The 878,690-nt window shown below is 37.1% G+C and carries 892 protein-coding genes, 3 tRNA genes, 10 pseudogenes, 7 riboswitches and 11 other annotated features; of the genes and pseudogenes, 710 read left to right on the top strand and 195 right to left on the bottom strand.

Annotated elements, in window-relative coordinates:
- The first annotated feature begins 2 nt into the window (after positions 1-2).
- From ACTDJC_RS00510 to ACTDJC_RS00520, 3 genes are read left to right on the top strand one after another with little or no spacing between them, the layout of a single operon-like run.
- Complete coding sequence (locus ACTDJC_RS00510; RefSeq protein WP_440602414.1) at positions 3-1,148, top strand: acyl-CoA dehydrogenase family protein; 1,146 nt, start codon at positions 3-5, stop codon at positions 1,146-1,148.
- Between the two features lie 25 nt (positions 1,149-1,173).
- Positions 1,174-2,046: a 3-hydroxyacyl-CoA dehydrogenase family protein gene (locus tag ACTDJC_RS00515; protein ID WP_440602415.1), complete on the top strand. Its 873-nt coding sequence runs from the start codon at positions 1,174-1,176 to the stop codon at positions 2,044-2,046.
- Positions 2,043-3,194, top strand: coding sequence for a thiolase family protein (locus ACTDJC_RS00520; RefSeq protein ID WP_098306790.1), 1,152 nt, complete (start codon positions 2,043-2,045; stop codon positions 3,192-3,194). Before ACTDJC_RS00515 ends, ACTDJC_RS00520 begins: the two co-directional genes overlap by 4 nt.
- Positions 3,195-3,281: 87 nt before the next feature.
- On the opposite strand, the gene ACTDJC_RS00525 is transcribed toward ACTDJC_RS00520, so the two are convergent.
- Positions 3,282-3,593: a PepSY domain-containing protein gene (locus tag ACTDJC_RS00525; RefSeq protein ID WP_098306792.1), complete on the bottom strand. Its 312-nt coding sequence runs from the start codon at positions 3,591-3,593 to the stop codon at positions 3,282-3,284.
- Positions 3,594-3,736: 143 nt separating this feature from the next.
- Here ACTDJC_RS00525 and ACTDJC_RS00530 point away from each other — a divergent pair, with 143 nt between their 5' ends.
- The 15 genes from ACTDJC_RS00530 (at position 3,737) to ACTDJC_RS00600 (ending at position 17,734) form a co-directional block, all read left to right on the top strand.
- The gene (locus ACTDJC_RS00530; protein ID WP_098306794.1) at positions 3,737-4,810 is read left to right on the top strand and encodes a M42 family metallopeptidase; all 1,074 of its coding nucleotides are present in this window, start codon (positions 3,737-3,739) and stop codon (positions 4,808-4,810) included.
- A 50-nt stretch (positions 4,811-4,860) separates the two neighbouring features.
- Positions 4,861-5,370 carry a DUF84 family protein gene (locus ACTDJC_RS00535; RefSeq protein ID WP_440602416.1) on the top strand — a complete coding sequence of 170 codons (510 nt, stop codon included), beginning with the start codon at positions 4,861-4,863 and terminating at the stop codon, positions 5,368-5,370.
- Positions 5,371-5,653: 283 nt separating this feature from the next.
- Complete coding sequence (locus tag ACTDJC_RS00540) at positions 5,654-5,968, top strand: thioredoxin family protein (RefSeq protein ID WP_090918897.1); 315 nt, start codon at positions 5,654-5,656, stop codon at positions 5,966-5,968.
- A gap of 84 nt (positions 5,969-6,052) precedes the next feature.
- Positions 6,053-6,865, top strand: a complete 813-nt coding sequence (locus ACTDJC_RS00545; RefSeq protein ID WP_440602417.1) for a DUF1444 domain-containing protein — start codon at positions 6,053-6,055, stop codon at positions 6,863-6,865.
- Complete coding sequence (gene ytpR / locus ACTDJC_RS00550) at positions 6,862-7,476, top strand: YtpR family tRNA-binding protein (protein WP_440602418.1); 615 nt, start codon at positions 6,862-6,864, stop codon at positions 7,474-7,476. Before ACTDJC_RS00545 ends, ytpR begins: the two co-directional genes overlap by 4 nt.
- A gap of 165 nt (positions 7,477-7,641) precedes the next feature.
- Complete coding sequence (locus ACTDJC_RS00555; protein ID WP_440602419.1) at positions 7,642-8,031, top strand: DUF3139 domain-containing protein; 390 nt, start codon at positions 7,642-7,644, stop codon at positions 8,029-8,031.
- A gap of 103 nt (positions 8,032-8,134) precedes the next feature.
- The gene (locus ACTDJC_RS00560) at positions 8,135-8,416 is read left to right on the top strand and encodes a hypothetical protein (protein ID WP_440602767.1); all 282 of its coding nucleotides are present in this window, start codon (positions 8,135-8,137) and stop codon (positions 8,414-8,416) included.
- Positions 8,417-8,568: 152 nt separating this feature from the next.
- A complete protein-coding gene (locus tag ACTDJC_RS00565; protein ID WP_440602420.1) occupies positions 8,569-9,426 on the top strand; it encodes an N-acetylmuramoyl-L-alanine amidase family protein in 858 nt (285 codons plus the stop codon).
- A gap of 269 nt (positions 9,427-9,695) precedes the next feature.
- On the top strand, positions 9,696-10,553 hold the full coding sequence (locus ACTDJC_RS00570; protein WP_440602421.1) for a hypothetical protein: 858 nt from the start codon (positions 9,696-9,698) through the stop codon (positions 10,551-10,553).
- A gap of 23 nt (positions 10,554-10,576) precedes the next feature.
- Complete coding sequence (locus ACTDJC_RS00575) at positions 10,577-13,291, top strand: DNA translocase FtsK (protein WP_440602422.1); 2,715 nt, start codon at positions 10,577-10,579, stop codon at positions 13,289-13,291.
- 61 nt (positions 13,292-13,352) lie between these two features.
- Positions 13,353-14,474, top strand: coding sequence for a nicotinate phosphoribosyltransferase (locus ACTDJC_RS00580; protein ID WP_440602423.1), 1,122 nt, complete (start codon positions 13,353-13,355; stop codon positions 14,472-14,474).
- Positions 14,475-14,687: 213 nt separating this feature from the next.
- Complete coding sequence (gene murC / locus ACTDJC_RS00585; protein ID WP_098311067.1) at positions 14,688-16,001, top strand: UDP-N-acetylmuramate--L-alanine ligase; 1,314 nt, start codon at positions 14,688-14,690, stop codon at positions 15,999-16,001.
- Positions 16,002-16,091: 90 nt separating this feature from the next.
- Positions 16,092-16,643 carry a GNAT family N-acetyltransferase gene (locus ACTDJC_RS00590; protein WP_440602424.1) on the top strand — a complete coding sequence of 184 codons (552 nt, stop codon included), beginning with the start codon at positions 16,092-16,094 and terminating at the stop codon, positions 16,641-16,643.
- 116 nt (positions 16,644-16,759) lie between these two features.
- Positions 16,760-17,119, top strand: coding sequence for a PH domain-containing protein (locus tag ACTDJC_RS00595; protein WP_440602768.1), 360 nt, complete (start codon positions 16,760-16,762; stop codon positions 17,117-17,119).
- A gap of 39 nt (positions 17,120-17,158) precedes the next feature.
- Complete coding sequence (locus ACTDJC_RS00600) at positions 17,159-17,734, top strand: histidine phosphatase family protein (protein WP_253630592.1); 576 nt, start codon at positions 17,159-17,161, stop codon at positions 17,732-17,734.
- A 69-nt stretch (positions 17,735-17,803) separates the two neighbouring features.
- Here ACTDJC_RS00600 and ACTDJC_RS00605 read toward each other — a convergent pair whose 3' ends face one another.
- From ACTDJC_RS00605 to ACTDJC_RS00620, 4 genes are all read right to left on the bottom strand, one after another.
- A complete protein-coding gene (locus tag ACTDJC_RS00605; protein ID WP_440602425.1) occupies positions 17,804-19,045 on the bottom strand; it encodes an NAD(P)/FAD-dependent oxidoreductase in 1,242 nt (413 codons plus the stop codon).
- Complete coding sequence (locus ACTDJC_RS00610; RefSeq protein WP_253630590.1) at positions 19,042-19,374, bottom strand: (2Fe-2S)-binding protein; 333 nt, start codon at positions 19,372-19,374, stop codon at positions 19,042-19,044. The genes ACTDJC_RS00605 and ACTDJC_RS00610 overlap by 4 nt, the downstream gene beginning before the upstream one ends.
- Positions 19,371-19,643, bottom strand: a complete 273-nt coding sequence (locus ACTDJC_RS00615) for a (2Fe-2S)-binding protein (RefSeq protein WP_253630589.1) — start codon at positions 19,641-19,643, stop codon at positions 19,371-19,373. The genes ACTDJC_RS00610 and ACTDJC_RS00615 overlap by 4 nt, the downstream gene beginning before the upstream one ends.
- Before the next feature lie 72 nt (positions 19,644-19,715).
- Complete coding sequence (locus ACTDJC_RS00620; RefSeq protein WP_440602769.1) at positions 19,716-21,389, bottom strand: sigma-54 interaction domain-containing protein; 1,674 nt, start codon at positions 21,387-21,389, stop codon at positions 19,716-19,718.
- A gap of 423 nt (positions 21,390-21,812) precedes the next feature.
- Between ACTDJC_RS00620 and ACTDJC_RS00625 the strand changes: the two genes are divergently transcribed.
- From ACTDJC_RS00625 to ACTDJC_RS00675, 11 genes and pseudogenes are all read left to right on the top strand, one after another.
- Positions 21,813-22,988: an NAD(P)/FAD-dependent oxidoreductase gene (locus ACTDJC_RS00625; RefSeq protein ID WP_098311057.1), complete on the top strand. Its 1,176-nt coding sequence runs from the start codon at positions 21,813-21,815 to the stop codon at positions 22,986-22,988.
- Positions 22,985-24,022: a proline racemase family protein gene (locus ACTDJC_RS00630; RefSeq protein WP_440602426.1), complete on the top strand. Its 1,038-nt coding sequence runs from the start codon at positions 22,985-22,987 to the stop codon at positions 24,020-24,022. Before ACTDJC_RS00625 ends, ACTDJC_RS00630 begins: the two co-directional genes overlap by 4 nt.
- The gene (locus tag ACTDJC_RS00635; protein WP_440602427.1) at positions 24,019-24,972 is read left to right on the top strand and encodes a proline racemase family protein; all 954 of its coding nucleotides are present in this window, start codon (positions 24,019-24,021) and stop codon (positions 24,970-24,972) included. Before ACTDJC_RS00630 ends, ACTDJC_RS00635 begins: the two co-directional genes overlap by 4 nt.
- 104 nt (positions 24,973-25,076) lie before the next feature.
- Complete coding sequence (gene dapA / locus ACTDJC_RS00640; RefSeq protein WP_440602428.1) at positions 25,077-25,973, top strand: 4-hydroxy-tetrahydrodipicolinate synthase; 897 nt, start codon at positions 25,077-25,079, stop codon at positions 25,971-25,973.
- Positions 25,974-26,020: 47 nt separating this feature from the next.
- Positions 26,021-27,505, top strand: coding sequence for an aldehyde dehydrogenase family protein (locus ACTDJC_RS00645; protein WP_440602429.1), 1,485 nt, complete (start codon positions 26,021-26,023; stop codon positions 27,503-27,505).
- A 243-nt stretch (positions 27,506-27,748) separates the two neighbouring features.
- On the top strand, positions 27,749-29,362 hold the full coding sequence (locus ACTDJC_RS00650) for an APC family permease (RefSeq protein WP_440602430.1): 1,614 nt from the start codon (positions 27,749-27,751) through the stop codon (positions 29,360-29,362).
- Positions 29,363-29,696: 334 nt separating this feature from the next.
- Positions 29,697-31,535 (top strand): M3 family oligoendopeptidase, encoded by a 1,839-nt coding sequence (locus ACTDJC_RS00655; protein ID WP_440602431.1) that lies wholly within the window; start codon positions 29,697-29,699, stop codon positions 31,533-31,535.
- A 1-nt stretch (position 31,536) separates the two neighbouring features.
- Positions 31,537-32,487, top strand: coding sequence for a phosphotransferase family protein (locus tag ACTDJC_RS00660; protein ID WP_440602432.1), 951 nt, complete (start codon positions 31,537-31,539; stop codon positions 32,485-32,487).
- Between the two features lie 108 nt (positions 32,488-32,595).
- Positions 32,596-32,742: pseudogene (locus ACTDJC_RS00665) on the top strand (IS1595 family transposase); the annotation flags it as partial.
- Between the two features lie 44 nt (positions 32,743-32,786).
- Positions 32,787-33,134 (top strand): VOC family protein, encoded by a 348-nt coding sequence (locus ACTDJC_RS00670; protein WP_098311049.1) that lies wholly within the window; start codon positions 32,787-32,789, stop codon positions 33,132-33,134.
- A 215-nt stretch (positions 33,135-33,349) separates the two neighbouring features.
- The gene (locus ACTDJC_RS00675) at positions 33,350-33,853 is read left to right on the top strand and encodes a DinB family protein (RefSeq protein WP_440602433.1); all 504 of its coding nucleotides are present in this window, start codon (positions 33,350-33,352) and stop codon (positions 33,851-33,853) included.
- A gap of 213 nt (positions 33,854-34,066) precedes the next feature.
- Here ACTDJC_RS00675 and ACTDJC_RS00680 read toward each other — a convergent pair whose 3' ends face one another.
- The gene (locus ACTDJC_RS00680) at positions 34,067-35,182 is read right to left on the bottom strand and encodes an aminopeptidase (RefSeq protein ID WP_230573664.1); all 1,116 of its coding nucleotides are present in this window, start codon (positions 35,180-35,182) and stop codon (positions 34,067-34,069) included.
- Positions 35,183-35,367: 185 nt separating this feature from the next.
- Here ACTDJC_RS00680 and ACTDJC_RS00685 point away from each other — a divergent pair, with 185 nt between their 5' ends.
- The 5 genes from ACTDJC_RS00685 to ACTDJC_RS00705 all read left to right on the top strand — a co-directional run bounded on the left by ACTDJC_RS00685 (position 35,368) and on the right by ACTDJC_RS00705 (position 39,472).
- Positions 35,368-35,871, top strand: a complete 504-nt coding sequence (locus tag ACTDJC_RS00685) for a DUF948 domain-containing protein (protein ID WP_098305475.1) — start codon at positions 35,368-35,370, stop codon at positions 35,869-35,871.
- Position 35,872: 1 nt separating this feature from the next.
- Entirely contained in the window at positions 35,873-36,199 is a 327-nt protein-coding gene (gene ytxJ / locus ACTDJC_RS00690) for a bacillithiol system redox-active protein YtxJ (protein WP_440602434.1), read from the top strand.
- Between the two features lie 317 nt (positions 36,200-36,516).
- A complete protein-coding gene (locus ACTDJC_RS00695; protein WP_098305471.1) occupies positions 36,517-37,587 on the top strand; it encodes a bifunctional 3-deoxy-7-phosphoheptulonate synthase/chorismate mutase in 1,071 nt (356 codons plus the stop codon).
- 412 nt (positions 37,588-37,999) lie between these two features.
- Positions 38,000-38,998 carry a catabolite control protein A gene (ccpA, locus tag ACTDJC_RS00700; protein WP_429706642.1) on the top strand — a complete coding sequence of 333 codons (999 nt, stop codon included), beginning with the start codon at positions 38,000-38,002 and terminating at the stop codon, positions 38,996-38,998.
- Positions 38,999-39,199: 201 nt separating this feature from the next.
- Positions 39,200-39,472 (top strand): DUF3917 domain-containing protein, encoded by a 273-nt coding sequence (locus tag ACTDJC_RS00705; RefSeq protein ID WP_429720270.1) that lies wholly within the window; start codon positions 39,200-39,202, stop codon positions 39,470-39,472.
- 133 nt (positions 39,473-39,605) lie between these two features.
- Here the strand turns inward: ACTDJC_RS00705 and mscL are convergent, their stop codons facing one another.
- The 8 genes from mscL to ACTDJC_RS00745 all read right to left on the bottom strand — a co-directional run bounded on the left by mscL (position 39,606) and on the right by ACTDJC_RS00745 (position 46,863).
- Positions 39,606-40,007 carry a large conductance mechanosensitive channel protein MscL gene (gene mscL / locus ACTDJC_RS00710; RefSeq protein ID WP_440602435.1) on the bottom strand — a complete coding sequence of 134 codons (402 nt, stop codon included), beginning with the start codon at positions 40,005-40,007 and terminating at the stop codon, positions 39,606-39,608.
- A 204-nt stretch (positions 40,008-40,211) separates the two neighbouring features.
- Positions 40,212-40,988 carry a C39 family peptidase gene (locus ACTDJC_RS00715; protein ID WP_440602436.1) on the bottom strand — a complete coding sequence of 259 codons (777 nt, stop codon included), beginning with the start codon at positions 40,986-40,988 and terminating at the stop codon, positions 40,212-40,214.
- Between the two features lie 334 nt (positions 40,989-41,322).
- Positions 41,323-42,738, bottom strand: a complete 1,416-nt coding sequence (locus tag ACTDJC_RS00720) for an FMN-binding glutamate synthase family protein (RefSeq protein ID WP_440602437.1) — start codon at positions 42,736-42,738, stop codon at positions 41,323-41,325.
- Between the two features lie 221 nt (positions 42,739-42,959).
- Entirely contained in the window at positions 42,960-43,442 is a 483-nt protein-coding gene (locus ACTDJC_RS00725) for a DUF3995 domain-containing protein (RefSeq protein ID WP_098305457.1), read from the bottom strand.
- Positions 43,443-43,496: 54 nt separating this feature from the next.
- Entirely contained in the window at positions 43,497-44,354 is an 858-nt protein-coding gene (locus tag ACTDJC_RS00730) for an alpha/beta fold hydrolase (protein WP_440602438.1), read from the bottom strand.
- 52 nt (positions 44,355-44,406) lie between these two features.
- Positions 44,407-45,573: an acetoin utilization protein AcuC gene (locus ACTDJC_RS00735; RefSeq protein WP_098305453.1), complete on the bottom strand. Its 1,167-nt coding sequence runs from the start codon at positions 45,571-45,573 to the stop codon at positions 44,407-44,409.
- On the bottom strand, positions 45,570-46,214 hold the full coding sequence (locus ACTDJC_RS00740; RefSeq protein ID WP_440602439.1) for an acetoin utilization AcuB family protein: 645 nt from the start codon (positions 46,212-46,214) through the stop codon (positions 45,570-45,572). Before ACTDJC_RS00740 ends, ACTDJC_RS00735 begins: the two co-directional genes overlap by 4 nt.
- Positions 46,215-46,230: 16 nt before the next feature.
- Entirely contained in the window at positions 46,231-46,863 is a 633-nt protein-coding gene (locus ACTDJC_RS00745) for a GNAT family N-acetyltransferase (protein WP_098305449.1), read from the bottom strand.
- Positions 46,864-47,050: 187 nt separating this feature from the next.
- Here ACTDJC_RS00745 and acsA point away from each other — a divergent pair, with 187 nt between their 5' ends.
- The 5 genes from acsA (at position 47,051) to ACTDJC_RS00770 (ending at position 52,105) form a co-directional block, all read left to right on the top strand.
- Positions 47,051-48,769 carry an acetate--CoA ligase gene (gene acsA / locus ACTDJC_RS00750; RefSeq protein ID WP_098305447.1) on the top strand — a complete coding sequence of 573 codons (1,719 nt, stop codon included), beginning with the start codon at positions 47,051-47,053 and terminating at the stop codon, positions 48,767-48,769.
- Positions 48,770-48,946: 177 nt separating this feature from the next.
- Positions 48,947-49,573, top strand: coding sequence for a LysE family translocator (locus ACTDJC_RS00755; RefSeq protein WP_440602440.1), 627 nt, complete (start codon positions 48,947-48,949; stop codon positions 49,571-49,573).
- 68 nt (positions 49,574-49,641) lie between these two features.
- Positions 49,642-49,868, top strand: a binding site (T-box leader).
- A gap of 65 nt (positions 49,869-49,933) precedes the next feature.
- Complete coding sequence (gene tyrS / locus ACTDJC_RS00760) at positions 49,934-51,190, top strand: tyrosine--tRNA ligase (RefSeq protein WP_440602441.1); 1,257 nt, start codon at positions 49,934-49,936, stop codon at positions 51,188-51,190.
- 61 nt (positions 51,191-51,251) lie between these two features.
- Positions 51,252-51,818 carry a mechanosensitive ion channel family protein gene (locus ACTDJC_RS00765; protein ID WP_440602442.1) on the top strand — a complete coding sequence of 189 codons (567 nt, stop codon included), beginning with the start codon at positions 51,252-51,254 and terminating at the stop codon, positions 51,816-51,818.
- A gap of 134 nt (positions 51,819-51,952) precedes the next feature.
- Entirely contained in the window at positions 51,953-52,105 is a 153-nt protein-coding gene (locus ACTDJC_RS00770) for a transporter (RefSeq protein WP_154712003.1), read from the top strand.
- A 49-nt stretch (positions 52,106-52,154) separates the two neighbouring features.
- Here ACTDJC_RS00770 and rpsD read toward each other — a convergent pair whose 3' ends face one another.
- Positions 52,155-52,757 (bottom strand): 30S ribosomal protein S4, encoded by a 603-nt coding sequence (gene rpsD, locus ACTDJC_RS00775; RefSeq protein ID WP_098305437.1) that lies wholly within the window; start codon positions 52,755-52,757, stop codon positions 52,155-52,157.
- A gap of 350 nt (positions 52,758-53,107) precedes the next feature.
- Between rpsD and megL the strand changes: the two genes are divergently transcribed.
- Positions 53,108-54,283 (top strand): methionine gamma-lyase, encoded by a 1,176-nt coding sequence (megL, locus tag ACTDJC_RS00780; RefSeq protein ID WP_098305435.1) that lies wholly within the window; start codon positions 53,108-53,110, stop codon positions 54,281-54,283.
- Positions 54,284-54,294: 11 nt separating this feature from the next.
- Here the strand turns inward: megL and ACTDJC_RS00785 are convergent, their stop codons facing one another.
- A complete protein-coding gene (locus ACTDJC_RS00785) occupies positions 54,295-54,774 on the bottom strand; it encodes a GAF domain-containing protein (protein WP_098305433.1) in 480 nt (159 codons plus the stop codon).
- Positions 54,775-55,010: 236 nt separating this feature from the next.
- Here ACTDJC_RS00785 and refZ point away from each other — a divergent pair, with 236 nt between their 5' ends.
- From refZ to ACTDJC_RS00820, 7 genes are all read left to right on the top strand, one after another.
- Positions 55,011-55,649 (top strand): forespore capture DNA-binding protein RefZ, encoded by a 639-nt coding sequence (gene refZ / locus ACTDJC_RS00790; protein WP_098305431.1) that lies wholly within the window; start codon positions 55,011-55,013, stop codon positions 55,647-55,649.
- 425 nt (positions 55,650-56,074) lie between these two features.
- Entirely contained in the window at positions 56,075-57,784 is a 1,710-nt protein-coding gene (ezrA, locus tag ACTDJC_RS00795; RefSeq protein WP_098305429.1) for a septation ring formation regulator EzrA, read from the top strand.
- 368 nt (positions 57,785-58,152) lie between these two features.
- Positions 58,153-59,295 carry a cysteine desulfurase family protein gene (locus tag ACTDJC_RS00800; protein WP_440602443.1) on the top strand — a complete coding sequence of 381 codons (1,143 nt, stop codon included), beginning with the start codon at positions 58,153-58,155 and terminating at the stop codon, positions 59,293-59,295.
- A 6-nt stretch (positions 59,296-59,301) separates the two neighbouring features.
- Positions 59,302-60,513 (top strand): tRNA uracil 4-sulfurtransferase ThiI, encoded by a 1,212-nt coding sequence (gene thiI / locus ACTDJC_RS00805; RefSeq protein ID WP_440602444.1) that lies wholly within the window; start codon positions 59,302-59,304, stop codon positions 60,511-60,513.
- A gap of 79 nt (positions 60,514-60,592) precedes the next feature.
- Positions 60,593-60,787, top strand: coding sequence for an alpha/beta-type small acid-soluble spore protein (locus ACTDJC_RS00810; protein ID WP_306201333.1), 195 nt, complete (start codon positions 60,593-60,595; stop codon positions 60,785-60,787).
- Between the two features lie 262 nt (positions 60,788-61,049).
- A complete protein-coding gene (gene mbcS, locus ACTDJC_RS00815) occupies positions 61,050-62,636 on the top strand; it encodes an acyl-CoA synthetase MbcS (RefSeq protein WP_429706699.1) in 1,587 nt (528 codons plus the stop codon).
- 248 nt (positions 62,637-62,884) lie between these two features.
- Positions 62,885-64,447, top strand: coding sequence for an amidohydrolase (locus tag ACTDJC_RS00820; protein ID WP_440602445.1), 1,563 nt, complete (start codon positions 62,885-62,887; stop codon positions 64,445-64,447).
- Between the two features lie 25 nt (positions 64,448-64,472).
- Here the strand turns inward: ACTDJC_RS00820 and ACTDJC_RS00825 are convergent, their stop codons facing one another.
- Positions 64,473-65,276, bottom strand: a complete 804-nt coding sequence (locus ACTDJC_RS00825) for an NAD kinase (RefSeq protein ID WP_253630565.1) — start codon at positions 65,274-65,276, stop codon at positions 64,473-64,475.
- A 157-nt stretch (positions 65,277-65,433) separates the two neighbouring features.
- On the opposite strand from ACTDJC_RS00825, the gene ACTDJC_RS00830 reads away from it, so the two are divergent.
- The 6 genes from ACTDJC_RS00830 to ACTDJC_RS00855 all read left to right on the top strand — a co-directional run bounded on the left by ACTDJC_RS00830 (position 65,434) and on the right by ACTDJC_RS00855 (position 70,658).
- Positions 65,434-66,063 (top strand): DUF2953 domain-containing protein, encoded by a 630-nt coding sequence (locus tag ACTDJC_RS00830; protein ID WP_440602446.1) that lies wholly within the window; start codon positions 65,434-65,436, stop codon positions 66,061-66,063.
- 16 nt (positions 66,064-66,079) lie between these two features.
- Positions 66,080-66,475, top strand: a complete 396-nt coding sequence (gene ytfJ, locus ACTDJC_RS00835) for a GerW family sporulation protein (protein WP_429719236.1) — start codon at positions 66,080-66,082, stop codon at positions 66,473-66,475.
- 128 nt (positions 66,476-66,603) lie between these two features.
- Positions 66,604-67,104 (top strand): thiol peroxidase, encoded by a 501-nt coding sequence (tpx, locus tag ACTDJC_RS00840; RefSeq protein ID WP_098305412.1) that lies wholly within the window; start codon positions 66,604-66,606, stop codon positions 67,102-67,104.
- A gap of 114 nt (positions 67,105-67,218) precedes the next feature.
- On the top strand, positions 67,219-68,205 hold the full coding sequence (locus ACTDJC_RS00845; protein WP_141524948.1) for a class I SAM-dependent methyltransferase: 987 nt from the start codon (positions 67,219-67,221) through the stop codon (positions 68,203-68,205).
- A gap of 302 nt (positions 68,206-68,507) precedes the next feature.
- On the top strand, positions 68,508-69,701 hold the full coding sequence (locus ACTDJC_RS00850; RefSeq protein WP_440602447.1) for an acetate kinase: 1,194 nt from the start codon (positions 68,508-68,510) through the stop codon (positions 69,699-69,701).
- A 126-nt stretch (positions 69,702-69,827) separates the two neighbouring features.
- Positions 69,828-70,658, top strand: coding sequence for an EcsC family protein (locus tag ACTDJC_RS00855; RefSeq protein WP_098305404.1), 831 nt, complete (start codon positions 69,828-69,830; stop codon positions 70,656-70,658).
- Positions 70,659-70,686: 28 nt separating this feature from the next.
- On the opposite strand, the gene ACTDJC_RS00860 is transcribed toward ACTDJC_RS00855, so the two are convergent.
- Positions 70,687-71,337: a YitT family protein gene (locus tag ACTDJC_RS00860; protein ID WP_098305497.1), complete on the bottom strand. Its 651-nt coding sequence runs from the start codon at positions 71,335-71,337 to the stop codon at positions 70,687-70,689.
- A gap of 678 nt (positions 71,338-72,015) precedes the next feature.
- Here ACTDJC_RS00860 and ACTDJC_RS00865 point away from each other — a divergent pair.
- Positions 72,016-72,234 (top strand): Spo0E family sporulation regulatory protein-aspartic acid phosphatase, encoded by a 219-nt coding sequence (locus ACTDJC_RS00865; RefSeq protein WP_440602448.1) that lies wholly within the window; start codon positions 72,016-72,018, stop codon positions 72,232-72,234.
- A 417-nt stretch (positions 72,235-72,651) separates the two neighbouring features.
- Here the strand turns inward: ACTDJC_RS00865 and ACTDJC_RS00870 are convergent, their stop codons facing one another.
- On the bottom strand, positions 72,652-72,969 hold the full coding sequence (locus ACTDJC_RS00870; protein ID WP_440602449.1) for a radical SAM protein: 318 nt from the start codon (positions 72,967-72,969) through the stop codon (positions 72,652-72,654).
- Positions 72,970-73,137: 168 nt separating this feature from the next.
- On the opposite strand from ACTDJC_RS00870, the gene ACTDJC_RS00875 reads away from it, so the two are divergent.
- On the top strand, positions 73,138-74,343 hold the full coding sequence (locus ACTDJC_RS00875) for an argininosuccinate synthase (RefSeq protein WP_098305398.1): 1,206 nt from the start codon (positions 73,138-73,140) through the stop codon (positions 74,341-74,343).
- Positions 74,340-75,728, top strand: a complete 1,389-nt coding sequence (gene argH, locus ACTDJC_RS00880; RefSeq protein WP_440602450.1) for an argininosuccinate lyase — start codon at positions 74,340-74,342, stop codon at positions 75,726-75,728. The genes ACTDJC_RS00875 and argH overlap by 4 nt, the downstream gene beginning before the upstream one ends.
- 25 nt (positions 75,729-75,753) lie before the next feature.
- Here the strand turns inward: argH and ACTDJC_RS00885 are convergent, their stop codons facing one another.
- From ACTDJC_RS00885 to ACTDJC_RS00895, 3 genes are all read right to left on the bottom strand, one after another.
- Positions 75,754-76,353, bottom strand: a complete 600-nt coding sequence (locus ACTDJC_RS00885) for a hypothetical protein (protein WP_098305394.1) — start codon at positions 76,351-76,353, stop codon at positions 75,754-75,756.
- 84 nt (positions 76,354-76,437) lie between these two features.
- Positions 76,438-76,629 (bottom strand): ProA domain protein, encoded by a 192-nt coding sequence (locus ACTDJC_RS00890; RefSeq protein WP_098305392.1) that lies wholly within the window; start codon positions 76,627-76,629, stop codon positions 76,438-76,440.
- Between the two features lie 201 nt (positions 76,630-76,830).
- Entirely contained in the window at positions 76,831-77,289 is a 459-nt protein-coding gene (locus ACTDJC_RS00895) for a universal stress protein (RefSeq protein ID WP_440602451.1), read from the bottom strand.
- Between the two features lie 150 nt (positions 77,290-77,439).
- On the opposite strand from ACTDJC_RS00895, the pseudogene ACTDJC_RS00900 reads away from it, so the two are divergent.
- Positions 77,440-78,239, top strand: a pseudogene (locus tag ACTDJC_RS00900) (SDR family oxidoreductase).
- A 145-nt stretch (positions 78,240-78,384) separates the two neighbouring features.
- Positions 78,385-79,518, top strand: a complete 1,134-nt coding sequence (gene ald / locus ACTDJC_RS00905) for an alanine dehydrogenase (protein ID WP_098305386.1) — start codon at positions 78,385-78,387, stop codon at positions 79,516-79,518.
- A 41-nt stretch (positions 79,519-79,559) separates the two neighbouring features.
- Here ald and ACTDJC_RS00910 read toward each other — a convergent pair whose 3' ends face one another.
- A complete protein-coding gene (locus ACTDJC_RS00910; RefSeq protein WP_098305384.1) occupies positions 79,560-80,030 on the bottom strand; it encodes a DUF4188 domain-containing protein in 471 nt (156 codons plus the stop codon).
- A gap of 17 nt (positions 80,031-80,047) precedes the next feature.
- Positions 80,048-80,680, bottom strand: a complete 633-nt coding sequence (locus ACTDJC_RS00915; RefSeq protein WP_440602452.1) for a TetR/AcrR family transcriptional regulator — start codon at positions 80,678-80,680, stop codon at positions 80,048-80,050.
- 170 nt (positions 80,681-80,850) lie between these two features.
- Between ACTDJC_RS00915 and ACTDJC_RS00920 the strand changes: the two genes are divergently transcribed.
- Positions 80,851-81,213 (top strand): cupin domain-containing protein, encoded by a 363-nt coding sequence (locus ACTDJC_RS00920; RefSeq protein ID WP_253630557.1) that lies wholly within the window; start codon positions 80,851-80,853, stop codon positions 81,211-81,213.
- A gap of 224 nt (positions 81,214-81,437) precedes the next feature.
- Here the strand turns inward: ACTDJC_RS00920 and pepQ (ACTDJC_RS00925) are convergent, their stop codons facing one another.
- On the bottom strand, positions 81,438-82,535 hold the full coding sequence (pepQ, locus tag ACTDJC_RS00925) for a Xaa-Pro dipeptidase (protein WP_440602453.1): 1,098 nt from the start codon (positions 82,533-82,535) through the stop codon (positions 81,438-81,440).
- A gap of 149 nt (positions 82,536-82,684) precedes the next feature.
- On the opposite strand from pepQ (ACTDJC_RS00925), the gene ACTDJC_RS00930 reads away from it, so the two are divergent.
- On the top strand, positions 82,685-83,368 hold the full coding sequence (locus ACTDJC_RS00930; protein ID WP_440602454.1) for a metal-dependent hydrolase: 684 nt from the start codon (positions 82,685-82,687) through the stop codon (positions 83,366-83,368).
- 39 nt (positions 83,369-83,407) lie between these two features.
- Here ACTDJC_RS00930 and ACTDJC_RS00935 read toward each other — a convergent pair whose 3' ends face one another.
- The gene (locus ACTDJC_RS00935) at positions 83,408-83,572 is read right to left on the bottom strand and encodes a hypothetical protein (protein WP_440602455.1); all 165 of its coding nucleotides are present in this window, start codon (positions 83,570-83,572) and stop codon (positions 83,408-83,410) included.
- Positions 83,573-83,804: 232 nt separating this feature from the next.
- On the opposite strand from ACTDJC_RS00935, the gene ACTDJC_RS00940 reads away from it, so the two are divergent.
- The gene (locus tag ACTDJC_RS00940) at positions 83,805-85,118 is read left to right on the top strand and encodes a CBS domain-containing protein (RefSeq protein ID WP_230573723.1); all 1,314 of its coding nucleotides are present in this window, start codon (positions 83,805-83,807) and stop codon (positions 85,116-85,118) included.
- Between the two features lie 97 nt (positions 85,119-85,215).
- Positions 85,216-85,463 (top strand): annotated as a pseudogene (locus tag ACTDJC_RS00945) (DUF3949 domain-containing protein).
- Positions 85,464-85,596: 133 nt separating this feature from the next.
- Here ACTDJC_RS00945 and ACTDJC_RS00950 read toward each other — a convergent pair.
- Both ACTDJC_RS00950 and ACTDJC_RS00955 read right to left on the bottom strand, forming a co-directional pair.
- Positions 85,597-86,352 (bottom strand): arylamine N-acetyltransferase family protein, encoded by a 756-nt coding sequence (locus ACTDJC_RS00950; protein ID WP_440602456.1) that lies wholly within the window; start codon positions 86,350-86,352, stop codon positions 85,597-85,599.
- A gap of 16 nt (positions 86,353-86,368) precedes the next feature.
- Positions 86,369-86,671, bottom strand: a complete 303-nt coding sequence (locus ACTDJC_RS00955) for a YtpI family protein (protein ID WP_098305360.1) — start codon at positions 86,669-86,671, stop codon at positions 86,369-86,371.
- A 118-nt stretch (positions 86,672-86,789) separates the two neighbouring features.
- Here ACTDJC_RS00955 and ACTDJC_RS00960 point away from each other — a divergent pair, with 118 nt between their 5' ends.
- Positions 86,790-87,722 carry a DHH family phosphoesterase gene (locus ACTDJC_RS00960; RefSeq protein ID WP_440602457.1) on the top strand — a complete coding sequence of 311 codons (933 nt, stop codon included), beginning with the start codon at positions 86,790-86,792 and terminating at the stop codon, positions 87,720-87,722.
- Positions 87,723-87,742: 20 nt separating this feature from the next.
- Here the strand turns inward: ACTDJC_RS00960 and ytrI are convergent, their stop codons facing one another.
- Together ytrI and ACTDJC_RS00970 are read right to left on the bottom strand one after the other, a co-directional pair.
- Positions 87,743-88,243 (bottom strand): sporulation membrane protein YtrI, encoded by a 501-nt coding sequence (ytrI, locus tag ACTDJC_RS00965; RefSeq protein ID WP_098305356.1) that lies wholly within the window; start codon positions 88,241-88,243, stop codon positions 87,743-87,745.
- On the bottom strand, positions 88,240-88,581 hold the full coding sequence (locus ACTDJC_RS00970) for a YtrH family sporulation protein (RefSeq protein WP_098305354.1): 342 nt from the start codon (positions 88,579-88,581) through the stop codon (positions 88,240-88,242). Before ACTDJC_RS00970 ends, ytrI begins: the two co-directional genes overlap by 4 nt.
- Positions 88,582-88,680: 99 nt before the next feature.
- Here ACTDJC_RS00970 and dnaE point away from each other — a divergent pair, with 99 nt between their 5' ends.
- The 8 genes from dnaE to ACTDJC_RS01010 all read left to right on the top strand — a co-directional run bounded on the left by dnaE (position 88,681) and on the right by ACTDJC_RS01010 (position 99,406).
- The gene (dnaE, locus tag ACTDJC_RS00975) at positions 88,681-92,010 is read left to right on the top strand and encodes a DNA polymerase III subunit alpha (protein ID WP_440602458.1); all 3,330 of its coding nucleotides are present in this window, start codon (positions 88,681-88,683) and stop codon (positions 92,008-92,010) included.
- A gap of 91 nt (positions 92,011-92,101) precedes the next feature.
- Positions 92,102-93,358 (top strand): NAD(P)-dependent malic enzyme, encoded by a 1,257-nt coding sequence (locus ACTDJC_RS00980; protein WP_176524509.1) that lies wholly within the window; start codon positions 92,102-92,104, stop codon positions 93,356-93,358.
- A gap of 14 nt (positions 93,359-93,372) precedes the next feature.
- Positions 93,373-94,008, top strand: a complete 636-nt coding sequence (locus tag ACTDJC_RS00985) for a FadR/GntR family transcriptional regulator (RefSeq protein WP_098305348.1) — start codon at positions 93,373-93,375, stop codon at positions 94,006-94,008.
- Between the two features lie 204 nt (positions 94,009-94,212).
- Positions 94,213-95,082: an acetyl-CoA carboxylase, carboxyltransferase subunit beta gene (gene accD, locus ACTDJC_RS00990; protein ID WP_098305346.1), complete on the top strand. Its 870-nt coding sequence runs from the start codon at positions 94,213-94,215 to the stop codon at positions 95,080-95,082.
- The gene (accA, locus tag ACTDJC_RS00995; RefSeq protein ID WP_440602459.1) at positions 95,070-96,044 is read left to right on the top strand and encodes an acetyl-CoA carboxylase carboxyl transferase subunit alpha; all 975 of its coding nucleotides are present in this window, start codon (positions 95,070-95,072) and stop codon (positions 96,042-96,044) included. Before accD ends, accA begins: the two co-directional genes overlap by 13 nt.
- 128 nt (positions 96,045-96,172) lie before the next feature.
- Positions 96,173-97,132 carry a 6-phosphofructokinase gene (gene pfkA / locus ACTDJC_RS01000; RefSeq protein WP_098305342.1) on the top strand — a complete coding sequence of 320 codons (960 nt, stop codon included), beginning with the start codon at positions 96,173-96,175 and terminating at the stop codon, positions 97,130-97,132.
- Between the two features lie 54 nt (positions 97,133-97,186).
- A complete protein-coding gene (gene pyk, locus ACTDJC_RS01005) occupies positions 97,187-98,944 on the top strand; it encodes a pyruvate kinase (protein ID WP_098305340.1) in 1,758 nt (585 codons plus the stop codon).
- A 72-nt stretch (positions 98,945-99,016) separates the two neighbouring features.
- A complete protein-coding gene (locus ACTDJC_RS01010) occupies positions 99,017-99,406 on the top strand; it encodes an FxsA family protein (RefSeq protein ID WP_098305338.1) in 390 nt (129 codons plus the stop codon).
- A gap of 249 nt (positions 99,407-99,655) precedes the next feature.
- Here ACTDJC_RS01010 and ytvI read toward each other — a convergent pair whose 3' ends face one another.
- Positions 99,656-100,762 (bottom strand): sporulation integral membrane protein YtvI, encoded by a 1,107-nt coding sequence (gene ytvI, locus ACTDJC_RS01015; protein ID WP_098305336.1) that lies wholly within the window; start codon positions 100,760-100,762, stop codon positions 99,656-99,658.
- 409 nt (positions 100,763-101,171) lie between these two features.
- On the opposite strand from ytvI, the gene ACTDJC_RS01020 reads away from it, so the two are divergent.
- The 5 genes from ACTDJC_RS01020 (at position 101,172) to ACTDJC_RS01040 (ending at position 106,244) form a co-directional block, all read left to right on the top strand.
- On the top strand, positions 101,172-101,633 hold the full coding sequence (locus ACTDJC_RS01020) for a DUF441 domain-containing protein (RefSeq protein WP_098305334.1): 462 nt from the start codon (positions 101,172-101,174) through the stop codon (positions 101,631-101,633).
- Between the two features lie 428 nt (positions 101,634-102,061).
- The gene (gene citZ / locus ACTDJC_RS01025) at positions 102,062-103,180 is read left to right on the top strand and encodes a citrate synthase (RefSeq protein ID WP_098305493.1); all 1,119 of its coding nucleotides are present in this window, start codon (positions 102,062-102,064) and stop codon (positions 103,178-103,180) included.
- A gap of 131 nt (positions 103,181-103,311) precedes the next feature.
- Entirely contained in the window at positions 103,312-104,604 is a 1,293-nt protein-coding gene (gene icd / locus ACTDJC_RS01030; RefSeq protein ID WP_141524944.1) for an NADP-dependent isocitrate dehydrogenase, read from the top strand.
- 20 nt (positions 104,605-104,624) lie between these two features.
- On the top strand, positions 104,625-105,563 hold the full coding sequence (gene mdh, locus ACTDJC_RS01035; protein ID WP_098305331.1) for a malate dehydrogenase: 939 nt from the start codon (positions 104,625-104,627) through the stop codon (positions 105,561-105,563).
- 207 nt (positions 105,564-105,770) lie between these two features.
- The gene (locus ACTDJC_RS01040; protein WP_098305329.1) at positions 105,771-106,244 is read left to right on the top strand and encodes a MaoC family dehydratase; all 474 of its coding nucleotides are present in this window, start codon (positions 105,771-105,773) and stop codon (positions 106,242-106,244) included.
- 78 nt (positions 106,245-106,322) lie between these two features.
- On the opposite strand, the gene ACTDJC_RS01045 is transcribed toward ACTDJC_RS01040, so the two are convergent.
- A complete protein-coding gene (locus tag ACTDJC_RS01045) occupies positions 106,323-106,646 on the bottom strand; it encodes a YnfA family protein (RefSeq protein WP_440602460.1) in 324 nt (107 codons plus the stop codon).
- Between the two features lie 215 nt (positions 106,647-106,861).
- Between ACTDJC_RS01045 and ACTDJC_RS01050 the strand changes: the two genes are divergently transcribed.
- The 18 genes from ACTDJC_RS01050 to ACTDJC_RS01135 all read left to right on the top strand — a co-directional run bounded on the left by ACTDJC_RS01050 (position 106,862) and on the right by ACTDJC_RS01135 (position 127,231).
- Positions 106,862-107,578, top strand: coding sequence for a response regulator transcription factor (locus ACTDJC_RS01050; RefSeq protein WP_253630546.1), 717 nt, complete (start codon positions 106,862-106,864; stop codon positions 107,576-107,578).
- The gene (gene pnpS, locus ACTDJC_RS01055) at positions 107,571-109,331 is read left to right on the top strand and encodes a two-component system histidine kinase PnpS (RefSeq protein WP_440602461.1); all 1,761 of its coding nucleotides are present in this window, start codon (positions 107,571-107,573) and stop codon (positions 109,329-109,331) included. The genes ACTDJC_RS01050 and pnpS overlap by 8 nt, the downstream gene beginning before the upstream one ends.
- A 371-nt stretch (positions 109,332-109,702) precedes the next feature.
- Complete coding sequence (gene polA / locus ACTDJC_RS01060; protein ID WP_440602462.1) at positions 109,703-112,336, top strand: DNA polymerase I; 2,634 nt, start codon at positions 109,703-109,705, stop codon at positions 112,334-112,336.
- Positions 112,337-112,348: 12 nt separating this feature from the next.
- Positions 112,349-113,179, top strand: a complete 831-nt coding sequence (gene mutM / locus ACTDJC_RS01065; protein WP_440602463.1) for a DNA-formamidopyrimidine glycosylase — start codon at positions 112,349-112,351, stop codon at positions 113,177-113,179.
- 275 nt (positions 113,180-113,454) lie between these two features.
- On the top strand, positions 113,455-114,087 hold the full coding sequence (gene ytaF, locus ACTDJC_RS01070) for a sporulation membrane protein YtaF (RefSeq protein ID WP_440602464.1): 633 nt from the start codon (positions 113,455-113,457) through the stop codon (positions 114,085-114,087).
- Between the two features lie 280 nt (positions 114,088-114,367).
- On the top strand, positions 114,368-114,970 hold the full coding sequence (gene coaE / locus ACTDJC_RS01075; protein ID WP_440602465.1) for a dephospho-CoA kinase: 603 nt from the start codon (positions 114,368-114,370) through the stop codon (positions 114,968-114,970).
- Between the two features lie 109 nt (positions 114,971-115,079).
- Positions 115,080-116,108, top strand: coding sequence for a glyceraldehyde-3-phosphate dehydrogenase (locus tag ACTDJC_RS01080; protein WP_098305311.1), 1,029 nt, complete (start codon positions 115,080-115,082; stop codon positions 116,106-116,108).
- Between the two features lie 377 nt (positions 116,109-116,485).
- The gene (speD, locus tag ACTDJC_RS01085; protein ID WP_176524508.1) at positions 116,486-116,869 is read left to right on the top strand and encodes an adenosylmethionine decarboxylase; all 384 of its coding nucleotides are present in this window, start codon (positions 116,486-116,488) and stop codon (positions 116,867-116,869) included.
- A gap of 245 nt (positions 116,870-117,114) precedes the next feature.
- The gene (gene nrdR / locus ACTDJC_RS01090; protein WP_098305307.1) at positions 117,115-117,576 is read left to right on the top strand and encodes a transcriptional regulator NrdR; all 462 of its coding nucleotides are present in this window, start codon (positions 117,115-117,117) and stop codon (positions 117,574-117,576) included.
- Between the two features lie 406 nt (positions 117,577-117,982).
- A complete protein-coding gene (locus ACTDJC_RS01095) occupies positions 117,983-119,386 on the top strand; it encodes a replication initiation and membrane attachment family protein (protein ID WP_440602466.1) in 1,404 nt (467 codons plus the stop codon).
- A gap of 31 nt (positions 119,387-119,417) precedes the next feature.
- Positions 119,418-120,356, top strand: coding sequence for a primosomal protein DnaI (gene dnaI, locus ACTDJC_RS01100; protein WP_440602467.1), 939 nt, complete (start codon positions 119,418-119,420; stop codon positions 120,354-120,356).
- Between the two features lie 150 nt (positions 120,357-120,506).
- A complete protein-coding gene (gene ytxC / locus ACTDJC_RS01105) occupies positions 120,507-121,388 on the top strand; it encodes a putative sporulation protein YtxC (RefSeq protein ID WP_440602468.1) in 882 nt (293 codons plus the stop codon).
- Between the two features lie 32 nt (positions 121,389-121,420).
- Positions 121,421-121,647, top strand: a binding site (T-box leader).
- Between the two features lie 50 nt (positions 121,648-121,697).
- Positions 121,698-123,629, top strand: a complete 1,932-nt coding sequence (gene thrS / locus ACTDJC_RS01110; protein WP_440602469.1) for a threonine--tRNA ligase — start codon at positions 121,698-121,700, stop codon at positions 123,627-123,629.
- Positions 123,630-123,828: 199 nt separating this feature from the next.
- Positions 123,829-123,949: a sequence feature (ribosomal protein L20 leader region), on the top strand.
- A 62-nt stretch (positions 123,950-124,011) separates the two neighbouring features.
- The gene (infC, locus tag ACTDJC_RS01115; RefSeq protein ID WP_020060081.1) at positions 124,012-124,515 is read left to right on the top strand and encodes a translation initiation factor IF-3; all 504 of its coding nucleotides are present in this window, start codon (positions 124,012-124,014) and stop codon (positions 124,513-124,515) included.
- Positions 124,516-124,536: 21 nt separating this feature from the next.
- Complete coding sequence (gene rpmI, locus ACTDJC_RS01120; protein WP_020060080.1) at positions 124,537-124,734, top strand: 50S ribosomal protein L35; 198 nt, start codon at positions 124,537-124,539, stop codon at positions 124,732-124,734.
- A 40-nt stretch (positions 124,735-124,774) separates the two neighbouring features.
- A complete protein-coding gene (gene rplT / locus ACTDJC_RS01125) occupies positions 124,775-125,134 on the top strand; it encodes a 50S ribosomal protein L20 (RefSeq protein WP_098305297.1) in 360 nt (119 codons plus the stop codon).
- Positions 125,135-125,582: 448 nt separating this feature from the next.
- Positions 125,583-126,074: a dUTP diphosphatase gene (locus ACTDJC_RS01130; RefSeq protein WP_098305295.1), complete on the top strand. Its 492-nt coding sequence runs from the start codon at positions 125,583-125,585 to the stop codon at positions 126,072-126,074.
- A 71-nt stretch (positions 126,075-126,145) separates the two neighbouring features.
- Positions 126,146-127,231 (top strand): M42 family metallopeptidase, encoded by a 1,086-nt coding sequence (locus ACTDJC_RS01135; protein ID WP_440602470.1) that lies wholly within the window; start codon positions 126,146-126,148, stop codon positions 127,229-127,231.
- A 38-nt stretch (positions 127,232-127,269) separates the two neighbouring features.
- On the opposite strand, the gene ACTDJC_RS01140 is transcribed toward ACTDJC_RS01135, so the two are convergent.
- Positions 127,270-127,890 carry a TetR/AcrR family transcriptional regulator gene (locus ACTDJC_RS01140; protein WP_098305291.1) on the bottom strand — a complete coding sequence of 207 codons (621 nt, stop codon included), beginning with the start codon at positions 127,888-127,890 and terminating at the stop codon, positions 127,270-127,272.
- 287 nt (positions 127,891-128,177) lie between these two features.
- Between ACTDJC_RS01140 and ACTDJC_RS01145 the strand changes: the two genes are divergently transcribed.
- Together ACTDJC_RS01145 and ACTDJC_RS01150 are read left to right on the top strand one after the other, a co-directional pair.
- Positions 128,178-128,831: an HlyD family secretion protein gene (locus ACTDJC_RS01145; protein WP_440602471.1), complete on the top strand. Its 654-nt coding sequence runs from the start codon at positions 128,178-128,180 to the stop codon at positions 128,829-128,831.
- Positions 128,832-128,844: 13 nt separating this feature from the next.
- Entirely contained in the window at positions 128,845-130,668 is a 1,824-nt protein-coding gene (locus ACTDJC_RS01150) for a DHA2 family efflux MFS transporter permease subunit (RefSeq protein ID WP_440602472.1), read from the top strand.
- Between the two features lie 208 nt (positions 130,669-130,876).
- Here the strand turns inward: ACTDJC_RS01150 and ACTDJC_RS01155 are convergent, their stop codons facing one another.
- The 3 genes from ACTDJC_RS01155 to ACTDJC_RS01165 form a co-directional block, all read right to left on the bottom strand.
- On the bottom strand, positions 130,877-131,458 hold the full coding sequence (locus ACTDJC_RS01155) for an HD domain-containing protein (protein ID WP_440602473.1): 582 nt from the start codon (positions 131,456-131,458) through the stop codon (positions 130,877-130,879).
- A gap of 129 nt (positions 131,459-131,587) precedes the next feature.
- Complete coding sequence (locus ACTDJC_RS01160; protein WP_440602474.1) at positions 131,588-132,001, bottom strand: hypothetical protein; 414 nt, start codon at positions 131,999-132,001, stop codon at positions 131,588-131,590.
- A gap of 35 nt (positions 132,002-132,036) precedes the next feature.
- The gene (locus ACTDJC_RS01165) at positions 132,037-132,390 is read right to left on the bottom strand and encodes an ammonia permease (protein ID WP_440602475.1); all 354 of its coding nucleotides are present in this window, start codon (positions 132,388-132,390) and stop codon (positions 132,037-132,039) included.
- Positions 132,391-132,669: 279 nt separating this feature from the next.
- Here ACTDJC_RS01165 and ACTDJC_RS01170 point away from each other — a divergent pair, with 279 nt between their 5' ends.
- Positions 132,670-132,918 (top strand): hypothetical protein, encoded by a 249-nt coding sequence (locus ACTDJC_RS01170; RefSeq protein ID WP_440602476.1) that lies wholly within the window; start codon positions 132,670-132,672, stop codon positions 132,916-132,918.
- Between the two features lie 186 nt (positions 132,919-133,104).
- Here the strand turns inward: ACTDJC_RS01170 and sspI are convergent, their stop codons facing one another.
- Complete coding sequence (gene sspI / locus ACTDJC_RS01175; RefSeq protein WP_440602477.1) at positions 133,105-133,314, bottom strand: small acid-soluble spore protein SspI; 210 nt, start codon at positions 133,312-133,314, stop codon at positions 133,105-133,107.
- 82 nt (positions 133,315-133,396) lie between these two features.
- Between sspI and ACTDJC_RS01180 the strand changes: the two genes are divergently transcribed.
- From ACTDJC_RS01180 to ACTDJC_RS01200, 5 genes are all read left to right on the top strand, one after another.
- Positions 133,397-134,194, top strand: a complete 798-nt coding sequence (locus ACTDJC_RS01180; protein ID WP_440602478.1) for a TrmH family RNA methyltransferase — start codon at positions 133,397-133,399, stop codon at positions 134,192-134,194.
- A gap of 32 nt (positions 134,195-134,226) precedes the next feature.
- Positions 134,227-134,455, top strand: a binding site (T-box leader).
- 44 nt (positions 134,456-134,499) lie between these two features.
- A complete protein-coding gene (gene pheS, locus ACTDJC_RS01185; protein WP_098305276.1) occupies positions 134,500-135,534 on the top strand; it encodes a phenylalanine--tRNA ligase subunit alpha in 1,035 nt (344 codons plus the stop codon).
- Positions 135,535-135,552: 18 nt separating this feature from the next.
- Entirely contained in the window at positions 135,553-137,973 is a 2,421-nt protein-coding gene (pheT, locus tag ACTDJC_RS01190) for a phenylalanine--tRNA ligase subunit beta (RefSeq protein WP_440602479.1), read from the top strand.
- A 143-nt stretch (positions 137,974-138,116) separates the two neighbouring features.
- Positions 138,117-138,370 (top strand) — a binding site (T-box leader).
- A 50-nt stretch (positions 138,371-138,420) separates the two neighbouring features.
- The gene (gene asnS, locus ACTDJC_RS01195; protein WP_440602480.1) at positions 138,421-139,812 is read left to right on the top strand and encodes an asparagine--tRNA ligase; all 1,392 of its coding nucleotides are present in this window, start codon (positions 138,421-138,423) and stop codon (positions 139,810-139,812) included.
- 123 nt (positions 139,813-139,935) lie between these two features.
- Positions 139,936-140,403 (top strand): hypothetical protein, encoded by a 468-nt coding sequence (locus tag ACTDJC_RS01200; RefSeq protein WP_098305235.1) that lies wholly within the window; start codon positions 139,936-139,938, stop codon positions 140,401-140,403.
- 383 nt (positions 140,404-140,786) lie between these two features.
- Here ACTDJC_RS01200 and rnhC read toward each other — a convergent pair whose 3' ends face one another.
- Positions 140,787-141,725: a ribonuclease HIII gene (rnhC, locus tag ACTDJC_RS01205; RefSeq protein WP_440602481.1), complete on the bottom strand. Its 939-nt coding sequence runs from the start codon at positions 141,723-141,725 to the stop codon at positions 140,787-140,789.
- 273 nt (positions 141,726-141,998) lie between these two features.
- Here rnhC and zapA point away from each other — a divergent pair, with 273 nt between their 5' ends.
- The 6 genes from zapA to ACTDJC_RS01235 all read left to right on the top strand — a co-directional run bounded on the left by zapA (position 141,999) and on the right by ACTDJC_RS01235 (position 149,680).
- Positions 141,999-142,268 (top strand): cell division protein ZapA, encoded by a 270-nt coding sequence (gene zapA / locus ACTDJC_RS01210; RefSeq protein ID WP_154709943.1) that lies wholly within the window; start codon positions 141,999-142,001, stop codon positions 142,266-142,268.
- Position 142,269: 1 nt separating this feature from the next.
- Positions 142,270-142,809, top strand: a complete 540-nt coding sequence (locus tag ACTDJC_RS01215; RefSeq protein ID WP_440602482.1) for a CvpA family protein — start codon at positions 142,270-142,272, stop codon at positions 142,807-142,809.
- 54 nt (positions 142,810-142,863) lie between these two features.
- Positions 142,864-144,582 (top strand): DNA polymerase/3'-5' exonuclease PolX, encoded by a 1,719-nt coding sequence (gene polX, locus ACTDJC_RS01220; RefSeq protein ID WP_098305227.1) that lies wholly within the window; start codon positions 142,864-142,866, stop codon positions 144,580-144,582.
- 20 nt (positions 144,583-144,602) lie between these two features.
- Positions 144,603-146,963 carry an endonuclease MutS2 gene (locus tag ACTDJC_RS01225; RefSeq protein ID WP_440602483.1) on the top strand — a complete coding sequence of 787 codons (2,361 nt, stop codon included), beginning with the start codon at positions 144,603-144,605 and terminating at the stop codon, positions 146,961-146,963.
- Between the two features lie 240 nt (positions 146,964-147,203).
- Complete coding sequence (locus ACTDJC_RS01230; protein ID WP_253630538.1) at positions 147,204-148,280, top strand: nitric oxide synthase oxygenase; 1,077 nt, start codon at positions 147,204-147,206, stop codon at positions 148,278-148,280.
- 200 nt (positions 148,281-148,480) lie between these two features.
- Entirely contained in the window at positions 148,481-149,680 is a 1,200-nt protein-coding gene (locus ACTDJC_RS01235; protein WP_440602484.1) for a class I SAM-dependent rRNA methyltransferase, read from the top strand.
- A gap of 44 nt (positions 149,681-149,724) precedes the next feature.
- On the opposite strand, the gene ACTDJC_RS01240 is transcribed toward ACTDJC_RS01235, so the two are convergent.
- From ACTDJC_RS01240 to ACTDJC_RS01250, 3 genes are all read right to left on the bottom strand, one after another.
- Entirely contained in the window at positions 149,725-149,919 is a 195-nt protein-coding gene (locus tag ACTDJC_RS01240) for a YwbE family protein (protein ID WP_098305219.1), read from the bottom strand.
- Positions 149,920-150,093, bottom strand: coding sequence for a hypothetical protein (locus tag ACTDJC_RS01245; protein ID WP_098305217.1), 174 nt, complete (start codon positions 150,091-150,093; stop codon positions 149,920-149,922).
- 277 nt (positions 150,094-150,370) lie between these two features.
- Positions 150,371-150,964, bottom strand: coding sequence for a hypothetical protein (locus tag ACTDJC_RS01250; RefSeq protein ID WP_440602485.1), 594 nt, complete (start codon positions 150,962-150,964; stop codon positions 150,371-150,373).
- A gap of 540 nt (positions 150,965-151,504) precedes the next feature.
- On the opposite strand from ACTDJC_RS01250, the gene ACTDJC_RS01255 reads away from it, so the two are divergent.
- The 7 genes from ACTDJC_RS01255 to ACTDJC_RS01285 all read left to right on the top strand — a co-directional run bounded on the left by ACTDJC_RS01255 (position 151,505) and on the right by ACTDJC_RS01285 (position 157,583).
- On the top strand, positions 151,505-152,956 hold the full coding sequence (locus ACTDJC_RS01255; protein ID WP_440602486.1) for an RNA-guided endonuclease InsQ/TnpB family protein: 1,452 nt from the start codon (positions 151,505-151,507) through the stop codon (positions 152,954-152,956).
- A gap of 124 nt (positions 152,957-153,080) precedes the next feature.
- A complete protein-coding gene (locus ACTDJC_RS01260) occupies positions 153,081-153,776 on the top strand; it encodes a response regulator transcription factor (RefSeq protein WP_440602487.1) in 696 nt (231 codons plus the stop codon).
- A gap of 1 nt (position 153,777) precedes the next feature.
- Positions 153,778-154,713, top strand: coding sequence for a HAMP domain-containing histidine kinase (locus ACTDJC_RS01265; protein ID WP_440602488.1), 936 nt, complete (start codon positions 153,778-153,780; stop codon positions 154,711-154,713).
- A 126-nt stretch (positions 154,714-154,839) separates the two neighbouring features.
- Positions 154,840-155,763, top strand: coding sequence for an ABC transporter ATP-binding protein (locus tag ACTDJC_RS01270; RefSeq protein ID WP_440602489.1), 924 nt, complete (start codon positions 154,840-154,842; stop codon positions 155,761-155,763).
- Positions 155,756-156,451, top strand: a complete 696-nt coding sequence (locus ACTDJC_RS01275; RefSeq protein WP_098305203.1) for an ABC transporter permease — start codon at positions 155,756-155,758, stop codon at positions 156,449-156,451. The genes ACTDJC_RS01270 and ACTDJC_RS01275 overlap by 8 nt, the downstream gene beginning before the upstream one ends.
- Before the next feature lie 32 nt (positions 156,452-156,483).
- On the top strand, positions 156,484-157,176 hold the full coding sequence (locus ACTDJC_RS01280) for an ABC transporter permease (protein ID WP_440602490.1): 693 nt from the start codon (positions 156,484-156,486) through the stop codon (positions 157,174-157,176).
- A 248-nt stretch (positions 157,177-157,424) separates the two neighbouring features.
- Positions 157,425-157,583 carry a hypothetical protein gene (locus ACTDJC_RS01285; protein ID WP_429712111.1) on the top strand — a complete coding sequence of 53 codons (159 nt, stop codon included), beginning with the start codon at positions 157,425-157,427 and terminating at the stop codon, positions 157,581-157,583.
- 217 nt (positions 157,584-157,800) lie between these two features.
- On the opposite strand, the gene ACTDJC_RS01290 is transcribed toward ACTDJC_RS01285, so the two are convergent.
- Together ACTDJC_RS01290 and ACTDJC_RS01295 are read right to left on the bottom strand one after the other, a co-directional pair.
- A complete protein-coding gene (locus ACTDJC_RS01290; protein ID WP_440602491.1) occupies positions 157,801-158,259 on the bottom strand; it encodes an NUDIX hydrolase in 459 nt (152 codons plus the stop codon).
- Positions 158,260-158,386: 127 nt separating this feature from the next.
- Entirely contained in the window at positions 158,387-158,890 is a 504-nt protein-coding gene (locus ACTDJC_RS01295) for a DinB family protein (RefSeq protein ID WP_440602492.1), read from the bottom strand.
- 356 nt (positions 158,891-159,246) lie between these two features.
- On the opposite strand from ACTDJC_RS01295, the gene ACTDJC_RS01300 reads away from it, so the two are divergent.
- The 17 genes from ACTDJC_RS01300 to uvrC all read left to right on the top strand — a co-directional run bounded on the left by ACTDJC_RS01300 (position 159,247) and on the right by uvrC (position 176,407).
- Positions 159,247-159,882, top strand: a complete 636-nt coding sequence (locus tag ACTDJC_RS01300) for an AzlC family ABC transporter permease (RefSeq protein WP_440602493.1) — start codon at positions 159,247-159,249, stop codon at positions 159,880-159,882.
- A gap of 1 nt (position 159,883) precedes the next feature.
- Positions 159,884-160,195, top strand: a complete 312-nt coding sequence (locus ACTDJC_RS01305) for an AzlD domain-containing protein (protein ID WP_440602770.1) — start codon at positions 159,884-159,886, stop codon at positions 160,193-160,195.
- 166 nt (positions 160,196-160,361) lie between these two features.
- The gene (locus ACTDJC_RS01310; RefSeq protein WP_098305193.1) at positions 160,362-162,047 is read left to right on the top strand and encodes a long-chain-fatty-acid--CoA ligase; all 1,686 of its coding nucleotides are present in this window, start codon (positions 160,362-160,364) and stop codon (positions 162,045-162,047) included.
- Between the two features lie 108 nt (positions 162,048-162,155).
- Positions 162,156-162,743, top strand: a complete 588-nt coding sequence (locus ACTDJC_RS01315; protein ID WP_429706457.1) for a TetR/AcrR family transcriptional regulator — start codon at positions 162,156-162,158, stop codon at positions 162,741-162,743.
- A gap of 16 nt (positions 162,744-162,759) precedes the next feature.
- The gene (locus ACTDJC_RS01320; protein WP_429720159.1) at positions 162,760-163,533 is read left to right on the top strand and encodes an enoyl-CoA hydratase; all 774 of its coding nucleotides are present in this window, start codon (positions 162,760-162,762) and stop codon (positions 163,531-163,533) included.
- Positions 163,534-163,611: 78 nt separating this feature from the next.
- The gene (etfB, locus tag ACTDJC_RS01325; RefSeq protein WP_377880957.1) at positions 163,612-164,385 is read left to right on the top strand and encodes an electron transfer flavoprotein subunit beta; all 774 of its coding nucleotides are present in this window, start codon (positions 163,612-163,614) and stop codon (positions 164,383-164,385) included.
- A 31-nt stretch (positions 164,386-164,416) separates the two neighbouring features.
- On the top strand, positions 164,417-165,394 hold the full coding sequence (locus ACTDJC_RS01330) for an electron transfer flavoprotein subunit alpha/FixB family protein (protein ID WP_098305185.1): 978 nt from the start codon (positions 164,417-164,419) through the stop codon (positions 165,392-165,394).
- 222 nt (positions 165,395-165,616) lie between these two features.
- Positions 165,617-165,931, top strand: coding sequence for a thioredoxin (trxA, locus tag ACTDJC_RS01335; RefSeq protein ID WP_098305183.1), 315 nt, complete (start codon positions 165,617-165,619; stop codon positions 165,929-165,931).
- A gap of 171 nt (positions 165,932-166,102) precedes the next feature.
- Positions 166,103-167,275 (top strand): hypothetical protein, encoded by a 1,173-nt coding sequence (locus tag ACTDJC_RS01340; RefSeq protein ID WP_440602494.1) that lies wholly within the window; start codon positions 166,103-166,105, stop codon positions 167,273-167,275.
- 86 nt (positions 167,276-167,361) lie between these two features.
- A complete protein-coding gene (locus ACTDJC_RS01345; RefSeq protein ID WP_440602495.1) occupies positions 167,362-168,309 on the top strand; it encodes an SDR family NAD(P)-dependent oxidoreductase in 948 nt (315 codons plus the stop codon).
- 16 nt (positions 168,310-168,325) lie between these two features.
- The gene (locus ACTDJC_RS01350) at positions 168,326-169,204 is read left to right on the top strand and encodes a lysylphosphatidylglycerol synthase transmembrane domain-containing protein (RefSeq protein ID WP_440602496.1); all 879 of its coding nucleotides are present in this window, start codon (positions 168,326-168,328) and stop codon (positions 169,202-169,204) included.
- On the top strand, positions 169,192-170,667 hold the full coding sequence (locus ACTDJC_RS01355; RefSeq protein WP_440602497.1) for an alkaline phosphatase family protein: 1,476 nt from the start codon (positions 169,192-169,194) through the stop codon (positions 170,665-170,667). Before ACTDJC_RS01350 ends, ACTDJC_RS01355 begins: the two co-directional genes overlap by 13 nt.
- A complete protein-coding gene (locus ACTDJC_RS01360) occupies positions 170,664-171,410 on the top strand; it encodes a glycosyltransferase family 2 protein (RefSeq protein ID WP_440602498.1) in 747 nt (248 codons plus the stop codon). The genes ACTDJC_RS01355 and ACTDJC_RS01360 overlap by 4 nt, the downstream gene beginning before the upstream one ends.
- 63 nt (positions 171,411-171,473) lie before the next feature.
- Positions 171,474-172,229 carry a hypothetical protein gene (locus ACTDJC_RS01365; protein WP_440602499.1) on the top strand — a complete coding sequence of 252 codons (756 nt, stop codon included), beginning with the start codon at positions 171,474-171,476 and terminating at the stop codon, positions 172,227-172,229.
- An 18-nt stretch (positions 172,230-172,247) separates the two neighbouring features.
- Complete coding sequence (locus ACTDJC_RS01370) at positions 172,248-173,153, top strand: FTR1 family iron permease (protein ID WP_098305171.1); 906 nt, start codon at positions 172,248-172,250, stop codon at positions 173,151-173,153.
- Positions 173,154-173,200: 47 nt separating this feature from the next.
- A complete protein-coding gene (locus tag ACTDJC_RS01375; protein WP_098305169.1) occupies positions 173,201-174,610 on the top strand; it encodes a glycosyltransferase family 39 protein in 1,410 nt (469 codons plus the stop codon).
- 15 nt (positions 174,611-174,625) lie between these two features.
- Positions 174,626-176,407, top strand: a complete 1,782-nt coding sequence (uvrC, locus tag ACTDJC_RS01380) for an excinuclease ABC subunit UvrC (RefSeq protein ID WP_429706438.1) — start codon at positions 174,626-174,628, stop codon at positions 176,405-176,407.
- 125 nt (positions 176,408-176,532) lie between these two features.
- Here uvrC and ACTDJC_RS01385 read toward each other — a convergent pair whose 3' ends face one another.
- Positions 176,533-176,937 carry a YslB family protein gene (locus ACTDJC_RS01385; RefSeq protein WP_301287849.1) on the bottom strand — a complete coding sequence of 135 codons (405 nt, stop codon included), beginning with the start codon at positions 176,935-176,937 and terminating at the stop codon, positions 176,533-176,535.
- Between the two features lie 346 nt (positions 176,938-177,283).
- On the opposite strand from ACTDJC_RS01385, the gene ACTDJC_RS01390 reads away from it, so the two are divergent.
- The 4 genes from ACTDJC_RS01390 (at position 177,284) to ACTDJC_RS01405 (ending at position 181,111) form a co-directional block, all read left to right on the top strand.
- Complete coding sequence (locus ACTDJC_RS01390) at positions 177,284-177,910, top strand: succinate dehydrogenase cytochrome b558 subunit (RefSeq protein WP_098305163.1); 627 nt, start codon at positions 177,284-177,286, stop codon at positions 177,908-177,910.
- 13 nt (positions 177,911-177,923) lie between these two features.
- Positions 177,924-179,717, top strand: a complete 1,794-nt coding sequence (gene sdhA, locus ACTDJC_RS01395) for a succinate dehydrogenase flavoprotein subunit (protein WP_440602500.1) — start codon at positions 177,924-177,926, stop codon at positions 179,715-179,717.
- The gene (gene sdhB, locus ACTDJC_RS01400) at positions 179,710-180,471 is read left to right on the top strand and encodes a succinate dehydrogenase iron-sulfur subunit (protein WP_098305159.1); all 762 of its coding nucleotides are present in this window, start codon (positions 179,710-179,712) and stop codon (positions 180,469-180,471) included. The genes sdhA and sdhB overlap by 8 nt, the downstream gene beginning before the upstream one ends.
- Positions 180,472-180,658: 187 nt before the next feature.
- The gene (locus ACTDJC_RS01405) at positions 180,659-181,111 is read left to right on the top strand and encodes an acyl-CoA thioesterase (RefSeq protein WP_098305157.1); all 453 of its coding nucleotides are present in this window, start codon (positions 180,659-180,661) and stop codon (positions 181,109-181,111) included.
- 17 nt (positions 181,112-181,128) lie between these two features.
- Here the strand turns inward: ACTDJC_RS01405 and ACTDJC_RS01410 are convergent, their stop codons facing one another.
- The gene (locus ACTDJC_RS01410) at positions 181,129-181,911 is read right to left on the bottom strand and encodes a M15 family metallopeptidase (RefSeq protein ID WP_440602771.1); all 783 of its coding nucleotides are present in this window, start codon (positions 181,909-181,911) and stop codon (positions 181,129-181,131) included.
- Positions 181,912-182,289: 378 nt separating this feature from the next.
- On the opposite strand from ACTDJC_RS01410, the pseudogene motB reads away from it, so the two are divergent.
- Positions 182,290-182,454 (top strand): annotated as a pseudogene (motB, locus tag ACTDJC_RS01415) (flagellar motor protein MotB); the annotation flags it as partial.
- 31 nt (positions 182,455-182,485) lie between these two features.
- Here the strand turns inward: motB and ACTDJC_RS01420 are convergent.
- Positions 182,486-183,301 (bottom strand): 5'-nucleotidase, lipoprotein e(P4) family, encoded by an 816-nt coding sequence (locus ACTDJC_RS01420; RefSeq protein ID WP_098305155.1) that lies wholly within the window; start codon positions 183,299-183,301, stop codon positions 182,486-182,488.
- Between the two features lie 191 nt (positions 183,302-183,492).
- On the opposite strand from ACTDJC_RS01420, the gene ACTDJC_RS01425 reads away from it, so the two are divergent.
- Positions 183,493-183,924 (top strand): Rrf2 family transcriptional regulator, encoded by a 432-nt coding sequence (locus ACTDJC_RS01425; protein WP_098305153.1) that lies wholly within the window; start codon positions 183,493-183,495, stop codon positions 183,922-183,924.
- Positions 183,925-183,967: 43 nt separating this feature from the next.
- On the opposite strand, the gene ACTDJC_RS01430 is transcribed toward ACTDJC_RS01425, so the two are convergent.
- From ACTDJC_RS01430 to ACTDJC_RS01440, 3 genes are all read right to left on the bottom strand, one after another.
- Entirely contained in the window at positions 183,968-184,603 is a 636-nt protein-coding gene (locus ACTDJC_RS01430) for an NAD(P)-dependent oxidoreductase (RefSeq protein WP_440602501.1), read from the bottom strand.
- A gap of 275 nt (positions 184,604-184,878) precedes the next feature.
- On the bottom strand, positions 184,879-185,067 hold the full coding sequence (locus ACTDJC_RS01435; RefSeq protein ID WP_098305149.1) for a PspC domain-containing protein: 189 nt from the start codon (positions 185,065-185,067) through the stop codon (positions 184,879-184,881).
- Positions 185,068-185,404: 337 nt separating this feature from the next.
- Complete coding sequence (locus ACTDJC_RS01440) at positions 185,405-187,228, bottom strand: APC family permease (protein ID WP_440602502.1); 1,824 nt, start codon at positions 187,226-187,228, stop codon at positions 185,405-185,407.
- A 297-nt stretch (positions 187,229-187,525) separates the two neighbouring features.
- On the opposite strand from ACTDJC_RS01440, the gene gerE reads away from it, so the two are divergent.
- Positions 187,526-187,750, top strand: a complete 225-nt coding sequence (gerE, locus tag ACTDJC_RS01445) for a spore germination transcription factor GerE (RefSeq protein ID WP_020060005.1) — start codon at positions 187,526-187,528, stop codon at positions 187,748-187,750.
- Positions 187,751-188,039: 289 nt separating this feature from the next.
- Complete coding sequence (gene racE / locus ACTDJC_RS01450) at positions 188,040-188,894, top strand: glutamate racemase (RefSeq protein WP_301287724.1); 855 nt, start codon at positions 188,040-188,042, stop codon at positions 188,892-188,894.
- A gap of 208 nt (positions 188,895-189,102) precedes the next feature.
- Here racE and ACTDJC_RS01455 read toward each other — a convergent pair whose 3' ends face one another.
- The 5 genes from ACTDJC_RS01455 to nirB are packed head-to-tail and all read right to left on the bottom strand — an operon-like array spanning position 189,103 to position 194,477.
- Positions 189,103-189,558, bottom strand: a complete 456-nt coding sequence (locus ACTDJC_RS01455) for a precorrin-2 dehydrogenase (protein WP_098305145.1) — start codon at positions 189,556-189,558, stop codon at positions 189,103-189,105.
- Positions 189,530-190,261 carry a sirohydrochlorin chelatase gene (locus ACTDJC_RS01460; RefSeq protein WP_440602503.1) on the bottom strand — a complete coding sequence of 244 codons (732 nt, stop codon included), beginning with the start codon at positions 190,259-190,261 and terminating at the stop codon, positions 189,530-189,532. The genes ACTDJC_RS01455 and ACTDJC_RS01460 overlap by 29 nt, the downstream gene beginning before the upstream one ends.
- Entirely contained in the window at positions 190,258-191,682 is a 1,425-nt protein-coding gene (locus ACTDJC_RS01465; RefSeq protein ID WP_440602504.1) for a uroporphyrin-III C-methyltransferase, read from the bottom strand. Before ACTDJC_RS01465 ends, ACTDJC_RS01460 begins: the two co-directional genes overlap by 4 nt.
- Positions 191,683-191,741: 59 nt before the next feature.
- On the bottom strand, positions 191,742-192,059 hold the full coding sequence (gene nirD / locus ACTDJC_RS01470; RefSeq protein WP_098305139.1) for a nitrite reductase small subunit NirD: 318 nt from the start codon (positions 192,057-192,059) through the stop codon (positions 191,742-191,744).
- Between the two features lie 12 nt (positions 192,060-192,071).
- The gene (gene nirB, locus ACTDJC_RS01475; RefSeq protein WP_440602505.1) at positions 192,072-194,477 is read right to left on the bottom strand and encodes a nitrite reductase large subunit NirB; all 2,406 of its coding nucleotides are present in this window, start codon (positions 194,475-194,477) and stop codon (positions 192,072-192,074) included.
- Positions 194,478-195,085: 608 nt separating this feature from the next.
- Here nirB and ACTDJC_RS01480 point away from each other — a divergent pair.
- The 7 genes and pseudogenes from ACTDJC_RS01480 to ACTDJC_RS01510 all read left to right on the top strand — a co-directional run.
- Positions 195,086-196,123 (top strand): GerMN domain-containing protein, encoded by a 1,038-nt coding sequence (locus ACTDJC_RS01480; protein ID WP_429706414.1) that lies wholly within the window; start codon positions 195,086-195,088, stop codon positions 196,121-196,123.
- Positions 196,124-196,248: 125 nt separating this feature from the next.
- Positions 196,249-196,986, top strand: coding sequence for a ribonuclease PH (rph, locus tag ACTDJC_RS01485; protein WP_098305133.1), 738 nt, complete (start codon positions 196,249-196,251; stop codon positions 196,984-196,986).
- A gap of 10 nt (positions 196,987-196,996) precedes the next feature.
- The gene (locus ACTDJC_RS01490; RefSeq protein WP_098305131.1) at positions 196,997-197,608 is read left to right on the top strand and encodes an XTP/dITP diphosphatase; all 612 of its coding nucleotides are present in this window, start codon (positions 196,997-196,999) and stop codon (positions 197,606-197,608) included.
- A gap of 16 nt (positions 197,609-197,624) precedes the next feature.
- Entirely contained in the window at positions 197,625-198,131 is a 507-nt protein-coding gene (locus ACTDJC_RS01495; RefSeq protein ID WP_440602506.1) for a metallophosphoesterase, read from the top strand.
- Between the two features lie 101 nt (positions 198,132-198,232).
- Positions 198,233-198,306 (top strand) — tRNA-Gly (locus ACTDJC_RS01500).
- 1 nt (position 198,307) lies between these two features.
- Positions 198,308-198,381: transfer RNA gene (locus tag ACTDJC_RS01505), tRNA-Arg, on the top strand.
- A 377-nt stretch (positions 198,382-198,758) separates the two neighbouring features.
- Positions 198,759-199,553 (top strand): annotated as a pseudogene (locus ACTDJC_RS01510) (COG4705 family protein); the annotation flags it as partial.
- A 593-nt stretch (positions 199,554-200,146) separates the two neighbouring features.
- Here the strand turns inward: ACTDJC_RS01510 and ACTDJC_RS01515 are convergent.
- Positions 200,147-200,761: a PH domain-containing protein gene (locus tag ACTDJC_RS01515; protein WP_253630516.1), complete on the bottom strand. Its 615-nt coding sequence runs from the start codon at positions 200,759-200,761 to the stop codon at positions 200,147-200,149.
- A gap of 303 nt (positions 200,762-201,064) precedes the next feature.
- On the opposite strand from ACTDJC_RS01515, the gene ACTDJC_RS01520 reads away from it, so the two are divergent.
- From ACTDJC_RS01520 to yihA, 7 genes are all read left to right on the top strand, one after another.
- A complete protein-coding gene (locus tag ACTDJC_RS01520) occupies positions 201,065-201,313 on the top strand; it encodes a hypothetical protein (RefSeq protein WP_098305125.1) in 249 nt (82 codons plus the stop codon).
- 225 nt (positions 201,314-201,538) lie between these two features.
- Positions 201,539-202,543: a hypothetical protein gene (locus ACTDJC_RS01525; protein ID WP_440602507.1), complete on the top strand. Its 1,005-nt coding sequence runs from the start codon at positions 201,539-201,541 to the stop codon at positions 202,541-202,543.
- A gap of 328 nt (positions 202,544-202,871) precedes the next feature.
- Complete coding sequence (gene tig / locus ACTDJC_RS01530) at positions 202,872-204,155, top strand: trigger factor (RefSeq protein WP_098305121.1); 1,284 nt, start codon at positions 202,872-202,874, stop codon at positions 204,153-204,155.
- 265 nt (positions 204,156-204,420) lie between these two features.
- A complete protein-coding gene (clpX, locus tag ACTDJC_RS01535) occupies positions 204,421-205,686 on the top strand; it encodes an ATP-dependent protease ATP-binding subunit ClpX (protein WP_377880921.1) in 1,266 nt (421 codons plus the stop codon).
- A gap of 251 nt (positions 205,687-205,937) precedes the next feature.
- On the top strand, positions 205,938-207,608 hold the full coding sequence (lonB, locus tag ACTDJC_RS01540; protein WP_440602508.1) for an ATP-dependent protease LonB: 1,671 nt from the start codon (positions 205,938-205,940) through the stop codon (positions 207,606-207,608).
- A 215-nt stretch (positions 207,609-207,823) separates the two neighbouring features.
- Complete coding sequence (lon, locus tag ACTDJC_RS01545; RefSeq protein ID WP_440602509.1) at positions 207,824-210,154, top strand: endopeptidase La; 2,331 nt, start codon at positions 207,824-207,826, stop codon at positions 210,152-210,154.
- A complete protein-coding gene (gene yihA / locus ACTDJC_RS01550) occupies positions 210,151-210,747 on the top strand; it encodes a ribosome biogenesis GTP-binding protein YihA/YsxC (protein WP_253630514.1) in 597 nt (198 codons plus the stop codon). Before lon ends, yihA begins: the two co-directional genes overlap by 4 nt.
- A 24-nt stretch (positions 210,748-210,771) precedes the next feature.
- Here the strand turns inward: yihA and ACTDJC_RS01555 are convergent, their stop codons facing one another.
- Positions 210,772-211,188: an organic hydroperoxide resistance protein gene (locus ACTDJC_RS01555; protein ID WP_253630513.1), complete on the bottom strand. Its 417-nt coding sequence runs from the start codon at positions 211,186-211,188 to the stop codon at positions 210,772-210,774.
- A 2-nt stretch (positions 211,189-211,190) separates the two neighbouring features.
- Entirely contained in the window at positions 211,191-211,643 is a 453-nt protein-coding gene (locus ACTDJC_RS01560) for a MarR family winged helix-turn-helix transcriptional regulator (RefSeq protein WP_440602510.1), read from the bottom strand.
- 578 nt (positions 211,644-212,221) lie between these two features.
- On the opposite strand from ACTDJC_RS01560, the gene hemA reads away from it, so the two are divergent.
- The 8 genes from hemA (at position 212,222) to ysxE (ending at position 220,735) form a co-directional block, all read left to right on the top strand.
- Positions 212,222-213,559, top strand: coding sequence for a glutamyl-tRNA reductase (hemA, locus tag ACTDJC_RS01565; protein WP_440602511.1), 1,338 nt, complete (start codon positions 212,222-212,224; stop codon positions 213,557-213,559).
- A 16-nt stretch (positions 213,560-213,575) separates the two neighbouring features.
- Entirely contained in the window at positions 213,576-214,409 is an 834-nt protein-coding gene (locus tag ACTDJC_RS01570) for a cytochrome c biogenesis protein (protein WP_253630510.1), read from the top strand.
- A gap of 13 nt (positions 214,410-214,422) precedes the next feature.
- Positions 214,423-215,352: a hydroxymethylbilane synthase gene (gene hemC / locus ACTDJC_RS01575; protein WP_440602512.1), complete on the top strand. Its 930-nt coding sequence runs from the start codon at positions 214,423-214,425 to the stop codon at positions 215,350-215,352.
- Positions 215,353-215,356: 4 nt separating this feature from the next.
- Positions 215,357-216,118 carry a uroporphyrinogen-III synthase gene (locus tag ACTDJC_RS01580; protein ID WP_440602513.1) on the top strand — a complete coding sequence of 254 codons (762 nt, stop codon included), beginning with the start codon at positions 215,357-215,359 and terminating at the stop codon, positions 216,116-216,118.
- Between the two features lie 35 nt (positions 216,119-216,153).
- The gene (gene hemB / locus ACTDJC_RS01585) at positions 216,154-217,143 is read left to right on the top strand and encodes a porphobilinogen synthase (RefSeq protein WP_440602514.1); all 990 of its coding nucleotides are present in this window, start codon (positions 216,154-216,156) and stop codon (positions 217,141-217,143) included.
- Entirely contained in the window at positions 217,143-218,432 is a 1,290-nt protein-coding gene (gene hemL / locus ACTDJC_RS01590) for a glutamate-1-semialdehyde 2,1-aminomutase (RefSeq protein ID WP_098305097.1), read from the top strand. Before hemB ends, hemL begins: the two co-directional genes overlap by 1 nt.
- Positions 218,433-218,566: 134 nt before the next feature.
- Entirely contained in the window at positions 218,567-219,556 is a 990-nt protein-coding gene (gene spoVID / locus ACTDJC_RS01595) for a stage VI sporulation protein D (RefSeq protein ID WP_440602515.1), read from the top strand.
- Positions 219,557-219,709: 153 nt separating this feature from the next.
- Complete coding sequence (gene ysxE, locus ACTDJC_RS01600; RefSeq protein WP_098305481.1) at positions 219,710-220,735, top strand: spore coat protein YsxE; 1,026 nt, start codon at positions 219,710-219,712, stop codon at positions 220,733-220,735.
- An 86-nt stretch (positions 220,736-220,821) separates the two neighbouring features.
- Here the strand turns inward: ysxE and ACTDJC_RS01605 are convergent, their stop codons facing one another.
- Positions 220,822-221,016 carry a hypothetical protein gene (locus ACTDJC_RS01605; RefSeq protein WP_098305093.1) on the bottom strand — a complete coding sequence of 65 codons (195 nt, stop codon included), beginning with the start codon at positions 221,014-221,016 and terminating at the stop codon, positions 220,822-220,824.
- Between the two features lie 254 nt (positions 221,017-221,270).
- Positions 221,271-221,501: a binding site (T-box leader), on the top strand.
- Between the two features lie 39 nt (positions 221,502-221,540).
- Here ACTDJC_RS01605 and ACTDJC_RS01610 point away from each other — a divergent pair.
- From ACTDJC_RS01610 to pheA, 24 genes are all read left to right on the top strand, one after another.
- Positions 221,541-224,186 (top strand): valine--tRNA ligase, encoded by a 2,646-nt coding sequence (locus tag ACTDJC_RS01610; protein WP_440602516.1) that lies wholly within the window; start codon positions 221,541-221,543, stop codon positions 224,184-224,186.
- 116 nt (positions 224,187-224,302) lie between these two features.
- Positions 224,303-225,604 (top strand): bifunctional folylpolyglutamate synthase/dihydrofolate synthase, encoded by a 1,302-nt coding sequence (locus ACTDJC_RS01615; protein WP_440602517.1) that lies wholly within the window; start codon positions 224,303-224,305, stop codon positions 225,602-225,604.
- Between the two features lie 166 nt (positions 225,605-225,770).
- On the top strand, positions 225,771-226,739 hold the full coding sequence (locus ACTDJC_RS01620) for a stage II sporulation protein B (RefSeq protein ID WP_440602518.1): 969 nt from the start codon (positions 225,771-225,773) through the stop codon (positions 226,737-226,739).
- A 312-nt stretch (positions 226,740-227,051) separates the two neighbouring features.
- The gene (locus tag ACTDJC_RS01625; protein WP_098305085.1) at positions 227,052-227,612 is read left to right on the top strand and encodes a Maf family protein; all 561 of its coding nucleotides are present in this window, start codon (positions 227,052-227,054) and stop codon (positions 227,610-227,612) included.
- A 13-nt stretch (positions 227,613-227,625) separates the two neighbouring features.
- Positions 227,626-228,303, top strand: a complete 678-nt coding sequence (radC, locus tag ACTDJC_RS01630; RefSeq protein ID WP_440602519.1) for a RadC family protein — start codon at positions 227,626-227,628, stop codon at positions 228,301-228,303.
- A gap of 171 nt (positions 228,304-228,474) precedes the next feature.
- Positions 228,475-229,491, top strand: coding sequence for a rod shape-determining protein (locus ACTDJC_RS01635; RefSeq protein ID WP_098305081.1), 1,017 nt, complete (start codon positions 228,475-228,477; stop codon positions 229,489-229,491).
- A gap of 48 nt (positions 229,492-229,539) precedes the next feature.
- A complete protein-coding gene (gene mreC / locus ACTDJC_RS01640) occupies positions 229,540-230,394 on the top strand; it encodes a rod shape-determining protein MreC (protein WP_098305079.1) in 855 nt (284 codons plus the stop codon).
- A gap of 12 nt (positions 230,395-230,406) precedes the next feature.
- Complete coding sequence (gene mreD / locus ACTDJC_RS01645; RefSeq protein WP_230573847.1) at positions 230,407-230,949, top strand: rod shape-determining protein MreD; 543 nt, start codon at positions 230,407-230,409, stop codon at positions 230,947-230,949.
- 35 nt (positions 230,950-230,984) lie between these two features.
- On the top strand, positions 230,985-231,671 hold the full coding sequence (gene minC / locus ACTDJC_RS01650) for a septum site-determining protein MinC (RefSeq protein ID WP_098305075.1): 687 nt from the start codon (positions 230,985-230,987) through the stop codon (positions 231,669-231,671).
- 2 nt (positions 231,672-231,673) lie between these two features.
- Entirely contained in the window at positions 231,674-232,471 is a 798-nt protein-coding gene (gene minD / locus ACTDJC_RS01655; protein WP_440602520.1) for a septum site-determining protein MinD, read from the top strand.
- 221 nt (positions 232,472-232,692) lie between these two features.
- The gene (locus ACTDJC_RS01660; RefSeq protein WP_429716067.1) at positions 232,693-233,433 is read left to right on the top strand and encodes a peptidoglycan DD-metalloendopeptidase family protein; all 741 of its coding nucleotides are present in this window, start codon (positions 232,693-232,695) and stop codon (positions 233,431-233,433) included.
- Complete coding sequence (locus ACTDJC_RS01665; RefSeq protein WP_429706339.1) at positions 233,426-234,286, top strand: M50 family metallopeptidase; 861 nt, start codon at positions 233,426-233,428, stop codon at positions 234,284-234,286. Before ACTDJC_RS01660 ends, ACTDJC_RS01665 begins: the two co-directional genes overlap by 8 nt.
- A 62-nt stretch (positions 234,287-234,348) precedes the next feature.
- Entirely contained in the window at positions 234,349-235,731 is a 1,383-nt protein-coding gene (locus ACTDJC_RS01670) for an Rne/Rng family ribonuclease (RefSeq protein ID WP_440602521.1), read from the top strand.
- A gap of 77 nt (positions 235,732-235,808) precedes the next feature.
- Positions 235,809-235,886: a sequence feature (ribosomal protein L21 leader region), on the top strand.
- Between the two features lie 14 nt (positions 235,887-235,900).
- Complete coding sequence (rplU, locus tag ACTDJC_RS01675) at positions 235,901-236,209, top strand: 50S ribosomal protein L21 (RefSeq protein ID WP_098305065.1); 309 nt, start codon at positions 235,901-235,903, stop codon at positions 236,207-236,209.
- An 11-nt stretch (positions 236,210-236,220) separates the two neighbouring features.
- Positions 236,221-236,565, top strand: a complete 345-nt coding sequence (locus ACTDJC_RS01680) for a ribosomal-processing cysteine protease Prp (protein ID WP_098305063.1) — start codon at positions 236,221-236,223, stop codon at positions 236,563-236,565.
- A 3-nt stretch (positions 236,566-236,568) separates the two neighbouring features.
- Positions 236,569-236,859, top strand: a complete 291-nt coding sequence (gene rpmA / locus ACTDJC_RS01685) for a 50S ribosomal protein L27 (protein WP_017150650.1) — start codon at positions 236,569-236,571, stop codon at positions 236,857-236,859.
- 65 nt (positions 236,860-236,924) lie between these two features.
- The gene (locus ACTDJC_RS01690) at positions 236,925-237,473 is read left to right on the top strand and encodes a sporulation initiation phosphotransferase B (protein WP_098305061.1); all 549 of its coding nucleotides are present in this window, start codon (positions 236,925-236,927) and stop codon (positions 237,471-237,473) included.
- Positions 237,473-238,759, top strand: coding sequence for a GTPase ObgE (obgE, locus tag ACTDJC_RS01695; RefSeq protein WP_440602522.1), 1,287 nt, complete (start codon positions 237,473-237,475; stop codon positions 238,757-238,759). Before ACTDJC_RS01690 ends, obgE begins: the two co-directional genes overlap by 1 nt.
- Before the next feature lie 145 nt (positions 238,760-238,904).
- Positions 238,905-239,612, top strand: a complete 708-nt coding sequence (locus ACTDJC_RS01700; RefSeq protein ID WP_098305058.1) for a response regulator transcription factor — start codon at positions 238,905-238,907, stop codon at positions 239,610-239,612.
- Positions 239,602-240,684, top strand: coding sequence for a sensor histidine kinase (locus ACTDJC_RS01705; RefSeq protein WP_440602523.1), 1,083 nt, complete (start codon positions 239,602-239,604; stop codon positions 240,682-240,684). The genes ACTDJC_RS01700 and ACTDJC_RS01705 overlap by 11 nt, the downstream gene beginning before the upstream one ends.
- A gap of 93 nt (positions 240,685-240,777) precedes the next feature.
- On the top strand, positions 240,778-241,554 hold the full coding sequence (locus ACTDJC_RS01710) for an ABC transporter ATP-binding protein (RefSeq protein WP_098305054.1): 777 nt from the start codon (positions 240,778-240,780) through the stop codon (positions 241,552-241,554).
- Entirely contained in the window at positions 241,529-243,442 is a 1,914-nt protein-coding gene (locus ACTDJC_RS01715; protein WP_440602524.1) for an FtsX-like permease family protein, read from the top strand. Before ACTDJC_RS01710 ends, ACTDJC_RS01715 begins: the two co-directional genes overlap by 26 nt.
- A gap of 49 nt (positions 243,443-243,491) precedes the next feature.
- A complete protein-coding gene (locus ACTDJC_RS01720; RefSeq protein WP_440602525.1) occupies positions 243,492-245,399 on the top strand; it encodes an ABC transporter permease in 1,908 nt (635 codons plus the stop codon).
- Positions 245,400-245,496: 97 nt separating this feature from the next.
- Positions 245,497-246,351 (top strand): prephenate dehydratase, encoded by an 855-nt coding sequence (gene pheA, locus ACTDJC_RS01725; protein ID WP_440602526.1) that lies wholly within the window; start codon positions 245,497-245,499, stop codon positions 246,349-246,351.
- A gap of 32 nt (positions 246,352-246,383) precedes the next feature.
- On the opposite strand, the gene ACTDJC_RS01730 is transcribed toward pheA, so the two are convergent.
- From ACTDJC_RS01730 to ACTDJC_RS01740, 3 genes are all read right to left on the bottom strand, one after another.
- Complete coding sequence (locus tag ACTDJC_RS01730) at positions 246,384-247,031, bottom strand: MOSC domain-containing protein (RefSeq protein ID WP_440602527.1); 648 nt, start codon at positions 247,029-247,031, stop codon at positions 246,384-246,386.
- Between the two features lie 90 nt (positions 247,032-247,121).
- Positions 247,122-247,667 carry a transcription repressor NadR gene (locus ACTDJC_RS01735; protein ID WP_098305044.1) on the bottom strand — a complete coding sequence of 182 codons (546 nt, stop codon included), beginning with the start codon at positions 247,665-247,667 and terminating at the stop codon, positions 247,122-247,124.
- Positions 247,664-248,806: an IscS subfamily cysteine desulfurase gene (locus tag ACTDJC_RS01740; RefSeq protein WP_098305042.1), complete on the bottom strand. Its 1,143-nt coding sequence runs from the start codon at positions 248,804-248,806 to the stop codon at positions 247,664-247,666. The genes ACTDJC_RS01735 and ACTDJC_RS01740 overlap by 4 nt, the downstream gene beginning before the upstream one ends.
- 136 nt (positions 248,807-248,942) lie before the next feature.
- Between ACTDJC_RS01740 and nadB the strand changes: the two genes are divergently transcribed.
- The 13 genes from nadB (at position 248,943) to yajC (ending at position 261,658) form a co-directional block, all read left to right on the top strand.
- On the top strand, positions 248,943-250,469 hold the full coding sequence (gene nadB / locus ACTDJC_RS01745; RefSeq protein WP_440602528.1) for an L-aspartate oxidase: 1,527 nt from the start codon (positions 248,943-248,945) through the stop codon (positions 250,467-250,469).
- A 21-nt stretch (positions 250,470-250,490) separates the two neighbouring features.
- On the top strand, positions 250,491-251,324 hold the full coding sequence (gene nadC, locus ACTDJC_RS01750; protein WP_440602529.1) for a carboxylating nicotinate-nucleotide diphosphorylase: 834 nt from the start codon (positions 250,491-250,493) through the stop codon (positions 251,322-251,324).
- Positions 251,325-251,354: 30 nt separating this feature from the next.
- Positions 251,355-252,461, top strand: a complete 1,107-nt coding sequence (gene nadA, locus ACTDJC_RS01755; protein ID WP_440602530.1) for a quinolinate synthase NadA — start codon at positions 251,355-251,357, stop codon at positions 252,459-252,461.
- Between the two features lie 279 nt (positions 252,462-252,740).
- Positions 252,741-254,765, top strand: a complete 2,025-nt coding sequence (safA, locus tag ACTDJC_RS01760; protein WP_440602531.1) for a SafA/ExsA family spore coat assembly protein — start codon at positions 252,741-252,743, stop codon at positions 254,763-254,765.
- A gap of 352 nt (positions 254,766-255,117) precedes the next feature.
- Complete coding sequence (locus ACTDJC_RS01765; RefSeq protein ID WP_098308031.1) at positions 255,118-255,822, top strand: YhcN/YlaJ family sporulation lipoprotein; 705 nt, start codon at positions 255,118-255,120, stop codon at positions 255,820-255,822.
- Between the two features lie 74 nt (positions 255,823-255,896).
- Complete coding sequence (locus tag ACTDJC_RS01770) at positions 255,897-256,094, top strand: hypothetical protein (protein WP_141524997.1); 198 nt, start codon at positions 255,897-255,899, stop codon at positions 256,092-256,094.
- 518 nt (positions 256,095-256,612) lie between these two features.
- Positions 256,613-257,143: a BofC C-terminal domain-containing protein gene (locus ACTDJC_RS01775; protein ID WP_098308027.1), complete on the top strand. Its 531-nt coding sequence runs from the start codon at positions 256,613-256,615 to the stop codon at positions 257,141-257,143.
- A 180-nt stretch (positions 257,144-257,323) separates the two neighbouring features.
- Positions 257,324-257,941 carry a Holliday junction DNA helicase RuvA gene (ruvA, locus tag ACTDJC_RS01780; protein ID WP_098308025.1) on the top strand — a complete coding sequence of 206 codons (618 nt, stop codon included), beginning with the start codon at positions 257,324-257,326 and terminating at the stop codon, positions 257,939-257,941.
- A gap of 5 nt (positions 257,942-257,946) precedes the next feature.
- A complete protein-coding gene (gene ruvB, locus ACTDJC_RS01785; protein ID WP_098308023.1) occupies positions 257,947-258,948 on the top strand; it encodes a Holliday junction branch migration DNA helicase RuvB in 1,002 nt (333 codons plus the stop codon).
- Positions 258,945-259,145, top strand: a complete 201-nt coding sequence (locus tag ACTDJC_RS01790; protein ID WP_440602532.1) for a DUF2905 domain-containing protein — start codon at positions 258,945-258,947, stop codon at positions 259,143-259,145. Before ruvB ends, ACTDJC_RS01790 begins: the two co-directional genes overlap by 4 nt.
- Positions 259,146-259,163: 18 nt before the next feature.
- Positions 259,164-260,216: a tRNA preQ1(34) S-adenosylmethionine ribosyltransferase-isomerase QueA gene (gene queA / locus ACTDJC_RS01795; RefSeq protein WP_098308019.1), complete on the top strand. Its 1,053-nt coding sequence runs from the start codon at positions 259,164-259,166 to the stop codon at positions 260,214-260,216.
- A gap of 14 nt (positions 260,217-260,230) precedes the next feature.
- A complete protein-coding gene (tgt, locus tag ACTDJC_RS01800) occupies positions 260,231-261,370 on the top strand; it encodes a tRNA guanosine(34) transglycosylase Tgt (RefSeq protein ID WP_336481789.1) in 1,140 nt (379 codons plus the stop codon).
- Positions 261,371-261,397: 27 nt separating this feature from the next.
- The gene (gene yajC / locus ACTDJC_RS01805) at positions 261,398-261,658 is read left to right on the top strand and encodes a preprotein translocase subunit YajC (RefSeq protein WP_429708455.1); all 261 of its coding nucleotides are present in this window, start codon (positions 261,398-261,400) and stop codon (positions 261,656-261,658) included.
- A gap of 44 nt (positions 261,659-261,702) precedes the next feature.
- Here yajC and ACTDJC_RS01810 read toward each other — a convergent pair whose 3' ends face one another.
- Positions 261,703-262,089, bottom strand: a complete 387-nt coding sequence (locus ACTDJC_RS01810; RefSeq protein ID WP_098308013.1) for a TIGR04086 family membrane protein — start codon at positions 262,087-262,089, stop codon at positions 261,703-261,705.
- Between the two features lie 114 nt (positions 262,090-262,203).
- Here ACTDJC_RS01810 and ACTDJC_RS01815 point away from each other — a divergent pair, with 114 nt between their 5' ends.
- Positions 262,204-262,860 carry a DUF421 domain-containing protein gene (locus tag ACTDJC_RS01815; protein WP_429719689.1) on the top strand — a complete coding sequence of 219 codons (657 nt, stop codon included), beginning with the start codon at positions 262,204-262,206 and terminating at the stop codon, positions 262,858-262,860.
- A 31-nt stretch (positions 262,861-262,891) separates the two neighbouring features.
- On the opposite strand, the gene spoVB is transcribed toward ACTDJC_RS01815, so the two are convergent.
- Positions 262,892-264,451, bottom strand: a complete 1,560-nt coding sequence (spoVB, locus tag ACTDJC_RS01820; RefSeq protein WP_098308009.1) for a stage V sporulation protein B — start codon at positions 264,449-264,451, stop codon at positions 262,892-262,894.
- A gap of 121 nt (positions 264,452-264,572) precedes the next feature.
- Between spoVB and ACTDJC_RS01825 the strand changes: the two genes are divergently transcribed.
- From ACTDJC_RS01825 to ACTDJC_RS01875, 11 genes are all read left to right on the top strand, one after another.
- Positions 264,573-264,857, top strand: a complete 285-nt coding sequence (locus ACTDJC_RS01825) for a post-transcriptional regulator (RefSeq protein WP_440602533.1) — start codon at positions 264,573-264,575, stop codon at positions 264,855-264,857.
- Between the two features lie 105 nt (positions 264,858-264,962).
- The gene (secDF, locus tag ACTDJC_RS01830; protein WP_440602534.1) at positions 264,963-267,227 is read left to right on the top strand and encodes a protein translocase subunit SecDF; all 2,265 of its coding nucleotides are present in this window, start codon (positions 264,963-264,965) and stop codon (positions 267,225-267,227) included.
- 106 nt (positions 267,228-267,333) lie between these two features.
- Positions 267,334-268,227 (top strand): cation diffusion facilitator family transporter, encoded by an 894-nt coding sequence (locus tag ACTDJC_RS01835; protein WP_098308003.1) that lies wholly within the window; start codon positions 267,334-267,336, stop codon positions 268,225-268,227.
- A 372-nt stretch (positions 268,228-268,599) separates the two neighbouring features.
- Positions 268,600-270,939, top strand: coding sequence for a single-stranded-DNA-specific exonuclease RecJ (recJ, locus tag ACTDJC_RS01840; protein WP_098308001.1), 2,340 nt, complete (start codon positions 268,600-268,602; stop codon positions 270,937-270,939).
- A gap of 47 nt (positions 270,940-270,986) precedes the next feature.
- Complete coding sequence (locus ACTDJC_RS01845; RefSeq protein ID WP_253630486.1) at positions 270,987-271,499, top strand: adenine phosphoribosyltransferase; 513 nt, start codon at positions 270,987-270,989, stop codon at positions 271,497-271,499.
- Positions 271,500-271,704: 205 nt separating this feature from the next.
- On the top strand, positions 271,705-273,885 hold the full coding sequence (gene relA, locus ACTDJC_RS01850; RefSeq protein ID WP_253630485.1) for a GTP diphosphokinase: 2,181 nt from the start codon (positions 271,705-271,707) through the stop codon (positions 273,883-273,885).
- Between the two features lie 16 nt (positions 273,886-273,901).
- Positions 273,902-274,342, top strand: a complete 441-nt coding sequence (gene dtd / locus ACTDJC_RS01855) for a D-aminoacyl-tRNA deacylase (protein WP_098307995.1) — start codon at positions 273,902-273,904, stop codon at positions 274,340-274,342.
- A 182-nt stretch (positions 274,343-274,524) separates the two neighbouring features.
- A complete protein-coding gene (locus ACTDJC_RS01860; protein ID WP_098307993.1) occupies positions 274,525-274,701 on the top strand; it encodes a hypothetical protein in 177 nt (58 codons plus the stop codon).
- A 69-nt stretch (positions 274,702-274,770) separates the two neighbouring features.
- Positions 274,771-275,000: a binding site (T-box leader), on the top strand.
- A 67-nt stretch (positions 275,001-275,067) separates the two neighbouring features.
- Positions 275,068-276,339 carry a histidine--tRNA ligase gene (hisS, locus tag ACTDJC_RS01865; protein ID WP_098307991.1) on the top strand — a complete coding sequence of 424 codons (1,272 nt, stop codon included), beginning with the start codon at positions 275,068-275,070 and terminating at the stop codon, positions 276,337-276,339.
- A gap of 12 nt (positions 276,340-276,351) precedes the next feature.
- A complete protein-coding gene (aspS, locus tag ACTDJC_RS01870) occupies positions 276,352-278,127 on the top strand; it encodes an aspartate--tRNA ligase (RefSeq protein WP_253630483.1) in 1,776 nt (591 codons plus the stop codon).
- A 132-nt stretch (positions 278,128-278,259) separates the two neighbouring features.
- A complete protein-coding gene (locus ACTDJC_RS01875; RefSeq protein ID WP_098307987.1) occupies positions 278,260-279,027 on the top strand; it encodes a tRNA threonylcarbamoyladenosine dehydratase in 768 nt (255 codons plus the stop codon).
- 30 nt (positions 279,028-279,057) lie between these two features.
- On the opposite strand, the gene ACTDJC_RS01880 is transcribed toward ACTDJC_RS01875, so the two are convergent.
- Complete coding sequence (locus ACTDJC_RS01880) at positions 279,058-279,699, bottom strand: RsfA family transcriptional regulator (RefSeq protein WP_253630482.1); 642 nt, start codon at positions 279,697-279,699, stop codon at positions 279,058-279,060.
- Between the two features lie 46 nt (positions 279,700-279,745).
- Positions 279,746-281,023 carry a replication-associated recombination protein A gene (locus ACTDJC_RS01885; RefSeq protein ID WP_440602535.1) on the bottom strand — a complete coding sequence of 426 codons (1,278 nt, stop codon included), beginning with the start codon at positions 281,021-281,023 and terminating at the stop codon, positions 279,746-279,748.
- Positions 281,024-281,644: 621 nt separating this feature from the next.
- Here ACTDJC_RS01885 and cymR point away from each other — a divergent pair.
- The 7 genes from cymR (at position 281,645) to ACTDJC_RS01920 (ending at position 287,936) form a co-directional block, all read left to right on the top strand.
- Complete coding sequence (gene cymR / locus ACTDJC_RS01890) at positions 281,645-282,061, top strand: cysteine metabolism transcriptional regulator CymR (protein WP_090916825.1); 417 nt, start codon at positions 281,645-281,647, stop codon at positions 282,059-282,061.
- A 35-nt stretch (positions 282,062-282,096) separates the two neighbouring features.
- Positions 282,097-283,242, top strand: coding sequence for a cysteine desulfurase family protein (locus ACTDJC_RS01895; protein WP_440602536.1), 1,146 nt, complete (start codon positions 282,097-282,099; stop codon positions 283,240-283,242).
- 16 nt (positions 283,243-283,258) lie between these two features.
- Positions 283,259-284,374 (top strand): tRNA 2-thiouridine(34) synthase MnmA, encoded by a 1,116-nt coding sequence (gene mnmA / locus ACTDJC_RS01900; protein ID WP_098307979.1) that lies wholly within the window; start codon positions 283,259-283,261, stop codon positions 284,372-284,374.
- A 112-nt stretch (positions 284,375-284,486) separates the two neighbouring features.
- Complete coding sequence (locus ACTDJC_RS01905; protein WP_253630479.1) at positions 284,487-285,143, top strand: tetratricopeptide repeat protein; 657 nt, start codon at positions 284,487-284,489, stop codon at positions 285,141-285,143.
- A 19-nt stretch (positions 285,144-285,162) separates the two neighbouring features.
- Complete coding sequence (recD2, locus tag ACTDJC_RS01910) at positions 285,163-287,493, top strand: SF1B family DNA helicase RecD2 (RefSeq protein ID WP_440602537.1); 2,331 nt, start codon at positions 285,163-285,165, stop codon at positions 287,491-287,493.
- A 108-nt stretch (positions 287,494-287,601) separates the two neighbouring features.
- Positions 287,602-287,790, top strand: a complete 189-nt coding sequence (locus ACTDJC_RS01915; RefSeq protein ID WP_020060848.1) for a hypothetical protein — start codon at positions 287,602-287,604, stop codon at positions 287,788-287,790.
- Positions 287,791-287,807: 17 nt separating this feature from the next.
- Positions 287,808-287,936 carry a YrzQ family protein gene (locus ACTDJC_RS01920; RefSeq protein ID WP_098307973.1) on the top strand — a complete coding sequence of 43 codons (129 nt, stop codon included), beginning with the start codon at positions 287,808-287,810 and terminating at the stop codon, positions 287,934-287,936.
- A gap of 60 nt (positions 287,937-287,996) precedes the next feature.
- Here ACTDJC_RS01920 and ACTDJC_RS01925 read toward each other — a convergent pair whose 3' ends face one another.
- Positions 287,997-288,209 carry a hypothetical protein gene (locus tag ACTDJC_RS01925; RefSeq protein ID WP_098307971.1) on the bottom strand — a complete coding sequence of 71 codons (213 nt, stop codon included), beginning with the start codon at positions 288,207-288,209 and terminating at the stop codon, positions 287,997-287,999.
- Positions 288,210-288,489: 280 nt separating this feature from the next.
- Between ACTDJC_RS01925 and ACTDJC_RS01930 the strand changes: the two genes are divergently transcribed.
- The 14 genes from ACTDJC_RS01930 (at position 288,490) to ACTDJC_RS01995 (ending at position 302,656) form a co-directional block, all read left to right on the top strand.
- Positions 288,490-289,566 (top strand): AI-2E family transporter, encoded by a 1,077-nt coding sequence (locus ACTDJC_RS01930; RefSeq protein ID WP_176524550.1) that lies wholly within the window; start codon positions 288,490-288,492, stop codon positions 289,564-289,566.
- 367 nt (positions 289,567-289,933) lie between these two features.
- Positions 289,934-292,576, top strand: coding sequence for an alanine--tRNA ligase (gene alaS / locus ACTDJC_RS01935; RefSeq protein ID WP_440602538.1), 2,643 nt, complete (start codon positions 289,934-289,936; stop codon positions 292,574-292,576).
- A 74-nt stretch (positions 292,577-292,650) separates the two neighbouring features.
- Complete coding sequence (locus ACTDJC_RS01940) at positions 292,651-292,917, top strand: IreB family regulatory phosphoprotein (RefSeq protein WP_035434175.1); 267 nt, start codon at positions 292,651-292,653, stop codon at positions 292,915-292,917.
- 3 nt (positions 292,918-292,920) lie between these two features.
- Positions 292,921-293,334 (top strand): Holliday junction resolvase RuvX, encoded by a 414-nt coding sequence (ruvX, locus tag ACTDJC_RS01945; RefSeq protein ID WP_098307965.1) that lies wholly within the window; start codon positions 292,921-292,923, stop codon positions 293,332-293,334.
- 12 nt (positions 293,335-293,346) lie between these two features.
- A complete protein-coding gene (locus tag ACTDJC_RS01950; RefSeq protein WP_098307963.1) occupies positions 293,347-293,634 on the top strand; it encodes a DUF1292 domain-containing protein in 288 nt (95 codons plus the stop codon).
- 120 nt (positions 293,635-293,754) lie between these two features.
- Positions 293,755-294,207, top strand: a complete 453-nt coding sequence (locus ACTDJC_RS01955; protein ID WP_253630476.1) for a hypothetical protein — start codon at positions 293,755-293,757, stop codon at positions 294,205-294,207.
- A gap of 221 nt (positions 294,208-294,428) precedes the next feature.
- A complete protein-coding gene (gene mltG, locus ACTDJC_RS01960; protein ID WP_440602772.1) occupies positions 294,429-295,493 on the top strand; it encodes an endolytic transglycosylase MltG in 1,065 nt (354 codons plus the stop codon).
- 195 nt (positions 295,494-295,688) lie between these two features.
- The gene (locus tag ACTDJC_RS01965; RefSeq protein ID WP_253630475.1) at positions 295,689-296,336 is read left to right on the top strand and encodes an O-methyltransferase; all 648 of its coding nucleotides are present in this window, start codon (positions 295,689-295,691) and stop codon (positions 296,334-296,336) included.
- A gap of 6 nt (positions 296,337-296,342) precedes the next feature.
- On the top strand, positions 296,343-297,272 hold the full coding sequence (locus tag ACTDJC_RS01970) for a peptidase U32 family protein (protein ID WP_440602539.1): 930 nt from the start codon (positions 296,343-296,345) through the stop codon (positions 297,270-297,272).
- Between the two features lie 16 nt (positions 297,273-297,288).
- Positions 297,289-298,569 carry a peptidase U32 family protein gene (locus ACTDJC_RS01975; protein ID WP_230574811.1) on the top strand — a complete coding sequence of 427 codons (1,281 nt, stop codon included), beginning with the start codon at positions 297,289-297,291 and terminating at the stop codon, positions 298,567-298,569.
- 17 nt (positions 298,570-298,586) lie between these two features.
- A complete protein-coding gene (gene udk, locus ACTDJC_RS01980; RefSeq protein ID WP_253630473.1) occupies positions 298,587-299,225 on the top strand; it encodes a uridine kinase in 639 nt (212 codons plus the stop codon).
- Between the two features lie 284 nt (positions 299,226-299,509).
- Positions 299,510-299,986, top strand: a complete 477-nt coding sequence (greA, locus tag ACTDJC_RS01985) for a transcription elongation factor GreA (RefSeq protein ID WP_440602540.1) — start codon at positions 299,510-299,512, stop codon at positions 299,984-299,986.
- A 170-nt stretch (positions 299,987-300,156) separates the two neighbouring features.
- Entirely contained in the window at positions 300,157-301,911 is a 1,755-nt protein-coding gene (locus tag ACTDJC_RS01990) for a peptidoglycan D,D-transpeptidase FtsI family protein (RefSeq protein WP_440602541.1), read from the top strand.
- A gap of 100 nt (positions 301,912-302,011) precedes the next feature.
- A complete protein-coding gene (locus tag ACTDJC_RS01995) occupies positions 302,012-302,656 on the top strand; it encodes a YrrS family protein (protein WP_098307947.1) in 645 nt (214 codons plus the stop codon).
- Between the two features lie 32 nt (positions 302,657-302,688).
- On the opposite strand, the gene ACTDJC_RS02000 is transcribed toward ACTDJC_RS01995, so the two are convergent.
- Positions 302,689-302,904: a YrzA family protein gene (locus ACTDJC_RS02000; RefSeq protein ID WP_098307945.1), complete on the bottom strand. Its 216-nt coding sequence runs from the start codon at positions 302,902-302,904 to the stop codon at positions 302,689-302,691.
- A 136-nt stretch (positions 302,905-303,040) separates the two neighbouring features.
- On the opposite strand from ACTDJC_RS02000, the gene ACTDJC_RS02005 reads away from it, so the two are divergent.
- The 7 genes from ACTDJC_RS02005 to ACTDJC_RS02035 all read left to right on the top strand — a co-directional run bounded on the left by ACTDJC_RS02005 (position 303,041) and on the right by ACTDJC_RS02035 (position 310,601).
- A complete protein-coding gene (locus ACTDJC_RS02005; protein ID WP_440602542.1) occupies positions 303,041-303,679 on the top strand; it encodes a class I SAM-dependent DNA methyltransferase in 639 nt (212 codons plus the stop codon).
- 14 nt (positions 303,680-303,693) lie between these two features.
- On the top strand, positions 303,694-304,389 hold the full coding sequence (mtnN, locus tag ACTDJC_RS02010) for a 5'-methylthioadenosine/S-adenosylhomocysteine nucleosidase (protein WP_440602543.1): 696 nt from the start codon (positions 303,694-303,696) through the stop codon (positions 304,387-304,389).
- 85 nt (positions 304,390-304,474) lie between these two features.
- Entirely contained in the window at positions 304,475-305,398 is a 924-nt protein-coding gene (locus ACTDJC_RS02015; RefSeq protein ID WP_440602544.1) for an O-acetylserine dependent cystathionine beta-synthase, read from the top strand.
- A gap of 3 nt (positions 305,399-305,401) precedes the next feature.
- Entirely contained in the window at positions 305,402-306,535 is a 1,134-nt protein-coding gene (locus ACTDJC_RS02020) for a bifunctional cystathionine gamma-lyase/homocysteine desulfhydrase (RefSeq protein ID WP_440602545.1), read from the top strand.
- A gap of 264 nt (positions 306,536-306,799) precedes the next feature.
- Positions 306,800-309,403 (top strand): bifunctional acetaldehyde-CoA/alcohol dehydrogenase, encoded by a 2,604-nt coding sequence (adhE, locus tag ACTDJC_RS02025; protein ID WP_440602546.1) that lies wholly within the window; start codon positions 306,800-306,802, stop codon positions 309,401-309,403.
- Positions 309,404-309,528: 125 nt separating this feature from the next.
- Positions 309,529-309,765, top strand: coding sequence for a YrhC family protein (locus ACTDJC_RS02030; protein WP_098307933.1), 237 nt, complete (start codon positions 309,529-309,531; stop codon positions 309,763-309,765).
- Between the two features lie 320 nt (positions 309,766-310,085).
- Positions 310,086-310,601, top strand: a complete 516-nt coding sequence (locus ACTDJC_RS02035) for a GNAT family N-acetyltransferase (protein ID WP_440602547.1) — start codon at positions 310,086-310,088, stop codon at positions 310,599-310,601.
- Positions 310,602-310,660: 59 nt separating this feature from the next.
- On the opposite strand, the gene ACTDJC_RS02040 is transcribed toward ACTDJC_RS02035, so the two are convergent.
- Positions 310,661-311,206 (bottom strand): helix-turn-helix domain-containing protein, encoded by a 546-nt coding sequence (locus ACTDJC_RS02040; RefSeq protein WP_253630463.1) that lies wholly within the window; start codon positions 311,204-311,206, stop codon positions 310,661-310,663.
- 157 nt (positions 311,207-311,363) lie between these two features.
- Here ACTDJC_RS02040 and ACTDJC_RS02045 point away from each other — a divergent pair, with 157 nt between their 5' ends.
- Complete coding sequence (locus tag ACTDJC_RS02045) at positions 311,364-311,768, top strand: DoxX family protein (protein WP_098307928.1); 405 nt, start codon at positions 311,364-311,366, stop codon at positions 311,766-311,768.
- A 238-nt stretch (positions 311,769-312,006) separates the two neighbouring features.
- Here the strand turns inward: ACTDJC_RS02045 and ACTDJC_RS02050 are convergent, their stop codons facing one another.
- Entirely contained in the window at positions 312,007-312,318 is a 312-nt protein-coding gene (locus ACTDJC_RS02050; protein ID WP_098307926.1) for a 4a-hydroxytetrahydrobiopterin dehydratase, read from the bottom strand.
- The gene (locus ACTDJC_RS02055; RefSeq protein WP_440602548.1) at positions 312,299-314,053 is read right to left on the bottom strand and encodes an aromatic amino acid hydroxylase; all 1,755 of its coding nucleotides are present in this window, start codon (positions 314,051-314,053) and stop codon (positions 312,299-312,301) included. Before ACTDJC_RS02055 ends, ACTDJC_RS02050 begins: the two co-directional genes overlap by 20 nt.
- 464 nt (positions 314,054-314,517) lie before the next feature.
- Here ACTDJC_RS02055 and ACTDJC_RS02060 point away from each other — a divergent pair, with 464 nt between their 5' ends.
- Both ACTDJC_RS02060 and ACTDJC_RS02065 read left to right on the top strand, forming a co-directional pair.
- The gene (locus tag ACTDJC_RS02060) at positions 314,518-314,829 is read left to right on the top strand and encodes a hypothetical protein (protein WP_098307922.1); all 312 of its coding nucleotides are present in this window, start codon (positions 314,518-314,520) and stop codon (positions 314,827-314,829) included.
- A pseudogene (locus ACTDJC_RS02065) lies at positions 314,829-315,455 on the top strand (translocation protein TolB); the annotation flags it as partial. The gene ACTDJC_RS02060 and the pseudogene ACTDJC_RS02065, both read left to right, overlap by 1 nt.
- Before the next feature lie 31 nt (positions 315,456-315,486).
- On the opposite strand, the gene ACTDJC_RS02070 reads toward ACTDJC_RS02065, so the two are convergent.
- Both ACTDJC_RS02070 and ACTDJC_RS02075 read right to left on the bottom strand, forming a co-directional pair.
- Positions 315,487-315,888 carry a hypothetical protein gene (locus ACTDJC_RS02070; RefSeq protein ID WP_440602549.1) on the bottom strand — a complete coding sequence of 134 codons (402 nt, stop codon included), beginning with the start codon at positions 315,886-315,888 and terminating at the stop codon, positions 315,487-315,489.
- 19 nt (positions 315,889-315,907) lie between these two features.
- The gene (locus ACTDJC_RS02075; RefSeq protein ID WP_440602550.1) at positions 315,908-316,402 is read right to left on the bottom strand and encodes an N-acetyltransferase family protein; all 495 of its coding nucleotides are present in this window, start codon (positions 316,400-316,402) and stop codon (positions 315,908-315,910) included.
- Positions 316,403-316,625: 223 nt separating this feature from the next.
- On the opposite strand from ACTDJC_RS02075, the gene ACTDJC_RS02080 reads away from it, so the two are divergent.
- The gene (locus ACTDJC_RS02080; RefSeq protein WP_440602551.1) at positions 316,626-317,201 is read left to right on the top strand and encodes a histidine phosphatase family protein; all 576 of its coding nucleotides are present in this window, start codon (positions 316,626-316,628) and stop codon (positions 317,199-317,201) included.
- A gap of 395 nt (positions 317,202-317,596) precedes the next feature.
- Complete coding sequence (locus ACTDJC_RS02085) at positions 317,597-318,097, top strand: DoxX family protein (RefSeq protein WP_440602552.1); 501 nt, start codon at positions 317,597-317,599, stop codon at positions 318,095-318,097.
- Between the two features lie 78 nt (positions 318,098-318,175).
- On the opposite strand, the gene ACTDJC_RS02090 is transcribed toward ACTDJC_RS02085, so the two are convergent.
- Both ACTDJC_RS02090 and ACTDJC_RS02095 read right to left on the bottom strand, forming a co-directional pair.
- Positions 318,176-319,057, bottom strand: coding sequence for an alpha/beta fold hydrolase (locus ACTDJC_RS02090; protein ID WP_098307912.1), 882 nt, complete (start codon positions 319,055-319,057; stop codon positions 318,176-318,178).
- Positions 319,058-319,072: 15 nt separating this feature from the next.
- Positions 319,073-319,912, bottom strand: coding sequence for a GNAT family N-acetyltransferase (locus tag ACTDJC_RS02095; RefSeq protein WP_440602553.1), 840 nt, complete (start codon positions 319,910-319,912; stop codon positions 319,073-319,075).
- Between the two features lie 276 nt (positions 319,913-320,188).
- On the opposite strand from ACTDJC_RS02095, the gene ACTDJC_RS02100 reads away from it, so the two are divergent.
- Positions 320,189-321,574 (top strand): alkaline phosphatase, encoded by a 1,386-nt coding sequence (locus ACTDJC_RS02100; RefSeq protein WP_253630450.1) that lies wholly within the window; start codon positions 320,189-320,191, stop codon positions 321,572-321,574.
- 63 nt (positions 321,575-321,637) lie between these two features.
- A complete protein-coding gene (locus tag ACTDJC_RS02105) occupies positions 321,638-322,117 on the top strand; it encodes a hypothetical protein (protein WP_098307906.1) in 480 nt (159 codons plus the stop codon).
- 80 nt (positions 322,118-322,197) lie between these two features.
- Here ACTDJC_RS02105 and ACTDJC_RS02110 read toward each other — a convergent pair whose 3' ends face one another.
- Positions 322,198-322,848: a GTP pyrophosphokinase gene (locus tag ACTDJC_RS02110; protein ID WP_440602554.1), complete on the bottom strand. Its 651-nt coding sequence runs from the start codon at positions 322,846-322,848 to the stop codon at positions 322,198-322,200.
- Between the two features lie 481 nt (positions 322,849-323,329).
- Here ACTDJC_RS02110 and rpmG (ACTDJC_RS02115) point away from each other — a divergent pair, with 481 nt between their 5' ends.
- From rpmG (ACTDJC_RS02115) to ACTDJC_RS02130, 4 genes are all read left to right on the top strand, one after another.
- Positions 323,330-323,479: a 50S ribosomal protein L33 gene (rpmG, locus tag ACTDJC_RS02115; protein ID WP_001265619.1), complete on the top strand. Its 150-nt coding sequence runs from the start codon at positions 323,330-323,332 to the stop codon at positions 323,477-323,479.
- 275 nt (positions 323,480-323,754) lie between these two features.
- Positions 323,755-324,384, top strand: coding sequence for a hypothetical protein (locus ACTDJC_RS02120; RefSeq protein WP_440602555.1), 630 nt, complete (start codon positions 323,755-323,757; stop codon positions 324,382-324,384).
- A 404-nt stretch (positions 324,385-324,788) separates the two neighbouring features.
- Entirely contained in the window at positions 324,789-325,502 is a 714-nt protein-coding gene (sigK, locus tag ACTDJC_RS02125; RefSeq protein WP_098307902.1) for an RNA polymerase sporulation sigma factor SigK, read from the top strand.
- A gap of 216 nt (positions 325,503-325,718) precedes the next feature.
- Positions 325,719-326,498: a phosphatidylserine decarboxylase gene (locus tag ACTDJC_RS02130; protein WP_440602556.1), complete on the top strand. Its 780-nt coding sequence runs from the start codon at positions 325,719-325,721 to the stop codon at positions 326,496-326,498.
- Between the two features lie 206 nt (positions 326,499-326,704).
- Here ACTDJC_RS02130 and ACTDJC_RS02135 read toward each other — a convergent pair whose 3' ends face one another.
- The gene (locus tag ACTDJC_RS02135) at positions 326,705-326,860 is read right to left on the bottom strand and encodes a sporulation histidine kinase inhibitor Sda (RefSeq protein ID WP_141524996.1); all 156 of its coding nucleotides are present in this window, start codon (positions 326,858-326,860) and stop codon (positions 326,705-326,707) included.
- Between the two features lie 398 nt (positions 326,861-327,258).
- On the opposite strand from ACTDJC_RS02135, the gene ACTDJC_RS02140 reads away from it, so the two are divergent.
- The 8 genes from ACTDJC_RS02140 (at position 327,259) to ACTDJC_RS02175 (ending at position 332,396) form a co-directional block, all read left to right on the top strand.
- The gene (locus ACTDJC_RS02140; RefSeq protein ID WP_098307898.1) at positions 327,259-327,771 is read left to right on the top strand and encodes a YqeG family HAD IIIA-type phosphatase; all 513 of its coding nucleotides are present in this window, start codon (positions 327,259-327,261) and stop codon (positions 327,769-327,771) included.
- A 3-nt stretch (positions 327,772-327,774) separates the two neighbouring features.
- Complete coding sequence (gene yqeH, locus ACTDJC_RS02145) at positions 327,775-328,881, top strand: ribosome biogenesis GTPase YqeH (RefSeq protein WP_098307896.1); 1,107 nt, start codon at positions 327,775-327,777, stop codon at positions 328,879-328,881.
- A gap of 14 nt (positions 328,882-328,895) precedes the next feature.
- Complete coding sequence (gene aroE / locus ACTDJC_RS02150) at positions 328,896-329,729, top strand: shikimate dehydrogenase (protein WP_253630444.1); 834 nt, start codon at positions 328,896-328,898, stop codon at positions 329,727-329,729.
- 4 nt (positions 329,730-329,733) lie between these two features.
- On the top strand, positions 329,734-330,033 hold the full coding sequence (gene yhbY / locus ACTDJC_RS02155; protein ID WP_098307893.1) for a ribosome assembly RNA-binding protein YhbY: 300 nt from the start codon (positions 329,734-329,736) through the stop codon (positions 330,031-330,033).
- Between the two features lie 135 nt (positions 330,034-330,168).
- Positions 330,169-330,738, top strand: a complete 570-nt coding sequence (locus ACTDJC_RS02160; protein ID WP_098307892.1) for a nicotinate-nucleotide adenylyltransferase — start codon at positions 330,169-330,171, stop codon at positions 330,736-330,738.
- Positions 330,728-331,297: a bis(5'-nucleosyl)-tetraphosphatase (symmetrical) YqeK gene (yqeK, locus tag ACTDJC_RS02165; RefSeq protein ID WP_253630442.1), complete on the top strand. Its 570-nt coding sequence runs from the start codon at positions 330,728-330,730 to the stop codon at positions 331,295-331,297. Before ACTDJC_RS02160 ends, yqeK begins: the two co-directional genes overlap by 11 nt.
- Positions 331,294-331,650: a ribosome silencing factor gene (gene rsfS / locus ACTDJC_RS02170; RefSeq protein WP_098307888.1), complete on the top strand. Its 357-nt coding sequence runs from the start codon at positions 331,294-331,296 to the stop codon at positions 331,648-331,650. The genes yqeK and rsfS overlap by 4 nt, the downstream gene beginning before the upstream one ends.
- Positions 331,647-332,396 carry a class I SAM-dependent DNA methyltransferase gene (locus tag ACTDJC_RS02175; protein WP_098307886.1) on the top strand — a complete coding sequence of 250 codons (750 nt, stop codon included), beginning with the start codon at positions 331,647-331,649 and terminating at the stop codon, positions 332,394-332,396. The genes rsfS and ACTDJC_RS02175 overlap by 4 nt, the downstream gene beginning before the upstream one ends.
- 106 nt (positions 332,397-332,502) lie before the next feature.
- Here the strand turns inward: ACTDJC_RS02175 and comER are convergent, their stop codons facing one another.
- On the bottom strand, positions 332,503-333,327 hold the full coding sequence (comER, locus tag ACTDJC_RS02180; protein WP_440602557.1) for a late competence protein ComER: 825 nt from the start codon (positions 333,325-333,327) through the stop codon (positions 332,503-332,505).
- A 79-nt stretch (positions 333,328-333,406) separates the two neighbouring features.
- Here comER and ACTDJC_RS02185 point away from each other — a divergent pair, with 79 nt between their 5' ends.
- From ACTDJC_RS02185 to ACTDJC_RS02195, 3 genes are all read left to right on the top strand, one after another.
- Positions 333,407-334,006: a helix-hairpin-helix domain-containing protein gene (locus ACTDJC_RS02185; protein ID WP_301287721.1), complete on the top strand. Its 600-nt coding sequence runs from the start codon at positions 333,407-333,409 to the stop codon at positions 334,004-334,006.
- 63 nt (positions 334,007-334,069) lie between these two features.
- Positions 334,070-334,627 carry a ComE operon protein 2 gene (locus tag ACTDJC_RS02190; protein ID WP_440602558.1) on the top strand — a complete coding sequence of 186 codons (558 nt, stop codon included), beginning with the start codon at positions 334,070-334,072 and terminating at the stop codon, positions 334,625-334,627.
- A gap of 16 nt (positions 334,628-334,643) precedes the next feature.
- Positions 334,644-337,004 (top strand): DNA internalization-related competence protein ComEC/Rec2, encoded by a 2,361-nt coding sequence (locus ACTDJC_RS02195; RefSeq protein ID WP_440602559.1) that lies wholly within the window; start codon positions 334,644-334,646, stop codon positions 337,002-337,004.
- On the opposite strand, the gene ACTDJC_RS02200 is transcribed toward ACTDJC_RS02195, so the two are convergent.
- Positions 336,991-337,125: a YqzM family protein gene (locus ACTDJC_RS02200; RefSeq protein ID WP_098307876.1), complete on the bottom strand. Its 135-nt coding sequence runs from the start codon at positions 337,123-337,125 to the stop codon at positions 336,991-336,993. The genes ACTDJC_RS02195 and ACTDJC_RS02200 overlap by 14 nt on opposite strands.
- Positions 337,126-337,547: 422 nt before the next feature.
- Here ACTDJC_RS02200 and holA point away from each other — a divergent pair, with 422 nt between their 5' ends.
- Positions 337,548-338,561, top strand: coding sequence for a DNA polymerase III subunit delta (gene holA / locus ACTDJC_RS02205; protein ID WP_440602560.1), 1,014 nt, complete (start codon positions 337,548-337,550; stop codon positions 338,559-338,561).
- 84 nt (positions 338,562-338,645) lie between these two features.
- Here the strand turns inward: holA and rpsT are convergent, their stop codons facing one another.
- The gene (gene rpsT, locus ACTDJC_RS02210; protein WP_020062230.1) at positions 338,646-338,903 is read right to left on the bottom strand and encodes a 30S ribosomal protein S20; all 258 of its coding nucleotides are present in this window, start codon (positions 338,901-338,903) and stop codon (positions 338,646-338,648) included.
- Positions 338,904-339,085: 182 nt separating this feature from the next.
- On the opposite strand from rpsT, the gene gpr reads away from it, so the two are divergent.
- The 33 genes from gpr (at position 339,086) to ACTDJC_RS02375 (ending at position 371,528) form a co-directional block, all read left to right on the top strand.
- Positions 339,086-340,189 carry a GPR endopeptidase gene (gene gpr / locus ACTDJC_RS02215; protein ID WP_253630436.1) on the top strand — a complete coding sequence of 368 codons (1,104 nt, stop codon included), beginning with the start codon at positions 339,086-339,088 and terminating at the stop codon, positions 340,187-340,189.
- 21 nt (positions 340,190-340,210) lie between these two features.
- Positions 340,211-340,552, top strand: a complete 342-nt coding sequence (locus ACTDJC_RS02220) for a YqxA family protein (RefSeq protein ID WP_440602561.1) — start codon at positions 340,211-340,213, stop codon at positions 340,550-340,552.
- A 356-nt stretch (positions 340,553-340,908) separates the two neighbouring features.
- Positions 340,909-342,732, top strand: coding sequence for an elongation factor 4 (gene lepA / locus ACTDJC_RS02225; protein WP_098307864.1), 1,824 nt, complete (start codon positions 340,909-340,911; stop codon positions 342,730-342,732).
- A 181-nt stretch (positions 342,733-342,913) separates the two neighbouring features.
- Positions 342,914-343,288 carry a winged helix-turn-helix transcriptional regulator gene (locus ACTDJC_RS02230; RefSeq protein WP_440602562.1) on the top strand — a complete coding sequence of 125 codons (375 nt, stop codon included), beginning with the start codon at positions 342,914-342,916 and terminating at the stop codon, positions 343,286-343,288.
- A gap of 51 nt (positions 343,289-343,339) precedes the next feature.
- On the top strand, positions 343,340-344,479 hold the full coding sequence (gene hemW, locus ACTDJC_RS02235; RefSeq protein WP_253630434.1) for a radical SAM family heme chaperone HemW: 1,140 nt from the start codon (positions 343,340-343,342) through the stop codon (positions 344,477-344,479).
- A 316-nt stretch (positions 344,480-344,795) separates the two neighbouring features.
- On the top strand, positions 344,796-345,827 hold the full coding sequence (hrcA, locus tag ACTDJC_RS02240) for a heat-inducible transcriptional repressor HrcA (RefSeq protein ID WP_253630433.1): 1,032 nt from the start codon (positions 344,796-344,798) through the stop codon (positions 345,825-345,827).
- 122 nt (positions 345,828-345,949) lie between these two features.
- Positions 345,950-346,519, top strand: a complete 570-nt coding sequence (gene grpE / locus ACTDJC_RS02245) for a nucleotide exchange factor GrpE (protein WP_440602563.1) — start codon at positions 345,950-345,952, stop codon at positions 346,517-346,519.
- A 26-nt stretch (positions 346,520-346,545) separates the two neighbouring features.
- Positions 346,546-348,381, top strand: a complete 1,836-nt coding sequence (gene dnaK / locus ACTDJC_RS02250) for a chaperone protein DnaK (RefSeq protein WP_253630431.1) — start codon at positions 346,546-346,548, stop codon at positions 348,379-348,381.
- 215 nt (positions 348,382-348,596) lie between these two features.
- Positions 348,597-349,709, top strand: coding sequence for a molecular chaperone DnaJ (gene dnaJ / locus ACTDJC_RS02255; protein WP_253630430.1), 1,113 nt, complete (start codon positions 348,597-348,599; stop codon positions 349,707-349,709).
- Between the two features lie 28 nt (positions 349,710-349,737).
- The gene (gene prmA, locus ACTDJC_RS02260; RefSeq protein ID WP_440602564.1) at positions 349,738-350,676 is read left to right on the top strand and encodes a 50S ribosomal protein L11 methyltransferase; all 939 of its coding nucleotides are present in this window, start codon (positions 349,738-349,740) and stop codon (positions 350,674-350,676) included.
- A gap of 176 nt (positions 350,677-350,852) precedes the next feature.
- Entirely contained in the window at positions 350,853-351,602 is a 750-nt protein-coding gene (locus ACTDJC_RS02265) for a 16S rRNA (uracil(1498)-N(3))-methyltransferase (RefSeq protein ID WP_253630428.1), read from the top strand.
- A 6-nt stretch (positions 351,603-351,608) separates the two neighbouring features.
- Positions 351,609-352,961 carry a tRNA (N(6)-L-threonylcarbamoyladenosine(37)-C(2))-methylthiotransferase MtaB gene (gene mtaB, locus ACTDJC_RS02270; protein ID WP_098307846.1) on the top strand — a complete coding sequence of 451 codons (1,353 nt, stop codon included), beginning with the start codon at positions 351,609-351,611 and terminating at the stop codon, positions 352,959-352,961.
- A 170-nt stretch (positions 352,962-353,131) separates the two neighbouring features.
- Complete coding sequence (deoC, locus tag ACTDJC_RS02275) at positions 353,132-353,797, top strand: deoxyribose-phosphate aldolase (protein ID WP_440602565.1); 666 nt, start codon at positions 353,132-353,134, stop codon at positions 353,795-353,797.
- A 434-nt stretch (positions 353,798-354,231) separates the two neighbouring features.
- Positions 354,232-354,405, top strand: coding sequence for a 30S ribosomal protein S21 (gene rpsU, locus ACTDJC_RS02280; protein WP_020062243.1), 174 nt, complete (start codon positions 354,232-354,234; stop codon positions 354,403-354,405).
- Between the two features lie 15 nt (positions 354,406-354,420).
- On the top strand, positions 354,421-354,864 hold the full coding sequence (locus tag ACTDJC_RS02285) for a GatB/YqeY domain-containing protein (protein WP_440602566.1): 444 nt from the start codon (positions 354,421-354,423) through the stop codon (positions 354,862-354,864).
- Positions 354,865-354,970: 106 nt separating this feature from the next.
- On the top strand, positions 354,971-355,264 hold the full coding sequence (gene yqfC / locus ACTDJC_RS02290) for a sporulation protein YqfC (protein WP_098307840.1): 294 nt from the start codon (positions 354,971-354,973) through the stop codon (positions 355,262-355,264).
- A 190-nt stretch (positions 355,265-355,454) separates the two neighbouring features.
- Complete coding sequence (gene yqfD, locus ACTDJC_RS02295; RefSeq protein WP_253630425.1) at positions 355,455-356,654, top strand: sporulation protein YqfD; 1,200 nt, start codon at positions 355,455-355,457, stop codon at positions 356,652-356,654.
- 7 nt (positions 356,655-356,661) lie between these two features.
- Positions 356,662-357,621, top strand: a complete 960-nt coding sequence (locus tag ACTDJC_RS02300) for a PhoH family protein (protein ID WP_253630424.1) — start codon at positions 356,662-356,664, stop codon at positions 357,619-357,621.
- Positions 357,622-357,800: 179 nt separating this feature from the next.
- Positions 357,801-359,942 (top strand): HD family phosphohydrolase, encoded by a 2,142-nt coding sequence (locus tag ACTDJC_RS02305; protein WP_440602567.1) that lies wholly within the window; start codon positions 357,801-357,803, stop codon positions 359,940-359,942.
- Positions 359,943-360,413 carry an rRNA maturation RNase YbeY gene (ybeY, locus tag ACTDJC_RS02310; RefSeq protein ID WP_098307832.1) on the top strand — a complete coding sequence of 157 codons (471 nt, stop codon included), beginning with the start codon at positions 359,943-359,945 and terminating at the stop codon, positions 360,411-360,413.
- A complete protein-coding gene (locus ACTDJC_RS02315) occupies positions 360,410-360,763 on the top strand; it encodes a diacylglycerol kinase family protein (protein ID WP_253630422.1) in 354 nt (117 codons plus the stop codon). The genes ybeY and ACTDJC_RS02315 overlap by 4 nt, the downstream gene beginning before the upstream one ends.
- Before the next feature lie 55 nt (positions 360,764-360,818).
- Complete coding sequence (locus ACTDJC_RS02320) at positions 360,819-361,217, top strand: cytidine deaminase (protein ID WP_098307828.1); 399 nt, start codon at positions 360,819-360,821, stop codon at positions 361,215-361,217.
- The gene (gene era, locus ACTDJC_RS02325; protein WP_098307826.1) at positions 361,210-362,118 is read left to right on the top strand and encodes a GTPase Era; all 909 of its coding nucleotides are present in this window, start codon (positions 361,210-361,212) and stop codon (positions 362,116-362,118) included. The genes ACTDJC_RS02320 and era overlap by 8 nt, the downstream gene beginning before the upstream one ends.
- A 200-nt stretch (positions 362,119-362,318) precedes the next feature.
- A complete protein-coding gene (locus tag ACTDJC_RS02330) occupies positions 362,319-362,462 on the top strand; it encodes a YqzL family protein (RefSeq protein ID WP_098307824.1) in 144 nt (47 codons plus the stop codon).
- 33 nt (positions 362,463-362,495) lie between these two features.
- Positions 362,496-363,242 carry a DNA repair protein RecO gene (gene recO / locus ACTDJC_RS02335; protein ID WP_098307822.1) on the top strand — a complete coding sequence of 249 codons (747 nt, stop codon included), beginning with the start codon at positions 362,496-362,498 and terminating at the stop codon, positions 363,240-363,242.
- 104 nt (positions 363,243-363,346) lie between these two features.
- Positions 363,347-363,979 carry a helix-turn-helix transcriptional regulator gene (locus tag ACTDJC_RS02340; RefSeq protein ID WP_098308050.1) on the top strand — a complete coding sequence of 211 codons (633 nt, stop codon included), beginning with the start codon at positions 363,347-363,349 and terminating at the stop codon, positions 363,977-363,979.
- Positions 363,980-364,008: 29 nt separating this feature from the next.
- Positions 364,009-364,821, top strand: a complete 813-nt coding sequence (locus ACTDJC_RS02345; protein ID WP_098307820.1) for a pyruvate, water dikinase regulatory protein — start codon at positions 364,009-364,011, stop codon at positions 364,819-364,821.
- Between the two features lie 393 nt (positions 364,822-365,214).
- The gene (locus tag ACTDJC_RS02350) at positions 365,215-365,502 is read left to right on the top strand and encodes a DUF188 domain-containing protein (RefSeq protein ID WP_440602568.1); all 288 of its coding nucleotides are present in this window, start codon (positions 365,215-365,217) and stop codon (positions 365,500-365,502) included.
- A gap of 38 nt (positions 365,503-365,540) precedes the next feature.
- Positions 365,541-367,337 (top strand): DNA primase, encoded by a 1,797-nt coding sequence (dnaG, locus tag ACTDJC_RS02355; protein ID WP_098307818.1) that lies wholly within the window; start codon positions 365,541-365,543, stop codon positions 367,335-367,337.
- Positions 367,338-367,396: 59 nt separating this feature from the next.
- Complete coding sequence (gene rpoD / locus ACTDJC_RS02360) at positions 367,397-368,518, top strand: RNA polymerase sigma factor RpoD (protein ID WP_098307816.1); 1,122 nt, start codon at positions 367,397-367,399, stop codon at positions 368,516-368,518.
- 385 nt (positions 368,519-368,903) lie between these two features.
- Positions 368,904-369,263: a cytochrome c550 gene (cccA, locus tag ACTDJC_RS02365; RefSeq protein WP_098307814.1), complete on the top strand. Its 360-nt coding sequence runs from the start codon at positions 368,904-368,906 to the stop codon at positions 369,261-369,263.
- Positions 369,264-369,702: 439 nt separating this feature from the next.
- Entirely contained in the window at positions 369,703-370,410 is a 708-nt protein-coding gene (locus ACTDJC_RS02370; protein WP_098307812.1) for a tRNA (adenine(22)-N(1))-methyltransferase, read from the top strand.
- Complete coding sequence (locus ACTDJC_RS02375) at positions 370,407-371,528, top strand: Nif3-like dinuclear metal center hexameric protein (RefSeq protein WP_098307810.1); 1,122 nt, start codon at positions 370,407-370,409, stop codon at positions 371,526-371,528. The genes ACTDJC_RS02370 and ACTDJC_RS02375 overlap by 4 nt, the downstream gene beginning before the upstream one ends.
- Positions 371,529-371,672: 144 nt before the next feature.
- Here ACTDJC_RS02375 and ACTDJC_RS02380 read toward each other — a convergent pair whose 3' ends face one another.
- Positions 371,673-372,614 carry a 4-hydroxy-3-methylbut-2-enyl diphosphate reductase gene (locus ACTDJC_RS02380; protein ID WP_098307808.1) on the bottom strand — a complete coding sequence of 314 codons (942 nt, stop codon included), beginning with the start codon at positions 372,612-372,614 and terminating at the stop codon, positions 371,673-371,675.
- A gap of 90 nt (positions 372,615-372,704) precedes the next feature.
- Entirely contained in the window at positions 372,705-373,406 is a 702-nt protein-coding gene (gene vrrA / locus ACTDJC_RS02385; RefSeq protein WP_440602569.1) for a VrrA/YqfQ family protein, read from the bottom strand.
- A gap of 178 nt (positions 373,407-373,584) precedes the next feature.
- Between vrrA and ACTDJC_RS02390 the strand changes: the two genes are divergently transcribed.
- Entirely contained in the window at positions 373,585-374,895 is a 1,311-nt protein-coding gene (locus ACTDJC_RS02390) for a DEAD/DEAH box helicase (RefSeq protein ID WP_098307806.1), read from the top strand.
- Between the two features lie 96 nt (positions 374,896-374,991).
- A complete protein-coding gene (locus ACTDJC_RS02395; protein WP_098307804.1) occupies positions 374,992-375,888 on the top strand; it encodes a deoxyribonuclease IV in 897 nt (298 codons plus the stop codon).
- Between the two features lie 20 nt (positions 375,889-375,908).
- Here the strand turns inward: ACTDJC_RS02395 and ACTDJC_RS02400 are convergent, their stop codons facing one another.
- On the bottom strand, positions 375,909-376,163 hold the full coding sequence (locus tag ACTDJC_RS02400; RefSeq protein WP_098307802.1) for a DUF2624 domain-containing protein: 255 nt from the start codon (positions 376,161-376,163) through the stop codon (positions 375,909-375,911).
- 149 nt (positions 376,164-376,312) lie between these two features.
- Here ACTDJC_RS02400 and ACTDJC_RS02405 point away from each other — a divergent pair, with 149 nt between their 5' ends.
- From ACTDJC_RS02405 to ACTDJC_RS02420, 4 genes are all read left to right on the top strand, one after another.
- A complete protein-coding gene (locus ACTDJC_RS02405; protein WP_230574885.1) occupies positions 376,313-377,191 on the top strand; it encodes a YitT family protein in 879 nt (292 codons plus the stop codon).
- A 158-nt stretch (positions 377,192-377,349) separates the two neighbouring features.
- Positions 377,350-378,123 (top strand): metal ABC transporter ATP-binding protein, encoded by a 774-nt coding sequence (locus ACTDJC_RS02410; RefSeq protein ID WP_098307798.1) that lies wholly within the window; start codon positions 377,350-377,352, stop codon positions 378,121-378,123.
- Complete coding sequence (locus tag ACTDJC_RS02415) at positions 378,120-378,953, top strand: metal ABC transporter permease (RefSeq protein ID WP_098307796.1); 834 nt, start codon at positions 378,120-378,122, stop codon at positions 378,951-378,953. Before ACTDJC_RS02410 ends, ACTDJC_RS02415 begins: the two co-directional genes overlap by 4 nt.
- Positions 378,954-378,966: 13 nt before the next feature.
- Positions 378,967-379,380: a Fur family transcriptional regulator gene (locus ACTDJC_RS02420; protein WP_098308046.1), complete on the top strand. Its 414-nt coding sequence runs from the start codon at positions 378,967-378,969 to the stop codon at positions 379,378-379,380.
- A 52-nt stretch (positions 379,381-379,432) separates the two neighbouring features.
- Here the strand turns inward: ACTDJC_RS02420 and ispG are convergent, their stop codons facing one another.
- From ispG to ACTDJC_RS02435, 3 genes are all read right to left on the bottom strand, one after another.
- A complete protein-coding gene (gene ispG / locus ACTDJC_RS02425) occupies positions 379,433-380,524 on the bottom strand; it encodes a flavodoxin-dependent (E)-4-hydroxy-3-methylbut-2-enyl-diphosphate synthase (RefSeq protein ID WP_098307794.1) in 1,092 nt (363 codons plus the stop codon).
- A 155-nt stretch (positions 380,525-380,679) separates the two neighbouring features.
- Positions 380,680-381,021, bottom strand: coding sequence for a hypothetical protein (locus ACTDJC_RS02430; RefSeq protein ID WP_098307792.1), 342 nt, complete (start codon positions 381,019-381,021; stop codon positions 380,680-380,682).
- 65 nt (positions 381,022-381,086) lie between these two features.
- On the bottom strand, positions 381,087-381,854 hold the full coding sequence (locus tag ACTDJC_RS02435; protein WP_098307790.1) for a DUF1189 domain-containing protein: 768 nt from the start codon (positions 381,852-381,854) through the stop codon (positions 381,087-381,089).
- Between the two features lie 222 nt (positions 381,855-382,076).
- On the opposite strand from ACTDJC_RS02435, the gene ACTDJC_RS02440 reads away from it, so the two are divergent.
- From ACTDJC_RS02440 to ACTDJC_RS02510, 15 genes are all read left to right on the top strand, one after another.
- A tRNA-Ile gene (locus ACTDJC_RS02440) sits at positions 382,077-382,150 on the top strand.
- A 224-nt stretch (positions 382,151-382,374) separates the two neighbouring features.
- A complete protein-coding gene (gene sodA / locus ACTDJC_RS02445; RefSeq protein WP_253630417.1) occupies positions 382,375-382,986 on the top strand; it encodes a superoxide dismutase [Mn] in 612 nt (203 codons plus the stop codon).
- Between the two features lie 186 nt (positions 382,987-383,172).
- Positions 383,173-384,450, top strand: a complete 1,278-nt coding sequence (locus tag ACTDJC_RS02450; protein WP_098307786.1) for an MFS transporter — start codon at positions 383,173-383,175, stop codon at positions 384,448-384,450.
- Positions 384,451-384,558: 108 nt separating this feature from the next.
- Positions 384,559-386,679 carry a peptidoglycan D,D-transpeptidase FtsI family protein gene (locus tag ACTDJC_RS02455; protein WP_440602570.1) on the top strand — a complete coding sequence of 707 codons (2,121 nt, stop codon included), beginning with the start codon at positions 384,559-384,561 and terminating at the stop codon, positions 386,677-386,679.
- Positions 386,680-387,324: 645 nt separating this feature from the next.
- Positions 387,325-388,215, top strand: a complete 891-nt coding sequence (locus ACTDJC_RS02460; RefSeq protein WP_440602773.1) for a PstS family phosphate ABC transporter substrate-binding protein — start codon at positions 387,325-387,327, stop codon at positions 388,213-388,215.
- A 27-nt stretch (positions 388,216-388,242) separates the two neighbouring features.
- Positions 388,243-389,193 (top strand): phosphate ABC transporter permease subunit PstC, encoded by a 951-nt coding sequence (gene pstC / locus ACTDJC_RS02465; RefSeq protein WP_098307782.1) that lies wholly within the window; start codon positions 388,243-388,245, stop codon positions 389,191-389,193.
- Between the two features lies 1 nt (position 389,194).
- Positions 389,195-390,061, top strand: coding sequence for a phosphate ABC transporter permease PstA (gene pstA / locus ACTDJC_RS02470; protein ID WP_098307780.1), 867 nt, complete (start codon positions 389,195-389,197; stop codon positions 390,059-390,061).
- Between the two features lie 30 nt (positions 390,062-390,091).
- Positions 390,092-390,907 carry a phosphate ABC transporter ATP-binding protein gene (gene pstB, locus ACTDJC_RS02475; protein ID WP_098307778.1) on the top strand — a complete coding sequence of 272 codons (816 nt, stop codon included), beginning with the start codon at positions 390,092-390,094 and terminating at the stop codon, positions 390,905-390,907.
- A 104-nt stretch (positions 390,908-391,011) separates the two neighbouring features.
- Positions 391,012-391,668: a phosphate signaling complex protein PhoU gene (phoU, locus tag ACTDJC_RS02480; protein ID WP_098307776.1), complete on the top strand. Its 657-nt coding sequence runs from the start codon at positions 391,012-391,014 to the stop codon at positions 391,666-391,668.
- A gap of 307 nt (positions 391,669-391,975) precedes the next feature.
- Entirely contained in the window at positions 391,976-393,166 is a 1,191-nt protein-coding gene (locus tag ACTDJC_RS02485) for a glycosyltransferase family 4 protein (RefSeq protein ID WP_176524546.1), read from the top strand.
- A 6-nt stretch (positions 393,167-393,172) separates the two neighbouring features.
- Positions 393,173-395,530: a sugar phosphate nucleotidyltransferase gene (locus tag ACTDJC_RS02490; RefSeq protein WP_098308042.1), complete on the top strand. Its 2,358-nt coding sequence runs from the start codon at positions 393,173-393,175 to the stop codon at positions 395,528-395,530.
- Positions 395,531-395,600: 70 nt separating this feature from the next.
- On the top strand, positions 395,601-395,750 hold the full coding sequence (rpmG, locus tag ACTDJC_RS02495) for a 50S ribosomal protein L33 (RefSeq protein ID WP_012095458.1): 150 nt from the start codon (positions 395,601-395,603) through the stop codon (positions 395,748-395,750).
- A 50-nt stretch (positions 395,751-395,800) separates the two neighbouring features.
- Entirely contained in the window at positions 395,801-396,379 is a 579-nt protein-coding gene (locus ACTDJC_RS02500; RefSeq protein WP_440602571.1) for a 5-formyltetrahydrofolate cyclo-ligase, read from the top strand.
- A 102-nt stretch (positions 396,380-396,481) separates the two neighbouring features.
- The gene (locus ACTDJC_RS02505) at positions 396,482-396,676 is read left to right on the top strand and encodes a YqgQ family protein (protein WP_141524992.1); all 195 of its coding nucleotides are present in this window, start codon (positions 396,482-396,484) and stop codon (positions 396,674-396,676) included.
- Positions 396,677-396,841: 165 nt separating this feature from the next.
- The gene (locus ACTDJC_RS02510; RefSeq protein ID WP_440602572.1) at positions 396,842-397,819 is read left to right on the top strand and encodes an ROK family glucokinase; all 978 of its coding nucleotides are present in this window, start codon (positions 396,842-396,844) and stop codon (positions 397,817-397,819) included.
- A 135-nt stretch (positions 397,820-397,954) separates the two neighbouring features.
- On the opposite strand, the gene ACTDJC_RS02515 is transcribed toward ACTDJC_RS02510, so the two are convergent.
- Positions 397,955-398,128 (bottom strand): DUF2759 domain-containing protein, encoded by a 174-nt coding sequence (locus ACTDJC_RS02515; RefSeq protein ID WP_098307766.1) that lies wholly within the window; start codon positions 398,126-398,128, stop codon positions 397,955-397,957.
- A 162-nt stretch (positions 398,129-398,290) separates the two neighbouring features.
- Between ACTDJC_RS02515 and ACTDJC_RS02520 the strand changes: the two genes are divergently transcribed.
- Positions 398,291-398,920 (top strand): MBL fold metallo-hydrolase, encoded by a 630-nt coding sequence (locus ACTDJC_RS02520; protein ID WP_440602573.1) that lies wholly within the window; start codon positions 398,291-398,293, stop codon positions 398,918-398,920.
- Between the two features lie 11 nt (positions 398,921-398,931).
- Entirely contained in the window at positions 398,932-400,047 is a 1,116-nt protein-coding gene (locus ACTDJC_RS02525) for a class I SAM-dependent methyltransferase (protein WP_253630414.1), read from the top strand.
- A 158-nt stretch (positions 400,048-400,205) separates the two neighbouring features.
- Here the strand turns inward: ACTDJC_RS02525 and ACTDJC_RS02530 are convergent, their stop codons facing one another.
- Entirely contained in the window at positions 400,206-400,496 is a 291-nt protein-coding gene (locus tag ACTDJC_RS02530; protein ID WP_000894376.1) for an ArsR/SmtB family transcription factor, read from the bottom strand.
- A 354-nt stretch (positions 400,497-400,850) separates the two neighbouring features.
- Between ACTDJC_RS02530 and ACTDJC_RS02535 the strand changes: the two genes are divergently transcribed.
- Both ACTDJC_RS02535 and ACTDJC_RS02540 read left to right on the top strand, forming a co-directional pair.
- Positions 400,851-401,696, top strand: a complete 846-nt coding sequence (locus tag ACTDJC_RS02535) for an MBL fold metallo-hydrolase (RefSeq protein ID WP_440602574.1) — start codon at positions 400,851-400,853, stop codon at positions 401,694-401,696.
- 78 nt (positions 401,697-401,774) lie between these two features.
- A complete protein-coding gene (locus ACTDJC_RS02540) occupies positions 401,775-402,221 on the top strand; it encodes a GNAT family N-acetyltransferase (protein WP_255258106.1) in 447 nt (148 codons plus the stop codon).
- A gap of 129 nt (positions 402,222-402,350) precedes the next feature.
- Here the strand turns inward: ACTDJC_RS02540 and metC are convergent, their stop codons facing one another.
- Together metC and ACTDJC_RS02550 are read right to left on the bottom strand one after the other, a co-directional pair.
- Complete coding sequence (gene metC / locus ACTDJC_RS02545) at positions 402,351-403,514, bottom strand: cystathionine beta-lyase (protein WP_440602575.1); 1,164 nt, start codon at positions 403,512-403,514, stop codon at positions 402,351-402,353.
- A complete protein-coding gene (locus ACTDJC_RS02550) occupies positions 403,511-404,623 on the bottom strand; it encodes a methionine biosynthesis PLP-dependent protein (RefSeq protein WP_440602576.1) in 1,113 nt (370 codons plus the stop codon). Before ACTDJC_RS02550 ends, metC begins: the two co-directional genes overlap by 4 nt.
- A gap of 73 nt (positions 404,624-404,696) precedes the next feature.
- Positions 404,697-404,816, bottom strand: a riboswitch (SAM riboswitch).
- A 201-nt stretch (positions 404,817-405,017) separates the two neighbouring features.
- A riboswitch (SAM riboswitch) is annotated at positions 405,018-405,128 on the top strand.
- A 73-nt stretch (positions 405,129-405,201) separates the two neighbouring features.
- Here ACTDJC_RS02550 and ACTDJC_RS02555 point away from each other — a divergent pair.
- From ACTDJC_RS02555 to ACTDJC_RS02585, 7 genes and pseudogenes are all read left to right on the top strand, one after another.
- Positions 405,202-407,037 carry a bifunctional homocysteine S-methyltransferase/methylenetetrahydrofolate reductase gene (locus ACTDJC_RS02555; RefSeq protein ID WP_440602577.1) on the top strand — a complete coding sequence of 612 codons (1,836 nt, stop codon included), beginning with the start codon at positions 405,202-405,204 and terminating at the stop codon, positions 407,035-407,037.
- Positions 407,034-410,435: a methionine synthase gene (gene metH / locus ACTDJC_RS02560; RefSeq protein ID WP_440602578.1), complete on the top strand. Its 3,402-nt coding sequence runs from the start codon at positions 407,034-407,036 to the stop codon at positions 410,433-410,435. The genes ACTDJC_RS02555 and metH overlap by 4 nt, the downstream gene beginning before the upstream one ends.
- Before the next feature lie 34 nt (positions 410,436-410,469).
- Entirely contained in the window at positions 410,470-411,528 is a 1,059-nt protein-coding gene (locus ACTDJC_RS02565; RefSeq protein WP_440602579.1) for an undecaprenyldiphospho-muramoylpentapeptide beta-N-acetylglucosaminyltransferase, read from the top strand.
- Positions 411,529-411,613: 85 nt separating this feature from the next.
- Positions 411,614-411,836: pseudogene (locus ACTDJC_RS02570) on the top strand (DUF3966 domain-containing protein).
- A 74-nt stretch (positions 411,837-411,910) separates the two neighbouring features.
- Positions 411,911-412,288 (top strand): nucleoside 2-deoxyribosyltransferase, encoded by a 378-nt coding sequence (locus tag ACTDJC_RS02575; protein ID WP_440602580.1) that lies wholly within the window; start codon positions 411,911-411,913, stop codon positions 412,286-412,288.
- Positions 412,288-413,265, top strand: coding sequence for an HD domain-containing protein (locus tag ACTDJC_RS02580; RefSeq protein ID WP_440602774.1), 978 nt, complete (start codon positions 412,288-412,290; stop codon positions 413,263-413,265). The genes ACTDJC_RS02575 and ACTDJC_RS02580 overlap by 1 nt, the downstream gene beginning before the upstream one ends.
- A gap of 14 nt (positions 413,266-413,279) precedes the next feature.
- Positions 413,280-413,771, top strand: a complete 492-nt coding sequence (locus ACTDJC_RS02585; RefSeq protein WP_440602581.1) for a hypothetical protein — start codon at positions 413,280-413,282, stop codon at positions 413,769-413,771.
- 13 nt (positions 413,772-413,784) lie between these two features.
- Here the strand turns inward: ACTDJC_RS02585 and ACTDJC_RS02590 are convergent, their stop codons facing one another.
- Positions 413,785-414,102: a hypothetical protein gene (locus tag ACTDJC_RS02590; protein ID WP_440602582.1), complete on the bottom strand. Its 318-nt coding sequence runs from the start codon at positions 414,100-414,102 to the stop codon at positions 413,785-413,787.
- A 350-nt stretch (positions 414,103-414,452) separates the two neighbouring features.
- Between ACTDJC_RS02590 and ACTDJC_RS02595 the strand changes: the two genes are divergently transcribed.
- Positions 414,453-414,668 (top strand): DUF3912 family protein, encoded by a 216-nt coding sequence (locus ACTDJC_RS02595; protein WP_230574934.1) that lies wholly within the window; start codon positions 414,453-414,455, stop codon positions 414,666-414,668.
- A 51-nt stretch (positions 414,669-414,719) separates the two neighbouring features.
- On the opposite strand, the gene ACTDJC_RS02600 is transcribed toward ACTDJC_RS02595, so the two are convergent.
- The 3 genes from ACTDJC_RS02600 to ACTDJC_RS02610 all read right to left on the bottom strand — a co-directional run bounded on the left by ACTDJC_RS02600 (position 414,720) and on the right by ACTDJC_RS02610 (position 417,275).
- On the bottom strand, positions 414,720-416,114 hold the full coding sequence (locus ACTDJC_RS02600; protein WP_440602583.1) for an L-cystine transporter: 1,395 nt from the start codon (positions 416,112-416,114) through the stop codon (positions 414,720-414,722).
- Between the two features lie 106 nt (positions 416,115-416,220).
- Entirely contained in the window at positions 416,221-416,463 is a 243-nt protein-coding gene (locus tag ACTDJC_RS02605) for a DUF2626 domain-containing protein (protein ID WP_098307736.1), read from the bottom strand.
- A gap of 113 nt (positions 416,464-416,576) precedes the next feature.
- Positions 416,577-417,275 (bottom strand): helix-turn-helix transcriptional regulator, encoded by a 699-nt coding sequence (locus ACTDJC_RS02610; RefSeq protein ID WP_440602584.1) that lies wholly within the window; start codon positions 417,273-417,275, stop codon positions 416,577-416,579.
- A gap of 223 nt (positions 417,276-417,498) precedes the next feature.
- On the opposite strand from ACTDJC_RS02610, the gene comGA reads away from it, so the two are divergent.
- The 9 genes from comGA to ACTDJC_RS02655 are packed head-to-tail and all read left to right on the top strand — an operon-like array spanning position 417,499 to position 422,168.
- A complete protein-coding gene (comGA, locus tag ACTDJC_RS02615; RefSeq protein WP_440602585.1) occupies positions 417,499-418,542 on the top strand; it encodes a competence type IV pilus ATPase ComGA in 1,044 nt (347 codons plus the stop codon).
- Positions 418,535-419,569, top strand: a complete 1,035-nt coding sequence (comGB, locus tag ACTDJC_RS02620; RefSeq protein ID WP_440602586.1) for a competence type IV pilus assembly protein ComGB — start codon at positions 418,535-418,537, stop codon at positions 419,567-419,569. Before comGA ends, comGB begins: the two co-directional genes overlap by 8 nt.
- A 12-nt stretch (positions 419,570-419,581) precedes the next feature.
- Complete coding sequence (gene comGC / locus ACTDJC_RS02625; RefSeq protein ID WP_440602587.1) at positions 419,582-419,887, top strand: competence type IV pilus major pilin ComGC; 306 nt, start codon at positions 419,582-419,584, stop codon at positions 419,885-419,887.
- On the top strand, positions 419,884-420,318 hold the full coding sequence (comGD, locus tag ACTDJC_RS02630; protein ID WP_098307726.1) for a competence type IV pilus minor pilin ComGD: 435 nt from the start codon (positions 419,884-419,886) through the stop codon (positions 420,316-420,318). Before comGC ends, comGD begins: the two co-directional genes overlap by 4 nt.
- A complete protein-coding gene (gene comGE, locus ACTDJC_RS02635) occupies positions 420,308-420,625 on the top strand; it encodes a competence type IV pilus minor pilin ComGE (RefSeq protein ID WP_440602588.1) in 318 nt (105 codons plus the stop codon). Before comGD ends, comGE begins: the two co-directional genes overlap by 11 nt.
- Positions 420,612-421,058, top strand: a complete 447-nt coding sequence (comGF, locus tag ACTDJC_RS02640) for a competence type IV pilus minor pilin ComGF (protein WP_440602775.1) — start codon at positions 420,612-420,614, stop codon at positions 421,056-421,058. The genes comGE and comGF overlap by 14 nt, the downstream gene beginning before the upstream one ends.
- A complete protein-coding gene (comGG, locus tag ACTDJC_RS02645) occupies positions 421,055-421,432 on the top strand; it encodes a competence type IV pilus minor pilin ComGG (protein ID WP_440602589.1) in 378 nt (125 codons plus the stop codon). The genes comGF and comGG overlap by 4 nt, the downstream gene beginning before the upstream one ends.
- A gap of 1 nt (position 421,433) precedes the next feature.
- Entirely contained in the window at positions 421,434-421,931 is a 498-nt protein-coding gene (locus ACTDJC_RS02650; protein WP_440602590.1) for a shikimate kinase, read from the top strand.
- 36 nt (positions 421,932-421,967) lie between these two features.
- The gene (locus ACTDJC_RS02655; RefSeq protein WP_098307716.1) at positions 421,968-422,168 is read left to right on the top strand and encodes a YqzE family protein; all 201 of its coding nucleotides are present in this window, start codon (positions 421,968-421,970) and stop codon (positions 422,166-422,168) included.
- A gap of 460 nt (positions 422,169-422,628) precedes the next feature.
- On the opposite strand, the gene ACTDJC_RS02660 is transcribed toward ACTDJC_RS02655, so the two are convergent.
- Positions 422,629-422,754 carry a hypothetical protein gene (locus tag ACTDJC_RS02660; RefSeq protein WP_440602591.1) on the bottom strand — a complete coding sequence of 42 codons (126 nt, stop codon included), beginning with the start codon at positions 422,752-422,754 and terminating at the stop codon, positions 422,629-422,631.
- A 599-nt stretch (positions 422,755-423,353) separates the two neighbouring features.
- On the opposite strand from ACTDJC_RS02660, the gene ACTDJC_RS02665 reads away from it, so the two are divergent.
- The 4 genes from ACTDJC_RS02665 to ACTDJC_RS02680 all read left to right on the top strand — a co-directional run bounded on the left by ACTDJC_RS02665 (position 423,354) and on the right by ACTDJC_RS02680 (position 425,127).
- On the top strand, positions 423,354-423,896 hold the full coding sequence (locus ACTDJC_RS02665) for a peroxiredoxin (protein WP_440602592.1): 543 nt from the start codon (positions 423,354-423,356) through the stop codon (positions 423,894-423,896).
- A 21-nt stretch (positions 423,897-423,917) separates the two neighbouring features.
- Positions 423,918-424,361: a TlpA disulfide reductase family protein gene (locus ACTDJC_RS02670; RefSeq protein ID WP_440602593.1), complete on the top strand. Its 444-nt coding sequence runs from the start codon at positions 423,918-423,920 to the stop codon at positions 424,359-424,361.
- 305 nt (positions 424,362-424,666) lie between these two features.
- On the top strand, positions 424,667-424,888 hold the full coding sequence (locus ACTDJC_RS02675) for a hypothetical protein (RefSeq protein ID WP_098307708.1): 222 nt from the start codon (positions 424,667-424,669) through the stop codon (positions 424,886-424,888).
- Positions 424,889-424,932: 44 nt separating this feature from the next.
- Positions 424,933-425,127: a hypothetical protein gene (locus tag ACTDJC_RS02680; RefSeq protein WP_141524989.1), complete on the top strand. Its 195-nt coding sequence runs from the start codon at positions 424,933-424,935 to the stop codon at positions 425,125-425,127.
- Positions 425,128-425,303: 176 nt separating this feature from the next.
- Here ACTDJC_RS02680 and ACTDJC_RS02685 read toward each other — a convergent pair whose 3' ends face one another.
- Both ACTDJC_RS02685 and ACTDJC_RS02690 read right to left on the bottom strand, forming a co-directional pair.
- Entirely contained in the window at positions 425,304-426,098 is a 795-nt protein-coding gene (locus ACTDJC_RS02685; RefSeq protein WP_440602594.1) for a YqhG family protein, read from the bottom strand.
- Complete coding sequence (locus tag ACTDJC_RS02690; protein WP_440602595.1) at positions 426,085-427,767, bottom strand: DEAD/DEAH box helicase; 1,683 nt, start codon at positions 427,765-427,767, stop codon at positions 426,085-426,087. The genes ACTDJC_RS02685 and ACTDJC_RS02690 overlap by 14 nt, the downstream gene beginning before the upstream one ends.
- A gap of 260 nt (positions 427,768-428,027) precedes the next feature.
- Between ACTDJC_RS02690 and gcvT the strand changes: the two genes are divergently transcribed.
- From gcvT to ACTDJC_RS02715, 5 genes are all read left to right on the top strand, one after another.
- Complete coding sequence (gene gcvT, locus ACTDJC_RS02695) at positions 428,028-429,128, top strand: glycine cleavage system aminomethyltransferase GcvT (RefSeq protein ID WP_440602596.1); 1,101 nt, start codon at positions 428,028-428,030, stop codon at positions 429,126-429,128.
- A 20-nt stretch (positions 429,129-429,148) separates the two neighbouring features.
- The gene (gene gcvPA, locus ACTDJC_RS02700; protein WP_440602597.1) at positions 429,149-430,492 is read left to right on the top strand and encodes an aminomethyl-transferring glycine dehydrogenase subunit GcvPA; all 1,344 of its coding nucleotides are present in this window, start codon (positions 429,149-429,151) and stop codon (positions 430,490-430,492) included.
- Entirely contained in the window at positions 430,489-431,964 is a 1,476-nt protein-coding gene (gene gcvPB / locus ACTDJC_RS02705) for an aminomethyl-transferring glycine dehydrogenase subunit 2 (protein ID WP_440602598.1), read from the top strand. Before gcvPA ends, gcvPB begins: the two co-directional genes overlap by 4 nt.
- 271 nt (positions 431,965-432,235) lie before the next feature.
- A complete protein-coding gene (locus ACTDJC_RS02710; protein WP_098307696.1) occupies positions 432,236-432,460 on the top strand; it encodes a DUF3929 family protein in 225 nt (74 codons plus the stop codon).
- A gap of 59 nt (positions 432,461-432,519) precedes the next feature.
- On the top strand, positions 432,520-432,711 hold the full coding sequence (locus ACTDJC_RS02715) for a hypothetical protein (protein ID WP_098307694.1): 192 nt from the start codon (positions 432,520-432,522) through the stop codon (positions 432,709-432,711).
- A 258-nt stretch (positions 432,712-432,969) separates the two neighbouring features.
- Here ACTDJC_RS02715 and ACTDJC_RS02720 read toward each other — a convergent pair whose 3' ends face one another.
- The 5 genes from ACTDJC_RS02720 to ACTDJC_RS02740 all read right to left on the bottom strand — a co-directional run bounded on the left by ACTDJC_RS02720 (position 432,970) and on the right by ACTDJC_RS02740 (position 435,623).
- Positions 432,970-433,227: a DUF3975 family protein gene (locus ACTDJC_RS02720; RefSeq protein WP_440602599.1), complete on the bottom strand. Its 258-nt coding sequence runs from the start codon at positions 433,225-433,227 to the stop codon at positions 432,970-432,972.
- A 13-nt stretch (positions 433,228-433,240) separates the two neighbouring features.
- Positions 433,241-433,555, bottom strand: a complete 315-nt coding sequence (locus ACTDJC_RS02725) for a DMT family transporter (protein ID WP_098307688.1) — start codon at positions 433,553-433,555, stop codon at positions 433,241-433,243.
- Between the two features lie 2 nt (positions 433,556-433,557).
- On the bottom strand, positions 433,558-433,890 hold the full coding sequence (locus ACTDJC_RS02730; RefSeq protein ID WP_253630397.1) for a DMT family transporter: 333 nt from the start codon (positions 433,888-433,890) through the stop codon (positions 433,558-433,560).
- A 68-nt stretch (positions 433,891-433,958) separates the two neighbouring features.
- On the bottom strand, positions 433,959-434,540 hold the full coding sequence (locus ACTDJC_RS02735; RefSeq protein WP_253630396.1) for a TetR/AcrR family transcriptional regulator: 582 nt from the start codon (positions 434,538-434,540) through the stop codon (positions 433,959-433,961).
- Positions 434,541-434,645: 105 nt separating this feature from the next.
- Positions 434,646-435,623, bottom strand: a complete 978-nt coding sequence (locus ACTDJC_RS02740) for a LacI family DNA-binding transcriptional regulator (protein ID WP_440602600.1) — start codon at positions 435,621-435,623, stop codon at positions 434,646-434,648.
- Positions 435,624-435,888: 265 nt separating this feature from the next.
- Here ACTDJC_RS02740 and ACTDJC_RS02745 point away from each other — a divergent pair, with 265 nt between their 5' ends.
- Positions 435,889-436,473, top strand: a complete 585-nt coding sequence (locus tag ACTDJC_RS02745; RefSeq protein WP_440602776.1) for a DNA polymerase III subunit delta — start codon at positions 435,889-435,891, stop codon at positions 436,471-436,473.
- A gap of 35 nt (positions 436,474-436,508) precedes the next feature.
- On the opposite strand, the gene ACTDJC_RS02750 is transcribed toward ACTDJC_RS02745, so the two are convergent.
- Entirely contained in the window at positions 436,509-436,898 is a 390-nt protein-coding gene (locus tag ACTDJC_RS02750) for a rhodanese-like domain-containing protein (RefSeq protein ID WP_098307680.1), read from the bottom strand.
- Between the two features lie 168 nt (positions 436,899-437,066).
- On the opposite strand from ACTDJC_RS02750, the gene ACTDJC_RS02755 reads away from it, so the two are divergent.
- Complete coding sequence (locus ACTDJC_RS02755) at positions 437,067-437,903, top strand: lipoate--protein ligase family protein (RefSeq protein ID WP_098307678.1); 837 nt, start codon at positions 437,067-437,069, stop codon at positions 437,901-437,903.
- A 28-nt stretch (positions 437,904-437,931) separates the two neighbouring features.
- On the opposite strand, the gene ACTDJC_RS02760 is transcribed toward ACTDJC_RS02755, so the two are convergent.
- Positions 437,932-438,774 (bottom strand): hypothetical protein, encoded by an 843-nt coding sequence (locus ACTDJC_RS02760; protein ID WP_429708677.1) that lies wholly within the window; start codon positions 438,772-438,774, stop codon positions 437,932-437,934.
- Between the two features lie 797 nt (positions 438,775-439,571).
- On the opposite strand from ACTDJC_RS02760, the gene mntR reads away from it, so the two are divergent.
- Together mntR and ACTDJC_RS02770 are read left to right on the top strand one after the other, a co-directional pair.
- On the top strand, positions 439,572-440,000 hold the full coding sequence (gene mntR, locus ACTDJC_RS02765; RefSeq protein ID WP_098307673.1) for a transcriptional regulator MntR: 429 nt from the start codon (positions 439,572-439,574) through the stop codon (positions 439,998-440,000).
- 105 nt (positions 440,001-440,105) lie between these two features.
- On the top strand, positions 440,106-440,762 hold the full coding sequence (locus ACTDJC_RS02770) for an HAD family hydrolase (RefSeq protein WP_098307671.1): 657 nt from the start codon (positions 440,106-440,108) through the stop codon (positions 440,760-440,762).
- 16 nt (positions 440,763-440,778) lie between these two features.
- Here the strand turns inward: ACTDJC_RS02770 and ACTDJC_RS02775 are convergent, their stop codons facing one another.
- On the bottom strand, positions 440,779-441,183 hold the full coding sequence (locus ACTDJC_RS02775; protein WP_098307669.1) for an SA1362 family protein: 405 nt from the start codon (positions 441,181-441,183) through the stop codon (positions 440,779-440,781).
- A gap of 81 nt (positions 441,184-441,264) precedes the next feature.
- Positions 441,265-442,188, bottom strand: a complete 924-nt coding sequence (locus ACTDJC_RS02780; protein ID WP_098307667.1) for a DUF1385 domain-containing protein — start codon at positions 442,186-442,188, stop codon at positions 441,265-441,267.
- A 239-nt stretch (positions 442,189-442,427) separates the two neighbouring features.
- On the opposite strand from ACTDJC_RS02780, the gene ACTDJC_RS02785 reads away from it, so the two are divergent.
- The 4 genes from ACTDJC_RS02785 to efp are packed head-to-tail and all read left to right on the top strand — an operon-like array spanning position 442,428 to position 445,049.
- The gene (locus ACTDJC_RS02785) at positions 442,428-442,913 is read left to right on the top strand and encodes a YqhR family membrane protein (RefSeq protein ID WP_440602601.1); all 486 of its coding nucleotides are present in this window, start codon (positions 442,428-442,430) and stop codon (positions 442,911-442,913) included.
- A gap of 52 nt (positions 442,914-442,965) precedes the next feature.
- Positions 442,966-443,406 (top strand): type II 3-dehydroquinate dehydratase, encoded by a 441-nt coding sequence (gene aroQ, locus ACTDJC_RS02790; protein WP_098307663.1) that lies wholly within the window; start codon positions 442,966-442,968, stop codon positions 443,404-443,406.
- Between the two features lie 3 nt (positions 443,407-443,409).
- The gene (gene pepQ / locus ACTDJC_RS02795) at positions 443,410-444,471 is read left to right on the top strand and encodes a Xaa-Pro dipeptidase (protein ID WP_098307661.1); all 1,062 of its coding nucleotides are present in this window, start codon (positions 443,410-443,412) and stop codon (positions 444,469-444,471) included.
- A 20-nt stretch (positions 444,472-444,491) separates the two neighbouring features.
- Positions 444,492-445,049: an elongation factor P gene (gene efp, locus ACTDJC_RS02800; RefSeq protein ID WP_253630390.1), complete on the top strand. Its 558-nt coding sequence runs from the start codon at positions 444,492-444,494 to the stop codon at positions 445,047-445,049.
- Between the two features lie 192 nt (positions 445,050-445,241).
- Here efp and ACTDJC_RS02805 read toward each other — a convergent pair whose 3' ends face one another.
- Positions 445,242-445,562: a hypothetical protein gene (locus ACTDJC_RS02805; RefSeq protein ID WP_440602602.1), complete on the bottom strand. Its 321-nt coding sequence runs from the start codon at positions 445,560-445,562 to the stop codon at positions 445,242-445,244.
- A 203-nt stretch (positions 445,563-445,765) separates the two neighbouring features.
- Between ACTDJC_RS02805 and ACTDJC_RS02810 the strand changes: the two genes are divergently transcribed.
- From ACTDJC_RS02810 to ACTDJC_RS02850, 9 genes are read left to right on the top strand one after another with little or no spacing between them, the layout of a single operon-like run.
- The gene (locus tag ACTDJC_RS02810) at positions 445,766-446,047 is read left to right on the top strand and encodes a YqhV family protein (RefSeq protein WP_141524987.1); all 282 of its coding nucleotides are present in this window, start codon (positions 445,766-445,768) and stop codon (positions 446,045-446,047) included.
- A gap of 21 nt (positions 446,048-446,068) precedes the next feature.
- Positions 446,069-446,992 carry a stage III sporulation protein AA gene (gene spoIIIAA / locus ACTDJC_RS02815; protein ID WP_098307653.1) on the top strand — a complete coding sequence of 308 codons (924 nt, stop codon included), beginning with the start codon at positions 446,069-446,071 and terminating at the stop codon, positions 446,990-446,992.
- A complete protein-coding gene (spoIIIAB, locus tag ACTDJC_RS02820) occupies positions 446,989-447,504 on the top strand; it encodes a stage III sporulation protein SpoIIIAB (protein WP_098307651.1) in 516 nt (171 codons plus the stop codon). The genes spoIIIAA and spoIIIAB overlap by 4 nt, the downstream gene beginning before the upstream one ends.
- Before the next feature lie 12 nt (positions 447,505-447,516).
- Positions 447,517-447,720, top strand: a complete 204-nt coding sequence (gene spoIIIAC, locus ACTDJC_RS02825) for a stage III sporulation protein AC (protein WP_020061584.1) — start codon at positions 447,517-447,519, stop codon at positions 447,718-447,720.
- 9 nt (positions 447,721-447,729) lie between these two features.
- Entirely contained in the window at positions 447,730-448,128 is a 399-nt protein-coding gene (gene spoIIIAD / locus ACTDJC_RS02830; RefSeq protein ID WP_253631174.1) for a stage III sporulation protein AD, read from the top strand.
- 11 nt (positions 448,129-448,139) lie between these two features.
- Positions 448,140-449,312, top strand: coding sequence for a stage III sporulation protein AE (spoIIIAE, locus tag ACTDJC_RS02835; protein ID WP_098307647.1), 1,173 nt, complete (start codon positions 448,140-448,142; stop codon positions 449,310-449,312).
- A 12-nt stretch (positions 449,313-449,324) separates the two neighbouring features.
- A complete protein-coding gene (spoIIIAF, locus tag ACTDJC_RS02840; protein ID WP_098307645.1) occupies positions 449,325-449,954 on the top strand; it encodes a stage III sporulation protein AF in 630 nt (209 codons plus the stop codon).
- Complete coding sequence (gene spoIIIAG / locus ACTDJC_RS02845) at positions 449,947-450,591, top strand: stage III sporulation protein AG (protein WP_098307643.1); 645 nt, start codon at positions 449,947-449,949, stop codon at positions 450,589-450,591. The genes spoIIIAF and spoIIIAG overlap by 8 nt, the downstream gene beginning before the upstream one ends.
- A gap of 12 nt (positions 450,592-450,603) precedes the next feature.
- Positions 450,604-451,161, top strand: coding sequence for a SpoIIIAH-like family protein (locus tag ACTDJC_RS02850; RefSeq protein ID WP_098307641.1), 558 nt, complete (start codon positions 450,604-450,606; stop codon positions 451,159-451,161).
- 42 nt (positions 451,162-451,203) lie between these two features.
- Here ACTDJC_RS02850 and ACTDJC_RS02855 read toward each other — a convergent pair whose 3' ends face one another.
- Entirely contained in the window at positions 451,204-451,377 is a 174-nt protein-coding gene (locus ACTDJC_RS02855; protein ID WP_253630386.1) for a DNA recombination protein RecO, read from the bottom strand.
- Between the two features lie 462 nt (positions 451,378-451,839).
- Between ACTDJC_RS02855 and accB the strand changes: the two genes are divergently transcribed.
- The 14 genes from accB (at position 451,840) to spo0A (ending at position 466,715) form a co-directional block, all read left to right on the top strand.
- Positions 451,840-452,322, top strand: a complete 483-nt coding sequence (gene accB / locus ACTDJC_RS02860) for an acetyl-CoA carboxylase biotin carboxyl carrier protein (RefSeq protein ID WP_098307637.1) — start codon at positions 451,840-451,842, stop codon at positions 452,320-452,322.
- A 17-nt stretch (positions 452,323-452,339) separates the two neighbouring features.
- The gene (gene accC, locus ACTDJC_RS02865; protein WP_440602603.1) at positions 452,340-453,692 is read left to right on the top strand and encodes an acetyl-CoA carboxylase biotin carboxylase subunit; all 1,353 of its coding nucleotides are present in this window, start codon (positions 452,340-452,342) and stop codon (positions 453,690-453,692) included.
- 22 nt (positions 453,693-453,714) lie between these two features.
- Positions 453,715-454,107: an Asp23/Gls24 family envelope stress response protein gene (locus ACTDJC_RS02870; RefSeq protein ID WP_098307633.1), complete on the top strand. Its 393-nt coding sequence runs from the start codon at positions 453,715-453,717 to the stop codon at positions 454,105-454,107.
- A gap of 347 nt (positions 454,108-454,454) precedes the next feature.
- Positions 454,455-454,838, top strand: a complete 384-nt coding sequence (nusB, locus tag ACTDJC_RS02875; RefSeq protein WP_098307631.1) for a transcription antitermination factor NusB — start codon at positions 454,455-454,457, stop codon at positions 454,836-454,838.
- Between the two features lie 181 nt (positions 454,839-455,019).
- Positions 455,020-455,880 (top strand): bifunctional methylenetetrahydrofolate dehydrogenase/methenyltetrahydrofolate cyclohydrolase FolD, encoded by an 861-nt coding sequence (folD, locus tag ACTDJC_RS02880; protein WP_098307629.1) that lies wholly within the window; start codon positions 455,020-455,022, stop codon positions 455,878-455,880.
- 27 nt (positions 455,881-455,907) lie between these two features.
- Positions 455,908-457,266, top strand: a complete 1,359-nt coding sequence (gene xseA / locus ACTDJC_RS02885) for an exodeoxyribonuclease VII large subunit (protein WP_440602604.1) — start codon at positions 455,908-455,910, stop codon at positions 457,264-457,266.
- Entirely contained in the window at positions 457,256-457,486 is a 231-nt protein-coding gene (locus tag ACTDJC_RS02890; RefSeq protein WP_098307625.1) for an exodeoxyribonuclease VII small subunit, read from the top strand. The genes xseA and ACTDJC_RS02890 overlap by 11 nt, the downstream gene beginning before the upstream one ends.
- The gene (locus ACTDJC_RS02895) at positions 457,486-458,379 is read left to right on the top strand and encodes a polyprenyl synthetase family protein (protein WP_098307623.1); all 894 of its coding nucleotides are present in this window, start codon (positions 457,486-457,488) and stop codon (positions 458,377-458,379) included. Before ACTDJC_RS02890 ends, ACTDJC_RS02895 begins: the two co-directional genes overlap by 1 nt.
- A gap of 262 nt (positions 458,380-458,641) precedes the next feature.
- A complete protein-coding gene (dxs, locus tag ACTDJC_RS02900) occupies positions 458,642-460,534 on the top strand; it encodes a 1-deoxy-D-xylulose-5-phosphate synthase (protein ID WP_253630384.1) in 1,893 nt (630 codons plus the stop codon).
- A gap of 3 nt (positions 460,535-460,537) precedes the next feature.
- Complete coding sequence (locus ACTDJC_RS02905; RefSeq protein WP_098307619.1) at positions 460,538-461,377, top strand: TlyA family RNA methyltransferase; 840 nt, start codon at positions 460,538-460,540, stop codon at positions 461,375-461,377.
- Positions 461,378-461,533: 156 nt separating this feature from the next.
- Complete coding sequence (gene argR, locus ACTDJC_RS02910) at positions 461,534-461,983, top strand: arginine repressor ArgR (protein ID WP_098307617.1); 450 nt, start codon at positions 461,534-461,536, stop codon at positions 461,981-461,983.
- Between the two features lie 333 nt (positions 461,984-462,316).
- Positions 462,317-464,056, top strand: a complete 1,740-nt coding sequence (gene recN / locus ACTDJC_RS02915) for a DNA repair protein RecN (protein ID WP_440602605.1) — start codon at positions 462,317-462,319, stop codon at positions 464,054-464,056.
- 119 nt (positions 464,057-464,175) lie between these two features.
- Positions 464,176-465,477 (top strand): SpoIVB peptidase, encoded by a 1,302-nt coding sequence (gene spoIVB, locus ACTDJC_RS02920; RefSeq protein ID WP_098307613.1) that lies wholly within the window; start codon positions 464,176-464,178, stop codon positions 465,475-465,477.
- A gap of 443 nt (positions 465,478-465,920) precedes the next feature.
- The gene (gene spo0A, locus ACTDJC_RS02925; RefSeq protein WP_440602606.1) at positions 465,921-466,715 is read left to right on the top strand and encodes a sporulation transcription factor Spo0A; all 795 of its coding nucleotides are present in this window, start codon (positions 465,921-465,923) and stop codon (positions 466,713-466,715) included.
- 532 nt (positions 466,716-467,247) lie between these two features.
- On the opposite strand, the gene ACTDJC_RS02930 is transcribed toward spo0A, so the two are convergent.
- The gene (locus ACTDJC_RS02930; protein ID WP_253630379.1) at positions 467,248-467,394 is read right to left on the bottom strand and encodes a YycC family protein; all 147 of its coding nucleotides are present in this window, start codon (positions 467,392-467,394) and stop codon (positions 467,248-467,250) included.
- 143 nt (positions 467,395-467,537) lie between these two features.
- On the opposite strand from ACTDJC_RS02930, the gene ACTDJC_RS02935 reads away from it, so the two are divergent.
- On the top strand, positions 467,538-468,266 hold the full coding sequence (locus ACTDJC_RS02935) for a glycerophosphodiester phosphodiesterase (RefSeq protein WP_440602607.1): 729 nt from the start codon (positions 467,538-467,540) through the stop codon (positions 468,264-468,266).
- Between the two features lie 225 nt (positions 468,267-468,491).
- Here the strand turns inward: ACTDJC_RS02935 and ACTDJC_RS02940 are convergent, their stop codons facing one another.
- Positions 468,492-468,725, bottom strand: a complete 234-nt coding sequence (locus ACTDJC_RS02940) for a DUF2627 domain-containing protein (protein ID WP_098310595.1) — start codon at positions 468,723-468,725, stop codon at positions 468,492-468,494.
- Between the two features lie 138 nt (positions 468,726-468,863).
- On the opposite strand from ACTDJC_RS02940, the gene ACTDJC_RS02945 reads away from it, so the two are divergent.
- The 17 genes from ACTDJC_RS02945 to ACTDJC_RS03025 all read left to right on the top strand — a co-directional run bounded on the left by ACTDJC_RS02945 (position 468,864) and on the right by ACTDJC_RS03025 (position 485,566).
- On the top strand, positions 468,864-470,936 hold the full coding sequence (locus tag ACTDJC_RS02945) for a sigma 54-interacting transcriptional regulator (RefSeq protein ID WP_440602608.1): 2,073 nt from the start codon (positions 468,864-468,866) through the stop codon (positions 470,934-470,936).
- Positions 470,937-471,131: 195 nt separating this feature from the next.
- Positions 471,132-472,031 (top strand): phosphate butyryltransferase, encoded by a 900-nt coding sequence (gene yqiS / locus ACTDJC_RS02950; protein ID WP_098310596.1) that lies wholly within the window; start codon positions 471,132-471,134, stop codon positions 472,029-472,031.
- A 104-nt stretch (positions 472,032-472,135) separates the two neighbouring features.
- The gene (locus ACTDJC_RS02955; protein WP_098310597.1) at positions 472,136-473,236 is read left to right on the top strand and encodes a leucine dehydrogenase; all 1,101 of its coding nucleotides are present in this window, start codon (positions 472,136-472,138) and stop codon (positions 473,234-473,236) included.
- An 87-nt stretch (positions 473,237-473,323) separates the two neighbouring features.
- Positions 473,324-474,427: a butyrate kinase gene (gene buk, locus ACTDJC_RS02960; protein WP_098310598.1), complete on the top strand. Its 1,104-nt coding sequence runs from the start codon at positions 473,324-473,326 to the stop codon at positions 474,425-474,427.
- Positions 474,428-474,432: 5 nt separating this feature from the next.
- Positions 474,433-475,854, top strand: a complete 1,422-nt coding sequence (lpdA, locus tag ACTDJC_RS02965) for a dihydrolipoyl dehydrogenase (RefSeq protein ID WP_230575986.1) — start codon at positions 474,433-474,435, stop codon at positions 475,852-475,854.
- Between the two features lie 81 nt (positions 475,855-475,935).
- Positions 475,936-476,937 carry a 3-methyl-2-oxobutanoate dehydrogenase subunit alpha gene (bfmBAA, locus tag ACTDJC_RS02970; protein ID WP_098310600.1) on the top strand — a complete coding sequence of 334 codons (1,002 nt, stop codon included), beginning with the start codon at positions 475,936-475,938 and terminating at the stop codon, positions 476,935-476,937.
- Between the two features lie 13 nt (positions 476,938-476,950).
- Positions 476,951-477,934, top strand: a complete 984-nt coding sequence (bfmBAB, locus tag ACTDJC_RS02975; protein ID WP_098310601.1) for a 3-methyl-2-oxobutanoate dehydrogenase subunit beta — start codon at positions 476,951-476,953, stop codon at positions 477,932-477,934.
- Between the two features lie 15 nt (positions 477,935-477,949).
- Positions 477,950-479,266: a dihydrolipoamide acetyltransferase family protein gene (locus ACTDJC_RS02980; RefSeq protein WP_440602609.1), complete on the top strand. Its 1,317-nt coding sequence runs from the start codon at positions 477,950-477,952 to the stop codon at positions 479,264-479,266.
- 178 nt (positions 479,267-479,444) lie between these two features.
- Positions 479,445-480,143, top strand: a complete 699-nt coding sequence (locus tag ACTDJC_RS02985) for a DUF421 domain-containing protein (RefSeq protein WP_098310603.1) — start codon at positions 479,445-479,447, stop codon at positions 480,141-480,143.
- A 78-nt stretch (positions 480,144-480,221) separates the two neighbouring features.
- Positions 480,222-480,683, top strand: coding sequence for an NUDIX hydrolase (locus ACTDJC_RS02990; RefSeq protein ID WP_440602610.1), 462 nt, complete (start codon positions 480,222-480,224; stop codon positions 480,681-480,683).
- Positions 480,684-480,752: 69 nt separating this feature from the next.
- Complete coding sequence (locus tag ACTDJC_RS02995; protein WP_141525084.1) at positions 480,753-481,184, top strand: BrxA/BrxB family bacilliredoxin; 432 nt, start codon at positions 480,753-480,755, stop codon at positions 481,182-481,184.
- A 234-nt stretch (positions 481,185-481,418) separates the two neighbouring features.
- Positions 481,419-482,198: a transporter substrate-binding domain-containing protein gene (locus ACTDJC_RS03000; RefSeq protein ID WP_098310607.1), complete on the top strand. Its 780-nt coding sequence runs from the start codon at positions 481,419-481,421 to the stop codon at positions 482,196-482,198.
- 36 nt (positions 482,199-482,234) lie between these two features.
- Positions 482,235-482,894 (top strand): amino acid ABC transporter permease, encoded by a 660-nt coding sequence (locus ACTDJC_RS03005; protein WP_098310608.1) that lies wholly within the window; start codon positions 482,235-482,237, stop codon positions 482,892-482,894.
- On the top strand, positions 482,887-483,609 hold the full coding sequence (locus ACTDJC_RS03010; RefSeq protein ID WP_440602611.1) for an amino acid ABC transporter ATP-binding protein: 723 nt from the start codon (positions 482,887-482,889) through the stop codon (positions 483,607-483,609). The genes ACTDJC_RS03005 and ACTDJC_RS03010 overlap by 8 nt, the downstream gene beginning before the upstream one ends.
- A gap of 103 nt (positions 483,610-483,712) precedes the next feature.
- Positions 483,713-484,681 (top strand): aromatic acid exporter family protein, encoded by a 969-nt coding sequence (locus ACTDJC_RS03015; RefSeq protein ID WP_098310610.1) that lies wholly within the window; start codon positions 483,713-483,715, stop codon positions 484,679-484,681.
- 17 nt (positions 484,682-484,698) lie between these two features.
- Positions 484,699-485,286 carry a L,D-transpeptidase gene (locus ACTDJC_RS03020; protein ID WP_098310611.1) on the top strand — a complete coding sequence of 196 codons (588 nt, stop codon included), beginning with the start codon at positions 484,699-484,701 and terminating at the stop codon, positions 485,284-485,286.
- A 40-nt stretch (positions 485,287-485,326) separates the two neighbouring features.
- Positions 485,327-485,566: a DUF3894 domain-containing protein gene (locus ACTDJC_RS03025; RefSeq protein ID WP_440602612.1), complete on the top strand. Its 240-nt coding sequence runs from the start codon at positions 485,327-485,329 to the stop codon at positions 485,564-485,566.
- Between the two features lie 21 nt (positions 485,567-485,587).
- Here the strand turns inward: ACTDJC_RS03025 and prli42 are convergent, their stop codons facing one another.
- Positions 485,588-485,680 carry a stressosome-associated protein Prli42 gene (gene prli42, locus ACTDJC_RS03030; protein WP_098310613.1) on the bottom strand — a complete coding sequence of 31 codons (93 nt, stop codon included), beginning with the start codon at positions 485,678-485,680 and terminating at the stop codon, positions 485,588-485,590.
- Positions 485,681-485,975: 295 nt separating this feature from the next.
- On the opposite strand from prli42, the gene ACTDJC_RS03035 reads away from it, so the two are divergent.
- The gene (locus tag ACTDJC_RS03035) at positions 485,976-487,094 is read left to right on the top strand and encodes a tripeptidase T (protein ID WP_440602613.1); all 1,119 of its coding nucleotides are present in this window, start codon (positions 485,976-485,978) and stop codon (positions 487,092-487,094) included.
- Positions 487,095-487,178: 84 nt separating this feature from the next.
- On the opposite strand, the gene ACTDJC_RS03040 is transcribed toward ACTDJC_RS03035, so the two are convergent.
- Positions 487,179-488,099 carry an MBL fold metallo-hydrolase gene (locus ACTDJC_RS03040; protein ID WP_440602614.1) on the bottom strand — a complete coding sequence of 307 codons (921 nt, stop codon included), beginning with the start codon at positions 488,097-488,099 and terminating at the stop codon, positions 487,179-487,181.
- A 358-nt stretch (positions 488,100-488,457) separates the two neighbouring features.
- Here ACTDJC_RS03040 and ACTDJC_RS03045 point away from each other — a divergent pair, with 358 nt between their 5' ends.
- A complete protein-coding gene (locus tag ACTDJC_RS03045; protein WP_098310617.1) occupies positions 488,458-489,696 on the top strand; it encodes a DNA polymerase IV in 1,239 nt (412 codons plus the stop codon).
- A gap of 129 nt (positions 489,697-489,825) precedes the next feature.
- On the opposite strand, the gene ACTDJC_RS03050 is transcribed toward ACTDJC_RS03045, so the two are convergent.
- Entirely contained in the window at positions 489,826-490,347 is a 522-nt protein-coding gene (locus ACTDJC_RS03050; protein ID WP_440602615.1) for a YhcN/YlaJ family sporulation lipoprotein, read from the bottom strand.
- 320 nt (positions 490,348-490,667) lie between these two features.
- Positions 490,668-490,958: a hypothetical protein gene (locus tag ACTDJC_RS03055; RefSeq protein WP_440602616.1), complete on the bottom strand. Its 291-nt coding sequence runs from the start codon at positions 490,956-490,958 to the stop codon at positions 490,668-490,670.
- Positions 490,959-491,138: 180 nt separating this feature from the next.
- Between ACTDJC_RS03055 and ACTDJC_RS03060 the strand changes: the two genes are divergently transcribed.
- Complete coding sequence (locus tag ACTDJC_RS03060; RefSeq protein ID WP_440602617.1) at positions 491,139-491,912, top strand: alpha/beta fold hydrolase; 774 nt, start codon at positions 491,139-491,141, stop codon at positions 491,910-491,912.
- Positions 491,913-492,283: 371 nt separating this feature from the next.
- Here the strand turns inward: ACTDJC_RS03060 and ACTDJC_RS03065 are convergent, their stop codons facing one another.
- Positions 492,284-492,535: a DUF3932 family protein gene (locus ACTDJC_RS03065; protein ID WP_440602618.1), complete on the bottom strand. Its 252-nt coding sequence runs from the start codon at positions 492,533-492,535 to the stop codon at positions 492,284-492,286.
- Between the two features lie 190 nt (positions 492,536-492,725).
- Between ACTDJC_RS03065 and rnz the strand changes: the two genes are divergently transcribed.
- From rnz to sdaAA, 3 genes are all read left to right on the top strand, one after another.
- Positions 492,726-493,649: a ribonuclease Z gene (gene rnz / locus ACTDJC_RS03070; RefSeq protein ID WP_440602619.1), complete on the top strand. Its 924-nt coding sequence runs from the start codon at positions 492,726-492,728 to the stop codon at positions 493,647-493,649.
- A gap of 416 nt (positions 493,650-494,065) precedes the next feature.
- Positions 494,066-494,725 carry an L-serine ammonia-lyase, iron-sulfur-dependent subunit beta gene (sdaAB, locus tag ACTDJC_RS03075; RefSeq protein ID WP_098310623.1) on the top strand — a complete coding sequence of 220 codons (660 nt, stop codon included), beginning with the start codon at positions 494,066-494,068 and terminating at the stop codon, positions 494,723-494,725.
- A gap of 18 nt (positions 494,726-494,743) precedes the next feature.
- Positions 494,744-495,622 carry an L-serine ammonia-lyase, iron-sulfur-dependent, subunit alpha gene (sdaAA, locus tag ACTDJC_RS03080; RefSeq protein ID WP_098310624.1) on the top strand — a complete coding sequence of 293 codons (879 nt, stop codon included), beginning with the start codon at positions 494,744-494,746 and terminating at the stop codon, positions 495,620-495,622.
- 32 nt (positions 495,623-495,654) lie between these two features.
- On the opposite strand, the gene proI is transcribed toward sdaAA, so the two are convergent.
- On the bottom strand, positions 495,655-496,494 hold the full coding sequence (proI, locus tag ACTDJC_RS03085; protein WP_098310625.1) for a pyrroline-5-carboxylate reductase ProI: 840 nt from the start codon (positions 496,492-496,494) through the stop codon (positions 495,655-495,657).
- A gap of 173 nt (positions 496,495-496,667) precedes the next feature.
- Here proI and ACTDJC_RS03090 point away from each other — a divergent pair, with 173 nt between their 5' ends.
- The gene (locus ACTDJC_RS03090; protein WP_098310626.1) at positions 496,668-497,618 is read left to right on the top strand and encodes an MBL fold metallo-hydrolase; all 951 of its coding nucleotides are present in this window, start codon (positions 496,668-496,670) and stop codon (positions 497,616-497,618) included.
- A gap of 9 nt (positions 497,619-497,627) precedes the next feature.
- The gene (locus tag ACTDJC_RS03095; protein ID WP_440602620.1) at positions 497,628-498,422 is read left to right on the top strand and encodes an SDR family oxidoreductase; all 795 of its coding nucleotides are present in this window, start codon (positions 497,628-497,630) and stop codon (positions 498,420-498,422) included.
- Positions 498,423-498,514: 92 nt separating this feature from the next.
- Here the strand turns inward: ACTDJC_RS03095 and ACTDJC_RS03100 are convergent, their stop codons facing one another.
- Positions 498,515-498,700: a YqzH family protein gene (locus ACTDJC_RS03100; protein ID WP_098310628.1), complete on the bottom strand. Its 186-nt coding sequence runs from the start codon at positions 498,698-498,700 to the stop codon at positions 498,515-498,517.
- Between the two features lie 231 nt (positions 498,701-498,931).
- Between ACTDJC_RS03100 and argC the strand changes: the two genes are divergently transcribed.
- The 7 genes from argC (at position 498,932) to ACTDJC_RS03135 (ending at position 504,964) form a co-directional block, all read left to right on the top strand.
- Entirely contained in the window at positions 498,932-499,969 is a 1,038-nt protein-coding gene (argC, locus tag ACTDJC_RS03105) for an N-acetyl-gamma-glutamyl-phosphate reductase (RefSeq protein ID WP_440602621.1), read from the top strand.
- Positions 499,970-499,981: 12 nt separating this feature from the next.
- A complete protein-coding gene (gene argJ, locus ACTDJC_RS03110; protein ID WP_253630360.1) occupies positions 499,982-501,205 on the top strand; it encodes a bifunctional glutamate N-acetyltransferase/amino-acid acetyltransferase ArgJ in 1,224 nt (407 codons plus the stop codon).
- An 11-nt stretch (positions 501,206-501,216) separates the two neighbouring features.
- Complete coding sequence (argB, locus tag ACTDJC_RS03115; RefSeq protein WP_440602622.1) at positions 501,217-502,011, top strand: acetylglutamate kinase; 795 nt, start codon at positions 501,217-501,219, stop codon at positions 502,009-502,011.
- A complete protein-coding gene (locus tag ACTDJC_RS03120; RefSeq protein WP_440602623.1) occupies positions 501,980-503,134 on the top strand; it encodes an acetylornithine transaminase in 1,155 nt (384 codons plus the stop codon). Before argB ends, ACTDJC_RS03120 begins: the two co-directional genes overlap by 32 nt.
- A gap of 13 nt (positions 503,135-503,147) precedes the next feature.
- Positions 503,148-504,098 (top strand): ornithine carbamoyltransferase, encoded by a 951-nt coding sequence (gene argF / locus ACTDJC_RS03125; RefSeq protein ID WP_440602624.1) that lies wholly within the window; start codon positions 503,148-503,150, stop codon positions 504,096-504,098.
- Between the two features lie 104 nt (positions 504,099-504,202).
- Entirely contained in the window at positions 504,203-504,754 is a 552-nt protein-coding gene (locus ACTDJC_RS03130) for a DUF2062 domain-containing protein (protein ID WP_440602625.1), read from the top strand.
- A gap of 54 nt (positions 504,755-504,808) precedes the next feature.
- A complete protein-coding gene (locus tag ACTDJC_RS03135) occupies positions 504,809-504,964 on the top strand; it encodes a hypothetical protein (protein ID WP_176524696.1) in 156 nt (51 codons plus the stop codon).
- Positions 504,965-504,988: 24 nt separating this feature from the next.
- Here the strand turns inward: ACTDJC_RS03135 and ACTDJC_RS03140 are convergent, their stop codons facing one another.
- Complete coding sequence (locus ACTDJC_RS03140; RefSeq protein ID WP_098310635.1) at positions 504,989-505,435, bottom strand: MarR family winged helix-turn-helix transcriptional regulator; 447 nt, start codon at positions 505,433-505,435, stop codon at positions 504,989-504,991.
- 176 nt (positions 505,436-505,611) lie between these two features.
- Complete coding sequence (locus ACTDJC_RS03145; protein WP_098310636.1) at positions 505,612-506,391, bottom strand: GDSL-type esterase/lipase family protein; 780 nt, start codon at positions 506,389-506,391, stop codon at positions 505,612-505,614.
- A 305-nt stretch (positions 506,392-506,696) separates the two neighbouring features.
- Here ACTDJC_RS03145 and ACTDJC_RS03150 point away from each other — a divergent pair, with 305 nt between their 5' ends.
- Positions 506,697-508,895 carry a bifunctional 2',3'-cyclic-nucleotide 2'-phosphodiesterase/3'-nucleotidase gene (locus ACTDJC_RS03150; RefSeq protein ID WP_440602626.1) on the top strand — a complete coding sequence of 733 codons (2,199 nt, stop codon included), beginning with the start codon at positions 506,697-506,699 and terminating at the stop codon, positions 508,893-508,895.
- Positions 508,896-508,912: 17 nt separating this feature from the next.
- Here the strand turns inward: ACTDJC_RS03150 and nhaC are convergent, their stop codons facing one another.
- Positions 508,913-510,289, bottom strand: coding sequence for a Na+/H+ antiporter NhaC (gene nhaC / locus ACTDJC_RS03155; protein WP_440602627.1), 1,377 nt, complete (start codon positions 510,287-510,289; stop codon positions 508,913-508,915).
- Between the two features lie 243 nt (positions 510,290-510,532).
- Positions 510,533-510,754, bottom strand: a binding site (T-box leader).
- 121 nt (positions 510,755-510,875) lie between these two features.
- Here nhaC and ACTDJC_RS03160 point away from each other — a divergent pair.
- From ACTDJC_RS03160 to ACTDJC_RS03195, 8 genes are all read left to right on the top strand, one after another.
- Positions 510,876-511,268, top strand: a complete 393-nt coding sequence (locus ACTDJC_RS03160; protein WP_141525085.1) for a hypothetical protein — start codon at positions 510,876-510,878, stop codon at positions 511,266-511,268.
- Between the two features lie 79 nt (positions 511,269-511,347).
- Positions 511,348-512,772 carry an adenosylmethionine--8-amino-7-oxononanoate transaminase gene (bioA, locus tag ACTDJC_RS03165; RefSeq protein WP_098310640.1) on the top strand — a complete coding sequence of 475 codons (1,425 nt, stop codon included), beginning with the start codon at positions 511,348-511,350 and terminating at the stop codon, positions 512,770-512,772.
- A complete protein-coding gene (bioD, locus tag ACTDJC_RS03170; RefSeq protein ID WP_098310641.1) occupies positions 512,772-513,500 on the top strand; it encodes a dethiobiotin synthase in 729 nt (242 codons plus the stop codon). The genes bioA and bioD overlap by 1 nt, the downstream gene beginning before the upstream one ends.
- Positions 513,466-514,653: an 8-amino-7-oxononanoate synthase gene (gene bioF / locus ACTDJC_RS03175; RefSeq protein ID WP_440602628.1), complete on the top strand. Its 1,188-nt coding sequence runs from the start codon at positions 513,466-513,468 to the stop codon at positions 514,651-514,653. Before bioD ends, bioF begins: the two co-directional genes overlap by 35 nt.
- Positions 514,650-515,399 carry an alpha/beta fold hydrolase gene (locus ACTDJC_RS03180; RefSeq protein ID WP_440602629.1) on the top strand — a complete coding sequence of 250 codons (750 nt, stop codon included), beginning with the start codon at positions 514,650-514,652 and terminating at the stop codon, positions 515,397-515,399. The genes bioF and ACTDJC_RS03180 overlap by 4 nt, the downstream gene beginning before the upstream one ends.
- Positions 515,365-516,222, top strand: a complete 858-nt coding sequence (gene bioC, locus ACTDJC_RS03185; protein ID WP_440602630.1) for a malonyl-ACP O-methyltransferase BioC — start codon at positions 515,365-515,367, stop codon at positions 516,220-516,222. Before ACTDJC_RS03180 ends, bioC begins: the two co-directional genes overlap by 35 nt.
- The gene (bioB, locus tag ACTDJC_RS03190; protein ID WP_440602631.1) at positions 516,176-517,174 is read left to right on the top strand and encodes a biotin synthase BioB; all 999 of its coding nucleotides are present in this window, start codon (positions 516,176-516,178) and stop codon (positions 517,172-517,174) included. The genes bioC and bioB overlap by 47 nt, the downstream gene beginning before the upstream one ends.
- Positions 517,175-517,443: 269 nt before the next feature.
- Positions 517,444-517,725: a hypothetical protein gene (locus tag ACTDJC_RS03195; RefSeq protein ID WP_309247641.1), complete on the top strand. Its 282-nt coding sequence runs from the start codon at positions 517,444-517,446 to the stop codon at positions 517,723-517,725.
- 194 nt (positions 517,726-517,919) lie between these two features.
- On the opposite strand, the gene ribH is transcribed toward ACTDJC_RS03195, so the two are convergent.
- Genes ribH through ribD form a run of 4 tightly spaced genes read right to left on the bottom strand, consistent with a single transcriptional unit; the run spans position 517,920 to position 521,348 of the window.
- A complete protein-coding gene (ribH, locus tag ACTDJC_RS03200) occupies positions 517,920-518,381 on the bottom strand; it encodes a 6,7-dimethyl-8-ribityllumazine synthase (RefSeq protein ID WP_020059455.1) in 462 nt (153 codons plus the stop codon).
- A 22-nt stretch (positions 518,382-518,403) separates the two neighbouring features.
- A complete protein-coding gene (locus tag ACTDJC_RS03205; RefSeq protein WP_440602632.1) occupies positions 518,404-519,597 on the bottom strand; it encodes a bifunctional 3,4-dihydroxy-2-butanone-4-phosphate synthase/GTP cyclohydrolase II in 1,194 nt (397 codons plus the stop codon).
- A gap of 13 nt (positions 519,598-519,610) precedes the next feature.
- Entirely contained in the window at positions 519,611-520,255 is a 645-nt protein-coding gene (gene ribE, locus ACTDJC_RS03210) for a riboflavin synthase (RefSeq protein ID WP_440602633.1), read from the bottom strand.
- Positions 520,236-521,348, bottom strand: coding sequence for a bifunctional diaminohydroxyphosphoribosylaminopyrimidine deaminase/5-amino-6-(5-phosphoribosylamino)uracil reductase RibD (gene ribD, locus ACTDJC_RS03215; RefSeq protein WP_440602634.1), 1,113 nt, complete (start codon positions 521,346-521,348; stop codon positions 520,236-520,238). The genes ribE and ribD overlap by 20 nt, the downstream gene beginning before the upstream one ends.
- Before the next feature lie 301 nt (positions 521,349-521,649).
- A riboswitch (FMN riboswitch) is annotated at positions 521,650-521,793 on the bottom strand.
- A gap of 166 nt (positions 521,794-521,959) precedes the next feature.
- Here ribD and crcB (ACTDJC_RS03220) point away from each other — a divergent pair.
- On the top strand, positions 521,960-522,367 hold the full coding sequence (gene crcB, locus ACTDJC_RS03220) for a fluoride efflux transporter CrcB (RefSeq protein ID WP_098310651.1): 408 nt from the start codon (positions 521,960-521,962) through the stop codon (positions 522,365-522,367).
- Positions 522,364-522,717 carry a fluoride efflux transporter CrcB gene (gene crcB, locus ACTDJC_RS03225; protein ID WP_440602635.1) on the top strand — a complete coding sequence of 118 codons (354 nt, stop codon included), beginning with the start codon at positions 522,364-522,366 and terminating at the stop codon, positions 522,715-522,717. The genes crcB (ACTDJC_RS03220) and crcB (ACTDJC_RS03225) overlap by 4 nt, the downstream gene beginning before the upstream one ends.
- Positions 522,718-522,750: 33 nt before the next feature.
- Here the strand turns inward: crcB (ACTDJC_RS03225) and ACTDJC_RS03230 are convergent, their stop codons facing one another.
- Complete coding sequence (locus ACTDJC_RS03230; RefSeq protein WP_440602636.1) at positions 522,751-522,954, bottom strand: CDGSH iron-sulfur domain-containing protein; 204 nt, start codon at positions 522,952-522,954, stop codon at positions 522,751-522,753.
- A 143-nt stretch (positions 522,955-523,097) separates the two neighbouring features.
- Here ACTDJC_RS03230 and ACTDJC_RS03235 point away from each other — a divergent pair, with 143 nt between their 5' ends.
- Entirely contained in the window at positions 523,098-523,340 is a 243-nt protein-coding gene (locus ACTDJC_RS03235) for a DUF2552 family protein (protein WP_098310654.1), read from the top strand.
- 336 nt (positions 523,341-523,676) lie between these two features.
- Positions 523,677-524,138 (top strand): DUF4352 domain-containing protein, encoded by a 462-nt coding sequence (locus tag ACTDJC_RS03240; RefSeq protein ID WP_429719308.1) that lies wholly within the window; start codon positions 523,677-523,679, stop codon positions 524,136-524,138.
- An 85-nt stretch (positions 524,139-524,223) separates the two neighbouring features.
- On the opposite strand, the gene ACTDJC_RS03245 is transcribed toward ACTDJC_RS03240, so the two are convergent.
- Complete coding sequence (locus tag ACTDJC_RS03245; protein ID WP_253630347.1) at positions 524,224-525,147, bottom strand: alpha/beta hydrolase; 924 nt, start codon at positions 525,145-525,147, stop codon at positions 524,224-524,226.
- 78 nt (positions 525,148-525,225) lie between these two features.
- Between ACTDJC_RS03245 and ACTDJC_RS03250 the strand changes: the two genes are divergently transcribed.
- The 3 genes from ACTDJC_RS03250 (at position 525,226) to ACTDJC_RS03260 (ending at position 528,124) form a co-directional block, all read left to right on the top strand.
- Entirely contained in the window at positions 525,226-525,717 is a 492-nt protein-coding gene (locus ACTDJC_RS03250) for a GNAT family N-acetyltransferase (RefSeq protein ID WP_098310657.1), read from the top strand.
- Positions 525,718-525,897: 180 nt separating this feature from the next.
- On the top strand, positions 525,898-527,064 hold the full coding sequence (locus ACTDJC_RS03255) for a cation:proton antiporter (RefSeq protein ID WP_098310658.1): 1,167 nt from the start codon (positions 525,898-525,900) through the stop codon (positions 527,062-527,064).
- Between the two features lie 115 nt (positions 527,065-527,179).
- A complete protein-coding gene (locus ACTDJC_RS03260) occupies positions 527,180-528,124 on the top strand; it encodes a LacI family DNA-binding transcriptional regulator (RefSeq protein ID WP_098310659.1) in 945 nt (314 codons plus the stop codon).
- Between the two features lie 83 nt (positions 528,125-528,207).
- Here the strand turns inward: ACTDJC_RS03260 and ACTDJC_RS03265 are convergent, their stop codons facing one another.
- Positions 528,208-529,209, bottom strand: a complete 1,002-nt coding sequence (locus ACTDJC_RS03265) for an alpha/beta fold hydrolase (protein WP_440602637.1) — start codon at positions 529,207-529,209, stop codon at positions 528,208-528,210.
- Positions 529,210-529,391: 182 nt separating this feature from the next.
- Between ACTDJC_RS03265 and ACTDJC_RS03270 the strand changes: the two genes are divergently transcribed.
- Complete coding sequence (locus ACTDJC_RS03270; protein WP_098310661.1) at positions 529,392-529,847, top strand: ribbon-helix-helix domain-containing protein; 456 nt, start codon at positions 529,392-529,394, stop codon at positions 529,845-529,847.
- Between the two features lie 114 nt (positions 529,848-529,961).
- Here ACTDJC_RS03270 and ACTDJC_RS03275 read toward each other — a convergent pair whose 3' ends face one another.
- Entirely contained in the window at positions 529,962-531,551 is a 1,590-nt protein-coding gene (locus tag ACTDJC_RS03275) for a bifunctional metallophosphatase/5'-nucleotidase (protein WP_440602638.1), read from the bottom strand.
- A gap of 295 nt (positions 531,552-531,846) precedes the next feature.
- Between ACTDJC_RS03275 and ACTDJC_RS03280 the strand changes: the two genes are divergently transcribed.
- Entirely contained in the window at positions 531,847-532,107 is a 261-nt protein-coding gene (locus ACTDJC_RS03280) for a DUF3886 domain-containing protein (RefSeq protein ID WP_098310663.1), read from the top strand.
- 77 nt (positions 532,108-532,184) lie between these two features.
- Here the strand turns inward: ACTDJC_RS03280 and ACTDJC_RS03285 are convergent, their stop codons facing one another.
- Positions 532,185-533,150: a quinone oxidoreductase family protein gene (locus tag ACTDJC_RS03285; RefSeq protein ID WP_440602639.1), complete on the bottom strand. Its 966-nt coding sequence runs from the start codon at positions 533,148-533,150 to the stop codon at positions 532,185-532,187.
- Positions 533,151-533,576: 426 nt separating this feature from the next.
- Between ACTDJC_RS03285 and ACTDJC_RS03290 the strand changes: the two genes are divergently transcribed.
- On the top strand, positions 533,577-534,404 hold the full coding sequence (locus tag ACTDJC_RS03290) for an aldo/keto reductase (protein WP_440602640.1): 828 nt from the start codon (positions 533,577-533,579) through the stop codon (positions 534,402-534,404).
- 29 nt (positions 534,405-534,433) lie between these two features.
- Here ACTDJC_RS03290 and ACTDJC_RS03295 read toward each other — a convergent pair whose 3' ends face one another.
- Positions 534,434-535,348: an aldo/keto reductase gene (locus tag ACTDJC_RS03295; protein WP_440602641.1), complete on the bottom strand. Its 915-nt coding sequence runs from the start codon at positions 535,346-535,348 to the stop codon at positions 534,434-534,436.
- A 53-nt stretch (positions 535,349-535,401) separates the two neighbouring features.
- Positions 535,402-535,530, bottom strand: a complete 129-nt coding sequence (gene mciZ, locus ACTDJC_RS03300; RefSeq protein WP_098310669.1) for a Z-ring formation inhibitor MciZ — start codon at positions 535,528-535,530, stop codon at positions 535,402-535,404.
- A gap of 74 nt (positions 535,531-535,604) precedes the next feature.
- On the opposite strand from mciZ, the gene ACTDJC_RS03305 reads away from it, so the two are divergent.
- Positions 535,605-536,144, top strand: coding sequence for an NUDIX hydrolase (locus ACTDJC_RS03305; protein ID WP_098310670.1), 540 nt, complete (start codon positions 535,605-535,607; stop codon positions 536,142-536,144).
- A 67-nt stretch (positions 536,145-536,211) separates the two neighbouring features.
- On the opposite strand, the gene ACTDJC_RS03310 is transcribed toward ACTDJC_RS03305, so the two are convergent.
- Positions 536,212-536,763, bottom strand: a complete 552-nt coding sequence (locus ACTDJC_RS03310; RefSeq protein ID WP_098310671.1) for a GNAT family N-acetyltransferase — start codon at positions 536,761-536,763, stop codon at positions 536,212-536,214.
- 124 nt (positions 536,764-536,887) lie between these two features.
- On the opposite strand from ACTDJC_RS03310, the gene spoIIM reads away from it, so the two are divergent.
- From spoIIM to corA, 9 genes are all read left to right on the top strand, one after another.
- Positions 536,888-537,538: a stage II sporulation protein M gene (gene spoIIM / locus ACTDJC_RS03315; protein ID WP_098310672.1), complete on the top strand. Its 651-nt coding sequence runs from the start codon at positions 536,888-536,890 to the stop codon at positions 537,536-537,538.
- Positions 537,539-537,645: 107 nt separating this feature from the next.
- Positions 537,646-538,101 (top strand): ferric iron uptake transcriptional regulator, encoded by a 456-nt coding sequence (fur, locus tag ACTDJC_RS03320; RefSeq protein ID WP_098310673.1) that lies wholly within the window; start codon positions 537,646-537,648, stop codon positions 538,099-538,101.
- 160 nt (positions 538,102-538,261) lie between these two features.
- A complete protein-coding gene (locus ACTDJC_RS03325; RefSeq protein ID WP_098310674.1) occupies positions 538,262-538,492 on the top strand; it encodes a YqzK family protein in 231 nt (76 codons plus the stop codon).
- Between the two features lie 6 nt (positions 538,493-538,498).
- The gene (gene xerD / locus ACTDJC_RS03330; protein WP_253630340.1) at positions 538,499-539,389 is read left to right on the top strand and encodes a site-specific tyrosine recombinase XerD; all 891 of its coding nucleotides are present in this window, start codon (positions 538,499-538,501) and stop codon (positions 539,387-539,389) included.
- 286 nt (positions 539,390-539,675) lie between these two features.
- On the top strand, positions 539,676-540,416 hold the full coding sequence (locus ACTDJC_RS03335) for a FixH family protein (RefSeq protein ID WP_440602642.1): 741 nt from the start codon (positions 539,676-539,678) through the stop codon (positions 540,414-540,416).
- A gap of 302 nt (positions 540,417-540,718) precedes the next feature.
- The gene (gene deoB, locus ACTDJC_RS03340) at positions 540,719-541,903 is read left to right on the top strand and encodes a phosphopentomutase (RefSeq protein ID WP_098310677.1); all 1,185 of its coding nucleotides are present in this window, start codon (positions 540,719-540,721) and stop codon (positions 541,901-541,903) included.
- Between the two features lie 12 nt (positions 541,904-541,915).
- On the top strand, positions 541,916-542,737 hold the full coding sequence (locus ACTDJC_RS03345) for a purine-nucleoside phosphorylase (RefSeq protein WP_253630338.1): 822 nt from the start codon (positions 541,916-541,918) through the stop codon (positions 542,735-542,737).
- Between the two features lie 7 nt (positions 542,738-542,744).
- On the top strand, positions 542,745-544,049 hold the full coding sequence (locus ACTDJC_RS03350) for a pyrimidine-nucleoside phosphorylase (RefSeq protein ID WP_098310679.1): 1,305 nt from the start codon (positions 542,745-542,747) through the stop codon (positions 544,047-544,049).
- A gap of 77 nt (positions 544,050-544,126) precedes the next feature.
- Complete coding sequence (gene corA / locus ACTDJC_RS03355; protein WP_141525086.1) at positions 544,127-545,089, top strand: magnesium/cobalt transporter CorA; 963 nt, start codon at positions 544,127-544,129, stop codon at positions 545,087-545,089.
- A 34-nt stretch (positions 545,090-545,123) separates the two neighbouring features.
- Here the strand turns inward: corA and ACTDJC_RS03360 are convergent, their stop codons facing one another.
- Both ACTDJC_RS03360 and ACTDJC_RS03365 read right to left on the bottom strand, forming a co-directional pair.
- Positions 545,124-546,413, bottom strand: coding sequence for an NCS2 family permease (locus ACTDJC_RS03360; protein WP_440602643.1), 1,290 nt, complete (start codon positions 546,411-546,413; stop codon positions 545,124-545,126).
- A 137-nt stretch (positions 546,414-546,550) separates the two neighbouring features.
- Positions 546,551-547,210 (bottom strand): SIMPL domain-containing protein, encoded by a 660-nt coding sequence (locus ACTDJC_RS03365; RefSeq protein ID WP_440602644.1) that lies wholly within the window; start codon positions 547,208-547,210, stop codon positions 546,551-546,553.
- Positions 547,211-547,371: 161 nt separating this feature from the next.
- On the opposite strand from ACTDJC_RS03365, the gene ACTDJC_RS03370 reads away from it, so the two are divergent.
- Together ACTDJC_RS03370 and ACTDJC_RS03375 are read left to right on the top strand one after the other, a co-directional pair.
- On the top strand, positions 547,372-547,791 hold the full coding sequence (locus ACTDJC_RS03370) for a MarR family winged helix-turn-helix transcriptional regulator (protein WP_141525087.1): 420 nt from the start codon (positions 547,372-547,374) through the stop codon (positions 547,789-547,791).
- Positions 547,792-547,914: 123 nt separating this feature from the next.
- Entirely contained in the window at positions 547,915-548,460 is a 546-nt protein-coding gene (locus ACTDJC_RS03375) for a hypothetical protein (RefSeq protein ID WP_440602645.1), read from the top strand.
- Between the two features lie 180 nt (positions 548,461-548,640).
- Here the strand turns inward: ACTDJC_RS03375 and ACTDJC_RS03380 are convergent, their stop codons facing one another.
- The 5 genes from ACTDJC_RS03380 to ACTDJC_RS03400 all read right to left on the bottom strand — a co-directional run bounded on the left by ACTDJC_RS03380 (position 548,641) and on the right by ACTDJC_RS03400 (position 554,202).
- Entirely contained in the window at positions 548,641-550,416 is a 1,776-nt protein-coding gene (locus ACTDJC_RS03380) for an adenine deaminase C-terminal domain-containing protein (RefSeq protein WP_440602646.1), read from the bottom strand.
- A gap of 326 nt (positions 550,417-550,742) precedes the next feature.
- The gene (locus ACTDJC_RS03385) at positions 550,743-551,810 is read right to left on the bottom strand and encodes an ABC transporter permease (RefSeq protein ID WP_440602647.1); all 1,068 of its coding nucleotides are present in this window, start codon (positions 551,808-551,810) and stop codon (positions 550,743-550,745) included.
- Between the two features lie 50 nt (positions 551,811-551,860).
- Complete coding sequence (locus ACTDJC_RS03390; protein WP_253630334.1) at positions 551,861-552,946, bottom strand: ABC transporter permease subunit; 1,086 nt, start codon at positions 552,944-552,946, stop codon at positions 551,861-551,863.
- Positions 552,936-553,817: an ABC transporter ATP-binding protein gene (locus ACTDJC_RS03395; protein WP_440602648.1), complete on the bottom strand. Its 882-nt coding sequence runs from the start codon at positions 553,815-553,817 to the stop codon at positions 552,936-552,938. Before ACTDJC_RS03395 ends, ACTDJC_RS03390 begins: the two co-directional genes overlap by 11 nt.
- Complete coding sequence (locus ACTDJC_RS03400) at positions 553,783-554,202, bottom strand: GntR family transcriptional regulator (RefSeq protein WP_141525088.1); 420 nt, start codon at positions 554,200-554,202, stop codon at positions 553,783-553,785. The genes ACTDJC_RS03395 and ACTDJC_RS03400 overlap by 35 nt, the downstream gene beginning before the upstream one ends.
- Positions 554,203-554,367: 165 nt before the next feature.
- Here ACTDJC_RS03400 and ACTDJC_RS03405 point away from each other — a divergent pair, with 165 nt between their 5' ends.
- The 12 genes from ACTDJC_RS03405 (at position 554,368) to ACTDJC_RS03460 (ending at position 563,312) form a co-directional block, all read left to right on the top strand.
- Entirely contained in the window at positions 554,368-555,546 is a 1,179-nt protein-coding gene (locus ACTDJC_RS03405; RefSeq protein ID WP_098310689.1) for a D-alanyl-D-alanine carboxypeptidase family protein, read from the top strand.
- A gap of 193 nt (positions 555,547-555,739) precedes the next feature.
- Positions 555,740-556,090: an anti-sigma F factor antagonist gene (spoIIAA, locus tag ACTDJC_RS03410; RefSeq protein ID WP_098310690.1), complete on the top strand. Its 351-nt coding sequence runs from the start codon at positions 555,740-555,742 to the stop codon at positions 556,088-556,090.
- A complete protein-coding gene (gene spoIIAB / locus ACTDJC_RS03415) occupies positions 556,091-556,531 on the top strand; it encodes an anti-sigma F factor (protein WP_440602649.1) in 441 nt (146 codons plus the stop codon).
- Between the two features lie 12 nt (positions 556,532-556,543).
- Positions 556,544-557,314, top strand: a complete 771-nt coding sequence (gene sigF / locus ACTDJC_RS03420) for an RNA polymerase sporulation sigma factor SigF (protein ID WP_440602650.1) — start codon at positions 556,544-556,546, stop codon at positions 557,312-557,314.
- A 92-nt stretch (positions 557,315-557,406) separates the two neighbouring features.
- Complete coding sequence (locus ACTDJC_RS03425) at positions 557,407-558,027, top strand: stage V sporulation protein AA (protein ID WP_440602651.1); 621 nt, start codon at positions 557,407-557,409, stop codon at positions 558,025-558,027.
- Positions 558,020-558,436 (top strand): stage V sporulation protein AB, encoded by a 417-nt coding sequence (locus tag ACTDJC_RS03430; protein WP_440602652.1) that lies wholly within the window; start codon positions 558,020-558,022, stop codon positions 558,434-558,436. Before ACTDJC_RS03425 ends, ACTDJC_RS03430 begins: the two co-directional genes overlap by 8 nt.
- A gap of 11 nt (positions 558,437-558,447) precedes the next feature.
- On the top strand, positions 558,448-558,909 hold the full coding sequence (gene spoVAC / locus ACTDJC_RS03435) for a stage V sporulation protein AC (RefSeq protein WP_253630331.1): 462 nt from the start codon (positions 558,448-558,450) through the stop codon (positions 558,907-558,909).
- 104 nt (positions 558,910-559,013) lie between these two features.
- Positions 559,014-560,027 carry a stage V sporulation protein AD gene (spoVAD, locus tag ACTDJC_RS03440; protein ID WP_440602653.1) on the top strand — a complete coding sequence of 338 codons (1,014 nt, stop codon included), beginning with the start codon at positions 559,014-559,016 and terminating at the stop codon, positions 560,025-560,027.
- A 3-nt stretch (positions 560,028-560,030) separates the two neighbouring features.
- Positions 560,031-560,381 carry a stage V sporulation protein AE gene (spoVAE, locus tag ACTDJC_RS03445; protein ID WP_098310697.1) on the top strand — a complete coding sequence of 117 codons (351 nt, stop codon included), beginning with the start codon at positions 560,031-560,033 and terminating at the stop codon, positions 560,379-560,381.
- Between the two features lie 5 nt (positions 560,382-560,386).
- Positions 560,387-560,965 carry a stage V sporulation protein AE gene (locus ACTDJC_RS03450; RefSeq protein WP_098310698.1) on the top strand — a complete coding sequence of 193 codons (579 nt, stop codon included), beginning with the start codon at positions 560,387-560,389 and terminating at the stop codon, positions 560,963-560,965.
- Positions 560,943-562,415, top strand: coding sequence for a spore germination protein (locus ACTDJC_RS03455; RefSeq protein WP_440602654.1), 1,473 nt, complete (start codon positions 560,943-560,945; stop codon positions 562,413-562,415). Before ACTDJC_RS03450 ends, ACTDJC_RS03455 begins: the two co-directional genes overlap by 23 nt.
- 111 nt (positions 562,416-562,526) lie before the next feature.
- The gene (locus ACTDJC_RS03460) at positions 562,527-563,312 is read left to right on the top strand and encodes a Cof-type HAD-IIB family hydrolase (RefSeq protein ID WP_440602655.1); all 786 of its coding nucleotides are present in this window, start codon (positions 562,527-562,529) and stop codon (positions 563,310-563,312) included.
- A gap of 28 nt (positions 563,313-563,340) precedes the next feature.
- Here ACTDJC_RS03460 and ACTDJC_RS03465 read toward each other — a convergent pair whose 3' ends face one another.
- Positions 563,341-564,207 (bottom strand): DUF1002 domain-containing protein, encoded by an 867-nt coding sequence (locus ACTDJC_RS03465; protein WP_440602656.1) that lies wholly within the window; start codon positions 564,205-564,207, stop codon positions 563,341-563,343.
- Positions 564,208-564,672: 465 nt separating this feature from the next.
- Here ACTDJC_RS03465 and ACTDJC_RS03470 point away from each other — a divergent pair, with 465 nt between their 5' ends.
- The 3 genes from ACTDJC_RS03470 to ACTDJC_RS03480 all read left to right on the top strand — a co-directional run bounded on the left by ACTDJC_RS03470 (position 564,673) and on the right by ACTDJC_RS03480 (position 566,405).
- A complete protein-coding gene (locus ACTDJC_RS03470) occupies positions 564,673-564,948 on the top strand; it encodes an NUDIX domain-containing protein (protein ID WP_440602657.1) in 276 nt (91 codons plus the stop codon).
- A gap of 181 nt (positions 564,949-565,129) precedes the next feature.
- A complete protein-coding gene (locus ACTDJC_RS03475; RefSeq protein WP_098310703.1) occupies positions 565,130-565,567 on the top strand; it encodes a peptidylprolyl isomerase in 438 nt (145 codons plus the stop codon).
- A gap of 472 nt (positions 565,568-566,039) precedes the next feature.
- Positions 566,040-566,405: a GNAT family N-acetyltransferase gene (locus ACTDJC_RS03480; protein ID WP_440602658.1), complete on the top strand. Its 366-nt coding sequence runs from the start codon at positions 566,040-566,042 to the stop codon at positions 566,403-566,405.
- Positions 566,406-566,422: 17 nt separating this feature from the next.
- Here the strand turns inward: ACTDJC_RS03480 and ACTDJC_RS03485 are convergent, their stop codons facing one another.
- Together ACTDJC_RS03485 and ACTDJC_RS03490 are read right to left on the bottom strand one after the other, a co-directional pair.
- On the bottom strand, positions 566,423-566,941 hold the full coding sequence (locus tag ACTDJC_RS03485; RefSeq protein WP_253630324.1) for a DUF309 domain-containing protein: 519 nt from the start codon (positions 566,939-566,941) through the stop codon (positions 566,423-566,425).
- 88 nt (positions 566,942-567,029) lie between these two features.
- Complete coding sequence (locus ACTDJC_RS03490) at positions 567,030-567,125, bottom strand: YjcZ family sporulation protein (RefSeq protein WP_098310497.1); 96 nt, start codon at positions 567,123-567,125, stop codon at positions 567,030-567,032.
- 172 nt (positions 567,126-567,297) lie between these two features.
- Here ACTDJC_RS03490 and ACTDJC_RS03495 point away from each other — a divergent pair, with 172 nt between their 5' ends.
- The 3 genes from ACTDJC_RS03495 (at position 567,298) to ACTDJC_RS03505 (ending at position 569,670) form a co-directional block, all read left to right on the top strand.
- The gene (locus tag ACTDJC_RS03495; protein ID WP_098310498.1) at positions 567,298-568,029 is read left to right on the top strand and encodes a segregation/condensation protein A; all 732 of its coding nucleotides are present in this window, start codon (positions 567,298-567,300) and stop codon (positions 568,027-568,029) included.
- A gap of 88 nt (positions 568,030-568,117) precedes the next feature.
- Complete coding sequence (gene scpB / locus ACTDJC_RS03500; RefSeq protein ID WP_230573286.1) at positions 568,118-568,690, top strand: SMC-Scp complex subunit ScpB; 573 nt, start codon at positions 568,118-568,120, stop codon at positions 568,688-568,690.
- Between the two features lie 77 nt (positions 568,691-568,767).
- Entirely contained in the window at positions 568,768-569,670 is a 903-nt protein-coding gene (locus ACTDJC_RS03505) for a ComEC/Rec2 family competence protein (RefSeq protein WP_098310500.1), read from the top strand.
- 58 nt (positions 569,671-569,728) lie between these two features.
- Here the strand turns inward: ACTDJC_RS03505 and ACTDJC_RS03510 are convergent, their stop codons facing one another.
- Positions 569,729-570,205 (bottom strand): hypothetical protein, encoded by a 477-nt coding sequence (locus ACTDJC_RS03510; protein ID WP_440602659.1) that lies wholly within the window; start codon positions 570,203-570,205, stop codon positions 569,729-569,731.
- 189 nt (positions 570,206-570,394) lie between these two features.
- Between ACTDJC_RS03510 and nagA the strand changes: the two genes are divergently transcribed.
- From nagA to phnF, 3 genes are read left to right on the top strand one after another with little or no spacing between them, the layout of a single operon-like run.
- The gene (nagA, locus tag ACTDJC_RS03515) at positions 570,395-571,537 is read left to right on the top strand and encodes an N-acetylglucosamine-6-phosphate deacetylase (protein ID WP_440602777.1); all 1,143 of its coding nucleotides are present in this window, start codon (positions 570,395-570,397) and stop codon (positions 571,535-571,537) included.
- Positions 571,538-572,326: a glucosamine-6-phosphate deaminase gene (locus ACTDJC_RS03520; RefSeq protein ID WP_440602660.1), complete on the top strand. Its 789-nt coding sequence runs from the start codon at positions 571,538-571,540 to the stop codon at positions 572,324-572,326. It abuts the gene before it with no gap.
- Entirely contained in the window at positions 572,256-572,987 is a 732-nt protein-coding gene (gene phnF / locus ACTDJC_RS03525; protein ID WP_098310503.1) for a phosphonate metabolism transcriptional regulator PhnF, read from the top strand. The genes ACTDJC_RS03520 and phnF overlap by 71 nt, the downstream gene beginning before the upstream one ends.
- Positions 572,988-573,114: 127 nt before the next feature.
- Here the strand turns inward: phnF and ACTDJC_RS03530 are convergent, their stop codons facing one another.
- The gene (locus ACTDJC_RS03530) at positions 573,115-573,933 is read right to left on the bottom strand and encodes an HAD family hydrolase (protein WP_440602661.1); all 819 of its coding nucleotides are present in this window, start codon (positions 573,931-573,933) and stop codon (positions 573,115-573,117) included.
- A 165-nt stretch (positions 573,934-574,098) separates the two neighbouring features.
- On the opposite strand from ACTDJC_RS03530, the gene glcT reads away from it, so the two are divergent.
- The 4 genes from glcT to ptsP all read left to right on the top strand — a co-directional run bounded on the left by glcT (position 574,099) and on the right by ptsP (position 579,455).
- On the top strand, positions 574,099-574,947 hold the full coding sequence (gene glcT / locus ACTDJC_RS03535; protein ID WP_440602662.1) for a glucose PTS transporter transcription antiterminator GlcT: 849 nt from the start codon (positions 574,099-574,101) through the stop codon (positions 574,945-574,947).
- Between the two features lie 335 nt (positions 574,948-575,282).
- Entirely contained in the window at positions 575,283-577,343 is a 2,061-nt protein-coding gene (ptsG, locus tag ACTDJC_RS03540; RefSeq protein WP_440602663.1) for a glucose-specific PTS transporter subunit IIBC, read from the top strand.
- A 136-nt stretch (positions 577,344-577,479) separates the two neighbouring features.
- The gene (gene ptsH / locus ACTDJC_RS03545) at positions 577,480-577,743 is read left to right on the top strand and encodes a phosphocarrier protein HPr (RefSeq protein WP_020059386.1); all 264 of its coding nucleotides are present in this window, start codon (positions 577,480-577,482) and stop codon (positions 577,741-577,743) included.
- Complete coding sequence (gene ptsP, locus ACTDJC_RS03550) at positions 577,743-579,455, top strand: phosphoenolpyruvate--protein phosphotransferase (protein WP_098310507.1); 1,713 nt, start codon at positions 577,743-577,745, stop codon at positions 579,453-579,455. Before ptsH ends, ptsP begins: the two co-directional genes overlap by 1 nt.
- A 235-nt stretch (positions 579,456-579,690) precedes the next feature.
- On the opposite strand, the gene ACTDJC_RS03555 is transcribed toward ptsP, so the two are convergent.
- The 3 genes from ACTDJC_RS03555 to ACTDJC_RS03565 form a co-directional block, all read right to left on the bottom strand.
- On the bottom strand, positions 579,691-580,026 hold the full coding sequence (locus ACTDJC_RS03555) for a DUF3915 family protein (RefSeq protein ID WP_440602664.1): 336 nt from the start codon (positions 580,024-580,026) through the stop codon (positions 579,691-579,693).
- Between the two features lie 227 nt (positions 580,027-580,253).
- On the bottom strand, positions 580,254-580,472 hold the full coding sequence (locus ACTDJC_RS03560; protein WP_253630315.1) for a hypothetical protein: 219 nt from the start codon (positions 580,470-580,472) through the stop codon (positions 580,254-580,256).
- A gap of 223 nt (positions 580,473-580,695) precedes the next feature.
- On the bottom strand, positions 580,696-581,313 hold the full coding sequence (locus ACTDJC_RS03565) for a nitroreductase family protein (protein ID WP_440602665.1): 618 nt from the start codon (positions 581,311-581,313) through the stop codon (positions 580,696-580,698).
- 331 nt (positions 581,314-581,644) lie between these two features.
- Here ACTDJC_RS03565 and ACTDJC_RS03570 point away from each other — a divergent pair, with 331 nt between their 5' ends.
- The 4 genes from ACTDJC_RS03570 (at position 581,645) to ACTDJC_RS03585 (ending at position 585,372) form a co-directional block, all read left to right on the top strand.
- Positions 581,645-582,937 carry a sensor domain-containing diguanylate cyclase gene (locus ACTDJC_RS03570; RefSeq protein WP_440602778.1) on the top strand — a complete coding sequence of 431 codons (1,293 nt, stop codon included), beginning with the start codon at positions 581,645-581,647 and terminating at the stop codon, positions 582,935-582,937.
- A gap of 96 nt (positions 582,938-583,033) precedes the next feature.
- Positions 583,034-584,146, top strand: a complete 1,113-nt coding sequence (locus tag ACTDJC_RS03575) for a serine hydrolase domain-containing protein (protein WP_440602666.1) — start codon at positions 583,034-583,036, stop codon at positions 584,144-584,146.
- A gap of 4 nt (positions 584,147-584,150) precedes the next feature.
- Positions 584,151-585,035 (top strand): NAD(P)-dependent oxidoreductase, encoded by an 885-nt coding sequence (locus ACTDJC_RS03580; protein ID WP_440602667.1) that lies wholly within the window; start codon positions 584,151-584,153, stop codon positions 585,033-585,035.
- A 4-nt stretch (positions 585,036-585,039) separates the two neighbouring features.
- Entirely contained in the window at positions 585,040-585,372 is a 333-nt protein-coding gene (locus ACTDJC_RS03585) for a DUF3909 family protein (RefSeq protein ID WP_429708879.1), read from the top strand.
- Between the two features lie 28 nt (positions 585,373-585,400).
- Here ACTDJC_RS03585 and ACTDJC_RS03590 read toward each other — a convergent pair whose 3' ends face one another.
- The 6 genes from ACTDJC_RS03590 to ACTDJC_RS03615 all read right to left on the bottom strand — a co-directional run bounded on the left by ACTDJC_RS03590 (position 585,401) and on the right by ACTDJC_RS03615 (position 590,364).
- Positions 585,401-585,679 (bottom strand): hypothetical protein, encoded by a 279-nt coding sequence (locus ACTDJC_RS03590; RefSeq protein WP_440602668.1) that lies wholly within the window; start codon positions 585,677-585,679, stop codon positions 585,401-585,403.
- A 245-nt stretch (positions 585,680-585,924) separates the two neighbouring features.
- Positions 585,925-586,437 carry a cupin domain-containing protein gene (locus ACTDJC_RS03595; protein WP_440602669.1) on the bottom strand — a complete coding sequence of 171 codons (513 nt, stop codon included), beginning with the start codon at positions 586,435-586,437 and terminating at the stop codon, positions 585,925-585,927.
- Positions 586,415-587,053 carry a methylthioribulose 1-phosphate dehydratase gene (locus tag ACTDJC_RS03600; RefSeq protein WP_440602670.1) on the bottom strand — a complete coding sequence of 213 codons (639 nt, stop codon included), beginning with the start codon at positions 587,051-587,053 and terminating at the stop codon, positions 586,415-586,417. The genes ACTDJC_RS03595 and ACTDJC_RS03600 overlap by 23 nt, the downstream gene beginning before the upstream one ends.
- A complete protein-coding gene (locus ACTDJC_RS03605) occupies positions 587,050-587,709 on the bottom strand; it encodes a 2-hydroxy-3-keto-5-methylthiopentenyl-1-phosphate phosphatase (RefSeq protein WP_440602671.1) in 660 nt (219 codons plus the stop codon). Before ACTDJC_RS03605 ends, ACTDJC_RS03600 begins: the two co-directional genes overlap by 4 nt.
- Positions 587,706-588,950, bottom strand: coding sequence for a 2,3-diketo-5-methylthiopentyl-1-phosphate enolase (gene mtnW, locus ACTDJC_RS03610; protein ID WP_440602672.1), 1,245 nt, complete (start codon positions 588,948-588,950; stop codon positions 587,706-587,708). The genes ACTDJC_RS03605 and mtnW overlap by 4 nt, the downstream gene beginning before the upstream one ends.
- 64 nt (positions 588,951-589,014) lie before the next feature.
- Positions 589,015-589,121, bottom strand: a riboswitch (SAM riboswitch).
- A 52-nt stretch (positions 589,122-589,173) separates the two neighbouring features.
- Positions 589,174-590,364, bottom strand: a complete 1,191-nt coding sequence (locus ACTDJC_RS03615; protein ID WP_440602673.1) for a pyridoxal phosphate-dependent aminotransferase — start codon at positions 590,362-590,364, stop codon at positions 589,174-589,176.
- Between the two features lie 103 nt (positions 590,365-590,467).
- Between ACTDJC_RS03615 and ACTDJC_RS03620 the strand changes: the two genes are divergently transcribed.
- The 3 genes from ACTDJC_RS03620 (at position 590,468) to ACTDJC_RS03630 (ending at position 593,156) form a co-directional block, all read left to right on the top strand.
- A complete protein-coding gene (locus ACTDJC_RS03620) occupies positions 590,468-591,247 on the top strand; it encodes a carbon-nitrogen family hydrolase (RefSeq protein ID WP_440602674.1) in 780 nt (259 codons plus the stop codon).
- 73 nt (positions 591,248-591,320) lie between these two features.
- A riboswitch (SAM riboswitch) is annotated at positions 591,321-591,466 on the top strand.
- 86 nt (positions 591,467-591,552) lie between these two features.
- Positions 591,553-592,737 (top strand): S-methyl-5-thioribose kinase, encoded by a 1,185-nt coding sequence (gene mtnK, locus ACTDJC_RS03625; RefSeq protein ID WP_440602675.1) that lies wholly within the window; start codon positions 591,553-591,555, stop codon positions 592,735-592,737.
- 266 nt (positions 592,738-593,003) lie between these two features.
- The gene (locus tag ACTDJC_RS03630; RefSeq protein ID WP_098310521.1) at positions 593,004-593,156 is read left to right on the top strand and encodes a YvrJ family protein; all 153 of its coding nucleotides are present in this window, start codon (positions 593,004-593,006) and stop codon (positions 593,154-593,156) included.
- Positions 593,157-593,378: 222 nt separating this feature from the next.
- On the opposite strand, the gene ACTDJC_RS03635 is transcribed toward ACTDJC_RS03630, so the two are convergent.
- Positions 593,379-594,155: a 3-hydroxybutyrate dehydrogenase gene (locus ACTDJC_RS03635; protein WP_440602676.1), complete on the bottom strand. Its 777-nt coding sequence runs from the start codon at positions 594,153-594,155 to the stop codon at positions 593,379-593,381.
- A 198-nt stretch (positions 594,156-594,353) separates the two neighbouring features.
- Between ACTDJC_RS03635 and ACTDJC_RS03640 the strand changes: the two genes are divergently transcribed.
- From ACTDJC_RS03640 to ACTDJC_RS03650, 3 genes are all read left to right on the top strand, one after another.
- Positions 594,354-594,686: a PadR family transcriptional regulator gene (locus ACTDJC_RS03640; protein WP_230573308.1), complete on the top strand. Its 333-nt coding sequence runs from the start codon at positions 594,354-594,356 to the stop codon at positions 594,684-594,686.
- Positions 594,687-594,756: 70 nt separating this feature from the next.
- Complete coding sequence (locus ACTDJC_RS03645; RefSeq protein WP_440602677.1) at positions 594,757-595,518, top strand: DUF1129 domain-containing protein; 762 nt, start codon at positions 594,757-594,759, stop codon at positions 595,516-595,518.
- A 37-nt stretch (positions 595,519-595,555) separates the two neighbouring features.
- Positions 595,556-595,831, top strand: a complete 276-nt coding sequence (locus ACTDJC_RS03650; protein WP_440602678.1) for a hypothetical protein — start codon at positions 595,556-595,558, stop codon at positions 595,829-595,831.
- Positions 595,832-595,933: 102 nt separating this feature from the next.
- Here the strand turns inward: ACTDJC_RS03650 and ACTDJC_RS03655 are convergent, their stop codons facing one another.
- From ACTDJC_RS03655 to ACTDJC_RS03665, 3 genes are read right to left on the bottom strand one after another with little or no spacing between them, the layout of a single operon-like run.
- Positions 595,934-596,551, bottom strand: coding sequence for an ImmA/IrrE family metallo-endopeptidase (locus ACTDJC_RS03655; protein WP_098311385.1), 618 nt, complete (start codon positions 596,549-596,551; stop codon positions 595,934-595,936).
- A gap of 54 nt (positions 596,552-596,605) precedes the next feature.
- Positions 596,606-596,902 carry a hypothetical protein gene (locus tag ACTDJC_RS03660; RefSeq protein WP_098311384.1) on the bottom strand — a complete coding sequence of 99 codons (297 nt, stop codon included), beginning with the start codon at positions 596,900-596,902 and terminating at the stop codon, positions 596,606-596,608.
- Between the two features lie 40 nt (positions 596,903-596,942).
- The gene (locus ACTDJC_RS03665; RefSeq protein WP_440602679.1) at positions 596,943-597,608 is read right to left on the bottom strand and encodes a hypothetical protein; all 666 of its coding nucleotides are present in this window, start codon (positions 597,606-597,608) and stop codon (positions 596,943-596,945) included.
- A gap of 546 nt (positions 597,609-598,154) precedes the next feature.
- Between ACTDJC_RS03665 and ACTDJC_RS03670 the strand changes: the two genes are divergently transcribed.
- The 7 genes from ACTDJC_RS03670 (at position 598,155) to ACTDJC_RS03700 (ending at position 603,051) form a co-directional block, all read left to right on the top strand.
- On the top strand, positions 598,155-598,448 hold the full coding sequence (locus tag ACTDJC_RS03670; RefSeq protein ID WP_230573314.1) for a DUF3928 family protein: 294 nt from the start codon (positions 598,155-598,157) through the stop codon (positions 598,446-598,448).
- Between the two features lie 269 nt (positions 598,449-598,717).
- Positions 598,718-599,167, top strand: coding sequence for an NUDIX hydrolase (locus tag ACTDJC_RS03675; RefSeq protein ID WP_440602680.1), 450 nt, complete (start codon positions 598,718-598,720; stop codon positions 599,165-599,167).
- Positions 599,168-599,313: 146 nt separating this feature from the next.
- A complete protein-coding gene (locus tag ACTDJC_RS03680) occupies positions 599,314-600,489 on the top strand; it encodes an acetyl-CoA C-acetyltransferase (protein ID WP_440602681.1) in 1,176 nt (391 codons plus the stop codon).
- A 552-nt stretch (positions 600,490-601,041) separates the two neighbouring features.
- Positions 601,042-601,785, top strand: coding sequence for a hypothetical protein (locus tag ACTDJC_RS03685; protein ID WP_440602682.1), 744 nt, complete (start codon positions 601,042-601,044; stop codon positions 601,783-601,785).
- Between the two features lie 95 nt (positions 601,786-601,880).
- Positions 601,881-602,078: a hypothetical protein gene (locus ACTDJC_RS03690; RefSeq protein WP_098305779.1), complete on the top strand. Its 198-nt coding sequence runs from the start codon at positions 601,881-601,883 to the stop codon at positions 602,076-602,078.
- Positions 602,079-602,083: 5 nt separating this feature from the next.
- Complete coding sequence (locus tag ACTDJC_RS03695; protein ID WP_440602683.1) at positions 602,084-602,593, top strand: N-acetyltransferase family protein; 510 nt, start codon at positions 602,084-602,086, stop codon at positions 602,591-602,593.
- Positions 602,594-602,739: 146 nt separating this feature from the next.
- Positions 602,740-603,051 carry a hypothetical protein gene (locus ACTDJC_RS03700; RefSeq protein WP_141524953.1) on the top strand — a complete coding sequence of 104 codons (312 nt, stop codon included), beginning with the start codon at positions 602,740-602,742 and terminating at the stop codon, positions 603,049-603,051.
- Positions 603,052-603,071: 20 nt separating this feature from the next.
- On the opposite strand, the gene ACTDJC_RS03705 is transcribed toward ACTDJC_RS03700, so the two are convergent.
- Positions 603,072-603,506 (bottom strand): DUF3997 domain-containing protein, encoded by a 435-nt coding sequence (locus tag ACTDJC_RS03705; protein ID WP_253630302.1) that lies wholly within the window; start codon positions 603,504-603,506, stop codon positions 603,072-603,074.
- Between the two features lie 146 nt (positions 603,507-603,652).
- Here ACTDJC_RS03705 and ACTDJC_RS03710 point away from each other — a divergent pair, with 146 nt between their 5' ends.
- The 3 genes from ACTDJC_RS03710 to ACTDJC_RS03720 all read left to right on the top strand — a co-directional run bounded on the left by ACTDJC_RS03710 (position 603,653) and on the right by ACTDJC_RS03720 (position 605,181).
- Complete coding sequence (locus ACTDJC_RS03710) at positions 603,653-604,108, top strand: RDD family protein (RefSeq protein WP_440602684.1); 456 nt, start codon at positions 603,653-603,655, stop codon at positions 604,106-604,108.
- 398 nt (positions 604,109-604,506) lie between these two features.
- Positions 604,507-604,605 carry a flagellar motor protein gene (locus ACTDJC_RS03715; RefSeq protein WP_098305769.1) on the top strand — a complete coding sequence of 33 codons (99 nt, stop codon included), beginning with the start codon at positions 604,507-604,509 and terminating at the stop codon, positions 604,603-604,605.
- A gap of 99 nt (positions 604,606-604,704) precedes the next feature.
- Entirely contained in the window at positions 604,705-605,181 is a 477-nt protein-coding gene (locus tag ACTDJC_RS03720; RefSeq protein WP_141524952.1) for an SDR family NAD(P)-dependent oxidoreductase, read from the top strand.
- Between the two features lie 46 nt (positions 605,182-605,227).
- On the opposite strand, the gene ACTDJC_RS03725 is transcribed toward ACTDJC_RS03720, so the two are convergent.
- Positions 605,228-606,328 (bottom strand): ABC transporter ATP-binding protein, encoded by a 1,101-nt coding sequence (locus tag ACTDJC_RS03725; protein WP_429716858.1) that lies wholly within the window; start codon positions 606,326-606,328, stop codon positions 605,228-605,230.
- Positions 606,329-606,587: 259 nt separating this feature from the next.
- Between ACTDJC_RS03725 and ACTDJC_RS03730 the strand changes: the two genes are divergently transcribed.
- Positions 606,588-608,282, top strand: coding sequence for a glycoside hydrolase family 13 protein (locus ACTDJC_RS03730; protein ID WP_440602685.1), 1,695 nt, complete (start codon positions 606,588-606,590; stop codon positions 608,280-608,282).
- Positions 608,283-608,414: 132 nt separating this feature from the next.
- Here ACTDJC_RS03730 and ACTDJC_RS03735 read toward each other — a convergent pair whose 3' ends face one another.
- Positions 608,415-610,175 carry an alpha-glycosidase gene (locus tag ACTDJC_RS03735; RefSeq protein ID WP_440602686.1) on the bottom strand — a complete coding sequence of 587 codons (1,761 nt, stop codon included), beginning with the start codon at positions 610,173-610,175 and terminating at the stop codon, positions 608,415-608,417.
- A 307-nt stretch (positions 610,176-610,482) separates the two neighbouring features.
- Here ACTDJC_RS03735 and ACTDJC_RS03740 point away from each other — a divergent pair, with 307 nt between their 5' ends.
- The 5 genes from ACTDJC_RS03740 (at position 610,483) to ACTDJC_RS03760 (ending at position 615,643) form a co-directional block, all read left to right on the top strand.
- Entirely contained in the window at positions 610,483-611,745 is a 1,263-nt protein-coding gene (locus ACTDJC_RS03740; protein WP_440602687.1) for an extracellular solute-binding protein, read from the top strand.
- A 77-nt stretch (positions 611,746-611,822) separates the two neighbouring features.
- The gene (locus tag ACTDJC_RS03745) at positions 611,823-613,124 is read left to right on the top strand and encodes a carbohydrate ABC transporter permease (protein WP_253630297.1); all 1,302 of its coding nucleotides are present in this window, start codon (positions 611,823-611,825) and stop codon (positions 613,122-613,124) included.
- Entirely contained in the window at positions 613,125-613,967 is an 843-nt protein-coding gene (malD, locus tag ACTDJC_RS03750; RefSeq protein ID WP_098305755.1) for a maltosaccharide ABC transporter permease MalD, read from the top strand.
- Between the two features lie 288 nt (positions 613,968-614,255).
- Positions 614,256-615,281: a LacI family DNA-binding transcriptional regulator gene (locus ACTDJC_RS03755; protein WP_098305753.1), complete on the top strand. Its 1,026-nt coding sequence runs from the start codon at positions 614,256-614,258 to the stop codon at positions 615,279-615,281.
- Positions 615,282-615,412: 131 nt separating this feature from the next.
- Entirely contained in the window at positions 615,413-615,643 is a 231-nt protein-coding gene (locus tag ACTDJC_RS03760; protein ID WP_440602688.1) for a hypothetical protein, read from the top strand.
- A gap of 39 nt (positions 615,644-615,682) precedes the next feature.
- Here ACTDJC_RS03760 and ACTDJC_RS03765 read toward each other — a convergent pair whose 3' ends face one another.
- Positions 615,683-616,840 (bottom strand): aminotransferase A, encoded by a 1,158-nt coding sequence (locus tag ACTDJC_RS03765; RefSeq protein ID WP_098305749.1) that lies wholly within the window; start codon positions 616,838-616,840, stop codon positions 615,683-615,685.
- 110 nt (positions 616,841-616,950) lie between these two features.
- Complete coding sequence (locus tag ACTDJC_RS03770; RefSeq protein ID WP_098305747.1) at positions 616,951-617,151, bottom strand: hypothetical protein; 201 nt, start codon at positions 617,149-617,151, stop codon at positions 616,951-616,953.
- 215 nt (positions 617,152-617,366) lie between these two features.
- Here ACTDJC_RS03770 and ACTDJC_RS03775 point away from each other — a divergent pair, with 215 nt between their 5' ends.
- Complete coding sequence (locus ACTDJC_RS03775; RefSeq protein ID WP_440602689.1) at positions 617,367-618,653, top strand: ATP-binding protein; 1,287 nt, start codon at positions 617,367-617,369, stop codon at positions 618,651-618,653.
- A gap of 23 nt (positions 618,654-618,676) precedes the next feature.
- Here ACTDJC_RS03775 and ACTDJC_RS03780 read toward each other — a convergent pair whose 3' ends face one another.
- Positions 618,677-619,435 (bottom strand): DUF3967 domain-containing protein, encoded by a 759-nt coding sequence (locus tag ACTDJC_RS03780; protein ID WP_429708935.1) that lies wholly within the window; start codon positions 619,433-619,435, stop codon positions 618,677-618,679.
- 237 nt (positions 619,436-619,672) lie between these two features.
- Between ACTDJC_RS03780 and ACTDJC_RS03785 the strand changes: the two genes are divergently transcribed.
- Positions 619,673-620,107: a NucA/NucB deoxyribonuclease domain-containing protein gene (locus ACTDJC_RS03785; RefSeq protein WP_429708937.1), complete on the top strand. Its 435-nt coding sequence runs from the start codon at positions 619,673-619,675 to the stop codon at positions 620,105-620,107.
- Positions 620,108-620,149: 42 nt separating this feature from the next.
- Entirely contained in the window at positions 620,150-620,536 is a 387-nt protein-coding gene (gene comJ / locus ACTDJC_RS03790; RefSeq protein ID WP_440602690.1) for a competence protein ComJ, read from the top strand.
- A gap of 284 nt (positions 620,537-620,820) precedes the next feature.
- On the opposite strand, the gene metE is transcribed toward comJ, so the two are convergent.
- From metE to ACTDJC_RS03810, 4 genes are all read right to left on the bottom strand, one after another.
- The gene (gene metE, locus ACTDJC_RS03795; RefSeq protein WP_440602691.1) at positions 620,821-623,112 is read right to left on the bottom strand and encodes a 5-methyltetrahydropteroyltriglutamate--homocysteine S-methyltransferase; all 2,292 of its coding nucleotides are present in this window, start codon (positions 623,110-623,112) and stop codon (positions 620,821-620,823) included.
- A 129-nt stretch (positions 623,113-623,241) separates the two neighbouring features.
- A riboswitch (cobalamin riboswitch) is annotated at positions 623,242-623,430 on the bottom strand.
- A 113-nt stretch (positions 623,431-623,543) separates the two neighbouring features.
- A complete protein-coding gene (locus tag ACTDJC_RS03800; RefSeq protein ID WP_440602692.1) occupies positions 623,544-623,819 on the bottom strand; it encodes a hypothetical protein in 276 nt (91 codons plus the stop codon).
- A 409-nt stretch (positions 623,820-624,228) separates the two neighbouring features.
- On the bottom strand, positions 624,229-624,789 hold the full coding sequence (locus ACTDJC_RS03805) for a PadR family transcriptional regulator (RefSeq protein WP_440602693.1): 561 nt from the start codon (positions 624,787-624,789) through the stop codon (positions 624,229-624,231).
- 78 nt (positions 624,790-624,867) lie between these two features.
- Positions 624,868-626,403 carry an MDR family MFS transporter gene (locus tag ACTDJC_RS03810; protein ID WP_440602694.1) on the bottom strand — a complete coding sequence of 512 codons (1,536 nt, stop codon included), beginning with the start codon at positions 626,401-626,403 and terminating at the stop codon, positions 624,868-624,870.
- Between the two features lie 631 nt (positions 626,404-627,034).
- On the opposite strand from ACTDJC_RS03810, the gene ACTDJC_RS03815 reads away from it, so the two are divergent.
- From ACTDJC_RS03815 to ACTDJC_RS03830, 4 genes are all read left to right on the top strand, one after another.
- Positions 627,035-627,556 carry a hypothetical protein gene (locus ACTDJC_RS03815; RefSeq protein WP_098305729.1) on the top strand — a complete coding sequence of 174 codons (522 nt, stop codon included), beginning with the start codon at positions 627,035-627,037 and terminating at the stop codon, positions 627,554-627,556.
- Between the two features lie 97 nt (positions 627,557-627,653).
- Positions 627,654-627,827 carry a hypothetical protein gene (locus tag ACTDJC_RS03820; protein WP_176524511.1) on the top strand — a complete coding sequence of 58 codons (174 nt, stop codon included), beginning with the start codon at positions 627,654-627,656 and terminating at the stop codon, positions 627,825-627,827.
- 285 nt (positions 627,828-628,112) lie between these two features.
- On the top strand, positions 628,113-628,931 hold the full coding sequence (locus ACTDJC_RS03825) for a peptidoglycan-N-acetylglucosamine deacetylase (protein ID WP_440602695.1): 819 nt from the start codon (positions 628,113-628,115) through the stop codon (positions 628,929-628,931).
- A 56-nt stretch (positions 628,932-628,987) separates the two neighbouring features.
- Positions 628,988-629,608 (top strand): YkyA family protein, encoded by a 621-nt coding sequence (locus ACTDJC_RS03830; RefSeq protein ID WP_098305799.1) that lies wholly within the window; start codon positions 628,988-628,990, stop codon positions 629,606-629,608.
- Positions 629,609-629,639: 31 nt separating this feature from the next.
- Here the strand turns inward: ACTDJC_RS03830 and ACTDJC_RS03835 are convergent, their stop codons facing one another.
- Positions 629,640-630,098 (bottom strand): YkyB family protein, encoded by a 459-nt coding sequence (locus ACTDJC_RS03835; protein ID WP_098305725.1) that lies wholly within the window; start codon positions 630,096-630,098, stop codon positions 629,640-629,642.
- A gap of 435 nt (positions 630,099-630,533) precedes the next feature.
- Between ACTDJC_RS03835 and ACTDJC_RS03840 the strand changes: the two genes are divergently transcribed.
- Both ACTDJC_RS03840 and ACTDJC_RS03845 read left to right on the top strand, forming a co-directional pair.
- Positions 630,534-632,072 carry a Ppx/GppA phosphatase family protein gene (locus ACTDJC_RS03840; RefSeq protein WP_440602696.1) on the top strand — a complete coding sequence of 513 codons (1,539 nt, stop codon included), beginning with the start codon at positions 630,534-630,536 and terminating at the stop codon, positions 632,070-632,072.
- Between the two features lie 110 nt (positions 632,073-632,182).
- On the top strand, positions 632,183-634,291 hold the full coding sequence (locus ACTDJC_RS03845; RefSeq protein WP_440602697.1) for an RNA degradosome polyphosphate kinase: 2,109 nt from the start codon (positions 632,183-632,185) through the stop codon (positions 634,289-634,291).
- A gap of 249 nt (positions 634,292-634,540) precedes the next feature.
- Here the strand turns inward: ACTDJC_RS03845 and ACTDJC_RS03850 are convergent, their stop codons facing one another.
- Both ACTDJC_RS03850 and ACTDJC_RS03855 read right to left on the bottom strand, forming a co-directional pair.
- Positions 634,541-634,765: a hypothetical protein gene (locus tag ACTDJC_RS03850; protein ID WP_440602698.1), complete on the bottom strand. Its 225-nt coding sequence runs from the start codon at positions 634,763-634,765 to the stop codon at positions 634,541-634,543.
- 107 nt (positions 634,766-634,872) lie between these two features.
- Positions 634,873-635,739, bottom strand: a complete 867-nt coding sequence (locus ACTDJC_RS03855; RefSeq protein WP_440602699.1) for a metallophosphoesterase — start codon at positions 635,737-635,739, stop codon at positions 634,873-634,875.
- A 201-nt stretch (positions 635,740-635,940) separates the two neighbouring features.
- On the opposite strand from ACTDJC_RS03855, the gene fadH reads away from it, so the two are divergent.
- From fadH to ACTDJC_RS03870, 3 genes are all read left to right on the top strand, one after another.
- Complete coding sequence (gene fadH, locus ACTDJC_RS03860) at positions 635,941-636,705, top strand: 2,4-dienoyl-CoA reductase (protein WP_098305717.1); 765 nt, start codon at positions 635,941-635,943, stop codon at positions 636,703-636,705.
- A gap of 223 nt (positions 636,706-636,928) precedes the next feature.
- Positions 636,929-638,146: an EAL domain-containing protein gene (locus tag ACTDJC_RS03865; protein WP_440602700.1), complete on the top strand. Its 1,218-nt coding sequence runs from the start codon at positions 636,929-636,931 to the stop codon at positions 638,144-638,146.
- Between the two features lie 184 nt (positions 638,147-638,330).
- Positions 638,331-638,822 (top strand): DUF3993 domain-containing protein, encoded by a 492-nt coding sequence (locus ACTDJC_RS03870; RefSeq protein ID WP_440602701.1) that lies wholly within the window; start codon positions 638,331-638,333, stop codon positions 638,820-638,822.
- A 73-nt stretch (positions 638,823-638,895) separates the two neighbouring features.
- Here the strand turns inward: ACTDJC_RS03870 and ACTDJC_RS03875 are convergent, their stop codons facing one another.
- Positions 638,896-639,135, bottom strand: a complete 240-nt coding sequence (locus tag ACTDJC_RS03875; protein WP_098305711.1) for a glutaredoxin domain-containing protein — start codon at positions 639,133-639,135, stop codon at positions 638,896-638,898.
- Between the two features lie 356 nt (positions 639,136-639,491).
- On the opposite strand from ACTDJC_RS03875, the gene ACTDJC_RS03880 reads away from it, so the two are divergent.
- From ACTDJC_RS03880 to ACTDJC_RS03935, 12 genes are all read left to right on the top strand, one after another.
- Positions 639,492-639,728: a YkuJ family protein gene (locus ACTDJC_RS03880; protein WP_020059327.1), complete on the top strand. Its 237-nt coding sequence runs from the start codon at positions 639,492-639,494 to the stop codon at positions 639,726-639,728.
- 261 nt (positions 639,729-639,989) lie between these two features.
- Entirely contained in the window at positions 639,990-640,139 is a 150-nt protein-coding gene (locus ACTDJC_RS03885; protein ID WP_253630282.1) for a hypothetical protein, read from the top strand.
- Between the two features lie 74 nt (positions 640,140-640,213).
- Positions 640,214-640,732, top strand: coding sequence for a ribonuclease H-like YkuK family protein (locus ACTDJC_RS03890; protein ID WP_440602702.1), 519 nt, complete (start codon positions 640,214-640,216; stop codon positions 640,730-640,732).
- A gap of 86 nt (positions 640,733-640,818) precedes the next feature.
- Complete coding sequence (gene abbA, locus ACTDJC_RS03895; RefSeq protein ID WP_154710660.1) at positions 640,819-641,010, top strand: antirepressor AbbA; 192 nt, start codon at positions 640,819-640,821, stop codon at positions 641,008-641,010.
- A 216-nt stretch (positions 641,011-641,226) separates the two neighbouring features.
- Positions 641,227-641,670 (top strand): cyclic-di-AMP-binding protein CbpB, encoded by a 444-nt coding sequence (gene cbpB / locus ACTDJC_RS03900; protein WP_429708971.1) that lies wholly within the window; start codon positions 641,227-641,229, stop codon positions 641,668-641,670.
- Positions 641,671-641,745: 75 nt separating this feature from the next.
- Positions 641,746-642,603 (top strand): LysR family transcriptional regulator, encoded by an 858-nt coding sequence (locus ACTDJC_RS03905; RefSeq protein WP_253630279.1) that lies wholly within the window; start codon positions 641,746-641,748, stop codon positions 642,601-642,603.
- 71 nt (positions 642,604-642,674) lie between these two features.
- Complete coding sequence (gene dapD / locus ACTDJC_RS03910) at positions 642,675-643,397, top strand: 2,3,4,5-tetrahydropyridine-2,6-dicarboxylate N-acetyltransferase (protein ID WP_440602703.1); 723 nt, start codon at positions 642,675-642,677, stop codon at positions 643,395-643,397.
- Between the two features lie 57 nt (positions 643,398-643,454).
- On the top strand, positions 643,455-644,585 hold the full coding sequence (locus tag ACTDJC_RS03915; protein WP_253630277.1) for an N-acetyldiaminopimelate deacetylase: 1,131 nt from the start codon (positions 643,455-643,457) through the stop codon (positions 644,583-644,585).
- Positions 644,586-644,800: 215 nt separating this feature from the next.
- Positions 644,801-645,349 carry a peroxiredoxin gene (locus tag ACTDJC_RS03920; RefSeq protein WP_098305695.1) on the top strand — a complete coding sequence of 183 codons (549 nt, stop codon included), beginning with the start codon at positions 644,801-644,803 and terminating at the stop codon, positions 645,347-645,349.
- 74 nt (positions 645,350-645,423) lie between these two features.
- Positions 645,424-645,882, top strand: a complete 459-nt coding sequence (locus tag ACTDJC_RS03925; protein WP_098305693.1) for a TlpA disulfide reductase family protein — start codon at positions 645,424-645,426, stop codon at positions 645,880-645,882.
- A 100-nt stretch (positions 645,883-645,982) separates the two neighbouring features.
- A complete protein-coding gene (locus tag ACTDJC_RS03930) occupies positions 645,983-646,849 on the top strand; it encodes a cytochrome C oxidase assembly protein (RefSeq protein ID WP_098305691.1) in 867 nt (288 codons plus the stop codon).
- 378 nt (positions 646,850-647,227) lie between these two features.
- The gene (locus tag ACTDJC_RS03935; RefSeq protein WP_098305689.1) at positions 647,228-647,896 is read left to right on the top strand and encodes a potassium channel family protein; all 669 of its coding nucleotides are present in this window, start codon (positions 647,228-647,230) and stop codon (positions 647,894-647,896) included.
- 41 nt (positions 647,897-647,937) lie between these two features.
- Here ACTDJC_RS03935 and rnjA read toward each other — a convergent pair whose 3' ends face one another.
- A complete protein-coding gene (gene rnjA / locus ACTDJC_RS03940) occupies positions 647,938-649,605 on the bottom strand; it encodes a ribonuclease J1 (protein WP_098305687.1) in 1,668 nt (555 codons plus the stop codon).
- A gap of 3 nt (positions 649,606-649,608) precedes the next feature.
- Positions 649,609-649,821 (bottom strand): DNA-dependent RNA polymerase subunit epsilon, encoded by a 213-nt coding sequence (locus ACTDJC_RS03945; protein ID WP_098305685.1) that lies wholly within the window; start codon positions 649,819-649,821, stop codon positions 649,609-649,611.
- Between the two features lie 503 nt (positions 649,822-650,324).
- Here ACTDJC_RS03945 and ACTDJC_RS03950 point away from each other — a divergent pair.
- The gene (locus ACTDJC_RS03950) at positions 650,325-651,098 is read left to right on the top strand and encodes a Cof-type HAD-IIB family hydrolase (RefSeq protein WP_098305683.1); all 774 of its coding nucleotides are present in this window, start codon (positions 650,325-650,327) and stop codon (positions 651,096-651,098) included.
- A gap of 125 nt (positions 651,099-651,223) precedes the next feature.
- On the opposite strand, the gene def (ACTDJC_RS03955) is transcribed toward ACTDJC_RS03950, so the two are convergent.
- Both def (ACTDJC_RS03955) and ACTDJC_RS03960 read right to left on the bottom strand, forming a co-directional pair.
- Complete coding sequence (gene def / locus ACTDJC_RS03955; RefSeq protein ID WP_098305681.1) at positions 651,224-651,778, bottom strand: peptide deformylase; 555 nt, start codon at positions 651,776-651,778, stop codon at positions 651,224-651,226.
- A gap of 105 nt (positions 651,779-651,883) precedes the next feature.
- A pseudogene (locus tag ACTDJC_RS03960) lies at positions 651,884-651,994 on the bottom strand (YjcZ family sporulation protein); the annotation flags it as partial.
- Positions 651,995-652,584: 590 nt separating this feature from the next.
- Between ACTDJC_RS03960 and pdhA the strand changes: the two are divergent.
- The 5 genes from pdhA (at position 652,585) to ACTDJC_RS03985 (ending at position 658,301) form a co-directional block, all read left to right on the top strand.
- Complete coding sequence (gene pdhA, locus ACTDJC_RS03965; protein ID WP_253630274.1) at positions 652,585-653,700, top strand: pyruvate dehydrogenase E1 component subunit alpha; 1,116 nt, start codon at positions 652,585-652,587, stop codon at positions 653,698-653,700.
- A 3-nt stretch (positions 653,701-653,703) separates the two neighbouring features.
- Positions 653,704-654,681 (top strand): pyruvate dehydrogenase complex E1 component subunit beta, encoded by a 978-nt coding sequence (pdhB, locus tag ACTDJC_RS03970; RefSeq protein WP_253630273.1) that lies wholly within the window; start codon positions 653,704-653,706, stop codon positions 654,679-654,681.
- A gap of 95 nt (positions 654,682-654,776) precedes the next feature.
- Positions 654,777-656,066 (top strand): dihydrolipoamide acetyltransferase family protein, encoded by a 1,290-nt coding sequence (locus tag ACTDJC_RS03975; protein ID WP_440602704.1) that lies wholly within the window; start codon positions 654,777-654,779, stop codon positions 656,064-656,066.
- Positions 656,067-656,072: 6 nt separating this feature from the next.
- Positions 656,073-657,485 (top strand): dihydrolipoyl dehydrogenase, encoded by a 1,413-nt coding sequence (gene lpdA / locus ACTDJC_RS03980; protein WP_440602705.1) that lies wholly within the window; start codon positions 656,073-656,075, stop codon positions 657,483-657,485.
- A 579-nt stretch (positions 657,486-658,064) separates the two neighbouring features.
- Positions 658,065-658,301, top strand: coding sequence for a hypothetical protein (locus ACTDJC_RS03985; protein ID WP_098305671.1), 237 nt, complete (start codon positions 658,065-658,067; stop codon positions 658,299-658,301).
- Here the strand turns inward: ACTDJC_RS03985 and ACTDJC_RS03990 are convergent.
- Positions 658,298-658,690 (bottom strand): DUF1885 family protein, encoded by a 393-nt coding sequence (locus tag ACTDJC_RS03990; protein ID WP_230573368.1) that lies wholly within the window; start codon positions 658,688-658,690, stop codon positions 658,298-658,300. The two genes, ACTDJC_RS03985 and ACTDJC_RS03990, sit on opposite strands and share 4 nt — an antisense overlap.
- Before the next feature lie 136 nt (positions 658,691-658,826).
- Here ACTDJC_RS03990 and ACTDJC_RS03995 point away from each other — a divergent pair, with 136 nt between their 5' ends.
- Positions 658,827-659,123: a DUF3055 domain-containing protein gene (locus tag ACTDJC_RS03995; protein ID WP_429719422.1), complete on the top strand. Its 297-nt coding sequence runs from the start codon at positions 658,827-658,829 to the stop codon at positions 659,121-659,123.
- Between the two features lie 200 nt (positions 659,124-659,323).
- Entirely contained in the window at positions 659,324-659,455 is a 132-nt protein-coding gene (locus tag ACTDJC_RS04000; protein WP_098305665.1) for a GapA-binding peptide SR1P, read from the top strand.
- Between the two features lie 31 nt (positions 659,456-659,486).
- On the opposite strand, the gene ACTDJC_RS04005 is transcribed toward ACTDJC_RS04000, so the two are convergent.
- Both ACTDJC_RS04005 and ACTDJC_RS04010 read right to left on the bottom strand, forming a co-directional pair.
- Positions 659,487-660,317 carry a protein-glutamine gamma-glutamyltransferase gene (locus ACTDJC_RS04005; RefSeq protein ID WP_098305663.1) on the bottom strand — a complete coding sequence of 277 codons (831 nt, stop codon included), beginning with the start codon at positions 660,315-660,317 and terminating at the stop codon, positions 659,487-659,489.
- Between the two features lie 333 nt (positions 660,318-660,650).
- Positions 660,651-662,135 carry an aminotransferase class I/II-fold pyridoxal phosphate-dependent enzyme gene (locus tag ACTDJC_RS04010; RefSeq protein ID WP_098305661.1) on the bottom strand — a complete coding sequence of 495 codons (1,485 nt, stop codon included), beginning with the start codon at positions 662,133-662,135 and terminating at the stop codon, positions 660,651-660,653.
- Between the two features lie 281 nt (positions 662,136-662,416).
- Here ACTDJC_RS04010 and ACTDJC_RS04015 point away from each other — a divergent pair, with 281 nt between their 5' ends.
- Positions 662,417-662,686 (top strand): UPF0223 family protein, encoded by a 270-nt coding sequence (locus ACTDJC_RS04015; RefSeq protein ID WP_098305659.1) that lies wholly within the window; start codon positions 662,417-662,419, stop codon positions 662,684-662,686.
- Positions 662,687-662,768: 82 nt separating this feature from the next.
- On the opposite strand, the gene ACTDJC_RS04020 is transcribed toward ACTDJC_RS04015, so the two are convergent.
- A complete protein-coding gene (locus ACTDJC_RS04020) occupies positions 662,769-663,395 on the bottom strand; it encodes a YktB family protein (RefSeq protein WP_253630266.1) in 627 nt (208 codons plus the stop codon).
- 208 nt (positions 663,396-663,603) lie between these two features.
- On the opposite strand from ACTDJC_RS04020, the gene ACTDJC_RS04025 reads away from it, so the two are divergent.
- The gene (locus tag ACTDJC_RS04025; RefSeq protein WP_035429204.1) at positions 663,604-663,792 is read left to right on the top strand and encodes a hypothetical protein; all 189 of its coding nucleotides are present in this window, start codon (positions 663,604-663,606) and stop codon (positions 663,790-663,792) included.
- Positions 663,793-663,880: 88 nt separating this feature from the next.
- Positions 663,881-664,669 (top strand): inositol monophosphatase family protein, encoded by a 789-nt coding sequence (locus ACTDJC_RS04030; protein WP_098305655.1) that lies wholly within the window; start codon positions 663,881-663,883, stop codon positions 664,667-664,669.
- A gap of 67 nt (positions 664,670-664,736) precedes the next feature.
- On the opposite strand, the gene ACTDJC_RS04035 is transcribed toward ACTDJC_RS04030, so the two are convergent.
- Positions 664,737-664,916: a DUF5325 family protein gene (locus ACTDJC_RS04035; protein WP_098305653.1), complete on the bottom strand. Its 180-nt coding sequence runs from the start codon at positions 664,914-664,916 to the stop codon at positions 664,737-664,739.
- A gap of 140 nt (positions 664,917-665,056) precedes the next feature.
- On the opposite strand from ACTDJC_RS04035, the gene typA reads away from it, so the two are divergent.
- The 3 genes from typA (at position 665,057) to ACTDJC_RS04050 (ending at position 667,666) form a co-directional block, all read left to right on the top strand.
- Positions 665,057-666,901, top strand: coding sequence for a translational GTPase TypA (typA, locus tag ACTDJC_RS04040; protein WP_098305651.1), 1,845 nt, complete (start codon positions 665,057-665,059; stop codon positions 666,899-666,901).
- A 173-nt stretch (positions 666,902-667,074) separates the two neighbouring features.
- Positions 667,075-667,377, top strand: coding sequence for a YlaH-like family protein (locus tag ACTDJC_RS04045; protein WP_098305649.1), 303 nt, complete (start codon positions 667,075-667,077; stop codon positions 667,375-667,377).
- A 13-nt stretch (positions 667,378-667,390) separates the two neighbouring features.
- A complete protein-coding gene (locus ACTDJC_RS04050; protein WP_253630264.1) occupies positions 667,391-667,666 on the top strand; it encodes a hypothetical protein in 276 nt (91 codons plus the stop codon).
- A gap of 342 nt (positions 667,667-668,008) precedes the next feature.
- Here the strand turns inward: ACTDJC_RS04050 and ACTDJC_RS04055 are convergent, their stop codons facing one another.
- A complete protein-coding gene (locus ACTDJC_RS04055; protein WP_141524951.1) occupies positions 668,009-668,209 on the bottom strand; it encodes a YlaI family protein in 201 nt (66 codons plus the stop codon).
- 273 nt (positions 668,210-668,482) lie between these two features.
- Here ACTDJC_RS04055 and ACTDJC_RS04060 point away from each other — a divergent pair, with 273 nt between their 5' ends.
- Together ACTDJC_RS04060 and ACTDJC_RS04065 are read left to right on the top strand one after the other, a co-directional pair.
- A complete protein-coding gene (locus tag ACTDJC_RS04060) occupies positions 668,483-668,938 on the top strand; it encodes a pyridoxamine 5'-phosphate oxidase family protein (protein ID WP_098305645.1) in 456 nt (151 codons plus the stop codon).
- A 315-nt stretch (positions 668,939-669,253) separates the two neighbouring features.
- Positions 669,254-670,582 carry a PhoH family protein gene (locus ACTDJC_RS04065; RefSeq protein ID WP_098305643.1) on the top strand — a complete coding sequence of 443 codons (1,329 nt, stop codon included), beginning with the start codon at positions 669,254-669,256 and terminating at the stop codon, positions 670,580-670,582.
- A gap of 128 nt (positions 670,583-670,710) precedes the next feature.
- On the opposite strand, the gene ACTDJC_RS04070 is transcribed toward ACTDJC_RS04065, so the two are convergent.
- Entirely contained in the window at positions 670,711-671,208 is a 498-nt protein-coding gene (locus ACTDJC_RS04070) for a hypothetical protein (protein ID WP_098305641.1), read from the bottom strand.
- Positions 671,209-671,361: 153 nt separating this feature from the next.
- Between ACTDJC_RS04070 and ACTDJC_RS04075 the strand changes: the two genes are divergently transcribed.
- The 3 genes from ACTDJC_RS04075 to pyc all read left to right on the top strand — a co-directional run bounded on the left by ACTDJC_RS04075 (position 671,362) and on the right by pyc (position 676,760).
- Entirely contained in the window at positions 671,362-671,646 is a 285-nt protein-coding gene (locus ACTDJC_RS04075; RefSeq protein ID WP_098305639.1) for a YlaN family protein, read from the top strand.
- Positions 671,647-671,785: 139 nt separating this feature from the next.
- Positions 671,786-672,982: an FtsW/RodA/SpoVE family cell cycle protein gene (locus ACTDJC_RS04080; protein ID WP_253630263.1), complete on the top strand. Its 1,197-nt coding sequence runs from the start codon at positions 671,786-671,788 to the stop codon at positions 672,980-672,982.
- A 331-nt stretch (positions 672,983-673,313) separates the two neighbouring features.
- Complete coding sequence (gene pyc / locus ACTDJC_RS04085) at positions 673,314-676,760, top strand: pyruvate carboxylase (protein ID WP_440602706.1); 3,447 nt, start codon at positions 673,314-673,316, stop codon at positions 676,758-676,760.
- Between the two features lie 225 nt (positions 676,761-676,985).
- On the opposite strand, the gene ACTDJC_RS04090 is transcribed toward pyc, so the two are convergent.
- Positions 676,986-677,933: a COX15/CtaA family protein gene (locus ACTDJC_RS04090; RefSeq protein WP_098305633.1), complete on the bottom strand. Its 948-nt coding sequence runs from the start codon at positions 677,931-677,933 to the stop codon at positions 676,986-676,988.
- 515 nt (positions 677,934-678,448) lie between these two features.
- Here ACTDJC_RS04090 and cyoE point away from each other — a divergent pair.
- The 6 genes from cyoE to ctaG all read left to right on the top strand — a co-directional run bounded on the left by cyoE (position 678,449) and on the right by ctaG (position 684,497).
- Entirely contained in the window at positions 678,449-679,372 is a 924-nt protein-coding gene (gene cyoE, locus ACTDJC_RS04095; RefSeq protein WP_098305631.1) for a heme o synthase, read from the top strand.
- A gap of 92 nt (positions 679,373-679,464) precedes the next feature.
- On the top strand, positions 679,465-680,514 hold the full coding sequence (gene coxB, locus ACTDJC_RS04100; protein WP_098305629.1) for a cytochrome c oxidase subunit II: 1,050 nt from the start codon (positions 679,465-679,467) through the stop codon (positions 680,512-680,514).
- 33 nt (positions 680,515-680,547) lie between these two features.
- On the top strand, positions 680,548-682,410 hold the full coding sequence (gene ctaD / locus ACTDJC_RS04105) for a cytochrome c oxidase subunit I (protein ID WP_098305626.1): 1,863 nt from the start codon (positions 680,548-680,550) through the stop codon (positions 682,408-682,410).
- A complete protein-coding gene (locus tag ACTDJC_RS04110; RefSeq protein ID WP_098305624.1) occupies positions 682,410-683,033 on the top strand; it encodes a cytochrome (ubi)quinol oxidase subunit III in 624 nt (207 codons plus the stop codon). The genes ctaD and ACTDJC_RS04110 overlap by 1 nt, the downstream gene beginning before the upstream one ends.
- Positions 683,034-683,036: 3 nt before the next feature.
- Positions 683,037-683,375: a cytochrome c oxidase subunit IVB gene (ctaF, locus tag ACTDJC_RS04115; protein ID WP_098305622.1), complete on the top strand. Its 339-nt coding sequence runs from the start codon at positions 683,037-683,039 to the stop codon at positions 683,373-683,375.
- Between the two features lie 216 nt (positions 683,376-683,591).
- Positions 683,592-684,497, top strand: coding sequence for a cytochrome c oxidase assembly factor CtaG (gene ctaG, locus ACTDJC_RS04120; protein WP_440602707.1), 906 nt, complete (start codon positions 683,592-683,594; stop codon positions 684,495-684,497).
- Between the two features lie 315 nt (positions 684,498-684,812).
- On the opposite strand, the gene ACTDJC_RS04125 is transcribed toward ctaG, so the two are convergent.
- Entirely contained in the window at positions 684,813-685,178 is a 366-nt protein-coding gene (locus tag ACTDJC_RS04125) for a YugN family protein (protein ID WP_098305618.1), read from the bottom strand.
- A 214-nt stretch (positions 685,179-685,392) separates the two neighbouring features.
- Between ACTDJC_RS04125 and ACTDJC_RS04130 the strand changes: the two genes are divergently transcribed.
- The 6 genes from ACTDJC_RS04130 to ACTDJC_RS04155 all read left to right on the top strand — a co-directional run bounded on the left by ACTDJC_RS04130 (position 685,393) and on the right by ACTDJC_RS04155 (position 688,797).
- On the top strand, positions 685,393-686,424 hold the full coding sequence (locus tag ACTDJC_RS04130; RefSeq protein WP_098305616.1) for a CAP domain-containing protein: 1,032 nt from the start codon (positions 685,393-685,395) through the stop codon (positions 686,422-686,424).
- An 87-nt stretch (positions 686,425-686,511) separates the two neighbouring features.
- Positions 686,512-686,925 (top strand): YlbD family protein, encoded by a 414-nt coding sequence (locus ACTDJC_RS04135; RefSeq protein ID WP_440602708.1) that lies wholly within the window; start codon positions 686,512-686,514, stop codon positions 686,923-686,925.
- A gap of 11 nt (positions 686,926-686,936) precedes the next feature.
- On the top strand, positions 686,937-687,182 hold the full coding sequence (locus tag ACTDJC_RS04140; protein ID WP_098305612.1) for a YlbE-like family protein: 246 nt from the start codon (positions 686,937-686,939) through the stop codon (positions 687,180-687,182).
- 76 nt (positions 687,183-687,258) lie between these two features.
- Positions 687,259-687,831, top strand: a complete 573-nt coding sequence (locus ACTDJC_RS04145; protein ID WP_098305610.1) for a histidine phosphatase family protein — start codon at positions 687,259-687,261, stop codon at positions 687,829-687,831.
- A gap of 76 nt (positions 687,832-687,907) precedes the next feature.
- On the top strand, positions 687,908-688,360 hold the full coding sequence (locus tag ACTDJC_RS04150; protein WP_098305608.1) for a YlbF family regulator: 453 nt from the start codon (positions 687,908-687,910) through the stop codon (positions 688,358-688,360).
- A 161-nt stretch (positions 688,361-688,521) separates the two neighbouring features.
- Positions 688,522-688,797: a YlbG family protein gene (locus ACTDJC_RS04155; RefSeq protein ID WP_098305606.1), complete on the top strand. Its 276-nt coding sequence runs from the start codon at positions 688,522-688,524 to the stop codon at positions 688,795-688,797.
- An 81-nt stretch (positions 688,798-688,878) separates the two neighbouring features.
- Here ACTDJC_RS04155 and ACTDJC_RS04160 read toward each other — a convergent pair whose 3' ends face one another.
- Positions 688,879-689,268: a DUF7147 family protein gene (locus tag ACTDJC_RS04160; RefSeq protein ID WP_098305602.1), complete on the bottom strand. Its 390-nt coding sequence runs from the start codon at positions 689,266-689,268 to the stop codon at positions 688,879-688,881.
- A gap of 441 nt (positions 689,269-689,709) precedes the next feature.
- Here ACTDJC_RS04160 and rsmD point away from each other — a divergent pair, with 441 nt between their 5' ends.
- Both rsmD and coaD read left to right on the top strand, forming a co-directional pair.
- A complete protein-coding gene (gene rsmD, locus ACTDJC_RS04165) occupies positions 689,710-690,285 on the top strand; it encodes a 16S rRNA (guanine(966)-N(2))-methyltransferase RsmD (protein WP_098305600.1) in 576 nt (191 codons plus the stop codon).
- Positions 690,273-690,761 carry a pantetheine-phosphate adenylyltransferase gene (gene coaD / locus ACTDJC_RS04170; RefSeq protein WP_098305598.1) on the top strand — a complete coding sequence of 163 codons (489 nt, stop codon included), beginning with the start codon at positions 690,273-690,275 and terminating at the stop codon, positions 690,759-690,761. Before rsmD ends, coaD begins: the two co-directional genes overlap by 13 nt.
- On the opposite strand, the gene ylbJ is transcribed toward coaD, so the two are convergent.
- Positions 690,756-691,988, bottom strand: coding sequence for a sporulation integral membrane protein YlbJ (gene ylbJ, locus ACTDJC_RS04175; RefSeq protein WP_440602709.1), 1,233 nt, complete (start codon positions 691,986-691,988; stop codon positions 690,756-690,758). The genes coaD and ylbJ overlap by 6 nt on opposite strands.
- Before the next feature lie 107 nt (positions 691,989-692,095).
- Between ylbJ and ACTDJC_RS04180 the strand changes: the two genes are divergently transcribed.
- Both ACTDJC_RS04180 and ACTDJC_RS04185 read left to right on the top strand, forming a co-directional pair.
- Positions 692,096-692,887, top strand: coding sequence for a patatin-like phospholipase family protein (locus ACTDJC_RS04180; protein WP_141524950.1), 792 nt, complete (start codon positions 692,096-692,098; stop codon positions 692,885-692,887).
- Positions 692,880-693,905, top strand: a complete 1,026-nt coding sequence (locus ACTDJC_RS04185) for a SepM family pheromone-processing serine protease (protein WP_098305594.1) — start codon at positions 692,880-692,882, stop codon at positions 693,903-693,905. Before ACTDJC_RS04180 ends, ACTDJC_RS04185 begins: the two co-directional genes overlap by 8 nt.
- A gap of 167 nt (positions 693,906-694,072) precedes the next feature.
- On the opposite strand, the gene ACTDJC_RS04190 is transcribed toward ACTDJC_RS04185, so the two are convergent.
- A complete protein-coding gene (locus ACTDJC_RS04190) occupies positions 694,073-695,314 on the bottom strand; it encodes a nucleotidyltransferase (protein ID WP_309247657.1) in 1,242 nt (413 codons plus the stop codon).
- Positions 695,315-695,467: 153 nt separating this feature from the next.
- Here ACTDJC_RS04190 and ACTDJC_RS04195 point away from each other — a divergent pair, with 153 nt between their 5' ends.
- From ACTDJC_RS04195 to ACTDJC_RS04205, 3 genes are all read left to right on the top strand, one after another.
- Positions 695,468-695,968, top strand: a complete 501-nt coding sequence (locus tag ACTDJC_RS04195; protein ID WP_098305590.1) for a YceD family protein — start codon at positions 695,468-695,470, stop codon at positions 695,966-695,968.
- Between the two features lie 61 nt (positions 695,969-696,029).
- Positions 696,030-696,203, top strand: a complete 174-nt coding sequence (gene rpmF / locus ACTDJC_RS04200) for a 50S ribosomal protein L32 (protein WP_001984764.1) — start codon at positions 696,030-696,032, stop codon at positions 696,201-696,203.
- 129 nt (positions 696,204-696,332) lie between these two features.
- Positions 696,333-696,854, top strand: a complete 522-nt coding sequence (locus ACTDJC_RS04205) for an RsfA family transcriptional regulator (protein ID WP_098305588.1) — start codon at positions 696,333-696,335, stop codon at positions 696,852-696,854.
- A gap of 29 nt (positions 696,855-696,883) precedes the next feature.
- Here ACTDJC_RS04205 and ACTDJC_RS04210 read toward each other — a convergent pair whose 3' ends face one another.
- Positions 696,884-697,354, bottom strand: coding sequence for an N-acetyltransferase (locus ACTDJC_RS04210; RefSeq protein WP_253630257.1), 471 nt, complete (start codon positions 697,352-697,354; stop codon positions 696,884-696,886).
- A gap of 317 nt (positions 697,355-697,671) precedes the next feature.
- Here ACTDJC_RS04210 and ACTDJC_RS04215 point away from each other — a divergent pair, with 317 nt between their 5' ends.
- The 40 genes and pseudogenes from ACTDJC_RS04215 to pyrE all read left to right on the top strand — a co-directional run bounded on the left by ACTDJC_RS04215 (position 697,672) and on the right by pyrE (position 741,620).
- The gene (locus tag ACTDJC_RS04215; protein WP_440602710.1) at positions 697,672-698,550 is read left to right on the top strand and encodes a 2-dehydropantoate 2-reductase; all 879 of its coding nucleotides are present in this window, start codon (positions 697,672-697,674) and stop codon (positions 698,548-698,550) included.
- A 78-nt stretch (positions 698,551-698,628) separates the two neighbouring features.
- Positions 698,629-700,245, top strand: coding sequence for a bacillithiol biosynthesis cysteine-adding enzyme BshC (gene bshC / locus ACTDJC_RS04220; protein WP_440602711.1), 1,617 nt, complete (start codon positions 698,629-698,631; stop codon positions 700,243-700,245).
- A gap of 380 nt (positions 700,246-700,625) precedes the next feature.
- Complete coding sequence (gene rsmH, locus ACTDJC_RS04225) at positions 700,626-701,558, top strand: 16S rRNA (cytosine(1402)-N(4))-methyltransferase RsmH (protein WP_098305789.1); 933 nt, start codon at positions 700,626-700,628, stop codon at positions 701,556-701,558.
- 15 nt (positions 701,559-701,573) lie between these two features.
- Positions 701,574-701,930, top strand: a complete 357-nt coding sequence (gene ftsL, locus ACTDJC_RS04230) for a cell division protein FtsL (RefSeq protein WP_253630254.1) — start codon at positions 701,574-701,576, stop codon at positions 701,928-701,930.
- 21 nt (positions 701,931-701,951) lie between these two features.
- Entirely contained in the window at positions 701,952-704,114 is a 2,163-nt protein-coding gene (locus ACTDJC_RS04235) for a penicillin-binding protein (protein ID WP_098305578.1), read from the top strand.
- A gap of 83 nt (positions 704,115-704,197) precedes the next feature.
- The gene (locus ACTDJC_RS04240) at positions 704,198-706,111 is read left to right on the top strand and encodes a stage V sporulation protein D (protein ID WP_098305576.1); all 1,914 of its coding nucleotides are present in this window, start codon (positions 704,198-704,200) and stop codon (positions 706,109-706,111) included.
- A gap of 161 nt (positions 706,112-706,272) precedes the next feature.
- Positions 706,273-707,748 carry a UDP-N-acetylmuramoyl-L-alanyl-D-glutamate--2,6-diaminopimelate ligase gene (locus ACTDJC_RS04245; RefSeq protein ID WP_098305574.1) on the top strand — a complete coding sequence of 492 codons (1,476 nt, stop codon included), beginning with the start codon at positions 706,273-706,275 and terminating at the stop codon, positions 707,746-707,748.
- Between the two features lie 22 nt (positions 707,749-707,770).
- A complete protein-coding gene (mraY, locus tag ACTDJC_RS04250) occupies positions 707,771-708,742 on the top strand; it encodes a phospho-N-acetylmuramoyl-pentapeptide-transferase (RefSeq protein WP_098305572.1) in 972 nt (323 codons plus the stop codon).
- Positions 708,743-710,095, top strand: coding sequence for a UDP-N-acetylmuramoyl-L-alanine--D-glutamate ligase (gene murD, locus ACTDJC_RS04255; protein ID WP_440602712.1), 1,353 nt, complete (start codon positions 708,743-708,745; stop codon positions 710,093-710,095).
- Between the two features lie 274 nt (positions 710,096-710,369).
- Positions 710,370-711,467 (top strand): stage V sporulation protein E, encoded by a 1,098-nt coding sequence (gene spoVE / locus ACTDJC_RS04260; RefSeq protein ID WP_230573415.1) that lies wholly within the window; start codon positions 710,370-710,372, stop codon positions 711,465-711,467.
- Positions 711,468-711,638: 171 nt separating this feature from the next.
- Positions 711,639-712,742 (top strand): undecaprenyldiphospho-muramoylpentapeptide beta-N-acetylglucosaminyltransferase, encoded by a 1,104-nt coding sequence (gene murG / locus ACTDJC_RS04265; RefSeq protein ID WP_098305566.1) that lies wholly within the window; start codon positions 711,639-711,641, stop codon positions 712,740-712,742.
- Between the two features lie 50 nt (positions 712,743-712,792).
- A complete protein-coding gene (gene murB, locus ACTDJC_RS04270; protein ID WP_098305564.1) occupies positions 712,793-713,698 on the top strand; it encodes a UDP-N-acetylmuramate dehydrogenase in 906 nt (301 codons plus the stop codon).
- Between the two features lie 98 nt (positions 713,699-713,796).
- Positions 713,797-714,543, top strand: coding sequence for a cell division protein FtsQ/DivIB (locus tag ACTDJC_RS04275; RefSeq protein ID WP_253630250.1), 747 nt, complete (start codon positions 713,797-713,799; stop codon positions 714,541-714,543).
- A 103-nt stretch (positions 714,544-714,646) separates the two neighbouring features.
- Positions 714,647-714,798: pseudogene (locus ACTDJC_RS04280) on the top strand (DUF1290 domain-containing protein); the annotation flags it as partial.
- A gap of 150 nt (positions 714,799-714,948) precedes the next feature.
- Positions 714,949-716,265, top strand: coding sequence for a cell division protein FtsA (ftsA, locus tag ACTDJC_RS04285; RefSeq protein ID WP_253630249.1), 1,317 nt, complete (start codon positions 714,949-714,951; stop codon positions 716,263-716,265).
- A gap of 39 nt (positions 716,266-716,304) precedes the next feature.
- Positions 716,305-717,453, top strand: coding sequence for a cell division protein FtsZ (gene ftsZ / locus ACTDJC_RS04290; RefSeq protein WP_098305556.1), 1,149 nt, complete (start codon positions 716,305-716,307; stop codon positions 717,451-717,453).
- A 401-nt stretch (positions 717,454-717,854) separates the two neighbouring features.
- Entirely contained in the window at positions 717,855-718,772 is a 918-nt protein-coding gene (spoIIGA, locus tag ACTDJC_RS04295) for a sigma-E processing peptidase SpoIIGA (protein ID WP_440602713.1), read from the top strand.
- 19 nt (positions 718,773-718,791) lie between these two features.
- Complete coding sequence (sigE, locus tag ACTDJC_RS04300) at positions 718,792-719,511, top strand: RNA polymerase sporulation sigma factor SigE (RefSeq protein WP_098305552.1); 720 nt, start codon at positions 718,792-718,794, stop codon at positions 719,509-719,511.
- A 190-nt stretch (positions 719,512-719,701) separates the two neighbouring features.
- Entirely contained in the window at positions 719,702-720,481 is a 780-nt protein-coding gene (gene sigG / locus ACTDJC_RS04305; protein WP_098305550.1) for an RNA polymerase sporulation sigma factor SigG, read from the top strand.
- A gap of 200 nt (positions 720,482-720,681) precedes the next feature.
- Positions 720,682-720,960, top strand: coding sequence for a YlmC/YmxH family sporulation protein (locus tag ACTDJC_RS04310; RefSeq protein WP_440602714.1), 279 nt, complete (start codon positions 720,682-720,684; stop codon positions 720,958-720,960).
- A 115-nt stretch (positions 720,961-721,075) separates the two neighbouring features.
- Positions 721,076-721,885 carry a peptidoglycan editing factor PgeF gene (pgeF, locus tag ACTDJC_RS04315; protein WP_098305546.1) on the top strand — a complete coding sequence of 270 codons (810 nt, stop codon included), beginning with the start codon at positions 721,076-721,078 and terminating at the stop codon, positions 721,883-721,885.
- Between the two features lie 5 nt (positions 721,886-721,890).
- Complete coding sequence (locus ACTDJC_RS04320; protein ID WP_098305544.1) at positions 721,891-722,565, top strand: YggS family pyridoxal phosphate-dependent enzyme; 675 nt, start codon at positions 721,891-721,893, stop codon at positions 722,563-722,565.
- 19 nt (positions 722,566-722,584) lie between these two features.
- Entirely contained in the window at positions 722,585-723,046 is a 462-nt protein-coding gene (locus ACTDJC_RS04325; protein WP_098305542.1) for a cell division protein SepF, read from the top strand.
- 6 nt (positions 723,047-723,052) lie between these two features.
- Positions 723,053-723,319, top strand: a complete 267-nt coding sequence (locus ACTDJC_RS04330; RefSeq protein WP_098305540.1) for a YggT family protein — start codon at positions 723,053-723,055, stop codon at positions 723,317-723,319.
- Positions 723,320-723,331: 12 nt separating this feature from the next.
- Entirely contained in the window at positions 723,332-724,105 is a 774-nt protein-coding gene (locus tag ACTDJC_RS04335; protein WP_098305538.1) for an RNA-binding protein, read from the top strand.
- A gap of 94 nt (positions 724,106-724,199) precedes the next feature.
- Entirely contained in the window at positions 724,200-724,706 is a 507-nt protein-coding gene (gene divIVA, locus ACTDJC_RS04340; protein ID WP_098305536.1) for a septum site-determining protein DivIVA, read from the top strand.
- A 51-nt stretch (positions 724,707-724,757) separates the two neighbouring features.
- Positions 724,758-724,977, top strand: a binding site (T-box leader).
- Positions 724,978-725,059: 82 nt separating this feature from the next.
- Entirely contained in the window at positions 725,060-727,825 is a 2,766-nt protein-coding gene (ileS, locus tag ACTDJC_RS04345) for an isoleucine--tRNA ligase (RefSeq protein WP_440602715.1), read from the top strand.
- 130 nt (positions 727,826-727,955) lie between these two features.
- Positions 727,956-728,288: a molecular chaperone DnaK gene (locus tag ACTDJC_RS04350; protein WP_098305532.1), complete on the top strand. Its 333-nt coding sequence runs from the start codon at positions 727,956-727,958 to the stop codon at positions 728,286-728,288.
- A 121-nt stretch (positions 728,289-728,409) separates the two neighbouring features.
- A complete protein-coding gene (gene lspA / locus ACTDJC_RS04355; RefSeq protein ID WP_098305530.1) occupies positions 728,410-728,868 on the top strand; it encodes a signal peptidase II in 459 nt (152 codons plus the stop codon).
- Positions 728,869-728,871: 3 nt separating this feature from the next.
- Complete coding sequence (locus tag ACTDJC_RS04360; protein WP_098305528.1) at positions 728,872-729,780, top strand: RluA family pseudouridine synthase; 909 nt, start codon at positions 728,872-728,874, stop codon at positions 729,778-729,780.
- A 200-nt stretch (positions 729,781-729,980) separates the two neighbouring features.
- On the top strand, positions 729,981-730,523 hold the full coding sequence (gene pyrR / locus ACTDJC_RS04365; RefSeq protein WP_098305526.1) for a bifunctional pyrimidine operon transcriptional regulator/uracil phosphoribosyltransferase: 543 nt from the start codon (positions 729,981-729,983) through the stop codon (positions 730,521-730,523).
- 148 nt (positions 730,524-730,671) lie between these two features.
- Complete coding sequence (locus ACTDJC_RS04370; protein WP_440602716.1) at positions 730,672-731,958, top strand: solute carrier family 23 protein; 1,287 nt, start codon at positions 730,672-730,674, stop codon at positions 731,956-731,958.
- A gap of 148 nt (positions 731,959-732,106) precedes the next feature.
- Entirely contained in the window at positions 732,107-733,021 is a 915-nt protein-coding gene (locus ACTDJC_RS04375; RefSeq protein WP_253630243.1) for an aspartate carbamoyltransferase catalytic subunit, read from the top strand.
- Complete coding sequence (gene pyrC, locus ACTDJC_RS04380) at positions 733,005-734,291, top strand: dihydroorotase (RefSeq protein ID WP_440602717.1); 1,287 nt, start codon at positions 733,005-733,007, stop codon at positions 734,289-734,291. Before ACTDJC_RS04375 ends, pyrC begins: the two co-directional genes overlap by 17 nt.
- A complete protein-coding gene (locus tag ACTDJC_RS04385; RefSeq protein ID WP_098305518.1) occupies positions 734,288-735,385 on the top strand; it encodes a carbamoyl phosphate synthase small subunit in 1,098 nt (365 codons plus the stop codon). Before pyrC ends, ACTDJC_RS04385 begins: the two co-directional genes overlap by 4 nt.
- On the top strand, positions 735,370-738,588 hold the full coding sequence (carB, locus tag ACTDJC_RS04390) for a carbamoyl-phosphate synthase large subunit (protein ID WP_440602718.1): 3,219 nt from the start codon (positions 735,370-735,372) through the stop codon (positions 738,586-738,588). The genes ACTDJC_RS04385 and carB overlap by 16 nt, the downstream gene beginning before the upstream one ends.
- On the top strand, positions 738,585-739,364 hold the full coding sequence (gene pyrK, locus ACTDJC_RS04395) for a dihydroorotate oxidase B electron transfer subunit (RefSeq protein WP_154710752.1): 780 nt from the start codon (positions 738,585-738,587) through the stop codon (positions 739,362-739,364). Before carB ends, pyrK begins: the two co-directional genes overlap by 4 nt.
- Entirely contained in the window at positions 739,361-740,290 is a 930-nt protein-coding gene (pyrD, locus tag ACTDJC_RS04400) for a dihydroorotate oxidase B catalytic subunit (RefSeq protein WP_098305512.1), read from the top strand. Before pyrK ends, pyrD begins: the two co-directional genes overlap by 4 nt.
- Positions 740,275-740,991: an orotidine-5'-phosphate decarboxylase gene (gene pyrF, locus ACTDJC_RS04405; RefSeq protein WP_098305510.1), complete on the top strand. Its 717-nt coding sequence runs from the start codon at positions 740,275-740,277 to the stop codon at positions 740,989-740,991. The genes pyrD and pyrF overlap by 16 nt, the downstream gene beginning before the upstream one ends.
- Positions 740,988-741,620: an orotate phosphoribosyltransferase gene (gene pyrE, locus ACTDJC_RS04410; protein WP_440602719.1), complete on the top strand. Its 633-nt coding sequence runs from the start codon at positions 740,988-740,990 to the stop codon at positions 741,618-741,620. Before pyrF ends, pyrE begins: the two co-directional genes overlap by 4 nt.
- Before the next feature lie 63 nt (positions 741,621-741,683).
- On the opposite strand, the gene ACTDJC_RS04415 is transcribed toward pyrE, so the two are convergent.
- Together ACTDJC_RS04415 and ACTDJC_RS04420 are read right to left on the bottom strand one after the other, a co-directional pair.
- Positions 741,684-741,938, bottom strand: coding sequence for a YbeF family protein (locus ACTDJC_RS04415; RefSeq protein WP_440602720.1), 255 nt, complete (start codon positions 741,936-741,938; stop codon positions 741,684-741,686).
- Between the two features lie 93 nt (positions 741,939-742,031).
- The gene (locus ACTDJC_RS04420; protein ID WP_440602779.1) at positions 742,032-742,307 is read right to left on the bottom strand and encodes a 3-alpha domain-containing protein; all 276 of its coding nucleotides are present in this window, start codon (positions 742,305-742,307) and stop codon (positions 742,032-742,034) included.
- Positions 742,308-742,347: 40 nt separating this feature from the next.
- Positions 742,348-742,572, top strand: a binding site (T-box leader).
- A gap of 226 nt (positions 742,573-742,798) precedes the next feature.
- On the opposite strand from ACTDJC_RS04420, the gene ACTDJC_RS04425 reads away from it, so the two are divergent.
- Positions 742,799-744,163, top strand: a complete 1,365-nt coding sequence (locus ACTDJC_RS04425) for an amino acid permease (RefSeq protein WP_440602721.1) — start codon at positions 742,799-742,801, stop codon at positions 744,161-744,163.
- A 257-nt stretch (positions 744,164-744,420) separates the two neighbouring features.
- On the opposite strand, the gene ACTDJC_RS04430 is transcribed toward ACTDJC_RS04425, so the two are convergent.
- Positions 744,421-744,951, bottom strand: a complete 531-nt coding sequence (locus ACTDJC_RS04430) for a DinB family protein (protein ID WP_440602722.1) — start codon at positions 744,949-744,951, stop codon at positions 744,421-744,423.
- 282 nt (positions 744,952-745,233) lie between these two features.
- The gene (locus tag ACTDJC_RS04435) at positions 745,234-745,899 is read right to left on the bottom strand and encodes a TetR/AcrR family transcriptional regulator (RefSeq protein WP_440602723.1); all 666 of its coding nucleotides are present in this window, start codon (positions 745,897-745,899) and stop codon (positions 745,234-745,236) included.
- 150 nt (positions 745,900-746,049) lie between these two features.
- On the opposite strand from ACTDJC_RS04435, the gene ACTDJC_RS04440 reads away from it, so the two are divergent.
- Together ACTDJC_RS04440 and ACTDJC_RS04445 are read left to right on the top strand one after the other, a co-directional pair.
- Positions 746,050-747,018 carry an aldo/keto reductase gene (locus ACTDJC_RS04440; protein ID WP_440602724.1) on the top strand — a complete coding sequence of 323 codons (969 nt, stop codon included), beginning with the start codon at positions 746,050-746,052 and terminating at the stop codon, positions 747,016-747,018.
- A 48-nt stretch (positions 747,019-747,066) separates the two neighbouring features.
- Positions 747,067-747,579 carry a DinB family protein gene (locus tag ACTDJC_RS04445; RefSeq protein ID WP_440602725.1) on the top strand — a complete coding sequence of 171 codons (513 nt, stop codon included), beginning with the start codon at positions 747,067-747,069 and terminating at the stop codon, positions 747,577-747,579.
- 263 nt (positions 747,580-747,842) lie between these two features.
- Here the strand turns inward: ACTDJC_RS04445 and ACTDJC_RS04450 are convergent, their stop codons facing one another.
- Positions 747,843-748,910 carry an aminopeptidase P family protein gene (locus ACTDJC_RS04450; protein ID WP_440602726.1) on the bottom strand — a complete coding sequence of 356 codons (1,068 nt, stop codon included), beginning with the start codon at positions 748,908-748,910 and terminating at the stop codon, positions 747,843-747,845.
- 397 nt (positions 748,911-749,307) lie between these two features.
- Positions 749,308-751,017 carry an Rqc2 family fibronectin-binding protein gene (locus ACTDJC_RS04455; protein ID WP_098311137.1) on the bottom strand — a complete coding sequence of 570 codons (1,710 nt, stop codon included), beginning with the start codon at positions 751,015-751,017 and terminating at the stop codon, positions 749,308-749,310.
- A 104-nt stretch (positions 751,018-751,121) separates the two neighbouring features.
- Between ACTDJC_RS04455 and ACTDJC_RS04460 the strand changes: the two genes are divergently transcribed.
- The 17 genes from ACTDJC_RS04460 (at position 751,122) to spoVM (ending at position 769,363) form a co-directional block, all read left to right on the top strand.
- A complete protein-coding gene (locus ACTDJC_RS04460; protein ID WP_098311138.1) occupies positions 751,122-753,842 on the top strand; it encodes a calcium-translocating P-type ATPase, SERCA-type in 2,721 nt (906 codons plus the stop codon).
- A 97-nt stretch (positions 753,843-753,939) separates the two neighbouring features.
- Positions 753,940-754,815 carry a YicC/YloC family endoribonuclease gene (locus ACTDJC_RS04465; RefSeq protein ID WP_098311139.1) on the top strand — a complete coding sequence of 292 codons (876 nt, stop codon included), beginning with the start codon at positions 753,940-753,942 and terminating at the stop codon, positions 754,813-754,815.
- Positions 754,816-754,881: 66 nt separating this feature from the next.
- Positions 754,882-755,145 carry an extracellular matrix/biofilm regulator RemA gene (gene remA / locus ACTDJC_RS04470; RefSeq protein WP_020059206.1) on the top strand — a complete coding sequence of 88 codons (264 nt, stop codon included), beginning with the start codon at positions 754,882-754,884 and terminating at the stop codon, positions 755,143-755,145.
- A 13-nt stretch (positions 755,146-755,158) separates the two neighbouring features.
- Positions 755,159-755,776, top strand: a complete 618-nt coding sequence (gene gmk / locus ACTDJC_RS04475; protein ID WP_098311140.1) for a guanylate kinase — start codon at positions 755,159-755,161, stop codon at positions 755,774-755,776.
- A gap of 1 nt (position 755,777) precedes the next feature.
- Positions 755,778-755,990 carry a DNA-directed RNA polymerase subunit omega gene (gene rpoZ / locus ACTDJC_RS04480; RefSeq protein ID WP_098311141.1) on the top strand — a complete coding sequence of 71 codons (213 nt, stop codon included), beginning with the start codon at positions 755,778-755,780 and terminating at the stop codon, positions 755,988-755,990.
- A gap of 530 nt (positions 755,991-756,520) precedes the next feature.
- The gene (gene coaBC / locus ACTDJC_RS04485; protein ID WP_098309652.1) at positions 756,521-757,726 is read left to right on the top strand and encodes a bifunctional phosphopantothenoylcysteine decarboxylase/phosphopantothenate--cysteine ligase CoaBC; all 1,206 of its coding nucleotides are present in this window, start codon (positions 756,521-756,523) and stop codon (positions 757,724-757,726) included.
- On the top strand, positions 757,723-760,128 hold the full coding sequence (gene priA, locus ACTDJC_RS04490; protein WP_098309653.1) for a primosomal protein N': 2,406 nt from the start codon (positions 757,723-757,725) through the stop codon (positions 760,126-760,128). The genes coaBC and priA overlap by 4 nt, the downstream gene beginning before the upstream one ends.
- Before the next feature lie 11 nt (positions 760,129-760,139).
- Positions 760,140-760,616, top strand: a complete 477-nt coding sequence (def, locus tag ACTDJC_RS04495; RefSeq protein ID WP_090912690.1) for a peptide deformylase — start codon at positions 760,140-760,142, stop codon at positions 760,614-760,616.
- Between the two features lie 16 nt (positions 760,617-760,632).
- On the top strand, positions 760,633-761,577 hold the full coding sequence (gene fmt / locus ACTDJC_RS04500) for a methionyl-tRNA formyltransferase (RefSeq protein WP_098309654.1): 945 nt from the start codon (positions 760,633-760,635) through the stop codon (positions 761,575-761,577).
- Complete coding sequence (gene rsmB, locus ACTDJC_RS04505) at positions 761,574-762,908, top strand: 16S rRNA (cytosine(967)-C(5))-methyltransferase RsmB (protein WP_098309655.1); 1,335 nt, start codon at positions 761,574-761,576, stop codon at positions 762,906-762,908. Before fmt ends, rsmB begins: the two co-directional genes overlap by 4 nt.
- Before the next feature lie 4 nt (positions 762,909-762,912).
- On the top strand, positions 762,913-764,001 hold the full coding sequence (gene rlmN, locus ACTDJC_RS04510) for a 23S rRNA (adenine(2503)-C(2))-methyltransferase RlmN (RefSeq protein WP_098309656.1): 1,089 nt from the start codon (positions 762,913-762,915) through the stop codon (positions 763,999-764,001).
- A gap of 4 nt (positions 764,002-764,005) precedes the next feature.
- The gene (locus ACTDJC_RS04515; protein ID WP_098309657.1) at positions 764,006-764,758 is read left to right on the top strand and encodes a Stp1/IreP family PP2C-type Ser/Thr phosphatase; all 753 of its coding nucleotides are present in this window, start codon (positions 764,006-764,008) and stop codon (positions 764,756-764,758) included.
- A gap of 8 nt (positions 764,759-764,766) precedes the next feature.
- Complete coding sequence (gene pknB / locus ACTDJC_RS04520) at positions 764,767-766,737, top strand: Stk1 family PASTA domain-containing Ser/Thr kinase (protein ID WP_440602727.1); 1,971 nt, start codon at positions 764,767-764,769, stop codon at positions 766,735-766,737.
- A gap of 133 nt (positions 766,738-766,870) precedes the next feature.
- Entirely contained in the window at positions 766,871-767,752 is an 882-nt protein-coding gene (rsgA, locus tag ACTDJC_RS04525) for a ribosome small subunit-dependent GTPase A (RefSeq protein ID WP_098309659.1), read from the top strand.
- Between the two features lie 2 nt (positions 767,753-767,754).
- A complete protein-coding gene (gene rpe / locus ACTDJC_RS04530) occupies positions 767,755-768,399 on the top strand; it encodes a ribulose-phosphate 3-epimerase (RefSeq protein ID WP_098309660.1) in 645 nt (214 codons plus the stop codon).
- A 176-nt stretch (positions 768,400-768,575) separates the two neighbouring features.
- Positions 768,576-769,217, top strand: coding sequence for a thiamine diphosphokinase (locus tag ACTDJC_RS04535; RefSeq protein WP_098309661.1), 642 nt, complete (start codon positions 768,576-768,578; stop codon positions 769,215-769,217).
- A 65-nt stretch (positions 769,218-769,282) separates the two neighbouring features.
- Positions 769,283-769,363, top strand: a complete 81-nt coding sequence (gene spoVM / locus ACTDJC_RS04540; protein ID WP_098309662.1) for a stage V sporulation protein SpoVM — start codon at positions 769,283-769,285, stop codon at positions 769,361-769,363.
- A gap of 72 nt (positions 769,364-769,435) precedes the next feature.
- On the opposite strand, the gene rpmB is transcribed toward spoVM, so the two are convergent.
- Entirely contained in the window at positions 769,436-769,624 is a 189-nt protein-coding gene (gene rpmB / locus ACTDJC_RS04545; protein WP_000124776.1) for a 50S ribosomal protein L28, read from the bottom strand.
- Positions 769,625-769,997: 373 nt separating this feature from the next.
- Between rpmB and ACTDJC_RS04550 the strand changes: the two genes are divergently transcribed.
- The 88 genes from ACTDJC_RS04550 to mutL all read left to right on the top strand — a co-directional run bounded on the left by ACTDJC_RS04550 (position 769,998) and on the right by mutL (position 869,421).
- A complete protein-coding gene (locus tag ACTDJC_RS04550; protein WP_098309663.1) occupies positions 769,998-770,360 on the top strand; it encodes an Asp23/Gls24 family envelope stress response protein in 363 nt (120 codons plus the stop codon).
- Positions 770,361-770,382: 22 nt separating this feature from the next.
- Positions 770,383-772,059, top strand: coding sequence for a DAK2 domain-containing protein (locus ACTDJC_RS04555; RefSeq protein ID WP_098309664.1), 1,677 nt, complete (start codon positions 770,383-770,385; stop codon positions 772,057-772,059).
- Positions 772,060-772,631: 572 nt separating this feature from the next.
- Complete coding sequence (gene recG / locus ACTDJC_RS04560; RefSeq protein ID WP_098309665.1) at positions 772,632-774,680, top strand: ATP-dependent DNA helicase RecG; 2,049 nt, start codon at positions 772,632-772,634, stop codon at positions 774,678-774,680.
- An 87-nt stretch (positions 774,681-774,767) separates the two neighbouring features.
- Positions 774,768-775,358, top strand: a complete 591-nt coding sequence (fapR, locus tag ACTDJC_RS04565; protein WP_098309771.1) for a transcription factor FapR — start codon at positions 774,768-774,770, stop codon at positions 775,356-775,358.
- Positions 775,355-776,347 (top strand): phosphate acyltransferase PlsX, encoded by a 993-nt coding sequence (gene plsX, locus ACTDJC_RS04570; RefSeq protein WP_253630217.1) that lies wholly within the window; start codon positions 775,355-775,357, stop codon positions 776,345-776,347. The genes fapR and plsX overlap by 4 nt, the downstream gene beginning before the upstream one ends.
- Positions 776,348-776,362: 15 nt before the next feature.
- Positions 776,363-777,307 (top strand): ACP S-malonyltransferase, encoded by a 945-nt coding sequence (gene fabD, locus ACTDJC_RS04575; protein WP_440602728.1) that lies wholly within the window; start codon positions 776,363-776,365, stop codon positions 777,305-777,307.
- Positions 777,307-778,050: a 3-oxoacyl-[acyl-carrier-protein] reductase gene (gene fabG / locus ACTDJC_RS04580; protein ID WP_098309668.1), complete on the top strand. Its 744-nt coding sequence runs from the start codon at positions 777,307-777,309 to the stop codon at positions 778,048-778,050. Before fabD ends, fabG begins: the two co-directional genes overlap by 1 nt.
- Before the next feature lie 154 nt (positions 778,051-778,204).
- A complete protein-coding gene (gene acpP / locus ACTDJC_RS04585) occupies positions 778,205-778,438 on the top strand; it encodes an acyl carrier protein (protein ID WP_098309669.1) in 234 nt (77 codons plus the stop codon).
- Positions 778,439-778,498: 60 nt separating this feature from the next.
- On the top strand, positions 778,499-779,236 hold the full coding sequence (gene rnc / locus ACTDJC_RS04590) for a ribonuclease III (protein ID WP_098309670.1): 738 nt from the start codon (positions 778,499-778,501) through the stop codon (positions 779,234-779,236).
- 66 nt (positions 779,237-779,302) lie between these two features.
- Positions 779,303-782,872, top strand: coding sequence for a chromosome segregation protein SMC (gene smc, locus ACTDJC_RS04595; RefSeq protein WP_440602729.1), 3,570 nt, complete (start codon positions 779,303-779,305; stop codon positions 782,870-782,872).
- Positions 782,873-782,887: 15 nt separating this feature from the next.
- Positions 782,888-783,877 (top strand): signal recognition particle-docking protein FtsY, encoded by a 990-nt coding sequence (ftsY, locus tag ACTDJC_RS04600; RefSeq protein WP_098309671.1) that lies wholly within the window; start codon positions 782,888-782,890, stop codon positions 783,875-783,877.
- 222 nt (positions 783,878-784,099) lie between these two features.
- Entirely contained in the window at positions 784,100-784,432 is a 333-nt protein-coding gene (locus ACTDJC_RS04605) for a putative DNA-binding protein (protein ID WP_098309672.1), read from the top strand.
- Between the two features lie 12 nt (positions 784,433-784,444).
- Positions 784,445-785,794, top strand: coding sequence for a signal recognition particle protein (gene ffh / locus ACTDJC_RS04610; protein WP_098309673.1), 1,350 nt, complete (start codon positions 784,445-784,447; stop codon positions 785,792-785,794).
- 101 nt (positions 785,795-785,895) lie between these two features.
- Positions 785,896-786,168: a 30S ribosomal protein S16 gene (gene rpsP, locus ACTDJC_RS04615; RefSeq protein WP_090912726.1), complete on the top strand. Its 273-nt coding sequence runs from the start codon at positions 785,896-785,898 to the stop codon at positions 786,166-786,168.
- Positions 786,169-786,182: 14 nt separating this feature from the next.
- The gene (locus ACTDJC_RS04620) at positions 786,183-786,410 is read left to right on the top strand and encodes a KH domain-containing protein (protein WP_429716121.1); all 228 of its coding nucleotides are present in this window, start codon (positions 786,183-786,185) and stop codon (positions 786,408-786,410) included.
- Positions 786,411-786,530: 120 nt separating this feature from the next.
- Positions 786,531-787,046 (top strand): ribosome maturation factor RimM, encoded by a 516-nt coding sequence (gene rimM, locus ACTDJC_RS04625; RefSeq protein ID WP_440602730.1) that lies wholly within the window; start codon positions 786,531-786,533, stop codon positions 787,044-787,046.
- The gene (gene trmD / locus ACTDJC_RS04630; protein WP_098309675.1) at positions 787,046-787,780 is read left to right on the top strand and encodes a tRNA (guanosine(37)-N1)-methyltransferase TrmD; all 735 of its coding nucleotides are present in this window, start codon (positions 787,046-787,048) and stop codon (positions 787,778-787,780) included. Before rimM ends, trmD begins: the two co-directional genes overlap by 1 nt.
- Positions 787,781-787,922: 142 nt before the next feature.
- Positions 787,923-788,267: a 50S ribosomal protein L19 gene (gene rplS / locus ACTDJC_RS04635; protein WP_098309676.1), complete on the top strand. Its 345-nt coding sequence runs from the start codon at positions 787,923-787,925 to the stop codon at positions 788,265-788,267.
- 99 nt (positions 788,268-788,366) lie between these two features.
- A complete protein-coding gene (lepB, locus tag ACTDJC_RS04640) occupies positions 788,367-788,918 on the top strand; it encodes a signal peptidase I (protein ID WP_098309677.1) in 552 nt (183 codons plus the stop codon).
- 22 nt (positions 788,919-788,940) lie between these two features.
- Positions 788,941-789,804 (top strand): ribosome biogenesis GTPase YlqF, encoded by an 864-nt coding sequence (gene ylqF / locus ACTDJC_RS04645; protein ID WP_098309678.1) that lies wholly within the window; start codon positions 788,941-788,943, stop codon positions 789,802-789,804.
- A gap of 302 nt (positions 789,805-790,106) precedes the next feature.
- Positions 790,107-790,883 (top strand): ribonuclease HII, encoded by a 777-nt coding sequence (locus tag ACTDJC_RS04650; protein ID WP_440602731.1) that lies wholly within the window; start codon positions 790,107-790,109, stop codon positions 790,881-790,883.
- A gap of 192 nt (positions 790,884-791,075) precedes the next feature.
- Positions 791,076-792,236, top strand: a complete 1,161-nt coding sequence (sucC, locus tag ACTDJC_RS04655; RefSeq protein ID WP_429707410.1) for an ADP-forming succinate--CoA ligase subunit beta — start codon at positions 791,076-791,078, stop codon at positions 792,234-792,236.
- A 20-nt stretch (positions 792,237-792,256) separates the two neighbouring features.
- On the top strand, positions 792,257-793,159 hold the full coding sequence (gene sucD, locus ACTDJC_RS04660) for a succinate--CoA ligase subunit alpha (RefSeq protein WP_098309681.1): 903 nt from the start codon (positions 792,257-792,259) through the stop codon (positions 793,157-793,159).
- 89 nt (positions 793,160-793,248) lie between these two features.
- On the top strand, positions 793,249-794,121 hold the full coding sequence (gene dprA, locus ACTDJC_RS04665; protein WP_440602732.1) for a DNA-processing protein DprA: 873 nt from the start codon (positions 793,249-793,251) through the stop codon (positions 794,119-794,121).
- A gap of 202 nt (positions 794,122-794,323) precedes the next feature.
- The gene (topA, locus tag ACTDJC_RS04670; protein WP_440602733.1) at positions 794,324-796,402 is read left to right on the top strand and encodes a type I DNA topoisomerase; all 2,079 of its coding nucleotides are present in this window, start codon (positions 794,324-794,326) and stop codon (positions 796,400-796,402) included.
- Positions 796,403-796,453: 51 nt separating this feature from the next.
- Positions 796,454-797,758, top strand: coding sequence for an FADH(2)-oxidizing methylenetetrahydrofolate--tRNA-(uracil(54)-C(5))-methyltransferase TrmFO (gene trmFO / locus ACTDJC_RS04675; RefSeq protein ID WP_440602734.1), 1,305 nt, complete (start codon positions 796,454-796,456; stop codon positions 797,756-797,758).
- Between the two features lie 65 nt (positions 797,759-797,823).
- Positions 797,824-798,729, top strand: a complete 906-nt coding sequence (gene xerC / locus ACTDJC_RS04680; protein WP_440602735.1) for a tyrosine recombinase XerC — start codon at positions 797,824-797,826, stop codon at positions 798,727-798,729.
- Positions 798,730-798,773: 44 nt separating this feature from the next.
- Positions 798,774-799,316, top strand: a complete 543-nt coding sequence (gene hslV / locus ACTDJC_RS04685; protein WP_253630204.1) for an ATP-dependent protease subunit HslV — start codon at positions 798,774-798,776, stop codon at positions 799,314-799,316.
- Positions 799,317-799,338: 22 nt separating this feature from the next.
- On the top strand, positions 799,339-800,736 hold the full coding sequence (gene hslU / locus ACTDJC_RS04690; protein WP_440602736.1) for an ATP-dependent protease ATPase subunit HslU: 1,398 nt from the start codon (positions 799,339-799,341) through the stop codon (positions 800,734-800,736).
- A gap of 76 nt (positions 800,737-800,812) precedes the next feature.
- On the top strand, positions 800,813-801,592 hold the full coding sequence (gene codY / locus ACTDJC_RS04695) for a GTP-sensing pleiotropic transcriptional regulator CodY (RefSeq protein ID WP_020059163.1): 780 nt from the start codon (positions 800,813-800,815) through the stop codon (positions 801,590-801,592).
- Positions 801,593-801,942: 350 nt separating this feature from the next.
- Positions 801,943-802,644: a 30S ribosomal protein S2 gene (rpsB, locus tag ACTDJC_RS04700; protein ID WP_090912758.1), complete on the top strand. Its 702-nt coding sequence runs from the start codon at positions 801,943-801,945 to the stop codon at positions 802,642-802,644.
- A 103-nt stretch (positions 802,645-802,747) separates the two neighbouring features.
- Complete coding sequence (gene tsf, locus ACTDJC_RS04705; protein WP_098309688.1) at positions 802,748-803,635, top strand: translation elongation factor Ts; 888 nt, start codon at positions 802,748-802,750, stop codon at positions 803,633-803,635.
- A 65-nt stretch (positions 803,636-803,700) separates the two neighbouring features.
- Positions 803,701-804,423, top strand: coding sequence for a UMP kinase (gene pyrH / locus ACTDJC_RS04710; RefSeq protein WP_098309689.1), 723 nt, complete (start codon positions 803,701-803,703; stop codon positions 804,421-804,423).
- Between the two features lie 2 nt (positions 804,424-804,425).
- Entirely contained in the window at positions 804,426-804,983 is a 558-nt protein-coding gene (gene frr / locus ACTDJC_RS04715; RefSeq protein WP_098309690.1) for a ribosome recycling factor, read from the top strand.
- A gap of 85 nt (positions 804,984-805,068) precedes the next feature.
- Positions 805,069-805,845 (top strand): isoprenyl transferase, encoded by a 777-nt coding sequence (locus ACTDJC_RS04720; protein ID WP_253630202.1) that lies wholly within the window; start codon positions 805,069-805,071, stop codon positions 805,843-805,845.
- Positions 805,846-805,862: 17 nt separating this feature from the next.
- Positions 805,863-806,651, top strand: a complete 789-nt coding sequence (locus ACTDJC_RS04725) for a phosphatidate cytidylyltransferase (protein WP_098309692.1) — start codon at positions 805,863-805,865, stop codon at positions 806,649-806,651.
- A 23-nt stretch (positions 806,652-806,674) separates the two neighbouring features.
- The gene (gene dxr / locus ACTDJC_RS04730; protein WP_230573489.1) at positions 806,675-807,817 is read left to right on the top strand and encodes a 1-deoxy-D-xylulose-5-phosphate reductoisomerase; all 1,143 of its coding nucleotides are present in this window, start codon (positions 806,675-806,677) and stop codon (positions 807,815-807,817) included.
- Positions 807,818-807,835: 18 nt separating this feature from the next.
- Positions 807,836-809,092 (top strand): RIP metalloprotease RseP, encoded by a 1,257-nt coding sequence (gene rseP, locus ACTDJC_RS04735; RefSeq protein WP_098309694.1) that lies wholly within the window; start codon positions 807,836-807,838, stop codon positions 809,090-809,092.
- Positions 809,093-809,107: 15 nt separating this feature from the next.
- A complete protein-coding gene (locus tag ACTDJC_RS04740; protein ID WP_440602737.1) occupies positions 809,108-810,805 on the top strand; it encodes a proline--tRNA ligase in 1,698 nt (565 codons plus the stop codon).
- An 82-nt stretch (positions 810,806-810,887) separates the two neighbouring features.
- Entirely contained in the window at positions 810,888-815,189 is a 4,302-nt protein-coding gene (locus ACTDJC_RS04745) for a PolC-type DNA polymerase III (protein WP_440602738.1), read from the top strand.
- Positions 815,190-815,531: 342 nt separating this feature from the next.
- Entirely contained in the window at positions 815,532-816,002 is a 471-nt protein-coding gene (gene rimP / locus ACTDJC_RS04750) for a ribosome maturation factor RimP (protein ID WP_154711812.1), read from the top strand.
- Between the two features lie 17 nt (positions 816,003-816,019).
- Positions 816,020-817,120: a transcription termination factor NusA gene (nusA, locus tag ACTDJC_RS04755; protein ID WP_098309698.1), complete on the top strand. Its 1,101-nt coding sequence runs from the start codon at positions 816,020-816,022 to the stop codon at positions 817,118-817,120.
- Between the two features lie 11 nt (positions 817,121-817,131).
- Positions 817,132-817,404 (top strand): RNase P modulator RnpM, encoded by a 273-nt coding sequence (rnpM, locus tag ACTDJC_RS04760; protein ID WP_020059150.1) that lies wholly within the window; start codon positions 817,132-817,134, stop codon positions 817,402-817,404.
- The gene (locus tag ACTDJC_RS04765; RefSeq protein ID WP_020059149.1) at positions 817,405-817,716 is read left to right on the top strand and encodes a YlxQ family RNA-binding protein; all 312 of its coding nucleotides are present in this window, start codon (positions 817,405-817,407) and stop codon (positions 817,714-817,716) included.
- 4 nt (positions 817,717-817,720) lie between these two features.
- Positions 817,721-819,787 carry a translation initiation factor IF-2 gene (gene infB, locus ACTDJC_RS04770; RefSeq protein ID WP_253630199.1) on the top strand — a complete coding sequence of 689 codons (2,067 nt, stop codon included), beginning with the start codon at positions 817,721-817,723 and terminating at the stop codon, positions 819,785-819,787.
- Complete coding sequence (locus ACTDJC_RS04775; RefSeq protein WP_098309700.1) at positions 819,784-820,065, top strand: DUF503 domain-containing protein; 282 nt, start codon at positions 819,784-819,786, stop codon at positions 820,063-820,065. Before infB ends, ACTDJC_RS04775 begins: the two co-directional genes overlap by 4 nt.
- 15 nt (positions 820,066-820,080) lie before the next feature.
- Complete coding sequence (gene rbfA / locus ACTDJC_RS04780; RefSeq protein WP_035428960.1) at positions 820,081-820,437, top strand: 30S ribosome-binding factor RbfA; 357 nt, start codon at positions 820,081-820,083, stop codon at positions 820,435-820,437.
- 78 nt (positions 820,438-820,515) lie between these two features.
- Entirely contained in the window at positions 820,516-821,439 is a 924-nt protein-coding gene (truB, locus tag ACTDJC_RS04785) for a tRNA pseudouridine(55) synthase TruB (protein ID WP_253630198.1), read from the top strand.
- A gap of 44 nt (positions 821,440-821,483) precedes the next feature.
- Entirely contained in the window at positions 821,484-822,455 is a 972-nt protein-coding gene (gene ribF, locus ACTDJC_RS04790; protein WP_253630197.1) for a bifunctional riboflavin kinase/FAD synthetase, read from the top strand.
- Positions 822,456-822,555: 100 nt separating this feature from the next.
- Entirely contained in the window at positions 822,556-822,825 is a 270-nt protein-coding gene (gene rpsO / locus ACTDJC_RS04795) for a 30S ribosomal protein S15 (protein WP_020059143.1), read from the top strand.
- Between the two features lie 160 nt (positions 822,826-822,985).
- On the top strand, positions 822,986-825,127 hold the full coding sequence (pnp, locus tag ACTDJC_RS04800; RefSeq protein ID WP_098309703.1) for a polyribonucleotide nucleotidyltransferase: 2,142 nt from the start codon (positions 822,986-822,988) through the stop codon (positions 825,125-825,127).
- Between the two features lie 256 nt (positions 825,128-825,383).
- Entirely contained in the window at positions 825,384-826,283 is a 900-nt protein-coding gene (locus ACTDJC_RS04805; protein ID WP_440602739.1) for a polysaccharide deacetylase family protein, read from the top strand.
- Between the two features lie 88 nt (positions 826,284-826,371).
- Positions 826,372-827,616, top strand: a complete 1,245-nt coding sequence (locus ACTDJC_RS04810) for a M16 family metallopeptidase (RefSeq protein ID WP_440602740.1) — start codon at positions 826,372-826,374, stop codon at positions 827,614-827,616.
- A 279-nt stretch (positions 827,617-827,895) separates the two neighbouring features.
- Positions 827,896-828,147: a YlmC/YmxH family sporulation protein gene (locus ACTDJC_RS04815; RefSeq protein WP_429707437.1), complete on the top strand. Its 252-nt coding sequence runs from the start codon at positions 827,896-827,898 to the stop codon at positions 828,145-828,147.
- Between the two features lie 170 nt (positions 828,148-828,317).
- Positions 828,318-829,220 carry a dipicolinic acid synthetase subunit A gene (dpaA, locus tag ACTDJC_RS04820; protein WP_440602741.1) on the top strand — a complete coding sequence of 301 codons (903 nt, stop codon included), beginning with the start codon at positions 828,318-828,320 and terminating at the stop codon, positions 829,218-829,220.
- Positions 829,217-829,816 carry a dipicolinate synthase subunit B gene (locus tag ACTDJC_RS04825; protein ID WP_440602742.1) on the top strand — a complete coding sequence of 200 codons (600 nt, stop codon included), beginning with the start codon at positions 829,217-829,219 and terminating at the stop codon, positions 829,814-829,816. Before dpaA ends, ACTDJC_RS04825 begins: the two co-directional genes overlap by 4 nt.
- A 149-nt stretch (positions 829,817-829,965) precedes the next feature.
- Positions 829,966-831,012, top strand: coding sequence for an aspartate-semialdehyde dehydrogenase (asd, locus tag ACTDJC_RS04830; RefSeq protein ID WP_098309709.1), 1,047 nt, complete (start codon positions 829,966-829,968; stop codon positions 831,010-831,012).
- Between the two features lie 22 nt (positions 831,013-831,034).
- Positions 831,035-832,267 carry an aspartate kinase gene (dapG, locus tag ACTDJC_RS04835; protein ID WP_098309710.1) on the top strand — a complete coding sequence of 411 codons (1,233 nt, stop codon included), beginning with the start codon at positions 831,035-831,037 and terminating at the stop codon, positions 832,265-832,267.
- 11 nt (positions 832,268-832,278) lie between these two features.
- On the top strand, positions 832,279-833,157 hold the full coding sequence (gene dapA, locus ACTDJC_RS04840) for a 4-hydroxy-tetrahydrodipicolinate synthase (RefSeq protein ID WP_098309711.1): 879 nt from the start codon (positions 832,279-832,281) through the stop codon (positions 833,155-833,157).
- A 646-nt stretch (positions 833,158-833,803) separates the two neighbouring features.
- On the top strand, positions 833,804-835,474 hold the full coding sequence (locus ACTDJC_RS04845) for a ribonuclease J (RefSeq protein ID WP_098309712.1): 1,671 nt from the start codon (positions 833,804-833,806) through the stop codon (positions 835,472-835,474).
- A 103-nt stretch (positions 835,475-835,577) separates the two neighbouring features.
- The gene (locus ACTDJC_RS04850; protein WP_098309713.1) at positions 835,578-836,327 is read left to right on the top strand and encodes a ClpP family protease; all 750 of its coding nucleotides are present in this window, start codon (positions 835,578-835,580) and stop codon (positions 836,325-836,327) included.
- Complete coding sequence (locus tag ACTDJC_RS04855; RefSeq protein WP_098309714.1) at positions 836,324-836,530, top strand: YlzJ-like family protein; 207 nt, start codon at positions 836,324-836,326, stop codon at positions 836,528-836,530. The genes ACTDJC_RS04850 and ACTDJC_RS04855 overlap by 4 nt, the downstream gene beginning before the upstream one ends.
- 359 nt (positions 836,531-836,889) lie before the next feature.
- Entirely contained in the window at positions 836,890-839,259 is a 2,370-nt protein-coding gene (locus tag ACTDJC_RS04860) for a DNA translocase FtsK (protein WP_440602743.1), read from the top strand.
- Positions 839,260-839,614: 355 nt separating this feature from the next.
- Positions 839,615-839,717: riboswitch (purine riboswitch) on the top strand.
- A gap of 236 nt (positions 839,718-839,953) precedes the next feature.
- Positions 839,954-840,679, top strand: a complete 726-nt coding sequence (locus ACTDJC_RS04865) for a GntR family transcriptional regulator (RefSeq protein WP_440602744.1) — start codon at positions 839,954-839,956, stop codon at positions 840,677-840,679.
- An 89-nt stretch (positions 840,680-840,768) separates the two neighbouring features.
- Complete coding sequence (locus ACTDJC_RS04870; protein WP_440602745.1) at positions 840,769-841,851, top strand: BMP family lipoprotein; 1,083 nt, start codon at positions 840,769-840,771, stop codon at positions 841,849-841,851.
- Between the two features lie 81 nt (positions 841,852-841,932).
- Positions 841,933-843,465 carry an ABC transporter ATP-binding protein gene (locus ACTDJC_RS04875; protein WP_098309718.1) on the top strand — a complete coding sequence of 511 codons (1,533 nt, stop codon included), beginning with the start codon at positions 841,933-841,935 and terminating at the stop codon, positions 843,463-843,465.
- Positions 843,458-844,516: an ABC transporter permease gene (locus ACTDJC_RS04880; RefSeq protein ID WP_098309719.1), complete on the top strand. Its 1,059-nt coding sequence runs from the start codon at positions 843,458-843,460 to the stop codon at positions 844,514-844,516. Before ACTDJC_RS04875 ends, ACTDJC_RS04880 begins: the two co-directional genes overlap by 8 nt.
- Positions 844,517-845,476: an ABC transporter permease gene (locus ACTDJC_RS04885; protein WP_253630192.1), complete on the top strand. Its 960-nt coding sequence runs from the start codon at positions 844,517-844,519 to the stop codon at positions 845,474-845,476.
- Positions 845,477-845,607: 131 nt separating this feature from the next.
- Positions 845,608-846,882, top strand: a complete 1,275-nt coding sequence (gene yfmF / locus ACTDJC_RS04890; RefSeq protein WP_440602746.1) for an EF-P 5-aminopentanol modification-associated protein YfmF — start codon at positions 845,608-845,610, stop codon at positions 846,880-846,882.
- A gap of 1 nt (position 846,883) precedes the next feature.
- Positions 846,884-848,170, top strand: coding sequence for an EF-P 5-aminopentanol modification-associated protein YfmH (gene yfmH / locus ACTDJC_RS04895; protein ID WP_440602747.1), 1,287 nt, complete (start codon positions 846,884-846,886; stop codon positions 848,168-848,170).
- A gap of 21 nt (positions 848,171-848,191) precedes the next feature.
- Positions 848,192-848,905 (top strand): elongation factor P 5-aminopentanone reductase, encoded by a 714-nt coding sequence (gene ymfI / locus ACTDJC_RS04900; protein ID WP_440602748.1) that lies wholly within the window; start codon positions 848,192-848,194, stop codon positions 848,903-848,905.
- Between the two features lie 108 nt (positions 848,906-849,013).
- The gene (locus tag ACTDJC_RS04905; protein ID WP_429707465.1) at positions 849,014-849,259 is read left to right on the top strand and encodes a DUF3243 domain-containing protein; all 246 of its coding nucleotides are present in this window, start codon (positions 849,014-849,016) and stop codon (positions 849,257-849,259) included.
- Positions 849,260-849,411: 152 nt separating this feature from the next.
- Complete coding sequence (locus ACTDJC_RS04910; protein WP_440602749.1) at positions 849,412-850,197, top strand: DUF3388 domain-containing protein; 786 nt, start codon at positions 849,412-849,414, stop codon at positions 850,195-850,197.
- A 21-nt stretch (positions 850,198-850,218) separates the two neighbouring features.
- The gene (locus ACTDJC_RS04915; protein WP_440602750.1) at positions 850,219-851,106 is read left to right on the top strand and encodes a helix-turn-helix domain-containing protein; all 888 of its coding nucleotides are present in this window, start codon (positions 850,219-850,221) and stop codon (positions 851,104-851,106) included.
- A 64-nt stretch (positions 851,107-851,170) separates the two neighbouring features.
- Positions 851,171-851,749: a CDP-diacylglycerol--glycerol-3-phosphate 3-phosphatidyltransferase gene (gene pgsA / locus ACTDJC_RS04920; protein ID WP_440602751.1), complete on the top strand. Its 579-nt coding sequence runs from the start codon at positions 851,171-851,173 to the stop codon at positions 851,747-851,749.
- Between the two features lie 21 nt (positions 851,750-851,770).
- A complete protein-coding gene (locus ACTDJC_RS04925; RefSeq protein ID WP_440602752.1) occupies positions 851,771-853,009 on the top strand; it encodes a competence/damage-inducible protein A in 1,239 nt (412 codons plus the stop codon).
- 301 nt (positions 853,010-853,310) lie between these two features.
- A complete protein-coding gene (gene recA, locus ACTDJC_RS04930; RefSeq protein ID WP_440602753.1) occupies positions 853,311-854,345 on the top strand; it encodes a recombinase RecA in 1,035 nt (344 codons plus the stop codon).
- Positions 854,346-854,663: 318 nt separating this feature from the next.
- Positions 854,664-856,226 (top strand): ribonuclease Y, encoded by a 1,563-nt coding sequence (rny, locus tag ACTDJC_RS04935; protein WP_429707473.1) that lies wholly within the window; start codon positions 854,664-854,666, stop codon positions 856,224-856,226.
- A 183-nt stretch (positions 856,227-856,409) separates the two neighbouring features.
- Positions 856,410-857,204: a TIGR00282 family metallophosphoesterase gene (locus tag ACTDJC_RS04940; RefSeq protein WP_440602754.1), complete on the top strand. Its 795-nt coding sequence runs from the start codon at positions 856,410-856,412 to the stop codon at positions 857,202-857,204.
- Between the two features lie 149 nt (positions 857,205-857,353).
- A complete protein-coding gene (gene spoVS, locus ACTDJC_RS04945) occupies positions 857,354-857,614 on the top strand; it encodes a stage V sporulation protein SpoVS (protein ID WP_020059065.1) in 261 nt (86 codons plus the stop codon).
- A gap of 267 nt (positions 857,615-857,881) precedes the next feature.
- On the top strand, positions 857,882-858,805 hold the full coding sequence (locus ACTDJC_RS04950) for a dipeptidase (protein ID WP_440602755.1): 924 nt from the start codon (positions 857,882-857,884) through the stop codon (positions 858,803-858,805).
- 257 nt (positions 858,806-859,062) lie between these two features.
- Complete coding sequence (locus ACTDJC_RS04955) at positions 859,063-860,820, top strand: 2-oxoacid:acceptor oxidoreductase subunit alpha (protein WP_098309732.1); 1,758 nt, start codon at positions 859,063-859,065, stop codon at positions 860,818-860,820.
- The gene (locus tag ACTDJC_RS04960; RefSeq protein ID WP_098309733.1) at positions 860,807-861,673 is read left to right on the top strand and encodes a 2-oxoacid:ferredoxin oxidoreductase subunit beta; all 867 of its coding nucleotides are present in this window, start codon (positions 860,807-860,809) and stop codon (positions 861,671-861,673) included. The genes ACTDJC_RS04955 and ACTDJC_RS04960 overlap by 14 nt, the downstream gene beginning before the upstream one ends.
- A 328-nt stretch (positions 861,674-862,001) precedes the next feature.
- Complete coding sequence (miaB, locus tag ACTDJC_RS04965; protein ID WP_440602756.1) at positions 862,002-863,531, top strand: tRNA (N6-isopentenyl adenosine(37)-C2)-methylthiotransferase MiaB; 1,530 nt, start codon at positions 862,002-862,004, stop codon at positions 863,529-863,531.
- Positions 863,532-863,534: 3 nt separating this feature from the next.
- Positions 863,535-863,966: a RicAFT regulatory complex protein RicA family protein gene (locus ACTDJC_RS04970; protein WP_098309735.1), complete on the top strand. Its 432-nt coding sequence runs from the start codon at positions 863,535-863,537 to the stop codon at positions 863,964-863,966.
- A 174-nt stretch (positions 863,967-864,140) separates the two neighbouring features.
- On the top strand, positions 864,141-864,692 hold the full coding sequence (gene cotE / locus ACTDJC_RS04975; protein ID WP_440602757.1) for an outer spore coat protein CotE: 552 nt from the start codon (positions 864,141-864,143) through the stop codon (positions 864,690-864,692).
- Between the two features lie 128 nt (positions 864,693-864,820).
- Entirely contained in the window at positions 864,821-867,490 is a 2,670-nt protein-coding gene (mutS, locus tag ACTDJC_RS04980) for a DNA mismatch repair protein MutS (RefSeq protein WP_253630184.1), read from the top strand.
- An 8-nt stretch (positions 867,491-867,498) separates the two neighbouring features.
- Positions 867,499-869,421 carry a DNA mismatch repair endonuclease MutL gene (gene mutL / locus ACTDJC_RS04985; RefSeq protein WP_440602758.1) on the top strand — a complete coding sequence of 641 codons (1,923 nt, stop codon included), beginning with the start codon at positions 867,499-867,501 and terminating at the stop codon, positions 869,419-869,421.
- 301 nt (positions 869,422-869,722) lie between these two features.
- On the opposite strand, the pseudogene ACTDJC_RS04990 reads toward mutL, so the two are convergent.
- Positions 869,723-869,935, bottom strand: a pseudogene (locus ACTDJC_RS04990) (integrase core domain-containing protein); the annotation flags it as partial.
- 245 nt (positions 869,936-870,180) lie between these two features.
- On the opposite strand from ACTDJC_RS04990, the gene ACTDJC_RS04995 reads away from it, so the two are divergent.
- The 8 genes from ACTDJC_RS04995 (at position 870,181) to ACTDJC_RS05030 (ending at position 878,665) form a co-directional block, all read left to right on the top strand.
- On the top strand, positions 870,181-871,671 hold the full coding sequence (locus ACTDJC_RS04995) for a spore germination protein (protein ID WP_440602759.1): 1,491 nt from the start codon (positions 870,181-870,183) through the stop codon (positions 871,669-871,671).
- Complete coding sequence (locus tag ACTDJC_RS05000; RefSeq protein ID WP_440602760.1) at positions 871,664-872,761, top strand: GerAB/ArcD/ProY family transporter; 1,098 nt, start codon at positions 871,664-871,666, stop codon at positions 872,759-872,761. The genes ACTDJC_RS04995 and ACTDJC_RS05000 overlap by 8 nt, the downstream gene beginning before the upstream one ends.
- Positions 872,758-873,885 (top strand): Ger(x)C family spore germination protein, encoded by a 1,128-nt coding sequence (locus ACTDJC_RS05005; protein WP_440602761.1) that lies wholly within the window; start codon positions 872,758-872,760, stop codon positions 873,883-873,885. The genes ACTDJC_RS05000 and ACTDJC_RS05005 overlap by 4 nt, the downstream gene beginning before the upstream one ends.
- Before the next feature lie 468 nt (positions 873,886-874,353).
- A complete protein-coding gene (locus ACTDJC_RS05010) occupies positions 874,354-875,808 on the top strand; it encodes a YfcC family protein (RefSeq protein WP_440602762.1) in 1,455 nt (484 codons plus the stop codon).
- Between the two features lie 32 nt (positions 875,809-875,840).
- On the top strand, positions 875,841-876,965 hold the full coding sequence (locus tag ACTDJC_RS05015) for a M20 family metallopeptidase (protein WP_440602763.1): 1,125 nt from the start codon (positions 875,841-875,843) through the stop codon (positions 876,963-876,965).
- Positions 876,966-877,786: 821 nt separating this feature from the next.
- The gene (locus ACTDJC_RS05020; protein ID WP_440602764.1) at positions 877,787-877,987 is read left to right on the top strand and encodes an aspartyl-phosphate phosphatase Spo0E family protein; all 201 of its coding nucleotides are present in this window, start codon (positions 877,787-877,789) and stop codon (positions 877,985-877,987) included.
- A 56-nt stretch (positions 877,988-878,043) separates the two neighbouring features.
- On the top strand, positions 878,044-878,211 hold the full coding sequence (locus tag ACTDJC_RS05025) for a hypothetical protein (RefSeq protein WP_440602765.1): 168 nt from the start codon (positions 878,044-878,046) through the stop codon (positions 878,209-878,211).
- Positions 878,212-878,299: 88 nt separating this feature from the next.
- Complete coding sequence (locus ACTDJC_RS05030) at positions 878,300-878,665, top strand: hypothetical protein (RefSeq protein WP_440602766.1); 366 nt, start codon at positions 878,300-878,302, stop codon at positions 878,663-878,665.
- The last annotated feature ends 25 nt before the right edge of the window (positions 878,666-878,690 follow it).

Consider the following 878,690-nt stretch of genomic DNA (forward strand, 5'->3'; position numbering starts at 1 on the left):
CGATGAAGCATGCATATTTGGAGGAGGAGCATCACATTTTCCGTGATGCCTTCCGTAAATTTTTAGAAAAGGAAGCGTATCCGCACTATAACCAATGGGAGAAAGACGGCATTATTCCGCGTTCCTTATGGAAAAAGATGGGCCAAAATGGCTTTCTTTGTTCGATGGTAGAGGAGAAATACGGCGGAGCCGGCGCTGATTTTGGATATTCAGCTGTGATAAATGAAGAGTTAGAAAAGGTTGGTTCTAGTTTAGTAGGAATTAGTCTCCATAATGATATTGTCGTTCCTTATTTAACAGCATATGGAACAGAAGAACAAAAGAAACGTTGGCTTCCAAAATGTGTGAGCGGTGAATACATTACCGCAATTGCGATGACAGAGCCGGGAGCAGGTTCTGATTTAGCTAGTATTCGCACAACGGCGCGCAAAGAAGGGGATCATTATGTTGTAAACGGAGAAAAAACATTCATTACAAATGGTATTCATGCAGATTTAGTCGTTGTTGTTTGTAAGACGGATTCTACTGTAAAGCCAGCTCATAAAGGAATGAGTTTGCTTGTTTTAGAGAGAGGAATGGAAGGATTTAAAAGAGGGAAAAAATTAGAAAAGGTTGGATTACATAGCCAAGATACAGCAGAACTTATTTTTGAAGATGTGAAAGTTCCTGCCTCTAATTTGTTAGGAGAAGAAGGAAAAGGTTTTTATTATTTAATGGACAAATTGCAGCAAGAGCGCCTCGTTGTCGCGATTGCTGCCATAACTGCAGCAGAAGTGATGCTGCGTTTAACAAAGGAATATGTAAAAGGGCGAAAAGCATTCGGAAAGAGTATAAGTGATTTTCAAACTGTTCAATTCAGACTTGCAGAAATGTATACAGAAATTGAAATTGGCCGCACATTTATTGATGAATGTATTAGGGCACATATGCATGGGGAAAACATCGTTACCAAAGTATCGATGGCAAAGTGGTGGGTAACAGACCTTGCGAAGAAAGTAGCGGCAGAGTGCATGCAACTACACGGCGGGTATGGATACATGGAAGAATACGAGATTGCAAGGCGGTACCGCGATATTCCAGTAAGTGCGATCTATGCCGGAACAAACGAAATTATGAAAAGTATTATCGCGAAAAGTATGGGATTGTAATGAAAGAGGAATGGGAGGAGAAAAGATGATTCAAAATATTGCAGTAATTGGTGCCGGAATTATGGGAAGCGGTATTGTCCAAGCATTAGCGATGGGCGGAAAGTGTGTGAAAATGTATGATGTATCGGAAGAAAGTTTACAAAAGGCATATAAGGGGATTACCACAAGTTTGGATCGCTTTGTGAAAGCCGGGCGTATGAACGAAGAAGAGAAAGAGCAGATTCTAGCTAATATTGTTTCTACGATTACGTTAGAGGAAACATGTAAAGATGTAGAACTTGTTATTGAAGCTGCACCTGAAAATTTGCAGTTGAAAAAAGAGATTTTTAAACAGCTAGATAGCTATGCTTCTCAGGCTACTATTCTTGCAACAAATACATCTGAATTAAGTGTAACGGCGATTGCAAGCGCGACAAACCGCTCTGAGAAAGTGGTGGGGATGCATTGGTTTAATCCAGCACCTGTTATGAAACTCATTGAAATTGTGAAAGGGGTTGATACAGAGGAACATACAATACAAGCAGTGAAAGAATTAGCAGAAGAGATTGGAAAAGAAACAGTTGTTGTGAAAGATGTGCAAGGATTTGTCACTTCAAGAGCAATTGCGGTGCATTTGTTAGAGTGTATGCGTATGTACGAAGAAGGAGTAGGTAGTAAAGAGGAAATTGATAAAGCAATTAAACTTGGCTTGAATTATCCAATGGGTCCATTTGAGTTAGCAGATTATGTTGGATTAGATACGATGTTATTTGCAAGTCAAGGCTTAAGCGAAGCGTTTGGTGATAGATTCCGCGCTCCGCAAACACTTGTAAAACTTGTAGAGGCAGGACATCTTGGCCGGAAAACGGGAAAAGGGTTCTATGATTATCAAAAAGGGAAAGTGGGAGAGAAAATATGAATCGAGAAGTCGTTATTGTTGAAGCGGTACGTACTCCAGTTGGAAAAAGAAACGGTGCTTTTCGTGAACTTCATCCAGTACAACTTGGAGCAGTTGCACTGAATGAAGTAACAAAACGTGCAAATATCGAAAAAGGAATCGTAGAAGATATTGTAATGGGATGTGTAACGCCGATTGCGGAGCAAGGCTTTAATATTGGTAGACTTGCCGCGCTAGAAGCGAACTTTCCGATTACAGTTCCTGCCGTAACGATTAACCGTCTTTGCGGTTCGGGACAACAAGCGATCCATTTTGCGGCGCAAGAAATTAAATCTGGTGATATGGATATTACCATTGCTGCTGGTGTTGAGCATATGACGAAAGTGCCAATTTTAAGCGATGGCAATGCAAATACAATTCCGAGTAGTCTTCATGCAAAATATGAAATTGTACATCAAGGTGTATCAGCAGAAATGATTGCTGAAAAATATGGAATTACAAGAGAGCAACTAGATAGCTATGCCTTTGAAAGTCATCAACGCGCACTACATGCGATAGAAGCAGGTCATTTTAAGCGAGAAATTGTACCTGTAAATGGAATAGATAAGGAAGGAAATGCAATACTAGTTACAAATGATGAAGGGCCGCGGGCGAATACTTCTCCTGAAGCACTAGCAAATTTAAAGGCTGTGTTCAAGGAGAACGGATCGATTACAGCAGGAAATGCAAGTCAAATTAGTGACGGAGCAGCAGCGATTCTTTTAATGGACAGTGAAAAAGCGAAAGAGCTAGGATATAAAGCACGCGCGCGAATTGTGAATCAAGTTGTTGTTGGCTCAGATCCTACAATGGGACTTACTGGAGTTATTCCAGCAACGAAAAAAGTACTGCAAAAATCAAACTTAACGATTCATGATATGGACTTAGTAGAAATTAATGAAGCATTCGCTTCCGTTGTTCTTGCATGGCAAAAAGAAATGGAAGCAGATTTACATAAGGTAAATGTCAATGGCGGTGCTATTGCATTAGGGCATCCGCTTGGAGCAACAGGTGTGAAATTGATGACTTCCCTTCTTCATGAACTGGAAAGAAGAAATGGAAGATACGGGTTGCTTACGATTTGTATTGGACACGGGATGTCAACGGCAACAATTATTGAAAGAATATAACAGTAAATTTAAGTCATATATTGTCGGCTCGCCGATATATTGATGTGATAATTAAAAGGGTGCAGAAATGAATCTGCACCCTTTTGATTAAGCAACTTTTACTTCTAAAATTGTACCTGTTTTTGCATCTACTAAAAATTCAAATCGTTCTTGTACATCGTGTAATAACGTTGTAATACCACCGCGGTATACATCATAAGTAACATCATATTTTTCAAACGTCTCTGGGACCATATGGACCCAAGAACCTGTAATTTCACCTTTATGACTTAATGCTTGTTTCACCATTTTTAATGCTTTTTCAGAAGAAATGTGTGCTTGTTCTTGTACTTTATTTGCAACAACATATCCAGCCGCAAATCCTATACCAACACCAGCTAGTAAGCTTTTCCAATTCATATATTCACCTCTATTCTATAAAAAGTTCATCTTCATAATTATAAATCAATTTACATGAAAAAAGAAGAAACTAGAAAGATTTCGAAAATTTCGTTACAATAAAAAGAGTGATTCTATTATTGGATTGAAGGAAGGATAACGTGATGAATAAAGAGACAATGGAGCTATTTCGTACGTTAACAGAGCTGCAAGGAGCTTCTGGATTTGAGCATGATGTGCGTCGTTTTATGAAGCAAGAACTAAGCAAATACTCAGATGAGATTGTACAAGATCGTTTAGGAAGTATCTTCGGCTTAAAAAAGGGTGACGAAAATGGACCGCGCGTTCTTGTAGCTGGTCATATGGATGAAGTTGGCTTTATGGTAACGCAAATTACGAAAAACGGAATGGTCCGTTTTCAAACATTAGGTGGCTGGTGGAGTCAAGTGTTACTAGCGCAGCGCGTACAAATTATGACAGACAATGGACCAATTATCGGTGTAGTAGGTTCTGTTCCTCCTCATTTATTAAGTGACGAACAACGCGCGAGACCAATGGATATAAAAAATATGTTAATTGATATCGGTGCAGATAGCCCAGAGGAAGCACATGAAATTGGCGTGAAACCTGGTCAACAAATTGTGCCAATTTGTCCGTTTACACCAATGGCAAATCCAAAGAAAATTATGGCGAAGGCTTGGGATAACCGTTATGGCTGCGGCCTTGCGATTGAATTGTTAAAAGAGTTAAAAGATGAAAAATTACCAAACACGCTATATTCCGGTGCAACTGTACAAGAAGAAGTCGGTCTTCGCGGTGCACAAACAGCAGCGAATATGATTCAGCCAGATATTTTTTATGCGTTAGATGCAGGCCCAGCAAACGATGCATCAGGAGATAAAACACAGTTTGGTCAAATCGGAAAAGGTGCTGTGCTTCGTCTGTATGATCGTTCTATGGTGACGCACCGTGGAATTCGTGAGTTTATTTTAGATACAGCAGAAACGCATAACATTCCGTATCAATACTTCGTATCACAAGGTGGTACAGATGCAGGACGTGTACACACAAGTAACTCTGGTGTACCATCAGCTGTTATTGGTGTATGTGCTCGTTACATTCATACACATGCGTCAATTTTACATATCGATGACTACGCAGCTGCGAAAGAATTGTTGATTCATTTAGTAAAAGCAACAGATAAAACAACATTTGAAACAATTAAACAAAATGTTTAATATGGAAAAGGCCAAATGCGGCCTTTTCTTTTTAAGTAGGAGGTTTAACAGTGAAAGTAGCAGTCGGATCAAAAAATAAAACAAAAGTAAATGCTGTTCAGCAAGTGTTACCAGATGCTGAAATGATTTCATTGTCTGTACCATCTCATGTGTCAGTGCAGCCGTTTTCTGATGAAGAAACGCTGCAAGGAGCAAGTAACCGGGCAAAATTAGCACTAGCAGAAGGAAAAGCAGATATTGGAGTTGGTTTAGAAGGCGGTGTGATGCATACAGAACACGGCTTGTTTATGTGTAACTGGGGTGCTTTAGCAACGAAAGAAGGCAAGCTATTTACCGCAGGCGGAGCACGTATAAAACTGCCAGATGAGTTTATTCAACCTCTTGAAGAAGGAAAAGAATTAAGTGAAGTAATGGAAGACTATACAAAGCGGCATGACATTCGCAGCCATGAAGGAGCAATCGGCATTTTTACAAACAATTATGTAGATCGAACGGATTTGTTTGTGCATGTTGTGAAGCTATTAGTTGGACAATATATGTATGACAGAAACGAAGCATAAACCTTGCACCGTACTTCATGTATGGTAGTATATAAATACAAATTAAAAAAACGACCTAAAAACCCTCTTTCTTTTTAGATGAGCGAGAGCATCTGGCCATGCATAGAAGCGGTCAGGGCCTTTTCCTGCCACGTGCAAGGGTTAAAACAAAGGTAGAAAGCGAGTGCAGGTCATGTTTTGATCTGCATGGCAGCGATTTATATGTTGATAAATCAAAATGGATTTATATATAAAGTAAGATTAAATTAGTAAATACATACTTCTTTTTAGGGAGGAATTATAGATGAAATCATTAGAAAGCATGGAGCAATTTCAAGAATTGAAAAACGAGGAGAAAGTGATCTTTTTATTCTCAGCAGACTGGTGCCCGGATTGCCGTTTTATCGATCCATTTATGCCGGAAGTAGAAGAAAAATATAGCGAGTTCTCTTTCTATTATGTAGACCGTGATGAATATATCGATCTATGCATCAAATTAGACGTATTTGGTATTCCAAGCTTTGTCGCTTACAATAAGGGAGAAGAAATTGGTCGTTACGTAAACAAAGATCGTAAAACACAAGAGCAAATTGAAGAGTTTATTGAAGGGTTAAAGTAAGACGTTTCCAGCCAATTACAATGCGAAAAACAACCTCTGTCTTCACATGTGGAGGTTGTTTTTTTCGGAAGGGAGGTACATCATATGAAAATGACGAGTAAAAAGATAAAAGACGAGCTTATGAAGCGTCTTGAAAGAGCAGAGTGGAATTTTCAGTACGATAGTGAAAAGGAGACACTTCGCATTGAGCAGACAGATACGAAAAAGGGAATTACTGTTTCTCTTCCAGGTATCGTAGCGAAGTGGGAGGTAAAGAAAGAGAAGGCAATTGACGAAGTTGTATATTACGTAGAAGAAGCGCTCGTTGCGATGCATAAAGAAGTAAAAAGTACGGCGAAAATTTTGCCTGTTATTCGTTCGACGTCCTTTCCGAAAGAAGCGGAAGAAGGAAATCCGTTTGTCATGACAGAGCATACAGCAGAAACGCGTATTTACTATGCATTAGATTCAGATAAAACATATCGCCTTATTGATCAGCGTTTGCTGCAAAAACTTGGGATGACAGAAGAACAAGTACGTGAAATGGCATTGTTCAACGTTCGTTCTTTAAGTGCTGATTTTAAGCGAGATGAAGTCGCTGGAAATACGTTTTATTTCTTAAATACAAATGATGGGTATGATGCGAGTCGTATTTTAAACGATTCATTATTACGAGAGATGCGTAAACAAATTTCAGGTGATATGGTTGTTGCAGTTCCACATCAAGATGTATTAATTGTTGCTGATATCGTGAACAAAATCGGTTATGATATTATTGCACAAATGACAATGAAGTTTTTTGCAGAAGGTCATGTTCCGATTACATCACTTTCATTCGTATATGAAGATGGTAATTTCGAACCAATCTTTATTTTGGCGAAAAATCGGAAGGAACGAAGTGAAAAAGAGAAAGGATGAACAAAGTGAACGTTTTTTATAACCTTGAAGGTATTGGGGATACATTAATTGTTGCCCTGCAAGATATTACATTAGAAAACCGTACATTTGAACGTAAAGGAGATGTAGCACGCGTTTTCGATCGTGAAAGCAATGTAACAGCAGGCTTCAACATTTTTAATGCTTCTTCTTATATGGAAGTAACAGAAACAGGAAATCTTACATTAACGAAAGAGCTTGTGGAAAAGATCAATGAAATTTTAGCGAAGAACGATTTTACAGAAAAAGTAGAAGCAGATCTTTCACCAAAATTTGTTGTTGGTTACGTAGCAGAAAAAGAAAAGCATCCAAATGCGGATAAATTAAATGTATGTAAAGTGGAAGTTGATACAGAAACATTACAAATCGTATGCGGTGCGCCAAACGTTGACGCAGGTCAAAAAGTAGTTGTTGCGAAAATCGGTGCGGTAATGCCAAGCGGTATGTTAATTAAACCAGCAGAGCTTCGCGGTATCCCATCTTCAGGTATGATTTGCTCAGCACGTGAATTAGAGCTTCCAGATGCTCCGCAAGAAAAAGGAATTCTTGTACTTGAAGATAGCTATGAAGTTGGACAAGAGTTTAAATTTTAAGTATATGGCCCGTTAGAGCGGGATGAAAAATAGTCTCATTGTTAATGAGGCTATTTTTTTATGGGTATATATTTTCTTCGTAAAGAATTTCATTAAAAAAGGAATATACATATCCTCTGTATAATATTATAAAGTGTAAAATTACACTTTAAGGGTAGGGGTTGCATGAAAAAAATAATTGTCATATCACTTCTTAGTATCGTTGCTGCTATCGCTGTTTTGTTTTACGTTGCTTTTAACGGTAATCCTATTAGTAAATATGTAATGGAGAGAGATACAAGGTTGTATTTAGAAAAGAAGGGATATAAAAAAGATGAGATTCTTTCTATAGAATCAACATATAACATGAAACGGAATACTGATCGTATTGAAGGAACCATTGCGAAGGTTGTATTTAAGGATGAGCAGAACGTAACATATATATACGTTAAGCATCGGAAAGACAATCGTATTTTACAACACTGTGAATATTATAATCACGATACAGGAACATGGGAGGTTGAATTTAATTCTAAACGTAAGCATATGGAGAGAACTTGTATAAAAATGTATTGAAGTGGTCCGGCAGACGGATTTTTTTTATGTATGAGTTTTTTTAAAAATTACTAAATAATATATAATAATGAATATATTACAACTTTTTACAAAAGGCGGTGTTGTGATGAAAGTAAACAAGATAGGAACGGTTATATCTATTTTAATACCCATATTATTAACTTTGCTTATTATTAATTTTGTATATAAGATTATCCCAACTACCTTTCAAGGACTCACTATTTTCTTACCTTTATTTTTTTGTCCAATCGGAATTATTTTAGCATTTATTTCTTTTAAAGCAGACAAAAATGGATGGTCAAAAATTGGATTAATATTAAATACTGTACTCTTTTTTACGCCTTTTATCTGGATGATAGGGGGAACTGTTCTCTTTGGAGTATGATTGGGTATGAGCCGAATCTTGGTGATCGTAGATATCCAAAACTTGAATGTATATGCTGCAGAGCGCGCGTGGTATGGGTTTTTGTATTGCGAATTATATAGATGAAATTATGGGGAAAATAAAAGATTGTTTCAATAGATAAGGAGGATAGTATGAAGTACATAAGGATTGCTTCTGTAATCATGATAGCTATATTCTCTATGATAGGGTGCACAAAGGAGACTGTAAAAACATCACCTAAGAAAGAAGCTGAACAATCTCCTCAGGAAGGAAGAGAAGTAGATGAAACGCATTCATCTACTCCTGTCCAAAACAATGAAACGAAAGAGCAGCAAGTGAAAGAAGAGCCTGCACTGGCACCTGTACCAGAGAAACCAAAATTTATTGTGTGTATTGATCCTGGTCATCAGCGAAAAGCAAACCTAGAGTTAGAGCCGATTGGTCCAGGTGCAACGACACAAAAATATAAAGTAACAGATGGAACAACAGGTGTTGTGACGAAAAAAAGAGAATACGAATTGAATTTAGAAGCCTCTTTTCTGTTAAAAGAGATGTTAGAAGCAAAAGGCATTGAAGTGGTCATGACAAGAACAACACATGATGTGAACATGAGTAATAAAGAAAGAGCGGCAATCGCCAATGAACATCATGCGAATTTATTTTTGCGAATTCATGCAGATGGTTCGGAAAATGAAGCGCAAAAAGGCTTTGCAGTGTTAACGCCGTCAAAAGAAAATACTTTTACAAAAAACATTTATCAAGAGAGTTTAACGGCTTCTGAGTTCATTGTGAATAAAGTGAAGGAAAACAGTAACGTACAAGTAAACGGAATTAAATTTCGTGATGATTTGTCTGGATTTAATTGGGCGGAAGTACCGGGAGTTTTATTAGAATTAGGATTTATGTCTAACCCAGAAGAAGACCAAAAACTATCAGACGTAAATTATTTACGTTCTTTACTGCAAAGTGTGGCAGATAGTGTTGAAAGTTACCGAGTAAGTAAAGGATAAAGTGAAACTTCCATCAGTGACGTTTTTCTCACTGATGGTTAGTTGAACCAATCGGGCTTTTACGGGCAGTTATCTTCCAAGCTTTTCTCCATCCTTTACTGCCCGTTAATGCGGGATAAACTTTTTTCGATCCATATCACATAAAAGCGTTTTCATGTTGTAATCTTTTTCATTTTTCTGTAAATAATTTGAAATTAATTTCATCTGCACTTTTTGCCGAATGCTGATACAATAAAGGGTGTTACTATTTAGTAGAAAGAGTGGTAAGCATGCTAGATTGGATGAAAAAGTTTTTTAAAAAAGAGGAAGAAAATGAAGCGACAGCATTGAGAGAAATAGAGACTCCTGTAGAGAAAAAGGTTACTTCGCACACTCCTCGTGTAAACTACTACTCTAATAAACGAGAAGATGAGCTGCAAGTGTCTAAGCCGCATGCGAGCAGGAATTTTCGTTTTCCATTAATTCCTGACGGAGGATTTGAGGAGAACACAATGAAATCGCCTCGTATAGAGGAGCGTGCTATACAAGAAATACCAATTCGAGAAAGACGCCAATCAAGACGAGTAGAAGAAATACAAAAAGAGACACAGATTGAACCGATTATTCAAGAGGTAACGGAAGCAAAGCCTACTTCTGTAGAAGAAAGTCACCGAAGACCGTTTCGTCCAACAGAAATAGTTTCTCCGATTTTTGGGTATAAACGCCCGGAAGTAGTGGGACAAGAACATACTGAAAGTAAGAAACAACAACGAGAAGATATTGAGATATCAATAGAAGGAAAAGCAGTTGTTGATGTATGGTTTGAGAAGAATGGCTATGCGTTTTATGATTCATCACAAGATGTTCTACCAGAACAAAATCAAGTAGAGTCTACACGAATTGAAGCGGAAGTTAAGAAGTCTGTTGTTGATACATGGTTAGAGAAAAATGAAGCAGAACTTACATCTGTGCAAAATGATGCAACATTCCATGAAACGGTGCTACATAATCGTGATGCAGTTGCGGCTCAAGGTGAAAATGAATTACATGAACCTATTGCTGTAGAGTCAGAATTTGAAATGAAAGAAGAAGTTGAGAGAATAGAAGAGTCTGTTATGCAAGACAAGCAGAAGCGCCTGAGGAAATAGAAGTAGTAGAGTTATCTTCAGAGATGGAAGAGTCTGCTATACAAGAAGAAGCACAAGAAGCTGAAGCGTCTCAGGAAATAGAAGTAGTGGAAGTATCTTCAGAGATAGAAGAAGCTGTTATGCAAGAAGAAACATTTGAAGCTGAAGAATCTAAGGAAATAGAAGAAATCGAGTTATCTTCGGAGACGGAAGAATCGAATGTACAAGAAGAAACAGAAGAAGTTGAAGAGCCTCAGGAAATAGAAGTAGTAGAGTTATCTTCAGAGACAGAAGAATTGGATGTACAAGAAGAAGCACAAGAAGCAGAAGCGCCTGAGGAAATAGCAGTAGTAGAAGTATTTTTAGAGATAGAAGAAGCTGTTATGCAAGAAGAAACATTTGAAGCTGAAGAATCTAAGGAAACAGGAGAAATCGAGTTATCTTTAGAGACGGAAGAATTGGATGTACAGGAAGAAACAGAAGAAGTTGAAGTGTCTCAGGAAATAGAAGAAATCAAGTTATCTTCAGAGACGGAAGAATCGAATGTACAAGAAGAAACAGAAGAAGCAGAAGTGTCTCAGGAAATAGAAGAAATCGAGTTATCTTTAGAGATGGAAGAATCGGATGTACAAGAAGAAACAGAAGAAGTTGAAGAATCTTCAGAAATGGAAGAGTCCAATATACAAGAGGAAGTACTTGAAGCCTCAATAACAGAAGAACCGCTTGAAGTTAAGGAAGTGGAAGCAGTAGAGTTATCTTCAGAAATGGAAGAGTCCAATATACAAGAGGAAGTACTTGAAGCTTCAATAACAGAAGAACCGCTTGAAGCTAAGGAAGTGGAAGCAGTAGAGTTATCTTCAGAAATGAAAGAGTCTAATACACAAGAAGAAGTACTTGAAGCGGAAGCAATAGTAACTGAAAATTTCGTTCATGAACAAAGTGAAGAACCTGTTAAAGCTGATGAACAAACACAGCAAGCTGTACAAGCCTTTGCAAATGTATTAATAGAAGAAACAGAGGAAAAACAAAATGCAATTGCTGAGCAGACTAAAGTAAAAACAGGGCAGCCCAAAGTAGATGCAACGCAAGAACCAAAACGTGAGAAGAAACGTTTCGTTCCGTTTAATGTAGTGATGTTAAAGCAAGATAAACAGATGTTAGCAGAAAAGCGCCGTGTAGCAATGCTGTCGCAACCGGCTCCTTCACAAAATGTGACTGAGCAAAAAAAACAAAATATTGAATCGCCAGCAGTGAAACAACCAGTGCAAGAAGAGATGACGCACCGAGTTGTTGTAGAAACAAAACAAGATATTCGTAACGTTTTACAGGCACCGCCAGCGTATGAGTTCCCACCATTAGCACTTTTAAATATCCCAAGTCATCCGGCGGCACATGATGCTGAGTGGTTAGAGGAACAAAAAGAGCTGTTAAATACGACATTCCATAATTTCCATGTCGGTGCAAAAGTGGTGAATGTGACGCAAGGGCCAGCTGTAACTCGTTTTGAAGTGCAGCCAGAACCTGGTGTGAAAGTAAATAAAATTACGAATTTAAGTGACGATATTAAATTAAATTTAGCTGCTCGTGATATTCGAATTGAGGCGCCAATTCCAGGGAAAAGTGCAGTTGGAATTGAAGTGCCGAATAAAGAGAGCAAAGCTGTATTTCTTCGTGAAATTTTACGAAGCCCAGTGTTTACGAAAAGTGAATCACCGCTTACAGTCGCACTTGGTCTAGATATTTCAGGAACACCGATTGTGACGGATATTCGAAAAATGCCGCACGGTTTAATTGCGGGGGCAACAGGATCAGGAAAAAGCGTATGTATTAATGCAATTTTAACAAGTATTTTATATAAAGCGAAGCCACACGAAGTAAAGTTGATGCTAATTGATCCGAAGATGGTTGAACTTGCGCCGTACAATTCTGTACCGCACCTTGTTGCGCCGGTTATTACGGATGTAAAAGCGGCGACGGCAGCTTTAAAGTGGGCAGTAGATGAAATGGAACGTCGTTATGAATTGTTTGCACATGCAGGTGCGCGTGATTTAACGCGTTACAATACGATTATGAACGAACAAGAAATTCCAGGCGAGACGTTACCGTATATCGTTATTGTTATTGATGAGCTGGCTGATTTAATGATGGTTGCACCGGGTGATGTGGAAGAAGCGATTTGCCGGATTGCCCAAAAAGCAAGAGCGTGTGGAATTCATTTATTAGTAGCGACGCAGCGTCCATCTGTAGATGTTATTACAGGATTGATTAAATCGAACATTCCAACGCGAATTGCTTTTACAGTTTCATCGCAAGTAGACTCACGTACAATTATTGATATTGGCGGAGCTGAGAAATTACTTGGCCGTGGTGATATGCTATTTTTAGATAATGGAACATCAAAACCGGTTCGTGTGCAAGGGGTATACGTTTCAGATGAAGAAATTGAAAAGTCTGTTGCGCATGCGAAACGTCAAATGAAGCCAAATTATTTATTCCATCAAGAAGACTTATTGGCAAAAACGGAACAGCAAGAATCTGAAGATGAGTTGTTCTTTGAGGCATGTCAATTTGTTGTAGAACAAGGGGGAGCATCCACGTCTTCTGTGCAGAGAAGATTCCGCATTGGGTATAACCGTGCAGCTCGTCTTATTGAAGACATGGAAGCGCAAGGGATCATTTCAGAAGCACGCGGAACAAAACCAAGAGACGTCCTCATTACAGAAGATGAATTTGCTGCGATGCAGGATATACATGTATAAGAAAAGGTTTTGCTGTATACTAAGAGAAAACGCTGGATAGTAAAGTAGGGAGTATAGCGACATGAAAGAAATCGAATTAAAATTACAAGGTGAAATAAATCGACTGACAAACAAGACGTTCAAATTTGATGAGCGCGTTGGTGAAGGATGGTTTTCTGCGGTTTATTTCTTAAAAACTCGTGATATTATTAAAGAATTTCGACCAGGAAGCGTTGTAACAATGCAGTTTTTCCAAAAGGAACATGCTGTATTATGCGGAACAGATGAAGCACTTGCTTTATTACAAACATTTGCAGAGCATCCTGAAAAGCTTGAAATTTATTCTTTAAAAGATGGGGATCAGGTTAATCCGTTTGAAACAGTATTAACGATTCGCGGACCGTATGAGTATTTTGGCTATTTAGAAGGTGTAATAGATGGCATTTTAGGACGCCGTACTTCTGTTGCAACAAATGTGTATAACGTTGTGCAAGCTGCGCGCAGCGGTGAGAAAGAGAAGCCTGTTATTTTCATGGGTGATCGTGATGATCATTATACGCAACAAGCTGGTGATGGTTATGCGGCTTATATCGGTGGCATGAGCGCGCAAGCAACGCATGCGATGAATGAATGGTGGGGTAGAAGCGGCATGGGAACAATGCCTCATGCTTTAATTCAAATGTTTAACGGTGATGTTGTGGAAGCGGCAAAAGCATACCATAAAAAGTTCCCAGAAGATGAGTTAGTTGTACTAATTGATTACAATAACGATGTGATTACAGATGCGCTTCGCGTGGCACGTGAATTTGGATCAGAGCTAAAAGGAGTACGTGTAGATACATCTCGTACGATGATTGATCAATACTTCATTCGTCATCCGGAAGTGCTTGGTACATTTGATCCGCGCGGTGTGAATCCGTCTCTTATCTTTGCACTTCGTAAAGCATTAGATGACGAAGGATTCCAGCATGTAAATATCGTAGTGAGCGGCGGATTTGATGAAAAACGTATCCGTGAGTTTGAAGCACAAAATGTTCCTGTTGATATTTATGGCGTTGGCAGCAGCTTATTAAAAATGAATATTGGCTTCACAGGTGATAACGTAGAATTGAACGAAAAACCGGAAGCGAAAGCAGGACGTAAATATCGTCCAAATCCACGCTTAGAGCGTGTTCAGTTGCAAGCAAGAGAAAATGAGGAATAAGAGGAAAAACTGATAGGGAATTGACCCTATCAGTTTTTCTGTTATCATAGTATAACGGATTGTTTTTTGCTATAATAAGTTTGTTGTGGATTTAAAAGAGAGCATGAACGTGATTATAAGAAAATCGAGATGATTACCAAAATAAAAAGAAAATCATATACTGTCTTATAGATAGACCGTTGGAATAGTTCGAAATGTTGGAGGTTCTTTAAGATGACAGTTTACCATTTTGTAGGAATTAAAGGGACAGGGATGAGTGCTTTAGCGCAAATTTTACATGATATGAAGCATACTGTTCAAGGTTCTGATGTAGACAAACGTTTTTTTACGCAAACAGCTTTGGAAAATCGTGGGATTTCCATCCTGCCTTTTGATAAGAATAATGTTGAAGAGGGACAAGTGATTATCGCAGGAAATGCATTCCCAGATACGCATGAGGAAATTGAAGCTGCAAAGGAATTAAATTTACCTATTTATCGTTATCATCATTTTTTAGGCGATTTTATGAGTAAGTATACGAGTGTCGCTGTAACTGGTGCTCACGGAAAAACATCAACGACAGGTTTGTTATCTCACGTGATGCAAGGAGCAAACCCTACATCTTGTTTAATTGGTGATGGAACAGGACTTGGAGTAGAGGATAGTAAGTATTTTGTATTTGAAGCGTGTGAATATCGTCGCCATTTCTTGTCATATCATCCAGACTATGCAATTATGACAAATATTGATTTTGATCATCCAGATTATTTTGCAGACATTAATGATGTATTCAGTGCGTTCCAAGAGATGGCACTGCAAGTGAAGAAAGGTATTATTGCGTGTGGTGATGATGAAGAACTTCAAAAAATTCATGCGAAAGTACCAGTTATTTTCTATGGATTTGGTGAAGATAATGATTTCCAAGCACGTAACATTCAAAAAAGAACAGATGGTACAGTGTTTGATGTCTTTGTTCGTAATACGTATTATGGAACGTTCCAAATTACAGGTTACGGCAATCATAGCGTGCTAAATGCATTGGCGGTTATTGCTCTTTGTGATTATGAAGACATTGATGTCGAAGTTGTGAAACATCAGTTAACAACATTCGGTGGTGTAAAGCGACGCTTCAATGAAAAGAAAATGGGCGAGCAAGTGATTATTGATGATTACGCACATCATCCAACAGAAATCAATGCGACAATTGAAGCTGCCCGTCAGAAATACCCAGAACGTGAAATTGTAGCAGTATTTCAGCCGCATACATTCTCTCGAACACAAAAATTCTTAGATGAATTTGCAGAGAGTTTACGTAAGGCAGATCAAGTATATTTATGTGATATTTTTGGTTCTGCTCGTGAAAATAGAGGAGAACTTACAATTCAAGACCTGCAGCAACGCATTGATGGTGCAGAGCTTATTACGGTTATGACAACAGAAACATTAAAGAAACATAAAAACGGCGTACTTATTTTTATGGGCGCTGGTGATATTCAAAAATTTGAAGCTGCTTATGCGAAGGAAGTACAAGTAGCGGAGAAAAAGTAAGGGAGAAATGACGTGCAATACGCACGTCATTTTTTATTAACAATTTCTAAGTACAAATGTTAGAATAGTTAGAAAAAAGGGGAGAGGGAAATGTTTACACTAAGAATCGATAAAGAAATCGAATTACAATTATTAGAAAGACATCATAAAGATGAACTGTACGAATTAGTGGATAGCAACCGAGAATATTTGCGAGAATGGCTTCCGTGGGTGGATCGCTCGAAATCAGCTGAAGGATACAATGAAATCTTTCCAATGTGGCTGCATAACTTTGCAGATGGAAATGGTTTTGAAGCAGGTATACGCTATAAAGGAAATCTCGTTGGGATGGTTGGGATTCATCCGGTGGATTGGGCGAAGAAGGCGACAACTCTTGGATACTATCTTGCAGAAGAAGCAAGTGGAAAAGGAATTATGACACGAAGTGTAAAGGCTGCGCTCCGTTATGCTTTTGAAGAATTAAAATTAAATAAAGTTGAAATTCATTGCGGAGTAAAAAATCAAAAGAGCCGTGCAATTCCAGAACGACTCGGCTTTAACTTAGATGGAATTATTCGTGATGGAGAATGGTTATATAATCATTTCCATGACATTGCGGTGTATAGTATGTTAGCGAGAGAATGGAAGGAGAGAAGCGTTTAAAATGACGCTTCTTTTTTCTGAATTTATCAACAACTAATGGTATAATATGGATAAGGAGGGATAAAGATGGAATTTTACGTGAAAAAAATCCAATTATGATGCTGCTTACTGTGATTATGCTATTACTTGTCGTAATCTCTCCCATTATATCATTTATGTTGCACGAGAAAGGTTGGCTGACGGGACTTGCAGCAGGAATCTTATTTCTAGCTGCAAATATTATTCCGATTTCTGAAATGTTTGTGTTTCAGCATAAAGTCGTTGATGGTGAACTTGTAACAGGGCATTGGTTAACAAAGAAGAAAATTCCAATTGTAAGTATTCGTGTTATGCGATTTGTTGGAAAAAATAAGAGAAACTTAGAAATCACGTACGGTAGTAATTTTGAAGTACATATGATTACAATGCCAAAAGAGAAAGAAAAGTTTATGGAATTACTTTTAAAAGGAAGTCCCTATGTGAGAATAGTGGACTGAATATTATATTTTCAGGGAGAAACTGATGGAGGTTTTACTATGACTAAAATAGGTATAATCCGTCACGGAAGTACACCGTGGAATAAAGAAGGCAGAGCACAAGGGAGTTCAGATATTTCCCTTGATCAAGATGGAATATTAGATGCGCATAAACTTGCAGAGCGCTTGCGTAAGGAGAATTGGAATTTCATATATTCTAGTGATCTATTAAGAGCGAAGCAAACTGCCGAAATTATAGGGGAAAAAATTGCGAATATACCAATTTACTTGGAACCTAGGCTTCGTGAAGCAGGGGGAGGACAGATTGAAGGAACAACGGAAGAAGAGCGAGTTTTAAAATGGGGAAAGAATTGGAGAGAGCTAGATTTAGGAATTGAAAGTGCTGATAGTGTAATCACAAGAGGTCTTTCGGTAATTGAGGAGATTGCATCTAAACATGATAACAAGAATATATTAATTGTTAGTCATGGTGCATTCATTAGACATCTTCTAAAGGAACTAGTACCGCATTTAAATATGGTAGAATTTCCGAGAAACACGTCTCTAACTAATCTTATAAAAGCAAAGAATGGTTGGGATTCCGAGCTATATAATTGCACAGTACATTTGGGATAGAGGAGAAAGAGGGAATGATTGTATCTTAAAGTAAAAGCATTCTCTCTTTCCTATCTATGGTTAATATCATTACACAATCTTCGGGGGCTTCTCAGTGCTGTCATTTGAATAGAGGCGTTCCCAAAGCTCGTTCATTTTGCTTCTGCCGTTATTAATTTCAGGATTGAACTGAATTGCAGCTTGCCTGCGAACAGTACGGACATGTTGTACTGCTTGTTGTAGTTTTTGGTCAATTGTGTTCGATTCTTTTCCTGCATGTTTGACGATTGACAATCCCGCTGTTGTTCCTTGAGCCATGGCAATTTTGCCACTTTCAATCCCAGTGATATTCCCGGCTACAAATAGTCCATCAAGAGGAGTTTCCATCGTCTCTGAATGGTGGGGCACGTGACCGCCAAGTTCAGGAATGTATTGAAATGGACATCCGGCAACGGCGGCAAGCTCTGCCAGTGGATACAAGCCGCCTGCTATACAGACAAAATCTGCTTCGTAAATTGTTTCAGACCCCGTAACAATCTTGCCATTCACATCAATATCGGCGACGCGTACTCCTTCCACTTGATCTTTACCGATAATTTCGAGTGCTGCTTTCCGAAGTTGGAGGGGAGTACCATTCACTTTCATACCGTTTTTCGGATAAAAGTTTAAAGCAACTTTCCTCATCCAGTCATTTTTCATGAAACGGCTCCCGATACGTAATAATGGTGATGGTGCGAGATGAGCTGCGTTCAAGAGCGATTTCATAACCTCTTCAGGTTCACCTGCTTTTTGACTAAGGGCACTTTTTTCTGGGAGTACAATTCGATCAACCGTTATGCCAGCTAGTTGTAATTCATTTAAAATCGCAAATGCTAAAATATTTGCTCCGATAAGAATTCCTTTTTTGCCGACTTGGACGCGGTGAACATTTGTCATTACTTGAGCCGCGCCAATGGACATTACGCCAGGAAGGGTCCAACCAGGCAGTGGGATAGAGTATTCGGCAGCTCCAGTAGCCACTAGTACAAATGGTACTTCTAGCGTACCTAGGCTCGTATGTACATTCCATAGGTGATTTTCTTTTTCTAAATTGTAAACAGACACCCCGCAGCGAATATCGACCGATAATTTTTTCGCTTCTTGATGAAGGCGCTCTGATTCTTTTATTCCATTCCACCATTCACCGGAAGGCTCTTGATGAAGTTGTCCGAGTAACCTGCCGCCTGGTTTTATAAATTCATCAAGAACAGTCACTTTGAGACCAAAGCTCGCACAGGCAATAGCTCCTGCTAATCCTGCTGGGCCTCCTCCAATTACAATTACATCAATCATCGCTTTTCCACCATCCTTCTTACAATATTCGGATGCTGTTTGCCGCTTTCAACAATCATATCCTTCTCTACAACTGTTAAGCAGGCTCTTACGTTTGCTTGATCATTGACAGTTACGCGGCACTCTAAGCAATGACCGATGTTGCAATAAATACCCCTAGGTGTCCCGCTATCTTCGTGAACGCGCAGTTTTCTTATTCCATTTGCCAAAAGAGCAGCAGCAATTGTTTCATTTTCATATGCTTCATATTCCATTCCATCAAATTGAAAGGAAATACGTTCTCTATCCTCTAAATTCCCTAAAATAGGATGCTTCATGATTCTAGTCATTGATTTTCACCTACTGTTCCAAATGTCACCGGCCGAATTGGGGGCTGGTATTTTAACGGAATTTCACCAGGTGACACATTAGGGATAACACTTTCAATAATTCTATCTAATGTCGGCCTGCATGTGCGGCCTCCACAAAAGCCCATTCCTGCTCGTGTTCTTAATTTTAATTCTCTTGCTGTGCATTTATGTTGATCTGCTGTTGACTGGAGTTGTCCGTAAGTAACTTCTTCACAGCGGCAAATCACAATGCTCTCTTTGTTAACCATTTGAATTCCTCCTCGACAGTCTTTCATAAAGATATTATGCAAAAAATGTGCCAATGTAGAGGAGGAAGAGGGTTACTGTAAGCCAAGCCGCTTCAAGCGATTGTATAAAGTGGCTCTTGTGATACCGAGTTGTTTCGCACACTCCAATTTATTTCCATCTAAGATTTGTAGTGCTCTTTCGATTACTTTTCTCTCGTGTTGATTCATTTCTTCTTGTAACGATAAGATGGTAAAGTCACTTTCTTGAAGTACATTAGATACAGTCTTTGGTTTGTTTTCAAAGCTGATACTATTGGTATGAAAGGGTAAATAATCTCTTTTTATTACGCCATCTGTTGCGAATACGATAAGCCGTTCCATGACGTTGCGAAGTTCGCGAATATTGCCAGGCCAATCATACCGAAGCAGTTCATGCATGACTTCTGGAGGAAATTCATGAATCGGCCGTTGATAATTCAAAGAAAAGTCATGTAAAAAATAATGGGTTAATTCAATAATATCTTCTTGCCGTTCTCTTAAAGGAGGAATGTGTAGACTGACTACGTTCAATCGGTAATACAAATCTTCACGGAACTGTCCTTTTTTCATTAATTCTTGTAAATCACGATTTGTGGCAGCGATGATACGGAAGTCGATATTAATTTCTTTTTCTCCACCAACGCGATAATATTTTCGCTCCTGCAGCACGCGTAGAAGTTTTACCTGCATTTCGAGGGGCATTTCACCTACTTCATCAAGAAATAATGTACCTCCTTTTGCCAGTTCTATTTTTCCTTTTTTTCCTTTGCTGTCAGCACCGGAGAAGGCGCCCCGCTCATATCCGAATAGTTCACTTTCAAATAAAGCTGCTGGTATCGCACCGCAGTTAATTGAAATAAAAGGTGCTTTCGGTTTTTCGCTCGCTTCATGAATCGCTTTCGCAAATACCTCTTTTCCGACACCGCTTTCACCTAATATGAGAACAGTAGATTTAACAGAACATACCCTTCTAGCTAAATCCACTGTTCTTTGCAGGGCAGCACTCTTTCCTTTAATAGAATGAAAGGAATCAGAAGAATCTTTATATTTTGCTACTTCTTGTTCTAAACGGTGTACTTCATTGGACATGTTGAACAATTTTTCATTCAGTACGACTTGATTTGTGATATCCGTTTCTGAAACGACTGCGCCGATAATCTGATCGTTAAAATAAACGGGATTAGAGTTAATTAAGACAAACAAATCAGACTGAGGCTGATGGTGCTGTCCTACAATTTTTTTCCCTTTATGTAGAGATTGCAAGATTTCTAGGTTTTTATAGTCAAAGAAATCCGTAATCGGTCGGCCGATGATATCTTGCCGTTTGACGGAGAAAATTTTTTCTGCTCCTTCTGTCCACGTACAAACACGTTCGTTATCATCAATGACCGTGACGGAAGAATCCGTCGTTTGAATAACAGTTTCATAAAATGCTTTTAATTGATTGTAAGAGTTATGAAGAAAATGGATGATTTGTGTTGCTGTTATACAGCCTACTGGATTTTTGTTTGTATCAAGAATAACAGCTGTGGAATGATGACTAAACGCCTGAAGTAAGGTGAAGAATGATTCATCTTCATATACGACTTTGCATGGAAGCTCAGGTATCTTTGTTGTTGAACGATAATAAAATTTACCGTTTTTTTGTTCAATTTGCTGCTTATCGAACGATGTATCCATTAAAATCCGTTGTATAATTTCTTTCCCTGACGGTAATGAAAATATGATAATCCCCTCCAAAATTAATTGTAAAAAGTTATTAACACTGTAAAAAAAATTATACACGTGTTCATGAAATATTTAAAATATTTTTACAATAGAGCTTACCTCACTTTAAAGGGCAGTAAAGCTTCTACTTCTAGAAAACAAGGAACTGGATAACTGGATCAAGAGGGAGTGTCTATAAAGTGAAACTTCCATCAGTGGGGGTCTTACTGCTCAAAAGTAGCGGGATAAATTTCTAATCAACAAAGATTTGAAAGTACAACTTCCTCTAAAACTATTACATTTCCTTTGTACAGCGTCTCTGTCACGCGTACCTAACTATCAGCGGGGAAGAAATAATTCTCTGTTGTGAAAGTTTCACGTTAATTGGCATACGAATTGCATTTTCAGGTAATGAAGCCATTTCATCGAGAGGAGGAATGCCATGTGAAACATTGTGACGTGTTAGTCATTGGCGGGGGAATTATTGGCTGTTCGATTGCCTATTATGCTTCTAAGTATGGAAGAGATGTAACGATCATTGAAAAAGGGGAATTTGTTAGTGGCACGTCTTCACGATGTGACGGCAATATTTTGGCGATTGATAAAGACCCAGGTTTTGATAGTCAAATGTCGTTGTTTAGTCAGAATTTAGTGGATGAATTAAGCAAAGAGTTGGAGCATCCATTTGAATATCGAGCACCAGGAAGCATCCTTGTTTGTGAGTCGGACGAGGAGATGGAAGCGGCACAGAAATGGGTAGATCGTCAAAAAGCTGCCGGTTTACCATTTCGAATGCTTGACCGGCAGGATATTCGGCAGGAGTCCCCCTTTTTTGCAGATGATTTATTAGGTGGGCTAGAATGCGCCACTGATTCCACGGTTAATCCATATCTCTTAGCTTTTTCACTTTTGGAGGAAGCAAAAAAACTAGGGGCTAAAGCTTTCAAGCATACAGAAGTAAAACAAATGAAAAAAGAAGAAAGTGGTTCATTTACTGTAGAAACGACAAACGGAGTTTTTACTGCGGATCATGTCGTCAATGCGGCAGGAGTATGGGCACCTCGAATAGGAGAGATGCTGGATCTTTCAATACCAATTGAACCGAGAAAAGGGCATATTATCGTTGCCTCAAGGCAGCAGCATGTAGGATGTCGAAAAGTAATGGAGTTTGGTTACTTAATTTCTAAGTTTGGTGGAAAGCGCCGTGTTGATCGGCTAACTGAAAAATATGGAGTAGCTCTTGTCTTTGAACCAACGGAAAGCCAAAATTTTTTAATTGGGAGCAGTAGAGAATTTGTTGGCTTTAATACGAAAGTAAACAATGAAATCATTAAATGTATTGCTAATCGGGCAATCCGCTTTTATCCGAAAATGGCAGATATGATGGTGATTCGTTCGTATGCAGGATTAAGGCCATGGACGGAAGATCATTTGCCAATCGTTTCACGCGTAGATAAAATTCCAAATTATTATATTGCGGCGGGTCATGAAGGAGACGGAATTAGCCTCGCAGCAGTAACAGGGAAAATAGTAGAAGAACTCATTAATGAAAAAGAAACATCGATTCCCGTTGCACCGCTTAGCTTTAACCGATTTACAGAAAGGGTGTTGAGCAGATGAGGGCACAAAGAGTCTTTACAACAATTGATACGCATACAGGCGGGAATCCAACGAGGACACTGATTAGCGGACTTCCGAAATTAGTTGGGGAAACAATGTCAGAAAAAATGCTCCATATGAAAAAGGAATATGACTGGATTCGCAAACTGTTAATGAATGAACCGCGCGGCCATGATGTCATGTCTGGTGCTTTGTTAACGGATCCTTGCCATCCAGAAGCAGATATTGGCGTGATTTACATAGAGACGGGCGGATATTTGCCGATGTGTGGACATGACACAATTGGTGTGTGTACAGCGTTAGTTGAATCTGGATTGATTCCCATTCAGGAGCCGGTCACTTCCTTAAAATTGGATACGCCTGCTGGACTCGTCGAAGTGGATATTTCAGTAGAAAATGGAAAAGCAAAAGAAGTGTCTTTTTGCAATATCCCAGCATTTCTTTTAAAACGTGTTTTCATTGATGTCGAGGGGATTGGGCGTATAGATGCTGATATTGCGTATGGTGGTAATTTTTATGCAATCATTGATGCGAAATCAGTTGGATTGGAGTTACTTCCAGAGAATGCTTCTAACATAATCGAAACAGCAATCAACATTAGAAATACCATTAATGAAAAAGTTGAAATCGTTCATCCGCAACATCCGTTTATTAAAGGGTTGACTCATGTTGAGTTTTTTACGGAACCAACCCACGAGGAAGCAGATGTGAAGAACACAGTTATTGTTCCTCCAGGAGGAATCGACCGTTCTCCATGTGGAACTGGTACTTCTGCGAAATTGGCTGTCCTATATGCAAATCAACAAATTTCAATTGGCGAAGAATTTATTCATGAAAGCATTGTTGGTTCCTTATTTAGAGGACGCGTATTGGAAACAACCGATGTGGAAGGTGTTGAGGCTGTAGTGACCCAAATTACGGGATCAGCTTGGTTGATGGGGATGCATCGGTTCTTCTATCACGAAGAAGATCCGCTTAAAGAAGGATTTTTGCTCATTCCCCCCATGGAACATGAAACGGAGGACGTGAAATGAAAATTCAGAAGACGTATTCAACAACAGATGTTCACGTGGCTGGTGAAGCGTTTCGTGTTATTAAAGATGTGCCGTTTATTCATTATCAAAACTTGGAACAGTTAAATGAACATTTTACGCATGTGTTCGCAGAAGAAATCAATCTTTTGTTGAATGAACCGCGTGGGTTTGCTGGTTTAAATGGTTGTCTTGTTGTTCCGACGATTAATGAAGAGGCTGATTCCGCAGTATTATTTCTAAATCATGAAGGAACGGTTCCATTTCATTACGGTGGCATCGTTGCTGTAATTACAACTTTACTAGAATGCGGTCATTTGCAGCCGAGGGCGTCAAATGAATATAAAATCGAAACGGTCAGTGGTGTGATTTCAGTTATCGCGATGATGGAGAATAATGAAGTAGTTTCGGTGGTGATAGAAAGTGAACCGTGTCAAATAGTCGAAACAAACATTCCATTGTCTAATTCGCATTGCAATACGCAGTTCTCCCTCGTGCAAGCTAATCAATTATACGCAGTATTTGAGAAAAGTGATATTTCTGCAGAGATTCGCGTTGAGGAACTTTCTGAACTAAAGAGATGGGGACAAACGGTGCTTCAAGCTCTCGAGTCAAAAATGCCAGTAAAAGGTGTCATTTTAATGGATGACTCTCATCTAGAAGAGGGGCGAATTAAAACAATTACGTTTCGCGCTGATCAGTATATCGTTCGTTCTCCGGGCTTCGAATCGACGATGGCGTGTTATACAAGCTTACTTTCTAAAGGGAAGGTGTATATAGAACCACCATTTGTAAATGAAAGTATTTTTGGCAGCACTTTAGCAGTAGAAGTAGCAAAACAAACAGAGAGTGGATGTAAATTCACCTTGAAAAGCCGCGGTTTTATTACAGGAATGCAGATGTTTGTATTAGATCCGACAGATCCTTTACCTGCTGGATTTTTACTAAAATAATTCAAATGGTATGTATCTGAGGAGAAACAAAAGGTTGTCCAACTTATATAAGGACCTGCTAGTGATAGCAAAAAAACTAAAAAAATATTAAGGGGGAAATAGAAATGACAACAATTAGAGGAGCTTATCCAGTATTAATTACTCCAATGAATGAGGCGCAGGAGATTGATTGGGGCGGTGTGAAAAATAATGTGAACTACTTCGTAGATCAAGGAGTTGCAGGTATTGTAATCAACGGTAGTACTGGAGAGTTCGTGAGCTTATCAAAAGAAGAAAAGTTCCAAATGGTTGAAACTGTATTAAAGGAAGTCAACGGCCGGATTCCTGTTATTGTGGGAACAGCTGCTGAAACGACAAAAGAAACAATTGAATACACGAAACAGGCGGAAGCACATGGTGCAGATTGTGCGCTGATCATTAATTCTTATTATTGTAAACCGAAAGAGGAAGAAATTTATTTCCACTTTAAAGAAGTGTCAAATGCAGTGAATATACCTATTATGCTGTACAACAATCCTTTTACATCTGGCGTTGATATGAGTACAGAGCTGATGCTGCGAATTGGAAAAGAATGTGAAAGAGTTACTCACATTAAAGAATCAAGTGGGGATATTCGCAAAGCAAGAGATCTTGTCAGACATGGCAAAGGGGATATTGAAATTTTCTGCGGTTCAGAAGATTTAGTGATGGAGTCTTATTTAGTTGGGGCGACGGGCTGGATTTCTGTTGCAGGGAATATTGTGCCAAAGCTTGTTACGCAAATGTTTAATCACTTCCAAAAAGGTGAACTAAAAGAAGCTTGGGCAATCAATGACAGTATATTACCGCTTTGTACATTCCTTGAAGGGTCAGGAAAATATGTGCAAATTGTTAAACGTGCAATGGAATTAAATGGACAGGCAGGAGGTCCTTCCCGTTATCCTCGTTTAGGATTGACACTTGAGGAAGATCAAAAGTTGAAAGATATTTTAGCCACTTTGACTGCCGTTTCACATGTGTAAAAAAGTATAGCACTGTATGAATAAAAAAATGCAAAGGGGAGTGGAACATGTTAACAGCACAAATAGAATTAAAGCCGAGAGTGAAAGCTTTTTTAGAAGGAAATATTGAACTTTTTATCGATGGAAAATTTGTACCAGCTATAAGCGGTAAAACGTTTGAAACGTATAACCCAGCGACAGAAGAAGTTCTTGCTTTCGTAAGTGAAGCGCAAGAAGAAGATGTTGATTTAGCGGTGAAGGCAGCTCGCCGGGCATTTGAAAAAGGACCATGGCCTGAACTTAGTACAGCTGAAAGAGCACACTTAATTTACAAGCTGGCTGATTTAATTGACGAGCATAAAGAAGAACTAGCTCAATTAGAAGCACTAGATAACGGAAAGCCGTATCAAGTAGCATTAGAAGACGATATTCCAGCAACAGTGGAACATTACCGTTATTATGCTGGCTGGGCAACGAAGATTCTTGGTCAGACGACTCCGATTTCAAAGGACTATTTAAACTATACACGTCATGAACCAATTGGTGTTGTCGGCCAAATTATTCCGTGGAACTATCCATTAGTCATGGCTGCGTGGAAAATGGGGGCAGCACTTGCGACAGGATGTACAATCGTATTAAAACCTGCTGAGCAAACACCATTATCTCTATTATATACAGCTCAGCTTTTTAAAGAAGCTGGCTTCCCAGACGGCGTGGTCAATTTCGTCCCTGGATTCGGCCAAACAGCAGGTGCAGCGATTGTGAATCATCATGATATTGAAAAAGTAGCTTTTACAGGTTCGACTGACACTGGTAAGTATATAATGCGTCAAGCAGCTGAAACGATTAAACATGTGACGTTAGAACTTGGGGGAAAATCACCAAATATTATTTTGGAAGATGCAGATTTATCAGAGGCGATTACTGGTGCTTTCAACGGTATCATGTACAATCATGGTCAAAACTGCAGTGCAGGATCCCGTGTGTTCGTTCATAGAAAGCACTATGAAAAAGTGGTGGAAGAACTAGCGAAACTAGCAAACAATGTAAAACTCGGTGCAGGAATGGAAAAAGGTACTGAAATGGGACCGCTTGTTTCGAAAAAGCAACAAGAGCGCGTGTTACGTTATATTGAAAAAGGAAAAGAGGAAGGAGCAAGAGTTGCAGCTGGCGGTGAGGAGGTGTTTGAAAAAGGATACTTCGTTCAGCCAACTATTTTTGCTGATGTCACAGATGATATGACAATCGCAAAAGAAGAAATATTTGGGCCAGTAGTCGCAGTTCTGCCGTTCGATACAGTTGAAGAAGTCATCGAAAGAGCAAATAATACTCCATTTGGACTCGCTGCAGGTGTATGGACAGAAAACATTAAAACGGCACACCAAGTGGCGAATCGCTTAAAGGCAGGCACAGTTTGGATTAATGATTACAACTTAGAAGACGCTGCAGCGCCATTCGGTGGTTATAAACAATCGGGCATTGGGCGCGAAATGGGCTCCTATGCACTCGACAACTATACAGAAGTGAAGAGCATTTGGGTAAACTTGAAATAAAGTGAAACTTCCATCAGTGGGGGGCTTCATCCCCCACTGATGGAAAGCTCTCACCAATCGGGCTGTCCGTTTTTTCGATTAATTTTGAAAGGTTATTGGAATTTCTAAAAATTAAAGCGTTTACATCTGGGGGTTCTTTCATCTATGCTGTTCTTCTATAAAATTATGAAATAACGGCAATAGTCTAATTGTAAAATACTGAATATTAAGAAAATATAAGATTGAAAGGGGAGAGATTAAAGTATGGCAAACAAAGGCAAGTTTAAAAGAGAAATATCATTATTGGATTTAGCCTTTATTGGTTTTGGATCTATGTTTGGATCAGGATGGTTGTTTGCTGCTAGCCATGTTTCAGGAATAGCAGGTCCAGCGGGAATTATTTCATGGGTAATTGGTGGAATCGCTATTTTTTTATTAGGACTTGTATACTGTGAACTTGGGGCATCACTTCCAAGGGCTGGAGGAATTGTGCGCTATCCTGCTTATTCACATGGTCCTATACTTGGATATTTATTAGGCTTTATTACCCTTATTGCATTTTCAAGTTTAATAGCAATTGAAGTAGAAGCGGCTAGGCAATATGCTGCGGCTTGGTGGCCGAGCCTGACGAAAGAAAATTCTACCTTGCCTACTGTAAGCGGATGGCTTATGCAATTTGGACTTATCGTCATTTTCTTCTTGTTAAATTATTGGAGTGTAAAAACATTTGCGAAATCGAATTTAATCATAACCATCTTTAAATTTTTTGTACCAGCACTAACAATCATTGTATTGTTGATGCATTTACATGGTGATAATTTTTCAAGCGCTGGTTTCGCGCCGTTTGGATTTTCTGGTGTACAAGCAGCTATTTCTGCAGGCGGTGTTATTTTTGCTTATTTAGGACTGACACCTATTGTATCGGTTGCAAGTGAAGTGAAAAATCCACAAAGAACGATACCAATTGCTCTTATTTTGTCTGTGATCTCTTCATTGATTGTTTATGTTCTTTTACAAGTTGCTTTTATTGGAAGTATTCCAACTGAAATGCTTAGCCAAGGATGGGCGGGAATTAGTCATGAATTTAGTTTACCATTTAAAGACATTTCCGTTCTGTTAGGACTGGGATGGATGGTCTATTTTATTGTTTCCGATGCAATTATATCACCGAGTGGAACGGGGAATATTTATATGTCCGCTACCCCACGTGTTGTGTATGGATGGGCTCAAAGCGGAACCTTATTTAAAGTATTTTCTAAAGTTGATGCAAAATCAGGCATACCAAGACCTGCACTTTGGCTTACATTTGTCCTTTCTATTTTCTGGACATTGCCATTTCCTTCATGGGAAGCATTAATTAATGTTGTTTCTGCAGCGCTTGTATTAAGTTATGCTCTCGCACCGATTACAGCGGCAGCACTTAGAAAACGGGCTCCTGAGCTAAATCGTCCGTTTTGGGTAAAAGGAATGTCAATCATTGGACCACTTTCATTTGTTATTGCATCATTAATCGTTTATTGGTCTGGTTGGAAAACACTTTCTTGGTTATTATCTTCACAAGTTATCATGTTTGTAATTTATCTATGTTGCAAAAAATGGGTACCAACTTCACAAGTATCTTTTACACAACAAATCAAATCATCATTATGGCTCGTTTTTTACTACATTGCGATAATGGTGGTGTCGTACTTTGGGATGTTTGGTGAAGGAAAGGGGTATTTAACCTATTCAACAGATTTGATAGCGGTTAGTATGGTTTCCTTGATTAGCTATTACTGGGCGGTTCATACTGCTTTACCTGTTGTGGATTTGGATGACGAAGATGAAGTGGAAAGCACGGATTATTTACAGATGGAGAATGCTACGATTAGTAAATAACATCTAGTTCTTGCGAAAAATAGACATATAGAAAAGGAAGAAGCGTATAGAGAGATGCTTCTTCCTTTTTCTGAATTTACCGACAATTAATGGTATAATATGGAGTGGAAAAATCCAATTATAAAGTGAAACTTCCATCAGTGGGGGGGGTTCTTCATCCCCCACTGATGGTTAGTTGAACCAATCGGGCATTTACGGGCAGTTATCCCCCACCTATCTTTTTCACTTCTCTCTCAACCTTGAGGTGGGGGTCTTACTGCCCGTTAATGCGGGATAAAATACTAAGTTAATTAGGAAAAGAGAAATAGTAATCTTCTAAAAAGAGGTGGGTAAATTGCGTGGAACCTTAAAACAGCGTTGGAGTTTGGATGAGATTTTCCACGGGGGAAGTGAGTCTAGTGAGTTTAAACATTTTCTCATGAAACTAGAGGAAGATATCTCTAAAGAAACAGCTACAACAATAGAGAGTAAGGAACTGAAATCAATAAGTGGATTCGAACGGTGGATAGAACAAATGGATCGAATACAAGAGTTATCTACTCGCTTGCTTGAAGCAACCCATTTTGTTGGATGTTTGGAATCAGAAAATGTTGAAGATGAGAAGGCTATTATATTAAGTGAAAAAGTAAGGGGTATTTCAACACAATTTGAGATAGTCATAAACGACTTTGAACAAACATTGGTACACATACCAGATGATATTTGGGAACAGCTATTGCAGCTGGAACAAATAAAACCGATTGCTTACCCGCTTCATGAAAAAAGAGAAAAGGCGAAGGGGAAATTGCCAATAGTACAGGAAAAGTTGATTCAAGATCTTTCTATTAATGGATACCATGCTTGGGTCAATTTATATAATTCTGTCACTGGGAAAACGAAAATTGTTCTAGAGGAGCGAAGTAAACACCTGAGTTTTGGACAAGCATATAATATATTACATTCATCTATAAATCAGCATACTAGAACGAATCTAGTAAATGCTTTAAATGATGCAAGCGAAAAAGTAGCTGAGACATGTGCAGCAGCTCTAAATAACATCGCTGGTTTTCGATTACAAGTATATAAACATCGGGGGTTAGCTTCAGATTCTATTTTAAGAGAACCACTTCGTTATAATAGAATGTCGCAAACAACGCTTGATTCGATGTGGGAAGCCATCAATCAAAGTAAGCCTGTAATAACTTCATATTTAGAGAGAAAGGCCCACCTACTAGGAGTAGAAAAAATGAATTGGTTTGACATATATACACCTATAGGAAAAGTAACTAAGACTTATACATATGAAGAGGCTGCTGAAATAATCCTTACTGAGTTTAACTCTTTTAGCCCTAAATTGGCGGATTATACAAAAAGAGCATTTCTGGAAGGCTGGATTGACTCTGAAAACAGAGATACAAAAGCAAGTAGGGGATTCTCAGCTAGATTTCCGTTAACAAAACAGTCGCGCATCTTCATGAATTTTCAAGGAACGCCTAATAATCTCGCTATACTTGCACATGAATTAGGGCATTCTTTTCATCAAGGAATTATTTCAAATGATGTTCCTCCATTTGCACAGCTATATACAATGGCTGTTAGTGAGACGGCTTCTACTTTTGCTGAAACTATCATTTTAAATGCAATGATTAAAGATATTTCAGATGAACATGAAAAACTGCTCCTTCTAGAAGCAAAAATACAATCTGCACTTAGTTATTTAATAGGAGTGCAGGGCCGTTTTATATTTGAAAAAGGCTTTTATGAAATTCGAAAAAAGCGGGTTGTAGGAGTCGATGAATTGAACCATCTGACGGCAGAAGCACAGAAGTATGCGTTCAATGAGTCGCTTGCTTCTTATAATCATTTTTCATGGATTTGGAATCGACATTTCTACTTCACAGATAAACCTTTTTATAATTTCCCTTATACATTTGGCTTCCTATTTAGCCAAGGAATTTATGCAAATGCACTTCAAGAAGGATCTTCATTTGAAGAAAAATATATACATTTACTTCGGGATACTGGCAGAATGACTGCTGAGCAATTAGCTTTTCATCATCTTGGTTTTGATTTAACAAAACAAGAATTCTGGGAAAAAGCAATACATGTTGTTTTACAAGATATAAAAGACTTTCTTGCTTTAACAGAGAAGTTGGACTTAGTTTGTTGTAATGGACGAGTCGGGAGGGAATGAAATGCCAAATGTAGCGTCAAAAACAGAAGAATTGAAAACGAAGCTACAAAATATATTAACTAGAGAGTATAAAGAATTGGCTGTTAAAAGCTTAGAAATAGCAGGGAGCGGCGTACAAAATGTTGTCTTTCGAGGAGATTCGCAAACAAGTTCTTTCGCTTTCCGTGTACCATGGGAGCGCGAAGTTGCTAATATAAATGAAAATTCATTTAGCAGCCGGCTTTCGTTGCAAAAGGAAGAAAAGTTTTCTAAGTTTTGTCATTCTAAAGGGATTTCAGTACCAGCTGTTCATGGCCTGCATCTTTCTGAGGAACTCGATTTTTTAATTTCAGACTATGTAGCTGCTGATTCCACTCCAATTTCTTCTTACGAAATTGGGGAAATAGCCAATAAGCTTCATCATATGCCGATTGAAGGTTTGAATTATGAAAATGAAAGTGGGAAGGCGACAGAAAAGCATATAGCAGAGCGTCTCGTTAAAAGACTACAATCATTTAATCAAATTACTTCTTTACGTATTCAATTTCCAAAAACAGAAGAAATTGAGGCAATTCTAAAGGAAGGAGAACAAGGAAAGAGGCTCCTCCATATGGATATTCGACCTGTAAATTTAATTGGTTATGGCGGGGAAGTTAAAGCAATCGTTGACTGGGATAATGCTTTAATTGGCCATCCGCTGCTTGAGCTTATGAGAATAGCTGAAGTTAATGAAGTGAATTGGAGTGAATTTAAGGCCGGATATAAAAATGAGCATATTTTTGAGTCTCTTTCTCCAATTGTTTGCTTGTTTTATAGGCTTGATACGGCAGTAATGCTGGCGAATCTGTTTATTGCTCAGCTCAAAATAAAGGATAAAGGACTGTACTATAAAGAACGTGTTCAAACAATTAGTAATGAAATATATACATTTTATAAAATGAAAATTTTCCTTCTAGAACAGTGTGACAGTTAGTTGTATTTTAATTAAAGGCTGTATTAAAGGTAAATGTTAATAATTGAAACCTCACCGTTTCCCTTATATAATCAATATAGAAACAAGTGTTCGCGTGAGGTTGTAAGGATGGATAAGGCGTTTAGAAATTTATTAAAATACATTGATAAATTAACCCTAACAAAAAAAGAACAAGTCTATCAATGGGTAAAACGCTATGTTGATCCTTCTTCCTCCATCGGCGGACGTTTAATCAATGAAATGAGGGAGACTCGTAATCGGATAGCTAAAAATTTGATGACAGACAGGAGTTAGATACGATGATAAAAGGTTTCGGAGGAATATTTTGGAGAACTAAGAATCTTGAAGTTATAAAAAAATGGTACAGTGAAGTGTTGAAGATTGAAATAGAAAATTGGAATGGGACTGTGATAAAACCCCAATTAGGAAATGAGACTATCTTTTCTTTCTTTACCGAGAATGACAGTTATTTTCCAACAGAACAACAAGTGATGTTAAATTTCCAAGTACATAATCTAAACGAGACTATTAAGCATCTTGAACATATTGGTGTACCTCTTGCAAAGAAAAAAGAGATTAGTGAATTTGGAAAGTTTATTTGGATTGAAGATCCTGAAGGTCGACTGATCGAGCTTTGGGAGAAATAACGAGTTGTAATTTATTTGCTATTGAGCTAACGGGGGCGTTAGTTGAACAAGAATGGGGAACCTCGACAAATGAAGGTTCCCCTAATTACTATATAAAAATCAACATTTAAATTTAACAGAGCCTAATTAAAAAAGTGTGAATCTAGATGGTCACTATCATCATTGCCTCTATTCTATGTTTTGCTTGGGATATAGAGAAAAGGGAGATGTGAAATATGATAAATTCCACATTAGAAATGTATGACTATCATGTATGGGCGAACCAAAAAATGATTGACCGATTAAAAGAACTGTCTCAGGATATTTACACCAAGGAAATGCAGAGTATTTTTCCTTCTATATCAAAAGCGTTATCTCATATTTATCTCACCGATCACTTATGGTTAAATGTGATTTCTGGTAAAAGTATGAATGAAGCATTCGAATTAGTAAATCAATTAATAGAGCAAACAGAGTCAAAAAGTATCGAGGAAATGGAGAGCATATTTTTCGATTTATCAAGGAGATATAAAGACTTTCTAAGTGTTCAAGAAGATATGGAAAAGGTAATAGTAGTTGATAATCCATATGCTGGTTTACTTACAACTTCTATTTCTGAATCTATACTACACGTTGTTACTCATGGATCTTATCACCGCGGTAATATCGCAGCTATGTTACGACAACAAGGTCACGCCTCCATTATGCAAGATTATGGTCTTTATTTGTATAAAAAGTAATCTTCTATTAGGAAAAATGAGTACCTTTTAATAAAATAGTAAAACGAACAGAAAATTAATTAGAGCGATTCAAAAAGCTCAGAAAGATCTAGGATTATCATTACGTGAGTCTAAAGATTATATTGATTCTTTATAATACATATAATGTTCGTTAACGAACCTCATGTTAAAAAATAAAAGTGAGCACAACAACCTGTGCTCACTTTCTCTATCTTATTTTAAGTTCTCAGGATTTAATGCTTCTAATTCAGGTACAACGAAGCGGCCATCTTTACGGATTAATACGTCGTCGAAGTAAATTTCTCCGCCGCCGTATTCAGGGCGTTGGATGCATACTAAATCCCAGTGGATGTTAGAGTTGTTGCCGTTCCATGCATCTTCGTATGCTTGTCCTGGTGTGAAGTGGAAGCTGCCGTCGATTTTTTCATCGAATAGAATATCGCCCATTGGGTGTAAAATGTATGGGTTTACGCCAATTGCGAATTCACCAACGTAGCGTGCGCCTTCATCTGTATCGAAAATTTTGTTAATACGTTCTGTATCGTTTGCAGTTGCTTCAACGATTTTACCATCTTTAAATGTAAGTTTTACATTTTCGAACATGTAACCGTTGTACGGAGATGGTGTGTTGTAAGAAACTGTACCGTTAACAGAATCGCGAACAGGCGCAGAGTATACTTCGCCGTCTGGAATATTTAAGTGACCAGCACATTTAATTGCTGGAATGTCTTTAATTGAGAATGTTAAGTCAGTTCCAGGTCCAACAAGACGTACTTTGTCTGTTTTGTTCATTAACTCAACAAGATTGTCCATCGCTTTATCCATTTTAGCGTAGTCTAAGTTACATACATCAAAGTAGAAGTCTTCAAATCCTTCTGTGCTCATTTTTGCAAGCTGTGCCATAGAAGCGTTTGGATAGCGAAGTACAACCCATCTTGTTTTTGGAACACGAATGTCTCTATGTACTTTTTTACCTACTGTGTTGCCGTAAATTTTCATGCGTTCGCTTGGAACGTCAGCTTGTTCATTTACGTTATCACCAGAGCGAAGGCCGATATAAGCATCCATATCCTTCATTACGCTTGCTTCATATGCAGCGATTTGCTCGAAATGTTCTTCTGTTGCACCCATCATTAAAGAGCGGTCTACTTGATGATCTTTTAATAGTACGAATGGATAACCACCAGCTTCATATGCAGCTTTTACAAGTGCTGTTACAAGCTCTTTTTGTAAGCCGAAGTTTTCGATTAACACTTTTTCGCCTTTTTGTAAACGAATAGAGTAGTTAATTAAATTTTTTGCTAATGTTTCAATACGTGGGTCTTTCATATGTAAAGCCTCCCTTATATATGTATCCTTTCTTATTGTAACCTACTTGTCCGAATTTGTTTAATAATTTAGGTTGCATTTGCCAAACAAATATGAAAATTAATACGAAATATGGAACAATTAGAATGAAACGGAAAATGATTGTATAATAGGAGAAAACATAAAAAGATAAAGGAGTGATTCGTATGCAAATTCTTTTATACGTCAGTGTAGCCATTATCGCAATTGCGTTTGCCGTATTAGTTGTATATGTATGTAAGACTTTAGTATCTGTCCAAAAAACGTTAGAAAATGTAGCAAGTACGATGGAAGGTCTTGAAAAACAAATGCAGGGTATTACTGTGGAAACAGAGCAGCTTCTTCATAAAACAAATGCATTAGCAGAAGATATTCAACAGAAATCACAGTCGTTAAATAAAGTTGTGGAAGGTGTAGAGGGAATTGGAACAACGATTCATTCTTTAAACACAAGACTACGCAGCGTTTCTGATTCTGTTGCAGATCAAGTAGAAAATAATGCAGATAAAGTAGCACAAGTGGTGCAATGGAGTAATGCGGTCATTGATGTGTACAATCGCTTTCGTGCAAAAAAGAAAGAGGATGAAGTAGAGCAGTTTGAAAAGCCAGAGAAAAAACCGAAAAAAGAAAAGAAATTACCGCGACTTCCGATTCGAATGAGAGGCGAATGAAATGAGCATGACGAAGATTGAAACAATGGAGCAATTTCAGGAATTAACAGCAAGTAAAGAGCCGTATATCTTGTTTAAACATAGTACAACATGCCCAATTAGCCACGGTGCTTTCACAGCGTTTCAAGAATATCGCAGAGAAGAGCAAGCTGTACCGGCATATTATTTATATGTGCAAGATGCACGTCCTGTTTCAAATAAGGTTGCCGAGCATTTTGAAATTAGACATGAATCACCGCAAGTATTATACATAAAAGATGGTAAAGTGCTATGGCATGCATCGCATTGGAAAATTACAAAGCAAGCGTTACAAGAGAATATAAAGTGAAACTTCCATCAGTGGGGGGGTTTTCATCCTCCACAGATGGTTAGTTGAACCAATCGGGCTCTTACTGCCCAAAAGTAGCGGGATAAAATAAGAGAAAGCAAGCAAATGTGCTTGCTTTTTTAATTTTCTAAAAATAATATTGACGTACCATGCGTTTTACGATTAAATTAAGAAAAAATAACGATTCCATACGCAGTCTAATGCGAAGTGTATGAAGTGACATCCGCATATGTATCATATATAATAAGTTATCTTATGAATGATATTTATATCTTTTTATTAGTATACATATAAAATTTGAAAGAGGTGGCTTTATTATGGCATCACAGGAATTAGATCGTTTACGTTCTCAAATTGATGAAAAGAACTTACAAATTTTAAAATTATTAAATGAGCGCGGTCGTCTTGTACAAGAGGTTGGTAAATTAAAAGAAGTACAAGGTGTGAAACGTTTTGATCCAGTACGCGAGCGCAAAATGCTCGATTTAATCGCAGAAAACAATGATGGACCATTCGAAACTTCAACGCTTCAACATTTATTTAAACAAATTTTTAAAACAGGTTTAGAATTGCAAGAAGACGATCATCGTAAAGCACTTCTTGTATCTCGTAAGAAAAAGTCAGATGATACGATTGTTGATATTAAAGGTGAAAAAATTGGTGATGGCAATGCTCACTTTATTATGGGACCATGTGCAGTTGAAAGTTATGAGCAAGTTCGCCAAGTAGCGGAAGCAATGAAAGAACAAGGATTAAAACTTATGCGCGGCGGTGCATTTAAACCGCGTACATCACCATATGATTTCCAAGGTCTTGGTGTTGAAGGGCTGAAAATTTTGCGCCAAGTAGCAGATGAGTATGATTTAGCTGTAATTAGTGAAATTTTAAATCCAAATGATATTGAAATGGCGCTTGATTACGTAGATGTAATTCAAATTGGTGCGCGCAATATGCAAAACTTTGAACTATTAAAAGCCGCTGGTTCTGTCAATAAGCCCGTATTATTAAAACGCGGATTATCCGCAACGATTGAAGAGTTTATGTATGCGGCAGAATATATTATTGCACAAGGGAACGGCGATATTATTTTATGTGAGCGCGGCATTCGTACGTATGAGAAAGCAACGCGAAATACATTAGATATTTCTGCTGTACCAATCTTAAAGAAAGAAACGCACTTGCCGGTTGTTGTAGATGTAACACATTCGACAGGACGCCGTGATTTATTATTGCCAACTGCAAAAGCAGCGATGGCAATCGGAGCAGATGCGATTATGGCAGAAGTGCACCCTGACCCAGCTGTAGCACTTTCAGATTCAGCGCAGCAAATGGATATTCCAGAATTTAATGCATTTATGAACGAATTAAAAGCATTTCGTATGAGATAAAGTGAAACTTCCTTTTGGAGCGCTCTTCTCCAAAAGGTTAGTTGAACCAATCGGGCTCTTACGGGCAGTTATCCCCCACTTAGCTTCTTCGATTTCTCTGAATCTTGAGGTGGGGACCTTACTGCCTGTTAGTGCGGGATAAGAATGGCTTCAAAATCTATGCAGCTGAATGCTGCATAGATTTTTTTCTCGAAAATAAGTATTTTTCTATTTAAAATATGAAAATATAAGAAAAGGAACGAATTTTTTCGAAACTTTTTCGGGAAAATATTGTCTCAATCCTTATTTGTATCGTATCATTAGTAAAAGGGCTCGGGAGTGACATCTTCAAGTAGAGTGGATGTCTTTTTTTTCATTCAAGTTAACCGATACATAGTATATAGATAAATTTTATAAAGGAGTGTGTGAAAAGATGAACGTAACAATATATGATGTAGCGCGCGAAGCAAATGTCTCAATGGCAACAGTATCACGTGTTGTGAACGGCAATCCAAATGTAAAACCGACAACAAGAAAGAAAGTACTAGAGGCGATTGAGCGCCTTGGCTACCGTCCAAATGCAGTAGCACGAGGATTAGCAAGTAAGAAAACAACAACAGTAGGGGTTATTATTCCAGATATCTCTAACACGTTTTATGCAGAACTTGCACGTGGTATCGAAGACATCGCAACAATGTACAAATATAATATTATTTTAAGTAACTCTGACCAAAATAAAGAGAAAGAGTTCCATTTATTAAATACAATGCTTGGTAAGCAAGTAGACGGCATCGTATTTATGGGAGAAGATATTACAGACATTCATGTAGAAGAATTTAAAAAATCTCCTGTTCCAATCGTACTTGCGGCATCATTTGATGAGCAAAACATTACACCATCTGTAAATATTGATTACACACAAGCAGCATATGATGCAATGAAGCATTTCTTAGAGAAAGGTCATACACGCATTGCTTTCGTATCTGGTCCTTATGTTGATAAAGCAGGCAGCGCAAAAAAATTACAAGGGTATAAACAAGCATTAGAAGAAGCTGGTATTGCTTACGACGAAGAGCTTGTTGTTGACGGGGATTATACATACGATTCAGGTATGGAAGCATTAGATAAGCTATGGGAACTTGCTGAAAAGCCGACAGCAGTATTCGTATCCTCTGATGAAATGGCATTAGGTGTGATTCATGCAGCACAAGATAAAGGTCTAAACGTGCCAAACGATTTAGAAGTACTTGGTTTTGACAATACACGTCTTGCAATTATGGTACGCCCGCAGCTTTCAACAGTTGTACAACCAATGTATGACATCGGAGCAGTTGCAATGCGCTTATTAACAAAATACATGAACAAAGAAACAGTAGAAGATCATACTGTTATCTTACCGCACAGTATTAAGTTTAGAGATTCAACAAAGTAATAAGGAGAAAACTCGTGGAAATACAACCACGAGTTTTTTTATTTTATAAAGAGTTCAATAGTCGCTGTGACATTTGTTTTTAGATGGAAGTTTCGCTTTACCACTATTTCTAATGTATAATGATTATAAAGTGAAACTTCCATCAGTGGGAGATCATACTGTTCGTGAATAGCGGATAAAACTATGTGAGGGGGAGATGAAATGATAATTCTTTGGGGAATTACGCTTTGTGTGACGGCTATATTCGCTTATATGACGTTAAAGCAGAGTGGTATGAGACGCTTTATTCCTGGTGGTGTTTTGGCAGGGATAGCCCTAATCACATACGTTACTTCGATTTTTTTAGAAAGCGCTGGAGACCAAATACATGACATTTTTGTATTTTTTTCTATTACATTATTTGTAGGCGCTATTATTATTTTACTTGTCGCAGGTATTATTTTGTTTATTCATACAAACTCAGAAACGCTATAAAGTGAAACTTCCATCAGTGGTTTTTTTCATCCCCCACTGATGGAAAGCTCTCACCAAACGGGCTCTTACTGCCCAAAAGTAGCGGGATAAAAAAGAGAGCAGATCTATGTCTGCTCTCTCTTTGTCTATTTTATTATGCATTGTCTCTTGATGCATTTTGTTGTTTTAATAAATCACGAATTTCTGTAAGAAGCGCTTCTTCTTTCGATAAAGCAGCTGGTGCTTCTTCTTTCTTCTCTTCTTCTTTTTTGAATGATAGTTTGTTGAATAGTTTAATGAATAAGAAGATAGAGAATGCAATGATAAAGAAGTCAACAATAGTTTGAATGAATGCACCGTATTTTAATGTTGCATCACCTACTGGATAAGAAAGACCCGTAAAGTCAACGCCACCTAGTAAAATTCCGACCAATGGCATAATAATATCATTTACTAATGAAGAAACAATTTTACCAAATGCGCCACCGATTACAACCCCGACAGCTAAATCCATAACGTTCCCTTTTAAAGCGAACTTTTTAAACTCGTTCCACATTTATAATTCCCATCCTTCCCAAAATTATGTATAAAAGTATTAGTCCTATCCCATACATTGTATATAGATTTAAAGTAGAAATAAAGAGTAAAAGGGAATGAAAGTGAATTCGGAAAACTGAATGCGTTTTCCTTTTTTGTGAGCTTCTGGAAAGATAACAACAAAAGGAATGTGCTTTTAAAGAGCACATCCCTTTTGTATTTGTTAACGATAGGACAAAGCTTGCTTTCCTAACGCATCCCAAGATTGAATAAACGTTTCTTTGTTTACCTTAAGTGCTTTTTTCTCACTTAAAGGATCATTAATATAAACGTATCCATTTTCAAAACCTACGAGTACAACAGCGTGTAAATCTAGAGGAGCTGTAATGTTTTCGTTTCCATGTTTCCAAGACGCCCATTTGTCAGGAAGTTGGTAATCTCCCGTTGTCCAAACTACTACAGGTTTACCTATGTTGACTTGAGCTAGTACATCATCAAAAGATTTTCCTGTTAAATTTACTGTGCGATTTGGAAGATACTGTTCCATTAATTGTTGCAGCGGTTCAACGTAAACAGCAAATCCCATAGTTTTCCCTGTTATATCTCCAACGAATCCTTCTTTAGGGTTTCCCCATTGAAGAATATCCCCGTCTTTGCTGACAGACGGCGGATCATTGTCTTTTTTTATATTATTTGCTAACTGCATTTTATCGACTTTCACGCCAGCATGTTGTAGTACCATCGCTAAGCTCGTCACTTCACAGCCGAATTTCAGCTCAGGTTTTTGGGGTATGAGCGGTACATCTAAAATAACCTTTTCTTGTTTTGGAGGAGTTGGAGGTTGCAATGGTTCGTTTGGGGCCGATGAATATTTCACATTTTTCGTTAATTCAGCTTCTTCATGTTTGGGATGAGATGCATGCTTTTCAGTGGAAGCCTGTTTAGTAGAATAGCCTGTCATAAATGCAAATAGGGTATACAAAATTAGAAATCCTTTCATAGCGTTCACCTTCTTTATGTAGTGCCATACATGATGTAATGATAGCGTGTTTATCCCGCTATTCGCGGGCAGTAAGACCCCCACCTCAAGAATTAGAGAGGAGTAAAGAAGATAGGTGGGGGATAAAGAACTCCCCCACTGATGGAAGTTTCACCTTATAATTAAGTTCTTTCATTTCTCATGAAAATATGCAAAAGATAACGGATTCAGTTTAAGAGTAAAAAAAGAGAAATTTCCATCGGTGGGAGGATGAAGAACCTCTCCACTGATAGAAGTTTCTCTTTATTAATGAAGATATAATTTTAAAATAAAGTTAGTTTTTCAAACATAGCACTTATTTCTGTAGTTGCTTGTCTTCCCAAGCTTCAAATGAAAACGGAATTCCAACCATTTTCGCAGTCAACTCATCGTAGGATACTAAATCTTTTTTTGACAATTCTTTTAATGAGCGTTTTCCCATTGCTCTTAATGCTATTTTTATTTCTTCTACACTTGCGGTTAAAAACTTTTCAGCAGATTTTACCCCATCTTCGACATTAAATTGATCCTTAAATTTCCCGTTGTACCAAACAGCTTGTGTCGGTGGCTCAAAAGGAAGTGCATTGAAGGATTGAGTATGTGAGAGAGAAAATAACATTGCAGAGCCAAGATACACGGCATCAGCGCCGAGTGCGAGCACCTTCAAAAAATGTCCAGGGACTAAAAGTCCTCCGGAGACAATTAAGCTTATTTCTCCTTTCTTATTTCTTTTTTCTAAATGATTCACAGCACGAACGACTGCATGCAATGTTGGAATACCAAAATCATCGCATAAAATAGGTGGAGCCTCTTTCATCGCTGCCTGTCCTCCATCAATCGCGATAAAATCAACACCTTGGTCAATTAAATGATCAATATCTTCTTCAATCTTTCCGCCTGCCCCTATTTTCACACCAATGGGGACACCGCCAGATAAACTCCTTAGTTCCTCAACTAGTTCTTTTATATCCCTTAATGTTTGATTTTCAAAAAAATGTTCAAAAATCACAGCATCCTCATTTTCCTTAAGCCCCATCACTTCGCGAGCACGACCTGTTAAATCTTTAGGCTCGATTTTCTGGCCCATCCCGGCTAGTGCCCCTTGACCAAGTTTAATTTCGATCATGTTAGCACGCTTAATCACTTCTTTTTCCTTTGCCCATGCTGTTTTCGAAAACTGTAAAATATACTTCCCGGCTGTGTCTAACTCTTCAGGCAAGATTCCTCCTTCACCAGAATTAATCGCTGTTCCTGCATTTTTAGCTGCTTCTACTAATGAAAGCCTTGCTTGTTCACTAAGCCCTATCCCATAGCCCATCCCACTAATCATTAGAGGGATTTGAACTTCCAGTGGTTTTTTTGCTTTTGGTCCAATGGTTATTTTTAGATCAATTTCTTCTTCACCATCAATTGGAAATGGTGTCGTTTGTGCAGGAATAAAGGTTATCGGATCCAAGTGTGGCCATTTTTTGGAAGATCCAGCAAGTGGTCGCTGAAGGACGCTGCCTGTTTCTGCGCGCAAGCTATTTTCCAGCATATTTTGAATGCCCATATGCCTTAGAGTTGGTATCAACTCTGTAATATTTTCTTGATAATTATCGGTTAAAATAATTTTTCCGTACTTCTTCACCGTTAGCTCTATGATCCAACGCCAACCAATAAATAGGAATAATAATAGAACAAATACAATGGACAACATTGCAAACGCTATATAAATAAAAATGTTCGGCATATTCACTTCTCCGCTATAAATTAAATAGTTGTTATTATCATTATTCCTCAAAGAGCGATAATTATCATTTGATATGAAACACTGCACGGAAAAATATAACAATAAAGTTGTTTAAACCTAAAGGCTATTCAGCGATTGCGGCTAATTGTTGAATAGCAAACTTCATACAATTACTATTAGGTAATTAGTCTTTTTTCGAATTAACGTTCCTTGTTATTATTTCAGATATTATTGTATCTTGTAACTCTACATTCTCTAGTTTTTTTTATAGAAAAAAAATAAAATATACCTCCGATCATCCAGTAAGGCTCCCAGAGTACCAATCTCCAGAAGGTGGCATATCTATCTAATTCAAGGTTTAAAACACCAATTGCACTCAAGGATATTGTTATGAAATTGAACAAACCGTATAAAAAAAGTAAAAGTCCACAAATTTTTATTATGAGATAGAGCGACTTTTGAATCCGAGAATTTCCCCATTTCATTAACAACATGATGAGCAATACTACTCCGAGCAATTTTATGAATCCAGTTATCCAAACGATTGCTATAAACGATGGTGTTGGATGTAATGCCATTTCATAAATTGCACCTCCTAGGGATCTAACACCAAACATGCCCCCCGCTGCCCAATAGAAACTCAAGCCAGAAAATAGTAGTGACCATATCACTCCTAAATACAAAAAATACTTATTGGTTTCCATAAAAATGGCTCCTCGTATTAAAATAACAATGCTCTTTTATCCCATTTTGAAGCATTATACTTGGCCACTTCCTTCTTTTAAAGAATGATAGAACGCTGTAGTAACAGATAAAAATTTCTCTTTCTCTTCTAAAAAGGGATAATGATTGCTGTGTTCAAAAGAAATAAAAGAAGAGTTTCGTATGCCTTGATGTATTTGTAGGGAAGAGGCAATGGGACATTGAATATCGTGTTTTCCACAAATGATTAACGTTTTTGTTGTTACGCTAGAAAGGTGTTCTCTTAAATCAAAGCTACGAAATTCTTTTGAAAAATAGTTCATACGGCTTGCGGCCATCGTCTTATGAATAGGTTTTGAAAAGTATGTTTCATATTTCTCTGGATGGTATAAAGATAGCTTCGCACGCTTGACTGATAAGGCATTTCTTTCTTCTTGTGTAAGATGTGGTAGTTTCAAATCTTCAATCAGTTGCTGCATATATGCAAACTGCGGATGATCCGGATGATAAATGCAGTCTTTTGTTTTTGTGTAATCGCTGGCAGCAGCGCCAACTACTACTAAAGATTGTAATGACTGCGGATGGTTTATCGCGTACATTAGTCCAAGCATGCCGCCGGTAGAGTGTCCTGCGAAATGCCATGATGAAATGCGGAGCGCTTCACGAATTGCTTCTAGGTCTTCAACTGTTTCTTCCATACTTAATTCTTCTTCTTTACAAGTAGTTACTGAATGACCTGCATCTTTTAGGTTGATTAATATAACTTGATGTGATGATGTAAAGCTATCGGCAAAGTAATCTCCTGTTTCATTAAACTGTGAATATAGGTGTGTTACACAGAGAGGTTCTCCGTTTCCTTTTGAAAATAGTTCAAAAGTACCACGCTTTGTATGGATGAGTTGTTGTGTCCACATAAAAAATCACCCTTCATAAAAAAGAATAGGAGCAAATCTCCTATTCTTTTATTTAATATAATGCCTTTTTTGTATTATTCCGAATAATTTCAAGAGACTTTGCCACGGTTAATGCGTTTTTTTCTTCGATTTCTGGTTTTCGAGGGATAGGATTATACATGTTGTTAGGGTCTTCCCATGTGAGGGGAAGTTCAGTTGTTGCTTGTCCTTTCCAAGCTTCAATCCATTCTGGAGGGAGATAACCTGAGATGTTCTGGATGTTATTCATTTCGAGCCAAATGAGTGCCCAAGCTCTTGGAACGACGCGCCACATATCATAGCCGCCGCCACCGACTGCAATCCAGCGACCATTGCAATATTCATGAGCAATTTCATGAGCAAGCCTCGGGATTTCACGGTAAATTTGTATCGTTGAACAAAGATGTGTTAGAGGATCATAGTAATGAGCATCCGCTCCGTTTTGCGTTAAAATAATATCTGGTTTGAAATAATCGGCGACTTCACGAATGACAGTGCGATACGCATGTATAAATGAATCATCTTCTGTAAAAGCATCAAGAGGAACGTTAAAAGAATAGCTGTATCCATTGCCTTGACCACGCTCGTTTACAGCACCTGTTCCTGGAAATAAGTAACGCCCTGTTTCATGTAAGGAAATTGTGCATACGTTAGGATCATCATAAAAGGACCACTGTACACCATCACCGTGATGAGCGTCTGTATCAATGTATAAAACACGAAGACCATATTTTTGCTGCATATACTTAATAGCAATCGAGCTGTCATTATAAATACAAAAGCCAGATGCTTTGCCGCGAAAGCCGTGATGTAAGCCGCCTCCTAAATTTAGAGCATGTTCTGCTTTTCCTTCAAGGATTGCATCGACCGCAGTTAATGTCCCCCCAACAAGAAGGGCGCTTGCTTCATGCATATTGGCAAACATTGGCGTATCTTCTGTTCCAAGACCATAAGACATTGCAATTGATTTTTCTAGCGTTCCTTCTCCAGCACGTTTTACCGCATTTATGTATTCCTCTGTATGAATTAAAGCAATTTCTTCATCTGTTGCGATTCGTGGTGGAATGACTTGTGAAGGGTGTATGAATCCTCCTTTTTGAAGCAAATCATATGTCAGCTTTACACGAAGCTGATTAAAAGGATGATCAGGACTAAAGGAATAGCCCTGATAATCTTCTGAGTAAATGAATACATTTTTCATGTTCCCATCCCCGCGATATTCGGCCATAACACACGGTAGCCTTTTTGTTCTAGTTCTTCAATTGCTTTAAGAGGATTCATTGTTTGAATGCGGAAAACAAGAACTTTGTCGCTCTCTTCTTTTGCTGGATAGACGAGAACACTTACAATGTTAATTTTCAGTTCACTAAAAACAGCAACAACTTTTCCGAGAATACCAGGTTCATTTTTTATTTGAATTTCAATTTGTGAACTTGGTTGATGAGCACCTGTTAATTTGACGAGCGTATGCAGTACAGTCGATTCTGAAATAATACCGACAAGCTTACCGCTTTTTGTAACAGGAAGACAGCCAATTTTATTTTCGAAAAATAACGTGGCGATTTCTTCAACGAAGTCAAGAGGATGACATGTCATAACGGGATGTTTCATAATACGTTCAACTGGCTCGTTAAGAGCATCCTTTGAAACGTGTTCATCAAGAATAGATGGACTTGCATCTCGAACGTCACGGTCGGAGATAATCCCAACGACTTCATATTTTTCATTTACAACTGGAATGTGACGGATGCTTTTTGCTGCTAATGTTCGTAAAGCTGTTTCAATCGTGTCGTTTGGGCACAGCGCTGTTACATTTTGATTCATAATTTCTTCAACAATCATGATGTAATCCTCCCTTTTAGTACATGAAACGATTTTGGAAGCGTAAGCGGTCAAACTTTTGAATGGATTGTGTATCAACGCGTTTTCCGATGCGAACCATTAAGCAGTTTGCTGGATGCGAACAAATTTCAGGGTCATCCGTTGCCATCCATTCAAGTCCACCAGCATTCATCATTTTTTCCATTACTTTTCGATATTCCCAAACATTTAAGCCGGTTTGTTTTAAATCCCAGTGCCAATAATACTCAGTTGTTAAAATAATATAATCTTCCATATGATCATCCATCATGGAAACTTCTAATAAATTCTTTCCGACAGCACATCCGCGAAAATCTGATGCAACCTCAATGGCACCAAGTTCGATTAAATCGTCCATTTTCCCTTCAGACCATCTCTCAAGCGGATCGGGATATAAATATGTTACATAGCCAACAATCGTTTGTTCATGACGAGCAATAATGATGCGGGCTTCCGGTAACTTAGAAATTTCGACAATTGCTTTATATTGCTGGTCGGCAGGTCGAAAGGCAACTAAATCAGGATGAAACTCATACATTTCTAAATTATGCGTTTTGACAGGACCTTCAATAACTAAAGTTCCTTTCGGCGTTTTCAAGTTTCTTACGTTGTATACCTTACTATGAATCAATTTTAGGCTCACCACCTTCAGGGCTTTGTGAATCTACTATCTATTTTCATACTACTGTACTCAGTATGCGATGTGAATCGAAATTTGTCAGTAAAAATTTGTGCGAAATTTGTAAAAAATACTGAAAATTATAAAAAATATATTTATAATAAAAATACATGGAGTACATAGAAGGGGGATGTAAAGAATGAAAGTAGAAACGCTTCCAGTAATTAAAGGTGAAAATAATTTGTTAAATTATGATGAAGCATATCAAAATTTTAATTGGGAAGAAGTAAATCAAAACTTTTCTTGGCATGAAACTGGGCGAGTAAATATGGCTTATGAAGCAATTGATCGACATGCTAAATCCCACCGAAAAAATAAAGTAGCATTGTATTATCAAGATGGCGAGAGAAAAGAGAAATATACATTTAAAGAAATGATGGAGTTTTCGAATAAAGCAGGGAATGTCTTAAAGAATTTTGGGGACGTCGAAAAAGGCGATCGCGTCTTTATTTTTATGCCTCGTTCACCGGAATTGTATTTTACTTTACTTGGTGCTGTAAAGCTAGGAGCAATCGTCGGACCATTATTTGAAGCTTTCATGGAAGCGGCTGTTTGCGACCGCTTAGTGGATAGTGAAGCAAAAGTGCTTGTGACAACGCCAGAATTGTTAGAGCGCATACCTCTTAATGATTTACCAGCATTAAAAACGGTATTTATCGTTGGTGAAAATGTAGAAGAAGGCGGTAAAATTACAGCGTTTAACCCACTTTTTGAAAAAGCTTCTAATAAATTGAATATTGAATGGCTTGGAAGAGAAGATGGACTTATTTTACATTATACGTCTGGTTCTACAGGGAAACCAAAAGGCGTGTTGCACGTTCAAAATGCAATGGTTCAGCATTATCAAACAGCAAAATGGGTGCTAGATTTAAAAGAAGACGACGTATACTGGTGCACAGCTGATCCAGGCTGGGTAACAGGAACTGCCTATGGTATATTTGCACCGTGGTTAGTCGGGGCGTCGAACGTTATTGTAGGAGGACGCTTTAGTCCAGAGGCATGGTATGAAGCGTTGCAAGATTATGGTGTAACGGTTTGGTATAGTGCTCCGACAGCATTCCGCATGCTAATGGGTGCTGGTAACGATACGCTTAAAAAGTATGATTTATCACAGCTACGCCACGTGTTAAGTGTTGGTGAGCCGTTAAATCCAGAAGTAATTCGTTGGGGAATGAACGTATTTGGTCTTCGCATTCATGATACATGGTGGATGACAGAAACAGGAGGACAAGTTATTTGTAACTATCCTTGTATGGAAATTCGTCCAGGATCAATGGGAAAACCAATTCCAGGCGTGAAGGCAGCAATTGTTGATAATGAAGGAAATGAAGTGCCGCCATATACGATGGGGAACTTAGCGATTGCGAAAGGTTGGCCATCGATGATGCGTGCTGTTTGGAATAACCCGCAAAAATATGAGTCTTATTTTATGCCAGGAGACTGGTATGTATCAGGTGACTCTGCGTATATGGATGAAGATGGCTACTTTTGGTTCCAAGGGCGTATTGATGATGTTATTATGACGTCAGGTGAGCGCGTTGGTCCATTTGAAGTAGAAAGTAAATTAATCGAGCACGCTGCTGTAGCTGAAGCTGGTGTAATTGGTATTCCGGATCCAGTACGCGGAGAAATTATTAAAGCGTTTATCGCACTGCGCGCAGGATATGAAGCGTCCGATGAATTAAAAGAAGATATTCGTCAATTTGTGAAAAAAGGATTAGCTGCTCATGCGGCACCACGTCAAATTGAGTTCCGTGATAAATTACCGAAAACAAGAAGCGGTAAAATTATGCGCCGTGTATTAAAGGCTTGGGAGTTAAACTTGCCAACAGGAGACTTGTCTACGATGGAAGATTAAGTAAGAAAGGTCTGAACTACATTTGGTTCAGGCCTTTCTTGTTTAGAGTATAGTGAAATTGTGTTCAAATTGTTTAGTTTTACATATAACTTATTGTAATATGTAAAATGCAACAGAGGATGCAAGAAGGTTAATACAATGGGATAAAGAAAAGATTTAACCTGTGGAGGGATGTTAATGACGCAATATTATCTTTTTGTTGCTATGTCAATTTTTCTTATTATTTTGCCAGGACCTGATACGGGATTAGTAACTCAGAATACAATACTGCAGGGAAAACAAGGCGGAATGAAAACTGTTTTTGGTATTCTATGTGGTTTAAGTATTCATACGTTAGCGGCTGTACTTGGGATTTCTGCAATTCTTGTTAAATCGGCATTTTTATTTTCTATTTTTAAGTATATTGGTGCTATTTATCTTATTTATTTAGGATGCGTATCATTATGGTCTATACGGAAGAAAGGAAAACAAACGGAGGATATTACAGTTAAAAATAAGTATCAGGGTGCTCCTTGCTTCCGGCAAGGTTTTCTTACTAATTTGTTAAATCCAAAAGTAGCTCTTTTCTTTTTAACATTTTTACCACAATTTATACAGCATGATGGAAATATGTTTTTTCAACTTTTTATTATGGGAATGACATATACAGTTTTAACCTTTCTATGGTTTATACTCTATATTTATTTAATCAATGCAATTCGGACATGGATGAAAAAGCCGTCTACAGAGCGGGCTATCCAAGGTATAAGCGGTTTTGTACTTGTGGCATTTGGTATTAAATTAGCGCTGGAAAAAAGACCGTAGTCATTTTCATAAGTAAAGCTCATTTGACATGCATATACAATTGATGGTATAAAAGAAAATATATAAATAATCGAGCGTGGAAAGGGAACAGTAGTGATCATTTCCCTGTTTTAGAGAGCTGATGGTCGGTGGAAATCAGCACATAAATGATCGTGAATTACACCTCTGGAGCATCTTTCTTCGATTGGATTTCATCCGAAAGGGGAAAGACGGTGATAAGCCGTTATGTGAATGAAGTGGCAGGTTTTTTGCCTGCAACTAGGGTGGTAACGCGATGAGTAAAATCGTCCCTTATTGAAGGGGCGATTTTTTTATGTTTTTAAAATCCGCGCAAAAACTATTTCTAAAGGAGTGAATTTGATGAACATTTTACAAGATCTTGAGTTCCGTGGTTTGATTAATCAACAAACGGATGCAGAAGGTTTACAAGAGTTGCTAGAGAAAGAAAGTGTGAAATTATACTGTGGCTTTGATCCGACAGCTGACAGTTTACATATTGGTCATATGCTTCCAATTTTAATACTACGTCGCTTCCAACAAGCGGGACACCAACCAATCGCACTTGTTGGCGGAGGTACAGGTTTAATTGGTGATCCAAGTGGTAAAAAAGCAGAGCGTACATTAAATGAGAAAGAAACAGTTGCCTTTTTCAGTGAGCGCATTAAAGAGCAGCTTTCTAGCTTCTTAGATTTTGAAAAAGCAGGTAATCCAGCGATTATCGCAAACAACTATGATTGGATTGGTTCTTTAGATTTAATCACATTCTTACGCGATATCGGCAAAAACTTTGGCTTAAACTACATGTTAGCGAAAGATACAGTTGCATCTCGTTTAGAAACAGGTATCTCATTTACAGAGTTTAGCTACATGATTTTACAATCATACGATTTCTTAAACTTATACCAAACATACGGCTGTAAATTACAAATTGGTGGTAGTGACCAATGGGGGAACATTACAGCTGGTCTTGAATTAATCCGTAAATCAGAAGAAGATGCGAAGGCGTTTGGATTAACAGTACCGCTTGTAACGAAATCTGACGGTACAAAGTTTGGTAAAACAGAAGGCGGCGCAGTTTGGTTAGACCCAGAAAAAACAACGCCATACGAGTTCTACCAATTCTGGATTAATACAGATGATCGCGATGTTGTTAAATACTTAAAATACTTCACATTCTTATCTCATGAAGAGATTCTTGAATTAGAAAAACAAGTAGCAGAAGCGCCGGAAAAACGTGAAGCACAAAAAGCATTAGCTTCTGAAATGACAAAACTTGTTCACGGCGAAGCAGCATTAGAGCAAGCAATCAAAATTTCAGCAGCACTATTTAGCGGTTCTGTTGCAGAATTAACAGCAGCAGAAATCGAACAAGGCTTTAAGGATGTACCATCTGTGGAGCGTAACACAGAAGATGCATTACTAGTGGATGTACTTGTAGAAAGTAAAATTTCACCATCAAAACGTCAAGCGCGTGAAGACATTACAAATGGCGCGGTTTATGTGAATGGTGAACGTACACAAGAGTTAGACTACACGGTAACAGAAAAAGACCGCATTGAAGGCAAATTTACAATCATTCGCCGCGGTAAGAAAAAATATTTCTTAATTTGTTACTAATATGCGAAAAAGCGTAAGAATCCTTACGCTTTTTGCATTTTAAAGGAGAGGAGTTAATATTTTGGATATTCAGGAAATTTTCAAAGATTATATTTTAAACCCAGAAAAATTAATGAGCTTTGGGGGAACTATCCTAAGAATAATTATTATTTTTATTGTAGCAAAAGTGGTTATTCGCGTAGTATGTGTAGGAATTGAACAAATTTTTAAGATGAGCAGCAAAGCGCCTGTTCGCACGAATGAAAGACGTGAGGCGACATTAACGAAGCTTTGTCAAAATATTGTTCATTATGTTGTGTATTTCATGGTAGTTGTGACGGTTTTAGACACAGTAGGAATCGATATTAAAGCACTTCTTGCTGGGGTGAGTGTTGCCGGTTTAGCAATTGGTTTTGGTGCACAAAACTTAGTAAAAGACGTTGTAACAGGATTCTTTATTATTTTTGAAGATCAATTTTCAGTTGGCGATAAAGTGAAAATTAATGATATCGATGGTATTGTCGAAGAAGTAGGGCTTCGTACGACGCAGCTAGTTGCAGAAGAAGGGGAGATTTACTTCATTCCAAACAGCTCAATTACAAAAGTTGTGAACTACTCTTTAGGAGAAAAGCGTAAAGAAATAGCGTAAGAGAATATATAAGACTTCGGTATGTGATACCGGAGTCTTTTTTGTTCAAAAATTTTCTGTATGTTCACTTCAAGTTCATAACAAGTATGTATGATGTAAGTATCATAAGTGATAGAAAAAAGGAGCTTAACTATATGTCACTAGAAGCATTAATTATCTTTTCGTTACTGAACGCAGGACAGTTAGCAGAAAATGAAAAAACTCACTTACAAAAGAATCAAAGTGAACAACATGTTTATGTAGAGAAACCAGAACGTAATGAAACCATGAATATAAAGCTTAAATAAATATTTTTACAAAGAAAAAAGCCAATCCAAAAGGATTGGCTTTTCATCATTAACGAGAGTAGAACTCTACGATTAACGCTTCGTTGATTTCAGCAGCTAATTCAGCGCGCTCTGGTAAGCGAGTGAAAGTAGCTTCTAATTTGTCAGCATCGAAAGTTAAGTACTCAGGTACGAAGTTGTTAACTTCGATAGCTTCTTTAACTACAGCTAGGTTCTGAGATTTTTCGCGAACGCTGATTGTTTGGCCTGGTTTAACGCGGTAAGATGGGATATCAACGCGAGCGCCATCTACCATGATGTGGCCGTGGTTTACTAATTGACGAGCAGCGCGACGAGTGCGAGTTAAGCCCATGCGGTAAACTAGGTTATCAAGGCGAGCTTCAAGAAGGATCATGAAGTTTTCACCGTGTTTACCCATCATTTTACCAGCTTGGTCAAATGTGCGACGGAATTGACGCTCAGTCATGCCGTACATGTGACGAAGTTTTTGTTTTTCTTGTAATTGTAAACCGTATTCTGAAAGTTTCTTACGTTGGTTAGGACCGTGTGGACCTGGTGCGTAAGGGCGTTTTTCTAATTCTTTACCTGTGCCGCTTAGAGAGATTCCAAGACGACGAGAAAGTTTCCAAGATGGACCTGTATAACGAGCCATGAATGACTCCTCCTTTAGATGTTTTTATTTTTGTAAAATAAAAACAGACGTAATTGACATTTATGCGTATTTCATTTTCATGTACCCTCGCTCCAGCAGCAGGGAGTTACACGATACACCTCTTCGTGAGGAACAAAATACAAACAATAAACTCACATTACAAGGCTGCCTTTTTATTTTACACAAAGGCTATTATATCTGTTTATTAGGAGGGAGTCAAGAATATCAATTTTTATTTTATACATATAAATTTTGGAAAAATGCAAGAAGGAATTTTATGAATGCTCATGGAAAGGATAGCAACAGATAGAAAACGCTTACATAGTATGGAGTATAAGGGGGATGTTTGTATGAAAAAGAAACATATCGAAACGACGTTAGTCCATCACGGGTATGATGCTGCGCAGTATAAAGGGAGTTTAACACCTCCGTTATTTCAAACATCTACGTATACATTTGAAACAGCCCAGCAAGGGGAAGCGAGTTTTGCTGGATATGATTCAGCTTACATTTATTCTAGACTTGGCAATCCAACAGTCGAGTTATTTGAAGAAAGAATGGCAGCTTTAGAAGAAGGGGCAGCTGCGCTTGCATTTGGCTCTGGAATGGCAGCTATTTCAGGGACGCTTTTAGCCTTTTTAAAAGCGGGAGATCATATTGTTTGTTCTAACGGATTATACGGTTGTACGTATGGATTTTTAGAAGTATTAGAGGAGAAATTTGCAATTACGCATACATTATGTGAGATGGAAACAGAAGCAGAGATTACAAGTAGTATTCAACCGAATACGAAGATCATTTTTGTAGAAACACCAATTAATCCAACGATGAAACTTATTGATTTAGAACTTGTTGTAAAAGTAGCAAAGCAGCATGGGCTTCTCGTTATTGTTGATAATACGTTTTGTTCACCATATTTACAAAGACCACTTACATTAGGCTGCGATGTTGTTTTACACAGTGCGACAAAATATATTGGCGGTCATGGTGATGTTGTCGCGGGTGTTACGATTTGTAAAACAAAAGAGCTTGCAGAAAAAATTCGTCCGATTCGCAAAGATGTTGGAGGAATTATGTCACCATTTGATGCATGGCTGCTTTTGCGCGGTTTAAAAACATTAGCAGTGCGGATGGATCGCCACTCTGAAAATGCAGAAAAAATTGCTGCTTTTCTGAGAAATCATGAATTAGTAGAAGATGTATGGTATCCGGAAGGGATGCTTGCAAATAAACAAATGAAGCGCGGCGGTGGAGTGCTGTCGTTTACAGTAAAAGGTGGAAAAGAAGAGGCACAGGCTTTGATGGATAACTTAAAGTTAATTGCAATTGCAGTTAGCCTTGGTGATACAGAAACGTTAATTCAGCATCCAGCAACGATGACACATGCGGTTATTCCAAAACATATTCGTGAGCAGATGGGTATTTATGATAATTTACTACGCTTATCCGCAGGACTTGAGGCGTGGGAAGATGTCGTAGTAGATTTAGCACAAGCGCTGCAAAAAGAAAAAACGGCTCTATCTTAAGAGCCGTTTTTTTATATATGGTTTAATAAAGTTTCTACAAATTTCTCTAAATATGTTTGATCGATTTCATCAAAACGACCTTTATTTGGGCTATCGATGTCTAGTACGCCAATGACTTCACCGTTTTTGATAAGTGGTACAACAATTTCTGAATTAGAAGCTGCATCACAGGCGATATGTCCAGGGAACTGATGAACATCAGCGACAAGTTGCGTCGTTTTTGTTTCCGCTGCTGCGCCGCATACACCACGGCCAAATGGGATACGAACGCAAGCTGGTAATCCTTGAAATGGTCCAAGTACAAGCTGATTTCCTTCCGTTACATAAAAGCCCACCCAGTTAATATCTTGTAAAAACACATTGAGTAAAGCAGATGCATTTGCTAAGTTAGCTACTACATTTGACTCACCTGTTAATAATGCATCGAGCTGTTTGATTACTGTTTCGTATTGCTCCTCGCGTGTACCTGTATATCCTTCTGATGTAAACATAAAAACGCCACCCTTTCTCTAGTGAAATGTAAAATTATTGCAAAATAAGCTATAATTCGCATGACTTTGTCGATAGAAAATTAAAGGAATTTGTCCTAAAAGTCAAGAAATTTACATAAAAGTGAAACTTTCATCAGTAGAGAAGGGCGTCCTCCGTTGATGGCTAGTTGAACCAACGGGCTCTTATTGCTTGCTAAAGAATAAAAGCTGTTCTACGAAAGGGAGTGAGTAAGTATATGACACAGGCGAGACAGAAGATTATCGATGCGGCAATTTCGCTATTTTATGCGAAAGGATATAATGGTACATCGGTGCGTGATATAGCAAAACAAGCAAATGTCAATGCTGCCAATATTTCGTATTATTTTGCTGGAAAACAAGGATTGCTGGAACAGTTAGTGTCAGACTTTTTAGAGGGGTACTTACGTGTAATTGAAATGCCATTTGAACAGCGGAATTTTTTGTCTTCAAAAGAAGTATTATTTCAGATGGTACGCAATATTTTACAATATCAATTTGAGCGAAGAGAACTTACTCGTTTCTTTTACAGAGAACTTTCATTAGATAGCACATTAATTCGAGAAGTAATGACGATTTACTTTTCAAAAGAGAGATATTATGTGGAACAACTTATTAGAAAAGGTCAGGAAAATAAAGAATTTCAAAAAATATCCTTCACGATGTTTATGACGCAGCTGAAGGGGATGATCAGTATGCCATATTTATATCCGCAATATATATCGGAAGTGCTGCATTCATTTCCGTCAGAAGTGTTTTTTATTGAAATGTATATAAAGGAAGTAGAGCAGTGGATAGAGAAAACTCTTTGTATAGAGCATTCGCATTATCGTCTGCCGAGAGCGGCTTATGTATAAAGAAAATCGAAAAACATAAAAACAGCTTGTTACCAGTATATATGGGAACGAGCTGTTTTTATGTTTACTTCCTAATGAAATAGTATCTTCTTTTTTGCATTCTTATATAGTAGTATGTCAATGAGATGGTAATAGTACTTACTTTATCCCGCATTAACGGGCAGTAAGATCCCTACCTCAAGATAGAAGAGAAATACTGTTTTTAGCAATTATAACTTTTGGTTAGAGGTGTAACCATAATGAATTTGGAGGTAGTAAATTCTTTCGTTAAATTTTTCTAAAAACTAGGCCAAAAACATATGATTACATGGTATGATTAGTACATTGACAGTTGTTAAATATAGGGGATTTTCCTTTTCTTACATAACGCCTTCCATTTCAAAAAACGGAACGGACAAAAAACAAGATAAATAGGAGGCTTTTGAATGGATTCAATTTTAACGATCGTTATCATCGTAGTAAGCTCTATTTTGCTCTTCCTCATAGTAGAGCTTGTGATGAGAAATCGTTTATATAAAGATATCGAGGCATTGCAGCAATGGCAACAAGAAATTAAGGATAAGCCCGTTGCAGATGAACTAAAGAGAGTAAAAGAGTTAAATATGACCGGACAAACAGAAGAACTGTTTGAGAAGTGGCGAAATGAATGGGATGAAATTGTTGCTAATATTCTTCCGAAAGCAGAAAAAGAATTAGAAAGCGCTCAAAAGCTTGCCGCGCAATTTTCCTTCCGAAAAGCAAAACATATCATGAATGAATCCATTAGCAGTTTAGATGAAGCAGACCATCGGATTACTGATATATTAAATGAATTGCAAGAGCTGTTGGAAAGCTACGAGAAAAACAATTCAGAAATTGAACAGTTACGTGATACATACCGGAATATGAAAAAGAGTGTGCTTGCTCATCGCCATATGTTTGGCTCAGCAGAACAGAAAATTGAAGAGTTACTTGATGTAGAGTCGAAGAAATTTCAAACGTTTGAAGAAGCAACGCAAAATGGCGATTATTTAAAAGCGCGTGAAATTGTTAGGAGTTTAGAAGAAGGGTTATCAAATTTAGAACTAATTGTGCATGAAGTGCCTGATCTATTAGTAGAATGTCAAGCGACCTTACCAGTACAATTAGAAGACTTAACACAAGGTCACGACGATATGAAAAAGCAAGGCTATGTATTAAATCATTTGGAAATCCCAAAAGAAGTAAGAGAGATGAACAAACAACTGCAAACATGTCTTGCCGATTTAGAATATCTACATGTGTTGGAAGCAAAAGAAAAAATCGATGTTTTAAAAACGCAGCTCGATACGTTATACGAACAATTGGAATTAGAAGTGAGAGCGAAATATTATGTTGAGCAACAGACAGCAACTGTATACGAAGATTTAGAAACAATTCGAGAGCAGGCGTTGGAAACAAAAGCAGAAACACAATTTGTGAAGCAAAGTTATCAGCTGCAAGATAAAGATATCGAATCACAAAAAGTAATTGAAAAACAAATGCATATTTTGATGAAGCGTTTTGAAGTATTACAACTTCGTATTGCAGAGCAAGATATCGCCTTCTCTGTCATCCGAGAAGAGTTAGAGGAAATTTACGAGCAATGTGAAACATTGAAAGTACTTCACGCTGAGTACAAGGATATGTTACAAACAATGCGTAAAGATGAATTCGAAGCACGTGAAGCGTTACGAGAAATGCGCCATACAATGATGGAATCAAAACGTATGATGCAAAAATCAAATTTACCAGGTTTGCCAGATAGCATCATGGTTGATCTGCAAAACGGCCAACATGCGATGCAAAGTGTGTATGAGCAGCTAGAATTAAAACCGCTGAATATGGGCGTGGTAAATGGTACGTTAGAAGAAGCAGTAGCTATTGTAAATGGTGTATATGAAGCAACGCAAGAATTAATTGAGCAAGCATATTTAGTAGAGAAATTAATTCAGTATGGTAATCGTTATCGCAGTCATGATGATATGCTGGCACAAAGTTTAGATAATGCAGAGCAATTATTTCGTGAATATGAATACGATGCAGCTCTCGAACAAGCAGCTTCTGTATTAGAACAAATTGAGCCAGGTGTTGTCCAAAAGATTGCTGAATTTGTTGACGTAGAACAAACTCCTTAATATGTATTAAGGGGTTTGTTTTTTTGATTCAAATAACTTTTGTATGCGTGATGATGCAATATTGCTATAATGAATAGCGGAATATGGAGCGTTTTTTAGTTAAAAGTAGAAAAGCATACTTCCGCTTTAATGACGGAAACTATGAGCATGCTTAGCGTAAACGCATGAATTTATCCCGCATTAACGGGCAGTAAGACCCCCACCTCAAGATTCAGAGAAAATCGAAGAAGATAGGTGGGGGATAACTGCCCGTAAAAGCCCGATTGGTTCAACTAACCGTCAGTGGGGGATGAAGAAAACCCCCACTGACGGAAGTTTCACTTTATGATATGATTGTGTGATGCGATATCGCTGAAAGGGGAAGAACGATGATCTATTTTGATAATAGTGCGACGACAAAACCATACCCGGAAGCCTTGCAATCTTATGTAACAGTTGCAGGAAAATATTTTGGAAATCCTTCTTCTATTCATTCCCTTGGAGGAGAATCAGAGCGTTTATTAACGCAATCACGTGCGATTGCAGCTCAGCTTCTTCATGTAAAGCCTTCAGAGATTATCTTTACGTCTGGAGGAACAGAAGGGAATAACCTTGCAATTAAGGGGATTGCGATGAGAAATCGCTCCCGCGGCAAGCATATGATTACAACAAATATTGAACACGCTTCTGTGTCTGAAGCATATAAACAGCTGGAAAATCTTGGTTTTGACGTTACATATTTACCTGTAAATGAAAATGGTGTTGTATCGATAGAAGATGTAAAACGTGCTCTTCGAGAGGATACAATTCTTGTTTCCATGATTCACGTTAATAATGAAACAGGAGCAATTCAGCCTGTTGGTGAAATTGGAAAGTTGTTAGTGGACTATCCGAAAGTACGGTTCCATGTGGATCATGTGCAAGGAATTGGAAAAGTACCACTTGACTTTTATGAAAATCATATTGACCTTTGTACAATTTCTGGGCATAAGTTCCATAGTGTAAAAGGAACAGGGCTTTTATATGTTCGTGATGGCGTTAGACTTGATCCAGTTTTATCAGGTGGTGGACAAGAGTTGCGTTACCGTTCTGGTACAGAAAACTTGCCGGGAATTGTTGCAATGATAAAAGCTTTGCGAATGACATTAGAAAAGCAGTCAGAGAATATTATGCATCTTCAAACATTAAAAAAAGAACTTATTCATGTTTTTAATGATATGGAGGATGTTACAATTAATACGCCGAATGACCATACGGCACCGCATATTTTAAACGTATCATTTGTAGGATTAAAGCCAGAGGTTGTTGTACATGCCTTAGAAGAACGTGATGTGTATGTATCGACAAAGTCTGCTTGTTCTTCAAAAGCAAACGAAATCAGCCATGTTTTACTGGCGATGGGCTTACCGCATGCAGTAGCAGCAAGTGCGATTCGCGTGAGTCTAGCACCGGAAAATACGATGGAAGAAGTAAAACAATTCGAAGGAATTGTAAAAGAAACATTGCCAAAATTATATGAAGTGATGAGGTAAGGAAAGATGATGACATACGAATATATTTTAGTTCGTTACGGCGAAATGACAACAAAAGGAAAGAACCGTTCTAAGTTTGTAAGTACATTGAAAGATAACGTAAAACATAAGCTGAAGAAATTTACAAACTTAAAAATTGATGCGACGCATGATCGGATGTATATTCAGTTAAATGGTGAAGATCATGAAGCTGTTGCAGACAAGCTGCAAGATGTGTTTGGTATTCATAAATTTAATTTAGCAATGAAAGTACCCACAGATTTAGAAGAAATTAAAAAAGGTGCACTTGCTGCCTTTCTGCAAGTAAAGCGTGAAGTAAAAACATTTAAAATTACGGTCCATCGTTCTTATAAGCATTTTCCGATGCAAACGATGGAATTGCTTCCAGAAATCGGCGGGTATATTTTACAAAATACAGAGGATATTACAGTAGATGTTCATAATCCAGATGTAAATATCCGTGTTGAAATTAGAAGTGGTTATAGCTATATTATGTGCGATGAGCGCATGGGAGCTGGCGGTCTTCCAGTTGGTGTTGGAGGAAAAGTTATGCTTCTTCTTTCTGGTGGTATTGATAGCCCGGTTGCTGCTTACTTAACAATGAAACGTGGCGTATCAGTGGAAGCTGTCCATTTCCATAGTCCGCCATTTACAAGTGAGCGCGCGAAGCAAAAAGTTATTGACTTAGCCCAAGAGTTAACGAAGTATTGTAAACGTGTAACACTTCATCTCGTACCGTTTACAGAAGTGCAAAAAACAATTAATAAAGAAATTCCATCTAGCTATTCGATGACAATTATGCGCCGTATGATGATGCGCATTGCAGAGCGTATTGCAGAAGAGCGTAACGCGCTTGCTCTTACAACAGGGGAAAGCCTTGGCCAAGTAGCGAGTCAAACATTAGATAGTATGCACACGATTAACGAAGTGACAAATTATCCAATTATCCGCCCACTTATTGCGATGGATAAGTTAGAAATTATTAAAATTGCAAATCAAATCGGTACGTATGACATTTCGATTCGTCCGTATGAAGATTGTTGTACAGTATTTACTCCAGCGAGTCCAACAACAAAGCCGAAGCGTGAAAAAGCAAATAAATTTGAATCATACTATGATTTTACGCCACTTATTGAAGAAGCAGTTGCCAATACAGAGAAAATGGTATTACAAACAGTAGAAGTAGCAGAAGAAGAACAATTCGAAGATTTATTTTAAAACCATAAATTACCATTAAAAGATATGTATGAAGCCATAAGGTTTATCACACTCTATACTCACAAGGAGGTGATACCATATGGCAAACACAAGTAAATTAGCAGTTGCTGGTGCGCAAGCTGCTTTAGATCAAATGAAATACGAAATCGCTCAAGAGTTTGGTGTACAACTTGGGCCAGATTCAACATCTCGTGCTAACGGATCTGTTGGTGGCGAAATTACAAAACGTCTAGTTTCAATGGCTGAACAACAATTAGGTGGTTTTCAACGATAACAACCATATATAATGGCTTAGAGAGAGCGGGATTCCCCGCTCTTTCTTTTTTTTTTGTTTTGTTGTTTTTTGTAAAAAAATAAGAGAAAACATCTACTATTGTAGCCAACTGGTCAAAATATAAACCGATTTGTCAAAAGAAGATAGTTTTAAATTGACAGAAAATTCTTTACCATCGACAGAAAACTCTTTATTATTGACAGAAAATTCTTTATTATTAAAAGGAAGTCGTATATTGTAAAGGGGGAAGCGTATGAGACATGTGAGCCGCGAAGAGTTATTAGCACCGCCGACGTATAACTTAGTAGAAGAGATGGAGCGTCATGCAAAGCAACCAAATAAGCTTGCACTTATTTGGCAAGATGATCAAGGCAATAAAAAGAAAGTAACATATGGGGAATTGTTACAAGGGGCAAATAAGATTGGAAACGCTTTTATAAAAAGTGGTCTTCAAAAAGGGGACAAGCTTCTAATTATGATGCCTCGTCTTATTGAAACATATATGACGTATATTGCCGCAATTAAAGCGGGATTTGTTGTCATTCCAAGTTCAGAAATGCTGCGTAAAAAAGATATTGAATACCGCATTGCGCATGGAGAAGTAAAAGCGATTGTGAGTTATGAGCCGTATGTTAGACAATTCGACGGAATTGAAGCGATGAATTCGCTTTATAAATTTGTACTAAGTGAAGAACCGTTAGACGGTTGGAACAATATAAGAGAAGCGCTTGAAACAGAGAGTGATGTATTAGAAATGGCAAAGACAAACTGTGATGATATGGTCTTTTTATCATATACATCTGGTACGACAGGCAATCCAAAAGGCGTTGTACATACACATGCTTGGGCGTATGCTCACCTTCGTACGAGCGCTGCAAATTGGTTAGCAATCGAAGAAAATGATGTTGTATGGGCAACAGCAAGTCCAGGATGGCAAAAGTGGGTTTGGAGTCCTTTTCTTGCAACACTTGGCTCAGGTGCAACGGGATTTGTGTATCACGGGAAATTTGACCCGACAACATATTTACAATTATTAAGTGATAATAAAGTAAATGTGTTGTGCTGTACGCCGACTGAATATCGCTTAATGGCAAAAATAGACAACTTGCAGCAATATGACTTGTCTTCCTTGCATAGTGCTGTTTCAGCAGGAGAGCCATTGAACAGAGAGGTTATTGATACGTTCCGAAATTATTTTCATGTAACGGTTCGCGATGGTTATGGCCAAACAGAAAATACATTACTTGTTGGTGTATTAAAAGGAATGGAAACAAAGCCTGGTTCGATGGGGAAACCAACGCCAGGTAATCAAGTTGATATTGTTGATGAAGATGGTAAACCAGTTCTTCCGGGAGAAGTAGGAGATATTGCGGTACATATCAAAACACCAGCATTATTTAAGGAGTACTATAAAGACCCGGAACGTACAACTATGCAATTTCGCGGTGATTATTATATTACAGGTGATCAGGCGAAAAAGGATGAAGATGGCTACTTCTGGTTTGAAGGGCGAGGCGATGATATTATTATTAGTTCTGGTTACACAATTGGACCGTTTGAAGTGGAAGATGCACTTGTGAAGCATCCATACGTAAGAGAATGTGCTGTTGTGGCAAGTCCAGACGAAATAAGAGGGAACGTCGTAAAAGCCTTTATTGTTTTACAAGAGGGGATAGAGGAACAAGATGAAATGTTAATTCCACTTCTGCAAGAGCATGTAAAAGAATTAACAGCACCTTACAAATACCCGCGGAAGATTGAATTTGTGAAAGAACTTCCAAAAACAATTTCCGGTAAAATTCGCCGCATTGAACTGCGAAAGCGTGAAATGGAAATAGCTTCGAAGTAAAGTGAAACTTCCATCAGTGGGGGGGCTTTATCCCCCACTGATGGAAAGCTCTCACCAATCGGACTTTTACGGACAGTTATCCCCCACCTATTTTCTTTGAGTCTTGAGGTAGGGGTTTTACTGCCCGCCAATAGCGGGATAAAGAAGGATTGTAAGTACGAAAGAATCGTGGGCAGAGAAATCTGCCTGCTTTTTTTCTTGCTGCCAATTTCGTACACTAAAAAGTAAGAAGCAAAGGGGGAGAAAAAATGGGAGAACTTTGGTATGGCGGAAAGATTTATACAATGGAAGAAGAAGGAACGACCGTAGAAGCTGTTTACGTAGAAAATGGTAAGATTATTGCTATTGGAATGAAAGAAGATTTAGAAGCTCGTTATCATCCGGAGCAATTATTTGATGTAGAAGGAAAAACAATGCTCCCTGGTCTTGTAGACAGTCATATGCATCTTATTGGACACGGGGAACGATTGCTTCGCTTAGATTTATCAGCATGTACATCTTATCAAGAAGTGTTAAATCTTGTTGCTGAACGAGTAAAAATAGCCAAGCAAGGAGAATGGATTATTGGAGAAGGCTGGAATGAAAATAACTTTACAGATCGGAAAGACATACATAAACGTGATTTAGATGTTCTGTCACTTCATCATCCTATTTTATTGAAACGCGTTTGTCGTCATGTGACTTTGGTAAATTCCTATATTCTTGAGAAAGCAGAGATTATGCAGGATAGAGAAGATCCGAAAGGCGGGAAAATTGGGCGTGGTAAAACTGGTGAATTCACAGGTTTATTGTACGAACAAGCGCAGGATTTGATTGCTCATATTCAACCAGAAATCGATGCAGCGTATTTAACAAACGCATTGAAAACAGCCATTCAAGATTGTTGGAAATACGGGTTAGTTGGTGGTCATACAGAAGACTTAAACTATTACGGTGGTTTTCAAAAAACATATAAAGCTTTTGCAGAAGTGATTCGAGATATGCCGTTTAAAGCACACCTTCTTGTTCATCATGAGGTGGCACATGAACGGAAGTGCTATGAGAATACACATTATATTGAGTTTGGAGCAATGAAAATCTTTTCGGATGGTTCCTTTGGCGGACGAACAGCGCTGCTTAGTGAACCATATGAAGATGCAAAGGAAACAAATGGAGTTGCCATCTTTTCACGTGATGAGCTGGCGCTACTTGTAAAACAAGCGAGAGATTTCCATATGCCTGTTGCAATTCATACAATTGGTGATTTATCACTTGAATATGTGATAGATGCGCTCGAAATGTATCCACCAAAGGAAGGGCAGCGTGATCGTATTATTCACTGTCAGCTTGTGCGTGAAGAGTTAATCGATCGCATGAAGAAGCTCCCTGCAATTTTAGATCTTCAACCTGTCTTCGTTTCTTCCGACTTTCCATCTGTTATTGAAAAACTAGGAAAACAGCGTCTTCGTTATGCGTATGCCTGGAAAACACTTCTTCATGCTGGCTTGCACTGTGCGGGCGGTTCGGATGCACCAATCGAGCAGGTGAACCCGCTTTTAGGGATATATAGTGCCGTAACAAGGAAAAGCTTTGTGGATGGAAACTGTTACATACCAGAAGAAAGATTAACAGTATTTGAAGCCGCTTCGCTATTCACAACAGGAAGCGCATATGCAATCGGAAAAGAAGAAAGCCGCGGGAAAATTGCTGCAGGATATGAAGCAGATTTTACTATATTAGACAGAGATATATTTGACATGCAGGAAGAGGAAATAAAAGAGGTAGATGTTGTAATGACGGTTGTCGACGGTGAAATTGTATATAAAAAATAGAGGCGGCATATGCCGCCTCTATTTTTTATAAAAACGTTCTTTGTACTTTTTCCCAGAACGAGTTATTTTTTAGTTTTACTGTTTTAATTTGTTTATCGCTTAAACGAACAACTGCTTTTTCAACTTGTTTAATACTTAATGCTTCGTTATCCATGCCCATGACAGGATAATCTTTTCCATTTGGAGCTAATTTTAATGTCAATGTACGATTGCTACTTAAAATAAATGGAGAACCAAGTGTACGGTACGTATTGTTATTTAAAGAAGCAAGTTCACTCACTTGGAAACATGGAATTAATGGATCCACAACAGCTCCGTGTAGTGATTTATTATACGCCGTGCTTCCAGTTGGTGTAGAAACGACTAAGCCATCGCCTCTGAATGTTTCAAAGTATAAGTCATCAACGTACACATCTAGTACAAATGTTTTAATAACGCTAGAGCGCAGTGAAAATTCATTTAAGCAATAAAAAGATGTATCGTGATCAACTGTTATTTGAATTGTTGGATATCTTCTTACTTCAATTTCATTTTTTGTGATTTCTTGAAGGGCGCTATCGACATGGTCAATGTGGAAGTCACAGTAAAAGGAAATATCATCTGTTGTCGAAACCCCTGCGTATAAACAATCTTCACGAAATCCTGTTTTTCTGACAGCTTGCAAGAATGTACCGTCGTCGCCAACACTAACGATGGCATTTGCATGTTTTGGATGGTCTAATATTGTAAATCCATTTTCTTCTAAAATGTCGTATACTGGTTTCATTTTTTCGACAAGTGTTGCTTTATCATCACCGTAAAAGAAAAATAAATTGCGACGATCTGCCATTTTGTATCCCTCCATGCAGTAAATAATATGTTCGAATATTATATTTCGATAAAAAGTATCAAAAGTCCTTCTATTTTTTAGAAAAATCTATATTTTCAATTTCGTTTATTCTTTTCATATTGTGTCGATAATGGATACGGAATGAAAGGATGGTACGATGAAGTGGCTTGCGATTGGAATTGGAATACTTATTTTGTTCGTCTTGCTTATTTTGTTATCGAAATTATCGCTGAAAATTAGTTTGTTATATACAGAAACAGAAAAACAGTGTTTATTTCAAGTGAAAATATGGATGATTCATTATACGTTTGATGTACTTGAGCGGATAGAGAAACAACAAAAGAAAACAGATCAAAAAATTGAAAAAGCAGGAGAAGAGGGCGGAACAGAAGATAAGTTTGTAGCAATGCTTGACAGTATAGCTGAAGTTATAAAAAGGATGCAAGAAATCCATACTATGATGAAAGGTTTTCTTCAAAAAGTGAAAATCAAAAATTGGAGATGGCGTTCACAAGTTGGAACAGGTGATGCAGCGAGCACTGGAGTTATAACAGGCTATGTATGGTCAGTAAAAGGAATGATTGTTGGCATTACTGGAAATTATATGGACATTATCGGTGCGCCTCAACTTGAAGTTACTCCAATTTTTCAAGGGAAAACTGTGGCATCACATTGTGAATTAACAGCTTCATTTCGTATATACCGTGCAGTGAAAGCGGCAATTCGTATATTTGTATTTTTGAAACAACAAGGGGTTATTGCTACAGATAATGCTATGCAACAATGAACATAGGGGGGATTATGTGGAACATCCAATTCAAGGATTGATGACAACAGCGATGCAGCATTTAAATCATATGATTGATGTAAGCACAATCGTCGGTGATCCAATTCAATCGCCAGATGGAAGTGTCATCTTACCGGTTTCTAAAGTAAGTTTTGGCTTTGCGGCGGGCGGGAGTGAATTTGGTAAACTTGAAAACAATAATCGCCATCCATTTGGCGGTGGTAGTGGGGGCGGCGTTTCCATTAATCCAATTGCTTTTCTCGTTGTAAATAGTGAAGGTGTGAAAGTGCTTCACTTAGATAAACAGACGCACATACTTGATAAAGTAATGGAATTAGCACCGCAAGCAGTCGATAAAGTGAAAGAAATGATGAACACACAAAAAGATGAACAGCCGGAGTATGAAATATAGAAAGAAGAAGCTAATCGAGTGATTAGCTTCTTTTTTCATAAAACAGAACGATTCATTTGCATTCTGTTTGCTGAACATCTATCATTTACACTGTACATATTTTGTTTTAGAAAAGGGAGGATTTTTAAATGGCAAACGTAACGTTTAAGGGAAACCCAATCACTTTAGTTGGAACAGAAGTTAAAGTAGGCGACCAAGCGCCTAATTTTCAAGTATTAGCAAATGACCTATCTCCAGTAACTTTAGAAACATACAAAGGTGCAGTGAAATTAATTAGTGTTGTACCATCTATCGATACAGGTGTATGTGATGCGCAAACTCGTCGTTTTAACGAAGATGCAGCTGGTATTGAAAATGCAAAAGTATTAACAATTAGCGTTGATTTACCATTCGCTCAAAAACGCTGGTGTGCAGCTAACGGTTTAGAAAATGTTGTAACGCTTTCTGATCACCGTGACCTTTCTTTTGGCGAAGCATACGGTGTTGTAATGAAAGAACTTCGTTTACTTGCACGTGCAGTATTCGTAGTAGATAGCAACGACAAAGTTGTTTACGTAGAATATGTAAGCGAAGGTACAAGCCATCCAAATTACGAAGCAGCATTAGAAGCAGCAAAAGCTGCAAAGTAATGTGAAGAGTAAAAAGCGACCTCTTGTGAAAAGAGGTCGCTTTTTCTTTTGGAAAGAATTTAGAGTGTGGTATGATATAAGTTATGTGTATTTTAGTTATAAGGAGGAATTTTCGTGAGTTCAACAGTAGAAACATTATTTTCTATCTTTGATTCTTCTGCCGTAATTTTACGTAAAGAATTAGACATAACCTATTTAGAAGCGCTTGTAGAAACAGGCGATAATTTATTTGAAGGAACAATTTTACAAGAAGGATTAGAACAGCCAACAATTGAACGACTAGAGCGTGAATATAGTAAGTTTAATGAAGAAAACTATAAAGGCGAAGAAATTCGCAAAGCGTTTCAACTTGCCATCTTAAAAGGAATGAAAGAAGGCGTACAAGCAAATCATGAAATGACGCCAGATGCGGTTGGTATGTTTATGAGTTATTTATTCCAGAAATTTATGAAGGATCAAAAGGAAATGACTGTTTTAGATCCTGCAGTTGGAACGGGAAATTTATTAACGACAATCTTTAACGGTTGCCCAGAAGGTACAAACGTGAGCGGATTTGGGGTAGATGTAGATGATTTGCTTGTTAAGCTTGCTTTAGTTAATGCAAATTTACAAAAACAAGCAGTTGAGTTTTTCAATCAAGATGGCTTAGCTCCCCTTTATATTGATCCAGTTGATGTAGTTGTGTGTGATTTACCAATTGGCTATTATCCAAACGAAATTGGTGCAAGTGAATATACTTTAAAAGCAGATGAAGGCATGTCTTATGCACATCATCTTTTTGTTGAACAAAGTGTAAAACATACAAAAGAAGGCGGATATTTATTTTTCTTAGTACCAAATTTCATATTTGAAAGTGATCAAGCGCCAAAACTTCATGCATTTATTAAAGAAACATGTTTTGTACAAGGGCTACTACAGCTACCTGTTTCCATGTTTAAAAACGAAAAAAATGCAAAAAGTATATTTGTTCTCCAAAAGAAGGGACAAGACATACAAATGCCAAAACAAGCGTTATTAGTAGAATTACCAAAATTCTCAAATATGACAGCGATGGAGAATATTATGAATCAAATTAATGGTTGGTTCGCTAAACAAAAGTAAACAATGTTTATATGTAACAGGTATATACTAATATATAGTACAGTTTTATAGTGTTTACAAAATTCAGTAATATATATAAGAACAAAAATAAGAATTATAAAATCTGTAATATAAAAAAAATCTTTGTGTTACAATTTTTTCACTTGAAATATATGTCGTACGATGTTTAAATTAAAATCGTGAGTTTAAATTTTTTTTCAGTGAAACGGTTATGTTAGCTGATAAAAATTGAAGACATAAAATTGAGCGGTTTGTGGAAAGATTCCACACGGCTAACAAGAGAAAAAGGGGCGAAAGACTAGATGTCAAAAATCATCGCGATTAATGCAGGAAGCTCTTCCTTAAAGTTCCAATTATTTGAAATGCCAAATGAAACGGTATTAACAAAAGGTTTAGTAGAACGTATCGGTTTAGAAGATAGCATATTTACAATTACTGTAAACGGCGAGAAACAAACAGAAGTAACAAATATCGCAGACCATGGAGTTGCGGTTAATATGCTTTTAAAAAAATTAACTGAAACTGGAATTATTAAATCTCTTGATGAGATTAGCGGTATTGGTCACCGTGTTGTACACGGCGGTGAAAAATTCGCAGATTCTGCTCTAATTGACGAGCAAGTATTAGCAGAAATCGACGCTTTAAGTGAGTTAGCGCCACTTCATAACCCAGCACACGTTATTGGTATTAAAGCGTTCCAAGAAGTTCTTCCGAACGTACCTTCAGTAGCAGTGTTCGATACAGCATTCCATCAAACAATGCCGGAAGAATCTTTCTTATACAGCTTACCTTACGAATACTATGAGAAATACGGCATCCGTAAATACGGTTTCCACGGTACTTCTCACAAGTACGTAACAGAGCGCGCAGCTGAATTATTAGGCCGTCCACTTGAAAGCTTACGTTTACTTTCTTGTCACTTAGGTAACGGTGCAAGTATCGCAGCTGTTGAAGGTGGAAAATCAATTGATACGTCTATGGGCTTCACTCCACTTGCTGGTGTAACAATGGGTACACGTTCTGGTAACCTTGACCCTGCGTTAATTCCATATATTATGAAGAAAACAGGCCAAACTGTAGATGAAGTTCTTAACGTATTAAACAAGAAAAGTGGTATGTTAGGTCTTTCTGGATTCTCAAGTGACTTACGTGATATTGAGCAAGCTGAAGAAGAAGGAAACCATCGTGCAGAAGTAGCACTAGAGATATTTATAGGCCGCATTCATAAATATATCGGTTCTTATGCAGCTCGTATGAAGGGTGTAGACGCAATCATCTTTACAGCTGGTATTGGCGAGAACAGTGCATTAATTCGTGAGCGTGTATTAGAAGGCCTTGAGTTCATGGGTGTATACTTTGATGCGAAACGCAACAATATCCGCGGTGAAGAAGCATTCATTAGCTTCCCGCACTCTCCAGTAAAAGTAATCATAATTCCAACAGACGAAGAAGTTATGATTGCTCGTGACGTAGTACGTCTTGGAAATATTGGTTAATATATGATAAAAAAGACGGGATGATTCCCGTCTTTTTTTGTATATTTTTCAGAAAAAAACAGGGCGTAAGGACTCCCACAGCAAATATGTTACAATGTAGAAAAAATAATCCAAGGGGTTGTTTGTATGCTGTCAAAGCGAGAAGAACGAATTTTATATGATATGAAAAGCTGGGAGCAGCAATTAGTGCAACAAGAATCAACGGATTTCCAGAGAATGTTTGATAAGTGGTTGAACGGCACATTTTCTAAGCTGCCAGAAAAAAAACGAAATGAATTTTTTTCAAAAGCGGATGGATGGCTCTTTCATCTTCATGCATTTATTCAAAGTTCGCAATCACAGCTCGATGCACGGGGACGTATTTTAGGCACGGCACGATTATTTAATGATTCCATTGAACATATTGAAGACATGAAAGCATTATCGATTGATCAATTAACATACATAGCAGAACAGCAAACAGCTCGTCATCGTTTATATTCTTTCGTGCAAGGAGGAGTAACAGGAATTGGTGGCTTTTTATTATTAAGTGCAGATTTACCAGTACTGGTTGCCTTAAATGTGAAAGCAGTGCAGCTAATCGCCACATCATTTGGTCATGATGTGAATAAACCGTATGAAATGATGCTAGCGTTAAAAGTATTCCATGCAGCCATATTGCCAGCGCACTTGCAGCAGTATGCTTGGTACAACTTACTGCAAGAGTTAGAACAAGAAGAAGCGGCTCCATTCTTCTATGAGGGAGAAGAGGAAGTACTAAATCCAGCATCTGTACAAGTACTACTAAAACAAATTTTGAAAACGTTCATTATTTATTCGCTGCGCCGCAAGTTGTTTCAAGGTGTACCAGTACTTGGGATTGCGGTTGGATCAACGGCGAATTATCGGTTAACACGGAGCATAACAGAATTTGCAAATCGATTTTATCAAATGCGTTATTTACGCCAAAAAATATAAAAAGCGAAAGGCAGCCGCCTTTCGCTTTTTAGTTTGTTGCATGTTGTTTTGATAATGGAATTGCCACTGGTTTCTTTTCCTTTGCTGGATAGTAGATTAAATCTAGTACTTTCGCCTGCACGGCAAGGGAAAGAATCGTAAAGGCAATTTCAGTCCATGATAAATAATATAATGAAAGTGCAATGACAATTGCGTCAAAAACGAAGAAAATTTGCCCAATTGTAAAGCGTGTTTTTTTGCTTAATACAATGGTTAAAATGTCATCTCCGCCTGTTGCACCACCGAATCGTAAAATAAAACCAAGTCCAATCCCAGCTAATGCACCGCCCACTACTGCAGCTACAAATAAGTGATTCGATAAATCCACCGTGAACGGAGAATAGTTTTCCATTAAAGAATAAAATACTCCGAATGAAACGGAACCAACAAATGAATAACCGACCATTTTTTTACCTAAAAATGTAGCACATAGTAAAATGACAGGAATATCCATTAAAACAGTTGAAATTGACGGTGAAATGTCAAAAAAGTTTTGTAAAAACAGTGCGATTCCTACAAAGCCACCTTCTGTTAAGTGATTTTGAAACTGAATGTGGTATAGCGCGACAGCTAAAATAAATGAACCAAGTAAAACCATAAAAATTTCTTTAATAATTTGTCGACTTTGGATGTTTTGGATGTTCTCCATCGTTATTCCTTCTCTCCGTAGTTAGTAGTTTTTTGTTTTTTCATAAACTAACTACGCCTACATAGCAGCAGTTAGTTTACATACGTCTAACTACGCTATATATCACTGAAGAAATAACGAATAATCCTCTCGTCCATCAATTCTCCCTACTTTCGTTTTAGTTTAGGTCTGAAACAGACTAAACAAAACGCTACGTGTAAGAAGAGTCTTTTCGTTGCCAAATTATCCTTCGGGCAATCATAATTTCCCCACTCTCGTATTTTTTTCGCTAGACAAAGTATCTAAGCAAAAAAATACGCTACGTGTAAGATTCGTCTTTTCGATGCCACATGCTCCTTCGAGCGATCATGATATCTAAATCCTTTCTATAAAAGATTATATTCTATTATATCATACTTTTTTTAAATGTATGTTCTTGGAAATCGACAATGGGCAACGAAAAACCTACATACTTCGTAAATATGGGAGCTTTAGTTGAAATTCATGTGAATTTTGCTGAAAAATGGTGCGATACAAAAATATTTTCCGTCGAAAGGGTCTCTGTATGAAAAAGTAAATTTTGTCGATTTTTCTGTAAAATTTACTTTAATTAATTACAAAATGTTTATTTTAAACAAAATATTTTGTATTATTCGAATAATATTATCTATGGTGACTGGAGAGATTTGTATGAAAACGATAGATATACAAGAAAGGATGGAGGAAAAAAGGAAGGAACTAATTGAACTTGTAAGAGAGTACGGTTTTTATCATGATAGAGTAATTGTATGTAGTCAAGAATTAGATAGTTTAGTATATCTTTTGATGGAAAGTATTATATACACAGAGGAAGCGTCTTATATGTCCGAAAAGAAAAATACGATTACCGCTACATGTTTAACGGAATAGACAAGAGCGTATTTTCCATTGTAACTTACCGTATTTGAACAAGTCGACGACGCTATTGTTTACCTAAAATTGAAAACGTTTTCAAAATATGTGCAAAGGGGAACGAAAAGCAAAAAAGATAGAACTGTTTTATCCCGCATTAACGGGCAGTAAGACCCTCACCTCGAGATTCAGAGAAAATCTAAGAAGAGAGGTGAGGGATAACTGCCCGTTAAAGTCCGATTGGTTCAACTAACCATCAGTGGGGGCACTGATGGAAGTTTCACTTTATAAAATTATTAAGTCGTTGAGGAAATATTCTCAACGACTTTTTTTATCCACTATTCGCGGGCGGTAAAACCTATACTTCAATATTCAGAGAGAAGCGAGGGAGATAGGTGGGGGATGAAGAAAACCCCCACTGATGGAAGTTTCGCTTTACTGATGTGCTTTTCCTGCAGATACATTTTGAGTTAGACGATACCAAAGCCAAAGGTCGTTAATAATGGAAGCGAGATCCGCGATTTCTGTATTGAGTCTACAAGAAATTTCAAAGTTTTCTTCGTTGTTTAACCCGTGTTGTTTCGTGTTAATGATATGTTCAAGTTCTTTAATCCGATCTGGTATTTTCCCGCGAATCTGTTCCCATTTTAATAAAAGTGCATGTTGCACTGTTTCAGGTATATCCTCCCATTCTTCTTGGAAATCAGGTAGTTCAATTCCTAGGTGTTCGTTATATGTGAAATATTGTTCCATACATTGTCCCCTCCATTTTCTGTCTTCATTGTATCGAAAAAGAGAAAGAACTTCGACGAAATTGTTTTAAAAATAATTATAAATATCCCTTGCAACATTTTGTGAAAGGTGATAAATTATGAATTAATATTAATAACAATGAATAATTATTCTTTAGGGGGATATAAAATGGAGAACAAAAAAGTTGTATTAGCATATTCCGGAGGTCTTGATACTTCTGTTGCGATAAAATGGTTGCAAGAAAAAGGATACGATATTATTGCCCTGTGTTTAGATCTAGGGGAAGGAAAAGATTTAGAGTTTGTAAAAGAAAAAGCATTGTCCGTCGGAGCAATTAAATCTTATATGATTGATGTGCAAGAAGAGTTTGCGAATGAATATGCATTAAAAGCACTGCAAGCTCACACGTTATATGAAGGGAAATATCCACTTGTATCTGCATTATCTCGTCCGTTAATTGCTAAGAAATTGGTAGAGATTGCAGAGATGGAAGGTGCAAGTGCAGTTGCACATGGATGTACAGGAAAAGGAAATGACCAAGTACGTTTTGAAGTTTCTATCCAAGCGTTAAATCCGTATTTAGAAGTGATTGCACCGGTGCGTGAATGGAAATGGTCACGTGAAGAGGAAATTGCGTATGCAAAAGAAAACAATGTACCAATTCCGATTAACTTAGACAGCCCGTTTTCAATTGATCAAAATTTATGGGGACGCAGCAACGAATGTGGAATCTTAGAAGATCCATGGGCAGCACCGCCAGAAGATGCATATGAAATGACGTTAGCATTAGAAGATACACCAAACAAACCCGAATTTGTAGAAATTGGTTTTGAAGCAGGGGTGCCAACGACATTAAACGGCGTATCATATTCACTTTCAGAGTTAATTAAAACGTTAAACGCTCTTGCTGGGAAGCATGGGGTTGGCCGTATCGACCATGTAGAAAATCGTCTTGTTGGTATTAAGTCACGTGAAGTGTATGAATGCCCAGCGGCGATGACATTGATTACTGCACATAAGGAATTAGAAGATTTAACACTTGTAAAAGAAGTAGCACATTTTAAACCGATGATTGAACAAAAATTAACAGAGTTAATTTATAACGGTTTATGGTTCTCGCCTTTAAAAGATGCTCTTGTTGCCTTTTTACAAGAAACGCAAAAAAATGTAACAGGTACAGTACGTGTGAAACTGTTTAAAGGACATGCGATTGTAGAAGGACGTAAATCAGAGTATTCTCTATACGATGAAAAATTAGCGACGTATACAGTAGATGATGAATTTAATCACGATGCAGCGATTGGATTTATTTCATTATTTGGTTTACCAACAAAAGTATACAGCCAAGTGAATCAAAAGAAGGTGGAGGCATGAGCAAACTTTGGGGCGGCCGTTTTACGGAACAGGCTGAACAGTGGGTTGAGGAGTTTGGAGCTTCCATCTCCTTTGACCAGCAATTAGCAGTAGAAGATATACAAGGAAGTATGGCCCATGTTACGATGCTTGCGAAATGCGGTATCGTAACGGCTGAAGAAGGAGAGAAAATTAAAAACGGCTTGCAGTATTTACTTGAGAAAGCAAAGAAGCAAGAGCTTACGTTTTCTGTTGAAGCAGAAGATATTCATTTAAACATTGAAAAGATGTTAATTCAGCATATTGGTGAAGTTGGCGGTAAGCTGCATACAGGAAGAAGTCGTAACGACCAAGTAGCAACGGATATGCATTTGTATTTGCGAAATGAAGTGCAAGGCATCATCGAGGCAGTGAAACAAGTGCAAATTGCACTTGCAGGACAAGCTGAAGAACATATTGAAACAATTATGCCAGGGTATACGCATTTGCAGCGTGCACAGCCAATCTCTTTTGCCCACCATCTCCTTGCATACTTTTGGATGTTAGAGCGCGATGCGAATCGTTTTAAAGATTCGTTAAAACGTATTAACATTTCTCCGCTTGGAGCCGGGGCACTTGCTGGGACAACATTCCCGATTGATCGCGAGTATAGTGCACAGTTGCTCGGTTTTGAAGGAATATATGAGAATAGCTTAGATGCAGTAAGCGACCGTGACTTTATTCTTGAATTTTTAAGTAATGCTTCTATATTAATGATGCATTTATCACGTTTTTGTGAGGAACTTATTTTATGGAGCAGTCAAGAATTTCAGTTTATTGAAATGAGCGATAGTTATGCAACGGGTAGCAGCATTATGCCGCAAAAGAAAAATCCGGATATGGCAGAGCTTATTCGCGGGAAAACAGGAAGAGTATACGGCAACTTGTTTAGCTTATTAACAGTTATGAAGGGATTGCCGCTTGCTTACAATAAAGATTTGCAAGAAGATAAAGAAGGTATGTTCGATACGGTAAATACAGTAAAGGGCTGTTTACATGTAATGGCAGGCATGCTTGAGACGATGACGGTGAAAAAAGATAAAATGGCAAAGGCTGTCACGCAAGATTTTTCAAATGCGACAGAGATTGCAGATTATTTAGCGAGTAAAGGGTTACCGTTTCGTCAGGCACATGAAATTGTAGGAAAACTTGTCCTTCATTGTATTAACGAAGGTGTTTATTTGCTAGATTTACCGTTAACAACCTACCAAGAGATGAGCTCGTTATTTGAGGAAGACTTATATGAAGTGCTTTCACCATATGCAGCAGTAAAACGAAGAAACAGTGCAGGTGGTACAGGATTCGTACAAATTGAACAGGCACTTCAAAAAGCAAAAGAGATAGTAGAAAATCCCGTGAACATGTAATGTTTCACGGGATTTTTCATGATTGTTACATATATTCAATTAATGTACTTTCTAATGCATACGATCTTTGTAGGGATGTTGTTTTTCGTTTACGGCTTGTAGCAGTTCCAAACATAATATTTTCAGGGTCTAAGCTATGCGTTCGATAAGAGTTTCTATCTGGATTTTTTCCTTGTAGTTTTCGGTGGGAATAGAATAAGATATGTCCGAGTTCGTGCGCAAGTGTATTTTCTAGCGAAGATTTTGTAAGGATAATATGGTTGAAGCGGCTTTTCGTCGTGAAGGAAGAGAACGTTCGTCCTGTCGTATTACTCGAGAGGTGCCTTGCATTTGTATAGAATATTGAAATACTATTTGGATTTGGAAAGAGATACTTTCTTTCACGAAATAATCGCTGTATATTTTTGCTTTGTCTTTTACGAAATGAAGTATCATTCGTTTGAACAGAAAAATTTTTCAGCGTTGTGATACTTGTGATAATAAAGTCTATGTTCCATATTTTGGTTGCTAACGCAACTTGCTGCTTAATTTGTTTTTCAGTTACATTACAGCCGGGAAGAGTAAATATACATAAGTTCATAATCGGAGTAGCGGATTTGCTTTTTCTTTTATTCTCATCACTCAAAAACATCACACCTTTATGCTTGGACATATATATAATGTATGCATAAAGAAAAGGGTTGCTTGTACGCTGCAAGCAACCAGTCGCCTATATTTTTTCATGTTCGTATTTATGCTTTCCTTCTGTAATGCGAATATATTCTATATCCATTAAATCGCGAAAAAGTGCACCGTGACTTAACTCTACACCATGTTTTTCTTTGAAGTGGGCACAAATTTTTTCTACCATGTCAATTTCTTGTCCGTTTAAATCCAGTATAATACGTTCATGACTTTCCATGCCGTTTCCCTCATTTCCTTTTTTTCTTAGCATAACCTTACAGAATCATCTTATCCTGCTATTTTAGGGCAGTAAGACGATTAAGAGAAAAGCGAAGAAGATAGGTGGACCCCCACTGATGGAAGTTTCACTTTATTTTAAAGCAAATAAAAAAGCACCAAGCTCATGAAATAAAAGCTTGGTGCTGCTTCATTACAGTTATTAAATTTCTCCTTGCTCTTCTTCACCGCGAACAACAAGGACATCGCATTTTGCATAGCGAATAATATGTTCAGAGACGCTGCCGATTAAGAAACGCTCTACTGCGTTTAAACCAGTTGCCCCACACATAATTAAATCAACTTTGTGTTTTGGTGCGATATCTTTTGAGATTTTTGATTTTGGATTACCGAATTCTAATACAGTTTCTATTTTTGTAAGTCCCGCTTCTAATGCAGTCTTTTTGTAGTCTTCTAATAGATCTTCTGCAAATAAATTTGCACGTTCTGCAATAGCGCGGCTATATGCTTCGACTGCAGAATAAGCTTTGACGTCAACGATATGAGCGATTGTTAATGTAGCGTTGTTACGCTTCGCTACTTGAATTGCTTTTTTGAATGCTTTTTCAGCTTCTTTAGAACCATCGACTGCAATTAAAATATTTGTATATGTAGTATTCATGAACGATTCCTCCCAATTGTATAAGTGTTATAACTCTTTACACTTTTATTATAAAGTAAATTATGGAAAAAAGTATGTCAGAAACGTTACAGAATTTTGAAAAATCTGTTCAAACTTTTTAGTTGTAATTGTTCGAAGAAGTTGTTACATATGAATTATAGCAAGAAAAAAGGAGGCTTATTTTTGTGAGACATGCGCTCATTACAGCCGGTACAAAAGGTTTAGGGAAGCAAGTAACAGAGAAATTATTAGATAAAGGATATTCGGTAACAGTAACGTATCGCAGTGATGTACAAGCGATGGAAAAGTTACAACAGCAATATAAACATCTTGCACATCGTATGCAATTTGTACAAGCGGATGTAACGAAACAAGAAGATTTACATAAAGTAGTAATAAAAGCGATGGAGCGTTTTGGTCGTATCGATTTTCTTATTAATAATGCAGGTCCTTACGTATTTGAACGTAAAAAATTAGTTGAGTATAAAGATGACGAATGGAATGAAATGATTCATGGTAATTTAACGGCAGTTTTTCATTTATTAAAGCTCGTTGTACCGATTATGCGACAGCAGAAATTTGGCCGCATTGTGAATTACGGATTTCAAGGAGCGGATAGCGCGCCGGGATGGATGTATCGTTCCGCATTTGCAGCTGCAAAAGTCGGACTAGTTTCACTCACAAAAACGATTGCCTATGAAGAAGCAGAATACGGTATTACATCAAATATGATATGTCCGGGTGACATTATTGGTGATATGAAAGAGGCAACAATTGCTATGGCACGTACGTTACCCGATCATCGTACACCAATTGGGCGTTCTGGTACAGGGGAAGATATCGCACGTGCAATTTCCTTTTTATGTGAGGAAGATTCGGACATGATTACGGGAACAATTATAGAAGTAACGGGAGCAGTTGACGTTATTCATCGATATCGTCAAAACTAGACAAATTCTATCGGACAACTTGCATTATTTTTGTCAAAAAATGCGAGATTATGGTAAAATATAAGAGAATAGAAAGCGCTTTATGAAAAGCGTATATGCTATGGCTATTCAGGGGTAATTTTATAATCTCAAGGGGGAATTTCCAATGCGTATCGGTGTACCAACAGAAGTTAAAAACAATGAAAATCGTGTGGCAATGACGCCAGCTGGTGTTGTTCATTTAATTCACAATGGTCATGAAGTTTTTGTTCAAAAAGGTGCTGGTTTAGGATCTGGTTTTACAGATGAAGCATATGTAGAAGCAGGTGCAACAATTGTAGAAACAGCACAAGAAGCTTGGAATCAAGAGATGGTTATGAAAGTAAAAGAGCCAATCGCAAGCGAATACGGCTATTTCCGCGAAGGCTTAATTTTATTCACGTATTTACACTTAGCTCCAGAACCAGAATTAACAAAAGCATTAATTGAAAATAAAGTAGTCGCAATTGCGTATGAAACAGTTCAATTAGACAACCGTTCTTTACCATTACTTGCACCTATGAGTGAAGTAGCTGGTCGTATGGCAGCGCAAATTGGTGCGCAGTTCCTTGAAAAAAATAAAGGCGGCAAAGGCATTTTACTTGCAGGCGTTCCAGGGGTAAAACGCGGAAAAGTAACAATTATCGGCGGTGGTCAAGCTGGTACAAATGCTGCTAAAATTGCAGTTGGTCTAGGTGCTGAAGTAACAATTATCGACTTAAGTGCAGAGCGTCTTCGTCAATTGGATGATATTTTCGGTAACCAAGTAGCAACATTAATGTCTAACCCGTATAACATTGCAGAAGCTGTAAAAGAATCTGATCTTGTTATCGGTGCAGTATTAATTCCAGGAGCAAAAGCGCCAAAACTTGTAACAGAAGAAATGATTAAATCTATGGAACCGGGTTCTGTTGTAGTCGACATCGCAATCGACCAAGGCGGTATTTTTGAAACAACTGACCGTATTACAACACATGACAACCCAACTTACGAAAAACACGGCGTAGTTCACTATGCAGTTGCAAATATGCCTGGTGCAGTTCCACGTACGTCAACTCTTGCGTTAACAAACGTAACAGTACCATACGCAGTACAAATCGCAAACAAAGGCTACAAAAAAGCTTGCTTAGATAACAGTGCCTTATTAAAAGGTATTAATACATTAGATGGCTACGTAACATTCGAAGCAGTTGCAGAAGCACATGGTTTACAATATGCAGATGCGAAAGAGCTTCTTGAAAAAGCTCCTGCTTTATCATAAGAAAGAATACACAGCGGCTGCCCATTGGGTAGCCGCTTTTATTATGGTTTCATCCGTGCTCGTGCAGTTTCTCGTTGGCTACTTACAGGAAGAGACTCCCCTGCTTTTGCTAAACCGAATAAGGGCATATTTGCATATACACTCTCGTATTGACCTTTCTCAACAACAAATGTTTCATGAAAAATGCCAACCGTTTCAGTTTTGGAAGCTTTTTGGTTAAAATTTTTCCATGCTTTTAAATGTAAGGAAGCGTGACGTGCATAGTGTTCAAGGTCTTCAAATGATTTCCAATATTGAATTTGTACAATTGTGCGGCCGGTGAAGAAAGATTCTGTGCTGAGAAAGCCGAGTTCTTTATTTTCATATAGTTCTTTTAGCATTCCACCCATTGCTAGCGCTACGGGCAACCATTTCGAAACAGCAAATAGCTTATTAATGCGCATACCAATCACAAACACTACAAATGAATCGTCCATCTGTGCAGTATAACGTCCAGGTATTACAGGTTTCATCATTCATCCCTCTTTTACTATGGATTTAATATGTTTAAATGAAGGTCATACATTTCCATTACATTTTGAGTTTGAAAGACATGAGCTGTTAAATAGGCGCCGTAAAAAATAGAGTGTAATAGTTTCACAATCTGTGAAATGTCCATCTTGAGTGTAATTTCTCCTGCAGCTTTTCCTTCTTCCACGCAGTTTGCAAATACTTCATTCAAATTTGGAATGAGCTTTCGAACTTGTTCTTCTTTTCCGGGATATAATAGATGAAGTTCTGCATCGGTTAAATGAGGCATACAAGGATGCATTTTTTCTTCTGAGAGAAATGCAATCAAACTTAACATCAGTCCAGGTTTTTCTTTTGCATATTCTGAAACTCCTTCAAAAACATGGCGTAGTGCGGTCAGTCCTTTTTTGTTTGTTTCTTTCAGCTCCAACATACGATCCGTTAACCATAACCTCATAAAATAAATAAGAATGTCTTCTTTTCGGGAGAACATTTTAAAAAATGTCACCTTTGAAATTTCTACTCGTTCGCATAATTCTTCAACGTATACTTCTCGAAATGATTTTTCTCCAATGATGTCTAATGCAGTGTGAAATAGCTTGATTTTTGTTCGTGCTTTTTTGATTTCTCGTAGCGGTAATTTCTCTTTCATTACTATGCTCCTTGTTAGTAAAAATTAACTCTTATTAATAAATTAACACGAGTTAACTTTTGAATCCACACTATAATTCTAATTTTTCTGATAGATAAGAAAAATGTTTGGTATGATGAAATTAGAAGAAATAGTAAAATACTTGGATAATGAGTAAGAGGGAGATAAATATGAAGAATGAACTTACAAAAGAATTAAACTTAGAAAAAGTCAACTTATTAGAGATGACAAGAAATATTACGGAGCAGTATAAAAATTTTGTTGTTTCAGATGTAAATAACCACTGTTTACGCATCGCGGTATTTATAGGAGAATATGATTGGCATTTTCATTCGAATTCAGATGAATTATTTATGGTATTAGAAGGAGAGTTATTGATTGATTTTCAAGATCGAGAAACGATTGCCTTAAAGCCAAATGATACGTTATGCATTCCAGCGGGGACGATTCATCGGACAAGAGCATTGAAGCGTACTGTAAACCTTTGTTTTGAAGACGTAGATGCCGATACGGTTATCGTGGAGAATGTATGAAGAGTTTCTCGTTATGATATGTTCAAAAGAAAAATGGAAGTTCTTTAAGGGCTATTATATATGAACTTATCAGTGCTATCACTGTGGGAATTGCGATATCGGGTATGCATTACGCAGAAATGGCTGCCGTATCTTTTTGCTTACCTTCAGCTTTAAACGCGCAGTACGAGGAGTGTAGTAGATGGAAAAAATAATAAACAGGTGGCATATATGCCACCTGTTTATTATTTTACAAACTGTAATTCTTTCGAGAATTTCGTTAAAATTTCCACGCCATCTTTCGTTATATAAACATCATCTTCAATACGAACGCCGCCTACGTTTGGTACGTAAATACCTGGCTCGATCGTGAAGACCATTCCTTCTCGTAATGGAGAGTTGTTGCCTTCTTTTACATCTGGATATTCGTGGACGCTAATACCAAGTCCATGACCAAGGCGGTGCGGGAAGAAGTCGCCGTAGCCAGCATCTGCGATAATAGAACGAGCAGCACGGTCGATTTCACTAAATGTCACGCCCGGTTTACATGATTCAACTGCATGTAATTGACCTTTTAATACAGTGTCATAAATGCGTTTTTGTTCGTCTGAAATTTCGCCAAAAGCAACTGTACGCGTAATGTCAGAGCAGTAACCATCGATAATAACACCTAAGTCAAATAGGACGAAATCACCGCGTTGAATTTTATTTGCACCTGGTACACCGTGCGGAAGGGCGGAATTTGCACCTGTTAATACCATTGTGTCAAAGGACATTTTATGAATGCCTTTTTTCTTTAATTCATGCTCAATTATCGCTAATACTTCAAGTTCACTGCGATTCTCTTGAATTGCATCTACCCCAACTTCAATTGCATAATCAGCCATAGCAGCAGCTTGGCGTAAAATCGCAAGCTCTTTTTCATCTTTAATTAGGCGAAGTTCACGTACTTTTTCTTCAGCAGGTTTGAAAGATGCTTTTGGGAATAATTGTGATAAGTGCTCGTAGCGTTCTACATTTAAATGTTCTTTTTCAATTGCAACTGCATTTGCATCAATGCCGCGTGCTTTGATTGCTTTCGCGATCATATCCCATGGATTGTCTGTATCTGTAAAACCGATAATTTCGTGAGTCCAGCCAGCACTTCTTACTTTGTCTTCTTCCATCTTCGGACAAATTAACATCGGTTCTTTTTCTTGGAATACAAATAGACCGAGTAGTCTTTCATGCGGTTCGCAGTGGAAGTTTGTCATATAGAAGACGCTCGGTGTAGAAGTTAAGAATGCAGCTTCTGTATTTTTTTCTTGTAACCATTGCATTAATTTTTCTAATCTAGTATTCATATATCTGCACCTCCGAAATTTCAATTACATGTATAACTTTACATCGAACGAAAGCGTTATGACAAGCAAATCGATGTTTGAAAAGACAGGAAATTGCGAAATCGTGTAGAATAGAAGGTGTGGATATGAATAAGGGAGGTAATGAAAAGATGAAAGTATCTTATCACGGTCATTCAGTTGTAAAGATTGAAACGAACGGAAAGGTTATTTTAATTGATCCATTTATTACAGGTAATCCGAAAACAGATTTAAAAGTAGAAGAGGTAACAGTTGATGCAATTATCCTTTCTCATGGACATGGTGATCACGTTGGGGATACAGTAGAATTAGCAAAAAAACATAATGCAGTTGTTATTGCACCGTTTGAGCTTGCGACATTTTTAGGTTGGAAAGGTGTAAATACACATCCAATGCATATTGGAGGTTCTCATGCATTTGAATTCGGAACAGTGAAGTTTACACAAGCATTTCATGGTTCTAGCTATGTTGATGAAGAAAATCAAACGATTACATATACAGGTATGCCAGCAGGGATTGTATTTACTGCAGAAGAAAAAACAATTTATCATGCCGGAGATACAGCGTTGTTCTCGGATATGAAATTAATTGGTTCTCGTCATACAATTGATGTGGCATTTTTACCAATTGGAGATAACTTTACAATGGGCCCAGAGGATGCCGCGTTAGCTGCAGAATGGATTGGAGCGAAAATTGTTGTGCCAATGCACTATAATACCTTCCCAGTTATCGAACAAGATCCGCATCAATTTATAGAGAAATTAACCGGTAGTGTGGGGAAAGTATTAAAAGCAGGAGAAACAATTGAATTATAAAAAAAGAAACCTTCATTTTGCGCGGCAAAGTGAAGGTTTTTACATGTGGGAAGGACATAATGTAAATGTTGGATTTGTTATATTATTTTTAGATTGTAATCTATGTGTTTCTGTTTCAGTTACTTCGTTGATTTCGGTTGCTACTTTCTTTCCATCCACGAACGTTAACAATACCGCACCAATTATTTCTAAAACTTTTTTCATATCATATCGCTCCTTGTCTCTCATTTCTTGTCTTTATTGTACGATAAGAAAATGAAACAAACTATCGAATAAGATGACAAGGAAATTACATAATTGTAAGAAACATGTATCCTTTTGTTATAAAAAAATTAGTACAGATATATAAACATACAGTGTAACAGTTTTGAAAATATAGTATACTAAAAAGATAACACATGAAGAATTTAGGGAAAAGAAAGTATGGTGAAACTACTTGGCTACGAAACACAACCAAATTTTAGAATATATCAACAGTTTGCCAATTGGGCATAAAATTTCTGTGCGCCAAATTGCAAAAGAGTTGAGCGTAAGTGAAGGAACGGCATATCGGGCGATTAAAGATGCGGAAAATAAAGGCTATGTAAGTACAATTGAACGGGTCGGGACAATTCGTATTGAACAAAAAAAGAAAGAAAATATCGAAAAGCTAACATTTGCAGAAGTTGTTAACATCGTGGATGGTCAAGTACTTGGTGGTAGAGAAGGTTTACATAAAACGTTAAACAAGTTTGTAATCGGGGCAATGAAGCTAGAAGCGATGATGCGCTATACGGAAGCAGGGAATTTACTTATTGTCGGAAACCGTACACAGGCACATCAATTAGCGCTTGAAGAAGGAGCGGCTGTACTGATTACAGGTGGATTTGATACAGAAGAGCATGTAAAGAAATTGGCAGATGAATTAAAGCTGCCGATTATTTCGAGCAGCTATGATACATTTACAGTAGCGACGCTCATTAACCGGGCTATTTATGATCAGCTTATAAAAAAAGAAATAGTTCTCGTTGAAGATATTTTAACACCAATTGAAGAGACAGTATATTTACAGCCAAGTGATACGGTGGAAAAATGGCATAAATATAATGAAGAAACGATGCATGGCCGTTATCCGATTGTAGATGAAGCACATAAAGTGCTTGGCATTGTAACGTCCAAAGATATGATCGGTGTAGTAAAAGAAACACCAATTGAAAAAGTAATGACAAAACAGCCGATTACTGTAAACGGAAAAATGTCTGTTGCGGCAGCAGCGCGTATGATGGTGTGGGAAGGGATTGAGCTTCTTCCAGTTGTTGATGATAATAATACATTGCAAGGGATTATTAGTCGTCAAGATGTATTGCAAGCACTCCAAATGATTCAGCGTCAGCCGCAAGTTGGGGAAACGATTGATGATATTGTAACGAATCAATTTATGAATCCGAAAGAAGCAAAACAAGATTCTGCTTACCATTTTTCTGTCACACCACAAATGACAAATTCAATAGGGACTTTGTCATATGGCGTCTTTACAACAATTGTGACAGAAGCGACAAATCGTGTGCTTCGTGCGCAGAAAAAAGGTGACGTCATTGTTGAGAATTTAACCATCTACTTTGTAAAGCCGGTTCAAATTGATAACGTTGTGTCCGTTCATCCGAAAGTGCTAGAAATTGGACGTAAATTTGGTAAGGTTGACGTAGAAGTACGACACGAAGGAAATGTTGTTGGAAAAGCATTGCTCATGGTTCAATTGATTGATCGTTAAGGAGGAAAAGCTGCCTGAAAGGGCAGTTTTTTTATATAAATAAATATCTGGATTTTTGTTCGATGTGTTATGATGGGAAATAAAGGGAGTGGTGTATGTGTTATCTTCTGGTATCTTTTTCGGAAGCATTGCTGTTCTTTATTTTTTAATCATGATTCCAATTTAATACTCCTATATATCTGGCTTGAAAGAAAGAATGAAAAAACAGGTCTCACGCAAAGTGAGTTATATGAAAAAATGTCATTTGAAGAAGAACAAGCGTATTTTAGTTTGCAAGGAAACTTGTTTAACTTACCATCGACTTTTGATGCGAGTCTTATATACAAACTGCGCCATCGTAAATAAGAGCAGTTCAAATGTGAGATAAGCTCTACGATAAAAAACCGCCTAGAGTAAAAAAACTCTAAGCGGTTTTTTGAATTACTGAGTGGTTTCAACTGCGAAATACGACATTCATTGATATGTTAAATGATTCTTATTAGACTGTAACGCCAAATTCACTCAACGCAAGTGCTTGAAAAGTTTGCATATCAATCGTTTGTTTAGATTTATGATTCCCGCTCGTTACGGTATAGGTTTTGTCTGTCAGCGTAATGTGACCATCGTCTGTTAGTTTTGCAAGAAGCGGTGATTTATTAAATGGTGATTGTTCATGGTGGGTAATGATTTGTTGTGCGTTTTGTAAAACTGTTTCATCAATTGGCGACGTGAAGAAATCATAGCCAATTTCTAAAGTGCCATTTTGATATTTTTCAAATGCGTATTCTCCTAAATCTGTTTTTTTCTTTTGAATACGGTATTCACCAGTTAGAGAAGATGCTAGTTCTCCTGTAAACGGAAGAGGTTGCAGGGCATGATGTGAACCGAAACCAACATCAATTAAGTATGGCTGACTGTTATGTTGAAGAATCGTTGCAAAGTGTGTTCCAGTTAGCCGGATTGCTCCATCATTAAATACAGTGCCGCATATCATATGGACCTGAAATCCTAGTTCTTTTAAAGCGTAGTAAAACAAAGGATTCAGCTCATAGCAAACACCGCCGCGCTGGTTGTCTATAATTTTTCTTTTTAAGTTTTCAAAGGTAATATCAATGTTTTCGTTTTGTATAATACTAATATTTTCAAATGGCACATGTTTAGCAAATTGAGATTGTAACGTACGAATATCTTCAAATGTTACATCTTGCTTTTCATATTGAATGCGGTTAAAAAAATCGTGTAGAAAGGTGTTCATTTCATCTCACCTCAAATTATTTTTGTAACTGTTCTGCCTCTTCAATCGCAAGCGGTAAAAAATGCTTATATTGGCGAATACCGTTGTAGAGGCTAGCACCGCCAACAATTACAAATAAAGTTCCAACGATTATACGAGCTGCTGAAAGATCCAAGAAAAATTGGTTCAGGCCAAATAATGCAACAAATAATCCGAGTGCAATCGCTGATTTTCCAGCAAGCCATCCTTTCTCCATGGAACGGTTTGTACGGAAATATTTCGTTTTGTAGAAAAGATACAACATAAATGTAACGATAATACAAAAGACTAATACTGGCATGACCCCAATCCCCCATCTACTTGTATGTTATTTATTTTATTGTAAATCAATTATCGTCCTGTATGAAGTGTTTTGGGTTATAATGGGTATAAATTGGTGAAAAAGGAGACTTTTACATATGCATGAGAAGATTTTAGAAGCAATTAAGCAATTTGATACGATTATTATTCACCGTCATGTACGTCCGGATCCAGATGCATTAGGCTCTCAGTGCGGACTTGGTACAATGCTGCAGCGATCGTTTCCAGAGAAAAAGATTTATATGGTAGGATATAATGAACCGTCTTTAGCATATTTACACGTAATGGATGAAATTGATGATGCTATATATGAAGAGGCGCTTGTTATCGTTTGTGATACAGCAAACCAAGAGCGCGTTTGCGATCAGCGTTATACAAAAGGAAAGCAATTAATTAAAATTGATCATCATCCAAATAAAGATCCGTACGGAGATATTGTTTGGGTAGATACAACTTCTAGTTCTACAAGTGAACTTATTTATGAATTTTATTTATATGGAAAAGACAAAGGGTTAACTTTAACAAAAGAAGCTGCGCGTCTTATTTTAGCTGGTATCGTTGGTGATACAGGCCGTTTCTTATTCCCGAGCACATCGGCAAAAACACTTCGTTATGCATCTGAACTTGTAGACATGGGAGTTGAATTCCCTGCATTATATGATGAAATGTATAAAACGAATGAGCGCATTGCACGTTTAAATGGTTACATTTTACAAAATTTCACAATGGCAGAAGAGGGAGCAGCGTATATTAAGATAACAAAAGAAATATTAGAGCAATTTGATGTACTTCCGTCTGAGGCATCAGGAGTTGTTGGAGCACTTGGAAACATTGAAGGCTTAAAAGCGTGGGTTCTATTTCTAGAGGAAAAAGATGTAATTCGTGTTCGACTTCGTTCAAAAGGACCGGTAATTAATACATTAGCAATGCAATATAACGGTGGAGGGCATCCGATGGCGTCAGGTGCAAAAGCTTTTTCTTGGGAAGAAGCAGATCGTCTTTTTGCAGACTTACGTGAATTGTGTAAATAAGAAGAAAGGTAGAGGGGACTCTACCTTTCTTGTTTTATCTTTACGCTAATTTCGAGTGTAGTGTCAAAAGAAACTGTTTCGATTTCAAATCGATAGACACGGTCGTAATATTTATATACTTTATTTTCAATGACCTTTTTCAGTAGTTCTTTATTATTTGCGACGCTCTGAATATTTTGGGTAAGCAAGTGGCGGAGATCATCACGAATCGAGGTTTTTAATGTTTCAACAGTTAGAGAGTCTACATTGTATTTATCATGATTGACAATCTCAACTTCAATCTCTTGAATCGTTAATATTTTTTTATTTTTTTCATTTTCTTTATTTTGATCTTCAATGATTACATGTAAGTCATCTGTTAACTTCTTTATTTTTGCTTCTTGTTGTTCCAGTGTTTTTGTTTGCACTTCTTGAAATACGCCATATATGTACAAAAAAATAATCCAGCTTAAAATACCGCCAACAGCAGCGCCGCCTAAAAAAAGCTTCCATCGATTGGAGAGTGAGCTTGGAACTCTCATACATGCTCCTGTGTAATCCAATTAATAATAATGAATCCTGTTTGCATACCGCCTGTGGCAAAGAAAATGAGAAGAATTTGTTTCACAATATCTTTTGTATCTCCTCCAAAGAAGCTGCGTTCAAAGCTGTAAAATGTATCAAAAGTCCCGCCAATAGCAGCGACAAGTGCCCAAATTCGTAAATTTTCTGCAAACTGCGTAATCATTGTGAGGGGTGGTTTTCCAACTAAAAAAGCACCGACCCCGCCGATTAACGATCCACCAATCATAACACCAAGGGCAATAAAATAACTTGTAACGAGAAGAGAGAAAAAGCTTTGATTCACTTCCATCATCATTCCCCTTTCTTTTTCATGTATATGGACAAAGAAGGAGAAGTATGTTTTGATTTCACGTATAATAAGAGGTAGTCAAATAGATAAAGAGAGGGCATAAAAGTGAAGTTTGTGCATTTACAATGTCAAACCGTTTATAGTTTATTGAAAAGTGCTTGTAAAATAGACGAGCTTGTTCATCAAGCGAAAGAACTTGGTTTTACAGCATTAGCGATTACAGATGAAAATGTGATGTATGGTGTTGTTCCGTTTTATAAAGCGTGTAAAAAAGCGGGTATTAAGCCGATTATCGGTTTAACAGCTTCGATATGGAATGAAGAAGAGGATCGGTCTTATCCACTTGTTTTACTGGCTGAAAACGAAACTGGGTATAGAAATTTACTCAAAATTTCTAGCAGCATTATGACAAAGTCAAAAGACGGTATTCCAAAGAAATGGCTTGCGCACTATGCAGGCGGATTAATTGCGATTTCTCCAGGGAAAAATGGCGAAATTGAACAACTTGTATTGCAGGGCAAACATGAGGTTGCTGAAGAAGTAGCGAATATGTACAAAAGTATATTTGCAAGCTTTTACATAAGCTTGCAGCACCATGCCATTCAAGAAGAATTATTGCTGCAGGAAGAGCTTCTGCCATTTGCAAAGCAGCTTGGAATTCCGCTTGTGGCGACGAATGATATTCGTTATGTCAAACAAGGCGATGCGATTGTACAGGAATGTTTATTATCCGTTCATAGCGGGACAAAAATGACAGATTCTGAAAGGCCGCGTTTACAAACTGATCAATATTATATGAAATCGCCTTCTGAAATGGAAGCGTTATTCTCTGCTATGCCAGAAGCGATTGAAAATACTGTATGTATTGCAGAGCGCTGTCATGTAGAGATTCAGTTTCATACAAATCAACTTCCGAAGTTTCCGGTACAAACAGATGAGTCATCGGATCGCTTTTTACGCCGCATTTGTGAAGAAGGGCTGAAGAAGCGTTATGAAACAGTGACAGATGTGCATAAGGCACGTCTAGCGCACGAATTAGGCGTTATTTCTCGAATGGGATTTAGTGATTATTTTCTTATTGTATGGGACTTTATGACATACGCTCACGAGCACCGCATTTTAACAGGACCAGGCCGTGGTTCGGCAGCTGGATCACTCGTGTCTTACGTACTGGAAATTACCGATATCGATCCAATTCAGTATGATTTACTGTTTGAACGATTTTTAAATCCAGAGCGTGTTACACTTCCTGATATTGATATTGATTTTCCAGATATCCACCGCGATGAAATGATTCGTTATGTGAAAGATAAATATGGAGAACTACGTGTTGCTCAAATCGTAACATTTGGAACACTTGCAGCAAAAGCAGCGATTCGCGACATTGCAAGAGTAATGGGGCTGCCGCCAAATGAAATTGATATTTTTTCAAAGCATATTCCATCCAGGGTTGGGATTACATTAGAGGAAGCTTATGCAGAATCGCAAGCACTGCAAAATTATATACAAAGTAACCTCATATTTCAAAGGATATTTGATATCGCAAAACGGGTAGAAGGCTTGCCCCGTCATACGTCTATTCATGCAGCCGGAGTGATTATGAGTGAAGAACCGCTTACAAATAGCGTTGCCATTCAAGATGGGCATGATGGTGTATATATTACGCAATATCCCGCAGAGGTATTAGAAGAACTTGGATTGTTAAAGATGGACTTTCTTGGTCTTCGTAATTTAACGTTGCTTGAAAATATTCGTACCTTTGTTGCACAAACAACTGGGACAAATATAGATATAAAGAAATTGCCTCTTCAAGATGCGAAAACATTTGCACTGCTTGGACGAGGAGATACGACTGGAATTTTCCAGCTCGAATCAAGCGGAATGCGGAATGTTTTGCGTTCGTTAAAACCGAATGAGTTTGAAGATATTGTTGCAGTCAACGCGCTATATCGACCAGGACCAATGGAGCAAATTCCGGTGTTTATTGAATCAAAACACGGGAAACGTGCGATTCATTATCTTCATCCTGATTTGAAACCAATTTTAGAAAATACGTATGGAGTTATCGTTTATCAAGAACAAATTATGCAAATTGCCTCTCGTTTAGCAGGATTTTCTCTTGGTGAGGCGGACTTATTACGCCGTGCAGTAAGTAAAAAAAATCGTGATATTTTAGATGAAGAGCGTACTCACTTTGTGAAAGGTTGTTTGCAAAATGGATATGATGAAGAAACTGCCCAAAAAATTTATGATTTAATCGTTCAATTTGCGAATTATGGATTTAACAGAAGTCATGCAGTTGCTTATAGTATGATTGGATATCAGCTTGCCTATTTAAAAGCAAATTATCCGCTGCAGTTTATGACAGCACTATTATCAAGTGCAATTGGAAATGAAGAGAAGATTGTACAATATGTTCGGGAAACAAAGCGAAAAGGATTTCATGTTTTACCTCCATCTCTTCATAAGAGCAGTTATGATTTTCATGTTGAAGGAAATGCAATTCGGTATAGTTTACTTGCTATTCGCAATGTAGGGATGGCGACAGTGAAAGCCTTGATTGAAGAAAGGAACAAAAAAACATTTCAAGATTTATTTGAGTTTTGTTTACGCATGCCGGCGAAGTTTGTAACAGAACGCAATTTAGAAACAATGATTTGGGCGGGTTGTTTTGATGATTTTGAGGTTTCACGTTCGTCCTTGTTTAACAGTATTAAAGGTGCGTTAGAATATGCGAGCTTAGCACGTGAAATTGGCGAGGAACTTGTGCCGAAGTCAGAGTATGCACAAGAGGCAGAGCTATCTTTTATCGAACAATTAAATAAAGAGAAAGAAGCACTAGGTTTTTATTTATCAAGTTATCCAACTGCACAGTACGAACCGCTTGTTAAACAATTGGAAATTCCGACACTTGCACAAGCGATGAAGCAGCAAAGAAAAGTGCAGCGGGCAATTGTGTATTTGACAAATATAAAAATCATTCGGACAAAAAAATTACAAAAGATGGCGTTTGTCACGTTTTGTGATCAAAATAATGAAATGGAAGCAGTTGTATTTCCTGAAACATATATCCATTTTGCAGAGCGGTTACAAGAAGGTGAAATTGTTTTAATAGAAGGTACAATTGAACAGCGAAATCACAAGCTGCAATGGATTATAAATGGTGTCTATCCGCTAGAACAAATGGATACTTACGATAAAATGAAAGACGCTTCTATTTACGTGAAAGTACCATCACAGTATGAAAAAAGGCTGTTAAACAATGTAACAAAAATATTATTTCACTATTCAGGTTTTGTGAAAGTACTAATTTATTATGAAAAAGAGCATAAGATGGTACAATTATCTCGTAGTTTATCCATTCATCCAAGTGAAGAATGCCTACAAGCACTTTATGAGGTAGTCGGGAAGGAAAATGTCGTTGTAAAAATATAATGGACAATTTCCCTCCATTTCGATTATAGTAATAATAGCGTTCGTGGTCAGACCACCTTGGAGAATGAATAATGATATTCAGCAAGAACATATGAGGAGAGTGGATCGTTTGTCAACACTTCGTGAAGAAGCACTTCACATGCATAGAGTGCATCAAGGAAAATTAGAAACTGTATCAAAAGTAAAGGTAGAAAATGCAAAAGATTTAAGTCTTGCGTATTCTCCAGGGGTTGCAGAACCATGTAAAGTTATTTATGACGATAAAAGCAAGGTATACGAATATACAATGAAGGGCAATATGGTAGCAGTTGTAACAGATGGAACGGCTGTGTTAGGTCTTGGAAATATTGGACCGGAAGCATCTCTTCCAGTTATGGAAGGTAAAGCTGTATTATTTAAGAGCTTTGCTGGTGTAGATGCATTTCCAATTGCTTTAAATACAAATGATGTAGATAAAATTGTTGAAACTGTAAAATTAATGGAGCCAACTTTTGGCGGCGTAAACTTAGAAGATATTGCAGCGCCAAACTGCTTCATTATTGAAGAGCGTTTAAAGAAAGAAGCAAATATTCCTGTATTCCACGATGATCAGCATGGGACAGCAATTGTAACAGTAGCGGGTCTTGTAAATGCATTAAAGCTAGTTGGAAAGAAAATGTCTGATATTAAAGTTGTCGCAAACGGTGCCGGAGCAGCTGGCATTGCGATTATTAAACTTTTATATCGCTACGGCGTACGTGACATTATTATGTGCGATACGAAAGGTGCGATTTTTGAAGGTCGTCCTGTTGGTATGAATCCTGTGAAAAATGAAGTTGCAAAATATACGAATAAAAATCGTGTAGAGGGTTCATTAGCAGAGGTGATTCAAGGTGCAGATGTGTTCATCGGTGTATCTGCAGAAGGCGCATTAACAGAAGAAATGGTTCGTTCTATGAACAAAGATGCAATTATCTTTGCGATGGCGAATCCAAATCCAGAAATTATGCCAGAAATCGCAAAAGCAGCTGGAGCAGCTGTTGTAGGTACAGGTCGTTCGGACTTCCCGAACCAAGTAAACAACGTATTAGCTTTTCCTGGTATTTTCCGCGGTGCTCTTGACGTACATGCAACGCAAATTAATGAAGAAATGAAGATTGCAGCAGTAAAAGCAATTGCTGAGCTTGTATCAGCTGAAGAACTGAATGAGGATTATATTATTCCAGCTCCATTCGATGCGCGCGTAGCACCGCAAGTGGCAGCGTATGTAGCGAAAGCTGCAATGGAAACAGGTGTTGCTCGCCGTCAAGTCGATCCGAATGAAGTAGCTGAGAAAACAAGAAAACTAGCGATTATCGGTAAAGAATAAGCGAGGAGTGTCCATTGACATCATCACAAACAAAAGTATACCTGGAAATAGTGAAAAAAATCCGTTCTATTATAAAAGAGGACGGATTAGAAGCAGGTAATCGCCTGCCATCTGAACGAGAGCTAAGCGCACGTTTAAATGTTGGTCGTTCCTCTGTTCGTGAAGCGCTCAGAGCGCTGGAATTGGTCGGCTTAATTGAAACGCGGCGCGGTGAAGGGACGTTCATTCGAAATTTTTATGAAAATGGTCTTGTGCAATTAATTGCACCGTTCGTATTACAAGATGAAAAAACGCGGCAAGATTTGTTACAAATGAAAGAGTTGCTTGAGAGGGATGCGATTCGTGTTTTATGTCAAATGCAGACAGAAGACTGCTTAAAGGCACTTAAGGCAATTTTTTCTGATGAACAGTCATCTATCGCTGAATTTCATCAAAACTTTTTAAAAACGCTTGTAGAGCAAGTAGATAATTTTTTAATGTATCGTGTTTGGATGATTGTACATGACTACGCTTCGACGCTTTCTTGTGATGTTCATTTAAACGCGAGAGAGTTGCATGAAAAGCTATATAAAGCATTAGAGAATAAGCAGGAACAAACAGCAATAGAGCTTTATGATGCAATCATAGAGAACATACAGTTTCATTTGTAATTCTAACATCTATACAAAATTTGTCGAAATGACCATGACACGTTCTGACAAACATTCTGCCAGACAACGTTTAAAGTTAAACGTAAAGAGATGGGTTATAAGACAAATTGAGAAAACAAGGCTAACACTTATTAATGTAGGTGTTAGCCACATTTTCTTACTCGTTAACCTTAGCTCTTTTATCACCTAAAGGAGGGTCAAACTTTGCTACGAGATTTATTCCAAAAGAAGAAAAAATATGCTGCAATTCCTTCAGAGCAAGTAAGAAGAGATGTACCGGACGGTGTCATGACAAAATGTCCGAAATGCAAAAAAATCATGTATACGAAAGAACTTCTGAAGAATTTAAAAGTATGTGTTAACTGTGGGTATCATCATCCGATGAACGCATGGGAGCGTCTTGAAAGTTTGTTAGATGAAAATTCATTTCGTGAATATGACAAAGAAATGATTTCGGCAAACCCGCTTCACTTCCCTGGTTATGAGGAGAAACTTGAGAGCGATCGTAAAAAAACTGGATTAAACGAAGCAGTTGTGACAGGAGAAGGAACAATCGAGAATATGCTCGTTGTTGTTGCGGTTATGGATTCAAGGTTTCGAATGGGAAGCATGGGCTCTGTTGTAGGTGAAAAAATTGCGCGTGCTGCTGAAAAAGCACATGAAATGAAAGTGCCGTTTCTTATTTTTACCGCATCAGGCGGAGCTCGTATGCAAGAGGGTATTTTAAGTTTAATGCAAATGGCGAAGACGAGTGTTGCTTTGAAAAAGCATAGCGATGCAGGCGGTTTATTCATTTCTATTATGACACATCCAACGACGGGCGGAGTTTCCGCGAGCTTTGCTTCACTTGGTGACTACAATCTAGCAGAACCAGGCGCATTAATTGGATTTGCAGGTCGTCGTGTAATTGAACAGACTGTTCGTGAAAAATTGCCGGAGGACTTCCAAACGGCAGAGTTCTTACTGGAACATGGACAATTAGATGCAGTTGTGCACCGTAATGATATGAGAGATACACTCCGCAAGATTTTAGAAGTTCATCAAGGGGAGGAAGTGGCGTCATGGCAGAATTAGAATTTGAAAAGCCGGTTGTTGAGCTGAAAAATAAGATTCTTGAATTAAAAGAGTATACAAAAAACAGCCAGATGGACTTCAGTGAAGAAATCCGTATTTTGGAAGATAAGTTAGAGCATTTAGAGGAAGAAATATACGGCAATATGAAAGTATGGGACCGTGTTCAAATTGCTCGTCATGCCGAAAGACCGACAACACTTGATTATATTGAGCACTTATTTACTGACTTTTTTGAGTGTCATGGAGATCGCCTATTTGGTGATGATGCAGCAATTGTCGGCGGTATTGCGAAATATAATGGAATGCCTATAACGGTAATTGGCCATCAGCGCGGAAAAGATACGAAAGAAAATATTCGCCGAAATTTTGGAATGCCTCACCCAGAAGGCTATCGCAAAGCAATGCGCCTTATGAAACAAGCAGAGAAATTTAATCGTCCTATCATTTGCTTTATTGATACGAAAGGTGCATATCCTGGAAAAGCAGGTGAAGAACGTGGACAAAGCGAAGCGATTGCACGTAATTTATTTGAAATGGCAGGACTCTCTGTACCGGTTATATGCATTGTGATTGGTGAAGGCGGCAGTGGCGGTGCGTTAGGACTTGGTATTGGGAATTATGTCCACATGTTAGAAAACTCCACGTATTCAGTTATTTCTCCCGAAGGAGCGGCAGCAATTCTTTGGAAAGATGCTACGAAAGCAAAAGAAGCTGCTGAAGCGATGAAAATTACGGCGGCTGATTTGAAAGAATTAGGTGTAATTGATGAAATGATTCCAGAAGCTCGCGGCGGTGCGCATCGCAACGTTAAAGAACAAGCGGAATATATAAACCGTACCTTACTAAAAACATTCCAACAATTAGAAGGTGTTTCAAAAGAGGAACTGGTTGAAAATCGTTATACAAAATATATGAAAATTGGGCAAGTTTCGTTTTCAAACGCTTCCATTGGGGTAAAATAGAAAAAGCGTGCGTTCCATCTCGCGAATGCACGTTTTTCTTATGAAAAGACACATCTTCTCCATTGTCATTTTATCTTTCTTCATGTTATTTTATTATAAGGCAAATAATCTTTATGAGGTGAGTACTAATGAAACGTATTGGTGTGTTAACAAGTGGTGGAGATTCACCTGGTATGAACGCTGCTATTCGTGCGGTTGTTCGTAAAGCGATGTACCACGATCTAGAAGTGTATGGTATCTATCATGGATACGCAGGATTAATTTCTGGTCATATTGAAAAATTAGAGTTAGGTTCTGTAGGCGATATTATCCACCGCGGTGGAACGAAATTATATACAGCAAGATGCCCTGAGTTCAAAGAACTAGAAGGACAATTAAAAGGAATTGAACAATTAAAGAAATTTGGTATTGAAGGACTTGTTGTTATTGGTGGAGATGGTTCTTACCAAGGTGCAAAAAAATTAACAGAGCATGGTTTCCCATGTGTAGGTGTACCGGGCACAATTGATAATGATATTCCTGGTACTGATTTTACAATTGGCTTTGATACAGCTTTAAACACTGTTATTGATGCAATTGATAAAATTCGTGATACAGCTACATCTCATGAACGTACATATGTAATTGAAGTAATGGGCCGTCATGCGGGAGATATTGCGTTATGGGCAGGTTTAGCGGACGGTGCAGAAACAATTTTAATTCCGGAAGCAGACTATGAAATGAACGATGTAATTGCTCGTTTAAAACGCGGTAGCGAACGCGGGAAGAAACATAGTATTATTGTCGTAGCTGAAGGTGTTGGCAGCGCGATTGAAATCGGTAAACAAATTGAAGAAGCAACAAACTTTGATACACGCGTTACAGTATTAGGTCACGTACAGCGCGGAGGATCTCCAAGTGCGATGGACCGTGTATTAGCAAGCCGTCTTGGTGCAAGAGCAGTTGAGCTTTTATTAGAAGGAAAAGGTGGCCGCTGCGTAGGTATTCAAAACAATCAACTTGTTGATCATGATATTATTGAAGCGTTAGCGCAAAAACATCAACTTGATTTAGATGTGTATCAGTTATCAAAAGAATTATCCATCTAATTGGCGTAGTGTCGGATTGGTGGTAACGTTTTCATAAATATTTGGAGGTGCGTTATGCGCAAAACTAAAATTGTATGTACAATTGGTCCTGCTAGCGAAAGTATTGAAAAATTAGAACAATTAATGGGAGCGGGTATGAACGTTTGTCGTTTAAACTTCTCTCACGGTAGCCATGAAGAGCACGGAGCACGTATTAAAACCATCCGTGAAGCTGCGAAGAAAACTGGTAAAACTGTAGCAATCTTACTTGATACAAAAGGTCCAGAAATTCGTACACATGACTTTGTAGACGGACAAGCTGAGCTAAAAACAGGTGCAGAAGTTGTTATTTCTACAGAGCAAGTATTAGGAACTGCTGAAAAGTTCTCTGTAACTTACGCGGGACTTTATGATGATGTCGATGCAGGTTCTCGCATTCTAATCGATGATGGTCTCATTGAGTTAGAGGTAATCGGAAAAGCGAACGGTGATATCCGCACAAAAGTATTAAACAGCGGTACTGTAAAAAATAAAAAAGGTGTAAACGTACCAAACGTAAGCATTAAGCTTCCTGGTATTACAGAAAAAGACATTCAAGATATCATCTTCGGTATCGGGCAAAATGTTGACTTTATCGCAGCTTCTTTCGTACGCAAAGCATCTGACGTATTAGAAATTCGTGAGCTATTAGAAGAGCACGGAGCACAACATATTCAAATCATTCCAAAAATCGAGAACCAAGAAGGTATCGATAATATCGACTCTATCCTAGAAGTTTCTGACGGCTTAATGGTAGCGCGCGGTGACATGGGTGTAGAAATTCCACCAGAAGAAGTACCGTTAGTGCAAAAGCGTCTAATCAAAAAATGTAATGTATTAGGGAAGCCAGTCATCACTGCAACGCAAATGTTAGATTCTATGCAGCGTAACCCTCGTCCAACACGCGCGGAAGCAAGTGACGTAGCGAACGCTATTTTCGATGGCACAGATGCAATCATGCTTTCTGGTGAAACAGCAGCAGGTTTATACCCACTTGAAGCGGTACAAATGATGGCAAACATCGCGATTCGTGTTGAGAAATCACTGCAATATGAAGACATGTTCCAAAAACGTCTTAAAGAGCAATCTAGCACAATTACAGATGCAATTAGTCAATCTGTTGCACATACAGCAATCGCACTTGATGTAGCGGCAATCGTAGCTCCTACAGAAAGCGGCTATACTGCGAAAATGATCTCTAAATATCGTCCGAAATCTCCAATCGTAGCAGTAACATCTAATGAACAAGTATGCCGTCGTCTTGCGCTTGCATGGGGTGTACAAGCGTATATGGCAGAGGAAAAGGCAAAATCTACAGACGAAATGTTAGAAACTGCTATTGAAACAGCTATGGATGCAGGTATGATTGGCCTTGGTGATACAGTTGTTATTACTGCCGGTGTACCAGTTGCTGAAACTGGCACAACAAACTTAATGAAAATTCATGTTGTTGGCGAACAAATCGCTAAAGGACAAGGAATTGGCCGTAAAACAGCAAAAGGTAAAGTTGTTGTAGCGAAAACAGCTGAAGAAGCATTAGCAAACGTAACAGAAGGTTCTATCCTTGTTACAACAAGTACTGATAAAGATATGATTCCTGCAATTGAAAAAGCTGCAGCTCTTGTTGTAGAAGAAGGCGGCTTAACAAGCCATGCAGCGGTTGTTGGTGTAACAATTGGTATTCCAGTTATCGTTGGTGTAGAAACTGCGACTGCTATCCTAAAAAATGGTCAAGAAGTAACAGTTGATGCAGCGCGTGGAATTGTATATAATGGACATGCGGAAGTGCTATAAGAAATAATATGTAGGGAAGGATGGAAATCCTTCTCTTTTTTTTACTCAATTTGAAAACATGAGGTGAGAGGAATGAAGGTATTTCTCTTTTTGTTAATTTTAATTCCAGCGTTAGAGGTTACGGTATTGATTGGATCGAGTCAATTGATTGGGCTGTGGCCGACGTTTTGTGTGATTGTAGTAATGAGTATCATGGGAGCATATATAGCGAAACGGCAAGGAGTAGCAGTTTGGAGAGATATTCAGTATCGGTTAAGTAGAGGTGAGATTCCAGGTGATGCTGTATTAGATGCGATTTGCATTTTTGCAGGCGGTATACTTCTGCTAATCCCAGGGTATATAACAGATTGTATAGGATTGTTTTTATTGATTCCGATAGCGAGAAAACCGGTGAAATATATGATAATCAAATGGATGGAACGAAAAATAAACCGAAATAACACTATTATTGTGCAAAAATAACGCTTGAAAGAGGAAACTCTTCAAGCGTTATTTTTTGTCGAAAATACAAATGAATAAATATTCATTTGTAGAAAAAGGAAGAAAAAGATTGAATTTTTATTCGTATTAGTGAATAAAAAAACAAGGAGAGATTTCTCCTTGTTTTTAGTTGATTTTTATTGATGAAAATTCACTTTATACTGTCCGTAAGAGCCCGATTGGTTCAACTAACCATAAGTAGGAAAACCGCCTACTTATGGAAGTTTCACTTTACCCCTTTATGAACTTCCAAAGATCTTTAAATACATTTGCTTTATGCAATGTATTTAATAACACGAGTGTTACAGGGCCAATAATCAATCCTAAAAAACCAAATAATTTAAATCCGATAAATAAAGAAAATAATGTTGGAAGTGGATCGAGTCCGATGTTGGATGATAATACCTTTGGTTCCATTAATTGTCGCTGTACAATGACAACGATATATAAAATGAGTAAACCAAGTGCGAAAGCAGTATCTCCTGTAAAGAATACATAAATAATCCATGGAACGAAAACAGTCCCTGTTCCTAAGTATGGAAGTAAATCAACAACTCCTGTAATAAGGGCGATAGTAATTGCGTATGGTACACGCAAAATTAATAGGCCGATTAGAACGATAATGGTTGTCATTGATATAAGTGTAAATTGTGCTTTTACAAATCCAAACAAAGCTTTTCGTAAATCAACAAAAATTGTTTTTCCATAGCCGTGTAACCGATTAGGCAATAATTTTTCAATTTTATGGGCGAGACGGTGCCAATCAAAGCTAATAAAGAAAGTGGCTAATAAGACGAATACAAGAACAGTTAACATAGTCGGAAGAGCGCTAATGAAATTTGTTAATCCGCTTATAATAGCTGTCAAAATAGTTTTCATTTGCTGAGTTGCTTCTGCCCCAAGGTTTTGAATGTTTGTTGTAATCGTAATTTGTTGTGTTGCTCCAAGGTGATTAAATTTAGCAATCAAATCATTGTAAAGCGGCATAATGTTGGTGAGTGCGAATTCTTGCAGATACTGAACCATAGCCGGGAATTTTTCAGGTACAATTTGTAATAAGTAAGTTGCTGCGGAAATCGCTTCTGTTACAAGATACGTAACGAGTCCAACGATAGCCCCAAATACAAGGATGAGGCTAATAAAAACAGACAAAGCACGAGGAAATCGTAGTTTTTGATCAAGAAAGTTTACAACTGGATTGATCAAATATGCAATTGCAAAAGCGATAATAAATGGGTATACCAGACCTGCTATATATATGAGTGCGTATACTCCTAATATAGTTGCTGCAATGACAAAGAGAAGTCGAAGTGCTATGTATAGTGAATGTCGATTCAAAGGTCTTTCCCCCTTTGCAAAATATGTTGTGTATGAGCTAAAGTTGTGTAAATGTTCACTTATCAAATGATGAGATGCTTTGATGCCTCTTCTGTAAATGGTATGATATTGTATGGGTTTTTCCCTTTTTATTTTACCTTTTTCTTATAAGAAAGAAAAGGAAAGCAAAGTCCATTTGGTTATAAGTGGAAACGATTCTCTATTTGTTGAATGAATTCCTCTTTTTCCTACTATTCGCGGGCAGTAAGATTCCCGCCTAAGTGAGGAAGATATTTTTGGCATGCGCCCGATTCGTTCAAATAACCATCATTGAGAGGTGAAAAAACCCCCGATGATGGAAGTTTCACTTTATTTCATTAAACGGACATGTTTGAGAGCCCTTCATTATTTTCAGAAAGGATGAGGCATTATGATTAGTCAATCAACTTTATTTTTATTCATACTTCTTCTCATTGGATTTATCGCAAAAAATCAATCTTTATCAGTAGCAGTTGGCGTTTTGCTGTTGATGAAATGGACGTTCTTAGGAGATAAACTTTTTCCTTATTTTCAAACGAAAGGAATTAACCTTGGGGTTACCATTATAACAATTGCGGTGCTTGTGCCGATTGCGACAGGAGAAATTGGATTTAAGCAACTTGTAGAGGCGACAAAGTCTTATTATGCTTGGATTGCTCTTGCTTCTGGTATTGCTGTAGCACTTCTTGCGAAAGGCGGTGTACAACTTTTAGCGAGTGATCCGTACATTACGACAGCTCTTGTGTTTGGAACGATTATTTCGGTAGCGCTATTTAATGGAGTAGCGGTGGGACCGTTAATTGGAGCTGGAATTGCATATGCTGCGATGAGTATTATACAGCTATTTAAATAAAAAAATTTTATTGTAATATAAATTTTCGAATTCTTTCCATTCACAAAAGTCAGATAATTGTTTATAATAGATTTATGGAACTTCTTCGAGTTACATAACAGCATAGACCTACACCAAATAAAATAAAAACAACATGAAATAATTTGGTTAATATTGTTTTATGTTGTTTTTATATATCAGCTCTCCGAAATTATATTTCCTCACTATGTATCGTTTGTAGCGTGGGGGATCGGGGAGAAGCTCACGTCTATGCTAAAAAGCATGGAACGATAGATAGGTGTAAATGCAGAAGTGATTGTGCCAGGATGTATTTTGCTTGTTTCAGAGATGAACGGATGCTCATTCATTTTCGTGACCAGCTGAAAACACATTTTATTGCGACAAAGTATAAGGTTGGGGAGAAATTTCGAGGAAAAGGAGAGATTATAATGACTGTTATTCGAGGTTTAGAAGGGGTAGTAGCAACAACATCATCTGTAAGCTCCATTATTGATGATACATTAACTTATGTGGGTTACGATATCGATGATTTAGCTGAAAATGCTACATTTGAAGAAGTCGTATATTTATTATGGCACCGCAAGCTTCCAAATGAAATGGAATTAGAAGAATTAAAAACACAATTATCCCAGCATGCAGAAGTGCCGGGGGAAATTTTAGAATATTTAAAAAACACAAACTTGAAAATAACACATCCAATGTCTGTTTTACGTACAGCGATTTCCATGCTATCATTATACGATGAAGACGCTGAGTTAATGGATGTAGAGTCCAATTATTTGAAAGCGGTTAAATTACAGGCGAAAGTTTCAACGCTTGTTGCGGCATTTGCAAGAATCCGCAAGGGGTTAGATGTTGTTGAGCCTCGCAAAGATTTAGCATTAGCTGCAAACTTTTTATATATGTTAAATAATCGTGAGCCAAATGAAGTTGAAATTGAAGCGTTTGATAAGGCGCTTGTACTTCATGCGGATCATGAATTAAATGCCTCTACTTTTACAGCGCGCGTTTGTGTAGCTACACTTTCTGATGTGTATTCCGGTATTACAGCAGCAATTGGTGCTTTAAAAGGACCACTTCATGGCGGGGCAAATGAAAATGTAATGAAGATGCTGATGGAAATCGGTGAAGAAGAAAATGTAGAATCATATATTCATAATGCGTTTGCGAATAAAGTGAAGATTATGGGCTTTGGCCATCGTGTATACCGCAATGGTGATCCACGTGCAAAACATTTACGTGAAATGTCTAAGCGTTTATGTGTGTTAACAGGGCAAGACAAGTGGTATAATATGTCTATCAAAATTGAGGAGCTTGTAACTTCAGCAAAACAGCTTCCGCCAAATGTAGATTTTTATTCTGCATCTGTTTATCATTGTTTAGGAATTGATCATGATTTATTTACACCAATCTTTGCAATCAGCCGTATGTCTGGTTGGTTAGCTCATATTCTAGAACAATATGAAAATAACCGTCTCATTCGTCCGCGTGCAGATTATAATGGTCCGATTAACCAACGCTATGTACCAATCGGCCAAAGAGCGTAATGCGCCTTTAAGAATCTGACTTTTTTGTAAAGATACAATGATTGGAATATTTAAACTTAATTTATGGTTTGAACTGAGGGGATATCCCTCAGTTTCATACATATGAAATTTCAAACATGGGGGTAATCGCAGTGACTACAGGAGAAAAAATTACCGTAACTAATGGTGTTATGAATGTACCAAACAACCCAATCATTCCTTTTATTGAAGGAGATGGAATTGGACCAGATATTTGGGCAGCAGCATCTCGTGTATTAGAGGCAGCTGTTGAAAAAGCATATAACGGCGAAAAGAAAATTGTTTGGAAAGAAGTGCTTGCTGGGGAAAAAGCATTTAATCAAACAGGTGAGTGGTTACCAGAAGAAACGTTAGAATTGATTCGCGAATATTTAATCGCAATTAAAGGGCCATTAACAACTCCTGTTGGTGGTGGCATTCGTTCTTTAAACGTAGCGCTTCGTCAAGAACTAGACTTATACGTATGTTTACGTCCTGTTCGCTACTTTGATGGTGTTCCTTCTCCTATCAAGCGTCCGGAAGATACTGATATGGTTATTTTCCGTGAGAATACAGAGGACATCTACGCTGGTATTGAATATGCACAAGGTTCTGAAGAAGTTCAAAAACTTCTTGCGTTTTTACAAAATGAAATGGGCGTGAAAAAAATCCGTTTCCCAGAAACTTCTGGACTTGGGATTAAACCGATTTCTGAAGAAGGTACAAAGCGTCTTGTTCGCGCTGCGATTCAATATGCAATTAATGAAAAACGTTCTTCTGTTACATTAGTTCATAAAGGTAACATTATGAAGTATACAGAAGGTGCATTCAAAAACTGGGGTTACGAAGTAGCAGAAAAAGAGTTTGGCGACAAAGTATTTACTTGGGCTGAATATGATCGTATTGTTGAGAAGGAAGGAAAAGATGCTGCTAATAAAGCGATGTCAGAGGCAGAAGCTGCTGGAAAAATCATCGTAAAAGATTCAATTGCAGATATCTTCTTACAACAAATTTTGACGCGTCCACGCGAGTTCGACGTTGTAGCAACAATGAACTTAAATGGCGATTATATTTCTGATGCACTTGCAGCGCAAGTTGGCGGCATCGGTATTGCACCTGGTGCTAACATTAACTATGTTACCGGACATGCTATTTTTGAAGCGACACATGGTACAGCTCCAAAATATGCAGGTTTAGATAAAGTAAATCCATCTTCAGTTCTTCTTTCAGGGGTATTAATGTTAGAGCATTTAGGATGGAATGAAGCAGCGAAACTAATTACTAATTCTGTAGAAAAAACGATTGCTTCAAAAGTGGTAACATATGACTTCGCACGCCTTATGGAAGGTGCAACTGAAGTGAAATGTTCCGAATTTGCTGATGCTCTTATTAACAATATGGACGCAGCGATTATTAAAAACTCATAATTCAAAGTGGGGGAGAAATTATGACAATCAAACGCAAAAAAGTTTCAGTCATCGGTGCAGGATTTACAGGGGCAACAACAGCATTCTTATTAGCGCAAAAAGAATTAGCAGACGTTGTATTAGTGGACATTCCGCAACTTGAAAATCCAACAAAAGGGAAAGCGTTAGATATGTTAGAAGCAAGCCCTGTACAAGGTTTCGATGCTAATATTATCGGTACATCTGATTACGTAGATACAGCTGATTCTGATGTTGTAATCATTACGGCAGGTATTGCTCGTAAGCCAGGTATGAGCCGTGATGATTTAGTAGCAACGAACTCTAAAATTATGAAAAGTGTAACGCGAGAAATTGCAAAATATTCTCCGAATACAATTATTGTTGTATTAACAAATCCAGTTGATGCAATGACATATTCTGTATTTAAAGAAGCTGGATTCCCGAAAGAGCGCGTTATCGGTCAATCTGGTGTATTAGATACAGCTCGTTTCCGTACATTTATTGCACAAGAATTAAATCTATCTGTGAAAGATATTACAGGATTTGTTCTTGGTGGACACGGCGATGAAATGGTACCGCTTGTTCGTTATTCTTATGCAGGTGGTATTCCGCTTGAAACATTAATTCCGAAAGAACGCTTAGATGCAATTGTTGAACGCACTCGTAAAGGTGGCGGTGAAATTGTAAATCTATTAGGAAACGGTAGTGCATACTACGCACCAGCTGCTTCTTTAGTAGAGATGGCAGAGGCTATCTTAAAAGACCAACGCCGCGTATTGCCAGCTATTGCATACCTTGAAGGTGAATATGGCTATAGCGATCTTTACTTAGGTGTTCCAGTTATCCTTGGTGGTAACGGAATCGAAAAGATTATTGAATTAGATCTTCTTCCAGAAGAAAAAGAAGGATTAGATCGTTCTGTAGAATCTGTACGCAGTGTAATGAAAGTTCTTGCATAAGAAAAGAAGGAAAAAGGTTCGGGGCTCCCGAATCTTTTTCCACTATTAGAGAATTATTTTTGTGAAATAATTTGAAAGCGTTATCAAATAGGTATCCTACAATGTAAAATGTAGATTTGTAGTGAATGTGCTCTCATTGTTATAAAGATTCGTATAATATACCACTTCGAGTAGGATAATTTAAATATCGATCGGAGGGATTGTATCATGTTAAAAAAGAAAAGCAAATTAGGTCGTAAAATGGATGAAATTACAGTAGGGGAAAAGTTATCCGTTACAGAGAAAATAGAAGACAAAGATTTGTTATTATATTTAGGATTAACGAATGATTCAAATCCGTTATATATTCAGCATGACTATGCATCCCAAACTCCGTATGAAAAACCAATTGTACCAAGTGTTATGTTAACGGGGATTGTTACAACTGCGGTTACAAAATACTTACCTGGTCCAGGAAGTCATGTTGTAAGGCAAGAACTTGAATTTATAAAGCCTGTATACCATTATGCAACGCTGCAAATTCATTTTGAAGTTGTTTCCGTTTACGAGAAAGATCATTTAATTGAAATGCAAATGTTTGCGTACAATGAGAAAGAAGAAGAAGTGATGAAAGGTTTACTAACAGTAGCACCGCCGCATCATTTAACAACGATATTTGAAAGAGCGCTTGATAATTTTTGATGAAAAACAGGTGATGTGATGTCACCTGTTTTTCTTATTTAGCTTAAACGGGCAATGTTATTTAGAGAAACATGAACCTTATCCACGTGGCCATAACATAATAAATACGCCAATGATGCAAACAAAGGCTCCGGTCCAATCGAATAAGTCGGGTGTTTTTTTATCAACCCACCAACCCCACAATACACTCATTACAATAAACACGCCACCGTAAGCTGCATACACTCTTCCGAAGCTTGAGAATACTTGGAATGTAGCGATGACCCCATATAAAAATAGAATCATTCCCCCGATGATGCCGATTCCAATAGAACCGCCTTCGCGCAGCCATTTCCAAATGAGATAACCACCGCCAATTTCAGCCAAACCCGCAAGAAAAAAGATAATAAATGCTTTTAACATAAGAGTCCTTTCTATAAAAATGTATTTTGTTGTATAAAGGTAACATAAAGTGGAGCATAAGTCAGTAGAGAGGACTGCCCGTTAATGCGGGATAAACTCTTATTTTTCAAAGTACAATTTTATTGAGAGGGGTATTGTTTTCTAGTATGATGGAAATGTCGGGGAAGAATACTAGGGTGAAGAATGTTTAAGAGTCTATAACCTGGAGGAAAAGAATGAGCAATCGAATTTTAGTCGTGGACGATGAGGAGTTTATCTTAACTTTAATCGAATTTAATCTGCAGCAAGCAGGGTTTGAAGTCATAACAGCAATGGATGGAGAAACAGCGCTGCATAAAGCGCAGACGGAACGTCCGGATCTGATTATATTAGATTTAATGCTTCCAAAAATGGATGGAATGGAAGTGTGTAAAGAACTGCGCCTGCAGCGTATTATGACACCTATTTTAATGTTAACAGCAAAAGATGATGAGTTTGATAAAGTGTTAGGTCTTGAGCTTGGAGCGGATGACTATATGACAAAGCCGTTCAGTCCAAGAGAAGTGGTTGCGCGTGTAAAGGCTATTTTGCGCCGTACGAAACTCCACGATGAACAAGTGCCGGAAGTAGAAGATGAAAATAGTATTATAATTGCTGAATTAAGAATTTTACCGGATTTTTATGAAGCATATTTCCAAGGGGAAAAGTTAGAACTTACACCAAAAGAATTTGAATTACTTGTATATTTAGCGAGACATAAAAGCCGCGTGTTAACTCGCGATCAGCTGTTAAGTGCTGTATGGAATTATGATTTTGCTGGGGATACACGTATTGTTGATGTTCATATTAGTCACTTACGAGATAAAATCGAAAAAAATACAAAAAAACCAACTTATATTAAAACAATCCGCGGATTAGGTTACAAATTGGAGGAGCCAAAAGGGGATGAATAAATTTCGCTCAAGGCTTCTCTTTACGTTTATTTCTCTAATTGTTCTTATTTTTGTAGGGACAGGATTATTGCTTGAAAAAGTATTGGAAGGATTTTATGTCGATCGCTTCCACGAGAGATTGGAGAAAGAAACGCAGTACGTTGCTTCTGTTGTCGAAGCGGAAGGAATTGATAACGTCCTTAAGAAACCAAATGTATTTTTGAAATTTGAAGAGCAGTTTGGTGTATATGTAACGTTTGTAAATGAACAAAAACAAATTCAATATGAGACTGTAAATCAACAGGCGGTACCACGTAAAGAAGTGATAGAAGAACTTCTTCCAAAAGCAAAAAAGCAAACGCATACAGTTGTGATGAAGGAAACAAAGGATGAACACCCATATTACTATGCTACGTTTATCCAAGATGCACAGGGGAAGCAAGGGTATATCATTATTAATGCTTCTATTCAGTCCTTGAAAACTGTGCATCAAAAAACATGGGGCATAGTAATTCTTGGTTTTATTACTTCTTTCTTTATTATTGTGTTTCTTGTTATGAGAATTACAGGGCAGTATATTAGACCGATTGAGTCTGTTACAAAAGTAGCTATTGAACTTGCGAAAGGAAACTATAAAGCACGTGCTTATGAAAGTCATTCGGATGAGACGGGAATGCTCAGCAAGGCAATCAACGTTTTAGCGCGTAATTTACAAGAGATGACGTTAGAGCAAGAAATGCAGCAAGATCGGCTGCATACACTCATTGAAAATATGGGAAGCGGTATGATTTTAATTGATAGCCGCGGCCATGTTAGTCTTGTCAATCGTTCTTATAAAGAGATTTTTCATGTAACAGATGAAGAGTATTTACATCGTTTATATTATGAGGCATTTACGCACAAAGAAATTGTCGAACTTGTGGAAGAAATTTTTATGACAGAGGTCAAAGTACGGAAGCAAATGTTGTTGCCTCTTGAAATTGAAAGAAAACACTTTGAAGTGTATGGTGCTCCAATTATTGGAACAAACCATGAGTGGAAAGGGATTGTACTTGTCTTTCATGATATTACGGAGCTTAAGAAACTTGAGCAAATGCGTAAAGATTTCTTGGCAAATGTGTCACATGAACTGAAAACGCCCATTACTTCTATTAAAGGATTTTCAGAAACGTTGCTTGATGGAGCGATGGAAAATCAGCAATTTCTTGAGCATTTCTTACATATTATTTTGAAAGAAAGCGACCGAATGCAAATGTTAATTGAAGACTTACTAGATTTATCGAAAATTGAGCAACAAGGATTTCGATTAAATATGGGAGTTGTCGACTTAAAAGGGTTATTAGAAGAAGTCGGTATTATATTAGAAAATAAAGCAAATGATAAAGACATTCGTTTACATGTCGATGTGAATGAGCATATCTCTGTTGTAGGAGATGCAGAACGATTGAAACAAGTCTTTATTAATTTAATGAATAACGCAATTTTATATACGCCAGCAGGCGGGAGTGTTTCTGCTAGGCTTTCGTATGATAGCCAAAACGTATATATAAAGGTGTCTGACACAGGGATTGGAATAGAAAAAGAAGAAATTCCTCGTATTTTTGAGCGTTTTTATCGCGTTGATAAAGCACGCAGCCGTAATACAGGTGGTACGGGACTTGGATTATCTATTGTGAAACATTTAGTTGAAGCACATCATGGGATGATTACTGTAGAGAGTGCAATTGGGGTTGGAACGACTTTTACTGTTACCCTTCAAAAGTACAGTAAGTAGATATTTACATTATATTAACAATAGCTTCACTTTATATTAATAAAGGTCTGTTACTATAATACATGAAAACCCCTTCATCCAAGGAGTAGTTTTGGACGAGAATAAGGAGACTTATTCTCGTCACTTCCCTTTTTTTAATGGTATTTCTTTTTTTGAAATGTATTCACGCATGCCATGTTATACCGATATATATGCTGTTGTATTTCAAGAGTAAGAAAGAATTCCACCTATATGATGCTGAATATAATATATGAAGAAAGCCGTTGTTTTTCTTCTCTCTTCTAGTCGTGGTAATATAGAGAGAAGAAAAGGAACGGTTTTTTCTATGTATTGAGAAATCGTTTTAATTTTTTACGGGGAGGTTTTTCAAATTGGAAAAGAAAGTCGTTCTAGTTGATGGAAATAATATTGCGTATCGCGCTTTCTTTGCGTTGCCGCTTTTAAATAACGACAAAGGTATACATACAAATGCCATTTATGGTTTTACGATGATGTTAATGAGAATTCTAGAAGAAGAAAAGCCAACGCATATGCTCGTTGCATTTGATGCAGGGAAAACAACGTTTCGTCATAAAACATTTAGTGAGTATAAGGGTGGCCGTCAAAAAACACCACCAGAACTATCAGAGCAATTTCCATTCATTCGTGAAATGTTAGATGCATTTCATGTGCCTCGTTACGAATTAGAGAACTACGAAGCAGATGACATTATGGGAACATTGGCAAAAGAAGCGAGTGAGCAAGGGGTTCCAGTAAAAGTCATTTCCGGAGATAAAGATTTGCTTCAGCTCGTTTCAGACAATACCCGCGTTTGTATTCCGCGTAAAGGAATTACAGAAGTGGACGAGTATACAAAAGAAACATTATTTGAAAAATATAGTTTATCTCCAAAGCAAATTATCGATATGAAAGGGCTGATGGGAGATCAGTCAGATAATATCCCAGGTGTCCCTGGTGTTGGTGAGAAGACGGCAATTAAATTGTTAACACAATTTGAAACAGTGGAAGCTGTATATGAAAATTTAGACAAAGTGAGCGGTAAGAAATTAAAAGAAAAGCTTGAAGAAAATAAAGAGCAAGCATTGATGAGTAAAGAGTTAGCAACAATTATTACTGATGCCCCAATTACAATTCAATTAGATGATATTGCTTATAACGGACATGATAATAGCGATATTATTCCAATGTTTGAGAACTTAGGGTTTCATTCATTATTAACTAAGTTAGGAGCACCCATTGCAGAAACGCCTGCAGCTGAGCTAAATGATATCTCATTTGAAATCGTAGAAGAAATAACGGAAGAAATGTTGCAGCAAGATAGCTCACTTATTGTAGAAGTGCAAGAAGACAATTATCACGGAGCAGATATTCAAGGATTTGGTATTCAAAATGAAAACGGATGTTACTTTGTTCCGACTGATATCGCTCTTCAATCACAATCGTTTACGAATTGGTTAGCGAATCCAGAGATGAAAAAGTATACATTTGACGCTAAGCGTGCAATTGTTGCGTTAAAATGGAAAGGCTATGAAATAAAGGGAATCGATTTTGATTTATTAATTGCAGCTTACTTACTTGATCCAGCGGAAACGGATAAAGATTTTCGTGCCGTTGCGAAAATGAAAGATACACATGCTGTGCAATCAGATGAAGAAGTGTATGGAAAAGGTGCAAAACGAGCTGTACCAGAGCAGACAGTTGTAGCAGAGCACGTAGCGCGAAAAGTGCATGTGTTATACGATGTACAGCAATCATTTGCTGAAGAACTGAAAAAGAATGAGCAGTATGAATTATTTACAGAGTTGGAAATGCCGCTTTGCCGCGTATTAGCTGAAATGGAATGTAAAGGTGTTGCAGTTGATACAAATCGTCTCCGCAATATGGGGGATGAATTGGCTGCGCAGCTCAAGAAAATGGAAGAAGAAATTTACGAGCTTGCAGGAACGGAATTCAATATTAATTCACCGAAACAACTTGGTGTGATCTTGTTTGAAAACTTGAACTTACCCGTTATAAAAAAGACAAAAACAGGTTATTCTACATCAGCTGATGTGCTTGAAAAATTAATGGAGCATCATGAAATTATTCCGAAAATCTTACACTATCGTCAGCTGGGAAAATTAAATTCTACGTATATTGAAGGTTTGCTGAAAGTTGTTTATACAGATTCGTCTAAAATTCATACACGTTTTAATCAAGTATTAACACAAACGGGACGTTTAAGTTCAACAGATCCAAACTTACAAAACATTCCGATTCGTTTAGAAGAAGGAAGAAAAATACGTCAAGCGTTTATTCCATCAGAAAAAGATTGGGTCATGTTTGCTGCGGATTATTCTCAAATCGAATTACGTGTATTAGCACATATTTCTGAAGATAACGGTTTAACCGAGGCCTTCCAACATGATATGGATATTCACACAAAAACAGCGATGGATGTGTTTGGAGTTGAAAAAGAGGGTGTAACCTCTAATATGAGACGACAAGCGAAAGCTGTAAACTTCGGAATTGTATACGGAATTAGTGATTATGGTTTATCGCAAAACCTTGGCATTACAAGAAAAGCAGCAGCTGATTTCATTCAAAAGTATTTTGAAAGTTTTCCAGGAGTAAAGGAATATATGGATGATATTGTGCAAGAGGCGAAGCAAACAGGATATGTATCTACATTGTTGAACCGTCGCCGTTACATTCCAGAAATTACGAGCCGCAATTTTAATCTGCGCAGCTTTGCAGAACGCACGGCAATGAATACACCTATTCAAGGAAGTGCTGCGGACATTATTAAGAAAGCGATGATTATTATGGCGGATCGACTAGAAGAAGAAGGATTACAAGCTCGTCTTCTTCTGCAAGTGCACGATGAACTTATTTTTGAAGTGCCTCAAGAGGAAGTAGAAAAGCTAGAGAAACTTGTACCTGAAGTAATGGAGCACGCGATTGAGCTTTCTGTTCCATTAAAGGTTGATTACTCATATGGTCCAACATGGTACGACGCAAAATAAGGAAGTGATAGTATGCCAGAACTACCAGAGGTTGAAAATGTAAGGCGAACGCTAGAGAAGCTCGTCAAAGGAAAGACGATTGAAGACGTGATTGTCACATACCCGAAATTGGTGAAAGAGCCAGATGACGCCGAACTATTCAAAGAGATGCTGCGCGGAGAAATGATTGAAAAGGTCGAACGCCGCGGCAAGTTTCTTCTTATATATGTAACCCGTTACGTCATTGTTTCTCATTTGCGAATGGAAGGGAAATATATGCTGCACGAAGCAAATGATCCAGTTGATAAACATACACACGTCCGTTTTCGTTTTACAGACGGTACGGAACTTCGTTATAAAGATGTACGTAAATTCGGTACGATGCATCTTTTCGAAAAAGGAACGGAGCTTACAGTCATGCCGCTGGCAGATTTAGGACCTGAGCCTTTTTCGGGTGAATTAACACCGGCATATTTACGAGAAAGAATGCAAAAAACCGCTCGGAAAGTAAAAGTTGTCTTGCTAGATCAACGCATTGTAGTTGGTCTTGGCAATATATATGTAGATGAAGTATTATTCCGTTCACGTATTCATCCAGAGCGAGAAGCGTCTTCTTTAACGAATGAGGAATTTGAAACGTTGTATAAAGAAATTGTTGCAACATTAACAGAAGCGGTCGAGCGTGGTGGAAGTACAATTCGTACGTATATGAATTCGCAAGGACAAATTGGTTCATTTCAAGAACGATTTTACGTATATGGAAAAAAAGGTGAACCATGTGTAACATGCGGCACTGCACTTGAAAAAACAGTTGTTGGCGGACGAGGTACACATTATTGTCCTGTTTGTCAGTTGAAAAGTTAAACAAACAAAACATCAGTAAAAATACTTATTGATGACAGCATCATTTTATCCCGCTATTCGCGGGCAGTAAGGCCCCCACCTTCAAGATGCAGAGAGAAGCGGGGAAGCTAGGTGGGGGATAACTGTCTGTAAAAGCCCGATTGGTGAGAGCTTTCCATCAGTGGGGATGAAGAAAACCCCACTGATGGAAGTTTCAATATATTTTTTGTAATAACATCGGATAGGCTTCTGTCATATATATACAACAAAGCTATGTATAGGGAAGGAGCTTATCGATGTATCATTATTTCTCTCTTATTTTATTAGCTTTTACGCTAAGTTTAGATAGCTGCAGTGTGGGGCTTACATATGGGCTCCGCAACGTCCGAATTCCACTGAAATCTATTATTGTAATCGGGATTTGTTCAGCTGTTGTGATGATATTATCAATGGGAATCGGGCATATGATTGCACAAGTTTTTTCGCCGGTGCTTGCGACAAGAATTGGAGGATTGGTTCTCGTAGCAATCGGTGCGTGGGTGTTGTATCAATTTTTTCAAAGTGATAAAAAAGAGGAAGCACCGCAAGAAGAAAAAGTATGGAACTTAGAAATTGCTTCTCTCGGCCTTGTCATTCAAATTTTGCGAAAACCGACTGTTGCTGATTTTGATAAATCTGGGACAATTTCGGGGATGGAAGCACTTCTTCTTGGTATGGCGCTTTCATTAGATTCATTTGGAGCAGGTATTGGGGCGTCTTTACTTGGATATTCCCCATTTACGATGGCGGGATTAGTTGCGGTAATGAGCTCGTTATTTTTATTTATTGGAATGAAGGCGGGAACGATATTATCAAATATGCGATGGCTACAAAAGCTTACGTTTTTGCCGGGTATATTACTTATTATTATTGGAATTTGGAAAATGTAAGAGGAGACGTGAACTGATGTTTCACGTCTCTATTTTTAAAGGATACGAATCTATCCCGCTATTCGCGGGCAGCTATCCCCCACCTCAAGGTGCAGAGAGAAGCGAGGAAGCTAGGTGGGGGATAACTGCTGGCATGTGCCCGATTGGACGGGCTCTCCAGCAGTGGGAAATGAAGAAAACCCCACTGCTGGAAGTTTCACTTATAAAAGTTGGAGATGTCTAGCTTCAGCACTTGTTTTGCTAAACAGGATGCTTAAGCTTTTCTTAAGGGGGAATTTTGATGACAGTTGTAATTGGATTAACAGGCGGCATTGCAAGTGGAAAAAGTACAGTATCACAAATGTTTCAAGGTTTTCATGTTCCAGTTATTGATGCAGATATTATTGCGAGGGAAGTTGTAGAACCAGGGAAGGAAGCGTATAACGAAATTGTAACAGCATTTGGGAAAGAAGTGCTGGGGGAAAATGGAGAACTAGATCGTCCGAAGCTTGGTGGCATCGTATTTCATAATGAAGAAAAACGTTTGCTGTTAAACGGTATTGTTCACCCTGCTGTACGAAAAGAAATGAATACACAAAAGGATATGTACATAAGAGAAAAAGCGCAAGCGGTTGTGCTCGATATTCCACTTTTATTTGAGAGTAAATTAACAGGTCTGGTAGATAAAATTTTGCTAGTTTATGTTGATAGTGAGACTCAGCTTACAAGATTAATGGAGCGCAACAATTTTAAAGAAGAAGAGGCAAAGGCTCGTATTGCTTCGCAAATGCCGCTAGAAGATAAAGTCACATTAGCGGATGAAGTGATTAATAATAATGGCACAATGGAAGAGACGAAAGCCCAATTAAGTCGCATTTTAAAAGAATGGAACATTATTAAATAAAAAAATTTAAAAATGATGAAATTGTTTAGTGACATATCTTCTTTTTGTGTTATACTATTATTGGGATTGGAGATAAATAGTATAACGCAATCAAGGGGGATAACATATTATGATTCGTGTGGCAATTAATGGTTTTGGACGTATTGGGAGAATGGTGTTTCGCCAAGCTATAAAAGAAAGCGCATTCGAAATTGTAGCGATTAATGCGAGCTACCCATCTGAAACGTTAGCACATTTAATTAAATATGATACAGTTCACGGTAAATTTGATGGTACAGTAGAAGCGTTTGAAGATCATTTATTAGTAGATGGCAAAATGATTCGCCTTTTAAACAACCGCGATCCAAGAGAATTGCCTTGGAAAGAAATGGGAGTAGACGTTGTAATTGAAGCAACGGGTAAGTTTAACTCCAAGGAAGGCGCAAGTCTTCACGTAGAAGCTGGTGCGAAAAATGTTATTTTAACTGCACCAGGAAAAAATGAAGATGTAACAGTTGTTGTTGGTGTAAACGATGAACAACTTGATATTACAAAACATATCGTTATTTCAAATGCGTCTTGTACAACAAACTGTTTAGCACCTGTTGTAAAGGTGTTAGATGAGCAGTTTGGAATTGAAAACGGTTTAATGACGACAGTTCATGCTTATACAAATGACCAAAAAAATATTGATAATCCACATAAAGATTTACGTAGAGCACGTGCATGTGGTCAATCTATCATTCCAACAACGACAGGTGCTGCGAAAGCGTTAGCAAAAGTTCTTCCACATCTAAACGGAAAACTTCATGGGATGGCACTTCGCGTTCCAACACCAAACGTATCTCTTGTTGACTTAGTTGTGGATGTAAAGCGTGATGTAACAGTGGAAGAAATTAATGAAGCGTTCATGACAGCAGCTAACGGTGCGTTAAAAGGAATTGTCGCATTTAGTGATGAGCCTCTTGTTTCTATAGATTTTAATACAAATACACATTCCGCAATCGTTGATGGTTTATCTACAATGGTAATGGGTGAGCGCAAAGTGAAAGTACTTGCTTGGTACGATAACGAATGGGGTTATTCTCGTCGTGTTGTAGATCTTGTAAAGCTTGTTGTAGATCAATTTGCGAAACAAGAAAACGTACAACATATTTAATAGATGAGAAAAGGGCAAGCGTTAGCTAGCCTTTTTCTTTTTTTTTATGAAAGGAAAAGAATACATATGCTTTTTCTTTGTAAATCGCCTAAAAAAGCTATAATTACTGTGATTTGGAATCTTTTCTTTTGTTTTCGGAGAAAAGTAAAAGAGAAAGTGTCATCGAAAAAATAAAAAACTGTTGTTGCAAAATGAAAATAAACAAAGTATACTAACATTCGTAAACTTAAGAGCTGAGGTGGTAGTCACTACTTAAAGGGTTAGGACCTCTCTGGACTAACTTTCCCCCGTGGTAGTGGAGCAAGCCAAATTGCAAATTAGTTTTCAATTCGAACAGTTAGATTAAATTTATAAGGGGGAACTGTAGAATGGATACTATGGATACTATGGGTCGTCACGTAATCGCGGAACTTTGGGATTGCGATTTCGACAAACTTAATGATATGCCTTATATTGAAAAATTATTTGTGGATGCAGCACTTCGAGCAGGCGCTGAAGTACGTGAGGTTGCTTTCCATAAATTTGCACCACAAGGTGTAAGTGGGGTTGTAATTATTTCTGAATCTCACTTAACAATCCACAGCTTTCCAGAACATGGTTATGCAAGTATTGATGTATATACTTGCGGAGATCGCATTGATCCGAATGTTGCTGCAGAGTACATCGCTGAAGGTTTGAGCGCAAAAACGAGAGAGAGCATTGAACTTCCTCGTGGTACAGGTAGCTTCGAAATTAAACAAAGAGAGACAAAAGCTCTTTAAAAAAGAAGATAAGTGATTTAAAATGTAAAGAGGTGTATTATACACCTCTTTTTAATTTATCTGCTATTTGCGGACAGTAAGACCCACACTGATGGAAGTCTGGGTAAATTAATTGTTAGAAAGATAAAAAAGAATAACGTACATAAGTATATTTGATTAAGGGTTTATAATATAGAAGAGATAATTCTTGTTTATAATGTTTTGGTTTTGTTAAGATAAAATTAAATTGTAAAGGAGTGAATGGATTGCGTTGTCCATCCTGTTTTCACAATGGTACGAGAGTATTGGATTCGCGTCCAGTTGACGAAGGGCGATCGATTCGTAGAAGAAGAGAGTGCGAAAGTTGTCTCAATCGCTTTACAACATTTGAACGTGTCGAGGAGCCGCCACTAATTGTTGTAAAGAAAGAAGGAATGCGAGAAGAGTTTAACAAAGAGAAAATTTTGCGCGGTTTAATTAAAGCGTGTGAAAAACGACCTGTATCTTTAAAACAACTAGAAGAAATCACGCAACATGTAGAACGTGAATTGCGTAACTTAGGAATGTCAGAAGTAAAAAGCGATATGATTGGTGAAATGGTCATGGAAGAGCTTCGTGATATTGATGATGTTGCATATGTACGTTTTGCATCTGTTTATCGACAATTTAAAGATTTGAACGTATTTATTGAAGAATTAAAAGATATACTCCAAAAAGAACGAAAATAAAAGAGCTAGAAGCGTGAGCTATTAGCTCTTTTTTTCACTAATAAGTAGTAACGAACGGAAAAATAAATCACATATATCCCGCTATTTGCGGGCCGTAAGATCTCTACCTCGAAATTCTGAGAAAACAAAGAAGAAAGGTGGAGGACAACTGCTGGCATGCACCCGATTGGTGAGAGCTTTCCATCGGTGAGCCCTTCACTAAGGGAAGTTTCACTTTATCCCGCATTAACGTACAGTAAGACTCCCACCTCAAGATTCAGAGAAAAGCGAAGAAGAGAGGTAGGGGATAACTGTCCGTAAAAGCCCGATTGGTTCAACTAACCATCAGTGGGGGATGAAAAACCCCCCCCCACTGATGGAAGTTTCACTTTATGATAAGAATGGATAACAGAAAGGATTTGCAAGAATGGAAAGACAGTCATGGATGGAGTTACTGCCAATTGACCGTTATAAAGTAAGTGCAAGAGGACTGCTCAGTAATTATGACCGTAAAGTGCTTACGATGCTATATCAACCGCTAATCGGTAGTAAAGCTTTTAGTTTATATATGACATTGTGGGGAGAATTGGAGCAGGATCGTTTATTTGGAAGAGAAAATACACACCATTCTATTATGGTAACGATGCAAATGCAGCTCCCAGATATTTATGAAGAACGTATAAAACTAGAGGCAATTGGACTTTTAAATGTGTATATGAAAAAAGAAAAAGATATTCGCATGTTTATTTATGAGTTGCAGCCACCTCTCATGCCGAAGCAATTTTTTGATGATATTGTATTAAGTATTTTTTTATATAACCGCTTAAGCAAGGCAAAATACAATCAAGTAAAGCAATATTTTTTAGAAGAAGAATTTGACTTTGTTTCTTATGAAAATATGACACGATCCTTTAATGATGTGTTTGGCTCGTTTAATCCAGGACAAGTTGAGTATGCCAAGGACGAATTGCTTATACCAAATGCAACTGTGATGCCGGGCAGGGCGCAGGGTAATGCACCTAAGCTCTGGAATGATTTCTTTGATTTTTCATTATTTGTAGAAGGATTATCAGCGCTCGTTCCGCGCAAAGCCATTACAGAACAGATGCGTGAATGTGTGATGACAGTAGCTTACGTATACGGGATTGATCCGCTATCTATGCAAAATATTGTTCTTGGTGCTGTTACGGAACATCACACAATTGATATGGAACGACTGCGAAAAGGTGCACGTGATTGGTACCAATTTGAGAATGGGCAAGCACTCCCTGTGTTTAGTGAACGAACGCAGCCATTGCATGCGCGGACGATGAAAGAGAAAGAACCGACAACACAAGAAGAAATGCTCATTAAACAGTTAGAAGAAATTTCGCCAAGAGAGTTATTAAAAGAAATTTCGGGCGGAGCTGAGCCGACGAAAGCTGATTTGCAAATTATTGAAGAAGTGATGTTGAATCAGAAGCTCACACCAGGCGTTGTAAATGTGCTTATTTATTATGTGATGCTTCGTTCTGATATGAAGCTGGCGAAATCGTACGTGGAAAAAATCGCTGGACACTGGGCGCGTAAAAAAATTACAACAGTAACAGAAGCCATGGGTCTTGCGAAAGAGGAAAACCGTCAATATCAAGAGTGGGCAGAAACAAAGAAAAAAGGAAAGACGACGAAGAAAACAGTTCGTAAAGAACTTGTACCAGATTGGTTAAAGGAACAAGCTGAAGAGAGCGAACAATTGGCCGAACAATCGAATCGCAGTGAAGGTCATGAAACATTAGAAGAAGAGCGTAAAAAGTTAGAAGAAGAGCTGAAAAAATATAAGCGAAACGAATAGAATAGAGGAGAGCTCCCTTTGAGGTGAAGAAATGGAACCGATTCAAAATACATTTGCGAAGTTAATGCAAAATGAAAATTTTAAGAATAGATATGAAGTATTGAAACAAGAGGTAATGGCGCATCCGCGTGTAAAAGAGTTTATAGAAGAGCATCAGGGTGAAGTGACAACGTCCATGGTAGAACGCAGCCTTGTGAAGTTATATGAGTACATCGGGCAAAGTGTTAGATGTGAGGATTGTCCGAACTTAGAGTCATGTAAAAATATGATTCAAGGATATGAACCAAAGCTTATCATTCAAGGTAAGATGATTGATATTCAATATGATCGTTGCGTAAGAAAAGTGGCTTATGATGAGAGGAAGAAACATGAGAAGTTAATTCAAAGTGTGTATATGCCAAGTGATATTTTGCAAGCTTCTATGGAAAATTTAGACCCATCAGATTTAGAGCCGAGGTTTCAGGCAATTCGTGCTGCTAATGAATTTTTAAGTGCATATGAGCCTGGAAAAAAAGTGCAGGCAATATACTTTCATGGGCCATTTGGTGTAGGGAAAACCTATCTTTTAGGAGCAATTGCCAATGAACTGGCGCTGAAAAAAATAAGTTCGATGATTGTGTACTTACCAGAATTTTTACGTGAAATTAAAAGTTCATTGCAAAATAATACAATTAGTGAAAAGATTGATGCAGTGAAGCGTGTATCAGTATTAATGTTAGATGATATTGGAGCAGAAGCGATGTCGAGCTTTGTGCGCGATGATGTACTAGGAGCAATTTTACAATTTCGTATGCTGGAGAACTTACCGACGTTTTTTACATCTAACTTTGATTTTAAACAGTTGGAACATCATTTAACATATACACAGCGCGGAGAAGAAGAAGAAATGAAAGCGGCCCGTATTATGGAGCGTATCAAATATTTAGCGAAGCCGATTCCTATTGGTGGGAAAAACCGCCGGCATACGTAAAGAGCAAGCAGCGAGCTTGCTCTTTATTTTTTTGAAGGAAATATAATAAAGCATTACTTTGAATGATAAATTACTTTACGCTTGTATCATTTTTTGTACATCCCCCTAATATATATGGAAATAGCAAGAATTATAAAAGGGGGGACAAAAGTGATTGAAATCTGCTTTGAAGAAAAAAATGATGCTATTGTTATATATAAAGAGCTGAAAAAACGGACAGATGATATATATGCAGAAATAAGCATTTATTTGTACGAACAAATGGTGATTGTTCATATACCAATACAAGAATCATGCTACATTGATCGAGTGGTTATCCCTGTACTTGTTCAATATATTATAAATACAAAACAAGATGAATGGATAAGTGATATTTTAAAAGAGAAGTTTTACTATGAAGAGCGAGAAGAACGAAATCAAATTTTACATATGGCTCATTCTATTTTAAATGGGAGACGTAAGGGGCTAAATGATGCACCTTCTAAACAAAGAGGAAAAGAATTGGTGGTTTCTTCCTTGCGGGGGTGGATGCATGATAAGATGTCTTTTTCGTTTGAAGCATACATTCGTTTTCGCTTGAGAAAGTACAATGAATTTTTATATCGCACTACAGAGATGGCGATAGATGAATATAAGTTAGAACAAGAGTATCAAATGTTTGTGGAAACGCTCCGGCAGCAAGTGAGCAGCCGAAAATCGCGTTTGTCATGCTTGCATCTTGTGTTTGATGACAGTTTTATTTTTTATGATGAAAAGGGAGCTCGTTTAAAACAAGATAAGCTTGTTCAGTATATAGAAGAAGAATTACTCTCTCAAAAAGGCTTGTACATTGATCCGAATATTATGGCACCGCTTCTTTCAATCTCGCCTAAAACAATTCATCTGTATACGAAAGAGCAAGATCATAATATGATTGTGACAATTCAAAATGTGTTTCAAGAGAGAGTACAACTATATGCGCTTCATGAATTTGAAAAGAATGTGAAAAATTATAAAAATAAAGGGAACGCCCTTGATTTTCTAAATTTTTGAGCATATAATTACGTACATACATGAAAATACATTAAAATGTTACGATGAGGACATGAGTAATTGTCTACGATTCTCAGAGAGGGAAGCCTTAGGCTGTGAGCTTCTTAATACGAGATTATTACTTACCACCTCTGAACTTCAGCAGTGAACGAAATTCTAGTAATTGCTGACGGTAAATGCCGTTATAATGAACTTGAGCAGCTAACAATGCGTTAGCTGGAACAAGGGTGGAACCACGAATTCAACACTCGTCCCTTTTTATAGGGATGGGTGTTTTTTATTTTGACTATGAAAAAGGAGTGACCAAAGATGGCAGACGTAGTAAAAATTACATTTCCAGACGGAGCTGTGAAGGAATTTCCAAAAGGAATAACAACAGAAGATATTGCTGCTTCTATTAGCCCTGGCTTAAAGAAAAAAGCAATTGCAGGGAAATTAAACGAGGAAATGGTAGACTTACGTACACCGATTGAGCAAGATGGTGCGATTTCTATCGTTACATTAGATTCTGAAGATGGTTTATACATTTTACGCCACTCAACAGCTCACCTTTTAGCACAAGCATTAAAGCGTTTATATAAAGATGTGAAGCTTGGAATTGGGCCTGTTATTGAAAATGGTTTCTATTATGATATCGATATGGAAGAAGCAATTACAGTTGAAGACTTCCCGAAAATTGAAAAAGAAATGCAAAAGATTGTGAACGAGAACCTAGAAATCGTTCGTCATGAAGTACCACGTGCTGAAGCACTTCGTCGTTATGAAGAAATCGGCGATGAGTTAAAATTAGAATTGATTAATGATCTTCCAGAAGATGCGGTTATTTCAATTTATGAACAAGGCGAATTTTTCGATCTTTGCCGCGGAGTTCACCTTCCATCTACAGGGAAAATTAAAGTGTTTAAACTGTTAAGCGTTGCTGGTGCTTACTGGCGTGGAGATAGCGATAATAAAATGCTACAACGTATTTACGGTACTGCATTCGTGAAAAAAGCGGAATTAGATGAGCATCTACGTATGCTTGAAGAAGCGAAAGAGCGTGATCACCGTAAATTAGGTAAAGAGTTAAAACTATTTACAAATAGCCAAAAAGTAGGACAAGGTTTACCACTTTGGTTACCAAAAGGTGCAACAATCCGTCGAATTATCGAGCGTTACATTGTTGATAAAGAAGCAAGCTTAGGATATGACCACGTATATACTCCAGTATTAGGAAGCCGAGAGCTTTATGAAACTTCTGGTCACTGGAATCACTACCGAGATGGCATGTTCCCATCAATGGAAATGGATAATGAGGAATTAGTACTTCGTCCAATGAACTGCCCTCACCATATGATGGTTTATAAAAACGATATCCACAGCTATCGTGAATTACCGATCCGTATTGCAGAGCTTGGAACAATGCACCGTTATGAAATGTCTGGTGCATTATCTGGGTTACAACGTGTACGTGGGATGACTTTAAATGATGCGCACATTTTCGTTCGTCCAGACCAAATTAAAGAAGAATTAAAACGCGTTGTAAACTTAACTTTAGAAGTATACAAAGACTTTGGTTTAGAAAATTATTCATTCCGCTTATCTTATCGTGATCCAGAGGATACTAAAAAGTATTATGATGACGATGAAATGTGGGAAAGAGCACAAGGCATGTTAAAAGAAGCTATGGATGAAATGGGTCTTGAGTACTATGAAGCTGAAGGTGAAGCGGCATTCTACGGTCCGAAACTTGACGTGCAAGTTCGTACTGCGCTTGGAAAAGACGAAACACTTTCAACTGTACAATTAGACTTCTTACTCCCAGAACGCTTTGAGTTAACTTACATCGGTGAAGATGGTAAGCATCATCGACCAGTTGTTATTCACCGTGGTGTTGTATCAACTATGGAACGCTTTGTTGCCTTCTTAATCGAAGAATATAAAGGTGCATTCCCAACTTGGTTAGCACCAGTTCAAGTACAAGTAATTCCAGTTTCTCCGCAAGTACATTTAGACTATGCGAAGAAAGTACAAGAAGAATTACAACGTGCTGGTATTCGCGTTGAAGTGGATACTCGTGATGAGAAAATCGGTTATAAAATCCGCGAGGCACAAATGCAAAAAATCCCGTATATGCTTGTAGTAGGTGACAATGAAGTTGCTGAAACTGGTGTAAACGTACGTAAATACGGTGAACAAAAATCAGAAACAATCTCATTAGATGCTTTCGTTGACTTAATTAAAGTTGAAGGAAAACGATAAGAAAAAGCCGCGGTTCGTCCGCGGCTTTTTTGTATGTTTTGTTTGGTAATAAGAACCAAAGTTTGCTTTGTATAAAAAAATGTTGCATGTATTCGTTTTGTTTGTTACAATATTTTTTGTTGCTACTTAAGAAACTCAACTTCTTGACACGCATCACGTCCTATGATAGAATCATCAAGGATAATAGAATACGGATTTGTGGAACAAGTAGAAGCACCCGCTTCTCACCTGATTGACGCGAAAGCAGTTACCAGGTAAATGTATTTCTTACTTAAGATATTACAAGTGTGGGTGTCATATACCCGCACTTTTTTGTTTGGGTTCTGCCTTCCCAAAACGTATTCCCATAAAACCTTGGAGGTGGCTTACTATTAGCAAGGACATGATGATTAACGAGCAAATTCGTGCACGTGAAGTACGTTTAGTTGGTGCAAATGGTGATCAACTTGGAATTAAGTCTCGTCAAGAAGCATTAGACATGGCTGCAAACGTAAATCTTGATCTAGTATTAGTTGCTCCAAATGCGAAACCACCAGTATGCCGTATTATGGACTACGGAAAATTCCGCTTTGAGCAACAAAAGAAAGAAAAAGAGCAGCGCAAAAATCAAAAAATCATTAGTATGAAAGAAGTACGTTTAAGTCCAACAATTGATGAACATGACTTTAACACAAAACTTCGTAATGCTATTAAATTCTTGGAGAAAGGCGACAAAGTTAAAGCGTCTATTCGCTTTAAAGGTCGTGCTATTACTCATAAAGAAATCGGTCAACGTGTTTTAGATCGCTTCTCTGAAGCTTGTGCTGAAGTTAGTACAATTGAATCTAAGCCAAAAATGGAAGGACGTAGCATGTTCTTAGTTTTAGCACCGAAAAATGATAAGTAATAAATAGAGGAGGAAATCACTATGCCTAAACAGAAAACTCACCGCGGCGCTGCAAAGCGTTTCAAAAAAACAGGATCTGGTAAACTAAAGCGTTCTCACGCTTACACAAGCCACTTATTCGCTAACAAATCTACAAAAGCTAAACGTAAATTACGTAAAGCTGGTGTAGTAAGCGCTGGTGACTTCAAACGTATTCGTCAAATGCTTGACAACATGTAATTAATATTTTGTTCAGATAGATATCTAGGAGGGAAATAATATGCCAAGAGTAAAAGGTGGTACGGTTACTCGTAAACGTCGTAAAAAAATTATTAAATTAGCAAAAGGTTACTACGGTTCTAAACATACATTATACAAAGTTGCTAACCAACAAGTAATGAAATCTTTAATGTATGCGTTCCGTGACCGTCGTCAAAAGAAACGTGACTTCCGTAAATTATGGATCACTCGTATTAACGCAGCTGCTCGTATGAACGGTCTTTCTTACAGCCGTTTAATGAACGGTCTTAAAGTTGCTGGTATCGAAGTAAACCGCAAAATGCTTGCTGACCTAGCTGTTCATGACGAAAAAGCTTTCGCTGAATTAGCAACAGTTGCTAAAACTGCTTTAAATAAGTAATGATAAAAAATCCTTAGGACATTGTTCCTAAGGATTTTTTTGTTTTTCATAAATTAACATTGTTTTTGCTGAAATGGAAGAAAGAAAGATGAATGGACGTGTTGTACCATATATGACAAAATAAGCATAAAAGGCACAATAATATAGAAGAATAAAGATAAAAAGTCGGAGGGGGTCTCTGACTTTTTATCTTTATCCCGCATTAAGGGGTAGTGAGAATCCCCCACTGATGGAAGTTTCACTTTATTTAGGTGTATAGTCATAAGCTCACTTATATACGGAAGAACGATGGTGGTAAGGAGGAGTTTGACTTCAGACAATCATGTCTTTCCACGCGAAACTGACACTGTTATAATGTAAGAATGTAACTTGCTTATTTTCTTATATTTACCATTAGAATGGAACAATATCGGATAATGTTTATTGGATATTGAAGGAGGAGTACGTTTTGGATTTACTACAACTATTTAAATTACAAAAAGAATTAGATGATCGTATTGCGAGAGAACATAATTTAGAGCCGAAAAAGTTGTTAAAAGAAAAGATGCTAGCGCTTCTTGTGGAAATTGGAGAACTTGCAAACGAGACACGCTGCTTTAAATATTGGAGCAACAAGCCAGCATCTGAGCGTGCAATTGTACTAGAAGAGTATGTGGATGGGTTACATTTTATTTTATCTATCGGAATTGACTTAGGAATTGATAAAAATTTCTTATTTTATAAGTGTGCAATAACAAATAAAACACAGGTAGAAATTTTCTTAGATGCATATGCAAAAGTAATCCGTTTTAATGAACAGCCGTCTATTACGAATTATATTGAATTGTTTACGAGCTATCTTCGCCTAGGACAAGCACTTGATTTTGGTCAAGAAGAGATTGAAAAAGCATATTTAGATAAAAACGAAGTGAATCATCAGCGTCAAACAGAAGGGTATTGATGAAATTTTTTGAACATTCTTTTCCACTCTTGTATAATTAAAGAGATGAAGAAAAAGGAGGACATTGTCCAATGACAAAACTAGATGCGACATTGACGATGCTAAAAGAACTAACAGACGCGCGCGGGATTGCTGGAAATGAACGTGAGCCTCGTGAAGTAATGAAGAAGTATATCGCACCGTTTGCTGATGAAGTATCAACAGATAACTTAGGAAGCTTAGTTGCGAAAAAAATTGGTGATGGTAACGGCCCGAAAATTATGGTAGCTGGTCATTTAGATGAAGTTGGTTTTATGATTACGCAAATTGATGATAAAGGTTTCTTACGCTTCCAAACAGTTGGCGGCTGGTGGTCACAAGTTATGTTAGCGCAGCGCGTAACAATTGTTACGAGTAAAGGTGATGTAACGGGTGTCATTGGTTCGAAGCCACCTCATGTTCTATCAGTTGATGCTCGTAAAAAGCCGGTTGATATTAAAGATATGTTTATCGATATTGGTGCTTCTAGTAAAGAAGAGGCAATGGAGTGGGGCGTACGTCCAGGAGATCAAGTTGTACCATACTTCGAATTCCAAGTGATGAAAAATGAGAAAATGTTACTTGCAAAGGCATGGGATAACCGCATTGGTTGTGCAATCGCAATCGATGTTTTAAAGCAACTAAAAGATGAAAAACATCCAAATATCGTATACGGTGTCGGAACTGTACAAGAAGAAGTAGGTCTTCGCGGAGCGAAGACATCTGCAAATTATATTCAACCTGATATCGCATTTGCAGTCGATGTTGGTATTGCTGGTGATACACCAGGTATAAGCGAAAAAGAAGCGCAAGGCAAAATGGGTGATGGCCCGCAAATTATTTTATATGATGCGTCTATCGTTGGACATAAAGGTCTTCGTGATTTCGTTGTTGGCGTAGCAGATGAATTAAACATTCCATATCAATACGATGCACTTCCAGGCGGCGGAACGGATGCAGGTGCAATTCATGTTTCTGTGGATGGTATTCCAGCGATGGCAATTACAATTGCAACTCGCTATATTCATTCTCATGCTGCAATGCTGCATCGCGATGACTATGAAAACACAGTGAAGTTAATTGTAGAAGTTGTGAAACGTCTTGATGCTGAGGCTGTACATAACATTACATTTGATTAATATACGAAAGAGCGAAGGGACATTCCTTTCGCTCTTTTTCATTTAAATGGTGCTTCTAATCCAGCGGCTGCATACGGGCCTAAAATGATTAAACGAGATAGCTGCAAGGCCATATAATGAGGCGTATACGGCATATTTTGTCTTAACCAAGAAATAATCATCCCTAAATGTGCACCTGCCATATAACTAGTAAGAATATCACGAGGTACAATTAATTCTTCTTCATTTGGTTGTGAAAGAGAAAGGGCGTTAAGCAAATCCGTTTGAATTGCTTTCATCATTTGTGAGGAAAACTTCGGAATCCCATTCTCTCCAAGCATCACTTGATAAAAGAAAGCATGTTCAGCAATATGGCTAAATAAAGATAAAAAGATAGGATGAGGAGTATCAAAAGTAAGTTCAAACTCCTTCTTATCTAATTTTTTCGATTTGAGAATATCTGCTAATGCTGTTAACATTTCTGCAATGCTTTTGTCTAATAGATCATATTTGTCGTGATAATGACTATAAAAGGTAGCGCGGTTTACAGTTGCCTTTTCAGCAATGTCTTGAACCGTAATACCATCAAAACCTTTTTCATGTATTAAAGATATAAGAGCATCATGTATCGCTTGCCTCGTTCGTTTTACACGCGGGTCATTTGAATTTTTAATAGACATTTTCGTTCTCCTTGCTTTGTTTTTCATACTTTTTCAACACATATATAGGCGAATGTCGGAAAAACAACATATCGAAATAAATTGACGGTTGTCGTTCAAAATGAATTATTTATAATTATAAACGATATTCTTTTTCTTAGCACAAAATAAGGAGAGTATTTTGTGCCAGAAAAAGGGTTATTTTTTTGACTAGTCCTTAACAATATGAATGGTCAATATTGTTAACTAAAAAGAGAGAAAGGACTGGTTGGAAAATACAATAATATTCAAAACAAGGAGAGAACACAATGAGTCAATTTCGGAGAATGATTATCATCAATGTTATTACATTGATTGTGTTAGTTGGCGGCGGATTTGCCGGCTATTATTATTACAATCAATCAACAAGTTATTTAAAAACGGACAATGCAAAAATTGATGGAAAAGTTGTACCTATTGCATCTCCAGTTTCTGGGAAATTAACAAACTGGACAGCTGAAGTAGGAAAAAGTTATAGTGCTGGTGATAAAGTAGGTTCTGTAACGAGTAACGCTGGCGGAACAGCACAAGAAGTGGATATTACAGTTCCGACAAATGCAACGCTTGTTCAATCGAATGCAACGCAAGATTCTTACATTGCTCCAGGAACACCGCTTGCATATGCCTATAATATGAGTGATTTATGGGTAACAGCAAACATTAAAGAAACAGACATCGACGATGTTCAAAAAGGGCAAGAAGTAGATGTGTACGTAGACGCATATCCTAATACAACGTTAACAGGAAAAGTAGAACAAATTGGTTTAACAACAGCAAATACATTCTCTATGCTACCGTCTAGTAATGCAACAGCGAACTATACGAAAGTAACACAAGTTATTCCAGTTAAAATTTCATTAGACCATAGTAAATCGTTAAATATTGTCCCAGGCATGAATGTCACAGTTCGGATTCATAAGTAAGGGGGAATGAAATATGTCCTCGATCTTTATTGCAGGATACGCTCTTTTATGTATTGCCGTGTTCATTATTGTAAATCGTGTTTTTAGAAAGAAAGAAACGCAAAGGATAGAAGAACCGGTTCAAGCAGTTTTAAAGGATACAAAAGAGGCAGTAATAAAACAAGAAGTATCAGAAGGTATTGAAGAGAGAACTCAGGAACAAGAAATTGTAGAAGAAACAATTGAAAAACAAGAAGCATCAGAACTTGTAAAAGCACCAGTACAAGAACAAAAAGCAGAAAGTAAAGAACCGAAAGCTTCTCGGCCTCAGACGGCTCTCCCTGATTTTAACGTGAAGGTCGTTTTGGCTGTTCTTATTTCCGGGATGTTCGTTTCGATTTTGAATCAAACATTAATTAACGTTGCTTTACCGTCTTTAATGAATGAATTTAATGTATCGACATCTACAGCGCAGTGGCTTACAACAGGTTTTATGCTTGTGAACGGGGTATTAGTACCGGTTAGTGCGTTTTTAGTTTCGCGGTTTACGTATCGAAACTTATTTTTAGCAGCCATGATATTCTTTACAGTAGGTTCGATGATTTGTGCGGTATCTGGAAACTTTACGATGATGATGACAGGACGTGTCATTCAAGCTGTTGGTGCCGGTATTTTAATGCCTGTTGGAATGAATATTTTTATGGCAATCTTCCCGCCTCATAAACGCGGGGCAGCGATGGGATTGCTCGGTTTTGCAATGATTTTAGCACCTGCCATTGGGCCGACGATTACAGGATGGATCATTCAAAACTATAAATGGAATGTGATATTCTATGCGATGTTTATTATTGGTTTATTCATTATTGTATTAGCACTAAAATATTTCACGCTAAAACAGCCAGTGTCAAAGGCAACGCTGGATATGTATGGTGTTATCACTTCTAGTATCGGCCTTGGAAGCTTACTATATGGTTTTAGTGAGGCAGGAAATAAAGGCTGGGGTAGTGCGGAAGTTATCATTGCGATTATTATTGGAGTTATTGGACTAAGTTTATTTATATGGAGACAGTTAACGACTGACAATAAAATATTAGATCTTCGTGTATTCAGCTACTCTGCATTTACTTCGACGCTGATAATTAATGCAATTGTTACGATGGCGCTATATGGTGGTATGCTATTACTTCCTATATATTTACAAAACATCCGTGGATTTACGCCAATTGTTTCCGGATTATTACTTCTTCCAGGATCTTTAATTATGGGACTGATGGGACCATTTTCCGGAAGGCTATTTGATAAATACGGGATTCGGCCGCTTGCAATTTTTGGATTACTCCTTACAACATACGCAACATACCAATTTACACATTTAACATTAGAAACACCTTCTATTCAAATTATGATAGATTATATTATTCGTTCGTTTGGGATGTCCTTTATTATGATGCCAATCTCGACAGCAGGGATGAATGCTCTGCCAAGGCAACTGATTTCGCATGGAACAGCAACGCAAAATACAGCAAAGCAAGTTGCTGGTTCTATTGGGACTGCGCTTTTAATTACAATTATGACGCAGCAAACGACAAATCATATGGCAGACTATGCAAATGCGATTACAACAACAAACCCGATTATTGTAAACAAACTATCTCAATTGGGGGCTGCATTGACAGGATCAGCTCAGGCAGGAAACGCATTAGGCTCGCAAATGCTATTTGGGCAAGTTTCGAAGATGTCCGTTATTAACGGAATTAATGATGCGTTCTGGATTGCAACAATGTTAACAGCTATTGCTTTATTCTTATCGTTTTTCTTACAATCAGGAAATAAGGTGAACAAAAAAGTAGAGAGATGATGTAAGTAGTTCGGTTATGAAGGTTAATTAATAGACTAAATAACAAGCAAAATGGCATTATTTTGAACAATGGAATCGCATAAAAAAACGCAGAGATTTTGAAATCTCTGCGTTTTTCTGTTATGAAATGGCCATAAATGCTCGATTGGTTCAACTAACCATCAGTAGGGGATGAAGCCCTCCACTGATGGAAGTTTCATTTTATATGTTAATGCTGCACAAGTTTTGTCTGTCCTTTTCCTTCATTTGCAGAAATGTGCAAATAGGATGGTGTATGTGTTTGTAATTCGCGATCTACCATCTGATCTAATCGCTTGATCGCTTGCAGCGCTTTTTCATAAGAGATTGTTCGATAGTGATGTGTTCCCCCTGGTTCTTCATCTGCTTCGTCTGCCCATTTAATAATATTTTGCAGAGGTGTTCTTTCAAGTGTTTGCTCTAGTAGAAAAGAATCAGTGTGCAGGAGAATGGCAACAGAAATTTCTTTTGCTTGATTAGGGTGTTCTCCTAATCGGATTAGCAATTTATGAGCTCTTTCCGCTCCTTTAATAGCGTGTATATCATTCTTTTTATACAATTCATAGTCCCATTTCCCATCGCGATACCATGTGTGATGTCCGATATCATGAAGAAAACCAGCCTTTGTTGCCGCATCGACTGAGGCGTGATGCTTTTTGGCTAAGTGGAACGCGTGGTAAGCGACAGCAATCGCATGTACCATTCCAGAACGGTTTACATATTTTTGGGTGATGGGATGTTGAAAAATTTGTTCAAGTGTAACACGGCGCATAAAACATTCACTCCTTTCATTCAGTGCAGTGTATTATAGAGAAAAAACAATAGCTATAAATATATTTTGAACATTTTACTACATCATTGTTATGTTAGTAAAGTAATTAATGATGTAATAGAAAAATTTTTATTCTAATTTTACTTGAAAGATATAACCCGCATCGCCTTGCTCCCAAAAAACGCCGATATGATATACGTATGTTCCAGGTTCACTTGGAAGAGGAATTGTATTGTTTTTATTTAGAACAACAGGAACAGCGACTCCATTACGAAGCATCGTAACATCAATTGATTTCTGTTTCCTTTTTGATTTGACAGAGAAGACGGCTTCACTTCCCTTTCGTACAACAGCTGGTGTATGTTTGGCGGCTATTTGCTCAGGACCAATCGTATCCACACATTTTGTACCCCAGCAATAACTTCCCTGATATACTTCTAAAGGTTTCTCGTTTACTTTTACACTCATTTTTGGAAGCGGCTCTTGTTCTTGGTGGCAACTTGCTAAAAATAAGAAGCAAAAAAACAAGAAGAATTTTTTCAAGTTATGTTCTCCTTTCAAGATAATAAAGAAGAGTATTACATCATTTTATAAAAAAATATCCCTACTACAACAAGTGAAAATACAGTAATTCCCACACGTTTAATGCTAGTTAGTTGATTGCGTGCGCCACTGATGCCAGCTAATAAACTAGCAATAGCTAACATACCCCAGTACATAGATGGCGAAAGTGGGGAAGGTTGTTCTACATCCTTTCCTATCACTGCAGAAATAATAGGCAGGAGAACGAGTGAACAACAAACGATTCCCATTAGAAGAATAAACCACTTTTTATGTATTACTCCTTTTATCATGAAAAATAATCCCCCGCTAATGCCGCATAGTACAAGAACAGGTATGAAAAGGATCCAAAGTAAGACGAAGTTTGACATATGTAAGAAACCCTCCTGTTTAATAAGTTATATTTTATAATAAGAGGGTTATTTTGGATATTATAAAAAAATATGGATTTTTGATAGAAATTAACAATATACAATCAAAATAATAAGTGTAGAACGTTTGAGAGAGGAGGGGGCATATGAAAATTACAGAAGAAAATGTTGTAAAGAAACTTCCACAGAAACTATCAAAAGTTGTCCAAATGTCTATTTCGCAGATTCACATTCGGTCATATAAATATATTAACTCTATTAAAGAAAGGAGTTAATTTTATGGCTCTTTTAACCAACTGTGAGACCTGCACTCCTCCTGCGGGTTCAACACCTATTCTCACTCTGAATGTACCTGGTGGATTTGCTATTAACCTATTAGGAATACAGATTGAAGCTTGTCCACTCTGTGTTACAGTATTCACTACTGATGGTGAGGGTACACTAACAGCTCAACAACAAGACATTGTAAACAACCTTCTTCAGACTGTTCGTATTTTTAATCCGAATATTACGATTATTAAAAAGTAAATAAATTAATAAGTGTATAGATATATTAATTAGCCTTCGGTTTTCTCCGCAAGGCTTTTTTATCCCGCATTAATGGGCAGTAAGACCCCACCTCAAGATTCAGAGAGAATCGAAGAAGATAGGTGGGGTCTTACTGCTGGCATGCGCCCGATTAGTTCAACTAACCATCAGTGGGGGAGAAATTCCTTATATTCTTAAGCCCTGCTCCAACGTAGCTAACATTTCGTGCTTTTCATTTTCATCAGCATTTTTCCAAATCACTTCAAATAAAACGCCAAGCCCTGGAAGCATTTTTTCTTCACCGCTTTGAATGGCATCGACAATTGTTTCTTGTAATTGGTTTTGCGTATTTCCGGATACGTTTGCTAATACAGCATTGCGTAAATTAAAGTTCATCATTTTCACCTCTTTTTAGGAATGGAAACTGACATTAGTTTTTGTTCTTTTTTATGTAAATATGTATGAAAAATAGGCTATAATGAGAAGACAAGAAGAGAGGGAAATACATATTATGAAAAACATTGATTCAGTACAAAATCCGCGCGTAAAGCAGTGGAAAAAGCTGCAGACGAAAAAAGAGCGCGATAAAAAAGGTTTATTTTTTGTAGAAGGCTTTCATTTAGTTGAGGAAGCTTTAAAAGCAGGGGTTGTAACAGAGCTTATTGTTTGGGATCAGACAGACCTTCCGAAAGATTGGACGGTTACTGATGTTGAAATGTACATTGTACCTGAAGCAATTGTAAAGATGTTACGTGAAACAGAAACGACGCAGGGTGTATTTGCGGTTTGTGAGAAGCAAGAAAAAGAAGTAACTCTGACAGATGGAAAGTTTCTGTTGCTTGACGGCCTGCAAGACCCGGGGAATTTAGGAACAATTATTCGCACAGCAGATGCAGCTGGTATTCATGCCGTTGTGCTTGGAGAAGGATGCGTTGATATTTATAACAGTAAAGTACTGCGTTCTACACAAGGCTCTGTATTCCATTTACCGATTGTAAAAGGAAATTTAGAAGAATGGGTAGACAAGTTAAAAGAAAAGAACGTTCCTGTGTACGGAACAGCTCTTGAAAACGGGGTTCCATACGGTGAAGTAACGCCGACGGGAAGTTTTGCATTAATTGTAGGAAATGAAGGAAATGGTGTACGCCAAGAGATTCTTTCCAAATGTGATCAAAACTTGTATATTCCGATTTATGGGGGAGCAGAATCATTAAATGTTGCGGTTGCAGCAGGGATTTTAACGTATTATTTACAAACTCCGGTTGCGAATCGCTAAAAAACTTTTTATAATAGGTGGAAGTATAATAGTAAAAAACGATGATAGAGAAGAGTAGCTTGCAAAATCGCCATATAGGGAGAGAATGCCATAGACTGAAAGCATTCTTATGGTAGACGTGAGTGAATTCACCTCTGGAGTTGACGCCAGGACCATTTATATGTAAAGGCGTTCCGGTTTAAAAAGCCGTTATAACTAATTGAGTGGGCAGACTCGTTCTGTCAATTTAGGGTGGTACCGCGAATTTACCTCGTCCCTTTTTAGGGAGCGAGGTTTTTTTATTTTTAAAATTAGGAGGGTTCCAAATGGAAGCACGTTTAAAAGAGCTAAAGCAAGAAGCACTGCAGCTGATTGAAGAAGCGAAAGAGCTAAAGGGCTTAAATGATGTACGCGTTGCGTATTTAGGAAAAAAAGGTCCAATTACAGAAGTACTGCGCGGTATGGGGAAATTATCTCCAGAAGAGCGTCCACGTATGGGAGCTTTAGTAAATGAAGTACGCGAAGCAATTCAAACACGTTTAGAAGAAAAAATTAATCATTTAGAAAAAGCGGTAATCGAAGCGAAATTAGCATCTGAAACAATTGATGTAACATTACCAGGCCGTCCTGTAAATACAGGTTGTCATCATCCGTTAACAGCGGTTGTTGAACAAATTGAAGATTTATTCATCGGTATGGGCTATGAAGTTGCTGAAGGTCCAGAAGTAGAAAAAGATTATTACAACTTCGAAGCGTTAAACTTACCAAAAGATCACCCAGCACGCGATATGCAAGATTCTTTCTACATTACAGAAGAAATGTTGCTTCGTACACATACATCTTCTGTGCAAGCAAGAACGATGGAAAAGAATACAGAAAAAGGCCCAATTAAAATTATTTGCCCTGGTAAAGTATATCGCCGCGATGATGATGATGCGACGCACTCTCATCAGTTCATGCAAATTGAAGGTCTTGTAATCGATAAAAACATTCGTATGAGTGATTTAAAAGGTACATTACAAGCATTTGCGAAGAAGATGTTTGGTGAAGACCGTGAAATTCGCCTTCGTCCAAGTTTCTTCCCATTCACAGAGCCATCTGTTGAAATGGATATTTCTTGTATGATGTGTCATGGAAAAGGTTGCGGCACATGTAAAGGAACTGGCTGGATTGAAATTTTAGGTGCAGGTATGGTTCATCCAAACGTACTTGAAATGGCTGGCTATGATTCAAAAGAATATCAAGGCTTCGCATTCGGTATGGGTGCAGAGCGTATTGCGATGTTAAAGTACGGCATTGATGACATTCGTCATTTCTATACAAACGATGTACGTTTCTTACAACAATTCAAACGAGCGTAAGGGAAGGAGAGATAAAGAATGTTCGTATCATATCGTTGGTTACAAGAGTATGTAGATATTAAAGATGTAACAGCACAAGAATTAGCTGATAAAATTACGAAAAGCGGTATCGAAGTAGAAGGCGTTGAAGTATTAAATAAAGGCGTAAAAGGTGTTGTAGTTGGTCACGTATTAGAGTGCGAAAAACACCCGGAAGCTGATAAGTTAAGCAAATGCTTAATCGACATCGGTGAAGAAGAGCCAGTTCAAATCATTTGCGGTGCTCCTAACATTGCGAAAGGTTTAAAAGTACCAGTTGCAAAAGTTGGCGCTGTTCTTCCTGGTAACTTCAAAATTAAAAAAGCAAAACTACGCGGTGAAGCTTCTCACGGTATGGTTTGTTCCTTACAAGAGCTTGGTATTGATGGAAAATTAGTTGCAAAAGATTATGCAGAAGGTATTTTCATCTTCCCAAGTGATGCAGAAGTTGGCACAGATGCATTAGAAATCTTAAACCTACATGATGAAGTACTTGAACTAGGTTTAACACCGAACCGTGCAGACTGCTTAAACATGTTAGGTGTTGCATACGAAGTAGCAGCAATTTACGGTCGTGAGGTAAAACTTCCAGCAGCAAACTTACAAGAAGTAGCAGAGAAAACATCTGATTACATTTCTGTAAGTGTAGAAGCAACAGAGCAAAATCCACTATACATTGCGAAAATGGTAAAAAACGTAAAAGTTGGTCCATCACCAATCTGGATGCAAACGCGCCTAATGGCAGCTGGTATTCGTCCAATTAGCAATGTAGTTGATATTACAAACTATATCTTAATTGAATACGGTCAACCGTTACATGCATTTGACTATGATAAATTAGGATCAAAAGAAATCGTTGTTCGTCTTGCACAAGAAGGCGAGAAAATGACAACATTAGACGATCAAGAGCGTACATTACAAGCTCATCACCTTGTGATTACAAACGGTACAAAAGCGTTAGCTGTTGCCGGGGTAATGGGCGGAGCAAACTCTGAAGTAGATAACGATACAGTAAACGTATTAATCGAGTCTGCATATTTCGCAGGTCAAACAGTGCGCCGCACATCAAAGGACTTAGGTCTTCGCAGCGAATCAAGTGCTCGTTTTGAAAAGGGCATCGACCCAACACGTACATTCGAAGCGATTCAACACGCAGCAGCATTAATGGCAAAATATGCTGGCGGCGAAGCGTTAGAAGGCGTTGTAGAAGTTGATCACTTACAAGTAGAAGAGCGTACAGTATCTGTTACAGTTGAAAAAATTAACCGTGTATTAGGTACAGAGATCTCTGCTGGTCAAGTGAATACAATTTTCACAAACTTAAAGTTCCCATTCACAGAAGTAGAAGGAACATTCCATGTGGACGTACCAGCACGTCGTCCTGATATTACAATTCCAGAAGATTTAGTAGAAGAAGTAGGTCGTTTATACGGATACGACCATATTCCTTCAACATTACCAACTGGTACAATTACACGTGGTAAATTAACAGCAGCGCAAACAAAGCGTCGTAAAGTACGCCGTTATTTAGAAGGCGCTGGGTTATATGAAGCGATTACGTATTCATTAACAAGTGCTGAAAAAGCAAAACAATATATGGTTGAGTCAAACGAAAAGACACCTGTGAACCTTGCACTTCCAATGAGTGAAGAGCGCAGTCAGCTTCGTTTAAGCCTAGTACCGCAATTATTAGAAGCAGTAGCTTATAACAATGCTCGTAAAGTAGATAACGTTGCATTATACGAAGTAGGTTCTGTATTCTTACCAACAGTAGAAGGTGAACTTCCGAAAGAAGAACAACATATTGCTGGGGTTATGACAGGGCTTACTCTTCATCATCAATGGCAAGGTGAGAAGAAGGTTGTTGACTTCTTCGTTATGAAAGGTGTATTAGAAGGATTATTTGACGTACTTGGCGTTGCTAAGAACATCACGTATGTACCAGCAAAACGTGAAGGTATGCACCCAGGCCGTACAGCTGACATTTTACTAGACGGTGAAGTTATTGGCTTCATCGGTCAATTACATCCAGAAGCACAAAAACAATTAGATGTAAAAGAAACGTACGTATTCGAATTGTCTCTTGTAAAAGTATTTGGTGCAGATGTAGAAGAAACATACTACACTACAATTCCACGTTTCCCATCTATGACACGTGATATGGCTGTTGTTGTAGCTACTGAAGTAAAAGCTGGCGAAATGAAGCAAACAATTGCTGAAGCAGGCGGAGCACTTCTAAAAGAAGTAACATTATTTGACTTATATGAAGGCGAAAAAATGGAAGAAGGCAAAAAATCACTTGCATTCTCTATGAACTACTTCGACCCAGAACGTACATTAACAGATGAAGAAGTAACAGAAGCACATAGCCGTGTATTAGCAGCGGTAGAAGAGAAGTTTGGTGCGGAGTTGCGTAAATAATAAAAAACAGCTGTCGGAAAAAATTCCGGCAGCTATTTTTTTATAGGGAGAATTCATGTCGTATGTTGTAGAAGAGTCGATATATAGAACGATAACTTGCATCTTTGCCTCGAATGTAGTACATTAATTTTAGTTTAACAAAATGAAAGACGATGATAAGGAAAAGTAGTATATACTATAATCCAAAGCGAGTCAGGGACGGTGCAAGCCTGATGAGGCGGTATATGTGAAGAACACCTTGGAGTTGCTAACCGAAATTGAACTGTGTGTTCAAGAGTAGACTTAGACGGGAATCCGGCCTGTTACAAACCGGGAAGTATGTGTAATACATACGAGTTAGAGCTGGTCTTTATGACAAATTGGGTGGTACCGCGAAGTTTAACCTTTCGTCCCTTTATGGATGGAAGGTTTTTTTGTATTTAAATATAAGTAAAGGAGAATTTTAATATGGAAAACACATTAGTAAAAAGTCTGTATAGAGAAACTGATAAGTATGTAGATCAAAAAATACAAGTATCAGGTTGGATCCGTAACTTACGTGATTCAAAAGTATTTGGTTTTATCGAATTAAACGATGGTAGCTTCTTTAAAAGCGTTCAAATCGTTTTTGATACAGAACTAGATAACTTTAACGAAATTGCGAAGCTTCCGTTAAGCTCTTCTATTAAAGTAGAAGGTACGCTAATCGTAACGCCAACTGCAAAGCAACCGTTTGAAATTAAAGCGGACAAAATCGAAGTTGAGGGATTATCAGATTCTGATTATCCATTGCAAAAGAAGCGTCATACGTTTGAATACTTACGTACAATCGCTCATTTACGTCCAAGAACAAATGCATTCTCAGCGACATTCCGCGTGCGTTCTATCGCAGCGTTTGCGATCCATCAGTTCTTCCAAGAGCGCGGCTTTGTACACGTTCATACACCAATTATTACAGGAAGCGACACTGAAGGTGCAGGTGAAATGTTCCGCGTAACAACGCATGATATGAACAACGTACCAAAAGGTGAAGACAGACAAGTAGATGATTCAAAAGACTTCTTCGGCAAAGAAACAAACTTAACAGTAAGTGGACAATTGAATGCTGAAGCTTATGCATTAGCGTTCCGCGATGTATATACATTTGGTCCAACATTCCGCGCTGAAAACTCAAACACAACTCGCCATGCAGCTGAGTTCTGGATGGTTGAGCCTGAGATTGCATTCGCTGAATTAGAAAATGTAATGGATTTAACAGAAGACATGCTGAAATATGCAATGAAATATGTGTTAGAGCACGCACCAGAAGAAATGGAATTCTTCAATAGCTTTGTTGATAAAACAGTTCTAGAGCGCATGAACAACGTAATCAACTCTGACTTTGGACGCATCACATACACAGAAGCAATTGAGGTGCTTCAAAAATCAGGTGCAGACTTCAAATACCCAGTAGAATGGGGAATTGACTTACAAACAGAGCATGAAAGATACTTATCTGAACAAGTATTCAAACGTCCTGTATTCGTAACAGACTATCCAAAAGATATTAAAGCGTTCTACATGCGCTTAAACGATGACGGTAAAACAGTAGCTGCAACAGACTTACTTGTTCCTGGCATCGGCGAATTAATCGGCGGAAGTCAACGTGAAGAAAGAATGGATGTTTTAGTAGACAGAATTAAAGAATTAGGCATGGATGAAGAAGACTACTGGTGGTACTTAGAGCTTAGAAAATACGGCGGTACAAAACACGCTGGATTCGGCCTTGGTTTCGAACGTTTCTTAATGTACATCACTGGTATGGCAAATATTCGTGACGTAATTCCATTCCCAAGAACACCAGGTTCTGCGGAGTTTTAATAAAAAAGAGGTATATCAACAGCAATCTTGCTGTCTGATATACCTCTTTTTATTTTTCTTTTGAGCAGGGGGAGATGTGAGATAAGGAGAAACAATTATGAGAAAGAGAAAGGAGCTGAACTTGTGAAAAAAAGAATGGTATGTTTCTTAGCGGTGATGCTAATCAGCTTAAGTGCATGCGGAAATGGAAAAGAAAAAGTAGTTCCTACATCACAAGAGGCAGAGGTTGTTACGTTTCAAGGGAAAGAAATAAAGGAGATTCAGCTTACATCTACGAAAACGAAAGGTACGAAAGTATTGAAAAAAGAAAATGATATAAAACAACTTGTATCCGCGATGGAGCAGGTTGGATTGGCGGAAAACGGGGATGAACCTAAAACACTATTGCTAGATGAAGAAGCTAAATCCGCTATTCGCTACAATATGACTATGGATTATAATGATGGTTCGGTTGAAAATTACTTTGTTTGGGTAGAAGATGACGGGGAAGTTGTAATTGGGCATAAAGATACACCAGAGAAAGAACGTGTTGAGTTTTATGATTTAAAAGAAGTCTCAAAAAAAGTTGCAGAGACGTTTAAAACAGAGTAGTAAAAACAAAGGAGCTGACTAAAAATTCCACTTTTTAGTCAGCTCCTTTCACTTTTCGGCATGATCCAGTTCAGCGGCTCGACTACTCGCATGTCGAATATCGTCGTAAGGTCTTTATCCCGCATTAACGGGCAGTAAAGGATGGAGAAGAGCTAAGGAGAAAACTGCCCGTAAAAGCCCGATTGGTTCAACTAACCATCAGTGAGAAAAGCGTCACTGATGGAAGTTTCACTTTATATTCTGTCGAAGCGCCGATATATTCTAAAGAACGGTCGATATATTGGTGGACACGAAGAAAAGGACTGACTTCAAAAGGCATCTAGGTGCCCTTTGGGTCAGCTTCTTGTTTATTCATTTCGTATCCTGCCCATACTGAAAAATAGCTATTTCTTTAACAATCGAAACGCCTTTTCCGTATTCGCAAAATGTAATTTCACAAACTCAGGTAATCTATCTTTCCCAAGCTTTTGAATCAATTTTGCTGCTGCAATATCGACTTGCTTCCCGGCGCCTTTCGGAAGCGTCATACCCGCTTTTTTGCTCAGTTCATCAAATTGTTTTACAAATGAATAACGGGCTAAAATGGAAGCTGCTGCAACGGCGATATGTACACTTTCGCCTTTTGTAGCGAAATATACGTTTTCGCGCTGTACGTTTTTCTGCTTTGCTAAATATTTATAATATGTAGCCGGCTGTGTGAACTGATCAATTAATATGCCTTCTGGTTTCGTTGGTGCCATCTTAGCTAATAAGTTTGTAATGGCTTTATTATGAAGCAGTGCTTTTAGTTGTCCTTGATTGTAGCCTTTCTCAAACATTTCGTTATATTTTTCGTTGTGAAGAACAAGGGAACTGTAAGGGACAACCGCCAGTAATTGTTTCGCAATTTCACAAATTTGTGCATCATTTAAGTTTTTTGAGTCTTTTACGCCGAGTTCTTTTAACAATGGAATTTGCGCTGCATCGACGTATACTGCAACAACTGTCATCGGTCCAAAATAATCTCCTGTTCCGACTTCGTCCGAACCAAGAATAGACATAGTAGCGATGGAAGCTGGCGGTGCATAGGAATGGTCATTTACACTTTTCTTTACAGAAGCTTTCGGCACTGCAGCATTTGCTTGCCAATGACTAGATTCTTCAGCGGCACGTCCACCCTGAAACATTACCTTTCCTGATTTGTAGGCTGTAATTGTGCAAGATGGAACCTTTGCCATGAAGATACCACCTTGGGGGATTTTTGGTTGCAATGCTTGTGCGTATTTTGTTTTCATGTCCTCTATAACAGCAGAACTTACTTGAATGACAATAGAATTTGACAAAATGGTCGCTCCTTTTTCATTATTTCCCTCGCGCTAACGGGCAGTAAGACTCCCGCCTCAAAATTTTGAGAAATCAAAGAAGATAGGTGGGAGGTAATTGCTCCTAAGAGCCCGATTGGTGAGAGCTTTCCAACAGTGGGGATAAAGCATTCACAATGCTGGAAGTTTCACTTTATATTTTTATCATATCGAATTGTTGTTTCTGTTTCCATATCATGTTTTTTCATGGTATGATAATCTGTAGGATTCTGTACGGGATTGGAGGACAGTAAGTTGTCACAACAAAAAGGAAATCGAAGTAAAATTAATGTAGAAATTTACGGTCAACAATATTCAGTTGTTGGCGATGAAAGTACAAGTCATATACGCATAGTCGCGGCGATTGTGGATGATAAAATGCGCGAACTGAATGCTAAGAATCCTTCGCTTGACACAAATCGATTGGCGGTGTTGACGGCAGTCAATGTCGTGCATGATTACATAAAATTAAAAGAAGAAAATGAAAAATTGAAAGAAAGAATGAAACAAAAAGGAATGGAATAACATGCTTGATATTATAATCATTGTATTGCTTGTTATGGGTTTTCTCCTTGGATTAAGAAGAGGACTGGTACTGCAGCTTGTAAAATTAGCAAGCTTTATTATTGCCTATCTTGTGGCATATTGGTATTGCAAAGATTTAGCACCGGCACTGCAAAAGATTATTCCGTATCCATTTAAGCCAGAAACAAATGTGCCAAATTGGATCGATGCAAATAGTATGGAAACAATTTTTTACCAAGCAATTGCGTTTATCGCATTATTTATCATTACAAAAATCGCGTTAACGTTACTGGGACAGCTTTTGAATATGTTTACAGAAATCCCTGTTTTGAAACAGGTTAACGCATTAGGCGGAGCAATCTTAGGTTTTTTAGAAGTGTATATTATATTGTTCGTATTAATTGTAATCGGTACGATACTTCCAGTTGAACAAGTACAAACGTCGCTTAATACATCAACAATAAGCAAAGCAATTGTAAATGATACACCAATTCTTTCTGAAAAAGTTAAGGAATTATGGCAGACAGGTAACAAGGTATAACTTCTCTTTTTTTGAAAGAGAAGTTTTTTTCTATGATGGAAAGGTGGGAGAAGAATGAAAGTAAATAAAAAACAAGTGATTCAACTACTTGAGACGATTGCACTTTTCATGGAGCTAAAAGGTGAAAATCCCTTTAAAATATCAGCATTTCGTAAAGCGGCAGCAGCGTTAGAAAGTGATGATCGCAGCCTTTCAGAGATTGAAGATTTTACGAAAATACCAGGCATCGGAAAAGGAACCGCAGCCGTTATTGCAGAATACATTGAAGTTGGAACGTCAGAAGTGCTTGCGGAGTTGGAAAAAGAAGTACCGAGCAGCTTATTGCCGCTTTTAAAATTACCAGGCCTTGGCGGAAAAAAAGTAGCGAAGTTATATAAAGAACTTGGCGTTGTAGATATGGAAACATTAAAGAAAGCTTGTGAGGAGAAGAAAATTCAAGCGCTTGCGGGATTCGGTAAGAAAACGGAAGAGAAAATATTAGAAGCAATTGCTCAAGTTGGTTCTCGTCCAGAACGTCTTCCGGTGGCGATGGTGCTTCCTATTGCCGGGGAAATAGAACGGAAATTGTCGAATGTACCAGAAATTATTCGGTATTCCCGTGCTGGTAGTTTGCGCCGTGTTCGCGAAACAGTGAAAGATTTAGATTTTATCATTGCAACAACAGAACCAGAAAAGGTGCGCGAGCATTTATTGCAGTTTGAAAATATGATTGAAGTCATTGCAAGCGGAGATACAAAAGTTTCTGTACGCCTTCAGTATGAGTACGATATTTCTATTGATTTCCGTCTTGTTAAGCCGGAAGAATTTATTACCACTCTTCACCATTTCACAGGTTCAAAAGACCATAATGTAAGAATGCGCCAAATTGCGAAAGATAAAGGTGAGAAAATTAGTGAATACGGTGTTGAAAACTTAGAAACGGGTGAAGTGAAGACATTTGAAACAGAAGAAGCGTTTTTTGCACACTTTGGACTTCCATTTATTCCGCCAGAAGTGCGTGAAGATGGGAAAGAAATTGACTTGATTGGGCAGTATCCGAATTTAATTCAGTTCTCTCATATTCAAGGTGATTTACATATGCATACGACGTGGAGTGACGGTGCTTTTTCTATTGAGGAAATGGTACAAGCATGTCGCGCTCGTGGATATAAATATATGGCAATTACCGACCATTCACAATACTTAAAAGTGGCGAATGGTTTAACGAAAGAACGTCTTCGTGAGCAAGGAAAAGAAATTGAACGCATTAATGAAAAGTATCCGGATATCACCATTTTACGCGGTATTGAAATGGACATTTTACCGGATGCAACGCTTGATTTTGATGATGAAGTATTAGCGGAGCTTGATTATGTCATTGGTGCGATTCATTCTAGTTTCTCACAAGATCGTGAAACAATTATGAAGCGCCTTCGCACGGCAATTGAAAATCATCATGTGACAATGATTGCGCATCCAACGGGCCGCTTAATTGGTCGACGCGAAGGATATGATGTCGATACAGATTTATTAATTGAGCTTGCGAAAGAAACAAATACTGTACTTGAATTAAATGCAAATCCAAATCGTTTAGATTTAAGTGCGAAACTGTTAAAACAAGCGCAAGATGCAGGTGTGAAAATCGCGATTAACACAGATGCCCATACGCTTGAAATGCTAGAGGATATGGAAATTGGTGTTGCTGCAGCGCGAAAAGGTTGGATTCAAAAAGATACAGTTATTAACACATGGGATATTGAACGTTTATTAGATTATATTAAGCGTAATAAGTAACACAAGGGGGACAAGCAACTATGTTAGAACGAACGTTGCGGGTATTAGAATATGACAAAATAAAAGAACAATTGCTTGAGCACGTTGCTTCTTCACTTGGCCGCGATAAAGTGAAAGGGCTTATGCCGAGCACGAATTATGAAGAAGTTGTAGAACTTCAAGAAACAACAGATGAAGCAGCGAAAGTGATCCGTTTAAAAGGACATGTGCCGCTTGGCGGGATTTTTGATATTCGTCCAAATGTAAAACGTGCGAAAATTGGCAGTATGCTAAGTCCGCATGAACTGCTCGACATTGCTAGTACGATGTATGGAAGCCGTCAAATAAAACGATTTATTGAAGATATGGTTGAAAACGGCGTTGAACTGCCGATTTTAGACACGTATGTAGCACGCATTATATCTTTATATGATTTAGAAAAGAAAATTACAAATTGCATTAGTGATGGCGGAGAAGTAGTTGATAGTGCAAGTGAAAAACTACGCGGTATTCGTCAGCAAATTCGTACAGCGGAAAGCCGAATTCGTGAGAAACTTGAAAATATGACGCGTTCTTCTAACGCACAGAAGATGTTATCAGATGCAATTGTAACGATTCGTAACGATCGCTATGTAATTCCTGTGAAACAAGAATATCGCGGTGTATACGGTGGTATCGTTCATGATCAGTCTGCTTCAGGACAAACGTTATTTATCGAGCCGCAAGTCATTGTTGAATTGAATAACACACTGCAAGAAGCACGGGTAAAAGAAAAACAAGAAGTAGAACGCATTTTAATGATGTTAACAGAAGAAGTCGCTGCCGAGGCTGATATTATTTTAGAGAACGTTGATATTGTGGCAGAGCTAGATTTCATTTTCGCAAAAGCTTTCTATGCGAAACGATTAAAAGCAACGAAACCAATTTTGAACAATGAGCGTTATATGAATTTACGCCAAGCGCGTCATCCGCTTATTGATCCTAAAGTCGTTGTGCCAAACGATATTGTGTTTGGGAAAGACTTTACAACAATCGTTATTACAGGACCAAATACAGGTGGTAAAACTGTTACATTAAAAACGGTAGGGATTTGTATATTGATGGCGCAGTCCGGTCTGCAAATTCCTGTTCTTGATGAATCGGAAATTTGTGTGTTTAAACATGTTTTTGCCGACATCGGTGATGAGCAATCTATTGAACAAAGTTTAAGTACATTCTCATCTCACATGGTAAACATTGTTGATATTTTAGAGCAAGCTGACTTTGAAAGTTTAGTACTGTTTGATGAATTAGGAGCAGGAACAGATCCGCAAGAAGGAGCTGCGCTTGCAATTTCAATTTTAGATGAAGTGTATAACCGCGGTGCGCGCGTTGTCGCAACGACGCACTATCCAGAGCTAAAAGCATACGGATATAATCGTGAACAAGTGATTAACGCAAGTGTTGAGTTTGATGTAAATACATTAAGCCCAACTTACAAATTGTTAATTGGTGTACCAGGACGAAGTAACGCTTTTGAAATTTCAAAACGCCTTGGTTTATCTGACCGCGTAATTGACCGTGCTCGTGGTCATATTAGTACAGAATCAAATAAAGTAGAAAATATGATTGCTAAGCTGGAAGAAAGCCAAAAGAATGCTGAGCGTGAATGGAATGAAGCAGAAGAGCTTCGTAAGCAATCTGATAAGCTTCATAAAGAATTGCAGCGTCAAATTATTGAATTTAACGAAGAACGTGATGAAAGATTATTAAAAGCACAAAAAGAAGGCGAAGAAAAAGTTGAAGCTGCGAAGAAAGAAGCAGAAGAAATTATTCGTGAACTGCGTCAATTGCGAAAAGCAAAGCTTGCTGATATTAAAGATCACGAGCTAATTGAGGCAAAAAGCCGTTTAGCAGGAGCAGCACCGGAGCTTGTGAAAAAACAAAAGACAAAAGTGAAAAACACAGCGCCAAAACAAGTGTTGCAGCCAGGCGATGAAGTAAAAGTATTAACGTTTGGTCAAAAAGGTCAGCTTCTTAAAAAAGTAAGTGACAATGAATGGAACGTCCAAATTGGAATTTTGAAAATGAAAGTAAAAGAGTCCGATATGGAATATATTAACACGCCAGCTCCTGTTGAGAAAAAAGCAGTGACAGCGGTAAAAGGTAGAGACTATCATGTTTCTTTAGAACTTGACCTTCGCGGTGAGCGCTTTGAAGATGCGATGGCACGTGTTGAAAAATATTTAGATGATGCACAGCTCGCAAGCTATCCACGCGTTTCGATTATTCATGGAAAAGGAACAGGAGCACTGCGCCAAGGTGTACAAGATTACTTGAAAAACCATCGCGGCGTGAAAAGCTTCCGATATGGTGATATGGGCGAGGGAGGCCTTGGTGTTACTGTTGTAGAATTGAAGTAGGAAAACAAGCAAAGGGGAAACGGCTATGTTTATGGACAAACTTGCAAAAGTATTGTTAGCTTGTTGTGGAACGTTCTTTATTATTGGGGTTATATATTTGCTGTTTTTTGCGAAATAAGGGAGAGAACACCGTTTTTGGTGTTCTTTTTCATTGCCTGTTTTCTAGGTATTAGAGTATGGGCATGAGTAGAAGTTGTTATGTATAATAGAAGATGTTATACAGGAATAGAAGGTGACGTTATGATTAAAACGAAAAAACTGTTAGAGGAAGCAACTAATTTTATTACAGATTGCTACAATGAACTAGAAAAATCTCATGAAATACAAGATAGATTATCACAAATTGAAGCTGAAATACAGAACACAGGAACGTATGAACATACTTTTGAGGAGCTTGTTCACGGGGCACGAATGGCGTGGAGAAATAGTAACCGCTGCATCGGTCGTCTCTTTTGGAATAAGCTGCATGTATTAGATGCACGCGATGTAAATGATGCAGAAGGTATATATGAGGCATTGCTTCATCATATTCAATATGCTACAAATGACGGAAAAATCCTACCTACAATTACTATTTTTAAACAATATCAAGGTGAGCATAATCAAATTCAGATTTATAATCACCAATTGATTCGCTACGCTGGATATGAAACAGAAAACGGAGTTATCGGTGACTCTCATTCACTGTCATTTTCAGCGTTTTGTAAGAGCCTTGGTTGGCAAGGGCAGGGGACACATTTTGATGTGTTGCCGCTTGTATTCTCGATTGATGGAAATGAACCAGTGTATATGCCAATTCCAAAAGAATATGTAAAAGAAGTGCCGTTAGAACATCCGGAGTATCCATTCTCCTCATTGGAAGCAAAGTGGTACGGGGTTCCGATGATCTCGGATATGCGTTTAGAAATTGGCGGTATTTCTTACACAGCCGCACCCTTTAACGGCTGGTATATGGGAACAGAAATAGGTGCTCGCAATTTAGCTGATCAAGATCGTTATAACCTTCTTCCCGCTGTTGCTGAGATGATGGGATTAGATACGTCAAGAAATAGTACACTCTGGAAAGATAAAGCATTAATAGAATTAAATGTAGCTGTTTTATATTCTTTCAAAAAACAAGGAGTAACTATTGTAGATCACCATACGGCGGCTCAGCAGTTTAGTCAATTTGAGAAACAAGAAGCAGCGTGCGGCCGTCTTGTAACAGGGAACTGGGTATGGTTAATTCCGCCTGTATCTCCTGCAGCAACGCATATTTATCATAAGCCTTATCCAAATCAAATACTTACACCTAATTTTTTTCATAAAAAAAGATAAGTGCTTGTTGTGTGGATAAAAGAATAACATGTATAGTTAAAAGGGACCGTTTATGGACGATACTAAATAAACGGCCCTATTTTTGTGCTTCTAACATAGAGTGGTTTCATACATAAGAAAAGTTGTGGCAAAACTTCTGACTTCGTATAGGGCCTTTCTTAATAGCTAGAAAGCATTGGAATGGAAAGGTAGGATATGTAATGAAAACAGAAGTTGTTTTAAAGGTTAAGACGAAATACGTAGACGAATTAAAAAGTGGCTATCCACTTATTTCGAAAGAAGCAATTATAAATTTACATGATGTAAATACAGAAGGTACAATCGTAAAACTTGTAGATGATAAAAATAAGTTTATCGGTACAGGATATTATGGTAAGCAAAACAAGGGATATGGCTGGATTTTAACAAGAAAAGAACAAGAACAAATTGACCAGGCCTTCTTTGAAAAAAAGATTAAATCCGCTTTAAGCAAACGTAAAAACTTCTATGAAGATTCAGATACAACGGCATTTCGCGTGTTCAACGGTGAAGGTGATGGAATCGGCGGCTTAATCATTGATTATTATGATGGGTATTATGTTATTAGCTGGTACAGCGAGGGAATTTATCAATTTAGTAAAGAGATTATCGAGTCCTTACAGAATGTGACTGAATTTAAAGCGATTTATCAGAAAAAGCGCTTTGATACGAAAGGTCAATATATTGAAGAAGACGATTTCGTAACAGGAGAACGCGGAGAGTTTCCGATTATCGTCAAAGAGAATGGTGTAAACTTTGCGGTGTATTTAAATGACGGAGCAATGGTCGGGGTATTTTTAGATCAACGTAATGTAAGAAAGCAAATTCGCGATAAGTATGCAGATGGTAAGACTGTCTTGAATATGTTCTCTTATACAGGTGCGTTTTCTGTCTTTGCAGCACTGGGCGGAGCGGCAAAAACGACAAGTGTTGACCTTGCGAACCGCAGCTTAAGTAAAACAATTGAACAATTTAGCGTGAACGGCGTTGATTACGAGGCGCAAGATATTATCGTAGAAGACGTATTTCACTATTTTAAATATGCGGTAAAGAAAGCATTGAAGTTTGATATGGTCATTCTAGATCCGCCGAGCTTTGCACGTTCAAAGAAGTATACATTTAGTGCTGCGAAAGATTATAAAAACTTATTAAAAGAAGCAATTGCGATTACAGAAAATAACGGTATTATTGTAGCTTCGACAAATTGCAGTACATTCGGTATGAAAAAGTTTAAAGGCTTCATTGATACAGCATTTAAAGAGATGAATGGCAAGTATAAAGTATTAGAAGAACATTCGTTGCCAGAGGACTTTCGGACTAATTCACAGTTTCCGGAAGGTGACTACTTAAAAGTTGTATTTATTAAGAAGATTAAAGGATAAATTTATAAAAAAAGGAGCTCATATTCAAAAATGAGCTCCTTTTCTTATGAAATAATATTTTTTACACGACCAACTTGTCCATCTTGAAGGCGGACTTTAATACCGTGTGGATGTGAAGGGGAATTTGTTAAAATATCCTTCACAATACCTCTAGTTAGTTTCCCCGTACGCTGATCTTGCTTTAATACAATATCAACCTCAAGCCCAGGTGAAATATTTGTTCGCTTCTGTCCGTTCATTTATACACCTGTGCGTCTGCGTTGATTGTTTGGCTTCTTCGTTTGTTGATTTTGCAATTTCTTTGTTGCTTGACTTTGATTTTTAGCATTTGATCCATTTGCATTTCCTTGCTGTTTCTTCGCAAGTTGCTCACGCATTAAATCCGCTAGGCTTACTTTTTTATTTTCTGACATATTAAATCTCCTTTTATATACAGTGAATTGTAAACATTCATAGTGAACTCCATCATATCATTGTTGAGGGAAGAAATGAAGCTGGATTATGGAGAAATAAGAAGCTTGGGATATGAGAGTGGAAAAGTTGTCGTAAAGGACTTCTTTTGGAAATGCGTTAAAACGAATCGATAGTTCATGTATCGATTTACTTAACAAAAAGCCCCTCCAGTGTATGAACTGAAGGGGCTTTTTACTCATATTTCCCAAATTGTGGATGATATAATAATCTGTTCTCTTATGGAGTGATAAAGCTAAGCGGAGCGTAAGGATAATTTGGGAGAAGATGTGAAATGGCAGGAGTAGGTAAAAATTGATGATGCAAGATTGTATTTCCATCTTGCGGAATACCCGCAGTATTGACTCCAAATGTGTTCGTGATGACACATTTGGCAGGTCCATATTGAGGAGTCACAAGTACTTCGTAGCAAGGACTTGGTTGCTGAACAGGATTTGGGAGAAATGCGTGAATCACGAGGAGATTGCGAGGAGGAATTGTAAATGTAAGCGGTGTGAGAATCGGTTGAACGTTGTCAGGCGGAACGATGTTGCTTTGCTGAGGTTGAATCGCTTGTGCGGTGTTTAAAGGTGGATTGACGAATTCCCCACAAAAAAATACAAACTTGGCAACCTCGGTTGGATTACACGTATTTTGCCGATCTAACACGGATACGGTGACGGTTTGGGGCATGTTGTAATGCTCATTTGAAAGCGTGACGATCACGATCTCGGTATTGGGGTTTCTACATATAGATCCTGTCGTAAATACAGCGGATTCTCCTGGACATTTTGGAGCCGGGCACCAATAAGAATTAAAGTGTTTGTCTGACAAGAATAATAAAACTCCTTTCTTTTAAAATATAATTCAATTATATGGAATTGTATCCCTTTTGCTTGTATACTTGTCTGACTAATAAACTTATTGAATATTTCGTTTTTTTGTAAATAAAAGCCGTTTGAATGTAATTGTATTTATATATGAGGAATTGAAATGAGGAACTATGCTACATGCTAGTCGGGATAAAGTGAAACTTTAATCAGTGGGGGGTTTCTTCATCCCCACTGATTATTAGTTGAACCAATCGGGCTTTTACGGGCAGTTTATCTCCCTCCTAACTTCTTTGCTTTCACCGAATTTTGAGGTGGGAGTATTACTGCCCGTTAATGCGGGATAAAAGAATGATAGGAACATGGTTATATTTATCGGGAAATGGGCAAGGAAACCCCACCTTCAAAACATGCAAGACATAGCCAAGTTTAAGGTGGGGCTGAATTGCTGTCGTGCTCATAAAAAATATTTTCTCATCAATGCGAACTTATGTTCTTTTTAGGTGTTTTGTAGTATCATAAAAGAAAGAAGGAGGTGAAATTGATGACGAAAGAAAAAGAATATGTAACCTACCAAATTTGGATTAAGAAAGGTCATAAGTTATACCCTTACTTCCTAGAAATGTGTCAAAATGCAAAAAATCTCTATAACACAACAAACTTTTACATTCGCCAAGTATATACGGCCTTACGTGCTGAGAAACCATCACAGCCACTTCAACAAGAAGTTCTTCATACATTACAAGCGTATATTGGAATTATGAATGAAAATCAACTTCGTACGTATCAAAAAAACTTGCAAAAGCAGAAAGAAAAGCCAGCAGAAGAACGGAAAGAAATCAAGTGTAATTTGTTTACTCTACCGACAAAAGAAAAATCATTCCTATCCTATAACTTCCTGGATTGTTTGTTTAAAACAATGAGGCAACAAGATTATATAAACCTGCCATCACAAGTGAATCAAGCAGTTATGAGAAAGCTTTTCAAAAACTGGGATTCATTTTTTGAGTCCATAAAAAAATACAAAAAACACCCTTCCACTTTTACTGGTAAACCTCGTATTCCAAACTACATCAAATTATCTATGAGAGAAGTTGTATTCACGAATCAAGTATGTAAACTCCAAGGTAAGTATATCCGTTTTCCAAAAACAAGTATCAAACTAAATATAGGTAAATTGTTCGGAGAGATCGAAAATCTAAAAGAAGTACGTGTTTCTCCTGCTTACGGGAAATTTAAGGTAGAAATTGTAACACAACAGTCTGAGCCGCCACCTAAGCACATTGACAACAACCGTTATATGAGTATTGATTTAGGGGTCAATAACATTGCAACCATCGCAACGAATACCGGGGCTACTCCTGTGTTAGTAAAGGGCAATGTGATTAAAAGTATCAATCAATACTACAACAAACAAAAGGCGCATTTACTGAGCATTCTTCGTCATGGAAAAGAACCCAAAGAAGGACCACATACATCCAAGCGTTTAGAGAGGCTTCATGAAAAACGGTTTCTAAAAATAAAGAATCTCTTTCACAAAATGAGTTACCATATTGTTCAGTTTGCGATTCAACACGAGATTTCAACGATTATGATTGGGAAAAATACATCATGGAAACAAAACAGTGATATGGGGAAACAACAGAATCAATCCTTCTGCCATATCCCGCATAATCTACTCATTGAAATGATCCACTACAAGGCGAAAAGGCAAGGCATAATGGTACAAGTTGTGGAAGAGTCGTATACAAGCAAAGCATCCTTTCTAGACAATAATGCGATTCCTACTTACGATGAGGAAGACATCCCTGTATTCAGTGGAAAACGTATCAAACGTGGCTTGTATCGTACGAAAGAGAACAAATTACTGAACGCTGATGTGAATGGTGCCTATAACATCTTAAAAAAAGTAGTTCCAAAGGCATTTGCCGATGGAATAGAGGGGTTGTGCCATCAGGCAGCTGTGTCAACTCCGCTTGTGTTAAGCATCTCTTGAAGATGATACACAAGAAACCCCCACTTCAAGATCCGAAGGAGATAAGTGGCGGGAGTTTTCATTTACCAAATTAAACCATCGTATTACAATATAAGTATAAATTTTCAAGAAAACGGGTGATGGTGTGCAACATAAAATTTTATTGGTAGAAGACGATATATCGATTCAAGAAATGGTCAATGGGTATTTAACAAAAGAGGGGTTTGTTGTAGCGGTAGCCTCGGACGGAGAGGAAGGAATAGCGAAGTTTTTAGAAGATCAGTTTGATTTAGTTATTCTTGATATTATGATGCCTAAAATAGATGGCTTAGAAGTGATGAATATGATTCGAAAAAAGAGTTCTGTACCAATTTTAATTATGTCAGCAAAAGACACGGATGTTGATAAAGCATTAGGGCTTGGACTTGGCGCAGATGATTATATTTGTAAGCCGTTTTCTATGATTGAATTGTCTGCACGGGTGAAGGCAGGTATTCGTCGTTCGACGAAATATTCCACTCCGCAACAAAAACAAGATGACATGATTGTGATCGGGAATTTGAAAATTGATACGGCTAACTTTACCGTTCAAAAAAACAACGAAGTTATTAAACTCACTTCTAAAGAATTTGAGCTTCTAAAGTTATTTGCGACAAATCGAAATCGCGTGTTTACAAAGGCGCAAATTTATAGCTTAATTTGGAATGAAGAATATTACGGTGATGAGAATGTCATTAATGTTCATATGAGAAGACTGCGGGAAAAAATTGAGGACGATCCCTCTCAGCCGCAATACATTAAGACATTATGGGGCATCGGTTATAAGCTGGAAGTGATATAGAATGGTTTTATTTTTAACGGCTATTATTTTTATATTAATTGGTGTTATTTATTTTCAATATCGCTCGGGAAAAAGTCGAAGTGCGAATTTACGTTATACATATGAAAAGTTGCAGGATATTGTGGAAAAGCAAACGAGTGAAAATTTATTAGTTGTTACAGACGACAAAGAATTGAAATCATTATTAGTGGCAATTAATTATTTGCTAGATGAAAAGAAAAAAACAATTGCCGAGCATTCGAAGTTGGAAATTTCAATGAGAAAGATGCTTTCTAACATTTCACATGATTTAAAGACACCGCTTACTGTGATTCTCGGTTATGTTGAAATTTTACATGTAGATGAAACGATAAGTGAAGAAGAGCGAAAGATATTACTAGAAAAAGTTCATACGAAAACGTTAGAAGTGTTAGATCTTATTCATAAGTTTTTCGATCTAGCAAAGCTAGAATCTGGTGATAAAGATATTGCAATGACGCGAATTCATATGAATGAAATTTGTCAGGAACATATGTTATCGTTTTATGATTTATTAACAACGCAAGGATTTGATGTTCATATTGATATACCAGAAACACCAATATATGCGCATGGAAATCCAGAAGTCATCGGAAGAATCATGAATAACTTAATCTCAAATGCAATTGCCTACGGGGGAGACGGAAAAACATTAGGGATTACACTACGAAGTGATGATAAGTTTGTGTACGTGGATATATGGGACAAAGGAAAAGGAATCTCTGAATCTCACATTGATAAAGTGTTTGAGCGTATGTACACATTAGAAGATTCACGAAATCGTTTGTATCAAGGCAGTGGACTTGGGCTTACGATTACGAAGCGTCTTGTAGAAGCATTAGGGGGAGAAATTCATCTATCTAGTACACCATATGAGAAAACAGTGTTTACAGTCATGTTGAGGAAAATTAATTTTTAGCTTGTAGAAAGGGGAATTCTACAAGCTTTTTTTGAGCTTAAGAAATTTGTAAGAATGTAGTAAGAAAAAAGAGAACTTCGTTGCTTACAATGCAAATATAGAGCAAGTGCGAAAGGGGAATGAAAGATGACGTATGTATTGAAAACGAATCAATTAACGAAAGTGTTTCACGGTAAAGAAGTTATTTCAAACGTAAATATGCATGTGAAACAAGGTGAAATATATGGTTTTCTAGGGCCAAACGGTGCTGGTAAAACGACGATTATGAAAATGATTACGAATTTGATTAAACCGACGAGCGGTGAGATTGAGATCTTCGGTGAGAAATTAACGGATACTTCATATGAAGTGTTAAAGCGAATGGGGACAATTATTGAATATCCAATCTTTTATGAAAAACTAACAGCTAGAGAAAACTTGTATTTGCATTGTGAATATATGGGCTATTATGACAAGAAAGCAATTGACCGAGCGTTAGACCTTGTAAACTTACACAATGTGGACGACAAGAAGGTAAAAGACTTTTCACTTGGGATGAAACAGCGGTTAGGAATTGCAAGAGCGATTACGACAAAACCAGAGCTGTTAATTTTAGATGAACCAATTAACGGTTTAGATCCAATCGGCATTAAAGAATTACGAGAATTATTTAAAATGCTTTGTAAAGAATATGGAATTACGTTGTTAGTGTCTAGTCACATTTTAGCGGAAATGGAGCAAATGGCAGATACAATTGGTGTCATTCAAAGTGGGAAGCTAATAAAAGAAGTTTCGATGAAAAGTATTAACGGTAAACAAACAGAGTATATTGAGATTACGGTTCAGGATGTAAAACAAGCAGCCTATGTTTTAGAGAATAAACTACGCCTTACAAACTTTAAAGTAATGAATGAAAATACGATTCGAATTTATGAAGCAAGAATAGCACAGCAAGAGATTTCAAAAACGCTCATTATGAATGATATCGTAATTGAAGGAATTAATAAGAAGCATAGCTCACTGGAAGATTATTTCTTAAACCTTATGAACGGAGGCGGCATCCATGCTTAATTTGATGAGATTAGAACTGATAAAATTTAAAGTTGGTTCTTCGATCAGAGGGGCATTCATTGCGGCGTTTATAATTTTTGGTTTTCTTCTACTAATTGGATATGCTTCAAAATCAGAAGGAGACATTGCTTTTTCAAATTACAATGAATTATTTTCTGTCATAGATACTTTGGTACGTGCAACGTTTATTATTTTTGGAGCGAGTTTACTAGCAAAAATAATTGTTCAAGAATTTACAGATAAGACGATAACATTGCTATTCATGTATCCAGTCAATCGACAAAAACTTATTATCGCCAAATTACTCATTGTGATTGTATTTACTTTTTTCTCAATGATTATTTCGGAAATGATTGTGTTTAGTTTGTTTTATGTTGCTAATGCTTATAATCCAGTGCTTTCGGAAGCATTAACATTACCGATTGTTACACATAATGCAGCGAAATTAGTAATGAATGCAATCGCAGCAACGGGCATGAGCTTAATCCCGCTTTTCTTTGGAATGAGAAAGTATTCCGTTCGTACGACTATTATATCTTCTATTATAATCGTGTCTCTCGTATGCTCGAATAATGGTGGAACTTCATTAAGTGATATTATTATCATTCCAATTATATTAGCTTGTATTGGAGTAGTGATTGCTTATATGACAGTGCGAAAAGTTGAGCAGGCGGACTTATTTAAATAAGCAAAGTAGATGAACTAGGAGGAGAGACCATTATGCTACACCTCATGAAGCTAGAAATGAAAAAGTTTAAATTTGGTTGGTATGTAAAAGGAGCATTAATTGCCAACATCATTATTACGGCCTTATTCATTTCCATGAACTATATCCAGGAAATAGAAAATGATGTAATTATGACGAATTCTGAGGAGGCTTTTTTATTGATAGGAGCAATGGTACGGGCAACATTTATTGTCTTTGCAGCAGTATTACTTGCGCAATTAGTTATTGAAGAATATAAAAATAAGACAATAATGCTCATGTTCTCTTATCCGATCAAGCGGAAGAAAATCATTGCTAGTAAATTAGCTATTATTGCTATACTGACATTTATAACAATTTGGTTATCTAATATAGTTATTACAGGTGCTGTCTTTCTTTTACAAGGATACTTCTCGTTTATATCATACTCTATAACATTTACTGAATGGATGCAGCAAGCTATCAATATGATTCCATTTGCAATCGCTGCGGCAGGTACAAGTTTAATTCCACTATATTTCGGGATGCGTAAGTATTCTGTTCCTGTCACAATTGTATCATCATTTCTTGTCGTTTCATTCGCTTGTTCTTATAATCCAGCGTTCTCAGTGGTCACCACTATTCCCATTCAGTTCGTCCTTGCAGCTGTTGGAATTATAATCGCCTTCTTAGCAATTCGAGACATTGAGAAAGAAGATGCAATTTAGTTTTTATCATTGAAATTGGATTTGTAGGACTTTAATTTTAGTAGGAATCTTTAGTTTGTAGAAAGAGCAATTCCACAAGCTTTTGTAGCTTAAGAAATTTGTAAGGGATAGGTAAGGGAAAAGAGAATTTCATTTCTTATTATATAAATATAGAACGGGAGCAAAAGGGGGATGAAATACGAAGTGTTGTTTTGATAGGAATGGCACTAGTATTCAGCATAATAAAAGTTAATTAGGGAGGAATCATTATGGATTTACTGGTACTTAATCTAGTAGGTGGGCTTATAGCACTTTTAATAGGAGTGATCTTATATTACAGAAATCCAGAGCAGAAGTTTTTTTTACTTTTAATGGTGATAGGGATAGTAGGCGTAAGTATAAATGGGATTAGAATGTTTTTTGAATAGGTGACGAATTGCAAAAGTTTATCCCGCTATTCGAGGACAGTAATACCCCCATCTCAAGATTTAGAGAAAAGCAAAGAAGATAGGTGGGGGATAACTGCTGGCATGTGCCTGATTGAGCGGGCTTTCCATCAGTGGGGGATGAAGAAACCTCTGCTGATGAAAGTTTCACTTTATCATTGAAATTGAATCTGTATGACTCTAATCCTACTAGAAAAAATTAATTCCTTATTTTCATAAACGCTAACAAGTCTTCAAAAGCTGCTTGTTGATCCCGCCATAATTCAGGCAATTCGTCTAAGGAGAAAAATTTTAGCTGTAAGCTTTCTTCGTTATGAGTATGTAAATTCCCGTGGAAATCTTTACAAATATAAGCCAACTTTACTAAGGCAAGTTGATCTCCGTTGGACAGCGTTTTTTCGTATTCTTTGCCAGAATATACATTAAAGAATTCAAGTTTTCCTAATTTCAAACCGGTTTCTTCAAACACTTCTCTTCTTACTGTATCTTCAACTGTTTCGCCAATTTCCATAAACCCGCCAGGATGTCCCCATTGTCCATTATCAGATCGTAATTGCAAAAGTACTTCATTTTTTTCATTAAGTACAAAACAACCTGCGGCCACCATGATTACTTTTTCATGCCCAACCATATTTCGTAAATAACTTATATAATCCATACGTTTCAGCTCCAATATTCATTTACATCCATTATAAATAATTCCAGAGAAATTTGTTTTGTTCTTATAGAATAAAAATGAGGTTCCTCAAAAAAGAGGAACCTCATTTGCATTTAGAAAGCAAATGTTACATCTTTGGCGCTTCCATCCCAGCTAGAGCCCACTCTTCTTTTGCAGGTCCGTAAATACCAGGAACCTTTAATCCAGCTTGACGCATAAGTACCGTCATTTGCCCGCGATGATGGTTTTGATGGTTGATAACAGTCATTAAAAAGATTGAATTTGGCATTGGTTTTCCAAAAAAATCATTTATCGTTGTTAAATCTTTATCTGTCCATTGTGTTTGTAATGCTGCAGTAAATGCTTCATTCATTTGACGATAGCTGTCTGCGATATACTTAGCTGACGTTGGTACAGGATAATCCTTTGTTTCTCCTTCAAACTTTAATCCTGTACGGGATGTAATGACAGGAACAGCAGTGACAATATGCCACGCAATGCGTCCTAAAGTCCAGTTTTCCGGCGTGATTGCTTGTTTTAACGATTCATCAGTAAGAGCATCTAATACCTTTTGTGTTGACTCCGCTTCGTATTTCCATGATGTTAAAAAGCCTTCAATTGTTTGGAACATAGAAAAAACCTCCTATGATTGGATTCAAATGGTAAATTCGTGAAAGTTTTATGGTTTCCTTCTAGTATGAAGAAAAATAAAGGATGATTACTATGTCAATCCTTTCTCGCAACATTATAACAGAACAAAAGAATAACTCAGAACATTTTGCTTCGCTTAGCTGTAAGATTTTATACATGTAGAGTTTAATATTTTTGAAGGAAATGATAGGAATGTCTTGAAATTGTATGAAGGGGAGATGTGTGGTTCATAACACACATCTTTTTCTTATGTAAAGAGAAAGAATGGAGAGATAAGATGGGGTAGAAAAAGAAAAAATCGCCGTAAATCATAAGCAACATGAGTTTCTAAAAGGAATGAAGCACATTTTACCGATTGCATCTGCAAGTATTGTAGATGGACTCATTTTTGGTATTCTCGCGAAACAAACAGCATTAGGTGTGATTGAAGTATTGCTTCTAAATATGACTTCATCACAATTTGCAGCGATGGGATTTATTAGTCAAGGAATCATCGGATGGCCAATGATTTTGTCTACGACGCTATTAAATGTTAGACAAATGCTCTATGGATTGTCGTTAGGTCCGGCATTTCGCAATATTCCTACCGGCAAGTTAATGATGATGGCGTGGATGTTAAATGATGAAATGTATGCTTTAAAGTCTGCCTATGTAGCAAAAGAAAATAAGGCCAGTTTACCTTATTATTTTGGAGCAGGAGTGTTAGATTATGTCATTTGGAATGTCAGTACACTTACGGGATTGTTTTTTGGCACATTTATTTCTAATCCAGAAGAATACGGTCTTGATTTTGCGTTTATTGCAACGTTTCTAGGGTTTCTAGCAACGAGTATCGTTTCTCGTTTTTATGCAGTTGTTGCACTTGTTTCGGGAGCAATTGCATGTTTAGGCTATTATATAGAAGGAACGGCATTGGCGGTTGTTTTTGGTACCATTAGCGCTGTAATTGTAGGGGTGATGCGTCGTGAATAATATGCTATTTGTATCGATTTGTATTATGGTTTTACTTACGTATTTAACTCGTTTTCCTATGTTATTGTTAAGTTCCCGCATTTCTTTTCCAAAGTGGGCAGAAAGAGGATTGAAAGTCGTTCCGATTGGTATCTTTGCCTCGTTAACAATTCCGCTTGTTCTGTTTCATATGAAAGGAGGGAGCTGGAGTTCTGAGTATATCGTTGCGGGAATTGTGGCATTTTGTATAGGAGTATGGAAAAGGCAAGTTGTGTTTTCATTATTAACGGGAGTGATTACACTTGTTTGTTGGAGAGTGCTTGTAGGATGGTAATAGTTATAAAATAGTCTGAATATTATGATTGTAACGAAATAATCCCTATACTATAATGAAAATAGTCAACATGAATACACATTCAGTTTCACTTGTGTTAGAGCAAGATGGGCTAGTAGTACGAGAGAATCATATTTTTGTAACTTAAAGAAGGGGGAGTTTTAAAATGGAAAGGCCCTGGCTAAAAAGTTATCCAAAGGAAATTCCGCATACAATTTCCTACGATATGCAGCCTCTTCATGTGTATTTACAGCAAACAGCTTCACAATATCCAGATAAGAAAGCGCTTCATTTTCTTGGGAAAGATATTACATTCTCAGAACTAAATCGTAAAGTTAGGCAATTCGCCAACTATCTTCGCAAACTGGGGATAGAAAAGGGGGATCGAGTTGCCATTATGCTGCCAAACTGCCCGCAAGGTGTTATCGGTTATTATGGAACACTATTAGCTGGCGGTATTGTTGTACAAACGAATCCGCTTTATACAGAAAGAGAGCTTGAATATCAGCTTCATGATTCAGGAGCGAAAGTCATTCTTTGCCTCGATTTAGTGTTTCCGAAAGTCAGCAATGTGCAGTCCTCAACTAATATTGAGCATGTCATCGTAACACGCATCGCAGATTTTTTACCATTTCCGAAAAATTTATTATATCCATTTGTGCAAAAGAAACAAACGAACCTTGTGGTGAATGTAAGAGAAAGTGAGAATATCCACGTTTGGAGGTCCATTGAACGTGCAGGGGATGAAGCGGTAGACGTTTCGTGTGATCCCGAGGAAGATATAGCACTTCTGCAATATACAGGCGGGACGACAGGATTTCCAAAGGGTGTAATGCTTACCCATAAAAATCTTGTATCCAATACAATTATGGGCATGCATTGGCTGTATAATTGCAGAAAAGGAGAAGAAGTTATTCTTGGTGTACTTCCATTTTTTCATGTATATGGTATGACGGCAGTAATGAATTTATCAATTATGCAAGCGTATAAGATGGTGCTCGTTCCGAAATTTGATATTAAAATGATGCTAGAGGCGATTAAAAAACATCGTGTGACGTTATTTCCTGGAGCCCCGACCATGTATATTGCTCTATTAAACTATCCTGAGCTTCATAAATATGATATTTCTTCCATTAGCGCATGTATTAGTGGTTCCGCCCCGCTTCCGGTTGAAGTGCAAGAACAATTTGAAAGTGTAACGGGGGGAAAGCTTGTAGAAGGATATGGCTTAACGGAATCATCCCCGGTTACACATGGTAACTTTTTATGGGCAAGACGGGTGCCGGGAAGTATAGGGGTGCCGTGGCCTGATACGGATGCGCGCATTATTTCGTTAGAGACAGGTGAAGCATTGCCAATAGGAGAGGTTGGAGAAATTGTTGTGAAGGGTCCGCAAGTGATGAAGGGGTATTGGAATAAACCAGAGGAAACAGCAGCAGTTTTGCAAGATGACTGGCTTTATACGGGTGATGTTGGATATATGGACGAAAACGGCTTTTTTTATGTGAAAGATCGTAAGAAAGATATGATTGTTGCCAGTGGATTTAACGTATATCCACGCGAAGTAGAAGAAGTATTGTATGAGCACGAAAAAGTGCAAGAGGTTGTCGTTCTTGGTGTGCCTGATCCGTACCGCGGTGAAACAGTGAAGGCTTTCGTTGTTATTAAAGATGGTGCAACATGTTCAGAAGAAGAATTAAATGAGTTTGCTCGTAAATATTTAGCAGCGTATAAAGTTCCTAAAATATATGAGTTTCGGAAAGATTTGCCGAAAACAACTGTTGGGAAAATTTTACGTCGTGTGCTTGTTGAAGAAGAGCTGCGAAAACAAGAAGATGAGCAGACGGGCTAAACGCCCTTTCTTTTTTGGATGAGTAGTATTGACAATATTTTAAATAGTCAGTATTATTGAAATGTGAATGAATCATCATTCAGTCATCTTCTTGAAGGGGATAGTACTGTGAAAAAGAATCGACCAAAATATAACCAAATTATTGATGCAGCGGTGATTGTCATCGCAGAAAATGGATATCATCAAGCGCAAGTTTCCAAAATTGCAAAGCAAGCTGGTGTTGCTGATGGAACTATTTATTTATATTTCAAAAATAAAGAAGATATATTGATATCTCTATTTCAGGAGAAGATGGGAGAATTTATTGAAACAATTCGGCAAAAAACAGCAGGAATTGAAAGCGCTGTAGAGAAGTTATTTATGTTGGTAGAAACGCACTTCTCTTTACTGTCGAAAAATGATCCTCTTGCTATCGTTACGCAACTAGAACTTCGCCAATCCAACCAAGAATTACGCCTCAAAATTAATGAAGTGCTGAAAGGGTATTTGCAAGTCATGGATGAAATTTTAGAAACCGGCATACAACAGGGAGAATTTCGCACGGATCTAAATGTACGCGTGGCAAGACAAATGATTTTCGGAACAGTAGATGAAGTTGTAACCAACTGGGTAATGAGCGATCATAAATATGATTTGGTCGCAATTTCAAAAACGGTGCATGAGCTATTAGTAGCAGCTTGTGGTTACCGCAATTAATGGGGAGGGAGTACATTTGAATTTCCTATCTTTAACGGTGGAAGATTACGTAGCAATTGTAAAGATCAATCATCCGCCGGCAAATGCGATGTCTTCACAAGTCATTAGTGAAGTTGGTGAACTTCTTGATGTAGTGGAAACGGACGAAAATGTGCGCGTTGTACTTGTTCATGGAGAAGGTCGCTTTTTTTCAGCGGGAGCGGATATTAAAGAATTCACTTCTGTTGAAGAAGCAAAAGAGGCGACGAAATTATCACAACATGGGCAAGTCATTTTTGAACGTGTTGAAAAGTTTTCAAAGCCAATTATTGCGGCTATTCACGGTGCAGCGCTTGGCGGCGGGTTAGAATTTGCAATGTCTTGCCATATGCGTTTTGTAAGTGAAACTGCAAAAATCGGTTTGCCGGAGCTAACGCTAGGATTAATCCCGGGTTTTGCGGGGACGCAGCGCTTACCGCGTTATGTGGGGAAAGCAAAAGCTTGTGAAATGATGCTAACAAGCGATCCGATTTCAGGTGTGGAAGCAGTTGAATATGGACTTGCAAACCGAGCATTCCCTGAAGAAGCATTGCTGGAAGAGACGCTAAAACTAGCGAAAAAGATTGCAGGAAAAAGCTCAGCATCTACTCGCGCTGTGTTAGAGTTATTACAAACAACAAAATCTTCTTCTTATTATGAAGGAGTGCAACGCGAGGCACAGTTATTTGGTGAAGTGTTTACAAGTGGGGATGGGAGAGAAGGCGTTGCTGCTTTCTTAGAAAAACGTAAACCTTCTTTTAGTGGTAGGTAGTTCTATATTTTTTTAACATAAATTAGCAGAATATTATAATTAACCAAATTTTTATAAAAAAACAAGGGGGTAAATAGAATGAACATCTACGTACTCATGAAACGAACATTTGATACTGAAGAAAAAATCGCAATTAAGAACGGTGCAATTTACGATGGCGAAGCGGAATTCATCATCAACCCTTACGATGAATATGCGATTGAAGAAGCAATTCAAGTAAGAGATGCACAAGGCGGTGAAATTACAGTCGTTACAGTTGGCGGTGAAGATAGTGAAAAAGAACTTCGCACGGCACTAGCGATGGGCTGTGATAAAGCAGTATTGATTAATATTGAAGATGATGTTGAAAATGGCGATCAATATACAACAGCAAAAGTACTTACTGAATACTTAAAAGAGAAGGATGTCGATTTAATTTTAGCTGGTAACGTAGCGATTGACGGCGCATCTGGACAAGTTGGACCACGTGTCGCTGAAGCGCTTAATATCCCATATGTAACAACAATTACAAAGCTTGAAATTGACGGTACAAACGTAAAAATCGAGCGTGATGTAGAAGGGGATACAGAAGTAATTGAAACGACATTGCCACTTTTAGTAACAGCGCAGCAAGGGTTAAATGAACCGCGTTATCCATCGCTTCCAGGTATTATGAAAGCGAAGAAAAAGCCGCTGGAAACATTGGAATTAGATGATTTAGATTTAGAGGAAGATGATGTAGAAGCGAAAACAAAAACAATTGAAATCTATTTACCTCCTAAGAAAGATGCTGGAAAAGTGTTACAAGGCGAACTGCAAGATCAAGTAAAAGAACTTGTATCGTTGTTGCATACAGAAGCGAAAGTAGTTTAAAAAATACTAGGATATCCAGGAGGGAAAACATATGGCTCGTAAAGTATTAATAATGGGAGAAGTTCGTGACGGATCTTTACGTAACGTTTCATTTGAAGCAGTAGCAGCAGCAAAAACAATTGCAGAAGGCGGTGAAGTTGTCGGTCTTTTACTAGGTGAAAGCGTCGCTTCATTTGCGAAAGAACTGATTCATTACGGTGCAGATCGCGTTGTGACAGTTGAAAGCGATAAGTTAAGCTCATATACATCTGATGGATATGCACAAGCATTTCTAGCGGTGTATGAAGAAGAAAAGCCAGAAGGAATTGTCTTTGGACATACGGCGCTTGGGAAAGATTTATCACCAAAACTTGCAGCGAAATTACATGCAGGTCTTGTCTCTGACGTGACAGCGTTAGAAGTGGCTGGTGGAAATGTTGTGTTCACACGCCCAATTTACTCTGGTAAAGCATTTGAGAAAAAGATTGTAACAGATGGTGTATTATTTGCGACAATTCGTCCAAATAACATTGCGCCGCTTGAGAAAGATGAAGCACGTGAAGGCGATGTTTCTTCTATGACAGTCGATGTAAAAGATTTGCGTACAGTTATCAAAGAAGTTGTTCGCAAAACAGCAGAAGGTGTAGATCTTTCTGAAGCAAAAGTCATTATCGCAGGCGGACGCGGTGTGAAGAGTGAAGAAGGTTTTAAGCCGTTAAAAGAATTGGCAGATGTGCTTGGCGGAGCAGTTGGCGCTTCTCGCGGAGCATGTGATGCAGAATACTGCGATTATTCACTGCAAATTGGACAAACAGGTAAGGTTGTAACACCAGATTTATATATTGCATGTGGTATTTCTGGTGCGATTCAACATTTAGCTGGTATGTCTAACTCAAAGATCATTGTAGCAATTAATAAAGATCCTGAAGCGAACATTTTTAAAGTAGCTGACTATGGCATCGTTGGCGACTTATTTGAAGTGTTACCGCTTTTAACAGAAGAATTCAAGAAGTTAAAAGTACATTCTTAAACACGATGTTACGCATAATGGGTTCCCATTAAGTAATTACCCCTATATAAATAAAGGAAGGCGAGAGGTCCCCTGCTTCTCGCTTTTTCGTACGAAAAGTAATACTTTCTTATAGTATAAAGGCATGATTATTTGATACAATACTTAACGATACATATTATTCGCCACGTATATAAGATAATGATATACTTTGGTTAGAAAGTTCATAAAGGAGGAAATAAAATGGCAATTGTAAACGCAACTGACCAAACTTTCGCAGCTGAAACAAGCGAAGGTGTTGTATTAGTAGATTTCTGGGCACCTTGGTGTGGCCCTTGTAAAATGATCGCTCCTGTATTAGAAGAAATCGATGCAGAATTAGGCGATAAAGTAAAGGTAGTAAAAGTAGATGTTGATGAAAACCAAGAAACAGCTCGTAAATTCGAAGTAATGAGCATTCCATCTCTTTTCGTAGTAAAAGATGGTCAAGTGGTTGATCAAGCATTAGGTTATAAGCCGAAAGAAGCATTAGTTGAATTAGTATCTAAACACTTCTAATTGATAAAAGGTCCAGCATACGATGCTGGACCTTTTTATTTTGGTTATAATTTCCTTGTATTAATGTGACACCGGATACAAAAATGATGTTGACACTTATCGCTCCTACTTTTATAATCAAATTATCAATAATGAAAATCAATATCAGTTGGTTGTAGGGGGACGCAGTTCATGACAGTAAAGTTAAAAGTATTATCTGCAGCAGCAGTAGCATCTTTACTTTTTGCAGGTTGTGCGAAAGAGGAACCGAAAAAGTCTGAAGCACAAGAGAAAAAGACAGAACAAACTGCTAAAAAAGAAGAAACAAAACAACAAGAAGTAGATTATGTACAAGCTTACAAAGATGGAGTAGCTGAGCTTGAAAAAGCGAAAGACGGTAAAGAGGTTGACTTTGAGAAAGTAACAAAGTTATACAAAGAAAAATTACAACCTCTTGTTCAACAACGCGATGGTGAATTTAGCGAGCAAATTGATCCAACTATTACAGCTGCATTAGAAGCAGGTAAAAATAAAGAAATGGAACCAATGGTTGTAAAGCAACTATTTGATAAATTAATGCAAAAAGAATTCTTCCAATCTATGCGCCATGATTTTAAAGAAGTAGATGAAAAATGGGGCAACAAAGATGAAGTGAAAGAAGAAATGGAAGAAGCACTTGCGTTTTATAAAGGTTTAGAAGGTACAGTTGGAAAGCGTGATGCTGCATACGGTACACAAATGGCCTCTACAATTAAAGGCGGCTTTGATGAAATGAATGCAGCAATTGATAAAGGCGACAAATCTGCATTTGCTCTTGGCAAGCAAGTTGTAGATAAAACGTTAATGAAAACATTCTACTTTGCAACAGGAGCTACGCCAAACGGTTATGCTACAAAAATGGTAGAAGAAGCAAAGAAAGATGAGAAAAATGCAAAAGTTGAGCAAGCTGAAGGCTGGGCATTTTACCAAGCTATCTATCCATATCTGAAAAAAGCAGCTCCTGAAGAAGCAGACTTTATTTTGAAGCAATTTGATTTAAAAACAGATGTGAAAACAGTTGATCCAAAAGCTGTAAATCAAGCGTTTGTACGTGGATTTTCAAAAGTTGCATTAGGTGAGTATAAAGAAAGCCAAGAAAACTTCGGGAAAGATAAAGGTCCTGTTACAGCATTAGAAGGTGCTCTATTCATTAACATGATTGAAAATGATTTAAAAACAGTACTTGGCGAGCAGCAAACAGCAGATTTAACAAAAACAGCACAATCTTATTTAGACGCAGTAAAAGCGAAGAACAAAGAAGAGGCAGACAAGTTATTACCACAAATTGAATCTACATTAAATAAAGTGGTTGAAACAGCGAAATAAAATTGAAACGTCTATATTCTTTGGAAGAAACCTTGTCTTGACAAGGTTTCTTCTTTTGCATAGGGTTGTAGAAGGTGGTGAAAGAAATGAAAGTATTAATTACTGGCGGAGCGGGTTTTATCGGAAGTCATCTTGCGTTGAAATTATTAGAGCAAGGTAAACAAGTTGTGCTTCTTGATAATTTTCATTCTTACTATGCAAAGTCTAGAAAGCTTTTTCAATTAGAGCAAGTACAGGAAGCTGGAAAGATTTCATTTTATGAATGTGATATTTTGCAAAAAGATGATGTGAAAGCTGTTATGCAGCAAGAAAAAGTCGATGCGGTTATTCATTTAGCGGGCTTTCCAGGTGTAAGACCATCGCTTGAAATACCAGGTGCTTACGTTGATATTAATATAAAAGGGACAAGTAACGTATTAACATGTGCCGGAGAAGAAAATGTGAAACATGTTATTTTTGCATCGTCCTCTTCTGTATACGGAGAGCAGGCAGGGATGCCTCTGCAAGAAAACATGGCAAACGGCCGCGTTCTTTCACCGTATGCTGCATCAAAATACGGAGCAGAATCTCTGTGTCATGCGTATCAATATATGTACGGATTCCAAATGAATATTTTACGGTTCTTTACTGTATACGGACCGTGGGGACGTCCCGATATGGCAATTGCAAGCTTCATTCGAAAGCTATTAAAAGAGGAGGAAATTGTCGTGTACGGAACAGGAACGGGGCGTGATTATACGTACATCGATGATATTACAGAAGGAATCTCTCTTACATTGCAATCCAATCACAGTGATGTATATAATCTTGGGTCCAATGCTCCCGTTTTAATGACAGAATTATTGGCACAGTTAGAAAAACATTTCCCGCTTATGCGTGTAAGGAAAGAAGCACACCGGAAAGGTGATGTAACATCAACTTGGGCGGATATTTCAAAAGCGAAAGAGCAGCTTGGGTACATGCCGCATATATCTTTTGCAGAAGGGTTGGAGCGAACCATTGCTTGGGCGAAACAATATCCGAATATTGTTTAATGTTTTCGGTGTTTTCTTGCTATGCATCTTTTTTCTTTTATCATGGCGGTCGTTTGAAGCATCTTCATTATTGAAACATCTTCAAACCTTATGGGAACAACCATACATGGTTATGTTTCTCATTATGATGTACGGTATTGCTTTTTTGTTACGTGCATACGCATGGAAACTATACCTTCATCATCGTATTACAATAAAAGAGGCGTTATATGGACTGTTGTATAGTTTGTTCATTAACCATGTTTCACCGCTAAAAGTTGGAGATGCTGTTCGCATTGCTGTGATTACAAAAGAGAAGAAAGTAACATTAGGAGAAGCAACGCAATCTGTCATCGTTCTTCGTATATTAGACTTACTTATTCTCGGTATGTTTGGAGCAGTGGGTATGTTTCTATTATGGAGAAATATTTTACTTAATGTTCCGGTCATTTTTACTTGTATATGTATAGGAAGCGTGATGGGATTGCTTATCTACAAGAAAGCACCGCAATTTGTAGATAAGCAGTGGAAGCAATTGAAAGGGGCGCTATTTACAGCAAAAGGCGGAATCATTCTGCTCCTGATTGCGCTGAGTTGGATTTGTGAAGCATTTGTCATTTATGAAATTGCTACGCCGCTCTCATTTGTACAAGCAGTTTGGGTAAATAGTGTGACCATTGCTGGACAAGTGTTTCAACTAACACCAGGCGGGATCGGTACGTATGAGACCGTTATGACATTTGCATTGCAAGCAGTAGGAGCTGTGCAATCTGATGCCTATCAATGGTCATTAATGAGTCATGGTTTTAAATTTATATTTTCTTATGGTGTGGGCGTGATACTATTATTGGTGTATCCTATGGAATTACGCTCATTTTTCAGTCAGAAGGGAGAAGGCATCCGTTGGAAGAAGTAAAGAAAGCGTCGAAATTTGAAAAAGTAGCGGCGCGCTGTTGGAATCTACTAAATGAAGGGAAACCATTTACACCGATTTTTGTATTCGGTACATTTTTGTTGTTTTCTATTTCACAATTTGGGAATCCAAATTTTGTGTCTGCTTTTTTTAGTAGCTTTTTATTCATTGTTCCGCTACTCGTTTTATATTATTTGTTTGATTTTCCATTGTTTTTGCGAAATTATTTATGGCTGCCGTTCGTTGCCTATTTAATCGTATTTAAAACGGTGCATGTACCGTTATTATTATTTGCATTAGGATTATATTTTTTCTTTACGATCCTATTTTGGGGAACGTTATATTATCATTTGCGTATTGGAACGTCTTGGTTAAACTTTACACGTTTTTGGAAACTCGTGCTAAAGAACAGTGATTCTACAAGCGGAAATGCACAGGAGCAAATGCCGAAATTTTTACTGTTGTTATCACTTTGGTATTATTACTACCATTTCTTCCAAGAAGGTGGTACGCTCGGTGCAGTAGATTGGAAAACACTGCTTATGTTTTATGGTGCTCTTGCACTATACACAATCATCTTACATCGTAATTTATTTGACTGGCAGCCAAAAGCAATTTCAACTTATACGAATAATATGCCAGAAAATAAAGAGGCACTGAATGAAAAAGTAGTTGTAATTGTTATTGATGGTATGCGTAAAGATCGCTTTGAAACAGCACATACACCGTATTTGGATTCTCTTCGAAAAAAAGGGACGGAGTTTTTAAATATGGAAACGGTATATCCAGCTCGAACCGTTGTATGTTTCTCTTCTATGTTTACAGGAACATATTCATTTGAGCACGGCATTAAATCGAACATGGTTTGGAAGCACGGCGTGAATGTAGAAAGTATTTTTGATTCGCTTCGAAAAGTAGACAAAACAGGAAAGATGCTAGCCGTTGCGCATTTAGTTGACGCGTTTGGTGAAGATGTAGAAACATTTACAGCTGTTATGAAAAATGATGTTGTGGATGGGAAGATTATGGAGAAAGCGAAACAAATAATGGATGAACAAGACCCAGATCTCTTTATTGTACAGCTCATTTCAACAGATCAAACGGGACATAGTCGTGGTGTGTTATATGATGAGTATTTACAAAAAATTCATGAGGCAGACCAGCATGTAAAACATTTTATCGAGCATTTAGAGAAAACAGGAAAAACAGCGAATACGACGTTTATCATTTGTGCTGATCATGGACAGGCAGATGGGATTGGCGGTCATGGCCATTTAGATGAAGGAGAACGATTCGTACCATTCTTTATGTACGGCCCTCATATTAAACAAGGTGTTAAGGTAGAAGAAAAGAAAAGCCTTGTCTCTATGGCACCGACACTTGCTTATTTACTAGGTGCACCGTATCCATCTCATAGCCGTGGTCCTGTGTTAGTGGAAGCGTTAAAGGAGCAGGAAAAGAAATGAAAGTAATTGTGTTTATACCAGCCCTAAATGAAGAAGACTCCATTGCACATGTTATTCGAAAAGTGCCGCGTCATTTTCATCCGAGTGTAACGGTAGAGGTTCTTGTGATTGATGACGGTTCAACAGACAGAACGGTGGAAGTTGCAAAAGAGGCTGGGGCGGATCATATCGTTTCATTTTCAAAAAATAGTGGTCTTGGTGCAGCCGTTCGAGCAGGACTAAAGGAGAGTTATCACCTTGGGGCAGATATTAGTGTAATGATTGATGCAGATGATGAATATCCAGCAGATGAAATTCCAAATGTAGTACAGCCAATTTTGGAAGGGAAGGCTGATTATACAATGGGGTCTCGTTTTCGCGGAACCATTAGCGGCATGAAGCTGTACAGACGCCTTGGGAACTATTGTTTTACAATGCTGCAATGTATATTGCTACGTAAATGGATTCGTGACGGACAATCAGGAATGCGTGCTTTTTCGAGACAAGCGATGGAACACGGAGAAATTATTCATGATTACAATTATGCACAAGTAATTACATTAAATTTAGTACGAAAAGGCTTTCGAGTTCTGGAAGTACCCATTACGTATAAAGTGCGTGAAACAGGGGAGTCTTTCATTTCATTCCGTAAATATATGACGAATGTTCTTCCTGCAATTTTGAAAGAGATGAAACGCCCGGTGGAGAAAGTTACGATTGATTATGATGCGCATGTAATAGTAGAAGATAAGAAATGCTCGTAGCGAGCATTTCTTATCTTGACAATGAAAGTGATAATTATTATCATTTTTTTAGGAGGAGTGTTTATGAAAAAAATAATTACTTCATTATGTGTTAGTATTTTTTTAATATTCTCGATACATACGAGCGTATTTGCTTATTCGTACGGAAATCCGAACGAAGAAAAGGTTGCAGAGGCGTATAAGCAAATGGTCGCAAAGCTAGATGAAAATCCAGCAAACTTTACAGAAGCAAAGAAAGCATATGAAAATGTGCAAGAAGAAATTGACCAGCACATGGGAAAAGAACCTTCTAAAGCAATTATGAAAGACTTTGATAAGAAAAATAAAGAAGCTATTATTACAGATATGCAAAAAATTCTTGCCCTTAATATTAATCGTCGTTTAACGAATGTCGATGAACAATTTAATGACTATGATACAAGTAAACGTCTATTAGCAAAAGCATTTGCAACATATGATGCATTATCACCAGTTATTGCAGAACATAATAAAGAATTAGATGCAAAATTAAAAGATGAGTTTAACAAGGCGCTAGAATCACTTGGAAACCCTGGACTATTTGGAGTAGGACAAAAGGAACCAAATCATGATGCTTTCAAGCAAAGTAAAGATGTCATTTTAACAAGTTTGCAAAAAGAATTGAAAATTAAAGATTTTAGGGTTGGTCATTTTGATGTTAGTGGAACAGAAGCGGCTTCAGCAAACAAAGGCCAAACAGAGTGGACAGATTTAAGCAATTTAAAAAACTGGGCTCCAATTGTGATAATTGTACTTGTACTTGTTGGAGTCATTGTATATGCAGTAAGAAAACGCAAGTAAAGATGAGGAGGAAGAGCGATGCAACTGCAGGCATTTCTCATTACATTTCGTGAAGTATTAGAAGCATTGCTCATTGTTGGAATTATTACTACGTATTTAAAGCGTACGGATAATAAGCAATTTGTGAAATACGTTTGGATAGGAGCAGGCCTTGCGGTTGTAGCAAGCTATCTTGTCGCTCTTGTCTTTCAAGTTGTATTTACTGGCTTTGCCGCAATGGGAAGTGAGATGTATTTAAAGATATCGATTATGTTCATTTCCGTTATTTTGCTTACACAAATGGTATTTTGGATGGCGGAACATAGCAAAAATATACAAGGCAATATGGAAAGTAAAATGAGTCATTATATTACGACTGGAAACGTAATTGGAATGGTCGTACACTCCTTTCTTGTTGTGCTGCGAGAAGGCGTTGAAACAGTGTTCTTCTTTGCTGCAATTACAGGTGGAAATATTGAAGCGGCAATGAAAGGCTGGGGAGCAATTGCGGGAGTTCTTGTTGCAGCTCTTGTCGCCTACTTATTCTTTAAAAGAACGATGCGTATTTCACTAAAAGTATTCTTTAGAGTAACGGGAGTATTTATTGTCTTCATCGCAGCTGGGCTTCTTGTACAAGGTATTTCCATGCTGCAAGACTTAAAAATAATCGGTAGCGTGATGCCGCACGTATACGATATTACATGGCTGCTCCCAGAGCACCCGATTGATTATGAACACTACTTGCGTGATCATGGAACTGCACCAGTTTTTTCCGGTCAGGTCGGTCTATTCTTAAAATCGTTTTTAGGATATTCTTCTATGCCATCGCTTGAAGAAGTGCTTGCATATATCGGTTATTTTGTTGTCCTTTATATGTTAATTATCTTTAAAAAACCTGCGAAAAAAAAGCAAACCGTAACTGAAGAAAATAAATCAGTAAGCTAAAAGTACAAGGGATATTCCTTGTACTTTTTTTACAGAAAGGAAATCAGATGAAACAAGTATTACGTATATGGGCAATCATTCTTTTTTCTAGTGCGATTCTCATTCGTTTTTTTTATGCAAGTCCGTTTGCGGCAACGTGGGATGAAGTAGATTTTTCGCTTGCGCTAAAGCAATATGACATATTAGCGATGCAGCCTCATTTCCCGGGTTATCCTTTTTTTATTTTAGGGGGAATGATGACACATCTTTTTATAGAAAATCCTGTGCAATCGTTAGGGATTTTTAATGCAATTATGGCACTTACTGCTGCTTTTCCGATGTATTGGATTGCACGCCGTTATGTAAGTAAAACGAGTGCTCTTATTGTTGTAGCTGTATTGCAAACGAGCGGTTATTTTTCTATTTTAGTGACGCAGCCGATGTCAGAGGGAGCAGCGATAGCTGTACTGTGGTGGTATATGTGGAGCGTAGATCGAGCATTTCGCACAAATGAATTTCGTGCTCAGTTTTTGCCGGTGATCTTATTTGCTCTATTAATGGGAATCCGTTTATCGTATGCGCCGTTTGGGATAGCGCTTATTTTATTAGTATGGCAGCAGTGGCATGAAGAAAAATGGCGGTTTATTATTATATGCTGCACAGCTGTTCTTTCGCAGCTCGTATGGATCGGGGCGCTTATTTGGAATATCGGCGGCTTAGCGGGATTATGGAAAATTTCTTTCGGATTTGTAAAAGGGCATTTTACAGAATGGGGCGGTGCGGTTACAGAAACGAGTGAACCGCTTATATCACGTCTGTTTCGTTTACTTTCCGAGAATATTGTATTTGCAGGGATCGGTGTTCATTCGTACGTTCTTGTAGGTTTCTTTCTTTTCTTTTTGTTTCTTTTTGTTTTACAATGGAAGAACATACGTTGCTATCCGAAATTATTTATAGCGCTTGGCAGTGTATATTTTCTTTGGAATTTACTTGGACAAAATATCGATAAGCCACGTCATTCTTATCCAATTGTAGCAATAGTACTTTTCGTACTTGCTATTTCATGGTTAAAAAAATATAGCGGAATTTTACTGCTGTTATTTGCAACACTTCAACTTGTTGTCAGCATACCGCTTATGCAAGAACAAAAAGAAGCTGTGCCCGCAACGTATCAGCTAGCGTCATATTTAGAAGAAAAACAGCAGCCGTTTATCGTATATACATGGGAAGAGACACGCGTTATGGAATACTTACATGTACCATATGAACATAAACGTTTTTACACATATGACTATTTTTTACAAGATAAAAAATATCATAAGAATGATACAATATACGTTACGAATCATCTTATTGAAGGATTTCAAAAACAAGGGATTGATATAAAAGGACAGGTGGAACAGGTTGCTGTCTTTCGTTCTAATCCATTATTTGATCCTGTTTATTCTAAAATAGTTTTATATAAGTGGAAAAAGTAAGAGAGGAGAAAGCGAGTGCACGAATATTTAAAAGAAAAACTAGCGATTTTACCGGATCAACCGGGCTGTTATTTAATGAAAGATAAGCAAGGAACAGTTATATATGTTGGGAAGGCAAAGGTATTAAAAAATCGTGTGCGCTCGTACTTCACTGGTTCACACGATGGGAAAACACTACGTCTTGTCGGAGAAATTGTTGACTTTGAGTATATTGTGACCTCCTCGAATCTGGAGGCTCTTATTTTAGAATTAAATTTAATTAAAAAATATGATCCAAAATATAATATCCAATTAAAAGATGATAAAACATACCCATTTATTAAAATTACGGCTGAAAAACAGCCGCGTTTGCTTATTACGAGAAATGTGAAAAAGGATAAAGGAAAGTATTTTGGCCCGTATCCAAATTCACAGTCAGCTCATGAAACAAAAAAATTGTTAGATCGAATGTATCCGCTGCGGAAATGTACAAATATACCAGATAAAGTTTGTCTATATTATCATATGGGACAATGCTTAGCGCCTTGTGTGCAAGAGATAACAGATGAACAAAATAAAGAAATTGTAGATGACATTATTAAGTTTTTAAATGGTGGACATAAAGAAGTTCGTTCAGAATTGGAAGCGAAAATGTATGAAGCATCGGAAAAATTAGAGTTCGAACGAGCGAAAGAATTGCGAGATCAAATTGCTCATATGGATGCGATTATGGAAAAGCAGAAGATGATTATGAGCGATCTAGTTGACCGTGATATTTTCGGTTATGCGGTAGATAAAGGCTGGATGTGTGTGCAAGTTTTCTTTGTTCGAAAAGGAAAGTTAATCGAGCGAGATGTTTCGATGTTTCCCATTTATGATGATCCAGAAGAAGGTTTCCTGACATTTATCGGGCAATTTTATGAACAAAATAATCACTTTAAGCCGAAAGAAATTGTTGTACCAAGCAGCATTGATAATGAACTGATTGAAAAATTTTTAGAAGTAGAAGCAACGCAGCCAAAACGCGGTAAGAAAAAAGAACTCGTTGATTTAGCGAGTAAGAATGCTAAAATTGCGCTGAATGAAAAATTTTATTTAATTGAACGCGACGAAGAACGTTCAATTAAGGCTGTAGAAAACTTAGGAGAACATCTTGGGATTGAAACACCGCACAGAATTGAAGCATTTGATAACTCTAACATTCAAGGGGTAAATCCGGTTTCCGCCATGATTGTCTTTATTGATGGAAAACCTGCGAAAAAAGAGTATCGAAAATATAAAATTAAAACGGTGCAAGGACCGGATGATTATGAATCGATGCGCGAAGTTGTGCGCCGCCGTTATACACGTGCTTTAAAAGAAAATTTGCCTCTTCCCGATTTAATTGTAATCGATGGCGGAAAGGGTCATTTAGCTGCAGTATGTGATGTGTTAGAAAATGAACTCGGTCTTTCTATTCCAACAGCAGGACTTGTTAAAGATGATAAGCACCGTACGTCACATTTAATTATCGGTGAACCTCCTGAACCTGTTATGTTAGAGCGTAATAGTCAAGAGTTTTACTTATTGCAGCGTATTCAAGATGAGGTGCACCGCTTTGCGATTACGTTCCATCGTCAAATTCATGGGAAATCTGTCATTCAATCGGCATTGGATGATATACCAGGAGTCGGAGAAAAACGGAAGAAAACACTTTTAAAACATTTTGGTTCTCTCAAGAAAATGAAAGAAGCGTCTGTTACAGACATTATAGAAGCAGGAATGCCGCAAAAAATAGCAGAGACGATTCATTCGTATTTAACAGGGAAGACATTGTAGTTTACAGTGTCTTTTCTTTTTTGTTATAATTTCAGAATATTTAAAATAATAAAAAACGAATGTTTATACATAAATAAAAAAGTCAACTGGACATTTTTATGCCTAGTTGACTTATAAAATAAACATTACACTTCGACAGGATCTTTTACATCCCATTTTACGAGAAACATAATAGAGTCAGAACGCTTCTTTTGTTCTTCGTAGGATTCAGCAACTACACCACGCTGTTTTTGAATTTGCTCTGCAATAAACCCGGCTTCTAATTGATAAGAAGAGTGTCTATTTTGTTGTTGGCGTTCCTTAATAAGAGCACCTGTTAGTTTAAATTCCATTTCACGGCGTTTATGTTCAATGATGGTTAAGTCACCCCATCCAGCTTTTACGAAAAATTGAATCACTTCATCAATTGTTTCTAAAGGATATTTTCGTGCTAAGTTTCTGCCAGCCCAATATAGAATAGCATCTAATTCTTTCCCTATTAAGTCTGGGAGTAATTCTTCACGCAGCAATTCGTAGGCAAAAGCACTCATTGAAATATTTTGTAAAGATTCGCTTTCGATTTTTTTTGTACTCACAATATTCCCCACTTTCTATACTGCCAATATTATATACCATTTTATATATATAAACCCAGCTATTTCTTGGCAAAAAATCTGATTTAGAGAATGAAAAAAGAATATAAAAATTATATACAGATTATGTATACGTTTTCTTGACGCTTCGACAAAAATAGGAGTAAAATGAACTTGGTATCAAATTATGCTGAAATATTGCGAATAATTTTTTCAGTTTTTCTTATAGCAATAGTGAAAAAATGCTATTGTTATAAAGTAACGTGACAAACAGTAGTCAAACATTCGAGGGGGTAATGGGGACATGAAAGGCCGCGAGTATACGTTTCGCAAGTGGCATTCGTTAATGGGTGTCATTCCGATTGGTGTCTTTGTGACACAACACTTAGTAGTAAACCACTTTGCAACACAAGGGGCAGAGGCTTTCAATAGCGCTGCTCATTTTATGGAAATGCTTCCATTTCGGTATGCATTGGAAATCTTCGTGATTTTCTTGCCGTTGTTGTATCATGCTGTATACGGTTTATATATTGCTTTTACAGCGACGAACAATACAACATCTTATAGCTATTTCCGTAACTGGATGTTCGCTCTGCAACGATTCACAGGGGTGTTTACGCTAATTTTCTTAGCTTGGCACGTTTGGCAAACGCGCCTTCAAGCTGCAATGGGACAAACAGTAGACTATGATATGATGGCAAGTATTTTAAGCAATCCGTTTATGTTTGGTTTCTATTTAGTAGGGGTTGTATCGGCTATTTTCCACTTTGCAAATGGATTATGGACATTCTGTATTAGCTGGGGTATCACGGTATCACCACGTTCGCAGCGTATTTCTACGTATGTAACATTAGCAATTTTCTTAGCGTTATCTTACGTAGGGGTGAGCGCATTACTTGCGTTCATTAATCCGAATCTAGCAAACATGTAAGGAGTGGGAGAGCATGAAAGGGAAACTTATTGTAGTTGGCGGTGGATTAGCCGGCTTAATGGCAACGATTAAAGCAGCGGAAGCAGGCGTGAATGTAGAACTATTCTCTTTAGTACCGGTGAAACGTTCTCACTCTGTATGTGCACAAGGCGGCATTAACGGTGCTGTAAATACAAAAGGTGAAGGGGATTCTCCGTGGATCCACTTTGACGATACAATTTATGGAGGGGACTTCTTAGCGAACCAACCTCCTGTAAAAGCGATGTGCGATGCAGCGCCTGGTATTATTCATTTAATGGATCGCATGGGTGTTATGTTTAACCGTACGGAAGAAGGTTTACTAGATTTCCGTCGCTTTGGTGGAACACAGCATCACCGCACAGCATTTGCTGGTGCGACAACAGGACAACAATTATTATATGCATTAGATGAGCAAGTGCGCCGTCATGAAGTAGCAGGTCTTGTTACGAAATATGAGGGCTGGGATTTCTTACGCGCTGTTGTGGATGACGAAGGCGTATGCCGCGGAATCGTAGCGCAAGACTTACAATCTATGGAGATTAAAAGTTTTCCAGCTGATGCTGTAATTATGGCAACAGGGGGCCCTGGTATCATCTTTGGAAAATCTACTAACTCCATTATTAATACAGGTACAGCAGCATCTGCTGTGTATCAGCAAGGTGCATATTATGCAAATGGTGAGTTTATTCAAATTCATCCAACAGCAATTCCAGGTGATGATAAATTACGTCTAATGAGTGAATCTGCACGTGGTGAAGGTGGCCGCGTTTGGACATATAAAGACGGTAAACCATGGTATTTCCTTGAAGAGAAATATCCAGCATACGGAAACCTTGTACCTCGTGATATTGCAACGCGTGAAATTTTTGATGTGTGCGTTGAGCAAAAGCTTGGTATTAACGGTGAAAACATGGTATATCTTGATCTTTCTCATAAAGATCCGAAAGAGCTTGATATAAAACTAGGTGGTATTATTGAAATCTATGAAAAATTCATGGGTGATGATCCACGTAAATTACCGATGAAAATCTTCCCTGCTGTTCACTATTCAATGGGTGGACTATGGGTTGATTATAAACAAATGACAAATATTCCAGGATTGTTTGCAGCAGGTGAGTGTGATTACTCTATGCACGGTGGTAACCGACTAGGTGCTAACTCATTATTATCAGCGATTTACGGCGGTATGGTAGCGGGACCAAATGCAATTGAATATATGAAAGGTCTTTCAAAATCATCAGATGCTGTTTCATCTGCTTTATATGAGCAAAATGAATTAATCGAAACAGAAAAATTCAATAATATTTTAACGTTAGATGGTAATGAAAATGCGTATGTTCTTCATAAAGAGCTTGGAGAATGGATGACAGATAACGTAACAGTAGTTCGTGAAAATAAAAAATTATTAGAAACAGATGCGAAAATCGTAGAGTTAATGGAGCGTTATAAACGCATTAACATTAACGATACGGCGAAATGGAGTAACCAAGGTGCTTCATTTACACGTCAGCTGGCAAATATGCTTGAATTAGCTCGTGTTATTACAATTGGTGCATATAACCGTAATGAAAGTCGCGGTGCACATTATAAACCAGAATTCCCAGATCGTGATGATGAGAACTTCTTAAAAACAACAATGGCGAAGTTTGAGGGAGCAGGAAATGCACCAGCATTCCATTACGCAGACGTTGATATTTCATTAATCCAACCACGTAAGCGTGATTATTCTTCAAAACATGAAGTAGCTGATAAGAAAGAAGAGAAGGGGGATAAGCAACATGTCTGAGAAAACAATCCGCCTTATTATTACAAGACAAGATGGTCCGAACTCACAGGAGTATGATCAAGAATTTGAAATTCCATATCGCCCAAATATGAATATCATTTCGGCATTAATGGAAATTCGTCGTAACCCTGTTGATGCAAAAGGGAATCATACAACACCTATTGCTTGGGATATGAACTGTTTAGAAGAAGTGTGCGGAGCATGTTCTATGGTGATCAACGGAAAACCACGTCAATCATGTACAGCACTTATTGATCAACTTGAACAACCAATTCGCTTAAAACCGATGAAAACATTCCCGGTTGTTCGCGACCTGCAAGTGGATCGCAGCCGTATGTTTAATGCGTTAAAGCGCGTTAAAGCATGGATTCCGATTGATGGTACGTATGACTTAGGCCCAGGGCCAAGAATGCCAGAGAAAAAGCGTCAGTGGGCATATGAATTATCAAAATGTATGACTTGTGGTGTATGTTTAGAATCATGTCCAAACGTAAATAGCAAATCTGATTTTATCGGTCCAGCACCGCTTTCACAAGCACGTTTATTTAATGCACATCCAACAGGTGAAATGCATAAAGCGGACCGTTTACGTGCAATCATGGGTGATGGAGGACTTGCAAACTGCGGTAACTCACAAAACTGTGTACAATCTTGTCCAAAAGGAATTCCATTAACGACATCGATTGCGGCTTTAAACCGTGATACAACGATTCAATCATTTAAAGATTTCTTTGGTAGTGACAATAACTATTAATCTAATCTATATTGCCTCTTCAGTTTGAAGAGGCAATATTTATATCATTCTTATTTAAGTTACTTAATTATATGTTTACATCTGAGTATACTTATTCTTACCTTAATAGATCGTAATTTTATAGGTTTTTAATTCAGAAAAATCAAATAATATAAAATGAGAGAAATTTTAAAGGAGATGAATAATTATGAAGAAGATTCATTATATTGAACACTTTGAGCAATGGGAAAGTACATTTTCATTTTACATCCCTATAAAGGTTCGTTTTAGTGAAACAGATATGTTTGGACATATGAATAACGGTGTTGCGTTTACTTATTTTGAAGAAGCTCGTATTGAGTTTTTTAAAGAGCTTGGCTTTATGCAAGAGTGGGTACATGAAGCATCGGAAACAATGATTGTAGTGGCGGATTTACAATGTAATTTTTTGAAACAAGTGTTCTTTGATGAGAACTTAAAAGTGTATGTAAAAGCTGAGAACGTCGGAAATTCTTCTTTGGATTTGCATTATATGGTAAGGAACGAAGCAGGAGAGATTTGTTTGATGGGGCGAGGTGCACTGGTGCAAGCTTCTAAAAAAACAGGGAAAGGAGTACCTTGGCCAGCGGAATGGAAACAACGGTTATTAGACAAAAAATAAGAGGGCGCGTCGCCCTCTTATTTTTTGTCTCCCATTGCTTCTTCTAATGTCAGATGATGTTCATATAAATATGTAGCCTGCGGGTTGCCGACAAAACGAAGATGCCATGGTTCATAATCATATTCTGTAATGTCTGTTTTATCTTCTGGATAACGAATGACAAATCCGAATTCGTGAGCATGCTCTGCTACCCACTTTCCTTCAGGTGTTTCTCCAAATATCGGCTCCAATTGAAATTTTGCTGATTTAGAGCTAATATCCATGGCAAGTCCAGTTTGATGTTCGCTTGTCCCTGGAATGGCGCTTAATGCATCAGCAGCTTTTTTTCCTTGACGCTTTACATATGTATTATGCAATGACTGTTGTCGTTTGTAAGAGCGAAATCCAGATACTGCAGTAAGTTCAATCCCTTGCTGTTTTGCTGCTTTAAACATTTCTTCTAGGGCATCCGCTGCCGGTTTGCGAAGTAATGTTTTTTCCTTATCTTCCAGACTGAGAAATGGAACATTTGGTTTTGTTAAATCGCGTGGTGTGTAGGAATCTGGGAGTTTGCGATGTTTGTTTACTAAAACGAGTAATGAATCAGTGTTAGTTACAAGTGAATATTGATCATCGGTTTTTTTAGCTGTTGCGCTTGCTTTTGGGAATGGAGGAATCTTCTCTTTTGGATGTTCAGCATGCTGATTTGTTTCAACTGCTTCTGCTTGATTATGTATATTTCCTGTAAAAGCTTTGGAACCAAAATTTATTAAAGAAATAACAATGAGAATCATAATTGAAATTAAGATTGTTCTTTTCATAATTGTTTTTTTCATAATTTTTAACCGATTTATTCCTTTCTAAAATACTTGTACTTTATTATCTTTTTACATTATAAGTCTATCGTATATAAAAAGGAATAAAGGAGCCCTCATGTAACAAAATTGAAAAAAATTTGTAAAAAAAAGTCGATTTCTTCATGATTTTGTTTAAAATGACACATTGCAACTTTTTATGAATTCTATTTCATGTATAATATATATAGATAGATGTAACGATTATGTTATGATATGTAGCTTCTTATTGTATCGAATAATCTAGGAGGGAACAACGATGAATTTGGCATCAATCATTGGAATTATCCTTGGGATAGTTGCCGTTGTATTAGGAATGTTTTTGAAAGAAGCTGCACTTAATGCGCTGTTAATTTTATGCAAGTATTGCTCCAAAATAAACAACTGCTTCCGGAAAAATTTAGTGCAATTGGCTACGGAGAATATCGTCCTGTCGCACCGAATGATATACCGGAAGGAAGAGTGAAAAATAGACGAGTAGAATTATTTATTTTACCTCTTATAAAAGATAAAAAAATAAAGGGTGGCGTAGTGCCGTCCCTTATTCTTTTACTTCGAATAATTTCAAGTTGTCCCTGCGAATTTTATCTTTTTCTGCATCTGATTTTTTTAAGTCATAGTTATATAAAGCGCCTTCCCAATCGCCGTACATTGGATTTGGGAAAATAATGAATTTCTCGCCAAATTGGTCTTTCGTTTCTTCTACTGCTTTATTACGATCTTGTACAGATTTTGCATCAAATCCACTGAAATCTGATAAATTGTCACCAAATAATAAGACGATATCATGCGTTGTTGAAACGAGTTCTCTACGCTTTTCTTTTCCTTGTTCTTTCGGTTCTTGTAGTAAAATATGCTCTGTCTTTGCTTGCGGGGCACCAATGCGTTCTAAATTTTTAACGGTTGCATCTAGTTGATTTGTTTTACGATTTGAAATGTAATAAATGTCTACACCTTTTGATTCTGCATATTTTAAGAAATCAAGTGCACCAGGAAGAGCTGCTGCATCTGCTTGATTAACCCATTCATCCCATTTATAAGGATAGCCTTTTCCTGTTTTTATTGTCATTGCTTGGTATGGACTATTATCTAAAACGGTTTCGTCTAAGTCTAGTACAACAGCTGGTTTCTTGCTTGTCCCTTTTGCAAGAGCAGCATCTAGCTTAAGTGTGCCGATGTTGTAGCCTTGATGGTATAATGCTTTTGCTTCACCAGCTGTTTGATACCATAAATTGGCCATTATTTGTTGATCTGTTAGTTTGACTGTTGCTTTTTTTGCTGTAACCTCGTAAGTTGTCAAGGATGTTGATAATAATGCAACAGATAGTAGAGTTGCAAACTTTCGTTTGTTTTGCATACGTATCCTCCTAGGTGTGTATGTGAATATTTTCAAGGGACTTCCAATATATTTTTCTGTTACAATTATGAGTCTATACATAGTATGTATAATGTTTTTTACTTTATATGATGAAGGAAAATAGTATATAATAAAGGATACGTTATTTTTAAATAGATGAGAGAGAATGAACATAAAGGAGGGGGATACAAGTGGGGATTAGTAGTCGTTTTACAGTAGCTGTTCATATGTTAACATTGCTAGAAGTCGATAAAAAATCTCGATGTACATCTGAATGGATTGCTGGCAGTGTCAATACAAACCCAGTCGTTATTCGCCGAATTACAGGAATGTTAAAAAAAGCGGGATTAGTTGATGTACAAGCTGGAAAAGGTGGTACTTCCTTAGCTCGTGATTTAAATGAAGTTACGTTACTTGATGTATATAAAGCGGTTGAAGTTGTAGAAGAAGGGCATTTATTTTCTTTTCACGATAATCCAAATGTGGAATGCCCAGTTGGAGCTAATATTCAAACTGTGTTAGAAATTATATTGTTGCAAGCGCAAGACGCGATGGAAAATGTCCTTGCAAATGTAAAGGTAAAACAGCTCGTTACAAATTTAGAAGAGAAGATACAACAATAAAAGAACCTAGCCTTGTATTGATGGAAGGCTAGGTTCTTTTTCATTATGCGTTACGTACTGTAAAACGTTGACGAGAAAATTGTGGGTTTTCTACTTCGTCTAATAAAGCAACAGCGTAGTTTGGAATTGTAATTCGGCTCTCACCGTTTTCGTCTGTTAATAGTTGATCTGTTCCTGTGACATATTTGCCTGTACGCTCACCAGGTTCAATCATCGCAGCAGGACTTAAATTCGTCCAGTTGAAATCGGATTGTTTATACACCTGTAATGCATCGCGGTGTGCTAATGCGATTGGTTTCCACTCTGCTGGGAAGTCTGGTGTATCAACAACTTGTAAACCAGGCGCTACTTCTAAGCTGCCTGCGCCTCCAACAGCTACAAGACGAGAAACACCAGCTTGTTTTGCTGCTTCTAATAAAGAGTGCGTTGCTTCTACAAGTTTCTCATCTTCACCATGTTTAGGACCAAATGCGCTAATTAAAATATCGTGATTTACTGCTTCTTTTGCAATACTGTCTGCATTGAAAATATCACCTGTTACAACATGTAAATTTTCATGTGCTGTTTCTACGCGAGATGCATCGCGAACAATCGCTGTTACCTCGTGTCCACGTGTTAAAGCTTCTTCAATAATTTGTTTTCCGATGTTACCAGTTGCGCCTACTACTGCAAGTTTCATAATCATTCTCCTCTTCCACTTTGTTTTATATAAAAATGTATTTACTTTCGATTTAGTTGTAATTAATTCAGTTACAACTTTATGTAACTATTATAGTTACAACAATTATTCTTTGTCAACATAAAAACAAGTTGCTTTTATATTGAGTAAAAAGCAACTTGCGAAAAAGATAATTATGCTGTTTTCTTTTGTTTTATAAGAATAGGAATGAAATAGCAGTTCTACATTTAACAATGAAAGATTCACCTTAAAATACATAAAAGACACCGGTCACTTTATTCATGAGATTGTGGCATAAGCAACATAAGAATGAAATAAGCTAAAAAGCCTGTTCCGAAAAATAAGATTGCGATCAGCCACAGAATACGGATCATATTTGTGTCTACACCGAAATATTCTCCTAAGCCACCACAAACACCGATAAACACTTTATCTGTTGAAGATTTGCATAGTTTTTTATCCATAATGAAATCCTCTCCTTTTCATTATTCATCATTTTTTTTATGTAGAAGTGAATGTTTTATGTTTTTATCCTATATGGAAAAAGTAGGGGCTATCGAATTATATTATGGTTTTTAGGGGAAGATTACAGTTTTATCCCGCTACTTGTAGGCAGTAAGACCACTACCTCAAGATTCAGAGAGGGGTAAGGAAGATAGGTGATGGAGAACTGATGGAAGATTCACTTTATATGGTTACTGTTTTTTCTGATTTTGTATGTTTGCATGGGAAAATAATAAACCAAAAGCAATGATCTATTTTTAATCATTGCTTTTGGTTTTCTATAAGGATAAAGCATCTTTATTTTTTAAATCGATACGGGACAGTTGAAACAATAACATTCTTTTTGTACAAAAGATATATCCTTAGTAAAACACTCGATTGGTTATGCAAAAAGTTATGCCAATTTTTTTTCGTAATAAATTGTGGGATGAGAACGGTAACTGCATAATGTTCCTCGTTTGCTTTATCTTGAATTGTAGTTACTAATTTTTTTATGGGTCTCATTAAGCTTCGGTAAGAAGAAACCACTGTAACAAGACGAATATTGGGTTGCCACGCCTTCCATTTCTCCTGCATTTTAATCTCGCTTTCTTTGTCGAAGGCCACGTAAACAGCGATGACAGTATCTCCAATAGATTCAGCGTAATTGAGCGATTGTTCCACTACCTTTGTAATTCCAGCAATAGGTACGATGACGACGTTGCCCTCGATTTTTTGAGGTGATTCATTAGGGTTTATACGTAGTTGTTCACCTACCGCGTCATAATGTTTATAAATGCGATGGAAGGTAAAAACAATAATGGGTAAAAATATGAAAATGGCCCAAACTTGCATAAATTTTGTAACGAAGAAAATGAGCAGTACGGTTAAGGAAATGAGTGCTCCTAATAAGTTAGTGAGTAATTTTGGTAACCACCCTTCTGGTTTTTCCCGAATCCATTTTATAATCATACCTGTTTGTGACAAGGTGAAAGGGAGAAATACACCCACTGCGTACAATGGAATTAAATGTTCGGTTTTCCCGTGAAACGTAATAATTAAAATAATGGAAGCAAAACTGAGTGTGATAATACCGTTTGAATACCCTAAGCGATCACCACGCATCAAATACATGCGAGGCATATATTTATCTGATGCTAAGTTGTAAGCTAACAATGGAAATGCTGAGAATCCGGTATTGGCAGCTAACACTAAAATAAGAGCAGTTGCTCCTTGAATAAAGTAGTAAACAAAGTTTCTTCCAAATACATTGGAAGCGATTTGAGAAACAACAGTTTCAGTATGTTTAGGAGCAATGCCGTACCAATATGCTAAAAAGGTAATGCCAGTGAATAAAACGGCAAGAATCGCTCCCATCATGACTAATGTATTGGCAGCATTTTTAGCAGCGGGTTCTTTAAAGTTTGGAATGGCGTTGGAAATTGCTTCAACACCCGTTAATGCAGAACACCCGGATGAGAATGCCTTTAATAAGAAGAATAATGTAATTCCAGGTACTGCTGTACCAATAGGTGTGTGCAAAGTGGCCGGTGCTTGTCCAGATGTAATTTTAAACATCCCAACAATAATTAAAATAACGAGCGCTAGCACAAAGAGATAGACAGGATAAGCTAATACAGTGGCAGATTCCGTTACCCCTCTAAGATTGAGAATTGTAATAAGAATAACGAGTATAACAGCGATAGGAATGGTGTACCGATGTAAAGTCGGAAACGCAGATGTAATGGCATCTGTTCCTGCTGATACACTTACTGCTACGGTAAGGATATAATCTACCAACAATGACCCACCGGCGATGAGGCCTGCATTTACGCCTAGATTTCTTTTAGAAACTACATAAGCTCCGCCCCCGTGTGGGTAAGAATAGATAATCTGTCGGTATGATAAAATAAGTGCTGCCAATAGAACTAAAACACCGACAGCGATAGGAATGGAGTACCAAAATGCAACTGCTCCAATTGTTACAAGGACAATTAATATTTGTTCTGTTCCATATGCAACTGAGGAAAGCGCATCAGAAGACAGGATAGCCAGCGCTTTTAATTTATTTAACTTCTGCTCTCCTAATGCTGTTGATTTTAACGGTCTCCCAATTAAAAATCTTTTGACTGTAGAAAACATATTTACACCACCAATATGCAAAATTTCCATGAATAGATACTATGTAGTATGAGCGTCTTGTAGCCAAATATTTAGTAAGGAAAGAGGTAATAAATGGGGAGTTTTTATTTAATGGGACATTGTGTAAAACAGAGAAGAATAAAAATGAAATACAAACAACTTTTTTATAATTAAAACATGGAATTTCTCTTTGTTTTTATTCACCACCACTTACCTCTATTCATACAATATCATGACTAAATAAACACCCAACTTACACATATACAGCTCTGGCTTAAGCAAGGAGGGTTATACCAATTGAAGGAAAAAGAATATCAATCCAAACCGTTGCTCACAAAAAGAGAAAGAGAAGTGTTTGAGTTACTTGTTCAAGATAAAACAACAAAAGAAATTGCAAGTGAACTTTTTATTAGTGAAAAAACCGTACGTAACCATATATCAAATGCAATGCAAAAGCTAGGGGTTAAGGGACGTTCACAAGCGGTTGTTGAGCTCCTTCGTATGGGAGAGCTTGAATTATAAGGGATGAAGCCGGCTTTTATATAAGTAAAAGCCGGTTATTTTTGTATCTTGCAAATTACTAGAAAAAGGAGGAGAATAAAAAGGTCTAACATGTACATAAAGTGAAGCTTCTATCAGTGGGGGATCTTTATTTCCAAACTGATGGAAAGCTCTTACCAATCGGGCTCTTATGGGCAGTTATCTTCTTCCTCCCTTCTTTGATTTCTCGGAATCTTGAATTGGAAGTTTTACTGCCTGTTAGAATGGGATGAAGTGAACCTTCTATTAGTCTATGTATGTTGTACTGATGATGAGTGCACGATTTGGGAATGTACGCTTAGATGATGAAAGAGAAAACGGGGCGATTGTTTTGAATAGAGCGATTGGTGTAATTGATTCAGGTGTTGGTGGATTAACAGTAGCGAAAGAGTTAATTCGGCAATTACCGAAAGAGCGAATTATATATTTAGGAGATACAGCACGTTGCCCGTACGGTCCGCGATCGCGTGAAGAAGTGAGACAATTCACATGGGAAATGACAGAGTATTTATTGGCGCAGGATATTAAAATGCTTGTCATTGCTTGTAATACTGCGACAGCAGTTGTACTTGAAGAAATGCAAAAAAAATTGTCTATCCCAGTGGTAGGGGTAATCCACCCCGGTGCGCGCACTGCACTTAAAATGACAAATACGTACCATGTTGGTGTAATAGGTACGATTGGAACAGTGAAAAGTGGTGCGTATGAAGAGGCACTAAAATCAATTAACAACCGCGTATTAGTAGAGAGTTTAGCTTGCCCACCGTTCGTTGAGCTTGTAGAAAGCGGGAATTTTGAGAGTGAAATGACGTATGAAGTGGTAAGAGAAACGCTACAACCATTGAAGCAAACTGAAATCGATACGCTGATTTTAGGATGTACGCATTATCCAATTTTAGGGCCAGTTATTAAACGGGTCATGGGTGATTCTGTGCAATTGATTAGTTCAGGTGATGAAACAGCTCGTGAAGTGAGCACCATTTTATATCATAGTAAGATGCTGCATGACAGAGAAGAGCAAAGTGATCATCTTTTTTTAACAACAGGAGAAATTGATGTGTTTAAAGAAATTGCTTCCAAATGGTTTGGGCAACCAATTGAGAATGTGAAGCATATCATTTTATAAAGAGGCTGTTTTCATAGCTATCAAATTGAGAGAATAATATAAAAAGACAAAAAGACCATCCTTATTCAGTGTGTATCTGAAAATGAAAGGATGGTCTTTGGTTTTACTGAATTGTACCCCGAATAGTAGCCACTTTGAGGGAAAGTTCATTATTTGGGTTGTAGTGTAGTTCAAGGGTGAATGAAAGTTACTGCTCGTAAGAGTCTGATTAGTTGAACTTTATAAGTTGTGAAAGAACAGCTGTTAGTTTTTGTTTGATTTGTTTTGCAAATGCTGGATCTTTACCTGAAGTAGATATACTTACAATATACTCGTTATTTCGAATAATTGCGGGTGTGTGAAAAGATGATTGCGTACCATCACTTACGATATTAACCCACTGAAAATCATGTGCTGCTTGTTTGACCATCATATTTACATCGTGATGATTTGTTGCAGCATAAATGAGATGAGCATCTTTTATATCTTCCTCTGTAAATGCTTTTTGTTTCCATGTAATATAGGAGAGCTTCTCCATTTCCTCACAAATGTCTGGACTCACAACAGTGACAATGGCTCCTGTATCCTTTAATCCAACCGCTTTTCGGTATGCGATTTTGCCACCGCCGATGATGACAACGATTTTACCTTGTAGATTAAATATAAGAGGATATAGGTTGCACATGTATATATTCCTCCATTCGTTCTAATAATGCGGACTTCATATAGGGATCAAATTGAAGGCAGTTGCATGTTGTAACGTTCGTATATGTGTGTGCATGGCGCTCAATTTTCCGAAGTAGTAATCCAGTAAAGAGAAGGTATGGCATGACATATACATGTTGAGCTGATGATGCTATGCCATTGAGTTCTTCGGTAAAAGAAGGTGCTCCTTTTGTTAAAAAAGAGCAGGAAACGGGCATGCCGATTTTTTGCTCAACTGCTGCTCCGATTTGCTGCAATTCATGTATAGGCTGAGGATCACTACTACCTCGGCCGACGAGTAGAATTTCGCTACCTTGTGTGTGCATGGCTTCCTGTATTCTTTTGATTACAAGTTCAATCATGAACGGGTGTGTACTAAAAGGTGGTACAACTGAAAATGTAATATGCGGATAGCGCTTTTGTATTTGCTCAATTTCAAAAGGAATGTCACGTTTATAATGAGCAGCTGCAAATAATAAAATAGGGACAAGTAAAACTTCAGTTGCTCCGTCTAGAATCGCTTCTGTAATCGCATCCTGGACAGTTGGTGTAGTGAGTTCAAGAAAGCCAATTTTTTGGATATTTTCACTCCGCTCTTTTATAACGGACTGGATAAAGTGAATGAATTGTTCATTTCCTTCTTGTAATCGGCTACCGTGCCCAATATAAACAATCCCTTTCATTGTGCCGCCACTTCTTTCTCATTAAAAATAGCTTGTAATTCATAATCAATGTTCTGTAATCCGACTTTATTTGCATACTGCAAAGTGAGTTCATCTGTATACGAGAATGGTAAATTGAAAATATGTGTGAAACCAAGACGTTTAGCTTCTGCTATAAATGTATCAATTGCGGCGCGCCCTTCAAATACAATGCTATCCCATGTAAATTCAGAGAGCATACGTGTATGAATTTCATCAAAACGATGATCTATTTTATATTCATGCGTCATTATATAAGAACCGGGGCCGATTTTTTCTTGAATAACGGCAATTCGATTGATGTTTCGCCCTAAATACACAGTTGATTCTGTAGAAAATTTTGCTGGTTCACCGAAGAGTCCATATTGCATAAGTGCCTCTTGAGTGCCGCTATTCATATACTGCAGTTCCCCCTGCAAGGAACGAACATCTTTACGATGTTGTGCACATGATTGCAACAAAATTGCTACGCTTTCGGCTGAACAAAAAACAAGACGTTTAGCGTCAAATATTTCACGGAGTTGTTCCTGTGTTAATGTGTATTCTTGTTTTTTGAAAGTTGGAATCTGATATGTCTCTGCTCCGGCTTCTTGTAACTTTTGCTCTGCTTTACTTATTTTATTTGATGAAGAGGCGAGCAAAACTTTTTTTCCGTGTAGTGGCTTATGTTCTTTCCAAGCAATTTGTTTTCGCAAGGATACGACATCTCCAACAATTGTCATGGAAGGATTTGAAATGTGTTCTTTTTTGACTCTGTCAACAATTGTGGATAGAGTACCTGTAACGACTCGCTGTCTTCCTGTTGTACCCCATTCAATGACTGCTACTGGTGTATTTTTTTTCTTTCCTGTTTGTAATAAGTTTTCACAAATGATTGGTAAATTTTTAATGCCCATGTAAAAGGCAACAGTATCACTATTTAAGAGTGAGTTGTAGTTTACATGATCCTGAATCGGTCCCTTTGTATGACCAGTTAGTAATGTCACACTATTACTGTAATCGCGATGGGTGAGAGGGATGCCGGCATACGCGCTAGCGGCGATGCTAGATGTAATACCTGGTACAATCTCATATGGAATGTTTTCTGCTGCTAAAGCGGCTGCTTCTTCACCAACTCTGCCAAAGATAGAGGGATCTCCGCCTTTTAAGCGAACAACGGTCTTACCTTCTTTGGCAGATTGAAGTAAATGAGCGTTAATCATTTCTTGGCGCATAATATGATTTGTTGGCATTTTTCCGCAATAGACAAGTTCACATGTTGACTTCGTATAGCGAAGTAAATTTTGATTCAATAAGCGGTCATATAAAACAATATCTGCTTTTTGTAAACACTCCATCGCTTTTTTTGTAATAAGCCCTTCATCACCAGGTCCTGCACCGACTAAATATACGTATCCGTTCATCTCTACACCTCATCTGTTTTTACTGGAAAGGAAGCCGAGAAGAGGCTTCCTTATATAAGCTACATGTATATATAAATATCGCCATCAATAACTTGTACTTCATACGTTTGAATGCAACCATCATCAGGTTTTTGTACTTCACCTGTTAGTAATGAAATTTTCCAATCGTGCAGTGGACAAAAGACAAATTCACCAGAAACAATTCCTTCCGCTAAAGGTCCATTTTTATGAGGGCACCGATTTTCTACAGCACGAATGTCGCCGTTTGCAAGGCGAAATAAGGCAATAGACATATCCTTTATTCGCACTTCCTTACCAATTTGTACGGGAAGATCTACAGCATGCATGATTTTTATTTTTTCTTTCGTTTGTAACATACGAATCGCTCCTTACTTTACAATCTCTACTTCATACATCGTTTTTAATGATTGCGTTTCTAGTGCTTGTCCCCAAGCCTCTTCATATGTGCTACGTGCTTTTTGGAAACGTTCATATAGCATAGCGACCATATTTTCATCTTGCAGTACTTCTTTTATGTGGTGTAAGCCCATTCGCTCTACCCAAGGAGCTGTACGTTCGCCGTAAATACCAGTTTCACGATAGTATTGTACGTAAGCTGTGGCAATGCGAAGTACATCTTCCTCCGAAGGGACAATCATTACAAAATCAGCTTCACGCACTTCTGTACCGCCATTACCACCGATATAAAGTTGGAAGCCATTTTCAACACAAACGACACCGAAGTCTTTCGTTAATGCTTCCGCACAGTTACGCGGGCAACCTGTTACACCCATTTTCATTTTATGTGGTGTATCTACCATTTCTAATGACTGTTCAAGCAACATGCCAAGTCCTAATGAATCTTTTGTACCGAAGCGGCAGAAACGAGATCCAACGCAGGATTTTACATTGCGAAGGGACTTCGAGTAGGCATAGCCAGAGTTCATACCAAGGTCGGCCCACACTTTTGGTAAATCTTCTTTTTTAACCCCATATAAACCGATGCGGCTTGCGCCTGTTATTTTCACGAGTGGAACGTCGTACTTCTTCGCAACTTCTGCAATTTTCATTAAATCATCTGCTGTTGTAACGCCGCCGTACATACGTGGAATAACAGAAAATGTTCCGTCATGTTGAATATTTCCATTCATTCTTTCGTTAACGAAGCGGGATGCTTTATCATCGGCATACTCTTCTGGGCAGGCCATACGTAAATAATAATTTAATGCAGGCCGGCATTTTGAACAGCCTTCTTCGTGTGCGAAGTCAAGGACGTTTCGCACTTCTTTCGGTGATTTTAAACCTTTCTCATGAATTGCTGCTACAACTTCATCGCGAGATAATGTTGTGCACCCACACATACCTGCAGCCTGAGTAGAAGCATCAAAATTATCTCCAAGTGTATGAGATAGAATTTGTTCAACAACTGGGCGACATTTACCGCAGGATCCTGCAGCTTTTGTGCATCCTTTTACTTCTTCAAATGTCGTTAGGTCTTGTTCTAAAATAGCGTGAACAATGGCTCCTTTTGTGACACCGTTGCATCCGCAAACAGTTTCATCAGCACTCATACTTGCAATATCAAGTCCGCTATCTTCACCAGCTTTGTGAAGAAGAGAGGCGGGTGTATATTCTTGTATATCTTCTTCTTTTTTTAACATGCTGAAGAGGCGTGTGCCGTCAGCTGTATCACCATATAAAACAACACCAACAACTTTATTGTCTCGGATTAGTACTTTTTTATAGGAACGTGTACATTCGTCAAATATGGAGATTGCTTTTGTTACCTCATCTTCATAAATTTGACCAGCGGAGAATAAATCGCATCCCGCAACTTTCAGTTGTGTACCGACGATGCTGCCTGTATATCCATCTGTTTGTGTATTTGTAATCTGTTTTGCTAATACAGCACCTTGCTCATAGAGCGGTGCAACAAGACCATAGGCAACCCCTTTATGCTCTGCACATTCACCAACCGCATAGATGGATTGGTCATTTGTTTGCATATAGTCATTGACTATAATGCCGCGGTTCACAAGTAAACCAGCGTCTTTTGCTAACTGTGTATTTGGGCGTATTCCAACAGCCATGACGATTAAATCACAATTTACAATATCGCCATCTGCAAATTGAATGCCCTCAACGTGGTCTGTACCAAGAATTTTTACCGTTTTCTTTTCCATAAGGAACTTCATACCTTGTGATTCTAAGTCTTCACGCAGTAATGAAGCTGCCTTAGCATCGAGTTGTTGCTCCATTAAGTGTGGCATTAAGTGAACAACATGCACGTCCATTCCTAAATCAATAAGCCCTCGTGCGGCTTCTAAACCAAGTAATCCGCCGCCAATGACAACTGCTTTTTTATATTGCTTAGCCGTATCCATCATAAATTGTGTATCTTCGATTGTGCGAAATCCTGTTACACCAGGGAGATTTGAACCTTCCACAGGTAAGATAAAAGCACTGGAGCCTGTTGCGATAATGAGCTTGTCGTACATAACAAGACGATTCTTTTCTGTAACAATGACTTGTTCTTCCCGATCAATATGAAGTACTTTTTCATTTGTATACAACGTAATATCATTTTCTTCGTACCAACTGTATTCGTTCATAATGATATCTTGCATATTTGTTTTTCCTTGTAGGACGTGGGAGAGCATAATACGATTGTAGTTCGGGTGCGGTTCATCTCCAAAAATGGTAATGTCGTATAACGTATTGTTTTGTTTTAAAATTTCTTCGATGCAGCGTATTCCAGCCATACCATTCCCAATCATGACTAAACGTGTTTTCATATTCATGTCCCTTCTTGTATGTGAAATATTTAACAAACTTTGATACTTGTATTATAAAAGTTTTAGAAAATAAGGAGATGTGATATTTATCACAGTTTTGGAGGATTCATAAATTGTTCAAATTTGCACATAATTTGCTGTAATCTCCTTTTACATTTGATAATTTTATCTTACTAGTTGTAGGTAGTAAGACCCCACTTCAAGATTCAGAGAAACTAAAAAAGATGGATGGGGGATGAAGCCTCAACTAATGAAAATTTCACTTCATCCCGCATTAACGGGCAGTAAGTCCCCCACCTCAAGATTCAGAGAGAAGCAAAGAAGATAGGTGGGGGAACTGCCCGTAAAAGCCCGATTGGTTCAACTAACCATCAGTGAGGGATAAAACCGCACTGATGGAAGTGTCACTTTATCGCGAAAGAATAATACGGAGACGTTAGTAAAGAGACTGAAAATATTCCAATAGAGGTAAGGAGTAAGTTTTTGACCATGATATAAAACTTTGCGCAGGTATTTTTTAGAAGAGATAAGTTGTCATCGCTTGTTCTAAAGTGAAAGTTGAGCTCGTATACATGTAGTACAAACTTAGATTTTTAGGAGGAAAGCGTATGCCTAAATCGACTTTCAAATGGCTTGTTTGTGCTACATTAAGTACAGTTTTATTAGCAGGATGCGGATTGTTTGGTAAGGAAAAAGGAACAGAGCAAATTGATCCACCTAAGAAAGTTACCTATACAGACGGTGAGAAGAAAGAAACAGCGAAGCAAGGGGAAACGATAAAACAAGATTTATATCTCGTAGATAAAAATGGTTATGTTGTGCCGCAAACGGTGCAGTTACCTGCTCCGAAAAATAATGCGGTCATTAAGCAATCATTACAATATTTAGTGAAAGATGGACCAGTAACAAATTTATTGCCAAATGGATTTCAAGCTGTACTTCCCGCAGATACTGAAATGACAGTTGATGTGAAAAACGGGACAGCGGTTGTTGATTTTTCTAAAGAACTGAAAAATTATAAAAAAGAAGAAGAACGCCGTATTGTAGAAGCAGTTACTTGGACATTAACGCAGTTTAAAGAAGTGAAGAATGTGAAGTTTCGTATGAATGGGCAAGATTTAGCGAAGATGCCTGTTGCTGGTACGCCGATTGGTAATGGATTAAGCCGGGCAAATGGCATTAACTTTGATGATGAGCAAGTGGCTGATATTACAAACACAAAACCAGTTACGTTGTATTTCTTGGCGCAAAATAATAAACAAAATTATTATGTACCAGTAACGCGCCGCGTTGCAGAAGGAAAAGAAAATGAAGTCGCGACAATTGTAAATGAACTTGTAAAAGGACCAGCGCATCAATCGGCGTTAACATACGACTTTAATCCAGATGTGAAGCTAATCAATGAGCCGAAACTTGAAAAAGGAACGGTGACGCTAAACTTTAATGAAAATATTTATGGGAATAAAGGTAAAAGTATGATTTCTGACTATGTACTCCAGTCTCTTGTATTAACTTTAACGGAAAAACAAGGAGTAGAAAATGTGTTAATTCAAGTGAATGGAAAAGCGAATCTTGTTACAGAGAAAGGTGATAAATTAATAAAACCAGTCGCTCGTCCGCAAAACGTGAACACAGGTAGTTTTTAAACAGAAATAATTTGATATACTTAATTTATGAAAAGAAGGGGAACTCCCCTTCTTTTATTGTCATACATAACATAATTTTTAAATTGGCTATACTAACATGTAGCAGTTATAAGGGGGTTATTTTTATGCGAGTAGATGGTAGACAAGCATCAGATTTGCGCCGTGTACATATTCATACGAATTATTTAAAACATCCAGAAGGATCAGTATTGATTGAAGTTGGTGATACGAAAGTTATTTGTACAGCAACGATTGAAGAAAGGGTTCCGCCGTTTATGAGGGGCGAAGGAAAGGGATGGGTTACAGCTGAGTATTCCATGCTTCCTCGTGCAACAGAACAGCGTACCATTCGTGAATCGAGTAAAGGAAAAGTAACAGGGCGCACAATGGAAATTCAACGTTTAATAGGACGAGCATTACGTGCTGTGGTTGATTTAGAAGCGCTCGGTGAAAAGACGGTTTGGATTGACTGTGATGTCATTCAAGCTGACGGCGGAACGAGAACTGCTTCTATTACCGGTGCGTATGTTGCGATGGTATTAGCGTTTGAGAAGCTTGTAACAGCAGGAAAAGTATCAAAAATTCCAGTGAAGGATTACTTGGCAGCAACGTCTGTTGGAATCGTTGATGAGCATGGTGTTGTGTTAGATTTAAATTATGCAGAAGATTCTAAGGCAAATGTCGATATGAATGTCATTATGACAGGCAAAGGGCATTTTGTTGAAGTGCAAGGTACAGGAGAAGAAGCGACATTTAGCCGCGGTGAATTGAATGAATTGCTTGATGCAGCAGAATATGGAATTTTACAGCTTATTGAAATGCAAAAAGAAGCGTTAGGCGATATTGTAACTCATATGGAATAGAGGTAAAAATATGAAACAAGTTGTAGTAGCGACAAAGAATGCTGGGAAAGTACGTGAATTTGCGGAGCTATTTGAAAAGTTTGATTTAGAAGTAAAATCACTTTATGATTTTCCTCATATTGAAGAAGTAGAAGAAACTGGTGAAACGTTTGAAGAGAATGCCATTTTAAAAGCGGAACATCTGTGTAAACAGCTAGATGAAATTGTCATTGCGGATGATTCAGGTTTAATTGTAGATGCCTTGCAGGGGAAACCAGGGGTTCGTTCGGCTCGTTATGCAGGAGAGGAAAAGGATGATCAAGCTAACATTCAAAAGGTTCTAGAAGAATTAAAGGATATTTCAATGGAGAAACGGACAGCGCGTTTTTATTGCGCATTAGCCGTTGCGTTTCCACAAGAAGATAAAAAACCATTGATTGTAAACGGAACGTGTGAAGGGAAGATTTTAGAACAACAGCGCGGGGAAAATGGCTTTGGTTATGATCCAATCTTTTATGTAGAAGAATACAAAAGCGCAATGGCAGAATTGTCATCCGATGAGAAAAATAAAATTAGTCATCGCGGGCGTGCTCTTCGTAAATTAGAAGAAAAAATTCCAGTATGGTTTTTAGGAGAAGAATAATAAGGGAGCGAAACCGATGAAGGCGTTAATTGTGAGCGATAGTCACGGTTCTGTGAAAGAGCTAAAGCAATTAAAAGAGCGGTATGAGGGAAACGTAGATGTGATGATTCATTGCGGTGATTCTGAATTAACATCTCATCATTCTGAACTAGAAGGGTTTCATGTGGTGAAAGGAAATTGTGATTTTGTTGGTGATTTTCCAAATGACATCATCACAGATGTGCAAAGCACACGTTTTCTTGTAACGCATGGCCATTTATACAATATTAAAATGACGCTGCAAACACTTTTATATCGTGCGAAAGAAGCTGAGGCAAATATTGTTTGCTTCGGTCATTCGCATATATTGGGAGTAGAAATCATAGACGATATATTGTTTATCAATCCAGGAAGTATTCTCTTGCCGCGCTCGCGAAGAGAAAAAACATTTGCTTTATTAGAAATACAAGAAAGCGAAATAGAGATTCGTTTTCTTACGTTAGACGGTGCAATTGTAGCTCAAAAAGCGTTTCAAATAGAGTGAAGAATTTTTCTTCACTCTATTTGAAAAAAATGTTGACTTTAGTTATTGGTAATAATATAATAAAAACTGTCGATGAGACATTAGTAAAAATTTCATATAATGCGGGTGTAGTTTAGTGGTAAAACAAGAGCCTTCCAAGCTCTGGTCGAGAGTTCGATTCTCTTCACCCGCTCCATGTCCCAGTAGCTCAGCAGGATAGAGCAACGGCCTTCTAAGCCGTCGGTCGGGAGTTCGAATCTCTCCTGGGACGCTAAAAAAACCTTGTTATCTTTCGATGACAAGGTTTTTTGTTTGGTTTAAATAAGAAATAATAATTGTGCTATTTAACACTAAAAAAGCATCGGTGATAAAACCGATGCTTTTTTTAGTGTTAATGATTGTTATTTTATTTGTTTTTTAACTTTTGTCCTTTAGAAGAGAACTTGTTATGAAGAATGCTTTCCTTTTTCATGATGCTACAGTAATTTTTAATAAATTTCTCATTTAGATTTAATTTGATTTTCAGACGAATTTCATTAAAAGATATTAAAGTTGGGACTAGATCTTATAATAGCCATCAAATGAATAAACGAGAATCATGAAATGGTTTGAGACATTGATTATCGGCTTAAATACAATAAAAAGGAGATGAGTTCATTGGCAAAAAAATTTTCCGTTTCTGATGAAGTCGCTGCCGCCCCGTCACTAGGCCGGCAGATGTTGAGTAAGGTTCCAGAAGTCACAATCTTCTTCTGGATCATCAAAATTTTATGTACAACTGTCGGTGAAACATTTGCTGATTTCTTAAATTTCAACCTTGGATTTGGTTTAACTCTCACTACCATAATTATAGGAATAGCATTTTTCGTTGTATTGTACCTTCAATTCAGAGCAACTAAATATGTTCCAGGCATTTATTGGCTCACTGTTGTTCTTATAAGCGTATTTGGAACGTTGGTAACTGATAATTTGACAGACAATATGGGAGTACCTCTTGAGGTTAGTACGGTAGTTTTCTCTGTGCTGCTAGGTTTAACTTTTCTTTTTTGGTATCTCAGTGAAAAAACACTCTCGATACACTCGGTTTATACAAGAAAAAGAGAAGTTTTCTATTGGCTTACCATTCTTTTCACATTTGCACTTGGAACAGCAGTCGGAGACTTATATTCCGAACAACTCGGTCTTGGTTATCTTTACACAGGAATAATAGTCATTATTATAATTGGTTGTGTATTTTTAGCATGGAAATTTTTGAAACTTGATGGAGTATTAGCGTTTTGGATTGCGTATATTCTTACTCGTCCACTCGGAGCATCATTAGGGGATTACCTATCTCAACCAAAAAATAATGGCGGGTTAGGTTTGGGGACAACAGTTACTAGTGTAATTTTTCTTATAGCTATTTTAGCGATAATCGTTTTTCTTGCTGTTACAAAAGTTGATACAAAGGCAAAAAGTGATACAGCAGAAACAAACCAAGCGAATGGAAACAAGAAAAATGTTTTGACACAAACCATTGTGGTACTGTGCATTTTCTTAGTTGTTGGCATAGGCGGTTATGTTTGGCGCAGTAATAATATAGCGCCGCAAGCCGGTTCTGCACAAACTACATTAGCTGGACAATTAACGGATTTTGTTAAAATTGAAAGTGATATGCTAAATCATGTAAACTCAAATGATTTTACTTCGGCGAAAAAAGGGGCTGACGATTTGGAACATGAATGGGACGCAGCGGAGCCTAAACTTAGAAAAATAGATGGCACAACATGGACTAAAATTGATGGAACTATTGACAGTGTATTAGCAGCAGTTCGTTCATCAAACCCTGATGTTAACAAGTGCAAATCTGCACTTAACAATTCGCTTAGTGTCATAAACGGAGCGAATAAATAAAAATTTTAGGAATCGCAAATTTGAACTGCATCCCAATTGTTAGACACAACTAACAATGGGGGTGCAGTTTTTTATGTTTTCAATGAATTTTAAAGAAAAACTATAGTTATTAGAAAAAGAATTAAAAGCAAAATTAGTTTAGGTTAATTGTTAATAAACTTCTCAAATACAAAGCCAAAATCTTTTACATTATATTGTTTTTTTGTATCAACAAGCCAATTGAACGCAATTTGATTAATTTCTTTAAACTGTGCTGCTAGATCTACTTCGGCATTTCTTACGTTGCCTAATGTAGAAGATGCCATTTCCAGGCTCTTATGTGCGTATTGCGTTGCGATATCATTTTCGTGAGTGATTTCTGCGATCTTCAGAAGTGCCTTATATAAATCTTTTACTTCTTCAATATGTTTTTTATGTATGTCGATGGAGTAATGCTCTCCGCCCATATTAAATTTAATCTCAATATCTAAGTCTACTGTCCCTGCTGTTTCAAGCAGAACGTTAGAAATTTTATGAGTGTTGTAATTATAACGACGAAGTGTACGTTTCTTACTTACCGCACTTGTTCCGTCAACATGAATAAGAGCTGTATTTGTAAAGCAATACTCATCTGTTTTTGATTTGATTAAAAAATAAATTTTTTCGTTTTCTTCATGCATGACATAATCATCAGCATCTACTTTATCATAATCAGCAGGGGTAATAACGGACCCAATATCACTTAAACCAAGCATATCAGCTGCTACTTTTTTAAACATTGTATATCGCCCTTTCGTTTTGAAATTTCTGAATCATTTCGAGTTTATTATAACATGAGAGAAGTCTTTTTTTGAGGAATCTTACAATTCTGTAAGGTATATGTAAGAAAATTCGATGGTAACTATTTCTAAAAAATTTATAATGAAGGCAACATAGACGAAGCGAGGGGAAGAAATAGTGAAAGGTTTAGCTATAACAGCCTTATCAATTGCTTTTGGAGTTGTTGCCTATGATAAATTGATGGATATGATTAATGTGATAAAACAATTAATTGCATAAATAAAGATTTAAGGGGATAAGGGATGGAATGGTTACTTGGTATTATTGGAATTTGTAGTGTTGTTTTATTATTTATGTTTCCAATTGGATTATTAAGTTCAAGCATAAGTGTATTTTTTATGTGTTTAATCATCAGTACGATAATGATTATTATAGTATTAATGAAACGTAGTAAGTCTATTTTCTTTTTTAGTATTATCGTGATGACAATTATTGTTCTTCAAATGATAACCCTCTTTGTATATCCTACTATTATAAAAGCTTTTCATTAAAACTCTTCGCGCCGGTAGCTGAGAGTTTTTTATTTTCTCTCGTAGAATCCTCATTTGCTATAAAAGTTCTATTTTCGTATTTCTAGGCAATATATTCGATTTTTATATAGCAAAAATCGGTATTTTCTCAGTAAAAACGAACAGATTCCAAAGATTGTGTTCTGAACTATCATTTGTTATATTAACTTTGAAGTGTATTGAAAATCTAAAAAAAGAGGCGAGCGTATGGATAAAAAAGAAAGTACGGTCGTATTGTTTCCGCAGTTGTCAGCGCGATTTATCGACGAAGGATTTATTGCATTGCGTGAGCGTCGGTTTGAAGAAGCGTTAACATGCTTCGAAATGTTGCGCCAGTACGGGGCACAGACAGAACAATCAGAATTGGCTTCAGTTATTTGTTTACTAGAATTAAAGGAAACGAAAGAAGCGAAAGAGCGATGCGAGGAATTGCTTGAAACAGGGGAACTCTTATTTCAAGATATTCTTGAGACATATGTTACAATTTTAGTGCAAATAAATGATTATGAAGGCATTATTGAAACGGTACAGTCCGTTTTACAAACGAAAGAAATAACAGAAGAGCAAAAAGAGAAATTAGCACAACTTGCATTGTTTGCAAAGAGCATGCTAGATGGTGAAGAAGTAGTAGAAATAGACAATGACGTATTTTTTGATGAACCTGCGTTTGCAGACGCTTTGCTTAAAGGTGATTATGGGAAGCAATTGCGGGCGATAAATGAGCTTGCGAATAGAAATATCGAAATCGCGTTGCCGGCGCTGCGTACATTTTTACTAGATGAAACGAAACACCCGTATATTAAAACTTCTATCTTATACATATTAATGGAAAATCGAATACAAGAAAGCATAGATGTGGAGAAATTCGGTGAGACAATAACGGTCATACCGGCTAATTTATCTTATAATCCATATGATACAGAAGAAGTGTTACATATATTGTCTGATCGCTTAGAGCATGATAATCCAACGATGTATGAGGCGATTGTTGCATATTGGAAAGAAATGCAAACAAGCATCTTTCCGTTTCCTTTCTTAATAGAGAAAGACAAGTTATGGGCAGCTGTTTTAGAGAGAGTTGGAAGAAAACGATTTGGAATGCCGATTCATGAGGATGAGCTTCTTCGAGAGTATGATATTACACTTGAAGAATATCATGTTGCATATCAGTGGTTTTTACGTATTGAGAAAGAAGGATTTATGCCAGTATAATGAAAAAGAATGTTTCGGTTATTGAAACGAGAGTATTCTATGTTATAATGTAAGGGTTGCAAAGGGCTGAAATCTGCCTTTTTATAAGAGAATAGAAACAAATATTCTCTTACTTATATGTTTCATATTATTCTCGAACAAAATATACCGTATTTGTCTTTTTGGCAAATAGTAGATTGAGAAGGATACGTCCGAAGTTTTCATAACGGATGGTAAAGCTGAATACATCAGCTTTACAGAGTGTTTGTTGTTTCTTTATCAGAAACGATAAATGCCTCGATCTTTAAAGGTATGTGTATACATTATTATAGTTGGAGGGAAAGAATAAATGGCTGCAAAATGGGAAAAATTAGAAGGTAACGCTGGCGTTTTAACAATCGAAGTTGATGCTAAAGAAGTAAACAACTCTTTAGACGCTGCGTTCAAAAAAGTTGTAAAAACAATTAATGTACCGGGCTTCCGTAAAGGAAAAATGCCTCGTCCTCTATTCGAACAACGCTTCGGTGTAGAATCTTTATACCAAGATGCTTTAGATATCATCTTACCAAAAGCATACGGAGAAGCAATTGATGAAACTGGTATCTTCCCAGTTGCTCACCCTGAAATCGACATCGAGAAATTCGAAAAAGGCGAAAACTTAATTTTCACTGCAAAAGTTACTGTAAAACCTGAAGTGAAATTAGGCGAGTACAAAGGCTTAACAGTAGAAAAAGTTGATACTACTGTAACTGATGAAGATGTAGAGAACGAATTAAAATCTTTACAAGAGCGTCAAGCTGAGCTTGCAGTTAAAGAAGATGGCACTGTAGAAAATGGTGATACAGCTGTAATCGACTTCGAAGGTTTCGTTGATGGCGAAGCATTCGAAGGTGGAAAAGGCGAGAACTACTCTTTAGCAATCGGTTCTAATACATTCATCCCAGGATTTGAAGAGCAATTAGTTGGTCTAAAAGCTGGCGAACAAAAAGAAGTGGAAGTATCATTCCCAGAAGAATACCATGCAGCAGAACTAGCTGGTAAACCAGCAACATTTAAAGTAACAGTTCATGAAATTAAGGTGAAAGAACTTCCTGCTTTAGATGATGAGTTCGCGAAAGATGCAAACGAAGAAGTAGCAACTCTTGACGAGTTAAAAGCAAAACTTCGTGAAAACTTAGAAGAGAACAAAAAACAAGAAGCTGATAACAAACTTCGTGACGAAGTAGTAGAAAAAGCTGCTGCAAATGCAGAAATTGACATTCCAGAAGCAATGATCGAAACTGAGTTAGATCGCATGGTTCGCGAATTCGAGCAACGTTTAAGCTACCAAGGCATGAACTTAGAGCTTTACTACCAATTCACAGGTACTGATGAAGCAAAATTAAAAGAACAAATGCAAGAAGACGCAGCAAAACGCGTAACAACTAACCTTGTTCTTGAAGCAATCATCAAAGCTGAAAACATTGAAGTAACAGAAGAAGAAGTAAATGCAGAAGTTGAAAAAATGGCTGAAATGTACAACATGCCAGTAGACGCTGTGAAACAAGCTCTTGGTAACGTTGAGGGTGTAAAAGAAGACCTTCAAGTTCGTAAAGCAGTAGATTTCTTAGTAGATAACAGCAAGACTGCATAATAAAATAACAAGGCGCGACATTGCTCGTGCCTTGTTTTATAAATATAAATATATTTGTAAATCATTTTTATTATGAAGAAGGAAAAGATTCTTCGAAAGTCGAATATACATATTTCAAAAGTTTCAAAATTTTTTTAATTGTACATAACTAACCGTATTATTTGTATTTCTCGCCACGTAGTGACATAATATGTATTTACATACGATACATTTATCGTGTACATACGAAGGCAAGGTATTAGCACTTTGTAAGGGGTGTGAAAATATGTTTAAATTTAATGATGAAAAAGGGCAATTAAAATGTTCTTTCTGTGGTAAAACACAAACGCAAGTTCGAAAGCTTGTTGCAGGTCCTGGTGTCTACATTTGTGATGAATGTATAGAACTTTGCACAGAAATCGTGCAAGAGGAGCTTGCAAAAGATGAAGAAGTAGAATTCAAAGATGTACCGAAACCAGTAGAGATTCGTGAAATTTTGGATGAATATGTAATCGGACAAGATCAAGCGAAGAAGGCTTTAGCGGTAGCGGTATATAACCATTACAAGCGCATTAATTCTAACAGCAAAATTGATGATGTAGAATTAGCAAAAAGTAATATTGCTTTAATTGGACCAACTGGTAGCGGTAAAACGTTACTGGCACAAACGTTAGCACGTATTTTAAATGTTCCATTTGCAATTGCTGACGCAACATCTTTAACAGAAGCGGGATACGTTGGGGAAGATGTAGAAAACATCCTACTAAAACTTATTCAAGCAGCTGATTATGATGTAGAGAAAGCGGAAAAAGGGATCATTTACATTGACGAGATTGATAAAGTGGCACGTAAGTCAGAAAATCCGTCAATTACACGTGACGTATCTGGTGAGGGTGTGCAACAGGCACTTCTTAAAATTTTAGAAGGTACTGTAGCAAGCGTTCCTCCGCAGGGTGGTCGTAAGCATCCACATCAAGAGTTTATTCAAATTGATACAACAAACATTTTATTCATTTGTGGCGGTGCCTTTGATGGCATTGAACCAATTATTAAACGCCGTCTTGGTGAAAAAGTGATTGGTTTCGGTTCTGAGAAGAAAAATGCTGATGTAACAGAAAAGCATGTTTTATCGCATGTATTGCCAGAAGATTTATTAAAATTTGGATTAATTCCAGAATTTATTGGTCGTCTTCCGGTTATTGCGAATTTAGAGCCGCTTGATGAAGGTGCTCTTGTTGATATCTTAACAAAACCGAAAAATGCGCTTGTGAAACAGTTCCAAAAGTTATTGGAACTTGATGATGTCGAATTAGAGTTTGAAGAGGGTGCCCTTGTTGAAATTGCGAAAAAAGCAATTGAACGTAAAACGGGTGCGCGTGGACTTCGTTCAATCATTGAAGGTCTTATGCTTGATGTGATGTTCGAACTCCCATCTCGTAAGGATATTGAGAAATGTGTGATTTCAAAAGAAACAGTAGCAGAGAATGCCATGCCAAAATTAGTGCTTCAAGATGGTACTGTACTTGAACAAGATACAAAAACATCTGCATAAAGTGAAACCTTAATCAGTGGGGATTTCATCCCTGCTGATTATGAGTAGAACGAATCGGATATATACCAGTAATTGATCCCCACCTAACTTTTTTTGCTTTTTGCTGAATTTCGAGGTGGGGATATTACTGTCCGTGAATAGCAGTATAAACGATAAGAAACAGCAATTGTATAATTGCTGTTTCTTATTATGTTTAGCGTGTTTCCTCCCAGGGGATACTGATAAGTAAAACATAGCGGGAGGAAATGAGTATGAGCTGGACAAATATTTTTTTAATCGTTCAACTTGTCTTTGGTGTAATTGTCGGATTATATTTTTGGCATTTACTCAAAAACCAGCGAACACAAAAAGTTTCAATTGATAGAGAATCAAAGAAAGAGCTAGAGCAACTTCGAAAAATGCGGGAAATTTCTTTAACAGAACCCCTTGCTGAAAAAGTTCGTCCGGCGTCTTTTGCTGATATTGTTGGACAAGAAGACGGTATTAAATCATTAAAAGCTGCGCTATGCGGCCCAAATCCGCAACATGTCATTATATATGGACCGCCAGGAGTTGGGAAAACAGCAGCGGCTCGGCTCGTATTAGAAGAAGCAAAGAAAAACTCGAAATCTCCATTTCGAATCACTGCAACATTTATTGAGCTGGATGCCACAACGGCTCGGTTTGATGAGCGGGGGATTGCTGATCCGTTAATTGGTTCTGTTCATGATCCGATTTATCAAGGTGCTGGAGCGATGGGGCAAGCAGGTATTCCGCAACCGAAAAAAGGGGCGGTCACAGATGCGCATGGAGGTATTTTATTTATTGATGAGATTGGGGAGTTGCATCCAATTCAAATGAATAAAATGTTAAAAGTGCTGGAGGATCGCAAAGTATTTTTGGAAAGTGCATATTATAGTGAAGAGAATTCTCTCATTCCAACGTATATTCACGATATTTTCCAAAAGGGATTACCAGCTGATTTTCGCCTTGTTGGCGCAACAACACGTTCTCCGGATGAAATTCCTCCGGCTATTCGGTCACGCTGTTTAGAAGTCTTTTTTCGTGAACTAGATACAGGAGAAATCGAAGCAGTAGCGAAAAATGCTGCTGAAAAGGTGGATATGGAGCTAGGTGACCAGGGTATAGAAATGATTGGAATGTACGCACGGAATGGAAGAGAAGCCATTAATCTTGTGCAAATTTCTGCTGGAATGGCAATTAATGAAGGGCGATCTTTTATAAAGGATGAGGATATTGAATGGGTCATTCATTCAAGCCAACTGACGCCGAAATACGAAAAACGGGTATATCCAATTCCGAAAATTGGTCTTGTAAATGGCCTGGCTGTATATGGACCAAATACAGGAGCACTACTTGAAATAGAAGTAACAGCAATTCCAGCAAAAGAGAATGGATCCGTTGTGGTAACAGGGATTGTTGAAGAAGAAAGTATCGGTAATCAAACGAAATCAATTCGCCGTAAAAGTATGGCAAAAGGTTCTGTTGATAATGTTGTAACTGTCCTTCGTTCGCTGGATTTGTTACCTGAAGGATATGATATACATATTAACTTTCCAGGCGGTATTCCAATTGATGGACCATCTGCCGGCATTGCAATTGCAACAGGCGTATATTCTGCCGTTCATCGCATGTATATCAATAATGAAGTAGCCATGACTGGAGAAATTAGTATTCACGGAGAAGTAAAACCAGTTGGTGGCGTTTACGCAAAAGTAAAAGCAGCGAAAAAAGCTGGGGCAAAGAAAGTGCTAATCCCAGCAGAAAATATGCAGCCTTTTCTTTACACAATCAAAGGTATTGAAATCGTTCCTGTGCGAAAATTAAAAGAAGTATTTGCATTAGCATTTGTAAAAGAGAAAATTGAGCCAACAGGCGATACATTGCTTTCTTTAGATGAAGGTGACGTGCAATCGATGTAAAGGGTAAAGGGTTAGGTGAACCAATCGGGCTCATATGGGAGAGACGCTAACTTTACTGCCTGTTAGAGCAGAATATCCTAGGCTTCGTTTAAGTTGTTATATGCTTAAGCGAAGTCCCTTTTTCTTTAACGAGCAATAGAGCATCGAGTCTCTGAGATTGCATAAGGCTTTATTGTAATATAAAATAGGGAAACAAAGATATTTATGGAGGTGCTATGTCTAATATGAATGCGAACGAAAGAATCGTGCCCCTCCTACCATTAAGAGGCGTTCTCGTATATCCGACGATGGTTCTGCATCTTGATGTAGGACGTGATAAATCGATACAAGCGCTCGAGCAGGCGGCTGTAGATGAAAATATAATTTTTTTAGCGATGCAAAAAGACGTGAATATCGATGATCCGAAAGAAGATGATATTTATAAAGTAGGTACGTTAGCAAAAATAAAGCAAATGCTCAAATTGCCAAACGGGACGATGCGTATCCTTGTAGAAGGTTTACATAGAGTAGAAATGACAGAGTTCATCGAAGAAGATGATGTAATTACAGCTAATGTCCGTACATTAATGGAAGAAGAAGAGGGCGATTTAGAAGAAAAAGCACTCATGCGTACATTAATTGAGTATTTTGAGCAATATATTAAGCTGTCTAAGAAGGTTTCAGATGAAACTTTTGCAACAGTTGTTGATGTTGATGAACCAGGTCGATTAGCTGATCTCGTATCATCTCATTTGCCTCTCAAAATGAAGCAAAAGCAACAGATTTTAGAAATCACTGCGGTGAAAGAACGATTACATACACTTATTTCTTTTATTCAAGATGAAAAAGAGTTATTGAACTTAGAAAAGAAAATTGGTCAGCAAGTGAAGCGTTCTATGGAGCGTACACAAAAAGAGTACTTCTTACGTGAGCAAATGAAAGCTATTCAAAAAGAACTTGGTGATAAAGAAGGAAAAGGCGGCGAAGTAGAAGAGCTTCGTGAAAAGATTGAAGAATCGGGAATGCCAGAAGAAACGCAGCTGGCAGCTTTAAAAGAGCTAGATCGTTATGAGAAATTGCCGGCAAGTTCAGCAGAGAGTGGTGTGATTCGCAATTATATTGATTGGTTATTATCTCTTCCTTGGACTGAGGCAACAGAAGATCGTATAGATCTTATGCGCGCTGAAAAAATTTTAAATGAAGAGCATTATGGGCTTGAAAAAGTAAAAGAGCGAGTACTTGAATATTTAGCAGTGCAAAAGCTGACGAATTCATTAAAAGGACCTATTCTTTGTTTAGTCGGTCCTCCAGGGGTTGGGAAAACATCGTTAGCTAAATCGATTGCGACATCATTAAATCGTAATTTTGTTCGTGTTTCACTTGGCGGTGTTCGTGATGAGTCTGAGATTCGTGGCCATCGTCGTACGTATGTCGGTGCGATGCCAGGTCGTATTATTCAAGGAATGAAAAAGGCAAAGACAATCAATCCGGTCTTTTTATTAGATGAGATTGATAAAATGTCGAATGATTTTCGAGGAGATCCTTCAGCAGCATTATTAGAGGTATTAGATCCAGAACAAAATCATAACTTTAGTGATCATTACATCGAAGAGCCATATGATTTATCGAAAGTTATGTTTATTGCAACAGCTAATACGCTGGCAAGCATTCCAGGTCCACTTCTAGATCGTATGGAGATTATTTCAATTGCTGGTTATACAGAACTTGAAAAAGTACATATTGCCCGTGAGCATTTGCTTCCGAAACAATTGAAGGAACATGGCTTGAAAAAAGGGAATTTACAAGTGCGTGATGAAGCGCTTCTTGAAATTATCCGTTACTATACACGTGAAGCGGGTGTTCGTACGTTAGAGCGTCAGCTTGCGAAGCTTTGCCGAAAAGCAGCGAAGATTGTTGTAACAGAAGAGCGTAAGCGCGTTGTTGTAACGGAAAAGAATATTACAGAGTTGCTTGGAAAGCGTGTATATCGTTATGGTCAAGCTGAAACGAAAGATCAAGTAGGTATGGCAACAGGTTTAGCGTATACATCAGCTGGAGGAGATACGCTTGCAATAGAGGTATCAGTATCTCCGGGTAAAGGGAAGTTAATTTTAACAGGGAAACTTGGGGATGTGATGAAGGAATCTGCACAAGCGGCATTTAGTTATATTCGTTCGCGTGCAGAAGAATTGCATATTGACCCTAATTTTCATGAAAAACATGATATCCATATTCATGTTCCCGAAGGTGCTGTACCGAAAGACGGACCATCAGCGGGCATTACGATAGCGACGGCTCTTATTTCAGCATTAACAGGAATTCCTGTTAGTAAAGAAGTAGGAATGACAGGTGAAATTACACTTCGTGGCCGTGTGTTACCAATTGGTGGATTGAAAGAGAAAACGTTAAGTGCGCATCGTGCAGGATTAACGAAAATTATTTTACCTGCAGAAAATGAGAGAGATTTAGACGATATTCCAGAAAGCGTAAAGGAAAACCTTACGTTTGTGCCAGTTTCTCATTTAGATGAGGTACTAGAGCACGCATTAGTAGGAGTGAAAAAATGAAAGTAACAAAAGCGGAGATTGTCATTAGTGCAGTCAAACCAGAACAATACCCTGATGGTGATTTACCAGAAATCGCATTAGCAGGTCGTTCCAATGTTGGAAAGTCATCCTTTATTAATAAAATTTTAAACCGAAAAAAATTAGTGCGCATTTCTTCTAAACCAGGAAAAACGCAAACACTAAACTTTTTCATTATTAATGACATGATGCATTTTGTGGATGTACCAGGTTATGGATATGCGAAAGTATCGAAGTCAGAACGAGCAGCATGGGGTAAGATGATCGAAACGTATTTCACAACAAGAAAGCAGCTAGATGCAGCTGTTCTTGTTATTGATTTACGTCACAAGCCGACAAGTGACGATGTGATGATGTATGATTTCTTAAAGCATTATGAAATTCCAACAATCATTATTGCAACAAAAGCCGATAAAATTCCAAAGGGAAAATGGCAAAAGCACTTAAAAGTTGTAAAAGAAACGCTTGATGTAGAACCAGAAGATGAAGTTGTATTATTCTCTTCAGAAACAGGTCTTGGGAAAGAAGAAGCGTGGAAAGCGATTCATAAGTTTACAAATACAAAAAACGTGTGACATTCGTCACACGTTTTTTGTGTATTATAGTACGTTTAATGTAACTTCAATATTCCCTCTTGTTGCTTTAGAGTATGGACATACCCCGTGTGCAGCTTCTACTAATTGTGTTGCTTCTTCGTGAGATACACCAGCTACGCGCACATCTAATGTGACAGCTAATCCGAATCCCCCATCTGTATCTTTGCCAATTGCTACGTGAGCCGTTACTTCCGTACTTTCTGCTTTTACGCGTTTCGTACGAATGACAAGCTGTAATGCACTATCAAAGCAAGCTGCATAACCTGCTGCAAATAATTGTTCAGGGTTTGTTGCTTCCCCGCCCATACCGCCTAATGCTTTGGGCATTTTTACATCAAGGTTTAATACACCATCTTCAGAGATTACTTTTCCGTTTCGTCCACCTGTTGCTTTTACAGTAGCAGTATATAATGCTTCCATGTTTATTCCTCTTTTCTATCATTTATTGTTTTCATTGTTTCAATTAATTTGTTTAATTGAATTAATAAAGTTGTATAATCTTCAGTTGTAATTCCTAAATGTGATGCCATTGTTTGTGGCAATGAACATGCTTTTTTCTTTAAAGCAGATCCTTGCTCTGTTAGTTCAATACATACTTTTCGTTCATCTTCCTTTGAACGAATACGCTTAACAAGTTGTAACCCTTCCATTCTTTTTAACATAGGCGTTAATGTTCCGGAATCTAAAAATAATCGTTCACCAATTTCTTTTACTGTTATTCCGTCTTGTTCCCACAATACTAACAAAGTAATGTACTGTGGATACGTAATGCCCATTTCTTCTAAATAAGGACGATAAAAACGTGTAACTTCTCTAGAACAAGCGTAAATAGAAAAACAAAGTTGATTATCTAGATGTAAAGGATTCTCGTACATGAGTATCCCTCCTTTTTAAATTGTGCACAATTTAATTTTATAAAATTAATATAAAATAAACCCAATAAGATGTCAAACAAAAAGAAAATCAATCATTTGGAATAATCATACATATTTTCTTTCAATTGAAAGAAGCTAGTAAAAGATAGTCTTTCAGCATGTATGGAATAGTTTCCATTACTTGATTCCGACAATTTTTTTTGATAACGTACAGATAGAGTTATTATTTTATAATTATTTTAAAGTGAAATATCTCTTCTCTAGATGAGGGAGGATTTTTACTGTCCTTTTGAACGGAAAATAGGATTTTTGTATTCTTCACCGATGGTTAGTTGTATACATCGGCTTTTATGAAAAGTTTTTCTCACCTTTTTTCCTTTCATTCTTTACTTATTCCAGTGAATGTTTTACTGTCAGTTAAGTAAGGGATAAAGTGAAACTTCCATCAGTGGGGGGCTTGCTGCCCGTTAATGCGGGATAAAATGAGACGATGTTCACATGATTGTCAGATTTAAAAGAGGAAAGTTGTATTATGATAGTAGATAAGATGAAAAATCGGTTGAAGGGGGACATGCTGCGTGCATATTCTTGTTGTTGGTGTTAACTATCGAACAGCCCCTGTAGAAATTCGTGAGAAACTAACGTTTCAGGCAGCAGAGTTAGAGCAAGCAATGACAACGTTACAAAAACAAAAAAGTGTACTAGAAAATGTCATTGTATCAACATGCAATCGAACGGAAATCTATGCTGTGGTAGATCAGTTACACACAGGACGCTATTATATTAAGAAATTTATGGCTGATTGGTTTCAGCTTGAAATAGAAGAAATTTCACCATATTTGTCTATATTTGAACAAGATGGTGCTACCGATCACTTATTCCGTGTAACATGTGGGTTAGATTCAATGGTAGTTGGAGAAACACAAATTTTAGGTCAAATTCGTAATAGCTTTTTACTAGCACAGGAAGTAAAAGCGACAGGAACGATATTTAATGAATTGTTTAAACAAGTCGTTACACTAGCAAAACGTGCCCATTCTGAAACAACAATTGGCGGCAATGCTATGTCAGTAAGTTATGCAGCTGTTGAACTTGGAAAGAAAATTTTTGGTGATTTGAAAGATTGCCATGTTCTTATTCTAGGTGCGGGGAAAATGGGCGAATTAGCATTGCAAAATTTATACGGAAGCGGTGCTCATAAAGTGACTGTTATGAATCGTACGTTTACAAAAGCGGAAACGATGGCAGAAAAATATATGGGACGTGCAAAGCCATTAAATCAGTTACAATGTGCATTGTTAGAAGCTGATATTGTAATTAGTTCAACAGGTGCTTCTCAATATGTGATTACGAAAGAAATGATGTCCAAAGTAGAGAGTATGCGCTCTGGTCGTCCGCTCTTTATGGTAGATATTGCGGTGCCGCGGGATATTGACCCAGCAATTGATGCGTTAGAAAGTGTTTTCTTATATGATATTGATGATTTACAAGGCGTTGTGGAAGCGAATCGTGCCGAGCGATTAAAAGAAGCTGAAAAAATTCAAATTATGATTGAAGAAGAAATGATTCTATTTAAATCATGGATGAATACGCTTGGTGTCGTGCCGTTAATTTCGGAACTTCGTAATAAGGCATTAGCGATTCAAAGTGAAACAATGCAAAGCATTGAACGGAAAATTCCAACGTTAACAGAGCGTGAGCGAAAAGTGATTAGTAAGCATACGAAAAGTATTATTAATCAATTGTTAAAAGATCCAATTTTAATTGCGAAAGAGTTGGCAGCTGAAGAAGATGCACAAGCAAAGCTTGCTCTATTTGCGAAAATTTTTGATTTAAATGCGAAAGAAGTAGTAGAAGAAAACGCAGCAGAATGCAAACAGACAGAGAAGTGGACAGTATCCGCTCCATCTTTGTAATGGAAAGGATAATCGGATGAGTGTTTTAAACAATAGCATTATTTATCATATTGCCATTATTTTATATGCCTGCAGCGTGAGTTTATATTTCATAGATTATTTCCAAAGTAACCGAAAGGCAAATCGGATTGCCTTTTGGTTACTTTCGGTTGTATGGGTATTATATTCTATATTTATGTTACTTCGAGCAACAGAAGCGAAAATCAATCCTGTTTTAACGTTGCTATCGGGTATTTATTTTTATGTATGGCTATTAATTACATTATCATTAGTTATTAACCGATTTATGCGTATTGATTTTTTAGTCTTTTTTACAAATATGATTGCATTTGGTGTAAGCGCTGTTTCTATTTTTACTCCGCTTGGAAAAATGTCGCCGGTGTTGGCCAATCAATTGGTATCGGAGCTTGTCTATGTGCATGTCGGTATGGCGATTATTTCCTATGCAACATTTACAGTTTCCTTTATTTTTTCCATTATGTATTTAATTCAATATCGTTTATTAAAACAAAAAAAATGGAATGCAAGATTAAGGCGTTTAGGAAATTTACCAAAGCTTGATTCTATGTCATACGGTTTGAATTTATTTTCTATACCATTCTTTTTATTAGCTATTTTGCTTGGGTGTATATGGGGATATACGAAGTTAGATAATTTTCATTGGTATGATGCAAAGGTAATCGGATCTTTCGTTGTTTTATTTGTGTACTGTGCGGGTATTTATTTGCGCGGATCAGATACATTGCAGGGGAAGAAAATTGCAAGTTGGAACATCGGGGCATTTCTCGTTATGTTAATTAATATTTTTCTATTTAGCAGTTTATCGAATTTCCATTTTTGGTACTTATAGAGGAGAGAAAAATATGCGCAAAATTATTGTAGGATCAAGAAAAAGTAAATTGGCATTAACGCAAACACATTGGTTTATCGATCAATTGAAAGCACTAGGATTGCCATATGAATTTGAAGTGAAAGAAATTGTAACGAAAGGTGACATTATTTTAGATGTGACACTTTCGAAAGTAGGCGGAAAAGGATTGTTCGTAAAAGAGATTGAACATGCGTTGCTTACAAAAGAAATTGATATGGCTGTTCATAGCATGAAAGATATGCCGGCAGTACTTCCTGAGGGATTAACAATTGGATGTATTCCAAAACGTGTGGATCCACGTGATGCGTTTATTTCCAAAAATGGTGGATCGTTTGATGAGTTACCAGAGGGAGCCGTTATCGGTACAAGCAGTTTACGTCGTAGTGCGCAGTTGTTAGCGGCGCGCCCGGATTTACAAATAAAATGGATTCGAGGAAATATTGATACAAGGCTTCGTAAGCTAAAAGAAGAAAATTACGATGCTATTATTTTAGCAGCAGCAGGACTAAAGCGAATGGGCTGGGCGGATGATGTGATTACAGGATACTTAGATGAAATGGTATGTGTACCAGCTGTTGGACAAGGTGCGTTATCCATTGAATGTCGAGAGGATGATGCTGATTTATTACAATTACTAAGTCATCTGAATGATAGTGTAACTGCGAAAACAGTTGAAGCAGAACGAGTATTTCTTCATAAGTTAGAAGGCGGCTGCCAAGTACCGATTGCTGGATATGCAACGCTGAAAGAAGATGACCAAATTGAATTAACAGCTCTCGTTGGATCTGCAGATGGAACTGTCTTATTGAAAGAAGTTGTTATTGGTGAAAGTTCCCAAGAAGTTGGAGAACAAGCAGCAGACTTGTTAATCGGGCAAGGAGCGAAGGAACTTATTGCTTTAGCAAATCAGGGGCAAAACTAGTAATATGCCTTCTCTTTGTGGAAAAACAGTGCTAATTACGAGAGCTAAGCAACAGGCGAAGCAAATGAGTGCCGAAGTGCAAAAGCAGGGCGGAATTCCATTAGAAATTCCGCTTTTGCATATAACAGCAGCCGCACATGAACAATTTCAACAAGTGCGTGATGAATTAATCACGTATGACTGGATTATTTTCACAAGTAAAAATGGTGTGAATTTCTTTTTAGATGGTATGAAGCAACCGTTACCACATACCCTTAAAATTGCTGCAGTTGGTGTGAAAACAAAGAAAGAATTAGAGAAACGCGGCTATACTGTCCATTTTGTACCAACAGCATTCGTAGCTGAAGCATTTGCGGAAGAATTTGTGAGTTATATAGGAAGCGGGACGCGTGTATTACTGCCAAAAGGAAATCTTGCAAGAGATGTGATACCGGAAGCATTGCGAGGTCATGGTGCTATCGTACGTGAGCTTGTTGTATATGAAACTGCCGTCTATGTACAAAAGCGGGGGCACCTAATCGATGCACTGCAATCAGGAGAAATCGATGTGATTACCTTCACAAGTCCATCGACTGTGCAGAGTTTTATCGCATTGCTTGAGGGTGAAAACTGGAGAGAATGGATAAAAGAATGTACAATTGCTTGTATAGGTCCCGTTACAGAACGAGAAGCGCGTAAACATTTTCAAAATCTTCTCATTCCGAAAGAATATACAATTGAAGCTATGTTACAATGCATTTCAGAATATTATTATAAAAATGTATAATAAAGTGAAACTTTAAGAATTGGAGATGGAAAGTTATGAATCCTTTACAATTTAACCGTCATCGTCGTTTACGACAAAGTGCAAGTATGCGTGCTCTTGTGCGTGAAACACATTTACATACAGAAGATTTCATTTATCCAATTTTTGTTTTAGAAGGGGAAAACAAGCGTAATGAAGTTTCCTCTATGCCAGGTGTATATCAAATTTCTTTAGACCATCTGCAAGCAGAAATGCAAGAAGTTGTCGATTTAGGTATTCGTTCAGTTATCGTATTCGGTTTACCTGCTGAAAAAGATGAAGTTGGTTCTTCTGCGTATTGTGAACATGGTATTGTACAGCGAGCAATTACGCAAATTAAAGAGAAATTCCCAGAATTAGTTGTAATCGCAGATACATGTTTATGTCAATATACGAGTCATGGCCATTGCGGTGTAATTGAAGACGGAATTATTTTAAATGATGAATCGTTAGAGGTTCTTGCAAAAACAGCAGTAAGTCAAGCGAAAGCAGGTGCGGATATTATTGCACCATCTAATATGATGGATGGATTTGTAGCGGCTATTCGTCATGCGTTAGATGAAAACGGCTTTGCGCATATTCCAGTTATGTCATACGCAGTAAAATATGCGTCTGCCTTTTATGGACCGTTTCGCGATGCTGCACATGGTGCGCCGCAATTTGGTGATCGTAAAACATATCAAATGGACCCAGCGAATCGTCTGGAAGCGTTCCGCGAAGCTGAGTCAGATGTGATGGAAGGGGCAGACTTCTTAATTGTGAAGCCAGCACTTTCCTATTTAGATATTATTCGTGATGTGAAAAATAACTTTAATCTTCCAGTTGTTGCGTATAATGTGAGTGGTGAATACTCAATGATTAAAGCGGCAGCACAAAATGGCTGGATCAATGAAAAAGACATTGTTCTTGAAAAATTATTAAGTATGAAACGTGCCGGAGCAGACTTAATACTTACATATCATGCAAAAGATGCAGCGAGATGGTTACAAGAAGGGAGCGCACGATAATGAAAAGTTTTGATAAATCGATTGAAGCGTTTGAAACGGCAAAAGATTTAATGCCAGGCGGTGTAAATAGCCCAGTGCGTGCATTTAAATCTGTCGGTATGAATCCATTATTTATGGATCGTGGAAAAGGTTCTAAAGTTTATGATATTGATGGAAATGAATACATTGATTATGTATTGTCATGGGGTCCGCTTATTCATGGACATTCCAACGACCGGGTTGTTGAGGCGTTAAAAGCGGTAGTAGAAAAAGGGACAAGCTTCGGCGCGCCAACAGAAATTGAAAATAAATTAGCACAGCTTGTAATCGACCGTGTACCGTCTATTGAAATTGTACGTATGGTTAACTCTGGAACAGAAGCGACAATGAGTGCACTTCGCTTAGCACGCGGTTACACAGGGCGTAATAAAATTTTGAAATTTGAAGGTTGCTATCATGGGCATGGTGATTCCCTTTTAATTAAAGCTGGTTCTGGCGTTGCTACGCTTGGTTTACCAGATAGCCCTGGTGTGCCAGAAGGTGTTGCGAAAAATACGATTACTGTTGCGTATAACGATTTAGAGAGTGTGAAATATGCTTTTGAACAGTTCGGTGATGATATTGCGTGTGTCATTGTAGAGCCGGTAGCTGGAAATATGGGCGTTGTACCGCCGCTCCCAGGATTTTTACAAGGACTTCGTGATGTTACAACAGAATACGGTGCACTTCTTATTTTTGATGAAGTTATGACAGGCTTCCGCGTAGCTTATAATTGTGGACAAGGATATTTTGGTGTAACACCTGATTTAACATGTTTAGGTAAAGTAATTGGCGGGGGACTTCCTGTTGGGGCTTATGGTGGTAAGGCTGAAATTATGAAGCAAGTAGCACCAAGTGGACCGATTTATCAAGCTGGTACACTATCTGGTAACCCATTAGCGATGACAGCTGGATATGAAACGCTTGTCCAATTAACACCGGAGAGCTATAAAGAATTTGAACGTAAAGCGGAAATGCTTGAAAAAGGTTTACATGAAGTAGCTGTAAAATATGATATTCCGCATTGTATTAATCGTGCTGGTTCCATGGTAGGTATTTTCTTTACAGATGAAAAGGTTATTAACTATGAAACAGCAAAAACGTCTAATTTAGAATATTTTGCAGCATATTACCGTGAAATGGTAGAACAAGGTGTATTCTTACCACCTTCTCAATTTGAAGGGTTGTTCTTATCAACTGCACATAGTGATGCTGATATTGAAGCAACTATTGCAGCGGCAGAAATGGCTATGTCTAAATTAAAAGGATAATTTGTTAGTTCTTTTATTTTGTTAAATATGTGGGACAAAAATCGCTCTCAAGTGAGGGCGATTTTTTTATTCATAAAGTCTCTGTTTCTCACATAAACCTGTAATGACATATAGTTTGAGAGGGGGAATACGAAGTGGCAGCAGATCAACAAACTTCATTACGGTTTTCGTTAAAAGAATCTGTCTGGTTTCAAAAAGGACAGGAAGTCAATGAGTTACTTTCTATTTCGTTAGATCCTGATGTTGTTATAGAGGAACGTGAATATGAAATTGTTGTATGTGGACAGCTAGATTTAACAGGAGAATATATTGCAAAGGAAGAAATAGAGGTTTTTTCATTGCGAGAATTATCACCAGTTCGCACTGTAGATTATGTGGAAACACGTGAAGATGGTATAAATGAATTAGTACATTCGTTTCCATTGGAGATTTCTATTCCAAGAGGACGTGTGAAGCAAGTCGAAGATTTATATGTGGATATTGAAGAATTTGATTATGAATTGTTGGACGATGGCTGTTTGCAGCTTTTAGCAGATATTTCAATTCACGGATTGTGTAATGAAGAGCGTGAAGAGGAAGAAATATACGAAGAGGAAGAAATACAAGAAGAGGAAGAGGAAGAGGAAGAGGAAGAGGAAGAGGAAGAGGGAGAAGAAATAAGAGAAGAGGAAGAAGAAGCGGTAGAGACTGATGAGTGGGAAGATTATGCCTTTGAGCCATTTCAGTTAGAAGCTCGTCAAGAACCAGAGCTTGATCTAGAAGAGGGGCAAGAAGTCGAGGAAGAGGAGGAAAAACAAGAAGAAGTCGCACCGCAGCTGTTTTTTGGACGTAAGGAACCGAAAGTAAAACAGGAAGCTGCCAATGAAGAGGCGCAAGAAGAAATTTCATACTCACAGCGAGATGAAAATGCGTTATATTTAACAAAATTATTTGCAAAGCAGCCGGAAGATGAATTTACAAAGCTGCGATTGTATTTTGTGCAAGAAGGCGATACGATTGAATCCGTTGCAGAGCGTTATGATACTTCCGTACAGCATTTACACCGTGTAAATCAAACGGATGATATTTATTTAACAGCAGGACAAATTTTGTATATACCAGTGCCAAAAGTGAAAACAAAGTGAGTGAAGAGAAATCTTCCTCACCTCTTTTCTTTTTTATCCCGCTATTTTTGGGCAGTAAAATCCCGATTGGTTCAACTAATCATCAGTGGAGGATGAAGCCCCCCACTGATGGAAGTTTCACTTTATGCTCTTGGAGAAAGGGTCGTTGTTCGTATGGACATGGAATTACGAGACCGTTATGCTTCTATTTTGCAGCTATATCAATTAGCTCCTGAACATATTGAGGAATATGGGAATGTAACAAAAATTTATACGAACCAAGGTCCATATGCGTTAAAAAAATTACCATCTCGGAAATTAGAACGAAGTAATCTTATGTATCATGTTCAATTTTTACGGGAAAAGGGCTTTACGAATTTTGCGCCGATTTATCATGCAAAAGATGGAAGTCATGTGTTCAATGATGGTGAATATAGTTATTATTTAATGCCTTGGCTAGGAAGTGCAGAAGGACAAGGTGAAGAGAATGATCAGTATCATAAAATGTTTCAAACACTTGCTTTGATGCACAAAAGAACGATGCGAGAGGAAGAAGTGAAGGAAGAAGTGCTTCAGGAACATTTTGATACTATTTCAAACCGTTGGGAAGAAGATGGAGCCCTATTAGAGAAGTTTTTAGTTGAATCTGAAGCAAAGTGGTATATGTCTCCGTTTGAATTGCAGTATTGTACGTACTTTCATCAGGCGCTGCGTGCTCATGAATTTGCAAAGAAACAGTTTACAGAATGGCATGAAGCGATGAAAGAAAAAGAAAAAACACGCATTTCATTTATTCATGGCAATGTTTCCATGAATCACTTTTTATTTGATTATCAGCGAAACGGCTATTTTATTAGTTTAGAAGATGCGCAGTTTGCTACCCCAGTTCAAGATATCGTTCAGTTCTATTCACGTTCCTTTAACACATATCCAATTGCAAGAAATGATCGATATGAATGGTACCAAATCTATCAAAATAATTTTGCGTTTACAAAGGAAGAAAAGTTACTTATGTTTGCATATTTAGCTTATCCCAAAACATTTATAAAGCAAGTGCAGTCATATATAAACGCTCGAAATGTGCGCAATGGAGCACAGGAGCTAAATGATGTAACGATGCTTCAACAAGCGCATTGGCTTATAAGTAATATTGAGTATTTTGTTGCACAGCTTCAAGCTGCTGCGCAAAAAGCGCAGTAAAATTAACATAAAGTGAAACTTCCATCAGTGGAGGTCTTACTGTTCGCGAATAGCAGAATAAAATTAGCCGTAGCCTCAAGAAGAGGTTACGGCTGAAAATGTAAGCGAACCGTTACTGCTATGAAAATAACAAGTATGACGAAATCTAAAAACGTAGGGAGAAGTAAAGTGCGAATGCCTTGGAAAATCGTGAGCGGGATTGCAAAGTCAGAAAACATCGTTTGTATATTTCTTAGCCATGAAGGGGCTGAAAAGTTATACGTGCGTCGAAAGCGTCGCATAATGGTCCTCCGTATTAGAAACTCCTCTAGGATGCAATCATAAGAGAAGAATAAATGTGATATTACATTATGCAGGATAAGCGTCTAATGTGCTTGTGCTACACTTTTCCATTTTCTTTGCATATGTTATAAAAAACTTGGCTAAGCTGATTGAAAATAGAATTAATAATTGTAGATGTAAGTCGAAAAATATTTTTATCTTGACGAATGTAGTTTCGTTTTTTACACTATTGTATATAATAAATAACAATTATATAAATGCATTGAAGGGGAAGAGTATAACATTAAACGTCTGCAGAGAGGAGAATTATTAGCTGGAAGATTCTCTAGATAGTCATGTTAGAAGGTAGCCCTGGAGCATCTTTTCTGAACGGAGTCATCTCATTAGGAAAAGACGGATTTGTCCGTTATCAAATTAAGAGTATAAGCAAATTTTGAATTTGTTTGTAAATAAAGGTGGTACCGCGATGTCTCTCGTCCTTTTTGGATGAGGGACATTTTTTTATTTTGAAGGAGGGAAAATAATGTCAAACACGGAAAAGAATTTACCGACTAAATATGATCATATGTCCGTTGAAGAAGGCCGTTATCAATGGTGGCTTGAAGGCAAATATTTCGAAGCAACAGGAGATGAAAAGAAACAACCGTATACAATTGTAATCCCGCCTCCAAACGTAACTGGTAAGCTGCACTTAGGTCATGCTTGGGATACGACGCTTCAAGATATTTTAACTCGTACAAAGCGTATGCAAGGTTACGATGTATTATGGCTTCCAGGAATGGATCATGCTGGTATTGCAACACAAGCGAAAGTAGAAGGAAAACTTCGTGAAGAAGGTATTTCACGTTACGATCTTGGCCGTGAGAAATTCCTTGAAAAAGCGTGGGAATGGAAAGAAGAATACGCTTCTCACATTCGTCAGCAATGGGGGAAAGTCGGTTTAGGACTAGATTATTCTCGTGAGCGTTTCACATTAGATGAAGGTTTATCTGATGCTGTTAATAAAGTATTCGTTCAATTATACGAAAAAGGTTTAATTTACCGCGGTGAGTATATCATCAACTGGGACCCAGCAACACGCACAGCTCTTTCTGATATTGAAGTAATTCATAAAGAGGTTCAAGGTGCATTCTATCATATGAACTATCCGTTAACAGACGGTTCTGGTCACATTCGTCTTGCAACAACTCGTCCAGAAACGATGCTTGGTGATACAGCGGTAGCAGTTCATCCAGAAGATGATCGTTACAAACATTTAATCGGAAAAACAGTTACACTTCCAATCGTTGGCCGTGAGATTCCGATTATTGCTGATGAGTACGTAGAAAAAGATTTCGGAACAGGCGTTGTGAAAATTACACCAGCTCATGACCCGAATGACTTTGAAGTAGGTAACCGTCATGACTTACCACGCATCTTAGTAATGAACGAAGATGGAACGATGAACGAAAAAGCTGGTAAGTATAATGGTATGGATCGTTTCGAATGCCGTAAAGAGTTAGTAAAAGATTTACAAGAAGCTGGCGTATTAGTAGAAATCGAGCCTCATATGCACTCAGTAGGTCATAGTGAGCGCAGCGGTGCAGTTGTTGAGCCTTACTTATCAACACAGTGGTTCGTAAAAATGGCACCACTTGCAGAAAAAGCGATTGAACTTCAACAAAAAGAAGAAGAAAAAGTAACGTTCGTACCAGAGCGTTTTGAAAACACATACTTACGCTGGATGGAAAACATTCACGACTGGTGTATTTCTCGTCAATTATGGTGGGGTCACCGCATTCCAGCTTGGTATCATAAAGAGACTGGTGAAGTATACGTAGGTACAGAAGCACCAGCAGATATTGAAAACTGGAACCAAGATAACGACGTACTTGATACATGGTTTAGCTCAGCATTATGGCCGTTCTCAACACTTGGTTGGCCGAATGAAGATGCAGAAGACTTCAAACGTTACTATTCAACAGATGCTTTAGTAACTGGTTATGATATCATCTTCTTCTGGGTATCTCGTATGATTTTCCAAGGTTTAGAGTTTACAGGAGAGCGTCCATTTAAAGATGTATTAATTCACGGTTTAGTTCGTGATGAGCAAGGACGTAAAATGAGTAAATCTCTTGGTAACGGTATTGATCCAATGGATGTTATTGATAAGTACGGTGCAGATGCAATGCGCTTCTTCTTATCAACAGGAAGTGCACCAGGCCAAGATTTACGCTTCAGCATGGAGAAAGTAGAATCTACTTGGAACTTCATTAATAAAATTTGGAATGCATCACGCTTCGTATTAATGAACATGGATGACATGAAATACGAAGATATCGATTTAACTGGTGAAAAATCAGTTGCAGATAAGTGGATTTTAACTCGCTTAAATGAAACAATCGAAAGTGTAACACGTAATATGGATAAATATGAGTTTGGTGAAGCTGGCCGTTCATTATACAACTTCATTTGGGATGATTTCTGTGACTGGTACATTGAGATGGCGAAACTTCCGTTATACGGTGAAGATGAAGCAGCGAAGAAAACAACTCGTTCTGTTTTAGCATATGTACTTGATCAAACGATGCGCCTATTGCATCCATTCATGCCATTCGTAACAGAAACGATTTGGCAGCACTTACCTCATGAAGGCGAATCTATTACAGTAGCGGCATGGCCGACAGTTCGTGAAGATTTACAAGACAAAGAAGCAGCAGCAGAAATGCACCTTCTAGTTGATATCATTCGCTCTGTTCGTAACATTCGTGCTGAAGTAAATACGCCAATGAGCAAAAAAGTTCAATTGCAAATTAAAGCAAAAGACGAAGCAGTACTAGCGCAGCTTACGAAAAATAGCTCTTACATCGAACGTTTCTGTAATCCAAGTGAATTAACAATTCAAACGGATTTACAAGCACCGGAAAAAGCGATGACTGCAATTGTATCAGGTGCAGAGTTATTCTTACCATTAGCTGACCTGATTAACCTTGAAGAAGAAAAAACACGTCTTGAAAAAGAACTTGAGAAGTTTGACAAAGAAGTAGAGCGTGTACAGAAGAAACTTTCAAATCAAGGATTCGTAGCAAAAGCTCCAGCTGCAGTTATTGAGGGAGAACGCGCGAAGGAACAAGATTATCTAGAAAAACGTGAAGCAGTTCGCCAACGTCTAGCTGACCTTCAAAAATAAAGTTATTCGAAAGAGACTCACTATATTGGTGAGTCTCTTTTATTTGCGTATAATAGAGCTGAGATACTCTGTTGTCTTGGTTCATTTTTTGCTGATTTGAAAGGGGAATAGCATACATGATACATACATATGAGGAAGCAATCGACTGGATTCATAGTCGTTTAAAATTTGGGATTAAACCAGGGTTAGAACGCATGCGATGGATGCTAGAGGAACTTGGAAATCCAGAGCGACATATAAAATGTGTTCATCTTGCGGGAACAAATGGAAAAGGTTCTACTCTCACATATATGCGCTATATGTTACAGGAGGCAGAGTATAAAGTAGGAACCTTTACCTCACCGTATATTGAAACGTTTAATGAACGGATTAGTACAAACGGAATGCCAATTACAGATCAAGAAATTACAGATCTCGTAAATATAGTCAAACCTGTTGTGGAAAAGTTAGATAAAACAGATTTAGGTGAAACGACAGAATTTGAAATCATTACTGTTATGGCACTTTATTACTTTGGAAAGACAAATCCGTGTGATATCGTTTTATTCGAGACAGGTCTTGGAGGGCGTTTTGATTCAACAAATGTCATTCACCCTGTACTCAGTATCATTACAAATATCGGTCATGATCATATGCATATTTTAGGAGATACGCTAGAAGATATTGCATTTGAAAAGGCAGGAATTATTAAATCAGGTGTTCCTGTTATAACAGGTGTGCAGCAAGGTGGAGCGTTAGAAGTAATCCGTACGATTACGAATGAAAAACGTTCTAACATATATGAACTTGGGAATCAATTTAAAGTGGAACATCTTTCTGCAGATAAGCAAGGTGAACAATTTACATTCTTGTCTCCATTCCATACATATGAAGACCTTTCCATTTCCATGAAAGGCCAGCATCAAGTGCAAAATGCTGCACTTGCGCTTATGGCGATTACGTACTTAAAAGTGTATCAGGCGTTCTTAATTGATGAGGAGCATATTCGAAAAGGATTAACTGAGGCATACTGGATTGGACGTTTTGAACAACTATCTACTCACCCACATGTCATTATTGATGGCGCTCACAATCCAGAAGGAGTACATAGCCTTGTAGAAACTGTTCGTGCCCACTATAGTGAAAAGCGAATTATTGTTTTATTTACAGCGCTTGGGGATAAACAATTGGATGAAATGGTTGGACAGCTAGAAACAATTGCAGATGAAATGATCTTTACGACGTTTACGTTTGATCGTGCAATTTCCGCTGAGGCGCTTGCTGCTTATTCAAAACGAGAATCGAAACATATTTTTGAGAATTGGCAGGAAGCGATTGATACAACAATGGCTTCTCTGCAAGAAGAGGATGTTTTCATATTAACAGGTTCTCTTTATTTCATATCAGAAGCTCGTAAATACGTTATGCAAAAAAACTAGACAGAAATAAACTGTCTAGTTTTTTAGTTCTACAAATAAAGACGTAAGCATACATATAAGATAACAATATAGGATAATTTGACGAATCTCTATGACAAATATCTCGTTCTTTTTTGAAACGAGTATGATACGATGCTGGCAATGATAAGAAGTAAGGAGTGGGGGTATGGACAAGCAATCGCGAACAATTTCAATTAAAGTGAATGGAACGGAAGCCAATTATGTAGAAAAGAAAGAGCATGAGCAAAAGAAAGAAGAGTTTGAGTGGGTGCTGCCAGAGAATACAGTGACAAATAATGTTGTTCCGTTTCAAAAAAATGTATTATCTTCCATGAAAAAAGGGGAAAAGGGATGGAGTAATACTTTCATTTTGACAGTATCTACAGCGATTGTAATTGGGACAGGATTTGGAATGGGAATGCTGCATCTGTTAACAGGTCAAGAAACAGTTCGTGAAACTACAGCCCCAGTAGCAAATGTTACAGAGAAAAATGAGACGAAACAATCAACAAATGAGAAAAAAGAAGAAAATAAAGCAGCATCAGCAGCTTTATCACCGCTTACTATATATTTTGTGCAGGGCGGGGTATTTTCTACGAAAGAAAAGGGACAGGCATCGTTAAAGGAGTTACAAGAAAAAGGAATTCCTGGAGCAGTTATGCAGTCAGGAGATAAATATTTACTCGTTCTTGGAATGGCACATGATGAGCAATCTGTTATGCAGATGATGGAGCAATATAAACAAAAAGATATATCAGTGATGAAAAAGAAATGGGAGATTGCGGATCAAGCACTTCTAAAACAGGACCAAGACTACGGATCGTTTTTTGAAAAGCTACAATCATTGTATGAAAAATTGCTGCAACAAGCAGCTGCGATGCAGTCTGGGAATAAAATAAATAAAACAAATATAGAACAAATTGAAAATGAGTGGAAGGCAATAAAAAAAGAGGAAACGGCATTGAAGCGGGACGATATAAAAAAATTGTTTACGTATGCATCAGTGGCTGTGCAGACAATACAAGAGGGAAAACAAGATGTGACAACAATGACAAAATTGCAGCAAGTTTTAGTAGATAGCTTTCTTTCTTATGAAAAAATAGTTTCGCAAAAAACAAAAACGTATAATAATTAGATAAGGTTTAACTCATTATCCTGCTATTTGCGGGCAGTAAGACCCTCACCTCAAGATTCAGAGAGAAGCGAAGAAGATAGGTGGGGGATGAATAAAACCCCCACTGATGGAAGTTTCACTTTATCAGAAGATGGTTTTATTTTTTCTTATCATCTGTTTAAGCTGAAGAAAGGGAAGGAGAGTTTAGGCTTCTTTCCTTTCTTTTATATTTTTTTAAAGAAAAACGATATTTTCAAAATTTGAGGAGAATATATACATTTAGTATGGTTATGTTGTATCTTCCTGCTAATTTGGAAAACGAAAGGAGAACGTATGAAAAAACTTATTTTAGCGTCCGGTTCACCAAGGCGCAAAGAATTACTTGAGCTAGTGGATATGCCATTTGACGTTGTAGTTAGCGATGTAGAAGAAATAATTGGAGCATATTCATCACCGCATGATATCGTGATGTCGCTTGCATTGCAAAAAGCATCTGCTGTAGCAAAGAATTACGAAGACTGTGTTGTACTTGGTGCTGATACAATTGTTACGTACGAGTCGCGTATTTTGGGAAAACCAGTAGATGAGAATGAAGCGAAAGAAATGCTGCAGCTTTTATCAGGGAAAACACATGAAGTCTATACAGGAGTCGCTCTTATTTCAAAAGAAAAAACAGTGACATTTTATGAGCGTGCAGAAGTAACGTTTTGGGAATTAACAGAAGAAGAAATTAAGGCATATGTACGAACGAAAGAGCCGCTTGATAAAGCTGGTAGCTATGGTATACAAGGAAAAGGCGCTATTTTTGTTCATCATATACAAGGTGATTATTATGCGATTGTCGGCCTGCCAATTGCACGTGTTGTGCGTGAATTAAAACAATTTAATATGTAAAGGAGGCTGAGGTATGAGCTGCATTCGTGACGTTGTGAAAGAAGATCAACCACGGGAACGTTTATTGCTAGAAGGAGCAAGCAGCTTATCAAACACAGAACTTCTCGCTATATTACTTCGAACGGGTTCAAAAGAGGAGTCGGTTTTAACATTAGCGAATCGAATTTTGCATCATTTTGATGGATTACGAATGTTAAAAGATGCAACAATCGAAGAAATGACAAGCATTCACGGCGTTGGGATGGCAAAAGCATCCCAACTTATTACTGCTTTTGAACTTGGACGAAGAATGGTACGATTAGAGTATCAGAATAGATATAGCATTCGTAATCCAGAAGATTGCGCACGCTACATGATGGAGGAGATGCGTTTTTTACAACAAGAACATTTTGTGTGTCTATATTTAAATACGAAAAATCAAGTGATGCATCGACAAACGGTATTTATTGGAAGTTTGAATGCATCAATTGTGCATCCGCGCGAGGTTTTCAAGGAAGCTTTCCGCCGCGCTGCTGCCTCTATTATATGCCTTCATAATCACCCTTCAGGCGACCCCGCACCAAGCCGAGAAGATATTGAAGTAACGAAGCGACTTGTAGAATGCGGGAAAATTATCGGGATTGAAATTCTCGATCATATTATTATTGGTGACCATAAATTTGTTAGTTTAAAAGATAAAGGTCATATTTAAGACTGTTTTTTTTCTTTATTTTGTTTTATAATGTGAGTTATGGGTTTTTTGTAGGCTTTCGTCTACACTATAACAAAGAACATGTGAAAACGTTATGTTTTATATAAATATAATAGTATTTAAAAGAACAAATAAAGTACTTTTGTTAAATTAGAAAGGAAGATACATGATATGTTTGGAATTGGTGGTTTTACTCGTGACCTTGGAATAGACTTAGGAACAGCGAATACGCTTGTATACGTAAAAGGGAAAGGTGTCGTTGTACGCGAGCCATCTGTTGTGGCTTTGCAAACAGATACAAAACAAATTGTTGCAGTTGGTAACGATGCAAAACAAATGATTGGTCGTACACCTGGAAATGTTGTAGCACTTCGTCCGATGAAAGACGGTGTTATCGCTGATTATGAAACAACAGCAACAATGATGAAATATTATATTCAACAAGCACAAAAATCAAACGGCTTCTTCTCTCGCAAGCCTTATGTAATGGTATGTGTGCCATCTGGTATTACAGCTGTTGAAAAACGTGCAGTAATTGATGCGACTCGTCAAGCAGGCGCACGTGATGCATATCCAATTGAAGAGCCATTTGCAGCAGCAATTGGTGCGAACTTACCTGTTTGGGAACCAACAGGAAGTATGGTTGTTGATATTGGTGGTGGTACAACAGAAGTTGCAATTATCTCACTAGGTGGTATTGTAACAAGCCAATCTGTTCGTGTTGCTGGTGATGAAATGGATGATGCAATTATTCAATATGTTAAGAAAAGCTACAACGTAATGATTGGGGAACGAACAGCAGAAGCATTAAAATTAGAAATCGGCTCTGCTGGTGAAGTAGAAGATGTTGAACCAATGGACATTCGCGGTCGTGACTTAGTGACAGGATTACCAAAAACGATAACAATTCGCCCAGAAGAAATTGCATCAGCTTTAAAAGATACAGTAGATGCGATTCTTGAGTCTGTGAAAAATACATTAGAAAAAACTCCGCCAGAATTAGCGGCAGATATTATGGACCGCGGAATTGTTTTAACAGGTGGTGGTGCTTTGCTTCGTAACATAGATAAAGTAATTAGCGAAGAAACAAATATGCCAGTTCTTGTTGCAGAAAATCCATTAGATTGCGTAGCAATTGGAACAGGTAAAGCGTTAGACAATATCCATCTTTTCAAAACTGCTCGATAAAATCCATTATTTCAGCATAAAAATTAGTAAATTTAAGAGGGTGTGAACGTGCCACAGTTTTTCTTAAACAAAAGATTAATTGTTTTGTTAGTTAGTATTATTCTTCTGGTGGCATTGATCGGAATCTCATTGAAAGAACGGAAAAATTTAACATGGCCAGAGCAGTTTGTAAAGGATACCGTAGGAGTTGTAGAACGTGTATTTCAAAAGCCAGCGAACTATGTTGCCGGATTCTTTGAGAACGTAGAAGATGTAAAGCGCACGTATGAAGAAAATAAAGAATTAAAAGCAAACTTGGACAAGTATGCAGAGTTGTCCGTAAAGGTGAAAGACTTAGAGAAAGAAAATGCAGAGCTTCGTGACATTGTTGGAAAAAAAGATTCGCTTCGTGATTATAATCCAATTCAAGCAACTGTCATTTCTCGCAATCCAGATAAATGGTATGACCTAATTGCAATTGATAAAGGGGCACAACAAGGTATTCAAAAAGATGCGGCTGTTATTACATCAAAAGGTTTAGTCGGAAAAGTAAAAAGCGTTTCACAATTCACTTCAACAGTTGAGTTAGTAAGCTCATTAAATAGAACAAATCGTATTTCAGCTGTTGTACAAGGAGATAAACGTGTTTTCGGGTTAATTGAAGGATACGATAAAGAGAAGCAACAGCTTATCTTTACAAAAATCCCATCTGGTGTACCAGTAGAGAAGGATCAAATGGTTGTAACTTCTGGCTACGGCGGGGTGTTCCCGGAAGGACTGGTTATTGGACAAATCGTCGATGTGACATCAGATGAGTACGGATTAACACAAACAGCTTATGTAAAACCTGCGGCGGATTTAAATGATGTAGATAATGTTATGGTCGCACAACGAGTTATGCCGTCAGTGGATCTAGGGAAATAGGAGGGGGAAGAGATGGAGATTATAAAAAAAGCAATTCTTCCTCTTCTACTTCTTTTCGTATTTGTACTTGAGAATATGTTTTCCACCATTGTGCCAACAAGTCTTTTTTGGAAGAATACAATTGCAGCTCCGCATTTTTTTCTGATCGTTTTATGCTTTGTTACAATTTACTTTAATTCTGTACAAGGTATTTACTATGGACTATTATTTGGATTTTTGTTTGATATGGTGCATACAGAGCTAGTTGGTGTGTATATATTTGCTTATCCGATTTTAGCTTATCTTGTATATCATGCAATGCGAATTTTACAACTTAATCTTTTTATTGTGTTCTGTATTGTATTAGCGAGCATCGCCGCGCTGGAATATTATGTGTATGGATTTTTGACGCTAATTGGTCGTGTTCATATGCCAGCGCATATCTTTTTCACAGATCGTCTTCTTCCAACGTTGTTATTAAACGGAATTTTTTTACTACTGTTTTGTTTCCCACTGAGACGATATATTTTACGTCTTTCAGAAGCCATGGAAGAAAAAGAAAAAAGGATTTTCTGATTTTATGTCGAATTGAATCGGTGGGGTGAGCATTGGTGACAGAAAAAAAGCAACAATATGTGACTATAAAAGGAACGAAAGATGGTTTAGCATTACATCTTGATGATTCCTGTTCATTTCGCGAATTGCTGCAAGAACTTGACGAAAAGCTTTCAACCCATTATTACGAGGGGGATGGACGCTCGTTAATTGAAGTACAGGTCAAAGTTGGGAATCGTTATGTGACAGAAGGACAGCAGGAAGAATTGCGTACATTAATTCGCAATAAAAAGAATTTAGTTGTAGATTCTATTGAGAGTGATGTTGTAACGAAAGAACAAGCATTGGCATGGAAAGAAGAAACAGAGATTGTTTCTGTTTCAAAGATTGTTCGTTCAGGTCAAATATTGCATGTAAAAGGCGATTTATTATTAATTGGAGATGTAAATCCAGGCGGGACGGTTATCGCTGGAGGAAATATTTTTATTATTGGAGCATTACGAGGTATTGCACATGCTGGATATTACGGGGATGCAGAAGCTGTTATTACAGCTTCTGTTATGAATCCAATGCAACTTCGGATTAGCGACGTAACAACGCGCGCTCCTGAAGAGAAAGAAGACGGGGCGGAAGGGGCAGAATGTGCCTACATTAATGAGAACAATTACATTGTTGTCGATCGCATTCAACTTCTCACTCATCTTAGACCTAATTTAACAAGGTTAGAAAGGGGAATTGTATAGCTGTGGGAGAGGCAATAGTTATTACATCTGGAAAAGGCGGAGTAGGAAAAACTACAACGTCTGCAAACATTGGAACAGCCTTAGCGTTATCTGGGAAAAAAATATGTTTAATTGATACAGATATCGGTCTGCGAAATTTAGACGTAGTAATGGGGCTGGAAAACCGCATTATATATGATCTTGTTGATGTTGTTGAAGGGCGTTGTCGTTTACCCCAAGCTCTTATTAGAGATAAGCGCTTTGATGAACTCTATTTATTACCTGCAGCGCAAACGAGCGACAAATCAGCGGTAACACCTGAACAAATGGAAGAATTAATACAGCAATTACGTCAAGACTATGATTACATATTAATTGACTGCCCAGCTGGCATTGAACAAGGTTTTAAAAATGCTGTGGCAGGTGCCGATAAAGCGATTGTTGTTACAACACCAGAAGTATCTTCAATGCGTGATGCCGATCGGATTATCGGACTATTGGAAAAAGAAGATATCGAGCCACCGAAGTTAATTATTAACCGTGTGCGTAGTCATATGCTACATGAACAGGATATGTTGGATGTAGATGAAATTGTGCGTACTCTTTCAATCGAGTTGCTCGGTGTTGTAGAAGATGATGATGCAGTTATTCGAGCAACGAATACAGGAGAGCCTGTAGCATTGCAACCAAATGGAAAAGCATCAATTGCTTATCGAAATATTGCAAGACGTTTGCTTGGGGAAAATGTACCATTACAGTCATTTGAAAATGAAAAAGAATCGGTCTTCACGAAAATGAAAAAATTCTTCGGAATACGTTAAGAGCACTTCGCATATATGCGGAGTGCTTTCTTTTTTTCCCGCTATTCAAGGGCAGTAAGACTCCCGCCTCAAGATTTAGAGAGAAGCGAGGAAGATAGGTGAGAGATAAAAAAACGCTCATGGAAGTTCCACTTTATGAAAGCTTCATTTCATTCTCATGAATATCTTCCCCGGACAACTCATACATATGTACAAATTGATTGAAAGAGGAAGGGGACAGGATGAGAAATAAACGAGTAGAAGAAATAAAAAAACGTATTGCTAAGAGGAAAGCACAGCAGGAAAGAAGAGAAGAAGATGAGTTATTTTCATATGAAGAGCAAGAGTATACACCGCTTCTTATTGAAGACGGAGAAGAAACACACCCGCTTTTTCGAAAAGAGATATTTCTCTTTAAGCTATTACTATCTGCAATTCTTGTTCTTGTTGTAGCAATCTTATTTAAAAATACAACGAGTTCTCTTGAAGGAACGCGTACAACTGTCAAACAAGCGATGGAAAAAGAGTTTCAATTTGCATCTGTTTCTAAGTGGTATGAATCGCAATTTGGAAAGCCGTTATCTTTTTTACCTTCTAGTGAAAAGAAAACGGTTCAGAAAGAAAAGGATTATGCTGTTCCCACCTCAGGGAAAGTGATGCAAAACTTTCATGCAAACGGACAAGGTGTATTTGTACAAACAGCAGCAAATGCAATTGTGGAATCAGTGAATGAAGGAATTGTTGTTTTTGTTGGTCAAAAAGAGGAATTTGGGAATACGGTTCAAGTTCAACATGCAGATGGTACAGAATCATGGTATGGAAATTTAGGAGAAACATCAGTTAAGTTATATGATTATGTAGCGAAAAAACAAAAAATCGGAACAGTTGCGAACGGAACAACTGGAAAAAACGGAAAATTTTATTTTGCTTTTAAAAAGAATGAAAAATTTATTGATCCAATTCAGGTGATTTCATTTGAGTAAATACAGTGAGGTTTTATCAAAAATTACCATTCATCCATTGTTTTGGGGGATTATGGCGATTGCGATTTTTACAGCTCGTTTTAAAGAATTATTAATTTTATTTTTCATTGTCTTTATTCATGAGTTAGGTCATGCGATAGCGGCGGCCCATTTTAAATGGCGTATTAAACAAATTCAGTTATTGCCATTTGGCGGGGTGGCTGAGCTTGATGAGCATGGAAATAAGCCGTTAAAAGAAGAATTGATTGTCATTATAGCGGGGCCTATTCAACATGTGTGGATGTTAGCTGCTGCTTATTTGTCGTACACAGTAGGTTGGATGGGAGAAGACTTCTATCATTTTTTTATGTGGAATAACATAATTATTTTGTGCTTTAACTTACTGCCGATTTGGCCTCTTGATGGAGGGAAGATCGCGCTGAATATATTGTCATATCGCTTTCCATTTGTACAGGCGCATAACATCATGATGAAAATATCAATTGCTTGTTTTAGTGCTGTATTTTTGCTGCAGCTTTTCTGGAATAGTAAGAATGTAATGATGTGGACATTACTTCTATTTTTAGCATTCTCTTTATTTCAAGAATGGAAACAACGCCGTTATGCATTTATGAGATTCTTATTAGAGCGCTACTACGGGAAAAAACGAGAAATTGCAAAAGTTACAGCTATTACAGTTGAAAAAGAAACGAGTCTATATCATATTTTCACACAGTTTCGGAGAGGATATAAACACTCAATTATCATACAAGGAGATCATAAAAATCAATATACACTAGATGAAAATGAATTGCTTTACGCATATTTTACAGAAAAAAGAACAACATCATCTGTAGAAGAGTTAATTGGTTAGTGTTGACGATAACACTAACCTTTTATTATGGTATAAAAAAAGGATAAAGAGAGGAATATACTTTGAAGAAGCTATACATAAACTACATCGGTTCGGAAAAACGAGTTGCTGTTGAAGAAGAGAAAGAGATTGTAGAACTTTTATGGCAACGAAATGAACAAGAGCAAATTGTTGGAAATATATATATTGGGCGTGTTATGCGAACGATAGCTGGTATGAATGCTGCCTTTGTTAATATTGGTTTGGAGAAGCAGGCTTATTTGTCGTATGAAAACGTGCCATCATCTACGCGGTTACATGAAGGACAAGCGCTTCTCGTGCAGGTTGTGAAAGAAGCAATTGATACGAAAGGGCCAAAAATAACAGCGAATATAGAATTTACCGGGAAATATGTCGTGTATATGCCCTATGACACAGTTTTTGCCGTTTCCCGGAAAATAAAAGATGCGAAGAAACGAGAACAACTTCTTGCGCTTGAAGAAAAAGGAGGATTTATTTTCCGTTCTGCATGTGAGAAAGTGCAAATAGAAGAAGTACAAGCGGAGATGCGCCATCTTCAATCTCAATTTGAACTTGTGAAAAAGCAAGAACAAAAAGGAAAAGCACCGCTTCTTGTTTATTCTCCTTCTAGTTTTTTAGATCGTATCCTTCAAGAGATACCAGTAGAGACTGTTTCAGAAGTGATTGTAGATCAGCGCAGTATGATACAAGAATTCGAAGAGAAAATAGGTGCGGAGAAAGTTACCTTTTTTAATGAGAAGACACCCTTATTTTCCCGCTATGGAATTGATCGTGAAATTGAAAAAGCACTGCAAAAGGTTGTGTGGCTTCCAAATGGAGCCTATTTACTCATTGAACAAATGGAAACGATGACTGTAATCGATGTGAATACGGGAAAATTCACCGGGAAACAGAATTTACAAGATACAGTACTGCGTACAAATGAAATGGCAGCGAAAGAAATTGCACGGCAACTGCGACTTCGCGATATTGGCGGGATGATTTTAATAGATTTTATTAATATGAAGCGCCGCGAAGAAAAAGAAAAAATAAGAGAAATCGTAAAGTCTCACTTAGAAAAAGACCATACTTATACGAGAGTATTAGGATTTACAGAGCTTGGTATTTTAGAAATGACACGAAAACGAAAAAAACAATCGCTTCGTGATGTGCTATTAGCAGATTGTACGATTTGTCAAAGTAGCGGTTATGTTTTATCACATGAAACAGTAGCATACGAGCTAGAGAGAGAACTGATCGCTTATAATGGAACAGATGACGAAGCCGTTCTTATCGCTGCTCATCCTAATGTGCAGCAAATCTTTTTTCAGAAAGAATTGCACCGTAATATATCGTTTCAAATTTATTTTATTGATGATGCAGCCGTGCGTTACACGATTCAGCGTTTTGGAACAAAGGAAGAGATATGTGCACGGAAAAAATAGTTAGTAGAACATTCATTGACAATAGGCTGTGTTTCGTGATAACATCTCTATGTTATAGTTTATAGCACCTAAACGGCTATATGCTACAACCGCACAGGACAGGTTACAAAATGACATTGTATGTCTACCTCGTTTTGGCGAGTCTTAGTAATTATGAGGAGGTGCAATTATGTACGCAATTATCGAAACAGGTGGAAAACAAATTAAAGTTGAAGCTGGTCAAGCAATCTACGTAGAGAAATTAGACGTAGAAGCTGGTGAAACTGTTACTTTTGACAAAGTTCTTTTCGTTGGTGGCGAAGCTGTTAAAGTTGGTAGCCCAGTTGTAGAAGGTGCAACAGTTACTGCGAAAGTTGAAAAACAAGGTCGCGCTAAGAAAATTATCGTTTTCAAATACAAAGCGAAAAAGAACAATCGTAAAAAACAAGGTCATCGTCAACCATACACGAAATTAGTGATTGAAGCAATCAACGCTTAATTCGGGTTGTCATGATTAAAATTACGATTAATCGCACGGAATTAGGAAGTATCCAATCATTTAAAATGACCGGACACGCTAATTTTGCGCCGCATGGACAAGATCTTGTCTGCGCTGGAACAACGGCGGTTGTGTTTGGTGTGATAAATGCTGTGGAATCACTTTGTAATGTGCAAGCAACTATTGAACTTGGAAAAGATGGTGGATTCTTGATGTATGAATTGCCTAGTGATCTAGATGATTCTATAAGAGAAAAAGCATGTTTTCTATTAGAGGGCATGGTTGTTTCGCTAAAAACGATCGAACTTGATTACGGAAAATATATCCGATTAATAGAAAAAGTGCAGGAGGTGTAACGTATGTTAAGATTAGATCTTCAGTTTTTCGCATCTAAGAAAGGTGTGGGTAGTACAAAGAACGGTCGTGACTCTCAGTCAAAACGTCTTGGTGCTAAACGCGCAGATGGTCAAATGGTTTCAGGTGGTTCAATTCTTTACCGTCAACGCGGTACAAAAATTTATCCAGGTGTTAACGTTGGTCGTGGTGGCGATGACACATTATACGCGAAAGTTGACGGCGTAGTACGCTTCGAGCGTCTTGGCCGTGACCGCAAACAAGTGAGCGTATATCCTGTTGCTCAAGAAGCATAAGAAACTCACGGAAAGCTCTAACCTGGGTGCAGGTTAGAGTTTTTCTATATTAAAGGGGTATATGAATGAAGGAAAAATGGACAATTATAGATGCGCTGCGTCACTCGAGGCATGATTGGCTCAATCGTATGCAGATGATTAAAGGAAATCTTTCGCTTGGAAGAGTGGAAGAAATTCATGAGCTCATCAATCGTTTTGTCCAAGAAGCGAGACAAGAATCGAATCTGATAGGGCTTTCTATGCCCAAGTTTTCAGAATGGATTTTAACATATAATTGGAAACGGCACCCGTGCTTGTTGGAGTACGAAGTATTAGGAAAGATACATAATTTATCACATCTAGATGAGAGCGTTTCTATATGGACGGCTCAATTTTTCCAAATGCTTGAGCATAGTTTAGACGTTTATGTTGAAAATTATGTTTGTATCACAGTTGAATGTGAAGATGAGGATGCTCGTTTCTTTTTTGATTTTCGTGGCAAGCTAACAGATGTACAAGAAATACAAGAATGGCTTGCGAATCAGCATAATAAATGGTTTTCCATTTCTTATACAGTGCGAGAGGAAGAAATCTCGGTTATATTACAACTACTAGAAAAAAGTGTGGTGAGATAATGTTTGTAGATCAGGTCAAGATATATGTAAAAGGCGGCGACGGTGGAAACGGAATGGTTGCATATCGTCGTGAGAAATATGTTCCAAAAGGTGGCCCAGCAGGCGGTGATGGTGGTAAAGGTGCCGATGTTGTTTTCGTTGTAGACGAAGGATTACGTACATTAATGGATTTCCGCTATCAGCGTCATTTTAAAGCAGATCGCGGTCAACATGGAATGAGTAAAAACCAACATGGCCGTAAAGCGGATGATTTAATTGTAAAGGTTCCGCCGGGAACAGTTGTAAAAGATGAAGCTACTGGTCAAATTCTTGCGGATTTAGTAACGCATGAGCAATCAGCAGTTATCGCACGCGGTGGACGCGGTGGACGTGGTAACTCACGTTTTGCGACGCCAACGAACCCAGCTCCAGAAATCGCTGAGAACGGGGAGCCAGGTCAAGAGCGCGAGGTAGTACTAGAATTGAAAGTGTTAGCTGATGTTGGACTTGTTGGTTTCCCAAGTGTTGGTAAATCAACATTATTGTCTGTTGTATCATCGGCACGTCCGAAAATTGCCGAATATCACTTTACAACAATTGTTCCAAACCTTGGAGTAGTTGAAACAGGTGATGGACGCAGCTTCGTTATGGCAGACCTTCCAGGATTGATTGAAGGTGCACACGAAGGTGTTGGACTTGGACACCAATTTTTACGTCATATTGAGCGTACACGCGTTATTGTTCATGTGATTGATATGTCTGGTTTAGAAGGACGCGATCCATATGAGGATTACGTAACGATTAATAACGAGCTAAAAGAATACAATCTGCGTCTAACAGAGCGTCCACAAGTTATTGTTGCAAACAAAATGGATATGCCAGATGCAGAAGAAAATTTACAAGCGTTCAAAGAAAAAGTGGGCGATGAAGTTAAAATCTTCCCTATTTCTGCGGTAACGCGTCAAGGTGTTCGAGATTTACTATTTGAAGTAGCAAATCTAATAGAAACAACACCAGAATTCCCAGTGCATGAAGTGATCAGTGAATCCGATGCAAGTGTAATGTACAAATTTGAGGCTGAAGGTTCTAAATTTGAGATTACACGTGAAAGCGACGGTACATTTGTCGTTTCTGGTTATGACATTGAGAAAACATTCAAGATGACAGACTTTACTCGTGATGAATCTGTGCGCAGATTCGCTCGTCAAATGCGCGGTATGGGCATTGATGAAGCACTTCGCGCGCGCGGTGCAAAAGATGGCGATATTGTAAAAATTCTTGAATATGAATTTGAATTTATCGATTAAGACTGCCGAAATACGGCAGTCTTTTTTTTATCAAAGTAAAAAAATCTCCTCAAATGGAAATTTACCCTTATAATGGAAAATGGGTAGATGTAAGACACGTAGCAATGGTGTCTTCATGTGCTTTTAAAAAGGGAGTGGAGATTACATGTATAAAATATTAATTGTAGAAGATGATCTGAAAATTGCTGATATTTTAGAAGGACATCTAGAGAAATACGGTTATCAGTCAGTTCGCGTGCAAGATTTTCGTCATATAAAAGATGAATTTGCAAAAGTGAATCCTCATTTAGTTTTACTTGATATTAATTTACCATACTTTGACGGTTTTTATTGGTGCCGTCAAATTCGTACTATTTCCAATGCGCCGATTATTTTCGTGTCCGCACGTACGGGAGAAATGGATCAAGTGATGGCAATTGAAAATGGCGGAGATGATTACATTACGAAACCATTTCATTTAGATATTGTCATGGCAAAGGTAAAAAGTGCACTACGCCGTGTGTACGGTGAATATGCTTCATCGACAGAAAGTGATTATTTTGGAGTCAGTGGGTTACTTTTATTTCCAGCACAGCATATGGTAGAGTGGCAAGGAAAGCAAGTGGAGCTTACAAAAAATGAATATTATTTATTAGAATGCTTAATGAAGCAAGCGGATCAATATGTAACGAGAGAAGAATTATTAGAGGCGTTATGGGATGAAATTGCTTTTGTTGATGATAATACTTTAACTGTAAATGTAAAGCGTGTTCGTAAAAAGTTAGAGGAGATTGGCATTGTAGATGCAATTGTTACGAAACGGGGCTATGGATATGCGCTCCTAACGAACTGGGTGAATGAACATGAATCTTAAAAAGTATGTGATGGACCGTATTGCATTGCTTGTTTCTTACATCATGAGTGTGGTTCTATTTGGTCTTGTCTTGCAGCTGCAAGCTTCTTTGCAAAAACAATCTATAAATTGGACTACTTGGCTATATGGATTTTTATTATCGATCGTCGTTTTTGCTTTCTTTCTTATGTATGATTACCGGAAAAGACAAGCTTTCTTGCAAAAGGTAGAACATTACATTGCAGAGGGACACGAGCTGCATCATTCTTTATCGATTAGTTCGTCATATTCATACGAACAAGAAGCGATTGTGGAAGCCTTTTCTCTTTTGAGACAACAATATATGAATGAAGTGCATGAACAACAGGCAAAAGGAGAGCAGCAAACGATCTTTATGAACCAGTGGATTCATCAAATGAAAACGCCGGTATCTGTCATTGAATTATTGCTGCAAAAGCTTGGACAAACGCACCGCGAAGCAAGAGATACGATTGAAAGTATTCGTGAAGAAAATAATCGTATTTTACAGGGGTTAGATTTAGCACTTCATATGGCACGCCTTGAGCAGTTTGGGAAAGATTATAAAATAGAAGAAGTCAATGTGGTGGACATTGTTCGTGATAGTATTAACCAGCATAAAAAAACATTTATTCAGTATTCTGTATATCCGAAAGTCATGTTTGATAAAGAGCAGTATATGGTAGCTTCGGACCAAAAGTGGCTCAGTATTGCAATTAATCAAATTGTGATGAACGCACTGAAGTATACAAGAATTACAGAAAAAGAGAAAAAGGAGATTACATTTCAGATAGAAGAAACAGAAAGTGTCATTACATTACATATTTGTGATAGCGGAATAGGGATTCCAAAACAAGATATAAAGCGAATTTTCGAGCCATTTTTTACAGGGGTCAATGGACGGAAAACAAGAGAAGCGACAGGTATGGGATTATATATTACAAAGCAAATTTGTGATCATCTTAGCCACGGAATTTCTGTGCAGTCGATAGAGGATGAGGGGACAACATTTACGTTCGAGTTCTCGAAAGATAAAGGATATCATCAAATGATGAGGAAAATGACAAAATTGTAAGATAACAAACCGTTTTGTAAGGGAAATCACTCGTTACTTTCCCTCGTTTTTTCTATAGTAAAAGTAAGAAGAAAGTACATAGGGGGATGTAAAATGAGTGTTCTTGAAGTAAAAGGTTTAACAAAAGTATATCAATCAAAAGGTTCGATAACGACGACAGCACTAAATAATATTAACTTTAAAATTGAAGAAGGTGAATTTGTCGGCATTATGGGGCCATCAGGAAGCGGGAAAACAACGCTTCTAAATTTACTAGCAACCATTGATAAGCCAACATCTGGTCATGTCTATATGAACGGTGAAGAAATAAGTCAAATGCGTGCTGCTAAGCTTGCAGCGTTTCGCCGTACACACTTAGGATTCATCTTCCAAGATTTTAACTTGCTTGATACGCTATCAATTAAGGAAAATATCATTTTGCCGCTTGTGATGGCAAACCGTCCTGTGAAAGAAATTGATGCGAAAGTATTAGAGATTGCAAAATTTCTAAATATCGAAGAAATTTTACATAAAAGGGTGTATGAAGTATCAGGTGGTCAGCAACAACGTGCAGCAGCGGCCCGAGCTATTATTCATCAACCAACTTTAATTTTAGCCGATGAACCAACAGGAAACTTAGACTCCAAATCAGCAAAATCGTTAATGGGTGCTCTGCAAGAACTTCATGAAGAGAAGCAAGTGACGATTGCGATGGTAACGCATGATCCTGTTGCTGCAAGCTATTGCGAACGTATTTTGTTCATTCGTGACGGCGAAATCTTTTCAGAGATTCATAAAGGCGAAACAAAGCAAGCCTTTTTCCAAGAAATATTAGATGTACTTGCGATGTTAGGAGGAGAGCACCATGAGCTTTCGGCAGCTCGCGTTTAATAATGTCAAAAGTAATTGGCGGAATTATAAAGCGTTTTTAATTAGTAGCTGTTTATCGATTATTGTGTTCTTTATGTATGCTTCGTTTATTTATCATCCTGATGTGGTAGGCGGTAACATTAGTCAGAAAATGCGTGTAGAAAAAGGGTTAGAAGCATCGAATTATATTGTTGTTATTTTTTCAGCCCTATTCATTTTATATTCAAACTCTATCTTTTTACGGGCTCGAAAAAAAGAATTAGGATTATTAACATTAATGGGTGCAACAAAAGGGCAATTAGGAAGAATGATTATACTAGAGCAAATGATACTAGGATGCATTTCCCTTGTCATTGGTATTGCTCTTGGTATGCTTGGCTTACCGCTTTTTTTTAAAGCCGTAAGTGTTGCGGTGGGAATTGAAACATCATTGCCATTTGTATGGAATGGAAAAGCGATTACGATTACAGCTAGTGTGTATCTCGTTCTCTTTTTCGTATTATCACTACTAGGGCTATGGACGATATGGAGATTACAAATTGTTGATTTAATCCGTGATGCGAGAAAACAAAGAGTGGAGCCGTTTTCTTTCACATGGCTATTCTTAGCCGGTTCACTATGTATTATTGTCGCTTACGTTCTTTGTTTCCGCGTAACGTTCATGAATTTTATTACATACTTTTTACCAATTGTCGGGTTAACAATTGTCGGAACATATTTTTTATTCACACAAGGAAGTGTTGTTTTGCTAAAAGCGCTGCAAAAAAGAAAGTCGCTTTTTTATCAGCAGCCAAACTTGTTTGTATTAAGTAATTTAATTTACAAAATGAAAGATAATGCTCGTTTTCTATTTGTCATCTCGATTATTACAGCAGTTGTGGCGTCAGCGTTAGGTACGCTATATGTTTTTTTTGAAGATATGACCAATAAAGTGGTTTCACAACATCCGCATGCGGTTGCGTATACCGAAAAAGGCATTGGATCGAACGAAATCATTGATGAGAAAAATGTACAAGCATTGTTGCAGAAGCATGGATTTGAAGATGCGCGAAAAGCTACGCTTGAGATCGTACCAGGGAAAATGAAAGTAAATATGATGGACCAAGAGCGAGAATTTGACTTATTGATCATATCTGAAAAAGAGTTTAATAAAGAAGCAAAGGCGCAAAAGAAGGAAGAAATCCATAATGCGACTGGAACTGGCACCCTTGTTATAGAAGGGATGATAAATGACTTTATACAAGTAGGTCAGAATAAACCGTTTGAATTCACGGTTCAAAATCAACCGCAAAGCATCAAATTAAATCAACTTTATACAGAAAATGTATTTAATGAGATTGGCTTTTTAGTATTGAATGAGAAAGATTATGCAAAGTACGCGAGTTTCGTTCCAAATGAAGAGAAAGAGAAATATTACGGATATGGAATCGATAATTGGAAGGCAACAGAGGGGCTTGCGACAGATATGAAAAATCAAATTGCTCCGGAAAAACAAAGAGCGTTTTCGAATGCTAGTTTAATATATAAAGAAGTAAAAGAAAATGCTTCAATCACCATGTTTATTGGCTTTTTTGTAACAATACTGTTTTTCTTTTTCGCTTGCAGTATGACGTACTTTAAATGGTTTAATGATAAAGAACAGGACCGTATCCAGTTTAATTCATTAAAAAGAATCGGGATGACAGATAAAGAAATTCGTACAATTGCAGTGCGACAAATGGGGGCAATCTTCTTTATTCCGATTTTGATAGGTGTTCTGCACAGTGGGTTTGCATTATATACGTTAGGGAACATGTTGTATTTAGACTTATGGAAGTCAGGAGCAGTTATTATTACAGCATACGTACTAGCATCAGCATTATATTTTGCAATTGCACAAAGAGGGTATTTGAAGCATGTAAAAAGCTAGGAGTTCCTAGCTTTTTACGTATGTAAGGGGTTGTAAAGGGGGTGGAAAGGTGAAGTTTTACCAACTTACTTTTCAAAATGTTAGAGGGAATTGGCACAACTATAAAATATTTTTCTTAAGCAGTTGTTTTTCTGTATTTGCTTTTTTTATGTATACATCTATTATTTTGCATCCTCACATAAGTGATGTGTATAAGGGAGTACAATCGGGCCTTATGGTGTGTGATGTGATTGTAATTGCTTTCTCCATTATATTCATTCTTTATTCTAGTTCGATATTTATACAATCTCGCAAAAAAGAATTTGGGCTATTTATATTAATGGGAGCTACGAAAGTGAATGTCATATGTATGATGATAATGGAGCAAATGGCAGTTGGGCTCATTGCGAGCTTTGCCGGGATTGGGATTGGTCTGTTATTTTTAAAGCTATTTTTTATGATTTTTAGTTTATTGCTTAATATGCCGAATCAATTGTCGTTTATTTTTAGTCTAAAAGCTGTTGTTATAACGATTATCGCATACAGTACTATGTTTCTTTTTTTATCAATTTTTAGTGCACTACGTATATGGAAAATCGAAATTATTCATTTATTAAAGGAAATTGAGGAAGGAAAAAAGGACGCAAAGAGTAAGAAGTGGCTTTGGTGGTTCGGTTTCGTCTGTATAGGAATTGGCTATGGTTTAACAACAAAAGTGACGATGATGAATATTGCTTTGTATTTTATACCTGTTTCCATTTTAACGACAATTGGTACGTATTTTGTATGTACACATGGTACGATTCAAGTATTACAAGGGATTAAAAGTAGAAAGAGTGTGATGTATCAATATCCGTATTTATTCGTTGTCAATCAGTTGTTACATACAGTAAAAGATAATCGACGTTTTTTCTTTATTTTATCTATATTAACAACGATAGTAGTAACAGCTACAGGCTCTGTCTATTTATTTTTTTCAAGTATGAAAGAACAATTTCGTTACAATCAGCCTCATGCTTTCTCATATGTTGAAAAAGGAATTGGTTCTAAGGAAGTAATGGAGAAAGAAACGGTTGAAAATCTGTTCCGTAAGCACGGTGTCAATGATTTTCGTTATGTAACGTTTGTTGGAATCCCGGTAACATTTCAGTTAGATTCTGATAAAGAGTCTTATGCAACTGTGATCAGCGAAGACGAGTATAATAGAGAAGCAAAAAGGCAGTCGAAGCAGCAGGTGCATCCGAAAGAAGGAACAGTAACATTTGTTTATTATGGTAATTATGATGTTCCGCCTCGGCATCATAAGAAGTATATTAATTTTAAAGCGCTAGGAGAAACATATCAATTTGCATATAACGGAGCATATGAAGGAAATGTATTTAATACAGATACTAACCAGCGTAGTGGAAGGTTTCTTATTATGCATAATCAAGATTTTCAAAAGCTTTCTCGTCAAGTTCCTGACCATGAAAAATATGTATATAGCGGATATGAATTAAGAGATTGGGAGAATACAGAAAGATTAGGTGAAGAATTACAAGCTCACATTTCAAAAAGCACGGAAGGGATAACGCGCAATAATATGCTCATATATAAGACGACGAAAGACGGAGGGAATCTCGTATTATTTATCGGTTCATTTATTAGTGTTCTCTTTTTTCTTGCATCCTGCAGCACAGTTTATTTTAAATGGTTTCATAATATTGAATATGACCGCATGCAATATCAAGCTCTTTTAAAAATAGGGATGACAAAGCAAGAAATATATAAGATTTCACGTTGGCAACTAGGGATTCTATTCTTTTTCCCCATTTTATTAGGAAGCATACATAGTGCAGTTGCCTTGCATACGTACTACGTTGCCTTTTTTATGTCTAAATCATTTGGGCTCGTTTTAGAGGTCATTGTAGTTTATCTCATCGCGTGTATACTCTATTTTTTCTTTGCGCAAAAAGAATATATGAAACATATAGGCTAGCTCTTGTTAGTCTTTTTGTTTTAATATTCAAAAAATAAGTAGAAGAATAGGAGGGTTTATGGTATAACAGTAAGAAAATGAAAAAAGAGGGGACAAGATGACGATTCGAGTTGGCTATTTAGGACCAGAAGCAACATTTACAAATATGGCGGTGAGTCGCTTCTTTCCTGAGGCTGAACATGTACCATATAGAACCATTCCAGATTGTATAGATGCAGCAGCAAATGATGTTGTAGACTTTGCAGTTGTACCGCTTGAAAATGCAATTGAAGGCTCCGTAAATATTACGATTGATTATCTTGTGCATGAGCAAACATTGCCAATTGTTGGTGAAATTACAGTGCCTGTCCAGCAACATCTGCTCGTACATCCGCAGTACGCACAAGTATGGCAAGACGTATATGCGGTACATTCTCATCCGCATGCGATTGCGCAGTGTCATAAGTTTTTAAATCAAGAATTAAAAGGTGTGACGGTTCGTGATATGACATCAACGAGTGCTGCCGCGCAGTTTGTGATGGAGCATCCGGAAGAAAAAATTGCGGCAATTGCAAATGAGGCAGCGGCTGAAAAATATGGATTATCCATTGTACAGCGTGATATTCATACGCATAAAAATAATCATACGCGTTTTCTTGTATTGCATAAGAATGAACAAGTGGAATTGCCGAGAAATGGGGAGCAACGCGGAAAGAAAACAACGCTTATGGTAACGTTACCTTCAGATTATGCAGGTGCATTATATCAAGTGTTATCCGCATTTGCGTGGAGAAAATTAAACCTTTCCAAAATTGAATCTCGTCCGATGAAAACAGGGCTTGGCAATTATTTTTTCTTAATTGATGTAGAGAAAGAGTATGATGATGTCCTGCTTCCGGGAGTAAGAATGGAGTTAGAAGCACTTGGCTTTTCGGTTACGTTACTTGGGAGTTATTCTTCTTATTGGGTATAAAAAAAATCCCGTTGCATATGCAATGGGATTTTTTATGTTAATTTTGCGAGTCGTGCTGTTAATGATTTTCGCCAATCTTCTGCGAGTTCGGGAACCGCGATAATCTTTTCCATGCTCTCTACATCTTTTTGTCCTCGGAAATAGACTTCATTTGCAAATAGAATAGAAACTTGGTATGGATGACGTTCGAGTAATGTAATTTGTGAATCTTTTCGAACCGTTCCTTCTTGCAAAACGCGGCATAAATATCCTGTATAGCCAGTTTCGACAATGCGAGGTAAAATATCAGGAATGCCGAGTCTTTTCGAAATTGTACTACATGGGATTCTTCCTTGCGTTACTTGAATAATTGCATCTCCAAGCTGATAGATGTCCCCAATATAAACATCTTGTTCCAACATATTTGTGACTGTTATATTTTCTCCGAATGCAGATGTAGGAAGTGATGTATGAAACTCGTTTTCCCACAGCTCATAATGTTCATAAGGGTAGACACAAACGGCACGATCGGGCCCTCCGTGAAAACGTAAGTCCGCAACACCGTCTCCTTTAAATCCATCTTTTGATAAAAAGGCATCCTCAACAAGCCGTTTACATATGCCGGTTGTCATTTCTTTATCCTCTGCATATTGGATTGTTTTTGGTTTTCCGATGCTAAAGTGAATGAGTTCGATTCCCATATATTCTCTCCTTTCCCATCATTTTTTTCTATTGTAGCATGGATAAAAACAAAAAAATGCACAGAGATAGTAAAATTCTCTGTGCGTCTTTTAATAAACAAGAAATCCAGCTCTGTCTAACGCTTCACAAGCTGCATTTAATTTTTCAATAGAATCTGCCTCAATTGTGTGCAAATGAATTCCATCTGTAAGTTGAGATAAATAAGTCGCTTTTGTTTCTTCGATCTTTTTTAAATATTGTTCAAGTTCAAATCGGTTACTTACCAGAATCAAGGCAGTTAAATCTCCGTACACTGGATGTTCAACTTTTACATCTTTAATTGTAACTCCATGGTCAACGAGTATCGTAAGCTCTTGGCGTACTTGTGATGGCTCATGCTGAGAAACGATAGTGCGTTCGAATGTAGTATGTTGTTTTTCTGACGGTTTTAAATATAAATATCCTTGTGCCGTTGCTATAATGGGTTCGTTTCGTGCTTTTAATAAAGAAATATCTTGTACGATAACCTGACGGCTTACGTTTGTTTTCTTTGCTAATTCACTGCCGGATAACGGTTTACTTGCAGCGAGGAGCCATTGTAAAATGAGCTGTCTTCTTTCCTCACCTAAAATCTTTTTTTGTTCATTTTGATTCATTTCCTATTAACCCCTCTATTAAATTGATTTCCAATTGCTATAAGTGCATGAATTGTTGCATCAATATGTTCTGTTGTTGTTTGATGTCCGAATGAAAAGCGGACATATTGCTTCGCTTCGTCATGTTTTTTTCCAATCGCAAGCATCGTTTTAGAAGGCTCCTGTTTCCCGATTTGACAAGCGCTTCCTGTTGAAATCGCAATACCGCGGCGATTGCACTCTAGCATTGTATACTGTCCTTCTATTCCTTTTATTGTAACCCCAATGATATGTGGTAAACAAGAAGTAGAATGGCCTTCAACTTGTATTTCGTGTGAAATGGCTTGTAATTGCTGAATAAAGTATGCTCGTAATTCTTGTAAACGAGTTACTTCCAGTTGTTGATTCTTTAACATGTGCTGCGCTGCTGTAATAAACGAAGCGATGCCAGGAACATTCACGGTGCCGGGGCGAAACCCTTTTTCATGAGAGGTGCCAGGAAACACTTGCCCCCAACGAACTTGTGGATTTATATAGCATGCTCCCACCCCTTTCGGGCCGTAAATTTTATGAGCAGAAACAGAGAGACTATCAATGTTCATCTTAGTTACATCGATTGGTATTTTCCCAAATGTTTGCACGCAATCTGTATGAAATAAGACGTTATGTTTTTTGAGAATGGCTCCAATTTCAGCAATTGGTTGCAGCGTTCCAATTTCAGAGTTTCCATGTTGTATGCTGGCAAGCACAGTGTGTTCGGTAATAGAACGCTCGAGTGCATCAAGTTGAATCATGCCACAGCTATCCACAGGGACTTCGGTAATTTCATAGCCTTGCTCTTGAAGAAGGTGAAAGTAATTTCGGATAGAGGCATGTTCCATAGGTGTTGTAATGATATGCTTGCCGTTTCGAGCATTTAGTAATGATTGAAGCGCAAGATAGTTGGACTCTGATCCGCCACTCGTAAAAAAGATACCTTGTTCTTTCCCACTAATCATAGCAGCAAATGCTTGGCGGCAAGACTGTAATAAAGAGGAGGCGGTACCGCCAATATCATGTAAGCTTTGTTCATTTCCAAAATAATGTTCAGCGGCTTTTGTATACGTCTCTAGCGCCTCTTTACTCATAGGTGTTGTTGCAGCATAATCCATATATATCATAGAGCATAGCCCTTTCTTTATAAGATTTTCTTTTCGTTTTTATTGTCATTTTATAAAAAGCTCTTGTCATTATTTTAAATATATGTAAATATAGGTGTCAAGACAGTTGAAAAGTGTAAAGTAGGGGGCAATGAAAATGCCAAATGCAGATGTCTTAATTATCGGAAGCGGGGTTGCGGCGCTGCGCGTTGCGCAAACAATTTGTCACGAAAAGAATGTGATGCTTATCACAAAGAAAACGAGACGGAATAACAATACAAATTTGGCGCAAGGCGGGATTGCGGCAGCAGTTGCTTCATACGATCATCCAGATGATCATTATAAAGATACGCTTACAGCAGGGTGTCATTATAACAATCCGAAAGCTGTTCGTTATTTAGTAGAGCAAGGGCCGAGAGAAATGAAAACTTTATTAGATAACGGTATGCGCTTTGACGGTGATGAACGAGGATTACACCTTGGAAAAGAAGGTGCGCATCGAAAACGACGTATTTTACATGCTGGCGGAGATGCGACCGGGAAAAATTTGCTAGAGCATCTTGCAGAGCAAGTACTTCCATATGTGACGGTTGTTGAACAAGAAATGGTTTTGGATTTCATGATAGAAAATCAAACTTGTCACGGTGTTGTTACACGTGATAGTGAAGGAAATATACAAAAATATTACGCACAGTGTGTTGTGCTGGCAACAGGCGGTATTGGCGGAGTATATGCGTTTACTTCTAATGATCGTACTGTTACGGGTGATGGGTTAGCGATGGTATATAGAGCTGGGGGAGAGCTTGTTGATTTAGAATTTGTACAGTTTCATCCAACGATGTTATATGTAAATGGGGATTGTTGCGGTCTTGTGTCAGAAGCAGTGCGCGGAGAAGGAGCTATTCTTCGAAACGCAAAAGGAGAGCGGTTTATGACGCGTATTCATGAACAACAAGACCTTGCACCGCGTGATGTGGTCGCGCGTGCCATCCATGAACAAATGTTAGCTGGTGAAACGGTGTATGTAGATATCTCATCTATTTCAAATTTTGAAGAACGTTTTCCAACCGTTTCTTTTTTATGTAAAAAGAATGGCGTTAACCTGGAAAATAAGTATATTCCAGTTGTACCAGGTGCTCATTTTCATATGGGCGGTGTAAAAACAAATTGTAACGGGGAAACATCGATCAACCGTTTATATGCAGTGGGTGAAGTCGCATGTAATGGCGTACATGGTGCGAACCGCCTTGCGAGTAATTCGTTATTAGAAGGCCTTGTATTTGGAAAACGTGTAGGGGAACACATTTTAGCAAATATCGGGTCACAAATAGTGACTAGCCACGTAATGATACAAGGCGATTTACAACATATGCAGTTACCGCAAAAAGAAGAAATACAAGAGATGATGATGAAATATGTTGGCATTGTCCGTACAGAAGAAGGCTTATTGTATGCGAAGCAATGGCTGGAGCAGTATGAAATATATAACAAGCCGCTCTCATATGAAACCCTTACAAATGAGGATATAACGATTATCAATATGTTAACTGTTTGTCAGTTACTAACAAAAGCTGCAATGCAAAGAAAAGAGAGTATTGGCGGTCATTATCGCAGTGATTTTCCAAAGCGTAGTAATGAGGTGCACGAAATTGTAATGAGAAAGAAAAAGTTACAATTAGCATAGCGAAGGGAAAAGAGGGGTTCTATGAATACATTAAAAGTAAAAGAGGCATTGAAACAATTTTTTCTAGAAGATATCGGGGAGCGAGATGTAACATCGCAGTTTATTTTTCCAAATGACTTGCAAGCGCGGGGAACGTTCCTAGTAAAGGATACGGGTATTTTTGCAGGGACCGATGTAATTAAGGAAGGTTTTACGTTATTAGATAATCGGATTGAAGTTACACTCCATGCAAAAGACGGAGATATGGTAAAAAACGGAGATATCCTTGCCACTGTACAAGGACCGATTGCTTCTTTATTAACAGCTGAGCGTGTTGTGTTAAATGTTATTCAGCGTATGAGCGGCGTAGCGACGATGACAAGAAAAGCAGTTACTGCACTAGGAAGCGATCATACACGCATTTGTGATACGAGAAAAACAATGCCAGGACTTCGTATGTTTGATAAATATGCTGTTGTATGCGGCGGTGGTTATAATCATCGCTTTGGATTATATGATGGTGTCATGATTAAAGATAATCATATTGCGTTCGCTGGTTCGATTACAAAAGCGGTAACAGCAGTGAAAGAGCGACTTGGACATATGGTGAAAGTAGAAGTAGAGACAGAAACGAAAGAACAAGTGTTAGAAGCAGTTGCTGCCGGGGCGGACATTATTATGTTTGATAATCGTATGCCAGAAGAAGTACGTGAATACTGTAAGCTTGTCCCAAGTGCGATTGTTACGGAAGCTTCTGGTGGAATTACGATTGAAAATTTAGCAGAGTATGGTCAAACAGGTGTAGATTACATTTCGTTAGGATTATTAACTCATTCTGTTAAAGCATTAGATATTAGTTTCAATATTGAAGTGTGATTGTGAGAAGGGAAGAGGGGGACTTCACAGATGAGTATTTTAGAAACAGTGCAATTAATTGAAACAATGTTACCAGAGCGTTATCAAACAATGGCAATTAAAGAAATGGAAGCGCGTGTACGTGAGATTAAAGAAAAGTTAGGGGAAAAGCTTTTCATTCCGGGGCATCATTATCAAAAAGATGAGGTCGTTCAATTTTCAGATTCAACGGGAGATTCCCTGCAGCTTGCGCAAGTAGCAGCGCGCAATAAAGAAGCAAAATATATTGTGTTTTGCGGTGTTCATTTTATGGCAGAAACAGCTGATATGTTAACAACAGATGAACAAATTGTCATTCTTCCCGATATGCGAGCTGGTTGTTCCATGGCCGATATGGCTGATATCGAACAAACAGAGCGAGCTTGGAAAGAATTGCAGCAATTATTCGGAGATACAATGCTTCCGTTAACATATGTAAACTCAACTGCTGCAATCAAAGCATTTTGCGGCCGAAATGGCGGCGCGACAGTTACATCTTCTAATGCGAAAGAGATGGTGAAATGGGCGTTTACACAAAAAGAACGTATTTTATTCTTACCAGATCAACATTTAGGACGTAATACAGCGTATGACCTCGGTGTACCATTGGAAAAAATGGCTGTTTGGGATCCGCACACAGATTCATTAGAATATGATGGGAATATGGAAGACGTTCAGGTTATTTTATGGAAAGGGCATTGTTCCGTCCATCAAAATTTCACTGTGAAGAATATTGAAAGTGTAAGAAAAAATCATCCGGATATGAATATTATTGTTCACCCAGAATGCTGTTATGAAGTTGTTGCAGCTTCTGATTATGCAGGTTCAACAAAATATATTATTGATATGATTGAAAAAGCTCCGTCCGGAAGTAAGTGGGCAATCGGTACAGAAATGAACTTAGTCAATCGTATTATTCAGCAGCACCCAGATAAAGAGATTATTTCGTTAAATCCATTCATGTGCCCGTGCTTAACGATGAATCGCATTGATTTACCACATTTACTATGGGCACTTGAAGCAATCGAGCGCGGCGAGCATGTAAATGTAATTCAAGTAGATAAAAAAATAACGGAAGAAGCAGTACTTGCGCTAAACAGAATGTTAGAGCGAGCATAGAAGCAACGGATTTCCGTTGCTTTTTCTTTTGTACATAATTCTTCTTTCATGAGCATACATTGTGTTGAAGCAATCATTGTGTTAATATCCGTTTTTATCCCGCATTAACGGACAGTAAGACCCCCACCTTAAGATTCAGAGAAAAGCGAAGAAGATAGGTGGAGATAACTGTCCGTAAAAGCCTGATTGGTTCAACTAACCGTCAGTGGGGGATGAAGAAAACCTCCACTGATGGAAGTTTCACTTTATTATAGATAAGTTATACAGGAGGGGGAAAATTTGAAAATTCATATCGTGCAAAAAGGGGATACCCTTTGGAAAATTGCGAAAAAGTACGGGGTGGATTTTGAAGCATTAAAAAACGCGAATACACAGCTCAGTAATCCAGACTTAATTATGCCGGGCATGAAAATTAAAGTACCATCTAACAGTGTTTCGATTAAAAAAAATCCAGGTGCTGGTTCAGTCCCTCCAAAAGAATATGTAAAAGAAGTGCAGCAAAAAGAATTTCCAGTTGCGCCTAAACCTCTTGGTATAGAAGAAGAGGAGGAAGCCGTTCCACAAGCTGGACCAATTACAGAAAAACCAGCAGCGCAAAAACCGCAGAAGGAAATGCAATTGAAACCACAAAAAGAAGTTCAAAAGGAGCAGCCTATACAAAAGGAGCAGCCTATACAAAAGGAGCAGCCTATACAAAAGGAACAGCCTATACAAAAAGAGAAACCAGTAGAAAAACTACCTGTTGTTGAGAAGCAACCCGTTGTTAGCAAAGTAGAAAAACAAAAAGAGAGCACAAAATTTTCCGTGAACATTTTACCACAGCCACCGCAACCGCCAGTAAAAGCGAAAAAAGATTATAAAATTGCAGATATTATAAAAAAAGGTAACGATTTAATTTCTCCGCAAGTAAATAAAATGAAGGGAAGTAATGTTGTCGCACCAGAAGTGAAGAAAGAAAATGTAAGTAATGTCGTCGCACCGGAAATGAAAAAAGAAAATGTAAGCAATATCATCGCGCCGGAAGCGAAGAAAGAAAATGTAAGTAATGTTGTCGCACCAGAAGTGAAGAAAGAAAATGTAAGTAATGTCGTTGCACCGGAAGTGAAAAAAGAAAATGTAAGCAATGTCGTCGCACCGCAGGTTACAAAAGAAATTCCACAAGTGCTTCCACCTAATGTTACGATGCCAATAATGGAGAATAGCCCAATACCAGGTGTTATGCCAATAATGGAAAATAGCCCAATACCAGATGTTATGCCAATGATGGAAAATAGCCCAATACCAAATGTGATGCCAATGATGGAAAGTAGCCACATGCCAAACATGATGCCGATGATGGAAAGTAGCCACATGCCAAACATGATGCCGATGATGGAAAGTAGCCACATGCCCAACGTGATGCCGATGATGGAAAGTAGCCACATGCCAAACATGATGCCGATGATGGAAAGTAGCCACATGCCAAACGTGATGCCGATGATGGAAAGTAATCAAATGCCAAACGTGATGCCGATGATGGAAAGTAATCAAATGCCAAACGTGATGCCGATGATGGAAAGTAATCAAATGCCAAACGTGATGCCGATGATGGAAAGTAGCCACATGCCAAACGTGATGCCGATGATGGAAAGTAGCCACATGCCAAATATGATGCCGATGATGGAAAGTAGCCACATGCCAAACGTGATGCCGATGATGGAAAGTAGCCACATGCCAAACGTGATGCCGATGATGGAAAGTAATCAAATGCCAAACGTGATGCCAATGATGGAAAGTAGCCATATGCCAAATGTGATGCCGATGATGGAAAATAATCAAATGCCACCATTTGCACCAATGCCGTATCCATATCAACCATCATACCCACAACAGATGCCATATCAACCATCATACCCACAACAGATGCCATATCAATCACCATATCCACAGCAAATGATGCCAGGACCACATTATCAAATGCCATATCAACAAAATCCATACTACGGCATGCCAGCAATGCAAGGTATGCCGCCAATGCAGGGCATGCCACCATATGATATGCAATACACTTCTATGCCAAATCCAAATGTCGCACCTATAACAATGGATAATAATGCACCGCCAATTGCGCCAATACAAGAGGATTGTGGTTGTGATGATGAACCTAAATTATATAGCCCGCAGCCAGGTATGCCATACTTCCCACGTGAAACTTATCAGCAAAACCCATATATTCCGTATACACCGCAGCCGGGTACAATGTATTATCCATCAAATCCTCCTTCCGTATTTGGTACACCATATCCGGAAGAAGAGGAAAATTAAAAAGAGTGTCAGGGAGCCGTTCTTTTATAAAGAACGGCTTTTTTGTGAAAATCTGTGTGGAAATTCGGAAAAGATTAGATAATATAATAAAATAAGTACAAATGAATCCTGCTGAGAAAGAAAGTAGCAGAAATGGAACAAAAAATTGAAAAACTTGTTGAGTGGTTACAAGCGAAAGTAAAAGTCTTATCATTGAGCGTCTTCATGCCCGCTCGGAGCATAAACGTCGTTTAGCAGCAGCACCTCCAAACTTTTAAGTAAAATACTGACAGTGTAAAAACCCCCTTTGCGACTCATGATAAGAAGGAGCTTTTCGAAAGAAAAGTTCATCCTAACAGAGGGGGTTTTCATATTGAACAAACAAATTAAACTTATTGCCGCTTCTTTGTTAGTTACCAGTGCTTTAGCTGCATGTGGTACGACTACAAATAAAAGTGCGATGGACCGTAATGCAACTTATAATTACCAGCGTACATCGTACGATAATACCTATCCGAACAATAATGTAACGCGTACAGATCGTACCACAGATTATGTCACATACCGTAACAACGCAAAAACAGACCAGTATGGAAATGTAAAGTATTCCAACATTAACCAAAATATTCATGATCGTCGTGATAACGTCGGGTACAATTATTACCGTGATGTAAATTATCACGGTCAAATAGCGAATCCATATCCAACTCGTAATGTGACGATGAACAACGCGCCTGCTAACGCTGATTCCAAAACAGCTGAAGCTGTTACCAATCGTGTAAAGGGTATGCCTAACGTGGAACGTGTTTCTACTGTTGTGCGTGGTAATGATGTTGTCATTGCAGTAAAATCTCGCAGTGGGACAGATGAAAAAGCATTAACAGATGACATTCGTAAAGCTGTTGCGCCGCTTGTTAACAATCGAAATGTCTATGTAACGGCAAAAGAAGATATGTTTACTCGTGTTGACACGTTGAGCACAAGTCTTCGAAATGGGACAGTTACAAACAATGTAAATCGTGACGTAACGCAGCTGTTCCAAGACCTTCGTGCAAATGTAAATAATGTGGTGCGATAATGAAAAGGGGAAAGGGTTAGTCCTTTCCCCTTTTTTTATATGAAATGTATCGTATTGGGAGCTTAAATATAAGAGTGCGTGATTTTGACCTTTTTCTGTATGTTATAGTAAAAGCGGAAAAGAATATTCCTGTTGGTCGATATAAAGTAACTGGAAATAGCAATTTCGTTGTGCGTAGCGCTGGTGGTGGAAATATTGGTGTAGATAGCTATGTATTCCAAGCCAACGATGGCGATGTAATTCATTTCCTTCTTGCTTTCTTATATGATTAATGTTATATTAACAAAGCGATGAGCTAATTTACGTAAGACGAGAGATATGCTTAAGTGCTAAACACGCGGATGTGGCCGCCTGGTCTCTCGCCGTAAAACGCATCAAGACGCCTGCATGACAGGCGTCTTTCTTATTATATAGAAACCTAGCGGAGTAGGAAGAAGATCCTATTCCGCTTTTTTGTTGTTTATCCCGCATGAACGGGCAGTTATCCTCCCACCTCAAGATTCAAAAAGAAACGAGGAAGATAGGTGGGGAGATAACTGCTGGCATGCGCCCGATTGGTTCAACTAACCATCAGTGGGGGATGAAGAACCCCCCACTGATGGTTAGTTTCAATTTATTCTAGTCAGTTCCGTTTTCGTATTGTCTAGCTTCGCCTCCTAACTCCTTCCGCCTAAGAACCTTAGCCTAAGTGGGTTAACAGTCGGCGCCGCTTTTCTAGGGGATAAAACTTCTATTTTCGGTCAAACTGTAAATAGAAGTTTTTTATTTTCCCTAAAAGAGGTGACAGCATATGAAATTCATGATCATTGCAATGCAAATCGTGCTAGCTGTGTTTTGTTTTTATCATGAATCGAGTGTAGCATTGGCAGAAAGTTCGGGTAATGCAGTGCAACAAGAACCTCAAATTACAATCATGTTGCAGCGTACATATTTAGACGGGGAAGTGAGTCAGGAAATCTTCACGGAAAAGGTCGTGAATTTAGAAAAGCTTTTGGAGCAATATAAAGAGTGGCAACTTGTCGATCGAGACGATGGGCAAATTGTATTACAAAAGCGCATTGATGATATTTCACCGTTATTAAAAACAAGCGGTTATTTTGGGGTTTCGAAAGAGGGGATTCTCCAAATTTTTAACGGTGTGCCAGAAACCGATAATGTCATTCATTCCTTCTTTCAAATTGATATGAAAAAGATGGAGAGTTATCAGCGTGAACGGTTGAAGCGCGGGATTCGGGTGAAATCAAAAGAGCGATTTGTGGAAGTAATGAAGGATATGGAGCAGTATTCTAGGAGTAATGGAAACAGCCGTAGCTTAAAATAGCTACGGCTGTTTCTTATTTTTGTTTTTCTAAAATCATTTTGCAATATTAATTTTTTGAAGGTGCTCTGTCAATATGAAAATGACAAAATAGAATAGAGAACATTTGTTGGGGGAATCTCGCATTTATATCATTATTTATGTTAAAATGGAATACATGATTTGAGAGGGAGAGATACAGTTTTGTTTGAATATATTACAGGTTATGTGGAATATGTAGGACCGGAATATATCGTTCTTGACCATAAAGGAATTGGTTATCAAATTTTTACTCCAAATCCGTATGTATTCCAAAGAAGTGAACAAGAACTTCGCGTATATACATATCATTATGTAAGAGAAGATATCATGGCCCTTTACGGATTTAAAACGCGTGAAGAGCGTTTGTTATTTACAAAGCTTTTAGGTGTATCGGGGATTGGACCAAAAGGTGCCCTTGCGATTCTAGCTTCTGGTCAAACAGGGCAGGTTGTGCAAGCGATTGAGCATGAGGATGAGAAATTCTTAGTGAAGTTCCCGGGTGTTGGAAAGAAAACAGCGCGTCAAATGATTTTAGACTTAAAAGGGAAATTGGCAGATGTTGTGCCGGATGCCTTTGTTGACTTATTTTCAGATGCAGAGCGTTTCGATGAGAAGAAAGGAACATCTGCGGAGCTTGATGAAGCACTGGAAGCACTTAGAGCACTTGGATACGCAGAGCGAGAAGTGTCTCGCGTTGTGCCAGAACTATTAAAAGAGTCACTTACGACGGATCAATATATTAAAAAGGCACTTAGTCTTTTACTAAATGGTAAGAGGTGAGTAGAATGGACGAACGTCTTGTCTCGGGGGAATCCGCATATGAAGATGTGGACTTAGAATATTCGTTAAGACCACAAACGCTCCGTCAATATATTGGGCAAGATAAAGCAAAACATAATTTAGAAGTATTTATTGAAGCGGCAAAAATGCGTGAAGAAACGTTAGATCACGTCTTATTGTATGGACCGCCAGGACTTGGGAAAACGACATTAGCAAATATTATTGCGAATGAAATGGGCGTTAATATTCGTACAACGTCAGGACCGGCAATTGAACGACCAGGTGATTTAGCAGCGGTATTAACGGCGCTTCAGCCAGGTGATGTTTTATTCATTGATGAAATTCATCGTTTACATCGCTCAATTGAAGAAGTATTATATCCAGCGATGGAAGATTTCTGTCTTGATATTGTAATTGGAAAAGGTCCGACAGCGCGCTCTGTTCGGCTCGATTTACCTCCGTTTACACTAGTTGGTGCAACGACGCGTGCAGGTGCGTTATCTGCACCGCTTCGAGATCGTTTCGGTGTATTGTCTCGTTTAGAATATTACACAGTTAATCAGTTATCAGCCATTGTAGAACGTACAGCAGAAGTGTTTGAAGTTGAAATTGATTCGTTGGCTGCCTTAGAAATTGCAAGGCGTGCACGAGGTACACCGCGAATTGCGAACCGTTTACTGCGCCGTGTACGTGATTTTGCGCAGGTGCGCGGTGATGGAACCGTTACGATGGATATTACACAAATGGCACTTGAACTACTGCAAGTAGATAAACTTGGGCTAGATCATATTGATCATAAATTATTGCTTGGTATTATTGAAAAATTTCGTGGAGGTCCAGTTGGATTAGAAACAGTCTCAGCAACGATTGGGGAAGAATCTCATACAATTGAAGATGTGTATGAGCCGTACTTACTGCAAATTGGCTTCCTGCAAAGAACACCAAGGGGCCGCATTGTTACACCGCTTGCCTATGAACATTTCGGAATGGAGATGCCGCAAGTATGATGGATATGTCAAAGCTGCTTATTACGGCTGGTATCCTTTTGGTTGTTTTTGGATTGGCTTGGAAGTTCATAGGAAGACTTCCAGGCGATATTTTTGTGAAAAAGGGGAACGTTACCTTTTATTTTCCTATCATTACGTGTATTGTGATAAGTATTGTATTATCTTTTATTATGTATGTCATAAATCGATTCAAATAGAAATAGGTGAACATAGTTATGGATATTAATCTGTTTGATTTTCATTTGCCAGAAGAACTCATTGCACAAATACCGCTTGAAGAACGTGAAACATCAAGATTAATGGTGTTAGATCGTGAAACGGGTGAGATTCAGCATAAACATTTTACTGATATTCTTTCTTATTTGCATGAGGGTGATTGCTTAGTTTTAAATGAAACGAAAGTGATGCCTGCTCGTTTGCATGGTGTAAAAGAAGATACAGGTGCACATATTGAAGTGCTTTTATTAAAGCAAGAAGATGGAGATACTTGGGAGACGCTTGTTAAACCTGCGAAACGTGTGAAAGAAGGAACGGTAATTTCTTTTGGTGAGGGAAAACTAAAAGCAACATGTGTTGGAACTGGCGAACAAGGTGGTCGTCAGTTGGAATTTTCGTATGACGGTATTTTCTATGAAATTTTAGATGAACTTGGTGAAATGCCGCTTCCTCCGTATATTAAAGAAACGCTTGAAGATCGTGACCGTTATCAGACGGTATTTGCACGCGAAGTTGGTTCAGCAGCAGCGCCAACAGCGGGGCTTCATTTTACAGAAGAGCTATTAGAACAACTGAAGCAAAAAGGCGTTCATTTAGCGTTTATTACACTGCATGTTGGACTTGGGACATTTAGACCAGTTTCTGCAGATACAATCGAAGAACACCATATGCACGCAGAGTATTATCATATGTCGGCGGAAACAGCCGATTTGCTAAATCGTGTAAAACAAGAAGGCGGCCGTATTATCACTGTTGGTACAACATCAACGCGTACGCTTGAAACAATTGCAACAGACAATAATGGTAAGATTTGCGCAGCTTCTGGCTGGACCGATATTTTCATGTATCCAGGATATGAATTTAAAGCAATCGATGGTTTGATTACAAACTTCCACTTGCCAAAATCAACATTAATTATGCTTGTGAGTGCATTTGCAGGAAGAGAAAATGTTCTTCATGCGTACAATGAAGCGGTAAAAGAAAAGTATCGTTTCTTTAGTTTCGGTGATGCGATGTTTGTTGCATCTCACTCTAAAGTAGAGAAGAAATAAAAAGGAGTAACTATATGACAGCAATACGTTATGAATTAATTAAAACATGTAAACAAACAGGAGCACGTTTAGGCCGCGTTCATACACCGCACGGTTCATTTGAAACGCCAATTTTTATGCCAGTAGGAACACTTGCGACAGTAAAAACAATGTCGCCAGAAGAATTAAAAGCAATGGATGCGGGGATTATTTTAAGTAATACATACCATTTATGGCTTCGTCCTGGTCATGAAATTGTACGCGAGGCAGGCGGTTTACATAAATTTATGAACTGGGATCGTTCAATTTTAACAGATTCTGGTGGCTTCCAAGTATTTAGTTTAAGTGACTTCCGCCGCATTGAAGAAGAAGGTGTTCATTTCCGCAATCACTTAAATGGAGATAAATTATTCTTATCGCCAGAAAAGGCGATGGAAATTCAAAATGCACTTGGTTCTGATATTATGATGGCATTTGATGAGTGTCCGCCGTTTCCAGCGACATTTGAGTATATGAAAAAATCAGTAGAGCGTACGAGCCGCTGGGCAGAGCGTTGTTTAAAAGCGCATCAGCGTCCGCAGGATCAAGGTCTATTTGGTATTGTACAGGGCGGAGAGTTTGAAGAACTTCGTCGCCAAAGTGCACGCGACCTTGTTTCAATGGATTTCCCGGGTTATGCAGTTGGTGGATTATCTGTTGGAGAACCAAAAGATATTATGAATCGTGTGCTTGAATTTACAACACCACTTCTTCCGGATAATAAGCCTCGTTATTTAATGGGTGTTGGATCTCCAGACTCGTTAATTGACGGTGCAATTCGTGGTATCGATATGTTCGACTGTGTACTTCCAACTCGTATTGCGCGAAATGGTACATGTATGACAAGTGAAGGGCGTCTAGTTGTGAAAAATGCGAAGTATGCAAAAGACTTTGGCCCGCTTGATCCAAATTGTGATTGTTACACATGTAAAAACTATTCACGTGCATACATTCGTCACTTAATGAAATGTGATGAAACATTCGGAATTCGTTTAACGTCTTATCACAACCTGCATTTTCTGTTAAAATTAATGGAGCAGGTGAGACAAGCTATTCGTGAAGACCGTCTTGGAGACTTCCGTGATGAGTTCTTTGAACAGTATGGCTTTAATAAACCAAATGCTAAAAATTTCTAATACATAATAATTAAGGAGGAATAAAAGATGAATCCAGGTATGATGAATATTATCATGATCGTTGCGATGTTTGCGATTTTCTACTTCTTATTAATTCGCCCGCAACAAAAGCGTCAAAAGGCAGTAGCACAAATGCAAAGCGAACTGAAAAAAGGCGATCCAATCGTAACAATTGGCGGTCTGCACGGTACAATTGAATCTGTAACTGATACAACAATCGTGATTAAATCTGGTGGCTCACACCTTACATTTGATCGCAGTGCGATTCGTGAAGTTGTAAAAAGCTAATGAAAAAAGCTGTCCCAAAAGTATTACTTTTAGGACAGCTTTTTTTAATATGTTGTACGCTTACCAATGTTGACTCCGAGTATGCCCCCAATTGTACTTGCTGCAATAATCACAAGTTGATATAGAAGCTGTACCTTTGATAACGCCGATGAAAAGCCTAAATAATTTACAAGAAATACGAGAATGGCAAATACGACTCCAGTGGATCCACCGACAAACCATCCTTTTCCTTGTGCTTTTACCCCAGCAACAAATCCAGCGATTATTGTCGACACAATTGCGAGGACAAAAAGTGCGATGGATAAAGTTCCTTCATTTATGTTTGTAAACTTCAATAATAAAGCAATGATGATACTTGCTAGGCAAGCGAAGATAAGTAAGGTAACGATGCCGAATCCAACTGCAATTGATAATTTTTTCGTTCCATCCATAGAGCATCTCTCCTTTCTAATACAAGCATATTTCCTGTTTTGCTAAGTTAGACTAGTTTCTTTTTGTACGGGGAAACTAATATATAGAAATTGAAAGGAGAAAGGAAATGAAAGATGGAACTACTTCAAATTGTCTTTCGAACAATTATCTTATACAGTGTGATGTTAATTATTTTTCGTCTAATGGGAAAACGTGAAATTGGGGAATTGAGTGTTTTGGATTTAGTCGTTTTTATTATGCTGGGTGAAATGGCGGTTATTGCGATTGAAAATATGGATAAATCCATTTGGCATCAACTCGTTCCGATGGTGCTTATTATGGTCATCCAAATTGCTTTATCCCTTGTTTCGTTAAAAAGTCAGCGTATTCGTCATATATTAGAAGGAGAGCCGGCTATTATCGTGCGTGAGGGAAAAATCGATGAGAAGCAAATGCGTAAACAGCGTTACAATATGGATGATTTGCTCATGCAATTACGTGAGCAAAGTATCGGTGATATACGTGATGTGGAATATGCCATTTTAGAGCCGTCTGGAAGATTATCAGTATTTGAAAAACAAAAAAGTAAAAAAAGTAAAAATGACACACCATTATTTTCAGTTCCGCTTATTATTGATGGTGAAATTCAACGAAAACATTTATATATGATGGAACATACCGATATATGGTTGGAAGACAAACTAAAGAAATTAGGGTATAAGGATATTGAAAACATTTCATATTGTAGTTTTCAAAACGGCCAGTTTTTTGTTGATCTAAAAGATAAATAAAAAGTTGCTTCTTGAAATAGGCAGCAACTTTTTATTTTAAAAAAGAGAATTTACGAATGATAGGTAATCGAAGTAATTCTTCTTTTCTAATAAGGCGAAAGAGGATTAAAAGGAAGATATAAAGTACCGTAGTTAATAGTACTTCCCATAATGTTTGCATACCCAGTGAAGGCGAAAAGAAAATGTATTTATGCATATAGAAACCTGCTCCTCCGGCAATGATCATGGCAAGCAATCCGTATACATAATCTTTTATATAAATAGTAAACGTAATCCTTTTTAATACCGTTGCATAGTGAAGCAAGGTAACGGTAACGATATTTGCTGCGATTGCAAGGGCGACACCCATCATTTGAAATTCTGGCTGCGAGGCAAGGACGAAAATAACAAGTAATTTCACAATGGCTCCAATAAACGTGTTCATCATGGCGGCACGTGCCAAATTTAAGGCCTGTAATACCGATGTGAGCGGTCCTTGAAAATAGTGAAATAAAAAGCAAGGTGCGAGTACTTGAATAAAAAGGGTCGCATTATCGGAACCGTACATAAGAGTTAAAACCGGTGCGGCGAATACGTATAGAATAACAACAGACCATCCTCCTGTAATAAGAGAGATGCGCATTGCTTGCTGCAATCTACGCTCTACTAAACGGTGCTGCTTTTTAGCGTTTGCTTCACTAATAGAAGGAACGAGCGCTGTTGAAAGAGCATAGGTAATAAAAGCTGGCAGAGACAAAAGTGGAAATGCATATCCATTTAATATACCGTATTGCTGCGTTGCGATAGAGGCTGTAACTCCGGCCATTGCTAAACTTTGCATGACAACAATTGGTTCAAAAAAATAAGAAATGGATCCGATTAAGCGGCTTCCAGTTGTAGGAAGTGCAATATCCATTAAAGAATAAAAGGTGTCTTTGCTTTCTTTCACAGTACCTATAAAATGAGATCGAATAGAAAGATGTTTTTCTTTTTGAAACAATGTTAATAGAAATAAAAGAGAAGCAACTTCTCCGAGCACGGCAGATAGCATTGCCCCCGCTGCAGCGTATTCTATTCCATATGGTAAGAAAAAGCGTATGCATACTGCGATAATTGTAATGCGAACGACTTGTTCTAGTACTTGTGCGTAGGCGCTCGGTTTCATGTTTTGTCTTCCTTGGAAATAACCGCGAAGCACAGAGGAAACTGCAATAACAGGTACAACGGGTAAAATAGCGATTAATGGATAATAGGTTCGTTTATCGGTTAGTAATGTTTCTGCTAACAAAGGTGCCAGGAGCATAATTCCGGCTGTTAATAGAATACTAATGACTGAGGTAATAGCTAATGAAACGGTTAATATTTTTTTTACTTGTTGTTTATCATGTGTAGCCTCTGCTTCAGCGATCAGTTTTGCGATGGCAACTGGGAGACCGATTTGCGTAATGGTAATAGCTAATATAAATGTTGGAACAGCCATCATATATAATCCAACACCTTCTTCTCCTAAAGTACGTGCCATTACAATGCGATTAATAAAGCCTAATATTTTCGTGATAAATCCAGCTAACATTAAAATAAAAGCACCTCGTAAAAAGGTTTGTTTCGTCATAGTTTTCTCCTACCTTCTCAAAATCAGTGGAATGATTTACAATAATTTATATGCATCTATAAGGCAAGCATGACAAGCATTTGAAATAAGGAACGTGAGATAAGAAGGAGATGAGCTGGAAGTGGCTGGAAAAGAAGAGTTAATAGAAGCATACCGGGAACAGTTAAAAATCGTCTTAGAAAGTAAAGTAGAAGAGTTTCAAATGCTCGGCTATGAGCGCGTTACAACGGAAGACGTTTGGAAATGTTTAAAGACCCGAAAGTGGAAAAAAGTAGCTAGTGATGTCAGATTGTATGAGCTTGTAAATGATGTGTTAACGTTAACAGCTAACGATTACATGACATTTTTAACGATGAAGGCGTATCAAGCACCGCTTTGGTCGTTCGAAGAATATGAAAATAAATAATAGGTTGTAATTGGTTTGTTCTTCCTCTTGGAGTATAATAATGAATACTGATAAAGAGGTAAATTTGGAACAAGGGCCTTTGTTCAAAGGAGGAACAAGAAACATATGGCAAAGCGAAGTAGCAGAATTGTTGCCTTTTTCCTCGTTGTGTTATTAATTGGAGGAATCATTGGAGCAACGACAAAAAACATTACAAAAGGGATTAACCTCGGGCTTGATCTTCGAGGCGGTTTTGAAATTTTATATGAAGTACAACCTGCGAAAAAAGGGGATAAAATTACCCACGACACTCTTGTGAGTACGGTTGGTGCACTAGAAAAACGTGTAAACGTTCTTGGTGTAAGTGAACCGAATATCCAGATTGAAGGAAATAATCGCATTCGTGTGCAGCTTGCAGGTATAAAAGATCAGCAGCAAGCTCGAGATGTGTTATCAACGCAAGCGAAATTAACATTTCGTGATGTAAATGATAACATTCTTATGGATGGTTCAGATTTAGCGACGAATGGAGCAAAACAAACATTTGATGAACAAGGCCGTCCAAGCGTTAGTCTAAAATTAAAGAGTGCTGATAAGTTCCGTGCAGTAACTGAAAAAGTATCTAGCATGCCGCAGCCAACAAATTTAATGGTAATTTGGCTTGATTTTGAAGAAGGAAAAGATTCTTATAAGGCAGAAGCAGCGAAGCCAAAGCCTAAATATTTATCGGCAGCTACTGTCAATCAAGTATTTAATCAAGCGGAAGTATCTATTGTTGGTGGAAACTTTACAGTAGAAAGTGCAAAACAACTTGCAGATTTATTAAATGCCGGAACACTTCCTGTTGATTTAAAAGAAATATACTCTACTTCTGTTGGAGCAAAATTTGGAGAGCAGGCATTGCAAAAAACAATTTTTGCGAGTGCAATTGGTATAGCTCTTATTTTCTTATTTATGCTTGTATTCTATCGTCTACCGGGTCTTGTAGCAGTAATTATGCTTGGTTTATATATTTACATAACGTTACTCGTATTCAATTGGATGCATGTGGTTCTAACGTTACCGGGTATAGCGGCACTAGTGCTCGGGGTCGGAATTGCGGTTGATGCAAACGTTATTACATATGAAAGGCTAAAGGAAGAACTGCGCATCGGAAAATCGATGTTGTCAGCATATCGCGCAGGTAATCAGCGTTCGTTATCAACGATTTTAGATGCGAATATTACAACACTTGCGGCAGCTGCTGTCTTATTTGTATACGGTACAAGCTCTGTTAAAGGATTTGCGACAAGTTTAATTGTAAGTATTTTCGTCGGCTTCCTTACAAATGTATACGGTACACGCTTCTTACTTGGCTTACTTGTTAAGAGTCGTTACTTTGATAAAAAATATTCTTACTTTGGTGTAAAACCGAAGGAAGTCATGCCGTTATCAAAAGGTGTAGTACATGCACCAACGAAATTTGACCGTGTTAACTTTGTTAATATTGGACATAAGTTTTTCTGGTTCTCTGTTGTTGTGATGATTCTAGGTGCGATTATTTTACCAATCTTTAAGTTGAATCTTGGAATTGACTTTTCAAGCGGTACGCGCATGGACATTAAAACAAATCAAGCCATAACGGTTTCACAAGTACAACAAGAGTTACATGATTTAAACATAGATGTGAAGAAAGAAGATATCGTGCCGACAGGTAATGATAATAAAGGATTTGCTGTTCGTACAATTGGTGTACTATCAAAAGATGATATTGCGAAAGTAAAAACATTCTACCATGATAAATATGGTACAGAACCAAACGTAAGTACAGTTTCTCCGACAATTGGAAAAGAAATTGCGCGAAATGCACTTTTTGCAGTGTTAATTGCATCAGTTATTATCATTTTATATGTGAGTATTCGTTTCCGCTTCACATATGCGCTATCGGCAGTATTAGCACTGTTACATGACGCATTCTTCATTATCATTGTGTTCAGCTTGCTTCACCTAGAAGTCGATCTGACGTTTATCGCAGCGGTGTTAACGATTATCGGTTACTCTATTAATGACTCAATTGTTACGTTTGACCGAAACCGTGAGTTATACAAACAGAAACAAAAAATTCGTACTGTAAGTGATTTAGAAGAGATTGTGAACTCGAGTATTCGTCAAACGATTGGTCGTTCTATTAATACGGTCATGACAGTGTTACTACCTGTTATTACATTATTAATTTTCGGCAGTGAGTCATTGCGTAACTTCTCAATTGCATTATTTGTCGGTTTAATTGTTGGTACGTATTCTTCTGTCTTCGTTGCATCCCAAATTTGGTTGATGCTTGAAAGCCGTCGCTTGAAAAAAGGAAAAAGTCAGAAGCAAGTTAAAGTGAATACGTCTGAACCGCAAGTATAATTAAAGTCACTTAAGTTTGAATAAAAAGAGATGCCTCATTGTAGGCATTTCTTTTTTGTTCGGGGATAAAATAAAGTGTAGGTTGGCGAAAGAAAGGATTTCGGTTATGGAAAAAGATGAACGTTTTAAACAAGCGGAATTTGGAGCAATGGTTGGAATTGTCGGTAATATTGTGCTCGCAATTATAAAAGCGGTTATTGGATATGTTGGGAATAGTAAGGCGCTTATGGCAGATGCTGTTCATTCTGCTTCGGACGTCATTGGCTCGTTAGCAGTCCTTTTTGGACTGCGGGCAGCAAAGCAACCGCCTGATGACGATCATCCATATGGACATGGAAAAGCGGAATCTATCTCAGCCATTATTGTAGCTGTTCTTTTATTTGTTGTCGGAATTGAAATTGTTATCTCTTCTATTAAAGCTTTTACACAAGTGCTAGAGCCGCCGCGCTGGATTACTGTTATTGCTGTGCTTCTTTCTATTGTTGTGAAAGAAGGGATGTTTCGCTACAAATATGAGTTAGGTAAAAGGATAAATAGTGATGCCATTATTGCAAACGCGTATGAGCATCGTTCGGATGTATTTTCATCATTTGCGGCTTTAATTGGGATTGGTGCGGCGATTATAGGAAGTAAAATGGGGGTGGATTGGCTTGTATATGCCGATCCAGTTGCCGGTTTATTTGTATCTTTACTCGTTATAAAAATGGCTTGGGATATTGGAAAAGAAGCGATTCATACAACGTTGGATCATGTACTTCATGAGGAAGATATCGTTCCGATGAGGGAAGCCGTTATGCAAGTGGAAGGAGTAAAGAAAATAGGCTCGCTATATGCCAGAGAGCATGGGCACTATGTTATTGTTGATATTAAAGTGTCTGTCGATCCGCTCATTACGGTAGAAGATGGACATCGCATTGGTAAACATGTGAAAGAGGTGCTCATGCAGCAAGACAATGTGCAAAATGTTTTCGTGCACATTAATCCGTATTCTCCTGATTAATGTAGGTTAAGGAGAAGAACTGTCCCTAGGAGCCCGATTGGCGGGGCTAACCTTTAGCAAAAAGCGCTAAAGGAAGTTTCGCTTTACCCCGCTCAAAGGGACAGTAGAGCTGTAGTGAATGCAGAGGAGGAACTGTCCCTAAGAGCCCGATTGGTTCGACTAACCATTTTTGGAAAAGGGCGCTCCAAAAATAGAAGTCTCACTTTACCCCGCTCAAACGGGCAGTAGAATGTGGGTATATCAAGGAGAAGGACTGCCCGTAAGAGCCCGATTGGCTCAACTAACCTTTAGCAAAAAACGCTAAAGGAAGTTTCGCTTTATTGTCACCCCTTAGTCTGTCTAGTATAATGGATGGATTAAGGGGTGATTTCGTTGTTACAAGCGAAGACGCGTTGGAAAGAAAAGTATTATAATGAGGAGCTTGTAGGACAATTGGCAAATAAACTTCAATTGTCTCCTCTTGTTACCTCGCTATTATTGAATAGAGGTTTAGATACGGAAGAAAAGATTGTGGACTTTTTAAATACAGAGCAGCAAGAATTTCACGATCCGTTTTTATTAGAAGGTATGGACCGTACTGTAGAGCGTATTCGCCAAGCGATTCAAAACGGAGAGCAAATTTTAATTTTTGGTGATTATGATGCAGACGGTGTTAGTAGTACAACCGTTTTATTTTTAGCATTGCAAGAACTTGGAGCGGATGTAGAGTTTTATATTCCGAACCGATTTACAGAAGGATATGGACCGAATGAAGAAGCGTTTCGCTGGGCGCACCGTGCTGGTTTCTCGCTTATTATTACGGTTGATACGGGAATTGCAGCTGTTCACGAGGCGCAGGTTGCAAAGGAGCTTGGCGTTGATTTAATTATTACCGATCATCATGAGCCGCCGCCAGAATTGCCGGAAGCTTTAGCGATCATTCATCCGAAGTTAGATGGTGGTGTGTATCCATTTCATTACTTGGCAGGTGTTGGGGTTGCATTTAAAGTTGCTCATGCTTTGCTTGGGAGTGTACCAGAACATTTATTAGAAATTGCTGTTATTGGTACAGTAGCTGATTTAGTGCCTCTTTATGGTGAAAACCGCCTACTCGTGCAGCGTGGACTGAAAAAATTGCGAACAACGCAGCGAGTAGGATTACAAGGACTGTTCAAAGTTGCTAATATTTCGCAAGGTGAGATTACAGAAGAGAGCGTTGGGTTTGCAATTGGACCGCGCATTAATGCAGTTGGACGATTAGAAGATGCAACGCCAGCTGTGCATTTACTATTGTCAGAAGATGTAGAAGAAGCAAAAGAACTTGCACAAGAAATTGATGAACTGAACAAATTGCGAAAAGATATTGTAAAGCAAATTACGGAAGAAGCGATTGCGGAAGTGGAAGCACATTATCCACCAGAAGAGAATAAAGTATTAGTTCTTGCAAAAGAAGGTTGGAATCCTGGTGTAATTGGGATTGTTGCTTCAAAGCTCGTAGATCGTTTTTATCGTCCGACAATTGTGCTAAGTATTGATCCCGAAAAAGGGACTGCAAAAGGATCAGCTCGTAGTATCGAAGGTTTTGACTTGTATGCCAATTTATCAGATTGCCGGGACATTTTACCGCACTTTGGCGGGCATCCAATGGCTGCTGGTATGACTCTTAGTATGAATGACGTTAGTGAACTGCGTCGACGCTTAAACGAGCAAGCTGCGGTTCAGCTATCAGATGAAGATTTTATTCCAGTCACTGTAGTAGATGCAGTGTGTGACGTGGAAGATGTAACGCTTGCTGCAATTGAAGAAATGCAAAAGCTTGCCCCGTTTGGTGTTGGAAACCCAAAGCCGCGTATCGCTGTGAAAGGTGCAGGTCTTGAAAGTATTCGTGCAATTGGTTCTGATGGTTCGCATTTGAAAATGACACTTCGTGATGGCCAAGCAACATTAGATAGCGTTGGTTTTGGTTTTGGTGCATTTGCAAAAGAAATTTCTCCTGTAGCGCACGTGTCGATCGTTGGAGAAGCTTCTATTAATGAATGGAATAATTTCCGTAAACCACAAATTATGATTCAAGATATTGCTGTAGAAGCTTGGCAATTATTTGATTGGCGCAGCATGCGCAATGTAGAAGCAAATCTAGCTGATCTTTCACGTGATAAACTGACAATCGTGTATTTTAAGGAAGAAGCATTGCAAAAGTTTTCTTTAGAAGCGTATACAGATTATCTCGTACACGCCAAAGATGTGACCACATTAGAAGGGCGTTATGTTGTTGTTCTTGATTTACCAAATGCGACAGAGGATTTAAAGCGCATATGTGAAAAAGGATTTCCAGACCGTATCTATACTGTTTTTTATCAAGAAAACAATCATTTATTTAGTACGGTTCCAACGAGGGAACATTTTAAATGGTACTATTCATTTTTACATCAAAAAGCACCATTTTCTCTTCGACAATACGGAGAGCAACTTTGTCGTCATAAAGGTTGGTCAAAAGACACAGTAAATTTCATGACACAGGTGTTTTTTGAGTTAGAATTTGTTACAATAAAAGACGGTGTCATTTTTATGGCAGAAGAAATGAAAAAGCGCGATTTAACTGAATCAAACACGTATCGTGAGAAAATAAACCACTTACAATTAGAAAAGGAACTGGTTTATAGCACATATCAGCAATTATATGCATGGTTTGAAACGATTCGTAATCATAAAGAAGTAGAACAGTTAGGGTAAAGGATTTGTATTTACAATTCTTTTATATTTGAGGAGGATTCATAAATATGGATTTCAAGCAACATATTGCAATTGTACCGGATTATCCGAAAGAAGGTATTGTCTTTAAAGATATCACACCTTTAATGAATGATGGAAAAGCATATAAAGCAGCAACGGATGCAATCGTTGAGTATGCAAAAGAAAGAAATATCGACCTTGTAGTAGGACCAGAAGCTCGTGGTTTTATTATTGGATGTCCAGTTTCTTACGCATTAGAAGTGGGTTTTGCACCAGTTCGTAAATTAGGTAAATTACCACGCGAAGTAATCAAAGTAGATTACGGTAAAGAGTATGGTAAAGATGTATTAACAATTCATAAAGATGCAATCAAACCTGGCCAACGAGTATTAATTACAGATGACTTATTAGCTACAGGTGGAACAATCGAAGCGACAATTAAGTTAGTAGAAGAACTTGGCGGTGTTGTTGCAGGGATTGCATTTTTAGTAGAGCTTACTTATTTAGATGGTCGTAAAATGTTAGATGGTTATGACGTATTAGTATTAGAAAAATATTAATCGTAAACAATGGCAGCATATGGAGTACCCGTGAATCTCTTTGAGAGGATCGGGTATTTTTATATATTTATCGAAAAAGTAAAGTGAAATGTCTGTAAAATCTTTTCCTTTTCACAATTCCCAATCATTACGTTATAATGGTAAGATAAAAATTATTCTAATTGGCAAGGAAAGAGATTATTAATCTTTAATAAAAGGTGATTAGATGGCGAATGAACAAGTACTAACAGCTGAACAGGTACTGGAGAGAGCAGGGCAATATTTACAAGATGATGATATTGATCTTGTTGCGCGCGCTTATGAATTTGCGCGTGCCGCACATAGTGAGCAATACCGAAAATCAGGAGAACCATATATCATTCATCCGATTCAAGTAGCAGGTATTTTAGTTGATTTACAAATGGATCCGTCTACTGTATCTGCAGGCTTTTTACATGATGTAGTAGAAGATACAGAGGTAACGTTAGAAGATATTGAACGTGAATTTACAAAAGAGATTGCGATGCTTGTTGATGGTGTCACAAAGCTTGGGAAAATTAAATATAAATCACATGAGCAGCAACAAGCAGAAAATCATCGGAAAATGTTTATTGCAATGGCGCAAGATATTCGAGTGATTTTAATTAAACTAGCTGACCGTCTTCATAACATGCGTACGCTGAAACATTTACCACAAGAAAAGCAGCGTCGCATTGCAAATGAAACATTGGAAATTTTTGCACCATTAGCACATAGACTCGGGATTAATACGATTAAGTGGGAACTAGAAGATACAGCGCTTCGTTATTTAAATCCGCAGCAATATTATCGTATTGTCAATTTAATGAAACGCAAGCGTGCCGAACGTGAAGAATATTTAGATGAAGTTATGACAGAAATTCGTGACAAGTTAAAAGAAGTGGCGATTCAACCGGATATTTCAGGTCGTCCAAAGCATATTTACAGTATTTACCGTAAAATGGCAATGCAAAATAAACAATTCAATGAAATTTATGATTTGTTAGCTGTTCGTGTTGTCGTAAATAGTATTAAAGATTGCTACGCAGTTCTAGGTATTATTCACACGTGCTGGAAACCGATGCCAGGCCGTTTTAAAGATTATATTGCAATGCCAAAAGCAAACTTGTATCAGTCGCTGCATACAACAGTAATTGGACCGAAAGGCGATCCGCTTGAAGTGCAAATTCGCACGAAAGAAATGCACGAAATTGCAGAATACGGAATCGCAGCACACTGGGCATATAAAGAAGGACAAGCGGTTGACACAACAGGAACGCTTGAGAAAAAATTAACATGGTTCCGTCAAATTTTAGAATGGCAAAATGAAGCCTCGAATGCTGAAGAATTTATGGAGTCCTTAAAAATTGATTTATTCTCTGATATGGTGTTTGTCTTTACACCAAAAGGAGATGTAATGGAATTGCCGCTTGGCTCTGTTCCAATTGATTTTGCTTACCGCGTTCACTCTGAAATAGGGAATAAAACGATTGGTGCAAAAGTAAACGGTAAGATGGTGACTCTTGATTATAAGTTAAAAACAGGTGACATCATTGAAATTTTAACATCTAAGCATTCATACGGTCCAAGTCAGGACTGGGTGAAATTAGCTCAAACATCGCATGCGAAAAATAAAATTCGTCAATTTTTCAAAAAGCAGCGCCGTGATGAGAATATTGAAAAAGGTCGCGAGCTTGTTGAAAAAGAGGTGCGAGGCCTTGAGTATGAAATGAAAGAAGTATTAGCATCTGATAACCTAAAACGTGTTGCTGAGAAATTTAATTTTGCGAACGAAGAGGACATGTTTGCCGCTGTTGGTTATAACGGCATTACCGCATCGCAAATTGTAACGCGTTTAACAGATAAATTCCGTAAGCAACGTGAAGAAGAAATAACGGAAGTAAAAGAAGTTCGGAAACCGATGAAAATTCGGAAATGGGATTCTGGTGTGAAAGTAAGTGGTGCTGATAATTTGCTTATCCGCTTATCGAAGTGTTGTAATCCAGTTCCAGGTGATGACATCATTGGCTATATTACGAAAGGCCGCGGTGTATCGATTCACCGTACAGACTGTGTAAATGTTCATACAGAAGAAGCGCAAGAAAGATTGCTGGATGTAGAGTGGGAAGGCAGCCCAGAAAAAGAAATTGAATACAACGTTGATATTGAAATTTCAGGATATGACCGCCGCGGTTTACTAAATGAAGTATTGCAAGCTGTAACAGAAACGAAAACATACATTTCGGCTGTTTCAGGAAGAAGCGACCGCAACAAAATGGCGACGATTCATATGTCTATTTCTATTCATAACTTACAGCATTTGAAAAAAGTTGTGGAGCGCATTAAACGAGTTCCAGAAATTTATGCGGTGCGCCGCATGATGCATTAATTAGGAGTGAATATATATGAGAGTTGTCTTACAACGATCAAAAGCAGCATCTGTAACAGTAAAAGGTGAAGTTGTAGGACAAATTCCTTTCGGCTTAACACTTTTAGTTGGAATCACCCATGAAGATACAGAAAAAGATGCAACGTATATCGCTGAAAAAATTGCAAACTTACGCATTTTTGAAGACGAAAACGAGAAAATGAACCATTCTGTATTAGACGTTGGTGGACAAGTTCTTTCCATTTCACAGTTCACGTTATACGGAGATTGCCGAAAAGGAAGACGCCCAAACTTTATGGATGCAGCAAAACCTGACTATGCAGAACGTTTATACGATTTCTTTAACGAAGAACTTCGCAAACAAGGGTTGCATGTGGAAACAGGAAAATTTGGCGCGATGATGGACGTTCAGTTAATTAATGATGGTCCGGTGACGTTGATTGTAGAGAGTAAATAAGAAGGAATGAAGAGAGGATATAGAAATATATTCTCTCTTTTTTATTTTGAAATTGAGGAAATACTGCTGCTAGACGAAAAATAAGCATGAAAAGGGAGTCGTTTCATTCGTAAGTATAACTCGCCGATCAACATGGAACACTAGTCATTAGAATTCCACTATTGAATGTGAGGGATATACATATGCGTATGAATGAGAAAGGAAAAGCTGCTACTAACGGAGCGAATCAATTGTTTAATGTGAATTTCCATGAGTTTATTTCAAAAGAACAGGAAAATACATCGCTTGAACTTGCTTCTGAATTTGGGCTTTCTTTAAAAGATGTGAAAACATTAAAGAAACATCTTGGCCGTTCTTAAGAACCTTGACAACATTTGTGAATAACCGTATAGTAGTAAACAAATTCGTTTTATTACAGTTACATATGGTATAAACCGATGATAGAGAAGAGTAGATGAGAGACACATGAAAAGAGAGGAAATGTCCGGGGCTGAAAACATTTCTACATGATGACTGATCGAATGACACTCTGTAGGTTTCGTCTTGAACAGTTTAGTGCTTAGTAGAGATTGAACGCAATTTAAGCGTTATTAAAAAAGTGGAAGCATACGTGCTTCAATTAGGGTGGCACCACGGGTATTATACTCTCGTCCCTACTGTAGAATCAGTAGAGGCGGGAGTTTTTTTATTTTTATTATTATTGAAAAAATGAGGAGGAACTGAATATGTCTATTCAAATCCCACGCGGAACGCAAGATATCCTTCCTGGTACTGTGGAACTATGGCAGTATATTGAAGGACAAGCACGTGAAATTTGTCGTCGTTACAACTATAAAGAGATTCGTACACCAATTTTTGAACACACAGAATTATTTTTACGTGGTGTTGGTGATACAACGGATATCGTGCAAAAAGAAATGTATACATTCGAAGATCGCGGAGAGCGCAGCTTAACGCTTCGTCCAGAAGGAACAGCGCCGGTTGTACGCTCTTATGTGGAAAATAAAATGTTCGGCGATGCTACGCAGCCAACAAAATTATATTATATCGGACAGATGTTCCGTTATGAAAGACCACAAGCAGGTCGTTACCGTCAATTTGTTCAGTTTGGTATTGAAGCGATTGGCAGTAATGATCCAGCAATCGATGCGGAAGTAATTGCACTTGCTGTTGAGTTTTACCGCGGCATGGGCTTAAAGAATATAAAAGTTGTTTTAAATAGCTTAGGTGATGCAGCGAGCCGTAAAGCACATCGCGATGCGTTAATTGCACACTTTGAGCCTCGCATTGGGGAATTCTGTTCGGATTGCCAATCTCGTTTAGAGAAAAACCCACTTCGTATTTTAGATTGTAAAAAAGATCGCAATCATGAACTGATGAGCACAGCACCGTCTATAACAGAGTATTTAAACGAAGAATCAAGTGTGTACTATGAAAAAGTACAAGGATTATTAACAATGATGGGCATTCCATTTGAGAAAGATCCAAACCTTGTGCGTGGTTTAGATTATTATCAGCACACTGTATTTGAAATTATGAGTGAGGCAGAAGGTTTCGGAGCGATTACGACGTTAAGCGGCGGTGGTCGTTACAATGGACTTGTACAAGAAATCGGCGGCCCAGAAATGCCTGGTATTGGTTTTGCGATGAGTATTGAACGTTTAATTATGGCGTTAAAGGCTGAGAATATTGAATTACCACTTGCTCATCACATTGATTGTTATGTTGTAGCGCTTGGTGAAAAAGCGAAAGATCATGCTGCGAAAATTGTCTTTGACCTTCGTAAGGCTGGCTTAGCGGTTGAGAAAGATTACTTAGATCGTAAAATGAAGGCGCAGTTTAAATCAGCGGATCGTCTAAGTGCAAAGTATGTAGCTGTATTAGGTGATGATGAGTTAGAAAAAGGCATTATCAATTTAAAAGATATGGCAACGGGCGAACAAGAAGAAGTTGCGTTAGATGTATTTGCTTCGTACGTAGCAGAAAAGTCTCTATAGGGGGAAAAGGAAATGGCTGAAAGAACGCATGCATGCGGAAAAGTAACAGTAGAAGCAGTTGGACAAGCGGTTCAATTAAAAGGTTGGGTACAAAAGCGCCGTGATTTAGGTGGATTAATTTTCATTGACTTACGTGACCGTACAGGTATCGTGCAAGTCGTATTTAGTCCTGAAACTTCAAAGGAAGCGTTAGAAATAGCAGAAACAATTCGCGGTGAATATGTGCTGCATGTAGAAGGTACAGTTGTTGAGCGTGCAGCTGGTGCAATCAATGAAAATATGGCTACAGGCCGCATTGAAGTACAAGCTACGAAAGTAAACGTACTTAATGCAGCAAAAACACCGCCAATTATGATTACAGATGATACAGATGCATCAGAAGATGTACGCTTAAAATATCGTTACTTAGACTTACGGCGTCCAGTTATGTACAACACATTTAAAATGCGTCACGACGTAACAAAAACAATTCGTAATTTCTTAGATAGCGAAGATTTCTTAGAAGTAGAAACACCAATTTTAACGAAAAGCACACCAGAAGGAGCTCGTGATTACTTAGTACCAAGCCGCGTACATGAAGGCGAGTTTTATGCACTGCCACAATCTCCGCAGCTATTTAAGCAGCTTCTTATGGTCGGCGGATTTGAGCGTTATTATCAAGTAGCACGCTGCTTCCGTGATGAAGACTTACGTGCAGATCGTCAGCCAGAATTCACACAAGTCGACATTGAGACATCATTCTTAACACAAGAAGAAATTCTAGAAATGACGGAACGCATGATGACAAAAGTAATGAAAGAAGCGAAAGGTGTAGAGATTAATGCACCGTTCCCGCGCATGACATATGCAGATGCAATGGCTCGTTACGGTTCTGACAAGCCAGATACACGTTTTGCGATGGAGCTTATTGACCTATCAGAATTTGCAGCAGGCTGCGGTTTTAAAGTGTTCACAAGTGCTGTAGAGAGCGGTGGACAAGTGAAAGCAATTAATGCAAAAGGTGCAGCAAGCAAATATTCTCGTAAAGACATCGATGCATTAACAGAATTCGTAAAAGTATACGGAGCAAAAGGTTTAGCTTGGTTAAAAGTTGAAGAAGACGGCTTAAAAGGCCCAATCGCAAAATTCTTTAACGAAGAAGATGCAAACGCACTTATGAGCACGTTAGAAGCAACTGCTGGTGACTTATTATTATTCGTTGCTGATAAGAAGAGCGTTGTTGCGGATAGCTTAGGAGCACTTCGTTTACGCTTAGGTAAAGAACTTGAGTTAATCGATGAAAGCAAGTTTAACTTCCTATGGGTAACAGATTGGCCGCTTCTTGAGTATGATGAAGATGCTGATCGTTACTTCGCAGCGCATCATCCATTCACAATGCCATTCCGTGAAGATGTAGAGCTATTAGAAACAGCACCAGAAAAAGCGCGTGCACAAGCATATGACCTTGTATTAAACGGTTATGAGCTTGGTGGTGGATCACTTCGTATTTACGAGCGTGATGTACAAGAAAAAATGTTCAAAGCACTTGGTTTCTCACAAGAAGAAGCACAAGAACAATTCGGTTTCTTATTAGAAGCGTTCGAATATGGTACACCGCCGCACGGAGGAATTGCATTAGGTTTAGACCGTCTTGTGATGTTACTTGCAGGTCGTACGAACCTTCGTGATACAATTGCATTCCCGAAAACAGCAAGCGCAAGCTGCTTATTAACAGAAGCGCCAAGCCCAGTTGCAGATGCACAGCTTGAAGAGCTTTACTTACAATTAAAAGTAAAAGAAGAGAAGTAAGAACGAATCCTAGATGGACATACTAATTCCATCTAGGATTTTTTGTTTGAGTATATAACTTTTTCTATACAAATAGTCGGAAAAACGCTAGAATACATGGTAGACCATTTTTGTAATAGGAGTGTAGAACGCATGTTACATCAATTTTCACGTAATGAATTAGCCTTCGGAAAAGAAGGTATTGAAATATTAAAAAATAGTACAGTTGGTATTTTAGGAATTGGCGGCGTTGGTTCGTTTGCAGCAGAAGCGTTAGCGCGTTCTGGCGTAGGTCGTCTTGTATTAGTTGATAAAGACGTTGTCGATATTACAAATGTTAACCGTCAAATCCATGCATTACTTTCTACTGTGGGTCGTTCGAAAGTAGAACTAATGAAAGAGCGTATTGCTGATATTAACCCAGACTGCGAAGTTATCGCATTAGAAATGTTTTATACAGATGAAACATACGAAGAGTTCTTTAAATATGGTTTAGATTTCGTAGTGGATGCATCTGATACAATTACGTTCAAAATTCATTTAATTAAACAGTGCTTGCGACGTAAAATTAAAATCATTTCAAGTATGGGTGCAGCAAATAAAATGGATCCGACTCGTTTCCGCATTGCTGATATTTCCAAAACACATACAGATCCAATTGCAAAGGTCATTCGCACAAAGCTTCGTAAAGAGGGCATTAAAAAAGGTGTGAAGGTTGTATTCTCTGACGAAAATCCGATTGTGATTCGTGAAGATATTCGTAAAGAAATCGTTCCAGATGAAAACGCAAAAATTCGTAAAGCGAAATTACCACCGTCCTCTAACGCATTCGTTCCGTCTGTGGCAGGCTTAATTATGGCAAGTCATGTCGTACGTGAACGTTTGAAGGATATAGAAGTAAAGCGTGTGGGACAAGAGTAAAAAAGAGAGGTGCTTATGCATCTCTCTTTTTTACTGTGAAACAATATCTAAATTTCCGTTCTGATCCATTTTAAAAATCGGTGCCATTTGCTCTTTTGGCTCGTCTAATATAACAAGCTTGCGAGCGCGGTCCATAATTCTGACAAGTGTTTCATAGTCTTCTTGTACAGATTGTTGTTGCTTCTTCAACGTTTCAAGCTTTTTCTCTAATTCTTGATTTGTTTTTCGCTGTTTTTCGAGCTGATGGTGTAATGTTTCGTTTTCAGTTTGCAACTTCTCTAATCGTGGATTGTTTTGTTCAACGTTTTGAAGAAATGAAATTACATCTTGCATCGTAAGCGATGGTTGATTTACGCTGAGTTCTTCTGAAAACTCAGCATCAATTACGACAGTTTTCTTCGGCTTCAAGCGTGATATTTGCTGTTTTTGCTCCGTTGCTTGTATCCGCTTCAATTCTTTTCGCTGTTTTTTCGCAATTTGTACAGCTTCTTCATAGGTTTGCCGAACTTCTGCATTCCAACGAAAGCCGCAAGCAGCGGATGTTCGGTTTAATTGATCGCCAATTTCATCAAATGCTTTTAATTGGGTGCTGCCCTCGCGAATATGACGTAAAACGGTTTCTGCTAGAAGTAAATCTTCTTCTCCAGTCCATGCATCTTGGCGCATTTTCATTGCGAAACCCCCATATTTCATGTCGTTTTCGCTTATATTACCCTTTTCATTCACTTTTATACGAATGTTGCAATCTTTCATAAACAGAAGCGAGTGCTTGTTCAAATTTTCCTGTTTTCTTTGGTTTATAGTATTGTTTGTTTTTTATTTTATCTGGCAAGTATTGTTGTTGAACCCATCCATTTGGATAGTCGTGCGGATATAAGTAACCAATACCTCTTCCGAGCGTTTCAGCGCCTTTATAGTGACTATCTTTTAAATGGGAGGGGACATCGCCTGTGTGTCCATTTCTAAGATCATGTAAGGCTTCATCGAGTGCTTTATATGCTGAATTTGATTTTGGTGATAAACATAGTTCAATGACTGCATTTGCAAGCGGAATACGAGCTTCTGGAAAGCCAACGCGTTCTGCGGATTCAATGGCAGCTAGCGTACGCGGCCCAGCTTGTGGGTTTGCAAGCCCGATATCTTCGTATGCCATAATAAGTAATCGTCTGCCGATACTTTGCATGTCACCAGCTTCAATAAGGCGGGCTAAATAATGAAGGGCTGCATTTACATCGCTTCCGCGAACTGATTTTTGGAAAGCTGACAATACATCATAATGTGCATCACCGCTTTTGTCGTGTACAAAACTTTTTTTCTGTAAACATTCTTCAGCTATTTCAAGTGAGACTTCTACTGTTTCTTCATTTGTTGTAAAGCTAGATAAGACAGCGAGCTCAAGCGCATTATAAGCAGAGCGCATATCACCGCCCGATGCGTTTGCAAAATGAAGCAGAGCTTCATCTGTTACTATTACATTGTACTCTCCTAGTCCTTTTTCCTCATCTGTTAAAGCGCGTTTTAATCCTTGTAAAATATTTTCTTCTGTTAAAGCGTGTAACTCAAAAATTTGACAACGGCTCCGAATAGCGGAATTAATTGCGTGAAATGGATTGCTTGTTGTTGCCCCGATTAATGTAATGAGTCCGCTTTCTAAGTGAGGAAGAAGAAAATCTTGTTTTCCTTTATCTAACCGATGTACCTCATCTAAAATTAAGATAAGGTGTCGGTGCATTTTTGCTTCTTGGACAACAACTTCCATATCTTTTTTATTATGAGTAACGGCATTTAATAGGCGAAAAGGCATACCGATGCTGCCGGCAATGGCGCTTGCAATGGATGTTTTTCCTGTTCCAGGAGGTCCGTATAAAATCATTGATTGTAGATGCTTTGCTTGTACCATCCGCCATAAAATTTTGCCTTCGCCCACTAAATGTTCTTGTCCGATAACTTCTGTAATATTGGTCGGACGCATTCGATGCGCGAGTGGTTGTTTCATATGTTCTCTCTCCTTCAGTGACCGTTCGTTGTTTATCCCGCTATTCGCGGGCAGTAATACTCCCACCTCAAAATTTGGTAAAGCATTGTCCAGCTCCAGTGGCTAGAATGTTCGGTGGCTTCGCTTCTTCCTACGAGGTAAAAAACACCTCTACGTCAGAAGCTCCATCCCCCTCACATTCTGAACGAGCCACTTCCGCATTTCTTCGTTGTCCAGCTCTAGCGGCTAGAATCTCCGGTCGTTTCGCCCCCCTCGGACGAGGCAAAAAGCGCCTCTCTGTCGGGGGCTCCAACGCCCTGCGATTCTGAGCAAGCCGCTTCCGCTTTTCTAAAGAAGTTAGATGGGAGATAAACTGCCCGTAAAAGCCCGATTGGTGAGGGCTAATAATCAGTGGGGGATAAAGAAAACCCCCACTGATTAAAGTTTCACTTTATGTTATAAATTCCGAGTTATTTGATATATTTATATGTTATCATTTCTGTTAGAAAAGTTGAAATTTCTTATCATACTATATTATGCTATAATTTCAAAGGATTTTGATTTCAGAGAGTGTTCTTCCTACTAAATAAAAGAATAACTAGCCAAGTAAAAGTGAAAGATTTGAAAAGAGGTGCAACATATATGAAAATCTCAACAAAAGGCCGTTACGGTTTAACGATTATGATTGATCTTGCAAAAAAATTTGGAGAAGGTCCAATTTCATTAAAATCAATTGCTCAAGCGCATGATTTATCAGAGCATTATTTAGAGCAACTAATTTCGCCGCTTCGTAATGCCCGTCTTGTAAAAAGTACACGCGGTGCATATGGTGGTTATGTATTATCGGATCAACCAATTAACATTACAGCTGGTGATGTCATTCGTGTATTAGAAGGTCCGATTAACGTAGTAGAAATGTTGGATGAAGAAGAACCCGCACAGCGTCAGCTTTGGATACGTGTTCGTGATGCGGTACAAGAAGTTCTTGATAGTACAACGTTAGAAGACTTAGTACGCTATGAAGAAGAAAACAACGGTGGTTATATGTTTTACATTTAATTCCGTGTGTAACGATTTGGAAAGAAGGAGATATAATGGAACGCATTTACTTAGATCATGCTGCGACATCTCCGGCTCACCCAGAAGTAGTCGAAAAGATGATTCCATATATGACAGAAGCATTTGGTAACCCGTCAAGCATCCATTTCTTTGGGCGCCAAGGCCGTCATGCAGTTGATGAAGCAAGACGTGCGTGCGCGCGCAGCATCCAAGCAAATCCAAATGAAATTATTTTTACAAGCGGCGGTACAGAGGCTGATAATTTAGCTCTTCTCGGCGTAGCTCGTGCAAATCGTAAGAAAGGAAATCACATTATTACGACATCGATTGAGCATCATGCGATTTTGCATACATGCAATGTGTTAGAGCGGGAAGGGTTTGAAGTGACGTATTTACCTGTTGATGAAACAGGGCGTATTCGTATTTCTGATCTGCAAGAGGCATTAACAGATCAAACGATTCTTGTATCGATTATGTTTGGAAATAATGAAGTGGGTACAGTGCAGCCGATAGCAGAAATTGGTGCTTTATTAAAAGAACATGATGCTTATTTTCATACAGATGCAGTACAGGCATACGGTTTAACAGTAATTGATGTAAAAGAGCTTGGCATTGATTTATTATCAATCTCTTCCCATAAAATTAACGGTCCAAAAGGTGTTGGCTTTTTATATGCAGGGCAGCATGTGAAATTTGAACCGCTGTTAACAGGCGGAGAGCAAGAGCGAAAACGCCGCGCTGGTACAGAAAATGTGCCGGGAATTGTCGGGCTGTGGCAAGCTGTTTTGTTAGCGGAGCAAACTCGTGAGCAAAAAATTGCCCAATACAAGGAATTTAAAGATATAATGATATCTGTCTTTAAACAAGAAGACATTACTTTCGAGGTAAACGGAAGCTTCGAGCATAGCTTGTCACATGTGTTAAATATAAGTTTTACAGGAATGAATATTGAGTCATTTCTTATGAATCTGGACTTAGCAGGAGTTGCGGTTTCAAGCGGCTCTGCTTGTACAGCCGGCTCTATTGATCCATCACATGTGCTCGTGGCGATGTTCGGAAAAGAATCCGATAAAATACGTTCATCCGTACGTTTTAGCTTTGGTCTTGGGAATACGAAAGAACAAGTCGAAAAGGCAGCGTACGAAACAGTGAAGATCGTGAAGCGATTAACACAAAATTAATATAGGAGGTGACATGATGAACAAACTACCTCACGAAACACGCGTTGTCATCGGGATGTCCGGTGGCGTTGATTCATCTGTAGCAGCAATGCTATTAAAGAAGCAAGGCTATGATGTAATCGGAATCTTTATGAAAAACTGGGATGATACGGACGAAAACGGCGTATGTACAGCAACAGAAGACTATAACGATGTCATTGAAGTATGTAACCAAATTGGAATCCCGTATTATGCAGTCAATTTTGAAAAACAATATTGGGATAAAGTATTTACGTACTTTTTAGATGAATACCGTGCTGGGCGTACGCCAAACCCAGATGTAATGTGTAATAAAGAAATTAAATTTAAAGCATTTTTAGATCATGCAATGGCGCTTGGTGCAGACTATGTAGCAACAGGACACTATGCACGTGTAGCGTATATTGATGGTGAGTATAAAATGCTCCGCGGCGTTGATGATAATAAAGATCAAACATATTTCTTAAATCAACTAGGTCAAGACCAATTATCAAGAACAATGTTCCCGCTTGGTGAGTTAAAGAAGCCACAAATTCGTGAAATGGCGAAAGAAGCAGGTTTAGCAACAGCGGCGAAAAAAGATAGTACAGGTATTTGCTTTATCGGAGAGCGCAATTTTAAAGACTTTTTAAGTAACTATTTACCAGCGCAACCAGGTAAGATGCAAACATTATCTGGCGAAGTCAAAGGAAAACATGACGGTTTAATGTATTATACAATTGGACAACGTCACGGCCTTGGCATTGGTGGCAATGGTGATCCATGGTTTGCTGTTGGGAAAAACTTGAAAGAAAACATTTTATATGTAGAACAAGGATTCCATAATGAGCTGTTATATGGTGACGAAGTGTTTGCTACAAATGTAAGCTGGGTAAGCAATAAGCCGAAAGAAAAAGAATTTACATGTACAGCAAAATTCCGCTATCGTCAAGAGGATAACGCTGTAACGGTTCAAATTGTTGATGAGAATACAATTCGAATTCTTTGTGATGAGCCAATTCGTGCTATTACACCTGGACAAGCAGTGGTCTTCTATGATGGAGATGAGTGCTTAGGCGGCGCGACAATCGATGAAGTATACCGTAATGGTAAGAAACTTGATTATTTAGGATAAGAAAGAAAAACCTCTGCCTTGTACCGGTCAGAGGTTTCTTTTTAGTAAAGGCGAATTTTTGTTCGTTGTAAAAATAGATTCTTTGTTATAATTTGTTGTAGAGGTGAGGAATATGTCAAACAAGCTTGAAACAGGCATTCAATATATGCAAGAAGGAAACTGGGAAGAAGCAGCAAAAAATTTTACAGAGGCCATTGAGGAAAACCCAAAAGATGCACTTGGTTATATTAACTTTGCAAATTTATTAGATGTATTAGGGGACAGTGAGCGTGCTGTTGCCTTTTATAAACGCGCGATTGAATTAGATGAAAAATCTGCTACAGCGTATTATGGACTAGGAAATATATATTACCAGCAAGAGCTTTTTGCACAGGCAAAAGAAACGTTTGAGAAAGCGATGCAAGCAGGGCTGCAGACCGGAGATGTTTCGTTTATGCTTGGCATTACATATGTGCAGCTTGGAAATGACCGCTTAGCACTGCCATTTTTACAACGTGCAGCTGAGTTAAATGAAAGTGACGTTGAAGCCATTTTCCAATGCGGATTATGCTTTGCGCGTCTAGAACATGTAAAAGAAGCAAAACCTTATTTTGAAAAAGTTGTAGCGCTTGATGAAGAATATGCAGATGCCTATTACAATTTAGGTGTTGCGTATGCGTTTGAAGAAAAGAGTGAGAAGGCGCTGGCAATGTTTAAGAAAGCTGTAGCTATTCAACCAGATCATTTTTTAGCAGGTAACGGTATTCGTTTATTAGAGCAAGACGTATAAACCGGAAAGGAGGGGAACGATGGGAAATCAACATGCAATGGATTTGTTTGAGGAAGAGCAGAAGTTTATAAAAGCACAAGTTCTTCATACCATTTTCCACAACGAAGAAAACCTCTATTCCGTTGTCAGTATGAAAATTATTGAAACGAATGAAACATATGACGAAAAAAAAGTTATGATAACGGGTTACTTTCCCCGGATGCATGAAGATGAAGTGTTTACACTAACTGGTCATTTTAAAGATCACGCGAAGTATGGGAAACAATATCATATTGAAACGTTTAAAAAAGAATTGCCGCAAACAAAAACAGGAATGGTGCAATATTTAGCGAGCGATTTATTTAAAGGAATTGGGAAACGAACGGCTGAAAAGATTGTTGATCATCTTGGTGAACATGCGATTTCGAAAATTATGGATGATCCCGCAGCTTTGGACGGAATTGTAAATAAGCAAAAAGCGCAGGAAATATACGATACGATTATTGAACATCAAGGTCTTGAAAAAGTGATGAGCTTTCTAAGTGGTTATGGATTTGGAACGAAACTTTCTATTAAAATTTATCAACAGTATAAAGAAATGACGCTTGAAGTCATTCGGAATAATCCGTATCAGCTCATTGAAGCGGTAGATGGTATTGGTTTCGGACGAGCTGATGATATTGGACGAGCGCTTGGCATTTCTGGTAATCATGCTGATCGTGTACGTGCGGGATGTTTTTACACATTAGAGCACGTTTCGCTGCAAGAAGGTCATGTATATATGAACAAAGACCAGTTAGTGCAACAAACAATGGAGCTATTAAATAAGCAAGAAACGGCTGTTACAGAAGAAGATGTATTGCAATGCGCGGAAATGATGCAAGGGGAAGGCAAAGTGATTATAGAAGATGAGCGTGTGTATTTAGCTTCCTTGTATTATTCCGAAAAAGGTGTTGTTGCCTCTATTCATCGTTTGCTTACGCAAGAAGAGCTTCCTTCGTTTCCTGAATCGGAATTATTGTTAACGCTTGGGAAAATTGAAGAACAGCTCGGAGTGCAATATGCACCGCTTCAGCAAGAAGGTATTCAAACAGCTCTTCATAAACCGATGATGATTTTAACAGGAGGGCCTGGTACAGGAAAGACAACTGTTATTAAAGGGATTGTAGAAATGTATGCTTCTCTTCATGGCTTATCACTAGACCCGAAGGATTATAGTGATGACAATCCGTTCCCTATTTTATTAACAGCGCCGACGGGCCGTGCAGCAAAACGAATGAGTGAATCAACAGGCTTGCCTGCTTGTACCATTCATCGTCTGCTTGGATGGACACCGGAAGGGTCGTTTCAGCGTAATGAGCATGATCCTGTTCAAGGAAAATTACTCATTATTGATGAGTTTTCCATGGTTGATATTTGGCTTGCGAATCAATTGTTCAAATCATTGCCATCCACCATTCAAGTCATCATCGTTGGAGATGAAGATCAATTACCATCTGTTGGTCCTGGACAAGTGTTGAAAGATCTATTAGAGTCGAACGTTATTCCGACGGTAAAGCTTACGGAAATATATAGACAAGCGGAAGGTTCATCTGTTATTCAACTTGCCCATGCAATTAAGAAGGGTGTGTTACCTCCTGATGTAACACAGAACAAAAAAGATCGTTCATTTATTGCGTGTGCAAGTACGCAAATTGTTGAGGTTGTTAAGCAAGTGTGTGAAAACGCAAAAACAAAAGGATTTAGTGCGCGTGATGTACAAGTGTTAGCTCCTATGTACAAGGGGCCAGCGGGTATTAATATCTTAAATGAAGCGTTGCAAGAAGTGTTTAATCCGAAAAAAGAAAAAAGTCGTGAAATTGCATATGGCGAGGTTGTGTACAGAGTGGGAGATAAAGTGCTTCAACTTGTTAATCAGCCGGAAAGTCAAGTGTTTAACGGCGATATTGGAGAAATTGTATCGGTCTTTTATGCGAAAGAAAATGTAGAACAGCAAGATATGGTTGTTGTTTCTTTTGACGGTATTGAAGTAACGTATATAAAAGCAGATTTAAATCAAATTACACATGCGTATTGCTGTTCCATTCATAAATCACAAGGAAGCGAATTTCCGATTGTGATTATGCCTGTTGTGAAAAGTTATTATCGCATGCTGCGCCGCAATTTAATTTATACAGGGATTACACGCAGCAAAAAGTTTTTAATTATGTGCGGAGAGGAATCGGCGTTTCAATCTGGTGTAAACCGACTTGATGATGCACTTCGTCAAACAACATTATGCGACAGGTTACAAGGAAAAACAGAAGCAACTGAGATTGTGACAGAAGAGGGTCTCGATGTGGAAAACATTTCACCGTATGATTTTATGTAACGAGGTGAAATTATATAGTGTAATGCAGTTCTTCTCATGTATAAACATATATAGTTTGGACATAATGGCGTAATAGAATACGGGAGATTGTAAGGAGATGAACGCCATATGTTCAGTTGTCCAAACTGTAAAGGAAAAGATATTGGAAAAATCGGTGTGAATCAATATTATTGCTGGAACTGCTTTATTGAATTATCGATTTCAAAGGGGAAAATTCATACACATCAAGTCGAAGAAGACGGTTCATTAAGTTCTTTAGATGATTTGTTTGATGAGAATGAACGAACAATCGGCTAATAAGGAGAGTGTTAACTTTGAAATTGCGCTCATCATTAATTGCATTAGGTGTAGGAGCAGCAGCATATCAATATGCACGTAAGCAAGATGTATTTTCAAGACGAAATATGAAAAGAGCACGTAAAATGCTTAAGTCTTATTTATAATTCCCATTATACATGCATGTTTCAGATGCAAAAAAAGCTCCTTAATTTTAGGGAGCTTTTTTACGTGCTTGTATAGAGATAAAATAGTCCAATTTGGGAGAATAGATGAGAAAGTCCGTAGCAGCCAAGCCCTAGTACACCATAATACCAGAGATGCCTGGCACGTTCTTGTGTTGAAGAAGGAATGAAAAAGCCTTTCCAAATGCCAAATCCAATACATACCCATTCTAATAGCATGCAAAGTGCGGAAAGCCCCAGCATTAACCAAATCATTTTACGCCTCCTAACTTTGTTGAACTAATCGGACTTTTACGGACAGTTATCCCTTACCTATCTTCTTCGGGTTCCTCACAATCTTGAGGTGAGGATCTTACTGTCCGCGAATAGCGGGATAAATAATAACGAGGACAAGAAATGCTATGAAATTGCACTTGTTAATTTGAGTATATGTATTCTTCTACAAAACAGTAAGAATACCTACAAAAAAACCTCAGCAGGGTGGGGTTTTTTAATTTTTACACATAACCTTCTTTATTTCTCTTCAAACTAAGAAATAGAGGAGGTTTTTCTATTGAAGAATCTTAAAATTATTTGGATTTACCGGTTAGGTTTATTATTGCTAATTTTTTTATGCTTGCTTGTTTTTTTGAAAATCAAGCCGCTTTGGGCACCGATTTTATATGTGTTTAAGGTTGCTATTACACCATTTTTAATTGCTTGTTTTATTGCTTATTTATTACATCCGCTTATCGAAAAATTGCACGAAAAAGGTGTGCCACGAACACTTGCTATTTTGCTCATTTACATTCTTTTCTTCGGCGGTCTTGGATATGGTGTGTATAAAGGAACGCCGGCTGTTATTGCACAGTTGCAAGAAATGAACGAACAATTTCCTCAAATTGTAAATATGTATGAAACATGGACGGATGGAGTAAATGAGCAAACTGAAAATTTTCCTGAGTTTGTGAATGAGAAAATTAAACAAATCTTTGCGGGAGTTGAAGGGAAGATACAAGCGCTTTTAAATAAAGTGATGAGCACGGCAAGAGGGATACTTGATTCACTCCTTATTATTTTTTTAATTCCATTTATCGTATTTTACATATTAAAAGACTACGGTGAATTTTATCGTATTTTTTGGAAGCTTGTACCGAGTAAGTGGCGCAAGAACGGTCAGCAGTTAGCGAAAGAAATTGATAAGTCTCTTGGAAATTATATTCGCGGACAATTATTTGTTTGTTTAATTTTAGGAGGGGTCTCTACGCTATCATTTTGGTTCATCGGAATGAAATATCCGCTTCTCTTAGGGATTATCGTTGGGGTTACTGACATTATCCCGTATTTCGGTCCTATTTTAGGAGCAATTCCAACATTAATGATTGCCGCGACAGTATCAACGAATTTAGTTATTAAAGCTGGAATTACGCTTGCAATTTTACAATTTGTTGAGAGTAATATTTTGTCTCCCTATATTGTAGGAAGATCTCTCCGGATGCACCCTGTTGTCATTATGCTTGCACTGCTTGTTGGAGGTGAAATTGGCGGCATTGTAGGACTGTTGCTATCCGTACCACTGTTAGCAATTCTTCGCACTATTATTGTACATGCGAAGCCATTTTGGAAACATTGACAAATGGAAACTGATTCGCTACAATTTGTGCATATAGTATATGATAAATTGATGATGGAACGAGTATGTTACAGTCCATTTTGCAGAGAGAGACTTCCTTAGGCTGAAAGAAGTGTCAGATGAAGGGTAACAGAACGCTATTCCTGAGAGCAGCTAATTCCTGCCGTCTTGCCACGTTATGGCAACTTGAGGTGATGAAATATATGCATATTGTTATGATATGCAATCTAGCCGTCGTGTCTAAAAGTGAGACACTTCCGCTTTTTATTTCATAATCAGGGTGGTAACGCGAGTCAACTCTCGTCCCTGTTATAGGGGACGGGAGTTTTTTGTTTTTAATTTGATTTTAATGAAGGAGGAAATACATATGAAACACTTAACAGGTGCACAAATTCGTCAAATGTTTTTAGATTTTTTCCAAGAAAAAGGACATGCAGTAGAGCCGAGTGCATCATTAGTTCCGCACGAAGATCCATCTCTTTTATGGATTAATAGTGGTGTTGCAACGCTGAAAAAATATTTTGATGGCCGCGTAATTCCGCAAAATCCACGCATTACAAATGCGCAAAAATCAATTCGTACAAACGATATTGAAAACGTAGGAAAAACAGCTCGTCACCATACGTTCTTTGAAATGTTAGGGAACTTCTCAATTGGTGATTACTTCAAAGAAGAAGCGATTACATGGGCTTGGGAATTTTTAACGAGTGATAAATGGATTGGTTTCGATAAAGAACTTTTATCTGTTACAATCCATCCAGAAGATGAAGAAGCATTCCAAATTTGGAATGAGAAAATGGGCGTGCCAAAAGAGCGCATTATTCGTTTAGAAGAAAACTTTTGGGATATCGGTGAAGGCCCAAGTGGACCGAACACAGAAATTTTCTACGACCGCGGAGAAGCTTACGGTAATGATTTTAGCGATCCAGAATTATATCCAGGCGGAGAAAACGAGCGTTATTTAGAAGTATGGAACCTTGTATTCTCACAATTTAATCATAACCCTGACGGTACATATACACCGCTTCCAAAGAAAAACATTGATACAGGGATGGGTCTTGAGCGTATGGCATCTGTTGTTCAAAACGTGCCAACGAATTTTGACACAGACTTATTTATGCCAATTATTGGTGCAACAGAAGTTATTTCTGGTGAAAAATACCGTGCTGGTAATGATGAACAAGATACAGCATTTAAAGTAATTGCTGACCATATTCGTACAGTAACATTTGCAGTTGGAGACGGAGCTCTTCCTTCTAACGAAGGCCGCGGTTATGTATTACGTCGTCTGCTGCGCCGCGCTGTACGTTATGCGAAGAAATTAAATATTAATCGTCCATTTATGTACGAATTAGTACCAGTAGTTGGAGAAGTGATGAAAGACTTCTACCCAGAAGTTCTGGAAAAGAAAGATTTCATTGCACGCGTTGTGAAAAATGAAGAGGAGCGTTTCCATGAAACACTGCATGACGGCGAAGCAATTTTAGCTGAAGTGATTGGAAAAGCAAAAGAAGCAAAATCAACTGTTATTTCTGGCGAAGACGCATTCCGTCTATATGACACATACGGATTCCCAATTGAGTTAACAGAAGAATATGCAGAAGAAGCTGGTATGACAGTTGATCATGAGGGCTTTGAAGTAGAGATGGAAAAACAGCGTGAGCGTGCACGTGCAGCTCGTCAAGATGTTGATTCTATGCAAATACAAGGCGGCGTTCTTGGTGAAATTAAAGTAGCGAGCGAATTTGTTGGTTACAATACAGTTGGAACAGAAAGTAACGTTGTTGCACTTGTGAAGAATGGTGAGTTCACAGATAGTCTACAAGCTGGTGAAGAAGGACAATTGATGTTAGATGCAACACCATTCTACGCTGAGAGCGGTGGTCAAATTGCTGACCGTGGTTACCTTCTTGCTGATGGCGTAAAAGTACTTGTAAAAGATGTACAAAAAGCACCGAATGGTCAAAACTTACACAAAGTAGTTGTAGAAGAAGGAACATTAACGAAAGAGGCAGCAGTAAAAGCGGTAATTGATACGAAAAACCGCGCAGCAATCGTGAAAAACCATACAGCAACTCACCTTCTGCATCAAGCATTAAAAGATATCCTTGGCGGACACGTAAACCAAGCAGGATCTCTTGTAACATCAGAGCGTTTACGTTTTGACTTCTCTCATTTCGGTCAAGTACAGGCGGATGAACTTGAAAAAATTGAGCGTATTGTAAACGAGAAAATTTGGGAAAGTATCACAGTAGACATTTCTCAAAAAGCAATTGAAGAAGCAAAAGCGATGGGTGCAATGGCACTATTCGGTGAAAAATACGGAGATGTTGTACGCGTTGTACAAGTAGGCAATTATAGCTTAGAGCTTTGCGGCGGTTGCCACGTAGACAATACAGCATCTATCGGTATTTTCAAAATCGTTGCTGAATCTGGTATTGGAGCAGGAACACGCCGTATTGAAGCAGTAACAGGAAAAGCTGCATATGAATTAATGAACGAACAAGTTGGTTTATTAAAAGAAGCAGCAAACAAAATGAAAACAAATCCAAAAGACATTTTAACAAGAGTTGACGGCTTATTTGCTGAAGTAAAACAACTGCAAAAAGAAAATGAATCTCTTGCAGCAAAACTAAGCAACATTGAAGCTGGTAATTTAACAGATGCAGTGCGTACAGTGGATGGTGTAAGTGTGCTTGCGACAAAAGTAAATGTTGCAGATATGAATAACTTACGTACAATGATGGATGATTTAAAGAACAAATTACAATCTGCAATTATCGTGCTTGCAGCTGTAAGTGATGATAAGGTCAACATTCTTGCTGGTGTAACGAAAGATTTAATTGAACAAGGATACCATGCTGGTAAGCTTGTAAAAGAAGTAGCATCTCGCTGCGGCGGCGGTGGCGGCGGTCGTCCTGATATGGCGCAAGCTGGTGGTAAAAATCCAGAACAAGTAGAGGATGCACTTGCATTTGTAGAAGAGTACGTTAAATCTGTTTCAAAATAAAGAGATAGTAGTGTACAATAGTAGGGAGAAGGAATATCTTTCTCCCTATACCTAGTAAAGTGAGGTGCTTAAAAATGGACGGGTTCGATAAGACGATGAAGTTTAACTTCCAAGAAGAAAAACAAAATGTCCATGTCAATGACGTACTATTAACTGTGTATGATGCACTTCAAGAAAAAGGATACAATCCGATTAATCAAATCGTCGGTTATTTATTAAGTGGCGATCCAGCATACATACCTCGTCATAAAGATGCTCGCAATATTATTCGCAAGCTAGAACGCGATGAACTTATTGAGGAGCTTGTAAAGTCCTATTTGAAACATCATCGTGAGGAGTAATTTATGCGTATATTAGGTTTAGATGTTGGGACAAAAACAGTTGGCGTTGCAATAAGCGATGAAATGGGTTGGACAGCACAAGGCTTGGAAACGATTAAAATTAACGAAGAAAGAGGCGAATTTGGTTTTAATCGTATTTCTGAGTTAGTAAAACAGTACAATGTGGACAAGATAGTAGTAGGATTGCCAAAGAACATGAATGGTACAATCGGTCCGCGCGGTGAAGCTTGTCAGCAATTTGCAGAAAAATTGGGTGAGCTCGTGCAATTGGAAGTTGTACTGTGGGACGAACGCTTGTCAACAATGGCAGCGGAGCGCCTGCTCATTTCGGCAGATGTAAGCCGAAAAAAACGAAAGCAAGTCATTGATAAGATGGCAGCGGTCGTAATTTTGCAAGGATATTTAGATAGTAAATAAGAGGTGACCATAATGGAAGAAAATCAAATTACAATTGTTGACGAAAAAGGTAACGAACATCTATGTGAAATTATTTTCACTTTTGATGCTGAAAAATTTGGTAAAAAATCTTACGTAGTATTCTCACCAATCGGTGAAGTTGACGAAGATGGCGATCCAATTTATGATGCAATGGCTTTCGAGCAAAACGAAGAAGAATCTGGTGGAACATTACTTCCAATCGAATCAGAAGAAGAGTGGGAAATGGTACAAGAAATGTTTAACACTCTTGCTGAGGAAGAAGAAGGCGAAGAAGAGTAATATGGTAAGTGTAAACAAACTGATTTCATATGGAAATCAGTTTGTTTACTATATAAGATACTAGTGGGTATTTATTATATCGTTTTATCCAAATGTTTTGAGGAAAAGGGAGCTATTCATATGAAATGGAATAAAATAGAGGGAACGGAAGATATAGAAGCATTTCTTAAAACATTTGGTTACTTTCACGATAGTTGTTTAAAAGAATTATATATGTGGACGGAAAGTTATGTAGGTGAAGAGCTATCTATGGCAGTACCAACTGAACTTGATACAAATGTAAGAATACTTTTTCAGAGACAGTTTGATAATCCATCAGCAATTGAATTAGTATTTGAAGGTGTAACGCAATTTCATATCATTCCAAGTTCGGCGAATTATGATTCGATTATTTATGATGCTACTCTTCTCTTACAGGATGATACGTTTTACTGGGCAAATACGTACGGCTGGAGACTAGGGGATGATAATTCCAAAGATGTAAGTTGGATCGCAGCTAAAAGTGTGAAATGGCGTGATGTAAGTTCTTGGATGGGGGAACAAATGAGATATGGTGTGCTTGAAGACTGTTAATTATTTTCTTGTCAGTAAACTGAAAACATATTTGTACGATGAATGAAAGATTTTTTGTCGAAAGCAGATAGTTATTTGTAGTATAATGATACAGATTGTAGAAAAAAGAAAGAACATGTCTAAAGAATAGACATGTTTTTTAGTATTTTGTAGGTTGTTGTATAGAGTAGGCGAGTACATTATACAATTTGAAATAAGGAGGACATAGGGTAGTGAATCAAATGAAAACAAAAAAACGAAGACGAGTAATTGCAGCTATTTTCATTGCGTTGCTTGTTGTTTGTGGTTCTGCATATGCATATATTGTCTCAGCTTTAAAGCCGCTTAATGCAGAGAGTAAAAAGGAAATTGAAGTGGAAATTCCAAAAGGTTCTTCTACAAGTAAGATAGGAGAGATTTTGGAGGAGAATGGAATTATTAAAAACGGAACGATATTTGGATTATATGTAAAAATGAAGTCAGAACGCGGCTTACAGGCGGGAAATTATTTATTGAGTCCGTCTATGAGTGTAGCGGAAGTAACAGATAGCATTACAGCTGGAAAGGTGCATAGCAAAGCATATTATAAGCTAACAATTCCTGAAGGAATACAAGTTGTAGAAATTGCTGATTTAATAGCGAAGGAATTTAAGTTAAATAAAGAAGATGTTATTCGTCAGTTGAATGATAAAGCGTTTGTGCAAAAACTCCAGCAGAAGTATCCAACATTGCTTACTGATAAAATTTTTGATAGCAATATTAAGTATCCATTAGAAGGTTATTTATATCCAGCTACATACCCGTACTATAAAGAGCAAGTAACGTTAGAAGAAATCGTAACGCCAATGCTTGATAAAACAAATAAATTGATTGAGCAAAACGCGCAAAAAATGAAAGAAAGACAATTGGATGTTCATCAATTATTGACAATGTCTTCTTTAATCGAAGAGGAAGCAACGGGTTATACAGATCGGAAAAATATTGCTAGTGTGTTTTATAATCGTTTAGCAAAAGGAATGCCGCTGCAAACAGATCCAACAGTGCTATATGCATTAGGTAAGCATAAGGGACGTGTACTATATGAGGATTTAAAAGTAAATTCTCCGTATAACACATATGTTGTGAAAGGATTACCAGTTGGACCAATTTCGAATTCTGGTGTAAAATCAGTAGAAGCGGCACTTGAACCTGCACAAACAGATTATTATTATTTCTTAGCAGCACCAGACGGTCAAGTGTATTACGCTAAGACGTTAGAAGAACATAACGCGTTAAAACAAAAATATATTACACAAAAGCAATCGTAAATTTTTTGAGGGAAGCGAGAAAAATTCGCATATCCCTCTTTTTTATGATAAAATATATCGGGTTAAAAACTGGTAGAAGAATCGTTTTTAATATAGAAACGGGACGTACAAGCTAAGGATAGAGCAAGCTTGTATTTTTCTTTCCAAAGAGACAATATTCTTTTTTACTTCTCCATGCGATAAGGAGGACTATCTATGGAGCAACAAGATGCAGTTTATGAATATTTGCAGTCTTTTATCGATCCGAAAGATGAGCTGATTCTTGAAATGGAACAGTATGCGATGGAGTACCATGTACCAATTATGGATCGTCTTGGCATGGAGTTTATGTTGCAATTTTTGCGTCTAATTGAGCCAAAGAGCATATTAGAACTTGGTACAGCAATTGGGTATTCTAGCATTCGCATGATGCAAGCCATTCCGAATTCACGCATTGTCACAGTAGAGCGAAATGCGGATCGATATGAAAAAGCACTTGAATATATAAATCGTTCCCCAGTAAAAGAACGCATTTCTGTTATTTTTGGAGATGCTTTAGAAACGGGAGAGCAAGTAAAAGAACATGGCACATTTGATGTCATTTTTATTGATGCAGCAAAAGGGCAATATCGTCGCTTTTTTGATATATACGAGCCGTTATTAAATCCTGGCGGCGTTATTATTTCAGATAATGTACTATATCACGGTCTTGTGACGACAAAAGAGCACATTGAAAATAGACGTACACGCGGTTTAATTAGAAGGATTAAAACGTATAATGAGTGGCTCATGAATCATGAAGAATATGATACAACCATTTTCCCAATTGGTGACGGGGTAGCAGTGAGTAAAAAGAAGGGGTGACGTATAATGAAAAAACCTGAGTTGTTAGTAACGCCAAGAACAGTGGCGGATATTGCACCACTTGCAAAAGCAGGTGCAGATGCAGTAATGATTGGTGAACAAAAGTTTGGTTTACGTTTAGCTGGTGAATTCTCTCGTGAAGACGTAAAAGAAGCAGTAGCTATTGCACATGAAAATAATATGAAAGTGTATGTTGCAATGAATGCGATGTTCCACAATGAGAAAATAGAAGCTTTAAAAGATTACGTTGCATTTTTACAAGAAGTAAATGTAGATGCAGTTGTCTTTGGAGATCCAGCTGTATTAATGACAGTGCGTGAAGTGGCACCAAATATGCAAATGCATTGGAATACAGAAACAACAGCAACAAACTGGTTTACATGTAACTATTGGGGACGTAAGGGTGCAAAACGTGCTGTTCTTGCCCGCGAATTAAGCTTAGATGAAATTGTGGAATTAAAAGAGAATGCAGAGGTGGAAGTGGAAGTACAAATCCACGGAATGACATGCATGTTCCAATCAAAGCGTTCTTTAGTAGGAAACTACTTTGAGTATCAAGGCCGCGATATGGAAATTGAAAAGAAGAAATATGAAGAAAACATGTTTTTACATGACAAAGAACGTAATAATAAATATCCAGTCTATGAAGATGAGAACGGCACTCACATTATGAGTCCGAATGATATTTGTTTTATCGATGAATTAGAAGAGTTAATCGATGCTGAAATCGATAGCTTAAAAATTGATGGTGTATTAAAAAGTTCAGAATACATTGTTGAAGTAACGAAGAGATATCGTAAGGCCATCGATTTATGCGTAGAAGATCGCGATGCGTATTATGATGTAAAAGACGATTTATATAAAGAAATTGAAGAAATTCAACCGGTAAATCGCCCGTTAGATACAGGATTCTTCTTCAAAGAAACGGTTTATTAAAAAGGAGGTTCAGCATATGACTGTCAAAGAAATTTCACGTGTAATTGATGGAAAACGTGTTATTGTAAAGAAACCTGAGTTGTTAATACCAGCAGGTAACTTAGAAAAACTAAAAGTAGCTATCCATTACGGTGCAGATGCTGTATATTTAGGTGGACAAGAATTTGGTCTCCGCTCAAATGCAGGTAATTTTACGCTAGAAGAAATGGCAGAAGGCGTTGAATTTGCAAAGAAATATGGTGCTAAAATATACGTAACAACAAATATCTTTGCACATAATGAAAATATGGATGGCTTAGAAGAATATTTAAGAGGGATTGAAAAAGCTGGTGTAACGGGTATTATCGTTGCAGATCCTCTTATTATTGAGACGTGTAAACGTGTAGCGCCTTCTGTTGAAGTGCATTTAAGTACACAACAATCATTATCCAACTGGAAAGCAGCGCAGTATTGGAAAGAAGAAGGATTGCATCGTCTTGTATTAGCTCGTGAAGTAGGCTATGAAGAGATGAAAGAAATCAAAGAGCACGTTGATATTGAAATTGAAGCATTCGTCCACGGTGCAATGTGTATTGCGTACTCTGGAAGATGTACATTAAGTAATCATATGACGGCACGTGACTCTAACCGCGGTGGTTGCTGTCAGTCTTGCCGCTGGGATTATGACTTAATTCAAACAGTATCGCAACATAAAGAAGCAGGAGAACTTCCTTTATTCCAAGAAGGGGATGCTCCTTTTGCGATGAGTCCAAAAGACTTAAATCTTATTTTATCTATCCCGAAAATGATTGAAATTGGGATTGACAGCTTGAAAGTTGAAGGGCGCATGAAATCAATTCACTACGTTGCAACTGTTGCAACTGTGTATCGTAAAGTGATCGATGCGTATTGTGCAGATCCAGACAACTTCGAGTTTAAACAAGAATGGTTAGAAGAACTTGATAAATGTGCAAATCGTGATACAGCTCCTGCATTCTTTGAAGGCGTTCCTGGATATCAAGAGCAAATGTATGGAAATCATAGTAAGAAAACAACGTATGATTTTGCTGGTTTAGTGTTAGATTATAATGAAGAAACAGGCATTGTGACAATAGAGCAGCGCAACTACTTCAAACCAGGTCATGAAGTTGAGTTCTTTGGACCAGAAATTGAAAACTTTACACAAACGGTGGAAAAAATTTGGGATGAGGATGGAAACGAATTAGATGCAGCGAGACATCCGTTGCAAATCGTGAAATTCAAAGTGGATCGACCAGTGTATGTGAACAACATGATGCGAAAAAGCATACTTCAATAAGAAAGAGTGGTAGTTGAATGGGGACGAACAAGCCTGTTGTAATTGGAATCGCTGGTGGTTCAGGATCAGGTAAAACAAGTGTAACAAAAGCAATCTTTGATCAATTTCAAGGTCATTCTATTTTAATCTTAGAGCAAGATTATTATTATAAAGATCAAAGTCATCTGCCAATGGAGGAGCGCTTAAAAACAAATTATGATCATCCGTTAGCATTTGATAATGACTTGTTAATTGAGCACTTGCATCAGTTGCTTGCGTATAAGCAGATTGAGAAGCCTGTATACGATTACACATTGCATACACGCTCGGAAGAAATTATTCCAGTAGAACCGAAAGATGTAGTTATTCTAGAGGGAATTCTTATTTTAGAAGATCCACGTCTTTGCGATTTAATGGACATTAAAGTGTTTGTTGATACAGATGCTGACCTTCGCATTTTACGCCGTATGCAGCGAGATATTAAAGAACGCGGCCGTACGATGGACTCTGTTATTGAACAATATGTAAATGTTGTGCGTCCAATGCACAATCAATTTATTGAGCCTTCTAAGAAATTTGCGGATATTATTATTCCAGAAGGCGGACAAAATCATGTTGCGATTGACATTATGGTCACAAAAATCGCAACAATTCTTGAAGAAAAAGTGAATTTGTAATAGCATAGTAAAAGATGTACGATAGGAAGGGATTTTTCCCCTTTCTATCGAATACAATGAAACATGCCAACCTCACCCACATCTAGGTGAGGGCATATTTATATTAACTTTCCATACATACCTTCTTTATATAAGGAAGAATTGGGAAAAAATACGGGGTTGTGTGTGACAACTCCGCTAGTGCCAGGCGTACTAGAAACCTCCGCTATTTCATAAGGCGGAGGAGTTTTCATATGGAACTCCTCTTTTTTTCGGGGGATTGGTATATAAAAGGAGTGGAAAACATGGCAACAGAAAAAACATACCCTATGACACTTGAGGGAAAGCAAAAATTAGAACATGAACTTGAACAATTAAAAACAGTAAGACGTAAAGAAGTTGTAGAGCGTATTAAAATTGCGCGCAGCTTTGGTGATCTTTCTGAGAACTCTGAGTATGATGCAGCAAAAGACGAGCAAGCATTCGTAGAAGGTCGTATTACACAGCTTGAAAACATGATTCGCAATGCAGTTATTATTGAAGATAACGGTGAAGATTCTACAGTAGTAACGCTTGGTAAAACAGTTATTTTCCAAGAGTTACCAGATGGTGAGGAAGAAGCATATACAATCGTTGGTAGCGCGGAAGCTGATCCGTTTGAAGGCAAAATTTCTAACGATTCTCCAATCGCGAGGAGCTTAATGGGTAAGCAAATTGGTGAAGAAGTAATCGTGCAAACGCCAGGCGGAGATATGCGCGTAAAAATCGTTTCTGTAAAGTAAAACATAAAAAGCTAACTCATCGTATGGTGAGTTAGCTTTTTTCATTTCAAGGCTCAGAGAAAATGAAGAAAATCCTGATAGGTGAAAGTTTCACTTCGTATGAATTTCTTCTGTCTGTTTGTATAAAAAGAATTACACCTCGTCAACAATGAAAGACGAGGTGTTTTTTTATGAAAATGCAGCAGCGAATTATCATAATTTTAGTAGCTTTTATGTGCATGATGTTTATTTTACTTGGCCGTTTAATACAAATTCAGCTTGTGGAAACGGAGTCGTTTACAGATAAACATATTAATTTAATTGAAAAAAGCGTTGCTCAGCGTACACAGGCAGTTATTGTAGACGATGGGCGCGGTCGTTTTACGGATCGAAATGGTGAAGAGTTGGTGGATGATGATCAGACAGTTTTGATTTTATTTCCATTTCTAAGACGTACGAACTGGCCGGTGCAAAAGATTGCTCATATCATCGGAGTGCGAGAGAAAGAAATAGAGCAGCAAATACAAATAGCAAACAAGCCCGTTGTATTTCAACAAGATGAAAAGCCATTGAAATTAACGAAAGAACAAATGCAGCAAATTAACGATCTAAAGATTCCAGGTATTATAGCAGCACATGCAAGATTGAAGCAGAATGACATCATAGCAGAGCATCTCATTGGAATTACTGGAGAAAATGAGGAGCAGTTTGTAAAGAGGTACGGGGAAAAAGAAAAGAAGAAAACACCGATCGGTATTTCAGGGTTACAACGCTCTTTTGATGAGTTTTTATTATCAGATGGAGAAGCAAAAATACTGTATCATGTTGATGGGCAAGGAGAACCGATTTTTGGAAAAAACGTTAAGTATACATATCCTGCTAATCCTTTTTATCCACTCATTATAGAAACAACATTGGATAAAAGTTTACAAGTGAGAGCGGAAGAACTTATTAATCAGTACAAGCTTGTGAAAGGTGGTCTTATATTACTTGATATTCAAACGAATGAAATTTTAGCGATGGTGAGTAAGCCGTCTTTACATACAAACAACAAGGAAGCGTATAAGCGAGGTGCAAGTAATCAAATGCTTATCCCGCATTTTCCAGGGTCTGTTTTTAAAACAGTTATAGCAGCTGCTGCAATTGAGGAAGGAATACTTACAGCAAAGCGAAGATTTGACTGTGATATGGATCTTTACGGAGAAGGGAAAGCAGATAGGTTGATGGGGACGCTATCGTTTACAGAAAGCTTTGCTCGCAGCTGTAATCGTACGTTTGCAGTGCTTGGGCGTGAACTCTTACAAAAAGATAAAATGATGATTGAGAAGTATGTAGAGGCGTTAGGAGCAGCGAACAGCGTTGGGTGGAAAGGCTCTGTTTTTCATACATCTTTATTTCAGCAGCTCGTAGAAGAAAAAGAGGGAACGATTTGGCGTGATGAAAGAGATAAAACAGTTCGAAAAGCAATTGCACAAACTGCAATCGGTCAAAAAGATGTTCGATTATCACCGCTAGCTGTTGCCAATATGATGGCAACAATTGCAAGAGGGGGTGAAAAGAAAGAAGTCAAAGCTGTTCGGGGCATTACATATAAAAACGGAACGAAATTATTTCATTTTGAAGATCATCTACTACGAGGGAAAACACTCAAAAGAAATACGATAAAGAAGGTGCAGCAATTGTTAAGAGGTGTTGTAACGGCATCAAATGGTACAGGCTCCGCTTATCAATCATTACCACTTACAATAGCAGGGAAATCAGGAACTGCACAAACAGGGAAAGAAAATCATGAAAATCGTTGGTTCGCTGGTTATTTTCCGTATGAAAACCCTCGCTATGCTTTAGTCGTCGTTGATTTAGAAACGAATAGGCAAGACAATGTTGTACCACGCATTTTTGCTGATTATGTAGAAGCGATTGCTAAATGGGAACATAAGAGAAAGTGATAAGGAATATTTTCATTTTGTGAAAAAATAGTCCTAATCCTTCAACCTTTGTGCATTTGATGTTACAATAACAAGTATGAAAAATGTCATGGAGGTTTGAATAATGGCAGGAACTAGATTTCAACAAAAGCAACAAAGGCGTCGTCAAAATGGTGTTTTGAACATTGCAATTGGTATCGTGCTATTAGCGGTCGTGATTGTAGCATATCAACTAATCTTTACTTCTGATAATACAGAGCAAGTTGCTTCTAGTGATAAAAAGGTAGCACAGCAAACTGAAAAAGAAAAAGAAGCTGCGAAAAAGAAAGAAAAAGAAGAAGTAGCTAAGAAGAAAGAAGACGCGAAAGCAGCAGAACAAAAGAAAAAAGAAGAGGAAGAGAAAAAGAAAGCGGAAGAAGAAGCAAAAGCAAAAGAGAATGAAAAAGTATCCGCAGAGAAAACAATTGCAACAGCGACAGAAGCATATACAAAACCAGCTTGGAAGCCAGTTGGTACAGAGCAAGGCCAATCACCAGCAATGACATTCCAAAAAGGAAGTACTGACTGGAATGAGATGATAAAGGCCATTGCTTATGCAATTGATATCCCAGCAGATCAGTTGGTGATTCACCGTATTGGAAATAGCGGAAAACAGAAAGCATACGGAAATGTACAAGATAAACAAACAGGTAAAAAATATTATGTAAATATTGATTGGGTAGAAAATGAGGGTTGGAAACCAACGCTTGTTCAAGTCCTAAATTAAAAAAGAGAGAGGTGATAAAGCCTCTCTCTTTTTTAGCGCAATTTTTTCAATTTAAAATGGACAACAGCGCTATAATATGGTCGTTTACTTTCAGGATCCATAATCATTTGATGTGAAACGTGATGTACTTCCATCATAAGTGCCTTATTATTATCAATTTGTTCATTGATTTTCTTCTCTAGCGATGCTAAATTAGCTGCTTCAAAAAATTCAATTTTATCTTCCATCATTTCAAATGTAAACGACATGAATCACACCTCTTTCCGCATGTTCATAGTTTAGTGTATCAAAGTAGACTAAGAAATACCATGTGCATTTTTGTTGACTTTTTAGTGTATAAGGCATATTATACTGATAAATCCGATAAGAAAAAGGGGAATTTTTATGGGTACAGAATTTAATGAACTATTTGATGAATGGGCTCATACGTATGATTCTTTCGTACAGGGCGAAGATGTACAATATAAAGAAGTTTTCGCTCATTATGAGGAAATTTTAGAGGATGTAGTAAAAAAATCTTTTGGAAATATTTTGGAATTCGGTGTTGGTACTGGAAACTTAACAAATAGATTATTAGTTGCTGGTCACACTGTTTATGGTATAGAGCCGTCACAAGAAATGCGTACGATTGCGAAACAAAAACTTCCGCAAGATGTATTGATTACAGAAGGTGATTTTCTGAACTTTGTTATTCCTTCACATGTTGATACGATTGTCAGCACCTATGCTTTTCACCACTTAACAGATAAAGAAAAAAATGTGGCAATTGCGAAGTATAGTCAATTGCTAAATAAAGGTGGTAAAATAGTGTTTGCTGACACGATATTTGGAGATCAAGAGGCATATGATAAAACTGTTGAAGCTGCGCAGGAGCAAGGATTTCATCAGTTAGCAAATGATTTACAAACGGAATACTATACTCGTATTCCTGTCATGCAATCTATTTTTGAAAACAATGGCTTTCAAGTCACGTTCACCCGCATGAATCATTATGTTTGGGTAATGGAGGCAACGAAGCAATAGAAAGAGGGATTAGATTGAGAATTGCTGTAATCGGAGCGATGGAAGAAGAAGTACGTATTTTACGTGACAAGTTAGAACAAGCAGAAACAGAAACAGTTGCAGGTTGTGAATTTACGAAGGGTACATTAGCAGGACATGAAGTTATCTTGTTGAAGTCTGGTATTGGTAAAGTAAATGCAGCAATGTCAACAACGATTTTATTAGAGCGTTATAAGCCAGAAAAAATTATTAATACAGGTTCAGCTGGTGGATTCCACCATTCTTTAAATGTAGGAGATGTTGTGATTTCAACAGAAGTTCGTCATCATGACGTAGATGTAACTGCATTTGATTATGAATACGGTCAAGTACCAGGAATGCCAGCAGGATTTCCAGCGGATGAAGAACTTGTTGCATTAGCTGAAAAATGTATGCAAACAGCAGATGGCATTCAAGTTGTAAAAGGTATGATTGCAACGGGAGACTCTTTCATGAGCGATCCAAATCGCGTTGCGTTTGTTCGTGAGAAATTTACTGATCTATATGCAGTAGAAATGGAAGCGGCAGCAGTTGCACAAGTATGTTATCAATATAAAGTGCCATTTGTAATTATTCGAGCACTTTCTGATATCGCTGGTAAGGAATCAGATATTTCGTTCGACCAATTTTTAGATCAAGCAGCTCTTCATTCTACAAACTTTATCGTAAAAGTATTAGAAGAGTTAAAGTAATGTAGCAAAAAGGCAACTGTTTCATATATAGGAAATACATACAGTTGCCTTTTTCTTTTGAGGTGTTAGGTAAGGAGGAAATACGATGAAAGTGTATCGCAGTGTTCATGACCTAATCGGACATACACCGCTTGTTGAAATTACGCGCTTTTTACTTCCAGAAGGTGTTCGGCTTTTTGCGAAGCTTGAGTTCTATAACCCAGGAGGAAGTGTGAAAGATCGGTTAGGGCGAGAATTAATTGAGGATGCTCTTGCTAAAGGGCTTGTTACGCCAGGTGGAACAATTATTGAACCAACAGCTGGCAATACAGGAATTGGACTGGCACTTGCAGCACTTGAGCATAACTTACATGTTATCGTTTGCGTTCCAGAGAAATTTAGTATTGAAAAACAAGAACTTATGAAAGCTCTTGGTGCAACGATTGTTCATACACCAACCTCAAAAGGTATGACAGGTGCTATTGCAAAAGCAGAAGAGCTTCTTGAAGAAATTCCAAATTCATATTCTCCATGTCAATTTGCTAATGAAGCAAATCCACGTGCATATTATAAAACATTAGGTCCTGAACTGTGGGAAGCACTAGACGGAAACATTAACATATTTGTCGCTGGTGCTGGTACCGGTGGAACATTTATGGGAACGGCGTTATATTTAAAAGAGCAAAATCAGCAGATTAAAACAGTTATTGTTGAACCAGAAGGCTCAATTTTAAATGGAGGCGAAGCCGGCTCCCATGAAACAGAAGGAATTGGGCTTGAATTTATACCGCCATTTCTGAATCCAGCATATTTTGATGCCATTCATACGATTTCAGATCGTGATGCATTCTCACGTGTGAAACAATTGGCACAAAAAGAAGGACTTCTTGTTGGCAGTTCTTCGGGTGCAGCGCTTCATGCAAGCATATTAGAAGCAGAGACAGCAAAACCAGGCACAAATATTGTAACAATTTTTCCAGATAGCAGTGAACGCTATTTGAGTAAGCATATATACAAAGGGTGGGAATAAAAAATGAGAAAAAAAACAAAATTAATTCATGGTATTCATATCGGAGAACCTTCAACTGGAGCTGTGACAGTACCGATTTATCAAACGAGTACGTACAAACAAGAAGGTGTAGGAAATCATAAAGGGTACGAATATTCACGTACGGGAAATCCAACTCGTGCAGCTCTTGAAGAAACAATTGCTGTTCTTGAAAATGGTCATGCAGGATTTGCATTTGGATCAGGTATGGCAGCAATTACAGCAGTGATGATGCTCTTCTCTAAAGGGGATCATGTTGTTTTAACAGATGATGTATACGGCGGAACATACCGTGTGATGTCAAAAGTATTAAATCGCTTTGGAATTGAACATACATTTGTTGATACAACAAACTTAGAAGCAGTAAAAGAAGCAATTCTTCCAAATACAAAAGCAATTTATATGGAAACACCGACGAATCCACTTTTAAAAATTACAGATATTAAACAAATTGCAGCACTTGCTAAAGAACAAGATTTATTAACAATTGTTGATAATACATTTATGACACCGTATTGGCAAACACCAATTTCTCTTGGTGCAGATATTGTACTTCATAGTGCAACAAAATATTTAGGTGGTCATAGTGATGTTGTCGCTGGAGTAGTAGCTGTAAATAGTGCAGAGTTAGCAGAGGAGCTTCATTTCGTACAAAATTCAACAGGCGGTATTTTAGGACCACAAGATAGCTTTTTATTACTACGTGGTTTAAAAACGTTAGGAGTACGTATGGAGGAGCATGAAGCAAATGCTCGTGCAATTGCTGAGTTCTTACAAAATCATCCGAAAGTAAACAAAGTGTACTATCCAGGACTTAGCAGTCACCATAATCATGACTTAGCAGCAGAGCAAGCAAATGGCTATGGCGCAATTATTTCATTTGATGTAGATAGTAAAGAAACATTAAACGCTGTCCTTGGGAAAGTACAATACTTTACACTTGCTGAAAGTCTAGGTGCAGTAGAAAGCTTAATTTCAATTCCTTCTCAAATGACACATGCTTCTATTCCAGCAGAGCGCCGTGCAGAACTAGGAATTACAGATACATTAATTCGTATTTCAGTCGGAATTGAAGACGGAGAAGATTTAATTGAAGATTTAGCACGAGCATTAGCATAATGGAACAAGCACTACTTCACTCAGTAGTGCTTGTTTTTTATATTTTGAATTTGTGAAACTTTTCACAAATTAGACACACACAAATGAAAAGATCTCGTGTATAGTAAAAAGCATGAAACGAGAAGCTTCACATATATCTATGTGAAATGTTTCACAAACAATGGGATTCATGTAGAAAAGGTAGTTCTATTTTTTTAGCTAATAGGGACATATTTAGACCCCTAGGGACATTATGCGTCCGGAAGCAGAATAGGAGGAAATTACATGGCAGTCAAAGAGAAAGTTGTAAATGAAATGCAAGAAGTAACAGAGATGATTGAGGCGTTAGTAAAGAACGGTCAAAAAGCTTTACAAGCATTAGAAGGATTTACACAGGAACAAATTGACAACATTGTACATGAAATGGCACTTGCGGGTGTGGATCAACATATGCCACTAGCAAAAATGGCTGTTGAAGAAACAGGACGCGGTGTGTATGAAGACAAATGCATCAAAAATATTTTCGCAACTGAATATATTTGGAATAGTATAAAAAACGATAAAACAGTGGGAATTATTCGTGAGGATCCACATGAGGAAGTTATAGAAATTGCAGAGCCAGTTGGTGTGGTTGCTGGGGTAACGCCAGTAACAAACCCAACTTCAACAACGATGTTTAAAGCAATCATTGCGATGAAAACGAGAAATCCAATTATTTTTGCATTCCATCCTTCAGCGCAGCAATGCTCTATCGCAGCTGCTAAAACAGTACGCGATGCTGCAGTAAAAGCAGGAGCACCAGAAAATTGCATTCAATGGATTGAAAGACCTTCTGTTGAAGCCACAAAGCAACTTATGAATCATGAAGGAGTAGCACTTGTTCTAGCAACAGGAGGCGCAGGAATGGTGAAATCAGCGTATTCAACTGGTAAACCAGCTTTAGGGGTAGGACCAGGTAACGTTCCGTGTTATATAGAAAAATCAGCACATGTGAAGCGAGCTGTAAATGATGTGATCTTATCGAAAACATTTGATAACGGTATGATTTGTGCTTCTGAACAAGCAATTATTGTAGATAAAGAAATCTATAATGACGTGAAACAAGAAATGATAGCGAACAATTGTTACTTTGTAACAACAGAAGAACGAAAAAAATTAGAGAAACTTGTTATAAATGAGAATACATGTGCAGTAAATAGTGATATTGTTGGGAAATCCCCTCATTACATTGCAGCGTTAGTGGGAATTACAGTACCAGAAGATACGAAAATGCTCGTTGCAGAAATTAAAGGGGTCGGCGCAGCTTATCCGTTATCCCGAGAAAAATTAAGTCCAGTATTAGCTTGTATAAAAGCAAATTCATTAGAAGAAGGGTTGCAGCATTGTGAAAACATGTTAGAGCTTGGCGGTTTAGGTCATTCTGCAGTCATTCACTCTACGGATACAGAAGTACAAAAGCAGTTTGGATTACGTATGAAAGCATGCCGTCTTATTGTAAACGCGCCGTCATCACAAGGCGGAATTGGTGATGTATATAATGCTTTTATTCCATCACTTACACTTGGATGCGGATCATACGGAAAGAACTCTGTTTCTCAAAACGTGACAGCAACACATTTACTGAATATAAAAAGACTTGCAAACAGAAAAAAGAATATGCAGTGGTTCAAGCTGCCACCAAAAATTTATTTTGAAAAACATGCTACGCAATATTTAGCAAGTATGCCGAACATTTCACGTGCATTTATTGTGACAGATCCTGGAATGGTGAAGCTTGGATATGTTGATACAGTAACGTATTATTTACGTCAACATATGAATGATGTAAAGGTAGAAGTATTCTTTGAAGTAGAACCAGATCCATCAGATGAAACGGTATTTAAAGGAGCAGAAATGATGCGAAGCTTCAAGCCGGACGTGATTATTGCTCTTGGCGGTGGGTCAGCAATGGACGCAGCAAAAGGAATGTGGCTATTTTATGAGCATCCAGAAACAGAATTCTTTGGTATCAAACAAAAGTTTTTAGATATTAGAAAACGTACATGTAAATATCCAAAACTAGGAACTAAAGCGCAGTTTGTTGCGATTCCGACAACATCTGGAACAGGATCAGAAGTGACGCCATTTGCAGTTATTACAGATAAAAAGAACAATATCAAATATCCGCTTGCTGATTATGAGTTAACACCAGACGTTGCGATCGTTGACCCGCAGTTCGTTATGACAGTACCGCCGCATGTGACTGCTGACACAGGAATGGACGTATTAACACATGCGATTGAAGCGTACGTATCTATTATGGCAAATGATTATACAGATGGATTAGCTTTAAAAGCAATTGATCTTGTCTTTAAATATTTACCACGTGCATATAAAGATGGAAATGATGAAGAGGCGCGTGAGAAAATGCATAATGCTTCTGCAATTGCTGGGATGGCATTTGCCAATGCGTTTCTTGGTATTAACCATAGCTTAGCACATAAAATTGGACCGGAGTTTCATATTCCGCACGGACGTGCCAATGCGATATTAATGCCGCATGTTATTCGCTATAATGCAATCAAACCGAGAAAACATGCGCTGTTCCCTAAATATGAGTACTTTGTTGCAGATGAGCGTTATGCACATATCGCAAGAATGCTTGGTCTTCCAGCAAGCACAGTAGAAGAAGGCGTGGAATCATTAGTACAAGCCATTATCGCTCTTGGAAAAGAATTAAATATTAATATGAGCGTTGCTGGCCAAGGTGTTGAAAAAGAAGCATTTGAAGCGGTTGTTGATATACTTTCTGAAAGAGCATTTGAAGATCAATGTACAACAGCCAATCCGAAATTACCGCTTATTTCAGAACTAAAAGAAGTATATATGCAAGCATATAAAGGTGTGTAATGAAAGAAAGAGCCGCGTGTATTGCGGCTCTTTTTCTTATGGAAAACTTCTCCCTCATTGGTTGTATTTACTTGCCTACGAAACGATGAAAATATGATACAGTGAAAAGGAGGAGTGATTAAAGAATGAAAGAATTACAGCAAAAAATTGCTGATTATATTCGTTTCGGTCAAGTCATGCTAGCACTAAGTGCATTTTTAATGCTCGGTTTATTACTCCCAAATGGACAAAAAGAAATGGTGCAAATGTTTGCCATGATGGGTGTGATTGCTGCTTTTTTAGGCGGTTCTTTTTATTTTTTCTACCGTGCAAGAGAGCTGCGTGACAAGTTAGAGGAGAACGAAAATGAACAGGTATTATAAATAGAAACGTTACTTAAAGAGTACATACCTTTAAGTAGCGTTTTTTTTATGATAAAAAACAAAAATAGAAAGTAATAGAATGATGAAAAGTGGCATCCTGGTGGGGATAAAGTGAAGCCTCCATCAGTACGTGGCTTAGTGCTTGTTAGTGCAGGATAAGTAGTTATATGTTTAGTGAATCGGAAAAAATCTTATCTCTCTTCATTAGATTTCATTATGCTAGTATGAATTGGATTGTTTGCAAAAAGTGTAAATATTTTCTGTTATTTTTTGTAAAAATAATATTCTTTTGTTTATAATTTACATAAGGGGGAGAGGCTATGTTTCACACAGAACGTTTACAATTTCGGAAATATACAATCGATGATTTAGGTTTCTATGCTTCTTTATGGGCAAACGAACAAGTGATTCGCTACATTGGGAAAGGAACTCCTAAAACGTATGAACAATGCAAAAAAAGTCTTGAAAGCTGGATTCTTCCAGGATATGAGCGTGGACTCGGTTTATTCATGATGTTACATAGAGAGACGGGAGAACCAATCGGTCATGCAGGACTTGTCCGTCAGCGTGTTGATGGAAAAGAAGAAATTGAAATTGGATATTGGCTGCTTCCAAAGTATTGGGGAAACGGATATGCGAAAGAAGCCGCAGCGGCTTTTCGTGATTACGGCTTTCAAGTACTTAAGCTTGAAAAACTCATTTCTCTTATTAATCCCGATCACCCAGCTTCTATTTTTGTAGCAAGAAAAGCAGGTATGGCTTATGAGAAGACGGTGTTATTTCATAATATGGATGTTCTCGTTTATTCGATGAGAAGAGCAGGGATAGGAAAATAATAACCTGCTCTTTTTTATTTCATAAAAAAAGCACTGCAAACAAATTTGTTCACAATGCTTCAATACACATGTTTTCGATTTTCAGTATAGCTTGAAATAAGAAGAAGTGCAGCTTCATCCCCAATATTACGAACGATATGCGGTACGCAAGCACTCCAAGAAAACGAATCTCCTTCTTCTACAATTGCAATATCTTCTCCGTGTTGTACTTCTAATTTTCCGCGCAAGACAAGATGACATTCTTCTCCTTCATGAGCATTTGGCGTGTTTTCTTTCGGAAAGCCAATAGGAATTTCTACTAATGATAAACGCAGTCCGCCTTGCTCAGCTACATGTTCAATTCTTTGCTGGTCTTTTCCGTAAATACTATATTTTCGTTCTTCTTTTTTAACAACTTTCATTCGATCTTTTTGCTCTAACAATAAATAAGGAAGAGGAACATTTAGAAAATGAGCAATTGTTTCTAGAGTAGAAATAGATGGAGATGTTTTATTGTTCTCCACTTGGCTCATAAATCCTTTAGAAAGCCCTGTTCCTTCACAAATTTGCGCAATTGTAATGCCTCTGCGCTGTCGAATTTCACGTATTGTCGAACCGATATTCATAATGCTCGATCTCCTTTTTCTAAACAGATATTTGTATCATAGCAAATCTTTTTTATTTTTTCTCAATAAAAATCAATTGACGAACAAAAAAAATTATTGTATGTTTTGTATTGTAAATAAAAGTTTTATATAACAAAACAATAAAGGAGAAATAACAATGAATCAATATATTGGTAATTTAATTATTCGAATTGTATTAGGAGTTACGTTTTTTGCTCATGGTTTAGCAAAGTTCCAAGCAGGAATCGATAACATTGCAGGCTGGTTTACAAGTATTGGTTTACCAGGGGGTCTTGCATATGGCGTTGCGACAGTAGAATTAGTTGGTGGTATTTGTTTAATTATCGGTTTAGGCGTAAGATATGTCGGACTATTATTTGCACTTATTTTAGTTGGAGCAATTGTAAAAGTAAAATGGTCAGCTGGTTTATTAGGAGATGGAAAAAATCCTGGATATGAAATGGAGCTTGCATTATTAGCAATGGGCGCTTACTTATTTGTTGTGAAAGCAGAAGGATTTGTAGATCGTTTCTTAAAAGCGACAGTATTGAAAAAAGACTAATTTGAACTAGAATAATAGTATGAGTTTTTGATTTTACCTTAATATAGAAATTTGTACAGTGAACTGTGGTCATCATATTCCATTTATTATGAAATAAAGAAAAGGAAGCCTGAATTAGGCTTCCTTTTCTGCATCTCCCGCTATTCGTGGGCAGTAAGCCCCCCCACCTTAAGATTGAGAGAAAAGCGAAGAAGAGAGGTGGGGGATAAAGAACCCCCCCACTGATGGAGGTTTCACTTTATCGTACAATTGCTTTTTCATTTTGTAAAAACATCTCATCAAACTGTTTTGCCATTTCAAAATCAAGTTTTGTCAAACCTTTTGCATTCCATGATGACAACGTGATAATAACTGCTTTATACTGGATAAGGATAAATGGATGATGATTGCGTTCTTCTGATAGTTTGGCCGCTTCAGAAACAAATTCGACACCTTTTAAGTAGTCGGAGAACATGTATTTTCGTTCAATCCATTTTTCGTCTTTTACTGTCCATTTATCCAATTTCATTAACTCTTCTTGAACTTCTTCATTAGTTAGTCGTTGCATTATTTGTCACATCCTTTATTGGGAGTAAGGCAAGCCCGTTATTGATTAAACGCTGAACTTCTTCATTATTTTTAAAGGAAGAAAGCTGTTGTAACAATGCTGCACGTTCTGGAATCTTCACTTTATGTTCTAGTAATAACTCTAAAATCTCAAGGCGCAGTAGCCATTCTTTTTCATAAAACTTATCTAATACGTGATGGATTGCTGCAAGCTGTTCTATATGCTGTTCGTGTAATAAACCTTCGCTGCGAATATCACGAACCGTTTCGTACATTTTTTCAAGTTCTGTTTGCGCGCGCGGTGCAGGTATTACTTCGTCTTCTTCTGTTATTGGGAAGAATGCTGTTGGATCTGCTGCACCAGGGAAAACAGAAGGAATTGCTGAACCAACTGCCATATCAAATGTACCCCAGGCCGCATCAAATAATAAGCGATCTTTTAAAGTGACTGTACAATTTGTAAATGAAATGACAGCGACTTTTTCCTCATTTTTAATAATGTCGGTTACTGTCCCTGTTACATGTACACCGCTTGTAAAAGTAAGCTCAGCTTTGTTACCAACAGAGATTCCTAATGTGTTTAATTCTTCGTCTGTGCAAGACTCTAATGCGATATTATTTTGTAACAATCCAATTGGTGTACCAAACCCATCTTGGTGCACATCTGTAGAATGATTTGGCAATTGTGTATGATTGATAGCTAATGCAGTTGGACTACCTGTTTTTATATAAATAGCCTCGCCACTTTCATCTTTTACTACTTCAACTAGTGTTCCTGTAATTTGTAATCCGCTGTTTAAAGTAACTGTCGCTGTATTTTCAGAACGCAGTGCTTTATCTAAACCTTTTGTACCACCTGATTTGAATGCCATTGTTTCTGAGAATTTTTTAAGTGCTTCAATCAATTCTTCGAAAGAACCACATACAAAAAGCTGCGGTTGCATTTTTGTTACATCGTAGCTCGTTTGAATACATGATTCAATGGAGAATGGAACTTTTTTAACAGCGTCAGTTAAACAATGTTTGCTTTCACCTACAGATGAAAGAAGTCCAGCACCGTAAATTTTCGGATTCTGTATATCACCAATCAATCCGTATTCTACTGTCCACCAGAAAAGACGGGAAATTTGTTCTGCTTCTGATAGGCCAGAAACATGTTTTTGTTTTTCTTCCACTCCTTTCTCTGCCGCAATAATTTCTTCTGGAGTAGATGTGCGGCTCTCTTTTACAATCGTTAATTGGCGAACCGCTTCAAATAATTCGTGCTCTTCCTTTGTAGAGAAAGCTTTTGCTCCAATCTGTCCGAACAATTTTACATATTTTGCATATGTAGGATCGAGTAGAATTGGTGCATGTCCAGCTGCTTCATGAACAATGTCAGGAGCTGGTGTATATTCAATATTTTCTACTTTGCGAATATCTGTCGCAATTGGCAGGAGACCATGTCCTTGGAAATCAAAGAATGCTACGCCAGGAATTAAGCCGTCAATTGTAACAGCTCCCCAGCCGCTCGGTGCTAAACAATTGTTCATTTCTTCTACTTTTGGAATGGCATCTATATTAATACCGGAAGACTGTAATCCGTTTACATACGCTGGATGTGCAACGTCTTTTAAAAAGTTATGATTTTGTCTCATAATGTAGCGCCATACAGCGTGATCAATAGGTGTGTATTGGTCGTAATGCTGCTTTGATACAAATGGTTTTAAATGTGATGGAATTTCTGCTGTTTTTGTCATATAGATATATCCCCCTTTATGTAAAAATTGCTATGTTCCGTTTTTTATGCGCGTCACTCCTCCCAAAATAATGTAAACGCTTATAAAATTTTATCATAAAATTCCGAATTATTTAATATTTGTTTTTGCTGCAAATAAGAAAATCCCTATCGGAAAATACGATAGGGATGATAAAAATTGCGGTACCACCCTACTTGTAAACAAAAAACTGTTTACCATTCTCTTAAGATAACGGAAAGAAATCAAATGTAATCTGTTTGCATTATCGACAAAAAAGAAATCGTTTCTATCGTATAACTTCCTAGATTGTTTGTTTAAAACAATGAAACAACAAGAATATATGAACCTACCGATGTAAATGAATCAAGCGGTATGGAAGTTTCACTTTATTTTTGCAAACTTTGTATACTCTTCGCTTCAGTAACGAAAAGCTATAAGAAAATGAAAGGTAGGGGATAAAGTTCATGGAAATGGAGCAAGAGATATTACCATTATTAATACGCGGGGCAACAATCTTTTTATTGGTTTCTTTTGTTATTGCTGCACTGTTATGGTGGAAAACAAAATGTGGTGTATATGGCTGGTTTTTTAGTCATCTTATATTTCTAAGTTTTGGGATTGCAGCTTTGGTACATATTTTACAAGAACCGTCTGTTGGAGAGGGATTTGAGTCGGAAAATAATTCGCTTTATATTGGAATTGCCGGCTTATCGTGGGGAGTTAGCATGCTATTGTTTATAAAAGGAATGCAGGGAATTGCAAAGCTTGTAAAGTGAGGTATTCCTATGATAGAAAATGGATTTCATTTTTAGCAACACCAACTGCCTCTTGGTCGATGAATAGGTTATGTATAATCGGAGCGGATGGAAGTAAGTTTGAAGCAGTTGATCACATGCTGATTCAACCAAAATGGTTTCAATGGGCACCGTCAAAAAATATTTTGGCATATATAGAAGGAGAAGGACGCTTTATCGTCGAAAATAAACATTTAAAATTAAAAGAACTTCCTGCTTTTCAGCAAGCTACTTTCACTCCAAAAGGTTATGTTGATTGGGATTTCACTTGGAACAGTGCTACTTTGATTGTAATTTCTAGAGCAAAGGAAACCGAATGGTCCAATGATCCGAAGCAACGTCCGCAGCCCTCATTATATCAAATCAATGTTGCGAATGCACAGCAGCTTCAAATTACAATCCCACCAAAAGGGTACGGAGATTATCATCCGTACTATATAAAACACACAAATCAACTTTTATGGATGCGCTCTAATCGAGGGCAAGCTGATATGTGGATTGCAAACGAAGACGGTTCACAAGCGAGAAAATGGATTCAAAATATAGACGAAGCAGCGAATTATTATGAGAAACGAGATTGGGAAAATGTTGTATCAGTAAAAGAATAAAATATGCGCTCTCTACTGGCAGAGACGCATATTAAAAGAGTGTATAATTTGTGAGAGATTTTTCGGCATCTCTGCAACGTTTTATCCATTGCGTTTCATATTGTGAATGAGGTAAAATTCGATGCTGTAAATGACCAATATGAAAAACCTTTTCTGTTAAGCACCAATCTACACATAATTTATATAAGTCATAATGTAAAGGATCGTCATCCCAATACACAGGAATCTCTTTTATATTTGCTTGCCAATATAAATATGCACGGGTATGACCATCTGTAAAAATAATTTTATCGTCTAATTGTTTAATGGGTAATGGCGTATGTAAAGCAAATACAGGTGGTGAAAAAGTCTGTTGCAATCTCATTATTTTGTCATTGTTTAGAAATAATTGACTTGGCTGCACTTTAAATATATCGATAAAAAAAGAGTTCATTTTGGATCACCTAAGTCTTTTATAAGATTTTCGCCATATAGTATTCATTTCTTGGTTGTCCATCAACAACCAAACCATGCACTGCTTCACCTTCAATAGCAAACCCTATCTTTTTATATAACGCAATGGCTCTTTCGTTATGAGACATGACTGTTAATTCTAGACGCAGTAATTGTTGTGTGCGAGCCCATTGTTCGATTTCCTGAAGTAATCGTTTGCCGATTCCTTGACCTGCATATTGCTGGAGGACGCCAATGACTAAATATGCAGCATGTTGCTTTCGCCTTACTGCTCCGCCGCGAGCTATTATGTAACCAACAAGTTGCTCATCTTTCTCCGCTACTAAGAGTGTTGAATTATGAGGAGAGAGAAGTGCTTGAATCATAGATTTTTGTTTCTCTATTGTAAAGTCTCGCTCATTAGGCTCAAATAACATAAAATTTGTTTCTTGATCAATTGTTTGACATAGCTGCAAAAACGGAGCTGCATCTACTTCTGTAATTTCACGAATCATCAAAATCACCCATTTCTATTTTTGCATAACACATTATATTCGTTATGTAGATGCTGAACTCCTGTAAGGAAAGGGTCATATTACTTTGTTTCCCCCTTAAATTTAGATATATGTGGATCCTCTCTTTTTTTATAAAGAGAGGATTTTTTTGTAAAGAAGAGAAGGAGAAACTTCTATGAGCGAAGGGACTTTATGTTAATACGGAATAGAAAGGAATGTTGATATGAAACTTATTTTTGTCAGACATGGAGAAGGAGAGCATACAACAAATCTGCCGGATAGTTTGCGGAAGAATCATCCATATCTCACAAATAAGGGAAGAGAACAGGCATTATTACTGCAAGAAAATTTACCTCTACGAGAGAGCGATGTATTGATTGCAAGTCCAACGGTACGAACATTACAGACAGCAGCGTTATGGAGTGAACAAGTTGCTTGTATGAAAGTGGTTCATCCGTATATTTCACCTCGTATTTTTCCATATCGAGAAGGAGCGAGAACGTTGCCTTGTGACAAAATGTTAAGCCAAAAGAACATGCAGCAGTTCTTCCCCAAATTTTTATTAGCGGAAGAACACAATGAAGAGTTATGGAGTAATGGGATCAATACGATTTCAGAGCCTGAATTTTGCACGGCTGCCCATAGTTTCATAGAATGGTGTAAAACGTTACGAGTTTCACGTGTAATGATTGTTTCTCATGATGGAACGATTACAACATATAGACAATATGTAATGAAACAAGTATTAACGAGGGAAGACTTTTTAGAGGAAACAGGGATGTATGAAATTCAATTATAGTAAAAAAAGAGATTAAATAAATATTGCATGAGTAAAAGGAGATAACTGTGTTTTATATTTGGGTTATCCCTCTCTAAGGGGTAAGTGTTTATAAGAGCCTGGTCGTGTACTAACGATAAGTAGGAGTCTACTCATCTAAAAAGATTAAAAATATGCTTTTTTATAAAATTTGACATTGAGAACATAATTTTTTTGTGAATAGTAATGAAAATCATTATCGTTTGTGTTATTATAGGTTCAAGTTTTTATTTGCAAATAAAAGTGGTTATAAAACGTACGTTTGAAATATTTTGTAAAAATTGATAAAAAGTATTCATAATGAATGAAACGAAAACCGGTTACGAATGTTGTTGTATTCATGTAATTAATTTAATTACAAAAATCAGGAGGAATATATGGTTATTCAGTTTTTAAGAGAGAACAAAGCAGTTTCCTATGTACTAGCAGTAGTGCGTATTTATATTGGTTATACGTGGCTTATGGCAGGGATGAAAAAGCTAACAGGTGGCGGATTTGACGCAACAGGTTATTTAAAAGGAGCAATTGAACAAGCATCAGGAGCTCATCCTGCAGTGCAATCATGGTGGGCATCCTTTTTAAATGAAGTAGCAATTCCAAATGTAGAGCTATTTAATTTTTTAGTTACATGGGGAGAAATTTTAGTTGGAATAGGATTAATTGTTGGATGTTTAACGAAAACAGCTGTATTTTTTGGTCTTGTAATGAACTTTTCCTATATGTTTAGTGGGTCAACGGGTGTGAATCCACAATTAGTAATCTTGTCTATGTTTATTTTAGTTTCAGGTTATAATGCTGGCAAATTTGGTGTAGATGGATTTATTTTATCAAAAATTTTAAATGAAAAATCCCGCAATTATAAAAATCAAGCCGCTTAGCGTATAAAAAGGGTATCTCATCATGAGATACCCTTTTTAACGAATTTGGGGTGATTTTGCTATAAAGTGAAACTTCCATCAGTGGGGGTTAGTAGGATACTTCTTGAAAAACTCATTAACATACTGCATAAACTCTTGCGGCTGTTGACGAAATGGTGCATGTTCGCCTTCTTCGATAATATGAAATGTACTGTTTTTTAAGAATTGATGATACGTTTCGCCGCTTTTCCAGGAAACGCTTTTATCATTTCTTCCCCAAATAATTAACGTTGGCACCTTGATTTCATCAGCATTAATGCGTAAACGGCGCGGCCACATTTTGCCTAACTCGTCATGATGTGCTGTATCTTCACGTTTATACTTAACTTCTTCCTCGCGATATTCTTTCGGAGTAGAGACAGTACTTAAATCAGTTGATAATGTTGGTTTTGGAGATCCTTTGCCATGCTGTAAAGTTTCTGCTCCTACTGCATCCGTTAAAATAAGGTGGGTTACAGCATCAGGATATAAGTATGTTAAATTTAAAGAAATTTCTCCGCCCATAGAGTGTCCTAATACAGCGAATGTATCATATCCTAATTTTTTCATTAATTTATAATACAAATTTGCTTGGTTTGGGAAGGAATAGCGAAAATCCATCGGTTTTGAAGAATGGCCGAAACCTAAAATGTCGACAGCAATAATTGTATGATTTTTTGCTAAATCTGGATAAATATCACTAAATCCATTTGATGAGCCCCCAAAGCCATGAAGCATAAGTAAAGGTGGTTTATTTTTACCGATTTGTTTGAAGTAAATGGTTTGTCCATCAATTTCAATCATTTTTTCGTTTGTCTCTAGTTTTGTTGCAATTGTTTCTTTTATTTGTGTTGCTTTTTTTGTTTGCTTCTCAATTGTGCTGCAGCTCGTTAACGTTGTGAGAACAAAGCAGCTGAGCATGTAGAGCTTCCATCGTTTCAAAGTGTTTTCCCCTTTCTAGCATAGCGCTGCATCCATCATAGCAAATATGAAATCTCGTTTACCAGGAAGATTCTCTCCGTTTTTTATCATGAGAGGAGAAAGCAGCGTTTCTTTAAACTCAAATGATAACAGTTTGTCCCTAAAGCTTTTTTGTGAATGAGGAACATCGATACGAACAGTTCCATTCCATTGATTACATATGGATAGCAGTAAATGCAAGGCATATTCTTCATTGTGAGCAATAAGGGGAGTAACGCATAAGGTATTTCCTTTTCGTATACATAACGCAAAAGCTTCTAGTCTATTATTTTTTTCTATTTTTAATGCAAGGTGTGTTCGGTTTAAGAGTATTGAATACAACTTGGAACGATGGGCACCGCTTGCTATGAAATCGAGTTGAATGAGCGTGTTAAGATCCTGACTCGTGATTTGACTAGTAGAAAAGGAGTTGTTTTTTGTTTCTGTGCTATTTCGTTCTAATCGATGAATAGAAGTAATTGTGTTAAATCCATATGTATGATATAACGGCGTACCAGCATCCGTTGCAATGAGAACAAAAGGTTGTAATGGCGGAGCATTTTTTATGCAAATGTCCAGCAAAGAGCGTGCTAATCCTCTTCGTTGAAAATTTGGATGAACAATAAGCATACCAATAGAAGTAAATCCTGTTTTATATGGAAAAACAGCGATACAAGAGATGAGTTTACCCTCGTTATCATGGCCAAACAAAGTACCGATAGAAAAGAAGGTTTCAAATTGTTCCTTCATAAACGAAATGTCATGTAACCAACCTACTGCATCACAAAGAGATAGAAGTTGTGGGATATCAGACTGACTTAGTGTTTTTACCTGCATATAGTACACTCCTTGTTTTTCTTTAGTAGATACATTTTATCATGAGAAATCGAAATATTCTGTTTTACGGTTCGTTAAGGAAAGAGAGAGGGTGTACAAATATGCTGCATTTGGAATAATAATATATATCAATAAATAAAACGACAAAGAAATACAGCTTGCAACAATATTCACCTTAAATTAACAAAATATTTACATATTTCTAATTTTCCCTTAACAGTTGTCTATTAAATTGGGTAGTGGGGGTTGAATTAAGAATTTAGGGGGACTTATAAGGTGAAAAAATTTATGAAGAAAGCATGGCCGTTTGCAGTTGTTTCATCGTTAGCACTTACTTCAATTGTAACATGGAATGTTACGCGTTCAGATGTAATTAAAGCAGATGAAAAAGACGACAATGCAAAGATTAAAAATGTAATTGTCTTAATCGGGGATGGAATGGGCCCTTCTTATATGACAGCGCATCGTTATATGAAGGATAATCCAAAAACATTTGAAATGGAGCAAACAGAATTCGATAAGCATCTGGTAGGCACACAAGTTACATATCCAGAAGATGAGCATCAAAATATTACAGACTCTGCTTCTGCTGCAACTGCAATGTCAGCAGGAATCAAAACATACAATGCAGCTATAGCGGTAGATAATGACGAAACAAACGTAAAGACTGTATTAGAGCAAGCGAAAGAGCGTGGGAAATCAACAGGGTTAGTTGCAACTTCTGAAATTACACATGCAACACCAGCAGCTTTCGGCGCACATGATATTAATCGAAAAAATATGGATGCAATTGCAAATGATTACTTCGATGAAAAAATTAATGGTAAGCATAAAGTAGACGTTCTTCTTGGAGGCGGCGTGAATAACTTTGTAAGAAAAGACCGTAATCTTACAGAAGAATTTAAAAAAGATGGTTATAGCTATGTAACGGATCGTCAGCAATTATTAAATGATAAGAATGATCAAATTCTTGGATTATTTGCGCCAGGCGGTTTCGATAAAATGATTGACCGTAATGACAAAACACCTTCTTTAGAAGATATGACAAATGCTGCAATTGATCGTTTAAATAAAAATAAAAATGGTTTCTTCTTAATGGTAGAAGGCAGCCAAATTGACTGGGCTGGTCATGATAATGACGTTGTTGCAGCGATGAGTGAAATGGAAGACTTTGAAAGAGCATTTAAAGCAGCAATTGAGTTTGCGAAAAAAGATAAGCATACACTAGTTGTAGCAACTGCTGACCATTCTACTGGTGGTCTTTCTCTTGGAGCAAACGGCGTGTACAATTTTGATGTAAAGCCAATTAAAGCAGCAAAACGTACACCTGATTTTATGGCATCTGAAATTGCGAAAGGTGCAAATGTTGAAGAAACACTGAAAAAGTATATTGATTTACAATTAACACCTGAAGAAGTTAAATCTGTGAATGATGCTGCGACGTCAAAAGATGTAACAAAGATTGATAATGCAATTGAAGCGATTTTTAATACGCGCTCTTACACAGGTTGGACAACTGGTGGTCATACTGGTGAAGATGTTGGTGTATATGCATTTGGACCAGGAAAATACTTATTTGCTGGCGTTCAAGAAAATACAAACTTAGCAAAACGTGTATTCGATATTATTGGCGGCGGCGACCCAAATAAAGGTAGACGCTAATATGAAGAAAAAGCGAGGCTTCGTTGCCTTGCTTTTTTCTTTTTGATTTTGGAGGGGAGATATATGAAACGAATTCTAAAGAGATTAGGGATTTTAGGCATAATAAGTTTTCAATTATGTGGATGTAGCTCACAAGAAAAAGTACAAAAAGACATAATAAAAAAAGAAGAAACGATTCATAAAGAAGAGAAAAATAAAAAGATGACAAAGCCTATACCGGAGGAAGAACAACAAGCAATTAAAAAGTTAATAGATTCCTATATTCAAACAATAAATGAGAAAAACTTTGAGGGACATATGGCACTTTTTTCAACGAAGTCATTAGGGTTAGAGGATACAAAAGCCCAAAAAGAAGCAGAATTTAAAAATAAGAATAAAAAAATCGAATTATTGGATTTTAGTGTAAGGAATTTTGAAGGAGAGTATGCTGTAGTAGAAACAAAGGAGAAAGAAGAATCTGCTGAAAAGAAAGTTCGTTACACCGTAGGAAAAGAAAACGGTGTATGGAAGATAGAAGAGGTACGTGTGATTGAAGAAGGATAAAGTGAAACTTCCATCAGTAGGGGTCTTACTGCTCTTTAATGCGGGATAAAAAAGAAGTTCTCTAAAATCGAGAACTCCTTTTACACAGGTAATAAAATGCGCTCTGAACACGATTCAATATCATCAATATCTTGACGGATAGATGCCATCTTATTGTCAAGTTCTTCAGCTTTCATAGCGGCATCATGTAATTCCTGCTTTAAATATTCAGGGATATTTCCTTCATATTTATAATACATTTTATGTTCTAAACTTGCCCAGAAATCCATTGCTAACGTACGTAATTGAATCTCTGCAAAAACATCTTGTGTTCCTGAATTTAATACTAATGGATACTTAATAATCATATGGAGACTTTTATAGCCATTTGGTTTTGGCATTGCAATATAATCTTTAACTTCTATGATTTCCATATCTGTTCGTTTTTCTATCAAATTTTTTAAATAGTAAATATCTTCCACGAAACAACATGTAATTCGAATACCAATAATATCGAATAAATGATGTTGGGCGTTTTCGACAGTTGGTCCTAAGTTTTTTCGTTCTAGCTTTTTAATAATACTTTTTGGTTGTTTTAATCGTGTTTTTATATGTTCAAACGGGTTGTAGTCTTCTAGAAACTGAGCTTCCCGGTTCATAATTTCAAATTTTGTTTTGAGTTCTTCAAGAGCAAATGTATAAGGTAATACAAATGCTTTCCAATAATCAACTGTTGTTTGGTTATATTCCATTATATACACACCTTTTTCTTATTTGGAAGGTAAGGTTGCTTAAACTAAATACCAAATCATATACGCGCATGCTGCGAATGATGAGATCATAAAGCGATAGCGTGTTTTCATTAGGCTGTCCTCCTTCACACATAGTGTTTGTTATAACTATGTACATTTTCTATACTAATTGATTGATGTGAATTCCGTATGAACAAATTGTTTCAGTTATTTGTCTTTTTTATATCGTTGAATTCGAGGTATTTTTTGCGTTCTTTGTATAAGTTTCTGTATGATTGCAGTTTTAATGATTATAATGGGAAAAAGTGATGAAACTATAATTCGATTATATCGATATTATATATCGAAGAATGAATCAGTTCTTCAAATAAGGAGAACCGTTTTTTTATAGAATTGACAAAGTGAATTACAAAGTTTATGATATAAACCGTAATGATTACGTTTTGTTTCAAAGAATGAATTTTCTAGGAGGTGTAAACTTATGCGTGTAAATATTACATTAGCTTGTACAGAATGCGGTGATCGCAATTATATTACAAAGAAAAATAAACGAAACAATCCAGAGCGTATTGAACTAAAAAAATATTGTCCGCGATTAAAGCGAGTAACATTACATCGTGAAACGAAGTAAACGGCTAGAAATTCTAGTCGTTTTTTGTTATTTGTAAAGGGAATAGGGAGGGGAATACAGTGATATCGTGTGTGATGATATAAATGAATCTATAGTTATATAAAGACAAAAAATAGATAATTTGTACTCTCGATAACAACGTGCTGTGTCAATCTAATATGAAGCTGAGATATATACGGAGGTTTGCTAGAAAAAACGTGGACAAGGATACAAGCAAAAGGAGTTTTATTTCATATATTTATAGTATATTTCAATAGAAAGGAGTTTATTTATTCTTGCCCCCAAAAGATCAAAAATTTTTCCATCCGTATGAGTCTCCGGTTCCGATTGCAGGAGCTCAAAGACCACAAAAATTACACGTATTTACAACAGGACCTATATTGAGAAATCCCAATACTGAGATTGTGGTTGTTACGCTTTTGAATGAGGATTTCTACGAATCCAAAACGGTCACTGTGTCCGTGTTAGATTGGCAAAATACGTGGAATCCTACAGAGTTTGCTAAGGCTGGATTTCTAGCCGGACAAGCTATCAATCCGTCTTTATCGACACAAGGGGTTCAACCGCAGCAAACTAATATCGTTCCTCCTAACAATGTCCAATCGATTTTTACACCTCTTACATTTACGATTCCGCCACGCGGTCTTTTTACGATTCACGCATCTCCACCACAATCTGCACATCTGCCAAGTCCTTGCTACGAAGTGATTGTTACTTTTTCGTCTAATTTTACTCACCCACCTGCTCATATCAGACGTGTCATCGTCAATACATTTGGGACTAATGCTGCGGGTGTGCCGCAAGAGGGAAATACCGTCTTGCATAATCAGTTGATACCTAGTCCTATAACTTCACCTGTTCCTTTCTCTCCAATAGCTCCTCTACCTCCACCTCCTGTCCTATAAGGATTAGAAACAAAATCTAGGGTTAGGAGATTCGGCACGAATAGCAGCATAAATTTCAATCATTTTTATCCCGCTATTCGTGGGCAGTAAGACCCCCACCTCAAGATTCAGAGAAGAGTGAAGAAGATAGGTGGGGGATAACTGCTGGCATGCGCCCGATTGGGCAGGCTTTCCATCAGTGGGGGATGAAGAAAACCCCCACTGATGGAAGTTTCACTTTATGCCAACATCAATCCCCTTCAATAAGTAATTTGGATGGGACTCTAAATGTATGATAAAAAAGGTTTTGATTTGATAACGGACTTCGAAAAAGACAAGAATTGATATTTGCGTTGTACAGACACAAACAACCACTCGCCCACATACATATAGGAAAGACCACTATTTTTGCGGAGGTGAAGAGGTTGAGTCTGTTCGCCGCAATTGGATATATGATTCGCGAAGTTTTTATTTTCGTATCGTATGTCAAAAATAACGCATTTCCACAGCCGTTGTCGCCTGATGAGGAGAGAAGGTACTTAGAGCTTATGGAGCAAGGAGATGCGCACGCAAGAAATCTCCTCATCGAACATAATTTACGTCTTGTGGCACATATTGTGAAGAAATTTGAAAATACAGGAGAAGATGCAGAAGATTTAATTTCCATCGGTACGATTGGTTTAATTAAAGCGATTGAAAGCTATTCGCAAGGAAAGGGAACAAAATTGGCAACGTATGCTGCTCGATGTATTGAAAATGAAATTTTAATGCACTTACGCGTATTAAAGAAAACAAAAAAAGATGTTTCTCTTCATGATCCAATCGGGCAAGATAAGGAAGGGAATGAAATTTCTTTAATAGATATTTTAAAGTCAGAATCAGAAGATGTGATTGACACCATTCAACTGAGTATGGAGCTTGAGAAAATTAAAGAGTATATCGATATATTAGATGAACGGGAAAAAGAAGTAATTGTAAACCGATTTGGTCTTGGCATGGAGAAAGAGAAAACGCAGCGGGAGATTGCGAAAGCACTTGGTATATCGCGGAGCTATGTATCGCGTATTGAGAAGAGGGCATTAATGAAGATGTTTCATGAATTTGTTCGTGCAGAAAAAGAGAAGAAGGGGAAATCTTAAAGATGGAAAGTGCCTGATTTTATTCGAAAGCAGGCACTTTTCTTTTTGGATAAAATGAAACTCCTTTGATAAATCTATGTTCACGGTTGAAAATGATGGGTTCTATCTGTAATATTAAAAGGTGCTAATAATTTATGATATAGAAACAAAAATAGGAAAAACTACATGTAATAGTCTTATTAGAAAATTATATATCATAGTAGGGGGTTTCGCAGTTTGCGACGTACGTTATATCGATTATTGATTGAACTTACAAACGGTCGTTTTACGTCCTATGTATTGCGTAAATTTGCGCAGTCGCGTTTAAGCTCGATTATTATTCCGTCTTATGCGAAAGTATTTCAAATTAGGCAAGATGAGATGGAGAAGGATTTAAAAGAGTACGGAACGCTGCATGAATTATTTACGCGTAAATTAAAACAGGGAAAACGAGCAATTGATACAGAAGTATCCAGCGTTGTGAGTCCGGTTGATGGTGTTTTTGCAGATCACGGTCCTATTGATCAGGCAAAAATGTTTGAGATTAAAGGAAAACAATATTCTATTGTAGATATGCTTGGTACGGAAGAACGAGCAGCGCGCTACGCGGGTGGTACATATATGGTTATTTATTTAAGTCCAAGCCATTATCACCGTATTCATAGCCCGCTTTCAGGTGCAGTGACAGAACGTTTTGTACTTGGAAGGAAATCCTATCCTGTTAATGCAGCAGGTATGAAATATGGAAAAGATACGTTATCCAAAAACTATCGCTCTGTAACTGAAATGGAGAGTGAGGGGGCGCGGTTAGCTCTTGTTAAAGTAGGCGCAATGTTTGTTAATAGTATTGAACTGTTGCATGAGAGAGAAGTTATTCAAAAAGGTGAAGAGATGGCTTACTTTACATTTGGCTCTACAGTCGTTCTATTATTTGAAAAAGATATGATTGAAGTAGTTCAATCATTAACTAGTGGGCAAGAGGTTCGTGTTGGTGAAAAAGTCGCAACTCGATTATAAAAGAAGCAGCTTTTATATAGCTCGTTTCACTTTATAATAAAAGAGCCGTCTTATAGATGGCTCTTTTTACAAGTGAAGCAGTATCTGTTTTGCACTGACTGAGCAGTAAAGCTCTAACCTTAATATATAGAGCTTATTAAGGCGATCCGGTCAACTAATCATAAGCGGGTAATAGTCCACCTATGGAAGTTTCACTGTATATGTATTTAAGACGATTTCAAAAGCTTGTCCTCTAGTGAGCGTCTAATGATTTCTTGTTTAATAAGTAAAATGAAGTCGGGATTTAATTTTAATTCTTTTGCTTTATAATAAGACTCAGTGAGTAATTCAGTAGATAACTTTTCCATATGTTTCGCCGTCAAGGCGGTTCACCTCCTGCGAAAAAGGTAAGTTTGTCTCATTTAATGTACCAAAATTTGTCTTATATCACAATCTGTTGGTTATCCACATGCTATCGTGGATAAGATGTGTAATAATTGTTGGTAATTTTAGAATTAACTGAAACTTCAATGTGGAAATTGTGTACAAGTTTATCCACAGGTACGCAATCGAAAAATGCTGTCGAAAAATTTTATCCAACTTTAACGGACAGCAGCCGTTAGAAGATTTATCCTGCTACTAACGGGCAGTAGCAGTGGAAGTTACGAGAAGAATAACTTCCTGTAAGAGCCCGATAAGTTCAACTAACCCTTTTTGAGAGAAAATCGCTCTCAAAAAGAGAAGTTGAACTTTACAAAACCCCTCAAAGAGGTGAAAGAGATTGAGTTTATTTTTACCGAATGAATACGTGAAAAACGTGTATCATATTCAACCTGAAGAATTGGAAAATCGAGGTATAAAAGGGATTATTACTGATTTAGATAATACCTTGATTGAATGGGATCGTCCGAATGCGACGCCGCAATTAGAAGAGTGGTTTGCAAAAATGAAAGAACACGGCATTCAAGTGACAGTTGTTTCGAATAATAACGAACAACGTGTAAAAGATTTTGCTGATCCACTTGGTATTCCGTTTATTCATAGTGCACGTAAGCCGCTTGTTCGTGCTTTTAAACGAGCGCTAACGAAAATGAATCTGCGTGCTGAAGAAGTAGTTGTAATTGGAGATCAATTATTAACGGATGTGCTTGGAGGTAATCGTGTTGGACTGCACACGATTTTAGTTGTTCCAGTTGCACAAACAGATGGGTTTATGACTCGTTTTAACCGGAAAATTGAGCGTAGAATTATGCGTAATATGAAGAAAAAAGGTTTAATTAATTGGGAGGAATAAAGCTTGAATGAGACGTTTAAATGTATTGGATGCGGTGTTGCAATCCAAACAGAAAATAAAAATGAAATTGGTTATGCACCAACTTCTTCGTTAGAGAAAGAACATATCATTTGTCAGCGTTGTTTTCGTTTAAAGCATTACAATGAAATTCAAGATGTGTCATTAACAGATGATGATTTTTTACGCATTTTAAATGGAATTGGACAATCTGATGCGTTAGTTGTTAAAATTGTTGATGTTTTTGATTTTAGCGGAAGCTGGCTACCTGGTTTACACCGTTTTGTTGGAAATAATAAAGTACTTCTTGTCGGCAATAAAGCGGATTTAATTCCAAAATCAGTGAAACCGGAAAAGCTAACACATTGGATGCGCTATAGTGCAAAACAACTTGGGTTAAAGCCAGAAGATGTTTTCTTAATTAGTGCAGCGAAAGGTCAAGGTATTGATGAGCTTGCAAGCGCAATTGAACAATATCGTGATGGAAAAGATGTTTATGTTGTTGGATGTACAAACGTTGGGAAATCAACGTTTATTAACCGTATCATTAAAGAGTTTAGTGAGGAAACGGAAAATGTTATTACGACATCACATTTCCCTGGTACAACGCTGGATTTAATCGATATTCCATTAGATGAAACTTCATCTTTATATGATACACCAGGTATTATTAATCATCATCAAATGGCGCATTACGTTGGAAAGCAAAGCTTGAAAATAATTACTCCAACAAAAGAAATTAAGCCGATGGTATTTCAACTTAATGAAGAACAAACGTTATTCTTTGGTGGATTAGCACGATTTGATTATATAAGCGGTGGTCGTCGTTCATTTACTTGTCATTTATCCAATCGTCTTACAATTCATCGCACGAAGCTTGAAAAAGCAGATGCATTGTATGAAAAACATGTTGGAGAACTATTAAATCCACCAACACCAGAAGAACTTGAGAACATGCCAGAGCTTGTAAAATATGAGTTTACAATTCGTGAACCGAAAACCGATGTTGTATTTTCAGGTTTAGGATGGGTAACAGTGAATGAAGCTGGCGCAAAAATTGCAGCGCATGTACCAAAAGGAGTTAGTGTTTCATTACGTAAATCTTTAATCTAAAGTGGTGAGGACTTGTGAAACAATTATATGGTGTAATTGGAAATCCAATTGGACATTCCTTATCGCCGCTTATGCATAATGATGCGTTTACATATTTAGAGATGGATGCACATTATCATGCTTTTCTCGTTCAGGAGAGTGAATTAGGCGAAGCGGTGAAAGGATTGAAGGCACTTGGAGTTATTGGATTTAATGTGACAACGCCGCACAAGGTTTCGATTATGCAGCATTTAGACGAAATTGACCCGTTAGCAGAACAAATCGGTGCGGTAAATACAGTGCTTCATAAAGAAGGAAAATTAATTGGTTATAATACAGATGGAATAGGGTATGTTCGTTCATTGCAATCTATTAGTAAAGAGCCATTAACGAACAAACGTATTTTACTGCTTGGAGCTGGTGGGGCGTGTCGTGCGATTTATTATTCACTTGCGGCTGCTGGTGTGAAAGAAATTGACATTGCGAATCGTACAGTAGAGAAAGCAGAGCAGCTTATTACAGATTGTAGAAGTGAAGTTATGTCTTTGGCGCTTTCCTTAGAAGAAGCAACAGACAAACAAGCACTGTACGATATCATTATCCATACAACGACAGTAGGTATGCACCCGCACGTAGAAGATACACCACTACGCATTCGTGATTTAAAAAAAGGAAGCATTGTGTCTGATATTATTTATAATCCATTTGAAACGAAATTGCTGCAAGATGCGAAGGCGCATGGAGCAATTGTGCAAAATGGCATTGATATGTTTGTATTTCAAGGGGCGCTTGCATTTGAAATTTGGACGGGACGCTTACCTGATATAGAACGAATGAAACAAATAGTAATGAAAAAGCTTGGAGGCTAAATACATGTTAACAGGAAAACAAAAAAGATTTTTACGTGCTGAGGCACATCACTTAACACCAATTTTTCAAGTTGGTAAAGGTGGAGTAAATGAAAATATGATAAAGCAAATTGCAGAAGCGCTAGAAGTGCGCGAGCTAATGAAAATTAGTGTACTGCAAAACTGTGAATTTGATCGTCATGAAGTAGCAGAAGAGCTTTCGGAAGGTGCAAAAGCAGAGCTTGTACAGGTAATCGGAAACACAATCGTCTTATATAAAGAATCAAAAGAAAATAAACGTATTGTGTTACCAAAAACAAAGTAACGATCTCAGGAAATTTTATTCCAATCACAGTTCGTTGAACCAATCGGGTTTTTATAGGTATCTTGCTTCTTTAACGCATTAGAAGTTTTGGGCGAGATCTATTGCCTGTAAGAACAAGGTAAAGGGGCGTTTTCTTTGAAGAGAATCGGGATTATTGGCGGGACATTTGACCCGCCTCATAATGGACATTTGTTAATTGCAAATGAAGTGTATGATGCATTGCAACTTGATGAGGTCTGGTTTCTACCGAATCAAATCCCCCCTCATAAACGAGATAGGGAAGTTACAAGTGTACGTAATCGTTTAGAAATGATCCATTTAGCAATCGAACAAGAAATGCACTTCTCTGTTTGTTTAGCAGAGCTTGAACGAGAAGGCCCATCTTACACGTATGACACTATGTTACAATTGACAAAGGAGCATCCAGACGTACAATTCCATTTTATTATTGGCGGGGATATGGTTGAATACTTACCAAAGTGGTATAACATCGATGAATTATTGAAGCTCGTTACGTTTGTCGGCGTTGCTCGTCCTGGTTATACACTTTCTACTCCTTATAAAATTGTAAAGGTGGAGATTCCAGAATTCGCTGTTTCTTCATCACTTTTACGTGAACGTTTTACAAAGAAGAAGACATGCAAATACTTGCTTCCAAAAGAGGTACAGGAATACATTGAGAGGAATGGGTTATATGGATCGTAAGCGAGCACTTGAAATTGTGAAACAACAAATGCATGAAAAGCGTTATATCCATACAATTGGTGTTATGGAAACGGCCATTGAACTCGCAAAGCAATATGGTGTTGACGAGAAAAAGGCCGAGATGGCAGCGATTTTTCATGATTATGCAAAGTGTAGACCGATTTCGGAGATGGAAGAAATTATTAAACGAGAAAATTTACCAAAAGACTTGTTGCATTATAATAAAGAATTATGGCATGCACCAGTTGGGGCATATTTAGTAGAAAAAGAAGTCGGTATTACAGATGCTGACATATTACAAGCTATTACGTATCATACGAGTGGGCATGAACAAATGACAATGCTTGATAAAGTGATTTACGTGGCGGATTATATTGAACCCGGCCGTAAGTTTCCAGGCGTTAAAGAAGCACGGAAGCTGGCGCGAGAAGATATTAATCAAGCGTTATTATATGCTTTAAAGCATACAATACAATTTTTAATGGAAAAGAACCAAACGATTTATCCATTAACATTTCAAACGTATAATGCAGTCATTAAGGAGGACTTTACGAAATGAAAGATAGAGAATTGTTAGTATTGGCAGCACGAGCAGCTGACGATAAAAGAGCAGAAGATATTGTTGTTTTAAATATGCAAGGGATTTCCCCGCTTGCGGATTATTTTGTGATTTGCCATGGTAACTCTGATAAACAAGTACAAGCAATCGCTCGTGAAATTAAAGGACAAGCACATGAAGTACACATTGATGTAAAGCGCATGGAAGGTTTTGAAGAAGCGCGTTGGGTGTTAGTTGACCTTGGGGATGTTGTTGTACACGTATTCCATAAAGATGAGCGTGATTACTATAACTTAGAACGTCTTTGGGGCGATGTACCGCGCGAAGATATCGCAGAAGAGTTAGGTCAATGAGATACGAACAATTTGCATTATTGTATGATGAGCTAATGAATGATGTCCCGTATGAAAAATGGATGGAATTTACGGAACAAAGCTTAGAACAAATTGGTAAAACAGATGCGAAAATTCTTGATGTAGCTTGCGGAACGGGGAATGTCACATTGCCCCTTGTGAAAAAAGGATATGATGTAACGGGAGTAGACCTATCAGAAGAAATGTTAACAATCGCTCAGCAAAAGCTATGTGAAGAAGGTCACTTTATTCCTTTTTATCAACAGGATATGCGCGAGTTGGATGTTCCAGGTGAGTTTGACTGCGTGACGATTTTTTGTGATTCGTTAAATTATGTATTGCAAGGGGAAGGCGTTCAAGAAACGTTTCGACGTGTCTATCATCATTTGCATCAAGATGGTTTATTTTTATTTGATGTTCACTCTCTTTATAAAATTCATCACGTATTTCAAAATGAAACGTATACAGTTAATGAAGAAGAAATTTCTCTCATTTGGAACTGCTTCCCTGGTGAAGAAACAAACAGCGTTGAGCATGATTTAACATTTTTTGTACGAGATGAAGAGGAGGATGTGTATCATCGATTTGATGAGTTGCATATGCAGCGTACATATCCTGTTGAAGAATTGACAAAATGGCTTGAAGAAGCTGGTTTTACTGTTCTTCGCGTAACGGGAGACTTCGAAAGAACTGAAGTAACAGAACAAACAGAGCGTATTTTCTTTGTCGCTAAAAAGAATTCATAGTAAAAAAGCAACCGTATGAATGGTTGCTTTTTTACTTATAAAGGTAGACCGCAAAAAAATAAAGCATTTATGAAGGAATATAGTAGTTTTTGTCGTAAGAGATATATTAATGCTTATTAAATTGCTGTTCCACGTGCTCAACATCCTCCTCATACTTCTCATGTGTTCGTTTTAACACCTTGTTAAACATATCTCCAATATGTTCTTCTAAAACGCGAATCCCTTCTCCTGTTATACCGCCTTTTACGCACACTTTCTCCTGCAAAGTCGGCAAGGTGAAAATTTGTTTTTCTAACAGTTTTCCCATCCCAATAATCATTTCGCTCGTTAAAATAGTAGCTTCTTCACGTGTAATATTTGTTTCATCTACAGAGGCGTCGATAAAGCGTTGTAATAAATAGCTGAAAAATGCCGGACCGCAGCTTACGATATCAGATGCCACTCTTGTGATATTCTCTTCAATGATAATAGGCTTAGAGATTTTTTGAAACAATTCCAATAACAGTGTTTGCCATTCTTGTGCGCATTTTTTTCCGAATGTGCATAAGGAGACACCAGCTAATGCGCGATTTGTAATACTCGGGATAATACGAGCAACATGGCAGGATACGATCGTTTCTAATTGTACGGTAGATATAGGGCTTGTAATGGAAACTAGACATTTGTCATTTGTAAGAATAGAAGCATGCTTTGTCAAAATAGGATATATATCGAATGGTTTTACACAAATAAAAATCAGCTCAGAGCGTTCAATTACTTCTTGAATTGTTTTTGCTATATGAATAGAAGGATACTTCTCTTTTATATGATATGCTTTTGCGAAAGTACGATTAATGATAGTAAGACACGAAGGTTTGACAGCCCGGGCTTCGATACATGCATCAATGAGTATATTCCCCATATTCCCTGTTCCTATTATTCCTATGTTCAATGTTTCATCCCCTCCTTCGTAACATCTTTCTCCTAAACAATATGAAGTTTATTTTGAATTTATGAATTAGAGGTGCAAAATGATGATGAATTTGCAAAGAAAGTGGCTCGTTTTGTTTGCAGCAATTGGTATTGTGGGTATTTTATTTGTATGGCAAACAAAAGGTTGGCAAGAACAACCGGCAGTGAAAGTGGAAGCGAATTCTAAGATAGAAGAGAGGAAGGAGAAAACAAAGGTAACAGACTCTAAACTGCAATCGAAACCGATTATAGTTGATGTTAAAGGAGCTGTGCATCGTGAAGGGGTGTATGAATTACAAATTGGAGATCGGGTGAAAGATAGTGTTGAAAAGGCAGGCGGATTTTTGCCAGAAGCAGATGTAACAAAGGTAAATTTAGCGCAGCTTGTGCAAGATCAAATGATGATTTATGTGCCAAAAAAAGGAGAACAAACTGCTACTGTGAATGAATTTTCCTTGCAGGAAGGGAAAATACAAATTAATACAGCGACAAAGGAGCAACTTGAAAAAATATCTGGCATTGGTCCTAGAAAAGCAGAAAGTATTATGAAATATCGCGAGCAGCACGGTCCGTTTCAAAAAGTAGAAGATTTATTGGAGGTTGATGGGATTGGTGAAAAATCGCTGGAAAAAATAAAAGATGAAATAATTGTTCCTTAAATGATTGACGACTTTTTTCTTATTTCGCTAAACTGTAAGAAGATTAAAAAGTAGGTGAAGATAATGGAACGAGTTTCTTGGGATCAATATTTTATGACACAAAGTCATTTGTTATCACTGCGCAGCACGTGTACAAGGCTTGCGGTTGGAGCGACAATTGTGCGGGATAAACGCATTATTGCTGGTGGTTATAACGGATCGATTGCTGGCGGTGTGCATTGTATAGATGAAGGGTGCTATGTGATCGATAATCATTGTGTGCGCACAATTCATGCGGAAATGAATGCAATACTGCAATGTGCGAAATTTGGTGCGAAAACAGATGGAGCGGAAATTTATGTTACGCATTTTCCGTGTTTACAATGCTGTAAAGCAATTATTCAAAGTGGTATTACAGCGGTGTATTATGCGCGAGATTATAAAAACCATCCGTATGCACTTGAGTTATTTGAGCAAGCCAACGTAAGAGTAAAACATGTTCCTCTTGCATTTGACGTAACAACATTGGAAGAACAACAGAAAATGCAGGAGCTAAAACAGCTTTTGTCTTCGTTAGAAACGGACGAAATGACGTTGGAACAGTTGCAACAAGTATTACTGCAGGCAAAAAATATGGTATAAACCGTGAGGTGAGTACGTGTTCCGTGGGCAATGGAGCTACGTTGCAATCTCAGTTATCTTTGGGATTGCAACAGCTTATTCCTCTTTTTCTATCGTTCCTTTTCTTATATTCGGTTGCTATTGTTTAATTTGTTTTTCTCGTACTTCTCTTCCAATACTCTCCTTGATTGTCCTCGTATTTGGTCTTACATATGTATACGCAATCTACGTAGACACACAAAATCATTCTATGCTCTCTTTTCGTGAAACAAACGTAACAGGTACAATTCAAAGTACACCACTTATAAACGGAAATCGTCTTTCTTTTCAGTTAGGAATGGAAAGTAATGAAACAGTGCAGTTGGTTTACAAAATTCCATCTCGCAAATTAAAAGAAGAATTAAAGCAATTACATCCTGGTATGGTGTGTGCGTTTACCGGCACTTTGAAAGAGCCACCACCCCCTCGGAATTTTTATGCGTTTGATTATAAGGATTATTTATATAAACAGCATATTCATGCTCTTTTTGAGGTTGAATCAATCTCGAATTGTGTGCAAAAAGATATTTCCTTTATTCATTGGTTATATTCAGTGAGGCAATCAGCTATTTCTTATATAGGGGAAACGTTTTCTGGGCAGTCAGGAGCCTTTATGAATGCTTTATTGTTTGGTGATCGTCAATATATGACGTTTGAGGTAGAGGAACAGTATCAACAGTTTGGACTTGTTCATTTATTGGCGATATCAGGATCGCATATTGTTCTGTTAACTGCAATGTGTTATTTTGTATCACTTCGAATTGGTATGACACGTGAAAGTACGACGATGCTCCTACTCGTTTGTATTCCGCTGTATATGTTTTGTGCAGGGACCTCACCATCTGTTGTACGAGCATCTATAGCTGCTGTTATTGTGCTAGGAGCACTCACGCAAGCAATCCGAGTCTCGGGGATAGATGCTTTAAGTATGACATTGATGATTATGCTTTTTTATAATCCGTATGTACTATTTGACATTGGATTTCAGTTTTCGTTCGTAGGAAGTTTTTCCCTTTTATTATCTTCGTCACGGCTTCTAGCTAGTGAAAATGGTATAGTAAAAAATTCTATGTATCTTTCGGTTATTTCCCAGTTAACAAGTACGCCTATTTTGCTTTATCACTTTGGGTATTTTTCTCCTTACAGTATTCTTCTTAATATGATCTATGTCCCGTTTTTATCTTTATTTGTTTTACCTATGTGCATTGTGCTTCTTATATGTATAGTATTTCTCCCAATTGTGTCGCAGTGGTTAGCTCACATATTGTCTCTATGTATACACGTTTCGAATGTGATGCTTCAAATGTGCGAAGCTTTACCGTTTGTACGTCTTACCTTTGGACAAACACCGCCATTTATCGTTATGTTATATTGCATGAGTATTGTAAGTGTCCTTTTATCATGGGAGGGACTTATTTGGAGAAAATATCGCATGTTGTTTCTATCGAGCTTTTTTCTGCTTAGTATATGTCATTATGCATTTCCATATGTGAATGCAAACGGAAGTATTACTTATATTGACGTTGGGCAAGGGGATGCGATTTTGATTCGTCTCCCATACAATCAAGGAACGTATTTAATTGATACGGGTGGGACACTTCCAGTAAAGAAAGAAGAATGGCAACAGAAAAAACATGAATTTTCTGTTGGACATGATATTCTCATTCCATTTTTACAAAAAGAGGGTGTGCGAATGATTGATAAATTAATTGTGACACATGGAGATATGGATCACATGGGAGCAGCCAAAGAAGTAATGCAATCCATTGCTGTGAAAGAGGTTGTGCTAGGGAAGAAAATAAAATTCTCTTTACCTGAACAACAAATAAAGCAGCTTGCTGTGCAAAAGAACATACCTATTCGAATTGTAGAAAGAGGAGACAGCTGGAAGGCTGGAGATGCGGTGTTCTCGGTATTATCCCCAGAAGGAGAAGAAAAAGAAGATAATGATCAATCTATTGTGATTTGGACAAAAATAGGAGGACTAACATGGTTATTTACAGGTGATTTAGAAGAAATAGGTGAGAAGCGTCTTATACAATGGTATCCAGAGCTGCATGCAGACGTTTTAAAAGTTGGACATCACGGTAGTAAAACGTCATCTTCACAACAGTTTTTGGATATAGTGCAGCCGAAAACAGCCGTTATTTCTGTTGGAGAAAACAATCGTTATGGACATCCGCATATCGAAGTGTTAGAGCGTTTAAGGGAGCGCGGAATTGAAGTGTGGAGAACGGATGAACAAGGGGCAATTTCTTATGTTTTTCAAGGGGAGACGGGAACGTTTCGCAGTAAGTTAACATATGATGAAACACAGAAAAAAAGAAGACTGCCACATGCAGTCTTTAAGAACCGATAAATTTAATGACTGTTGCGATGATAAATAATGTGGTAAAAAATCCGAATGAAACTATAAAGCCTACCCCTGAATCAGTAGCGTCGTTACGCTTACTTTGAACGTTTTTTTCAAATTCATTCATCTTTGAATCCCTCCCAACATTCCATTTTAGTATAAAATATTGTCAGAAAAAAATCTACAATTTATCCTGTTATTCGTGGGCAGTAAAAATTCTCAACTCAAGATTCTGAGAGAGCTGGGAATACCTGTCCGTAAAAGTCCGATTGGTTTAACTAACCAACAATGGAAAACAGCCTCCACTGATGGAAGTTTCACTTTATCAATGCTTTTCCAAGTGTGCTAACAGTTGTCATTCATAGTTGGTAAGGCAGGTGCAAACAATAAAATCAAGGTGATCACCGTTACAAAATAAGATTCCCGGGGCTTATTTTGTAACGTTTTATATAGATCAAGGAACGGGTAGCTGCCTGTTCCTTTGCACTTGTAAAACGGTAGCTGTCACATTACTATAAGTATATAAAGTGTTAGGGAGTAGGAAATTACATGAGTGATGTACATAAAAAAATAAAGAAAAAGCAATTTGCCGCATTATATTTGTTATATGGAACAGAGGCATATTTTATAAATGAAACGCTTCAGCTTTTGACATCAGAAGCCTTACCTGAAGAAGACCGTGAGTTCAACGTTGTTACGTATGACTTAGAAGAAGCATATATAGAAGAAGTAGTTGAAGATGCAAAGACACTTCCTTTTTTTGGAGATCGTAAAATTATCGTTGTGAAATCACCGTTATTTTTAACATCGCAAAAAGCAAAAATTGAGCAAAACGTAAAAGTTTTAGAGGAATACATTGTTGAACCTTCACCATTTTCTATTCTTGTATTTATCGCTCCTTTTGAAAAATTGGACGAGCGTAAAAAAATTACAAAGCTCTTGAAAAAAACAGCGGATGTAGTAGAGGCAAATGCAATGCAAGTACAAGATGTACGTAAATGGATTGTAAGCCGTGCGGAAGAAATGCATATTCATTTAGAGGAAGGGGCAGCTAGTTTACTATTGGAGCTTGTTGGAAGCAATGTAACGATGCTTGCGCAAGAAATGAATAAGCTTACATTATATGTCGGGATAGGCGGGGAAATTACTACAGGTCTTGTAGCAGAGCTTGTTCCAAAGTCTGTTGAACAAAATGTGTTCGCCTTAACAGAAAAGGTGATAAAAAAAGATATTGCAGGTGCCATGCGTATTTTAGAAGGATTATTTACACAGCAAGAAGAGCCGATTAAACTACTTGCGCTTCTTGTAGGTCAGTTTCGTTTATTATATCAAGTGAAAGAACTTCAGCAGCGTGGTTATGGGCAAAATCAAATTGCATCGCATATTGGTGTGCACCCGTATCGCGTGAAATTGGCTATGAATCAAACGAATTTCTTTTCATTTGAAGCGTTAAAGCGAGTGATTCACGAACTTGCTGAAGCAGATTATAATATGAAAACAGGAAGAATGGATAAACGCCTTGTACTAGAATTTTTTCTAATGCGTTTAAATCATATTGGATAGTGGAAAAATGTTCATGTAAATAACTACATGAACATTTTTTTAGGAAAATAAAAAACGACCCAGACGGATCGTTTTTTTAAACGCTTACGCGTTTACTTGTTTCGCTAAGCGAGATTTTTGACGAGATGCAACGTTTTGGTGGATAAGACCTTTACGAGCTGCTTTGTCAAGTTTTTTAGAAGCTACTTTGTATGCTTCTTTTGCTGTTTCAAGATCGTTATTGTTAACTAAAGCTTCTACAGTTTTAACAGCTGTACGCATGTCAGATTTGATAGAAGCGTTATGTGCACGACGCTCTTCGCTAAGTTTAGCACGTTTGATAGCAGATTTAATGTTTGCCATATATTTCACCTCCCTGGTGCGATCGAGTGACTCGATACTTACATAGAACAAGTGATATTCTATCAAACGGAGAAGAGAATTGCAATAGTGAGATCGATGAAATTTCAATATAGGAAAAGAATGACTAAAAATGATTTGGGGAATTCTAATGAATATTTATTATAAGTAGTGGAGGAGATTGTATGCGTGAACCGCTTGATTTAAGTAAATATGCGATAAGAACAGATCTTGCATTAGAAGCCCATCAAATGCTGCAAGAGCAGCAAGAAGAAAAAACTGCTATTCAAGGTGTAATTGTAAAAGAGCGCGAAGAAGATGGTATTACGATTACAAAGGTGACGATTGATGAAAGTGCTGTTGAGGCGATGGGAAAGAAACCAGGGAATTATTTAACCTTAGAAGTACAAGGGATTCGTCAGCAAGATACAGAGTTACAACAAAGGGTAGAGGGGATTTTTGCAAAAGAGTTTTCGTACTTTATGGAGGAAATTGGAATTGAAAAGGAAGCGAGCTGCTTAATTGTTGGTCTTGGTAACTGGAATGTAACACCGGATGCATTAGGGCCAATTGTTGTAGAAAATGTACTTGTCACACGCCATTTATTTAAGTTGCAGCCGGAAAGTATCGAGGAAGGTTTTCGTCCTGTCAGTGCGATTAGACCGGGAGTTATGGGCATTACAGGTATTGAAACGAGCGATATGATTTATGGAGTCATTGAAAAAACGAAACCAGACTTTGTGATTGCAATTGATGCGCTTGCTGCTCGGTCTATTGAACGAGTGAATAGTACCATTCAAATTTCGGATACGGGTATTCATCCTGGTTCTGGTGTTGGGAATAAACGAAAAGAGTTAAGTAAAGAGACGCTAGGTATACCAGTTATTGCAATTGGTGTCCCAACTGTTGTTGATGCGGTTTCAATTACAAGTGATACAATTGATTTCATTTTAAAACATTTTGGGCGTGAGATGCGAGAGGGTGGAAAACCGGCCCGTTCTTTACTTCCGGCTGGATTTACCTTTGGTGAGAAGAAAAAGCTTACAGAAGAAGATATGCCGGATGAAAAAAGCCGTAATATGTTTTTGGGAGCTGTTGGTACGCTTGAGGAAGAAGAGAAGCGAAAGTTAATTTATGAAGTGTTAGCGCCGCTCGGACATAATTTAATGGTAACACCAAAAGAAGTGGATGCGTTTATTGAAGATATGGCTAATCTCATTGCGAGTGGTTTGAACGCAGCGCTTCATCACCAAGTTGATCAAGATAATACAGGGGCATATACGCATTGATTGTAAAAGGAGAAATAAGAATTGGAGCAATTTACACGTAAATGTATCCTTCTCGTTATTGGTCTATTTCTTATAACGTTAGCGGGTATGCAAGTTGCCAATAGCGGGTTAAAACGGATGAAAGGCTATAACAATCCAACATATGAGCAAATTGCCCACATAACAGGAGCAGACCACGAGGATGTAGAAAGGACAATTCTTGGAAAGACATTTTCCGTTGAGGAAAAACAAAAACAACTAGAAAAATTAAAAAGTTTTAATATGCTAGAGAGCATGGGAAAAGGATTGACTTTATTGGTGCAAAATGTAGTTCGCAGTATAACATATACCATTGTTGACAAAATGAAAGGTGCATTTCATTAATCCTGCTACTTTTGGACAGTAAGACTCCCACTTTAAAATTCTGAGAAAACAAAGAAGATAGGTGGAGGGAACGTCCGTAAGAGCTCGATTAGCTAACCACCAGTGGGGGATAAAGAGAAACCCCCACTGGTGGAAGTTTCTTTTCATTTGAAGTGTAAAGAGCGGCTATCTTACTTAAGAGTAGGGTAGCTTTTCTTCATGAAAGAAAAGGTTTGTCTATTGTTTACGGATTGCATATGATAAAAGTAAGAGCACTTGCTTATAACGCTGCACCAGTTTTCATTGAATCTTTGCCCTTGTATTGATATAATCAGTGCTAGTGTATATTGGCGAGATTAGTAGGAGTGAGAAAATAGATGAATAAAGAAGAAAGAGCAAAAAGGCAGTCTAAAATTCGTAACTTTTCCATTATTGCTCACATTGACCACGGAAAGTCAACGTTGGCAGACCGCATTTTAGAGAAAACAAATGCGTTAACACAACGCGAAATGAAAGCACAGTTACTTGACTCTATGGATTTAGAGCGTGAGCGTGGAATTACAATTAAATTAAATGCAGTACAATTAACGTATAAAGCGAAAGATGGAGAAGAATATATTCTCCACTTAATTGATACACCAGGGCATGTCGATTTTACGTATGAAGTATCTCGTAGTTTAGCGGCATGTGAAGGTGCGATACTTGTTGTTGACGCAGCGCAAGGGATTGAGGCGCAAACATTAGCAAACGTATATTTAGCATTAGATAATAATTTAGAAATTTTGCCGGTTATTAATAAAATTGACTTGCCGAGCGCTGATCCAGAGCGCGTTCGTCAAGAGGTAGAGGATGTAATTGGCTTAGATGCATCAGAAGCTGTGCTTGCTTCTGCAAAAGCGGGGATTGGTATTGAAGAGATTTTAGAACAAATCGTTGAAAAAGTACCAGCTCCAGCAGGTGATTCGGAAGAACCGTTACAATGTATGATTTTCGACTCTTTATATGATCCGTACCGCGGTGTAATTGCTTATATCCGTGTTGTAAACGGTACAGTAAAAGTTGGCGATAAAGTACGTATGATGGCAACAGGTAAAGAGTTTGAAGTAACAGAAGTAGGTGTGTTCACACCGAAAACAACGCAGCGTGAAGAATTAACAGTAGGTGATGTAGGCTTCTTAGCCGCATCAATTAAAAATGTTGGTGATACGCGTGTAGGTGATACGATTACACATGCAAAACGTCAAGCGACAGAACCTTTACCAGGGTATCGTAAATTAAACCCAATGGTATTCTGTGGTTTATATCCAATTGATTCTGCACGTTATAATGATTTACGTGATGCATTAGAAAAGCTAGAATTAAATGACTCTGCTCTTGAATTTGAACCAGAAACGTCTCAAGCACTTGGATTTGGTTTCCGCTGTGGATTCTTAGGCTTACTTCATATGGAAATCATTCAAGAACGTATTGAACGTGAATTTAAAATTGATTTAATTACAACAGCACCAAGTGTTATTTATAAAGTATATTTAACAAACGGTGAAGACATGATAGTTGATAACCCATCTAACATGCCAGATCCGCAATCTATTGATCGTGTGGAAGAACCGTATGTAAAAGCATCTATTATGGTTCCAAACGATTATGTTGGAGCAGTTATGGAAATTTGCCAAAGAAAACGTGGTACGTTTATTGATATGCAATATTTAGATGAAACGCGCGTTACTTTGACGTATGAAATTCCACTTTCTGAAATCGTATATGATTTCTTCGATCAATTAAAGTCGAATACGAAAGGATATGCATCCTTTGATTACGAGCTAATTGGTTATAAACCGTCTAAGCTTGTGAAGATGGATATTTTATTGAATGGTGAGCAAGTCGATGCGCTATCTTTCATTGTGCATCGTGACTCAGCGTATGACCGTGGAAAAGTAATTGTAGAAAAGTTAAAAGAGTTAATTCCAAGACAGCAGTTTGAAGTACCTATACAAGCGACAATTGGAAATAAAGTTGTGGCGCGTTCTACAATTAAAGCGATGCGTAAAAACGTATTAGCAAAATGTTACGGCGGTGACATTTCTCGTAAACGTAAACTTCTTGAGAAACAAAAAGAAGGTAAGAAGCGTATGAAGTCCGTTGGTTCCGTAGAAGTACCGCAAGAAGCATTTATGGCTGTATTGAAAATGGATGATAATTAATAACAAAAAGAAGCCGTTTGTACGGCTTCTTTTTGTTTAGGGGAGCAGAGATAATATCTTTTAAAGCTTTGGTTAATATTTAGACATCTGTGTAGCTCTCCTTTACAATAGTGGTAATGCTTTTTAGCGAAGAGTAACCAAACAGTAATCATAGCTATGAATTAAAAGTTAGGAGATTGTCGTGTCTGAGAACATTCGAAAAGAAATTCAAGAAAAAATACAAAACCGTGATTTTAATTGTGAAAAGGAACTAACGCTTTCTATCATTAGTGGAAAGTGGAAAGTTGTGATTTTATGGCATTTAGGTGTGGAAGGTCCGCATCGTTTCAGTGAACTTCAGCGTTTATTTCCTAATATTTCTCATAAAGTTTTGTCCAATCAATTAAAAGAATTGACCGAAGATGGAATTATTAATCGGACTGTATACCCAGAAGTACCTCCGCGTGTAGAATATTTTATGACGGAGCTCGGCATGACACTTTTACCAATCGTTGAAATGATGTATGATTGGGGAAAAATGCGAATGGAACAAATTCGCATAGGGTTACAGAAGTAAATAAACCTCCGAAATGCGGGGGTTTTCTTTTTAGAAAGGTAGGAACATAGTTTGATACAAGCTGCATATATTCATATTCCGTTTTGTCAGCATATTTGTCACTATTGTGATTTTAATAAAGTATTTATTGAGCGTCAGCCAGTTGAGCAATACTTGCAATATTTAGAGAAAGAAATTGTGAATACAACCACCAAAACGCCTTTTAAAGAAATGAAAACGATTTTTGTTGGTGGAGGAACACCAACAGCGCTAAATATGGAACAGACAGAGCAATTATTAAATATCATTAATCGTCGTTTACGTCCGTTTGCGCCCGATTGTGAACTAACTTTTGAAGCCAATCCGGGAGACTTGCCAAAAGAGAAATTGAATCTTCTACTAGAAGGTGGTGTAAACCGGATTAGTTTTGGTGTTCAAACATTTCGAGACGAATTATTGCAAAAAATTGGGCGCAGACATACGAGAGAAGATGCATTCGTAGCAATTCGTGAGGCGCAGGAAGTTGGTTTTACAAATATTAATGTTGATTTAATTTATGCACTGCCGACGCAAACAATAGAAGATGTAAGAGAAACGTTAGATATTGCTTTTACACTTGGGGTTCAACATTTCTCTGCGTATTCTTTAATTGTCGAGCCGAAAACGGTCTTTTATAATTTAATGAATAAAGGAAAACTGAGACTTCCAGGAGAAGATCATGAAGCAAGAATGTATGAAATTGTGATGGATGAGATGGAAAAGCATGGTTATAAACAGTATGAAATTAGTAATTTTTCGAAAGAAGGCTATGAAAGTAGACATAACCTCACATACTGGAATAATGAAGAGTATTATGGTTTTGGAGCTGGAGCTCATAGTTATGTAAATGGCGAGCGAATTCAAAATGTGGGTCCATTAAAACAATATTTCATGAAAATTGATGAGACAGGTTTGCCATATTTAGATGTTCATGGAGTAACGGGACAAGAAAAAATGGAAGAAGAGTTATTTTTAGGGCTGCGAAAAACAGCGGGTGTTTCTAAACTGGAATTTAGAAGAAAATTTGGCGTAGAGATGAACGAAATCTTTGCAAAGCAATTACTTCATAATAAAGAACATGAACTGCTTCAAGAGACGAATACTCATATTTGTTTAACAAGAAAAGGAAAGCTATTAGGAAATGAAGTATTTCAATCATTCTTAGTGGATTAATCTAACTTTAAATTGGATTCTACACTTAGTAGAGCGAAAAGCTAAACCATCTGTAAGAACTTGATTAGCAGCGGAAAAGAATGCGGCTAAAAGTTTCACTGTATCCCGCTCAAACGGACGGTACAGAGAAGTGAATCAAGAAGTTTAACCGTCCGTAAGAGCCCGATTGGTTCAACTAATTAGCAGCAAAAATCGTGCTGCTAAAAGTTTCACTGTATCTCATCACGTTTCCGTTGACAATTCAATATCAATTTTGGTAAGTTAGTAATAGATTTAGCACTCGAAACATAAGAGTGCTAACAGAGGTGATGATGAAATGCTTACGGAACGTCAGCTCTTAATTTTACAAACAATAATTGACGACTTTATCGGGTCTGCACAACCTGTCGGATCAAGAACATTGTCTAAGAAAGAAGAAATTACATTTAGTTCAGCGACAATTCGAAATGAAATGGCTGATTTAGAGGAACTCGGGTTTATTGAAAAAACACATAGTTCTTCTGGGCGCGTTCCTTCTGAAAAAGGATATCGCTTTTATGTAGACCATCTTCTTCCGCCGCAGCATTTGCCAAGTGAAGATATTGTACAAATCAAAGACTTGTTTGCTGAAAGAGTTTTTGAAGCGGAAAAGCTTGCACAGCAATCTGCGCAAATTTTATCAGAACTCACGAATTATACGGCAATTGTTCTTGGGCCAAAAATGAGTGCGAATAAGCTGAAAAATGTACAAATTCTTCCGCTTGATCATCAAACAGCGGTCGCGATTATTGTAACTGATACAGGACATGTACAAAGTAGGACCATCACTGTTCCGGAATCTATTGATTTATTAGATTTAGAAAAGATGGTTAACATTTTAAATGACAAATTATCAGGTGTACCGATGTCGGAACTGCATAATAAAATCTTTAAAGAAATTGTAATGGTTTTGCGCCAGTACGTTCATAATTATGATAGTGTCATGAAAATGTTAGACGGTACATTCCAATTTCCGTTATCTGAAAAAATATATTTTGGTGGAAAAGCAAATATGCTTGCTCAGCCAGAATTCCATGACATTCAGAAGGTCCGATCATTATTCACTATGATTGAAAATGAAGATGCGTTTTATAACATCTTGCAGAGCAAACAAATTGGTATTCAAGTGAAAATTGGACGTGAAAATTCTTCTGCTGCCATGGAAAATTGTAGCTTAATTTCTGCGACATACTCGATTGGGGATGAGCAGCTTGGAACAATTGCGATTTTAGGTCCGACGAGGATGCAATACTCTCGTGTCATTAGTTTGTTGCAATTGTTTACAAAACAATTTACAGATGGACTGCACGGTTTATATAAACCGAAATAATAAGAAACTTTTATTTGTGGCGGGGGTATCCCCGCTGCTGATGACCAGTTGGATACAAGAAATTAGATATTTGGGTTAGTGCTGAGTTGTATTGGCCCTGCTTTTTTAAGGAGGTGAAAGTTGTGGAAGAGCGTAATGAACAAGTGGTAGAAGAAGTAAAAGAAGCGCAAACAGAAGAAGCTGTAGCACCAGAAAATAGCGAAGAAACTGTAGTGGAAGAAAAAAGCAAAGCTGCTCTTTTACAAGAAAAAGTAGATGAATTACAAGCGAAATTGTCGGAAACAGAAGGTCGCATGCTTCGTCTACAAGCTGATTTTGAAAACTATAAGCGCCGCGTTCAATTAGATAAGCAAGCGGCTGAAAAGTATAGATCACAAAGCCTTGTATCAGATATTTTGCCAGCTCTTGATAACTTTGAAAGAGCAATGCAAGTGGAAGCGAGCGACGAGCAGATGAAATCCTTATTACAAGGGATGGAAATGGTATATCGTCAATTGCTAGAAGCGCTGAATAAAGAAGGTGTTGAAGCGATTGAAGCTGTTGGTAAACAGTTTGATCCGCATGAGCATCAAGCTGTTATGCAAGTAGAAGACAGCGAGTTTGAATCAAACGCGGTTGTGGAAGAACTCCAAAAAGGCTATAAGCTGAAAGATCGTGTGATTCGACCATCAATGGTAAAAGTAAATCAATAATTTACATAAATGTAGGAGGTTTCGCCATGAGTAAAATTATCGGTATTGACTTAGGTACAACAAACTCTTGTGTAGCTGTTATGGAAGGTGGAGAACCAAAAGTTATCCCAAATCCAGAAGGGAACCGTACAACTCCTTCTGTTGTAGCTTTCAAAAATGAAGAGCGTCAAGTTGGGGAAGTAGCGAAGCGTCAAGCGATTACGAACCCAAATACAATCATGTCTGTTAAACGTCATATGGGTACAGACTACAAAGTAGAAGTTGAAGGTAAAGAATTTACACCTCAAGAAATTTCTGCAATCATTTTACAAAACTTAAAAGCTTCTGCTGAAGCATACTTAGGTGAAACAGTAACAAAAGCTGTTATCACAGTACCAGCATATTTTAACGATGCAGAACGCCAAGCAACAAAAGACGCAGGCCGCATTGCTGGTTTAGAAGTAGAACGTATTATTAACGAGCCAACAGCAGCTGCGCTTGCTTACGGTTTAGAAAAACAAGACGAAGAACAAAAAGTTCTTGTATACGACTTAGGTGGCGGTACATTTGACGTATCTATCCTTGAATTAGCAGATGGAACATTTGAAGTTATTTCAACTGCTGGTGACAATCGTCTTGGTGGTGACGACTTTGACCAAGTTATCATCGATCATTTAGTAGCTGAATTCAAAAAAGAAAATAACATTGATTTAAGCCAAGATAAAATGGCACTTCAACGTTTGAAAGATGCTGCTGAAAAAGCGAAAAAAGATCTTTCAGGTGTAACACAAACACAAATTTCATTACCATTCATTAGTGCTGGAGCTGCTGGTCCATTACACTTAGAATTAAACTTAACAAGAGCGAAATTTGAAGAACTTTCAGCTAACCTTGTTGAAAGAACATTAGAACCAACTCGTCGTGCATTAAAAGATGCTGGTCTTTCTCCAAGTGAATTAGATAAGGTTATTCTTGTTGGTGGTTCTACTCGTATTCCAGCTGTACAAGAAGCAATTAAACGTGAAACTGGTAAAGAACCATATAAAGGCGTTAACCCTGATGAAGTTGTAGCATTAGGTGCTGCAGTTCAAGGTGGCGTACTTACTGGTGATGTAAAAGGCGTTCTATTATTAGACGTAACTCCACTTTCTTTAGGTATTGAAACTATGGGTGGCGTATTCACAAAATTAATCGATCGTAACACAACAATTCCAACAAGTAAGTCACAAGTGTTCTCAACTGCTGCTGATAACCAGCCTGCAGTAGACATTCACGTATTACAAGGTGAGCGTCCAATGTCAGCTGACAACAAAACATTAGGTCGCTTCCAATTAACAGATATCCCACCAGCACCACGTGGTATTCCACAAATCGAAGTAACATTCGATATTGATGCGAACGGTATCGTAAATGTACGTGCAAAAGATTTAGGAACAAGTAAAGAACAAACAATTACAATCCAATCTTCTTCAGGTCTTTCTGATGAAGAAGTAGATCGTATGGTAAAAGAAGCAGAGGCAAATGCTGATGCTGACCAAAAACGTAAAGAAGAAGTTGAACTTCGTAACGAAGCGGATCAACTTGTATTCCAAACAGATAAAGTTGTAAAAGATTTAGAAGGTAAAGTAGATGCAGCTGAAGTAGCGAAAGCAACAGAAGCGAAAGATGCATTAAAAGCGGCAATCGAGAAAAATGATCTTGATGAAATCCGTGCGAAAAAAGATGCACTTCAAGAAATCGTACAACAATTAACTGTAAAATTATATGAGCAAGCTCAAGCTGCTGCAGGATCACAGCAAGCAGAAGGCGCACAAGGCAACGCAGGCGCGAAAAACGACAATGTAGTAGATGCTGAGTTTGAAGAAGTAAAAGAAGATAAGTAATAAAATAAGTAAGATGACAAAAAGTCAAAGTCAAGCGTGCCTTGGCTTTGGCTTTTTTCGCGAGTGAAGAAAAGACTGGGTGTACACAGAGTCTTTTGTGTGGGAGTCCAATGTTTTTCTTTTTGCATACTGTAAGTGAGGAAACAGTGTTGCAAAGCACTTTCTTTCGATGTTAAAATTACGTTTATGTGAAAGGAATCGGGGGTTACAAACTTATGAGTAAACGAGATTACTATGAGGTGCTTGGCGTTAGCAAGAGTGCTTCAAAAGACGAGATTAAAAAAGCATACCGTCGTTTGGCGAAAAAGTATCATCCAGATGTAAGTACAGAAGAAAATGCAATTGAAAAATTTAAAGAAGTGCAAGAAGCATATGAAGTATTAAGTGATGATTCAAAACGTGCACAGTACGACCAATTTGGTCATGCTGACCCAAATCAAGGCTTTGGTGGTTTTGGCGGTGGCGACTTCGGTGGTGGATTCGGTTTTGAAGACATCTTTAGTTCATTCTTTGGTGGTGGAGGCGGTAGACGCCGTGATCCAAATGCGCCGCGTCAAGGTGCAGATCTTCAATATCAAGTTTCTTTAAACTTTGAAGAAGCAATTTCTGGTAAGGAAATGGATATTGAAATTCCAACTGAAGATCCTTGTAATACATGTAGTGGTAGCGGAGCAAAACCGGGAACTTCGAAAGAAACATGTAAACATTGTTCTGGAACAGGGCAAGTTAGCGTGGAGCAAAACACACCATTTGGTCGTATTGTGAATCGTCAAGCTTGTAGACAATGCTCTGGAACAGGTCAAATAATTAAAGAAAAATGTACAACATGCCATGGCTCTGGAAAAGTACGTAAACGTAAAAAAATTAACGTTAAAATTCCAGCAGGTATTGATAATGGTCAACAAATTCGCGTGTCTGGTAAAGGAGAAGCTGGTGTAAACGGCGGACCAGCAGGTGATTTATATGTAGTAGTTCGTGTAATAGAGCATGAATTCTTCCATCGCGAAGGTGATGATATTATTTGTGAAATGCCATTAACGTTTGCGCAAGCAGCACTTGGAGATGAAGTGGAAGTTCCGACTGTGCATGGAAAAGTAAAGTTAAAAATTCCAGTAGGAACACAAACAGGAACAGAATTCCGTTTAAAAGGAAAAGGTGCGCCAAACGTACGCGGATATGGGCAAGGTGATCAATATGTTGTTGTTCGTGTTGTTACACCAACAAAATTAACATCCCACCAAAAAGAATTGTTGAGAGAATTTACAGGTCAAGAAGACCATGATGATAGCCTATTTAAAAAGCTTAAGCGAGCTTTTAAAGGGGAATAATGGAAATAAAAAATGGAGTTGGTAAATTGTGAAATGGTCAGAAATTAGTATTCATACAACAGAGGAAGCTGTAGAAGCAATCTCGCATATTTTACATGAAGCAGGAGCAAGCGGTGTTGCGATTGAAGATCCTGCTGAATTAACGAAAGAGCGTGAACAACAATTTGGTGAGATTTATGCGTTAAATCCAGCTGAATATCCAACAGAAGGTGTACTTGTAAAAGCGTATTTCCCAAAGAATGATACTTTGCAAGAAACAATTACAAGTGTAAAATCATCCATTGATCTGTTGCCTTCTTACGGAATCGAGATTGGAGCAGCAACTGTATCTGTTAATGAGGTAGATGAAGAGGATTGGGCTACTGCTTGGAAAAAATATTACCATCCAGTGAAAATTTCTGATACATTTACAATTGTGCCAACATGGGAAGAGTATACACCTTCCTCACCAGAAGAAAAAATTATCGAGTTAGATCCAGGAATGGCATTTGGTACAGGAACACATCCAACAACAACGATGTGTATTCGTGCTTTAGAAAAAACAGTACAACCTGGTGATACTGTTATTGACGTTGGAACAGGATCTGGTGTGTTAAGTATTGCCGCTGCTAAATTAGGTGCTTCGTCCATTCAAGCATACGATTTAGATCCAGTTGCAGTAGAAAGTGCTGAGATGAACGTTCGACTAAATCATACAGAGAATGTTGTAACTGTTGGACAAAACAGTTTATTAGAAGGTATTGAAGGACCTGTTGATTTAATTGTTGCGAATCTACTAGCAGAAATTATTTTATTATTCCCAGAAGATGCAGCAAAAGTTGTTAAGCAAGGTGGATTATTCATTACATCAGGTATTATTGCTGCGAAAGAAAAAATTGTAACAGAAGCGTTAGTAAAAGCAGGTTTTACAGTAGAAGAAGTGTTAACGATGGAAGATTGGGTAGCAATTATTGCGCGTAAAGGATAAGATAGAATTTTCCTTGTTCAAGTGTTTATTGCCCGTTTGTACGGGAGAATGTAAGTGGAAAGTCTCTCGCTGAAAGTAGTGAGGGACTTACCGTTTGTTTAATCTAAATCATACTGTTTGGCTCTTTTCGTAAGCGTGTGTTTACGAAAAGAGCTAAACTTTACTAAGGTGATATGATGCAGCGTTATTTTGTAGAAGAGCAAAACATAAATGAAACGACAATTCGTATTGTAGGAGATGATGTGCATCACATTGGAAGAGTGATGCGTATGACGCCTGGTGATCACATTTATTGTTGTACAAATGGGAAAACAGCAATCTGTACAATTGCTGAAATTACCAATGAATTTATAAATGCGACTATTGTAGAATGGATAGAGATGTCAAGTGAACTACCTGTGTTTGTGACAATTGCTAGCGGACTGCCTAAAGGAGATAAGCTTGAGTTGATTTTACAAAAAGGAACTGAGCTTGGAGCAGCCGCCTTTTTACCGTTTCAAGCATCTCGATCTATTGTAAAATGGGATGCGAAAAAAGCCGGTAAAAAAGTAGAGCGTTTTAATAAAATCGTAAAAGAGGCAGCCGAGCAGTCTCATCGCAGTGAAGTTCCTACTGTGTATGCACCTGTTTCTTTTAAAGAGCTTCTCACGATGAGTAAAGACTATGACAGTTGTCTTGTTGCATATGAAGAAGAAGCGAAGCAAGGTGAAAAATCAAATTTTGCTAAGGCTTTAACAAAGTTAGAACCAGGGCAAAAGGTACTCATTGTATTTGGGCCAGAAGGTGGCTTAACAGAAGGGGAAGTGTCTTCTCTTTCTGAACATGCCTTTGTACCTTGCAGTTTAGGACCAAGAATATTGCGGACAGAAACGGCGCCTTTATACGCGCTAAGTGCTGTCTCTTATCATTTTGAATTAATGGGGTGAATATATATGGCAACTGTTGCGTTTCATACGTTAGGTTGTAAAGTAAACCACTACGAAACAGAAGCGATTTGGCAACTGTTTAAACAAGGTGGTTATGAGCGAACTGAATTTGAGAAAACAGCTGATGTGTATGTGATTAATACATGCACAGTAACGAATACAGGGGATAAAAAAAGTCGTCAAGTAATTCGTCGTGCCGTTCGTCAAAATCCTGATGCGGTAATTTGTGTAACGGGATGTTATGCACAAACATCTCCAGCAGAAATTATGGCAATTCCAGGTGTGGATATTGTTGTCGGAACGCAAGACCGTGAGAAAATGCTTGGCTATATTGAAGAATATCGTAATGAACGTCAGCCAATTAATGCTGTACGTAACATTATGAAAACACGTGTATATGAAGAATTAGACGTACCGTATTTTACAGATCGTACGCGTGCATCTTTGAAAATTCAAGAAGGATGTAACAACTTCTGTACGTTCTGTATCATTCCATGGGCTCGTGGTTTAATGCGTTCTCGTGACGGGAAAGAAGTTATTCGCCAAGCGCAGCAATTAGTAGATGCTGGTTATAAAGAAATCGTCTTAACAGGTATTCATACAGGTGGATACGGTGAAGATATGAAAGATTATAATTTGGCAGGATTACTTCGCGATATGGAAGCGCAAGTAACAGGTTTAAAACGTCTTCGTATTTCTTCTATTGAGGCAAGTCAAATTACTGATGAAGTGATTGAAGTACTGCGCGACTCTAAAGTTGTTGTACGTCATTTACACATTCCGCTTCAATCTGGATCTAATACAGTATTGAAGCGTATGCGTCGTAAATATACAATGGAATTTTTCCAGGAGCGTTTAGATCGCTTAAAAGAAGCGTTACCAGGACTAGCAATTACTTCTGATGTTATCGTTGGTTTCCCTGGTGAAACAGAAGAGGAGTTTATGGAAACGTTCAATTTCATTAAAAATAATCGTTTCTCTGAACTCCATGTATTCCCGTATTCAAAACGTACAGGAACACCAGCAGCACGCATGGACGATCAAGTGCCAGAAGAAATCAAGAACGAGCGTGTACACCGCTTGATTGCATTATCTGATCAATTAGCGAAAGAATATGCATCTCAGTTTGAAGGTGAAGTTCTTGAAATTATTCCAGAAGAACCATTTAAAGAAGCTGATCGTGAAGGATTATATGTAGGTTATACAGATAATTACTTAAAAGTTGTCTTTGAAGGATCTGAAGAATTAATCGGTAAATTGATTAAGGTGAAAATCACGAAAGCCGGTTACCCTTATAATGAAGCACAATTTGTTCGTGTGCTAGAAGATGTATCTCCAAAAGAATCAGCAAGCGCGTAAGAGAAGAGAAAAGCATGCAAATAGTTTTGTTTGCATGCTTTTTTATTTGATGGAGAAGTTAAAATATGAAAACGCTATACTTTATGATATAATGCTGAAGATTAAGGTTGTCAGACAACTAACAAGTAGCAAAATCACTGAGTATAAGTTGAGAAAGGGGCAATTTTTAAATGAACTACGCAAAATTAATTGATCATACGTTATTAAAACCAGATGCAAAAAAAGAAGCAATCGTTACTCTATGCGAAGAGGCAAAACAACATGATTTTGCTTCTGTATGTGTAAATCCAACATGGATTGAAACAGCAGCAGAAATTTTAAAAGGGACAGACGTAAAAGTTTGTACGGTAATTGGTTTTCCTCTTGGAGCAAACACATCAGAAACGAAAGCATTTGAAACAAAAGATGCAATCGCAAAAGGCGCAACAGAAGTTGACATGGTGATTAACATCGGTGCGTTAAAAGATAAAAACGACGAGTTAGTAGAGCGTGATGTTCGCGCTGTTGTAGAAGTTGCAAAAGGAAAAGCACTTGTAAAAGTAATTATTGAAACATGTCTATTAACAGAAGAAGAAAAAGTTCGTGCTTGTGAATTATCTGTAAAAGCAGGCGTTGATTTTGTAAAAACATCAACAGGATTTTCAACAGGCGGTGCAACAGTAGAAGATGTTGCATTAATGAGAAAAACAGTGGGACCAGATATCGGTGTAAAAGCATCAGGCGGTGTTCGTGACGAAAAAGGCATGGACGCAATGGTAGAAGCAGGTGCAACGCGCATTGGTACAAGCTCTGGTGTAGCGCTAGTAAGCGGAAAAACAGCAACAACTGATTATTAAAATAAAAGCGGAAGCGGCTCGTTTAGAACATGAGGGCGTTGGAAGTCTTGACGCAGAGGCGATTTTTGCCTCGTAGGAAAGAATGAAACGACCGAATGTTCTAGCCGCTGCAGCTGGATAAAATAAAAGCGGAGCCGACTGTTCAGTCCTGGCAGCTAAGATTTTTTAACACGAGGGTCTAGGATATTGTATCTAGATGATGAATAAAAGAAGCGAACATTTTTGTAGAATAATTTCGCATTGATATAGAATTTTATATCGAAATTGAACATATCGTGAAAAAAGAAGTGCGATTGCTCTTCTTTTCTTTTATCAGATAGTTGACCTAAAAGTATAAAATGTATTATAATCGTAAAAGACATGCTGAGTAAGTGTTTCTTTTTTGCATGCTGAATTTAGGATGTAAGTGGATGTTTCGGAGGGAGGGAAAGAGAATGTCAAAAACAGTCGTTCGTAAAAACGAGTCTTTGGAGGATGCACTTCGCCGTTTTAAAAGATCAACTTCTAAAGCTGGTACGCTTGCTGAAGCAAGAAAACGCGAGTTCTATGAAAAGCCAAGCGTAAAACGTAAGAAGAAATCTGAAGCGGCAAGAAAGCGTAAGTTCTAAGAGAGGGTGTAATTTATGAGTCTTCTCGGTCGTTTAAACGATGATATGAAACAAGCGATGAAGAATAAAGAAAAAGAAAAATTAACCGTTATTCGTATGGTTAAGGCTGCTTTACAAAATGAAGAAATTAAACTGCAGCACTCTCTTCTAGAAGATGAGGAATTAACAGTTTTAACTCGTGAAGTAAAACAGTATAAAGACTCCCTCCTTGAATTTGAAAAAGCGGGTCGTGAGGACCTTGTTGATAAACTGAAAAGCGAAATTCAGATTTTAGAAACATATTTGCCAGAGCAATTAACAGAAGAAGAATTGGCTGCTGTTATTCAGCAAGTTATTTCTGAAGTTGGTGCAGCTTCTAAAGCTGATATGGGCAAAGTGATGAGTGCTGTTATGCCGAAAGTAAAAGGTAAAGCAGATGGCTCACAAGTGAATAGGCTTGTTTCACAACTATTAGCATAAAAAAGCGTCTCATTTATAATGAGACGCTTTTTTATGTTTTTTTTCAATTTGGACGTGATATTACAAGCTTTTTTTTCATACATATGGGATGAGAGGGGGGTCTTCGATGAGAAAGTTGCAGCAAATGAAAAATTGGATCACTAAGCAGATAGACCTACCTGCAGATGTATTCATGGATCTGCCGAGAATTACCCTTGTCGGGCAGGTACATATTTATATAGAAAATCATCGTGGATTATTAGTATTTAGTGATAAAGAGGTGCGGCTTTTGTTAAAGCAAGGACAATTATTAATAAAAGGGGACTCTTTTGTTATTAAAACGATTCTTCCAGAAGAGCTTTTACTTGAAGGAACTATTGAGCAAGTCTTGTTTTTAGAAGGAGAAAAGAAAGATAGATAAAGTGAAACTTCCATTCGTGAGGTGTTCTTTCTCACGAATGGTTAGTTGAAGAAATCGGGCTCAAACAGTCGATTAGTATTCGCCTCTTAGTTTTACTACTACCGACTGTTTGAGCGGGACAAAGTGATAGGAAAGGTGCAGGTCTTTATGGGGGACTGCGCCTTTTTCAGAAAGCTGATGGGGGCGAGCTATGAAAAATCAGTGGTTTACAAGATGGATTGGGTATGTGAAGGTGCGGATTCAAGGAAGAGGAGTAGAACGATTTATTAATGAATGTGTACGGCGTGATATTCCTGTTTGGAATGTGAAGAAAGTTGCAGATGATACACTTGTATTTTGCATGCCGCTTCGTGATGTGAAACGATTACGTCCGATTTACCGTAAAAATGAATGTAAACTGTACTTCATTGGACGTTATGGGCTGCCATTTTGGAATAAACGCTTACTTCGAAATAGTGGTTTTCTTGTTGGTTTTTTCCTTTTTTTCTTTATTGTTATCGTTTTATCAAACATGGTATGGAAAATAGAAATAACAGGGGCAAAGCCAGAGACGGAATATATTATGATGAAAGAATTGGACAAAATGGGTATTAAGAAAGGGAAGCTGCAATTTCAAATGCCTAGTGTAGAGACTGTACAGCGTTATTTGACTGATAATATTAATGCCATTACGTGGATTGGTTTGGAAGTGAAAGGAACGACATATCGCTTTAAAATAGTTGAAAAAAATGAACCGAAAAAAGAAAAAGAACAGGTGCCGCAACATTTAGTTGCAAAAAAAGAAGCGATTATTACGAAGATGTTTGTGGAGATTGGAAAGCCAGCAGTTATGAAAAATGATTATGTGCAAAAGGGACAACTTCTTGTATCGGGGGTATATGGGAAAGAAGATAGCCCGACAATTGTTTCTGCTAAAGGGGTTGTATTTGGTGAAACTTGGTACAAGTCTGAAGTGGAGGTACCTTTGAAAACGACATTTCAAGTCTATACAGGGAATTCATATAGAGAACATTATCTTACTTTCGGAAACGTAAAAATAAAAATATGGGGATTTCAGCATGATAAGTATAAGCGGTCTAAAACGGAGACAGTAAGACATGATGTTAAGTTGCTCGGTTTTACACTACCGATTGCTTATGAAAAAGCGATTGTACGTGAAGAGGAGGAAGCAAACCGTGAATATACAGAAAAACAGGCAATTGCGGTGGCGGAGGAAATGGGACAAAAAGAATTAAAGAAAAAACTGGATGAACGTGCTATGATTATAGGGAAGAAAGTTTTGCATAAACAGGTTGAGAATGGGAATTTAAAATTATTGTTGCATTATACAGTGATTGAAAATATTGCAGAGGCTCAACCGATATCTGAATCCGATATTCAAGGAGATTGAGTAATTAATGGCTGAACAATTAGTAGAGATGAATCAACAATTGGAAAACCATAATGAAGCAATTGCTTTGTTTGGAGTAAATGATGCGCATTTAAAAGTAATTGAGAACGAACTTGAGGTATCGATTGTTACGAGAGGGGAATCTGTTCGTGTATCTGGAACAGAAGAAGCGTTAGCTCTTGTTGAAGGTATATTACAACAGCTTCTAGTTGTTATTCGCAAGGGTGTATCGATTTCTGAGCGTGATGTAATCTACGCGATTCAACTTGGCCGTCAAGGGAAATTGGCTCATTTTGAAGAGTTATATGAAGAAGAAATCTTTAAAACAGCAAAAGGTAAGTCCATCCGTGTGAAAACGATAGGACAAAGGCAATATATTTATGCCATTAAGAAGAATGATATTGTTTTTGGAATGGGACCAGCAGGTACTGGCAAAACCTACTTAGCTGTAGTAATGGCTGTTCGTGCATTAAAAAATGGTGATGTGAAAAAAATTATTTTAACAAGACCTGCTGTTGAAGCTGGAGAAAGTTTAGGTTTTTTACCTGGAGATTTGAAAGAAAAAGTGGATCCGTATTTACGCCCTCTTTATGATGCTCTTCATGATGTGCTTGGGCAAGAACATACGCAAAGAATGATAGAACGCGGTATTATTGAAATTGCCCCGTTAGCATACATGAGAGGACGAACACTCGATGATGCGTTTGTTATTCTAGATGAAGCACAAAATACAACAGGAGCGCAAATTAAAATGTTTCTAACGCGTCTTGGATTTGATTCGAAAATGGTTATAACGGGAGATCCATCCCAGATTGATTTACCGAAAGGTGTGAAATCTGGCCTTTCTATTGCAGCGAATGTATTAGACCGTGTACCTGGACTTTCGTTTATTAAACTAGAGCAATCGGATGTTGTTCGTCATCCGCTCGTACAGCGCATTATTGAAGCATATGATAAAATGGAATGATCCTGCTTGTAAGGATCATTTCTTTTTATCTCGCTCAAACAGTTGGTAGTAGCAGGTCAAAGAAGAGAAGGCCAACCAACTGTAAGAGCCCGATTGGTTCAACTAACCATTCGTAAGGAAAAAGCGCCTCACGAATGGAAGTTTCACTTTATATCAGGAGAGGAGAAGGTATTGTAATTATGTCAGGGTTTCAAGAAGTTGCTAAGTGGTTTCGCAATACACAGCATTCGAAAAAACTGAGCTGGATTTCTTATGTTTTATTAGGAGCGGTGCTATTTTTGGCGCTGATGAATAATGTAAAACCGGAACAATTAGATGTCAAAATGTTGTCTATTTCAAAAAAGACAATCCATTCTCCTGTTAAAATTGAAGATAAAGTAACGACAGAAAAGAAAAAGAGAGAAGCGGCTCAAAAGGTCGAGGATCAGTATACGTATCGAAGTGAATATAAACAAAACCGGATTGATGTTGTGAATTCGGTCTTTGATGCAATAAAAGAAGTGGATTCAGAGGCAAATACTTCGGCACCAAATGCGCAAAAAAACTTGTCGACTACAGAACGATTGGATAAATTAAAAAAGAAATTGCCAACGGATTTAACGAAAAGTTTGTCTGATCAAGTGTTATTGCAATTTTTAAATGCGACAGAAGATCAGCTTCTTGTGGCGAGGGAATCAACCGTCACAGCTGTCAATAATTTAATGAGTTATCATATTAAAATGAATGAAGTGGATCAGTTTAAAGACCGTATTACTAACGAGTTAAAAAACGTATCTGTTAGTAACGAATTGAAACAAGCAATTACCGCACTTGGTCAGTATGCGATCGTACCAAACTATTTTTACGATTCGTCTGCTACGAAGGAACAGAAGCAAATGGCGATGGATCAAGTGGATCCTGTCTATATTTTACAAGGTCAAATTCTTGTAAAAGAAGGTGAAACAATTACAAGAGAAGTGTATGAACAGTTGAAGTTAGTAGGATTACTGAATCAAAGTAATTCATTTCAACCATTTTTAGGACTAGCTATTTTTATTGGTGTTCTTCTATTTTTTATGCATAAGCAATTTGAGGCGTTTTTAAAGTCGAAAAGAGAGGACAAGCCATATATTTTAGCATATACAACAATTGTCGCCATTACAGTTGTTTTAATGAAAATTATTAGTTTGTTTCAAAAGTTAGAATATGCCGGTATTGCTTATATTGCTCCGGTTGCAATGGGAACTATATTAGTGAAGCTGATGATTGGTGATCGATTTGTTTTTATAACAAGTGTGATTTTTTCAGTGTGCGGTAGTATTTTATTTAATGAAGAGGTAACGAGTACACTTAATTATTCAGTTGGGATTTATGTATTGCTTAGCTCGCTTTCTGTTAGCATTTTTTTGCGGGAAAAAAATCGTCGTACAATGTTGCTGCAAACTGGGATACTTGTATCTATTTTAAATGTGGTTGTATTAGCAGCTTTATTGCTACTGCGCAATGGAAACTTTTCACCGATTGAGATTGGAACACATTTATTAATGGCAGCAGCATCTGGGATTATTTCATCGGTTTTAGCAATGGGGATTTTGCCATATTTAGAAAGTGGTCTTGGTCTTGTTTCTAGTATGAAGTTGGTGGAATTAGCAAGTCCAAATCATCCATTGCTTCGCAAAATTTTATTAGAAGCACCAGGAACGTATCATCATAGTGTCATGGTCGCGAATTTATCAGAAGCGGCATGTGAAGCTGTTGGGGCGAATGGTGTGCTAGCACGTGTAGGAGCATATTATCATGATATCGGAAAAACAGTGCAGCCGCATTTCTTTATTGAAAATCAAATGGGAATCTCAAATCCCCATGATCGATTGGACCCTGAAACAAGCAGAGATATTATAATTGCCCATGTTACAAATGGAGTAAAAATGTTAGAAGAACATCATATTCCGCAAGAGATTATTGATATCACAGCGCAGCATCATGGAACTACTTTGTTAAAGTATTTCTACTATAAAGCAATGCAAGAGGATAAAGAGAAGTACACAGAAGAGATGTTTCGTTATCCAGGTCCAAAAGCAACATCAAAAGAATCGGCTATTGTCGGTGTTGCTGACAGTGTAGAAGCGGCAGTGCGTTCCATGAATGCACCAACACCAGAGCAAATTGATAATCTTGTTCATAGTATTATTAAAGACCGTCTACAAGATGGACAATTCAGTGAATGTAATTTAACATTTAAAGAACTGCAAATTGTGGAGAAAACATTATGTGAAACATTAAATGGAATTTTCCATTCTCGGATTAAGTATCCGAAATTATCAGAAGAAAAGGTGAAGTAAATGGGGTTAATAATTGACTTTTTTGATGAAACGGAAGAAGTAAAAGAAGAGTATGTTGAACTAATTCAACAGTTAGTTGAAAAAGCAGCAGAGACAGAATCTGTAGAAGACGGAGCGGAACTTTCAATTACATTTGTAAATAATGAGCGCATTCAAGAAATTAACCGTGAATATCGTGATAAAGATCAGCCAACAGACGTAATCTCTTTTGCGATGGAAGATATGGGCGAAGGAGAAATGGAAATTGTCGGTGTGGACATGCCCCGCATGTTAGGCGATATTATTATTTCTATTCCGAGAACGAAAGAGCAGGCTGAAGAATATGGCCATTCTTTTGAGCGTGAGCTTGGTTTTTTAGCGGTGCATGGCTTTTTGCATTTGCTTGGTTATGATCATATGACAGAAGAAGAAGAAAAGGTTATGTTTGAAAGACAAAAAGAAATTCTCAATGCTTTTGGATTGGGTAGATGAAAAAAGGAAAACTTATAAACAGTTTCCGCTATGCATTTGCTGGAATTTTCTTTTGTCTTCTCCATGAACGAAATGTACAAATTCATTGTTTAGCAACGTTCATTGTTAGTGGCCTTGGTTTTTATTTTCATATTACGAAAACAGAATGGCTTATTTTACTTTTGACAATTGGGGGGGTATTTGCACTAGAAATCGTTAATACAGCGGTGGAGAAAACGGTTGATTTAGTAACGACTGAGGTGAAACCACTTGCTAAAATAGCAAAAGACGCAGCAGCAGGCGCGGTGTTATTTTTCTCGATTATTGCCGTTGTAATTGGTGCTATTATCTTTGGACCGTATATGATATAGTTGCATTCCAAAGATTTTTATCTTTTCATATTGTAAATGGAAAGGAAGAGAAACTGTGAACAGCAAAGAATTAATTCAAGAAGCAATCGAAGCGCGTAAACAAGCATACGTACCGTATTCTAAATTTCAAGTAGGTGCTGCCTTATTAACGACAGACGGGAAAGTATATCGTGGTTGTAATGTTGAGAATGCATCATATGGTTTGTGTAACTGCGCGGAAAGAACAGCGCTATTTAAAGCGATTTCGGAAGGAAGTACAGAATTTACTGCAATTGCAGTTGTAGCGGATACAAAACGTCCAGTACCTCCTTGTGGAGCGTGTCGTCAAGTTATGGTAGAATTGTGTGAGTCAAATACAAAAGTGTATTTGACAAATTTAAAAGGTGACATACAAGAAACAACAGTAGGAGAATTGTTACCAGGAGCATTTTTAGCGGAGGATTTACATGAATAGAGAAGGTTTTAAATCAGGTTTTGTCTCTATTATTGGGAGACCAAACGTTGGGAAATCAACATTTTTAAACCGAATTATCGGTCAAAAAATTGCGATTATGAGTGATAAACCACAAACAACACGTAATAAAATTCAAGGTGTGTACACAGAAAATGATGCGCAAGTCATATTTATTGATACACCAGGTATACATAAACCAAAGCATAAGCTTGGCGATTTTATGGTTAAAATGGCTCAAACAACAATAAAAGAAGTAGACATTGTTTTGTTTATGGTCAATGCAGAGGAAGGCTTTGGACGTGGTGAAGAGTTTATCATTGAAAAATTGCAAGAAACGAAGCGACCAGTATTTTTAGTAATTAATAAAATTGATCAAGTTCATCCAGAGGAGCTGCTTGGACTTATTGATAAATACCGTACGTTATATGATTTTGCTGAAATTGTGCCCATTTCAGCATTAGAAGGAAATAATGTAGATGCGTTAATTGGTGCGATTAAAAAATATTTACCAGAAGGCCCGCAGTATTATCCGGAGAATCAAGTGACAGACCATCCGGAGCGCTTTATTATTGCAGAACTTATTCGTGAAAAAGTATTGCATTTAACACGTGAAGAAGTGCCGCATTCTGTTGCGGTTGTTATTGATGCAATTCAAAAGCGTGAAGGCGGGGCAGTTTATGTTAATGCAACAGTCATTGTAGAACGTCCATCACAAAAAGGAATTGTGATTGGGAAACAAGGAAAGATGTTAAAAGAAATTGGAAAGAGAGCGCGCTTTGATATTGAGTCGCTTCTTGGTTCAAGAGTATTTTTAGAGCTGTGGGTAAAAGTGCAGAAAGATTGGCGTAACAAAATGTCACAGTTACGCGACCTTGGTTTCCGTGAAGACGAATATCTATAAAGTGAAACTTCCATTCGTGAGATGTTTTTCTTCACGAATGGTTAGTTGAACCAATCGAGCTTTTACTGCCCACAAATAGTGGATAAAAACTGTATATTTTAGAAAAAATTTTCTCACATGAAAATGAACAAAATGGGTCATTTTAATAACAAAGAAAGAAATTGGGTTACATGCACGCTTACTAAGAAAGGTGGATTCTTATGTTAGATTTTACCTGGAAAGTTTTCTCGAAAACAGGAAGCATTGAAACGTATCTGCTCTTAAAAGAGATGGAAAAAAGTGCAGAGGATGAAATGCATCAGCATGACGAAATATTAGTAGAGCTGGATTCTCCAATTTCCTAACCCATTTTGTTCGAACCTTGGATGGTGACGAACATGTTTCAAAAAATTGAGGGAATTGTCATTCGAACGATTGATTATGGAGAAACAAACAAGATTGTAACTATATTTTCCCGCGAATTAGGGAAAGTTAGCGCAATGGCCAGAGGAGCTAAAAAACCTAAAAGTAGACTGGCATCCATTTCTCAATTATTAACTCACGGCCATTTTCTTATTCAAATGGGTTCTGGTTTAGGGACATTACAGCAAGGTGAAATTATTTCTTCTATGCGAGAAATCCGTGAAGATTTATTTTTAACAGCTTATGCGTCATTTATTGTTGAATTGACTGATAAAGCCACAGAAGAGAAAAAACATAATCCATATTTATTTGAAATGTTATATCAAACGTTGCATTATATGAGTGAAGGGGTTGACCCGGAAGTTTTAGCGCTAATCTATCAAACGAAAATGTTGCCAGTTTTCGGGCTTAATCCATACTTTGATACATGTGCGATTTGTCACCAGTCAACAGATTTTGTCGCCTTCTCTGTTAGGGAAGGCGGCTTTCTTTGTAAACATCACGCTGAGCAAGACTCGTATCGTATTGCAATTGGAGAAGCTGTTCACAAGCTGTTGCGGTTATTTTATCATTTTGATTTAGCGCGTCTTGGAAGTGTATCTGTTAAAGAAGACACGAAGAAACAAATGCGCACAGTATTGAATATGTACTATGATGAGTATTGTGGGATCTATTTAAAATCAAGACGTTTTTTAGACCAGCTGGATAAATTTCAAATATAGTGGACCAAATGAGGTCTTTTTTACATACTTTCTTTTTCGAATGATATATTTAGTATATAATATTTAAGAGATAGTATAACTCTTTTCGTTTTGTAATGAAGGTGGTGATTATCATAGAACTGAATAAGCGCCAAGAACATATCATCCAGATTGTAAAAGATAACGGTCCAATTACAGGAGAAGCGATTGCTGAGCAATTAAATTTAACGAGAGCAACGCTTAGGCCAGATTTAGCTATTTTAACAATGGCGGGTTATTTAGAAGCGCGTCCACGTGTTGGCTACTTTTATACCGGGAAAACAGGTGGGCAATTGCTTTCTGAGGCAGTTAAAAAAATTATTGTACAAGATTATCAATCTAGGCCAGCTGTGATTGATAAAAACGTTTCTGTATATGATGCAATCTGTGCAATGTTTTTAGAAGATGTCGGTACTTTATTTATCGTTGACCAAAATACATTGTTAGTCGGTGTTGTTTCTCGAAAAGATTTGCTAAGAGCAAGTCTAGGAAAGCAGGATTTAACGTCATTACCGGTAAATATTATTATGACAAGAATGCCGAATGTTACGATGTGTCGCAAGGAAGATAGCTTGTATGATGTTGCAATGGATTTAATAGAAAAGCAGATTGATGCTGTTCCGGTTGTGAAGGACACGAAACAAGGATTAGAAGTTGTCGGTCGCATCACAAAAACTAATATTACGCGTGCATTCGTTGATTTAGTGAATCATGAGTAAGTGCAATTCGTTTAAAGTGAGGTAATGCAATGAATAGTAAAATTGTATATGTCGTATCTGATTCGGTTGGAGAAACAGCTGATTTAGTTGTTCGAGCAGCGATGGGCCAATTTCCATTTGCGCCGGATATTAGACGTGTACCGTACGTAGAAGATACAGGGACATTAAAAGAAGTTATTTCTATCGCCAAAAGTAATGATGCGCTTATTTGTTTTACGTTAGTAAAGCCCGATATGCGAAAATATTTACGGGAAGAAGCGGCAAAAGAAGGTGTAGAGGCTTATGATATTATCGGTCCTCTTATCGATCAAATTGAAGAAGTAACAGGGCAAATCCCAAGGTATGAGCCAGGGGTTGTACGAAAGTTGGATGAAGAGTATTTCAAAAAGATTGAAGCGATTGAATTTGCTGTGAAATATGACGATGGTAGAGATGCGCGTGGTCTTTTAAAAGCTGATATCGTATTAATTGGAGTGTCTCGTACATCAAAAACACCACTTTCACAATATCTTGCACATAACAAGCGATTAAAAGTTGCCAATGTTCCTCTCGTACCCGAAGTGGATCCGCCGGAAGAATTATATCGCGTGCCGAAAGAAAAATGCTTTGGTTTAAAAATAACGCCCGATAAATTAAATCATATTCGCAGGGAACGTTTAAAATCTCTTGGATTAAGTGATGGAGCAAGTTACGCCAACATTAATCGTATTAAAGAAGAGATTGAACACTTTGAACGTGTAGTGAATAAAATCGGTTGTCCTGTTATTGATGTATCGAATAAAGCGATTGAAGAAACAGCAAATATTATTGTGAATGCAGTGCAAAACCGACAGAAGTTTTAGCACATTTACCAAAGGTGAATGTGCTTTTTTCACTCAATTATGAAAAAACAATGGACATCTAGCTAAGTTTAGAAAAATATATTATAATAAAAAATTGTGATAAAAACATTCATTTTACGTTTAGACTTTAATTTTTCAGAATAAACTAGGGATAGGATTTGTAAAGGAAATACTTTTACGTAAAATCGACAAAAATCTGAACAAGAAAACACACATTATGGAAGGATTCACAGAAGGGATGTAGAATAGAGAAATATGCAAAACATCACTAAAATTTTTGTTGATGCAGATGCCTGTCCAGTGAAGGAAGAAATTTGGTTTATCGCATCCTACTCTCATCAGTCAAGAAGCCAAAAAGGAAATTAGGTATATGTAGATTCTGCACAAGACGAGGTGGATTTTTACATCTATCAACGTGCAAAAGCAGGAAATCTCGTTATCACACAAGATATGGGACTTGCTGGTCTTCTCGTCAAAAAAGGAGTATACGTATTATCTCCGCGCGGCACAATTGTGACCGATGAGCATATGGATACAATTTTATATAATCGATATGTATCTGCGAAGTTACGTAGACAAGGAACCTTTACAAAAGGGCCAAAATCATTTTCTAAGTGTGATGGACAATGTTTTTTGTCTAGTTTAGAAAAAATATTGTCGAATTATAAAGGAATTCTTTAGTTTGTATCGAATACAAAATACGACACGGAGATGGAGTTATGGGGAACAGAATTCCCGAGGAAGTTGTAGAACAAATTCGTACATCGTCTGATATTGTTGAAGTCATTGGGGAATATGTGCAGCTTAAAAAACAAGGTCGAAATTATTTTGGGCTTTGTCCTTTTCATGGCGAGAACTCACCGTCGTTTTCTGTTTCTGCTGATAAGCAAATTTTTCATTGCTTCGGATGTGGAGAAGGGGGAAATGTTTTTTCCTTTTTAATGAAAATAGACGGACTGTCTTTTGTGGAAGCTGTACAAAAATTAGGTGAGCGAAATGGAATTCCTGTTGCTAACTTTACATCAGACTTAGAGCAAAAACAAAACATATCTGATGATAGTATGATTATGTTGCAAGCTCATGAGCTTTTGAAAAAGTATTACCATCATCTTTTAGTAAATACAGAAGATGGGAAACAATCGCTTTCGTATTTGCTAGAGCGAGGTATTACGAAAGAAATGATTGCAAAATTTGAAATTGGATATGCCACTCCTGCTTGGGATGCAGCGGCGAAAATCTTGCAAAAGCGAGGTTTCTCACCAGCTGTTATGGAACAAGCTGGGTTACTTGTTCGCAGTGAGAAGGATGGCAGTTATCATGATCGTTTTCGTGGACGAGTTATGTTTCCAATTCATACACTGCAAGGAAAAGTAGCTGCTTTTAGTGGACGGGCATTAGGAGATGATACTCCTAAGTATTTGAATAGCCCAGAAACGCCTATTTTTCATAAAAGCAAGCTACTATATAATTTTCATCAAGCAAGGCCATTTATTCGAAAACGAGGGCAAGTTCTTCTCTTTGAAGGATATGCGGATGTTTTAGCAGCTGTGAAAAGTGGAATTGAAGAATCTGTTGCAACAATGGGCACTGCTTTAACTGAGGAACAGGCGAAGCTTCTGCGGCGTAATGTTGAAACTGTTGTTCTTTGCTATGATGGTGATAAAGCAGGACAAGAAGCAACAATGAAAGCAGGACAATTGTTATTGCAAACCGGTTGTGAAGTGAAAGTTGTCTCTATGCCAGATAAATTAGACCCTGACGAATATGTACAGCGATACGGGACAACACAGTTTCAGAAACTTGTACATGCAAGTATAAGTTTTGTTGGATTTAAAATAAATTATCTTCGTTTAGGGAAAAATTTGCAAGATGAATCTGGAAAAGAAGCTTATGTGAAAAGTGTTTTAAAAGAGTTAGCGTCATTGCAAGACGCAATGCAGGCAGAATCGTATTTGAAGGCATTGTCACAGGAATTTGCTTACTCAATGGAAACACTACTTGGGCAATTGCACCAATATCGCAAAGAACAAAAGGTACAGCAAAAACAGACAAAGCCAATTTCGCAGCCTTCTCAAATTGTTCATGCGAAGCCGAAATTTTCTGGTTTTGAAAGAGCTGAAAGAGAGCTTATTTATCATATGTTGCAAAGTGTAGATATCGCTTTTCGTATCGAGCCTCATATAGAAGATTTTCATACGGAAGAACATAAAGGGATTTTATATGAGCTATACGCATATTATGAAAAGGGAAATGAACCGTCAGTCGGAAACTTTTTAAGTTGGCTTTCTGATGAAAAGTTAAAAAATATTGTAACCAATATTTCAACAGATGAAATGATTAATCCCGAATACTCAGAAGAATTGCTTCAAGGTAACGTAGATGCTTTGCGTCGGCATAAGCAAAAAATAAAGAAAATGGAAAATATTTTTACGCTCAAGCAAATGGAAAAAGAAGACCATTTGGCAGCAGCGCGTTTTTTCCAAGAGTATTTACAAAAGCGAAAAGCAAGAAAATAGCTTTTTGTATAAAAACTTATTATAATCATTGTTTGTATCTCGCGTAAGGAGGGGAACAAATGGCTGATAAACCAGCTCGTTCTAAACAAATTGAAACTGATATAACACTTGAGCAAGTGAAAGAGCAACTCACAGAGCTCGGAAAAAAACGTGGCGTTCTTACATATGAAGAGATTGCAGAACGCATGAGCGGATTTGATATTGAATCCGAACAAATGGATGAATATTATGAATATTTAGGTGAACAAGGAATTGATTTAGTTGGCGACAACGATGAAGATCCAAACACACGTCAATTAGCCAAAGCAGAAGAAGAGTTTGACTTAAATGATTTAAGTGTACCGCCAGGTGTGAAAATTAATGATCCTGTGCGCATGTACTTAAAAGAAATTGGTCGTGTTGACTTACTATCTGCTGAAGATGAAATTGCTCTTGCAAAACGTATTGAAGAAGGCGATGAAGAAGCGAAGCGTCGCCTTGCAGAAGCAAACTTACGTCTTGTTGTAAGTATTGCAAAACGTTATGTTGGCCGCGGTATGCTTTTCTTAGACTTAATTCAAGAAGGGAATATGGGTCTAATTAAAGCAGTTGAAAAGTTTGATTACCGCAAAGGGTATAAATTTAGTACGTATGCAACATGGTGGATTCGCCAAGCGATTACACGTGCAATTGCGGACCAAGCAAGAACAATTCGTATACCAGTTCATATGGTTGAAACAATTAATAAATTAATTCGTGTTCAACGTCAGTTATTACAAGATTTAGGTCGTGAGCCGTCTCCTGAAGAAATCGGTGAAGAGATGGATTTGTCTCCTGAAAAAGTACGCGAAATCTTAAAAATTGCACAAGAGCCAGTATCTCTTGAAACGCCAATTGGTGAAGAGGACGACTCTCATTTAGGTGACTTTATTGAAGACCAAGAAGCAACATCTCCTGCAGAGCATGCAGCATATGAGTTATTAAAAGAGCAATTAGAAGATGTATTAGATACATTAACAGATCGTGAAGAAAATGTTCTTCGTCTTCGTTTCGGCTTAGACGATGGACGAACTCGTACGCTTGAAGAAGTTGGAAAAGTATTCGGCGTTACGAGAGAGCGTATTCGTCAAATTGAAGCAAAAGCGCTTCGTAAATTAAGACACCCAAGCCGTAGCAAACGTTTGAAAGATTTCTTAGAATAGAGATTTGTTTAAAGTTTACTTCATTAATATGGAGTAAACTTTTTTCTTTTGTTAATTTTTGTTAAAATTTAGCCATCGAAAGCAATTACAATTCTTGTAATTTATTTTACAGAATTGTCTTTTGATTTGCAAATGGTCATTTTTCGATTTTTCGATTAATTTCGTGTATTCCTAGCAAAAATATGTGGAAAATATAACTGTTTATGATGAGAAAAGAGGATATTTATCAAAAATTCACATGATTTTGTAGCAGAATAATTGATAGAATATATGGAATATTTTTAACTTAGTATAGTTTGGTCTTTTCTGGTAGAGCGTTTTCAAGTACAATAGAAATGACTGAATCATCAAATTATTAGGGGATATAGAGGGGGAAAAAGAAAAAATGAAGCGTAATCCGTTAATTCCATTTGCTCTTATTGCTGTATTGGGAATTGTTATTATGTTTGTATTTTCATTTCAAGGCATGCATAAATCAAAGGAACTAGCTGAAGCGAAGAAACACGGGGGAAAAACGACACAAACAGCAGCAAAGCCTGAAGAGATTGTAAAACAAAGTTGTACAAGCTGTCATGGTGATCAGTTGCAAGGGGCAGTTGGTCCTAATCTACAAAAAGTGGGCGACAGACTTTCAAAAGATCAAATCCAAGAAGTTATTTTAAAAGGAAGAGGAAATATGCCAGCAGGTATTATTCCGGCGGATCAAGCATCAAAAGTTGCGGATTGGTTATCAAAGAAAAAATAATATTTTATTACATAGATAACTCTTTGCGCCTAAGCGAAGGGTCTTTTTTTGTTCCGTTATTCGTGGGCAGTAAGACTCCCGCCTTAAGATTGTGAGAAAACAAAGAAGATAGGTAGGAGGTAAACTGCTCGTAAGAGCCCGATTGGTTCAACTAACCATCAGTGGGGGATAAAGAAAAACCCCCCACTGATGGAAGTTTCACTTTATTATGTTTGCTTTCTGTTTGCCTTCTTTTTAAAATAGGATAAAGATAATCGTAACAAAGCAATGTGAGGACTACATGAAACAATTATTTTTTGATATATGGATAAATTGGGAGAAAGGTTTTTGAAAAATAAATGCTTTGTAAGGGGAGGGAAATGATTTATTCCCTTGCAACAACGACTATAAATTCTTTATCATGGAGACAGACTGAAAAGAGAAGGAGTAATTGAAACAAATGAATGAAGTAAAGCTTTCAAAACGATTAGAAGAAGTGGTGCTTGAAATTCCAACAGGTTCCACTGTTGCAGATATTGGTTCGGATCATGCTTATTTACCTTGCTATACGATTTTACATAATATTGCCACACAAGCGGTAGCGGGAGAGGTTGTAGAAGGTCCGTTCCGTTCCGCTCAAGCTACAGTAGCAGAGTGCGGATTGCAAGATAAAGTGAACGTACGTAAAGGGAATGGCTTAGAAGTAATCGCGCCAGGTGAAGTAGATGTAATTACAATTGCAGGTATGGGTGGTGCGTTAATTCGTGATATTTTAGAGAATGGAAAAGAGAAGCTTATTGGTGTAACTCGTTTAATTCTACAACCTAATATTGCTGCGCATCATATTCGCGAATGGTTTATTGAAAATGGCTGGGAATTAATAAAAGAAAAAATTGTAAAAGAAGACGGGAAGATTTACGAAATTTTAGTAGGGGAACAGGGTAATACCCTTGCACCGTACAATGAGAAAAAAGAAGAAGCTTTATTAATGGGACCATTTTTAATGAAAGAGAAAAATGAAGCGTTTGTAGAAAAATGGGAGAGCGAGCGAAAAAACTTTAAAAATATTTGCAAGCAATTAGAACTTGCGACAGAGACAGAAGATACAAAAGTAAAGCGTGCAGAAGTGTTAGAGAAGATACGTATGATTGAGGAGGTTTTATCGTGAGTAAAACGCCGAATGGATATGAAATCATTTCTTTATTTGAAAGTATGTACCCAAAACATTTAGCAGTCGAAGGTGATAAGGTGGGATTGCAAATTGGGGCATTAAATAAATCGGTAGAGAATGTTTTAATCGCTCTTGATGTAACGGAAGGCGTTGTACAAGAAGCGATAGAAAAAGGGGCAAATTTAATTATTGCTCATCACCCGCTGATCTTTAATCCATTAAAAGTAATTCATACAGAGCAAGCATACGGGCGTATTATTGAAATGTGTATAAAACATGATATTGCGGTTTATGCTGCTCACACAAATGTGGATATCGCAAAAGGTGGTGTGAATGATTTACTTGCAGATGCTTTAGGGTTGCAGGAAACGGAAGTGCTTGTTCCTACTTATGCAGAAGAAATGAAAAAGCTAGTTGTATTTGTTCCTTCTTCGCATGCAGAAACAGTACGTCAAGCGATTGGTGACGCAGGAGCAGGTCATATCGGCAATTATAGCCACTGTACGTTTAATAGTGAGGGTACTGGTACGTTTCTGCCGCAAGAAGGAACGAATCCGTATATCGGAGAGACAGGGCGTTTAGAACAAGTGGAAGAAGTTCGTATTGAAACAATTATCCCGGCTTCCTTGCAGCGTAAAATCATGAAAGCAATGCTAGGGGCACATCCGTATGAAGAAGTGGCATATGATATTTATCCGCTAGAGAACAAAGGTGAAACATTAGGACTTGGGAAAATTGGATATTTACCACAAGAAATGACATTACAGCAGTTTGCAGAGCATGTGAAGGAATCCCTTGAAGTGAAGGGGGCTCGCGTTGTTGGGAACTTACATGATACTGTGAAAAAAGTAGCGGTACTTGGCGGGGATGGAAATAAATATATGAAGCAAGCGAAGTTTAAAGGAGCAGACGTATATGTAACAGGAGATATGTATTATCATGTTGCACATGATGCGATGATGTTAGGGTTAAATATTGTAGACCCAGGGCATAACGTGGAGAAAGTGATGAAAAAAGGCGTGCAAAAACAATTACAAGCAAAAGTAGATGAGAGAAAGTTTACTGCGCGTATTCATGCTTCAGAATTACATACCGATCCATTTACATTTGTATAAAATGCAAAGTAAAATCCGTTATCTCATAAGATAACGGATTTATTTGTATTATCTCGCTATTTGTGGGAGGCTTACTGCCCGTAAAAGCCCGAATGGTGAGATCTTTCCATCAGTGAGGGAACCTCCACTGATGGAAGTTACACTTTATTTTGCCTTTACTTTTGGTAAGATTTTTTGTAATGGTACGTTTCGCTTACGCTCCCACGTTGCAGGATTTGTTGGATCGTACTGTTCAAAAAATGCGATTACTTCTTTTGTAATAGGTGTTGGTGTAGAAGCGCCTGCAGTAATAGCGACTGTTTCTACGCCTTGTAGCCATTCTAATTGAATTTCACTTACATCGGCAACGCGGTATGCTTTTGTGCTGGCAATTTCTTCAGACACTTGTGCAAGACGGTTAGAGTTATTACTTTTTGGATCGCCAACAACAATTGTTAAATCAGCAGCAGTTGCTTGTTTTGCGACAGCCTCTTGACGGACTTGTGTAGCAAGGCAAATCTCTTTATGAAATTCTGCTGTTGGAAACTTTTCTTGGATGTTCTCCATAATATGTTGAACATCCCATTGACTCATCGTCGTTTGATTTGTGACCAAAATTTTATCAGTTGGAATGGCAAGTGTTTCAAGGTCTGCTGCTTTCTCAATGAGATGGACAATATCTGGGGCAATTCCAACTGCACCTTCAGGCTCAGGATGTCCTTTTTTACCGATATAAATAATATGGTAGCCTTCTGCTTTTTTTGCTTCAATTAAGTCGTGTGTTTTTGTTACGTCAGGACATGTCGCATCAATTGTTGTTAGTCCTTTTTCTTTTGCGCGCTGCTTTACTTCAGGAGATACACCGTGAGCTGTAAAAATAACAGTGCCAGACTCAATTTTCTCTAAAATATCTAAGCGGCTTGGGCCATCAAGCGTAATAATGCCATCTTCTTCAAACGCATCTGTTACGTGTTTGTTATGGACAATCATCCCTAAAATATAAATTGGTCTTGGTAAAGTTTTATCCAGCGCTGCATTGCGCGCAATGACCATCGCGTCTACAACACCGTAGCAATAGCCGCGAGGAGAAATTTTAACAATTTTCATATAATTAATCCGCTCCTTTAAAAAAGGATTTGTTTGATAAAGTTAATCCTTTTTATTATAAAGGAGAAGGAAGCGGATGACAAAGAAATGTTACACATATAACTTTGGTTTAGGAGTAGTTGACTGTAAGGTTTCTACGTTTGCATCATCTTCAAGCATGATTTGAGAAGTAAGTGGTTTGCTTGTAATAGGTATTTGTTTAGGTGGAGTGGGAGGTATTATTTCGACTTCTTCTGTTTCTTTTTCCTCAGTACTTTTTCCAGATGTAAGTATTTTCATTATGTTAGGAATACTGCGGACAATCGGGCCGTATTGCTGCACGACGGGTCCAACGGATTGGGCCATTTGGACAACTTTTTCAACGTTGTTTAGCATTCCAGTGGGGTTTGAAATGAAGTTAGTGAAAAAGCTGCCAATCCCACTAGATGTACTTCCTGCTGCTCCTGCTGCTCCGCGTGTTTCATTTGGTGCCATCATTTGAGGTTGCATCATTCTTTGCTGTTGCTGCGGTTGCATATATGGGTGGTTTTGCTGCTGCTGCGGTTGCATATATGGACGGTTTTGCTGATATGGTATATTTGAGTAGGTTTCCATTTGTCTATAAGGGGGCATCATATGCATATATTCTGCAGCTGGGTCGTTTTTTTTAAACAATTTTGCAAGAAAGCCTTTCTTTTTAGGCATCATCGGTTGCATACCTGGTGACGGTTGCATGCCTGGTGACGGATACATCGTATAAGGATAGGGAGGCTGACCGTACATTTGTTGATATGGAGGAGATTTCATACGCATTAGGAAATCCTCCTTTCTTCAATTTGGTAATACACACTACAATATGCAATTGACAGTAAGAAGGTTAGTTTTTCCCCTGAAAAGCTAAACTAAAGATAGATTTTACTGATAGATTTCGATATAATGTTAACTTGACTGATTAATGAACGCAGTAGAAATAAGAAAGAAGGTGGAATGTATGACAGTGCAAACATTTACACAGTATAATTTTCAACCATTTTTAATAGATGCAATTCGTGAATTACGTTTTTCAGAACCGACAGAAATTCAACAGAAGATTTTCCCGGTCGTGAAAAAGGGCATTAGCATTATCGGACAATCACAAACAGGATCTGGAAAAACACACGCGTATTTACTTCCAACGTTAAATCGTATTGATGCAAGCCGAGAGGAAGTACAGCTCGTAATTACAGCTCCAACTCGTGAATTAGCACAGCAAATTTATGGAGAAATCGTCAAGATAACAAAGTTTTGTGAAGAAGACAAAATGATTACAGCGCGTTGTTTTATCGGTGGGACAGATAAACAGCGTTCAATTGAAAAGTTGAAGAAACAACCACATGTTGTTGTCGGAACACCTGGCCGTATTAAAGATTTAGTGGAAGAGCAAGCGCTATTTGTACATACGGCTTCGATTATTGTTGTCGATGAGGCAGATTTAATGCTTGATATGGGCTTTATTCACGATGTGGATAAAATTGCAGCGCGTATGCCGAAAAATTTACAAATGCTTGTTTTCTCAGCGACAATTCCGCAAAAGTTAAAACCATTTATGAAGAAATATATGGACAACCCGGAGCATATTCATATTAATCCGAAGCAAGTAGCAGCAGTTAATCTTGAACATCATCTTATTCCATCAAGACACCGTAATAAAGTTGAGCTTGTAAAGAATATGTTACTGCAATATCAGCCGTATTTAGCGATCGTGTTTACAAATACAAAAAAAATGGCTGATGAAGTAGCTGATGGTTTAGCGGAGCGCGGTTTAAAAGTTGGTCGTATTCACGGTGATTTATCCCCTCGTGACCGCAAGAAAATGATGAAACAAGTTCGTGATTTAGAATTCCAATACATTGTAGCTACGGATTTAGCTGCACGTGGTATTGATATCGAAGGAATTAGTCATGTTATTAACTATGAAATTCCGTCCGATTTAGATTTCTTTATTCACCGTGTTGGTCGAACTGCACGTGCTGGGTACTCTGGTATTGCAGCAACAATTTATGATCCGGCTGATGAAGAAGCATTAGATACTTTAGAGAAGCAACGCCATATTGAATTCCAACACGTTGATTTGCGTGCTGGTGAGTGGGTTGAATTAGGACCTCGTCGTCGTCGTCAAAGTCGTAAGAAACCAGATGATAAATTAGATGCTATGGCGCAAAAAGTTGTGAAGAAACCGAAAAAAGTAAAACCGAACTACAAGAAAAAACTTGAATGGGAACGCGAAAAAATTAAGAAAAAATATAGCAAAAAGAAAAGATAAGGGATTCCTTATCTTTTTTTGTGGAGAAGTTAGCAGTGTCAGGTTTCTACAAATTATGCTATCATTATAGCTATTGTATTTATAAGAGGTGATTGCATGTTGAAAATTGGATCTCACGTTTCGATGAGTGGAAAGAAAATGCTATTAGCAGCAAGTGAGGAAGCTGTATCCTATGGTGCAACAACGTTTATGGTTTATACAGGGGCACCGCAAAACACGAGAAGGAAACCGATTGAAGAGTTAAATATAGAAGCTGGACGTAAACATATGGAACTTCATGGGATTGAAGAAATCGTTGTTCATGCACCTTATATTATTAATATTGGTAACACAACGAAGCCTGAAACATTCCAACTAGGTGTGGATTTTCTTCGTATGGAAATTGAAAGAACATCAGCATTAGGTGCTGCAAAACAAATTGTGCTTCATCCAGGAGCGCATGTTGGAGCAGGTGCGGATGCAGGAATTCAAAAAATTATTGAAGGATTAAATGAAGTGTTAACAACTGATCAAACGGTGAACATTGCGCTAGAAACAATGGCTGGAAAAGGAACAGAGTGCGGGCGCAGCTTTGAAGAGCTTGCTAGAATCATTGATGGTGTAACACATAATGAGAAATTATCTGTCTGCTTTGATACTTGTCATACACATGACGCTGGTTATGATATTGTTAATGATTTTGACGGTGTTTTAAACGAGTTTGATAAAATTATAGGTATTGATCGTTTGCAAGTATTGCACATTAATGATAGTAAAAATGAGCGCGGTGCTAGAAAAGACCGTCATGAGAATATCGGTTTCGGTCATATTGGTTATAAAACATTGCATCACATTGTGCATCATCCACAATTACAGCATGTACCGAAAATTCTTGAAACACCATATGTAGGTGAGGATAAACAAGATAAAAAGCCGCCGTACAAATTTGAAATTGAAATGCTGAAAAACGGTATGTTTGATGAAGAGATTCTTCAGAAAATTAAAGGTCAATAAAAAAGGGGAAAACCCCTTTTTTATTTTGTTAATTTTTGGAATATAGTATTGATTTGCTGTGCAGTAGCAGGAGAGGTAATCTTTGCAATTTGTTTTAAAAGTTGCAATTTTTCTTGAGTATCATAAATATTAATATGTTTTCCTTGAATTAATGTAACGATTTTGTCTGCTTGTTCGCTTGTAATAGATACTCCATATTCTATACTGTATTTTAATAATTCTTTAGAAGTCATGGTGTTTAATTTTTTGTTTACAAACTGTTGAATGAGGTTCATGGTGCTGCCTCCTTTGTTTTGTCCTCATATCCGAATATATGTGGAATATGCTTGTATATATTCCAAAGCAGGCTGTTTTCTCATCAGAAAAAGAAGAGTATGCTATAATAAAAGAATAAAACTATATAAAAATTATTGAAGGAGGTAACATGGAAAAAAAACAGCATAGAAAAGAAAGTATAATTCATCTTTTGTATCGTCTTGTTATGATTGTGATAGGTGCTGGCTGTGCAGCAGTTGCACTCGAACTATTTTTAATCCCAAACAAAATTATTGATGGTGGTATTATTGGTGTTTCCCTCATATTAGATTACCTTACACCAAATATTTGGTGGCTAAGCTTTTCCACTTTAGTTGTAATCCTCAATTTACCATTTATGTACTCAGGTTATAAGCAAATCGGAAAAACATTTATGTTATCTTCAGTTTTTGCCGTTGTATGTTTAGCTTTCATTGAGTCAACATTACATTCTATTCAGCCCTTTACGACAGAGCCGATTTTAGCGACTGTCTTTGGTGGATTAATTTTAGGTGTTGGTGTTGGGCTTGTAATTAGGCATGGCGGTTCATTAGATGGAGCGGAAATTCTAGGTATTTTACTAACAAAGAAATTACCGTTTTCTGTTGGTGAATTTGTGATGTTTATGAATATTTTCGTCTTTTCTTGGGCGGCATTTGTGTTTGGAGTAGAACAAGCAATGTATTCTGTTATGACATACTATATTGCCTTTAAAACAATTGATACAGTAATTCAAGGTTTAGATGAAACAAAAGCAGTTATTATTGTATCAGACTATTATGAAGAGGTATCAAATGCAATTTTACATCGACTTGGTCGCGGAACAACGAAGTTGGTTGGGAAAGGTGGCTATACGGATAAAGAAAAAGAAGTCATCTATGCAGTTATTACTCGTTTGGAGGTAACGAAGCTAAAATCGATTGTTCATGAAGTAGATGAAAAGGCTTTTATTACCATTATGAATACGCAAGAAACAAAAGGTGCAAAATTTAAATCAGCAATTCACTAAAAGCAGAGAGATTTTCTCTGCTTTTTGCTATAATAGAAGGGTTGTCTAAAATGAGAGGTATATTTTAGGACAGATTGGTTTACAAGTCCTAATGAGCTATAATATAATTCAAATAGAAATAAATCGGAATCATTCTGAATTAAAATAGGTGAGATATGATGGAATATATATTAGAAATCGAGAATTTAACCTTTCGTTATGAAGAGCGAAATGTGTTAGAGAACATTCAATTGCAAGTTCCTAAAGGAGCTTTTTTAGGTTTAGTAGGCCCAAATGGATCGGGAAAATCTACATTATTGAAATGTATATTAGGTATTTTAAAACCGAAGCAAGGGACAATTCGGTTGTTTGGTGTCGATAGTAAAAAGTTTAAAAATTGGAATAAAATTGGATATGTTTCACAAAAGGCAAATAGCTTCAACTCTGGATTCCCAGCAACTGTATTTGAAGTTGTTTCGATGGGACTTGTTTCTAAAAAAGGTTTGTTTCGTTTTTTATCAAAATCTGATAAAGAAAAAGTAAGACAGGCTATCGACAATGTTGGAATGAGTGATTTTGCAACTCGGAATATTGGAGAGCTTTCCGGAGGACAACAGCAGCGCGTCTTTATTGCAAGAGCACTTGTCAGCGATCCAGAGCTATTGATTTTAGATGAACCCACAGTAGGTGTAGACGTAAAAAACGTTGAGAGTTTTTACGAAATGCTTGCACATTTAAATAAGAAATTAGGAATTACACTTATTCTTGTGACGCATGATATTGGCGCGGTGACAGAAAAAGTGACGCATGTGGCTTGCTTAAATCAGCATTTACATTTCCATGGAAATGTAGAGACATTCCGAGAGTTAGAAGATGCTGAAATGTCGTTATTATATGGGCATCATGTTCATCGTTTAGAGCATGATCACGAGCATCACGGGGGGATACGATGATACAGGATTTTTTACAATATGACTTTTTACGAAATTCTTTATATGCTGGAATTTTAATTGGAATTGTTGCCCCGTTGCTAGGTGTTTTTGTTGTAATTCGTCGTTTATCATTCATTGCTGATGCGTTAAGTCATGTTACGTTGTCAGGTATTGCAGCGAGCTTATTGCTAGAAAAAACAGTATTTACCGGTGGCTTTTTAAATCCATTATATATGGGAATGGTATTTTCTATTGGCGGTGCCTTACTCATTGAAAAATTAAGAACGGTATATAAACATTATCAAGAATTAGCAGTTCCAATTATTTTATCAGCTGGTATTGGAATTGGTGTTGTGTTCATTTCGCTTGCGAATGGATTTAATACAGATTTATTTAGTTATTTGTTTGGTAGTGTGAGCGCGGTAACAAGCGGCGATTTACTCATTATTGGATTGGTTGCTATTGTTGTGCTCGTTGTTATCATTTCATTATACAAAGAACTGTTCTTATTATCTTTTGATGAAGAATATGCTGTAGCAACAGGTTTGCGTGCAAAATGGATTCACTTTATTTTTATTATTTTAGTTGCACTTGTGATTGCGGTTTCGATGCGTGTTGTCGGTATTCTTCTCGTTTCATCGTTAATGACATTACCGGTTGCAGCGAGTATTCGCATTGCGAAAGGATTTAAGCAAACGATTTTTTACTCTATTGTATTTGGGGAAATTTCGGTAGTCGGAGGTATGTTAGCTTCTTATCAGCTTGACATCGCTCCAGGTGGTACAATTGTTGTGTTAGCAGTTCTTATTTTAATTGGTGCAATCTTATGGGAGAAGAAAAAAACTGCGTAAAGTAGGGATGATTATGAATCTTACAGAAGCTTTACACCTTATGAAGGAGAAAGGCTATAAACATACCGGAAAAAGAGAAGAGATGCTTCGCCTATTTGCAGCTCACAATAAATATTTAACAGCGAGAGATGTTTTAGCTAATATGAAAGATGATTATCCGGGATTAAGTTTTGATACCATTTATCGCAACTTAACTGTATTTGTAGAAATTGGTATTTTGGAACAGACTGAATTAAATGGTGAAAAGCATTTTCGCTTCAAATGTTCTACTACAGAACACCATCACCATTTCATTTGTTTAGATTGCGGGGGAACGAAGGAAATTACATCGTGTCCAATGGAACTAATGAATAAAGATTTTAAAGGATTTGAAGTAACTGGGCATAAGTTCGAAATATATGGACGCTGTCCGAAGTGTGCACAATAAAAAGCTTGTCAGTTTTGAAACTGACAAGCTTTTTTATTAGAATTTTTTCACCTTATTTTTCTTGTTTTGCCGCATATTCTGCTGCAATTTTATCAATTTCTTTTTTTAATTCTTCTACCATTGTTTCTTCTGGTACTTTACGTACAATTTCGCCTTTACGGAAGAGTAGACCTTCTCCGCGTGCTCCGGCAATCCCGATATCAGCTTCACGTGCTTCACCAGGACCATTTACTGCGCAGCCAAGTACTGCAACTTTAATCGGTGCTTTAATTTTTGAAATATACTCTTCTACTTCATTTGCGATGCTAATTAAGTCAATTTCAATACGTCCACAAGTTGGACAAGAGATTAATGTAGCAGCGTTAGAAGCAAGGCCGAATGATTTTAATAATTCACGCGCTACTTTTACTTCTTCAACTGGGTCTGCACTTAACGAAATACGTAGTGTGTTACCGATGCCTTTGCTTAAGATAGCTCCAAGACCAGCAGCGCTTTTTACAGTTCCAGCAAATAAAGTTCCGGATTCTGTAATACCAAGGTGTAATGGATAATCGAAAGCACGTGATGCTTTTTCGTATGCTTCAATTGCTAAGTTCACATCGGATGCTTTCATCGATACGATGATATCGTGAAAATCTAGATCCTCTAAAATTTTAATGTGATGCAATGCGCTTTCTACCATACCATCCGCTGTTGGGTATCCATATTTTTCTAAAATGTGACGTTCTAATGAACCTGCATTTACACCGATGCGAATTGGAATACCGCGTTCTTTTGCAGCATTTACAACCGCTTCAACTTTATGGCGGCGACCGATGTTTCCTGGGTTGATACGAACTTTGTCAATACCGCCTTCAATTGCTTTTAATGCTAGGCGATAGTCAAAATGAATATCAGCAACAAGAGGGATATTAATTTGTTTTTTAATATCAGCAATTGCGTCTGCAGCGCGCTCATCTGGAACGGCTACACGGACAATTTGACAACCTGCTTCTTCTAAACGTTTAATTTCGGCAACTGTTGCTTCCACATCATGCGTTTTTGTTGTTGTCATACTTTGTATAATTAATTCATTATTACCGCCGATTGTTAAATTTCCAACTTTAACAGGACGTGTTTTTGTACGATGAGTTATTTCATTCACGAATAGATCGCTCTCCTTATAAAAGAAGTTTCTTATTTTGTAGACAAATACATTTATATTGTATGCAATATTTGTCTCGTGAAGCCAAATGTCTAGCTTCACTTTTTCTATTGTATCAGCGCTTTGCTGCAATTGACAAGAATTATGTGATACTGTTATGGATAGAGAGGGAATTTGTATTTTTTTCCAATTTGTAATTTTGCAGGAGATTCACTTTGGTTTAATCCTTTAAAATCTGTAACAACCTTTTCAATAGAAGGGATTTTTTTTTTGTTAATTTCCTCTGTAATGGATAGAACGGTATCGCCTGTTTTTACTTCAATGATTTTATATTTTGTTGATGATATATTTTCTTTTTGGTCGTTTTTTGAAGCTTTAGCCGAAGTTTCTTTTGTTTTGGAATATGTATGAAGTAACGGTAAAGTGCCGATTGTCATATCGTAGTACAAGACGTAACCGAGAACAAGCAACAATAAGACACCGCCAAGTCTTTTCATATTTCTTCACTCCTTTGTAGAGAAATATATGCTTGTCCAAAAAAAAAATGCCTTGAAGGCATTTTTTATAGTGAATTTTTTTCTTTTGGTTTTGGTACTTCTTTTATTGTTAAATAAAGAACAATCAGAACAACGGTAATAAATAGGAACAACGAGCCTGGGACGTTAATTTTTAACAAATCCATTATCATAAAGAATATAGTTGGGATTGTATAGCTGTAGGCAGTTAATGTCCAAATTTGTTTGTACGATAGTTTACGCTGTCCGCTCATTGCAGAACCGATAAATGCTAATAGCGTAACGCCAAGGAATGTAATGAAGAGCTGGAATAAGTAAATAAGTGTTCCGATAACGAACATAGCAACTGGATATATGCTATCGACAAATGAAACTAATTCTTGAATATCTTTCTTTTCAAAAGTTGTATTTCCTAAGTCACTATATGGAAATGATTGTGTTTTTTGTTCTGCTGTTGAAATCACTTTATCTTTTAAGATGAACACACCATCTCGGTTGGGATATGCACTTGCATCCGTTGCATTTGGGTCAAATACAAAAATAAAATCTGTGTCATCTTTTACAATGGGTTTGTCGATGTCTGCGTGAAGTTCGCCATTTTCAATTTTAAAATCAGGTACATCTTTTTCAATAGAATGATTAACTAGACTAATACCATCTTGAATGAAACTTCCAAATAGAATCGTTTTTGGAACGGTAGCAAGTAAACATAGCAACATTATGTAAAGAATCGTTTTTCCGATTTTTTGAAAACGAAAAAGTGCCATCTCTTTTGGTGCATATAAGCTTTTAAACAGTTGCGTAAATATGGACATGAATTCACTTCCTTCTTTTAAATATATTGATTTACCATCTCATTGTAACGTACGTTTCTAAAGAATCACAAGATATATCATGTGTGATAGGAAAATACAATTGACACATTTCTTTTTATTATGGTAAATTTATCTTACATTTTTATATATACTTATACATTCCATGGTAGTTTAGCTGACTAGAGCATACAGGATGCCTTAGTAGTTATTCGTATATATTGTGGACCCTTAGCTCAGCTGGTTAGAGCAGACGGCTCATAACCGTCCGGTCGTAGGTTCGAGTCCTACAGGGTCCATATCCATTTCATATATTGATACATAACACATAAGCTTCCTTATAGAAGGAAGCTTTTTTTACAAAAAGTATGAGCATTTCGTTTGAAAAGAAATGGAAAATTTGCTACTTTAATGTTAGCGAGGCAATACGTTAAATTTGTTTTCAGCCCTATGTAATTAGGGTAAAATGAATTTGTATGCCGAGTCATTATCGGCAAATACATACAATGGGAGGAATATAACAATGGCAAAACATGAATTACCAAATTTACCTTATGCGTATGATGCATTAGAACCTCATTTTGACAAAGAAACAATGAACATCCATCATACAAAACATCACAACACATACGTAACAAACTTAAATGCTGCATTAGAAGGACATGCGGAATTAGCAGAAAAAAGCATTGAAGAATTAGTTGCAAACTTAAACGAAGTGCCAGAGGCAATTCGCACAGCAGTACGCAATAACGGTGGTGGACATGCAAACCACTCTTTATTCTGGACAATCCTTTCTCCAAATGGCGGCGGACAACCAGTAGGTGAACTTGCAGGCGCAATTGAAGCAAAGTTCGGCAGCTTTGATGCATTTAAAGAAGAGTTTGCAAAAGCAGGCGCAACTCGCTTCGGTTCTGGTTGGGCATGGCTTGTTGTAAACAATGGTGAATTAGAAGTAACAAGCACACCAAACCAAGATACTCCATTAATGGAAGGTAAAACTCCAGTTTTAGGACTAGACGTTTGGGAGCATGCATACTACTTACATTACCAAAATCGTCGTCCTGACTACATCGGTGCATTCTGGAACGTTGTAGATTGGAACGCAGTTGAAAAACGTTACCAAGACGCAAAATAATTATAATTGTAAAAGCTAGGAGATGCTTCTCCTAGCTTTTTTTGTTTTCTTACACCGGTCCGATTGGTAGAGCTCACATCAATGGAGAAAAACGTTCCGTTGAAAGAAGTTTCACTTTACCCCTTCTTCTTTACATAATTGTGTTCTTCTTTGGAAGACTAGAACATGAAGTAAAGGAGAGTTCATATGAAATGGAAACATTTAATTGGCGATGTTGAGGTGAATCGTGACTTAGTATTATTACTCATAATTGGCGGGTTATATGCGTTGGCTATTTCATTGTCGAATACGTTTGTTAATATTTATTTATGGAAACAAACGAAGGACTTTGTGAATATTGGCCTTTATAATTTAGCAAGCGTTATTTTACAACCACTGACATTTATTGTTGCCGGAAAATTAGCGAAACGAGTAGATCGTACGATTTTGCTCCGAATCGGTGTGACAACATTAGCTATTTTTTTTATTGTTGTGTTACTAACAGGAACAAATGCTTCGCAGTATATTTTACTAATCGGCAGTTTACTTGGAATGGGATATGGATTTTACTGGCTCTCATTTAATTTATTAACATTTGAAATTACAGAGCCGGAGACACGTGATTTTTTTAACGGATTTCTCGGATTGCTTAGCTCATTTTCGGGTATGATTGGTCCAATTGCATCCGGATTTATCATTTCGCGTATGGAAAAGTGGAGTGGTTATACATTCGTTTTTTTTCTGTCTTTAACCTTATTTACTATTGCAATTGTTGTCAGTTTTTTTCTGACAAAGCGTGAATGTGAAGGGCGTTATGAACTTGTTGAAGTAATGAAAGAGCGAAAGAATAATAAAAACTGGGGAAGAATTACACTTGCTCACTTTTTTCAAGGTTTACGAGAAGGTACATTTATATTTGTTATTTCTGTATATGTGTATTTGGCTTCTGGAAGCGAATTAGCGCTAGGAAAATATGGACTTGTGAATTCTGCTGTTTCTTTCATTTGCTATTATTTAGTAGCACGTGTAATGAAAAAGGAATGGAGAAAAAAAGCCATTTTACTCGGTGGAATCATTTTATATGCAGTTGTATTTTTAGTTGTCTTTCATGTTACGTATACGAAATTGCTTATTTATGCAGCTTGTATTGCTGTGGCATATCCAATTCTTCTTGTTCCATACGGTTCGATGACATATGATATAATTGGCAGAGCCAAATATGCAAAAGAGCGGCGAGTAGAATATATTGTCGTTCGTGAACTATGGTTAAACGGAGGAAGAATTTGTTCCGTTTTAAGCTTTCTACTAGCGGTTTCGTTATTTCCGGTAGAAAAAAGCTTGCCCGTTTTATTATTAATATTGGGTGCTGGACATTTACTCATCTATTTTGCGATTCGAAATGTCACATATGATGATGAAAAGGCGCATTCAACAAGGCTAGAAGTTGTACAAACGACTCAAAATACAACCGAAGGAGAAGGTTAACTTCTGCCCTATTTTATGTTAAAATAATAAAACGTATATAACAGTGGCGAGGACACCTGAAGAAGGTGTCCCTTTCCGCTTGCATAGCTGTTGGCAGAGGGGGTTCGTATGAGCAAGAAAAAGAAAAAGAAGAAAGCCACGCTTCCGTTTCGGTTGAATGTGTTGTTTTTTTGTGTGTTTTTACTGTTTTCGACAGTTATTATCCGCTTAGGAATGGTACAGATTGTACATGGTGAAGATTATAAAAATGAAGTAGCCAAAAAGGAAAACTCAACGGTAAGTACTCCTGTTCCACGCGGAAAGATTTATGACAGGTATGGTCGTGCGGTTGTAGATAATACACCACTTCGAACGATTACGTATACAAGAATGAAGGGGTCGAAACCTGAAGAACGTTTAGAAACTGCAAAGCAACTTGCGAAACTAATTGATGTACCGACGGATAAGTTAACAGAACGAGATAAAAAAGATTTTTGGATACTGTTAAATCCAGAGCGAGCAAAAGAAAAAATTACGAAAAAAGATGAAGCGGATCTCACAGCGAAAAAGATTGACGATAAGGAACTAGCGCAGCGTCAACTTGACCGTATTACAGAAGCAGAATTAAATGAATTAACTCCACAGGATTTAGAAGTGTTAGCAATTAAGAGTAAAATGGATAGCGGTTATACAATGACGCCGCAAATTATTAAGAAAGATGCTACACCTGAAGAATATGCTGTAATTAGTGAGAACTTAGAAAAGTTGCCAGGGGTAGACACTACGGTTGATTGGGATCGTAACTATGCTTATGGTGATATGTTCCGCACTGTACTTGGCGGTGTAACGAGTTCTGATGAGGGATTACCGCGAGAGAATCTAGATTACTACTTAGTTCGTGATTACGATCGTAATGATCGCGTCGGAAAAAGTTATATTGAACAGCAATACGAAGACGTGTTGCATGGTACAAAAGCAGAAGTGAAAAATATTACAGACTCAAAGGGCAATATTATTGAAACAGATTACGTATCTAAAGGAGAAAGTGGAAAGAATTTAACTCTGACTATTGATATGGAGCTGCAAAAGAAGGTTGAACAAATTATTGAGGAAGAAATGAAAAAAGCGAAAGCTACAGGTGAAGCGGGCTATATGGACCGTGCGTTTGTTGTTATGATGAATCCGAAAAACGGAGAAATTTTATCAATGGCTGGTAAACAATTTGTCAAAGATGAAAATGGACAACCTACTATACAAGATTATGCACTTGGCACCATGACGAGTTCATATGAAATGGGTTCAACTGTAAAAGGAGCAACTGTTTTGACAGGATATCAAACAGGAGCAATTCAGCCGGGAGAAGTACTTGTTGATGAACCAATCAAACTTAAAGGTACGCCGGTGAAAAAATCGTGGAAAACAATGGGGCCAATTAATGATTTAACAGCCCTGCAACAATCTTCAAACGTATATATGTTTAAAACAGCGATGAAAATCGCAGGTGTAGATTATGTTCCAAATGGTACATTAAGTATTAAACCAAAGGACTTTGATACAATGCGTTATTACTATAGTCAATTTGGTCTTGGAGTGCCAACTGGAATAGATTTACCAAATGAAGTGTCTGGAGTAAAAGGACTGGAAGGAAAACCAGGGAACTTACTCGACTTAGCAATTGGACAGTATGACACATATACACCGCTTCAATTGGCGCAATATGTATCTACGATTGCAAATGGTGGTTATCGTATGAAGCCGCAGATTGTAAAAGAAATTCGCAGGCCGACTTCAAAACCAGAAGATTTAGGTCCAGTAGTAGAATCGATGGAGCCGGTTGTTTTAAATCGAATAGATATGAAAGATGATTATATTAAGCGCGTCCAAGAGGGCTTTAAAATGGTAATGCAAACACCGAATGGAACAGGTCATTCTGCTTTTGCTAATGCGACATATGATCCGGCCGGAAAAACAGGAACAGCTCAGGCAGCTTATGCTGGTCCAGATCAAAAAGAAGTAAGAGCACAATTAGGTCAATCGCCAACTACGTATAATTTAACGATGGTTGGATATGCGCCGGCATCTGATCCGGAAATTGCATTTTCTGTTGTTGTTCCGTGGATGACCAATGATCACAATCCAATAAACAAAAATATTGCACGCCGAATTACGGACGCATATTTCGATTTGAAAAAGCAAGAAGCTAGCGGACAAGCTGGACAACCAGCAGATACTACGAAAACAAATCAATAAGGATAAAAAATATGTAAGATTGGCACACTATCTGTGAAGATAGTGTGCTTTTTTTTATGTGTGCTGCATATAGTGATGACAGAAGTGTACAAGCTTATGGAATAAGGGTTGTGTTTTCGTAAATAATGAATGAAATGGGATTTATCCCGCATTAACGGGCAGTAAGATCCCCCCACCTCAAGATTCAGAGATATGCGAAGAAAATAGGCGGGGATAACTGTCCGTAAAAGCCCGATTGGTTCAACTAACCATCAGTGGGGGATGAAGAAAACCCCCGCTGATGGAAGTTTCACTTTATCACGTTATTCGCAGACATTAAGACTCTCGCCTCAAGATTCAGAGAAAACAAAGAAGGTAGGAGGGGAAGCATTCACTGATGGAAGATAGGCTACAGATGCCTAATTACTTGTTCGTTAACGCATAGGAAATGTTGATATTTACGAAACTTTTACAAACTGTTAAAACCGAGTTGATAGTGCGGCATAATTGCTTGTTCGTTAACGTATAAAAAATGTTGGTATTTACAAAACCTTTACAAATTATTAAAACCGAGTTAATAGTTCAGCATTATTCTTATATGTGTACTTCTGTTATCAGAAGGCCCCTAGGAGGAAATATTACGTGAAACGTAATAGAGCATACACCATGGTTATATTATCGATATTTTTTTTATCTGCTCATACGTTACCTATTTCTGCTGCGAATATTGTAGGGAAAGTACAAATTGATGGATCTTCTACAATTTTTCCAATTATGGAAGCAATAGCAGAAGAGTATACGAAACGAGAACCCTCTGTAAAACTTTCCATTGGTATATCTGGAACAGGGGGAGGATTTCATCGTTTTGGAAAAGGAGAAGTGGATATAACAAACGCTTCTAGGCCGATGAAAAAAGAAGAAGAGCAACTGGCTAAAAAGCATCACATCCCGTATACGCCACTTCAAATTGCTTATGATGGTCTTACGCTTATTGTGAATCGTGAGAATACGTGGGCAGATAATCTTACAATAGAAGAGTTACAAACAGTATGGAGTGAAAGTGAAACAACGAAAAAATGGTCACAAATTCATCCGAAATGGCCGCAGGAAACGATACAATTTTACGCACCAGGGGTGGATTCTGGTACGTATGATTATTTTCAAAATGTAGTGTTACAAAAAAAGCTCATAACAAAAACAGTTACATTATCCGAAGATGACAATGTTCTAATAAGAGGTGTTATGAGTAATAAACACGCAATTGCATTTGTTGGATATGCATATTATGCCGCGAATCGTGACAAAGTAAAGGCCGTAAAAATTAACGGTATTCCCCCGACGAAAGAAACAATTCAATCCGGGGCATATAAGCCGCTGTCTAGGCCGCTCTATGTATATGTAAACAATTCTTCAATTCGAGCAAAAAAAAGTGTTGCAAATTATGTATCTTTTATGATGAGACACGCAGGAGAGCTCGTAGAGGAGATTGGATATGTGAAGTTACCGCAATATAAATATAATCAACAGCTGCAAATGTTAACAGAAATACAAAAATAATGTCAGGATGGAGAGGGGTTTTCATCTTTGGCTCGTAATGATAAGAGTCACGTTACGGTTTCTGTTCAACATTTGATTGAAAGAAATATAGGCAAGCGAAAGAATGCACAGCGAATCAATCAAATGGTTCCTTTCGTATTACGAATAATCGCCAGTATCTCTATTGTTACAACGATAGGAATTATTGTAACTTTAGCAAATGAAACATTTATGTTTTTTGAAAGAGTATCAATATATTCCTTTTTTACAGAAAAAGAATGGCTTCCTTTTTTTGAGAATCCTAAGTTTGGTATTTTACCGCTTATATATGGAACTGTGCTTGTTACTATCATTGCAATGGTTGTTGCGATTCCGATTGGATTAGGATGTGCGATATTTTTAAGTGAATACGCTTCTAGTGCAGCAAGAAAGGTATTAAAACCGGCATTAGAATTGCTAGCGGGGATTCCGACAATTGTATACGGTTTTTTTGCTTTAACAGTTGTTACACCTGTTTTGCAGCGCATTGTTCCGGATCTACAGTTTTTCAACGCACTTAGTCCAGGGATTGTAATTGGTATCATGATGATTCCAACGATTGCATCTCTTAGTGAGGATGCGATGCGTGCTGTTCCGCATCAGGTGCGAGAAGCTTCCTTTGCGATCGGAGCTACTCGTCTTGAAACGGCAAAGAAAATTGTATTACCAGCAGCTTTTACGGGAGTTGTAGCAGCAATTGTGCTAGCCGCCTCAAGAGCAGTTGGAGAAACGATGATTGTTGTCATTGCGGGTGGTTCAACGCCAAGCTTATCATTAGATCCGACACAGTCTATTCAGACACTAACGGCTTATATTGTGCAAGTTAGCTTAGGGGATGCTCCTTATGGAACGCTGACCTATTACAGCATGTATGCTGTCGGAGCAACACTATTTATTTTTACACTTATCATGAATATGATTGCGCAGTATATTATGCGTCGTTTTAAGGAGGCGACATAATATGCGCATGTTAAACGAGCGAAACATAGAAGAACATATGCCTTCTCGATTTTGGAAAGATCGTGTATGCAAGATTGCATTTCGTATGACTATGTTATTTTCACTTTGTATATTGATTTTTTTACTATATCAAATTTTTCAACAAGGTATAACATATATTTCATTTGATTTTTTCACCAATTTTGCATCGCGAAATCCGGAGGAAGCTGGTATTGCAGCTGCTTTATCGGGAACGATTTTATTTATGAGTGTTGTTACTCCTACTTCTTTTTTATTTGGAGTCGGAACAGCTCTTTATTTAGAATACTATGCCAAGCAATCATTGTTTACAAGAATGATAAAAATCAACATTCAAACGTTGGCAGGAGTGCCATCTGTTGTTTTTGGATTATTAGGGTTAACAATGTTTGTATATGGATTGCAGTTAGGTGAAAGTATATTGGCAGCAGCATTAACGATGAGTCTTCTCGTTTTGCCGACAGTTGTTGTAGCAGCGCAAGAGGCACTTCGATCTGTACCGAGATCTCTGTTAGAAGCATCTTATGGAGTGGGGGCAACGAAGTGGCAAACAATGTCTCGTGTTGTTATCAGGGCAGCAATGCCAGGAATTTTAACAGGCTGTATTTTGGCGTTATCACGAGCGATTGGAGAAGCAGCCCCATTACTTGTCATTGGAGCACTTGCTTTTGCAAACTATGTACCGCTTGATGTATTTGATAAATTTACAGTTTTACCAATTCAAATCTTTAATTGGATGAGCAGGCCGCAGGAGGAGTTTCAACATGTAGCAGCAGCTGGAATTATCGTGTTACTACTGTTGTTGCTTTTTATAAATACTTTTGCAATATGGCTACGAAATCGTAAGTAAGAAAGACATGGATGAAAGGGGAATTTCAAAATGGTATCTACAGTAGTAAATGTACAGGTGAAAAATGAAGAAAAGACTGTACCTCAGACAAAAAAGGTTGTATTTGATACGAAAAATTTAAACTTATGGTACGGAGAAGACCACGCATTAAAGGATATTAATTTAAGTATTTACGAGAATGAAGTGACGGCAATTATTGGCCCGAGTGGCTGCGGAAAATCTACGTATTTAAAAACGTTAAATCGTATGGTTGAACTAGTGCCAATCGTTCGGACAACAGGGGTGATTGAATATCGTAATCGTAACATTTTCGAGAAATCTTATCCTGTTGAGGAATTACGTACACATGTTGGAATGGTATTTCAGAAGCCAAATCCATTTCCAAAATCAATCTACGAAAATGTTGTGTACGGCCCGAAAATTCATGGTATTCGCGATAAGAAAACGTTGGACGAAATTGTTGAGAAGAGTTTGCGCGGTGCGGCGATTTGGGATGAATTAAAAGATAGATTACATGATAATGCGTATGGGCTATCAGGTGGACAGCAACAACGTTTATGTATTGCACGTTGCTTAGCGATTGAACCAGATGTCATTTTAATGGATGAACCAACATCAGCGTTAGATCCAATTTCTACATTAAAAGTGGAAGAGTTAATTCAAGAGTTAAAGAAAGATTTCAGTATCGTTATTGTTACGCATAATATGCAACAAGCAGCGCGTATTTCTGATAAAACTGCTTTCTTCTTAAGCGGAGAAGTTGTGGAATATACAGAAACGAATAAATTATTTACAACTCCAACAGACAAACGAACAGAAGATTATATTACAGGACGATTCGGTTAATAGTGTCTGTTTGAGAGAGAAATGTATGTTCTTATCAATTGGAATATTTCGGTGAGAGCTTCATCTTATATTGGAGCACGTGTAACGAATAAAGGGGGACCAACATGGTACGCGAACAATTTCAGTATGATTTGCAAGCATTACAGCAAAAAATTATTGAACTAGGTGAATTAGCAAAACAAGCTCTTGAAATTGCAATGGAAGGATTGCGCACAAGAGATGTAGAGAAGGCGCTTGAGGTAATCGATGGTGATTATCGTATGGATAATTTGGAAGAAGAAATTAATGACTTTGCATTAATGTTGATTACGAAACAACAACCTGTTGCTAGTGATTTACGAAGAATTTTTATTTCTATTAAAACTGCAACAGATTTAGAACGTATTGCAGATCACGCGGTAAATATTGCTAAGTCAACAATCCGTCTTGGTGAAAAAGAAGTATCTGTATCATTACAAAACCTTGAAAATATGTTCGGAATTGCAATAGATATGCTGCAAAATGTGATTCAAGCTTATAGAGAAGAAAACTTAACATATGCGAAAAAGATTGCTGAGATGGATGATGAAGTTGATGAACTTTATGGGAAAGCAATTCGTGAGTTTATTTCTTCTATTCCAGATCAGCCAGAGACGATTGGACAAATTACACAGCTGTCGTTTATTGCACGTTATATTGAACGAGTGGCTGATCATAGTACAAACATTGCAGAAAATGTATTTTATCTTGTAAAAGGGAAGCATTATTTATTAAATGAATAAAAATTGTTAAAAGAGAGGGATGCAAAGTGTTCCTCTCTTTTTTTAGTCAAAATATGACAAAAAAGGATTATTGTTACTTGCTTGTTGCGGTGGTAAGATGGATTATAATGCAATAAAAAGAAAACGCTTACTTTTTCGTGGGACGAAGTTTCACTTTACCCCGCTCAAACGGTTGGTAAGAAGTATAAGCAAGAAGAAGGTCAAACCACCCGTAAGAGCCCGATTGGTTCAACTAACCTTTCATGAAAAAACGTTCATGAAAGGAAGTTTCACTTTATTCTTCTACGTGAAGAGAAAAGAGGGATGTATGGAGCCTTTGCATATTTTAATGTTGGCATGGGAATATCCCCCGATGATGGTAGGAGGCCTTGGAAGGCATGTGTATGAATTATCCCGTGCTCTTGCACATAATGGACATTATGTGCATGTAGTAACGGTACACGAAGAGCATTGCACGACATATGAAAAGGTACATGATGTACATGTGCATCGTGTGTCAGTTGATGATCGTGAAAAGTATCATTTTTATGAGTGGATTGCTCAGTTAAACAAGTCTATGTTTGCTTATACACAGGAACTGTGTAAATGTTATACGTTTGATGTGATTCATGCTCATGATTGGCTTGTTGCTATTTGTGCGATGGAACTGCAAAAACAGCAACATTTGTCTCTCGTTACAACCATTCATGCAACGGAACGTGGACGTAATGGTGGAATTTATACATCACTGCAATGGCAAATACATATGCATGAAAAAGAGCTAGTAAAAGAATCTAACATTGTGATTGTTTGTAGTCAGTTTATGAAAGATGAGGTTGTACGAGATTTGGAAGTAAATGGTGAGGGTGTTTTTGTACATCCAAATGGGATTGACCGTCATTTCTTTCATGCTGTTACGCCTTCATTAGAAATTACGAGGCGTTATAATTTAGCAGAAAGATTGGTTATATTTTCAATTGGTCGTATTGTCAATGAGAAGGGTTTTTATACGATTATTGAAGCTGCGCCGCAGATTATTAAGCTATACCCACAGGTTATATTTATTATTGCAGGCCAAGGGCCCATGTTAGAGCAGTACCGTGCAGTTGTTCAAGGAAGAGGACTGCAACACTCTATCTTTTTTCTCGGTCATATTACAGAGGAAGAACAACGAGCTTTTCTCCAAAGGTGTGATGTATTATTAATTCCAAGTTTGTATGAACCTTTTGGGATTGTTGCATTAGAGGGGATGCTTGCAAAGAGACCAGTTTTGGTTTCGCGTGTGGGTGGCCTGCAAGAGATTATTATAGATGGTGTGAATGGGTTTCAAATGGAATCAGGTTGTTCGCAAAATTTGAGTGAGAAATTAATATTTATTATAGAACAACGAGAATTTGCTCAGTGCGTGGCAAATAAAGGATATGAAGATGTTCTTGTTCACTATAGTTGGGGTGAAATTGCAAGAGCAACCGCACACACGTATGAAAAAGCAGTTCAACATCATAAATGTGGAGGTTGAATGCCAATGAAGGGGGTTATTTTAGCAGGAGGGAAAGGGACGCGTTTACGTCCGTTAACATGTAACCTTCCCAAGCCCATGTTGCCTCTACTACAAAAGCCAGTGATGGAATATAGTATTGAACTATTGAAAGAGCATGGTATTCGAGAAATTGCTATTACTGTTCAATATATGAGTTCCGTTATTCAAAATTATTTTGGTGATGGTAGTAAATGGGGAGTAAAGCTCTATTATTTTGAAGACACTCCTCCTCTTGGTACGGCGGGGAGTGTAAAACAAGCAGAGAAGTTTTTAGATGAGCCATTTGTTGTGATTAGCGGAGATGCGCTAACAGATTTTCAGCTGTCAAAAGGGATTGATTTTCATAACAGTCATAACGGAATAGTTACTATGTTTGTAAAAGAAGTAGCTAATCCGTTATCGTATGGATTAGTTGTAACAAATCAGCGTCATGAAGTTATTAAATATATTGAAAAGCCAAGCTGGAACGAAGTAATTTCCAATACAGTAAACACTGGTATTTATATTATGAACCCCGAGATTTTTTCTTATATTACACCTCATACGTTTTTTGATTTTAGTCATCATGTATTTCCTTTATTGGAAAACAAAGAAGCCATGTATGGATATGTAGCGGATGGATATTGGCTTGATATTGGAACATTTGCTCAATATCGTCAGGCGCAATTTGACTTGCTTACAAAGAAAGTTCATGTACCTATTCCATATACAGAAGTGTTGCCAATGGTATGGATTGGCGAAGATGTAACAATTGAAAAAGGAACAAAGATCCACGGTCCTGCTTTTATTGGTGAAGGAACAACAATACAAACAGGAGCTGTTATTGAGCCGTATTCTATTATCGGTAAGCATAGCATGATTTCTGCATATACTCGTCTTCAAAAAAGTATTTTACTCCCCCATACGTACATAGGAAAGCAATGTGAGTTGCTTGGAACAACAGTTGGGGCAAGTACAATTATTGAAGATGGAGTTACTTTATTTGAAAAGAGTGTTGTGGCTGATCAATGTCGAATTGGACGGAATGTAGTGATCAAGGCGAAGGGAAAAGTATGGCCAGAGAAAGTGGTTGAAAACAGTACAATTATTGCTTCATCTGGAATTAGAGAGCATGAAAATATTTCGTGTTTTCTGCAGAAAAGTCGTATGTGTGGAAGAAGTAATTTAGATATTACACCGCAAGTTGTTGTGAAATTGGCAATGGCATACGGTTCTTTATTAGAAGAAGGAGGAAATTTGCTGATTGGCAGCAGTGCACATGCAGAAGTAGAAATGTTTAAACATATTTTTTTACATGCTGTTCATACAGTGGGATTGCATACAATGGAATGCCAAGAAATAAATGAGTCTTGTTTTCGATATGCGGTTGGGCAAACAAATGTCATTGGCGGTGTGTATTTTTATAAGGGGCAAGATGAGAAACTAGTCATTCAATTTTATAATGAAGAAGGAACGGGATTAACATATAAAAAGCAAAAAGAAATAGAAAATTTGTATATGGCGGAGTCATTTCGATATGTCGATTGTAAAAAAATCGGTAATAACGAAGTCATACATGTTTGTTCAAAAATGTATATTGAATCTGCTCTGCAATTAATAGATGTACCAGCTATAAAAAAACAAACATTCCATCTTCTTATAAATAAGTGCGATGAAATGTTTCAGTCTTTGTTACTATCTTTTTTACAGAAAATTGGCTGCACAGTAACGTGGATATATGCGGCTGAGAAAAAAGAGCATATTAAGTCATTAATGAAATCGAGTCAAGCAGATATGGCTATTATGTTTCGGGAACAGGGAAATACATTTGAGTTATATGATTCTTATGGGAATATTTACAAAAATACAAATTGTGAGGAGATTGATATTCCGAATTTATTATTTGAAAAAGATGAATGTGTCTATCCATTACCATTAAAGTTAGGAGAATGTTATCTTCTTTTTTATATGCAGAATGAAAATAAGCAATTATTTCAAATGAGATGGCAGCAAGATATTTTATTTCGAATTGGTAAATTATTGGAGTTAATTGTTCTTCAAGGGAAGACACTTCCGGCAATGTTAGAGCAATATCCACCACTTTACTTATTATGTGACGAGGTAGTTTGTTCATGGAATGAGAAAGGAAAAGTGTTAGGGATGTTGCTTAGAGACATGGCACAGCGGGAGTTTGAGGTATTAGAGGGAATTAAGTTTACACATGCGGAAGAAGAGTGGTCCTATGTTGTTTCTGATGTAAATCAACCGAAATTTCTTGTGTATTCTCAAGCAAGAAATCCAGTCATAGCAAAGGAAAATATGAATACTCTTATAGAAAAAATTAGACAATATCAAAAGGTGTAGAATTTTTATTTTAAAAGTGGTATTATAGTATAGTCTGATTTAAGTTATTAGTGACTGGAGGGAAATAAGAATGCGTGTAAATATTACTCTAGCATGTACAGAATGCGGAGATCGTAACTATATCTCAAAGAAAAACAAACGTAACAACGCTGAGCGTCTTGAGCTTAAAAAATATTGCAAGCGTGACAAGAAGTCTACGTTACACCGCGAAACAAAGTAAGCAGTAGGATATTTTCCTACTGTTTCTTTTGTATATAGGGGGAATTTATGATGAAGGAAGAGAAAAAAAGATTACGAAAAGAAATATTGCAGCGTATGAATGCTTTATCGGAAGAACAGTATACGACTTTATCAGCAAAAATTGTGGATTCTTTATATAAACAACGAGAATGGATTGAGGCAAAAACAATCGGGATTACACTTTCTATGGAACGTGAAGTAAATACATATGCAATTATTGAAAAGGCATGGGAAGAAGGGAAAGCAATTGTTGTCCCAAAATGTAATCGTGAAACAAGAACAATGACATTTCGCCAAATTACGAATTTTGAACAACTGGAAACAGTTTATATGAATTTACGAGAGCCAGATCCGTCTATAACAGAAGAGGTATCAGCAGAGGGGATTGATTTACTTCTCGTGCCAGGTGTTGCGTTTACGCGAAAAGGAGAGCGTGTAGGATATGGCGGAGGATATTATGATCGTTATCTTGTGAACTATAAAGAGAAAACGCTATCATTAGTTTTTGATTTTCAAATTGTCTCTCATATCCCAGTTGAACCGTTTGATAAAACTGTACAAAAAATTATTACAGAAAAAGAAACAATCTCTATTTTGGAACTTACATAGGTCAATTATAAATTGACGATTCTTTTTCATGTTTATTATAATAAAATATGTGAACGTTTTCTTATTATGTTTTTATAGTAAGTGGACATAGAGGGTGAAAGAATGATATCTGTTTATGATATTCAACAATTATTAAAGAAATTTGGAACGATTATTTATACAGGAGACCGTGTTGCGGACTTACAATTAATGGGCGATGAGCTTCGTGAATTATATAAATCACAGCTGATTGAGCCAAAAGATTATCAAACTGCCTTATTTTTATTAAAGCAGGAAATTCAAAAAGAGATAAAGTGAAACTGCCATCAGTGGGGGGTATCCCCCCACTGATGGCTAGTTGAACCAATCGGGCGCATGTCAGCAGTTATTCCCCATCTATCTTCTTTGTTTCCTCAGAATCTTGAGGTGGGGGTCTTACTGGCCGCGATTAGCTGAAGAAATCGATGAAGGAAGGATAGTAAAATGGAAGAGAAATGGTTGGTTGGTGTTGATCTTGGTGGAACAACAATTAAGTTAGCGTTTATTAACATTTACGGTGAGTTTTTACATAAATGGGAAATCCCAACAGATATAAGTGAACAAGGAAAACATATTACACTTAATATTGCGAAAGCAATTGATAAAAAGTTAGAAGAATTAGGTGAGTTAAAAAGCAAATTAATCGGAATTGGGATGGGTGCCCCAGGGCCTGTTCATGTTGCTTCTGGAATGATTTACGAAGCAGTAAACTTAGGATGGAAAAACTATCCTCTTAAAGATTTATTAGAAGTAGAAACTGGTTTACCAGTTGTCGTTGATAATGATGCTAACATTGCAGCACTTGGAGAAATGTGGAAAGGTGCTGGAGAAGGTTCAAAGGATATTGTTTGTATGACACTTGGAACAGGTGTTGGTGGCGGTGTCATCACAAATGGTGAAATCGTACATGGTGTAAGCGGGGCAGCTGGTGAAATTGGTCATATTACAGTTGTAACAGAAAATGGCTTTGCTTGTAATTGCGGGAAATCAGGATGCTTAGAAACAGTTTCTTCAGCAACTGGCATTGTACGCGTTGCGATGCAAAAAATGCAGGAAACAGATGAAGCAAGTGTACTACGTTCGATGCTAGAACAAGAAGGAAGCATTACATCGAAAGACGTGTTTGATGCACTTGCACAAGGTGATATATTAGCAGCGAAAATAGTAGACAAAGTTGCTTCTTATTTAGGATTAGCGGTGGCAAACCTTTCTAGTACATTAAATCCAGAAAAAATTGTTATTGGTGGTGGCGTATCAAAAGCAGGTGATGCATTGCTGCAACCAATTCAACGCTATTTCGAAAGATATGCATTTCCACGTGCTGTTAAAAGTACAAAACTAGCAATTGCGGCACTTGGAAATGATGCTGGAGTAATCGGCGGTGCTTGGCTTGTGAAAAAGTATATTTATGAAGCAAAGTAAAGTGAATCTTTATATGTGTTGAAGGTTAACAAATGAATAATCTTTTGCGAGCATAATAAGAAAAAGGAAGGGGGATCCCTTCCTTTTTGCATATGCTAGAAGTCATGATGTATGTAGAGAGTTTAGACAAGTTGCTTAATGTGTTGGTGGATAGCCATTATTTATAAAGGTCATGACTGTAAACCAACCGAAAACAAGTACAGTTGCAACGGAAAAACCTCCAGCAAGAAGGTTCTTATCTCGCAACGTTTTAAGAGAAGAGTATACACCTAACAGAGTGACTAACGCAAAAATAATAACAAGACCCATACATATCCCCCTCTACTCTCTCATTTTTGCTTGAGTTTTTGTAATATTTTTTCATTTTTATTGTACATGTTTTCCATATTGTTGTCGAGGTATCGTTTCTTTTCTTATGAGAAGAAAATGTTGTATGATGAAAATGAGTGTAACGACTGGAGGAGATTAAGAGTGAATTGGATTCAAATGCCGTTAGGCACACTGCAAACAAATGCGTATATTTTAAGTAATGATCAAAAAGAATGTATTATTTTTGATCCAGGTAGTGAAGGAGAAAAACTTGTAAATTATATAAAGAAAGAACAGTTAAAGCCATTAGCTATTTTATTAACACACGCACATTTCGATCACATTGGTGCGGTAGATGAAGTACGTACTGCTTTTCAAATTCCGGTTTATGTTCATCAAGAGGAGGCTGATTGGCTAGGAGATGCTACTTGTAATGGCTCGCAAATTTTTATGATGAATCGTAGTATTACGGCAAAACCTGCGGACCACATCATCGAGGAAGAAGGAGTATTAACAATTGGTTCGTTTTCATTTGATATGTATGAAACACCAGGTCATTCACCAGGAAGTATTTCGTACTATTGCAAAGAAGCAAATGCTGTATTCTCCGGAGATGTTTTATTTCAAATGAGCATTGGCCGCACTGATTTGCCAGGAGGCAGTTTCCAAGAATTAATCATGAGTATTGAAGAGAAGTTATTTGTACTGCCGGATGATACAAAAGTGTTATGTGGACATGGCCCAGAAACAACAGTTGGTTTTGAAAAAGAAAATAATCCATTTTTACAATAAGGGGTACGAGGATGGAACACGTTCTAAAACAAGCAATGGAAAAAGAAATAGATCAGTCTATTTCTTATAGTACATATATGAGCCTTGCATTATATGACGTAAACAATGGCTATTATATGAAAGAACGTGAAAAAATCGGAAGGCAAGGAGATTTTTTTACAAGCAGTAATGTGTCTTCTGTTTATGCAAAAACATTTGCTCATTTTTTTATTCAGCTTGTGAAATCAGAAGTTGTTTCACCGCATATATGTGAAATTGGTGGGGGAACAGGAAGATTTGCGTATGACATGTTACAAGAGTGGCAAACGATATCTCCTGATACGTTTGAAAATATGCAATACTCAATTATAGAGGTGAGCCCGTTTCATAGAGAGTTGCAGAAACAACAACTTATTTCTTTTTCAAATGTTTCGCAATATGCATCCTATGAGGAATTGGGAGCTTCCTTTACAGGAATTGTTTTTTCAAATGAGTTGTTTGACGCGTTTCCTGTAGAAGTGATAGAGAAACGAGAAAGAATGTTATATGAAGTACGTGTAAAGTATAACAGTGAAGGTAGACTTGTTGAAGTATTGCGACCGCTGGATAGTGAAAGTGTTATAAAGTATTTGCAAAGACATCAAATTTCACTATATGAAGGACAACGATTTGAAGTACCGTTACAAATGAATGATTATGTAAAACAGCTGACAAGTTGGCTGCAAGAAGGATTGCTTATAACGATAGATTATGGTTATACAAATGAAGAATGGGCGCATCCAGCTCATCGTGAAGGAAGCCTGCGAAGCTATTATAGGCATCAAATGATTCCTGATCCTCTTCAATTTCCAGGAGAGATGGATATAACAACTCATATTCATTGGGATGCCTTGAAGACAGTTGGAGAAGAGAAAGGATTACAAACAGTATGGCATACGAAGCAAAGAGAATTTTTGCTAGCTGCAGGTATTTTAGAACAGCTTGTAAATCATGAAGATCGTAATCCGTTTTCTGATAAGCAAAAGAAAAATCGTGCGATTCGTTCTATGATTTTACAAGGTGGTATAGGTGATGCTTTTGATGTTGTGATTCAGCAAAAGGGGATTTCGTGTTTAAACTTAGAGCATTATCTACATATTTTTTCATAAGACAAGGCGCAGAGTAAAACTCTGTGCCTTGTTTTGTAGGTTAATACGACGTTTTGTTTAGGATTATGTAGTATTTATATTTTTTCTCATGATATATATTTATATTAAAGATATGAGATTAAAAATATACAATACACCCTGTTTTTATTTAAATACCCCTAACCTAGTAATACGCGAACTAATTGAATAATCGTTTCATTTTCTACTTTGTAGTAAATTTCTAGCCCTTTTCTTTCGCTCGAAACAATCTTAGCGCTTTTTAATTTTGCTAAATGTTGGGAAATTGTAGATTGGGGCATGTTTAAACCTGTATACATTGTAGAAACGTTACTTGGCCCTCGTTCAATTAATCCTTTTACAATACATAAACGAACTGGATGAGCAAGTACTTTTAATAATTCCGCATTATTTTCATACAATTCTAATTCCTTTTGAAAGGTTTCTAACATATTCTTTTCCACCTCCATGCGTGCTGTTATACCATAATATACATAACAAAATTTTAAAGCAATGAAAACAGTTGTTGCAAAAAAAATGCCCTAAAGTAAAGAAACTGTAAGAAAAGAGAACATGGTGTAAATAAATTAGATAATTTTGGGCGTTTTTCCAATGAGGTAAATCAAGGTTTGTAGATTGAAATAACGGATATTTTTGTTCTTAATAAAAAACATTTTCATTTATGTCACAATTTTACCATATTTTATTTTTCTTTCAATAATATAATTGAAAATTTTTGGAATAATTAGAAAAGGAGTTATATATATCAATCTAGAAATTAATAAGGATGGAAAGAAGGGATAGTCATGAGGATAGAATTTTTAGGAACAGGCGGAGCCACACCGATTCCGAGACCAGGGAGTTATAGCAAAGTAAGCAAAGAGGCGAGGGAAAAAGGTTTACCATATAGTAGAATGGGACCAAGTGTTTTTATTCACGATCTTCATTTATTAATTGATACACCAGAAGAAATACGATTGCAATTAGAGAGATCTCACATTTCAAAAGTAGAAGCCGGGATTTACTCACATTGGCATCCTGATCATACGATGGGCCGGAGAATTTGGGAAACGATGGCGTTTGAAACGAACAAAGCTTGGGCTACTACTGTGTATGTACCAGAGCAAGTAGCAGAAGATATGAAAAAATTTCTAGGATCGTGGGATCATCTGCAATTTATGCAGCAACAAGGATGGATTGATTTAATCGTATTACGAGATGAGCAATCTTTCGTGAAAAATAAAGTGAAAGTTACTCCGTTTCGTTTACATGAACAATATGTGTATGCGTTTTTATTAGAAGAAAAAGAAAAGCGGGTATTGATTGCAATGGATGAATTATATAAATGGGAACCACCCGCTCACCTAATTGGTAATTTAGATGTAGCTATTTTGCCGATGGGAATCGTCGAGTTTGATTGGAAGAAGAAAGAGCAAATAAGAGACCGTGCTTTTATTGAACGTATACGCGAGGCGACGTTTGAAGATACGCTAGAAGTAGCGAAGCAATTACAAGCAAAACATACAATCATTACGCACATTGAAGAAGTAGATAATCTTGGATATGACGAACTGAAAGAAATCGAAGCTGAATTGCGGGCAGAAGGTATGAATATAACGTTTGCTTACGATACGATGCAGATTGAAGTGTAGAGGGGCAAAATACATGGCTACATCAAAAGGAAATCTCTATGGAAACTTATTTTACTGGTGATGGGAGAGAAAGAATATATGATGTCACTTCCAATTCTAAAAGCTAATAATCAAGATGTGAGCGTTATTTTAAAGCATTCTGCAGCTGGGGTATATGAAAGTACTGGTAAGACAGTTAACCCTTCGAAAGAAAAGGTATATGCAATGTTTACCGCTATACTGGAAAAAGGGGGATATTATCTAGTAGCCAAAGAAGAGGATCAAATACAAGGATGGATTCTTCTTGGTCAAAATAGAGATTACTTTACAGATGCAATCCATGGATTTATCTATGATTTATTTGTCTTACCTGAATATCGTGGAAAAGGACTATCTAAGATACTTATCCAGCACGGAATTGAGGAGTTAAAATTAAAGGGCTATGAAGAAATAGGTTTAAATGTATTTGCATCGAATACGGCGAAAGAATTATATAAAAGATTAGGTTTTAAAGAAACACAAATTTTAATGAAATTATCCGTTTAATAGATTTAAAGCTAAATGAATTTTCTTCATCTAGCTCTCTTATTTCTCCTAACGGAAAGTATTTGTTTTGAGTCTATAATTATTTTCTACCTATAAATCGCTTCTATGCATGACCAGATTTAACCTTTTTTAAGAGATAACGACCTCTTCTACATACGTAAGCGCATGCTCAAAGTCCGCAATTAAATCGTCTGCGTTTTCTAATCCAACAGATAAGCGTAGCAGTGAATTTGAAATCCCTCGTTTTTCACGTTCTGCTTGTGACATCGCAGCGTGTGACATTTTTGCTGGATACGAAAGAATCGATTCAACAGCTCCTAAACTAACAGCGAATACGGGAAGCTGAATATGTGCTAGAAATTGGCGTAATGCATGTTCAGATTCTAGTGTAAAGGAAAGGACAGCTCCTGCTGATTTTGCCTGAGCGTGCTGTGTTTCATATCCGGCGTGGGACAGTAATCCAGGATAGTAGATATCTTTAATTTTTGGATGCCCTTGCAAATAGCAGGCAATTTTTTCAGCGCTTCGTGAAGAGTGCTCTAAGCGAACGTGCAATGTTTTTAAGCCGCGAAGGACGAGGGAACAATCTTGCGGTCCTAATATAGCTCCAAAAGAATTTTGTAAAAAGCCAACTTTCTTTGCAAGTTCTTCATCTTTTACGACTGCCAATCCGGCGGTAACATCGCTATGACCTGCAAGGAATTTTGTTGCACTATGGAGAACAATATCAGCCCCAAGTTCTAACGGTTGTTGAAATAGTGGTGTTAAAAATGTATTATCAACAAAAGTGAGCGCTCCAACAGATTTGGCAAGCTCACAAACAGCTTTAATATCTGTCACTTTTAATAATGGATTTGATGGTGTTTCAACATAAAAAACTTTTGTATTCGGCTGAATAGTGCGTTCTACTTCTTCTAAATTTGTCATGTCAACGAATGTGTGAGAAACGCCGTATCGAGAGAGAACTTCAGTTACAATTCGATATGTACCTCCGTATACGTCTTCAGAAATAAGAACATGGTCTCCTTGTGATAAAAGAAGAAAAGCTGTTGAAATAGCAGCCATGCCAGATGAGAACGCAAACCCTTTGCTCCCGCCTTCTAGTAAAGCAATTATTTCCTCGAGAGCTTCGCGCGTTGGATTTCCAGAGCGACTATAATCATATTTTCCAAATGCATCTACATCAAATTGATGAAATGTGGATGTGTTATAAACAGGAACATTGACAGCTCCTGTTTGTTTGTCATGCTTAAAACGATTATGAAGTAAAAGCGTATCTAGTGAATAACTCATATTCTCACTCCTTCTTTTACTTGTTTAAGTGCTTGCTGTAAGTCTTGAATTAAATCATCTTGATTCTCAATTCCTACAGAGAAGCGGAGCAGACGATTACAAACGCCGCGGGCAGTGCGAATGTCTTCTGGTATATCGGCATGCGTTTGTGTTGCTGGGTATGTAATGAAGCTTTCTACGCCGCCAAGGCTTTCTGCAAACGTAATAAGAGACAGAGATTGTAAGAATGGATCAATCCATGCTTCTTTTTTCAGTTTAAAAGAGATCATACCGCCTTTTCCCGGATAAAACACATCGGTTATAGATTCTTCCCCTTGTAAATAGGCAACAATTGCTTTTGCGTTTTCTTCATGCTGCTTCATGCGCAGTGCTAATGTTTTCATGCCGCGTATTAAAAGCCAAGAATCAAATGGGCTTAACACAGCTCCAGATGCATTATGATAGTGGGCAAGTTCCTCGCATAGTTTTGCACCTTTAGCAACGACAAGTCCGCTTAACACATCGTTATGACCTCCTAAATATTTTGTAGCACTATGCAGGACAATGTCCGCTCCAGTTGTTATTGGTTGTTGTAAATACGGCGTGTAGAATGTGTTATCAACAATAAGAAGCAAGTTGTGCCGTTTTGCAACGGTAGCAACTGCTGCGATGTCCGTTACTTGCATAAGCGGGTTTGTTGGTGTTTCGATGAAAATTGCTTTTGTATTTGGTGAAATTGCTTTTTCAATTTCTTGTATATGCTGCGTATCTACGTATCTACATCGCACATCCCATTTTTGTTCGTGCTCTGTAAATAAACGATATGTTCCGCCGTATAGATCTTCAGAGACAATAAGTTCGTCACCAGACCGGAATAGTGAAAGGACAAGAAGAACAGCAGCCATTCCTGAGCTACAGGCATAGCCTTGCTCTCCTTGCTCTAAGTCAGCGATTGCGCGCTCTAATAGAAGACGTGTTGGGTTTCCTGTTCGGGAATAATCAAACCCTGTTGACTTTCCAATTCCTTCGTGGCGGTACGCAGTGGAGAAGTAAACGGGTGGATTGACTGTTCCTGTTGTTGTTTCACTGCGATTTCCAATTTGGGCAAGCTTCGTTTCAATTGTAGACATAATAGAATTCCTCCTTATACAAAATAAAAAAGCCTTCTAAGAAGAAGGCTTATATATGACGAATATAGTCTTCTTCTTATCTGTCAAATCAGTTCTCAATTTGCTGGAATTAGCACCTTATTAACAAATAAAAAGCTTGTTAATGGTTGCTGAGGCGTCAATGGGCCAGTCCCTCTACCTCTCTCGATAAGAATTCGAAATATGAAGTTTTTTATTATGTTTTTTACTTTACAACAAATTTAGAAAGAAGCGCAAGTATATTTTGAATAATTTTATTTTTCTTTATTTTCGTTGACTTTCTCACTTTAACATGCTAAATTAATGAAAAAATTAACAAAGATTGTTAATGAGTGAACGGATGATGTTTACTTTTAGCATTCACAATAGAATGAAACTCTTATCAAGAGTGGTGGAGGGAAAGGCCCTGTGAAACCCAGCAACCTTCAAACAACATGTTTGAGACGGTGCTAAGACCTGCAGAACAAATTGTTCTGAATGATGAGAGGAGGATGAAATGCTGTCCCCCTCTTCATTGAGAAGAGGGGGTTTTTTATATTAGAAAGAAGAGAGGGAGATATGTGAAATTACTAGATTTATTGCAAAGAGGAATTGTTATTGGGGACGGGGCAATGGGAACATTGTTGCACTCTCATGGTTTACAAAGCTGCTTTGAAGAGTTGAATTTATCTGAACCGGAGCGGATTATTTCGATTCATAAACAATATGTTGCAGCCGGAGCAGATGTTATTCAAACAAATACATACGGAGCAAATGAAGGAAAACTTCGCATGTATGGATTGGAGGATCGCGTAAGAAAAATTAATCGTGCCGCTGTAAGACATGCAAAAGCAGCTGTGACAGAAAAGAATGCAATTGTTGGAACAATCGGTGGTATGAAACACATTGGAGCAGTTACAACGACTGATATGGAACGAGAATTTATGCTCTTAGAGCAAGCAAATGCCTTACTAGAGGAAAATGTTGATGGGCTATTATTAGAAACCTTTTATGATGAATTTGAATTGCTTCATGCAGTGAAAGTATTACGAAAGCAAACAAACGTCCCTCTTATTGCACAGCTTGCTCTTCACGAAGCTGGTACAACTCAAAATGGAAATAGTGTAGATGGTGTATTGAAGCGGCTTATAGAGTATGGTGCAAATGTGGTCGGATTAAATTGTCAATTAGGGCCGCTTCATATGATCGAATCTTTTAAAACAATAGCAATTCCTGAATATGGTTATTTATCTGCATATCCAAATGCCGGTCTTCCTAAATATGTAGAAGGTCGTTATGTATATGAAGGAAGCCCTGCTTATTTTGAAGAGATGGCGCCAGAATTTATTAAGCAAGGAGTTAGGTTACTTGGTGGTTGTTGCGGTACAACCCCTGCTCATATCGAAGCAATGAAGCGGGCACTTGAAAATGAGCGTCCTGTAACAGCTAAAGAAGTTGTAAAGCGTGCAGAAGTAATAGCAACGAAGCGTGTAAATACAGTGGATCGAATTACATTAGCAGAAAAAGCGAAGAAAGAAACGACAGTGATTGTTGAGCTTGATCCGCCAAAAACTTTGGATACGCAGCGTTTTTTTGAAGGAGCAAAAGCGTTGAAGCGTGCGGGAGCAGATGCTATTACGTTAGCAGATAATTCTTTAGCATCACCTCGTGTATCAAATATGGCGATGGGTGCGTTATTAACAAAGCATGATATTCCTGTACTGACCCATTTAACGTGCCGTGATCATAATGTAATCGGGCTGCAGTCTCATTTACTTGGATTAGCAGCGCTCGGTATGGAGGAAGTATTGGCATTAACAGGGGATCCAGCACGTGTTGGTGATTTTCCAGGTGCAACATCTGTATATGACCTTTCTTCTGTAGAGCTCATTAAAATGATTAAAGAAATGAACAATGGGCGTTCTATTTTAGGGAAATCAATTGGAGCAGCTACTCATTTTTCAGTAGGTGGAGCCTTTAATCCGAATGTAAGGCATATAGAAGCAGCTGTAAAACGTATGGAGAAAAAAATTGCAGCTGGTGCCGAGTATTTTTTAACGCAGCCCATTTATGATGCGGCAGTCATTCGAAACGTATATGAAGCAACGAAGCATATTGAGCAGCCAATTTTTATTGGCATTATGCCACTTGTAAGTAAACGAAATGCAGATTTTCTACATTTTGAAGTACCAGGTATTACTCTTCCAGAAGAAGTGAGAAGACGTATGGACGGGCATAGAACGTCAGAAGAAGCAGTGGCAGAAGGAATTTTTATATCTCAAGAGTTAATTGATGTTGCGATGGAATTATTTAACGGTATTTATTTAATTACACCATTTTTAAAGTACGAAGTGACAGAAGCGCTTGTTAGGTATATTCAAGCGAAGAAAGAGCAGAAAGAAGGAATAAATGTATGAGACCAATCGAGGAAAGATTGCAGCAAGAAATTTTAATTTTAGACGGTGCAATGGGAACGATGATTCAACAAGAAGACCTTTCAGCTGCAGATTTTGGCGGCGAAGAGTATGAAGGCTGTAATGAATATTTAGTAAAAACACGCCCAGATGTTATTATACATATTCATAAAGAGTATATCGAAGCAGGAGCAGATATTATTGAAACGAATACATTTGGTGCAACGAACATTGTACTAAGTGATTATAATCTCTCTCACTTAGATGAGGAGTTAAATGAAAAGGCAGCTCAATTAGCGAAACGAGCTGTAATAGAGAGCGGTAAAGAAGTATATGTAGCAGGTGCGATGGGGCCAACGACAAAAGCGATTAGCGTTACGGGTGGGGTGACGTTTGAAGGGCTTATTGAGGCATATACAAGACAGGCGCGCGGGTTACTGCGTGGTGGAGTAGATTTGTTACTTGTAGAAACAAGTCAAGATATGAGAAATGTAAAAGCAGCCTGTTTAGGAATTGAAAAGGCATTTATCGAGGCAGAGAAAAAAGTTCCTCTTATGATTTCTGGAACAATTGAACCGATGGGAACGACGTTAGCTGGGCAAACAATTGAGGCATTTTACTTATCGGTAGAGCATATGAATCCATTATCAGTAGGGCTAAACTGCGCAACAGGACCAGAGTTTATGAGAGAACATATTCGTTCACTTGCAGAGTTATCAGAGTGTTATATTTCTTGTTATCCAAATGCTGGGCTTCCGGATGAAGACGGTCATTATCATGAATCACCGCATTCGCTTGCATATAAAGTGAAGCAGTTTGCAGAAGAAGGTTGGGTCAACATTGTTGGTGGGTGTTGCGGAACGACGCCAGCACATATTCGTGCGATGAAAGAGGCGTTGCTATCATTTCAGCCACGTGTGAAGCAAGAAAGAAAAGGGCATGGAATTAGCGGGCTTGAAGCGTTGCAATATGAAGATGCAATGCGCCCGTTATTCGTTGGGGAGCGTACGAATGTAATTGGTTCACGGAAATTTAAACGTCTTGTTGCAGAAGGGAATTTTGAAGAAGCAGCAGAAGTAGCAAGGGCACAAGTAAAGAAAAATGCCCATATTATCGATATTTGTATGGCAGATCCAGATCGTGATGAAATAGAAGATATGGAGAATTTCCTGCAAGCTGTGACGAAAGTATTAAAGGTGCCAATTATGATCGATTCGACAGACGAGCAAGTTATGGCGAGAGCTCTTACTTATTTGCAAGGAAAAGGAGTGATTAACTCCATTAACTTAGAAAATGGAGAAGAGCGTTTTGAAAAGGTGATTCCACTTATTAAACAGTACGGAGCCGCTATTGTTGTTGGAACAATTGATGAAATTGGTATGGCGGTAACGGCCAAGCGGAAGATAGAAATTGCAAAAAGAAGTTATGAGTTATTAACAACAAAATACGGCGTACGTCCATCTGATATTATTTTTGATGCACTTGTATTCCCTGTTGGAACAGGTGATGAAGAATATATCGGTTCAGCGGCGGCAACAATTGAAGGTATTCGGCTTATAAAAGAAGCGATGCCCGAATGTTTAACGATACTAGGTGTAAGTAATATTTCGTTTGGTTTACCACCAGCAGGACGCGAAGTATTAAATTCAGTCTTTTTATATCATGCCACAAAGGCAGGCTTAGATTATGCAATTGTTAATACTGAAAAACTAGAGCGCTATGCCTCTATTTCTGAGGAAGAAAAAGCATTAGCAAACGCTCTTTTGTTTGAAACAACGAAAGAAACGTTAGAGAAGTTTACAAACTTTTATCGAAATGTGAAGCAGAAAGAAGTCGTAGCAGCTGAAACGTTAACGCTTGATGAGCGCTTATCTCATTATATTGTTGAAGGAACGAAGCAAGGATTACACGATGACTTGCAAGCTGCGCTTGATGAAGGAAGAAAGCCGCTTGACATTATTAACGGGCCGCTTATGGCAGGAATGGATGAAGTAGGACGCTTATTTAATAATAATGAGCTGATTGTTGCAGAAGTGTTGCAAAGTGCGGAAAGCATGAAAGCGGCGGTTGCTTATTTAGAGCCATATATGGAGACAACTGATAGTGCGAAGAAAGGGAAAGTATTGCTTGCAACAGTAAAAGGGGATGTACATGATATCGGTAAAAATTTAGTGGAAATTATTTTATCGAATAATGGATATGATATTGTGAACCTCGGTATTAATGTTCGATCTGACCGCATTATTCAAGAGGTAAAAGAACAAAATCCTGATATTATTGGATTATCAGGATTACTTGTCAAATCTGCGCAGCAGATGGTGACAACAGCGGAAGATTTAAAAGCAGCAAATATCGATGTTCCCATCGTTGTAGGCGGAGCTGCGCTGACGCGGAAATTCACAGAAACGCGCATTTCTCCTTCTTACCAAGGACTTGTCTTATATGCAAGCGATGCGATGACAGGGTTAGATCTTATCAATCGTCTGCAACACGAAGAGGAACGCGAAAAGATGCGTGAAGAAAAAGCGAACCGCCACTTACATATTGTTGTAAAAGAAGAGAAAAAAGTAGTAGAGGTACCGGTTCAAATTGAAAAATTACCGTCAGTGCCAGTGATTGTACCAGATTCTACAAAACGTGTCGTTCTCCGCGATATGCCAGTAGCACATCTTGCTCCGTTTTTAAATCGACAAATGTTACTTGGTCATCACTTAGGTTTAAAAGGGAATGTAAAAAAGTTGCTGCAAGAAGGGGATAGAAGGGCTCATGAACTGAATGACTTAATAGATGAATTGCTTCGTGAAGGAGAATCGTGGTTGCGTCCGAGCGCTGTATATCAATTCTTTCCTGCACAAAGTGAAAACCAAGATATTTTAATTTATGACCCGAAAGACCCAACGCGTGTATTAGAGCGGTTTACATTCCCAAGACAAGGGAAAGCACCGCACCGGACGTTAGGTGATTATTTACGACCGGTTGGAGATGAAATGGATTATGTTGCTTTTTTATCTGTAACAGTTGGAAAAGGCGTACGCGCCGTAGCGGAAAGGTGGAAAGAGCAAGGTGATTATTTGCGCAGCCACGCTATTCAATCGCTTGCCCTTGAACTTGCAGAAGGCTTAGCTGAAAAAACGCATATGCTCATACGTGATCGCTGGGGATTTCCAGATTCACCAAACATGACGATGGAAGAGCGATTCCGCACAAAGTATCAAGGAATTCGCGTTTCTTTTGGCTACCCTGCATGTCCGGAACTTGCTGATCAAGAAAAATTATTCCGTCTCATTTATCCAGAAGAAATTGGGATTTCCTTAACTGAAGGGTTTATGATGGAACCAGAGGCTTCTGTTACAGCAATGGTGTTTGCTCATCCAGAAGCACGTTATTTCAGTGTGTTATAATCTAAAGTAAAACTTCTATAAAAGGAGACTTACTGTGAAGACGATTATATTTACAGGCGGAGGTTCTGCTGGTCATGTTACACCTAATTTAGCGCTTATACCGCATTTTCAAAAGAGTGGGTGGAACGTGTGCTATATTGGTTCGCATAATGGAATTGAAAAGACCATCATTGAAAAAGAAGGGATTCCTTATTATGGTGTAGCAAGCGGAAAACTTCGCCGTTATTTTGATTTAAAAAATATTAAAGATCCCTTTCTTGTGATGAAAGGGGTTATGGATGCGTATGTACGCATTCGGAAATTAAAACCAGATGTTATTTTTTCAAAAGGTGGTTTCGTATCTGTACCAGTTGTAATTGGCGCATGGTTAAACCGTGTTCCTGTTTTTTTACATGAATCTGATATGACACCGGGGCTTGCAAATAAAATTGCTCTTCGCTTTGCTTCAAAAATATTTGTTACGTTTGAAGAAGCGAAAAAACATCTACCAAAAGAAAAAACAGTCTATACTGGTTCACCTGTGCGAGAAGAGGTTTTGCAAGGGAGTCGTAATAAAGGACTGCAATTTTTACGGTTCACTGCATCAAAGCCAGTTATTACGGTTATGGGAGGCAGTTTAGGCGCACGACGCATTAATGAAGCAGTGCGCGGTGCATTGCCGAATCTTCTTCAAACGTATCAAATTGTTCATCTGTGCGGGAAAGGAAATCTCGACGAAAAGCTTGAAAGTATGCCAGGATACAAGCAGTTTGAATATATTCATGGTGAACTGCCAGACATATTAGCAGCAACAGATATTGTCATTTCTCGTGCAGGGTCCAATGCGATTTTTGAATTTCTAACACTGCAAAAGCCGATGTTATTAATTCCGCTTCCGAAATCTTCGAGCCGAGGCGATCAAATTTTAAATGCACAGTCGTTTGAAAAACAAGGATATGGACGTGTGTTATTTGAAGAAGATTTAACGGAAACGTTACTTGTTGAATATGTGGAAGAATTGTATAAACATCGTTTGCAGTATAAAAGATCTATGCAGCAGTATAACGGACAAGAAGCGTTGCAAACGATTATTGATTACGTAACGAAAGCATGATTTCATAGAGATCATGCTTTTTAAATAGAGATAACAGCATACTTTATGTTACAATAACATAGATTTGACAGGGGAATTCTAATTGTTGACGCGTGAAAATACGGATGAGATTAGGAGTGACTACGTTGGGGCTAAGTCTCTATGAAAATATTGCTCTAGTTGTTTGTTTAGTATTGTATATCGGTAGTATTATAGTTTATATGGGACGGAATTTTTCACAAGAACGAAAACTAGAAAAATCAGAAATTAAAGCTGAATTAGATATGTTAAATGATAAAAGCAATCAAAAAGTAAAAAGAGAGTTATAGTTGTAAGCGTCCTCTTTTTTCATGCATACGAAGGGTTTCCCGTCTATTTTATATATAATAAGGAGAGAAGTAGTATGAAATTTTACATTGCTTCAACCTTTACAAATAAACCTCTTGTCCATTTTGTGGCTGATAAACTGAAACAAGCAGGATGGATTCATACATATGATTGGACAAAAAATGAAAAAGCGACAAATAAATTAGAGTTAGAACGTATTGGACAAGCAGAAAAACAAGCTGTACGAGAGGCTGACGTTTTTCTGCTTTTATTAGATGGAGGAAAAGGGAGTCACACTGAATTCGGAATGGCGCTTGCTTGGGATAAAAAGGTATATTTGTATAGTGAAAATCATTCTTTAGATACAACGTTTTATCATTTACCAGAAGTACATATAGTTAAAGGCAGTAAAGAAGAATTTGTTGAACAAGTGTTAGAAGGTGCAAGGGTTTGATTACAATTGACGATGCTATATACGGTGAACATCAGATAGGTGGGGTGCTCGCAGAACTATTGCAATCAAAAGCAGTGCAGCGCTTAAAGAAGATTCATCAAGGCGGCGCAAGCTTTCTTGTGAATCCAAGGTGGAATGTAACACGTTATGAACACTCTGTTGGTGTTATGATTCTTGTGAAAATGTTAGGAGGTAGTGTAGAAGAACAAATTGCAGCCTTGCTTCATGATATATCTCATACAGCATTTTCTCACATTGTTGACCACGTATTAGAGGAGCAAGATGAAGATTACCATGAACAAATCTTTATGGATGTGATTGAGCATTCAGAGATTCCATCCATTTTGCACACATATGGTTATGATTATAGAATGATTGAGAAATGGGAACAATGGACGTTATTAGAGCAACCTCTTCCAAATTTATGTGCAGATCGTATAGATTATACGTTACGGGATTTATATACTTATGGAATGATTTCAAAGCAAGAAGTATGTTCTTTTTTAGAGGGCATAACAATTCATAATAAACAAATATGTTTACAGTCTATACAGGCAGCAGAATGGTTTACAGAAGCTTATTATAAAGAAACGATTGATTTCTTTTTACATCCGCTGAATTCGTACGGCTATTATATATTAACAAAGGTATTACAAGAAGCGCTTCAAAAGAATATTTTGGATCTATCTGATTTTTCAGCCGATGATGAAACGGTGTTGCATATGTTGCGAAATAGTGGAGATAGTGAAATTGAGAAGATGCTTAGTTCCTTACATTCAAAAGTAGAATTAGAGGAGAACAGCGCAGAATACGACATTTGTTATAAGGGTGGAAAAGCACGATTAATTGATCCGTTTGTTTATAAAAATGGCAAGATGCAAAGAGCGTCTGTCGTATCTCCATTTGTTAAACAGTGTAATGAGAAAGCGAAAAAGCAATTGAAAAAATATATATATTTAAAAATAAAGAGTATATAAAAGGAGAAATAAATATGCAGTTAGAGCAAGGGTGGAAAACAAATTTTTTAACAGTTGTACAGCAAAGTGAATATAAGAAAGGTGCACTTTTAGCACAATTACTATTTGAAGATGGAGAAGAGGTAGAAGAACTCGTTGATGATTATGGGTATGAAGAAATTATAAATCGTGAACATGATGATGAACTGGAAGAGATCTTAGGCGAAGAGTTATTTTATGAACTTGAGCGTAACGTTTTTGTATCATCGCAGTCAAAAGAGAAGTTTATTTCCTTTATAAATGGTTTAGGATTTCATCTATTAGATTGTATTGTGTTATTGGAATCAGAATTTCGTGTAGATAGCGCGATGTTTTCATCTGATGCAGTGAAAAAAATGGAGAAGCGTTTTCATAAGTTTCCTTATGTGGAAGGTGAGCAAACGATTTTTGATATGACGTTAGAAGAAGTAGTTGAATTATTAGAGAATGCGTCAGGTCTTCAAATTAAAGAAAATATGACCGTATAAAAAAAGAACGTGCTTAGCACGTTCTTTTTTTTGTATGTTCTGCGTTTTTATATTGCTTTTCAATGATTGTATTTAAATGCTCAACCTTTCGTATGCAAGATTGTATATGCTTCTCGACTTCATGCAATTCTGTAAGGTGATGTGTTTCAATAGGATGAATTTGTACACTGAATTTTTCAAATTGAGCGCTATATGTTATTTCTGCATAGCCGCTCATAATATCTGTCTCGTTGTGAAACAAATATTGTTTTGTTTTTTCACAATATGCTACACTTTGAAATCCATACGATTTTAAGGTTTCGATGATTTTTGTAATGATTACTGTATTCATTGTTTTTCCTCTTTAAGAAATTCGATTTTATTCCGCTACTTTTGGGCAGTAAGCCCTCCACTTTAAGACTGTGAGATAGCCAAAAAGATAGTAAAGAATAAATGCCCACAAAAAACGATGTGCGAAATTGATTATTAGTGAAGTCCCTATTAATGGGGTTTTCACTGTATTAGTATAACATGAGTTTATTTTAGAAAGCGCTATCAATGTGTTTGTAACATGAATTTTTATGTATATTTTATACAATTAAAACAAATGAAAAATAATTGTAATAAAGCAAAAAGTAGGAGACTCTTTCATTGTTTCATCATATATATACAGAAATGGAGCAAATGAAAGAGGTGAAGATGTTGAACTTTGATATTACAGGACAAAAAGCATATGTAAAAGATGGACCGTATCGGAATCAAATTGGAATCGTAAAACGAAATGATACGGAGAGCATTACAAAATATGCGATTGTAATTGACGATATGAATATTGATATTGAATTAAAAGATATTGTTTTAATTGATGTAGATGTTCGGCAATTTCATGATTGGTGTGAAGAACATGGGTATTTGTAAAAAATAGATTATACAAATAAGAAAATCCCCTGAATGTTCAGGGGGTTTTTCTTATAATGCAACTTCTTCAGTTTTATTGACTGTTTCATTGTACGTATTTACATCTAATTCTCCGAGCCATTTGCTAGAAATCAAACCAGCTGTCATAGAACCGCTCACATTTAAAGCTGTGCGTCCCATATCAATTAATGGTTCAACAGAGATTAATAGAGCGACAATTCCAATTGGTAAGTTCATTGTAGAAAGTACGATGAGTGCTGCAAATGTTGCTCCGCCTCCGACACCGGCAACGCCGAATGAACTAATCGTGACAACGGCAATTAACGTTAAGATAAATTGCGGCTGCAACGGATCGATACCAACAGTTGGTGCAACCATCATCGCAAGCATTGCAGGATAAATACCGGCACATCCATTTTGACCAATTGATACACCAAAGGATGCAGCAAAGTTTGCAATTCCTTCTGAAATACCAAGTTTTTCTTTTTGCGCTTCAATATTTAATGGCAGTGTACCTGCACTTGAGCGAGAAGTAAACGCAAATGTTAAAACAGGGAATACCTTTTTCAAATATTGTACTGGATTTAAACCAGAAAGAGCGATAAGTAATAAGTGAATAATAAACATAACAATGAGTGCTACGTAAGACGCTAATACAAAATTTCCAAGCTTTAAAATGGCCTGGATATCACTACCTGAAACTGTTTTTGCCATAAGAGCAAGTACGCCATATGGAGTAAGACGTAAAATTAATGTCACCATCCGCATTACGATCGCATATACGGCATCGAGCATCTTTTTAAATTGTTCTGCCTGTTCTGGATATTTCTTTTTCACTCCTAAGAAGGCAATCCCAATAAACGCTGCAAAAATGACAACAGAAATTGTTGATGTTGGACGAGCACCTGTTAAATCTAGAAATGGATTTGCAGGGAGTAATTCTAATAATTTTTGCGGAATGGGTGTTTGTTCAATGGAGGTGAATTTTTCTTCCACTAATTTTAAGCGAGCTGTTTCTGCATCACCTTGCTGCAAGCCAGTTGCTGAAACATGAAAACCAGCACTTGAAGCAATTCCGACTGCAGCAGCAATTGCCGTTGTAAGAAGTAAAATACCGATAATAAAACCGCTAATTTTACCAAGATTATTTGTTAGTTTTAATTTTGTAAACGCTGAAAGAATAGAAACTAAAACAAGCGGCATAACGATCATTTGTAATAACTTAACATAACCGCCTCCAATTAAGTTAAACCAATTATTAGATTGGACAATGACTTCGGAAGTTGGTTTATAAAAAAATTGTAAGATAAGTCCAAATATAATTCCGAGTCCGAGTGCGGTAAATACACGTTTATTAAAAGAAACGTGCTTACGCTGCATATAATATAGCACACCGACTAATAGGAGCATAATTACAACGTTTATGCTAACTAACAATGTATTCATACTATTTTTCTCCCTTCAAAGTTGTTATATAAAATATATTCCAATAAAACCAATAAGTCAACTATGAAATAGGTTGGATATAAAAAAAGATGGCGTATATGCCATCTTAATGTCCTATTCCTGGTGTAAGAAGGAATGTCGTATAGTATGTAAATCCAATGAAGAAAACTGTTAAATATGCGCCGAATACATAAATGTACATGCGCTCTGTTAATTTTAAATAACTTAAAAGTACAAAAAATCCTGTTTGTCCTAAAAACAATAGTGCTGCCCCATACAGATCCCCTAGATAAAACATGACTGAAAAAATACCAGTCCAAAAGCCGAGAACGCGAAACATGCGCTCCATCCCATTCCCCTCCTTCTATATGAACTTAATACTTCTTTTATTATAATGCACTTTTCTAACTATTGTAAACATTTGCAAAATAATAAGAAGCCAGTATAATCTGGCTTCTTATTTTACATATGAAGATGATAATTACAAGATTTACAACCTGTTTCTAGCATATTCTCATTGCGGGTCAATTCCATGTTCGGGAATAAAATTTCAAAGATGCCTGTCATCATATCGACGTGCATGTTGCAAATTTCTTTTGGATGGTGAATGGCAACTTCTTTAAATGGGCAATTGTATACATCATAGAAAATTTTTGTTTCATCAATGCTTAATTCAAATGTCGGAGATAATCCCGCTGTTGTTAAAGCTTCTTTCGCAATTTGTATTTTTTGTTCTACTGTTAATTCATTTTCGCTAATGTTTAGCCGATGTAGATGTTGTTCCATTAATTCTTTACCAAATTTCTTACCTGTGTCATATAGTGCTTTTTCACCGACTTCACCTAAGCTAAGCAATGTATTGCATGCAATTTGTGCTAACAATTGATAATCACGAAACGGAAACTGCAGTTGAATCACATCGTCTGATAGTGCGTATAACCGGCTTGGTCTGCCACCCTTACCTGTTTTTTTTGTTTCTGATTTTAACATATTTACATCTTCTAGCTTAGAGAGGTGTAAACGCGCAACATTTGGATGAATATCAAATTCATCAGCAATTTCTTGTACAGTAACTTCATTATGTTTTTGAGAAATATATTGATAAATATAATAGCGTGTTGGATCAGATAGTACATTTGTAATTTTTAAAGCTTGTTCCATGAGGATCGCCACCTTTATCGGTTTATCTGAGATAACAACATTATAATATAGATAATGTTGTATAATAACGGGTTTTGGTAATGATTCATTAATTGTTCATAATTTCACATACTTTTTGTTATTTTTGTTTAGAAAATTGAAAAATTTCATGATGGAAATAGAAAATTCCTCATTTTTCTTTTCACGATGGCCATGATATATAAATAGTGAGGAGGGGATAACAGTGAATGCTGTCGAACAGTTTGCTGACACAATCATGAAAGAAGCATGCCGGTTGCGTGCATCAGATCTTCATATTGTGCCGCGTCATGAAGATGCTGTTGTGCAATTGCGTATTGGAAAAGATTTAGTAACAAAGCACTGTATTTCAAAAGAGTTTTGCGAACGGCTTGTATCGCACTTTAAATTTTTAGCAGCTATGGATATTGGTGAAAGGAGAAAGCCGCAAAATGGTTCATTGCAGATGAAAGTTAGTGAGGAGGAAGTATATTTACGCCTTTCTACTTTACCAACTATACATCATGAAAGTTTGGTCATTCGTATGCACTTACAAACGGCGGTGCCAAACCTCTCGCATCTCTCATTATTCCCAAGTTCTGCGAAAACACTTCTATCTTTTTTACATCATTCGCATGGATTGATTATCTTTACAGGACCAACTGGGTCAGGAAAAACAACAACGATGTATGCCCTTTTAGAAGTAGCGAAGAAGGAACAGACTCGCCGCATTGTTACGCTTGAAGATCCAGTTGAAAAGAAAAAGGACGGGTTATTACAAATACAAATTAATGAAAAAGCTGGTATTACGTATGCAACTGGATTAAAAGCAATTTTACGTCATGACCCGGATATTATTTTAGTAGGAGAAATCCGAGATGAAGAAACGGCAAAGGTGGCGGTTCGAGCAAGTTTAACAGGCCATTTAGTTATGACGACATTGCATACAAATGATGCGAAGAGTGCAGTATTGCGCTTAATGGATTATGGTATTACCCTTCAAGAAATTGAACAGTCGTTATTAGCGGTAGCGGCACAACGATTAGTGGAATTGAAATGTCCATTTTGCAAAGGAAAATGCTCACCGTTATGTAAAAAAATGCGTCATGTACGCCGAGCAAGCATTTATGAATTATTGTACGGTTATGAGCTGAAAGAAGTCATTCGGGAAGCGAATGGAAAACAAGCAATGTATCAATATACAACGCTTCAAGATGAATTAAGAAAAGGATATGCACTAGGGTTTATTGAAGAAGATGTTTATGTTTAAACATGAGAGGTGGCGGTTACATGAACAAGCTTTATTGCTGCGAAGGCTTGGCGAGCTCTTAGAGAAAGGGTATTCTTTATTACATGCATTAGAATTTCTTCATTTCCACTTAAATCCTCATAAACAAATACAGCTTCAAGATGCTGCTGAAGAATTTAGAAAAGGAAGTAGCTTGCATGATGTGTTCTATAAACTTGCATTTCATCCAGACATTTTAAGTTATTTATTTTATGCAGAGCAGCATGGTGACATTTCCTTTGCGTTGCAACAAGGAAGCTCACTACTCAGCAGAAAAGATAAACATCAAAAAAATATGATGAAGATATTGCGTTATCCACTTTTTCTTTCCTTGTTTCTATTAGGAATCCTCTTCGTATTTAATATGGTGCTTCTTCCGCAGTTTTCAACTTTATATCGTTCACTTCGCGGGTCCTCTTCTTCATTTACAGATGATATTTTAACGTTTATTCAAGTCCTTCCGTATATAATGGGTGGAGTTGTTTTGGCAATTGGTATTGCAGTGCTTATATATATGGTGTATGTAAAGAGGTTGCATCCGGTTAGGAGAATGAATATTTTTATGCGAGTGCCTCTTATAAAACAGTTTTTTATGTTAACAAACTCACAATATTTTGCAGTCCAATTAAGCGGCCTTTTGCAAGGCGGGTTATCTATATTAGAAGCGCTCGCGTTAATGAAGGAACAAAAGCATCATCCATTTTTTCAATGCGAAGCTCTCAAAATAGAGGAATTATTAACGATAGGTGAACATCTTGATTTCATTATGATGGATCGGCCTTACTACGAACGGGAGCTTTCTTATATTATTAAACATGGACAAGCAAATGGGAATTTAGAGGCTGAGCTTGCCGATTATAGTGAAATGATAATAGAAAAGATGGAAGAGAAAATTAATCGTATTTTATTTGTTGTGCAACCTCTTTTATTTGGATGTATCGGAATGGTTGTTATTCTTATGTATTTGGCGATGATTATGCCGATGTTTCAAATGATGGATTCTATTTAGGAGGCTTGTTCTGTGAAAAATGAAAAAGGTTTTACGCTGTTAGAAATGTTGCTTGTTATGCTTGTGATTTCTGTTTTGCTGCTTCTTATTATTCCAAATGTGGTAAAACAGCGCTCTTCTGTACAAGGAAAGGGATGCGACGCCTTTGTAAAGTCTGTTGAAGCGCAAGTACAAGCGTATCAATTAGAATATAATAAAATCCCAACAGTAGACGAGTTATACGATGGTAAATATATTACATCTAAAACTTGTCCAAAAGGTGAGAGTATTACAATTAATGTGACAGATGGGGAAGTTACAGTTGCAGGGAAATCGTGAAGAAAAATGGCTTTACGTTATTAGAAATGCTCATCGTATTAAGTGCTATCTCTATATTAAGTGTTGTAACATACTTTAATCTATCCTCAATATATGAAAAACAAAAAATTGCTCAGTTTATGAATCAATTTTCTCAAGACATCCTTTTTATGCAGCAAGCAGCGATAAGCCATCGTAATCGTCATACGTTACGATGGTTTCCTAATCAGGGAAAGTATAGCGTTACATCTTCAGGAGAAACAGATCCTGTTCTTGTTCGTTACTATTCATCTGACATACAGGTGAACCTAAATACGTTTCCAAATCCAATGACTTACGGTGCTGATGGAAATATTAATAGAGGCGGCACAATTATTGTTTCTTATAAAACGAAAACGTATTATATCGTATTTCAGCTTGGGAGAGGAAGATTTACGTATTATGAAGTGTGAAAAAGGTTCTGTTATGCTGGAGATCCTAGTGTCCCTTAGTTTACTAATGATGACGGTCTCACTCTTGCTTCCGCAAACGCTTCTCATTATGCAAGAACGAAAAAATATTCAACTTCGGTACAACGCACAGCTATTCTTAAAAGAAGCAGCGGCCACATATATGTATCATCATGTAATTTCACCAGTAATAGAAAAACAATATGAGAATGTGACGTATAGAATTCGATGGCAGGATGAAAAGGTATGTGTACGATGGCAAGATATTAAACGACGAGAAATTGAACGGTGTCGCTATGTTAAAAAATAGCAAAAAAGAAAAGGGATTTACGTTGTTAGAAGTTATGATGTGCTTTCTATTGTTATCGGTATTCTTTCTTCTTCTACCTCGTCTTCACGTATTATTTATAGAAACTCCTTACTCTAAACAAGTTACGAATTGGGAATGGAATATTTTTTTAGAGCAAGTACAAATTGAGTTTCGAGAAGTAGAGGAAGGAAATAATGGCGACGGAAAATTATTTTTGAAAACAAAGACAGGAGAACGTGTTACGTATGTTATGTCTGGAAATAATGTTGTTCGAAAAGTAAATGGGACGGGACATGAAGTTCTTTTGCAAAAAGTAGAGAATATTTCTTATGAATTAACAGCGCATACATTGATAATACGCGTGCAGGATATAAGTGGTAAGGTATATGATGGTGTTGTTACTCGTTATTCTGCTATTGAGGTGAATAGATGAGATCTGAAAGTGGATTTACAATGCCAGGAACGATTATTCTCATATTGTTGCTCATGTCTTTCTTTGTATATGAGACAAATATATTCTTATCAGATCAAAAGTTTTATGCAGAAGCAGAAGAATTATTTATATTAGAAGAAATAACGGATCAAGCTATTGCAGAAGTAAAACAAGAATTAAAAACCGGAATGGAAAAAAGGGCATTTTTTTATACGTATGAAAAAGGGGAAGCGAAGGGAGATTACACAATAGTAGATGGGGATGCTTTTATTACTTTACAGTGTATAACGAAACGAAAGCTCACATATAAAGTGAGCTTTCGTTATAATACAAATAACGAAGCGATTACGAATTGGCAAGAGGAGAGGTTATAGTATGAGGGCATTATATATTACAGGTTTTATGGGAGCTGGGAAAACGACAATCGGTAAAGCATTAAGCTGTGTGCTTCATATCCCGGTCATTGACACAGATCAACGCATTGAAGAAAAGACAAAGAAAATCATTCGAGATATCTTTTCTGAAGAAGGGGAGGATGTCTTTCGAAAGTATGAAAGTGAAGTGCTGCAATTACTGCCGACAAAGGATTGTATTATTACAACAGGAGGGGGAATAGTCGAAAAAGCTGAGAATCGACAATGGATGAAAGAACATGGCACTGTAATTTATTTGTACTGTGATCCATATGTAATCGCAGAGCGAATTGCCGGAGATACAACAAGACCATTATTTCAAAAAGAAAACATACCATCATTTATAGAGAAATTTGAAAAGCGTCAAGCCTATTATGAAGAAGCAGTACTGAAGATAGACACGACAAATAAAAGTATTGAAACAATTGTGCAAGAAATTCAAGCGCAGATTAAGGAATAAAAAAGTGGACATACTAATTTAGTAGGGGTGAGAGATATGTCTACAAATGATTATATAAGATATATGACACAACAATTCGTATCATATATGGATGCTCCAAAAGCTGACCGAAAACAAAAGCGGCAACAGCGCCGTGAAGAGAGAGAACCATTTTTAAATCGTTGGTTTGGTATGCTGCCGTTAAGTGCTGCATTATTTTACCGACAAGTGAAGAAAAAGCGAGAGAAATCAAGTTAATGATTTTTGGAATAATTTACAACTAGAAAAGAATTGTATGTCATAGTACAATTTCTACGGCGAGTTGTACTCGTCATCTATTCGACAATATAACCTAAACAAGTAGCTCCACTGTTTGTAAACAGTGGAGCTACTTGTTTATCCCGCATTAACGGGCAGCAAGACCCCCACCTCAAGATGCAGAGAGAAGCAAAGAAGATAGGTGGGGGATAACTGCCCGTAAAAGCCCAATTGGTTCAACTAACTATCAGTGGGGATGAAGAAAACCCCCTACTGATGGAAGTTTCACTTTATCCCGCTAATTTTGCTCCTTTTGTTTGTTTCTCACTTAATTAATGCACCCGTTAGTTCCATGTATTTACCTAAAATAAAAAGACCATCTTATGACGTTCTACTGTTAGTATCCCTAAAAGCATCAGGTTAATTTTGAGGGACAGGTTAACTGTCACATATTGTTTACTTATTTTGGATTTTTTTGGGCTCTTAATGCTATTTTTTCAAGTCCATTTTCTCTTGAAAATTCTACATCTGCTTTTGGCTGAGTATTTTTATTATTTTTAAATTGGTTATTCTTGTTTTTAGCCATTTCTTCACCGCCCTTGTAGTTTGATTTAGTTATTCCTTCAAGGATGCCAAATATTATAAATTAAACTATATAAAGATATTGGAGTGATATTTTTCGTTATTGGCATCCACGATTTTAGTTTGCTTTCTTTTTTGTTGGTTATGCTATTTGATTTTCTTTAACAGAGCCAAAGAAAAAGAAACACTCTATTTTAAACCAATAAAAAAATCCCCACTGATGGAAGTTTCACTTTATAAGTTAAATTTCTGCTTCTGTCACTTGCTTAATTTTATAACCAACCTAAAGGAAACCCAGCTCTGATGCCTATCGAAACGAACCAGCAAATTCTTGTTATAATTGCTTTCATTTTTCCGTATCCATCTACTCCAAACTTAGAAATCATATAAAGCCATATAGTTTTGTTTTATCAAAGTCCTCCTTGGCTTGGATTCCACGAATAAAATTCTGAACATTACAACTTTTTTAATTGAGAAAAAAACTCAAATTAAAATAATTTTAATTTAATGTTGACTTTAATTTAATAACATATATAATATTAATTGTAATCATTATAAAGTAGAAATAAATATTAATTAGTTTTTAGGAGGAAGAATAGGGATATGATAAAACGTTTAGTAGGAAAACAAGCACCGCGTTTTGAGATGAATGCTGTGATGCCAAATAAAGAATTTAAAAAAGTTAGTTTAGAAGAAAATATGAAAAATGATAAATGGACAGTGCTATATTTCTATCCAATGGATTTCACTTTCGTTTGTCCAACTGAAATCATTGCCCTTTCTGATCGTTATGACGAATTTGAAGATTTAGACGCAGAGGTAATCGGTGTTTCTACAGATACAGTGCACACACATTTAGCTTGGATTAACACAGATCGTACGAAAAATGGATTAGGTGATTTACGCTATCCATTAGCAGCGGATACAAATCACACTGTATCAAGTGACTATGGTGTGTTATTAGAAGAAGAAGGTATTGCACTTCGTGGATTATTCATTATAAATCCAGAGGGTGAATTAATGTATCAAGTTGTACATCACAACAATATCGGACGTGAAGTAGACGAAGTATTACGTGTTCTACAAGCACTACAAACAGGTGGACTTTGTCCAGCGAACTGGAAACCAGGGCAAGAAACGTTATAATTTAAAGGGGGAATTAAAGTTATGAAATTACGCGAGCAAATGCCATCATTAGAAGGCGCAACACAAATGTTAAACGATACAATCACACGTGAAGAGTTAATTGGTGATAAACCAACGCTTATTCATTTTTGGTCAGTAAGTTGTTATCTATGTAAAGAAGCAATGCCAGAAGTAAATGAATTACGTGATGAGTACGATGATCGTTTAAATGTTGTTGCAGTTCATATGCCTCGTTCAGAAGATGATTTAGATTTAGCGGTGATTGAAAAAATGGCAGAAAGTCATGATATCATTCAACCGATTTTAGTGGATAGCAAGCATGTAATTACAGAGGCATTTGAAAATAAATATGTCCCTGCGTATTACGTATTTGATAAAGAAGGTAAACTGCGTCATTTCCAAGCAGGTGGCAGTGGGATGCCAATGCTTCGTAAACGTCTTGAGCGTGTATTAAACGAAGAATAGAAACAAATATCTTTTGTTTCATTGATAATTGATTGTGTATGGTTTCTGTTTCCTGTTTGTAAAGTAAGCGAGAATAAGAAACAAAAAATGATTACCTCTAGCAGGGTAATCATTTTTGTTATATAATAATTAAAACGCTTTCATTTTTTGGGGTTGTTCACAAATTTGTCTAAATTACACATTAATATTGTGGCAATGTTGTTTTATAATGAAACTAATCATTAATACGTGCATACATTAATTGTGAAATAAATAACATATTGAATCTATATAAATGTAAACGTTATCAAAAAGAGGTGGTATAAATGAGTAAATTTTTCTTTGATCAAAACCCTGCAAGAGTTGAGGACGGAAAGTTGGTAGAATATGCGGAAACGATTTATGGAAAAGGTGGGCGTTCTGTATTAGAAAATTTAATTATAAAGGCATCAATTCGACTACGTGATCGTTATCCTCATAAGTCTGATGAGCAGATTTCTTTTCTTGTGAATCAAGGGCTGCATGATATGTTTCAAAAATATGTGTAAGGAGAGGCCAATGCCTCTCCTTACTTTTTTGCATAAGGAAAATTATGATTGCTAAAACTAATGGTGAAGTATATGCGAGTGGGGTGAACAAAATGAGTAACGGAGCAGGCGGGTCAAAGAAGAATAAAGAAACAGATGCAAATCATGTGAGTGCAAAACAGAGAGAATATCAAAAGCGAATGACAAAAATTCAACAACAAGAACATAACGATGGTCGAAAATATAATGGGAAAATATAAAGTGAAACTTTCATCAGTAGGGGGCTTCATCCCCCGCTGATGGTTAGTTGAATCAATTGGGCTCTTAGGAGCAGTTATCCCTCACCTATCTTCTTCGCTTTCTCTGAATCTTGAGGTGAAGGTCTTACTGCCCCTTAGTGCGGGATAAAAAAAGCACCTTCTAGAAGGTGCTTTTTTTATGTCAGAAAATGATTTGCTGTGACATAAAAGAGTCCGCCGTTTATAATTTGCATGGTAATTCGCGGTTCATATTGTTCTTGCAATGCTTGTTTTTCTATCGCGTAGCTTTCTGGTAATTCATCACTTTCCTCGTAAAAGCGATTTAATAGCTGTAAATCGTGATTCCAACGCACTTTTGCTTCTTCAGCCCATGTGTGATCGTCTGTCCCAATGACATTTTTCATTGCTTCTTCAATTCTAGATAACCCGCTTTGCGGTTTAATAATAGGTGTTAATGTAAAACAAAAATCAGGGATTTTTGGTGTTAGACGAAGTGTTGCTAATGCCTCATGAAAGTTTGTAATCATCGTACCAGAAATAAGATGGATACCGACGGAATATAGCATATCTTTTTTTCGATCACATTGATAGGAGACTTTTATATTGACGCCAAGCCAAGGATGAAGCGGAGTGCTTGCGTGCCCATTAGAATGAACATCTTCAAATAAGCGGATGTAAGCACCTAATTCCTTTGTAGCCTGGAAAATTTGATGTAAGCGCGGAGAACCATAGTGAATGAGCTCGCCTTCTTTCTCCTCATGTTTTGGGTCGGTAATGAATGTAAGTTGCATCGGATTTGGTGTGCCGCCGGTTTTCTCAAGATAATGCCAGTAAAATGGACGGTTCATCAGCAGCTTGTCCATATCAATTGTTAATTGTACGTCTAGTAAATGCGGAAAACGCTGTAAAATTTCACAGCTATTTGCCTCGAAAAAACAACTTAAATAATTATGAATTTCATGTTGCTGCATAACCACGCACCTCAGTTTCATTTCGTTTTGCAAATTCAATAATGGACGTCAAGTTTTCCATTTTTATTCGGATTTCTCCTTCACTTTTGGAATGTGCAAAAATATCTTGAATGTGCGCATCGATATTTTTCATATTAATTCTTGTCAAAATTTCATCTAAATCGCCAATGACACGTTCAAATAAGTTAATTTTTTCATACAGCAATTTTAAAATATGTTCTTCTACTGTATGTTTCGTTGCCAAATTATAAATATGAACATCATGTTTTTGTCCAAGACGATGAATACGTCCGATTCTTTGTTCAAGTCGCATCGGATTCCAAGGAAGGTCATAGTTAATCATATAATTACAAAACTGTAAATTAATCCCTTCACCACCTGCTTCTGTCGCAATTAATACTTGTGCATGGTTTTGAAATAATTCTTTCATCCAATCTTTTTTACCACGTTTAAATCCGCCGCGAAATGGTACAGACGAGATACCATGCTGCTTTAAAAACCATTGTAAATACATCTGAGAAGCACGATATTCTGTAAAGATTACAACTTTATCATTAATTTCTTTAATGATTTCTAATGTTTTATTTGCTTTTGAATTGGAAGAAATACAATTAATTTTTTCTATTAACACATCTATGTATGGATCTAGTGTATAGTGTTCATCTTCTTTTTGCCGTTTTTCTACATGCTTTTTAAGTGAGAAATAAACAGCTTCTCGGCTGCTGCATGCCTCACGCTTTAATGTTAAAGCAGAAAATGCAGAAGTAAATGCATCTTGCCTTTTCCACCCTTCAATCGCATCGTATAAGGCTTTCTCTTGTTCATTGAAATCTACAAAGAGCGTATGAACATGTCGTTTTGGCCATTCAATGCCGGTGTCATGCCGGCGATTCCGTACCATTACTTTATTGATGAGTTCTTTTAAATGTTCATCTGTTTCAGCGCTGCGATTTTTAGAAGCATAATATTCTTCGAAGTTGGATTGATTGCCGAGATGGCCAGGTTTTAATAATGAGACAAGATTAAAGATTTCATCAATGCGATTTTGAACAGGTGTTGCTGTAAGTAATAAACAAAACTTTTTCTTTAATAGTTGCGCAAATTCATAGTTTTTCGTTTTGTTGTTTTTTAGTTTATGTGCTTCATCGATAATAATGAGGTCGTATTCTAAATTTAAAACAATATCACGGTGTGGAGAGCGCTTTGCTGTATCGATGGAAGAAACGATAACATCAGCTTGCTCCCAGGAGTAACTTTTTCTTTGTGGGACAGCTGGAATGAAAAATTTCGTATTCAATTCATATGCCCATTGTGAAACGAGTGAAGCAGGTACAAGAATAAGTACTTTTTTCACAAGTCCGCGCACCATATATTCTTTTAAAATAAGCCCAGCTTCAATTGTCTTTCCAAGACCAACCTCATCTGCTAAGATTGCTTTTCCGTTCATTTGTTCAATGACTGTTTGTGCTACTTCTAACTGATGTGGAAGCGGCGTGAAATTAGGTAAATGCTTGGGTGCTTGTAGCCCGTCAAATGTTGGAATGAGAAGAGACTTCTCTGTTTGATATGCTAGATGAAATAGTTCCCAATTTGTCCACGGACCATCTTCTTCTATTCGTTTTAAGAAGTTTTCTTGCCAAGAACGATCTATTGAAATTTCGACATTCATGGATAAAATCTCACCTTCTATAAATTCTAAATTATTTTTTTAGCTAGAATATTGATGAAACGACTCGAAAAATGTTAGGATAATGGTGTGAAATGTGTGGAATCTTTCGTATTTTATCCAAGAAAGTACTTTTTTATTTGCGCTTTCATAAAAAAATAGAGTGAGATTCCGTATATCCCATCTTTTCAGAATTGAAAATGTTTAGATATGGGAAGCCAACTTTTATTGATTTGTCATAGACAGCGTAAGGGGGAGAGAACATGATTACATTACAACGTACACCGCTATTTGATGTATACGCGAAGTATGGTGGGAAGACAATTGATTTTGGTGGTTGGGAATTGCCAGTTCAATTTTCGAGCATTAAAGAAGAACACGAGGCTGTTCGCACAGCAGCAGGTCTTTTTGATGTGTCTCACATGGGAGAAGTAGAAGTAAAAGGTGCAGATAGTTTAGCATTTTTACAACGTATAGTTACAAACGACGTTTCTATCTTAAAGGTAGGCGGAGCACAATATACGGCAATGTGTTACGAAGATGGCGGTACAGTAGATGATTTATTAATCTACAAACGTGGGGAAGAAGACTATTTATTAGTAATCAATGCATCAAACATTGAAAAAGATTACGAATGGTTAGCGTCTCATGTAAACGGTGATGTGCAAGTAGTCAACGTTTCTAGTGAAATTGCACAACTTGCAATTCAAGGACCAAAAGCAGAAGACATTTTACAAAAAGTTGTGTCAGAAGATTTGAAAGAAATTAAGTTCTTTAAATTTAAAGATAATGTTCTTGTAGATGGTGTAGAAGCGCTTGTATCTCGTACAGGTTACACAGGTGAAGATGGCTTTGAAATTTACTGTAAGAGCGAAGATGCTGCAAAACTTTGGGAGAAACTTCTTGAAGCAGGAGCAGAAGACGGCTTAAAACCATGTGGCTTAGGAGCGCGTGATACACTTCGCTTTGAAGCAACACTTCCGCTTTATGGTCAAGAGTTATCAAAAGATATTACACCAATCGAAGCTGGAATTGGCTTTGCAGTAAAACCAAACAAAGAAGTAGATTTCTTTGGAAAAGAAACTTTAAAGGAACAAAAAGAAAACGGTGCACCTCGTAAATTAGTCGGCATCGAAGTAATTGAGCGTGGTATCCCGCGTACTCATTACCCAGTATATGTAGGCGATGAAAAAATCGGGGAAGTTACAAGTGGTACACAATCTCCAACGTTAAAGAAAAGCATCGGTTTAGCGCTAATTGATGTAAAATACGCAGCAATTGATACAGAAGTCGAAATTGAAATTCGTAACAAACGCGTCAAAGCAGTTGTCGTTCCAACACCATTTTACAAACGTTCAAAGTAACGGGGAGAGGGGTAGATTTCATGTTGCATCGTTATCTTCCAATGACAGAAGAAGACAAAAAAGAAATGTTACAAACGATTGGTGTACAATCGATTGATGAATTATTTTCTGATATTCCAACAAGCGTTCGTTTTCAAGGGGATTTAAATATCAAACAAGCAAAATCAGAACCAGAACTTTTAAAAGAACTGTCTGAGCTTGCTCGTAAAAACGCAAATTTAAAAGACTATGCTTCCTTCCTAGGAGCAGGTGTATATGATCATTATGCACCAGTAATTGTTGATCATGTTCTTTCTCGTTCAGAATTTTATACAGCTTATACACCATACCAACCGGAAATTTCACAAGGGGAATTACAGGCAATCTTTGAATTCCAAACAATGATTTGTGAATTAACGGGAATGGATGTAGCAAACTCTTCTATGTATGACGGAGGTACAGCGTTAGCAGAAGCGGCGATGCTAGCAGCAGGTCATACTCGTAAAAAGAAAATTCTTGTTTCTAAAGCAGTTCATCCAGAATCAAGAGCAGTTCTTGAAACATATGCAAAAGGTCAACATCTTCAGGTTGTTGAAATTGATTATAAAGATGGCATAACAGACTTAAACGAATTACAAAGCAAAGTAGATGATACAGTAGCTTGCGTAATCGTTCAATATCCAAACTTCTTCGGACAAGTAGAGAAACTAGCTGATATTGAGAAAATCGTTCATCAGCAAAAATCATTATTTATCGTTTCTTCTAACCCATTAGCATTAGGAGCGTTAACATCACCTGGTAAATTTGGAGCGGATGTTGTTGTAGGCGATGCACAACCATTTGGTATTCCAACACAGTTTGGTGGCCCTCACTGCGGTTATTTTGCAACAACAAAAGCGTTTATGCGTAAAATTCCAGGACGCCTTGTTGGACAAACAGTGGATTCTGAAGGACAACGCGGTTTCGTATTAACGCTGCAGGCACGTGAGCAACATATTCGCCGTGATAAAGCGACATCTAATATTTGTTCAAACCAAGCGTTAAACGCATTAGCAGCTTCTGTTGCAATGACAGCACTTGGAAAACAAGGTGTGAAGGAAATGGCACGTCAAAATGTTTCTAAAGCACAATACGCAAAACGTCAACTTGAAGCAAAAGGATTCACAGTAACATTTGCTGGACCGTTCTTCAATGAATTTGTTGTAGATTGCAAACGTCCAGTACAAGAAGTAAACGATGCATTATTACAAAAAAATATTATCGGTGGTTACGACCTTGGCCGTGACTATGCAGAGCTTGCGAATCATATGCTTCTAGCTGTAACAGAGCTTCGCACAAAAGAAGAAATTGACACACTTGTAAACGAAATGGGGGCTATCCAATGAAGAATCAAGACCAAGCACTTATTTTTGAAATGAGTAGAGAAGGACGCGTAGGATATAGCTTACCCCAATTAGATGTAGAAGAAGTAAAATTAGAAGATGTGTTTGAGAGCGATTATATTCGTACTGAAGATGCAGAGCTTCCAGAAGTATCTGAACTTGATATTATGCGCCATTACACAGCTCTTTCAAATCGTAACCATGGTGTTGATTCTGGGTTCTATCCATTAGGATCTTGTACAATGAAGTACAATCCAAAGATCAATGAAAACGTGGCACGTTTCCCAGGCTTTGCACACATTCATCCACTTCAAGATGAAAAAACAGTGCAAGGTGCAATGGAATTAATGTATGACTTACAAGAACATTTAATTGAAATTACAGGTATGGATACTGTTACACTTCAACCAGCAGCTGGTGCGCATGGTGAATGGACAGGATTAATGTTAATCCGTGCATACCATGAAGCAAACGGTGACTATAACCGTACAAAAGTTATTGTTCCTGACTCTGCACATGGAACAAACCCAGCATCTGCAACAGTAGCAGGATTTGAAACAATTACGGTAAAATCAAATGAAAATGGTCTTGTTGACTTAGAAGATTTAAAACGTGTTGTGAACGAAGAAACAGCAGCGCTTATGTTAACAAATCCAAATACACTTGGTTTATTTGAAGAGAACATTTTAGAAATGGCACAAATCGTTCATGATGCAGGTGGTAAATTGTACTATGATGGTGCAAACTTAAATGCAGTATTAAGTCAAGCGCGCCCAGGAGATATGGGATTTGACGTTGTACATTTAAACCTTCATAAAACATTTACAGGTCCGCATGGCGGCGGTGGCCCAGGTTCTGGTCCAGTAGGTGTAAAAGCAGATTTAATTCCGTTTTTACCAAAACCAATTTTAGAGAAAACAGAAAGTGGTTACCACTTTAATTACGATCGTCCACAAGCAATTGGACGCGTAAAACCATTCTATGGTAACTTTGGCATTAATGTTCGTGCGTATACGTATATTCGTTCTATGGGCCCAGACGGACTTCGTGCAGTAACAGAATATGCAGTATTAAATGCTAACTATATGATGAGAAGATTAGCTCCATTCTATGATCTTCCATTCGATAGACATTGTAAGCATGAATTTGTTTTATCTGGTCGTCGTCAAAAGAAACTTGGCGTACGTACACTTGATATTGCAAAACGTCTGCTTGATTTCGGCTACCATCCGCCAACAATTTACTTCCCATTAAATGTGGAAGAATGTATCATGATTGAGCCGACAGAAACAGAGTCAAAAGAAACATTAGATGGATTTATTGATACAATGATTCAAATCGCAAAAGAGGCAGAAGAAAACCCAGAAGTAGTTCAAGAAGCGCCGCATACAACAGTAATTAAGCGCCTTGATGAAACAATGGCAGCGCGTAAGCCGATTTTACGTTATCAAAAACCAGCTGTGGTACAAGTTTAATTATCAATTAATATACAAAAAGAACTCGCTATATGCGAGTTCTTTTTGTATATTGCCGAATAAAGTATTATTACCTAAAAAAGATGTTATAAAATTGCAGGTTTTATGTAAGATTGTGGAATTGTCATACTTTCTCAACATTTTTGTTGAAAAAGTCCCTTTGATAAAATTGTGTATTTTTGTTAGAATTTTAATGAAATTAAAGTAAATGAGAAGCAAAAATGTCAATTTTTCATACATATGTGAAGAAATGAACAAGGGGATGAAAAAGATGGGCTATAAGCGTTATAGGATGGTGTACCATTTAGAAAATGGTGAGATGATTAAGGATATTAAAGAATTTTATTACCAAGATACAGAAAAAATGTTAGAGAGAGTGAAACATCACGTATTAGATAATAAAAGTGTAACCGCAATCGATAGTAAAGGAACACTCATTCCAATCGCTTGTCATGATATTGTGAAAGTTGAGTTAGACCATTTACAGGAAAGTTAGTCTTGAGTCATAGGGGAGAATTCGTTACAATAAATGAGTAATTTAGAGAGGAGTTCGTTATGGGTAGTCAAAGACACTTTTACATGTTTATTGTTGCTTTTTTACTTGTTACAGTATTAACGGTATATTTAATTATTGATAGCCACTGGTACAATACAGTACATCCAGCAGTTCTTATTTTTATGTATGTCGGGATTGCTGTTGTCAGCTTTGGGATGAGAGATGAGATGTTAAATCGCTTTGAGAAGTGATACATATATGAAAGACCAACAGGGAAATGTTGGTCTTTTTTTAATGCAACAAATTATGTATAACAAATTTATAAACTGACACCATACTTGGTGAATAAGCAGGCACATTATACGTATGTAGTACGAAACTAAAAAATACAACACATACAATAAAGACAAAAAATAGTAGCAAAATATGTTTATGTACAGAAGTTTGCATATAATCAGCTCCTTTTTTGGTAGTATGTGCAAAGGAGGGAATTATATGAAAAAAGACAGTTACTTCTTGCCAGAAGAACTGTCTTTTAAAAAGAATTTATTCCAAAGTTTCGCGATAATCCAAATGATGATAATTCCAATTGAAGCGATAATCGACCAAGCAACGGAAGTTACTTCAAGAGCCATGTTTGGAATAAAAGAGATGATTGAAAATGTTTTATGAAATAACCATTCTGCAATATGGAATATAGATTGTAATAAGAGTGCAATTGCAAGTAAGATTCCTGTCATAATTTGTTTTCCTCTTTTTTTCCACACAGCATTCACCTCATTAACTCATGAGTTTTAAACCAACCGCACCGCATAAGATGCAGCTTAAGAAAGCAAGGCGGCGCCAATCAGCAGATTCGCGGAAAATGATAATACCAAGCAGTGCGCTTCCTGCAGTTCCGATTCCCGTCCAGATTGCGTAAGCCGTTCCCATTGGCAGTGTATCCATTGCGAGAGACAGGAAAAGGAAGCTTACACCGAAGTTTGCAGCTAAAATGAGTTTTGGCATCCAACCTTTTTTTTCAGTGGCTATCTTCATAAAGATAACACCAGTAATCTCACATATACCAGCAATAATTAAAAATAACCATGCCATGTTTATGCAGCCTCCTTCTCTACTTGTTCACCTGTTACTCGTTTTAAACCAATAACACCAACAAAAATTAAACCGATAAAAAAGATTTTTACAATCGAAAATGGTTCGCCAAAAACAAAAATTTCTGTTAGCACAATACCTCCAGCTCCGATTCCTGTGAAAACAGCATACACAGTCCCTACAGGGAGTTTTGCATAAGCTTTAAATAAAAGGAAAAAGCTAAAAGCGATTGCTAGCGCTACACCGATCCATTCTAGCGGTGTTGTTGCATGCTTTAAACCAATTACCCAAATAATTTCAATGATTCCTGCTAAAATAACATAAATCCATTCCATCATTCATTCTCCTTCCTACCAGTCGTTAGGTTTGGGGCCGGAAAATGACGTATTGCGTATGCAATACGTCATTTTGATAATCCGCGCCAAAACACTTTCCAAGATGCGTGTAATCGATTTTCAAAGGGTTGTACTCCAGCAAATAAAAATTCAACCATTAATCCGTCAATTAAACACAAATAAGCTGCAACAGCTTCTGCTACTTCAATGTTACAAAGTTCTTTTTTTTCTTTTGCGTGTTCAAATATAGGTACTAGAAGCTGCCCGATGTTTTCAATGTATGCATTTGCTTTTTCTACAATTTGCTCGCGAAAGGCATCGGGTGGAAAAAATGAAGTGCGAAGCCAAAACATTGTTTCAATGCCCTCTTGAAAGCGATGACCGTAATCTTTAAGAAGGCGGAATAAAAAGTCTCCAAACGGTGCATTTTCTGGATTCGTAACATACTGTTTAAAGAATTGTAGATCCTTTTGTAAGGCTTCTTCTAAGCAAATAAAATATAGCTCTTCTTTTCCTTTAAAATGTGCGTATATGGACGGCTTCTTAATACCAACATCTTGTGCAATGTTTGCTAGTGAAGTTCCTTCATAGCCATAGCGTGCAAAGTGTGAAAGTGCTACAGATTTTATGCGGTTTGCTGTCATGTTCATCCCCTACCTACCGTTCGTTAGTTAAAGTATAAGATAAAAAAAATATATAGTCAAGAAGGACAAGTATACAAAATTGAACCGTGTAAAGCTCTAATAATAGGAGCTTTACACGGTTCCTCGTTCAATTAAACGAAATGGTAATTCTTCAGAAGTCCCTATAATTTTCTCATGTTGTACTTGTTCATAAAATAGTGAAAAAGCACGGTTCCCCATTGCTAGTCCAGGATGTTCAATGGTGGTTATTTCTAGTGCCTCAGAAATGGGATGATTGTCAAATCCAAGAATTGCTAAATCTTCTGGGACTCGCAATCCTTGTTTTTTCGCTTCTGTTAATAAGCCAGCAGCCACTTGGTCGCTTGCAGCGAAAAGAGCGGTGGGGCGATTTTTCATAGTTAGTATATTTTTGATTACGTTTGCGCCGTCCTGAATGTTGTAACAATGATAAAATAGCCAGTCTGTCTGTGCGCGTTTTCCAACTGTACGAAGCGCATCAAAGAATGCTTGCTCGCGCTGTTTTGTACTCACACTTTTTTCGCGTGCTAAACAAAATCCAATGTGTTCGTGTCCGTTTTGTAATAAATATTCTGTCCCAATACGGAAGCCGTCATAATGATTGACAAACACAGAAGATATAAGAGGATGTAGCAGTTTTTCACACGAAATGATAGGAGCGAACTTTGCATAAGGTTCAATTGCATCCCATGAGCTTGCTCGGGAACAAATAATCATTCCATCAAATTGTTTCATCTTCATCATTTCGAGGACACGTATTTCCTCAATGCTATCGTAGTTTGTTTGACAAAGATTAATGCGATATCCTGCTTCAAGCGCCTTGTTTCCAATTCCTTCAATAATTGTACTAAAGTACGGCAGATTAATAAAAGGAAGCATAACACCAATCGTATATGTTTTTCCTTTTAGAAGATGAACTGCATTTACATTTTTGGCATAATTCAATTCTTCAACAGCGTCTAGGACGCGTTTTCTTTTTTCTGCACTGACATATGGATGTTCATTTAAGACGCGTGAAACAGTCGTAATAGAGACTCCGGCCGTTTTCGCAATTTGTTTTATATTTACCATATGTTTCACCTCTATTTTCATTATACAGGAAAAGGATAAGGAAAATAGAGGTGAAACACTTGACATGAAAAGCTTTTCATACTCTATTTTGTTAATAATGCTTCTTCTATTCGCGTAACAATCATACTTGGCGTGAGAATAGGGAAGGTATTTTTGTCAAATTGTGTGAGATAAACGAGGAAAGTTTTAAGAGGTGGAACAGGAAGAAACAGAGAATATGAACATAACATACGAAAGCTTCAATTGTATCTTGATAGAAAAGAGAATGTTGAGAAAGGGCGGATACACATTGAAAAAACGGATGCTATGTTTCGTGTTTTCTAGTATGGTGCTAACTGCATGTTCTTTTCAACAAACGATGATCGAGGAAAAAAATTTTGCAGCAAGTTTAGAGGCAAGTGAAGATATGATGTCTGATCCAGTATCGGTACAAGCTGTAAAAAACGTTCTCCCGTTTTCGTTTCAAACACCATCATATTTACCGTATGAGTCAAAAGATAACCCAAAAGCAGTAGTTCGAAAAATGGGAGATAAGCGCATTGCTCTTGGTATTAAATATGAACGACGTGAAAAAAGCATGAAAGATTATATTGAATTAACAGTTGCCAACTTTTCGTATAATTTTCCTTTTATTGTAGAACAAAATCATTTTCAAGAGGAAGTAAAGCTTGAAAATGGTATAACAGCTTATTTTAAAAGTAGTGACGGAGAAATGGATGGAGAAGATATTGCAACGCTCACTTGGAAAGAGAAGGAAGTGGAATACCAGTTGCTTTACCGAAATGTTCGGGATCAAGATAGTGAAGATGTAAAGAAAAATTTAATGTATATCGCTAGTAAAATGGAATGAAATAGCTAGCTTGTGACAGACAAGCTAGCTATTTATTATGAATTTTTCTTTTTCACCTTACCAGACCAAGTTTTAAAGCCGCCTTGCAATTGATAAAATTCTTTGTAACCGTGCTTCTTTAAAAACTGTGCTGCGCGGCCTGTTCGGAAACCGTTTTGGCAATACATATAAATCGGTTGATCAGTACGAAGTTCTTTGTAACGAAGACGTATTTGTGAAATCGGGATATTGCGCGCTCCTAAAATATGACCAGCATTATATTCGTCCGCCTCACGAACATCGATAAGTTGTGCTTTACGATATCCAGCGCGAAATTCTTCTTCTGGAAGTGTTTTAACTAATTTTTTCTGATAGAAATACATCCATACAGAGTAGCCGATGAATCCTACGGTTATGGCTAGTAAAATAATGACATTTGTTGACACGATTGTATCGCTCCCTTTTTTCTTATCCTACTTTCAATATTATAATGCCCATATGTATTTATGCAACAAGTTCATTTTGTATTAGAAGAAATTTCGTATTCTTTCACAAATTTTGTCGAATTTGATAGACTAGAGAATGTGAGAAAAATTAGTTATATGAGGTGTGGGATGGAAAAGGAAAAATGGTGTTATATAAATTCTGGTGAATGCTCTCCGGCGTTTAATATGGCGTTAGATGAATGTTTATTAAATTGGCAAAGTGAAAAGAAAATGCCACCAACAATTCGTTTTTATGAGTGGGAAGTTCCGACGTTAACAGTGGGATATTTCCAACGTGCTTCAAAAGAAATTGATATGGATGCAGTGAATAGAAATGGTTTTGGCTTTGTACGCCGTCAAACGGGTGGCCGAGGCGTTCTTCATGATAATGAATTAACCTATAGTGTAATTGTATCTGAAGATCATCCAAGCATGCCTAAAACAGTGACGGAAGCATATCGCGTCATTTCACAAGGTTTGTTGGATGGATTTAAAGAACTAGGTTTAGAAGCATATTTTGCAGTACCAAAAACAGCGGAGGAGCGCGATAATTTGAAAAATCCGCGTTCAGCAGTTTGTTTTGATGCTCCGTCATGGTATGAGATCGTTGTAGAAGGGCGCAAAATTGCTGGAAGTGCACAAACGCGTCAAAAGGGAGTTATTTTACAGCACGGCTCAATTCCGTTAGAAATTGACTTAGATACGCTGTATGATTTGTTTCTGTTTCCAAATGAACGTGTGAAAGAACGTATGAAAAAAATGTTCTCTTCAAAAGCAATCGCAATTAATGAATTAACAGATCGTACATTTACAATTAAACAACTTATCGATGCATTTCAGATTGGATTCGAGAAAGGGTTAAATGTTGAACTTGTTCCGTATCAGTTAACAGAAGAACAACTGCATGAAGTTGAAACATTAGCAAAAGAAAAATATGAAAGTGACGAATGGAATTATAAAAAATAAGGAGATGGGTGATCCATCTCCTTATTTTTTATAATAAGTTCAATACTTTTTCTACTTTAATGCCCTTTTGCTTTAGTGATCGTAAACGGTTTACAACATCCATAATTTCTGCATCAAATGCTACCGATATTCCTTGTTTTTGTAATTCATCTTTTAAATTTTCGATAGAATCGTCTACATCCATACCAAGTTCGTAATCCTGACATACATCCACAGCTTGTTTTACAAGACGAACATATTTTTCTTGTAATTCAGAGTTTGGTTGATTCGTTACAGGTTGTTTAACTGGAACTACTGGTTGTACTGGAGTTGACACAGTTACTTCTTTTTGTACTGTAGTTGGTACAGTTACTTCTTTTTGTACAGGCGTTGGTGCAGCTTTGACTACTGGTTCTGGACGCGCTGGCTTTGGAATTGATGTTGGAGTAGGTGCAACATTTACAACTGGTTTTGTTACAGGTGTCACTTCTTTTGAAGTTTCAACTGCTGTCTTTTTGTTTGGAGTTTCGACAACTGATAGTGTATTGTCTTCTAGTTCTGCCGTTTCTTCTTTTGTTCCTTTACTCCACATGACGCGTTCGATCTGCAGTGAAACATTGTTTTTGTTCATTGCGCTTAATGTCACTTTACCAACTTCAGCATTGCCAGTAAAATCGACAATTTTATAAATAACGCTCTTGTTCCAATCTACGTTTCCGCTCAAAAATAATTCTTCGTTACATTTTGGCGTTAAGCCCTCGATTTTAATTTCTGCGTTTACACCGTTTTCACTATATACCATAATTAGCGAAGCATTTACATCTTCGTCTGCTAACATTAGTTCACGTACCATTTTGCCGGTGCGTACTTGCGTTTTCTTCTTAAGTGACATCAAATTTCCCCTCTCAAAAATTCAGTAATAATAAAAAAATCGTATAACGAAAAATAATTGCTCACGAAGAAATATGATACCGATAATAAAAGCATCACGTCAACAATTTACTTTAATTATTTTGTATTTTTCTTTTTTGTTTATGTTATTTTTCTTTTTGTAAATTTATACAAGCGAAAAACAGCCCAGAACAGAGCTGTTAAAACCTTGAGGCTTTAAATAAAAATTTATATAAAATGTAGAAGAAAAGGGCTAATACGACACCTTGCCATATCGTTAAGTGATAGGATAGATACTCTTTTTAAAAAGTGAATATTTAAGAATACAGATGAGTGAAAGTGGAAAAGTTTGAACCGAGTTTTCATCTAGTCTTTCGCTCATACTAAGAAAAGAAGGTGAAGATTACTCTGGAACCATTTATCCCGCTATTCGCGGGCAGTAAGACCCCCACCGCAAGTTTGAGAGAGAAGCGAGGAAGATAGGTGGGGGATAACTGCCCGTAAAAGCCCGATTGGTGAGAGCTTTCCATCAGTGGGAGATGAAGAAAACCCCACCTTAAACTGGGCTATGCTCTGCGCGTTTTGAAGATGGGGTTTTCTTGCCCATTTTTCGATAAATATTTTCCAAATACTGAAATGCAATATTTTCCATGATAGAACCTACGTTATGTATGTGGGTTCTTTTGTGTATTGGGAAAATAGGCCTGTTTCCACTCTTGTCACGATATCCTTTCTGTTGTATCATTTTATTGATTGCTTAGTGCGGAATATATAAAATGAATTGGATGGAGGAAACCGATGCCTACTCCTAGTATGGAAGATTATATCGAACAAATTTATTTGTTAATTGAAGAAAAGGGATATGCCCGTGTATCTGATATTGCCGAAGCGCTTAATGTACATCCATCCTCTGTAACAAAAATGGTACAAAAACTTGATAAAGATGAATATCTAATTTATGAAAAATATAGAGGGCTTGTATTAACAACAAAAGGGAAAAAGATTGGTAAGCGCCTTGTTTATCGTCATGAATTGCTAGAGCAGTTTATGCGTATTATCGGTGTAGATGAAAGTAAGATTTATAATGATGTAGAAGGAATTGAACATCATTTAAGCTGGGAAGCTATCGATCGTATTGGCGATTTAGTGCAGTACTTTGAGCAAGATGAGCTTCGCGTTGAGAAGCTTCGTGGTGTTCAAAAGGCAAATGAAGAACAGGCGCAGTAAGAGACGAGAGGGAACTGAGGATCAGTTTCCTTTTTTGTTTGTAAAAAAGGGAGATTGGTGCACAGCGTAGAATATATATGCTGATTACACACATAGGGGGAAGATATGTTGAAAGCGATTGTGTTTGACTTTGATGGACTCATTGTAGATACAGAAACGGCATGGTTTGCAGCATATCAGGAAATTGTACGTGAATACGGAGGAGAATTGCCACTTGAAGAGTTTGCAAAATGTATTGGAACGACAGATGAAGTCTTACATACATTTTTGCAAGGTGAGTTAAAAGAAAAATGGAATAAAGAGCATATAGAAGAAAAAGTAGAAATATTGCATCGTGAAAAAATGAAATTACCTGTGTCTCGTGAAGGGGTAAACGAGTATTTAGAAGAAGCAAAGAAACTCAATTTGAAAATTGGTTTGGCCTCTAGTTCCTCAAGGAAATGGGTGACGAATTTTTTGAAGGAATTGGGATTACAAAAATATTTTGAGGTTATTAAAACGAAAGAAGATGTATTACAAGTAAAACCGGACCCAGCACTATACGTGAGTGCTGTTAATGAACTTGGTGTACATCCTTCTGAAGTCATTGCTTTTGAAGATTCCGTGAATGGAGCAAGGGCTGCAGTTGCAGCCGGGTTAAAATGTGTAATTGTGCCAAATGAAGTGACGAAATCCTTGTCTTTTGAAACGCATCATTTACGTTTAAACTCTATGAAAGATAAGAATTTAGCAGAGGTTATTGAATTTATTAAGCAAAAGTAAAAAAGACCACGCTTCTCTAAAAGGAAGCGCGGTCTTTCTTTTTGCCTTTTTTTCCTTCAATAACTGTTAAGTGAGATTGCTTTCGTTTTCGTTTTAGGAAGGAAGTATTTCCTTTTTTTCCTTTAGCATCGGAAGCATTTTTCTTTAACAAATTTTTACTTAGGGGTGTTACATTTTGTTTTCCATATTTTCGGTTCGATTGTTTCGCAGCACGTTTGTAGGAAGATTGTGAGTTATTAGCTGAACCGCTTGAACTCGTAAGCATCTTATAAAGTAAATAAAAGACACCGAAAACAATGAGCGCTATTGCAATGTTTTTTACAACTCCCATTGGATTTTCAATTGTGAATGATACAAGGCTAAATACTGCTAACCCAACAATTACAACAAATAGAGCGAACATAAATGAGCGAGCCTTCATAAGGAACACCTCCTAAAAAGAAAGATATTTTAATTAGTTTATTAACGAAAGGCGAAGGAGTTGAATAATAATATGAAAAAGTTATTGCTGTCTCTTTTCTAGACGCAATAGTTCTTCAAAAGATGCAATTGCTACTTCAACTTGATCATCTGTTGGTTCTTTCGTTGTTAACAGCTGAAGCCATAGACCGGGATATCCTAATGCGCGGAGTACTGGAACGCTTCGTAAGCTGTTTGTAAATTGCAGTACTTCAAATGAAATACCAAGCACTACAGGAATGAGCAAAATACGATTTATAAGACGAACCCAAAGAGGATCTGTTGGAACGAGAAAATATACAAACATCCCAATAATAACAGTAAATAAAATGAAGCTACTACCGCACCGATAATGGAGACGAGTTTGTTTTTGTACGTTTTCTACTGTCAATGGAAGATTATTCTCATAAGCATTAATTACTTTATGTTCCGCCCCGTGATATTGAAATACACGTTTAATAAGTGGAGTCAATGAAACAAAGTAAATGTAGCTGAGTAATAATACAAGCTTAATGATACTTTCGACAATGATTTGCCCAGTATGAGATGGGAAAACGGGTCTTGTCAGTTCTGCTAAAAGTGCAGGAACCGCAGTGAAAATCACTTTTCCGAAGATAAAGGATAAGACCCCGACTGCTGCAACGCTAAGTATCATCGTTAGCTTCGATTGTTCTTCTTTTTTGGGTACGAATTGTTCATCATCTGCAGGATGTACATCAAAGCGTTCTGAAGCGAAGTTTAAATGCTTTGCCCCGTTTGCACTTGCATCAATAATTGCCGCGATGCCGCGTAAAAATGGAATCTTTTTAAACATTGATAACACTTTATTACGGGCACGAGGTAATCGATAAAATTCGATAGATTTATCTTTGCGACGAATCGCTGTAACAGTATATTCTCTACCGCCAAACATAACTCCTTCTACTACTGCTTGACCGCCGTAGATTTGTTTTGTCTTCTCTGTCATGTCAACACCAACCTGTATTTGTTTCTCTCTTATCAGAAAAGAGGTAGCGACTCTAGGTGTTGTCATTATATTGCATGACAACACTACAGTTTCCTTTATTTTATCGACAAAAGTGTACTTCTGACAAGGAAAATCAGCAGGTTAGTCAGACATTTCCTATTCTTTTTATAGACAAATTCTGCAGTATTTAAACATGCTTTAAACAAGTTTCGGACATACTAGTAGGCGGAGGTGTGGATGTGAAACAAGAACAATCTGTCACGAAAAAAATAGCCCAAATTGGTGTGTTTGGAGGTTTGTTTTGGGGAGCTGTTTGGTACTTTCTCCATATTTTTTCTTTTACTGATGCGGGTCCAAACTATTTGTTGCTCCCGTTTGCGCTTGGAAATTGGAAAGAAGGTGTATGGGGAAACGTAACGGCAATTGTGTGTATGGGGATTCTTTCAATTGTTGTGGCGTTTGTATATAAGGTAACTTTGAGTAAGTTTGAAGGTGTGATTCCAGGCATTATATACGGTCTTATATGGTGGGGAATATTATTTTTTGTAATTGGATCTGTTGCACCTGTCATAAGAAGTGCGTTAGAAATGCCTAGGACAACAATTATAACGACAGCATGTATTTTTATTTTATATGGTGTTTTTATTGCATATTCTGTTTCGTTTGAGGTGAATAACGAAAAGGGTATAGGGAATGGGGAAAAGACAAACTATTCAAATAAGTGAGAGGTATGGTAAAATGTTATATAGACATTTTTTTTATTAAGGAGTTAGGTATATGAATAAATTGCTCCTCGTTAACGGGCCTAATTTAAACCGCCTCGGTGTGAGAGAGGTTAATGTATATGGTACGGGAACATTAGCATCGCTAGAAACAGATATGAAACAACAAGCAGAAAGTTTGGGAGTGGAGCTAGAGTGTTTCCAATCCAATCATGAAGGTGCCATTATTGATATCATTCATGAGGCTGAGGGTACATATAAAGGAATTATTCTAAATCCAGGAGCATTTACGCATTATAGCTATGCAATTCGTGATGCGATTGCGAGCGTTTCGATTCCTGTTGTTGAAGTGCATATTTCAAATATTCATCAGCGCGAATCGTTTCGTCATGTATCTGTTACGGCGCCGGTCACAGCAGGACAAATTGTGGGATTTGGTTTGTACGGCTATCACTTAGCGTTACTTGCATTATTGGAGAAAATCGGGGAGGCATAATCAATGGAGAAACTTACAAAATTAAGAAGTGCATTTGGAGAAGCTGGTATTGATGGCATTCTATTAACGAATCAACATAGCCGTAGATATATGACAAACTTTACAGGAACGGCAGGAGTTGTATTAATTTCAAATGAACGCGCTTTGTTTATTACAGATTTTCGCTATGTTGAACAAGCGCAAAAACAAACGGTGGGCTATGAGATCGTGCAGCATACAGGTGCGATTCTTGAAGAAGTTGCAAAACAAGTAAAAGACTTAGGAATCCAAAAGCTTGGTTTTGAGCAAGATACTCTTACATACAGCTCTTATACGGCATATAAAGAAGAAGTTGATGCAGAATTTGTTGCAACTTCTGGTATTGTGGAAAAGTTACGCTTGATTAAGACTGATTCAGAGATTAAGATATTAAAGGAAGCTGCACAGATTGCAGATGCTGCCTTTGAACATATTCTATCATTTATTCGCCCGGGAGTATCTGAGATTGAAGTGTCAAATGAACTTGAATTTTTCATGAGAAAGCAAGGAGCAACTTCTTCTTCGTTTGATATTATCGTTGCTTCGGGACTTCGTTCAGCATTGCCGCACGGCGTGGCATCTGAAAAATTGATAGAAAATGGAGATTTTGTTACATTAGACTTCGGTGCTTACTATAAAGGATATTGCTCTGATATTACTCGTACAATTGCAGTAGGTGAGCCGTCCGACAAATTAAAGGAAATTTATAATATCGTATTAGAAGCGCAGCTACGCGGTGTAAACGGCATTAAAGCTGGTTTAACTGGCCGTGAAGCTGATGCGTTAACGCGTGACTACATAACTGAAAAAGGATACGGTGAGTATTTTGGGCATTCTACAGGTCATGGAATTGGTCTGGAAATTCATGAGGGACCAAGTTTGGCATTCCGCTCTGAAACGGTACTTGAGCCAGGAATGATTGTGACTGTAGAACCTGGAATTTATATTCCAAATGTAGGCGGAGTTCGCATTGAGGATGATATTATAGTAACAGCTGAAGGTAATGAAGTGTTAACTAAATCTCCGAAAGAACTTATTATTTTGTAATACACAGGAGGATTTTTTGCATGATTTCAGTAAACGATTTTCGTACAGGTTTAACAATTGCGGTGGACAATAGCCTATGGCAGGTTATAGATTTCCAACACGTAAAACCAGGTAAAGGTGCAGCGTTCGTTCGTTCTAAACTACGTAACCTTCGTACAGGTTCTGTTCAAGAAAAAACATTCCGTGCTGGTGAAAAAGTAGAAAAAGCACATATCGAAAACCGTCGTATGCAATATTTATATGCAAGCGGTGAAGCTCATGTATTCATGGATAATGGAACATACGAGCAAATCGAACTTGCTGACAAGCAAATCGAACACGAATTAAAATTCTTAAAAGAAAATATGGAAGTAGCAATCATGACATATCAAGGCGAAGTACTTGGTGTAGAACTTCCAAACACTGTTGAGTTAAAAGTTGTTGAAACAGAACCAGGTATTAAAGGTGACACAGCTTCTAACGTAACAAAACCAGCTACATTAGAAACTGGTCTAGTTGTACAAGTACCAATCTTCATTAATGAAGGTGAAATGCTTATTATCAACACAGGAGAATCAAAATACGTTTCTCGTGCGTAATTGAAAGAGGCACTCATGGGTCATCCATGAGTGCCTCTTTTTATCCCGCATTAACGGGCAGTAAGACCCCCACCTCAAGATTCAGAGAGAAGCAAAGAAGATAGGTGGGGGCTAACTGCCCGTAAAAGCCCGATTGGTTCAACTAACCGTCAGTGGGGGATGAATAAAACCCCCACTGACGGAAGTTTCACTTTATGTGAAATAAGGTATGTAGTAAATGACGGTAATAATAAAACTAATCGTAAGCAGAAGGAGGGTTCCAATCATATAGGGATTCATACGAACTTGAAAAGGTGTTACTTCCCCGGTATCAACTCCTGTCCAGCTTTTTGTGATAGCACGCTCCATATTGGCGTTGCGATTCATATTTAAAAGCAATAGCCAAGTGATACTGAAAATGGCTAAACTCCCTAAAAAGAAAATTTCTATAAATGACCAATCAATAAGTTTTGTAAATAAGAAAATAGCAACTATTTCTACTGAGATAGTAAGAGTGATTTTAGAAACTTTCATACTTTTCTCCTTTTTTGTTCCAGTATACCATAATTTAACAGAAAATTCTGCCTATTTCTGTTTGATAATTAAAAAATTACTTTTCTGCTTCTGAAATAGACAACCCTTGCATATGGTTGTACAAACGTACTCTTTCATCTTGTTTCAGCAAGATATATGTGTGCTGTTAGAACGGTGTAAGGATAACGAGAGAAGGTGAGAGGATGAAGCAGTGGCTAGCGGCATTTGAAACGTCTGTGCTCGTGATGGCGCTTCTTAGAATCTTTTCGGGGAGCATGGAGATTTTCGCCGCTTTGCTTATGTTGTATTTCAATGATGTAAAAAAAGCATTGTTCGTAAATGGCATGCTTGCATTTGTTGGACCGACTGTTTTGATTGTGACGATGTCAGTTGGAATTGCGAGTGTTACGAACGAAATTTCATTTTTGAAACTATTTTTTCTGGTGCTTGGGATTGGTTGTATTTTTATTGCAGTACTGAAATAGCGATGTGATGGGGAGAGAGCTATGAAAGAAGTATTAGAGATGTTGCCAAAGCAAATCGAACGTTTTATACAAGACTGCAAAGAATATGACACATTAGAAGAAATACGGATTCGGATTGGTCGGCCGCTTGAATGTATTGCGCGCGGGGAAGCGCATTTTTATAACTATATCGTGACGGTAGAAGACGCGGCATATTTACTGAATAAATTGAGTCAATATTCACTTTATACGATGGAAGAAGAGCTGAAGCGAGGGTATGTCACGCTGCGTGGGGGACACCGGGTTGGCCTAGCAGGAAAGGTAATTATGGAAAAGAGTGCAGTGAAAATGATTCGAGATGTGGCGTCATTTAATATTCGAATTGCTCGGCAGAAAATGGGGATTGCTGAGCCTCTCTTACCGTATTTATACGAGAAGCGTTGGCTAAATACGATGATTATTGGTCCGCCGCAAACAGGGAAAACAACATTATTGCGTGATGTAGCGCGCTGTATGAGTGCCGGTGTTCCAGGGCAACATGTTCCTTCTTGTAAAGTTGGTATCGTAGATGAAAGATCAGAAATTGCTGGATGCGTGAAAGGTGTTCCGCAATATGAGTTTGGAACAAGATTAGATGTGCTAGATGCGTGTCCAAAAGCAGAAGGTATGATGATGATGATTCGTTCAATGAGTCCCGATATATTAATCGTTGACGAAATTGGCCGGCAAGAGGATAGCGAAGCGATTATGGAAGCTGTTCATGCTGGTGTTCAATTGTTTATTAGTGCACATGGATTTGGATACGAAGACATACTGAAACGACCTTCGCTGCGAAAAATCATAGAGCTGGGCGTGTTTGAACGTTTTATTGAACTTTCTAAAATAAAAGGACCAGGAACTATTATAAACATGAAAGATGGTAACGGAAGGCCAATGCGCCGAGGGGAGAAGGTGCTGAGCGTATGATTAAATTCTTTGGCGCTGCACTTATTGTTGCGGTATCAACGTTTTTTGGTTTTTCACATGCGAAAAAATATAGTGAGCGCCCTCGTCAACTGCGATTGTTAAAGGCTGCCCTGCAATCGTTAGAAGCGGAAATTATGTATGGGCATACTCCGTTATCTGAGGCAGCTGCACGCCTTGTAAAACAAATGCCAAAGCCTTTGAACTGGTTTTTTCATAGCTTTCATGAGCGATTACAAACGGGAGAGCAAACTGTACGGGAAGCGTGGATGGATAGCTTACAAGAAAATTGGAAACTCACAGCACTGAAGCAAACAGAATATGAAATTTTACAGCAATTTGGAGAAACGTTAGGACAACACGATCGCGAATCACAGCAAAAGCATATTCGTTTATGTATTACACATCTAGAGAGAGAAGAAGGCGAAGCAAAGGAAATGCAAATCCAGTACGAAAAAATGCTGAAAAGTTTAGGCGTATTAGCAGGATTACTTATCGTTATTTTATTGTTGTAAGGGGGAATGGTAATGTCGATCGATGTAGGATTAATCTTTCAAATTGCAGGTATTGGTATTATTTTAGCTTTCATTCATACTGTGCTGAAAGAACTAAAGCGAGAAGATATTGCCAATTGGGTTATTCTCGTTGGTTTTGTTGTTATTTTATTTCAGGTTGCATTTTTAATTAACAATTTGTTTGACAAGATTAAAAGCGTCTTTCTCTTTCAGTAAAGGGGGGCGATTCGAATCGAAATATTACAAATTGTAGGACTTGGGCTTGTGGCGACTTTTTTGGCGGCAGTATTGAAGCAGCATAAATCGAGTATAACTTCATTGTTTGTTGTATTTGTCAGTAGCGTTATGTTTTTACTTGTAATCGATCAAATTCACTCCATTTTAACGATGATTGAGCGTATTGCAAATGAAGCGAAAGTGAGCAATGTGTATGTGGAAACGCTGCTGAAAATTATTGGAATCGCTTATATTGCAGAATTTGGCGCACAAATTACGAAAGATGCAGGACAAGGAGCGATTGCTTCAAAAATCGAATTGGCAGGAAAAATTTTAATTTTAGTGATGGCGATTCCAATATTAACGGTTGTAATTGAAACAATTCTCGGTTTTTTGCCAACCGGATAAAGGAGGGATAAATCGTGCGATCGTTTGGAATAAAGCTTTTGTTTGCTTTTTTCCTCTTTTTTTCTTTACCAATTATTGTACAAGCTTCTCCCTTAGAACAAAATGTTGTGGATGAACAGCTAGGAAAGCTTGGAATAGAAGATGTAAAGAAATATTGGGATGACCTTGTTGTAAAGTACGGGGGATATTTGCCGGAAAGCCAAAAGGGAAGTTTTATGGAGTTTGTAAAAGGAGAAAAAAATTTTTCGATTAAAGAGTGGATGATAGGATTACTAAAATATTTATTTCATGAATTACTGGCTAATGGAAAGCTACTTGGAACGCTGATTATGCTTACTATTTTTAGTGCACTTCTTCAATCGCTTCAATCTGCTTTTGAAAAAAGCAGTATTGGGAAAATAGCAGATGCTGTTGTATATATGGTACTTATCGTTTTTGCTTTAAATAGTTTTTACGTTGTAATGACATATGCAAGAGACACCATTCAAACAATGATAGATTTTATTTTAGCGCTCCTCCCTATTTTGTTGGCACTCATCGCTACTGGAGGCGGTGTTGTATCTGTTTCCTTCTTTCATCCAATTATTGTTTTTCTTATGAATACGAGCGGGATGCTCATGAATTTCATTGTTTTACCGCTTCTTCTGCTTGCAACGATTTTAAGTATTGTAAGTACAATGAGTGATCAATATAAAGTCACAAAATTGTCCAAGCTGCTTCAAAATGTTAGCGTTAGCATCATTGGCATTTTCTTAACAATCTTTCTTGGTGTGCTATCTGTACAAGGAACGGCAACAGCAGTAGCGGATGGGATTGCTGTTAAAACAGCAAAATTTGTAACCGGAAACTTTATTCCAGTTGTGGGGCGAATGTTTACCGAAGCGGCAGATACAGTACTTAGTGCATCTGCATTATTAAAAAATACAATTGGAATTGTTGGGATGGTTATTTTATTACTTATCGTTGCTTTTCCTGCTATTCAAATTTTTTGTATTGCTTTCATTTATAAATTTGCAGCAGCAGTGTTGCAGCCTGTTGGTGGAGGGGCAATTATCCAATGCTTGGATATTATCGGGAGAAGCATTATATACGTGTTTGCTTGCTTGGCTATTGTATCGTTTATGTTTTTTTTAAGTATCACTATTATTATCGCAGCTGGAAATATTACGTTAATGATGCGTTAGGGGGGGATCAGGTTGCAATTTGTAGTAGAGTGGATTCGGAATATTATTGTGTTTCTACTATTAGCGACGATGCTTCATATGTTACTTCCTAATTCAAATTTACAAAAGTATGTCAAATTTGTTGTTAGTTTGCTTCTAGTTGTTTTAATCTTAACGCCCTTGTTTAGATTGCTACAAACAGACGTTCGAGATGTAATTGCAAACGTTAGTCAAGATAAGTATGTGGCAAACGGATTAATAGAAAATCAAATTGATACAAAGAAAAAAGAAATACAAGCTTCACAACGTGCATATATTTTAGAACAGATGGCTGTCCAAATGAAAAAACAAGTTGGGAAAGAACTGGAAGAACAATATGGCATGGCCGTTATGAGTTTGCAGATAAAAGTACCAGAAGAGAAAAAGGAAGTGAAATCTCAGCAAGATATTCAGTCTGTTGTCGTAACACTTCAACAAAAGGAACGCAATCGAGAAGGGGCTATTGAAACAATTCAAAAGGTAGAAATTAATTCGAAGGAACCTCGAAAGACATCAGAACAAAACACAGCCGAAATGAAACAATTCTTCTCAAACAAATGGCAATTAGAAGAGAACAAAATTAAAGTTCAGATGGAAGGGAGGATAGGGAAAGTAAATGAATAATAAATTTCAGTTTCTTCTCAAATTTTTTAAAGGAAATGAAAAAGACGAGAAAGAGAAAAAAATAACATCCAAGTTTTTAATCATCTTACTCATACTCGGTGTGCTCCTTATGTTTTCTAGTAATCTCTTTCAAGCAAAAAAACCAGAAGTACCTGTTCTCAAATCACAAACAGGGCAAGAGCAAGTAAAAGATGTCCCGACGTTTGGACAAAAAGGCAGTGATAACAAATCTATCATTGATAAATATGAAAAAGAATATGAACAACAATTAAAAGAAGCGCTAGAAAGTATTACAGGTGTAAAAGATGTATCAATTACAGTCAATCTTGATTCATCTGAAGAAAAAATACTCGACAAAAATACGGTGAAGCGATCGCAAACGACAAATGAAACAGATAAAGAAGGTGGAACACGAAAAGTTGAAGATGAGTCTACTGATGATAAAACGGTAATTATACGTGAAGGGGATAAAGAAACTCCTATTGTACTCAAAACAGAGAAACCGAAAGTTCGCGGTGTTCTTGTTGTTGCAAAAGGAGTGGATAATATACAAGTAAAACAAATGGTGAGAGAGGCTGTTACTCGTATGCTTGATGTCCCAAGCCACCGTGTATCTGTCTTGCCAAAAAAGAATTAGGGAGGAAATAAAGTGCTAAAAAAACAAACAGTTTGGTTATTAACGATGTTAAGTTTAGTTGTTGTTCTTTCGGTATACTATGTAATGACGCCAGATAATAAAAGTAAGGTTGTTACAACATCTCTTGAAGAAGTAACGAAAGAGAAGCAAGGACCTGAAAAGGAAACAAACAAAAAAGAAACAAGTAAAAAAGAAGGTAATGTATCTAGTCATTCTGCTAGTGAGGATAGTTTCACAGCACTACGTTTGAAAATGGAGGATCAGCGCAGTGAAATGAAAGAAAAATTGCAAGATGTAATGAACTCAACAAACGCTTCTGCTGAAGAGAGAAGTAAAGCAAAAGATGAATTTAATGCATTAAGTGATTTAGCAGCCAAAGAAACGTTATTAGAAACATTAATTAAAACAGAAGGTGGCTATAAAGACGCACTTGTACGTGCAGATGGAAATGACATTAAAGTGACAGTGCAAGCAGCGAAGCTCTCTGCAAAAGAAGCAAATAAAATTATGCAGCTTGTAAAAAGTGAAACGGGCTTAATGGCAGATGTTCGATTTGAAATAGCAAAGTAAAAAGCTATCGATTTTTCGATAGCTTTTTTTGTTTACTAGAAGTTAGTCTAGCAATCGTAGTTCGGTTTCTTTCACTTTTATAGGAAAAATTTGTTGTGAGTAAAAAATCATTGGTTCTTGATGAAGGTGATTACTTTGTCCGCATTTCATTTGAATAGCGAGAGCTACACCCCAAATAATAACAGTTGGTAGAAAGAGAATAAGCCAAATGTTCACGTTTCCACACCTCACTGTATATGATTCTACTTTGACGATACTCCTTTTATATGAAGGGGATATGAAGTGGAGGTAAATAAACTTTGAATATTTAGTAAAAAATATATAAACTTACATAATAAGGAAGAATACGTTGTTTTTTTAGAAGTGGTCTTGCCAATTTTGAGTGAAACTTGGTATTATTACTAGGTGATAAAATATACCATACTGTTATTTTCACAGAAGATTTTATTTATCATAAAGAAAAATAAATTGGAATGTTGAAAATATTTATCGTAAGATGGATATATATAGTATGAAACTTCATAGTATTTTTTTATTAAGAGTATGGGAAGTAACTTATTATTGGCTGTTATAGCAGGATTTAGTGAAACTTTCATCAGTGGCGTTTATAACTGATGGTTTGTAGAAGCAGCCAAGCTGTTGCAGCAGGACAAACAAGTATATAGGAGTGGATTTTACATGTTTAAAATTCAGGAAGTTCGTGAATTGATTAAGTTGATTGATGATTCTAATATTGATGAATTTGAATACAAAAAAGATGGTACTACAATTAAGATGAAAAAGCGTGGTAATGAAGTAGTTGCTGTGCAACCTGCTCCTGCAGCGCAGAAACCTGTACAAGCTATAGCAACAGAAGTGGTTGCTGCGCCAGCTCAAGCTGAAACGCCAAAACAAGAGGAGAAACCAGCAGTACAAGAGGAGAACTTACAAAAGATTACTTCTCCAATGGTTGGAACGTTCTATGCATCTCCATCACCAGATACGCCTGCATATGTAAATGTAGGAGATCGCGTATCAGAAGGGAAAATTGTTTGTATTGTAGAGGCAATGAAACTCTTTAATGAAATTGAAGCAGAAGTAAATGGAGAAATCGTTGAAATCCTTGTGAATAACGGTCAGCTTGTTGAATATGGACAACCGCTATTTCTTGTAAAAGCATAATAAGGGAGTCTTGAGTTATGATTAAAAAAGTATTAATTGCGAACCGCGGGGAAATTGCTGTACGAATTATTCGTGCTTGTAAAGAAATGAATATTGAAACAGTTGCAATTTATTCTGAGGCAGATAAAGAAGCGCTTCATGTACAAGTGGCAGATGAAGCATACTGCGTTGGTCCAACTGTATCAAAGGAGAGCTATTTAAACTTAACGAACATTATTAGTGTTGCGAAATTAACAGGCTGTGATGCAATTCACCCTGGATATGGATTTTTAGCAGAAAATGCTGATTTTGCAGAGCTTTGTCGTGAATGTAATTTGATTTTTATCGGTCCAAGTCCAGAAGCTATTTCAAAAATGGGCACAAAAGACGTTGCACGTGATACAATGAAAGAAGCAGGGGTTCCGATTGTACCGGGTTCACAAGGAATCATTAAAAATACCGAAGAAGCTGTAGCACTCGCAGAGAAAATTGGATATCCTGTTATTATTAAAGCAACAGCGGGCGGCGGCGGCAAGGGTATTCGCGTTGCGCGCAATGAAGAAGAGCTTGTGAAAGGGATTCAAATTACACAGCAAGAGGCAAGTACCGCTTTTGGAAACCCTGGTGTATATTTAGAAAAGTACATTGAAGATTTCCGTCATGTCGAAATTCAAGTGATGGCAGATAATCATGGTAATGTCATTCATTTAGGAGAGCGTGATTGTACAATTCAGCGTCGTTTGCAAAAGCTGTTAGAAGAGTCGCCTTCTCCAGCTTTAGATGCTACCATTCGTCAACAAATGGGAGAGGCAGCAGTAAAAGCAGCGGCAGCAGTAGATTATACAGGTGCCGGCACAGTTGAATTTATTTACGAATATAAAACGAAAAGTTTCTATTTTATGGAAATGAATACGCGGATTCAAGTCGAACATCCTGTAACTGAAATGGTAACGGGAGTAGATCTTATTAAAGAGCAGATTCGTGTTGCGTCAGGAGAGCAGTTATCGCTGCAGCAAGAAGAAGTACAATTTAACGGTTGGGCAATTGAGTGCCGAATTAATGCGGAAAACCCTGCCAAAAACTTTATGCCATCTCCAGGGAAGGTAGAAATGTATTTACCGCCAGGAGGATTTGGTATTCGCGTCGATTCAGCTGTATATCCTGGGTATACGATTCCGCCTTATTACGATTCGATGGTTGCAAAGCTTATTGTTTACGGAAAAACACGTGAAGAAGCAATTGCAAAAATGAAGCGAGCGCTAAGTGAATTCGTCATTGAAGGTGTACATACGACGATTCCGTTTCATTTACAACTTCTTGACCATCCTGAGTTTGTACAAGGTGAATTTAACACTAAGTTTCTAGAACAGCATGATTTAACGGCGCACTGATACATTTAAAGGAGGTTTTTTCATGGCTGATCATATGTTAGACATGGGGCAAGACACAACTCTTGGTAAAGTAGAAATCGCACCGGAAGTAATTGAAGTAATTGCAGGTATTGCTGCTTCTGAAGTAGAAGGTGTAGCGGCAATGCGTGGTAATTTTGCAACAGATGTTGTTGAGAAGTTAGGGAAGAAAAATCACGGAAAGGGCGTAAAAGTAGAGTTAGCAAACGATGACATTATCGTTGATGTTTATGTATTAATGTATTTTGGTGTAGCAATTCCAGTTGTTGCACAAAATATTCAAGATAATATTCGTCAAGCGCTTCTTACAATGACAGGCCTTGAACCGAAAGAAGTAAACGTGCATATCGTTGGTGTAACATTTGAGACACCAAAGACAGAAATTGAGCCAGTGTAATACTAAAAAAGGTGCCTCGTTATACAGGCACCTTTTTTTATCGTTTTGTATACCTCTATTTAAGTTCCAGAAACATTATATTATTCAAAAAAATGAAAAAAATATAAGGGTAAATACGTATTTTTGAAAAAAACGTACATTGTGGTATGATATGGAACTTGGAGTTAATCTTTTTATTATTTTTCCGTTAGGGAACTCGTGTATGAAACGATAAATTGTGGTATTATCATTGTATTATAAGGTTGAAAACTCAGCGGAAATTATAAAGAGTAAGTAATTCGACGGCTTATAAATTATAATAATATAACAAAACATAAGGAAGACTTGAAGTATAAAGGAGAGTTATAATGAAACGTAGGACGGCTAGAGAAAGAGCAATGCAAGCACTCTATCAAATGGATATTACCGGAGAATATAATCCGAAAGCTGCAGTAGAAAATACACTTGAAGAAGGCGAAAGTACAAATGAATTTTTAGAAACACTTGTCTTCGGGTGTGTAGAGCATAAAGAAGTAATCGATGAGCTTATTCGTCAAAATTTAAAAAAGTGGAAATTAGAGCGCATTAGCATTGTTGATCGCAGTATTTTACGACTTGCTGTGTATGAAATGAAATATATGGAAGATATTCCGCATAGCGTATCTATTAATGAGGCAATTGAAATTGCAAAAGCATATGGGGACGACGAATCTCGTCGTTTTATTAACGGCGTTTTATCTAGTATAAAGTAAACTCTCATCTGTGGGGAGCTTCACCCCACAGATGATTAGTAAAACTAATTAAGCTTTTACGAGCAGTTAACCTTCACCTATCTTCTTTGATTTTTCAAATCTTTAAGGTGAGGGCCCTACTGCTCGTTAGAGCGGGGTAGAAGAAAAGTAGCTTTGTAATTTTTTAAGGGGGAATTTTAACATGGTAGCAGTAATCATCAAAGGAAATGAAGTTGCAGAGAAAAAGCGAGCACAGTTAAAAGAGAAAGTTGCAGAACTAAAAGAACAAGGGATTGTACCAGGACTAGCTGTGATTTTAGTTGGGGATGATCCAGCTTCTCATTCGTATGTAAAAGGGAAAGAAAAAGGATGCGAACAAGTTGGCATTTATTCTGAATTAATTACATTTCCTAATACAATTACACAAGATCGTTTATTAGCAGAAATCGAACGTTTAAATAACGATGATCGTATTCACGGTATTTTAGTGCAATTACCTTTGCCAAATCACATTGAAGAAAAAGCTATCATTGAAAAAATTTCTCCTGAGAAAGATGTGGATGGTTTCCACCCAATTAGTATCGGTCGTATGATGACAGGACAAGATACGTTCCTTCCATGTACACCGCACGGCATTTTAGAATTAGTAAAAGAAACAAACCTTGATATTACAGGGAAACACGTAGTTGTTATTGGACGAAGTAATATTGTTGGAAAACCAGTAGGACAACTGTTTTTAAATGAAAATGCGACAGTTACTTATTGTCATTCAAAAACAGCGAATATAAAAGAATTAACGAAGCTAGCTGATATTTTAATTGTTGCAGTTGGAAGAGCAAAAATGGTAACAGCTGACTATGTAAAAGAAGGCGCAGTTGTAATCGATGTCGGAGTAAACCGTTTAGACACAGGGAAGTTGTGCGGTGATGTTGACTTTGATGATGTATTAAACGTTGCAGGCTATATTACCCCAGTACCAAAAGGCGTAGGTCCAATGACAATTACAATGCTACTAGAAAATACAGTACTATCTGCAGAGCGCGCAGGTGTTGTTTGTAAGTAATTGCAAAGCGGCTATGAGGAGAGAAAGATGGAAAAGCAATATTTAACCGTTACAGCATTAACTCGTTATATGAAAACAAAAATAGAGTATGATCCTCATTTACAGTCTGTTTGGTTAAAAGGAGAAATTTCAAATTTTAAATATCATAGCCGCGGTCATATGTATTTCACATTAAAAGATGAAAATGCAAGAATTGCTGCGGTCATGTTTGCAAGTCATAATCGTAATATGAAATTTAGACCAGAAGACGGGATGACAGTGCTTGTAAAAGGGAAAATCTCTGTTTATGAAGCAAGTGGTTCATACCAAATTTATGTTCATGATATGCAGCCAGATGGAGTAGGGAATCTTCATTTAGCATATGAACAGTTAAAGGCTCGTTTAGAAGAGGAAGGGCTGTTTTCACAAGTATATAAACAACCGATTCCTGCTTATCCAACAACAATTGGTGTTATTACGTCACCAACGGGTGCGGCGATTCGGGATATTATAACGACGATTACACGTCGTTATCCTATTGGAAATGTAATTGTATTTCCAGTTCTTGTACAAGGGGAGTTCGCAGCTCCCTCGATTGTACAGGCTATTGAAAAAGCAAATGAAATGAACGATATGGATGTACTAATTGTTGGTCGCGGTGGAGGTTCAATTGAAGAACTATGGGCGTTTAATGAAGAAACAGTAGCCCGGGCAATCTTTACGAGTCAAGTTCCGATTATTTCTGCTGTTGGTCATGAAACAGATTTTACAATTGCTGATTTTGTTGCGGATTTAAGAGCGCCAACGCCAACAGCGGCAGCTGAATTGGCAGCGCCTCACATTCTCGAATTAGAAGAAAAAGTGATGCAGCGTACACTTCGGTTAACGCGAGCGATGCGTGAGATGATGAACTATAAGCAGGAGCATCTGCAAGCATTACAAAAATCATATGCGTTTCGTTATCCAAAACAACTGTATGAGCAAAAGGAAGAACAATTGGATCGTACAATTGATAAGCTGATGCAAACGAAAGAACGTTACATAGAGAAGAAGGCGAATCAGCTTCAGCAGCTGTCATTTTATTTAGGAAAGCATCATCCTTCGCAAAAAATTGAGCAAACAAAGCTTATGGTGGACGCATTGCAAAAACAACTGCAACGCGAAATGCAAACTCTTCTACAAGCGAAAGAGTTTGCTTTTACAAGGGCAGTAGAGAAGTTAGAAACGTTAAGTCCTCTTAAAGTGATGATGCGAGGCTACGGTCTTGTCTATAACAATAAAAAACAGGTGTTAAAAAGCGTGAAAGAAATTGATCTTGGAGATGCGGTTGCAGTACAGCTTCAAGATGGTGTGTTAGAATGTAATGTATGGGGAATAGAGGAGCGTGAACTAGGCGATGGAAAATAAAGTGAGCTTTGAAGAAGCGATTGCAAAGCTTGAGCAAATTGTTTCTAAGCTTGAACAAGGCGATGTTCCGCTTGAAGAAGCAATTTCGTATTTTAAAGAAGGTATGGAACTTTCTAAGCTTTGCGATGACAAATTGAAAGATGTACAAGACCAAATGGCAGTTATACTTGGTGAAAACGGTGAACTTCGTCCTTTTACTGCCCTAGGAGATGAAGCATAATGGCGTATATAGCTTTTGATGCTTTTATGAAAGAGAGCAAAGCACTTGTTGAAGAACAGCTTGTCCGTTATGCAAATACATTACAATGTCCGAATGTGCTTCGCGAAGCGATGGCATATTCATTAGAAGCGGGCGGAAAGCGTCTCCGGCCGTTACTTTTACTTGCGACGCTACAAGCGTTTGGGAAAGATAGAGATTTAGGAATAGATACAGCCTGTGCACTAGAAATGATTCATACATATTCTTTAATTCATGATGATTTGCCTTGTATGGATGATGATGACTTACGCCGTGGAAAACCGACAAATCATAAAGTATTTGGTGAAGCGATGGCTGTATTAGCTGGTGATGGATTGTTAACATATGCATTCCAAGTTGTAACAGGGCAAGAGCATAAAGACATTACTCCTGAAATAAAGATGCGCATTGCGTTAGAACTTGCAAAAGCAGCAGGACCAGAAGGAATGGTTGGAGGACAAGTTGCGGATATGGAAGCGGAAGGGAAACAGTTAACGCTTCACGAGTTAGAATATATTCATAAGCATAAAACTGGCCGTTTATTAGAATTTGCAGTATTAGCTGGTGCGCTATTATCAGGGGCTACGACTGAGCAACAAGAAAAACTACTTACATTTGCGAAGTATGTTGGACTTGCTTTTCAAATTCGTGATGATATTTTAGATGTAGAAGGAACAGAAGAAGAAATTGGGAAACCGGTCGGAAGCGATATGACAAATGAAAAAAGTACATATACAACGTTGTTTACACTAGAAGAAGCGAAACAAATTTTAGAAGAAACAATTGCAAAAGCAAAAGACGCAATTTCTTCTTTACAATTACAAGATGAATATTTGTTAACAATTTGTGATTTAATTGCAAAGCGTAATCACTAGTATCAGAACGTTTTCATTTGTTGAGCCATCGGGGATTTTGTGGTATAAATGTAGACAAAGGTTTTTCTTTTCTTGTTATTGGCAAAAATATATGTAGATTACATTGCCGTTATCACTTTGTGTTAGCGGCTCTTTTTTCATCGTATAAAAATAAAGAAGATGCTTGATTTTTGTAATACAATTAAGTACAAATATGTTTTACAGGTATTTTGTATACTAGTTGATATGATGACAGATTATGAAACGAAAGTGAGTGATCCTTGTGGATCTGACGCAAATTCAAAATCCTAGTTTTTTGAAGGATATGTCTATAAGCGAACTAGAGGCATTAAGCGAAGATATTCGAAAGTTTTTAATTGAAGAGCTTTCTCAAACAGGTGGACATATTGCTCCGAACCTAGGTGTAGTAGAACTCACAATTGCTTTGCATAAAGTATTTAATAGTCCAAGAGATAAATTCTTATGGGATGTAGGACATCAATCCTATGTACATAAAATTTTAACAGGGCGTGCAAAGGATTTTGGGACATTAAGACAATATAAAGGATTATGTGGTTTTCCAAAGCGTTGTGAAAGTGAGCATGATGTGTGGGAAACTGGGCATAGTTCTACTTCATTATCTGCCGCAATGGGAATGGCACTTGCGCGTGATTTAAAGAAAACGAAAGAGTATATTGTTCCGATTATTGGTGATGGTGCGTTAACAGGTGGAATGGCACTAGAAGCACTAAACCATATTGGACATGAGCAAACAGATATGACGGTTATCTTAAATGATAATGAAATGTCGATTGCACCGAACGTTGGTGCATTGCATAACGTACTTGGACGTTTACGTACAGCAGGGAAATATCAATGGGTAAAAGATGAACTGGAATACTTATTGAAGAAAATTCCGGCAGTAGGCGGTAAAGTAGCTGCAACAGCAGAAAAAGTAAAAGATAGTTTGAAATATTTACTCGTTTCCGGTGTGTTTTTTGAAGAATTAGGATTTACATATTTAGGCCCTGTTGATGGTCATGATTATGAAAGTTTATTTGAAAATCTTCAATATGCAAAGAAAACGAAAGGTCCTGTTCTTGTTCATGTGATTACGAAAAAAGGAAAAGGCTATAAACCGGCTGAAAGTGATGTAATTGGAACTTGGCATGGTACAGGAGCATACAAAATTGAATCTGGTGATTTTGTGAAACCGAAGGAAGTTGCGCCGGCATGGAGTTCTGTTGTTAGCGAAGCAGTTCGTAAATTAGCGAAGGATGACCCGCGTATCGTTGCTGTGACGCCAGCAATGCCGGTCGGATCAAAGCTTGAAAAATTTGCAAAAGAATTTCCGAATCGTATGTTTGATGTAGGGATTGCTGAGCAACATGCGGTAACGATGGCGGCTGGTTTAGCGACGCAAGATATGAAGCCGTTTTTAGCGATTTATTCTACGTTTTTACAACGTGGTTATGATCAAGTCGTTCACGATGTGTGCCGCCAAAATTTAAATGTCTTTTTCGGGATTGATCGAGCAGGGTTAGTAGGAGCTGATGGAGAAACGCATCAAGGTATATTTGATATTGCATTTTTACGCCATCTTCCGAATATCGTTCTCATGATGCCAAAAGATGAAAACGAAGGTCAACATATGGTATATACAGCCATCAATTACGAAGATGGGCCGATTGCGCTTCGCTATCCGCGTGGAAATGGGCTTGGCGTACCTATGGATGAGGAGTTTAAAGAAGTTCCAATCGGTACATGGGAAACACTTCGTGAAGGTTCACAAGCAGCCATTTTAACATTTGGTACGACAATTCCAATGGCTTTAGAGGCAGCGGAATCTCTTGAGAAAAAGGGGATATCTGTAAAAGTTGTGAATGCTCGCTTTATCAAACCGATGGATGAATCGTATTTACATGAGTTATTAGGAAAGAATATGCCGATTTTAACGATTGAAGAAGCGTGTTTAATCGGAGGATTTGGTTCTGGTGTGTTAGAATTTGCTAGTGAGCATGGGTACCATAATGCACTAATTGAGCGTATGGGTATTCCAGATCATTTCATCGAGCATGGCAGTGTATCTAAGCTTCTTGAAGAAATTGGCTTAACAACAGATGCAGTTGTTGAGCGCATTTGTACAATGATTCCATTAAAACAAAAAAGGGCGTAACGAATGAGCGGGAAAAAAGAAAGAGTAGATGTACTATTAGTAGAACGAGGACTTGTGGAAACAAGAGAAAAAGCAAAGCGGGCTGTTATGGCCGGTCTTGTATATGCTAATGAAATGCGTTTAGATAAGCCGGGTGAAAAAATACCGCAAGATACAGAGCTTACAGTAAAAGGACAAGTGATGCCGTATGTAAGCCGTGGTGGATACAAATTAGAGAAGGCATTAGAAACATTTCAAATAGATTTGCAAGATAAGGTTATGTTAGATATTGGTTCCTCAACTGGTGGGTTTACCGATTGTGCTTTGCAAAATGGAGCGAAGTTATCATATGCGTTAGACGTAGGTTATAACCAGCTTGCATGGAAGCTGCGTCAGGACGAGCGCGTTGTGGTAATGGAACGGACGAATTTCCGTTATGTAACACCTGCTGATTTGCAGCAAGGATTACCGCAATTTGCGAGCATTGACGTATCATTCATATCTTTAAAATTAATTTTACCTGTATTGAAAACGATGTTAACTTCTGGTGGTGACGTTGCAGCGCTTATTAAGCCGCAATTTGAAGCTGGGCGAGAGCAAGTGGGGAAAAAGGGAATTGTTCGCGACCGTAAAGTGCATGAAGCGGTTATAGAAATGATTGTCGATTTTGCATTAGAAGAGGGTTATGATGTTCAAAATTTAACATTCTCTCCAATTACGGGCGGAGATGGAAATATTGAATTTTTAATTCATTTAAAATGGTATGGTGAGCGTACGCAAGGGGAAAATCATTCTCCTATTCGAGTAGAGGAAGTTGTGACAGAAGCTCACGAAGCCCTGAAGCAAAAAGGAAAAGAGGAATAACAATTGTTGTTCCTTTTTTTTAACATACAGCAAGCTAGAATTGTAAACACAATTGTAAAAACAACGGTGTACAAGTAACCAGTTATACGTTAACATAAAGAAGTGAAGTATAGCGACGTTAAAACTAAGGTAAGAGATAGTGCGAGGTGCAAAAATATGAATAAAGGGCAGCGCCATATTAAAATCCGAGAAATTATTGCGAATAAAGAAATTGAAACACAAGATGAACTAGTAGATATTTTGCGTAATGAAGGTTTTAATGTAACGCAAGCGACAGTATCACGAGACATTAAAGAATTACATTTAGTAAAGGTGCCACTTCATGACGGAAGGTATAAATATAGCTTACCAGCCGACCAACGATTTAATCCGCTTCAAAAATTAAAACGCAATCTTATCGATTCGTTTGTTAAATTAGACTCAGCTGGTCATATGCTCGTGTTAAAGACGTTGCCGGGTAACGCAAATGCTCTTGGTGCACTTATTGATCATTTAGAATGGGATGAAATTATTGGCACAATTTGCGGTGATGATACGTGTTTAATTATTTGCCGTACACCTGAAGATACAGGAGTTGTATCGAATCGCTTTTTAAATATGCTGTAACAAAAAGAATCTTGTTTGCTTTATTGCTCAGAAGAGTGAAAAGTAAGCAAGATATTTTTGTTATGAAGAAATATAAAGTGAAACTTCCATCAGTGGGGGAGGTTTTACTGCCCGTTAATGCGGGATAAAAGTCCAAAATAGCACGTAAAAATACACATTTCCATATCGAAATATCAATATTGTTACATTGACCGTGAAAACAAATGTTTGGTACAATGAAGCAGATTACATAATATATTCTTCATCAAGAAAAGAATGAATAGAAGAATGTATGTGAGAATAGTTTAAGCCTCCAGTATGGAGTGTGAATTAGATAACGAGGTGAATGAGGCATTGTTATCGGAATTATCGATTAGAAACTTTGCTATTATTGAATCATTAAATATTTCTTTTCAAAAAGGGCTGACTGTTTTAAGTGGTGAAACGGGTGCAGGGAAATCCATCATTATTGATGCGATTAGTCTTCTTGTTGGAGGACGCGGTTCTGCGGAATTTGTGCGCTATGGGACAGATAAAGCTGAAATTGAAGGGTTATTTTATATTGAGGATGAAAATCATCCTTGCGTTATGAAAGCAGAAGAACTTGATATTGAAATTGAAGATGGCATGATGATTTTAAAACGGGATATTTCTGTGAATGGGAAAAGTGTATGCCGCGTAAACGGAAAACTGGTTACATTAAGTGTATTAAAGGAAATTGGGAAAACGCTTGTTGATATTCATGGGCAACATGAAACACAAGATTTAATGAATGAAGATCGTCATTTATTTATGCTTGATCATTTTGATGGGGATCATATTTTAGTTCAGTTAGAAAAGTATCAAAATGTTTATAGAGAATACGAGCAATTAAAAAAACAATTGCTCTCTTTAACAGAGAACGAGCAACAAATGGCACATCGTTTAGACTTGATTCAATTTCAACATGAAGAGATTCGAAATGCAGACTTGAAAATAGATGAAGAGCAAAACTTATTAGAAGAACGATTGAAGATTTCGAACTTCGAAAAGATTTATAAGGCGTTGGGTGATTCGTATCGCTCTTTAACTGAAGACCGTTCTGGTTTAGATCATGTACGAAATGCAATGAATCAAATGGAGAGCATTACTGATTTGGATATAGCATATCAAGAAAACTATGATGCGATTGCAAATAGTTATTATTTATTAGAAGAGGTCGCTTATCAGCTCCGTGAAAAGTTAGATATGATGGAGTATGACCCTAATCGTTTAGATGAAATTGAAACGCGTTTAAATGAAATTCGTATGTTAAAGCGTAAATATGGAAATACTGTAGAAGAAATTTTAGCGTATGCGGATGAAATCGAACAAGAAATATTTACCATTGAAAATAAAGATGTACACATTGAAACAACGAGAAAAAAATTAAAAGAATTAGAACAGCTTATAGTAAAAGAAGCAAAATTATTAAGTGGCATGCGTCATGATCTTGCGAACCGATTAACAACAGCAATTCATCAAGAATTAAAAGAGCTGTACATGGAAAAAACAAAATTTGAAGTAATGATAAAGAAAAAAGAAGGGACAATTGACGATCCTCTTGTCGAAGGAGCTCCTGTAAAAATGACCCAAGATGGGTATGACTATGTGGAATTTTATATTTCTACAAATCCAGGAGAACCGTTAAAGCCGCTTTCTAAAGTAGCTTCAGGAGGAGAATTATCCCGTATTATATTAGCGTTAAAGAGTATTTTCTCTAAACATCAAGGTGTTGCTTCTGTTATTTTTGATGAGGTAGACACTGGAGTAAGCGGGCGTGTTGCGCAGGCAATTGCTGAAAAAATCTATCGTGTTTCCGTCAATTCACAAGTGCTATGTATTACACATTTACCACAAGTCGCGTCTATGGCAGATTCTCATTTGTTTATTCGTAAACAAATTGTCAATGAACGAACAGTTACATCTGTTACTGTACTAAGTCAGGACGAAAAAGTGACAGAAATTGCTCGCATGATCTCTGGTGTAGAAATAACTGATTTAACAACAGAGCATGCAAGAGAGTTACTCTCGCAAGCGCATCGTTTTAAACAAGCAGCAGAGGCTATCCAATAATGGATAGCTTTTTTGGTAACAACAATGATTTCTTAATTCTTCCGGTTATAAAGAAAGGGTAGCAAGGAGAGATTAAAAAGTGAAGCCGCTTGGCTGAATGTGGGTTAGGAGCGAGGAGAGTGAAAAGATTGAAATTAGAGCAATTTCGAAAAATCATAGGAATCTGTCTCCTTGTTTCGCTTGTCTTTATTGGGTGTTATAAACCGCTTCGCGAGTTTATTTCACTTCCAAAGCAACTTGTTATGTTTCAAAATCAAGATTCACAAGTATCTTCTTTACCTGTATTTCAAACAAAATCAACAGATGAAACGATTTTTACAATTGTTTCTCAACATGCTGGTGAAAAAACAATTGCAGTAAATCCGCATCAAAGCGGAGAAGCTGATATGGTTTATGAGCTTGCAGGATTGCCGGTGAAAAAAGTAAATGTAAAAGTATTAAAAGATTTTAAGGTGGTTCCAGGTGGGCAATCAATAGGAGTAAAGTTAAATGCAAAAGGGGTACTTGTTGTAGGCCATCATTTAATCCAAACAGAAAAAGGAAAAGTATCTCCGGGTGAGCTTGCAGGTGTGCAAGTAGGGGATATGATTACTGAAATAAATGGTAAGACGATTGAACGAATGAGTGATATTGCACCATTTATTCATGATAGCGGGAAAACAGGGGAATCGCTTAATCTTGTTTTATTGCGAGATGGAAAATATATTCGAACAAAATTAACTCCGCAAAAAGATGGGGGAGAACAGTCGTATCGAATTGGGTTGTATATTCGTGACTCAGCTGCAGGTATTGGAACAATGACTTTTATTCATCCAGAATCAATGAAATACGGTGCACTTGGTCATGTTATTTCTGACAATGATACGAAAAAACCAATTCAAGTTGAAGATGGACAAATTGTTCGTTCGACAGTAACATCCATTGAACGTGGTAGTAATGGTGATCCGGGTGAAAAACTAGCAAGATTTTCACCAGATCATGAAATTATTGGTAATATTACAACGAATAGTCCATTTGGTATTTTCGGTAAGTTAAATACAGGAATGAAAAATGGAATTATGGATGAAGCAATTCCAATTGCTCTTTCTTATCAAGTAAAAGAGGGACCTGCGAAAATTTTGACGGTTATTGATCAAGATAAAGTGGAAGCATTCGATATAGAAATCGTAAGTACAGTTCCGCAAAAATTCCCTGCAACAAAAGGGATGGTTGTTAAGATTACAGATAAACGTCTATTAGAAAAAACAGGTGGAATTGTACAAGGAATGAGTGGTAGTCCTATTATACAAGATGGGAAATTAGTTGGAGCTGTAACACACGTATTTGTTAATGACCCAACATCCGGATATGGAGTTCATATTGAGTGGATGCTACATGAAGCGGGTATTAATATTTATAACGATCAGAAAAAAGCAAGCTGAATTTATTCAGCTTGCTTTTTTTCGATCTATCCCGCTATTCGCGGGCAGTAAACCCCCACCTCAAGATGCAGAGAAAAGCGAAGAAGATAGGTGGGGAATAACTGTCCGTAAAAGCCCGATTGGTGAGAGCTTTCCATCAGTGGGGGATGAAGAAACCCCCGCTGATGGAAATTTCACTGTATAAAGTCGTTGAAAAGTTACAAAAGTTTCGCAATGGTTGTTTTTTGTTGTAAAATAAAAGTAGAGTATGTATATTCGGTTGTAATCATATGATGGAATATGTAAAGAAAAACTAAGAAATGAACGATAAAGATGTTTTTTTGTGATTTTTTCGGAATTTAAGAAAGTTTTAAAGGGGATTTTCACATAATTGTCGAACAATTCATGTAGTCTAGAAGCTAATACTTTATGTCGGGAGAAATCATTTGTAGGGAGGAAAAGCTGTGGAGAAAATTAAAGTGTGTCTCGTGGATGATAATAAAGAACTTATATCTATGTTAGAGAGTTATGTTGCCGCTCAAGATGATATGGAAGTGATTGGGGTAGCTTACAATGGTCAAGATTGCTTAAATTTATTAAAAGAGAGACAACCGGATGTACTGGTCCTTGATATTATTATGCCACATTTAGATGGACTCGCAGTGTTAGAAAAAATGCGTCATATTGACCGTTTCAAACAGCCAAATGTTATTATGCTAACAGCGTTTGGACAAGAGGATGTGACAAAAAAAGCTGTTGATTTAGGTGCATCATATTTTATATTAAAACCATTTGATATGGAAAACTTAACAAGTCACATTCGTCAAGTGAGTGGAAAATCAAGCGCTACAATTAAACGTCCACTATCAGCTTTTCGTTCTGTAACAACGTCTGATGGAAAACCGAAAAATTTAGATGCGAGCATTACAAGTATCATTCATGAAATTGGTGTACCAGCTCATATTAAAGGGTATATGTATTTGCGCGAGGCGATCTCAATGGTATATAACGACATTGAGTTGCTTGGATCAATTACAAAAGTACTATATCCAGATATCGCAAAGAAATATAATACAACGGCAAGCCGTGTCGAACGTGCAATCCGTCATGCAATTGAAGTTGCATGGAGCCGAGGGAATATTGAATCTATTTCTTCTTTATTTGGTTATACTGTCTCCATGTCAAAAGCGAAACCTACGAACAGTGAATTCATCGCGATGGTTGCAGATAAATTAAGGCTTGAGCATAAGGCGAGCTGAATTAACGATATCAATAGATGAAGTGGTTTTGTTTATAAAAGTAAATTCAGCAATAAATTTCTTTTTTAATCAATAAATCATTGATATACAAATCGATGAACATTCCTTTTATGGTAGTTTTAGATAACCATCATGAAAGGAATGTTCATTTTTTATACCGCATTAACGGGCAGTAAGCGCCTCACCTCAAGATTCAGAGAAAAGCAAAGAAGATAGGTGGGGGATAACTGCTGGCATGTGCCTGATTGGTTCAACTAACCATCAGCATCAGTGGGGGATGAAGAAAGCTTCCGGTGATGGAAGTTTCACTTTATTGTTTCAACGGGAAGGTATCGGAGGTTTTCTTTTGAGAAGCAAGAATGTTTAAATGTTACATGTTGTTTTGATTATAAAGGAGAGATAGGATGAAGCGGTGATTGTTTGTTGTGTTGGGAATTTATTAGGGAATTGACAAGAAACCCCCACTTCAAGATCCGAAGGAGATAAGTGGCGGGAATTTTCATAAGAAAAGTCCTGTGCATAACAGGACTGTCTATTCTGTATCTTTATTTTGTTTTTCTAATTCAACAAGTTTTTGAATTAAAATATGCTGAGGCATATGCATAAGCTGTTCAAGTGGAACACCGAGAGCTTTAGATAACTTAATAGCTGTGTCTGGTGAAAGTTGTAATGGTTTCATAAAAGTACCTCCTTTTTGTATAGTATAACATAAAGAGAAGTCGCCATTGGCGGGAGATTCGCTAATGGTAGTAGCTCGTAAGGTTTGTAACCTGCAATGATTTCTTACTAGCAGTTAGAGTAGATAAGATTTGAGGTGAGAAGATGACGCTTATCTTTGGACATCGCGGGGCTGCGGGAACATACCCAGAAAATACAATGGTTTCTTTTCAAGCGGCGGAGCAGTTCGGAGCGGATGGAATTGAATTGGATGTTCAGTTCACAAAAGATAGAAAAATTGTTGTTATTCATGATGAAACAGTAAATCGAACGACGAATGGAAAAGGAGCAGTTCGGAATTATTTATATGAAGATTTGCGTTCGTTAGATGCCAGTTATACATTTTATGATAAGGTCGGTGCGTGCCGTATTCCTTTATTAGAAGATGTGTTAGAATGGCTAGAAACAAACAACCTTTTTCTTAATATCGAATTAAAGAATAATAAGGTGCCGTATCGAGGGTTAGAAGAAGAGGTGATTACGCTCGTTCGAAAATATAATATGGAGGAGCGAATTATTCTATCTTCTTTTAATCATTATAGTATGAAAAAGTGTCATATGATGGCTCCTGATATTGAAACAGCGATTTTATATAAAGAAGGGCTGCATAGTCCGTGGGCTTATGCGAAAAAGATGGGAGCCAGTGCTATTCATCCGAACTATCGTTATATTTCGGATGGGATTATAGAATTAACGATGATAAATGGTGTAGCGGTGCGTCCATACACGATTAATGATGAAGAAGTGATGAGAAAGTTTTTGGAGATGAATGTGACCGCTATTATTACAGACTATCCAGAGCGTGCAAAGGGACTATTGCAAGGTAAAAAATGAGACCTTTCTTCAGAGAAGGTCTCATTTTTCGTATGAACGTTTGATATTGTGGAATATTTCAAGGTGAAGAATTCTATTCGGTTATTCGCAAGCAGTAAGCCCCCCACCTCAAGATGGAGAGAGAAGCGAAGAAGATAGGTGTGGGATGACTGCCCGTAAAAGCCCAATTGGTTCAACTAACTATCAGTGGGGGATGAAGAAAACCCCACTGATAGAAGTTTCACTTTATCTTCGAAAGCGAGCTTGTACTTTATTTCGTTTTCGGTCACGATATAAAACGAATCCGCCAAAAATATAAAAACCAATCGCAAAGCAGAGTGCTCCAATTAAAAATTGTAACCATAATACAGGGATTGGAGAGAAAAGAATACCGAAGACAGTATCTCTCATCAGTTTAATACCTAGCACAGCTAGTAAAATAGGGATAACTGCTAAAAAAAGAGCGAGGTAACGCTGCATGTGGAAAACTCCTTTTCAGACAATTTAGTATATACAAAATGATGTTATAATTTGTATTCGTTTGTCAAGAGGTTTCGGAACAAGTAAGATAGAGGTGTGAAAAATTTTGCAGAGGTGCTGCGGAAGGATTGGTGGCATATGAGACAAAGAGCATTAATTATTGGAGCGGGTGCTGGGGGTAGTGCGATTCTAGGTCTGCTGCAAAAATCGAATATATTTGAAGTGGTTGCGATTGTGGATATTGATGAAACGGCAAAAGGTATACAACTTGCAAAGGGGCTTTATATTTCTACAGGAAGTGATTGGGAAGCGTTTATACGAGAGGATATTGATGTCATCTTTGATATGACAGGTGACTACAGTGTGTATGAAAAGGTTTTAGTGAAGAAAAAAGAAGATGTACTGCTTGTCCCGGGTGACGTTGCGAATATTGTTGTTAAGCTTGCGCATGAAAAAGAAATGTTAATTGGGCAGTTAAAAGAACAAACGCAGCAGCGTGACCTGATTTTAAATTCAACGCACGATGGTATGATTGTTGTTAATAAAGATGGGAATGTACTATTATTCAATAAAAGTGCGGAACGAATGATAGGCTATAAAAGCGAAGATGTTGTTAATAAGTACATTTTAGAAGTAATTCCAACAAGTAAGTTACTTCGTATTGTTCGTACGAAACAAATTGAGATTAATCAAGAATTAACATTACATAATGGAAAGAAAATTATTTCAACGCGCATTCCAATTTTAAATGAAATTGGAGAAGTGCAAGGGGCGTTTGCGGTTTTTAAAGATATTACCGAAATTGTAAATTTGGCTGAAGAAGTGACGAATTTAAAAGAAATTCAAACGCTGCTAGAAGCAATTATTCATTCTTCTGAAGAAGCGATTTCCGTTGTTGATGAACAAGGACGAGGGCTTGTTATTAATCCAGCCTATACAAAATTAACAGGTCTTTCTGAAGAAGATATTATTGGTAAACCAGCGACAACGGATATTGTAGAAGGAGAAAGTATGCATATGAAAGTGCTCCGGACACGCAGAGCAGTGCGTGGTATTCATATGAAGATTGGTCAAAAAAAGAGAGATGTTATTGTAAACGTAGCCCCGGTTATTGTTGATGGGATTTTAAAGGGAAGCGTTGGCGTGATTCGTGATGTATCCGAAATTCAAAAGTTAACAAATGAATTAAATAGGGCAAGACAAATTATTCGTACGTTGGAGGCAAAATATTCATTCGATGATATTGTTGGAACGTCAGAAGAGATTATAGCGGCAATTGAACAAGCGAAACTAGGAGCGAATACACCAGCGACGGTACTACTGCGCGGAGAGTCAGGAACTGGAAAAGAATTATTTGCGCATGCCATTCATAATGGCAGCAATCGGAAGTACAATAAGTTTGTTCGGGTGAATTGTGCAGCAATTTCCGAATCGCTATTAGAAAGTGAGCTATTTGGTTACGAAGAAGGAGCATTTTCCGGCGCGCGACGCGGAGGGAAGCGTGGTTTTTTTGAGGAAGCAAATAACGGAAGTATTTTCTTAGATGAAATAGGAGAATTATCTGCGAATACACAGGCGAAATTACTCCGTGTTTTACAAGAGAAAGAAATTGTGAGGGTCGGAGGTACGAAGCCGATTCCTATTAATGTTCGAGTTATTGCCGCAACGCATGTGAACTTAGAAAAGGCAATTTTAGATGGTGATTTTCGGGAAGATTTATATTATCGCTTAAATAAAATTCCAATTCATATTCCATCGCTCGGTCAACGTAAAGAAGATATTGCTGAAATTGCTGATCGGTTAATTCAAAAAATTAATCAAGACTATGGACGCAATGTCGAAGGATTAACGGAATCAGCGGTGCAGTATTTGCAGTCGTATGATTGGCCTGGAAATGTTCGAGAGCTTGAAAATATTTTAGGGCGAGCAATTATTTTTATGAATTATAATGAAATGTATATTGATGTACATCATTTACCTCCGTTACATCAAGATGACCAATCTGAATTGAAAGGGAGTAATTTACTTCCTGACTTAGAAGAAAAGCCTCTTGATGATTTAGTAGCTGAATTTGAAGGGAATATTATTCATGAGTACTTATCTAGATTTGATGGGAATAAAACGAAAACGGCCCAAGTATTAGGGGTTTCGGTTCGGAATTTATATTATAAACTAGAAAAATACGAACGTGCAAAAAATGGCATGCAATAAATTTCATACCGTGCAAGAAATTGCACGGTAAATAGAATGCGACAAAATTAGACGGAATTTTTTGTTTAGTTACAAAATGTTGATTTTTCTACGTTTTGAATGCGTTTTCAAAAATATTTAAAGGGGATTTAAAAGTTGGCACGATATTTGCTTTAATATAAGCGAGGGACGACGAGGAAGGGTTGATTACAAAATATGAAGTTACAAACTTTAATTGATCAGGCAGCAGAGCAGCCGAAAAAAACAGTTGCTGTTGCAGTAGCTGAAGATCATGAAGTAATTGAAGCGGTTGCAAAGGCTGTTCAATTACAGTTAGCTCAATTTCGTCTATATGGAAATCAAGAAACGATTATGAATATGTTACAAGGACATGGATTACAGCCTTCAGAACATATTGAAGTAATCTCTGCTACATCTAATGCAGAAGCTGCTGAATTAGCAGTAAAAGCTGTAAGAGGCGGAGAAGCAGATGTACTTATGAAGGGGAATATTCCAACCGCTAGCATTTTGAAAGCAGTATTAAATAAAGAATGGGGTCTTCGTAAAGGCGGTGTGTTATCACACGTTGCAGCTTTTGAAGTACCCAATTATGATCGCTTTATCATTGTAACAGATGCAGCGATGAATATTGCTCCAGATGTACAGCAAAAAGCGGCTATTGCACAAAATGCGGTTGAAGTTGCCCGGGCAATAGGAGTGGAAGTACCGAAAGTAGCTCCGATTGCTGCTGTGGAAGTTGTAAATCCAGTAATGCAAGCAACGATTGATGCAGCAATGTTAACGCAAATGAATCGTCGAGGACAAATTAAAGATTGTATCATTGATGGACCACTTGCTTTAGATATTGCCGTTTCACAAATTGCAGCAGAGCATAAAGGAATTCAAAGTGATGTAGCTGGCAAAGCAGATATTTTACTCGTCCCAACAATTGAAGCTGGAAATGTATTATATAAATCGCTTGTATACTTTGCAAATGCAAAAGTAGGAGCGATTATCGCCGGAGCAAAAGCACCGATTGTGTTAACATCTCGCGCAGATTCAGCAGAAACAAAAGTGTATTCATTAGCATTGGCAGTTACGACTGCTTCTAAATAAACTTTCTTGCAGTACATGTTTTATTTTCATTAATGATTAAGGAAATGAGTCCAGTATAATGGGCTAAAATCGAAAATGTTAAACATATCAAGGGGGAAATTACAATGACATTAGAAATTTTCAAATACTTAGAAACTTACGATTACGAGCAAGTAGTATTCTGTCAAGATAAAGAATCAGGATTAAAAGCAATTATTGCAATTCATGATACAACTCTTGGACCAGCTCTTGGCGGAACAAGAATGTGGACATACGATTCTGAAGAAGCTGCAATTGAAGATGCTCTTCGTCTTGCAAAAGGAATGACATATAAAAACGCAGCTGCTGGTTTAAACTTAGGCGGTGCAAAAACAGTTATTATCGGCGATCCACGTAAAGATAAGAGCGAAGCAATGTTCCGTGCATTAGGCCGTTACATTCAAGGTTTAAATGGCCGTTACATTACAGCAGAAGATGTTGGTACAACTGTAGATGATATGGATATTATTCATGAAGAGACAGATTTCGTAACAGGTATTTCACCTTCATTCGGTTCTTCTGGTAACCCATCTCCAGTAACTGCTTACGGTGTATATGTTGGTATGAAAGCAGCTGCAAAAGAAGCGTTCGGTACAGATAGCTTAGAAGGTAAGGTAATTGCTGTTCAAGGTGTAGGAAATGTAGCTTATCACCTATGTAAACACCTACATGCAGAAGGTGCAAAATTAATCGTTACAGATATTAATAAAGAAGCTGTACAACGTGCTGTAGATGAATTTGGTGCAACTGCTGTTGAACCTAACGAAATTTACGGTGTAGAATGTGATATCTATGCACCATGTGCATTAGGAGCAACAGTAAATGATGAAACAATTCCACAATTAAAAGCGAAAGTAATTGCTGGTTCTGCAAATAACCAATTAAAAGAAGATCGTCATGGCGATATCGTTCATGAAATGGGTATCGTATATGCACCAGACTATGTTATTAACGCAGGTGGCGTAATTAACGTAGCGGATGAGTTATACGGATACAATAGAGAGCGTGCATTAAAACGTGTAGAAGCAATTTATGACACGATTGCAAAAGTAATCGAAATTTCAAAACGTGATGGCGTGCCAACATATGTAGCGGCAGATCGTCTTGCTGAAGAGCGCATCGCAAGCTTAAAAAATACACGCAGCACATTTTTAAGTAACGGCCACAACATTTTAAGCCGTCGTTAATTAATAGAAAAAGTAAATATGAAAGCAGTAGCGGCTTCATTTAGAAGTTGCTACTGTCTTTCTAAATAAATGGTGGAGGGAGCAGCCTTGTCCGTGAATCGAATTCTTGTCATTAATCCTGGTAGTACATCTACGAAGATTGGTGTTTTTGATAATGAAAGACCTGTTTTAGAAGAAACAATTCGTCATGACGAAGAACAGATTGGGAAATATAAGCGTATTATTGATCAATATGAATTTCGCAAGCAAACTATTTTAGAGGTGCTTCATTCCCATGGCATTAATATTTCTAAGTTAAATGCTGTATGCGGACGCGGCGGATTACTTCGCCCGATTGAAGGCGGTACGTATACAGTAAATGAAGCTATGCTAGAAGATTTAAAAAATGGTTATAGTGGCCATCATGCTTCCAATTTGGGAGGTATTTTAGCATATGAAATCGCTTCTGGACTTAACATTCCAGCGTTTATTGTTGATCCAGTAGTTGTAGATGAAATGGATGATATTGCCCGTATTAGCGGAATAGCTGGCATGGAGCGAAGAAGTATTTTTCATGCGCTAAACCAAAAAGCAGTAGCTCGTAAAGTTGCAAAAGAACTTGATCGTAAATATGAAGATTTAAACTTATTAATTGCACATATGGGCGGCGGTATTTCAGTTGGTGCTCATAAAAAAGGAAAAGTTATTGATGTAAATAACGGTTTAAATGGAGAAGGACCATTCAGCCCAGAACGTGCAGGAACAGTTCCGGTAGGTCAGCTTGTAGAAATGTGCTTCTCTGGTGACTATTACCGTGATGAAATGATGAAAAAAATCGTTGGACAAGGAGGCTTAGTCAGCTTACTTGGTACAAATGATGCAATTAAAGTAGAAAAGATGGTAGAACAAGGTGATCCAGAAGCAACACTTGTTTATACAGCGATGGCATATCAAGTTGCAAAAGAAATTGGCGGATCAAGTGCAGTTCTTCATGGGAAAGTAGATGCAATTGTTTTAACTGGTGGACTTGCATATAGCAAAATCCTTGTTGATGAAATTAAAGAGCGCGTTCATTGGATTGCCGATGTAATTGTACATCCAGGAGAAGATGAACTACAAGCATTAGCAGAAGGTGCGCTTCGTGTACTTCGTGAAGAAGAAGTTGCAAAAGAGTATGTTGTAAGGGAAAAAGAAACCGTAGCTAGGGGTTGAAAAATATGGCAAAAGAGTACGATTTAGTTATTGTTGGTGGCGGTACAGGCGGATATGTTGCTGCTATTCGTGCATCACAATTAGGACTAACAACAGCGCTTGTTGAAAAAGAGAATCTTGGTGGCACATGTTTACACAAAGGTTGTATCCCAAGTAAAGCGTTGCTTCGTAGTGCGGAAGTATACGCAACGGCGAAAAAAGGGGAAGAATTTGGTGTTGTTACAAGCGATGTTTCATTAAACTTTGCAAAAGTACAAGAACGTAAAGAAAAAATCGTTAGCCAACTTCATAAAGGTGTTCAGCATTTAATGAAGCAAGGGAAAATCGATGTATATGAAGGAATTGGTCGTATCCTTGGCCCATCTATTTTCTCACCGATGCCGGGAACGATTTCTGTTGAATTAGCAAGTGGTGAAGAGAATGAAATGCTTATTCCGAAAAACGTAATCGTTGCAACAGGATCACGTCCAAATTCTTTACCAGGACTTGAGCTTGATGGTGAATATGTTATGTCATCTGACCACGCTTTAAAAATGGAAGCGCTTCCTGAGTCTGTTATTATTGTTGGTGGCGGTGTAATCGGTATTGAGTGGGCGTCTATGCTTGCTGATTTCGGTGTCGAAGTAACTGTACTTGAATATGCAAAACATGTTCTTCCACTTGAAGATCAAGACGTTTCTAAAGAAATGCAGCGTTTGCTTAAGAAAAAAGGTATTAAGATTGTAACTGGTGCAAAAGTATTACCAGAAACTTTAGTAAAAGATAATGGTGTTACAATTCAAGCGGAACTTAACGGTGAAAATAAAGAATTTAAAGCTGAAAAAATGCTTGTATCTGTTGGAAGACAAGCAAACACACAAAATATCGGCTTAGAAAATACAGATATCGTTGTTGAAAAAGGTTATATTCAAACAAATGAATATTATCAAACGAAAGAATCACACATTTATGCGATTGGCGATGTAATTGGCGGCTTGCAACTTGCACACGTTGCTTCTCATGAAGGAATTGTAGCAGTTGAACATATTGCTAGAAAAGAGCCGATGCCAATTGATTACTCTATGGTATCTAAATGTGTATATAGTAGCCCAGAAGTTGCTTCTGTCGGTTTAACAGAGCAAGAAGCAAAAGAAAAAGGCTATAAATTAAAAGTAGGTAAATTCTCATTCCGTGCAATCGGTAAAGCGCTTGTATATGGAGAATCTGATGGTTTTGTGAAACTTGTTGTTGATGAAGAAACAAATGATATTCTTGGTGTTCATATGATTGGACCGCACGTAACAGATATGATCTCAGAAGCAGGTCTTGCAAGAGTATTAGATGCAACGCCTTGGGAAGTTGCACATACAATTCATCCGCATCCATCATTATCAGAAGCAATTGGTGAAGCTGCGTTAGCAGTTGATGGAAAAGCGTTACACGGATAAAAGTGAACCATTGGGAATGGATAGTGTATCGTTCTTGCTTTATAATAGAGCGGGGTAAAAAGGATTTAGGAGGGTGTTAAAATGGCTGAAGTAAAAGCAAAGCGCCATGAAGAGCTTGGCTTAAGCGATGAGCAAGTATTAGAAATGTATCGCACGATGTTACTCGCACGTAAAATTGACGAGCGTATGTGGTTATTAAACCGTGCAGGGAAAATTCCTTTTGTAATTTCTTGTCAAGGACAAGAAGCTGCACAAGTAGGCGCAGCATTTGCACTTGATCGCGAAAAGGACTACGCATTACCATATTACCGTGATATGGGTGTCGTGTTAGCATTTGGTATGACAGCAAAAGAGCTTATGCTATCTGGATTTGCAAAAGCAGAAGATCCAAACTCTGGCGGACGTCAAATGCCTGGACACTTTGGACAAAAGAAAAATCGCATCGTAACAGGTTCTTCACCAGTTACAACGCAAGTACCGCACGCAGTAGGTATTGCATTAGCAGGACAGATGGAAGGAAAAGATTTAGTAACGTTTGTTACATTTGGAGAAGGTTCTTCTAACCAAGGTGACTTCCATGAAGGTGCAAACTTTGCAGGAGTACACAAATTACCAGTTATTTTCATGTGTGAGAATAACAAATATGCAATCTCTATCCCAGTTGAAAAACAATTAGCTTGTAAAAATGTATCTGATCGTGCAATCGGTTATGGTATGCCAGGATACACAGTAGACGGAAATGACCCGCTTGAAGTATATAAAGCTGTAAAAGAAGCGGCAGATCGTGGTCGCCGTGGTGAAGGTCCAACATTAATTGAAACGGTATCTTATCGTTTAACAGCTCACTCTAGTGACGATGATGATCGTGTGTACCGTGACAGAGAAGAAGTAGAAGAAGCAAAGAAAAAAGATCCAATCTATACATTTGCAAACTACTTAAAAGAAGTAGGTATTTTAACAGAGGAATCTGAAAAACAAATGTTAGATGACGTGATGCATATCGTAAACGAAGCAACAGAATATGCAGAGAATGCTCCGTATGCAGATCCAGAATCTGCATTAAAGCACGTATACGCGGAATAAGGGGGAACGTTTCATGGCTGTAATGTCTTATATTGACGCGATTACATTAGCAATGCGCGAGGAAATGGAACGCGATGAGAAAGTATTTGTATTAGGAGAAGACGTTGGTAAAAAAGGTGGCGTATTTAAAGCGACAACTGGATTATATGATCAATTTGGTGAAATGCGCGCGCTTGATACACCACTTGCAGAATCAGCAATCGCTGGAGTAGCAATCGGTGCAGCGATGTATGGAATGCGCCCAATTGCAGAAATGCAATTTGCTGACTTCATTATGCCAGCGGTAAACCAAATTGTTTCCGAAGCAGCAAAAATTCGTTACCGTTCTAACAATGACTGGACTTGTCCAATCACAATCCGCGCACCATTTGGCGGCGGTGTTCACGGTGCATTGTATCATTCTCAATCTGTAGAAGCACTTTTTGCAAACCAACCTGGCTTAAAAATTGTCATTCCTTCTACACCGTATGATGCAAAAGGTTTATTAAAAGCAGCAATTCGTGATGAAGATCCAGTATTATTCTTTGAACATAAACGTGCATATCGCTTAATTAAAGGTGAAGTGCCGGAAGATGATTATGTATTACCAATCGGAAAAGCAGACGTAAAACGTGAGGGTGATGATATTACTGTTATCACATACGGATTATGTGTTCACTTTGCTCTTCAAGCTGCTGAAAAATTAGCACAAGATGGCATTTCTGCTCACATTCTTGATTTACGTACTGTATATCCGTTAGATAAGGAAGCAATTATTGAAGCAGCTTCAAAAACAGGTAAGGTTCTTCTTGTAACGGAAGATAATAAAGAAGGAAGCATTATGAGTGAAGTAGCAGCAATTATCGCAGAAAATTGCTTATTCGACCTTGATGCACCAATTGCTCGTCTTGCAGGTCCAGACGTTCCAGCAATGCCATATGCACCAACAATGGAAAAATTCTTTATGGTAAATCCAGATAAAGTTGAAAAAGCAATGCGCGAACTTGCGGAATTTTAATCGGGGGGACTATACATGGCTGTAGAAAAAATTACGATGCCTCAGCTTGGGGAGAGTGTAACGGAAGGTACAATTAGTAAATGGCTTGTTTCTGTTGGTGATCATGTAAATAAATATGATCCGCTTGCAGAAGTAATGACAGATAAAGTAAACGCAGAAGTACCATCTTCTTTCACTGGGGTTGTTACAGAGTTAATCGCTGGCGAAGGTGATACATTAGCTGTTGGTGAAGTGATTTGTATGATTCAAGTTGAAGGTGCAAATGAAGTAGCTGCAACAGCTGTAGAAGAAAAAACAGAAGAGGCACCAAAAGCAGAGACAGCTGCATCAGCACCAGCAGCGCCAAAAGCGAAGCAACCAACTGATGGTAAGCCACGCTTTTCACCAGCTGTATTAAAACTTGCAGGTGAACATAATATTGATTTAGATGTAGTAGAAGGTACGGGAACAAATGGCCGTATTACGCGCAAAGATATTTTAAAATTAGTGGAATCTGGAAATATTCCACAAGCAGGTGCGAAGAAAGAAGCAGCATCTGCACCAATTACGCAAGAAGCACCAAAGGCTGCAGTTACACCAGCAGCTCCAAAAACAGAAGCGGCAAAACCAGTATCTGTACCAACAATGCCTGGAGATATTGAAATCCCAGTGACTGGTGTGCGTAAAGCGATTGCTGCAAACATGCTGCGCAGTAAGCATGAAGCACCGCATGCTTGGATGATGATTGAAGTGGATGTAACAGACCTTGTTTCATACCGTAATTCAATTAAAGGTGAATTTAAAAAGCGTGAAGGCTTCAACTTAACATTCTTTGCATTCTTTGTAAAAGCTGTTGCACAAGCATTAAAAGAATACCCACAAATTAATTCTATGTGGGCTGGCGATAAAATTGTTCAGAAGAAAGATATCAATCTTTCTATCGCAGTTGCAACTGACGATGAACTATTCGTTCCAGTTATTAAGCATGCTGATGAGAAAACAATTAAAGGTATCGCTCGTGAAATTACTGAGCTTGCAACGAAAGTACGTACGAAGTCATTAAAAGCTGACGAAATGCAAGGTGGAACATTTACAATCAATAATACAGGATCGTTTGGTTCTGTTCAGTCTATGGGTATTATTAATTATCCACAGGCGGCAATTTTACAAGTGGAATCTATCGTGAAACGTCCAGTGATTATGGATAATGGTATGTTCGGTGCACGTGATATGGTTAACTTATGTCTATCCCTTGACCATCGCGTACTGGACGGATTCATTTGTGGTAAGTTCTTAGGCCGTGTGAAAGAAATTCTTGAGAATACGTCTGCAGATAACACTTCTGTATATTAATCATAGGAAGGCCCGCCAATTGGCGGGCTTTTTTTACGTATATGAATGAGAAGTTTTTAAGTGGAAGCATATTTCCTATGTAAATTTGCAACTTAGCTGAAGATTTACATTGTTTTTTACATAGACAATACGGATAAACATAAACTAAAAGGAGGAATTTTGTTAAGGGGTGCCATTTATGCATATATTTGAAGGAGCAAAGCATCTTTCGAATTTCGAATGGGTGATCCGTGCCATATTGGCATATATGTTTTTAATTATTGTTGCAAAAGCAATGGGACAACGCTCTATTGCTCAGCTTCGTTTTTTAGATCTTGTGCTAGTACTATTATTAGGCGGAAATATATCGAACGCATTATCTGATGAAAGAGTAGGCCTTCTCGGTTCTCTGATTACAACATTTGTTCTCGTAGTACTTCATATAGTAAGTTCCGTTTTGACATTAAAGGTGGATTGGTGGAGACGTTTTTTAGAGCCTGCACCGATTATTCTGATACATAATGGTTCTGTTCAGTTTAATAATCTAAAGAAGGCACGGATTACAGTAGAGTATTTATTTTCTGAGCTGAGATTGCAAGGTATTACAGATATTCAAACAGTAAAACTAGCCTTATGGGAAGCAAGTGGAGTTGTTTCTGTATTTCAATATGCAGCATATGAAAAAGTGTCTCGAAAAGATATGAAAATATATGCAGAGCAATCACCTATTACATTTATCTTGGTAAAGAATGGGGATATCCAAAAGGATGTTCTCGCTTTAATAGAAAAAACAGAAGAGTGGGTAAAAGATGAGTTAAAGCAGAAAGTACCAATTCAATTGATTCAATTAGCAACGATAGATGAAAAGGGACAAATAAACATTTTGCTTAAAAAGTAAAAAAATTACGCATTTTTCCATTTTATACATATGATACAATGGTGTGGACAAGGAAATAAAAAAGAAAGGTTTGTTGGAATGGGATATGTGGAGGAATTACGAAAAATAGTTGGTCACTACCCTTTAATTTTAGTCGGTTCGGTTGTTCTTGTATTGAATAAAGATGGGGAAGTATTATTACAACAAAGACAAGAACCGTATGGGAAATGGGGACTTCTTGGTGGATTAATGGAGCTGCGGGAATCACCAGAAGAAACTGCATACCGTGAAGTGTATGAAGAAGCCGGCATTCGTGTGAAGAATTTGCAGCTCATTAATGTGTTCTCAGGTGCAAAACATTTTGTGAAACTTGCAAACGGTGACGAGTTCCAAGCAGTAACCACTGCATATTATACTCATGATTATGAAGGAGAACCTACTGTAAACAAAAAAGAAGCAATACAATTAAAGTTTTTTTCGGTTACAGAATTACCAGAGTATATTGTAGGATCGCATAAAAGAATGATTGAAGTATATGTAGAAATGATACAAAGCAAGTAAGTTTACTTGTATTTTAGAAATAGTTATTGGTAAGATACAGATAGGTATATGTGAGGAGGGAAAACTTTGATGAATTTCAACTTTTTTATGAATGATGTTGTCCGTCAAGCACGCGAAGAAATCGTGGCAGCTGGCTATACAGAATTAACAACAACAGAAGCGGTAGAGGAAGCATTACAAAAGAAAGGCACAACGCTTGTAATGGTAAACTCTGTGTGTGGCTGTGCAGGTGGTATTGCACGTCCAGCAGCAGCACATTCGGTTCATTATGATAAACGCCCAGACAATCTTGTTACTGTATTTGCAGGTCAAGATAAAGAAGCAACGGCACGTGCTCGTGAATATTTTGAAGGATATCCACCGTCTTCTCCGTCGTTTGCATTATTAAAAGACGGTAAGATTGTGACAATGGTTGAGCGTCATGAAATTGAAGGCCATGAACCAATGCAGGTAATTGCTAAATTACAATCGTACTTTGAAGAACATTGTGATGAAATGTAATATACCTTTTTAGAACCGTTAAGAATAGAATCTTAACGGTTCTTTTTTTACATAAAATCAGCTGTTTATGCATAAAATTATACAGTGTACACACTGTTAATGATGTTGTGGAAAGAAAAAATAAATTAATTTTTATTTTATTTATTGCATAAAAATTAATTTATTGCTACAATACATTCAACGAATAAAAATTCTATAAAATCTTTAAATATACATTAACTAGGAGGAGAAGTAATGAAGAAATTTTTATCCATTTCATTTGCACTTATTTTAATCGTAAGTATATTCGGAGCTTGCAGTAAGCGTGAAGAAGCAGGAAGTACTGATAAAAATAAAGTTTTAGTTATGGGAACTTCTGCAGATTACAAACCATTTGAATATGTCGATGCGAAAAAGAGTGAAGATATTATCGGTTTTGATATCGATGTTATGAACTATATCAGTAAAGAATTAGGCTATAAAGTTAAAATCAAAGATATGGATTTTAGCGGACTGTTAGCATCATTAGAAGCTGGAAAAGTTGACTTTGTAATGGCTGGACTAACACCGACAGCAGAACGTAAGAAAAACGCTGATTTTACAGATATTTATTTCACGTCAAAAAATGTGATTATTTCTAAAGAAGGTTCAAATATTAAAACATTGCAAGACTTGCAAGGGAAAAAAGTAGGGGTACAAACAGGATCAATTCAAGAAGAAAAGGCAAAGGATCTACAGAAACAAGTATCGTTCCAGTCTGAAGGACGCGATCGTATACCAGAACTAATTCAAGAAATTCAAGCAGGTCGTTTTGATGCAATTATTTTAGAAGATACAGTAGCAAAAGGATATTTAGAAAAAAATAAAGAGTTAAAGAGTGTAGAAATTCCGGAAGCTGCGGATGAAGCTGGTTCAGCAATTGCACTTCCGAAAAATAGTGATAAGACAGCGGAGTTTAATAAAGTGATTAAGAAAATGAAAGAAAATGGAGAAATGGATAAATTAGTGAAGAAATGGTTTGGCGGCGAGCAATAAGCCGCCTTTCCATATTATGGAGAGGAATGACTTAGGATGAACTTGGATTTTTCGCAAATTACGCCGTCAATACCATATATGTTAAAGGGCTTAGAAGTAACATTGAAAATTGTTTTTGTATCTTCTTTGCTCGGCTTTGCGCTAGGTGCGTTATTAGCGCTTTGTAAAATTGCCAGAATTAGAGTTTTAAGTATTATTGCTGATTTTTATACATCTATTTTTCGTGGTACACCGCTTGTACTACAATTAATGCTTATTTATTATGGTCTCCCTCAAATTACAGGATATGATATTTCAGCATTTTTAGCAGCAGTTTTAGCATTTAGCTTAAACTCAGGTGCATATATGTCAGAAGTTATTCGCGCTGGAATTCAGGCAGTTGATAAAGGACAAACAGAAGCAGCGATGGCTCTCGGTATTCCATATGGAAAAATGATGCGAAATATTATTTTTCCGCAAGCATTAAAAAATATTTTACCTGCATTAGTAAATGAGTTTGTTACATTAACGAAAGAGTCGGCAGTTGTTACTGTGATAGGCGCAACAGATTTAATGCGCCGCGCATATATTGTTGGCGGAGAGACATTGTCATATTTTGAACCACTTTTATTTGTCGGTATGATTTATTACATCCTTGTTATTATTCTTACATTCATCGGCAAAGCGGTTGAAGGGAGAATGAAGAAAAGTGATTAAAATTACAAACCTTCATAAATCATTTGGAAATAACGAAGTATTAAAAGATATTACAACAACAATTGGACAGGGCGAAGTAGTAGCGATTATTGGGCCGTCTGGTTCAGGGAAATCAACGTTTTTACGTTGCATGAATTTATTAGAAGTACCATCGGACGGACAAATTTGGATTGGCAATCAAGAGGTAACAAATCCAAATACAAATATTATGGAAGTTCGTCAGCATGTTGGGATGGTATTTCAGCATTTTCACTTATTCCCTCATATGACAGTGTTAGAAAATATTACGTATGCTCCTCTTACGGTAAAAGGTGTCTCAAAGGACGATGCAGTGAAAAAGGCTGAAGAATTATTAGAAAAAGTGGGATTACTTGAGAAAAAGGATGCATATCCAAATCGCCTTTCTGGTGGACAAAAACAGCGTGTTGCAATTGCAAGAGCCTTGGCAATGGAACCAGACGTTATGCTTTTTGATGAACCGACTTCAGCACTGGACCCAGAGATGGTAAAAGAAGTACTGGAAGTTATGAAATCTCTTGCAACGACAGGAATGACGATGGCAATTGTTACGCACGAAATGGGCTTCGCAAAAGAAGTAGCAAATCGTGTTCTGTTTTTGGATGGTGGAAAACTTGTAGAAGACGCGAACCCAGAGAAATTTTTTACAGCACCGGAAAGCAAACGTGCACAAGAATTTTTACAAAAAATGTTGTAACATGTAAAAATTGCGTGAATAATAATGGAAAAAGGATGACATTGTGTCATCCTTTTCTTTATACTTATTTTGAAAGAAGTTCGTACATAATAGGAGCGTTAATATGTTTAAAATTGGATATCGAACAGTGAAAACAGCAGCTGGAACTGCCTTGGCTGTGTGGATTGCTCAATTATTTCATTTGGAGTTTTATAGCACAGCCGGCATTCTTGTTATTCTATGTGTGCAAAATACAAAAAGAAAATCATTAGAAGTATCTATTCATCGCTTTTTAGCTTGTTTGCTTTCTATGGTGTTTGCATTTTTTATTTTTGAATCGATAGGGTATACATCGCTAGCACTTGGACTTCTATTACTTCTGTTTATTCCAACTGCAGTTATGCTTAAGATTCAAGAGGGGATTGTTACAAGCTCTGTTATTGTTATGCATTTATTTTCATTGCAAAAAATTACGTGGTCAATTGTTGGAAATGAGATTGCAATTTTAACGGTTGGAATTAGCGTTGCTTTGTTAATTAATTTGTACATGCCAAGTGTTGAAAGTGAGTTAAAAGATTATCAACAAAAAGTAGAATCTAATTTTAAAACGATTCTTTTTGAAATGGCTGCATATTTAAGAAATCGTGATAGTGTGTGGAATGGAAAAGAGCTAATTGAAACGGAAACATTACTTGAGAAGGCAAAAGAATTGTCTTTTAAAAAGCTGGAAAATCAGTTTATGCGTGAAGATGATTATTACTATCGTTATTTTCAAATGCGTCAGCAACAGTATGAAATTTTAGAAAGAGTTATGCCGCTAGCCGCTTCGTTATCTTGGTCGTATGAACAAGCGGGGATGGTGGCGGATGTAATTGAAAATGTTGGGAATGCAATTCGCCCAGAAAGTACGGGGGTTATTTCATTAAGGCAACTTCAGGAGATGCGAGAAATCTTTCGAGAAATGCGGCTTCCAGAAACACGAGAAGAATTTGAAATGCGGGCCAAGCTCGTTCAGCTCGTGTATGAAATAGAACAATATTTACTTATTAAAAGTCGATTCAAAGGGAAATATAACATCAAAGAATTAATATAAGAAGGAAGGAATGAGGTATGCCATATCTTCTTTCATTCATATTATTTGTTTCCCTATCGCCGCTTTGGCCGCTCGGTGATAATCCACGTGTTGGCGATCCGCTTATTATCGTCAATAAACAAACGAACCAGCTTGCATATATTCATGATGGAAAGATACAAAACACATTTCCAGTTGGGACAGGTAAAACGAATGATTTAACGCCAGAAGGTACATTTGATGTTGTGATGAAAGTGAAAAATCCATATTATATTGCAAAGAACATCCCAGGTGGTTCCCCGAAAAATCCGCTCGGTTCTAGATGGATTGGGTTTAATGCCCGAGGTACAGATGGTAGTAAATATGGAATACACGGAACAAATCAGCCAAGCTCAATCGGCAAATATATTTCGCAAGGTTGTATTCGCATGTATAAAAAAGATGTAGAGTATTTATACGATCAGGTTCCAATTGGAACAAAAGTATGGATTGTTAAGTCGAAAAAGTCATTTGAGCAGCTTGCGAAAGAAAAGGGTGCGATTGCTTACGAAAAAAGCCAACAGTATATGTTGGCTTTTTGTCATATCACATCTTGTCTTGACATGTGTATATATAACATGCGTTAATGAGAGGTATATAAAGATTTGGTGAAAAGGGGTTGCTGTTGTGTATATAAATCAGAGCTTACCATACATCCAATTTTTTGTAGGTTTTCTTTCCGTTATTGCTTTTATATTGGCTATTTTTAATATCTTTCCACTCACTATAGCTATCTTCTTTATTTCTCTTCTCAATTTTACTTTTGCAATAGGTGCTTTTTATCAGCAACATTACAGCAGCCTCATACTAGCACTGGCGATGGGATTTGCATTTAGTATCGCTGGCGTTGTGATTATAATAAAATAACAAGGACAAAGTAGCCCTTGTTTACCAAAACATGCTTATCCCAGTAAGTAGTGTTGTTACAAGCATTGCAATTAACATAACATAAACCATAATTTTTTGAGTTTTTTTATTCATGTTGATCCTCCTTGCGAATCTCTTCTATCTATTGTAACGAGAAATAAAAAAGGAGACAAGGGATTTACTTAGACAAAATTGAAAGTAGATAAGTTGCTATAGTTCTAAAAATCTGAATAAAAAGACGATAAAAGAAGGCATTTTAGTGATGGATATTGTTGAACGAATGATAATAAGAGAAGCAATTTAGTAAAGAGATATAATGTAAATAACCTCTTGTACCATCTCTTTCGAAAATTTTACGAAATTCTGTTATAATAGTCATTGTTACATACATAACAGGAGGCGCATTCTCATGATTAATCAAGAACGTTTAGTGAATGAATTTATGGAACTTGTGCAAGTAGACTCTGAAACAAAATACGAAGCTGAAATTTGCAAAGTATTAAAAGAAAAATTCTCTTCTTTAGGCGTTGAAGTATTTGAAGACGATACAATGGGTGAGACTGGTCATGGTGCTGGTAACTTAGTTTGTACATTACCTGCAACAAAAGAAGGAGTAGATACAATCTACTTTACTTCTCATATGGATACAGTTGTTCCTGGTAAAGGAATTAAGCCTTCTATTCAAGATGGTTATATCGTATCAGACGGCACAACGATTTTAGGTGCTGATGATAAAGCTGGACTTGCATCAATGTTTGAAGCAATTCGCGTGTTAAAAGAGAAAAATATTGCGCACGGAAAAATCGAATTCATCATTACAGTTGGTGAAGAATCTGGTCTTGTTGGTGCAAAAGCATTGGATCGTGAACGTATTACAGCGAAATATGGCTATGCATTAGATAGCGATGGAAAGGTTGGAGAAATCGTTGTTGCAGCGCCAACACAAGCAAAAGTAAACGCAATTATTCGCGGTAAAACAGCTCATGCAGGTGTAGCACCAGAAAAAGGTGTATCTGCGATTACAATTGCCGCAAAATCCATTGCAAAAATGCCGCTTGGCCGCATTGATTCTGAAACAACTGCAAATATCGGTCGTTTTGAAGGCGGTACACAAACAAATATCGTTTGTGACTATGTAGAAATTTTTGCTGAAGCACGTTCCTTAGTAGACGAAAAAATGCAAGAGCAAGTTCGCAAAATGACAGAAGCATTTGAATCTACAGCTAAAGAAATGGGCGGACAAGCAGAAGTAGAAGTAAAAGTAATGTACCCAGGATTCAAATTTGCTGATGGCGATCACGTTGTAGAAGTTGCTAAACGTGCTGCTGAAAAAATCGGTCGTACACCATCCCTTCACCAAAGCGGTGGTGGTAGCGATGCAAACGTAATTGCGGGTCACGGTATTCCAACAGTAAACTTAGCAGTTGGTTACGAAGAAATTCATACAACAAACGAAAAAATACCTGTTGAAGAATTAGTAAAAACAGCAGAAATGGTTGTTGCGATTATTGAGGAAGTAGCGAAGTAATCAAAGAATCGGCTAAGTTGAAACGCATGGGTGAAATTACCCATGCGTTTTCTTATTACTTAACGTAAATGTTCTTCAACTAGCTTAACAATGTAATAGTTCTTTTAGTGTTTTTACATTTTGATGATATATTTGTGGAGAAGACCAATTTTTGTAGTCGTTAGGTAATGGAATAGTTTCGATCTCGTTGTTTTTTTGTGCAATTGCAGTTAAGTTATGTATATAATCGATTACTTGTAAGAAATTGATCTTTGTACCAATCGAACCATGCCCTGATATGGCTATATCAATATCCATACTTTCAACCTCTTTTAAAATATGAATCCAACTTTGTGGATTTGATTCTTCGAAAAATGTGGGATGGCAATCAACAAATAATAAATCACCCATGAATATTATTTTATCTTCTGGAATATAAAGCATAGCATCGCAAAGGGAATGCCCGCCGCCTAATGTGAAAAGCTTTGCACTACGTTTCGTTCCACGGAAAATGACTTCATCTTTAAATGATTGTTGTGGTAGTACTAACTCTAGTGTAGGTAATGAGATTTCTAACTCACTTAAAAAATTGATTTGATGTTCTAAGTTAATATCATAAGTTTGAGTTACTTGGTCCTTTAAAGAGCGAATATAATTTCTTAGACCATGAATATCATTTTTTTGTTTAGTGATCCGTGATGGATGAATAGTCTTCATTTTGTCATATGTAATTTGGCTTGAAATAATAGTGCTATCCTTAAACGTTTGGTTACCTCGAATGTGGTCTCCGTGCCAATGACTGTTTATCACCCATGTAACGGGCTGATTTGTTATAGTTTCTGCTGCATATTTTAAATCTTCGGCAGCTTGTTGTGTATTAAATGTATCAAAAACAATGGTTGTATCCCCTAAATCAATAAAACCAGCATTTGCTGCAGCACCGCCACCTTCTTTTGCAATTGCCGCATATATCCCGTTACGAATTTTTTCGAGTCTAAAGTGTTTGCTATCAAATTCTTCATTCATTTTCTTCTCTCCTTAAGAGTGTTAGTTATTTGGATTCTACTGCCTTTACAAGGCGGATAAACCAGTACAAAAAAATCCATGGAAGAATGTACAAAGTTGAAAATGACAATAGAGACGAAAGAAACCCGTGAGCATCAACGCCTATGATTGGAAGTAGGGAATAGATGAGCAACAAAAAGAAAACAGATAGTAAAATTAGATAAAGGGGTTTTGGATATGTAGTCATTTCTTTTTTAACCTCCTTAAAATTCCCGTGTGGACGTACTTCTATATATTAACAATTTCCTCCTCTCTAATATTGATTTTTTTATAATGTTTTTGATAAAATAAGAACGAATGTTCTTGTGAGGTGAGAAAGATGCGCGAAATGTATCCGAAAAATGGCCGCGTCATTTTGCATGTTGATATGAATTGTTTTTATGCATCTGTTGAAATCGCACATGATGCATCGTTGCAAGGTAAAGCGTTAGCGATAGCTGGGGATGCGAAGGAACGGAAAGGAATTATTGTAACGTGCAGTTATGAAGCAAGGGCGAAGGGAATTCGTGCGACAATGCCTGTTTGGGAAGCAAAACGATTATGTCCGGAACTTGTTATAAAACATCCAAACTTTGAGTTATACAGAGAGGCTTCTTTTGCTTTGTTTCAAATTCTTGCGCGGTTTACAGAAAAAATCCAACCTGTTTCAATCGATGAAGGGTATTTAGATATTACAGATTGCTATGGGCTCGGTTCACCGTTAGAAATTGCTCAAATGATTCAACAAACATTACTAACAGAATTACAGCTTCCATGCAGCATTGGGATTGCTCCAAACTTATTTCTAGCCAAAACAGCCTCTGATATGAAAAAGCCGCTAGGTATTACAGTGCTTCGTAAACGTGATGTACAAGAGCTTCTTTGGCCGCTTCCAGTTGAAAAGATGCATGGGATTGGGAAGAAAACAGCAGAAAAATTAAAAGATGTACATATACATACGATTGGTGACTTAGCCGTTGGAAAAGCTCATATTATTCGTTCTGTGATTGGAAATCATGGGCTGGATTTGCAAAAACGTGCAAATGGCATAGACAATAGAGATGTTGATCCAAGTCAAATGGGACAATACAAAACGATCGGAAATTCTATAACGTTGCCAAAAGATGTGGACGAAGAGAAGGAATTGCTAGATATGTTAGAGCGCTTGTCTCAATCTGTGAGCCGAAGATTACAAAAACGTGCTCTCGTTACATATAATATTCAAATTATGATTAAATACTATAATCGCCGAACGATTACGCGCAGTAAAATGTTAGAAAATGCAATTTGGGAATCACCAGATATTTTTCAAGCAACAATAAGGCTATGGAAAAAACATTGGGATGGTGACCCTGTGAGATTACTTGGCATTACTGCCTGTGAATTAGAATGGAAAACAGAAGCGATTAAGCAGCTTGATTTATTTTCTTTTGAAGAAGATGCGAAGGCAGAACCGCTTTTGACAGTGATGGAACAACTAAATAGTAAATATGGTACGAAGGTTATTCAGCACGGCAGTCAAGTGTTTCGACAACAAGAGAGAACATTTCAGCAGAATTTAGAGAATAAATTTATATGAAACATTAATATGTAATAGCATTTGCTATAGAAAAATCTCGCAGGAGGTATCTTCTGCGAGATTTTAGAGACAATAAAATTTTTCTTAAGAAACATGATAAGTTGTTGTTAATACTTTTTAAATTCACTTTTAACGAGCGGTAGGGAATACTCTCTTAACGGCTTCATTAAATTCTTCAACTAACCCTTCTACTGGCTCGCCTCGCTTGATTTTTTCTGCATAGTCCCTCATCCGATTGGCAAAATCAGGGTTTGACGATACAAATACATTTCGAATATCTGGATCTGTAGCTCTTACTTGATCGGCAATTTTCTTTTCTAGCTGATCTGTTATGTTTCCTTGTACTCCATTTTTTAAGACAACTGCAACATAGGCATTGTTGTTTGTAACGATGACATTTGCCTGGTCGACTTCATCTAATTCAGCAATTCGGTCAGCGGCCTTATTAGCCACTTCTAGTCGTGTTTGGTTGTTATCATTTATACGATTATTTCTATCGTTTTGAATACCAGCATTGTTGCCTTCGTATCGAACATTTTGCATTGCATTATCTTTACGATTGTCCAAAGCTTTTTCTTTTTGATTTCCTGCGCATCCAAACAATGAAATAATTGATAGAAAAAATACAACAAGGATGTTTATTTTTTTCATATATGCTCCTCCTTACTCAATTTTATATTTTAAAATGACCAATTCTTTGGTTTTTATGCGTAAATCATGGAAGAATCATATGAAAATAAAGTGAAACTTCCATCAGTGGGGGGGCATACTGACCGTTAATGCGGGATAATTTAAAGGTACTATTATGTGGAAGAGATTGAATACTTTGAAGTACACTGAGAAAGGCTGGCAAAATGCCAGCCTTTCATATTTAAAATTAAGCTAAGAGCTTGTATATAAAGTCTTCTCTTCAGCGTACAATACATTTTTAAGCTTTACTTAATCCACAATCGTTATTAATTTTGATTCCATTACTTCTTTTGTTTATTTGGAGTTATTTCATTACCAAATTCCACATTTGCCAAATTTAAATTGTTTGGCATAACTGTTCTTGTTGTATTTTGAAGGCCTCGAAAGAAACGTTGAGCCGGCCGCATCATATTGAAGTTTCGGCGTGCTGCTAAACCAAAAACTGTTCCTATACCTAGTAAAGAAATCCAAATCCAATTTCGAGTGTTTCGTCTATTTCTAAACAATCGGAACACTTGCTGAGTTCCTCTTCTAAAAGCGAATAATGATATGAACCATCTTAGAATATTCATGTTCGACTCCTTGTAGAAAAATTTATGAATAGATATTAAGCTCCATTCTACATGATTTATATTGCGAAATTTATGGAGATTTATGATGGCAACTTATGTTAATGTATTTTCCAGAATATAAAAAGAAAAGCTTCGTATAATAACAGAAGCTAATGTAAAGACAATGAGGTGATTACATACATGCCAATGTTGGATGTGGACGGTAGCAGCCTATACTATACGGTAAAGGGACAAGGGATTCCTATTGTTTTTATTCATCCTCCTGTACTTACTTCTGTAAATTTTGAGTACCAAGTAGAAGAATTATCTCAAAAGTTTCAAGTTGTTACTTTTGATATTAGAGGTCACGGAAGAAGTCAGTATTCAAAACAATCGATAACTTATCCATTGATCGTTGAAGATATTAGATGTTTATTGGATTATTTGAACATCAAAAGAGCATTTATATGCGGGTACTCAATTGGAGGTTCTGTCGTATTGGAATTTTTGTTGCATTATGCGGATAGGGCCTTAGGGGGTATTGTAATCGGAGGGATATCAGAAGTAAAGGATAACTATCTAAGGAATAAAATTTCTTTAGGTATAACACTTGCAAAAGCACGAGCTATTCATGTTCTAACATTGTCCATTGCATGGAGCAATTCGAATACACAGAAATTATTCGTAAAGATGTTTAAAGAAGCGCGAAAAGGAAATGCGAAAAATATCGAACAATATTATCGTTATAGTTTGCATTATAATTGTACAAGTCAACTTAGAAAGATTAAGCTTCCTGTTTTGTTAGTTTATGGTAAGGAAAATAAACCATTTTACAGTTATGCGAAGCTACTGTATGAAAAATTGCCATGTAATAAATTAAATTTTATTGATAATGTAAAGCATCAGATTCCCACAAAAGCAGCGAAGGATTTAAATGAAATGATTAAGCAATTTGTAACAATACATAACAATTGATAGGAATTTTGTATTTATCCCGCATTAACGGGCAGTAAGACCCCCACCTCAAGATGCAGAGAAAAGTAAAGAAGATAGGTGGGGGATGAAGAAAACCCCCACTGATGGAAGTTTTACTTTATCACTCATATGCTCCTTATCTTCTACATTACTTAACATATTTATGTGATATATAAGTATAACGTTTGTGGAAGATTAACTTTTACGGATTTTTCAAGATGATAAATCCGTGATTTATATGCATCATAATTCAAAAACGGCGCCTGTCTATGTACTTCATTTTGTATTTAAACAAGTCGTTTTGCTTATTCATCCCAACATAAAAAGGTATCGGAAGCCGATACCTTTTTATGTTTTAATACGTAAACATATTATGACATAGAAGGACTTTCGTAAATCACAATGTCTGTATTAGTTGGCGTAGAAATACGCTGTGCATAATATGTGATGGAAGAAGAGATGTATTCTGGTACCGCTTGAATTGTATGCAATGCTATATACTCATGAATTAATTCTTTTAATGTAGACCATTGTAATTCTGCTGGTGTTTCAGAGATAAATGAACTTACCCAGCGATCAAAAGAAGAAGAAAAGTCAGTTTGTAAACGAAATAATTCTTTCATTGTTTCAGCCACCTTGTATAAATAATAGTATTATTTTACTACAAAAAACGAACGAGTGTGAATTTTTTTGTAATGAATGTTCGTATTATATAGTTGTCTAGATAAGTGGTTTATACAAAGTTTATTTGCCATTTTTGTTTATATTCCGTAAGATAGCGATAGATATTATGAAATGCTTGGAGGATGCAACGTGGAATTTGTATTTTTAGGAACGGGAGCTGGTGTTCCTTCAAAGGGAAGAAATGTATCAGCGATAGCTTTGCAATTATTAGAAGAACGAGGTGCAACGTGGCTATTTGACTGCGGTGAGGCAACGCAGCATCAAATTTTACATACATCAGTGCGTCCGCGTCGCATTGAGAAAATATTTATTACGCATTTACATGGGGATCATATTTTTGGATTGCCAGGTTTGTTAGGCAGCCGTTCTTTTCAGGGGGGAACAACTCCGTTAACTGTATATGGCCCAAAAGGGATTAAACAGTTTGTTGAAGTAGCGTTGGCAGTGAGTACAACACATGTAAAATACCCGATAGAGATTATAGAAATTACCGAAGAAGGTATTGTATATGAAGATAAGCAATTTCTTGTGGAAACGAAACGATTGTCACACGGCATTGAATGTTTTGGCTATCGTATTGTAGAAAAGGATATTCCAGGGCATCTTCTTGTAGATAAACTATTAGAGGAAGGAATTAAACCGGGACCAATCTTTAAGCGGTTAAAGGATGGAGAAACAGTAGAGATTGAGGATGGGCGTATACTTTGCGGAAAGGATTTCATTGGACCACCTCAAAAGGGACGAATTATTACAATTTTAGGAGATACACGTTATTGTGAAGCGAGTATTGAATTAGCACAAGATGCTGATGTACTTATACATGAAGCGACGTTCGGTGCCGAAGATTCACAGCAAGCTTATGATTATTACCATTCTACAACACAACAAGCGGCAAATATTGCGCTGCAGGCAAATGTAAAACAAATGATTTTAACTCATATTAGCTCTCGTTATCAAGGTGAAGCATGTAAAATGCTCGTCGAAGAAGCGAAACAAGTATTTCCAAACACGGAAATCGCAGCGGATTTGAAAAGTTTTCCTGTATCAAGATAATGAAAAAACCATGACAGAGATAACGGATGTATCTGTCATGGTTTTTTCATTGTATCGTTTTCGTAAAATAGAGAAGAACTATTAACGGTAAAATACTATCGAACTGAATGTATGAAAAGTTTGTGCTTAATTTGAAATATTAAAAAGTTTAAATTCCGTAAAAAAAGAGATATAATGAAAGCGTCTTCAATATATTTGTACGTTATAAATTTAGGTTTTGTTTGTTTTTGTAAAAAAATGAAATAAATCAAGAAGTGACAAGATGATTCTTATATATTATGATAGCTGATGGTGTGTATCAGTTTATTGAATTGATTCTATAAATTTATTAGTACAAATAGAAAAACAAAAAAGCAACAGGTTAATAGATTATTAGTAAATAACTTTTTCATAATGAAGATTTAGGGGGAACTATTATGAAATATCGCTCAGTTTTTGATATTATTGGTCCAGTTATGATTGGTCCATCTAGTTCGCATACTGCAGGTGCAGCAAGAATGGGGCAAGTTACTCGTCAGCTGTTCCGTCATGAACCTGAGAAAATTATCATTTCTTTATACGGTTCGTTTGCGAAAACGTATCGAGGTCACGGTACGGATGTAGCGCTTGTTGGAGGAATACTAGGATTTGAAACGGATGATCCTCGTATTCCACAAGCACTTGAAATTGCAAAAGCAAGTGGAATTGACGTTACATTTATTGAAGAAGAAGCACAAGCAGTGCATCCAAATACAGCGAAAATTCGTTTGTACAAAGATGAGGATGAAATTGAAGTGGTTGCTTGCTCAATCGGCGGTGGGAAAATTGAAGTTGTGGAGCTAAATGGATTTGATTTGCAATTAACAGGCACAAGTCCGGCGCTCCTTATCGTAAATAATGACCGTTTCGGAGCAATTGCTTCTGTTACATCTATTCTTGCAAAGCACGAAATCAATATTAGCATGATGAGTGTTTCACGTAAGGAAAAAGGAAGAAAAGCATTAATGGTTATTGAAACGGATGAATTGTTAGCAAATGAAATAATCGAGGAAATTAAAGCGCAGTCAAATATTTGTCAAGTAACAATTATGGATTAATAGCAGGGGGGACACAACATGTTTCGGAACGTAGCGGAACTGGTTGCACAAGCAGAAGAGAAAAATGTAAAAATCGCAGAGATTATGATTCAATGTGAAATGGAAACAAGAAACCTTTCTCGTGAAGAAGTAATCGCTGGTATGGAAAAAAATTTAGTTGTAATGGAAAAAGCAGTTGAGCGCGGAATTCAAGGCGTAAAATCTCCGACTGGACTGACTGGTGGAGACGCAGTGAAAGTACAAGCGTACATGAAAAGCGGAAAAGGGTTGTCTGGGGATACAATTTTAGATGCGGTAAGTAAAGCTGTCGCAACGAATGAAGTAAACGCTGCTATGGGTATTATTTGTGCGACGCCAACAGCTGGTTCAGCTGGGACAGTACCAGGTGTGTTATTTGCGCTAAAAGAAAAATTAAACCCAACACGTGAAGAAATGATTGAATTTCTATTTACAGCTGGTGCGTTTGGGATGGTTGTAGCTAACAATGCTTGTATTGCTGGAGCAGCTGGTGGGTGCCAAGCGGAAGTTGGTTCAGCAAGTGGTATGGCAGCGGCAGCAGCTGTTGAAATGGCTGGAGGTACACCACAGCAGGCGGCAACAGCGATGAGTATTGCGCTTAAGAACATGCTCGGTTTAGTATGTGATCCTGTTGCAGGACTTGTAGAGGTACCGTGTGTAAAACGTAACGCAGCTGGTGCATCAAATGCGATGATTGCAGCTGATTTATCATTAGCTGGTGTAACGAGTGCCATTCCATGTGATGAAGTAATTGAAGCAATGTACCGCATCGGGCAATCGATGCCAAGTGCGCTTCGTGAAACAGCAGAAGGCGGTCTTGCGGCAACGCCAACGGGGCGTCGTATACAGGAAGAAATTTTTGGGAAGAAAAGTGAATAAGAGAAAAACCTTGCTTACTCAGCGAGGTTTTTTTATTTTTCATTTACAAATTTCTCTAACGTTTCACCAAGCTCGTGAGAACGTTTTGTTGCTTCTGTAATACATTGAATAAGTGCTTCTTGAAATTGAAAGCTTTTCAATACTTCAATGCCAGCTTCCGTCGTTCCTCCTGGTGATGTAATTTCTTTTCGTAATATAGAAGGGTGCTTTGTATTTGTTTTTAACATCTCTGCGGCACCAATCATTGTTTGGAGAATAAGTGATTTTGCAACAGTTTCCTCTAGGCCGATTTGTTTTGCGGCATTTTCCATCGCTTCGACAACGTAATAAATATAAGCTGGTCCACTTCCTGACAAAGCGGTGACAGCGTGCATGTGCTTTTCTTCTACAACAGAAACAAGACCAATTGTTTCAAAAAGCGTTTTTGCAAGCATGATATGTTCTTCTTTTGCGTGAACAGAAGGAGAAATAGCAGTAGCGGATTTTAAAATCGTCGATGATGTATTTGGCATTGCCCGGATGATAGGAACATTTTTTTGTAATAAATTAGTAATGGATGTCGTAGATACACCTGCTAATAATGAAATGATTAATTGATTCTCTGTAATGTAATCTTGTAATGGAGTAAGAGCCTCCACAACATCTTTTGGTTTCATTGCTAAAAATATGATATCGGCATGAGCAAGCAGCTCTTTTTTATCATGTGTACCATGTACTCCGTAGCGATGATGTAACTCTTGCAGTCTTCTTTCATTAGAGCGGTTACTGACAGTAATTTGTTCCCCTTTTACAACGTGAGCTTGTAATAAGCCGGCAAGGGTGGCTTCGGCAATTGAACCTGCACCGATAAAAGCGATTTTTTGTAGTGACATGATGAGTCCTCCTTTTACTATGTATATGAGAATAACTTATAAATTTACATACATTCGGTTCTTTATAGAAAATCCCTCCTTTTTATCTGAAAATAATGACAAATATTTATGTAAGATGTAAACTGAAGGAAGATTCATTTTTTGAAACGGAAAGAAAGAGGGGGCGAATATGTATGACAGTCATTCATCGAATGGAAATTCCTGTTCCATTTGCAGTTGAAGTAGTCAATGTTTTTTTAGTAGAGGGAGAGACACTCACATTAATTGATACAGGAACAAATACAGAAGAAGCGAGACTTGCACTGGAGAAGCAACTAGGTGCGTTAGGATATCAGATAGAAGATATTGAAACGGTTGTTCTTACACACCATCATGCAGATCATTGCGGATTATTGGATATATTTTCTGAACGAACAAATATTGTTGGACATCCGTGGAATGAACCGTGGATTACACAAGATCCGCAATTTCTAAAGCGTTATCAACAGTTCTTTTTAGAAGCATCTGTGCAATTTGGGGTTCCAGAAGTCTTGTTACCACAAGGTGCATTGTTAACGAAAACACTGATTTATTCTTGTAAACGTTCGCTTACACATACTGTACGAGAAGGAGATAGTATTGCTTCTTTACCGGAGTTTACGGTGATTGAAACACCGGGGCATGCCTCTACTCATATTTCTTTATACCGTGAAAGAGATGGGTTGTTAATTGGCGGGGATGCGCTGATTGGACATATTTCTTCTAATCCAATTCTAGAGCCGCCATATGAGGGAGAAACAGAACGAGCACAACCGATGCTGCAGTACAATGAAACATTAAAGCGTTTAGCTCGTATGAATATTTCACGTGTTTTATCAGGGCATGGAGAAGATGTTCTTGATGTAAAAGGGCTGGTAAATGAGCGATTACAAAAACAAGGGGCAAGAGCTTTTAAAGTATTAAATTTATTAAAAGAACAACCGATGACAGCATTCGAGGTGTGTGTCAAACTATTTCCTACGTTATATGAAAAGCAGTTGCCGCTTACAATCTCTGAAACAGTTGGACAATTAGACTTTTTAGCATATAATCAACAAGTGATGATTGATAAGTCATCAGAACAATGGATTTACTATGCAAAGTAGGTGACAGCCATGAGCCGACGTTTACAAGACAAAGTAATCGTCATCACAGGAGCTTCAAGTGGAATTGGAGAAGAGCTAGCGATGCAAGTAGCGGAGCAAGGTGCAATCACTGTACTAATTGCTCGTACAGAAGAAAAACTGCGAGCGCTCAAGCAAAAAATTGAAACAGCATATCGTACTTCTTGTCATTACTATGTTTTGGATGTTAGTAATGAAGAAGAAGTGGAGTTTGTTTTCACACAAATACTTCATGATATAGGACGTATTGATATATTAGTCAATAATGCTGGTTTTGGCGTTTTTAAAACATTCGTTGATGCATCGGTACAAGAAGTAAAGGATATGTTCGATGTAAATGTATTCGGTTTAGTAGCATGTACGAAGGCAGTTTTGCCTTATATGATGAAACGAAATAGCGGGCATATTGTGAATATCGCTTCACTAGCAGGGAAAATTGCAACGCCAAAATCAAGTGCATATGCAGCAACAAAGCATGCAGTATTAGGGTTTACAAATAGTTTGCGCATGGAACTTGCAAATACAAACATAACTGTAACAGCAATTAATCCAGGTCCAATTGATACAAACTTCCATACGATAGCAGATCAATCTGGTACATACGTAAAAAGTGTCGGACGTTACATATTAAAACCAAACTATGTAGCGCAGCAAATTGTAAAAGCAATCGAAATGAAAAAGCGTGAAGTGAATTTACCCAAGTGGATGAATTTAGGACCGATTATTTTTTCATTGTTTCCAGGGTTATTCGAGCGTGTAGCTGGAAAATCATTAAGTAAAAAATAGGAGATTCTCTTTTGAGAATCTCCTATTTTTTACTTAATTAAATTGTCTATTGCTGATTTTAGTTCAATATTTTTTTGTAATAATATCTCTCTTTAAGATAACGTAATATATTCGTATACGACATCCTCTATCGCCTCATACAAATCAATCTCTGTATTACTAGAAAGTATGTTTTGAATACGTTTTATAAGCATTTTATAGTCTTCTTGTGAAGTTGGCGTACATTGATATTGTTGAAAACTTTTTGTAATCATTTTTTGGATTAGTTTTTCATTCATGATTTTTCCCACCTACATGTATATATGTATTGTTTTTATTGTACTTGAATTAGAAAAGAAAGTCTCTATTTTGTTTGTTTGCATAAAAATTCACCTAATTTGAAAGTTTTATTAGTAAAATGACTTTTAATATAGGTTTTTATTATTTGAAAATTTATAAATATTTAATTGACTCTATAAATATACAATATTATAATCATAATTAAATCTAAAAGGTAATGAGGAGGAATTATGAAAGCGGCAATTATTGGGGCAACTGGATACGGAGGACTTGAGCTTTTACGGTTATTAACACATCATCCAAGTTTTACAGTGACATCGGTACATTCTTTTTCGCAAATTGGAGACGTCATGACAACACCTTATCCCCATTTATCTACTTTTGTTTCTCACACATTAGCAGAAGTAGATGTTGAAGGAATTGCAAAAGAAGCAGATATTGTATTTTTAGCAACACCGGCTGGGGTGTCAGCAAATTTGACTCCAAGTTTACTAGAAGCGGGTATGAGAGTTATTGATTTATCAGGAGATTTTCGAATTCGAAAGCCATTTATATATGAAGAGTGGTATAAAAAAGAAGCTGCGAAAGAAGAAGTGTTACAACAAGCTGTGTATGGATTAACGGAGTGGAAAAAAGGTGAGATCGCAACAGCAAACTTAATTGCGAATCCAGGATGTTATGCAACAGCAACATTACTGGCGGCAGCTCCTTTAGTAAAAAACGGAATAATTGAAGTGGATTCACTTATTGTTGATGCAAAATCAGGGGTTTCTGGAGCTGGAAAGACACCAACAAGTATGACGCATTTCCCAGAAATTCACGATAATTTATACATTTATAAAGTAAATGAACATCAGCATGTTCCGGAAATTGAGCAAATGCTACAAGAGTGGGATGAGAGCATGAAACCAATCACATTTAGTACACACCTTATTCCGATTACAAGGGGAATTATGGTAACACTCTATGCAAAGGTAAAGCAAGAGATAACAGATGTTACACTTCAGCAAATTTATGAAGAGAGTTATTGTCACTCACCGTTTGTAAGAATACGAGAAAAGGGAGTTTTTCCAAGTCCGAAAGAAGTAAGGGGATCTAACTTTTGTGATATCGGAACAGCTTACGATAAGCGGACGGGACGAATTACGATTGTAGCAGTCATTGATAATGTAATGAAGGGTGCAGCTGGGCAGGCTGTACAAAATGCAAATATATTGGCAGGAGTGAAAGAAACGGAGAATTTACACTTTATGCCGCTATATCCGTAAGGGGGAAGAATCATGATTGAAACAGTATTATGCACGAAGATAGAAAACGGTTCGATTGTAACACCAAAAGGATTTGCAGCAATTGGAATTCATGCGGGGTTAAGAAAAGAGAGAAAAGATATAGGAGCAATTGTGTGTGAAGTGCCAGCTAGCTGTGCGGCTGTTTATACACAAAATCAATTTCAAGCAGCTCCTCTTATTGTTACGAAAGAAAGTATTGCTGCCAAGGAAAAATTACAAGCTATTGTTGTCAATAGTGCAAATGCAAATTCTTGTACAGGCGAACAAGGACTACAAGATGCATATGAAATGCGTGCATTAGCAGCTAAGCAGTTTCATGTAGAGGAGCATTATGTTGCGGTAGCGTCTACAGGAGTTATTGGAGAGCCTCTACCGATGGAAAAAGTGCGAAGCGGTATTTCTTTTTTACAACCATCAAAAGAATTAGAGATTGCGGCATCATTTTATGAAGCGATTTTGACAACAGATTTAGTTGCGAAACAATCGTGCTATAAGCTCTCTATTGAAGGAAAAGAGGTTGCAATTGCCGGGGCTGCAAAAGGTTCAGGAATGATTCACCCGAATATGGCAACGATGCTTGGGTTTATTACGACTGATGTAAATATAGAAAGTGAAGCGTTGCAAAGAGCATTGTCACAAATTACGAATCATACATTTAATCAAATTACGGTCGATGGAGATACGTCTACGAATGATATGGTACTTGTTATGGCAAGCGGCCTATCAAACACAACCGCAATATGTGAAGAACATCCAGAATGGGAGAAGTTTTTGATGGCACTTGAAAAGGTGTGTGAAGATTTAGCAAAGCAAATTGCGAAAGATGGAGAAGGGGCGACAAAGTTAATTGAAGTAAATGTGCATGGCACACGCACTGTAGAAGAAGCAAATATGATTGCGAAAAAAATTGTCGGTTCCAATCTTGTAAAAGTAGCTGTATACGGCGAAGATGCAAACTGGGGACGTATTATTAGCGCAATTGGACAAAGCGGCATTGTAATTGAAACGAGTACGGTGGATATTAATGTTCAGTCGATTGCAGTATTAAAAGGTAGTGAACCGCAACATTTTTCAGAAGAAGAGATGAAACAACTGTTACAGCAATCAGAGATTGTTATAGATGTATATGTACATCTTGGCAAAGCCAGTGGAAGAGCATGGGGATGCGATTTAAGTTATGAATATGTGAAAATTAATGCTTGTTATCGCACATAAGGAGAGAAGAAATGAGAGAGCGTATTGTAATAAAGTGTGGCGGTAGTATGTTAGCTCGTTTAGGTGAAACATTTTTTCAATGTATGAAACAAATGGCACAAATATATGACGTGATTGTTGTTCATGGCGGTGGGCCTGAAATTGATGCGATGCTTAATAAATTAAGTATCCCAATTGAAAAGAAAGATGGACTGCGTGTAACAACAGCAGAGGTAATGGAAGTTGTGCAAATGGTTTTATGCGGTAGTACAAATAAGACATTTGTTTCAAAGTTAAATGAACAAGAACTTGGAGCAATTGGATTATCCGGCTGTGATGGAAAGTTATTGCAAGTTGTTCCGTTAGAAGAGAAGTTTGGCTTTGTCGGTGAAGTGCAATATGTTCAAACGATGTTACTAGAACATTTGTTAGTAAATCAGTTTATTCCTGTTGTTGCACCAGTTGGAGTCATGGCTGGACAGGTATACAACGTCAATGCAGATACAGCGGCAGCAGCAATTGCGACAGCGATGAATGCGAAAAATTTAATTTTTATTACAGATGTAGATGGTGTCATATATAAGGAGGAGCTCCTTGAGCAAGCAGAGGAAAAGCAGCTTCTAGATCTTATAGACAATGGAGTTATTACTGGTGGAATGATTCCGAAAGTGAAAGCAGCACTGAAGTCACTAGAACTAGGTGTAAAGGATGTTGTAATTGTAAACGGTACACAACGTTTTCTGACAAATAAAGGAGAGTGGATTGGTACAACAATAAAAAAAGGGGGGATCTATAATGGGACAGCATGTTTTTCCAACATACAGTAGACGAAACATTGAAATTGTGAAAGGCAGCGGCACAAAGGTTACAGATAAACAAGGAAAGCAATATTTAGATTTCACTTCTGGAATTGCGGTATGCAATTTAGGACATTGTCATCCAGCGGTGGTAAATGCTGTGGAAGAACAGTTAAAGACAATATGGCATATTTCAAATTTATTTCCCCATACAGTGCAAGAAGAAGTCGCTGCGCTATTAACGAAAGATCGAGAATTAGACTATGCATTTTTTTGTAATAGCGGAGCCGAAGCGAATGAAGCAGCGCTGAAGTTAGCGCGTAAGCATACAGGAAAATCAGTCGTGATTACGTGTAAACAATCGTTTCACGGACGAACGTTTGGAACAATGAGTGCAACAGGGCAGTCTAAAATCCATGATGGATTCGGCCCGCTCCTCCCAAGTTTTCTGCATCTTCCTTTTAATGATATTGCTGCGTTTCAAGAAGTGATGAATGAAGAAGTCGCAGCTGTTATGGTGGAAGTTGTGCAGGGAGAAGGTGGCGTTCTTCCTGCAGATATCACATTTTTACGTGAAATCGAGAAGTTGTGTCATGCACACAATGCACTTTTTATCGTAGATGAAGTGCAGACCGGAATTGGAAGAACAGGGACGTTATTTGCATACGAACAAATGGGGATTTCCCCTGATATTGTCACAGTTGCAAAAGCGCTTGGAAATGGTATTCCAGTTGGAGCGATGCTTGGGAAAAAGGAATTAGGATCTGTTTTTTCCCCTGGGACACATGGTTCGACGTTTGGCGGGAATTTTATCGCGATGACAGCTGCAAAAGAAGTATTACAGATTATTTCACAACCTTCTTTTTTGCAAGAAGTACAAGAAAAGGGAGCATATTTTTTACGAAAATTACAAGAAGAATTACAGGATATGAATTGGATTATTGATATTCGCGGGAAAGGACTTATGATTGGGATTGTTTGTAAAGGAGAAGTTAGTCCTATGATAACGGCGTTAGAGGAAGAAGGGCTTCTTGTTTTGCAAGCCGGGTCAAATGTGCTGCGTATATTACCGCCACTTATCGTAACGAAAGAAGAAATCGATGAAGCAGTACATATGATAAATCGTGTATGCAAACAAGTATTGATTAAATAGAGGGGGAATTCGTATGAAAACAATGTCTGTACCTAAACTTCAAACAAAGGATATTTTAACATTAGAAGAATTAACGAAAGAAGAAATCATTGCAATTATTGAGTTTGCGATGTATGTAAAAAAAGAAAAAACATTGCCCTTATTAAATGGTAAAATTTTAGGATTAATCTTTGATAAGCATTCTACTCGTACACGTGTATCATTTGAAGCTGGTATGATTCAGCTTGGAGGACACGGTATGTTTTTAAGCGGTAAAGAATTGCAGCTCGGTAGAGGAGAAAGCATTGCAGATACGGCCAAAGTGCTGTCACAATATATTGACGGAATTATGATACGAACATTTTCACATGCGGAAGTAGAAGAATTAGCAAAAGAAGCGACAATTCCAATTATTAATGGATTAACAGATGATCACCACCCATGTCAAGCGCTGGCAGATTTAATGACGATTTATGAAGAAGTGAATACATTCCAAGATATCAAACTTGCTTACGTTGGAGATGGAAATAATGTTTGTCATTCATTGCTGCTTGCAAGTGCAAAAGTGGGAATGAATATTACAGTTGCGACGCCTCCAGGATATGAAGCGAATGAAGAGATTGTAAAACGTGCAATAGAAATTGCAAAGGGAACAGGAGCTAAAATTGAAGTTACGCATAATCCAAAAGAAGCTGTTAAAGAAGCAGATTTTATTTATACAGACGTTTGGATGAGCATGGGCCAAGAAAATAGTAAGGAGAAATACGAATTATTTCAGCCATATCAAGTAAACGGACAGCTCACTCAGTATGCAAAATCAACTTATCGTTTCTTACATTGTTTGCCTGCTCATCGTGAAGAAGAAGTAACCGCAGCAATTATTGATGGGCCACAATCAATTGTATTTCAGCAAGCCGGCAATCGTTTGCATGTACAAAAGGCATTATTAGTCAGTTTATTACAAGAAAAACAACCTTCTTCATAATGGAAGGTTGTTTTTTATTTAAAATGTCTTATTGAGATTTCGCATTTTCTCTTTGTATACTTTATAATAGTAAATAACAGAAAAATATAAGAGAGATGATTCAGATGCGAGTAAATAAGAAAACGTATTCATTCTTTCAGCGTATTTGGCGAGGAATGAAATTAAATTATTATAAATTATTGCGTGCACCAGAGGGTGCGAAAATTGTATCAAGAGGATTTGCTGTTGGTTTTGGAATAGAAATGCTAGTTATTCATACAGCTTCTCTCATATATCTTATTTTTTATCCGCTCGTTCGATTATTCAACGGTTCGTTTCCTGCAGCTATTATCGGTAATCTTATTGGAAAAGCATCATTTTTACCTGTTATTCTAATTCCGTTCGCACATGCACTTGGAAAACTTATTTATCCATTTGAAGTAAAAACAATGCCGTATCACCACTACACAATAAAAGACTTTTTTTCAAGTAATGGGCTAACGATGTTAAAAAACCTGTTACAAAACGAAGTGTATGTAATAATCGGAATGACAATTATAGGAATTGTATTCGGCATAATTGCCTATTTTGTTATGTACTATTTATACGAGAAAAACCGCAAACTGAGATTGACAAGAAGAAAGAAACAAATAAAAAGACCCATTACACAAATATAATGAATGCACATCAAATTTCCTTTTTGAATATGCTTCTAAAAAGGGGGAAATTTGATGTTTTTTTCTTATTATGCTCCTAGGTACTATCCGCATATTGTATATTATCCTGTCCCATATGTAAGACAGATGCAACCATCACAAGAAACGAAACCGTATTTAACTACTTGGCCGTATTCCAATGTATATTATGGAAATTATTATGAAGCATAAAGCTGCCTCCGTTTAGAAGCAGCTTTATATATTTGCTTTCATAATTAAGTTTTGAATTGTTTGTAGCGAATGGGTAAGTTGTTCCCGGTCGCTTGCTGATAACGTTTGTAAATTTTCTTTCAGTTTTTCTAAAAGGAATTGTTTGTATTGGTTTACCAATAATTTCCCTTCAGCTGTAAGAGACATTAAAATAACACGCCGATCTTTTTCGCTATAATGGCGCTCTACAAGTTCTTCTTGAATGAGTTTGTTTAGCAATGGTGTCATATTCGGTCTCGAAATAGCTAGACGTTTTCCGATTTCTGAAACTGCTAATGTATCTCGTTCATGCAATAACAATAACACCTGTGTATGTGATGGTGGCATATGTCGACGAGAAGAGAACTCTCCAGGAAGCATAAACTTGCGATAAAAAAGAGGCACTAACGAAAGAAGATGATCAACGATACGCTCCCACTCACGTGACTCCATATAACAGGCCCCCTTCTATTCTTATTGTAACAAAAAATCATGATGTATAAAAATAGAATTATTTGCTTTTATATTGATTCCGCCCAAACAAGCGGTATGTGTGAGTGGTACAAGATGGAAGCCCGTCTGTAACGGCCCGATTGGTTCAACTAACCGTAAGTAGGAAAATCGTCTACTTACGGAAGTTTCACTTTATATGATAACACTTGCTGTACAAAGGATTCTGCAATTTTTTCATATCCTTTATCATTCGGATGAACTTGGTCGTATAGTAAGTCTTTTTGATCAGTTGGTAATAATTTACGAATCGGTAATACGAGCGAAGGTTGATTTTCTTTTGAAATCGAATATATTGTTTTGTTCCAGCTATCTAAGAAAACATTTGCGTAAGAAGCAATAGGATCTTCGAGTTTTAATGGGTTATAGAGCTCAGATAAAATGATGAGTGCATTCGGATTAGACATACGAATGGTCTTTACGATGTTTTGTAAATCGCGTTCAAAACGATCTTGCTCTTCATTTAATAATTTCATTCCTTCCGTAATACCGACATTTTTGTTTATGTGTAAAATGTTATTCCCACCAATACTAATTGTAATAATGTGGGCATCTTTTATTTTTTGTTTTACTTCTTCTGTTTGTACCATTTGAAGTAAACCATCTGTTGTTAAGCCGTTTACAGCAAGGTTATCGACAGTAATTTGTTTGTGCAATTGCTCTTCTAATTCCTGAGAAGCAATTTGTGTATAGCCACCTTGTGTAGACCCGTAGCCTTTTGCAAGAGAATCACCTAAGACAAGATGATGTAGTGTTGCATCTGTTTGTGAATCAATCCAATGCGGAGCAGTTGCTGTTGGAGATTCCTTTTGAACATTTGTCTCATGATTCTTTTCATAATCCAAAAATATAATGATAAGAAGGAGGAGACAAAGTGCCGATAAAATGATTTTTTTCATCGTTATACCCTCCTTATAAATGGTTATTGTACCATATTCATTAGGAGAAGTAATGGAGTAGGCATTATGTTATGACTTCAAAAAACTTTTACATTATTTTCACAGAAAATTTGTGGAAGTCTGTCAAAATTCGTTGACGATATAAATTACTGTTCGTTATGATAAATACCAGACGGGTAGATTTATTATTATGTTCTCAAAAGAAGTAAGACAACTAACTTCTTTAAGAATCTGATTGTGTGAAGGGATACACACCTAATATTCTACTTTGTCGCAGGGGATTATTTTATAAGGGGGATTTTTTTGTGAAAAAATCAACAAAAATGTTGGCTGGTGCTGCGCTTGTATTAGGAGTTATTGCTCCGCAAATATGGCCTACACCTGTACATGCAGAGGAAGAGGGAAGTACTGTAAAACTAAGAATATTAGAAACATCTGATATTCATGTGAACTTAATGAATTATGATTATTATCAAACAAAAACAGATAATAAAGTAGGATTAGTTCAAACAGCGACTCTTGTTAATCAAGCGAGAGAAGAGTCGAAAAACTCTGTTTTATTTGATGATGGGGACGCGCTGCAAGGAACACCGCTTGGCGATTATGTAGCAAAAGTAAAAGGGTTAGATGGAAATTATGTGCATCCATTATATCGTTTAATGAATATGATGAAGTATGACGTTATTTCACTTGGAAACCACGAGTTTAACTATGGTTTAGACTTCTTAAACAAAGCGATTAGCAAAACAGAGTTCCCTGTGATTAACTCTAATGTATATAAGGATGATAAAGATAGTAATGAAGAAAATGATCAAAATTACTTCAAACCGTATCATATATTTGAAAAAGAAGTAGAAGATGAATCTGGTCAGAAACATAAAGTGAAAATTGGCGTAATGGGCTTTGTTCCACCGCAAATTATGAGCTGGGATAAAGCGAATTTAGAAGGAAAAGTAAAAGCGAAAGATATTGTAGAAACAGCGAAGAAATTAGTACCTCAAATGAAGGCAGAAGGTGCAGATATTATTGTTGCATTGGCGCACTCTGGCATTGATAAGAGTGGATACAATATTGGAATGGAGAATGCTTCTTTTTATTTAACGAATATTGATGGTGTCGATGCGGTATTAACAGGACATTCCCATGCGGTTGTAACCGATACATTTAATGGCGTTCCGGTTGTAATGCCTGGTGCATTTGGAAGTAACTTAGGAATTATTGATATGGAATTGAAACAAGTTAATGGAGAATGGGAAGTACAAAAAGATAAATCTAAACCTTCTGTTCGTCCAATTGCAGACAGTAAGGGAAATGCTTTAGTAGAATCGGATCCATCTTTAGTAGCAGCAATAAAGGATGATCATGAAGCGACAATTAAATATGTAAATACACCAGTTGGTGAAACGACAGCACCAATTAACAGCTATTTTGCGCTTGTACAAGATGATCCATCTGTTCAAATTGTAACGAATGCGCAAAAGTGGTATACAGAGCAGAAGATGAAGGGCACAAAATTTGAAGGTTTGCCAATTTTATCAGCAGGTGCACCGTTTAAAGCGGGTGGACGTAACGGATCTACATATTATACAGATATTCCAGCTGGAACGCTTGCAATTAAAAACGTTTCGGATTTATACGTATATCCAAATACATTATATGCAGTGAAAATAAATGGCGCTCAGTTGAAAGATTGGTTGGAGATGTCTGCTGGTCAATTTAACCAAATTGATTCAAGTAAAACAGATGAGCAAAAATTAGTGAATATAAATTACCCAACATATAACTTCGATGTGTTAGATGGAGTTAAATATGAAATTGATGTAACACAGCCAGCTAAGTTTGACAAAGATGGAAAAGTTGTAAATGAAGCTGCAAATCGTATTGTGAACTTAATGTATGATGGAAAACCGGTAACTGACAATCAAGAGTTTGTTGTAGCAACGAATAATTACCGTGGTAGCAGTCAAACATTCCCAGGTGTAAGTAAAGGAGAAGTGATTTTGCAATCTCCTGATGAAACGCGTCAAATTATTGTAGAATATATGAAACAAATGAAAACAATTAACCCGACAGCAGATAAAAACTGGACGTTTAAACCAATTGCTGGTGAGAAATTGAATATAACATTTGATTCTTCACAGAACGCCCAAAAATATATAGAAAAAGACGGGAATATTTCTTATGTTGGTCCATCAGAAAATGAATTTGCGAAATATGCGATTGATTTAACGAAAAAGAATGAATCAACTGGTGGAGATAACGAGACTAATCAACCAACGACGCCACCTGATAATAATAACGGTGGAGATCAACCGAAAACACCAGAAGATAATAATAACGGGGAAGAGACGCCGACAACTGCAGATTCGGTTCAAGATCAACCGCAAACAGATAATAGCTTGCCGAAAACAGGGGCGAATGTGTTTACGACATTAGCAGCAGGACTTGCATGTATTGGTGCAGGTGCGCTAGTGCTATTTAGAAGAAAGAAATTAAATAAATAATAAAGAAAAGTCCACTGCTATGCAGCGGACTTTTCTTTATGTTCTTTATCCCATGAAAGGCCAAAGCCTGTGAATCCCACGAGTAAAGTGATAATTGGGCAAAGTAAGCAGAAAACTGTGTATGGAAGGTAGCTCACCGTTGGTACGTTTAGGACACTTGTGAGAAACACACCACTAACTCCCCATGGTACAAGTGGATTAATAACTGTACCTGCATCTTCTAATACACGTGATAGATTGCGGCGTTTTAATCCCATCTCATCGTATTTTTCTGCAAATGCTTGACCTGGTAAGATGATTGATAAGTATTGTTCGCCAAGTAAAAAGTTAACACCGATTGCAGTAATTGCTGTCGAGAAAATTAAACGTCCGCTCGTTTTGACAAAGCTTGAAATTGCTGCCATAAGTTGCTTAATAATTCCCATTTCCTGTAGCAATCCTCCCATGCCAAGAGAAAGGAAAATAAGGGCAACAGACATTAACATACTTTGTAATCCGCCGCGTGTTAATAAACTATCAATATCTTTTACACCTGTATGCGATACATATCCGTTTTGCATAATATTAATTAAATTTGTAAGAGATGTATTTGGAGTAAAAATAAATAGAATGATAATACCTGAGATAATACCAGCAAGTAAAGTTGGAACTGCTGGTACTTTTTTTACAGCTAATACAAATAGCACAAGAACTGGCAGTAAAGTAATTACAGAAATTGTTGCATGTTCTTGTAATGTTTCTGTGAAAGATCCAAACTGAAGTTTTCCAGAAGTTCCTTTCCCAAGAATGAAGAAAATAACGAGTGAAATAATAAATGCCGGTACAGTCGTCCAAAGCATATTTCGAATATGGTCAAACATGTCAACTTTAGAGACAGCAGGTGCTAAGTTTGTTGTATCAGAAAGAGGTGACATTTTGTCTCCAAAGAAGGATCCGGAAATAACAGCACCAGCAACTAAAGCAGCGTCGTAGCCAAGAGCACTTCCCATTCCCATGAAAGCAATTCCAACCGTAGCAGCTGTTGTAAAGGCACTGCCAATACTAGTGCCGATAATAGAGCATACGATAAAGACTGTTGGTAAGAAGATTTTCGGTGAAACAATTTGAAAACCGTACACCATTAATGTTGGAATTGTCCCTGTAGCAATCCAAACGCTAATTAATACACCGACAAGTAAAAAGATAAAAATAGATGGCAGACCAGCTGAAATTCCATTTCTCATTCCTGTTTCCATAACAGACCATGGAATTTTTTTTGCGAATCCAAACGCTAATAATATGACAATCCCAAATAAAATAGGAATATGAGGCATAACTTGTAATTGAATGACGCTAAAACCGATACAGAAAAAGATAAGAGCTGTTAGTATAATAGATGCTCGTTTTGAAATCATGATAATAAATCCTCCCTAGATGTTATGTTTTACTATGATTTGAAAAAATACGCCAATATCGAATAATTCCCCCGGCCGTTGAAAATCGCATACTACTTCTCTCCTTTTTTAAAAATAAAAAACGCCCCTGCAATATATGCAGGGACGAAAATGATCGCGGTACCACCCTAGCTTGTGAAATGTACGTATGACAATTAAAGGTATACACCGATTAATCAAAATAAAAAACGCCCCTGCAGTATATGCAGGGACGAAAATATCGCGGTACCACCCTAAATTGTGAAACAAAAAACATTTCACCACTTTGCAGAAATAACGGTCTGTAACCGTCTTTCACTACTCCAACTGTTTCGTAAAAGAAGCTTAAGGGGGTAATTCATACTCCGTTCTGTACTGATTCGCACCAACCATCAGCTCTCTGAAAGCATGAAACGAAATACTACTAAATCCTATCATTGCCGATTCATATCGTGTTAGTAAATTTTTATCATAAAAAAGAGAAGGATGTCAATAGTTATTTTTGAATTTATACGATAGGAATAATGTAAAGAAAATTATGAAAAAAATATCAATAATGTACGTTATAATGAACAAGAAAGGAGGGGAAAACATGAAGATGAAAATTATAATTGTTTCTATGGTGTTCACAGTCGTCGGCGGTGCTGGAGTTTATACAGCGTTTGCGGCATCTCCTAATTTAATAAAGACAAGTGCTGAAAAACCACAAGAAACGGTACAACAAAATAAAGAAGAAAAGAACGTAGGTGAAGAAGAGAAAATACAGAAAACAGCCAATAAATTAGGAGTTTCTACAGAAGGAAAAACAAAAGAACAGATCCAAAAAGAAATAGATGCAGTGCGTTATGAAAAGCGACAAGAGCTTCTTCGAGAGCATGCAAAAGAGCTGGGAATTGAAATAGAAGGCAAAACAGATGAACAATTGATTCAGGAGATTGGTAAAATTCAGCACGGTAAATAGGACGACTTATCATAGGATAAGTCGTTCTTTTTTAAGAATATTATTGCATTGAAAAAGAATTGACAGTGTTTGTTTTATAATGTTAACCTTAAATAAAAATAAGTTAACATTAGAGGTGACAATCGTGACTGTAAGAAGTACTGATCAAACTTTTACATATGAGGAACTAGCTCAAAAAAATAAAGACTATGTGTGGCATCCATTTACCCAAATGAAAGATTTCTTGGAGGATGATCCAGTCATTATTGAAAGAGGAGAAGGAAGAAAATTATACGATGTGAATGGAAAAGGATATTGGGACGGTGTATCATCCATTTGGCTTAATGTTCACGGCCACCATGTACAAGAGCTGGATGATGCTATTCGTGAGCAACTAAATAAAATAGCGCACTCTACATTGCTAGGTATTGCGAATGTGCCAAGTATTTTGTTAGCCGAAAAAATTATTGAAATTGTACCAAATGGACTGAAGAAAGTTTTTTATTCTGACTCCGGTGCCACATCGGTTGAGATTGCAATTAAAATGGCATTTCAATATTGGCAGCATAAAGGAAAACCTGAAAAGAAAAGGTTTATTACGATGAAAGAAGCGTATCATGGTGACACAATTGGAGCGGTATCTGTTGGAGCTATTGATATGTTTCACCAAGTGTATAGTACGCTTCTATTTGATACGTTAAAAGTACCATATCCGTATACATATCGTTCTCCTTATGGGGAAAATCACCAAGTTATTGTGAAAAAACATTTAGAAGAAATGGAAGAGATGTTGCGACAAAATCACGAAGAAGTAGCAGCTGTTATTGTAGAGCCTCTTGTACAAGGAGCGAGCGGCATTATTACAATGCCAGAGGGCTATTTAAAAGGATTGCGAGAACTTTGTACAGCTTACAATGTTCTTCTTATTACAGATGAAGTAGCCACAGGATTTGGCAGAACAGGTAAAATGTTTGCATGTGAACATGAGGGCGTTACTCCGGATATTTTAACGGCTGGAAAAGGGTTAACAGGAGGATATTTACCAGTTGCAATTACAGTAACAACCGATGAAATTTATAATGCTTTTTTAGGTGACTATGAGGAGCAAAAAACATTTTTCCATGGTCATAGTTATACAGGGAATCCACTAGGTTGTGCAGTAGCACTTGCGAATTTGAAATTATTTGAAACTACAAACCTTATAGAAGCTGTTGCTCATAAAGCGGAATATATTGCAAAACGGTTAGAAGTTTTTCATGAATTTAAACATGTGGGAGATATCCGTCAGCGTGGTTTTATGATTGGTCTTGAGCTCGTAGAAAACAAAGAAACGAAAGAAGGGTATTCTTGGCGGGAACAAATGGGTGTGAAGGTTTGTAGAAGAGCACGTGATTTAGGTATGATTCTTCGTCCATTAGGAAATGTTGTTGTATTTATGCCGCCGCTCGCTTCTACAATAGAAGAACTTGATGATATGATTACGATTTTACATCAAGCAATTCAAGAAGTAACGGAGGGATACTGATGAGAGGTTTCTTTGTGACAGCAACTGATACTGAAGTAGGCAAAACGGTTGTAACAGGTGCATTAGCAGGTGTACTTCGTCAGCGCGGTCATAATATCGGTGTGTATAAACCACTGCAAAGCGGTCATCTTTCCTCTCATCCAGAAGGTGATGCTGCCCGCTTGAAAGCAGCGGCAAGTGTGATGACATCATGCGAAGAGATTTGTCCTTATTCAGTTGAAGAACCGCTTGCACCGCGTTTAGCTATGAAACGAGCAGGAAGACAAGTACTATTATCAGATATTACAAAGCATTACAAAGAATTATCAAAACAATTTGATTCTTTGTTTGTGGAAGGGGCTGGTGGGCTTGTAGTTCCTTACACAGAAGATGCTCTCGTTGTCGATTTTGCGAAACAGTTACAATTACCGTTACTTATTGTAGCACGTCCAACACTTGGTACAGTGAATCATACTGTTTTAACTATTTCTTATGCAAAAGCACAAGGACTATCAGTCGCAGGTGTCATTTTTTCTGGGTGCCAACAATATGAAAAAGAGAGAGTGCTAGAAAATAAAAAAATGATTGAAGAGTTAAGTGACGTACCGGTTATTGGATTATTACCAGCGCTTCGTGAAGGATTTACACGAAATGAACTATTACAAGCAGCAGAAGAGAGCATTGCTATCTCAAAATTAGAGGAGTTTTTGCGTCATGAATCCAGCGTGGGAAGCACATTTTCAGTCTAAATTAACGAGTCTTACAGAAACATCACAGCACCGAACATTATTCGTGACGGAACATGCAGAAAAAACGTGGCTCGTTCGAAATGGAAAGAGGCTGCTAAATCTAGCCTCAAATAATTACTTAGGATTAGCTGGAGATGGACGGTTAAAAGAAGCTGCAATGGAAGCAACAAAAAGGTATGGGACAGGAGCAACAGCATCCCGTTTGGTTGTAGGTAACTATCCGTTATATGAAGAAATTGAACAACGTATATGCGCATGGAAAGAAACTGAAAAAGCACTAATTGTGAATAGCGGCTACACAGCAAATGTTGGAGCGATTTCTTCACTTGTAGGCCGGCATGACATTGTGTTTAGCGATAAGCTCAATCATGCAAGTATCGTAGATGGCATCGTATTAAGCGGTGCAGAGCATAAGCGCTATCGTCATAATGATATGGAACATTTAGAGAGATTGCTGAAATCTGCTCCAGCAGAAAAACGAAAGCTGATCGTCACAGATACTATTTTTAGCATGGATGGAGATAGGGCTCATCTAGAGGATCTAGTAATGCTGAAAGAAAAGTACGGAGCGCTTCTTATGGTTGATGAGGCGCATGCTGGCGGAGTTTACGGCAAGAATGGAGCAGGCCTTGCTCATAAGCATCCAGAATTGGCAAAGTGTGTAGATATTCATATGGGTACGTTTAGTAAAGCGCTAGGTTGTTATGGTGCTTACATTACCGGACGAGCTGTTTGTATTGATTATATGATTAATACTATGCGCAGTTTAATTTTTACAACTGCTTTACCTCCAGGAATGCTTGGAGCAATTGGGGAAGCAATTGAAATTGTAAGCAAAAATGAAGTGTATTGTCAAAGGTTAATAGAAAATGGCCAATATTTCCGCACCACTCTGCAAGAAGCTGGTTTTCAGATTGGAGAAAGCACCACGCATATTGTTCCTGTTATTGTGGGTTCTAATGAAGCAGTGCTTCGTTTTAGTATGAAATTGCAAGAGGCAGGAATAGCGGCAATTGCCATTCGTCCCCCTACCGTTCCACAGCATAGTTCACGCATTCGGTTTGCTGTAACAGCACAGCATGCGAATGATGATTTACAGTGGGCAGCCCAGCAGATTGTACAAATTGGAAAGGAGGAAGGGGTGATTTCATGAAGCAATTTAGCCTTGTGCTTATTCCTGGATGGGGCATGGAGGAACAAATTTGGGAGTCGTTTCTTCCATATGTACATGATTTTCCAGTACACGTTGTTCATTGGCGGAATGTTGAAGAGCAACAGGATTTTGAACGACGAATCATAGAGGTAGCTAAAGATAAAGAAGTGATTTTAATTGGCTGGTCACTTGGTGCATTGGCAACCCTTCAAGTTTATAATTCATTGCAAACGAAAGGGATCGTTTTATTAGGAGGAACAGCGAAATTTACAATGGACTCTGATTATGTACATGGATGGAAAGGGTCTTTTGTCGAAAGACTGAAACGAAGTCTTCTCAAACAAAAAGATGCTACGTTGAAAAAATTTTATGTAAGCATGTTTTCAAAGACGGAGCAGGAAATGGGAGAGGAGCAGGCATTTCTAAAAATGGCCGAGGAGTTTCAAGGTGATTCGATTGACTCTTTGCAATGTGGACTTGATTACTTAATAAAAACAGATGCCAGAGAACAGCTGCAGCAAATAGATGTTCCGTTATTACTTCTTCATGGAAAAGCTGATGCCATTTGTCCTCCTTCTGCGGCGCAGTATATACGCGAAAAAACAAATGCATCGCTAACGATTATAGAGGAAGCTGGACATGCACTTTGTTTTACACATGCAGAACGATGTGCTAAAGAAATTCTACAGTTTGTAAAGGAGATACAACAAAATGATCAACAAGCCGTTGTTACAAAAACGATTTAATCAAGCTGCTGTATCTTATGATCAATATGCAAATGTACAAAAAAAGATGGCAAGCCAGCTGCTTGTTTATATGAAAGAACATTACGATGCAGCGGCGCAAATCCGTATTTTAGAGCTTGGATGCGGCACAGGTTATGTAACAGAGAAACTAGCGACATCTTTTCCAAATGCGACGATTACAGCTGTGGATTTTGCAGAAAGTATGATTGCAAAAGCAAAAACGCAGTGCAATATGGAGTCTGTTACATTTCGATGTGAAGACATTGAACATATTAAACTTTATGAACAATATGATGTGATGATATCCAATGCAACGTTTCAATGGCTAAACGATTTATCGGCTACGTTAGCGAATTTATATAATCATTTACATGAAGATGGTGTGCTACTATTTTCGACGTTTGGAAATAAAACATTTCATGAGCTTCATACATCATTTCAGCGTGCAAAAACAACGTGTGCAATAGCTGATGCAACAACTGTTGGTCAAACTTTTTTAACAGGACTACAGTTGCAAGAATTATGTAAAAGAATAACAGGGGATATACATGTTGCTGAAACATGTTACATAGAAACTTTTACTACAGTTCGTGAATTTTTACAATCCATTCGTAAAGTTGGGGCTACGAACAGTAATGAAGGATCCTATTGCCAAAGTCCTTCTATCTTTCGCAATATGCTTCGCATATATGAACAAGATTTTATGGAAGATGGAAGAATTGCAGCAACATATCATGCTTTATTTTCTTATATGAAAAAAGAGGGGAAGAGAATAAATGAAACATGTACAAACGAAAACAAATTGGAAACAAATCGCATCTGAGGTCGTGCAAGGAAGAGCTGTAACGAAAGAAGAAGCATTCAATATTCTACAAGCAGATGATACAGAAATTTTAGAGATTATGAATGCTGCATACGTGATTCGTCATCATTATTTTGGAAAAAAAGTAAAACTAAATATGATTATTAATACGAAATCTGGTCTATGCCCGGAGGACTGTGGGTATTGTTCCCAATCAATCGTATCAGAGGCTCCCATTGATAAGTATGCTTGGTTAACGCAAGAGAAGATTGTAGAAGGTGCACATGAAGCGATTCGACGCAAGGCAGGTACATATTGTATTGTTGCTTCCGGCCGCCGTCCAACTAATAAAGAAGTAGAGCATGTCATTGGAGCGGTAAAAGAAATCCGTGATACGACTGATTTGAAGATTTGCTGTTGTTTAGGATTTTTAAATGAAGATCAAGCGCAGCGTCTTGCAGAAGCTGGTGTGCATCGTTACAATCATAATTTAAATACGCATGTAGATAATTATGAAAGTATTTGCTCAACTCATACGTACGACGATCGTGTTGATACAGTTGAAAAAGCGAAGCATGCGGGTATATCACCATGTTCGGGTGCTATTTTCGGAATGGGAGAAACGAAGGAGCAACGTGTAGAAATTGCATTTGAATTAAAACGCATAGATGCGGATTCTATCCCATGTAATTTCCTTGTTGCTGTAAATGGAACACCGTTAGAAGGGCAAAAAGAATTAACACCAGTAGAGTGCTTAAAAGTATTAGCAATGATGCGCTTTGTGAATCCGTCAAAAGAAATTCGGATTTCTGGCGGACGTGAAATTAATTTACGCTCTGTTCAACCACTTGGTTTATTTGCTGCAAACTCAATCTTTGTTGGTGATTATTTAACGACAGATGGCCAAGAGCCAACAGCAGACTGGGGAATGATTGAAGATTTAGGATTTGAAATTGAGGAATGTGCGTTGTAATAAAGTGAAGCTTTCATCAGTGGGGGTCTTACTGCCCGCGAATAGCGGGATAAAGTTACATGGATTTTAGTTGCGAGAAATCAATAAAGATTAGGGAAGAAAGCTCTTGATATAGGAGCTTTCTTTTTTGTAAATAAAATGTAATAAAACGTATATAACCCCTGTGGCCATTCAACTTGTAAGGCGATGAACATGATATGCAGCCGAATTTCCCGCTCCGCAATTGTACATAGTAAGAGAGATATCAACAACGGTTTGGAGAGATTTGTATGCATAAATATATATTAGCAATTATGAGCTTTCTTATTTTGTTAAAAGCAATTAGTGCAGACCCAGTGAAAGCAATTGAAAATCCTGAACAGAAAGATATGCAAGCGAGAATTGAGCAGCATTTTCGGCATCAAGCTGAGTATTTTGGAATTGAAACAGAAGGAAAAGATTTAAAAGAAGTGGGCAGAGAGCTTCATATTGCGCAAGAGGAACAGAGAAGAGAAAAAATGAGAAAGCAAAAAGAGGCCGAAGCCTCTTTTGGTTGTTTGCTCGAAACCTAACCAGCCATAAGAGCCCGATTGGTTCAACTAACCTCTTGTGAGGAAAAGCACCTCACAGGAGGAAGTTTCACTTTATCCCGCTCAAACGGCTGGTAAGAAGTAAGAGCAGGAAGAAAATCTAGCCAGCCATAAGAGCTCGATTAGTTCAACTAACCTCTTGTGAGGAAAAGCACCTCACAAAAGGAAGTTTCACTTTATGCCCATTGGCGAGATAGGTTTGCCATTTCAATGGCTGCAACAGCAGATTCCCAGCCTTTATTTCCAGCTTTTGTCCCAGCACGTTCAATTGCCTGTTCAATTGTTTCTGTTGTTAATACGCCGAAGATAACAGGGATTTCTGTTTGTAATGAAAGAGAAGCCACACCTTTTGCAACTTCATTACAAACATAATCATAATGCGTTGTTGCACCGCGGATTACTGTTCCAAGTGTAATAACTGCATCGTATTTTCCGCTGTTTGCCATTTTCTTCGCGATTAATGGAATTTCAAATGCACCAGGAACCCAAGCGACATCAATGTTATTTTCTTCTACTCCGTGACGCTTTAAACCGTCTAATGCACCGCCTAATAGCTTGCTTGTAATAAATTCGTTAAAACGACCAACGACAATCCCTACTTTTAATCCTGTACCAACTAAATGACCTTCGAATACCATAATGTATCTCTCCCTTAATCTATTATAAATTTAATAAATGACCTAATTTTGTTGATTTGGTTTGTAAATATGCCTTATTTTCTTCTTTTGCCGGCATTTGCAACGATACGCGTTCGACAACTTCTAGATCATAACCTTGTAAGCCTGCAATTTTACGTGGGTTATTTGTTAAGAGACGAAGTTGTTGTAATCCTAAATCTTTTAAAATTTGTGCACCAATACCATAATCGCGAAGATCAGCTGCAAAGCCAAGCTTTTCATTTGCTTCTACAGTATCGTAACCTTCTTCTTGCAGCTTATATGCTCGTAATTTATTAAGCAGTCCAATGCCGCGTCCTTCTTGACGCATGTATAGAAGAACCCCTTTTCCTTCTCGTTCAATTTGAGCGAGAGCGGCATGAAGCTGTGGACCGCAGTCGCAGCGGCAAGACCCAAATACATCGCCAGTTAAACATTCAGAATGGACGCGTACAAGAGTTGGTTCACCTGTGGAAATATCACCTTTTATAAGAGCAATATGTTCTTTATCGTCAAGAGAATTGGAGTAGCCAATTGCTTGGAATGTACCAAATTCCGTTGGTAAAGTAATTTCCACTTCGCGCTGTACTAACGTTTCATGATGACGGCGATATGCAATTAAGTCCTCAATTGTAATCATTTTGAGATTAAATTGCTTTGCGATTTCTAATAAATCAGGTACTCGTGCCATGGTACCGTCTTCATTTATAATTTCACAAATGACGCCTGCTGGTTCTGCACCGCATAATTTTGCTAAATCTACAGCAGCCTCTGTATGCCCAGCGCGGCGGAGAACACCACCTGCTTTTGCAATTAAAGGAAAAATATGTCCAGGGCGTTTGAAATCACTTGCTTTCGCCTTTGGGTTTAGTAGCTCACGTACAGTTGTCGCACGTTCATGAGCACTAATACCAGTTGTTGTTGAAATGTGATCGATGCTAACTGTAAAGGCAGTGCCGTGAGAATCTGTATTATTTGAAACCATTGGCTTTAGTTCCAAATGATCGGCATATTCTTCTGTAATCGGAACACATACAAGACCGCGCCCGTGTGTAATCATGAAATTGATTGTTTCCGGTGTAATGTACTCACCTAAGGCAATAAAATCCCCTTCGTTTTCTCTATGTTCATCATCACATACGATGACAACTTTTCCTTGCTTTAAATCTTCTAACGCTTCTTCAATACGATGAAACATTTCATTTCCTCCCTTATAGGAATCCATTGTCTTGTAAAAAGCTTTCTGTAAGTGAGCTTTTTTTAGGTGCTGCCTGCGTAATAAAACGTTCAATATATTTTCCAATCATATCGCATTCAATATTCACGATATCGCCGACAGTTTTCTTTCCGATTACTGACTGACTTAACGTATGTGGAATGAGAGAGATTGTAATGGAAGAGTCATCAACACCAAAAATCGTAAGACTCGTACCATCGATGGCAACGGATCCTTTTTGTAAACAATAACGAAGTAGTTCATTTGGTAATTGTATTTTGTAATATACGGCATTATAGCTTCGTTTTTTATTAACAATTGTTCCAATACCGTCAATATGTCCTGTAACGAAATGTCCACCAAAGCGACCGTTTGCACTCATAGCGCGCTCTAAATTTACCTCTGAACCGCGGCTAAGAGTTTGCAGTGAAGTTGCTCGCATCGTCTCCGGCATAACATCAACGGTGAAAGAGTGTGCTGTAAAAGAAGTGACAGTTAAACATATCCCGTTTACAGCAATGCTATCGCCTAAGTTTACATCCGACAAAATAGTTTGTGCGGAAATTGTAAGTTGCATTGCTTCGCCGGTTTGTTGCATGTTAGCAATTGTTCCAAGTTCCTCAACAATTCCTGTGAACATAAGGCACCTCTTTTCTTGGTGTGGCAACGACTTTTATGTCATCGCCGATTTGTTCCATCGATTGAATGTGCAAGGTAAGTGCATCTTGCAGTTTTGTGAAACCATTTCCGCCAAACCATGTTGGAGCATCTTTACCGCCAATTAGTTTTGGACTAATATACGTAATCAGTTCCTGAAAGCATTTCGCTTCTAAGAAACTCGCATGAATAGTTTGTCCGCCTTCGACAAAGAGAGAAAGAATATTTTTTTCTCCAAGAAGATCAAGCATTTCGTTTACTTCAATGTTACTTGTCTTCATTTGCAATACGGATACCATATCAGATTGAAATTTTGCAATTTTTTCTTTTGAAACGCTATTTCCAACAACAATCCATGTGGGCACCTCTCCATCTGTAATCACATGGGATGAAAGTGGAGTTCGTAAATGTGTATCAAGTACGATGCGAATCGGATTTTTTCCGCCATTTACAAGGCGCGTTGTTAAATACGGATTATCAGCAATGATTGTATTTACACCAACGAGAATGGCATCGTGTGTATGACGATAACGATGTACATCAGCCCGCGATGCTTCACCTGTAATCCATTTACTTTCTCCTGTACGAGTAGCGATTTTTCCATCTAGACTCATTGCTGTTTTTAAGGTTACAAATGGACGCTTTGTTTTCATGTAGTGAAAAAAGTAACGATTTAATTCTGTTGCTTCCTTTTCGAGTACACCAATTGTTACGTCAATTCCAGCCTCTTGTAAACGCTTGACACCTTGACCTGAAACAAGCGGATTACTATCGAGCACTGCAATGACTACTCGGCTTACGTTCTTTTTTATAAGTAAATCACAGCAAGGGGGGGTTCTTCCATGATGACTGCATGGTTCTAACGTTACATATACTGTTGCACCATGGGCATTTTCACCCGCCATGTGTAGAGCGTGAACTTCAGCGTGTTCAGTTCCTGCTCGTAAATGAGCTCCTACTCCAATGATATTTCCATCTTTTACAACAACAGCACCGACCATTGGATTAGGACTTGTTTGACCAGCTGTATTTTTTGCTAATTGCAAAGCAAGTGCCATATATTCTTGATCTGTCATAAACTCACCTCTCTTAAAAAATCAAAAAACCCCAAGGACATAATCCTCGGGGTGAGAGAGACGATGTTTCTAGAAATATAAGAAGGATACGAGAGTATGCTTAAGAAACCTAGCAATAATTGATATGTTTGCGTAGAAAAGAAGCCTAGCAAATATCGATTTTTTCACATGCTAGTGTTATCCCGTTATTTCAGCAGAGAACCAAATGGTATACGAAAGAAAACAAGTGTATGTTTAAAAATAAACAATACAAATGCACATGCTGAAATAAACGTTGTATCCTATTATACGTACTAGAAAACATATCCTTCTCCCATCCAGACTATACTGTCGGTTCTAGATTCTCACTAGATCCACCGTTTTCAACTTGAAAACGGGTCACGGACTTAGAAGTGTGAACTTCATCACCGCCGGTTGGGAATTTCACCCGACCCCGAAGGATGCTGTTTGCTCACATTATAGCACAAAAAAGAAAAAAGGCTATAAAAAATATTTGAATGTGAAGAATTGCATGAAAATAAAAGAGGAGCTAAAGCTGCATTAGCGGCGGGATTAATTTGCTATACTAGTGTAGAAAAGATTTTATATCGTGTTTAAAACGAGGTGAGAGTATGAAAAAATATATTGCTGTAGGAATAGGCGGTATTATTGGAGCTTTGGCTCGCTATGGAGTAGGCCAATTGCTTGAACCAACATCTTCTGCTGGTTTTCCATTAGCAACATGGTTAGCCAATATGAGTGGTAGCTTTTTATTAGCATTTTTAACGATGTCTATTTTTCGGATGAAACAAGTTTCACCGCTTATGATAAGTGCTGTTGGTACAGGAATAATTGGTGCGTTTACAACATTTTCAACGTTTAGTGTGGAAACACTGAAGCTACTACAGCATGAAGCATTCACAATGGCATTTTTATATGTGGGCGCAAGTATGATAGGGGGATTACTTTTAGCTTTTAGTGGATTTTATGCTGGGAATATGCTGTATGAACGCAGGTTGAGGGAAGAAGGAAACATATGAGTATTCTACTTGTCAGTATCGGGGGCTTTTTCGGTGCAATTACACGTTTTTTTATTAGTACTGTAGCGAAAGAAAAGTACGGAAATGCTTTTCCATATGGAACATTTTTTATAAATATAATCGGCTCATTTTTACTTGGTATGTTAAAGGGTGCTGAAGTAGCTAAAATGTGGATATTGTTATGTGGTACAGGATTTATGGGAGCATTTACGACGTTTTCAACATATCAGCTAGAAATGGTACAACTTATACATACACGAGAAGGGAAAAAGGCATTACTATATTTTGTTATGAGTTATGCAATAGGTATTGGCAGTGCTTTTGTTGGATTTTATATTGGGAACATGTAAAAATACGCGCACATTTTCTTGTGCGCGTGTTTTTTATTCTTTCGGTGCACGTACAACAGATTCAAATTTTCCTTTATGTGAACCATCGCAATACGGCATATTCTGGGATAATCCACAACGGCATAGAGAAAATGCCGGTTTAGCTGGAAATACATTCCCTTCACCATCGATTAGTTCCACATCCCCTGTAATACGGAACGAACCATTATTATTTACTTTAATTTGTACTTTTTCCATTGTTACACCTCCTTACCAAACGCTTATGTCTATCATATACTTACTAGAATTACTTGACAATGTTTAGAAACAATGCTTTTTGTGAGAAAATAGAAATGATATAATAAGTGATATACTGAAAAAATATTAAGGTGAACATAAACATGAACAAACAATTACGTACATTACAAAACATTGCAAAAGAGCGAACGTGGGTATCATTTTTAAACAATAATCATCCATACAGCTTACTTCATTGGTCGATTGCTGGTGTGCAGCAAGAAGTGAAGGATGTATGGTTATTACAAGATGAAGTAACATTTCAAACAACAGAATTCCCATCGCTTGATGAAGCGGTAAAATGGATTTCTGAAAATATGGATCAAGTTACAGACGTATTGGCGTAACATAATCTTGCTATTAGTAGGTACTTGATATAATAAGACTTCTGTTGTTGGTTGAGATAGGAAAAAGGCTAATTCATTAAGGGATGAATTAGCCTTTTTGTATAATTTCACAGGTTTTATCCCGCATTAACGGGCAGTAATACCTTCACCTCAAGATTCAGAGAAGAGCGAAGAAGATAGGTGGGGGATAACTGCCCGTAAAAGCCCGATTGGTTCAACTAACCATCAGTGGGGGATGAAGCCCCTACTGATGGAAGTTTCACTGTATTCCATATGTATAAAAACGTACAATGTGTACATCATACAATCGATAGAAACAGCAAAAGAAGGTGGAAGTTGTTGCGGAAACGATTGAGTATAATAAGTATCATCATGTGTTTTTGTATTGCCGGGTGTAATAGAGAGGAACAGGTTAATAAATCAAGTGTCAAAGGGGTTTTATCCGCCGATCAAATCGAATTTGATATTAAAAATATAAGCCGTGTAGCGCATTATGATGTGTGGACTGCGAAACAAAACCACACGCTTCTTGTTATAAACTTTTCTTTAGAAAACAATAGAAACAAAAGTATTGTTGTTAAACCTGCGCAGTTTAATGTTATTTCAACGACTGGAAAAATATACGGGGCCGTTCAAACGAAAAGGAATCCAAGTATATTGCATGATAGAAGGCTAAAATCATACGATTCATTGCAAACGAGCATTATATTTGAAATGCCTAAAGAAGAGGTGGAATCTGAATTGTTGTTTGCTCCTGATTTTGCTAAAGATGAACCGATTGTTCTTTCGTTAAAATAAATTGAAATTTCCATCAGTGGGAGGTTTTTATTCTTCACTGATGGAAAGCTCTCACTGCCCAAAAGTAGCGAAGTAAAAAACAGGCTTATGCAAGCCTGTTTTTTGTTTCGTTTACGTATGTTGTTAAAAATTGATCAATTGCTGTTTCATATGCTTCTTTATTTTCTGCATAAGAACAAGCGTGAGCGCCTTTTTCTGCAATAAAGAGTTCTTTTGCGCCTTCTTTTGCTTCATGCAATGCTTGTGTCATTTGGCATAAAATGTATTCATCGTCTTTACTGTGGATGAACAATACAGGATTTTTAATGTTTTTCACACAATCAATAGGAGAAACTTCCTGAATTGTATAACCATCACGCACTTTTAAAAAGGCATTAGCGAGTGGTAAAAGAGGCCATTTTGGTAAATGAAACTCAGCCTTTAAACGATAATGAAGCTGTTCGTAAAAATCAGAGAATGGACAGTCAGCAATGTAAAAATCAGCTCCGTCCTCAACCATGCCTGCATATTGTAATAACGTTGCTGCTCCCATGGATTCACCATGAATACCAAGTGTAATATTTGAACCGAATCGTTGTTTGAGCCAATCCACTACCGTCTTTAGATCGTGTTTTTCGTAATAGCCGTAACTTGTTGTTTTGCCTCCTGTTTGACCGTGGCGGCGATGATCATAAATAAACACGTTGAATCCTCTGTTTAAAAATAAATTTGCATACTTTATAGAATTCATTTTATTGACGGTGACGCCGTGGCAAAAAATCATGAACTTATTTGAATTGTTAACAGGAATATAGTAGCCATGAATGTTATAACCAAATTGCGAAGAGAGGTATACTTCTTCTTTCTGTAGAGCTTCAAAATCCTCCAAGCGAAAATGCTGTTTTGTTTCACGTTCTAAAATTTCTTCTTCTGTTTTTTTCTTTAAATACATGACTGCATTTGTGAAGAAAATGCCAATCCCAATAAGAGTACCCAATATCGTTAGTAATGCTGTCCAAAACGCTTTCATACTCCATCCTCCAAGCTACAATACATATGATACAATTATATTGTATCATAACAATCTGTAAAGGTGAGAGAAGTGAGTATGATGAGAATTCAAAATATAACAGCAGAGATGCGAGAAGAAATTGGTCAATTTATGCAAGAAAATTGGGGCAGTACTGTAATGGTTTCAAGAGGACATATCCATCAATTAGATCGATTACCAGGGTTTCTTGTAGTGGAAAATAACGAAATAATAGGAATTATCACATATTATATCATTGATAAAAATTGTGAAATTGTATCACTTGATAGTTTCAAAGAAAAAAGAGGGATTGGTACACAGCTTGTAGAGTGTGTAATAGATGCGGCAAAGAAACAATTTTGTGAAAAAATTTGGCTTATCACGACAAATGATAATGTAAATGCGATGCGATTTTACCAGAAACGAGGATTTACTATGACAAATCTATACATAGATGCTGTACAAGAAGCTCGTAAGTTGAAACGAGAAATTCCGATTATTGGCTATGAGGGAATTCCAATCTTACATGAAATTGAGTTTGAAAAAAAAATATGTCAAATTAAAAGTTAGATAAGCTAAAATATATGCTCTTATTTTATAAATAGGAAGTTTTTTTATTATAGGAATTTATTAGGAGAAAATGAATGTGATAATTACATGAATGTGCTAATTTGATAATTTCACAGACTAGTATACATCATATATAATTATAATGATTCTAATGATTAGGATGAGAAAAGGAGAGATGAGATGATATTTTTCTTTCAATTAGCAGTAATTTTGCTAAGTACAAAGCTTGCGGGTGACTTAAGTGTCAGGCTAGGGCAACCGTCTGTACTTGGAAAACTTATTGTTGGTATTGTGATTGGTCCAGCAGTATTGGGATTAATTGATAATACAGATTTACTGAAGCAATTAAGTGAAGTCGGGGTTATTCTCCTCATGTTTATGGCTGGTTTAGAAACGGATTTAAAGGAACTAAATGAAAATCGCAATTCTTCTTTAGCAGTAGCAGTGGGTGGAATTATTATGCCGTTTCTAGGTGGCTATGTTGCCGGTCTGATTATGGGAATGGAGCAAGCAAATGCAGTTTTTTTAGGCTTACTTCTTTGTGCAACTAGCGTTAGTATCTCTGTGCAAACGCTTCGGGATTTAGGGAAAATGAAAACGCGCGAAAGTACAACAATGCTTGGCGCAGCTGTGTTTGATGATATCCTTGTTGTTATTTTGCTTGCTTTTGCCATGAGTTTCTTAGGTGCAGGTGATGTGAATCTAACAATGATTATTTTGAAAAAGGTTGTCTTCTTTGCAGCAATTATCCTAATCGGATGGAAAGGTGTTCCAATGATTATGCGCTGGCTTTCTCCGCTTCGTGTGTCAGAATCTATTATTAGCGCAGCCCTTATTATTTGTTTCTCCTTCGCTTATTTTGGAGAATTACTAGGAATAGCGGGAATTATCGGAGCGTTTGCGGCAGGGATTGCTATCTCCCAAACAGATTATAAACATGAAGTTGAGAAGAAAGTTGAACCAATTGCCTATGCAATGTTTGTTCCTATTTTCTTTGTAAGTATTGGGATGAATATTACGTTTGCAGGACTTGGAGATAAAGTTTGGTTTATTGCCATTTTAACAGTAATTGCTGTGTTAACGAAATTGATTGGTTGCGGTCTTGGAGCACGTATGACAGGTTTTGATTTACAGTCTTCTACAATCATTGGATCTGGAATGGTTTCACGTGGCGAAGTAGCCTTGATTATTGCAGGACAAGGTTTGGCTTCAGGATTATTAGCGCAAGATTACTTTACAGCGATTGTTATTGTTGTTATTTTGACAACGATGATTACACCGCCGATGTTAAAGAAAACATTTGCGATAAAAGACAAGCAATTGAAAGAGGAAAGAAGTGCAATGTAAGCACTTCTTTTTTTTATGTAACAATTTTCAGAAATATATAACAATAACCTTGACGTAGGCTTTATTTTGTTTTACGGTGAGGTTGTAAACTATTTCCATGTTAAGGGGTGAAGATGTGGCAACGATACGCGATGTTGCAAAGTTGGCAGGAGTTTCAGTCGCAACAGTTTCACGAGTATTAAATGAAAAAGGGTATGTACATGAAGATACGGTAAAACAAGTGAAGAAAGCAATTGAAGAGTTGCAATATAGACCAAATGCGGTGGCCAAGGCGCTATTTAAAAAATCTTCTACGATGATTGCCCTGCTTGTACCTGACTTACAAGACCCGGCATCCTTACCATTACTTACAGTTATTGAAGAAGAAGCTTACAAAGAAGGATATCAAATTATTATATGCAATATGAAACATAAGCGTGGTTACATGGATGTATTGGAACAAAATAATATTGCAGGTGTTATTATGACACGTGATGTATATGAAAGCTTGCAAAAAGAAATAGTATCAGTTCCGTTTGTAATTGTAGATTCGGTTGAGGGGTTTTCTTTACATTATTATAATGCGGCGATACAAGCTGTTTCTGTTCTAGAAGAGAAAGGATGTCAGTTTCTTGCCTATATTCATGAAGATACAAATAATGAAGCGATGGAAGAATATTTCACTGGTTTTTTAGACGCGGTTTGGGAGAAGAAGATATCTTACCGAGTTATAGAAACGTATAGGGAAGAGATAGATTCAGAACAAATAGCTGTGGAGGTATTACAAAAATATCCATACATAGATGGTATCATTACTTGTAGCGATATTGTAGGGATTGGCTTTATTCGTGCTGCACAAAAGCTTTATATCTCCATTCCAAAACATTTACAAGTTATTGGTTTAAATGGAATTGTACAAGGGGAGTGGTCTACGCCAGCTTTAACGACAATTGCTCAGCCGATAACAAGTATAGGAGCACTTGCTATTCATAAGTTAATTGCAAAAATAAAAAAGGTGGAATATAACCAAGAGGTAGCTGATTTGGATTTCGTTCTAATTGAGAGAGAATCAACAAAGTAAAAGGTGCGTGAGAACACGCGCCTTTTTTTCTATTTTGTTACTCGTAGGGCCGTAGGAGTCTGATTGATGAAATTTTCACTTAATCAAGGGTGTAGTAAGAAGTGTTCTTGTTTAATATCAAGTAACATTGTTGCAAAACGTGTATGTTCTTCAAAATTTGGAGAATGAGCTGAGTTCGGAAACCAAATCATTTTTTTTATAGGTGCGTTAAGAACATCGCAATATTGTTGTACAAGTGCATAAGGCGTTTGATAGTCATAGCGTCCAGAACAAAAATAGACAGGAAATGAAACGCTCGGCACTTGTGAAAAGAAATCAATCGTTAACATCTCTTTCCATAATTCCCCAGAATTCATATTTCCGCTAAAAAATTTAATCCAATCTATCCATGTGTATTCAGGGGATAGAAACCCTTTTCGAATGAAAGAAAAGAATGTCCCATTTTGAATAGCTCCACCAAAGATACCGAGCCATTTCCTTTGGATAAGTAGTCTCCTTTTATCTAGAAATGGAGGCTTTCCAAGCTTTTTTAAAGAAGCAAGTGCACGGGTATGTCCGCGCTGCTTTGCGGATCGAATTAAATGTTCAAAAAGCAGTTTCTCATTTTGCTTCATATGCACAATTTGGCCCACTCCGATATATGCTTCGATGTATTGAGGAGATTGCTGTGCAGCAAATAATCCAATGATGCTGCCCCAAGAGTGTCCAAGAAGAAATAATTTCCTTTTTTGAAACCTTTTTAGAAGATAATCGATTATTTTATGTGTATCTAAAACGTATTGCTCAATTGTTAGCGATTCTTTGAAATCTCGCCATGAAAAGGATTTTCCTGCTCCGCGCTGATCCCAGTTGACAACAATAAAATGTTTCTCAAGTTCTGTTTGAAAATGGCGTGCAAAGCCAATTTGAGCCATTCCTGGTCCACCGTGTAAGCATAATAGAAGAGGTTGATTGAGATCTTGCCCACGAATGAGTAACGATTGTTTCCGATTATTTATAAGAACATTTTCAATTGTAGCAATACTATTTGAGATGTGTTTTTTATTTTTATCGTAAAAAGAGGGGGTGCTGCTGCGGATGAACATGAGGACGACCTCCTTTTGATTGCGATATATTGAACAGTGATGTTTTTTTCATCATATACTAAATATACTAATAAGAAATTATTGTATCATAACATAATAACTTTATCCCGCATTAACAAGCAGTAAGTTCCCGGTGATGAAAGTTTCACGTTATCCTATGTTTAATAGAGAGGAGGGAGGAGGTGGAAATTGGTGAAATTATTGATCGTTTAAATAATCATGAATCGATAGCAATTGTTGCGAAACGACTGGAAATGAGTCCATATACACTATCAAAAAAATTACGATTACTCGGATATGGATATGATAATGAGCAGAAAAAAAGGGTATTTATTGGAGAAGGGGAGGAGCCTCGTCATTTACAATTAAAAGAAGCTGTAAGTCTACAGCAGGAAAAAATAGATTATCAGCGCCTCATTTATGAGCAATTGCAACATATTTATGAGTTGTTGCAAAAACGCGAATATGGAATACGTATCACGTCTGTGGAGCAAGAAGAGAAAAAAAAACGTACATTTTCTCTTTCTAAACAAGTACTAGAACAATTAGATTGTCTTTCTGTTAGAAATGGTGTGCATAAGTCTAAACTTGTAGAAATTGCACTGAAAGAATATTTAGAAAGATATCGTGAAAGATAATAAAAGCGGGATTTCCCGCTTTTATCCTACTATTTGCAGGCAGTAAGATTTAAAAGAAGAACTGCCTGTAGAAGCTTGATTTCTTCCACTCATGAAAATTGTATGTTATAACGGCTAATTTATTTTTTGAACACGCCCTTCAATTTTTGCTTCGATCGGTGATTTTGCCTGCTTCACATAATCTACTAATGCATCTAAATCATTCGGTCCTGTTTCTGTATTTGTTCCATTTTTAAAGGAAACAAAACCGTCTCCACCAGAAGCTAAAAAGGCATTCGCTACGACAGTATATATTTGCGAGTCAACAAGAGCTTCGCCGTTTGATAAACGTACATCAATTACTTTTTCACCATCTGCTTTGTTAGCGTCCCATTTGTACGTGATACCAGAGATTTGGAGCATACGTGTTTTATCTTTTTGCCATTGCTGATTTAAAATGTCCCGAATATCTTTTCCAGTCAATGTTGATTTTATTAATTGGTTGCCAAAAGGTTGAATGCCATATAGTTCTCCCCATGTAATATCTCCTGCATCTAAATCGTTGCGAATACCGCCAGGATTCATAAGAGCAATTTGTCCGTTCATCGCACTGCGCTGTGCATCTGCAATTAAGTTACCAAGTGTTGACTCTCCAGCAGGTGATTCTTTTCTGTCTAAAGCAGTTGCAGCTTTACCGACAACTTCATTTACAAGTGGAGCGACTTTTTCAGCATACTGCTCGACTTTTTTCTTAATTTGTGGATCAGGTTGAATGCCATCGTGAAATGTTGTAACAATCTCAGCCTTTTTCTCTACAATATCTTTTGTTTTCTTATCAATTTTTAAGTCAACGTCTGCGAAAGCTGTACCGTACGAATAAGCTTGTACAAGAAGTTTTCCATTTACAGTTCCATTTACATATGCATGGTTATGGCCGCCAAAAATGACATCGACTTCTGGATCGGTATTTTGAGCTAAACGAACGAGATCACCATCTGTAATTCCTTTATCATCCGTTGTACCAGGATTGTGTGCTAATACAACAATTGCTTTTACACCTAATCGTTTTAATTGTTGTGCAGACTTGTTAATTGCCTCTACTTCATCTGTGAACTTTACGTTTTCAACCATTTTAGGCATAACGATGCTTGGTGTTTCTGTTGTGACGACACCAATAAAGCCGACTGGAACTCCTTGTACCATTTTTACTGTAAATGGCGGTAAAAATAAACGACCAGTTGTTTTGTTGTAAACATTGGCTGCAACGTAAGGGAACTGAGCACCTTTAAAGTTGCCAGTCTTTTCATGATAGCCACCATAAATAAGGCGACGCATTTCGTCTACACCTTCATCAAATTCATGGTTTCCAATTGTTCCAACATCAAAGCCAAGGTCGTTGAAAATATCAATTGTTGGTTCATCTTGTAATAAAGCAGAAATTGGTGGACTTGCTCCAACTGCGTCTCCGGCATGAACAAGTAGCGTATTTTTGTTTTGTTTTTCGCGGTCTCGCAAGTATGCAGCTAAGTAATCGACCCCACCGGCTTCCTTATTGTTTATTTTTTTTACTGTGTTTAATTGACCGTGGAAGTCATTAATGCCTAGCATTTGAACATCAATGTAACGATTTTCTTGTGTTGGTGTAGAAGTGGGCTGTGCTGCAAATACGCTTGAAAATGTGACTGTACTTAAAACAGCAACTGCCGGTATAATTTTTTTCCACATGTTTTTTGTTTCTCCCCTTTATATAAATCTGACATCATACGACATCATTTTAATAGATTATAAGAAAACAATCTATATAAAATTCTATATTTTAAGAAAATTTATAAAACAAAATCTCTTTATTTTTATATAGAAAATAAATCATTAATTATGGATGATTAACTGTTTTGCATTTTCATGTGGAATTGGAGCTGGGATTCGGGCAACTTAATAGAGATGCAGATACAGCTCTTGTGGTTGCTGGTAAATTGCACTTGCTACTATAATAAAGAAAAAAGTAAAAGGTGATTTAATTATGGCAAAGAAAAAGCAAAAGCAAGCACAGAAACAAACAGGGATGAAGATGGAAAAAGAAACAGTAACAATTGGAGATCAATTAAACGAAGCATTAATGAAGCAGCTGAAAAGTAAACAAAAAGAGCTAAAAGAGCAAGAAGAGCAGAAAAAAGAAATAGAGTTAGAGAGAAAGCGTAAAGAACAGCGTGAGCGCGAAAAAAACAAATCATTTGAAGAATTATTAAGTGAAAGTAGTTTGTCATGGAAAGATTTTAAATAAGAAACGAATATAAAGGAGAATAGATGAAGAAAAAATAACGTGCCATATATATGCGGCACGTTATTTTTATAATAATTTTATGGAAGTAATAAAATTTTCCCTGTACTTTTTCTACTTTCTAAATAATGATGTGCTTTTGCTCCTTCGTTTAAGGAAAATGTAGTTGGTTTGGATAACTTGATTTTTCCTTGTTGAATCCATGTGAATAGTTCTTTAGAACGAAGAACACGCTCTTTATGAGAAGTGAGCACATTCCATAGATCACCGCCGGTTAACGTCTTAGATGTATCCATAAGCATGCGCGGGTCTACAGGCGCTGGATCGCCTCCTGCCATTCCGTAAAAAACAACGGTTCCTCCAATACGTGTTGCTTCAAAGCTATCCATCAACGTAGAACCAACAGATTCATATACGACATCTACACCTTTTCCGTTAGTCGCATGCATGACTTTCTGTTTCCAGTCATCCTCATACAAAAAGGTCCAGTCTGCGCCAACTTCTTCGGCAGCTTTTGCTTTTTGCATAGAAGAGGTAAGGGCAATCACTTTACCGCCTAATAATTTGATAATTTGTACAAGAAGTTGTCCTACACCACCGGCAGCAGCGTGTACGAGTACAATGTCTCCTTCCTTTACTGCATAGCTATCGCGAGTTAAGTAGTGAGCTGTTAAACCTTGCAGTAAAATAGAAGCAGCTGTTTCATATGAAATATGATTAGGAAGTGGAATTGCTTTCTCTATTGGAACTGCTACAAGCTCTGCATTTGCATATGGAACATCTGCAAATGCAATAGAATCTCCTTGCTTTATGGTCGTAATATTATTTCCTACTATTTCTACAATTCCAGCGCCTTCGTAACCTAAAATATATGGTGGTTGACCAGCGAGGTGATAATTTCCTTTTCTTCTGTAAACATCGGCAAAATTTAAGCCAATTGCTTTCATTTTTACAAGAATGTCATTAGGTCCGATAACAGGATTAGGGATTTCTTTATATTGTAATACTTCTGGTTCTCCAAATGTGTTAAATACAAGAGCTTTCATCTTTTTCCCTCTACTTTGTGTATTTTGTTTTACGCTTACACTGTAAGATAAAAGGATGAAGAAAGCAAGAAATTGCTCTTTGAAAAAAGCGAGAAAAGGTTGTTCATATGAAATGAAACAACAATATATAAATCCATTTTAATTTTTTAACATATAAGCCGCTGCTATGTAGAAGAAAACATGACCTGCACTTGCTTTCTCCCTTTGTTTTCATTCTTACATGTGGCAGGAAAAGGTTCTGACCGCTTTTATGCATGGCCAGATGCTCTTACCCACCTAAAAAGAAATAGTTATTTAAGTCGGTTTTTCAATTTGTACTTATATACTTTCTTCTAGTTTCTTAACATAACAAGATTATGTAAACAAATCGCTTTTTTTGACTTTTTATTTTTTTCTTGTTGAAATGGAGTAAAGGAGGAGTTTTTTATGCATATTCCAACAACAACACTTCATAACGGTGTGAAAATGCCAATGCTAGGCTTAGGAGTATATAAAGCAAAAGAAGGGGAGGAAGTAAAGCGAGCGGTACAGACTGCGCTAGAAATCGGATACCGTGCGATTGATACGGCTACTATTTATGAAAATGAAAGCGGTGTCGGAGAAGCGATTCGTGAATTTGGAATTGCTCGTGAAGAGCTTTTTATTACAACGAAAGTATGGAACGATGAACAAGGATATGAAACGACGCTTAAAGCATTCGAAACAAGTTTAAAGAAGTTACAGATGGATTACGTGGATTTATATTTAATCCATTGGCCGATACGTGGAAAGTATGTGGATACATATCGCGCTCTTGAAAAATTATATGAAGAAGGAAAAGTACGTGCGATTGGTGTGTCAAATTTCCATACTCATCATTTAAAACATTTATTAGAGAATTGTCATGTTAAACCAATGGTGAATCAAGTCGAGCTTCATCCAATGTTAGCACAATTTGAACTTCGCAATTTTTGTCAGCAAGAACAAATTCAAATGGAGGCATGGAGTCCGCTTATGCGAGGTGGGGAGGTATTTGAACATCCGGTTATTCAAGAGATTGCTAAAAAATATGAGAAAACACCTGCTCAAGTTATTTTGCGCTGGGATATTCAAAGTGGAATTGTAACAATTCCAAAATCTGTTACACCGTCTCGCATTGCAGAGAATTTTCATATTTTCGATTTTTCATTAACAGAAGAAGAAGTGCAGCAAATTGATAAACTAGATTGTAATAAGCGTTCAGGAACAAATCCAGAGAAATACGATACGATGTAAAAAAGCTACCGATTTTTCGGTAGCTTTTTTCATCGATGAGATTCATATGTATCTAATTTCGCAATTGCTTGAATGTGTGTGTATTGTTCGTCTGTCAATGAATTTGTAGTGCCGGCTTTTATGTTCTCGCGTAATTGGTCAATTGAGCTTGCACCTGGAATGAGAGCTGCAATTGCCTGGGTATGTAAGCAATATTGAAGCGCGGTTTCTGTTAGAGAGCGCTCATTTGTTATTTCTTTCACACGAGATACGATGTGTTTTACTTCATCGTGATTGTAAGAGAGATAGTCCTTTTCTTTCACTTTAGCTAATTTCTGTGCATTGTTACTAGTTAATAAGCCTTTTGCGAGTGGACCGCGGGCAATGACGCTAATATTGTGTTCTTGTAAGAATGGGAACCATTCTTCTGGGCGGCGATTTAATATGTTATATTCCATTAAAATACTTACGATATTAGAACGCTCTGCATATTGGCGAATAACATTAGGACGGATGGAAGAAATCCCGTAATGACGAATGATTCCTTCTTGTTTTAGTTCTTCAAATGTTTCAATGACTTCGTCAATATTATCTTCAATTGTTCCGCCATGTAGCTGATATAAATCGATATAATCCGTTTTTAATCGGCGCAGGCTTTCTTTTACTTCCTCTTTTATATATGCCTTAGAAGGGTCCCAAGTCCAACCGTTTTTTTCTTCTGTCCAGCGGTTCCCAACTTTTGTAGCAAGTACAACTTGCTCTCGTTTTCCTTGTAACGCTTTTCCGATAAATTCTTCATTTAATCCATAATTGTATAAATCGGCCGTATCTAAAAAATTAATACCTAAATCTAACGCTTCATGAATGATTTGAATGGCTTCTGTTTCATTTGTTCCAAGTGACATACATCCAAGTCCAATTTCACTTACATATAAATCTGAATTTCCTAATTTACGTGTTTTCATCATTACCCTCCTTACTTTTATTGTACGAAAGCGTAAGGAGTTTCACAAACACTTTACCTTTGTGTATTTGTAATCCAGTCATGAACAGTTTTATAACGTTGTTCATATTGTTTTAGCATATAACGAATTTCCCAGGCTTTTCCGACTAACGTTACTCGATTTGGTAAAATATACACTTTCATTTTCGTTTCGCTCCTTTCAATGTGATAGAATGTATGAAGAAAGACTAGGAAATAGAACAGGGAGATGAAGTCTTATGAGTAATCTTGAAGAAAGAACGATTGCGACTGAGCCTATTTTTGATGGAAGAGTGATTAAAGTTCGTGTTGATGAAGTAGTATTGCCAAATGGTGAGACGAGTAAACGTGAAATTGTGAAGCATCCTGGTGCGGTAGCGATTATCGCAATTACAGATGACGAGAAAATTGTGTTAGTTGAACAGTATCGCAAAGCGATGGAAAAAGCGCTTGTAGAAATTCCTGCTGGAAAGTTAGAGCAGGGAGAACAACCTGAAGCAACAGCAATTCGTGAATTAGAGGAAGAAACAGGGTACATATGTGATAACATGAAGCTCATCACGTCATTCTACACATCACCAGGGTTTGCAGATGAAATTGTATATGTATATGAAGCGACTGGTTTGAAGAAGAAGGAAGACAAAGCAGATCTTGATGAGGATGAGTTTGTTGAGTTAATGGAAGTATCATTAGAAGAAGCGCTGCAATTAATAAAAGAGCAACGTATTCATGATGCAAAGACAATGTTTGCAATTCAATATTTACAATTGAAAAAATAAACACTCGCTTTATGCGAGTGTTTATTTTTGTAAAATTTGAAGATGACTAGCTGTAGCGTCTCGATATTTATTGTATTTTTGCATATACACATGTATCACGTAAACTACCATCAGGAGCAAGGAAGTCATTTTCTAGCGTACCTTCTAGAATAAACTCTAGGCGCTCTGCTACTAATCGTGCATTTGTATTATTGGCATCACAGCGAATTTCAAGTCGCTTCGCTCTGAGTTTATCGAACGCGAATTGAATGGCTCCTTTTAATGCTTCTGTCATATACCCCTGTTTTGTGTAAGAGCTATGAAGCCAGAAGCTAATAGAAAACTTTGGAATATCCCAGTTTTCTGGGTGAAGTGTGAGTGCACCGATGAATGTACCTGTTGTTTTATCATATAGATGAAACGGCAATGTTTCTCGAAGTAAAAATTTCCCATGGGCGGCTCTAACTGCTGCTTCTGCCGTTTCTTCAGTTTCATGCGTAATAGACATCCATGGCTGTAGATCCTCTAAAGAAGTTTGAATTGCTTCATAAACTTCTGTACCATCGCCAGGGAACGGTTTACGTACCTGCAGGCGCTCGGTCTGAAATAATGTTGGAAAATCTAATAATAGTTGTTTCAAAAGAAATCCCTCCTATTCTCTACCTTTAAGTTTAGCAAAGTGGCGTGGAATTTCAATGTTAATTCGTCATACTTTTTTCTTTCTATCATACATTCTAGTAAGAGGAAGAACGGGGGGACGTAATATGCTAAGGAAATCGTCTTGGCAAGATCGTGTAACATATCATGTACAGGAACACGCTTCATTATATGTATTTGTAGCTGTCCTTTTATTAATGGGGGTTATTTTTGGGGCGATCCTTGTGAATAGTTTACAAATAAGTCAAAAACAAGATTTGTATTTTTATTTAAGTCGTTTTTTTGGACAAGTTTCCAAAGGGCAATTTGCAAATGCAGGTGAGATGTTTCGCGAAAGCTACTTATCGCAACTGAAATATATTGGTTTTATTTGGATTTTAGGTATTTCCATTATTGGTTTGCCTCTTATTTTTATTTTATTATTTTTAAAAGGAGTGGTTGTTGGATTTACAGTAGGTTTTTTAGTAAGTCAACTTGGTTGGAACGGCTTATTATTAGCATTTGTGGCTGTACTTCCACAAAATTTAATTATTATCCCAACATTTCTTATTATGACGACGATCGCCGCTAGCTTTTCCTTGCGCATGATTCGTCATCAATTTATTCGAAAAGTAAATGAGCCTCTATTACCACTTTTTATCCGCTATACTTGCTTTTTTCTTATTATCGGTGCAGCGCTAGCGATTGCTTCAGGAATTGAAGCTTATGCATCGCCAAATTTTATGAAACAAGTCATGGAGACTATTAACAAAAAATAATTATACTTTGATAATTATTATCAAGTAATTTTGATTATTTTTCTTTTGACAGTTTCCCTTCTTCTGATATAATGGGGTAAGAGTGGCGAGGGAGGGAGTAGTACCGAATGGAAGAAAGAATTGATCGAATTAAAAAGCAATTGCATGCAGCGAGTTATAAGTTAACACCACAACGTGAAGCTACGGTTCGCGTACTGCTAGAAAATGAAGAAGACCATTTAAGCGCGGAAGATGTTTACCTCCTTGTAAAAGAAAAGTCGCCAGAGATCGGACTTGCAACCGTCTATCGGACTTTGGAATTATTATCCGAGTTAAAGATTGTCGACAAGATTAATTTCGGTGACGGTGTTTCGCGCTATGACCTAAGACAAGAAGGTGCATCACGTTTTCATCATCATTTAATTTGTACAGAATGTGGTGCAGTAGAAGAGATTCAAGAAGATTTACTTTGTGAAGTAGAAAAAAGAGTAGAAAATGAGTGGCGCTTTAAAGTCAAGGATCATCGTTTAACATTCCATGGTATTTGTGAGAAGTGTCAAGAAAAATTAACAGAAGAAAGTTAACCTTTTCCTATTTAGTTAGGAAAAGGTTTTTTTTTGCAAATGAGTAAGACTCCCCGCCTTAAGATTTTAGAGAGAGAAGTGCGGGAGTTTTCATAATTAGGTATAAATGATGAAAAGCTTGGCATATGTTGTAATAACATAAATTTTGGAGGAATTCACAATGCGCCGAGCAATTAAAGTTCTTTTTGATGGTATGAAAGTATTTTTATTGTTTATTAGTTGTACCATTTTGTTTTATTTCGCTATACTATGGATAAATGAAGAATATGAAAGTTATCATCGTTATGAAAAGCCTAAAGAAGAAACAGTAGAAAAAGTATCTGGAACAGAGGAGCCTGCGAAAGATGCTTTCGTCAACAGAATGATTTTTTTCTATGAAAATGGGGAGTAGAGAAGATTGGAAGATCAATTACAAGACTTTATTCATTATATGGTTGTTGAAAAAGGATTAGCTCAAAATACAGTTGTATCATATGAGCGTGATCTAAAAAGTTATACGAAGTATTTACAAAAAGTAGAACAAATTACATCTTTTCATGATGTAGCGCGCATGCATATTGTGAACTTTTTACATCATCTAAAAGATAATGGGAAATCTTCGAAAACGATGGCACGTCACATTGCATCTGTACGGTCGTTTCATCAATTTTTATTGCGTGAACGTGTTGTGGAACATGACCCGTCTGTACATATTGAAACACCTCAAGGTGAGCGTAAATTACCGAAAGTGTTATCGATTAATGAGGTAGAAGCACTATTGCAAATACCGAAAAGAACGAGTGCATTTGGGATTCGTGATAAGGCTATGTTAGAGTTATTATATGCAACAGGGTTACGTGTTTCTGAATTAATTGAATTAAACTTATCAGATGTACATTTAACAATGGGCTTTGTTCGTTGCGTCGGAAAGGGAAATAAAGAGAGAATCATCCCTCTCGGTAGTTTAGCGACAGAAGCGATTCAGTATTATATTGAAAAAGGAAGACCGGAACTCTTAGGAAAGAAAGTGGCCGAAGCACTCTTTTTAAATCATCACGGAAACCGTTTATCTCGTCAAGGGTTCTGGAAGATTTTAAAAAGGCTTGCACAAGAAGCAAATATTCAAAAAGAACTTACACCGCATACATTGCGTCATTCCTTTGCAACGCACTTATTAGAGAATGGAGCAGATTTAAGGGCGGTACAAGAAATGCTTGGCCATGCCGATATTTCGACAACACAAATTTATACACATGTTTCAAAAGCTAGATTAAAAGATGTATATAAACAGTTTCATCCAAGGGCATGAGTGTTCATGCCCTTTTACTTATTATAAAGTGAAACTTCCATCAGTGGGGGGCATTCCTCACTGATAGTTAGTTGAACCAATAGGGCACATGCCAGCAGTTATTCCTCACCTACCTTCCTCGCTTCTCTTTTATTCTTGAGGTGGGGGTCTTACTGCCCGCGAGTAGTGGGATAAAATGAAAGCACTTCACAAAAACTTCACAAACATTTCTTACATTGTTTTCAGCAGAAGGCTAGAATATGAACGTATATTTCCTCTATACTAAAATAGGAAGAAGGAGGAAGTTATGATGAAAAAACTTTTAATTACATTATTTATCACAATGCTAGCGTTAGCTGGTTGTAATACGAAATCGGACGAGACAACGAAAAAGAATAAGTCGCTTGAAGAAGTAAAGGTAGAAATAAAAACGAACCCTGAAACATTAAAGCCGAATGAAAAAGTAGAAGTACAAGCAATTGTTACACAAGGGAAAGAAAAAGTAACAGATGCAGATGATGTAAAGTTTGAAATTTGGAAAGATGGCGACGAGAAAAAAGAGATGCTAGACGCGAAGAATAAAGGTAAGGGTGTTTATGCAATCGATAAAACATTCCCATCTGATGGTGTTTATCATATTATCGCACATACAAATGCACGTGATATGCATGTGATGCCAGAAGTAAAAGTGGCTGTTGGAAATGCAAAAGTTGAGGATACAAAAAAAGAAACAGATGGTCATCATGACGATCATGCTCATGGTGATACAATGATTCATCTGATGGCAGATGGTGTGAAAGCAAATACAGAATCTACAATGAACGTACATGTAAAACAAAAAGAAGAAGCATTAACTGGTGCGGAAGTTCAACTTGAAATTTGGAAAGACGGTGCAGAAAAGCATGAGTTTATTCCAGCAAAAGAAGGTAACAAAGGCGAGTATACAAGTACTTATACATTTAAAGAAGCAGGAACATATAAAGTGAAGGTTCATGTGCGAAAAGGTGATCTTCATGATCATAAAGAAGAAACAGTTGAAGTGAAATAAAGTGAAACTTCCATTAGTGGATGTCTTACTGTCCGCGAATAACGGGATAAAAAACGGCTCTTTTAAAGAGCTGTTTTTTTATGTCGAGAAACATATATCGGTTTCATTAGCGGTTCTAGGTAGAATATATTACAATGAAAATGTGAAAAAAAAACGAAATGTGATAAAAATTTCTTAAAAAGAAAGCGTGAACATGTTATGATATCAGCATGAGATGTCTGACATCTGACTTAGAAGAAAAGGGAAGTTTTTACATCGATTTGAACATACTACATAAGTAGCATATATAGGAGGTTACAGTTGTGAATAAATATAAACGTATTTTTCTTATCGTAATGGACTCCGTAGGAATTGGAGAAGCACCAGATGCTGAGAAATATGGCGATAAAGGTTCTGACACACTTGGCCATATTGCAGAGCATATGAACGGATTACAAATGCCAAACATGATGAAATTAGGTCTTGGTAACATCCGTGAAATGAAAGGGATTGCAAAAGCAGAGAAGCCACTTGCATATTATACAAAAATGCAAGAAAAATCTATGGGAAAAGATACAATGACAGGTCATTGGGAAATTATGGGTTTGTACATTGATACACCGTTTCAAGTATTCCCAGAAGGGTTCCCGAAAGAATTACTTGATGAGTTAGAAGCGAAAACAGGACGTAAAATTATTGGGAATAAACCAGCTTCTGGAACGGGAATTTTGGATGAACTTGGACAGGAACATATGGAAACCGGTGCATTAATTGTGTACACGTCTGCTGATAGCGTATTGCAAATTGCTGCTCATGAAGAAGTTGTACCGCTTGAAGAACTATATAACATTTGTAAAATTGCACGTGAGTTAACACTTGATGAAAAATATATGGTAGGTCGTGTGATTGCTCGTCCATTCGTTGGAGAGCCAGGAAACTTCACACGTACGCCAAACCGTCATGATTACGCACTAAAACCATTTGGTCGTACGGTAATGAATGAATTAAAAGATAGTGACTATGATGTTATCGCAATTGGTAAAATCTCTGATATTTATGATGGAGAAGGTGTAACGCAATCTCTTCGTACAAAATCTAACATGGATGGTATGGATAAGCTTGCAGATACAGCGAGTATGGACTTTACAGGTTTAAGCTTTGTAAATCTTGTTGACTTTGATGCACTATTCGGTCATCGTCGTGATCCTCAAGGTTATGGAGATGCACTGCAAGAATATGATGCACGTCTTCCTGAAGTACTTGAGAAGTTAAAAGAAGACGACTTGTTAATTATTACAGCTGACCATGGTAATGACCCAATTCACCACGGTACAGACCATACACGTGAATATGTACCATTATTAGCATATAGTCCAAGCATGAAAGATGGCGGAAAAGAATTACCACTTCGTCAAACATTTGCTGATATCGGTGCCACAGTTGCAGAAAACTTCGGTGTAACAATGCCGAAATATGGAAAAAGCTTTTTGAACGAGCTAGATAAATAGGAGGAACATCAAATGAATCGTGAGTTAATTTCAAAATCTGCTTCATACTTAAAAGGAAAATTTCAAGAAACACCAACAGTAGGGTTAATCCTTGGTTCAGGTCTAGGTGTATTAGCTGATGAAATCGAAAATGCAGTAGCTGTACCGTACAGTGAAATTCCTGAGTTTCCTGTATCTACTGTAGAAGGTCATGCTGGTCAACTTGTATTTGGTACACTTCAAGGTGTTACAGTTGTAGCAATGCAAGGTCGTTTCCATTACTATGAAGGATACGATATGCAAAAAGTAACATTCCCAGTTCGTGTTATGAAAGAGTTAGGAGTAGAAGCAGTTATCGTTACAAATGCTGCTGGCGGTGTAAATACATCATTTGAGCCAGGCGATTTAATGTTAATTTCAGACCATATTAACTTTATGGGCCATAATCCATTAATCGGACCAAATGATTCTGAGATGGGTGTACGTTTCCCTGATATGTCTGAAGCATACAGTAAAGACCTTCGTAAAATGGCAAAACAAGTTGCTGCTGATTTAAATATTAAAGTACAAGAAGGCGTATATGTTGCGATGACAGGTCCTGTATATGAGACACCTGCAGAAATTCGTATGATTCGTACAATTGGCGGTGATGCAGTCGGAATGTCAACTGTCCCAGAAGTTATTGTCGCTGGTCATGCCGGTATGAAAGTACTTGGTATTTCTTGTATTTCAAATATGGCAGCTGGAATTTTAGATCAGCCGCTTCATCATGATGAAGTAATTGAAACAACAGAGCGTGTAAAAGCAAACTTCTTAGCACTTGTAAAAGCAATTGTAAAACAAATGAAGGGGTGAGTTCACAATGAGAATGGTGGACCTAATTGCAAAAAAACGTGATGGCAAAGCATTAACGACAGAAGAAATTAATTTTATCATTGAAGGCTACACAAATGGTGATATTCCAGATTACCAAATGAGTTCACTTGCAATGGCAATTTTCTTTCAAGATATGAATGAGCAGGAACGTGCTGATTTAACGATGGCAATGGTAAATAGCGGCGATACAATTGATTTATCAGCAATCGAAGGAGTAAAAGTAGATAAACACTCAACTGGTGGTGTTGGTGATACAACTACGCTTGTGTTGGGCCCATTAGTTGCTGCTTTAGGTGTACCGGTTGCGAAAATGTCTGGTCGTGGTCTTGGGCATACAGGTGGTACAATTGATAAATTAGAAGCAGTTCCAGGATTTCATGTAGAAATTGAAAATGAGGAATTTATTCGTCTTGTAAATGAAAATAAAATTGCTGTTATTGGTCAAAGCGGAAACTTAACACCCGCTGACAAAAAGTTATATGCACTTCGTGACGTGACAGCAACGGTAAACTCTATTCCGTTAATTGCAAGTTCTATTATGAGTAAAAAAATTGCTGCTGGTGCGGATGCAATCGTTCTTGATGTTAAAACAGGTGCGGGTGCATTTATGAAAACGGACGAGGATGCGAAGCAATTAGCTGCAGCGATGGTTCGCATCGGTAACAATGTAGGACGTAAAACGATGGCTGTTATTTCTGATATGAGTCAGCCGCTTGGTGAGGCAATCGGTAACGCTTTAGAAGTGAAAGAAGCGATTGATACATTGCAAGGAAAAGGGCCAAAAGATTTAGAAGAACTATGTTTAACGCTTGGAAGTCAAATGGTATATCTTGCTGGACAAGCTTCTTCTTTAGAAGATGCGCGTGAAAAGCTCATCGAAGTCATGAACAATGGAAAAGCATTAGAATCATTTAAAACGTTCTTAGCAGCACAAGGCGGTGACGCTTCAGTTGTAGATGATCCTTCTAAATTGCCGCAAGCACAATATAAGATTGAAGTAGAGGCAAAAGAAGATGGATTTGTATCTGAAATTGTTGCAGATGAAATTGGTACAGCAGCAATGCTTTTAGGAGCAGGTCGTGCAACGAAAGAATCTGAAATCGATTTAGCAGTTGGACTTATGCTTCGTAAAAAAGTGGGCGATAGCGTGAAAAAAGGTGAAGCGCTTGTAACAATTTACGCGAATCGTGAGAATGTAGAAGACGTAAAACAAAAAATTTACGATAACATGAAGGTATCTGCAGAGCATGTAGATGCACCGAAGTTAGTACACGGTATCGTAGAAAAATAAAGTGACAATTTGTTCACGAATTGTGAGATAAAAAAGCTAAGGAGTTTGCTCCTTGGCTTTTTTTGCATATAATAATAATGGGTGAAAATATGATAAGAATTTGTGCAGTAACAAAAGAAAATGAAGTATTATATGATTTGTCATTAGAAGAAACAAAGCGAGAAGATATTGTGTGGTTTTGGCTAGATTTATGTAAACCGACGAAAGAAGAGTATACATATATTTTACAAGACTATTTCAAATTCCATCCCCTTGCGATTGAAGATTGTTTAGAATATGTACAGAGGCCAAAGGTTGACTTTTATGAAGGGTATCACTTTTTAGTTCTTCATGCTTTCAGTGAAGATGGATTAGAGCCGCATGAAATTGATTTGTTCGTTAGTGATCATTTTGTTGTATCCTTTCACTTTTCGCACAATAAGGCGATTGAACGAGCATGGAATAAACTTGGGGAAAGACAACGTATAAAGAGAAGCACTCTTCATGTGACGCATACAATTATTGACCAAATTGTCGATGATTATTTTGCTCCAGTATATTATATTGAAGATCATTTAAATGCAATTGATGATAATTTAACAGGAGATACAACAAGTACTGTATTAGAAGAGGTATTTGATATTCGTAATGATTTATCAAAATTACGAAGAACAATTGTACCGATGCGCGATTTATTGTATCGTATTTTAAATTCAACGCGTTTTCATGGTGTGAATGATCATGAAATTTATTTTAAAGATATTTATGATCACTTGTTAAAGCTGTCTGAGATGATTGAAACAAGCCGAGAGCTAACAGCTGATATTCGGGATAGTTACTTTTCCCTAAACTCTCATCATATGAACAATATTATGAAAACATTAACGGTTTTTTCAACCATTTTCATGCCATTAACATTTATTGTTGGTGTATATGGAATGAATTTTGACAATATGCCAGAGTTAAAGTGGGAGTATGGTTATTATATTTGTTTAGCCATAATGGCTCTTATTGGTGGTGGCATGATGGTATGGTTTTATAAGAAGGGCTGGTTTAAATAATAAAAAAACGCCGGGAATTCCCGGCGTTTTTTATTTAGCCAATGACAGGTAACACAAACATGAGTAAGAAGAGACATGTGATAATATAAAGAGGTTTTGCAACTTCTTTATGCTTACCGAGTGCTACTTTTAAGATTGGATATGCAATGAATCCAAAAGCAATACCATCAGCGATGCTATATGTGAGCGGAATCATAACGATAATTAAAAACGCTGGAAATCCTTCTGAAAAATCGTTCAGAGGAATTTGTTGAATGTTTGTAATCATTAAACCGCCAATAATAATTAAGATTGGAGCGATTGCACTATCTGGAATTAACTTTACAAACGGCAAAGCAAACAATGAGGCAAAGAATAAACCACCAGTGACGATAGACGTCAGACCTGTCTTACCACCCGCTGTAATACCAGCAGCACTTTCTATTGTAGAAACAGTTGGACTTGTGCCAAATAGACCACATGTTATCGCTGAAATTGCATTTGCTTGATAAGCGCGAGGGAATTTACGCTGATCTTCTAATAAACCGTGCAAAAGTCCCATGTTTTCAAAAATGAGTACCATACTCAATGAGAACGTTGCAATTAAAAATGGTAAAGAAGTCAGTTTCCCAAACGACATTGCACCAAAAACATCACCATAGTTAGCAAATGAAAATGAACTATTGCCAACTTGACTTGTATCAACAATACCAAATAACCAGGAAATTCCGGTTCCAATTGCAATGGTCCATAAAAAGTTTCCACGTACATTACGAATAAACAAAACTAATGCAACAATAAGCGTAAGCAGTGTAGCTAGAACAACTGGACTACTTAATTTTCCTAATGCAACAGCAGTGTTCGAATTCGCAACGACAATGCCACCTTTTTGCAAGCCGATAAATGCTAAAAATAGCCCAATACCGACAGTAATCGCTTCTTTTAACGACTTTGGAATTGCAGTAGAAAGTGTACGAGCAATAGGTGTAAACGCGGCAATTGTAAAAATAATACCAGCGATAAAGACAGCTGCTAATGCTTCTTGCCAAGTTAAACCAAGCGTATGCACAGCTGTGTACGTGAAAAACGCATTTACCCCCATACCTGGTACAAGGATTACTGGTGCATTTGCACAAAATGCCATCAATAGACATCCGACAAATGAACTGAATACAGTTGCTAAAATTCCTGCTTCAAGAGGAATACCAGCATCTGATAAAATAGATGCATTCACAATCATAATATAAACAATCGTGAAAAATGATGTTACACCAGCAAGTACTTCCTGTTTTGGCGATGTGTGATGTAGGTCTAATTTAAATGTTTTTTCAAGAATTCCTTTCATGTTAAACCTTCTTTTTCATATCCCTCTCCCGCCCGTGATATCCCTATATAGGGTTCACCGTCTATTATTATAACAAAACGAAGGTTTTTTACAATAAAAAAATGAGAACGTTTTCTTTTTTTTTATTAGATGTACAATTAAATATAGGTGAAAATAGCACGGACAGTTGAAATGATTTCCAATTCTCCTGATTGAATAGGAGGAGCACCGCTATGGACAGCGGAATAAGCAACAAATTCCCGCGGCATATGAGAGGACTCTTCAACGACAGAAATGGGAATGGGATTTACATTTAGATTATATGTACTAGCAATCGTCCTTGCTTTTTCTTGGGCATTTTGCACAGCGAGTACTAATGCTTGTTTGTAATAAGCATTAGGCTCTGAAACGCGAAATACAAGTCCTTTGGCGACATTTGCCCCGTTTGCTACAGCTGCTTCATATACTTCCCCTGCTTTTTGTACATTCAATACAATAATTTCATATAAATGCTCAACTTGATAACCGCGTAACATAGCCTTTTCGTTTACGTATTCATATTGCGGTGTAATGGTGTAAGAAAGCGTTTTGATATTTTGCTCTGTAATTCCAAGTTGTTTCAAAGAATCAAGTAATTTAGCAGAAAGAGCAGCATTTTCTTCTTGTGCTTGTTTTACATTTGTACCTTCAGTACGAACACCAATTGTTAACACGACAACATCAGGTTTTGCTTTTACGACACCTTCACCTTGTACAGTAACAGTTGCTTCTTTACCGTTACGTAACTCATGTAAATATGGGGGCATTCCAATTTGCATAACTGTTCACCTTCCTTTCTCTATTTATATGAAAGGAGTGAGTCCATTTTTTCCTTAAATTTAGAAATATAGTGGAAAATCTAAGTAGAAAGAAAATATATACAATTAAGGTATTCATGCATTATAATATGTGTAAATATTATAAAAAAGGGTCGAGAACAGTGAACGAAAAACGAGAAGCACTTATTTTAGACTTATCTATCTCCTTTCGGAAAATGATTCGTTTATTACAAAATGATATTAATGAACTCTTTTCTGAACATATGCCATGGAATGAGTTTTCTGTACTGCGTGCATTATATTGGAAAAGCCCGCAAATGGCATCGCAAATTGCAAGTGAAGTGAATGTTACATCGAGTCATATTACAGCGGTTACAGATCGTCTTGTTCGTAAGGGGCTTGTAACGAGAAAGCGCTCTGATTCAGACAGGCGCATTGTTTATTTAGAAATTACGGATACCGGGAAAGATGTTGCCGAAAAGCTTGAAAATGTTCGAAAAGAATATTATAGAGAGAAGTTCCAGGACTGGAGCGATCAAGAAATTGAAATGGTACTAGAGCTCTTTGGCAGAGTTCTATAAAAAATAGAAAAGCAATTTTTGCTTTTCTATTTTTTATGGCTTCATCATACTATAGAACGGATGCGCTGCATAAAAACAGACCTACATTCCTATACTTTACCTATATGGAATAGGAGGAAGACTATGAAACGCATTGTTTCTTTTGGAATTATCGGTATATGTTTACTATGTTACAGTATAGAGATAAGTGCAGCGTCTCCAAATCAAATTGTACAAAAAGAACTAGAATATCTCTCAAATCATAAGCCTGTTTTATACTCACAATTATGGATGCGCTCGATGCAAGCTTCTGTTTTGTTTCATCATAGTGATAACATTCATCATCAAGATACTTTACATAATATAAAACATTCCTCCCTCGTAAAGGTAAAACAAATTTCACTGGCCAAAGCTTCTGTTTATATTCCGCGAGTTTCTCAGTATGTGTCAAAATTCGGAAAAGAAAATGTACAAGTGTACTATTTAGCTGTGCAGTATGATGTAAAAAAAGAAAATCCATACCAACTAAATGGAATAAATTACTTTTTACAAGTATTTGTACAAGAGTATGGGGACTGGAAAATTGCTGAAAGTGTTGTCGCACCGACAGATCAAATCGTGACAAACGATGATGGATTTGGGACAGACGAAGAGAAGACATATAGCGAAAGACGAAAGAATGCAAAATAGCCTCCTGACTAGGAGGCTATTTTCACGTTGTTTATCCCCCATTAACGGGTAGTAAGACCCCCACCTCAAGATTGAGAGAGCAGTGAGGAAGATAGGTGGGGGGTAACTGCCCGTAAGCCCGATTGGTTCAACTAACCATCAGTGGGGGATGAAAAACCCCCCACTGATGGAAGTTTCACTTTATCTGATAAAATAGTTACTCTTTACTGTTTTAACCGAAGACACAACCGCGTTCTCTTTAATGGAATATACTCCTTCAGCTGTTAAGCGTACAGCCGGTAGATGGGTCGATGTTAAAAAGAACATTGTATATAATGGATCGATATGCTGATGTCCTCTTTCCTTTAGAAGTTGCACAAGCCCTGTCGTTTTTAAAATTAGTTCATGCATGGGCAACTTGCTCATTTTCCCTCCAAGCGGCAATTCCAAATTGAATAAGGTTTCCTCCCCTTCCATTAATATGGTACCGCCCCCTTGATCGAGCAGTTGGTTTACAGCTTTCACCATAATATCTTTGTTTTGCCCTATAACAACAATATCTTGAGATGCTGTGTAGGTTGTCGCTACAGCATCTAGGTGATCGGCAAATCCTTTTAATATGCCGTTAGTAACCCATTTCCCCTTTTGATCAATAAGACTGACATAACAATATCCTTCTCTAGCTTCTAACTCAATAATGCCTTGTTTCAGCGGCAGTGCTTCGGGACTGGATTTTGTAATAACCGCATTAAGCATTGCTATCACAGGGACTTCCGGGTCTTCAGCGGTCATATCCAGCCATTCCGGTTGAACACGCCATTCTATGTGCATAGGTTCAAACTGCAATTGTTGCCAATCACATGCAGGAAACGGCTTCAAGAGCTGCCCGTTTGTCACAACCAGCTGTCCGTTTGCTATAACCTTGACAGGGGAAGGTTTGCTTATATCCTCGAGAAATAGAATATCTGCGACTCGTCCCGGAGCGATTCCACCGATTTCTTGATCCAATCCATAATATGTTGCGGGATTTAAAGTGGCCATCCGATATGCGGCATGGAAAGGAACACCATTATCGAGAGAAATCTTAATAAGATAGTCCATCAATCCATGTTGAAGAAACGGAGGCATGGAGCCATCTGTTGTTAACATAAGTCTTGAAGCGGAAGAAAAATCAAAGTTGAGCTCTTGTAAATCTTTGATTAGGCCCGGCAAATCAGGACGTATAGAGGAGTGACGCAAAGTTGCATACATACCTAAACGAAGCCTTCTGATTACTTCCTCTCCAGTGATAGCTTCATGACAAGCCGTAACACCGAGTGCTGCTAAAGCATTTAAGGTTTCACTGGAAGCCCCTGGGTTATGCCCCTCAATTCTTTTGCCAAGCCTCCGTGCTTCTGCTATTCCTTCAAGTATTGTTTCATCGCCAGTCAAGGCAGCAGGCCAAGCAGTTAATTCGCCAGCTTGTATAACCTGCTTATGACTAAGTAAACTGACCAAGCGCTCAGTCGTGAATTTCGCTAACATATCCGGGTGGTTGCTTTGTGGATCCATCCTTGCCCACCAATAATTTTTGACAGGCAAATGACTGCTGTAGTCTAATAAATATTCAAAATGTTTCTGATCTGTATTTAAATAAAATATTAGATTATCATTCACTAAAGTCGTTGTACCTAAGCTTAAAGCGAATTCTCCGAATGAGGTAAGATTATAATACTGATATGGATGTGCATGAGGTTCGATGTATCCTGGAACTAATGTAAAGCTGGATGCATCTATAATTTTCGTTTTCTCATCAATTTGCGGTGCACGCATTCCTACATAAGCAATACGATCTTCATACAAAACGATATTGTTTCTTTCCAGCTCTCCTGTGTATACATTAAACACAATTCCTCCTGTAATCCAAATTGTTGCTGGATGCTTACCCCTAGATACTTCTATAAGTTTCCACAATGTATCCTTTTCAATGGATCTCATGTAAGTTTCCCCCTTATCTGCTTTTTCCACGCTCAGAATTATTTCAGTTCACGTTAAAATATCTAAAAATTCAGTTTTATACCTTTTTATATTTTACTATAAAGGGGGATTGCAATGTAGACTATCTTTCCTTCTTCTGTTTTTTTGTAGGTTAAATCTATGCTAGAACCGCGCAGCAAACGAAGTGTGACTCACTTTTTCAGGATCTGTTCTACATAGTACATATGAAAACTCCTCTTTCAATTGTAAAGAGGAGAGGAGAAAGGCGAGTGTATAGTAACAAGTTTGTTTTTCGACACTCTGAAAATAGCCTCCTGACTAGGAGGCTATTTTGCATATAAAGAAAGTTTATGTTTTAACATTCGTTGTAAAATGACGTATGTCAAAATGCTAAACCCTATAAAATACATATAGTGAAGCGGAATAGATTTACTGCCATCAGTGAAAATTTCGCTGCCAAGAAGTCCGAAACAAATGGAAGTACATATTGAGAAATAGACATGAAGTCTTTGATATAGCAGTATTTTTCCATTGTGCTCATTTGGTGAGCGTGCATATAAGTAGGTTCCTAATGGAAGACAAATAATCATATAAATTGCAGGACTTAGTAGTGTCCAAGCAGACGGAATATGGTGATAAGCAGGTCCTACATGTATTTTTTCATATTCATCTTTTATAGCTTCTCTATGTGGATCATAGTCGTAGTTAATAGTGAAATGAGCAAGGGGAGCTATAATACTTGTGTTTTCTGTATACAGTGAACTTTTATTATAAGCATTATTATATTCTTGTTGTGATAAATCAGCATGCAATGCAAAGAAAGGAAACACAAGCTGAAAAATATAAATGGGAAAAACCATTATAATATAACTTAGCGCACTTTGTGAAATAATGTTTCCTGTAATGGTTCCGATAAAGATAGCTAATGTGTACACTGCAATCAATGTAATAATCGTATACACGAAGTATAGATGAAACAACGTAAATGATTGATACTGAGCATGTATCGTAGTTTTGTAGACGATATACATAAGAAACCAACTTACGCTAAGTGCACTTACGATATGAACCGTACCGAATAACCATTTTGATAAAAACAGGTGGGAGCGTTTAAATGGCATAGACCAAAGAAAATCAATCGATTGATTATGACGTTCCCAACCTATTAATATGGTAGCCAATCCAATTAATAGCAGAGCAGGAAAAAATGTAGGACTGTCTCCGCTCAAATGATATAAATAATAAGTATCCGTAGTGTCGTGCAAGTACTTAGCTTTGTACTGTGCATTCGTATAATATTCATATGGTAAGAGATACAACGTACTTAGCCAAAATAGCACAATGACATACTTCCCTTGTTTCCAGTTTTGCATCCACAATGCTTTCTGAAACATGTAATTCACCTCAATTTATACGTATATTCTTTTTGATTAAAATGGTATCGTTACTTTCCACCGAAAGAAAATTTCCATTTAAGTAGATGTGTAAAAACGAAGTAGCTGACAATGCTGGCTATGAAAAAACCGACGTAATAAGAAAGGAATGCATCTCTTCCTCCGAGTAATCTACCTCCAAATAAAGCAAAACAAAGAACAGTACAACCAACAAACCATTTCTGTAACTGTGGAAACAATAGTATTTTTCCGTTTTGTTCGTTTGGAGCACGTGTGTAAAGAAAAGTTGCGATTGGTAAAAAGATAATGATATAAGCAAATGGCGTCAGTAATTTCCACGCAGATGGAACAGATGTCGTTTCCTTTGGATCGTCTTGCGGCAATGTGGAAATTTCATTTCCGTGCTCATCGAACTTCGCGATAGGATGGTAATTAAAATGAATGTTGAAAGACTCCAACGGTGCAACGATACTTACATGTTGTAAGTATTCATGAGTTTTACGCTCTATTTCTCCTAATGCTTCTACTGAATCTCTCGTATGAGTATATACAAATCCGGATATTAACAATACTAAACCGTATGGTAGAAATAATAGAATTGTAGTTAAGCTACTTTGTGAGAAAATATTTCCTGTAATGGTACCGATAAATAAAGTGAATGTATAGGTTGCAATGAGTACAATCGTAGCGTATAAAAAGTAAGTGTGGAATGGAGTAAATATTTGATACTGATCGTGAAACGATACGTTCTTTATTCCATACATACTTATCCAACAAATGATATTTACTGTAATAATGTTCAACACGCCAAATAACCATTTTGTTAAAAAGATATCTTTTCTTTTAAAAGGCATAGAGAAAAGAAAATCAGTTGATTGATTATTTCGTTCCCATCCAATCAAGACGCAAGCAAGTGCAATGAGAATGATACCTTGTAAGAAGATGGTGTCAAATGTATTAAAAGAATAGGAATAATAATAAACATAATCATCAAATTTCATTTTAGACCGGCTAAGCTCTGATTGAGCAGCACTATAATATTCATAAGGTAACAAATATAAACTACTTAACCAAAACAATAGAACAATATATTTCCCTTGTTTATACGTTCGCATCCATAACGCTTTATGAAACATGTGACCCCTCCTCAAAAGCCGTAACAAATACATCCTCAAGTGACATTGGTAATTCTTCTAATAAGAGCGGCTGCTCTTTATGAAATTTTTCTAACGTAGCTGCTACGTTGCCTTCGATTAAGACGGTATATACTTTTCCTGTTTGGTTTAATACTTTCACATTACATAAATTCACTAGCTTTTGTGGTAGTGAGCGTTCGTAAGCTACTTGAATTTTTGCATAGCGTGATTTTGTATCTTCTAAAGCTGTGATAGATGCAATTGTATGATCTTTTAAAATGATGACTGTGTCTGCGATTTTTTCGACTTCATCTAGGTGATGTGTAGAAATGAGAATGGTAATTTCTCGCTCTGCCACTTCTTCGATTAAAAACTGAAGAATCTGTCTTTTTATGATAGGATCAAGTCCATTTGTCGGCTCATCTAAAATTATATATTCTACTCCAGTAGAAAAAGCTAAAATCATTGCTAGCAAAGCTTTCATTCCACGAGAGTAGCTGCGAATACGTTTCTCTGGTAAGTTAAAGCGCTCTAGTAGTTTATAAAAATAGTCTTCATTGAAATTATGATAAACTGCCTTATAAAATTTTACGATTTCTTTTACTGTATATCCGCTTAATACGTTTGTAGAGTCTGGGACATATACAACCGTTTGTTTCACTTCAGGATGTTTGTGCACGTCTATTTCGTTATATGTAACAGTTCCTTCATCTGGATTTAATATTCCAACAAGTGTTCGCAATAGTGTTGTTTTTCCAGCTCCGTTTCTCCCAAGTAATCCGACGATGCTTCCTTTTTTTAAAGTAAATGAAATATCTTCTAATATTATTTGATTATCAATTGTTTTCTTTACGTTTGTCACCTTCAGCATGAGTATTTCCCCCTAATTCTTTATAGTATGAATCAATCCAATCATGAATTTTTTCTTTTGAAATACCGAGATATGAAGCTTCTAGTAATAATTGATGAAATTGTTTTTCCACCATAGCAATTTTCCTTTCATCTTGTGTTGGAGTAATCGATTGGCATACAAATGTTCCTTTGCCGCGCAGCGTTTCAATAATTCCTTGTCGTTCTAACTCTTGATACGCTTTACTCACTGTATTTGGATTTATCACGAGTGAAGAGGCAAGTTCCCGAACAGAAGGGAGTTTATCATTTGGTGCGAGCATTGCTTTTAAAACTAGTTCCTTTACGTTGTGAACAATTTGTTCCCATATCGGAGTGTTGCTTCTTGGATCAAGTTGAATGTGCAAGAGCAATGCCTCCTTCCTGATGAATTTTTAAGTGTACTATTAAACGTAATACACTTAATACAATATATAGCATACTTTTGTTTGTCAATGCTATTTTTAGAAAAAGATGGTATAAAAACCCTTCATCTGGAAAAGATAGGTGTGATATAGAATGGAGGGTTAGTCATGAAGCGATTGATTGGAATACTTGTTTGTTTCATGTTATTGCTTTCCGCTGTTCCAATTGGTTTTGCGCAGTCTGAGAAAAAAGAAGCAGAAACAAAACCAAAGCTAGCGGAACAAGCATCGTCAGCGATTGTTATTGAACAGGATACGGGAAAAGTTTTATTTGAAAAAAATCCAAATGAAAAGTTGCCACCTGCTAGTATGACAAAAATTATGACCATGCTACTCATTATGGAGCAAATTGAAAAAGGAAAGCTAACACTGAAAGATAAAGTGAGAACGAGTGAACATGCAGCTTCTATGGGCGGATCACAAATTTTCCTGGAGCCTGGTGAAGAAATGACAGTCAATGAAATGTTAAAAGGCATTGCAATTGCATCTGGAAATGATGCATCAGTTGCAGTTGCTGAACACATTGCTGGGTCAGAAGAAGGATTTGTAGACATGATGAATAGAAAAGCAAAAGATTTAGGACTTAAAAATACTCATTTTCAAAATCCAACAGGCCTTCCAGCCAAGAACCATTATTCAACAGCATATGATATGGCAGTTATGGCAAAGGAATTAATGAAATATCCGTTAATTCGTAAATATACAGGTAAATATGAAGATTATTTACGAGAAGATACGGATAAGAAATTTTGGCTTGTAAATACAAATAAGCTTGTTCGTTTCTATCCAGGTGTTGATGGCGTGAAAACAGGCTTTACAACAGAGGCAAAATATTGTTTAACAGCATCTGCAGAACGAAATGGCATGCGCGTTATTTCTGTTGTCATGGGATCTCCAACATCAAAAGAACGGAATGCGGAAGTGACGAAGCTTCTTGATTATGCATTTAGTCAATATATGACGAAAAAAATGTATACAAGAGGCGAAAAAATTCAGACGGTAAAAGTAGGAAAAGGGAAAAAAGAAACAGTCGACTTAGTTGCGTCTGACAATGTTTCTCTACTAATGAAAAAGGGAGAAACGATGAAAAATATCAAAAAAGAAGTAGTGGCTGAGGAAAAAGTGAAAGCTCCAATTAAAAAAGGAGATGCTTTAGGTACACTTGTCATAAAAAAAGATAATCAAGTATTACTCAAACAGACAATTGTTGCGAAAGAGGATGTCGCAGCAGCAAGCTGGTGGGAGTTATTTAAACGAAGTTTTGGGATGTTTTCGACATCGAAATAGCGGCAATTTTGTTGCCGCTTTCTTTTGTTGAGTTTGTTGTTATTTCAATGGTAAGAGATGTTGCTAGAAGGTTCATTTTATGACGAAATAGTACTTCTTTTGTCAGGTGGAAGGATTCTACATTTATTTTAGAGAAAAACTTCTTATATGTTTTGCGTGTATACGCGAATTTTGAATGTAAGGAGGAAATAGGGTGAGTCTTTCCATTCATTTAGAAGTAAAGCGTGACGTCTTATGTGTTCGTTTAGCAGGCGAACTGGATCATCATGCTGCCGAAGAGTTGCGAGCGAAAGTCACTGATATGATTGAGACGCATCATGTTCATCATATTATTTTAAACTTAGAGCAATTAGCATTTATGGATAGCTCTGGTCTTGGTGTTGTGTTAGGAAGATATAAACATGTCAAAAGCTTAGGCGGAGAAATGGTTGTATGTGCAATTTCTCCTGCTGTAAAGCGCTTGTTTGAGATGTCAGGGCTATTTAAAATTATTCGTTTAGAAGAAAATGAAGCGCATGCGCTCGCGACATTGGGGGTGGCGTAGATGAGAAATGAAATGAACCTTCAATTTTCAGCATTAAGTCAAAATGAATCGTTTGCTCGGGTTACGGTTGCGGCTTTTATTGCACAGCTCGATCCAACGATGGAAGAGTTAACTGAAGTGAAAACAGTTGTGTCTGAGGCGGTAACAAATGCTATTATTCATGGGTATGAAGGGCATGCAGATGGCATTGTGTATATTACGGTTATTTTGGAAGATGACATGGTAAAGTTAACGATTCGTGATGAAGGGATTGGAATTCTAGATTTAGATGAAGCAAGGCAACCCCTTTTTACAACAAAACCCGAATTAGAGCGTTCCGGAATGGGATTTACCATTATGGAAAATTTTATGGACGAAGTAGAGATTATTTCTAATGAATCTTTCGGGACAACGATCCATTTGACGAAGTATCTATCAAAAAGTAACGCTCTATGCAATTAAGGAGAATTGCCTATGGACATAGAGGTCAGAAGTGAAAAAGGAAAAGGAAAAGGAAAAGGGCAGTTAAAGGATCACGAGTTAAAAGAATTAATTCAAAGAAGTCAAGATGGTGATCAAGGAGCGAGAGATTTAATTATACAAAATAATATGAGACTTGTTTGGTCGGTTGTACAACGTTTTTTAAATCGTGGTTATGAGCCGGAAGACTTGTTTCAAATTGGTTGTATTGGTTTGCTAAAATCTGTCGACAAATTTGATTTATCTTTTGATGTAAAGTTCTCAACATATGCGGTCCCAATGATTATTGGAGAAATTCAACGTTTCTTACGTGATGATGGGACAGTGAAAGTAAGTCGTTCTTTAAAGGAAACTGGAAATAAAATTCGCAAAATGAAAGATGAATTATCAAAAGAGTATGGCCGTGCACCGACAGTTACTGAAATAGCAGAGGCGCTAGAGTTAACGCCAGAAGAAGTTGTAATGGCGCAAGAAGCAAGCCGTACGCCATCATCCATACATGAAACGGTGTATGAAAATGATGGTGATCCTATTACCATTTTAGATCAAATTGCGGATCGTTCTGAAACGAAGTGGTTTGATAAGATTGCTTTAAAAGAAGCGATTCGTGAATTAGATGAACGTGAACGACTGATTGTGTATTTACGGTATTATAAAGATCAAACGCAATCGGAAGTAGCGGAGCGCTTAGGAATTTCTCAAGTACAAGTGTCACGGCTAGAAAAGAAAATATTAAAGCAAATGAAGGAACGAATAGGCGAATAGTCTATTCGTTTTTTTATTTCAAAAAAAGTTGTATTAGAAAATTTTCCAATATCCATACTACAACTACGAGGAATAGTTAAGAGGTGATTGGAGTGGAGAAAACGATATATGTAAAGATGAGAAGTCGCCTGCAAGTGTCGCCTGCTTATGAGATTAAAGTTGGTGATGTTGCACAAGTAGTTGGAGATTCAGACATTGTAGACGAAATAAAACGACAGGCTGTATACAAAATTACAAAGAAAGATAAAACGCATGTGGTAATTGATGTGATGAAAGTCATTCAGCGCATTCAACAGTATTCTAGCAGCTTACAAATTAATTTGCTTGGTTCAGCACAAACTATTGTTGAAATCGTATATGAGAAAAAACGAGTAAATCCATTTTTTTTTGGAATGGTTTGGCTATTACTATTTGTGGGAGCTGCCCTTGCAATTATTTATTTTCATGAAGACGTTAGTATGCAGCAAGTACATCAACGCTTGTATTACATGATTACAGGAGAAAACAATAAAAAGCCACTTTTATTTCAAATCCCATATTCGTTAGGACTTGGACTTGGAATGATTCTTTTTTTTAATCATGTTTTTCAAAAACGCATTAATGAGGAGCCGAGCCCATTAGAAGTTGAAATGTTCCAATACCAGCAATCTCTCGATCAATATGTGATGATGAATGAAAATAAAGAAATGATAAAGAAAATCCCAAATGATTGAATATATCGGGGTAATCTTTATTGGATTTGCTGGTGGAATTGCTGTTGGAGGAGGATACGTTGCATTTTTAACTGTATTAGGTGTGATTCCAAGGCTTGCTCAGTTAACGAAAAGTGGTCATCGTGTTCAATATTATGAATGGGCTGTTGTGAGCGGTGCATTAAGCGGCGCATGGTGCAGTTTACGCGATATCACATTGGTGGTTTCACCGTATTGGCTTTTGTTCCTTGGATTGTTATGTGGCACATTTATTGGAATGCTTGCCGCTGCCTTAACAGAAGTGCTGAATGTACTTCCGATATTGGCAAAACGTGTTGGGGTGGATGGGAAAATTGTTATTCTTCTTATCGCACTTGTTCTTGGTAAGGTGGTAGGTTCTTTATTTCATTGGATTTATTTTGTGAAATAGGAGGTATGTAAATGACACCGCGAAAATTGAAAGATGATTATACAAATAACGTGAAAAAGTATCAATCAAAACCTAACTATGTTATGAATTGCGTCAAGGCTTTTGTTGTGGGAGGGCTTATTTGTATATTAGGTGAAGCTTTGATGAAGATGTACATACACTATTTTGATTTTACGGAGAAAAATGCGGGAAATCCAGCAATCACAACATTAATATTATTGTCGGCCATTTTAACGGGGATTGGTGTATATGATAAACTTGGACAATTTGCAGGGGCAGGGTCAGCAATCCCGGTTACTGGATTTGCAAATTCAATGGTGAGTGCAGCAATGGAACACCGCAGTGAAGGGATTGTTCTTGGGATTGCCACTAATATGTTCAAGATTGCTGGAAGTGTAATTGTATTTGGTGTTGTTGGAGCGTATGTTGTAGGTCTCATTCGGTATACATGGAAGCTGTTTATCTCGCCCTAATGGCAGTAATCTCTCACCTTAAGATTCAGAGAAAACGAAGAGGATAGGTGAGGGGGGAAATCACTAAGGGAAGTTTCACTTTTTGTAAGTAAAGGAGAAGACAGATGAGATTAACTGGGAAACAAACGTGGGTATTTCAAAACGATGTATATGTGAATGCGACAGGAACGGCAGTTGGTCCGGAAGAAGCGGAGGGACCGCTTGGAGATAGTTTTGATATTACATATGATGATTTGCATTGTGGAGAAGAGAATTGGGAGCTAGCAGAAAGACGATTAATGAGAGATTCAGTTCAACAAGTATTGCGAAAAGAAAAACTGCAAGCATCAGATATCGATTTTTTTTTAGCTGGAGATTTATTAAATCAAACGGTTACGGCAAATTATGTTGCTAGAGAGCTTTCGATTCCATTTCTAGGAATGTTTGGAGCATGTTCAACTTCTATGGAGACTCTAGCTGTTGGGGCTGCATTTATTGATGGTGGATTTGCAAATCGTGTATTAGCAACAGTTAGTAGTCATAATGCCACTGCTGAAAGGCAATTTCGTTATCCAACAGAGTACGGAGGGCAAAGGCCAACTACAGCGACGTTTACTGTTACAGGAGCTGGTACAGCTTTAATTAGTCGTGAAAGAAGTTCAATTAAAGTAACATCAGCAACCATTGGAAAAGTTCAAGATTTAGGCATAACAGATCCGTTTGATATGGGATCTGCTATGGCGCCTGCTGCAGCCCATACAATTCAACAGCATTTTGAAGATTTAAAAAGAAGTGCTGCAGATTATGACTTGATTGTGACGGGTGACCTATCTGCAGTCGGAACACCAATTACGCGGCAACTTTTGTTAGATGAAGGCTATGACATAGGTAATGTCTATAATGATTGCGGTTTAATGATTTATAGAGACGACCAGCAAGTATTTGCAGGGGGAAGTGGCTGTGCCTGCTCTGCAGTTGTGACATATGGACATTTAATGAAAGAAATGAGAAAGGGGAATTTACAACGGATTTTTGTTGTAGCAACAGGTGCCTTGTTAAATCCGATTATGATTCAACAAAAAGAAACGATTCCAACGATTGCACACGGTATCGTATTTGAAAGAATAAAAGGGGTGTAATATGTGGAATTTATATATGCGTTTGTAGTTGGAGGTGCGATCTGTGTTATTGGACAACTACTGTTAGATTTCACAAAATTAACACCTGCACATGTTATGGCAATCTTCGTAGTAGCTGGCGCTATTTTAGATGGATTTGGAATTTATGATAAATTAATTCAGTTTGCTGGAGCAGGAGCGACTGTTCCTATTACAAGTTTTGGTCATTCTTTATTACATGGTGCGATGGAAGCTGCAGAAAAGCATGGTTATCTTGGGATTGGAATGGGTATGTTTAAGTTAACATCTGTTGGAATTTCAGCAGCAATTTTATTTGCATTTTTAGCAGCACTTATTTTTAAACCGAAAGGATAAACAAGATGAGAAGAAGGGTTATTTTGGTGACAGACGGAGATGAATATGCACAGCGAACAATCGAGTTACTGACAAAGGAGTTTGGGGGACGATGTATTTCGGCATCACAAAGTAATCCAACGAAATTAACAGGGAGAAAGATTGTTGAGCTTATCATGCAAACACCACATGACCCAGTTTTTGTTATGTTTGATGATAGTGGATATATTGGAGAAGGTTCAGGAGAAAAAGCACTAAAATATGTAGCAACGAATAAACAAATTGACGTACTTGGCGTGTTAGCTGTTGCTTCTAATACGCATCATTGGGAATGGGCCCGCGTTGATGTAAGCATCGATCGAGAAGGACGGTTAACTGAGTATGGTGTTGATAAGTTTGGGTTAGCGGATGTTGAAATAGGAAGGATTAACGGTGATACCGTTTACTGTTTAGATGAACTACATGTCCCCATTATTGTTGGAATTGGAGATATTGGAAAAATGTACGGAAATGATGACTGGAAGCGTGGATCACCTATTACAAAAAAAGCAATTCAAGTAATTTTAGAAAGGAGTGGGTTTTATGACCAACAAACAAAAGACTAGTATACCAATTTCTTCATTTTTAAGCGATAATGAAAATTATTTAAAGCAAACAGTTGGGCTTGGCGTTACGTTTGATGTGGGAATTCGTAAATTTCAAATTTTAGATAAAGAAATTGGTGTTTTTTTTGTGAACGGTTTAAGTGATTCGAACTTCATTATACATATTTTGGATGAAGTTGTTGATACGAATGAAATACAAAGGTATGAAGACAATACTGTAAAGCTGCTAGAAAATCGTCTCATTCATCAGCAAGTAAGTAAAATAAAGACGATGGAAGATGTAATATTTCAAGTTTTATCAGGTTTAATCGTTATTTTTATCGAGGGAGAAACAGAAGCATTTGTAATAGATGTTCGTAGCTATCCAGGACGAACTCCGACAGAGCCGGATACAGAAAAAGTTGTTAGAGGTGCCCGCGATGGATTTGTTGAAAATATTATTGTGAATACAGCTCTTATTCGGCGGCGTATTCGTGATCCTCGCTTGCGGTATGAGATGATACGGGTAGGCGAGCGGTCAAAAACTGATACTTGTATCGCATATATACAAGATATTGCGAATCCAGACTTAGTGAAAATAATAAAGCAAGAGTTAGAAAGTATTGAAATCGATGGTGTGACGATGGCTGATAAAACCATTGAGGAGTTTCTTGTTAAACAAGGATATAATCCTTTTCCACTTATTCGATATACAGAAAGACCAGACGTTGCTGCCAATCATTTGCTAGAAGGACATGTTTTACTATTGACAGATACTTCCCCTAGCGCAATTATTACACCAACAACATATTTTCATCATGTACAGCATGCTGAGGAGTTTCGGCAAAATCCAGCTGTCGGAACGTTTTTACGCTGGACTCGATTTCTCGGAATATTATTTTCACTGTTTTTATTACCACTTTGGCTTACGTTTGTACTTGATCCTACTTTATTGCCAGAAAAACTTGCGTTTATTGGACCGAATAAAACAACAAATTTACCAATTTTCTTGCAAATTATTTTAGCGGAAGTAGGATTAGAATTTTTGCGACTGGCATCTATCCATACACCAACACCACTGTCATCAGCAGCCGGGTTAATTTCAGCTATATTAATTGGCCAAATAGCAATTGATGTCGGTCTATTTGTACCAGAAGTTATTTTATATACTGCCATTTCTATGATTGGATTATTTGCAACACCAAGTTATGAATTAGGATTAGGGAACAAAATCGGTAAATTATTCCTTATTATATGTACAGCTTTATTTCGAGATATAGGATTTGTTATTGGAATGACATTATTAATGTTATTTTTAGCATCGACTAAAAGTTTGCAAACACCGTATCTTTGGCCGTTTCTTCCATTTGATTGGGGAGCATTCGTGAAAATTTTGATTCGACCGTCTATTCCTAATTTGAAAGTGCGTCCAAGTATAGTTCATCCACAAGATAAAAGACGACAAAAATGAGCAGAAGGAAACTTCTGCTCATTTTTATTATAAATTTATATATTTTTAACAAAAACATAACATTTCTTTTGTACACTAGAAGTACATATGTTGTATGGAAGGGGAGATTACATGATTAAGTTATTTGTGAGCGATTTAGATGATACACTCGTTTATAATGTGAATCGGATTCGTCGAGATGATGAAAAAGCATTATGTTGGCTAGCAGAGAAAGGAACGGATATTTGTTTTGCTTCTGGCCGTTTTACTCATCGTATTCATGATGCTGTGAAGCAATTCGCTTTCCCTTATTATACAACAGGGTTAAATGGTGCGGTCTTATTAACGAAAGAAGGGGAAATGCTCCACGAATCGACTTTTAATCGTGAGATTGCCCGGGAAATATATAAATATATACATGAAAAAGAGATGGCGGATATTGTATGTGCGAAGGAGCATCGATATACGAAAAAGAAAAATGAGCATCATCGTACGTTTGAAGAATATATTCAAGTGAAAATCGCAGAAGTGGAGACATTAGATGAAGAGTTTGGACAAACTATTCATCCCGCAAAATTATTTGTATATGGAGAAGAAGCAAAAATAACAATGTTAGATGAAGAGCTGCGAAACAAGTTTCAAGGAAAAGCAGAAGTAGTGATTTCGGGAAAGAGATATGTGGATATTATGCCAGTTGGAATTAGTAAAGGAAGTGCACTGCAACTTTTAATGGAACATTTACAAGTAGAAGCACATGAAGTAGCGTGCATTGGGGATTCCTTTAATGATGTTTCAATGTTTTCTGTGACGCCGCATTCTTTTACGTTGCATCATGCTCATCCATATGTGAAAGGAAAAGCGAATCATGTTGTTCGTTCTGTAGAAGAAGCAATTATGAAACTTCCGTTGTTAGCATAAAAAAAAGCTCGTCAATGACGAGCTTTTTTTAATTAAATAGTGATTTAATAAAGTCAATAAAGCTAGAGAATACACCTTTTAGACTTTCTAAAAAGCCCTGACCTTCGTCGGAACTTAGAAATGATGAAACATGGTCTTTCGCTTTATTTAATTGGTTACTAACTTGATCCCAATCGATATTTAAGTTTTTCATTTTGTCAAAGAGTGCTACTAAACTATTGAGTTGTTCATCAGTTAATGTAATTCCAAGTTGATCTGCAACCTTTGTAATGAGTGAACGTAAATCTTCTGTTGTTTTTGGCTGCTCTTTTGCTATTTCTTCTTTAACGTTTGCAACAAGTTGTACAGCTTTATCATTCCCGATTTGGTCACCAAGTTTTGCGGTTTGAACCATTTCTTCGTTTGCAACTTTTTTTACTTCTTCTGGAATTTCTTTTTTCGATGTTGTTTCGTAAGCTTTCATTAAACCTGTTAAAGCTGCAGTTCCTGACACTTTAAATGGTGCTGTAATGTATATATTCGCATCTTTTACACCTGCTGTAATTAATGCGTTTGTATACATTGCATCTGTTACCCAATTAATATTATTCGCTTGTACAACAAGACCAGATCCTTTTTTTGTATACGTAATCATAGAAGAAGAAATTGCTTTTGTGCCGATTTGTGCGTTTGGTACAACTCCATCTAAATATTTATGTTCTTCCGCATTTGATACCGTAATAATTTGCGCATCTTTTGGCGCTTTCATTTCTTCAAGAAGCTGTTGTTTTTGCTGTTCTGTTAAATTTTCTCCTAATGTAACAATAGACTCTCCCTCAATCACGTCTGCGTATGAAGCTGTTGGAATTAAAAAGACCATCATAGCTAATAGCAGCGTTAATAGTTTCGTTTTCACGAAAAATCGCTCCCTTTCTCTTTCTGAAATTTTCGGGCAACAAAGTAATTATAGTATATTTTTTGTATTTGTCATCCGTCTTAAGAATGATTTCTGGAAGAAACAGCAGGATTGTCGGATTTTATTCCGTTATTCGTGTGCAGTAAGCCCTTGCTGATAGAGGTTTCGCTTTATTAAGAAGGTATTGGTGTTGAAATAGAGAAGTATATTTTTAACATATTATTTATTTGGAAGGAAGAGATAGAGTGCGACCTTTGTTGAGGGCGGAAGCATTGATTTTTAATCGTGATAGGACAAGTATATTGATTCAATGTGATACAAACGAAGAGTTTTACCCCGCACTAACGGACAGTAAGACACCCACCTCAAGATTCAGAGAAGGCAAAGAAGATAGGTGGGAGATAACTGCCCGTAAGAGCCCGATTGGTTCAACTAACCATCAGTAGGGGTGAAGAACCCCCACTGATGGAAGTTTCACTTTATCGTTTGCCTGGTGGGTCGATTGAGTTTGGAGAAAGTGCTGCAGCGGCAATTGAAAGAGAGTTTGTGGAAGAATATGATTTACAAGTAACAGCAGAGCGTTTTGCGGCTGTAAATGATGATATTTTTGAGGCAGATAATCAAAAATATCATCATTGTACGTTATTGTATTGGTGTACTGTTAAAGAAGATGAGCAGGCAGTAAGATGGCATAAAGAGCATTCTGACAGTATGTTAAAGTGGAAGAAATTAGTAAAATGAAAGCAACGCCAATATATCCAGAAGGGGTTATGAAAATTATTGAACAGAATAAAAATGAACCTGTGCATTGGCTTGAGGAAGTAACATACTAAATTTAACAAGGTTTTTGCAATAATATTTTTGTTTATTACAGTGATTGTGGTAATATAAGGCTGAGATTGTTGAAAGGAGCTTATTATACATGAAAACTTTAGGATACATATTAATGGAAAACGGTGAAAAAATCGAATTAGAATTTTTCCCAGAAGAAGCACCAAAAACAGTAGATAACTTTAAAAAACTAGCAAATGAAGGTTTTTATAATGGGGTTACTTTCCACAGAGTAATTCCTGGTTTTGTAAGCCAAGGTGGCGATCCAACAGGAACAGGAGCAGGCGGTCCTGGCTACAGCATTCCTTGTGAAACAGATGGCAACCCTCATAAACACGGTGTAGGCGCACTTTCTATGGCACATGCAGGAAGAAATACTGGAGGAAGCCAGTTCTTTGTTGTACATGAACCACAACCGCATTTAGACGGTGTTCACACTGTATTCGGTAAGGCAACAAGTGGTATTGAGACAGTATTAAATATGCGTCAAGGCGATGTTATGAAAGAAGTTAAGGTTTGGGAAGAGTAAAATGTGAAAAGAGAGCAAAATGCTCTCTTTTTTTATTTAAAAAAGAATTTGTAAGTGAAGAGCAGTAAAAGATATATATAGGAGAATTTACGTATCTTTTATTTCGTTATTTGCAGGCAGTAAACATCTACCTCAAGATTCTGAGAAAATAAAGAAGGTAGGTGGAGGATTACTGCTAGCATACCTCGATTGGTGAGAGTTTTCCATCAGTGGGGGATGAAAAAACATTGATGGAAGTTTCACTTTATATGCCATTTAGGCTAGATACAAACAATATTATGCTAGTGGCATAATATAAATAGAATATCCATATTTGACTTCCTCTTTCCCTCTTTGTATGATTATAAAGTTGTTTTTTGGGGCAAATCTTCTCAGCTAATTAGAAATATTGTAAAATAGATATGATGTAAGATTTAAAATGCTGGTTGAGGGGATATATGATTTGTAACTTTTGTAAGAAGGGATAAATTTCATGTTAATTCGTTTTAAAAAAAGTTATGAAAAAATTGCGATGGGACTTCTGTCTTTTATGCCAATGGAAAAAGATATAAAACGATTACAAGCAACGATGAAGGATTATGAAAAAAATGATAATTGGCAGCTCTATTTATGGAAAGAAGACGATGCTATTGTTGGAATTATTGGGACGGTAAAACAAGATGAAAGTGTATTAGAAATTCAGCATATTAGTGTGAATCCTTCGCATCGTCATGTGGGAATTGGAACAAAAATGGTACAAGAATTACAAACAATGCTGCCGAATGTTACGGTATGCGGAAACGAACAAACTTCTAGATTTTGTGAGAAATGCAAAGAAGTTGAACATAATGTGCATTAATAAAAGCAGAGATAATATTATCTCTGCTTTCTTTTTTGTAATTGTATATTTCGCTCGTTAATCACATCTTCACGATTGCGGTGAGAATGTTTATGAATAATATCCGCACTTGGAGTAGAAGAAGTATCTTTCCAAGGAAGTCCTTTGTTTTTACATAATTGCATGCATATGTCTTCTAGATTCGGATCAGAAAAAGGAAGAAATAGTACTGTATAAGACTCATGATTTTGAATGATGTGCAGTCGTTCCTGAAGGAGTAATAATAGTTTTGGGTAGTCTAAACTTAACGCCTCTATGTGCTGTTTTTCATTTTGCAAAATGAATAGTGCACTTTTCATCATTCGCTCGGCACCATTCCAATTACAACGTCTATGGTGATATAAAGCGACAGCAATTTGAATAAGTCCTACCCAATGTTGTTCGCGTTCCCCGCGTGGTTTTGTTTTCCAATGTTCTTCTAAAATTTCGTGACATTCAAAGTAGTCGTAATCACTATGAAAATGAATTAAAAACTGTATGTATGCTTCATGATACATGTTTTTCACTCCTATTCTAAGCAGCGTGCATATATAGTGTATCATAAATATAAAGCGACTAGAGGTTGTTCTAGTCGCTTTATGTCAGTTAGCAGAAGCAAGCTGCGCCGACAATAATTAATAAAATAAACAACACAACCAGCAGAGCGAATCCGCCGTGGAAACCTCCAGCACCATGTACCATAGTTTGTAACCTCCTACAATGTGTACTCATTACACTGCTATCATATGAACGGGATAGGCATTGTGGCCTAGGTATACGTCTATTTTTGATTAAATTTTTGAAAAAGGTTGGATAGTGTATGAAGTATGCTCTATACTTATGGAGTGACAGAAAAAATGTGGTGGGATGATTTGTGCAATATAATTTTAAAGTTGAGGCATTTGAAGGCCCTTTAGATTTGTTATTACATCTAATTAATCGTTATGAAATTGATATATATAACATTCCTGTAGCGGAAATTACAGAACAATATTTATCATATATCCATGCGATGAAAGAATTACAGCTTGATGTTGCAAGTGAATATTTAGTTATGGCTGCGACGCTATTACAAATTAAAAGTAAAATGTTGCTTCCAAAGCATGAAGAAGATGTACAGGATAGCAGTGAAGAATTTATAGAAGATCCTCGGCAAGAGTTAATGGAACGTCTAATTGAGTATAAGAAATATAAGCAAGTTGCTACCCAATTAAAAGAAAAAGAGCAAGAACGAGCACAGCTATATACACGTCCTCCTCTTGATTTTATGATGTTTCAAAAAGAGGAAGATGAAAAGCTGCCGATTGATGTTACGCTATATGATATGCTGGCAGCATTTCAAAAGCTAATGCGTCGAAAGAAAATACAACGTCCGGTAACAGCTACAGTTGCTCGGCAAGAAATTCCAATTGAACAACGAATGGGTGATGTTTTAAAACAATTAGAAATGGCAGGAGGTCGTCAAAGTTTTTATGATTTATTTGCAGATGATGACCGGGAAATGGTTGTTGTTACATTTTTAGCAATTTTAGAGCTTATGAAACATCAGCAAATTGTCATTGAACAAGAGCATAATTTTGATGAAATCTTTTTATTGAAACCATAGTTGTACTGTTTGACCGAACGCAATATATTGTTGTTCGGTCTTTATGACGTATAGGGATACAAAGAATGTGAGAAAGGAGCTTTTATCGTTGGATAGACAAGAACAAAAGGCAGTTATAGAAGGGCTGCTGTTTGTAGCAGGGGATGAAGGGATTTATCCGGAACAAATCTCAAAAGTGTTAGAGATAGAAGTGAAAGCTGTAATAAAGCTTGTAGAGGAACTACAGACAGAATATGAGCAATTGCACCGAGGTTTGCAAATTGTTCAATTTGCAAAGGTGTATCGTTTTACAACGAAAAAAGAACATGCCTCGTATTATCAAAAATTGATGGATGCACCAACAGCTACATCTTTATCGCAAGCAGCATTAGAAACATTAGCAATTGTTGCTTATCGCCAGCCAATTACGAGAACGGAAATCGAGGAGATTCGCGGTGTGAAAACAGATCGCGCTTTGCAAACGCTTGTTTCTCACTTGTTAATTAAAGAAGTAGGGCGTGTAGAAGGGCCAGGACGTCCCATTTTATACGGCACAACAAAAGAATTTTTAGATACATTTGCATTACAAACATTAGATGAATTACCTGCTCTGTCAGAAGAAGGCGAAGGAATGAATGAAGCGGATTTATTCTTTGGTTCTCTACAAGAAATTTCGAAGTAAAAGCTTGGCATTTTGCCAAGCTTTTTTGTATATGAAATGAAAGCTGCGTCATACTAAATAGAAAAAGGAGAAGGTGTATGAAAGATGTGCGTATCGCTCTTTTTCTATTTTCAATTGTATTATGTATAACTTTAAATAGTGCATCCCCTATACGTCAGCATACTTCTATACATACGGTTTCTTCCTTTTCAAGTCAACGTACGCACTTAGGTAAGATGACTGTAAATTTTTTAAGAGTTGGGCAAGGAGATGCAACAATTATTTCTTTACCGAACGGGAAAACAATTTTAATTGATGGTGGACCGTATGAAGCTGGGGAGCCTATTATTGATACATTAATTAAAAAAGGGATTAAACGCTTAGATGTTGTCATTAGCACACATCCTGACATGGATCATATCGGGGGACTAATTCCAATTATTGAACAAATGCCGGTTTCACTTGTGTTAGATAGTGGGAAACTATATAGTTCATTTACATATCACACGTACATAAGAAGTATTAAAAAAAGAGGAGTGCCGTTTTTAAGTGTAAAAGAAGGGCAATATATCCCTCTGGACCCTCATATTTCTATTCAAGTGTTAAACGATGGGAAAGCGAAACGAGAAAATAACGAATCGTCTATTGTATTGAAAATTCGTTATGGTAAGGCTGATTTTTTATTTATGGGAGATGCAGATACACATACAGAAGAAGAAATGATAAAACAATATGATATGCATGCAGATGTATTAAAAGTTGGTCATCATGGCTCGTATACATCAACGAGTGAAAAGTTTATAACAGCTGTTGCACCGCAGTTTGCTGTTATCTCATATGATAAAAAGAATCCATATGGTCATCCACATCGAAGTGTGATGAAACGATTATATCGGCATGGTATCGCCGTATATACTACCGTAAAACATGATGTTGAAATTGAGACAGATGGTGAGCGTATTGTTATTCAGCATCAGTTACCTTTACCGTTGTTAAAATAGTGTAAGTATATCTCATTTCAGCATTGAGATATATAAGCTGCTGAAATTACAAATATAGTTAATTACGTTTATATACAGTAGCGTTCCAAAGCTTTTCTTGATATCCGTTCAATAAAATATCTAAATCATGCATAATACGATGTATTTCTACAAGTGTAGTTGCTCTTCTTTCTTCACGAGCTTGTTTCGTGTAAGCAACAATATTTTGGAAGTCTTTTTGTAAAGCCCCTTCAACTGCCGGTGTGTACTGCAAGAATTGTTCTTCAATTTGTTTTAAAGCAGCATCATGCTCAGTCCATAAAGAAGAGGAAGGGGTCCAGTTTTTATATTGATCATAGCAGACCAACTTGTTTAGCAATTCATGCTGTTCGTGAATTGATTTGTAAATAGCTGCAGTTTGTGCATCTTTTGGAGGTTCTGGAGGTGATGTAACTTGTTTAGATATATTCATTTTCGTCATCATATAATAAGACCCAGAGCCAATCAGAACTACTGTTACAAAGATAATACATGAAATAATTGTTGACTTTTTCATAAAATTGTTAATCTCTCCTTTTGAATAAATAATACTATATATTATAATTAGAGAAGAAAAAGAAATTACCTTTTTCCTATATTAAAAATTTACCTATAATGTATAGACAACTACTCGTGTATATATTATGATGAAAATAGGCAAATAGGTAATAATACAAGTAGTATTATATGGGAAAGGACGATGGAAATGAAAACGCAAGTTGTCATCAATGCCAAAATTTATACAGGTCATGAAGTGCTAGAAAACGGTTTTATTCGTTACACAGATCAAATTCAAGAACTGGGATTGATGGCTCAGTATGTACCAAAAGAAAATGAAGAGATTCATGATATAAAAGGGAATCTTGTAATTCCAGGAATGATTGATATTCATATTCACGGTGGATACAATATTGATGCAATGGATGCAAATAGCGACGGATTAGTAACTCTCGGCAAACAGATGTTACAAGAAGGAGTTACAACTTTTTTTCCAACAACAATGACACAGTCTCCTGAAGCAATTGAAGCGGCTCTAAGTGCTGCAAAAAAAGCGAAGGGAAAAGGTGCGCATTTTGAATATATTCATTTAGAAGGCCCGTACGTTTCAAAAAAACGTGCAGGTGCACAGCCGCTTGAGTACATTGTTCCTGCAAATATTGAACAATTTAAACAATGGCAAGAAGCAAGCGGAAATTTAATTAAACTGGTAACATATGCTCCTGAAGAAGAAGGTGCGCGTGAGTTTGAACAATACCTCGCGGAAACTGGGGTTATCGGTACGATCGGACATACAGATGCAACTGATGAGCAATTAACAGGTAGAAATATTACACATGCAACTCACCTTTATAATCAAATGCGTGGTTTGCATCATCGTGAGCCGGGTGTAGTTGGTCATGTGTTATTAAACCCAGATGTAATGGTTGAAGTGATTACAGATGGTATTCATATTCATCCGGATATGGTGAAATTGGCATATAAATTAAAAGGACCTAAAAAAGTGAGTGTCATTACAGATGCGATGCGTGCAAAAGGATTAGCAGATGGATTATATGAACTTGGTGGACAACCGGTTATTGTAAAAAATGGCAGTGCGCGATTAGAAGATGGCACATTAGCAGGCAGCATTTTAACGATGGATCAAGCGTTTCGTAACGTGATTGCGTTTACTGGATGTTCTGTTGAAGAAGCAGTTCTTATGACATCAATTAATCAAGCTGAAGAATTTGGATTAGTAAATAAGGGTGCTTTAGAAACAGGAAAAAATGCGGATTTTGTTATTATGTCTAAAGATTTATATGTACAAGATACAGTTCGATTAGGAGCTCATATGAAAGAGGGGAAATAAATGAATATCGTTGTTGTAAAAACTCCAGAAGCATTAGCGGAAGCAGGTTATAAATTAATTGAACAAATTGTAAAATCAAAAGAAAGTCCAGTGCTAGGAATGGCTACAGGAAGCTCTCCATTGGGAATTTACGCATTAATGAGAAAAAATAAACTTGATACAAGCTGTGTAACCACTGTAAACTTAGATGAGTACGTAAATTTACCACATGAAGACAAAAACAGCTATCATTACTTTATGCAAGAACAGTTGTTTGATCATCTTCCATTTAAAGAAACTTATGTACCAAATGGAATGGCAGGCGATTTACAAGAGGAATGTAAACGTTATGAAAGCATTATTGATGCCAATCCAGTTGATTTGCAAATTCTTGGAATCGGTGAAAACGGTCACATCGGATTTAATGAGCCGGGAACACCATTTGATTCTGTAACTAACATTGTTGAGTTAACAGAATCTACCCGTCAAGCAAACCGTCGTTTCTTCGAAAAAGAAGAAGATGTGCCAACTCATGCAATTACAATGGGAATCGGTAGCATTATGAAAGCGAAACAAATTTTACTTGTTGTTTCTGGCTTGAAAAAAGCAGAAGCGATTAAGGAAATGCTACAAGGGAACGTAAACGAAGGTTGTCCGGCTACAGTTTTACAACGTCATCCAAATGTAACCGTAATCGCAGATCAAGAAGCTCTATCTTTATGCAGTGAGGCGATTGCTGATGAACATCGACAAGTATTCACCATTTCCGATCTATTATCAGATTCAAGAGTGGGTGAAGCAACTAATTGAAGACGGTGAATGGAAGCCGGGAGATAAAATTCCATCTGAAAATGAATTATGTGATAAGTTTGAAGTAAGTCGAATGACAATCAGACAGGCAATTAATAATTTAGTTGAACAAGGATATTTATATCGAAAGCGTGGAATTGGAACTTTTGTACAACTTCCGAAAGTTGAACAAAAGTTACAAGGCATGACTGGATTTACGGAGGATATGCTCTCTCGTGGAATGAAACCTAGTAGTGCGCTATTAAGCTTTCAACTTGTTCCGGCTACTGCTAAAGTAGCAGACAGGCTTAGAATTCAAGAGGGAGAATCAGTTTACGAAGTGAGACGTATTCGCTTAGCTGACGAGGAACCAATTGCGTTTGAGACAACGTATTTGTCACCATCTCTTGTAAAAGATATTAATGAAGAAATTTTGCAGCAATCATTGTATGAGCACTTAGAAAAAAAACTAGGCTTTAAGCTAGTTCGTGCTACGCAATCTATTGAAGCATCTATTGCAACGGATGAAGAGGCTGCGCATCTTCATATTCCGAAGAAAGCACCTGTGCTTGTAATGAGACAATGGTCGTATGCAGAAGGTGAGTTGCCGCTGGAATACGTAAAGTGTATTTACAGAGGAGATCGTTATAAGTTTATTACAAATATTTCACGCAATAAGTAAAACATAATGTTTTATGTAGTGAAATAAAGTGAAACTTCCACCAATGGGGCATCCCGCACTAATGGAAAGCTCTCACCAATCGGGCTTTTATTGCCCGCAAATAGCGGGATAAAAATACGACTCATCCTTATAAGGAGTGAGTCGTATTTTTATATCCTTCATTATTATAATGAAGAACATATTCAATCGCATCTTTAACAGAAGGAACAGTATGAGTTGCGTGTTGTCTGACTTCATCATCTGCACCTGCCATCGCAAAGCTATGAGGTGTTAAAGCAAACATTGGGATATCATTGTAGGAATCACCAATACAAGCTATTTCGTTAGGCTGAATGTTAAATTCCTCTAATAAGACAGAAATAGCAGAACCTTTACTAATGTTAGGTGGCATAACATCTAAACACTGCTCGGCAGAAATAAAGGTGCTTACTTTCCCTTTAAAGTTTTCATCAATTTTCTTTTGAAGAGTAACTAAATCTTCTTTGGTACCCCCAACTGAAATTTTATTTGGGAAAATTGTTTTATCGATTTTTTTGAGTAAATTTGGTTCTGCAACGGAAGTCATTTTTACTTGCTTTTCGAGCTCGTGAATAAACGGTGTTTTTTCCTCAATATAATAATTATATTCATCACTTACATAACGAAAGAATGGTTCTTTATTTGTTATAGACAACAGCTCTGGTAAAATAGTAGAATCAAATGTTGCTGATAACAATTGTTTATTTTCGTGTGTATATACAAATACACCATTCACACTAATACGATGAAAGTTCATGTCAACTTTGTCCATTAACTCGGCAATTTCATTATCAAGTCTTCCAGAAGCGAAACAAAGGATTATATTTTGATCAGCAAGGCTACGCAGTGCATCTATATCTTGTTCATCGATTACACCTCCGTGTTGCATCATTGTGCCATCAATATCGCTTATGAACATTTTAATCATGGTGTTGCTCCTTTCTACTAGACATATATCTTTACATTATACGCATCTCATACAATCATGTCTAAAAAACGACATTTTCAAAATGGTAGATGTTTTACATTGACGAAAAATAAGGTTGTTCTGTAACATGAAAGAAGACCTTTTTACGCGCAAGGGTGGTGTTGTATGAATAATTGTCTCGAAATTAAAAAAGTTTTAAATAATAATGTTATTATTGCTGCCCATCCAGAACATGAAGAAGTAGTTGTCATTGGAAAGGGAATTGGGTTTGGCAAAAAAGCAAAAGAAATGTTACAAGTAGAACAGATTGAAAAAATGTTTGTGTTAACAAATGAACGTGAGCGTGAACAATATAAACTTCTTGTTCCGCATGTGAGCGAGAAGTTAATAGAATTAATGAATGATCTTATGTTTTATATTCAAGATCGAGTAGATACACCGTTAAATGAGCATATTCATATTGCTTTAACGGATCATATTGCTTTTGCAATTAAGCGATTAAAGCAAGGATTTACAGTAGACAATCCATTTTTAGTGGAAACGAAAGTACTGTATCCAAATGAATATAAAATTGCAGAGGAAGTTGTAGAATTAATTAACTCTCGCTTAAATATCCATCTTCCAGAAGGCGAGATTGGATTTATCGCATTGCATATTTATAGCTCTATTACAAACTCTGAGGTGTCTTCTATTAATCAAAATTCTAGATTGATTGCTCATCTCATCTCTTTAATTGAAGAAAATTTACAGATCGTGTTAGACAAAGAGAGCATTTATTATTTACGTCTTGTTCGGCATTTGCAATATACGATTGAACGTGTGAAAAATGGTGAACAAGTGGAAGAATCACAACATTTTGCAGACCTTTTAAAAGCTGAATTTCCAGAGTGCTATAATTTGGCATGGAAACTTGTTAAAGTAATGCAAAATCAATTGCAACTGCCTGTGTATGAAGCAGAATCGATTTATTTAACGATGCACTTACAGCGTTTAGTGAAGGTAGAAGAAATGTAGAAATTGTTTGATTTTGTCGAAAATGTAAACGTTAAAAAAAGTTGTTGAATCGCTTACATGACTTATGTATAATAATCTTACAGAAAGTTATTATTTTCGACAAATGTTGCACATCGATAAACGGAAACGTTTGCGTGAATTGAATATCGCACTTATTTCATTACGATTCGACACGTGTTACTGATTCGATCAGGCATGAGTGAAGAAGAGGTTGGAATGGTAGCTGTTGAAAGGGACATACTACTCCTTGATAGCTATTTTCTACCTTTTTTTAACTCATGCCTTTTTGCATTTGCCGAAAGTAAAAATAAAAAAGAAAGGGAGGAAGAATCCAAATGTTTAAAAAGATTTTTGGTGTTCTTCAAAAAGTCGGAAAAGCATTGATGCTTCCAGTTGCTATCCTTCCGGCGGCAGGTATTTTACTTGGATTTGGTAATGCGTTTCAAAATCCACAGTTAACAAATTTAATCCCTGCTTTAAAAGCAGACTGGTTTGTTCTAGTTGCAAAAATTATGGAACAATCTGGTGATATTATTTTCGCAAACCTTGCATTATTATTCGCAGTAGGGGTTGCCATCGGGTTATCAAACGGAGACGGAGTAGCTGGATTAGCAGCCTTCGTTGGATATTTAATTATGAATAAAACGATGAGCGTCTTCCTAGGAGTAGATAAATTTGTCACAATTGTAAGTGATAAAGTTCCAGTTAAAACTGGTTTTACAGATCCATCTTATGCAAATGTATTAGGCATTCCAACGCTTCAAACAGGAGTGTTTGGTGGTATTATTGTCGGGATATTAGCGGCATATTGCTATAACAAATACTACAACATCGAATTGCCATCATATTTAGGATTCTTTGCTGGTAAGCGTTTCGTACCAATTGCAACAGCAACATTCTCTGTACTTTTAGGGATTGTAATGTGCTTTGTTTGGCCACCAATTCAAGGTGCTTTAAATACGTTTTCACATCAAATGATTGATGCAAATAAAACGTTAGCAGCATTTATGTTTGGTTTGATTGAGCGGTCTTTAATTCCGTTCGGGCTGCATCATATTTTCTATGCGCCGTTCTGGTTTGAGTTCGGTTCATATACAAATGCAGCAGGTGACGTTATCCACGGTGACCAAAAGATTTTCATGGCACAATTAAAAGATGGTGTCACATTAACAGCTGGTACATTTACAACAGGTAAATATCCGTTCATGATGTTCGGACTTCCAGCAGCAGCATTAGCAATGTATCATGAAGCACGTCCGGAAAACAAAAAAATGGCAGCTGGTATTTTAGGGTCTGCTGCGTTAACATCTTTCTTAACAGGTATTACAGAACCGATTGAGTTCTCATTCTTATTCGTAGCACCTGTACTATTTGGAATACATGCAGTATTTGCTGGTTTATCATTTATGACTATGCAACTTTTAAACGTTAAAATCGGGATGACATTCTCCGGTGGTTTAATTGACTTTATGTTATTTGGTGTCTTACCAGGCCGTACGGCATGGTGGTGGGTAATTATTGTTGGTCTTGCATTAGCAGTGATTTACTACTTCGGATTCCGCTTTGCAATTCGCAAATGGGATTTAAAAACACCAGGTCGTGAAGTAGTAGAAGAGGTTGAAGGAGCAGGAAAAGTAGAAGCAGGCGAGCTTCCAGGTGAAATTTTAGTAGCGTTTGGCGGAAAAGAAAACATCGCTTCTTTAGATGCTTGTATTACACGTTTACGCGTTCAAGTAAAAGATCAAAAAGATGTAAATAAAGATCGTTTAAAAGAGCTTGGAGCAGCAGGTGTTCTTGAGGTTGGTAACAATATTCAAGCGATCTTTGGTCCAAAATCTGATACGTTAAAATCACAAATTCAAGATATTATGGCAGGTCGTGCAGTGCATGTTCCAAAAGAAGCGCCTGCAAAAGTAGAAGAGCCTGTACAAAAAGCAGATGTAAATGAAGTAATTGCGATTCCGATTGAAGGTAAAATTTTACCGATTACAGAAGTGCCAGATCAAGTGTTTTCCGGAAAAATGATGGGGGATGGATTTGCGATTGAACCAACGGAAGGTACAGTAGTCTCTCCGGTAAATGGTGAAATTGTGAACGTATTCCCAACAAAACATGCAATCGGTATTCAATCAGAAGGCGGAAAAGAAATTTTAATTCACTTCGGTATTGATACGGTGAAATTGAATGGAGAAGGCTTTGAAGCGCTAGTTTCTCAAGGTGATAAAGTAACGCAAGGCCAGCCTTTATTAAAAGTAGATATAGCATTTGTAAAAGAAAATGCGCCTTCTATTATTACGCCAATTGTTTTCACAAACTTACAAGAAGGACAAAAAGTTGAAATTAAAAAGCAAGATAATGTCCAAAAAGGTGAAACAAACGTTATTGAAATTCAGTAAAATTTAGACGCAAATTGTTTACAATTATAATAGGCGATGTAGTTGACCAGGCATCGCCTATTATATACAATAGAAAGTGTAGTACTCACGTCTATACAACTTAAAATATACTGTAGTTTAAAGGAGATAGATCATTATGGAAAAAATCTTTAAAGTAACTAGCGACTCAGGAATTCATGCTCGTCCAGCAACTTTACTTGTAAACACAGCAAGCAAATTTGGTGCTGATATTAACTTAGAATATAACGGCAAAACTGTAAACTTAAAATCAATCATGGGTGTTATGTCTTTAGGTATTCAACAAGGCGCAGAAATCAAAATCACTGCAAATGGTGATGATGCAGCTCAAGCGGTAGCAGCTATCGAAGAAACTATGAAAAACGAAGGATTAGGAGAATAATGACTCTTAACATTAAAGGGATCGCCGCGTCAAGTGGTATTGCAATTGCAAAGGCGTTCCGTCTAGAAAATCCTGAATTTAATATTGCAAAGAAATCGATTACGGATGAAGCTGCGGAAATCGCACGCTTAGAAGCTGCGCTTGAGAAATCAAAGTCTGAATTAGAAGCAATTAAAAATCATGCTTTTGCTGAGCTTGGAGCTGATAAAGCGGCTATCTTTGAAGCACATTTACTAGTATTAAATGATCCAGAACTAGTAAACCCAGTAAAAGATAAAGTGAAAAACGAAAAAGCAAACGCTGAATTTGCGATGGATGAAGTTGCATCAATGTTTATTACTATGTTTGAGAGCATGGATAATGAATACATGAAAGAACGTGCAGCAGATATTCGCGACGTGACAAAGCGTGTTATTGCACACTTACTTGGAATTAACTTCTCAAACCCAAGTACAATCTCCGAAGAAGTAATCATCATTGCAGAAGATTTAACACCGTCTGATACAGCACAATTAAATCGTAAATATGCAAAAGGTTTCACAACTGATATTGGTGGACGTACGTCTCACTCTGCAATTATGGCTCGTTCAATGGAAATCCCAGCTGTTGTTGGGACAAAAGTTGTGATGGAGCAAATTCAAAACGGTGATATCGTAATCATCGACGGTTTAGATGGAGAAGTAATTGTAAACCCATCTGAAGAGACTCTTCGTGTTTATGAAGAAAAGAAAGCACAATTTGAAGAGCAAAAAGCAGAATGGGCAAAATTAAAGAATGAAGCAACAGTTACGGCAGATGGTCATCACGTTGAGCTTGTAGCAAACATCGGTACACCAAAAGATGTAAAAGGTATTATTGACAACGGTGGAGAAGGCGTTGGTCTATATCGTACAGAATTCTTGTACATGGGCCGTGACAACCTTCCAACAGAAGAAGAGCAATTTGAAGCATACAAAGCTGTTCTTGAAGGTGTAGGAGAAGGTCAGCCGGTTGTTGTTCGTACACTTGACATTGGTGGCGATAAAGAGCTTCCATACTTACATTTACCAAAAGAAATGAACCCGTTCTTAGGCTACCGTGCAATTCGCTTATGCTTAGAAGAACAAGATATCTTCCGTACACAACTTCGTGCATTACTTCGTGCGAGTGTATACGGTAATTTAAAAATTATGTTCCCGATGATTGCAACTCTTGATGAATTCCGTCAAGCAAAGGCAATTTTATTAGAAGAAAAAGAAAGACTTGTGCAAGCTGGTACAGTGGTTTCTGATAGCATTGAAGTTGGTATGATGGTAGAAATCCCAGCTTCTGCGGTGTTAGCTGATCAGTTTGCAAAAGAAGTAGATTTCTTCTCTATCGGAACAAATGATTTAATTCAATACACAATGGCAGCAGATCGTATGAATGAACGCGTTTCTTACCTATACCAACCATATAACCCAGCAATTTTACGTCTTGTAAAAATGGTGATTGATGCAGCTCATAAAGAAGGGAAATGGGCTGGTATGTGCGGTGAAATGGCAGGAGATGCTCTAGCAATTCCGTTATTAGTTGGATTAGGATTAGATGAGTTTAGCATGAGTGCAACATCTATTCTTCCAGCAAGAACACAAATTCGTAAGCTTTCAAAAGTGCAAATGGAAGAGTTAGCACAAAAAGCTTTAAATATGTCAACTGCTGAAGAAGTAGTAGAACTTGTAAAAAGCATTTAATGAAAAAACCTGAGCTGAATGAAATCGGTCTCAGGTTTTTTCATATAATAAACATTTTTTTGTAAATCTTTTAGTTGATCCTAATTGTTTCGAACCAATCGGGCTTTTACGGGCAGTTGTCCCCCACCTATCTTCTTCGTTTTCTCTGAATCTTGAGGTGGGGATCTTACTGCCCGTTAATGCGGGATAAATAAAACCAGGAAAGCAATAGCTTTCCTGGAGGTAATGACTTCTATTAGAAAACGATAGCTACAACATCTTCTGGGCAAACACGTAATAAACCACCTGTTGTTCCTACACCTGTAGTAGCTCCTGAGAAAAGTGCTACCCCATTTGAGAAGCCTTCAAATACAACGTCGGTAAAAGTACCGTTATCTCTAATTGTTAATAGAGCAATTCTAGTACCGATTGCAAGATTTCTAAGAACGTTGCAAAAACGATTTCTATGACCAGTACGGTGGCTGTCGCATCTAAAGCTACGGCGGTCGCTACGGAAACGGCGGTCGCTACGGGAACGGCGGTCGCTGCGTACACCGCTACGGCAGCCATCAAATCCAAAACATCCGAACATAATTCTCACCCCCTTCACATTAATAAGATATGCTCAAGGTACATGCTTTGTTTGGACACAGTGAAGAATTTTTTTAAGATTTTTTCCTGTTTTTTAGGAAAAGAATAAATGTTTTAGGTAGAATGTTGTTATTCTTCTTATAACATATGAGAAGAGGGAAATGAGAGTTTGGACAATAAGCGGATATGTATAGAAAAAAGACTGCCTCTTTTTAATAAAGACAGTCTTTATATTTTTTTGCTTTTATATAAAACAATGATATATACAGGAAGTGCTAATAGTAGTGGTGCAACGGAACGACCAGCATGCTGACCAATTTCGGACTGAAGCGCTGTTTCTTTTGAAAACTGTAGCATCGCAATATTTGTCATATCTCCAACAAAGTATAGAAGTAGTACTGTGACTAGATAGCACAATATTGCGATAAAGCTTCCAGATAAATTCAACGAAAATCCCTCACTTGTTATCAATTTGTTACTATTGTATCATAATTGTAACAAAAAAGCATCTTTAGAGTACAGTCTGCTATTCCTAGGTAGTAATCCCCTCTTAATATTTAGAGAGAAGTGAAGAAGATAGATGGAGAATAACTGTTGTCACGTGCCTGATTGGTGAGAGCTTTCCATTAGTGAGGAATGAAAAAAAACCTCCACTAATGGAGGTTTCATTTTATTTTGCCCATTCTGTTACTTGTTCTACGCTCATGCGTGGTGCTGGGTGACCTGCTAATGTAGATTCACCAATTGTAATTAACATAATTGGAAGGTAGCGAGAAGACACGTTAAACTCTTCCATTAATGCTTGCGGGTTAAAACCTCCAATTGCACATGTGTCCCAACCAGTTGCTTTTGCTGCAAGCATAAGTTGCATTGCTGCTAAAGATGCATTAGAGAACGCAGCATCACGTGGGTATTGTTCACGTTGGTATGCACCTTCAATGTTTTGTGCCAAACGATTTTTTGCTTCTTCTTGCATAAGTCCTTGTTCTACAAGTGGACCGTATACAGCATCAACATTTTTATATGCTTCTAAGTCACCTAATATAGCGACAACTGCAGATGCATCAAGAATTTGTTGTTGATTATATGCAATTGGATGTAAGCGGCGTTGTACTTCTTCTCCTTGGAATACAAGGAATTTCCAGTGTTGTAAATTCCATGCTGATGGTGCTTGGCCAGCAGCTTTTAAAATATCATATAATTCTTCTTTTGAAATTTCTTTTTCAGGGTTGAAAGCACGATTAGATGTGCGTTCGTATAAAACAGTAAAGAAATCTTGCTGTGTCATTATAATTCCTCCAAGCTTTGTTTCTATTTGTAAATGAATCAAATATAAAAATGTTCTTAACTTACATTTTGTAAGTTGATACTGTAAAAGGATATAATATATACAGTTCTATTGTCAAGTGTTTTAAAAAGATATGAATAAAAGAAGATATTCGCACAAACGTCTCACTTATTGTTGTCATACAATAAAAAGATGATACAGGGCTTCAAGAGGTTTATATAATGTGAAACTGCCATGTCATGGTTTGTTGAACAAATCAAGTTCTTATAAATGATGAAAGGTGACCCTTAATTGTAAGAATGGGATAAATGAAGTGAGTGAAAGCCTAGTGGTGAACATTCTGCATTTTTTATTGGAACATACAGTTTTTCAAAATGTATTACAGGATCTCGATGTGAATGTATTGTATATTGAAGAAGGTCATAACGAGCAACATACAGTTGCAACGTTAAAGCCAAAGTGCTTGTTTTTGGCACATAGTTTTAAGGAAGGGAAAATATTGTTTGAAAAAGTTCAACCACAAATCGTAATTATATATATTTCTCATTCTTCTCAAGTCGAATTTGTAAAAGAATTATTTACTTCAAATATTTCTTTTATCATTGTATGGAGTGCACAAGTTACATCTCAGTTTGTTGACCTTATTAAACTTGGGGTACGAAACATTGTGTTACCTCCAATTACGCCTCAATCTATACTTGCTGAAGTGCAAAAGAGTGTGTATGAGTTGTCATTGTTAAAACAAGTCATATTACAACAAGAGTTACTTCAAATGATATTCGATTTTCAGAATGATTTGTTGTTTATTGTAGAAGATGATGAAATTATAGATTGCAATACAAATTTTTTACGTTTCTTCGGATATGAAGATCTTATGTCATATCATGAGCATCACATGACATTTGCTGAACATTTTGCAGAGGAGAATGGGTATTATATTGCAGAAAATGATACAATGTGGATTGATGATTGCTTAACGAAATCAAGAAAAATCAAAATGTATAATGAGGCTGAAGAAGCAACTGTGTTTTTGTTACGTATTGCTCCTTTGCCGGATGATGTAACGAGATTCATCGTTACATGTACAGATATTACAGAGTTAGAAGAAGAGTATAAAGAACAAGAACGCTTAGCAACAATTGATTCCTTAACAAATATTTATAATCGGTTGAAATTTCAAAGACTATTTTCACAAGGTTGGGAAACTGCTATACGAATGAGCCAATCATTTGCTCTTATTTTATTTGACCTTGATGATTTCAAAAAAGTAAATGACACATATGGTCATGATTTTGGAGATTTAGCATTGGTACAACTAGCGGAACTTGTGACAGCAAAATTACAGCCGCATCATGTTTTTGCACGGTGGAGCGAAGAAGAATTTATTATTTTTTTGTCTCATACAACAGAAAAAGAAGCATTTCAAATTGCGGAATCACTTCGATTTTTTATCGAAACAAAAAAATTTTCTGGAATTTCAAATATCACAGCAAGCTTTGGTGTTGCTGCATACGAAAATGGAATTACGAAAGAAATATTGAGGCATCGAGCGGATGTTGCATTATATGAAGCGAAGAACAAGGGGAAAAATCAAGTGTGCTTATATAGAAAAGAAAAAATGTAACATGTTTTCGCAACAAATTGTTGCGATTTTTTTTTATTGTCGGATAATGGTGAAGGGAGGAACAATTATTTAAGATGCGATGGAGGATTTTTAGAAATGAAGACGTTATGGAGTGCAATTATTTTTTTTCTTTCTATTATATTAGTTGGGAGCTATTTCTTTTTTAAAGTACCTGCTAAAAAAGAAGCAAAGTCAATAAAAACAATACCCTCTACTGGTACAATAAAAGAAAGAGAAAAAGAAATTGATTATACGGCTGTTGCACAAAAACTAGAACAATATTTAAAAGATAAACAATTTAATGGCTCAGTTCTCGTGTCATATCAAGGCCGTACAATATTAGATAAAGGGTATGGCTATGCGGATGTACAAAAACAAATTGAAAATACGCCGCAAACAAAATATCGAATTGGTTCTATTACAAAAACGACAATTGCGGTGTCGGTTCTACAGTTGCAAGAACAAGGAAAAATAAATATACAGGATAACGTGAATAAATATATTCCTTCTTTTCCTGCTAATAAAAATATTACGTTGTACCATTTATTAACGCATACATCGGGACTCCCTGATCATGGAAAAGGGAAAGTCAATGCGGCATCACGTCTTAGTTTAGTGACATGGATTGGACAACAGTCAACTGCTTTTCAACCTGGAAGTGGCTGGTTATATTCAGATTATAATTATATGTTGCTAGCTTATATTCTAGAAAAAAACTCGGGACAATCTGTAGCACAATACGTTACAGATCATATCTTTATTCCTGCGGGAATGACAGAGTCAGGTATGGGAGAGACACCAGCAGGAGATGTGAATTTTTCAAAAGGATATAAAAAGAAAGAGAATGAACTTGTGCTAGCGCCTAAATTAGCAATGAATTGGTTATATGGGTGCGGAGAGATGTATACAACGGTGCATGATATGAAAAAGTTAGATGAAGCAATTATGACAGGTAAGCTTATCTCTGCTGAAAGCTTAAAATTAATGCTAACACCATCTTCAGAAAAAAAATATGCATTTAGCTTATATATATATCCAGATTATTATCATAATCATGGTGTACTTTCGGGATGGAATACATTTAACAATTTTAATTGGGATAAACAATTATTTGTAATTGAATTCTCAAATGTGCAAAATGGAATTGATGATGAGTTTAATAATGAATTTCGTAAACTTGTGAGTGATTTATTAGAGAAAAGGGGATGAGAAGATGAAGCAGATATTGCCACCAGCTTCTATTGGTTTTGTTGGTACAGGTGTTATGGGAAAAAGTATGGTGCGTCATTTATTAAAAGCTGGTTATACTGTTTATGTATATAATCGTACAAAAGAAAAAACAGCAGCTTTGATTGAAGAAGGTGCGTACTGGTGTGATTCTCCTAAGAAAATTGCAAGAACAGTAGATGTTGTAATGACTATGGTTGGTTATCCACATGATGTGGAAGAAGTATACTTTGGTGCAGAGGGGATTCTTACTCATGCCAAGCGAGGGACGATTACGATTGACTTTACAACATCAACACCAACTCTTGCGAAACGTATTTATGAAGAAGGGAAGAGCAAGGGAATTCATGTATTAGATGCCCCCGTATCGGGCGGAGATATCGGAGCAAAAGAAGGAAGCCTTGCGATTATGATCGGTGGGGATGAAGAAGTATATGAAGCATGCTTTCCGTTATTTGAATTGTTAGGCAAAAACATTATATTGCAAGGAAATGCAGGTAGTGGCCAACATACAAAAATGTGCAACCAAATTGCGATTGCATCTAATATGCTTGGTGTATGTGAAGCACTTGCTTATGCAAAAAAGGCAGGTTTACATCCAGAAAAAGTGTTACAAAGTATTTCTACTGGTGCAGCAGGTAGCTGGTCATTAAGTAATTTAGCACCGCGCATGTTACAAGGTGATTTTGAACCAGGATTTTACGTGAAACATTTTATTAAGGATATGAAAATTGCGTTGGCAGAAGCAGAACAACTTGGGTTATCTGCGCCTGGCTTAGCTCTTGCGCGAGAATTATATGAACAATTGATGCAAGACGGTGAAGAAAATAGCGGAACACAGGCATTATATAAACGATACATAAAGGAGTGAGTGTATGGGTTTAGAGAAATTTGATAATATCATTGATACGGTACAGCGCGCAGAAACAATTTATATTAATGATAAGCAACTGGCTGCGTTTAAAAAGAAGTATAGTTTTGAACCGGTATTTGAATATGGTAGAGATGAAACAGGTCGTTATGTCATTCGAACAACGAAAGAAATGCTAGAAGAGATGGAATTTTATTTAGCGTTAAAGTACGAACGTGATCTCATTGATTTATATATGAATGCAGAAGTAGACGGGAAATTTTATGTTTCGGTTAGTTATGGAGAGGATGCACTTCATTTACAGGAGCTATTTCAATTTTTAGAAGAAAATAAATAAAAAAGTCCTCATATGAGGACTTTTTTATTTAGGAAAGGCCTGTTGCTCGGCGTGCTTTTTCAATTGGAAAGGGAATGACTTCAGCCACTCTAGTTCGAGTAAATCGTTTTGTGCGAGAATGACGTAATATATATAGTGCAAACAGTAAACAAACAGGAATTGCACCATATAAACCAAAAAATAAAGCGCTTACAGAAGATGCGACAAAACCAATCATACCAACTTCTAATTCCTCCATAATAGCTCCCACAACAGCAGGTATAGACCCGCAAACGACACCGAAAAGAATGGCTAAAATTAACTCCATGTATTCCCTTCCTCCTTTTTACAATTTCACTTGTTTTTTCTATTATTTGTATTATAACACATTTTAAACAGAATATTCAGAAAAAGTTCACAAAATGTTCATAAAATTGTAAAAAATTATTCAACAAAAAATGCAGGTTTATCTCATATAAAATGAGATAAACCTGCCCATAGGAGGATGTATATATGTAGAGTGAATAAAAGGAAGGAAAAGGGGTACCAATTCCTTTTATCCAACAGACTACCTTAATAAATAGGAACCCAACCTTCAGTTGTCACAAAAATACGAATTGCTACAACTTGACGATCGTTTTGAAGGGTAAAATAATGTCTTATGTTTTCAGGAACCGAGATTAGATCTCCTGGTTCAAGTTCGACATCAAAGAAACGCCCATCTTTTCCTTGGATGGCAAAAATGCCATGTCCGCTGACAATAAAGCGAACTTCATCATCGGTATGATGGTGTTCTTGCTTAAAGTTTACTAACAATTCATCTAAATTCGGTGTTGCGTGAGAAAGTGAGATAACATCGCTTGCTTGATAGCCGCGGCGTCTAGAAACATCAGCAACTGCTTCTGCGAACACTTCTAAAATTTCTTTCTTATTTTCATCAGTTAATGCATAGTTTTCTTGTAAATGAGCAGGAAGCTTTGTAATATCCCATTTCTCATACAAAACACCTTCATTTTGTAAAAATTGTTGTACTTCTATTTCTTTTTCAATGCGAGTATTAATTTCATGAATACGAATTTGCGCCATATTGAACGCCTCCTTTAATTGATAATAGTTTAATATGAAACTGGAATAGAAACTCATATGCTTCTAATCTCTTTTTTGTATCAAAGCTATCTTTTCCCCATACTGTAATACCGTGATTGCGAATTAAAACAGCTCCTGTATCTTCGTAAATATGATTGCGAAAGCTCTCACCTAATGTTGGGATATGAGCGTAATTTTCAATAATCGGAATACGAATAGAAGCGCCTTCTTCCCAAATATTGAGTGCTTTAATAATTTCTTGATTACAAAGCACAACTTCTTTGTCGTATACGTTTGTAATTACATTATTATCGGTTGTATGGACGTGCAAGACGCATGCAGCGTTTGTATTGTTATAAATATGAGTGTGCAACAATGTTTCTGCAGAAGGGCGTAAATCTGTTTCTAAAACAGGATTTCCATTTTGATCGACTAACAGAAAGTCGTCGGGTGTTGTTTTTGTTTTATCTCTTCCGCTTGCTGTAATGAGAAAGGTAAGAGGATTGTCACTCACTTTTATTGAAATATTACCGCTTGTTGCTGGAAACCAATTCCGGTCCGTTAATTCTTTTTTCAGTTCACTTAGTTCTTGCCATTGACGAAATAACTGTTTCACTTTATCACCTCCAACAATTTCCCTACTTCGTTTTGGATATCATGAAATGTTTCAAAAGGTGTATAAGAAATGTGATGTTCTTTGCATTTTGTAATAAGAAAGTCACGAGCAAACACTTTATCAGCAAGTTTTGCGGCTTGTAAGTCTGTAATAGAATCACCGATTACAATTTTAAAATTACTTTGTGAACTTAAATTGCGAATAATTGTTGATTTACAAAGACCGCATTCATTTTCACAATGTTCATCACATAGATGTGGCCAATTAACTTGAATTGTTTCATGGGAAAAATCAGTTGTATTACAGTAAATTTGCTCAAAATCAACAATTCCTTCGAGAAGAGGATAAACAAAAAAGTCCATTCCTCCTGATATGATATAAAGTGGGATATTGTTCTCTCGTAAAAACTGTACAAATTCTATAAAACCAGTACGAATGACTGCTGTTTCTTTAATGAAAGCTGTAATCTCATTTTGTAAACTTGTAGGTAATAGAGAAAAAAGTTTTCCAACACCTTCTTGAATAGAAAGTTCTTGTGATAAAATTTGTTGTTTAATTGTTTCCGCTTCTGGCGGTGCAAACTTTTCCATAATGGCAACAATATTATCGTTATTTGTAATTGTGCCATCGAAATCGCAAAAAATTTGAATACTCATGCCTTCACCTCTTCAGAAGGATTGCCCCATAAACGCAAGGCGGCTTGTAAATAAGGATCATTAACCTCATGAAGAGGCGTGTTTGTTAGCGTTGCATCGATGGCAGATCGAAACGCTTTTCCGCCTCCCTGTGCGCCGGATGGGTGTCCGTGAATACCGCCACCAGCATTAATGACACATTGCTGACCAAAATCACGAATAAGAAGCGGAACAAGTCCTGGGTGAATGCCAGCAGATGGAACAGGAAAACTTCGTTTAAATGGCTCATTTTCATCTGTAAGTGCTTTTGCTAAAGAAAGTGCCTCTTCTTGTTTTAAAGCGACAGTTCCATAAGGTGATGGGAATAATGAAAAATCTGCGCCTGCATAGCGAAGGAGCTTACCAAGTAATAAGGAAGATGAAAACCCATATAAATCAGATGCTATGTAAGTCCCGCTTACTGCTGGGTGTGCCATGATTGGAATATAAATATCATCGTCCTCTGCCAAAGCTTGTAAAACATCCAGCCCATAAGCAAATGCATTGAAGAGTAATAGATCAGCCCCAGCTGCAACGGCTTGTTTCGCCTTCTCTTTTAAATCATAAGTGCGTCCTGAAAGATTAACAGCATATAACGTCTTATGACCATATGTTTCGTAAATGGACTGTAATACTTCTTTTCCAGCTCGAATACGTTCTGACAGTGGTGTTAACGGATTATCAAATAAAATTTCATCATCTTTTACAATGTCTACACCGCCGCTTGCTTGATCGCGAAGCTGTGTTTTTAAATAACCGATATTACGGCCAATCATTCCTTTAAAAATACTCATGAGAAGAGGGCGCTCGTGGACATTCAAGATGTTTCGTATCCCATCGATACCGAATTTAGGACCTGGGAAGCGCTCTTTTAGATCATCAGAAAATGTCAAATCAATTAATTTAATTTCTCCATCCAGTGATAATTTTCCGAAAACAGTTGTAAAAATCGCAGGTAAGTCATTGCTAAAATTAGCAGATGGATAATGAATTTTAATAAGACCGCGTTTTACTTTTTTATCAAGGTATATATTTATTTTTTCATCGTCTTCTAATTCTTCTACACTAATGACTGAACCTTTATGTTGTTTTAATTGTTCTTGTAGTAAGTGAGGTAAGTGTGTCCACGAACCAACTGTTAAACCGAGAGCAATTTGCTCTGCTTTGTAAATTAAATTGTGAGAATCATCATGAATTAAGTATGTTGCTATTATTCCGCTCATTTTCATAACCTCCTAGTTGAATAAAAAAAACCTCTCAGCTAAGGAGAGGTTTTTTACAACCAGCTCCTTATCTGTCAGCGTAATGCTGCGAGAATTAGCACCGTGCCTACATAAAGTAGATCGGTTGCCGGGTTTCATCGGGCTCGTCCCTCCACCTGCTCTTGATAAGAAGTATTTGGAAATGTTTTAATTTTTTTGATAACTGAATTTTGACAGAGAATTTTTACGTTGTCAATATTTTTTTGAAAATTTTTAATTGATGGATTCTGTGAACTGCTTCTCGAAGGCGTTCTTCTGTATGTAATAAACCAACGCGAATATAACCTTCTCCGTGTTCACCAAATCCGATACCCGGTGCGACGGCAACGTGTGCTTGTGTTAATAGTACATCAGCAAATTGCTCTGACGTATATCCATCTGGAACAGGAAGCCATGCGAAAAAAGAGCCTTTTGGTGCAACTGCATTCCAGCCGATAGAACGACAAGCTGTAATGAAAGCATTTCTTCGAGATTCATAGCGTTCTACTAGTTCATCTACGCAAGTTTGCGGACTTAATAAAGCTTCGCAAGCAGCTTCTTGCACGGCACCAAAAATACTGACGTACATATGATCTTGTAATAAGTTGATCGTTTCGATGACACTTTCATTACCAACGGCAAATGCAATGCGCCATCCTGCCATATTATATGTTTTTGATAACGTATAAATTTCAATGCCAACATCTTTTGCTCCATCAACTTGTAAGAAACTAATTGGCTTTTTAGTATCAAAACCAATGGCACCATACGCGAAATCATGACAAACTAAAATGTCATGTTTGTTTGCAAACGATATAGTTTCCTCGAAGAATTTTGTTGTTGCAATGGCTCCTGTTGGATTGTTCGGATAGTTTAAAAACATTAATTTTGCTTGTTCAGCAGTTTGTTTATCAATCTTTGTATAATCAGGTAAAAAATGATTTTCTGCTAATAATGGCATTGTTGCAAGTTCTGCTTTCGCTAAGGCAACACCTGATAAATAATCTGGATAGCCAGGATCAGGAACGAGAATTGTATCGCCTGGATTTGTAAAACAAAGCGGTAATTCAACTAATCCAGCTTTTCCGCCAAATAAAACAGCTACTTCGGTTTTGGGATTTAACTGTACATCGTATTCACGCTCATAAAACGTAGCGACAGCTTCTTTTAAGCTTTCATGCCCGCGAAATGGCGGATATTTATGATGAATTGGTTGTTCTGCTGCACGCTGTAGCGCTGCTACGATATGCGCTGGCGTTGGCTGATCTGGATTTCCTTGTCCTAAGTTAATAACATCATGACCAGCTTGCACGGCTTTGTTGACTTTTGTGACAAGCGTAGCAAAAAATTGTGTTGGTAGTGATGTTAATACCTCAGAAGGTTGAAAATGTTTCATACTTTCCACCTCTTTTGAAAATTGTTGCAATTATAGTGACAAATGATATAATCTTTTCAACTTTTTGTAAAGGAAAAAAATAAAAGGGAGTAGGGAGAAATCAATGAAAATTGCTTGTATTCAAATGGATATCACTTTTGGTGATGTAGAGAAAAATATAGAACACGCTGAGAAAAAAATAAACGAAGCAATGAAGGAAAAGCCAGATGTTATTGTATTACCAGAGCTATGGACAACAGGTTATGACTTAGGTCGACTTGCTGAAATTGCTGATCCAGATGGGGAATACACGAAACAACTATTATCGAAGTGGAGTAAGCAAAATTGTGTAAATATTGTTGGAGGATCGATTGCTAAGCAAACAGAGAAAGGTGTTACAAATACAATGTATATTAGTAATCGAAGCGGAGAAATTGTGGCTGAATATAGTAAAGTTCATTTGTTTCAACTGATGGATGAGCATAAATATTTAATTGCTGGAAATGAAACTGGGCATTTTCTATTAGAGGATATACCGTGCGCAGGAACAATTTGCTATGATATTCGTTTTCCAGAATGGATACGTGTTCATGCTGCACACGGGTCAACGGTATTATTTGTTGTAGCAGAGTGGCCACTTGTTCGCTTAGCGCATTGGCGGTTATTACTTCAAGCAAGGGCAATTGAAAATCAATGTTATGTTGTAGCGTGCAATCGTGCCGGACGTGATCTAAATAATGTATTTGCAGGGCATTCGCTTATTATTGATCCTTGGGGAGAAGTCGTCAATGAGGCAGATGAAACAGAAATGATTTTGCATGGAACGTTAGATGTAAAGAAGGTTGCTGAAGTTCGTAAAGGGATTCCTGTTTTTTTTGATCGCCGTTCAGAATTGTATAAGTAAAAAAGTATTGACAAGTAATTTTTATTCTTGGTATAGTCAACAACAGAAACTGAAAAATTCAGACAACTATATACTCTTATCAAGAGCAGGTGGAGGGATTTGGCCCGATGAAACCCAGCAACCGACCGTAATACCATTGTGAAATGGGGCGCACAGTTCGCGCCTAGTAAGGCACGGTGCTAATTCCAACAGAAAGAAAAACTTTCTGATAGATAAGAGGGGAGAAGTGAATCTTCAAACCTCTTTCGTCATCGAAAGGGGTTTTTTTATGATGAAAAACCCGAATACATTTAGGGGGAATCAAAATGGGATACAAACAATTAACAGAAGAAACAGCCGTTACATATGCGAAAGAACATGGTTATTTTTCAGAAAAGGCAGTTGTCACTTGTGAAGAAATTGGTGATGGGAATTTAAATTATGTGTTTCGTTTACGTGATGGGAAGAAGGGATTGATTCTTAAGCAAGCTCTTCCATACGCAAAGGTAGTAGGAGAAAGTTGGCCGCTATCTTTACGCCGTGCAACCATTGAAAGTGATGCATTGCAAATTTTTGCAAAATACGTACCAGAGTATGTACCGAAAGTATATGGGCACGATGAAACATTAGCGATTAGTGCTATAGAAGATTTATCAGCTTTAACGATAACGAGAAAAGGATTGATAAACGGGGAAGACTATCCACTATTATCCAAACATATCGGGCGTTTTTTAGCTCATGTTCTTTTTTACACATCCGATTTTGGATTACAAGCAGAAGAAAAAAGAGTGCTAGATAGTCAGTTTGTAAACCCTGATTTATGTAAAATTACAGAGAATCTTGTATTTACTGATCCATTTGCAAACTATGAAACAAATGAGTATGAAGAAGAATTACAAGATGTTGTTGACGAACTTTGGTGTGATAAAAATTTGAAGCTACAAGTAGCGCAGTGTAAGTATAAATTTTTGACGCGAAAAGAAGCATTAATTCACGGTGATTTACATACTGGAAGTATATTTTCATCATCTTCAGAAACGAAAGTGATTGATCCAGAATTTGCGACATTTGGTCCGTTAGGGTTTGATCTAGGTCAATTTATTGCGAATTTATTATTAAATGCACTGTCGCGTGAAGAAAACAAACGCAGCGTATTATTTTATCATATTGAGCAAACATGGAGTGTTTTCGTAGAAACATTTACAAGGTTATGGATGCTCGAAGGCGTAGAACCGTATACGAGAGAAAAGCAATGGCTACCAATTGTACTGAACAATATTTTCATTGATGCAGTTGGATTTGCAGGATGTGAGGTCATTCGCCGTACAATTGGATTAGCGCATGTTGCAGATTTAGATGAGATTTCTCATAAAGAAACACGATTACAAGCAAAAAGGCATGCATTACGGTTAGGAAGAAAATTACTTCTACATAAAACAGAAAATGCAGATGCTCGTTTGTTCCATATATTATTTGATTCTATTGTTTTGGGGAAGGAAGTAAAAGCGTGAGTATAAGCATAGCAGTACCTCGTTCTATTAGTTGGAAGGGAGATTCCATCGCTCTTTTGAATTAAACGAAGTTGCCGACTATTGTTGAATATAAGGCATTAACTACAATTGAAGATGTTTAGAAAAGTATTGTTTTATTAGAGGTGCAAAGGGATTATAAAGTGAAAATCGCAAAGATATTCGGAAAAACAAAAATGATTTAGCTTGTTTTTATTTACCACTTTTTTGGAGTCTCTCTTACTTATAATAAGAAGGGAGGAGAGACTATGGAGGAATGGATATCGGTTATTGGCAATGTTGGCTTTCCAATTGTTGTTACGCTATACTTACTGCATAGAATTGAAAGTAAGTTAGATAGCGTTATTGTCGCGATTGAGAAGTTACCAAAGCAGATGCAAAGATATGAAGCTCCAAAATAAAGTGAAACTTTCATCAGTGTGGGGGACTTCATCCCCCACTGATAGTTAGTTGAATCAACCGGGTTCTTAGGGGCAGTAAGAGCCCCGCCTATCTTCTTCGCTTTCGTGGGGGTCTTACTGCCCAAAAGTAGCGGGATAAAATATGTGATGAAAACGGATTGTGTGGTAAAGGCACAATCCATTTTTGTATATATTTAAATAGAAGAAAAAATTTGCTGAACTTTACTGTGCGGTATAACCACCATCAATGACAACAGCTTGTCCTGTAATGCCTTTTGCTTTCTCACTTGCTAAAAATAAGGCGTAGTCTGAAATTTCCTCCACGCTAAGCAATCTTTTTTGTGGTACAAGCGGGTAAATGACATCCTCTAATACATGTTCAAGCGGGACATCTCTTGTTATCGCTAAATCTTGAAGTTGGTTGCGAACAAGAGGCGTATCAACGTAGCCGGGACAAAGTGCATTTACTGTAATATTACACTCGGCACCTTCTAATGCTGCTACTTTTGTGAGCCCAATTACCCCGTGTTTGGCACTGTTATATGCAGATTTGCCAGCAAAACCAACAAGACCATTAATAGAAGCTATATTAATGATGCGTCCGTATTTTTGTTTTTTCATAATAGGAAAAGCATGTTTTATCGCAACAAACGGTGCAATTTGCATAATCTTAATAAGCATTTCAAATTTTTCAGTTGGAAAATCTTCAATTGGAGAAACATATTGCATACCTGCGTTATTAATTAATATATCAAGTGAACCAAAACGTGCAACTGTTTCAGAAATAGCTTGTATAATCTCTTGTTCTACTGTCACATCACATTGCATTCCAAATACTTTATATCCTTCGTTCTGTAATTGTTTCGCCGCCTCTTGTGCCTTGTTCTCTAAACGATCTGTAATCATTACAGTTGCGCCTTCTTTTGCAAAGGCTTTTCCCATTTCGTATCCAATTCCGCTTGCGGCACCTGTTAAAAATACAACGCGATTTATAAACATTTTTTATTCCATCCCTTTCATGAATATAGTTAACTCTATTGCTCTATTTAGAGAAATAAGGATGGAAATCCTGCAATCTTTTGGAAAAAATGCTTAAGCTATCTTGTAAAGCAAAATACTGTTTGTTATACTACTTGGTAAAGCAAGATACTTATACTTATCTATCTTGTAAAACAAGATAGAAGGAGGATTTGAATAATGTCGACGAGTCAAATGCTAAAGGGTATTTTAGAAGGATGCTTGCTTGCTATTATTTCTGAAGGAGAAATATACGGATACGAAATGAGTGAAAAACTGGCACAGTACGGTTTTACAATGGCAAGTGAAGGAAGTATTTATCCGTTATTAATTCGTATGCAAAAAGAAGGATTGATTACGAGTACGATGAAGGAGTCACCATCTGGTCCAAAGCGAAAATATTATACATTAACAGAAAAAGGTGAAGATGCATTAGATGATTTCATGGAAAGGTGGGAAGCGATGCAAAGTAGTGTGCAGCGGTTGTTAGAGGGAAAGGAAAGCAGACGATAAAGTCTGTATTCCTAACGCTGAAACAATGAAAGGAAATCAAAAATAAGTAATCTAGACGAGGAGGTTACATATGAACGTTTCTAAAGAAGGTAAAAAGTTTTTGATTGATATGAAAGTATATTTATTAACAAAAGGAATAAAAGAAGATGATATAAATAACTTTTTAGAAGACGCTGAGCTTCATTTAATAGAAGGAGAAAAAGGAGGAAAGACGGTAACGGATATTTTTGGAGACTCACCGAAAGAATATGCAGAAGAATTGGCTGAAGAGATGGAAGTTGATAAAAGGGAAAATATAAAATCTCTCGTTACTTCAATTGTTAGTATTGGTGGGTATTGGATATTGAATAGCATTTTATTTAGTAATCCCAATCATCATCTAACGATTTCAAATGTAGATTTAATTGGGTATCCAATCATTTTACTTCTTTCTATTATAATAACGGTTGTTGCATTAAAAATGTCTTCTTTTAAAAGCAAATTAATAGAGTTTAGTATTATATATGTAATGGTTATGATTCCAATTCTATTACTTGTATTAATTAAGTTTGTTGATAAATGGATGGGGATACCGATTATCCAATTGTCAGGATCGCAAAGTTTTATTTTGGCCGGAATTATATTCTTAGTTTTAATTATTATTGATTTTTACCTTCTTCGTTGGATAGGGGTACTTACAATAATTTTACCAATTTCTGTTATGTTCATATTTGAAGGGTTAGCAAAACAAAATCTATATTGGAGTATTCTTCAAATGTTTTTAGCGTATGGAAGTTTAGCTTTACTTTTCTTATGGTATAACAAAATGGAAAATATAAAGAATAAAGTGTAAAGAGGATTAAGCAGTATTCTAAATTGAGAGTGGGAAAATGGAAAAAGAAAAGCGAAACTGGTTATCATTATTGGATTCTGCGTGTTTTCTATTACTTGGCACACTGTCAGTTGGAATGATTGCGGTATTTAACTTACAAAGTGGAATATATACAGAACTGAATTATGTAACGTTTGTTTTTATAATTTTATTTTTATTATTTTCAGGAATCATGGGTATAACAGAAGAAGAAGAACGATTTGAAAAATTTGGGTGCTTGTATTTTGGGGGTGCATTTTTATTTATATATGCAGGGCTACTGTTAATTTGGTAAAGGTCGTGTGAATATGAAATTCTTTTGTTCTTCTTCTTTCTGTTTTGGTTTTGTAGTTGGATTAGGATTTTAATATTTACAAAGAAAAAGTAACTACAGCGGTTACTTTTTTTCTTTGCGCAATAAGGGACTTTTTAAAGATAATTCTCTTTGGGTATTTGTTAATAAGGAATCTATTTGTGATTTATAAGGGGTAGGAATGATGTAATGCATAAGGTTTGTGGGAGAAGGATGGTGTTCGGAACCGTTTGGACATTCGGGATCTGCATTTGTAAGCTTGTCCTGTACACGGCGCGTGAATAAAATGTGACCAATTTCATGTGCGAGTGTGTACATGTTCTTCCAAGCTGAAGCGGCGTTTGTTAATACAATGTAACCTTTAATTTGTTTATTAGTTGATAAAGAATAGGCACAAGCGATAACGGATTGTTCTTGAAAATAATCACTACCGATATAACAAATATAAATATCACTTTGCGATGCACGTTCGGTACATTCAGCAAATAAAGAAGTCAACTTTGGTTGTGATTTTAGTGAAGACATGTAACTAATTTCACCGTCATGAAAACGATAGGGTTCGTCTAACGTTCTGATATCTTCAATTTGAAATACGATAGGATGCCAAATATATTCAGTAATTGTAATATCCCTAGCAATCCGGTCTTTATCAATATTCGCTCCAGGAGCGATGCAAACACATATGTTAACGTAAGGGCACATATGAGACACCTCAAATATAGTGAATTTTTCTGACGAGATAAAAAGAAAATATCTTTAACGATTGAAAAGAGGAGGAATAAATGTTTTTAATGTATCTACAGTATTTTTTGAGCGCATCATGTATGGGGAATATTCTTTATTTGATAAAAGATGCGGCAACATATCATCATCTTTGTTAAGTAAATTCCCAAAATTTGTTAGCATATGAGTAAATTGTTCATCCGTAATCATACCGCTCGTGTGCCAATAGCACATCATCGCATAGGCAATGGAGCTTGTATCGACGTTTACGTTTATATTAACATGGGAGTTTCCGCTGTTTGAAATATTTGAGCCGTTTTCTGGTAGCATGATAAAACCTCCTTACAAAAATAGGCTACGTTTTAGTAGCCTAATCGTATTTGTCTCGATTATAGTTGTTTTGATTTGAGTAATTTTGATTTGAGTAATTTTGATTTGAGTAATTTTGATTTGGGTAATTTTGATTTGGGTAATTTTGATTTGAGTAATTTTGATTTGGGTAATTTTGATTTGAGTAATTTTGATTTGGGTAATTCTGATTTGGGTAATTCTGATTTGGGTAATTCTGATTTGGATAATTTTGTGAGGATTGAGCGGAATTATTTAATGCATTTGTTAAAAATGGGAGCAAAGCCGCTAATAATTGGTTTGTAACATCTGTATTCAACTGTCCTTGTCCCTGTGCTTGCCCTTGCCCTGGTCCTTGTCCCTGTGCTTGCCCTTGTCCCTGCTCTTGTGATTGCTCCTGCCCCTGTTCTACATCAGTAGACTGCCGATTCGAAGAAGCTGTTTCAGAATCTAAATCAGAGTCTACATTTAAATTTACGCGGGAATTTCCACTGTCTGAAATCTGAGCAACATTGTGATTGTGTGTATGTTTTTTTGTAGTTTCTTCTTGTGGATCAGATCCAGATTCAGATTCAGATCCAGATTTAGATCCAGATTTAGATCCAGATTTAGATCCAGATCCAGATGCAGATTGTTTTTCTGTATATTGGGGTTTTTTTCGACGGCGCTCATAATAATAAAAACACAACAATACCCTCTCCTTTATGAACTATAGAAAATGTCTATATCAATACTTTATGTGAAAATAAAGAATATGTATGGACAAATTAACTATCATTTAGCGTAGTTTTTTATCATGTCACAACATAAGTTGATAAGAAATTATTATATTTACAATAGGATGATTTATGATAAACAGTAATATTAAATTATATATATTTAGTGTTCTTGTTGTTAGATTTTTTAACAGTGGAATTATATGTAGTAAGATAATCGAAAATGTTGTGATTATGAGTACTTTCTTTGGAACGACTTGTTTATAAGATCCCCCACCTTAAAATTCGGAGAGCAATGAAGAAGATAGGATAGGTGGGGGATAACTGCTGGCATGTGCCCGATTGGTTATAACCATCAATGGGGGATGAAAAAACACTGATGGAAGTTTTATTTTATTAGCAGCTGTGTGTTGGCCGGGAAAATAAAAAATTGATTGAAAGAAGTCAGAAAATAGTCACACTTCGACACGTTTATATATCCACTTTTTGTTATAGTAAAAAGAAAAGGGGGAAAAAACATGTATACATTTAAAATTGTTTCAGATCGTGAAGCTGTTTATCAGTTTGCGAGTTATGCTCAAGTTGTACAAGGGGTAGAAAGTGTATATGTGGAAGTAGGTGAACCTTTGTATGAGCGTCCTCTTATGAAGTTTTATGTTCATGTCTCCATAAAACAAGAGTATGAACAAGCAAAAGCGTTGCGTGAAATCGCGCGTTTAGTAGAATTAGGACGTTTTACATACGTACATTACCGAGATGAAGAAATTGAAAGAGCATTTGAAGAAGTAAAATATGAGAGCCGTGTAGGCTAGATAATAAGGAAGAAAGGGGCTAATGTAAATTAGCTTCTTTTTTTGTTTATCTCGCATTAACGGGCCTCAAGATTCAGAGAGAAGCAAAGAAGATAGATGGGGGAATAACTGCCCGTAAAAGCCCGATTGGCTCAACTAACCATCAGTGGGGGATGGGGAAAACTCCCACTGATGGAAGTTTCGCTTTATGAAAATATTTTTATATGTATCAAACAAATAAAGAAGGAATTTTGCTATGATAGGAGAGGAAAAGAAAGGGGAGTTATATAATGGGGTATATACAGGAACTGAGGGAATTAGTTGGAACAAAACCACTTATTATAGTAGGCTCAGCAATTATTGTTTTAAATGAAAAGAATGAAGTATTATTACAACTTCGTTCTGATACATATGATTGGGGATTGCCAGGGGGAGCAATGGAGCTAGGAGAAACAATTGAAGAAACAGCAGAGAGAGAATTAAGAGAAGAAACAGGTTTAAAAGCAGATTTCTTACAATTTCTTGGTGTGCTCTCTGGACAGGATTTATATTATCGTTATCCGCATGGAGACGAAATTTATAATGTAATCAATGCCTTTCAAGCACATCACGTATATGGTGAAATAGAATGTGATGAAGAAGGGGAAGACATTCGATATTTTCCAATTGATAAGTTACCGAAATTAAATACAACAACAGAAAAAATCCTTCAAAAATTTTTATTAGCATTAACAGAGTAGAAAGAAGAATGAACCTTCTTTCTATTTTTATTATATTAAATATTTTGATTTTTTAGTTACCTCATAATATAATAGATATAGATATACATCTTATGTTATTCCATCCAAAAATTCACTAGGGTACATAGGAGAGGAGAAAGTACAAGATGCGCAATGTAGTCATTACAGCTGCAGTTCGTTCACCAATTGGAACATTTGGAGGAGCTTTCAAAAATGTAAAACCGACTGAACTAATGGTTCCTGTATTGCAGGAAGCTGTGAAAAAAGGCGGTGTTTTGCCGCACGAAGTAGATGAAGTGATTTTAGGTCACTGTATTCAACGAACAGATGAGGCAAATACAGCAAGAACAGCAGCGCTTATGGCGGGATTTCCTGATACAGTCACAGGTTACACAATTCAGCGTCAATGTGCTTCGGGTATGCAGGCATTAATTTCAGCAGCAATGCAAATTCAATTAGGTGTAAGTGATGTTGTTGTTGCAGGTGGAGTAGAAACAATGAGCTCTAGTCCATATGTATTAAAAGAGAACCGCTGGGGACAACGACTACAACACGGAGAAATTCGTGATATGGTGTGGGAAGTGCTAGAAGATCCAACGAATCATATTATGATGGGTGAAACTGCGGAAAATCTTGCTGAGCAATATGAAATTTCACGTGAAGAACAGGATGAAGTAGCAGTATTAAGTCATCAACGTGCCATTCATGCAATCGAAGCGGGCTATTTTGACGAGCAAATTGTGCCGATTACGATAAAGGAACGTAGAAAAGAGAGTGTTGTTTCCAAAGATGAACATCCTCGTGCAGATATTACGTTAGAAAAACTTTCGGGTTTAAAAGCAGCTTTTCGTAAGGGTGGAACAGTAACCGCAGGAAACGCATCGGGTATTAATGACGGAAGCGCAGCGTTAGTACTAATGAGTGAAGAAAAAGCGAAAGAAAAAGGGCTGCAACCGTTAGCGAGAATCGTAGGATACTCTATGGCAGGGGTAGATCCTAAAATTATGGGAATCGGTCCAGCACCAGCAATTCGAAAAGGATTGGAAAATGTAAATTGGTCAGTAAACGATGCGGATTTATTTGAAATTAATGAAGCATTTGCTGCGCAATATTTAGCAGTAGAAAAAGAATTGGGCTTAAATCGTGAAAAAGTGAATGTAAATGGTAGTGGAATCAGTCTTGGACATCCAATTGGATGTACAGGTGCACGTATTACAGTAAGCTTGATTCATGAATTAAGAAGACAAGGACTTGAAAAGGGAATTGCTTCTCTTTGTGTCGGCGGCGGTATGGGAGCAGCGTTATTTATAGAAGCACTATAAGAAACAAAACCAGCTAATGTGTTCATTAGCTGGTTTTGTTTCTGTATGAAATAGTCTCCCTCGATCTTCAAAAAGAGTTTCACCGTTTGATAATACTCTGTTTCTTCTAAAGTAACTTCTTGTATTTTTCCTAATATAAGCAATACATAGTTGCATCTAGGTACACCATTAAAGTTGGGGAATGTGTAGTTATATTCAAAGTAGATTATATTTTCAAAATAGCAGAAAAGACAAGGATTAGACAACTTATTAATAAAAAATTAAGGACATTAAATACAGAATCTTTTTAGTCCTGTATTGCATTGTTCTCAGTTGAAGTGTAATAATGAAGAGTTATCTCATTTATTTATCCCGCATTAACGGACAGTAATACCTTCACCTCAAGATTCAGAAAAAAACAAAGAAGATAGGTGGGGGATAACTGCCCGTAAAAGCCCGATTGGTTCAACTAACCCTCAATGAAGGGAGTTTCACTTTATATTTAGAGAGAAAATAATTAGTATAGTTATATTTAATGGTTGTTTCATAGCATGTAATGATTGGAGTAAGACAATGAAAATATGGAACGTATTTTGTATTTTATGTAGTTTTGTTATTGTTTTAAGTGGTTGTGCTCAGCATGAAAAAGTGAAGCAGCCGAAGGAACAGACCATTCCAGAAACGAATGAATACGGCGGCATACAATTAACAAAAGTGGGACAAGAGATTAAAGAAAAAAATTGGGGCACTCTAAAATTAGAACAAATCAAACATGTAAATGAAACATTTACAGTTGGAACGATGAAAATCTATGTAGAAAATGTGAGAGTTATTACACTATCGAATATGGAAGATGAAACAAAAGAGACGTTGGAAATGTATACAAAATTAAGTCCAGAAGAAGTACAACGTCGTTTAGGTGAGACACTGGACCAAAAAGAGGCAGAATGGTATGCATCATTAAGTGGACAAGATATTGGTGATACTGCTAAATATGTTGAAATTACATATAAGGTTGAAAATACAGGAGACAAAGAGATGCAGTTCTTTTCTATGAATGATGTAACTGTAAATGAAACGCAACAATTTCATGTGCCGACACAAAACTTCTTATATGCAGAAGACACATTTGTTGGTACAAAAAATATAACGAGAGAGGATTATAGTTCTGGTGAAATAAGGGAAGGGTTAATTGGTCTTTTACTAAGTGATAATAATGAAAAAATAAAAAGGATTTCTTTTACAACAGATGTACTTGCAACAGGCGATACACATGAGAAAGTAGCAGAACCACAAACATTTGCCATTTCACTATAACAGTGAAATGGTTTTTTCTTAATTGTTAGTAGGACAGGAAATATGTCGTTTTGTAGAGAATTTATATACATATAGCGTTTAGGAGGGAAATGAAAATGCAGAAGGGATGCTACGTATGTGGTAATAAAGAAATAGAAACAGGTACTATGTCACCTTATATAGAAAGCAATATTGGAAGTTATATTGTTCCGTTTGCAGAAATGACAGCAGAAGTGGCAGTATGTAAAAATTGCGGAGCTGTTATAACGATGAAACAAGAACATATAGAGTATAATCAAAGGAGAGAGAAGTAAACGTAATGTATATTGTCAAAGCAAATCTACATGATGCAAAAGAACTTGCACGCGTTCATGTTGGTAGTTGGGGAGAAACATATGAAGGCATTATGCCAAAAGATGTGTTAGATAAAAAATCGTATGAGAAACGAGAAGCATTGTGGAAACAAGTATTACAGAAGCAGCAGTCGCATGTTTATGTTGCCAAAACAATTGATGGGAAAATAATTGGTTTTGCAGATGGTGGGAAAGAGCGAACTGGTAAATATGAGTATGACGGAGAGTTATATGCGATATATATTTTACGGGCATATCAGCGTAACAAACTTGGAAAAAGATTGATAAAAGCGGTGGCAGCAGATTTATATAAGAATGGATATCGTTCTATGCTTGTTTGGGTAGTAGCGAACAATCCGTCTAAATATTTTTATGAAGCGTTACAAGCTTCTTTTGTAGATGAGAAAGATATTGAAGAATTATACATAAAAGAACTTGCATACGGTTGGAAAGATATACAAACTCTTTTCATATAATACAATTCCCGGCAACGGCCTGCTCGTTTTATTACTTCGTGAATATAATGAAGTGAATAGAGTGAAAGGAGAGACAATCCGTGAGAATATTCACGGTTTTGGTCGGGGTTATTATAGCCGCTTGCTTTCAAATAGGATTATTATGTATGTTACAACGAATCGAGCAACTATCACTTCCTCATCTTCTATATGAACTGGTATATGTAGGAGCATTATTTGGATTTGGAATGGGTATTGCACATTATTTCTATAAACATAAGATTTATATACTTATAATCGTATTCGTCTTTTTATACGGATGGGGCTATTATCGTTATAATGACAGAGTTCAAAGCATTTTACAACTGCACATTGTATCGATTCAACACGCATTACTGTTATTATTTTGTATTATGTTTGGAACCATTGTTTATAGAATGTTGTTTTATAAAGAAAATAAAGAGAAAAAGGTCAGATGAAATATCTCATTTGACCTTTTTTAAGATTGTTGTTTTTCTTTTGTAAGGTAAGTTTTTACACTTTGTAATTGGAGTTGTTCAGGGAGACGAAATTCTTGTTTTTGTTCTTCAAATTGTTTTTTTGTATAGGGACCAAACCGGCGGTTATTTTTCAAATCGATAATCCAATAATTTTCTGTCGCTTGATTAGTAATAGAAGCATCGGGGTTATTAGGGTCATCTGTTTGCTCTGTTTGTTTTGCTAAAATATAATTGTCGTTCCAGGCAATTTCTACAATTTCTGGTGGAATATATTGAGAGGCGTACAAGGCGTCTGTTTTAGGGAAAAGTTCTAGTGCATTACCGGAAACATTAATGAGCTCATATTCATCCCCAATGCTGTAATGAGATGGATTAAAATTTGTTGCACAACTAGTTAAAAATACGAGAGAGCAAACGATGATGAATCGTTTCAATATGAGCTCCTCCTTCTGAAATGTGATTGATACATATTTTACAGGAAAAGAAAATAAAACACCAATTTATGAGTTGTTTACAACTGTTTTTAGACATGATACGATGAAACGGTTAATAAAGGATAGAAAAAAGGAGTCGACACAGCATGAAGCTGAAAATACATCAACCAGTGATTGTTATGAACCGTCTAGGGGCTGCAATGATCGATATGTTTTTCATTTCTGTTTTGTATGGTGCCATTGTTGCAATTACAACCGGAAACTATAAAGCGATTTTGAATCGTTTTAATGTAAGTTCAGGAGACATCCGTTATGACTTTGGGCTTGCATTTTTATTAATGGCGCTTTATTTTATTGTTCTACCATTTATTTGGAATGGATATACACTAGGGAAAAAAGTTACACGTACAAAACTTGTATCGCTTACAAGTGAAAAGTTAACGCTAGGAATTTTAACAATGAGGTTTGTTGTATTGTTAGTACCGAATATTTTGTTTCTTGGTATTCCGGTGATATGTAATATATACATGATGTTGGTTAGAAGTGATAATAGAGGTTTTCATGATCTTATAGTGAAAACTAAAGTTATGGGTGTTGTGTAGAGAAAGGGAAGCAGTTGCTTCCTTTTTTAAAATTTGAAAAAAATTTGTTTGTATAATTTGGTACAGGGGAAATATGAAAGAACTAGTCATACTAACATTAAAGATTTTGTCAGCACAATGGAGGATACTATGGAATTTGGTTAAATAGGAAATGACTGAATAAAAATCAACTTGAATTATAAAAATATTTTTATTCAGTCTAAATTTTTACAAAATTCGATATATTTAATTTGGTATAATGGAATTTATATAGGACAGGCATCTCCTATATAGTACCCTCCATATTGATGGCGCGTCCCAGAAAGGCGCGCTTTTTTATGATTAATAGACTGAAAATTAGGAAAATGTTATTATTTATAATAAAGAGTTCATGTTTCTTCACATTGGGAGGGAGCGAAATGACAGGAGAAAGTTTATTATTTTGGGGAATTCTTATTTTTGTTGGTCTAGTTTTTGATCAGTATAATAGTAAGAAAAAAGAGAAAATTCGAAAGTAAGCGATTACATTATATGTATCTATCTTTTCCTGCTTGCGGATGCTTCAAAAAAAGGAGTATACTGTATGACGTTGAGACTAACCAGAAGGGGAAATGACGATGAAGCTAGCAGGAAAGGTTGCCGTTGTAACAGGCGGAGGCATCGGCATTGGTCGTAACACAGCTCTTTTGTTGGCAGGGCAAGGTGCAAAGGTAATTGTGACAGATATTGATGAGGAAAATGGACAAGCAACAGTGGAGGAAATTGTAGATTTAGGTGGCGAGGCACTTTTTGTTACTCATGATATGAGTAAGCGAAGTGATTGGCAACATGTTTTAGAAGTTGCAGTTGAAGCCTATAACAGAATCGATATGTTGTTTAATAATGCCGGATTATATAAAATAGATCCGATTTTTTCTCATGAAAAAGAGAACGATTCCAATGCACTTTGTATAAATGACGTCTGGATAGAAATAAAACAGCTGAGGTCATCTTTTATGAAACAGCAAGAAGAAGTGAGATTGACTGATCTTCCTATTTTTGGTGTTATCAGCACAAAGGAACAGTCACTTCATACAGTAGAATCTTTAGTATAATAAGTTGAAAACCGTCCCCAATTTATCTGTGGACGGTTTTTTTTATTTAGCGAATACGTTTTTCTGTTTTTACGTCAAAGAAGTGCGCTTTGTTCATATCAAAAGCAAGGTTAATCTGATCACCATGTGTAAAAGTATGTCTTGCGTCAACACGAGCTGCAAAATCTTGATTTCCAAGTTTCATATATAAAATAGATTCTGCACCTAATAGTTCAGCAACATCGATTTGCGTTGTAAATGTTGTACCTTCGGAAGCTTCTAAAAATAAAAGTTCATCATGAATATCTTCTGGGCGAATGCCTAAAATAATTTCTTGGTTAATGTAACCATGTTCATCCAGTAGTTTCATTTTTCCTTCTGGCACTTTAATTTTTACTTTATTGTTTATTACAAAATGATTTTCTGTTAACTGGCCATGGAAAAAGTTCATCGCAGGAGAGCCAATAAATCCGCCAACGAAAACATTTTCTGGTGTTTCATATACTTCTTTTGGTGTTCCGATTTGTTGTATTTTTCCATCTTTCATAACGACAAGGCGCGATGCCATCGTCATAGCTTCTGTTTGGTCATGTGTTACATAAATGGTTGTTGTTCCAAGTTTTTGATGAAGCTTAGAAATCTCAGAGCGCATCGATACACGTAATTTTGCATCCAGGTTTGATAACGGCTCGTCCATTAAGAAGACTTTTGCATCACGAACAATGGCGCGTCCTAAAGCGACACGTTGTCGTTGTCCACCAGATAATGCTTTTGGTTTTCGATTTAAATATTCTTCGAGTCCTAAAATACGGGCTGCGTCTTTCACTCGACGATCAATTTCGTCTTTTGGTATTTTGCGAAGTTTTAAGCCGAATGCCATATTATCGTAAACACTCATATGTGGGTAGAGAGCATAGTTTTGAAAGACCATTGCAATGTCGCGATCTTTTGGAGGAACATCATTCATTACCTTGCCATCAATTGAGAATTCCCCTTTGGAAATATCCTCTAAACCAGCAACCATTCGTAATGTCGTTGATTTTCCGCATCCAGATGGACCGACAAATACAATAAATTCTTTATCTTGTATGTGTAAATTGAAGTCGGTGACTGCAGTTACATTGTTATCATATATTTTATAAATGTTTTCTAATTTTAGTTCTGCCATGACTTTTCCTCCTAGCCAAAAAGTATGCAAACGTTTTCTTTAAGTTTATTATAAATGAATGCGTAAAAAAAAGAAATAAAAAATTAAAACGTTTTCATAAATTTAAGAAAATATACACAAAAATAGTGTGTTTTTAATATTAAAAGAGCTCTAACTATATTTTTAGGCCATACAAAAAATGTAAGCATTGTTTTCATTTTATTTAAAATCTGTTATCATTCACTAATGAAAACGTTTGCGCCTGTTTTGCAATTAAATTATGAAATGGGGTAGCATGATGGAGAAACAATGGTGGAAAGAAAGTGTTGTATATCAAATTTATCCGCGTAGCTTTATGGATAGTAATGGTGATGGAGTTGGTGATCTTCGCGGAATTATTTCAAAGCTTGATTATTTACAAGAACTAGGGATAGATGTAATTTGGTTATCACCAGTTTATGAATCTCCAAACGATGATAACGGTTATGATATTAGTAATTATCGTAAGGTTATGGATGAGTTTGGGACGATGAATGATTGGGATGAATTGTTGGATGAAATGCATAAACGTAATATGAAATTAATGATGGACTTAGTTGTCAATCATACTTCAGATGAACATAATTGGTTTGTTGAATCCCGGAAGTCAAAGGATAATCCATATCGAGATTACTATATTTGGCGTAAAGGAAAAAGTGGAAAAGAGCCAAATAACTGGGGAGCTGCTTTTAGTGGATCTGCTTGGGAGTATGATGAAACAACAGATGAATATTACTTACATTTATTTTCAAAAAAGCAACCAGATTTAAATTGGGATAATAAACATGTGCGCAAAGAGATTTATGAGATGATGAAATTTTGGCTGGACAAAGGGATTGACGGCTTTCGAATGGATGTCATTAACTTTATTTCAAAAGTAGAGGGATTACCAGCTGTGAATACAGAAGCAGAGGGGTATGTATCGGGTCATCAATATTTTATGAATGGACCTAATATTCATACATATTTACATGAAATGAATCAAGAAGTGTTATCTCAATATGATATTATGACGGTTGGTGAAATGCCTGGTGTAACAACGGAAGAGGCGAAGCTTTATACAGCTGAAGATCGTCAGGAATTACAGATGGTATTTCAGTTTGAACATATGGATTTAGATTCTGGAGAGAATGGTAAATGGGATGTAAAGCCATGTTCGCTTGTTGCATTAAAGGAGAACTTAACAAAGTGGCAAAAAGCATTAGAACATACAGGATGGAATAGTTTGTATTGGAATAATCATGATCAACCGCGTGTTGTCTCTCGCTTTGGTAATGATAAAACGTATCGTATTCCGTCAGCGAAAATGTTAGCGACGGTACTTCATATGATGAAAGGAACTCCTTACATTTATCAAGGAGAAGAGATTGGAATGACAAATGTCCAATTTGCTTCAATTGATGAATACCGTGATATTGAAACGTTGAATATGTACCATGAAAAAGTAAGTGAATGTGGTGAAAATCACGAAATGGTGATGCAATCTATTTATGCTAAAGGACGCGATAATGCTCGGACACCGATGCAATGGGAAGACAGTGAACATGCTGGATTTACATCAGGTAAGCCGTGGGTCCAAGTAAATCCTAATTATAAAGAAATTAATGCGAAGCAGGCATTACATGATTCAAATTCTATTTTTCATTATTATAAGAAATTGATTGAACTTCGTAAAAAGCACGAAATAATTGTGTATGGTACATATGATTTAATTCTAGAAGACCATCCATCTATTTTTGCTTACGTAAGAACATGGAAAGATGAAAAATTACTTGTCATTGCAAACTTTACTGAGGATTCATGTGTATTTGAATTACCGGAGGAGATAGCGTACAGTAATGTAGATTTATTGATACACAATTATGATGTGCAGGATGAATCAATTGAAAATATTATTTTACAGCCTTATGAAACGCGGGCGTATAAATTGAAATGAGAAATATGTAAGTAGATATTAGAGAGGCTTGGAGACGGGTCTCTCTTGTTTTTCAATTAGAATGACAAGTCACGATGAGGGATGTGCTGGTATAAAGTAAAAGCCTTGTTTTCTATACAAGGCTTTTAAGCTTTACCATGTTAAAATGGAAAATTCATATGGTAGAAGTGTAACTAGTAATGAGTTTGTTTCAGCGGAAAACTCTTCTTTTGTATACAGATTTACAATTTTTTTACCACCAATACGAAAAGGTATCGGAGCTGTAATTTCATTATTTGTTGGATTTAAAACAAATAATATTGTTTCTTTTCCGTATGTTTTTGTATAAGAAATATAATTGTGTTTGTTGTTGGCTTCAATCCATTGAAATGAACCGTGCCCGCCAAAGGCTTTATATTGTTTCCGCAATAAAATTAATGTTTGTATATGCTGAAATAATTCTTTATCTTGTTTATCTTCATCCCAGATCATACATTTTCGGCAACCTGGGTCCATTCCCCCGTCCATTCCAATTTCATCACCGTAATAAATACATGGTGAACCGATGAAAGAGAGTTGGAATACATAGAGTAATTTTACTTTTTCTTTATTGCCTTTACAGGTTGTTAAAATTCGCGGTGTATCGTGGCTGTCTAGTAGATGAAAAGCAGCTTCGTTTACATTCATGGAATATGAATGAAGAGATTCGGTAATTTGATGCATAAAATCATTTGCCCGAATGGTTTCATTTGCAAAATAAGAAAGAAGAGCATTTGTAACAGGATAACTCATGACGGCATCAAATTGATCGCCTTGTAGCCATGGAAGAGCGTCATGCCAAATTTCGCCTAAAATGTAGACATCAGGATTAATCGCCTTTACTTCACTGCGGAATTCACGCCAAAAGCTATGATCCACTTCATTCGCTACATCAAGTCGCCAGCCGTCAATGTGAAACTCTCGTACCCAATAACGTCCTACTTCTAGTAAGTATTCTTTTACGTCTGGATGAGTTGTATTTAGTTTTGGCATATACGGTGTAAAAGCGAATGTATCATAATTAGGAAAAGGTTCTGTTACAATTGGAAATTCATGAATATGAAACCAGTCTTTGTAGGAAGAGTGTTCTCCTTTTTCAAGAACATCTTGAAATTTATCGAAAAAGTATCCACTATGATTAAAAACGGCATCTAGCATAATTTTTATACCGCGGTGATGACATGCTTCCACAAGCTTCTGAAATGTTTCTTTTGTCCCAAATTGAGGATCGATTTCCATATAGTCAATCGTGTCATATTTATGATTAGACTGTGCCGTAAAGATTGGGGTAAAGTAAATGCCGGAAATACCAAGTTCTACAAGGTAATCAAGGTGATTCATAATGCCGACGAAATCCCCGCCAAAAAAATTTGTTGCAGTTGGATCTGCGCTGCCCCAAGGAAGAGTGTTTGCTGGATTACATGTACAATCTCCATTAGCAAATCGTTCTGGAAAAATTTGATACCACACTGTATTCTTCACCCATGGGGGAGCCGTAAAAACATCCTTTTCATGTATAAATGGGAAGCAAAAGTAATAGCCGACGTCGTCAGTAGGTGCTTCAGAGAAAAGGCCTCTTTCTGTATAAACGATAGTTTCAGTACTACTTTTCAGTTCGAATCCGTATCGTAAACGCTTAAATTTTGGTTCAATTGATACAAACCAATAATCAAATAAATCCGTCGAGCCGCTCTTTTTCATTGGTATTTTTTTTGTTAACCATTTCCCATCTTGCCATTCATATGGATCACCATAAATGAAGGATACTACATCTACGTCGTTTTTTTTCGTACGTAGCCGAATGTGAAGTGTTTTTTCATTGTAAGCGTATGCGTAATTATCTTTTGGTCTATGGTATATTGCTTCTTTAATCATATAAAATATTCTCCTTTACTAGTTCTTTAAATAAGAATATATTGCAAACGATTGCTTTTTATATAATTTTAATATTGCTTATAAGGGTAGTACGCATTCCATATAAAGTCAATGAATATAAAGAATAGCTGCGTAAATTTTTTGAAAAATAATATTTGCAAAACATATAAATGTATGTATAATAATAGACAAATAGCGCAAACGTTTTCATAGATTGAAAAGTTGTTTGTGCTTCTATTAAACTATTAGATGCAAACGTTTTCATTGATTAGAGTACCATATACATAATTTGGGGAGGTATTAAGGGATGAAGAAAAAAGCGTTATCTTTATTAACAGTTTCAGCTTTGGCAATCGGTATGTTATCGGCATGCGGACCGAAAGATTCAGGGAAAAAGGAAGCGAGCAAAGAGAAGAAAGATTATGATCTTCTTGTTTGGGAAGATCAGAAAAAAGGTGTTGGTTTAGATCCAGCCGTAAAAAGTTTTGAAAAGAAATATAATGTAAAAGTAAAAGTTGTCGAGATTCAGATGACAGAACAATTAAAAAAACTTCGTCTTGATGGTCCAGCTGGTACAGGGCCGGATGTTGTAACATTACCGCATGATCAAATTGGGGATGCAGCGACAGAGGGGTTACTTTCTGAGATGAAAGTGGATGATTCTGTTAAAAATAAGTTTACTGATTTGTCACTAAAAGCGCAAACATATGATGGGAAATTATATGGTTTACCGAAAGCGATTGAAACACCTGTATTCATTTACAATAAAAAATTAATGCCAAAAGCACCAGAAACGATGGATGAACTATTTAATTTTTCAAAAGGATTTACAAAGAACGGAAAATATGGGTTTTTAGCATTAGGAGATAACTTCTATTTTGCGAATGCATTTATGGCTGGTATGGGCGGTTATGTATTTGGTGAGAAAGACGGACAACCAAATGTAGCCGATATTGGATTAAATAATAGCGGTGCAGTACAAGGTGCAGAATATATTCAAAAATGGTATAAAGAAAAACTATTTCCAGAAGGAATTATTGGTGAGTCTGGCGGACCAGCTGCAGATGGATTATTTAATGAAGGAAAAGCAGCTTCTATTATGAATGGTCCATGGGCATTCCAGGCGATGGAAAAAGCAGGAATTGATTATGGTGTAGCTCCAATGCCAAAATTACCAAATGGCCAGCCGATGAAAACATTTGTTGGTGTAAAAGGATGGCATGTAACAAGCTTCTCTAAAAACAAAGATTTGGCAACAAAATTCACTGATTGGGTGACAAATGAAGAAAATGCAAAAATTCGTTTTGAAAAAACAAAAGAAATTCCGCCAGTGAAATCAGTTATGGAAGATCCAATTATTAAAAATAACGAAGCTGCAAAAGCAGTAGTGACACAAGCCGAAAATGGTATTCCAATGCCGAATATTCCAGAAATGCAAGAAGTTTGGAAACCAGCTGGTGATGCGCTGCAATTAGTTGTAACAGGTAAACAAGAACCAAAAGCGGCACTTGATGAGGCTGTGAAACAAATTAAAGGAAACATTGAAGCAAATCATAGCAAGAAAAAATAATATAGAATTCGTGTCTTTTGTAAACAAAAGGCACGAATTCTCCTCCTTCCAAGGGGAAGAAAAAAGGGGGAAGAACTATGCAAACATCCTTTGAACCAACACACGCAGTAAACGGTTCAAAACATCGAAAAACAGCGGCGGCGTTGTCTATTATTCCAGGTATTGGGCAACTGTACAATAAACAATATGTAAAAGGTATCATTTTTCTAGTATTAACTTGTTCGTTTTTTGTAGCATTTGCTGATTTGTTAAATATCGGGTTGTGGGGAATTGTAACGCTCGGTACAGAAGTTCCTCGTGATCACTCTATTTTTCTATTAGTAAAAGGTATTTTAGCAATTATCGTTATTGCATTTGGACTAGGTGTATATGCCTTCAATTTATATGATGCGTATCAGAACGGGAAAAAGCGTGATGTAGGAATACCACTAAACTCTGTGAAAGAACAATATCATCATTTATTAGATCAAGGTTTTCCCTATTTGATGGTTTCACCAGGTTTTCTTCTATTAATTTTTGTTGTTGTACTTCCGATTATTTTCGTCCTATTAATTGGATTTACAAATTATGACTTATATCATTCTCCTCCTGCAAAACTTGTAGAGTGGGTTGGGTTTAAAAACTTTGTTGATATTTTTACATTGCCAATGTGGCGAGACACATTTGTAAGTGTATTTTCTTGGACTGTGATTTGGACCTTCGTCGCAACGACATTACAAGTTGCGCTTGGTATTTTCTTAGCGATTTTAGTAAATCAACCGAGTATTAAAGGAAAAGCGGTAATTCGTACAATCTTTATTTTACCATGGGCTGTTCCAGCGTTTGTATCTATTCTCGTATTTGCTGGCATGTTTAATGAATCATTTGGAGCAATTAATAATCAAGTGTTAACTCTATTTGGAATCGAAAACATTGCTTGGATGACAGATCCATTTTGGTCGAAAATCGCTTTAATTTTTATTCAAACATGGCTCGGATTTCCCTTTATTTTCGCGATGACGACAGGTATACTGCAATCGATTCCGGGTGAATTGTATGAAGCTGCTACGGTAGACGGTGCGACAGCTTGGCAACAATTTCGTAAAATTACATTGCCGCTCGTTTTATATGCGACTGCTCCTATTTTAATTACGCAATATACATTCAACTTTAATAATTTCAGTATTATTTATCTGTTTAATGGTGGTGGTCCAGCTGTAGCGGGACAAAATGCAGGTGGAACGGATATTTTAATTTCTTGGATTTATAAGTTAACGATGACATCAGCTCAATATGGAAAAGCAGCAGCACTAACGATGATTTTATCGGTAATAGTTATTTCAGTTGCTTTATGGCAATTTAAAAGAACAAAATCATTCCAAGAAGAGGATATGATGTAAATGAATATAAAACGACAGAAGATGTTACGTCTTTCATTAAGTTATTTCGTAATTTTCATTATGTGTATTATTATTTTCTATCCATTATTATGGATTATAGGCTCCTCGTTTAACCCTGGGGATAGTTTGTCGGGATCAAGTATAATTCCTAAAAATGCAACGCTGGATCATTACAGAAAACTATTGGATCTTTCGCAAAGTAACTATGTACTTTGGTATAAAAATACGTTGAAAGTTAGTGTTTTGACAATGATTTTCTCTGTATTGTCAATTAGTTTTACAGCATATGCTTTTTCGAGATATCGTTTTGTCGGAAGAAAGAATGGGTTACTAACGTTTTTAATTCTTCAAATGGTTCCAAACTTTTCAGCATTAATTGCATTGTATATATTAGCACAGCTGACAGGATTAATTGATACACATCTAGCATTAATTTTAATTTATGTTGGCGGTGCAATTCCAATGAATACGTGGCTTATGAAAGGATACTTTGATACAATTCCAAAAGAATTAGACGAGTCAGCCCGTATGGACGGAGCAGGGCATTTTCGTATTTTTTGGCAAATTATTATGCCTTTGGCAAAGCCAATTATTGCGGTTGTAGCGCTGTTTACCTTTATCGGTCCATTTACTGATTTTATTTTAGCGAGTATTATTTTGCGTACACCAGAAAATTATACATTAGCCGTTGGATTATACGAAATGGTAGCGAAAAAATTCGGTAATGAATTTACAACATTTGCAGCAGGATCGGTATTAATTGCGATACCCATTTCAATTTTATTCTTATCTTTGCAAAAATATTTTATTTCTGGTTTAACAGCTGGGGGAACGAAGGGATAAATGGGACTTTATGTCCCATTTATCTTTTTTAATAGGAATATCGCTTTATGTAACATTAGAACAGGGTAATTTTTAAAAAAATAGTATATAGTATAGGAAAATAAGGCTCTATCCCTTACAATACATGAAGAGGGAGAATATAGATATAGATTTACATTAATAGAAATTTTTATGAATGGAATAAAATGAAACTTCCATTAGTGGGGGTCTTACTGTCGCCAATATCGGGATAAAAATAGAGGTAACTTGTATAAATCATGTAGATAAAAAGAGAGGAGGAACAAATTTATGACAGTTACAATTAAAGACGTGGCAAAAAAAGCGAATGTTGCTCCTTCTACGGTTTCACGTGTAATTGCTGATAACCCGAGCATTAGTGAGAAAACAAAACGACGCGTTCGTAAAGTGATGGCTGAATTAGGATATCATCCGAATTTAAATGCGAGAAGCCTTGCAAATCAAACAACAAAAACGATTGGACTTGTTATGCCAAGCTCTGCGAGTAAAGCGTTTCAAAATCCATTTTTCCCAGAAGTTATTCGAGGAATTAGCTCATTTGCACATGGAGAAGAATATTCATTGTATATGTCAACTGGAGAAACGGAAGAAGAGATTTTTAATGGTGTTGTGAAAATGGTGCAAGGAAGGCAAATCGGTGGCATTATTCTTTTATATTCCCGTATGAATGACCGTATTTTAGAATATTTACACAGTCAAAATTTCCCATTTGTTCTCATTGGAAAACCATATGAACGAAAAGAAGAGATTACATATATCGATAATGATAACTATGCAGCCGCACGAGAAGTAACAGAATATTTAATTTCACTTGGGCATAAACGAATTGCTTTTATCGGTGGTGATTCGGATCTACTCGTTACAAAAGATCGCCTCGCTGGAATGGCAGACGCATTAAAATTAGCTGATATTTCTTTGCCAGCTGAGTATGTTTTAAATCTTAGTTTTTTACGAGAAAGTGGTCAAAAAGCGGTAGAAGAACTTATGACACTTGATGCACAGCCAACAGCTATTATCGCAACGGATGATTTAATTGGATTAGGTGTATTAAGTGCTTTATCAGAAAAGGGAATTTCCGTGCCAAAAGATATCTCTATTGTTAGTTTTAATAACGTATTATTATCTGAAATAGCAAATCCACCATTAACAACAGTCGATGTAAATATTTTTCAGTTGGGCTACGAAGCAGCGAGATATTTAGTTGATAAAGTTGAACATTGTGAAACTTCACCAAAGTGTATTATTATTCCTCATAAATTGATGAAACGTCAAACATGCAATGAAATATTGAAATAGAATCTAAGATGGTATTGTATAGATAAGATTAATTTAAACAAATTATAAAATGAAATATTTATAAAGGTAGTCTTCTCACCCAGAGCTAAGTTGTATGGTAAACATACAATAATATACAGGAGGTGAAGAAGATGGATAAATCAATGAAGTATTTCTTTGTGGTTATTGTTGGTTGGTTATGGACAGTACTTGCTGGAGTAATGGACCAATCATTAACAACAGGTTTTCATTATTTCTCTATTTATGCATTAGATGGACTAATCAATTTCATTCAATATGTGGTAACATTAGTTGGCTGGATAACAGTTGGATTATTTGGTTTTTTTGTCATAAGAGATGGTTGGAAAGAGAAAAAAAGATAGTATAAATGCAAAAAAAACTAAGGGGAAAGGGTATTCCTCTTAGTTTTTTTGTTGTAGAAACGTTTCTAAACGGTCACAGCCTTCTTTCAGCATTTCCATACTATAAGCATAAGAAATACGAATGTACCCTTCACCGTATTCGGAAAATGCTGAACCTGGAACAACTGCAAGTTTAGCTTCTTTCACAAGTTCAATTGCGAAATCAAAAGAAGAGGAGTTTAAATTCCCGATATAAGGGAATAGATAAAACGCTCCTGTTGGCTTTTCAACAGTTAATCCCATTTGTACAAGACGGTTGTATACATAATCGCGACGCTTTTTGTATTGATGACGCATCATACGGGGGGCGTCCTTTGCTGCTGTTAATGCTTCAATTGCTGCATACTGAGCAATTGAAGTTGCACATGTAACATTGTATTGATGGACTTTTAAAATTTGACTTGCTAAAAAGTTTGGTGCAAATAAAAAACCAATGCGCCATCCTGTCATAGAATGAGATTTTGATAAACCGTTAATTACAATCGTTTTATTTCGCATTTCTGGAAAATTTGCAATAGATATATGTTTATTCTCGTATACAAGTTCGCTGTAAATTTCGTCGGAAAGAACAAAAATATTTTTATCCTTTAATACTGAAACAATCTCTTTGAGTTCTTCTTCTGATAATGTTACGCCAGTTGGATTTGATGGATATGGTAATACGATGCAACGGGTTTTATTTGTAATTGCTTTTTCGATTGCTTTTGCTGTTAAGCGGAATCCTGTGTCACGGACGTCTACAAAAACAGGTTTTGCACCGCATAGACGAATAATAGGTTCATAGCCTGGGTAGACAGGGGCTGGTAAGATTACTTCAGTTCCTTCTTCCAAAATCGTACGAAAGGCAATATCGATTGCTTCACTTGCCCCGATGGTTACAATTGTTTCATCTTCCGGAGAATATACTAAATTATAGCGTTCTTTTAAGAAATCACAAGCAGCTTTTCGAAGCTGTAACAAACCCGCATTATGTGTATAACTTGTAAAATTTTCTACAATAGCACGCTTAGCAGCTTCTTTCACTAAAGAAGGAGTTGGGAAATCAGGTTGTCCAATGGTTAATGAAATAAGATCATCATAATTTTGAATCATGTTAGAAAATTGGCGGATTCCAGAAATTTGAATATCCTTTACACGTGGATTAATAAATTGTTCCATTTTGTCTCCCTTTCTTCCGTTGCAAAATTTCTTTTTATTGTATCATATTTATCATACAATCGCTTTGAAAAGCTACAAATAAAAAAGGTCGCTAAAAAGCGACCTTTTGTTTAATAACCGTATTCCCAATCGATTTCGTCTTCACTCCAAAGAACGGAAGAAACTTTTCCTAGATGTATTACTGAGTTGTTTATAGAGCATGCACAATTGTTTGTACCTGTTTGCTCTTGTAATTTTTTATACACCGATTTCTCAACATTTTCCAGTACAACAAGATTTTCCTCGTTTAAGACGAGCGCAGTTCCTGTCATTTTATTTTCCCCCAATCGATTTCTTAACCTGTATTTATTGTATCTTGTACAGAGACAATTTGATACATGGTTTACAATCATTTTGAAAAGTTGTAACATTTGTGAATAAATTTCCACAAAATGTTTACAGAAATATTAAGAATAATCTAAAAAATAAAACAAATTTGCCAATAAAATGGTATAATCATATCAAAATAAATATAGGGGATGAGGGGATGGGACTTATCCGTGATTTAATAATTCAAGTTGCTATCATTATTTTGCCGTTATTTTTGTATGAAGCAATTCGTTTAAATCGCTATCAAAGCATGCTTCAAAAGCCCAATCGCTACTTTATTGTATTATTATCAACAATTACGCTTATCCTTTCAATGACATATCCAATTTGTGTTGGGGAAACCTGTAATTATGATTTCCATCAAATCCCAATAATTAGTGCGTTTTTGTATGGTGGTTCAGTTGGTATGATTCCGGCTGTAATGGCTATTTTATACGATGGATTTCTGAATGGTTTAAGCTGGCTTCGGTTATTAGAAATTATTTGTATCTCTGTTATCCCTTTTTTATTGTCTAAAAAATGGAGTGCGTTTCCGAAAAATAAAAAAATTGTTTTATCTTTTATGTTGGCATCTTTTTATACACTCATTTCTTTAGGATTTGAAATATTTGGTTTGTTGTTAGGAAAGGGCTTTACGCCAATGATGTCTTATTTGTATAGCGAATACATATTTGCCTCTTTTATTATGATTATGACGATGACATTCCAAGTGTATTTAACAGAGTATTTATATGAAAATGCAATGTTACGAACAGAAATGCAAAAGTCTGAGAAATTAAATATTGTCAGCGAGTTAGCAGCAAGCGTGGCCCATGAAGTTCGTAATCCACTTACAGTTGTGCGTGGATTTATTCAATTGTTAGAAGGTACAGAAGATGTTAAGAATAAAGAATACATGCGTCTTGTTTTGGCCGAATTAGACCGGGCAGAACAGATTATTTCAGACTATTTAAATTTAGCTCGGCCGCAAATCGATAAGAAAGAACATATTTGTTTATCAGCACAGCTTATTGAAATGACGACGTTAATGTCTTCCTTTGCTGCAATGCGAGGTGTATATCTACAGGTTGAAATTGCAGAGAATTTATATACGATAGGTGACAAAACAAAATTAAAACAAGCGATTATGAATGTTGTAAAAAATGGCATTGAAGCAATTCAAGAAAATAAAGGGTATTTAAAAGTGACTGCATTGCAAAAAGATGAATCTATTGTTATTCGTGTCAAAGATAGCGGTGTTGGGATGACAAAAGAGCAGTTAGAGAGACTTGGACAACCCTATTATTCATTGAAAGAAAAGGGGACAGGACTTGGATTAATGGTTACCTTTAGTATCTTACAAGCTCATAATGGTACACTTGTATATAAAAGTGAAATAGGTAAAGGAACGGAAGCGATTATTACTTTACCAGCTGCGGTGCAAAACATAGTACATAAAAAATAAAAGTTACCGAGGTACGGTAACTTTTATTTATTCATTTCTCCCGTTTTTTCAGATTTAAATCGAATGAATAGACTTTTAAATGATTTAAATAAACTTTGTTCTTGTGAAGCAGCAACTAATCGTTTTGTTTCTTGAATTTCTCGAATAACTTGCATAAGCTGAGCATCGCGATTGCTTTCTTTATTATAAACTTGGTTCATAAGTTTGTTCATTTTTTCTTCTTGTTTGGATTCACGTTTATACATATGATTCATAAGTAAATCCATTTTTTCTTTTTGCAGCGCATCAGTTTCTGCTGCGTGATCTACAAGATTTTGTAACATTTCCTCTTGTTTGGATTCTTTTACGTATACTTGGTGCATTAATTCATTTAGCTTTTCGTCTTTTAAACGATTCTGTGTAATAAGGGTAGAATTTTGATGAATAATTGCTTCGTTTAATTGAGCAAGCATATCTAACTTGTGCATAAATTCTTCAAATTTCAGGCTTTGCTCTTTGAGTTGTAGGTCTGTATTTTCTTTTACAATAGCAGGAGAATCGGGTGGAGACTCTTCTTCTTTTAGTATAAATGAAATCGTTTCCATAATATCTTCTTCCAATGTAGCAGCTCGTTCGTGAATCATTTTTAATAGTCGTAAATCATCCATTTTATACGTGCGAGATTCAGCAGTTTTATCAATAAAATAGCCATGTTGTTCTAAAAGTTGGCTATATTTACGAACCATATTTTTGGGGATTCCCGTTTTATTTGTGACATCTTTTGTTTTATATGTTCCGCTCATGACATTTCCTCCCTAAAAAGTATCATGTATACCAATTCCATTTTTTGTTTTATACTTCCTTTGAAAAAAAATGTCGGAAGGTTGAAAGTTTTCTACATGTTTAGTGAAAAGTTGCACAAAATGGCATGTTATTGATGGAAAAGAAGCTAGGAATATAGAATAATGTCTGAAAACATAAGAATATGAAGTTTGTTATAATGAAAGAAAGAGAGGAAGAAAATGGAGGATGTAAGCTGGATGAAACAAGTAAAAGGCATTTTGATTACAATCATTGCAATTCTGTCTGTATTAATTGGAGTATACAAAGTTCTGATAATGCCAGCATCAGAGAATAAGAAAGAGGTATCGTACGACCAAATTCTTGAGTTTCCGAAAGAACGATATCCAGAGACAGGAAAACACATTGCGAACGCAATACAAGAAGGGCATTCTAACATTTGTACAATTGATCGAAATGGAGCTGCGGATAGAAGGAAACAATCGCTAGCTCCATACCCGCCCAAAAAAGGCTATGACCGTGATGAATGGCCGATGGCGATGTGTAAAGAAGGTGGAAAAGGAGCGCACATTGAATATATTAATCCCGCAGATAATCGGGGTGCTGGTTCATGGGTTGGTAATAAGTTAGATCAATATCCAGATGGAACACGTGTGAAATTTGTTGTGAAATAATATATTGCTTCGCATCACTTAATAGAAAAAGGAGTGAAAAGAGTGGAGTTAACAATTTCTTATGCACAATTGATAGTAATGAATCAAGAGATGACATCTCCGCATGTAGATTGGACGGATGAAGATTTTGAAAGAGGCTATGCTGAGGCTGAAGGAACAATTATATTTGAGGCCTTATCTGATTATACGTGTGAAGTAATGGTATTTACTCAGAAATTTGTAGAAAAAAAAGAAGCAATACGAACGGTATCAGCTCCATTCACAGTGTTACAAGAAGGAGTGTTTATAAGCAGTGTGCTAGCAAATCAACTTCATTTTCTCGTTCCGTCAGGAGAGTATATAGTGACTGTGCAAGCAATTCCCCTAGAAGAACCTTCAGTAGATGCCCTGTATAAGATAAGATATGAATTGTTTTTTGAAGAGAACTAGTTATTACGTTGGTATAGTGGTTTTTATGCACAAGTATATGATTAATTATGAATGCAGAGTAGATCTTCCATCGTTCTATGAAGTAGGTTAGTGTTCTTTTAATAAAATTAGAAAACTACTGTCCAAAGGGCAGTAGTTTTCTAATTTTTATCACGTATTAACGGGCAGTAAGCTCCCCGAAATTCAGAGAAAATCGGGGGGCTTACTGCTAGCATGTGCCCGATTGGTTCAACTAACCATCAGTGGGGGATGAAGAAAACCCCACTGATGAAAGTTTCACTTTATTATCGTGCATTTGCTTGCAAAAGCTGGCGAGCTTTTACAGCTGCCTTTACCATATGTTCTAATGCAGGAATAACTTCTTCTGTTTTTCTTGTTTTTAAGCCGCAATCTGGATTAATCCAGAAATATTTTGGATCGCACACCTTTAATGATTGTTCTGCAATTGTATACATTTCATCTATACTTGGAATGCGTGGACTATGAATGTCATATACACCAAGTCCAATTCCCTTTTCATACGGATGTTCTTTTAATGTATCAATAAACTCCCCGTGGCTTCTTGATGTTTCAATAGAGATAACATCTGCATCAAGCTGACGGATCGCTTCCACAATATCTTCAAAGTTACAATAACACATATGCGTATGAATTTGTGTTTCGTTTTCCACTGAAGAAGTAGAAAGGCGGAATGCTTGAACAGCCCATGTTAAATATGTGTCCCAATCTTTCTCTTTTAACGGCAGTCCTTCACGCAGTGCAGGTTCATCAACTTGAATAATACGAATACCAGATGATTCAAGTAATTTAATTTCATGTCGAAGTGCCAGTGCAATTTGGTAAGCAACTTCCTTTCTTGGAATATCGTTACGAACGAAAGACCAATTTAAAATTGTCACAGGACCAGTTAGCATGCCTTTGACAACTTTATTAGTACAACTTTGTGCAAATACTGTTTCTTTTACTGTCATACCATTAATAAACGCAACGTCACCATAAATAACAGGAGGTTTCACACAGCGAGAACCGTACGATTGCACCCATCCATTTTTTGTAAAGGAGAAACCAGCAAGTTTTTCACCGAAATATTCTACCATATCTGTTCGCTCAAATTCGCCATGAACGAGAACATCAAGACCAATTTCTTCTTGGTATTGAATCCATTTCTTTGTTTCTTCTTCAATAAATTGTTCGTACTGCTCATTTGAGATGTCACCGCTACGCCATTGTTTTCTAGTTTGACGAACTTCCTGTGTTTGCGGGAAGCTACCAATTGTTGTCGTTGGAAGTAGCGGTAAATTCAGCGCTTTTTGCTGTAAGTCGTAGCGATCTTTAAATGAAAGAGGACGAGAAAAGTCTTCTTCTTGTAATGCTGATAGTGTAGATTGTACATCGTTACGATTACGAACTGCAGAAGTCTGAATTGCTTCGTGAGCATTTCGATATGTTTGTAATTCATCAGAAGTATTTTCTATTCCATGAACGAGAGCTTTTTGTAAAATAGTAAGCTCTTCTAATTTTTGATTTGCAAAAGCAAGCACATCGTATAATTCGTTTTCAAGGTGTGTTTCAATCGTCTTGTCAACAGGGGTATGAAGTAAACTACAAGACGGCTGTATAATCCATTCTTTTGGTTGTATAGTTTCTTGTAATGTATGGAAAAGAGAAAGGATTTCATCCAGGTTAGCTCTCCAAATGTTACGACCATCTATACAGCCAAAACCTAATACTTTATCGGATGGGAATCCATGTTGTAGTAGGGCGCGCAAATTACCTTCTTTACCGTGTACAAAATCAAGTCCAATACCAGTAACCGGGAATGAAATAATCTCTTCATAGTTTTCTTCTATACTATCAAAATACGTTTGTAGCATAATAGATATATTTGGAACAGCTTTACGAATCGTTTCATATAATTCTTTCGCTACACCAATTTCTTGTTTTGATAAGGATGTAAAGATAGGTTCATCAATTTGAACCCAGCGTACGCCAGCATCTTGTAATTCTTGTAACAATTGAATGTATGGCTGTGTTAATTTTTGTAAAATGCTTGAGAAGTGTTCTTTTTTATAACCCTTTGCTAAGCTTAAAAACGTATACGGTCCTAATATAACTGGTTTACCATCAACGCCAAGTTCTTGTTTTGCTTCTTCATATAAACGAAGTGGACGATTGTCTTTAAGAGAAATATGTAAGCCTTCCTCATATTCTGGAACGATATAATGATAATTTGTATTAAACCATTTCGTCATTTCAGAAGCAACGTGATCTTTTGAACCGCGTGCCATACCAAAGTATACGTCAAGCTCTGATGTATACTTTGAAAAACGAGAGGGGATAAACCCAAGCATACATGCTGTATCAAGGACATGGTCATAATATGTAAAGTCACCAATTGGGATGAGATCGATTCCTTTTTCTTGTTGTACTTTTACATGTTGAAGGCGAATCTCTTTCATTTGTTTCACAAATTGTTGTTCATCCACTTTGTTTGCCCAAAAGGCTTCTAAAGCTTTTTTCCATTCGCGATGTAATCCGATTCGCGGATACCCTAAGTTACTTGTTTGAATTGTCATTTTGATTTCCTCCCCTAAATATAAGTAAGCATTTCCGTTTACTCGGAAATGCATTTAACGAAAAGTAGACATAGAAGCAGAAAATGCTCCTCTTTCGTTAAAAACACTTCCTCATCATCCGTGAGTCTATCAGTGCCGTTAAAATAGGCAGGTCTCCTGGCTCATGCATCAGCGATTTCTATCACCTTCCCGTTTTCACAGTGGTATATCGAAAGAAATCTTTGCACTTACAGTGGCGGGACCGCGTTGGATTTTCACCAAACTTCCCTTTTAAACACGAAATAAATCTTTTCGTGTACCTATCTCCTTTTGGAAAGGAATGTAACTAGCGTTTATGATATTGAAACAAATTCTAACACAATATTTTTAATTTTGTCTACTATTTTAAAATATTAATATTTTAAATTTTTCAAAAGGTTCATTCAATTACATTAACATGAAAATTTTTCTAAATGCCACCACCAATGTGATGATGGGTATGTATGGGAGAGATTATAGTAATAAGACTGTATACGTTTATATATATCGTGAGCATGATGAAAGAGTAAGCGGTCATAGGAGAGTAGTTCTAGTTGTTCATTTGGCTGTAATGTATGGGATTGAAATGCAATTTCACTGCGAAGAATTAGTATATATAAGATTTGTTTTTGTAAATAAGAATGGTAGTATACAGAAAATCCGTATTGTTTAATTAAATTACCCTTCATAAGGTGTCACCTCCTTTATTCTGCTAGTTGTAGGAAGGAAGACTCCCACCTCAAGAATTTGAGAAGTCAAAGAAGTAAGGTAAGAGCTTTCCATAAGTGAAAGAGGAAAAGCTCCCTGCTTATGGAAGTTTCACTTTATCCCGCATTAACGGGCAGTAAAACCCCCACCTCAAGATTGAGAGAAAAGCAAAGAAGATAGGTGGGGAATAACTGCGGGCATGCGCCCGATTGGTTCAACTAACCATCAGTGGGGATGATGCCTCCCCACTGATGGAAATTTCACTTTATATATTCGTATTGTAATGAAAAAGGGAAGAGGTTACAAAACAGAAAAAAGGAAAAAAACGCTTAAGAAAATCCATTTTCATGAATACAAAAAACAGTCACTCCTTGGTGACTGTTTCGATGTTTAATTATCTAACTCTGTATGGATTTCTGAAAGTTTTCCTTCTAGTGCGTCTTTATACAGTTGTTTCAGCCAACGAAATTCAACAGAAGCATGATCAATAACATTTTCCAAAATATAAAGCTGTGCACGAGGAATGCTAGTCTTATTATTTATATATATGCTTTGCATCGTTGTTATAAATGTCTGTGTTTCTTCAATTTTCTTTTTAAGAATCGGAACAATGCGTTGATTGTCACTGAAATGACTAAAGGAAAGACCAGCGTAGATTGGTTTATATATATGATTTTTTGCTTGAATTTGCTCGAGTACAAGAGTATGAAAGAGTTCTTTTCCTTTTTCTGTAATATGGTAAATTGTTTTATCAGGACGATTTGAATCACGTACGATATGCGTAACAGCGATAGCTTCCTGTTTTTCTAGCTGCTCGAAGGCGTAATATAACGACCCTTTTGCATATTTTATATAACAATCCATTTGTCTTTCTTTCATAATGTGTTGCACTTCGTAAGGATGCTTCTCTCCTTCAAGAAGTAAACCAAGAATGACTAATTTCATGCTCATTTTGTTTCAACTCCAATAGCATCAAAATACTAAAATAAGTATATTCTCCTCCTCATCAAGGAGAAGGAGAGAAGAATGTTAACTAACTTGCTTTTGCTTCTTGTTTGTTGGTACAATTAGTCGCTCTTTTCCCATTAATAAGATGCATATAATGCTAAGAACTGCAGGAATAAGTGCCCATAAAAATGTGTCAGCGATAGAAGTTGCTAGTGCATGTTTAATACCATCTAAAATTTGTGGCGGTATTTTCTCAGTCGCATTTGGAGATAATAAGAAACTTGTATCGCCGCCTTTTGGAGCCATCTTTGCTAGTTCTGGCGGGAAAACAGATTTTAGTTGATCTGTAAATACATGATTTTGAATCGTACCAAAAATTGTTACACCAAGTGTCATACCAAGTGAACGGAAGAAAGAATTTGTTGATGTCGCAGAACCTCGTTCTCTCATACTTAAATTATGAATAGAAGCCATACTTAAGACAGAGAAGGAAAACCCGACGCCAAATCCAGCTAAAATCATAAAGACTGTAATCATTGTACGTGATGTATCGACTGTTAAAGTACTTAATAAATACATACCAAGAATAAAGAAAATACCAGAGATCATCATAATGTTACGGTAACTTGTACGAGTTGATAACTGTCCACCTATTTGGCTTCCAATAACAGATCCTACCATCATCGGTGTTAAAATTAATCCAGCATTCGCTGCGGATCCACCGAGAACACCTTGGATGAAAAGTGGAATGTACACTGTACAAATAATAAATGTTGCACCGTATAAGAAGGCAACGCCTTGACTTGCTGCAAATAAACGTTTTCTGAATAAATGGAAAGAAATAATAGGTTCTTCCACTTTTCGTTCAATAAAGAAAAAGATAATCATCATAATAGCAAACGTAGCAAATAAGCTCACAATTACGCTTGAATCCCAAGCATACTGTTTACCTCCGAGTTCTAAAGCAAACATGAGGCAAACAATACCAATAATTAAAGTAACAGCACCTGCCCAATCAATTTTTTGTTTACTATATTGTAAAGATTCTTTATAGTATTTTGTAATTAAAAAGAGCGAGATAATCCCTAATGGAATATTAATATAAAATACCCAGTGCCAGTTAATATAGTCAGTAATATAAGCACCTAACAGCGGTCCAAACACACTTGACGTTCCAAAAACAGCTCCAAATAGTCCTGTCATTTTACCTCGTTTTTCTGCTGGGAAAATATCATACATAATTGTAAATGCGATTGGCATAAGAGCACCGCCGCCAATTCCTTGAATTGCACGGTATACACTTAATTGTTCAATGCTAGATGCAGTGCCGCAAAGTATTGAACCAGTTAGAAAGAGAAGTAATCCTCCTATGTAAAAACGTTTACGTCCGTACATATCTGATAGTTTTCCGAAGATAGGCATTCCGGCCATCGTAGCTACCATATAGGCAGAAGTGACCCATACAAATTTATCAAAGCCGCCTAAATCACCTACAATAGTAGGCATTGCAGTAGCAACAATTGTGTTATCCATTGCTGCCAGTAGTATTCCCAGTAGCAATCCTGTTACAACCAATTTTGTGTTACTTGCTTGCTTTTGAGTTATTTGTTCCTCCAAGCATAACCCTCCTTTGTATATCAACAATAAATTATATTATAGTCAAATTTGACCAAATGATAAATAAATTTTTTTCGGCAAAATTATTTTGTCGTACATATGTACTTTTTAGTCAAAGATCACAAACATATACATATAAATTATTTAGTCGATATATATGTGAAAAAATATGCTATTGGTTACCTATTATAAAAACTGTAGAAATGCAGAAATGTAAAATATTTTTTAAAAACATATTATTGAAAATGATTCATAATATAGGAAGTGACGAAAGGACATAGAACTTACTTGTAAGAATTAGAGAGGACAGAGAACTGTTTATGTATTGTTATACAATAATAAAGCAAATTAAAAAATACTAGAATGAGAAACAATATATAAAGTGAAAATTTTATCAGTAGGAAAGTTTTTCATATGCCACTTATGATTAGTATAAGATAAAAGAATACATGAAACTTTATCAGTAAAGCTGTACATGATGTGCAGCTTTTTTAGAATGATTTTTTCTTTCGTTTATCGAATACTATATAAAGTAAAGGATATAAAAAGGCTAAGTTTTTGTCGGAGGCCGCGAAGAAAAAGTAGAGAGTGTGAAAATTATAAATTTAATATTAGAGTGGGGTGAATTTGTATGGTGAAATACTGGGGGGAATTGGAAAATCGAGATAAGTTTTCTTTGTGTATACAACCTTCTTTATGGTCAGGGGGCAATGACAAGGATTTAGCTTATAAGCAATACACTCCTCAAATAGAAGTAACGCTTACGGTGTGTAATATGAAACAACAGTCTTCGTTTTCAGACACTATTTATTATGAACTTCAAGATATAATTGCGATTCAAATTGAAGTGGATAATAAAGGGAAAGAAGCTGTTTCTCGTATATGCGTAAGTCATATGATTAGAGATCAACTATCGTATATACCAAATACATTAACGTCTAATAGTGGGGAAAACGAATTTCTTTTTCAACTTGTTCGTTGGCGCATTGATAATTTGTCGCCAAAAGAAAAAGCATGTTTAGTATTGCAAGTAAAGGCTGAGCGTAACAATATATCACCTTCTTTACCTCTTCGTGCTACGTATACATTTCAACATAACCAACAAGTGTATGGACCATTGCAAACAAAGCAGGCCCTGTTGATAAAACGATAAAAAGGAATTATGGAGTAGGAGACTACCAACAAGAATTTTTTTAAAGTAATTGGATATCGCTTTATCCCGCACTAACGGGCACGAACAATCAACATTAATGAATCGAATAACTAAAAATTTAACAAAAGTGTTGCAAGATGATATTGTACACATCACATTTATATTTGGTGGAGCAACATATCCATTAGAGGGAGACTTATTTGAAGTGCTATTAGAACTAGCACAAATGCGATTATTTCAAAATAGAGATATGCAACAAGTGGAATTATAACATTATTATTTCGAAACATTTTTTTCATTTTTGTTACAATACTTGTGTGTTTTGTAACAAATCCCTTTAAAAATATGGTTAATCGTCATATAATTAACGATGGATGTGTCAGTATATTTTGCACAATGATTTCTCATTAAAAGTGTAGAGTAGGAAAGATCTCTACACTTTTCCTTTTGAAGAAAATTAGAGAATAATCGGAAAATATTGCATCGATTCCTTTGTACTGTGTAAAATGGAACAAATAGAGATAGAGAGATAGAAAGATAGAAAGGGAATGATAGAATGGTAGACGTTACAAACCACCGCTCTACAATAATTAAGCGGTTGGTTATTGTTGTTATAGCAATTTGTGCTGTAGCAGCAGGTTTTTTTCTGTTTCAATCAATTACTTCTCCTGCAAAAGCAGTTGCAAATCAAGAAAATTCCGTTCAGTTTGCAAGTGAACAGACAAACGTAGAAATGAAAAAAGCAGCGCCTGAAAAATATAATGGTCAAGTGCGTAAAGTAGTATACTTAACATTTGATGATGGACCAAGTGAATTTCAAAAGGAAATTTTAGATATTTTAAAGAAAAATGATATAAAAGGAACATTCTTTATGATTGGTGGAAATATTCCAGCTTATAAAGAGAGTGTGAAGCGCTTAGTAAAAGAGGGAAATTATCCGGGTGTTCATAGTATGACACATAATTATACAAAGCTGTATAAAGAAGGCAAATTTGTCGAAGAAATGAAACAAGCACAAGATATTATGAAAGAAGTGACTGGTATTCATCCAACCCTTGTTCGCTGTCCATATGGAAGTATGCCGGGACTTACTCAAGCGTTACGTGATCAAATGACGTCTGCTGGCATGAAAGAATGGGATTGGACTGTAGATTCTTTAGACTGGAAATTACCAGGAAATCCAAATGGAGTAACCCAAAATGTTGTCTCACACGTTAATAAAGAACGAGAAGTTGTTTTAATGCATGAGAAAAAGCAAACAGTGCAAGCTTTACAAACAATCATTGATGAACTTCGTAAAAAGGGGTATGAATTCGAAGTATACGATGAAGCAGATCATTTTCCGTTAAATTTCTGGCATGATAATCGCATATAAAATAGGAGGAATTGAAGTTGAAATATAAAAAGATAGCACTAGTAGCAGTTATATCAATGAGTTTACTTGCAGGTTGCTTCGGACCTAAACCAGAAGAAGAGTTATACGTAGCATTTGAGAATGCTGCAAAACAAGAAAAAACAATGTTTGAAGATGCGAAAACATTGGAGACATTAGAAAAGCAAGGACAAGAATTGTACAGCCAGATTGTAGAGGGCGGAAAAGATAACAATCAAGTGGTAAAAGAGAAATTAGATCAAGCTATAAAAAACGATGCAGATCGTGAAAAAGTATTAGATAAAGAGAAAGAAACATTAGATAAAGCGCAAGAAGAAACAAAAGATGTTGATAAATATATAAAGGAACTTGAAGATAAAAAACTGCAAGAACAAGCAAAGAAAGTACAAGATGCGTATACAGGCCGTTATGATGCTTTTAAACAAATGTATGATAGCTATAAAAAATCATTAAATTTAGAAAAAGAATTGTATACGATGCTGCAAGCAAAAGATGAAAAGTTAAAAACGATTAGTGAGAAAGTAAAAGCTGTAAATCAATCTTATCAAGATATCGAGTCTTCAAAAAATAAATTTAATGAATATACAAAACAATATAATCAAGAAAAACTGTCCTTTTATAAGCAAGCAAACATTAAAATAAAAGAAGACAAAAAATAAAGAAGCTTTGGCCAAAACGGCCAAAGCTTCTTTATTTTTTTGTGTAAGTACGACGATACCAAGGAATGGATTCGCTTAATTTTTTTTCTTGTTGAAATGCTTCTTCCCCAATATACTGCTGGAGCATTTTTTTAGCAGATGTTAAGGATAGATATGTTTTTGGATTTCGATATGCACAATCAAGGCTACCGAGATGTGGAAGGTTACGAAAATCATCTTTCGTAGGAGGAATATGGAAGTAATAATTACCTGCTCGGACAAGAACGTCAGATTGTTGTTGGCTAAAACGTGGGTTTTTGGAAAAGTGTAAACCTTCTTTCGTAGCTTGCTTTTCTGAAATTAATCGTTCTAAAGCTGTCTTTTTTAACCAATATAAATATTTCGGGTTTGTAGCTGATTTTGCATGTCGGTTGACACTGAAAATTGCTTCAGCAAGTTGATGGACCGAAAATTGATTGTAGGAACGAGACTGGGATTGTGAAGATTTCATCTTAGCACTCCTTTCCTGTCTACAGTATCATAATCTAACAAAAGCTAGCAATTCTTCTATGTAGAAAATTATTATACGTATTTTCAATATTAAAGCAATGTTGTAATAAAAAACAACTATTTTGTATAATAGTTATATCTTTCTTTGAAGTAAGTTAATACTTTATCCCGCTATTCGCGGGCAGTAAGACCACTCACCATAAGATTCAAAGAGAAACAAGGAAGATAGGTGGGGGATAACTGCTGGCATGCGCCCGATTGGTTCAACTAACCATCAGTTGGGGAGGAAAAACCCCTCACTGATGGAAGTTTCACGTTACTTCATTTAGAGAAAAATATCTAGAAGACCCTCTTACTTATGAATTTAAGTGCTCTTGCGCTATGTTGGACGGGTTTTTATAACTTCAAATAACGATATAATGATATGGAGAAAAGGATGACGAAAGCGTTGAAACGACAATATGGGATTATTGATATTGGATCAAACACGATGAGATTAGTTATTTATGAAAAACAAAATGGTGGTTTTTACAAAGAGATTGAAAATACGAAGGTAGTTGCTCGCTTACGTAACTATTTAGTAGATGGTATCCTAACCGAAGAAGGAATCCATATATTGTTACATACTTTGCTACAGTTTCAAGAAAGCACGCGGTTTCACCAGTTACATAAAGTATTGTGCGTAGCAACTGCAACAGTTCGGCAAGCTAAAAATCAAATGGAAATTAAACGTCTTGTTGAAGAACACACTGACTTTAAGCTTCGGGTATTGTCTGAGTACGAAGAAGCACGTTATGGATATATAGCGGTTATGAACTCTACCTCTTTTACAGAAGGAATTACTGTTGATATAGGAGGTGGAAGTACTGAGGTTACTTATTTCCGAAATCGAGAGGTTGTGGAATATTATAGTTTTCCATTTGGAGCATTGTCATTAAAGCAACAATTCATTCGTCATGATACACCAACTTCAGAAGAACTTGAGGAATTAAGAAATTATTTATGGTATCAGTTTCAATCGCTTCCATGGCTTAAAGGTAAGAAATTACCGTTAATTGCAATTGGAGGTAGCGCACGAAATATGGTGAAAATTCATCAAAATTTAATTTCTTACCCGATTTCTGGACTACATTTATATAAGATGAAGCGGACAGATATTGAACATGTACACGAACATTTATTAACACTTTCATTTACAGAACTGCAAAAGTTAGAGGGACTTGCTAAAGATCGAGCTGATACCATTATTTCGGCAGCAGAAGTGTTTAGAACGTTAACAACTATTATAGAAGCACCATCTTTTGTGCTGAGTAGAAAAGGACTACGAGAAGGTGTTTTTTATGAAGAATTAACAAATTCGTTTGGGATTACTTATTATCCCAATGTTGTGGAAGAAAGCTTACACTTACTTTCTCATGAATATGAGATGGATATGAGCGTTGTGATGCAACTTATGAAAAATGCCATGACTATTTGCAAAGAATTAGAAAAAAGAGAGATTATCTCCTTTACGCAAGAAGATTGGACTGTGCTTCATAGAGCAGCAAAAGTATTTAATATTGGAAAATATATTGATGAAGAGTCAAGCAGCCAGCATACATTTTATTTATTAGCAAATAAAACGATAGATGGCATGATGCATAAAGAACGAATTAAATTAGCATTAATTGCTTCTTATAAATCGAAATTGTTGTTTAAACAATGTATCGAACCATTTACAGATTGGTTTGAAAAAGACGAACAAAGAAAAATACGATTATTAGGGTCTATTTTGCAATTTTCTGCAGCATTAAATGTGACAAATCGTAATCTTGTTGAATCCATTCATATTGTAAAAAACGAAGATGGTCTTGCTTTTTATATTTGCTGTAAGCAATCAGCATTATCTGAAAAAGTACAGGCGGAAAAACAGAAAAAACAGATAGAGAAAGTTTTAAAAACGAACATTGAATTATATTTTCATGAAAAAAGTTAATTTGTACGAACTTCTTTACAAAAAATTTACACTTCTTTCCATGAATATTTGTTAAAATGAATATAATAAAATTATATTGAAAAAGTTTTAGAGGGAAGTGTGATGGGGGTATGGAAACGGTGAAGAGTAGTCTTATAAACTTGAATGATACTGCTTATTATAACAATCGTGAATTAAGTTGGCTTGCCTTTAATGAGCGAGTGTTACAAGAAGCGCAAGATGACTGTAATCCATTATTAGAGAGATTAAAGTTTATCAGTATCTTCAGCTCAAATTTAGACGAGTTTTTCATGGTGCGTGTTGCAGGATTGAAAGATCAGGTAAGAGCTGGATTTAATCAACCAGAAAATAAAGCTGGACTAACGCCGAAACAACAATTGGGGAAAATTTCAACTAAGGCACATGAATTAATGAAAGTACAGTATGATACTTATCAAAACATTGTATTTCCTGCGTTGAAGGAAGAAGGAATAGAATTGTTGTCTTTTCACGATTTAACAAAAGAACAACGAGAATTTATTGAAGAATATTTTGATGAGCAGATTTTTCCGGTGTTAACACCTGTGGCAATTGATGCGTATCGACCGTTTCCTATGTTATTGAATAAAAGCTTAAATTTAGCTGCTATTTTATATGATGAAAGACAAACGGTAGAAGAAAATCGGACCAAGCTTGGCATCGTTCAAGTTCCATCATTATTAGAACGTTTTATTTTTTTACCAAATGAAGATAATAGGCAAAAATTCATTTCTTTAGAAGATGTGATTAGTAACTTTACCCATAAATTATTTACAGGATATACGGTATCTTCTGTGACGCGTTTTCGTATTACACGTAATGCAGATTTGACTATTCATGAAGAAGGTGCACGTGATTTATTAAAAGTAATTGAAAAAGAATTAAAAAAACGAAAATGGGGCGCAGCAGTTCGTTTAGAGGTAGGAACGGATAACTTAGATGAAAGAGTATTATCTCTATTATACGAAGCATTAGAAGTAAAAGATGAAGATGTATATATGATTGATGGCCCACTTGATTTAACGTGTTTGTTTGCACTTTATAAGAAGTTAGCATCTGCATATGACAATTTAATCTATCCAGCACTTATTCCACAGCCACCTCAAGATTTAAGTGATGAAGAAGATGTGTTTGAAAAAGCTCTAGAACAAGATATCCTATTGCATCATCCATTTGAATCATTTCAACCTGTCATTGATTTTGTAGCAGACGCAGCAGAAGATCCTGATGTGTTAGCAATTAAACAAACATTATACCGTGTAAGTGGAGATTCACCTGTTATTAAAGCTTTAAAAACAGCGGCAGAAAATGGGAAGCAAGTGACAGTACTTGTGGAATTAAAGGCTCGTTTTGATGAAGAAAATAACGTTCACTGGGCAAAAGAATTAGAAAAAGCAGGTTGTCATGTGATTTATGGTGTTAGCCATTTGAAAACACATAGTAAAATTACGCTTGTTGTAAGACGAAAATATGGGAAGATTGAACGCTTTGTCCATTTAGGTACAGGTAATTATAATGATGCAACAGCGAAATTATATACTGATTTTGGATACATTACATCGCGTAAAGATTTTGGTATTGATGCGACAAACTTTTTTAATTATTTAAGTGGGTATACAATGAAACCTCATTTTCATCAATTATCAGTTGCCCCATTTGATATTCGTCAGCAATTTATTGAACTCATTGATGAAGAGATTCGTTATCATAAACAATATGGAAATGGTTATATTATTGCGAAAATGAATTCGTTAACAGATAAGCCGCTTATTCAAAAGCTATATGAAGCATCACAAGCTGGTGTGAAAGTTGATCTCATTGTAAGGGGAACTTGTTGTTTACGTCCAAAAATTTTAGGTGTAAGTGAAAATATTCGTGTCATTAGTGTGGTAGGCCGTTATTTAGAGCATAGTCGCATTTATTATTTTCACCATAATGGAGAAGAAAAGTTATTTTTATCGTCAGCCGACTGGATGACGCGCAATATGGAAAAACGTGTAGAAATTTCATTTCCAATTCTAGAGTTCGATATGAAAACACGAATTAAAGATATATTGCAATTGATTTTAGATGATAATGTAAAAGCACGTGAACAAAATGAGTATGGAGAATATTACTATGTAGCAAGTGATGATGTGCAAGAAATTGAAAGTCAAATGAAACTCTTTCAAATGGCATATACACACACAGAGGAAGAATAAAGTGAAACTCCTATCAGTGGATGTTTCATTTTCTATCGATGGAGAGTTCTCACCAATTGGGCACATATCAGTAATTAACGCTTACCTATCTTCTTGGATTTCTTAAAATCTCGATATGGGAGTTTTACTGTCTGAACATAGCGGGATAAGAAATAGGTATACTCATTTTCTGATGTTTTACAGTTATTTATATAATATAGAGAAAAGGCCTCGATATGAGGCCTTTTTCCATAGTTGTTTCTATTTACATTAGTAAAAATACGGTGTTGGACAAGGATAGCCGCCAAAGCCGCCAAAGCCGCCATAGCCGTAGCAAGGATAATATGGTCTAGGGCCAAATGCCAATGCTCCGCCGATTAAACCTCCTGCAAGACCAGCTAAAAAAGGGAATCCGAAAAATGGTATAAATCGTGAGTTTCCGACTGGACCAACTAGTGCTGAGCGGAACGGAATCGGCTGGTATTGTGGATACATGTTAAAACCTCCTTCATTGAACTCATTGTTATCATATGGAAAAGATAACGTGGATGAGCGAGTACAAGAGAGAATGGTGCGGAAAATAGGCGAAATAAGTTCGTTTATTATGTCGATTGTAATGTGAAGAGTGTAATTTCTGGTTTTGCTAAAAATCGCAATGGTACACGGGTTGTTCCAAGACCCCGATTAACATACAATAACAAGTCATAATTTTGCTTAATATGATAAAAACCTTCAATATAATGCTTTGCAAATGTCGGGGTAATAATGGCGCCAAAGAAAGGGAGTTGTACTTGACCGCCATGACTATGTCCGGAAAGTAGTAAATTGACAGGGAAATTTGCAATATGCGGTGCGACATCAGGTTCATGCACAAGAGCAATCGTATACAGATTATTTTGTGCTTGTTGCAAGGTTCCGTGTATGTCAGGTTTTCCAAGCATGATATCGTCAATACCAAAAATAGAAATTTCACTTCCGTCTAATAGGCGAACGCGTTTTTCGACATTTTGTAATATCTCAAAACCAGATTGTGTCATGATGTGACTATAGAATTCTGTTCCATATCCACCATGATCATGATTGCCGAAAATTGCAAATTTACCAAGCGGGGCAATGATATTTTGTAAAATTGATGCAACAAGTGGAGTATCTGCGTATGTTTGATAATTATCAATTAAATCTCCAGTAAAAATCACGATGTCAGGTTTTTTTTCATTTATTTTTGTTACTACTTTAGAAAGTTGTTGAAGCGAGTAATAATATCCTAAATGTAAATCACTAAATTGAACCATTTTAACACCGTTAAATCCGCGTGGGATGAGTGGAGAATGAATCGTATGATACGTAAAAGAGAGAAGGCGTGGTTCTATATATTTTGCATAATAGTAACCCGTTCCGGTCGTTATACAAGTATATAATAGTGTGTGAATACCTTTTTTGATAAAGTTTCTTCTTGTTATATGATTCATGTTTATATGAGCGAGATGATAGGAAGTAATTGTAGTAGAAAGGTGTGATTGGTTAGAATGAGTCGCTACTTATCTTCTCTCCTTTCATTGTTAACGAATAGTATATTTTATTAAAAGATATCAGAAAAATTAAAATTTATAAAGAATTCTAACGAATAAAGTGATAAAATGAATATGTATTCATTTTTGGGAGGGGATATTGTGAAAGAAAAAGTAGTTGTAATTACAGGTGGTTCAAGTGGAATGGGAAAAGGAATGGCAACTCGTTTTGCGAAAGAAGGAGCTCGTGTTGTTATTACAGGACGTACAATAGAACGATTAGAAGAGGCAAAGAAAGAAATTGAACAATTTGAAGGTCAAGTATTACCTGTACAAATGGATGTGCGTAATACTGAGGATATAAAAAGAATGATTGAAAAAATCGATGAGGAATTTGGACGCATCGATGTACTTGTAAATAATGCAGCGGGAAACTTTCTTTGTCCGGCTGAAGATTTATCACCAAATGGTTGGAATGCTGTTATTAATATTGTGTTAAATGGTACATTTTATTGTAGTCAAGCAATTGGGAAGTATTGGATTGAAAAAGGAATAAAAGGAACAATTATTAATATGGTTGCAACTTACGCATGGGATGCAGGTCCTGGTGTTATTCATTCTGCATCAGCTAAAGCAGGTGTATTAGCAATGACAAGAACGCTTGCTGTTGAGTGGGGACGCAAATATGGAATTCGCGTAAATGCAATTGCTCCAGGGCCAATTGAGCGTACAGGTGGGGCTGATAAGCTGTGGATATCTGAAGAAGCAGCAAAGCGAACACTACAAAGTGTGCCGCTTGGAAGACTTGGAACACCAGAAGAAATTGCTGGTCTAGCTTTTTATTTATGCTCTGAAGAAGCTGCGTACATAAATGGAGCCTGCATCACAATGGATGGTGGCCAACATTTACATCAATATCCGTTTTAAGGGATAGGATTTTTGTGACAAATTTGTGACAGATAGAAAGAGGGCCTTTACAAGGAACTTGTTTATGGGGTATATTTAAGACCTCTTTTTTCTTCATAGTAGAATTGCTAATTCCCCTTAGCATTTTACCCCTCTAATCCCTTCAGGAAAACTGAAGGGATTTTTTTATTATTTTTTTTACATAACGTGTTATAATTTTTGAAAAGTAAAAGGAGGGAGTACTATGGTAGATGCATTAGACGTGATGAGTAATTTGGATCAAGTCCTTCCTTATTATCAAGCTATTTTTAGTGCAGATGAACATACTGTAATTGGATATGAAGTAGTAGGACGCATACAAACAGAAGAAGGAATTCACAGTCTTGCCTCATTCTTTCATGATGATTCGATTCCAGATGAGTTTCAACTTGAAGTAGATAATATCATTTTAGGAAAAGCATTGGATCGGTATTTAGAAACAGATCAATCATTTTTATTATTTTTGCATCGTAATGCAAATATACTGATGAGCGATGAAAGTGAAAGCTTACTACATTTATTATTAACGTATGAAAAGAAAGGATTACGTTTAAATCGTATCGTATTAGAAATAACAGAACATGACTTTAAAGAAGATATTGAACAATTTAATCATTTACTTATGTATTATCGTACATATGGCATTCAGGTTGCAATTAATAAAGTAGGAACAGGAACAAGTAACCTTGAAAGAATTAGTGTACTAGCTCCGGATATTTTAAAAGTGGATTTAACAAATTTACGTCAAACGGCACTGTTACAATCGTATCAGGATATTTTATATTCATTATCACTCTTAGCGAGACGTATTGGTGCAACGTTATTGTATGAAGATATTGATGCATTCTATCAGTTGCAATACGCTTGGAAAAATGGCGGGAGATACTATCAAGGTGATCATTTGCAAAAATTTTCAGAAAATTTTATCGATAAAGACATTTTGAAAGAACGTCTTGGTAATGAGTGTCATCAGTTTATTCAGCATGAAAAACGAAAATTACAAAAAGTGTATAAACTGACTGAAACTCTTCGAGAATATGTTGGAAATGTATTAGCAAAACAGAGAAAAATAGAAGATTTTAATAAATGGCTAGTGAATTTTAGTCAACAAGTAACAGATTGTAGCTTCCGTATTTATATTTGTAACGAAGATGGCTTTCAAAAGTCAGGAAACGTCATGAAAAAAGACGGAGAATGGGTGTTAATGCCAGAATATTATATGAAGAATTGGAGCTGGCGCCCATACTTTTTAGAAAACATTATGAAGCTGCGCTTTGAACAAAAAGGAAGATTGTCTGATTTATACGGGGATCTTGAAACGGGTGAGTTGGTTCGGACATTCTCGTTTCCTATTGATGATGAGCATTATTTATTTATTGATTTGTCTTATGAATTTTTATATGAAGAAGATGTTTTATTATAATGCACGAAATATTTCGTGCATTTTTTTGTTTGTTTTTATCATAAATTGGTAATAGTGACAGCTATGATAAGAATGATGTCTATCGTTGTAAAGATTTTACGAACGAAAGGCACTCTTTCATTGTACAATCATTGCTACAATAAATACTAGAAGGACAAGCTCTTTTTACAAGGAGGGTGCGAGAATGAGAAAGTATGGGATTTGGATTGTGCTATTTCTTTTTGTTGCATTTGTAATTGGACAAAGTGTGACAACTGTTTTTGGAAAAGAAGAAACAAAAATTGATCAAAATGAAATATTTGAAACGATTCGAAAAGGATATGAAGCACAATTTTCTATTCGTGGTAAGCGGCTATCAATGGATAAAATGTATGGTACATTATCCCCTTATTTCACAGATAATTTTCTTCAAGTTTTTACCGATGAAAATAGCCAGGATGTAAAACGAAGTGCTCAGTATTTATTGCCTACAAAAGAAGCGCCATTTACTTTTTCATCAAAAACAAAAATTGTATACAATCAAGAGCATGATTTGTTATATGTGTATGAACATGATATAACAAATGATCAATATCAAATTATCACACTGCAAAAAGATGGTAATAAGTGGAAATTGGCGGGGTATCACGAAAATAAACAGCTTTTATCTGAGATTAGACAATCCGAAAAAGAATAAAGTGAAACTCCCATTGATGCGAGCTTACTGTCCGCGAGTAACGTGGGAAAAGGCGACTCATGCAGTCGCCTTTTTATTGTTCTAGTTCTAAAAGTTGTTGTAATTTTTCAATTTGAAAGCCTGCTACAACTTCTCCATCAACGACAACAGTAGGGGTAGAATAGGAATCATAATCATATAGAAGACGATTACGAGCGGCAGCATCTTTTTTGACGTCATATTCTGTAAATGTAATATGATTATGTTTTAAAAATTCTTTTATAATTTGACATGGTGGACAATCTGGCTGTGTATATACATCTACTTTCTTCATGTAAATCCTCCTCTTTAACTCATCTCAATTATAGTCTTGTATGTAAAAAACTTCAATGAAGTGAAGTTTTCATTAACACGGATGCACTTTCTATTGAAGGCTAGATCAATTCTCCTTTGTTTATCTTATCTGCTTTTGAAGAACATGAAGATAACGTTTTTTACACTGTTAAGTGCGGAAGAAAGGGCGTAGAGGTATTTATTTCGGCTTTTTATATGTTTTTTCGACAAATTTTAGTTGAGTTTCTTGCCCATAACCATTATCCTAAGGTGTGTGACATTTTTTCAGTTATGACGGATAGAATGAGTACTGCTGCAAAACCTATTCGTAGGAAGATTAGAGAAAGGGGAGATTTCATGTCTCTGCTCCAAGGAATTTTAACTCGTCTTGTTAGTCTAAAAGAACAAGCTGAAAGCGGCGAAGTAGCACAACGCTATTTTGAAGTGAACGGTGAACGCAAATGTAGCGTGAAATATTTTGATAAAAGCGATATGTACGAGCTAGAAGTGTATCAACAAGGAGAAAAACCACAAGTATATCAATTCGATAATATTGATATGGTTGCAATCGAGATTTACGATATTCTTTCTTGATACATAAAAAGAAGGTGCCTAAGAAGAAAAAGGCACCTTCTTTTTTTATGTAAGATGAATAACATTCGTTCCTTGTCCCTACACTGATAACATATTCTATAAAGTGAAACTCCCATCAATTATTTCCCACCTATCTTCTTCAGATTCTTTACTTATGGTTAGTTGAAGCAACTGGAATCTTACGGGGAGTTATTTTCCGAATATATAATCTTGAGATGGGAATTTTACTGCCCACAAATAGTGGATAAAGAGGTGAGAAAATTGGAAAGAATGCCTGTTGTTGTATGTCCAAAATGTCATAGACAATCAGAAATTACACATGTGTTAACAGCGCAATCTAATCAAAATGTTATTTTCAAATGTCCATTTTGTACATATTCGATCCGGAATATCGAAACGAGTAAAGGATAAGTAAGACATATTTTGTTATTCTGTCCCATACAATGAGAATACGAAAGTCTGTCTATGAGAAGGGACGTGACTGTATGGACGGAAAATATCAATTTTATAATTTATCAGAGCGACATATGAGCTTTGAAACTGTATTCTCACGAATTTGTTACTTTATTCAAAGTGCACCGCGTAATATGTATCGATTGTCAATTGGAACAGATTCACAAGTGCATCAAAATAATACTCGTTTTATTACAGCAATTCATCTGCATCGTGTTGGAAAGGGAGCATGGGGTTGTTTATATCATCAGACAATAAGGGGAAAGCCACCGAGTTTGCGAGAAAAAATCTACTTAGAAACACAGTTTAGCCAAGAGATTGCCTGTTTATTTACGCCTGAGCGAATACAACAGTTGTGGGAGCTTCTTTATCCGTACCGCGAAGAAGGTGCTGAATTCGTTATGGAAATTCATTTGGATATCGGGAAATACGGTTTGACGAGAGAGTTTATTTTAGATATGACAAATAAAATTACAGCGATGGGGTTAACGCCTAAAATTAAGCCAGATGCCTATGCGGCGTTTAGCTATGCAAATCGGTACACGAAATAATTGTTGTATTGAATTTTCAATCTATTAAATAGGGGAAATCTTTTATATAATAAAGAATAAGGACAGTTGAATAAGGAGAGGAGAAAATGAGTAGAGAAATTGATTTAACAAAAGAGGAACAAAACTTATTGCTAGATGTTTTGTTTCGGCAAAATTATGCGAGTGAAATACTTGCCGTTGAACTTTCTGATATCGAAACTGGGAGAAAGAAAACAGACATATCTCATTATAAACAAATCACAAACTTATTTGCTCGTCTGAAAAACGAAGGATATTAAGGCTGCCGAACGGTAGTCTTTTCTTTTGTTTCTATGGTAAAATGAACTGTGGTTATTTATTTTGTATGAGAAACAAAAGGACGAATAATAATATGTAACCGTTGTCATAAACTAAAAATAGAAGTGAGAAAATAAAGAACTACTTGAATGAATTAGTTTTTACAATTAGTTTACAATTGCTACTTGTTAGAATGGGTTAAAGTGGGGGATAACAATATGATTAGTATTCCGAAAGAAGAATTTCAGCAAGTTTTTGTAAAAGACTTAATGATTTCATCTGAAAAAGTAGCACATGTTCAAATTGGAAATAGTTTGGAGCATGCTTTACTTGTTTTGGTGAAATCTGGTTATTCTGCTATTCCAGTACTAGATCCGATGTACAAACTGCATGGATTAGTAAGTACGGCAATGATTTTGGATGGTATTTTAGGACTAGAGCGTATTGAGTTTGAAAAATTAGAGGATATGAAAGTAGAAAGTGTGATGAAAGGTGATGTTCCACGCCTGAAGTTACAAGATTCATTTGCAAAAGCATTAGAGATGACGATTGATCATCCGTTTGTATGTGTTGAAAACGAGGAAGGGTATTTTGAGGGAATTTTAACGCGTCGTGCAATCTTAAAATTACTAAATAAAACGGTAAGACGGTTTAATCGATAATGTTGAAAAAGGCGACTTCAAGTGAAAGAAGAAGTCGCTTTTATCGTTCAGTTGTAACGAAGGAAGGAGAAAACATTGCAAATTGATGATTTTCAAATGATGGTGATCTTAGCACAAGAGTTAAATATGCGAAAAGCTTCTGAGCGCTTATTTGTGTCACAACCAGCGCTTAGTCAAAGACTTCAATCGATGGAAAAACAATGGGGGATGAAATTTTTTATTCGCTCGCAAAAAGGATTAACGATTACACCAGAAGGCGAGAAAGTAGCAAATTATGCCAAAGATATGTTACAGAGAGAAGAAGCAATTAAGAGCGAATTAGCAACATTTCAGACGGAAACATATGGTACTTTAAAGATTGCTGTGGCCTCTGTTATTGGCCAATACTGGTTACCGCCAGTTTTAAAGATATTTGTACAAAGGTATCCATTTGTGAAAATTTCTCTTTTTACAGGCTGGAGTAGTGAGGTGCAAAATCATTTTTACGAAGGTGATGTTCACGTTGCAATTTTGCGAGGGACGCAAGAATATAAAGGATATAAAAAGCAATTATTTGAAGATGAGCTGTATTTAGTTGATACGGAGATTAAGGATATTTCCATGTTAAAAGACACTAATAGACCATTTATTCAATTTAAAAGTGATTCGACATATTATGGACAAATACAGAACTGGTGGTATGGTTTATTTTCTAATCCGCCTAAACGTACAATTGTTGTCGATCAAATTGAAACGTGTAAGCAGCTTGTTTTAAACGGTATTGGTTATGCACTTTTGCCCTCTACTGTTTTAAAAGAAGTAAAGGAAAAAACATATAAAACTCCAGTGCAACTGACGAGAGAAACATGGCTATTAACAAGTGAATCGGCTAGACAGTTAAAACAAGTGCAGGCATTTTTAGAAATTATTGAAGAAATTCAAGAGGAAAAATAAGATTATTATCTTGCGAGGAGCCTTTTCGTTTGGTAGAGTAACATTATAAATGGATTTAGGAGGCAACAAGCATGAAAATGATGGATGCAAACGAGATTATTTCGTTTATTCAAAAAAGCGAGAAGAAAACTCCTGTAAAGGTATACATAAAAGGGGATTTAAAAGAAATTACATTCCCAGAAACAGTACAAGCATTTGTAAATAAAAAATCAGGTGTATTATTTGGAGAATGGTCTGACATTAAGGCAATTCTTGATGAAAATAAAAAGCGTGTTGAAGATTATGTTGTAGAAAATGATCGTCGTAACTCTGCAATTCCAATGCTTGACTTAAAAGGTATTAAAGCACGTATTGAACCAGGTGCAATTATTCGCGATCATGTTGAAATTGGTGATAATGCAGTTATTATGATGAATGCAACAATCAACATTGGTGCCGTAATTGGTGAAGGTTCAATGATTGATATGAATGCAGTGCTTGGTGGACGTGCAACAGTAGGTAAAAACTGTCACGTTGGAGCTGGAGCAGTACTTGCAGGCGTTATCGAGCCACCTTCTGCAAAACCGGTTATTGTTGAAGACGATGTTGTAATTGGTGCAAATGTAGTTGTTTTAGAAGGCGTTACAGTAGGTAAAGGTGCAGTTGTTGCGGCGGGTGCAGTTGTAACAGAAGATGTACCGCCATACACAGTTGTTGCTGGAACACCAGCACGTGTTATTAAAGAAATTGACGAGAAAACAAAAGCGAAAACAGAAATTAAACAAGAGCTTCGTCAACTGAATCCAGAAAAATAAAAAAGAAAGCGTAAGGGCTTGCAAGCTCTTACGCTTTTTATCAATGGTGGTGAAAAAATGATGATAAATAAATTTATACAGATGCGCAGAGATTTGCATCAAATTCCAGAGCTTGGTTTTCAAGAATGGAAAACACAGCAATATATTTTAAATTATATAAGCACTCTTCCAAGTGAATATATAGAAGTAAAAACGTGGAAAACGGGTGTCATTGTAAAAGTGCATGGTCGAAATCCTGAAAAAACAATTGGCTACCGTGCTGATATTGACGGGCTTCCGATTACGGAGGAGACAGGTTATGATTTTGCTTCATTACATGAAGGTATGATGCACGCATGTGGACACGATATTCATACAACAATCGGTCTTGGATTATTAACAGCTTTTGTTACAGAGCGAATTGACGATCATCTTGTTTTTATTTTCCAACCAGCTGAGGAAGGACCGGGGGGTGCCCTTCCGTTATTACAAAGTGAAGAATTTCAAGCATGGAAACCGGATATGATTCTTGGGCTTCATATTGCACCTGAATATCCAGTCGGGTCGATTGCAACAAAAGAGGGATTGCTTTTTGCAAATACATCGGAGTTATACATTGATTTGAAAGGGAAGGGTGGGCATGCAGCATATCCACATACAGCTAACGATATGATTGTTGCGGCAAGCCACCTTGTCACACAGCTGCAATCTGTTATTAGTCGAAATGTAAATCCGTTAGATAGCGCAGTTATTACAATTGGAAAAATTACTGGTGGAACAGTACAAAATATTATTGCAGAAAAAGCTCGTTTAGAAGGGACGATTCGTACATTATCTGTTGAATCTATGAAACGAGTAAAGGAACGTATTGAAGCAATCGTTGCAGGAATTGAAGCGTCTTTTCAATGTACAGCTCATATTGATTATGGAGCGATGTATCACCAAGTATATAATCATGAAACGTTAACACAGGAATTTATGAAATTTACGGCCGAACATACAGATATGAATGTTATCACCTGCACAGAAGCAATGACAGGAGAAGATTTTGGGTACATGCTTCGCGATATTCCAGGTTTTATGTTTTGGCTCGGTGTAGAATCTGAATATGGTCTACATCATGCAAAATTACAGCCGAATGAATCGGTAATTGAAAAAGCGATTACTTTTTTAACAACATACGTAAAATGGAAAGGGAACAGAGCTTGAGGCTTGTTCCCTTTTTACATAAGAAAAATTTTATGGTCTATCGTGCATTTTTTTTGTAATTCTAGCACAATACTTTATAATGGTAGGTAGAGGAAAAAGTTATTAGTTAGTTATTTTGTAATAATTATTAAATAATATTGACTAAAAACTATTTCTTCTTATATAATACAAGAGTAGATAACATATAATTAAAAATTTAACGGAGGTTGATACATATGGCAGAACGTATGGTAGCAAAACAGGCTCCACGCTTTGAGATGGACGCTGTTATGCCAAACAAAGAATTTGGTAAAGTAAGTCTTGAAGAGGTTATGAAACAAGATAAATGGACAGTGCTTTTCTTCTATCCAATGGACTTCACTTTCGTATGTCCAACAGAAATCATCGCACTTTCTGAGCGCTATGATGAGTTTGAAGACTTAGATGCAGAAGTAATTGGTGTATCAACTGACACAATTCATACTCATTTAGCATGGATTAACACTGATCGTACGAAAAACGGTTTAGGTGAATTGAAATACCCATTAGCTGCTGATACAAATCATGTAGTATCTCGTGACTATGGCGTATTACTTGAAGAAGAAGGTATCGCACTTCGCGGTCTATTCATCATTAGCCCAGAAGGCGAATTAATGTATCAAGTTGTACATCATAATAACATTGGACGTGAAGTTGACGAAGTAATCCGTGTTCTTCAAGCTCTTCAAACTGGTGGACTTTGCCCAGCAAACTGGAAACCAGGTCAAGCAACTTTAAACGTTTAATTTTTTGACTGAGTGAAAAAAGGTCTAACAAATCGTTGTTAGGCCTTTCTCTACATATATAAGGAGGAAATGTTATGAAGTTACGTGAACCAATGCCTTCCTTAGAAGGAGCAACAGCTGTACTAAATGGAGAAGTAGTAAGGGAAGCACTAATTGGCGATAAACCAACATTGATTCATTTCTGGTCTGTTAGTTGTCATTTATGCAAAGAAGCGATGCCGAGCATTAACGAATTCCGCGATGACTATAAAAATAAATTAAATGTAATTGCTGTGCATATGCCGCGTTCAGAAGAAGATTTAGATCTTGAAAAAGTGAAAGAAGTGGCAGAGGAGCACGGCATTGTACAGCCGATTTTAGTAGACAATAAGCATACGATTACAGATTCCTTTGAAAATCAATATGTGCCAGCATATTATGTGTTCGATAAAAATGGTGTGCTGCGTCATTTCCAAGCTGGTGGTAGTGGCATGCAAATGCTAACAAAACGAGTAAATCGTGTTCTTGATGAGGCTGAAAAAGCAGCTGAATAATGGAAAACCTCCCTCGTGATAGGGAGGTTTTTAGTTTACATTTCACATAAGAAATGTGTAAAATCAATGTGTTACATAGAGAAAAAAGGTAGGGGATAGCGTGCAAATCGGAAGTACTATACTATGTTTCTTTTTATATACATATGTAATCGTAGCTGCAATATATTTTGGTGTTAGTTTCTATACATATTGTTTAGCAAAAAAAGAAAGCTATGCGAACACATATGAGTGGGTGAGAGTGTATGTATCACCTGTTGCAGAAATTATGAATGCGTTTGTACTATTCTTATTTGTTGGGTTAATTGCTTTTTCCACGAGCTTAGTTGGAAATAAAACGACTTTATTTATCCTTGGTGCCATTATTTTTATGTTATTAGGAATTCGAATTTGTAATATGGTATTTTGGAATAATGGTCTAGTTGAGGGATATACTAGCATCGGCATTCCGGGTTTGATAGCTGCAATTGTTACAAATATAGAAAATGAGTATAATCAGCTTCATTTTTGGTTAATTATTGTTCTAACAATTGTATCGCTTTTATATATAAGTGCGACTTTTTTAACGTATTGCGCATATAAACGAGAAGACAGGCAAGCGGTATTACTTTTTCGAAAGTGGGCTTTATTTTGGAGTGTTCCGACGATGTTTGTCATAGGGGCAATTGCTATTATTGTGAACGGATATGAACTAGTAGGATGGCAAAAGATGTTTGAAATATGGTGGGTATTTATTGTTTCTTTTGTTGGTTTTTTAGGAGCTACTCATTATTTATTTCATCAGCAGCACTATCAATTTGCATTATTATTTGCTTTTATACAGTTACTATTTGCTTTTTTTGGACAAGAAACTTTAGTGTTTGTATTTCAGACGTTCAGTTCATTTGGAAACATATTTATCTTCGGTATGTTAATATGTATGCTTGCGTTCTATTTACAACAATTTTTCTATATTCAAAAACAGAAATAAGAGTGAGGAGGAATTTATTGTAATGTTTATCCCGTATTAACGTGCAGTAAGCCCCCCACCTCAAGATTCAGAGAGAGGCGAGAAAGATAGGTGAGGATAACTGCTGGCATGTGCCCGATTGGTTCAACTAATCATCAGTGAGGAGTGAAAAAAACTGACTGATGGAAGTTTCAATTTACAAAATATGCTACAATGATAATTGATCCTAATCAAAAGGCAGTAAAGCCTTTACATCCAGTTTTTGAAGAGACAAAGAATTGATAAGAGAATAACTGCTCATAAGAGCTTGATTCGTTCAACTAACCATCACTGGAGGGATGAAAAAACCACTGATGGAAGTTTCGCTTTATACGATTCAATATTATTGGAGGAATTTGTGTGAGTACGAAGGAAAAAGAGTTTGCTGTTATTGGTCTCGGCCGATTTGGCGGCAGCATTTGCCGGGAATTAGCGCAGCTAGGAATGGAAGTTATGGCAATTGATATGGATGAAGATCGTGTAAATGAATTTGCAAATATTGCATCCCATGCTGTAATTGCCGATTCTACAGATGAAATGGTATTAAAAAGTCTAGGAATCCGTAATTTTGATCATGTTGTGGTAGCGATTGGGGATAATCTTAATGCAAGTATTTTAACGACTCTTATTTTAAAAGAATTAGGCGTGAAAAATATTACTGTGAAAGCGCAAAACGATTACCATGAAAAAGTTTTAACTAAAATCGGCGCTGACCATATTGTTCATCCTGAGCGTGATATGGGGAAACGAATTGCGAATAATATTGCTTCAAGTAGTGTCTTAGACTATTTAGAACTCTCAGATGAACATAGCATCGTTGAGATTATTGCGAATGAAAAGATTGACGGCCATTCGTTAATTGAATTAGATATTCGTGCGAAGTTTGGATTAAACATTGTGGCAATTAAACGTGGAAAGGAAGTTCTCGTTTCACCACGTGCGACAGAAAATATTCAAATTGGAGATATTTTGATAGTCATTGGTCATGATAATGATGTGGATCGATTCGAAATATTTTTAGCGAAATAATAAAAAGGACAATGCCAATATAGCTGCATTGTCCTTTTTATTTAAATTTCCATAATGATTGGTAAAATCATTGGACGGCGTTTCGTTTTTTCGTATAAGAATGGAGCCAATGTATCTGTAATTTCATTCTTGATCTCAGACCATTGTGTCGTTTTGCGTTCCATTACTTTTTCTAAATGATTTGTAATTAATGTCTGTGCATCGTTGATTAAATCGCTGCTTTCGCGCATATAAACGAACCCACGAGAAATGATATCTGGTCCGGCTGCCACTTTGAATTCCTTCATATCGATGCTAACAACAACGATAACAAGTCCTTCTTCCGAAAGAATACGGCGGTCGCGAAGTACAATATTACCGATATCACCAATGCCGTTTCCATCAATATAAACAGAACCAGAAGGAATCTTTCCTGCGATTGTTGCTTCATCTTCACGAAGCGCAAGTACATCGCCGTTATCAATTATGAAGCAATTTTCTTCTGGAATGCCACAATCATTTGCTAATTTTGCATGCATACGTTGCATACGGTATTCACCGTGAATTGGCATGAAATATTTTGGTTTAATGAGACGCAGCATTAGCTTCTGTTCTTCTTGTCCACCGTGTCCGCTTGTATGAATGTCAGTCAATGGTCCGTGAATTACATCAGCACCTGCTCGATATAACATGTTAATTGTACGGCTTACACTTACTGTGTTCCCAGGTATTGGAGAAGACGAGAATACAACAGTATCACCAGGAATAATTTGAATTTGACGGTGTGTACCGTTAGCGATGCGAGATAATGCAGCCATTGGTTCACCTTGACTTCCAGTACATAAAATCACAACTCGATTTGCTGGTATGCGATTTAGTTGTGATGGTTCAATAATTGTATCTTTTGGACAGCGAATATAGCCAAGATTTTGTCCGATTTCCATTGCTGCTTCCATGCTTCGACCAAAAACAGCAATCTTTCGATTGTTTGCTACTGCAGCTTCTACAACTTGTTGCAGTCGATGAATATTAGAAGCAAATGTTGCGAATATAATGCGTCCTTCTACTTTACGGAAAATATCCTGGATGCTGTCACCTACGCGTCGTTCAGACATCGTAAAGTGAGGGACTTCGCTATTCGTGCTATCAGATAGTAAGCAAAGGACACCTTCTTTTCCGATTTCAGCCATCTTTGTTAAATTTGCCGGCTCACCAACCGGTGTGAAATCAAATTTGAAATCTCCCGTATGAACAACCTGTCCTTGTGGTGTTTTTACAACAATACCGTATGAATCAGGAATGCTGTGCGTTGTGCGGAAGAAGGAAACGGATGTTTTTTTGAATTTAATCACATCGTCTTCTTTAATTTCATACAATTGTGCTTTTCGCAGTAATCCGTGCTCTTCTAATTTGTTTTTAATTAGTCCGAGCGCTAGTTTTCCACCGTAAATTGGAATATTTACTTGGCGCAATAAATAAGGGATTCCACCGATATGATCTTCGTGACCATGCGTAATAAAGAGTCCTTTAATTTTTTCTTCGTTACGTACGAGATACGTGTAGTCAGGGATGACATAATCAATCCCAAGAAGTTCGTCTTCTGGGAATTTAATCCCAGCGTCAATAATAATAATTTCATCTTGAAATTGAACAGCATATGTATTTTTGCCGATTTCACCGAGTCCGCCAAGCGCGAAAACAGCAGTTTGATCATTTTTTAAGAATTTCATAAATTAAACGTTCTCCGCTAATTTGAAATTTGCATATTGCTTTTCATATTCAAGATGAGCACCAGTAACAGACTGGATAAACTCAATATTATATGCGAACTTGTGTAATTTTGTGCGAACTTCTCTTTCAGACTCAGCTTCTAGATATAGCACCTTAGTATTTTCACGTACAGGTACTTCTAGCATTTTTTCTTGATAAAACACTTTAAAAATCATTAAAACAATCTCTCCTTGTCTATGTTTTAGGCTATCTTTTACCTATTATAAAGCAAACGGTTATGATTTTCATGTTTTTTCGAATAAGAATGAAGAAAAAAGCCCGAAAGGGGCACGATTTAAGCAATTGTTTTTTTACGAAGCAAATCGTTCCAATATACTTTTAACTTTTTCTTCAGTTTCTTTAGCACGATTGTCCCTTCCTTTCCTAGCTCAAAACATGCAAATAATCTTATTGGGATGTGCAATAAGAATTAAGTTTCAAAAAATGAACTACTTATAAGAAAATATTTCGTTCAACTTATAGTATGAGATAGAATAGAAAAGAAAATTCATGTGTTGAACCGTAGTACTGTTTTTATTTCAGTATATGCCTGGTTAGGCAGGAAGGTTAGATGAGAAGCGCTTTATTCATCAATATGTTATACTTTTTTAGTATTTAAAAAGATATTCAGATCATAAAGCGATACGTTTGAATCGATGAAGTAGAAAGGGTTATGGAAATGAACGATAAAATTGTCTTTTTTGATATTGACGGAACATTGTTAGATCATAACAAGGAAATACCACAATCTACAAAAGAAGCTGTACGTCGCCTTCAAGAAAATGGGGTACATGTAGCAATTGCGACAGGACGTGCACCATTTATGTTTGAAGATATTCGTCAAGAGCTAAATATTCATAATTACGTAAGTTTCAATGGGCAGTATGTTGTATTTGAAGATGAAGTTATATATAAAAATCCTTTACATCCAGAGGCATTACATGCCTTCACAAAGTTTTCAGAAGAGGCAAGCTATCCTCTTGTTTATTTAGATCATAAAGATATGAAAGCAACGGTGGCATCACATCATTATGTAACAGAAAGCTTTGCTAGTCTTCGCATGAGCCATCCTGTGTTTGAACCTAGTTTTTATGAAAAGCGTGACATTTATCAAACGCTTTTATTTTGCAGGGCAGGAGAAGAAGAAAAGTTTATCAGCGACTATCCGCAATTTCATTTTATTCGCTGGCATGCGTATTCCATGGATATTATTCCAATGGGAGGATCGAAAGCGAACGGAATTGAAAAATTTATTGAAAAGCTTGGATTCACTCGAGAACAAGTTTATGCATTTGGGGACGGGTTAAATGATTTAGAAATGATTGAAACCGTAGGGACAGGAATTGCTATGGGAAATGGACATGAAGATTTGAAGAAACTTGCGAATTATGTAACGAAAGATGTTGCAGAAGATGGTATTCTGCATGGATTGCAGTGGGCAGGATTATTATAAAGGACTGGTATGAAAACTATTCCATTTAAAAATTAGTCTGTTTTCATTAACTTCAGTGAAAACAGACTAATTTTTTATCCCGCTATTAGCGGGCAGTAAAGGTCCTCACTGATAGAAGTTTCATTTTATCTTTCTAAAGGTGTTGCATTTTCTGGAATGATAAATGGATTGTCTTTATTAATATGGTCATAAAACATAACGCCGTTTAAGTGATCAATTTCATGCTGGAAAACAATTGCTGGTAAACCTTTTAAACGTAGTTTCACGTCTTCACCGTCTATTGTTGTTCCTTTTACAGTAATGCGAGTATAACGAGGCACATAACCAGGAATTTCGCGATCCACTGACAGACAACCTTCGCCACCTGGTAAGTATGTACGTTCTACAGAATGACTGATAATTTTCGGGTTAAACAAAGCGTAGCTATATAATGTCCCATCTCTATCCGTTACATGAACAGCAATCATTCTTTTAGAAACACCGATTTGAGGCGCTGCTAAACCAATTCCAGGACGTAAATTATATTTTTCAACCATTTCGGGGTTTTGACTGTTAATAACAAATTCAATCATCTTTCGTAATATATGTGCATCTTCTTTGCTTGCTGGCAAAGCTATCTCTTCAGCAACTGTTCGTAGAATAGGATCTCCTTCACGAATCACATCATTCATTGTAAGCATATGCAATCTCTCCTTTCATATTTAGTCTACCAAAGGTTATGAAAAAAGTCATGATAAAGAACAAGGCCAAACAGCCTTGTTCTTTTATGGTTGTTTCATTTTACATTAACGGATGCAAGCAGCACCGACGATAATTAAAAGAATAAACAATACAACGATTAAAGCAAAGCCGCTTCCAAATCCGCCGCAACCACCATATCCCCCATATCCCCCATATCCATACGTAGGATATGGGCAAGCTGTTGGGTAATAACATTGAGTGTATCCGTACATGGTTTGACCTCCTTTATACATGGTTTGACCTCCTTTACCATTTCCGCGAATGCTGCGGTTAGTATAATGTATGGAAGAAAGAAGAAAAATGTTATAGTCATTTGCCTAAAAGGAGGTAGATGCTGCATATTTTTACTAGCATAGGACAAAAAATAAGAGTGAAGTAAATCGTTTACATATTATTCTATGATCAAAATATGTGTGAAAAGGGAATAATATAACAGGAGGTTTTTGTTCACTAATACAGATAGTATTTTGGAAACTTGTATTTGTTAAGAAAATCCCGTTAATTTTCGAAAAAAATTTCGAAATCAAAGTGATTGACATGGTGATTAGAATAGTTGTAAACTAAAAAACGTGATCAAGATTGTATTAATTTGTTTAAATGAAAACATTAGTACAGATTGTTAGGTGCACAAATTATTCAATAACTGATGAATGGTGCGTCAGTTTTCGCGCTTATGCTTTCATTTTAGCGAAGTGCTAGTGAAAGCGTTTAAGAATATGGTTCAAGAGAGGAAGAGGTGAACGGAATGGGTACTAAAACAAAAAAGGCCCTATTTAATGTTGATGAGCAAATGAAAGCTATCGCAGCTCAATTTGAAACATTACAAATTTTAAATGAAAAAGGCGAAGTTGTGAATGAAGCAGCTATGCCAGAATTAACTGATGATCGATTAAAAGAATTAATGCGTCGTATGGTGTATACTCGCGTATTAGATCAACGTTCTATTTCTTTAAACCGTCAAGGTCGCTTAGGTTTCTATGCGCCAACAGCTGGACAAGAGGCTTCTCAATTAGCAAGTCATTTTGCTCTTGAAAAAGAAGATTTCATCTTACCGGGGTATCGTGATGTTCCACAATTAGTATGGCACGGTCTACCATTATACCAAGCATTCTTATTCTCTCGCGGACATTTCATGGGTAACCAAATGCCTGCAGATGTAAATGCACTTGCTCCACAAATTATTATCGGTGCGCAAATCATCCAAACTGCTGGTGTTGCGTTAGGTATGAAATTACGTGGTAAAAAGTCTGTTGCAATTACTTACACTGGTGACGGCGGAGCGTCTCAAGGTGACTTCTACGAAGGTATGAACTTTGCGGGTGCATTTAAAGCTCCAGCAATCTTCGTTGTTCAAAACAACCGTTATGCAATCTCTACTCCAGTAGAAAAACAATCTGCAGCAAAAACTGTAGCACAAAAAGCAGTTGCAGCAGGTATTTACGGAATTCAAGTAGACGGTATGGACCCATTAGCTGTATACGCAGCAACTGCTTTTGCTCGTGAGCGTGCAGTAAACGGTGAAGGCCCTACTTTAATCGAGACTTTAACATTCCGTTACGGTCCACATACAATGGCTGGTGATGACCCAACTCGTTACCGTACAAAAGATATCGAAAACGAATGGGAACAAAAAGATCCAATCGTACGTTTCCGTGCGTTCTTAGAAAACAAAGGCATCTGGTCTCAAGAAGAAGAAGAAAAAGTAATCGAACAGGCTAAAGAAGATATTAAAGAAGCGATTGCTAAAGCAGACCAAGCTCCAAAACAAAAAGTTACTGATTTAATGGAAATCATGTACGAAACAATGCCTTACAACTTAGCTGAACAATATGAAATTTACAAAGAAAAGGAGTCGAAGTAAGCCATGGCTCAAATGACAATGATTCAAGCAATCACTGATGCTTTACGCGTTGAAATGAAAAATGACCCTAACGTACTTGTGTTTGGTGAAGACGTTGGTGTAAACGGCGGTGTATTCCGTGCTACTGAAGGGTTGCAAGCTGAATTCGGTGAAGACCGTGTAATGGATACTCCACTTGCAGAGTCTGGTATCGGCGGACTTGCAGTTGGTTTAGCACTTGAAGGCTTCCGTCCAGTTCCTGAAATTCAATTCTTCGGTTTCGTTTTCGAAGTAATGGATTCTATTTCTGGTCAAATGGCTCGTATGCGTTACCGTTCTGGTGGACGTTGGACTGCTCCAATTACAGTTCGTTCTCCATTCGGTGGCGGTGTTCATACGCCAGAATTACACGCTGATAGCTTAGAGGGATTAGTGGCACAACAACCAGGTTTAAAAGTTGTAATTCCATCTACTCCATACGATGCGAAAGGTCTTTTAATCTCTGCAATTCGTGATAACGATCCAGTTATTTACTTAGAGCACATGAAATTATACCGTTCTTTCCGTCAAGAAGTACCAGAAGGTGAATACACAATTGACCTTGGTAAAGCTGATGTAAAACGTGAAGGTACAGATGTATCTGTTATCGCATACGGTGCAATGGTACATGCTGCATTAAAGGCTGCTGAAGAACTAGAAAAAGAAGGTATCTCTTTAGAGGTTGTTGACTTACGTACAGTTCAACCATTAGATATCGAAACAATTATTGCTTCTGTTGAAAAAACAGGTCGCGTTGTTGTAGTTCAAGAAGCTCAAAAACAAGCTGGTATTGCAGCTAACGTTGTAGCGGAAATCAATGACCGTGCAATCTTAAACTTGGAAGCTCCAGTTGTACGTGTTGCAGCTGCTGATACAGTATTCCCATTCTCTCAAGCAGAGAGCGTATGGTTACCAAACCATAAAGATATTGTTGAAGCTGTTAATAAAGTAATGAACTTCTAATTTTAATTTTACTTTTATGTGCAAAAGAAATCAGCACATGCTGATTTCTTTTGCGATACTTAACAATAATGATATGAATCAGGGGGCTGAATTCCGTGGCATTTGAATTTAAATTACCAGATATTGGTGAAGGTATCCACGAAGGTGAAATCGTAAAATGGTTTATTAAACCAGGCGATGAAGTAAACGAAGATGATGTACTTCTTGAAGTACAAAATGATAAAGCAGTTGTAGAAATTCCTTCTCCAGTTAAAGGTAAAGTACTTGACATTCTTGTAGAAGAAGGTACAGTAGCAGTAGTAGGAGATGTTCTTGTTAAATTTGACGCTCCTGGTTATGAAAACCTTAAGTTTAAAGGTGACGATCATGACGAAGCTCCAAAAGCTGAAGAAGTAAAAGAAGAAGCTCCAGCAGCGGCAGCTACTCCAGCAACAACTGCAGAAGTAGTTAACGAGCGCGTAATTGCTATGCCATCTGTTCGTAAATATGCACGCGAAAAAGGTGTAGACATTCGTCTAGTAGCTGGTACTGGTAAAAACGGCCGTGTTGTAACAGCTGACATCGATGCATTTGCAAATGGTGGACAAGTAGTAGCAGCAACTGAAGCTCCAGTAGCGGCAGAAGCTCCAGCAGCAGCTGCAAAAGAAGAAGCTCCAAAAGCACAACCAATTCCAGCTGGTGAATATCCAGAAACTCGTGAGAAAATGAGCGGTATCCGTAAAGCAATTGCAAAAGCAATGGTTAACTCTAAACATACAGCTCCTCACGTAACATTAATGGACGAAGTAGATGTAACAGAGCTTGTTGCTCACCGTAAGAAGTTCAAAGCTGTTGCAGCTGAAAAAGGTATTAAATTAACTTACCTTCCATACGTTGTAAAAGCATTAACATCTGCATTACGTGAATACCCAATGATGAACACTTCTTTAGACGATGCATCTTCAGAAATCGTTCATAAACATTACTTCAACATCGGTATCGCAGCTGATACAGACAAAGGTCTATTAGTACCAGTTGTTAAAGATACAGATCGCAAATCTATCTTCACAATCTCTAACGAGATCAATGAACTTGCTGGTAAAGCCCGTGATGGTCGCTTAGCTCCAGCTGAAATGAAAGGTGCTTCTTGCACAATTACAAACATTGGTTCTGCAGGTGGACAATGGTTCACTCCAGTTATTAATCACCCAGAAGTAGCAATCCTTGGTATTGGCCGTATTGCTGAGAAACCAGTTGTGAAAAACGGTGAAATCGTTGCAGCTCCAGTATTAGCATTATCTTTAAGCTTTGACCATCGCTTAATCGACGGCGCAACTGCTCAGAAAGCATTAAACCAAATTAAACGTCTATTAAACGACCCACAATTATTAGTAATGGAGGCGTAATAAACAATGGTAGTAGGAGATTTCCCAATTGAATTAGATACAGTCGTTGTTGGTGCAGGTCCTGGTGGATATGTTGCAGCAATTCGTGCAGCACAATTAGGACAAAAAGTAGCTATTATTGAAAAAGCTAACCTTGGTGGTGTATGCTTAAACGTTGGATGTATTCCTTCTAAAGCATTAATTAATGCAGGTCATCGTTATGAGAATGCAAAACATTCTGATGACATGGGTATTATTGCAGAAAACGTAACAGTTGACTTCACAAAAGTTCAAGAATGGAAAAACGGCGTAGTTAAGAAATTAACTGGCGGTGTAGAAGGCCTTCTAAAAGGTAACAAAGTTGAAATCATTCGCGGTGAAGCTTACTTCGTAGATGCAAACACATTACGCGTAATGACTGAAGATGCAGCTCAAACGTATACGTTTAAAAATGCTGTTCTTGCAACAGGTTCTACACCAATTGAAATTCCTGGATTTAAATATTCTAAACGTGTTATCAACTCTACAGGCGCATTAAGCTTACCTGAAATTCCGAAGAAACTTGTTGTAATCGGCGGCGGTTACATCGGTATGGAATTAGGAACTGCATATGCTAACTTCGGTACAGAAGTTACTGTAGTAGAAGCTGGCGATGAAATCTTAGCTGGTTTCGAAAAAGCAATGAGCACAGTTGTTAAACGCGCTCTTCAGAAAAAAGGTAACGTAACAATCCATACAAAAGCTATGGCTAAAGGCGTTGAAGAAACTGAAAACGGCGTAAAAGTTAGCTTCGAAGTTAAAGGCGAAGTACAAACTGTAGAAGCAGATTACGTATTAGTAACTGTAGGTCGTCGTCCAAACACTCAAGAAATCGGTCTTGAGCAAGTTGGAGTTAAAATGACTGATCGCGGTCTAATCGAAATCGATGAGCAATGCCGTACAAACGTACCAAATATCTATGCAATTGGTGATATCGTTCCTGGACCACCATTAGCTCACAAAGCTTCTTACGAAGGTAAAGTAGCTGTTGAAGCAATTAGCGGTCACGCAGCGGCAATCGATTACATCGGAATTCCGGCAGTATGCTTCACTGATCCAGAATTAGCATCTGTTGGTTACACTAAGAAACAAGCTGAAGAAGCTGGAATGAGCGTAGCAGTGTCTAAATTCCCATTCGCTGCAAACGGTCGTGCATTATCATTAAACAGCACAGACGGTTTCGTACAACTTGTAACACGTAAAGAAGATGGTCTTCTTGTAGGTGCACAAGTTGCAGGCGCAGGCGCTTCTGATATTATTTCTGAGATTGGTTTAGCTATCGAAGCTGGAATGACAGCTGAAGATATCGCTCAAACAATCCACGCTCACCCAACATTAGGTGAAATCACAATGGAAGCAGCTGAAGTTGCTCTTGGAATGCCAATTCACATTGTAAAATAATATAAGATAAATAAAACAACCGTCTTCTAGTATCTAGGAGGCGGTTGTTTTATTTAGAAAAAATGAGCCTAAATCTAATTTCAGATTTAGGCACTAACACTCTTTTTAATTTCCCCTTTAGTTTTTCAAAATGGCTTTAATAAGTACTTTGTAATTGTATCATGCCTCTTTTTACTCAATAAATTGGATAATAATGTAGAATTAAAGAAATTTCAGTATAAAAATAAGAGGTGACTTAAAGTCCCTCTTATTTCTTATGTGTTTTATCCCGCATTAACGGGCAGTAAGACCCACCTAAAAATTCAGAGAGAAGCGAGGAAGATAGGTGGGAGATAACTGCCCGTAAAAGCCTGATTGGTTTAACTAACCATGAGCAGAAAACGTATTGATGGAAGTTTTGTTTTATTTCAGTTCTGTATATACTGTTAGTTACATATGATAGTTCGTTTAAAAAAGTAAACACACCTTACTTATCCTCGTTTTTAGGATAGTTAAAGTGTGTTTCTTTATATTATGTAATGATTTCTTATGGCGCCCATATATTGTAATAAAATAGGACGTGCGAAAGGAGGCAATGCCATGAGAATAACATTGGTTTCATTCCTCCATTTCATCATATGGAGCGGATTTTCAATTGTATTATTATTATCAGACCGTGATAAGCTGCATTACAAAGTGTTGCTCTTTTTTGTATTTTTTTATTTAGCTTATATTATTGCCAATATTATGTTGCACTCTAGAAAAGAGGCGTTTTTTTTCACTGTTGTAAATAGCGTGCTCTTTTTTATGAGTAAGCTATTATTTTTTACTGGTTAACGTTTATAAAAGTACATTGTTCTTCCATTAAAAAGCTGTAATTCCCCTTCTAATTTTTTTGCTAAAAATCTACAAAATTCATTAGCTTTTCCTTTATCCCCAAATGTTGCAGAAGGCGGTAATGTAATTTGCACAAAAGATTGTTCGTTTTCTATACCTATTCCTACATAAATGGAATGGTAGCGTTCATGATTAGACTTTAGATAGAGAGTTGTGTCAGATGTATCAACCATTTCGTATGGAAAGGCAGTACTTGAGTATGTAAAGCCGATTTGTTGGCCTGTTTGGGCTGTAATCGTTTTATAATAATGAAAGAGTTGTTTTACATCGTCTAATGAGATAGATTGCTGTTTTGACTTTGGGACAAGTTTAATGAATGCATCCTGCATAATAAGCCTCCTAATGACATAATATATCACTATTTTAACATTGTTGTAAATTTTTTGACAATTAAAAAGGGATATCTCCTTTTTTGTTTAATATATACAATATGGAAAAACCAAGAAGAAAGGAGAGCGAGAGACGATGTTTGAAAAATTATATGATGAACATGAAAAAGCAAAAGTCCGTTTTCTTGGTTTCATGACAAATGAGACTCGGTATGATTTTGGTGTAGTGTATACGACTATGTTTTTTGGTAAACCGCTTGTCGTTTGTATGCAAACTGGTCGAGCAACTCTCCTTGGACAGGATGATATTGAGGATGTGCAACATTTACAAGCTGTCTTTAAATTAAAAACGAGTGAAGAAGCAACAGATCTTGCAGAGTTTTTTAAGTTTCTGCTACCACCTACATCCGTGCATGCTGAATATGAGGAATAATTGTTAAAAAGCAGTCGTAATTATAAAATATACGGCTGCTTTTTAATTGTAAATGTTTCATACTAATAAAATTAAAAAATAATTAATGTGTCATACTTAAAAACTATTGACGAAAAAAGTATAACATATTAAAATAAAGACAGAAAGTTAAGCGGTTACAAAAAGGTCTTGGGGATTACAATAATAGGGGGAAATTTAAAATGGGAACTATCGTATGTCAAGTTTGTGAGAGCACAATTGCACATTTTGAGGATGAAAAAGTAACGGTATTATACGGAAAATGTAGCTCTAAATGCGATTGTGAGCATAAAGAGCATACTAAAGCCCAATAAATAAGGAAGCGCCTGCATATGCAGGCGTTTTTTAGTGAATTGAAGTTGTATGACCAACTGTTGCAATAATGGCATCATCTCGAATTGGAATGAGTTCAAGTTGTGTTTGTATTTTCTTCTCAGAAGCAAATCGACTCATCATACGGCTATCTATACGTGTTAGAGAGTCTGTTAAGTATGCTGATAAAAAAGCGAAAGGAATACGTCGTTGATTGAGCAAATCTATAATTTGATTTTCTGTTTTTACACCGACTCCATGCCCATAAAAAAAGAAATTTCCTAAGTAAATTGCATTCTCTCCTTGCCATTCAATTGTTGCCGGGTTTACTTGTGGGTTTTTAAAATAAACAAGGTCACCAGGAACGATTTCTCCTCCGGTTTTTGTAATTAGTTTCAAATCCTTATCATAGTCCCATGTATATAAAAGCAAGTTTGCAAATAAGCGATTAAACGTTTCTTCATCGTATAGAGCTAATAGTGACTTATAGAAGATAATAATCATCGCAGTTGCACATTCTGTTCCGTATTTTTTACCATTTACAAAAATATCACGAATTGCGAAAGAGGGTAACATATTAGGGCGAAGTTGAAAGCCTCCTAAATGAGTGCGTTCCCAAAATTCAGGATTACAGTAAGATTGCCCAAATGTACGGAATTGTAATCCGCTCTGAAACAACTCTAAAGCGGAAGTAATAATATGAACACGTATATTTATATCAAAATTTAACTCTTGTAATGATTGAAAATTATATACTTCTTGATTTCCTGTCATGATTTCTAAAATTTGTTGTTTTTCCGAAAAGAAGGGGTCGTTTTCATTCTTTATATATGGATGTACAATGGAACGGCCAATTACAATCATAAGATCCCACCTATATATTTACATTCTTTTTATTTGGAATTAACGGATAGTGAGATTTTAGCCCAAAAATTAAGAAGAAATAAAGAAGAGTGCTACTGAGACGTGTCTAATCCCTCAAACTACCACCGATGAAAGTTTTGAGAAATTCAAGAGGAAAACCTAAGATCCCGATTGGTTCAACTAATCATCAGTAAAAAACAAACTAATGGAAGTTTCACCTTATATCGTATGAATAGGCGAGTAAAGGGTGCATAAGAAAAATACTGTGAAAATAAAGAGGTATATAATTGTAAAGAAAAAATCCCACTTCAAAGATATGAAGTGGGAAGGGCGTTATTCGCTAATTGGCTTATATTCTTTAATGACACGCAATGTTTGTAATGTCATATCTTCAGGTCCTTGCACTGGTAATCCTGCTGCTAAATTTTTTTGAATATAGTCTAAGTTTTCTTGTGTAATAATTTCACCAGGTGTAAAAATTGGAATGCCTGGTGGATAGACCATAACGAAATCTGCTATAATGCGGCCGGCCGCTTCTGCAAAAGGAACAACTTCTGTTTCAGAATAAAAGGCATCACGCGGAGATAGCGCAAGTACAGGAATTGCTGGAATTTCGACTTGTACTTGTACGCCTTTTTCTGCCATATGTTTAAATGTAGTTGACAAATCGTGTAGAGCGTGTACCAATAGATTTGTTTCTTCTTCTGTATCTCCAAGTGTAACAAGGCACAAGATATTATATAAATCAGAAAGCTCTACCTCTATATTATACTGCTCTCTTAACCATAGCTCGGCATCGTGTCCTGTAATTCCTAATTCTTTTACAGAAATGATGAGTTTTGTTGGATCATAATTAAAAGTTGCATCTGTTCCTAGTAATTCTTTACCAGGGCAATATAGATGTTCAATATCATTTACTTGTTTTCGAACTGTTTCTGCTAATTGAATTGTTTTCGTAATAATCTCTCGTCCTTCTGTTGCAAGACGTTTTCTTGCGACATCCAGCGAAGCTAGTAAAATGTAAGACGTTGAAGTTGTTGTAAGCATACTAATAATAGATTGAACATGCTTCACATTTACAAGCCCCTCTTTTACATTCAAAATGGAGCTTTGTGTTAATGAGCCGCCTAATTTATGAACACTTGTTGCGGCCATATCGGCACCAGCTTGCATTGCTGACATCGGTAGTTCATCATGAAAATGAATATGAACACCATGAGCTTCGTCCACTAAAACAGGTATATTATAGGAATGAACTAAGTCGACAATTTGTTGCAGGTCTGCTGCAAAACCAAAATATGTTGGATTAATGACAAGTAATCCTTTTGCATCAGGATGTTCTTCAAGTGCTTTTTTTACAGAAGGAATAGTAATTCCATGTGAAATTCCTAATGTTGGATCAATTTCTGGATGAATAAAAATCGGCTTTGCACCTGAAAAAATAATCGCTGACATAACAGATTTATGAACGTTACGTGGTACAAGAATTTTATCCCCAGGACCACAAACACTCATCACCATTGTCATAATTGCTCCACTTGTTCCTTGTACAGAAAAAAATGTATGATCAGCACCGAATGCTTTTGCTGCTAAATCTTGCGCTTGTTTAATCATACCTTTTGGGTGATGTAAATCATCGAGCGGTGCAATATTAATTAAATCAATTGATAATGCATTATGCCCAATAAATTCGCGGAATTCAGGATCCATTCCTTGACCTTTTTTATGGCCTGGGATATGGAATTGGATTGGATTGCGCTTGCTGTGCTCTATTAAAGCAGTAAACAATGGTGTTTCGTATTGGGACAACTTATACACCCCTTCTTCATTATTATTAATATTTATTAGTTTTGTTTTATGTTTATCCTGTTTCACTAAACAATAGTAGAGAGAAGGTCTACGCTACTAATTGAATGATCACTTTATGTTCTACAAACCAAAAGCATTATATCACCTATATTGGAAGATGTATAGAAAAATAATAATGGTAATTATCATTTTTTTTTACGCAGGAAGGTCAATGCGTAAAAAATAAGAAATAGTGTATAATGCAAAGAGTGGGACAAGTAAGATCGAAATGGAATAAATGAGGTGTTATCATGGAATATCAATATCCAATTGATTATGATTGGTCAACGGAAGAAATGGTTGCAGTAATTAAATTTTATGAAGCAATTGAGCAAGCTTATGAGAAAGGGTTGAAGAGAGAAAATCTTATGAGTTTGTATCGCCATTTTAAAGAGATTGTACCAGGGAAAGCAGAAGAAAAGAAAATCGACAAAGAATTTCAAGAAGTGAGTGGTTATTCCATTTATCGAACAATTCAAAAGGCGAAAAATTTAGAAGAAGAAGATATCGTGAAAATGTAAAAAAATTTTGAAAAATAGAACATGAAGTGTTATAATGGGATAACAACAAAAAACGGACAATACATGTATTGTCCGTTTTACTTTATCGATTACAAATTTTATATAAAGGAAGGAGTGAGTGTAACGTCGCTTCGATTTTTTTGATAAATTGTTCATCAGTAAGATTTGTAAACTCTTCTGGAGACATATGAACTCCTACTAATAACTCTGCTTTTTTTACGGTAGATAGCCGCTCGATCATTTTCTGTAACTCTTCTAATTGAAGGGTATCATGTGATTTTACCTCAGGCTTAGTATGGTCAATGGACCAAACGAAATCATTTGGTATATTTGCTTTTAAATCATTTAAATGTTTTAAAAAGGCATGAGCCGTTTCCATTTTTTGTGGGCACTCATAAATTAAACCAAAGTATATAAAAGCATGTGTACCCCATAATCCAATTTGAAAATGTGGCAACATTTTATATCCGCGTTTATTTGTTGAAAATGCAACCCAAGTATCGTTTGGTGGATTGACTTTACGACGTGCGTGTTTTGCTACATGATAGAAAAAGGATTCACCAGTTTCTTTCGTTAAGAAATGAGCAAATTGTTCGCCGAGAGCCTCTAACTTCGGATGAATATTCATTTTAATTGCAGTCATTCTTTCTTCCAGACCATCCACAGAGAATACTGTAAAATCTTTTTCTTTGAAAATTTTTGATGTCATGGTTGTTCCCCCAACTCCTAGTTTGTTTCTATTCTAGCATAGCTTGTACAATTCATAAAAAAGATGCTTATAAAAAAATTTCAGATAAAAATACAAATTAGTTGCATAGATGATTTATCCCACATAATATAGTATAAAACAAAAAATCAGAAAATTAAGTAAATTTTCCGATTGAGGGCAAACGAATATTGGGAGGAGGCAAACGAATATGAGACAGGTAATTAATGCGTTAAAAAGAACAGATGCGGAGAAGAGAATTCCGGTGTTACGTTTAGAGTTAGATTATGAATTAGCAACTCTATATGATGCGATGATGGAAAATGATGATATGAAAAAAGAAGAATGTATGAAAAAATTAGAAGTGTTAAGACTTGAAATGATTCGGTTAGAAGCGTAATAATAGTGTATGTATAAAAATTTAGTTGGTGCGAACCTTATAAAGGGTTCGTTTTTTCTGTGAACTGTACAGATCGGAGTGTTTAAATATGCAAGAGGTGTGGAAAGAAATTGATGCGTACGCAAAACAATGGATAAAAGAGGCTGGACAGCACCTGGTTTCATCATTGAAGCAATCTCTTATTATCGAAACGAAGTCAAATGCCTCGGATTTAGTAACGAATATGGATCGGGAAATTGAACAGTTTTTTATTGGGAAAATTAAAGATACCTTTCCGGAACATTATATTCTTGGAGAAGAAGGATATGGAGATGAGTTAGCTTCATCAGATGGGATTGTGTGGTTAATTGATCCGATTGATGGTACGATGAATTTTGTTCATCAAAAGCGAAATTTTGCAATTTCAATCGGCATCTATGAGAACGGTATCGGAAAAATTGGTCTCGTATATGATCCAGTTCATGATGAGTTATATCATGCGCAAAAGGGTGCAGGAGCATTTTGTAATGATATAGAAATTCCGTTGTTACAGCCGAGTCAAGTATCCTTAGGAGTTATTGCTGTAAATGCAACGTGGCTTACTGATAATCCTCGTCTTGATATGAGAAAGATGGCACAGCTTGTAAAAGAGGCAAGAGGAACACGTTCGTATGGTTGTGCAGCACTTGAAATGGTATATGTAGCGACAGGAAGATTGGATGCGTATGTGACGCCTCGGTTATCTCCATGGGATTTCGGCGGAGGAATGATTATTGTAGAAGAGGTTGGAGGCAAAGTAACGACCTTTAATGGCGATCCACTTCGAATTATTGAGAAGAGCAGCGTTCTCGTTGCAAGACCAGGTGTATATGAAGAGGTATTGCAATATGTACAATAAGAGTATAAAATCCATAGAAAAAACAAAAAAGTAAGAGGCATAGAAAATCGCTTCTTACTTTTTGTTGTTATCGTAGTTTACGCATTTTTCGTTTTGTTATAAATCCGTATCCGATTGTAAAAATCGTACCGATAATGCAAATAATAACACCGATTGGGCTGTTCTCAGCAATCATAATTCCGATACCAATCATAAAAATAACGCCAATGATAGCTGTGAATAAAAAGCGATATTGAATCTGTTCCATATATTTCACCCTCCAATTTCATTGTACTTTCACAAAAGTGAGAATACAACTATATTTTCATCCTTGATTTTATTTTGTTTGCCATTGTATCCCTTCGCTCTTATAATAGAGAAGGATTAAAAAGACACTAGGAGTTGGACATGTTGAAAAAACGAGAAGATTTACGAAATATAGCAATTATCGCCCACGTTGACCATGGTAAAACAACACTTGTTGACCAATTATTACGTCAAGCGGGGACGTTCCGTGCAAATGAGCACGTTGAAGAACGTGCAATGGATTCAAATGATTTAGAAAGAGAACGCGGTATTACTATTTTAGCGAAAAATACAGCGATTCATTATGAAGATAAAAAAATTAACATTTTAGATACACCTGGACACGCTGACTTCGGTGGTGAAGTAGAACGTATCATGAAAATGGTAGATGGTGTTTTACTTGTTGTTGATGCATATGAAGGTTGTATGCCACAAACACGATTTGTTTTAAAGAAAGCTCTTGAGCAAAATTTAACTCCAATCGTTGTAGTAAACAAAATTGACCGTGACTTTGCTCGTCCTGATGAAGTAGTTGATGAAGTAATCGATTTATTCATTGAACTTGGTGCAAGTGAAGATCAATTAGAGTTCCCTGTTGTATTTGCTTCAGCAATGAACGGAACAGCGAGCTTAGATTCAAATCCAGCAAACCAAGAAGAGAATATGAAATCATTATTTGATACAATTATTGATCATATTCCAGCACCAATCGATAACAGTGAAGAGCCACTTCAATTCCAAGTAGCACTTCTTGATTATAATGATTATGTAGGTCGTATCGGAGTTGGTCGTGTATTCCGCGGTACAATGAAAGTAGGACAACAAGTTGCATTAATGAAGGTTGATGGAAGTGTAAAACAATTCCGTGTAACAAAATTATTTGGTTACATGGGATTAAAACGTCAAGAAATTGAAGAAGCAAAAGCTGGAGACCTAGTAGCTGTTTCTGGTATGGAAGACATTAACGTTGGTGAAACGGTATGTCCAGTTGAACATCAAGAGGCATTGCCGTTATTACGTATTGATGAGCCGACACTACAAATGACATTCCTTGTAAATAACAGCCCATTTGCAGGTCGTGAAGGTAAATATATTACATCTCGTAAAATTGAAGAGCGTCTTCGTTCACAATTAGAAACAGATGTGAGTTTACGTGTAGATAATACAGAATCTCCTGATGCATGGATTGTATCTGGACGTGGAGAGTTACACTTATCTATCTTAATTGAAAACATGCGTCGTGAAGGTTATGAACTTCAAGTATCTAAGCCTGAAGTAATTATTAAAGAGGTTGATGGCGTAAGATGTGAGCCTGTAGAGCGCGTACAAATCGATGTGCCTGAAGAATACACTGGTTCTATTATGGAATCAATGGGTGCACGTAAAGGTGAAATGTTAGACATGGTGAATAACGGAAACGGTCAAGTTCGCCTTACTTTCATGGTTCCAGCACGTGGTTTAATTGGTTACACGACAGAATTCCTAACATTAACTCGTGGTTATGGTATTTTAAACCATACATTCGATTGCTACCAACCAGTACATGCTGGACAAGTTGGTGGACGTCGCCAAGGTGTTCTTGTTTCACTTGAAACAGGAAAAGCATCACAATACGGTATTATGCAAGTTGAAGATCGCGGTGTAATCTTTGTTGAACCAGGTACAGAAGTATATGCTGGTATGATTGTTGGAGAACATACACGTGAGAATGATTTAACAGTTAACGTTGTAAAAATGAAACAACAAACTAACATTCGTTCTGCGACGAAAGATCAAACTTCAACAATGAAAAAACCACGCTTAATGACTTTAGAAGAATCATTAGAGTACTTAAACGATGATGAGTTCTGTGAAGTAACTCCAGAATCAATTCGTCTTCGTAAAAAGATTCTTGATAAGAGTGAGCGCGAAAGAGCTGCTAAGAAAAAGAAATCTGTAGAAGCTTAAGTAATATAGAGCTGCCTTTTGATAGAAGGCAGCTTTTTTATTGTGATTATTTTTTGAAAATTCGCTTTTTGTTGTGGACAGTACTTTTTTTGCAGGGTACTCTTATAGTAGGTAAATTGGAAATGAAATAGAATGAGTTGTTATTCATCTGCGTGAGTAAGGGGGAAAGTGTAGTGCTTGAAAAAATGTCATTTTTTGCGAAGTTGTACAATGTAGATGTCAATCCAGAAGTGGGGATGTGGTTGCTTTACGGTACCATTATTATATTTAGCATTATTGTTTATAATTTAGGGTTTGCTAGAAAATTACCTTTATTAAAGAATGTAGTAATTTATACTGTATTAATACTTGGTTGTACTATTTTAACGTTTTTTGCTATCTTTCTACCAATAGGAGAGGGACTTGTTGTAGCGATTATTATACTTGGTATATATAAATTGCGTTTGCGTCAAGCGAAACATCAAAAAGCAAGCTAAAGGGGTAATGAAGATGCGTTCTGTGCAAGATGCATTATATAATTGGTTAACGATTAAAATTGTTGCAGAAGCTCGTCCGTATGATGAGGCTGCGCAAGAAACATATATGTTCTTTCATAATATGTTACATGAAGATCATCAGTTGAAACATATTATGGTAGAAAAAAAAGAAGATATGTATTTTGTTACATATGAAAAAGAAGGGGAAAAGAAATCAACTAGGTTTCCGCTTGAACTGATCGATTGTTTTCTAGATCAGATGAACCGTGAGCCAGAAAAATATAAATAAGCTCTTATCGTATTTGATAAGGGCTTATTTGTATGTTGCACATAGTATTGCATCATATAGGAGATGGACGTCGGTCTACTATAGAGTGATGTTTGTTTTATCTCGCTATTTCAGGATAGCAAGGGCCCGGTTGGTGATGGAAGTTTCACTTTATTGCTACCATTGTTCAAGAGGAACAGAGAAAGATGGTAAGGGGAAAATCTATTTTGGAAAACGAATGGCCCTAACGATAGGAATAAAGTCTATAATAAATACCAGTATTACATTATGTGCACAATTGTTTTTAACAAAATTTCCATGGTTATTCCACTTGTAAATTCAGCATATACTTCTTGTAATAGATTACCATTCATCTTCTACTGTTTTATCACGATACAATCTAAAATGCCCTGTTGCTTTTCGTTCTAAAGTACGTTCTGTAATTCGATCTGTACATTGTTTGCACATATATGTATGAATAGGACGGTTACGAAGCCGTTTCGCCACTGGATTTTCGTCATTTAAATCTTCTTTTTTATCGCAAAGAATACATTTAACTCTCATTTCTTCACCTCAGCACAAGTTCTATCGTACTTTAGTATATCATGGGTGCTAGATATTTTTGAACTATAGAAGAAAAAATAAATATTTTCGCAATTCGAAAAATAAGTTATTATATAAAGTGAAACAACTATCAGCGAGGAGCTTGAATTTTTGCTGATGGCTAGTTGAACCCTACGGGCAGAGTCTTACCTTCTTGGTTTCTTACATTCTTATAATGAGAGTCTTATTGCCTGTTAGAGCAGAATCAGTATGGATGATTATGGAGGTGGAAACATGGCAAACATAGTAGAACCAACATTAACAGCTATCTTAGTGCAAGCGTTGCGTGAAGAACGTATTGTCACAATTGCAACGACTGATTTTGAAAAAGATGTTCCAAATGTAAATGCAATTTCATGGGTATATGCAATGGATGAAAAATCTATCCGTTTTGCAGTGGATCAACGCTCGCGTATTGTAGAGAATTTACGCCATCGTGCAGGACTTGTTCTTACTGTTATGGCGAATGAATCTGTATATTCTATTAGTGGTGAAGCGATTATAAAATCAGAGCGGATGGAAGGTGTTCCGCTTAAATTAACTTTAATTGAAGTTTCTGTGCAAGAGGTGCGTGACGTAATGTTTTACGGTGCTAAGCTTGCTATTGAACCAAAATATGAAAAAACATACGATCTTCGTGCTGCGGCAAAGTTAGATAACCAAGTTTTATCGGCGATGAAGGATGTGTGAAAAAAAGGATGGGCAGCAAAGAAAGTTGTTCATCCTTTTTCTGTATCCCGTTACTTGCGGGTGATAACCCTCTTGCTTTAAGATTCTGAGAAAACCAAGAAGGTAGGTGAGGGAATTGCTGGCATACATCCGACTTGTTCAATTAACTATAAGTGGAGGATGAAAAAATCAACTTATGGAAGTTTCACTTTATATTTCAAGTGATTTCTATTCTATCTCGTTTATACCGTACATATAATTATAACAATGGTTCGTCCATAATATGGATGAAACCCTTGTTCTACAAATTTCATGGTGGAGTCAGGGGGTAACAGGTTGAATAAAATTTATGTGCTAGATACAAATGTACTTTTGCAGGATCCGTTATCTATTTTTTCTTTTGAAAATAATGATGTAGTCATTCCGGCTGTTGTGCTAGAAGAAGTAGATTCAAAGAAACGTTATATGGATGAAGTTGGAAGGAATGCACGCTACGTATCAAAACTAATAGATAAATTTCGTGAACTTGGAAAACTGCATGAAAGTATTCCTCTCGAGAATGGAGGGACGTTTCGGATTGAGCTAAATCATCGTTCATTTGTTCAATTACAAGATATTTTCGTAGAAAAAACAAATGATAATCGTATTTTAGCTGTTGCCAAAAATTTATCAGTAGAAGAGCAAGAAAAAGAAGATGGAAAATCTGTCATCCTTGTAAGTAAAGATGTACTTGTAAGAGTAAAAGCTGATGCTCTAGATTTACAAGCTGAAGATTATTTGAGTGACCGTGTTACGGAAGTAGAAAACATATATACGGGCTTTTTAGAGTATTACATACAAAAAGAGATTTTAAACCGTTTTTATGAAAAAGGAGAGCTGCCTCTTTCTGAAATTGCAAATCATCCGTTTTATCCAAATCAATTTATTGTGATGAAGGATGCTTTAGGGGGGTCAAGCTCAGCTCTCGGTATTGTTGATCATTCAGGAAAAAAAATAAAAAAGATTATTTTTCCGAATGAGCAAATTTGGGGGATTCGTCCTCGAAATGTACAGCAAATTATGGGGATGGAATTATTACTACGTGAAGATATTCCTCTTGTTACATTAACTGGAAAAGCAGGGACTGGGAAGACATTATTAGCATTAGCTGCAGGGCTTATGCAAACAGAAGATTTGGGAATGTATAAAAAGCTACTTGTAGCAAGACCGATTGTTCCAGTTGGAAAAGATATTGGGTATTTACCAGGAGAGAAAGCAGAGAAGTTAAGGCCTTGGATGCAACCTATTCATGATAATTTAGAATATTTATTCAATACAAAAAAACCTGGAGAATTAGATGCAATTTTAGCGGGAATGGGTTCTATTGAAGTGGAAGCTTTAACGTATATTCGTGGACGGAGTATCCCAGAGCAGTTTATTATTATAGATGAAGCGCAAAATTTAACAAAACATGAAGTGAAGACAATTTTAACGCGTGTTGGAGAGAGAAGTAAAATTGTTTTAATGGGAGATCCGCAACAAATTGACCATCCGTATTTAGATGAATATAATAATGGCTTAACATATGTTGTAGAAAAGTTTAAAGAACAAAAAATTAGTGGGCATGTGAAATTTGTGAAAGGTGAGCGCTCTAATTTAGCGCAACTAGCAGCGGATTTATTGTAGGAGAGAGTGGTGAAAAGCCACTCTTATTTGTTTATCCCGCTATTCTCGGAAGAGGTCCTGAGAATAGCGGGATAACGGCCCGTAAAAGTCCAATTGGTGAGGAGGGCCCTACTGATGGAAGTTTCACTTTACACGATGGTAAACTTTCGAATATATCGAATTGGATCATTGATATTAGAGCTATCTCCGAAATAAAGATGAACAGGACCATCTTCTTTTAGTGGCTTTCCGTTTTTAGAAAAGCCGAGAATAGCATCCTTTGCTTTTTGTAATGAAATAGTTGTGATGCCGGTTTCTGTATGAATTTCTACATGAGTTGCATCGCTGGAAATTTCGGAATTTTGTAAAAAGGGAGCGAGCGGTATACCAAATGTCCCTGTAATGATTTTCTCTTTTTCAAATTTTGCAATGCTTTTATTGACAGGCGGGAAAATAGCTCCTTCTCTAATTTCACGATCCCAATGTTTAGATGCTTGTTTCGTATAGTGTTCTAATTCATTTGTTGTTTCTTTTGGATTTGTAAAGTATGTTGTTAAGTCAACTTTTCGATCATCAAAAATCCAGACACTTGGATCAATTGTAATTGGAAAGCGTACATTTCCGTTAATAAATAAAATTTCACTCATTATTGTTCCCCCATTTGTCTTATACTCCCACTTTTCAGTATAATAGGACTAGGGACAATTGTCACAGGAAATGTTTCTATTGCAATTTATGAAAACTATCGCTAATATTAATAGATAGGATAGGAGAGTAGGACGGAAACGGAGGGAACCAATTTGACGTCTGAGACAGTAACAAATCATCAGGAAAAGGCACTTGCCCTTCTACAAGCTGATGCAGAGAAAATTCTAAGACTTATTAAGGTGCAAATGGATAACCTTACGATGCCGCAATGTCCATTATACGAAGAGGTGCTCGACACACAAATGTTTGGCTTATCCCGTGAAGTTGATTTTGCGGTTCGTCTTGGTCTCATTGCGGAAGAGCAAGGTAGGGAAATATTAGGAGAATTAGAACGAGAGCTATCGGCACTGCATGAAGCTTCTACAAACAAACAATAATAGCTGGTTCAAATAAGGAGCTCAAACTGAATCAGTTTGAGCTTTTTTGTGCAAAAAAATGATTTTCCTGAAAAGCAGGAAGAACACAAATACATATGGAATACAACTGTTAAAAAAGAAAAGAGAAAGAGGATTTTGAATGAAAAGAGTCTGGAAGTCCATAGATTATTCTTTAGTGCTTCCTCTTGTTATCGTATGCGTGCTCGGAGTCATTATGGTGTATAGTGCCAGTTCTATCGTTGCGATTACAAAGTATTATCCGAAATATGGATGGACGAGCGATCACTTTTTTCGATCGCAGTTAAAAGCAATGTTAGTTGGGACAATCGGGTTGCTTGTTATCATGTTTATTCCTTTTCAAGTATGGAGGAAGCGCATGGTTACCGTTTTAATTGTTGTTGGTAGCATCGGTATGCTGCTAATAGTATTAAAATGGGGAACGGTTGTAAACAATGCAAAATCATGGGTATTTGGGATGCAGCCTTCAGAGTTTATCAAAGTAGGAATTATCATTGTATTAGCGCGTTTCTATGCAAAAAAGCAAACGACAGATGGACCAATTTGGCACGGTGCTGGTCGAGTAGTTGCTTTTTTAGCAATTACAATTTATTTAATTTTGAAACAGCCTGACTTAGGAACAACATTATTAATTCTTTCAACGATTGGAATCATGACGTTCTGTTCGGGCATACCGTTTCAACTTTGGATGAAACGAATTGCCCTTACATCTATTATATGGATTCCCTTGGGATATTTCATAGGGAAAAATGTTTTAACAGATGTTCAAATCGCACGTTTCACCACATTTTGGAATCCATTTGCGGATCCGCAGGGAAAAGGATTTCAATTAATTAATTCGTTTGTTGCAATCGCTTCTGGCGGTATAAGTGGTAGAGGGTTAGGAAATAGTATCCAAAAGTATGGGTATTTACCAGAGCCACATACAGACTTTATTATGGCAATTGTATCTGAGGAATTAGGTTTCGTTGGAGTAGCGATTATTTTAATATGTTTACTAGTCATAGTCGTCCGTGCTTTTCGAGTTGCACAAAAATGTCAAGATCCTTTTGGGAGTCTACTTGCAATCGGAATAGGTAGTATGATTGGTGTGCAAGCAATTGTAAACTTAGGCGGAGTTACTGGATTTTTGCCGCTTACTGGTGTGCCTTTACCATTTGTTAGCTATGGTGGTACTTCTTTAGTAGCAAACTTACTAGCTATGGGGATTTTATTAAATGTAGCTAGCTCTGTAAAACAGAGAGAAAAAAGAGAACAACAAGGGCGGGAGCAACAGCAACAGCCTAAACAAGAGAGACACCTCGTTGTTGTAAAATAAAGAAGCTTTGTACAAGTGTACAAAGCTTCTTTTTGTGCATAATTTTAGAAAAAAGGACCTATTTTTCTGTTTTTGATTAAAAAGTATATCACATTTAATTAAATGTGTTTTACAAAAAGCTTGGTTGCGTATTGAAATTTATGCTATACTAATTTTGTGAGACAAATTGGACAGAAAGCTTATCATTTGTCTAAAAATAAGGTATGATGAATAAAAATAAAGTGCAACTTTCGGATAGTGAATACCACTGCTAGAAGTAAGGTACTTATTCCTGCTAAAGCAGGGCAAATTTATGTTGTTATGAATGATAGAAAAATAGAGGGGGAAAATCATGAAAAAGCTGCAACGTATTCAAAAAGTATTAGTAGCTAACCGCGGTGAAATTGCGATTCGTGTGTTTCGAGCTTGTACAGAATTAGGACTACGCACAGTTGCGATTTACTCGAAAGAAGATAGCGGTTCATATCATCGATATAAAGCAGATGAAGCGTATTTGGTAGGAGAGGGTAAAAAGCCAATCGATGCATATCTTGATATTGAAGGTATTATTGAAATCGCAAAACGCAATCATGTTGATGCAATTCACCCAGGATATGGTTTTTTGTCAGAAAATATTGAATTTGCAAAACGTTGTGAAGAAGAAGGTATTATCTTTATTGGTCCAAAGAGTAAACATTTAGATATGTTTGGGGATAAAGTGAAGGCAAGAACACAAGCACAATTAGCCAATATTCCTGTCATTCCTGGTAGTGATGGTCCGATAAGTATAATTGAAGAAATAGAGAGTTTTGCTAAAACGTATGATTACCCGATTATTATTAAAGCAGCTCTTGGTGGTGGCGGTCGTGGAATGCGTGTCGTACGCAGCGAAGATGAATTAAAAGAAGCATATAACCGTGCGAAATCCGAGGCGAAAGCAGCGTTTGGTAATGATGAAGTATATGTTGAAAAGTTTGTTGAAAATCCAAAGCATATTGAAGTGCAAATATTGGCCGATGAACAAGGTAATGTCGTTCATTTATATGAGAGAGATTGCTCGGTGCAGCGCCGTCATCAAAAAGTTGTAGAAGTAGCACCAAGTGTGTCTCTTTCAGAAGAACTTCGCAATCGTATTTGTGAAGCTGCAGTTCAATTAACGAAAAATGTCAATTATGTGAACGCAGGGACAGTTGAGTTTCTTGTAAAAGAAAACAATTTCTATTTTATTGAAGTAAATCCACGTGTCCAAGTTGAACATACGATTACAGAAATGATTACAGGCATTGATATCGTTCAATCACAAATTTTGATTGCTGATGGCTATGCTTTACATAGCGAAAGAGTAAGTATTCCAAAACAAGAAGATATAATTACACACGGATTTGCGATTCAATCTCGTGTGACAACAGAAGATCCGCTTAATAACTTCATGCCAGATACAGGGAAAATTATGGCATATCGTTCTGGTGGTGGTTTTGGTGTACGTTTAGATACAGGAAACAGCTTCCAAGGTGCAGTTATTACACCGTATTATGACTCATTACTTGTAAAAGTAACAACTTGGGCGTTAACGTTTGAACAAGCAGCAGCTAAAATGGAACGTAATTTAAAGGAATTCCGTATTCGTGGTATTAAAACAAATATTCCGTTTCTAGAAAACGTTGTAAAACATAAGAACTTTTTAACAGGAGAATATGATACATCGTTTATCGATTCTTCACCGGAATTATTTGTATTTCCGAAACGAAAAGACCGCGGTACAAAAATGCTATCATACATTGGCACAGTAACAGTCAACGGATTTCCTGGAGTAGGAAAACAAGAAAAACCGATTTTTGCAGAAGCGCGCGTTCCAAATGTGAAATATACTGAACCGATTCCAACTGGTACGAAGCAAATTTTAGATGAGCGCGGAGCTGATGGATTAGTAAAATGGGTTCAAGAACAAAAACAAGTTTTATTAACGGATACTACATTCCGTGATGCGCATCAGTCATTATTAGCAACACGTATCCGTACACAAGAGTTAGAAAAAATTGCTGAACCAACAGCAAGAATGCTACCGAATTTATTTTCGGCAGAAATGTGGGGCGGAGCAACATTTGATGTCGCGTATCGTTTCTTAAAAGAAGATCCATGGGAACGTTTATTACAATTACGTGAGAGCATGCCAAATGTATTATTCCAAATGCTTCTTCGTGCATCAAATGCAGTAGGATATAAAAACTATCCAGATAACTTAATTCAAAAGTTTGTAGAGTGTTCTGCGCAAGCTGGTATTGATGTATTCCGTATTTTTGATAGTCTAAACTGGGTAGAAGGTATGCGCGTTGCGATTGATGCTGTACGTCAAAACGGTAAAATTGCAGAGGCAACAATGTGTTACACAGGTGATATCCATGATCCAATGCGCAGTAAATATGATTTGAATTACTATAAAAACTTAGCAAAAGAGTTAGAGGCATCAGGTGCTCATATTTTAGGTATTAAAGATATGGCAGGATTATTAAAACCAAATGCAGCATATGATTTAGTTTCCGCATTAAAAGAGACGGTATCGATTCCAGTTCATCTTCATACGCATGATACGAGCGGAAACGGTGTATTAACATATGCGAAAGCAATTGAAGCTGGAGTTGACATTGTAGACGTTGCGGTAAGCTCTATGGCAGGATTAACATCTCAGCCGAGCGCTAATACGTTGTACTATGCATTAGAAGGAAATGAAAGACAACCGAATGTAGATGTGAAATCTTTAGAGAAGCTCTCTCATTATTGGGAAGATGTTCGTAAATATTATTCTTCATTTGAAAGTGGAATGAATGCACCGCATACAGAAGTGTACATGCATGAAATGCCAGGTGGTCAATATAGTAATCTACAGCAACAAGCAAAAGCTGTCGGTTTAGGAGATCGTTTTGATGAAGTGAAAGTGATGTATCGCCGTGTCAACGATATGTTTGGTGATATTGTTAAAGTAACTCCATCGTCAAAAGTAGTGGGTGATATGGCTCTATTTATGGTACAAAATCATTTAACAGAGAAAGATATTTATGAGTGTGGTCACGCATTAGACTTCCCAGGATCAGTTGTAGAAATGTTCTCTGGTGATCTTGGACAACCGTACGGTGGTTTCCCGAAAGAGTTACAAGAAATTATTTTAAAAGGAAAAGAACCTTTAACAGTAAGACCAGGTGAACTGTTAGAACCAATTGATTTTGAAGGGGTAAAAGAAGAGTTATTCCATAAGCTTGGTCGTGAAGTAACGATGTTTGATATTGTAGCGTATGCGTTATATCCGAAAGTATTTATGGACTATCAAAAAGTTGCAGAGCAATATGGAAATATCTCTGTTCTTGATACACCAACATTCTTCTATGGTATGAGGCTTGGTGAGGAGCTTGGTGTGGAAATTGAACGTGGTAAAACATTAATTGTGAAATTAGTTTCGATTGGAGAACCACAATTAGATGGTACACGTGTTGTCTATTTTGAATTTAACGGACAACCTCGTGAAATTGTTGTAAAAGATGAAAGTATCAAAGCAACAGTTTCACAACGAGTGAAGGGGAATCGCGAAAACCCAAATCATATTAATGCAACAATGCCGGGAACTGTAATTAAAGTAGTAGTCAATGAAGGAGATACAGTAAAAAAAGGTGATTCCATGGCAATTACAGAAGCGATGAAAATGGAAACAACTGTACAAGCTCCATTTACTGGTACGGTGAAAAAAGTGTATGTGAAAGATGGAGAGGCAATTCAAACAGGTGATTTGTTGATTGAATTGGAACAATAAAATAAAGTGAAACTTCCGTCAGTGGGGGGTCTTCATCCTCCACTGATGGTTAGTTGAACCAATCGGGCTTTTACTACCCGTTAATGTGGGATGAAACTGCTATGTGTACGATTTTTTACATATCTTACTCATTTGGCAGTTGTAAAAGATAAAAATAAAAAAGAGCTGCTTGATGCAGCTCTTTTTGCTTTTTGAAAATAATAACTTGTCGCAATAGAAAAGTTATTATATTAGTTTCTTTTGCTGTGTAGTATGATTCATTTCTGTTTTTTGTATGTTTGATTTACTACGTGTTGCTAGCATAACTAAATAGCATAATACAGCAAATAAGCATGATATAAAGAGTGAATGCAGAAGTGACATCGTTAAGCTTGCCCCTGTGAATACAACTAAAATACCAGAGATTGCTTGACACATCACAAGGCCAAATGCTGTGATCCACCCATAATATATAACAGCTTGTTGTTTATATTGCCGGATAGCTATAATCATTGCGTATAAAATCCAAACAAAAATTAATGTAGCGGCAAATCGATGTCCCATTTGTACCCATTCATGAAATTGCGTTGGAAATGGACTGTTTCTGCTGCATAATGGAAAAGTTGGACATGCTAAGCTTGCATGTTCATGACGTACCAATGCCCCTGTATAGACAACAATGTAACTGTAAATTGTTACACCGTAAATATGAAATTTCATCTTCTTATCAATATTAAGTGAGTGGACATCAAACTTTTTATCAATTTCAAAGATGAGGAGTGTCAATAAAATAACAGCAGCAAATGAAATAAGAGAGATACCGAAATGAATTGCTAATACAGCTGGAACTTGTCCCCATACAACTGCAGCTGCTCCCATGAGTGCTTGAGCTACTAAAAATGCGAAAGACAGAATGGCAAGGGTTTTTGTTTCCCGAACATGTCCGTAGTATTTCCAAGCTAAGACACATAGTAGTGTAACAAGAATCCCTGCAGAGCCTGAAGTAAGGCGATGACTCAGCTCAATAATTGTGTGCATTGATAGGTGCGAGGAAAGCAATTCCCCGTTACATAGCGGCCAAGATTTACCACACCCTTGTCCTGAACCAGTCTTAGTAACTAATGCTCCGCCAAGGAGAACACATAATAAATCAAAACTCGTAATGACTGCTAACCATTTTATAAAACGTTGCAATCCTTTTCACCAGCTTTCTATTCTAAAGTTATTGTGCAATATTTTAATGAAATAAATATTATAGAAACAGAAATGCACTACAGTCCTATGATATATAAAATCTTATAAAATAGCAAAGGGGGACAGGAAAGGAGAAGGTAAGATGAAATAATACTAAAATCCAGAAAATAAATTGCTTATTTTAACAAAATTAGGGGATTTTATAAATAAATAAACGGAAATACATGCGGAATTTGACAAAATGGTTTATTATAAAAGGTAATTACGTGCTATTATGAAGTGAGTAGGGAAAAACTTTTTTAATCATAGACACAAAAAGTTCATGTTTTCTTCACAATTTTTTCATGAAATATGTTTTAATATATTCGAGTGAGAAGTGTATATTAATAGCAGAACCATAAAACAACATTTCTACTGTAATAATATTGTTATATAGAAGCTAAAGAGTGTTTTATTTCGAATAAAATGCCCATTGCAGAGTAATTATGATGAAAGTTTTAGAGGGGGTTGAAACGATGAGCCATGCAACAAGTCAATTGCATGAGGAATCAACCGTAACGGATGTGCCGGAAACAAGTCGTGTACAAGATTTGTTAGCGCTTGTAAAAATGGGAATTGTAAATTCAAATACATTAACGGTATTTACTGGTTTTTGGTTGGCTCTACATTTTAATGGATTAAACTTTGTGGATCAGCTGGATAAAATGTTTTTCACAATTGCTGGTTCTGCACTTATTATGGCAGGATCATGTAGTTTGAATAACTACATTGATCGTGATATTGATCATTTAATGGAACGAACAAAAAATCGTCCGACAGTAACTGGAAAAATGAAACCAAATTTTGTATTAACATTTGGTATTGTACTATTATTATTAGGTTTCGTATTCTTGCTTCTTACAACACCGATGGCTGCATTTATTGGTTTTATTGGAGCTTTCACATATGTTGTTCTTTATTCATTATGGACAAAGAGAGCATACACACTTAATACAGTAGTAGGTAGTGTATCAGGAGCAGTTCCACCTTTAATTGGTTGGGCAGCTATTGATCCAAGTTTGAATCATCCTATTGCTTGGATGTTATTCTTAATTATGTTTATTTGGCAAATCCCACACTTCCTCGCTCTTGCGATGAAACGTGTTGAAGAATATCGCAATGCAGGTATTCCAATGCTTCCTGTTGTGTATGGATTTGATATTACAAAACGTCAAATTATGATTTGGACAGTATGCTTATTGCCACTGCCATTTTATATGAGTGCACTTGGAGTAACATTTATGATAATTGCAACATTGCTTAACATCGGTTGGATCGTGTTAGGGTTTTATGGCTACCGTAAGAAAGATGACATCAAATGGTCCGTGCAAATGTTTGTATACTCCTTGAATTACTTAACAATCTTATTTATTTCAATGATTGTTGTAACATTCTTCTAAGACAACGACATAAGGGGATTTCTTTACATTGAGATTTACTTTACTTACTATAAAGTACAATCTAAATAACAAAGAAAGTGGGGGTTGTTTGCATGAAGAAACAGTGGCGATTGCTTTCGCTCGTTTCACTAGTGGCTTTACTGTTAGGGGGATGCGGTAAAGCCTTTCAATCTACTTTGATTCCACAGGGTGAAGTAGCAAAAATGCAATATGATTTATTGTTATTAGCCAGTGCAATCATGGTTGGTGTCGTTCTTGTTGTTACGATTATTTTCTTATATGTAATTGTGCGTTTCCGTCAAAGAAAGGGACAGGAAAACTATATTCCGAAGCAAGTAGAAGGAAATCACAAGCTAGAAATTATATGGACAGTCATTCCGATTTTACTTTTATTGGTATTGGCTGTCCCTACTGTTACATATACGTTTAAACTTGCTGACGTTAGTGCAATGGAGAAAAAGAATATTGATAAAGATACAATCGTTGTTGATGTAACAGCGAATCTTTATTGGTGGGAATTTTCTTACAATAATGAAAAATTAGTAACTTCGCAAGATTTAGTCATCCCTACAGGTAAAAAAGTGTATTTAAATTTAAAGGGTTCTGATATTAAACATTCATTTTGGGTCCCATCTTTAGCGGGGAAAATGGATACGAATCCGGATAATACGAACAAAATGTGGATTAAAGCAGACAAATCGGGCACATATAACGGTTTTTGTGCAGAATTTTGTGGACCATCTCACGCTTTAATGCAGTTTAAAGTTAAAGCTGTTGATGAAAGCGAGTACAAAAAATGGGTTGCTAGTATGAAGGACTTAGATGGCAAGAAAGCTGTTGCTTCTACGCAAGAGCAGGAAGGTAAACAAATCTTTGAAAAGAGTTGCATCGGTTGTCATGCTGTTGGATCAAATGATAGCAGACCGCCTACTGCACGTATTGCACCGAATTTAGCCAACTTCGCAGATCGTGATATGGTTGCAGGTATTGCTGAAAATAATGAGGAAAATGTGAAGAAGTGGTTAAAAGACCCTGAAAGCATGAAACCAGGAAATAAAATGACTGGAAAATACGGTAATCTTACTGACGATCAAGTAGATGCATTAAACGCATACTTAAAAACATTAAAAGTTGAAAAGTAAAGAGAAACTATTTGCGAAGGGGAGGTTGAAAACGTGAGTTCTGTAGCAAAAAAACAGGGAGTGGGCTCTGTAATTTGGGATTATTTAACGACAGTAGACCATAAAAAAATTGCCATTCTCTATTTAATTGCAGGTGGGTTATTTTTTATCATCGGGGGAATAGAAGCATTATTTATTCGGTTTCAGTTAGCGATTCCAAACAATGCTTTTCTCGTTGGGGATATGTACAACCAAGTGTTAACAATGCACGGAACAACAATGATTTTCTTAGCGGCAATGCCACTTGTATTTGCAATGATGAATGCGGCGGTACCACTTCAAATTGGTGCACGAGACGTTGCGTTTCCATTTATTAATGCTCTTGGATTTTGGCTGTTTTTCTTTGGGGGCGTATTTTTAAACTTAAGTTGGTTTTTAGGTGGGGCGCCTGATGCAGGTTGGACATCGTATGCATCGTTATCACTCGCATCAAAGGGACACGGTATCGACTTCTATGTCCTTGGTTTGCAAATTGCGGGTATTGGAACATTAATAGGAGGAATTAACTTCCTTGTTACCATTATTAATATGCGGGCACCTGGAATGACATATATGCGGATGCCGATGTTTACATGGACAACTTTTGTAACATCTGCACTTATATTATTTGCATTCCCACCACTTACAGTAGGCCTAGCCCTGTTAATGTTAGATCGTTTATTTGGCACAAGTTTCTTTAACCCAGCTTTAGGAGGAAATACGATTATATGGGAGCATTTATTCTGGATCTTCGGTCACCCAGAAGTATATATTCTTATACTCCCTGTTTTCGGAATATTCTCAGAAATCTTCGCGACATTCTCTAAAAAACGTTTATTCGGATACTCATCTATGGTATTTGCAACGGTATTAATTGGATTTTTAGGATTTATGGTATGGGCACATCATATGTTTACAGTAGGTCTTGGTCCAGTAGCAAATGCGATCTTTTCTGTAGCTACAATGGCAATTGCTGTTCCAACAGGTATTAAAATTTTTAACTGGCTCTTTACGATGTGGGGTGGAAGCATTCGCTTTACAACACCAATGATGTGGGCTCTTGGTTTTATTCCATCATTCGTTATGGGTGGGGTGACAGGGGTTATGCTTGCATCAGCTCCTGCTGATTATCAATTTCACGATAATTACTTCGTTGTAGCTCACTTCCATTACGTAATTGTTGGTGGGGTTGTGTTCGGATTATTTGCAGGTGCTCATTATTTTTGGCCGCTTATGTTTAATAAACTCCTAGATGAGACGCTTGGTAAAATTACATTTTGGTTGTTCTTTATTGGCTTTCATTTAACGTTCTTTATTCAGCACTTCCTTGGTTTAATGGGTATGCCGCGTCGCTATTTTACGTATTTGCCAGGACAAGGATTAGAAGTTGGGAACTTAATTAGTACGGTAGGGGCAGTATTTATGGCTCTCGGAACAATCGTACTGTTAGCTAATGTTGTAAAAACATCCTTTTCTAAAAAACAAGCTGGTCGCGATCCTTGGGATGGTCGTACATTAGAATGGTCAATTCCAGCGCCGACACCTGAGTATAATTTTAAGCAATTACCGTTTGTACGTGGATTAGATCCATTCTGGATTGAAAAACGTGAAGGGAAAAACGAAATGACGCCAGCAGAACCGGTTGGGGATATTCACATGCCAAACGGATCTTTCCTACCATTTGTCATTTCCTTAGGTTTATTTACTGCAGCATTTGGAGCGATGTATATGCACGCGGGGAAAGAGAAAATGTGGCTAGTAGTAGCGATTATTGGTCTTATTATTACATTTGGAGCAATGCTCTTACGATCTGTAATTGATGATCATGGATACCATATTCATAAAGAAGATTTAGAAGATAAAGGGGGCAAGGCGTAATGCATGCAGAGGAAAAATTAACAAATGAAACCTTTCCAGCAGAGCCTGAAAAAGCAACCCTTGAAGGAAAGAATAAATTTATTGGATTTTGGTTGTTTCTAGGAGGCGAGACAGTACTATTTGCGTCCTTGTTCGGAACATATTTAGCACTGAAAAATTCAACAAATGGTGGACCGTCATCACAAGAAATGTTTCAAATGCCGCTTGTGTTCATTATGACAATGCTTCTTTTAACGAGTAGTTTAACAAGTGTTTATGCAATATATCATATGAAGAATTTTAACTTTAAGCAAATGCAGCTTTGGCTTATTATCACTGTATTGCTTGGGGTTGGATTTTTAGGCTTTGAGATTTATGAATTTAATCATTACGTTCATGAGTTTAAACATACGATGAGAAGTAGTGCATTCGGTTCTGCATTTTATGCGTTAGTTGGTACGCACGGGTTACACGTACTATTTGGACTACTTTGGATTTTAACTTTAGTAATCCGTAATGCGAAGCGTGGCTTAAATTTATACAATGCTCCAAAGTTTTACGTTGCATCAATTTATTGGCACTTTATCGACGTAGTTTGGGTGTTTATTTTCACTGTAGTATATTTGATGGGAATGGTGGGATAAACAATGGCAATAAAACAAACAAATATAAATAATCCTAAAGTTGATCTTGCATATCGCAGAAAAAAAAGTGCGGAAGAAATGAAGCATCAAGTCATTACTTTTGGATTAATGATTTTTTTGACAGTCATTGCATTTGTAGCAGTCGCATATCCAAAAACATTTAGTCCGCTTTTTTCCGTACCACTTATTTTATTGTTAGCTGCTGTACAAGTTATTTTTCAATTGTATTATTTTATGCATATGAGTCATAAAGGGCATGAAGCCCCATCGATGTTTTTGTATTCAGGTTTACTAGTTGGGTTAATAACGATTTTAACTTTTACGACACTTATTTGGCTTTAAAAAGAAAGGGGATTGAATGTTTCATCAATCCCCTTTTACTTATCCCGCTATTCGCGGGCAGTAAGACCCCCACCTCAAGATTCAGAGAGAAGCGAGGAAGGTAGGTGGGGGATAACTGCCCGTAAAAGCTCGATTGGTTCAACTAACCATCAGTGGGAGATGAAAAAGCTCTCCACTGATGGAAGTTTCACTTTATAAAAGGGAGGGTGTAAAAAAGTGAGCAACTTATGGATATTTGGTTTTGAAGCACTGTGGAGCCCAATCTTTTTTCTTTTTATGTTAGCTGTTGTGATTGGTTATCTTTTAATTATTGGAAAGTATCGATATCGCTTCCCAAATGGCGAAGAAGTAAGTAAACGGAAAATCTTTTATTTTATAAGTGGTATGTTACTTTTGTATTTTGTTAAAGGAGGGCCAATTGATTTGCTTGGACATATTGTGTTTAGTGCACATATGTTTGAAATGGCAATCATGTATATGGCTGTACCTCCACTGTTATTACTTGGATTACCGAATTGGTTGTTTCAATACATAACATCATTTCGATTCATTCGTATGATGTTACATATATGGGCAAATCCTATTGTAGCTTTACTTGTTTTTAACGGACTATTTTCTATGTATCACTTGCCGGTTGTGTTCGATACAGTAAAGCAAAGCCAAATTGGACATCCAGTTGTTCTTGCTGTATTATTTTTTGTGGCTATGATGCTGTGGTGGCCCATATTTAATCCATTACCAGAATATCAAACACTAAGTGATATTAAAAAAATCGGTTACATGTTTGCTAATGGTATGTTATTAACGCCAGCCTGTGCACTTATTATTTTTGCAAATGTGCCATTGTTTGCGACCTATACAGATCCAAGTGCATGGATGAAGGCAATGGAACTTTGTGTACCAGCTGGAACGTTATCTAACTTAAATATTACAGGTCCTGATTTCTTACATTGGCTTCCTGTTCTAGAGGATCAGAAAACAGGAGGCATTATAATGAAGATTGTACAAGAAATTGTGTACGGAACAGTGATTGGGTATGTTTTCTTCTCATGGGCGCGTAAAGAACGAAAAAAGGATGCAGAACAGATTCAAGCATTACCCCCGTATTTGCAGTCAAAATAAAGTAAACTTTCATAAGTGGGGATTCTTCATCCCCACACTTATGGAAAGCTCTCACCAATCGAACGCATGCTAGTAGTTATTCATGATCTGTCTTCTTTGATTTCCTTGAGTCTTGAGGTGGGAGCTTCCTGTCTACGAATAGTGAGATAAATTTACAAAATAAAAAGAAGGTGTATCGTTATGTACACCTTCTTTTTGTTGTAACTGGTAGTAAGCCTTCTTTCAAGGGGGAACCTCGCTGCTTATGAGAGTATCATGGTTTGGGCAAATCATGAGTGGAGAATGCAGATCACCATTCACGGAAGTTTCATTTTATTATTCTATAATCGCTAAATCTTGCAACTCTTTTTCGATGTTTTGAAGTAATTGTTCACTTTTTTGAAGAACATTTTTTGGGAATTTTTCTTCTTCCCCGTACTCTACACCATGTGGATAATAATGTTTACCGAGAAGAGGTGTCAATAATTTAATTTGGGCATGTCGTCCTCCAACATCTCCTTCTATGGCAAAACCTTGTATACGTAAATAATACACATCTTTCAGCATTTCAAATTTATAGTCATATGTAACTCTCTCGTAATCCCATTGTCCAGCTAGTACAAAATGATGCTTGTCCATTACCTCAGTTAGAAGTGTGAAGTCGACAACTGTACCTTCAAGTTTCGTATTTGTAAATTGCATGAAATAGCCTCCTTATAATAAACGTAAAATCCCCTTGAATTTATAATAGTACGAATAGTTGAAAAATACAATTCGTATGGAGATAAAAGGTAGAATGTCTACTTTTATGCAAGAAATATGATATAGTGAACATAGTGTGGTACACACAAAATGGAGAAAAAACAGTTTTGTTTGTGTATACCTCAATTTCATGGGTATTCAGGAGGTATATAATTTGAAAATGTTGTTCCGTATTATAGTAATTACTATTCTTATTTTAGCGATTGATTTATACGGGAAATTACTCGTTTCTCAATATATATTACAATCCCCTCATTTAAAATCAGAGCATAAAATTGTGAAAATGAAAAAAGAAAATAAAGGTGTGCCAGAAACAATTTCACAGCTCCTAGGTAGTGACCCTGAAAATTTATTAGCGAATTGGGGCGAACCGGCGCGAATTGAACCATCTGCTTATGGTTATGAATGGTGGGTATATAATCAAGACTTATCGCACTATGTGCAGTTTGGAATTATAGATCATAAAATTGTTACGATTTATGTTGGCGGAGAGAAAGTGAATATTTCACCATTTCATATTGGTGAAAAGTATGAAGATGTTTATAAAAGGAATCCGTTTTCATATGAAATTTCACTTAAAATGGGAAAAAATAGTTATCAATTTGAATTGTCCGATGTTGAAGTAACAGAACAACCACTTGTTTCTATAGAAGGAGGGTGGGCGCAATTATATTTTGACCATTTTACACATAAGCTTGTCGGTGTTCGTTATATGGATGATGAAACATTAATAAAACAAAAGCCATATCAACTTGTTTATTCTGGAGAATTAACGAATCCACAACCATTATCACCAGAGCAAATGAAGCAGGTCGAACAAGGAAATGCACAGCAAATTTTAGATTTGACAAATATAATTCGTAGTCGTTATCACCTTCCATTATTAGTATGGGATCAACAAACGGCGGTAGTAGCATATGAACATAGTAAAGATATGAAAGATAGCAATTATTTTTCGCATGATTCGCCTTCGTTTGGAACATTAGGTGATCGTTTGCAAAAAGGAAATGTATCATTCCAACTAGCAGGAGAAAACATCGCGACGCAGTATAGTGATGGAATTGCGGCAGTGCAAGGGTGGTTAAATAGCGAGGACCATCGAAAGAATTTACTAAACGAACAATTCACTGGTCTAGGAATTGGAGTGTATGATAATTTTTATACACAAAATTTTATTCAAAAGTAAGGTGTATGAATTGCCTAAAAATAGGCGAACCATGCGCCTTTTTTTTCTTACAATATAATAGAAGATACATCTGGTGAGGTGATTGTAATGACAGTGGTAAAAGGAGATTTACATCCTTCTATTCAAAAATTCAAAGAGTTTGTGCGCCAGCATCCAAAGATGGTTCATGATGTTCGAAATGGAAAGAAATCGTGGCAACAATTTTATGAAGAGTGGTATTTACTTGGAGAACAAGATGATGTATGGAATCATTATAAGGTGAATGGAGAGGCAACTTCTGCTTCCGTACAAGAAGATCGCGAAGAAAATTCTGGAGACTTTATGGGACAAATGGTAGCGTTTTTTAAAAAGTTAGATGTGGAACAGGTGCAGCAACATTTAGCGAATATGACGACTGCACTTGGAAGCGTGCAGCAAGTTATTCAACAGTTTCAAGGGAACCAGGCAACAAAACAGCAGCGTAATTCTGAAAATAATCCGTTTTTCTTTCAAAAAGATTAGGAGGAAAAGTGATGAGAAAAGAACTCATCGAATTTGTAAGGTCGAATGAAGATTTACAGAAATATATTCGGGAGCAACCGTCTTGGTATCGGAAACTTTCTAGAGATCCAAGCGAAAAAGATGCATTTGAATTGGCGGCCATGCAATATTTTAAAAAGACTATTCCAGACAAGGTAGCTAAGTTTCAAAATCAGTTATCGGTTGCTTCTATAATGATAGATATGTTTCAATATATGAAACAGCAAAACGTTAATTAGTTGGAAGTAAAAATTGTGTCCGTCATGCGAAACTTTTGTTACAATGAAAAAGAATTCTGGAAAAAGGAGTTACAGCATGACGGAAATTTGTTTAGTACGACATGGACAAACTGATTGGAATTTTCAAGAGATTATTCAAGGAAGAGAAGATATTCCTTTGAATGAAATTGGAAAACAACAAGCGGCGCAGAGTGCAGAAGCATTACGAGCTGAAACATGGGATGTAATCATTAGTAGTCCCTTAGTGAGAGCACACGAGACGGCACAAGCAATTGCTGATGCGATCGGGATAAATATAATTCAGCATGATGAACGTTTTATGGAACGTAATTTTGGTGCAGCGTCAGGGAAACCAGTTGATGAAGTAAGGCAGCTCATTGCTGATGGGAATGTCGAGGGGCTGGAAACAGAGGAAGAAATTGTAGAGCGTTGTTTTTCTGCATTAAAAGATGTTGCTTATCAGTATGATGGGAAACGAATTATTATTGTTGCGCACTCTCATGCAATTAAAGCGATTCTTCATGCGATTGTTCCAAAGGAAATTACGTTTACAACGTCTTTAAAAAATGCGTGTATGAGTTATGTAAAACAATCAAAAGGGAAATGGACCGTATTAAGATACAATATTGCAGAACACATCTCTTTATAATTTGTTTTCAAGATGGGAAGCAAAGTTAGTAGTTCCGTTATAAATGTGATATGATTAGTATTCGGAGGTGTCTCTTATGATACTAGCGACGCTTGAGAGCGTAATGATTCTAGATGAAGCCGAACAATTAGCGAAAGCAGTTGTTTGTTCAGATATAGCTGAGCGTTATCGCGAATGCCATCATGCATTGCAGAAAAATCAAGAAGCACAAACATTAATTAAACAGTTTATAGCTCTGAAGGAACGATACGAAGAAGTACAGCGCTTTGGGAAATATCATCCAGATTTCACTTCAGTTTCTGCGCAAATGCGAGAATTGAAACGGGCAGTAGATTTGCATGAAGCGATAGTTGCTTTTAAAAAAGCAGAAAATGAATTGCAAAAGCTATTAGATGAAGTCAGTACAATGATTGGAATGGAAATCTCGACTTCTATTAAAGTTCCAACAGGGAACCCGTTCTTTGACGCAGGTGGATGTGGAGGCGGTTGTGGTTCTGGTGGTAGCTGTGGGTGCAAAAAAACGGGGTGATTTGCCCCGTTTTTTAGAATATAGAAGAAAATGGATACAAAAAACACCCGCTAGTATCTTTTGATGTTTGAAAAACTGATGAATAATTGTATGTAAAGTTATAAATTTCTGTGTGCTTTTTGTAAAATAGAAAGAATGAAATTATATAAAAGGAGAAAATTATGTTTGGGCAACGACAAAGTATGATTGTCTATCTAAATTCCTTAAAACACGCTAAAATTTTAAGGAAATACGGAAACATTCATTACATATCGAAGCGGTTTAAATATGCCGTTGTGTATTGTGATATGGAGCAACTGGAATATATGATGCAAAAATTAAATAAGCTTCCGTTTGTAAAAAAGGTAGAGCCATCTTATCGCCCATTTTTAAAAACGGAGTTCGAAAATTCTAGACCAGATCGTGCAAAAGAATATGATTATAATAAGATTGATTAAAAACCCACCAAAACTTTGGTGGGTTTTTCTTGTATTATTTGCATGTAGAACCAGTAAGATTTCCTAAATGGAAGTTTCACTTTATTGCATTGGCGGAATGAAATGGTTCATTCGTAAAATACCAATGAGATGGTTGAAATATAATTCTTTCTCTGGAAACATTGTCGATGGTTTGACTGTGAAAGAAACGACTTGTTTACCAATTTCTGAAGCGGTATTTTCAAACAAGGCAATGCGTTTGCTTTGTTTATCTTCTTCCACAGGAATTCCTTCTAGACATATGTATAATGGCTGGAAATTGCCTACTGCTGTTGGATGTAGAACAACAGCAAGGGAACAAACAGATTTATTATTTTTTAATGTGTGAAATTGTAACATATGAGATACACGGTGTTGGTTTGCCTTTGCGATTTCTAGTAACTCATATAAATCGGAGTAACCTTCACCTAGCTGAATAAAACGTTGAATCACGACTTTCCCCTCCTTCTTCTTCTTTTACTGTATCATTTCATTTTTGAAATGAAAAGAAGGTAAAGAAAAAACCCTGCCGAAGCAGGGCCCCTCTTACACTAGTATGACTAGCAAGAAGGCAAAGGGAGAGGAGAAACCGGAGGAAGAACTTATGGGGAAACGTAAGTCTTCTCCGCGGTTGGCAACAACATCGAAGGTGATGTTGTTATCCTTATTTATGTCCAAACTATATAAAGATATACATTGTAAAATTAAAATTTCTCTTTTGCTTTTTATTTTTCTTTCGGGTGTTTTATGATAGGATAAAAAAGATGAATATACATAAAGTGAAACTTCTATCAGTGGAAGTCTTACTGTCCGTAAGTAGTAAGTAAGATTGAGCTTACACAAGAATGATTTACATGAACATCTGTTAGAAAGAGATAAAGGTAGTGACAAATTATGAGAGTAGTTTCAGGGAAGTGTAAAGGTCATCCTTTAAAAGCTGTACCAGGTAACACAACGCGTCCAACAACAGACAAGGTGAAAGAAGCCATTTTTAATATTATCGGTCCTTATTTTGACGGTGGTTTAGCTCTTGATTTGTTTGGAGGAAGCGGTGGTCTTGGTATTGAGGCTCTTAGTAGAGGGATAGATAAAGCTATTTTTGTTGATCGTGATGGAAAAGCTATAAAGGTTATCCATCAAAATTTAGAAAGCTGCAGGTTAGAAGCGCAAGCTGAAGTATATAGAAATGATGCAGAACGTGCTGTAAAGGCGCTTATGAAACGTGAGATATCATTCGACCTTGTACTATTAGATCCACCGTATAAAGATCAAAAGATTGTTTCTTTAATTAGTATAATGGATCAACACGGTCTATTGAAAGAAAACGGAATCGTTATGTCAGAGCATGGGGTAGATGTAGAATTACCTGAAACAATTGGAAGACTTGTGAAGGTAAGAGCTGAAAACTATGGTATTACAGCGATTTCGATTTATAAGTATGAAGGTGAGGGGACCGAATGGCAAGCATAGCAATTTCTTCGGGAAGTTTTGATCCGATTACGCTTGGACATTTAGACATTATTAAGAGGGGCGCAAAAGTCTTTAACGAAGTATATGTTGTTGTTTTAAACAATTCATCAAAGAAACCGCTTTTTACAGTAGAAGAGCGTTTAGAATTAATTCGCGAGGCGACAAAAGATATTCCGAATGTAAAGGTTGATTCACACAGTGGCTTATTAGTAGAGTATGCGAGGATGCGTAATGCAAATGCGATTTTACGCGGTTTGCGCGCCGTATCTGATTTTGAATATGAAATGCAAATTACATCCATGAATCGTAAATTAGAAGAGAATGTAGAAACATTTTTTATTATGACAAATAATCAATATTCCTTTTTAAGCTCAAGTATTGTAAAAGAAGTAGCGCGTTATGGTGGTAATGTTGCTGGGCTTGTCCCGCCAATTGTAGAACGTGCTTTAAAAGAGAAATTTCAAACCCCGTTATGATGAACGGGGTTTTTTGCTATTGATAAGACGCAAGAATAGTAACATAACATATAAATATAAACAAAACAGTGTAAAGGTCGGACCATATGTAACTAGTGCGGCCCATCCTTTTGCCAACAGGGTAGATTGCTTAGATAAAAAGACTGGAATATCATATTGGGTAGGTGAAAAAGAATGTAATCTTTCATAAAGTGGTCCCCAAAATATATATGTATAGATTGGAGCAAGGATACTTTGAATAATTCGTGCGATAAAATATGGTTTAAAACGAATGTCGGTTTCTGCTAAAATACTGGCAACTTGAGCTTGAATTGAAAGACCGCTAAATGCTAAAACGAAACTTGTCATCATGGCTTGTTGTAAAATAGAAGTATGCTCTGTTTGACTAATCATTTGGCTCCCGAGTGTCATTTCAAAAAGACCGGATAAAATGGGAAAACTAAAGTAAGGCGAAAGTTGAAATGCAACTAATATTTGTTTCATAATAAGGGCAAGGAAAGTTGTAATATGAAAAACAGTTAGCATTTTATTGAAAACAGAGAATAAAATAATAAACCCGCCAATCATAAGTAATGTTTGAATTGAAGAAGTGATAGCGTCACCGATTAATTTGCCAATGGGTCGTTTTTCTTGTAATCGAGTTTTATGAAGAACGGAAAAGGCGTGTCGTAATGGAATGGGCGTTGAATGTTTCTTCGTTTCTGTTTGCATGTGTCTATCTTGGTAAAAACGCATGAGTAGTCCAACTGTGAAGTTACTGACATAATGGGCAGCTGCTAAAATTAGTCCTAGTTTTGGATTGTCAAAGAAACCAATCGCTACAGCGCCGAAAATAAATAATGGATTAGAAGAGTTTGTGAAAGACACAAGGCGCTCTGCTTCAATTTGTGTAAGTTGATTTTCTTGGCGTAATCGAGCGCTTAATTTTGCACCTGCAGGAAAACCAGAGGCCATCCCCATTGCCCATACAAATCCTCCGATACCAGGTACACGAAAGAGTGGACGCATAAGGGGTTCTAATAACACACCAATGAACTTTACAATCCCAAGTCCAATTAGAAGTTCTGCAATAATAAAAAAAGGTAGCAGCGAAGGAAAGACAACTTCCCACCATATATTTAAGCCTCGAATAGATGATTGCAGTGCCGCTTGGGGGTGGAGTACGAGAGAAACTGTAAAAAAAGTGACCGATATGGTGAGAAAGCCGGTTTTCCATTTTTCGTACATTTTGTATCCCCCTTTGTCCCAAATGTTCATTTCAGTATACGAGGATACATGGTGAAATTAGACCATAAGTATAAAAAGAGAGTGAAAAAATTTTGAGGGTGAAGAAGATGAGAGAGCCAAAAATTGGATTAGCACTTGGGTCAGGCGGTGCGAAAGGGTTTGCACATGTAGGTGTTATTAAAGTGTTAAGAGAGGCGGGGATACCTATTCATATGATTGCTGGGAGCAGTATGGGGGCACTAATAGGTACGTTTTATGCTGCAGGATGTAACGTGGACCGTTTGTATCGTTTAGCAACAGTATTTAAGCGAAAATACTATTTGGACTTCACTGTACCTAAAATGGGGTTTATTGCTGGCAAACGTGTGAAGGATATGATTAAAATGTTTACATATAATAAAAAATTAGAAGAACTGGATATCCCGACAGCGGTTGTAGCAACTGATATTCTAAATGGTGAAAAGGTTGTCTTTACACAAGGCTCTATTGCAGATGCTGTCAGGGCAAGTATTTCTGTACCCGGCATATTTGTTCCAGAGAAAATAAACGGAAGGTTATTGGTTGATGGGGGAGTAATTGATCGTATTCCAGTATCGGTAGTGAAAAAATTAGGAGCTGATATTGTGATTGCTGTTGATGTATCCCCTATTAAGGTTAATGGAGAAGTTACATCTATTTATGATGTCATTATGCAAAGTATTGAGATTATGCAGCATGAACTTGTAGTAAATAGACAAATTGCATCAGATCTTATGATGCATCCAGCTGTAGAACAATTTAGTTCACGGGCCTTTACGAATATAGAAGATATCATTCGTGTTGGAGAAGAAGAGGCGCAGCAGCATATTCAAACGATTTACACCTTGATTGAACAGTGGAAGGAGAAAAAGGATGTTTAAAAAATTTCGGTATTTATACGCATTACTCATTGGAGTTATAGTTGCAATGTTAATCGTGTTTGTTCCTCTGCCATATTATATTACAAAGCCAGGTATGGCAGAGAAATTAGAGCCGTACGTACAAGTTGAGGGAGGGAATAAAGAGAAGGGCGATTTTATGCTCGTTACAGTTTCAATGGGGCGAGCGAATGTTGTTAACTTTCTTTCTGCTAAATTTAATAAGTATGAAGAAATTTTAAAAAAGGAAGAAATTTTACAAAAAGGTGAAAGTGATGAAGAGTATCAATTACGCCAAGTGTATGCAATGAAAGAATCTCAAGATGCGGCTATTTATAATGCCTATAAACGAGCAAACTATCCTGTTAAGTTTGAAAATCAAGGTGTACTCGTAGCAGGAATTGCAGATGGTATGCCGGCTGCTGAAAAATTAAAACTTGGCGATCGTATTGTTGCTGTTGATGGACAACCATTTCAAACAGCAGAGGAGTTTATTGCGTACATGAAAACAAAAAAACAAAATGATGAAGTAACTATTAAGTATGTACACGAAAAGAATGAGAAAGAAGACAAATTTGTACTAAAACCAATTCCGCAAGATAAAAGTCGTGCTGGCATCGGAGTTTCTATTATTACGGATAAGAAACTTACAGTAAGTCCTAACGTGAAAATTGATGCGCATAAAATTGGAGGGCCTTCTGCTGGGCTTATGTTTACGTTAGAGATTTATAATCAGCTTGTGAAAGAAGATATAACAAAAGGTCACGAAATAGCTGGGACTGGAACAATAAACGAAAAAGGAGAAATCGGTCCAATTGGAGGTATTTCTCAAAAAGTAGTTGCAGCTCATAATGCGGGTGCAGAAGTATTCTTTGCTCCAAATGAGAAGGGAGCAAAGAATTCAAATTATAAAGAAGCGGTGAAAACAGCTAAAGATATAAATACAAAAATGAAGATTATACCTGTGGATACGTTAGATGATGCCTTAGCATATTTGGACAAAATGTCAGAAAAAAAGTAGATCCTCTCATTTAAGAGAGGATTTTTTTATCTCGCATTAACGGGCAGTAAGACCTAACTGATGGAAGTTTCGCTTTATCCCGCTATTCGCGGGCAGTAAGACCCCCACCTAAAACAAAAAAGATAGGTGGGGGTCTTACTGCTGGCATGAGCCCGGTTAGTTGAACTTTATAAAAATACATGTTGCGTTTCGTCATATCGAATCGGATGCTGCGTTATATCTCGCTTTATCATTTCACCGCAAAGGGGCTCTTGTAAAATAGAGAAATAAACAGCGCTTGCTTTTCGATCTATATCTAGAAGGGGATGCTGTAACGTTTTTGTATGAGAAAGCAAAGGGAGAGTTATTTGCTTTTTCATACTTGATATATATGCTTGTCCTTTCTGGGACATGCCAAGTAAACGTATATATTGTGCGTGCTGTTCTATGTGAGTTTTTTGCATTTCTTCTTTCGTTGTATTTGTTAAAATATGCGTGCAAATACGCTGTAGCCGTGTCCATGTGTAACGTTTTGTTTTTAATACTTCCATAAATCTCATGAATGAGGTCGCTTCCCGAATAGAAGATAAAATCCGATTCTCCAATCCTTCCTCTACTTCATATATATGTTGTAATTGAGATGGCGACATTGTCAGGAGTTTATATTTTAGTAAGTGAAAATAATTCTCCCAGTTATGTAATAGGTGATAGGAATGCTTGTACTGCTCCAAAAGTAGCTTTGTTATATTTGGAACAAAGGGAGCAATTGCTGAAAAAGTTTTCTGTTCATGAAATAATTGTTTGCGAATGCTCGTTGCACTGGCAATTCGTTCATCTTGAAATGTTTCATCATGATAATGTGAAGCAAAACGCTTAATTGTACTTGCTTTTATTGAACTTTTCTGCTCAATAATTGCTTCTGTGTAATGCAGTCCTAAAATATTATTTGGCTCTGAGACATCAATAGTAGCCATGTTTTTTTGTAAGGATGCAAATGCCTCAGAAGTGGCTTTTGCATAACTCATTCCGGTTTTGGTATATTGTTGTACAAGATGATTAAATAAATCCTGTTCAGTCTGGCGTATAGTAATTGTATTGTGGAAATGTTCAATATTACCATTTTCGCTTCCAAAGCAAATCTCAGAGACGCGAAGAGCATCTAATATTGAAATAGCACCGTTGGCAAATGTTTCAGCTTTTTGCGTTGCAAAGGCATAGGGAAGTTCGACGACAATATCTATTCCATTTGCTAATGCCATTTGTGTTCGCGCCCATTTTGAAACTAGTGCCGGCTCTCCTCGCTGTAAAAAGGGCCCGCTCATAACAGCGATGATTATATCGGCATTTGTTAACTTTTTGGTTTGTTGCACATGATAAGCATGACCGTTGTGAAACGGATTATATTCAACAATAATGCCGCTAGCTTTTATAATAATCTCTCCTTTCAGTGTAGCATCTTTTCCTAAAACATGATAATCTATATATTATTTCCTATAATGACTCCATTATAGTGTAAAGAAAAAATATTGACAAATATACAACGGCTAGCTATAATTTTGTTTGTTGCCTTGAGGTGATATGATATGAAATGGTCCATCCATCAATTGAACAAATATCGACATAAAGGACTAACGTTGGATGAGATGGTAGATGTAAGTGAGCTGAAAAATGTTGAGAAAGATGTTCGAGACATTACTCCTGTTCATGTGACAGGTAGAGTTGATTTTGGCTCCAACAAATTTACGTTCCATCTACATATAACAGGAAGCATGGTATTACCATGTTCTAGAACGTTAGTAGATGTAACATTACCATTTGACGTTGAAACAACTGAGGTGTTCTTAGTTTCGAAAGAAGATTACGAAACCGAAGCAGATTTTCATTACTTAGAAGGAGAAGTACTTGACTTACTCCCTGTAATTAAGGAAAATATACTATTGGAGATTCCAATGCAAATTTTCAGTGAGGATGTTTCTGAAGGAACACCGATGCAAGGTCGAGACTGGCAAGTGATTTCGGAAAAAAGCGAAGAAAAGCCTGTTGATCCAAGATTAGCAGGGCTTGCGAAGTTTTTTGACAAATAATCAGAAGACCGGTTTAGGCCTTCATATGAAAATAACTCTCTCTTTTAAGGAGGTGGGAAGAATGGCTGTACCTTTTAGAAGAACTTCTAAAACAGTAAAAAGAAAGCGTCGTACGCATTTCAAATTATCAGTACCTGGTATGGTAGAGTGCCCAAGCTGTGGTGAAGCGAAGTTAGCTCACCGTGTATGTAAAGCATGCGGTACTTACAAAGGTAAAGAAGTAATCAGCAAGTAATTGCGGAAATAAACGCAGGAGGGAAACCTTCTGCGTTTATTTTTTTAACTTTTTCTTTACATGTTATTCTTCTATCTTTTCTAGTAACTGCATATGTTTAATAAAAAATGCATAAGGAGGACTAGAGAGATGGCAACAACAAGACAAGATGCATGGACTGATGATGAAGATTTACTTCTGGCAGAAGTAGTGCTCCGGCATATTCGTGAAGGGGGAACGCAACTTTCTGCCTTCAAAGAAGTAGGAAGACATTTATCACGTACACCTGCTGCTTGTGGATTTCGCTGGAATTCTTACGTACGTAAACAATATAAAGAACTTATTGAAGAAGCAAAGCGGATAAGAAAAGCTGAAAATTATGAAGTGCAAGAACAAAAGAAAGAGAAAATAACTTCTCTTTCATTAACGTTAGAAGATGTAATTGTCTTTTTACAAAGATATAAGGAAGAAGAAGAAAAGACGGATTTATATAAAAAAATTGAAGTGTTGCAAAGGGAAAAAGAGGGGCTTTTGCAGCAGTTGTCGTTGTACGAAGAAGAGTATCGCACTTTATTTGATTATATTGACAAAAAAAGAAGTGCGATGGTATTAGAGCCTTCCGAAAAAGAGAGAAAATTGGAAAAAGGAATACTAGAAAAAACATCAAAATAAAAACAGCTGAATTACAGCTGTTTTTATTTTTAAGCAGATTCACTGTTTGTAACCGCATTCAAATTTTCGTTTGGATGCCAAATGTAAAAATCTCCATCATCAATGGTTACTTTTTCGAAGTGTAATTTTTCCCAGAAAACAGCAGATTGTACGCGAGCAATTGTTTTGATAGGAAGGTGCAATTGTTTTGCATAATTGACCAGCATCTTACCAAATCCTTGTTTTTGGAATGTTGGCAACACTTCGAGTTTAAAAAGCTCTACATAAGGGCCAGTAAACAAATTGTTAACAGACTGTTGTTTCGTATACAAACTCATGCGTGCTATAAGAGAACCACCGTAATAAATTCCATAAAAAGGGGATTCACTATCGTTTTCGATGATATTTGCTTGTAAATCTTCTAACATAGATAATTCTTCAGCACCGCAACCTTTAAACTTTTTAAACTCTTCTAACGTTTTATAATTGATGAGCAAGCGCTCAACTTTGGGAAAGTGCATGTAATCACATCCTCTTCTTGGTGTAAAAATAAAGAAAAGTATAAATATTTATAATAGTATTATAACGCATTTTTTTATTTTTATGAAGAAAAGAGATAATTCTTTCAGTATTTTTTTGAAAAGTCTGCTAAACTTATTCTATAAACTATAAAGTGAGACTTTCATGAGCGGGGTTTCTTTCCTACTGATGGAAAGCTTTCGACAATTAGGCTTTTACGGACAGTCGTCCTCAATATGTCGCCTTCGCTTCTCCTGAATCTTAAGATGCGGGGTATACTGTCTGTGAATAGCGGGATAAAAATGGAGGCCTTTGTAGAATGGAGATTGGAATTGTTGGACCGGGAGCAATCGGGCTCCTTTTTGCATTTTATTTAGAAAAAAATCAGCAGGCTGTTACACTATATACACGAACAGTAGAACAAGCGGAACGATTGAACGAGTGCGGGATTACATGCGTACACAACGGTGTGAGAGAAACTGTATATCCGCTTGTAAGTCCTTTAGAGGATATAAAAAACAAAACACATGATTATATATTTGTTGCTGTGAAGCAATATCATTTGGAAGCAATATGGCCTTATTTGCAAGAAAATCGGCTTATTTTCTTGCAAAATGGGATGGGGCATCTTCATATATTGCAACAGATGCAAAATACCAGCGTTGCGGTAGGAATTGTAGAGCATGGGGCGAAAAAAGAAAATATTAGTACCGTCCATCATACTGGAATAGGCAGTACGAAATTTGGGCTCATACATGGAGAAGAGGAACAATTTGAATCTCTATTTACTGCATTCTCTTCCAGTCTATTTCCGATAGTGATTGAAAAAGACTGGAAGCAAACAATGCTGCATAAACTTGTCGTCAATGCGTGTATTAATCCCTTAACTGCATTGTTTGGTGTACAAAATGGTGAGTTATTGACAAATCCATCGTTTTACAAAGTGATGAAGCAAGTATTTTCGGAAGTGATGGAGATTGTAGGTGATTCAAAATGTGGTGAGTATTGGGAACGTGTATGTACAGTATGTAAAAATACGGCTCATAATACTTCATCTATGTTAATGGATGTACAAAATAATAGAAAAACAGAAATTGATGCAATTGTTGGTTATTTAATTCGAGAGGCAGAACAGCAACAAAAATCAGTTCCAACGCTCTCCTTTTTGTATCATTCCATAAAAGGATTAGAAAGATAAGAGATATTCTTTGCTTTTATAACGAACATTGACTACAATTTGGTTGGTGAGAGATCAGGATATGAAAGGAAGAAGTATATGGAGATAAAAGAAATCTCTGTCCCGCTTCAAGGAATTGTTGGGGACTATTTGAAACATAAAAAAGAGATTCAAGAATGCTTTGATTATCCGATAACGGAAGAGGGCTTTGTAAGACGTATACATGATTTGCGAAATAGACAGTATCCAAGGCAAGAGTTAGTATCACATTTATTGCAATATAATCAAGAATTGAATGCGGGAGAAAAAACACTTCAAAATATCCATGCTTTGTTAGAGGAAGATACATATGTTGTTATTGGTGGACAACAAGCAGGGTTGTTAACTGGTCCTCTTTACACAATTCATAAAATCATATCTATTTTACAACTTGCAAAGGAAAAGGAAGCGGCGCTGGGGGTACGGGTTGTTCCTGTTTTTTGGATTGCTGGAGAAGATCATGACATTGATGAAATTAACCATGCGTTCGTTACGAAAAATGGAAAGGTGAAAAAGACAATTTTCCATGAACGGCATCCATATAAAGCGAGTGCTTCTGAAATGGAGATTTCTATTGAGGATTGTAAACGTTGGATAGAAGAGATCTTTAAAACATATCCAGAAACAAAATATACAAAAGACGTATTGGATTTTATAGATGAGTGTTTACAGCAATCGCGGACATATGTTGATTTCTTTGCGCATCTTATTACAAAGTTATTTACACACTCAGGTTTAATTCTTGTAGATTCTCATCATCCAATCCTTCGAAATATGGAAGTGCCTTTTTTCAAAGAAACATTAGCACGATATAAAAATGTGCAAGAAGGGCTTAACGCTCAGCAACGTGTATTACGTGAGCAAGGATATAAACCGATTATTGAAACAAAACAGAATGCTATTCATATTTTTATGAAAATCAATGGAGAGCGTCTTCTGTTAGAAGAAGAAGAAGGACGTTTTATTTGTAAAGAGGGGATGTATTCATTTTCGTATGAGGAGCTCATAGAAAGGATGGAGAGTCACCCTGAACAATTTAGTAACAATGTTGTAACAAGACCGCTTATGCAAGAATTTGTTTTCCCTACGCTCGCATTTATTGGTGGGCCAGGAGAAATTGCATATTGGAGCGAATTACAACAAGTGTTTCATGCAATGGATTGTCAAATGCCACCGGTTGTGCCGCGTTTGACAATCAGTTATTTAGCGCGCGATATTGAAACTGATTTACAAGATTTGCAGCTACAAGAGAGCGAAGTGTTTAATAAAGGTATTACTGCACTCCGAGAAAAATGGCTGTCTATGCAAGTTGAAGAGCCGATAGACAATCAATTTACTCATGCGGCGGAGCAAATCGGGGCGATTCATACATCTTTACAACAATTTGTACAAAAAGTAAATCCAGGTCTGCGAGATTTTGCAAAGAAAAATGAGTTGAAAATTATGCAACAACTTGAATTGTTAGAGCGAACACTTCGAGCGGATTTTGAGAGAAAACATGAAGTGCAGCTTAATAAATTCCGGCGAATTGAAAATTCTTTACAACCTCTATATGCGCCGCAAGAACGAGTATGGAATATTTGCTATTACTTAAATATTTACGGACTTGATTTTGTGGAAAGGGTTATGAACCAAACTTTTAGTTGGACTGGAAAACAGCATATTATAAAATTATAAAATCTTGCTCTTAAGAGCAGGATTTTATTTTATTTTGTGGAATTAACTGTAAAATAATTTTATTTACTATGTAAATCTTAGCATGTAAAAGCTGAGAGCACTCTTTTTTTGAAGAACAGTACTTTTTTTGACAAAATGAAAGTAGGTTATTATCTTTTTCGACATGTTTTTATGTATTTTCCCGCAAAAGATGATAAAATTTAGTATATAATAAGGTGACATTACTATTAGTAGGGAGCTGTGTTCCCACTAATTGTCATCCATAACAATCAGACTCTTAGGGGCAGTTATCTCAATTCCTCATAATTTTGCGGATTGACTGTTAAAGCGGGATAAAAAGATGCGTCAAGAGGATTATTTTGCAAAAAGTAGGTGCAACAATGTTTAAACATGTAACAGTGCTTTTAAAAGAAACAGTAGATGGTTTAGAAATTAAACCAAATGGTACATATGTGGATTGTACGCTAGGAGGTGGAGGTCATAGTGCTTATTTACTATCTCAACTTTCCGAAGAAGGAAGACTAATTGCATTTGATCAAGATGAGATTGCAATTCAAAATGCAAAAGAAAAATTCTCTTCTTACAACGGCCAATTTATAACTGTAAAAAGTAACTTTCGCTATTTGAAGGAAAGATTATATGAATTAGGAATTACAGAAGTAGACGGTATTTTATTTGATTTAGGTGTTTCTTCCCCGCAATTAGATACACCAGAACGTGGATTTAGTTATCATCACGATGCTCCGCTTGACATGCGCATGGATCAAGATGCCCCATTAACAGCATATGACGTTGTAAATAGTTGGTCATATGAACAACTTGTAAGAATCTTTTTTCAATATGGTGAAGAAAAATTTTCAAAGCAAATTGCAAGGAAAATTGAAGCGTACCGTGAGAAAAAGCCAATTGAAACAACTGGAGAGTTAGTGGAATTAATTAAAGAAGGGATTCCAGCTCCGGCACGTCGAACTGGCGGACATCCTGCGAAGCGAGTATTCCAAGCAATTCGTATTGCAGTTAATGATGAATTGAAAGTGTTTGAGGAAGCGTTGGAAGCGGCGATTGACGTAACGAAAACAGGCGGACGAATTAGCGTTATTACATTCCATTCGTTAGAAGATCGCATTTGTAAAGTGACATTTAAAAAACATAGTACAACACCTCAGCTTCCACCAGGATTACCAATTATTCCTGATGAATACAAACCAAAGTTGAAGCTAATTACAAGAAAGCCAATTTTACCTTCTGATGTGGAATTAGAAGAAAATAACCGAGCGCGTTCTTCAAAGCTACGAATTGCTGAAAAATTATAAAAAGGAGAGAGAGGTATGACAAATTTAGCCGTTAAGTATAAAAAGCAGCAAGTAGAAGTACAATCTCAAGCTCCGCAGCAAGTGATACAGCCAGGTGCGAAAACAAAAATTACAAGAATTGAAAAATTATTGTATGTTGCATTTATTGGCTTTTTATTGTATGCATGTGTAGCATTTATTGGGAATAAAGCGGCGTTATATGAAGCTGATGCAAAAGTAACAAAAATGGAAAGCACACTTACAAAACAAAAAAATACAAATCAAGAATTACAGGCTGAAACTGAAAAGCTAACACGTTATGATCGCATTGCGGAAATTGCAAAAAAACATGGGCTTGAAATCAATGCGAATAATGTAAAAGGCTTAAATTAATCCAATAGGTGTGAAGAAGAGATGAATACACGTAAATTTCATACCAACAAAGGAGCAGGGTTCTTCATCAAGGTTTTTCTCCTGCTCTTTTTTCTGTTGTTAGCCCGCTTTCTTTATATTGAAGCAACAAAAACAGTGCATGGAGTAGATTTAGAGGCACTTGCGCAGCAAAAACATAATAAAAGCGGGGTACTCGAAGCAAATCGAGGAACCATTTATGATCAAAATGGTTATGTGCTTGCTCAAGATGCAAATTCATATAAGATGGTTGCTACTTTAAAAGGACAAAATCATATAGAAGACAAAGAAGATGCTGCAGAGAAACTATCGAAAGTACTTGATGTAAGTAAAGAAGAAATTTTGAAGTACTTAAATAAAGACCTTACACAAGTAGAGTTTGGATCAATTGGAAGAAATTTAACGAAAGAAAAGAAGGACGAAATTGAAAGTTTAGATATAAAAGGAATTTCTTTTGTTACAGAAAAGGCAAGGGTATATCCGAACGGTGATTTTGCTTCGTACGTACTTGGATATGCTAAGCCGAATGATGAAGGAATTGGAGAAGGACAGTTCGGACTTGAAAAAAGTTTAGATAAATATTTGCGTGCTTCTAACGGAAGCGTAACGTATACGGGTGATACGAAAGGTGTCTCGCTAGAAGAGAAAAAAAATGATGTAAAGCCTCCTAAAAATGGAGATAATGTATATTTAACAATTGACCAACGTATTCAAAGCTTTCTAGAAGATGCGATGGAAGAAGCGGAAAAACATTATGATCCATCAATGTTAATCGGAGTCGTAGCAGATCCAAAAACAGGGAAAATTTTAGCGATGTCTAGTAGGCCAAGTTATGACCCAAATAAACGAGACATTGATTATTTTTTAAATGATCCCATTGCTAATGCTTATGAACCAGGTTCGACAATGAAAATCTTTACGTTAGCGGCCGCGATTAATGAAGGTGTATACAATGGCCAAGAGTATTATCAATCTGGTACGTACAAAGTAGGGAATTCGGTAATTAAAGATCATAATAATGGTGCGGGATGGGGCTCTATTACGTTTGATGAAGGTGTTGAGCGCTCATCAAACGTTGCTTTCGCTATTCTAGGAAATGAAAAGTTGGGACCCGATCGTTTCCATCAATACATTCAAAAATTTCACTTAGATCAAAAGACAGGAATTGATTTGCCTGGAGAAGGTGAAAATACAATCTTATTTGATAAGCAAATTCAGCAGGTAACAACGGCATTTGGACAAGGTTCTACAGTAACTCCAATTCAACTTGTGCAAGCGGCTACTGCAATTGCTAACGACGGAAAAATGATGAAGCCGTATGTAGTTGATAAGATTGTAGATCCAGCGGATAATAAAGTTGTCGAGGATCACAAACCGGAAGTGGTAGAAGAACCGGTTACAAAAGAGACTGCAGAACAAGTAAGGCAATTGTTAGAACAAGTTGTAACATCACCTAAAGGAACGGGAACGGCGTATAAACTTGATAACTATTCTGTTGGTGGTAAAACCGGAACAGCACAAATTCCGGATGGAAAAGGCGGTTACATGACAGGACGAGAAAATTATATTTTCTCATTCCTTGGTATGGCACCAATAGATGATCCGCAGCTTGTTATCTATTTAGCAGTTAAGCAGCCTAAATTAAAAGATACTGAATACGGTGCACAACCGTTAGCTGAAATGTTTAAATCTGTAACGGAAAATAGTTTAGAGTATTTAAAGATTAAACCGAATGAAGTAAAAGATGTGAATAAACAAACAAAAGAGCAGCAAGCTGCTGTTCCAGATGTAACAGGCAAAACGATGGGAGAAGCAAAAGAAATATTAGAAAAGGCAAAGTTTCGACCTGTTGTGTTAGGAGAGGGAAAAGTTAAACAACAAGTGCCAAAAGCGAATGAAAAAACGTTACCGGGTGATCGAGTATTTTTAGTAGGAGATCAACCGAAAATGCCGAATATTAATGGTTGGGCACTTCGGGATGTCATGAATTTAGCGGAAGTATTAAATCTAGATTTGAAACTTTCAGGTACAGGATATGTAACAGAACAGAGTGTTGCTGAAGGTACGCCGTTAAAAGAACGAACTCCGTTAGAAGTAAAACTTGTTCCGCCTCTTGAACCACAGCAAGAAGCGGAGAAGGAGCCAAGCAAAAAGGAAGGCACTTAACATAGGAAAAGTAGGCGTGTTCTAATTAAATACGTACAAGCATATATTGGAACAAGTGAAGCGTAAAGGAGGCTTGTTCCAATATGCGTGTATCGAATGTAACAGTAAGAAAACGGCTTATTTTTGTGCTTATATCTGGTATACTGATTTTTACAATTATCGATATTCGTCTTGGATATGTGCAGTTTTTTCTTGGGAATATGTTAACAGATCGTGCGAAAGATTCATGGAGCCGTAATATTACATTTGAACCTGAGAGAGGGAAAATTGTAGATCGAAATGGTGTAGAGCTCGCAACAAATAAAAGTGCACCAACTGTCTTTGTGGTACCAAGGCAAATTGAAAAACCAGCAGAGACTGCAGAGAAATTAGCTGCAGTTTTAGGTGTGTCGAAAGAAGAAATCTATCAGCGTCTTACGAAAAAAGAGTCCATAGTGAGATTAGACAAAGGCGGGCGGAAAATTTCTCACGACAAGGCAAAAGAAGTTAGGGCTTTAAGTTTAAAAGGTGTATATATCGCTGAAGATTCCATTCGATATTATCCGTTTGGAAAATATCTATCACATGTGCTTGGATTTGCTGGGAGTGATAACCAAGGACTTATGGGGCTGGAGTCATATTATGACAAAGAATTAAATGGTGACAAAGGATATGTTCGTTTTTTTGCTGATGCGAAAGGACAGCGTATGCCGAACATTGGTGATGATTATAAAGAACCTGGAGATGGCTTGGATTTAAGGCTAACAATTGATTCACGTATTCAGACGATCATGGAGAGAGAATTAAATATTGCGGATTCGACGTATCATCCAGATGGAATGATAGCAATTGCTATGAACCCAAATAATGGTGAGATTTTAGGGATGTCTAGCCGACCAAGTTTTGATCCAGCAGATTTCAGAAGTGTTTCACCGGAAGTATTTAACCGAAATCTACCTGTATGGAGTACATATGAACCAGGATCCACATTTAAAATTATTACACTTGCAGCTGCTTTAAATGAAAATTTAGTAGACTTGGAGAAAGATACGTTTTATGATGATGGAGCGGCAGAAGTTGGCGGTGCAAGATTACGTTGCTGGAAAGCAGGGGGACACGGTAGCCAAACATTTTTAGAGGTTGTTCAAAACTCTTGTAACCCAGGGTTTGTAGAGCTTGGAGAACGTCTAGGAAAAGAAAAGCTGTTTCAATATATTCGTGATTTTGGATTTGGTGAAAAAACGGGCATTGATTTACAAGGAGAAGGTAAAGGGATTTTATTTGATTTAAAAAAAGTAGGGCCTGTTGAGCAAGCGACGACAGCATTTGGGCAGGGGGTGTCTGTTACCCCTATTCAACAAGTTGCAGCAGTAGCTGCTGCTGTAAATGGAGGCACGTTATATAAGCCGTACATTGCGAAAGAGTTTATAGATCCAACTACGAATAAAGTGATTAGTAAAACAACGCCTGTTGCGAAGAGACAAGTTATTTCCAAGGAAACATCTGAAAAAGTGCGTTATGCACTTGAAAATGTTGTGGCAAAAGGTTCAGGTAAAGGTGCTTATATTGATGGTTATCCTGTCGGAGGAAAGACTGGTACAGCCCAAAAAGTAAAAGATGGGAAATATTTAGATAACAACTATATCGTGTCATTCATTGGATTTGCACCAGTAGATGATCCGCAAATTGTTGTGTATGTCGCTGTAGACAATCCAAAAGGGGTTACACAATTTGGCGGGGTTGTAGCTGCACCAATCGTTGGGAATATCCTTCGTGATGTTTTGCCGGTTATGGGAGTAGAGCCTAGAAAAGAGCAAATTGAAAAGAAATTAACTTGGGATGAGACGCCTTTAATAGAAGTTCCTAATGTAGTAGGCATGGATCGAAAGGAATTACAAAATCAACTTGTTGATTTACAATTGGATGCTAGCGGCGAAGGAGACAAAGTGGTCGAACAATCTCCAAAGCCCGGCACGAAAGTAAAAGCAGGATCAAAGGTTCGAATATACTTTAATTAAGTATGAAGTGCTTATTTACGATACAATAACATTCAACTAACTAGCAGTGAGACACTTGTTTCTCACTGCCTGTTAATTAATAAATTATGCTCTTATATATGGAGTTCTTTGAAACTATCCATTTATAAGAGATAAATAAAGAGTAGAGAGGGTTTAAAGAAATGAAGTTGCATACACTTGTATCAAGTTTGCATGATTTTCCGGTTGTTCCAAAAGAAAATCCGGAAATTACATCTATTGAAGCGGATTCGCGTAAAGTGACAAATGGAAGTTTATTTGTATGTATAAAAGGTTTCACGGTTGATAGTCATGAATTTGCCAAGCAAGCAGCCGCGCAAGGTGCGGCTGCTATTGTTGCGGAAAGACCTATTGATGTTGACGTTCCAGTTGTACTTGTTAAAGATACAGTACGTTCTTTAGCGGTGTTAGCAGATTATTTTTATGGGCAGCCAACGCAAAAGTTACATTTAATTGGAATTACAGGTACAAATGGAAAGACAACAACATCGCATATAATGAACGAAATTATGCGTGCGCATGGACATAAAACAGGATTAATTGGAACAATTAATATGAAAATAGGTGACGAAACGTTTGAAGTGAAAAACACAACACCAGATGCATTAACATTACAAAAGACGTTCCATAAAATGATTGAACAAAATGTAAATAGTGCTGTTATGGAAGTATCTTCACATGCATTGCACCTTGGAAGAGTACATGGATGTGACTACGATGTAGCAGTGTTTACGAATTTAACGCAAGATCATTTAGATTATCATAAAACAATGGAAGAGTACAAACATGCAAAGGGCTTATTATTTGCACAGCTTGGTAATAGCTATTCTCATAACCGTGTAAAATATGCTGTATTAAATAATGACGATGCCGCAGCAATAGATTATATGAAAAGTACGGCAGCGACGGTAATTACGTATGGTATTGATACGAAAAGTGATGTAATGGCGAAAAATATTGAGATGACAAATGCTGGTACGGCTTTTACACTGGTAACTCCGAATGAAAGCATCGAGATTACGATGAAGTTAATTGGGAAATTTAATGTCTATAATGTACTAGCTGCAACTGCAGCATGTCTCGTTTCTGGTGTAGCTTTACAAACGATTATTGATGTTGTGAAAGAATTAAAAGGTGTACCTGGGCGTTTTGAAGTTGTTGATAGAGGTCAAGATTTTACAGTCATTGTTGACTATGCGCATACACCGGATAGTTTAGAAAACGTATTGATGACAACAAAACAATTTGCAAAAGGAAATGTGTATTGTATCGTTGGTTGTGGTGGGGATCGAGATCGTACGAAACGACCAATTATGGCGAATGTCGCATCTCAGTACGCAACGCACGCAATTTATACATCAGACAACCCGCGCAGCGAACAGCCCAAAGCAATTCTTGATGATATGATAGAAGGTGTAAAAGGGAATAATTATGAAGTGGTTGTTGATCGAAAAGAAGCGATATCTCGTGCTGTTGCTGAGGCAAAAGCTGGAGATATTATTATAATTGCTGGTAAAGGTCATGAAACATATCAAATTATCGGTACAGAAGTACATCATTTTGACGATCGTGAAGTTGCTGGGGAGGCAATTGCACAACGTTTAAGCATGAAAGAATAACAACAAGAGAGGGGGACTAAATATGCTTGAACAAGGATTATTAATTACAGTTGGGGTGGCATTTTTAATTTCTGTTGCGTTGTCACCAATTTTTATTCCATTTTTACGCCGTTTAAAGTTTGGACAGAGCATTCGTGATGAAGGTCCGAAGTCACATCAAAAGAAATCGGGAACACCGACTATGGGCGGAATTGTTATTTTTATTTCAATTATGATTACGTCTATTATTATGATGTTTAAGTTTCAAAAGAGCGCTGAGACATATTTATTGCTTCTAGTTACATTTGGTTATGGTTTAATCGGATTTCTTGATGATTACATTAAAGTTGTTAAAAAGAGAAATCTTGGTTTGACATCAAAACAAAAATTAATAGGGCAGTTTGTTATTGCGGTAGCTTTCTTTATCATTGCAAAGGGCCAAGGATTTGATACACATTTAAGTATTCCAGGAACAGAAATTAAGTTTGACTTACACTGGGCATACTTTATTCTTGTTCTCTTTATGTTGATAGGAGCTTCAAACGCAGTTAACTTAACTGATGGGCTAGATGGATTATTAGCAGGAACAGCTGCCATTGCATTTGGTGCGTATAGTATTATTGCTTTTGCTCATGAGCAGTACACAATTGCTATTTTTTGTATGGCAGTTGTTGGAGCTGTATTAGGGTTTTTAGTATTTAATGCTCATCCTGCAAAAGTATTTATGGGAGATACAGGATCTTTAGCACTTGGTGGTGCTTTAGCTGCTGTTTCAATTTTAACGAAAACAGAGTTATTATTAGTTATCATTGGTGGGATGTTTGTTATTGAAACGCTTTCTGTTATTATTCAAGTCGTTTCGTTTAAAACACGAGGAAAGCGTGTATTCAAAATGAGTCCGCTTCATCACCACTATGAATTATGCGGTTGGTCAGAATGGCGCGTAGTTGTAACGTTCTGGTCAGTAGGGCTTTTATTTGCAGTGTTAGGAATTTATATCGGGGTGTGGATGTAATTGAAAACGATAACTGACTATCAAAATAAAAATATTCTTGTATTAGGTATGGCAAAAAGCGGTTATGCTGCAGCTGTTTTATTAAAGAAGCTTGGAGCAAATGTAGTTGTAAATGATAGCAAGCCGCTAGCTGAAAATCCGTTAGCGATAGAGTTGCAAGGTCAAGGCGTGGAAGTTGTATGTGGTGGTCATCCCTTAGAATTATTAGAGAAAAATATTTCTCTTGTTGTGAAAAATCCAGGGATTCCGTATTCTAATCCGTTACTTGTCGCGGCAAAAGAAAAAAATATTCCAATGGTAACAGAAGTAGAATTAGCATATCGCATTTCGGAAGCACCATTTATTGGGATTACAGGGTCTAATGGAAAAACAACGACAACAACATTAACATTTGAAATGTTAAAAGAAGGAGAAAAACATCCTGTTATTGCTGGAAATATCGGTACGGTAGCATGTGAAGTTGCACGAGATGTAACTTCACAAGAAGTGGTTGTAACAGAACTTTCTTCATTTCAATTAATGGGTATTGAAACGTTTCAACCGAAGATCGCAGTGCTTTTAAACTTATTTGAAGCACACTTAGATTATCACGGTACGAAGAAAGAGTACGGTTTAGCAAAAGCGAATATCTTTAGAAATCAAACTAAAAATGACTATAGCATCATTAATGCTGACGATGAAGATGTAATGATGTTGTCTGAGCAAAGTAAAGGACAAAAAGTGTACTTTTCTACGACGAAAATTATTGAAGACGGCGCTTGTGTAAAAGATGGTGCTCTTTACTTTAAAGGTGAAAAAGTTATTGATATTCACGATATTGTATTACCGGGTAAACATAATTTAGAAAATATACTAGCTGCTATGAGTATTGCAAAGCTTATGGGCGTTGCTAATGAAGCGATTATAGCAGTCTTAAAACGTTTTACAGGTGTAAAGCATCGTTTAGAGTATGTAACGACGATTGGAAACCGTAAGTTTTATAATGATTCAAAAGCAACAAATATGCTGGCGACAGAAAAAGCATTGTCTGCATTTACGCAACCAGTAATTTTATTAGCGGGTGGGCTAGATCGTGGTAATGAATTTGATGATTTAATCCCATACTTTGGGCATGTGAAGGCACTGCTTACATTTGGACAAACTGCACCTAAGCTTGTGAAAGCTGCAGAAAAGGCTGGAATGAAAGTTATTAAATGTGTCGATAATGTGGAACAAGCGGTACAAGAAGCATATGCTCTTTCAGAAGAGGGAGACGTGATTCTTTTATCTCCTGCATGTGCAAGCTGGGACCAATTTAAAACATTTGAAGAAAGAGGAGACATGTTTATACAAGCTGTGCATAAGCTAGTATAAAGTGAAAGAATCATCAGTGGATTGTTCCTACTGATGATTCTTTTATAGGTAGATAAAATGAAACTCCTATTGGCGGGATTTTTCTTCGTATTCCACTGATGAAAGGCTTTCACCAATGGGGTTCTTACAGGGAGTTATCTCACACCTATCTTCTTTGATTTCTTGCAATCTTGAGGTGGGAGTCATACTGCCTGCAAGTAGCCAGAGATAAATGATGCTTCGTTTGTGAAAAAGTAGGGCTAACGAAAAGCTGCTTTCAAAGAGGTGATGCTCATTGCCAACAAAGAAGACTCCTGATTTTATTCTTATTATTGTGACATTGTTACTTTTGACGATAGGAATGGTGATGGTATACAGTGCTAGCGCTGTATGGGCTTCGTATAAAATGGGAGATTCATTCTTTTTTGCAAAACGTCAATTGTTATTTGCTAGTCTTGGTGTCGTTGCTATGTTTTTTATCATGAAGATTGATTATTGGGTGTGGCGTACATACTCCAAGGTGATTTTACTTATCTGTTTCGTTCTTCTTATTCTAGTTTTAATTCCTGGAATTGGACTGGTGCGAGGCGGAGCTCGAAGTTGGATTGGTATAGGTGCATTCTCTATTCAGCCTTCTGAGTTTATGAAGTTTGCGATGATTATTTTTTTAGCGAAATTTTTATCGGAAAAACAAAAAATGATTACGTCTTTCAAACGAGGATTACTTCCTGCGCTTAGTTTCGTGTTTGTTGCATTTGGTATGATTATGTTACAACCCGATTTGGGGACAGGAACGGTAATGGTTGGAACCTGTGTTGTTATGATTTTTGTTTCGGGAGCACGTATTTTTCATTTTGCAATGTTAGGGTTGATAGGAGTTGCAGGATTTGTTGGACTTATTGCATCAGCACCGTATCGAATAAAGCGTATTACATCATATTTAGATCCATGGTCAGATCCGCTAGGAAGTGGATTTCAGATTATTCAATCGTTACTTGCAATCGGACCGGGGGGGTTATTTGGGCTCGGTCTTGGACAAAGTAGACAAAAATTTTTTTACTTACCAGAGCCGCAAACAGACTTTATTTTTGCGATACTATCCGAAGAATTAGGTTTTATTGGTGGTTCGTTTGTGTTATTATTATTTAGTCTGTTGTTATGGCGTGGGATTCGTGTAGCGTTAGGAGCGCCAGACCTATACGGTACTTTTTTAGCAGTCGGGATTGTGGCGATGATTGCGATTCAAGTGATGATTAACATCGGTGTTGTAACTGGATTAATGCCGGTTACAGGAATTACCTTGCCATTTTTAAGCTATGGTGGGTCTAGCTTGACCCTTATGTTGATGGCGATTGGAGTGTTACTAAATATAAGTCGTCATTCTCGCTACTAAACCCTGTTTTTATGACAGGGTTTTTCGTATGTGAAAACGGAAATAAAGCGATTGATATACGAATGGCATACATAAAATGAAACTTCTATCAGTAAGGTTTAGTTGAATTAATTAGACTTTTATTGCCCGTGAGCAGCGGGATAATAGAAAAAAGAAGCGGAGGAACAAGCAGTGCGAGTATTAGTCAGCGGTGGTGGAACAGGTGGGCATATTTATCCAGCTCTTGCGTTAATTCGAGAAATCAAAAAAATACATCCTGAAGCAAGATTTTTATATATTGGTACGGAAAATGGTTTGGAAAGTAAAATTGTTCGAAAAGCCGGCATTCCATTTCAATCCATTGTTATTAGCGGGTTTAAACGGAAATTATCAATTGATAATGTGAAAACGGTGATGCGTTTTGTAAAAGGTGTACAAGATAGTAAACGTTATATTCACCGTTTTAATCCGGATGTTGTAATTGGAACAGGTGGTTATGTATGTGGTCCAGTTGTATATGCAGCTGCCAAACTTGGTATTCCAGCAATTGTACATGAACAAAATAGTGTACCTGGTGTAACAAATAAATTTTTGAGTCGCTACGTGAATAAAGTAGCGGTTTGTTTTGATGCGGCAACAGAACATTTCCCGCAAAATAAAGTTGTGATGACAGGGAATCCTCGTGCTTCGGAAGTAATGAACCAAAATGGTATGAAAGGCAAGCGTTCTGTGGGATTATCTCTTTCAAAAAAATCAGTATTAATTTTTGGAGGAAGCCGAGGCGCTAGACCGATTAACGATGCGTTTTTAGAAGCAATTGAACAATTTGGTAATAAAAATTATGAAGTATTGTACGTTACAGGTGAAGTACATTATGATAAAGTAATGGAAGCTGTGAAACAAAAAGGGAATCCGCAAAATGTTATTATTAAGCCGTTTATTGATAATATGCCAGAAGTACTTACTGGGGTAGACCTTGTTGTTTCGCGTGCAGGTGCTACAACGTTAGCTGAGTTGACAGCTTTAGGGAAACCCAGTGTCTTAATTCCGAGTCCGTATGTAACAAACAATCACCAAGAGAAAAATGCTCTTTCTGTTGTTGATAAAGGAGCAGCAAAAATGCTTCTTGAAAAAGATTTAACAGGTGAAACGCTTATTGGTGATATTGATGAAATTTTACTAGATGTACAAAAATTACAAAATATGAAACTAGCTGCAAAGCAGTTAGGAATGCCAAATGCAGCAAACAAGTTGTTTGAAGTTATGAAAAAACTTGTAGAAAATAACGTTAGGTGAATGCCCTGCATACTACTGTAGTACGGAGACTTAATATGGGGGAGAGCATCATGAAACAATTAGCAAAGGAACTTATGGAAGCACAGGTAGGAAAAGTACTAGAAAACGAACCATTAGCTCGCTATACAACTATGAAAATAGGTGGTCCAGCGGATATTTTAGTGGTTCCAAGTAGTGTTGAAGGTGTGGAAAAATCGTTAAAGCTTGTGAAAAAGCATGGGACAAAATGGACTGCAATTGGTCGCGGTTCCAACCTTCTTGTATCGGATAAAGGTATTGAAGGAGTTGTGATTCGATTAGGAGAAGGACTAGATCATTTAGAAGTAGATGGTGTTACTGTACGAGTAGGTGGAGGGTATTCTCTCGTTAAACTGTCAACTTTATTGAGCCGCCAAGGATTAGCAGGATTAGAGTTTGCTAGTGGTATTCCTGGAAGCGTAGGCGGAGCTGTTTATATGAATGCAGGTGCTCATAAATCGGATATGTCTGAAATTTTGACGAGAGCTCGTGTTATGTTTGAAGATGGAACGATTGAATGGCTAACGAAAGAAGAGCTAGAATTTTCTTATCGCACATCTGTTTTACAAAAGAAGCGTCCTGGCATTGTATTAGAAGCAGAGTTACAATTAAAAGCAGGTAATCGTGAAGACATTATTGCGATTATGCAAAAGAATAAAGATTATCGCCGTGATACACAACCTTGGAATCACCCATGTGCAGGAAGTATTTTTAGGAATCCACTACCAAATTATGCTGGTAATTTAGTTGAAAAGGCTGGACTACGTGGTTATCAAATTGGCGGTGCAAAAATTTCGGAAATGCATGGGAACTTTATTGTTAATACAGGAACAGCTTCTGCGCAAGATGTTCTTGATTTAATTGCTTTTGTGAAGAAAACGATTAAAGAACAATTTGATGTTAATATGCATACAGAAGTAGAGATAATTGGAAGATAATAGTTGTTTGTCCCACCCATTGTCATTTATGATATAATAGAAAGAGAAGAACGGCATGCATAACATGCCGTTCTTTATGTTACATAGGGGGATCGTACATGAAGAATAGTAAAGTTATTAAACTACAAGATCGTGTACCAAAATTAAAAAATCAAAAGAAGAAGAAACAGGTAAACAAACGATTAATTTTATATGTATCGATTTTATTTTTACTGGTGCTTTTTTTAATTTATTTTCGATCTCCGCTTAGCAATATAAAGAAAATTACGGTTCACGGCAATCACTATATGACAGATGAACAAATAATGGAGCAAGCAGGCATTACACATAAAACAAGCTATTTTCGTGTAGCGACACAGCAAGCAGAAACAAATTTAAAGAAGCAAAAAGAGATTAAAGAGGCTCATGTAAAGAAAAAATTTCCAAATCAAATTGTTATCGATGTTGAGGAATATGTGACAATTGGCTACATTAATAAAGAAGGAAAACTGTATCCGCTTTTAGAAAATGGAAAGTCACTAGATGCTCTCCCGAATGGAAAATTGCCAATTGCTGCCCCGATTTTCGTTCCATTTGAAGAAAAGAAAATGAAAGAATTGATTGCTGAATTAGAAAAATTAACACCAACTGTTCTTCGGTCTATTTCTGAAATTCATTACAAGCCAACAGATTTGTACGCAGATCATCTTACATTATATATGAATGAGGGATATGAAGTAAGTACAGTAATTCAAGATTTTGCAAAACGAATGGAAGCTTATCCTCTTATTATTAAAAACCTATCACCAGATAAAAAGGCAATTATTCATTTAGAAGTAGGGGCATATACGGAATATGTGAATTAATCAATAAGGGATTAATAAAGTAGATATTTTAACTGTAAAATTGTTTTTTCAAAGAGATATAGGAATTTACTCTTAGAAAATATGTGATTAAGTCATATTTTTCTCTGTTTTCTTTTTTAATATAATCTTAGCCGCAAGTTTAGCTTTTCTAGGAGTACATCTTGGTGTAGACTTATACTTGGCAGCAATCTTTGTAGTCGGATAAGGTTGTTTCAAAATATAGCAGTGATTTGCATCTTACTGTTGGAAAAATGAAAGAATGCCAAATAAAAATAAGAAAAATATAGTGTTAAAAAAGGGAAACACATAAATACGTTGAATATTTTTCTTATAACATAGTAAAACAACGATTGTTGTTCCATATATTGAATTTTGTGGTATAAATAAAGAAGGAGGTGCCAAAGAATGAACAGCAATGAAATATACGTTAGTCTTGACATCGGTACATCCAATGTTAAAGTTATTATTGGCGAGATGGTCAATGACGCTTTAAACATTATTGGTGTTGGAAATGTAAAGTCAAATGGTTTAAAAAAAGGCTCCATTGTTGACATAGATGAGACTGTGCAATCGATTAAAAAGGCGATTGAACAAGCTGAACGCATGGTGGGGATACACATTGAACGCGTTGTTGTGGGTGTAAACGCAAATCAAGTACAGCTTCTTCCTTGTCATGGAGTAGTCGCTGTTTCAAATGAAGATCGTGAAATCGGAAACGAAGATGTGCTTCGTGTACTTGATGCGGCGCAAGTTGTGTCAATTGCACCGGAGCGTGAATTTATTGATGTGGTACCTCGACAGTTTATCGTAGACGGTCTCGATGAAATTAATGATCCGCGCGGAATGATTGGTGTACGTTTAGAAATGGAAGGCACATTAATTACAGGCTCGAGAACATTGTTACATAATTTACTTCGATGTGTAGAAAAAGCGGGTCTTGAAATAATTGATATTTGCCTTCAACCATTAGCAGCATCAACAGTTGCTTTGTCAAGTGATGAGAAAAATCGAGGTGTTGCTCTCGTTGACATCGGTGGAGGTTCAACAACGTTATCAATTTTCCAAGATGGAGAATTACAAACAGCAAGCATATTACCGATTGGCGGAGATCATATTACAAAAGATATAGCCATTGGATTGAAAACATCAACGGAAAATGCCGACCAAATTAAACTAAAATATGGACATGCTTTTTATGATACAGCATCTGAGGAAGAGTTATTTACTGTTTCAATTATGGGCAGTGATCAAACAGAGCAATATTCTCAAGTAGAGTTAGCAGATATCATTGAAGCTCGTGTAGAGGAAATTCTTATGTTTGTACAAGATGAGGTGCAAAAACTTGGTTTGAAACAGTTACCGGCTGGTTATGTACTTACTGGTGGAGTTGTTTCTATGTCAGGTATTCTTGATCTTGCCTACGATATTCTACATGAAAATGTTCGTATTGCAACGCCAGATTATATAGGTGTACGTGAACCGCAATATACGATTGGTGTTGGACTTATTAAAAATGCCTATCAAAAAGCTAAGTTACGAGGAAAAAGTGTTCAGGAGAAGCAAGAAAGTTATGAATTACAACATGCACCAGTACCTGCTGCAGTGCAACAACCTGTAAAACAAAAGCCGCGTAATAACAATAACAATAACAATAACAATAATAATAATAATGAACGAATGATGTCAAAAGTGAAGCGTGTATTCCGATATTTATGGGAATAGATTTGAGCGCGAAAAATGAGGTTCTAGGGGGATTTCGACATGTTAGAGTTTGATACTACTCAAGATCAAATGGCAAATATAAAAGTTATCGGTGTTGGCGGTGGCGGAAACAATGCTGTCAATCGTATGATTGAGCATGGTGTACAAGGTGTAGACTTTATTGCAGTAAACACAGATGCACAAGCTTTAAATTTATCAAAAGCTGAAACAAGAATGCAAATCGGTGGCAAATTAACGCGCGGGCTTGGTGCTGGTGCAAACCCTGAGGTAGGGAAAAAAGCCGCTGAAGAAAGTAAAGAACAAATCCAAGAAGCACTTCGCGGAGCGGATATGGTTTTCGTAACAGCTGGTATGGGCGGAGGAACTGGGACTGGTGCAGCTCCAGTTATCGCACAAGTTGCAAAGGAGTTAGGAGCACTAACAGTTGGTGTTGTAACACGTCCATTTACATTTGAAGGCCGTAAGCGTGCAACGCAAGCTGCATCTGGTATCGCAGCGTTTAAAGAAAATGTAGATACATTAATCGTAATACCAAATGATCGTTTGTTAGAAATCGTTGATAAAAATACACCGATGCTTGAAGCATTCCGTGAAGCGGATAACGTATTGCGTCAAGGTGTTCAAGGTATTTCTGATTTAATTGCTACACCAGGTCTCATTAACTTAGACTTTGCAGATGTAAAAACAATTATGTCTAACAAAGGTTCTGCATTAATGGGTATTGGTGTGGGAACTGGTGAAAACCGCGCTGCGGAAGCTGCAAAACGTGCAATTTCTAGTCCATTGCTAGAAACATCTATTGATGGTGCACAAGGTGTTATTATGAACATTACAGGTGGCACAAACTTAAGTTTATATGAAGTACAAGAAGCAGCAGATATTGTAGCTTCAGCTTCAGACCAAGAAGTAAATATGATCTTTGGTTCTGTAATTAATGAGAGCTTAAAAGATGAAATTGTTGTAACTGTAATTGCAACAGGTTTTGATGATAGCATTTCAATGCAACCACCAAAGCCAATTATTCGTCCTACAGCGACTACAAAAAATGTGCAACAGCCAGTACAACCAGTCAAACAACGTGAAATAAAGCGTGAAGTGAAACGCGAAGAGCCGGTTGTAAATGAGCGTAGTGCAGACGTAGACGACATTGACATTCCAGCATTTTTACGTAACCGTCGCAGACGATAATTGAATTGAAATTTTACCGCGACTAATAGTCAGCTAAATATCTTGATTTTAAATAAAAAAAGAAGGCCTTTTTAGGCCTTCTTTTTTTATTTCTATATGTTCTCTCTATCCCGCTATTCGCGGGCAGTAAGCCCCCATTTCAAGATGCAGAGAATGGCGAAGAAGATAGGTAGGGGAAGCTGCTCGTAAAAGCCCGATTGGTTCAACTAACCATCAGTGAGAACCCCACTGATGGAAGGTTCACCTTATCCTAGCTAGAAGGACTATTTGGTAGTTTTTAAACATGACAAATTATGCCTGAAAGCTTCAAAATAACAAAAAATCCCTTCCGTGAATTGACACACTTTTCCATAGGATATGCATTATACTAGTCTAAACTTTATAAAAAAGAGGTGAACCGTTTGGTCGTTTACGCCGATATTATTTGGTTATTAAACGTCTGCATTGATTTCCTTTTACTTTTATTAACAGCAATTGTTTTAAAGCGAAAAGTAAAAAGATGGAGACTTGCACTTGGCGCATGTATCGGTTCAACAATTGTTATTTTTGTATTCACACCGTTAGCATCTGTGATGACGCATCCTGTAATGAAATTATTATATTCATTCCTCATTGTGTATACTGCATTTGGTTTTATTCGTTTTCGGACATTTCTACAGACCGTTTTAACGTTTTATTTTGTGACATTTATGGTGGGAGGCGGCCTTGTTGGAACACATTTTTTTCTTCAAACAAATGACATGGTGAATGGACTTATTTCTACAAAATCCATTTCATATGGTGATCCTGTAAGTTGGGTGTTTGTTATGATTGGCTTTCCGATTATGTACTATTTTTCTAAAAAGAGAATTGCAGATGTGGAAGTGACAAAAATCCATTATGAACAAATTGTGAAAGTAGATATCAAAATTGATATAAATGATATTCAACTAGATGGATTGATTGATAGTGGAAATCAATTGTATGACCCGCTTACAAAAACACCAGTTATGATTATACATGTTTCTTCTTTAGAACATGTGCTTCCAAAGTGGTTAATAGAACAAGTTCAAATGAAAACAGCAATTCCATATATACCAGATGAAGAATCACAGTGGGCAACACGTTTGAGGTTAATTCCTTATCGTGCTGTAGGTGTTAATCAACAATTTTTGTGGGCAATTAAACCTGACATTGTACGAGTTTATCATGAAGGTACTACTGTTACCGTAAATAAAGTATTAATTGGTTTAAATACACAGCAACTATCAGCAAATGGTGAGTATCAATGTATTTTACATCCAAAAATGTTATTGTCTCAAAAAGTGACAATTGCTTAATGAAAAAAGGAGGGATTTTATGTTGAAATTAAAATTTCGTTTAACTTATCTTTGGTATAAATTATTACTAAAACTTGGAATTAAGACCGATGAAATTTATTATATCGGTGGAAGTGAAGCGTTACCACCCCCATTAACGAAAGAAGAAGAAGAAATATTGCTGCAAAAACTGCCAAAGGGAGATGAAACAGCGCGATCGCTTTTAATTGAACGCAATTTACGTCTTGTTGTATACATTGCTAGGAAATTTGAAAATACAGGAATTAATATTGAAGACCTGATTAGTATTGGAACCATTGGTTTAATTAAAGCGGTTAATACATTTAATCCGGAAAAGAAAATTAAACTTGCAACATATGCTTCAAGGTGTATTGAAAATGAAATTTTGATGCATTTACGACGAAATAATAAAAATCGTTCAGAAGTATCATTTGATGAGCCTCTTAATATTGATTGGGATGGAAATGAACTATTGCTATCAGATGTCCTTGGAACGGATGAAGATATTATTACAAAAGATTTGGAAGCAACTGTTGACCGCCATTTACTTATGAAAGCATTACATCAATTAAATGATCGAGAGAAGCAAATTATGGAACTTCGTTTTGGATTAGATGGCGGAGAAGAAAAAACGCAAAAGGATGTTGCGGATATGCTTGGTATCTCACAGTCTTATATTTCGCGTTTAGAAAAACGGATTATTAAAAGGCTTCGTAAAGAGTTTAACAAAATGGTATGAGGTTAAGCATTCTCTAACGAATATTTTTTACTTGGGGTGCTTGGTCGATTGCTTTTTTATAAGTAATTTAATTTTCATTTTAGAAAAAAACGTTTCATTTAGTAATGCGGGATAAATGAATATATGCATAAAATTCCCTCCAAAGGAGATACTTTACACTGTACAGCAACTCCCGATAGGAGGGAACACTTTGACGAGAAACAAAGTAGAAATTTGCGGTGTTGATACATCTAAACTTCCAGTATTAAAAAATGAAGAAATGCGACAGCTATTTCGAGAAATGCAAAGCGGTGATATAAGCGCAAGGGAGAAACTAGTAAACGGAAACTTACGTCTTGTACTGAGCGTCATCCAAAGATTTAACAACAGAGGGGAGTTTGTTGATGATTTATTTCAAGTTGGCTGCATTGGACTTATGAAATCCATTGATAACTTTGACTTAAGCCAAAATGTTAAATTTTCAACATATGCTGTACCCATGATTATTGGAGAAATCCGAAGATATTTGCGTGATAATAACCCAATACGCGTCTCGCGTTCATTGCGTGATATTGCGTATAAAGCATTGCAAGTACGAGAAAAGCTTATTGCTGAAAATTCGAAAGAGCCAACAGCGATGGATATAGCAAAAGTACTTGATGTGACGCACGAAGAAATTGTGTTTGCGCTTGATGCGATTCAAGATCCAGTTTCATTATTTGAGCCAATATACAATGATGGTGGAGATCCAATTTTTGTGATGGATCAGCTAAGTGATGATAAACAAAGGGACGAGCAATGGGTCGAAGAATTAGCATTAAAAGAGGGAATGAAGCGATTAAATGAACGAGAAAAGATGATTATTCGCAAGCGTTTCTTTCAAGGAAAAACACAAATGGAAGTAGCGGAGGAAATTGGGATTTCTCAAGCGCAAGTGTCACGTCTTGAAAAATCAGCAATTAAACAAATGAATAAAACAATTCAAGGCTAAGGTCTCATCATTTATGATGAGACCTTTTAAAGTTTTGAAGAGAGATTCTGCTCATAGGAAGAATGGTGGGTTCATATAATGGCTATAAAGAAAAGATTTTGTACGTGAAGGGTGTATCCCTTACTGCTGGAAGTTTCACTTTATGCATTGAGGTGGAATTATGATTGTCAGTTAAGTATGAAACAAAGGAGAGGATGGCAATGATACGTATTTCAGAATTTCAAATGAAGGATGTTGTCGATGTGTCAGACGGAAAGAAACTTGGAAATATTGGAGATATTGATATTGATATGAAGACGGGGAAAATTCAAGCAGTTATTATTACAAAACAAGGGAAAATGCTAGGTTTATTTGGAAAAGAAGAAGAATTTGTAATTCCTTGGAAACAAATTATGAAAATAGGAGAAGATGTTATCTTAGTTCGGGCGGATCATATTAATAAAATGACAGAAACAATACAAACACCGACAATTTCTTAAAGAATATTACAAATTCCTTTTTTTTTTATGTTGTCATTATGGAAAAATAAAAGTATGGTAAAATAGACAAGAAGTACCATACTTTTTATGTTATTTTATTATAAGGAGCCTTTTTATGAGAGAACCATTTACATATAAGGACGGTATGTTACATTTACATGTTTGGGAAAAACTTGGACCCATCATAGCTGGATTTACTACAAAAGAAGGTGGAGTGAGCACCGGACCGTTTCATACAATGAATCTAGGGCTACACGTCCATGACAAAGTGGAAGATGTTCATGAAAATCGGCGTCTTTTAGCAGAAAAGTTACATGTTTCATTAGAAAAGTGGATTTGTTCTGAACAGGTTCATGACTATCATGTTGCAAAAGTAGGAAAGCAAGAGAAGGGAAAAGGAGTCTTTTCCTATAAAGATGGTATCCCGAATACAGATGGCATATATACGACAGATACGGACGTGTTATTAACATCTTGTTATGCGGATTGTGTTCCATTATATTTTTATTCGCCATCTTATAAAATGCTTGGACTTGCACATGCCGGCTGGAAAGGAACCGTAAAAGGAATTGCAAGTGAAATGATTAGAAAGTGGAAAGACGAAGGGATACCGCTTGATGATATACATGTTGCCATTGGTCCGTCTATTGGTGCGTGTTGTTACGTGGTGGATGAACGTGTGTTATCTGCGGCTAAACAAGTGATTCATAGTTCTGTTCCATATGAAATGATTTCTGATGGACAGTATGCAATTGATTTAAAAGAAATAAATCGTTTGCTCTGTTTGCAAGCTGGGATTAAGGAAGAGCATATCGCCATGTCCTCTCTTTGTACAAGCTGTGAAACGCAATTATTTTTCTCACATCGCCGCGATCATGGAAAGACGGGAAGAATGCTTAGCTTTATCGGTTTTAAGGAGGAGTGAAAGCAGTGACAGTACAAGGAAATTTAACATATGTTCAACAAGAAGTTGAACAAGCATGCCAACGAGTGAATAGATCTTTAGATGAAATTACACTTGTGGCTGTTACTAAAACGGTAGGTATTGAAAAAACAAATGAAGTAGTACAAGCTGGGCTTGTGCACCTTGGTGAAAATCGTAATGAAGGCTTTTTACAGAAATATGAGTATTTCGGAAACAAAGCGACGTGGCATTTTATCGGTTCATTGCAATCTAGAAAAGTAAAAGAGATTATAAATGAGATTGATTATTTACATTCACTTGATCGTCTTTCACTTGCAAAAGAAATTCAAAAACGAGCAACTAAATTAATTCGCTGCTTTGTACAAGTGAAAACTTCAGAGGAAGAGTCCAAACAAGGGATAGCTATAGATGAAACGATTCAGTTTATTCGCGATTTACAGCAATTTGATAAAATTGAAGTTGTTGGACTTATGACAATGGCACCTTACACGGATGATGAAATGCAAATTCGTAGTTATTTTCAAATGTTGCGTAAACTGCAAAAGCAAGTACAAGATTTAAACTTATCACATGCTCCGTGTACGGAGTTATCGATGGGAATGTCAAATGATTATACAATTGCAATTGAAGAAGGCGCTACATTTATTCGTTTGGGGACGATTTTAGTAGGAAAAGAATAGAGGGAAGGAGAATTTTATTATGAGTTGGTCAAAAGTAAAGTATTTCTTTTTTGACACACCAGAAGAGCGAGAAGCGCATTATGCTTATGAAAAGGAGCAAAATGAAATGAAAAAACAGCAGGAACCAGAGCAGGATATTCCGCTTACAAAAGTACAACCGAAACAAAACGTGGTAAGTATTGAAACAGCAAAACACCCTTCAAAAGTTGTTTTATTAGAGCCGCGTACGTATTCAGAGGCACAGGGTATTGCTGATCATTTAAAAGGTCGCCGTGCAGTTGTGGTTAATTTACAGCGCATGTCTACAGATCAAGCATTACGTATCATTGACTTTCTAAGTGGCACTGTATATGCAATCGGCGGGGACATTCAAAAATTAGGTCCAAAAACATTTATATGTACGCCGGATAATGTAGACATTGTTGGAGCAATTTCTGAATTGTTCGGTGAAGAGGAAGATACAAATATAAAGAGGTGGTAGTGCGCTATGCTGATGATTTTACAAATTTTGCTCTATGTAATAAAAATTTATTCTTGGGCGCTTATTATCTATATCCTACTATCTTGGTTTCCGGGAGCAAGAGAATCGACATTCGGAGAATTTTTAGCACGCATTTGCGAGCCGTATTTGGAACCGTTTCGCCGTTTTATCCCGCCAATTGGAATGATTGATATTTCACCAATTGTAGCAATTATTGTACTAAATTTAGCTAGTTCAGGATTGATACGCGTATTTGAATTTTTTGTGAGGTAAGAGGATATATACATGAGCATCTATGAACATTTTAGATCTGAAGAAACAGTTTTCGTTGATAAAGTGTTAGAATGGAAGCAAGCGGCAGAGGAATATCATCAAGTGAAACTTACTGATTTTCTTGACCCACGTGAACAGCAAATTGTTTCTATGATTGTTGGACATCAAGGAGATGCTGCGTTTCAGTTCTATGGAGCTACTCCGAGTGCAGAAAGAAAGCGGGCATTAATTTATCCAAATTATCTTATGCCGAATGAGGAAGAGTTTCAAGTAGAAGTATTAGAAATTGACTATCCTTCTAAATTTTATACACTGGAACATCGTCAAATATTAGGAGCATTTATGTCTCTTGGATTAAAGAGAGAAAAATGCGGAGATATTTGGCTCCAGCAAAATCGTGCCCAAATAGTAGTTGCAAAAGAAGTTGTTTCGTACATAGAAATGAATTTACAATCAATTGGAAGAACAAAAGTGTCTTTAGCACCTGTGTCATCTGATCATGTGTTACATATGCAAGAACAGTGGGATGAAAAATCGGGGACAGTTTCGGCGCTTCGATTAGATGTACTAATAGCGGAAATGTTTCATATATCTCGTCAAAAAGCACAGCCTTTTATTAAAAATGGTCTTGTAAAAGTGAATTGGAAAGTAGTTGAGCAATCTGCGTATGATTGTTTTCCAGGAGATGTATTTTCTGTCAGAGGTTATGGCAGAGGTAAATTACTCACTGTTGATGGAAAAACAAAACGCGATAAATGGAGAATTTTGTATGGAATCTTAAAATGATTTCTTTTTTTAGAAGGAAAATCTCCCATTTTGTCGAAGAAAAGATATAATTAAAAAAAGGAAATTTTAGATAACCTACTTGGAGGTGGCGTTTGTGCCGTTAACACCGTTAGATATTCATAATAAAGAATTTAGTCGTGGCTTTCGCGGCTATGATGAGGATCAAGTAAATGAATTTCTTGATCAAGTCATTAAAGATTATGAATTAGTGATTCGTGAGAAGAAAGCGTTAGAAGAAAAAGTCGCACAACTAGAAGGGAAATTAGAGCATTTCTCCAATATTGAAGATACATTAAATAAATCTATTGTTGTAGCGCAAGAAGCAGCAGAAGAAGTAAAACGTAATGCACAAAAAGAAGCAAAGTTAATTGTTCGTGAAGCAGAGAAAAATGCGGACCGTATTATTAACGAAGCGTTAGTAAAATCAAGAAAAGTGGCATTTGACATTGAAGAATTGAAAAAGCAAGCGAAAGTGTTCCGTACACGTTTCCGTATGCTAATAGAAGCACAGCTTGAAATGTTAAACAATGATGATTGGGACAAGCTAATTGAGTTAGAAGAAGAAGTAGATGAACTTCTTAAGAAAGAAGAAACAGTGTAAGCTTGACGTTTTTCTCATTATTACATATAATTCTATACAACATAATTTTTTAGAAAAACGAAGATAGGGATAAGTACTTTTTTCATACCTTATATAGCGAACTGAGGACGGTGGAAGCTCAGAATAAGGAGAGAATGGGAATATCACCCTGGAGTTCCTCGCTGAATAATAAAGTAAGCGCAGGCGTGTATTCGCGTTAAGAATATAAAGAGGATTGCTATATGTAGTAGTCTACTAGGGTGGTACCGCGGGAGACCTTCTCGTCCCTTTTTTGGGGGATGAGAAGGTCTCTTTTTTATTCCATTTATTTAGAAAAAATGCCTTTCTTTTATATATTTAAGGAGGAGTTAAGCATGGAGTACAAAGATACATTATTAATGCCAAAAACAGAATTTCCAATGCGTGGAAATTTACCGAAACGTGAGCCTGTAATGCAAGAAAAATGGGCTGAAATGAACATTTATGAAAAAGTACAAGAACGTACAAAGGGGCGTCCGCTATTTGTACTACATGACGGACCTCCATATGCGAATGGTGACATTCATATGGGACATGCGTTAAATAAAGTGTTAAAAGACTTTATTGTTCGTTACAAATCAATGACTGGATACAGTGCACCATATGTACCAGGATGGGATACACATGGTTTACCAATTGAACAAGCTTTAACAAATAAAGGCGTTAAGCGTAAAGAAATGACAGTTGCTGAGTTCCGTAAACTTTGTGAAGAATACGCATATGAGCAAGTAAGCCGTCAGCGTGAGCAATTTAAACGTTTAGGTGTACGTGGTGATTGGGATAATCCATACATTACATTAAAGCCAGCGTACGAAGCACAGCAAATTAAAGTATTTGGTGAAATGGCGAAAAAGGGCTACATCTATAAAGGACAAAAACCTGTTTACTGGTCTCCGACAAGTGAATCTGCATTAGCAGAAGCGGAAATAGAATATAAAGATAAAAAATCTGCATCTATTTACGTAGCATTCCCTGTTAAAGATGGAAAAAATGTTTTAGAAGGCGACGAGAAGTTCATTATTTGGACAACAACACCTTGGACATTGCCAGCTAACTTAGGTATTTCTGTTCATCCAGAACTTGAATATAGCATTGTAAAAGTAGATGGTGCAAAATATATCATTGCTTCTGAGCTATTTGAAGCAGTTTCAAAAACATTAGAGTGGGAAAACACAGAAGTTATTAAAACAGTAAAGGGTAGCGAACTTGAGTATACAGTGGCTAAGCATCCATTTTATGACCGTGATTCTCTTGTTATGCTTGGTGAGCACGTTACAACAGATGCTGGTACAGGTTGTGTACATACAGCACCAGGACACGGGGAAGATGACTTCCTTGTTGGGAAACAATATGGCTTAGAAGTTCTTTGTCCAGTTGATGATAAAGGTGTATTAACAAGTGAAGCGCCTGGATTTGAAGGGTTATTCTACGATAAAGCAAATAAACCAATCACGGAAAAATTAGAAGAGGTTGGTGCGTTATTAAAATTAACATTTATTACGCATTCTTATCCACACGACTGGAGAACGAAACAGCCAATTATTTTCCGTGCAACTGCACAATGGTTTGCATCTATTGAAGCGTTCCGCACTGAATTATTACAAGCTGTAGAGGAAACAAAATGGGTACCAGCATGGGGTGAAACACGCCTTCATAACATGGTTCGTGACCGCGGTGACTGGTGTATTTCTCGACAACGTGCGTGGGGTGTTCCGATTCCTGTATTCTATGCAGAAAACGGTGATCCAATTATTACAGATGAAACGATTAATCATGTAGCAGAGTTATTCCGTGAACATGGTTCGAACGTATGGTTCGAACGTGAAGCGAAAGACTTATTACCAGAAGGCTTTACACATCCATCTAGCCCAAATGGCGAATTCCGTAAAGAAACAGACATTATGGATGTATGGTTTGATTCTGGTTCTTCTCATCAAGCTGTATTAGAAGAGCGTGATGACCTGCAGCGTCCAGCTGATTTATATTTAGAAGGATCTGACCAATATCGCGGTTGGTTTAACTCTTCATTATCAACAGCAGTTGCGGTAACAGGTAAAGCACCGTATAAAGGTGTCTTAAGTCACGGCTTCGTACTTGATGGTGAAGGTCGTAAAATGAGTAAGTCTATCGGGAACATTGTTGTACCTAAGAAGATTATGGATCAACTAGGCGGCGATATTTTACGTTTATGGGTATCTTCAGTTGATTATCAATCTGATGTACGTATTTCTGATGATATCTTAAAACAAGTAGCAGAAGTATATCGTAAAATTCGTAATACATTCCGTTTCTTATTAGGAAACTTAGCTGACTTTAATCCAAGTAAAGATGTGGTACCGGCTGCAGAACTTCGCGAAGTAGACCGCTACATGTTAGTGAAATTAAATGACTTAATTACAAAAGTAAAAAATGCTTATGAAACGTATGAATTTGCAGCTGTATATCATGCGATTCATAACTTCTGTACAATTGATTTAAGTTCATTCTATTTAGATTTTGCAAAAGATATTTTATATATCGAAGCAGAAAATAATCATGATCGCCGTGCAATTCAAACGGTATTATATGATGTTCTTGTTGCATTAACAAAACTTGTAACGCCAATTTTACCTCATACAGCAGATGAAGTATGGCCATATGTTCCTGGTGTAGTAGAAGAAAGCGTCCAGTTAACTGATATGCCGGAAGCTATGGAAGTAGAGGGTGCGGAAGAGTTAAAAGTAAAATGGGATGCATTTATGACACTTCGCGATGATGTATTAAAAGCGTTAGAAGTGGCACGTAATGAGAAAGTAATTGGTAAATCGTTAAATGCGAGCATTACCCTATTCCCAACTGCAGAAATGAAACAAATGTTAGAGTCTATTAGCGAAGATTTAAAACAGTTGTTTATTGTTTCTGAGTATAAACTTGGTGGAACAATGGAAGAAGCACCAGCTGATGCACCGAAATATGAACATACAGCTGTTGTTGTAGCACAAGCAACTGGTGAAACGTGTGAACGTTGCTGGGTTGTATCTGAAACAATAGGAAGTAATGCAGACCATCCAACGTTATGTGAACGCTGCGGAGAAGTTGTAAAAGAACATTATGTAAAATAATGAAACGAAAAAAATCGACTGCCTTGTAGGCAGTCGATTTTTTTCTTCCTTGGAAGGAAAAATGTGTGTGCGGTAATCGTGTGCTTTTCGGATAAACTAACGATACATTCCAGCCGGGAGGGACGCGCTTGTGACTGACACATACATGGAGATTCAAGAAGAGCTACAATTAATGCAACGAGAGCTACAGGAGCGATTAGCAAAAGAAGAGACGTATGCGTATGATGTAGAATTTGGAGAGGAATTGCTAGGTATAGCCAAAATAGATGTGAAAAATAAATTATTATTGCATGATATGAGAGAAGATTTAAAAGATGTAGAGCGAGCACTTTTGAAAATGGAAATAGGCATGTATGGAATTTGTGAAGAAACCGGACAAAGAATGACACTTAGACAATTAAAAGGTATGCCAACAGCACGTACAGTTCATGAATGTTTCTATGAAAAAGTAAAAACAATTTAAAGACAACAATATTATATTACCTAATTCATTTTATTTTATGCTCCTTTACGATGCTTCATTGTGAAAACATAGCAGCTATGCTAAAATTTTGAGGTACACTGTCATTGTGGGGGAAACGAAAATGATATATTATTTAATAGCATTATTTGTGATTGTCATTGATCAAGTATCAAAATGGATTATCGTAAAGGAAATGGATTTAGGTGAGAGTATTCCGATTATTGATAATGTACTGTACATAACGTCTCACCGCAATACCGGAGCTGCATGGGGCATTTTAGAAAATAGAATGTGGTTCTTTTATGTTATCACAGTCATCTTTGTTATTTTTATTGTGATTTATATGCAAAAATTTGCAAAGACAGACAAGCTTCTCGGCATTTCGCTTGGACTTATTCTAGGCGGAGCAATTGGTAATTTTATTGATCGTGTATTCCGAAAAGAAGTTGTTGATTTTATTCATACGTATATTTTCTCATACAACTTCCCGGTATTTAACGTTGCAGATTCGGCATTATGTGTTGGTGTTACGTTAATTATTATTCAAACATTACTAGAAGGAAAGAAAACAAAGGAGTAAATAATGAGCGAAGTAGTACAAGTAACAGTTACAGAAGAGCAAAAAAACGAACGGATTGATAAATTTGTTGCAGGGGTGAACAATGAATGGTCTCGTTCACAAGTGCAACAATGGATTAAAGATGGTGTTGTAACCGTAAACGGAAAAGACATCAAAGGGAACTATAAAGTAAAAACAAATGATGAAATTACAGTTACTATTCCAGAACCAGAGTCATTAGATATTCTTCCAGAAGATATGAATTTAGAAATTTATTATGAGGATAGTGATGTACTTGTCGTAAACAAGCCGCGTGGCATGGTTGTACACCCTGCGCCAGGGCATACGAGCGGTACGTTAGTAAATGGTTTAATGTATCACTGTAAAGATTTATCGGGTATTAACGGTGTAATGCGCCCAGGAATTGTGCATCGCATTGATAAAGATACGTCTGGATTATTGATGGTGGCAAAAAATGATATGGCACATGAAGCGCTTGTAAATCAGCTTGTGGCAAAAACAGTAACAAGACGCTATCAAGCGATTGTTCATGGTGTTATTCCGCATGATAAAGGAACAGTTGATGCGCCGATTGGACGTGATAAACAAGATCGTCAAAGTATGACTGTTGAGGAAAATGGAAAACATGCTGTAACTCATTTCCGTGTATTAGAGCGTTTTAATAATTTCACTCATGTGGAGTGTCAACTAGAAACAGGTCGTACGCATCAAATTCGTGTACATATGAAATATATTGGGTACCCACTTGCAGGTGACCCGAAATATGGTCCAAAGAAAACGTTTGATATAAATGGTCAAGCATTACATGCAGGTATTTTAGGTTTCGTTCACCCGCGTACAGGTGAATATTTAGAATTTGAAGCACCAGTTCCACAAATTTTTGTAGATCTTTTGGATGAGTTGCGAAAATAATATTGACAATCGTTATAAAAACTGCCATAATAACAGCAGTTGAATAAGTCCTTTAACACAGCCCCGTGAGGTTGAGAAGGTAACGGTTTGAAATACGTAGGGTACGTATACCCTTTTTCAAAAAAATCCTCTCGCACACGACGAGAGGATTTTTTTATACCATTCCTCTCACGCAAGAAAAAAGCTTGGAGGTGAAGAGCATGAAAGAAAAAGCAGTGGTACTAGATGATCAAATGATTCGCCGTGCTTTAACACGCATTAGTCATGAAATTGTAGAACGCAATAAGGGTGTTGAAAATTGTGTTCTAGTTGGGATTAAAACACGCGGTATTTTTATCGCACAGCGTTTAGCAGAACGAATTAGTCAAATTGAAGGAAAAGAGATGGCAGTTGGTGAATTAGACATTACATTGTATCGTGATGACTTAACACTGCAATCTAAAAATAAAGAACCGCTTGTAAAAGGTTCGGATATTCCAGTTGATATTACGAATAAAAAAGTTATCCTTGTTGATGATGTATTATATACAGGAAGAACTGTGCGAGCTGCAATGGATGCTCTAATGGATATTGGAAGACCATCGCAAATTCAGTTAGCTGTTCTTGTAGATAGAGGTCACCGTGAACTACCAATTCGCGCTGATTATGTAGGAAAAAACATTCCAACATCAAGCGAAGAACGTATTGAAGTAGGACTTCAAGAAACAGACAAACAAGATCGAGTAAGCATATACGAAAAATAAAGCCCTTTTAAATGTAGTCCTGTGAGGCTGCCAAAGGGTCTTGGCTTTCATATGTCTAATTTGACATATGAAAGTATAGGACTCTTTGTGCATAGGGCGCAAAGAGTTTTTTTATTGCAAGTTTTCAACATTGGAGGAGGATATAATAATGGAACAAAAGCCAGTGTTAGACATTCATGAAGTACCGAAACCAGGAAAATGGTTACTGTTAAGTATACAGCATCTATTCGCTATGTTTGGAGCGACAGTGCTTGTTCCATTTTTAACAGGATTAAGCCCAGCAGTTGCTTTAATCTCGAGCGGACTAGGAACGCTAACATTCCTGCTAATCACGAAAGGGCAAGTTCCAGCTTACCTCGGATCATCATTTGCATTCATTGCACCGATTATTACAGCAAAAGCAGCAGGCGGCCCAGGAGCAGCAATGCTTGGCGGAATGATGGCAGGACTTGTCTATATGTTGATTGCACTTGCGATTAAAAAATCTGGATCTAATTGGATTATGAATCTCTTGCCCCCAATCGTAGTTGGTCCAGTTGTTATGGTAATTGGACTTGGGCTTGCACATACAGCAGTAGATATGGCAATGAATAATGCAGATGGAAAATATAGCTTTACACACTTTTCAGTTGCACTTGTCACATTAGCAATTACAATCATCTGCTCAATCTTTGGAAGAGGATTCTTAAGCATCATACCAGTTTTAATAGGAATCATAGGCGGTTACATCTTTGCTTACTTCCAAGGCTTAGTCGATTTGAAACCAGTAATTGAAGCGAAATGGTTTGATGTACCGGATTTCGTAGTGCCATTTGTCACATATACACCAGAATTTTCGTGGAAAATAGTATTAGTAATGGTACCTGTTGCAATCGTTACAGTTTCAGAACATATTGGACATCAAATTGTACTTGGAAATGTCATAAATAAAGACTTAATTGAAAAGCCAGGCTTACACCGCTCTATTATGGGAGATGGAATTGCAACATTCATTGCTTCAGCAATTGGAGGACCGCCAAATACGACGTACGGTGAAAATATTGGAGTGCTTGCAATTACAAGAGCATACAGCGTATATTTATTCGTTGGATCAGCAATATTGGCAATCATGTTCGGATTTATTGGTAAAATTTCAGCTCTTATCCATTCGATCCCAACACCAGTTATGGGCGGAGTTTCAATCTTACTATTCGGTGTTATCGCATCAAGCGGTTTACGCATGATGGTAGATGAGAAAACAGATTTCGGGGATAAACGAAATTTAGTAATAGCATCAGTCATACTTGTAATTGGCATCGGTGGTGCAGTGCTTCATATCGGTCAATCATTCCAAGTAGAAGGCATGGCTCTTGCAGCAATTGTAGGGGTAATCCTAAACTTAGTACTACCTGAACTGAAACAAAAACAACAACAATCAAAGAACATTGCTTCATAAAAACAACCTTTTAATTCAGTCCTGTGAGACCGAAAAGGGTGTGTAATTTGTTACACCCTAGTCTCGCACGGCTAGGGTATTTTTATGCAGTTATTGTTATATAAATTCAAAGATGCTAAGATAAAAATCAGAAAGATGAGGGATGACAATGAACCATTTGTTAACGATGAGTGAATTATCGGAGCAGGAGATTTCAGAAATCCTAAAAGATGCAGAAGATTTCGCAAGTGGAAAAGGAATAAGAACGAAAGAGCAAACGTTTGTTGCAAACTTATTCTTTGAAAACAGTACGAGAACACGTTTTAGCTTTGAAGTAGCAGAGAAGCGATTAGGGCTCGATGTTCTGAACTTCTCGGCAGAGTCTTCTAGCGTACAAAAAGGAGAAACACTTTACGATACGATAAGAACACTTGAATCAATCGGAACAAAAGCAGTGGTCATCCGCCATCAACAAGATCGCTACTTTGATGAGCTAAAGGATCAAGTAAACATTCCAATCTTGAATGCTGGTGATGGATGTGGAAATCATCCAACGCAATGTCTTCTAGATCTTCTAACAATTAAACAAGAGTTTGGAGGATTTGAAGGATTAAAGATTGCGATTGTTGGAGATATTCGCCATAGCCGAGTAGCACGTTCTAACGCTGAAGCTTTAACAAAACTAGGAGCAACGATTTACTTTGCTAGCCCTGAAGAGTGGAAAGATGAAACGAACACATTTGGAACATACAAAAGTTTAGATGAACTTGTTCCAGAAGTTGATGTGATGATGTTACTTCGTGTACAACATGAGCGTCATGATCATTATGAAACAGATATCATGAAAGAGTATCATGAGCAGCACGGACTAACAATTGAACGAGAAAAGCGTATGAAACAAGGAAGCATTATTATGCATCCAGCTCCTGTAAACCGTGATGTGGAAATTGCAAGTGAACTCGTCGAGTGTGAGCGTTCACGCATATTCAAACAGATGGAAAATGGAGTTTACGTAAGAATGGCTGTACTAAAACGCGCATTACCAAATGTATTAGGAGGAATAAAACATGAACTATTTATTTAAAAATGGACGTTATTTGAATGAAGAAGGAAAAATCGTAGCAACAGATCTTCTCGTACAAGACGGTAAAATTGCGAAAGTAGCAGAAAATATTACGGCAGATAATGCTGAAGTAATCGATGTAAACGGAAAATTAATTGCACCTGGATTAGTAGATGTACACGTTCATCTTCGCGAACCAGGTGGTGAACATAAAGAAACAATTGAAACAGGTACACTTGCAGCAGCAAAAGGTGGATTTACAACAATTTGCGCAATGCCAAATACACGTCCAGTACCAGACAGCAGAGAACATATGGAAGACTTGCAAAAACGAATTAAAGAAAAAGCACATGTAAATGTACTGCCATATGGAGCGATTACAGTACGCCAAGCAGGTTCTGAAATGACAGACTTTGAAACATTAAAAGAACTTGGAGCATTCGCGTTTACTGATGATGGAGTAGGCGTACAGGATGCAAGCATGATGCTGGCAGCGATGAAGCGTGCAGCAAAATTAAATATGGCAGTTGTTGCACACTGCGAAGAAAATACGCTAATCAATAAAGGGTGTGTACATGAAGGCAAGTTTTCTGAGAAACACGGCTTAAACGGTATCCCATCAGTATGTGAGTCCGTACATATTGCCCGGGACATATTACTTGCAGAAGCAGCAGGGTGTCACTATCACGTATGTCACGTAAGTACAAAAGGATCTGTACGTGTGATTCGTGATGCAAAGCGTGCTGGAATTAAAGTAACCGCAGAAGTAACACCGCATCACTTAGTATTATGTGAAGATGATATCCCAGGTATGGATCCAAACTTTAAAATGAATCCACCGCTTCGTGGAAAAGAAGATCATGAGGCTTTAATTGAAGGATTATTAGATGGAACAATCGACATAATTGCAACAGATCATGCACCGCATACAGCAGAAGAAAAAGCACAAGGTATTGAAAGAGCGCCATTTGGAATTACTGGTTTTGAAACAGCATTCCCACTACTATATACAAACCTTGTGAAAAAGGGAATTATCACATTAGAACAGTTAATTCAATTCTTAACAGAAAAACCAGCTGACACATTTGGTTTAGAAGCAGGCCGCTTACAAGAAGGAAGAGCTGCTGATATTACAATAATCGATTTAGATAATGAAGAAGAGATTGATCCAACAACATTCTTATCAAAAGGAAAAAATACGCCATTCGCAGGCTGGAAATGTCAAGGCTGGCCGGTTATGACAATCGTTGGCGGTAAGATCGCATGGCAAAAGGAGAGTGCATTAGTATGAAAAGACAACTTATCTTAGAAGATGGAACAGTATTAATTGGAAAAGGTTTCGGAGGAGAAATCGAAAAGTCAGGTGAGGTTGTATTTACAACTGGAATGACTGGATATCAAGAAACATTATCTGATCCATCATACTGCGGTCAAATTGTAACATTTACGTATCCATTAATCGGAAACTACGGCATTAACCGTGATGATTTCGAATCAATTCATCCATCTGTAAATGGTTTAATAGTAAACGAAATTTGTGATCACCCATCTAACTTCCGTAATGAAATTTCGTTAGATGATTATTTAAAAGAAAGAAATATTCCAGGATTAGCAGGAATTGATACAAGAAAATTAACACGAAAAATTCGTCAATATGGAACATTACGCGGACGTCTTTGCAACATGGATGCGGATGTAGAGTACATCGTTAGCCAATTAAAAGCGACAGTCTTTACAGATCATGTGAAACGCGTATCAACAAAAGATCCATATCCAAGTCCAGGCCGTGGCCATCGCGTTGTACTTGTAGACTTCGGTATGAAGCATGGTATTTTACGAGAACTAAATAAACGTGACTGTGATGTAATTGTTGTACCTTACAATACAACGGCTGAAGAGATTTTACGCCTTAGCCCAGATGGAATTATGCTAAGTAACGGACCTGGAGATCCAAAAGATGTACCAGAAGCAATTGAAATGCTAAAAGACATTATCGGAAAAGTACCATTATTCGGGATTTGCCTTGGACATCAATTGTTCGCTCTAGCATCTGGTGCAAATACAAGCAAGTTAAAATTCGGTCACCGTGGTTTAAATCATCCAGTAAAGCATCTTGCAACTGGAAAAGTAGCCATTACTTCTCAAAACCATGGTTACGCAGTAGAAGAAGAATCAGTTAAAAGTACAGATCTTGAAATTACACATGTAGCGTTAAATGATGGAACAGTAGAAGGTCTTCGTCATACGAAGTTCCCAGCATTTACAGTGCAATATCATCCAGAAGCTTCAGCAGGGCCAGAAGATGCAAATGATTTATTCGAAGATTTCTTAACAATGATTGAAAACTTCAAGAAAGAAGGGGAAGAGTTATGCCAAAACGCCTAGACATTAACACAATTTTAGTAATCGGATCAGGACCTATTGTAATCGGGCAAGCAGCGGAGTTTGACTACTCTGGAACACAAGCTTGTCAATCTCTTAAAGAAGAAGGTTACAAAGTAATCCTTGTGAACTCTAACCCAGCAACAATTATGACTGACACTGCAACAGCAGATAAAGTATATATTGAACCATTAACATTAGAATTTGTAAGCCGTATTATTCGTAAAGAACGCCCAGATGCAATCTTGCCGACACTAGGCGGACAAACGGGACTAAATATGGCTGTTGAACTTGCAAAATCAGGCATACTAGAAGAGTGCGGAGTTGAAATTTTAGGAACAAAATTATCAGCAATTGAGCAAGCGGAAGATCGTGACCTATTCCGTACATTAATGCAAGAATTAAATGAACCAACACCACCAAGTGAAATCATTCATACGCTTGATGAAGCATATGACTTTGTAAAAGAAATTGGTTATCCAGTAATCGTTCGTCCAGCGTTCACATTAGGAGGAACTGGCGGCGGTATTTGTCATAACGAAGAAGAATTAATTGAAACCGTAACAAGTGGTTTAAAACATAGCCCAGTAACACAATGTTTATTAGAAAAAAGTATTGCTGGTTGCAAGGAAATTGAATATGAAGTAATGCGTGATTCCAATGATAATGCCATCGTAGTATGTAATATGGAAAACATTGATCCAGTTGGTGTGCATACAGGGGATTCTATCGTTGTTGCACCAAGCCAAACGTTAAGTGATCGTGAATATCAAATGTTACGTAACACTTCATTAAGAATTATTCGTGCACTAGGAATTGAAGGTGGATGTAACGTTCAGCTTGCGCTTGATCCATATAGCTTCCAGTACTATGTAATCGAAGTAAATCCACGTGTAAGTCGTTCATCTGCATTAGCATCAAAAGCAACAGGATATCCGATTGCAAAATTAGCAGCGAAAATTGCAGTCGGTTTAACATTAGATGAAATTGTAAACCCAGTTACACAGAAAACATATGCGTGTTTCGAACCAGCATTAGACTATGTTGTTTCTAAGATTCCACGTTGGCCATTTGACAAGTTTGAATCAGCAAACAGAACGCTTGGAACACAGATGAAGGCAACGGGTGAAGTTATGTCTATCGGGCGTAACTTAGAAGAATCATTATTAAAAGCTGTTCGTTCTTTAGAGCTTGGTATTTATCACCTAGAGTTAAATCACTTAAAAGAACTTGATAAAGAGACGATGAAAAAACGTATTGTGAAAGCAGATGATGAGCGTCTGTTCGTTGTAGCAGAAGCAATTCGTCAAGGTGTAACAAAAGAAGAAATTAACTCATGGTGTGAAATGGACTTCTTCTTCTTACAAAAAGTTGAAAACATCGTAAACATGGAACGCGAAGTAAAAGCGAATGTAGGAAATATGGAAGTATTACAAGACGCGAAAAAAATGGGCTTCAGTGATCACTACATTGCAGCTGCTTGGAATAAAACAGAGCGTGAAATTTACGATATGCGTAAAGAAAATAATATGACACCAGTGTTTAAAATGGTAGATACTTGTGCGGCAGAGTTCGAATCTGCAACACCATATTACTACAGCACATACGGTGACGAGAACGAATCAATTGTGACAGATCGTAAGAGTGTAGTCGTACTAGGATCTGGTCCAATCCGTATTGGTCAAGGTGTTGAGTTTGACTATGCAACAGTTCACTCTGTATGGGCAATTAAAGAAGCTGGATATGAAGCAATTATTATTAACAATAACCCAGAAACAGTTTCAACAGACTTCAGTATTTCTGACAAATTATACTTTGAACCATTAACAATCGAAGATGTAATGCACATCATTGATTTAGAGAAGCCAGAAGGTGTTATCGTTCAGTTCGGTGGACAAACGGCAATTAACTTAGCTGCTAAATTAGAAGAACACGGTGTGAAGATTTTAGGAACATCACTTGAAGATTTAGACCGTGCAGAAGATCGTGATAAGTTTGAAGCAGCTTTAACACAGCTTGGTATCCCACAGCCAGTTGGTAAAACAGCAACGACTGTAGAACAAGCGGTAGCAATCGCTGAAGAAATTGGTTACCCAGTATTAGTAAGACCATCTTACGTACTAGGTGGGCGTGCAATGGAAATTGTATATCGTCAAGAAGAACTACTGCACTACATGAAAAACGCAGTAAAAGTTCATGCAGATCATCCAGTATTAATTGACCGTTACATGGTTGGTAAAGAAATTGAAGTAGATGCAATTTCAGACGGTGAAAATGTATTCATTCCAGGTATTATGGAACATATTGAACGCGCTGGAGTTCACTCTGGTGACTCAATTGGAGTATACCCACCGCAAAGCTTATCTGCAAAACTGAAAGAACAAATTATCGAAAATACAATTGCACTTGGAAGAGGATTAAACATTGTTGGCTTACTGAATATCCAGTTTGTAGTATTCAAAGACGAAGTGTATGTAATTGAAGTAAACCCACGTGCGAGCCGTACAGTACCATTCTTAAGTAAAATTACAGGTGTACCGATGGCGAATATCGCAACAAAAGTTATTTTAGGTCAAAATCTTGTAGAACAAGGATATGAAACTGGGTATCGCCCAGAAGAGAATGAAGTGTATGTAAAAGCTCCAGTATTCTCATTTGCGAAACTACGTTCAGTTGATACAACATTAGGACCTGAAATGAAATCAACAGGCGAAGTAATGGGTAAAGACTTAACGCTTGAAAAAGCACTATATAAAGGACTTGTTGCTTCAGGAATTAACATTCCAACGCACGGATCAGTAATCATTACTGTGGCGGATAAAGATAAAGAAGAAGCGATGGAAATTGCAAAACGCTTCCATGAAATTGGCTATAACTTATTAGCAACAGCAGGAACAGCACAATCGTTAACAGAGCAAAACATTCCGGTGCAAGTTGTAAACAAAATTGATTCTGAAGACTACAACTTACTTGATATCATTCGTCAAGGAAAAGCACAGTTTGTTATTAACACACTAACAAAAGGAAAACAACCAGCGCGTGATGGATTCCGTATTCGCCGTGAGTCTGTAGAGAATGGTGTAGCTTGCTTAACATCACTTGATACAACAAGAGCAATCTTGCGTGTACTAGAATCCATGACATTTTCAGCTCACGCAATGAAAGAAATTGCGCCAACCGAGCGTTACGAGGTGGTACGTGCATGATGCAAAAGCAAAATATGATCGTCGTTAACCAAAAAGAAATCGCAAAAAATATTTATGAACTAGTGCTTCAAGGTGATCTTGTACAGCAAATGAACGAACCAGGGCAGTTTGTACACATTAAAGTAGCAGAAGGCATTACGCCTCTGCTGCGCCGCCCAATTAGTATTTGTAATGTTGATCAAGAAAATAACGAATTTACAATGCTATATCGTGCGGAAGGACAAGGAACAAAAACATTAGCAAAGAAAAAACAAGGTGAACTTGTAGATGTATTAGGACCATTAGGCCATGGATTTCCTGTAGAAGAAGCGGAAGCAGGGCAAACTGCTCTTTTAGTAGGAGGCGGAATTGGTGTGCCACCACTTTATGAGTTATCACAACGCCTTGTTGCAAAAGGAGTACGTGTCATTCACATCTTAGGTTTCCAAACAAAAGATGTTGTTTTCTATGAAGAGAAATTTGCAGAGCTTGGTGATACGTATGTCGCAACAGTCGATGGTACACATGGTACAAAAGGATTTGTAACAGATGTGATCGATGCGTATGGAATTGACTTTGACATTTTATACTCATGTGGACCTTTAGCAATGCTTCGTGCATTAGAAGGCCGCTATAAAGAGAAAAAAGCCTACATTTCATTAGAAGAACGTATGGGCTGTGGGATTGGAGCGTGTTTCGCATGTGTATGCCACTTGCAAGAAGATCCAAGTGGACATTCTTACAAGAAGGTGTGCAGCGACGGGCCAGTATTTCCAATCGGGGAGGTTGTACTATGAACAGATTGCAAGTTGAATTACCAGGATTATCATTAAAGAATCCAATTATCCCGGCATCTGGTTGTTTCGGGTTTGGTCGTGAGTACGCACAGTTCTACGATTTAAGTGTACTTGGATCAATCATGATTAAAGCAACAACAGAACAACCTCGTTATGGAAATCCAACTCCTCGTGTTGCAGAAACACCAGGCGGAATGCTAAATGCAATCGGGCTTCAAAACCCAGGGTTAGAAAAGGTAATGACGTCTGAATTACCATGGCTAGAACAATTTGATCTTCCGATTATTGCGAACGTTGCGGGCTCACAAGCTGAGGATTATGTAGCCGTAGCAAAGGAAATTTCGAAAGCGCCAAATGTTCATGCGCTAGAGTTAAATATTTCTTGTCCAAACGTAAAAACGGGTGGTATCGCTTTTGGTACAGTCCCAGAAATTGCTGCTGATTTAACGAAGCGAGTAAAAGAGGTTTCTGAAGTACCGGTATATGTGAAATTGTCACCGAACGTGGCAAACATTGTGGAGATTGCAAAGGCAATCGAAAATGCAGGTGCGGACGGATTAACGATGATTAATACATTGCTTGGCATGCGTTTAGATTTAAAAACAGCAAAACCAATTTTAGCAAACCGTACAGGGGGGCTATCTGGACCAGCGATTAAGCCGGTGGCAATTCGTATGGTGCACGAAGTGAGTCAGGCTGTTAACATTCCAATTATCGGAATGGGCGGTATTGAATCAGCAGAAGATGTAATTGAGTTCTTCTACGCTGGTGCAAGTGCAGTAGCAGTTGGAACAGCAAACTTTGTTGATCCGTTTGTATGTCCAACAATTATTGAAGAATTACCAGCACTTTTAGATGAATTAGGATTTGAACACATTTCGGAATGTCAGGGAAGGAGCTGGAAGCAAACATGTCACAATCTTTAATTGTTGCACTGGATTTTCCAGGTAAAGCAGAGGTAGAACAGTTTTTAAGTCACTTTGAAGGGGAACAATTATTTGTCAAAGTTGGTATGGAGCTGTTTTACAAAGAGGGACCTGCTATTATTACGTACCTAAAAGAAAAAGGACATCAAATCTTTTTAGATTTGAAGCTTCATGATATTCCGAACACAGTGAAAAGCGCAATGCGCAATTTAGCTAGTTTAGAAGTGGATATGGTAAACGTTCATGCTGCTGGGGGAAGCAGTATGATGAAAGCGGCGCTTGAGGGATTAGAGGAAGGTAAGAAAGAAGGAAAAGAGAGACCGATTTGTATTGCAGTTACACAACTAACAAGTACATCGGAAGAAGTAATGAAAAAAGAGATCGGCATTGAGAAAACGTTAGAAGAAGCGGTTGCTCATTATGCGAAATTAACGAAAGAAAGCGGTCTGGATGGTGTTGTTTGTTCAACGCTGGAAGTACCAAAATTGCGTGAAGTATGCGGAGATGCTTTCGTAACAGTAACACCGGGGATTCGTCTTGCAAGCGATGATGTAAATGACCAAGTTCGCGTAGCAACGCCAAAACGTGCGCGTGAACTAGGCTCTAGTTATATCGTAGTAGGACGTAGTATTACAAAAGCAGAAAATCCACGCGCAGCGTATCAAATTGTAAAAGAACAGTGGGAGGGTGTAACAGTATGAAAAAACAAATCGCATCTCATTTATTAGATATCGGAGCAGTATTCTTACAACCAAATGATCCATTTACATGGTCTTCTGGAATGAAATCACCAATTTATTGTGATAATCGTTTAACATTATCATATCCAGAAGTACGTCAAGCGATTGCGGCAGGATTAGAAAAATTAATTCAAACACACTTCCCAACTGTAGAGGTTATTGCAGGAACAGCAACAGCAGGGATTGCACATGCTGCTTGGGTAAGCGATCGTATGAACTTACCAATGTGTTATGTACGCAGTAAGGCAAAAGGGCATGGTAAAGGAAACCAAATCGAAGGTAAAGCAGAAAAAGGCCAAAAAGTTGTCGTAGTAGAAGATTTAATCTCAACTGGCGGCAGTGCAATTACTTGTGTAGAGGCACTTCGCGAAGCTGGTTGTGAAGTATTAGGAATCGTATCAATCTTCACATACGAACTGGAAGCAGGAAAAGAAAAATTAGCAGCAGCAAATGTTGCATCATACTCTTTAAGCGACTACAGTGCACTTACAGAAGTAGCAGCAGAAAAAGGTATGATCGGCGAAGCAGAAACGAAGAAACTGCAAGAATGGCGCAAAAATCCAGCTGATGAGGCTTGGATTACAGCATAATAATAAAAGAAAACACGACCGTGGGGGGAAACTCGGTCGTGTTTTCTTTATGCAATTATACGGTTATTGCTTTTTTTCTACCTCTTTGTCTCCTTTTACAAATAATAACGTCATATAAGAAACAAGAAACGAAAAAATACTATACATCCCTACCCAAAAGAAAAATGATCGATTAAATAATGTTACTGCTACAATAAGAAAAATCGCAAATGTAATAATAGGCATTATATAATATGTCTTTGTAATTCGTGTACCAATAACAGAAAAAATAAAGACAAGTAATGGACAAACAAATAATACGAATGTAAATTCACTCATGTGCTGTCCTCTTTTCTTATAAGTTTGTTATTTTCCTGTTAAACGTTTTTCTGCACTCGTTTCTTTTCCCACTAATCGCTTTGTAAATGTATTTCACCAGCTTTCTGATAAAGAATCAACTGTTAATATGCGTTGTATTTCTTCTATATTATGTTTATCGTGGTGTATTATTTCATTTGCGAAGGCAATTGTTATATGATGTTCATTTTGTTCTATTAATCTAATTTCATCAGAAGGGGAAATAGTTCCTACCTCTAATACTTGTACGTAAAAACTAGTAAATCCTGTATTTTTGTAATGGTTAAGATGATGTTTCGTAAAGGGTATGGGTATAGTTGACAGAAAATTACAGGAATAATAAATATTGATTTTTTATTATATTTATTATAGAATAATTTATAAGTAAATAAGATAAGCGATGAATGGAATAAAGTAATGTATGTTCTCCCTGTTAAAGAGAGCTGACGGTTGGTGTAAGTCAGTACATAGAACAGCATGAATTACAATCCAGGAGCATCTTCTTCGAGCGAATTGTAAGGGGAAGACGGTGAAGAGCCGTTATAGAGAATGAAGAGATTGACATATAGAATTTGTCAATAATTAGGGTGGTACCGCGAATAAAATCGTCCCTACTGATTAATTTCAGTAGGGATTTTTTATTTGTTTTTAGGAGGCTTCATTGTGGATGAGGTTTACAGGCCTTTATTCTTAAAAAATGGATTTAGATCATATAAATCAATTCATTCGCCAAGTAAAAATAGTGATGTAAAGGAGGTGAATAGCCATGGAAGATGGCTATTATTATTTAAAACTACTTGCAAAACAATTAAAAAAATTAGGAACAGAAAGAGGAAAAAAGAATGACGAAAGATGGCTTAAAGAAAGAGTTATTACCTAGACATGTTCAATTTTTAGCGTTAGCGGGAATGATTGGTACGGGCATTTTCAAAGGGAGTGGAGATACTTTAGGGATTGCTGGGCCTGGCGTAATTGTTTCGTACTTACTTGGTGGATTATTAATGATGATTGTTATGGTGGCTTTAGCTGAAATGGCTGTTGTTTATCCAAATCATAATGTTCAACATTTAGTTCATAAAGCTTTTGGATTTCATGTATCATTTGTAGTTGGATGGCTATACTGGATTAACTGGACGCTTGTTACAATTGTAGAAATATTAGCTGCAGGCTCTTTTTTACAATTTTGGTTTTCGAATGTACCTCTTTGGTTACTAAGTGCTATTTGTGCGCTTTTAGTTGTGGGGATTAACAGCTTTCAGGTAAAATTTTATGGCGAAATGGAATTTTGGTTTGCTAGTATAAAAATTTTGGCACTTGTATTATTCATCCTTTTAGGTGGAGCAGTCTTATTTGGGCTAACGAGTTTTGCTCCATCGACACCAACGGAACATTTACTTGGGCATGGGGGATTCTTCCCAAATGGTATTAAAGGGGTATTTAGTGCTTGTTTTATTGTAATGTTTTCATTCGGAGGATCTGAGTTAATAGGGGTAGCAATTTCTGAGACAAAAGACGCTGAAAAGGTTTTACCTAAAGTGATAAAGGGTGTTGTTTGGCGCGTAATCATATTTTATATCTTGCCCATTACAATTATTGCGGGATTAATACCTTGGAATGAAGTTGCAGGAAATGAAAGTCCATTTATACAAGTAATGAATGCCATTGGTATCCCAGGTGTTGCACACATTATGAATTTTGTTTTATTAACTGCAGTTCTTTCAGCTGCGAATTCAGGAATTTTTGCTACTTCCAGAACAATGGTTGCGTTAGCTGAAAAAGGAGAAGCGCCAAAAATATTGAAACATACTGCGAAATCAGGTGCACCAATCATTGCAATCTCTTTAAATGGCTTATTATTATTGATAGGTGCAGGACTAGCATTCTTTGCTCCAGATAGTATTATTGGAACAATGATGACAATTCCAGGATTTACAATGTTATTGCTTTGGTTAAGTATTTGCTTTGCGCAACTTAAATTACGTCCTACTTATTCAACAATGCCTAATTTTAAAATGAGTTTTTTTCCAACTACGACTATTATTGGAATCGTTGGATTATGTATTATTTTCATAGGTTCAACGTTTAGTAATGGAATTTCAGTCGGAACAGTGGTTTGTTTTACAACTTTAGCAATTTTAATTGGTCTTGCTTTACTTAAAGGACGGAATAGAAAGAAAGAAGACACACAATTAAAGCATATAAGTTAAATTCATGAGGGGAATAAGTATAGCATATTTTAAAACTTGATATAGTGAGGACATTAATCCGATTATCATCAGAGCACGCTTCTATTGAATAAGCGTGCTCTGTCATGTTTGAAGATAAAGAGTGTAAGTCTGGCGCAAAAGAAAGTGTGTAATTTCATTTACCAAAATAAAAGTGTCTTTTACTTAAATGAAATAAATCAAAGTCACAACAAAAAGCTGTATTACTGTACATATACAGTAATACAGCTTTTTGTATATTATTTTACGGAATGAGCTTGTTGCATTTTTTTAATAATTCGAATTTGTCCACGATGACTTAGTTCATCTTCAAACACATGAAACCATTTGAAATAATTATTTGCCGGCTTACCTTCCCAAAAAGGGGTTGTTTTAAATAACCATTCGTTTGGAAGTGATTGAAATGTAGCGATTGTTTTATTGCGCACCTCTTGTAATGTGTTGAGGTAGAAGTCTAACGGTTGGTTTTTAATTTTTTGGCGTCCAAGATTACCTAGTTCAACGCCTGGTAACCAACGCTCCAGTTCTTCCTCCGTCGGCTCCCTGTCTTCAAATGTATGAATTTGATAATAAAACTCGACAGCCGCCATATGATACAACAGCATACCAATTGAGTTTGTATTGTCATCATATAAATAGTCTAATTCCTCAATTGTTAAACCTTGGACAGCTTGTAGTGTCGAGAAACGTGCATAGTTCATCATTGAAACAAGTTTAGAAAAATCGTCGCTTAATCCGTCAATCTTATCAATTAAAAATAAATTCTCCATTACAATCCCCCTGTTATGAAATACAATCTTTTATCCCGCCCAATCGGACAACTGCTGGCATGTGCCCGATTGGGCGGGCTTTCCATCAGTGGGGATGAAGCCCCCCCACTGATGGAAGTTTCATTTTAACTAATTTCTCGAAATAGGAGGAAATTCCTGTTTTATTGCGTAAAACAAAATGAAAGCAGCTCTATAATTCATATTTTTAGTATGAATTATAGAGCTGCTTTTTCGTGTATTTAGGTTCACATTAGACGAAACAAGTGTTAGTTGGTGTCCTGTCTATATATAATTCGATACTTTTTGCACGATGTATTGTATCGTTGCTTTCATTTTTTCATCATCTACATTACTTCTATATTCATGGTGAATGACTTGATGTTTTTTCAGCACATAATAATCAAAGAGTGCTTGATATAAAGTCATATTGTTTTGAATTAAGATTGTAGGTTCAAAGAGCTTTCGCAGTAGTACATCGTCTTGGATAAGGATAAGTGCTGGATTTACAGCGTTGAACACTTCTTTTTCTATATGTTCCTCATAGAATTTTTTTAATTTATTATTTCGTTCGTTTTGAGCTTGTATGATTTGTTCGTATAGTACTGGAGCATTATGTTTTAGATCTAATAGAAAGGTATCAGATATGTAAAAAGCAATGAGTAATGACTGTTCAAATGTTTTTTGAAATCGCTCTCCAAACGGAACTGTTTCTTCAAAAATTGTTTGATCAATGCTAGTAATATATTCGGCATAAATGTTGACGATGTATTTGATAATCTCTTCTTTTGATGAGAAATATTTGTACATTGTTGCTTTACTAATATCCATATAACGAGCAATATCATCTGTTCGTAACGGGCTTATTCCTTGTTTTTTTACGATCGGTAATAATTTAAAAATGAGCTTTTTTCTCATTTCTACTTGATTATCAATACTGTTATTTAACATAACAACCCTCCTTACAATTCATTTATTATAAATAAATTTATGAATTTATACAAATTAAACTAATTAAACTAAAATCGTTAAAATAGTTTACTTGTTTTCAGGTGTATGTTATTCTCTTTTTACATCATCTTTTCGAAAGAAGGCGAACTTATGAAAAAGAAGAAGTTAGGTTCACAAGGATTAGAAGTATCGGAAATGGGATTAGGTTGTATGGGAATGTCTGAATTTTATGGGCAAACAGATGAGATAGAGGCGACAAAAACAATTCATCGTGCTCTTGAACTTGGAATTACAATGTTCGATACAGCGGATATTTATGGATATGATGAAGAGGGAATGGGAACAAATGAAAAACTAGTAGGGAAAGCGTTACAGGAATTTCGGTATGATGTGAAAATTGCAACGAAATTTGGAGCGCTGCGAAATGCAACAAAAGCGTTAGGATACAACGGTTCCCCTCAATATGTGAAGGAAGCATGTGAAGCAAGTTTAAGAAGATTAGGAACAGACTACATCGACTTATATTATTTACATCGCGTTGATCCAAATACACCAATTGAAGAAACTGTAGGTGCGATGGCAGAGTTAGTGCAAGAAGGTAAAGTACGTTATATCGGACTGTCTGAAGTAACAGGTGAGCAATTAAAGACAGCTCATGCAATTCATCCAATTTCAGCTGTTCAAACAGAATATTCTCTTTGGTCCCGCGATCCAGAGAAAGATATTTTACACGTTTGTCGTGAATTAGGCGTTGGATTTGTTCCATATAGTCCACTTGGCCGCGGATTTTTAACGGGTAATTTAACAAGCCGTGATCAATTAACACCTGATGATTGGAGATACTATAATCCACGTTTTTCAGAAGAAGCATTTGCTTCTAATATGAAAATTGTTGAAGGAATTAAACAGCTAGCGTTAGAGAAAGAATGTACGCCTGCACAATTAGCGCTTGCTTGGGTCGTTGCACAAGGTGAAGGAATCGTACCAATTCCAGGTACAAAGCGAGTGAAGTATTTGGAGCAAAACGTAGCGGCTCTTGAAATTACTTTAACAAAAGAAGAACTAGCATATTTAAATACGATTGCGCCAATTGGTGATACGTTCGGTAATCGATATTAAGATTGGTAATCTATAAAAAATCAATTGAAAAGAAAAGGATGGGATGATGTGCATACAGAAAGCAATCATTTGACCAATGAATCATTTGCTAGAACGTTAGTGAAATCATTACAAGGAGAACGCGGGCATATTCCAATTAAAAATGCAATTGCAGATATAGATTGGGAACTATCAGGAAAACAAGTAGAAAACATTCCGTATTCCATCTATCAACTAGTGATGCATATGAAGTATTGGCAAGATTTCCTCTTACGTGGTTTACATGGAGAAAAACCACAACTTCCAGCGCACGTGAAGGAGAGTTGGCCAGTTGAAAATATGGCGAAAAATCAAGAAGAATGGGCGGAGATTATAAGACAATTTCTAGCGGGAATTGATACTGCTTGTACAATTGCTCGAACTACAAAACTTGATGAGCCTTTAGCGCAGTATCCAGATGTAACGAGGGCCGATACGTTACGTAATATTGCTTCACATAATAGTTACCATTTAGGAGAAATTGTATTGCTGCGTCGTTTATTTGAGGCATGGCCTCCACCTAGTGGTGGTTATCCGATTTAAGAAAGCGGAAGAATACGCCTCTTCTCACTAAGTCATTGTGAAAGAAAATGATTTCTTATTACTTGTTGGTGTGAAACAAAAATAACAGGCTTCTTCATATTGAAAGAAGCCTGTTATTTTTTATAATTATTTTTCTTGCTAGTAATCGACTCTCTCAAAGCTATGTAAAAAAAGAAGATAGGTGAGGGAGTCCGTAAAAGTTCGATTGGTCAGATTTAATGAATAGTGGAGTGAAGACCCTCCCTACTATTCGAAGTTTTGCTTTACCCCAGAACGATAAGTTCTCTATTAGCGTGTGTAATCACTTCATGTCCGGTTTTCGTAAGGACAATATCATCTTCAATTCTGCAACCGCCCCAATTTGGGATATAAATACCTGGTTCTACGGTTACAACCATTCCTTCTAGCAGTGTGTCTGTACTATCTTTTGATAATCTAAGAGGTTCATGAAGTTCTAATCCAACTCCATGGCCTGTTGAATGACCGAAGTATTCACCGTAGCCATGTTCAGTAATGTAATTTCTTGTAATATCATCGATTGTTTTTGCCGATTCACCTGGGCGAATTGCTTCAGTGCCGCGCTTTAAAGCTTCAAGTACAATGTTGTATATCTTTACAAATTCCTCAGAACAGCTACCAATTGCAACAGTGCGCGTTAAATCAGAACAATATCCGTTATAAAGTGCACCAAAGTCTAACGTAACAATATCACCGTCTTCAATGATTTTACTTGTAGCTACTCCATGCGGGAGAGAAGAGCGAGTGCCAGAGGCTACGATAATGTCAAATGATGAAGAGGAAGCACCTTGTTTTCGCATGAAAAATTCTAATTCATCTCTTACATCCCATTCAGATACACCAGGTTTAAGGAAGCTTGTAATATGTTGAAAGGCATCATCTGCGATGCGAGCTGCAATTTTAATTATTTCGATTTCGGACTCTTCTTTTACGGTACGAATCGTCTCTATTATTTCATTTACATGAACAAGTTCGATATTTATATAATTTTGTAGCGCTGTATATTGTTTCAGCGTCATATTATTTTCTTCTACACCTAATCTTTTAATTTGTAATCTGTCTACTTGCGCGGCAATTTCTTGTTCTATGTTCCCTTTATGCATAACAATTTCTGCTTCGTGTACTTGTGCTTTCGCTTGATCTGTATAACGGAAATCTGTAATAAATACTGCATTTGTAGGAGAGAGTAAGACAACTCCAGCAGTACCTGTAAATCCAGATGCATATCGGCGGTTTTCTTTTTTTGTAATCAGTAATCCGTCTATTCCGTATTGATGTAGCTGTTCTTGTATTTTTTTGATTCTTGAAGCCATGTTAATTCCTCCCTTTCATCTCCTTATATAAAGCAATAATAGTGCCAATCTTTTTTTATAAGAGAGAAAATCTTTTATCCCGCATTAATGGGCAGTAAGACCCCCACCTCAAGATTCAGAGAAAAGCGAAGAAGATAGGGGGGTAACTGCCCGTAAAAGCCCGATTGGTTCAACTAACCATGAGTGGAGATGAAGAAAACCCCCACTGATGGAAGTTTCACTTTATCCCGCATGAGTAGGGAGTAAAGCTCTGCGAAGAAAAGAGTTTTTTATATCTATGTCAAATAATATAGACACAAAAGCTTATTTTGTGTCTATATTATTTGACATCACAAATGATTGTGTAAAAAATGAAAGACAAAGAGATGATTACAATATTGTAATCATCTCTTTGTTTTTAAGCTTTCAACTTCATAACAGTATCCACATCAGGTGTTACATACACCGTTTGCTGGTTATCATACGTAACAAATCCAAGCTTCGCTCCGCTCGGCTTTTTCACATGACGAATTTTTGTATAATCGACTGGAACTGAGCTCGATTCCTTTGCTTTACTAAAGTAAGCAGCGAGCTTTGCAGCTTGAATTAATGTTTCTTCGCTTGGCTCTAATGAACGAATGACAACGTGTGAGCCTGGAATGTCTTTCGTATGAAGCCAAAATTCATCACGGCGTGCAAGTTTATTTGTTAAATAGTCGTTTTGTTTGTTATTTTTTCCGACTAAAATCTCTGTTCCATCACTTGCAATATATTTGTCTAATACAGGTTTTGCTGGTTTCTTTTTTGCGTTTTTTGACTTGCGATTACGTATATATCCTTCTTCGGCTAGTTCTTCACGAATTTCTTCAATATCTTTAGAAGAAGCAGCCTCCATTTGCTGTAGTAAACTATCAAAGTAAAATATTTCTTCATTTGTTTTTTCAATTTGCTCTTCAACGATTACTACAGAATTTTTTGCTTTTTGATATTTTTGGAAATAACGCTGTGCATTTTCTGACGGTGTGCGTAATGGATCTAAGGTGATCTTTACAGTTCCGCTATTTTCATCATAGTAATTGATAACCTCAACTTCTTTGTCGCCTTTTTTCACTGCATACATATTGGCTGTAAGCAATTCACCAAATAGTTGATATTTATCTGCTTTACTTGCGTCTTCTAAAGTTTTTTGCAATTTAATTAATTTTTTTTCGTTTTTTGCTTTTTCATTTTGCATAAAACGTTCTAAATCATGAGCCTGTTGTTTCACTCGATCCCGCTCTGCTTTTCCGAAGAAGAAACGATCTAGTAATTCGCTTACAGATGAGAATGCTTTCTCTTCACCTTTTAAGTGTGAAAGTGGGAATAAATAAAAGAATTCTTTCCCCTTAGCTATGATCATCGAAGGAGTATACTGATGTTTTAGTAATAGTTTTTGTAATGTAAAAAATACTTCGGATAATGCATTTTCATTCACCATTCCAGCTTTTGCAACTACTTCTTTTGCAAATAGGGGAGAAATCCCCATAAAAGCTCCTACGAGTTGTTTATCCATATTTCCTGCTAAAAAGTCTAGCGGTCGAATAAATTCTTCTTGCGTTTCAATTTGCAATGGATTGATTTTCTGTTGTGCAGGCGGTGCTATATATTCAGCTCCAGCATATACAGTGCGGTGACGGTTTACCGCTAAGGAAACGTGTTTTAGGCTATCCAAAATTATATTTGTTTTGGAGTCTACTAAAATGATATTGCTATGACGCCCCATTATTTCAATAATTAATGTTTTTAATGATTCATCACCAATTTCATTGCGACTACGAATAGTAATTTGGATGATTCGTTCTAAATCAATTTGTTCAATTTTCTCAATAAATCCACCTTCTAAATGTTTACGAAGAAGCATGCAAAACATTGGCGGCAATGCAGGAGAATCGTAATTTTGTGTTGTAAGGTGCATGCGCGCGTACGTTGGGTGTGCGGAAAGAAGTAGTTTTTGATTTTTTCCGTTTGCCCGAATATGTAACAAAATTTCATATTTTGACGGTTGATATATTTTTGAAATTCTTCCTGTTTGAAGAGAATTTGCAATTTCGTGTGTGATTGCTCTTGTAAATAATCCATCGAATGCCACGTTGAACACTCCTTTCTTACTAAAAGTTAATTATAGCATTTTTTCGGACGAGGCTGAATAAGCTTTCATTAGAGCATGTCTGCAATCAGGAGGTAGATGGCGAGATGAATTGGTATGAACTGCGTGCACATGAAGTTGAAGAGCGAACGAATACAAATGTAAAGACAGGGTTGACAGAGCAAGAGGTGCAAGGTCGACTAAAAAAACTTGGCCCAAATGAACTCCAAGAAGCAAAACGGCCTTCTGCACTTGTCGTGTTCTTAGCACAATTTAAAGATTTTATGGTACTTGTTTTGTTTGGAGCAACGATTATTTCTGCTTTTTTAGGAGAATATGTTGATGCAATTGCTATTGTTGCAATTGTCATTATCAATGGAATTCTCGGTTTCTTTCAAGAGAGAAAAGCAGAGAAATCGTTGGAAGCATTAAAAGAGCTTGCCGCCCCGCAAGTAACTGTACTTCGAAATGGAAAGTGGATGAAAATTCCTTCGAAAGGCCTTGTGCTTGGGGATATTATTAAATTTTCAAGCGGGGATCGTATCGGTGCTGATGTGCGCCTCATTGAAGCTTCGAGTCTATATATTGAAGAATCAGCATTAACAGGAGAATCCGTGCCAGTGCAAAAGAAAATTGATGTTTTGCATGGTTCGGATGTTTCAATTGGTGATCAAACAAATATGGCATTTATGGGTACTATGATTACAAGAGGATCCGGCATTGGAGTTGTTATTGGCACAGGAATGAATACAGCAATGGGGCAAATTGCAAATATGCTGCAAAATGCGGAGCAAAATGAAACGCCGCTGCAGAGAAGACTTGAGCAGCTGGGGAAAATTTTAATTATCGTCGCATTAATTTTAACGGCACTTGTTGTATTAGTTGGTGTTTATCAAGGTAATGAAATGTACCATATGTTTTTAGCAGGTGTTTCGCTTGCTGTTGCAGCGATTCCGGAAGGATTGCCTGCGATTGTGACAGTAGCACTTTCACTTGGCGTTCAGCGTATGATTAAGAAAAAAGCAATTGTAAGAAAGCTTCCAGCGGTTGAAACGTTGGGATGTGCATCTGTCATTTGTTCAGACAAAACAGGGACGATGACGCAAAATAAAATGATGGTTACGCATGTCTGGTCGAGTGGTGAAATCTGGAATGTAACGGGGCAGGGCTATGAACCAAAAGGTGAATTTATAAAAGATGAAAAGAAAGTAAATCCAACAGCGGCCCGTTCCTTATATCAACTCCTCACATTCGGATGCTTATGTAACAACGCAAATATTGTGAAAAAGAAAAAAACGTATGTATTAGACGGTGACCCGACAGAAGGGGCACTCGTTGTAGCAGCGATGAAGGCTGGCATTTCAAGAGAAGGTATAAAGGATCAATTTGAAATTATTCACGAGTTTCCGTTCGACTCAACGCGGAAAATGATGAGTGTAATTGTTCGTGACAAAACAGGGAAAAAATTTGTGATAACAAAGGGAGCACCTGATGTTTTATTAAAAATGAGTCAAACTATTTTATGGGGAAATAAACAGCAGCCATTAACAGAATTGTACAGAAACGAAGTGCAAACGGCGATTTATCATTTAGGAAGTCAAGCACTTCGTACAATTGCAATTGCTTTTAAACCATTAAAAACAACTGATCACATTCAAAGTGAACAAGAAGCAGAACAAGATTTAATGTTTATTGGATTGCAAGGAATGATTGATCCGCCAAGACCAGAAGTGAAGCAAGCGGTGCAAGAATGTAAAGATGCGGGTATTAAAACGATTATGATTACAGGAGACCATAAAGTAACAGCGATGGCAATCGCTGAGCAGCTTGGAATTTTACCACCTGGTGGCCGCGTTGTGGAAGGAATTGAACTCGCAAACATGTCGGTTGAAGAATTAGAAGATATTGTGGATGAAACGTATGTCTTTGCACGTGTTTCTCCGGAACATAAATTGAAAATTGTGAAGGCGCTGCAAAATAAAGATCATATTGTGGCGATGACCGGTGATGGTGTGAATGATGCCCCTGCTATAAAAGCAGCTGATATTGGGGTAGCGATGGGAGTTACGGGGACAGATGTCGCAAAAGAGGCATCATCTCTTGTGTTATTAGACGATAACTTCGCTACTATAAAAGCAGCAATTAAAGAGGGAAGAAATATTTACGAAAACATTCGGAAGTTTATTCGTTATTTATTAGCATCAAATGTTGGAGAAATTTTAGTTATGTTATTTGCGATGATACTAGCATTACCATTGCCGCTCGTACCAATTCAAATATTATGGGTGAATTTAGTAACAGATGGTTTACCAGCAATGGCGCTCGGGCTTGATGCACCAGAAGGTGATGTTATGCGTAGGAAACCGCGTCATCCAAAAGAAGGAGTATTTGCGAGAGGACTTGCATGGAAAATTGTTAGCCGCGGTTTTTTAATTGGTGCTATGACACTCTTAGCGTTTATTATTGCACACAATCAAAATCCAAATGAATTAAAGTATGCACAAACAGTTGCTTTTGCAACACTTGTTTTAGCACAGCTTATTCATGTGTTTGATTGTCGCAGTGAGCATTCTGTATTTCACCGTAATCCATTTGGAAATATGTACTTAGTAGGAGCAGTGCTTATTTCGATTTTACTAATGTTAGTAGTGATTTATTATCCACCATTGCAACCGATCTTTAGTACCATGCCAATTAAAGCAAGAGATTGGCTCTTGATTGTTGGTCTTTCTTCTATTCCAACATTCTTATTAGTGGGATCTTTACTAACCGGGAAGCCTGAAAAGAAGAAACCAATTGTATATAAAAGAGGTGTAAACTTGAAATAGTAAATGGGATAAAAGTATGATATAATTTCAAAAGGTAGTAGAGTAGAGTCTCTATTACCTTTTTCATTGAGTAAGATCATGGCTTGGATGTGATAAAATGATTTCGAGTATGACAGGGTTTGGACGCGCAAAGGTAGAAAGTGATGCGTTTCAAATTACAGTAGAAATGAAGTCGGTCAATCATCGCTTTTTAGAGATGAATATTCGTCTTCCGAAGCAAATGATGGTGTTCGAGGATAAAATCCGTAAATTAATTGCAGAACAAGTTGGCCGCGGACGTATTGAAGTATCGATTATTGTTGAAGGGGAAGGGCTCGTTGAACGGAAATTACGCGTGGACTGGTCCCTTTTAGAGCAATATAAGCTCATTATGGAAGAAGCGAAGGAGAAATTTCAATTACAGGATTCGATTACATTACAGCAGCTTATTGCTATGCCAGAAGTGACAGCAATTGAAGAAGTTGAGAATGTAAATGAAACGTTTGAACATAGTTTGTATGAAGCGGTTCGCCGCGCAGCTAGTATGTTAAAAACGATGCGTGATGGTGAAGGAGAACGACTGCATAAAGATTTGGAGCATCGTTTGCAAGAAATTCACACGTGCGTGCATGCCATTGTTCCCTATGCGCCGTCAGTCATTCAAAAATATCGTGAGCGTTTGGAAAACCGTTTGAAAGAATTACATAATCAAGAATTAGAGGAACAACGATTACTTACAGAGATAGCGGTGTTTACAGACCGCTGTGATATTCATGAAGAGTTAGTTCGACTGCAAAGTCATTTAGAACAATTTCAAGAGGCGCTGCAAAGTACAGAACCGGTTGGAAGAAAGATGGACTTTATTGTACAAGAGATGCATCGTGAAATAAATACAATTGGTTCGAAAGCAAATGACTTAACAATTTCAAAATATGTTGTTGAAATGAAAAATAATCTTGAAAAAATTCGTGAACAAGTACAAAATATTGAGTAGCTGTCAATTGTATACGGAGTTATACGAGAGAGAGAAATCGGATAGACTTACTAGGAGGCGCAAACTATGGCCATGCGGTTTTTAAATATTGGATATGGAAATATCGTATCTGCACATCGAATTATTTCCATTGTAAGTCCGGAATCAGCACCGATTAAAAGGTTAGTACAGGAAGCTCGCGAACAAAATGTGCTGCTTGATGCTACTTATGGTCGAAAAACACGAGCAGTTATTGTTATGGATGATGGACATATTGTATTAAGTCCAATACAACCGGAGACAATTGCTCATCGATTAAATAATAAAGAAGATTTAAGTGACGAAGGGTAGGTTTAACATATATATGAGAAGTAGAAGAGGGTTGCTCATTGTTCTTTCAGGGCCTTCTGGTGTTGGAAAAGGAACGGTTCGAAAGGAATTGTTCAATCAAGAAGATACAAATTTACAATACTCTATTTCTGTAACAACGCGTAAACCACGTGAAGGAGAAGTAGATGGTGTTGATTATTTCTTTAACACGAGAGAAGAATTTGAAGAGATGATTCGTAACAATAAACTGCTTGAATGGGCGGAGTTTGTTGGAAACTATTACGGAACACCAATTGATTATGTAGAGCAGACATTGCAGCAAGGGAAAGATGTTTTCTTAGAAATCGAAGTGCAAGGCGCGATTCAAGTAAAGAAAGCTTTTCCAGAAGGAGTATTCATCTTTTTAGCTCCTCCAAGTTTATCGGAACTAAAAAACCGCATTGTTGGTCGTGGTACAGAAACAGAAGAAGTAATTCAAAATCGTTTAACAGTAGCAAAAGAAGAAATCGAAATGATGGATGCTTATGACTACGTAGTAGAAAATGATGAAGTGGAACTTGCTTGCGAACGTATTAAGGCAATTGTGATAGGTGAACATTGTCGCCGTGAGCGAGTAGCAAAATACTATAAAGAAATGACGGAGGAAATATAATATGTTAAACCCATCTATTGATGCATTGTTACAAAAAATTGATTCTAAATATACGCTAGTAACAGTAGCTGCAAAGCGCGCTCGTGAAATGCAAGAGCATAATGATTGTAGTGTTGAACAACCAGTATCTCATAAGTTTGTAGGAAAAGCATTAGAAGAGATTAATGCACAATTATTAAACTACGAACCAAGTGAAGATAATAACCAAAAATAAAGCTTTCTTTTCGACAAATAGAGGCATAGATACTATACTTTTCTATGTAACAGTAACAACCTATTTACAAGTAGGTTGTTATTTTTTTACGATATAGATAAATCAACATTAAAAAAACGACATAAAAGCTTTCTTTTTAGGTGAGCGAGAGCATCTGGCCATGCAAAGAAGCGGTCAGGACCTTTTTCTGCCACATGCGAAGTGAAAATAAAGTGAAACTTCCATCAGTGGGGCCTTTATCCCCACTGATGGAAAGCTCTCACCAATCGGGCTTTTACGGGCAGTTATCCCCCATCTATCTTTTTTGCTTCTCACTCAATCTTGGGGTGGGGGTCTTACTGCCCGTTAATGCGGGACTAAGAGAGAAAGCGAGTGCAGGTTCTTCTCCATAGCAGCAATCTATATGTCGAAAAATCAAAATGACTTCATATAGGATGGAGAATAACGGCAGCTTGTATTTTATGTTGTGATGGTGAATGATTTGAATTTCGAGTAGGACTAAGTTTCATGAAAGAAAGAGGACGAGACCTATGCTAAAAGGGAAAAAAATACTTTTATGTGTTACAGGAGGCATTGCTGTATTTAAAGCAGCTGCGTTAACAAGTAAATTAACACAGGCAGGTGCGCTTGTGAAAGTAATAATGAGTGAGTCGGCAATGAAGTTTGTTGCACCGCTTACATTTCAAGCGCTTTCTCGCCATGATGTATATACAGATACATTCGATGAAAAAGATTCAGCAGTGATTGCTCATATTGATTTAGCAGACTGGGCTGATGTTGTTCTTGTTGCACCAGCGACAGCAAACATTATTGGTAAATTAGCAAATGGTCTTGCAGATGATATGATTTCAACGACGCTTCTTGCAACTACAGCTCCAGTGTGGATTGCACCTGCCATGAATGTTCATATGTACGAAAATCCAGTTGTTCAAAAAAACATGCAAACATTAAAAAAATTAGGTTATACATTTATTGAGCCTGGTGAAGGATTTTTAGCTTGTGGATATGTTGCTAAAGGTCGATTAGAAGAACCGGAAAACATTGTAGCAATGTTAGAAGTACATTTTTCACAAGGGAAGCCACTTCAAGGAAAACGGATATTAGTGACGGCGGGACCAACGCGTGAGAAGATTGATCCAGTTCGCTTTATGACAAATTTCTCATCTGGCAAAATGGGTTATGCGCTTGCGGAAGTTGCGGCAAGTCTTGGAGCAGAAGTCATTCTTGTTTCTGGTCCAACAGCACTAACGCCACCTGCGAATGTAACAACAATACAAGTACAATCAGCGCAAGATATGTTAGAGGCGGTTTTACATCATTATTCCAATATGGATGTTGTGATCAAAACAGCTGCCGTTGCAGATTATCGACCGAAAATCGTTTATGATGAAAAAATGAAAAAGAAAAATGGCGATACGGTTATTGAACTTGAACGTACGATAGATATTCTTAAAACATTAGGTGAACGAAAAGAACATCAATTACTCATTGGTTTTGCAGCAGAAACAACAAATGTTGAAGAGTATGCGACGAAAAAATTACGTGAGAAAAATGCTGACATGATTGTTGCTAATGATGTAAAAGCAGAAGGTGCAGGGTTTGGTACGGATACAAATATTGTTACGATGTATAAACGAAATGGCGCTATGATTAAATTGCCACTGCTAACAAAGCAGGAGGTAGCTAGAGAAATTTTACTACAAGTTGAAAAAATGCTGGAAGAGGATCCCGCATGAAATTTGCAAGCGTAATTGTTGATGTTCCAGCAAGGCAAACGGATAGGCCATTCGATTATATAATTCCTAAGCGCTGGGAAGATCTTGTCCAAACAGGCATGCGAGTTGTTGTTCCATTTGGACCACGAAAATTACAAGGATTCGTTATTGACATAAAAGATACAGTAGATGTAGATGTAAATAAGTTGAAAACATTGCATGAACTGTTAGACGTAACACCTGTATTGAATGCAGAATTGTTGCAACTTGGAAATTGGCTTACGGAAGAAACACTTTGTTTCACAATTTCAGCGTTCCAAGTTATGCTGCCAGCAGCGATTAAAGCGACATATAAAAAGCGGTTGCATCTCCATCGTTCTGAGGATATAGCTGAGAATGTAAAATTTCTCTTTCAAGGAAAAGAAAGTATCGATTGGAGTGTGCTCGATGAACAACCACATTTGTACCGTGCAGTCCAAACAGAAATTGCTAAAGGAACAGTGGAAGTTGTCTATGAAGTAAAAGATAAGGCGCAAAAGAAAAAACAAAAAATGATCCAACCTGTGTTGTCTTATGAAGAATTAGAGGAAGCGGCCTTTAACTTAAAAAGTAAAAAACAGCAAGATATATTGTATTACTTTATGGAACATTATCGGTCCATACCGTTAAAAATAATAACGGAAGAATTGCAAATTACAGATGCTCCGATAAAATCTCTTGTGAAAAAGGGTCTATTAGCTGAAAAATATGTGGAGATATATCGAAATCCGTATGATGACGATGCTTTTGAGCGCACAAAACCATTCCCGCTTACAGAAGAACAACAACAAGTTATTGCACCGATCTTAACTTCTATTACAAAAGAGAAACATGAGACATTTTTACTGTACGGTATAACTGGGAGCGGAAAAACGGAAGTGTATTTACAGTCAATTGAAGAAGTGTTGCGAAAAGGAAAAGAAGCTATTGTACTTGTACCGGAAATTTCGTTAACTCCCCAAATGGTTGATCGCTTTAAAGGGCGCTTTGGTTCGCAAGTTGCAGTTCTTCATAGTGCGCTATCTGTTGGGGAAAAATATGATGAATGGCGTAAAATCCTGCGAAAAGAAGTAAAAGTAGTTGTAGGGGCACGTTCAGCAATTTTTGCACCATTTGAGAATTTAGGAATCATTATTATTGATGAAGAACATGAATCAAGTTACAAACAAGAGGATAATCCGCGTTATCATGCACGTTCTGTTGCAATTTGGCGGGGAGAATATCACAATTGTCCTGTTGTACTAGGAAGTGCCACACCTACATTAGAATCGTTTGCTCGTGCAAAAAAAGGTGTATATGAGCTGCTTACAATGACAAAGCGTATGAATCAAAGGGATTTGCCGACAGTTGAGATTATTGATATGAGAGAAGAACTTCGGGAGGGAAATCGTTCTATGTTTTCTCAGCTTCTTCATGAGAAAATAGCGGATCGGTTAGAGAAAAAGGAACAAATGGTGCTCTTTTTAAACAGAAGAGGTCATTCGACATTTGTCATGTGCCGTGATTGCGGTTATGTAGTACAATGTCCGCACTGTGATATTTCACTTACATATCACAGGATGAATAATCGTTTGAAATGTCACTATTGTAGTTATGAGGAAAATTTGCCAAATGCTTGTCCTGCTTGTAATAGTTCCTATATCCGCTTCTTTGGGACAGGAACACAAAAGGTTGAAGAAGAAATTACAAAACTGTTTCCTGAAGCGCGCGTCATTCGAATGGATGTTGATACGACAAGTCGTAAAGGGATGCATGAAAAGCTCCTGAAGTCATTTGGTGCAGGAGAGGCAGATATTTTACTTGGAACACAAATGATTGCTAAAGGTCTGGATTTTCCGAATGTGACGCTTGTAGGTGTATTAACAGCAGATACGATGCTGCATTTGCCGGATTTTAGAGCGAGCGAAAAAACATATCAGCTTTTAACGCAAGTGAGCGGCCGAGCTGGACGTCACGAACTTCCAGGTGAAGTCGTTATTCAAACGTATACACCCGAGCATTATAGTGTACAATTAGCGAAACAGCAGCAGTATGATATGTTCTTTGAACGCGAGATGTATATGAGGAAAATTCGGCAATATCCACCATATTATTATGTCGCATTAGTTACAGTATCTCATCCAGAATTATTAAAAGCAGTGCAGGTAACAGAGAAGATCGTTGGTTTTTTACGGCAACATTGTGCCCAGCAAACGGTGATTTTAGGTCCGGTTGCTTCGGCAATTCCTCGTATTAAAGATAGATATCGCTACCAATGCGTGATAAAATACAAACGGGAACCAAACTTAAAGTACGTGCTCAAAATGGTAAATGAACATTATCAGGCAGAAATGCAGAAAGACTTGCAAATCTCAATTGATTTTAATCCAACTATGTTAATGTAGCGGAGGAAAAAATGGCAACGTTAGAAATTGTAAAACATCCAAATGAAGTATTAGAAACGCCGTGTGAACGTGTTATAAATTTTGATAAAAAGTTAGTGAAGCTTTTAAAAGATATGCACGAAACAATGCTGATTGCAGATGGTGTTGGTTTAGCAGCACCACAAGTTGGCGTAAGTCTGCAAGTTGCTGTTGTAGACATTGATGATGATAACGGAAAAATTGAGTTGATTAATCCTGTTATTTTAGAACAACGTGGTGAACAAGTAGGTCCCGAAGGCTGCTTAAGTTTTCCGGGGCTTTTTGGTGATGTAACACGTGCCGAGTACATTAAAGTACGTGCCCAAAATCGCCGTGGAAAAGTATTTTTACTAGAAGCAGACGGGTTTTTAGCTCGTGCAATTCAACATGAAATCGATCATTTACACGGTGTATTATTTACATCTAAAGTAACGCGATATTATGAGGAAAATGAATTAGAAGAGATGTAAAAGGAGAGTTTTTTGAATGGTGAAAGTTGTATTTATGGGTACACCGGACTTTTCAGTGCCGGTGCTTTGTCGTCTTATTGAAGATGGATATGATGTGATTGGTGTTGTGACACAGCCGGATCGTCCAGTAGGCAGAAAAAAGGTTATGACACCAACACCTGTTAAAGTGGAAGCAGAAAAACATGGTATTCCGGTGTTACAACCTTTAAAAATTCGTGAAAAAGATGAATATGAAAAGGTGTTGGCATTAGAGCCTGATTTAATTGTGACAGCTGCGTTCGGGCAAATTGTGCCAAACGAAATTTTAGAAGCACCGAAGTACGGATGTATTAATGTCCATGCTTCATTACTCCCAGAACTTCGCGGCGGTGCACCTATTCATTATTCCATCATGCAAGGAAAAGAAAAAACAGGCATTACGATTATGTATATGGTTGAAAAATTAGATGCTGGTGATATTTTAACGCAAGTAGAAGTAGAAATTGAAGAACGTGAAACAACTGGTTCATTATTTGATAAATTAAGTGAGGCTGGAGCGCACTTATTATCAAAAACTGTTCCGCTGTTAATACAAGGGAAATTAGAACCAATTAAACAAAACGAGGACGAAGCAACATTTGCTTACAATATTAAACGTGAGCAAGAAAAGATTGATTGGATGAAAACAGGTGAAGAGGTTTACAATCATATTCGTGGTTTAAACCCATGGCCAGTTGCTTATACGACTTTAGCGGGGCAAGTTGTAAAAGTATGGTGGGGAGAAAAGGTTTCTGTAAAAGAGCAAGCCGAAGCTGGAACAATTATAGCAGTTGAAGAAGAGGGTTTTGTTGTGGCAACAGGAAATAAAACAGCAATTAAAATTACCGAGTTGCAACCATCTGGTAAAAAGCGCATGAGTTGTTCACAATTTTTGCGTGGAACAAAGCCTGAAATTGGTACGAAGTTAGGAGTAGACGCATGACACAAAACGTTCGTGAATTAGCTCTTGACGGTTTATTACAAGTTGAAAAAAGCGGCGCATACAGTAATTTGCTTTTGAACAATCTTATTGAAAAAAGCAACATTGATAAAAAAGATGTTGGATTGTTAACAGAAGTTGTATATGGAACAATTCAAAGACGTGATACACTTGATTATTATTTACAGCCGTTTTTGCGAAAAAAGATTGAACTGTGGGTGAAAGTGCTACTTCGCTTATCTTTATATCAAATGTTATATTTAGATCGTGTTCCAGAGCGAGCAGCAATTCATGAAGCGGTTGAAATTGCAAAACGCCGTGGTCATAAAGGAATTGCAGGGCTTGTTAACGGAGTACTCCGTTCCATTCAGCGTGAAGGCATTCCATCATTAGATGAGATTAAAAGTTCTGAAAAGCGACTTGCAATTGCAACAAGCCATCCAGAATGGCTTGTAAAAGAATGGATAGAAGCATACGGAATTGAAACGGCACAAAAAATGTGTGAAGTAAACCAACTTCCACCAGTTCCAACCGCTCGAGTAAATGTAGCGAAAGGGTCTGTAGAAGAGGCGCTTAAAACGCTAGAAACAGAAGGAATTCAAGCAAAATATGGTGATTTGTCAGAAGATGCAATTCAAATTGAAAAAGGAAATGTCGCTCATACAAAAGCATTTCAAGAAGGATTGCTATCTATTCAAGATGAAAGTTCTATGCTTGTGGCTCGTGCGCTTAATCCGGAAGCGGGAGATATTATCCTTGATAGTTGCGCTGCTCCTGGCGGGAAAACAACGCATATTGCAGAACGCTTGCAAGGAACAGGGAAAGTCATTTCTCTTGATTTACATCCACACAAAGTGCGTTTAATTCAGCAGCAAGCAAAACGTCTTCAATTGGAAAATATAGAAGCGAAAACGCTCGATGCACGGAAAGTACAAGAGCATTTTGAACAAGAGAGTTTTGATAAGGTATTGGTAGATGCTCCGTGCTCTGGATTTGGTGTAATTCGCCGTAAACCAGATATTAAAATTGGAAAACAAAAAGAAGATAGTGAAAGACTTGCAAATATTCAGCTATCCATTTTAGAAAAGGTAGCTCCTTTGTTGAAAAAGGGAGGACGCCTTGTTTATAGTACGTGTACAATTGAAAAAGTAGAAAACGAACAAGTAGTAGAGCTGTTTTTACAATCACACCCTGAATTTGAATGGGATACAACAATGAAAGAACGATTGCCAAAAGCTGTGCATCCGTATGTAATAGAAGGCGGAGTACAAATTTTACCGCATTACTTTGCAACGGATGGATTTTATATTGCTTGTTTAAGAAAGAAGGTGTAGCATCATGGAAACAACTGTGAAAAAACAAAAAAAAGAATTAGAAACAAACAAACCGTCTATTTATTCCTTGCAGCTTCATGATATGGAACAATGGTTAAAAGAACAAGGAGAACCTAAATTCCGTGCTGGTCAAATTTTTGATTGGCTTTATAAAAAACGTGTAATAACTTTTGAGGATATGTCAAACCTTTCTAAAGGATTGCGTGAAAAATTGTCGAATTCCTTTGATATTACAACTTTAAAAACATTAGTAAAGCAAACATCTTCAGATGGAACAATTAAATTCTTATTCCAACTGCATGATGGCTATTCTATTGAAACAGTATTAATGCGCCATGATTACGGAAATTCAATTTGTGTAACAACACAGGTTGGTTGCCGAATTGGCTGTACGTTTTGCGCATCAACACTTGGCGGCTTAAAACGCAATTTAGAGGCTGGTGAGATTGTTGCACAAGTTGTCGAAGTACAACGTGAGCTAGATACTACAGATGAGCGTGTAAGCTCTCTTGTTGTTATGGGAATCGGAGAACCGTTTGATAATTATGACAGCTTAATGGCGTTTTTACGTATCGTAAATCATGAAAAAGGACTTCACATTGGAGCGCGTCATATGACGGTATCAACAAGTGGAATTATCCCGAAAATTTATAAGTTTGCTGAAGAAAATATACAAATTAACTTTGCGGTTTCCTTACATGCTCCAAATACAGAACTGCGATCAAAATTAATGCCAATTAACCGGGCATACAAGCTACCAGATTTAATGGAAGCTATCAAATATTACATCGAGAAAACAGGGCGCCGTGTTTCATTTGAATATGGTTTATTTGGAGGAGAAAACGACCAAGTCGAACATGCTGTGGAATTAGCTCAGCTGTTAAAAGGTGTGAAATGTCATGTTAACTTAATTCCAGTTAACTATGTACCAGAACGCGATTATGTGAGAACACCGCGCGAACAAATTTTCTTGTTTGAAAAAACATTAAAAGATCGTGGTGTTAACGTAACGATTCGTCGTGAACAAGGTCATGATATTGATGCAGCCTGCGGTCAATTGCGTGCAAAGGAGCGCAAAGAAGAGACGAGGTGAGATAATGAAAACCGTGTTTCTATCAGATAAAGGAAAAGTTCGTCAACATAATGAAGATAGTGCAGGAGTATTTCATAATCTAGATGGAGATGTTTTAGCTGTTGTAGCAGATGGAATGGGAGGTCATCGAGCAGGCGATGTTGCCAGCTCGATGGCAATCCAACTGTTCCATGACTATTGGAAACAAACGTACAATATGGATACGCCTAAAAAAGCAGAGCAATGGTTACATAATCATGCTCAAATTATTAATGAACGAGTATATAAATATTCTGGAGAACATCCAGAATGTAGTGGAATGGGAACGACAATCGTTGCTGCTATATGCACAGCTGCTTTTGTTACAATTGGCCATATTGGAGATAGCCGCTGTTATATGTTATCGGACGATTATATGTCACTTGTAACCGAAGATCATTCCCTTGTAAATGAACTCGTTCGACATGGAGAAATTTCAAAAGAAGATGCTGAATATCATCCAAGGAAAAATGTTTTACTAAGAGCGCTTGGTACGGAAGAAACCGTTATATTAGATGTGAAAACTTTAGTATTAGAAGAGGGAGATCTATTGTTACTCTGTTCTGATGGATTATCTAATAAAGTTGCAATGGGTCGTATGAAAGAGATTTTACAATCTGATGAGCTTTTACAAATAAAAAGCGAACAACTTGTGCAGCTTGCAAATGACCTTGGCGGGGAAGATAACATTACTCTTGTCATTATTGATTATGCGGATTCGGCGAACGAAAGTAGGTGAATTACAACGTGATGATTGGAAGACGCCTAAATGACCGTTACAAGCTGCTTAAAATGATTGGTGGCGGGGGAATGGCCAATGTATATTTGGCGCATGATGACATACTTGATCGTGATGTAGCTGTAAAGATGTTACGGCTTGATTATTCAAATAACGAGGAATTTATTAAGCGTTTCCATCGAGAAGCGCAATCGGTTACAACGTTGTCGCATCCAAATATTGTTAATATGTATGATGTCGGAGAAGAAGACGGAATTTATTATCTTGTGATGGAATATGTACCTGGCCAAACGTTAAAGCAATACATACAACAGCGAGGTCTTCTTCCTGTAGGAGAAGCGCTTGATATTATGGAACAATTAACTGCTGCGATGGCTCATGCGCATCATTTTGAAATTGTTCACCGTGATATTAAGCCTCATAATATTTTAATTCGAAGTGACGGTGTTGTGAAGGTTACAGATTTTGGTATTGCAACAGCGACAAGCGCAACGACGATCACACATACAAATTCTGTTCTTGGTTCTGTTCATTATTTATCTCCTGAACAGGCAAGAGGCGGTGTTGCCAATAAGCAATCAGATATTTATTCACTTGGAATTGTGATGTTTGAACTATTAACAGGAAGGCCGCCGTTTTCCGGAGAATCTGCTGTTTCTATTGCTCTTAAACATTTGCAAAATGAAACACCATCTCCGAAAAGGTGGAATCCTGATATTCCACAAAGTGTAGAAAATATTATTTTAAAAGCAACAACGAAAGACCCATTTCATCGCTATCAATCTGCAAATGCAATGAAACGTGATATTGAAACAGCATTATATCCAGAGCGAATAAATGAACAACCTTTCCATATACCTGAAGATATGGAAGCAACAAAAGCAATTCCTATTATTCAGCAGGAGCAATTGATAAATACGAATAGTGAAGAAACAATTATTTTATCTGGAAATTCGAAAGAAGAAAAGCAGCAGAATGAACTCAAACAAGAAGAACAACAAAAAAAGAAAAGCAATCGATGGCTCAAGATTTTACTTACGACTTTCATATTTTTAGTTGTGTGTGGAATATTGGCAGTGACAGTTATTCCAGGTTTCTTTATTCCAAAAGAAGTTAAAGTGCCTGATGTATCTGATATGACGTATGAAAAAGCTGTCAATACACTTGTTGATAAAGGATTCGAATTGACGGGACCGCAAGTTATATATACAGATGAAGTCGAAGAAGGTAAGGTCATTAAAACAAATCCAGCTGCAGGAAGAGTTGTGAGAGAGAATACAAAAATTACGATTTTTCAATCAGGTGGAAAGCAAAAGAAAAAAATGCCTAATTTAATTGGGAAAGAATATAGTCAGATAAAAGATGAATTGACTCAATATAAGGGTGTTGTTCCTTATTATATTGAAAGCGAAAAGCCGAAGGATGAAATTGTAGAACAAATTCCTGAAGCAGGACAATCTATTGTAGAGGAAGAACAAGAAATAAAAGTGTGGATTAGTAAGGGTCCGAAACAAATTCGACTCGTTGATTTTTCTGGTTGGACAGAAAATAGTGTGAACAGCTATTTGAACGAGAAAAAGCTTGTGCCAGAAATAAGGAGAGAGTATTCAAATACAGTTGATAAAGGGCTTGTTATTTCACAATCACCAAAGCCAGATACGAATTTAAAAGAAGGGGCAAAAGTAACAATTGTTGTCTCTGAAGGACCGAAAGAAAAGCCGACGAAAACTGTAAAAGTCGACAATATTCCAATTGAGTATCAAGCACCGGCAACTGGAGAGAAAAAACCACAAACAATTGAAATATATAAAGAAGATATGCAGAATACTATGGATAAGCCGTTTGAAACGAGAACGATAACGGAGTCTACGACAATTTCTCTTGATTTTGTTATTCAAGAAGGAAACAAAGGACGTTATAAAATTGTTCGTGACGGAACGACGTTAATTGAAAAAGATGTTCTGTATCCAACAGAATAAAGTGAAACTCCCGTTAGGAATGCTTACAAATGGTGAGTTGAACGAATCTCGTTCTAAAGTTCAGTATGAATATCTATGAAAAGAAGTTGGCTTTTTATGTTCTTTAGAACAAGATAAATGAAGGAGAGAATGTATGCCAGAAGGGAAAATTATAAAAGCTTTAAGTGGATTCTACTATGTGCAGCATGAAGAGGGGGTAACGCAGTGCCGCGGACGTGGTGTATTTCGTAAACATAAAATTACACCGCTTGTTGGCGATCAAGTCGTATTCCAAGCTGAAAATCCGAGCGAAGGATATGTTCTAGAAATATTCGAGCGAAAAAATGAACTTGTGCGCCCACCAATTGCGAACGTTGATCAAGCGCTGCTTGTGTTTTCTGCAGTAGAACCAGAGTTTAATCCATTGTTATTAGACCGTTTTTTAGTTTTAATTGAGTTTCATAATATTAAACCAATTATTTGTATTAGTAAGATGGATTTAATAGATGCGAAAACACGTGAAACAATTGAAGCGTATGCGCGGGATTACATTGCAATTGGTTATGATGTGGTATTTACTTCAACGACAACTTCAGAGAGTATAGAAGTGTTAAAACCGTTTTTACAAGGTTGTGTTTCTGTTGTAGCGGGTCAATCTGGTGTAGGGAAATCTTCTCTTTTAAACGTGCTACGTCCAGATTTAGCGTTAAAAACGAGTGGAATTTCAGCTCATTTAGGCCGAGGTAAGCATACGACAAGGCATGTGGAATTAATTGAAGTAGGGAGCGGCCTTGTTGCGGATACACCTGGGTTTAGTTCGCTGGATTTTATCGATATGGAAGTAGAAGATCTCACATATTGTTTTCCAGAGTTGAAAGAACAGAGTCAATACTGTAAATTTAGAGGTTGTACACATCTTTCTGAACCGAAGTGTGCGGTGAAAGATGCTGTAGAAGAAGGTAGCATTACACGTTATCGTTATGAGCACTATATGCAATTCGTTGAAGAAATTAGAGAGAGAAAGCCGAGGTATTAAGGATGATTAAAATTGCACCATCGATTTTATCAGCAGACTTTTCAAGATTGGGAGAAGAAATTAAAGATGTAGAAAAAGGTGGAGCAGATTACATACATGTCGATGTAATGGATGGGCATTTTGTTCCAAATATTACGATTGGTCCGTTGATTGTAGAAGCAATTCGTCCAATTACTTCTTTACCACTAGATGTCCATCTTATGATTGAAAATCCGGATCAGTACATTCCTGCTTTTGCGAAAGCGGGAGCGGATATTATTACAGTACATGTAGAAGCGTGTCCACACTTGCATCGTACGATTCAATTAATTAAGTCGCAGGGTATTAAAGCGGGGGTTGTTTTAAATCCACATACACCTGTTTCGATGATTGAGCATGTATTAGAAGATACAGATATGGTGCTACTTATGACGGTAAACCCAGGCTTTGGTGGTCAAAAGTTCATTCATTCTGTATTGCAAAAAATTAAACAGGTTGCGGACATGGTTCGTGAACGCAATTTACAAGTAGAGATTGAAGTTGATGGCGGCGTTAATGTAGAAACAGCGAAATTATGTGTAGAAGCAGGAGCGAATGTTCTCGTTGCAGGATCTGCTGTATATAATCAAAAAGATCGCGGGGCAGCAATTGCAGCTATTCGCGGATAAAGTGAAACTTCCAGCAGTGGGGTTTTCTTCATCCCCCACTGCTGGTTAGTTGAACCAATCGTGGTCTTACTGCCCGTTAATGCGGGATAAAAATGAATTTGTAGGTAAATTGGTTAAAGAAAAAAGGTAATCTAGCCATTGGTAGATTGCCTTTTTTCTATAGAAGGAGAGAGAACATGATTATTCATATTTTAGCTGGAGGTCCAGTAGAGTGTTGTGCAGATTTTTCAAAATATGAGAGTGAAGAGGTTGTATGGGCAGCTGTTGATCGAGGAGTATATCATTTGTTGCAGCTTGGAATAATACCACAAGTAGCTTTTGGTGATTATGATTCTGTTACAGAAGAAGAGTTAGTATGGATGCAAACACAGAAACGAGACTTGCATATTGTGCCGAAAGAAAAGGATCAAACGGATTTGGAGATTGCAATTAACTGGGCTTTAGAGCAAGAACCAGAACAAATTCGTATTTTTGGTGCAACAGGTGGAAGGATGGATCATAGTTTAGCTAACATTCAAATGTTACTAAAAGGTTTACAAGCAAATGTAAACATGAGCATTGTAGATTATAAAAATGAAATTTCTGTTAAAGAATCGGGTACATATACAATAGAAGAAAATTCATCATTCCCTTACATATCTTTTGTTCCTGTTACAGAAATAGTAACGGGAATTACACTTCGCGGTTTTAAATATCCTCTTACAGATAAAACGATAAAATGGGGATCGACACTTTGTATTAGTAATGAACTCGTTGCGGAAAAAGGTACTTTTTCATTTACTTCTGGCATATTAATGGTGATAAGAAGCACTGATTGAAGAACTACTTTTGTTGCTACGCCATATAGTAAACAAGTGGAGTAATGGGGATTAGGAGGGAAACCATGAGATTTTATACAATTAAGTTGCCGAAATTTCTTGGTGGAATTGTTCGCGCGGTGTTAAATACCTTTAAAAAGGAATAAAAAAGCACCTGTTACCGGTGCTTTTTTCATGAGGATAATAAAAAAAGAGCCAATAGGCTCTCTTTTTTATTATTAAACACGTTCGATTTTGCCAGATTTTAATGCTCTAGCAGAAACGTAAACACGTTGAACTTTACCGTCAATGCGTACGCGAACTTTTTGAAGGTTAGCGCCCCATTTACGTTTTGTAGCGTTCATTGCGTGAGAACGAGAGTTACCAGAACGAGCTTTTCTTCCAGTAATAGCACAAACACGAGCCATCTATATTTCCCTCCCTTAACTACCGTAACTTACGTAATTTTCAATGTTAGTCTTTTATACAATGCTAAAAACACTACTATAATTTAACACAACTAAAAAGAGAATGCAACAGTGTATAAGAAAGAAATCAAGAAAAATTACTTGACACTATATGTAAGAAAAGCGGAAATCAAGAAAAATTACTTGACATATCGTAGGGGTATGTGTTGTATAATAACAATGGACTATTTTGCTCATCATAAAAAGAAGTGCTATATTATTCTATAAGTACGAGGGCGAAAGTAAAGAACGTTGGAATTTTTTTTGAAAAGATTATATGATAGTAATTAAAGTAGTCTAGCTCACTTTCACCATTTCTAAAGGGGGAAAAGAGATGTCAATTGAAATTAAAACAAAGTACGGTCAAATTGATATTAGTACAGAAGTAATTGCAACAATTGCTGGGGGCGCTGCAGTAGATTGCTACGGCATCGTTGGTATGGCGTCAAAAAATCAATTAAAAGATGGATTAACAGAAATCTTACGAAAAGAAAATTTCACAAGAGGCGTTATTGTTCGTAAAGAGAACGATGAAGTACATATTGACATGTATATTATCGTGAGCTATGGTACAAAAATTTCAGAGGTAGCACACAATGTTCAAACGAAAGTGAAGTATACATTAGATCAAACAGTAGGACTAGCTGTAGATTCTGTGAACATCTACGTACAAGGAGTTAAAGTAACAAACTTGTAATGTGCATTAAGGAGGAAAATCTGTGTCAATTCAAAAAATTGATGGGAAGCGTTTAGCCCAAATGATTCTGCAAGGGGCAAATAATTTAACAAATAACGTCAAGCTAGTTGATGCTTTAAACGTTTTTCCAGTTCCAGATGGCGATACCGGTACAAACATGAATTTATCGATGACTTCAGGAGCGCGAGAAGTAAAGAAAAATCCTTCTGAGCATGCTGGGAAAGTCGGAGTGAGCTTAGCAAAAGGATTATTAATGGGAGCACGTGGAAATTCTGGCGTAATTTTATCTCAGCTTTTCCGTGGTTTCTCAAAATCTATTGAGCAAAAAGAAATGTTAACAACAGTTGACTTTGCTGATGCTTTAGAAGCTGGTGTAGGAACTGCATATAAAGCAGTTATGAAACCGATTGAAGGAACGATTTTAACTGTTGCAAGAGAAACGAGTGAATATGCAGTCACAGTTGCGAAAAAACAACGCGACTTTGTTTTGTTTATGGAAGAAGTTGTGAAAGAGGCGAACGCATCTTTAAATCGTACGCCGGATTTATTACCTGTATTAAAGCAAGTTGGTGTTGTAGATAGCGGTGGTAAAGGCCTTGTTGTTGTGTATGAAGGATTTTTAGCTGATTTAAAAGGTGAAACAATTACTTCTGATGAGCCAGTGCAACCATCTATGAATGAAATGGTACGTGCAGAACATCACCGTAGTGTACAAAGCCAATTGAGTACAGAAGATATCACATATGGCTACTGTACAGAATTTATGGTCAAGCTAGACGAAGAGAAGATGAAAGAACATAACTTCTCTGAGCAAAAATTCCGTGAAGATATTAGTGCATATGGTGATTCATTGCTGGTTGTAGCTGATGATGAAATCGTGAAAATTCACATTCATGCAGAGCATCCTGGAGATGCAATGAACTACGGACAACGTTATGGTAGCTTAATTAATATTAAAGTAGAAAATATGCGTGAACAACATACCGCTTTGTTAGATGAGCCTGCAATGATGCAGGAAGAAGCGAAACAACCTGCAGAAAAGCAGACTTATGGAGTTGTAACGGTGGCGATGGGGTCTGGTATTAAAGAATTGTTTGAAAGTATCGGCGCGACGGTAGTTATTGAAGGCGGTCAAACGATGAACCCAAGTACAGAGGATATTGTAAAAGCGATTGAAGAAGCTAATGCAGAAAAAATTATTATTTTACCGAACAACGGTAATATTGTAATGGCTGCAGAACAAGCTGCTTCTATAGTGAACCAAGAAGTAATCGTTGTTCGTTCGAAAACAGTTCCGCAAGGTATGGCGGCGATGCTTGCTTTCAATCCAGCAGGAACGCTTGAAGAAAATGAAGCGAATATGAACGAAGCGCTTGCTCATGTGAAGACAGGTCAAATTACGTATGCGGTTCGTGATACAGAGATTGATGGCGTGACAATTCACAAAGATGATTTTATGTGCATTGCAGACGGAAAAATTGTATCAACAGATACAGAAAAATTGAACGCTGCGAAAAAGCTGTTAGAAAATATGCTTGATGAAGATGCAGAAATCTTAACGATTTTACAAGGTGAGGATGCATCGGAAGAAGAAGTAGCTGCATTAGTAGCATTTGTAGCAGAAAACTTTGAAGATGTAGAGGTAGAAGTTCATAATGGAAATCAGCCTATATATTCTTTCATTTTTTCTGTAGAATAAGGTGAAACTTCATCCCTGTTGATGGTTAGTTCCACCAATCTAGATTTGCAGGTAGCGTATCTTTATTGAAAAATGGGATTACTCTCTGTATTAGGGTGAGACAATATAAATGATGAGAGGGCCTTACTAGCTAATACAGTGAGGCTCTCTTTCTTATTTATCCCGCTATTCGCGGGCAGTAAGACCCCCACCTCAAGATTGAGAGAGAAGCAAGGAAGATAGGTGGGGGATAACTGTCCGAAAAAGCTCTATTGGTGAGAGTTTGCCACAAGCAGCGAGATGAAAAACCCTACTTGTGGAAGTTTCACTTTATAATAAGTGTTGTGATTAAGAAAATAGTAGGAAAATAGAAAAAGCTATTTAGATGAAATTTGAATTGATATATATGGGTAGATAAAGGTGAAACGACTACTACGCTCTACTAATGCTATGGTAGAATAGGAGAGGTAGCGACTGTATATTCGAAATGAAAATGAGGATATGTAATTATTATGATATAACGTGTGAAGAAAGAAGATATGTGTTAGTGCATGTGAATGGTTAGGAATAAGATTTGACGGGGCGTGAAGATCTTGAGTGAAGTTGTGCAAGTTCCTATTACGGATGTGAAAGGGATTGGAGAAGAAACAGCTGTATTATTAAATGAGATGGGGATTTTTACGGTTTCTGATTTGTTAGAACATTTTCCGTATCGTTACGAAGACTATGCAATGAAAGATTTAGCTGAAGTTAAGCATGAAGAACGTGTAACGGTGGAAGGGAAAGTACATAGTGCCCCTCTTTTGCAGTATTATGGAAAAAAGAAATCACGTCTCACTGTTCGTGTTCTCGTTGGGCGTTATTTAATTACAGCGGTATGCTTTAACAGACCGTACTATAAGCAAAAATTAAATATTGATGAAACAGTCACAATAACTGGAAAGTGGGATCAACATCGTCAAACGATTTCAGTGTCGGAACTTCACTTTGGACCAGTTGTTCGTCAGCAAGAAGTAGAACCGGTATATTCAGTTAAAGGAAAATTGACGGTAAAACAGATGCGTCGTTTTATTGCACAAGCTTTTAAAGAATATGGTTCTTTTGTGAAAGAAGTACTGCCAGATGGGCTGTTGTCCCGCTACAAATTATTATCTCGTTATGAGGCGCTGTATGCCCTGCATTTTCCTAGCGGACAAGAAGATATGAAACAGGCGCGCCGTCGTTTTGTATATGAAGAATTTTTCTTGTTTCAATTAAAGATGCAGGCACTTCGCAAAATGGAACGAGAAAGCTCAAAGGGTGTAACAAAAAGTGTCTCTCTTGAGCAGTTAGAAGAGTTTATAGAAGCGCTGCCCTTTCCGTTAACAAATGCGCAGTATCGCGTTGTTTCGGAAATTATGAAAGATTTGCAGTCGCCGTATCGAATGAATCGTTTATTACAAGGGGATGTAGGTTCTGGGAAAACGATAGTTGCCGCAATTGCTTTATATGCTGCGAAATTAGCTGGATATCAAGGGGCATTAATGGTACCGACAGAAATTTTAGCGGAGCAGCATTATCAATCACTCGTATCTATATTTTCTTATTTTAATATGAACATTGAATTATTAACAAGCTCTGTAAAGGGAGTGCGTCGCCGTGAAGTATTAGCTAGGCTAGAACAAGGAGAAATTGATATTCTCGTTGGAACGCATGCTCTAATTCAAGATGAAGTTATATTTCACAGACTTGGGCTCGTTATTACGGATGAACAACATCGTTTTGGTGTAGCGCAGCGTCGCGTTTTAAGAGAAAAAGGTGAAAGTCCAGATGTTTTATTTATGACAGCGACACCAATTCCTCGTACATTAGCAATTACTGCGTTTGGTGAAATGGATGTATCAATCATTGATGAGATGCCAGCAGGTCGTAAAGTGATTGAAACGTACTGGGCGAAACATGATATGTTTGAACGTGTTCTTGGATTTGTCGAGAAAGAAGTGAACAAAGGACGACAAGCATATGTCATTTGTCCACTAATTGAAGAATCAGAGAAACTAGACGTACAAAATGCAATTGATTTGCATAGTATGCTGACCCATCATTATCAAGGAAAATTTCAAGTTGGATTGATGCATGGGCGCCTTTCTTCTCAGGAGAAAGACGAAGTAATGCATCAATTTAGCGAAAATAAAGTGCAAATTCTCATTTCGACAACAGTTGTAGAAGTTGGTGTGAACGTGCCAAATGCAACAATGATGGTTATCTATGATGCAGAACGTTTTGGATTATCGCAACTTCACCAACTTCGTGGGCGTGTGGGGCGTGGAAGTGAACAATCTTACTGTATTTTAATTGCTGATCCGAAATCAGAAACAGGAAAAGAACGTATGCGCATCATGACAGAGACGAATGATGGTTTTGTGTTATCAGAAAAAGATTTAGAATTGCGTGGTCCTGGAGATTTCTTTGGAAGTAAGCAAAGTGGTTTGCCTGAATTTAAAGTAGCTGATATGGTACATGATTATCGAGCATTAGAAACAGCTAGGCAAGATGCTGCTTTACTTGTTGATTCAACTGCATTTTGGCAAAGTGAGCAGTATGAAATGCTGCGAAGTTATTTGGAAAAATCAGGAGTTTTCCAAGGGGAAAAGCTTGATTAAAACGGAAGAAACAAAAAAATGTTGCATTCTGTATTTAATGCTTATATACTACTGTTAGTACCTAGTCATAAAAATGGATGGTGCGGAATGAAAAAAAGAAGGAAAAAAGAAAGACAAGAGTTGTTACAACAAACAATAGAAGCAAATCCGTTTATTACGGATGAAGAATTAGCTGAACAATTTCAAGTGAGTATTCAAACAATTCGTCTTGATCGCATGGAATTATCAATTCCAGAATTAAGGGAACGGATTAAACATGTGGCAACGAAACAACATGAAGAAGATGTAAAATCCTTGCCCCTTGATGAAGTGGTAGGAGAAATTATTGATATAGAATTAGATAGACATGCGATTTCGATTTTTGAAGTGAAAGAGGAACATGTCTTTAAACGTAATCAAATTGCTCGTGGGCATCACTTATTTGCGCAAGCGAACTCATTAGCTGTTGCAGTTATTGATGAAGAATTAGCTTTAACTGCGAAGTCTACCATTCGATATATTCGTCCTGTAAAATTAGGAGAGCGTGTTGTTGCAAAAGCGCGTGTTGAAGATGTGGAGAATGATAAAGGACGGACGGTTGTCAAAGTGCAAAGTTTTGTTGGAGATGAACTTGTTTTTAAAGGCACTTTTGAAATGTATCGATCTAGTAATTATAGTGAGGAAGGTAACAACTTATGAGAATCGCAATAGATGCAATGGGTGGCGATCATGCGCCAAAATCTGTCGTGCTCGGAGCAATGAAAGCAATTAAACAATATTCAGATTTACATATTACACTAGTAGGAAAAGAAGACGAAATCCGCAAGTATTTAACAAGTGAAGAACGTATTACTGTGCTGCATACAGATGAAGTAATTGAAGGAACGGATGAGCCGGTACGAGCGGTACGTCGCAAAAAACAAGCTTCGATGGTACTTGCTGCGCAGCAAGTAAAAGAAGGTGCAGCTGATGCTTGTATTTCCGCAGGGAATACGGGGGCTCTTATGGCAGCTGGATTATTTGTAATTGGACGTATAGAAGGGATTGAGCGCCCAGCTCTTTCGCCTACTATGCCAACAGTAGATGGTAAAGGCTTTGTTATGTTAGATGTTGGAGCAAACGTCGATGCAAAAGCAATTCATTTATACCAATATGCTGTAATGGGGTCTGTATATGCAGAGAAAGTGAGAGGAATTGCTAATCCTCGCGTAGGTCTTTTAAATGTTGGAACTGAGGATGGAAAAGGAAACGAGCTTTCTAAGCAAGTTTTTGCAATGCTAAAAGATGCACCGATTAACTTTGTTGGAAATGTAGAATCACGAGACTTATTACAAGGTGTAGCTGATGTGGTTGTTTGTGATGGATTTACCGGAAATGTTGCCCTTAAAACGTTAGAGGGTACTGCACTTGCATTATTCTCGATGCTAAAAGAGCAATTAATGAGTTCGTTTACAAGTAAACTAGCGGCGGCGGTATTAAAACCAAAGCTTATGGTGTTAAAAGATAAAATGGATTATTCAGAGTATGGAGGAGCTGCTTTATTTGGATTGAAAGCTCCTGTCATCAAAGCGCATGGTTCTTCCAATGATCAATCGATTTTTAGCGCGATTCGTCAAACTAGAGAAATGGTAGCGAAGGAAGTTATTCCTACTATTACGAGTGTAATAGAGGAGGAGCCGCTTCAATAATGAGGAGGGTTTGAAATGGGAAAACTAGCATTTCTTTTTCCAGGACAAGGTTCACAGGCAGTTGGAATGGGAAAACAATTAGCAGAAAGTCATGAAGAGGTTGCGAAAGTATTTCATCAGGCTGATGAAATTTTAAAAGATTCTCTTTCATCACTTATTTTTGAGGGACCTCAAGAAACGTTGACGTTAACAACAAATGCACAACCAGCATTGTTAACGACAAGTATTGCAATTTTAAAGGCATTGGAGCAGTATGAGATTAAACCTGACTATGTTGCAGGACATAGTTTAGGTGAGTATAGTGCACTAGTAGCAGCGGGTGCTATGTCATTTGAAGATGGTGTATACGCTGTAAGAAAACGCGGTGAGTACATGGAAGAAGCTGTGCCAAATGGCGAAGGTGCAATGGCAGCTATTCTAGGAGCGGATCCGGATATGTTAAAGCAGGTGACTGAAGAGGTGACGCAGGAAGGATATGCTGTTCAAGTTGCGAATATGAATAGCACGAAGCAAATTGTCATTTCTGGTACAAAGCAAGGTGTGGAATTGGCTTCAGAAAGAGCGAAAGAAAATGGTGCGAAACGTGCAATTCCACTGCGCGTTAGCGGTCCGTTTCATTCATCGCTTATGAAACCAGCTGCTGAGAAGTTTCGTGGTGTATTAAATGAAATTTCAATTCACGATGTGAAGATTCCCGTTGTTGCAAATGTAACAGCAGATTGCATTACTCGTAAAGAGGATATTCAAGAAAAATTAATTGAACAACTCTATTCCCCTGTATTATGGTACCCATCCATTGAACGGATGGTAGAGCTTGGTGTGGATACATTTATTGAAATTGGGCCTGGGAAAGTTTTAGCTGGTCTTATGAAATCAATCGCTCCATCTGTGAAAGTATATGCAATATATGATGAAGAGACGATGAAGGATACCATTTCAAAACTGAGAGGAGAAGGCTAATGTTATTAAAAGATAAAGTCGTATTAGTAACGGGAGCATCTCGCGGAATCGGCCGTGCAATTGCATTAGATTTAGCAAAACAAGGTGCGAAAGTAGTTGTAAACTACGCAGGAAACGAATTAAAAGCAAATGAAGTTGTAGATGAGATTAAAAAATTAGGTTCAGAAGCAATTGCAGTAAAAGCAAATGTTGCTAGTAGCGAAGAAGTGACTGATATGGTAAAACAAACTGTGGATACATTTGGTCAAATTGATATTCTTGTCAATAACGCTGGTATTACAAAAGACAATTTATTAATGCGCATGAAAGAAGAAGAATGGGATGCTGTTATTAATACAAACTTAAAAGGTGTCTTTTTATGTACAAAAGCTGTATCTCGCTATATGATGCGTCAACGTCACGGTCGTATTATTAATATTGCCTCTGTTGTTGGTGTTACTGGAAACCCAGGACAAGCAAACTACGTTGCAGCAAAAGCGGGTGTAATTGGATTAACAAAAACTTCAGCAAAAGAGCTAGCAAGTCGTAATATCACAGTAAATGCAATTGCTCCTGGATTTATCGTAACAGATATGACAGATGTATTGGCGGAAGATGTGAAGAATGAAATGCTAAAATTAATCCCAATTGCAAAATTTGGAGAAGCAGAAGATATTTCAAATGCGGTTGCATTTTTAGCATCAGATGCGAGCCGTTATATCACTGGGCAAACACTTCATGTTGACGGCGGCATGGTGATGTAAAAGGAAAAACTACAGAAATAGGTTGATTTCATCTAGCTTTTCTGTACAATATTAAATATAATGGCTTGAGAAGATCGGAAAAATAGTGATCTAATTTATAGATAAATTTAAAAAAGTAATTGTTTGTCAATACTTTTAAAGGAGGTGAATGAATATGGCAGACGTTTTAGAGCGTGTAACGAAAATTATCGTAGATCGTCTAGGAGTAGACGAAACAGAGGTAACAACAGCTGCAAACTTTAAAGAAGATTTAGGTGCTGATTCTCTAGATGTAGTAGAACTTGTAATGCAACTAGAAGATGAGTTTGAAATGGAAATTTCTGATGAGGAAGCAGAAAAGATTGCTACTGTTGGCGATGCTGTGACTTACATAGAGAGTCATCTATAATGCTTGATGAAGTCCCGTTTATATACGGGGCTTTCTCAGCATATATATCTGGAGGGACCTATGCCGTACAGAAAGTATAGAGATAAGAAGTATGAAGCGAAATATCGCGAGGCTTTTAAAAAGTTTCAAGCGAAAATAGGTATTACATTTACAAATGAAAAATTGTTGATACAAGCATTTACGCATTCATCGTATGTGAATGAGCATCGGAAAAAGCCACATGAAGATAATGAGCGTCTTGAATTTCTTGGTGATGCGGTACTAGAACTGACGGTTTCGCAATATTTGTTTCAAAAATATCCGACAATGAGCGAGGGAGAATTAACAAAACTTCGCGCGGCTATTGTATGTGAACCTTCTCTCGTTCGTTTTGCGAATGAGCTGGTATTTGGTAATCTTGTCCTTTTAGGAAAAGGGGAAGAAATGACAGGAGGTCGCGAACGTCCAGCGTTATTAGCGGATGTCTTTGAAGCGTTTATTGGTGCACTTTACTTGGACCAAGGTTTAGACAAGGTATGGGGATTTTTAAAAACAGTTGTTTATCCGAAAATTAATGAAGGTGCTTTTTCTCATGTGATGGATTTTAAGAGTCAACTACAAGAATTAATTCAGCGTGATGGTAGCGGTAATATAGAATATCAAATTTTGCAAGAAAAAGGACCAGCCCATAATCGAGAGTTTGTATCGCGTGTTACATTAAACGGCGAAGCATTAGGGCTTGGAAGTGGAAAGTCTAAGAAAGAGGCAGAACAGCATGCTGCCCAAGAAGCGTTAGAAAAATTAAAAGAGCATTCATAGAGCATTCATAGAGAATCCCCCTTATACTTAGGGGGATTCCTTGTGCATAAAGGGGGAAGGCCTTTCGTGTTTTTAAAACGGTTAGAGATAGCAGGATTTAAATCTTTTGCAGAACGTGTATCGATTGACTTTGTACCAGGTGTAACGTCTGTAGTAGGTCCAAATGGAAGCGGAAAAAGTAACATTACAGATGCCATTCGTTGGGTACTTGGTGAGCAATCCGTAAAGTCGCTGCGCGGTGCGAAAATGGAAGATATTATTTTTTCGGGTAGTGATACACGTAAAGCGTTGAATGTTGCTGAGGTAACATTAACATTAAATAATGAGGATCAGCGTCTGCCGATTGAATATAACGAAGTAAGTGTAACAAGACGAGTATATCGTTCAGGAGATAGTGATTTTCTTATTAATAAACAACCTTGTCGTTTAAAAGATATTGTAGATTTATTCATGGACTCAGGTATGGGACGTGAAGCATTTTCTATTATCAGTCAGGGAAAAGTAGAAGAGATTTTAAGTAGTAAAGCGGAAGATCGCCGTAGTATTTTTGAAGAAGCAGCTGGTGTACTGAAATATAAAATCCGTAAAAAGAAAGCGGAAGGAAAATTAGCGGAGACGCAAGATAATTTAAATCGTGTAGAAGATATTATTCATGAATTGAGTGATCAAGTTGAACCTCTCGAAAGACAAGCTTCTATTGCAAAAGACTATCTTGAGAAAAAAGAAGAATTAGAAAAAGTTGAAGCGGCATTAATTGTGTATGAAATTGAAGAGTTACATGAAAAATGGGAAGCGCTTCGCGAGCAATTTAAACATAACAAAGATGAAGAAGTGAAATTATCAGCACATCTTCAAAAAAATGAAGCGGATTTAGAAGAAGTGCGTGGAAATGTACAAGCCATTGATGAATCTGTTCAATCTTTGCAAGAGGTTCTTCTTCTTTCTAGTAAAGAACTTGAAAAATTAGAAGGACAACGCGAGCTGCTGAAAGAAAGAAAGCACAATGCAACAACACATTGTGCACAGTTAGAAGCACTCATTCATGAATTAACAGATAAAGTTTCTGCATATGAAGGCAGTGTTGCGCAAGGAACAGACGAATTAATGAAATTAGCAAATCATGTGAAAGAGTTAGAACAGAAACTGCATGATAATGAAAGATTGTTGTCTACATATGTACAAAATTTAGATGAGCAAATTGAGTATTTAAAAGGTGATTATATTGAACTTTTAAATCAACAGGCAAGTTATCGAAATGAACTTTCTATGTTAGAGGAACAATTTAAACAAAGAGATTTCAAAAACCAGCGTCTTGACGAAGAAAATGAAAAATATGTGCAGATGGGCATAGAAATTGCACAGAAAAAATCAACGTTCGTTGAAAAATATGAACATATAAAAGAGCAAATTACAAATCTGCTGTCAAATATGAAGCAAACGGACATTGCACTTGGGAAATGTAAAGAACAATATAGTGAAAATGAGAGCAAATTGTATCAAGCATATCAATACGTTCAGCAAGCGCGTTCTCGTAAAGAAATGCTTGAAGAAATGCAAGAGGATTATTCAGGATTTTATCAAGGAGTCCGTGAAGTATTAAAGGCACGTGATAGCCAGTTGCATGGTATTGAAGGTGCAGTTGCAGAACTTCTTACTGTACCGAAAAAGTACGAAGTGGCAATGGAAATTGCGCTTGGAGCAGCAATGCAGCATGTTGTTGTACAAACAGAAGAACATGCGCGCCGAGCAATTGCATTTTTAAAGCAAAATCGTCATGGACGTGCGACCTTTTTACCGCAAAGTGTAATTAAAGGGAGAGCACTTAGGACAGAGCAGCTTCGGATTGTAAACCAGCACTCATCATTTATAGGAGTAGCTTCAGAGCTTGTGCAGTACAATAATAAATATGAAAATGTTATTACAAATTTATTAGGTACGGTAATTGTCGCTCATGATTTAAAAGGAGCGAATGAATTAGCAAAGCAGCTACAATATCGTTATCGTATTGTTACATTAGAAGGCGACCTTGTAAATCCAGGGGGTTCAATGACGGGTGGTGCTGTGAAGCAAACGAATTCATCTTTATTAGGACGCCAACGTGAGTTAGAAGAGTGGAACGAAAAGTTGACAGATATGGAAGAAAAGACGGCGAAGCTAGAAAGCTATGTCAAAGAGCTAAAACAAGAAATACAAGAAAAAGAAGTGCAGATGAAAGAACTTCGACAAAGCGTCGATGAAAAGCGTGTAGATGAACAAGCATGTAAAGAAGAGATTAATCAGTTAGAACTAGAAGAGCATCGCATTAATGAACGCTTATCTATTTATGATTTAGAGCTAGAAGGATTTTTGCAAGATCAAGTGAAGATACAAGGGCGGAAAACAGAGCTAGAAAAAACGCTTACAGAGCTGCAAGAAAAAATTATGCAGCTTGATACAACAATTAAAGAATTAACAAAGCAAAAGAGTGAGCAACATTCTTCGAAAGAAAAAGTGCAGATAGAAATTACGGAGTTAAAAGTGCAAGTAGCTGAAAAGCAACAACGATTATCAAATCAAAAAGAGACAGTAGACCGCCTCACAAAAGAACAAGATGAGACGAAAAAGAATCTTATAAAGACAAAAGAAGATTTAGCATTCTTGAAACAAGAAATGACATCGAATTCCAGTGGTGAAGAGCAAATTACAAGTATGATTCAAAAGAAAACCCACGATCGAAATCAAACTGTTGAATTAATTAGCTCACGCCGTGAACAACGTCTGGATTTACAAGGGCGACTAGAATATTTAGATTTAGAAGTAAAAGAAGCGAAACGTCAGCATAAATATTTGCTTGATGTATTAAAAGATGAAGAAGTAAAAATAAATCGTTTAGACGTGGAGCTAGAAAACCGCTTGCAGCACTTACAAGAAACGTATACCATTTCTTTTGAAGCGGCGAAACAAAAGTATACGATGACAATGTCTGGTGATGAAGCTCGTAAAAAAGTGAAATTAATTAAATTATCCATTGAAGAACTTGGGACAGTAAACTTAGGTTCAATTGATGAATACGAGCGCGTATCTGAGCGTCATACGTTCTTATTAGAGCAGCGTGATGATTTGGAAGAGGCGAAAACAACACTGCATCAAGTAATTGACGAGATGGATGAGGAAATGAAAAAACGCTTTTCTTATACATTCCAAGCAATTCGTACAGAATTCCAGTTTGTGTTTAGTGAATTATTTGGCGGAGGGCGCGCGGATTTAGTTATGACAAACCCGCAAGATTTATTAAATACAGGAATTGATATTGTTGCACAGCCACCAGGAAAGAAATTGCAAAATTTAGGTCTTCTTTCTGGAGGAGAACGAGCATTAACAGCAATTGCATTGCTGTTTAGTATTTTAAAAGTTCGTCCTGTACCGTTTTGTGTACTTGATGAGGTTGAAGCAGCGCTGGATGAAGCGAACGTTGCTCGTTTTGCGCAGTACTTGAGAAAGTTTAGTGATGAAACACAATTTATAGTTATTACACATCGAAAAGGAACAATGGAAGAATCAGATGTACTATATGGTGTAACGATGCAGGAATCTGGCGTTTCCAAGCTTGTATCCGTTCGTTTAGATGACGGAGCAGAAGTTGTGACAAGTGAATAGAAAGGATGGGAAAGAATGAGCTTTTTTAAAAAATTAAAAGAAAAAATTTCAAAACAAACAGATACGGTATCAGAGAAGTTTAAACAAGGTTTAGAGAAAACGAGAAATTCTTTTGCTGAAAAGGTAAATGACTTAGTATATCGTTATCGTAAAGTTGACGAAGATTTCTTCGAAGAGTTAGAAGAAATTTTAATTGGTGCGGATGTGGGTGTGTCCACAGTAATGGAATTAATTGACCAATTAAGAGATGAAGTGAAACGTCGTAATATCCAGGACCCAAGAGAAGTACAAGCTGTTATCTCTGAAAAACTAATTGAGATTTACAAAGGAGACGGTAACTTTAATAATGAGTTAAATGTACAAGATAACGCCTTGACAGTTATTTTATTTGTTGGGGTAAACGGTGTTGGGAAAACAACGACGATTGGAAAAATGGCACATAAATTTAAAGCAGACGGCAAGTCTGTATTATTGGCAGCTGGCGATACATTCCGTGCTGGTGCGATTGAACAGCTAGAAGTATGGGGAGAACGTGTTGGTGTAGATGTAATTAAACAAGGATCAGGTTCGGATCCAGCAGCTGTTATGTACGATGCAATTCAGGCTGCAAAATCACGAAAAGTTGATGTATTGTTATGCGATACAGCAGGCCGTTTGCAAAACAAAGTTAATTTAATGAAAGAGTTAGAGAAAGTAAAACGTGTAATCGAACGTGAAGTTCCTGGAGCTCCTCATGAAGTATTACTTGTCATTGATGCAACAACAGGACAAAATGGTTTAAGTCAAGCGAAGACATTCCGCGAGGCGACAAATGTAACAGGCATTGTCCTAACGAAATTAGACGGAACTGCTAAAGGTGGAATTGTATTAGCAATTCGTAATGAGATGGATGTACCGGTGAAATTTGTCGGCCTTGGAGAACAAATGGATGATTTACAAGCATTTGATCCAGAACAATATGTATATGGACTATTTGCAGACTTTGTAGAAACAGAAGTGGAATAAAGCAAGGTTTTTATTAGTGATAGACTTTATCTGCTACTAATAGTTTATTGAATTTACGTATATCTAAGTAGAAAATGTTTTTGGTAAAAAATAAGAGGCGGTGCTTGCCGCTTCTTATTTTTAAATTTAAATAAGATGTTAAGAAAAAAACTTGACACACTTTTGCTCTCCATGTAAACTAATTCATGTAAAGGTAATTCACTTAACAAAGGGTGATTCAACATGCTCGAAAAAACAACGAGAATGAATTATTTATTTGATTTTTATCATTCGTTGTTAACGCCAAAACAAAGAAGTTATATGTCACTTTACTATCTTGATGATCTATCGCTTGGTGAAATTGCAGAAGAATTTGAAGTGAGCCGCCAAGCAGTGTATGATAACATTAAACGGACAGAAGCGATGCTTGAAGAATATGAAGAAAAGTTATTGTTACTTCAAAAGTTTCAAGAAAGGCAGCAACTTGTTGCAAAGTTAAAGCAGCTAATCAGCGAAGAAGAGCATGTAGATGAACAAGTGAAACAAGTTGTTGAAGCTATCGAAAATTTAGATTAGGAGGGCGGCAATATGGCATTTGAAGGATTAGCCGACCGACTTCAACAGACAATGCAAAAAATTCGCGGCAAAGGGAAAGTAACTGAAGCCGACGTAAAAGAAATGATGAGAGAAGTTCGTCTTGCTCTTTTAGAGGCAGACGTTAACTTTAAAGTAGTAAAAGATTTTGTTAAGCGTGTGTCTGAACGTTCTGTCGGACAAGATGTAATGAAAAGTTTAACACCTGGACAGCAAGTTATTAAAGTAGTACAGGAAGAACTTACAGAATTAATGGGTGGGGAGCAGAGTAAAATTGCAGTCTCTAACCGTCCGCCAACTGTTATTATGATGGTTGGTTTGCAAGGTGCAGGTAAAACGACGACAACAGGTAAGCTTGCGAATTTGCTTCGTAAAAAGCATAATCGTAAACCGATGTTGGTCGCGGCTGATATTTATCGCCCAGCAGCAATTAAACAGCTTGAAACACTCGGTAAGCAATTGGATATGCCGGTTTTCTCTTTAGGCGACAAGGTAAGTCCTGTTGAAATTGCCAAGCAAGCGATTGCGAAAGCTAAAGAAGATCACCATGATTATGTTCTTATTGATACAGCAGGCCGTCTGCATATTGATGAGGAGCTCATGGATGAATTAGCACAAGTTAAAGAAGTAGCCAATCCGGATGAAATTTTCCTTGTTGTTGATGCAATGACAGGACAAGATGCGGTAAATGTGGCTCAAAGTTTCCATGAACAGCTTGGTTTAACAGGTGTCGTGTTAACAAAATTAGATGGTGATACGCGCGGAGGTGCAGCACTATCTATTAAAGCTGTTACAAACACACCGATTAAATTTGCTGGTATGGGTGAGAAATTAGATGCATTAGAGGTATTTCATCCAGAACGTATGGCATCTCGTATTTTAGGTATGGGTGATGTTCTGACGTTAATTGAAAAGGCGCAGGCGACAGTTGATGAAGAAAAAGCAAGAGAACTTGAGCAAAAAATGCGTACACTTTCCTTTACGTTGGACGATTTTCTAGAGCAATTAGGACAAGTGCGTCAATTGGGACCGCTTGATGAACTTCTTAATATGCTTCCTGGTGCCGGGAAAATTAAAGGATTAAAAAATGTCCAAGTTGATGAAAAGCAAATTGGACACATTGAAGCGATTATTCGCTCAATGACGAAATTAGAGCGTGAACAACCGGAAATGATTAACGCCAGTCGTAAAAAACGTATCGCTAAAGGTAGCGGTACAACTGTACAAGAGATCAATCGTCTTTTGAAACAATTTGAAGATATGAAAAAGATGATGAAAACGATGTCTGGTATGCAAAAAGGTAAGAAAAAAGGACTAGGTGGCATGAAGTTTCCATTTATGTAAGGAAAAAAAGATGGCTCTGTTAAGAAATTTTACTTTACAAAGGGTCACTCTTTTTGCTAATATTATTATCTGTGTGAAATATATTCGGAGGTGCTTTATAAATGGCAGTTAAAATTCGTTTAAAACGTATGGGAGCTAAAAAATCTCCTTTCTATCGTGTAGTTGTTGCAGATTCTCGTTCTCCTCGTGACGGACGTTTCATCGAGGAAATTGGAACTTACAATCCAGTTGCTCAACCAGCTGAAGTTAAAATCAACGAAGAAGCAGCATTAAAATGGTTAGGAAACGGTGCGAAACCATCTGATACAGTTCGTAACCTGTTCTCTAAACAAGGTATCATGGAGAAATTCCACTTATCTAAACAAGGTAAGTAATTCGAACAATGGCTATGGCAGGGTTAATCGAAACAATTGTTAAACCCCTTGTGGATCATCCTGAAGATGTAAAGGTTACACAGGAACTGTACAACGGAGAGATGAAGTATCGATTAATCGTACATCCTGAGGATGTGGGTAAAGTCATTGGGAAACAAGGGCGAGTTGCAAAAGCAATTCGAACGATCTTATATGCAGCGGGACATCATCAAAATGAGAAAGTAACGCTGGAAATTCAATAAGCATAAAAAGGGCGAGGATCTGTTCCTCACCCTTTTTTAACATTTTAAGATAAATCGCATCTTCAGCATAGAGAATGGAGATGCTAACGACATATAACAAACAGGGGTGACGTGCTGTTTATGACAAAATGGTTTAATGTAGGGAAAATTGTAAATACTCACGGTGTTAGAGGAGAATTGCGTGTAATTTCACGTACAGATTTTCCGGAAGAGCGTTATAAAGTAGGAAACACATTATACATATGGCAAGAGAAAGGGACTGAGCCACTGGCTGTAAAGGTAACTTCTCATCGTCAGCATAAATCTTTTGATTTACTGACTTTTGAAGGTTATAACAATGTAAATGAAGTAGAGCAATTGAAAGGCTCTTTATTAAAAGTTCCAGAGGAGCAGCTTGGAGAATTGGCTGAAGGAGAGTATTATTATCACGAAATTATTGGTTGTACCGTTGTAACAGAAGACGGAGAAACAATTGGTACAATTAAAGAAATTCTTTCTCCTGGCGCAAACGATGTTTGGGTTATCAAACAACCAAAAGGTCAAGATGTATTAATCCCATATATCGAGGAAGTTGTCTTACAAGTAAACATGGATGAAAAGCTTGTAACAATTCAAGTAATGGAAGGATTACTGTAATGAAAATCGATATTTTAACATTGTTTCCAGAAATGTTCACAGGTGTTTTTGGTTCTTCTATATTAAAAAAAGCACAAGAAAAAGAAGCTGTGCAACTAAGAGTTGTGAACTTCCGTGATTATTCAACCAATAAACATAATAGTGTCGATGACTACCCGTATGGCGGGGGAGCGGGGATGGTGTTAACACCACAGCCGATTTTTGATGCGGTAGAACAGTTAACGAAGGAAACAGAGCGTAAACCACGTATTGTGTTAATGTGTCCGCAAGGAGAGCGTTTTACGCAAAAGAAAGCTGAAGAGTTAGCGAAAGAAGAACATATAATTTTTGTTTGTGGTCATTATGAAGGGTATGATGAGCGTGTTCGCGAGCACCTTGTAACAGATGAAATTTCAATAGGAGATTATGTATTAACAGGCGGAGAACTGGCATCTATGGTTATTACAGATAGTGTTGTCCGTCTATTGCCTGATGTCCTAGGAAATCAACAATCACAAATAGAAGATTCATTTAGTACAGGCTTACTCGAACACCCGCATTATACAAGACCAGCGGATTTTCGTGGAATGAAAGTACCAGATGTACTTACGTCTGGTAATCATAAATATATTGAAGAATGGCGTCATAAAGAATCACTTCGTCGTACGTATATGCGCCGCCCTGATTTATTAGAGGAACGTAGTTTATCAAAACAAGAAGAAAAATGGTTGGCGGAATTGAAAGAAGAGAAGTAAAAAAATGCTATTGCAACAGAACGAGCAATATGCTATTATAACACTTGTGCTACTTATAGAGAGTAGCCGTTAACAACGGTGTTCCGCTGTAATTTATGAAATGACTTTGCAAGAGCATCTGTTTGGAAGGAGAGAATTGAATATGCAACAATTAATCGCAGACATTACAAAAAATCAATTAAAAACTGATTTACCTTCATTCCGTCCTGGTGACACTTTACGCGTACACGTAAAAGTAGTAGAGGGTACTCGTGAGAGAATTCAGATTTTTGAAGGTGTTGTAATTAAACGTCGTGGTGGCGGAATTAGCGAAACATTCACAGTTCGTAAGATTTCTTACGGTGTAGGTGTTGAACGTACATTCCCAGTTCACACGCCAAGAATCGCGAAAATCGAAGTACTTCGCCGTGGTAAAGTACGTCGTGCTAAGTTATACTACTTACGCAACCTTCGCGGTAAAAAAGCACGTATTAAAGAAATTCGATAAGACATGTATGGGAGCTTGTATTTGCAAGCTCCCTTTTTCCAATCTAGCTTTATTTTTGCTCGTATACAAACAGCTTACATAATTGTGGAGGGGAACCGCATGACGAAACAAAAAAGTACACTTTGGGAATGGATAAAAGCCATTTTAATCGCTGTTGTCTTAGCTTGGATTATTAGACAGTTTTTCTTTGCTCCGATTCTTGTAGATGGTGTATCTATGTCACCAACTCTTCATGATCGTGATCGAATGATTGTCAACAAAATTGGGTACCACATTAGCGAACCAAAACGCTTTGATATTATTGTGTTTCAAGCAACGGAAGATAAAGATTACATTAAACGTGTCATTGGTTTGCCAGGTGATCAGGTAGAATATCGAAACGACACACTCTATATTAACGGAAAGCCGTATGAAGAGCCGTATTTAGCTGAGGAAAAAAAGCAGCTTTCTGAAGGTCCGCTAACATATGATTTTAAGCTTGAAGAAATTACAGGGAAGACAACGGTTCCTGAAGGAGAATTATTTGTATTAGGAGACAATCGCCGTTTTAGTAAAGATAGTCGTACAATTGGAACAATTTCAATAGACCAAGTGATTGGGAAAGCTAATATGTTATATTGGCCATTAAAAGATGCTCGTATTGTAAAATGAACGTAGAAAAGAAGGTGGAAATATGGTAATTCAATGGTTTCCAGGTCATATGGCCAAAGCGAGGCGGCAAGTAACAGAAAAGTTAAAATTAATCGATGTTGTAATTGAACTTGTTGATGCAAGATTGCCATTATCATCACGAAATCCGATGATTGATGAAATTATTACGCATAAGCCAAGGCTTGTCGTTTTAAATAAAGCGGATATGGCAGATGATCGTGTAACAAAGGAATGGATTGCGTATTTTGAGGGAAAAGGTCATAAAGCAATTTCTATTAACGCGCAAGCTGGACAAGGTATGAAAGAAATTACAGCAGCATGTAAGGAACTGGTGAAAGAAAAGTTTGATAAGATGGTTGCAAAAGGTATTAAACCGCGAGCAATTCGCGCTTTAATTGTTGGTATTCCGAACGTTGGAAAATCAACATTAATTAATAAATTAGCAAAGAAAAATATTGCGAAAACAGGCGATCGTCCAGGTGTAACAACGGCCCAGCAGTGGATTAAAGTAGGAAAAGAAATGGAATTACTAGATACGCCGGGTATTTTGTGGCCGAAATTTGAAGATGAAATGGTTGGGCTTCGTCTTGCGACGACTGGTGCGATTAAAGATTCTATTTTAAATTTACAAGATGTGGCTGTATATGCACTTCGGTTTATGGAGAAACAGTATCCAGAACGTTTGAAAGAGCGTTATAAGTTAAATGACATCCCAGAAGATATTGTGGAACTATTTGATGCAATTGGAAAGAATAGAGGCTGTTTAATGGGTGGAGGACTTGTTGATTATGACAAGACATCAGAACTTGTTCTTCGTGAGCTTCGTGGTGGTAAACTTGGAAAAATGACATTTGAAACACCAGAAGAAATAATAGAAGAAGCATAAAGTGAAATTTTCATCAGTGGGGATTTTCTTTATCTCCCCCTGATGAAAAGCTCTCACCAATCGGGCTTATATCCCCCGCTTATCTTCTTCGCTACTCTCTGAATCTTGCGGGGGATATTATACTGCCCGTTAGTGCGGGATAAAGCTAGATTTCTAGTTGGTTCGTTTCATTCATTTAATTTTTACTGGTAGTTATTTTAAACCCGGTGTCTTTCGTTCTTCTGAATACAGAGATAATATTAAACGGGAAAGAAAAAGGCGCGCTTTTGCACGCCTTTTCTTATTTGGAGGAGGAACTGTGTATGTCTAAAAAACAAACAATTCAAGAAATAGAAGAGCTATTGCAAGAAATTGTACAAGAAGACGACGAACGTTTTGCTATGCTATTAGCAGACGAACGAAAAGGTGTGCAAAGACTCATTATAAAATGGAAAAAACAACAAGGGGATAAAGAAAAAGAAAAACAAAAATTTATTGAGATGTCAATTTATGAAGGTGCGCTCCGGCAAAGAGGGATTGTATCTATTGCTGGTATTGATGAAGTGGGAAGAGGACCGTTAGCGGGGCCTGTTGTTGCTGCTGCTGTTGTGCTTCCAGAAGATTTCTATATACCAGGTTTAAATGATTCGAAAAAGCTGAGTGAGGCGAAGCGTGAGCGGTTTTATGGTGAAATTCAAGAGAAGGCATTAGCAATCGGGATTGGGATTATACCACCTAATGTAATCGATGAAATAAATATTTACCAAGCGACGAAACAAGCGATGCTGGATGCTGTTGCAAATTTATCTTGTACACCAGAGCATTTGCTAATAGATGCGATGGAACTTCCGGCTTCAATCCCTCAAACGTCCATTATTAAAGGAGATGCGAAAAGCATTTCTATTTCGGCTGCATCTGTAATTGCGAAAGTAACGCGTGATCGCATGATGAAGGAGCTTGGAAAACGATATCCGCAGTATGGATTCGAGCAACATATGGGTTATGGAACGAAACAGCATTTACAAGCGATTGAAACTTATGGTGTGTTAGATGAGCATCGAAAAACGTTTGCTCCAATTAAAGATATGATTAAAGAATAAGCTGTAATCTACAGCTTATTCTTTATTTTTGTATATTAACATTACTATTTTCAAAAAAAGAATAAAGCGATTTCAGTTTTCTGACACTTTATTGTAGACAGCGTGGCAATCATTTTATACAATGGCAATGTAGTGTTTAAAAACATTAAAAAACTTTTCGAGTAAAACAGGAAAATAGGGGAGGATGGGACCATGAATATCCACGAGTATCAGGGGAAAGAAGTCCTTAGAAACTATGGGGTAAGCGTTCCGAACGGGAAGGTTGCCTTTACAGTAGAAGAAGCTGTAGAAGCAGCGAAAGAATTAGGAACGAGTGTATGTGTAGTAAAAGCACAAATTCATGCTGGCGGACGCGGCAAAGCCGGCGGTGTAAAAGTAGCAAAGAACTTAGATGAAGTTCGTACATATGCAGAGGAAATTCTAGGGAAAACGCTTGTAACTCATCAAACAGGTCCTGAAGGTAAAGAAGTAAAGCGCTTACTTATCGAAGAAGGATGCGACATTAAAAAAGAATATTATGTTGGTCTTGTATTAGATCGTGCAACTTCTCAAGTTGTGTTAATGGCGTCTGAAGAAGGCGGCACAGAAATTGAAGAAGTAGCAGAGAAAACACCAGAAAAAATCTTTAAAGAATATATTGATCCTGCGGTAGGCTTGCAAGGCTTCCAAGCACGTCGTATTGCATTTAATATCAATATTCCAAATCAGCTTGTTGGACAAGCTGTTAAGTTTATGATGGGCTTATACCGTGCGTTTATTGAAAAAGACTGCTCTATTGCAGAAATTAACCCGCTTGTTACAACAGGTGACGGAAAAGTTATGGCGTTAGATGCAAAATTAAACTTCGATTCTAATGCTTTATATCGTCATAAAGATATTTTAGAACTTCGTGATCTTGATGAGGAAGATCCAAAAGAAGTGGAAGCTTCTAAATATGACTTAAACTATATTTCATTAGATGGAAATATTGGTTGTATGGTAAATGGTGCAGGACTTGCGATGGCAACGATGGATATTATTAAACATTATAACGGAGATCCAGCTAACTTCTTAGATGTTGGTGGCGGTGCTACAGCTGAAAAAGTTACAGAAGCTTTCAAAATTATTCTTTCTGACAAAAATGTAAAAGGTATTTTTGTTAACATTTTCGGTGGAATTATGAAATGTGATGTAATTGCGGAAGGTGTTATCGAGGCAACAAAACAAGTAGGCCTTGAATTACCACTTGTTGTTCGTCTTGAAGGTACTAATGTAGAGTTAGGAAAGAAAATTTTAAATGAATCTGGTTTAAATATTGTTGCAGCAGAATCTATGGCAGACGGTGCACAAAAAATTGTTTCACTAGTAGGCTAATAGAAAGCGGGGGAGAAAAAATGAGCGTATTAGTTAATAAAGATACAAAAGTTATTGTACAAGGTATTACAGGTTCTCAAGGTTTATTCCACACAAAGCAAATGATTGAATATGGTACAAAAATCGTCGGTGGTGTAACGCCTGGTAAAGGTGGTACTGAAATCGAAGGTGTACCAGTATTTAATACAGTAGAAGACGCTGTAAAAGCAACAGGTGCAAACGCTTCTGTTGTATACGTTCCACCTGCTTTTGCTGCGGATGCAATTATGGAAGCTGTTGATGCAGAGCTTGATTTAGTAGTATGTATCACAGAAGGTATCCCTGTATTGGATATGGTAAATGTTAAGAAATACATGCAAGGTAAGAAAACACGTCTCCTTGGACCAAACTGCCCAGGTGTTATTACGCCAGATGAGTGTAAGATTGGTATTATGCCAGGATACATTCATAAAAAAGGTCATGTAGGTATCGTATCTCGTTCAGGTACGTTAACATATGAAGCTGTACATCAATTAACACAAGAAGGAATCGGCCAATCAACTGCAGTAGGTATCGGTGGTGACCCTGTAAATGGTACAAATTTCATCGATGCATTAAAAGCATTCAATGAAGATGAAGAGACACATGCTGTTATTATGATTGGTGAAATTGGTGGAACAGCAGAAGAAGAAGCTGCTGAGTGGGTAAAAGCGAACATGACGAAACCTGTTGTTGGCTTTATTGGCGGTCAAACAGCACCTCCAGGAAAACGCATGGGCCATGCTGGTGCGATTATTTCTGGCGGTAAAGGTACAGCTGCTGAAAAGATTAAAACGATGGAAGCTTGCGGTATTAAAGTTGCTGAAACACCAGCTGTTATGGGTGAAACTTTAATTTCTGTTTTAAAAGAAAAAGGTTTATTTGAAACTTGTAAAAATTATTAATAGTTTAGAAAGACACCTTCTGTAAAAGAGGGTGTCTTTTATACCTCTGATTGTTTACATAATATTAATTATGGGTAAGGAGAATGAATATGAAACGTGAAAGATTGTTACATCTTCATTACTATTTGGCGGATCAGTGGAAAGTACTCCGGCGTTTACTATCTATCGACCCTCAGTTAACCGATATTTATTCCTTTCAAGCTCCTCAAATTGAAAAACGTCTTGGGCTGTCTATGCAAAAAGCCTCTGCACTTGTTTCGTATCTTCAAAAAACGTCTCCTTCTTTCTATATTCAAAAATTACAAGATGAACACATTTTTTATATAACGATATGGGATGATGACTATCCGAGTTTATTGCGCGAAATTCCTGATCCTCCGTTTGTTTTATATGGAAAGGGAAGAAAAGAATTGCTACAATGGACAAAAAAATTAGCCGTTGTGGGAACGAGAAATCCGTCTTTATACGGAAAAGGAAGCATACAATCTATTTTACAACCGCTTATGAAAAATGAATGGTTAATTGTGAGTGGGCTTGCAAGTGGTATCGATTCAATTGCGCATGAAATTGCAGTAGAGCACCGCTTTGCGACAATTGCAGTATTAGGACACGGCTTACAATATATGTATCCAAAAAAGAATCAATCTTTTTATGAAAAATGGAAAGAACAAATCGTACTTGTAACGGAGTATCCCCCGCATTATGCACCGCAAAAATGGTATTTTCCAAGGCGAAACCGTATTATAAGTGGACTTTGTCAAGGTGTTCTCGTGGTAGAGGCGAATGCTCGGAGTGGTTCTCTTATTACAGCGGACTTTGCTTTAGAACAAAATAGAGAAGTATTTGCCTTACCAGGTCCTAACTATATTGAGAGTGCTGTGGGAACGAATCAGCTCATCCAACAAGGAGCGAAATTAGTTCAATGTGCAAAAGATGTGATAGAAGAACTTTCAAATTGCTAGTATATTTTATATTTTTATTAAACAATTATTGACAAATAGTAGATTGTCACTGTATGTTATATTCATTGTTGATTGACAAAAACGAGAGAAATCAATAATATTAGTCAATAATCCATCCAAAAAAGTTTTCAGAACTTTGAGGAAGGAGCATTTGTGTGAATAAAGATGAAGACCTGAATCCACCTCTTAAGGAGGCACTAGCATGTCAGATTACCTTGTAATCGTGGAGTCGCCTTCTAAGGCGAAAACCATTGAAAAATATTTAGGGAAAAAATACAAAGTAATTGCGTCTATGGGCCATGTTCGCGATTTACCTAAAAGCCAAATGGGAATAGAAGTGAAAAACAATTTTACCCCAAAATATATTACCATTCGTGGTAAAGGGCCTGTTTTAAAAGATTTGAAGACAGCAGCAAAAAAAGCAAAAAAAGTCTATCTCGCAGCCGATCCAGATCGTGAGGGAGAAGCGATTGCTTGGCATTTAGCAAATACGCTGAATGTAGATATAGAGTCAGATTGCCGTGTTGTATTCAATGAAATTACAAAAGATGCCATTAAAGAATCCTTTAAACATCCTCGTGCGATTAATATGGATTTAGTGGATGCACAGCAAGCAAGACGCGTGCTTGACCGACTTGTTGGTTATAATATTAGTCCTTTATTATGGAAGAAAGTAAAAAAAGGATTAAGTGCAGGGCGTGTGCAGTCTGTTGCAGTACGCTTAATTATAGATCGCGAAAAAGAAATTCAAGCGTTTATACCAGAAGAATTCTGGACGATTAAAACTGAATTTGTAAAAGGGAAAGAGACGTTTGAAGCATCCTTCTATGGAATAAATGGGGAAAAAGTAGAATTAACAAATGAACAACAAGTAAATGAAATCATTGAAAAAATGCAAGAAAATGCATTTTCGGTTGAAAGTGTAACGAGAAAAGAACGAAAACGTAATCCTGCATTACCATTTACGACATCTTCTCTGCAACAAGAAGCTGCGAGAAAATTAAATATGCGAGCAAAGAAAACGATGATGCTTGCACAGCAGCTTTATGAAGGTATTGATATTGGAAAGCAAGGGACGGTCGGATTAATTACATATATGAGAACAGATTCAACGAGAATTTCAGAAACAGCGCAACAAGAAGCACGTTCTTATATTGAAGAAGCGTTTGGGGCAGACTACATAGGGACACAAAAAAAGAAAGAGTCGAAAAATGCAAAGGCACAAGATGCGCATGAAGCGGTTCGACCTTCATCTGTCTTGCGTAAACCAGATGAATTAAAAAGCTATTTGAGCCGTGACCAATATCGTTTATATAAACTGATTTGGGAGCGATTTGTTGCAAGTCAGATGGCATCTGCTATAATGGATACCGTTACAGCTACATTGATAAACAATTCTGTTCAATTTCGTGCAAATGGATCTGTTGTGAAATTCCCGGGATTTATGAAGGTATATGTGGAAACAAAAGATGATGGAGCAGAAGAGAAGGATAGAATGTTACCTAAGTTAGACATAGGAGAAACAGTCTTTTCTAAAGATGTCGAACCGAAACAACATTTCACTCAGCCCCCACCGCGTTATACAGAGGCGCGTTTAGTAAAGACGTTAGAGGAACTTGGAATTGGTAGACCATCTACATATGTACCGACGCTAGAAACGATTCAAAAACGCGGATATGTAGGGTTAGACAATAAGCGATTTATTCCAACTGAGCTTGGCGAAATTGTAATTGAACTTATTTTAGAGTTTTTCCCAGAAATTATTAATATCGAGTTTACAGCTAATATGGAGCAAAATCTTGATGAAATAGAAGAGGGAAATGCAAATTGGGTACAAATTGTTGATGATTTCTACAAAGAGTTTGAACCGCGTTTAGAGAAAGCGGAGAAAGAAATGCGCGAAGTAGAAATTAAAGATGAGCCTGCCGGAGAAGATTGTGAGCTGTGCGGTAACCCAATGGTCTTCAAAATGGGGAAATTCGGAAAGTTTATGGCTTGTTCTAATTTCCCGGATTGCCGAAATACAAAACCGATTGTTAAAGAAATCGGTGTTACATGTCCGAAGTGTGACGAAGGACAAATTATTGAACGACGAAGTAATAAAAAGAAACGTCTTTTTTACGGCTGCGGCACATATCCAGAGTGCGACTTTGTTTCTTGGGATAAGCCAATTGGTCGGAAATGTCCAAAGTGCGAAGGGATGCTTGTTGAGAAGAAGTTGAAAAAAGGCGTTCAAGTACAGTGTATTTCTTGTGATTATGAAGAAGAACAACAAATGTGAGCCTACCAGCTCACATTTTTTTCGGGAAATGAAAAAAGAAAGGTGAGACAAATGACAACACAAGTAGTAAACGTAATTGGTGCAGGTCTTGCAGGAAGCGAAGCAGCTTATCAAATCGCAAAGCGCGGTGTTCAAGTAAGATTATATGAAATGAGACCAGTAAAACAAACACCAGCTCATCATACAGATAAATTTGCTGAGCTTGTATGTAGTAACTCGCTTCGTGCAAATACATTAACAAATGCGGTTGGTGTAATTAAAGAAGAGATGCGCCGTATGGATTCTGTTATTATTCGTGCAGCAGATGAGTGTTCTGTACCAGCGGGCGGTGCTTTAGCTGTAGACCGTCATGAATTTGCGGCGAAGGTAACGGAATATGTGAAAAATCATCCGAACGTAACGGTAATGAATGAGGAAATTACAGAAATTCCAGAAGGACCTACTGTAATTGCAACAGGACCGCTTACTTCACCAGCGCTATCAGCACAACTAAAAGAGCTAACGGGTGAGGATTATTTTTACTTCTATGATGCGGCGGCACCTATTGTGGAAAAAGAAAGCATTGATATGGAGAAAGTATATTTAAAATCTCGTTATGATAAAGGTGAAGCAGCATATTTAAACTGTCCTATGACAGAAGAAGAATTTAACCGTTTTTATGATGCGTTAATTGCTGCGGAAACAGTGCCATTAAAAGAATTTGAGAAGGAAGTTTTCTTTGAAGGGTGTATGCCTGTAGAAGTAATGGCAAACCGCGGCCGACAAACATTACTATTTGGACCGATGAAACCAGTTGGATTAGAAGATCCGAAAACAGGGAAAACACCGTATGCGGTTGTTCAATTACGTCAAGATGATGCGGCAGGAACATTATACAATATTGTTGGTTTCCAAACACACTTAAAGTGGGGGCCGCAAAAAGAAGTGTTACAATTAATTCCTGGACTAGAAAATGCAGAGATTGTACGTTATGGTGTGATGCATCGTAATACATTTATCAATTCGCCAAAATTACTTCGTCCGACATACCAATATAAAAATCGAAATGATTTATTCTTTGCTGGACAAATGACTGGAGTAGAGGGATATGTAGAATCAGCCGCTTCAGGCTTATTGGCAGGTATAAATGCAGCTCGCTTTGTGAAAGGTGAAGAGCCGGTTGTTTTACCGCCAGTAACAGCAATGGGGAGTATGGCAAATTACATTACAACGACAAATGTGAAAAACTTCCAACCGATGAACGCGAATTTCGGATTGTTTGCACCGCTAGAAAAGAAAATCAAGAAGAAGCAAGAACGTAACGAAGCGTATGCAAATCGCGCTTTAGAAACAATTCAAAATTTTGTAAATATTTAGTCAAATTTCTTGCAAAGGCTACTAAATTGTGATACGATTTAGTAGCCTTTATTGAGGTGAAGAGTATGGATGAACATGTGAATAAAATGTTACAATTATTCGTCGGATATTTACAAATTGAAAGAAATTATTCAAAATATACAGTTGAAAGTTATCAGAATGATTTAGAACATTTTGTGCAATTTATGAAGCGAGAAGGTATTTCCTCTTTTGTGGATATTACGTATGTTGATGTTCGTTTATATTTAACAACTTTGCATAATGAAAAGTTAGCAAGGAAATCTGTAGCGCGCAAAATCTCGAGTTTACGAAGTTTGTACCGTTTTTTGATGCGTGAAGGATATCGGGAAGATAATCCATTTGCACTTGCGTCACTCCCTAAAAAAGAGTGGTCAATCCCAAAATTTTTGTACGTTGAAGAATTAGAGCAGTTATTTGAAGTTTCTGATACTGACAAGCCGTTAGGACAGCGAGATCAGGCTTTATTGGAGCTCATGTATGCGACGGGTATTCGTGTCAGTGAATGTGTGAAGCTTCAACTTACCGATATTGATTTTTCAATTGGGACGATTTTGGTGATGGGGAAAGGGAAGAAACAGCGCTATGTTCCCTTTGGGAGTTATGCACAAGATGCTTTACTAACTTACATAGAAAATGGGAGAAAACGATTAGAGAAAAAATCGGAGAAACACTCCCAAATGGTGTTTTTAAATGCGAAAGGGACACCGTTAACAGATCGTGGTGTTCGATATATTTTAAATGAACTAATAAAAAAAACTTCCCTTACAATGCATATAAGCCCTCATATGTTAAGACATACATTTGCGACTCATATGTTAAATGAAGGGGCAGACTTACGAACTGTACAAGAGCTATTAGGGCATGAAAATTTATCGGCAACACAAATTTATACGCATGTCTCAAAGGAAAGGTTGCGTTCTGTTTACATGATGCATCATCCTCGCGCATAAATTGCTTTTAAAAGCTATAAAAACAAATAAAGGAGTTTTTTTCTATGGGAAATTTCCATGCTACAACGATATTTGCAATTCACCATAATGGAGAATGTGCAATGGCTGGTGACGGGCAAGTTACGCTTGGAAATGCTGTTGTTATGAAGCATACAGCTCGTAAAGTGCGAAAGTTATTTCACGGTAAAGTGTTAGCTGGTTTTGCGGGTTCTGTCGCAGATGCTTTTACGCTTTTTGAGATGTTCGAAGGGAAGCTTGAAGAATACAACGGTAATTTGCAGCGAGCTGCTGTAGAAATGGCAAAGCAGTGGCGGGGAGATAAAATGCTTCGCCAATTAGAGGCAATGTTAATCGTTATGGACAAAAATACGTTATTACTTGTTTCGGGAACAGGTGAAGTGATTGAACCTGATGATGGCATTTTAGCGATTGGATCTGGTGGGCATTATGCACTTGCAGCAGGTCGTGCTTTAAAACAGCATGCGGGTGCTCATTTTACAGCAAGAGAAATTGCGAAAGCAAGTTTAGAAATCGCTAGTAATATTTGTGTATATACGAACGAAAATATTATTGTGGAAGAATTGTAGAACTGTAAGGGAGGCATTTTATATGCATTTACATTTTACTCCGCGACAAATTGTAGAGAAGCTAGATCAATATATTATTGGCCAAAAAGATGCGAAGAAAGCGGTTGCGGTAGCGCTCCGAAATCGTTATCGCCGCAGTAAATTAGCAGAAGAACTTCGCGATGAAATTGCACCCAAAAACATTTTAATGATTGGGCCGACTGGGGTCGGGAAAACAGAAGTGGCGAGACGAATTGCAAAGCTTGTCGGTGCTCCTTTTATTAAAGTAGAGGCGACAAAATTTACAGAAGTAGGCTATGTTGGTCGTGATGTTGAATCTATGATTCGTGATCTTGTGGAAACTTCTGTTCGAATTGTGAAAGAAGAGAAAATGGTTCATGTTAAGGATAAAGCGGAAGAGCAAGCGAATCAGCGAATTGTTGAAATTTTAGTACCGTATAAACAAAAAGAATCAGGATTTAAAAATCCGTTAGAAATGTTATTTGGTGGGTATCAAAATCAAAATACAACTTCAGCGTCGGAACAGCAGGATGAGCGGGAAATTGAACAGAAACGAAAAGAAGTAGAAAAACAGCTTGCTGCAGGTTTACTAGAAGATGAAGCGATTACAATCGAAGTGACAGAACAACAATCATCTATGTTTGATATGCTTCAAGGTACAGGGATGGAACAAATGGGCATGAATTTTCAAGATGCGCTTGGAAGTTTTATGCCGAAAAAAACGAAGAAACGTAAACTTTCTGTAAAAGAAGCGAGAAAAGTCTTGACAAATGAAGAGGCACAGCGCTTAATTGATATGGATGAAGTTACACAAGAGGCTGTTTATCGTGCTGAACAGCTTGGAATTATTTTTATTGATGAGATTGACAAAATTGCTGGTAAACAATCGAATAGCGTTGATGTATCACGTGAAGGCGTGCAACGGGATATCTTACCGATTGTGGAAGGATCGACTGTTGTGACAAAGTATGGACCGATAAGAACGGATTACGTTTTATTTATTGCAGCGGGCGCTTTTCATATGTCAAAGCCGTCAGATTTAATTCCAGAACTACAAGGAAGATTCCCGATTCGAGTAGAGTTAACGAAATTGTCAGCAGATGATTTTGTGAAAATCCTTGTAGAGCCAGATAATGCTTTAGTAAAACAATATATGGCATTATTGGAAACGGAAGGTATAGAAATTGAATTTTCTGACGAAGCTATTCGTAAGATTGCCGAGATTGCCTATCAAGTCAATCAAGATACAGATAATATTGGAGCAAGAAGGCTTCATACCATTATGGAAAAACTTCTTGAAGATTTATCGTTTGAAGCATCTGAAATTACGTTAGAAAAGGTAACGATAACACCTCAGTATGTAGAGGAAAAGTTAGCGACGATTGCTAAAAATAAAGATGTGAGCCAGTTTATTTTGTAATAGTATCATCAGGTGACTCGCCCTAGTTTCCAAGAGAGTAAAAGTATGTGAATAATATGTAGGAGGAAATTTTGAAATGGAATTATTAGCAAAAACAAGAAAGCTGAATGCGTTATTACAGAGCGCAGCAGGAAAACCAGTAAACTTTAGAGAAATGGCTGACACAATGTGTGAAGTAATTGAAGCGAACGTATTTATTGTAAGTCGTCGTGGAAAATTATTAGGATATGCAATTCACCAACAAATCGAAAATGAGCGCATGAAACAAATGCTTGCTGAGCGTCAATTCCCAGAAGAGTATACAAAGAACTTATTCAATGTAACTGAAACGTCTCCAAACCTAGAAGTAAACAGTGAGTATACAGCGTTCCCTGTAGAAAACAGAGAGTTATTTGGTCAAGGTTTAACAACTATCGTACCAATCGTTGGCGGTGGTGAGCGTCTAGGTACATTAGTATTAGCGCGTCTTGGTCAAGAATTTTTAGATGATGATTTAATTCTTGCTGAATATAGTTCTACTGTAGTAGGTATGGAAATTCTACGTGAAAAAGCAGAAGAAATTGAAGAAGAAGCACGTAGTAAAGCGGTTGTACAAATGGCAATTAGCTCATTATCATACAGTGAATTAGAAGCAATTGAGCATATTTTCGAAGAATTAAATGGAACAGAAGGCTTACTTGTTGCAAGTAAAATTGCTGATCGTGTAGGTATTACGCGTTCTGTAATCGTAAACGCACTTCGTAAGTTAGAAAGTGCTGGTGTAATCGAATCTCGTTCTTTAGGTATGAAAGGAACATACATTAAAGTATTAAATGATAAATTTTTACATGAACTTGCGAAATTAAAAACAAACTAATTTCAAAAGACTAAGAGCTCTTCTGTATAGTGCAGAAGAGCTCTTTTTTAGTGTTCTCAGCAGAAAAAATTTCTAATGAGGGGGACGCTTTATCATTAAAATAGCTTAGAAATAAGGGAGAATGGCAATACTGTAATATGATTCGATAGTAAAAATAAGTAACTGAAAAGAAAGTTTCATAATGTCTGTATTTTCGACTTGATTGTGATATTTTGTTGTGATATAGTTGTCAGTGGTGTCAGTACAAAGTACACACGTTCATTGATTTAAGTGTTGGTGCTACGCTTGTAGTTTCGCTTAAAGATGAAGTGAACGGAGGATATCAAAAACCATTTAGGAGGAACTAAATTATGTCAGTAATTTCTATGAAGCAATTGCTTGAAGCTGGTGTTCACTTCGGACATCAAACTCGTCGTTGGAACCCAAAAATGAAACGTTACATTTTCACAGAGCGTAACGGTATCTACATCATCGACTTACAAAAAACTGTGAAAAAAGTTGAAGAAGCATTCAACGTAATGAGAGACATCGCTGCTAACGGCGGTAACGTATTATTCGTAGGTACAAAAAAACAAGCACAAGATGCTATTAAAGAAGAAGCAACTCGCGCTGGTATGTACTTCGTTAACCAACGTTGGTTAGGTGGTACGTTAACAAACTTCCAAACAATTCAAAAGCGTATTAAACGCCTTAAAGACATCGAAAGAATGCAAGAAGATGGCACTTTCGAAGTACTTCCTAAGAAAGAAGTTGTACAACTTAAGAAAGAATTAGAGCGTCTTGAAAAATTCTTAGGCGGCATTAAAGATATGAAAGGTCTTCCAGATGCATTATTCGTAGTAGACCCTCGTAAAGAGCGTATCGCAGTTGCTGAAGCACGCAAATTAAACATTCCAATCATCGGTATCGTTGATACAAACTGTGATCCAGACGAAATCGATCACGTAATTCCAGCAAACGATGATGCAATTCGTGCTGTAAAACTTCTTACATCTAAAATGGCAGACGCGATCCTTGAAGCAAAACAAGGTGAAGAAACTGTTACTGCGTAACAAATTTGGAAAGGTGATAAGGGGTTCGGCCTTTTATCACCTTTTTTAAGGTATAAACACCTTTTTAAAAGGTATAAATACATATTTTAGGAGGATGAAAAGTATGGCAATCACTGCACAAATGGTAAAAGAACTTCGTGAAAAAACTGGCGCAGGTATGATGGACTGCAAAAAAGCTTTAACAGAAACTAACGGCGACATGGAGAAAGCAATTGATTTCTTACGTGAAAAAGGTATTGCAAAAGCTGCTAAAAAAGCAGACCGCATCGCTGCTGAAGGTTTAACTTTCATCGAAACAAACGGTAACGACGGTTTAATCTTAGAATTAAACTCTGAAACTGATTTCGTTGCGAAAAACGAAGGTTTCCAAACATTAATTAAAGAATTAGCTGCTCACTTATTAGCTAACAAACCTGCTAACATTGAAGAAGCTATGGCTCAAACAATTGCAAACGGCAAAACAGTAGAAGAGCACATCAACGAAGCAATCGCTAAAATTGGTGAAAAACTTACACTTCGTCGTTTTGAAATCGTATCAAAAACTGATGCAGATGCATTCGGTGCTTACCTACACATGGGTGGACGCATTGGTGTATTAACAGTTCTTGAAGGTTCTGCAGATGAAGCAGCTGCTAAAGATGTAGCAATGCACATTGCAGCAGTTAACCCTAAATACATCGACCGCGATGCTGTAACAGCTGAAGAAGTTGAGCATGAGCGTCAAGTATTAACACAACAAGCTTTAAACGAAGGCAAGCCAGAAAAAATCGTTGCGAAAATGGTTGAAGGTCGTCTTGGCAAATTCTTCGAAGAGATTTGCTTACTTGACCAAGCATTCGTTAAAAATCCTGATATGAAAGTTCGTCAGTTCGTTGAGTCTAAAGGCGGCACATTAAAAGGATTCGTTCGCTACGCTGTTGGTGAAGGTATTGAAAAGCGTCAAGACAACTTTGCTGAAGAAGTAATGAACCAAGTAAAAGGCAGCAACTAATAAAGATTGGGGGACACATTGTGTTCCCTTTTTTAAAATAAAGATGTAGGCAATGGAGGTTCATTATGAGTAAGCCAAAATATAATCGTGTAGTATTAAAGCTGAGCGGGGAAGCTTTAGCTGGAGATAAAGGATTTGGAATTAATCCGTCTGTTATTAAGTCGGTTGCTGAGCAAGTGAAAGAAATTGCTGAGTTAGACGTAGAAGTAGCAGTTGTTGTTGGCGGTGGTAACATTTGGCGCGGTAAGATTGGTAGCGAAATGGGAATGGATCGTGCAACGGCTGATTATATGGGAATGTTAGCAACGGTAATGAACTCTTTAGCTCTTCAAGACAGCTTAGAGAATTTAGGAGTTCAAACACGTGTACAAACTTCTATTGAAATGCGTCAAGTGGCGGAACCTTATATTCGCCGTAAAGCAAATCGTCATTTAGAGAAAAAACGTGTTGTTATTTTTGCTGCAGGTACAGGAAACCCTTACTTCTCTACTGATACAACAGCAGCACTACGTGCAGCTGAGATTGAGGCAGATGTTATTTTAATGGCGAAAAATAATGTAGATGGCGTATATAGTGCAGATCCAACTGTTGATGAAACAGCAACAAAATACGAATCACTTACATATTTAGATGTCTTGAAAGAAGGCTTGGGTGTAATGGATTCTACAGCTTCTTCTTTATGTATGGATAATGATATTCCGTTAATTGTATTCTCCATTATGGAAGAAGGCAACATTAAACGCGCTGTTCTGGGCGAAAATATTGGAACAATTGTGAGGGGGAAATAATAATGGGACAACAAGTTTTAAGCAATACAAAAGAAAAAATGGAAAAAGCAACCGCTGCATATTCTCGTGAACTTTCAACAGTTCGTGCAGGACGCGCAAGTGCTTCTGTATTAGATAAAGTACAAGTAGATTACTACGGTGCACCAACACCTGTTGTACAATTAGCAAATATTACAGTGCCAGAAGCACGTTTACTAGTTATTCAGCCATACGATAAGACATCTATCGGTGATATTGAAAAAGCAATTTTAAAAGCTGACTTAGGATTAAATCCTTCTAATGATGGTTCTGTCATTCGTATTGCATTCCCTGCATTAACGGAAGAACGTCGTCGTGAACTTGTGAAAGTTGTGAAAAAATATTCTGAAGATGCAAAAGTAGCTGTTCGTAACGTTCGCCGTGATGCAAATGATGAGTTGAAAAAACTTGAGAAAAACGGTGAAATTACAGAAGATGATTTAAGAGGGTACACAGAAGATATCCAAAAAGAAACGGATAAATATATCGCAAAAGTTGACGATATTACAAAAAACAAAGAAAAAGAAATTATGGAAGTGTAATCGCGAAGCTTTCGCAAATATGACCCTCTTCTTAAGGGGGTCTTTTTACACTTTTAGGCATATGTCTGCTCGTTGGAGGGTTTGAATGATGTTTAAAAAACTTCCTTTTTTTAAAGGCAATAAGATCGCGTCGTTTGATCATCTCGTAGAAGAAGCAAAAAAAGGAGAAATTCCAGCGCATATTGCAATCATTATGGATGGTAATGGAAGATGGGCGAAAAGAAGGGCGATGCCTCGTATTGCAGGTCATCATGAAGGAATGCAAGTCGTAAAGAAAATTACGAAATTTGCTAGTAAGCTCGGTGTTAAAGTACTGACCCTTTACGCCTTTTCTACAGAGAACTGGAAAAGACCGAAATTAGAAGTGGATTATTTAATGAAACTTCCTGAAGAATTTTTAGGTACATTTTTGCCAGAGCTCATTGAAGAAAATGTACAAGTACGTGTGATAGGACAAAAGGATCGTCTTCCAACTCACACGCGCAGGGCGCTGGAAAAAGCGATTGAAGATACGAAAGATAACACGGGTTTAATCTTAAATTTTGCGTTAAACTATGGAAGTCGTGATGAAATTGTGTCTGCTGTGCAAAATATGGTTAGGGATAGTGAAGAAGGAAAACTTCGTTCTGCAGAAATAACAGAAGATACTATTTCTTCGTATTTAATGACAAGAACATTGCCTGATCCTGATTTACTAATCCGAACAAGCGGTGAAATCCGTATTAGTAATTTTATGCTATGGCAAATTGCTTATACAGAACTTTGGTTTACCGATGTAAATTGGCCGGATTTTACAGAAGAACATTTATTACAGTCTATTACTGACTTCCAAAATAGAGGTCGCAGATTTGGAGGCGTGTAGAAAGAGAGGGTTTGGTAGTGAAACAGAGAATAATTACTGGAGTGATTGCTGCCGCGCTATTCATTCCCATCGTATTTTACGGTGGCGTGCCTTTTACAATTTTAGTGTATGCATTAGCTTCTGTTGGATTATATGAATTAATTCGAATGAATAAGCTAACGATTATTTCTGTGCCAACAGTTTTAGCAGCATTATTGCTGTGGACTATTTTAGTTCCAAGTAATGTAACGGGCGTATTTGAAACAATTGGTTTAACGAAAGGGGACATTACATTTGTAATTGTCTTATTGCTTTTATCATATACTGTCCTTTCTAAGAATACATTTACTTTTGACAATGCTGCATTTTTATTGATGGCAACAACTTATGTTGCAATGGGGTTCCTTTATTTGAATGAAACTCGTATTGCAGGAATTCAATATGTATTTTATGCATTGTTTGTGATTTGGGCAACGGATTCTGGTGCTTACTTTATTGGAAAAGCAATCGGGAAACGCAAACTTTGGCCAGAAATTAGTCCAAATAAAACGATAGAAGGTTCTATCGGCGGTATTTTATGTGGAATTGTTGTTGCTCTTGTGTATAATGTATTTTTACCGGTTCATTCAAATATAAGTGTCCTTATTGCAGTTACAACTGCAATATCGGTATTTGGCCAAATTGGAGACTTAGTAGAATCGGCATTTAAACGTCATTATGGTGTGAAAGATTCAGGTACAATTTTACCAGGACACGGTGGTATTCTCGATCGAACTGACAGCTGGTTATTTGTATTACCGTTATTACATTTCTTACATTTCATTTAATGAACGAACGAGGAGTTGGAGTAATGAAAACCATTAGTTTATTAGGTGCAAGTGGATCAATTGGAACGCAAACATTAGATGTATTGCGCTCGCACCAAGACCAATTCCGTCTCGTTGCTTTTTCTGTTGGGAGAAACATTGAGTTTGCTCAGCAAATGATTCAAGAGTTTTCTCCTGAGATTGTGTCTGTACAACAAAAGGAAGATGCTTGGCGATTACAAACAGTTTGTGGAAATACGAAAATTGTATATGGAGATGAAGGGCTGCTTGAAGTTGCACTTCATCCAGATGCAGAAATACTTGTAAACGCTGTTGTTGGTAGTGTCGGATTACTACCGACATTACGAGCAATTGAGGCGAAAAAAACGATTGCAATTGCAAATAAAGAAACATTAGTAACAGCAGGGCATTTAGTTATGGAAGCTGCAAAAAAGCATAACGTACCTTTACTTCCTGTAGATAGTGAGCACTCTGCTATTTTTCAATGCTTAAACGGAGAAAATGAGAAGCGTATTTCTCGATTAATTTTGACAGCATCAGGTGGAAGTTTCCGAGATAAAACGAGGAATGAACTTCAGCATGTGACAGTAGAAGATGCACTTCGTCATCCAAACTGGTCTATGGGTTCGAAAATTACAATTGATTCTGCTACAATGATGAATAAGGGACTAGAGGTTATCGAAGCGCATTGGCTTTTTAATATCCCTTATGAGCAAATCGATGTTGTATTACATAAAGAAAGTATCATTCACTCAATGGTTGAGTTTGAAGATCGCAGTGTAATGGCGCAGCTTGGTACACCAGATATGCGTGTTCCAATTCAATATGCACTTACTTACCCTGATCGTTTTTCACTTCCAAACGCTAAACAGCTGAATTTATGGGAAATTGGAACATTACATTTTCAAACAATGGATATGGAACGTTTCCGTTGCCTTCGATTCGCATATGAAGCTGGGAAAACGGGAGGAAGTATGCCAACTGTGATGAATGCAGCTAATGAAGCCGCTGTAGAAGCTTTTCTGCAAAAGAAAATCAGTTTCTTAACAGTAGAAGACCTCATTGAAAAAGCAATGCACCATCACAATGTCATTGCGCGTCCAAGCTTAGAAGAAATTCAGGAAATCGATGCTGCCACAAGACGATTTGTGATGGAACAAATTTAGCAAAGGTGGTTATGGAACTTGAATACAGCGATTACCTTTATTTTAATTTTCGGTGCACTCGTGTTTTTCCATGAACTTGGACATTTGTACTTTGCCAAACGTGCTGGCATTTTGTGTCGTGAATTTGCCATTGGTTTTGGTCCAAAATTGTTCTCGTTTGAAAAAAATGAAACAGTTTATACAGTTCGTTTACTTCCACTTGGTGGTTATGTACGAATGGCTGGAGAGGATCCAGAAACAATTGAACTAAAACCGGGTACAAAAGTTGGACTTGTGTTAAACGAAAAAGAAGAGGTTACGAAAATTGTTTTGGATAATCGTGAAAAATATCCAAATGTTCGTGTTGTTGAAGTGGAACAAGCTGACTTGGAACATAAGCTAATCATATCTGGATATGAAGAGTATGAAGAAGATTTACAAACATTTCGGGTTCACGAGAAAGCTCGTTACGTTTCAGCAGGAGAGGAGACACAGATTGCGCCGTTTAATAGGCAATTTGGCTCAAAAACGTTAGGACAACGAGCGCTTGCTATTGTTGCTGGTCCAGCAATGAACTTTGTTCTTGCTTTCGTTTTATTTATTATCATTGGTTTTGTACAAGGAATTCCTGTAGATAAACCAATGATTGGAAAAGTGGTATCTGGTAGCGTGGCGCAGAAAGCTGGATTACATGAAGATGACATCGTTACGTCCATTAATAATGAACCAACAAATAGTTGGAAAGATGTAGTGAATATCGTTCGTGAAAATCCTGGAAAAGAAATTACGATGAATGTAACACGTGATAGTCAAAAAGTAACGATACAAGTTACTCCTGCTGCTGAAAAAGAAGGGGACGTTACAGTTGGTAGAATTGGAGTGCAATCGCCTGTTGAGAAGTCTCTATTTGGTTCAATTAAAGCAGGATTTGATGAAACATATAAGTGGACAAAACTCATTTTTGGTTCCCTTATGCAGCTAATTACAGGACATTTCTCTATTAATGATTTATCTGGCCCAGTGGGGATTTATAATTTAACAGGTCAAGTTGTAGAGTATGGTACTATTCGTGTTCTTAGTTTAACAGCTGTTTTAAGTATAAATCTTGGTTTGTTTAACTTATTACCTATTCCTGCACTAGACGGGGGACGCCTTTTCTTCTTCTTAATTGAAGCGCTCCGCGGAAAACCGATTGATCGTCAAAAAGAAGGAATGGTTCACTTTATTGGTTTTGCTTTATTGATGTTACTTATGTTAGTTGTGACATGGAATGATATACGGAAGTTTTTCTTATAAAAGAGGTGCTATGAAATGAAACAAAGTATGATATTTAGTCCTACATTGCGTGAAGTACCAGCTGATGCGGAAATTAAAAGCCATCAGCTTCTATTACGCGCAGGATTTATGCGTCAAAATGCTTCGGGTATATATAGCTTTTTACCGCTTGGTCTGAAAGTTTTGCATAAAGTAGAGCATATTGTTCGCGAAGAAATGGAGAAAGCTGGTGCTGTAGAGTTATTAATGCCAGCTCTTCAAGCAGCTGAATTATGGCAAGAATCTGGACGCTGGTATTCATATGGTTCAGAATTAATGCGTATGAACGATCGAAATAATCGTGAGTTTGCTCTTGGAGCAACGCATGAAGAAGTTATTACGGATCTTGTGCGTGACGAGATTAAGTCATATAAAAAATTACCTTTAACACTTTATCAAATTCAAACAAAATTCCGTGATGAACAGCGACCTCGTTTTGGTTTGCTACGCGGAAGAGAGTTTTTAATGAAGGATGCATATTCCTTCCACGCGACGCAAGAGAGTTTAGATGAAGTATATAACCGTCTTTTCCAAGCGTACTCTAACATTTTCACACGTTGTGGTTTAAATTTCCGTGCTGTTATCGCTGACTCTGGAGCAATGGGTGGAAAGGATACACATGAATTTATGGTGTTATCAGATGTAGGAGAAGATACAATTGCATATTCTGATACATCTGATTATGCTGCAAATATTGAGATGGCACCTGTTATTGCTTCTTGTGAAAAGAGCGATGAAGTAGAAAAAGAGCTTGAAAAAGTAGCAACGCCAGATCAAAAATCAATTGAAGAAGTATCTGCGTTCTTAAATATTGAGGCATCAAATTGTATTAAGTCTATGGTCTTTAAAGTAGATGAGAAATTTATTGTTGCTCTTGTTCGCGGAGACCATGAAGTAAACGATGTTAAGGTGAAAAACCTATTCGGTGCTTCTGTTGTCGAACTTGCATCTCATGAAGAAGTAAAAGAATTATTAAACTGTGAAGTTGGCTCTTTAGGTCCAATTGGTGTAACAGGAGTAGAAGTAATTGCTGATCATGCTGTACAAACTATCGTAAATGGATGTTGCGGAGCAAATGAAGAAGGTTTCCATTACGTGAATGTAAACCCAGAACGTGACTTTAAAGTAAGCCAATACACAGATTTACGTTTCATCCAAGAAGGGGACCTTTCTCCAGACGGCAAGGGAACAATTCGCTTTGCTCGCGGTATTGAAGTGGGACATGTATTTAAACTTGGTACACGCTATAGTGAATCTATGAATGCGACATTCTTAGATGAAAACGGTAAAACACAACCAATTATTATGGGTTGCTACGGAATTGGTGTATCTCGTACAGTTGCTGCGATCGCTGAGCAATTTAATGATGAGAATGGCTTAGTTTGGCCAAAGGCAGTTGCACCATTCTATGTACATGTGATTCCAGTAAATATGAAATCTGATGCACAGCGTGAAGTCGGTGAAAATATTTACAATTCATTACGAGAACAAGGGTATGAAGTATTATTAGATGACCGTGCAGAACGTGCAGGCGTAAAATTTGCTGATGCAGACTTATTTGGTCTTCCAGTTCGAGTAACAGTTGGTAAAAAAGCCGATGAAGGCATTGTCGAAGTAAAAGTACGTGCAACAAGTGAATCTGCAGAAGTAAAAGTAGAAGAACTTCACGCATATATTGCAAATATTTTAAAATAAGAAGAGGTACCTCCAGGTGAGGTACCTTCTCTTTCTTTGTGGAACGTTTCAATTTATAATAGCAGATGGAAGGAGGTTGCTTATGTCATTAACAAACGAACAACAAGAGCGATTTCAAATTTTGCTCCAACAGTTACAAATGCCTGAAGACCTTATCAATCAATATTTACAAGGTGGTGGCATTCAAAGGTTAGTTGTTGATAAAGCAAATAAGAGTTGGCATTTTGATTTACAAGTACCACGTATTTTACCAACAGAATTATATGAATTGCTTGAAACACAGCTTAAGCAGTCATTTTCTCATATTGCAAAAACGTCATTTTCACTAGAAACAGAGAATAAGCAATTTACGGAAGAAGAGGTCAAGGCGTATTGGCCGCTCTGTACAGATCGAATTACTTTCTCGCCTATGTTTGCGTATTTAAAAAAGCAACTTCCGCATGTAAACGGAGTGAAGTTGTTACTTGATGTGAATAATGATTTAGAATCTACGGCGCTAAAGAAAAATCTTGCGAAGTCAGTCGGAGACCAATATGAAGTTTTTGGATTTCCTCGTTTTCAGCTAGAAACAAATATAAAACAAAATGAAGAGGAAGTTCAAAAGTTTCGTGAACAAACACAGCAAGAGGATCGACAGCGTGTTATACAAGCCATGGAAGAAATGGCCAAGAAACAAGCGGAAGAAAGTGATGTTGTACACGAGGGGCCGATTGTACTCGGTTATCTCATTAAGCCTGATGAAGAAATTACACCACTTCGTGAAATTCAAGATGAGGAAAGAAGAAAAACAGTACAAGGTTATGTATTTGATGTTGAAACGAAAGAACTGCGAAGCGGGCGTACGTTATTGACATTAAAGATAACTGATTATACCGATTCCATTATGATTAAAATGTTCTCACGCGATAAAGAAGATATTCCGCTTTTGCAATCATTGAAAAAAGGAATGTGGGTAAAAGCGCGTGGATCCGTTCAAAACGATACGTTTGTTCGAGACTTGGTCATGATTGCAAACGATATTAACGAAATAACAGGGCCGTCTCGGAAAGATAAAGCACCTGAGGGAGAAAAAAGGATAGAGCTTCATATGCATACACCGATGAGCCAAATGGATGCTGTAACATCTGTATCTACACTTGTGAGTCAGGCGGCAAAATGGGGACATGAAGCAGTAGCTGTGACTGATCATGCTATTGCACAAGCTTTTCCTGAGGCGTATTCTGCTGGGAAAAAAGCGGGAATTAAAGTGATTTTTGGTGTAGAAGCGAACCTTGTTAATGATGGTGTACCAATTGCGTATAATGAAGAACATCGACTACTTGCTGATGAGACATATGTTGTATTCGACGTTGAGACGACAGGGTTATCAGCCGTATATGATACGGTTATTGAGCTTGCTGCTGTGAAAATAAAAGGCGGAGAAATTATCGATCGTTTTGAATCCTTTGCAAATCCACATCAACCTTTATCAGCAACAATCATCGAATTAACAGGCATTACAGACGATATGTTAACGGATGCACCAGAAGTAGAAGAAGTGTTTAAAAAGTTTGAACAGTGGATTGGTAATCATACACTTGTCGCTCATAATGCAAGCTTTGATATGGGGTTCTTAAATGTTGGATTTAAGAAAAGTGGTCTAGAAAAAACGAAAAACCCAGTTATCGATACGTTAGAGTTGGCGCGTTTCTTATTTCCAGAGATGAAAAATCATCGTTTAAATACGTTATGTAAAAAGCTTGATATTGAATTAACACAACATCACCGTGCCATTTATGATACAGAAGCAACTGGTTATTTGCTTGTGAAAATGCTAAAAAGTGTAATCGAAAAGGGATTTGAATATCACGATCAGCTAAATGACAGTATGGGACAAGGTGATGCGTATAAACGTGGACGTCCAAGTCATGTGACGCTGCTTGCAACATCGGATGAAGGGCTGAAGAACTTATATAAACTTGTTTCTTACGCGCATCTTCAATACTTCTACCGTGTACCGCGTATTCCGCGCTCTTTATTAAAGAAATATCGCGAAGGTATATTAGTTGGTACAGCTTGTGATAAAGGCGAAGTATTTGAAGCAATGATGCAAAAGGCACCAGAAGAAGTAGAGGAAGTTGCACAGTTTTATGACTACATCGAGGTTATGCCTCCAGAAGTGCTACGACATTTGGTGGAGCTTGAGCTCGTTCGTGATGAAGGTCAATTAAAAACAATTATTTCCAACTTAGTAAAGTTAGGTGAGACATTAGACAAGCCTGTTGTTGCAACAGGAAATGTACACTATCTAAATCCTGAAGATGCAATGTATCGTAAAATTTTAGTAAGTTCGCAAGGAGGAGCAAACCCATTAAATCGTCATTCATTGCCGCCTGTATATTTCAGAACAACAGATGAAATGTTGGATTGCTTCTCCTTCTTAGGGGAAGAGAAAGCAAAAGAAATTGTTGTAACAAATACGAAAAAAGTCGCATCGATGATTGGTGAAGTGAGGCCTGTAAAAGATGACCTTTACACTCCAAAAATTGAGGGTGCAGACGATGAAACGCGGGATATGAGTTACGAAATGGCGCGGAGTATTTACGGGGATGAACTTCCAGAAATTGTAGAAGCCCGTTTAGAAAAAGAATTGAAAAGTATTATTGGACATGGATTTGCTGTTATTTATTTGATTTCACATAAGTTAGTAAAGAAATCTCTTGTTGATGGCTATCTTGTTGGTTCACGTGGTTCGGTTGGTTCGTCATTTGTTGCGACAATGATGGAGATTACAGAGGTAAATCCTTTGCCGCCGCATTATGTTTGTCCAAATTGTAAACATTCACAGTTTTTTAATGATGGTTCGGTCGGTTCTGGATTTGATTTACCTGATAAAAATTGTCCAAACTGCGGAACTGCATATAAAAAAGATGGACATGATATTCCGTTCGAAACGTTCCTAGGCTTTAAAGGGGATAAGGTTCCGGATATTGATTTAAACTTCTCGGGAGAATATCAACCTCGCGCTCATAACTATACGAAAGTGCTGTTTGGTGAAGATAATGTATATCGTGCCGGAACAATTGGTACAGTTGCTGAAAAAACGGCGTATGGTTATGTGAAAGGCTATGCATCAGATCATAATTTAACGATACGAGGAGCAGAAGTGGATCGTCTTGTAGCGGGTTGTACAGGTGTTAAGCGAACGACGGGACAGCATCCAGGTGGTATTATCGTAGTCCCAGATTACATGGATGTCTTCGATTTTACACCTATTCAATTTCCAGCAGATTCTTTAGATGCAGAATGGAGAACAACACATTTTGATTTCCATTCTATTCATGATAATTTATTAAAACTTGATATACTTGGACACGACGATCCGACAGTTATTCGTATGCTTCAAGATTTAAGTGGAGTTGATCCAAAGACAATTCCGACTGATGATCCAGAAGTAATGAAAATTTTCTCAGGTACAGAATCGCTTGGCGTAACAGAAGAGCAAATTAACTGTAAAACAGGTACGCTTGGTATACCGGAATTTGGTACAAAATTCGTTCGTCAAATGTTAGAAGAAACGAAGCCAACCACATTCTCCGAGCTTGTCCAAATTTCGGGGTTATCTCACGGCACAGATGTATGGCTCGGAAACGCAAATGAGTTAATCTATGATGGTACATGTACACTGAGTGAAGTAATCGGTTGTCGTGATGATATTATGGTATATTTAATTTACCAAGGTTTAGAACCATCTTTAGCGTTTAAAATTATGGAATCTGTACGTAAGGGGAAAGGTGTGCCTCCAGAGTGGGAAGAGGAAATGCGTAATAATAATGTGCCAGGATGGTATATTGATTCATGTAAAAAGATTAAGTACATGTTCCCAAAAGCCCATGCGGCAGCGTATGTATTAATGGCTGTGCGTATTGCATATTTCAAAGTTCATTTTGCACTCTTGTTCTATGCAGCATATTTCACAGTTCGTGCAGACGATTTTGATTTAGATGCGATGGTAAAAGGTTCAGCGTCCATCCGCGCTAAAATTGATGAAATTACGCAAAAAGGATTAGATGCATCGCCGAAAGAGAAAAGTTTACTAACAGTATTAGAGATGACACTTGAAATGTGTGAACGTGGTTATTCATTCCAAAAAGTTGATTTATATCGCTCGAGTGCAACTGATTTTATTATTGATGGAAATACATTGATTCCACCATTTAATGCAATACCTGGTCTTGGTACAAATGCTGCACTGAATATTGTAGCAGCACGTGAAAATGGCGAGTTCTTATCGAAAGAGGATTTACAGCAGCGCAGTAAGATTTCAAAAACAATTATTGAGTATTTAGACAGTCAAGGTTGTTTAGGAGAACTACCGGATCAAAACCAGCTATCTCTATTCTAATAGGCAGGAAAAGTCTTTGCAAAACCATGGTTGCTATGATATACTAGTAAGCGAGATAACCATGTCATGTATATTTTTTTAAAAAAAAGAGTGGGGAAACCCACTCTTTCGTGTTACTATCTATGTTTCTGCGCCGAGATGATAGATGAGGCGCTGCTGTCGTATATACATATTTTGTTACAAGTTTTACTTCTTAAATTTGGTAATACTAAGACAGATATTCCCTGCTTATTGGCAGGGGCTTTTGTTAGCTAACGAGAAAGAATATATAAGCTGCGTTGGTTAACTATACGCAGAGTGAAATCTTTCAGACGGCACATGGCGGCAGAAAGGAGGCTGTTTATGGATAAGAAAGTTACAGAAATTGTTGAAGCACTTGCGCAGCCAATTGTCGAAGAGCTTGGTCTTGAGCTTGTAGATGTAGAGTATGTGAAAGAAGGAAAAGATTGGTTTTTACGCGTATCCATTGACTCTGATACAGGAGTAGATATTGAGGAATGCGGCGCGGTAAGTGAGCAATTAAGTGAAGCTTTAGATAAAGAGGATCCAATTCCTCATCTTTACTTTTTAGATGTATCCTCTCCAGGAGCGGAGCGTCCATTAAAGAAAGAAAAAGATTTCCAGCAAGCAGTAGGAAAACAAGTTGCGATTAAAACATATGAGCCAATCGATGGTGAGAAAATGTTTGAAGGAAAACTACTCGCGTACGATGGAACAACAATCACATTACTATTAACAATTAAAACACGTAAAAAAGAAATCCAAATTCCAATGGATAAAGTTGCCAATGCGCGACTTGCAGTTACGTTTTAGTAAGAAGGGGGATCCTCATGAGCACTGAGTTGTTAGATGCTTTGCTCGTATTAGAACAAGAAAAAGGTATAAGCAAAGATATTATTATTGATGCTATTGAAGCAGCTTTAATCTCTGCTTATAAACGAAATTTTAACCAGGCGCAAAATGTTCGCGTTAGCTTCAACCCTGAAGTTGGAACTATTCAAGTATTAGCGCGTAAAGATGTAGTGGAAAATGTATTTGATCCACGTCTTGAAATTTCTGTTGAAAAAGCAAGACAAATTAATCCGAACTATCAAGAGGGCGACGTATTAGAAATTGAAGTTACGCCAAAAGATTTCGGACGTATTGCAGCGCAAACAGCAAAACAAGTTGTGACGCAACGTGTACGCGAAGCAGAGCGTGGCGTTATTTATTCTGAGTTTAGCGATCGTGAAGAAGACATTATGGTTGGTATTGTACAACGTCAAGATGCTCGCTTTATTTATGTAAGTTTAGGAAAAGTAGAAGCGCTTTTACCTGTAAGTGAGCAAATGCCAAACGAACAATATAAACCGCATGATCGCATTCGTGTTTTCATTACAAAAGTAGAGAAAACAACAAAAGGGCCACAAATTTATGTATCTCGTACACATCCAGGTCTTTTAAAGCGTCTGTTTGAAATTGAAGTGCCAGAGATTTATGATGGAACTGTAGAAATTCGTTCTGTAGCACGTGAAGCTGGAGATCGTTCTAAAATCTCTGTGTACTCTGAAAACATAGATGTAGATCCAGTAGGTTCTTGTGTAGGGCCGAAAGGACAACGTGTACAACGCATTGTAGATGAGCTAAAAGGTGAAAAAATTGATATTGTTCGCTGGTCAAATGATCCAGTTGAATATGTAGCAAATGCATTGAGTCCATCACAAGTTGTAAAAGTGCTTGTAAACGAAGAAGAAAAAGCAACCACTGTAATTGTTCCAGATCATCAGCTTTCTTTAGCGATTGGTAAGCGTGGTCAAAATGCACGACTTGCAGCGAAGTTAACTGCCTGGAAAATTGATATTAAAAGTGAGTCTGATGCGAAACAACTAGGACTTTTAACAGAAGAAGATATGATGATCGCATTCGATTCTGCTGAAGACGAAATCGAATAGAGGTGATGAACGTGAGCAATCGAAAAGTTCCGTTACGAAAATGTGTTGTAACACAAGAGATGAAATCAAAACGCGAGCTCATTCGCATTGTTCGTTCCAAAGAGGGAGTCGTGTCTATTGATTTAACAGGCAAACAATCAGGACGCGGTGCATACTTGTCAAAAGATAAAGAATGCATTTCTCAGGCGAAAAAAAAGAATGTCTTGGAACATCACCTAAAAGCGAAAATTGATGACTCTCTTTATGAAGAGCTAATTGAGCTTGTTGAGAAGGAGTCGAAGTAAGTGTCCAATTGGAAATCGTTTTTAGGGCTAGCTAATCGGGCCCGAAAGATTATATCGGGTGAAGAGCTTGTTTTAAAAGAAGTTCGAGGCGGTAAGGCAAAGCTCGTATTGCTTTCTGAAGATGCGTCAGCAAATACAACAAAGCGTATTACGGACAAAACAACGTTCTACAACGTACCAATGAGAAAGGTCGAAAATCGACAAGAGTTAGGGCATGCGATTGGGAGAGAAGAACGAGTCGTTGTAGCGGTGTTAGATGACGGCTTTGCTAAGAAGCTGCTTAGCATGCTCGATACAACTTACCGGGGGTGAAGGTATGAGTAAAATTCGAGTATATGAATATGCAAAAAAACACAATATCTCAAGTAAAGATATTATTACAAAACTAAAAGAAATGAATATTGAGGTATCGAATCATATGGCGATGTTAGATGATGAAGTAGTAAACAAGTTAGATAATCAATATAATGATGGAGCAGAAAAACCTTCTGTTGCAGATGAGTTTGAAGTAGAGGAAAAAGTTGTTCGTAGCAAAAAGAATAGCAATAAGAATAAGAAAAAAGGTAAAGGGAATCAAGACAAACGTCAAGAAAACTTTGCTGGAAGACAACAAACGCAAACGGTAGAAACGCCAGATAAAATCACTTTCTCTGGTACGCTTGCTGTAGGCGAATTGGCAAAAAAATTAAGCAAAGAGCCGTCTGAAATTATTAAAAAGCTCTTTATGCTTGGAATCATGGCAACAATTAACCAAGATTTAGACAAAGATACAATTGAGCTAATTGCTGGTGATTACGGTATTGAAGTAGAAGAAGAAGTAATTGTTAGTGAAACAGAATTTGAAACATTTATGGACGAGCAAGACGATGAAGAAAACTTAAAAGAACGTCCGGCTGTTGTTACAATTATGGGACACGTTGACCATGGTAAAACAACATTACTTGACTCTATTCGTAATTCAAAAGTAACTGCTGGTGAAGCGGGCGGAATTACACAGCATATTGGTGCATACCAAGTTGAAGTAAACGACAAAAAAATTACGTTCCTAGATACACCAGGTCACGCAGCATTTACAACAATGCGTGCACGCGGTGCGCAAGTTACGGATATTACAATTCTAGTTGTAGCAGCTGATGACGGTGTTATGCCACAAACGGTTGAAGCGATTAACCACGCAAAAGCAGCTGGAGTACCAATTATCGTTGCTGTGAATAAAATGGATAAACCATCAGCAAATCCAGACCGCGTAATGCAAGAGTTAACTGAATATGAGTTAGTTCCAGAAGCTTGGGGCGGCGATACAATTTTCGTACCGATTGCTGCGATTAAAGGCGAAGGAATTGACAACTTATTAGAAATGATTCTTCTTGTAAGTGAAGTAGAAGAATATAAGGCAAATCCAAATCGCTATGCAACTGGTACAGTAATCGAAGCACAGCTTGATAAAGGTAAAGGAACAATCGCGACATTACTTGTTCAAAACGGTACACTTCGAGTAGGAGACCCAATCGTTGTTGGTACATCATTCGGCCGTGTTCGTGCGATGGTAAATGATATTGGTCGTCGTGTAAAAGTTGCTGGTCCGTCTACTCCTGTTGAAATTACAGGCTTAAACGAAGTACCACAAGCTGGCGATCGCTTTATGGCATTTGCTGACGAGAAGAAAGCACGTCAAATCGGTGAATCACGTGCACAACAAGCATTGCTTGCACAGCGCGGTGAAAAATCTAAACTAAGCCTTGAAGATTTATTCCAACAAATTCAAGAAGGCGATGTAAAAGAAATTAACCTAATTGTGAAGGCAGACGTACAAGGTTCTGTAGAAGCAATGGCAGCATCACTTCGTAAAATTGATGTTGAAGGCGTAAAAGTGAAAATCATCCATACTGGCGTAGGTGCAATTACAGAATCTGATATTATTTTAGCTTCTGCATCAAATGCAATCGTAATCGGATTTAACGTACGTCCTGATGTAAACGCGAAACGTACAGCTGAATTAGAAAATGTTGATATTCGTTTACACCGTATTATTTACAAAGTAATCGAAGAAATTGAAGCAGCAATGCAAGGTATGCTAGATCCTGAATTCGTAGAAAAAGTAATCGGTCAAGCAGAAGTTCGTCAAACATTCAAAGTAACGAAAGTTGGAACAATTGCAGGATGTTACGTAACTGATGGTAAAATCACACGTGATAGCGGCGTACGTATCATTCGTGATGGCGTAGTTATTTTCGAAGGACAGCTTGATACGTTAAAACGTTTCAAAGATGACGTAAAAGAAGTTGCACAAAACTATGAGTGTGGTATTACAATTGAAAGATATAATGATCTTAAAGAAGGGGACATCATTGAGGCGTACATTATGGAAGAAGTGAAGCGATGATTATCGCTTCGCTCTCATTCGAATGTATGATTTATGATGTGCATTCTTTAAAAGAGAAACGAGCAATTTTACAGCGTATTTTAACTCGTGTGAAACAGCGTTACAATGTATCTGTTTCAGAAGTTGGACACCAGGATGTATGGCAACGTACAGAAATTGCAATCGTTTCCGTATCCTCAAATCGTGTTGTCTGCGAAAAAGAAATGAATCGTGTACTTGAGTATATTGACTCATTTCCTGAGATTGAACGTACGATAACACAATTGGAATGGTATTGAATGAGGTGATTAGTTATGAAGCTACGTGCAAATCGCGTGGGCGAGCAAATGAAGAAAGAATTAGGCGAAATTATCAGTCGCAAAATTAAAGATCCACGTATCGGTTTTGTGACGGTAACAGATGTGCAAGTAAGTGGGGATTTACAGATTGCCAAAGTATATATTTCTGTTTTAGGAGACGAAGAGCAGAAGGAAAATACGTTAAAAGGCTTAGCAAAGGCGAAAGGCTTTATTCGTTCCGAAATTGGACAACGTATTCGTCTTCGTAAAACACCTGAAATCTCCTTTGAATTTGATGAATCGATTGGATATGGTCATCGAATTGATACGCTTTTACACGAAATTAATAAAGATGGTAAACGTGAAGAATAATGGATAGACACTTGTCTATCCATTTTTTTCAATCTGAAGTAAATTTGACATACAAAAGTATAACAATGAGGTGAACATATGGAAGGTGTAGTGTTATTACATAAACCAAAAGGAATGACATCGCATGATTGCGTATTTAAGTTAAGAAAAATATTAAGAGAGAAACGCATAGGGCATACAGGAACTTTAGACCCGGATGTAACAGGTGTATTACCGATTTGTGTAGGACGTGCTACAAAAATTGCACAGTTTTTAACGAGTGAAACAAAAACATATGAAGGTGAAGTCACGCTAGGCTTTTCGACAACTACAGAAGATGCTTCAGGTGAAATTGTTGAAAAACAGGCTGTAAATCGTATTATTACACGTAAAGAAGTAGAATCTGTATTAGCAGAGTTAACGGGAACACTTGAACAAGTACCACCGATGTACTCAGCTGTAAAAGTGAACGGAAAGAAATTATATGAATATGCAAGGGCGGGAATAGAAGTAGAGCGTCCAGTTCGTACAATTACAATTCATGACTTTACTTTACTTGATGACCGTGAGATGTTTGAGGGTGCAACAGTTTCCTTCCGTTTTCGAGTGACTTGTAGCAAAGGAACATACGTGAGAACATTAGCTGTGATGATTGGGGAAAAGCTTGGATTTCCAGCGCATATGTCAGATCTTGTACGAACAGCATCAGGAGAGTTTCACTTAGAAGATTGCATATCATTTGAAGAAATTGAGCAAAACGTGCACAATGGAACAGTGGAATCTATCTTTATTTCCATTGATGAAGCATTACATAAGTTTCCAAAAATAGTTGTTAATGAAGAACAAGCAGAAAAAGTAAAGAATGGTATGTTCTTACCGAATAAAGAGCAATTGATCGCGCCATTTATTACAGTCTTTGATGAAAATAAACGCTGTTTAGCGATTTATGAGCATCATCCAAAACGTCCAGGGATGTTGAAACCAATGAAAGTACTTGTGAATAATCAAGAATTACAGCTATAATGAATAATTAGAAGGATTATTATAGAAAAAAGGTGAATTCAAGCGTGAAACTCATTCATTTAACTCATCCTCATGCATTAAATAAAGCGGAAATAGAGTCTACTGTAATGGCATTAGGGTATTTTGATGGTATTCACTTAGGTCATCAACGTGTCATTCATACTGCAAAAAAGGTGGCGGAAGAACGAGGATTTAAAAGTGCTGTTATGACTTTTCATCCACATCCGTCTGTTGTATTAGGGAAAAAGGAAGCGCATGTAGAGTATATTACGCCTTTACGAAGTAAAGAAAAAGTAATTGCAAGTTTAGGAATTGATATTTTATATGTTGTGAAATTTGACGAAGCATTTGCAAATCTATTGCCACAACAATTTGTAGATGATTATATCATTGGGCTGAATGTACAGCATGTTGTAGCAGGCTTTGATTATTCATATGGACGTTTAGGAAAAGGGACGATGGAAACTTTGCCATTTCATGCAAGAGGGGAGTTTACACAAACCGTGATTGAAAAAGTAGAATTTCAAGAAGAAAAAGTAAGTTCCACATTATTGCGAAAACATATTCGCAATGGAGAAATGGAACAAATACCATCTATTTTAGGCAGACCATATACTGTTGAAGGAACAGTTGTTCATGGAGATAAGCGCGGACGCCAAATTGGTTTTCCGACAGCAAATATTGCTCTAAATGATGAATATCTTTTACCGCCTGTTGGTGTATACGCCGTTCGAATGAAAGTAAATGATGAGTGGCATGAAGGTGTATGTAATATCGGATATAAACCGACTTTTAAGGAAAGTGAAAAGCAGCTTTCTATTGAAGTGCATCTTTTTGAATTTCAGCGTGATATATATGATGAGTCTGTTGTTGTAGAGTGGCATATGCGAATTCGCGAAGAAAAGAAATTTAATGGTATTAATGAGTTAGTTGCACAAATTGCAAAAGATAAAAAAGTAGCAGAAGATTATTTTAACCGTGCAAATAATATACTTGCTTTTTCGAATGAAAAGTAGTATTCTATCTTATGTACTTTAAAATAACCATTGCTTGGCATTACGACTCACCGACGTTTGCTAGGTAATTGGGGATTTATTACTTAGGAGGTGAAATAGGATGGCTTTAACACAAGAGCGTAAAAATGAAATCATTGCACAATTTAGAACTCATGAGACTGATACTGGTTCTCCAGAAGTTCAAGTTGCTGTCCTAACGGAGCAAATTAACACTCTAAATGAGCACTTACGTACTCACAAGAAAGATCATCATTCACGTCGCGGTCTTTTAAAGATGGTTGGTAAACGTCGTAACTTACTTACTTACCTTCGTAACAACGACATCACTCGCTACCGTGAACTAATCACAAAGCTTGGATTACGTCGATAGTCAAAAAAGCGGGAATATTCCCGCTTTTTTGTTAGGTAAAAATATATCTTCGACTCTTGATAGCTTACTGAATTTTCGGTAATACTAGAGGAAGAATATTGTGATATATTATTCATTTACATAGAAGAACTGAATACTTTAAATTGAGAGGGGTACTTAAATGAGTCACGAAAAGCAAGTCTTCTCGATAGATTTGGCTGGTCGTCAGCTAACAATTGAAACAGGTCAGCTTGCAAAGCAAGCAAATGGAGCAGTATTAGTGAGATATGGCGACACAGCGGTTCTATCTACAGCAACTGCATCAAAAGAGGCAAAAAATGTAGATTTTTTTCCACTAACAGTAAACTATGAAGAGCGTTTATATGCAGTAGGGAAAATTCCAGGCGGTTTTATTAAACGTGAAGGTCGTCCAAGTGAAAAAGCGATCTTAGCAAGCCGTTTAATTGATCGTCCAATTCGTCCTCTTTTTGCTGATGGCTTCCGTAATGAAGTGCAAGTTGTCAGCATCGTTATGAGTGTGGATCAAGATTGCTCTTCAGAAATGGCAGCTATGCTTGGTTCTTCATTAGCGTTATCGATTTCAGATGTTCCGTTTGAAGGTCCGATCGCTGGTGCGACAGTTGGCCGTATTGATGGAGAGTTTATTATTAATCCAACAGTTGAACAACAAGAGAAAAGTGATATTCACCTTGTTGTTGCTGGAACAAAAGATGCTATTAACATGGTAGAAGCAGGTGCAGATCAAGTACCTGAAGAAACAATGTTAGAAGCAATTATGTTCGGTCATGATGAGATTAAACGCTTAATCGCTTTCCAAGAAGAGATTGTACAAGCAGTGGGTAAAGAGAAAACAGAAGTTAAACTGTATGAAGTTGACGCTACAATCAACCAAGATGTACGTGAAATGGCAGAAAAAGATATGCTTGCTGCTATCCAAGTTCATGAGAAACATGCACGTGAAGATGCAATTAATGAAGTGAAAAAACGTGTAATTGAGCATTATGAAGCGAATGAAGCTGATGCAGAAACATTAGGACAAGTAAGTGAGATTTTATATAAAATTGTAAAAGAAGAAGTACGTCGTCTTATTACAGTTGAAAAAGTGCGTCCGGATGGTCGTAAAGCTGATGAAATTCGTCCTTTAGCATCAGAGGTAGGAATTTTATCTCGTACGCATGGTTCTGGTTTATTTACACGTGGACAAACGCAAGCACTAAGTATTTGTACGTTAGGTGCATTAGGCGATGTACAAATTTTAGATGGTCTTGGTGTAGAAGAATCAAAACGTTTTATGCATCATTATAACTTCCCGTCCTTTAGTGTCGGAGAAACAAGACCAATGCGTGGTCCAGGTCGTCGTGAAATCGGTCATGGTGCATTAGGTGAGCGTGCTCTTGAGCCAGTTATTCCATCTGAAAAAGACTTCCCGTATACAGTTCGTCTCGTATCAGAAGTATTAGAATCAAATGGTTCTACTTCGCAAGCAAGTATTTGCGGAAGTACATTAGCGATGATGGATGCAGGTGTTCCACTTAAAGCACCAGTTGCTGGTATTGCAATGGGACTTGTGAAGTCTGGTGAACACTACACAATTTTAACAGATATCCAAGGTATGGAAGACCACTTAGGTGATATGGACTTTAAAGTAGCTGGTACAGCTAAAGGTGTAACAGCACTTCAAATGGATATTAAAATTGAAGGTTTATCTCGTGAAATTTTAGAAGAAGCATTGCAACAAGCAAAAGTTGGACGCATGCACATTCTGGATCATATGTTATCTGTTATTGCTGAGCCTCGTACAGAGTTATCTCAATATGCTCCTAAGATTGTTACAATGACAATCAATCCGGATAAAATTCGTGATGTTATTGGGCCAAGTGGAAAACAAATTAACAAGATTATTGAAGAAACAGGCGTGAAAATTGATATTGAACAAGATGGTACAGTCTTTATTTCATCTATTGATCAAGAAATGAATGAAAAAGCGAAGAAAATTATCGAAGATATCGTTCGTGAAGTACAAGTAGGTGAAATTTACTTAGGAAAAGTAAAACGAATTGAAAAATTCGGTGCTTTCGTTGAATTATTCAGTGGGAAAGACGGTCTTGTTCATATCTCTGAACTAGCACTTGAGCGTGTAGGCAAAGTAGAAGATGTTGTGAAAATCGGTGATGAGATTTCAGTAAAAGTTATCGAGATTGACAAACAAGGTCGTGTAAACTTGTCTAGAAAAGTATTGCTTAAAGAAGAGCAAGAAAAAGAAGCAGCAAAACAAGAAGCAGCAAAGCAAGAACAAGAATAAGCTAAAAGCCAAGGAATTCCTTGGCTTTTTTATTATGTATAAAACCTTGGGATATATCTCGAGGTTTTTTTGTATATAACAGAGTATAGTTTTAACGAGAACGTTTAAATTAACAATGATAAGAAAAGGAGATTTTTACTATTCTGCTTTAACGAGCTGTAAATCCAGTCTTAGCATTTAGGGAAAGAGAAGAAGTGAGATTGGACTAAACAGCACGCCTAATGATAGAAGTTTCATTTTACTGGAGGGTACTTTTATGAAAACTCGCATCATTTTACTTATAGTTATTTTATTGTTCTCAGCTCAGCATTTTTCGCATATATCATATGCAAAAGACCATTTGTACGAAGAGATTGAAGAAAAAGCGAAAGTATATACGATTCCAGCACAAAATGCATGTATTGATAAAGTATGGAAAGCAACGCCAGGTTACAATGGAAAAGCAGTAGATATAAGAGCTTCCTATGATAACATGAAGAGGAAGGGTAGCTTTGATGAGAAACAGTTGGTATATCGAGAGGTATCGCCTCAAGTGCATTTAGAAGATTTATCTCCCGCTCCTATTTATAGAGGGAATCCAAGTAAAAAAATGGTTGCGCTTACTATTAATGTTGCCTGGGGGAACGAATATCTTTCTCGGATGTTAGAAGTACTGCAAAAACATCAGGTTACAGCAACTTTTTTTCTAGAAGGAAGATGGGTAAAAGAAAATTTGCGTTTTGCAAAAATGATCGCAGATGCAAATCAGGAAGTGGGAAATCATTCGTATACGCATCCTGATATGAGCACTTTGTCGGTTGATGCAATTTATGAACAATTGCAAAAAACGAATCAAGTCATTGAAGCAGCGACGAATCAAAAGGTACGCTGGTTTGCACCGCCAAGTGGTAGTTTTCGTGATGATGTTGTCCATACTGCTGCAAAACTAAAAATGGGAACGATTATGTGGACGGTAGATACAATTGATTGGAAACGACCAGAACCGCATGTGTTGCTACAGCGAGTGTTAAGTAAAGTACATCCCGGTGCCATTATTTTAATGCATCCTACTTCTTCTTCAGCAGAATCACTTGATACATTGATTTCAAAGCTAAAAGAGAGAGGGTATACGATAGGGAATGTATCAGCTTTAGTAGACGAAAAGCGTATTGATTAAACACATTTGCATGACATTCGCTGTTAAACTTGTTATGATTATATAATAGAAACTTTTTACAGAGAATTTGTCAATAGGAGGAAGGCATTTGATCAAAAAATATACGTGTAAAAATGGAGTAAGAATCGTAATGGAGAATATTCCAACAGTACGTTCTGTTGCAATTGGAGTATGGATTCATGCGGGATCACGAAATGAAAATGAAAAGAATAATGGGATTTCTCACTTTTTAGAACACATGTTTTTTAAAGGGACGAAAACACGTAGTGCTAGAGAAATTGCAGAATCCTTCGACAGCATTGGCGGACAAGTTAATGCGTTTACATCAAAGGAATACACATGTTACTATGCAAAAGTATTAGATGAGCATGCGAAATACGCACTTGATATTTTAGCGGACATGTTCTTTAATTCAACGTTTGTTGAAGAAGAATTGAAAAAAGAAAAGAACGTTGTGTTCGAAGAAATTAAAATGTATGAAGATACACCAGATGATATTGTTCACGATATGTTAACGAAGGCGACGTATGAAACGCATCCGCTAGCATATCCGATTTTAGGAACAGAGCAAACCCTTGACACATTTACAGGTGATACGCTTCGTCAATATATAAAAGATCATTATACGCCAGAAAATGTCGTTGTTTCCGTCGCTGGTAATATTGACGAATCCTTTGTTCAAATCGTCGAACAATATTTTGGAAATTATGAAGGAACGACAAATCGCGAACAAGTACATAAGCCTGTTTTTCACCCGAATAAAGTAGCGCGCAAAAAAGAAACAGAACAAGCTCATTTATGTTTAGGATTTAATGGATTACAGATGGGTGACGAAAATATTCATAATTTAATTGTATTAAATAATATTTTAGGTGGCAGTATGAGTAGCCGTCTGTTCCAAGAAGTGCGTGAGCAACGTGGATTAGCATACTCTGTATTTTCTTATCATTCTTCTTATGAAGATACAGGGATGTTAACAATTTACGGAGGAACGGGTAGTCAGCAGCTAGATACGCTGTACGAAACTATTCAGCAAACACTAGATATACTAAAAGATAAAGGAATTACAGAAAAAGAATTACTTAACAGTAAAGAGCAACTAAAAGGAAATCTTATGTTAAGTTTAGAAAGTACAAATAGTCGTATGAGCCGCAATGGTAAAAATGAGTTGCTGCTGAAAAAACACCGCTCTTTAGATGAAATTATTGAAAGTGTAAACAGGGTTACAAAAGCGGATGTAGATACGCTGATTCGTAATATGTTTACAGACGAGTTTTCTGCAGCGCTTATTAGTCCAAATGGAGAGCTTCCAAAAGGAATAAGTAAAAAATAAATATGTTTATGAAACCGTTTCTTATTAAGGAGAAACGGTTTTTTATATACATGGGGGCAAAACTGGTAGGCATTTTTTTTACAAGACTAGAATAGGTACTTAATATAAAGTGAAACTTCCCCCACTGAGGGTTAGTTGAACCAATCGGGCATTTACGGGCAGTTATACCCGACCTATCTTCTTTGCTTCTCTCTCAATCTTGAGGTGGGGGTTTTACTGCCTGTTAATGCGGGATAAAAGAAATCTTCAAATTAGAACGTTTTATAAGGAGAGGATGGAATGCGATTAAGTGAATTGAGCGGGAAAGAAATTGTTGATTTACAGCGTGCGGAAAGAATGGGAGTACTTGGGCATGCGGACTTAGAGATTGATGAGAGAGATGGTAAAGTTCAAGCGCTCATTATTCCTGTTGGGAAATGGGGAGGGTTCAAACGAGGGCAACAAGAAGTGCGTGTGGAGTGGAGTAGAATTAAAAAAGTAGGGCAGGATATGATTATTTTTGATCTTGCTAATTATTCAGATCCTGTTTAAAAGATGACCATTGTGGTTGTCTTTTTTTATTGTGGAAATCCATAGATGTAAATCATCCTTACTTTTGGTTTTTCAATCACCTTATACTCGTATATTACATATGATGTGGAGGAAAACGAAAAAAGTAGGCGCTTTTCTTATAATGAGAGAAAAAGAAGGTGAAGTAAAGGATGTTGACTGATATCCATATTGCTGTCATAGGAGGAGATGCACGGCAGCTTGAAGTTATTCGTAAGCTAGTTGAGCTTGATGCAAAACTCTCATTAGTAGGCTTTGATCAACTTGATCATGGATTTACAGGAGCAGCAAAAGAGAGTATGCAGAATCTTGATTTTACTTCTTTAGATGCCATCATTTTGCCGGTAGCTGGAACTGATGCAAACGGACAAATCGATACAATTTTTTCTAATAAAAAAGTGATAATTACGAAAGAGCAAATTGAAAACACACCAGCACATTTTACGATATATTCAGGTATTAGTAACACTTACTTAGATACAATTGCTTCTTCTACGAATCGAAAACTTATCAAATTGTTTGATCGTGATGATGTGGCAATTTATAATTCAATTCCAACGGTTGAAGGGACCATCATGATGGTTATTCAACATACAGATTATACAATTCATGGCTCTAAAGTAATGGTATTGGGGTTTGGGAGAACTGGAATGAGTGTAGCGAGAGCATTTCAGTCGCTAGGAGCAAAAGTGAAGGTAGGTGCTCGGCGCTCTGAACATATCGCTCGTATCACAGAGATGACATTTACGCCATTTCAAATGCGAGATATAGAGCAAGAGGTGCAAGAGGCCGATATTGTAATTAATACAATTCCGTATCTTGTTGTAACAGCAAGTGTAATTTCAAAAATGCCAGCTCATACATTGATTATCGATTTAGCTTCTAAACCAGGCGGAACAGATTTCCGGTATGCGGAAAAGCGAGGCATTAAAGCATTGTTAGCACCTGGACTGCCAGGAATTGTTGCACCAAAAACAGCAGGGCAAATTCTTGCGAACGTCCTTTCTAATTTATTAATGGCAGATATAGAAGTGAGAAAGGAGAAGAAAAAATGAGTGTAAAAGGCAAACGAATTGGTTTTGGATTAACAGGTTCGCATTGTACGTATGCAGAAGTCATGCCGTATTTAGAGAAGCTTGTTGCAGATGGAGCCGAAGTGTTACCTATCGTATCGTACACATTGCAAACGACAAATACGAGGTTTGGTGAAGGGGCAGAGTGGGTTGAAAAGATAGAAACTATTACAGGTCATAAAGTAATTGACTCTATCGTAAAAGCAGAGCCGCTTGGTCCGAAAATTCCGCTAGACTGTATGGTTATAGCTCCGTTAACAGGGAATACGATGAGTAAGTTTGCAAATGCAATGACAGATTCTCCTGTATTAATGGCAGCGAAAGCGACACTAAGAAATGGTAAACCTGTTGTATTAGCTGTTTCAACAAATGATGCTCTCGGATTAAACGGAGTGAATATGATGCGTTTGATGGCAACGAAAAATATTTATTTTGTACCGTTTGGGCAAGATGCACCGCATAATAAACCGAATTCTATGGTAGCGCGTATGGAATTGTTGCAAGATACAATGATTGAAGCGATGGAAGGGAAACAGCTGCAACCTGTTGTTGTAGAAAAATTCAGATACATGAATTAAAAAACAAAAAACAGACAATTTTTTTCATGAAACCATCATTCTTCTCGCAGAATATGATAAAATTAATTCTATTAAGAATTAGAAGGAGTATTTGTTACTCCTTTTTATTCTAAGTATAGAAGGATTGGTACCTAGAAAGGGGCATGGTGATGGAAAAGAAAAAATCTTTTCATGTCGCTGTAGTTGGAGCAACCGGCGCAGTTGGTGAACAAATGTTAAATACTTTAGAGCAACGTGATTTTCCAATTGGAAAATTAACGTTACTTTCATCTAAACGTTCTGCAGGCAAAACGCTTTTATTTAAAGGAGAAGAAGTAACAGTACAAGAAGCTACTCCTGAAAGCTTTGAAGGAGTGGATATTGCACTCTTTAGTGCGGGTGGATCTGTATCAAAACAATTAGCACCAGAAGCAGCAAAGCGCGGTGCAATCGTTGTTGATAATACTAGTGCGTTCCGCATGACAGAAAATGTTCCGCTTGTTGTACCAGAAGTAAACGAAAAAGACTTATTAGAACATAACGGAATCATTGCAAATCCAAACTGTTCTACAATTCAAATGGTAGTTGCTCTCGAACCAGTTCGTCAGCACTTTGGTTTAAAACGAGTAATCGTTTCCACATATCAAGCTGTATCAGGTGCAGGGGCTGCTGCAATTGAAGAGCTTCATGAACAATCACAAGCCATTTTAAACGGCGAAGAAGTAAAAGCAAATGTTTTACCTGTAAAAGGTGATGAAAAACATTATCAAATTGCATTCAATGCGATTCCACAAATTGATAAGTTCGAAGATAATGGCTTTACATTTGAAGAAATGAAAATGATTAATGAAACGAAGAAAATTATGCATATGCCAGAGCTTGAAGTAGCGGCAACATGCGTACGCTTACCAGTTGTATCAGGTCACTCTGAATCTGTTTACATTGAAGTGGAAAAAGAAGGTGTAACAGTAGAAGAACTGCGTAATCTGTTAGCGAACGCAGAAGGAATTGTACTGCAAGATAATCCAGCAGAACAAGTATACCCAATGCCGGCAACTGCAGTTGGTAAAAACGAAGTATTCGTTGGTCGTATCCGTAAAGATTTAAACAATGATAAAGGATTCCATCTTTGGGTCGTATCTGATAACTTATTAAAAGGTGCTGCATGGAACTCTGTTCAAATTGCAGAACGATTAGTGAAATTACAATTAGTGTAAACGGCTAAAAGAAGGTGCAAAAATGAAAATTATTGTCCAAAAATTCGGTGGAACATCTGTGCGTGATGAAAACGGTCGAAAGCATGCTCTTCATCACATTCAAAAATCATTGAAAGAAGGCTATAAAACTGTAGTTGTTGTATCTGCGATGGGCCGTGTAGGTGAGCCTTATGCAACGGATACATTATTAAACCTTGTAAATGAGAAGCAATCGTTTATTTCAAAACGCGAGCAAGATTTATTGTTGTCTTGCGGTGAGCTAATTTCGGCGATTGTGTTTTCAAATATGCTAAATGAAAATGGTGTGAAGGCTGCAGCGTTTAACGGTGCACAAGCTGGATTCATTACAAATGATGACTTTACCAATGCAAAGATTATTGAGATGGATTGTGAGCGCATTTTGAAGGAATTAGAAGAAGTTGATGTAGTCGTCGTAACGGGATTCCAAGGCCGAACGAAAGAAGGCGATACGACAACACTTGGACGCGGAGGTAGTGATACATCAGCATCAGCGTTGGGTGTTGCACTTCATGCTGAGTATATTGATATTTTTACAGATGTAGAAGGTGTAATGACTGCTGATCCACGTATTGTAAAAGATGCGCGTCACCTTGAAAATGTAACATATAATGAAATTTGTAATATGGCATATCAAGGTGCAAAAGTCGTTCATCCGCGTGCAGTTGAAATTGCGATGCATGCAAAAGTGCCACTGCGTGTGCGTTCAACATATTCTGATAGCGAAGGAACTCTGATTGCAGCGTATGATGGTGCGACAAAAGGTCGCGATGTACAAGAGCGTCCTGTAACTGGTATTGCTCATGTTTCTAATGTAACGCAAATTAAAGTGTTGGCCAAGGACGGGGCATACGATTTACAAACAGAAGTGTTCAAAGAAATGGCAAATGAAAAGATTAGCGTAGATTTAATTAATATTTCTCCTACTGGTGTAGCATACACAGTTAGTGATGAGGTTACAGGCCGAGCTGTCGAAGTACTGCATAAACTTGGATATAATCCAATTGTAACTGAGCACTGCGCGAAAGTATCCATTGTTGGAGCTGGTATCGCAGGTGTTCCGGGTGTTACTGCAAAAATTGTAACAGCATTAGCTGAAAATGGTGTTCAAATATTACAATCTGCAGATAGCCATACAACAATATGGGTGCTTGTTAAGGAAGAGAAACTAGTAGATGCTGTAAATGCGCTTCATCGTGCATTTGAGCTTTCAAAAGAAAAGCAACTGGAATTATAAGGAGTGAGACCATGATAGATTTTGGGACAATTGCAACGGCGATGGTCACACCATTTGATAAGAATGGAAATATCGACTTTGTAAAGACAACAAAATTGGTAAATTATTTAATTGATAACGGTACAACCGCAATCGTTGTAGGGGGAACAACAGGTGAGTCTCCTACATTAACATCTGAAGAAAAAGTAGCGTTATATCGCCATGTTGTATCTGTTGTCGATAAAAGAGTGCCTGTAATTGCTGGAACTGGTAGCAATAATACACATGCTTCTACGGAGCTTACGCAAAAAGCAGAAGAAGTAGGTGTAGATGCGATTATGCTAGTTGCACCGTATTATAATAAACCAAGTCAAGAAGGTATGTATCAGCACTTTAAAACAATTGCTGAAAGTACAAAACTGCCGGTTATGTTATATAACGTTCCAGGCCGATCTATTGTACAAATTTCTGTTGATACAGTTGTTCGTTTATCACAAATTCCAAACATTGTTGCAATCAAGGATGCAGGCGGCGATGTATTAACAATGACAGAAATCATTGAAAAAACAGATGATAATTTTGCTGTATACAGCGGTGATGATGGCTTAACATTGCCAGCGATGGCAATTGGAGCGAAAGGTATTGTATCTGTTGCTTCTCATGTTATTGGTAACGAAATGCAAGACATGATTGCAGCATTCCAAACTGGCGATATGAAAACAGCACAAACGCTTCATCAATTGTTAGTAAGAGTGACGAATGCACTATTTATGGCACCGAGTCCAACTCCTGTCAAAACAGCACTGCAAATCGTAGGGTTAGATGTTGGTTCTGTTCGTTTACCTCTTCTACCATTAACTGAGGCAGAAAGAACGCAATTACTTGAAGTTATACAATCTATTCCTCGTTAATAGAAAAGAAAAGTGGCTTAGTGTTGTACTAAGTCACTTTTTTGTGTTTCGTACTGTATCCCGCATTAACGGGCAGTAAGACCCCCACCTCAAGATGGAGAGAGAAGCAAAGAAAATAGGTGGGGGATAACTGCCCGTAAAAACCCGATTGGTTCTAACCATCAGTGGGGGATGAAGAGAATCCCCACTGATGGAAGTTTCACTTTATCTCACTATTTTGGGGCAGTAAGCCCCCTATCTACAAAGAAAATCCCCACGGGTGGAAGTTTCACTTTATTGCTTAGATGAAGTGGTGAAATGAATCCAGTTTATCATCGTGTACACATTCTTCTCTTTTCTTTCTTATAATTTAACTTGTGTTCTATTTCTTGTATCAGTTATAATATGGCTAAGTAGCTTAGTACGGGTATGCTTAGCAAAAATGGGAAAACTTTACGGATTATCGGATTTTGTATGAAATTACATAAAACATTTGATTTATATAATGAAAGAGAGGTGGAACCTGGTTTAAAAACGAAAAAACGTGATATCGCATAGCGATAAGACCTTCGTTTTAGATGCTGAAAAATGATGGTGGAGTTTCCCCTGGTTTCTCTACAATGTTAGTGGGATCAGTTTTTACAACATTTTTAAACCAGGCAACAACATGAAGAAAAAAGAGATAGATACTGTAAAAGTATTCGCTCTCGGTGGAGTGGGCGAAATTGGAAAAAATATGTACTGCGTTGAAATTGACTCTGAAATTTTTATTGTAGATGCGGGACTTATGTTTCCGGAAGAAGAGATGTTTGGAATAGATATTGTTATTCCTGACATCACATATTTAGTGGAAAATAAAGAGCGAGTAAAAGGACTATTTTTAACACATGGCCATGAAGATCATATTGGTGGTATTGTCTATGTGTTAAGAAAATTAGATATTCCGGTTTATGGAACAAAGCTGACGAATGGTCTCGTGAAAGAAAAATTAGGGGAAGCGGGTATGTTAGGTCGCGTTGATTTAAAAACGATTGATTCTAATGCTACGGTAGAATTCGATACAACAACTGTTTCCTTCTTTAAAACAACACACAGTATTCCAGATGCAGTAGGGGTTTGCTTCCATACTTCACAAGGTGCAATTGTATATACTGGTGATTTTAAATTTGACCAAACTCCTGTTGGGAATAATGGTTCAGATATTGGAAAAATGGCGCAAATTGGAAATGAAGGTGTGCTTTGTTTACTATCTGATAGTACGAATGCAGAGCGCCCTGGCTATACAGGATCTGAGAGAGAAGTCGGTTTGGAGATTTCTAAAGTATTTTATAATTCAGAAGGTCGTATTATTGTGGCTTCATTTGCTTCTAACGTTCATCGTATTCAACAAGTTTTTGATGCAGCGTATGAAACTGGGCGTAAGGTAGCGGTAGTTGGACGAAGTATGGTAAAAGTTGTTGATATTGCGTATAATCTAGGGTATTTAAATATTCCAGACGGTATGTTAATTTCACTTCAGGATGTTGATAATTATCCTGAGAAAAAGGTGACGATTTTAACGACTGGTAGCCAAGGTGAGCCAATGGCTGCTCTTTCTAGAATGGCAAGACAAGCCCATAAACAAATTTCAATTCGTAAAGGTGATACAGTCATTATTGCTGCATCCCCAATTCCAGGGAATGAAACATCTGTTTCAAGAACAATTGATTTACTGTTTAGAGCAGGTGCGGATGTCGTATATTACGGAGAAAAGAAAGTCCATGTTTCCGGGCATGGTAGTCAAGAAGAATTGAAACTAATGTTAAACTTAATGAGACCGAAATATTTTCTGCCTGTACATGGTGAATTCCGTATGCAAAAGGCGCATGCCCGTTTAGCTCAAGGTGTTGGCGTTCACTCAGATCGTATTTTTATCACGGAAAAAGGTGAAGTGATTTCCTTCACAGATGGAGAGGCAAAACCTGCCGGTAAGGTTCCTGCAGGAAATGTATTGATTGATGGATTAGGCGTTGGTGATGTTGGAAATATCGTTTTACGTGATCGTAAAATGTTATCACAAGATGGTATTTTAGTCGTTGTTGTAACGCTTGGAAAAGATGAGAAAAAGATTATTTCTGGACCAGAAATTATTTCGCGAGGATTTGTTTATGTTCGTGAATCAGAGGCGTTAATTGAAAAATCAACTGATATTGTACGTACAATTGTAGAACAATCTATCAAAGAATATTCTATTGAATGGTCAACGTTAAAACAAAATATTCGTGAGCTACTTGGACAATTTTTATTTGAAAAAACAAAGAGAAAACCGATGATTTTACCAATTATCATGGAAGTATAAGAGATGGCTGCCTATTTGTAGGCGGCTTTTTCTTTTGTCCTCTTTCGAATGAAATTTACAACTTAACAAATAATAGTTGTATACGTGAGAAAGGGGATTCGATATGGTAGAGCGTGATGAAATGAAAAATGAAGAAAAAGAGGCCGAGACAAAAGAAGAAACGAAAGAAGCTTCTGTGCTAGAGAAAATTCAGCAACTTGGACAGACAAATGTCCCGCAATTAAATGAATCGCGTATTCATTGTTTAACGATTGTAGGGCAAATTGAAGGGCATGTACAATTACCGCCGCAAAATAAAACAACGAAATATGAACATGTTATTCCTCAAATTGTAGCAATTGAACAAAATCCTAAAATTGAAGGGCTATTAATTTTGTTAAATACAGTTGGAGGAGATGTAGAAGCTGGGCTTGCAATTTCTGAAATGATTGCTTCGCTTTCGAAACCAACAGTATCGATTGTTCTTGGTGGAGGTCATTCAATTGGTGTGCCGATTGCTGTGTCAACAGATTATTCATTCATTGCAGAAACAGCAACAATGACGATCCATCCTATTCGTCTTACAGGTCTTGTGATAGGTGTTCCGCAAACATTTGAGTATTTAGATAAGATGCAAGAGCGTGTCATTCGTTTTGTCACAAAGCATTCAAAAGTAACAGAAGATCGTTTTAAGGAGCTAATGTTTGCGAAAGGGAATTTAACACGAGATATTGGTACGAATGTTGTAGGTGGAGATGCGGTGAAATATGGTTTAATTGATGATGTTGGAGGGATTGGCCAAGCGGTCAAAAAATTAAATGAATTAATTGACGCAAAAGCATCATCTGAACAAAGCGGGGCGTTATTACAATGATTTTATATACCATTATGCCAGAGCAACTCGTGTATCCAATGGATCATACAGAATTTGCAAGGCAGAAAATTGTACATGTAGATGGTATTGATATGGTTGTTGAAATGGGGAATGAAAATGATTATTCTGTTGTACGAGTATTAAGTACAAATCCCCAGCATTTTTTACAATATGAACCGGGGCAGAAAATATCCTTTTCGTAAAAGCAGGATTTTGTTTATGAGCTATGGTATAATATAAAAAACAAGAAGGTGGAGCAGCCGTGTATAGGCTGCTTTCTTCAATTTATCCCGCTATTCGCGGGAAATTATCACCTGCTTCAAGATTTTAAGAAAACAAAGAAGATAGGAGCGGGATAATTTCCCGTAAAATCTCGATTGGTCGGGCTAACGATGTGAGGGATGAAAACCCTGCATTCATGGAGGTTTTACTTTATTAGTATTCGGCTTTAAATTATCCACTGATAAGATAATGTGAAGAAAATTCACTGCCATTAGAGCGGGATTGAAACTACACTTGTTTTACAAAAGTTATATTTTGAATTGGAATTTGAGGTGAAGAAATGGCAAAACAAAAGCAAAGAGGGACGAAAACAAAAGCAAGACGTACCATAAAGCCAACTTTGTACTACGAAATCGTCGGTTTGGCTCTTTTTGCGCTCTCCATCATTACAATTATGCAGCTAGGTGTTGTCGGAAAAGCATTCGTGCTATTTTTTCGCTTTTTCTTTGGGGAATGGTACATACTTGGAGTACTTGGAGTTATTGCTCTTTCTATAGCGTTTGTTATAAAACGAGAGTGGCCAAATTTATTGCACAAACGATTGATTGGTATATATTTAATCACATTAGCTGTGCTCATGTTTAGTCATATTACATTAGTCAACCTTCTAACAAAAGATGGGGCGGTACAAAGTTCATCTGTTATTGTGACTACGAAAGATTTGTTTTTTCATGAAATGAAAAAAGGAGTCGACACGGTTCATTTAGGCGGAGGGATGTTTGGGGCTATTATGTTTGCGACATGTTACTTTTTATTTGATGAAGTTGGCGCATACATAATTGGAATGATTCTCATTTTACTTGGTGTACTATGTATTACAAATAAACATATAGGCGAGGTGCTTGCACCGATTGGGCGAATACTCAGAGGGCAATTTGAATCGATGCAAGGTGATTACAAAGAGTGGCAAACAAAACGTGCTGCTGAGAAAACGGAAAAGAAAAAGACCGTTCGTACGCGAAGTGAACGTCATGTGCAAGAAGTGCCGGAGTTAGAAGAGAGTGTAGAAGAGGTTGAAGTAGTGCCGCCGATTATATCAAACTTTACTGAAAACTATACAACACCAGATCCAATAAGAAATGAATCGCTTACTTCTGAAACAAATCTAGAAGAATCTCTGCCTATGCAAGAGGAGCAGCCGAAGCGGCAGAAAGGTGGGAAAATTGTTGAATCTCTTGCTGGAGAGACAGCGGCGCCACCAATGCATTTTTCAGATGTTGAAAATAAAGATTATAAGTTGCCTTCTTTAGAACTATTAAAGTTTCCAAAGAATAAGCAAGTGACCAATGAAAATGAAACGATTTATGAAAATGCACGTAAGTTGGAACGAACATTCCAAAGCTTCGGTGTGAAAGCGAAAGTAACAAAGGTTCATAGAGGACCAGCTGTTACAAAATATGAAGTGTATCCTGATATGGGAGTTAAAGTAAGTAAAATTGTTAGTTTAAGTGATGATTTGGCATTAGCTTTAGCGGCAAAAGATATTCGAATTGAAGCCCCAATTCCTGGGAAATCAGCTGTTGGGATTGAAGTGCCAAATTCAGAAGTTGCAATCGTTACGTTAAGAGAAGTGTTAGATTCGAAAGCTAATAATCATCCAGAAGAAAAGTTATTAATTGGACTTGGGCGTGACATTACAGGAGAAGCTGTATTAGCCCGTCTGAATAAAATGCCTCATTTACTTGTAGCAGGAGCAACTGGTAGCGGAAAGAGTGTATGTATAAACGGAATTATCACAAGTATCTTAATGCGCGCTAAGCCGCACGAGGTGAAACTCATGATGATTGATCCGAAAATGGTAGAGTTAAATGTATACAACGGTGTACCGCATTTATTAACGCCTGTTGTAACAGATCCGAAGAAAGCATCGCAGGCGCTAAAAAAAGTTGTCAATGAAATGGAGCGTCGCTATGAATTGTTTGCTCATAGTGGAACGCGTAATATTGAAGGGTATAACGAATATATAAAGCAACATAACGAACATTCTGAAGCGAAGCAACCCGAACTTCCTTATATTGTTGTTATAGTGGACGAGTTGGCAGATTTAATGATGGTTGCTTCTTCCGATGTAGAGGATGCGATTATGCGTCTTGCACAAATGGCACGTGCAGCTGGTATTCATTTAATTATTGCAACGCAGCGTCCATCTGTGGATGTTATTACTGGTGTTATTAAAGCGAATATTCCATCGCGAATTGCCTTTGCAGTTTCTTCTCAAATTGATTCAAGAACTATTCTTGATACAGGGGGAGCAGAGAAATTATTAGGACGCGGTGATATGCTGTTTGTACCAATTGGTGCTTCTAAACCAGTTCGTGTGCAAGGAGCATTTCTATCAGATGAGGAAGTAGAGAAAGTAGTAGAATATGTTGTTACGCAGCAAAAAGCACAGTATCAAGAGGATATGATCCCGCAAGATGTACCAGAAACAACGCAAGAAGTAGAGGATAGTTTATATGATGAAGCAGTTCAGCTTGTTGTCGATATGCAGACAGCGTCAGTTTCTATGTTACAGCGGAGGTTCCGTGTTGGGTATACGCGGGCGGCACGTTTAATTGACGCGATGGAAATGAATGGTATCGTGGGACCGTATGAAGGAAGTAAGCCCCGTGAAGTATTAGTAAAAGATATTCAAGAGAAAAGTTCGTAATAAAGTGAAACTTCCATCAGCCGGGGAGGCTTTATTCCCCGTTGATGGAAAGCCCGCCCAATCAGGCTCTTATGGGCAGTTATTCCCCATCTATCTTCTTAGCTTTCTCTAAATCTTGAGGTGGGGCTTACTGCCCGTTAGTGCGGGATAAAGTGAAACTTCCATGTGTCTGTTCATGTGAGATAAAGAAGCCGGTTAGAAACACTTCTAGCCGGTTTCTTTATTAAATAAAAATGACAACGCTTACTATCGTTGTGTTTCGATGAGAATACGAATGGTTATATATCTTTTTATTTCAACGTTCGATTTTTTTGTTGGATTGTATTGACAGTAATCATATCAAGTGGTACGATTACTTCGAAATCAAAATAAACCTCATATAATCTTGGAAATAAGGTCCATAAGTTTCTACCTAGCAACCATAAATTAGCTAGACTATGAGAAAAAAGTGTAAATACAAGGTGTATCATAACTTTGTCCCTGACTTTTTCAGCATATGAGAAATGTAGGTGTACAAAGTTTTTTTTATGGGTTAAAGAAAGAAAATTTAACCTAAAAAAATTATTAGCATTTATTCGACAAATTACAATTTTCTTATTTTTATTCAGGGGCATCCATGGTATATTAATTGTGGAAAAAAGAGAAAAGAGGTCTTACATCAGAGGTCGAATAAGTGAAGTGCGAGGGGAGTCTTATGTCAGTAAAGTCAGATAGTCGACATTTGTATTTACGAGTGATTGACCACATTAAAGAAAAGATTAAAAACGGGGAGTATAAAGAGAAACAAAAGCTACCATCCGAATTTGATCTAGCAAAAGAGTTAGGCGTCAGTAGAGCGACATTACGAGAAGCACTTCGAATCTTAGAAGAAGACAACGTTGTTATTCGCAGGCACGGTGTAGGGACGTTTGTAAATGCAAAACCTTTGTTTTCTTCAGGAATTGAACAATTATCTAGTATTACAGATATGATTGCTAGTGCAGGGAAAACGCCAGGTACAGTGTTTTTATCATCATCAATAGGCAATTTAACAGAAGAGGAAAAAGAGAAGTTTCATAGTGAAGATGATTTTGAAACACTTATGATTGAACGCGTTCGTACAGCAGACGGGGAACCTGTTGTATATTGTGTTGATAAGTTGCCAAAAGAAGTTCTTCCTGATTTGTCAGAATACAAAGAAGAATCATTACTTACTGTCATTCATAAAAACACAAATAAACGCATTACGTATGCTGTTGCTCATATTGAACCGCTCGGTTATCATCCGAAGATATCACCGATTCTAGAGTGTGAGCCAGAAACAGCACTACTTGTATTAAAGCAAATGCATTATGATCAAAATGATGAACCAATTTTATATTCTATTAACTATTTTCGAGCAGATAAATTTAGCTTTCACGTGTTAAGAAAACGGATGTAAAATGTCCCCTTTTTAGGGGGGTGACAGCAAGAAAACGGGGACATGGTCATATAGGTAGAATGATACATATTTTAGGAGGGGTTTCTAGTATGAAGAAAAAAGCGGGGATTTTATTATCATTAACGTTAGCAGCAAGCACGATTTTAGGGGCTTGCGGTAACACTAATAAGGAAAGTGACAAAAAAGAGGGAAAAGGAAATAATAACTTTAAGGTTGGTATGGTTACAGACGTTGGTGGAGTAGATGATAAATCATTTAACCAATCTGCTTGGGAAGGTTTAACTGCATTTGGTAAAGAGAATAAGTTAAAAGAAAACGAAGAATATCGTTATCTGCAATCTTCTAAAGAATCAGACTATGTTCCTAACTTAACAAAGTTTGGGGAAACAAATTACGACTTGACATTCGGAATTGGATTCTTAATGCAAAAATCAATTGAAAAAGTAGCGGGTCAATTCCCAAAAAATCAATTCGCGATTGTTGATGCTGTAGTAAATAAACCGAACGTAACAAGTATTACATTTAAAGACCATGAAGGTTCTTTCCTTGTTGGTGTAGTGGCAGCAATGACAACGAAATCAAACAAAGTTGGCTTTATCGGTGGTGTAAAGAGTCCATTAATTGAAAAGTTTGAATCTGGTTTTAAAGCTGGGGTAAAAGCAGTAAATCCGAACATTGAAATTGTATCTCAATATGCTGAAGCATTTGATAAGCCAGAAAAAGGTTCTGTATTAGCTTCTGCTATGTACGGCCAAGGCGTTGACGTAATTTATCATGCATCTGGTGCAACGGGTAACGGTGTGTTTACAGAAGCGAAAAACCGTAAGAAAAAAGGTGAAAATGTTTGGGTAATCGGTGTTGACCGTGATCAAACACAAGAAGGTATGCCAGAGAATGTAACATTAACTTCAATGGTAAAACGTGTTGATGTTGCAGTGGAAAAAGTTTCACAAGAAGCAAAAGATGGTAAATTACAAGGTGGTAAAACAGAAGAGTTTGGCTTAAAAGATGATGGTGTCGGGATTGCAAAAACAACTGATAACGTGAAAAAAGTAAATCCAGAGATTTTAACAAAAGTAGAAGATTATAAAAAGAAAATCATAAACGGTGAAATTAAAGTGCCATCTACTCCAGATGAGTACAAAACATATGAGGCTTCTCTTAAAAAATAATGTTAGAGAAATAGCAAAGGTTAGTTCTTAGAACTAACCTTTGTATATATAAAGAACTTTGTCCTGTCAAGGAGGAATAACATGGAATACGTAATTGAGATGAACAATATTACAAAAGTATTCCCGGGGATTGTAGCGAATGATAATATTACGCTGCAAGTGAAACAGGGAGAAATTCATGCTTTACTTGGAGAAAACGGTGCTGGAAAATCAACACTTATGAATGTTTTGTTTGGATTGTATCAACCAGAACAAGGAGAAATTAAAATTAAAGGGCAGCCTGTGAAAATTACGAATCCGAATGTAGCGAATGATCTTGGAATTGGTATGGTGCATCAGCACTTTATGCTTGTTCATAATTTTACAGTCACGGAAAATATTATTCTAGGAAATGAACCGAAGAAAAACGGTAAAATTGCTATTGATGAAGCGGCGGAAAAAATTAAAAAATTATCTGAGCAATACGGACTAGCAGTAGACCCATATGCGAAAATAGAAGATATTTCTGTTGGAATGCAACAACGTGTAGAAATTTTGAAAACGCTCTATCGCGGGGCGGAGATTTTAATTTTTGATGAACCTACAGCTGTATTAACACCGCAGGAGATTCAAGAGCTTATTCATATTATGAAAAAGCTTGTACAAGAAGGGAAATCTATTATTCTTATTACACATAAGTTGAAAGAAATTATGGAAGTATGTAATCGTTGTACAATTATTCGTAAAGGAAAAGGAATTGGTACGGTAGACGTTGCAAATACAGATGAAAACAAGCTTGCAGAATTAATGGTCGGACGTCAAGTGAATTTTAAAACAGAAAAGTCAGACGCCAAACCACGTGAAAATGTACTTACGATTTCTAATCTTGTTGTGCACGATGCACGTCAGTTACCTACCGTAAAAGGACTTGACTTAACTGTTCGTGGAGGAGAGATTGTTGGTATTGCAGGAATCGATGGAAATGGACAAAGTGAATTAATAGAAGCGATTACTGGTTTACGAAAAGTTGAGTCAGGCTCTATTACGTTAAGAGAGAAGGACGTGACGAATTGGCCAGTTAGACGCATTACAGAAGAAGGCGTTGGACATATTCCAGAAGATCGTCATAAACATGGGCTCGTTCTTGATTTTTCTATTGGAGATAATATGGTACTTCAAACATATTATAAAAATCCGTATTCCAAAAAAGGTATTTTGAATTTTTCGAAAGTATATGAAAAAGCAAAGTCGTTAATTCAACAGTTTGATGTTCGTACACCGAGTGAGCATACACCGGCACGGGCGCTATCTGGGGGGAACCAGCAAAAGGCAATTATTGCTCGTGAAGTGGACCGTGATCCGGATTTATTGATTGCTGCACAGCCAACACGCGGTTTAGATGTCGGGGCAATTGAATTTATTCATAAAAAGCTAATTGAACAGCGTGATAAAGGAAAAGCAGTTTTACTACTTTCGCTAGAGCTTGACGAAATTTTAAATGTAAGTGACCGTATCGCTGTTATTTATGAAGGGAAAATTGTGGACATTGTGAATGCAAAAGAAACAAATGAACAACAACTAGGTCTGTTAATGGCTGGGGGAAAGAAGAAAGAGAAGGTGAATACAAATGGCTAAAAAGTTTTTAACGGAGCGAACAATTAATATGGTAGTACCTGTATTATCCGTTATTTTTGGTTTACTTGTTGGAGCCATTATTATGATTACGAGCGGATACGATCCAATCGCCGGCTATGCTGCATTATGGGATGGAATGGTTGGAAATCCACGTGCGATAGGGGAAACACTTCGAACGATGATTCCGCTTGCTCTTGCGGGTTTATCGGTAGCATTTGCGTTCCGTACAGGTTTGTTTAATATCGGGGTAGAAGGACAATTATTAGTTGGGTGGCTCGCTGCTGTTTGGTTCGGTTATGCTGTTTCTCTACCAGCCTTTCTCCATATTCCATTATCGATATTAGTTGCAGCCCTTGCTGGCGGACTGTGGGGATTTATTCCTGGATATTTAAAAGGGAAATTCAAGGTAAACGAAGTTATCGTTACAATTATGATGAACTATATCGCACTTTACGTAACTTATGATATTATTAAACGTTTTTTACATGAAGGAAATGAAAAATCGTATGATATACAAGCAAGCGCGTCTCTAGCTTCTTCTTGGTTATCATCTTTAACAGGAGGCTCTCGCCTGCACTGGGGAATTATTGTAGCAATTATTATGGCGATTATTATGTGGTTTTTATTAGAACGAACAACATTAGGTTACGAGCTCAAATCAGTTGGATTTAATCAACATGCCTCCAAATATGCAGGGATGAAAGTGTCGCGTAATATTATATTGTCAATGACAATTGCTGGTGCGTTTGCTGGAATTGGCGGTGCGATGGAAGGGCTTGGAACGTTCCAAAGTATGACAGCGATGTCTTCTTTTACAGGAATAGGATTTGATGGTATCGCTGTTGCTCTTCTTGGTGCAAATAATGCATTTGGTATTTTATTAGCAGCACTTTTATTTGGTGGTCTGAAAAGTGCAGCACCGCAAATGAACTTTGAAGCGAATGTTCCATCTGAACTAATTAATGTCATTGTTGCTTGTATTATTTTCTTTGTAGCATGTAGCTACGTTTTACGATGGGCACTTTCTCGTTTTAGCAAGGAGGGGAAATAAATGAGTTTCCTAGATATTGTAGCCATTCTTGTCACGGGTACGTTATATACAGCAGCACCGCTTATTTTTACAGCACTTGGAGGCGTATTTAGTGAACGTTCTGGTGTTGTTAACATTGCATTAGAAGGTTTAATGTTGTTTGGTGCGTTTGTTGGAGTTGTTACAACTTTATTAATGGGGGATACATGGGGAGCAATGACGCCGTGGATTGCGCTTATTTTTGCAGCGATTGGCGGGGGATTATTTGCACTTCTTCATGCGGTTGCATCAATTACATTCCGCGCTGATCAAGTTGTCAGCGGAGTAGCGATTAACTTTTTAGCGTTAGGATTAACAGTGTTTGCGATTAAAAAGATTTTTGGAAAAGGTCAAACTGATTTTATCCAATATCGTATTGAAAAAATTGATATTCCTGGCCTTTCTGATATTCCTGTTATTGGAAAAGTGTTTTTCTCTGATGTACCATTAACCTCTTATATTGCAATCATTTTAGCATTTGTAGTTTGGTATGTGATTTATAAAACACCATTTGGCTTACGATTACGTGCTGTTGGGGAACATCCGATGGCAGCTGATACAATGGGTATTAATGTTTATAAAATGCGCTATATTGCTGTTTGCTTATCAGGTATGTTTGCAGGTGTCGGCGGTGCTGTATTTTCAACATCTATCTCAAATAACTTTTCTGGCGCTACAATTACAGGCCAAGGGTTTTTAGCGTTAGCAGCAATGATTTTTGGAAAATGGCATCCAATTGGAGCTCTAGGTGCAGCGTTATTTTTTGGATTTGCACAGTCACTAGGCGTTGCAGGTGGTACAATTCCTGTTTTAAATCAAATTCCAAGTGTCTTTTTAACGATATTACCATATGTATTAACAATTTTTGCACTTGTCGGTTTTGTTGGGCGTTCCGAAGCTCCGAAAGCGCTTGGAACACCATATGAAAAAGGAAAACGCTAAAAGCTAAAAAGCTCGCACATTAGTGCGAGTTTTTTTACATACAATAACGTTAATACATGAGAAAAGTTGCAATTTCTTTTGTGAAAACTGTATATTGAAGAAGAAAATTCCTTTTTAGAGGAGGTTTACCAATGGAGCTTATAAAACAAGAAACACATGAATTAGGTGGATTACGCCTACATATTATTCCAACAGAAAAATATAAAACGAATACATTTGTATTGCGCTTGAAGGCACCGTTATGTGAAGAAACAGTAACAGAACGGGCATTACTTCCTTATGTATTACAAAGTGCTACACAAACACACCCATCTGTTATTCGTATTCGTCAATATTTAGAGGAGTTATATGGCTCTTCATTAGCTGTAGATGTAAGTAAAAAAGGTGAAGATCATATTATTTCTATTTATATAGATGTTGCTAATGAAACGTATTTACAAGAAGCGCCTCCGCTCTTTGAAAAAGCGCTTGCTATGCTTGCTGATATTTTACTAAGACCAGCAACAGAAGGTAATGGTTTTTTACAAACGGTTGTGGAAAGTGAGAAACGTGCGCTTGTGCAGCGTATCGAATCTACGTTTGATGATAAAATGCGTTATGCTAATGAACGCCTCATCGAAGAAATGTGTAAAGTAGAGCCATATCGCTTAAGTGCAAATGGTCAAAAAGAGCGTGTTTCTGCTATTACAAGCGAGACGCTGTATCAATACTATAAAAAAGTCTTAGAAGAAGATGAAATGGATTTATATATTATAGGTGATATTGAAGCGGGGGCTCTTGACCTTGTGAAACAATATTTCTCTGTTTCTAAACGTGAAGTGAAAGAAAGAAATGTAATGTTGCATAAGAAAAATGAAGAAGAGCAAGAAGTTGTAGAAAAACAAGAATTAAAACAAAGTAAATTAAATGTTGGATACCGCACATATATTACGTATCGTGACGAAGACTATTTTGCTTTGCAGTTATTTAACGGTTTGTTTGGTGGTTTTTCACATTCAAAATTATTTGTTAATGTACGTGAGAAAAACAGTTTGGCATACTATGCTGCTTCTCGTTATGAAAGTCACAAAGGACTTCTGTTCGTGATGTCTGGAATTGAGGGCAAAAATTATGAAAAAGCTGTTACGATTATTAAAGAACAAATGACAGCGATGCAAAATGGTGATTTTACTGATGAGGAAATCGCACAAACAAAAAGTGTAATTAAAAATCAAATCTTAGAAACAATTGATACGCCGCGCGGTCTTGTAGAACTTCTGTATCATGAAATAATTGCAAATTATAATCGCCCTGTAGGAGAATGGTTAACAGGGATTGAACGGGTAACGAAAGATGCAATCGTGAACGTGGCTAATAATATCCAGCTAGATACAATTTATTTCTTACACGGGACGGAGGGTGTTTAAGATGGAAAGAATCGTGTACGAACAATTAAAAGAAACGCTATATTACGAGAAACTTTCGAATGGTTTAGAAGTATATATTCTTCCGAAGCAAGGCTTTAATAAAACGTATGCAACATTTACGACAAAGTATGGTTCGATTGATAATGCGTTTGTGCCGCTTGGAAAAGGTGAGATGCTCCGTGTACCAGATGGGATTGCACACTTTTTAGAGCATAAATTATTTGAAAAAGAGGATCATGATGCGTTTCAATTATTTAGTAAACAAGGAGCTTCTTCAAATGCATTTACATCTTTTACAAGAACTGCATATTTATTTTCTTGCACATCAAACGTTGAAACAAACTTAGAAACATTGTTGGATTTCGTGCAAGAGCCGTACTTTTCTGAACAAACGGTTGAGAAAGAGAAGGGAATTATCGGTCAAGAAATTCAAATGTACCAAGATAATGCTGATTGGCGTTTATATTTTGGATTAATTGACAGCTTATATAGGAAACATCCTGTAAAGATTGATATCGCTGGAACAATTGATTCTATTAGCAAAATTACGAAAGATTTACTGTATGAATGCTATCATACATTTTATCACCCAAGCAATATGTTATTATTTATTGTTGGCTCTATTGACCCAGAGAAGACAATGGATTTAGTACGTGAAAATCAAGCGAAGAAAAATTATACCGCTCAATCTGAAATTGTTCGGTCTTTTGATGAAGAACCAGAACAAGTAAACGAGAAAAAAATGGTTATTACAATGCCAGTACAAACACCAAAATGTTTAGTTGGTGTGAAAACACAGGACTTAAAGAAAGAAGGAAAAGACCTGCTAAAACAAGAAATTGCCTTAACTCTTCTGTTAGATTATTTATTTGGAAAAGGTTCTACTCATTATGAGACGTTATATAATGAAGGTTTAATTGATGATACGTTTTCGTACGATTATACAGAAGAAAGCAGTTTCGGTTTTGCAATGATTGGCGGAGATACGAAACAGCCGGATAAGCTAGCGAAGCAAATAACTGATATTTTATTGCAAACAAATTATGATGAGTTATGCGGTGAAACATTAGAGCGTGTGAAGAAGAAGAAAATAGGTGGTTTTTTACGTTCGTTAAATTCATCGGAATATATTGCGAATCAATTCACACGATATGCATTTAACGGTTCTAGTTTGTTTGATGCATTATCTGTTTTGGAAAGTTTATCAATTGAAGATTTACAAACAGTCGCGAAGAGCTTTTTAAAAGAAGAAAGAGTAAGTGTTTGTCAAGTTCTTCCAAAGAAATAATGTAGTAGAGAGAGGAACAGGATGAAGAAATATGCGTTAGTTACCGGGGGAAGTGGAGGAATCGGTTCTGCCGTTGTAAGGCGGCTAGTGAAAGATGGGTATACGGTATATGTCCATTATAACCAAAGTGAAAAGAAAGTTTTGGAGTTACAGCTTGAACTAGAAGGTATTATTCCAGTTCAAGCTAATTTATCAGAAGTGGATAGTGCTGAGCGTCTATGGTCTCAAATTCATCATCCAATTGATGCTGTAGTATATGCAGCTGGAAAAAGTATCTTTGGATTAACGACAGATATTACCGATAAACAATTAAATGAGATGGTGGAGCTGCAAGTAAAAAATGTATATAAACTTATTTCGTTTGTACTTCCTTCAATGATTCGAAATCGGAGTGGAAATATTGTCATTATCTCCTCCATATGGGGACAAATAGGTGCTTCATGTGAAGTGTTATATTCTATGGTAAAAGGAGCACAAAATTCGTACGTAAAAGCTCTGGCAAAAGAAGTTGCATTAAGTGGTGTACGAGTGAATGCTGTTTCTCCCGGCGCAATTGAAACAGAGATGCTACGTGTATTTTCAGATGAAGAAAAGCAAGATATTGCAGAAGGAATTCCACTTGGACGATTAGGAATGGCAGAGGAAGTTGCAAACACAGTTGCATTTATAGTTTCTCCTCAAGCATCTTATATAACAGGTCAAATCATTGGGGTTAATGGGGGCTGGCATTGTTAAGCGCTTAAAGTAAGGAGCATTGTATTTTGTTTTCTGTTCATACATAAAAAAGGACATAATAACAAATAGTAAACATGACTCCATTACTTTATAGTGAGGTGCTTAACAATGACAGTGTTAGAAAACTTTGAACAATGGAAAGGCTTTTTAGGAGAACGTTTAGAGCAAGCGCAAGGAAAAGGGTTAGATGGCGGTGCGATTAATGACATGGCTTATCGCATTGGTGATTATTTAGCAAATGAAGTAGAAGCGCGTAATGACCAAGAAAAATTATTGATGGAGCTGTGGAAAGTTGCAGATGAACAAGAGCAACACACAATCGCAAACTTAATGGTGAAAATGGTAAAACACTAAGTAAGAAAAAGGGAGGAGGAATCCTCTCTTTTTTGTTGATGTTGAAAATCTCTAGATTAAATCGAGTTCTATTATACATTTCGCTTTCCTATTAGGGAAAAATCATATAATATAGTACATAGGTGTAAAGTAAGCAAGGGGAGTGTCATCAAATGATTGAATGGTATTTTGAATATGAAATACATAAAAACCGACCTGGCTTGCTTGGCGACGTTTCTTCGTTGATCGGTATGCTTGGTATTAATATCGTAACAATTAATGGGGTAGATAATGCTCGGCGTGGACTATTGTTAATGTGTGATAATCAAGAACAAATTTCTAGACTTGAATCAATTCTAAATACGATGGATAATATAACCGTAACGAAATATCGTTCACCGAAGCTTCGTGATCGGTTAGCAGTTCGACATGGAAGGTATATACAGCGGGATGCGGATGATAAGAAAACATTTCGTTTCGTTCGTGATGAATTAGGCTTGCTTGTGGATTTTATGGCGGAAATCATGAAAAAAGAAGGCCATAAATTAATTGGAATTCGCGGAATGCCGCGCGTTGGAAAAACAGAGTCTATCGTTGCGGCGAGTGTTTGTGCAAATAAACGGTGGCTTTTTGTATCATCGACGCTCATTAAACAGACGGTTCGTAGTCAATTAATTGAAGATGAATATAGTGATAATAATATCTTTATTTTAGATGGAATTGTTTCAACGAAGCGCGCAAATGAACGACATTGGCAGCTTGTTCGCGAAATTATGAGATTGCCATCAACAAAAGTTGTAGAGCATCCAGATATATTTGTGAGTCAGTCAGAATATACACTTGATGATTTTGATTACATTATTGAGTTACGAAATGATTACGATGAAGAAATTCAATACAGCCTAGTAGATGAAATTGAACAAGGAAATCAGAATAATTTTTCCATGTTTGACTTTTAAAGAAATATTGAGGTGTTAGCATTGACGGAATTAGGACAAAAGCTGAAAGAAGCAAGAGAACTGAAGGGTTTTTCCATCGATCAGCTGCAAGAAGTTACGAAAATTCAAAAACGCTATTTGATTAGTATCGAAGAAGGAAATTACAGCATATTGCCTGGGGATTTTTACGCACGTGCCTTTATAAAGCAATATGCAGAAGCGGTTGGTCTAAATGGAGAGGCAGTATTAGAAGAGTATAAACATGAGTTACCGCAGTCAGTTTCTCAAGATGTTCCGCAAATTTCAAGAGGACAAAAAACGCAGGAAACTGTACAAAGAGCAACTTCATCACCGATTGCAGATCATATGCCTAAAATTTTAATTACAGTGCTTATTATTGCGATTGGTGTTGCAATTTGGTTTGTTTTTCAATTTGTGCTAGGGAAAGATGACGGCCATGTAAAGCAAACAGAAAGTGCACAAACAGAAGTAGAGAAAGCGAAAAATTCACCTCTTGATCAAAAGAAAGAAGAAAAGAAAGAAGATAAAAAAGAAGAAGCACCTCAACAACCTCAGTCACAACCAACTGCATCTCAAGAAGATGTTAAATTTGTTGAGACAAATAAGAACGTATCTACATTGGAAATTCACAATAACAAAGAGTTCAAATTAGAAGTTATTGCAAAAGGTACAAGTTATGTAGATATTAAAGACGAAAATAATAATGTACTCTATACGGGTACTTTAACGGAAGGGCAAACACAACAACAGGATTTAGGGTCAAAAAATGTTGTGCGGTTAAACATTGGTAGTGCGCCAAATGTTGAAATTAAAATTAATGGGCAAACTGTTGCTTTCCCAGTTAATCCAGAAGAAATGTATCATCAAATTTGGGTGATTAAAAACTTAGGAGAACAACCTGCGCAATAATAGTCATCGTTCCGATGACTTTTTTCAATGCACAAACCGTTTTTGACATGATGGAGGAATAGCTGTGAATTTACCAAATAAAATTACTGTATCAAGAATTTTCTTAATTCCTATATTTTTAATTATTATGCTTGTTCCATTTGATTGGGGAGCATACACAATTGGAAGTGTAGAATTACCGATTCAGCACTTAGCTGGAGCTATCGTTTTTATTATTGCTTCTGCTACAGATTGGATTGATGGCCATTATGCAAGAAAACATAATCTTGTAACAAATCTAGGGAAATTTTTAGATCCTTTGGCGGATAAATTATTGGTATCTGCAGCATTAATTACGCTTGTAGATTTACATTTTGTATCAACTTGGATAGCTGTTGTTATTATTAGCCGAGAATTCGCCGTTACAGGCTTGCGTCTTGTATTAGCTGGTACAGGGGAAGTAGCGGCTGCAAAGATGCCTGGGAAAATTAAAATGTGGATGCAAGTTATTGCAATTTCTGCGTACTTATTGCATGATGTTCCATTCAATTTAATTCATATTCCAATTGCGGAAATTTCAATATGGATTGCGCTTATTTTTACGATTATTTCAGGATGGGATTATTTCTGGAAAAATAGAGAGGTTTTTGTCAATTCGAAATAACGGCTTATGGGGGAATGGAAGATGAATGCAGAGATTATCGCAGTTGGTACAGAGTTATTACTTGGACAAATTGCGAATACGAATGCCAAATTTTTATCAGAAAAGCTGGCATCTATTGGAATCGATGTATATTATCATACTGTTGTAGGAGATAACAATAATCGCTTGCGTCAAGCAATTGAAATTGCTCAAAAACGTGCAGATATGTTAATTTTTACAGGTGGATTAGGACCGACAAAAGACGATTTAACGAAAGAAACAATTGCTTCTTCTCTGCAGGAAGAGCTTGTATATGATGAAGTAGCGCTCGCTTCAATTGCTGACTACTATAAACGAACGGGAAGAGAGTTTACGGAAAATAATAAAAAACAAGCTCTTGTTTTAAAGGGGTCAACTGTGTTCGCTAATGATCATGGTATGGCTCCAGGGATGGGATTATGTAAAGATAACAAGGTGTATATTTTACTTCCAGGACCACCTAAAGAAATGAATCCAATGTATACAAGTTATGTAGAGACTTGGCTACTCCCTTTTACATCGGGTGAGAATTTATATTCTCGTACTCTTCGATTCTTTGGAATTGGAGAATCACAATTAGAGACAACGATTCAAGACTTAATAGATGCTCAAACGAACCCAACGATTGCTCCTCTTGCTTCTGAAGGAGAAGTAACGCTTCGTTTGACTGCAAAGCATCATGATGCAAAAGAGGCGGAAACGCTAATAAATGATATAGAAGAATTGATTTTACAAAGAGTAGGGCAATTTTTTTACGGATATAATCAAGATCTTCTTCATAATAAAGCAATTGCCTTGTTAAAACAAAAATGTTTGACGATTTCGTGTGCTGAAAGTTTAACAGGCGGATTATTTGGTGATCGTATTACCGAAGTAGCTGGTGCGTCTTCTGTGTTTACAGGCGGCATAATTTGTTATAGCAATGATGTAAAGCAACATATTTTACATGTTCCAGAAGAGATTTTACAAACGGATGGAGCTGTTAGTGAAGTCTGTGCTCGCTATCTTGCAGAAAATGTGAAAAAACTTATGCAAGCCAATATCGGAATTAGTTTTACTGGAGTAGCTGGTCCAGATGCCTCTGAAGGGAAAGAACCAGGGACAGTATTTATTGGATTAGCAATGGATGAACAGCCGACGATTGTTATTCCGCTTGCATTAAGTGGAAGTCGCCAGCAAATTCGTGAACGAACTGTCAAATATGGATTTTATCATCTGTATAAGAAGCTAGAAGAGATATAAGTCTCTTCTAGCTTCTGCTATTTTATCCCGCTATTTGTGGATAGTAAGACCTCACCTCAAGATTCAGAGAAAGCGAAGAAGATAGGTGGGGTCTCACTGTCCGTAAAAGCACGATTGGATGTGCTTTCCATCAGTGGAGGATGAAGAAAAAAACATTGATGGAAGTCTCACTTTATATAGAAAAATAAAGGTTTTCATCTACTGGAAAATAAAAAAACGAATAAACGTTCGATTTTTGTTGGCATAACGGAAAGAAAATATTATAATAAGGTTAGCATTTAAGTTAAGGAGGAATTTTTGAATGAGTGATCGTCAAGCGGCATTAGATATGGCGTTAAAACAAATAGAAAAACAATTCGGTAAAGGCTCTATTATGAAACTAGGAGAGCAAGCGGAACGAAGAATTTCTACTATACCAAGTGGTTCGTTAGCACTTGATGTTGCCCTTGGAGTTGGTGGTTATCCACGTGGCCGTATTATTGAAATTTATGGACCTGAAAGTTCAGGTAAAACGACGGTTTCCTTACATGCGATTGCAGAGGTACAACGCCAAGGCGGACAAGCGGCGTTTATTGATGCAGAACATGCAATGGATCCTGTATATGCTCAAAAATTAGGTGTTAACATTGATGAATTACTATTATCTCAGCCAGACACAGGAGAACAAGGATTAGAAATTGCAGAGGCATTAGTACGAAGCGGTGCAATTGATATTATTGTTATTGACTCTGTAGCAGCACTTGTTCCAAAAGCGGAGATTGAGGGAGAAATGGGTGACTCTCACGTCGGTTTACAAGCACGTTTAATGTCACAAGCTCTTCGTAAATTATCTGGTGCGATTAACAAGTCAAAAACAATTGCAATCTTTATTAACCAAATTCGTGAAAAAGTTGGGGTTATGTTTGGAAATCCAGAAACAACTCCAGGTGGTCGTGCGTTGAAATTCTATTCAACAGTACGTCTTGAAGTGCGTCGTGCTGAGCAGTTAAAGCAAGGTAATGACATTGTTGGTAATAAAACAAAAGTGAAAGTAGTAAAAAATAAAGTAGCACCTCCTTTCCGCGTAGCAGAAGTTGATATTATGTATGGAGAAGGGATTTCAAGAGAAGGTGAAATTTTAGATATGGCTTCTGAACTTGATATCGTTCAAAAGAGCGGAGCTTGGTATTCTTATAATGAAGAACGCTTAGGACAAGGGCGTGAAAATGCGAAGCAATTCCTAAAAGAAAATCCAGAAATTACAGATGAAATTGCATTCTTTATTCGTGAGCATCATGGCATTGGTGAAGAAGCGGCATCTGGAAGTGGAGAAGATATGAATCTTCTTAATGATTAAAAGACACGGTTTCGTGTCTTTTATTTTTCATCAGAGGTAAAGAAAGTAAAAGTAGACAACGCTTGACAATGAAAATAGCGGTAGATACAATGATAATGTATATTTTTTCTTATATTATATACGATACACTCTTCTCAAGAAGAGAAGTGACATTCGGATAGGACTGATACTTTCCGAAATAAGCATATGTCTATTTTAATTGTGAAATGAAGAAAGTCCCTTGAAAAGGCGGGACGACAGTCATTGCTGTACGTTGCAAGCGCAAACAATGTACATCCATGCAGTCTTTTTTCATTCATAGCAAGAGGAGGTGAAATTATGAGTAATGTAGTTTGGATACTCATCTCCATTTTGCTGGCCATCATCAGTGCAGTTGTTGGATTTTTTGTTCGAAAGTCCATTGCAGAAGCGAAGATTAACGGTGCGGCCAATGAAGCGAAGCGTATTGTAGAAGATGCAAATCGTCAAGCAGAAGCACTGAAAAAAGAAGCGCTGTTAGAAGCAAAGGATGAAATTCATACACTTCGTACAGAAGCGGAATTAGAAATTCGTGACCGAAGAAACGAGTTACAAAAACAAGAAAATCGTTTAATGCAAAAAGAAGAGAACCTTGATCGAAAAGACGAATCGCTTGAGAAAAGTCAACAATTGTTAGAGAAGAAAGAGGAATCTCTTGTAGTAAGACAACAGCAGATTGAAGATTTGGAAAGCAAAGTGGGAGAGTTAGTACAAAAACAGCAAGATGAATTAGAGCGTATTTCTAGCCTAACGCGTGAGCAAGCAAGAGCCATTATCCTAGAAAAAGTTGAAAATGAAATTTCGCATGAAATCGCTGTTATGGTAAAAGAAACTGAAATACGTGCAAAAGAAGAAGCAGATAAGAAAGCGAAAGAGATTTTATCTTTAGCTATGCAAAGATGTGCTGCTGATCACGTTGCTGAAACTACGGTTTCAGTTGTAAATCTTCCAAATGACGAGATGAAGGGACGTATTATCGGACGTGAAGGTCGTAATATTCGTACACTAGAAACGTTAACAGGTATTGATTTAATCATCGATGATACACCAGAAGCAGTAATCTTATCAGGCTTTGACCCAATTCGTCGTGAAACTGCTCGTATTGCTCTTGATAAACTTGTACAAGACGGCCGTATTCACCCAGCACGTATTGAAGAAATGGTTGAAAAATCAAGACGTGAAGTGGATGAGTATATTCGTGAAGTTGGAGAACAAACGACTTTTGAAGTAGGAGTACACGGGTTACATCCAGATTTAATTAAGATTTTAGGTCGTTTGAAATTTAGAACAAGCTACGGTCAAAATGTCTTAAAGCACTCTATGGAAGTTGCTTATTTAGCTGGACTAATGGCAGCTGAACTTGGTGAAGACGAAAAGCTTGCTCGTCGTGCTGGCTTATTACATGACATCGGAAAAGCAATCGATCATGAGGTTGAAGGCAGCCACGTTGAAATTGGTGTTGAGCTGGCGACAAAATATAAAGAGCATCCTGTTGTTATCAATAGTATTGCATCTCACCATGGCGATACTGAACCGACTTCTATCATCGCAGTTCTTGTGGCAGCGGCAGATGCACTGTCAGCAGCAAGACCTGGAGCACGAAGTGAGACGCTTGAAAATTATATTCGTCGTCTTGAAAAGCTTGAAGAGATTTCTGAGTCTTATGAAGGTGTTGAGAAATCCTATGCAATTCAAGCTGGACGTGAAGTTCGTATCTTAGTGAAACCAGATACAATTGATGATTTAGAGGCTCATCGTTTAGCGCGTGATATTCGAAAACGTATTGAAAATGAACTTGATTATCCAGGTCATATTAAAGTTACTGTTATTCGTGAAACACGTGCAGTTGAATACGCAAAATAAAGTGGTGGTGTTACACCACTTTATTTTTTTGTGTCGGGAATGGACACAATATAGAAAAGTATGTAGAATCGGAAACGATTCATGAAATAGAATAATGTAAGTAAATTCGTATTTTTCATAAGTAGAGATTGCTACTTATAAAACTAAACTACGAGGAAAGTATAGATGGAAAGGGTAAACACAATGAGAATTTTATTTGTTGGGGATGTAGTAGGCTCGCCAGGAAGAAGCATGATTCAAGATTACGTGCCTGCATTAAAGAAAAAATATACACCTACAGTTACGATTATTAATGGAGAAAATGCTGCAGGTGGACGTGGAATTACAGAGAAAATTTATCGTAACTTCTTAGAGTGCGGTGCACAGGCAGTTACACTTGGAAACCATGCATGGGATAACCGCGAAATTTTTGAATTTATCGATAATGCAAAGTACCTTGCAAGACCAGCAAATTTCCCGGAAGGAACACCAGGAAAAGGGCTTATTTTTGTAAATTGTAATGGTATAGAAGTTGCAGTGATTAATTTACAAGGTCGCACATTCCTTCCACCAATTGATTGTCCATTCCGTAAAGTGGATGAATTGATTAAGATTGCGAAAAAGCGTACGAATATTATTTTTATTGATTTTCATGCTGAAACAACGAGTGAAAAGCAAGCGCTTGGCTGGTATGTAGATGGACGCGCTACAGCGGTTGTTGGAACGCATACGCATGTTCCAACTGCGGATAATCGTATTTTACCAAAGGGAACAGCTTATATTACGGATGTTGGTATGACAGGTCCATATGATGGGATTTTAGGGATGGATCGTGAAGCGGTATTGAAGAAGTTTTTAACAAATCTTCCAGTACGATTTGAAGTAACGAATGGAAGAACACAGTTAAGTGCTGTGTTAATTGATGTGGATCCAAATACAGGAAAAGCTAAGAAAATTGATCGTATTTTAATTAATGATGACCAGCCATTTTTTGAGTAAAAAACACAAAGGCTAGAAAAGGAAAAATATTTTAATTTTTAGAAAAATTACAGAATTTTAGCAGGAATATGAATCATTGCTCGTGAATATAAGTTAAAAGTGAATTCAATCGCTAATACTTTTTTTAAGAAACGAGGAGGAAACGAGCAATGGAAATATTAAAAGTTAAAGCAACTTCGGTACCTAACTCTGTAGCTGGTGCACTTGCTGGAGTTATTCGTGAGCGTGGTTCAGCAGAAATGCAAGCAATCGGTGCTGGTGCATTGAATCAAGCCGTGAAGGCAGTAGCAATTGCGAGAGGATTTGTAGCGCCGAGTGGTGTGGACTTGATTTGTATCCCAGCTTTCACAGATATTATGATTGATGGTGAAGAACGCACAGCAATTAAATTAATTGTAGAACCTCGTTAAATTGGATGACCTGTTTGCATTTGCAAACAGGTCATTTTTATCCCACATTAACGGGCAGTAAGACGCCCACCTCAAGATTCAGAGAAAATCGAAGAAGATAGATGGGGGATAACTGCTGGCATGCGCCCGATTGGTTTAACTAATAATCAGTGGGGGCTGAAAAAATCCTCACTGATTAAAGTTTCACTTTATCATTTTCTGTAAGAAGAGCTTCGCTTCAAATTGAATAGTAAATGAGGCTGGTTCTAGAAGAAGGGATGAAGAACATTGAAAATTTTTGATGCGCATTGTGATGTATTATGGCAGTTATGGATGGGAAAAGGAAAAAAATCTTTTCAAAATGATTCATCTTTACATATTACGTACGATCAGTTAAAACAAAATGGCGGCAGTGTTCAATGTTTTGCGATTTATGTGCCGGAAGAAGTGCCATATGGACAACGATTTGCAGTTGCATTAGAGATGACAAATATATTTCACGAACAAATCTTGGCACTGCCGAATATAAAATGGATCAGGACAAAAGAAGATATTCAGCAATTAGGAAAAGATGAAATTGGAGCGCTTTTAACTTTAGAAGGATGCGATGCAATTGGAAATGAATTAGAGAAGCTGAAAACGTTGTATTATCTTGGGGTTCGTTCTGTTGGGCTTACTTGGAACTATGCGAATTTAGTTGCTGACGGAGCATTAGAGTCTCGAGGCGGTGGTCTAACACTGTTTGGAAAAAAAGCAGTGGACGAGTTAAACCGTTACAAAGTATGGACAGATGTTTCACATCTGTCAGAGAAAGGATTTTGGGATGTGATAGAACTTGCAAATCATCTCATTGCTTCTCATTCGAATAGCTACGAGTTATGTCAGCATCCAAGAAACTTAACGAATGAACAAATAAAAGCATTAATCCAAAAAGATGGAATGATTGGGATAACATTTGTACCGATGTTTTTAGCTGCAAATAAGTCTGTTTGTATGGATGATATATTGCGCCATGTTGAGCATGTATGTATGCTTGGTGGAGAAAAGAATGTTGGATTTGGATCAGATTTTGATGGAATAACAGAAACAGTGGTACATGTAGAACGGTATGAACATTATGAATATGTCATAAATGAACTATTAAAACGATATAAAGAAGAACAAGTAAACAATTTCACATATCGTAATTTTATACACCACATTTCATTCTAAGTTATCTCTTATACAAGAGGTTATAGAGGAAAAATAAATATTAGAAAATTTGAAAAATATTCGATAAAATTGTATCAAATTCTTGCATTTTTACAGTGGTAGAGCTAGAATTGTAAACGAATTAAGATTATGCAAAACATTTACTGAAATCAGAAGAGGTATAATTTGTGTCCATTGTAGTTTCTTGGCTCAAAAAGTGCTAAACTAGTACTGTAAAAAAATACACTACAATGTATGAAGCTAAAGGGGTGTAGGAGATGATTAGTCAACTTTCATGGAAAGTTGGAGGACAACAAGGTGAAGGAATTGAAAGTACAGGAGAAATCTTTTGTATTGCATTAAACCGATTAGGTTATTATCTATATGGTTATCGCCACTTTTCATCACGAATTAAAGGTGGTCATACAAACAATAAAATTCGCGTAAGTACAACAGAAGTACGCGCAATATCAGATGATTTAGATATCTTAATTGCGTTTGATCAAGAAACAATTGACTTTAACTTCCACGAACTACGTCCAGGTGGGATTGTTGTTGCAGATGCAAAATTCAATCCAAGCATTCCAGAGGGAGCAGATGCAACTTTATATGCGATTCCGTTTACGGATATTGCTTCTGAACTTGGTACATCTTTAATGAAAAACATGGTTGCGGTAGGAGCGTCTAGTGCTGTATTAGGATTAGACGAAAATGTATATTTAGAAGTTGTTGATGAGATTTTTGGTCGTAAAGGAGAGCAAGTTGTTGAGAAAAACATGGAAGCAATTAAACGCGGCTCTCAATATATGAAAGAATTGCTAGGCGAAAAAGTAAATATGATGCAACTTGAAAAAGCAGATGGAAAACAACGCATGTTTATGATTGGAAACGATGCAATCGCATTTGGCGCAGTAGCTGGTGGTGCTCGTTTTATGTCTGCTTATCCAATTACGCCTGCTTCTGAGATTATGGAATACTTAATTAAGAAGCTTCCAAAAGTAGGAGGAACTGTTATTCAAACTGAAGATGAAATCGCTGCTTGTACGATGGCAATCGGTGCAAACTATGCTGGTGTACGTACATTAACAGCGTCAGCAGGTCCTGGTTTGTCTCTAATGATGGAAGCAATTGGTTTAGCTGGGATTACAGAAACACCTCTTGTTATCATTGATACACAACGTGGTGGGCCAAGTACTGGTTTGCCAACAAAACAAGAACAATCTGATTTAATGGCAATGATTTACGGTACGCATGGCGAGATTCCGAAAATCGTCATGGCACCAAGTACTGCTGAAGAAGCGTTCTATGATATTGTAGAAGCATTTAACTTAGCGGAAGAATATCAAGTTCCTGTAATCTTTTTAACAGATTTACAACTTTCTTTAGGCAAACAAACAGTAGAACCACTTCAATTAGAAAAGGTTGAAATTCGCCGTGGTAAACTTGATTTACATGCGGAGTTACCAGAGCGTGAAAATAAAGCATACTTCAAACGTTATGAAGTAACAGAAGATGGCATTTCACCACGTGTTGTACCTGGTATGAAAAATGGTATTCACCATGTAACAGGCGTAGAGCACGATGAAACAGGTAAACCATCAGAGTCAGCACTTAATCGCAATGCACAAATGGATAAACGTTTCCGAAAAATGGAAAATATTAAATTCAATACCCCTGTATATAAAAATGCTAAATATGATGACGCTGATGTATTATTAGTAGGCTTTAACTCAACTCGTGGTGCAATTGAAGAAGCGATGGAACGTTTAGAGCAAGAAGGGTTAAAAGTAAACCATGCTCATGTTCGCCTAATTCATCCGTTCCCAACAGCTGAAATGCTGCCACTTGTGAAGAGTGCAAAACGTGTTGTCGTTGTAGAAAACAATGCAACTGGACAGCTTGCTAATATTATGAAGATGAATCTTGGCCACGGTGAGAAAATTTCTAACCTATTGAAATATGACGGAAATCCATTCTTACCGAAAGAAATTTACAACGAATGCAAAAAAGGGGTTGTTTTAAATGGCAACATTTAAGGACTTTCGTAATAGTGTAAAGCCAAACTGGTGTCCAGGTTGTGGGGACTTCTCAGTGCAAGCGGCAATTCAACGTGCGGCTGCAAATGTAGGCTTGAATCCTGATGAATTAGCGGTTATTTCTGGTATCGGATGTTCCGGTCGTATCTCTGGTTATATTAACTCTTACGGTGTTCATAGTATTCATGGACGTGCCCTTCCAATTGCACAAGGTGTAAAAATGGCAAATCGTGATTTAACAGTTATTGCCTCTGGTGGTGACGGTGACGGTTTTGCAATCGGTATGGGACATACAATTCATTCTATTCGTCGTAATATTGATATTACGTACATTGTTATGGATAACCAAATTTACGGTTTAACAAAAGGCCAAACTTCTCCTCGTAGTGAAGCGGGCTTTAAAACAAAAAGTACGCCGCAAGGGTCGATTGAGCCAGCACTATCTGTAATGGAAATGGCATTAACTGCTGGAGCAACGTTCGTAGCACAAAGTTTCTCTAGTGACTTAAAAGAATTAACACAGCTAATTGAAGCTGGTATTCAACATAAAGGGTTCTCACTTATTAACGTATTTAGCCCATGTGTAACTTATAACAAGGTAAATACGTATGATTGGTTTAAAGAGAATTTAACAAAGCTTAGCGAAGTAGAAGGATATGATCCATCTAATCGTATGGTTGCTATGCAAACATTAATGGAAAACAAAGGGTTAGTAACAGGTTTAATTTATCAAAATACAGTGCAACCTTCTTACCAAGAGCTTGTAAAAGGATATAGTGAAAAACCATTAGTTCATGCTGATTTGCAAATGGACCAAAAAATGTTTGATGAACTTGTAGCAGAATTTATGTAATATATGAAGGCTATCGAAATTTCGATAGCCTTTTCTAATGCAAAGTTATGATAAAGTATCTTTGTGATGGGGTATACTTCCTTTACTAAGAAAATTCAGAATGATAGAATAATAAATAAGAGTTACATTATATACGAGCTCTTCACCTCCCTTTAGTATCAGGTAAAATCGTTCATGAATGCAAGGCCTCTCTATTGTTTAATTTGACTGAACGCTTTATACTATAATAATGTGTATAGGAATGAAGCGATAGGCTTTTTATAAAGACAAAATAAACAACAACTAAAAGTCAAAACTGTGTATATGTAAGGTTGAAAGGAGATTATTCATGAACGAAGAGCAACGATTAGCAGGTCAACAAGCAACTTCAACTACTAAAAAAGCAGAAAAAGATTACAGTAAATATTTTGAAAGTGTATATCAGCCACCTTCTTTAAAGGATGCGAAAACACGCGGAAAAGAAGAAATTAAAATTGAGCGTGATTTTGGCTTACCTGAAGAGTTTCGCAATTTTGGTACAGGAAGAAAGTTCTATATCCGTACTTATGGATGTCAAATGAATGAGCATGATACGGAAGTAATGGCCGGTATCTTTACAACTCTTGGATATGAACCAACATTCTCTACAGAAGATGCAGATGTGATTTTATTAAATACATGTGCAATTCGTGAAAACGCTGAAAATAAAGTATTCGGGGAACTTGGACATTTAAAATCTTTAAAACAAAGAAATCCTGATCTTTTAGTCGGTGTTTGCGGTTGTATGTCACAAGAAGAATCTGTCGTAAACAAAATTATGCAAAAACATCAGCATGTAGATATGGTATTCGGTACACATAACATTCACCGTTTACCATACATTTTAAAAGATGCTATGTTCTCGAAAGCGACAGTTGTTGAAGTATGGTCAAAAGAAGGAGATGTCATTGAGAATCTTCCGAAAGTACGCCGTGGGGATATTAAAGCGTGGGTAAACATTATGTACGGATGTGACAAATTCTGCACATATTGTATTGTACCGTATACTCGTGGTAAAGAGCGTAGCCGTCGTCCAGAGGACATTATTAAAGAAGTACGTCATTTAGCGGCAAATGGTTATAAAGAAATTACACTACTTGGTCAAAACGTAAATGCATACGGAAAAGACTTTGAAGATATGGAATATGGTTTAGGAGATCTTATGGATGAACTTCGTAAGATTGACGTAGCACGTATTCGTTTTACAACAAGCCATCCGCGCGACTTTGATGATCGTTTAATTGAAGTACTTGGAAGAGGCGGCAATTTAGTTGAACACATTCACTTACCAGTACAATCTGGAAGTACGGATATGTTGAAAATTATGGCACGTAAATACTCACGTGAGCATTATTTAGAACTTGTACGTAAAATTAAAGAAGCGATTCCAAATGTAGTACTAACGACTGATATTATCGTCGGTTTCCCAAATGAAACAGATGAACAATTTGAAGAAACGATGTCGTTATATCGCGAAGTAGGTTTCGATAGTGCATATACATTTATTTATTCACCACGTGAAGGCACACCAGCTGCTAAAATGCAGGATAATGTACCGATGGAAGTGAAAAAAGAACGCTTGCAACGTTTAAATGCGTTAGTAAATGAATTTTCTGCGAAGCAGAATAAAGCGTATGAAGGACAAATTGTTGAAGTGCTTGTTGATGGAGAGAGTAAAAATAATCCTGATGTACTTGCAGGCTATGCACGTGCCAATAAGCTTGTAAACTTCGTAGCTCCAAAATCTGTAATCGGTCAGCTTGTAAAAGTGAAAATAACAAAAGCAAAAACTTGGTCTCTAAACGGGGAATTGGTTGAGGAGCCGATCGAGGTGAAATAATAGATGAAAATCTTTACAAAAGATGAAATTGTAGAGCAAGCGAAGGAATTAGCAAAAATGATTTCTGAAACAGAAGAAGTTGATTTCTTTAAACGTGCAGAAGCGCAAATTCATAAAAATGAGAATGTAAAACGCACGATTGATGAAATTAAAGCTTTGCAAAAACAAGCAGTCAATCTACAACATTATGGGAAATGGGAAGCGCTAAAAAAAGTAGAATCAGAAATTGATGCGTTGCAAGATAAACTGGATGAAATTCCAGTTGTACAGCAGTTCAAATCTTCTCAAACATATGTAAATGATTTATTGCAGCTTGTCGCAAGTACAATTTCAAACAAGGTCACAGATGAAATTTTAATTTCAACTGGCGGCGATGTATTAAAAGGAGAAACAGGTGCTGAAGTAGCAAATAAAAAAGGCACATGTGGCTGTTAAAAGAGATGTCGAATTCGACATCTCTTTTTGTTTCATTTTATGTATTATCTCCTTCTAGAAAGTAGAAGTTTCACGTTACATAATGAGCAGGACAGAGCATTTGCAAAAAAGAATAACACATTCCGCATTTGTCCCGCATATAATGAATTGAACATTCATTGAGGAGGGGTTCGTATGTCTGAATTTAGAGAAATTATTACGAAAGCAGTTGTGGGAAAAGGGCGTAAGTATATGAAAACAACCCACACTGTTACACCGAATCATCCGCCGACAAGTATTTTGGGGTGTTGGGTTATTAACCATGCATATGAAGCAAATAAAAATGGAAAGTATGTAGAAATCGAAGGATTCTACGATATTAACACATGGTATTCGTATGAAGAAAATACGAAAACAGAAGTCGTGACAGAGCGTGTGCATTACACAGATGATGTGAACATTGGTTATCGTGATAAGAACTTTTCTGGGGAAGATTTAGAAATTGTTGCACGTGTCGTACAACATCCAAATTGTTTAGAAGCTGTTATTTCACCAAATGGAAACAAAATGGCTGTCACTGTGGAACGGGAATTTGTAATAGAAGTCGTGGGTGAAACAAAAATTTGTGTGAGTGTGAATCCGGAGGGCTGTCAAGAAGATGATCAGCAATTTGAAGTTGAAGTTGAAGTAGATGATGATGAGTTTGAAGAACTTGATCCGAACTTTATCATAGAGGAAGAAGAATAAGTTGAAGCTAGGGAGAATCTCTTCCTAGCTTTTTGTATATGTTTCAGATGATGGAACAAAATCATTCGTGTATAATTGTGTTATAATATATTTTTAAAGTGAAAAAGAAAGACGTATGGGGGATCAAAATGGCACAGTACACGCCGATGATGCAGCAATATTTAAAGATCAAGGCAGATTATCAAGATGCCTTTTTATTTTTTCGATTAGGCGATTTTTATGAGATGTTTTTTGAGGATGCTGTAAAAGCAGCACATGAACTTGAAATTACATTGACGAGTCGCGATGGGGGCGGGAGCGAACGGATTCCGATGTGCGGGGTACCGTATCACGCTGCGAAAAACTACATTGAACAACTGATTGAAAAAGGATATAAAGTAGCGATTTGTGAACAAGTTGAAGATCCAAAAACAGCAAAAGGTGTTGTGCGCCGTGAAGTTGTTCAGTTAATTACGCCAGGAACGATGATGGAAGGTCGTACAATAGATGAAAAGGAAAATAATTTTCTCGCAGCACTAGCACATTTTGAAGATGGTTCCTATGCATTAGCATGTAATGACTTAACAACAGGTCAAAATACAGTAACATTGTTAACTGGAACACTTGAAGATGTATTACTAGAAGTATATGCAACGGGTGCGAAAGAGATTGTCGTATCTTCCACGTTCTCTAAGGAAGAATTGGACAAGATGTTAGCAACATTAAAAATGACGGTTTCATATGAGGAAGAAACGAAAATTCCAGAGAGTCTTAGACACCTCGTTCAAAATGTAACGCAAACGAAATTAATTGCAGCAGTTGGACGTTTATTTAACTATGTTTTACGAACACAAAAACGTTCACTAGATCACCTGCAACCGGTTGAAATTTATTATACAAATCAATTTATGAAGATTGATGTTCACTCTAAACGTAATTTGGAGCTAACAGAAACCATTCGAACAAAAGAAAAAACAGGCTCCCTATTATGGTTGTTAGATAAAACAAAAACAGCAATGGGTGGACGAATGTTAAAGCAGTGGATGGAACGCCCACTCATTCAAAAAGAAAAAATTGAAGAACGTTTAGAGATGGTTGAAACGTTTGTGAACGATTATTTCTTACGTGAAGATTTAAAAGAAAAATTAAAAGAAGTATACGACTTAGAACGGTTAGCAGGAAAAGTTTCATATGGAAATGTCAATGCGCGTGATTTACTGCAATTAAAGCGTTCCTTAATGCAAGTTCCGGCTATTTTAGAGGCAGTTAGTCTGTTAGATAATTCTTATGCTGCAAACTTAATTCAAGGTGCTGATCCTTGTGAAAGCTTAACGGCGTTATTAGAGAGAAGTATTCAAGAAAATCCGCCACTTTCTATAAAAGATGGTGACATTATAAAAGACGGTTATAGTGAGAAATTAGATCAATATCGCTACGTAAGTAAAAACGGAAAAACATGGATTGCAGAGCTTGAAAAACGTGAGCGTGATATAACAGGAATTAAATCATTAAAGATTGGTTACAACCGTATTTTTGGTTATTATATTGAAGTTACAAAAGCAAACCTTACCGCACTTCCAGAAGGACGCTATGAACGAAAACAAACACTTGCGAATGCAGAGCGTTTTATTACAGACGAATTAAAAGAAAAAGAAACATTGATTTTAGAAGCAGAAGAAAAAATCGTTCAGTTAGAATATGATTTATTCACGGCTCTTCGCGAAGAAGTGAAAGTGTTTATTCCGAAGTTACAGCAATTAGCGAAAATTATTAGTGAACTAGACGTCCTTCAAAGCTTTGCAACTGTAAGTGAAGAAGAACAATTTGTAAAACCAATATTAACGAGTAAACGAGAAATCTTTATTAAAGATGGCCGTCATCCGGTCGTTGAAAAAGTATTAAACGGCAAGTTGTATGTTCCAAATGATTGTATAATGCCTGAAAATATGGATGTTTTTTTAATTACTGGTCCAAATATGTCCGGTAAAAGTACGTATATGCGTCAATTAGCACTTATTACTGTTATGTCGCAAATCGGTTGCTTTGTACCAGCAGCAGAAGCTGTACTCCCTGTGTTTGACCAAATCTTTACGAGAATTGGGGCAGCAGATGATTTAATTTCAGGACAAAGTACGTTTATGGTTGAAATGTTAGAAGCAAAAAATGCGATTGCGAATGCATCGGAAAGAAGCTTAATTTTATTTGATGAAATTGGTCGTGGTACATCTACGTATGACGGTATGGCATTAGCGCAAGCAATCATTGAGCATATTCATGATCAAATTGGTGCGAAAACGTTATTTTCAACACACTATCATGAATTAACAGTGTTAGAAGAAAGTTTAGATCAACTGAAAAATGTGCATGTTTCAGCGATTGAAGAAAACGGAAAAGTTGTCTTCTTGCATAAAATTCAAGAAGGAGCAGCAGATAAGAGTTACGGAATTCACGTTGCTCAGCTTGCAGAGCTGCCAGATAGCTTAATCGCTCGTGCCAAAGAAGTATTAGCGCAGCTTGAAGGTCAAGAGGAAGTAACCATTCCAAAACGAACGGAAGTCAAAGTTCCAGAAGAAATCGTACAAGAACCTGTAGTCGTGAAAGAAGAACTAGAGGCATTGCCGCAAGAAGAAGTGGAAGAAGAATCACAGCTATCCTTCTTTGCGGTGGAACAAACAGCGGAAAAAGAAGATAAGTTTGTACTCGATTCAAAAGAAACAGCAGTATTAACACAAATCAAAAAAATAGATTTACTAGATATGACACCGCTAGAAGCATTAAATGAACTGTACCGTTTACAGAAAAAGTTGAAGAAAGGATGAGTAAGTAGATGGGGAAAATTCGCAAACTCGATGATCAACTTTCTAACTTAATTGCAGCGGGAGAAGTAGTAGAACGACCTGCTTCAGTTGTAAAAGAACTTGTCGAAAATTCCATCGATGCGAATAGTACATCTATTGAAATCCACTTAGAAGAAGCTGGATTATCGAAAATTCGCATCATCGATAATGGAGATGGAATTGCTGAAGAAGACTGTATCGTTGCTTTTGAACGACATGCAACAAGTAAAATTAAAGATGAAAATGATTTGTTTCGTATTCGGACGCTTGGTTTTCGTGGTGAAGCATTGCCGAGTATTGCGTCTGTTAGTGAATTAGAGTTAGTAACGAGCACAGGGGATGCGCCAGGAACACACCTTGTTATTAAAGGTGGCGAGATTTTGAAACAAGAAAAAACAGCGAGCCGTAAAGGAACAGATATTACGGTTCAAAACCTGTTTTTTAACACACCAGCACGTTTAAAATATATGAAAACGATTCATACAGAGCTTGGAAACATAACGGATATTGTATACCGCATTGCTCTATCACATCCAGAGGTCTCTCTGCGTTTGTTTCACAATGAGAAAAAACTGCTTCATACATCAGGAAATGGTGATGTAAGACAAGTTCTTGCTGCAATTTACAGCATTCAAGTCGCGAAAAAACTAATTCCAATTGAAGCAGAATCGCTAGACTTTACGATTCGTGGTTATGTAACGTTGCCAGAAGTAACGCGTGCATCTCGTAACTATATGTCAACGATTGTGAATGGTCGTTACGTTCGGAACTATGTCTTAATGAAAGCTGTGCAGCAAGGCTATCACACATTGCTACCTGTTGGACGTTATCCGATTGGCTTTTTATCGATTGAAATGGATCCGATGTTAGTTGATGTGAATGTTCATCCAGCAAAACTAGAGGTTCGCTTCAGTAAAGAACAGGAACTATTGCAGCTTATTGAAAAAGCATTGCAAGATGCCTTTAAAAAAATTCAGCTCATTCCTGATGCTGGTGTTACGACAAAGAAAAAAGAAAAAGATGAAAGTGTTCAGGAACAGTTTCAATTTGAGCATACAAAACCGAAAGAACCATCGATGCCAAATATTGTTTTACCAAGTGGAATGGATGAGCAAGAAGAAGAAAAGCCAAAGCAACAGTCACCGCTTTGGAATCCACCAAAGCAAGAATGGCAGCCACCACAATCTCTCGTAAAAGAAGAAAACAATTGGCAACCGTCCAAGCCAATTGTAGAAGAACCGCTTCCACAAGAGAATGAGTGGGAAGAGCGTGAGGAAGATTTTGAGTTAGAAGAACTGGAAGAAATGCAAGAAATCGAAATGAACGGAAACGATTTACCACCGCTTTATCCAATTGGGCAAATGCACGGAACATATATTTTTGCTCAAAATGATAAAGGTTTATATATGATTGACCAGCATGCAGCTCAGGAGCGCATTAACTATGAATATTTCCGTGATAAAGTAGGACAAGTTGCACCAGAGGTACAAGAATTACTCGTTCCATATAGAATTGATCTATCACTCAATGAATTTTTACGAGTAGAAGAACAACTAGAAGAACTGAAAAAAGTAGGATTATTCCTAGAGCAATTCGGCCATCAATCGTTCATTGTACGTTCACATCCAACATGGTTTCCAAAAGGACAAGAAATGGAAATCATTGATGAAATGATGCAGCAAGTATTGAAATTGAAAAAGGTTGATATTAAAAAACTGCGCGAAGAAGCAGCTATTATGATGAGCTGCAAGGCATCTATTAAAGCAAATCAATATTTAACGAACGATCAAATCTTCGCCTTATTAGAAGAACTGCGAACAACAACAAATCCATATACATGTCCGCATGGCAGACCGATTATTGTGCATCATTCGACTTATGAACTGGAGAAGATGTTTAAGCGGGTGATGTAGGATTTTTGTGAAAAGGGAAAAAAGTTCGCTACTGAGTAATGAAAATTGTTTATACTGTTGAAAGTTAGTATAAAGAATGAAAAGTACTACTGAATTAATGAATTTTTACGTTATTATACTAAAAAAATGATAATGTAAGAGAAGAATATTTTAATAGATAAAAAAGCATGACAATTGTATGTCATGCTTTTTGTTAGTTATCCGTAATTTATAGGTTCGATGTTTTGTGGTACGTATAGAGACTACTAATGGTAGAGTGGATTTGAGTCAATATTTTGGACACAAAAAAGTTAAATCTAAGCTACCTCTTAACCAGATCTTCTATTGCTTGGGGAGTTTTATAACCAATGCTACTATGAATCCTCTTGCGGTTATATCATCCCTCGATGTATTGAAATAGTGCTAAGTTTGCGTGTTCAAATGTGACATATTTTGTGCGATATACTTCTTCTTTCTTTAAAATAGCGTGAAATGACTCGATACAAGTGTTATCATACGGACACTTCCTCCTTGAAACCCATTGTAAGGACTCAACTAAGTTGTGTCCTTATGATTATAAACTCTACTGTGGACAAATTCTTTTGCGATAAATGAATAATGGAAAGAAGTTGGTTTAAGTACTAACTTCTTTTTTTATATATTTCTTGAAAAGTAAAAGTAAGGTAAACACATCCGTGATAGTCATTAAATAGAATAATCCTTATTTGTACTGGAAATGCTAATATAAATTGTTAAAAAGTGAGTAAAGGATGTTTTTTCATGCTTAGAAAATGGATGAAAAAAGTGAAAACTTCGAATGAATGTGAAAACTTCCAAAACAAAGAAGTAAAATCTTTCTCTGCCAAAGTAGATGACGACATACTCTTTATCAAAAGTTCACTTGTTCATACAGAAGATCTCATTATTCATGATTTATCTGAACATGGTTGTCTGCTTTTTATTGAATCCCTGGTCGATTTAGAGAAAATCTCCGATAAAGTTTTAACTCGCATTAATAGCAGTAACGATGAAATCATATGCGACAAGAAAATCGTTAACTTATATGATGCCACTAGTTTACTTTTAGATGGATATTCTATTTTCATTTCTGAAGGTAAGAACTACGCAGCTGTTTTCTATACTTCAGCTTTTGAAAAGAGAGCGATTCAAGAGCCTTTAAGTGAAAAAGTGTTAAGGGGTTCACATGATGGCTTTATTGAAAGTTTAGAAACGAACATTCAATTAGTTCGAAGGTCCGTTAAAAATCCGAATCTAATGGTAAGGTATATGACGCTGGGAGAGAGATCCCACACGAAGATTGCGATTATCTATTTAGAGGGTTTGATCAACAACGACATTGTCAATGAATTGTTTCGCCGATTATCTTACTTAAAAGTTGATTATATTCAATCACCTGGACACATCCAGGAATGTATTGAAGATGAAGCATTTTCCCCTTTTCCGCAAATGTTAAATACGGAACGGCCAGATCGGGTGACGTCTAACCTGATGGAAGGAAGGTTTGCCATTTTATCAGAGGGGAGTCCAACGGCCATTATTGCACCCATTAATTTCTTTGCTTTTTTACAATCACCTGACGATTATAATAATCGTTGGCTGATTGGTTCTTTCATTACGTTATTCCGTATATTAAGTATTATGATTGCGATTGGGTTACCTGCTGTATACATTGCAGTGGTTTCCTTTCATTATGAGGTAATCCCATTTGAACTTTTATTTGCTTTAAAAGGAACATTAGAATATGTACCCGTTGCCCCCATTGTGGAAGCCATGTCCATGCTTATTATCTTGGAACTGTTAACTGAGGCGTCTACTCGTTTGCCAAGTCCGATTGCCCAAACGATTGGTGTGGTTGGCGGTTTAGTCATCGGGACTGCGGTAGTGGAGGCTAATTTAGTATCGAATTCCATGATTGTGGTTGTGGCTTTAACAGCAGTGGCTTCCTATACCGTTCCAGTAACTGAGATGGGAACATCGATTCGCTTGCTTGGTTTCCCTCTTATGGTCGCTTCTTCTTTATTTGGCTTTATCGGGATTGTGATCGGGTTAATGATGATTCTCGTTCATTTATGTAAGTTAGAATCCTTTGGTACACCCTATTTTTCGCCCTTAGCACCTTTTAAGTTATCAGAAAATAAAGGTACTATTATCCGCCTTCCGCTTTGGAAATTTATTAAAAGACCTACCAGTACACGGCCAAAGGATATCATCAGAATAGGCAATCTTAGAGGATGGAAACGAAATGAATGAAAAGAGTATTACCCAAAAACAATTATTTTTTATGATTTTTCAATCCCAAGTAGCAAGCGGGCTACTATCACTACCATTTAGTGTTCATAAACATACCAAAAGTGATGGCTGGATATCTATTCTTATCGCTGGCACTAGTATACAACTATTGATTTTACTATTATGGATTTTACTTTGGGGATTTAAAGGAAAGAACTTCTATGAGATTACGGTTATTGTTTTTGGTAAGTATCTGGGGAAGTTTATTAATTTTTTATATATCATTTTCTTTGTGCTTGTTATGTCTTTATTGGCTCTTAGGTTTTCAAATTTTTTAAAAAAATGGATTTTAGATTATACACCTTTTTCGATTCTCGTATTGCTATTAATTGTAACGGGGATCTATATTGGTCAAAACAATTTGCGGGTCTTAGCCCGGTTTTACACACTTGTTACTGGGTTAATCATTTTATCCACTGCACTTCCTTGGTTCTCATTTTTGACTAATATTCAATTCGCGTACCTATTCCCAATTGGCCAATCAGGATTGAGAAATATGGTTATAGGTGCCCATGATGCGATGGTGGCCATGATAGGATTCGAATTAATGCTGGTGATTTTACCCTGCGTTGAAGGTACATATAAACAATCATTAAAAAGCATTTTGTTGGCAAATATGATGGTCACTTTGTTATATGTCTATTTTACGGTAAGCTGTTATTTGATATTTAGCCCTGAGGAGATCAAGATTCTTCCAGAACCTGTTTTATATATATTGAAAGCAGTCAATTTTCAATGGACAGAGAGACTGGATTTAATCTTTTTATCTATTTGGATTATTCCTATGTCTACATCTTTCGTCACCTATTTATATCTTTCTAGTACAGGAGCAGCGAATATGCTTCATAAAGGACAAAGAAAGTACCCCGTATGGTACTTGCCGCTGATTGCGTTTCTGATTGGGTTATTTTTTTCCTCCGAGTTCAAAATTGAACAATTTGGAAAATATGTTTCTTTTGGAAGTTATGCCTTTCTTCTCTTTATTCCACTACTTACGTTACTCATATCCATAGTAAGGAAGAAGTTCAGCTATAGGAGTTCATCTATATGAGAAAAAAAACGGCCATCTGCTTCGTTAGCATCTTATGGTTATTAACAGGGTGTTGGGATCAGCATCTATTAAAGGATAATAGCTTAGTTTTGGGAATCGGTCTTGACGCAGCCGAAGGCGAGAAAGTAGTCAATACGGCAGTCATTCGGGCCCCTAAAGCAGAAAGTGGCGGGACTGGAAAACCCTCTTCAACAAACGTCATTTATAGTGCAATTGGAAATACATTTCGAGAAACACGGGCAGGTATCGAAAAACAATTAGGCGGAGAATATGCTCCAAATAAATTAAGGGTTCTTGTCATGGGAGAAGATTTAGCTAAAAAGGATATTTATCCTAACTTAGATATTCTCTATAGAGATCCTAGGAATTCTTTATCGGCGAAACTGTTGATTGCCAGAGGTACGGCAAAAGAACTTTTGAGCATTAAGAAGTCAAAAGAAGTTTTTATAAGTCAAAAACTGCTGGAAGCTGTCAATAGATCAGAAGAACATACCCTTATTCCAAGTGAAACCATTCAATCGATTTGCCCGGATTTATTTGATCCCGGGAAAGACTTTGCATTGCCATATATTATTAAAGAAGGATCAGACTCTTTTAAAATACTGGGAATGGCCCTTTTTCATGATAGGGTGTTTACGGGTAAGGTATTGAAAGGTGAAGATGCGACGACCTTGTTATATCTAAATGGAGAAGAAGGGGATGTTGCAAGATTTACCCTTAAGGTTAATCCGGAAGAGGCACGGCATCAGAATCAATTCATATCGACCAGCACTTTTTTAAAGGATCATACTTTAAAAGTGAAAGTAGATAAACTTCATAAAATCTCAGCTGAAATTACCTTGAAAATTAATATCACGGCAATGGAATATCCGCTAGATCATTTTTACAAGCAAACTGTAATAAAGAAATTGAATAAAGAGATCTCCAAGCAATTAACACAAAAAGCTGAATTTGTCATAAAGGAACTACAACAAGCAAATTGTGATTACTTTGGAATAGGCAGGAAAGTGATGGCGTATCATCCTGAAACATGGAAGGAGATTGATTGGACAGATACGTTCCCCACTATTGATATAAACACTAAAATCGAAACAGAAATAACAGGGACGGGTATTATTAAATGACGGTTTATTAATCTAAGTGCGACACTTCTTCCATGAAACCCATTGTAAGGACTTAACTAAGTTGTGTCCATATGACTATACTAACTCTAGGTGCGATTGTTGAACAACAATTAAAAGGGCGATACATATTATGCGTGACTAATATGTATCACCCTTTATTTTTACGACTTTTTTATAATCTATTTTTATGAAATTTGTTCATAATATAATAATGGTTATATTATAGGTTATCCAATAACCAATAAAACATCCTATAAACTGACCGGAGATCAGTATTTAATAGATTATTTGTAGTATTTAAAGTTGGCATGATTCTTGCTTAAAAGAAAATGTAAGCGCTAAACTTTATAACACAATGAAATGAGGGGGATGACCTGTTCAAGAGTCAATCAAAATAAGGGGGTCAAAGCTCCAAAGGAAAGAAGAGGAGCAAGATGAAAAAAGAATTTTGGAATTGGGGGAAACTTCATGCAATCTATTAGGAAAGAGATAGCAGTTGAAAAGACAGCCGGTCAGGAGAAAGCGGAGAAGAAAAGAAAATTCGTACAGCCTGACGCTTATGTTTTATTATTTTTCGTTGCATTAATCTGCGCTATTGCGACATACATTCTACCGGCAGGTCAATTTACAAAGATAAAAAAGGGAGATATTTCCATGACGGTGCCTGGAAGTTATCACCATGTTCATTCAAATCCCACTGGTTTCGTAGATTTCTTTACTACGATTCAAAACGGAATGGTGAAAGGCGCACCGATTATTTTCCTTATCCTATTTACAAGCGGAGCTTTAGCTATCATTGAAAAATCGGGTGCGCTCGATGCGTTTCTTAAGTCCACCCTTATCCGATTGAAAAATCGCTTGCTATTTTTAATTATCCCTGTAGGATTGATATTTTCTGTTTTAGGAACAACTGGAATTGTCACCAATGCTGTAATCGCTTTCATCCCGTTAGGGTTACTTGTCGCACGTGAGTTGAAATTGGATCCTATTTTCGGCGTTGCCCTTATTTATCTAGGAACCTATGCTGGTTGGAACGTACCTGTTTTTGCTCCTCAAACGCTTGGGCTATCCCAGCGTATTGCCCACCTTCCGCTTTTCTCGGGAATGGGCTACCGGGTCATTATCTACCTAGCGTTTCTGGCTGCTACTATTATATATATATATATGTATGCACGCAAAATTCGAAAAGACCCAAACAAGAGTATCCTCGGTCCAGAATCGTTCGCTTCTGAGATTGCAGAGAAAGGTGATGAAGTAGCGACTACGGTAACGGTTTCCTTGCAGCAAAAGCTAATTTTATCGTTTGCGGGATTATCCTTATTAGGTTTTATGATTTTCTCTCAGGTATTTAAATGGACGGAAAATGAAATGGCTGGTCTTTTCATTTTTATTGCCATCGGCGTTGGTTTAATCGCGCGAATGAGTGCAAATGATATTGCATTTACATTTATTCAAGGCTGTAAACAAATGGTCTATGGAGCTCTCATTGTGGGGATGGCCAGAGCAGTAGGTATAATCCTTGAGGATGCAAAGATATTAGATACCATCGTCAATGAATTGGCAAAACTCCTTGAACCGTTATCTCCGATTGCCGGTTCGATTGGAATGTTTATTGGAAGTGCGGCTCTGCACTTTTTGATTTCTTCCGGTTCTGGGGAATCTACTGTGTTGATGCCGATTCTTATCCCTTTGGCAGATTTGATGCATATTACGCGTCAAGTAACTGTCCAGGCGGTTATGTTTGGGGAAGGGGTAGTAAACACAATCAATCCGACATCCGGTGTGCTGATGGGTGTACTAGCAATGAGCGGCATCTCTTATGGAAAATGGCTGAAGTTCATGCTTCCATTAACGGCAGTTTGGTTTGTTCTCTCATGTATTTTCATCATTATCGGTATGATGATCAACTGGGGACCTTTCTAAGAAATTAACGATAAATAAAGGAGACTCCAAATATGGATAAAGTACTAGAATATTTAAAACAACACCAAGAAGAGATTATGGAGGATCTAAAAACACTTGTGCTAGCTGAATCGCCTTCGCATTCGAAAGTACAGGTGGATCAATGTGGAGAAGTGATTCAACAGCTGTTTAAGAAGTATCTTGACGTTGAGGCGGAAGTGATTCCCCAAGAGCATGCGGGGAATCAGCTGCGGTTTAGTTATGGGGAAGGCGATGCCCAAATCTTAATCATATGCCATTTTGACACTGTCTGGGAGGTGGGAAGGCTTTCCTACCGAGTAGAGGGAAACAAGGCGTATGGGCCAGGCATCCTGGATATGAAAGGAGGAATTACCCAAGCTCTTTGGGCGCTGAAAGCCTGCCGTGAGTTGGGAATTTCCTTAAACAAAAAGATCGTTTTCCTTTGCACCAGCGATGAAGAGCTTGGAAGCAAAATGTCTAGGGCGTTGATTGAACGTGAAGCTTTAAAGAGCGAGGTTGTTCTCGTTCCGGAGCCAGCAGCACCACATACAGGTGCACTTAAAACAGTCCGAAAAGGGGTTGGCAAGTTTTCTATCAAGATTAAAGGAAAAGCAGCGCATGCAGGGCAGGATCATCAGAATGGAATTAGCGCGATACAGGAAATGGCTCATCAGATTTTATTCTTGCACTCACTTACCGATTATGAGTCGGATACAACTCTAAATGTCGGCGTGGTACAAGGCGGAAGCTCCGAAAATGTGGTAGCAGAACAAGCGGAACTGGCTGTGGATCTGCGAATCAGCCAGCTCGGTGAGGGGGAGCGTGTTTCGGAAATCATTTATGGGCTAAAGCCGCATCAGGAAGGGATATCCTTACAGGTTTCAGGTGGAGTTGTCCGCCCGCCTATGGAAAAAACAGCTCAAAATGAAAAATTGTTTAATCTGGCAAAAACATGCTCATCTGAATTAGGATTTCACTTGACTGAGGAATCAGTAGGTGGGGGCAGTGATGGGAACTTCACTTCCGCATTAGGCATTCCAACGCTAGATGGGTTAGGTCCAGTGGGAGAAGGTAACCATGCCGAACATGAGCATATTGAAATCAATCAGCTTCCCGTTAGGGCCGCCTTGATTGCCCACCTTCTTCGTAAATTATAATTTAAATAAAAAAAATGCAACTCCAGGTTTGGTACTTGCATTTTTTTTTTTTTTTTTTGCATAGGAAAATTTAAATTAGAAAAAGCGTGAAAAACGAACGAATTTTCCTATCAGGATAAAAAACTTCCTCTAATAGCGATCTGGTTTCCTTGAAATACTCTGATAGGAGTTTTTTATTTATAGTTTTAGGTTTGTTTTTAGATTATTTTTATTCTAAAAAAAGGGTTTTAAGAGGAGAGACAATGGAGAGATCAAAATATAATAATGGTTATATTATAGGTTATCCAATAACCAATAAAGAAACTTAAAAACTGGCCCAATACTAATAAAACAACTTAAAAACTGACTAAATATCAGTGTTTAGTAGGATATTTCAATTAATTAAAAATTGGCATAATTCTTGCGTAATAAACTGTAACTTCTGAAGTTTATAACACAATGAAATGAGGTGGATGACCTATTGAAGAGTCAATCAAAATAACGGGTTCAAAGCTCCAAAGGAAAGAAGAGGAGCAAGATTGAAAAAAATTTCGGAATTGGAGGATACTTCATGCAATCCATTAGGAAAGAGACGACATTTGAAAAGACAGCCGCTCAGGAGGATTGAGGTGCAAAAAGAATTAGATAGCTAACTCAACATGAATATTACTTACTCCATCAGCAATTTTTATTCAGAATGAAAACCTTATACCAAATATTAACGGTAAAATAATTTTAATATTCATAATATTACTTATATTTTTGTTCATATTTTGATAAAATTCGATGTTTGCACCAGAACTATTATTTATATTTATGAAGAAATTGGTAAAGATTGAGAGGTGAGTAAAGTTAATGATTTGAGAAAATTATTAGCTCTAAACAAGAGTATTGATGAACATCGCCATGACATGTATGAATTCGCAAAGGAGAAAAGCTTATCAGATCCACAGATAATAAAAATCAGCCAACAATTAGATAGAGAAATTATCATATGGCAAAAATCGGTTCTTGTGCAAAAAACAGGGCACAATTGCGATTAATCCCTAAAACTTGGACATACTGATACTATCAATCTAGAAAAGGGATGGTGTTCAGTGTGAAGAAGCAAAGTTTTTTTAAACGGAAGCACTATGAGCCTGATATTATTTTACCAATGCAACAATTCATTGATTTTGCTTTGAAAGTCAATAGTTTACTAGGAAAAGGTCATGCAAAGGTTGAAATCTTCCTTTCATGTTGCGTTATGTTAACTCGATATGTATAGGGTATACATACATTCTATATGGCTTTTTATCTTAGATGTTCCGTAAGCTAAAACTAAACAGATTCGATTTTAGAAGGAGAAAATAAGAATGTCTAAATACGATGAGTTATTTCAAGATTACGTTTTTGAACTAATGAAGGCTGTTATCGAAGAAAAAGAACGATTTGAAAGAATTCGTAAGATAAATCAGGATAAATTCGAAAGTAAGCAAGAGTTAGAAAAATGGATTCAAGAGAGATTTGGACCTATCTCTACTCAAGGACGCATTATTGCTGTCTTAAGGAAATATTGGTTGAAATGTGAAGAACTAAATATGCTAGGTGAAGATGAGTACGCTAATCCGAGAGATTTTGTTGTAGATTGGTTATCAGGAACGCACCAAGAACTGTATGAGATTATAAAATCTATGCCATATTATCCAATTGGAGTTGATGAAGAAGGAAACTATTGTTAACTTCCGCTGACGGGAATTATGTGAA

Origin of the sequence: Bacillus sp. GB_SG_008 (assembly GCF_052038115.1) — a bacterium.
Classification (GTDB): domain Bacteria; phylum Bacillota; class Bacilli; order Bacillales; family Bacillaceae_G; genus Bacillus_A; species Bacillus_A rhizoplanae.

Bases quoted from the DNA above. Each gene is read 5' to 3' on its own strand.
- ACTDJC_RS00510 (WP_440602414.1), top strand. From the start codon at position 3: ATGAAGCATGCATATTTGGAGGAGGAGCATCACATTTTCCGTGATGCC.
- ACTDJC_RS00515 (WP_440602415.1), top strand. From the start codon at position 1,174: ATGATTCAAAATATTGCAGTAATTGGTGCCGGAATTATGGGAAGCGGT.
- ACTDJC_RS00520 (WP_098306790.1), top strand. From the start codon at position 2,043: ATGAATCGAGAAGTCGTTATTGTTGAAGCGGTACGTACTCCAGTTGGA.
- ACTDJC_RS00525 (WP_098306792.1), bottom strand. From the start codon at position 3,593: ATGAATTGGAAAAGCTTACTAGCTGGTGTTGGTATAGGATTTGCGGCT.
- ACTDJC_RS00530 (WP_098306794.1), top strand. From the start codon at position 3,737: ATGAATAAAGAGACAATGGAGCTATTTCGTACGTTAACAGAGCTGCAA.
- ACTDJC_RS00540 (WP_090918897.1), top strand. From the start codon at position 5,654: ATGAAATCATTAGAAAGCATGGAGCAATTTCAAGAATTGAAAAACGAG.
- ACTDJC_RS00545 (WP_440602417.1), top strand. From the start codon at position 6,053: ATGAAAATGACGAGTAAAAAGATAAAAGACGAGCTTATGAAGCGTCTT.
- ytpR (WP_440602418.1), top strand. From the start codon at position 6,862: ATGAACAAAGTGAACGTTTTTTATAACCTTGAAGGTATTGGGGATACA.
- ACTDJC_RS00555 (WP_440602419.1), top strand. From the start codon at position 7,642: ATGAAAAAAATAATTGTCATATCACTTCTTAGTATCGTTGCTGCTATC.
- ACTDJC_RS00565 (WP_440602420.1), top strand. From the start codon at position 8,569: ATGAAGTACATAAGGATTGCTTCTGTAATCATGATAGCTATATTCTCT.
- ACTDJC_RS00570 (WP_440602421.1), top strand. From the start codon at position 9,696: ATGCTAGATTGGATGAAAAAGTTTTTTAAAAAAGAGGAAGAAAATGAA.
- ACTDJC_RS00575 (WP_440602422.1), top strand. From the start codon at position 10,577: ATGGAAGAGTCTGCTATACAAGAAGAAGCACAAGAAGCTGAAGCGTCT.
- ACTDJC_RS00580 (WP_440602423.1), top strand. From the start codon at position 13,353: ATGAAAGAAATCGAATTAAAATTACAAGGTGAAATAAATCGACTGACA.
- murC (WP_098311067.1), top strand. From the start codon at position 14,688: ATGACAGTTTACCATTTTGTAGGAATTAAAGGGACAGGGATGAGTGCT.
- ACTDJC_RS00590 (WP_440602424.1), top strand. From the start codon at position 16,092: ATGTTTACACTAAGAATCGATAAAGAAATCGAATTACAATTATTAGAA.
- ACTDJC_RS00595 (WP_440602768.1), top strand. From the start codon at position 16,760: ATGCTATTACTTGTCGTAATCTCTCCCATTATATCATTTATGTTGCAC.
- ACTDJC_RS00600 (WP_253630592.1), top strand. From the start codon at position 17,159: ATGACTAAAATAGGTATAATCCGTCACGGAAGTACACCGTGGAATAAA.
- ACTDJC_RS00605 (WP_440602425.1), bottom strand. From the start codon at position 19,045: ATGATTGATGTAATTGTAATTGGAGGAGGCCCAGCAGGATTAGCAGGA.
- ACTDJC_RS00610 (WP_253630590.1), bottom strand. From the start codon at position 19,374: ATGACTAGAATCATGAAGCATCCTATTTTAGGGAATTTAGAGGATAGA.
- ACTDJC_RS00615 (WP_253630589.1), bottom strand. From the start codon at position 19,643: ATGGTTAACAAAGAGAGCATTGTGATTTGCCGCTGTGAAGAAGTTACT.
- ACTDJC_RS00630 (WP_440602426.1), top strand. From the start codon at position 22,985: ATGAGGGCACAAAGAGTCTTTACAACAATTGATACGCATACAGGCGGG.
- ACTDJC_RS00635 (WP_440602427.1), top strand. From the start codon at position 24,019: ATGAAAATTCAGAAGACGTATTCAACAACAGATGTTCACGTGGCTGGT.
- dapA (WP_440602428.1), top strand. From the start codon at position 25,077: ATGACAACAATTAGAGGAGCTTATCCAGTATTAATTACTCCAATGAAT.
- ACTDJC_RS00645 (WP_440602429.1), top strand. From the start codon at position 26,021: ATGTTAACAGCACAAATAGAATTAAAGCCGAGAGTGAAAGCTTTTTTA.
- ACTDJC_RS00650 (WP_440602430.1), top strand. From the start codon at position 27,749: ATGGCAAACAAAGGCAAGTTTAAAAGAGAAATATCATTATTGGATTTA.
- ACTDJC_RS00660 (WP_440602432.1), top strand. From the start codon at position 31,537: ATGCCAAATGTAGCGTCAAAAACAGAAGAATTGAAAACGAAGCTACAA.
- ACTDJC_RS00670 (WP_098311049.1), top strand. From the start codon at position 32,787: ATGATAAAAGGTTTCGGAGGAATATTTTGGAGAACTAAGAATCTTGAA.
- ACTDJC_RS00675 (WP_440602433.1), top strand. From the start codon at position 33,350: ATGATAAATTCCACATTAGAAATGTATGACTATCATGTATGGGCGAAC.
- ACTDJC_RS00680 (WP_230573664.1), bottom strand. From the start codon at position 35,182: ATGAAAGACCCACGTATTGAAACATTAGCAAAAAATTTAATTAACTAC.
- ACTDJC_RS00685 (WP_098305475.1), top strand. From the start codon at position 35,368: ATGCAAATTCTTTTATACGTCAGTGTAGCCATTATCGCAATTGCGTTT.
- ytxJ (WP_440602434.1), top strand. From the start codon at position 35,873: ATGAGCATGACGAAGATTGAAACAATGGAGCAATTTCAGGAATTAACA.
- ACTDJC_RS00695 (WP_098305471.1), top strand. From the start codon at position 36,517: ATGGCATCACAGGAATTAGATCGTTTACGTTCTCAAATTGATGAAAAG.
- ccpA (WP_429706642.1), top strand. From the start codon at position 38,000: ATGAACGTAACAATATATGATGTAGCGCGCGAAGCAAATGTCTCAATG.
- ACTDJC_RS00705 (WP_429720270.1), top strand. From the start codon at position 39,200: ATGATAATTCTTTGGGGAATTACGCTTTGTGTGACGGCTATATTCGCT.
- mscL (WP_440602435.1), bottom strand. From the start codon at position 40,007: ATGTGGAACGAGTTTAAAAAGTTCGCTTTAAAAGGGAACGTTATGGAT.
- ACTDJC_RS00715 (WP_440602436.1), bottom strand. From the start codon at position 40,988: ATGAAAGGATTTCTAATTTTGTATACCCTATTTGCATTTATGACAGGC.
- ACTDJC_RS00720 (WP_440602437.1), bottom strand. From the start codon at position 42,738: ATGCCGAACATTTTTATTTATATAGCGTTTGCAATGTTGTCCATTGTA.
- ACTDJC_RS00725 (WP_098305457.1), bottom strand. From the start codon at position 43,442: ATGGAAACCAATAAGTATTTTTTGTATTTAGGAGTGATATGGTCACTA.
- ACTDJC_RS00730 (WP_440602438.1), bottom strand. From the start codon at position 44,354: ATGTGGACACAACAACTCATCCATACAAAGCGTGGTACTTTTGAACTA.
- ACTDJC_RS00735 (WP_098305453.1), bottom strand. From the start codon at position 45,573: ATGAAAAATGTATTCATTTACTCAGAAGATTATCAGGGCTATTCCTTT.
- ACTDJC_RS00740 (WP_440602439.1), bottom strand. From the start codon at position 46,214: ATGATTGTTGAAGAAATTATGAATCAAAATGTAACAGCGCTGTGCCCA.
- acsA (WP_098305447.1), top strand. From the start codon at position 47,051: ATGAAAGTAGAAACGCTTCCAGTAATTAAAGGTGAAAATAATTTGTTA.
- ACTDJC_RS00755 (WP_440602440.1), top strand. From the start codon at position 48,947: ATGACGCAATATTATCTTTTTGTTGCTATGTCAATTTTTCTTATTATT.
- tyrS (WP_440602441.1), top strand. From the start codon at position 49,934: ATGAACATTTTACAAGATCTTGAGTTCCGTGGTTTGATTAATCAACAA.
- ACTDJC_RS00770 (WP_154712003.1), top strand. From the start codon at position 51,953: ATGTCACTAGAAGCATTAATTATCTTTTCGTTACTGAACGCAGGACAG.
- rpsD (WP_098305437.1), bottom strand. From the start codon at position 52,757: ATGGCTCGTTATACAGGTCCATCTTGGAAACTTTCTCGTCGTCTTGGA.
- megL (WP_098305435.1), top strand. From the start codon at position 53,108: ATGAAAAAGAAACATATCGAAACGACGTTAGTCCATCACGGGTATGAT.
- ACTDJC_RS00785 (WP_098305433.1), bottom strand. From the start codon at position 54,774: ATGTTTACATCAGAAGGATATACAGGTACACGCGAGGAGCAATACGAA.
- refZ (WP_098305431.1), top strand. From the start codon at position 55,011: ATGACACAGGCGAGACAGAAGATTATCGATGCGGCAATTTCGCTATTT.
- ezrA (WP_098305429.1), top strand. From the start codon at position 56,075: ATGGATTCAATTTTAACGATCGTTATCATCGTAGTAAGCTCTATTTTG.
- ACTDJC_RS00800 (WP_440602443.1), top strand. From the start codon at position 58,153: ATGATCTATTTTGATAATAGTGCGACGACAAAACCATACCCGGAAGCC.
- thiI (WP_440602444.1), top strand. From the start codon at position 59,302: ATGATGACATACGAATATATTTTAGTTCGTTACGGCGAAATGACAACA.
- ACTDJC_RS00810 (WP_306201333.1), top strand. From the start codon at position 60,593: ATGGCAAACACAAGTAAATTAGCAGTTGCTGGTGCGCAAGCTGCTTTA.
- ACTDJC_RS00820 (WP_440602445.1), top strand. From the start codon at position 62,885: ATGGGAGAACTTTGGTATGGCGGAAAGATTTATACAATGGAAGAAGAA.
- ACTDJC_RS00825 (WP_253630565.1), bottom strand. From the start codon at position 65,276: ATGGCAGATCGTCGCAATTTATTTTTCTTTTACGGTGATGATAAAGCA.
- ACTDJC_RS00830 (WP_440602446.1), top strand. From the start codon at position 65,434: ATGAAGTGGCTTGCGATTGGAATTGGAATACTTATTTTGTTCGTCTTG.
- tpx (WP_098305412.1), top strand. From the start codon at position 66,604: ATGGCAAACGTAACGTTTAAGGGAAACCCAATCACTTTAGTTGGAACA.
- ACTDJC_RS00850 (WP_440602447.1), top strand. From the start codon at position 68,508: ATGTCAAAAATCATCGCGATTAATGCAGGAAGCTCTTCCTTAAAGTTC.
- ACTDJC_RS00855 (WP_098305404.1), top strand. From the start codon at position 69,828: ATGCTGTCAAAGCGAGAAGAACGAATTTTATATGATATGAAAAGCTGG.
- ACTDJC_RS00865 (WP_440602448.1), top strand. From the start codon at position 72,016: ATGAAAACGATAGATATACAAGAAAGGATGGAGGAAAAAAGGAAGGAA.
- ACTDJC_RS00870 (WP_440602449.1), bottom strand. From the start codon at position 72,969: ATGGAACAATATTTCACATATAACGAACACCTAGGAATTGAACTACCT.
- ACTDJC_RS00875 (WP_098305398.1), top strand. From the start codon at position 73,138: ATGGAGAACAAAAAAGTTGTATTAGCATATTCCGGAGGTCTTGATACT.
- argH (WP_440602450.1), top strand. From the start codon at position 74,340: ATGAGCAAACTTTGGGGCGGCCGTTTTACGGAACAGGCTGAACAGTGG.
- ACTDJC_RS00890 (WP_098305392.1), bottom strand. From the start codon at position 76,629: ATGGAAAGTCATGAACGTATTATACTGGATTTAAACGGACAAGAAATT.
- ACTDJC_RS00895 (WP_440602451.1), bottom strand. From the start codon at position 77,289: ATGAATACTACATATACAAATATTTTAATTGCAGTCGATGGTTCTAAA.
- ald (WP_098305386.1), top strand. From the start codon at position 78,385: ATGCGTATCGGTGTACCAACAGAAGTTAAAAACAATGAAAATCGTGTG.
- ACTDJC_RS00910 (WP_098305384.1), bottom strand. From the start codon at position 80,030: ATGAAACCTGTAATACCTGGACGTTATACTGCACAGATGGACGATTCA.
- ACTDJC_RS00915 (WP_440602452.1), bottom strand. From the start codon at position 80,680: ATGAAAGAGAAATTACCGCTACGAGAAATCAAAAAAGCACGAACAAAA.
- ACTDJC_RS00920 (WP_253630557.1), top strand. From the start codon at position 80,851: ATGAAGAATGAACTTACAAAAGAATTAAACTTAGAAAAAGTCAACTTA.
- pepQ (WP_440602453.1), bottom strand. From the start codon at position 82,535: ATGAATACTAGATTAGAAAAATTAATGCAATGGTTACAAGAAAAAAAT.
- ACTDJC_RS00930 (WP_440602454.1), top strand. From the start codon at position 82,685: ATGAAAGTATCTTATCACGGTCATTCAGTTGTAAAGATTGAAACGAAC.
- ACTDJC_RS00935 (WP_440602455.1), bottom strand. From the start codon at position 83,572: ATGAAAAAAGTTTTAGAAATAATTGGTGCGGTATTGTTAACGTTCGTG.
- ACTDJC_RS00950 (WP_440602456.1), bottom strand. From the start codon at position 86,352: ATGAACACCTTTCTACACGATTTTTTTAACCGCATTCAATATGAAAAG.
- ACTDJC_RS00955 (WP_098305360.1), bottom strand. From the start codon at position 86,671: ATGCCAGTATTAGTCTTTTGTATTATCGTTACATTTATGTTGTATCTT.
- ACTDJC_RS00960 (WP_440602457.1), top strand. From the start codon at position 86,790: ATGCATGAGAAGATTTTAGAAGCAATTAAGCAATTTGATACGATTATT.
- ytrI (WP_098305356.1), bottom strand. From the start codon at position 88,243: ATGAGAGTTCCAAGCTCACTCTCCAATCGATGGAAGCTTTTTTTAGGC.
- ACTDJC_RS00970 (WP_098305354.1), bottom strand. From the start codon at position 88,581: ATGATGATGGAAGTGAATCAAAGCTTTTTCTCTCTTCTCGTTACAAGT.
- ACTDJC_RS00980 (WP_176524509.1), top strand. From the start codon at position 92,102: ATGAGGAGAGTGGATCGTTTGTCAACACTTCGTGAAGAAGCACTTCAC.
- accA (WP_440602459.1), top strand. From the start codon at position 95,070: ATGGCAGAATTAGAATTTGAAAAGCCGGTTGTTGAGCTGAAAAATAAG.
- pfkA (WP_098305342.1), top strand. From the start codon at position 96,173: ATGAAACGTATTGGTGTGTTAACAAGTGGTGGAGATTCACCTGGTATG.
- pyk (WP_098305340.1), top strand. From the start codon at position 97,187: ATGCGCAAAACTAAAATTGTATGTACAATTGGTCCTGCTAGCGAAAGT.
- ACTDJC_RS01010 (WP_098305338.1), top strand. From the start codon at position 99,017: ATGAAGGTATTTCTCTTTTTGTTAATTTTAATTCCAGCGTTAGAGGTT.
- ACTDJC_RS01020 (WP_098305334.1), top strand. From the start codon at position 101,172: ATGATTAGTCAATCAACTTTATTTTTATTCATACTTCTTCTCATTGGA.
- citZ (WP_098305493.1), top strand. From the start codon at position 102,062: ATGACTGTTATTCGAGGTTTAGAAGGGGTAGTAGCAACAACATCATCT.
- mdh (WP_098305331.1), top strand. From the start codon at position 104,625: ATGACAATCAAACGCAAAAAAGTTTCAGTCATCGGTGCAGGATTTACA.
- ACTDJC_RS01040 (WP_098305329.1), top strand. From the start codon at position 105,771: ATGTTAAAAAAGAAAAGCAAATTAGGTCGTAAAATGGATGAAATTACA.
- ACTDJC_RS01045 (WP_440602460.1), bottom strand. From the start codon at position 106,646: ATGTTAAAAGCATTTATTATCTTTTTTCTTGCGGGTTTGGCTGAAATT.
- ACTDJC_RS01050 (WP_253630546.1), top strand. From the start codon at position 106,862: ATGAGCAATCGAATTTTAGTCGTGGACGATGAGGAGTTTATCTTAACT.
- pnpS (WP_440602461.1), top strand. From the start codon at position 107,571: ATGAATAAATTTCGCTCAAGGCTTCTCTTTACGTTTATTTCTCTAATT.
- mutM (WP_440602463.1), top strand. From the start codon at position 112,349: ATGCCAGAACTACCAGAGGTTGAAAATGTAAGGCGAACGCTAGAGAAG.
- ytaF (WP_440602464.1), top strand. From the start codon at position 113,455: ATGTATCATTATTTCTCTCTTATTTTATTAGCTTTTACGCTAAGTTTA.
- coaE (WP_440602465.1), top strand. From the start codon at position 114,368: ATGACAGTTGTAATTGGATTAACAGGCGGCATTGCAAGTGGAAAAAGT.
- ACTDJC_RS01080 (WP_098305311.1), top strand. From the start codon at position 115,080: ATGATTCGTGTGGCAATTAATGGTTTTGGACGTATTGGGAGAATGGTG.
- speD (WP_176524508.1), top strand. From the start codon at position 116,486: ATGGATACTATGGGTCGTCACGTAATCGCGGAACTTTGGGATTGCGAT.
- ACTDJC_RS01095 (WP_440602466.1), top strand. From the start codon at position 117,983: ATGGAAAGACAGTCATGGATGGAGTTACTGCCAATTGACCGTTATAAA.
- dnaI (WP_440602467.1), top strand. From the start codon at position 119,418: ATGGAACCGATTCAAAATACATTTGCGAAGTTAATGCAAAATGAAAAT.
- thrS (WP_440602469.1), top strand. From the start codon at position 121,698: ATGGCAGACGTAGTAAAAATTACATTTCCAGACGGAGCTGTGAAGGAA.
- infC (WP_020060081.1), top strand. From the start codon at position 124,012: ATGATGATTAACGAGCAAATTCGTGCACGTGAAGTACGTTTAGTTGGT.
- rpmI (WP_020060080.1), top strand. From the start codon at position 124,537: ATGCCTAAACAGAAAACTCACCGCGGCGCTGCAAAGCGTTTCAAAAAA.
- rplT (WP_098305297.1), top strand. From the start codon at position 124,775: ATGCCAAGAGTAAAAGGTGGTACGGTTACTCGTAAACGTCGTAAAAAA.
- ACTDJC_RS01135 (WP_440602470.1), top strand. From the start codon at position 126,146: ATGACAAAACTAGATGCGACATTGACGATGCTAAAAGAACTAACAGAC.
- ACTDJC_RS01140 (WP_098305291.1), bottom strand. From the start codon at position 127,890: ATGTCTATTAAAAATTCAAATGACCCGCGTGTAAAACGAACGAGGCAA.
- ACTDJC_RS01145 (WP_440602471.1), top strand. From the start codon at position 128,178: ATGAGTCAATTTCGGAGAATGATTATCATCAATGTTATTACATTGATT.
- ACTDJC_RS01150 (WP_440602472.1), top strand. From the start codon at position 128,845: ATGTCCTCGATCTTTATTGCAGGATACGCTCTTTTATGTATTGCCGTG.
- ACTDJC_RS01155 (WP_440602473.1), bottom strand. From the start codon at position 131,458: ATGCGCCGTGTTACACTTGAACAAATTTTTCAACATCCCATCACCCAA.
- ACTDJC_RS01165 (WP_440602475.1), bottom strand. From the start codon at position 132,390: ATGTCAAACTTCGTCTTACTTTGGATCCTTTTCATACCTGTTCTTGTA.
- ACTDJC_RS01170 (WP_440602476.1), top strand. From the start codon at position 132,670: ATGGCTCTTTTAACCAACTGTGAGACCTGCACTCCTCCTGCGGGTTCA.
- sspI (WP_440602477.1), bottom strand. From the start codon at position 133,314: ATGAACTTTAATTTACGCAATGCTGTATTAGCAAACGTATCCGGAAAT.
- ACTDJC_RS01180 (WP_440602478.1), top strand. From the start codon at position 133,397: ATGAGAAGACAAGAAGAGAGGGAAATACATATTATGAAAAACATTGAT.
- pheS (WP_098305276.1), top strand. From the start codon at position 134,500: ATGGAAGCACGTTTAAAAGAGCTAAAGCAAGAAGCACTGCAGCTGATT.
- pheT (WP_440602479.1), top strand. From the start codon at position 135,553: ATGTTCGTATCATATCGTTGGTTACAAGAGTATGTAGATATTAAAGAT.
- asnS (WP_440602480.1), top strand. From the start codon at position 138,421: ATGGAAAACACATTAGTAAAAAGTCTGTATAGAGAAACTGATAAGTAT.
- ACTDJC_RS01215 (WP_440602482.1), top strand. From the start codon at position 142,270: ATGCTTGATATTATAATCATTGTATTGCTTGTTATGGGTTTTCTCCTT.
- polX (WP_098305227.1), top strand. From the start codon at position 142,864: ATGAAAGTAAATAAAAAACAAGTGATTCAACTACTTGAGACGATTGCA.
- ACTDJC_RS01225 (WP_440602483.1), top strand. From the start codon at position 144,603: ATGTTAGAACGAACGTTGCGGGTATTAGAATATGACAAAATAAAAGAA.
- ACTDJC_RS01230 (WP_253630538.1), top strand. From the start codon at position 147,204: ATGATTAAAACGAAAAAACTGTTAGAGGAAGCAACTAATTTTATTACA.
- ACTDJC_RS01235 (WP_440602484.1), top strand. From the start codon at position 148,481: ATGAAAACAGAAGTTGTTTTAAAGGTTAAGACGAAATACGTAGACGAA.
- ACTDJC_RS01240 (WP_098305219.1), bottom strand. From the start codon at position 149,919: ATGAACGGACAGAAGCGAACAAATATTTCACCTGGGCTTGAGGTTGAT.
- ACTDJC_RS01245 (WP_098305217.1), bottom strand. From the start codon at position 150,093: ATGTCAGAAAATAAAAAAGTAAGCCTAGCGGATTTAATGCGTGAGCAA.
- ACTDJC_RS01255 (WP_440602486.1), top strand. From the start codon at position 151,505: ATGACGAAAGAAAAAGAATATGTAACCTACCAAATTTGGATTAAGAAA.
- ACTDJC_RS01265 (WP_440602488.1), top strand. From the start codon at position 153,778: ATGGTTTTATTTTTAACGGCTATTATTTTTATATTAATTGGTGTTATT.
- ACTDJC_RS01270 (WP_440602489.1), top strand. From the start codon at position 154,840: ATGACGTATGTATTGAAAACGAATCAATTAACGAAAGTGTTTCACGGT.
- ACTDJC_RS01275 (WP_098305203.1), top strand. From the start codon at position 155,756: ATGCTTAATTTGATGAGATTAGAACTGATAAAATTTAAAGTTGGTTCT.
- ACTDJC_RS01280 (WP_440602490.1), top strand. From the start codon at position 156,484: ATGCTACACCTCATGAAGCTAGAAATGAAAAAGTTTAAATTTGGTTGG.
- ACTDJC_RS01285 (WP_429712111.1), top strand. From the start codon at position 157,425: ATGGATTTACTGGTACTTAATCTAGTAGGTGGGCTTATAGCACTTTTA.
- ACTDJC_RS01290 (WP_440602491.1), bottom strand. From the start codon at position 158,259: ATGGATTATATAAGTTATTTACGAAATATGGTTGGGCATGAAAAAGTA.
- ACTDJC_RS01295 (WP_440602492.1), bottom strand. From the start codon at position 158,890: ATGTTCCAAACAATTGAAGGCTTTTTAACATCATGGAAATACGAAGCG.
- ACTDJC_RS01300 (WP_440602493.1), top strand. From the start codon at position 159,247: ATGAAGCACATTTTACCGATTGCATCTGCAAGTATTGTAGATGGACTC.
- ACTDJC_RS01305 (WP_440602770.1), top strand. From the start codon at position 159,884: ATGCTATTTGTATCGATTTGTATTATGGTTTTACTTACGTATTTAACT.
- ACTDJC_RS01310 (WP_098305193.1), top strand. From the start codon at position 160,362: ATGGAAAGGCCCTGGCTAAAAAGTTATCCAAAGGAAATTCCGCATACA.
- etfB (WP_377880957.1), top strand. From the start codon at position 163,612: ATGAACATCTACGTACTCATGAAACGAACATTTGATACTGAAGAAAAA.
- ACTDJC_RS01330 (WP_098305185.1), top strand. From the start codon at position 164,417: ATGGCTCGTAAAGTATTAATAATGGGAGAAGTTCGTGACGGATCTTTA.
- trxA (WP_098305183.1), top strand. From the start codon at position 165,617: ATGGCAATTGTAAACGCAACTGACCAAACTTTCGCAGCTGAAACAAGC.
- ACTDJC_RS01340 (WP_440602494.1), top strand. From the start codon at position 166,103: ATGACAGTAAAGTTAAAAGTATTATCTGCAGCAGCAGTAGCATCTTTA.
- ACTDJC_RS01345 (WP_440602495.1), top strand. From the start codon at position 167,362: ATGAAAGTATTAATTACTGGCGGAGCGGGTTTTATCGGAAGTCATCTT.
- ACTDJC_RS01360 (WP_440602498.1), top strand. From the start codon at position 170,664: ATGAAAGTAATTGTGTTTATACCAGCCCTAAATGAAGAAGACTCCATT.
- ACTDJC_RS01365 (WP_440602499.1), top strand. From the start codon at position 171,474: ATGAAAAAAATAATTACTTCATTATGTGTTAGTATTTTTTTAATATTC.
- ACTDJC_RS01370 (WP_098305171.1), top strand. From the start codon at position 172,248: ATGCAACTGCAGGCATTTCTCATTACATTTCGTGAAGTATTAGAAGCA.
- ACTDJC_RS01375 (WP_098305169.1), top strand. From the start codon at position 173,201: ATGAAACAAGTATTACGTATATGGGCAATCATTCTTTTTTCTAGTGCG.
- ACTDJC_RS01385 (WP_301287849.1), bottom strand. From the start codon at position 176,937: ATGAGTGCTTTTGCCTACGAATTGCTGCGTGAAGAATTACTCCCAGAC.
- ACTDJC_RS01390 (WP_098305163.1), top strand. From the start codon at position 177,284: ATGAAAGGCCGCGAGTATACGTTTCGCAAGTGGCATTCGTTAATGGGT.
- sdhA (WP_440602500.1), top strand. From the start codon at position 177,924: ATGAAAGGGAAACTTATTGTAGTTGGCGGTGGATTAGCCGGCTTAATG.
- sdhB (WP_098305159.1), top strand. From the start codon at position 179,710: ATGTCTGAGAAAACAATCCGCCTTATTATTACAAGACAAGATGGTCCG.
- ACTDJC_RS01405 (WP_098305157.1), top strand. From the start codon at position 180,659: ATGAAGAAGATTCATTATATTGAACACTTTGAGCAATGGGAAAGTACA.
- ACTDJC_RS01410 (WP_440602771.1), bottom strand. From the start codon at position 181,911: ATGAAAAGAACAATCTTAATTTCAATTATGATTCTCATTGTTATTTCT.
- ACTDJC_RS01420 (WP_098305155.1), bottom strand. From the start codon at position 183,301: ATGCAAAACAAACGAAAGTTTGCAACTCTACTATCTGTTGCATTATTA.
- ACTDJC_RS01430 (WP_440602501.1), bottom strand. From the start codon at position 184,603: ATGAAACTTGCAGTAGTAGGCGCAACTGGTAACATCGGAAAACAAATT.
- ACTDJC_RS01435 (WP_098305149.1), bottom strand. From the start codon at position 185,067: ATGGATAAAAAACTATGCAAATCTTCAACAGATAAAGTGTTTATCGGT.
- ACTDJC_RS01440 (WP_440602502.1), bottom strand. From the start codon at position 187,228: ATGTTTTCTACAGTCAAAAGATTTTTAATTGGGAGACCGTTAAAATCA.
- racE (WP_301287724.1), top strand. From the start codon at position 188,040: ATGAGTGCACGATTTGGGAATGTACGCTTAGATGATGAAAGAGAAAAC.
- ACTDJC_RS01455 (WP_098305145.1), bottom strand. From the start codon at position 189,558: ATGTGCAACCTATATCCTCTTATATTTAATCTACAAGGTAAAATCGTT.
- ACTDJC_RS01460 (WP_440602503.1), bottom strand. From the start codon at position 190,261: ATGAAAGGGATTGTTTATATTGGGCACGGTAGCCGATTACAAGAAGGA.
- ACTDJC_RS01465 (WP_440602504.1), bottom strand. From the start codon at position 191,682: ATGAACGGATACGTATATTTAGTCGGTGCAGGACCTGGTGATGAAGGG.
- nirD (WP_098305139.1), bottom strand. From the start codon at position 192,059: ATGTTACAAACGAAAGAAAAAATAAAAATCATGCATGCTGTAGATCTT.
- nirB (WP_440602505.1), bottom strand. From the start codon at position 194,477: ATGAAAACACGTTTAGTCATGATTGGGAATGGTATGGCTGGAATACGC.
- ACTDJC_RS01480 (WP_429706414.1), top strand. From the start codon at position 195,086: ATGCCTAAATCGACTTTCAAATGGCTTGTTTGTGCTACATTAAGTACA.
- rph (WP_098305133.1), top strand. From the start codon at position 196,249: ATGCGAGTAGATGGTAGACAAGCATCAGATTTGCGCCGTGTACATATT.
- ACTDJC_RS01490 (WP_098305131.1), top strand. From the start codon at position 196,997: ATGAAACAAGTTGTAGTAGCGACAAAGAATGCTGGGAAAGTACGTGAA.
- ACTDJC_RS01495 (WP_440602506.1), top strand. From the start codon at position 197,625: ATGAAGGCGTTAATTGTGAGCGATAGTCACGGTTCTGTGAAAGAGCTA.
- ACTDJC_RS01515 (WP_253630516.1), bottom strand. From the start codon at position 200,761: ATGTTTAAAAAAGTAGCAGCTGATATGCTTGGTTTAAGTGATATTGGG.
- ACTDJC_RS01520 (WP_098305125.1), top strand. From the start codon at position 201,065: ATGGAATGGTTACTTGGTATTATTGGAATTTGTAGTGTTGTTTTATTA.
- ACTDJC_RS01525 (WP_440602507.1), top strand. From the start codon at position 201,539: ATGGATAAAAAAGAAAGTACGGTCGTATTGTTTCCGCAGTTGTCAGCG.
- tig (WP_098305121.1), top strand. From the start codon at position 202,872: ATGGCTGCAAAATGGGAAAAATTAGAAGGTAACGCTGGCGTTTTAACA.
- clpX (WP_377880921.1), top strand. From the start codon at position 204,421: ATGTTTAAATTTAATGATGAAAAAGGGCAATTAAAATGTTCTTTCTGT.
- lonB (WP_440602508.1), top strand. From the start codon at position 205,938: ATGAGCTGGACAAATATTTTTTTAATCGTTCAACTTGTCTTTGGTGTA.
- lon (WP_440602509.1), top strand. From the start codon at position 207,824: ATGTCTAATATGAATGCGAACGAAAGAATCGTGCCCCTCCTACCATTA.
- yihA (WP_253630514.1), top strand. From the start codon at position 210,151: ATGAAAGTAACAAAAGCGGAGATTGTCATTAGTGCAGTCAAACCAGAA.
- ACTDJC_RS01555 (WP_253630513.1), bottom strand. From the start codon at position 211,188: ATGGAAGCATTATATACTGCTACTGTAAAAGCAACAGGTGGACGAAAC.
- ACTDJC_RS01560 (WP_440602510.1), bottom strand. From the start codon at position 211,643: ATGTACGAGAATCCTTTACATCTAGATAATCAACTTTGTTTTTCTATT.
- ACTDJC_RS01570 (WP_253630510.1), top strand. From the start codon at position 213,576: ATGAGTGTTTTAAACAATAGCATTATTTATCATATTGCCATTATTTTA.
- hemC (WP_440602512.1), top strand. From the start codon at position 214,423: ATGCGCAAAATTATTGTAGGATCAAGAAAAAGTAAATTGGCATTAACG.
- ACTDJC_RS01580 (WP_440602513.1), top strand. From the start codon at position 215,357: ATGCCTTCTCTTTGTGGAAAAACAGTGCTAATTACGAGAGCTAAGCAA.
- hemB (WP_440602514.1), top strand. From the start codon at position 216,154: ATGAATCCTTTACAATTTAACCGTCATCGTCGTTTACGACAAAGTGCA.
- hemL (WP_098305097.1), top strand. From the start codon at position 217,143: ATGAAAAGTTTTGATAAATCGATTGAAGCGTTTGAAACGGCAAAAGAT.
- ysxE (WP_098305481.1), top strand. From the start codon at position 219,710: ATGGACATGGAATTACGAGACCGTTATGCTTCTATTTTGCAGCTATAT.
- ACTDJC_RS01605 (WP_098305093.1), bottom strand. From the start codon at position 221,016: ATGCGACGCTTTCGACGCACGTATAACTTTTCAGCCCCTTCATGGCTA.
- ACTDJC_RS01610 (WP_440602516.1), top strand. From the start codon at position 221,541: ATGTCAAACACGGAAAAGAATTTACCGACTAAATATGATCATATGTCC.
- ACTDJC_RS01615 (WP_440602517.1), top strand. From the start codon at position 224,303: ATGATACATACATATGAGGAAGCAATCGACTGGATTCATAGTCGTTTA.
- ACTDJC_RS01620 (WP_440602518.1), top strand. From the start codon at position 225,771: ATGGACAAGCAATCGCGAACAATTTCAATTAAAGTGAATGGAACGGAA.
- ACTDJC_RS01625 (WP_098305085.1), top strand. From the start codon at position 227,052: ATGAAAAAACTTATTTTAGCGTCCGGTTCACCAAGGCGCAAAGAATTA.
- radC (WP_440602519.1), top strand. From the start codon at position 227,626: ATGAGCTGCATTCGTGACGTTGTGAAAGAAGATCAACCACGGGAACGT.
- ACTDJC_RS01635 (WP_098305081.1), top strand. From the start codon at position 228,475: ATGTTTGGAATTGGTGGTTTTACTCGTGACCTTGGAATAGACTTAGGA.
- mreD (WP_230573847.1), top strand. From the start codon at position 230,407: ATGGAGATTATAAAAAAAGCAATTCTTCCTCTTCTACTTCTTTTCGTA.
- ACTDJC_RS01660 (WP_429716067.1), top strand. From the start codon at position 232,693: ATGAGAAATAAACGAGTAGAAGAAATAAAAAAACGTATTGCTAAGAGG.
- rplU (WP_098305065.1), top strand. From the start codon at position 235,901: ATGTACGCAATTATCGAAACAGGTGGAAAACAAATTAAAGTTGAAGCT.
- ACTDJC_RS01680 (WP_098305063.1), top strand. From the start codon at position 236,221: ATGATTAAAATTACGATTAATCGCACGGAATTAGGAAGTATCCAATCA.
- rpmA (WP_017150650.1), top strand. From the start codon at position 236,569: ATGTTAAGATTAGATCTTCAGTTTTTCGCATCTAAGAAAGGTGTGGGT.
- ACTDJC_RS01690 (WP_098305061.1), top strand. From the start codon at position 236,925: ATGAAGGAAAAATGGACAATTATAGATGCGCTGCGTCACTCGAGGCAT.
- obgE (WP_440602522.1), top strand. From the start codon at position 237,473: ATGTTTGTAGATCAGGTCAAGATATATGTAAAAGGCGGCGACGGTGGA.
- ACTDJC_RS01700 (WP_098305058.1), top strand. From the start codon at position 238,905: ATGTATAAAATATTAATTGTAGAAGATGATCTGAAAATTGCTGATATT.
- ACTDJC_RS01705 (WP_440602523.1), top strand. From the start codon at position 239,602: ATGAATCTTAAAAAGTATGTGATGGACCGTATTGCATTGCTTGTTTCT.
- ACTDJC_RS01710 (WP_098305054.1), top strand. From the start codon at position 240,778: ATGAGTGTTCTTGAAGTAAAAGGTTTAACAAAAGTATATCAATCAAAA.
- ACTDJC_RS01715 (WP_440602524.1), top strand. From the start codon at position 241,529: ATGAGCTTTCGGCAGCTCGCGTTTAATAATGTCAAAAGTAATTGGCGG.
- pheA (WP_440602526.1), top strand. From the start codon at position 245,497: ATGACGATTCGAGTTGGCTATTTAGGACCAGAAGCAACATTTACAAAT.
- ACTDJC_RS01730 (WP_440602527.1), bottom strand. From the start codon at position 247,031: ATGGGAATCGAACTCATTCACTTTAGCATCGGAAAACCAAAAACAATC.
- ACTDJC_RS01735 (WP_098305044.1), bottom strand. From the start codon at position 247,667: ATGAATCAAAATGAACAAAAAAAGATTTTAGGTGAGGAAAGAAGACAG.
- ACTDJC_RS01740 (WP_098305042.1), bottom strand. From the start codon at position 248,806: ATGATATATATGGATTATGCTGCAACAACACCTATGAGTAAAGAGGCG.
- nadB (WP_440602528.1), top strand. From the start codon at position 248,943: ATGCCAAATGCAGATGTCTTAATTATCGGAAGCGGGGTTGCGGCGCTG.
- nadC (WP_440602529.1), top strand. From the start codon at position 250,491: ATGAATACATTAAAAGTAAAAGAGGCATTGAAACAATTTTTTCTAGAA.
- nadA (WP_440602530.1), top strand. From the start codon at position 251,355: ATGAGTATTTTAGAAACAGTGCAATTAATTGAAACAATGTTACCAGAG.
- ACTDJC_RS01775 (WP_098308027.1), top strand. From the start codon at position 256,613: ATGAAATTCATGATCATTGCAATGCAAATCGTGCTAGCTGTGTTTTGT.
- ruvB (WP_098308023.1), top strand. From the start codon at position 257,947: ATGGACGAACGTCTTGTCTCGGGGGAATCCGCATATGAAGATGTGGAC.
- ACTDJC_RS01790 (WP_440602532.1), top strand. From the start codon at position 258,945: ATGATGGATATGTCAAAGCTGCTTATTACGGCTGGTATCCTTTTGGTT.
- queA (WP_098308019.1), top strand. From the start codon at position 259,164: ATGGATATTAATCTGTTTGATTTTCATTTGCCAGAAGAACTCATTGCA.
- tgt (WP_336481789.1), top strand. From the start codon at position 260,231: ATGACAGCAATACGTTATGAATTAATTAAAACATGTAAACAAACAGGA.
- yajC (WP_429708455.1), top strand. From the start codon at position 261,398: ATGAATCCAGGTATGATGAATATTATCATGATCGTTGCGATGTTTGCG.
- ACTDJC_RS01810 (WP_098308013.1), bottom strand. From the start codon at position 262,089: ATGGATGGAACGAAAAAATTATCAATTGCAGTTGGATTCGGCATCGTT.
- ACTDJC_RS01815 (WP_429719689.1), top strand. From the start codon at position 262,204: ATGGAACTACTTCAAATTGTCTTTCGAACAATTATCTTATACAGTGTG.
- spoVB (WP_098308009.1), bottom strand. From the start codon at position 264,451: ATGACGAAACAAACCTTTTTACGAGGTGCTTTTATTTTAATGTTAGCT.
- secDF (WP_440602534.1), top strand. From the start codon at position 264,963: ATGGCAAAGCGAAGTAGCAGAATTGTTGCCTTTTTCCTCGTTGTGTTA.
- ACTDJC_RS01835 (WP_098308003.1), top strand. From the start codon at position 267,334: ATGGAAAAAGATGAACGTTTTAAACAAGCGGAATTTGGAGCAATGGTT.
- ACTDJC_RS01845 (WP_253630486.1), top strand. From the start codon at position 270,987: ATGGATTTCAAGCAACATATTGCAATTGTACCGGATTATCCGAAAGAA.
- relA (WP_253630485.1), top strand. From the start codon at position 271,705: ATGGCGAATGAACAAGTACTAACAGCTGAACAGGTACTGGAGAGAGCA.
- dtd (WP_098307995.1), top strand. From the start codon at position 273,902: ATGAGAGTTGTCTTACAACGATCAAAAGCAGCATCTGTAACAGTAAAA.
- ACTDJC_RS01860 (WP_098307993.1), top strand. From the start codon at position 274,525: ATGCGTATGAATGAGAAAGGAAAAGCTGCTACTAACGGAGCGAATCAA.
- hisS (WP_098307991.1), top strand. From the start codon at position 275,068: ATGTCTATTCAAATCCCACGCGGAACGCAAGATATCCTTCCTGGTACT.
- aspS (WP_253630483.1), top strand. From the start codon at position 276,352: ATGGCTGAAAGAACGCATGCATGCGGAAAAGTAACAGTAGAAGCAGTT.
- ACTDJC_RS01875 (WP_098307987.1), top strand. From the start codon at position 278,260: ATGTTACATCAATTTTCACGTAATGAATTAGCCTTCGGAAAAGAAGGT.
- ACTDJC_RS01880 (WP_253630482.1), bottom strand. From the start codon at position 279,699: ATGAAAATGCGCCAAGATGCATGGACTGGAGAAGAAGATTTACTTCTA.
- ACTDJC_RS01885 (WP_440602535.1), bottom strand. From the start codon at position 281,023: ATGAAACAACCACTCGCGCATCGAATGCGTCCGACCAATATTACAGAA.
- cymR (WP_090916825.1), top strand. From the start codon at position 281,645: ATGAAAATCTCAACAAAAGGCCGTTACGGTTTAACGATTATGATTGAT.
- ACTDJC_RS01895 (WP_440602536.1), top strand. From the start codon at position 282,097: ATGGAACGCATTTACTTAGATCATGCTGCGACATCTCCGGCTCACCCA.
- mnmA (WP_098307979.1), top strand. From the start codon at position 283,259: ATGAACAAACTACCTCACGAAACACGCGTTGTCATCGGGATGTCCGGT.
- ACTDJC_RS01905 (WP_253630479.1), top strand. From the start codon at position 284,487: ATGTCAAACAAGCTTGAAACAGGCATTCAATATATGCAAGAAGGAAAC.
- recD2 (WP_440602537.1), top strand. From the start codon at position 285,163: ATGGGAAATCAACATGCAATGGATTTGTTTGAGGAAGAGCAGAAGTTT.
- ACTDJC_RS01915 (WP_020060848.1), top strand. From the start codon at position 287,602: ATGTTCAGTTGTCCAAACTGTAAAGGAAAAGATATTGGAAAAATCGGT.
- ACTDJC_RS01925 (WP_098307971.1), bottom strand. From the start codon at position 288,209: ATGATTTGGTTAATGCTGGGGCTTTCCGCACTTTGCATGCTATTAGAA.
- alaS (WP_440602538.1), top strand. From the start codon at position 289,934: ATGAAACACTTAACAGGTGCACAAATTCGTCAAATGTTTTTAGATTTT.
- ACTDJC_RS01940 (WP_035434175.1), top strand. From the start codon at position 292,651: ATGGACGGGTTCGATAAGACGATGAAGTTTAACTTCCAAGAAGAAAAA.
- ruvX (WP_098307965.1), top strand. From the start codon at position 292,921: ATGCGTATATTAGGTTTAGATGTTGGGACAAAAACAGTTGGCGTTGCA.
- ACTDJC_RS01950 (WP_098307963.1), top strand. From the start codon at position 293,347: ATGGAAGAAAATCAAATTACAATTGTTGACGAAAAAGGTAACGAACAT.
- ACTDJC_RS01955 (WP_253630476.1), top strand. From the start codon at position 293,755: ATGAAATGGAATAAAATAGAGGGAACGGAAGATATAGAAGCATTTCTT.
- mltG (WP_440602772.1), top strand. From the start codon at position 294,429: ATGAAAACAAAAAAACGAAGACGAGTAATTGCAGCTATTTTCATTGCG.
- ACTDJC_RS01965 (WP_253630475.1), top strand. From the start codon at position 295,689: ATGGAGCAACAAGATGCAGTTTATGAATATTTGCAGTCTTTTATCGAT.
- ACTDJC_RS01970 (WP_440602539.1), top strand. From the start codon at position 296,343: ATGAAAAAACCTGAGTTGTTAGTAACGCCAAGAACAGTGGCGGATATT.
- ACTDJC_RS01975 (WP_230574811.1), top strand. From the start codon at position 297,289: ATGACTGTCAAAGAAATTTCACGTGTAATTGATGGAAAACGTGTTATT.
- udk (WP_253630473.1), top strand. From the start codon at position 298,587: ATGGGGACGAACAAGCCTGTTGTAATTGGAATCGCTGGTGGTTCAGGA.
- greA (WP_440602540.1), top strand. From the start codon at position 299,510: ATGGCAACAGAAAAAACATACCCTATGACACTTGAGGGAAAGCAAAAA.
- ACTDJC_RS01990 (WP_440602541.1), top strand. From the start codon at position 300,157: ATGAAAATGCAGCAGCGAATTATCATAATTTTAGTAGCTTTTATGTGC.
- ACTDJC_RS02000 (WP_098307945.1), bottom strand. From the start codon at position 302,904: ATGTCGTTTACATTTGAAATGATGGAAGATAAAATTGAATTTTTTGAA.
- ACTDJC_RS02005 (WP_440602542.1), top strand. From the start codon at position 303,041: ATGGGTACAGAATTTAATGAACTATTTGATGAATGGGCTCATACGTAT.
- ACTDJC_RS02015 (WP_440602544.1), top strand. From the start codon at position 304,475: ATGAAAGTGTATCGCAGTGTTCATGACCTAATCGGACATACACCGCTT.
- ACTDJC_RS02020 (WP_440602545.1), top strand. From the start codon at position 305,402: ATGAGAAAAAAAACAAAATTAATTCATGGTATTCATATCGGAGAACCT.
- adhE (WP_440602546.1), top strand. From the start codon at position 306,800: ATGGCAGTCAAAGAGAAAGTTGTAAATGAAATGCAAGAAGTAACAGAG.
- ACTDJC_RS02030 (WP_098307933.1), top strand. From the start codon at position 309,529: ATGAAAGAATTACAGCAAAAAATTGCTGATTATATTCGTTTCGGTCAA.
- ACTDJC_RS02035 (WP_440602547.1), top strand. From the start codon at position 310,086: ATGTTTCACACAGAACGTTTACAATTTCGGAAATATACAATCGATGAT.
- ACTDJC_RS02040 (WP_253630463.1), bottom strand. From the start codon at position 311,206: ATGAATATCGGTTCGACAATACGTGAAATTCGACAGCGCAGAGGCATT.
- ACTDJC_RS02045 (WP_098307928.1), top strand. From the start codon at position 311,364: ATGAATCAATATATTGGTAATTTAATTATTCGAATTGTATTAGGAGTT.
- ACTDJC_RS02055 (WP_440602548.1), bottom strand. From the start codon at position 314,053: ATGACAAAAACAGCAGAAATTCCATCACATTTAAAACCATTTGTATCA.
- ACTDJC_RS02060 (WP_098307922.1), top strand. From the start codon at position 314,518: ATGGAAATGGAGCAAGAGATATTACCATTATTAATACGCGGGGCAACA.
- ACTDJC_RS02070 (WP_440602549.1), bottom strand. From the start codon at position 315,888: ATGAACTCTTTTTTTATCGATATATTTAAAGTGCAGCCAAGTCAATTA.
- ACTDJC_RS02075 (WP_440602550.1), bottom strand. From the start codon at position 316,402: ATGATTCGTGAAATTACAGAAGTAGATGCAGCTCCGTTTTTGCAGCTA.
- ACTDJC_RS02080 (WP_440602551.1), top strand. From the start codon at position 316,626: ATGAAACTTATTTTTGTCAGACATGGAGAAGGAGAGCATACAACAAAT.
- ACTDJC_RS02085 (WP_440602552.1), top strand. From the start codon at position 317,597: ATGGTTATTCAGTTTTTAAGAGAGAACAAAGCAGTTTCCTATGTACTA.
- ACTDJC_RS02095 (WP_440602553.1), bottom strand. From the start codon at position 319,912: ATGCAGGTAAAAACACTAAGTCAGTCTGATATCCCACAACTTCTATCT.
- ACTDJC_RS02105 (WP_098307906.1), top strand. From the start codon at position 321,638: ATGAAACGAATTCTAAAGAGATTAGGGATTTTAGGCATAATAAGTTTT.
- ACTDJC_RS02110 (WP_440602554.1), bottom strand. From the start codon at position 322,848: ATGGAATATAACCAAACAACAGTTGATTATTGGAAAGCATTTGTATTA.
- rpmG (WP_001265619.1), top strand. From the start codon at position 323,330: ATGCGTGTAAATATTACATTAGCTTGTACAGAATGCGGTGATCGCAAT.
- yhbY (WP_098307893.1), top strand. From the start codon at position 329,734: ATGTTAACAGGAAAACAAAAAAGATTTTTACGTGCTGAGGCACATCAC.
- yqeK (WP_253630442.1), top strand. From the start codon at position 330,728: ATGGATCGTAAGCGAGCACTTGAAATTGTGAAACAACAAATGCATGAA.
- rsfS (WP_098307888.1), top strand. From the start codon at position 331,294: ATGAAAGATAGAGAATTGTTAGTATTGGCAGCACGAGCAGCTGACGAT.
- ACTDJC_RS02175 (WP_098307886.1), top strand. From the start codon at position 331,647: ATGAGATACGAACAATTTGCATTATTGTATGATGAGCTAATGAATGAT.
- ACTDJC_RS02185 (WP_301287721.1), top strand. From the start codon at position 333,407: ATGATGATGAATTTGCAAAGAAAGTGGCTCGTTTTGTTTGCAGCAATT.
- ACTDJC_RS02190 (WP_440602558.1), top strand. From the start codon at position 334,070: ATGGAACGAGTTTCTTGGGATCAATATTTTATGACACAAAGTCATTTG.
- ACTDJC_RS02200 (WP_098307876.1), bottom strand. From the start codon at position 337,125: ATGAATGAATTTGAAAAAAACGTTCAAAGTAAGCGTAACGACGCTACT.
- holA (WP_440602560.1), top strand. From the start codon at position 337,548: ATGAGTGATGTACATAAAAAAATAAAGAAAAAGCAATTTGCCGCATTA.
- rpsT (WP_020062230.1), bottom strand. From the start codon at position 338,903: ATGGCAAACATTAAATCTGCTATCAAACGTGCTAAACTTAGCGAAGAG.
- gpr (WP_253630436.1), top strand. From the start codon at position 339,086: ATGCGTGAACCGCTTGATTTAAGTAAATATGCGATAAGAACAGATCTT.
- lepA (WP_098307864.1), top strand. From the start codon at position 340,909: ATGAATAAAGAAGAAAGAGCAAAAAGGCAGTCTAAAATTCGTAACTTT.
- hrcA (WP_253630433.1), top strand. From the start codon at position 344,796: ATGCTTACGGAACGTCAGCTCTTAATTTTACAAACAATAATTGACGAC.
- dnaK (WP_253630431.1), top strand. From the start codon at position 346,546: ATGAGTAAAATTATCGGTATTGACTTAGGTACAACAAACTCTTGTGTA.
- dnaJ (WP_253630430.1), top strand. From the start codon at position 348,597: ATGAGTAAACGAGATTACTATGAGGTGCTTGGCGTTAGCAAGAGTGCT.
- ACTDJC_RS02265 (WP_253630428.1), top strand. From the start codon at position 350,853: ATGCAGCGTTATTTTGTAGAAGAGCAAAACATAAATGAAACGACAATT.
- mtaB (WP_098307846.1), top strand. From the start codon at position 351,609: ATGGCAACTGTTGCGTTTCATACGTTAGGTTGTAAAGTAAACCACTAC.
- deoC (WP_440602565.1), top strand. From the start codon at position 353,132: ATGAACTACGCAAAATTAATTGATCATACGTTATTAAAACCAGATGCA.
- rpsU (WP_020062243.1), top strand. From the start codon at position 354,232: ATGTCAAAAACAGTCGTTCGTAAAAACGAGTCTTTGGAGGATGCACTT.
- ACTDJC_RS02285 (WP_440602566.1), top strand. From the start codon at position 354,421: ATGAGTCTTCTCGGTCGTTTAAACGATGATATGAAACAAGCGATGAAG.
- yqfC (WP_098307840.1), top strand. From the start codon at position 354,971: ATGAGAAAGTTGCAGCAAATGAAAAATTGGATCACTAAGCAGATAGAC.
- yqfD (WP_253630425.1), top strand. From the start codon at position 355,455: ATGAAAAATCAGTGGTTTACAAGATGGATTGGGTATGTGAAGGTGCGG.
- ACTDJC_RS02300 (WP_253630424.1), top strand. From the start codon at position 356,662: ATGGCTGAACAATTAGTAGAGATGAATCAACAATTGGAAAACCATAAT.
- ACTDJC_RS02305 (WP_440602567.1), top strand. From the start codon at position 357,801: ATGTCAGGGTTTCAAGAAGTTGCTAAGTGGTTTCGCAATACACAGCAT.
- ybeY (WP_098307832.1), top strand. From the start codon at position 359,943: ATGGGGTTAATAATTGACTTTTTTGATGAAACGGAAGAAGTAAAAGAA.
- ACTDJC_RS02315 (WP_253630422.1), top strand. From the start codon at position 360,410: ATGAAAAAAGGAAAACTTATAAACAGTTTCCGCTATGCATTTGCTGGA.
- era (WP_098307826.1), top strand. From the start codon at position 361,210: ATGAATAGAGAAGGTTTTAAATCAGGTTTTGTCTCTATTATTGGGAGA.
- ACTDJC_RS02330 (WP_098307824.1), top strand. From the start codon at position 362,319: ATGTTAGATTTTACCTGGAAAGTTTTCTCGAAAACAGGAAGCATTGAA.
- recO (WP_098307822.1), top strand. From the start codon at position 362,496: ATGTTTCAAAAAATTGAGGGAATTGTCATTCGAACGATTGATTATGGA.
- ACTDJC_RS02345 (WP_098307820.1), top strand. From the start codon at position 364,009: ATGAATAGTAAAATTGTATATGTCGTATCTGATTCGGTTGGAGAAACA.
- dnaG (WP_098307818.1), top strand. From the start codon at position 365,541: ATGGGGAACAGAATTCCCGAGGAAGTTGTAGAACAAATTCGTACATCG.
- rpoD (WP_098307816.1), top strand. From the start codon at position 367,397: ATGGCTGATAAACCAGCTCGTTCTAAACAAATTGAAACTGATATAACA.
- cccA (WP_098307814.1), top strand. From the start codon at position 368,904: ATGAAGCGTAATCCGTTAATTCCATTTGCTCTTATTGCTGTATTGGGA.
- ACTDJC_RS02370 (WP_098307812.1), top strand. From the start codon at position 369,703: ATGAATGAAGTAAAGCTTTCAAAACGATTAGAAGAAGTGGTGCTTGAA.
- ACTDJC_RS02380 (WP_098307808.1), bottom strand. From the start codon at position 372,614: ATGAAAATTGTTAAAATTTCTCCTCGCGGCTATTGCTACGGTGTTGTA.
- vrrA (WP_440602569.1), bottom strand. From the start codon at position 373,406: ATGCGTATGAAATCTCCTCCATATCAACAAATGTACGGTCAGCCTCCC.
- ACTDJC_RS02390 (WP_098307806.1), top strand. From the start codon at position 373,585: ATGACAGTGCAAACATTTACACAGTATAATTTTCAACCATTTTTAATA.
- ACTDJC_RS02395 (WP_098307804.1), top strand. From the start codon at position 374,992: ATGTTGAAAATTGGATCTCACGTTTCGATGAGTGGAAAGAAAATGCTA.
- ACTDJC_RS02400 (WP_098307802.1), bottom strand. From the start codon at position 376,163: ATGAACCTCATTCAACAGTTTGTAAACAAAAAATTAAACACCATGACT.
- ACTDJC_RS02405 (WP_230574885.1), top strand. From the start codon at position 376,313: ATGGAAAAAAAACAGCATAGAAAAGAAAGTATAATTCATCTTTTGTAT.
- ACTDJC_RS02410 (WP_098307798.1), top strand. From the start codon at position 377,350: ATGGAATATATATTAGAAATCGAGAATTTAACCTTTCGTTATGAAGAG.
- ACTDJC_RS02415 (WP_098307796.1), top strand. From the start codon at position 378,120: ATGATACAGGATTTTTTACAATATGACTTTTTACGAAATTCTTTATAT.
- ACTDJC_RS02420 (WP_098308046.1), top strand. From the start codon at position 378,967: ATGAATCTTACAGAAGCTTTACACCTTATGAAGGAGAAAGGCTATAAA.
- ACTDJC_RS02430 (WP_098307792.1), bottom strand. From the start codon at position 381,021: ATGAAAAGACTTGGCGGTGTCTTATTGTTGCTTGTTCTCGGTTACGTC.
- ACTDJC_RS02435 (WP_098307790.1), bottom strand. From the start codon at position 381,854: ATGTCCATATTTACGCAACTGTTTAAAAGCTTATATGCACCAAAAGAG.
- sodA (WP_253630417.1), top strand. From the start codon at position 382,375: ATGGCAAAACATGAATTACCAAATTTACCTTATGCGTATGATGCATTA.
- ACTDJC_RS02450 (WP_098307786.1), top strand. From the start codon at position 383,173: ATGAAATGGAAACATTTAATTGGCGATGTTGAGGTGAATCGTGACTTA.
- ACTDJC_RS02455 (WP_440602570.1), top strand. From the start codon at position 384,559: ATGAGCAAGAAAAAGAAAAAGAAGAAAGCCACGCTTCCGTTTCGGTTG.
- ACTDJC_RS02460 (WP_440602773.1), top strand. From the start codon at position 387,325: ATGGTTATATTATCGATATTTTTTTTATCTGCTCATACGTTACCTATT.
- pstA (WP_098307780.1), top strand. From the start codon at position 389,195: ATGCGCATGTTAAACGAGCGAAACATAGAAGAACATATGCCTTCTCGA.
- pstB (WP_098307778.1), top strand. From the start codon at position 390,092: ATGGTATCTACAGTAGTAAATGTACAGGTGAAAAATGAAGAAAAGACT.
- phoU (WP_098307776.1), top strand. From the start codon at position 391,012: ATGGTACGCGAACAATTTCAGTATGATTTGCAAGCATTACAGCAAAAA.
- ACTDJC_RS02485 (WP_176524546.1), top strand. From the start codon at position 391,976: ATGGAGCCTTTGCATATTTTAATGTTGGCATGGGAATATCCCCCGATG.
- ACTDJC_RS02490 (WP_098308042.1), top strand. From the start codon at position 393,173: ATGAAGGGGGTTATTTTAGCAGGAGGGAAAGGGACGCGTTTACGTCCG.
- rpmG (WP_012095458.1), top strand. From the start codon at position 395,601: ATGCGTGTAAATATTACTCTAGCATGTACAGAATGCGGAGATCGTAAC.
- ACTDJC_RS02500 (WP_440602571.1), top strand. From the start codon at position 395,801: ATGAAGGAAGAGAAAAAAAGATTACGAAAAGAAATATTGCAGCGTATG.
- ACTDJC_RS02505 (WP_141524992.1), top strand. From the start codon at position 396,482: ATGATATCTGTTTATGATATTCAACAATTATTAAAGAAATTTGGAACG.
- ACTDJC_RS02510 (WP_440602572.1), top strand. From the start codon at position 396,842: ATGGAAGAGAAATGGTTGGTTGGTGTTGATCTTGGTGGAACAACAATT.
- ACTDJC_RS02515 (WP_098307766.1), bottom strand. From the start codon at position 398,128: ATGGGTCTTGTTATTATTTTTGCGTTAGTCACTCTGTTAGGTGTATAC.
- ACTDJC_RS02525 (WP_253630414.1), top strand. From the start codon at position 398,932: ATGGAACACGTTCTAAAACAAGCAATGGAAAAAGAAATAGATCAGTCT.
- ACTDJC_RS02530 (WP_000894376.1), bottom strand. From the start codon at position 400,496: ATGTTAGAAACCTTTCAAAAGGAATTAGAATTGTATGAAAATAATGCG.
- ACTDJC_RS02535 (WP_440602574.1), top strand. From the start codon at position 400,851: ATGAGGATAGAATTTTTAGGAACAGGCGGAGCCACACCGATTCCGAGA.
- ACTDJC_RS02540 (WP_255258106.1), top strand. From the start codon at position 401,775: ATGATGTCACTTCCAATTCTAAAAGCTAATAATCAAGATGTGAGCGTT.
- metC (WP_440602575.1), bottom strand. From the start codon at position 403,514: ATGAGTTATTCACTAGATACGCTTTTACTTCATAATCGTTTTAAGCAT.
- ACTDJC_RS02550 (WP_440602576.1), bottom strand. From the start codon at position 404,623: ATGTCTACAATTGAAACGAAGCTTGCCCAAATTGGAAATCGCAGTGAA.
- metH (WP_440602578.1), top strand. From the start codon at position 407,034: ATGAGACCAATCGAGGAAAGATTGCAGCAAGAAATTTTAATTTTAGAC.
- ACTDJC_RS02575 (WP_440602580.1), top strand. From the start codon at position 411,911: ATGAAATTTTACATTGCTTCAACCTTTACAAATAAACCTCTTGTCCAT.
- ACTDJC_RS02585 (WP_440602581.1), top strand. From the start codon at position 413,280: ATGCAGTTAGAGCAAGGGTGGAAAACAAATTTTTTAACAGTTGTACAG.
- ACTDJC_RS02590 (WP_440602582.1), bottom strand. From the start codon at position 414,102: ATGAATACAGTAATCATTACAAAAATCATCGAAACCTTAAAATCGTAT.
- ACTDJC_RS02600 (WP_440602583.1), bottom strand. From the start codon at position 416,114: ATGAATACATTGTTAGTTAGCATAAACGTTGTAATTATGCTCCTATTA.
- ACTDJC_RS02605 (WP_098307736.1), bottom strand. From the start codon at position 416,463: ATGGAGCGCATGTTTCGCGTTCTCGGCTTTTGGACTGGTATTTTTTCA.
- ACTDJC_RS02610 (WP_440602584.1), bottom strand. From the start codon at position 417,275: ATGGAACAAGCTTTAAAAATTACAAATGTACTATCTGATCCAACACGC.
- comGB (WP_440602586.1), top strand. From the start codon at position 418,535: ATGTTTAAACATGAGAGGTGGCGGTTACATGAACAAGCTTTATTGCTG.
- comGE (WP_440602588.1), top strand. From the start codon at position 420,308: ATGAAGTGTGAAAAAGGTTCTGTTATGCTGGAGATCCTAGTGTCCCTT.
- comGF (WP_440602775.1), top strand. From the start codon at position 420,612: ATGTTAAAAAATAGCAAAAAAGAAAAGGGATTTACGTTGTTAGAAGTT.
- comGG (WP_440602589.1), top strand. From the start codon at position 421,055: ATGAGATCTGAAAGTGGATTTACAATGCCAGGAACGATTATTCTCATA.
- ACTDJC_RS02650 (WP_440602590.1), top strand. From the start codon at position 421,434: ATGAGGGCATTATATATTACAGGTTTTATGGGAGCTGGGAAAACGACA.
- ACTDJC_RS02655 (WP_098307716.1), top strand. From the start codon at position 421,968: ATGTCTACAAATGATTATATAAGATATATGACACAACAATTCGTATCA.
- ACTDJC_RS02660 (WP_440602591.1), bottom strand. From the start codon at position 422,754: ATGGCTAAAAACAAGAATAACCAATTTAAAAATAATAAAAATACTCAG.
- ACTDJC_RS02665 (WP_440602592.1), top strand. From the start codon at position 423,354: ATGATAAAACGTTTAGTAGGAAAACAAGCACCGCGTTTTGAGATGAAT.
- ACTDJC_RS02670 (WP_440602593.1), top strand. From the start codon at position 423,918: ATGAAATTACGCGAGCAAATGCCATCATTAGAAGGCGCAACACAAATG.
- ACTDJC_RS02675 (WP_098307708.1), top strand. From the start codon at position 424,667: ATGAGTAAATTTTTCTTTGATCAAAACCCTGCAAGAGTTGAGGACGGA.
- ACTDJC_RS02680 (WP_141524989.1), top strand. From the start codon at position 424,933: ATGATTGCTAAAACTAATGGTGAAGTATATGCGAGTGGGGTGAACAAA.
- ACTDJC_RS02685 (WP_440602594.1), bottom strand. From the start codon at position 426,098: ATGCAGCAACATGAAATTCATAATTATTTAAGTTGTTTTTTCGAGGCA.
- ACTDJC_RS02690 (WP_440602595.1), bottom strand. From the start codon at position 427,767: ATGAATGTCGAAATTTCAATAGATCGTTCTTGGCAAGAAAACTTCTTA.
- gcvT (WP_440602596.1), top strand. From the start codon at position 428,028: ATGATTACATTACAACGTACACCGCTATTTGATGTATACGCGAAGTAT.
- gcvPA (WP_440602597.1), top strand. From the start codon at position 429,149: ATGTTGCATCGTTATCTTCCAATGACAGAAGAAGACAAAAAAGAAATG.
- gcvPB (WP_440602598.1), top strand. From the start codon at position 430,489: ATGAAGAATCAAGACCAAGCACTTATTTTTGAAATGAGTAGAGAAGGA.
- ACTDJC_RS02710 (WP_098307696.1), top strand. From the start codon at position 432,236: ATGGGCTATAAGCGTTATAGGATGGTGTACCATTTAGAAAATGGTGAG.
- ACTDJC_RS02715 (WP_098307694.1), top strand. From the start codon at position 432,520: ATGGGTAGTCAAAGACACTTTTACATGTTTATTGTTGCTTTTTTACTT.
- ACTDJC_RS02725 (WP_098307688.1), bottom strand. From the start codon at position 433,555: ATGGCATGGTTATTTTTAATTATTGCTGGTATATGTGAGATTACTGGT.
- ACTDJC_RS02730 (WP_253630397.1), bottom strand. From the start codon at position 433,890: ATGGAATGGATTTATGTTATTTTAGCAGGAATCATTGAAATTATTTGG.
- ACTDJC_RS02735 (WP_253630396.1), bottom strand. From the start codon at position 434,540: ATGAACATGACAGCAAACCGCATAAAATCTGTAGCACTTTCACACTTT.
- ACTDJC_RS02740 (WP_440602600.1), bottom strand. From the start codon at position 435,623: ATGGTAAATATAAAACAAATTGCGAAAACGGCCGGAGTCTCTATTACG.
- ACTDJC_RS02745 (WP_440602776.1), top strand. From the start codon at position 435,889: ATGTTGAGAAAGGGCGGATACACATTGAAAAAACGGATGCTATGTTTC.
- ACTDJC_RS02755 (WP_098307678.1), top strand. From the start codon at position 437,067: ATGGAAAAGGAAAAATGGTGTTATATAAATTCTGGTGAATGCTCTCCG.
- ACTDJC_RS02760 (WP_429708677.1), bottom strand. From the start codon at position 438,774: ATGTCACTTAAGAAGAAAACGCAAGTACGCACCGGCAAAATGGTACGT.
- mntR (WP_098307673.1), top strand. From the start codon at position 439,572: ATGCCTACTCCTAGTATGGAAGATTATATCGAACAAATTTATTTGTTA.
- ACTDJC_RS02770 (WP_098307671.1), top strand. From the start codon at position 440,106: ATGTTGAAAGCGATTGTGTTTGACTTTGATGGACTCATTGTAGATACA.
- ACTDJC_RS02775 (WP_098307669.1), bottom strand. From the start codon at position 441,183: ATGAAGGCTCGCTCATTTATGTTCGCTCTATTTGTTGTAATTGTTGGG.
- ACTDJC_RS02780 (WP_098307667.1), bottom strand. From the start codon at position 442,188: ATGACAGAGAAGACAAAACAAATCTACGGCGGTCAAGCAGTAGTAGAA.
- aroQ (WP_098307663.1), top strand. From the start codon at position 442,966: ATGAATAAATTGCTCCTCGTTAACGGGCCTAATTTAAACCGCCTCGGT.
- pepQ (WP_098307661.1), top strand. From the start codon at position 443,410: ATGGAGAAACTTACAAAATTAAGAAGTGCATTTGGAGAAGCTGGTATT.
- efp (WP_253630390.1), top strand. From the start codon at position 444,492: ATGATTTCAGTAAACGATTTTCGTACAGGTTTAACAATTGCGGTGGAC.
- ACTDJC_RS02805 (WP_440602602.1), bottom strand. From the start codon at position 445,562: ATGAAAGTTTCTAAAATCACTCTTACTATCTCAGTAGAAATAGTTGCT.
- ACTDJC_RS02810 (WP_141524987.1), top strand. From the start codon at position 445,766: ATGAAGCAGTGGCTAGCGGCATTTGAAACGTCTGTGCTCGTGATGGCG.
- spoIIIAA (WP_098307653.1), top strand. From the start codon at position 446,069: ATGAAAGAAGTATTAGAGATGTTGCCAAAGCAAATCGAACGTTTTATA.
- spoIIIAB (WP_098307651.1), top strand. From the start codon at position 446,989: ATGATTAAATTCTTTGGCGCTGCACTTATTGTTGCGGTATCAACGTTT.
- spoIIIAC (WP_020061584.1), top strand. From the start codon at position 447,517: ATGTCGATCGATGTAGGATTAATCTTTCAAATTGCAGGTATTGGTATT.
- spoIIIAG (WP_098307643.1), top strand. From the start codon at position 449,947: ATGAATAATAAATTTCAGTTTCTTCTCAAATTTTTTAAAGGAAATGAA.
- accB (WP_098307637.1), top strand. From the start codon at position 451,840: ATGTTTAAAATTCAGGAAGTTCGTGAATTGATTAAGTTGATTGATGAT.
- accC (WP_440602603.1), top strand. From the start codon at position 452,340: ATGATTAAAAAAGTATTAATTGCGAACCGCGGGGAAATTGCTGTACGA.
- ACTDJC_RS02870 (WP_098307633.1), top strand. From the start codon at position 453,715: ATGGCTGATCATATGTTAGACATGGGGCAAGACACAACTCTTGGTAAA.
- nusB (WP_098307631.1), top strand. From the start codon at position 454,455: ATGAAACGTAGGACGGCTAGAGAAAGAGCAATGCAAGCACTCTATCAA.
- folD (WP_098307629.1), top strand. From the start codon at position 455,020: ATGGTAGCAGTAATCATCAAAGGAAATGAAGTTGCAGAGAAAAAGCGA.
- xseA (WP_440602604.1), top strand. From the start codon at position 455,908: ATGGAAAAGCAATATTTAACCGTTACAGCATTAACTCGTTATATGAAA.
- ACTDJC_RS02890 (WP_098307625.1), top strand. From the start codon at position 457,256: ATGGAAAATAAAGTGAGCTTTGAAGAAGCGATTGCAAAGCTTGAGCAA.
- ACTDJC_RS02895 (WP_098307623.1), top strand. From the start codon at position 457,486: ATGGCGTATATAGCTTTTGATGCTTTTATGAAAGAGAGCAAAGCACTT.
- ACTDJC_RS02905 (WP_098307619.1), top strand. From the start codon at position 460,538: ATGAGCGGGAAAAAAGAAAGAGTAGATGTACTATTAGTAGAACGAGGA.
- argR (WP_098307617.1), top strand. From the start codon at position 461,534: ATGAATAAAGGGCAGCGCCATATTAAAATCCGAGAAATTATTGCGAAT.
- ACTDJC_RS02930 (WP_253630379.1), bottom strand. From the start codon at position 467,394: ATGAAACCATTACAACTTTCACCAGACACAGCTATTAAGTTATCTAAA.
- ACTDJC_RS02935 (WP_440602607.1), top strand. From the start codon at position 467,538: ATGACGCTTATCTTTGGACATCGCGGGGCTGCGGGAACATACCCAGAA.
- ACTDJC_RS02940 (WP_098310595.1), bottom strand. From the start codon at position 468,725: ATGCAGCGTTACCTCGCTCTTTTTTTAGCAGTTATCCCTATTTTACTA.
- ACTDJC_RS02945 (WP_440602608.1), top strand. From the start codon at position 468,864: ATGAGACAAAGAGCATTAATTATTGGAGCGGGTGCTGGGGGTAGTGCG.
- yqiS (WP_098310596.1), top strand. From the start codon at position 471,132: ATGAAGTTACAAACTTTAATTGATCAGGCAGCAGAGCAGCCGAAAAAA.
- ACTDJC_RS02955 (WP_098310597.1), top strand. From the start codon at position 472,136: ATGACATTAGAAATTTTCAAATACTTAGAAACTTACGATTACGAGCAA.
- lpdA (WP_230575986.1), top strand. From the start codon at position 474,433: ATGGCAAAAGAGTACGATTTAGTTATTGTTGGTGGCGGTACAGGCGGA.
- bfmBAA (WP_098310600.1), top strand. From the start codon at position 475,936: ATGGCTGAAGTAAAAGCAAAGCGCCATGAAGAGCTTGGCTTAAGCGAT.
- bfmBAB (WP_098310601.1), top strand. From the start codon at position 476,951: ATGGCTGTAATGTCTTATATTGACGCGATTACATTAGCAATGCGCGAG.
- ACTDJC_RS02980 (WP_440602609.1), top strand. From the start codon at position 477,950: ATGGCTGTAGAAAAAATTACGATGCCTCAGCTTGGGGAGAGTGTAACG.
- ACTDJC_RS02985 (WP_098310603.1), top strand. From the start codon at position 479,445: ATGCATATATTTGAAGGAGCAAAGCATCTTTCGAATTTCGAATGGGTG.
- ACTDJC_RS02990 (WP_440602610.1), top strand. From the start codon at position 480,222: ATGGGATATGTGGAGGAATTACGAAAAATAGTTGGTCACTACCCTTTA.
- ACTDJC_RS02995 (WP_141525084.1), top strand. From the start codon at position 480,753: ATGAATTTCAACTTTTTTATGAATGATGTTGTCCGTCAAGCACGCGAA.
- ACTDJC_RS03000 (WP_098310607.1), top strand. From the start codon at position 481,419: ATGAAGAAATTTTTATCCATTTCATTTGCACTTATTTTAATCGTAAGT.
- ACTDJC_RS03005 (WP_098310608.1), top strand. From the start codon at position 482,235: ATGAACTTGGATTTTTCGCAAATTACGCCGTCAATACCATATATGTTA.
- ACTDJC_RS03015 (WP_098310610.1), top strand. From the start codon at position 483,713: ATGTTTAAAATTGGATATCGAACAGTGAAAACAGCAGCTGGAACTGCC.
- ACTDJC_RS03020 (WP_098310611.1), top strand. From the start codon at position 484,699: ATGCCATATCTTCTTTCATTCATATTATTTGTTTCCCTATCGCCGCTT.
- prli42 (WP_098310613.1), bottom strand. From the start codon at position 485,680: ATGAATAAAAAAACTCAAAAAATTATGGTTTATGTTATGTTAATTGCA.
- ACTDJC_RS03035 (WP_440602613.1), top strand. From the start codon at position 485,976: ATGATTAATCAAGAACGTTTAGTGAATGAATTTATGGAACTTGTGCAA.
- ACTDJC_RS03040 (WP_440602614.1), bottom strand. From the start codon at position 488,099: ATGAATGAAGAATTTGATAGCAAACACTTTAGACTCGAAAAAATTCGT.
- ACTDJC_RS03045 (WP_098310617.1), top strand. From the start codon at position 488,458: ATGCGCGAAATGTATCCGAAAAATGGCCGCGTCATTTTGCATGTTGAT.
- ACTDJC_RS03050 (WP_440602615.1), bottom strand. From the start codon at position 490,347: ATGAAAAAAATAAACATCCTTGTTGTATTTTTTCTATCAATTATTTCA.
- ACTDJC_RS03055 (WP_440602616.1), bottom strand. From the start codon at position 490,958: ATGAATATTCTAAGATGGTTCATATCATTATTCGCTTTTAGAAGAGGA.
- ACTDJC_RS03060 (WP_440602617.1), top strand. From the start codon at position 491,139: ATGCCAATGTTGGATGTGGACGGTAGCAGCCTATACTATACGGTAAAG.
- ACTDJC_RS03065 (WP_440602618.1), bottom strand. From the start codon at position 492,535: ATGAAAGAATTATTTCGTTTACAAACTGACTTTTCTTCTTCTTTTGAT.
- sdaAB (WP_098310623.1), top strand. From the start codon at position 494,066: ATGAAATATCGCTCAGTTTTTGATATTATTGGTCCAGTTATGATTGGT.
- sdaAA (WP_098310624.1), top strand. From the start codon at position 494,744: ATGTTTCGGAACGTAGCGGAACTGGTTGCACAAGCAGAAGAGAAAAAT.
- proI (WP_098310625.1), bottom strand. From the start codon at position 496,494: ATGTCACTACAAAAAATCGCTTTTATCGGTGCAGGTTCAATTGCCGAA.
- ACTDJC_RS03090 (WP_098310626.1), top strand. From the start codon at position 496,668: ATGACAGTCATTCATCGAATGGAAATTCCTGTTCCATTTGCAGTTGAA.
- ACTDJC_RS03095 (WP_440602620.1), top strand. From the start codon at position 497,628: ATGAGCCGACGTTTACAAGACAAAGTAATCGTCATCACAGGAGCTTCA.
- ACTDJC_RS03100 (WP_098310628.1), bottom strand. From the start codon at position 498,700: ATGAATGAAAAACTAATCCAAAAAATGATTACAAAAAGTTTTCAACAA.
- argC (WP_440602621.1), top strand. From the start codon at position 498,932: ATGAAAGCGGCAATTATTGGGGCAACTGGATACGGAGGACTTGAGCTT.
- argJ (WP_253630360.1), top strand. From the start codon at position 499,982: ATGATTGAAACAGTATTATGCACGAAGATAGAAAACGGTTCGATTGTA.
- argB (WP_440602622.1), top strand. From the start codon at position 501,217: ATGAGAGAGCGTATTGTAATAAAGTGTGGCGGTAGTATGTTAGCTCGT.
- ACTDJC_RS03120 (WP_440602623.1), top strand. From the start codon at position 501,980: ATGGGACAGCATGTTTTTCCAACATACAGTAGACGAAACATTGAAATT.
- argF (WP_440602624.1), top strand. From the start codon at position 503,148: ATGAAAACAATGTCTGTACCTAAACTTCAAACAAAGGATATTTTAACA.
- ACTDJC_RS03130 (WP_440602625.1), top strand. From the start codon at position 504,203: ATGCGAGTAAATAAGAAAACGTATTCATTCTTTCAGCGTATTTGGCGA.
- ACTDJC_RS03135 (WP_176524696.1), top strand. From the start codon at position 504,809: ATGTTTTTTTCTTATTATGCTCCTAGGTACTATCCGCATATTGTATAT.
- ACTDJC_RS03140 (WP_098310635.1), bottom strand. From the start codon at position 505,435: ATGGAGTCACGTGAGTGGGAGCGTATCGTTGATCATCTTCTTTCGTTA.
- ACTDJC_RS03145 (WP_098310636.1), bottom strand. From the start codon at position 506,391: ATGAAAAAAATCATTTTATCGGCACTTTGTCTCCTCCTTCTTATCATT.
- nhaC (WP_440602627.1), bottom strand. From the start codon at position 510,289: ATGATTTCAAAACGAGCATCTATTATACTAACAGCTCTTATCTTTTTC.
- ACTDJC_RS03160 (WP_141525085.1), top strand. From the start codon at position 510,876: ATGAACAAGAAAGGAGGGGAAAACATGAAGATGAAAATTATAATTGTT.
- bioA (WP_098310640.1), top strand. From the start codon at position 511,348: ATGTTAACCTTAAATAAAAATAAGTTAACATTAGAGGTGACAATCGTG.
- bioD (WP_098310641.1), top strand. From the start codon at position 512,772: ATGAGAGGTTTCTTTGTGACAGCAACTGATACTGAAGTAGGCAAAACG.
- bioF (WP_440602628.1), top strand. From the start codon at position 513,466: ATGAATCCAGCGTGGGAAGCACATTTTCAGTCTAAATTAACGAGTCTT.
- ACTDJC_RS03180 (WP_440602629.1), top strand. From the start codon at position 514,650: ATGAAGCAATTTAGCCTTGTGCTTATTCCTGGATGGGGCATGGAGGAA.
- bioC (WP_440602630.1), top strand. From the start codon at position 515,365: ATGATCAACAAGCCGTTGTTACAAAAACGATTTAATCAAGCTGCTGTA.
- bioB (WP_440602631.1), top strand. From the start codon at position 516,176: ATGAAACATGTACAAACGAAAACAAATTGGAAACAAATCGCATCTGAG.
- ACTDJC_RS03195 (WP_309247641.1), top strand. From the start codon at position 517,444: ATGCATAAATATATATTAGCAATTATGAGCTTTCTTATTTTGTTAAAA.
- ribH (WP_020059455.1), bottom strand. From the start codon at position 518,381: ATGGTATTCGAAGGTCATTTAGTTGGTACAGGATTAAAAGTAGGGATT.
- ACTDJC_RS03205 (WP_440602632.1), bottom strand. From the start codon at position 519,597: ATGTTTCATCGTATTGAAGAAGCGTTAGAAGATTTAAAGCAAGGAAAA.
- ribE (WP_440602633.1), bottom strand. From the start codon at position 520,255: ATGTTCACAGGAATTGTTGAGGAACTTGGAACAATTGCTAACATGCAA.
- ribD (WP_440602634.1), bottom strand. From the start codon at position 521,348: ATGACAGATCAAGAATATATGGCACTTGCTTTGCAATTAGCAAAAAAT.
- crcB (WP_098310651.1), top strand. From the start codon at position 521,960: ATGAAAAAATATATTGCTGTAGGAATAGGCGGTATTATTGGAGCTTTG.
- crcB (WP_440602635.1), top strand. From the start codon at position 522,364: ATGAGTATTCTACTTGTCAGTATCGGGGGCTTTTTCGGTGCAATTACA.
- ACTDJC_RS03230 (WP_440602636.1), bottom strand. From the start codon at position 522,954: ATGGAAAAAGTACAAATTAAAGTAAATAATAATGGTTCGTTCCGTATT.
- ACTDJC_RS03235 (WP_098310654.1), top strand. From the start codon at position 523,098: ATGAACAAACAATTACGTACATTACAAAACATTGCAAAAGAGCGAACG.
- ACTDJC_RS03245 (WP_253630347.1), bottom strand. From the start codon at position 525,147: ATGAAAGCGTTTTGGACAGCATTACTAACGATATTGGGTACTCTTATT.
- ACTDJC_RS03250 (WP_098310657.1), top strand. From the start codon at position 525,226: ATGATGAGAATTCAAAATATAACAGCAGAGATGCGAGAAGAAATTGGT.
- ACTDJC_RS03255 (WP_098310658.1), top strand. From the start codon at position 525,898: ATGATATTTTTCTTTCAATTAGCAGTAATTTTGCTAAGTACAAAGCTT.
- ACTDJC_RS03265 (WP_440602637.1), bottom strand. From the start codon at position 529,209: ATGTTCATCCGCAGCAGCACCCCCTCTTTTTACGATAAAAATAAAAAA.
- ACTDJC_RS03275 (WP_440602638.1), bottom strand. From the start codon at position 531,551: ATGTGGAAAAAAATTATACCGGCAGTTGCTGTTTTAAGTACAGTCACA.
- ACTDJC_RS03280 (WP_098310663.1), top strand. From the start codon at position 531,847: ATGGCAAAGAAAAAGCAAAAGCAAGCACAGAAACAAACAGGGATGAAG.
- ACTDJC_RS03285 (WP_440602639.1), bottom strand. From the start codon at position 533,150: ATGAAAGCTCTTGTATTTAACACATTTGGAGAACCAGAAGTATTACAA.
- ACTDJC_RS03290 (WP_440602640.1), top strand. From the start codon at position 533,577: ATGCATATTCCAACAACAACACTTCATAACGGTGTGAAAATGCCAATG.
- ACTDJC_RS03295 (WP_440602641.1), bottom strand. From the start codon at position 535,348: ATGAAAACACGTAAATTAGGAAATTCAGATTTATATGTAAGTGAAATT.
- mciZ (WP_098310669.1), bottom strand. From the start codon at position 535,530: ATGAAAGTGTATATTTTACCAAATCGAGTAACGTTAGTCGGAAAAGCC.
- ACTDJC_RS03305 (WP_098310670.1), top strand. From the start codon at position 535,605: ATGAGTAATCTTGAAGAAAGAACGATTGCGACTGAGCCTATTTTTGAT.
- spoIIM (WP_098310672.1), top strand. From the start codon at position 536,888: ATGCTAAGGAAATCGTCTTGGCAAGATCGTGTAACATATCATGTACAG.
- fur (WP_098310673.1), top strand. From the start codon at position 537,646: ATGGAAGAAAGAATTGATCGAATTAAAAAGCAATTGCATGCAGCGAGT.
- ACTDJC_RS03325 (WP_098310674.1), top strand. From the start codon at position 538,262: ATGCGCCGAGCAATTAAAGTTCTTTTTGATGGTATGAAAGTATTTTTA.
- ACTDJC_RS03335 (WP_440602642.1), top strand. From the start codon at position 539,676: ATGATGAAAAAACTTTTAATTACATTATTTATCACAATGCTAGCGTTA.
- ACTDJC_RS03345 (WP_253630338.1), top strand. From the start codon at position 541,916: ATGAATCGTGAGTTAATTTCAAAATCTGCTTCATACTTAAAAGGAAAA.
- ACTDJC_RS03350 (WP_098310679.1), top strand. From the start codon at position 542,745: ATGAGAATGGTGGACCTAATTGCAAAAAAACGTGATGGCAAAGCATTA.
- corA (WP_141525086.1), top strand. From the start codon at position 544,127: ATGGGTGAAAATATGATAAGAATTTGTGCAGTAACAAAAGAAAATGAA.
- ACTDJC_RS03360 (WP_440602643.1), bottom strand. From the start codon at position 546,413: ATGAAAGGAATTCTTGAAAAAACATTTAAATTAGACCTACATCACACA.
- ACTDJC_RS03365 (WP_440602644.1), bottom strand. From the start codon at position 547,210: ATGCAAATTGGAATGCCCCCATATTTACATGAGTTACGTAACGGTAAA.
- ACTDJC_RS03375 (WP_440602645.1), top strand. From the start codon at position 547,915: ATGAAACGCATTGTTTCTTTTGGAATTATCGGTATATGTTTACTATGT.
- ACTDJC_RS03380 (WP_440602646.1), bottom strand. From the start codon at position 550,416: ATGAGATCCATTGAAAAGGATACATTGTGGAAACTTATAGAAGTATCT.
- ACTDJC_RS03385 (WP_440602647.1), bottom strand. From the start codon at position 551,810: ATGTTTCAGAAAGCATTGTGGATGCAAAACTGGAAACAAGGGAAGTAT.
- ACTDJC_RS03390 (WP_253630334.1), bottom strand. From the start codon at position 552,946: ATGTTTCATAAAGCGTTATGGATGCGAACGTATAAACAAGGGAAATAT.
- ACTDJC_RS03395 (WP_440602648.1), bottom strand. From the start codon at position 553,817: ATGCTGAAGGTGACAAACGTAAAGAAAACAATTGATAATCAAATAATA.
- ACTDJC_RS03405 (WP_098310689.1), top strand. From the start codon at position 554,368: ATGAAGCGATTGATTGGAATACTTGTTTGTTTCATGTTATTGCTTTCC.
- spoIIAB (WP_440602649.1), top strand. From the start codon at position 556,091: ATGAGAAATGAAATGAACCTTCAATTTTCAGCATTAAGTCAAAATGAA.
- sigF (WP_440602650.1), top strand. From the start codon at position 556,544: ATGGACATAGAGGTCAGAAGTGAAAAAGGAAAAGGAAAAGGAAAAGGG.
- ACTDJC_RS03430 (WP_440602652.1), top strand. From the start codon at position 558,020: ATGATTGAATATATCGGGGTAATCTTTATTGGATTTGCTGGTGGAATT.
- spoVAC (WP_253630331.1), top strand. From the start codon at position 558,448: ATGACACCGCGAAAATTGAAAGATGATTATACAAATAACGTGAAAAAG.
- spoVAD (WP_440602653.1), top strand. From the start codon at position 559,014: ATGAGATTAACTGGGAAACAAACGTGGGTATTTCAAAACGATGTATAT.
- ACTDJC_RS03450 (WP_098310698.1), top strand. From the start codon at position 560,387: ATGAGAAGAAGGGTTATTTTGGTGACAGACGGAGATGAATATGCACAG.
- ACTDJC_RS03455 (WP_440602654.1), top strand. From the start codon at position 560,943: ATGACCAACAAACAAAAGACTAGTATACCAATTTCTTCATTTTTAAGC.
- ACTDJC_RS03460 (WP_440602655.1), top strand. From the start codon at position 562,527: ATGATTAAGTTATTTGTGAGCGATTTAGATGATACACTCGTTTATAAT.
- ACTDJC_RS03470 (WP_440602657.1), top strand. From the start codon at position 564,673: ATGGAAGTTTCACTTTATCGTTTGCCTGGTGGGTCGATTGAGTTTGGA.
- ACTDJC_RS03475 (WP_098310703.1), top strand. From the start codon at position 565,130: ATGAAAACTTTAGGATACATATTAATGGAAAACGGTGAAAAAATCGAA.
- ACTDJC_RS03480 (WP_440602658.1), top strand. From the start codon at position 566,040: ATGTTAATTCGTTTTAAAAAAAGTTATGAAAAAATTGCGATGGGACTT.
- ACTDJC_RS03485 (WP_253630324.1), bottom strand. From the start codon at position 566,941: ATGTATCATGAAGCATACATACAGTTTTTAATTCATTTTCATAGTGAT.
- ACTDJC_RS03490 (WP_098310497.1), bottom strand. From the start codon at position 567,125: ATGGTACATGGTGCTGGAGGTTTCCACGGCGGATTCGCTCTGCTGGTT.
- ACTDJC_RS03505 (WP_098310500.1), top strand. From the start codon at position 568,768: ATGAAAGATGTGCGTATCGCTCTTTTTCTATTTTCAATTGTATTATGT.
- ACTDJC_RS03510 (WP_440602659.1), bottom strand. From the start codon at position 570,205: ATGAAAAAGTCAACAATTATTTCATGTATTATCTTTGTAACAGTAGTT.
- nagA (WP_440602777.1), top strand. From the start codon at position 570,395: ATGAAAACGCAAGTTGTCATCAATGCCAAAATTTATACAGGTCATGAA.
- ACTDJC_RS03520 (WP_440602660.1), top strand. From the start codon at position 571,538: ATGAATATCGTTGTTGTAAAAACTCCAGAAGCATTAGCGGAAGCAGGT.
- phnF (WP_098310503.1), top strand. From the start codon at position 572,256: ATGAACATCGACAAGTATTCACCATTTCCGATCTATTATCAGATTCAA.
- ACTDJC_RS03530 (WP_440602661.1), bottom strand. From the start codon at position 573,933: ATGATTAAAATGTTCATAAGCGATATTGATGGCACAATGATGCAACAC.
- glcT (WP_440602662.1), top strand. From the start codon at position 574,099: ATGAATAATTGTCTCGAAATTAAAAAAGTTTTAAATAATAATGTTATT.
- ptsG (WP_440602663.1), top strand. From the start codon at position 575,283: ATGTTTAAAAAGATTTTTGGTGTTCTTCAAAAAGTCGGAAAAGCATTG.
- ptsH (WP_020059386.1), top strand. From the start codon at position 577,480: ATGGAAAAAATCTTTAAAGTAACTAGCGACTCAGGAATTCATGCTCGT.
- ptsP (WP_098310507.1), top strand. From the start codon at position 577,743: ATGACTCTTAACATTAAAGGGATCGCCGCGTCAAGTGGTATTGCAATT.
- ACTDJC_RS03555 (WP_440602664.1), bottom strand. From the start codon at position 580,026: ATGTTCGGATGTTTTGGATTTGATGGCTGCCGTAGCGGTGTACGCAGC.
- ACTDJC_RS03565 (WP_440602665.1), bottom strand. From the start codon at position 581,313: ATGACACAGCAAGATTTCTTTACTGTTTTATACGAACGCACATCTAAT.
- ACTDJC_RS03575 (WP_440602666.1), top strand. From the start codon at position 583,034: ATGAAGACGTTATGGAGTGCAATTATTTTTTTTCTTTCTATTATATTA.
- ACTDJC_RS03580 (WP_440602667.1), top strand. From the start codon at position 584,151: ATGAAGCAGATATTGCCACCAGCTTCTATTGGTTTTGTTGGTACAGGT.
- ACTDJC_RS03585 (WP_429708879.1), top strand. From the start codon at position 585,040: ATGGGTTTAGAGAAATTTGATAATATCATTGATACGGTACAGCGCGCA.
- ACTDJC_RS03590 (WP_440602668.1), bottom strand. From the start codon at position 585,679: ATGGAGTTAATTTTAGCCATTCTTTTCGGTGTCGTTTGCGGGTCTATA.
- ACTDJC_RS03595 (WP_440602669.1), bottom strand. From the start codon at position 586,437: ATGGCGCAAATTCGTATTCATGAAATTAATACTCGCATTGAAAAAGAA.
- ACTDJC_RS03605 (WP_440602671.1), bottom strand. From the start codon at position 587,709: ATGAGTATTCAAATTTTTTGCGATTTCGATGGCACAATTACAAATAAC.
- mtnW (WP_440602672.1), bottom strand. From the start codon at position 588,950: ATGAGCGGAATAATAGCAACATACTTAATTCATGATGATTCTCACAAT.
- ACTDJC_RS03615 (WP_440602673.1), bottom strand. From the start codon at position 590,364: ATGAAACATTTTCAACCTTCTGAGGTATTAACATCACTACCAACACAA.
- ACTDJC_RS03620 (WP_440602674.1), top strand. From the start codon at position 590,468: ATGAAAATTGCTTGTATTCAAATGGATATCACTTTTGGTGATGTAGAG.
- mtnK (WP_440602675.1), top strand. From the start codon at position 591,553: ATGGGATACAAACAATTAACAGAAGAAACAGCCGTTACATATGCGAAA.
- ACTDJC_RS03630 (WP_098310521.1), top strand. From the start codon at position 593,004: ATGGAGGAATGGATATCGGTTATTGGCAATGTTGGCTTTCCAATTGTT.
- ACTDJC_RS03635 (WP_440602676.1), bottom strand. From the start codon at position 594,155: ATGTTTATAAATCGCGTTGTATTTTTAACAGGTGCCGCAAGCGGAATT.
- ACTDJC_RS03640 (WP_230573308.1), top strand. From the start codon at position 594,354: ATGTCGACGAGTCAAATGCTAAAGGGTATTTTAGAAGGATGCTTGCTT.
- ACTDJC_RS03645 (WP_440602677.1), top strand. From the start codon at position 594,757: ATGAACGTTTCTAAAGAAGGTAAAAAGTTTTTGATTGATATGAAAGTA.
- ACTDJC_RS03650 (WP_440602678.1), top strand. From the start codon at position 595,556: ATGGAAAAAGAAAAGCGAAACTGGTTATCATTATTGGATTCTGCGTGT.
- ACTDJC_RS03655 (WP_098311385.1), bottom strand. From the start codon at position 596,551: ATGTGCCCTTACGTTAACATATGTGTTTGCATCGCTCCTGGAGCGAAT.
- ACTDJC_RS03660 (WP_098311384.1), bottom strand. From the start codon at position 596,902: ATGCTACCAGAAAACGGCTCAAATATTTCAAACAGCGGAAACTCCCAT.
- ACTDJC_RS03670 (WP_230573314.1), top strand. From the start codon at position 598,155: ATGTATACATTTAAAATTGTTTCAGATCGTGAAGCTGTTTATCAGTTT.
- ACTDJC_RS03675 (WP_440602680.1), top strand. From the start codon at position 598,718: ATGGGGTATATACAGGAACTGAGGGAATTAGTTGGAACAAAACCACTT.
- ACTDJC_RS03680 (WP_440602681.1), top strand. From the start codon at position 599,314: ATGCGCAATGTAGTCATTACAGCTGCAGTTCGTTCACCAATTGGAACA.
- ACTDJC_RS03685 (WP_440602682.1), top strand. From the start codon at position 601,042: ATGAAAATATGGAACGTATTTTGTATTTTATGTAGTTTTGTTATTGTT.
- ACTDJC_RS03690 (WP_098305779.1), top strand. From the start codon at position 601,881: ATGCAGAAGGGATGCTACGTATGTGGTAATAAAGAAATAGAAACAGGT.
- ACTDJC_RS03695 (WP_440602683.1), top strand. From the start codon at position 602,084: ATGTATATTGTCAAAGCAAATCTACATGATGCAAAAGAACTTGCACGC.
- ACTDJC_RS03700 (WP_141524953.1), top strand. From the start codon at position 602,740: ATGTTACAACGAATCGAGCAACTATCACTTCCTCATCTTCTATATGAA.
- ACTDJC_RS03710 (WP_440602684.1), top strand. From the start codon at position 603,653: ATGAAGCTGAAAATACATCAACCAGTGATTGTTATGAACCGTCTAGGG.
- ACTDJC_RS03715 (WP_098305769.1), top strand. From the start codon at position 604,507: ATGACAGGAGAAAGTTTATTATTTTGGGGAATTCTTATTTTTGTTGGT.
- ACTDJC_RS03720 (WP_141524952.1), top strand. From the start codon at position 604,705: ATGAAGCTAGCAGGAAAGGTTGCCGTTGTAACAGGCGGAGGCATCGGC.
- ACTDJC_RS03725 (WP_429716858.1), bottom strand. From the start codon at position 606,328: ATGGCAGAACTAAAATTAGAAAACATTTATAAAATATATGATAACAAT.
- ACTDJC_RS03730 (WP_440602685.1), top strand. From the start codon at position 606,588: ATGAAATGGGGTAGCATGATGGAGAAACAATGGTGGAAAGAAAGTGTT.
- ACTDJC_RS03735 (WP_440602686.1), bottom strand. From the start codon at position 610,175: ATGATTAAAGAAGCAATATACCATAGACCAAAAGATAATTACGCATAC.
- ACTDJC_RS03740 (WP_440602687.1), top strand. From the start codon at position 610,483: ATGAAGAAAAAAGCGTTATCTTTATTAACAGTTTCAGCTTTGGCAATC.
- ACTDJC_RS03745 (WP_253630297.1), top strand. From the start codon at position 611,823: ATGCAAACATCCTTTGAACCAACACACGCAGTAAACGGTTCAAAACAT.
- malD (WP_098305755.1), top strand. From the start codon at position 613,125: ATGAATATAAAACGACAGAAGATGTTACGTCTTTCATTAAGTTATTTC.
- ACTDJC_RS03755 (WP_098305753.1), top strand. From the start codon at position 614,256: ATGACAGTTACAATTAAAGACGTGGCAAAAAAAGCGAATGTTGCTCCT.
- ACTDJC_RS03760 (WP_440602688.1), top strand. From the start codon at position 615,413: ATGGATAAATCAATGAAGTATTTCTTTGTGGTTATTGTTGGTTGGTTA.
- ACTDJC_RS03765 (WP_098305749.1), bottom strand. From the start codon at position 616,840: ATGGAACAATTTATTAATCCACGTGTAAAGGATATTCAAATTTCTGGA.
- ACTDJC_RS03770 (WP_098305747.1), bottom strand. From the start codon at position 617,151: ATGACAGGAACTGCGCTCGTCTTAAACGAGGAAAATCTTGTTGTACTG.
- ACTDJC_RS03775 (WP_440602689.1), top strand. From the start codon at position 617,367: ATGGGACTTATCCGTGATTTAATAATTCAAGTTGCTATCATTATTTTG.
- ACTDJC_RS03780 (WP_429708935.1), bottom strand. From the start codon at position 619,435: ATGAGCGGAACATATAAAACAAAAGATGTCACAAATAAAACGGGAATC.
- ACTDJC_RS03785 (WP_429708937.1), top strand. From the start codon at position 619,673: ATGAAACAAGTAAAAGGCATTTTGATTACAATCATTGCAATTCTGTCT.
- metE (WP_440602691.1), bottom strand. From the start codon at position 623,112: ATGACAATTCAAACAAGTAACTTAGGGTATCCGCGAATCGGATTACAT.
- ACTDJC_RS03800 (WP_440602692.1), bottom strand. From the start codon at position 623,819: ATGAAGGGTAATTTAATTAAACAATACGGATTTTCTGTATACTACCAT.
- ACTDJC_RS03805 (WP_440602693.1), bottom strand. From the start codon at position 624,789: ATGAGCATGAAATTAGTCATTCTTGGTTTACTTCTTGAAGGAGAGAAG.
- ACTDJC_RS03815 (WP_098305729.1), top strand. From the start codon at position 627,035: ATGGTGAAATACTGGGGGGAATTGGAAAATCGAGATAAGTTTTCTTTG.
- ACTDJC_RS03820 (WP_176524511.1), top strand. From the start codon at position 627,654: ATGAATCGAATAACTAAAAATTTAACAAAAGTGTTGCAAGATGATATT.
- ACTDJC_RS03825 (WP_440602695.1), top strand. From the start codon at position 628,113: ATGGTAGACGTTACAAACCACCGCTCTACAATAATTAAGCGGTTGGTT.
- ACTDJC_RS03830 (WP_098305799.1), top strand. From the start codon at position 628,988: ATGAGTTTACTTGCAGGTTGCTTCGGACCTAAACCAGAAGAAGAGTTA.
- ACTDJC_RS03835 (WP_098305725.1), bottom strand. From the start codon at position 630,098: ATGAAATCTTCACAATCCCAGTCTCGTTCCTACAATCAATTTTCGGTC.
- ACTDJC_RS03840 (WP_440602696.1), top strand. From the start codon at position 630,534: ATGACGAAAGCGTTGAAACGACAATATGGGATTATTGATATTGGATCA.
- ACTDJC_RS03845 (WP_440602697.1), top strand. From the start codon at position 632,183: ATGGAAACGGTGAAGAGTAGTCTTATAAACTTGAATGATACTGCTTAT.
- ACTDJC_RS03850 (WP_440602698.1), bottom strand. From the start codon at position 634,765: ATGTATCCACAATACCAGCCGATTCCGTTCCGCTCAGCACTAGTTGGT.
- ACTDJC_RS03855 (WP_440602699.1), bottom strand. From the start codon at position 635,739: ATGAATCATATAACAAGAAGAAACTTTATCAAAAAAGGTATTCACACA.
- ACTDJC_RS03865 (WP_440602700.1), top strand. From the start codon at position 636,929: ATGGTAGATGCATTAGACGTGATGAGTAATTTGGATCAAGTCCTTCCT.
- ACTDJC_RS03870 (WP_440602701.1), top strand. From the start codon at position 638,331: ATGAGAAAGTATGGGATTTGGATTGTGCTATTTCTTTTTGTTGCATTT.
- ACTDJC_RS03875 (WP_098305711.1), bottom strand. From the start codon at position 639,135: ATGAAGAAAGTAGATGTATATACACAGCCAGATTGTCCACCATGTCAA.
- ACTDJC_RS03880 (WP_020059327.1), top strand. From the start codon at position 639,492: ATGTCTCTGCTCCAAGGAATTTTAACTCGTCTTGTTAGTCTAAAAGAA.
- ACTDJC_RS03890 (WP_440602702.1), top strand. From the start codon at position 640,214: ATGGACGGAAAATATCAATTTTATAATTTATCAGAGCGACATATGAGC.
- abbA (WP_154710660.1), top strand. From the start codon at position 640,819: ATGAGTAGAGAAATTGATTTAACAAAAGAGGAACAAAACTTATTGCTA.
- cbpB (WP_429708971.1), top strand. From the start codon at position 641,227: ATGATTAGTATTCCGAAAGAAGAATTTCAGCAAGTTTTTGTAAAAGAC.
- dapD (WP_440602703.1), top strand. From the start codon at position 642,675: ATGAAAATGATGGATGCAAACGAGATTATTTCGTTTATTCAAAAAAGC.
- ACTDJC_RS03915 (WP_253630277.1), top strand. From the start codon at position 643,455: ATGATGATAAATAAATTTATACAGATGCGCAGAGATTTGCATCAAATT.
- ACTDJC_RS03920 (WP_098305695.1), top strand. From the start codon at position 644,801: ATGGCAGAACGTATGGTAGCAAAACAGGCTCCACGCTTTGAGATGGAC.
- ACTDJC_RS03925 (WP_098305693.1), top strand. From the start codon at position 645,424: ATGAAGTTACGTGAACCAATGCCTTCCTTAGAAGGAGCAACAGCTGTA.
- rnjA (WP_098305687.1), bottom strand. From the start codon at position 649,605: ATGAAATTCTTAAAAAATGATCAAACTGCTGTTTTCGCGCTTGGCGGA.
- ACTDJC_RS03945 (WP_098305685.1), bottom strand. From the start codon at position 649,821: ATGATTTTTAAAGTGTTTTATCAAGAAAAAATGCTAGAAGTACCTGTA.
- ACTDJC_RS03950 (WP_098305683.1), top strand. From the start codon at position 650,325: ATGAACGATAAAATTGTCTTTTTTGATATTGACGGAACATTGTTAGAT.
- def (WP_098305681.1), bottom strand. From the start codon at position 651,778: ATGCTTACAATGAATGATGTGATTCGTGAAGGAGATCCTATTCTACGA.
- pdhA (WP_253630274.1), top strand. From the start codon at position 652,585: ATGGGTACTAAAACAAAAAAGGCCCTATTTAATGTTGATGAGCAAATG.
- pdhB (WP_253630273.1), top strand. From the start codon at position 653,704: ATGGCTCAAATGACAATGATTCAAGCAATCACTGATGCTTTACGCGTT.
- lpdA (WP_440602705.1), top strand. From the start codon at position 656,073: ATGGTAGTAGGAGATTTCCCAATTGAATTAGATACAGTCGTTGTTGGT.
- ACTDJC_RS03985 (WP_098305671.1), top strand. From the start codon at position 658,065: ATGAGAATAACATTGGTTTCATTCCTCCATTTCATCATATGGAGCGGA.
- ACTDJC_RS03990 (WP_230573368.1), bottom strand. From the start codon at position 658,690: ATGCAGGATGCATTCATTAAACTTGTCCCAAAGTCAAAACAGCAATCT.
- ACTDJC_RS03995 (WP_429719422.1), top strand. From the start codon at position 658,827: ATGTTTGAAAAATTATATGATGAACATGAAAAAGCAAAAGTCCGTTTT.
- ACTDJC_RS04000 (WP_098305665.1), top strand. From the start codon at position 659,324: ATGGGAACTATCGTATGTCAAGTTTGTGAGAGCACAATTGCACATTTT.
- ACTDJC_RS04005 (WP_098305663.1), bottom strand. From the start codon at position 660,317: ATGATTGTAATTGGCCGTTCCATTGTACATCCATATATAAAGAATGAA.
- ACTDJC_RS04015 (WP_098305659.1), top strand. From the start codon at position 662,417: ATGGAATATCAATATCCAATTGATTATGATTGGTCAACGGAAGAAATG.
- ACTDJC_RS04020 (WP_253630266.1), bottom strand. From the start codon at position 663,395: ATGACATCAAAAATTTTCAAAGAAAAAGATTTTACAGTATTCTCTGTG.
- ACTDJC_RS04025 (WP_035429204.1), top strand. From the start codon at position 663,604: ATGAGACAGGTAATTAATGCGTTAAAAAGAACAGATGCGGAGAAGAGA.
- ACTDJC_RS04030 (WP_098305655.1), top strand. From the start codon at position 663,881: ATGCAAGAGGTGTGGAAAGAAATTGATGCGTACGCAAAACAATGGATA.
- ACTDJC_RS04035 (WP_098305653.1), bottom strand. From the start codon at position 664,916: ATGGAACAGATTCAATATCGCTTTTTATTCACAGCTATCATTGGCGTT.
- typA (WP_098305651.1), top strand. From the start codon at position 665,057: ATGTTGAAAAAACGAGAAGATTTACGAAATATAGCAATTATCGCCCAC.
- ACTDJC_RS04050 (WP_253630264.1), top strand. From the start codon at position 667,391: ATGCGTTCTGTGCAAGATGCATTATATAATTGGTTAACGATTAAAATT.
- ACTDJC_RS04055 (WP_141524951.1), bottom strand. From the start codon at position 668,209: ATGAGAGTTAAATGTATTCTTTGCGATAAAAAAGAAGATTTAAATGAC.
- ACTDJC_RS04060 (WP_098305645.1), top strand. From the start codon at position 668,483: ATGGCAAACATAGTAGAACCAACATTAACAGCTATCTTAGTGCAAGCG.
- ACTDJC_RS04070 (WP_098305641.1), bottom strand. From the start codon at position 671,208: ATGAGTGAAATTTTATTTATTAACGGAAATGTACGCTTTCCAATTACA.
- ACTDJC_RS04080 (WP_253630263.1), top strand. From the start codon at position 671,786: ATGAAAAGAGTCTGGAAGTCCATAGATTATTCTTTAGTGCTTCCTCTT.
- pyc (WP_440602706.1), top strand. From the start codon at position 673,314: ATGAAAAAGCTGCAACGTATTCAAAAAGTATTAGTAGCTAACCGCGGT.
- cyoE (WP_098305631.1), top strand. From the start codon at position 678,449: ATGAGCCATGCAACAAGTCAATTGCATGAGGAATCAACCGTAACGGAT.
- coxB (WP_098305629.1), top strand. From the start codon at position 679,465: ATGAAGAAACAGTGGCGATTGCTTTCGCTCGTTTCACTAGTGGCTTTA.
- ACTDJC_RS04110 (WP_098305624.1), top strand. From the start codon at position 682,410: ATGCATGCAGAGGAAAAATTAACAAATGAAACCTTTCCAGCAGAGCCT.
- ctaF (WP_098305622.1), top strand. From the start codon at position 683,037: ATGGCAATAAAACAAACAAATATAAATAATCCTAAAGTTGATCTTGCA.
- ACTDJC_RS04125 (WP_098305618.1), bottom strand. From the start codon at position 685,178: ATGCAATTTACAAATACGAAACTTGAAGGTACAGTTGTCGACTTCACA.
- ACTDJC_RS04135 (WP_440602708.1), top strand. From the start codon at position 686,512: ATGACAGTGGTAAAAGGAGATTTACATCCTTCTATTCAAAAATTCAAA.
- ACTDJC_RS04140 (WP_098305612.1), top strand. From the start codon at position 686,937: ATGAGAAAAGAACTCATCGAATTTGTAAGGTCGAATGAAGATTTACAG.
- ACTDJC_RS04145 (WP_098305610.1), top strand. From the start codon at position 687,259: ATGACGGAAATTTGTTTAGTACGACATGGACAAACTGATTGGAATTTT.
- ACTDJC_RS04150 (WP_098305608.1), top strand. From the start codon at position 687,908: ATGATACTAGCGACGCTTGAGAGCGTAATGATTCTAGATGAAGCCGAA.
- ACTDJC_RS04155 (WP_098305606.1), top strand. From the start codon at position 688,522: ATGTTTGGGCAACGACAAAGTATGATTGTCTATCTAAATTCCTTAAAA.
- rsmD (WP_098305600.1), top strand. From the start codon at position 689,710: ATGAGAGTAGTTTCAGGGAAGTGTAAAGGTCATCCTTTAAAAGCTGTA.
- coaD (WP_098305598.1), top strand. From the start codon at position 690,273: ATGGCAAGCATAGCAATTTCTTCGGGAAGTTTTGATCCGATTACGCTT.
- ylbJ (WP_440602709.1), bottom strand. From the start codon at position 691,988: ATGTACGAAAAATGGAAAACCGGCTTTCTCACCATATCGGTCACTTTT.
- ACTDJC_RS04180 (WP_141524950.1), top strand. From the start codon at position 692,096: ATGAGAGAGCCAAAAATTGGATTAGCACTTGGGTCAGGCGGTGCGAAA.
- ACTDJC_RS04185 (WP_098305594.1), top strand. From the start codon at position 692,880: ATGTTTAAAAAATTTCGGTATTTATACGCATTACTCATTGGAGTTATA.
- ACTDJC_RS04195 (WP_098305590.1), top strand. From the start codon at position 695,468: ATGAAATGGTCCATCCATCAATTGAACAAATATCGACATAAAGGACTA.
- rpmF (WP_001984764.1), top strand. From the start codon at position 696,030: ATGGCTGTACCTTTTAGAAGAACTTCTAAAACAGTAAAAAGAAAGCGT.
- ACTDJC_RS04205 (WP_098305588.1), top strand. From the start codon at position 696,333: ATGGCAACAACAAGACAAGATGCATGGACTGATGATGAAGATTTACTT.
- ACTDJC_RS04210 (WP_253630257.1), bottom strand. From the start codon at position 697,354: ATGCACTTTCCCAAAGTTGAGCGCTTGCTCATCAATTATAAAACGTTA.
- ACTDJC_RS04215 (WP_440602710.1), top strand. From the start codon at position 697,672: ATGGAGATTGGAATTGTTGGACCGGGAGCAATCGGGCTCCTTTTTGCA.
- bshC (WP_440602711.1), top strand. From the start codon at position 698,629: ATGGAGATAAAAGAAATCTCTGTCCCGCTTCAAGGAATTGTTGGGGAC.
- rsmH (WP_098305789.1), top strand. From the start codon at position 700,626: ATGTTTAAACATGTAACAGTGCTTTTAAAAGAAACAGTAGATGGTTTA.
- ftsL (WP_253630254.1), top strand. From the start codon at position 701,574: ATGACAAATTTAGCCGTTAAGTATAAAAAGCAGCAAGTAGAAGTACAA.
- ACTDJC_RS04235 (WP_098305578.1), top strand. From the start codon at position 701,952: ATGAATACACGTAAATTTCATACCAACAAAGGAGCAGGGTTCTTCATC.
- ACTDJC_RS04240 (WP_098305576.1), top strand. From the start codon at position 704,198: ATGCGTGTATCGAATGTAACAGTAAGAAAACGGCTTATTTTTGTGCTT.
- ACTDJC_RS04245 (WP_098305574.1), top strand. From the start codon at position 706,273: ATGAAGTTGCATACACTTGTATCAAGTTTGCATGATTTTCCGGTTGTT.
- mraY (WP_098305572.1), top strand. From the start codon at position 707,771: ATGCTTGAACAAGGATTATTAATTACAGTTGGGGTGGCATTTTTAATT.
- murB (WP_098305564.1), top strand. From the start codon at position 712,793: ATGAAACAATTAGCAAAGGAACTTATGGAAGCACAGGTAGGAAAAGTA.
- ACTDJC_RS04275 (WP_253630250.1), top strand. From the start codon at position 713,797: ATGAAGAATAGTAAAGTTATTAAACTACAAGATCGTGTACCAAAATTA.
- ftsA (WP_253630249.1), top strand. From the start codon at position 714,949: ATGAACAGCAATGAAATATACGTTAGTCTTGACATCGGTACATCCAAT.
- ftsZ (WP_098305556.1), top strand. From the start codon at position 716,305: ATGTTAGAGTTTGATACTACTCAAGATCAAATGGCAAATATAAAAGTT.
- sigE (WP_098305552.1), top strand. From the start codon at position 718,792: ATGTTGAAATTAAAATTTCGTTTAACTTATCTTTGGTATAAATTATTA.
- ACTDJC_RS04310 (WP_440602714.1), top strand. From the start codon at position 720,682: ATGATACGTATTTCAGAATTTCAAATGAAGGATGTTGTCGATGTGTCA.
- pgeF (WP_098305546.1), top strand. From the start codon at position 721,076: ATGAGAGAACCATTTACATATAAGGACGGTATGTTACATTTACATGTT.
- ACTDJC_RS04325 (WP_098305542.1), top strand. From the start codon at position 722,585: ATGAGTTGGTCAAAAGTAAAGTATTTCTTTTTTGACACACCAGAAGAG.
- ACTDJC_RS04330 (WP_098305540.1), top strand. From the start codon at position 723,053: ATGCTGATGATTTTACAAATTTTGCTCTATGTAATAAAAATTTATTCT.
- ACTDJC_RS04335 (WP_098305538.1), top strand. From the start codon at position 723,332: ATGAGCATCTATGAACATTTTAGATCTGAAGAAACAGTTTTCGTTGAT.
- ileS (WP_440602715.1), top strand. From the start codon at position 725,060: ATGGAGTACAAAGATACATTATTAATGCCAAAAACAGAATTTCCAATG.
- lspA (WP_098305530.1), top strand. From the start codon at position 728,410: ATGATATATTATTTAATAGCATTATTTGTGATTGTCATTGATCAAGTA.
- ACTDJC_RS04360 (WP_098305528.1), top strand. From the start codon at position 728,872: ATGAGCGAAGTAGTACAAGTAACAGTTACAGAAGAGCAAAAAAACGAA.
- pyrR (WP_098305526.1), top strand. From the start codon at position 729,981: ATGAAAGAAAAAGCAGTGGTACTAGATGATCAAATGATTCGCCGTGCT.
- ACTDJC_RS04370 (WP_440602716.1), top strand. From the start codon at position 730,672: ATGGAACAAAAGCCAGTGTTAGACATTCATGAAGTACCGAAACCAGGA.
- ACTDJC_RS04375 (WP_253630243.1), top strand. From the start codon at position 732,107: ATGAACCATTTGTTAACGATGAGTGAATTATCGGAGCAGGAGATTTCA.
- pyrC (WP_440602717.1), top strand. From the start codon at position 733,005: ATGAACTATTTATTTAAAAATGGACGTTATTTGAATGAAGAAGGAAAA.
- ACTDJC_RS04385 (WP_098305518.1), top strand. From the start codon at position 734,288: ATGAAAAGACAACTTATCTTAGAAGATGGAACAGTATTAATTGGAAAA.
- carB (WP_440602718.1), top strand. From the start codon at position 735,370: ATGCCAAAACGCCTAGACATTAACACAATTTTAGTAATCGGATCAGGA.
- pyrK (WP_154710752.1), top strand. From the start codon at position 738,585: ATGATGCAAAAGCAAAATATGATCGTCGTTAACCAAAAAGAAATCGCA.
- pyrD (WP_098305512.1), top strand. From the start codon at position 739,361: ATGAACAGATTGCAAGTTGAATTACCAGGATTATCATTAAAGAATCCA.
- pyrF (WP_098305510.1), top strand. From the start codon at position 740,275: ATGTCACAATCTTTAATTGTTGCACTGGATTTTCCAGGTAAAGCAGAG.
- pyrE (WP_440602719.1), top strand. From the start codon at position 740,988: ATGAAAAAACAAATCGCATCTCATTTATTAGATATCGGAGCAGTATTC.
- ACTDJC_RS04415 (WP_440602720.1), bottom strand. From the start codon at position 741,938: ATGAGTGAATTTACATTCGTATTATTTGTTTGTCCATTACTTGTCTTT.
- ACTDJC_RS04425 (WP_440602721.1), top strand. From the start codon at position 742,799: ATGACGAAAGATGGCTTAAAGAAAGAGTTATTACCTAGACATGTTCAA.
- ACTDJC_RS04430 (WP_440602722.1), bottom strand. From the start codon at position 744,951: ATGGAGAATTTATTTTTAATTGATAAGATTGACGGATTAAGCGACGAT.
- ACTDJC_RS04435 (WP_440602723.1), bottom strand. From the start codon at position 745,899: ATGTTAAATAACAGTATTGATAATCAAGTAGAAATGAGAAAAAAGCTC.
- ACTDJC_RS04440 (WP_440602724.1), top strand. From the start codon at position 746,050: ATGAAAAAGAAGAAGTTAGGTTCACAAGGATTAGAAGTATCGGAAATG.
- ACTDJC_RS04450 (WP_440602726.1), bottom strand. From the start codon at position 748,910: ATGGCTTCAAGAATCAAAAAAATACAAGAACAGCTACATCAATACGGA.
- ACTDJC_RS04460 (WP_098311138.1), top strand. From the start codon at position 751,122: ATGAATTGGTATGAACTGCGTGCACATGAAGTTGAAGAGCGAACGAAT.
- ACTDJC_RS04465 (WP_098311139.1), top strand. From the start codon at position 753,940: ATGATTTCGAGTATGACAGGGTTTGGACGCGCAAAGGTAGAAAGTGAT.
- remA (WP_020059206.1), top strand. From the start codon at position 754,882: ATGGCCATGCGGTTTTTAAATATTGGATATGGAAATATCGTATCTGCA.
- gmk (WP_098311140.1), top strand. From the start codon at position 755,159: ATGAGAAGTAGAAGAGGGTTGCTCATTGTTCTTTCAGGGCCTTCTGGT.
- rpoZ (WP_098311141.1), top strand. From the start codon at position 755,778: ATGTTAAACCCATCTATTGATGCATTGTTACAAAAAATTGATTCTAAA.
- coaBC (WP_098309652.1), top strand. From the start codon at position 756,521: ATGCTAAAAGGGAAAAAAATACTTTTATGTGTTACAGGAGGCATTGCT.
- priA (WP_098309653.1), top strand. From the start codon at position 757,723: ATGAAATTTGCAAGCGTAATTGTTGATGTTCCAGCAAGGCAAACGGAT.
- def (WP_090912690.1), top strand. From the start codon at position 760,140: ATGGCAACGTTAGAAATTGTAAAACATCCAAATGAAGTATTAGAAACG.
- fmt (WP_098309654.1), top strand. From the start codon at position 760,633: ATGGTGAAAGTTGTATTTATGGGTACACCGGACTTTTCAGTGCCGGTG.
- rsmB (WP_098309655.1), top strand. From the start codon at position 761,574: ATGACACAAAACGTTCGTGAATTAGCTCTTGACGGTTTATTACAAGTT.
- rlmN (WP_098309656.1), top strand. From the start codon at position 762,913: ATGGAAACAACTGTGAAAAAACAAAAAAAAGAATTAGAAACAAACAAA.
- ACTDJC_RS04515 (WP_098309657.1), top strand. From the start codon at position 764,006: ATGAAAACCGTGTTTCTATCAGATAAAGGAAAAGTTCGTCAACATAAT.
- rsgA (WP_098309659.1), top strand. From the start codon at position 766,871: ATGCCAGAAGGGAAAATTATAAAAGCTTTAAGTGGATTCTACTATGTG.
- rpe (WP_098309660.1), top strand. From the start codon at position 767,755: ATGATTAAAATTGCACCATCGATTTTATCAGCAGACTTTTCAAGATTG.
- ACTDJC_RS04535 (WP_098309661.1), top strand. From the start codon at position 768,576: ATGATTATTCATATTTTAGCTGGAGGTCCAGTAGAGTGTTGTGCAGAT.
- spoVM (WP_098309662.1), top strand. From the start codon at position 769,283: ATGAGATTTTATACAATTAAGTTGCCGAAATTTCTTGGTGGAATTGTT.
- rpmB (WP_000124776.1), bottom strand. From the start codon at position 769,624: ATGGCTCGTGTTTGTGCTATTACTGGAAGAAAAGCTCGTTCTGGTAAC.
- ACTDJC_RS04550 (WP_098309663.1), top strand. From the start codon at position 769,998: ATGTCAATTGAAATTAAAACAAAGTACGGTCAAATTGATATTAGTACA.
- fapR (WP_098309771.1), top strand. From the start codon at position 774,768: ATGAAAAAAAGAAGGAAAAAAGAAAGACAAGAGTTGTTACAACAAACA.
- plsX (WP_253630217.1), top strand. From the start codon at position 775,355: ATGAGAATCGCAATAGATGCAATGGGTGGCGATCATGCGCCAAAATCT.
- fabD (WP_440602728.1), top strand. From the start codon at position 776,363: ATGGGAAAACTAGCATTTCTTTTTCCAGGACAAGGTTCACAGGCAGTT.
- fabG (WP_098309668.1), top strand. From the start codon at position 777,307: ATGTTATTAAAAGATAAAGTCGTATTAGTAACGGGAGCATCTCGCGGA.
- acpP (WP_098309669.1), top strand. From the start codon at position 778,205: ATGGCAGACGTTTTAGAGCGTGTAACGAAAATTATCGTAGATCGTCTA.
- rnc (WP_098309670.1), top strand. From the start codon at position 778,499: ATGCCGTACAGAAAGTATAGAGATAAGAAGTATGAAGCGAAATATCGC.
- ftsY (WP_098309671.1), top strand. From the start codon at position 782,888: ATGAGCTTTTTTAAAAAATTAAAAGAAAAAATTTCAAAACAAACAGAT.
- ACTDJC_RS04605 (WP_098309672.1), top strand. From the start codon at position 784,100: ATGCTCGAAAAAACAACGAGAATGAATTATTTATTTGATTTTTATCAT.
- ffh (WP_098309673.1), top strand. From the start codon at position 784,445: ATGGCATTTGAAGGATTAGCCGACCGACTTCAACAGACAATGCAAAAA.
- rpsP (WP_090912726.1), top strand. From the start codon at position 785,896: ATGGCAGTTAAAATTCGTTTAAAACGTATGGGAGCTAAAAAATCTCCT.
- ACTDJC_RS04620 (WP_429716121.1), top strand. From the start codon at position 786,183: ATGGCAGGGTTAATCGAAACAATTGTTAAACCCCTTGTGGATCATCCT.
- rimM (WP_440602730.1), top strand. From the start codon at position 786,531: ATGACAAAATGGTTTAATGTAGGGAAAATTGTAAATACTCACGGTGTT.
- trmD (WP_098309675.1), top strand. From the start codon at position 787,046: ATGAAAATCGATATTTTAACATTGTTTCCAGAAATGTTCACAGGTGTT.
- rplS (WP_098309676.1), top strand. From the start codon at position 787,923: ATGCAACAATTAATCGCAGACATTACAAAAAATCAATTAAAAACTGAT.
- lepB (WP_098309677.1), top strand. From the start codon at position 788,367: ATGACGAAACAAAAAAGTACACTTTGGGAATGGATAAAAGCCATTTTA.
- ylqF (WP_098309678.1), top strand. From the start codon at position 788,941: ATGGTAATTCAATGGTTTCCAGGTCATATGGCCAAAGCGAGGCGGCAA.
- ACTDJC_RS04650 (WP_440602731.1), top strand. From the start codon at position 790,107: ATGTCTAAAAAACAAACAATTCAAGAAATAGAAGAGCTATTGCAAGAA.
- sucC (WP_429707410.1), top strand. From the start codon at position 791,076: ATGAATATCCACGAGTATCAGGGGAAAGAAGTCCTTAGAAACTATGGG.
- sucD (WP_098309681.1), top strand. From the start codon at position 792,257: ATGAGCGTATTAGTTAATAAAGATACAAAAGTTATTGTACAAGGTATT.
- dprA (WP_440602732.1), top strand. From the start codon at position 793,249: ATGAAACGTGAAAGATTGTTACATCTTCATTACTATTTGGCGGATCAG.
- topA (WP_440602733.1), top strand. From the start codon at position 794,324: ATGTCAGATTACCTTGTAATCGTGGAGTCGCCTTCTAAGGCGAAAACC.
- trmFO (WP_440602734.1), top strand. From the start codon at position 796,454: ATGACAACACAAGTAGTAAACGTAATTGGTGCAGGTCTTGCAGGAAGC.
- xerC (WP_440602735.1), top strand. From the start codon at position 797,824: ATGGATGAACATGTGAATAAAATGTTACAATTATTCGTCGGATATTTA.
- hslV (WP_253630204.1), top strand. From the start codon at position 798,774: ATGGGAAATTTCCATGCTACAACGATATTTGCAATTCACCATAATGGA.
- hslU (WP_440602736.1), top strand. From the start codon at position 799,339: ATGCATTTACATTTTACTCCGCGACAAATTGTAGAGAAGCTAGATCAA.
- codY (WP_020059163.1), top strand. From the start codon at position 800,813: ATGGAATTATTAGCAAAAACAAGAAAGCTGAATGCGTTATTACAGAGC.
- rpsB (WP_090912758.1), top strand. From the start codon at position 801,943: ATGTCAGTAATTTCTATGAAGCAATTGCTTGAAGCTGGTGTTCACTTC.
- tsf (WP_098309688.1), top strand. From the start codon at position 802,748: ATGGCAATCACTGCACAAATGGTAAAAGAACTTCGTGAAAAAACTGGC.
- pyrH (WP_098309689.1), top strand. From the start codon at position 803,701: ATGAGTAAGCCAAAATATAATCGTGTAGTATTAAAGCTGAGCGGGGAA.
- frr (WP_098309690.1), top strand. From the start codon at position 804,426: ATGGGACAACAAGTTTTAAGCAATACAAAAGAAAAAATGGAAAAAGCA.
- ACTDJC_RS04720 (WP_253630202.1), top strand. From the start codon at position 805,069: ATGATGTTTAAAAAACTTCCTTTTTTTAAAGGCAATAAGATCGCGTCG.
- dxr (WP_230573489.1), top strand. From the start codon at position 806,675: ATGAAAACCATTAGTTTATTAGGTGCAAGTGGATCAATTGGAACGCAA.
- ACTDJC_RS04740 (WP_440602737.1), top strand. From the start codon at position 809,108: ATGAAACAAAGTATGATATTTAGTCCTACATTGCGTGAAGTACCAGCT.
- ACTDJC_RS04745 (WP_440602738.1), top strand. From the start codon at position 810,888: ATGTCATTAACAAACGAACAACAAGAGCGATTTCAAATTTTGCTCCAA.
- rimP (WP_154711812.1), top strand. From the start codon at position 815,532: ATGGATAAGAAAGTTACAGAAATTGTTGAAGCACTTGCGCAGCCAATT.
- nusA (WP_098309698.1), top strand. From the start codon at position 816,020: ATGAGCACTGAGTTGTTAGATGCTTTGCTCGTATTAGAACAAGAAAAA.
- infB (WP_253630199.1), top strand. From the start codon at position 817,721: ATGAGTAAAATTCGAGTATATGAATATGCAAAAAAACACAATATCTCA.
- ACTDJC_RS04775 (WP_098309700.1), top strand. From the start codon at position 819,784: ATGATTATCGCTTCGCTCTCATTCGAATGTATGATTTATGATGTGCAT.
- rbfA (WP_035428960.1), top strand. From the start codon at position 820,081: ATGAAGCTACGTGCAAATCGCGTGGGCGAGCAAATGAAGAAAGAATTA.
- truB (WP_253630198.1), top strand. From the start codon at position 820,516: ATGGAAGGTGTAGTGTTATTACATAAACCAAAAGGAATGACATCGCAT.
- rpsO (WP_020059143.1), top strand. From the start codon at position 822,556: ATGGCTTTAACACAAGAGCGTAAAAATGAAATCATTGCACAATTTAGA.
- pnp (WP_098309703.1), top strand. From the start codon at position 822,986: ATGAGTCACGAAAAGCAAGTCTTCTCGATAGATTTGGCTGGTCGTCAG.
- ACTDJC_RS04805 (WP_440602739.1), top strand. From the start codon at position 825,384: ATGAAAACTCGCATCATTTTACTTATAGTTATTTTATTGTTCTCAGCT.
- ACTDJC_RS04815 (WP_429707437.1), top strand. From the start codon at position 827,896: ATGCGATTAAGTGAATTGAGCGGGAAAGAAATTGTTGATTTACAGCGT.
- dpaA (WP_440602741.1), top strand. From the start codon at position 828,318: ATGTTGACTGATATCCATATTGCTGTCATAGGAGGAGATGCACGGCAG.
- ACTDJC_RS04825 (WP_440602742.1), top strand. From the start codon at position 829,217: ATGAGTGTAAAAGGCAAACGAATTGGTTTTGGATTAACAGGTTCGCAT.
- asd (WP_098309709.1), top strand. From the start codon at position 829,966: ATGGAAAAGAAAAAATCTTTTCATGTCGCTGTAGTTGGAGCAACCGGC.
- dapG (WP_098309710.1), top strand. From the start codon at position 831,035: ATGAAAATTATTGTCCAAAAATTCGGTGGAACATCTGTGCGTGATGAA.
- dapA (WP_098309711.1), top strand. From the start codon at position 832,279: ATGATAGATTTTGGGACAATTGCAACGGCGATGGTCACACCATTTGAT.
- ACTDJC_RS04845 (WP_098309712.1), top strand. From the start codon at position 833,804: ATGAAGAAAAAAGAGATAGATACTGTAAAAGTATTCGCTCTCGGTGGA.
- ACTDJC_RS04850 (WP_098309713.1), top strand. From the start codon at position 835,578: ATGGTAGAGCGTGATGAAATGAAAAATGAAGAAAAAGAGGCCGAGACA.
- ACTDJC_RS04855 (WP_098309714.1), top strand. From the start codon at position 836,324: ATGATTTTATATACCATTATGCCAGAGCAACTCGTGTATCCAATGGAT.
- ACTDJC_RS04860 (WP_440602743.1), top strand. From the start codon at position 836,890: ATGGCAAAACAAAAGCAAAGAGGGACGAAAACAAAAGCAAGACGTACC.
- ACTDJC_RS04865 (WP_440602744.1), top strand. From the start codon at position 839,954: ATGTCAGTAAAGTCAGATAGTCGACATTTGTATTTACGAGTGATTGAC.
- ACTDJC_RS04870 (WP_440602745.1), top strand. From the start codon at position 840,769: ATGAAGAAAAAAGCGGGGATTTTATTATCATTAACGTTAGCAGCAAGC.
- ACTDJC_RS04875 (WP_098309718.1), top strand. From the start codon at position 841,933: ATGGAATACGTAATTGAGATGAACAATATTACAAAAGTATTCCCGGGG.
- ACTDJC_RS04880 (WP_098309719.1), top strand. From the start codon at position 843,458: ATGGCTAAAAAGTTTTTAACGGAGCGAACAATTAATATGGTAGTACCT.
- ACTDJC_RS04885 (WP_253630192.1), top strand. From the start codon at position 844,517: ATGAGTTTCCTAGATATTGTAGCCATTCTTGTCACGGGTACGTTATAT.
- yfmF (WP_440602746.1), top strand. From the start codon at position 845,608: ATGGAGCTTATAAAACAAGAAACACATGAATTAGGTGGATTACGCCTA.
- yfmH (WP_440602747.1), top strand. From the start codon at position 846,884: ATGGAAAGAATCGTGTACGAACAATTAAAAGAAACGCTATATTACGAG.
- ymfI (WP_440602748.1), top strand. From the start codon at position 848,192: ATGAAGAAATATGCGTTAGTTACCGGGGGAAGTGGAGGAATCGGTTCT.
- ACTDJC_RS04905 (WP_429707465.1), top strand. From the start codon at position 849,014: ATGACAGTGTTAGAAAACTTTGAACAATGGAAAGGCTTTTTAGGAGAA.
- ACTDJC_RS04910 (WP_440602749.1), top strand. From the start codon at position 849,412: ATGATTGAATGGTATTTTGAATATGAAATACATAAAAACCGACCTGGC.
- ACTDJC_RS04925 (WP_440602752.1), top strand. From the start codon at position 851,771: ATGAATGCAGAGATTATCGCAGTTGGTACAGAGTTATTACTTGGACAA.
- recA (WP_440602753.1), top strand. From the start codon at position 853,311: ATGAGTGATCGTCAAGCGGCATTAGATATGGCGTTAAAACAAATAGAA.
- rny (WP_429707473.1), top strand. From the start codon at position 854,664: ATGAGTAATGTAGTTTGGATACTCATCTCCATTTTGCTGGCCATCATC.
- ACTDJC_RS04940 (WP_440602754.1), top strand. From the start codon at position 856,410: ATGAGAATTTTATTTGTTGGGGATGTAGTAGGCTCGCCAGGAAGAAGC.
- spoVS (WP_020059065.1), top strand. From the start codon at position 857,354: ATGGAAATATTAAAAGTTAAAGCAACTTCGGTACCTAACTCTGTAGCT.
- ACTDJC_RS04955 (WP_098309732.1), top strand. From the start codon at position 859,063: ATGATTAGTCAACTTTCATGGAAAGTTGGAGGACAACAAGGTGAAGGA.
- ACTDJC_RS04960 (WP_098309733.1), top strand. From the start codon at position 860,807: ATGGCAACATTTAAGGACTTTCGTAATAGTGTAAAGCCAAACTGGTGT.
- miaB (WP_440602756.1), top strand. From the start codon at position 862,002: ATGAACGAAGAGCAACGATTAGCAGGTCAACAAGCAACTTCAACTACT.
- ACTDJC_RS04970 (WP_098309735.1), top strand. From the start codon at position 863,535: ATGAAAATCTTTACAAAAGATGAAATTGTAGAGCAAGCGAAGGAATTA.
- cotE (WP_440602757.1), top strand. From the start codon at position 864,141: ATGTCTGAATTTAGAGAAATTATTACGAAAGCAGTTGTGGGAAAAGGG.
- mutS (WP_253630184.1), top strand. From the start codon at position 864,821: ATGGCACAGTACACGCCGATGATGCAGCAATATTTAAAGATCAAGGCA.
- mutL (WP_440602758.1), top strand. From the start codon at position 867,499: ATGGGGAAAATTCGCAAACTCGATGATCAACTTTCTAACTTAATTGCA.
- ACTDJC_RS04995 (WP_440602759.1), top strand. From the start codon at position 870,181: ATGCTTAGAAAATGGATGAAAAAAGTGAAAACTTCGAATGAATGTGAA.
- ACTDJC_RS05000 (WP_440602760.1), top strand. From the start codon at position 871,664: ATGAATGAAAAGAGTATTACCCAAAAACAATTATTTTTTATGATTTTT.
- ACTDJC_RS05005 (WP_440602761.1), top strand. From the start codon at position 872,758: ATGAGAAAAAAAACGGCCATCTGCTTCGTTAGCATCTTATGGTTATTA.
- ACTDJC_RS05010 (WP_440602762.1), top strand. From the start codon at position 874,354: ATGCAATCTATTAGGAAAGAGATAGCAGTTGAAAAGACAGCCGGTCAG.
- ACTDJC_RS05015 (WP_440602763.1), top strand. From the start codon at position 875,841: ATGGATAAAGTACTAGAATATTTAAAACAACACCAAGAAGAGATTATG.
- ACTDJC_RS05030 (WP_440602766.1), top strand. From the start codon at position 878,300: ATGTCTAAATACGATGAGTTATTTCAAGATTACGTTTTTGAACTAATG.